The sequence below is a fragment of the Rickettsia endosymbiont of Orchestes rusci genome, from assembly GCF_964030945.1.
In the GTDB taxonomy this organism is placed as follows: Bacteria; Pseudomonadota; Alphaproteobacteria; order Rickettsiales; family Rickettsiaceae; genus Rickettsia.
This window is the reverse complement of record NZ_CAXIQG010000004.1, coordinates 287,520-1,193,978: the sequence shown is the minus strand read 5'-3', so window position 1 is coordinate 1,193,978 and position 906,459 is coordinate 287,520. Positions and strand designations below refer to the sequence as shown.

Sequence of the window (906,459 nt, the reverse complement as noted above, 5' to 3'; positions counted from 1 at the left end):
ACTTGCAAGTCCAATACTTGCAAATATTTACTTACATTATGTCTTAGATCTATGGTTTGAGAAAGTCTTTAAGTCAAAAGCTAAAGGCTATGTTGAGTTAATAAGATACTGTGATGATTTTGTGGTGTGTAGTGAAAGTGCTAAAGATGCAGAAGAATTTTTAAACTTACTACAAGATAGGATAAAAGCTTTTGGATTAAGCATATCAGAAGAGAAAACAAGGAAGGTTAAGTTTGGTAGACGACCTTGGCAACTAGCAAGTAAAAGGAAAGAGAAAGTGGAGACATTTAACTTTCTTGGTTTTACTCACTATTTTGGAAAAAGTAGGCAAGGATACTTTGTAATGGGTCATAAGACAATGAAGAGTAGTTTTGCAAGAAAACTAAAAGAAACTCAAGAATGGTTAAAGTCAATAAGATCTCAAATAGCTTTGAAAGAATGGTGGCCAACACTAAAATCAAAACTAACAGGACATTATAATTATTATGGTATTAGCGGTAATTTTCAATCGATCTCTAAGTTTTACTATAGAACTGTACAAATGGTACATAAGTGGATAAACCGAAGAGGTAGTAGAAAAGTAAGCTATAAATGGTTTAATAACTATTTGCAGTGGAATCCGCTACCAATGCCAAAAATAAAGTTTTCTTTATATGGTACTACTTCAAAGCAGAATAGCTATATTGAAGAGCCGTGTGTGGGAAAACCACAAGCACGGTTGTGTGTCCAGAGAAACTGGTATGTTCAGTAGGAGATAGACCTACTAGATTAAAAGTTAGAGATCTATAGCTAGGATAGCAGCATGGTGAGAAATCAAGATGTTGGAACCTATCGACAAACTTATCTATAGGGTAAGAGCGAATTATCAGGCCGCAGCGAAAGCGAACACATAGATGGCTCCGAAAGTGTGAAGCCCCGAAGGCCGAGCTAGCGACCGTAGAGTGAAGGCAATATGTTCAACTGAAAGCTAACTGATACAGTTGAGCACTTCGGCGGAGTGGTAGTGGCAGCATGATAATAAGGACATATTAAGTGACTGGAGAAGTCCTCCTCATCCCAGGAAGAAATCTTCTGGAGCAAGGTAGATTCTATAACTAGAAACACTAGGAAATGAATTGAAGATGAGAGGATGGCGGATGGGTGTGTATTAGCAATGAAGCAGGGTAATGTCTGTGGAGCAAAGGCACCCTACTGATAACATTATTCCAACAACAAGGGAGGTAAAGACGAATGATAAAAACGTCTATAGAATTACAAGACCTGAGAAGGAAGATATATATCAAAGCTAAAGCTGAAAAGCAATGGCGATTTTGGGGATTATATGTTCATGTATGTAAGATAGAAACACTAAGAGAAGCCTACACGCTAGCTAAGCATAATAAGGGAGCACCTGGAATAGATGGTGTTACCTTTGAAATGATAGAGTTAGCTGGAGTTGAACAATTTCTGGAAAACATACAAACAGAATTACAATCCAGAACCTATTATCCTGACAGGAAAAGGGTAAAGGCAGTTCCTAAAGATAATGGAAATAAAATGAGGAAGTTATCCATACCAACTATCAAAGATAGGGTAGTGGAAGGAGTGCTAAAACTGATTTTAGAACCAATATTTGAAGCTGACTTCCAACCGGGATCATATGGATATCGCCCTAAACGGACTGCAGCTGCAGCTATCGAAATAGTTACAGTAGCAGCAATTAAGGAAAAGACAAGAGTAATAGATGTAGATTTACGCTCTTACTTTGACACGATTGCTCACGTCCAGCTATTTACAAAGATAGCAGAGCGTGTAAATGACAAAGATGTTATGAAACTACTAAAACTGATAGTTAAAGCTGGTGGAAAAAGAGGCATAGCTCAAGGCGGGCCACTATCACCTCTTTTAAGCAATATTTACCTAAATGAAGTAGATAAAATGCTAGAAAGAGCAAAGTGTGTGAGCAAACTAAAAGATGGCTATGACCACATAGAGTACGTTAGATGGGCTGACGATCTGATCATACTGATTGACGGCTATAGAAAATGGCAGTGGATAGAGAAAGCAATCAATATAAGGCTAAGACAAGAATTGTTAAAAATAAAGGTTGAACTAAACGAAGAGAAGACAAAGACAGTCGATCTAAAGAATGGTGAGACATTTAGCTTTTTGGGTTTTGATTTTAGACGAGTAAAAACTACGCAAGGTAAAATTGGAATCCAGAAGACGCCTAGAATGAGAGCGCGAACTGCCCTGCTAGAAAAACTAAAAGAGATATTCCGCAAGTTTATATCGCAACCAGTTGATAGAGTAACATACCTTATCAACCCGATATTGCGAGGCTGGATAAATTACTTTAGGATTGGTAACTCTAGCCGTTGTTTTGGATATGTACGAGACTGGGTAGAGAAGAAAGTAAGACGCCATTTAATGAAATCACGTGGATTGAAAGGCTTCGGCTGGGAAAGGTGGAGTAGGAGAGACTTGTATGAGAAGATGGGATTGTATAACGATTACCAAATTCGATATTACAGACCTTTGAAAGCAATAACAGCGGATAGGCCATAGGCAATGATAAGAAGTTATCAGGAAAGCGTAATACGGGAAATCTGTACGTTACGTTTGACGAGGCGGGTGATGGAAAACGGGGGTAATAAGACCTACCGCGCCATTGCTCGACCCTACCTGTGAGCACCTCTGGTCAATACAGGGGTGACTCGATCCATTATAAGTCGAGGATGGTATCATTTTTTGGCTGATACCTACCACATTTGCAAAAGGTTACTACACCCCAAAATAGCTTTGCAGCTATTCTAGTCATAATTTTAGCTAAATACATATACAAGTCAACTTGATTTTTAATAAAACCTATAATTAAATTATAAAATTACTTATTCTACTTTTAAATTGACGGTAAAAAATTATCGATGAAGCTCACTGCGTAGTAATTCTACTTTATCCAATTGCTCCCAAGTAAAATGCTCATCCTCTCGACCGAAATGTCCGTAAGCAGCTGTTTTTTGATAGCATGGAGTATGGAGTTTAAGATGTTTGATAATTTTACCGGGACGCATATCAAAATGCTTTGTTATTATTGCGGTAATTTGTTCGTTGTCTAATTTACCGGTACCGAAAGTTTCGACGTAAATCGAAACGGGTGCGGCAACGCCGATTGCATAGGATATTTGTATTTCGCAACGATCCGCAAGACCTGCGCCTACTATATTTTTAGCAATATAGCGTGCCATATAAGCCGCCGAGCGATCTATTTTAGTCGGGTCTTTGCCTGAAAAACAGCCGCCGCCGTGTCTTGCCGTTCCGCCGTAAGTATCTACTATAATTTTTCTGCCCGTTAAACCGCAATCCGCAACAGGTCCGCCGATCACAAACCTACCGGTCGGATTAATAAAATATTTAGTATCTTTATTAATCCAGTCACTCGGCAATTCAGGTTTGATAATTTCATCCATTACTGCTTCCTTAAGACTTGCGTACGGTATATTCTCACTATGCTGCGTTGATAAAACTACCGTATCAATTGCTATGGGTTTATTATTTTCATATCTTAACGTAACTTGCGATTTCGCATCAGGACCAAGCCACGGCAGAATACCTTGTTTTCGCAGCAAAGCTTGTTTTTTCATTAAGCGATGAGCGTAGTAAATAGGCGCCGGCATTAAAGAAGCCGTTTCATTGCAGGCATAGCCGAAAACCATACCTTGATCCCCTGCTCCTATTTCGTCTTCATTAATATTGTTAACACCCATCGCTATATCCGGTGATTGTGTGGAGATTGAAGATATTACAGCGCAAGAATCACCGGTAAAGCCGAGAGATAAATCATTATAGCCGATTTCCTTTACTTTATTGCGAACGATTTGAGGGATATCAACCCATGCGCTGGTAGTAATCTCACCGCCGACAAGTACCATGCCAGTTGTTACAAATGTTTCACAAGCTACTCGGCAAGCAGGGTCAAGTGCAATAATCTCATCTAGGATGGTATCGGAAATTTGATCGGCGATTTTATCGGGATGCCCCTCTGAAACCGATTCTGACGTGAATATTGTGTTTTTCATAAATTACTCCGTATTACTACTTAACTTGCAATAGATAAAGTACGTATCCTTTGAGACGTTACCTGCCAACCGTGATCATCTGCTAGCTCTAAATCATATTGATTTTGCATATTCATCCACCAGCGAGGATTTACATTAAAGTATTTTCCTAATCGCAAAGCCGTATCAGCCGTAATAGAGCGATGATGTTTAATTATATTATTTATCCTAGTAACAGGCACATCAATATCACGAGCTAATCGGCTTTGGCTAATGGCTAGAGGCTGCATAAATTCTTCTAAAAGAATCTGACCGGGCGATATAGGCGGCAATTTTTTTGTCATATAATACCTATATTAATTTAATGATAATCAACAATTTCAACATCGTGAGCATTCCCATTATACCAAGTAAAGCATATGCGCCATTGTATATTAATACGAATACTATGTTGATGTTTACGATTACCTTTTAGAGCTTCTAGACGGTTTGAAGGTGGAATACGTAAATCTTCCAAATTAACCGTAGTATGAAGCATAAAAAGTTTTTTACGTGCAATTTCCGCAAAGGCTTCAAAACGTTTTACTAGCTCTCTATTATGCAATTTTTCAGTATGTTTGCATTTAAAGCTTATTATCATTTTATAACATTATCAGTTTAACTTCAAGCGTTATAACATTTACATTAAATTCTATATCTCTTCAAGAAAATTATAGTAAATTTTATGAACTTAAAGTAATAGTATTATTAACATAGCTTTTTTGCGGTATATCAAAAAAGTTTTGATATAATAACATTTTATAGATTATTTCTTTTTTTATTAGCTATTGTTTGTTGCCAGTCGGGATATTTAGTATATTTTTCTATCCAGCCGTCTTCGGTATATAATTCTCCGCATAAACCATCGCTAATTTCTATTAAAGAGTGAGGTGTACCTGTATCATCTTGCATTGTTAATTGCATTTCATCTTGATATTCTTCCAACATAAAAAGAGTATAGTGAATAGAGGACCCTAAAATCTCCATTACTAATTCTTTTATGATATGAATTTGTTCATCATTAAAATTTTGTAAATTCCTCATCAGAGGTAATAGTGCAGGAGCACGAGCTTTTTGCTCTATTAGACTTTTAAATGTATGTAATGCTGAGTCATATACAAAGTTAATATATATTTCTCCAAATCTTTCTAGTAACTCTTGCTTTTTCATAGGTATTTTTAAAAATTAAATATGGTTTTGTGTTATGTCCTTAAAAATAATTATACGAATTAGTATTATTGCATGATAGGAAGGAATAACAGCGAAAATTTGATTTGTGCAATACTCCGTAGGCATAATATCTTTTATTTTAACACTGCTCTTTACGAAAGTTTTTAAGATTTTCTAAAGCTTTCTCACCTGAAATTAATTTGCCTTGTGCTGCTTGGTCTAAACCAATTTGAACTTCCTGATTAAGCCACATTTTATAATTTTCAAATTCAACATTTGAAGACTTATTTTCTGATTTAACCATTAAACGTAAGGCTGCTCTTATAACTTCGCTTGAAGAATGATATAAACCGCTTTCAACTTGTTTAGTTATATATTTTTCCAATTCCGGCGTTAAAGAAATATTCATATAGTGCCTATAAATTAGTAACAATAATTGATATTACCATAACAATATATGTTACTTCAATAAAATTTTATGAACTTAATGTATTTCCATCCAGCTATTACCGACGCGCGTTTCGGCGATAATCGGTACCTTGATATCAGTAGAATTCTCCATAATTTTCTTGATGATCGGTACAATAATTTCTACCTCATCAACCGGTGCTTCAAATAGCAATTCATCGTGAATTTGCAGTATTAACCTAGTTTTAAGTCCCAATTTTTCTATTTCACGGTCTAAATTAATCATGGCAATTTTTATTATATCGGCGTTGGTGCCTTGAATAGGGGCGTTAATGGCGGCTCTTTCCGCAAATTGCCGTAGCGACGCTTTTTTATCGTAAATTAACGGCACAAAACATTTCCTACCGAATAAATTAGTAACATAGCCTTGTTCTTTAGCCTCTGATTTTATAGACTCCATATAACTTTCGACGCCTTTATACTCGGCAAAATATTTCTTAATATAATCCGAAGCTTCTTTGGAGCTAACATTTAATTGCTTAGCCAGACCAAAGGCACTAATACCGTAAATAATACCGAAATTTATTGCTTTTGCTTTCCGCCGATGCTCATGGGTTAGCTCTTCTTTTTTCAGATTAAAAATTTGGCAAGCGGTTTGACTATGGATATCTTCACCGTTAATAAATGATTGTTTAAGCTCCGGCATATCTGCAATATGGCTTAATATCCTTAGCTCAATTTGTGAATAGTCGGCAGATATTAATTTGCAACCTTCTTCAGCAATAAAAGCCTCTCTAATTTTATTACCTTCTGTTGAACGGATCGGTACGTTTTGTAAATTAGGATCGTGAGAGCTAAGCCGTCCGGTGGTGGTAGAAGTTTGCAAAAAAGTTGTATGAACTCTGCGTGTTATAGGATTTATTTGTTTCGGTAAGCTATCGGTATAAGTATTTTTTAGCTTACTAAGCTGCCGCCATTTTAACAATAAATCGGCTATCTCGTAACCGTGTTCGCTAAGCTTCTCAAGAATTTCGGCACCCGTGGAGTAAGAAGCTGCTTTAGCGGAAGTTTTGCCGAAGGGTAATTGCATTTTATCAAATAATATTTCGCCTAGTTGCTTAGGTGAACCGATATTAAATTTAAGTCCGCTAAGAGTAAAAATTTCCTGCTCAAGCCTTATGATTTCCTCACCGAATTCTGCGGATAATTGGTTAAGATAAGCGGCATTTATTTTTATGCCGGCTTTTTCCATTTTATCTATTACGTAACATAGCGGTAAATCGATTTCCCTATACAACTTAAAAGCCTTATTATCTTTAAGCTCTCTAAGCCACTGTTCATAAAGAGCAGTAAAACCGGCAACTATTTTTGCCGATTCGGTAATTATATTTTCAATTTGGCTTTCTTTCTTAGCTTCTAGAAATAAATCTTTTTGAGGCATTCCCGCCGACCTTGCATAATGCATTAGCTCCAAATCCTCGATTGCCGAAATTTTATTTGTTTCTTGAATAAATATTTTAAGTAAGTGCTTTAAGCCGTAAGTAATTTTTCTGATAGATGTATCATATAGTAGTTTATGAATAGTCGGAAAAAACCAATTACTTTCAGTTTGTTTGGTTGTTGTTGCATGATTCCTCAAAACACCATCGATGTCATTCCCGCGTAGGCGGGAATCTAGAAAAATTAAGTCTGGATTCCCGTTTTCACGAGGATGACATCGAGCGTTTTGTTTATTACTATAAGAAAAAAGGTCTTCGGCTGAATTGGATGTTTTTAGAATATAGCTTTCATTTTTTAGCGATAAAGCTAAAGCTAGTATTTGTCCTTTATGTTCTATCGGATAAATAGCTATGACTCCTTCTTTTTCTGCTGCTTTTAAAACATTATCAAGTTCTTCAGTATTATTAATTTCTTTTATAGTAACTGCTTTGTTCTCTTCTATTATTTCTTTATGCTCGGTAAGTTTAATATCAAATAAATTTTCCGCTCTTTTATATAAAGATTTAAAACCGTATTCGTGTAGGAAGTTTGATAATTTATCGACATCGGGCGGCGACCATTCCAATGAAGTTAATTCAAAATCTAAATCAACGTTAAAATCAAGCCCGACTAATTGCCAAGAGATTAAAGCAAGCTCTTTGGAAGATTGTAAAATTTCCCTTTGCCTTGGGCTGGCTATTTGTTCAAGAGAATTTAAGATATTTTCTACCGAATCAAATTGCTCAATAAGCGCGCCGGCAGTTTTCGGTCCGATAGACGGCACGCCCGGAATGTTATCCGATCTATCGCCCATTAAAGCCATAACTTCACGGACTTTGTTCGGTTTCACGCCGAATTTTTTGATAACCTCGTCTTCCGTAATATATTTTGCTTTTATCGGATCATATATTTTTACGTGATCATTCATTAACTGCAACAAATCTTTATCGGAAGAAATAATAACGACATCTTCTTCTAATGCAGCTGCTTTTGCAGCAAAAGTAGCAATAATATCATCTGCCTCATAACCGTTTTTCTCTAAGATAGGGAAATTAAGATTACTTGCTGCGTGACGTACTAGCGGTAATTGAGTAATTAAATCTTCTGGAGGCGTCGGTCTATTTGCCTTATATTGATCGTAAATTTGATGACGAAAATTTTTACCGCCGGTATCAAAAACCACCGCCGCATGTTTCGGTTTAAAGTCATTTAAGACCTTAAGCAGCATTGAAGTAAAGCCGTAAAGAGCGCCGACAGGTTCACCGCTCGGCGAGGTTAACGGCTGCTGTACATGATAGGCACGAAAAACAAACCCGTAACCGTCTATTAATAGTAAAGTATTTTTTTTAGTCATTTTATTTAATTATTAAAGTGTACGGTAGCAAAAGAAATTAAATAGTCATTCCCGCGGGGCAATGGTCTTGTTGCATGGCTCGATAAAAGCAGCAGTATGTCATTCCCGCTTTCGCGGGAATCCAGAAAAATACTTTTAAGTCATCCTGAATTTATTTCATGATCTACTAAAAAAGATGCGCAAAACTTGTTCAGCATGACAAATAAAAGTCTAGATTCCCGCCTTCGGGCGTTGTTGCACGGCTCGAAAATTAATAAAAAACTCGTCATTGCGAAGCCACGAAGTGGCTGCGGCAATCCAGGCTATCCCGAATGTAATGAGGGATTTAATTAGAATACTAAACAAGTTTAGTATAAAAATATGTTTAACTGGATTGCCACGTCGGCATAAATGCCTCCTCGCAATGACGATTCTGGTAGCCATGCAACAACGCCCCGCCTTGAGCTAGGAATGACATCGAAAATTTGAGCCATGCAACAAAGCCAATGCCCCGCGGGAATGACATCAATTTACTATATAATATCATTATAACTTAATAAACTAAACATTATTTTCACTTAAATCTATTATTAGTATTACCGGTTTTTATTTGGCATTCTTTGCTATTACAAAATATAAGTATTACCGGTGTTTTGTCTAAAAAATCTTTGTTAACGGTAATTAGGTTGCCGACGCATTTAATATTGTAAGTAAGATTAATATATATTTCTGCTTCCCGGCACTTTTTACTTTTTATAAAATTCTCGTCGCCGATAATAATTTTCTGCCCATAATTAGTGATAAAAATATTATCTTTTAAAGGATATATAGTGCTATCTTTTTGCCCAAACCAGTTAGCCCAGTAGAGTCTGTTGAATGCCGGCATTTTCTCGGCATAAATTTCTAGCTCATTATCTTTATTTTTTAATCCTACGGCATTTGCGCCGGCATCAAATATTAAATCCGGCTTCGGCGAGTAGAGCATTAATATAAAAGATACGCCCATAATCCCCAATCCCCAAAGACGCCAATTTGTTTTCCATATGCAAATCCAGAAAAAGCCGAATAAAAAGAGTAGAATACTTAAATTTGTTATATAACCGAAATACCATACCGCCCCCGGTAAATTATTAAAATACTCTGCCGAGTTAATAATTATGCTAATGAAAAACCCCATTATTTTTAAAACAAAGCCGTCTATATTTAGCCACATTAAAGGTAATGACAACAGTGCTAAAGGCATTAGGAAAAACGACATTATCGGTACGACGATAAGGTTATTGGGGATTGAGTAGGTCGAGAATATAAAAAACTGATTTATTACCACCGGTGCCGTTATAATGCTGGCTAAAAAACTAGAATAAATATTTGATGCCGTATAAAATTTTATTGAGGCAAAAATTCCTTTATTATTACCGAGTAACCATTGATTTTTTAAATAAAACTCATAGCCTGCTACTAACGAAAGTACGGCAATAAAAGACAGCTGAAAACTAGGATGGAATATATATTCAGGGTTCAAAGATAATATTATAAAAGCTGCAACGGCAAGAGAACGTAGAGGAAAACAAGAACGTTCTATAATGATGGCGTAGATAAAAATCGCTGCCATAATAAAGGCTCTGGTTGCGGCAATCTGCATGCCGCTTAGCCCTAAATAACCGAAACTCCCGATCAGCGAACAGCTAGCGGCAATTAATTTTACATTAAAATTATAAGCAAGATAATTAGAGAGATTTAATAAAAATCTTGTCGATATAAATAAAATCATCGCCACTAGCGATAAATGTAGACCCGAAACGCAAAGCACATGGGAAATACCGCTTTGCCTCATATTTTGCATTAATTGCCGGTTGATACCTTTCGTTTCACCGAGCAATATCGCGGCAGCAAAATTACCTTTAATGCTCCCTAATTTTTTCACTAAATTTTGATAAATATTAAATCTAATTTTATAGATAACCCTGTTAATATATTTTTCTTGGTGTAATAAAATTTTTGGCGGAGACATTGCATAGCCGTTTGCGCCTATTTCGGATAAATAGGCATAAAATCCAAAATCATACCCACCGGGTAGAATGCTATTTTGCGGCTTATAGAGCTTAGCCAGCAAGCTAATCTTATCACTGACGGTAGTTTCTTTAAGGTATTTTTTCGGTAGGCTTAGCCTGATTTTTTTAATATTTTTATTGATCTTCTTAATTTTTATATCGTTTAATACTATTTGTGAGCCGTGAATAGTCGGCTTAATGGTTTCTATTGTGCCGATCACTTCCGAGATTATCGGCTTACCGATAGTGCGGCTTCGTAAATTTAAAATCCTATATTTACTAATTAGCAAAGCAAAGGCAAAGGCGATAACTAATCCACAGATAAATTGCCAAAATATGCCATATTTTTTAGTAAAAAGTAATAGTAAAGAAAAGAAAAAAATAGCTAGAATTGCTAAAAACGGTGGCTCAAAATTTAGCGAAAAATAAACGATAATACCGCAAATAAAACTAACAAAATACCATAAGCTAAGATTATTATATTCTTCCTCAAGAATATCTCTTAAATATTTTATCACTTTTACAACTTTAGGTTAAAGTCGGCATTATATGCGGTTAAGGGCTAAGTGCAATGGATTTATTAGGGTATTGTGGGCATTTGTGAATAATTAAAACATCTTCTATGCCCATTCCCGCGAAAACGGGGTGTTGTTGCATGGCTACCAGAATCGTCATGGCGAGGCGCTGTAAGCGTTGTTGCATGGCTCTAAAAAAGTGTCGTATGTCATTCCCGCGAAGGCGGGAATCCAGGCTTTTCTTTGTCATGCTGAACTTGTTTCAGCATCTCTTTAACATATCCTGAAATAAATTCAGGATGACTATAATTTTTCTAGATTCCCGCTTTCGCGGGAATGACATCGAAAATTCGAGCCATGCAACAACGGCTGAAAACGGGAATCCAGGCTTTTCTGTCATGCTGAACTTGTTTCAGCATCTATAATATTTGATCCTGAAATAAATTCAGGATGACTATAAGTATTTTTTCTAGATTCCCGCCTTTAGCTAGAATGACATACTGCTGCTTTATCGAGCCATGCAACAAAGCTAATGCTACACGGGAATGACAATTATATTTCTTAAACTGACTATAATTATATACCTAAAGCTTGGCGATAAAGCTCAAGCATCGCATCTTGCTCGGCTAATTTATCTCTATCAAGTTTTTTTAATTTTAAGATAGCTTTCATTGCTTTAGCATCAAATCCATGAGAAGAAGCATCTTGAAAAATAGATTTTACTTCTTCGGATAATTCTGCTTTTTCTTGTTCTAATCTCTCTATTTTATTTATATATTGTTCTAATTGTTCTTTTACTATTACTTCCGACATAAAAATTATTTAACCATTTAAAATTTACTATATAGTAGGCTCTGTGAACAAAATTTAAATTAATCTATTTTAGTTCTTTTTAACTGCAAATTATAAGATTTTTTTGAAATAGGAATAGCTATTACTGCAAAAATCTTATTAATTTTCGTGTAAAAATACCTTAAAATATAAATAATTTAAATTTTGTTCACAGAGCCTAGACAAAATTGAAAAATTATTTTTCTTGTTAATTTTATAGATAATTTTAATAAAAATACTAGAAGAATCTTGAAAAGGTTTATCTTTGATTAAAGCGCTTATAATTATTGAAAATACAAAGTTTTTGTATATCTTTTAATTTAGGTTGTTTATAAAAAATTAATTTAATTAAAACTATAATAATGCAATTATATCCTTTAAGACTGTTACCGGATAAAATCAATTTTGATTTTATGAATTTTAAAAAAATAAGTTATACGTTATCTATTATATTATCGTTAATCAGCATATTATGGGTAGGTATCTATAAATTTAATTTCGGCATTGATTTTGCCGGCGGTATTGTTATCGAGGTAAGGCTTGATCAAGCACCCGACTTACCGAAAATGCGTGAAGTGCTAGGAAATCTAGGAATCGGTGAGGTGGTACTGCAGAATTTCGGCAGTGAGCGCGACTTATCTATTAGGTTCGGTAGTAGTAGCGAAGATAATTTAAGGAAAAATATTGAACTCATTAAATCGACTTTACAAAATAATTTTCCTTATAAATTTGAATATCGTAAAGTAGATTTTGTCGGACCTCAAGTCGGGCGGCAATTAATTAACGCAGGCATTTTGGCGATGTTATTTTCCTTCGCGGCGATTATGGTTTATATTTGGATAAGATTTGAATGGTATTTCGGTCTTGGAATATTAGTGGCTTTAGTGCATGACGTTATTTTAAGCCTTGGCTTTATGAGTATGACAGGCTTAGATTTTAATTTAAGTACCATCGCGGCAATTCTGACTATAATAGGTTACTCGGTTAACGATTCTGTGGTAATATATGATAGAATCAGAGAAAATTTACGTAAATCTCATAAAAAAGTTATTACCCAAATTATCAATGTTAGTATTAACGAAACATTATCAAGAACTATCTTAACGGTCGTTACTACGTTACTTGCCAATTTGGCACTAGTAATTTTCGGCGGTGAAGCGATTCGTAGCTTTAGCGTATTAGTATTTTTCGGTATCATAGCGGGGACTTATTCGTCAATTTTTATTTCTGCTCCGATACTCACGTTATTTGCTACTAAGAAAATAGCTAAATGACGATTTTTGCTAAACATTTTCGATATCGTTTCTAGCTGCGGCAGGCTTTGTTGCGTGACTCGAATTTTCGATGTCATTCCCGTGAAAACGGGGCGTTGTTGCATGGCTACCGGAATCGTCATTGCGAGGAGGCACGAAGTGCCGACGCGGCAATCAAGTATAAACATATTTTTATACTAAACTTGTTTAGTATTCTAATTAAATCATGTAATTCGGGATAGCCTGGATTGCCGCAACCACTTCGTGGCTTCGCAATGACGATGTTTTTTATTAATTTTTGATCCACGCGGGCATTGCCACGCGGGAATGACATTGGAAGGGTGGAATGATGTCGGAGATGGATACAACATTAAGTTAAATGAGATCAATCTTTATTAAGAGCAATATATGCTAAAAGCAGAAGATAGAATTTTTACTAACCTGCAAGGGGCAGAAAGCCATGATATAAAAGCTAGTAAAAAGCGCGGAGATTGGGCTGATACCAAAGCTTTAATGAGCAAAGGGCGGGAATGGATAATTGAAGAAGTAAAAAAATCGGGTTTACGCGGTCGTGGCGGTGCCGGCTTTTCTACCGGTACGAAATGGTCGTTTATGCCGAAGGAATCGCTTAAACCTTCTTATTTAGTAGTCAATGCCGATGAATCCGAGCCTGGAACTTGCAAAGATCGTGATATTTTAAGATTTGAGCCGCATAAATTAATAGAAGGGTGCTTGCTAGCAAGCTTTGCGATATGTGCGCATATATGTTATATCTATATTAGGGGAGAGTTTTATAATGAAGCTTCTAATATCCAACGAGCTTTAGATGAAGCGTATAATGAGGGATTAATCGGTAAAAATGCTTGCGGCTCCGGTTTTGATTGCGATATTTATTTACATAGAGGAGCAGGTGCATATATTTGCGGTGAGGAAACAGCGTTACTTGAAAGTTTAGAGGGTAAAAAAGGCATGCCGAGGTTAAAACCGCCTTTTCCTGCAGGCTACGGCTTGTATGGTTGCCCGACCACTATTAATAATGTTGAATCTATAGCTGTAGTGCCGACTATTTTAAGACGTGGAGCCGGGTGGTTTAGCAGTATCGGCAAACCGAATAATACCGGCACTAAAATTTTCTGCATTTCAGGACATGTCAATAAGCCTTGTAATATTGAAGAAAAAATGGGCGTTCCTTTAAAGGAACTAATTGATAAATATGCCGGAGGGGTACGCGGTGGCTGGGATAACCTTAAAGCTATAATCCCTGGCGGCTCTTCCGTGCCGTTATTACCTAAATCTTTATGTGAAGTGGATATGGATTTTGATAGTTTAAAAGCTGCCGGATCGAGTCTTGGAACCGGCGGTATTATCGTCATGGATCAATCTACCGATATTATTTATGCCATTGCCAGATTAAGCAAATTTTATATGCATGAGTCGTGCGGTCAATGCACTCCTTGCAGAGAGGGGACAGGCTGGATGTGGAGGGTTATGATGCGTTTAGTGCAAGGACAGGCAAAAAAGCATGAGATCGATGAGTTGCTTGAGGTAACCAAAGAAGTCGAAGGGCATACTATTTGTGCTTTAGGTGACGCTGCCGCTTGGCCTATTCAAGGGTTAATACATCACTTTCGTGATGAGATTGAAGAGCGTATTAAAGGGTTTGATGTTGTATGATAGGTTAAGCATGTTCAATGTCATTCCCGTGAAAACGGGAATCCAGACTTTTCTTTGTCATGCTGAACTTGTTTCAACATCTTTTTGTAATAGATCCTGAAATAAATTCAGGATGACTATTATTTTTCTGGATTCCCGTTTTCACGGGAATGACATAAGGGGCAGCAAGAATGACATACTGCTGCTTTTATCGAACTATGCAAGAATCACGGTATGACAGAATAACTAACCATATTAATTATAAAATATATATGCAAACAAATATTGAATCGCAGAAAAAACAAATAAACTGGCAAGAATGGCGTTCTTTTTCTTTAGTTATATTGATCGCTTTAATGATTAGAATATTAGTCATGGAGCCTTTTACTGTTCCAACCGCTTCAATGAAAGCGACTATTTTAGAAAATGATTATATCTTTTCAACAAAATATAATTACGGTTACAGTAATTACTCCCTATCTTTCTTCGACTATTTTAATCTCTTTAAAGGAAGAATATTTGCACGCCAACCGCAAAGAGGAGATATAGTAGTTTTTCGTCCGCCTCATAATATGGATGTTAGATATATAAAGCGTTTAATAGGCTTGCCAGGGGATAAAGTACAATTAATTGATAACGTAATATATATTAACGATCAAAAAATAGAGCGCTCCGAAGCAGGAATTTTTATAAGTGAAGAAGGTCGAAAATATAGAAGATATAAAGAAATATTACCGAACGGCGTGTCTTATTTTTCTTATAAAGTTGCTCCGATTAACGGAACATTAATAGAAAATAAATACGGTAATACGGAAGTTTTTTATGTGCCGCAGGATAAATATTTTTTCCTAGGCGATAACAGAGACGAGTCAAATGATAGTAGGATAGATTTAGGTTATGTACCGTTTGAAAATTTCATTGCTAAAGCGCAGTTTATTTACTTTTCTACCGAACTAAAATTATGGGATAACGATATCGGTATTATAAAACAAATACTCCGAATCGGTCCTTGGTTTTCCTCTATTAGATTTAATAGGATATTTAAAAGCCTTTATAAAATGGACTCTGCATAATGGAAATACAGCTAAATTCAGAAAAGTTTAGACAAGATGAATTTAAAGACGAGACTGCGCTAGCCGTCAATAAAGTACGTGAGCACAGGCGAGTTCTGAAAAATTCGCTTGTATCAAATTTTCTGAATGACACTGTAATTGATCAAAAATTAGAAAAGCTATTAGGGTATAATTTTAAAGATAAAAATCTTTTAATCGAAGCATTAAGCCACCCTTCCTTAAAACAACATTCTTCAAATCAATATATGGATTATGAACGACTGGAATTTTTAGGGGATGCCATATTAAGTTTTCTAGTTACCGAAATTTTATTTACTAATTTTGCCGATTACGATGAAGGGAAATTAGCGAAAATTAGAGCTTATTTAGTTTGCAAGGAAACACTCTGCAAAGTTGCCGCTAACCTTAATTTAAGCAATTATATTATAATGACGCAAGGGGAGGAGCTTTCAGGCGGGCGTGATAATCCGAATAATATAGAAGATGCGACGGAAGCTTTAATTGCGGCTATTTACCTTGATAGTGATATTAGCGTCACGCGCGAAATCGTTCAAAATCTGTGGGCTGACTTTATTGTCGTTAAGGATTTAACTAATTACGACCCTAAAACCCCATTGCAGGAATGGGCGCAAAGCAAAGGATTTCATGTGCCGATATATAAGGTTATCAACAGGAAAGGCGCTTCTCACTCTACGACTTTTACAGTATCGGTAACAATAAAAGACCACACGCAAACCGGTACCGGTCATTCCATTAAAGAAGCTGAAAAAGATGCTGCACGAGAATTGTTGCGTACAATTGGATTGTTATAAAAATATAATAAATTGATAAGAAAATAATATGAAAAAATATTTCCAGACTTTATTTTTTGCTTTTTTATCACTAGGAGCTAAAAGCGATAAAACAATTTCTTATATAGATTACTATAATGAAGCTGTCGAATTACATAATTCCGGTCAATACGAGTTGGCTATTAAGTTGTATGATAAAGCTATTAAACTAAATCCTAAGGATCCAGATTTATATAGTAATAAGGGAGCCGCTTTAAATGATTTAAATAAATATCATTTAGCTATTAAAGCCTGTAATAAAGCTATTGAATTAAATCCCACACACATAAATGCCTATAATAATAAAGGCGTTGCTTTACAAAAATTGGAGCAATATGAGTTAGCTATTGATATTTATAATAAAGCTATCAAAATAGATTCTAATGATCCGACTTTATATAATAATAAAGGTACGGTATTGGTTAAATTAAGCAAATATGAATTAGCCATTGAAGCCTTTGACAAAGCTATCGAATTAAATCCTAATAATTCAAATTTGTATAATGATAAAGGTGCGGTATTGGCTAAATTAAGCAAATATGACTTAGCCATTGAAGCCTTTGACAAAGCTATTGAGTTAAATCCCAACAATTCGGTTTTGTATACTAATAAAGATTTAGTATTAGGTATGTTAAGTAAATATAATTTAGCTCTTAAGTCATGTAATAAAACTGCTGGGACAAGTCCTGATAACCTAGACCCAACATCTCCCTTATCTAAACTTGATGAACATGATTTTTATAATTTTAGCGTAGAAGCTTGTAGCAAAGCCATTGAATCAAACCCTAGTGATTTCAAGTCATATTATGTAAAGGGAATAGCTTTATATAATTTAGGTAGATATGAATTAGCTATTGAAGCATATGATAAAGCTATTAAATTAAATCCTAATAATTCAGATTTTTATTATGAAAAAGGTGTAGTTCTGTCTAAACTAGACAAGTACGACCTAGCAATTGAATCCTTTAACAAAGCTATTGAATTAAATTCGGATAATTGGAATTCACACTATGATAAAGGGGTAGCTTTATATAATTTAGGCAAATATGAATTAGCTATTAAGTCATTCGATAAAGTTATCGAATTAAATCCTGGTGTTTGGAATTCACACCACGACAAAGGGGTAGCTTTATATAATTTAGGTAAATATGAATTAGCTTTAGAATCTATTAACAAAGCACTTGAGTTAGACCCTACAAATTCTGACGCTCAGCAAGCTAAACAATTTTTAATGAAAGAACTAGAAAATTAAGGCACATATATGTCGATTTTGTGACAAAGCAAGCTCAAAAAACTATATCTGTCTGTATAATCGGTAGACCGAATAGCGGCAAGTCGACTTTATTGAATAAACTTATCGGGCAGAAAATTTCCATAGTTACTCCGAAAGTTCAAACTACCCGCTCTATCATTACCGGCATAGTTACCATTAAAGATACGCAAATAATTTTGTATGACACGCCGGGTATATTTGAGCCGAAAAGCCGTCTAGAAAAAGCTATGGTTCGGTGCGCTTGGTCAAGTTTACATAGCGCCGATATCGTGATGTTAATTATCGATAGCTTAAAGCCTTTGGATAAAATTACTCTTGAGATATTAAAAAAACTCTCATCTCTTAAAATAACACCGGTATTTTTACTAAATAAAATAGATGTTAAATCTCAATATATTGACGATATTAATGCTAACTTAACTGCTGATCACCCTGAAAGTTTGGTTTTCCCTATCTCTGCTTTAGTTGGCAAAAATATTGATGAGTTGCTTGGGCATATTACTGCGCAAGCAAAATTCTCTCCGTGGCTTTACGAAGAGGACGACATGACCGATTTGCCGATGCGCTTTATAGCGGCAGAAATCACGAGGGAACAGTTATTTTTAAACCTGCATCAAGAATTGCCTTATAAGCTAACCGTTCAAACCGAAAGCTGGGAGGAACGGAGCGACAAGTCGGTAAAAATTCATCAAGTCATAGTCGTAACAAGAGAAAGCTATAAAACTATAATACTCGGAAAGAACGGCAGTAACATAAAAGAAATCGGCACACAAGCACGGCAAGAAATGGAGCAATTTTTTAATTGCAAAGTCCATCTTTTTTTATTTGTAAAAGTTCGCGAATTGTGGGAAGATAATCCTGATTTTTATCGTCATATGAAATTATAGAAAAATTTATAATGGGAATAATATGAAAAAATACTATCAATAATTTTTACTAAAAAAATAGCTGTTTCATAATATGAATTTACGGTAACCTCACCTACCTTAAGCTGTTCCCCATACTTCGCATCTTTTAGGTGTTGTTGCATGGCTCAATATTTTTGATGTCATTCCCACACCCCATTATGTCATTCTAGCTAAAAGCGGGAATCTAGAAAAAACATTTTTAGTCATCCTGAATTTATTTCAGGATCTACTATAAGAGATGCTGAACCAAGTTCAGCATGACAAGAACTAGATTCCCGCCTGCGCGGGAATGACATACTGCTGCTTTTATCGAGCCATGCAACAATGCCCATCTTTTAAAAACCGCTCTCTTCTCTTCCCCTAAACTTAAATTATTTTAAACCCTTAACCTATAGGGTTTTGCTACTGAGAATATATAAAAAACCATGAAACGTGGTTTTTTATTGACAATGGGAGCAATTTATAGTAAAAATTGTCCTCAAGAGTTTACTTAAATTTTATCAAATTTAATTTATAAAATATATAAAAAACTAATTTTTTGGAGAAATCGTTACACCCGCAGTTAAGATTATTTAAATTAAAATTTGTTCTAACTTTAGAATCCATACTTTTTTCGTATCTTAAGTTAACGAACTAGTATGCAATTTTAAGGTTAATTTAAAAGAATGCATCAATGGTAAAGCCTATAATGTACAGCTAAATTCAGAAAGATTTAGATAAGATGAATTTAAAGGTGAGCCTGCACTAGCCGTTAATAATACGTGAACACAGGCGAATCCAGAAAAATTCGCTTGTATCAAGCAATCGAGATGACGCTGTAGGGCATAATAACCATGTCTATTTTAAGTCTTATCATTGACTATAATAATAATATAGTGAGTATAATATACTATGAATAAAGATAGCAATGCCGAACATAAAAATGATGAATATACCGAAGCATTAAAAAAGATAAATAGTAAATTAATGAGTTTGTCAGGTAATTTGCTTGCAATGAGATCGGATAATAGCGAAGAGCAAAAAAAAATATCGAATGACTTAAAGGCATTAGTTAAACAGCTAAATAGCATAAAAAGAAATGTAGAAATGTATTTTATCGCTATGTTATTATTAGTGATTATAGTAATTCAAAAAATGCTATGGACGGGTGCGACCTCCAACCTTTTTTTCTCTTAATAAAAACTATTTATTTTTTCTAGCGTTTTCTTAAAATCACTCGAATATATCTAGCTATCGAAATTTTTTTTCAAAAACTCTTTTTCTATAATTTTTGCGGCTGATAAAGAAGGAGTTTGGCTTGACTTAAAACCTAGTTCTTTTAAGACTGCTTGACTTTCTACTATTTGCGCATGCGATTTTTGGGGACTCAATAATAATTCTTCAAGTTTTGAGGTAATAAGAGCGGAGCAGCAGTTAAATTGAATAAGCTCCGGAATTATTTCTTTGCCGGCTATAATATTAATTAAACAAGCATATTTAATTTTGATTAATAGTTTTATAATAAAAAAGCTAAATATATTGAGTTTATAAGCGACAATCATCGGCGTGTTAGACGCGGCTATTTCTAATATATTAGTTCCCGATTTTGCTAAGGCTAAATCAGCTATCGCATAACTTTTTAGCCGCTCGTTAGAAAATACATAATTAAATTTTGTATTTATCAAAAATGGTTGTATTATTTTTTCGTGACTTGGGTCGGCAAGGGTAAATATTACCGTAAGACGGTGGTTTTCAGCAATATTATTAATAGCAGGGATAAAAATCGGCAAATGTCTTAAGATTTCTCCTCGCCTACTACCTGCCGTTACGCACAAGATTTTTGTGCCGTTCATTATTTTAAATTCTTCTCGCAAAGCTAATTTATCGTTATAAAATTCCTGTTCTATTATCGGATGACCTATATATCGGCAATCGAGTCCTACCATAGTAAAATAAGGTGGCTCGAAAGGTAGCAACGCAAATAAACAATCATAAATTTTTGCATATTTTATAGCTCGCCTTGGCTTATATGCCCAAACCGACGGTGCTACTATATGAATCATTTTTAAATTAGGTAAGATTTTTCTTAGCCGCTCTGCTACTCGATAAGTAAAACCGGGGGAATCGATAGTAATTAATATATCCGGCGCGCTTTTAATAATATCGTCTACGGTAAGATTAATTAATCGTTTAATCTTTAAAAATTTCGGTATAATCTCGATAAATCCCATCAGGCTTATTTCGGAAATAGGAAATAAGCTTTTAGTAATGCCGGCTTCTTCCATCCTTTTCCCGCCTATACCGGTAAATTCGAGTTCCTTGTTATTTTTCAGATGCCGGATTATTCGGGAACCGATAAAATCGCCCGATATTTCACCGGCTATAAAATAGATTTTTGCCATTAACTTATCCTATATAGCGTCATCGCGATCGCTTGATACAAGCGAATTTCTCAGAACTCGTCTGTGCTCACGTACTTTTGACTGCTTGCGCAGACTTGTCTTTAAATTCATCTTGTCTGAAGCTTTCTGAATTTAGCTGCATCTGTTTTCCACATAAACTTAAATCTTTATCAATTATTTCGGAACCAATATTCAGGCAATCAAGAATTGAGTGGAAAACATAATCATGGCTAATTTCGCTATTTACCTGATTTTCTATAGAGGCTACTAACTTTGGGTGTGCGGATTTAAACTTGTCGGAAACCCACGCTATAAAAGGCACGGTTATTTGCTGATCTAATAAAGGACCGCCGTGACCGTAATATCCATCTTCACCCAAAGATTCACCGTGATCAGAGACATAAATAAAAAATGAATTTTTATCTTTTAATAAATTTATTACGTTATGCAAAAAAAAATCGGTGTATAAAATTGAGTTATCGTAACTATTAATTAATGCCGATTTGTCGCAACTGCTAGGATCGGCTTTTGCTATAACGGCACAAGTATGGGTAAAACGCTCAAATTCTTTCGGGTATCGTGTGGTATAATTCCAGTGGCTTCCTGAAGTATGAATAACTAAAAACTGCTTTTCTGCATGCTTTAACATTTCTTCTATAAAAGGTAGCATTTTTGCGTCATAATCATTTAGGGCAAATAATGCCGAGCCGCCTGGGATAATCGTAAAATTAACTTCATCATAAATGGTGCCTAAGTTAAAATTTGCGAAATTCCTCATTAAAGTTTGTGTGCCTATCCAATCGGTATTAAAGCCTAATTTAGTCAAAACCGATAAAAAACTAGTTTCTCGCTTGCTATCTTCTAAGTTACTTGCATTATGACGCGAAAGCAATGAAGGCACGGAAATATAAGTAAGATTTGAGGAGGATTTAGCTTTAAAGGAAAATACATTAGGAGTAGAGCTTAAATAAGGAGTAGTATCTCGCACGTAACCGTTAATACCGAAATGATCAAACCTTGCAGATTCACCTATAACCAAAACACCGATAATAGCTTGATCGGACTTATCGACAAAATTATATTTTTGGCTAATATCTATTTTAGCTAAATGTCTATTACTAAAGTTTTGTGCAAAATTTAAATAAGTATTATGTAAATATTGCACAGGAAAATAGTTATTTAATATTTTAAACGGCGGCGAAATAATAGCGTTAACAAAAATAAGTAGGCAAATCGCCGATAGTAATTTAGTAATAAATGAGTTAGTATTAGTAATAGTAAAGTTTTTCAGAGTATAAAGACAGGCAAATAAGCTAAAAATTAACCATATTATCAATCTAATACTTATTAATTCATAAATTTCGTTTAGATCGGTTGAAAAAAAGCTGCCCATCATTTCTTTAGTGGGCTTTATCTTAAAAAAGTAAAGATAGTAACTAGCTATAGCCGACGTTACAAATAAGAAAATTGTGCCGATCGTTAAAATTAGCCGATGTACGGTAAAACCGAAGAATATTATAAAAGAGAATATATAAATATAACAAAAATCTTTTGTTAGTTCTAATATAGCTTTAAAAAAACTAGCCTTGTAATAATCAAATTTATAGATTAGCACGGCAGAATTAAAAAGCAGACAATAGATAAAAGCTAGAACTAAGGCTAATTTAATTAATTTAGTATCTAAGTGTTTTTGTATTATTTTAAGCATATATACTCAGTTAACTTGAAAAATTGTAGCTGATGTCATTCCCGCCTGCGCGGGAATGACATCACAAAAATAGGAAAATAATAACATTAAAACTAACTCTTTATTTACTGGCAGTATAACCAATAATTGAGTAATCTTATTTATCATGATAATAAAAAATCTTCAAGAATTTTATCGACTTTTACCGGTTAATTCTCCTCTTATCGCCTTAGATCACGGGACTAAAAAGATCGGCGTTGCGATCTCTAACCAAGAGCGTACCATTGCTATGCCTTTATGCGCTACAAATGCAATAAATAAAAAAGCCCAAATTACTACTATACTAAATTTAATCGAAAAATACAAAGTTTGCGGTATAGTTATAGGGTTGCCGATTAATATGAGCGGCGAGATAGGAACGCAAGCGGAAATAGTATTAAAATTTGCCGAAGATTTTACGAAATATACCGACCTGCCGATATTTTTACAGGATGAGAGGCTTACTACGAAAGCGGCGAATAATTTGCTTAAATCATTCGGCGTAAAACGAAAAGAACGCAATAATAACGATGATGTAATAGCCGCAAGTATGATTCTGGAAACTACTCTTGATTCTATTAAGAAAATTTAAGCGGTAAGGGTGAAAGACCGGATAAAAAAAATCCGGAATAGCTTTTAGGCTATTCCGGGGGGCGTAGAAACCTCTCAATTTAAGCGGTATCAACTTGTTGTATGGCTACCGGAATCGTCATTGCGAGGAGGCATTTATGCCGACGCGGCAATCAAGTATAAACATATTTTTATACTAAACTTGCCGCCTATATAAATTTTTTGGTATTCTAATTAAATCCCTCATTATATTCGGGATAGCCCGGATTGCCGCAGCCACTTCGCGGCTTCGCAATGACGTGTTTTTTATTAATTTTCGAGCCATGCAACAATGCCGCATCAACCGTAAAAGGATACAATCCTCAACTCATACAGCTAAATTCAGAAAGCTTCAGACAAGATAAATTTAAAGACGAGCTAAGCTACCGTACTAGAGTACGTGAGCACAGGCGAATGTCGAAAAATTTGCTTGTATCAAGCGATCGAGATGACGCTGTACTATAATCAAAAAAAAAGTAGCTTTGTCTACTTAAAGTTTAAAAATAAATTTTTATATTATAGGACCACTTTAGCCGTTGCTTAAAATCCTTCAAAGACCTTTATGTAAAGGCGGTTCTCATATGCCTGAACTAAAAGAATAGTAACAGACAGGGATGAAATCCTGAAGTAATAATTGTAGTCCCAGGTAAATATTAAGCTGACGAGCTAAGCAGTCCCATTTTGTAAGATATCACTTTCCCATCTTTTGTGCAAGGTTTTCTAGATAACTTGCTATGGTAGTTAATGTTTCTGCAAATTTCTCTTCATCACCGCGGGCATTTTTAATATCCATTTTATCAAATTTTTCCGTTAAATTTTGCATTTCCGATTGAATACCAAGGGCTGCCATAACAAGTAATAACTCAAAGGAAGCGGTAGGGTTTACTAATTTAATTTCAATTATTTTGTCGTTTAATTTAGCTGCTAAATTAAATAATTCCTTTTCTCCTCCATCATTACAATAAAGCTGAAAATTTTTATTATTTAATGTTATTGTGACAATTGACATAATTATTTTTGTATTTAATGGTACTCGAATGATTTGAAGAATTGAATTTGTTAGCAAATGGGAAGTAGCGCACAGCGTATACTCGGTACGTGAGTACACGAAACCATGAAGATAACGAAGAGCAATTTTTCAAAGCATTCGAGTATGTTTTATTTCTTCAAGTTCCTCTATATAAACAGTAATTTGTGTAAGAATTTTTGAATAATTATCCGTTAACTGCTTATTTTCAGATTGCAACCGACTAATCTCATTTTGTTGATTTGCTATTAATAGCAATAATTTATCAATCTTATGATCAACTTCTTGCATTAATCTTTGCAATTGTTCATTCTCTACTGTCATTTAAATTTTTGATACTATACTATTGGATAAATTATAATTATTACTAATAACATTAAGATCGATATGACCACTAATTGTTTTTTATGTTTATAATTAACTAATGATCTATTTCGTATGTCTTTTAATGAGTCTTCTTTTTCATAAATTTTATCGTTAATCGGCTCTAAATTAACTTCATCTTTTATATTAAGATAATCTAAATATAATTTTAAATAACCCTTTACATATACTTCACCCGGTAAGAGCTCGAAATCCTCCTCTTCAAGAGCTACTAAATATTTTTTTCTAATTTTTAAATCGGAAGATACTTGTTGAAGAGTCTTACCGGAATCTAGTCGTGCTTTTTTAAGGGCAGATGACATAATTTACTCAAGTTTTTGTAAGAATTTTTCAAATTTTTTATTTGCTAAAATAATGATATTTAAATCTACATTCTCTTGAAGTTTAATTTCCTTCATAAAATCAAGAAAATTTTGAACTAAACTTTTATTATTATCAATCCACAAATCTAAATCAATAGTTGATTTTGATTTATTTATTATTTTGATCAATAATTTTCTTTGTTTGTCATATAAATCATCTTTTAAAGACTGAATGCCGAGCCTACTCCAATAAGAATTATTTAATTGTTTCTCACAAGCTTTGCGAAGCCAATCAATGTTAAATCTATTGCCGACGGAAAAGTACAAACTTGCTATCTCTATATTATTGCCCCCTGTTTGTTTAGTAATATATATTATATCAAAAACTGAAACTAAACTGTCAAGTGTGACTATTATATTCGCAAATGATTCATCTACCCCGGAAGCAATATAGTATTTTAATTTATCTTCCAGCTTAGCTTTAGCTTCTTCTACCAACATTCCGCCGACTATCTTCCTTAAAATTTGTGTAGGTTCAAAAAACTCTTCGATAGTATCGCTAATATTAATAGGATGTTTCACATGTTTAATAAACCACGCAATACCGCGACGCATAAGTTTAGCTATTTCAGTGAACATATCAATTTTAATATTATAATCGATATTAACGGGTAGTGACTCCGCTTGCTCCCAAATATTATCAAGATCAAATATTTCGCAAATAATTATAAATGAGCGTACTATATCACAAAGTGCAGTGCCGGTTTCACGTTTTAATATACTAACTAAAGGACCGCCGAGGTGATTAATGATTTTATTGGTTACGACGGTTCTAATAATTTCATGTTTAAGCGGGTGTGCTAAAATCTCTAAACGGAATTTATCCCTCATTAATTCGGGGAAATAATTTATAAGGCAAGAATCAAAATATTTATCATGTGAAAAGGTAGCAGTTATTAATTCGTGATAAGCCGACCTTTTACTATAAGAAAGAAGGACGCAAAGCTCAGGACGGGTTAACGGCTCACCGTTCACGGCTCTTTTGTTTAACTCTTCGGCCGTCGGTAAAAACTCGTTACTTCGTACTAATATTTTTTCCTCTTCTAAAATATCGATAAATTGGCTAAATATTCCAACGGTTGAAGTAGGAGATAGCTGCATAACGGTTATAGCTTGAGTTTGTTTATAATTATCGACAAGTACTAACTCTTCCACTTGCTTTGTCATATCTATTAGTAACTTATTGCGCTCCTCCAAGGTAATTTTACCGGAAGTTACGGCACCAGTTAGGGCAATTTTTATATTCACTTCATGATCCGAGCAGTCAACTCCGGCTGAATTATCTATAAAATCGGCATTTATTCGCCCGCCTTTCTTAGCGTATTCAACTCTACCTTGTTGAGATACGCCGACATTTCCTCCTTCAGCTATAACTTTTGCTCTGATTTCTAAGCCGTTGCATCTAAGATTATCATTTGCTTTATCGCCGATTTCTAAATTACTTTCCGTTTTGCCCTTAATATAAGTTCCTATTCCACCGTTCCAAAGCAGATCGACATTTGCTTTTAAAATAAATCTTATAAGTTCTTCGGGCGTTGCTTCGTTTTCATTTATTTCAAGTAATGCTTTAATTTCCGGTGTTAATTTAATTGATTTACTACTACGTTCAAATACTCCGCCGCCTTGTGAGATAAGCTTAATATCATAGTCCGACCAATTAGATTCACGTAAATTAAACAGACGCAGGCGCTCATTAAAGCTAAGCAACGGATCAGGAGACGGATCAATGAATATATGTTTATGATTAAACGCGGCAACTAACTTAACTACCTTCGATCTAAGCATGCCGTTACCAAACACGTCGCCTGACATATCACCGATGCCTACCATTGTAATAGGGTCTTTTTGAACATCTATTCCCATGATTTGGAAGTGATTTATTACCGCAATCCAAGCACCTTTAGAAGTGATTGCCATTTTCTTATGGTCATAGCCGGCAGAACCGCCTGAGGCAAAAGCATCACCGAGCCAATAGTTATATTCATGTGCAACGCTATTTGCATAATCCGAAAATGAGGCCGTACCTTTATCGGCGGCAACTACTAAATAAGGATCTTCTTGATCGTAAATAACGGTATCTTTCGGTTGCACCACTTTCCCGTCAATAATATTGTCGGTAATATCTAGCATACCTCGCAGAAAATTTTTATAGCACTCAACTACTTTTGCCATATATTCTTCGCGTTTAAGTCCATCCAGGGTAAAGTTAATAAAAAAGCAACCTTTAGAACCGACCGGTACGATAACCGAGTTTTTAGTCATTTGCGCCTTCATTAACCCTAGTGCCTCTAGCCTATAATCCTCTGCTCTATCTGACCATCTAATCCCCCCGCGCGATACCTTACCGCCCCTAAGATGGACAGCTTCAAAATCCTTGGAATAGACAAATATTTCGGCAAAAGGGATGGGCTGCGGTAAATTCGGTACTTTACTTGAGTCGAACTTAAAAGCAAGACAGTGTTTATTAACAACCTTATTATCGGAATCGTTAGGTACAAGTTGATAATAGTTAGTTCTTATAATAGCTTCGATAATATAAAACATGCTACGCAGCACTTGATCTTCGCTGCTGATAGTTACTGTAGCAAGATAATTGTTAATATTTTCCTTAATCTCGGTTAATTTTTTATCAGATAAACGTACCGGATTAAATTTTATATTAAACAAACCAACTAACATTCTAGTATATACGGGGTGTTTTATTAAGGTAAGTTGTACATAGCCCTTGCCGTACATAAAACCGGTTTGATGTAAATATCTAGTTAAGGCTTTTATTAGTTTTACTTGCTTCCAATTAAAGCCGGCAAGTACTATCAGCTTACTTAAAGAATCGTTGGCAAGAAGTCCGGAAGTCATTTTATCCAAAGCTTCTTCAACATTTATTTTTAATTCTGTGATATCGTCTTTCACCGGTACGGAACTAGTCAAGATAAAGTTATATACCCAGCTTCCTTTAATTTCCCCTACTTCTTTAATAACAAAGCTTTGTTCATCAATTGCTTTAAAGCCTAAATTCTCTATCGGTGGAAGTATATTAGAAAGGATTAGTTTCACGCTAGGGCTATATATTTTTAAGTGAAACTCAGATTCATTAATAGCTACTAAATTAAACAGACATTTTTGTTTATTACTAGCTTTTGTTAGATATTCAATATCTATTAACGCTATTTCGGGAGGAAATTTTTGGCGATAATCTGCGGGGAAAACGGCATCGAAAAGTTTTAAATTAATTCCTGCCTGATATTCACCGAATTTTTTAGAAAGTTTAAGATAAAAATCTTCACTCCAGCGAGTGGAAATACGGTCTAAATCTTGTTGAATTATTTCCGCTTCAAAATTTATTTGATTTTTATCAACAGCTTCTAAAGTAACAAATAGATAGGAAAAACTTCCCGCTACTTCCGTGATATAGTTAGATAATATTTTGCTACCGAATTTTTCCGTCAAATAACAATCTATTTTATTATGTATCTCCGAAGTTAGCCGTTCTCTCGGTAGAAAAATTATTATATTAAGGAAAGAACTTGACCAATCATATTGAATGAATAATTTAAGCTTTTTGCTCATCATACTTGAAAGCATATGCAGACACATACAATATAAATCGCCTTCATCAACTTGTATAAAAGCTTCCCTAGGTAGCGATTCCATTAGAATTTTTAATTTATCGGCATTATAACCCGATAACGAAAATCCGGCTTTTTCTAGTACAAAATTAAGTTTTTGTCTTAACAGCGGAATATCACTTATTGATTGGTAGTATATAGGGAAGTTGTAGATGCCGAAAATGATACTTCCGGAAATATATTCTCCGTTTTTATCAAGGTTTTTAACTAAAATATAATCTACTAAATTATCGGGATGAATAAGCGAAATGCTATTCACTTTACCCAAAATAATCAATTGATTTTGATGTAGCGGGTTTGCCGAGCATTTTATAATATCGTCGATCTCCGATTTTATATTTTGCCATATTTTCGTTACGCCTTCTTCTTTCGTTAATTTTAAAGATTTTACGTCAAAATCAAGCATCCCTAAGAAAATTAAATTATCATTCTTTAACCAACGCAGAAACTCACTAGACTCGTTACAATTTAATTTGTCATTGTTGCATAGTTGTTGATTTTTGGAAATCAGCATAGCTAGCTCATCTAGCCGAGCTATTAATTTAGGTGAAACGTTATACCCTTGCTCAAGCTCGTCTAACCTTTCGCTTAACGCTTCTTTTAAAGCGGTAATAGCTTCCTTATCAAGATTGCCTAAAATTGATATATGCAATAACGATTCAGCTTTTGCTTCATCATTAGCGGGAGTATCTACTATCTTTAATAATCCCCCCTTATCGTCTCGGATACAATTAATTACCGGATGTAGCAAAAATTTAGTCGGTAAATTAATATTGGCAAGTAAACATACTATAGCATCAACTATATGAGGCTTGTTATCCATTAATATTAAAATATTAACAACCGGATCATTTTCAATAATGCTAGTTGTGACTGCTAACTTTTTACTTCCTACTCTTCTTTTTTTAAAAAATTCAAAAGCTTGATCGGCAAAATTTTGAAATAATTCTCGTCTATTATTAAAATCATAATCTATAGGTATATAGGTTAAAAATTTTTGAATAAATTCAATATAAAATAATTCTCCTTTACGTGGCGTACTAAGCTCTAAAATCTCTGTTTTATAACTCGGTACTTGGCAATTTAATCTACTTGAATTGAACGACGATAAGTTTGTTACCATATTTACCCTAAAATTATAATTTTACTATATAATGTGAGCTTGAGGGATTTCTCTTAATGTCATTCCTGCGTAGCATTGTTACGTGGATTGATTAAAGTATATTCGATGTCATTCCCGTGAAAACGGGAATCCAGAAAAAACACTTTTAAGTCATCCTGAATTTATTTCAGGATCTATTAAAAAGATGCTGAAACAAGTTCAGCATGACAAAAAAAGCCTGGATTCCCGTTTTCACGGAAATGACATCGAAGGTGTTTAATAACACTCACGCAAAAATGACAATATAGTCAAAATTCCCTTAAACTCACATTATATATATGCTATAGATAGCATTATATCACACCACACGACCAACGCAAGAGGCATAGAAATATAGTGGAAACGATTTTTGCTCAAAGTTCGGCTCAAGGTAGAGCCGGGGTAGCAGTTTTTAGAATTTCCGGTCCTAAAAGTTTAGACTCTTTAAAAATGCTAACTAGGAAAAAGAATTTTAAACCGAGATTTATGTATTATCAAAAACTTATCGATCCCGAAACCGGTGAGCTAATCGATAATGCCATGGTAGTATATTTCCCTTCCCCCGCCAGCTTTACCGGCGAAGAGACGATAGAGATTTATGTACACGGTAGCAAAGCAATTGCGATAATGCTTACTAGTGTGCTACTAAATATTGCGGGTCTTAGAATAGCGGAAGCAGGGGAATTTACCAAAAGAGCTTTTTTAAACGGTAAATTTGACTTAACCGCTGCCGAAGGGATTGCCGATTTAATTGAAGCAGAAACTATTATGCAACATAAGCAAGCAATCAGACAGGCAGGAGGAGCGCTTGAAGATTTATATAATGGGTGGCGTGCGAGTCTCTTAAGGATAATCAGTTTACTTGAAGCCTATATAGATTTTCCCGACGAAGATATTCCAAATGTCGTACTTACTGAAGTAATGAATATTAGTACTAAACTCAAAGACGAATTAACAAGTTATCTTAACGATAATCGTCGAGGGGAATTACTCCGAAGCGGTATACAACTAGCAATAGTCGGGGCGCCAAATGTCGGAAAATCTAGTTTGCTAAATTTTTTAATGCAACGAGAAATAGCCATTGTTTCAAATATAGCAGGTACTACGAGGGATATAATTGAAGGTCATTTAGATATCGGCGGCTATCCTATTATTTTACAAGATACCGCCGGTATAAGATCGGGAAGTAATGATTTAATTGAACAAGAAGGCATTAAACGAGCTATAGAATCAGCTAAAAAAGCCGATATTAAAATCATTATGTTTGACGTAGAACAATTAATCTTATTAGATTCAAATTTAAATGAGGCTATTACTGATTTAATTGATAATAATACTATAATAATTATCAATAAAATCGATTTAAGCGACTTGGATAAAGTATTTTCCATTGAAGACAAATATAACTGTTTAAAAGTTTCAATAAAAGAAAATATCGGCATGCAGGAGATACTCAAAAATATTGAAAATATTGCCGCAGATATTGCCGGCTTAACCGAAACACCTTATATAACTAAGGAACGTCATCGTCGTTATTTAAAGCAAGCCCTAGCGGCGTTAACAAGTTTTAATTTGGAGAAAGATTTAGTTCTGGCCACCGAAGATATTAGAATGACAATTAGAGCTATTAGTGCAATTACCGGCTCCATCAATATAGAAGAAATACTAGGTGAAATATTTAAAAATTTTTGTATAGGGAAGTAAAAAAGAAATTATTATAGGCAAGTTAGTTGAGCGGGATAGTATGTAGTCAAGCAATTATAATTTATATCTAACGAGTGCGTTCGGTAGGTTTAAACGGTTTTCTATGTTGTTCACTTGGTTCTTTATTATTAGAGGTGCTATTATATTTAAATTTTTTTGCGTCTTCTCTTATTGCCATAAGTGATTGTTGTGCTTCAGGGGCTAACTTGCTCAAAAATGCCGGTATTTTTTGTTCATCCTTTTTAAATATATTCTGATCTTTCTCATTTTTTACTTTTACCTCTTGTAACGATTCCTTAACCTTCCTGCCTAATACTTCATCTAAAGAAGCATTTTTATATTTTGCTAATTCCACGACTGTACCGCTATTAAGTGTTTTTGTACCGCCTTTTAGAAAACTTCCAAGTACCGTTTCACTACAACCCATAATTCTGCTCAACTCATATGAGCTTAATCCATCTTCTTTTAACGTATTATTTATAAAATTTCTTAAATGCTTACTATACTCACCTTTTGAATATTCTTTTTTAACACCGCTCATTATTACTTTTCCCCGTAAAATTTATCTTTAAGAAGCATTGAAGGCCTACAAAAATTTATTTCTAATGAACGAATTTATAGTTTTAAACCTACCTATCTATATTGACTATGACTTATTTTATAAGAACCGTCACATATATTATTAAAACTAGCACTTTTTTAATTATTAATTTCTTAAGAGTCCTGCTTTTGCTTTTTAAGTTATATAAGCCTAGCCTTGAGAGCAAAGGGGTATATAGCAGAGGAGTAAAATAAACACCAAATAAGCCATTAGCTCAAGATTTTACACCATCCAAAAAATTTTATTTTTTTTAATATATATCTAATAAGCCGTAAATAGAAGATATTTATACGGAAATTATTAAGTTTAATATATTAAATGAACACTAATAAAACAAATTATACAAAATCTAGTCATAATATATAATCGGTAGCGGTATATATATTTTGCTCATATTTTGGGGGGTGTTGCATGGCTCGATCTTACCCCGTCATTGCGAGGAGGGACGTACAGCGTCATTCAGAAAGGTTGATACAAGTGAATTTTTCCGGATTCGCCTGTACTCACGTACTCTAGTACGGTAGCTTAGCTCACCTTTAAATTTATCTTGTCTAAATCTTTCTGAATTTAGCTGTAGTCTAGAGTGGCAATCTAGTTTTTGTCATGCTGAACTTGCTTCAGCATCTCTTGCAAAAGATCCTGAAATAAATTCAGGATGACTATAATTTTTCTAGATTGCCGCGCTCCCTTTGGTCGCTCGCAATGACGATTCCGGTAGCCATGCAACAGCGCCATATTTAAGAGATAGCAGACGATACTTCAAAGAGATTATGTAAATTACAGATTGTTTTTTCGGTATCTTGATCGTTTATCAAGAGAGAAATTTTAATTTCTGATATTTGCACCATTTTTATTGTTATATTATCTTTTTCTAAATTAGCTAATATAGTTTCAAGTAAGCTATGATCATTTTTAATGCCGTAACCGATTATTGACACTATAGCGATTTCGACATCAAGAACAAAATTACCTATTTGATTATTTTTCTTTAGATTAGTGAGCAAATTTTGTAAGTTATTTTTATCAGTTAAACCGGTGATGAAACTATATTGTTTTTTCGGTTCAATTTCCTGCATTAATTCGATATGGCTATTGCTTGCGGCAAGCATATTGGCGGTTTTGATAAAACTTATTGTCGGATTTTCTATTAATATTTTTAATAAGTTTTTATTAGACGTAATACCGGTAATTACTCTATTTTCCATAATTTTATCCTTTGAAGTAATTAATGTACCGGTTGCTTTTGAAGTGAAAGAAGAAAGAACACGCATAGGTATTTGATAGCGCTTTACTATTTCTGCCGCTCTAGGATGAAGCACCTTTGCCCCGCTTGAGGCAAATTCGAGCATTTCTTCAAAATTCAGATGATTTAATTTTTTTGCCTTGGGAACAATTCTTGGATCGGCAGTAAATACCCCTTCAACATCGGTATATATATCGCATCTATCGGCTTTCATCGCCGCAGCAATTAAAGCCGCGCTAGTATCCGAGCCGCCTCTACCTAAGGTAGATAGCCTACCCAAGTAATTTATTCCTTGAAAACCGGCAATTACCGGAATAATGTTGAGATTTATACATTCTTTTAATAAGGATGTAGATATTGATTCGACTAAAGCTTTGCTATAATTACTATCGGTTATGATGGGTAATTGCCAAGCGAATACTGATCTAGCATTTATTTCTTCTTCCTGCAATCTTAAAGCAAGCAACGAAGAGGTAACCATTTCACCGCTACAAAGAGCAGCATCATATTCCGCCAGTTGATTTGCATTGCTAAGATGTGATATCTCATTACACAAGGTAACTAGTTGATTTGTTACCCCTGCCATAGCGGAAACAATCACTATTACCTGATTATTTTGTGTTAGCTCAGATTTAATTATAGGAATAATTTCGTTTATTCTATTGATGTTGGCGACGGAAGTACCGCCGAATTTTTGAATTATTAAGGCCATAAATTATAAAAGCCTTGTTATTGAGGGGAAGGCGTTATTGTACATAGACTTTAATTTAGGGAATAATCTCTGAAGATGTCATTCCCGTGAGGTAATGGCTTTGTTGCATGGCTCAAATTTTCGATGTCATTCCTAGCTGCGGCGCATGGGTGTCAACTTAAGGAGCAAAAACGTAAGTCCGTCATTGTGAGGAGGAACGCAGTCCAGAGCGGCAATCCAGAAAATAATAATTTCCATAGCATTTCTTGTTATTTTTTTCCTAGATTGCTGCGCTCCTTCCAGTCGCAGCTTTGTTGCATGGCTCAATAAAAGCAGCAGTATGTCATTCTAGCTAAAAGCGGGAATCCAGAAAAAACACCCAAAATAAACAAAATTATATAAAAATTTACTATATAATTCGCTTAAACATTTTCTAGATTCCCGCTTTTAGCTAGAATGACATCGAAAATTCGAGCCATCCAACAACGCCGGCTTGACCACGGCATCCAGTCTTTTACTAAGGTTTTTTCTGGATACCGTGGTCAAGCCCACTACTGTACGAACGTTGAAAAAAGGCTGTGTCATGCCGTGACTTGATCACGGCATCCAGGAAAATAAAGCCATATTAGACTTATTTTAGAATCTTTTTATGATATTATAAGCTGGACTGAAGTGGTCGTAGCCACGGAATGACAGAATTTTTACCTCTTTATTTAAACGTTCGTACAGTAGTGGGTCAAGCCACGGTATGACACCATACTTGTATAACCATAATACAGTAAATTATGAGCCATGCAACAAAGCCTCCAGGTCGCTCGCCATGTCGATTCCGGTAGCCATGCAACAATGCCTACAGCGGCTCGCAATGACGATTTAAGTACCTACGCACTTACTTTTGCTTCTTTAACATTAACAAATTTTTGATCTTTCTTAGTTACAAATTCAACCAAGCCTTCTATCAACGCAAAGATAGTGTGATCCTTACCAAGACCGACATTTTTTCCGGGATGAATTTTTGTACCGCGTTGCCTGACAATAATATTACCGGGTACTACATATTGACCGTCTGCTTTTTTTGCTCCTAGCCTTCGTCCGGCTGAATCTCTTCCGTTCCTAGAACTACCGCCAGCTTTTTTGGTTGCCATTTTATAATTCCTTTATTGTCTAGACTCTGTAAATATTTCTAAAATAACATAATTTTGGCTCTTTTTTGCTGCAAATTATAAGATTTTTTTGAAATAAGAATAACTATTCCTACAAAAATCTTATTAATTTTCGCTAAAAAATACCTCAAAATATAAATTAATTAGAAATGTTCACAGAGTCTAGTATTATTGTTTAGTAATATCTAATATTTTTAGCTCTGTTAATTCCTGTCTGTGACCGGCTTTACGACGATAATTTTTCCTACGCTTTTTCTTAAAGACGATAATTTTATTATCTTTAAATTGATTGGTAATCTCAGCGGTAACAACCGCCCCTTTTACCATTGGAGTACCGATAAAAGACGGTTTCGAGTTTTCACCTATCATCAAAACTTGATCAAGACTGATTTTAGCACCAAGCTCTCCTTCAATCTTTTCTACTTTGATGATACTGTTTGTACCTACTTTATATTGTTTTCCACCTGCTTTTATGACTGCGAACATGAAAAATATCTCTTTAAAAAATTATAAACACTTGCGATATCATATTATTATATTAAAAATTAGTCAATAGAAACTATTATGTGAATGTAATATAGTAGTTTAATCCACTACTGTACGAACGTTTAAATAAAGAGGTAAAAATTCTGTCATTCCGTGGCTACGACCACGGAATCCAGCTTATAATATCATAAAAAGATTCTAAAATAAGTCTAATATGGCTTTATTTTCCTGGATGCCGTGATCAAGTCACGGCATGACACAGCCTTTTTTCAACGTTCGTACAGTAGTGAGTTTAATCGCAGTTGATGACATCGGAAATTCGAGTCATGCAACAACGCCCCTAATACCGGAAAAGTAAGAACCGGATACCGGTCAAGCTACGGTACGACAGCCCTTCAATTTAACCAAATATATACCCAATAACAACATAGGCAGTGATAAAATCTGACCCATAGTTAGGGTATCAAAAATAAAGCCGATTTGTATATCGGGTTCTCGAAAAGTTTCGATAATTATTCGGAAAATAGAGTAAAATACCAAATATATTCCAAAAGTTAAACCGGATCGTTTAATAGTTTGATATTTAAATACTAAGCATGCTAAAATAAGGAATAATACTAAACCTTCAAAAAATGCTTCGTACAATTGGCTAAGGTGACGTGGTCGTAAATCACTATTCGGGAAAATCATCCCGAAAGAAGAGTTAGTTACTCGACCGTATAATTCACCGTTAATAAAATTGGCAATTCTACCGAAAAATAAACCGATCGGCGCAGCGCTTGATATAATATCTGCAAGGCTTAAAAGGTTAATATTATGCTTTTTACAGAAAAAATAAGCAGAAATTATAAGACCGATAAGACCGCCGTGAAAGGACATTCCGCCTTCATAGGTTTTTAAAATTTCAATCGGGTTTGTTAAATATTTGTAAGGGTTATATAATAAAACATAGCCTATTCTGCCGCCGACTATTATTCCGATAATAGCCCAGCTAATAAAATCCTCCAAATTCTTTTTGGTAATTGAAAGGTTAAATTTTTCTATAATTTTACTCGCATACCGCCAACCGAGCAAAATACCCGTAACATAAGAAAGCGAATACCAAGAAACGGCAAGCGGTCCTATAGAAAAAATAATAGGGTCAATATTCGGGAAAACCATATAAAAAGAATATTTTTGTTGATAAGCATAAAATTTTTAGTCAAGATGTATATTTTGTAAATGGTTCGATGTCATTCTAGCTAAAGGCGGGAATCCATTTTGTGCGTCATCCCGAATTTATTTCGGGATATCTTTTAATAGATGCTGAAACAAGTTCAGCATGACAAGAATGGATTCCCGCCTTTAGCTAGAATGACATCGGAAATTCGAGCCATACAGCAACACCATTCAAGTTAACCAAATATATAACCATAATAATAATGGGGGGAATATGCAATATCTAATAGATTTATATAATAGACTTAGTACTGAAATTATAATGCTGATCATTATGTTATTGTCTCTTATTCCCTTAGTTTTATTTATTCAAAAACTGGTTTTTGCACCTATTAAAAATTACATGGCTAAGCATCATTATGATGATTATGAAAAAATATTAAGAAAATATTCCATATTTCGCTATTTATTACATAGTTTACTTGGAATTTATTTTATATTTTGGGGTAATATTTTCAAGCCGAGTTCCTTTGGTTCGCACGTATTAATTAATATTAAAGATACCGTAGTAATCTTATATACTAGTATATCTTTAACGATGTTACTATTATCTATTACCGATGCTGCTGCCGATCTTTATCAACATAAAATTAAAGCTGTTTCTAAAAACGCTCCGCTTAGCTTATATTTCCAAATATTAAAAATTATGGTAATAGCTATAGCGATTATCGTAACTATTTCTTATCTTTTAAATATTTCTCTGAGGACGTTTTTAACAAGCTTAGGCGCAGCGGCGGCTTTATTAACATTTGTCTTTAAAGATACCGTTTTAGGATTACTCGCTAGCCTGCAACTGACTAGTCAAGGTATAATTCATATCGGTGATTGGATACGTGTCGGTGATATTGAAGGGACTGTTGAGAAAATTACTATTTCCGTGATAAGTATCAGGAATTTCGACCAATCTATCTCGACGATTCCCACTTATAATATTGTAAATACCAATGTGACGAATTACCGCGGAATCAGTGAAGCGGGGGCCAGAAGGGTTCAAAGAGTTCTTAATATTAATATGACAACTATTAATTTTTGTGATGCTACTTTTTTAAAAGAATTAAAAAAATCGCCGTATCTTTCAAAAAATGTAATTAATAATATTAATTTTGATAATGAAAATAAAGACTTAACTAATCTCAAACTATTTAAATTATACATACAAGAATATTTGAAAAATAACCCTGCCGTATATCAAGAAGGTTTTACTTTTTTAGTAAGACAGCTTGCTCCGACAATTAACGGTTTACCGATAGAGATATATATTTTCGTTAAAGAGGTCGGTATGGTCGGGTATGAAAATATACAGGGCGATATTTTTGAACATTTAATTTCTATATTACCGGAATTTAAATTAACAATATTCCAAAATATAGGTATTGTACAAAATGTGATTTAGAATCTTATAATGTCATTCCTAGCTAAAGGCGGTGTTGTTGCATGGATGGTTAAAATCGCTTAAAACTTGTCATACCGTGGCTTGACCACGGTATCCAGAAAAAATTAAAAAGCCTGACTGGACGCCGTGGTCAAGCCACGGCATGACATCGCGGTACTTTTAAAGAATACCCAAAATATAGCAATTTTCGATCCATGCAACAAAGCCGCTAAAGGCGGGAATCCGGAAAATTATAGTAATCCTGAATTTATTTCAGGATATCTTTTAATAGATGCTGAAACAAGTCCAAGATGACAAGGAAAAGTCTGGATTCCCGCCTGCGCGGGAATGACATACGGCACTTTTTTAGAGCCATACAACAAATGCTAATGCTTTGTGAGAATGACATGAAAGTAATTAATTGTAAATCTCTTGATTATTTTATATAAATCCTATAAAACTCAATACTACTAAAATATTGAAAAATTAAGACTTTATAATGAATCATAATATAATTAATCTTATAGCGGCAGTTGTATTGTCCTTAAGTATTATTTTCGGCTGGCAGTATTTTTATACGGCACCACAAGCAAAAAAGCTTCGACAACAAGAGGCTTATACCAAAAAAGTAGAGAATTTAAAGAAACAACAGGTAAGCTTGATAAAGTCGGAGTCTAAAACTGAAGAGGTAAATCTAGACCAGCGTATTAAAATAGAATCAAGTTCGCTTAACGGCTCTATTTCCTTAAAAGGGCTGAGGTTTGATGATTTAATTTTGCGTAAATATAAGCAAGATTTATCAAAAGATAGCCCCGAAGTAGTGCTATTTTCGCCTGCTAACACGGAAAATGCTTATTTTGTTGAAATGGGTTGGGTGAGTAACTTATCAACCGTAGATTTGCCGAATAGCGAAACTATTTGGCGTAGCGATAGTAATCTACTTACTCCGACAAATCCGATTAATTTATTTTGGGTAAATGAGGATGATGTTAAATTTTTAGTTACTATTAGCTTAGATGATAATTATTTATTTAATATAGAACAAACTATAGTTAATAACAGTGACAAGGATATTCCCGTTCAATCTTACGGTTTAATTAACCGTAAATATATTTCGTCCGAAAAAGCCGTTAATATATTACATCAAGGTCCGATCGGTTGTATTAATGGAAATCTTGAAGAATATTCCTACGATACTATTAAAGATAAGAAGAGCGAAAAATTTGCTACCTCGATTGTTGATTGGATAGGTATTACCGATAAATATTGGCTTGCTTCTTTAATTCCGGATAAAATAAATCAATATAGTTCTAACTTTAATTATGCTGCCAAGCAAGGAGTGGAGAGATTCCAGGTAGACTTTATTTCATCCATGCAAATTATAAAGCCCGGACAAAATTTTACTATTTCTCAAAAACTTTTTGCCGGTGCAAAAAAAGTTGATTTACTTGATAAATATGAAAAGCAATATAACATCAAACTTTTTGATAGAGCTATTGATTTCGGTTGGTTTTATATTATCACTAAGCCGGTTTTCTATGCGATGAATTTTTTCTACCGTTATGTAGGTAATTTCGGTATTAGTATATTAATCGTGACGGTGCTTATTAAGCTGTTAATGTTTACTTTGGCTAATAAATCATATCGTTCAATGAAGAAAATGAAGAATTTACAGCCGGAGATTGAACGTATAAAAGGCTTATATAGTGAGGATAAAGTCCGCTTAAATCAAGAAATTATGACTCTATATAAAAAAGAAAAAGTAAATCCGGTAGCCGGGTGTTTACCGATACTTGTTCAAATTCCGGTATTTTTCTCGATATATAAAGTATTATATGTAACTATTGAGATGCGTCATGCACCGTTTTACGGTTGGATTAAGGATTTATCGGCACCTGATCCTACCACGATTTTTAATTTATTCGGTTTAATACCGTTTTCCCCCCCTAGCTTCCTAATGATTGGAGCGTGGCCTATTTTGATGGCTATAACTATGTTCTTGCAGCAAAGAATGAGTCCTGAGCCGGCTGATCCCGTTCAAGCTCAAGTAATGAAGTTTATGCCGTTAATCTTTCTAGTAATGTTTAGCAGTTTTCCGGCAGGACTATTAATTTATTGGTCTTGGAATAATATTTTATCTATAATTCAGCAATATTATATTAATAGGCTGGATAAGTAGTTTTGCATGCGATAGGTGGGTGCATGATATCAATTTAAGAAGAAACACCGGCGTTGTTGCATGGCTCGAATTTTCGATGTCATTCCCGCGCAGGCTGGAATCCGGAAAAGTATTTAAGCGAATTATATAGTAAATTTTTATATAAGTTTGTTTATTTTAAGTGTTTTTTCTGGATTCCCGCTTTTAGCTAGAATGACATACTGCTGCTTTTATCGAGCCATGCAATAATGCCTGTGCCTCCTCGCAATGACGATTATTTGTAACGATAATAACCTTAAACATTTTATGACAAATAAAAATTATTAGTTGATGAAAATTGATAAAAATTTACCGAATTATCTGACGATAGCTAGAATTATCGTCATTCCGGTTATTGTAATGACTTTTTATCTAGATCATCCCTTTGCTCATAGGCTTGGGGCAGTATTATTTATTTTAGCCAGTATTACCGATTTTTTTGACGGGTATATAGCAAGAAAATTTAATTTAGTTTCAAATTTCGGTAGGATGTTCGATCCTGTAGCAGACAAAATATTAGTCGGCTGCGTTATTATAATGTTATTAAAAAAAGATATGGTAGGAGAAATACCTTGCTTACTAATTTTAGCTAGGGAATTCTTAGTTAGCGGTTTACGGGAGTTTTTAGCCTTAGTTAAAGTAAGCGTTCCGGTATCAAGGCTTGCTAAGGTGAAAACATTTTTGCAGATGTTTGCTTTGTCGATATTAATACTGGGGTCAAAAGGTTCCGGTATTGCTTACTTGGATTTATTCGGAGAAATAATTTTATGGATTGCTGCTTTTTTAACAATTATAACCGGTTATTCTTATTTTAAGGCGTGTAGTAAATATTTTTAAATGAGGGTTATGTTATGCTGTATATAAAATATATAATTTTAGGGTTAATTATGTTATCTAATTTCAATCTTTATGCCGATAGTAATAGTAAAGATGCTCTTGCCGGCAAAAAAGTTTTAAAAGTAAAAGTAAGTAACGAACATCTTCGTATTCTTAATACAGCTTCTACTCTGCTTATTTCTTGTGTTGACTTTCGTTTGAGAGATGAAACCGTTGATTTTATGAACGAATTAAATTTGCTAGATGACTATGATGAAGTATCGCTTCCGGGTTCCTCCCTTGCTTTAGTCAATAATCAATATCCTTATTGGGGTAAAACAATTGAAGATGTTATTGAGATTTTACAAAAACTACATAATATTAAACAAATTATTTTTCTTGATCACCGTGAATGCGGAGCTTATAAGCTTCTTGTCGGTGAAGAATATCTTGAAACCCCTGAAAAAGAAACAGCAGCACATGCAGAAATTTTAAATAAGGCAAGAGAAATAATTAACGAAAAATTTCCTCACCTTAAAGTTTATACATTTTTAATGGGGCTTGACGGGGTAGTAGAGCAGATTTACGAAGATAATAAGAAGTGAAATTCATATGTCATTCCCTGCCCTCTTAGGCTTTGTTGCATGGCTCGATAAAAGCAGCAGTATGTCATTCTAGCTAAAAGCGGGAATCCAGAAAATAATAATCCCCATAGCATTCCTGGCTATTTTTTTCCTAGATTGCCACGTCGGGACTTTGTCCCTCCTCGCAATGACGATTCCGGTAGCCATGCAACAATGCCGCCCTCTTATGCCATTCCCGCCTGCGCGGGAATGACATCGAAAATTCGAGCCATGCAACAACGCCGTGAGTATAGGCGAATGTCGAAAATTTGCTTGTATCAAGCGATCGAGATGACGCTGTACAAGGCGAGAGAGGATCATTTGACTATAGCTCTTATAAATTTTGCGGCTCTATCTTCATTAATAGCTTTTTGGTGATATTTGGTAATTATATAATTATCGTGAGGTTGATAATAATCGTCATTATCTGCAATTTGAAAATTAGGACTTTGTTGAATTAGCTTAAGCACCTCATTAAAATAATCTTGAATATCCGAAGCAAATATTAGATTGCCGTTAGTTTTTAATTTATTTTGTAAAATATTTAATCGCTCCGGATTCAAAATACGTTTCTTTTTTTGTTTGTTTTTCGGCCAAGGATCGGGAAATAAAATATAAATCACATCTAGTATTTTATTCGGTAGTTCATATAATATTAAATCTAAATTATTAGACCACAGTAAAAAATTTGTCACATTTTGTTCGAGTGCTAGCTTTAAAACATTTGCTACGCCGTTTAAATATACCTCCGCACCGATAAAAAGCGCTTCCGGATTATTTTTAGCTTGATGGATAAAATGCTCGCCCATACCAAAGCCGATCTCTAAAAATATTTTACGTTTCTCGAATTTTATTTTTTCGTTAGAAAATAGATAATTCGGTAATTCGGTTTTTAGTAAATTTTGTTGTAAAGATGACAGGCTTTTGCCGATTCGCCTCGCATATGACCGATTTAAACCGGCATATGATATTACGAGTACACGCGGATGACCTTGTAGATCCTTATAAATATGATCAATAATATAACCGTAATCATTAAAGATTTTGCTTACCTTTTCCGCTTGCAGATAGCCGATTTCTATTATTAACTTACCGCTCGGTTTTAAAAATCTTTTGGTCTTCTGCGCAATTATATAATAAGCTTGTAGCCCTTCTTGATCGGCAAATAAAGCAAGATGCGGTTCGTAATTAATTGTCTCGACTGCCATATTTGCAGTTTCTGCCGGTGAAATATAAGGCGGATTACTAACGATAAAGTCAAATTTTTCTTCCCCTATATTTTCAAACCAATCGCTATGAATTATTTTTATTCGGTCGCTTACCTTATGTTTTGAAGCGTTATTTTTTGCAACCTCTATCGCCTCTTTACTTATATCGGTTGCGATAATCGTAGAATTAGGAATAGCAAGCAGCAAACTTACAGAAATGCAGCCGCTACCGATGCCGAGTTCTAGGATTTTTGTTTGTTCATTATTGAATTCTTCTTTTATGTCATTCCCGTTTTCGCGGGAATGACATTGAAAACTACTCATTACACTATCAACTAATAACTCCGTATCCGCACGTGGGATTAATACATGCTTATTAACGATAAATTCATGCGAGTAAAATTCTTTAACGCCGGTAATATATGCTATCGGTTCGTGCTTTAATCTTCTTGCTAAAACTTCTTCAAAAGCTTCTATCTCTGTTTTGTTTAACTGCTCATCAAGATTAATAAGCAAATATTGGAGGGATTTATTTGTAACATACTGTAATAAAATTCGTGCTTCTAATTGCGGCGAATTGATACCTATTTTATTTAATTTATCTGCTGCGGCACTTAAAACTTGCTTTATAGAACATTGCATGGAAATTTATTCTCTATCGAAATTCTTCATTTCTAAAATCTCATCTACATTACCTAACGGTACTCGTTTTTTAAGTTCTACAAACTTTTGAAATCTCTCGGTATTATTATCTATAATCTCTTTCATATCTTGCGGTAAATCGCTGGAAAACTCAACTATTTCCTCACTTACCGGATGAGTAAAGCTTAAATACCATGAGTGCAGAGCTTGGCGTTTAAAATTCAATAACTTTGATTGCAAAGCCGGCGGGCTATAATTTACTTTTCTATCGTTATTGCCGTATAATTGATCGCCGACAATAGAATGCTTTAAATTACTTAGCTGCACTCGAATTTGATGAGTTCTGCCTGTGCTAAGTTTACACTCGACCATGCTGATAAAGCCGTTAAAAAATAGCTCTATTGTTTTATAATGAGTGATAGCCACTTTGCCGCCGTATTTTAATATCGTCATTTTTTGCCGATCTACGCGGCTGCGCCCGATATTATTTTTAACTATTCCCTCTAGCGGATTAATTACTCCCCATACTAATGTTTTATATTTCCGTACCACTTGCCGCTTCTCTATTTGATTTGCCAGATGCATATGAGCAAAATTATTTTTAGCAACTACCATTAATCCCGAAGTATCTTTATCTAAACGATGAACTATCCCCGGTCTTTCCGGTGAACCGATATCGGATAAAGCCCTAGTATGGTATAATAAAGCGTTGACTAACGTATCTTGATAATGACCGGCTCCAGGGTGTACCGTCATACCGGCGGCTTTGTTGATTACGATTAAATCTTCATCCTCGTAAATTATATCAAGTTTAAGATCAAGGGCTTTCATCGTTACCGGCTCCGGTTCTTTAAAGGCAAATAATATAACATCATTCTCCTTGACCGAAACGTTAGAATCGGAAATAATTACCTCATTAACTTGGACGCAAGAAGCTTTAATAGCTTTTTGAATTTGACTCCTTGAAACTTGATTAAGAAGAGTAGATAAGGCTTTATCAAGCCTGGAGCCGCTTAACTCAGGCGGTACGTGGTATTTTATCATATATATTCAAGTATAATTTAAAGGGTCGTGGTTTATATCATGCTTGCGAGCATTGTTTGGTGGATCGATAAAACCTTTCGATGTCATTCCCGTGAAAACGGGAATCCGGAAAAAACAAAAAAGTCATCCTGAATTTATTTCAGGATCTACTAAAAAAAGATGCGCAAAACTTGTTCAGCATGACAAGGACCGGATTGCCGCGTCGGCATAAATGCCTCCTCGCAATGACGATTCCGGTAGCCATGCAACAATGCCGCCTTGAGCTAGGAATGACATCGATTTTAAACATTATAATAGAAAGAACTATAGATTAAAATGGATTATTTAACACAAAAAACCGATCGTCTTAAGTGGTTGCAAGCAATCGGTATAGAATATTATTGCTCAGAATCAATAAAAGAAATAGAAATAAATAAAGTAATAAAACAAACGGAGCAAAAAGCTTCTCCTGTATTACTAGAAAATTCTAAAGTTGAACCTATGAAAAAAAGCGTGGTAGTTGTTAATACGTCAAACTTTTCTCAAGAAACTACAAATATTACTTTAGCAAGGTCTCTTGCCGATAAAGCTAATAATATAGCAGAATTGAAAGAATCTCTACTAAATTTCAATGGCTGTGAGTTAAAGAAACTGGCTAATAATACGGTATTCGGTGACGGCAATCCTAAAGCTGCTATTATGCTGATAGGTGAGGCACCCGGTAGTAATGAAGATTTGAAAGGTATACCTTTCTGCGGTGAAAGTGGGAATTTGCTTGATAATATGTTGCTGGCTATAGGGGTTTCAAGAAAAGATAACGCTTATATTACTAATACGGTATTTTGGCGTCCTCCGGCTAATAGACAGCCAACACTCGAAGAAGTCGATATTTGCAGACCTTTCGTCGAAAAACATATTGCGCTGATTAATCCCAAATTAATTATTTTAGTCGGTAGTACTGCCGCAACTAGTTTACTCGGTAAAAATGCCGGTATTACTAAGATTAGGCAAGAATATTATTTGTACACTAACAAATATTTAACTGCTCCTATCCAAACTACGGCTATGTTTCACCCTGCTTATTTACTACGGCAACCTATGCAAAAACGCACCTCATGGTATGATTTACTTAAGATTAAGGAATACCTTGCAAATAAGAACTTAGCATAAAGTATAAAATTTGGGGATTGCCTAATAACTATAGATAACTTGAAAATCCTACGTCATTGCGAGGAAATTACATAGTAATTGACGAAGCAATCCAGTTAAAAATGCTAAGATTAGCATTTTTAATTATTTTTCTGGATTGCCGCACTCCTTTCAGTCGTTCGCAATGACGATATCTATAGTTATTAGGCAACCCCCAAATTTGTAACTAATTTTAGTTACTTGTATTAATAAGTATGTTATACTGGGGTTTTAATTGGAAAGAATATTAAGTTCAATAGATAAGCTTATTAAAAGATTAAAATCAAAACCTAAAGATTTTACGTGGGCTGAATTAGCTAGATTATTCGGTAACTTAAATTTTGAAGAAATTACAAGAGGGAAAACCGGTGGCTCTAGGAGAAAGTTTTATAATAAGAAAACAGGATTAATTATTAACTTACATAAACCTCATCCCGAATCAATCGTAAAGCTTTATTCAATTGAACAAATAATTAAAAAATTAGAAGAAGAAGGATTAATATGATAAAAAATGATTTTATAAGTTATAAAGGCTATCTAGGATCAGTACATTTTGATTCTTCAGAAGAGTTATTTTTTGGTAAAATAGAATTTATAAGAGATTTGATAAGCTATGAGGCTTCTGACGCCAAATCTTTAATATTATCGTTTCATGAAGCGGTAGATAGTTATTTAGAAGATTGTAATACACTTGGTAAAACATCTGATAAGCCATTTAAAGGTAGTTTTAATGTTAGAATTGAACCTGAGTTACATAAAGAAGCAAGCTTATATGCTTTACAACATGGGGATACTTTAAATGGAATAGTTAAAAAAGCTTTAAATGAATTTATAAAATATAAATTACAGTACTGATTAGATTCTGTGAATAAAATTACAAATTTTGAAAAAAAATTTTATAAAAAATAGAATTTATTTCTACTTTTCTTAAAGTAGAGTTATACTTTTGGTATAGCAAAAGTATAAAGTGTGGATATGAGTAACAAAAATAGTAATGATTCAGAATTTGTTGAATTAAAAATTAAAGATAAAATATTTAAATTACCCGTAAAAAAGGCTAGTATCGGGGAAGACGTCATTGACGTTAGTAAGATTTATGCCGAAACCGGTTATTTTACTTACGATCCCGGATTTATGTCAACGGCTTCTTGTCAGTCTACTATAACTTACATAGACGGCGACCTTGGCGTACTCCGGCATCGTGGTTATGATATCAAAACTTTAGCCGAACAGAGTGAGTTTTTAGAAGTAGCTTATTTATTAATTAACGGTGAATTGCCGAATAAGGAACAATATGACGATTTTAATAAACAAGTTACTCACCATTCGTTGCTTAATGAGCGGTTAAGGAATTTATTTCCGACATTTTGCAATTCCGCTCATCCGATGGCTATTATGCTTGCGGCAGTCGGTTCGCTTTCGGCTTTTTATCCCGATTTATTAAATGTTAAAAATGCCGATTATGAACTAACCGCTATTAGGATGATTGCGAAAATACCGACAATTGCCGCAATGTCTTATAAATATTCCATTGGGCAACCGTTTATTTATCCTAACGATAATTTAGATTTTACCGAAAATTTTTTATATATGATGTTTGCTACTCCTTGTGAAAAATATCAGGTAAATCCGATAATAAAAAACGCTCTTAATAAAATATTCATTCTGCATGCCGACCATGAGCAAAATGCTTCCACTTCAACAGTGCGGCTAGCCGGCTCGTCGGGCGCTAACCCTTTTGCTTGCATCAGCACGGGTATTGCCTCTTTATGGGGTCCTGCTCACGGCGGCGCTAATGAGGCGGTTATAAATATGCTGAAAGAGATCGCTACGCCCGAAAATATTCCGAAATTTATTGCTAAAGCTAAAGATAAGAACGATCCGTTTAGGCTAATGGGTTTCGGTCACCGAGTATATAAAAATTACGATCCACGTGCGGCAGTTCTTAAAGAAACTTGTAAAGAGGTATTAAATGAACTAGGGCAGTTGAAAAATAATCCGTTATTACAAATTGCCATAGAACTTGAAAGCATCGCTCTTAAAGATCAATATTTTATTGAACATAAATTATATCCGAATGTTGATTTTTATTCAGGTATTATTTATCAGGCTATGGGTATTCCCTCACAAATGTTTACCGTACTTTTTGCTATAGCTAGAACCGTCGGCTGGATGGCTCAATGGAAAGAAATGCATGAAGACCCTGAGCAGAAAATCAGCAGACCCCGTCAGCTTTATACCGGCCATGTTTTGCGGGAATATAAAGGCATTAAGGATAGGTGAATTTAAGCTATTTTTTGATATTCAAAATATATTTTCCTTACCGCATAAATCCATGCTAAACAAACAAAGGTAAATATTACCATTAAGATCGGTGAGATTGAGCTAAAAGTTGCTGTCGGTATTATAGTAAAGATAATCGATTGTACCAGCCCGCTTGAAGATTTTCCGACCTTAGAACTTATTACGTCGACGGCAGCCTTTCCTTTGGTTTTTAACTCTTTATCAAGCGGTATATACAACATCTCTCTTGACGTATCCCAAATTGAGTATTTAGTGCCTTTGGCTAAAATATTTTGTATTGCGCCGATGGATACGGCAAGAGCAAGGGGAGTCATTAAAATCGCTCCTTCAAAAAGCGATAATATTTGCCGATCAAATACTATCAACATAAAAAATAATATGCCGGTAATCATTATTATAACCGGCGAAATTACTGCTGCGACAAACCAGTTATAGGTACGCATGACATTATTACCGATAATTGTCATTACCATAATAGCGACGCCGGTCCAAAGGATGTATAAGCTGTTAAATTCAGCAAAAGTATTTACCGTTGGGTATAATTCTTTAATTTTTGCTTTCCAGACTGCTTCTACTAAGTTCATCGATAACCCGAAGGCTGCCGAACATATTAGTAGTAACCACAAATATCTGGACTTTGCAATATATTGAAAACTTTTTATCAATCCCATTCTGTCTTTTGTTGACCTACCGCTTTTGGCTTTGGCGTAAAATGTCGGGTTAGTAAATATGTTTTTAGTAATAAATTTTACCAGTAAACAAGAAGCAATAGCTGCAACGGTTACAAGAGCAGTGGAGGTTTGCACAAGAATGATTTTATTGTCGGAAACATCAATAAAATATTTAATAATAGTTTGCTCGGATGCTAAATTCATCATCAGAAAGCCGACCAATATCAATGAAGAATTTCCGAATAAAGAAAAAAGCGTATAAAATCTTTTTGCTTCTTCGGTAGTAGTCAATTCATTAGCAAATTGCCAAAATAATAATACGTAAAAAATATTCGGCCAAAGTTCGGCAAGACTATAATATACTATGTAAGCCCAATTGCCTATCAAGGCTATATACCATTTAAAATGAGGATATGCCTCCATCATTTGTGCTAAATTATCGGGATTTGCGTGAAACAGGTGAATATTCGGATAAACGATAAAAGCAAAAAAAACAAAAAAACCGACAAAGAATAAACTTAAATAGTAAAAAATTTTTTCAAAGGTAAAATGATTAACCATTTTAGCATAAGCAATAACGAATATAGCGGCAGCCGGAGTAACACAGTAAACTTTGGCAAAACTTGCCACTTCTGCGCTAATTTCAGAAATTAATATACTATCTTTAAGAATTCGGAGGATATTTTGATTGAACAAAATGCAAAACATCAAAGCGCTCATAGGAATAAATTTCCCAAGCTCATGACCATGCACGGGCCAAAACATAGCCCTAAATTTACTTTTAAAGGAGTTATTTCTAAATGAAGACGAGGTACTTAGCATTATAAAGCCCTAGGGACAAAAAAAAAACTTAAGCACTTCAAAGGGAAGTGGTGTCACCCCGTGGCTTGTCCACGGTATGACATCGGATCGCTTTGCAAAAATGGTCGAAACACTGTTTTTCCGATCCGCACAACAAGCCTGCACTAGGTGACAATCCCCTTATACTTCTAAATAAACTTGCATATTAGTTTTAAAATGCACTAATATTAAAAGTGCAAAACTTATATAACATATTAGGCTTTTTGTCAAGAATTACTAATTTAAATTAAGAACTTAAAATGCTAGATAGCAATAAATTTCAAGAATATTTTGATCAGTATAATAGTTATTCAAAAACTTACAATTTAGGTAGCAAATATTTAGAGCTTGGCAAAAAAGTAATGCAAACTAGATATTATAGATTGCTGTATTATCCCGCAATGTCATTCCCGCGCAGGCGGGAATCCGGGAAAAATAATAATCCCCATGAATTTGCTTCAGAATATAATAATGAGAAACGAGTTCAGCCTGACAAATTAAGTCCGGATTCCCGCCTGCGCGGGAATGACATAAAGGGGTGGGGGAATGACGTAAAGAGGTACGGGAATGACATCGAGGATATTTCTAAAGTAAAGAAACCTAACAAAACATTCCTTATTGTTCCGTCTATTTTCAATTCGCCGGAAATCTTTTTTTTAAGTCGTGATAAAAATTTTATCGATAATTTAAGAGAGTGTGGGGAAGTTTTTTTAATTGATTGGTCGGAAGTTAAAAATCCCGAATATTTACTAGATGATTATGTACGGCAAGTAATTGAGATTATAGATAAGTTAAAAAAACGCGGTATCACTTCGATTAATTTAATAGGTCACTGTCTCGGCGGTAACCTGGCAATAGCTGCAAACGTGATAGCTCCGGGGAGTATACAAACTTTAACTTTACTTACCACACCGTGGGATTTTTCGCATTTTTTTTATATACGGCAATTCCACCGGTATTTTGACTTAGATTATTATGTAGATAATTTACCGGTAATACCTAAAATACACCTCCAAATTTTATTTTTTCTTTTATTCCCTAACTATTTTAATGTTAAGTTAGATAAGTTTTTTTCTTTAACTTCTTTGAAGGAGCAAGATTTAGCGTTTAGAATAGAAAACTGGTTAATGTCAGGTAACAGTTTGCCAAAAGCTACTTATTACCAAATCATGCAAAATATATTAGACGATAATATGTTTGCAAATCTTAGGTGGAAAATTAACAATACGGTAATTGATCCGGGGCTAATCAATCAGCCCGTATATATTGTAACCGCAAATAACGATCAAATAGTACCGAAATCCTCTATTTTATCTTTGCATCGGTTGCTAAAAGATTCTACACTATTAGAAGTAGAAGGAGGGCATATTAGTTATTTAGTAAATAATAAATTAGTTAAGTTATTTCATTTCATAGGAGGATAGTATGAATACACGAACAGTTTATATAACACATGCAAAAAGAACTGCCGTCGGCTCTTTTTTAGGTGGGCTTAGTACCATTGCAGCACCTCATTTGGGTGCGGCTATAATTAGCTCCGTTTTAAAGGATAGTAAAGTTGATCCGGCTTTAATTAATGAGGTAATACTCGGTCAAGTTATAACCGGTGGCAGCGGGCAGAATCCGGCCAGACAATCTTTAATTCATGCGGGTATTCCGAAAGAAGTTACCGCTTTTACAGTAAATAAAGTATGTGGATCGGGTCTTAAAACGGTAGCACTGGCTGCTAGCTCCATTATTGCCGGAGATAATGAAATTGTTATAGCCGGCGGGCAGGAAAATATGTCGCTTGGACTGCATGGTGCATATGTACGAGCCGGTCTTAAATTCGGTGACGGTAAAATGGTTGATTTAATGCAATATGACGGGCTTACCGATGTGTTTTCCGGTAGCTTCATGGGCATCACTGCTGAAAATGTTGCCAAGCAATTTAATATTACTCGTGAAATGCAAGATGAATTTTCCTTAAAGTCTCATCAAAAAGCAGCAACTGCGCAGCTAGAGGGGCATTTTAAAAACGAAATTTTACCGATAGAAGTTGTTGCTAAGAAAAATACGATTATTTTTGAGCATGACGAGACTGTTAGACCGAACACCACACTGGAAATTTTAAGTAAACTTCGTCCGGCTTTTGATAAAAACGGTACGGTAACCGCCGGTAATGCCTCTTCTATTAATGACGGTGCTGCTTGTTTAATGATAGTATCCGAAGAAGCACTTAAAAAACATAACTTAACTCCTTTAGTCCGAATCGTATCTTATGCCTCTGCCGGTGTCGATCCGAATATTATGGGTACTGCGCCCGTTCCCGCCTCAAGGAAGGCACTAGCAAGAGCAGGTTGGAGCGTAGAGGATTTAGATGTTATAGAAGCGAATGAAGCATTTGCCGCCCAAAGCGTTTACGTTAATCAAGAAATGAAATGGGATTTAAATAAAGTCAATATGAATGGCGGAGCTGTCGCAATAGGTCATCCGATAGGTGCAAGCGGCGCAAGGGTGTTAGTTACATTAATTCATCAAATGAAAAGGATTAACGCTAAAAAAGGACTCGCTACCCTTTGCATCGGCGGCGGTATGGGTATGGCTATGTGCGTTGAGGCGGTTTAACAAATACATCTTCATTGCGAGGAGGTGTTGTTGTGTGGCTCGGAAATTGCCTCAAAAAGGATGTCATTCCTAGCTCAAGGCGGCGTTGTTGCATGGCTCGAATTTTTGATGTCATTCCCGTGAAAACGGGAATCCAGAAAAATACTTTTTAAGTCATCCTGAATTTATTTCAGGATCTACTAAAAGATGCTGAAACAAGTTCAGCATGACATAAATACGGCTAGATTCCCGCCTACGCGGGAATGACATCGGAGGTGCTTTGTACTATCCACGCAATAATGCTTTGCGAGCCGCTGCAAGCAGTGAGGTATAGCGTCATTCATAAAGCTTGATACAAGCGAATTTTTCTGGATTCGCCTGTGCTCACGTACTCTAGTACGCTGCGCAGGCTCACCATTAAATTCATCTTGTCTAAATCTTTCTGAATTTAGCTGTATTCAAGAAAAAAATACTTAATATCATAATTTTACTTAATATAAGTTTATGTACAATCAATCTCTTGAGCAAGTAAAATCCATTTTAGACGTATGGAAAATTATTGAAGTCATCAAGCCCACCAAAAATGAAAATTTAAATAATTATTTTGAACTAATAAAAAAGCATACGGAGCAAGAAGAAAAATTTTATTGCGAGTTAAAAAATCATGAAGCTCTTTTTTTATTAAAAGATGCACCTTTTGAAAGTTTTGATAAGCAAAAGCTTGGTATAGACCTTAATGAAAATGATGTAACTGTTCATTGGAATATTTATTTAGGTTATTTAAAATGGTCAGATGCTGAAATTGATATTTGGAAAAAAGTAAATAAATTACCTGAAATAAATAAAGAAATTCTAGCAGATCATATAAATCAAGATGCTGCAACTATTACGCCGATTGCAGCTTTAATTATTGATGAAAATATGCATTACGTAAAAGATTCAATGATTATTTCTACTGCCGCTTATGCGCTTGGAGAAATAACAAAAAGCAATTTTTGTGAAGAGGATTTTAAAAAATTGGTTAACTTTGATGATATAAATAATTCATTAATACATAGAAGCATTAAAGTGTGCCGAAATTGACTCCGAAGAAAAGGTAATATTAAATGCAAAAAATATTAATCTTATAATTGATTTTTTAATTATGGAGTTATGTCTTGATCAGAAATATTTAATTAACCGCTCTGAAATATGCGTTAGAAGAGTTACGTCATCACAAAAAAAGAAAAAAGAGGAAGAAGAAAAGGAAAAAAGCTCTAATCTAGGATATACGCCGTCTTTAGAAATGTTTAATAGTTTTTTTCTAAAACCGCTAGATTTTGTTAGAAATAATATAGAAAATATTTCCTCTGGTTCTGCAATTGCTAAATATTTAGGACTAGAGGATAAACCAAATTCGCTAGATATTTTAGAGAATTTGGAGGCTTTTAAAAATTTACTTCAGCCAAGCAGAATGCAATTTACTCGCTGGCCCTCGTCACCCAAAAATTCTTTAGCTGCTTTGCAAGCCGCAGCAATTAATTCAATATTACCGGATTCCAAAGAAAAGCTTTTTGCCGTTAACGGTCCACCCGGAACCGGTAAAACAACCTTGATGTTTGATATAATTGCAAATCTCTATATTGAGCGGGCTTTAAAATTATCTCAGTTGCAGCACCCAAGCGAGGGATTTGAAAAACAAAAAAATCATGTATATTCATCCTCGCATAAATCTTTTACGCATAATATAAAGCCTTTAAAATCAGACTTACAAGATTACGGTATTGTTATAGCTTCTTCAAATAATAATGCTGTAGAAAATATCTCAAAAGAGTTACCGCTTTATGCCAAAATAGACCCAATTTATCGAGATAAATTAGATTTTTTTAGTAGGCTTTTAACTGACAAAGATAGTTGGGGTATATTTGCTGCAGTGCTGGGTAATTCAAGCAATAGGAAAGAATTTATTAGTAAATTTTGGTCAATTAGAAGTTATGAAGATAATCAAAAAGCCAAAACTTTTACAATGCGCCAATATTTAAATTTATTAAAGAATAGTAACCATAAAGATCATGCTCCTAAACACTATAAACCCGAATATTGTAATTCACCGACAGAGTTAGAAAATAAATGGAATATAGAGTGCCGAGAATTCAAGGAATTACATAAAAAAATTACCGATATTTATAATGCAATTGATACGGTAATTGTTCAAAATAAGAAAAAAAGGGATATCTTAAATAAATATGAGTATATGGTTAGTGAAGAAGAATATCCGGAGGAAATTACTAAGCTAAATCTTATCCTAAAAAATATTGAATCTGAAATAAATGAAATAGAAAAAAAATTCAAAGGCTTTAGTTTAAAGTTATCTGAAAAAATTCATAAATTTTTTAAAACAAAAAAATATCATCATTTTGAAGAAAGAAAGAATAAATTGGCTTTTTCAAAAGAAATAATTAAAAAGCTTGATTATATTAAAGAGCTAAAAAATATAAAAGAGTCTCTGATTAAACCTATAAAGCTTTTAAAGAATGAAGATTTTAATATTAAAGCCTTTGATGAGGATTCTTTTTGGCAAGCATGGGAGGCTAATCGTAAAGAACTCCATAAAACGATACCTTTTTTTAATGAAAAATTTGAACAGCTTAGATCAGAATTATTTATTAAAGCTACTAAAATACATGAAGTATTTATAAACGCTAACGCCGATAATTTTTGGTGTAGTTTAAATTTATTTATAGAAATTTTAAGTAGACCTTGCGCAGATATTGACCCTCAAATTTGGAACATAGCTTGGCAAAACTTTTTTACGGTTGTACCGGTAGTATCCACAACTTTCCATTCTTTTGATAATATGTTTAAACATTTTGCTCATAATGGTCTTCCATGGTTAATAATTGATGAAGCAGGGCAAACACCGCCGCAATATGCAGTTAGTGCTATTTATAAAGCAAAAAATGTTGTAATAGTCGGTGATCCGATGCAAACACAACCAATATCTATGCTTAAACAAGATTTAATTAAAACGTTATGTAATAAATTTAATATTTCGTTTCCTGATTGGTCACCCTCTAAAGTTTCAGCTCAACATTTAGCCGATCGTAATTCTTTATATCAAACTAAATATAATGATGTTACCGTCGGCTTTCCTTTATTAGTACATAGAAGATGTCAAAATCCAATGTTTGATATCTGTAATAAAATCGCTTATGACAATAAAATGATTTTTGCGGTAACCTTCGTTAAATCAGAACTTAAAGAAATTTTAGGAAATTCTAGATGGATAAATGTTGTAGATGATAGTATTGATCAAGCAAAGCATGAATCTGAAGCCGAATTTAAAAAATTATTTGAATTTTTAAAACTTATTTTTCAGCAAAAAAATCCTGACAGTTTATTAAAACAAATTTATATAATAACTATGTATAAAAACTTTAGTATTTATGTTAAAAAGAATATAAAAAAGAGAATTTTAGAGTTAACTACAAGTCAAGAGCTAATGAAGAAGTTACAAATTTTTTGCGATAAAAACATTGGTACTATACATGCATTTCAAGGTAAAGAAGCCGATACGGTTATTATGTTACTCGGCGCACAACGTTCTGAAGACAAAGGTACTAGAAGCATTATGACCGATAAGCCGAATGTCTTAAATGTCGGTATTAGCAGGGCTAAAAATAATTTATATATTATCGGTAATAAATCAGTGTGGTGCAAGCATACTCATATGCCGGAAATTTATGATATGATTGGCGAGCAAAAGTAAAGGCATTGCTAACTAAAGATAGATATTGTCATGGCTCACCGCTGCAAGCTTTGTTACAATCCAGAAAAATATACTAAAAAGTCATCCTGAATTTATTTCAGGATGACTATTATTTTTCTGGATTCCCGACTGCTCGGGAATAACATAAGGGGCAGCGGGAATGACATAAAGTAAAAATCATAGGGTATATACTGCGCAGCGTACTATGTACCTTCAAAATATAAAGTATAAATCAGTGCAAAAATTTTCGTTTAAATTAAATCATCAACATAACAACGCAAGATGCGGCGTTATTACTACTGCCCACGGGGAGATTCGTACCCCTACCTTTATGCCGGTAGGTACCAGAGGAACGGTTAAGGCCATGTTGCCGGAATCGGTAGCAGATACGGGCGCGGACGTGATACTCGGCAATACTTACCATTTAATGCTGCAACCGAGCGCGGAGCGTATAGCTCGCCTTGGGGGGCTTCATAAATTTATGAACTGGGATAAACCGATATTAACCGATTCCGGCGGCTTTCAAGTGATGTCGTTATCGAAATTGCGTAAAATATCCGAGGAAGGCGTGGCTTTTAACTCACATATTAACGGTGATAAATATATGCTAACTCCGGAGCATTCTACCGAAATACAGCATTTGCTCGGCAGCACTATTACAATGGCATTTGATGAATGTACCCCTTACCCCGCAACATTTGAGCAAGCCAAAACCTCTATGCAGCTAACGAGTAGATGGGCGCATAGATCGCGGGAAGCTTTTGTAAAGCGTGACGGTTACGGTCAATTCGGTATTATGCAAGGAGGGATTTATGAAGAACTGCGCGTACTTTCAGCAAAAGACTTAGTAGATTTGGATTTTGAAGGCTATGCTATCGGCGGTCTTGCCGTCGGTGAAGGGCAGGAATTAATGTTTAAAGTGCTAGACTATGCGCCTGACTTATTGCCCCAAAACAAACCGCACTATTTAATGGGAGTGGGTAAGCCTCTTGATATTATCGGTGCGGTTGAAAGGGGTATAGATATGTTTGACTGCGTAATCCCGACAAGATCAGGGCGGAACGGTCAAGCCTTTACAAAATACGGCACTGTTAATATCCGTAATAGCAAATATGCCGACGATAACGAGCCTTTAGAATTTGATTGTTCTTGCCCTGCTTGCGCAAATTATACTAAAACTTATCTACATCATTTAGTTAAAACCTCTGAAATACTCGGCTCTATGCTCATGACTTGGCATAATCTTACATATTTTCAGAATCTAATGAGCCGAATTAGGGAATATATAAAAGTAGGCAAGAATTTTGATTTTATAGCTTAATGTCATGCCTGCGAAGGCAGGAATCCAGTCTTTTTTACTCTTGTCATGCTGAACAAGTTTTGCGCATCTCTTGTAGTAGATCCTGAAATAAATTCAGGATGACTATTATTTTTCTGGATTCCTGCCTTCGCAGGAATGACATAAAGGGCAGTAGGAATGACATAAGGGAAGTAAGGAAGGACTAGAAATAACATAAAACTGTATTTACAATAAATTATCAATGTTATTATATCAAAAATATTTTATAAGAAGTATCTTTCCGTTGCTTATCACGGTTACTTTTTCGGTAACTAGTTTGGTGTGGATTACTCAAATATTAAAGCTTTTATATCTCTTTGATAAAGGTATAAAAATTACGGATTTTTTTAATTTGATAATCCTAGTATTGCCTTCTTTATTATTTGTTTTATTGCCGATAATAACCGTTATTGCCGTTATTTATACGTATAACGATTTAAAAACAGCCAGGCAGTTAATCATATTGCAAGCCTCAGGCGTAAATAATCTGCAGTTAGCTAAACCTGCTTTATATATTGCACTTATAGTAACATTATTTGCTTACTATCTATCTTCTACTGCCATGCCCTTATCTTATATAAATTTAAAATCCCGTTTAAGTTTTATAAAAAATAACTATATTTCCAATATGATAGAGGAGAAAATCTTTAATAAAATATCAAAAGACATTACTATTTATATTGATAAAAAATTAGCCAATAACATTATGTCCGGCTTAATAGTTTTTGATAGCCGAAATCTTGAAAATCCTTCTATATTATTTGCCGAGTCAGGTACATTAAGTATATATGATAACGATCCGGTATTTGAATTAGATAAAGGAATAAGACAAATATACGATAATAACGGTAATTTAACTCAATTGTCATTTAATGCATTGATAGTAAGGCTAAGTAGCGATAACCCTCTAGCTCACGAAAGAAATAAACATAACCGAGATATTAACGAGTATTATATTAAAGAATTATTACAGCCGGATACTGAACTTTTGACGCAGAAAAAAATCAAATTAATTGCCGAAGGGCATCAAAGATTGCTGTGGCCGTTATATAATTTTGCCTTGACTTTTTTAGCACTCGCTGTTTTTTTTAAATATCCTTACAGTAGAAAATCCACATTAATACCGGTTTTACTCGCGGCTCTTTCGGTATTAGCCGTTACTTCTCTACATTTTACCCTTCAAAATTTTGCTTCTAAAGATTTAAGTTTTATCTTTCCTTGTTATCTTAATATATTTGTTGCTATAGTAATAGGGTTATATTTATTTTTATGCAAGAGTATTAGCTGAGTCGCTAATAAAAGCGTTAATATGTCATTCCCGCGTAGGCGGGAATCCAGAAAAATTATGGTCATCCTGAATTTATTTCAGGATCTACTATTAAGAGATGCGGCAAACTTGTTCAGCATGACAAGAATGGATTCCCGTTTTCACGGGAATGACACCAGCAACACTTTTACCGTTCCACGCAAGAATGATATCAAATTTTGAGTATTTTATGAGTTTTCGGGATTTAACGCAATTTTTAGAATTTCTAGAAAAAAACGGTCAGCTAAAACGTATATCTATCGCAGTGCAAGCTGATTTAGAGATTACGGAAATTAGTAGAAGATCGCTTGTACAAGGCGGGCCGGCATTACTTTTTGAAAATGTCATAAAATGCGACGGCACAAAATCCTCTTTTCCTGTTTTAACCAATCTATATGCTAGTTTAGAACGTATTAGCATGGGGCTAAAATTAAACAGTCCTGCAGAACTTAGAGAATTCGGTAAGTTATTAGCATTCCTCAAACAACCCGAACCTCCTGTATCTCTTAAAGAAACCTTTTCGATGCTACCGCTGGCTAAGCGAATATTTGCGATGTCGCCGAAAACTGTTTCAAAAGCCGAGTGTCAAGAAATTGTCATTGAGCAGCCGGATATTAATATATTGCCTATTCAAAAATGTTGGCCTCTTGATGCCTCGCCTTTAATTACTTGGCCGATTGTCGTAACTAAAGGTCCTAGTAAAGACGCAGTAGATAATTACAATCTCGGCATATATAGAATGCAGGTAATAGCCGGTAATAAGTTGCTGATGCGGTGGCTAAAGCTTCGAGGCGGGGCGGAACATCATAAACGTTGGAAAGAGAGCAAAAAAGAACCTTTCCCTGCTGCTATTGTTATTGGCGCGAGTCCTGCCGTTACTATGGCGGCCGTTATGCCATTACCTGAGAATATTTCCGAATATAATTTTGCCGGACTAATAGGTAATCAAAAAATAGAATTAGTAAATTGCAAAAATATTGCTTTAAAAGTACCTGCTCATAGTGAAATTGTCATTGAAGGCTATGTAAGCCTTGACGAGTATCTACCGGAAGGACCGTTCGGGGATCATACCGGTTATTATAACGACGTCGAAGAATTTCCGGTATTTACTGTAAAAACTATAACCATGAAAAAGAACCCTATCTATTTAAGTACTTATACCGGTAAACCGCCTGATGAGCCTTCAATACTCGGTGAAGCGTTGAACGAAATTTTCATCCCGCTAATTCAACAACAATTTCCTGAAATCGTTGATTTCTGGCTCCCTCCCGAAGGCTGTTCATATAGAGTAGCTGTTGTTTCGATAAAAAAATCGTATCCCGGTCATACAAAAAGAATAATGCTGGGAATTTGGTCGTTTTTGCGACAATTTATGTATAGTAAATTTATTATCGTGGTAGATGAGGATATAAATATTCGTAACTGGCAAGAAGTAATTTGGGCTATAGCAACCAGAAGCGATCCGTCTCGTGATACTACTTTTATAGATAATTCGCCGATAGATTATTTAGATTTTGCGTCGCCCGTGTCCGGTCTCGGTAGTAAGATGGGAATAGATGCAACTAATAAAATATACCCTGAAACTAATAGAAAATGGGGCGAAAAAATAGAGATGAGCCGGGAAGTTATCGACAAGGTTAATAATATGTGGGATAGTTTAAAGTTGTAGTGTTAATTGCCAAAACGTCATTGCAAGGGGCGTTATTGCATGGCTCGAGAAAAGTGCCGTATGTCATTCCTAGCTAAAGGCGGGAATCCGGAAAAAACACTTAAAATAAGCAAAATTATATAAAAATTCACTATATAATTCGCTTAAATATTCTCTGGATTCCTGCTTTCGCAGGAATGACATCAAAAATTCGATCCATGCAACAATGCCTTCGTGGCTTCACCATGACAGTTTGGGTATCCATGCAACAAAGCCAATGCCTTCTCGCAATGATGATCTACACACTTAACACAAATATAAAACAGAACCAAATATATGCATAACATTCCTAGCGAGCAAATAATCAATAATCTAAAAGAAATTAATGATAAATATCAAGAGATTCTCCTGCAGTTAATGCAAGGGAAAGGTAGTATGATACCGAGTAGCTTAGTCGATAGTGACCGAAATAGAGTAATATTCACCAGCATGGTTGAGCAATTTTGGGCAAATCCGGAAAAATTTTGTAACGTTAATGTTGAATATATAGAGAAATTTAGAGAACTTACCTCTAATGCCTGTGCAAAATTTGTCGGTAGCACGGCAAAACCTATATTTTCTCCTGATAATAAAGATAAAAGATTTAAAGATTCCTCTTGGCAAGATAATGCTTATTTTGATTTCGTTAAACAATTTTATTTAATGTCTTCAGAATGCATACAAAAAAATATTCGACAATATGAATTATCACCTAATTTAAAACAACATTTAGAATTTATAACAAAGCAGTTTATCGATGCATTTTCCCCATCGAATTTTGCTTTTTGTAATCCTAAGGTTTTACGTGAAACTTTGGAAAGCGGCGGACAAAATCTTGTGCAAGGTCTTGAGAATTTTCTGAGAGATATCAAAAATTCCGGTGACTTATTAAATATCAATACTACCGATAAATCAGCTTTCCAATTAGGAAAAAATATTGCAAAGACCAAAGGAAAAATTGTTTTTCAGAATGATTTAATGCAGCTTATTTGCTATGAGCCGAAAGATCAAACTCATTCAATGCCGTTATTTATTATTCCGCCCTGTATTAATAAATATTATATACTCGATTTATCTACCCATAATTCATTAATATCATATTTGGTAGAAAATAATTTTCAGCTATTCCTTGTTTCTTGGGTTAATCCGGATAGCGATATGTCGGAAAAAACTTTTGAAGATTATTTAAAGGACGGCTTACTTGCTCCTTGTGAGTATGTAATGAGTCTCGGCTATAAAAAAATTAACTTTGTCGGCTATTGTATCGGCGGAACTTTTTTAGCTATTTTACTTAGCTATTTAAAATCAAAAAAATTGGATTACGTTAATAGTGCTACCTTTCTTACTACTCTTTTGGATTATACTCACCCCGGAGAAGTCGGCGTATTTATTAACGAGTCGACAATAGGGCATATCGAAGAAGATATGAAGCAAAAAGGCTATTTTGACGGGCGATATTTATCGAATAGCTTTAGTTTATTGCGGGCTAACGATTTAGTTTGGTCATTCTTCGTAAATAATTATTTGCTCGGTAAAACACCGATGCCGTTTGATTTATTATATTGGAATGCCGACCATACTAATCTGCCGGCAAAAATGCACAGCTATTATTTACGCAATATGTATCTTAACAATTTACTAAAAGAACCGAATGCTTTGTCGTTACTAGCTACGCCCATAGATTTAAGCAATATCGATTGCAATTCTTTTTGTATTGCCGCAAAAGATGACCATATAGCTCCTTGGCGTTCGGTATATGAAGGGATGAAGTTACTAAACGGTAATAAAGTTTTCTGCTTAACGGATTCAGGGCATATAGCGGGAATAGTTAACCCTCCGGCAACATCTAAATATAATTATCGCACTCATGATGATTTATTGCTTAGCAGCGAAGACTGGTTTATGGCAGCTAAAGAACATAAAGGATCTTGGTGGAGCTATTGGCTTGATTGGTTACAAAAAAATAATAATGTAGAGCTTAAAAAATCGATAGATTATAAAAATCTAACAACTATTGAAGAAGCTCCGGGTAGTTATGTAAGGAATAAAGTACAGCTAAATTCATAAAGCTTGATACAAGCGAATTTTTCTGGATTTGCCTGTACTCACGTACTGTTGCGTGGCTCGATAAAAGCAGCAGTATGTCATTCCTGCGAAAGCAGGAATCCAGTAAAACATATAAAAAACTTGTTTTTTATATGTTTATTTTATCAAATATATAATTTTTGTACTAATATTAAGGTTATTCTTTCTGGATTCCTGCTTTCGCAGGAATGACATCGGAGCCATGCAACAACGCCTTCCTGCGAAGGCGGGAATCCAGTCTTTTCTTTGTCATCCCGAATTTATTTCGGGATCTTTTTTTAGTAGATGCTGAAACAAGTTCAGCATGACAAAGTAAAGTCTGGATTCCCGTTTTCACGGGAATGACATCAAAATACGATCCACACAACAATATCCCGCTATAGCTTAAAATATAATTATTTATAAAATCTAATGAGAAAAAAAAGAAACGCTAGGAAATTTACTGAAATAGTAATTATCTTCATTTTAGGAATTGCTCTCGGTTCTTACTTAGAAAATCCTGATTATTTTACCGATCTATTTCAAGCGAATTTTTCTCCACCCAATAATATAATTAAATCGACTTTACTTGATACTCACCAAGAAACAAGTAATGAAAGACCACCCGACTATAAAATATCACAAATCTCAAAAGGTAAAGTCAGTACCTGCTTTACGCCTCCCTCCGGTTGCACTAAATTTATAGCGAGTGAAATTGATAAAGCGCAAAGCTCTATTTATATGCAGGCATACGGTATGAGCGACCCTTTAATTACCGACGCTTTAATTAAGGCACAAGCTAGAGGGGTTAAAGTCAGGATGTTACTCGATCGAAGCAATTTGAAGCAAAAATTTTCTAAAATACATGAATTACAAAGAGCAAAAATTGATGTCGGCATAGATAAGGTACCAGGCATTGCTCATAATAAAGTGATAATTATCGATAAGCAAAAAGTCATTACCGGCTCGTTTAATTTTACCGTATCGGCCGATACGAGAAATGCCGAGAATGTTATAGTTATTGAAGATGCTAAGCTCGCTGAGTCTTATTTACAAAACTGGTTAAGCAGAAAAGCAAAAAATCAGAGTAATTGATATAAACCTTATATACAGAATCGATAATAAATATGCACAAAAGAGCTAAAATTTATTTATGTGCGTAAATTTCTCTGGATATTATATTGCACATAATATATAAATGTTATTTATGTGCTAAATTATAAATTTCGGTATAGTTATGGCTAACTTTGTCGGTAGAACAAATGAACTAAAAACACTAAATTCTTTATTTATTAAACAAAGTGCTAGTTTAGTTGTCATAAAAGGCAGAAGGCGTATCGGTAAAAGTAGGTTAGTTGAAGAATTTGCAAAAAATAAAAAATTTATTCGTTTTTCCGGTATTCCTCCTACCGACAATGTTACAGACCAATCTGAGCGTGATGTTTTTGCTAAACAGTTAGGAACACAATTTGGTTTACCTGGATTAACCGCAACGGACTGGGCTGATCTTTTTACTTTACTTTCTAAGCAAGCACTAGAAGGAAGAGTCATTATTTTATTTGATGAAATTTCTTGGATGGCTTCCAGGGACGCTACTTTTTTAGGCAAATTAAAAAATGCTTGGGATTTAGAATTTAGTAAAAACCCTCAGCTAATTTTAATTCTTTGTGGTTCGGTATCAACGTGGATTCAACAAAATATAATTAGTAGTACGGCATTTTTCGGTCGCATATCTCTATACATAAATCTTGAGGAATTACCATTAAAGGATTGTAATAATTTTCTTGAAATACAAGGTTTTAAAGGATCAGTATATGAGAAATTTAAAATATTTTCTACTATAGGAGGTATTCCTTGGTATCTTGAACATATTCAGCCAAAACTTAACGCTGATGAAAATATTAAAAATTTATGTTTTAGATCAACGGGAATTCTATTTAATGAATTTGATTTAATATTTTATGATTTATTTGGTAAAAAAGGTGAAATTTATAAAAAAATAATTGAATTATTAGCAAAAGGCACACTTGAATTTAACGAGATTTGCAGGCAATTAAATTATAGTAAAAGTGGAGTATTAAGTGAATATCTTGATGATTTAATCGAAGCCGCTTTTATTACAAGAGATTTTACTTGGATTATTAAAACCGGTAAAGAATCCAGATTAAGCCATTTTCGTCTTAGTGATAATTACTTACGCTTTTATCTTAAATATATAGTTCGTAATAAAAATAAAATTCTTACACATGGATTTGAAAATATTTCAATGGCAACATTTCCGGAATGGGACACAATTATGGGTTTGCAGTTTGAAAATCTAATATTAAGAAATCGTATAAAAATCAAAGAATTTCTTGGTATAAAAGCGGAAGATATTGTGGCTGATAATCCTTTTTTTCAACGAAAAACATTGAAGCAAGCCGGATGCCAGATTGATTACCTTATTCAAACACGTTTTAACGTATTATTTATTTGTGAAATAAAATTCTCGAAACGGGAGATAAAATCAAATGTTATTAAAGAGGTGCAGGAAAAAGTTGATAGAATGATCTTGCCGAAAGGTTTTGCTTGTTGTCCGGTGCTAATTCATGTTAACGGCGTAGAAGAAACAGTAATTGAAAAGCGTTATTTTCGTGAAATCATTGATTTCAGCGAATTATTATAAATAATCGTCATTGCGAGTTACAACAGGCGTTGTTGTATGGCTCATAATTTACCGCATTATAGTTATTACAAGTATGGTGTCATGCCACGGCATGACACCGAATGCTTTGCAAAAATTCGAGCCATGCAACAACGCCTTTGGTCGCTCGCAATGACGATTCCGGTATCCATGCAACAAGGCTTACAGCTTCTCGCAATGATATTTCAAGCTACAATACTATTACTTAGCTATAATATTCCTTACCGATTTCAATTTTCGGACGGTTGTTAGTTACCCGCCAGTCATTAGTATCACGAAAAGAAAAGATGCAACCACAAAATTCCTGCTTATAAAAATTTTCTTCTTTGGCAATTTCGTACATTCTACTACTACCGCCGTCTTTGCGCCAATTATACGTCCAATAAGTAATGCCTTCGTAATGTGAGGCAGCTTTAATACCGGATTCGTTAATCTGATTCATATCCTTCCATCTCGAAATCCCAAGCGAGCTAGTGATAACCTTAAAATCGTTTTCATAAGCATAAAGGGCAGTACGCTCAAAACGCATATCGAAACACATACTGCAGCGCTTACCTCTTTCCGGTTCGTATTCCATTCCTTTAGCCCTAGCAAACCAATTTTGTGGATCGTAATCGGCATCAATAAATTTTATATTGTTCTTTTCCGCAAAGCGAATATTTTCATTTTTTCTTAACTCATATTCTTTTTTAGGATGGATATTGGGATTATAGAAAAAAATAGTTAAATCAATTCCTGACTTTGCTATTTTTTCCATAAGAGGTCCGACGCAAGGCGCGCAACAAGAATGCAAAAGAACTTTATTTTCTCCTTTCGGTAACTCAAAAACTTCACTCATGACTCTATCAAACTTTTTTTATAGGTTTCTTTGTAAAACCGCAGAATTATAGAAGATAATAATGCCAGCGCAATTAAATAATATGAAATTGCATATTTGTCACCGGTGAATTTTGTGAGCATCATACCCATTACCGGTGCAGTGCCGCCGAATATTGCCGCCGCTAAATTATAGGAAAGTGCAACTCCCGTAAATCTTACGCTGGTCGGGAATATTTCCACTAGCACGGTTGGAATGGGTCCCATATAAATAGCAATAATTCCGGCAAATACTATTTGTGACAGAAGAGCCAGGCAGAAATTCATTGATCCCAAACATATAAAAATCGGATAAACAAGTAAGATCATTAAGACAATTCCCCATATTAATACAGGACGTCGACCGATTTTATCGGAAATATAAGCAGCAATAGGAAATACAACCATCATAGTCACGAGTATTGCGCTGCTAACGATTGAGCTTTGATGATTACTATACCCAAGCGTTTTCATGAAATTACCGATAAAAACCGTTGAGGTATAAAAAGGTGCCGTTACCGTAATATAAAGACCGATTGCTATAATCAATTCTCGCCAATATTTAGTTAGTGTTTCCCGAAGAGGGAAACGTGCTAAACGCCCACTTTCTTTGGCTTTTTTATAGATTGGACTTTCCGATAAATTTTTTCTAATATATAGCCCTACTAAACTGATAAATAAACCGGCAATAAAAGGTATCCTCCAACCCCAATTATAAAGAATATCGGGAGGCATAAAGTAAGAGAAACCGGCAGCCGTAGCAAGACCAAGGAGCATACCGGCACACATACTAACGAAAGAAGCGCTACCTGCAAGCCCTCTTTGTTCTAAAGATGCATGTTCTACAATATAAGAGATACAGCCGCTAAATTCTCCGCCGAGAGAAAAACCTTGTATTAATCTAATAACGGTTAAGATTATAGGAGCAGCAATACCGATAGTATTATAACCGGGTAATAACCCGATGCCGGCGGTCGGTACCGCCATTGTTATAATACCTACTACTAAAGCAATACGCCGACCGAATCTATCACCGATATTGCCGAAAATAATTCCGCCGAGCGGTCTTACTATAAAGCCGGCGGCAAACACGGCAAAAGTTAGTGTTTCACGCATTTCTGAATCAGGAAAAAAATGCTGACCGATTATATAAGCAAATTGAGCATATAATGCATAATCATACCATTCAAGGGCATTGCCGATCATGCCGGATATTACGATCTTTCTCATCAAGTTACTTTGTATTTTATATATCTCAAATAAAGAATAATAAAGTTAATAATCCCTATTCACAAGCAAAAAATAGTTGATATAATATGATTATTGTCGGGTAAGCCATTGAATCCCTTGTCATTGTCATTGCGAGGCGGTATTGGCATTGTTGCATGGATCGAAAATTGCTATATTTCGGGTATTCTTTAAAAGTACCGTGGTGTGTCATACCGTGGTCAAGCCCACTACTGTACGAACGTTGAAATAAAGAGGTAAAAATTCTGTCATTCCGTGGCTACGACCACGGAATCCAGCTTATAATATCATAAAAAGATTCTAAAATAAGTCTAATACGGCTTTATTTTCCTGGATGCCGTGATCAAGTCACGGCATGACACAGCCTTTTTTCAACGTTCGTACAGTACAGGGTCAAGCCACGGAATGACAAGTTTTAAGCGATTTTAACCATCCATACAACAACGCCAACACCCATTCGCAATGACGTATATGATTATCTATCTATGTTTTTCATATTGCGGCTTTTTAACTTTATTAATATTTTCCTTTGCAATATCTATTTTACTAGGAGAAATTGTAGCTTCTCTCTCTTTATTTTTATTACGCTTTTTTGCTTTTTCTTGCGTCAAAAAAGCTTGATTATTATTTTGAATTTCAGCTTTGAATTCACTAATTTCTTTCTCTTTAGATTTTATTACCGAATCATTATTTAAAATCAACTCGCCGATTTTTTCTCCGATTTGAGGCGCGTATTTTATAGCAAAAATAGAGGTCGGTATAATTATGAGAGAAAAAGTAGCACCTGCTGTTGCAACGCTGATTGCTCCTATGGCTAGCGCACAAATAGCACTGGCAATTTTGCCGGCGGCTTGTTTAAATGTATTATTTTTTTTAATAAATTCTAAAGAAATTTCTAATACTTTATCAATTTCTTTTTTTATATACGAATTTATCTCGTCTTGCCTTTGATATTTCTTTATTGCATACATTACCGAGCTACAAAATAATTCGGGATTAGATTGAATATAATTAATTATATTATTAGAATTTTTTTCTTTTAATAAATTCTTAAATACTGCTTTAATTGCTACTTTATCAGTGTCGCTTATAACTATATCTTTAAAATAAATATTTACTAAATTCTCTGCCACTACATCTTGCGATTGCTCTAAAATATTATCTTTATGAGCAGTATTTGTATCTTCAGATGTAATAGCTACGGCAAATAACGTTAAAGCTACTGAAAAACTATCGTCATTTATGACCTTATTACCCAAAAAAGTTTTTAATTTGAGAATGCAAGAAGCAATATATTTTTTAGCATCAGGCTTAGAGTTAAGCCTTATTACGTAGTCTATAGAAATAATATTTGCCAGTGTTGAACATGTAAGACTTGAGATATTATCAATAAAATTATTCATGATATCTTTTTTAAACAATTGAGAATTAATATTATTTAATATAATCATATCATTTATAGTTAGTTTTTTGATACTAATTCCCTAATATACATAGTTAATTTAGCATAAATAAAATCAGGGGATTTTGCTGGTGAAAGTTTATAAATAGTTTTAGGAGTAAGCACTTCCTCGTTACGTACTCGTACAAAAGTTACGATAGTGTTAACCGGCATATAAGAATAAATTTCTCGAAATATTTGTAAAAACGTGTTGAAATCCCGGGCTGCAAATTTTAAATTCACACTATAATTATTTATACTAATTTTTTCATGTTCGCCTTGAAATTCCTGAATATTATTTCTTAGGAAGATTGTATTGACGGTTACGTCAATGGGTTCAGCTAATTTATATTTATCGGCAAGGCTTTGTATTTTTGGTATAAGTTCATAATGATTTAAACAGTCGCTTCTCTTAGGAATACTTAAATTGGCATATTTGGTATAAGCCTCTAATATTTCTTCTTTAGAATTAATTATAGAATATAATTTTAAAGTTTCTTCCGTTAGAGCTTCTTGGGTACTCTGTTTCCTAATAGTAGAGACCTTATACTCTTCCTTAAGGGTTTGTATTAGGAGAATAATTAGTGAAGTACAAAAAAAATATACGACAAATTGAAAAAAAATATAATTTTTTAAATACATAATATATTTTGTAAACATGTTCCTATCCCTTTCGGCTATATTTAATGAATAACGGTATTACTACCTTGCCGGATGTATTAATTATTTTATCTTCGGATACGGTGATATTGAGTTTAATATTTTCGTCGGCCATAGTATCTTGGATAAGTTTTATATGATCATTTAATTTGTTTATAGATTCTGTTACGGATAAGTTAGCGGTTGTAAAATTAAGCAGAATTCTAACATTTAAATATCTTTTAGACATCAATAATATGTTATCTACGTCAGTCAATTCCCATGTGATTTCTTTTAACTGAAAAGGTGGCCCTAAAGTTGTTATATATTTTTCTAATAAATCAAACGGTAATGTTACCGGTGCTTCCAATAATTTTTCTATCACATATAAGTCTGCTAAATTAGTAGTATTTTGAATGTAAGGATATTTATATTTTATCTCATCATATTGTTGGGTCGTTGCATAATATTTTTCACTAAAAAAAAGTGATGCTTTATTGTTTTGGAATGTTTTATATTTAGTAGCTCCTGCTATAATAAGCAATATAATCATACCGAAACTAAATAATTTAAATATTAAGGAGCCGATAAAATTAAGCTTCTCTATTGATTTTAAATAAGTATTAGTTGCTCGGAAATTTTTATATTTGATAAATAATTTGCTAATATTAGCGTCTAAGAATTTATTAGCGGTTAAATTTACTTCATTTAATATCCCATCCATGGGGATGAAAATTACAGGATGATTTTCAAAATTTGATTGTTGTAATAAAGTTTGTAATTCAGGTTCTACTATAAGAATTATACACGCTTCATTGTTTAAGTTACCGATATAATTTTTAAATAATAACAAACAATCATTTATTTCTTGTTCAATAATTCCTTGAATATATGATTCCGATTTATCGGGAGGATATTCAAATGTGCGCATAGAAATTATATTATCTTGATGTTTTATAATAAATTTAATGCCGCTTGCTTCTAAAATAAATACACAGATCTGAAAATAATCGGCATATTTATTTTGCTGAGTATTTTTTATTATTTTATCAAGAATAGTTTTAAATTCTAACGCTAAAAAATAAATTCCCTTAAAGGCTAGTGATTTGTTTTCAAATACACATTCACCTATGTCGCTCAAAGGCGGCTGATAAGGGCTAGACATAATTAAAGTAGACCAAAACTCGCTCGGTGTTGTAGTCCTCTTATAAACATAATGTGCTATTATATCGTCTTTATTAAAATAGCCGTTAATAAATTGCTCGATAGGGTTAGTTTTTACTATCGATTGCAATATAGGTATTGAATCATGGCGCATTTTGCATTCAGCGCCGTCAAGTAAGAAAAAAACATCGGAGTTTTTAAATTTATGAAAAAAACTTTTATATAAGTTTAAATCTATCGAATCCGTAAAGGGAATAAATAAACTTTCCGCTAACTTATTTTTTATAAAAGCACTAAGAAAAACACCTTTACTGCCAAATAAAATAACAATATTTTTTTTATACAACCAACGCACTTTTACGTTAGTTAATAAATTAGCTAAGAATTTTGTAATAAATTGCGTGTTTAATTGCATATTTCGTAGTTTGTTTAAATTAAACATAATTAATTATATTTTTTACTATACTGCTTATAACCATTTAAGTATAAAGAAATCTTAATATAACTTAAATATCGATGTCATTTCCGTGAAAACGGGGCGTTGTTGCGTGGCTCGAATTTTTGCAAAGTGTTTCGGTGTCAAGCCACGGTATGACACCGTACTTATAATAACCATAATACGGTAAATTATTAGCCATCCAACAACGCTCCGTTTTCGCGGGAATGACATCGGAGATACTCAAAAGACACATTCAATAATATCTTATTATGACTAAATTTACCACCGAAGAAGTTAGAAGTAAATTTATAAGTTACTTTGCTTTAAATAATCATGTTCATGTACCGGCTAGTTCATTGATTCCTTATAACGATCCGAGTCTTATGTTTGTTAATTCCGGTATGGTGCAGTTTAAAAACGTGTTTACCGGACAAGAAAAAAGAGCTTATAAAACAGCCGTAACTAGTCAGAAATCACTTAGAGCCGGCGGCAAACATAACGACCTTGAAAATGTCGGCTATACTGCAAGGCATCATACATTTTTTGAAATGCTAGGTAACTTTTCTTTCGGCGATTATTTTAAAGAACAAGCCATATATTATGCTTGGAATCTACTAACTAAAGAATTTGAATTGCCTAAAGAAAAATTATATGTAACGGTTTTCCATACCGACGACGAGGCGGCTTTATATTGGCAGAAAATAGCTAATCTAAGCGATGATCGAATCATTAGGATTAAAACAAACGATAATTTTTGGTCAATGGGTGATCTAGGTCCGTGCGGTCCGTGTTCGGAGATTTTTTATGATCACGGTGAACACGTAAAAGGCGGCTTGCCCGGCACTAAAGATGAAGACGGAGATCGTTTTATTGAAATCTGGAATATGGTATTTATGCAATATGAGCAGATAGATAAAGATACTAGAGTTCCGCTACCGCAACAATCGATCGATACCGGCATGGGGCTTGAACGCGTCACCGCCGTAATGCAAAATGTAAATAATAATTACGATATAGATTTATTTAAAGAGATAATAAACTTCACCGAAAACATAGTAAAAGTTAAGGTCGAAGGTGAAGCTAAGTTTTCGTACCGAGTAATTGCCGATCACTTGCGAGCAGCAGCTTTTTTAATTGCCGACGGAATAATGCCTTCAAACGAAGGAAGGGGCTACGTTTTGCGGCGCATTATGCGCAGATCTATGAGGCATGCGCATATACTCGGTAGCAAAGAGCCGCTAATATATAAGTTATTGCCGAAATTAGTGGACCTAATGGGTGATGCTTATCCTGAGCTAAAAAGGGCAGAAGATTTTACCGGCGGTATTTTAAAACAAGAGGAAATTAGATTTAAAGCTACTTTAGAACGCGGTTTAAAATTACTTGACGAAGAAACAAAAACATTTGTCGGCGGTAGTAAATTATCCGGCGAAGTAGCATTTAAATTATATGATACTTACGGCTTCCCGCTTGATTTAACGGAAGATATCTTAAAAAATAGGCAAATTTCGGTTGATCATGCAGGCTTTGACCAAAATATGCAACAGCAAAAAGCGCGCGCGCGGCAATCATGGCTGGGTTCCGGTGAATCTAAAACCGATCAGCTTTGGTTTGAGATAAAAGCGGAATTCGGTAGTACCGAATTCCTTGGTTACACACTTAATGAGGCTGAGGGCATCGTAATTGCTTTAATAAAAAATAACTCGTTAGTAGATGATATTAAGGAAGTAGGTGAGCGATTTTTATTAGTTAGTAATCAAACTCCTTTTTACGGCGAGTCCGGCGGTCAAATGGGCGACATAGGATTTATTACTTCACAAAACAGTAAGATTCAAGTAATTAATACTTTAAAATATTTGGGTTCTATTATCGTCCATGAATGTCTTTTAAAGGAAGGCATAATCAAAAAAGGAGATACTGCTAGTTTTAGTATTGATATTAAATATCGGCAAAACTTAAAAATTCATCATTCCGCTACCCATATATTACATGCGGTATTACATGAAATACTGGGCAAACACGTAACGCAAAAAGGTTCATTAGTCGCACCCGATCATTTACGTTTTGATATTAGTCATTCAAAAGCTATTAGCGGCGAAGAGATTAATTTAATTGAAGATAAAGTAAATCAAATTATTAGGGATAACCATAAAGTAAATACTGCTTTAATGTCTACCGATGAGGCAATTAAACTAGGCGCGATGGCTTTATTCGGCGAAAAATATGATCAAGAAGTACGAGTAGTGTCAATGAAGGATGATTACTCGCTAGAGTTATGCGGCGGTACGCATGTCAAGCGAACCGGCGATATAGGTTGTTTTAAAATTGTTAGTGAAAGCGCTATAGCGGCAGGAGTCCGAAGAATAGAAGCAGTTTGCGGAGAGTTTGTCTTAAAATTAATGAGGGACAACGATTTTATACTAAAGTCAGTGGAAAATATTTTGCGAACTAATAAAGATGAACTGGTTAATAAAATAAATAACGTTCTTAATCGCAGTAAAGAATTAGAAAAAGAATTATCGAAGATGCAAGTTGCGGCCCTTGATTTAAGTATAGAGCAAATTGTCAAGGAAGCTACGGAGATATCGGGTATAAAGCTAATCTATAAAATTGTTGAAAATTTAGATAATAAAATATTACGTCAAGCCGCCGAACAATTGGCAAGCAAAATAGAAGATTTGGTAGTTATATATATTGCAAATTGTAACACAAAATTATCTATTACCGTTGCAGTCAGTAAAAATATCAGCAATAAGCTTAATGCCGGTAATATAGCAAAAGAACTTTCCTTATTTTTAGGCGGTAACGGCGGTGGCGGGCAACCCACCGTTGCCCAAGCCGGCGGCAGCGAGATAAGCAAGTTACCTAGTGCGGTAGAGAAAATAAAGAATTTAATTAAAGAGTTAATTAGCAAGTTTTATTAAAATGATATTTTTACCACATTAAAGCGGCACTAACGACATATAGTTATATTTTAGTCTTTTAACTGGTAAAATAATAATATATACTAACTTACATAGCTTAGCCGGGTTGTACTTATCAATTTTGAGATAACCGACTAAATAATTAATACACAATAATAATATTTAAAACTTAAAGGAGCTTAATTATGACAACAAAAAAAATTACACTAGCTTTTCTTGCTTTATTTCTTCTTGCAGGCTGTAATACTTCAAAAAGAACTGCACAAACTGACGGTATGATGAATCAAGGCGAAGAAACTTCTTTAATGAAAGATTTTGAAAAAAGTGCCGGTAATGCAGTATGGTTTGCTTACGATAGTTCCGCTTTATCCGAAAAAAGTAAAGAAGAACTAGAAAAACAAGCTTGCTGGTTATCTAGACATCCTCATGTAAAAGCTACAGTTGAAGGACATTGCGATGAAAGAGGTACTAGAGAATACAATCTAGGTCTTGGCGAAAGAAGAGCAGCCGCTGCACAAAAATTCTTAACACAGAAAGGTGTTGGGCAGGACAGAATAAGCATCATATCTTACGGTAAAGATAGACCGGCTATGATAGGAAATAATGAAGAAGCTTATGCTTATAATCGTAGAGCTGTAACTGTTGTACATCAATAAAAGTTACAACATCTAATTTATCTTTTTAAAGAAGGTCGGACTTAAAAACCCGACTTTTTTTATAACGAAAATGGTTAAAATATCGCTTAAAGTGCCTTGCAGTTTAATAATTTTCCTTCCATGTCTACAGCGTCATCTCGATCGCTTGATGGCGTTGTTGCATGGCTCAAAAAAAGTGCTGTACAGCGTCATTCAGAAAGCTTGATACAAGCGAATTTTTCTGGATTCGCCTGTGCTCACGTATTATTAACGGCTAGCGCAGGCTCACCTTTAAATTCACATTGTCTAAATCTTTCTGAATTTAGCTGTATGTCATTCCTAGCTAAAGGCGGGAATCCAGAAAAAACACTTAAAATAAGCAAAATTATATAAAAATTTACTATATAACTCGCTTAAATATTCTCTAGATTCCCGCCTTTAGCTAGAATGACATCAAAAATTCGATCCATGCAACAACGCCTGATAACTTAGAATTTACACCGGTATGGAAAGCTGTTATGCTGTAGTCAATTCTTTAAAAAACAATTGATAGTTATTTATGAGTATAAAAATTCATTCAACCGAAGATTTCCACAAGATGCGAGCAGCGGGGAAGTTGGCGGCTGAAACTTTAGATTTTATTACCGATTATGTAAATCCCGGAGTTACTACAAACTCCTTGAATAATCTTTGTCATGATTTTATTATTGCGAGTAATGCTATTCCGGCGCCTTTAAATTATAAAGGGTTTCCAAAATCGATTTGCACGTCGATAAATCATATAGTGTGCCACGGTATTCCAAACGATAAACCGCTAAGGAACGGTGATATAATTAACATTGATGTAACCGTAATCGTTGACGGATGGTATGGCGATACTAGTCGTATGTATTATGTCGGTGAAGTGGCGATTAAACCGAAGCGGCTTATCCAGGTTGCCTATGATGCCATGATGAAAGGGATTGAAATAGTTAAGCCCGGTGTGCGCTTCGGTGATATAGGGCATGCTATCCAAACTTACGCCGAGAAGCATAATTATTCGGTGGTAAGAGATTATACGGGACACGGTATCGGTCAAGTTTTTCATGCTGAACCGTCTGTATTAAATTACGGAACTAAAGGCACGGGGGCAGTACTTAAAGAAGGTATGTTTTTTACTATTGAGCCGATGGTTAATGCCGGTCATTATGCTACGCATTTAAGCAAGCTTGACGGCTGGACGGTTACCACTCGCGATAAATCTTTATCGGCGCAATTTGAACATAGTATGGGAGTTACTAAAGACGGTTTTGAAATATTTACCCTATCACCTAAAAACCTCCGCCACCCTCCTTATGTTAGGTGAAATATGACAAGTGATAAAAAAATCGTCTGAGCTAAGGAGGTGTTGTTGCATGGATAATTAAAGCACGGTCGATGTCATTCCCGCGCAGGCGGGAATCCAGAAAAAATACTATATAAGTCATCCTGAATTTATTTCAGGATCTTCTATAGATGCTGAAACAAGTTCAGCATGACAAGAAAAAGACTGGATTCCCGCCTACGCGGGAATGACATCGAAAATTCGAGCCACGCAACAACGACGGTTTGACCACGGCATCCAGTCTTTTTATTAAGGTTTTTCTGGATACCGTGGTCAAGCCCACTACTGTACGAACGTTTAAATAAAGAGGTAAAAATTCTGTCATTCCGTGGCTACGACCACGGAATCCAGCTTATAATATCATAAAAAGATTCTAAAATAAGTCTAATATGGCTTTATTTTCCTGGATGCCGTGATCAAGTCACGGCATGACACAGCCTTTTTTCAACGTTCGTACAGTAGTGGGTCAAGCCATGGCATGACAAGTTTTAAGCGATTTTAACCATCCATGCGGGCATTGCCTCCTCGCAATGACAGTTGGATGTTCAAGCAACAAAAATCTATACTTAATTAAAAATGCTATATGAAAAGTAACTTATATTTAAATAATTTTAATGTTTGGGATTTAACATACGAAAATGATATTGAAGGAGTTAATAGCCTTAACGAAGCGGAGGGGTGTCAAGGTGATTATATAGGACCTCATTATATAGGGCATCGAAAGCGGGTAAAACAACGTCTTATTAATGCCGGCGGAGCATCGGGGTTTTCTGATTATGAGTTACTAGAACTGATATTATTTTCTGCTATCCCTCGCAAAGACGTAAAACCTTTAGCAAAAAAATTGTTGGAAAAATTTAAAAATCTTACTAATTTAATTAGTCTTGATAAAGATAAATTACTCAGTATAAGCGGTACAAATGAAAATTTATACGTTAATTTTGCGGTAATGCGTGAGTTAATAAATAGGATATTAAAACAGAGAATAACGAATAAAAATATTATCGGGTCATGGGGAGCTTTAGTTGATTATTTGAAAGTTACAATGAGTAGTATACCGCTAGAGCAGTTCCGCGTATTATTCTTGAATAAAAAAAATATTTTAATTGCCGATGAAGTTTTAAGCCAAGGTACCATTGACCAGGCAGCAATATATCCGCGGGAAATAATAAAACGAGCGTTATTTAACGAAGCGAGCGCGATTATATTAGTTCATAATCATCCAAGCGGTAGCCCGCAGCCTTCAAAGGCCGATATTGATACGACCCGTAAAATAGTAGAAACTTGCCATACCGTAAATATATCGGTACACGATCACGTTATTATAGCTAATAATGATTATTTTAGCTTCAAATCTAATATGTTATTATGACTTATATAAATAGCTATATGTTATTATTTATTTGTTCGATGGTAGCGACGAGCTTACTGACTAGGTTATTGATTCGCTATCTTTCTTCTTTGGGAGTGGTGGACGTGCCAAGCAACCGCCGCTCACACGATAAAGTAACGCCGCGCGGGGGGGGGCTTGCTATCGTAATTGTCGTAACTATAGCTTTTAGTCTGTTTGAATATTTAACTACCGATGCGCTTATTACTTCAATAAAACTTATCCCGCTGTTATTTGTTATTGCGGCAGTGTCATTTTGGGATGATTTAAAACCGATATCCGCCTTTATTCGGTTAATAGTTCATTTAATTTGCTCTGCTTTTGCTGTTTTCTTTTTTTTATTGCCGGTAGTGTCGCTTGATTACGACCTATCTTTATATATAATTTTTACCTTAGCGGTTATTGCTTTAAGCGGTTTCACAAATATTTATAATTTTATGGACGGCATAGACGGTATTAGTTGCATGCAGTCAATTCATCTATCAATTACGATGTTACTGTTATGCTATTTACAATCTTATGCAATCGCAAATCTATATTTTATAGTTACTTTAAGCACTATTATACTCGGCTGCTGTTCCGGTTTTTTGATATTTAATTGGCATCCGGCTAAGGTGTTTTTAGGGGATATCGGCAGTATTAGTCTTGGCTTTTTAACAGGTCTTTGTTTGCTTTTACTTAGCTCTTCCGGCATCCATTTGTTTATCGCTTGTTTTATTGCGGTATTATATTATATTGCCGACGGAGGTCTCACTATCTTAATTAGGCTTATTAATAAAGAAAAAATTTGGCAACCTCATTTAAAACATTTTTTTCAAAAAGCGGTACAAAACGGTAAAACCCATAAGCAAGTAGTAAGCAGCGTTGCTATTTGTAATATATTCTTAATGATATTGTCCGTGACTTCTTTATATTACCCTATTATATCTATTATGCTTGCTTTGGCGGTAATGTTACTAACTTTAGTTAAGTTGTTAAAATGAAACCTATTAAAGATAATCTAGATTTAATTCTTAGACGAGTTTTAAATAAGCAACATCCGCTACTTGCCGAAATTGTGATTAATTGGCACAAAATTGTCGGCAGCGCAGTTAATGCTAAAGCGCGTCCTTTAAAAATAACCTCAGGCATGCATAAAGGACAGAAAACAAATATACTTCATGTACAAATAGAGAATTCTGCAGTCCATCCGGAAATTGCTTTTCAGCAAGAAATAATATTAGAGCGCATTGCAATTTACTTAGGTTTCAAAGCAATACATAGTTTACGGATAATGGTCTATAAAAGCTCGAAATAATATTCTAAAACTCGTCTCGGAATAAAAGCTTCAGTTTAAGAAAGGAGTTTTTAGTAGACCTCTCTGATGTCATTCTAGCTAAAGGCGGAGCCTTGTTGCATGGCTAATAATTTACCGTATTATGGTTATTATAAGTACGGTGTCATACCGTGGCTTGACCAACTACTGTACGAACGTTTAAATAAAGAGGTAAAAATTCTGTCATTCCGTGGCTACGACCACGGAATCCAGCTTATAATATCATAAAAAGATTCTAAAATAAGTCTAATATGGCTTTATTTTCCTGGATGCCGTGATCAAGTCACGGCATGACACAGCCTTTTTTCAGCGTTCGTACAGTAGTGGGTCAAGCCACGGCATGACACCGAAACACTTTGCAAAAATTTGAGCCATGCAACAACGCCTATGGCGCCTCGCAATGACGATCCCTTAAGTTGACACCCATGGATCCACGCAAATATTGCCTCCTCTTAATTCTTCATTTCTTCAAACAACAACATAATAATATAGTATATTAATAAAATTTAATAGTTATATAAAAGCAACAGATATTTTTATTAACCCCCAAAGGTTTATTTTTCTCAATAATTTATATAGACATAACAAAATCATCGCTATATATTACTGCATCTTAACGTAATTTTAATAAAATATAAAAAATTCTTAATAAATTGATTTAAGGTATAATCTCATGAACAACTCTCGGAAAATTCTTAATAAAATATTTAAAACAGGCTTAATAACAGCTTCTAGCCTTACTTTACTAATGAATAGCGGAGCATTTGCGGCGGCGGGAGAGGCGCCGGCTGTTGCTAGGCAGGCTAAAAAAGATGGAACTAGAGGTAATGTACGCCTTCATGGCAATATTAGAAATATATATTTGGGTGAAGTATGGTTGGATAAAGGTACAAATGGTTTAAATCAATTAAGTGAAGAAAAAGGGGCTGCCGAAAACTGTTTTATTGACGGTTCCACATTACAATTAAGCAATATAGAGGCTCATATTTATACCGGTAATCAATCAAATATACGTGCGCTTGATTTACACGGTCAAAAAGCTACTCTTAATGTGGAAGGATATATTAAGTTAGGCTCCGTGGTTAATACAGCAGGAGGAGACAAAAAGCTTCAAGTCATAATTAATGATGCACAAGCTTTAACTTTAACCGGTACCGGCACAGACGATAATTTAAAATTTTTCTCCGGTGCTGAAGCAATGCCTAATAGCTATGCTGCTCTGGACAATATAACTTTAGGAGATCAATCGAAGTTAATTATAGATGTGGATAAGGGAGGTAATCTAACAAACAATAGTGGGAAAGTAGCAGATGAAATTAACTTTCAGGGTAGCGGAGTAGTTCAAGGAAATACAGGTCAAGGTGAGACATTAAAAGATATTAACATTCAAGGTGATGATACAAAAATAGTCGAATTGCAGGGAGATGTTGCCACGAAAAATTTGAATTTTGTTCCTGCTAATGGTATTACCGCCGGTACCGTGCAAATAGGCGGTGATTTAACGGCAGAAAACGTTATATTTTCTAAGGGTAATGTTCAAGGCGGTATATTAGAATTTAACGGACAAAATAAAAAAGGCTATGTTTTTAGTGCTAAGGTAGAAAACGGGGGTAACGGTATGCTTAAAGTTAATACTTACAAACTTAGGGCAAATGATGTAACTATCGGTGATATCAAAACAATTGATATTCAAGAAGCTAAAACATTTATAATAAATGCCGATCGTGAATATATTACTTTACTGAAGGGTGGCAACGAAATTAATTTTGTAGGAGTGAATTCTAGATTAATATTTAGAAGTAAAAATAATGCAACTATAAACTTAGCTGCTGATTTACCGGCTTTTGCTAACGGCGGCGGTAAATTAGTTTTTATAGGCGATAATAATAACGCTTTAACTATTAATAGTGATGATGCTAATGTTAGAAGATTTGGAAATATTGCAGGTGATAAATTAGCAGAACTAACTGTTGTTAATAATGTTATTGTAACTGACTTAATAGACATAAGCGGCACCCGGCAGCTTAATATTATAGGTAAAGCCAAATTTGTTGATCAAGGAGCAACATCCGCTAAGATTCCGCAAATAAATATCGGGGCGGCATTTCCTGCGACTAAAGCTCCGAAGGGTGATACTATCTACACGCTTGATGCAAAAAACGGTGATTTTGGTATTTTAACAGATGGTAATACTATCAATTTTATGCATGAAGATGCAGCATTTATGTTACGAAATTCAGCTGCCGATGATAGAACTATAACGCTCGCTAATACTCTTGATCCAGGAGATAATAATTTTGGTAAAGTTGTAATAGATTCCATAATAGCCGGTAAGACATTAACTATTGGTAGTGCCGACAATAATATTAATATTACCCTTGGTACCCAGGATCACAAGTTAAAAGAATTAATTTTAGTCGGTAACGGGATAATTGCCGTACAATCTAATATTTTTGCTAATGACATATGGCTTGGTAATGCAAATTCTGTACCGAATTTGATAACCTGCAAAGATATTAACGGTGACCTAACTTTTGGAGCAGATACGCATTTGATACAAAATGGTAATATCAACGGTAATGTAAATTTCCAAAACCGCGATGCAACTATAACTTTAGCTAACGGTAAAAACATTACCGGTGATGTTTTTGGTGATGCTAATGGTACTATAGAGTTTTTAGGCGACGGCAAGATTAAAGGCGAGATCGAAGGTCTTAAAATGTTAAAGGTCGGTGAAGGAAAAGTATCGCTCCAAGCAGACAACGATTATGTGATCAACGAGATTCAGGGAACCGGTACCAAGATGTTAACCTTACCGGAAAAATTTACTCTAATCGGTGCTATTAACTCAACCGGCGGCGAGCCTTTAAAATTAAACTTCACTAACGACGGTAGCATCAGCGGTGTTGTCGGGACAGAGGCAAATCCAGTCGGCGACATTACAACAAACGGTGTGACAAGGTTTGATAGTGCCATTAATAGTAACGGTAATATTATATTATCAAAAGGCTCGACGACAGAATTTGTCGGTAATATAACCGCAATGAATGTAATAGCTGACGATGCTATTATAAAGGTTACTAATGACCTTGCTTTTAATAGTGATTTAACCGGTAGCGATACCACGATTAGTTTAGGCACTTCGCAAATAACATATACGGGGCAGGCTAATTTTTCAGATCAGTTAACTATTTTAGCAAATTATCATGTAGTAAAGAAAGACGGCGGTAACATATTAATTACAGCCGGCAGTAAAATAGACTTATCGCAAGTAACGGATTTACAAATTAATTTTATTGCTCCTGATATAGATATTAACGAAATAGATAAAAATAAACATGCGCTAATATCTTCAGAAGACGATAACGGGCTAGTGCTGCCTGCCGATAAAATTAATATTACCGTGAACGGTGAACAAAATCGTTTTGTTAAATGGTCGATAGATGAGTCATCACTGACTGTATCGGCTGCTGATATCTCTAAAGAAGTATTAAAGAAAGAGGCGAAAGAAACTTCCGATCCGATAGTGAAAGAAGTTATAGAAGCATTACTTAGCGGTGGTAATAATGATAAAGATGTAGTAGAAAAACATCAATATAGTCCTGCGGTCGGTGGAGTTGTAAATCAATTAGGTCGTGTTGATAAAGATAAGACACCGGAAATAATAAAACCTCTGATCCAAAATAAGATCAATCCATCGACTGTTGTTCGTATACATACAAAAGTAAATAATATAGTGAACGCTACCCTAAATACGAGAATGAATAATTTTGTAGCAGAAGCGGCAGGTGATGAAACGGAAACAAAGCTTGGCGTATGGGTGAGTCCTTTTATCGGTAATAGCGAGCAGAAAATAAAAGGCGACGTGAATGATTATAAAGCAAAATCAAGAGGTGCTACCCTAGGGTTTGACGGTTTTGTAACCGACGATTTGTTACTCGGTACATCTTATACTAGAGTTTATACGATAATGAAGCATAAAAACGATAAGCTCGGTGATGAAAGTAGAGTTAAGAGCGATATTTACTCTTTATACGGATTATATGATTTACCGAATAGTAATTTATTCTTTAGCGGTATTGCCTTATATAGTAATAGTTTAGTTAAAAATTATTCGCAACGTCCGATGATATTGGCGGGCGGAGTAATGAGTTATCAAACGGCGATCGGCAAACATAGATCGCATTCTTATACCGGACAGATTTTGGCAGGATATGATTATTTGTCTTCCCAAGCAGTAAACTTAAAGCCGATAATAGGTATTAGATATTCTAAATTTAGAGATGCCAGCTATCTTGAGACAGGTACTTCGTTCCAAAATTTAACGGTTAAAGGAGCAACTTCCGACTTAGTTGAAGGAATAGTTGGTTTTAGAGCTTCTAAAAACATCAATACCGGTCATATGATCCTAACTCCGGAATTATATAGTTTTGTTCATCGTCATTTTAAAGATAAATCACAGCTCGTTGATGCAAGGTTACCCGGTATGACAAATCCGTTCCCGAACAGTAAAATTAACCAGGCTAAAATTAGCTTTAATGTTGGGGGCAGTGTGACTGCTAAATATAAAATGATGGAGTATGGTATTAATTACAATGCTAACATTGCAAATAAATATCTTGCCCAACAATGTAGCTTAAAAGTTAGGGTGAATTTCTAATCTTAAAGTCATTATAAATCTTTTTCTTTATATTGACCTCTTATTTATTATATCATATTTTAGACTTACAATTGCGAGGAGGCAATGCCCGCGTGGATAGTCAAAACGTTCTCGATGTCATTCCTAGCTCAAGGCGGGAATCTAGAAAAAATACTTAAAATAAACAATTATATAAAAATTTACTATATAATTCGCTTAAATATTTTCTGGATTCCCGCCTGCGCGGGAAGGCATTGTTGCGTGGATCAAAAATTGCTATATTTCGGGTATTTTTTAAAAGTACCGCGCTGTCATACCGTGGCTTGACCACGGCATCCAGTTAGGCTTTTTAATTTTTTCTGGATACCGTGGTCAAGCCCACTACTGTACGAACGTTGAAAAAAGGCTGTGTCATGCCGTGACTTGATCACGGCATCCAGGAAAATAAAGCCATATTAGACTTATTTTAGAATCTTTTTATGATATTATAAGCTGGATTCCGTGGTCGTAGCCACGGAATGACAGAATTTTTACCTCTTTATTTAAACGTTCGTACAGTAGTGGGTCAAGCCACGGTATGACAATTTTAAGCGATTTTAACCATCTACGCAACAATGCCGCGCGGGGAATGACATCAAAAATTTGAGCCATGCAACAACGCCCCATCTATGCAGGAATGACCTTGTCGGGTAAATAAATGTCAAAAAAAATAGCTATTATTCTTTTCAATTTAGGCGGACCGGATAGTTTAAAATCGGTAAAACCGTTTTTATTTAATTTATTTTACGATAAGGCAATTATTAACCTGCCGAACCCTTGGCGTTTTGTCATCGCTAAAATAATTTCTATCACGAGAAATAAAAAATCTCAAAAAATCTATTCGTTAATCGGTAATAAGTCGCCTTTACTAGCTGAAACGGAAGCGCAGAAATTAGCCTTAACTAAGGAACTGCAAAAAACTATAAAAGAAGATTTCAGTATTTTTATAGCTATGCGTTATTTTTCACCGACATCAACGGAAGTAATTAAGCAAATAGAAAAATATGAGCCGTCAGAGATAATTTTATTACCGTTATATCCACAATTTTCAGCTACTACTATCGGCTCGTCGGTTAAAGATTTTATAAATAATTTCAACGGCAATATTCCGATAAAAACGATTTGTTGTTACCCAAGGCAAGCAGATTTCATAAAAGCGCATGTTTCATTAATCAAAAAATATTTAGCAGATAAAGATAATTGTCGTATAATATTTTCGGCACATGGCTTGCCGGAAAAAATAATAACGGCAGGCGATCCTTATCAATGGCAAATAGAGGAAACCGTAAGGTTGGTAGTAAAGGAGTTAAATATCGATAATTTGGATTATAAAGTAACTTATCAAAGCAAAGTAGGACCGGTAGAGTGGTTAAAACCCAATACCGAAGATGAAATAGAGATAGCCGGAACGGTAAAAAAAAATTTAATAATAGTGCCTATTGCTTTCGTCTCCGAACATGTTGAAACTTTAGTAGAGCTTGATATAGAATATAAATTAATTGCAGATAAATACGGAATCGCTTATACTCGCATACCGACACTTAGAGTAAATAAAATTTTTATTAATGGCTTAGCAAAAATAGTATTAGGATTAATTAATATTAAAGCTGATGAAAAAGGTAATAATTTAATAGTAAGTGCTGAAGGTAAAAGAATATGTCCCCCCAAATTTACAATGTGTTTGTGTAAGAAATAATATTAGAAGAAAGAGCAAGAAAGAAGGAAACGGTCATTGCGAGGGGGCGTTGTTGCATGGATCGAAAATTGCCATGAAAAGGGCGTCATTCCCGCGTAGGCGGGAATCCAGAAAGTTAATAGGAGCAAATTAAATAGTAATTTATTATATAATTTTACTTATTTTAAGTATTTCTCTGGATTCCCGCCTGCGCGGGAATGACACCGAGGGCGTTTTTAACCATCCATGCAACAACACCATTGCCTCCTCGCAATGACCGTTTCAGTCTTGCCGATATTCTTCTTTTACCGATAATTATAAAAGATTTAAATAGGAAAAATGGCAAATTATTATCTATGGTTTAAAGCAATTCATCTAATATCCGCGATATGCTGGATGCTAGGGTTGTTATATTTACCACGTATGTATGTTTATCATACTAAGGTAAAAATCGGCGGGGAAGCCGATAAAATGCTGCAAGTGATGGAATTAAAGTTAATGCGGATTATCATGAATCCGACCATGATCAGCACCTTTATTTTCGGTATCATAAATGCTTATATTTACGGAATAGTTGCGTTAGGTGTTTGGTTTCATGTTAAAATGCTAGCAGTTGTAATTTTAGTTATTTTTCATGGGTTACTTGCCAGATGGCGTAAAGATTTTGCAACCGGCAAAAACACCCATTCCGAAAAATTTTATCGTCTTGTTAACGAGATTCCCACACTTTGTATGGTTGTAGCCGTCACTATGGTCATAGTGAAGCCGTTTGAGTAGAGTTCTATCCAAAACTCTACTTGTGGGGGTAATTTATACGTCGATCCGGGGCTTGATCCCGGCATCCGGAAAATAAAGCCTTAAATAAATTCAGGATGACTTTTTTGTTTTTTCTGGATTCCCGCTTTTAGCTAGAATGACATACTGCTACTTTTATCAGCCGTCGTAGCCACGGAATGACAACCTACCTTAAAATCATCACCTTTCCTTCTCAACTTTGTTGCAAATTTACAGTTCGTTAAATTTTTATCAGATGCCTAACTAGTTATTTATTCAACTTATAAGACAAAAATGCTTTTATATTTTGATTGATCAAAATAAATAAATAATCAATTTATAAGGCATAGATTAGTTATGTTACCTAACAATAACAATAACAGCAACAGCAACAATAATAATAACGACAGCAGCAATAGTTTGTTAAATAGTATTATTAACCTCTCTACTGGTCTTTTTAGCTCCAGCCCCCCACCGCAAAAGCGTTCTGCTGATTTCGCAGACATATTAAGGAAGTATTATTCTACTCCTGATTCTTTGAACAAGCTATCAAACATATTAACGGAATATTATTCCGAGAAGATAAATAAAAAAGAAATATTAGAATTAAATAAAAAAAATTTATCAGAATTAAAAGAGCGAGTAAAATTAGATGAAAAAGAATTATCGGAATTAAATGCACTATCAGAATTAGATGAAAAAGAATTATTGAAATTAAAAAAAGAACTATCAGAATTTCGTTTGAGACACATATTAGAAACTAAGAGTCTTAATAAAGAATTATGTCGTGAAGATGATAAGGATCCAATGCGCTTTGTTTATTCCTCTAATACTCCATTTTCTGAGTCTGATATTGAAAAAATAAATCAAAAAGAACGGTCGGAAATTATTCTAGAATGGACCAAAAAGCACGCAACAGCTATAGATGCAAAAATTATCCTAGAATGGATTGAAAAAAACGTAAAGTGGCGTGATGACATAAAGTGGTTAGAGGATGGAGAGGTAGTACCTTCTATTTATCCTTTACTTAATATTAACGTCCTAAGTATTGCTAATACTTTTTTTAATGATGATCATATTTTAAAGTTAGCAAACTGGCTTAGAAATAATACCACAATTATAGATTTGAGGTTAACAAGAATCGGTTTAGATAATAAGAAAGCAATAACTTTAGCGGAAATATTTAGGACTAATAAAACAATAAAAACGGTTGAGCTTAGAGATAACGGCCACCTAACAGAAGAAGGGATAAAAACTTTATTAAAAATAAGAGAATTTAACAAATCAGTAGAAGGGATTTTTATTGGTGGGGGACCAACAGGAGTCAATATTTTTAAAGCAGCCGTTGAAAAAGAGCGGATAGAATATATGGGAGATAAAGAACTTTCAGACAAATTAGAAATATTAAATTCACAAGAGCCGGAAAATAGCCCGGTTAAAACAATATTAAATTCAATGATCCGTGGAGGTAATGAAATAAAAGGAAATTATGAAAAGTTTTCGATGCTTTTTGGAGGGGAACGTGCCGGTAAAAGTATCTTTGCTAGCTTTCTAACAGGAAAACAATTAGTAATATTGAATGATGAATCTGCCGGGGCTTTTAAAATAGTTGATCTCCAAGCAAGGGAGGATAATTTTGGTCCCATTAAAACTCCAACTAAATTTACGGGGGGAGATATAATTATTGAGTGTCCGGGGATCGGAGATACCGAAGTAAAAAGTATCGAGCAGATAATTACTGCTCAGTATTATATTTGGCAAACATTTAATAATGCAATTAAGCCGCAATTAAAGTTATATAAGTTTTTACTTACTATTTATGATTCACCTAGGAATGATAGTATTATTACTGCTTTAATTAAGCAGTTTGCCGAGATTTTTAAAGATGAAAATGAAAATATTTGGCGGGAGAATATTAAAAAATTAGAAAATAGCGTATCGTTAACGGTAACTCATGCGGATGAAAAAAGAGAAGAGAAACATATACAAACTATCCTTGACAGGTATATAAGAAACAATGAAAAAGAATATCATAAAGATATAGGAACATATATAGGAACATTTTTAAAAAAATCCGTGAATATTTTTCGTAAGCCGACTGATAATAACAACCCAATCTCCAACTTAGTAAATACGAAGAATTTAAAATTAGATTTTGTTGCAACTAAAGAAGGTGATTCATATCTAACAATTATCCCCGGATCATTAGAATTAGTAAAACAATTACATCAGCAAACATGTAATAATATTTTTATAATAGGCAAAATTATATTAAATTTTTTTAATAGTAACTTTGCAAACTTAACTGATCCTTATAAATCTTCATATTCACTTAATTTACATCACCCATTAGAGGAAACGGCATTTTCTATATATTCGCCTCTTTTAACTTCATGCTTGCCTCCTAAGCCTATTTTACATGAAAATCATGAAGATGTAGGGGATAAATCTTATTTTCCGGCGTTAAAGGAAATAATACAGCTCAGAGAAGTAGCTGGTAATAATGGATTTATAGACAGTGTGAATATTTTAATTCGATACTTAACAATTATAAGAGATTTTTTCGGAAAAGAAAAAATTCATGAAAAAAGTGATGCAGAAATATTAGAATTTAAAAATCAAATGAATAACTATATTCACATTTTAGAGCAGCAAGCCAATTTTTTAATATTTTTTGAAAAGTTAGGCAATGGAAAGTTGGGCGACATCGACATAATAAACTCGACAAATTTATTTAAGAAAATATCTGGGGGCAGAGATACTGATATAACTATCGAGATTCGTGAGACTATAGAGGAAATGCTTATTCCGGCCATTAAATGTATTAAGCTAAAGCCGTATCACCCCGTAGAGTATTATCAGGAAGCCTTGCATTGGATAGCAAAATATCGGGAGCTTACAAATGACGCGCGTGGGAAAATAGTCAAGAAGGAAAGTAAAATCCACTATAAAATAGGATTAATATACGTTAAAGATGCAGACGAGGCTAGTAAGCGGAAGGAAATTATAGAACAGGTAGAAAAAGATTTAAGTCAGGTAGGATTAGGCTTAGAGAATGTGGTTAAGGATAAAAAAAATATACAGGAGCTAGAACAAGCTGTAAATCAGAGGATGCAATTAAGTTTGGAAAAGCTGATTGAGATGAAGAAATCTATGGAATTTATGGAAGAACGTTATGGAGGTCTAAGTGCATTAAAGTTAGGAAATATAGAGGTGATGGAGAGGATGATTATGGATAAAGAAAATATAGAAGGAATAAAACAAGATTTAGGTAAAATGGGATTAAGTTTAGTGAATGTGATTAAGCAGAAGGAAGTTATAGAGAGGACAGAACAAGCTTTAAATCAGATGGGATTAAGTTTAGAGGATATAATTAGGGATAAAAATCTAAATATAGACCGGATAAATAAATATTGGAGTAAGGCAGGAGTAAGTTTTGTACTCTCTATCGACCATTATCCTGAGCGTGATAAAGCATACAAAGCATTATGTGATTTATTGTGTAAATTAAAAAATGAAGATGTACTAAACTATGCGATAAAATATTATAAGCTTATTAATAATGATACAGGAGTAAATCAGGCCTTTTCACTCTTAGAAGAATTATTCCAAAATAACCTTAACAATTTAAAAGCATCATTAGAAAAGCATTGTAATATTTTAGCAAATTCCTTTAATAATAAAGGCATAATAGCTAGTGGAGATGAAATAGAAAGACTTGCTGCTGAATGTAAAGAAATAGCCCTTAAAATAATAGACCTTAAAATACGCCAAGGTGACTATGAAGTTGAGAGGGGGGAAACCCAACCTGCTAGAAAGGATTATCAGATAGCAACAGAATTAGCGGCTGAGGAAAGTGATGAGGGAAAACTAAGTGATATAAGATTCAAAAAGCATAACAGTCATCAAGTAGATATAGAAGCAGGCAAACAAGATAATAGCTTTATTAAAGCAAGCTATGAAAAAATAAAAACAGCCAAGAATTGGGATGCTTCAAAAATTAATAAAGAATTACTCTTAGAAGACTTACAAATAATCGATAATATAATAAAAGAATATTTTCCTTATAACGATGCTGCTGAAAACCCTCCGCCTGGCAACAATAATTTAGCCGGCAATGGCAATCCGCCAGTCCCTTTAGATGTTGTTGAAAATCGGCAGCAAGGAGGTGATAATGCAAATGCTGTTGTCGAAAATCCGCAGCAAGGAGGTGATAATGCAAATGCTGTTGTCGAAAATCCGCAGCAAGGAGGTGATAATGCAAATGCTGTTGTCGAAAATCCGCAGCAAGGAGGTGATAATGCAAATGCTGTTGTCGAAAATCGGCAGCAAGGAGGTGATAATGCAAATGCTGTTGTTGAAAATCCGCAGTTAGGAGGTGATAATGCAAATGCTGTTGTTGAAAATCCGCAGTTAGGAGGTGATAATGCAAATGCTGTTGTCGAAAATCGGCAGCTAGGAGGTGATAATGCAAATGCTGTTGTCGAAAATCCGCAGCAAGGAGGTGATAATGCAAATGTTGTTGTCGAAAATCCGCAGCTAAGAGGTGATAATGCAAATGCTGTTGTCGAAAATCGGCAGCTAGGAGGTGATAATGCAAATGCTGTTGTTGAAAATCGGCAGCAAGGAGGTGATAATGCAAATGCTGTTGTCGAAAATCCGCAGTTAGGAGGTGATAATGCAAATGCTGTTGTCGAAAATCCGCAGCAAGGAGGTGATAATGCAAATGCTGTTGTTGAAAACCCTCCGCCGGGCGGCAATAATTTAGATGTTAACGGTAATCCACTTGCTCCTTTTTATGTTGGTGAAATAGAGATAAGGGAAGGCGACGATGTGGAACTAGTAGGGCAGCCGTAGTTAATCCTAACTAGCTGTTTAGGCAACAAATATTCAATTATTTCAGGTCATGCTTTCAGGCAATATTGACACGAATTTAGGATAAGAACTTATCCTTATTTCTATCAGTATTAGGATAAGATTTTTTGAAAATCTTATCCTAAACCGGCGTTATTGGGGATTAATTTTTTGAGCTAGTCGGTCAAAATAAATAATCAATTTATAAGGCTATAGTTATGTTTGGGTTTAGTTATTTTTTCTCGTCACAAAAGCGACCTACTATTCCTCCTTTGAAAACAATATTAGAGAAGTATTTTTCTACTCATCCGGGTGAAGGAGAACCCTTAGAATTTAATTTCACGAAAATATTAGATGAACCGTTAAGTGAATATTTTACTGCTATAAATAAAGAGAAACCTAAAGAATTTGAAATATTACACGATGAACGTCCTGAGGTTGCAGTAGTTATTGATCCGATACATAATAAAAATGATATTTTATTTGTTAATGTAAGTGCTATTTTAGAATGGATTGAAGATAATGCAAAGTGGATAGATGATATAAGGTGGGTGAGTAAGGGGATAGAAAGTTGCCAAATATTGCCTCTCTCTTTATTTAACATTTATAAGCTTGATCTTAGTGGGATATTTTTTGATTGTGATAATATTTTAAGGTTAGCAAACTGGCTGAGAAATAATAAAACAGTTTTACAGCTAAATTTAACAAGAACCGATTTAAATGATAAGAAGATAATAACTTTAGCAGATATATTTAATATTAACAAAACTATGAAAATAGTACATCTCGGAGATAACAAAGGGATAAAAGAGGAAGGGGTAAAAACTTTATTAGAAATAAGGAATTTTAACGAATCAGTAACAGATATTTATGTATCACTAACAACTATTTTTGCTAGTTGGGAAAATAGAGCTTGGAATATTTTTGATTGTAAAGACAAAGCCCTAGAATACCTCGAAGATGAAGAGCTTAACCAAAAATTAACACATTTAAGAAATATAAAACTTGCCGAAGATTTTCCTAGGCTAGACTTCACAAAACCGCAAGGACTAATTCCTGAAAATGATAATATTTTTATAATAGGCAAAATTATATTAAATTTTTTTAATAGTAACTTTGCAAACTTAACTAATCCTTATAAGTCTTTATATCATCTTGACTTACATCACAAATTGGAGACAACAGCATTTTCTAAATATGAGCCTCTTTTAAAAGATTGCTTTTCTATGCCTATTTTATATGGAAATAATGAGGCTGTAGGTGAAAAATCTTATTTTCCGGCGTTAAAGGAAATAATAAAGCTTAGAGAGGTAAGTATTGCTAAGGATAATAAAGATGAAGTGAATATTTTAATTCAATATTTAAAGGTTATAAAAGGTTTTTTTGGTAATGAAAAAAATCAAATGGATAATTATATCCACATTTTAGAGCAGCAAGCCGATTTTCTAAAAATTTTTGAAAAATTAGCCGAAAGAGTGCCGGTAAATCCATTTGAGAAAATAGTAGAAGATATTAGGCTTACTATAGAAAAAATGCTTATCCCGGCCATTAAATGTATTAAGCTAAAGCCGTATCATCCCTTAGAGTATTATCAAGAAGCCTTGCATTGGATAGCAAAATATCGGGAGTTTACAAATATAAATGAGGGGGGAATAAAAAAGAATTTAAGTGAAGCCCATTATAATATAGGGTTAAGAAACGTTGAAAAAGCAGAGAAGATGGTTAATTCGGAAGAGCAAGAGCAAAAAAATAAATATTTAAAGGAGGCGGCATTAAGTTTTTACAACTCTATCCACGATAATTGTGAGTTTTTTAAAATATATAAAGCATTAGGTAATTTATTATGTAAATTAAAAAATGGAGAGGCACTAGTCGATGCAATAAAATATTATGACGCCATTGATTATGAGACGGGAGTAGAGAATTGCTTTTTACTCTTAGAAGAATTAACAGAAAATAATAACAATAAAATAAATATACTCCTTAAAATATTCCAAGGTTATCATTCAGCCCATGCAGTCCAGAAAGGGCAAACCCAATTCGCTAGACAGCATTATCAGAAGGCAAAAGATTTAACAGCGATTGAAAAAAATAATAAAACAGAACAAAATAATATAGAATTACAAATTTTGGCCACTAAGCAATTAGATATAAAAGTCCGCGAACCGGATAATAGCTTTGTTAAAGCAAGCTATCAAGACTTTAGAACCCCTAAGGATTGGAATTCTGGAAAAATTACCCTTAGAAAATTAGAAACACCCGCAATAATAGAAAAATATTTTCCTTGTAAAGATGATGATCGGCAAGTTGGTGGCATTGGGGAGCGAGTCGATGATCCGGACGCTGCTGAAAATCCTCAGCCGGCCCCTTTAAATATAAATAACCCCTTACCATACCAAGGCGGTCAGCAATGGGCCTGGTTAGATGTTAATACAATTCAAGAAAAGATAGATGAAGCCGTAATTTTAAATAATAATGATGATGAAATTTTTTATGAATTTTATGAAGTAGAACATTTAGGATAGACTAATGATTAACTATACAGCGGCGTTTATTATCTTGAGTTATTTGTAGGTTAATCCTAACTAGGGATTTAGGGAGTAAATGCTCAATTATTTCAGGCCATTCTATTAGGCATAAATTGCCCTGCAAGGCATCTTCTATACCGAGTTCATAAATTTCTGCCGGTGATTTTAATCGGTAAAGATCAAAGTGATAGATCGTAAAATTTGTCGCTTGATAAGTTTGGAGAATATTGAAAGTCGGGCTAATAATTTCGGTATTAGAACCGCAAAAATATTTAATAATTTCCCTGCATAGAAAGGTTTTGCCGGAACCGAGATCACCGGTAAATAGCACAACGCTACCTGCACTTAATTTTTGAGCTAAAATTTTAGCAAAATTTTTAGACTCTTCTTCGTTATTTAGTAATGTTTCGTGGTTTAGCATAATGGAGTTGTTGTATGGATTAGGAATTTCTCAAAGAAGATGTCATTCTCGTTACTTCCTATGTCATTCCCGCGCAGGCGGCAATCCGGAAAAAACAAAAAAGTCATCCTGAATTTATTTCAGGATCTACTAAAAGGATGCTGAAACAAGTTCAGCATGACAAAGCTAGAAAGCCTGGATTCCGCACCTAAAGCAGGAATGACATACTGCTGCTTTTATCGATCCACGCAACAGCACTGACGTTTGAGTAGCTTTACCTCTACGCTACCAGCTTCTCACGCAATACTTCTACTAATTTATTAATTGCCTCGGCGGGGTTTATATTTTCAAGAATAGCCAGCTCACCGGCGAGTCTATTTAATGCAGATTCGTAAAGGGTTCTTTCACTGTAAGAACGATCATTATCGACATTTTTGTGGAGATCACGCAATACTTCGGCAACAGCAACAATATTTCCGGAGTTAATTTTACTTTCATATTCTTGTGCTCTTCTACTCCACATTCTATTGCCTTGTTTAGCTTTACCTTGCAGGGTGGAATATATTACATCGAGATCTTTTTTGCTTGCAACCGCTCTAAGACCGACAACGACCGCTCTGCTAACAGGAACTTTTAGCGTCATTTTATCTTGCGGGAAAGAAATTACGTAAACTTTAATTTCCGTACCGGCTAAAGTATGAAATTCTATATTTATTATTTCTCCTACTCCGTGAGCCGGGTATACAATTCTTTGTCCTATTTTAAACTCAGATTGCGTTGACATATTTTTAATTCCTCCGTAAAATATTTAGACTATCCTAGGTAAATGGCTAAAACTTAGTATAGCACATTTTACTATAGTTAGAAAGAACTAAGTTTTACTATTATAATGCGGCTTCCGAAGGTATTTACAAGATATCGGTGCTAACAAAGAAAAAATTAATTTTATACAGAAGTTTATTTATTATTGTAATTACATTAATAAAATCCTATTGTGTTTTATTAATAATGTAAGGTTAAATAGTCTGATTTAGTCAAACATTTCGGATGTTAAATCCGTGTAGGTGAGAAGACGTTGTTGCGTGGATACTAGAATCGTCATTGCAACAACGCCTAAAAATACCGATTTGCATTAACTAAAACTAATATTAATTAAAAAATAAATATCATGTATAATATTTTTATTGCGATAATATTTTTATTGTTTTTAAGCTCTTGTTCTGAAGACAAAGTAAAAGATCAAGAGGAAAAACCGGAGCAAGTCGTAACAGAAAATAACGACGCCCTATTAGAAGAAACAGAAAATCCTACCGGCACCGAGTCTATAACCGTGCAAACTAACTTAGAAGAAAACCGGGCGGAAACGGTTGTGCCTGAAGAAAATATTAATCAAGATTCGGCGGTGCAAGAGCAAGATAAGCAAAAAAATGAAACGGTAACAAATTCTAGCGCTGCCTTGATAGAATCTTCCGTAACTTTTAACGTAGGCAAAAACGATATCGTTCTTGGAAATAAAGAATCAAAAGTGGTTATGGTAGAATATTTTTCTCCTACTTGCCCGCATTGTGCTTATTACCACACGGCAGCTTTTCCGGAAATTAAGAAAAAATATATTGATACTAATAAAATAGCTTATGTTATTCGGGAATTTATTAGTAATAAACAAGATTTGGATGCAGCAATTTTAGCTCGTTGCAAAGGTGATATAGATAGCTTTTTACAATTTCATAAAGTAATATTAGAGCAGCAAGATAAATGGGCATATAGTAATAAATATCGTGACCTGTTAACAAATATCGGGCAAATAGGCGGTATTTCTCCTGAAGTCTATCAACAATGTTTAAGTAACGATAAAATTACGGAGATATTGCTTGCTAATACTAATTTTGTAGCAAAAGCTCCAAAATTTATCGGTACCCCGTCATTTTTTGTTAACGGTGTGCAGATTGAGCAAGGATATACTATTAATAATATTTCGGTGGCTATAGATAAAGCTTTAGAGAAAGATGAAGTTAAAATTTAGTGACCTAGGAAATAGCGGTCAAAAAATTAATGGATCAGGAAAAATTAAAAAATATTCAAAAAAGAATAAAAGAATTTAAAGCAACAGAGAATTCTAATTTAAAGTCAAAGCAAGAAATTAATGCATTTACTATAGGCGTAGATTTAGTTGCCGGAACAATGGTCGGCGTGTTTATCGGCATAACGATCGATAAATTATTTAATTCCAAACCGTTATTTCTTATATTATGTATGATAATAGGAATTATTGCCGGCTTTAATATAATTCGGCAAAAATTAAAAATAACCAATAAAAGATGACACACAGTCCTTTAGTCCAATTTAACGTAAAAAAATTGATCGAAATCCAATTGTCGGGTATCGATATTAGTTTTACTAATTCAAGCGGCTATATGCTATTAGCCGTTATTTTAGCTTTGACTTATTTTTACGTAGCTTTACAAAAAAAACAAGTAATTCCTTCAAGGCTGCAGGCAAGTGCTGAAATGATCTATAATTTGGTTACCGGTATGCTAAGTCAGAATGTCGGAGCAAAGGGGCGTAAATTCATCCCGTTAATTTTCAGTTTATTTATATTTATTTTATTTTGCAATTTGTTAGGTATGATTCCCTACGGGTTTACCGTTACTAGCCATATCTCAATAACTTTTGCCTTGGCAATTATGGTTTTTTTAACGGTAACAATTGTCGGTTTTTATAATTACGGGCTGCATTTTTTGACCGTTTTTTTACCGCGTGGAACTCCCTTATGGCTTGCTCCCTTAATGATAATAATTGAATTATTTACTTATCTTGCAAGACCGCTAAGTTTATCATTGCGACTTGCCGCTAATATGATGGCCGGACATATCCTATTAAAGGTAATAGCCGGCTTTACGGTTTCCCTAATGATTTACTTGAAATTTATCCCGATTCCTCTTATAGTTGTGCTAATCGGGTTTGAAATTTTTGTTGCAGTGCTTCAAGCTTATATTTTTACTATTCTTTCTTGTGTGTATCTTAATGATGCTATTAATTTACACTAATATATAGCTTCAATCATTAAGGTCTATACACTAAATTTTGCAAGACTCGTACTCACGTACTAGTTGACGGCTAGCGCAAGCTCGCTCTGAAATTTAATGTCTATACCTTAATGCTTTTTGCTATACTTCACATATATCAAGTTCTGAAATTATGGTATAATATTTATTTAATTAAAGTTGGAAATTTCTATGGATATGATCTCTTTAAAATATATAGGTGTCGGGTTTATGGCTATCGGTATGTTTGGAGCGGCACTCGGTGTGAGTAATATATTTAGCTCACTACTAAGTTCGATAGCTCGAAACCCTTCGGCTTCCGAACAACTCCAAAGAATGGCATTAATCGGTGCCGGACTTGCGGAAGCGATGGGACTGTTTTCTTTCGTGATTGCTATGTTGCTGATATTTTCTTGATATATAATTGTTACGTGGATACCAAAACGTCATTGCGAGGAGGGGCGTAGTCCCGACGTGGCAATCTAGTTGAATATATTAGAATATTAAACAAGTTTAGTATTCTAATTAAATCCCTCATTGATAGCCTAGATTGCCACAGCCACTTTGTGGCTTCGCAATGACGGATTTCACTTAAAACCAATCCTTCATTTACGAGCAACACATGCCGCAATTTGATCTTACTAACTATTATTCACAAATTTTTTGGCTAATTGTTACTTTCAGTTTGCTATATATTGTTGCTTATAAGTTTATAGTGCCTGTTGCTGAGAAAATTTTAAATAATAGACAAACAAATATTCAAGATAATGTAGAGCAAGCGGACAAATTAACGCTAGAAGCTGAAGAATTAAATAAGCATTATAATGAAGAATTAACTAAGATATCAGACGATATAGCATATCTGAAAAAAGAGGCTATAAATTCCTTGGAAGCTGCTTTTTTGGTAAAAAAAACTAATATGGAAAAAGAGTTAAAACAGCAGATAAAACAAAATCTTGAAGATATAAATATAGCAAATAAAGTCTTTTGGTCTAATGAAAACGACGCCGTGGCAAGTTTAGCTGCTAATATAATTAAAAAGATTACCGGTAAGCAAGCTGATATAAATTTACTAAAGAAAAAATAATATATGCATTTTCTAGATGAAAGCTTTTGGCTTGCGATTAGTTTTATACTTTTTTTATATTTACTTTACCGACCGATAAAAAAAGTGATTTTGAACTCCTTAGATGCAAAAATTTTAGAAGTTCAGGAAAAAGTTTTAAAAGCCGAAAAGCTAAAAGATGATGCTGTTTTGTTATTTGAGCAAACTAGGAAACAACTAGAAATATTAGAAGTTTTACGTAATCAAATGCTGCAAGAAGGGCAAAAACATACCGAAGAAATAGTTAAAGAAAAAAATAAGGAAATTGAAGAATTTTTAGAACGTAAAAAAATAGAAGTTGTTAAGTTAATCGAAAATCAGAAAAACCAAGCAAGTCAAACTTTACAAATCGAATTTTGTGACCAAGTAATAGAATTAGTTTTAGCTTATTTTCAATCATCAAAAAGTACCGACTTTTTAGATAGTGATATTGCTAAAAATCTAATGAATAATCAAATTAAAAATCCCGATAATAAATATAATTAGTTGTTGATGTTGTTGTAGAGACATAAGTTTAGCATCTTTGATTAACCTCTAATATGTCATTCTAGCTAAAAGCGTATGGGTGTCAACTTAAGTGATAAAGGTCCATAAGTCCGTCATTGCGAGGAGCCGTAGGCGACGTAGCAATCCAGGTATGCTAAACTTGCCATCTTATAAATTTTTTTGGCATTCTAATTTAAATCCCTCATTACATTCGAGATAGCCTGGATTGCCACGTTGGCACTTTGTGCCTCCTCGCAATGACGTTTGGGGTATCCACGCAAGAACCTATCCGGTGTTGTTGCATGGATGGTTAAAAACGTTTTCGGTGTCATTCTAGCTAAAAGCGGGAATCCAGGAAATATTTTTAAGTCATCCTGAATTTATTTCAGGATCTACTAAAAAAGATGCGCAAAACTTGTTCAGCATGACAATAAAAAGTCTGGATTCCCGCCTACGCGGGAATGACATACGGCACTTTTTTCGAGCCATGCAACAACGCCTAAAACTACACGCCATGACGCTCTACAATCAAACTTTTTATTTCTGCAATGGCTTTAGCGGGGTTTAAGCCTTTCGGGCAGGTTTTTGTACAATTCATAATTGTATGACAGCGGTAAAGTTTAAACGGGTCTTCTAAATCGTCAAGTCGCTCGCCGGTATGATCGTCTCTAGAATCAGCAATCCATCTATAAGCTTGGAGTAGAATAGCCGGACCTAAATATTTATCGCCGTTCCACCAATAGCTAGGGCAAGCAGTAGAGCAACAGGCGCATAATATACATTCATATAAGCCGTCAAGTTTCTCTCTATCTTTCAGAGATTGTAACCGTTCGCTATTGGAAGGAGGCGGGCTATCAGCTTTAAGCCACGGTTCTATAGATTCATATTGGGCATAAAAATGCGACATGTCAGGTACTAAATCTTTTACTATTTTCATGTGAGGAAGCGGATAGATCTTAATATCACCTGATATGTCTTCTATCGGCTTGATGCAAGCTAAAGTATTGGTCCCGTCTATATTCATAGCGCAACTGCCGCAAATTCCTTCTCGACAAGAACGCCTAAATGTTAAAGTAGAATCTATTTCATTTTTGATTTTTATTAAGATATCTAAAACCATCGGACCGGTTTTGGTTAAATCTATCTCATAACTGTCCATACTCGGATTCTGACCTGAATCCGGATCGTATCGGTAAATTTTAACTGTGCGCGGCTGTTTTGCCGTAGCAGTTGCTTTATGCACTTTGCCGCTTCGTACAACAGAATTCGGCGGTAATCTTAACTCTGCCATAATTACCTTTTAAATATAGATTTATTCGTGTGGATAGTCAACGCCCTCGATGTCATTCTAGCTAAAGGCGGGAATCTAGACAAAATAGTCATCCTGAATTTATTTCAGGAGCTACTATTTAAGAGATGCTGAAACAAGTTCAGCATGACAAAGGAAAGTCTGGATTCCCGCCTTTAGCTAGAATGACATCGAAAATTCGAGCTATGCAACAACACCCATGGCATTATTGCGTGAATACCGGAAGCGTCATTGAGCGACCAAAAGCCTTGTTGCATGGCTCGAAAATTAATAAAAAAACTCGTCATGGCGAGGAGGCACAAAGTACCGACGTGGCAATCCAGGCTATCCCGAATGTAATGAGGGATTTAAATTAGAATGCCAAAAAATTTATATAGATGGCAAGTTTAGCATAAAAATATGTTTATACTTGATTGCCGCGTCGGTGCTAAAGCACCTCCTCGCAATGACGTTTTGGGTATCCACGCCGGCATTGCCTACTCGCAATGACGCCCTTTTCAAGCAGGCTTTTTATCCTCGGTTTTAGTATTATTTGCTTTTGTTTTACTAGCAGATTTTTCCTTATCTACCTTAATAACAGGAGAAGGAGTTAGCGGAAAAGTATTTTCTTCCTCAGCGTCTAAAGGTCTATTACTAAGCAAATTTTTAATTTGCTGACCGGATAATGTTTCATATTCTACTAAAGCATTTGCAAGTATATGAAGTTGATCAATATGCTTGGTTAAAATATTTTTAGCAAAATCATATCCTTCCGTAATAATTCTTTTTACCTCTGCATCAATTAAATCCGCAGTAGCTTCCGACCTTTCGCTAGTATTTTGTCTACCGTATATATCGTCACCGGCTGAACCGTGGAATATCGGTCCGACTAGATCGCTTAATCCTAATTGTGTAACCATAGCTCTAGCTACCTGCGTAGCTCCTTTTATATCTGCCGAAGCACCGGAAGTAACTTTATTTCTGCCGTAAATAATTTCTTCCGCTACTCTTCCACCCATAGAAACGGCTATATCTGATTCTAATTGCTCTCGGCTTTCAGAATATTGGTCTGTTTCCGGTAATCTTTCGACCATCCCAAGCGCTCTGCCTCTCGGAATAATAGTAGCTTTGTGAATAGGATGAGAAGCGGAAGAATAAAGCCCTACAATTGCATGCCCTGCTTCATGGTATGCCGTTCGTTTTTTTTCTTCGTCAGATCGTATCATTGAGTGATGTTCAACTCCCATTAATACTTTATCTCTTGCTTCCTCCAAATCACTCATATCTACTTCTTTCTTATCTCGCCTTGCGGCAAGTAATGCAGCTTCATTAACTAAATTAGCAAGTTGCGCACCGGAAAATCCGGGAGTACCGCGGGCAATAATTCTAGGTAATATATTGCTATTACATTTTACTTTTTTCAAATGTACCTTTAAAATTTGTTCTCGCCCATTAATATCGGGGTTAGATACTACAATTTGACGATCAAATCTACCGGGACGTAATAATGCTCGATCAAGGACGTCAGGGCGGTTAGTGGCCGCGATAATAACAACACCCTCATTTGTTTCAAATCCATCCATTTCAACTAGCATTTGGTTAAGCGTTTGCTCACGCTCATCATTACCGCCGCCCATGCCGATACCTCTATGGCGACCTACCGCATCAATCTCATCGATAAAAATAATGCAAGGTGCATTACGTTTACCTTGCTCAAACATGTCGCGTACACGGCTTGCACCGACGCCGACAAACATTTCAACAAAATCAGAGCCTGATATGCTAAAAAACGGTACGTTAGCCTCACCTGCTATTGCTCTCGCCAAAAGAGTTTTTCCGGTTCCCGGCGGACCTATTAGTAAACACCCTTTCGGAATTTTACCGCCGATTTTTTGAAACTTACCGGGATCTCTTAAAAAATCAACAATTTCCGTTAATTCTTCTTTTGCCTCATCAATACCGGCTACGTCCTTAAAGGTAATCTTTTGTCCTTTATCCGATAATAATTTAGCTTTAGATTTACCGAAACCCATTGCTTTACCGCCGCTATGCATTTGGCGCATAAAGAAAACCCAAACGCCGATTAACAGTAACATCGGGAACCAAGAAATAAAAATACCTAGTAAAGAATGCATTTTTGTATCGGGAGGTACGACCTCAATACTTACTTCATTATTATTAAGACGATTTATTAAATCCGGATAATCGGGTGCGTAAGTAGTAAAGGAAGAACCGTCGGAAGAGATACCTTCGATTACTCTACCTTGAATTTTTACCGAACTAATAGTTTTTTCATCAATTCTTGCTAGAAAATCCGAGAAAGTAATATGGTTTTTGCTGCCCATTAAGCTATCTGACTGAAAAACATTAAAAAGCAATATTGTAAAAATAAAAATTACTGCCCAGATTAAAATATTTTTACCTTGATTATTCATTATATATAAAACCTAACAAAAATGTGTAAAACGTGATATAAAACTCGGATTAAAAGAAACGTTAAAAATTTTTCTCTCGTTATCATAATATGATATATGAGGCATTGCTATAACTTTTTCAAGTATTTTAATTACCGGCAGGGTAAATAAAATTGCTATGTGGTTTCCAAAAGTTAAATCTTTTAGTAATTTAATATCTAAATATTTTTTTATCGCACTGTAATCTTTCAGTGTTAAATTAGTTACATATTCAAATAATCCCTCCTCGCCTATATCGTTGCTCGCCCTTTCACCTATTTTTATGTTTTTTGTAATATGAAATCTATTATCCCAAATAACAGATTTATTTTGTAATGTTATATTGCTTGGAAGTTTTTTGCCGAATTCTCGGTATATCAGTAAATTATTTTCTATTCGTTTAATGATGCAACCATGTAGGGTTTTTTTTAATTTCGTAGCCTTTTCAATCAAAGTTAATATCGGTGCTATCGAATAAAAACGTGTGCTATTTTTATTGCCGCTGATTATTATAAGTAAAAAACTAATTAATTGTACTCTTACTTCAAAAGAAAATTTAGCAAATTCTAGCAAGTTTAAACAGGCAAAACCGAATTCATAAATTTTTACCGATTCTGCTATTGCAGCAATCAGCTCAGGTTTAAATTTACTTTCTAGTAGTTCATTAGTTTCAACCTGTCTTAGCTGTATATCGGTTTTAATATATTCTTTTTCTTGTGCAAGTTTTTTCCTAATAACATTACGTTGATATTTGTCCGATAAATTAGACTCGTCTTCAAACCATTTAATATTATTAGCAATTAAATAACTAATCAGTTCACTTTTCGGGACGTTAAATAAAGGTCGTGCTATTTGGATATTATTATACCAGTTAATATTATTACTGCTTAAACCGAATATACCGCTTTTACGTTCTAATCTTATACAAAAATTTTCAACATAATCATCCTCATGGTGAGCTGTTAAAAGAATTAATATATCGAGTTTGTGACATAAATCGGTCATTAACTCGTAGCGTCCTTCTCTTGCTCTTTCTTGCAAATTAGAAAAATTATTTTGATGATCAAAATGTAATTGATAATGAGGATGCCCTAGCTTATCGCTTATTTCTTTTACATAGTCATTTTCTAATTTTGATTGTTTTCTTAAATTATGATCGACAGATATAACAAATAATTTAATATTATTCTTTTTTGCCCAGAAGCTAGTAAGATATAAAAGAGTTGTTGAATCGGCACCGCCGGAAACGGCAATAGCAATTTTGGAGAAAGGAAAATTATCGATTAAATCGCTAATATTATTTTGAAATTTTTTGTAAAGCATATGTTCGGTATTTTTCGGTATGGTTGCGTTGTTGCGTGGCTCGATAAAAGCAGCAGTATGTCATTCCCGCGAAGAGGCGTTGTTGCATGGATACCCAAACCGTCATTGCGAGCGACTGCAAGGAGCGCGGCAATCTAGAAAATAATAGTCATCCTGAATTTATTTCAGGATCTTTTGCAAGAGATGCTGAAACAAGTCCAGCATGACAAAGAAAAATCCGGATTCCCGCCTTTAGCTAGAATGACATCGAAAATTTGCGCCATGCAACGCCGTATGGTTAACTTGATGACGATTAAGTTATCCACGCGAGAACCGCAATTTTAACTACCAAAGCCATTATTTCGGTTGGTCTTTATCTAACTTATCCGAGGAAGAGCTATTTGCTTGATTTTCTTTTGAAATTGAGATTTTTTTCTTATATTTTTGTTGTTCGATTAAAAAACTTTGTGCTTCTTGTGATAAGCTATCATATAAATCACGTTTTTTCTTGTTAATCGCAACTATTTCTTCCCTATATTTTCTTATTTCTTCGCGTATTCCCGGCTTAATACTACCTGCATAAGCCTGAAAATCATCTATTATTTTTTGTGATGTATCGGCGTTATTTGCCGACACCTTCGCTGAATCTGCTTTTGTTAAATCTGTTTTCGGCAGTGTAGAATTAGGCATCTCGGCAAAACTATTTACGTTTGATAATAATATTACCAAAATAGTGATACTTACGGCTTTGTTTTTAATCATATAAATCTCTTTATAATATTTAAAAAATTGCAAAAATTTAAAAGCATACTCTAAGTATTTCGAGAATTGGATTTTATTTTGAAGGGTGAACGAGCGCAGCCTATACTTAATAGCCATCTATTAAATAATGGCGCGTGAATCTCCTGATAAAATGAAAAAACAATTCTTGAAAGACAACGAGTATACGGTTATACTTTAAGAATAATTAATAATACACCATGATTACATCATATAGTCAATTAAAAGATACTTTCAAAGTTTTTTTTAACATTAAATATCGCGATATTGAAATTTTTGAAGAATTTTTTGCAGAAAAAGCTAGCGCTACGTCGATGTGTGAAATCAAATCCGATACTATCGAATCAAAGTCTGACGATATTTGGAATTTTGAGGCTTATTATAATCACAAACCTAATTTGTCACTATTAAAAAAACAAATTCAAGAATTAGCAAAATATAATAATCTTGAAATTATCAAGGATATTTACCTAGAAAGAATTGAGGATAAGGATTGGGTAGCATTTTATCAAAGTCAATTGACCCCAATAGAAACCGAACATTTTTTTATTAGCACAAAGTTACATTTAGATAAATGTCCTAAAGATAAAATCTTACTACTTATTGAGGCTTCAAGGGCTTTCGGCACAGGTCAGCATGAAACTACTTTAGGGTGCCTTGAAGCCATAGAAGATTTAGCCGATATATACTCAAATGATTTGAGTATACATAAAATATTAGATATCGGTACCGGTACGGGAATATTATCTTTTGCAGCCGAAAAACTTTGGTCGAAAGCACAAATTTTTGCCTGCGATATCGATAAAATAGCAGTAGAAATAGCCGGGGAAAATGCTAAATTTAATAACTCTAACGTAATTTTTTATAAAAATAGCGAAGATAAAATTTTACTTTCTAAACAGAAAAATACTAAGTTCGACTTAATTATCGGTAATATTTTAGCATCGCCGTTAATTGAATTATCAAGTCAAATCGGATTAATGATTGAAGCAAAAGGGCATCTTATATTGTCGGGCTTTCTTGATTATCAACTATTCGAGGTTAAAAATGCTTATCAATCAATAGGGTTTGAGCCTAAAAAAATTATACGTAAGAATTCGTGGGTAATATTAATATTGCAATTTACCGGTAAGTAATGATTGGAATTGACTTTTTTAACATATATCAGTATAATACTGATCGATTTTAACAGGGAATTTAAGAGGAAAATTTAAGCTTATGAATACCGTAAAAAGTGATGCCAAAAAAAGTGACGATTACGTTTCGGAGCTTAGAAAAATAATTTGGCCGATTGAGTGGCACGAAAACAAAAAATTCTTGCCGATGGCTTTTATGATGTTTTGTATTTTATTAAACTATTCAACGCTTAGGTCAATTAAAGACGGTTTTGTAGTAACCGCTATCGGACCTGAATCAATAAGTTTCTTAAAAACTTATATAGTTTTACCGTCGGCAGTGCTTGCCATGATAATCTACGTCAAACTCTGTGATATTCTAAAACCGGAAAATGTTTTTTATACCGTGACATCATTCTTTTTGGTATATTTTGTGCTGTTTGCTTTTGTTTTATATCCGTATCCTGATTTAATTCATCCCGATCCTGAATATATAGCTTCTTTAAGTAGCAGCTACCCAAATTTTAAATGGTTTATTAGAATAATCGGTAAGTGGAGTTTTGCATCTTTTTATGCGATGTCGGAACTTTGGGGTACTTTAATGTTAAGCTTGCTATTTTGGCAATTTGCTAACCAAATTACTAAAACTGAAGAAGCAAAGCGATTTTATTCAATGTTCGGGTTACTTGCTAATTTAGCGTTGCCTGTTACTTCTGTGATTATCGGCTATTTTTTAAATGAAAAAACTCAGATAGTTGCCGAGCATTTAAAATTTACGCCGTTATTTATCATTATGATAACAAGTAGTGTAGTTATTCTATTATTATATAGGTGGATGAATAAAAACGTTCTTACCGATCCAAGGCTTTACGATCCGTCTCTTGTCAAAGAGAAGAAAAATAAAGCAAAATTGTCGTTAATCGAAAGTTTTAAAATGATTTTTGCCTCTAAATATATAGGTTTTATTGCTTTATTGCTGATCGTTTACGGTATTTCGGTAAATCTTGTAGAAGGTGTTTGGAAATCAAAAGTTCACCAATTATATCCGACAAAAGAAGCCTATACGATGTATATGGGACAGTTTCAGGCTTATCAAGGGTGGGCGGCAATTGCTTTCATGATTATAGGAAGTAATATTTTAAGGAAAGTATCGTGGATGACGGCAGCAATTATAACGCCTTTAATGATGTTGATTACCGGTATTGCTTTCTTTGTTTTTATTTTCTTCGACAGCGTTATTGCTAGGCACCTCACCGGTGTATTGGCTTCGGGACCGCTTGTATTAGCCGTTACAATCGGTATGATTCAAAATGTTTTGAGCAAAGGAGTGAAATATTCGTTATTTGACGCCACTAAAAATATGGCATATATACCGCTTGATAAAGATTTAAGAGTAAAAGGGCAAGCTGCCGTTGAGGTTATAGGCGGTAGGCTCGGTAAATCGGGAGGGGCGATTATTCAATCGACTTTCTTTATTTTATTTCCGGCTTTTGGTTTTGTTGAAGCAACACCGTTTTTTGCCTCTATATTTTTCGTGATAGTAATATTATGGCTATATGCGGTTAAGGGGTTAAATAAGCAATATCAAGCTTTAGTAACGACGAAATAGGCTATTACGTTTTGGTGTCGTTTGCTAACTGTGGCGGGAATCCATTGTTGCGTGGATAACTCAAGCGTCTGAGCTCAGCGACTATAGGCGTTGTTGCATGGCTACCGGAATCGTCATTGCGAGGAGGCACAAAGTGCCGACGTAGCAATCTAGTCTTTGTCATGCTGAACTTGTTCAGCATCTATTGAAAAAGATACTGAAATAAATTCAGGATGACTATGATTTTCTAGATTCCCGTTTTCACGGGAATGACACGGCACTTTTTTAGAGCCATGCAACAAAGCCGGCTTGACCACGGCATCCAGTTTTTGTATTAAAATTTTTTCTGGATACCGTGATCAAGTCACGGTATGACACCGAAACACTTTGCAAAAATTCGAGCCATGCGATAACGCCGCGACTGTAAGGAGCGCGGTAATCCAGAAAATGTTTAAGCAATTATATAGTAAATTTTTATATAATTATTTTAAGTGTTTTTTCTAGATTCCCGCCTGCGCGGGAATGACATCGAAAATTTGAGTCAGGTAACAAAGCTTACAGTCGCTCAGAATAATGTTTTTCTTTTTTAATTTAAGTTGCATAACATGAATACGAAGTCTAAAGCTAAAAACCAAAGAACACCGTTCGTGAAAAACTATAATAACTGGCGTGTGAGAATTTTGTATTCTATCATTATCGGTTATGCAACTTTTTATTTTTGTCGACAAAATTTTAGTATAGCAACGCCTGCCTTAATAAATTATTTCGGTGTTACAAAAACTCAAATCGGTTGGATATTAACAACGTCCTCTATAACTTACGGTGTTAGTAAGTTTTGTAACGGTTTTATTAGTGACAGGGCTAACGCTCGTATATTTATGGTGTCCGGGCTTTTAGTCGTGGGTATTATTACTATAGGCTTAGGTTTTTCCGATTCCTTAATAGTAATCGGTATTTTATGGATTGTATGCAGTTGGTTTCAATCAATGGGTTGGCCTCCGGCAACGCGCATGTTAACGCATTGGTTTGCGCCCAAAGAGCTTGGAACTAAATGGGCCTTAGGTGCTACTTCTAATCAAATAGGCGGCGCCCTTGCAATGGTAATTTGCGGTTATTTAGTTGAAAGTTACGGTTGGAGGGCAGCATTTTTCGTGCCGGGAATAATTGCCTGTCTAGTTTCGTTATTTTTATTTAATCGTTTGCGCAACTCTCCGAAAGAAGTAGGGCTTCCGACGGTTGAAGAGTATAAGGAATGTGAAATTCAAACATTAAATGATTATGAACGTTTGTTAACCCCTGCCTTACTTAAAATGGTATTCGGTAACAAATTAATTTGGTATGTTTGCTTGGCAAATATGTTTGTTTATATCATACGTTCGGGGATAATTTATTGGGCGCCGACATTTTTATTGCAGTTAAAAAATATAAGTCTTGCAAATGCAGGGTGGCAGATAGGTTTTTATGAGGTAGTTGGAATACCCGGGGCTATTATTGCCGGTTCAATGTCCGATAAATTATTTCAAGGACGTCGCGGCCCTGTCGGGGCAATATATATGTTGATTCTTAGTATTGCGCTTATTTTATTTTGGCGGGTGCCTATGCAAAGTGAAATATTAAGTATCGTGATTCTTGCTTTAATCGGTTTCTTTGTCTCCGGTCCTCAGTTATTAGTAGGAGTTGCCGCCGCTGATTTTAGTACTCGGCAAGCTGTCGGCACCGCTAACGGCTTTTCCGGTTTGTTTGGCTATCTAGGAGCGGCGATCGCCGGTGTAGGTGTCGGATGGATAAGCGATAACTGGGGCTGGGACGGTGTATTTATATTTTTTAGTATATCGGCCTTTTTAGGAGCGTGTTTGTTTGCTTTAACATGGAATCATTCTGCTAATAGCTCAAAAAAAATCTAATAAAATTTTAATAAACTAAAAAAGGTTAATAATGACAATCGAATATACTTTTTCAATGATTAAACCGGATGCTACAAAAAGAAATTTAACCGGACAACTCAACGCTTATTTAGAAAAAGCCGGTTTAAAAATTGTAGCGCAGAAGATGACTATTTTAACAAAATATCAAGCTGAGTGTTTTTACGATGAACATAGAGCAAGACCGTTTTTTAATAGCTTAGTTGAATATATTACTTCCGGTCCGGTAGTGCTGCAAGTCCTTAAAGGAAGTAATGCTATTACTTTAAATCGTAAGATTATGGGAGCTACTAATCCAAATGAGGCGGAAACCGGCACCGTTAGGAAAGATTTCGGTGAATCAATTGAAGCTAATAGTGTTCATGGTTCTGATAATCAAGATAGTGCTAAAAGAGAAATAAAATTTTTCTTTGCTAAAAATGAAATTATAGAATAATTAATATACCGCTTGCCTTTTGAGAATAGTTTCAAGAATTGTTTTTTCATTTTATTAGAGGCTCGCATGCTCACTTATTAAGTAAGCGTAGCTAGCTCATCCTTCAAAATAAAAATGAAATTATCGAAATACTTCACGTATATCAAGTTCCAAAATTAACGTATGCAGAAGCGATTTTTCATGGAACTTAGCAACCTCACCTATTAAGTTTAGGCGTACGAAGGTTCGCCAATCAAATCACTTCTGTTAATTAATTTGGGAATTGATATAGTGCTTGAATATAAAGTAATAGTTATCGGTGCAGGTCATGCAGGCGTAGAAGCGGCTTCTGCTTCCGCTCGTCTTGGAGTTAATACGCTTTTAATTACGTTAAAGGCAGAAAATCTCGGTGAAATGTCGTGTAACCCTGCGATAGGTGGGATCGCAAAAGGTACTCTAGTTAAAGAAATCGATGCTCTTGACGGCTTAATGGCGCGTATTATAGATCAAGCCGGTATACATTACAAAATGCTAAATGAAAGCAAAGGACCGGCGGTGTGGGGGCCTCGCGCTCAGGCTGATCGCAAGCTTTATAAAAAAGCTATGTACTCTGCATTAACCGATCATGAAAACTTAACTTTACTCTATAGTTCGGTAGAGGATATTGAAACTAAGGATGAGAAAGTGCAAGCCGTCATTTTAAAAGACGGTACAAAAATTCTATGTCAAAAAGTTATATTAACCACAGGAACATTTTTATCGGGTCTTATTCACATAGGGCAGGAAAAAATTCCGGCCGGTAGAATCGATGAAGAACCATCTTATGGATTATCTAGTACGTTAAAAAAAATAGGGTTTAAGCTTGGAAGGTTAAAAACAGGTACGCCGCCACGGCTTGACAGACGCACCATTGATTATAGTAAAGTTGAATCTCAACCCGGTGATAAAATTCCACGTCCCTTTTCTGAATTAACTATTAATGTTCAAGTCCCTCAAATAAATTGTTATATTACTAGAACTACCGCGCAAACGCATGATATTATCAGAAATAATTTAGATAAATCTGCTATGTATTCAGGTCAAATAGAAGGTACTGGTCCTAGATATTGTCCTTCCATTGAAGATAAAATAGTTAGGTTTAGTGCTAAATCTGAGCATCGTATATTTTTGGAACCGGAAGGTATCGATGATTATACAATTTATCCTAACGGTATTTCCACTTCGCTGCCAAAAGATGTTCAGCTTGAATTAATAAAAACGATACCGGGGCTTGAAAATGCCGTAGTACTTCGCCCCGGTTATGCAATTGAATATGATTATGTCGATCCTCGAGAATTAAAAATTACCTTAGAAACCAAGAAAATTACAGGACTATATTTTGCCGGACAAATTAACGGTACTACCGGCTATGAAGAAGCAGCGGGGCAAGGTATCATAGCCGGTATTAATGCTGCTTTAGCTGTAAAAAATCAAAAACCTTTTATATTAACTAGAGCAGATAGTTATATCGGAGTAATGATAGATGATTTAATAATGTTTGGCACCGTAGAGCCGTATCGAATGTTTACTTCAAGGTCGGAATATAGGTTGTCGGTAAGAGCGGATAATGCCGATTTACGATTAACACAATTAGGCATAGATATTGGACTCATATCGAAAAAAAGAGAAGAAATATTTATAAAAAAATGTCAAGATATTGAAAAAGCAAAAATTCTAGCCGCTTCCTTATCTTTAACAACAAGTCAATTAGCAAAAAACGGTATATTAGTTGCTCAAGACGGAACATATAAATCAGTGTTGGATTTATTAGCAATGCCTAATTTTACTATAGACCAAGTGGTTAAAATTTTCCCTCAATTAGCAAGCATAAACGATAATATTTTACAATTTCTTTACATTGAATCAAAATATTCTTCATATTTAGTTAGACAACGGGCAGATATACGGCTATTTAAGGAAGAGGAAACTTTATTAATCCCTCAAAATATTGATTATTCTCGAATATCAGGGTTATCTGTGGAAGTATGTGAGAAACTTACTTATCACAAACCTTTAACTATCGGTATAGCACGAAGAATATCGGGAGTAACTCCCGCAGCTATTACTGCTATTATAATTTATTTAAAAACTAAATACCGTGATTAAAAATTATGATTTTATTCCACGTGAAATAATTGAGAAATTAAAGGAATATCAAGAATTAGTATTAAAATGGAATAATACTATTAACCTTGTATCGCACAATAGTGTTAGAGATTTTTGGTTGCGTCATGTAATCGATTCTTTACAATTATTACAATATATTGATAATAAAGATATATGTTTAATTGATGTAGGTGCGGGAGCGGGTTTTCCTGGGATAGTATTGTCGATAGCAGGGATAAAATCAGTAACTTTAATAGAGTCGGATATTAGAAAATGTGTATTTTTAGAAAAAGCATCGAACATATCAGATAATAATATTAAGGTAATCAATCAAAGGACGGAAAAAACCGAATTTGATTGTAATATATTAGTTTGTAGAGCTTTTGCGCCGTTAAGTATGATATTTAGTTATACTGAAAATATTGTGGTAAAAGAAAAGTTTTTGCTATTAAAAGGGAAAAATTACTACGCAGAATTAGAAGCGGCCAAAAAAAATTGGTCATTTGATTATTCTGTACATAAAAGTATGACATCTGAAGAAGGTAAAATATTAGAAATTCGTAATTTAGTGAAGATTACATGACCGTAAAAATAATTTCTATAGTAAATCAAAAAGGAGGGGTCGCTAAAACTACTACTACAGTAAATTTAGCAACCGCTTTTGCTGCTATGGAAAAAAAAACTTTAGTAGTAGATCTTGACCCTCAAGGAAATAGTAGCACCGGTTTTGGCATTAATCAACTAGAGAGAAAAAATACTATTTATCAAGTATTAACCGGTTTGATTAAATTAGAAAATGCAATAATGTCTACAAACGTTCCAAATTTAAATATTGTTACTTCAAATGCTAATTTATCGGCTGCAGAATTAGATTTAATGAATATGAAGGATAGAGAATATTTATTAGTAAATTTGCTTGAAGAGTCAAAAGCTTATTATGATTATATCATTATAGATTGTCCTCCCTCACTTAATTTGCTTACGATAAATGCTTTAGTTGCAGCTGATGAGGTATTGATTCCAATGCAATGTGACTTTTATTCGTTAGAGGGACTCAGCCATTTACTAAAGACAATTGAAATTGTAGAAAGAAAGTTAAACCCTAAAATAAAAATTGCCGGTATATTATTTACTATGTATGATAGACGCAATCGCTTAACTGAACAGGTGGAGGCGGATGTAAGGAAATATTTAGGAAAATTAGTGTTTAAAACAGTTATTCCTAGGAATATTAAATTATCTGAAGCACCGTCATACGGTCAGCCGGCCATTATTTATGATCATAAATGTTCAGGCGCTATTGCTTACATGCAGCTTACAAAAGAAATTTTAGGGAGACACAATGAAAAATAAAGGATTAGGGCGGGGATTATCGTCATTACTTGGAGAAGAAGTTGTACCAAGCGCGAAAGATGAAATAATTCAAATTGTAAATATTGATAAAATTAAACCAAACGAAAATCAACCAAGGAAAAATTTTGAATATGATAAAATAAAAGAATTAGCTGATTCTATAGCAAATAACGGTTTATTACAGCCTATTATCGTTAATCATGATTATAAAATTATAGCAGGCGAGCGGCGTTGGCGAGCATGTAAACTAGCAAAAATTATTGACATACCGGTAATTATAAAAAACTTAGATGATAAAGAGAGTATGGAGATATCTTTAATCGAAAATATACAGAGAGCAGAGTTATCTGTTATAGAAGAAGCTGAGGGGTTTAAGCATTTAGTAGAAAATTTTAATTATACAACAGAAATGTTGGCTGAAAAGCTTAGTAAAAGTCGAAGTCATATAGCAAATCTTTTAAGGTTAAATAAATTACCGCAGTCAATTAAAGATAAAGTAAATGAAGGGGTGTTAAGCATGGGGCATGCTAGGTGTTTAGTAAATCATGAACATGCGGAAGTAATAGCTGAGCATATAGTAGAACACGGACTTAATGTCCGTCAAACCGAAGAAATAGTTAGAAAATGGTCTAAAGATGAATATGTAAAATCACCGGATGAGAATTTTCGCGTCGGGAAGCGTTTTTTAAAAGAAGGTGATAAAAGTAATGATTTACAATTACTCGCAAAAACATTATCGGAAAGGTTTAATATAAAGATAACAATAGAAAATTATTCAATAGGCGGGAGATTAATATTTCATTATAATAGCCTAGAAGAACTAGACACAATTTTATTAAAATTAAGTTAAATAAAGGAATCAATAATCTATGTCATATCAATATGTTTATGAAATGGATGGTTTAAGTAAAACCATCAACGGTAAACAAATTTTGAAAGAAACGCGCTTATCATTTTTGCCGGGAGCTAAAATTGGCATAATCGGTCCAAACGGTGCCGGTAAATCTACTTTGCTGAAAATTATGGCCGGGCTTGATAAAGAATTTGACGGTAAAGCGTCTCCGGCCAATGGTATAAAAGTGGGTTATTTAGCCCAAGAACCCCATCTTAATCCTGATAAAAATGTTTTTGATAATATTATGGAAGGGCTAAGTGAGAAAAAAATACTTATTGATGAATTTAATGAAATAAGTAATAAATTTGCTAACGAAATGACGGACGAGCAAATGAATGAACTGCTTACTAAACAAGCAGAGTTACAAGAAAAAATAGATGCTTGCGATGCTTGGAATTTAGAACGTGAAATAGATATTGCCATGCTAGCGCTGGGGTGTCCTGCAAAAGAAGCGAATATTACTAAAATTTCCGGTGGTGAAAAAAGAAGAGTTGCGTTGTGTAAATTGCTTTTAGAAAAACCGAACATGCTTTTACTTGATGAACCGACAAACCATTTAGATGCAGAATCGGTTTCTTGGCTTGAAAACTATTTAAAAAACTATAAAGGTACCGTGGTAATTATTACCCATGATCGTTATTTTTTGGATAATGTCACGGAATGGATATTAGAAATTGATCGAGGAAATTGTGTGCCTTGGCAATCTAATTATACTGCTTGGCTTGAGCAAAAACAAAAAAAACTTGCTCTAGAAAGCAAAGAAGAAGACGATAGAAAAAAACAACTTAATCGAGAGCTGGAGTGGATACGTCAAACGCCAAAAGCTAGACAATCAAAAAGCAAAGCACGTATTACCGCTTATCAAGAATTACTAACTAAACAGCAAGAACAAGGAAACGGTACGGCTCAAATTATTATACCTAACGGTCCTCGTCTTGGAGATTTGGTCATAGAAGCCGACCATATAGCTAAAAAATTTAATGATAAAATATTATTATCGGATTTTAGTTTTAAAGTTCCACGTGGCGCGATAGTGGGGATAATTGGTCCAAACGGTGCCGGTAAATCTACTTTATTTAATATTATTACAGGAAAATTAGTTCCGGATAATGGTTCTATTAAACTTGGACAGACAGTTAAATTAGGCTATGTTGATCAGTCTCGAGATCATCTTAACGACAACAAAACCGTATGGGAAGAAATTTCTGAAGGGCTAGATGAGTTACAACTTGGCAGTAGAATAGTAAAAAGTAGAGCTTATTGTGCAGCTTTTAATTTTAAAGGCGGTGATCAACAAAAAAAGGTCGGTCAGCTTTCCGGAGGGGAGCGTAATAGAGTACATATAGCAAAATTGTTAAAAGAAGGAGCAAATGTCATATTACTTGATGAACCTTCAAATGATCTTGATCTTGATACTTTAAGAGCTTTAGAAGATGCTATTTTAGATTTTGCCGGGTGTGTTTTAGTAATTAGCCATGATCGTTGGTTTTTAGATAGGATAGCTACTCACATTATTGCTTATGATAAAGAAGGCGATGCTACTTGGTTTGAAGGAAATTACCAAGATTATCATGAGTATATGTTGCAAGCAACCGGACAAAATCTTATAAATCCTAAATATAAACATAAAAAATTAATTTAATGTCTTTAATAGTAATTATATTAGTAATATTATTGGTAATAAAGCCAAAAGATATTCCTATGATTATAAAAAAAATCCATGAAATAAAGTCTTATTTTACTAATTTTCAAAAACAAACAATTTCTTATATTATAAACAACGATGATAATATATTAAATGAAGATATAGAACAATTAAACTTTTATTTGCAAAAGATTATTAGTATGGACGGTCATTATGACGGAGATTACACTTTAAAAAAAGTAAAACATAAATATCATGCATTAATGAAAGAATATATTAACAAGGAAATACCGCAAAAGAAAGATGAATAATATAATGCCAAAGCATAATCACGTTGTATTAGTTGATGAACAGGATAATGTGCTAGGGATAGAGGACAAAGCTACTGTTCATAATTCCGCTACGCCGTTACATCGAGGTTTTTCAGTTTTTCTTTTTAATAATAAAAAAGAATTGTTAATACAAAAAAGAAATTCTAGTAAAAAAACCTGGCCGGCATTTTGGTCAAATAGTTTTTGCGGTCATCCACGGCTTAACGAAAACTATGAGGATGCAGTACATAGACATGCTAAATTTGAATTAGGTATGACCTTACAAAAATTATATTTTATAGATAGCTACCGTTACAAATTTGCCTTAAATAATATTATAGAGAATGAAATATGCCCAATTTATTTAGCTTTGTCAAATGATGATATAAGGATAAATAAAAATGAAGTTGAAGAAATAAAATTATTTCAATGGACTGATTTTTTAGTTTATTTAAAAGAATCTTTGCCGAATTTTACTCCTTGGTGTATTGAAGAAATAAATATATTAGAAAAAAGTAATATATTTAAGAAATTTATGGATTCGACTTTATAATTGTAGTATAAACACACCAAACGTCATTGCGAGCATTTGTGGGCGTTGTTGCATGGCTCAAATTTTTAATGTCATTCCTAGATAAAGGCGGGAATCCAGAAAATAATAGTCATCCTGAATTTATTTCAGGATCTCTTAAATTAGATGCTGAAACAAGTTCAGCATGACAAAAGCAAAAAAAGTCCGGATTCCCGCCTTTAGCTAGGAATGACATAAGAGTGCAAGGAATGGCATAGAACATGCTAACCTATCCACAACAATACTATCCATAATCGGGGTCATAGCTCAGTTGGTAGAGTGCTTGGCTGGCAGCCAAGAGGTCGGGGGTTCGAGACCCCCTGGCTCCACCAGTTCCTCTGGGGTTTTCAAAGGCGGTAACATATTTTGAGTACCGCATCTGCTAATATTTTGTATAGTATAAAACGGCGAATTTAGTTGTCAACGTATTTTACCCGTAATGCCCTTCAGACTAGACGTTTCGTATAAATAAGTATCGTTTAAAAAGTGCTTGTTGCCATTATATTAAGGCGTATAAGCTTAACAAGCGATTATATTTGTAAATTTTTCTGCAAATATCGAAAACGGTATAGCAAGGTGCTGCCATTCACCTTTACCTTTATCAATAGAAATATGATTTTCTATGTCTTTCATAGTAACTACTGCAAGTTTTTGAATATCGTTGCTTAAATCCCATAAATGAAAACAATGCGATTCTGTGTCAATGGCACGTTCCCATTCATTGCGAGTGAGATAAAAAAGTGCATCTATGCCGTTTTTGGTAGTTTTTACTTCAATTGATAGCTTTGTTTTATCGTTATTGCTAATAACGGACAACACATCATATCCATCTTCATTCGATTCTATCGAAACCCATTTAGGTTGATAACCGGTACGTGCTTTTTCATAGTTAAGCGTAAGACGTTCGCCGTGCCTTCCGATAGATAATAGTAAATCATTTTGTAGACCTCTTGCTCTTGAAGCAAGTATATCCCCAAATTTTACTATATCTTCATCTACACTTTCTACTAAGCCTGCTTCCAGAAAAACTTGATATATTTCAGAATGTACATATAAAAGTAGTTTTTTCTACCAAAAGCGGCATTTTGTAGCCAAAAAGGATGTTTGACGTTAATAAAATCTAATATTGATTGTTGAAGCTTTTGTTTTGTTCCTGCTAGGGATAATAATTTTTCTCCTGAGTCGGAAGCGATAGCTACGCCCGTTTTATTAAGCAATATCCATCCCATCTCTTGAGCGTAGGTTAAGGAGTAATCAGTTGGTGTTACACCTATCTTTTCAAATGCACGTCTAATATCGTCAAATGATAATTTATGACGATTAATTATCTCTAACAATTCAAAACAAGAATGTGCAAGTCCGGGTGAAAGAGACATAATCAAAAATTCTTCTTTTTAAAATCTCGTAATAATGCTTCAATATCTTCCGGTAAGAGACCTATCACGTAATCTTCCGGATCATCGGTAGAAATAGGATCGATAGGTATAGGGTCGATTTTTAAGCTTGAGTCTTCTAAGGCTTCTGCCATTTTTCCAACCTTAAAATTTAGTCTTTCACGTACCGTTTCGTCAATAGTTCCTGTGCATTCAACTATTTCAATATTTGTTTGTTCATTTGGGCTAAGACCTAGCCTATGTATTCGGTCTTCAGATTGTAAATAATGTGCAGCATTAAATGTTCTATCTAGATATATAGCATGATGACAAATCTTGTGAAGACTTACTCCTTCACTTGCGGCAGCAGGGTTTGCTACCATAATTTTTACATTCGGATCATCATGAAATAGCTTGATTTTTCCTTCTCGTGTTTCATCGTCATCCTCGTCGCCCGCATCTACTCCACCGTGAATATATACTGCTCCTAAGTCGACTAATCTCTGTGCAATATATTCGACATTTTTTACAAAAGAAGACCAAATTAAAACTTTTTGATTATTACGTACTAATTCTCTAGCACGTTTTAAAACATATTTAAGTTTTGGTCCGTCGCCTTCTGCAAGTACTGCTTGTAACAAGTTAGAATGTACAAAGCCAATTTCTCGTGACAAAAGAGCGGGGTTAGAAACAAATTGCAGCAATTTTGCTACCGATCTTCCAAGAATACGAAGAGCTTGTTTAGTTCCATTATTTAAAGCAGTAGCAGCTTCGCGTGAAACTTCAAATTTCATAAGATTATATAATTCATACTGAACAGGAGCCATATGTAACTTCCGAACAACTCGAGTAACGGGCGGTAACCCTAACTCAGCCTTATTAGTCCGAACATATATAGGCTTTATTAACTCTATAACGTTATTACCGGTAACAGGAATTTCAGGATATAAAAAAGTGAATTGTGGGATTAGATCTTCTACGGCTTGAGGCATTGGAGTTCCCGACATTATTAATTTACCGACCGGTAAGTGTGCGATACTAAGTATTGTTTGAGGTGTTTGTTTCTCAAGGCCACTTTTTATTCTATGACTTTCATCAAGAAATACATGGGTCTTATAACGACTTAAATATCCGGCTATTAACTCTCTAACGCGTGGTAATTGCTGGTAAGTTATCAACATGAAACGAGGACGACTTTCCAGAAGTCTATTAATCTTATCTGTCCCGCCGCGTAGCCTAGTAAAATTTTTATAAATATTCGGCATACAAGCTTCAAGTTGTTCATCCCAAGCTCCAAAAGCATTTTTAGGAGCAATAACTAATAAACCTTCATCAGATGTTGCTTTGAAAAAAAAAGTAGCTAATGCCTCTGTTGTTTTCCCGGCACCAGGGACTGAAAAGGTTGCTGCTGCCGGCAAAGCGGCAATTTTACATATATTACGTTCTTGTTGAGTAGTAAGTAGACGAGAAAACCCCACTTCTTTTAATTTTGATAATAAATCTTCAATTTTTACAGCATAAAGCTCTTTCGCTTTTTGGTAATCATGGTTATTTTGAGTTGATTGCCTAAGTAATAGCTCTGCTTTTGTTTCAATTTCAAGGTTTTCACCTATTTGTATCTCGTATCCTTTTAAAAGTTGACCAAATTGCGAACGCAATGAAATAAAAGTCCACCAGGGTAATGATAGCTGATAACCGCCTTCCTGTTGTGCTTTATCCGAATTATCAAAAATTAGGCGTTTTATAGGCTCAAGCCATGGTTGAGCATAATCAATTTCTTCCCATCCAATCAATGCTTTTCTGTCTTTATCTCTATAGGCAATTTTAAGCATTATTATTTAGCCATTTATAGATTTTAGAAATATTATTTTCCATAATTTTTAATTGTTTTTCTGCACCCTCTCTATTTGATTCAGGTCTCAGGCCATGCTCTACGGCGGCGGCAAGATCGCTATTTGCTCTAGCCAATTTTTTAAGAAGATAATGAGCATTTAATGCATCTTTTTTTAGCTCCTTCTGAGACTCAATGACTTCAGTAATAATTTCACGTGCTCGGTTGCCGTTTTCAGGTTTTGAAATTTCTCTAGATAACGGAATATCAATCGAATCAGCACTATTAGCAACACAAAATATTTCATCAATATCTTTATGCTTTTTTGGAAGCTCTACATTAAATTCTTCTTGTAACTTCAATTTAATCAGCTCTAAATGTTTTTCAGTGTTTGGAATAGCTTCATATAAACGTTCACCTACAGCTTCGGGATCATCTATTAAAACAAAAGCAGCTTCTTTAAATAATTCTTGTTTTCCGATAGAAGTTATTTTACTACGGCTTTGAATCAGCTTACGAAAAGCAAACTCATTTTCCGAGATTTCTGACCAATAATTTTCTTTACCACGAGTTTTTAAATATTCTGCTGCGTAAGCTCTCATGTCCAAAAGCTCTTTTATTTCTGATTCTTTTAGACCGTAAAGATCAGCAACTTCTTTTGTGTTAAAGTTATGTTGTTCTTGTTTTTGAAATATCATATTGGCTTGAGTATCCCAAGAATATTTTGCCTTTATATCGGGGGCTATCTGTAATTGAGCCTCAAGCTTATCAATTTCCTTTTCACCGCAATGCGGAAGTACGGCAATATCAATATAAGCAAAGTGATCATATTTCTTTCTATCTTCATTATATAATTCTCTCCAACTAGCAAGGCGGCGGTTACCGTTTATCACAAAACCGTATTCATCTAACAAAATTGGCTCTACCTGTTTATTTCCCGTATCTTTAAAATAATCCAACAAATTTGATTGTTTAACCAGCTTAAGAAGTAATTGATGCTGAGTTTCTTGAACGTCAAGAAGTTCCGGGTCTTTTAAGAAGTAATCTGAGGTAATAGTCGAATTCTTAGCTAAATATTCCTGTTGACCGGAAATAGTTCTACCGTTTGCTAGCCTATATTTAGGAAGATTTAAAGGCACTGTCAGAATTGCAATATCTTGATTCTTTCCTTGAAAAACTATGCGATAAGTAGTTAAGTCATTTTGTTCCAATAGTTTCTTAAAGTTTTCTTGGCGACTCGTACGTGGCCAACCGAATCGTGAAGAGAGTGGATTAGTAAGAGGAAAGGTTGACGTATTCATAGTATTACTCTATCGCAAAAATTATAATAGGTACAAAAATTACTTTCTTAAATATTGTAAGCTCCTTTTCAAGACGTACGGCATTAGTAATATTACTGCCTAAAATCTTAGAAGATGAGTATGTGGGAACAATCATCACTGCTGAATTGATTATTTTATCAATGTAAAGTTTTTGGAGCTTGATTAAGTCTGCATACATTCTAGCAATATTACCGGTTTGTAGACAAAGACCGACCTTATCTTTTAGCGAAGTAATAGTAATTCCCGACTCTCTAGAAATAGTGACATTAGAAGACCAGCCTTTTGTAACCAAGTATCTAAGGAGGTCATCACGTATTTTTGAAGCAGCCCCCTTACTGACTTTTATAGCTACTTGATTTATTGCGTCTGCAACCTCATTAAGGATATCCTTAGTCACAACTTGATCACCTTCAAAATGGCTTATTGAACAGTATCTCATTTCTTTTCCTATGATTTCAAAGATAAGTTTAAATTTTCAGGCATTAAAGATAAATTACTTTTAGTATGGTCATATAGAGGTTTATCATGCGGTCTATATCTAGCTTGCCCTTTTAAAGCTTCTTCCAAACGGGTAATACCTATTTTTGCATATTCTTTATTTAATTCACATCCCCAAAAACGTCGGGAGTGTATAGCAGCTGCCACTCCTGCTGAAGCAACTCCGGCAAATGGATCAAATATTAGATCTGATTTATCGGTAAGTGCTAAGGTTAAACGCTCTATAAGCCCCACCGGAAATTGACACGGATGGCTTGTCTTTTCAACATGATTACTTTTTACATTCGGAATATTCCAAACGTCATCAGGGTTTTTACCAAGAGGATGCCCCGATAGCTGACCGGCTTTTGGACCTTTAAAATGCCTTTTCCCGGGATATTTTGAAGGTACTCGTACATCGTCAAGGTTAAATGTATATTCATTAGATTTTGTATACCATAAAACAACCTCATAACGACCGGAAAAGCGTTTTTTAGAATGCAACCCATGCCCAAAATGCCAAATAATACGATTACGCATTTGTAATTTGTGTTCCTTAAACATAGGTGCAAATTCAATATCTAAAGGAACGATATAACCGTTATCTATAAAATTACCGACTTGCCAGCAAATACTTCCTGTAGATTTTAATCGTGGAATTAGCTGATCAATTATTCTTTTTTGCCATTCTAAATATATTTGTAAATCATTTTTTTTTTCATACGGTTTACCGATATTATAAGGGGGAGAAGTTATAATTAGGTCAAATATCGGTTCCATAGGAAGATTTGATAAAAATTTTTCTACATCACCAAGCCATACCGCATAATCAATTTTATCTAATGATGGAGTTTGTTTATTCAAAATATTCAATAATAGAGGCTTAGAGTATTCTTGAGTACTTGATTTCATTTGTAATAATTAGTTTTTTAATTCACATATTATTATACGATGATTTTCTAGATCAACAATTGATATAATTGCTGATTGGAAATTAAAACAATCCATGATTTGCATAAGCATATACATTTTTTATTATTAATACAAGAAAGATTATAATGCATAAATAAGGATTAGATAAGAGGATAGAGTTTGTTGCTTTTTTCTATACATTAAGGCAGAACAAGGGCATTGTTGCGTGGCTCGAATTTCCGCTGTCATTCCCGCGCAGCATTGTTGCGTGGATAAGTTAAAGCATGTTCTATGTCATTCCCGCGCAGGCGGGAATGACATAAGGGCGCAGGAATGACATATATAGAGTGCGGGAATGACCCCGGCTTGCTTTACCAAAATGGTCAAAATCACTACTCCACCATCTTGCCGTGGGTATAAAAATCATAGGCGGTTTGGTAAAAGCTAACGGCTTCTTCGGTTAAAGCCGGGAGGTCTAATATTTCCTGTTTTTTGCCGTCTGATGATAATTTATAAGTTTTAGGCTTAGAGTTCGGGCTTAGAATTACTAAATATTCGTCTTTCATAAAGCCCAGCAATTGATAAGTACTTATGAAAGCCCTATTTGCCGGCTCGTTTAATATATCTTGTCCCCAAAATTTACTTTTATATTCAAAACCCAATAAGCCGAAAATTGTTGGAGCTATATCTATCTGGCTAGCTAAATTAGCTATTTTTTGCGGAGATAATATTTTAGGGGCATAAATAATTAAAGGTATGTGATATTTATTAACCGGCAACTCTGTTTTACCGGCACTTGCAGCGTAGTGATCGGCGGTAATTACAAAAATAGTATTATCAAACCATTCTTTAGTTTTTGCCTTTTCTAAAAATTTACCGATGGCGTAATCAGTGTATTTAACTGCGGCATTACGTCCGCCGCCGGAAGGTAAATCAATTCTATTTTCGGGAAAAGTATAAGGACGATGATTGGAAGTTGTCATAATCAAAGAAAAAAACGGCTTACCGGTTTTATAATCTTGATCAGCTACCTCAAGGGATTTATTAAATATATCTTCGTCCGCTACTCCCCAAATATTTGCAAAACTTATTTCATTTGCCGTTAAGTTACCTCGGTCAATTATATTATAACCGTTTCCTGCAAAATAATTCTGAAAATTATCAAAATAGCTATAGCCGCCGAAGATAAAATTAATTTGATAACCTTGTTGTTGAAAAATAGTGCCGATATTAAATAAATTTTGATTATCGGGTCTTCTAATAATCGAAGAGCCTGGAGTCGGCGGTACGGATAAAGTAATAGCCTCTAAGCCTCGCACTGTCCTTGTCCCCGTAGCATATAGATTAGTAAAAAATATACCGTTATCAGCGAGTTTATCTAAGTACGGCGTGATATTATCGGAATTCCCAAAGCTCTTCATAAATTTCCCGCTAAGGCTTTCAACAGTAATAAGCACCACGTTATATTTACTTCGGGATAAGGTTTTTGGGGTAATAATGCGTTCTATGGAATCGGCAGATAAAAATTGTTGATTATTACCTTGAAGTAGTGTACGCACCACGCTTAAAGCGCGAGTATTATCGATTATCGGGTAAAAACTATTATAATTTAAGCTATTATTAAAATAAGCCGAGAAAAATTCATAAGGACCGTTTTTGCTTAATTCTCTTGCATATCTGTTATTAGAAAAATTAAGTTTTTCGGGAGCATAGAACTTAAAAGCCAGCAAACTACATAAACTTAATAGAATTATCGAAGTCAAACGAGATTTAATTTGTATGCTACTTGCGGCATTAATTAAAGTATTTCTTAGCAAATAAGTAATCACTACAGCGATTGCAATAATGCCGGTTGATATCTCGACATACGGCATAGATTCTTTTACCGTGCCGATAATTTCATGCGTGTAAATTAAATAGTCAACGGCAATAAAATTAAACTTCGTACCGAACTCGTCCCAAAAGGTAATTTCGGCAATTGAGATAAAAATCAAAAAAGTGATGAAACAGCAGAAAAATATATAACAAAATAATCGATGTAAAAATTCACATCTTGATAATATTAAATGAAATAATAGGGTTAAAATTAATGTGATCGGCAGAAAATAAACACAGGATATGAAATCGTTAACTTCTCCTAGAATAAATATTAACGGCAAATCGGCAAAAGAAATTTGTTTATGCCATACGGCATAAGCGCATAAGGACAGCCTAGTAATAAGCTGAAATATTAAATAAGTTTTAGCGGTGATATTAAATAACGTTTTTATCATGTTGTGTACTGTTTTGTGTCATTCCCAAGTGGATGCAACAAACGCCTATAGCGGCTCGCAATGACGATTCCGGTAGCCATGCAACAACGCCCCACGTAGGCGGGAATGACATCGAAGACGCTTTTAACCATTACACAATAACTCTACACCGGAATCACATCTATCTCATCTATCCGGTAATAATATTTCTCTTTTGCCGGTGTGATTCGGTGAGGAAATTATGCCGTCTTGTTCCATCTTTTCAACTAAAATAGCGGCTCTATTATAACCGATTCGGAGCGATCGCTGAATATAGCTAATTGAAGCTTTACGTTCAAGCTGCACTATCTGCACTGCTCTTTTATACAGCATTTCGTCCGTTGTTCCGTCGTCGCTACTATTCTCTAAAGCTGCATCTCCTTCATCGATCTGTTCGGTTACTGCTGAAATATATTCAGGGGTACCGGTTTCTTTTAAATATTCGGTAATTTTCTCAATCTCATTTTCATCGACAAAAGGCCCGTGTACCCTGGTAATTTTTGAAGTATTACCCATAAATAACATGTCTCCCATGCCGAGTAACTGCTCGGAGCCTTGCTCACCTAAAATTGTCCGACTATCGATTTTGGAAGTAACTTTAAAACTAATACGGCTTGGGAAATTTGCTTTAATTACGCCGGTAATAACGTCTACGGAAGGTCTTTGCGTCGCCATAATAATATGAATGCCTGCAGCCCTTGCCATTTGAGCGAGCCTTTGAATGGATAGTTCGATATCTTTACCGGCAACTAACATTAAATCAGCCATCTCATCAACAATTACCACGATAAACGGTAATTTATCCATATTCATTTCTACCGTTTCATAAATAGGCTTGCCGGTCTCATGATCAAATCCTGTTTGAATAGTACGTTCAAGGGTTTTACCTTGTCTTGCTGCTTCTAAAATTTTAGCATTATAACCGGCAATATTTTTAACGCCGATATTCGACATCATTCTATAACGATTTTCCATTTCCTTCACCGCCCATTTAAGAGCTACCACCGCTTTAGCAGGTTCGGTTACGACGGGAGTCAGTAAATGCGGTATTCCTTCATAAGCAGATAGCTCCAGCATTTTCGGGTCGATCATAATAAGGCGGCATTCTTCGGGGGTATAACGATATAATAGCGAGACGATCATTGCATTAATTCCGACCGACTTACCGGAGCCGGTAGTTCCTGCAACTAGTAAATGAGGCATTTTAGCCAAATCGGCGATTAACGGTTTGCCGGCTAAATCTTTCCCTAAAATTAGGGGCAATAAAATAGATTGATCTTGATATTCCGGCGTTTCAATTAGCTCCTTTAAACAAAAAAATTCTCTATGCTTATTCGGTAATTCAATACCGAGAACATTTTTACCGGGTATTACCGCGATTCTGGTTGAAATGGCGGAAAGCGATCTTGCTATATCGTCGGATAACCCTACTACTCTTGAGGTTTTTGTACCGGCTGCCGGCTCAAACTCGTATAAAGTAACCACCGGTCCTTGACTAATATTAATAATTTGCCCTTTAACGCCGAAGTCACTCAGAACAGTTAATAATTTTTCCGATTTTTGTTTAAGCTCTTGAGAAGAATCACTTTTTATATGGTGATTATCAGCATTTCGCAGTAATGCAATAGGCGGTAACGGTGCTAGATTGCTTTGTTCATTTTTTGGTAACGGCGTAGATTTATTAAAAAATTTCGGTCGGATATTAGTTGCCGGTTTAGCTATACTTATTTCCGTTACTTTTATTTTTTCCTGAGTAGAAAAATAAGAAGGAGTAATTCTTGGCTGGTTTGCTTCGTCTTTTTTAGGCAATAAAAATTTTGCAAGCGATAGGTAAGGCGTTAAATTAGATAAGATATTACGTATTTGATAAGATAAAATGCTATATAATTTTATTGTAAAATCCTTCAGTAAGGTAAATTTTATTTCAAGTAAAATAACGAATAAAATAAATGTCGAGAAGATTAATAATAGATAAAGTTGATTCGTAAATTGCTTAAGAAAATTAAAGCTAGCTATCCCTGTCGCGCCGCCGGCACTTCCTTGCAAATATGGTATCTCAAGATTTGCAAATAATGTTGCCATACTAAGGATAGTAAATAACATTACAATTATACGTACTAGCAACAATTTACTTTGAGCAAGCCAACGGCTTTTCGCCCAAATAAAACAACAAATAGGTAGAATAAAAGCGGCTATACCAAAAAATTGATACAAAAAATCCGATAAATATGCACCGAAAATACCTAATAAATTGTTAGGATATCTTTGAGTTACTAAATTAAAGCAAGGATCATCGGTTTTATAAGTTATTAAAGCGCAAATAATGCCGAAACCTATTACGCTTAAAATAACAGCTTGTAGTTTGTTATTTGAAAAAAATTTATTTATATAATATAACACGAAAATTATTAAAAAATTTGTATAGTAATAATAACATATAACTAATTTGGCGGCTTGATACAAGAATAATTTAAGTAATGCCGTATTCTCGTCGCATTACAGCGTCATTCAAAAAGCTTGATACAAGCAAATTTTCGACATTCGCCTGTGCTCACCTACTCTAATACGGTAGCTTAGCTCGTCTTTAAATTTATCTTGTCTGAAGCTTTCTGAATTTAGCTGTATACCGGAATCGTCATTGCGAGGAGGGACGTAGTCCCGACGTGGCAATCTAGTCTTAGTCATGCTGAACAAGTTTTGCGCATCTTTTTTTAGTAGATCCTGAAATAAATTCAGGATGACTATGCTTTTCTGGATTGCCGCAGCCACTTCATGGCTTCGCAATGACGGGTTTTGTATTAATTTTTGAGCCATGCAACAACGCCTATATTAGCCGGGTTGAAATAGCTTTTGCTATATCTTTAAAATTATCATAGAGGAGTAGGGGGTTAATAACTCAGTATTAACAAATCCTTATTTATTTTAAAGCTTTTAAAACGCTGAAGTACCGACATACCGAGTAGTGAAATATCTAGATCGCCGATGCCTATATGCCCTTCGATATCTTTAAATACTCTACCGATCACCATGCTATCTAATATTATAGGAGCGGCTTTACTTGCACCGTTAGCGGTAAGATAGATCCTGCTATATTTTAATTTAGATAAATCGAATCCTAATTTTTTAGCATCCTCCTGAGTCAAAGCTACATCACTTGCGCCGGTATCGATCATAAAGTTTATTTTCACGTTGTTTACAAGTGCTTCGAGATAAAAATGTCCGTCACCGCTGCGGGCTATAACAATTTCACCCTGCCTATTAACCCAGCTATATGAAGGAATTAATACCGATAATACTCGCTGACTCGCATAAGTTAATTCAAACCTAAAAGCATAGCCGATTATTATAACTAAAAAAATAATTCCCCAGCTTGATAGTTGCAGAAAAAATTTTCGTAAGTTATTTTGACCGAAAAAACTATATATAAAACTAATTAATATTATCAGTGCTGAAAAAAATGCTACAAGATTTTGAGAATCATCAAAAAAATGCGGAAATTTTTCATTTATAAATTTATATAAGAATGAAATAGCAAGCCCACTAATGCCGAAAATAACAACTGCTTTTATAAGATTTTTATATGTCATAGTAATAAACTCTATGTTCTAAAGAGATATAGCTTCGCTTATTAAGGTCTATACATCAAATTTCGCGAGTCTCGCTTGTGCGGCATTGTTGCGTGGATAGTACAAAGCGCTTTCGATGTCATTCCCGTGAAAACGGGGCGTTGTTGCATGGATGGTTAAAAACGCCCTCGGTGTCATTCCCGCGCAGGCGGGAATCCAGAGAAATACTTAAAATAAGTAAAATTATATAATAAATTACTATTTAATTTGCTCATATTAACTTTCTGGATTCCCGCCTACGCGGGAATGACACCCTTTTCATGGCAATTTTCGATCCATGCAACAACGCCTACAGCTTCTCGCAATGACGTTTAACGTTTCACGCGGGTATTGCCTTGTGAGCGAGCTGTATATTAACGCGAACTATGGATAAGGAATTATCCGTAGTTGGGGTTATATTATAGTAAAACTTAGAATATTCTAATTAAAGGTAAGTATAATTTTAATGGTAGCGAGGGAGGGATTTGAACCCCCGACATGCGGATTATGATTCCGCCGCTCTAACCAACTGAGCTACCCCGCCAGGGGAAGTATTTAGTGTATACTCGATGAACTTTAAAAATTGCCTAGCCTGCACCAGTTTGATTTTGACAGCGAATTTTGTAAAGCTCGCCTTTACGCATGTATTATTTATACACTTGCGCAGACGAGCTTTAAAATTCATCTGTCAAAATTAAACTGTTCTTGGCTTTTGTCGTCTTATAAGTTCTGCGATGCGCTACGTTAATTATACGCTGCGCTTCTTGACTTATAGACTCCTTGCTCTTTTTAAAGTTGATCTTCGTTTACCAACTCTTCACTTCACAGGAGTGCCATTTTTTGCGTATCATGCGTGTTGAGCAGCATTTGTTGCGTGGCTCGGAATCCTTATAAAAAACACCGTCATTGCGAGGAGGGACGTAGTCCCGACGTGGCAATCTAGAAAAGAATAGCAAAAAATGCTATGAAAGTTATTATTTTCCTGGATTGCCGCGCTCCTTTTAGTCGCGGCTTTGTTGCATGGCTCGAAAATTGCTATATTTTGGGTATTCTTTAAAAGTACCGCGATGTCATGCCGTGGCTTGACCACGGCATCCAGTCAGGCTTTTTAATTTTTTCTGGATACCGTGGTCAAGCCACGGTATGACAAGTTTTAAGCGATTTTAACCATCCATGCAACAACGCCTCACGGGAATGACATCGAAAATTTAAGCCATGCAACAACGCTCTTCTGCAGGAATGGCGTCGAAATTTCAAACCACGCCGGCAATGCTGAGTAATAACAATCCCTTAAATAATATTTTAACGTTTAGAGAATTGAGTTTTCTTACGTGCTTTACGTTGTCCGTATTTTTTACGTTCTACAACTCTAGAATCACGAGTTAAAAATCCACCTTTACGTAAAAGCGGATGAAATTCCGGAGCGGATATATCAAGTGCTTTAGCAATGCCGTGTAAAATAGCACCTTTTTGTCCGGAAATTCCGCCGCCTTTGACGGTACAAATTACATCATATTGCCCGCTAGTTTTTGTTAAAATAAAGGGTTGTAAAATAGTTTTAACATGCGTATTAGAAGTAAAATATTGATCTATATTTTTTTCGTTAACCGTTACTTTACCCTTGCCGGCTTTTATCCAAACTCTAGCTATAGCATTTTTTCTTTTGCCTGTAGCGTAAAACTTATTAGTATTTTCTGAACTTTCTTTAGGAGATTTAACTAACAATTTTTCTTGAGTTAAAGGCTCTTTTTCGTTTTTAATCTTTAATTTTGTCATGCTAAATTACTTTTTATTTTTGGGATTCTGGCTTGCAAAATCATAAGCTACCGGTTGTTGTGCTTGATGAGGGTGTTCCTCTTTTGCATAAACATATAAATTACTCATTTGCTTTGCACCCAAAACATTTCTCGTAATCATTCTTTTTACAGCCGATTTAACAACGCGTTCAGGATATTTGCCGCTTAAAATTTTTCCTGCGGTAGTTTCTTTAATCCCGCCCGGGAATCCCGTATGTCTGTAATACACTTTACCGTCTTTGGGATTGGCTTTCTTACCGGTCAATTTTATATGTTCCGCGTTAATTATAATTACATTATCTCCACAATCCATATGAGGAGTAAAAGTAGGTTTATGTTTACCGCGCAACATATTGGCAACTTTGCTAGCAAGCCTACCAAGAACCAGATTTTGCGCGTCTATAACCCACCATTTTTTTTGAATATCCGATGGTTTTGCAGAGTAAGTTTTCACAGTAATATCTTTTTAATTAGAATTATTCAAATCAAGATTATTTGAGCATATTAAATAGCATTAAAGTCGGCTATTTGTCAAGTTAAATATAATATTGATATGTTTTTGTCATGCTGAACAAGTTTGGGCGTTGTTGCGTGGCTCTAAAAAAGTGCCGTGTGTCATTCTAGCTAAAGGCGGGAATCTAGAAAAATCTTAATAAAAGACTGGATACCGTGGTCAAGCCCACTACTGTACGAACGTTGAAAAAAGGCTGTGTCATGCCGTGACTTGATCACGGCATCCAGGAAAATAAAGCCATATTAGACTTATTTTAGAATCTTTTTATGATATTATAAGCTGGATTCCGTGGTCGTCAGCCACGGAATGACAGAATTTTTACCTCTTTATTTAAACGTTCGTACAGTAGTGGGTCAAGCCACGGTATGACATCGTACTTATAATAACCATAATACGGTAAATTATGAGCCATGCACCAAGACCCGCGCCGTTGTCGGAATGACATCGTAACCGCAGCTTTTAAATCGCTTTGTTAGTATCGAATATTATTTTTTTATCGGTAGAAAAATATATATTATTATCAAATCCTATACCGTAATAGCGGATATTTTTAGTAATTTTTGTAATAGTAGGTATGATACTTAAATGTCCGTTCTTATCTGAGCGGAAACTATATAAAACTCCGTTAACGGAAATAACGTTTAAGCTCATACCGGTATTATCTTTACTAACGGAAGGCGCTAAAAAAATGGCTGATTTTAATTTTTTAATATCTTTACCGTCATTTAAATCGGCGACAAATTTTACTTGACCTGATGCAAGAGAGAGTGCTGCAACCTGCCGAGCATTATTTGTGACGAATAAGCTATTACCGATTAATGACATGGATTGAATATCATTAGCGTTAGTTTGCCAAATAACGACACCGGTTGCAACATTTAGCTTTATTACTTTACCTAAACCGCTTGCTATGTATAAATTATTATTGTCGCTAATAGGTGCGCATAATATACTAGCTTCTTCAAAATTCGGTAGAGCCGCATGCTCGGAATCTGTAAGCTCAAAACTCCAAAGAACTTCACCTTTTTTGGTGTTAATAGCAAGAATTTGTCCCGAACTGTAAGTAACTATAACGCGATCATGATATATTATAGGAGCAACTTGGTAGCTAGAAGATAAAACTTCTACCGTTCCTTCATGTTGCCAAACGGGATTTAAAGTTTTGGTATTTAAAGCAACTAGCTGATTACTAATAGTTTGAACTAAAATAGTATCATCATTTATCGTAATCGGCTTAATTCTGATAATATCCGGCAGCTCTTTTCTTATTAGTTCATGCCCTGATTTTGCATCTAATACTACTAATAACCTTGAACCGTATGTTACGTATAATTTTCCGTCATGATACAAAATTCCGCCGCCGATATAATTATCTTCTTTATTTCTACTGATATTATAAGACCAAATTATACTATTTTTTTCTTTGGAAAATGCCGATATATTTGATTTAATATCTAAAGTATACACTATATTATTAACAAAAACCGGCTCGGTAACGGTTTTGTATTTAGTAAAGGAATATTCTTTATTTTTTAACATGTTAGGGTTAAATAAATAGGGGTTTTTACTAGAATCTAAATATATCGATTCATTAGTTTGAGCTGAGAGCCTTGGAGTTAATTCTACAATATTTTTTACTTTTTTAGGTCCGAGTCCGTTACAGGAAATTAAAATAAAAGGTAATAATAAAATTGCTAATTTTTTGTTCATATTCTCTTGTCCTTATCACTATCTAAATTTGAGAGTAAAGCCTTGGCCTGATCTTTTGTCAGTTCCGGAGCATTATTTGACGCTATTAGTATTTTTAAAGTTTCTTTTGCTACGTCCGGCATATCGTTTTTAATATCCCAAATTGCTTTTATAAAGTTGGCCGTAGCCCAAAAAGCTTTTTCTTCGTCATTAAAATATTTTAAATATGTTAATGCCTTTTCTTTATCTTGCTTAGCTATATTTTCTTCGTCAATAACTAAACTTAACCATGAAATACGGGCATAAGCCGTAGTTATTTCTTGATATTCGGTATTTTGAATAATTTTTTCTAATAAAGTCTTAGCGTTTTGATGTTTTTTTTCTGAAATCTTTATAGCAACTTGCTCTAATAAAGCAATTTCTTTTATTCTATTGCTACTTGTATTGCTTAAATTTTCTAAGGTGCTAAAAGCAAAATCTTTGTTGCCTTCGATCATTTCAATGCTAATGGCTTTAACAAAAATATCCCCGTTTTTCTGATTATTTTTAATTTGGTTATCTTTATGACGGTTATTAATTATCATTATAATAACAATGAATATCGCAAAAATTATAACGATGGGTAAAATCTTTTTGAAAAATCTTAACCTTTTTTCTTCGTTTTGGTCATTTAATACTTCTTCTAGAATATCAGACATTTTTATTTACTTTGTTGAGTTTTACAACCGAATTTAACTTTAGCATCCTCCGCCATTTTTTTAGATATTGCGGATCTATTAGTCGGAAATTCTTTATCAAGCTTGGTAAGTATATTACAGGCTTCTTGTTTTTTCTTTAATTCACCGAGTGATAACGACAATTTAAGTAAAGCATCGGAAGATTTAGGACCTTTAGGAGATTGTTTATAACATTTTAAATAATTGATCGCAGCGCCGTTAAAATCTTTGCGTTTAAAAAAACTTTCTCCGTACCAAAAATAAGCGTTACTGATTACGGCACTACTCGGATAAGTTTGTATAAAATTTGCAAATTTCTTCTCCGCTTCCTCTAATTTACCGTCTTTAAAAGAAGCAAGGGCCAAATCATAAGCTTGTTTATCGGCTGCTATATCTTTTTTGTTAATAACGGGAGTTGTAGAATTAGGGGTATTATTTATCTCTTCTAAAGCAGATACGTCAAATACATCGGGAATGTCGGAAGTTTCCGGTATATTTTCCGAATTTTGAGCATGCTCCGTAATATTTAATTGTTTTGTTATTATTCCAACTTTATGCTCTAAGATTTCAATTTTGCCGAGTAATCGCTGAATTTCTTTTTCTTGCTCGTCTAATCTATTTTCATAATCATTATTTGCTACAAATTTTAGATTTTTACTTTTAATTACTTGATCCTCTCCAAATACGCAGAAGGGTAATAAAACAGTAAATAATAATGTAATTAGTTTCATATATTTTTTATTTTTGTGATGTCATTCTAGTTCAAACGGAGCATTATTGCATGGCTCAAATTTTCGATGTCATTCTAGCTAAAGGCGGAAATCCAGGCTTTTTTTGTCATGCTGAACTTGTTTCAGCATCTCTTGAAAAAGATCCTGAAATAAATTCAGGATGACTTAAAAGTATTTTTCTGGATTCCCGCCTTTAGCTAGAATGACATTTATAATTTTTCATCCACGAGCAGTATACAAAAAAATTTCCATTATTCCATATCTTTTTATATTTCCATACTTCCGTCATAAGAAAAAGTTAAAGTTATCGTCGTTCCTTCCTTTATTTTGCTCTCTAAATTAAACTTACCGTTCATAAGTTCAACTAATTTTTTTGTTAACGGTAGACCAAGTCCGGTACCTTCGTATTTTCGACTAAGCTCACTATCAATTTGCCCGAATGCCGATAATGTTTTCGGTATATCTTTTTCTTCAATACCGATGCCGGTATCTATAACTTTTATATATACTAACCTTTCCAATTCGTTTCGTTCGATACTTATAGTTACTGTACCGCCGTTATTAGTAAATTTAACCGCGTTCGATAAAAGGTTCAATAATACTTGTTTAAGCCTCTTCGGATCAGCTTTTATAATAATATGGTCTTGAGGTAATTTATCGATTAACGTTACCCCTGCTTGGTCTGCTCTCGGCTTTACAAGTCTTATTGAAGAGCTAATTAATTTATTTAGATCGAGATCGATATTATCTACTTTTAATTTGTCGGCAGAAGCTTTAGAAAGGTCTAAAATATCGTTAATCATGCTAAGTAGGTGCTTGCCGGCATTATTAATGTCTTGTAGGTAAGTACTATTTTTTGCCGCATCTTTCTCCGACATTAAAATTTCCGAGAAACCTATTATAGCATTAAGCGGGGTACGCAACTCATGACTAATATTAGCAAAAAATTTAGTGTTTGAGGAACTTGTTTGTTCTACTTTAATTATTTCTGCTTTTAAGTTTCTATTAGTTTTAAGCTGTTGATCTATAATTTGTCTAGCATAATTAGTATTACTAATAATTATAGTACAAAATATTATAAAAATAATGATAAATGTTATAAAAACTTTTTTTTCAAGCTCTAATATATTCTCCCATTGATCGGTAATATCGGTATTAATTTCTAGTACGCCGTCCACCGGAAACTCATATAGATTGTTATCTATTATAGGTATATAGCTTGTAATAAAAACAGCCTCTTCTTGGTTATTATCGTTTTCTATTATTACTTTAGGTGCCAATAGATGGCTTGTGATTCCGTTAAATGCTTTATGAAGTGCTCCTTTAAAAATAAACGGTTTTAAAAAATATCTATCAATTTTTGCGGTAATTATTTCATACAAATTATCGTCCGGATAGCTTTTTACATTATACATGTTAAGCAAGCCGCTAGTGATAAATCTATTACCTTTAATATCGTATAAAGAAATATTAATATTAAGATTAGTAAACCAGTCGGCAGAAACCGTAGCAAAGTCAATAAAATCTTGATCCTGCAATAAACTTATATAACCGAATTTATGCAATTTAGCTGTTGCTGCCGGATGAGTATTCCAAACATGTTTTGTATAAATTTCGGCAATTTGAACATTCTCCGCCGCCACATGTTTTAAGATCATTTCCTTTATCATAAAATAACGATAAAACATCATATTTATGATAATATTAAGAAATAATACAATGAATGACAATCTTACTATATATTTATTTTGGTTCATTATATTTGATCTTTATATTGCAAAGATTGGCTTAGGACGCTTGTCATTCTCACGTAGCATTGTTGCGTGGATACCAAAACCGTCATGGCGAGGTGCCTCTTGGCACCGTGGCCATCCAGTTAAACATATTTTATACTAAACTTGTTTAGTATTCTAATTAAATCCCTCATTATATTCGGGATAGCCTGGATGGCCACAGCCACTTCGTGGCTTCGCCATGACGGGTTTTATTAATTTTTGATCCACGCAACAATGCCGCGCAGGAATGACATAGAGCATCGAGTATACCTACTTACCCTCAACTTTTGTATTTAATTGATTATTTTGATTACTAAGAATTAATCCTTTAATTACATCATAAGCCCGTGCAAATTGATAATCTTTTTTATATAATTCCGATAATTGCTCTTCTTCCGGCTTATTATTTTTTGTTTTTGTTTCTTTTTTGCTATCTTTATTTTTAGCTGAATCAGCCTTTTTATCATTATCTTTTTCTTTATCATTTTTTAAATAATTCTTTAAAGAACTTTCAGAAAAACGTATGTCCAACTTTTTTTCTTCTGCATACTCAATTTTTTCCGGCTTAATAATAATGTCCGGCTCAATTCCTTCTGCCTGAATGGAGCGACCGTTTGGTGTGTAATATTTAGCAATAGTAAATTTTATAGCAGCTCTTGGACTAATTTGCATTAGTGATTGAACCGATCCTTTACCGAAAGATTTTGTACCCATTAATAATGCTCTCTTATGATCTTGCAAAGCACCCGCTACTATTTCCGATGCAGAAGCAGAACCGCCGTTTATTAAAATTATTACCGGTACTTTCGGAGCTTTCGGTGAAAATCTATTAGCACTAACGGTGCTATTGCTTGCTTCGGTTCTTCCTTTAGTCGTAACAATTATTCCGGAATCAATAAAATACTCACTAACGGCAATAGCTTGCTCTAATATACCGCCTCCATTATTACGTAAATCCAATATGATACCCTGAATATTATTTTTATTTTCGGTTTTTAATTTTTTTACGGCATCTTTTAGTTCAGAAATCGTTAATTTATTAAAAGTGCTTATGCGAATATAAGCAATATTACCTTTTTCTAAATGGGCTTTTACCGGCTTTATTTTAACTATCTCACGAGTAATTTCTATTTCTTGCGTCTTAGCTTCGTCCTCTTTAACTACTAATAATTTAACCTTAGTACCGGGAGCGCCTCGCATTTCCTTTACGGCTTTATTGGGACCTAAAGAAGATACTAATTCATCATTTACTCCGACTATATAATCACCGGCTTTAATACCCGCCTTATATGCCGGCAAATCATCAATCGGTGATATTACTTTAATAGCACCGCTATCATACATTATTTCAACACCGATACCGCCGAATTCGCCTTCGGTAAAAGTTAATATATCTTCTAAATCTTCACCGGTAAAATAGCTTGAATGAGGATCGAGCGAATTTAACATGCCGTTAATTGCTTCATCAATCATTTTTTGCTTATCGGGGACTTGCACATAATCTTTATTCACTCGCTCAAATACTTCTTGAAACTGTTTATAACATTCTTGATCCGATATGGTATTTTTAACTTCTTCTTCCTCTTTCTCTTCAGCAAAAGAAATAGTAAAATTCGTGATAAAAAGTAATAGTAAGATTAAGCGTAAATACATAATATTCCAAATATAATCAGTTGTAGGATGTTATTTTCGTACTCCGATGTCATTCCCGCGTAGGCGGGAATCCAGGCTTTTTTTGTCATGCTGAACTTGTTTCAGCATCTATTGTAAAATATCCTGAAATAAATTCAGGATGACTATAATTTTCTGGATTCCCGCTTTCGCGGGAATGACATAGACAACAACAGAGCTAAATATCCAAGTTATTTATTATTTTATCCATTTTAACTAAGGCTTGCTCATAAATAAACTGAAAGCGTTTTTCCGGTTTTTTGCCCATTAAATCATCTACTATTTTATCAACATTCTTAAAATTTTCTAGAGTAACTTTTAAAAGTGATCTTTTTTCGGGATTCATAGTAGTTTCTTTTAACTGAGCAGGCATCATTTCACCTAGTCCTTTAAACCTACCGATTTCAATTTTAGCTTTGCTAGCTTTTGATAATTTAGCTATCATACTAACTTTTTCATCTTCATCGCCGGCATAATGAGTTTTGTTAGATTGAGTTAAGCGATAAAGCGGCGGCTTTGCTAAATATAGATGACCGTCCTCTACTAATTTAGGCATTCTCAGGAAAAAAAACGTCATTAAAAGCGCCGCTATATGAGCGCCGTCAACATCTGCATCGGTCATGATAATTATTTTTTCATAACGTAAATTTTCGCTGCGATAATTTTTTAAAGTGCCGCAGGCAAGAGCTATTTCTAAATCTTGAATTGATTGATTATTAACAATTTTCTCTAAAGTAGAGTTTGCAACATTTAATACCTTTCCCCATAAAGGAAGTACGGCTTGAGTTTCTCTGTTACGTGCTTGTTTGGCAGAGCCGCCGGCTGAATCCCCTTCTACTATAAATAATTCCGTACCGAGCGGTGAAGTTCGAGTGCAATCTGCCAGCTTACCGGGCAAACGTAATTTTTGAATAGCGGTTTTACGAGAGATATTTTTCTCATTTTTCTTATTTATGCGATATTCAGCTATATTAATAATATGTTCAACTAAGGCAGTTGCAGCTAGCTTATCGTGACTTAGCCAATGATCTAAATGATCTTTTATAATATTCTCGACGATTTTACTAACGCCGTTTGATACTAATTTTTCTTTAGTTTGACCTTGAAATGACGGCTCAGCTATGAAAATTGACAGCACTATTAAAGCGGTTTCTAAGATATCTTCGATCGTTATGTTAGCAGCTTTTTTGTTGCCGACCATTTCGCCGTATACTTTAATACTACGCAATAAAGCACTTTTAAGTCCTTGCTCATGAGTTCCGCCAAGGGGCGTCGGTACAGTATTACAATATGATTGAATAAATGCCTGCTGCTCATTATTTTGCCAACAAATCGCCCACTCGATTTTTATCTTATCTTGCTTTTGACCTCCTTGTTCTCCTTCTATATTTTCCGCAAAAATATTAGGAGTAATTAAATTATCGGCAGTAATTTTTGAAGTTAAATAATCTTTTAAGCCGTTTGGGAAATTTATTAAAGCTTTTTGTGGTATATCGTTGTTTAATTCAAGCTCGCATTCCCATTCGATAGTAACGCCGCGATATAAATAAGCTTTTGAGCGCGCAAGTTCATAGATTTTTTTAGGGTTGAAACGAGTATTTTCACCGAAAATTTCCGGGTCGGGACTAAAGTTGATAGCAGTGCCTTTTAATTTTTTAAGCGTATCCTCGCATATCAGCTCCGTTAATTTTTCGCCCTTAGAATATGATTGCTTAAATAATTTCCCTTGTTGGTAAACTTTAATTTCCAAATGCTGGGATAAGGCATTAACTACGGATATACCGACGCCGTGCAATCCGCCGGCTGTTTGATAGACGTTACCGGAAAATTTTCCGCCTGAATGAAGCGTAGTTAAAATTACTTCTAATGCCGATTTATCGGGAAATTTAGGGTGGTTGTCTACCGGTATTCCGCGACCGTTATCCCAGATAGTAAGACTGTAATCTGCATGCATTTTTATAGCGATAATATTGGCGAAACCGGCAACCGCTTCATCCATGGCGTTATCTAACACCTCGGAAACTAGATGATGCATAGCATTGCTATCTGTTCCGCCGATATACATACCCGGCCTTTTCCGAACAGGCTCAAGCCCCTCTAATACTTCAATGTCTTTTGCGCTATAAGAATTGATGATTTTAGTTTTTTTTTCATTATTAAAACTGAAAAGATCACTCATATATTAGGATGTAAGTTAAATTTGATTGTAATTTTTTGAATAAATTAAACTATTTACTGCGGAAAAGCAAGCGTTGTTGCGTGGAAGGGTTAAATCACTTTCTATGTCATTCCCGTGAAAACGGGAATCCGGAAAAATTATAGTCATCCTGAATTTATTTCAGGATCTACTAAAAAAGATGCAGCAAACTTGTTCAGCATGACAAAGAAAAGGCTGGATTCCCGTTTTCACGGGAATGACATCATCAATACTTTGACATCGATACTATACATGTATAGCATTTTCGCATAACCCTACCACCCTTTAGCTTTGGTTAACATACAGACAATATTGTTGTTACGCCTTGTTAAAGCAATGTCTGAAGCATTTTGACATTCGGAATTAAGTGAGGAAATTTTAATACCGCGAATTACTAAAAATTTAGCTAAATAATAATTATCGTTACTAGCAGCTTCAGTTAAAAGCGTTTCGCCGTTTTGGCTCTTTTCTTGTAAAATCGGGTAAACGTCAAGTAACGACCGAACTATAAAAAGATTATCTTTTTTTATTGCTGCAAAAGCATTTTCTATAGCATCACAATATGATAAATTTGAATAAATTAGTTGCTTTTTGTTTAAATTATTATCATATTTGATAAAATTATTTACTATTTCCCGCCGATCGGTATTTGATATCCACTCTTCTTTTTTCTGCATTAATTTTATATACGAATACATATCCATCTGCTCGAATGTTGCCTGTTCCGTTAATTTGCCTAATACTATGTCGTCATTAGGTAAAAGCAGCATTTGTGTTTCGTCTTTAGCAAATTTTGTAGCCGACGGAGAAGTTACGGTAGGGGCGTTATCTTCTTTCTCTTTAGTAGTTATAATTTTTTCGTCACTAGTCGGTTCATTATTCGGCTTTGCTATAGATTGTTGTACTTCTTTGTTTGAAGCGGGAAGAGGGAAGTTAGCTGATTGATTTTGAGGGTTAGCAACTACCTTGACGGGAGTAAGCGGAATATCCCAATTTTCGGCAGTACTAGAAGATTTTTGTACATTGCTAGGGCTTGTTTCACTAAGATTTGGTTCATTTTGAGGTGTTGTATTTTCCGGAGGAACAACTTTACTTTCCGAGGGGATATTTATTTTATCCGTAGAATCGGTTGTCGGCGCAGGCGGTGGTAATGTCGGAACGTTTACCGGTACAGGCGGAGTAGGTACGTTATCGGCATTTACCGGTGAGTTAATTATCGGCATTGGAGTAGGAGGAAAGCTAGAGGCCGTTGTTTGAGGCGGAGCTATAGTTTGAGGCGGTGATACCGGAGCATTTACCGGAGTCGTCGGAGGCTCACTTACCAAAGGAGCCGGTACGTTAGGCGTTACAGGTAAAGGCGTACTTTTGATATTATTAGATGCTAAACTCGTACTAGTAGTAGGATCGGCAGAAGGCTTAAATTCATGATCTATGGTTTGTGATTCTGCAGCACTAGGTAGTTTATTGTCGCCAAGATCAATAAAAGGTTCAAGAGAACTATCTTTTTCCGGTTCTTCCTGTATGGCAGGAATATCTGCTTTGCCGGCTAATTTGTTTTTTTCCTCTATCGTTTTAGGTGCAGGAGAATTTTTCGGTTTATAAAAAAATTGTTTTATTTTAGAGAAAGTTGATATTTCTTGGGTTGATACTTCTTGCGGGCTTTCATTTGTAGAAGAGGTATTTTTCGTTTCTTGAACAGGCAAAGGCGGAAGTGCAGGGGGAGCTGCATAGCCCTGTGCCGTAAATATTAATATATTTATCAAGAACAATATTTTACTTAACATAATACACCTTATCTATTTTTTATTATATACTCAATTATAATCTAGAGAGTTGAGATTTATGTCATTCCAGCAACGGCGGAGCGTTGTTGCATGGGTCGAAATCCTTATAAAAAAACACCGTCATTGCGAGGAGGGACGTAGTCCCGACGTGACAATCTAGGAAAAAACACTTTTTTGTCATCCTGAATTTATTCCAGTATCTACTAAAAGATGCGCAAAACTTGTTCAGCATGACAAAGACTAGATTCCCGCTTTTAGCTAGAATGACATACTGCTGCTTTTATCGAGCCATGCAACAAAGTCCCGCCGTTGCTGGAATGACGTCACAACCTTATTTTTTATTGCTCGGTATCAGTTTTTTTATTTCGCATTCTACTAATTGTTTAACAAGTGACGGTAAGTTTTCGTTCAACCATTGGCGTAGCTCCGGTTTTAACATTTCGATTATTAACTCTTCAAGTGCGTTTTTTGTAGGAGCGGAAGTATCTAACTGCTTATCTTTTATAGTATGAGCAAAATTTTTTAAAATATCGCTAGTTTCGGAAGCAAATTTTGGTGATATTAAAGGCTCTTCTGCATTAGAATCTTGATCATCCGAGTCCTCTAATCCCTCTTCCTTATCACTCATTACTTCAGTCAGCTCAAGTATATCTTCATCATTACTAGTAGTATGGTTAAGGTGCTTACGTTCGTTAATTACTCCTTTTATTGATTTCAGTATTTCTTCTACCGACATATCATGATGTTTCTTATCTTCCTTACTCACCTAAAAACCTATAATAAGTTTCTTTTTAATATTTTTAAATTCATCTTCAGGGCTAAAATATCGCACTTTAAGCTTTAAGCTTTTTGCAGTTAATTCGCCTGTTAAAGACTTCATTTGATACGCAGCTATTATCGAGGCTTTATATGCATCAACCCGCGATGTTTTAGCCTCATATAACTTGTCTTCGGCACTTAGAACATCTAATATTGTTTTAGAGCCGACAATCTCTTCTTGTACCGTCCCGTTATATGATATCTGCGCTGCCTCAACTCCATGATTAGTAGAAATAATACGGGATTTTGCCGCTGCAAATTCTTCCCAGCTGCTGATAGCGATTGCTTGAATTTGTTTTATCGTATTATCAAGTTGAATCGCATTACTTCTAGTTTGATTTTTGGCTTTTCTAATATTTGAATATTGCGCGCCGCCGTTCGGATAGATAGGTATGGTTACTGAAAGCGTAGAGGTAATAGTTCTATTATTAATATCACGCTGTACAATATCTTCCGGATTATAATAAGTTTTGCCGCTTTGCACGTTAAACTCTACCTGCGGCAGTAATTTACCTTTTTCTACCATTTCATTTGCTTTGGTAGCATGTACGCTGTGCCTTGCGGCATCTATATTAGGATTTAGTTTAATTGCTTTCTGCGTTAATTCATCTAATGAAGTCGGTAAATTTTCCGGTAAAGCCGGCATTGTTATATTGTCCGGCTCTATACCGAATGATTTAATAAATGCAGCTTTTTTTGATTGAAAATTAGCATAAGCAATAAGTTTATCCGTCTCTGCTGCCGCAAGACCGGCTCTTGCCGTAGCCATATCTATCTCTGTTGCTTCTCCAAGCCTTAATTTTTCTTCGACCGTTCTTATCTGTTGTATGTTAGTTCGCAAGCGGCTCTCGGAAATTTCATATTTTTCTTTAGTCTCATAATAATCAAGATAAGCATTTATTAAACTCAGAAGAATTTTTTGCTCCTGAGTATAATAATTACCACGCGCAGCTCTAAAAGCAGATTGTGCCGATTTAAGTGCCGCTACACTAGAGCCGCCGCTAAAAATAGATTGTTTTATTTTTAATGCTCCTTGTTGACTATCTACTTCTTTCGGAGTACGACCTAATGTATTAGCATATTGACTATTAAATTTATTTTTAGTATTTACTTTTGCAACTTCTAACGAAGCACTAGGCATAAAACCGGAAAAAGCTTGCGGAAATTGCTCGACTTCATCTAAAAATTTATTTCTAATAGCTTTTAACTCATCGTTATTTTCGTATCCTCTAGTTAGAGCTTCTTCTAGATTAATAGCAAAAACCGGTGAGCCAAGCGATAGGATAATAATGAGTACAGCTAATTTACGCATAAATATTTTTATAAATAACGATTAAGATTAAGGAATTTTGCTTATCTCTGCAAGAATATAGATGTTTTAAAACTAAAAAATACAGATTTTTGTAGCAATGCTAGCACGTAATATAACAAAAATTAATCATAAGAGCAATATAACTATGTAAGACATTTTGCTTTATTAATATTAGGATTTGAGTTAAATACTGAAATTCAATTCTTGAAAGACGAGCAGAATACAAACAATTTTTGGAGAGATTTTTATGACCGTATCATTTATTAACCTAGCACAATTTGCCGCTTTAACCGATAAGCAGAAGGCAGAATTGCAAAAACTTTCAGATAGAGCAAATAATGTTGCTAAGGCTACTGCCGTAAATCTAAAAGAATTTCGTAAAAAGATGCATGATATTTTGCGTAATTCTTTAGTAGAATTTTCAGAAACGGAAAAAATAGATATAGAAAAGCTTTTTGACGATACTATCGGAAAAGCTCAAGATGCTTTGTTAGAAACTATAGAAAATACTTATCAAGGGCAACTTAAAACAACGGATATTTTTCTATTTGACGGTGTTGTTGCAGAAAAAATTCTTAGTGTTCTCAAGAAAATCTTAGAATTTGAAGAAGCATTAGACAAGATGTATCCGGGAGCTTCTAAAGCAATTATTGAATCATTAGAAACTTTATTAATCGGGGTTATTTCTACGCAGCTACCGTTAGTAGGTACTTTAATAAAAATGAGCGGTATTTTCGATAAAATAAATAATGTTATTGATCATGAAAATCTACTGCCTAAAGTAAAAAAGTGGCATAAAGATATCCAGACAATGCAAGAAAAAATAGCGAATAATGAAAAACTTGGAGGAGTTTACCAAAAAGCAGAACAAACTGCTGAAGTTGCAGAAAAAGCTGAAGTAGCACCGCATAAGGTAGCTACCTTAAATTTAAATAAAGATTCGTTAAAGGAAACGAGTAAAAAGGTCTTTAATGATCAGGAAAAAAAGTCTATTAATAAGGTTGTTGAAGCGTCTGAATCAATGCCTAAAAGCAAAAAAGAAGTGGAAAAAACAATATCGGACATAAAAAATGATTTGGAAAAAATTATTCCGACAGATATAGATAAGGATAAATTAATGTCTGCAAAAAAAATTATTTCAGAGAATTTAACTAAGGCAACGGTAGAATTGGCGAAAGTTGTTAACCCGCAAACTTCTTTTGCTGAAAAAGTAGCGGCATGTTGTGAAGCAGCTAACAATATAAAAGAGATTGCCGGAGAAATAACAAAAATAGCTGAACGAGTCCCCGGCGGTAAAGAGTTAGTAAGCGCAATAAATAGCACCGTAAAAAGAGGCGTAGAAACTATATTACCTAAAAAAATTGTGGCACTTAAAGAATTAGCGCCGGTTATAGCGAGCATAGCAGGGATAGGTAAAGCTATAATAATTAAAATATCTAAAGCAGAAATACCGAGTCAGTCAAGAAGGAAATAAACGTCTGAGCTAAGGAGGCACAAAGTCCCGACGTGGGGCGTTGTTGCATGGCTACCTGAATCGTCATTGCGAGGAGGCATTTATGCCGACGCGGCAATCAAGTATAAACATATTTTTATACTAAACTTGTTTAGTATTCTAATTAAATCCCGAATTACATTCGGGATAGCCTGGATTGCCGCAGCTACTTCGTGGCTTCGCAATGACGTTTGGGTATCCACTCGGGCATTGCCTCGCGCGTTGTTGCATGGCCCGAATTTTCGAGGTCATTTCCGCGCAGGCGGGAATCTAGGCTTTTTTTGTCATGCTGAACAAATTTTGCGCATCTTTTTAGTAGATCCTGAAATAAATTCAGGATGACTATAAGTATTTTCTGGATTGCCACGTCGGGACTACGTCCCTCCTTAGCTCAGACGTTTAACGTTCCATGCGAGTATGACATCTTCAAGATGATAAAAACTGTTGAAAAACTTAAAAGAGGGTAAAAAATGCTAAATACTAATATTTTAATAGCTATAACGGGCTTGTTATTAGTGGTAATATTTCTAATTTACAAAAAATTTTCTGCTAATCGGAAAAATACCAATCTGACGGAAAATACTTTAAATGCTGTAACGGTTCCCGGAGTTCTCGGAATTAATAATAGAAAACAGGAAGATAAGAAACTTACGCTTCAAGAACGGATAGAATTATCCTGGAAGTTTTTATATGATATTACGGATATAATTATTAACAAATTTTCTAAAGAAGATGTCCAGCAGGTAAATAAATATGGTCATGTGTTACTGGAAAATGGCGGGAGATATGAGCATATAGTCGACCTTGCTATAAAACAAGTAAAATCTCAAACTCAAACTGTTGAACAAGGTCAGTCAAAAGGATCAAAATTAGGGGTGTAGCTTTGATTATTAAGGTCTATACATCAAATCGCGAGCCTTGCTTGGCTCATGTATAAAAATCGGCTAGCGCAAGCTCGCTCTAAAATTTAACGTCTATACCTTAATAATCTTTGTTAACCCCAACTATGGATAAGTTATAGCTTAAAAACTTATCCATAGTTGATAATAAAAAGGCGTTGTTGCATGGCTTAAATTTTCGATGTCATTCTAGCTAAAAGCGGGAATCTAGAAAAAACACTTAAAATAAACAAAAATAATTCGCTTAAATATTTTCTAGATTCCCGCTGCTTTTATCGAGCCACGCAACAAGGTATATAAAGGCGGACGGCATGGAAGGAAATATTTATATTCTAATATACTCTTTTTGCCGGGGGAACAGGCTTTACTTCATCCGTTAAACTAGTAAGGGTTACCGGTTTATAGTCAATCACTATCTTCCCGTGTTCATCAATCCACGCAAGCGTATGTTTCATCCAATCGGCGTCGTTACGATCGGGATAATCTTCCCTTGCATGTGCGCCTCGGCTTTCTTTTCTATTGGCGGCAGAATGTACGGTAATTGCTGCTTGATCAAGTAGATTATCTAACTCTAGAGCCTCTACTAAATCACTATTCCAAATTAAAGATTTATCATTAACTGTAATATCAGCGTATTGCGCCCTTGCTTGATCAATCATTTGCACTCCCTCATCCAGAACCTCTTGAGTTCTGAATACCGAGGCATGGCTTTGCATAGTTCTTTGCATTTTAAGCCTTAATGCGGCAACCGGAGTAGCGCCGTTGCTATGCCGAATTTTATCAAATCTATTTATTATTTTTTCTAATATTCCATCTGTAAGCGGTTTATGCGGCGTACCCGGCTTAATAATCTCCGCCGCTTTTAAAGCTGCGCTTCTCCCGAACACTACTAAATCAAGCAAAGAATTTGACCCCAAGCGATTTGCTCCGTGTACCGATACACAAGCTGCTTCGCCGATAGCCATCAAGCCGTTAACAATTTTATTATGCCTTCCTTGGTCTTTATTTTCCCCGTCTTTAATTATTACTTGACCGTGATAGTTAGTCGGCACGCCGCCCATATTGTAATGCACTGTCGGTAAAACCGGTATCGGATCGGTATTGACGTTAACGCCGGCAAAAATTTTAGCGGTTTCCGAAATGCCGGGCAAACGGCTATGCAAAATTTCAGGAGATAGATGATTTAAATGTAAAAATACGTGATCTTTATGTTCGCCGACTCCTCGACCTTCGCGAATCTCTATAGTCATAGCTCTTGATACTACGTCCCTTGAAGCAAGGTCTTTCGCGGACGGTGCATATCGCTCCATAAACCTCTCACCGTTGGCATTTACTAAATACCCGCCTTCACCTCTAGCACCTTCGGTAATTAAACAACCGGCGGAGTAAATACCGGTTGGGTGGAATTGCACAAATTCCATATCCTGGAGCGGCAAGCCGCTTCTGATTGCCATACCGCCGCCGTCGCCGGTACAAGTATGGGCGGAAGTCGCTGAAAAATAGGCGCGCCCATAGCCGCCGGTAGCTAGCACTACCGTATGAGCATGGAAACAATGCATGCTGCCGTCGTCAAGATTCCACGCCACTAAACCCTTGCATTCACCGTTTTCCATTAGCAAATCAAGAGCAAAATACTCAACAAAAAACTGTACTTTATGTTTTAGAGATTGCTGATATAAAGTATGAAGTATAGCATGACCGGTACGATCCGCAGCAGCGCAAGTTCTTTGTGCCGCTTTACCTTTGCCGTATTCCGTGGTCATTCCACCGAAAGGACGCTGATAAATTTTACCCTCGCTAGTTCTTGAAAACGGCACGCCGTAATGCTCAAGTTCTAAAATCGCATCGGCGGCATTTTTGCACATATATTCGATAGCATCCTGATCACCGAGCCAATCAGAGCCTTTAATCGTATCATACATATGCCAACGCCAATCATCTGCACCCATATTCCCAAGGGCGGCACTAATTCCGCCTTGCGCGGCTACCGTGTGGCTGCGAGTCGGAAATACTTTAGTAACGCACGCGGTATTTAAGCCTTCCTTTGCCATGCCGAAAGCCGCCCTAAGACCCGCTCCGCCGGCACCGACCACTACCGCGTCAAATTTATGATGAATTATATTATACGATTTTGTCATTAAGTTAATTTTTTAAGAATTGATATATTCGCCTTATATGTTGTTTTATGTCATTCTAACTCAGTATTGTTGCGTGGATTATAAAGGTTATTATAAGTCAGGATGTCATACCGTGGCTTGACCACGGTATCCAGAAAAAACCTTAATAAGAAAGACTGGATGCCGTGGTCAAGCCACGGCATGACACCGAACGCTTTGCAAAAATACGTTCCACGCAACAACGGTCCCATTTTCATGGGAATGACATCCGAGAGCATTACTCCCTCACTATTTATTGATTACCATAAAACAATGCGACAATGAAAGCTACAATCGTTAAAATGCTAAATAGCTGTAATAATATGATTAAAACGCTGCGCAATTTAACGCAGCTTATATAATCTTCAATGACTACTCGCATGCCTAGCATTGCATGATAGAAAGAAGCAACCACTATAATTAGTAACGGTACTAAATTAAAAGGTTTTTTTAGTTCTTCAATAATAATATTTAAATCATTATTTTTATTGATTAATATAAAATATATTAGCCACAGAGAGCATAAAGCTAACATCACACCGGTAATTCTCTGCATTAACCAATGATGTGAGCCGGTTTTTGCAGAGCCGAGACCCTTAGCTTTTGCAATATCTGTTTTTAAATTATACGACATTTTATACCCACAATAATATTGTCATTACTACTGAAGCTATAACAACGCACCAGCCGGTGATATTAATTGCTTTAATCGAAAAACAATAACCGCTATCCCAAAATAAATGACGAATACCGTTACATAAATGATAAAACCATGTGAAACTGACTAGTATTAAACAAATTTTAATAATACAGCTATTAGCAAGCTGTAAATAACTATTATCGAATTTACTAAGAATTAACCACCATACCAATATTGCTAAGGCAAAAAATAAGCCTATTCCCGTCATACGATGCATAATTGATAAAACCGAACTTATTTGCGGTTTGTATATAGTCAAATGCGGTGAAGTAGTTCTATTATCATAAATTTCTTGCTTTGTTTTTGTCATATTATACTCTTTGTAGTCTTGTTGCATGGCTCGAATTTTCGATGTCATTCCGTGAGCTACGACGGCGTTGTTGTATGGCTCTAAAAAAGTGCCGTATAGCGTCATTCATAAAGCTTGATACAAGCGAATTTTTCTGGATTCGCCTGTGCTCACGTACTCTAGTACGCTGCGCAGGCTCACCATTAAATTCATCTTGTCTAAATCTTTCTGAATTTAGCTGTATGTCATTCTAGCTAAAAGCGGGAATCCAGAAAAAAATAGTCATCCTGAATTTATTTCAGGATCTACTATTAAGAGATGTTGAACCAAGTTCAGCATGACAAAGGTTAGAAAGTCTGGATTCCCGCTTTCGGGCTTTGTTGCATGGCTCGAAAAATAATAAAAATCCGTCATGGCGAAGCCACGAAGTGGCTGTGGCCATCCAGGCTATCCCGAATATAATGAGGGATTTGATTAGAATACTAAACAAGTTTAGTATAAAAATATGTTTATACTTAGATGGTCACGGCGCCAAGAGGCGCCTCGCCATGACGATTCCGGTAGCCATGCAACAACGCTCCGCTTTCGCAGGAATGACATCAAAAATTTGAGCCATGCAACAACGCCACTGGATTGCCACGTCGATACTACGTACCTCCTCGCAATGACGAGTTCTGTATCAATTTTTGAAGTTCATCGAGTCTATTCTCTCTGTAACCAATGCCCTTCCGCAGGGGTTAAGTCGCTTGCTACCGCTCTTCTATCATCGAAAACAAAACACTCTCCTTGCCATAAATTATTTTTATTTTGAGTATCTTCCAAATATTGTAATATTCCGCCTTTTAAATGATATACATCGGTAAAGCCTAAATTTTTTAATAGGCTAGTGGATTTTTCACATCTAATGCCGCCGGTGCAATACATAGCAATTCTTTTTCCGGCTAGAATATCTTTATTTTTTTCCACCCATGCCGGAAATTGCTTAAATGTTTCCGTATGCGGGTTAATAGCGGATTTAAACTTTCCGACTTCTATTTCGTAATCGTTGCGCGTGTCAATTACTACAACATTTTCCTTAGTAATAAAATCATCCCAATTTTTAGGATCGATATATTCGCCTTTTAATTCGTCTATATTTAGCCTGCCAACTGCCATAGCCACAATTTCTTTCTTAACTTTTACTTTGAGCTTTTGAAAAGGATGAATATCGCTATAATTTATTTTAGTATTAACGTCTTTAGCCTTGGTCAATTTTATAATTTCTTCAAGCACGATTTGAACATTGGCAGGCGAGCCGGAAATTGAGCCGTTAAAGCCTTCGTGTGATACAAGAATAGTGCCTTTTACATATTTTCTTTTACCTATAAGTAAAAGCTTGGGTATTAAAAACTCCGGCTCTTCTATATTAACAAAACTATAAAAACTTAAAATTGCTATCATAATTAATTAACATTAAATTTATATTATACTTTGAGGTTATTTCCGTTTTTGATGTCATTCCCGTGAAAACGGGGCGTTGTTGCATGGCTCGAAAATTAATAAAAAACTCGTCATTGCGAAGCCACGAAGTGGCTGCGGCAATCCAGGCTATCCCGAATGTAATGAGGGATTTAATTAGAATACTAAACAAGTTTAGTATAAAAATATGTTTATACTTGATTGCCACGTCGGCATAAATGCCTCCTCGCAATGACGATTCTGGTAGCCATGCAACAACGCCTGAAAACGGGAATCCAGGCTTTTTTGCCTTTGTCATGCTGAACAAGTTTTTCGCATCTTTTTTTAGTAGATACTGAAATAAATTCAGGATGACTATAATTTTTCTGGATTCCCGTTTTCACGGGAATGACATAGAACACGCTTTAACCTATCTGTGGAACAATGCCTCATCACAACGACGTTTTGCTATTCTCTTAATTTATCGACAAAGGTATAAACATACTAACACTGCCTCTTTCAATTAAAAGTAAAATATTTATCTTATTTAGATTTTTGGCATCTTCGTATAATTTTTCTAACTCGTTAATATCAATGATATTTTCCCGGTTAACGGCTAATATTAAATCACCGACTTTAAAAACGTTTCCTTCTTGGGCATTTTCTTTTTGTTCTTCCTCGATATTAGTAATAACAACACCTGATTTATCTTTAGAAATAGCAAATTGTTCTCTTAATTTATCGTTTAAATTGCTAAAAGTAATATTATTTTTTACAATGGATAGATTATTTTCTGCTTCTTCTTCAACAACTTTTTCATCACTATCTTCTGTTGTTTCTTTTATTATTTCTTCGTTATCAACGGTAACCTTAGCTGCTAATTCTAGGTTTTTGCCGCCGCGTATTATCGTAATTTTAACTTCTTGGTCAATCGGTGTTTCGGCAACTATTACTCGTAACTTTCTAGTATTCTTAACCGCTTGACCGGCAAATTCTATTATTACGTCCCCTGATTTTATACCGGCCTTATCGCCGGGGCCGTTTTCTTGTACTTTTGCAACTATTACCCCGTTAGTATCTTTTAATTCAAGCCCTGCGGCTATTTCATCCGTTAAATCTTGAATTACTATCCCAAGGCGTCCGCGGCTAACTTTGCCGTCTTTTTTTAATCTCTCTATAATAGGCTTTGCAGTGTTGGAAGGAATAGCAAAACCTATCCCGATATTAGTACCGAGCGGTGAGAAAATAGCGGTATTTACTCCTATTACTTCCTGCTCAAGGTTAAACATCGGACCGCCTGAATTGCCGTTATTAATTGCTGCATCGGTTTGAATAAAATTATCTACTATGTTGTTGGTATCTATATCGATATCTCGACCTTTTGACGATATAATACCGGCAGTTACGGTACCGCCGAGATTGCCGAAAGGATTGCCTATCGCAATAATCCAATCTCCTACCCTGGCTTTATTTGAATCTCCAAATTCAACAAAAGGTAACGGGTCAGGAAATTCTACTTTCAACAGGGCTAAATCGGTTTTGGTATCGCTACCTATTATTTTAGCCGATAGCTCGGTATTATCGGCTAGCTTAACGCTAATTTTATTTACGTTGGCAATTACATGATAGTTAGTAACGATCAGACCGCTAGGATCAATAATAAAACCGGAACCCAAAGGAACCGATTTAGGGGCTGAATCAACTTCTTCTAAATTAAGAGGGATATTAAGGCGTTCTAAAAATTCGTTAATCCAATCTAACGGATTTTTTTCACGTAAAGGCTCTTTATCATTAGATTCGGATTTATTATTTACATATTCAATAGTCGATATATTTACTACGGCAGGTATTAACGGTTCAACTATATCGGCAAAGCTATAACGTGCTGATTCGTTAACTTTTAACGGTACGGAACTTATTTCAGTAAAATCATTTTCTACCGTTTCGGAATTTTTCTCCGCTAATACGTGACTGTTTAGAATCAAACTTAAACAAAAGATAACGTATTTTAATTGCCGATTTTTGAAAAACAATTTTTGAAAGATGGATATATTACTCACAAATGAAGAGTTGTCATACCGAGAACCCGCCACGGTATCCAGTCCTTTTTTAAGATATTTTCCGGAGTCCGTGATTAAGTCACGGGGTGACAGTTTCCGATTCTTGAAAGATGAACGGTATAACATACTCACAATATTTATTTAGATAAGTTAAGATATTTAAGCAGTTCCGCGTCAGGCGAAACTACAAATAAGGTATCTTCTTTCTTTAAAGAATTTTTATATACTATAAGTGATTTATAAAATTTGTAAAATTCCGGATCGATAGAGTAAGCGGCATTATATATTTTCGCGGCTTTCTCATCCCCTTCGCCCTTAATGATTTGTGAATCTCTGTAAGCCGTGGCTAATAATATCTTACTTTCTTTGTCAGCCCTTGAGCGAATACGCACACCTTCCTCTTGTCCTTCGGCTCTAATTTGGGTAGCCTCTTTTTCACGAGCAGTTTGCATACGGCGATAAATAGCGGCACTATTTTCTTTCGGTAAATCCGCTCTCAATATTCTGACGTCAATTACATCAATACCGAAATTTTTTGCTTCCTCGTTTACTTGATTTAAAATATTAAACATTACGTTAGTGCGCTCTGTGGTAAGAAGATTACTTAGGGATACTTTACCGATCACTTTACGCATTGAGGACTCTAAATTTCTAGTAAGTCTTATTTTAACACCTTGATAATTATGTACCGTTTTGTAAAACATTACCGGATTGTTAATACGGAATTTGGCATAAGCATCGACAATAACCCTTTTTCCATCAGCTGCTGTTAGTTCCTTTGATTCTACTTCGACATCCAAAATACGCTTATCAAAAAACTCTACATCCTGAATAAACGGAATTTTAATATGTAACCCCGGCGCTTCTATAGTTCTTACCGCTTCACCGAATTGAAATACCACGGCTAATTGACGTTGATCAACAGAAAATAACGAGCTAGAAATTAATATTAATCCGCAAATAATCGCAAAAATTAAGTAATAAATTTTTTTCATTTAGTATTCCTTTAGTATTCTTTATTATTTTTTTGAGTTCTGTGTACCTGTCCGTCATTATGAGCATTGCCCGGTCTCGTTGCATGGCTCTAAAAAAGTGCCGTATGTCATTCTAGCTAAAGGCGGGAATCTAGGCTTTTTTGCCTTTGTCATGCTGAACAAGTTTTGCGCATCTTTTTTTAGTAGATCCTGAAATAAATTCAGGATGACTATAATTTTTCTGGATTCCTGCCTTTAGCTAGAATGACATCGAAAATTTGAGCCATGCAACAACACCGCACGCAAGGCATTGTTGCGTGGATCAAAAAATTAATAAAAATCCGTCATGGCGAAGCCACGAAGTGGCTGTGGCCATCCAGGCTATCCTGAATTACATTCGGGATTTAATTAGAATACTAAACAAGTTTAGTATAAAAATATGTTTAACTGGATTGCCACGGTGCCAAGAGGCACCTCGCCATGACGGTTTGGGTATCCACGCAACAACACCTCCTCGCAATGACGGCTTACGTTTTTACTCCTTAAACTAACACCGCCTATACACAAACGCCTTAATTCCCGGAAGGTTTAATAGCAATGTGGGGTAAAAGATTATTATTGATAATCGTTTTATTTGCCCCGGTTAAAACTTCTTCTGCCGTTTCTAGGTATAAGCGATCTCTAGTTAATTGCTTGTTCATCGCATATTGCTTATAAATAGCATTAAATCTTTGACTATCCCCTTCGGCTTTTGAAATTATTTCTGCTTTATAAGCTTCTGCTTCTTGGAAAATTTTTGCGGCAAGCCCACGTGCTTCCGGCAAAATTTTATTATTATAAGCTTGAGCTTGGTTTATTTCTCTTTCTTTATCGGCTTTGGATGTTTGTACGTCTCTATAAGCGTCTATTACCTCGGCCGGCGGTTCGGCTTTTAACAATTGTACCATTTCAATAGTAACGCCCGCATTATAGCTATCTAAGATTTTTTGTGCTAAAGTCTCAATTTTATAAGTAATTTCCTGTTTTTGATCGGATAATACCCAAGAAATAGGAGTATTGCCGATCACTTCCCTAACGGCACTTTCAACGGTAGCTTTGACTGATTCCTCAGGTCTTAATATATTAAAGCTAAATTTTTCTAGATCGCTGATATGCCACATTACGTCACAATTTAAAGCAACAATATTTTCATCGCCCGTTAGCATAATACTTTCACCGGCAACATTTTTAGTATTATCACTGCTGTTTTTACCTAAATTGCTTGTTCGATAACCGATTTCAATCCTGCGAGATTGATTAACTTTTTCTATTATTACCGCTTCAAACGGCGTCGGTAATCGGTAATTAAGACCGGGAAATCCTTTGCGTACAAAACGTCCAAACCTTATTACTGCCGCTTCCTCTCCTTCTTTTACTTCATAAATACCGGAAGCAAACCAAAGAGCTAAAAGCGCAAATACGGCTAAAATTATAGTTTTATTATTAAAGTTAAATTTAAATTGAAATTTATTAAAATCAAATTGATTTTTCCGTGGTCTTGTGAATATGTTGTTATCATTATTATCTTCAAAATCTTTCCAAGGAGATTTTTTGAAAATTTGAATATATTTTTTGTTAAACATTTTTTTGTATATTTGAAATATATTAAGGACGCGAATTTTATTATTATATATACTATACTAATTAAGGTCAACAAGCTATGAACTAAATATAAGATTAAAAAAATATGACTGACTTACATAAACAACAAATTTTTAATAAAATCCAAAATATTATATTTAAAGACGGCACTAACTTAACCGATATTATATCAAATATAATTATTAAAGATCAAAATATAGGTTTTTCAATTGATATCTCTGAACAAAATCAAGAAGAAGCGCAGGAAATAAAAGTTAAGGCGATAGATAAACTTAGGGAAATTGCCGTTATCGGCAAAATAACAATTATTTTTACTAGTAGCAAAAGCCTGGATAAAAAACCTCAAAATATAAAAAATTCTCCGCAAAAAGCCAAATATTTTATAGAGAATGTAAAAAAAGTAATATTAGTTGCTTCCGGCAAAGGCGGAGTCGGTAAATCTACCGTTGCTGCCTTAATTGCCGAGCAATTAAACAAGGAAGGGCATCGAGTCGGTATAGTCGATGCGGATATTTACGGTCCGTCAATTCCGCAGATATTCGGTATTAATGAGGTGCCGCAAACAATCAATGAGCGAATAATTCCTTTAATATCGCGTAATATTCAAATTATCTCTATCGGCTTTTTTGTTAAAGATTATTCCGCAATTATTTGGCGCGGACCGATGGCTAGCAAAACTATCTATCAATTATTATCCGTAACTAAATGGGATAATCTCGATTATTTAATTATTGATATGCCCCCCGGTACCGGTGATATTCATTTGAGTATTTTAGAAAATTATCACTTAAATGGTGTTATAATTGTCACTACTCCGCAAAAAATGTCGCAAATAGATGTAATTCGTTCTATTGATTTATATCGGAAGTTGAGCCTATCTATTATGGGTATTATTGAAAATATGAGTTACTTAATCGATTCACCTTCAGGAAAAATTTTAAATATATTTAACGGTAATAGTGGTAAATATTTCTCAGAGAAATATAATATACCTTTAATCCATAAAATACCGATTATGCCGGAATTGGCAAATGCCTGCGATAAGGGTATAAGCCTTGCTAACATAATAAATTTACCTGGACTTCATTTGTAAATTATTAGCCGTGCAACAATACCGGAAGCCACGGTATAACAACTCTTCAGGATTTAGTATATGACTATGAAAAATATAAATATTTGGGTACTCGGTGATAATAGAGCGGGTAATACGAATCAAGCTATAGCCCTAGCGGAAGAACTAGGAGAGAAATATGAATTAATAGAGTTAAAATATAATTATTTTAGCAAATTACCGAATTATTTTCTTCAAGGGCGACCTATCCATATCAAAAATAAATTATTACGATCTTTAGAAGCAAAACCGTTCCCCGATATAATAATTACTGCCGGAAGAAGGACGGCAGCGCTGGCGCTTTATTTAAAGAGAAAGTCTAATAATAAAATAAAGCTGATTCAAATAATGCAGCCGGCTGTTACTTACGATGAATTTGATACCGTAATCTTGCCGTATCATGATACTCTAATGCAAGAATCCACAAATGTTATAAGGTTCACGGGAGCACTTACCGGCGTTTTGCCGAAACTGCCTCTTGCCGCTGAGGAGTTACATAAAAATTATCCTCAGCTTGAAAAATTTATAGCCGTTATTATCGGCGGAGGTAATAAATATTATAAATTTAGTGATGAGGATGCTTTTCTATTATCATCGTTATTATTTAGGGTAAATCATGTTCGGAAGCTACCTTTTTTTATTAGTTTTAGTAGACGTACGCCAAACACGGTCAAACTGATTATTAAAAGCTTGATGCCTGACTCTACAATTATTTACGATCCTAAGGAGAACGATAACTTAAACAATAAAGATAACTTAAGCAATAAATTTAATCCGTATTTAGGTATGCTCTCTCAAGCGACCTATATAGTTTCTACTGCCGATTCGATTTCAATGTGCAGCGATGCAGTAGCTAGCGGCAACCCTCTTTATATATTTTGTCCTCCTAGCTTTAAAGCTCCAAAACATCAAGCTTTTATCGACCAATTGGTAGAGCAAAAAATAGCAAAAATTTTTGATAAATTTACTACCTCGCTAGAAAAATATAATTACACTCCTCTGAATGAAGTTAAAAAAGTAGCAGAGATTATTAAGAAGAAATTTTAGGATTAAAGATATTGGAAGGTATAGTTAGTTTAGCTGTACAGCGTCATCGCTTGATACAAGCAAATTTTTCGACATTCGCCTGTACTCACCTACTCTAGTACGGTAGCTTAGCTCGACTTTAAATTTATCTTATCTGAAGATTTCTGAATTTAGCCGTATTGCCCGCCCTGCATCGGCATAAACGCCTTCGGCTTTGTTGCATGGCTCAATATTTTTGCAAAGCAATTCGGTGTCATGCCGTGGCTTGACCACGGCATCCAGTCAGGCTTTTTAATTTTTTCTGGATACCGTGGTCAAGCCACGGTATGACAAGTTTTAAGCGATTTTAACCATCCATGCAACAACGCCAACGCCTTCTTGCAATGACGAATCTTTGAAGCCGCCTTTACCCTTGATTATTCAGCTTTTGAACCGAATTTAGGATAAGTTCTTATTCTAAATTCGCGTTAACACGCTCAAAATCAATCGACTCTAATCACCTATTACATAACCCAAGGAAGTTAAAGCATTTACCGTTTCAAATAGAGGCAGCCCCATGACATTTGAGTAAGAGCCTGAAATAAATGGAATAAAAGCTTCCGCATAGCCGGAAATTCCGCATCCGCCTGACTTATTTAATCCTTCATTAAGTGAACAGTAAAAGTCAATTTCTTGCCGGCTTAATCTTTTAAATTTAACGATTGTTTGAGCTATTTTTTGTCTTACCGTCGTTTGATTGTGATGTTTTTTAATAACACACAAACCGGTATAAACACGGTGACGTCTTCCTGATAATATATTAAGGCAATCTTTTATTTCTTCATGGGTAGCGGCTTTCGGTAATAATTTTCTACCGGCTACAACGACGGTATCCGCTGCTATAATAATAGCTGGTTCTTCTATTTGCGAAGCAATTTTTACGGCTTTTTCTTTCGCAAGTCTGATAGCTAAATGATTTGGTAATTCACGTAAACGCGGCGATTCATCAATATCGGCAGGTAAAATTTGAGTTGGAACAATTTTTAATCTTTTTAGTAACTCAAGCCTAGCAGGTGACTGAGACGCTAATATGATGGGCAAATTATGCCGCTCGTCTTTCAAGAATCGGTCTTTCATTTTATCAGGGATTCGCCCATTAAAGTTATTATATTTTGGCACTTATTAAGTATAAGCTGCGCTTGCTCACCCCTGCCAATAAAATCCAATTCTCGAAATACTTCACGCATATGCATATTTTTTGTGCGGTAGATAATTAATTAACGCGAACTATGGATAAGTTTTAGCTTAAAAACTTATCCATAGTTGGAGTTAATTACGATGAATTACTCGACCTTTAGTTAAATCGTACGGAGTCATTTCAACGGTAACCTTGTCTCCTACTAATATTCTAATACGATTTTTACGCATTCTACCGGAGGTATGAGCAATAATTAAATGATCGTTTTCTAGCTTTACCCTAAAAGTTGCATTAGGTAAAAGTTCAAGCACGACTCCCGCAAACTGGATTAGATATTCTTTTGACATTTATATTTACAAATATGTTTAAAAGCTGCCGCTATTTTATTTTTCAATAGTGGTTTGGCGTTACGTTATGTTATAGGTATACTTCACGTATATATATAATAATTTTTCAACCTTGTCTAGGTAATTCGGAAGCGGGTAGGTCGTATTTCAGTTTAATCTTAACTTGTTTTAAAGTTCTAGGATTTGCATCAATGACTTCAATTTCAATATTATTCGAGATGTTTATTTTAGTGCCGATTGACGGAACATTACCGATTTTTGTAAGTACCAAACCCCCTATCGTATCAAATTCATCATCATCTTCTTTTAATTTTTCGCCGATTAATTTTTCTAATACTTCTACTTCTACACGAGCATTTGAGATAATCGTGTTATTATCAATAATCTCAAAATTATCGCTGTCTAATTGCTTATCGTGTTCATCGTCTATTCTGCCTACTATCGCTTCCATAATATCCTCAATAGTCACCATTCCGTCAGTACCGCCATATTCGTCTATAACTATTGCTATATGAGTCCGCTCTCTTCGCATTTTAGCAAGCAGATCAATTAACTTTATGGAAGGTGCAGCAATTATATGTTTACGAATTAGTTTTTTTAACTGAAAATTTTGTTTAGTAACTACTAATGCTTTAAATAAATCTTTGATATGAATAAAGCCGACTATATTATCTAAAGTTCCGTCATATATGAGTGTTCTGGTATGAGGAACTTTCGTTTTAATAATCTTACTTAATTCTTCTAAATTTATAGTTAGCTTTATTGCGGCAATGTCTGATCTCGGAATCATTATATCTTCAACGGTTTTACCTTCTAATTTTAAAAGATTAGTTAAAATATTACGTTCGTCTAGTGTCATTTTTCGACTATTAACTCTAAGCTGTTTAATAGTAATAGAAAAATCATCTTTTATTTTTGCTCTACCGATTATCCTAGCGAGAAGATTTACAAAGAAAGATTTAATAGGTAATAGCAATTTTTTTGAATTAGAAATAATTCTATGATTTAATTTATTAGTCATAAGAATCTTCTTTTTTTGAAGGTTTATACCAACTTCCAAAATTAACCATACAGAAGCGATTTTGAATTAAACTCGCCTCCTTACCTATTAATATAGACTGCGGACACTCGCAAATTAAATCACTCCTGTACAATTTAATTTGGGAATCGGTATTAAACATAATGTTTTTTTATTTGATTAATAAGGTGAAGAAATATTGAAATAATTTAATATTTTAATTTCTAAATTTTCCATAATATTCGCTTCTTCGTCATTTTGATGGTCAAATCCTATTAAATGTAGAATACTATGTATTAAAAGATGAATAAAATGATTTTCAAAAGTTTTTTTTTGCTCTAGCGCTTCCGTGTAAATTACTTCATAACCAAATGCTATATCGCCTAAATACATATAAGGAAGATTTGCCGGAAATTCAAGTATAGCGTCATTCATAAAGCTTGATACAAGCGAATTTTTCTGGATTCGCCTGTGCTCACGTACTCTAGTACGGTAGCTTAGCTCACCATTAAATTCATCTTGTCTAAATCTTTCTGAATTTAGCTGTATGTCTTTCCGTAGAGTAAGTTTTTCATTTACCGGCTCATTTAAACGTAAGTCCCGCCAATCTAATTCTTCATTTGGGAAGGAAAGAACATTAGTAGCTTTCTCTATATTGCGAAATTGTGTATTTAAGTCTGCCATCCTTGAATTATCCGTTAATAAGATTGATAATTCAATTTGTTTTATGTTAGCAAAATCATCAAATCGCCGTAACACGTTTTGAATAATTTTTTTTATTAAAAACTTGTTAATTAACTTGTGTCCTTGCCATTCCTTATAATTTTTTATGAGTTCTATATTAATTATCATGTAATATACTTAAATATAACCTGAAGAGTTGCGGTTTATGTCATGCCGCGTAGCAATCCGGCGGCGTTGTTGCATGGCTCGAGAAAAGCAGCAGTATGTCATTCCTAGCTCAGCATTGTTGCGTGGATCGGAAATTAATAAAAATCCCTCATGGCGAAGCCGCGGAGTGGCTGTGGCCATCCAGGCTATCCCGAATATATAAGGGATTTAATTAGAATACTAAACAAGTTTAGTATAAAAATATGTTTATACTTAGATGTCCACGGCGCCAAAAGGCGCCTCGCCATGACGGTTTGGGTATCCACGCGGGCATTGCCTTCCCGCGAAAGCGGGAATCTAGAAAAACACTTAAAAATAAACAAAATTATATAAAAATTTACTATATAATTCGCTTAAATATTTTCTGGATTCCCGCTTTCGCGGGAATGACATCAAAATTTGAGCCATGCAACAACGCTGCGACCAAAGAGAACGCGGCAATCTAGGAAAAAATTAGTACAAAATGCTATGTAAATTATTATTTTCTGGATTGCCGCATCGGGATTTTGTCCCTCCTTAGCTCAGACGTTTAACGATCAGCGCGGACATTGCTACGCAGGCATAATATTGATTAAATTTGCATTAATATAATTATTTTTTAATTTTTGGAAATCCTCATCGGCATGATATGAAGAACGAGTTAAAGGACTAGCCGAAACCATTAAAAAGCCTTTAGTCTTAGCGACTCTTTCAATATATTTAAATTCTTCCGGCGTAACATACCTTGCAACCTCTGCATGATTTTTAGTAGGCTGTAGATATTGACCGATAGTTAGGAAATCAACTTTTGCTTCTCTTAAGTCATCCATTACTTGGATTACTTCGCTCGTTTCCTCTCCAAGCCCTACCATCATACCGGATTTAGTGAAAATTTCAGGAGATAATTTTTTTATATTATGCAGTAAACTCAAAGAATTATAATATCTTGCTCCCGGTCTTATCTTTTTATACAAGGAGGGAACAGTCTCAACATTATGATTAAAAACGTCGGGCTTTGCTTCCGCTATTATTTCCGCCGCTCCGTCTTTTCGTAAGAAATCAGGGGTTAAAATCTCAATTGTTGTAGCCGGGGAAGAGTGTCTAATTTCTTGAATGCAATTAGCAAAATGTCTAGCTCCGCCGTCTTCTAAATCATCACGATCAACGGAAGTAATTACTACATGCTGAAGATTTAATTTTTTCACTGCTTCAGCAAGGCGTTCAGGTTCATGAGGATCAAGCAAATCCGGTCTGCCGGTTGCAATATTACAAAACCTGCAAGCTCTAGTACAGACCGAGCCTAAAATCATGACGGTTGCATGTTTTTTAGACCAGCATTCCCCTATATTAGGACAAGCGGCTTCCTCACAAACCGTATTTAATTTTAAATTTTTTATTAATTCTTTTGTATCCCGGTATTGCTTAGAAGTCGGAGCTTTTACTTTTATCCAATCGGGGCGTTTAATTGACAATATTGCCTCTATTTTCTCATTATTCAGCATATAATCGAAATATTTTTAAATCCAACGGTTTTTACTATAACGCAAATCGTCAATTGAAGCGATAAATCTAAAATATGCTATAAAAATTATGAGGTCAATGTTAATAAAGAATAATTGAAAATAACGTCGTTGCGAGGAGGCATTGTTACGTGGATGGGGCTTTGTTGCATGGCTACCGGAATCGTCATTGCGAGGAGGGACGTAGTCCCGACGTGGCAATCCAGGAAAAAATTAGTACAAAATGCTATGTAAATTATTATTTTCCGGATTGCCGCGCTCCCTTTTGTCGCTCGCAATGACGGTTCTGGTATCCACGCGGGCATTGCCTCCTCACAATGACGATTCCGGTAGCCATATAATAATGCCGTCTCGCAACGACTTAGACGAACTTAGAATTTAAGTTTTGCACCGATAAGACCGACGGTTCCTTTAATTTTCTTATTAGGCGCTTCTACGTAATAAACCGGTTTGCCTTTTGCTTGAAAATATGACACTTCAGCGTAAGGCAATAATCCCGGCATTATTTTATATTCCGTACCTAAACTTACGGTATCGACGGTATTTTTATATCTTGATGATTTAAAATACGAGACACTCGTTTTAATCGGTCCTTGAGCATAAGCAAGACCACCGTTATAATAATAAGTATCACGCCCGACTTTATGATATTCTTTTGCGGTTAAGCTTTTCCCTAAACTGCCGTAAGAAGCTGCGCATGAAACATTACCGTACGTGAAAACCGCGCCGAGATTATAAGCTTTTAAATCAGAGAGTTTATAGCTTGCTAACACTGTTGTTGTAGTGCCTTCTCTTTTAGCCTGAATAAGTTGACGTGCCGGTTTGCCGTATTCTCCCGTAACCGATAATTTTAAAGCTACATCATCGGCAATTTCATGCTCGTAGGTCATACCGGCCGATACTGCATCCTTAACATTTTGATTAATCCTCATAAACGTACCGTCATCTAACGTTACGATCTTGATACCGGTATTTGATTTGCTGACACCGGTTCTACCTGAGTTTTCAAATGTTAAGTTATTAATATCTTTATTACCGCCGGTATTAGCTGAATCCGGTGTATAAGAGATACCTGCTTGAAAGCCGCTAAATTTAGGTGTGTAATAAGAGACTTTTCTAGCTGCCTCTGCTTTATCGTTAATTTGATCAAAGTTATTAGAAAATGATTCGATATAAAAATTACTAGTAGTATCAAAATCGGGTTTAACATTGTTATATCTCATATATTGACCGTCAAGAATTACATATCTAGACCAGCCGCCCGTGGCTGCCGTTACGTAACCGCCGGTAATACGCATGTTAGCGCCGGCATCGTAAGGAGAACCGAGTTCAACTTTTCCGTAATCCGTTTTCAAGAAAATATGAGAACCGTTATAACTTGTGGAAGTTTTAGGTCTAGTAGTAGGTAACAACACGATTTTAACACCGGCTGTTACATCATCATTAAGAGCTTGAGAAATAGTAGCGTCAAATGCGGCTTCCGTATAGAAAGCTGTTTTCTTTCTATTATCGGAAACATTTTTTTCATATCCTAATAGATGATTTTGGCTTGCAAAACCGCTTTCAAATTCAAAGAAACCTTCTAATTTTATTTCGGTATTAGGGTTAGCGATTTTGATAGTAGGCGTATAATCAGCTGCAAAAGCTGATTGAGTAAAGCAAGCTATACTTGCTAATAATAGTAATTTTTTCATTTGAAAAACCTCTTAAATATTTTTAGCTTTAAAAGTTTTATTACCAATTTTGAGCTTAACTAAAATATGGGTTAAATTTTATAGACTAAATATAATGCAATTCTTAAAATTTACCACAAGAATTAGGCATAATATATAATTTTTAAGGTTAATAATACGCAAAGTGGTATAATTACAACTATATACTTGCCGGGTTGCATGGATCGAATTTTTGATGTCATTCTAGTTCAAACGGGGCTTTATTGCATGGATCGAAAATTGCTATATTTTGGGTATTCTTTAAAAGTACCGCGATGTCATGCCGTGGCTTGACCACGGCATCCAGTCAGGCTTTTTAATTTTTTCTGGATACCGTGGTCAAGCCACGGTATGACAAGTTTTAAGCGATTTTAACCATCCATGCAACAACGCCGGTCAAGCCTCGGCATGACACCGTACTTGTAATAACTATAATACAGTAAATTATGAGCCATGCAACAACGCCCTATATACTTGCCGGGTTTTTTATTTTTAAATAACTCGGTAACTAAAAATAAAATTAATATGTATAATTAATATTTTGTATTTTAATAATATTTAGTTATAATTATCACTTCATTAATTTAATTGTCAAGTATTAGTATAATGTCAATCATGTCAGACAAATGGATCAAAGAAATGACCGGTAACCATGGGATGATTGAGCCTTTTGTGGACAAACAAGTTAGGGTTCATAATTCGGAAAAAATTATTTCTTACGGATTATCTTCTTACGGTTACGATACGAGGGTATCAAGGGAGTTCAAAATATTTACTAATATTAATTCCACTATCGTTGACCCTAAAAATTTTGATAAATGTAGTTTAGTGGACAGGGAAGTGGATGTATGTATTATTCCGCCGAATAGCTTTGCCCTTGGTAGAACAGTTGAGTATTTCAAAATTCCGCGGGACGTGATAGTTATTTGTGTAGGTAAATCTACTTATGCCAGATGCGGTATAATCATCAACGTTACACCGTTAGAACCGGAATGGGAAGGGCATGTTACGTTAGAGTTTTCAAATACTACTCCTTTGCCGGCTAAAATTTACGCCAATGAAGGAGCTTGTCAATTTTTGTTTTTAAAAGGAGAACAAGCTTGCGATCTTTCCTACGCAGACCGGCAAGGGAAATATATGAAACAACTCGGAGTTACCCTGCCGTTAACTTAAAATAATATTAAAAATAAGGATTTTATGAACATACCAAACCCTGATGCTCCTGAAGCGATACCTCACATTTCCGTTAATGCCCAATATATAAAAGATTTATCGTTTGAAAGCCCTTCTGCGCCTTCATCGCTTGCCGCTTTAGAACGTAATCCTCAAATTGATTTATCACTTGATATAAATATTTCTAATTTACCGGAAGAAAATTTTTATGAGGTTGAACTAAATATTGAAGCTAGCGCAAGAAATGAGAAATATAAATTATTTTTAGTAGAATTAAAATATGCCGGAGTGTTTAATTTAATTAATATCGCTCCTGAACAGCATCAAATTTTGTTATCCGTTCATTGTCCGGCAATGATTTTTCCGTTTGCCAGAAAGATTATTGCAAGCGTAACGCAAGACGGTGGATTTCAGCCGTTAATGATTGATCCCATAGATTTCGGTGCTTTATACCATAAAAAAATGTTAGAACATCAGAATTAATATAATTTCTGATCTCATTCCCCGGAAGGTATGGCGTTGTTGCATGGCTCGAATTTTCGATGTCATTCCCGCTTTTAGCTAGAATGACATACTGCTGCTTTATCGAAACCATGCAACCAACGCCTTTGGTCGCTCGCAATGACGTTTAGGGTATCCACGCAACAACGCCCGCTCGCAATAACGGAGTTTTTTTGTGTTAATTTCTATCAATGCAACAATGCCTTCTTGCAATGACGTATTTGAATTTTTTGTTAAAGATAATAAAAAATTTAAAATAGAATTAAATAATCTTTACTTATTTTGTTAACAAAGGTATAAAGCAATTTAAATAAAAATTATTTAATTAGTGAGAAATTAAGGAGAGCTATATGAAATTAGATAAAAAAATAAATTTGTTATTAAGGAGAAAGATATAATGAGGGTTCTTTTAATTGAAGATGAGCCGCAAATGGCTAACTTAATTGAACTAACTTTAGCCTCGGAAGGAATAGTTTGCGATATAGTTTCAGTCGGTACGGATGGTTTAAAAGTCGGTAAAATTTATAAATACGATCTGATTATTTTAGATATTATGCTACCGGATATTAGCGGGTTTGAAGTTCTACTAAGATTACGTGCGGTAAAGGTAAAAACACCTATTTTAATTTTATCCGGTCTTACTAGTATGGACCAGAAAATTACCGGTTTTTCTTCCGGTGCCGATGATTATTTAACTAAACCGTTCGTCAGAGAAGAGCTAATTGCTCGTATAAAAGCAATAGTTAGGCGTTCTAAAGGGCATTCAGAATCGATATTTAGATTCGATAAAGTTAGTGTGAATCTGGATACTAGAAGCGTTGAAGTTGATGGAAGGAAAGTACATTTGACTAATAAGGAATATGCAATTTTAGAATTGCTTATATTACGTAGGGGAACGATATTAACTAAAGAAATGTTTTTAAACCACCTATATAATAATGTCGGCGAGCCGGAAATGAAGATTATCGACGTATTTATATGTAAATTACGTAAAAAATTAAGTGATGCAGCCGGTGGAAAAGACTATATAGATACGGTTTGGGGACGCGGCTATATGTTAAAAGAACATGATGAAACTTCCGGATAGCCTTTAGTCGAAAAAGCACGAGCGAAATAAGAAAAAATCTTAGTAAAAGACCGGATTCCGTGGTCGTAGCCACGGAATGACACCGGTCAATTCTAAAAAAACACGAAAGCCCTAAATGAAAATTCTAGCCGGCAATAGTAATAAAATACTCGCAAAACATCTGGCCTTAGCATTAAATGCTCATTATATAGAATGTTTAACTACATATTTTAACGATACCGAAATAAAAGTAGAAATTTTAGAATCTATTTACAATGAAGATATTGTTATAATTCAGTCAACTTCAAGACCGGTTAATGATCATCTAATTGAATTGTTATTATTAATAGATACTGCAAAAAGAGCTAAAGCAAAACAAATTATCGTCATAATACCGTATTTCGGCTATAGCCGTCAAGATCGTATATTTTCTAATGAGACCTCAATTCCGGCACGATTAATAGCCAATCTTTTAGAAATTACGGGCGCAACTTCTATAATTACCGTTGATTTGCATTCTGATAAAATAGAGAAATTTTTTAAAGTTTCTATTCAAAATCTATGCCCTATAAGTTTGTATTTGCCTTTTCTAAAAAATTATAATGATCTTATTATAGTGTCTCCTGACGAAGGCGGTACTCAGCGCGCTCAAAAAATCGGCGCGTCGGTTAATCTAGATATAGCTATTATTAGCAAACGAAGAGCGGTAAATAACAAATGTGAAATGATAGAAATAACCGGAGACGTTAAAGGAAAAAATTGTGTGTTAATCGATGATATTATCGATAGCGGCGAAACCATTTGTCAAGCAGCTAAATTTTTAATTGATAATGCGGCTTTATCGGTTGATGCATTTGTAACTCATCCCGTACTTTCAGCGGGTTCTATGGACAATATCCAAAATTCGGTTATAAATAATATTTATGTAACGGATACTATACAAGTTACTAATTTATCTGCTAAATTTCATATAATATCGATAGCACCTATTATTATCCAAGCATTACAAAATATAGGCGTTGTTGCATGGCTCTAAAAAAGTGCCGTATGTCATTCCCGCGAAAGCGGGGCGTTGTTGCATGGCTCGAATTTTTGCAAAGCGTTCGGTGTCATCTAGTTGCTTGACCTGGTTTGTTGCATGGATGGTTAAAAACGCCCTCGGTGTCATTCCCGCGCAGGCGGGAATCTAGGCTTTCTAACTTTGTCATGCTGAACAAGTTTTGCGCATCTTTTTTAGTAGATTCTGAAATAAATTCAGAATGACTATTTTTTTCTGGATTCCCGCCTTTAGCTAGAATGACATACGGCACTTTTTTAGAGCCATGCAACAACGCCCAAAATATATTATAAATATGTACTTAGCTCAATGCACACTTGAAATTGATTTAGCAAAAATAAAAGCTAACTACCGCACCTTACGCGATATTTGCCAAAATTCACTAGTCGGGGCAGCTGTTAAAGCAAATAGCTACGGGCTTGGAGCAAATCAAATTTCTAAAGCGTTAGAAGAGGAAAATTGCCGATTTTTCTTTGTAGCTTCATACATTGAGGGAATAAATTTACGTAAAATATTGAGTAGCCACTCAAATATTTTAGTCCTTAACGGTGTTTCCCAAAATGATGCTGCGGAATTTGTTGAATATAATTTAATACCGGTACTTAATAATCTAAAGCAAATTGAGATATGGCGACAACTGGCTAAAACTCGGAATCAATTATTAGACTGCTTTCTGCATTTTAATACCGGCATAAATCGTTTAGGTCTAACTCACACCGAAATAGAACATATAATCAATGATCGTGACTTATTAGAAGGTTTGCAAGTACAATATATTATGAGTCATTTAGCTGCCTCCGAAGAAGCTAATAACCCTTACAATATTGAGCAATTAACAAAATTTAAAAGTTATCTACCACATTTTCCTAATGTAAAAATAAGTTTAGCTAACTCAGGCGCTATATTTTTAGGACAAGATTATCATTTTGATTTAGTAAGACCCGGAATGGCTTTATACGGTCTTAATCCTTTGGGTCAGCATAAACCGAATCCAATGAAGAATCCTGTAACCCTTACTGCGCCGATAATTCAATTACAAAAATTGACAGCAGACAGCCATATCGGTTATAATACATCATTCACTACCGAGCGCGATAGCATAATTGCTACGTTACCGCTCGGTTATGCAGACGGCTATAGCCGAAATTTTAGTAACCGCGGCGAAGTATTTATTAACGGTCATGTTGCCAAGATAGTAGGGCGCGTATCAATGGATTTAGTTAATATTGATGTTACCGATCTACCGCATTCACAAATTTTTCTAGGGCAAGAAGTAGAGATTATAGGGAATTATTGTACTCCGGATAAAATAGCGACTATTATAGGTACTATCGGATACGAAATATTAACTAGCCTCGGTAATAGATATAAAAGAGTATATAAAAATGATACTTAATACGGTTAACTTAATCGGCAAGCGTACTATCGGTATAGCAAGGAATATCGGGGCTTTCTCGTTATTTAGCTTTACAGCGGTTAGTAGTATAGTTAGGCTTCCTATATATTTCGGTTTAATTTATCGCCAATTATTATTTATCGGTTTCTATTCTTTGCCGGTCGTCGCGATGACTACTTTTTTTTCCGGAGCAGTGCTAGCGCTACAAAGCTATACGGGGTTCTCACGCTTTTCTGCCGAAAGCTCAATTGCAACGGTGGTAGTATTATCTTTAACCAGAGAGCTCGGTCCCGTGCTTGCCGGTCTTATGGTTGCCGGCAGAGTCGGTGCTTCAATTGCCGCTGAAATTGCGACTATGCGAGTAACCGAGCAAGTAGATGCTCTATATACTTTATCTACCAATCCGATTAAATATTTAGTATTCCCAAGGGTAATAGCTGCAGTTATTACCTTGCCGTGCCTAGTATTAATCGGCGATGTAATCGGGGTAATGGGCGGTTATTTAGTAGGCGTATATAAGCTTAATTTCAATAGCGTAAGCTATTTAACTAGTACTTTTCAATATTTAGAAGCAATTGACGTAATTTCCGGCTTAGTAAAAGCAGCAGCTTTCGGCTTTATTATCTCTATAATAAGTTGCTATAGCGGCTATTATTCTAATAAAGGCGCAAAAGGCGTCGGGATGGCTACTACTTCGGCGGTAGTAAATTCCTCCATTCTTATTTTGATTAGTAATTACCTGATAACCGAATTATTTTTTAAAGTGTAATGTGCTGCTAGTAAATGAAGAGGAAAACGTGAGTCGTCATTGCGAGGAGGCGTTGTTGCATGGATCGAAAATTGCTATATTTTGGGTATTCTTTAAAAGTACCGCGATGTCATGCCGTGGCTTGACCACGGCATCCAGAAAAAGCCTTAATAAAAAGACTGGATACCGTGGTCAAGCCCACTACTGTACGAACGTTGAAAAAAGGCTGTGTCATGCCGTGACTTGATCACGGCATCCAGGAAAATAAAGCCATATTAGACTTATTTTAGAATCTTTTTATGATATTATAAGCTGGACTGAAGTGGTCGTAGCCACGGAATGACAGAATTTTTACCTCTTTATTTAAACGTTCGTACAGTAGTGGGTCAAGCCTCGGTATGACACCGTACTTATAATAACCATAATACGGTAAATTATTAGCCATGCAACAACGCCCAATGACGTAGAGTTTTCGATCCACGCGGTCATTGCCTCCTCGCAATGACGTTGAACTATCCCAATTCCCAAATTAATCGTACAAAAGCAATGACAGAAGAAACATTAAAAATTAAAATTCGCTCTTTGCATAAATCTTTTTCCGGTCATAAAGTGCTTGACGGAATAGATTTAGACGTAAAAAAAGGCAGTTCTTTAGTAATTCTCGGCGGGTCGGGTACGGGTAAATCGGTGTTAATAAAAGCTATAGTAGGATTACTCAAACCGGATAGCGGCAAGATTTCTATTGATGGAGTAGACACCACCAATATCTCTGATAGTAAAAGATTTGATATTATGGAAACTATCGGCTTTTTATTCCAAGGAGGAGCTCTTTTTGATTCTTTAACCGTACAAGATAATATTACTTTTTTTACTAAAAAATTATCTAAAAAAGAAAAAAATGAATTAGCGGCATCTAAACTTGAATCCGTTGGATTATCTTCTAGAATACTTGCTCTTTACCCTTCAGAATTATCAGGCGGTATGCAGAAAAGAGTAGCGCTTGCGAGAGCAATTTGCAGCACCCCGTCAATTCTTTTTTTAGATGAACCGACCACGGGGCTTGATCCTATAATGGCTAATATCATTAATGAATTAATTATTAAAATTCAAGAGGAGTTAGGTGCAACTACCGTTACCATAACTCATGATATGGTTAGCGCCGAGAAAATAGCCAAGGAAGTAGCGATGATTTATCAAGGAAAAATTATGTGGTATGGAACAAAAAACGAAATGACCGATAACGACAATCCTTACCTTAAACAATTTATTACCGGTTCGACTACCGGCCCTATTGAGGTTGATTATGTTTAAAATTTTACTTAAAAATATACCGTTTATCGGTGTTCTGTTCACTCTCTTAAGTAGCAGTAATGCTTACGCTGCAAGTAACCGACCTTATACTACAGCCGACTGGGAAAAAATAGCAATTATAGTTGTTATCGCCGTTTTAATTTTCAGCCCTTCAAAATTTCGCGTAATAGTAATCGGCACCACACTCGGTTTAACATGCGCTTATTTAACTTATAAATATCTTTTACCTATACTACAAAATTTTTAATGTTGCCTCGTGCAGTATTGCTTTGTGGATAGCTAAAAACCTCTTATTGCGAAGAAGCATCCACGCAATGGCAATAGCGGCGTTGTTGCATGGCTCGAATTTTTGCAAAGTGTTTCGGTGTCAAGCCGGCGTTGTTGCGTGGATACCCAAACCGTCATGGCGAGGCGCCTCTTGGCGCCGTGGCCATCTAAGTATAAACATATTTTTATACTAAATTTGTTTAGTATTCTAATTAAATCCCTCATATATTCGGGATAGCCTGAATGGCCACAGCCACTCCGCGGCTTCGCCATGAGGGATTTTTATTAATTTCCGATCCACACAATAATGCCTTGCGAGGAGATACGGGTCTTGTTGCATGGCTCGAATTTTCGATGTCATTCTAGCTAAAGGCGGGAATCCAGACTTTTTCTTGTCATGCTGAACAAGTTTTGCGCATCTTTTTTAGTAGATCCTGAAATAAATTCAGGATGACTTTTATACTTTTTTCTAGATTCCCGCTTTTAGCTAGAATGACATACGGCACTTTTTTAGAGCCATGCAACAACGCCGGCTTGACCACGGCATCCAGTCTTTTTATTAAGGTTTTTCTGGATACCGTGGTCAAGCCCACTATTGTACGAACGTTGAAAAAAGGCTGTGTCATGCCGTGACTTGATCACGGCATCCAGGAAAATAAAGCCATATTAGACTTATTTTAGAATCTTTTTATGATATTATAAGCTGGATTCCGTGGTCGTAGCCACGGAATGACAGAATTTTTACCTCTTTATTTAAACGTTCGTACAGTAGTGGGGAGGGGCCTCGGTATGACACCGTACTTATAATAACCATAATACGGTAAATTATTAGCCATGCAACAACGCCGGCAATAATCCGCGCAGGAAGGAACTTTTGTTTACTGCCTAATTAATCTTTTATTACTCGGTAATATATAATTCTGATCTGTGGAGCGATAAGGGCAAATATCGATTCCTCCGCGTCTGGTATATCTAATATATATGGATAGGTAAGTAGGATTTATAGCATTTTTAATATCGACAAAAATACGCTCGGCACATTCATTACAATTTCTAAAAGATACTAAATATTTTAGCATACTATCATACTTTAGCTTTTTACCCTTATATTTTATTATTATCGTTCCCCAATCAGGCTGATTAGTTACTAAACAATTAGATTTTAATAAATTTGAGTTAATTTCTTCCTCAATGTCAATATCATCATATTCGATTAAATTACTATCAGGATGGTCATAAATATTGCATTCCACATCTAAATAGTCGATATTTTCACCATTTATTTCAGCAAATTCTATTTTTTCATTTAAGGATGATAATCGACCGAATACTTGACCATTTGTAGCAGTACTTAAATCTTCTAATATTATTCTTTCTAATTCTTCCATCGAAGAAATAACATCATTATTAAAGGAATTTAAATATAGCTTAAACGATTTTGATTCAACAATATTAGAGGAATTAACGGGAATGTAAAAACTACCGATTGCCACGCAAGGTTTGCCTTTTGGATTTAACCAAGAAATTTCGTAAGCATTCCAAATATCCCCCCCGTAAAACGGAATGTTATCCTCCTTAAGCTTTAATTTTTCTCTATTATCTATTCTTGGGATTCTAAATAACAATGTAGGATCGTAACTATTGCTATAAGTTGTTTTTTTACCGAGTACGGAATTACCCGGCAAAGAAGGAGATAAATTCATAAAACTATTATATTTAATTCTTGAAAAATGAGTAATAACTTAAACGCCATTGCAAGGAAGCATTGCTCACATGGATCAAAAATTCACCGCAAAAGTGATGTCATTCCTAGTTGCGGTAGGCGTTGTTGCATGGCTCGATAAAAGCAGCAGCATGTCATTCTAGCTAAAGGCGGGAATCTAGAAAAATTAAACTAAAAATGTAAGGATAACTTACAATTATACAGAAAAAAGCCTTACAAGCTAAGGCTTTTTAGCCTGGATACCCGCTTTCGCGGGTATGACATCTTCCGACATTATTTCTTAAATGCGCCTTTAGCTAGAATGACATCGAAAATTCGAGCCATGCAACAACGCCGCCCCTGCAAGCTTTGTTACAATCTAGAAAATAATAGTCATCCTGAATTTATTTCAGGATATACTAAAAAAAGATGCGCAAAACTTGTTCAGCATGACAAGGACTAGATTGCCGCATCGGTACGATGTGCCTCCTCGCAATGATGTTTTGAATATCCACGTAGCAACGCCTGCTTAAGATGATCATTTGAGGCAATAAATTTATTGTTGTTATTTACTACCACACCGCCGGCTTCCTTAATTATTAATTCAAATGCATGATATAGAGTATAATTTAATGATGACAAATATATTATATCAATTTTACCGGCTGCTAAAAGAATAGCTGAGTAGCACGGTGAACCAAAAGCCCTAACATCGGTTACGGGAAAGGGTGTATCGGTTAAATTGTCACTTACTGTTAAAGAATTCTTTAAATCAGCAATACCGGAAACCCGAAGCCTTGCGCTTTTATTATTTATAGAATTAAAGCTATCTCTTTCTACCCACGCTCCTTTGCCTTTTTCGGCATAATAAATTTCATTAAGAGCCGGGAAATGTATTACGGTAGACACGGCTGTTAAAGTTTCCTGTATTTTTTTTAAGTAAGTTATCGATAAAGCAAAAAACGGTATGCTTCTCGCTAAATTATTTGTGCTATCTATAGGATGCACTAAAAAAGCAACTTCCCGATTATTATTATCTATTTCAAATATATCCTCCGGAAAAAATAAAGATTCTAAATGTCTTTGCAATTCATTTTGTAATAAAGTTTTTAATTTCAAGTAAGATTTCTCGCAGAATCCTTTATTGCCTGAGCTTGTTCTCTGAAGCATTTCAAGTTCTAGAAAATCTCGTTGTAAAAATTTAACGGCTTTGCGCGTCGCACTAATTAATAAATTGGTTATCGGTTGCATCTATCTATACCATTTCTGTACGGTTAATTTTAGAACTTGGTATACATGAAGTATTTCAAGAATTAGGAGTGTCACCCCGTGGCTCGTCCGGCGTTGTTGCATGGCTCGAATTTTTGCAAAGTGTTTCGGTGTCAAGCCACGGTATGACATCGTACTTATAATAACCATAATGGTAAATTATGAGCCATGCAACAACACCGGCGGGGCCTCGGTATGACAACTCTTCGAGTTAATGCAGTACAGCGTCATTCAGAAAGGTTGATACAAGTGAATTTTTCTGGATTCGCCTGTACTCACGTACTCTAATACGGTAGCTTAGCTCACCTTTAAATTCATCTTGTCTAAATCTTTCTGAATTTAGCTGTATATTATTTAGCCCGCTCGACAAAACTAATATCTTCGGTTTTGATAATAATTTTTTCGCCCGTTACTAAATATTGCGGCACCATAACCCTAATACCGTTAGCTAAAATTGCCGGTTTATATGAAGAGGTAACGGTTGATCCTTTTATTACCGGATCGGTTTGAATAATTTCAGCCGTAACCGTCGGCGGGAGTTCAATATTCAAAGGGTTATCCTCATAAAATTCTATTTTTACCTGCATGTTATCCGTTAAAAACGGTAATTTTTCACCTAAAATTTGTTTATCTATAGTAATTTGCTCAAAAGTTACATTATCCATTAACACAAGATTATTATCTTCAAAATAGAGAAATTGAAAATTTTTATGCTCAAGCTCGGCTTTTTCGATATAATCGGATGAACTAAAGCGTTCGTTAAGCTTTGTTCCCGTTTTTAAGTTTTTCATCTCTACCTGTACATAAGCACCGCCTTTGCCGGGTTTAGTATGTTCAGGTGTCTTATTTACCACCCATAAATCATTGTTGTATACTAATATATTACCTGTTCTAATTGAATTTGCCGAAATTTTCATATATATAATTATAGTATGTATCTTAAAAAATTATAAATATACAAATTATTTTTTTTAAAAACAACATTTAAAGATAAGAATTTAAATAATACTATTTTAACATTAGGGTTTTGTAAAATTTATGACGGCAAATATATTAGTAGTCGACGATATAGAGACAAATATTAAATTATTAAAAGCAAAACTTTTAAACGAATATTATACGGTCTTTACCGCAACTAGCGGTAAGGAGGCATTAAGTATACTTGAAAAAAATAAGATTGATGTGGTATTGCTTGATGTTATGATGCCGGAGATGGATGGTTTTGAGGTATGCCGGCGGATAAAAGCGAATCCGGAGACTACTCATATACCGGTAGTTATGGTAACGGCACTTTCGGAGGTGGAGGATCGTATCACCGGTTTAGAGGCGGGTGCGGATGAATTTTTGACCAAACCTATAAACGATACTGCTCTTTTCGTCAGGCTTAAGTCCCTCTCGAGAATGAAAGTATTAATTGATGAATTAAAGCTTCGGAATGATACAAATGCTTTATTAGGTAGTCCTGCTATAGAAATGCGGGATACTTTTAACGATAAAAAAATCTTATTAATTAATGATGATATAGTACAGGCTAGAAATATCAAACAAATGTTACTAAAAATTTCTCCGAATGTCCAAGTAATAAGTGAATCCCTAGAACTTGAGGCTACACCGGAATATATTCCTGATTTAGTAATTATTAGCAGTATGCTTGAGGATGAAGATCCGTTAAGAGTTAGCGTAGTGTTAAGAGGCAAACCGGAAATAAGCGGAGTGGTACTAATTTTACTAGTCGATGAAGAAAATTTACCTATAGTTATGAAAGGAATGGAACTCGGAATTAACGATTATTTTATTTACCCTATTGAAGAAAATGAGTTACTCGCAAGGATTAGAACACAACTTCGCAGAAAACAATATCAAGATAATTTACGCAATGATCTTGAACAAAGTGTAAATTTAGCAGTCAAAGACGGTTTAACGGGCTTATTTAATCGGCGTTATTTCGATATACATATAAAGCAAATGATGGAAAAAGCTAACAAAGATGAAATTAGTTTGTATTTACTTATGTGCGACGTTGATGATTTTAAGCATGTTAACGATAGTTACGGTCACCAAGCGGGAGATACGGTTTTAAAAATAGTTACCCGTGTTTTGAAAAATACTTTTAGAGTAACTGATTTAATTGCCAGATTCGGCGGAGAAGAATTTACTATTCTTTTAAGTGATATGAATATGGAGCAAGCAATGCATACGGCAGAAAGAGTTAGAGTAAAAATTGAATGTATGGATTTTCAGATTGAAGGGCAACCGGAACCTATACACAAAACTATTTCTATCGGTGTAACGGAATATAAAAAAGGAGAATCTATCGCTGATTTTATCGAGCGTTCGGATAAGGCCATGTATACGGCAAAAACATCAGGAAAAAATAAAGTAGTGAAATTGGTTTAATATAAATTTAAGATAATGAAAAATTCTCTTTCTCAAGAATATCGTAAACTACCTTATAGACCGGGGGTAGGCATGATGATAATAAATACCGAAAATAAAATATTTGTCGGTAAAAGAGTAGATACTAAAATGACGGCATGGCAAATGCCTCAAGGCGGTATAGTACCGGGAGAAACCCCAAGCGTTGCAGCATTGCGGGAGATGCTAGAAGAAATCGGCAGCGATAAAGGGCATATTATTGCTGAAAGTAAATGCTGGTATAGCTATGATGTACCGGCATTCCTAATACCGAAATTGTGGGACGGTAATTTTCGAGGTCAAAAACAAAGATGGTTTTTAATTAGATTTACCGGCACTAACGAAGACATTAACGTTAATACTAGCAACCCTGAATTTGAGCAGTGGCGCTGGGCATCATTTGATGAATTATTGTCTATTATAATTCCTTTTAAACGTAAGCTTTATCAAGCAGTAGTAAAAGAATTTGAATCACTGCTTGATAAGTAATGCTTACATGATTCAAATTATTAGTGTCACTTCCACGAGGCAATGCTCGCGTGGCGTGGATACTTGAATAGTCATTGCGAAGAGGTGCAGGCGTTGTTGCATGGCTCGATAAAAGCAGCAGTATGTCATTCTAGCTAAAGGCGGGAATCTAGAAAGAAGCCTATGGTCATCCTGAATTTATTTCAGGATCTACTATTAAGAGATGCTGAAACAAAGTTCAGCATGACAAAGAAGAATCTAGATTCCCGCCTTTAGCTAGAATGACATCGAAAATTCGAGCCATGCAACAACGCCTCATATTTACAGCTAAATTCAGAAAGATTTAGACAAGATGAATTTAAAGGTGAGCTAAGCTACCGTACTAGAGTACGTGAGCACAGGCGAATCCAGAAAAATTCACTTGTATCAACCTTTCTGAATGACGCTGTACCGTAAATTAAATTATCCAACATTATAATGCAAAGAAATTATTTAGAGCAATTTAAAAAACTCCCCCTTACTTTAATTTCGCTTATTACTGTAATTTGTATTATAGGGTTTATAGTTCTTTATTCGGCATCAAATAGCAATCTCCAACCTTGGGCATATAAGCAAATAATAAATTTTTGTATATTTTTGCCGTTATCTATCATAATTGCCACACTTGACTTAAGGTTAATATTTAGATTTTCCTATATATTCTATTTTTTAGTATTAGCTTTATTATTAAGCGTCGAGCTTTTCGGTTCGGTATCGATGGGGGCAAAACGTTGGATTGATCTTGGAATCATACGTTTGCAACCTTCAGAACCTATAAAGCTTGCAATAGTATTAATGTTAGCTCGTTATTTTCACCGATTAAAATTTGAAGATTTGACGAAAATACATAAAATTTTAGTACCGATTATTGCGGTAATTATACCGGTATTACTAATAATCAAAGAACCTGACCTTGGTACCGGCATTATAAATATAATTATTACCGGTATTATATTTTTTGCGGTCGGGTTTAGAATAAGAAATTTTGTAATAATCGGTCTTATTGTATTTGCTTGTATACCGGTAATTTGGAATATAATGCATGATTATCAAAAAAAACGAGTAATGGTATTTCTTGATCCTGAAAGGGAACCGCTCGGTGCCGGCTATAATATTATTCAATCAAAAATTGCTATAGGTTCCGGAGGAGGTTTTGGGCAAGGACTAAACCAAGGTAGTCAAAGTCACTTAGATTTTTTACCCGAACATCAAACAGATTTTATTTTTGCGACATATGCTGAGGAATTTGGTTTTATAGGCGGGATTTTCCTATTACTTTTATATTCTCTAGTTATAATTATCTCATTAATAATTGCTATTAATAGCCGTTCTATTTTCGGTAAATTAATGGTAATAGGTATAACCTCAATTTTATTTAGTCATGTATTTATCAATATGGCAATGGTTATGGGGTTATTGCCGGTAGTAGGAGTACCGCTGCCGTTTATTTCTTACGGCGGGACAATGATGGCTTCAATGTTAATCGGTTTCGGGTTGGTTATGAATGTACAGGTAAATCAACATACTAATTTAAACTGATATACTCCTTATATTTATGTCCGGTAAATTTATTTTAGTTTTTCATAAAGAAAACTCTAGACCATAACAAAAAGATTTGTTATAAGAAATCTGACCTTAGATATCAAAGTTTAAAATTATATAAGTATAAGTATTTAAGATAATATTCCTCGGTAGCTCAGCGGTAGAGCAAACGGCTGTTAACCGTTAGGTCGCTGGTTCGAATCCGGCCCGGGGAGCCATTCCGTACAATTAGCTACTTCTTGCAGTTTATCGAACGGGAAAACCAGTTTGTAATGCACCTTGCAGCCCTTCAGCTCTAGGTTCGCAAATATGAAATTTAAAAATTCACGTTTTTCCTCGATTGTCGAACCTTTGAAAGTTTCATATGCATTTGTCATAACATTTATGAAGTCTAGAAGCTTTTTAGAAAGCTTATCGTCTACCTTATCATAACTTTTGATTAACTCGTTTAATTCATATTGACGCTCTTTTAACTGCGTTTTCTTACGCAAAAATTCTTCTCTTGTTAAACTCCGTCCGCTACTAAATCCATATATGAATCGAGCTTATTTTGTATTTTTGTATGTTCTTCTTTTAAAGCTGCTATTTCTCTATTATGCTCATATGCTTTGCCATGATTCATCCCTTTTAAATAGTCCATAGTTTGCTTTAAAATTTCAGGGTCTTTGATTTTTAAGCCTTTTAATACATCTTCTACTTGCTTAATTACCTCGTCTTCTCTAACCCACATTGTTTTTGTTGGGTCGTCAGGATTCCAAGTACGTAAATATGTCCATTCCGATACTTCACCATTTTTGTATTTTTTAGTTTTTGTGTCGGCAGTAACTAATTTACCTGTAACCGCACATTTGAGTATACCTCTAAATAAAAATTCTTTACCTCTATATTGAAAAGGTTTTTTGTTCCAGCCCATTCTAATTGCCTCGCATGTTTTAAATGTTTCTTTAGTAATCAAAGGTTCGTAACGATGAGTCCATAACTCCCCTTTTACTCTCATTTCGCCGTAATAAAAAGGATTTTGTAACATCTCATATAAACTTGATTTAGTTATATAGTTTCCTTTTTTACTACGTAATCCCCACTCTTTCCCTTTCTTTACCATTTCAGATAAAGTATATACTCCGCTTGCATAAGCCTCAAACATTTTTTTAACTATATTACCATGTATAGGATCAATTATTATATCACCTCTACCTTTATCATCTCTTTTATTTAAATAACCAATAGGAGCAGCTCCGCACCATTCGCCGTATACCTCCACTTTTTGTTTAAAACTCTTTTTAACATTTTCGCTAATCAAATCAGTATGCGCTCTAGCAAATACTACTCTCATCCCCCACATCATTATTGAATGCGCTCCTGATTCTTGGTTTATAACATAACCTTCAGTAACGCAATGTAATTCTAGCTTACCTTGCCTAATAAGCTCATCTAGTATTGGTGTCTCTCTTTGATTACGCTGTATACGATCTAGCTTGTCTGCAACAAGTGCTATCGGCTCACGTCGTTTTTTAATAAGTTTGACTATTTCCGTAAATTCTTTACGATCGCCCTTTGTAGAAGATTCAACCAATCTAAATCTTTCTAAAATACGTATACCTTTCCGCTCACAATATTTTTCTAACCTATCGTCTTGTACTTCTAGCGAATAGCCGTCAGCTTGCTCATCTGAAGACACACGGGATAATGTATATGCCTCAATTGCTTTATTACTCATATTATTTTACCTCCTGTTTTGTATTTTTGCCTTTATAACATTCCAAGGTATATTTAAGAACAAACGCAGCGACGCTTAACAAGTCGTTTTGAGGAAAATCCGAGTTATAAAGTTTTAATTCTTGGCTAGATTTTCGGTACATATCGACCTTTATTAATTTGGTCAGTGATAAAGTACCGAGTACTGCAAAAAGTATTATACTATGAGGAATATTTAATAATTTATCTTCAACTAGAGCAGTAACCGATCCGATAGGCTCGCACATCATCTCATCAATTAATTTATGTAAAATAGGATAATCAAACGATCCTTTATGTTCTATGATTTTTAACAATGTAAAATTATGTCGGTTGCAGTAGTCAGTAATGAGGTTTTGGCGGTGTTTGCGACTTGCAGAATTTGAAAGAGGCTTAAGAAAGATTATTATTTTTTTGATAGTGATCATATTGGTTTACCCCGTTTTGATTAAACTTATTGAGTTAAGTTTTAACCACCACAGGCTTTTAAACCTATGGTGGTCGGGGAGTTCAAAGAAACCGTTAGTAACAGTTTACAATAGCTTTTAGGTTTAAAGCATGCACCTTAGACCCTGAACATGGCTAGCGTCACCCCGAGTGTGCCAAGAATGCAGAATCAGAAGAAGAGGATGCAATGCTGTATTTGACATGGTGGAAGGTCCACCGGAATCGAGCTGGTATGAGCAGATTCCAAACAACCTTAAGCTGCTGTATTCTAAGGAATATGGTAGTGAGCGTTAAGGAAAAGGCCCGCAAGGGTCATGTGAGATTTATGTAGGTAAACGAAAGTGAATTGCTGTAATTAAGTGTCGAAAGACGGTTAAGTTCTCTGTCAAAACCTTTGGCTTTTGGGGGCTGAAGGGATAAGTTAGCTAACTGTCATACAATAGTTGAGCTATCGGCGAGCGGCACAGGAGGCAGTACGAACATAAATTAGGGTCAGATACGGAACTTGGGAATCAATAGCACTTTCCAGCTATTGAGGCAGATGCAGTTGTAGTAGTGAAGAAGCTTCTGTAATGGAAGTGGAGCGAAGGGCTGCATGTGGAGCGACATAATAAAATTAACAACTAAGCTAATTAAAGAAGGATTAATTAATATTATGTCAAAGAGGTACAACATAACTCAAGAGGAAGTCGACGAAGCGTGGAAAGCGGTGCGTCGAGCAGGCGGAGGTTGCGGGATAGATGGTAAATCTATCAAGCAGGTAGAAGAAAAGCTTGATGATGAACTATATAAATTATGGAACAGATTAAGCTCGGGAAGCTATCAAGCATCGCCTGTAAAGATCGTTTCCATTCCAAAAACTGGTGGAATACGAAAGCTTGGGATACCAACTGTGATCGACAGAGTAGCACAAACGATCATTAAGAACCGATTAGTGAAAGAAATAGATCATCAATTCTATGACGATTCATATGCTTATCGAGAAGGTAAATCAGCAATAGATGCAGTTTTAAAGACTCGAGAAAGATGTATGCAAAACGCCAAGGGATGGGTCGTAGACATAGACATTAAGGGCTTTTTCGATAATCTAGATCACGAACTGCTGCTTGAGCTACTGAATGAATATACAAAAGACAAGTTAGTATTATTGTATAGTCAGAAGTTTCTTAAAGCGGGATCTATCGAAGAAAACCAAGAGCTAGTAAAACGAGATATCGGCACTCCTCAAGGAGGAGTGGTAAGTCCCTGAACGCAATTGACACATTTGAGAATCTAATGGAATAATATGTTTTACATTTATCTCTTCGCTCACAGTATCTACCTCTACCTCTTCGATTAAAAATTTCACTATGTTTCTTTTTTCTTCAAAAGTATGTGAATCTAAATTTTTATTTATTTTGCTGGAAAAGTCATCTAAATTACGAATTACAGTTAGTAGCTTTTTTGATTCCTTTTCCTGGTTGTTTAGATAATTAATTTCATTACCAAGTTGCTCAATTTTTGCACGGATATTTTTTAATTTAGTTTCTATTTCATCTTTTTCCACTAGTCCTGTTTGAAAAAGATCAATTAACCTAATTCGCTCTCTTTTATAGCGATTAACTTCATTATTTTTTTGTATAACAACAGCCCCATAATCAGTCTTATAGGATTTTAAACGACGCTGATATTCATCTATGATAGTTTCCGGAGTCAATAAAAGATTTTTTATTGATTTCCATACTAAATCATCTAACGCTTCAGTTCTAACAGGATGTCCAGTGCATACCCTACCATCTGCCCAACGGTGACCATCCTGTCCTGCACAGCGATAATATAATCTTTTATATTTACTGTTAGATGCCGGCTTGCCATAAATGGCATAACCACATGTTTTGCAACGCAATAATCCACTTAGCAAATAATTATGCTTCTTATTATTGCGAGGAGCAAATTTAATATTATCTTTTAGTTTTTGTTGTGCAAAATCAAATATCTTTTCATCAATTATTACTGGAACTGTTATATAAATCCATTCCTCTTTTGGTCTATCTCTTGAGCTAGAAAGTTCGCTACGCAATGGATTTTTACTATCTAATGCCAGCTTGGTTTTTTTATTTCTTGTAACTCTTTTTGTTTTTCTAAAAGCTGCTGATCCCTTATATGCTGGATTACGCAGCATCCCCCATATTACTGACCGCTCCCAAAATGTTTTACCAGTTCGTGTTAGATAAGATTTATTTGTAAAATATTTTGTAATTTCTCCTATACTAAAATTCTTTTGACAATAAAGCAAAAATGCTTCTCTAACAATGGGTGCTTCTTCAGGATGTATAAGGTAGCTAGCATCCTTTATCTCTGTAGCTTTTTGATAATAATAACCATAAGGTGCTCCTCCCAATACATTTACTTTACCACTCCTAGCAGCATAAAGTTTACCACGTCTTGATCTTTCCAAGATTTTTTCTCGCTCATATTCTGCTACAACTCCTTGGATTTGTAGTAGCATTTGATCTTCAGGTGTGTCACCAATATTCCTATTAACAAAAGAAAAAGCTACTCCTAATCGTTTCATTTCTTCAATAAGTAATACTTGATGTGCACTTTTTCTAGACAATCTATCAGGACTTAATATATATACTTTAGTTACTTCTCCTGCAAGTGCTTTATCCCTAAGGCGATCTAAACCGGGGCGTTCTAATGAAGCTCCACTAATACCATCATCAATAAAATGTAAATCTGGATCAATCTTTTCTCCTAAAGTCATTTGCATGCTCAATAATATATGATATTTGAGAATTAATAGTTTTTTCTTGAGCTTGCTTTTCACTCGATACCCGAGCATACAGTCCTATTTTTAACAATTTTAAATTTAACATCGTCTTTCCCCTTTAGTGCAATTTTTTCTGTTGGCAAGACAACTTCATAAGCTGATTGCAGTCGTTCTTCTCGTCCAAAACTGTAGATACTTTGGGTAGTGACGTGCCATTTTGGCTTTTTCTTTTTGTCTTGCATACCACACTTTCTCTGGATATATCAAATTCTGAAGTAACACCCCAACGATAAACTGCAAACCTACGACCAGCTTGATAAATTGGGTGATTATTTAATGAAATGATACAACTTAGTGAAAATGTGTCAATTGCGTTCAGGGACTTATTAGCCCGGTATTTGCTAACTTGTATTTACATGAAGCCTTTGATAAGTACATGCATAATGAATATCCAAGAATCCCATATCAAAGGTATAGCATAATCCATTAAGGTATTGACAAGTAGCATAAAATAAGTAAATCTATGTGCGAAAAAGGAAAGAGATGGTCCGAGCATATCCATACGAACTAAGAACAAAAGCATTAGAGTTAATAGATAAAGTTAAGTCAGTAAGTAAAGTTAAGGAGTTATTAAATATATCTAGGCAAACATTATACAAATGGCAAGCTATTCAAAAGAAAGAAGGAGATATTCAGACGAGAGTAGGCTATCAAAAAGGTCATAATAAAAAGCTAACAAATATGCCGGAGTTTAAGGAATTTATAGATAATAATGCCGATAAAAGCCTAAAAGAATTAGCAAAAATATCAAATAAATGGTCAGCAACGACAATTTGGCGAGGTATAAAAGCACTAGGATATAGTTATAAAAAAAACTTTTACGCACCCCAAAAGGGACGATGGAGCAAGGAATGATTTTATAGCTAGAATCAAAACTATTTCAAAAGAAGATTTAGTGTTTATGGATGAATCCGGAATAGAAGATAATGCATGCTTGGAGTACGGTTATAGCCTAAAAGGTAAAAGATATTACGATAAGAAAATTTACCAACATAAAACAAGAGTAAGTATGATAGCAGGGCTTTGCAATGGTAAAATAATAGCTCCAATAGTTTTTGAAGGGACTTGTGATACACTAATTTTTAAGAGTTATGTTGAAGATTTTTTGATCAAAGAATTAAAACAAGGTCAAGTGGTTGTTATGGATAATATTAATTTCCATAAGAATTCCAAGGTCAAAGAGCTAATAGAATCTGTAGGTTGTAGTATTTTATTTTTACCTACTTACTCTCCTGATTTAAATCCAATTGAGCATTATTGGTTTAAATTAAAAAATCAAATTAGAAAAACTGCAAAAGACTTCGAACATTTTTTTGATGCTGTTTGTTATAATCTGTCCATATCTTAATGGATTATGCTGTATCCACGCAACAATGCCTCCTCGCTATGACGATTTTTACTTAATATGAAATTCCCCAATTTATTTAATCTATTCAAGCGTCCACCGCCGGTAAAACGCCAATATAGCGCCGCAAATATAAATAGATTAACCGCAGACTGGATAACAAGCGGCTTGTCTGCCGATAGCGAGCTTTATAAGAGTCTGCGGTTACTGCGCAATAGGTCACGAGAGTTATGTATTAATAACGATTATGCTCGTAGATTTTTAAAACGCACTTCCACCAATGTAATCGGTAATAGCGGGATTCGTTTACAGGTTAGAGCCGTAGACAATAGCGGCAATTTCTTAAGCGGGATAAATAACCAAATAATGGCGCAATTTGAAAGTTGGAGTAAAAAAAATAATTGCACCGTCGACGGCAGGTTATCCTGGATTGATTGCCAGCGTTTGTTTTTGGAATCCGTAGCTAGAGACGGCGAAGTAATTATCCGGCTCGTTAAAGGATTTGATAATGAATTTGGCTTTGCTTTACAATTTATCGAAGCCGATCATTTAGACGAAGAGCTTAATAAAACCCTAACGGATGGCTCTTATATAAGAATGGGCATTGAGTTTAACAAATGGAATCGCCCCGTTGCTTATCATCTTCTTACTTCTCATCCCGGCGAGCTATTTAAATGCAGAGAAAATAAAAAATATCAACGAATCCCTGCCGGTGAAATCATCCACGCCTTTATAATCGATCGACCTTCGCAAAGTCGAGGCGTGCCTTGGATGCATAGCGCAATGTTAAGGCTTCGTATGCTGGCAGGTTATGAAGAGGCGGAGCTAGTAGCGGCAAGGGTCGGAGCTTCCAAAATGGGCTTTTTCGTCTCACCGGACGGCAGCGGTTATTTAGGTAACGATGACGGGCGAGGCAATAAACTAATGGAAGCAGAACCGGGAATTTTTGAGCAATTACCTTCGGGAATGGATGTTAAATTATTCGACCCAAACCATCCGACTTCTAGTTTTGCCGATTTTGAGAAGTCAATACTTAGAGGCATTGCTAGCGGTCTTGATATTTCCTACGCCACCCTTGCAAATGATCTTGAAAATGTCAATTTCTCATCAATCAGGCACGGCAGTTTAGAAGATCGGGATAGCTGGCGAATGCTGCAAAACTGGCTGGTAGAGCATTTTTGTAATCCGATATTTGAAAGCTGGTTATTAATGGCGATTACTAACAACAAAATCCCTATCTCGATAAATGAGTTCGACAAATTCAATAAGCCGATATGGCGACCTCGTGGCTGGGCTTGGGTTGATCCACTAAAAGACAATCACGCTAACCAGATTGCAATAGATCAGAAAACCAGAAGCCGCAGCCAAATAGTAGCCGATCAAGGAATAGACATTGAAGAATTATTTAAACAAATAGTTTTTGAAGAGGAGTTAGCGAAAAAATACGGATTAAATTTAAACAAGGAGCAAAAAAATGATGATCAACAAGAAATTACAAATGATAAAACAGATGAATAATTTAAATGTTAGAGGAATAATTGAACAACGCTACGCCAGCATGCCGGTTTTAAATATCGAAGAAACAAGGAATCGCCGTTTTTGGATTACTTTTTCCAGTGAAGAACCGGCAGAACGATTTTACGGTCTTGAAATACTTGACCATAAACACGGAAGCGTTCAGCTCGATTGGCTAAATTCAGGCAGTGCGCCATTGCTACTTGATCATGATACTACTAAGCAAATCGGCGTAATTGAAGCAGCCGAGCTAACAGGCGACGGCAAAGCTCGGGCAAAGGTACGATTTAGTAAAAGTGCCTTAGCTGAAAGCATTTATCAAGATGTATTAGATGGCATTAGAAGCAATATTTCAGTCGGTTATCGTTATTTACAAACCGATATAGTTTTAGAAAAAGAAGCCAAAGGCAGTAAACCGGCAGTATTTAGAATAAAAGCCTGGGAGCCTCTAGAAATATCAGTTGTTTCAATCCCTGCCGATCCAACTGTCGGCATCGGTAGAAGTAAAGAGAAACCCGCAGAAAAACAGGGTAATCAGGATAACAATGAAGCAAAGAAAACAATTAATTATAAATATGGAGTAAGAAGTAGCATGGAAAATAATCATGACCAAGTAATTAATGAAAATACAACGAATAATTTTATTAATGATGTACGAACAATAAGTAATGTTAACCCCGAACAAATCACTAAGGATATAAGGCAAAACGAAACTACTAGAATTAATGAAATCTTAACCCTTGGTGATAAGCATAATATGAAAAATGCCGCTATGGAATTTATTAGAGAAGGTAAAAGTTTAGATGCTTTTCGGCAGAAGATTTTAGAAAATCTTAGTTCTGTGCCGCTTATTAATACCTCTTCCCCTGATCAAACTATAATCGGTATGAGTGAGAAAGAAACACGTAACTTTTCGATAATCAAAGCCATAAAAGCAGCAGTTGCCGGCAACTGGCAAGGTGCAGAGTTAGAGCGTGAGGCTTCAACTGAAATAGCAAAACGAGTGGGGCGAGAACCTGCAAGTTTTTTTATTTCGCTCGATGTAATGCTAGAAAAAAGAGATTTGCAAAAACTAACCAATATTGCCGGTGGCTATTTAGTAGGTACGGACTATTTAAGCAGTAATTTTATTGAATTATTACGTAACAAAATGTTAGTGCAGCAAATGGGCGCAAAAGTTATGAGCGGCTTACAAGGCGACGTTGCAATACCTAAACAAACGGGAGGTGCAACTGCTTTCTGGGTAGCGGAAGGACAGGCACCGCAGCATTCGCAGCAAACATTCGGACAAGTAACATTATCGCCTAAAAGCATTGCCGCTTATACCGATTTTAGTCGAAAATTAATATTACAAGCAAGTCCCGATATTGAAAATTTAGTGCGGGATGATTTAGCAACGACTATAGCACTTGAGATTGATCGGGCAGCTATAATGGGAAACGGGCTAGGAGCAGAGCCTTTGGGCATTCTGAACCACAATATAAACAAAGTAACTATTGCCGATGAAGAGCAAATTGATTGGGACAAAATCGTTGATTTAGAAACTGCTATAGCTGCCAAAAATGCCGATATCGGCGGTCTTGGCTATTTATGCAATGCTGCACTGCGTGGTCACTTAAAACAAACCGAAAAAGCAGAACATACTGCTCAATTTATCTGGGAAAGTAAAGGGGCAGATTCAGGGTTTGGTTATCTAAATGGCTACAAAGTCGGCACAACTAACCAAATGCCGGCAGATACTTTATTATTCGGTAATTTTGCCGATCTAATTATCGGGCAGTGGGGCGTGTTGGATGTATTAGTTGACCCGTACGCTTTAGGTACTAGCGGCGGCATCCGTATTCGTTTAATGCAAGATATCGACATCGCTATTAGACATGCCGAATCTTTCGCCGTAGCGAGGAAATAAGCTTTATGGCATTTCAAGAAGATTTTAGCGAGTTTTTAGATGTTGAGCAAGGATTCGCAGTGAAGGCAATTTTAACGCCGGCATTCGGTGAGCCTTATGTAATTAAGGGCATTATGGCAGAGGAGTATTTTGATATTGATAGCGGCATAGCCGGAGTAGCGGGCAATAAACCGGTATTTGAGTGTACCGAAGATGAAATTACGGAAGTAGAATACGGCGATCTTTTAACTATGAGAAACCGAAATTATCGCATTGTGGCAATCAAACCCGACGGCAGCGGCTGGGCTAGTTTATTGTTGGAAAGGCAAAATTAAAATGCACGCCAGAACTGCAATAAGAGAGGCTTTTGTTGAGCTATTGCAAGGCAAGACCTTAGTAGGTAATCGGGTTTACGATACTCGGCTTTACAATATGGAGTTCACCTCTTTACCGGGGATTATAGTTTTTTCTACTAATGAAGAAGTCGCGACCAACACCATAACCCCGCCGCGCTCACAAGATCGAGTAGTTAAAATAATCGTCGAGTGCTACGCTAAAGCTACCGAAAATGTAAATAAAATAGTCGATAATATCGCGGCACAAATAGAGCGGTTAGTGGCAAATAGCATTATCCTTAAAAAACTCTGCAAAGATTGCCGATTGCAATCAACCGACATCAACCTTAATTGTGATGGTGATCAGCCTGTAGCGGTTGCAACATTGACATTTTCAGTGAGTTATAGAACCAAGGAAGACAAGCGTAAAAATTAACTAAAAAAGGAGGAAAAAAATGTCTACACATGCAGGATCGGAAAGAATCGTCAAAATAGGCGAAAAGCAAATTATGGAAGTAAAATCATGGTCATTGGAAGAAGTTTGCGACACTGTGGATGCTAGTGTTATCGGTACAGAGTGGCGGAAGAATCAGGCGACCATTAAAAGTTGGTCAGGTTCGATTGATGCTTTTTGGGATACGGAAGATTTAGAGGGTCAAGGTAAAATGGTTATCGGCAATACTGTAGAATTACGACTTTATCCTGAAGGCGATAATAACGGCAAATATTTTAGCGGCAATGCAATTGTTACCGGTATTTCAAGGCAAGCATCATTTGACGGCTTAGTTGAAAGCTCCTTTACTTTTCAGGGTAACGGCGAATTAAAACAAAATATTCAAGCAGAGGATTAAGTATGCAAGAGAAAATTATAGATCGAGTGAAAGCACATTTTGACGCTAAGGAAATCAAAATAATTGAAGTAGCTGAATGGGGGGATGGGCAAAATCCGCTATATATTTACTGTTCGCCTCTGACTTTAGCGCAGAAAAACCGTTTATATAAAATGGCTAAAGAGGATGATTTAGGTTTAATGGTTGAGGCTTTAATTATGAAAGCCAAAGATAAGGAAGGCAATTGCTTATTTAGTAGAGCCGATAAGCCTGAATTAATGCGTAGCTGTGACCCTGACGTGTTAATACGCATCGCAACTAGTATAATGAGTGAAAGCGATTTAGAGATGTCGGAAAAAAACTAATAAACGAGCCAATGTTATTTAACCAATTTGCACTTGCGGAATTACTACATAAAACAATTATGGAAATCCAACAAATGACAATCGACGAATGGCATTATTGGCTCGCTTATTTTAAGATAAAAAAAGAAAAACAGAATAAATTAAGGAAGTGACAAACAAGGAAGTCAGGGTAACGTTCCGGGGTATCGATAAAACTAGGGAAGCTTTTGGCAGAATTAGGCAGAATTTTAAAAAACTGCAAGAATTAACCAGCAAGCTTAGTTTCGGTTTCGGTAGAATCGGTACGGCAATTATGGCAGCTTTTAGTACCCATGCGCTCAAGAAAATAATCGATAGCGGGGCGGAAATAGGCAAATTTGCCGGTAAGTTGGATATGAGTACTAAAAGCTTGTCGGAACTTAAATATGTCGCTAGCAATTGCGGTGTGGAGTTTAATAGTTTAACTTCAGGACTGCAACAAATGTCGATGAGAATTCTAGATGCCGCACAAAATAGCGGTGAGGCAAAACAGGCTCTGCAAGCCTTAGGCTTATCGGCTAAAGAGCTAATTAATTTAAGTCCCGATCAACAGTTAGAAAAAATAGCTGCAGGGTTTGAAAGACTAGTTAACGAATCGGACAAAGCGACTATTGCCGCTAAATTATTCGGTTCGGAAGGGGCTGTTTTGGCAAGAATTGCTGAGCAAGGTTCGGTAGGAATTCAAAAACTCCGTGAAGAAGCTAGAAAACTTGGAGTTTCTTTATCGGAAGAAGATTGTAAAGCGATGGAGCAGTTTAATAGTGAACTAAATAAATTACAGAAAGTGCTGATAAGCCTGATAACCTCCTGTTTAGTGCCGATATTGCCGCTTGTAACAAGCTTTTTTGAAGCAGTGCGTGAAGGTCATCCGGCTATTACTTTTATTATTACGGCTATTGGGACTATTTTAGGGCTGAAATTAGCTGCGTGGTTTGTGAGCGTCACTATGGCAGTAAGAGCTTTTACTATAGCACTTATGGCAAATCCATTGGGGTTAACGGCGGTAGCGATATCGGCAACTATTGCAGGACTCGTAACTTTAACAAAATGGTTTAATAAAAGCAGTGAAGCGGCTAGAGAACATAACAAGGCACTTGCAGAACCAAGAGTAATAGAGGCTTTAAAGCTAAATCTTCCTAAAAAAGAAGAAATGGCAGTTATGAGCAAAAGTAATGAAATGTTAGGTGACGCTAGGCAAATATTCGAGCAAACCAGAACGCCGCTTGAAAAACATAATGCTCAAATTGAGAAGCTAAATAAATTACTAAAACAAGGTTTAATCGATCAGGACACTTATAATAGGGCCATGCAGCAAAGCGAAGAACAGCTTGATAGATTCGGCGAGCATAGCAAAGACGTATTTGATTTAATCACCGAAAAATCTAAAGACGGAGCTAATAGCTTAATTGATAATTTCGCCGATGCTGCTTTCGATGCCGGCGGTCATATTAAAAGTTTAAAAGAAACTTGCGGGGATTTTTTCAAGGAACTACAAAGCGATATATTAAAAATGACTCTTAAAGAGGATATAATAGGTACTAGCGGTGGTGGAGGATTGCTCGGTAGCTTATTTGGCGGCGGTAATGGGAGCGGCGGTGGAGGCGGTTTTTTATCAGGGCTTGGCTCTATGTTTGGTGGATTTTTTGCTAAAGGCGGTACGGCACGCCCCGGTAAAGCCCATATTGTCGGTGACGGCGGTGAGCCGGAGTTATTTATTCCGCATTCAATCGGTAATATAGTACCTTTCGGCAATTTAGAAGCAGCCGGAGCAAGTGGGGGCAATATAGTAGTTAATATGAATATTCAAACACCCGATATTGCTTCATTTAACCAAAGCCGTAATCAAATTACCGCCGATATGGCAAGGCAGATATCTAGAAGCAAAAGAAACCTCTAATGATAACTGCCTTTGCCGAGATACAATTTCCGCCGGAAATATCTTATGGCTCTAAGGGCGGAGCGATGTTTTCAACTGACATCGTTACAACTTTTAGCGGTCACGAGCAGCGCAATATTAACTGGCAAGAGGCACGGGCTAGATACGATATAAGTAGCGGTATAAAAACCGAAGAACAATGGCAGCAGCTAATAGCATTCTTCAGAAGCAGAAGAGGCAGAGCAATAGGCTTTCGCTATAAAGATTGGTCGGATTATAAAGGCATCAATCAGTTACTCGGTAAAGGTAACGGTGAAAAGAAGGAGTTTCAGCTAGTTAAGAATTATATCAGCGGTAACTATAATTACACTCGAATCATAAATAAGCCGGTAAATAATAATATCTGTAGAATTTATCTTGATTGTTTATTAATAGAACAAGGATTTAATATTGATTTTACAAGCGGCATAATTACTTTTGACCAATCCCCCGGAATCGACGAAGAAATAACCGCCGATTTTGAGTTTGACGTACCTGTACGTTTCGATACCGATCAGCTTGACTTGTCAATAGATAGTTTCGCGGTTGGGTCGTGGGGTAATATTCCATTAGTTGAGATTCGAGTGTAAATTTAAAAGCATGAGAAATTTAAGCCCGCAGTTAAAAAACCATTTAAATAACGAAGTAACTACTCTTGCTACTTGCTGGAAATTAACACGCAAAGATAACAAAGTTTTTACCTTTACCGACCATGATCAAGCCTTATTTATTGATGATATAAAATACGACTCCATCGCAGGTTTTACGCCGACTAATGTAGAGAGTAATAGCAATATGGCGGTTGATAATCTCGATTTAGCCGGACAATTTCACGACAATAAAATAACGGAAATAGATTTGCTAGCCGGTAAATATGATTTTGCTGAAGTGGAAATATTTTTAGTAAATTACCTGCTACCTGAAAGCGGTAAAATAATCCAAAAGCGGGGCGTGCTGGGTGAAGTAACTTTAAATAAAAACCTATTTCATGCAGAAGTAAGGGGCTTAACGCAATTCTTATCGCAAACTATGTGTGAAACTTACTTGCCTCATTGCCGAACAAATTTAGGGGATCAGCGTTGTAAGTTTAATTTAGATCAGGAAAATTTTACTGTTCAGGCTGTAGTTACCGAAGTAATAGACCAACAAACTTTTATTGCTAGTTCTCTAACACAGGCTAATAATTGGTTTACTTATGGCTATATCAGCTGGCAGACAGGCAAAAATATTGGTCTACAAATGGAAGTAAAAAATTTTATCAATACTCGCATCACTTTAGTTTTACCGATGCCTTTTGTTATTAATATAGGTGATGAGTTTACTATAGTCGCCGGCTGCGATAAAAGTAGCAAAACCTGCATAGAAAAATTTAACAATATAATCAATTTCCGAGGTGAGCCTGATCTGCCCGGCATGGATCGATTAACTAAGCAATGATTTAAGCGAAAATGTTTGGGGCAATATTACCGGTTCTCGGTGCTGTTGGCGGCTTTATGCTCGGAGGTTTGGGCGGCGGCATTAAAGGTGCAGTACTCGGTAATGCTATCGGTAATTTATTCGGCGGTAAGAAAAAACAAGCCGTTAATCTACCGACGCAAGAAGGATCAAGGCTTTCGGATTTACGAGTCCAAATATCAAGTTACGGCGAGGTAATCCCGAAAGTCTACGGACAATTAAGGTTAGCCGGTAATATCATCTGGGCAACGGATATTAAGGAGTTAGAAACTAAAGATTTTGAAGAATACGGGGAAGGAATTAGAAAAGTAATTAATTATAGCTATTCGGTAAGTCTGGCGATTGCTATCTGTGAGGGGGAAGTAGAGGAAATAGTAAGGATTTGGGCGGACGGCACGCTGATAACTGAAGCAATGCTAAGAAGTGGCAACGGCAAATTTAACGTGCATTTAGGGACGGAAGAACAGTTGCCCGACGATATTATCGGCAAACATAAAGCTCCCAATACTTATCCCGCCTATCGAGGATTGTGTTATGTGGTATTTGAAGACTTACCGCTTGAGCAATTTGGTAATCACATCCCTAATTTTAGTTTTGAGGTGAGAAGAAAGATACAGATAAAACCTTCGGTGGAAGATAAAATTAAGGAAATCGTACTTATTCCGGGTGCCGGCGAGTTTGTCTACTCAAATACAGTACATTATAAGCAATATCACATTAAAATTGGTAAAAAAATAGTTGATAAATGGGGCAAAAACTACCTGAATATGCACAATTATAGCGGTAAAGCTAATATGCTGCTTAGCATTGAGCAGATGGCTAAAACGCTGCCAAATTTAGAGTGGGTGGCGGTCGTTGTTTGCTGGTTTGCAACGTCTAGCAATGCCGGTAATTGTAGGGTAGTCCCTAAAATAGAGTTTAATAATAAAGATACTGCTGTAATGCCGCACGATGCTTTTTGTCGATGAAATTCATCCGTACCCTAAGCCTTGGCGTGGTCGTATTAAGGCAAATAGCACAAATGATATAGTACAATGGTTCAATAAAAATCAAGGCTATAATAATTTTATTTTGCATTATGCGAATTTAACAAATGGCTTAGTTGATGCGTTTATAATTGGTTCAGAATTTATAGGCTTAACTGGTTTTACAGATAAGCTAGGCTCGTATCCGGCAGTTGATCAGCTCGTTAATTTAGCATCTCTCGTTAAAAATAAATTAGGTTCAGCTACTCTGGTAACCTATGCCGCTGATTGGTCGGAATATCATCATACCGAAAATGGCTGGTTTAATCTTGATACGCTTTGGGCAAGCCCTAATATTGATTTTATCGGCATTGATGCTTATTTTCCTATAACCGTAGATCTACCGCAAAAACAAATTACCGAAGAACTTATAAAGAGTGGCTGGGGAAGCGGCGAAGGTTGGGAATATTACTGGGATCCCACAAGAAGCCAAAAACATTATTTTAACGATCCTAAATACGCTTGGAAGAATATCGAATATTGGTGGAGTAACCGGCATCACAACCCCGATGGAACTCAAACAAATTGGCAGCCTAAATTAAAGCCGATATGGTTTACGGAATTTGGCTTTCCTTCAGTCGATTGCTGCAGTAATCAGCCTAACGTATTTTATGATCCCGCTTCCGTAGAGTCGCATTTTCCCAGAGGCTCAAGCGGGAAAACTAGCTTTTATGCTCAACGTCAGGCTCTAAATGCCACGCTTGATTATTGGCAAAATAAGAATGAACACGAAACTAATCTTGTATCAAAGCGTTTTGTTTGGTGTTACGATGTGCGACCTTTTCCGTTTTTCCCTGATTTAAAGCACATTTGGCAAGACGGGGATTTATGGGCTACGGGTCACTGGCTTAACGGCAAGCTCGGCAACTCAAATTTAGCTGCTATTGTCGCAGATATTTTAAATAATGTCGGTTTAAAGCCAACTGATTATGACGTATCAAGGCTAACTGATGAGGTTAGCGGTTATATTATATCACAGCATATAACGGCTAGGGAAGCTATTGAGCAGCTACAAAGTGCATATTTTTTTGATTGTGTTGAAAGTGACGGGATTTTAAAATTTATTCATCGCACGGACGCCTTGTTAACTACCGAAATTGCTGAAAGTGAATTAGTCCCTAGCAATAATAATGATATTAAAGAGACGCTAGAAATAACCGTAGCACAAGAATTAGAACTCCCGCAAAAGGTCAGTGTCAGCCATATTGATCGCTGTCAAAATTACGATACTTTAACAGTTGAATCTCAAAGGCAAACGGTTATTACTCGTGAGCAAATAAATTTCTCTTTGCCGATAGTGTTAGACAACAGCATTGCCAAGCAAATTGCCGATATTACCTTATATAATTCATGGCAGGAACGTATCAATTATAAATTAACATTACCGCCGAAATATGCTTATTTAGAGCCGACTGATATCATAAATATTATTTGCCAAAATGCTACCCATTCTTTAAGAATCATCAAAACCGATATGCAACGCACGGGGCAGATGAAAATACTTGCCGTAAGTTTTAATATATCGATGTATGACTTTAGCGGCAAAGCGAATTATTTACCGACAAAATACGAACTGCCAAAGCCGATAGCGAATAGCATATTATGGCTAATAGATGCACCGCCGCTAAATGATAATACCCCCAATCAAGCAGTTTTAACACTAGCGGTAAATAGCGACGATACTAATTGGTCGGGTGCTATTATATATCAAAGTGTTAATGATGGATACGACTACAAACCTATTGCGGCAGTAAACACTCAAAGCACTATAGGTTTTGTCTTAAATAAAATCCCCGCAGCCTCTAGTTTACTATTCGACGAATCTAGCGAGATAATAGTACAGTTACTATATGGTTCTTTGCAAAGCGTCAATGAGTTAGTGCTATTAAACGGCGAAAATAAAGCTCTTATCGGGAATGAGTTAATCCAATTTCAAAATGCCGAGCTTATCAAAGATCAGAAATATAAGTTAACTAGATTGCTACGAGGCAGAAGCGGCACGGAATGGGCAATTAATAGCCATAAAATCGGCGATAAGTTTATTCTATTAAATAAGGAAATTATTAATATTTCTATTCCTAATAATTTAATCGGTAAAGCTATTAATTACAAAGCAGTCACAATCGGCAAAACTTTAGCCGAAACTGAAAGCGTTACCTTTACCTATACAGGCAGAGCTTTAAAGCCCTTTGCTCCGGTTTACGCACAAGCTACAAAAGATGCAAACGGCAATATAAAAATCAGTTGGCTACGCCGCTCTAGAATAGATAACGATTGGCGTAATTATGTTGATATACCGATTGGCGAAACTCTAGAAAAATACGAAATCGATATAAGCAAGAAAAAGAAATTAATCAGAACTTTAGAAACTACCACCGAATCAGTTACTTATACAAAAGAGCAAATCACTAACGACTTTAGAAATCCCCCGGAAGAACTAACCGCCACTATTTACCAATTATCCGCTCAAATCGGTAGAGGCTACGGCACTACTATAATCCTTAACTAAAATAATTTTATGTATACAAATCGGTTAAAACTGCCGCTTATCCATAGTGGGCAGGCACAGAAGGAAATTACCCATAACGAAGCGTTAAATATGCTTGACGTACTAGTAAATTCGGTAATTCATGAGATTAATATAACTTCGCCGCCTGAATCCCCAAGACCAGGGCGGTTATATATAATCGGTCAAAATGCTACCGGGGAATTTGCAAATCATATAAATAAAATAGCTCAAAGGCTCGATAATAGCTGGCGGTTTATTATTCCCCATAAATGGTTAGAAGTTACCCATAATAAAGATGGAACAAAATACCGATTTACCGGTAAAAGCTGGGAGCAAATCGACGTTTCATCCTTATCCGTTACGCCTGTGCAGGTTCAAAATGATTATCTAATTAAAAAAGATAGTGGCGAGTATTTACGGGTAATGCATTTGGAGGAGGATATAAAATTATCAGGAAAATATACTGATACCAAAATCCAAATCCCGCATCACACTATAGTAATTGCTATTAATATCAGGGTTCTAGAGGAAATACAGGGCTGTAGCTCTTTTAGCGTCGGGGTTACGGAAGATACTAAACGCTACGGCACTGCACTAGCCATAACGAAAGATACTACCAATATCGGCTTAACTAACCATCCGTTAACTTATTGGCACGATACGCCGATCAGACTAACCGCCGATATCGGTAAATTTACCGGCGGCATAGTCAAAATAACCGTCCAACTACTCAAGCCCCACGGCTCTTGGCATTGGGAATAACATACTCACCTATCAATTTTTTATTTTAATCAACAAAAAGGGAAATTTTATGAAAACACTACAAGGATTTAGAACGATTATATTTAATTCAGTAGCACTACTTACCGCTTGGCTTGCACGCTTTGACATTGATATACCGGAAGACCATCAAACGGCAATGGGTATTACTTTAATATCTATCATCAATATTATTTTAAGGTTACTAACAAAAACCCCGATCGGTAAAAAAGAAGCATTAGAACCTTTAAAGAATAAGGTAATCAAAAATAATTGATGTTACGTTAAATGTCCGCTCAAAAACTAGCAAAACAGTTAATCAAGCAATTTGAATCCTTAAGGCTCACTCCCTATTACTGCCCTGCAGGACTCAAAACAATCGGCTACGGGCATGTGATAAAACCCTATGAGCAAGCGCAATTAGATAGTGAAATAACTGAAGAACAAGCCGAGCGATTACTTGACGAAGATGTCAAGCAAATACAAGCAGCTTTGCATAAATACTGCCACGTTCATTTAACCGTTAATCAAAAAGCGGCTTTAATCTCTTTTATTTTTAATTGCGGCAGTGCAGCCTTTAGAAACTCAACACTATTAAAAATGTTGAATGAAGAGCAATACCTGTTAGCCGCCGATGAGTTCCTTAAATGGGTCTACGTAAAGGATAAAAAACTTAAAGGGCTGGTTAAACGCCGACAATTAGAGCGAGCAGTGTTTTTAGGTGAGATAAATTTATGCGTGCTGAATGAGAAAGTATAATTTAATATTGCCATCCCCAACACTTTTTTATTAAAAATAATTAATATAATTGTTAGTTATATTCTAATTTTCTTTTACAACTTAAATAATTTGACAATTTTACTTATTTCACTATCATTTATAATTAAAGTTTATTGATATTTAGCCTCTCTTAAATAAATTTATTTCATCGTAATATATTAAAAGGTAAAAAATGATTGATCAGGAAGAACCAACTATTTCTATTGTAGAAGAAGAGTCAGAGGAAGAATATAGGGAAGAAAAAAGGCAAAGAAACGCCAGGGTCTGGAAAGACACCAAAGATATGTTTAAGATTATTATACCGGCTTTAATCGTTGTTATGATTCTCATGCGGATACTAAATAGTTATTTAATAGAAAGACACGCTAAAGAAATGGCATTAGAAGACCAACAAATAGAAGCCGAGCTAGACGCAGAAGAAGCGGCTGAAAAGCTAAAATAATATTTTAAATTAATAAAAAATTTTTTGTTGCGAAAATAAAGCAGATAATATACAACTTCGTAGGATTTTAGATTATATTAACATAATTCAAGCTTTATATTTCGTATTATTTAAAAATTATTATTAAATTGTAAGATTAAAAAAATACTACTCATTGCAATTTATTACTTTAAATTCTTAATAGGAAATGTTATAAAGATTAATCTAATAAATTTGGGTTAATTTTTGTGGAAGATATCCATTGCTGGGAAGAAAAGTTTGAGATGTGCGGATATGCTACAAGGTTATTAGATAGCATTACTTCTTTAAACAAGTTAGTACAATATCCGGTAGACCTTAGAGAAATTAAAAAGGGTATTTATTATGCTCGAAAATATCACGGCGTACAAATGCGGCAATCAGGCGACCCGTATTACTCCCATCCGATAGAAGTTGCATATATGTTAGCCGAGTTTACGGCGTATGAAGCTCCTAAACTTTTCATACCGAGTATGCTAAATGCTGCTTTATTACATGATACGGTAGAGGATACGCCGCTTACGGAAGATGATATTACAAAAATTTTCGATAAAGATATAGCAAGTAAGGTAGAAGGTTTAACACGAGTTAAGCCTTATGGAAAGATTAGTGCCGAGGAAAGTTTAAATTTATTAATTCAGCAAAAAAGACATGATATAGGGCTTATTAAAGTTTTCGATAGAATTCATAATATACAAACTTTAGGAGCTAAATCCCCTGAAAAGGCTAAGAAAATTATAGAAGAAACTTTAATAAGTTTTATAACCTTAGCTATATATTTAGAAATACCAATAGTGAAACAGAAGATAGTTGATTTATGTTTCCAGCATTTATCTATTAAACAACCTTTAACTCAAGATCAAGATGAGGATTTTTTTCAAGGTAATTTTCATTCTTTTTTTCTAATGTTTCAAAATGAGATATCCCAAACAGGAAAGCTACAGCAGTAGGTAACATAATAATTAATAATCCCCAATTACTAAAATATTCCATCAAATAGACAAATCCAAACGAGGTGACTACGTGCATAAAAGCACGTGAAGTGGCAAATGATAAACTAATGGAAGTAAAACGTTTAAATATAGGAAAATATTTAAAGAAAATTGGAATGCCGGTAGAATGATCAGGTCTAAAACAAATAAAAAATGATTGTATAAAAAATAATTCAAGTGGAGAACTTACCGTTGAAATTAAATAAGGACAAATTAAGGCAAAGCCAAAAAATACTATTAGTCGAGCTTTGACTATTTTTAATGGATAAATTTTATAACTCAAATAAATCAATAATACCGTACTAGTAAAATGTACTACAGAAACCCAAAAATTATGGTGTATGACTTCTTCAGCACTATAGCCAAAAGAAGTTTTTAATATATTACTACAATAAAAATATAAAAAATAAAAACATACAGGCCATGTACAATCCATTAAAAATAAAGCTAAAAATGTTTTTATGTTAACTTTTTCTTTCCAAATAGGGTTATTTTCTAACTTCTCTTTATCTATATTGGCTTGTTCCAATAATCTTTTTAATTGTTTTTTAGCATTTGCAAAATCAGGCGTTTCTCTTAAAGCTTTTCTTGCTACAGTGCCGATAACCGCAATAAATGCTCCGGCTAAAAAAGCATATCTCCAACTTAAACCATAAGAAGTAACAAAAGATGCCACCGCTAAAGCCCCCATACCTCCTGCGGCAGACAAACAGCCGATTAATGCTACACTTGAATATTGAACTGGCGGCTGTGTTATTTCAGTCATATAAAGTTCTGCTCCTACAATTTCACCCATAGAAGACATGCCTTGAATTATACGGCATAATGTTATTGCAATAGATGCCGTTAAACCAATTTGAGCATAGGTAGGAAGTATTGCCATTACACCGCAAGTTAAAGCCATGAAGGCAGTTGTAATTACAATAGTAGATTTACGACCTATATTATCACCAATCCAGCCAAATATTAAAGCACCTACTGGTCTAAAAACAAATGTAGAACAAAAAGCAAAAGCAGAAATCAATTTTGAGGAGTGAGAGTCTGTGGGTAAAAAAAATAATTCATTAAGTAACACCGCCATATGTACGTAAAGCATTAAATCAAAATACTCTAAAAAAGTGCCGATAGATAACAATCCTAAGGCTTTTTTTTGTTCTGTGTTCAAGCTTCTTTGCTCTTTTTCATAGCCTAACATTTTCTTAACATTTTAATTAAATGTAAAGAAATTATATTTTTTTTGTTGAAAGTCAATAAGAAATTTCGCGTTTTGCGATAAAAAAATGAAGTATTACTAAAACACTTCATGTACAAAGAAATATTTTAGGTAGGATAAAAATATTATAATAGCTCTCAAGTATGTTAAGGGTATTTCCTATATACTTAACCGCTTTACTCTTATGCTCATTTCCGCGTTAGTTTTTCAAACGTAATTTTAACCGCCTAAGATAGAAAATAAATAAATTAAATTGAAATAATAATAAATTATATTACTATAGGTTATTTATATCAGTAGCCGTTAAAAATATGCTTAATCAAATAAATATTTTATATCCGATATTATTTGCCGCTCTTATTGCCACAATTGTAATTCTTATTATTCAATTGTTGCATTACAAGAAAAAAATAGTAGAGAATGACTTGAGAATAATCCAATTTTATTTAGACAAAAAATTTCTTGATAATAAACTTACTAAAAACTTCGAGCTTCAAAATTCACAAAAATATCCCGATTCTTTTTTTGAAGACGTTAAATTTTATTTTAAATTAGATGATGTAAGAATAATATCGGTTCAAGAATTGGATAAGGATAAAGAGCTAAGTTTTTTATTTAAAGAGAAATTAGACACTTCTATTGCTGCCTTTTCATCTGAACCGCAAGGAAATATAGCGGCTTTATACCAAGTTTTAGACCGAAAGTTAAATACCGAGTCTGATCATGTACACAGGTTATACGTATTCTTGCCTCGCGATAAAATAAATCAAAAGAACCAAAAAACTCTTATTTATGTAAAGATTCCATATATTTTTAACAAAGACGAACTTGAAACTTTAGATATTTACATGCATCTTGTTAAAAGATTTTCTGAGAAAGCATAACTTTTAAATATGAGCTATGTGTAGTTACATAACCCCCTAACCCTTAACAACAAGCCGCTCATCTTATGGAAAAACTGCCATCGTAGCCGCTTCGATCTTCCGGCTTTCAAAGCCGAATATCCTGAACTTTACGGGCTGTTTCTTAAGGAAACGACTAGCCGCGTATTTAGATTAAGCTAATGCATCTGAACCTTACAATAATATTCTATAGTTATTTTTAACGTTATATTTAATTTGTTAATCTTTTTTTATTTGACTTGTTACCGATATACTTGTAATTATTTTAGCAAATATAAAAATTAACCTATAGTTAACAAATATTAACAAACACAAGCTAAGGAGGTAATTATGTTTTTATGGAATACGTTAACAAAAACGTCACATGAGAGATTAATAGATTTTTTAGAAAAAAAAGGATATACCGAGCAAGCCAAAAGTTTACGAAACGGCGCAACTACTCTTAACCTTCATGACAAAAATATAGGAGATGCAGGGGCTAAGGTTATCGCCGAAGCTTTAAAAACTAATTCTACTCTTACAACGCTTGATCTTGGTAGTAACCAAATAGGCGAGACTGGAGCAAAGGAAATAGCTTCAGTGCTAAAAACTAATTCTACTCTTACAACGCTTGATCTTAGCTATAACCAAATAGGCGAGACTGGAGCAAAGGAAATAGCGTCAGTGCTAAAAACTAATTCTACTCTTACAACGCTTGATCTTTATAATAACAAAATAGACGAGACTGGAGCAAAGGAAATAGCTTTAGAGCTAAAAACTAATTCTACCCTTACAGCGCTTAATCTTTTGGGTAACAACATAGGCGAGAGTGGAGCAAAGGAAATAGCGTCAGTGCTAAAAACTAATTCTACTCTTACAACGCTTAATCTTGGCTATAACCAAATAGGCGAGAGTGGAGCAAAGGAAATAGCTTCAGTGCTAAAAACTAATTCTACTCTTACAACGCTTAATCTTGGCGGTAATAAAATAGGCGATACTGGAGCAAAGGAAATAGCTTCAGTGCTAAAAACTAATTCTACTCTTACAACGCTTAATCTTTATAATAACAAAATAGGCGATACTGGAGCAAAGGAAATAGCTTCAGTGCTAAAAACTAATTCTACTCTTACAACGCTTGATCTTGGCTATAACCAAATAGACGATAGTGGAGCAAAGGAAATAGCTTCAGTGCTAAAAACTAATTCTACTCTTACAACGCTTAATCTTGGTAATAACAAAATAGGCGATACAGGAGCAAAGGAAATAACGTCAGTGCTAAAAACTAATTCTACTCTTACAACACTTGATCTTGGTAGTAGCCAAATAGGCGAGACTGGAGCAAAGGAAATAGCTTCAGTGCTAAAAACTAATTCTACTCTTACAACGCTTAATCTTGGCTATAACAAAATAGGCGATACAGGAGCAAAGGAAATAGCGTCAGTGCTAAAAACTAATTCTACTCTTACAACGCTTAATCTTGGTAGTAGCCAAATAGGCGAGACTGGAGCAAAGGAGATAGAAGAAAAAATTAATTACAATCAGGGATTAGTAAAAAAACTATCTTCATTATTAAGCCACTATTTTTTTAATGATGATAAGAATACGGATTATGATTTTAAAGTTTTAACTGCCAGTAAATTCTATCAAGTAGTTAATAAGCAATTACTAAAAAAGTATCTTCAAGAAAAAGGAATTGATAATATCGAAGCCAATTTAACAAAAGTGAATGACCTTATCAAAATGAAAGCTTTTACTATTGCCGGTGTGTGTCAAAATATACAACCAAATACCGTACTTGCTGACGATGAAGGGCATATATCACACTTACCTACTGAAATAATGGAGAATATTTTAGCTTATGTAGGTGATACCCCTTGGGGGTGGGAGGTTGAGGCTATAGGGAATACTGTAGAACCTGGGGGCTAGTTTATATTAGAAGTACAAAAGAGACAGGGGCAGTTTGCCCCCACTTATTGAATAGATGTTATTAGTTAGCAATATAATTAATATTTGCAGGCAAGTAAAATGACTACACGAAACTCGTAAATTTGTCTAAAATTGTCTACTAGGGTTGTCCCTCTAACGAGCCGCCTTAATCTCGTTCATTTTTAATTGCGGCAGCGGTGCGTTTCAAGCCTCAACCTTACGGCAAAAGCTTAATAGAGGTGAATACGTAAACGCCGCTGATGAATTATTAAGATGGGTTCACTCTAAAAACGTGAGGTTGTAAGGCTTGGTAAAACGTCGGCAGTTAGAGCGGTCATTGTTCTTAAACTAATTTTTAGTTAAATTTCTATTGCATTCTTAAAACTCTTTATTATGATTCTGTTTATAGCTCATTTTTAACAAAATATTAAAATTTATAGAATTTAATAAGGATAAAAATATGAAAGAATTGATAGATTATTTGGAAAAAAAAGGTTTGAAAGAAAAAGCCGATAGTTTAAGAAACGGTGCTACAACGCTTTCTCTCTATAATAACAACATAGGTGATCTAGGAGCAAAGGAAATCTCGAATGTGATTCAATCAAATAAATCTTTAACTTCGCTTAATCTTTCCTTGAACAAAATAGGTGAGCTAGGAGCAAGGGAAATCTCGAATGCTCTTAAAGAAAATAAATCTTTAACTGAGCTTTCTCTTTCCGGTAACAACATAGGTAAAGCAACATTAGAAACAATTAACGAATATATACAAAGAAATAGAACCATAGAAGAAAAAAAAGCAGAAGCCTTAAATGCAGAGGGTAATGATTTATGCCATCAAGAAAAATACAGTGAAGCTATAGAAAAATATAAAGCAGCGATAAAAATTAAGAAAGAGCTTGATAGTTACGACTATAGTAAAGACAATTTATATGAAGAAAATAAAACAAATGCAGAAAAGAAATATGAAGAACAACAGCAAAGCTTAAAATTGAAACAAGCAACTTCAGTAACAAATGAGAACAAGCCGGCAGAAATAAAAGATTTATCTAAAGAAGTAACAAAACAAGATATAACTCAACCAAACTTTACAGTTTCAGAAAGCATGAAAGCACTAATAGAGTTTCTAGAAAAAAGAGGTTTGAAAGAAGAAGCGGGTAACTTAAGAAACGGTGTTACAACGCTTAATCTTTCTTGGAAAAACATAGGTAAGCTAGGAGCAAAGGAAATATCGAATGTTCTTAAAGAAAATACATCTTTAACTTCGCTTAATCTTTCTTATAACTACATAGGTGAGCTAGGAGCAAAGGAAATATCGAATGTTCTTAAAGAAAATACATCTTTAACTTCGCTTAATCTTTCTTATAACAACATAGGTAAGCTAGGAGCGAAGGAACTCGCTAATGTGATTCGATTTAATACATCTTTAACTTCGCTTGATCTTAGGAGTAACAACATAGGTGAGCTAGGAGCAAAGGACATCGCTAATGTGATTCGATCTAATACATCTTTAACTTCGCTTGATCTTGATAGTAACAGCATAGGTAACGCCGGAGCAAAGGAGCTAGCCGCAGCCCTACAGTCCAATAATTCTTTGACATACATTGACCTTTACGGGAACAAAATAGGTGATGAAGAAAAGAAGCTTATAGCCGGCTATTTACAGCGAAATAAAAATATAGCAGAGACAAACGATAAATTTCAAAAACTAACGGATGAATTAAACGCTAAAGTGGCTAAGGATGCTAATATAAAAGATAAATCAACAATGGAAAGTACTATAAAGGTTATATCGCAAAAAACTAAGTTTTTAATTAATAAAACCGATATAGAGCAAGTAACGGTTAACATCCAAGAGCTTTTAGCCAATAAGCTTATGAAATCAAAACTTATTGCTATAGAAGAGCAACTTGACGAATTAATAGAACAACAAAATATAAATGATGATATTAGCGTGTTAGGTGGTGATAGTACTTTTGGATAAAATAGGACAGGGGCAGCTTGCCTCCACCCTTTAAATTTTTATGTTGCTTGTAAATCATTTTGCTACTCATTGCTTCAGTCTCAACTCATCTATTCATACGTCTAGTTAAATTTCTATTGCATTCTTAAAACTCCTTACTATGATTTTGTCTATAGCTCATTTTTAACAAAATATTAAAATTTATAGAATTTAATAAGGATATAGTTATGTTTAGATGGTTTCAACCCTCAAATGAAGAGTTAATAAAAGCAATAAAAGCAAAAAACGAAGCAGAAGCACAAAGCTTAATTACACAAATGAATACAAACGAATTAAGCAAAGTTAATAATAACGGCGATACAGCTTTAACTGTGGCTGCCGGTAATGGCTTAGAGAAAGTTTGTGAAATGCTTATTAATAAAATGTCTAATAAAGCTATTAATCATGTTAATAATAACGGCGATACAGCTTTAACTGTGGCTGCCGGTAATGGCTTAGAGAAAGTTTGTGAAATGCTTATTAATAAAATGTCTAATAAAGCTATTAATCAGATTACTAATAACGGCGATACAGCTTTAACTGTGGCTGCCGGTAATGGCTTAGAGAAAGTTTGTGAAATGCTTATTAATAAAATGTCTGATAAAGCTATTAATAATGTTAATAATAACGGCTATACAGCTTTAACTTTTGCTGTCAGTAGTGGCTCAGAAAAGATTTGCGAATTGCTTATTAATAAAATGTCTAATAAAGCTATTAATCACATTACTTGTGACGGCACTACGGCATTAACTTTTGCTGTCAGTAGTGGCTCAGAAAAGATTTGCGAATTGCTTATTAATAAAATGTCTGATAAAGCTATTAATCACATTAATAATGATGGCTATACGGCTTTAACTGTGGCTGCTCGTAGCGGCTTAGAGAAAGTTTGTGAAATGCTTATTAATAAAATGTCTGATAAAGCTATTAATCACGTTAATCATTACGGCAATACGGCATTAACTTTGGCTGCCCGTAGCGGCTTAGAGAAAGTTTGTGAAATGCTTATTAATAAAATGTTTGATAAAGCTATTAATTACGTTAATCATTACGGCAATACGGCATTAACTTTGGCTGCCCGTAGCGGCTTAGAGAAAGTTTGTGAAATGCTTATTAATAAAATGACCGATCAGGCTATTAATCATATTGGTAAAAACGGCAATACGGCATTAACTTGGGCTGTTGGTTATGGTTTAGAAAAAGTTTGTGAAATGCTTATTAATAAAATGTCAGAGCAAGCTATTAATCAGATTAATAATAACGGCGAAACTGCATCGAGCTTAGCTACAAAAAATGGTTTTAAAAATATATGTGATTTATTGACGAATAAAAAAGATAATTTAGCTAATAAAGCAAATATAGAAAAGGAACAAGAAGAACAACAGCAGAGCCTACAGTTGAAACAAGCAACTTCAGTGACAAATGAGAACAAGCCGGCAGAAATAAAAGATTTACCTAAAGAAGTAATAAAACAAGATATAACTCAAACAAATCTTACAGCTTCAGAAGAAGATGTTTACGGCTTACTAACACAAATGATCGATAAATTAGAAAATGCAGGTAATACCAATACTAATATAATACAAAATAGTATGCTTGATAAAATACAAAAGTTAGAGAAAGATCAAATTAACTTACAAAATATAGCGAGTATTATACAAAGCATTATAAATAGTAATAAAGTAACTAGGGGAATGCTGATTGATTTAGAAGATGAAATTGATAATATGATATCGCAACAAACTAAAATAGATAGTCTAACACGTATAGATCAATTAAATATATTTAAGCTGGTAGGAGCAGAGGTAATTACTAACTTAGAAAATGATAACACTATTACTGCAAACAATAAAGTTTTAATGCAAGATTCTATAAATGAAATAATAAGCGGAGTATCAAGATTAATAAATGTATCTGATATAGAAAAAATAACGGCTAGTATGAAAGAGTTTACTACAGGAAGAATTACAAAAGACAAGCTTATAGATTTAGAAGGTGAAGTTGATGTAATTATAGTGCTGCAAACGAATAAAGTAACCAACGATGTAGCAACATTTGCAGTAACAGAAATAGTATATGACAAACCGCTTTTGAATCATCCGGAATTGCTAGGGGCTGCGTTGAAAAAATTTAGCTTAAAGGAAATAGGCGAGCGGATTGATGAATTAAGCCCGCGTTTAATAGATGCAGCAATTAATAATAATGATGATGAGCTCGTTTTAGCTGGCTTGATAAGCTTAGGAAATGCTGAAGCACCAGCAGGGTAAATTGTATTTAAACTAAATATTTAAGGCTGGTACTAATGCATAACAAGGCTTAACGAAAGCCTGAACCAAGGCTAATCTAAACCGGTTAAAGGTTCGCAACATATGGGATATGGAAGCCACATAATAGAAGAAGCTTTAAGCTCGCTTATTTTCTTTATAATGTTTAGTATATTTATCTAATAAAATTCTAATCATTTTTTGATAAGGAACATGGGCAATAGCCGCCTGATCTTTAAAAAATTCTATACTTTCTTTACTTAAAGAAATAGTTACTTTTAATGAATCATCTTTTAATAATAACTCTTTAGGGGGTGGTAAAAAATCTTTTACTATTTTTACTGTACCTATTTCCCCATCAGTGTATTTTATTTTCTTGTTCATAAATCCTCTTACCTTTACGCCAATATCCTGCTCCAAAAATTCTTATACAATTATTCCTAAATATAAAACGGACTGTTAAAATATTATCATCAACTTTACCTAAACAAAAATATCTTTTCTCGGTAATACTATGGTCTATATCTTCTAAAATTATCCTATCTATATCTAAAAATGCTTTTTGAGCTTCATAAAAATTTACATTATGTTTTTGGATATTAATTTTATTTTTTTCTTCATCCCATTCAAAAGAAGAATGCATTTTTAACCTTTAATCGATTAATTTAATAATAGTTTGTTTTATATTAAATGTACATATATTTATATGGATAATAAACCATATTTTTTAAGATCAGTAGCTTTAAATTAAAGCATAACAAGGCTTAACGAAAGCCTGAATCAAGGCTAATCTGTACTCGTTTAAGGTTCGCAACACGTACGATACGGGGAGCCATTCCGTACAATTAGCTACTTCTTGTAGTTTATCGAACGGGAAAACCAGTTTGTAATGCACCTTGCAGCCCTTCAGCTCTAGGTTCGCAAATATGAAATTTAAAAATTCACGTTTTTCCTCGATTGTCGAACCTTTGAAAGTTTCATATGCATTTGTCATAACATTTATGAAGTCTAGAAGCTTCTTAGAAAGCTTATCGTCCACCTTATCATAACTTTTAATTAGTTCGCTAAGCTCATATTGACGCTCTTTTAATTGTTAAAACTCTATTTAAGATTTTGCGCGCTCATCATTTAAAACTCTTAACGAGGATAACATTTTATTTATGGTATTAACGTTATATTCTTTATCTTTAACATCACAATTATAGGTTATAAATAAAAGTAACTGATCATTTTTTACCCACCACTTTCTCCAAAAAGTATTTTTTTCATCACTATAAACAAGATGTAACCCTTCAAAATCACCGAATTTTACTTTTCTAAGATGTAATTTTTCTTCTTCATTAAATTCTATAAGGTCTATTATATCTTCATCGGTTATAGGTGTATCTTTAGTATAATCACTTATTTGTAATGCTCCGTAGCCTTCGGGATGAAAAAATGTATAACACTCTTCATTTACTTCCGATTCCCAGTTTTTACTTAACTGAATAGACCATCTTAAAGCTTTAAATAAGCCTGTAAAATTTTGCATGTTTATTTTAAATTAGTCTTTATTAAATGATTTAATATTTTTATAATAGTTTCTATGTTAAAGTAGATTGGTATGGTAATCAATGATAATTTAAAAATAGAGGTAATACATTTATGTAATAAAATATTAAATAAAGAAGAAGATATGTTTGAAGCTTTTTATAAATTATACCCATTATTAGATTATTTTATAATAAATGCTGTAATTATAAGTGAGACTGAAGTTAAAATATATTATTGATTTTAGTACGCCAGTGGCATATAATGTAATTATTATGGATAGAAAATTTATTTCAGTTGTTGAGCTTCCTGAATTTCAAAAATTTGCTAAGTATTATTTAAGTGAAAAGGAATGTATCGAAATAGTTAACTATATTGCTACTAATCCTGAACAAGGGGATATAATAAAAGGGACAGGCGGTATAAGAAAACTAAGATATGCTTTAAATAGCAATAATAAAGGCAAGAGTGGAGGCATACGACTAATTTATTTTTATTACAATGAAAATATGCCAGTATTTTTAATAACAGGTTTTATAAAAAGTGAAATGGATAATATTAGTCAAGCAAGTTGTAATGAATTAAAGAAATTGAGTGAATCATTAGTAAAATTATATAATAAAGAAGGGAAAAATGAGTAACGCAAAATTTAATAAAACTGAAAAAAGTATAATAACTGGCATGCAAGAAGCAGTTTTATATGCTAAGGGAAAATTAAAAGCAAAAAAACATGATATTGCACTACCAACTATTGATGTACATAATGCAAGAGATAAATTAAAATTAACTCAAGAACAATTTGCAACAACGTTTGGTGTGAGCGTAGCTACTCTAAGGAACTGGGAACAAGGCAGAAGGTTACCTACAGGAGCAGCTAGGTTACTTATTAAAATTATTGAAAAAGAACCTGAAACTGTAAAACGAGTTTTACACGGGTAATTACATTAACTACCAAAGATAATAATCATAATATGTTAATTTCAATTGGCTCTAAAAATATATAAAATAAGTTGAAAATGGCAAAAGCTTTAAAAAATATTCATCCTTTAATTCAAGAATTAAACTTATCTAATAAAACAAAAGCTTATTTTAATAAGCTGGAATTTTATGAAATTATAGAAGACGACATTATTTTAAGTGATGAATTTAATGATTTAGATGAAGCTTTAAAGAATCGTTGGAGTTTTGGAGTGGATTTAAGATATTGCACTGCAGATGACTTAAAAGTTTTTTATGAAGCTATAATTAACTCAAGAAGAAAATTTCTCAAAGAAAAAAACATTGCTCAGCAAATGATTTTTTATACTTGGTATGATGGAATGTCAGGTAATTTTTATTTTTCTATTATACCACAGGATTGGAATAAACTACCTCCGGGAAAAGAATTGCCTTTCGGTTGTATCATCAATAAAGTAGAATCTGTTGACGATATTATTGAAGAATTTGTTAATGATAAATATAAAGGTGTTATTCCAATGGATGAATTGGAAACTGTTGATTCTTTTGAGGAATTAGATGATGAAGATTATACAAGTAATTTTACGTTAAATGTATGGTCAACAACTTTATAATTTAATCTTTTATCAAGTCATTTTTTATAATATCTTCTAAAATTTGCTTTTACTCGATCTAATATAACATCTAAATCTTCTAAAGTAATAGTAGTAATATTAAATTTTTGTTTAAAGTAGTCTACAATATCATGGTGTTCATAACTTATAGCTAACGTTAGCGGTGTATCACCGAATTTGTTAGATTTTTTATGGATATCCGTTAAAATATTATTCTCAATAAAAAATTTCACAGACTCTAAATTCCCTCCGGCACCGCAAGCAACATGAAGAGCATTACCCCCGTCCTCTTCTTCATAAGTTAAAGGAATACCTTTTTTATGCAATAATTTTAATAAACGTATTTTTTTAGGGTCTACTAAATCAAATACTATCGGAATATTCAAAAAATCCTGTATATTAAATTGATCTAAAATTTTTTTAATTTCTGGATCACTGCCTTTATATACCACTTCTTCAAATTTATAATATAATTGCCAATTATATTTATCAGTCTCATCTTCCGCATCTAAATTTAAATTTATCATTTTATTACTCATCTAAAGCCACTACAAAAACCTCACCGTGTCTTGTGCGATAACTCTCTCTTCGTTTGTCGGGATGACGTAGACTTTGACTTTACTGTCTGCACTGCTGATTAGATAGTTATTTTCTTGGTTTTTTGCATCGTCTAGCTTAATGCCGAACCATGCAAGTTTGTCGGTAATCATTTCGCGAATTACGGGAGAATTTTGACCGACGCCGGCGGTAAAAATTAAACAGTCAAGCCCGCCGAGTGCCGCCGTTAATTTTCCTATTTCTAACTGAATCCTATAAACAAAAAGCTCTATAGCAAATTTAGCATCCGGGGTTTTACTTTCTAATAAATCCCTAACGTCAGAATTTTCCCCCGATACTCCAAGTAAACCGGATTGACGATATAGTAAGTTAGTTATTTCTGCCAATGTCATTTTCTCATGGTCGAGAAGATAAAGTATTACGCCCGGATCAATTGAACCGGTGCGAGTACCCATCATCAGCCCCTCAAGGACGCTAAAGCCCATAGAGGTAGCAACGCTAATACCGTTATCAAGTGCGCACATACTGCTGCCGCTACCTAAATGCCCGATAATAGTGTGCCGAGGCAAATCTTCTTTGACTATTTCTTTGAAATGACTACTAACCCATTTATATGATAAACCGTGGAAGCCGTAACGATAAATCCCTTGTTCATAATATTTTTTCGGTAAGCCGAATGCTTTGGCAAGCGGCGGATTAGTTGAGTGAAAAGCCGTATCAAAGCATGCTACATGCGTTACTTCTAGATATTTTTGGCGGAATAAATTTAGTACTTGTAAATTATAGGGTTGATGTAAAGGGCTTAAGGGAATTAAATTTTTTAACTCTTCGCTAATTTTTTCCGTAACGATAACGGGAGTATTGAAGTTTTTACCGCCATGAACAATGCGGTGTCCCGTAGCGATTAAATTTAACTCAGGCTGCCGATTCCACCATTCTACAAAAATGTCGATCATTATGCTAATAGCATCGCCGTTAATTTTTTTAGAGAGTATTTGTTCAGATTTATCTTTAGTATTTAGATGAAATATTATTTCATCATTATCTTTTTCTAAAAAAATACGATAAATTCTATCGGCAATTTTTTTATCCTGAATAGCAAAAATAGAAATTTTTAAACTAGAGGAACCGGCGTTAGCAACTAATATCACATCATTCATTATTATTCCTTGTTTTTCGTGTTATGTAATTTTGCTTTAGCATCATGATAAATAAAGGAAGCAAGCACGCAGGAAATAACGCGCATATCCATTGGATCGGAACGACTTGTTAAAATAATCGGAACGCGTGCGCCGAGGACAATCCCCGCCATAACTGCGTTGCCTAAATATTTTAGTTGCTTGGCAAGCATATTGCCGGATTCAAGGTCAGGCACCATAAGTATATCGGCATTACCGGAAACTTGTGAAATAATACCTTTTGCTTCAGCGGCAAATAATGAAATAGCATTATCAAACGCTAAAGGTCCGTCGACAAGAGCGCCTCTAATTTGACCGCGATCTGACATTTTTGATAAAGCCGCCGCGTCTAAAGTTGCCGGGATAGATGAATTAATCGTTTCAACGGCTGATAAAATTGCTACTCTAACTTGTTGATCGTGACTTATTACTCGCATTAAATCAATAGCATTTTGAACTATATCTCTTTTCTCTTCTAAAGTAGGGCGGATATTAATAGCCGCATCGGTAATAATAAAGGGCTTCGGGAAAGTAGAAACTGCCATTAAAAAAGCATGGCTCATGCGGCGCTCGGTACGAAGACCGCGATCTTTATGCACAACTTCCGACATTAATTCATCAGTATGCAATGACCCTTTCATTATAGCCGCAACTTCGCCTTTTTTAGCAAGCTCCACCGCTTTTTTTGCCGCGTCGTGGCTATGTTCGACGTCAATGATTTTGTAATCCTCTAAATCAACGTCGTTAACTTTGGCAACTGCTTCTATTTTGTATTGTGGACCGATTAGAATCGGTTTGATTACGTCAAATTGTGCCGCTCTAATTGCGCCAAGTAAAGATTCTTTATCGGTAGGATGTACTACGGCTGTTTTAACAGCTTTAAACCCGTCGGCTTTAATTAGTAAATCGACAAAATGTTTTGCCGCTTCGTCAAATTCAGGGTTATTAACTTCTTTAGAAGGGGTATAAGTTTTTCCTAGTTTTTTTGCTAAAATAGCATCTAAAAATGTTTCGTTTATTAATTGTTTTGCCTTCATAAAAAACTCCTTAAGATTAAGTTAAATGTCATGCGGGTCTTATTGTGCGGCTACCGGAATCGTCATTGCGAGGAGGGACGGGCGTTGTTGCATGGCTCATAATTTACCGCATTATAGTTATTACAAGTATGGTGTCATACCGTGGCTTGACACCGAACGCTTTGCAAAAATTCGAGCCACGCAACAATACCTCTTCGCAATGCCGGAATTTATTTCATATCTCTTAAATGCTCTTCCAATTTTCTAAGCTTTCTACCTTCATTTACGACCGGTTTTACGTATTTTTCCATTTTAGCATTTGCTCTATGCCGGTTAATTTCCTCAATCTGTGAGTTTACTTCATTTGTAATTGCTTCTTTTCTATCTTCTATTTTCTTAAGCACTTCTCCACTATACTCAAAATTCTTAACGTCGGCTTTAAAATTGTTTATATCTGTAGTCATTTCATCTAGTGGTGTGGTTTTTTCTCTATGATATTGCTCAAGTAATGTCGGCATTTCTTCAGCTTTTATATCATCTCTTTTGTAATGATCTTTAAGAAGCGTATATTTTTCTTCAATATTTTGTTCGGCTTTTTCACGCATCATATCGTAATGATCTTCGCGGCGAGCATACCAATCCTCGTTTATTAACTCGGCATGTTTCGCATGCGCGTTATCAATCATTTGATGCATTTGAGAATCGGTAGCCTTCTCGCGCATAAATCTATCGCCCATAATTACCGGGTCTTCGCCTTCGGATAATTTATTCCGTACCTCATAGATAAGTTTCTTTTTAGCTAAGTCTTCGTAATATGATGCGTCGTCTTTTCTACCTTGCAGTTCTAGCCTTGCAAGATATTCAGGAGCTAGTACGTCTTCTTGAGTGCTAAGAGTTTCTTTATCTATCGTTAATTTTAGCTCTTTATGGTCACGTTCTCTATCCTTATCTTTCAAAGTTTCATCATAAGTTCTAAGCCTTGGATCGGTATAATCAAAATCATGCCATGCCGCGCCGGTTAGATTACCCTCATAAGCATCTCGGAGGTCTTTACCTACTATTGCCGTTAATGCTCCTCTTTTTAGTCCTTCGTAACCGGCATATATTTTTTCTCCTATAGCCAGGCGCTTAGCATCCTTTAATTCTCTTTTTGTTTTAACTCTATTCTGCATTTCTTGCCAGCTTCTAACAACACCGATATTTTTACCTATTAAGCCTACTCCTTTTCCTGACATTTCTTGATGGGTTTTAAAGTAAGCCTCTTTATAATCTTTAACAAATTTGGCATCAACCGCAAGTTCACGTAGACTTTTTTCTCCTTCTTTAGGCTTCATAAGTTTGTCAAGCTCACTTTTTTGCTCGTTAGTTAAAGAATTATAATTTTTTCCTTCAAATTTAGTTTCAGCAAGCTTATCTCGTAATCCGCTATAATTTTTTGCAGATAATTTATTAAGTTCCTCCGAGTTAGTAACATTAGGAAATAATTTTTTAATAGCCTCTTGATAATCATTTTCTGCATTAACATTTTTCACATCTTTACGATCTATACCGTATTTTCTTTTAACTTCCTTTAAGATGCTCTTATTAGCCGATTTAGGATCAAGAGCTTCTTTCATCACCCTGCCGGTCATATATTTTTCATATTTCTCGGCAATAGGCTGGGTAATAAACTTTCTTTGTAAGGTATTTATACTCTTACCTGCTTTATTTGCAGTATAATTCATAGGTTTATTAATTAGAGTCTGAATAGGGGTATAAGCCTGGTGACCGATTTTTTGTAAATTTGTTAAATTGCCTGAAGTACCCGACAAGAATTTTGCTAGCGATACTGCAGTATCATTAAACTTGCTTAATAGATATACGGCTACGAATATTAATAATAATCCGTCAAGTTGAACAAACTTACCGTTAATAAAATTAGAAACTCTTCGAGCATCTTTTATAATATCTAAAAACGGTAATTCAATATAGCGGTTATCTATACATTCATATGCAGAGCAAAAAGTACCGTCATCTTTTTTATAGTCCGTAGGCACTAATATATTTGCTTTATGAAAATTATCTATACCGCCTTTCATCGGCGACGGAAACCACCAATAAAATATTGAATCACCGAGGCTAACGTCTAAATCTTCAGTAAAGCTACCGAATAGCTCGTTTATAGGACCTAAATTCGGAAAGTCATATTTGCATACTCCAAAACCGAGCGTAGAATATATTTCAGTTCTGATAATCATGGAAATGAAAGCAATGCCGACAAATAATATAATAGGTTGTAATGCATAAGAAATTAATTGCCTTAACCAATTTTCAAATAACGAACGTGTGATACTAAATAACATAAAGCAAATAAATATCGGAGCCATCGTTATAATCATGCCGACAGCTATTAAAGCAGTAAGGTAGATAATGGTCGCTTTAAATACCAACATGAAAATAAAGTAAAGAGCTATCAAATATAGAAAAATATATATAAACCCTAAAGGATCGACAAATAATAAAGAAAAAAGTTTAGAAAGAGTTTGCGGAGATATAAGTAGCCCTATAAGGCTTTGAGAGCCTGGACCGGTAGCAGATGCTTCTTTTATTATTTGAAGTATTTGCGAAACCCCTTCAACAAAAAATACAAATAGATAGTCATGGAAAAATGTCCAAGCTTGGGTGGAGCTTAATAATATAGATACAATACTAACTTTTAATATCCTAACTAGTAGCTCAACATGAGTAAGGTTTAGATTACCTATTAAGAAAGAAAAGCCGGTAAACATTATATATAATGTTAAAATAGCCGAAACGCTTAAACGATATCCAGGAGTATCAATTATATTTTGATATGTTTTTCTGACTATCCCTTGATCCGTATCGCTAGTGCCAAATAATTCTTTTTGTATTAAGTTTGTTAAAAATTCTAATGGGTCGGGTCTAGTATCGCTAACCCCTGCTTTAATAACTACGCGGTATTGTCCACCGTTATCGTCATAAAATTTATCTAAAATTTTAAAATAAAGATTAGACTGAGCATAGTCGGAAGCTGTTACCCCATCATATTGGTAATTTATTCCTCCCGACTGGACAAATTGCCCTTTTTTATTAATGCTATAAAAATTATAACCGTTATTTATTACCGGCTCACCTAAGTGTTTATTTATACCTTTTGGACTACGTTGACTATCGGGGGAACTATTAGGGTCGGAATTATGCGCCGCAATCAAAAAATAAAGCCCTACGCCGTTTTTAAGCAGACATGGAGCATTAGTAATAGGAGCGTCTTTTGGGGTAGGGCTAGGACACATATTGCCGTCTATAAACTGGCATGGCTGCAGCTTTAGACAAAAAGCAGAGAGAGTATTAGTATTATTTTCTTGACTATACCATGGACACCAAGCAGATAATTCTTGAGAGGTATTTTTATCTCCTGTAGTGTAGTCCCAGGGTCTAACTACTATAGTAAGCGGATAACCGTTTGCTTTATAGCCGCTATCACGCCACGGTGCGGATTGATCTCCCTCTTGTCTAGAAGTTAATTCTTTTGCTTTATACCGAGAAGAAATATTAAATTTTATAAAGCCGAAATCATCCGGATCGATACATCTATCCCCGCTGCAACCTGACAGAAATAATAAAGATATTAATAAAACAACAAAAATATTTTTTTTCATTTTAAATAAGACATAAGTTACTTTATGTATATTGCGTGGATGGGATTTGGTGTCATCTCTGCACCTCTTTATGTCATTCCCGCGAAGGCGGGAATCTAGAAAATTATAGTCATTCTGAATTTATTTCAGGATCTACTAAAAAAGATGCGCAAAACTTGTTCAGTATGACAATAAAAAGTCTGGATTCCCGCCTTCGAGCGTTGTTGCATGGCTACCAGAATCGTCATGGCGAGGCGCCTTTTGGCGCCGTGGCCATCCAGTTAAACATATTTTTATACTAAACTTGTTTAGTATTCTAATTAAATCCCTCATTATATTCGGGATAACCTGGATGGCCACAGCCACTTCGTGGCTTCGCCATGACGGATTTTTATTAATTTCCTATCCACTCAACAACACATACTCGCAATGACGGTTCGTGGGTATTACTTCCCGTCTTCTTTACCATCCTTCACGTCATTACGCGAAGAAAAAAGTTTATTAGTATATTCTTTACTCTTATTATCCGGTTTGCTTGCTTGGTAATTTTGATCAATTACTTTATCTTTAAAAATTCTTGCCGGAGCTAACGCTGCCTTTCCCATCGGTTTAGCTACCGAGCTTATATCGCTCATAATAGACGCAGTAGGGTTAGTAGGTGCTTGATAATTACCTTCTTGTCTAGCAGGAGTAACATTTGTTAATTGTGCAACTACAATTGAAACATAATTTACTAATCCATAAGACATTAAACAATATGAGAAAAAGAGTAAAGCGGTAGTAAATAATACTAAGAAAGTATTAGTATCATGTGCTAAAAGGTTAGCGCTAGTAACTGCAGGAACTTCCGGTATGAAAAAAGGTATGCCCGGTAAAAACGGTAGAGTAAAAGCAAAACTCCAATCAACGCCAAGGTGACTTAAATCAAGTCCTATTTTTATCGGGATAAGCGTCCCCCAGCAGGCTCTGACAATTACTTTTAAAAGTTGTTCGGATAATATTTGATCTACTAGCAAGAAAAAAATTAGGAGTATTGTCGGTTGCATCACATAACTAAGTAATGTCGATAACCAATTATCGAATAAGCTTTTAGTTTTTTCAAATAACATTAATATTATAAAAAACGGTGCTAAGGAAATCATAACGGACATGCCTATAAAAGCTATAATATAACCGATTATAACTTCTAATATGGCTCTGAAATAAAATATAAGAGCACAAATAGTCATAATTGCTATAAATGCTAGACCGTTTTGAATTTGCAGGAGCTGAATAAAAAGTAATCCCCAAACTCGACCGTTAGTATATTTATCAAATATAGGGTCAATGAAACCGAAAATATTTGCTTGCGAGCTGCTAGCCCCTACAACATTTCTGAAAAAATAATCAATACCGTTTATAAATGCACTAAATAAATATTTATTAAAAAAATCCCAACTTTCCGGTTGAAGCAAAAAAGCTACTATAGTTATTTTAAATATTCTCGTTACAACCTCTTTTGCCGTTAATTTTAAAGCTCCCATTACAAACATTAACCCAAATATAACTACATAAAGCGTTAATGATGCTTTAGCAATATTCTGGATAGCAGAATTTTTGAGTAATTTTCGATAAAAATTTTCCGTGAAGGTTTTAAATTGATCGGTAATAGGTTTTATTGCGCCGTTATAAACTATATCTGAAAACCATGTCGTTCCGGTATAATTAGCATAATCTACGATAATCGAGCCTTGCGGTAGATAAGAGCTAGTGTTTGTTACTCTTAACCACAGATAGCCGTCTTGATACGCATCGGTTGAAAAATCTTGATCTACCGCTCTGCCTGAAGTTGAATTATCAGGTGTTGTACCGGCCGGTGCTATAAGATATTCTACTTTTATATTGTTTAGATCGACATTACTAACGGTATTATCGCCGTTACCTATTTCTATTTGAAATTGATAGCTACCGAAATGTATGAATTTAGCACCCCATTTAACACTATTAATATATGTTGAAAATTTATTAAAATCACTGAATTGCAGCCAATCACTCATCTTAGAAGATTGGTCAAACATACCGCTAATCGGTAAATCGGTAGTAAAATCTAAATCACCGCCGACAGTTGATTTATAATAAAGAAACGGAAGCATAGAATCGCTTATTTCTACTAATGGGATTCCTGCCGGTTTTACGATTTGACTATTGATTTTTATTGCTATATCTGTACCGTAGCGATAATAACAAGCAGAATCGTTTATAGGGTAAGGGCATACTGTTATTTGATCCATAAGGCTTTTAGCGCCACTTGACGTAAAAGCTTGCCCTACCAGTGCCATACTATTATTTCCTATATAGCGAGTATTTACCCCACTTCCTTCACATAAGCTATTATTTCGAGCCGGATCGAGAAAGTTACATATTTTATCTGCAGTACCGTATAATATTCTGTTATCTCCACCGTTTATAGTAGGATTCGTATAAAGTGCTGAAGCAGCAAGTACATTGTTGAGTCCAAGGTCTTGAGTCAAAACGTTATTTTCAGTTGTAGCACTAAAAAAGCTAGATGGAGAAATAAATTTTAAATTTATCACATCCCCTATTTCAACTCGAATTTTTTTTCTTCCTCCTGTAAAATTAATATAATTAATATAATCCTGCATTTTAGGAAATGCTATAGCGCCAAGGTCTTTATCAACGGGGTTAGAAGTAAATGCAGGAAAATCATTAGCCTCGTATTGTTTAGTTTGGTAATTATAAGTTTTAATGAAAATTTGCGGTTTATCAAATCTAGGGTCTATACGATATAATACTAAATATTTTCTAGGTTGCGGTGTTATTCCTGTCGTAACCCAACTAAATTTTATTGATTTACCTTTTTCAACGTTGTTACCGGTTGATTGCCAAATTCCGGAATTTGTAATATCAAGCGATGTTCTACCGGTTTTAAAGCTAGTAAATTCCGGAACCTCTAGGCAACCGAATAAATTTTTTAAATCCCCACTAGCGGTTGACATCCAAGTAAACGTATCATCAGCTTTGACCGGTGATATGTTTAGCAGAATCAATAAAACTAATCCTTTTAGAATTTTTATCATATTGTAATTATAAATTTTGTTTAGTGTGTTTGCTCATGTCATTCCCACACTCCTTATGTCATTCCCGTGAAAACGGAGCATTGTTGCATGGCTAATAATTTACTGTATTATGGTTATTATAAGTACGGTGTCATACCGTGGCTTGACACCGAAACACTTTGCAAAAATCCACCCAAGCAATACGTCCTTACTTATCACTCTTTTCTTCACCGCTACCCTCCGGTTTTTTACTTTCCGGAGTAGTATTACGATTTTTCTGAGCTTCGTCCAACGTGCTATTCCTGGTTTTTAACCTTTGTTTAGCTCCCTGCTTAATTTTAGCTCTCGATTCTTTATCCATTCCTATTTGTTTTAATGCTCCGGTTTCAGCTGTGTCCGACATTGCTCCGCCTATTTTTGTTGCCGAAGGTCCGGTAGCGCTCGTTAGCTTTGCTACCATCTCACCGGAAAATTCTACATAGCCGTACATACCGTAAGCAATAATTACTAAAGCGATGATATGTTGCATATTAACACCCATCATACCGGAATTGTAATCCATTCCCCATGGAGCAAACCAATTAATACAAAAAATCGGTACATTAAGTAAAGCACTGTCAAGACCGACTATACCGACAAACGGAATTTTTATAGCTAATGCACATTTCCAGCAAACACTATATCCTAAAACAAAATCTAAATAAATTGTGAATAATTGAGTAAGTACGATAATGCCTGCCATCAAAATTACCGGTTCAAGCATATATCTAAGTGTAAATCTTACCCAGTTATCAAATAAATATCTGGTAAAATCAAATAACATAAAAGTAAGAAATAAAGGAGCTATACCGATTAATATACAAGTCGCCATAAATGCCATAATATAAACGGCAACAGCTCGAAGAGCCGTAATAATTACAATCATTATAGCAACAAAAACAATGATAAAGTAAATTATTCCGCTAAGTCCCAAAGAAAGTAGTGCTAGTAATTGAGCAATAAATGTTTGACTAAAAAATATTTTACTCATTACCGCATCTAAAAACATAAACGGATTAGAAATTGTATTAGTAGAAGTAAATAAACTGTATCCGCTCATATTAGAAATGATTTCATCGGAAAAACCGGTGATCGCATTAAATAGATAATTATTAAAAAATTCAAAAGTATTGCTGTTCATCAGTCCGCTAACAATACCGATCTTTATTATCCTAATTACTAATTCTTGTTGATTTATTTTAACAAATCCAAGTAAATACATCGCTCCGTAAACCATAACATATAGGATTAGCATTGCTTTAATATAATTGAAAAAATTAGTACAAGAAGAGCTATCACTTCTATTATAGCAAACCATATTCTGAAAAATACTTTCAGCAGCATTTTGGACTTTAGTTTTAAATAATGTGAGCAGGGGCGTCATGACTTTAATAGTAAAGCTTCCTACTTGCTGGGAAGTAGAAAACTTCACTTGATAGCTGCCTTCGCTGTTTTTATAATCTTGTTGATCATTTAAAATTCTCACCCATAAATAACCCTCGCCGCCCACGGTAATTGTTGCCTTACCTTCTTTAACGTCAATTCCGGAGGGTGAGTAAGATTTGCCGCTAGAATTTGGATTTTCGGCAGAAGCTACGGTTATATATTGTACTTTACCGCGATCGGTAAAAACATCGGTGAAACTATTACCGTTTTCTCTATAACATTTGGTTTGTTTAATATTTAAAACATATCCTCCCGTGTTTTTACTAGCATCTTGCGATGGCGGACTCCAAAGGCGGTATTGTAAGTAACTTTTGGAGACGTTAGTATTAAAAGGTGTCTTATAGATAACTTTGTAAATATCGCCATATTCGGCCGGTTGATCCGAAGGAGCTACAAATGTAGCAAATTTGGTAGTACCGATATTTTTATCTACCGTTCCGGAAGGATTCATTTGCCATATCAAGCCTGTGGGACCCTTACCGCCGTTACCGTCAGCCGTATACCAAAAATACTTTAATTTTGAAAGCTGCGATTCTTCTACGGTGCCTAGGCATGTGCCGGCAATCCATCCACCTAGTCCATTACATTTTCCTTTTATAAAATCTAAATCTTTCGGGTTACGGTCAGTAACTATATCAGGGCATTGTCCGTTTGGTGGTTTTCTAGAATTATTAGCGCATTCTAAATTTAAAAAATCAGTAAATAACTTACTTAAATCATCAGACCAGGGAACAGTAAAAGTTCCGTCATCTTTATAGGGATCAGGCATCGAACTAGTAATATTTATCCATGCCCCGCATGAATCACATATATCTTCTCCACAGCATATTGTTCCGAAGGTACAAGGACACCCTAATCCGCACCCTCCCATAAAACTTTTATCACAATAATGATGATAATTACATTTCCAATAATCATTTTGCCATTTACAATCAGAAGTATATTCACCTGAATAAACAGAATATCTGCCGCATATCGGGCTATAGGTAGTTTTGCCTTGAGTACAATCTGCCGTAACAACGGTATTTTTAAACGCATCCGCTACACCGCCGTTATAGTTCGGTGAAATAGAAACTATAATTCGGTCATTATTATATAATTCGGCGATGTTACGCCATTCAGCATTTTTAGCATCAATTATTAAAGATACCGGTTGGGTATTAACATCCGTAACGCGAGGGATAGGTATTTGATTACCCTTATCATCTAAATTAGATTTACCCGGTCTTGTTTGTTCCGTAAATTGTAAATTATCTTTCGGTATATAAGCAAGGCATAAGCTAAGTTGTCCCTCTATTTGTAATTTAAGTACTTGCTGATTCTGAACCGAAATATTAGTATTTAACCATTCTCCGTAACGATTAGGATCGGGAATAAGCTGACTCGTGCCGTCAGACATTATAGTAGAGATATTAGAATAGTTGGCAGTAGCGTTAAGTGTGACCGTATCGGTAATAGCATCCATTCCGCCTTTACCGCTATCGTCATATCTCATGAAACAGCCGTTGCCCATGCTAACGGCTCCTATCATAGCGAGTGCTGCAAGAATAAAACACACTAACGTTGCTATTATTGCAACCACACCTAAAACTTTTAATAAATTACCTTGCATATTATTTTACTTACCTCCTCCGGATGCAAGATCGCTAACACCGCCACCGCCGCTTGCAGAATTTGCATCACCGCTTTGCGGTCCGCCGCTGCGTCCTCCTCCGCCTCCGGGTGCCGGCATTGCAGGCGGTTTACCTTGTGCCGTTTGCGCCGCATCTTTAACAAAAGCCGCTCCTTGCTTTACTAAATCGACAATTTTAGTCGGACTTGCCGTTACTGCATCCATATTAGGCCCGCTAGTCAAATCAGCGGCAAATTGGCCGATAGATTTGGAAAAATAGTAAAAAATAATTGAAAAAACTAATACACATAGAAGTTCGGCAAGAATAGAAACTATGTCTTTAACAATTGATTTTATAGGAAAAAGTATTAACAAATGTTCTTCCCATCCTTGTCCTGCATAATATTGTAATAATTTGTATCCTAAGCTATTTTGGCATTGAGTTTTATCGCTATCCGGTAGCCTCAGTTCAAAAGTACTGAATTTAATATTATTATTTGCATAATCATGTCTTAAAAATTCACAATTTTTATATATTGCCGAATCGTACATAGTAAGCAACAATGCTATAAAACCGGCTATTATCGCTGGTTGCAGCGCGCAAGATAAACAAATTTTTAGCCATGAATCAAAATAAGCTTTTGTTCTAGTAAATAACATCATCGGAATAAATATAGGAGAGATATATGTCATAACATATATGGTAATTAAGCATACTAAATAATGTGTTATAAAATATAAGACTATCGATAAAAATATTATAGAAAATAATAATCCTGATGCTACTATTATAATATTTCCCGCCATAAAAAATCCAAACATGACCGTAAAAAATTTAAGTGATCCTATTTTGCTTAAATCTTCGGGACTATGTGAATCCGGCGTGCCTAAATCCGGTATGGGACTATTATTGCCTTTACCGTTAGTAGTACTGGAAAAATTGCTTAAAATTCCGCCGCTATCGATATTATAAAGTAAATCCATACCCAGATAATAACCTATCCGGCAATCAATAGCATCCCATAGGGCATAAAATTGATAGCCGGAAGGGTATTTTGTCGTGTCAAATTCACATAAACCTCGCGAGCCGCCGGCGTTAAATACTATTTGAGCAAATTCCGGTGCAATTCCCGTTAATAACGGTAAACCGTATTTGAGCATGCCGTTTTCTTGATACGGTTTACCGCCCTGCAAAGTTATCTGTCCAAGACCGATAGCAAAATAAGTAACAAATAAAAATTTTATAACGAAAATTGCTATCTTATCGATATTTGCATAATCCTTATTTAATATCATATTAAAGCCGAAAAACATCGTATAAAGAATTAATGCGGCACCGATAGTGCTTTTTAAATATCCTTGAAATATAGGGAAGGAATTAAGGTTAGTTATACTAATACTTTGATCTTGAGGGGTGCAGCTAGTTTCTCTAAAAAATACTTTATCAAGCGTTTCTTTTAAACAATCAACGGCAAGACCGGAAAAATTAAGTAACGATTGACTACGATTTTCTTGCATGTAACAGCTTTTTCCGACATTACTACAATCAGGAATCGGAGGAGAAGGGGGAGGAGTAGAGCTGTTTAGAGTCTTACACGCTATAGGTGTCGGTCCTCTTGGGGTCGGCATAAATAGACATAAATCATGTGTCCCCGATCTCTTAACCGTTAAAATAATATCTTTTAATAATGGATTTCCTCCTAAAGTTGGCTCATTTGGGCTTACTGAGCCAAGAGTTTTGGAAGCATTTTCATTAATTATATCTATAACACATGATCCGCTTGAATAACCATTTCTAATACAAAGCTTAAAGCTAGAATTATCAGCATCGCAATAACCGGTGCCGCTTAAACCTTTACCGGCAACACTGCGCCTTACTTGACCATATGCAGTTTGCTCAAGAAAATTATCCGGTGTAAAAGGTAAAGGAGAGCAAGACTCGCCATAGGTACCGGCAAAGCTATTTAATGTGCTAAACATTAAGTAAACTGTAATAAAAATTTTTGCAATTTTATGAATTTTCATTAGAACCGCTATCTATTTTTTTACTATTCGGTCCAGCTCTTCCTCCGCCGCTGCGTAATAACTCTTCTCTTTCTTTCTCCGCGGCTACTTTTCGTTCACGAATTTCAGCGTTGCGTTTTTCTTGTTTTATAAACCCTGCTTCTCCTTGTTGCTTTTCATGGCTTTCTTGTTCATTTAAGTCTTTATTGTCGGCTAAGCCATATGCCTTTTTCTTAGTAGAAATATTATCTTGTGTATCTTCTTTTATACTTTCTGTTTTACGTTCGATATTGAGCTGTCCGGATAAATCTTCAAATTTATCGGCTTCGTCGGTTCTCTTTATTCGCTCTTCTTGTTTTGGAGATTCTGGTAGTTTGTTTGTATCATCTTTTATAGGGTCTTTTTTCTCTTCTTTACTATTATCTAAACTAGTCGGCGAAGTTGCAATATCAGGTGACTTTAAGCTAGAAGGTGTGGCAATAGAAGCTCTCATATTAGCAAAAGAATCATTAGCAGAACTTCCGGTATCGTTGCTGATATTGTCAGAAGAAGAAGTTGCTCCTCCGGAACCGCTAGAAGTCGGTGCTTTAACATTCCCTGAACTGTTACCGCCTGAGGTCGGCACGGTACTACCGCCGCCGCCACCGCCGCTTGTTGCTAAATTGTCTCTTGATTTTCCACCACTGCCGCTCATGAACTCTCCGGCTTTACCGCCGCCTTTTGCTATGCCGTCTAAGGCTTTAGTTGCTTGACCCGCCGCTGCTAGTCCTGCCATAGCGGCTTTAAAAATTGCTTGCGGTTTTATAGCAACATTGCTAAGGGAAACTCCTTCCGTCATATCAGCAGCAAATTCAGCTAATTGACTACTAAAATTATACATTAAATACAAAGTGAAACAGGCAGTAATCAATGCTAAAAGAATATCTTTGATTTTTTCAAAAAGTACTTTCGGTGATATAAAAAACATCCCCGGTCCTAAAATAATACCGGATAAAAATTGAAATTTAGCTAAATATTTATCCGTCTCGGTAGCACCAGGCTTTTCCGTGATTATCTCATCTAAACTATCTTTACCGAAATCAAACATTGTGGAAAGGGGGTTATTTAGCATATAACCCAAACTATTTTTACAGCTATCCTCTTCCTCTTTGGTATATTTATTCCAATCATTATCAATATAAAATATTAATACGTCTCGGCTTGTTTTTCCTCCGCCTTGGACTACATTTTCTATACTATTATGTATTAACTTATTGGTATATTTACAGTGGCCGTAAAAACCAAAATCATAAACCGAAAACATAGTAATCATAAAAGTTGTTACAACCATAGGTTGTAGTAAAAACGATATTAGGAGCTTAACCCACGAGTCAAAATAACCGCGCGTATATTGAAATAAAAACATGGGTACGAAAAGAGGAGCCAAAATACCGAGTATTACTATCGATATCATACACATAACGGTAGCGTTTAACCATAAATGCTGCAACCGAAATTACTAATAGCGGATAAGAAAGGGCAATTGAGACAAGCATCATATTCCCTGAAATTATAGCCGGAATTAATAAATAAATATAAGGCGGTGCGCTAAAGCTAAAAAAATCAAAATTCTTAAAATCATGGCTTTTATAAGCATTTTCTACATATAAAGTAGATAGCATATCAAGACCTAAATAGTGAGCTACTCGGCAATCTAATGCATCCCATAAAGCTATATAAGCAATTTTACTATCATATTGAATATCGGAGCCGTTAAATTTACATAAATCAGACGGAGACGCATTCATTACCCAACTCGCAAGCCCGCTTATGCCGTCAAGCAAAAAAGGAAAAACAAATTGAATCATTCCGTCTAACCGATCATAGTTAGATGTGCTGCCGGGTGTTATATTGATACCTATTGAAAAATAAGTTACAAATAACATTTTCAATATAAAATTTATGAATTCCGCTTTTGGCGGTACTTCTCCTGCAAGAATTATTTTAAAACCGAAGAAAATGACATATAGAGTTAACAGAGCCGTAACTATTTTATGCATATTTACTTGAAACTGAAATAAAGCGCTGCTATTTCTTTTCGACGGATCGGTAATTACCTGATTAATATCGTCAAAACTACATACGTCTCTGCTAATTAGTAGCCTTGCCGTCATCTCTTTAATACATTCTATTAAAGGAGCGGTTATTACGACGGCAGTTTTTGAGTTATTATACGCTCTTTGATAACATCCTCCATCTGCTGCCGAACTACATTCGACTAATGCTAACGGATCGGTAGGATCGGTAGAATCAGAAAGAGTTGAAGAATCACCGCTTATATCCATAAAGCTTGAATACATAGATTTCGGAAAAGGTTCCCTGATATATTTACATCCTACCGGTACGACTCCTGTAAAGCCGTATGTTCCCATACATATGCGATCATTATCTTGAATTACTTTCCAAAAAATTGGAATTCCAAGATCCCACATCGTGTCGCTGTCCCCAGGTTTAGCCGTATATATATTGTGATAATCTGCTTCGTTATTTTTCCACGAATCTTTAATATCTTTCCAGGGGTCACTGCCGGTAAGTACGGCCTTAGCTATAGCAATAGCGGACTCTCCGACTGCCTTTGCTCGAACTACAACTAATTTAGCGTTGCTACATAAATCGAAAGTTAATTTGAGATCGTCAGGATCGGCCCTATTGTTTCGTGTACATTGTCCCCCGGGAAATTGTGAATCGAACAATTCGTGATCATTTATTTTGAGTTTTAAAAACGTATTCATGTAAAGTCCGGGGGAGACAAGATTCATTATCGCAAAAGTAAAAAACGGTGCAGGTATACAAGTATGAGAAAATTCAGAACGTAATAAATTCCCTACTCCTTGAGTTTCACAAGTCAAACCGGTTAGAATACCGGTTATAGTATCAAGCGTATCGTCGGCAGATACGTTATTTATACCACTGAAATTTAACGTGCAGCTTAATATCAAAATTTTAATTATAGTATGAGGAAAAAATTTCATGACGTAATGCGTGCCTCCGATATGTCATTCCTGTGAGGCATTGTTGTGTGAGTATCTGCAACGTCATTGCGAGGAGGCACAAAGTGCCGACGTGGCAATCTAGTTTTGTCATGCTGAACTTGTTTCAGCATCTCTTGTAGTATATCCTGAAATAAATTCAGGATGACAATTATTTTCTGGATTGTAACAAAGCTTGCAGCAGCGGCGTTGTCGCATGGCTCGAAAATTAATAAAAATCCGTTATTGCGAAGCCGCGAAGTGGCTGTGGCAATCCAGGCTATCCCGAATGTAATGAGGAATTTAATTAGAATACTAAACAAGTTTAGTATAAAAATATGTTTAACCGGATTGCCACGTCGGCACTTTGTGCCTCCTCGCAATGACGATTCCGGTAGCCCTACAACAACAGCTGCAGCGGTGAGCCATGACGTTTTGGGTATCCACTCAACAATGCCTTGCGGGAATGACATCGAAAATAATCCACGTAACACGGACTTCTGATAATAACGACTTTTCAAATTAATAAAGTATCTATACATAAATAAGTTATAGTGATTTTGCTTCTGCGTAAAATATAGGTAACCATTTTTCAGGATCGTCACCGTGTTTTTCCCTAATTTGATCAAGTAGCAAGACGGTTTCAACTCTGCCTGATAAGACATTAATTATATTAGTCATACCGTCTAAACTAACTTTAGCGACTACGGCGTCTACTCCTTGTTTTATTAAAAAATAACGTGTTGTCGGATCGGTAGTTTTAATTAAAGTATATTCACGCTGACTAAGCATAAAAGCCGTGCGATAAATATCGGTTGCTTTAAGGTTAGGTAGAAAAATCTGTGTAGCCGTTTGCTGTATCAACGTATCGCTAATCCTACTTTTTGCCGCATCTTCAACGCTTTGAGTAGCAAAAATTACAAAAGTATTTAATTTACGTAAAACTTTTAGCCAGTCTTTAATTTTAGGAGCAAATACCGGATTATCAATTAAAGCCCAAGCTTCGTCAAGTACAAGCATTGTTCTTTGCCCGTCTAAAGAAATATTAATTCGGTGGAAGATATATAACAATACGGGCGATAAGCTAATCGGGTCTTTTAGTAATTCTGTCATATCAAAACCGAATACTCTGGCTTTTTGTAAGTCAATATTATCTTCTTCATTATCAAATATTTTTGCATGAGAGCCTTTACCGACCCACATAGCAATTCGACTTGCTAAACTATCGGGGGTATCGATTCCTAAAAATGCTACGACGTTACTAAGTCTTCTATCTTTTTTCTCAAGCCTAAAGCTACCGCTTACTAGTTGAGATAACACTTTGTTATCTTGAGCCGTTAAGCTTTCTCCGCTAGAAGTTACTAGAACTCTTAGCCATTCTAAAATAAATGTCCTATTTTCACTAGTATCGTCTAATTGTAAAGGGTTGAAGTTACATTTTATCCCCGGATCGATCGTAGTATAAACGCCGTTCAGTGCGCGAATAAATATCTCGGCTCCTCGATCTTTATCAAAAAAGAACATTCGAGGTTTAAATTTTTGAGCTTCGGCGCATAGAAAATTCATTAAGACCGTTTTCCCGGCACCTGTAGGTCCGATAATTAAAGTATGTCCGACATCTCTTACATGGAAATTAAAATAAAAAGGCGTACCAGAAGTAGTATCAAGTACCGTTACGTATTCTCCCCAATGGTTATCTTTAATTTTACCTAAAGGGTAATTATGTTGGGAAGCAAAACTAGCCATATTTAAAGTATTTATAGTAGATTTGCGGACTATATAATCTATATTTCCCGGCAATTGCCCCCAATAACTAGGTTCCATATTAATTTTTTCTCTAACGGGTTGAATACCGGAATTAGAAAGTTCGACTGAAGCCATTGACAATATGTCTTCCAAAGCTTTAGGGTTATTTGCGGAACATAGAAGAGACAAATGATGTTCACCGAACCCGATATCGCCGCTGGTCGCCATATCAAGTGCTTGCGAGATTTCGGCAACTTGCGACACTGCTTTATCACCGGATTGGATCATTCGATTTTGCTGCAGTTGCATTTTACCTATTGCTACCGTTCTGTTGGCAAAAACAAAACTTTGAGTCATGACAAATTCAAAAGGCATTTGTAAAAAACCGTCAAAAATTCCTGCAGAAGTAGAAGGGCCGTATTCAAGAATACTTATTATACCGGCGTACTTTTTCCCGACAGGGCTTCTTGACTCAATAATTCTAGAGCCGAAAAATAATCTATGAGTAGGAATATATTGATCGATAGGGCCTCTCGGTAAAGCGACGGGACCGGGAGAATCACCGCAATTTATAAGAGAAGAAAGAAATTCTAAAATTTCACAATAAGAACCTTTATCGGTGGCACGTGTGCCGAGCAATGTTGCTCCATAGCTTCTAAAAGTATTAACTATTCTGGTAGACATTTCTTGGAGATTTTCTTTCATCTCTTTCATATCATTTTCCCAGGCGGTTTTATTAGATTTTTGTCTTAGTTTCTTAATAAAATACTCAACAATAGCCGCACCTCCGGTATCGGGCCTGTATAAAATGCTAACATATAGCTCATTAAAAAATGACCTAGCACCGGCGTGTTTTTTCCGCCATTCCGCGCCTAAATAAGTTATAAAATCATTCGGTACTTTTACTGTCGGGTCGTAGGTAAATTCAGTATCGTCAAATATCACGGCTTTACGTCTTCTGATAATATGAAAATACATTATGATATTACCGGATGACATGTTTTTTAATAAAGCATTCCGAATATTTTTTTTAATATCGAGATCTTCATCGTCAGCTGTTTCAAAGGAAAAACCGTTTATTTTTACGACTTGTAAAAGTTCATTATTCTTAGTAAGGATAGTATTACTATCCCAGTGGCATTTATAGGGAATAAAATGAGAGGCTGACTTTTCTTGTTTAGCCTTTGATTCTTTGGCAGCTTTGGTTTTAAATAACTTCATTACTTAACCTGAATATTTTTTGACTATACTATTATCAGTGAGGCGTGAATTATTCAAACTCCTCGGTGTCATTCCCGCTGCCCGATGTCATTTCCGCTGCCCTATGTCATTCCCGCGTAGGCGGGAATCCAGAAAAATTATAGTCATCCTGAATTTATTTCAGGATCTACTAAAGATGCTGCAACAAGTTCAGCATGACAATGAAAAGTCTGGATTCTCGTTTTCACGGGAATGACATCGAAAATTTGAGCCAAACAACAATGCTACACTCAAGCACTATATGAGTTTGCTCCATAATAAAATTTATTAGGACATTGGCTAGTTCTTGACAGCTTATTTAAATATAATTCTATAAATCTCGGTTCTTTAAAACATATAATATAACCGATTAAATGCAAGACTCCGGCAACAAATAAAACAGAAATCCCGTTATTCCAAATAAATAATGTCATAGACGTTATCATATTTAAGGCTGCAAATTTTATGCTTACCCCGAATATCATCGCCGGTCTAGTTAACCCTACAAATAAAGGATCGGATGATAAATTGCCGGCCATAAATTACCTTTCTTATTTAAAACTATTATTTATATTTTGTAAACATAGTAAGTAGCACTGAATTTGGAGTGGTATTACTTATAAAATGCACACAGCCGATATTATTTTCAATTGCATTAACTGCAATTTCGATTAATTCCGCTTTTATAAAATTATTATTATCGTTTAACATTGATTTAAATACATTAACATCTTGCGCTTTTATATCAGGCGCAAGAGATTTTGATGACTCATACGGCAATATTAAATGATCTGCGCTTAAAGCAGAAGAAATTACGGCGGTTGTAAGGTCGGCATTTAATAAATGTGTGTTTTCTTGTTCATCATTGGCGATAGGCGATATAACCGGTATAATATTATTATCTTCAAAATTTAATAAAATTTCAGGATTAATCATTATAGGCTCACTTATAAAACCAATATCTATAACATCCTGATTTGTGGTTCTTCGATGCGATAATTTAGATTTCTTTGCTTGAAGTAAGTTAGTATCCTTACCGGAAATACCTATAGCATAGCACCCCACGCTACAAAGCTTTGACACAATAAGTTTATTAACGTAACCGGATAAGATCATTTCCATAATAATAGGATTATTATGAGCCATTGCTCCGATTCTATCATTAAGATTATCTTCAACTAGTGTTTTTAACGGCGAATTTTCTAAATCGATATGATCATGTATTATAGATATTTTAGCACCACACATCTCAAGTAGTTGAATAGATTCGGCAAAAGCCGTTAATAATTCATTATTATTAATAATTGTTGACGATAATTTTACTACTATAACCTGATCTTTTATCTCGTTACCACGTCTTATTATGTCTTTGATTGTAATAATATTTTTTAAAGAAGGAATATTTTCAGTTTCCTTTTTTTTACGATTTGATGCATTTTGCCAAACTAGCTTTAAGTTCTCTTGCACCTTCTTTACTCCTGCTGCTTACATACATTACATTACATGAGTAGTTTAAAGTTGCAAGAAAATTCTGTATTTCGGTAAAAAGCTTTTCGGGATGAGTTACTTTATCCGACTTAGTAAAAATAATTTGAAAATCCCTATTATAAGAAAGTAATAATTCTGCAACTTTCTTATCATGCTCCTTTATTCCTCTTCTTGAGTCGATTAACAAATTCACTAATTTAAGATTGAGGCTATTTTGCAGATAGTGAGCAATTAATATATCCCATTGATTTTTAACGGAGAGAGGAACGTTAGCAAAGCCATAGCCCGGAAGATCGACTATAATAAGCTTTTCCGCTAGATTGAAGAAATTAATTTGTTGGGTACGTCCCGGGGTATTAGAAACTTTAGCAAGATTTTTGTTATTACATAAAGTATTAATTAAACTTGATTTACCGACATTTGATTTACCGACAAAAGCAATTTCCGGCAGAGAGAAGTTGGGTATCTGACTTGGACGCATTGCACCGGCAATAAATTGTGCTTGCTGACGAAAAAGTTTAGTAACTTTATCAATACTCATAATAATATTGAGGTTTTTGTATAATTAATTAACATGAATGCAGCAATGCTACGTGAGTAGGCATTGTTGTGTGGATACTAGAATCGTCATTGCGAGCCGCTGTAAGCGGCGTGGCAATCCAGGCTATCCCGAATGTAATGAGGGATTTAAATTAGAATGCTAAACAAGTTTAGCATATCTGGATTGCCGCGTCGCCTACGGCTCCTCGCAATGACGCTCTCTTAAGTTGACACCCATGTCATTATATTCGGGATAGCCTAGATTGCCGCGTCGGATATCCGGCGTTGTTGCATGGATTAGAAATTGCCATAAAAAGGGTGTCATTCCGTTGATCGCAGGAATCCAGAGAATATTTAAGCGAATTATATAGTAAAATTTTATATAATTTTGCTTATTTTAAGTATTTTTTCTGGATTCCCGCCTACGGGCGTTGTTGCATGGCTCTTAAAAAGACCTCAACTGTCATACCGTGGCTTGTCCACGGTATCCAGAAAAGCAACTTATAATGGTATTATTTATGTATTTTCCTGGATGCCGTGAATAAATCAGCGTTGTTGCATGGATGGTTAAAATCGCTTAAAACTTGTCATACCGTGGCTTGACCCACTACTGTACGAACGTTGAAAAAAGGCTGTGTCATGCCGTGACTTGATCACGGCATCCAGGAAAATAAAGCCATATTAGACTTATTTTAGAATCTTTTTATGATATTATAAGCTGGATTCCGTGGTCGTAGCCACGGAATGACAGAATTTTTACCTCTTTATTTAAACGTTCGTACAATAGTGGGCTTGACCACGGTATCCAGAAAAAATTAAAAAACCTGACTGGATGCCGTGGTCAAGCCACGGCATGACATCGCGGTACTTTTAAAGAATACCCAAAATATAGCAATTTTCGATCCATGCAACAACGCCGAATAAATCACGGAATGACATCGTGAAATTTGCTATAAATTTGGAGCCATGCAACAAAATTGCTTTTAGCTAAGAATGACATTGTTGCGTGGATATCCTACCGTCATGGCGAGGTGCCTCTTGGCACCGCGGCCATCTAAGTATAAACGTATTTTTATATTAAACTTGCCACCTATATAAATTTTTTGGTATTCTAATTAATCCCTCATTACTATTGCCGGATAGCCTGGATGGCCACAGCCACGCAGTTCGCTCGCCATGACGGATTTTTATTAATTTCCGATCCACGCAACAATGCTTCACGAGAATGATATTTTTACAATTATGGATAAAGAATTTTTGGTTGCGGGGGCTGGATTTGAACCAACGACCTTCAGGTTATGAGCCTGACGAGCTACCGGGCTGCTCCACCCCGCGATAATAAACTATTAATTAATAGTTCTATAGTATGGATAAAATGAAATTAGTTTTAAATATATAAAGTTATTTAAAACTATATTATTACTCTGACTCCGGTTTTTTTGTCATCCCAAAAGAAAGACCGGAAAATTTTTTATTAAAGTCACTAACACTTTTATTAGATTGATTAACAATATTTCCCATATCTTTGTTCCATGCCGGATGTTTTCTATAATCAACATCCATTAAAATTTCGCCGGTAGGATGAGCCGACATTGTTTTAAAAGTGTCGCTACTAATCTTAATTAAAAACTCTTTATATTCCGGATGTATGCCGCTTTTCATAATGTTTTCGCTAGTTTGTTTTGAATTATTTTCTTTTTAATAACTTTTGCGTTGTCGGATAAAACATCATTAGATACTTTTATCATATACTCATCAAAACCGCCGGCTTTTTCCACCGAACGTATGCACTTTGCATTTACCGATAATCTATATTCTTGCGCCGTTACGTCGCTTATAAATTTAACGGACCTTAAATTAGGCTCAAAACGCCTTCTAGTTTTGCGTTGTGAGTGAGATACATTATTACCGTACAAAACGCCCACCCCAGTGAGCTCACACCTACGAGACATAAGTCAAATACCTTAAAACTTAACTACAAATAAGGGAATATAATGTAATTACCGGCAGCTGTCAAGCGATCTTTGTAATATAATCTAGGCATTGCTAAGTCAAAGTAGATGTAGTCATTGCGAGCGACTGAAGGCGTTGTTGCATGGCTCGATAAAAGCAGCAGTATGTCATTCCCGCGAAAGCGGGAATCTAGAAAAAACACTTAAAATAAACAAAATTATATAAAAATTTACTATATAATTCGCTTAAACATTTTCTGGATTCCCGCCTTTAGCTAGAATGACATCGAAAATTTGAGCCATGCAACAAAGCTGCGACCAAAGGGAGCGCGGCAATCCAGAAAATAATAATTTACATAGCATTTTGTACTAATTTTTTCCTGGATTGCCACGTCGGGACTACGTCCCTCCTCGCAATGACGGTGTTTTTTTATAAGGATTTCGAGCCATGCAACAACGCTTGCAGCGGCTCGTAATGACGTAGAATTTCAAGCTATCTATCTTCACATCTCAAACACGTCTAGCATAGAATATAATCCTGGCGGCTTGTCGGCTAGCCAAATAGCGGCTTGAATTGCGCCGTCGGCAAAAGAATTTTTATTAAGAGCTTGATGTTGCAAGGTGATTGTTTCGTCATCACTCAAAAAATATATATCGTGTATGCCGTGAATATTCCCGCCGCGTAGCGAAGTAATACCGATTTCGTTATCTTTTCTGCCTCTGTTATTACTGCGATTAAATGCCGCGCATTCATCAAAATTTATCCCCTTTGCTGCTGCAATTATTTCGCCGAGTAAAATAGCCGTCCCTGACGGTGCATCTTTTTTAGCGCGGTGATGAGTATCTAAAATTTCAACATCATAACTATTATCAAGAGTTTTTGCAGCTATCTTAGCTAAAACTCCTAGTAAATTAGCCCCTAAACTCATATTAGCGGAATATAAAATAGGCAAAGTTTTTGCCGCCGTTTTTATATAATCCAAATGTTGAGGTTTTAAGCCGGTAGTACCGATTACTAATTTAGTTTTGTGCTTAAGAGCGCTATCTATTAGTTTTTCTAATAGTTCCGGAGTAGAAAAATCGATAACTATCGCGGAATTTTTACAAAGATCATATAAGTTGCTTAAATTGTTTAGGCTATTAAATTGCGCAGTAATTCTGCATTGATCAAACTTGCTAATTCTGTCTTTAATCGTTTGCCCCATTCTACCGGTGGCACCGCAAAGCCCAATGTTGATAGTCATTTTAATTCTTGATATGATTTTAGGAAATATAATAACGGTTTTGAGTTATGTTTTATAGCGGTATTAATAACTTCGCCAATAAATATAATATGATCGCCGGCTTTATAGCTTGCAACTTTTCGGCATTCAATATGGCAAATTGCACCATTTATTAACGGGCAAGCGGTATATTGCCCTAATTCATAAGAAATATTTAAAAATTTGTCTAGGTTATGCTTGGAAAAATGCTTAGAAAGATCAGATTGGTCTTCAGCTAAAATACTAACTGCAAATTTATCGCTATTGCTAAAACCGCCGATACTAAAAGCTTTTTCATCAAGACAAAAAGAGACTAACGGCGGTGTCAAGGATACGGAAGTAAAGGAATTAGCCGTAAAACCGAAAAGTTCGTTGTTATAGGAAGTAGTTATAACAGTGACGCCGGTAGGGAATCGGCTCATTGCATTTTTAAATTCGTCGTTTTTTACTGTACTAGCCATTTTTTCATAATTTTATTAAGAGTTCCGTCTTTTTTTAATGCGCCGATTGCTTCATTAATTTCTTTAATAAGTCCTGAATCTTTAGACATAGCTATCGCAAATTCCGAAGAAAATTCTTCCAAAGTACAGCTCGCCAGATTAGAATTATTTTCTTTAAATTTTATGGATTGGAATTCTTCAAGGATAACGGCATCTATAACCTTTGATTTTAGTTCTTCCACTAACATTAAATTATTTGATAAAGAGTTAATTTTAATATTTATTTTTTGCGCTAGTTCTTGAGCTGTTTTTTCCCAACTACTACCGAGTTGCGCTCCGACTATTTTATTGTTCAAATCATCAACGCTTTTTATATTGTCCTCCAATCTATATAAGATCGATAATTTTGTCTTCCCATAATTATCGGAAAAACTAATATATTTTTGCCGTTCCGGAGTGGCAGAAAGCGCAGCTATGACGACATCGATATTTTCGCTAACTAAAGCTGCAAGTAACCCGTTAAAATCAAAGTTTTTTATGATGACTTTTTTGTTTAAACGTTCGCCTATTGCATTTATAATATCAATATCAAGCCCAACAATTTCACCGTTTTGAATAAATTCATAAGGAGGATTATCCGCAGAAGTGCCGACAATTAAATTATGTTCGGATTCCTGTTTTTCGCAAGCAAGTAGTAAAAAAGATAATAAAAATATTTTTAGTAATTTCATATAATAAATTTTTTAAATTATTAGTTAACTAGATTAACAAGATAAGGCTAAGTCAAGTGTCGGTTGTGTACAGCGTCATCTCGATCGCTTGATACAAGCGAATTTTTCTGGATTCGCCTGTACTCACGTATTATTAACGGCTAGCGCAGGCTCACCTTTAAATTCATCTTGTCTAAATCTTTCTGAATTTAGCTGTATACTGAATCCGTCATTGCGAGGAAGCCGTAAACCTTGTTGCATGGCTCGGATTTTCGATGTCATTCTAGCTAAAAACGGGAATCCAGGAAATATAAAAAAGTCATCCTGAATTTATTTCAGGATCTATTAAAAAGATGCTGAAACAAGTTCAGCATGACAAAGAAAAGCCTGGATTCCCGCTTTTAGCTAGAATGACATACGGCACTTTTTTAGAGCCACCCAACAACGCCCCGCCTTTAGCTAGGAATGACATCAGAGGCTTATTTGTCTCTTACACTAACCTCTATGCAGCATTGCCTCCTCGCAATACTAAGTAATCTCAATAATTAAACCCTTAGCAGTTCATTAATAGCAATTTTGCTCCTAGTTATTTTATCAACTTGTTTTACTATAACCGCGCAATAAAGCCCGGCTTTACCCGCTTCAGCTGCGGGAAGCGTCCCCGGTACTACCACTGAATAAGGCGGTACTCTGCCGTAAATAATTTCGCCCGTATCTCTATATACTATCTTCGTGGAGGCGGCAATAAATACGCCCATACTAATTACTGCGCCTTCTTCTACTATTACGCCTTCGGCTATTTCTGATCTAGCCCCGATAAAACAATTATCTTCAATTATTACCGGCTTTGCTTGCAATGGTTCTAATACGCCGCCTATTCCTGTACCGCCTGAGATATGACAATTTTTACCGATTTGCGCACAAGAGCCGATTGTTGCCCAGCTATCAATCATTGTTCCTTCGTCTATATAAGCGCCGATATTAATAAAAGAAGGCATAACAACAACATTTTTGGCTATATAGGTACCGGTTCTAATAAAAGCTCCGGGTACCACCCGCATTCCGGCTTTTTTAAAAGTACTTTCATCGGTGTCCGGCGAGAATTTAGCAGGAATTTTGTCGTACCAATTTTTATAATTACTAGTGTAAATTTTTGATTCAGTAACGATAAAATATAATAATATCGCTTTTTTTATCCATTCATTCACATACCAATTATTTTCTTTTTTTTCACAAACTCTAAGGGTACCTTGATTTAAATCGTTTATAATGTTATTAACTATCTCTCTAATATCCTTTAACTTTGAAGAGTCATGTAGTAGTTTATCTTTTATTTGCCAAGCGTCTTCAATTTCTTTAATATATGCTATACTACTCATCTTTCAGGAATTATTTTTTTATTTTATCAGGGATTTACATACTCGCCTATTTAAGTATAGGCTGCGTGTACTCACCCTTCAAAATAAAATCTAATTCCTGAAATACGAGCAGTATAGCATAATACTGTATAGGTCTATATGATAAAAATAATAAATAACTTTATCATTAAGTCAATTTATAAAATATAATAATTAAATGTATATTACTTGTCCAAATTGTCAGACAAAATTTACCGTTTTTAACGAGCAAATAGGTATAAACGGTCGAAAAGTTAAGTGTTCTAAATGCCGTCATATTTGGCATCAAAAATTAGATTATAATGCTACGAAACTAACTGATTTTGCTAAAATTGAAGAAACCCCTGAAGCTATTACTACACCTTTTAAAAATGAATTTTATATAGAGGGTAGCGGTCTACCGGCGTTATTACCCCGTAAACCTCCTAACTATAGTTTTTTTTCTTTGTTATGGATTAGCTTTATTATTTTTTCTTCAATAATATTATTAGAAGATAATTGTAGATTTTTAGTTAGGTATGATCAATTAAAAATTGATCATATTGTTATTCAAGATATTAAAAATCCTGATAGAATAAAAATTTCATATGCAGTAACTAACCCGTCGAGTTATCAAATATCAAACCTAATATTTAGGGTTAGGATAATCGATAAAAACCGGAAAATTTTGGATTCTTACGTAACTAATAAGATGAATATTAATATTTTGCCTGATCAAACGATAAATATGGCAATAGAGCTTGACGGCTTGCCGCCTTTTGCCGAGTATTTAGATATTACTATAGGCAATAAATTTGATTTTTTATTTAAATAAAAGCTACAGCGTCATTCAAAAAGCTTGATACAAGCAAATTTTCGACATTCGCCTGTACTCACCTACTCTAGTACGCCGCTCAGGCTCGTCTTTAAATTTATCTTGTCTGAGGCTTTCGGAATTTAGCTGTATATGCTAGATTCTTTATTTTGAATTTCGCTACAAAAATTTTCCTACTTAATTATTAACTATTATTTTTTTTCTTGGCGGGAGATATACGCTATCATCTTCCATGAGCGAAATTTTTTCCAAAAGCCCGATAAAACGACCTTTATTAGGTACCAATTTTACTATTGCCCATCCTTCTTTTATTGATTCTTTTATTTGTTCTAGGTCTGATTTATGTTCAGAAAAAGATATAATTTTTTGTGCTAAATCTTGCATTTCTTCTCCTAATAGTTAATAAAAGTTATTTATTATAATATATTAATAATAAATAAAATCAATAATTTTTGTTTAGAGGCGTTGTTGCATGGCTCGAGTTTTTGCAAAGCGTTCGGTGTCATATCGTGGCTTGACCGCGGCATCCAGTCTTTTTATTAAGGTTTTTCCGGATACCGTGGGAGGGGCCACTACTGTACGAACGTTGAAAAAAGGCTGTGTCATGCCGTGACTTGATCACGGCATCCAGGAAAATAAAGCCATATTAGACTTATTTTAGAATCTTTTTATGATATTATAAGCTGGACTGAAGTGGTCGTAGCCACGGAATGACAGAATTTTTACCTCTTTATTTAAACGTTCGTACAGTAGTGGGGAGGGGCCACGGTATGACACCGTACTTATAATAACCATAATACGGTAAATTATTAGCCATGCAACAACGCCAATATTTAGAATTAAATACTTTCTAAATTTGCATTAGAAATAATAAAATGATAATCTCCTTATTTGGGTTAATAATAGATTAATATGCAGGAAAATGATTTAGCCGAGCCGGCGGCTCTGTCAAAAAAGCAGTTATTTGCTTTTTTTGGAATGGTTGTCGGGATGTTTATGGCGGTACTCGATATCCAAATCGTCGCAAGCTCATTGTCGGTAATAGCTGCAGGGCTTGCTGCCTCAAGTGATGAGCTGTCCTGGGTTCAAACATCTTATTTAATAGCCGAAGTAATTATAATACCTATTACCGGCTTTCTAGCTAGATTACTTTCGACCAGAATTTCCTATTTTATTGCGGCGTTCGGTTTTACTATTATGAGCATATTATGCTCTCTTGCTACTAATATTGAATCAATGATTATTTTTAGAGCTTTGCAAGGATTTTTCGGCGGTGCAATGATACCCACGGTTTTTAGTACTGTTTTTATAATTTTCCCCGTCTCGCAGCGCCCGACAGTAACGATATTAATTGGGTTAGTAGTAACCGTAGCGCCGACGCTTGGACCGACACTCGGAGGCTATATTACGGAAGTTTTATCTTGGCATTTTATGTTTTTGCTTAACGTCATACCCGGGATTTTTGTTTGCACAGTCGTTTTTCTTTATGCCGATTTTGATAAACCTAATTATAATTTACTGAAAAATTTTGACTTTATCGGTATAGCACTGATGGCTGTAACCCTTGGAACATTGCAATATGTTTTAGAAGAAGGAAATAAAAAGGGGTGGCTAGAAGACACTGAAATATTGCTTCTAAGTATTATGGTAGCTAGCGGTTTTATTGCTTTAATTATTTGGGAATTAACATTTGTTAATCCGATTTTAGACCTGCGAACGTTTTTATATAAGGACTTTACTTTCGGCTGCCTTTATTCTTTTGTGATGGGTATCGGCTTATACGGAGCGGTATATATCTTGCCGTTATTTTTATTTACGATAGCAGGGTATGATACCGTGCAAATCGGTGTTACTATGATGGTGACGGGAGCGGCGCAATTTTTATCAGCTCCGATTGCCGGCAGGATGTTAGGCGCCGGTGTCGATTTAAGGATAATGCTGATTATAGGGCTTGGAGGATTCGCCTTGGGTTGTCATTTAAATAGTTTTTTAACACCGGATTCGAGATTTGCCGAGTTTGTGTTACCGCAATTTGTTAGAGGCTTATCTTTAATGTTTTGTTTCATACCGACCAATAACATTGCTCTCGGCAATATGCCGAGAGAAAGAGTGGGAAATGCCAGCGGTCTTTATAATCTTACCCGTAACCTTGATGGAGCAGTAGGGCTTGCGGTAATTAGTACTATCCTTACTAACTACACTAAAACTTTTGCCGGCTATTTAGGAGAAAATATTTCTTCTACTTCTTCGAGTGCAGCAGAGCAATTAGCATTTTTTAGTCAGTTATTGGACGGGAAAGTCGTCGATCCGGAAAAAGCTTCGTATTTGTTACTTGCGAATCAAATAAATGCTGATGCGTTTGTAATTGCAATAAATAATATATTTAATATGATAGGGTTAATATTTGTGATGATTATGGTTTTGATTCCTTTTACTTCCAATATTAAACTAACGAAAGCGGTCAATGCGCATTAAAATTATTACATTTTTTATTTTGTCGATAATCTGGATCGGGTTAATGGGAGAATTAAATAACCCTATTAAAATGTTATGGATGGGTATTGTCCCTGTAGGTATTTATTTATTTTCTCGATGGCTTGATATTATACCGCACAAAATGCATTTGAATTATAAAGCCCCATTATATTTTTTATGGTTACTGGTAGAAATATATAAATCTGCGTTTGCGGTTATTAAAATCGTCTGGGGTAGAGATATGAAAATAGAACCGACTTTTGAATGGGTTGATGCAGAAGGGTTACCGGAAATAGGACAGGTAATATACGGTAATTCGATTACCCTAACGCCCGGTACCGTAACACTTGATATAAATAACAATATGTTGTTAGTGCATGCGCTTAACAAATCATCAATTGACGATTTAAAAAACGGGATTATGCTTAATAAGGTTAAGGGGATGTTGAGAAGATAATGCCCGTGTGAATCTCTCAACGTCATTGCTAGGAGGCATTGCGTGGATACCCTAAACGTCATTACGAGGAGGTGCGTAGCACCGACGCGGCAATCCAGAAAAAAATATTATGAAACAACCTGTGGTGTATATTATTGCTGATAAACGAAACGGTACGATTTATACCGGTGTAACTTCCAATCTTGTTAAACGTATATATGAACATAAGAGCGGTCTTATGAATGGATTTAGTAAAAGATACAATTGTAAAATACTTGTATTTTATGAGATTTGTGAAACTATGGAATCAGCAATAATAAGAGAAAAACAAATTAAATCAGGTTCACGAGAAAAAAAGCTTAAGTTAATTGAGCAACTGAATTTAGAATGGAGAGATTTGTATAATGAAATTATTTAACTGGATTGCTGCTCTAAGCGATGTGGCAATCAAGTTAAACATATTTGCATGCTAAACTTGTCAGCTATATAAATTAGCATTCTAATTAAATCCCTCATTACATTCGGGATAGCCTGGATTGCCACAGCCACTTCGTGGCTTCGCAATGACGGGTTTTTATTAATTCTCGAACTACGCGGCAACGCCTCCGTGGCTTCGCCATGACGATTTAGTATACTATTTAGGAAAACATTATTTATGGATGAATATTTTAAACAAACAGGGTTTTTATTTGGCGGTAATGCTGTTTTTATAGAAGAATTATATCGGCAGTATTTAACAAATCCCAATTCTGTTGATCAAACTTGGCAAGCATTCTTTGGGCAGATTAAGGATAATGAGAGTGCAAAAATTAATAAAAGCACGGCTAAAATAATACTCCCTTCAGAGGTTAAAATTTCTGAAGAACCTACCTTATCTTCAGAAATAGTAGATAGTTTTAAAGCCGTAAGAATGATCGAAGCCTATCGTAAATACGGTCATTACTTTACAACTCTTGACCCCTTAAATCTTGAAATTGTTGAAACTAAAAATGATGTAAAGCTTGATATTCTAAATTTTGATTTTAGTAATGAGCAGTTAGAGAATGTTATAAATGTTCCTGATGAATTTTTTGGATTAAAGAAATGCAAATTATCGGAATTAATTAAGCTACTAGATAAAACTTATTCCGACCATATCGGCGTTGAATTTGAACAAGTAGAAAGTGCGGAAGAAAAAAATTGGTTATATAGTCAGCTAGAAAATGAAGCTACGTTATCACCGGAAGAAAAAAAGATTATATTAAATGATTTGGTAGAAGTAGAAGGATTTGAGCAGTATTTACATACAAAATTTCCCGGAGCAAAGCGTTTTTCCGTCGAAGGCGGAGATTCTTCGGTAGTTGCTATGGATAAAGCTATAAACTTATCAGCTAGTTACGGCGTCGAAGAAATTGTAATCGGTATGGCACATAGGGGGCGACTTAATACTGTTACTAAAATAGTCGGTAAACCTTATAAAGCCGTTATTGCCGGATTTATTAGCGGTAATGTATTTCCTGACGACTTAAATGTTTCGGGGGATGTAAAATATCATTTAGGTTATTCGTCAGATAGAGTTGTGAGCGATAAAAAGATTCATTTATCGATGGCGGATAACCCCTCTCATTTAGAAGCGGTAAATCCGATAGTTGCCGGAAAAGTTAGAGCCAAACAAGATGCTATACGAGATACTGAACGTAAAAAAGTTAAGGCTATTTTAGTTCACGGCGATGCGGCTTTTTGCGGTCAAGGAGTCGTAGCTGAATGTTTATCTATGTCAAATTTAGCTGCTTATGATACCGGAGGGATATTACATTTTGTTATTAATAATCAGCTAGGCTTTACAGCCAATGCCAAGGATACCCGCTCAAGCAGATATTCTACTGAATTTGCTAAAATAATTGCTGCACCTATTTTTCACGTCAACGGCGACGACATGGAAGCAGTTTTAAAAGTAACTAATATTGCTGTAGAGTATCAGCAAAAATTTAGCAAGGATATTGTAGTTGAAATTATTTGTTATCGTAAATACGGTCATAATGAAGGCGATGAACCGATGTATACGCAATCAGTTATGTATAATGCAATTAAAAATAAACCCACGCCTGGTGCGGTTTATGCCGATAAGCTAGTAAAAGACGGAGTAATTGACGGTAGTTATTTTGCTAAACTGAAAGAGCAATTTAAAGCTAAATTAGATCAAGAATATGAGCAAGCTAAAAACTATAAACAAGAGGCGCATTTTCTAGGCGGTTTATGGCAAGGGCTAACTCGTTCTAGTTCCGGAATAATTACCACCGGTGTTAATAAAAAAACTCTGCAAGATATAGGTGTAAAATTATGTGAAGTGCCTAAAAATTTTGCAATTAATCTGAAACTTGTTAAATTATTTGAGGCGCGTAAAAGCACTTTAATAGAGGATAAACCGATTGATTGGGCAACTTCTGAGCAATTGGCTTTTTCAAGCTTGCTTATTTCGGGTACAAAAATAAGGTTTACCGGTCAAGATTCAAGACGCGGGACTTTCTCACATCGTCATTCGGTATTATACAGTCAGATAGACGATACGAAATATATACCGCTAAATAATCTAGCCGAAAATCAAGCAAAATATGAAATAGCGGACAGTCTTTTATCCGAATACGCGGTACTTGGTTTTGAATATGGTTATTCTTTAGCAGATCCTCGGAATTTAGTTATTTGGGAAGCGCAGTTCGGTGATTTTGCCAACGGCGCGCAGATTATATTTGATCAATTCATTTCTAGTAGTGAAACTAAATGGCTACGTTTAAGCGGTCTCGTCGTTTTACTACCGCATGCTTTCGAGGGACAAGGACCGGAACATAGCTCGGCAAGGCTTGAGCGATTTTTACAGCTAGCGGGGGAGGATAATATGTATGTTGCTTATCCGACGACTCCCGCTTCTATTTTTCACCTGCTTCGTCGTCAAATATTAAATACTACTCGTAAGCCGTTAATAGTTATGACGCCGAAATCATTATTAAGGCATAAATTAGCCGTGTCATCACTTGCGGAGCTTGACGAAAAAACTAGTTTTATACCGGTTCTGGATGAAGTTAATATAGATGCAAGCAAGGTTATAAAAGTAATTTTATGTAGCGGTAAAGTTTATTATGATTTAGTAGAAATGCGTACAGATAAAAACATCACGAATATAGTAATTATAAGGCTAGAACAATTATATCCTTTCGAGAAAAATATAGTAGTAGACTTATTAAAGAAATATAATAAAGCTAAAGAATTTATTTGGTGCCAAGAAGAGCCAAAAAATATGGGAGCATGGAGTTATATAGTTTCTTATTTGGAGGGGGCTTTAAAAGAAGCCGGAGTTAGTAACCGATTTAAATATGTCGGGCGAGAGCCTTCAGCATCCCCTGCAGTCGGGTCGTTACATGTACATACCGAACAGCAGCAGAAACTAGTGAGAGATGCGTTGGGGGTTTACGTTGTCGCATCTCCATCGTCATTGCGAGGAGCGTAGCGACGTGGCAATCTAAAAAATTATGAAACAACCAGCAGTATATATTGTTACAGATAAACGTGGTGGTACGATTTATACAGGTGTAACTTCAAATCTTATTAAGCGTATATATGAACATAGGAATGGGCTTATTAAAGGGTTTAGTACAAAATATAATTGTAAAATACTAGTATTTTATGAAATTCATGAAACTATGATATCTGCAATAGCTAGAGAAAAACAAATTAAAGCAGGCTCAAGAGAAAAGAAAATTAAGCTAATTGAGCAAATAAATTTAGAATGGAAGGATTTATATAAAGAAATTATTTAGATTGCCGCACTCCCTTCGGTCGCTCGCAATGACGCTGAAAGGTATCCGCGCAACAATGCCGCACGGGAATGACATAAAAAATTTGAGCCACGCAACAACGCCTTCAGTCGCTCGCAATGACGTTTGAGATGTCCTTCATTACCAATATATAAATAGAAATAAAACAAGGAGTAAAACAATATGAGCGTTAAAATTACAGTGCCGTCTCTCGGCGAATCGGTTACGGAAGCGACTATTGCCAAATGGTATAAAAAAGAAGGTGATGCCGTTAAAATAGATGAGTTGTTATTAGAGCTTGAGACGGAAAAAGTTACGCTGGAAGTTAATGCTTCTGCTAACGGTACTATTAGTAAAATATTAAAAAATGAAGGAACAAATGTAGCAGTCGGTGAGGATATAGGGGAAATTCTAGAAGGAGAGGCAGGAACTACTGCATCGCCGCAGCCGCAAAAAGATACTGCAAATTCTACGCCTCCTAAAGTCGCTACGCCTCAAATGTCGGAAAAAGTTACGGCGCCGGATAAAGTTACGGCAGCCAACATTAGCCTTGCTCCGTCCGTACAAAAATTAGTGACTGAGAATAAGCTTGATCCGAGTAATATAAAAGCTTCCGGTAGAGACGGAAGAATAACTAAAGGCGATGTATTGGAAGTATTAAATACTCCTGCAAGTCAAGCACCGACTCCACAAGCAACTAGCGGCATAAAAGCAAATGACGATAGAGTGCAGCGTGTTCGTATGTCGCGTTTGCGTAAAACTATTGCCCAGCGTTTAAAAGATTCTCAAAATACGGCAGCTATTTTGACGACTTTTAACGAAATTGACATGTCGAAAGTAATAGCTTTGCGTACGCAATATAAAGAAGAATTTGAAAAAAAGCATAATGTAAAACTCGGATTTATGTCTTTTTTCGTGAAAGCTACTATTGAAGCTTTAAAAACTATTCCTTCAGTAAATGCCGAAATAGACGGCGATGATATTGTTTATAAAAATTATTACGATATCGGCGTAGCGGTCGGTACAAATCAAGGTCTGGTAGTACCCGTTATTAGAAATGCCGATAATTTAGGATTTGCCGGCGTAGAAAAAGAAATCGGTGCCTTAGCTCAAAAAGCGAGAGAAGGGAAATTATCTATGACCGATCTGTCGGGCGGAACTTTTTCGATTTCTAACGGTGGAGTATATGGCTCGTTATTATCAACCCCGATTATTAATCCTCCGCAATCGGGTATTTTAGGGCTTCATAAAACAGAAGAAAGAGTCGTGGTAATAAACGGCAAAATTGAAGTGCGTCCGATGATGTATATTGCATTATCTTATGACCACCGAATAATAGACGGCAAGGAAGGCGTTACTTTTTTAGTAAAAATTAAAGAACTTATTGAAAATCCGGAAAAATTATTGTTAAATTTGTAATAAAATCTTTCTATTAGAGGTTGGGAGTATCATCATGTCTAAAGAACAAATAGATTTGAACGTAGCGATAGAAAAAATTAGTCCCGCTTCTAAAGAAATAGAAGATTATATTATTGCTCAAAGACGAGCGGTAAGCCTTGACCCAAATGCTAATCTAACTTTAAATCAATATTTAAAAGATAAATATTTTAAAGATAAAAACGTAATAGCGGTTGCAGATTTATCAAATAGAGATTTTAGCAAAGAAGGTACCGATAAAATTATCGATCTTGCAGGCGGAGATTTTAGCGGTGTTATCTTAAAAAATACTAGTTTTAAAGGATGTGATTTATCGAATGCTTTGTTTTGTGATGTTGATTTTGATAATGCTTATTTTGAAGATACTATTTTACGAAATATAGATTTTAGAGGTGCTACTCTTGAAAATTGCAGATTTTCCGAAAATTATAAAAATTATTCATCTTTAGGGAAAGGGCAAGAACTTGAAGGTATAAAATATAGTACTACCTCATCTTTAGGAAGAATATATGCCGATGTTAAGGCTGAACGTTTTAAAAGAAAGGAACACGAAAAAACAATAGTCGAAAAAAAACAAGAATTAAATGAAATTTATAAAACTTTGACTGTACAGCAAACTGCTTGGTATGTTATCGGAAGAAATACCGGTAATGAAAAATACGATAAGTTAGATGCAGAACTTAAATTAATGCTACATAAAAATATTTTTCCGCCGAAAGATTTGGTAATGCATGCAAGTTTTCAAAATATTTTTAGTAGTGAACACTCAATTTTTGATCCTGCTTATATAAGAGGCTCTAATAAAGAAGAAAAAGAGCAAGAAATAAAGCTCGTATCTTTAACGCGAGAAGATGTTATAAGTTATCTAAGTGAAAGAAAAACTAATGAGAAGCTTAGTTTAAACGATTTTGCTAAAAGTAAATTAACTACGCCGCTTAGTCAAACTGTAAGAGTAGTTGCTGATTTATCAAGTAAAATTGATATGCTTACTAATAATGAGTGGCGCGGTAGAGTTGATTTATCCGGTTTAGACTTTACCGGTGCTGATTTGAGCGGGGCAATTTTTGCCGGTTCAATTTTAACTAATTGTAAATTTGAGAATACAAATATAAGTAAAGCAAATTTTGAAAGTGTTGAACTTCAAAATGCAAGCTTTACGAACGTTAATGCTGATAATACCAATTTCTTTAATACTAATATAAAAAATGCCGTTGTTGAGAATAGTGAGTTTACCCATGCTTTTATGTCTCGTTCCGATGGTAAAGAAGTAGTAGTAAAAAATTCAAATTTTGATTATGCGAATATAAAAGACGGAAAATGGGATGAGTCAAAATTTGTAAATTCTACATTTAATTACGCTAACTTAGAGGGTATTTCCCTGATCTCTGCGGACTTACAAAAGGTAAAAATGCAGCATGCAATACTTGATAATGCAATTTTAACAGGTTGCAAAGTTATAGAATGTGATTTATCAAATTCTTTAATGAATAAAGTGGAGGCAAGCAAAGCAGAGTTTCGTGATACTATTTTAAAAAATATAGAAGCTAAAGGAGTAAATTTAACGGAAGCTGAGTTAGATAAGCTAGTAACACTTGAAGGTGCGGATTTACAGAATGCTATTTTAAAAAGGATTAACGCGGAAGGAGTAAATTTTGCTAAAGCTAATCTAGATTTAGTGCAAGCTCAAGAAGCCAATTTACGCGGTAGCATATTAACCGATGCTACCGCAAAATTCGCTAATTTCCGAGGAGCCATTTTCAGAGAAGCTAAGGCTCAAGGTGTTAATTTAAGTTATAGTAATCTTGAAAAAGTTGATGCACAAAATGCGGATTTTACTAAAGCTTTAATGAGGCGAGTTCAAGCAGAAAATGCGGATTTTACTGCCGTGAATTTTACGAAAGCCGATCTTACTCGATCAAACTTGAAAAAAGCAATTTTAGTACAGATACAAGCAGGAAAAGCAATATTAGACGGTGTAAATTTATATGATGTTAAGCTAAAAGAGGCTAATATAAATGAAGCTACTATAGATAACGAAACTAATATTGCTCATACCGATATTACAAATATTAAAGGTAATTTTGTTCAAGACGGGCAGCAAATTTCGCCGTTAGAGCTTAAAAATGAGCAAGAAAAATTGGAAGTAGAAAATAAGAAAAATGTTCAAACTACAGCGCAAGGATTTTTAAAAGGAGTAATAGATACGGTTAGCTTGTTGCCGCCGACTATACGAAATGTTCAAGGATTTAAAGAATTATATGATAATTTTATAAAATTTCAGGAAGTAGACAATAAATTACTTAGCGATAAATTATTAGTAGAAGAGCGTAAAAATTTACAAAAACAACAAGCAGAGTATGCCGCTAATTTAATAAAAGGAGCGCAACCGGTTTTAAAAAGTTATCAATCTATTTTAAATAATCCGGCAAGCTCTGATTTTCTAAAAGATAACGTAGCGCAAGCGGCAATTATTCCGGTGTTAAATGCTGTCCTAACTCCTCTACTAACTGAGCTATACACTCCGGAAGTGCAGGCAACAGGTGTTGTAATTCCTAATATGTTTGATAGAGTTAGTCCCCGTTTTATTAGAGATTTACTTCCCGTATCGATAAATTTAGTAGTAAGTGTTTTAGAAGGCGATTCAAATCAAAAAGTGCAGGATATTTATAAAAATTTAGCTGTACGGTCGGAAAATTCAAGGGAAAATATCATTGGAAGTGCATTTGAAATATTAAGCACCGATAATGTGCAGAATATTATTAACGATGATCTTATACCATTTTTAAAAGATACTAAAAACCAAGAAGAATTTGTAAAAATTGCTCAAAATGCTATGGATAATAGTTTAGGTCGGGAAATTCCTAAAAAACTATTTGCCGATACCGTAAATTTAGCCGTAGATGTAAGTGCTGCAATGCTTGCTAGCACGCCGCAAATTATTGAAAACTATCAAGAATTCACAAAATATCAAAGTAATAGTGAAAAACTTTTAACTAATAACAATTTATCGCTAGAAGAAAAAAATAATTTAGTAGATGAACAAAAAGAATCGATAAAAAATATTTTAAAGAACACTGAAATATTTGTTAATAATATATCACCTATTTTAGAGAATAATTTAACAGAGTATTTTAAAAATAATATAAATGATATTTTGAAATTTTTAGATAAACCGCAAGTTCAAGATCGTATAAGATCGTATGATATAACGCCGGAATTTGCTAAAAATTCTACGAAAGCAATATTACCGTTTATGGAAGAAATTTTGCCTTTGGTAACTAAATTTACTAAAAATTCTTTAGAAGGTGAGAATAAAGAAAAATTAACCGAACTATTTTCACAAATTCAAGAAGTGATGAATGCACATCCCGATAATCAATCGGAAAAAGTAGGAATAGTAGTTAAGTCTTTAATTAGTTTCAAAAAAGCTAATCCGGAAATAGAAAAGATTTTAGAAAAAGAAATCCCGGAATTATTAGTAAAGCATGCGGATACTCTTGGACCGGTAGTTGAAGAATTTTTAAATAAAACTGAAATGGGTAAGAAAGTAAAAATCCAAGGTGAGAAAATTATTCAGGTGTTAGGAGAACATGCACCGGCTTTGGGAAAAATTGTAAGCTCATATAGTAAAGGTCAATACGGCGCAATGGTGAGACCTATATTTGAGTTATTAGCCGATAAAAAAGTACTCGGAATAATAACAAAAAGTATTATTAATTTAAGCGCATATAAATTTCAAGAAAGCTTTGTTCCAAATAAAATACGGAATAAGGTAATCGGGTCGGAAATGAATAAAACTATAGTTGAGCTTTTAGAAACACAATCAACATTATCTGATAAACAAATTAATTTAGCATTATTATTTCATGAAAGAGATAAACAATTAACGGAAAAGGAATATTCAGCGATGTTTTCTTATTCGTTAAGAGATAAAAATCTTAAAGGGTTATCTTTTGAAAAATCGGAATTAAAATTTGATAATTTTAAAGTTAAAGGATTTAATTTTGATAATACTAAATTTAAAGAATGTTCTTTTAAAGGAGCTATATTAGAAGAGTGTTCCTTTAAAGGAACTATTTTTAATGAACAAGTGAATTTTGAAGGGGCGACTATTGATGCTGCAACTCTAACAACGCTTATTCCGGCAATTAAAAAATATAACGCTAAACATCCGGATAGCCGTATTGCTTTAGACAAAGTAAAAATTGCAGGAGATGGAAGTAAAATTGATTTTTCAGGAGTGGTTTTAAATAATCCGGAATTTATAAAAAACAACAAAGTTGAGTTGCAAGAAGATAAGGAAACACCTAAAAATGATAAACAATGTAAACCGGTTGTTATGAATAATAAGAAAAATGGCAGGGGGATTTAATTTGAATATTCACTTAATTAACTTGCAGGAATTCGTATATTATTTTATGGTAAGTCTCTTTATATTTGTGGAATAACTCTAAAGGCAGAATGTAAGCAATGATAAAATGTACCCGTCGGATTGAATTTGATGCCGGACATAGAATTATCGGGCATCAAAATAAATGTCAATTTCTGCACGGTCACCGATATATTCTTGAAGTAACCGCTGCCGCTAAAAATACTAACAAACTAGGAATGATAGTTGATTTCGGCGAAATTAAGCTTTTTGCCAAAAAATGGATAGACGATAATTTTGATCATAGCCTTATCTTACATCAAGACGATAAAGAAATAGGAGAAAAAATAGCTAGTTGGACGGGTCAAAAAATATATTATATGCAGGATAACCCTACTGCCGAAAATATTGCACTTCATTTAAAGAATGATATTTTCCCTAAGATTTTCACCGGTCAAAGCTTTATTATTACTAGCCTTAAGTTATTTGAAACGCCTAATTGTTTCGTTGAGGTATAGAAGAGTGCAGCAATATTGTATAATTTTAACTACTACTAATAGTAGAAAAATATTAGATGAAATAATTAATATTTTACTGGACATGAATTTAGCTTCTTGTATACAAATAGAAGATATTAAAAGTTATTTTAAGTGGGAAGGTAAGTTAACTTCTGAAAAAGAATATAGGGCTATAATCAAAGCTAAATCAGATAATTACAAGAAAATTGAAGAGATAATAGTAAAAATTCATAATTATGAAGTACCGCAAATAATAAAAATTGATATTGATGACGGTTTAAAAGCATATTTAAATTGGATAAGTTCCGAAGGAAACGGGTTATAGGCGGTTAAACAACAAAAGTAACGTTATCATTGTGAGCCGATATTGTTGCGTGGATACTAGAAATCGTCATTGCGAGAAGCTGTAGGCGTTGCTGCATGGCTCATAATTTACCGCATTATGGTTATTACAAGTATGGTGTCATACCGTGGCTTGACCACGGTATCCAGAAAAAACTTAATAAAAAAGCTGGATGCCGTGATCAAGTCACGGCATGACACAGCCTTTTTCTCAACGTTCATGCACTAGTGGGTCAAGCCACGGTATGACAAACTAAAGATTTAAAACTTAATAAGTATAATAATGAAATTATGGAAAAAAGTTACCTTAGGGTTGATCTTAGGGGTTATATTCGGTAGTTATTTATCTAGCTATGTTTCGTATGTTAAGCCGATAGGCGATATTTTTCTGCGTTTGATTAAAATGATCATTGCGCCTTTAATTTTCTTTAGCTTGGTTTCCGGTATTACTAGTATGAAAGATTCTTCCGCTCTCGGTAGGGTAGGGATGAAAGCAGTATTAGCATTTTTGGGAACAACTTTTTTTGCTACGGTTTTTGGTCTTGCGGTAGCTCTTATATTAAAACCGGGGCATGGAATTCATATGGATTTCGGTGCTACTCATACTGTTTCGACTGTAGCTACTTTTAATATATTTGATTTTTTCGTACGCATTGTACCGGACAATGCAATAGGTGCTTTTGCCAACGATGATGTCTTACAAATTGTATTTTTTGCAATATTTACTGGCATTACTTTAAATAAAATGGGAACTACTGCAGAACCGGTTACGGATTTGATTCATTTAATGTCAAAAATGGTTTTAAAGATGATCTCATTCGTTATTCAATTATCGCCGTACGGTGCTTTTGCTTTAACGGCTTGGATAGTCGGTATGCACGGTATAGAAGTCATGAGTAGTTTGTCGAAGCTAGTTATGGCGGTTGTGGTTGCCATGATATTTCAATATTTGATTTTTGGGTTACTTATTTATTTATTTTGCCGAGTATCACCGATACCGTTTTATAAAAAGAGTTTCGAGTATCAAATTTTAGCGTTTTCTACCTCAAGCAGTAAGGCAACTCTGGCAACGACGATGCAGGTTTGTCGTGAACGATTAGGTATTTCCGAGGCTAGCACTTCGTTTGTATTGCCTCTTGGGGCATCAATCAATATGGATGGTTTTGCCATAAATTTATCCCTTACTACTATATTTTTTGCGCAAATGATGGGAGTAACACTGGCTCCCCACGATTATTTAGTTATTATTTTAACTTCTACGCTTGGCTCCATAGGCGGCGCCGGTATTCCTGGGGCTTCTTTAATAATGTTGCCGATGGTGCTTTCATCGGTTCACTTGCCGATAGAAGGGGTAGCTATTATTGCCGGCATTGATAGAATACTTGATATGTTACGTACGACAATTAATATTACGGGGGATGCAACAATTACCTTGATTATTGATAATAGTGAAGGTACCTTAGATAAAGAAAAATATTTAGCTTAAATTAACGCGAACTGTGGATAATTCTTATCCATAGTTCGGGTTAAATTATACTCGTTCAACTCTTCATTTCACGGGAGTATACAATATTATGAATATAAGGTTAGCGTTTTGGATCGTTATTGGTATATTTTTCGTTTATAACAAGGTTTTAGCTGAACCGAAAATCGCCCAACAAACCATTAAAGTTGCTACCGGTTCTATTTTAAAAGGTTATTACGCGATCGGTCTTGATTTATGCAAAACTATTAAAATTGCTAATAAAAATATTAAATGTGAAGTAGTCCCGACAAATGGCGGCGTGGAAAATTTAAAATTATTGAAAGAAGGCAAAGTAGATTTAGCTTTAGTACAGTCAAATATCGCAGTGGAAGCCTTTGAAGGCATAGGTTACTATCAGAATCAAGAAAAAATGCAAAATTTACGGCAAGTATTAAATTTATATGATGAATTTTTTACCGTTATTGCTAAAGACGATGATAAAATAAAAGTTTTTGCCGATATTGAAGGAAAAAAAATATCTAACGGACCGGGGTTTTCTAGTAGTAATATTACCTATGATGCTTTGCGTCAATTATATAATTTTACTAAAGAACCGATAGATGTTGATATTAATTACGAAGATTCTATTAAAAAATTCTGCAATAAAGAAATTGACGTTATAATGATGATGGTTGGGCATCCTAACCCTTTGATAAGTCTTATTGCAAATAGTTGTGAAGTTGATTTTGTCTCTATTGAAAATGCTAAAATAACTGAGTTAATAAAAAGCAATAGAGCTTTCCGTAAAGGAATACTCCATGAAGGGTTGTATCCAGGAATTACCGAAAATCAAACTACGGTTGTTGTGCCGGCAATTTTGGTCACAAGGGAAGATCTGGATTTTGAATTATTAGATAAGTTTATCGGAGCATTTCATAGAAATGTTGCACATTTTAAACACGCAAATTATTTGTTACAAGATTTAGATATTAAGTATTTTGCAGATATTAGTAACTTTGTTTTACCGAAGCACGAAGCAGTCCGAAATAGACAATAAAATTATAAAAGAATATTATGTATAAAAATATTATTATACCGATAGATTTGGCAGATAAAAAATCAATAAAAGCAATATTACCCAAAGCTTTAACTTTTGTTACCACCTTTCAAGCTAAATTACATTTTATATATGTAATTTCTGATTTCGGCATGAAAATGGTCGAAGATTATTTGCCGAAAAATTGGGTTAAAGAGCAAAAGGAAAAACACCGTGAACAGGTAAAAGAATTAATAAAACAATATGTACCGGATGAGATTGAAGCAGATTATTATATCGGGCGTGGAGCAGTTTATGATGAAATAATTCAATATTCTAACAAAGTAGAAGCGGATTTAATAATTATTTCGGCGGTAAGACCGCAATTAAGGGATTATATGCTTGGCCCTAATGCTTCTAAAATCGTTCGCCATTCGAGTATTTCGGTATTGGTGGTAAGAGACGAAAATATCTAATAAAGATTCCCGCCTTCGCGCATGAGTGCCAACTTAATCGATAAAGGTCCATAAAGTCCGTCATTGTGAGGAGCCGTTGTTGCGTGGCTTGATAAAAGTAGCAGTATGTCATTCCCGCACGGCATTGTTGCGTGCCTCGAAAATTGCTATATTTTGGGTATTCTTTAAAAGTACCGCGATGTCATGCCGTGGCTTGACCACGGCATCCAGTCAGGCTTTTTAATTTTTTCTGGATACCGTGGTCAAGCCACGGTATGACAAGTTTTAAGCGATTTTAACCATCCATGCAACAAAGCTTCCAGTCGCTCGCAATAACGATTCCGGTATATGTGCAACAATGCCTTCTTTCGGTCTTGCAAAATTCTTCTTTTACAAAACTATAATCACTTTTTCCATCTGTTATGAAACCAAAACCATTGTCCGGGGTTTTGTTTAACCCATTCTCCTAAAATTTGATTAATATTTAGCATTATATTATAGTAATCAACTTTATCATCGCCTGTTTGCTGAAATATAAGGGGAGGGTGAACTATTGCTTTAAAATGACTACCCCGTGTTCGGACTATCCGGCACGGTATAATCGGATATTTAAATTGCAGGGCAATTTTAGCAATAGCGTGCGGAGTCATGGCAGGAGTTCCTAGAAACGGTACTTCTATACCGTCATTCATTTTTTGATCAACAAGCATAGCAATAGCATCGCCTTGTTTTATCGCGTTAATTAAACCTCTGCTTCCTTCTGCTCCTTTTGGAATCAGCTTCAATTTATCACTACTGCGAATTTCATTAATTAACCGATTAACATACGGATTGTTAGCTTTACGGTATATTATAGAAAATTTAGGATAAAATTTATGTATAAGTTTAAGCGCAATATCCCAATTGGCAAAATGACCGGCAAATAATAAAAACGGTTGTCCGGCTTTTCTAAATTCTTCTATATTTTCTACGCCGGTTATTTCAATTCTTTGCAATAATTCTTGTTCTTGCATGCTGCTGATATAAGGAAATTCTCCGATAAAACGACCGAAATTATCCCAAGTTTGATCGATAATTGCTTCGGTATCCACGCTATCCCCAAAAACATTTTGGATATTTCTCCGAGCAATTTTATTAACTGCTAGTAATATACCGATTTTTCTAGCTATAAAGCTACAGATATTTCCGGCTCGATCAATACCGAATAGACTTAATATCTTCATTGCCGTAACAACAACAAAATATTCAAATAAATATCTAATATTTTTTAAAAATTTTTTCATAAATTAAATTAATTAATTTTTCCGGCTTATCTATCAATAGCTCCACATCACAACAAATTATTTCAGTAGCTGAGTCCTTCAAAGATGATAGTTTAACGTAATCTTTTCTAGTAGTGATAAGCACGGCATTGTGTTTTTTAGCGGCAACAAGCAAATTTTCTAAATCTTTCTTTGAATAATTATAATGATCGGGGAAGACTTGATAGCCTGCTATCGTCAAACCATAATTTTTTAAAGTTAGAAAAAAACGCTCCGGGTTGCCGATACCGCTAAAAGCAAAGTAATTTTTTGTTTTATCTATTTTTTTTGAAAGGATAATTTTCGCTTGCACTATAGCAGCATAAGGCACTAAAATATTAGGTAGATTCCAATTTTCAGCACTTATTACCGTAATTAAATCGGCTGATGCTAGAGCTTTCTCCGGATATTCCCGCAAAGGACCCGCCGGCATTAAAAAACCGTTACCGAAAAGTCGATGAGCATCAACTGCCAAAATAGTAAAATCCTTGTGAAAATTGGGGTTTTGTAGAGAATCATCAACTATTATTACAGTGGGCTTGATATTGCTAATTAAAGGAATGATTTGCCGAATTTTTTTGGTAGCGATAACTGTGCCGTACTCGGATAATATTAACGACTCATCTCCTACCTCTAACGCAGTATGATGCTCTCTTACTATAGTTGCTTTGGAGAGTTTGCTGCCGTAAGCTTTAGTAATAATAACAAATTTTATATTTTTTGCCGATAATAATTTTGCTAAGTGAATAACTATTTGCGTTTTACCCGTTCCTCCGACACTAATATTACCGACGCAGATTACCTTAGCGGGAAAAATAACGGTCCGCGCAAAAAATTTCCTTAAAGAACTTATAAATAAATATATAAGGCTAAATGGCCATAATAGATAGGCAATAATATTCCTACTTTGCCAGAATTTAGGATATAGGAGCTTAATCATCGATTGTAAATATTAGTTTAGGCTTGGTATAGCTGATGTTACTCGATTAACTTATTATTTTCTGGATTTCCGCAGCCACTTCGTGGCTTCGCAATGACGATTCCGATATCCACGCGGGTATTGCCTCCTCGCAAGGCATTGTTGCATGGCTCTAAAAAAGTGCCGTATGTCATTCTAACTAAAAGCGGGAATCTAGAAAAAACACTTTTTAAGTCATCCTGAATTTATTTCAGGATCTTTTTCAATAGATGCTGAAACAAGTTCAGCATGACAAGAAAAAGACTGGATTCCCGCTTTTAGCTAGAATGACATCGAAAATTCGAGCCATGCAACAACGCCACTATTCCCGCAATAATACGACATTTTAGCAGACCCTAACATTTATAGCAATGTGATATAAAATCAAACGGGTTAATAGCTTTATTATCTAATAAAATTTCAAAATGTAAATGTTCGCCTGTCGCATTGCCGCTTCTGCCTTGGATACCGATAAGCTGCCCTCTTGTTACGCGGCACCCCTCTTTGATATGTATTTCCTTTAGATGGGCATATTTAGTAGTAATTTTACGGAAATGCTTAATTTCTATAAAATTGCCGTAGTCACGCACTCTCGCGACTTTAGTGACGATTCCGCTTGCTGCTGCATAGACCGGGGACGATTTTTTAGCTTGTAAATCAATACCGCTATGAAAACAATTTTTCTTTCTTTTCTTTTTATGAGGGCTTTTGCGGGCGCCGTAATGGCTGGTAACTTTTGCCTCGTATTCCGGTGCCATCAAGGGTATAGAACTAATTATTTTATCAATTTTTAAAAGTTCGGATATATTATTTTTTTGAGCGGTGATATTATAGCTTTTTGCAAAGTAACGAGCTTCAGCACTAGAGAGGAATTTATACTTTATCTGTAATCGCGATAATAAATCCTTGATCATGACTATTTTCGTACCGGCGGCTTGATTAAACTCTTGCGGCTTTCTATTATGAAATTTTTGTAAGAAAATTTTATTTTGATTAGGGTTATTAATTATTACCGCTAGATTTTTAGCATATAAACATTTTGTATTGCCGGTATTGTTAGCAAGATCATACTGCACGACTAATTCGGCATGATTTATTTTATATTTTTTTTCTAATTCATGAGTAGTAGTAGCAAGTAAAGTTTTATCTAGAGATAAATTAAAGCTATTGCATCCTTGAATAAAAAATACAATTAACAGCAATAGATAATTTTTATACTTTAATCGCATTATAAATAATTATAAGTGAATTTTAAATTTAAGGCAGCAGTAAGATACTCGGTTAATTGCGCTAAATCATCTTTAATATTAGGCGGATTAATTATCATTAGCCCACATTTTACCATATTTTTATCGGAATGTAGAAGCTCATATTCAATAATAAGCGTTTCTTTGAAACCCATATCCTTATAATTGTGATAAAAATCCCGAACCAAAGACCGATCTTTAATTGGATACCAAATAAGAACGCAGTTATTGAGTGCGCGGGATTTTATTTCCGTTATTACTTCTAATAGCTTATCAAATTCATTTTTTACTTCAAAAGGCGGATCGAGAAAAATTAATCCTCTTTTTTCTTTAAAAGGAACAAACGCTTTAACGGCTTTGTAGGCATCTAAATTATGGATATTTGCGGTTTCTCCTAATAAATTCTTTAAGCTTAAATAATCTGCCGAGTGAAGTTCAGAGGCAATTAAGCGATCATGTGGTCTTAATAGTTTAGTGATTATTAAAGGTGAACCAGGGTAATGGTCTGTAGAAGTCGTATTTACTATATCTAAAAAGAGTTGTAAAATATGCGGTACACTCGAATGATTTGAATGTATATTAGAAAAAGAACTAGTAAAGTCGAGTAATTTTTTAATACCGGTTACGCTCTCGGAAGTTTTTTGAGCTGCTTCTAAATTAAGGTCATAAATACCGATTCCGGCAAAACCATCCAAAACTGCAAAAGGTTTTTCTTTTTTCTTTAGTTGCTCTAAGATTGTAATCAGTATTAAATGCTTTACGACATCGGCAAAATTACCTGCGTGGTAGATATGGCGATAATTCATACGATATTTCGATTAATTTTAAGAAAGTATGGTGTCATACCCTGGCTTGACCCACTACTGTACGAACGTTGAAAAAAGGCTGTGTCATGCCGTGACTTGATCACGGCATCCAGGAAAATAAAGCCATATTAGACTTATTTTAGAATCTTTTTATGATATTATAAGCTGGACTGAAGTGGTCGTAGCCACGGAATGACAGAATTTTTACCTCTTTATTTAAACGTTCGTACAGTAGTGGGCTTGACCACGGTATGACAAGTTTTAAGCGATTTTAACCATCCATGACACCGGATTGCTTTGCAAAAATTCGAGCCATGCAACAAAGCCCCGCCTTTAGCTAGAATGACATGGAATACGCTTTAACCGATCCCCGCAAAAAAGCCATTTAGGATAAGTTCTTATCCTAAATTCGCGTTATAAGCGCTAGCCATTCTTGTTCGTCGATAATTTTAATATTTAATTCTTTAGCTTTTTTTAATTTACTGCCGGCATCATCGCCTGCAATTACTAAATCGGTAGAAGCCGAGACGCTAGCCGTTACTTTTGCGCCTAATTTCTCTGCTTGAGCTTTTGCTTCCGCTCTTGAAAGAGTCGGCAGCGAGCCGGTAAATACTAATATTTTACCGCTTAAGCTACTTTGCTTAATCTGCTCTTGATAATCTTCAATAGTTAACACTTCGCCAAGTTTATAGATAAGATCAATATTTTCTTTAATATCAAAAAAATCAATAATATCCACTAAAATTTTATCGCCCACCCCTTCTAAATTATTTAGCTTTTGATAGATATCCTTATTACCTTCGGCAAGTGAGGTCATTTGCGTTATAAAATTATTGTAAGTTTGAAATTCTCTAGCAAGTAGCTTGGCATTTTGTTCGCCGATATGTCTGATACCTAAGGAATATATAAATCTTGCAAGGCTAACATTTTTTGATTTTTCAATATTGGTAAAAAGATTTTCGACGGATTTTTTGCCCCACCCGTCCATATTTTCCAATTTAGTTAAACTATCATCATTTTTATTTTTCAAGAAAAAAATATCGAATGGATTGTTGATTAAGCCTTTATCTATTAAAAACTCCACTTGTTTTTTACCGAGTCCGTCAATATCCATAGCATTTTTTGAAACAAAATGGCGGATTCGTTCATAATTTTGCGCAGGACAGTTTAAATTATCGCAACGTATAATTATTGCGTCAGCATCGTAATGCACAGGCGAGTTACATGAAGGACAAAATTGTGGCGGCTGAAATTCTACGGCATTATCAGAACGTTTAGTAAAATCGACACCGGTAATTTGCGGTATCACATCACCGGCACGTTGCAAAAATACATAGTCCCCAACTCTAATATCTTTTCGAGCAATTTCTTGATAATTATGTAAAGTTGCCCTGGCGACCATAACCCCGCCGATCGATATAGGTTCTAGTTCGGCTACGGGCGTTAAGGTTCCTGTTCTTCCGACCTGTACGGTAACGGCTAGCAACTTTGTTTGTCCGATTACGGCAGGGAATTTGTGAGCTATAGCGAATCTCGGGCTTCTGGCGATAAAGCCCATACGATCTTGCAAAGCAAAATCATTTAACTTGTAAACTACTCCGTCAATTTCATAAGGTAATTGATCCCTTTTTGCTTTTAAATATTCATAAAAAGAAAATATTTCCTCTTCTAACCGAGCTAATTTTCCGAACTCATTGACGATAAACCCAAATTCTTTAAGCTTTGTAAGCAACTCATCTTGAGAGCTTGCTAGCTTTTCACTATTATTGCCTATTGCATAAACAAAATATTTTAGCGGTCTAGACCTAGTTATAGCTGCATCAAGTTGACGAAGCGAGCCGGCGGCGGCATTGCGCGGATTGGCAAATTTATCCTTACCTACTTCCTCCTGCTGCTCATTTAATATAGCAAAATCTGCTTTATCGATGTAAATTTCCCCGCGTATTTCCAATTTTTGCGGTGCATTGATAAGTTTATGAGGAAAATTTTTGATAGTTTTAATATTAGCCGTTATATCTTCGCCGATATATCCATCACCTCGTGTAGCCCCTGTTATAAGCTTGCCGTTTTCGTAAGTAGCCGCAAAAGATAAGCCGTCTATTTTAGGCTCACAAAAAATGGGCGTAAATTCATCTAGTCGCAGAAAATTTTTTATTCTATCGATAAAGTCTTTAACATCCTTTTCGTCAAAAGCATTGCCGAGCGATAACATCGGCATAGCATGTTTAACCTTGGCAAATTTACTTTGGAATATACTGCCTATTTTTTTGGTCGGGCTGTTTTCTAAAATTAAGTGAGGAAATTTTTGTTCAAGTGCTAGATTTAGGCTAAATAATTGATCATACTCGGCATCAGACACTAAAGGTGCATCTTCCATATAATAAGCATGATTATACTCTGCTATTTTAGAGGCTAGCTCTTTTAATAGCTCCTTTGCTTCTGTTTCTGAGATTAAGTCTATGTTTGTCATTGATGATGTATTTACACTTTAAGCGATTTGATATGCCCAAATTTAGCCCAAGTAAGAATTTTTTGATCTCTAGTGATTAAAGTTGCATTATAACATTTAGCAGTTGCTACAATAAGTCTATCAGCAGGATCATTATGAAAATCATTTATTAACAAACTACTTTCTGCAGCGACTTCAACGGAAATATTTTTAATAGATAATCCTTTAATGTTAGTTATTGATTGTAAAAAATCTTTTATAGGTTGATTAATATTGATACGCTTTTTATGTGCAAGCATAGCAATTTCCCATAAAGATATAGAAGAGAAGAATAGTAATTTATTTTCTAATGCTATCTTAATATGTTGTTTTATGGCTTCTGGTATTTTTTCTGGTTCTAACATAATCCACAGTACAACATGAGTATCAAGAAGTACCAGGTCATTCATCCTTAATATCCCATATAGGACTAATAATATCTCCGGTTATTGTACCCTTACCTTTCATAATACCAAATATAGAAGTTGTAGGTTTCTTAGAAGCTTTGGGCTTCGCAGTTAAGGCTTCTAATTTAGCAATAGGTATGTTTCTTTTAGTAATAATTATAGACTGATGAGTTTTTTGTAGGTCTTCAAGGATCTCTGAACAATGAGATTTAAATTCGCTAATAGCTACATTAGTAGACATATTTATAATATGATTAGTTAATAATTTATATTATAACATTATACTGTTTGTATTTCAAGAATTGGATTTCCTCCTCCTATTAATTAATCCGATTAAAAATCCGCTAGTGGTGATAATCACTCCTAGCCAGATAAAGCTCATCATGGGTTTATAATATATTTTAGCATGAATTATATCGTTATCTATATTACTTAAAACCGCGTAAAGGTCGTATGTTAAATAAGAATAAATATCACTTTCCTGCGATAAAGTTTTCTCGATTATATAAAATCTATTTTCCGGTTTTAATATAGTAATTTTTCCTTCTCTGTCTTCAAGCCAGAATTCGGCAATTTGTCGGTAGTAATTTTCTCCTTGCGCAAATTTAATATTTTGTAAAGTAACTTTAAATTCTCCGAGTATTTTGCTGTCTCCTACCATGCCCGTAAAATCGACTTCACTTTGTAATAATGAATTAATAGTAACACTAAAAGCAATTAGCGCAAAACCGAAATGTCCTAAAATCATTGCCGCACTACTAGCTTTTAGGCTTTTTTGAAAATATACTGTTTTGTTAAGTAACGAATAAATAGTATGTAGCATCAAAAAAACAGCGGATATTATAAGGGCTGCGGAAATAAAGCCGTATTTTACTTTAAAAGAGATAGCGTAACATATTACTAAGGAAAGTAGTAATATTATAATATGCCTTTTTAAGGAGCTTTTATTAGTAAAAAAACCGGCGATAAAAAGAATCGGAATAACAAAAATAATAAAATTACTAACAAAAAATTCTTCATTAATAATAACGGGCTTATCATCAAATAAAGAATAAATTACCGGATAAAGAGTTGCGCATATTAGTATGACTAAGCTAGTTAGGAAGCAGATATTGCCGAGGATTATTCCCGTTTCTTTGATGTCATACCGTGGCCTCGCCACGGTATCCAGTCTTTTTATTAAGGATTTTCTGGATACCGTGGTGGGGCCACGGTATGACATTAGTCCAATCGAGCTAAGCGCAATAATTACGAATATTGTCAGCAAATAAGCCCCTCTCTCCGGTGATACGGCAAAAGAATGGATAGAAGTAATAAAACCGGAACGCACTAAAAAGGTGCTAAATACTACTAATAAAAAAGTAATGATTGATAAAATTATTGTCCAGCTTTGCATCCGACCGGATTTTACGGTTATTAAAATTGAGTGATGAAGGGCGATAGCAGATAACCAAGGGAATAGAGAAATATTCTCGACCGGATCAAAAAACCAAAACCCTCCCCAGCCGAGTTCTCTATAAGCCCACCAAGACCCTAAAGCAATGCCGATAGTCGTAAATAAAATACCGATATTGGCGAAAGTTTTTAATAATTTTATATCATTCCCGCGCAGGCGGGAATCCATACTTAATTTGTCAGAATGACTTTTTGAGTATTTTTTTCCGGATTCCCGCCTGCGCGGGAATGACAAAGGAGGCGGGAATGACAAGGGAGACGGGAATGACGTAATGGAGCGTAATAAAATAATACACGCACAGGTAAAGGGTACTACATAACTAACATATCCCAAATATAATATGGGAGGATGGATGCTAAGTGCGATATCTTGCAGCATCGGGTTTAATCCTAAACCTTGCTCAGGGATAAATGAAAAAGCATTAAACGGGTTGGAAATAAAATAAATAAAACTGCCGAATAATAATTGTAATATCGATAAAATAAGAATGGCTAGCTGCTTGTCTTGTTTATCGTTAATTAAGCAAACATAACAACAGCTAATAATTTGTAGTAAACATAACCATAATAAAATTGACCCTTCATGGCTTGACCAGCTGCCGGCAATTTTAAATAGCAAAGGTTTTAACGTGCTAGAATTTAAAAAGACAATTTGCAAAGAGAAATCTGATATGACAAAACTGTAAACTAGAAGGGTGAAGGATAATAAAGTGCTAAAAACGCTAAGGTAGAAGGAGTAGAGAGGCATTGTCATACCGTGGCTTGACCACGGTATCCAGGACTTGCTTTTCTGGACCCCGTGGTCAAGCCACGGGGTGACACCTTTTTGGCTAACAAGCCGACATAACAATAAACCAATCGCTCCACCGCTTGCAACTATTGCAAGTATCTGAAAAAAATTACCGATATCACTCACCGTTAATTATTCCTTCGGTTACCGGTAGAACGGTAATTTTTACGCTCTCAATCTTGTTGGCTATTTTTCTGTTAATAACAATAGTTAAGTTAAATATTTCAATTACCTCGCCTTGACTTGGAATACGGGCAATTTTATGAATAATTAAACCGGCGATAGTATTTGCGTTATTATCCGGTAAATTCCAGTCTAATTCTCTATTAATATCTCTGATGGTCGTAGTGCCGTTAATGATAAATTCTGAATCGGATTGTTTAATAATTTCATTATTGTGGCGGTCATGCTCATCGGTAATCGGTCCGACAATTTCTTCTAAAATATCCTCAAGCGTAATAATACCTTGCAGGTCGCCATACTCATCAACAACGCAAGCAAAATGGTTGTTGCGTTCTCTAAAAGCATGTAATTGGTGGACGACTAAAGCATTTTCCGGAATAAACCACGGAGGAGTTACTAATTCCTTAATGTTAATTTTTTTTGCATCATTATTATTGTCATATAAAGCACGTAGTAAATCCTTTAAGTGAAGAATGCCGATTATATTGTCCCTATTATCTTGCCATAAAGGTACGCGAGTATTTGAACTTAAGGCTAAAGCATTTTTTACTATTACCTCATTCGGTAAATCTATATTGATCGCTATAATATTACTTCTATGCGTCATAATTTCCGATACTACCATATTTCGGATATCTAAAATCCCTCCTAGCATATTACGATCGGACTTGTAAACATTGCCTTCCTGATGGTAATGCTCAATCACTCCTCTAACTTCTTCGGTGCCTGATATTTGGGACTTTAAGTTAATACGAAATATGAAACAAAATATTTTGATAATATAATCAAGGGCGGCATTAATGGGCTTTAGGATTTTTAAAAAAACTATAATAGTCGGCGCCATAAATAATGCTAATTGTTCGGCTTTAGCAACCGCTATTGCTTTCGGTACTACTTCACCGAAAACGATTATTATAAAAGCCATGACGGCTGAGGCAACTATTGTGCCGCTATGACCTAGCAAGCTAATAAATAGTGAGGTGGCAATAGTGGTGCAAACGGTGTTAATTAAACTATTACCGATTAATAAAGTCCCGATAACTTTTTCTTTCTTTTTAAGGACTTCCAAAACGAGTGTTGCACGTTTGTTGCCTTCTATTTTTAGCTTTTGAATTTTTCCCGGAGATGAGGCGGTAATAGCAGTTTCCGTAGCGGCAAGGAGTGCAGATATACCCATCATTATAATAATAATGATTACTAATAATGTAGTCATTTTTTTAATACAGATGTAAATTTGTTAGTAGCAATTATATTCGTAATAAAATTTTTTACCTAATGTTTTTTTATTATTATGTGGGCATGAAGATTGGGTAGAGCGATTTAAGATACAGCGTCATTCAGAAAGTTTGATACAAGCGAATTTTGCAGTATTCGCCTGTACTCACGTATTATTAACGGCTAGTGCAGGCTATCCCGGCGTTGTTGCATGGCTCTAAAAAAGTGCCGTATGTCATTCTAGCTAAAAGCGGGAATCTAGAAAAAACACTTAGAATAAACAAAATTATATAAAAATTATACTATATAATTCGCTTAAATATTTTCTGGATTCCCGCTTTTAGCTAGAATGACATCAAAAATTCGAGCCATGCAACAACGCCCCGCCTTTAGCTAGAATGATATACTGCTGCTTTATCGAGCCATGCAACAACGCCGGCTATCCCTTAAATTCATCTTGTCTGAACCTTTCTGAATTTAGCTGTAGTCTACAGTAATAATTTCAATTTAGATAATATATTATCTATAAGTGTTTTATCTAATGTCAGAAGCTTATTTGCCTTACGCGCTTTCCAATCCATAGATCGAACTTGATCGCATAACACTACTCCGTTTATTTGTGCAAAGTTTATTTTTACTTCAAATGGATAACCTTTAGTTTGGCTAGTAATAGGCGCAAATAAAGCAAGACCGCTTTTAAGGTTATATTTGTAAGGGCTAAGGACTACAGTCGGTCGTGTCTTTTGAATCTCTCTACCTTTTTGAGGTTCAAAATCAAGCCAAACTATATCTCCTCTTTCAGGCACATATGTTACCATAATTCATTACCTACGATATCATCATCATTTAATATTTCATGATGACGATTAAAGTCTGTAATATTATTTAGTAATGTATCTAATTCTGATATTTCTGTGCTAATAATCAAATGATTGTCAGCTATTTCTAAATTAACAAATATACCTTGTTTAAAATGTAGCTTTCCGGCTAAATGTTTAGGAATTCTAATGCCTAAACTATTTCCCCATTTTTGAATTTGAGCTTGCATACATAATATTATATTTGTTTACTGTATAAACAAGTATATACTATAAACTTGAATTTTGCAAGCTATTGCTAAACCATATCGATCCTCACTGTTAACTTACCTAATTGTTAGCGTCTTACTTCTTTATTATCATTATCCTTGCTACTAATACGTTGTACAAAACTAGGATTTTGAATTCCTATATTTACCTTACTTCTTACTTCTTGTACTTGTTGTTTTGCGAGTTCTTGAGTTAATATTGTAGCGTGATTTTGTCTTAGGTCACTTCCCTTATTTCCATGTTCGGCTAAAGAAAATATTTTTTCTCCGTTAGCTATTTTTATCAAATTATCCGTTACGAATGCTCCGCAATCTTTATCATTTGCTTGTTGTTGAGTGTGCAAATCTTCTATTTTTGCGTTTGGCGCAACTTGGTTAATTAAATTTTCTAACTTCGGTCTAACATTAAGAGGAGTACCGTTTGGGTCATTATAAGTAAATGTCATTTGATCTTTTGCTGTATCATACGTAATTACCATACCTGTCCAATGTTCACGTCCGGTATTGATAGGAATAACTGCAGCTTTTTTGCCTCCTTCTTTCACTTCTTTTACTGCTTGTGAAAGCATAACATTATTTAATTCCTCTCCCCAATCTAAAGAAATTTGTTGGGTATATATTTTATCCTTACCGAGAGAGGTCTCTATAACTTCCCTAATATTATCATCGGTATATAAATAATCCGGTTTTATTAAATCATTTATTGCAGTAGTCAAAGCCGGCATTGTTGTTGCAGAACTCATTATAGGGGTAGGAGAAGGTTGTTTATTAACTTCAGGGATGTTAGTAGCCTCTATAGAAGGAGGTAGTTTGTCATCAGGAATAATATTTTGTTCTTTTTCCGGCTTAGCTTCCTCTTCTTTCTTACCGAATATTTTTTCTTTAAAGCTTTTAGCAATCTCTTTAAAATAATTAAAAATTCTGTTAAAAAATCCCTTTGGTTCCGGTGTTAGAGTAGTTTGTTCTTCTATTAAAGCTTTCGGCTTTATTGCGTCTTGTAAATGAGCCGTATTCGGGATATCATTTGCAGGGCTAGAAGGCGATTGATCGTCACTTGGTGTATTAGGACTCATATCTTTCTCCATATTTGAAATTTTTTGTTTATCCGAAAGATCAAAATATATATCCACGGGATTTATTTCGGCTTTACTTAAATCTTTTTGGAATTGTTCAGATAATTGCGATACGTATTTTTCTAAGTTCTTAGCGCCGGTTGCTTGATCTTTTAAAATTTCTTCAACTTCTAATTTTATACCGAATAATTGATCCGGGTTTTCAATACCGAATTTGAGGGCTATGGCATTACTAGCTCCTTCTACCGAAAGCGGGTTGCTCTTTATAACTATTCGACTATTCTGATCTTTAGCAGTCTTTACTAGTTCGTCTAATTTAGCTTTATCGGGTAATGACCCTGAAATTAAAATATTAACCGGTTTCTGTAGAATTTTTGATATTACGCTATTTGCGTCTGATATAGTTTGAATATTAGTAGTTTTTTCTCTAGCTATATCGCCGTGGGAAATAGCATAATTTTGATCTTGCTCATTAGCAAAAAATACATGATCAATTTTTGCTAACAGCCCTTTCCAAATATTTTCTAACTTCGGATTTTGTAGTAATGGTTTATAATTACTAAAGGTAAGAGAAGTTTTTATGCCAAGGATTTCAAAATTTGTTAAATCTTGTAATCCAAATATAGGGTAATGATCATTTGAAGGATGTTGAATATTAAGTATCGGAGTTTTACGTCCTGATTCTTCAATTATTTCTCTTAAAATTCGATCTTTATCAGATATATTGCTTTCTTTGTTCGGTTTAAGTGAAATAACGGATATTTTTTGTTCAGCTCCTTTTTCATTTATTCTTTGTAATATTGCATCTTTACCGCCTAAAGAAAGAGTAAATATTATAGGAACATTTTCTTTTTGTTTAGCCATGTATAAACCTTATTTAAAAAATATTAAATAATTTATCTTATTATGATAATTTTTAAAGTTTAAAGCAAGGTTTATTACTAACATTTGCCTTTATAATAGTTGACTAAAAAATATGATGTTATTTTATTTTTAATGCTCCATGCTTTAGCTCATATATTTTATCCATTTTATGAGCTATTTCATGGTTATGGGTGACCATAATAATAGCGGTATTTTGTTCCTTTGCAACTTTAAGAAGTAAATTAAACACTTCATTACTAGTTTTAGGGTCAAGGTTACCGGTCGGCTCATCCGCTAAAATGATTTTAGGTTTATTAATTAAGCTGCGAGCAATAGCAACACGCTGCTGCTCGCCGCCCGATAATTCTCCGGGCATATTATGTGATTTTTTAACTAAGCTAAGGCTAAGTAAAATATCCTCTGCTTCTTTTATTGCTTCTTCTTCATCACCTCCGGCGATTAATTTCGGTAAGATAACATTCTCAAGAGCGGTAAAATCCTTAAGCAAATGGTGTTGTTGATAAATAAAGCCTAAATGATATAGTCGGATTAGATGATTTTGTTTCTGATCCGCATTCGGGATAATGACTTCTCCATTTGTCGGTTTATCAAGGAGACCTGCAATATGTAGTAAAGTCGATTTACCGCTACCGGAAGAGCCGATTATTGCAATTAATTCGCCTTCGTTAACGGTCAGATTAAGATCGTCTAGCACTCTGACAATCGTTTTTCCTTGGTTATATTGTTTTGAAATATTTTTTAAAATTAAAACGTTGTTACTCATATCTTAGGGCGTCCACAGGATTTAATTTAGAAGCTTTGTAAGAAGGATAAATCGTTGCCAAGAAACATAATATTATCGATAAAGAAGTAATTAATACTATATCCTCTATTCTCACTTCCGAAGGCAGAGTATAGAGGAAATAAATTGCGGCTTCAAAAAGTTTAGTACCGGTTATTTTTTCTAAAGAAGTTTTGATAGTCTGGATATTGTAAGAAAAACCCGTACCGAGTATTACACCGAGTATAGTCCCAAGCAGACCGATAAACATGCCGTTACAAATAAAAATGATCATGATTTGTTTAGTACTTGCACCGATAGTCCGCAATATTGCGATATCCGAAGTTTTATCTTTAACTAGCATAAACAAGCTAGAAATAATATTAAAAGCAGCAACAGTAATAATTAAGGAAAGAATAGTAAACATTGCTATCCGCTCCACCGCTAGCGCATTTAAAAATTGCATGTGTAATATTTGCCAGCTAGTTACTCTTACGTCGCTACCTAGTAATTGCTGCACTTTATATGAATAGGGAAGAGATTGGTCGGGGTGTGCGGTATTGAGCTCAATAAGGTTAATATTATTGCCGAGCGATAAAAAATTTTGCGCGGCTTCCAGCGGCATTAATATAGTTGTACTGTCGTAATCATACATGCCGCTGGTAAAACTCGCTATAACTTTAAACTCTTTCGAGCGCGGTATACTACCGAAAGCCGTCGAAATCGCATTCGGTGAAATTAGCTTAAGCTTATCACCGACATTAACGCCGAGATTACTTGCTAGCTCGCTTCCTAAAGCTATGACGTTTTTACCGTGAAAATCGTTAAAACTACCGAAATTGACATTTTTTAGAATCTCGTTCTTAACACTCAAATCCTTTATATCAATACCTTTAATAAGCGCACCGCTATTATTTCTTTTTCCAAGTGCCAAAGCTTGTCCGTGCGCGACGATAGTTACGTGTTTTACGTAATCTTGCTTAAGTAACTTAGTTTTAATTTCTTGATAATCATCGATAACGCTTGCCGTCGGGCTTATCACTATATCACCGTTTAGCCCGATAATATTTTTGGTAAGCTCGGTATGAAAGCCGTTCATGACCGACATTACTACTATCAAAGCTGCAACGCCGATAGTTACTCCGAGCAATGAAAAACCGGCAATAATAGAAACAAATTTTTCGTTTTTCTTGGCTCTAAAATATCTAAACGCTACTTTTAAAATAAAATTTTTATTAGTCATCTTGAATATTTAAGTTAAATTTTTTAATACGTTGTTGCAAAGGGGCCTTGTTGCATGGCTCATATTTTTGATGTTATTCTTGCTATCCTTTATGTCATTCCCGCGCAGGCGGGAATCTAGATTTTTCTTTGTCATGCTGAACTTGTTTCAGCATCCCCTGTAATAGATCCTGAAATAAATTCAGGATGACTATTATTTTCTGGATTGCCACACCGAGGGCCGTCTTATTAATTCTTTTGAATAGAACACTCAAAAACTTTATCATATTGAAATAATTTATAACATGTCAATAACCCAAATGCGGTGGCAACGCATATAGTTATACCTAGCGGTGCATAAGTGCCGTTATACAACCAGCCGACCAATTGTAAACCTATTGCCACTGAAACTAACCTAGCGGAAGTAAAAACACCCGTCATACGAGCCTTACCGTTAGGAATTGCCTCAAGTAATAACGGCCATAATATGTTAAACGGATATATTATTCCTAGTGAAAGTAATAACATAATTATTGTTATTGTAAGTGGATCGGTAGTTTTATTTATAATTAGAATAGTATCGGCAACTAGAAATAATATTATAAATAACATGCCAAAATAAAAACAATTTTTAATGCCGAATTTTTTGAAACAATAACCGCTAGTAAAACTCATAGCTGCAAATAATGCAGCCAGCGAACCTTGATAAAGTCCGAAAGCTTGAAGCGACACCCCTAAATCTTGCATATATAGAATCGGCGCTATACCGACAAAAACCCAATATCCTTGTGCAAGAAACATCAATGTAAGTAAATAATAAATAGCTTTTCGTGATTTGAAAACCGGTAAATATTCTTTTAAAGAAATTCGTACTTCTCTATTTGTTTGACCTTTCGGGATAAATAATAAACCGAGTATTAGACTAGTTATGCCGAATAAAAATAATAAGACAAAATTACCGTGCCAACCCCAAAATAAATTTACATAACTACCTGCAACAGGTGCAAAGGCCATAGAAAGAGTAATAGTACCGTTTAGGACTCCCATCATTTCTTGTTGTTGTTGCACTGAGTAAATATCGGCCAATACTACATATACAAGCACCGCTACCGCCGATATACCGCTTCCTTGCAAGAATCTGCCTATTAGTAACAGCTGATAACTATTTGCAAGCATACATAATAAAGTACCTAAATTAAAAATAAACAGTCCGATAATAATAATCGGTTTACGACCGTAACGATCTCCTAAATTACCGACTATAAGTGACGTTATGCAATAGGCTATTAGGTTCACACCCAGTAACCACTCTACCATAAAAGGAGAAAGATTAAAGGTATTTTGTAAATCAGGGAAACTTGGGACGAATAAATCTACTTCCGCGCCCGCTAAAATTTCCATAATTATAACAGTAAGAAAGAGCTTCATAAAAATAATTTATATGTTTTTGTTCATAAGATTAAGATCGTTCCGGTAAAGTAATGTCCTTTAAGGTTATTCTAACCCGGCATTGCCCGCGTGGATCGGCTTTGTTGCATGGCTCGAATTTTTGATGTCATTCCCGCGAAAGCGGGAATCCAGACTTTTTTTGCTTTTGTCATGCTGAACTTGTTTCAGCATCTAATTCAAGATATCCTGAAATAAATTCAGGATGACTATTATTTTCTAGATTCCCGCCTTTAGCTAGAATGACATACGGCACTTTTTTAGAGCCATGCAACAAAGCCGCGACCAAAGGGAGTGCGGGAATCCAGACTTTTTTTGCTTTTGTCATGCTGAACTTGTTTCAGCATCTAATTCAAGATATCCTGAAATAAATTCAGGATGACTATTATTTTCTGGATTCCCGCCTTTAGCTAGAATGACATACGGCACTTTTTTAGAGCCATGCAACAAAGCCGCGACCAAAGGGAGTGCGGGAATCTAGACTTTTTTTGCTTTTGTCATGCTGAACTTGTTTCAGCATCTAATTCAAGATATCCTGAAATAAATTCAGGATGACTATTATTTTCTGGATTCCCGCCTTTAGCTAGAATGACATACGGCACTTTTTTAGAGCCATGCAACAAAGCCGCGACCAAAGGGAGTGCGGGAATCCAGACTTTTTTTGCTTTTGTCATGCTGAACTTGTTTCAGCATCTAATTCAAGATATCCTGAAATAAATTCAGGATGACTATTATTTTCTGGATTCCCACCTTTAGCTAGAATGACATACTGCTGCTTTTATCGAGCCATGCAACAACGCCTGATGCCTTCGCGGATGACATCATTTTAAGAATTACTAATCGATGAAAAAATAAAAAAGAGGGGTAAGGATGATATATTACTTAGAAATTTTCAAAATTATTATACAAATAAATAACCGGTATAAAGTAAATATATACTTTATACCGGCATTTCGTCAGAATTTAAAATAATATTATTATATTAAATTCACTATTTAAGAATAGCTTAATCTAAATAATAATATTATTGAGAAATACCTAATTTTGTTTTTTGCTCAGGAGTAGTATTGTCCATAACCCACTTTTGAACATCGGAACTTAACACATTATACTGATCGGAAGTTAAGCTATCAACCCAACTTTTTTGATCTGCAGTATTCATTTGCATGATCGCATCTGTAGTAACAGATTCCGGTGCAGGCATTTTTGCCATGTCAGCAAAAGCCAATGTTGAAAAAGCTAGAACTAATAGAACCTTTAATAAATTTTTCATTTTTGATAAACCTTTTTGTTTTTGTATAAATGATTATAACTTAAGTATAAGAGCTTTCAAGTTAAATTACATAACAATTTAATTTTTTTATCGAAAATGAATTGTTATTGCAACAAATATGTTACTCATTTTTTGTTGTTGTCAGTTGTTCACGACAAATTAGGCGGTAAATTTCTGAATTTAATAGTAAATCATCGTGAGAGCCTTCGGCAACTAATTGCCCTTTATCTATTACTAAAATATTATCGGCGTGTTCAATGCCGCTAATACGGTGGGCAATCGATAATATAATTTTTCCTTTCATTAATTGTTTTATTGAACTTAATAATTTTTGTTCGCTCATCGTATCTAAAGCACTCATTGCTTCATCGAGAAGTAAAATTTGCGGGTTGTGAAGTAAAGCGCGCGCAAGTGCTATTCTTTGCTTCTGCCCGCCTGACAATCTTATACCTTTTTCGCCGATTTTCGTGTTAATCCCGTCATGAATTTTGGCGGCAAATTCCGTTATTCCCGTTATTTCCGTAACTTTTGCTATTTCTTCGTCGGTAGCATCAGGTTTTGCAAAAATAATATTCGATCTAATAGTACCTGAAAAAATACTAGCTTCTTGCGGGACGTAAGCAATTAAATTCCTAACCGCGCTAGAGTTTATAAATGCTATATCTTGATCTGCGATAGTAATTAAACCGCTACTGGGGAAATAAAATTTTAATAATAGCTGCATTAAAGTAGTTTTGCCGCAGCCTGACCTGCCGGCTATACCGATAAATTTACCCTCGGATATTTTAAAAGAAATATTATTGATAATTTTTAAATTCGGTCTTGAAGGATAAGCAAAATTTATGTTTTTAAACTCTAGGGTAATCTCTCCTTCCTTCTTGCCTTCGACATTAACATCCGAATACCCGCCTTCGCGGCTATGACATAGAGCGGTTTTATCGTATGAATCCGTAAGAGTTAATACCCTTTCAAGAGCCGTGAGCGGTAAATGCATTTCACTTAAAAGTTCAAAAATTCCGCCGCTACTTATTCCGGCAATAATGGCATAATAAATAAATGAAACCATAGAGCCGGCAGATAAATTGCCGGCGACTATGTCCATGCTGCCGATCCAAATAACTAGAGTGATAGAAGTAAGTATCACCGCTATTGAGACGGCAAAAAATAATGCACGGATTTTTAAACGGCTAGCGGAATGTTTTAAATAGAGAACTACTTGCTTATCGAAATCGAAAATTTTATTTGTTTGTTGATTAAAAGCATGGATAGCGCGGATATTAGTAAAGCTTTCTTCTATATTAGAGACTATTTCCGCTTGAGCATTTAAAGCCTTTTTTGATAGAGCTTTTACATGCTTACCGAATTTAATTAACGGGATTAACAATAAAGGAATAGTAATAATTACTATCCCCGTAAGCTTGTAGCTTTCAAAAAACATTAAGGCGATACCGCCGATTAACATCACAAAATTACGAATGAAAAAAGACAGGAAATTAACGATAAGTTTGGCTATTAAATCTATATCACCGGTAAGCCGCGAAATAATCTCACCGATTTTTAATTCTTCAAATCCTGCAATTTCATAATTAATTAAGTTGTTATAAGACTCTTTTCTAATTTGAGTAACTACTTTTTCGGCAACATTATTAATATAATAAGAGCGAAAAAAACTACTGATACTTAAGATAACAATCAATAGGCAAATAAATAATATGGATTTATTAATTGATGTTTGATAATTTTCGGTTAAGCCGTTATCAACTAATTCCCTAAAAACACCGCCCATTAATAATAATGAAATTGATACGGATAATAAAGACGCCATAACAATAATAAGGTCTTTTTTATAAAACCCTAAATATTTAATCAGTCTATATAGAAGTTTGATATCCATGGCATCATTGGTTTAGGCAAAAGGAATGGGAAATGTAGCTTATACTGTTCAGTTAGTCTGAAAAGTATAGGTTTATGTCATTCCCGCGTAGGCGTAGCGTTGTTGCATGGCTCGATAAAAGCAGCAGTATGTCATTCTAGCTAAAGGCGGGAATCCAGAAAAAACACTTAAAATAAATAAAATTATATAAAAATTTACTATATAATTCGCTTAAATACTTTCCGGATTCTTGTTTTTAGCTAGAATGACATCGAAAATTTGAGCCATGCAACAACGCGTATAAATGGGGCGAATGACGGGACTCGAACCCGCGACCCTCAGAATCACAATCTGATGCTCTAACCGGCTGAGCTACATCCGCCGTAAGTGGTATTACTGCCGTAGATATCGAAGCGTCCTTGCGAAGCCACGAAGTGGCTACGGCAATCCGGCTAAATATAGTCATCCTGAATTTATTTCAGTATCTATTAAAAAAGATGCTGAAACAAGTTCAGCATGACAAAGATTAGATTGCCGCGTCGGTACTTACATACATCCTCGCAATGACGGGGTTTTTGCAACGATTTTGATCCACGCGGGCATTGCCTCCTCGTAATGACGTTTTAATTATCCACGCACGCAATGCCACCGTAATTATAACAACGTAAACTTAGATTATTTGGAAGATTTAGTCAAGAGCAATATAAGAATGACTAATAAAAATTATATTTTTTATTTCATGATTTTTTTACTTGCGCTATAATTTATTTTGAAAAAAACATAATAATATTTTAAGAATGAAAAAAGCGGTAATTTTAGTAAGCGGCGGCGTAGATTCATCGACTGTACTTGCGATGGTGAAAAAAATGAATTACGAAATTCACGCTATAAGTTTTAATTATCATCAACGTAACAAAGTTGAACTACAAAAAATAAAGGAATTAGTCAAAAACTATGATGTAAAGCAACATAAAATTATTGAGATTGACCTTCGAGCCTTTGGCGGTTCTGCTCTGACCGATGATCAAATAGACGTTCCTCATTATCATGATACTAATGAACTTCCAAGTGAGATACCCGTTACTTACGTACCGGCTCGTAACACTATATTTTTAAGTTTTGCTCTTGGGTTTGCCGAAATAATAGGATCAACGGATATTTTTATTGGAGTTCACGCAAGCGATTCCGCTAATTATCCGGATTGCCGTCCGGAATATATAAAATCTTTTGAGGCAATGGCAAATTTAGCTACTGCCGCAGGGGTGCAGGGGCAGCGCATTCAAATTCACGCGCCGCTACTTCAGATGACGAAAGAAGAAATTATTAAAACCGGTAGAGAGCTTGGAGTAGATTATTCTAAAACAATATCATGTTACGATCCAACAGAAGAAGGATTATCGTGTGGAACATGTCATTCTTGTTTTATTAGGTTAGATGCCTTTAAAAAAAATAATATACAAGACCCTATCAAATATATATGACAGTTAGAGAATATTTACAGGGACCGTTTCCTATTTTAGACTTAAATGACGTAGTTTTAAGAGAGTTAACCGATGAGGATGCGGAAGACTATTTTAATTATATGAAAAAGCCGGAAATGGCGTTATATTTAACGGATAATAATAGACCGTCTAGCCTTGAAGAAGCGCTTAGCGAAGTTCATTATTGGGCTAGTTTATATAAAAACCGGAGAAGCTTTTATTGGGGGATAGCCCTTAAAGATAATAATAAGCTTATCGGTACTGCCGGCTTTAATATGATAACGATCGCACATCTGCGAGCAGAAATAAGCTATGATCTTGATGTTGATTTTTGGGGGCAGGGGATAATGTTAAAATCTATAAAGAATATTTTAAAATTTGCCGATTATATGGGGTTAATTAGAGTACAAGCAACGGTGATAACCGATAATCATCGTTCTATTAATCTTTTAGAGAGATGCGGTTTTGTTAAAGAAGGCATCTTAAAAAAATATGAAATTGTTGCAGGACAACATAAGGATTATTACATGTACGCAAGGGTTTTATAAATTATTAATTAAAATAAAAAGAGAAGATTTAATGGTAACGGAAACTAATAAAAAAGAATTAATTTGTTCTTTCTGCAGTAAAAAACAACATGAAGTAAAAAAATTAATAGCAGGACCGGCGATTTTCATTTGTAATGAATGCCTTGATCTTTGTACGGAAATTATGAAGGAAGAAACTAAAGTTGCGCTTAAGCAAATTACTTCTTCGATTCCCGCACCGCAAAAAATTTGTGCAATATTAAATGATTATGTCATTGGGCAAGATCAAGCTAAAAAAGTTTTAGCGGTAGCGGTTTATAATCATTATAAAAGGCTTGAATATCTTGAATCAGGCAATAACGACGTTGAGCTTACTAAATCAAACATCTTGCTAATCGGTCCTACCGGTTCGGGAAAAACATTACTTGCTCAAACGCTTGCTAAAATTCTTGATGTACCTTTTACAATGGCGGACGCTACTTCTTTAACCGAAGCAGGTTACGTCGGAGAAGATGTTGAAAACATATTATTGCGGTTATTACAATCCGCCGAGTTTAATATAGCCAAAGCTCAAAAAGGCATAGTCTACATTGATGAGGTCGATAAAATAGCCCGCAAATCGGAAAATCTCTCTATTACAAGAGACGTATCGGGCGAAGGAGTACAACAAGCTTTGCTTAAAATTATGGAAGGAACTGTTGCTTCCGTGCCGCCTCAGGGAGGAAGAAAACACCCGCAACAAGATTTTGTTCAGCTAGATACTTCTAACATTTTGTTTATTTGCGGCGGGGCCTTTATGGGCATAGATAATATTATAACGGCAAGGACAAGCCAAAGCTCTATGGGATTTGCTGCCAATGTTAATATGAATAAAGAGAAAAATAGCGGTGAATTATTAAAATTACTTGAGATTGAGGATTTAACTAAATTCGGTTTAATACCTGAATTTATCGGTAGATTGCCGGTAGTAACTACTTTGGACGATCTTGATAAACAAGCATTAGTTACAATCTTAACTCAGCCTAAAAATGCTATAATAAAACAATATAAAAAACTATTTGAATTAGACGAGACCGAGCTTAATATTGATTTAGATGCTTTAGAGGCGATTGCCGAAAAAGCTCTAGCTAAGAAAACAGGCGCTAGGGGTCTTCGCTCAATCCTTGAGAATCTGTTACTAGATAGTATGTATAAAGTTGCAGAACTAAAAAAAATGCAGGTTCATATTACAAAGGATGTAGTAAACGGTCTAGCGCAGCCGGCAATTACTTCTAATAATGTGGTTAAGCCTACTAAAAAACAACGGATGGTAGAGGATATACCGGCGTAAGATCGGCAGTTGTCATTCCGTGGCGGCGTTGGCGTTGTTGCACGGCTCGAAATCCTGATAAAAAAACCCGTCATTGCGAGGAGGTGCGTTAGCATCGACACGGCAATTAATCCTTAGAGTAAGAATATATAAAATGTTTAGTTTTTTTAAAAATTCAAAAATAAAACAATTATCTACGGGGTATAAAGAAGAAACTTTAAAATACACAAAAAATGTTAATGAGTTTAGAAATGAAGGAATGAAGACGCTATGGCAAGAACCGGTAAAAACAGAAGCACCAATTGATACTCGAGAAAAATATGTAGAAGAAATATACAAAATAATTTTAGAATTTAATAAAAGTAATAAAGTCAAAAAATTAAGAGAGCTATTTCCTCCCCAAACTGAAATCTTTTATTCATTTACGGAAAATAAAGATACGGTAGGCAATATTCATAAAATTGTTGCTATAAGTGATGATATATTTTTAGTAGCTGTAGATGAGCCTAGACTTTTAAGTGAAGATAACCGGAGATATTATCAAAGAAATTGTTACGTATATAAAAATAAAAAATTTCATGAATTAAAGAATGTTTTAGATTTTGGAGTATGTCCTCAGAAAAAAATAATTTCTTACATAAAAGAAGACGGTATCTATTTAACAAATTATCACAATGATAAAGAAATAACCTATAAACCTTGGGCAAAAGAAAAAGTTTATTTTCCTGATGGCTCTATTGCAGTAAATGATTGTGATTTATCAAATATATTTGGAGATTTATATGTTCCTTTTTCTGACGGTAAAAAAATTCTAATGGGCGGATATAGCTTTGGCTTAATATTATTAGAACTAGAGACAAATAGAAGAACTTTAATTTTTCCCGATAAACAATATTATGACGAATATATTAAAGATAACCCTAAGAAAAAAGGAAAACCACTAAAAAATATTTTTGAGTTAGGGGAGTTTCCTATGTTTCATTTTTCTCTTTCACATAATAATCAATATATAGCTTTAGGTTTTCAAAGTTCTTTCCATAACCTTTATGACATAAATGGAAATCTAATAGGTTCTGCTTTACCTATTTCATCTTACCCACATTATGCTATTTTTTCACAAGATGATAAACAGATAGCTTTTAATTCTTGTCATTTTTATAACGGTGGTACAATAGCAGTACAACTTCAAGAAATACAAAATAACGGCAACCTTGAAAAACAAGAAGATTATGAAGATTATATTGAATTAGATACTGAAAGCCGTGTCTATGCAGCTGTTTCTACATCTTATGGATATATAATCGGTGATGCTCAAGGGTATATACGTGCCAGAAGCTATAATGGTGATCATTTATGGGATGATTATTTAGGTTTTAATATCCAAACTATGGATATTACACCAGATGAGAAATTTCTATATGTTGGGACATATAAGGGTATTGTATATAAAATTCGTTTAAACTCTGGAACAATTGATCCTTATAAAATTGGTAATTCTACTAATTACGAAGAAAAAAGATGGATGTTCTGGGAAGAGAATAACATTTTAGAGTGGTAATAGTATTTATTGATTTTCTAAACAAAAAATAGCGGAAAATGCTGTGAAAATTATTATTTTCTAGATTGCCGCGCTTCGCACAAATGCTCGCAATGGCGATTCCGGTAGCCATGCAACAACGCCGGAGGCATTGCGTGGATGGTTAAAATCGCTTAAACCTTGTCATACCGTGGCTTGACCCACTACTGTACGAACGTTGAAAAAAGGCTGTGTCATGCCGTGACTTGATCACGGCATCCAGGAAAATAAAGCCATATTAGACTTATTTTAGAATCTTTTTATGATATTATAAGCTGGATTCCGTGGTCGTAGCCACGGAATGACAGAATTTTTACCTCTTTATTTAAACGTTCGTACAGTAGTGGGCTTGACCACGGTATCCAGAAAAATCTTAATAAAAAGACTGGATTCCGTGGTCAAGCCACGGCATGACACCGCGGTACTTTTAAAGAATACCCAAAATATAGCAATTTTTGATCCACGCAATAATGCATTGCGGTAATAAATTTATCTAATTTAATACATCATTATCGCCGTTAAAACAATTAAAGCTCCCACTAATCCGACTATATTGGCTATTATGATAGGAGTGTTTTTTAATAAAATACCGTATAATAGCCAACTGCTAAGAGCAACGGCACTAATCGTAAAAGCCGGTAGCGAGACCGAACTTGCAGATTTACAGGTAAATATTTTATATGCCTGTACGTAAAACATGAAATTACCTATTATTCCCATAACAGTCATATATTTTTCGTAAAAATTCATAAATTTTGGTGACATTATTTTTATATCCTATTTAATGTTAATTGTGTGGATCGATAAAAAACGCTGCGGATGTCATTCCCGCGCGGCATTATTGCGTGGAGGTCTTGGATCGTTAAATGTCTGAGCTAGGGAGATGCAGGCGTTGTTGCATGGCTCGAATTTTTGCAAAGCGTTTGTCATGCCACGGTATGACACCGTACTTATAATAACCGTATTAATACGGTAAATTATGAGCCATGCAACAATGCCTGTGCCTCATCGTAATGATGTTATTACTTCGTCCTGTGAAAACTCGCCACTATCGGTATATGATCAGAAGGCTTTACTTTAGCCCTTAAACTATAATCCATATAACAATTGTCTAAATAGTCAACCGCACCGTTAGAGCCAAGTAGCATGTCAATACGCATACCTCTATTTTGCTCAAAGCATCCGGCTCTATAATCCCACCAGGAAAATTCTTGAGTATTAGGGTTTCCGAATCTATATAAATCTTCAAACCCTAAATTTAAGATTGTTCGGAATTTTTTTTGTTCTTGTAGAGTAAAGCAAGTAGTGTCGGTAAGTATACTCGGAGAATATACATCAATATCAAACGGTGCAATATTAAAGTCTCCGCCTATGATGATTTGTTCTTCAAAAGATTTTTGCAAGGATAAATATTTAATAAAGCTATCATAAAATTTTAGTTTTGCTTCAAATTTATCGCTACCGACTAGCGAGCCGTTAGGAGCGTATAATGAAATTACTTTGCAAAAACCAATGGGAGTGGATACGTTAATTTCCAAAAATCTTGATTGATCAGAGCAATAATTATCAGGAAAATCCTTTATTACTTCGTCCGCGGGAAATTTAGATAAAATAGCAACGCCGTTATATGATTTTTGTCCGTGAACATAAAAGTTATACGGTAGATCAGATAGTTCGTTAAACGGAAAATTATCGGTTTCGCACTTTATTTCTTGTAATAATAAAATATCAGGATTTACTTCGGTTAAAAAATTACGTAAATGCTCAAGTCTTATTTTTATGGAGTTAATATTCCAAGCGGCTATTTTCATTTTTGCTCTGTAGTGTAATTATTGAAACCCATTCTTGCGGGAAGATATTGCTGCTTTTATCGAGCCATGCAACAACGCTCCGCCTGCACGGGAAGGTGCTGTTGCGTGGATCATAATTATCGTATTATGGTTATTACAAGTACGATGTCATACCATGGTCAAGCCCACTACTGTACGAACGTTGAAAAAAGGCTGTGTCATGCCGTGACTTGATCACGGCATCCAGCTTATAATATCATAAAAAGATTCTAAAATAAGTCTAATATGGCTTTATTTTCCTGGATGCCGTGATCAAGTCACGGCATGACACAGCCTTTTTTCAACGTTCGTACAGTAGTGGGTCAAGCCACGGTATGAAAACTCTTCAAGTTACACTTACATATACTTCATTTTTTATAGCTCTCTTCATTTCTGCCCTGCCGTATTTTCTTCCGTTATTTTGTCATTACGAAATCTCCATTCCGGGAAACTGAAATAATAAACTAAAAGATGAGTAAAAAATGCTCCGGCAATTACCGCCATCATAGAATATTCTATTGTATTATAATCAGGGTTTGAGCCGTATATATCAAGTAATACGCTAAAACATACCCCCCATAATATTGATATTTCAATAGTTAGACCTTTCGGGACTCCTTTGGTAAATTGTCCTCCGCTGATAAAATCTCGGAATATTACGCCGCTATTGGCAGTTATACAGGCGAAAAACGGTCCCCAAAATCCAAGCGGTTCAATTTTTTGTATAATAATCATGACAATGCCGATAACTACAAAACTTGCTTGCCCAAATGCATCACAAATAGCAAGAATATTAATAAATACTTGATCTAAAAAACTATCTTCATAAACTTGTTTATTGTAAGAGCTAAATAGTTTAATAGCGGTAAAACTGATTAATACGGATATAAAGACATAGTAAAAATAAAAGGGAGTAAAATCAAAATTTAAATGTCCCGTATCATGATTTACTATTAAATCAAGTATAATACAGCTGCTAATAGACGGTAATATTGCAAATAAAAAAGTACCGAATAAAGTAGTATTATTCTTAGCGCCTATTATAATACCCGAAACTGCAAAAGCTAAACTTCCGATCATAACGATAATATGACACCATCTAGAGTCGATAGATTTAGGTAATAAAATATGATACAGGTAAGTTTTTGTAATTTTCTTATATTCATTGCTAGTAATAAATGCGTCTATTGCATAATTAAATTTTTGTACTACATTTAAAGATACGGTTTTTTTACTAAACATTAAATGTATCGGTGTTTTTATATTTAAAGGAACTTCCGTTATTTTTTGCTCAACTTTCGCATTCAAAATATTTACGGCGCCGACTATTCTATCGCTAACAAACCCGTCAATTTCTTTTGTCATAAGTCCGTTAACTAATTCCATATCATTTTGATATACAGTAATTATATCGCTATTTTTTTCACTTTGTAGAAAATCGGTAAATTCCGGAAGACCGTATACGTTACCTTTAATCACGCCAAGATGAAGATTAAATAAACGTATTTGCGCCATAAACTGATTAATGTTTTGAAAATTTAGTTTTTTTGCGAGTGGATCGATAATAAATAGTGAAAGTTCTTCTGACCTGTAAGGCTTTGAGAAATAAGCATATTCACTTCTTTCTATAGTATAAGTAGCTCCGCTTGCCATATCTAATGTGCCTTGTTCGATATCTAATTGGTTTTGAAACCAATTATTTTCTTCCTTAACTATACTAATTTCCGCTTTTTTAGCAAAAGCATTAATTAATTCAATATCCATGCCGGCGACGTTAATATTGCCGTTCGGAGTAGTAGTAATATATTGATAAGGGATATTTGTGTACCAACCGTTTATTAAAGTTTTCTTATCCGGTACATCGTTACATTCTATAGTCGATGGATTTGCGATAGAAGGTTGACTTTGTAAAGGTTGACCGGGTACGGCTTCACTTAAAGCATAGAAATTTTTTAAAATAATCAATATAAACACAAAGAGTTTAAAAATTTTTATTCTCATATATCAATCTCTGTATAATTTAAATTATAGTTAATTGTTTCCACCTGCGGGCCTTGTTGCCTGGCTCGAATTTTCGATGTCATTCTAGCTAAAGGCGGGAATCTAGAAAGTTAATAGGAGCAAATTAAATAGTAATTTATTATATAATTTTGCTTATTTTAAGTATTTTCTGGATTCCCGCCTTTAGCTAGAATGACATCGAGAGCGTTTTTAACCATCCATGCAACAACACCGATCAAGTCACGGAATGACATTTTGTGTCTCTAATCACTTTAATTTCGCCGTCAAAAAAATTAATACTAAATTTTTCTTTAGTTTCTGCCACAGCTTTTGAAGATAAAAATTTACCGTTTTCACTTTTAATGATAGTAAAGCCGCGTTTAAGTACATTATTATAATCTAAGCTTGTTAGAAGTGAACTATTTAACGTTAGTTTATATTCAAAATTTTTCAAACTATTATCGATTGATTTTATCATATAACCGGTTTGATGTGTCAATTCTAATAATTTATAAGTAATTATTTTAACGGGATTAATCCTATCTTTTGTAAAAGATTCAAGTTTTATTTGTTTTTTATTAATCAAATAAGGTAAGGAATCTATTAAATTAAAACCTACTTCATCAAGTAGTTGTTGTTTATTATTAATATAATTTACAAAATATCTATGTATTTTGTTATAGTTAGAAATATGTTGTTGTTGATATTTAATTAATTGATTAATACGGCTTAGTAAAACATGCAAGTGAGATTGTAACGTATAATTTAAAATAGAAAGTACCGGTACGGCAAATTCGGCTGCCGCAGTCGGGGTAGGCGCTCTTTTATCGGCAGCTAGGTCAATTAAAGTATAATCTACCTCATGACCGACTGCTGAAATAATAGGAATTTCTGAGTTAAAAGTAGCTCGTACTAATATCTCATCGTTAAAAGACCAAAGATCTTCTATTGAGCCGCCGCCTCGAGCAACAATTATTACGTCCGGTTTATTTACTTCTTCTAAATTATTAAATCCTTCTATAGCCTCGGCAATTTCATTGCCGGCATTTTCCCCTTGTACACTAACGGGCCATATTATTATGCGGGACGGGAAACGGTCGGTAATTCGGTGAATGATATCTTTTATAACCGCGCCGGTTATTGACGTAACAACACCGATTTTAGTCGGTAAGAAAGGCAATTTTTTTCTTACCTTATTAAATAAACCTTCTTTCTCTAATCGTGCTTTACGTTCATTTAAAATTTGCATCATGGCGCCAAGACCCGCCGGCTCAAGGTTATCTACCGATAATTGATAGCGTGAATTACCTGAATAGCCGGATAGTTTGCCGCTGATGACTACTTCCATTCCATCCGTCAACGGAAATTTAATTTTAGCAAGAGTGGGACGCCAACAAGTGCAAGCTAAAATAGCCGTATTTTCTTTTAAATTAAAGTAACCGTGACCTGAACTAGCTATTTTAAGACCGGAAATTTCCCCTTTTACTCTAACATAACCGAAATTACTTTCTAATAATTCTTTAATTTTATTAGAAATCTCACTAACGGAAAACTCTTTAGCCGATTGATTATCGATAAAATTATCTAGCATGGTAATATTACTTAAAATGGTACATTGTTACGTGGATTGAAATTAACGCAAAACCCCGTCATTGCGAGCTGGCATTGTGATATGGATCAGAAATTGCTATATTTCGGGTATTTTTTAAAAGTACCGCGGTGTCAAGCCACGGTATGACACCATACTTGTAATAACCATAATACGGTAAATTACGAGCCATGCAACAACGCCTCAACAGTGCAGGAATGACAAGCATTTATTTTAGAATACTAGTCTATACCTAACAAGAGCAAGTAAATTTTTATAATCTTTTATAATTACTTTGATATATTTAATATAGCTTGCTATTATTTTCCACTATTAATTATATCTTGAGTAATATTAAATGCGTCTTGTATGCAGCTTATTAATTATCATTATCATATTTCCGGTTATAGGTTTTTCGAGTGCGATTAGACAGGCTAAGGGCGTTAAAATAGATAATGTAGCTGCCGATTTTATTGAATATAATGAAAGTGAAAAGTTAATATACGCTAAAGGTAATATTAGCATCACTCTGAATAATTATTTGTTAACGGCGGATAATTTACTTTACGATATAGAAAATGATATTTTGTGGGCAGAAGGAAATGTTAAAGTCAAAGACGAAAAAAATAAAATTATTATAGGTGAAAAAGTAGTTTTAAAGGATAAATTTAAAACCGGAGTGATTTCGGATTTTATTTTATTTTTCGGTGATAATACTCTTTTAGTATCAAAGCTCGCTGAAAGGATTGATGAAAACAAAGCTCGCCTTTATTATAGTAAATTTACGCCCTGTGAAATTACTTGCAATAAAAACCCTATTTGGCAGATTTCTGCCAAAGATACCTATGTTGATTTTGATGCAAATAGGATAACTTACAGGAATATGTTTTTTGAGGTATACGGCGTACCGATTATATATTTACCGTATTTTGCACATCCTACTCCTTCGGCTCCGGCCAGTTCCGGTATATTAATTCCTAGTATAAAAAATGAAGGTTTAGGTATACCTCTATATTATCGAGCAAAGCCTAATATGGATTTTACTTTAACTCCTAGAATTTTCCAAAAATATCAAATTTTTGAACTTGAGGGGCGTTATCGTTTTAATAGTACGGATTCTATAATTTTTGAAGGTAATTACGGTAACTTACCGTATTTTTTAGAAAAAAACGGTCAAAAAATAAAAAATGAAAAAGTTAACGGCTATCATTATGTAACAAGCGGTAATTTTATTAATAAAGAATATGCTTACGGATTTAAATTAGAGCGCACTTCTGATAAAGCATATTTAAAGAACTATTATGATAATTATAGTTCTTATTTAACTTCTAAAGTATTTTTAAATAAAATTCACGATGCTAATTATTTAGTGGTCGAAGCTATAGACCTTCAAGGACTCGGTGCTAATGATAGTAGTGCTACCGATCCTTTAATTCTTCCTAAAATTATTACAAAAAACGTTATTAACTTAAACGATAATGAGACTAGCTATTTTGTTATCGAAAATAATACTTTACTATACAAGGAAAGAATAGGCAAACAGCTTGCTAGGACTTCGTTGCAATTATCTTTTGTCCATAATTTATTAACCCCTTCCGGACAGATTTTTAGTTTTGCTCTGAAAGATAGAGAGGATTTTTATTTTATTCGACATGAGTATCTAAATAAAATTAGAGATCAAAAAACTCTGGCTAGAAACATACCGGAATTTCAAACCGTCTGGCGTTATCCGTTAGCGGGAGTTATTGCTAATAATATTACTTTACTTACCGAACCCATAGCCTCTTTTACGGTGGGGCGAAAATTGCAACGCCGAGATAATCAATTTATTATCATTGATCCTAATAAATATGAATTGTCGGAGAAGAATATATTCTATTCAAATCGTTATAGCGGGATTGATTGTCATGAATTCGGTAATAGATTGAATTATGGACTTAATACTACTATATCTAAATATGAAAATTATTTAGGTTTATTTTTAGGGCAGTCGAAAAATACTAAATATAGTATTGATCAATCCGTTCATAATACCGAAAATGTCGGGAAAATTTCAGCAAGATTTTTAGAGCAATTTGAATTATTTTATAGTTTTAGGAAAGACGAGAATCTGAAACCTATTCGCGATGAAATAGGCAGTAATTTTCAAAATAGTAAAATTAATATTGCTGGCAGCTTTATTCAGCTTACAAATCTTAAAAAATATTATAGTATAGAAAATAGAGAACTCTCTAATAATAGAGTAAGGCAATTTTATGGAGATTTAGGGTATCGGTTAACGGAAAATTGGTTAGTCGGTTTCGGCGGACGCGTCGATATATCGACAAAAAAACCGCAATTACTTTCAAGAACTATTAAAGTGACATATTTTAAAGATTGTGTTAGAATTGCTGCAAAAATTTCTTCCGATTATATGGTGGATGCAAGTCGTGGGATAAAAAAAACTACTTCCTCTTGGAGTGTTTCTATCGGTTTAAAAATATTAAATATGTGAGTTTAAAAATATGAAAAAATTATTGTTTATAATTACTGTTTTTTTAACTTTAAATATAGCAAAGGCAGAATTACCGAATATAGTTGCGCTAGTGAATAACGAGCCGATTACTTTAAACGAGTTTCGTGCGCGTAAGAAAATGATTATGGCATTAAATAACGTTGAAAGCGTGAATGCTGCGCAAGATAAGCAGCTTAGCAATTTGGCAATCAAAAGCCTAATTGATGAGGCGCTACTTTTTCAATATACTAAAGATAAAACTATTCCTGAGGAAGAAGTAGAGAATGCTATAAGAACCATTGAAGAGCGTAATAAAATGCCGAAAGGCTACCTTCTGCAATATCTTAAAAGTAGATCGGTCGACACCAATAGTTTTATCTCACAAATTAAAGGCGAATTGGTTAAGATGAATATTTTATCCGGCTTATCGAGATCGATAAATATTAGTAGCAAGGAAATAGACGCGACAATCTTATCGAGTAATATGAAAGATGCAGAAATTTCAATGCAAATTTTTACCGCAAAGGGTAAGGATAATAAAACACTTACGAAAATGTATAATTTAAAAAAGCGTTTAAAAAGATGTGCCGAGGTCAAGAAATCTATGTATGAGAATTTTGCTATTATGGAGCCGTTTGACGGAAAACTGAATAGTTTAGACGGAATTTTGCAAACCATTACTAAAGATTTAAATATAGATCAGGCAAGTAGTGTTTTTGAAAGGAACGATAAATTTCAAATAATATTAATATGTAATAAAAAAATCTTAAATGTCAGTGAAGACGAAAATAATTACGTAGTAAATTTTTTAACAAATAAAAAAGTATCACAAAAAGCTCAGAAGTTTTTTGATAATTTACATAAAAAAGCTTACATAAAAATAATGCTACCGTCGTAGACTATGTTACCTTCAATATCCAAACATGCTGCAGCTCATAATATTATCGCTCTTAAAAGATACGGACAAAATTTTATTTTTGATAGCAGCTTGTGTGATAAGATCGTCCGCGTATCCGGTCTTGAAGAAAATGCCTATATTTTAGAAATCGGTCCGGGTACGGCAGGTTTGACTAGATCGATATTGCAGAAAAATCCTAAATCCTTAACCGTCATTGAAACCGATAATAGATGTATCCCGTTACTAGAAGAGATTAGAAAAAGTTACCCTGCTTTGAATATTATCCAAGGGGATGCGCTTAAAATTAATTTAGCTGATTTGTTTATAGTCAAATCAGCCTTATCGCAGGGTAACAAAATAACTATTATATCTAATTTACCGTATAATATAGGTACTGAATTAGTTATTAGATGGCTAAAACAGGCGGAATTAATAAATAGCATGACCCTTATGCTGCAAAAAGAAGTCGTAGAAAGGATTTGCGTTTTGCCGAGTACAAAAGCCTACGGCAGATTATCAGTTATCTGTCAATTAATTGCTAAGGCAGAAAAATGTTTTGATGTGGCTCCTGCAGCTTTCTATCCGCCGCCTAAAATATATTCGGGCGTAGTTAAGCTGGTGCCTTTGAAAATTTTACTGCCTCTTGATTTAATAAATAAAGTGGAATTAATAACGAGATTAGCATTTTCCGGAAGGCGTAAAATGATTAAGTCGTCTTTGAAGAATCTTACTCCTAAAATTAACGAATTACTTTTAGAATTAAAAATTGACGGTAATTATCGAGCCGAAAATCTCTCACCGCAAAATTATTTAGCTTTAGCGAAATCGGTTTAGTAACGTCAATTTGGAATAAATTTAAGTTTTTGATGTGTATCTGTGTGGATCAGAAATTACCGCAAAAAACTCGTCATTGCGAGACGGCTTTAGCGTTGTTGCGTGGCTATCAGAATCGTCATTGCAACAATGCTTGCAGCGGCTCGCTGACGTTTTAGGTATCCACGCGAGCAATGCCTCCTCGCAATGACGATTAGCTACCTAATAATACCTCCCTCCCAAACTATTTTACTTCTTCTATTTGCTCGATAGCGTCACTTGCTTCAACCTCGATAATTTCCGATTTTGAGGAAACAATTTGATAACGCTCTAGCGCTTGTGGGAGAGTTTTATTGCCGCCTTCAATACCGAGTTTCTGAATATTTTTTACACGCGAAATAAAATTACGATTAAATGAACCGGCAAATTTATCGTAATTAGTAACCATATTTTGTAAATTATTACCGATCTTTTGGGAATAATCAGCTATAGTAGCTATTGAACCTAATAACTTCCTGACTTCTTCTATAATAACCTTATAGTTTTCTGAACGACGATGATCGGTAATTTGAAATCTTGCAAATGATAGCATATTCATAATCCCGCTAGGGCCTACCGGAAATATATTATTTGTCCAAGCTTTTTGTAAGAAATCGGGATCGGCGGCAAGGATTTTCTCTACGGCTTGTTCGGTAGGTAAAAACATTAAAGTTATAATATTATTATAATTTTCTTCTTTACTATGTAGGCTGGCTAAAATATTTTCGGCATAATCTTTATTAGCAAGAGATTTCAAATGGTAATTCATAGTCTTGCTAAGATTTGCCGGATTTTGCTCATCTACTAGAAATTTAGAGGCTTTAGCGTCAATAACCATTAAATTACCGGAAGGAAGGAAAATCAACGCGTCAGGTCTGAGTCGTGCGTTATCTTGCGTTGTTAAGCCGTATTGAATAATGAAATCTAAGTTAGGGCGTAAGCCCGATGATTTCAAAATATTCTCTAATGTAATCTCGGCAAGTAGCCCTGCGCCGATAGGAGAAAGTAGCGACTGTTTAATTAAATCAACAGTTCCTTTTGACTGCTCGATATCTTTATTTAGCGCTCCTACCATCGTAATTAACCGCTCAAACTCGCTATTAAATTTTCCTGAAGCAGTAGCAATATTTTTCTCCGAAAGCTCCCTTGCTGCCGTATTTTCCATTTTATGTATTTCGATTAATTGCTTAGATAAATCTTTACCAAGGTCGAACAAGGCAGCTTTGGCGGATGAAAATGATTCGCTTCTTATTCTCTCAGAATCCTTAATAGTCTGCTCTTGATACTCTATTCTGCAGTTAAGCTGTTCTATCATCTGCAAATGAGCTATTTTTTCCTGATTCAGTAATTGATTATTATTGTTAATTTCTAGATTTTGATCAGTTAAGAATTGTAGCTGCACTTTCAAGGTTTTAATTTTTATATAAAACAAAATAAATAAACCGAAAAAAGTAAAATAACTAATTATTAAGAGTAATAAGAGATAATGCATATTTTTTTATTTAGTGTTTTATATTAAAAGGGTAAAAATCATTGTCATACCGTGGCTATGACGGCGTTGTTGCATGGCTCTAAAAAAGTGCCGTATGTCATTCCCGCGCAGGCGGGAATCCAGGCTTTACTTTGTCATGCTGAACAAGTTTTGCGCATCTCTTGTAGTGGATCCTGAAATAAATATGACTTAAAAGTATTTTTCTGGATTGCCGCGTCGGCATAAATGCCTCCTCGCAATGACGATTCCGGTAGCCATGCAACAACGCCTAGTTTTCACGGGAATGACATAGTACTTCCCTACCAATCTACCCTATCCTCTAGAGGACCCGAAGGCATAGCGGGTTTTAATAATTCAGGGGTTAATATAAATTTTGTTCTTTTGTCGATATTGGTTAAAAAAGAAAGATGATTACTATGAGGTTGTTGTATAACTACATATTTATCCCACTCCGGATATTGCCTATCCAAATTCTCTTGAGGATTTTGGGGACCGTAAACCTCTATGCTACCGAATTGATATTTTTTTAGCGGGAATAATTCATTATCATAGAAGAAATCAAATGGAAATTTATTACGTATATTCCTGTTAGTATATATAAATTTATTATCTTCTTGGTGAAATATAAAAATATCTAAGCAGCTTTTTTTACATATACTGTAAATTTTATTATACTCAATATTATATCCGAGTTTTTCAAACTCCGGTAATATTTTTTGTAGCCTTATTTCATCATCATGCATTATGCCGATATCTAAATCATCATCAAACGGGATTATACCTTGATGCCTTACCGCTCCGAGTAAAGTACCGCTTTTAATCCAATATTCTATTTGATATTTAGTAAGTATTTCATGAGTGTCTTTCATTAATTGGTAAAGATTAAGCGCTGTGGATTCACTAATCTCATAACTTTTTACCTGTTTATCCGTAGGTGTGACGTATCGCCAATTATGTTCCCTTACGTAAGTATAATAAGCCCAAAAAGCAAAAATAATAATAATTATCCCTACAAATTTGGTAGGTAAAGTATTTTTACGTCTATTAAATTTTCTATTGATAAACATAATTTATATTTATTTTATAAAATAATGTTAACTACAATTCCACCTTCTTGTAAATAATATTTTATAAATTCTGCTGAGGTTACGCTTTTTAAATCTTCGGTTAAATCAGGCGACAAATTTATACCTTTAACTTCAAGTAATTTAATAGGCGCCTTAATTGAAAGATTTTTTTCGGCTTTAAATTTGCGTACTATATCCAGGATTTCTAATAAACCTTCTGCCTGTTTTGAATCTATAATATAGTTTAAATTATCATATTTCGACCAGTTACCTTTTTCATGTATCGAAGAACCGGTGCTATATAAAAGCTGATAAATTTCCTCGGTAATATGAGGTAAAAAAGGTGCAAATAGCTTTAATAAAACTTGCATTACATGATAAAGTGTTAAGATAGCACTACACTGTCCAGTAGGGTTTTTATTATCTTCGTTATAACTTCTAGCTTTACTAATTTCTAGGTAATTATCACAAAATACCGACCAAAAGAATTTTTCTATTAAATGCATAGCATTTGCATATTCGTAATTCTGCATCTCAATTGTTGCTTGTTTGATTAACTCTATTAGCTTGTTAATCATCCATTTATCTAAATCATGAGTAATTTTTTCGCTTACTTTTAAAAGATCGCTATTTTTATCTTTTTCCTCTAATTTATCAAAATGAATAGAGACGAATTTAGCGGCGTTCCATAGCTTGTTAACTAGCCGTTTGCCGTTTTTCATTACGTCTTCGGAATAAGCAGTATCAGCTCCAAGTTTTGAATTTGCCGACCAGTAACGAATCACGTCAGAGCCGTACTGCTCTAACAGCTTTTCAGGTACTAAAACATTGCCTTTGGATTTTGACATTTTACTGCGATCTTCCGCCAAGCACCAACCGCTAACCATAATATTTTTCCACGGCAAAGTATTTTGATGTAAATGCGCTTTTAAAATAGTATAAAATGCCCATGTTCTAATTATTTCATGAGCTTGCGGCCTTAAATCCATCGGGAATAATTTGGCGTGCCTATCTCCGTTAACAGCTAAATTATCAGAAATGCCATGAGTTGAAAGTTGCGGTGAAACCGAGCTTGTCGCCCAGGTATCCATTACGTCGTAATCCGGTTCTACTTCGTGGCTTAAATATCCAAGAGGTAAATCTTTTAAAGGATCAACGGGCAATTGCGAAATATCGGCAAATAAAACTTTTCCTTCTTCACCGGGTTTTTTGGAATACCAAACCGGAAAAGGAACGCCGAAATAACGCTGGCGGCTTATACACCAATCGAAGGCTATGGAGTTAATCCAATTCTCTAAACGAATTTTCATATTTTTAGGGTGCCAATTTAATTCATTTGCTCGCTTAAGCAATTCCTCTTTATGGTCTATTGTCCGAACAAACCATTGCGGCACGGTGAGTATTTCAAGAGGTGCGCCGGAACGCTCCGCACATTTTACGGTATGGGTAATATCCACCTGTTTTATAAGTAGATTTTGCTCTTTTAAAATATTAATAATTTTCTCGCGGGCTTCTTTTATTTTCAAGCCGTCTATCTGAATCGAATCATGAGGAAAATCTATAATACCTTTTTTAGTAATAATAATTTTTAAAGGTAGTTTATGAGTTTTCCACCAAGTTATATCGGTTTGATCGCCGAAAGTACAGCACATTACAAGCCCTGTGCCTTTATCTGGTTGTACTAAAGGATCGGCAAGCAAAGGCACTTTAACATCAAAAAGCGGCGTTACGGAAAGTTGACCTGCTAAATGTTTATATCTCTCATCTTCGGGGTGATAAAATACGGCTACGCAAGCAGGTAGTAACTCCGGTCTCGTGGTGGCTATAGTAAGCGGTTCGCCCTTTTCAGTTTTGAAGTTAATATAATTCATTTGTGAAGTTTGCTCGATGTCTTCAATATCGGCTTGCGCAAGTGCCGTCCCGTCAACCGGATCCCATAAAATAGGTTGATTATTTCGATAGACTTCGCCTTTTTGTACCAAATCTAAAAAAGACATTTGCGATATTTTTCGAGATAACGGACTAATAGTTTGATATTCTAAATTCCAATCTACCGATAATGCGATTTGATTAAATAAATTTCTAAATTTTTCTTCTTCGCTTTTAACTACTTCCTCACAAACCTTAATAAATTGTTCACGATCCATGTGAGACGCTTTAATTTTTTTTTGCTTCTCTACTAAACGTTCCGTCGGTAGACCGTTATCGTCAAATCCCATCGGGTAAAAAATATTTTTACCTAGCATACGTTGAAAGCGTACGATAAAATCCGTTTGCGTATAGCTATAAACATGACCGATATGTAGTTGTCCCGAAACGGTCGGCGGCGGAGTGTCTACTACAAACGTTTCTTCTTTAGCTATATTCTCGTCATAAGCATAAATTTGCTTTTCTTGCCAAAATTGTTGCAATTTTTTTTCACTTTCAGAAAAATTATAATTCTTTGGAAATTCTTTCATAATATAGTTATATTGGTGTTAAAATAGTCTGTTGATACTGTCATGCCGAGGTCAAATCAACGTTGTTGCATGGCTCGAATTTTTGCAAAGTGTACGGTGTCATGCCGTGACTTGATCACGGCATCCAGTCTTTTTATTAAAATTTTTTCTGGATACCGTGGTCAAGCCACGGTATGACACCGTACTTGTAATAACCATAATACGGTAAATTATGAGCCATGCAATAACACCCGAATCTCCTCGCAATGATGATTCAATGTAAACAAAAATATATCAACCTTATGCAAATGCCAAACAAATTCTTTCTTACTTTGAAGCTGATGAGGCTAAATAGCCCTACGGGTTATCTATTAGTATTTTTCCCTGCACTTTTTGGGATATTACTTGCTAAGCCTACAATAGTAGAATTAATAAAATTAGTGCCGGTATTTTTCTTGGGTAGCATCATTACAAGAAGTGCAGGCTGTGTAATTAACGATATATTTGACAAGAATTATGACAAACATGTTGCTAGGAGCAAAGAAAGACCTTTAGCAAACGGGTTATTAACCGTTAAAGACGCTTTAATCATACTAATTATATTATTAGTTTGTGCCTTATTGATTTTATTATCATTGAACAGAGCGGCTATATATATCGGTTTTTTTGCCTTTGTGATGATTATATTATATCCGTTAATGAAACGCTTTACTAATTTCCCGCAAGTATTTTTAGGATTAACTTTTAATCTCGGTGTATTAATCGGCTATGCTGCGATATTAGATAAGCTCACTATACAAGCTTTTATTATGTATATAGCATGTTGTAGTTGGACAGTAGGTTATGATACGATTTACGGCTTTATGGATTTGGTCGATGATAAAAAAATAGGCGTAAAGTCTCTTGCAAGATGGTTAGAAAATAAAAATTATAGGCTTTGGCTATATAGTTTTTATATTATTTTTATATTATTATTCATTCTAAGCGCTAATATAGCTAATTATAATATTAATTATATTGCTATTTCGGTTGCTTTAATAATGTTGTTATGGCAAGTGGCAATATTAAATATTAACAATCCCGCTAATTGCCTTGCAATATTTAAAAATAATAATTATGTCGGGTTAATGTTAGTTTTAACTTTGGTGGTTTGAAACTACATTATCCTCTACGTCATTCCCTATTCTCGTATGTCATTCTAGCTAAAGGCGGGGCGTTGTTGCATGGCTCGAAGGCGGGAATCCATGGTTACATATCATAATTAGTGTATTAAGGTTAATACAAGTACGATGTCATACCGTGGCTTGACCCACTACTGTACGAACGTTTAAATAAAGAGGTAAAAATTCTGTCATTCCGTGGCTACGACCACGGAATCCAGCTTATAATATCATAAAAAGATTCAAAATAAGTCTAATATGGCTTTATTTTCCTGGATGCCGTGATCAAGTCACGGCATGACACAGCCTTTTTTCAACGTTCGTACAGTAGTGGGCTTGACCACGGTATCCAGAAAAAGCCTTAATAAAAAGACTGGATGCCGTGGTCAAGCCGGCATTGTTGCATGGATTAGAAATTGCCATAAAAAGGGTGTCATTCCCGCGAAAGCGGGAATCTAGAAAATTATAGTCATCCTGGATTTATTTCAGGATCTACTGCAAGAGATGCTGAAACAAGTTCAGCATGACAAAGAAAAGGCTAGATTCCCGCCTTTAGCTAGAATGACATCAAAAATTCGAGCCATGCAACAAAGCTTCCAGTCGCTCGCAATGACGGCTTACGTTTTTGCTCCTTAAGTTGACACCCATACGCCGTTGCCGGAATGACATCGAGAAGGTGGAAATGACACCGTTACAACTTAATATCTACTTCGCCTTATTCTTAGTTTCGTTTGCTTTATCATGAGTATATATAAAATCCTTAATAACCGGTACGATGAACTGCTTAAATTTACTACCGCTAAATACTCCGTAATGCCCCGCTCCTTTCTGCATATGATATTGCTTCATTGAATCCGGAATATTTTGACAAAGTTTTATCGCTGCTTTTGTTTGACCGACGGCTGCGATATCGTCAAGCTCTCCTTCTATCCCAAGTAAAGCACATTTGGTAATATCTTTTAAATTAATATGACGATCTTCGGAAACTAATTTTCCACGAGCTAAAGAAAATTCATGAAATACTTCTTCGATAGTTTGCAAGTAAAACTCTGCCGCCATATCCATAGGGGCTAAATACTCATCATAAAATTTAATAGTATGATCGGCTTTTTTATAATCTCCGTTTAGTAAATTTTGTAATAACTCTAGATGAGAATCTATATGGCGAGATAAATTTAGACTAATAAAACCGGCAAGTTGTAAAAAACCCGGATAAACTTTCCGACCATGCCCGGGATAGTTAGGCGGAACGGTCATTGTAACTGTTTTACAAAACCACTCTAGGTTTTTGCTTAAAGCAAATTCATCAACTGCTGTCGGATTTTTTCTAGCATCAATCGGACCGCCGATTAAAATCATTGAATTCGGTACATTAGGTTGATTGTCCGACGACATTATACTAATAGCGGCAAGTAACGGTACTGTGGGTTGACAAACTGCCATAGTATGGGTATTAGGTCCAAGAAAATTGATAAACGCAATTGTATAATCGATAAAATCATCCATATCAAAACGTCCGGCTTCTACAGGTACGTAACTTGCATCTGTCCAATCGGTAATATATACATCACAATACGGCAATAATTCCTGTATTGTTGCTCGCAGCAAAGTAGCATGGTGACCAGCCATCGGCGCAATTATTAGCAATTTCGGCATTACTTGCTTACAGCCTACTTTATAAAAATGTTTTAATTCACAAAACGTTTTTTTTAAAATAACTTTTTCGTCAATTCCATAAGTTACGTTATCAATAATAGTTTCGGTAATATTAAATTTGGGTTTTTCGTATTTTCGGAGCATCCGTTCGGAAAGGGTCAGGTAAGCATGCATAATTCTTGCATAACCGTTATCTTTTAACGATTCATCTTCAAAGGCTTCTTTTAAAATTTTTATACCTAAATGAGTCGGAGCCATTTGCGCCCTAAGTCCTTCTAACATGTAATACATATAATTGGTATTAAGTTCACAATTATCCATATTTTTCCCTAAATAATAATTAATTTTATTTTAACATTAAAAAATTCTTATAGCATTAATTTTAGACTTTACTATTTATATTTTTATAATTAAGTGGTAATATAGTCAATGTAATTCTTGTATGGATCGAATTTTTGATGTCATTCCCGTAAAGCATTGTTGTGTGGATAGGTTAAAGCGTGTTTTATGTTATTCCCGCGCAGGCGGGAATCCAGAAAAAAGCTTAAAAAAATAGTAGAATCATATAATAAATTCTACTATTGATTTGTTTAAAGGATTTCCGGATTCCCGCCTGCGCGGGAATGACATCGAACTACAAAAGTAATATCATGAATTAACTATAATAATATAAAATTTAGGATTATTTTTGAGATGAATAAAAAGACCATTGCGTTAGTCGGTAGACCGAATGTCGGGAAATCAACGCTCTTTAACCGTTTAAGTATCAGGAAAAAAGCTGTTGTTCACGATCAGCCCGGTGTTACAAGAGATAGAAAATATGCGAGTGCCGGGATTGCTTCTTTAGAATTCACCGTAATTGATACGCCGGGGCTTGAAGAGGTAAAATATGAAATGGGGCAGCCTTTAAGTGAGCGTTTAATGGAGCAGACAACTAAAGCGATTGTTGAATCGGATATAATATGTTTTATGGTCGACGGCAAAAGCGGCGTGCTGCCCGATGATAAATTACTTGCTCATTTTGTTAGAAAATATAATAAACCGACTATATTGATAATAAATAAATGTGAAGGGCGTTTTGATTTTGCTAAAGAATATTATCAACTCGGTTTTGATAATATGGTAGTTATTTCGGCTGAACACGGTGTCGGGATGGCGGATTTATACGATGCGATAGTTGAAGGAATCGCTAATAATGATTCTCAAGATAATTCTCCGAGCGAAAAAATTAGTGACCCTATAAAAGCCGATTATATTCAAATAGTGGTAAGCGGTAGACCAAATGCCGGAAAATCTACTTTTATTAATGCTCTTATTAACGATGAAAGATTATTAACCGGTCCTGAAGCCGGATTGACTCGCGAATCAATTGAAATTGATTGGCAATATAAAGGAAATAAAATAAAATTAATAGATACTGCGGGTTTGCGTAAAAAATCTACTATCAACGAATCGCTGGAAAAATTATCTGCCTCGGATGCTATTAATAGCATCAAATTTGCTAATACGGTGATTTTAATGATTGATGCCTTAGCTCCATTAAAGCAGCAAGATTTAAATATTGCAAGTTATGTTGCATCGGAAGGAAGAAGTATTGTTATAGTAGTAAATAAATGGGACTTAGTTAAGGAATCTGAAAAAGAGAAATTTAAAGAAGAATTTGATTATCAAGTAAGTACTAACTTACCGCAAATTAAAGGCGTGCCGATAATATTTATTTCAGCTATTAACAAAAAAAATATAGAGCAAGTGCTAGACGCTTGCGTTAATATTTACAATATCTGGAATAAGAAAATAGCGACTAGCAAATTAAACGAGTGGCTTGGTTTTACCACCGAGGAGCATCCTCTGCCTCTGCAAAAAGGCGGTAGGCGTGTTCGGGTAAAATATATGACGCAAATAAAAACCCGCCCGCCGACTTTTAAATTATTTTCTAATAATCCGGAAAAAGTTACTGATAGCTATACAAAATATTTGGTAAATAATTTACGTGATGCTTTTGAGCTGCCCGGTATTCCTATTAGATTTATTTACGTTAAAACTAAAAATCCGTATGTAACTTAATGGGGGTTGACTGATTGTTTAGAGGTCATTTCCGCAGAGGCGGGAAGGTATTGTCGATGGATAGGTTAAAGCATGTTCGATGTCATTCCCGCGAAAGCGGGAATCCAGAAAAAATACTTTTAAGTCATCCTGAATTTATTTCAGGATATTTATAATAGATGCTGAAACAAGTTCAACATGACAAGAATGGATTCCCGCTTTCGCGGGAATGACATCGAAAATTCGAGCCATGCAACAACGCCGGCTTGACCACGGCATGACAGACTACTTAGAATTTTCATTCTTAGCTTCCTGTATTCTTGTTTCTTTTAAAGAATCCACTAATGAAATATTTTTTTTATTGCGAGATTTTACTAAGGCTTGAAATTCTTTAATTTTATCTTTTAAAGAAATTAATTTTAAGTCATTTTCTAATATTAACATCATTCTAATTTTTTAAAATTATTTTTTATCATTATACTTCACAACTTATTATATGTTTCATCTATATAATGCTTCACTATTCGTAAAATTTTAGCTTCTAGGCTGAGGTTTTTAGCTGCCCATTTTTTTATCCAAGGCTCGGCTAGCTGCCACATATTAACGTTCTCATCTAGCTGTTGTCCGATTCCTTCAACCATGACTAAAGTTTTTTGTAATAGCAATAGCTGCGGTTGTACCTCCATACCGAAATCCTCGGTTATTTTAAATAAATGTGCAAGCAACTTACCGACAGAAATATTTTTAGTAGCCATACCGACGATAGGTTCGGTAACTGCCCTACAGCTTTGGGCAAATAAATTTAAGTCGGTATTTTTAGGAATATAACCGGCTCTTAAATGTATTTTGGCGACTAATTTATAATCACGGTTTAAAAAACCGAAAAGGCTTTCGGCAACAGCTAAGCGATCAAATTCCGAGAGCCTGCCCATAATGCCGAAATCGAGCAACACTATTTTACCTTGCGCAGTTACTAAAATATTTCCGGGATGCAAATCGGCGTGAAAAAAGCCGTCCCTATATGCTTGATTAAAAAACATTACGGCAAATTTCCTAGCAATAAATGAAAGGTCTAACTCCGCTGCCGTTAATTGATGAGTTTCATATATAGAAATGCCCTCGATCCATTCCGTGGTTAAGATATTTTTAGACGTAAATTGCCAGTATATTTTTGGGATGCATATATCAAGATCATCACGAAAATTATCGGCAAGCTCCGAAGCGGCAGCGGCTTCTAAGCGCAAATCAAGCTCATATTTCATGGTTTCCCGAAATTTCTCTATGACGGCTAGAGGTTTCAGCCTTTTTACTTTAGTAAATTTAGAGGCTAATTTAGCAAGGAAATATAGTAATTTAATATCTCGGTTATATTTTCGATGAATATCAGGGCGTAAAATCTTTATTGCGACAAATTCACCGGTTATTAATTGAGCTTTATGGACTTGAGAGATTGAAGCGGCGGCAATGGGCGTGTCTTGGAAGTTCAGGAATAGAGTGTCTAGGGGCGTATACTCGGATACATAATCGTCATTGCGAGGAGCGAAGCGACGTGGCAATCTAGGAAAAAAATAGTAAAAAATATTATGGAATTTATTATTTTTCTGGATTGCTACGTCGGCACTTTGTGCCTCCTCGCAATGACGAGTAAATGATTTATATATTAGCTCCTTTGCTATTTTACTATCAAAGGGCGGTAATTTATCTTGCAGAGATTTTAAGTATTTCGTTACGTCTAACCCGACTAAATCGGGTCTTGTAGAAAGTGTTTGACCGAATTTGATATAGATAGGTCCGAGCTGTTCTAAACAGTTAGTTAGACGCTTGCCGAAATCTTGAGAAGGTTTTTTTATTAAAGATAGGGGGGAGAATATTAGCGTCAAAATATAGCCGATAATTTTAATACATAGCGGTACTTTAATATCACCTGCGTCAAGTAAAATTTGCTCTTTGCTAATACTTCTCAGAATATGTAATAAATTAAAAAATATATTCATAATTTATAAGCACTATGGATGGCAACAACACCGTTAGTAAGATTTTTATATCGTACTTCCTCAAAACCGGCATTTTGGATCATTATTTTAAAATCATCTTGCGAAGGAAATAGCTTAATACTTTCAACTAGATACTGATAAGCCTCCTGATTGTTAGTAATAATTTGCCCGATTTTCGGAATAATATTGAAAGAATAAAATTCATAGAAATTTTTGAAATAACCTTCTTCTAGTTTAGAAAATTCAAGGCATAAGAATTTTCCCATCGGCTTCAAAACGCGATGGGCTTCCTTTAAGGCTTTATCGATATTTGGGATGTTTCTAATACCGAAAGCAATAGTATAATAATCAAAACTATTATCCGGAAAAGGCAAGTTTTCGGCGTTGGCTAGCACGTAATCAAGATTTTGCAAAAAATTAAGGTCGATTGCGCGTTTTTTAGCCTTATCAAGCATTTCCTGATTTATATCGCAGAGAGTCATAGAAAGCTCAGCTGCTTGAGTTTTAGCCTTTTTCACAATTTTTAAAGCAACGTCACCGCTGCCGCTAGCAACATCTAGTATATTTGAGTTTAAATTGGGAATTTGTCTAATAAACTCATCTTTCCATAGGCGATGCATTCCACCGCTCATTAAGTCATTCATTAAATCGTATTTATCTGCTACGCCCGTGAAAATATTATTTACTAAATGCTGTTTATCGGTCAAATTAACTTTTTTAAAGCCAAAATTTGTCTGGTTCATATTATTTAAGTATATTATATTGAGATGGAAAGTTATTACGATGTCACTCCGTTGCTTGACCGCGGAGTCCAGAAAAATAAGTACCGGATGCCGTGGTCAAGCCACGGCATGACAAGTATATTTAAAAATACTTAAAAACTATATAAAATGCCAGAACTTCCTGAAGTAGAAACGTTAAAAAACTCTCTTGAGCAAAAGCTCCTAGGTCTTGCTATAAAGAATATAGAGCTAAAAAGAAATAATTTGCGTTATATATTATCCTCAACGCTGGCTAAAGAAATTTTACATACAAATATTGTGACCGTTAGGCGGCGTGCTAAATATCTTATTATTGATTTAAATAACGGTTATTCTCTTATAATTCATCTCGGTATGAGTGGACGCTTCACGCTGCAACCGCCTGATTACCAAACCAAAAAACACGATCATGTAATTTTTGACCTTACTAGTAACGAGAAATTAATCTTTAACGATGCTAGGCGTTTTGGGATGATTTATAGTTATGAAACCAAATTTTTAGAAGAAAAGTTTTTTTATAATTTAGCTATCGAGCCTTTGTCCGATTTACTAACTACCGAATATTTAAAGAGTAAACTCGCTACTCGCAAAATACCGATAAAAAATTTATTAATGGATAATAAAATTATCGTCGGAGTGGGTAATATTTACGCCTCCGAAAGCCTGTTTTTAGCTAAAATCCATCCGAGTAAATTAGGTGCGGATTTAACGATTGAGGAAATAACTAAGCTAATTACCGCAATTAAAAATGTGTTATCGAAGGCGATTGCAGCAGGCGGTACCACTCTTAAAGATTTTGTCAGCGGTGATAATAGCCCGGGATATTTTAAACAGCAACTTACGGTTTATAATAGAGAAAACGAAAAATGCTTAGATTGTAATGGGATAATCATTAAATTAAAGCAATCAGGTAGAAGTAGTTTTTACTGTTCGTTATGCCAAAAGTAATAAATATGTTATGGCTTGAAGGTATTATTGTGTGAATAGGTTAAAGCATGCTCTATGTCATTCCCGCGAAAGCGGAAATCCAGAAAAATTTATAGTCATCCTGAATTTATTTCAGGATCTACTAAAAGAGATGCCGCAAACTTGTTCAGCCTGACAAAGACAAAAAAACATGGATTCCCTCCTGCGCGGGAATGACATCAATACAATTTTCAAAAACTACTACTTGACATTTAAATTATTATTATTTATAAGCCATTCCTATTAGTTTTTCAATTAATAGTTGTCTTAATATGAAAATAAAACCCGTTATTATGGCAGGTGGTCAAGGTGCAAGATTATGGCCGCTATCACTCCCAATCAAGCCAAAGCAATTTTTAAAAACTCCCTTAGAGCTAAGTTTATTGCAAAAAACTTTAATTAGAAATAAATCATTTGGTACACCATTAGTAATAACAGGTGAACGGTATGAATTTATAACTAAGGAACAAGCCGTAGAAATCAATACAGAAATAGAATTAATTACCGAACCGCTAACAAAAAATACTGCTATGTGTGCAGTTATTACGGCTCTAGCTGCAAAAAATAACGGTTTTGATACTGTAATATTACTGCCTTCCGATCATTATATATCGGATGAAGAGAAATATTTAACAACTATTAATAAGGCTTTAAGTTACGTAGAAAAATGGGGGATTTGTACTATCGGTATTCCCATCGACCGACCGAATATTGAATATGGCTATATAAAAGCAGAGACTAGTATTACCGAAAATATTTATCAAACTAATCATTTTATTGAAAAACCTTCTTTAGAGCAGCTTCAAAATTATATACAAAACGGTAAGTATTTTTGGAATTCCGGAATTTTTATTTATAATATTGATTTTTTATTAAATCATGTGTGTAAACTCCGACCTGATTTATGGGATATAGCACAAAATGCGTTAAACTCAGCTACAAAAAACGCAAATACTATAAAGCTAGATTTAGAAATTTATAATAAAGCTAATGCCGTTTCTATAGACAAGGCCATAATAGAGCATATTCCCGAAATGATTATGATAAAAGCAAATTTTGCCTGGAGTGATCTTGGAACTTGGCATTCTTTATGGCAGATAAAGCAAAAAGATATCACCGATAATTATTGCGAAGGAAATGTCGTAATCGGTGATACGACAAATTCTTATATTAGCTCCGATAATAAACTAACTATGGTAGTAGGTCTTGATAATATAATTGTTATCAATACTAAAAATGCTCTTTTAGTAGCGGATAAATCAAAAGCCGCCGAAATAAAACAGCTTGTGATGCAAATAGAAGAATATAGGTCCTAATAATATTTATATTGATTAATGAATTTTTACTAATACAAGTAAATAGCTAAGGGTATTTTAATTAAAGAGAAGCGTTGTTGCATGGCTCAAATTTTTAATGTCATTCCCGTGAAAACGGGAATCCAGAAAAATTTATAGTCATCCTGAATTTATTTCAGGATCTACTAAAAGAGATGCCGCAAACTTGTTCAGCATGACAAAGACAAAAAAACATGGATTCCCGCCTGCGCGGGAATGACATATTGACGCTTTTATCGAGCTATAAAACAATCCCTTATTCAGCTTAATCCGAAGTTTTAATTGCCCAGAATGCCGCTAAAGCTATTACGGTTATATATATCCCGACGGATAAGGAGTTATTTGTTACATGCCAAAGCATTAAACAAATCGCAGGAGTTAGGCGGCCGATCAGCGAAGAGCCGATACTACTACCGATACCTACTAACATATATTTATCGGATGTTTTAAATAAATTGTTTAACCAGCAATTTAATGGGCATAAAAATGTTACTCCTAAAATTACAATCCATATTCGGACAAAGTTAACATACCATAAAGAAGCATTATTAAGAAATAGCCATAAAGGAATTATAGTTAAAATCATGACCGTAAGAGTATAACTCAGTATTTTTATATAAGGTAATTTTTCTACTAAACGTCCGATTATCGGTATCATTACCATATCAAAAATCAATAACCCCGTATTAAAAGCCATCATTGTTTCGAGAGATATATCAGTAATAAACGGAATAAAGCTATTCATAAATACAAAAGGCATGATATAAGTTAAGTAAGAGAAACCTACTACGAGACTAACTCGTGAAATATTTAGTTTGTTATTCCATAGCACGATTAAATCACGTGCAGCGTCATTCAGAAAACTTGTTTGAAGAATAAATGTCTCAACGTCATTGCGAGGAGATGCGTAGCATCGACGTGGCAATCTAGGAAAGAAATAATATAAAATTTTACAAAATTTATTATTTTTCTGGATTGCCACGCTGCTTGCAGCAGCTCGCAATGACGGTGTTTTTTGCAACGGTTTTGATCCATGCAACAATGCCTTATGGGAATGACATAAAGGAACACCGGAATGACATATAATAGCCTCACTCTTCCTTAGAAAATAACCTACAAGCGCCGTAACCCCGCCGAATATAAAACACACTCGCCAATATTTATTATAATCTACATCTAAAACTATAGTGCTGATAAATGAAGCAAGAATAATACCGACCATAGTAGAGGTTTGATAAAAATATGAAGCTTTAAGTGCTTTTCTTTCTTCTTTATTCTCTAAAATATATAATTTTGCAATAGCACATTCACCCTCGGAATATATACCTTGCAATATTCTAAGCACAACTAATAACATTGGAGCGAGCCAGCCTATTTGTGCATGAGATGGTATCAAACCTATCAAAGCAGTAGTTAAAGCAACGCCGATTAGAGAATGTGACAAAGCAAAAAAACCGCCGTATTTTTTAGCAATAACCCCGAAAAAATATGAACCGATAGGACGTGTAAATAAAGAGGTAGCAAGAACGCTATAGGTAAGTATTAAGGCAACGACTTGATCATGATTTGGAAAAAAAATACCGGCAAGCAAAGGTGCAAGAAAACCGTAAAGTGCGGTATCGAAATGATCCATCGCATTACCGATTAGGATGGAAAAATCCCTTTTGCTTAAATTGCTCATATATTAATAATTTAAAATTTATAATGAATTATAAGTATGTAATCTTCCTTGTAAATATTTTTTTAAGAGATATTATTGTTATAAATGATGTGTTATTTCTCGATGTCATTCCTAGCTCAGTATTACCTGTGTGGATCAGGTGTCATTCCTGCGAAAGCAGGAATCCAGAAAATAATCTTAGTATTGGTACATATTTGATAAAAATAAGCATATAAAAACTTGTTTTTATATGCTTTACTGGATTCCCGCATACGCGGGAATGACATAGAGAAATAGCACATCATGTATTAAGTTTTAAAAAGGAGTGCTTAATGAATAATTTAAAACAAGGAACATTTATCACTTTTGAAGGGGGCGAAGGAATAGGAAAATCAACCCAATGTCAAATGCTCTATGAATATTTAAAATCACAAAATATCCCCGTTATTTTAACTCGTGAAGTCGGTGGTACTGCAGTTGCTGAAAAAATGCGTGAAATTCTAGTGCATGAGGAATTACTGCCAATGTCTGAGTTATTACAAGCTATGGCAGCACGTTATGATCATATGGTACGAAAGATTATACCCGCCCTGCAAGAGGGGTATATTGTAATATGTGATAGGTTTATTGATTCCACGGCATGCTATCAAGGATTAGAGCTGGAAAACGGTATAGATGTAGTATATAATCTGCACAAAACTTTAATGCCTCCTCTTATGCCTGATATTACGTTTTTTATTGACGTAGAGCCTGAGATTGCAATTAAGAGAATAAAATCTCGGGGTAGAAAAACTAAATTTGATACGAAAGGTTTGGATTTTTACAAAGAAAACTATAATTGCTTTAAAGAATTAAGTAATAGATTTCCTGAAAGAATAATAACTATTGATGCTTCTTATCTAGATACACAAACAATACATGAAATGATAATAAATAACTTAGTTAATTTAAAGAGTTGTCATACCGTGGCTTGACCCACTACTGTACGAACGTTGAAAAAAGGCCGTGTCATGCCGTGACTTGATCACGGCATCCAGGAAAATAAAGCCATATTAGACTTATTTTAGAATCTTTTTATGATATTATAAGCTGGATTCCGTGGTCGTAGCCACGGAATGACAGAATTTTTACCTCTTTATTTAAACGTTCGTACAGTAGTGGGCTTGACCACGGTATCCAGAAAATTTTTATAAAAGCCTGGACCCCGTGATCAAGTCACGGGGTGACATTCTCTAACTCTTCATCTATTAGGCAATAAGATACTATGAACAATACCTATTATATTACCACTCCTATATATTACGTTAACGACGTGCCGCATATCGGGCATGCTTATACTAGCGTTGCAAGCGACGTGATTGCTCGTTTTATGCGACTTAGCGGCAAGGAGGCAAGGTTTTTAACCGGTACCGATGAACACGGGCAGAAGGTAGAAAAAGCGGCATTAAATAAAAATATCGATCCGCAAATATTTACCGATCAGACCTCGGCAAGTTTCCGTAACCTTATGGAATCAATGAATATTTCTAATGATGATTTTATTAGAACGACGGAAACAAGGCATAAAGAAGCGGTTGCTATTTTTTGGCAAAAGCTACTGGCGAACGGTACTATTTACGAAGGCTTTTATGAAGGTTGGTATGCCGTACGAGACGAAGCTTTTTACGATGAATCGGAATTAACAAGTGAAGGGCTAGCTCCAACAGGTGCGCCGGTTGAGTGGGTCAAAGAACCGAGTTATTTTTTTAATCTGTCAAAATGGCAAGATAAGCTACTTGCGTTTTATGAAGCAAATCCTGATTTTATTAGACCGATAACTAGGCGCAACGAGGTGATCAGCTTCGTTAAATCCGGTCTGCATGATTTATCAGTTTCACGTACTAGTTTTAATTGGGGGATTAAAGTCCCAAATGATAAAAAGCATGTAATTTATGTCTGGCTGGATGCTTTAGTTAACTATATTTCGGCTTTAGGATATCCGGACGAGAGCGGTAAATACGGTAAATTTTGGCCGGCTAATTTGCATGTGGTCGGTAAGGATATTGTCCGTTTTCATGCCGTTTATTGGCCAGCTTTTTTAATGGCGGCAGATGCGCCTTTACCTCAGTCTGTTATGGCTCACGGCTGGTGGACTAATGAAGGACAGAAAATTTCTAAGTCACTAGGTAATGTTATCGATCCGTTTGAACTAGTAAAAGAGTTCGGTGTTGATCAAGTTCGCTATTTCTTGATGCGAGAAGTTACTTTCGGCTCGGACGGTAATTATTCTAGAGCAAGTTTAATTAGTAGAATTAATAGTGAGCTATCGAACAAAATAGGTAACTTAATGCAAAGGACTTTAGCTTTTGTTTATAAAAATAATGAGGCTCATGTGCCTTTGATTGAGCAGAATATAATCGATCTGCTATATAAGTCGCCGCTTTTAGAAACAGCAAGTAAAATTGCCGTGCAGAATCTAGAGCTAATGGAAAATCTTGAAATTAATAAAATACTCGAAAATATTCTTAATTTAACTGAAGAAGCAAATATTTATATAGATAAAGAAGCCCCTTGGAATTTAAAGAAAACCGATCCGATAAAAATGTTGGAAGTACTTTATAGCTTGTTGGAATCCTTGCGCTATATTGCTATTATGTTGCAGCCTTTTACTCCTGATGCGGCTAGTAAAATGCTCGATCAGTTAGGAGTATCATTAGAAGAGCGGAAATTTAAACATTTAAGCCGTGAATATGCTGTAACGCCTTCCGCAAATATTTTAGAGCCTAGTGTGGTGTTTCCAAGAGTCCTAGCTGTCATTCCTGCGAAAGCAGGAATCCAGAAAAAAAGCGAAATTATTTGAGCTTTTAGTATTAAAAATTCAGTATATTTTACTTTTTAGTGACTGGATTCCTGCGATCAACGGAATGACAGTGTACCAACTCTTTATTTACTCGAAGTATAATATGTTAATAGATTCCCATTGTCATCTTAATTTACTTACCAAAGATACAGATTTAGATTCTGTCATTCAAAGAGCTATGGCAAACGGTGTGCAGTATATGCAAACTATCTGCACTAAACTAGAAGATTTGCCTGATATTTTGCAGATAGCAGAGAAATATAAAAATGTTTTTGCGAGCGTTGGCGTACATCCCTGTGAAGTAAAACAAACCGTATCGGTTGAGGAAATTATTAAGCTTTCTCATCACCCTAAAATTATCGGCATCGGCGAGACAGGTCTTGATTATTACCATACGCCTTATGATAAACAGCAACAAAAAGATTCTTTTGTACAGCATATACATGCAGCAAGCGTAACAAAATTACCGATTATCGTTCATACAAGAGATGCGGAAGAGGATACGATTGATATCCTAACTAGTGAAATGGAAAATGCTAATTTTCCCGGGTTAATACATTGCTTTACTTCCTCTAAAGATTTAGCAAAAAAAATGTTAGATATTGGTTTATATATTTCAATGTCAGGGATTATAACGTTTAAAAATGCAACAGATTTGCAAGAGATAGTTAAGTATGTCCCACTTGAAAGATTATTAATTGAAACAGATTCGCCTTATTTAGCCCCTACCCCGATGCGTGGCAAGCAAAACGAGCCGGCTTTTGTTAGATATGTTGCCGAAAAAGTCGCCGAACTCAAAAATATCACCTCAAAAGAAGTAGCAAATGCTACTACTCATAACTTCAAAAAATTATTTTCTAAATTTGAGAAGTATATAGATAACAATTTATAATTATCTCAACTAGCAATTTAAGATTGAAAATTTTTGTTAACTAATATATTATTTTTAATAATATATTTACTAATAATTTATTTCAGAAATCGTTATGGAATTTAATCGCAAAAATGCAATTATCAGTTTTTTAAAAGAACGTGAAAATCAAAAATTCACTCCTTATGATATAGCTAAATGGCTCGTAGCAAACTATCCCGAAGAAGCTAGGAGAAAAGCAAATACAAGTAAAAATAAGCAAATAGTGAAAGCCAAAACTCAAAAAGAAAAAATTAAAGAAGTTACAAAGGCTTACGCAGGTGAAATTAGTAGAGGTAGGTTTGATGAGTGGATATCAGTACCTAATATCAAGACAGAATCAGAACCTCAAGTAATGTTATATTATACTCGAAATCCTAGCTACCAAATTGATAATCAACGAGTAACAAATTCAAAAGATGAAGTAAGCAAAGAAGAGGATATAACAGAAGAAGAAGCCTATAAATTACTAAAATCATATCTTGATGAATTAGGTATCTATAGTATGCAAATTAAACATAATTTTTCCTCAAATAAACAAGGAGCCGGAGGAAATATATGGTTACATCCTGATTGGGTAGGGATGGAAGTTCTTAATAAAAAATGGAGTAAACTGATCAAAGATTGTGCTAAATATCATGGAGGGAAGCAAGCAAGGCTTTGGTCTTTTGAAGTAAAAAAGAAAATAAGCCGTAGTAACGTAAGAGAGTTTTTCTTTCAAGCTTTATCAAATTCTTCATGGGCACATTACGGCTATTTGGTTGCTCCTATTCTAGATAACCCTGGAGATGATACTAGGCATGAACTCGAAATGTTATGCACTAGGCACGGAATAGGTTTTATTTTAATAAATACGATATTTCCTGAAGATAGTAAAATATTAATTCCTGCTAGAGAAAGATTTGATATAGATTGGAATATGGCTAATAGGCTAGCAGGTGAAAATAAGGATTTTGAAAATTATCTCAATAAGGTTGATATGTTTTGTATGAAACCAGAAAAAAACGTGCTAGAAAATACCTGGTCTAATATTAATAAACTTAAAGAAAATATAATAAATAATAAAAAGAAAAAATAACTACTAGCTTTTTCTATTTACTTTTCAACTTCGGACAGTTGTGAAATAAATTCAGGATGACTTTTTAGGATTTTTCTGAATTCCTGCTTTCGCAGGAATGACATAAGGGGCAGTAGGAATTACATACTGCTCCGGTAAATATTTTACTAATATATAAGCCGGAATAAAGCAAAAGGCTGCTACTGTAAAAAAGCACGGCCAGCCTAGATAAGTAGCACTAAGCCCGGATATGCCGCCTAAAATTATAGGGGTAATAGAAGCGATAGAAGTTAATATTGCAATTTGCGTTATACAATATTTTTGAGTGCAGCATTTTAATTGATAAGAAAAAAATGGAGCAAGTGTTAAACCCATAGTAAATTGTTGAAGAAAAACTACTATATATAATGCTATAAGATCCTTAGCGTAATAATAAAGAAATAAAAAAGATAGAGCGGATAAAGCATGACAAACTAATACTTTTCTAAATATCAATCGATAATCATATTTGCGGCACAAATATCCTCCTAAGAACCCCCCGAAAGTAGCAGCGCATAAGCCTAAAGCTTTATAGCCGAATGCGAGTTCTGTTTTTGAATAACCGATATCTAAATAAAACATGTTAGGCATAACGGAAAGAAAGCTGTCCTGTAGGCGATAGAGCAACATAAAACTAACGATCAAAAGCCATTTAGGTTTTTTGATAAAATCGTAAAAAGCAGACAAAAATTTAGATTGATTTCGGAGAGTATTAACATGATTAACATTGAAAGGATAAAATATTATTAAGAATAATGGCGGTAAACATGAAATTGCCATAATTCGATAAATACTTTCCCAAGAGATTATAGTCGATAAATATAAGGCACCGGAGCCGGCAACTAATATACCGATTCTAAACCCTGTTGTACAAGCGGCTTCGCTTAAACCCCAGTTTTCACTACTAACAAGTAATATTTGAGACGAATGAACAAGTGTTTGATAAATAGAAGAAAAAAATCCTAAAATTATTAAGGACAGAGCAAATAATACAAAATTATTATCAGGTTTGAAAAATGTTAAGGCGTATAAACATATGATACAACCAAGCAATGAAAGGATTAAACAGTATTTATATCCTTGAGACTGAGGATTTGAAAAACTTATTTTCTCAAGTAACGGACCCCATAAAAATTTAAATATATGAAGGACATTTACTAAACTAAAAAGTCCGATAGTTATTTTACTGAATCCCGATTCTCGGAGCCAAAATGATAGTGTAGAGCCGCTAAGTAGAAAAAATAATCCGGAAGGAAAGATTATTATTAAGATAAATAAAATACTAAAAGCAGGTTTTAGTTTTAAAAAAATAGAATTTATGAATTTAACCCTCTTTGTTGTTTATTATATGGTGTTTTCGTAGGTTAAGTTTTCGATGTCATTTTCTCGCTTCTTATGTCATTCCCGCGAAGGTGGGAATCTAGACTTTTCTTTGTCATGCTGAACAAGTTTTGCGCATCTCTTGTAGTAGATCCTGAAATAAATTCAGGACGACTTATTATAATTATTTTCTGGATTCCCGCCTGCGCGGGAATGACATCGAAAATTCGAGCCATGCAACAACGCCTGAAAACGGGAAAGTATTGTTGCGTGGATACGAGTATCGTCATTGCGAGCCGCTGTAAGCGGCGCGGCAATCCGGAAAATAATAAATTTCATAGCATTTTTTGCTATTTTTTTTCTAGATTGCCACGTCGGCATAAATGCCTCCTCGCAATGACGATGCTTTTTGCAATGAATTTGATCCACGCAACAACACCTTCTCGCAAGCACAAAACTATCCTTATGATGCTTTGCTACTTTTGTTACTATTATTAAAAGTTCTTTTGCGAGGATTGTCAAAAGCAGCTGCTCCCCTTGGCGAGTTATTCCTTGCTTGGTTATTCCTTGGATTACTTCTTGAGTTATTATCCTCTCTTCTATTGTTAGTATTAAACGGTTTTCTGCGGCTATTTTTCCCCATAAGTTCACTACGTGCCGTAGATTCCCCTTGATTTATCAAACGATCAATTGCTTTCCATTTCATGGTATCGTCAGGAGAGATAAATGATAACGCATTACCCGTTGCCCCGGCTCTACCGGTTCTACCTATTCTATGTAAATAATCCTCCGGACACATCGGTAAATCATAGTTAATAACGTGCTGGGTATGAGGTATATCAAGCCCGCGAGCCGCAACGTCCGTTGCTACCATTATTCTATGACGTGACTGGCGAAACGATAAAATTACTCGTTCACGTTGGCGTTGGCTTAAATCTCCGTGAATCGCTTCCGCTTTATGATTTTCAGATTTTAACATCTTTGCAAGCTGATCTGCCGAACGTTTTGTTTTAACAAAAATAATTATTGAACCGTTACGAGTGTCTAGCTGTTTTGTAAGTTCACTAAATTTTTCTCTATCTGATATCTTTAAAGATTCTTGTTTTATTTCCGGAGCTGCCTTATTAGCTGAGCCTACGGTAATACGAATAGGATTATTTAAATATTTTTGAGATAAACTAATAATGTGTTTCGGCATAGTGGCAGAAAACATTAATACTTGCCTTTTTTCAGGAAGGTATTTATTAATTTCTTCTAGCTGTTCTTTCATCCCCATATCAAGCATTCTGTCCATTTCATCAAGTACTACTATACCGATATTACTTAGTTTTAAGGTTCCACGAGTTAAGTGGTCGATAATTCTTCCCGGCGTTCCGATAACTATTTTAGGGTTATTTTTTAGCTGCATAAATTGCGGAGGCATAGGCTCACCGCCGATTAAAACTGCGCTACTCATTTTTAATTGCGTCGTTACGCTTTTTAAAGCATTGCATATTTGACTTGCAAGTTCTCTTGTCGGGACAAGCACCAAAGCAGTAGATTTAGTATTGATAAAAGAATTGATAATAGGTAGTAAATAAGCAAGGGTTTTCCCTGAACCTGTTTGACTGGAAGCAAGAATATCCGCTCCTTCCATAGCAAGCGGTATTGCTTGTTTTTGAATTTCGGTCGGGATAGTAATATTTATTTTTTCGAGTGATGTAATTAGTTCATCAGGTAAATTAAAATTTTTCATTATATATAAATCCAATATTAGTTTTGTTATTTATAGTCAATTTCTTCGGACTTTAAGACAACATTATCTTATTATCCGATTTTTTTAGAATCGACTATATGATTAAGTTAGAATATGCACATTATACTGCCCATCTTTCAAAAATTATTTTTTTATTTTATCAGATGAGTTACGCGTTCACGTATTATTTGTACGTTCCGCTCACTCATTCAGCAAAATTAAAATCTAATTCTTGAAATATAAGTAGTATATTAAATTATTATAATAAAATAGCTTCTATCTAGGTACATCGTCATTCAGAAAGCTTCAGACAAGATAAATTTAAAGACGAGCTAAGCTACCGTACTAGAGTAGGTGAACACGGGCGAATGTCGAAAATTTGCTTGTATCAAGCGATCGAGATGGTGCTGTACATTGCCGTTGCTTGCTTATTTTTATAAGTTTGACTTAAGGCAACTAGTACTAAATCAAGTTACTTTTATCATAACTTCAAAAAGACCTATATAATCTGTGAGAATAAGCTACATAATTTATTTAATAATGTACTGCTCGCCTTGCAAGAATTGTTTTTTCATTTTATCGGAGATTCGCGTCCTCACCTATTAAATATAGGCTGCGGGCGTTCACTCTTCAAAATAAAGTCCAATTCTTGAAATACTTTACGTACACTTAAATAAGCTTAAGTTTTCAGCTTCAGAGCATAGTAAAAACTTATTCTTGAAAACTAAATTGGTATATTATGTATAAAAACAAAATATTTTTATCTTGATGAAAATGACAAGGCTATCCAAAACTTAAGGTTTTATTAACGCTAGTTTTGGATAACTGCTTTTGGTATTTAAGTATGTTTATATTGTTTTTAAATTAACAGCGGAAACTTTCCCTTTGTTATCTTCGAGATCATAACTCACACTTTGTCCTTCATTAAGATTACGAATCCCTGCCTCTTCAACAGCCGAGATATGGACGAACACATCTTTACTACCGTCATCCGGTTGAATGAACCCATAACCTTTTGTTGAATTAAACCATTTAACTTTACCTGTAGACATAAAAACCTTTATTAAGATAGAAATTGCTTAGCTGAATTTAACTTTAAAACTTTAAGCGAGATTAGTCCTACTATCAATTGATAACCGGATTTCATACCGTTAAAGATATATTGCACAAACTCATTATGCAATAACTACCTCATATTGCGCTACTTGTCAATAATATGCAAAAGAAAGTTTTACTTTCAGACGTTAATTTATCATATTATTACTATTTTGTCACTATTAAAGTTAAATTTATAAAAGTACTTGCATTTTTATATTTTTTTTATTAGTCTGTCACCTTGAATTAAATACGGTATACTATATAGAGTATACTGTATATCGTCTTGCCCGCGTGATGGAATGGTAGACATAACGGACTTAAAATCCGTGGGGTGCAAACCCTTGCCGGTTCAAGTCCGGCCGCGGGTACCATTCCTCGATTTTGTATATATAATTAAAAGATTAGCTATAATTTGGTTTAATATAACTAATAATATGACGCTACTTTTAACTGCTTCTCTTATTATGCGAACCTAATTAATTATTCTTACATTAATTATATTTATTTATATGTTTATTCAAACTGAAAATACTCCCAATCCAAATGCAATAAAATTTTTCCCCGGATTACGGGTTAGTCCCGATCAACCGATATTTTTTAGTGATTTGCTTGAGGTAAAAGGCAAAAGTAAATTAGCCGAATTATTATTTAGTATCGCTAATGTGAAATCGGTATTTTTCGGCAGCGATTTTATTACTATTACTAAGCAAGATGAAGGTAATTGGCAGGTTTTAAAACCTGAAATTTTAATGATTATTATGGATCATTTTGTTGCCGGTTTTCCGGTATTTGAGGAATCAAATTTACCTACAGATCACGCTGATAAATATAATACCGAAAATCTTTCCGAAATTGAAAAACAAATTATAGAAATTATTGAAACGAGAGTTCGTCCGTCGGTTGCCATGGACGGCGGTGATATAGTTTATAAAGGATTTGAAAACGGTATAGTGAAATTAGAACTTCACGGATCATGTGCCGGTTGTCCGAGTTCTTCTATTACTTTAAAAAACGGTATCGAATCAATGCTAAAGCATTTTGTTCCGGAAGTCGAAGCAGTTGAGGCCGTGGAGGAGGATTAATATAAGGTGATTTTTCATGTAGCATTTTGCTCATATAGAGTCTTTTTTAATTTAGCTAAAGGTGTAGATAGGTATTATGCTTATTCATTTTCTTCGTATGTTTTCTACAAATCTAGTCTCGAGCTGTTTGCCTGATTTGATACAACCATAAAAGAGCCTTGTAGATTTGTTCTCGAATAGCCTTGACACTATAAGCTTCTAACACTGTGTTATCAAAAATAATACGATTTTTTTCTTTAAGTTCATTAGGTAAATCTTTTGTAGGTTTTTCTATTAATAGCTTAAATGCCTTAAGGATTTTAGACTTCTGGCTTGCTTTCAAGTTTTTAGGGTTAAGCATGTGCATTTTTTCCGAAACTTTGGTTGCGTTAATATCTAAAGCACCTAAACCCCTTCCAAAACCTATAGATTCAAGTAAAAACATACCAACCACAGAGTTTAGAAGTGCATGACATAAATCGACATCTTTATTAGATGGTAGAGTTGTAAGTCTTATTAATCGCTGATTTACAAAAGATTTTTCTGTTAACTTGTGAAAGCAGAGCTTTTTATCTGGGTTCATTGATATAACTATGTCAGCAAGAGTATCTGCTCGCATTTCATACCAATGTAGATTATGGCGACCTTGTGACAAAACCTCTGGTAAGGGTTTACCAGTATTGTTAACTTGACTTGCAAATCTTTTAATCCAATTCAAAGCACCTGTTTTTTTATTAGCTTCTAAGTATTCGATAGATTGAGAACAGCAAAATGCTTTATCATCGTCATTAACAACAAGCCTTCCTTCAAGGTTTCTTGAGCTTTTTAAAACGGGCTTAATAAATTCGGCCTCTATATTATGATTAGTTTCTGGATAAAATAAGGCATCCCAACCCCTTCTTTCTCCTCTATTAACAATAAATAGAGTGTTAACAGGAGTTAAAGCTTCCTTTAATTTATCCAACCATAAAGTATCGGTAAATAATGCATTCCAGCCTAACCCAAGTTTCTCAAGCATACTAAGAGCATCAAGAGAATACTTTTTAACTTCTAGGAGTCCCGCTACTGGCTTTGCTCGTAATGTGCTGGCAACCATTTCATTAATTACAGTTTTATCCCACTTATTAATAGGCTTAAGAGTAGTTATAAATGGAATTTCAACCTGTGGCCTAGAAGAATTTGATTTCGCCTCTAATACAATAACTGTTGTGATTACTTCAGTATTGGTAAACCATCTGCCATTGCCAGATATAACAACTCTTAATAAATTGAAATTTTCGAGTAAAGCTTTTTTAAAAATATTTCCCCAGGATACGCTTTGCCAAGAGTTTGAGGTGATTAAACCAATTCGTCCATTTTCCTCCACAATATTTTTTAATTTGAGTGTTATATAAGCGTATAGGTCGGCCTTTCTATCAATATTAACATTGTAGTTTTTGTATATGTATTCTCTTGTCGCATTGATGTTTGGGTTAAGCTTTACAACATCTTCAAACCTTACAAAAGGTAAATTAGACGTTACAGCGTGCATTTTAGGAAGCTCTCGAACTACTAAATCACCAGAATAAGGGGCGGTGAATTCAATTAACTCGCCTGTTGATAAAAGTAGAGCATCTTTTTTGAAAGATTGAATAATTTCTCCCATCCCATTTGGGTCTGAAAGTGCGATTGAACAAAGTTGCAAAGGTACAGCAAATTTATCACTAGCCCATGTGGTTGCAAGTGCATCTTTTACGGAAAGTTCTTTGTTTATTTTGAGGTTGTAAATAGATTTTGCGATAGTTCCTGTTCCACAACATACATCTATTATGTTTTTTGTCCTATCATTAATCGTAATGGCGACAAGGTAATCAGCTAAAGGTACAGGAGTGGAAAATTGCCCAGCTAATTTTTTTCTGGAGTAGGATAAAGCTGTATCAATTATGTTGTGAAAGCTCTTTTGATTAATTGATTTAAAGTTAAAATCTATTAAAAGCTGATTTAACTCCAATAGTGCTTGCCATAGGCTGCTGTTCACGCTTCTCTGCCCAAGTATGGGTTTGAAAACATTCATAAAATCACACTTTGAGGTAATTTCTTCAAAAATATAGTTAGCTTTTTCTACAGAACAACTTGAATCAATTTTCTCTACTAAATTTGCGTTTTCATTGAATAGCTTCAAATAATGAGCGAATAAAAACCTATTAATCCAGTTAACGATATTAAGGTGTGCAACAGCCTGATACTTGTGTAGAGGTTTTAATCCTTCTTTATTTTCTTCAAACCAAATGTCTATTTCTAACTCAAATTCTGCATCTTTCTGACAAGTGTTCTTTATTAGTTCTAATTGAGAGTTATTAAACTTTAATAAAAAATCTGCGTATATTTGTTCATTAATTGCTACTTCTGGAGGGGTTGGTAAAATTTCACCGTTCTCTAAGAAGTTATTTAAATCATCAGCAATTTTGATTAAAAGACCTTTCCATTCTTCAGTGTTTGAAACAACGTCCTGTCTTACTTTTATTTTTGGTAAGCTCCAGTTCTTTAAAGGTAAAAAGCTATCACCATTAGAAACATATAGGACAGCTTCTTTTACATTCCATAACAAAAAACTATTAAGCTTAAGACGATTTGCCTTAATTGTGGCGTTAGATATTAATTCGTTATCAGTAATGCTTGTATCGGGCATTTTAAGTTCCCAGCCTTGTAGCACTGAAGAACCGTTTTTATCTCCGAAAAGCAAAACGTCTGGAAACATGCTTTTCTTGCCAATCGAAAGTGTATGCTCACCTCCAGCTCTCTTTATAGGTCTATTAACTTTAGATGAAAGAATATTAATTTCTGATATAACATCAATTGCCCAAGCTCTTTCATTGTAATTCAAGTTATTTTGCATCTTTAACTCTATCTGTAGAGCTTAATGTTAATATTCTCCCCGATGTTATTTAACCTTTCATTGGCTACCTCGATGTAATCAATAGCATCTTTTTTAAAGAGATGAACATCTTCGTTCTTCTCGATACCACAGAAAAATCTGCCTTCCAACACAGCGCTAATCAAAAAACTACCACTTCCAAAGGAGTTATCAAGTACGATGTCGCTTGGATTAGTATAGGTTCTTACTAAATACCTAGCTAATTCTATAGGTTTTTGAGTGGGATGCCAAACTTTACCTTCACTTTCTGCTGTTTTGAAGTACACAACATCAGTAGGGTATCTCTCTCCACTGCTTTTAATATGCTGCGGTTTAAAGTTACCATAGCTTCCAGACAATTGATCTTTTCTGATTCCTTTGTCGTAAGGCATTCCTAGTTTCATTTGTGGGTTATAAATAGGCTGTTTTCTATAAAAAATACACACATCTTCATGTTTTCTTAATGGTTGTTTTTTTGCATTAAGAAAATTAGTCGGTTTTGATTTTTCCCAAGAAAGTTTATATTTGAAAAACTTTTCATTAGATAGAATTAGCTTGGCGGTAAAAATTCCTTGTGATGTTAAAACTATTGCTCCATTTGGTTTTACTACTCGATTATATTCAAACCACAGCTTATCAAGATCGATTACGCTATCCCATTTATTGTGAGTTGTGCCATAAGGCAAATCACACAAAACCATATCAATAGAATTATTAGGAAACCTTTTTAATACTTCTAAGCAATCACCCTCAAAAATTGAGTTTTCTATATCTTTTCTTGATAGGTTATAACTATGACCTGTATTTGACATATATCTACTGGTTGCTAATTTTAATCCTTTTTTCTTTGCAAAGTGCTTTGCTTGCTCTTTGGTATCAAAAAAAATATCGAGTTGTTTATAGTGTTCGCCATTTTTCTCAAGGAGTACATAACTTGGCATTCTTTTTGAGTTATAGATATCTATTGTATAAACTGGAAGACTCATTATTAACTCCTATTAATTACTAAATTTGATTTGATAATTGTCATCACAGCTGCCAAAATTCTTAAGCAAACATTGATTGGTGAATTCTTACTTCTCGTTCTTGCTGTGGGATTTGAAAAAACGGTTTTGACTGATGGTTGACAAGAAGCATTAGGTTGATTTATTTTCAACACCATCTTCCATACTTTCATATCCAGAATTATTAGTATAATAGTACTGATTTAAAATAAGCAAGTTATCCTAAATTATGTTAGTATTAAAAGCTAATCCCTCTTCTTTCTTAAAAAAGCCGGTATATCGTGGATATCCGATTCCGGTTTAGTCTCTTGATCATCGGTTGAGGTAACTACAATATTCTTAGACCGTTCCTGTGTTTGGGAATTTGGGGTTTTTAAAGAGTTCCACATTCTGCCGAATAGTGAAGGTTTTGGGCGGTCTTCTAGCGGTTTATTTGCAGTGTTTACCGGCAAGATTTGTGAGCTTTCACTTAAATTTTGATTTAAAGAATCGATTATTTCTGCTTCTTCGGTATTATAGTGGTTAAAGTCAGGTATTTCCTCTATCTCTATCGATGGTGAAATATTTTCAGCCGCTTTATCTCCTTGAGTCCGGGAAACAGATTCTGCTGTAAAAGATTTATGAGTTATTATTTTATCGGCATCAATGCCGGTTGCCACAACCGACACTCTAATAAGTCCGCTTAACTCCGGATTAAAGGTCGAGCCGAAAATAATATTTGCTTCCAGATTATCAACTTCCTCCCTAATTCTATTAGCTGCGTTATCAACCTCAAATAAAGTCATATCCGTGCCGCCCGTAATATTAATTAATACTCCTTTCGCACCGCACATTGAACTGTGATCAAGTAAAGGATTTGAGATTGCCGCTTCTGCCGCTTTAACTGCTCTATCCTCGCCGCTTGCTTCTCCTGTTCCCATCATTGCTTTGCCCATTTCACTCATTATGGCTCTAATATCGGCAAAATCAAGATTGATCAGTCCCGGCATGATCATTAAATCGGTAACGCCTCGTACGCCGGCATGCAATACGTCATCCGCCATTTTGAAAGCGTCGGAAAATGTCGTTTGCTCATTGGCAATACGGAATAAATTTTGATTAGGTATAACAATTAAAGTATCGACAAATTGCTGTAATTCTTGAATTCCTTGTTCGGCGGTTCTCATTCGATGCCCCCCTTCAAAATGAAAAGGTTTGGTGACTATACCGACGGTAAGTATTCCTAGTTCCTTAGCAATTCTGGCTACTACGGGAGAAGCACCGGTACCGGTCCCCCCTCCCATGCCTGCTGTTATAAAAACCATATTACAGCCTTCTAAACGTCTTCTAATTTCTTCTTCCGATTCTTCTGCCGCCAAAGCGCCGACCGTAGGAGAAGCACCCGCACCGAGACCGCGAGTAGTAGAGACTCCTAGCTGAATTTTATCATCGCATAAAGAGTGTTCTAGGGATTGAGCATCAGTATTAGCTACTACAAAAATTGCGCCTTGTAGCTTATCGTTGATCATATTATTTACTGCATTGCTGCCGGCGCCGCCTACGCCGAAAACCGTAATAACCGGTTTAAGTACTATATTTTCCGGTGCCTTAATGCTTAGAGTCATAATTATTTTATCCAATGAATATTTACTATTTGCGCTAATTATAATAAAGATTTAGAAATTTCCATAGCCTTTTGTAAAAATATTTTTTTCAAGGTCAGTTAATATTCCCCTTAAAGATCGGTACACCGTTATCATTGCATGCTCTAATTAAAGCTTTGTCTTTAGTTGCCATAACTAGTCCCGTGTGCATTGCAGTTAATAAATAAGTTGCATCATATGAAGTAAGATTGTTGCTTCTTGCAGCTTGTGTAATTTCATGTATGGAAAAATTAAAATTCGATATGTCAATAGGTAGAGAATTTAAAAATTCTAAAATTCTAACTGTATCGGCTGTATTAATTCTATTACGTTTCTCAGCTATAAGTATTGCATTACTTACTTCAAGTTTCCATAGAGGGGGTACTATGGCTCTAAATTTATTACAATAATCTAATGTAAACTCTGAATATTTATTACGTTCATCATAAAAGAACCATGAGACGGTTATGGAGCAATCTGCTACAAATGACTTAGAATTCACCATTTTCTACCTTCGTTAATTAGCTCTTTAATAGTATAAGGAGCCAATGTTTTGCCTTTGCTGAACTCTCTTATTTGCTCTACTATATTTTCTATTTTAGGTCTTTCTTCTGCTATAGGTATAAGCTTAGCAACCGGTGTGTTATGTTTGCAGATGGTAATTTGTTCGCCGTCTTGTACACGTTGTATAAGATTAGAAAAATGAGTTTTTGCTTCAAATAAATTAATTTGATTAGGTAGATGTTGTTTCATAAATTTAATCCTATAAATATAAACTAGTCTCATACCAGTCTATATTTATCTCTTAATATTGTCAACCATATTTTCGGCTACTACTATTTTATCAAACTCCTCTTCCGATAATAAATTTAATTCTAGTGCCGCTTGTTTTAATGTTATCCCTTGCTTATAAGCTTCTTTAGCAATTTTTGCTGCATTATCATAACCGATATGAGGATTAAGAGCGGTCACCAGCATAAGGGATTGCTCACGTAAATTATTAATCCGTTCTATGTTAGGCTCAAGTCCCTTTATACAATGCGAGACAAAGCTATTGACGCTATCTGCTAATAATTCGATAGATTGCAAGATATTATATATTATAACCGGTTTGAAAACATTAAGTTCAAGATGACCGTTTGAGCCGGCAATCGTTACGGTTACGTGATTACCCATTACTTGGCAGCACACCATTGTTAAAGCTTCGACTTGTGTTGGGTTAACTTTACCTGGCATGATAGAGGAACCGGGTTCATTTTCCGGTAGATGTAGCTCACCGAAGCCGCATCTTGGACCGGAGCCGAGCAGTCTTATATCATTGGCTATTTTCATTAAGCTCACTGCTATAGTATTAAGTGTACCGGAAAATTCTACTAACGCATCATGAGCAGCTAGTGCTTCAAATTTGTTAGGAGCGGTTTTAAAAGGATATTTAGTATATTCGGCTACTTTCTCGGCAAATTTTATATCAAATCCTTCGCGAGAGTTAATACCCGTGCCGACGGCCGTCCCGCCTTGTGCAAGCAAATAAACTTTTTTAAGCGCGTCTTCTATTCGCTCTAATGCATAAGCGATTTGAGTAATATAGCCGGAAAATTCTTGCTTTAAGGTTATAGGAGTAGCATCTTGTAGGTGGGTGCGTCCTATTTTAATTATGTTTTGCCAATTTTGTGATTTATCTTGCAAATTAGTTAGTAAATTTGTAAGCGCCGGGATTAACTGCTCTTTCGTTGCAAGCACGGTTGCTATATGCATAGCGGTTGGGAAAGAATCATTTGACGATTGCCCTTTATTGACGTGGTCGTTAGGATGTACAGGGGATTTGCCGCCTTTCTTGCCGGTTAATTCTTCGTTAGCAATAGCGGCGATTACCTCGTTCATATTCATATTTGTTTGCGTACCTGATCCCGTTTGCCATACTAGTAACGGAAAATTATCGCTAAATTCACCGTTTAAAATTCTATCTACGGCTTTATCTATTGCTTTTGCTATGTTAGGTTCAAGTTCACCGAATTCTTGATTGACCGTTGCAGCACATTTTTTTAAAATTGCTAAGGAATGAATTAAAATCAAGGGCATTTTCTGCTTGCCTATCTTAAAATTTTCTAAAGATCTTTGAGTTTGCGCCCCCCAATAAAATTGATCGTCTATTTTAACTTCACCGAATGAATCTGTTTCCGTTCTATAATTTTTCATATGTAATGTATAATTTAATTTTCTCGTGAAAATGATCGCTTATTACTTCTAACCCTAGTTCCTTACATAATTTTGCAAAACTATAATATAATTTATCCTTTAAGGAAGAAGTTGCTAAGTTATTAGAAATAAAAGCTAAAGTGTTATCTAGCATAATATCATGGTTAAAATTATAAAATTTCTGCCATTGGTGGATGTCTGGGGCGGTAGATAAATCATTGCTCGGATAGGCTACATTTTCAATTATTGCCTTACCTCGATAGATATCAAACGTTACTTCATTAATTAAATTTTTGTTTTTTAAATTATTAATTATATCATCAAGAAATTTACCTAGTATTGCCTTGGAGAGTATTGTGTTAGTAATTTCTTTTTCTTTTAACTCTTTTATAAACTTATCTAACTGCTTCTCAAAATTTTCAATAATTTTTTTATTTCGTTCTATATTTTTTAGCATGACGCGCTCTTATTTAATTTATTATAAAAAGTTATAGCGTCATTCAGAAAGCTTGATACAAGCGAATTTCTCAGAACTCGTCTGTGCTCACGTACCTTTGACTGCTTGCGCAGACTCGTCTTTAAATTCATCTTGTCTAAAGCTTTCTGAATTTAGCTGTATGAGTTTGTTCAAAGCTGTATTTTACACCCAATTATAATATAATACTTAAATAAGCTATTTAAGTATTATATTATAGTAGACTACTCTTTCCCTGTTAAGTAAATAAAAAATGAATAAAACATAATATTTAATTTACTTAGGATGTTTTGTATATAACAAATGAAAAATTATAGAAGCGGCATTGGATACGTTAAGGCTTTCTACCTTATTGGAAATAGGTATTTTTACTAGATGGTCGCATGTTTCTCTAACTAACCTTCTCATTCCTTTGTCTTCCGAGCCGAGTACGACGACGATTTTATCCGAAAATAAATTATCGTTAAAAGAATTACTTCCTGCTGAGTCAAGCCCGATAATCCAGAAACCTTGTTTTTTAAGATATTCCATAGACATACGTAAATTAGTAACTTTTATAACTTGTACTAGCTCCAAAGTACCTGAAGCCGCTTTAGCAATCGTCGCGTTTTCATCCGGAGCGTTATCTGCCGGTAATATTACGGTATTAATTTCAAAGGCGGCTGCGCTACGAATAATTGCGCCGATATTTTGAGGGTCGGTTACCTGATCAAGAATTGCAATTCTACAATTCGGATTATTGACGTCGATATCTTCGATATTATTAGAAAAAATAGTCTTAACTTTAGCTACTATTCCTTGATGAATATGACTCAGTTCTAAAAGTTTAGATAAAAAATCGTTAGTAATAATTTTATAAGGGTAGGGGCTTATTAATTCCTTGTTAGCATTAAAAATATCAGAGGTACAAAAGATGCTTTCAATTTGACGTTTTGGATTTCTAAGAGCTGAATATACAGGGTGTTTGCCGTAAAGATAATAAAAATTTTTAGAGTTATGCCCTTTATTTCGCATGTTATTAAAAACCTAGAGTAATTTGTTCTTGACACAAACTACTATTTATTATAGAAACTTACAACTAAATAAACGTGCTAGCTGCTGTTTGTTTATTTGATGATTCGGCAAAAGATTTTATTAAATCCTATACTAATTTCTATTGTACTTTACAGTGAATTAGTCTATTTAATACAGTAGTCTTTGTAGGAGGGGTGGCCGAGTGGTCAATGGCAGCAGACTGTAAATCTGCCCGCGTAAGCGTACGAAGGTTCAAATCCTTCTCCCTCCACCACACTAAATGGTTCGGAGAAGCATGCGGGTGTAGTTCAATGGTAGAACTCCAGCCTTCCAAGCTGGTCGCGTGGGTTCGATTCCCATCACCCGCTCCAAATATTTAGTAATAAAGTTTGTGAAGATTTAGCAAAATAAATAATATGCGCTTTAAAAAATCAGTTTGTATTAAACCTAAAAAATTGTAGAGAGTAAATAATATGGCAAAAGCAAAGTTTGAAAGAAACAAACCACATGTTAATATAGGTACTATCGGTCACGTAGATCACGGTAAAACTTCTTTAACGGCGGCAATAACAATAGTGCTTTCCAAAGAAGGTGGAGCAAAGGCAACAGCTTACGATCAAATCGATGCGGCTCCTGAAGAGAAGGAGAGAGGTATAACAATCTCTACTGCACATGTGGAATATGAAACTAAAGCTAGGCACTATGCTCACGTTGATTGTCCGGGACATGCCGACTATGTAAAAAACATGATAACGGGTGCGGCTCAAATGGATGGAGCAATACTTGTTGTTTCTGCCGCTGACGGTCCGATGCCTCAAACCAGAGAGCATATATTACTAGCTAAGCAGGTAGGTGTTCCGGCTATGGTCGTCTTTTTAAATAAAGTAGATATGGTTGATGATCCTGAGTTGCTAGAGTTAGTTGAAATGGAAGTAAGAGAGTTGTTATCAAAATACGGTTTTCCCGGTGATGATATACCTTTTGTTAAGGGTTCTGCGCTTCAAGCGTTAGAAGGTAAGCCTGAAGGAGAGAAGGCTATTCATGAATTAATGGATGCCGTAGATAGTTATATTCCTCAACCGAAAAGAGAAACTGAAAAGCCGTTCTTAATGCCGATAGAAGATGTATTTTCTATCTCCGGAAGAGGTACTGTTGTAACCGGTAGGATTGAAACCGGCGTGGTAAAAGTCAGTGATTCTATAGAAATCGTCGGTATGAAAGAAACTCAAACTAGTACTTGTACCGGTGTTGAAATGTTTAGAAAGCTTCTTGATAGCGGAGAAGCAGGGGATAATGTTGGTATATTACTACGCGGTACGAAAAGAGAGGAAGTTCAAAGAGGGCAAGTACTGGCGAAGCCCGGTAGTATAACTCCGCATGATGAATTTGAAGCCGAAGTATATGTGCTTACCAAAGATGAAGGTGGGCGTCATACTCCGTTTACTAATAATTATCGTCCACAATTCTATTTTAGAACAACGGATGTTACCGGTACAATAGAATTGCCGGCTGATAAGCAGATGGTTATGCCCGGTGATAATGCTAATTTTAAAGTTAAGTTAATTGCCCCAATTGCTATGCAGGAAGGACTGAAATTCTCCATTCGGGAAGGCGGTAAGACGGTTGGAGCAGGTGTTGTATCAAAAATTATAAAATAACTTGTTTTATAAATGCCTATTATCTTGTATAATGGGCATTTATTATTTTGAGATATATTTAAGGATGTACTGCTCGTATTTTGAGAATTAGATTTTATTTTGAGGGGTGACTGTACGGAGCGTACGCTTAAGTAACGTGAGTACACGAATCCTTGATAAAAAGACTTCTTGAAAGATGAGCAGTATATTTTGAATAGTCTTGCTGTTTGTAACAAAGGTTTACTAAATGAAAAATAGTCAAAAAATTAAGATTCGTTTAAAGTCATTTGATCATCGTATTCTTGATCAAGCTACGAAAGAAATAGTCGGCGCTGTTAAAAGAACCGGAGCTGATGTTAGCGGTCCTATCCCTCTACCTAGAATGATTGAAAGATTTACCGTAAATAGATCTCCTCACGTACATATAAAGTCAAGGGAACAATTCGAGATCAGAACTCAAAAAAGATTGCTTATTATAAGCTATCCAACGCCGCAAACCGTTGATGCTTTAAAGAAAGTTGATTTGCCTGCCGGTATTGACGTTGAGATAAAATTAGAGAGTGGGGAGTAATGAGAACTGGTATAATTGCCCAAAAAATTGGTATGACTTCAGTGTTTAATGAAAAAGGAGAGAGGGTTACTCTTACTCTAGTAAAGGTTGATAATTGTCAGGTTATAGGACATAAAACTACAGAAAAACATGGATATAATGCTATAGTTATCGGGATAAAAGATAAAAAAATATCAAGGGTAACTAAGCCGATGAAGCAGATATTTGCTAACGCTAAAGTATCGCCTAAGGTGAAATTAAAAGAATTTAGGGTGTCTGAAGATAATTTTATCGATATCACTACTAATTTAGAAGTGGATCATTTTACCGCCGGTCAATTTGTTGACGTATCTAGTACTACTATAGGTAAAGGTTTTGCCGGTAGTATGAAAAGACATAATTTTAGAGGGCTTGAGGCTTCTCACGGTGTGTCGATATCCCATCGTTCTCATGGTTCTACCGGAGGAAGACAGGATCCGGGTAAAGTTTTTAAGAATAAGAAAATGGCCGGACATATGGGATGTCAAAAAGTTACTATTCAAAATCTAAAAATATTCGGGGTTGATAAAGAGCGCGGGGTTATTATGATTAAAGGTAGCATTCCGGGTTCTAAAGGTTCTTATCTTTGCATTAAAGATGCAATAAAAAAGGCCTCAATAACGATATAATAAATTTAAGAGAATAGTTAAAAAATTGCTGTGTTAATTGGTAAACACAGCGAAGTAACTCGTCGTCGTTCTAGTAACGGCGTATAGGTAATAACTGAAAGAGCAAAAAGCTTAAAGTGTTGTCGTTGCGAGGAGCTGCGGTTTTGTTGCCCGGCTCGAAATCGTTGTAAAAAACACCGTCATTGCGAGGAGGGACGTAATCCCGACGTGGCAATCTAGGAAATTGTGTCATCCTGAATTTATTTCAGGATCAAATGCTATCAGATGCTGAAACAAGTTCAGCATGACAAGAATTAGATTGCCGCGCCGCTTGTAGCGGCGGCGTTGTTGCATGGCTAATAATTTACCGTATTATGGTTATTATAAGTACGGTGTCATACCGAGGCCCCTCCACGGTATCCAGAAAAACCTTAATAAAAAGATTGGATGCCGTGGTCAAGCAACTAGATGACACCGAAACACTTTGCAAAAATTCGAGCCATGCAACAACGCCTGTAGCGGCTCGCAATGACGGTGTTTTTGTAATGATTTCGATCCATGCAACAATGGCCTCCTCGCAATGACGTTTAACGTTGTACACGAGCATTGTTTACTCATATAGCAAAAAGCATTAAGGTATAGACATTAAATTTCAGAGCGAGCTAAGCTACGCGTATACTAATACGTGAGCACAAGCGAGACTTGCAAAATTTAGTGTATAGACCTTAAATGATTGAAGCTATAATTACGGTTTCTAGAGTATAGAAGATTATATAGGTTAAACAAATATGAAGACTAAAATATTAAATCTTGCCAATGAAGAGATTGGGGAGATTAGTTTAGATAAAGATATATTTGCTTTGGAGTTCATCAGAGAAGATATTATAAAGCTTGTTGTTGATTGGCAGCGAGTTAAGGCAATGTCCGGTACTCACCAAACTAAAACGGTATCAGGGGTATCCGGTACTACAAAAAAACCGTTTAAGCAAAAAGGTACGGGTAACGCAAGACAAGGTTCGCTGCGGTCTGCCCAAATGCGCGGCGGTGGAGTAGCTCATGGTCCGGTATCAAGAAGTCATGCAACAAAATTGCCTAAAAAAGTTAGAAAACTTGGGTTAATGCATGCTTTATCAGGAAAATTAGCGGAGGGGAAATTATTAGTAATAAATTCTTTAAAGCTAGATGAGCCTAAAACTTCTATTCTTGCAAATATATTAAGTAAATTTCAAGGAAAAAGCTTTTTTGTAATTGACGGAAATGAGGTTGATGTTAATTTTTCCTTAGCTGCAAAAAATATTCATAATACAATAGTGGTTCCGCAAATAGGAGCGAATGTTTACGATATAATACGTCATGAATATGTGTTGATATCACAAGAGGCAGTTGATGTTTTAGAAAAGAGGTTAAAATGAATTTTTATAAACATTACGATTTGATTAGAAGACCGGTTATAACCGAAAAAACTACCGCCCTTTCTGAACAAAATAAATTTACTTTTTATGTAGATCAGCTTGCTAAAAAAATCTCTGTTAAAAAAGCCATTGAAGAAATATTTAAAGTAAAAGTTAAAAAAGTTAATATTTTAAATGTGAAAGGTAAGAAGAAAAGATTTAAAGGGATTAACGGATGTCAATCCGATAGGAAGAAAGCTATCGTGACATTAGAAAAAGATCATACTATTGATTTTACCGGAGGAATTAAATAAATGGCTTTAAAGAAATTTAACCCGATTACTCCTTCACTTAGAGAGTTAATACAAGTTGATAAAACTAGTCTTTGGAAAGGCAAACCTTTTAAACCTTTAACTAAAGGGTTAACTAAAACGGGCGGGAGAAATAATCAAGGTAGAATTACGTCGTGGCATAGAGGCGGCGGGCATAAAAAATTATATCGTATTATTGATTTTAAAAGAAATAAACTAGATGTATTTGCGATTGTTGAAAGAATAGAGTATGATCCGAATCGTACTGCCTTCATTGCTTTAATTAAATTTGAAGACGGCGAACATGCGTATATTTTAGCACCGCAAAAATTAGCCATAGGCGATAAAATTATATCTAGCAAAGAGGCTGATATTAAAATCGGCAACTGTCTGCCTTTAAGATTTATTCCGGTTGGAACTACTTTACATAATGTTGAAATGAAGGTAGGAAAAGGCGGTCAAATTGCAAGGTCGGCCGGTACTTCGGTAGATTTGGTGGGTAAAGATTCAGGATATGCTCAAATTAAGCTTAGATCGGGGGAATTTAGATTAGTACCTTTAGATTGTAAAGCTACTATAGGCGTTGTTTCTAACTCGGATCAAAAAAATATTAATTTAGGGAAAGCCGGTAGAAATAGATGGCTAGGATGGAGACCTCACGTTAGAGGTGTAGCTATGAACCCGGTTGATCATCCGCATGGCGGCGGTGAAGGTAAAACTTCCGGAGGGCGTCATCCCGTTACTCCTTGGGGATTCCCGACTAAAGGTAAAAAGACTCGTAAAAATAAATCTACCTCGAAGTTTATTATCAAGAAAAGAAAATAATTAAAATTAAAATTAGGTGTTAATTATGGCGCGTTCAGTTTGGAAAGGGCCTTTTGTAGACGGTTATTTGATAAAAAAAGTACATAAGTTAATGGAATCCGGTAAATCGGAAATGATTAAAACTTGGTCCAGAAGGTCAACTATTTTGCCTTTTTTTGTTGGTTTTACCTTTTCCGTGCATAACGGAAATAAGTTTATACCGGTTTCCGTAAGTGAAGAAATGGTTGGCAGAAAATTAGGAGAATTTGCGCCGACTAGAACATTTTACGGTCATGGAGCAGATAAAAAAGTTAAAAGAAAATAAATTATATGGCACAAGTAAGTAAAAATTTTGCTACGGCAAAAGCTAAATCTATTAGAGTTAGTCCCAGAAAGTTAAATTTAGTTGCAGCTTCTATTAGAAATATGAAAGTCGCACAAGCATTAGTGCAGTTAACTTTCTCACCGAAACGAATTGCACATGATGTAAAAAATTGTTTACATTCAGCAATTGCTAATGCTGAAAATAATTTAGGTCTAGATATAGATAGATTAGTTATTACGAGTGTTACGGTCGGTAAAGCTTTAGTGATGAAAAGAGTTATGCCGAGAGCTAAAGGGAGAGCGGCTCGAATTAATAAGTTTTTTAGTAATCTCTATATCACCGTTACAGAAAAAGAGGAGAATTAAAATGGGACAAAAAATTTGCCCACATGGTTTTAGAGTTGGACCGACATTAATTAAAGGATGGGATTCAGTATTATATGCTGAAAAACATTACAAAACTCTTTTTATACAAGATTTTAGGATTAGGGAATTAATAAATAAAAATTGTAATCAAGCTCAAATTAGTAGGATACTTATTGAAAGGCCTTCTAATAAAAGTATTATAATTAATATCTATGCAAAAAAACCGAATATTATTATCGGTAAAAGCGGTAGTGATATTGATAAATTAAAAAAGACTGTAGAAAAAATGGCTTCTTTGAAAGAAGTTTATATTAATATTCATGAAGTAAGAAAATCTAATATCGATGCTCCAATAGTTGCGCAAAATATTGCTTTGCAACTTGAAAAAAGAGTTTCTTTTAGGAAAGCAATGAAAACAGCTATTCAAGCTTCTTTTAAACAAGGGGGGCTTGGTATAAGAGTTAGTTGTTCGGGGCGTCTCGGCGGCGCTGAAATTGCTAGAACGGAATGGTATAGAGAAGGGAGGGTTCCTTTGCATACTTTAAGGGCTGATATTGATTATGCCACAGCCGAAGCTATAACTACTTATGGAGTTATAGGGGTAAAGGTTTGGATTTACAAAGGTGAGTACACCGAAAATAAAAAATATAACTAATTTTAAAGTACAAGAATGTTAGCTCCGAAAAAACAAAAATTTAGAAAGGCTCATAAGGGAAGAGTTTCCTCAAAAGCAAAATCAGGTACCATGCTTGCTTTTGGCTCTTTTGGATTAAAGTCTATAGACGGTTGGCGAGTGACCGCACGACAAATAGAAGCGGCAAGGAAAGCGGCAACTAGATGTATGAAAAGACAAGGTAGATTATGGATAAAAATCTTTCCCGATTTACCTGTTTCTAAAAAACCGGCTGAGGTTAGAATGGGTAAAGGTAAAGGTTCTCCGGAATTTTTTGCAGTAAGAGTTTCTCCCGGGAGAATTATGTTTGAAATTGAAGGAGTAGAAGATAATATAGCTCTTAGAGCTTTAGAGCTTGCCAGTGCTAAACTACCAGTAAGAACAAAGATAGTGAGACGTTATGACTGATTTAAAATCCTTAAAAAAAGAAGTAGTTCATAAAACTATAGAAGAGCTTAATAAAAATCTTATTTTTTTTAAAAAAGAATTGTTTAATTTGAGATTTCAGCAGACTTTAGGGGAATTAAAAAATACAAGTAGATTTTCTTTTGTTAAAAAATCAATAGCACGTATTAATACCGAGTTAACCAAAAGATCTGAGAGTGAGGAATATTAAAATGCCAAAAAGAGTCTTACAGGGCGTTGTAGTTAGTTCAAAGGCTGATAAAACTATTACCGTAAAAGTAGAACGTAAATTTAAACACCCTATTTATAAGAAATTCGTAAAAGTATCTAAAAAATATGCTGCTCACGATCCTGAAAATAAGTTTCAAGACGGAGATAAAGTTAATATAATAGAAAGTCGTCCTATTTCAAAAACCAAAACATGGATAGTATTAAATGAGGAGTATAGTAAAAGCAGTTGAATTTACATATAAGATGTAAGGAGTGAAGCCTAATTTAATTAGGATAGCGACGAGCAACGATGTAAACAAGTTTAAGTCATTTTACTATAAAGGCTTTTAGCCTTTGACTTTATCGAATAGATTGTTTATTTTGTGTTTTGTAAAAAGTATATAAGTGGAAGTAATTTATGATTCAGATGCAAAGCATCTTAGATGTTGCGGATAATTCCGGTGCTAAGAAAGTTATGTGTATTAAAGTTTTGGGAGGTTCTCATCATATGATAGCTAAACTTGGGGATGTTATAGTAGTTTCAATTAAGGAAGCTATGCCCGGCGGTAAAGTTAAAAAAGGTGATGTATATAAAGGATTAATAGTTAGAACCAGAACGGGTGTTAGAAGAATCGACGGCAATACAATAAAATTTGATAAAAATGCAATAGTACTTCTAAATAAGCAGGGTGAACCTATAGGTACTAGAGTTTTTGGACCGGTAACTAGAGAACTTAGAGCTAAAAAATTTGTTAGAATAATGTCACTTGCAGAGGAAGTATTATAAATGATTAAGTTGAAAGTTAAAAAAGGTGATGAAGTTGTGGTTATTACCGGCAAATACAAAGGGAAAAAGGGTAAGATATTAAAAGTTTTTCCTGAAGATAATAAAATTATCGTTTCCGGTGTAAATTTGGTAAAAAAACATACCAAACCAAGCCAAGTAAGTGAAGGAGGAATAATAACTAAGGAATTGCCTATACATATCTCGAATGTTGCTCATATCGATCCTAAAAGCGGTGAATCTACAAAAATAGGTTTTAAAATTTTAGAGGACGGTTCTAAAGTTAGAGTAGCAAAAAAATCAGGAGAGATTATCGGTAAGGAAGGTAAATAAATGTTATTAAGATTTAAAGAGTTATATACTCAAGAAATTATAAAAGATTTGCAAAAAGAATTTTCTTATAAGAATAAGCATGAAATACCGGAAATTAAAAAAATCGTTATAAATATGGGAGTAGGAGAGGCGGTAGCCGACTCTAAAGTAATTAATAATGTTGTTAATGATTTAACATTGATTTCCGGACAGAAGCCTATTGTAACTTTAGCAAGAAAATCTATAGCAACCTTTAAACTTCGCGAAGGAATGAAGATAGGTTGTAAAGTAACTTTACGCAAAGACAGAATGTATGATTTTCTAGAAAGGTTGGTCATTGTGGCGCTGCCTCGTGTTAAGGAGTTTCGAGGCTTTTCTTATAAAAGTTTTGACGGTAAAGGAAATTTTACTTTTGGATTAAAAGAACAAATAGTCTTCCCCGAAATTAATTACGATAAAATTGATGTAATAAGGGGTATGGATATTACAATTGTTACCACGGCTAAAAACGATAAAGAAGGTAAATTGTTACTTTCCGGGTTTAATTTACCTTTTTATAATTAATTTTTAGGATATATAGATGGCAAAGTTAAGTTCTATAAAAAAAAATGAAAGAAGAAAAAAAATTTCGCAAAGCTTATATAATAAGCGTACAAAATTAAAGAATAAAATTTATGATAAAAATATTTCATTAGAAGAGCGTTTTTCCTTGGTAATGACGCTTGCTCAATTACCGAGAAATTCAGCTGCTATTAGAGTAAGAAATAGATGCGAATTAACCGGAAGACCAAGAGGCGTAAGCCAAAAGTTCGGCATCTCAAGAAATATGTTAAGAGTTTTAGCCGGTAAAGGGTTAGTTCCCGGGTTAATTAAAGCGAGTTGGTAAGAATTAAGGGGTATATCATATGTCAATGACTGATAATGTAGCGGATATGTTAACTAGAATTAGAAATGCTTATAAAAGTAAATTAATGAGCGTTTCTTTTCCTAGTTCTAAAATGAAATGTGCAATTTTAGATGTATTGCAAAAAGAAGGTTATATAAAAGAATATAAAGTTCTCCAAGAAAATAATATTAGTCATGTCGAGGTAGATTTAAAATATTCTATCAAAGGCGAGGCCTCTATACGTGAAGTTCATAAGGTTTCAACGCCCGGAAGAAGAGTATATTCAGCAATCAAAGATTTGAAAGGATATTATAATAATATGGGAATTTATATTCTTTCTACTTCTCATGGAATAATGTCGGATAGAGAAGCTCATATTCAAAATGTCGGCGGTGAAGTAATTTGTAAAGTGTTTTAAGGTAAAAAAATGTCACGTGTTGGGAAGTTACCGATTATTATACCGGAAGGGGTAAAAATTGGCTTAAACGGTTTAGAAGTAAATATATCCGGACCTAAAGGTAAATTATCAAAAGCTTTTAAAGGCAGTATAGAAATTTTATTAGAAGATAATAAAATTTTAGTAAAACCGTTAGCTCAAAATAAAAATGCTCGTTCTATGTGGGGTACCGCAAGAAGTATAATATCTAGCATGGTTAAAGGGGTAAAGGAAGGCTTTAAATTAGAGCTTGAAATTAACGGCGTCGGTTATAGGGCTATGGTAAAGGGAGAATATTTAAATTTAATGCTTGCCAAAAGCCATAACACAAAAATTGAAATACCTAAAGATATTAAAGTTGATGTTCCTAAACAAAATGTGATTATTTTGGAAGGGACGGATAAAGAAAAATTAGGTCAGTTTGCATCAATTATTATAAAGCAAAGACCGCCTGAACCTTATAAAGGTAAAGGAATTAAATTTAAAGGTCAGTATATACCACGGAAAGAAGGCAAGAAAAATTAAAATTTAAGAGTTAAATATGCATAGCGCGAAACTTAAGTTTGAAAGAAGACAAAGTAGAGTAAGATATAAGATAGCCAAGCTATCTAATAGACATAGATTATCTATTTTTAAATCCGGAAGACATATATATGCTCAGTTAATTGATGATTCAAAAGCGATAACTATTGCTTCGGCTTCAACTTTAGACGAAAAAATTAAAAAATTAAAAAAGTCTAATTGTAATGTAGACAATGCCGTTAAAATTGGTGAATTAATAGCTGAAAAAGCTATTTTGAAAGGAATAGAGGAAGTCGTATTTGATAGAGGGGGGTATAAATACCACGGTGTTATCAAAGCTCTCGCTGATGCGGCACGGAAAAAATTAAGATTTTAGATTAAGGTTATTATAAATGTCTAAAGGTAAAAAAAACGAAGAAGCTTTAAGCGAAACTGTAGTTGATATAAATAGAGTTACTAAAGTAGTTAAAGGCGGACGAAGATTTTCTTTTGCTGCATGTGTAGTTGCAGGAGATCGAGCAGGTAAAGTAGGCTATGGTCACGGTAAAGCAAAAGAAGTGACTGAAGCAAGAGGAAAAGCGACTCAAGAAGCTAGGAAAAAATTGACTAAAATTCCTCTTTATCAAAATAGAACAATTCACCACGATGTTGTGGGAAAAAGTGGAGCCGCTAAAGTAATTTTAAGAAGAGCTAAAGCAGGTACCGGAGTTATTGCAGGCGGTGCTATGAGAGCAATATTTGACTCTTTAGGAGTTCATGATATTGTTGCTAAATCATTAGGTTCTAGTAATGTATACGCAATGATTGCGGCAACATTTGATGCATTAAGTAAACTTTCTTCGCCAAAAACTATCGGATTACGAAGAGACAAAAAAATAAATGAAGTATCGGTCAAAGCTACTGATCTTCAAGTTAGTGAATAATATCGCATTATAAATAATAATATTAAATAATATTTTAGGTTTTTTAAAAGCTTGAGGTGTATTAAGGAACTATGAGTAATAAAAAAGAAAAAAAATTAGCTGATATACAATTAAAGGTTACTCAAGTTAAAAGTAGCATAGGTCGTAAATATGATCAGAAGCAAACGTTAATTGGACTCGGTCTAAATAAAATCGGTAGAGTTGTTATTCTCGATGCTACTAATTCAATTAAAGGTATGCTTAAAAAAGTTGAGCATTTGTTAAAAATAGAAAATATCAAGTAGAGTTTCAAAATGAAATTAAACGAATTATATAATAATTTTGGTTCTAAAAAAAATAGAAAAAGAGTCGGACGAGGCATTGGAAGCGGAAAAGGTAAAACTTGCGGCAGAGGTGTAAAAGGACAAAAATCTAGGTCTGGAGTGGCAATAAAAGGTTTTGAAGGCGGTCAGACACCTATAATAAAAAGATTGCCGAAAAGAGGATTTAATTCTTTATCTCCTAAAAAATATAATGTTGTAAATATTTATGATATCGAAGCTCTATTATTGGCCGGGCGTTTAAATGGGGCTGAAATAATTACTAAAGAAAAATTGGTAGAGGTCGGGTTAATTAAAAATAGTAACTTATTAGTTAAATTATTATCGGTTAGTAGTGATGGTTTTGCCGTCCCTTTATCATTTAAGTTAGATGCTTATTCTTCTAAAACCAAAGAATTGATTGAAAAAACCGGTGGGCAAATATTGTAACTTATGAATTTACATTCTTCCAAAAAGACCGGCAATGATCTTATTAATCGTATTATTTTTACTATTTTAGTTCTTATAATATGTAGGTTTGGATCATTTATACCTATAGCGGGTATTGATTCGGTTGCTTTAAATAGTGTTGCCGAGCAGAATCAATCCGGTATACTAGGCATGTTTAATATGTTGTCAGGCGGTTCTTTAGGCAGGATGTCTATTTTTGCTTTAGCGGTTATGCCTTATATAACTGCGTCAATTATTATTCAATTAATGTCGGTAGCTTATAAACCTTTGGAAAATTTAAAAAAGGAAGGTGAAGCCGGAAAAAGAAAAGTTAATCAGTTATCAAGATATTTAACAGTTTTGCTAGCGTCTTTTCAAGCTTATGGGGTGGCTATAAGTTTGGAATCGATAGTAACAAATACCGGACCGGTAGTGATTATCCCCGGTCTTTTCTTCAAGGTTACCACAGTAATTACCTTAGCTGTCGGGACAATGTTTTTAATGTGGCTTGGTGAACAAATTACGCTTCGTGGGATAGGAAACGGCACTTCTTTAATTATATTTATAGGTATAGTTTCAGGCGTGCCTAGTGCTATTATTAGTATGTTTGAATTATCTCGTAAAGGAGCTTTATCGCCGTTAGTGGGGATAACTGTTTGCGTAGGGGTAGTCATTTTAATAGCTATAATAATTTTTTTCGAGAAGGCTCAAAGAAAATTATTAGTGCAATATCCTAAACGGCAAGTAGGAAATAAGATTTACGGCGGGGAAGCAACTCATATGCCGCTTAAACTTAATACGGCAGGTGTAATCCCGCCGATATTTGCTAGTTCAATTTTATTATTTCCTGCGACACTTGCAAATTTCTCTACTAATAATTCAGAAATTATGGGGAGATTGACATATTATTTGGGTCACGGAAAGCCTATCTACATTTTGTTGTATGTCGCTTTAATAATGTTTTTTAGTTTTTTTTATACGGCAATAGTATTTAACTCTGAAGAAACAGCCAATAATTTAAGAAAATACGGTGCTTATCTTCCGGGTAAAAGACCCGGAAAAAACACGGCAGAATATTTTGATTATATACTTACTAGGCTTACGGTTATAGGGGGTATATATTTAAGTTTAATATGTGTGATTCCTGAATTATTAATGAATAAATATGTTGTATCACTTTCTTTGGGAGGGACAAGTTTTTTAATTGTAGTTAATGTAGTGCTTGATACATTCACCCAAATTCAAACTTACTTATTTAGTAGTAGATACGAAGGGTTAATGAAAAAGGTAAAATTAAAAAATTAAAAATGAGTTAGAAGTGATAATAGTTCTTATAGGTCCGCCTGGAGCCGGAAAAGGAACTCAGGGGAAAAAGTTAGCTGAAAAAAGTCATTTACCTCATGTGTCTGTCGGCGATATATTTAGAACAATTATTATGTCCTCAAGTGAGGAGAGTAGGTTAATTAATAATTATATAAAGCAAGGAAAACTTATTCCTAATAAAATAGTAAATGGAATAGTTGAGAAATTTTTATCGTCGGATAAATATAAAAACGGTTATATATTAGATGGATATCCTCGTAATCTAGAACAAGCTGAATTTTTTAAAACTATTAGCAATCAAAAAATAAAAATTATTTACTTTGATATTTCCGATGAAATATTAATTAAAAGAATTTTAGGTAGATATAATTGCGAAAATTGCGGCAAGATATATAATAATTATTTCTTAAAACCTAAAGTTGAAAATATTTGCGATGCTTGTGGCTCAAGCGTGTTTGTTTATAGGAAAGATGATAGTGAAGAAATTATAAAAAAAAGAATAGAAGAGTATAAAATTGAAACTTCTCCCTTAGTAAATTATTATAAAGATAATTGTGAGTTTTATACGATAAATGCAAGTAAAAAAGAAGAAGAAATAGAAAGTGATTTATATAAAATACTAAAAATAAATTGACTTTATAAAAGATTTTTATATTATTTTTTTAGTTGTTAGTGAAATTTTGGAGATTATTTGTGGCAAGAATTGCGAGCGTTAACATTCCCGATAATAAGCGTTTAGTAATAAGTTTAACGTATATTTACGGTCTTGGAAATACTATTGCCAAGGAAATTTGTAATAAAACAAAGATACCGGAAAGTAAAAAAGTTAAAGATCTTAATGATCAGGAACTTATTAGTTTACGTAATGTTATTGAAAAAGAATATAAAGTTGAAGGTGATTTAAGACGAGAGGTTAACCTTAACATTAAAAAGAAAAAAGATATAAGGTGTTTTCAAGGGCTTAGGCATATACGCAAATTGCCGGTTCGGGGGCAAAATACTCATTCTAATGCTCGTACGAGAAAAGGAAAAGCTGTGGCGATTGCCGGTAAGAAAAAAGCCGTAAAATAATAGAGTAGAGTATAAAGATGAGTCAAACTAAAGTTAAGAAAAAAAAGAAGACTATTACCCTCGGTGTTGTGCATATACAAGCAACATTTAATAATACTATCATTACGTTTACCGATGTCCAAGGTAATGCGATATCTTCATCATCCGCAGGAAGAAACGGATTTAAAGGTGCTAGAAAAGCGACTCCTTACGCCGCTCAGATAACTGCAGATAAAGCTTCCGAAGAAGCAAAAGAATACGGGCTTAAAACTGTTTCTATTAGAATTCAAGGACCTGGCGCTCAACGTGAATCAGCGATGCGTGCAGTATTTGGACAAAATTTTGTAATTACATCAATTCTAGATGTTTCAGCCATTGCACATAATGGAGTAAGGGCGCCAAAAAGAAGAAGAGTATAAGGAAGACATAGATATAGGTATAGAATGTTATCGCTAAGTAAAAATTGGAACTCTTTAATAAAGCCGCATAAGGTAGCTTATCAAAGCTCTCCTGAAACTGACAATATCGCAAAAATTATAGTCGAACCATTAGAAAGAAGCTTTGGTTTAACATTAGGTAATGCTATGAGAAGGGTTTTACTTTCTTCTCTACAAGGAGCAGCCGTAACGTCTATAAAAATTCCCGGAGTAGTGCATGAATTTTCTTCTGTTCCCGGGATAAAAGAAGACTTAGTTGAAATAGTTTTAAATATTAAATCTATAGCAATAAAAATGCATGTTGCAGATAAAAAAATTGTTAAGTTAAAAGCTTCAGGACCTTGTGTAGTAACTGCCGGAATGATAGAAACCGGTCATGATGTAGAGATATTAAATCCGGAACATGTAATTTGTAACTTGGCTAAAGGTAAGCAGCTTGAAATGGAGTTAACTTGTAGAATAGGAAAAGGATACGTGCCTAGTACAAGTAATAGTGAAAATAACTTACCTATCGGGGAAATTGCTATAGATGCTTTATTTAGTCCGGTAAAAAGAGTTACCTATAAGGTTGAAAATACTAGGGTTGGTCAGGTTACCGATTATGATAAATTAATTATGATGGTGGAAACTAACGGAGATGTTTCTCCGGAAATGGCTATCGGTTTAGCTGCCCGTATTTTACAAGAACAATTACAACCGTTTATTTCTTTTGAAGAACAAGAGGAAGATAAGCAAGATAAAACAGAATCCTTGCCTTTCTCTCCTTATTTACTTAAAAAAGTTGATGAATTGGAGTTATCTGTTCGATCTGCGAATTGTTTAAGGAATGAAAATATAGTTTATCTTGGGGATATTGTTAAAAAAACTGAAGCTGAAATGCTAAGAACTCCAAATTTTGGCAGAAAATCTTTAAATGAAATTAAAGAGATATTAGCAAAATTCAGTTTAAAATTCGGTATGGATTTGCCTGACTGGCCACCGGAAAATATACAAGAATTATCTAAGCGTTACGAAGATTTCTATTAATTTAAGGATATATAAAAAAGATGCGACATAAAATTAAAGGTAGAAAGCTTAATAGAACTAGTAGCCATAGGCAAGCAATGTTTGCTAATATGGCTGTAGCGCTTGTTATGCATGAGCAAATACAAACAACGCTGCCGAAAGCTAAGGAATTAAGACCTTATGTGGAAGCTTTAGTAACTAAGGCTAGAAATACTAATTTAGCAACCAGAAGAAGTGTATTAGCTAAGATAAAAGATAAGGTCGCGGTAGAAAAGCTAATTAATGTCTTGGGAAAAAGATATAGTAATAGACCCGGTGGCTATACTAGAATAATAAAAGCCGATTTTCGTTACGGTGATTTAGCTCCTCTAGCGTATATTGAATTTGTTGATAGGGATGTGAATGCTAAAGGCAGCACAAATCATAATATTGATACTCAAAAAGATATTAAAAATAAGTAATAAATCTGTATAAGGGAAAATAATGGCTAATCATTCTTCAGCAAAAAAAGCTGCAAGGCAAACCATAAAAAAAACGTTGGTTAATAAAAAAAGATCAAGTGCAATAAAGACTTATATTAAAAAAGTTTTGCACGAAATTAATAATGGATCAAAAGATAATGCTAATCTTGCTTTGATTACAGCCCAATCTAAAATAATGAAAGGGGTGAAGAAAAATATTATTAAATTGAATACCGCCTCACGAAAAATTAGTCAATTATCTCAAAGAATTAAACAAATGGCTAAAGAAGAAGTATAATCTCCTAATTGCTTTTTTTTAAGTATTTATTAGCTAAATTAAAGCTAATAAAATTTTAAAAAAATAAATTATTACTTATTTTTTTGTTTATATTGTTGTCGATTATTCTTTAATTTAAAAATTTATTTATTTAGCTCATTTATTAAGTTGTTGAAAATTTAATTCTCAAAATTTAGCTTGATTATTTTCCAAAATTAGTGCATATTTTGCTTGTAGAATGTGGGCGATTAGCTCAGTTGGTAGAGTATCTCGTTTACACCGAGAGTGTCGGCAGTTCGAGTCTGTCATCGCCCACCATTAATATAAAAAATTTTAGTGTTTAGGTTTAGCTATATGAAAAGTTATTTAAAAAAAACTTTATTTGTTTTCGCGGGGCTTCTATTCATAGGTGGAGGTTTCCTTTTCGGTCAACCGGGAAAAGTTGATGCAACTTCTAAAGAAGAAAAGAAAAAATTTGGTAATTGGTCTTTGAATTGTACTGTTGACGATAAGAAAAAGCAAATTTGTTTTTTATCACAGCAGATTAATAATACTGTTAAAGGTAAAGAGCAAGAAGTTTTAGCTCTGTATCAAGTCGGTAATTTCGGTCAAGAAAAAGAAGTAAAAATAATTGAAACGTTACCTACAAATATTCTAATCGCTCCCGGTACTTCAATTATTAGTGGAACACAATTAATAGCATCCGGTAAATACGTTAATTGTACCTTAGGTAACTGTCAGGCTGTAGCCTCGATTTCTCAAAGTGATTTGAAAACTATTTTGTCAAATGATAATAACTTCGTTGGAGTAATGACGGCAGAAGGTAAGCAAGTAAATTTTCCGCTTTTCAAAGAGGGTTTAGAAGAAGGGTTGAAAGCTTTAAAAAGTAAAAATTAATTAAGTTTAGAGTTCTAAACTTAATTTTAAAATAGCAAAAATAAAAAGTGAGAAAAATTATTTTTCTCACTTTTTTTATGAGCATCGTCAAATTAAGTGAGTGTGTAATGTATAGCAAAGCTTATTAAGTCTATATATAAAATTTCGCGAGTCTTGATTGTACTTATGTACTATTTGTGGCGTTGTTGCATGGCTCTAAAAAAGTGCCGTATGTCATTCCCGCGTAGGCGGGAATCTAGAAAATATTTAAGCGAGTTATATAGTAAATTTTTATATAATTTTGTTTATTTTAAGTGTTTTTTCTGGATTCTCGCCTTTAGCCATAACTGTCCGAAGTTACATAAAGAAGTAGAAAGAAATATAGATTTTTACTGTATTTAATGGCTATATATAGTAAAAATTCTTAATATTGATGCTCAAAAATACTATTTTTAACCTTAATTTTTTTAACTTCGGACAGTTATGGCCTTTAGCTAGAATGACATACTGCTGCTTTTATTGAGCCATGCAATAACGCCCAATGACGGTATTTTTTTATAAGGATTTCGACCCATGCAACAACGCCCAAACTTTCTGAATTTAGCTGTATAAAAATTATTTGTTACCAAATGAAGATACTAACTTATTAATTAATGATTCCACATTAATGGCAGGCTGAGTATATTTTATTTGATCATTGGCGGCAAGGTTTTCGTCTTCGCTACCGGGAGTGATAGAAATATATTTCCCGCCGAGTAATCCGCTAGTAACCACCGATGCTCTTGAATCTTTAGGCAATTTTATATCATCATTTATACTTAAATATACTAGAGCAAAAAAATTATTCGGGTCTAAGGTAATTTCTTTTACCACACCTATTTTTATACCGGCGACCATTACGTCGCTTCCCATAACTATCCCCTCGACGCTTTGAAAGCTAGCGGTTACTTGATATCCGTTAGAGTTATTTAAAGAACTGCCGGTTTTATAAGCAAAAGTTAAAAATAATACTGCAATAATTAGTACCGTAAAACCGACCATAGTTTCTATAATATTTTGTTTCATTGTTTTAATTCGTTATTTTGTATTTAAAAATTTACTATGGTTTCCATCTATTATAGCTAGAATTTACTATTTTATCCTCAGCGGCAGTATTAAGTATATGATTTTTTTGCCATGGAAAGTTATTAATATGCGGCACTTCATTAATCATATGATGTAGCCAAGCATGCCACATGGGAGGAATTTTTGCAGGTTCACTTTCTCCTTTATAAACAATAAATCTTTTATTACGCCCTAGATAATTAGGCTTTTTGCTTTCATAATATTTATTAAAAAGCGCATCTTCTCCAACTTTTTTATAAAAAAAAGAGATAAAAAAACTATTCATCCTTGAACTATTCATTTTGAGCATTTGAGCATCTTTATAGCTAGTTCTTTTCCTTTCACGGCTAGTTTATCGGCGATAATATTACCTTGATTATCGGCATGTCCTTTTACCCATTTCCAGATAATAGTATGCTTATCGAGTTCGGCGTATAAATTTTGCCATAAATCGGCATTTTTAACTAGTTCATTGTTGTTTTTGTACCAGTTATTTTTTATCCATTTATAAATCCATTCGGTAATTCCCTGCTGGAGGTATTTACTATCGGTATGGATTTCAACAAAACATGATTTTTTCAACGACTTTAATGCTTCAATTGCGGCTTTCATCTCCATGCGATTATTAGTTGTATGTAACTCATAACCGGTTATTTCTTTATTAAGACCGTTAAATTGTAGTAAAGCTCCCCATCCTCCGGGACCGGGATTGCCTGAGCAAGCGCCATCGGTGTAGATAATTACGTGTGATTTATCTTTTGTCATTTACTAAAGGTTTAGTTACTTTGGCTTAGAGGGCTTAGCTTTTGAAGAATTCCGAAATTTATCTAAAATTATTACATTCGGTGATAAATTAGTTTCGTCATCATCTTTATTTCTTTCTTCTAAAAGTTGTTTTTTTATTTTTAATATTTCGTTTTGAGAATTATTATATGAATTTAGCTGCTGATTAAATGTTAAACTATAATTATTACTAGAATCAACAAAGCTAATAAGTGAATTAAACGGTATATAAATTGCCTCTTTTATTCCGTCAAAACTAACCGTTAAAGAAAATCCTTCATCTTTTACTAGCAAATTTTCAAATTGATGTTGCAAAACTATCGTTATTTCTTTCGGATAGAGTTGTTTCACTTTAAGCGGCAATACTACTAACGGGTTATCGGTTCTATATGAGATATATATTAGTTGATCCCAATATAAATTTTCGCTTTGAATTCTTGTAAGAATTTTTTTTACGAATTCTAACATAGATTCATTAAGAAATTTTTGATATTTAATATTCATATTTTAAATTAAGAATTTAAATTAGCTAAGTATACTGCAAGAAGATGTTGCCCGCATGGATCGGATTTTTGAGGTCATTCCCGCCTAGGCAAGGCGTTGTTGCATGGCTAATAATTTACCGTATTAATTATGGTTATTATAAGTACGGTGTCATGCCGTGGCTTGACCCCCTACTGTACGAACGTTGAAAAAAGGCTGTGTCATGCCGTGACTTGATCACGGCATCCAGGAAAATAAAGCCATATTAGACTTATTTTAGAATCTTTTTATGATATTATAAGCTGGATTCCGTGGTCGTAGCCACGGAATGACAGAATTTTTACCTCTTTATTTAAACGTTCGTACAGTAGTGGGCTTGACCACGGTATCCAGAAAAATCTTAATAAAAAGACTGGATGCCGTGGTCAAGCCACGACATGACACCGGAACACTTTGCAAAAATTCGAGCCATGCAACAACGCCCGTCCCTTCTCGCAATGACGGTTTTCTTCTCTCCTATATAACTACTATAACTGTCGGTATATGGGGCTTTTTCTGTTGCCCGGTAAAACCCCAAACCGCGCAAGTTTAAGCTACAGCTAAAGCTGGGCTACTTGCGAAACGTTGATTATCATTTGCGTTTCTTTTGTTTGACCCAAACGGCAAAAGCCCGGCGGAATCATCCCGAGTAAAAGCAATTTTTTTATTAAGTACGTCGATCCTATTTCGCCCCCATAAATATACTACTTATAAATGGTGAGTTGTCATACTATGGCTTGTACCTGCGTTGTTGCATGGATCGAATTTTCGATGTCATTCCCGCGTAGGCGGGAATCCAGAAAAAAGTACCACAAAGTCATCCTGAATTTATTTCAGGATCTTTTTTAATAGATGCTGAAACAAGTTCAGCATGACAAAGAAAAACCTGGATTCCCGCCTACGCGGGAATGACATACTGCTGCTTTTATCGAGCCATGCAACAAAGCTAGTCAAGTCACTAGGTGACACTTCCCAATTTTTAAAATACAAGCAGTATTTGCATTATATATTATTTCTGGTGGAAGCGCCGGGTACCGCCCCCGGGTCCGCAACTTCTATTCTAAATTACGTTTATTACTATAGCTATTACTAGCCCTACTATTATGCCTTAATTTTAATAAAATGTAAAGTTTACTTTTAAGAATCCTAGATTTATGTTTAAAATACTTTTATACTTTATACCGATGTCCGAAATTAAATGTACGGAAGTAATTTTGAATTCGACTCGCGTCCTCACCTATTAAGTATAGGCTGCGGGTACTCGCCAATCAAATTACTTCCGTACAGTTTAATTTGGGAATTGGTATAACACATACATTAATAATAAAAACATTTTATGCTCCCAAGAATCGGAATTATAGCCGGCAAAGGTTTGTTACCTTTTTCAATAGCTGATAGCTACACAAAACAAGGCGGCGATTGTTATATAGCAGCATTAGAGGGTGAAGCTAACTTAAAATTAATCGAAAATTTTAAATATAAGACTTTTAAAATCGGTATGGCTGGTGCAGTAATTGAATATTTCCGGCAGAGTAACGTACAAAATTTAATTTTTGCCGGCGGTATTAATCGACCTAATATACGGTCTGTAGGAGTAGATAGAACCGGTAGCGTATTACTTGCTAGAATATTAAAACAGAAATTTTTAGGAGATGATAACGTTTTACGTATAATTGCTAATTTTTTTGAGGAAAGAGGTTTTAAGGTAATTGCTAGTAATGAAATATTTAAAAATCATGATTTTGGAAGCGATGTTATAACAACTTTGTATCCTTCTGCTTCCGATATGATTGATATCGAACTCGGTATAAAAGTGCTGAAAAGTTTAAGTGACATGGATGTCGGTCAGTCGGTTATAATGGAAGATGGTTATGTGCTTGGTATTGAGGCAGCAGAAGGAACGGATAATTTAATAATTAGATGCGCCTCTTTACGCAAAAAAACTAAAGGAGGCGTACTAGTTAAAATTATGAAGCTCGGACAGGATAATAGGATGGATATCCCGACTATCGGCCCTGATACTATACTAAATCTTGCTAAATATAATTATAACGGTATAGCAATCGAAGATACGGTCATTATTATTGATCAGGAGCTTACTGTAAAACTTGCTAATAAACATAAAATTTTTATAATTAAGGCAAAATGTTAGCAATAGGCATCACGGGTAGTTACGCATCGGGAAAAACATTTGTTGTAGATTACTTAGCAAGTAAGGGGTATAAAACTTTTTCCGCCGATGAATGTGTAAAAAATTTGTATAAAAACATAGAAATACAAAACCAAATTTTAAACTTATTGCCTAGTTTAAAAATATTTGATCGAACAGAAATTAGTACATTAATTTATAATGACGATAAGGCCCGACAAAAATTACAGGATTTTATTTATCCGCTTTTAATAAAAGAATTAATCTTTTTTAAACAACAAAATAAAATTGCTGAATTTATTTTTGCAGAAATCCCTCTACTTTTTGAAGCCAATTTTAAAATATATTTCGATTTCGTAGTAACAATATTTTGCTCGGAAGAAACAAGAATAAAGCGCGCAATCGGTCGCCCGTCATTTGATCCGCAAATTTATAAAAAAATAGAAAAAATCCAATTATCTCAGGAAGATAAAATAACAAGAGCAGATTTTGCTATAAATAGTGACTGTGATATGTTAAAGTTAGAAAAACAAATAATGCAATTAATAAAGAAATTAGAGTGTCACAAGTAAGAGAAGTAATTTTAGATACCGAAACTACAGGCTTAGAGCCGCGAGACGGTCACCGGATCGTAGAAATCGGCGCTATCGAAATGATCAATAAAGTATTAACCGGCAAGCATTTTCATTTTTACATCAATCCTGAACGTAACATGCCGACGGAAGCATATAGAATACACGGTATCTCCGGAGAATTTCTTAAAGATAAACCGATTTTTCGAGATATTGCCGATGATTTTTTAGAATTTATCGCAGATAGCAAACTTGTCATTCATAATGCACCTTTTGATATAAAATTTATTAATCACGAATTATCTTTTCTCAAAAAATCTACAGTTAAGCCCTTAGAGCTTTCAAGTGCTATCGATACCCTCATTATGGCAAGAAACATGTTCCCGGGAAAAGGTGCTAGCCTTGATGCCTTGTGTAAGAGATTTAAAGTTGATAATTCTTCTCGTCAATTACACGGTGCTTTGAAAGATGCAGCTTTACTTGCCGAGGTATATGTCGAATTAACGGGAGGCAGGCAAGCCGCCTTTAATCTCACTAAAGAGATATCTATAACAGATAGGTTAACAGTGAGTCCACTAAGTCATTCGGTAAACCGTACTAAAATAGTTGCACCCACTAAAGAAGAATTAAAAAAACATAAAGATTTTTTAGCTACAATTCTCTCCCCCGCTGCTGCTTCATAGGGCTTTGTTGCATGGCTACCAGAATCGTCATTGCGAGGAGGCATTTATGCCGACGCGGCAATCAAGTATAAACATATTTTTATACTAAACTTGTTTAGTATTCTAATTAAATCCCTCATTACATTCGGGATAGCCTGGATTGCCGCAGCCACTTCGTGGCTTCGCAATGACTTCGAGCTATGCAACAACTCCCGAAAGTGGGAATGATACCGGCGATAGACTACATTAAATAAATTTATCAGCTTAATTAGCCCCCGTATTTTCTTCCTCTTTATTTTCTCCAAATTTCAGCTCAAGCAAATTAATTGAACCGATATTTATTCCTTTATCGGAAAATTCTATATCAAATTTTGCTTTTTCAATTTTATTATATGATATATTTACTTCAGCTACCGTATCAGGATTTATAACGGGAGGCTCTAAAGCCGAAGATTCTGATGAGGTCGTACTAACGGCTTTTGCTATAATTGCTTTAATAATTTTTTTAGAAAGAATAATATTATTTGGCACTAACTTATCAATAATAGTATGATAATTTTCAAGTTCTAAAGATAGTTTACCCTGCGGTAGTCTACCGGTAAAAAACTGTAACCCTCCTTTTAAATCAATTTTTGAATCATTATCGCAAGTAAAAATAAGGCGTTCTATAGTAAAATTATTTAAAGTAGTTGCTTCATTATTATCCTGAACAAATTTTAAAGAGGTAGCTAAATCTAGACTAGCATTTTTAAAATTAAGGTGATTTTCCGGCGAATCATAATCTACGTTAAGTGATAAAAAGATATTCTCACCTTCTAAATTATTTGTTTTTCTTAATAAAAAACCTGAATTTTTAATATTAAAAATTTCTTGATCTTGACCATGATCTTGCTTAAATACCGATAATAGTTTATTACTTAATTGAATAGATTTAGTAATAGATTTTAAATCATCATCTTTAGCTATTTTATATAAAGGCTTATTCAGTTTGACTGTGCCTTTTATATCTTCATCTCCGCGCATTAGATAATCTAATGATTTATCGCCGTAATTCTCAATTTTCTTTATATAAGGCCCTAAATCAATAGTCGCTTTTTTAACGCTAAAATCCACGGTTAAAGTAATATTTTTACCGGAGAATTCCTTAGAATTCACATGATCGATAAGCTTTACTTTTGGTTCGGTTATAAGTATTTTCCAATTAAAGGGATAGCCGGAAATTTTAATATTATCATAAGATATTTTAATATTATCCGACTCGGAATTTTTAATTAAATTTACCACATTATCCTTTATGGTATAGGCAATCGCAAACCATATTACGGTAAAAATTAAAAAGGTAAAAAGAAGAGCTTTACGTATCACGGCTTAAATCCATTATAATTTGATATTACGGGTAGCAGAAGGAAGACGAACTTTTATACCGTCAAGTTCTTCGGTTATAATAATCTGACACCCTAATCTAGAAGTATCCGTAAGACCAAAAGCTAAGTCAAGCATATCTTCTTCTGCTTCGGAAGGTTTTTTTAATTTGTGGTAAAATTCTTCATCAAGGATAACGTGGCAAGTAGCACATGCTAAGGAACCTTCACAAGCTCCTTCAAGGTCAATGCCGTTTTGATGGGCAATTTCCAGGATTGAAAGCCCCAGCGGTGCCTCTACTATTTTTTCTGCTCCGCTATTATCTATAATAAAAATTACTTTTGGCATTATTTATGGTTCCTTTTTATATTTAATTTGATTGATATTTTGACCATTTTTACAACGCATTCCGGTGTCATGCCGTGGCTTGTACCTGCGTTGCCCGCATGGATCGAAAATTGCTATATTTTGGGTATTCTTTAAAAGTACCGCGATGTCATGCCGTGGCTTGACCACGGCATCCAGTCAGGCTTTTTAATTTTTTCTGGATACCGTGGTCAAGCCCACTACTGTACGAACGTTGAAAAAAGGCTGTGTCATGCCGTGACTTGATCACGGCATCCAGGAAAATAAAGCCATATTAGACTTATTTTAGAATCTTTTTATGATATTATAAGCTGGATTCCGTGGTCGTAGCCACGGAATGACAGAATTTTTACCTCTTTATTTAAACGTTCGTACAGTAGTGGGTCAAGCCACGGTATGACAAGTTTTAAGCGATTTTAACCATCCATGCAACAACGCCGGCTTGTACCTGCGTTGTACGCATGGATCGATAAAACGTTGTCGGTGTCATTCCCTCGAAAGAGGGGATATACTTAACAATATAACAAAAGTTAGATACCAGCTTTCGCTGATATGATACCAAAAATTCGAGCCATGCAACAAAACCGGTCAAGCCACGGTACAGCATAATCCATTAAGATATGGACAGATTATAACAAACAGCATCAAAAAAATGTTCGAAGTCTTTTGCAGTTTTTCTAATTTGATTTTTTAATTTAAACCAATAATGCTCAATTGGATTTAAATCAGGAGAGTAAGTAGGTAAAAATAAAATACTACAACCTACAGATTCTATTAGCTCTTTGACCTTGGAATTCTTATGGAAATTAATATTATCCATAACAACCACTTGACCTTGTTTTAATTCTTTGATCAAAAAATCTTCAACATAACTCTTAAAAATTAGTGTATCACAAGTCCCTTCAAAAACTATTGGAGCTATTATTTTACCATTGCAAAGCCCTGCTATCATACTTACTCTTGTTTTATGTTGGTAAATTTTCTTATCGTAATATCTTTTACCTTTTAGGCTATAACCGTACTCCAAGCATGCATTATCTTCTATTCCGGATTCATCCATAAACACTAAATCTTCTTTTGAAATAGTTTTGATTCTAGCTATAAAATCATTCCTTGCTCCATCGTCCCTTTTGGGGTGCGTAAAAGTTTTTTTTATAACTATATCCTAGTGCTTTTATACCTCGCCAAATTGTCGTTGCTGACCATTTATTTGATATTTTTGCTAATTCTTTTAGGCTTTTATCGGCATTATTATCTATAAATTCCTTAAACTCCGGCATATTTGTTAGCTTTTTATTATGACCTTTTTGATAGCCTACTCTCGGCTGAATATCTCCTTCTTTCTTTTGAATAGCTTGCCATTTGTATAATGTTTGCCTAGATATATTTAATAACTCCTTAACTTTACTTACTGACTTAACTTTATCTATTAACTCTAATGCTTTTGTTCTTAGTTCGTATGGATATGCTCGGACCATCTCTTTCCTTTTTCGCACATAGATTTACTTATTTTATGCTACTTGTCAATACCTTAATGGATTATGCTATATGACACCATACCGTAATCCATAATACGATAATTACGTTCTACACAACAACGCTTTTGCGGGAATGACATACTGTCTTTAATATTCCAACCTTTTAACGAAATCTGAGCCTTTGCGCAATAAAATCTTTTGCAATAAATTCAAAATTTTTGGTTAATTTTATAATTAATTCACGATCTTTTAAAGCTATTGCGTTTTTTAAATCTTTCATTGCCTGATATATTTTTTGTATTTCATTTTCTGATAGCAAATCCGGTAGTTCTTTAATAGTATTTTCTACGCTAAAAATTAAAGATTCCGTATTAATTATCGTTTCTTGTAATAACCTAGTAGTATAGTCGTTTGCAGCATTTTTATAAGCATTTTCTAACGATTTAGTAATTTCTTCTTCATTTAAACCGTGAGTCGGTTTTACCTCTATAGCATGCGACTTGCCGCTAGTTTTTTCAAGTGCCGAAACCGATAATATCCCGTCGGCATCGATAGCAAAAGTTACTTCTACACGAATGCCGCCCGCCTTCATTAGCGGCAAATTAGTTAACTCAAATCTAGCAAGCGAGCGGCAATCTGCTACCGTTTCTCTCTCTCCTTGCAAAATATGAAATTGAATACCGGTTTGATTATCTGCATAGCTAGTGAATTCCTTAGTTATCGACATAGGTAACGGGCTATTTCGTAGGATAATTTTCTCAACTAATCCGCCGTATAACTCCATGCCAAGCGACAGCGGCACGACGTCGATTAATAAAGAATTTATACCTGCGGAAGTTAAATTTTCTGCCTGCAGAGCGGCGCCGAATACTACGGCTTTATCGGGATCGATGTCAGAAAAAATATTAATCGCAAATACTTCTTTTAGCTTATTAGTAATTAACGGAATGCGAGTCGTGCCGCCTACTAAAATAATTCCGTCAATATTGGGATTTTCTGCTTCTAGTAATGTATCTTTTACTATAGTAATCGTTCTCTCTATTAACGAAAAAATTAATTGCTCAAAAGTTTGTCTATTTAATGATAAAATACCTCTATTAAAATCATTTTGATAAGATAATATTTCCTTAGCCTCTTTTGCCGCCTTCAAGATTTGCTCCGAATACGGTACATTAAATTTATTACAAAAATATTCAGCAATTAAATTATCGATATCGTCACCGCCGAGCATATTATCGCCGCCGGTAGCAATAACCTGAAAAACACCTTCTTGCATATTAAGAATCGATACGTCAAAAGTTCCTCCTCCCAAATCATATATAAGATAGTAACCGCTTTGTTTTTTATTTAGTCCGTAAGCATAAGCGGCAGCGGTCGGCTCGGCGATTAATCTAAGAACTTCTAAACCGGCTATTTTAGCAGCCCACATAACTTCGCCTCTTGCCGCATCGTTAAAATGCGCGGGGACGGTTATTACGACCTTGGTAATTTCAGTCATTAACTCTTTTTCTGCTTGCTGTTTTAGATACGTAAAGATTTTGGCGGCAATATCGGCAATAGTCATTAGCTGCCCGGCGAAATCTAGTTTAAGCTCTTTGCTATCTACATCAATATAATCTTTAATCAGCGAAAAAAGTACTGCATTATTTAATATTTCTTTAAATGACTTGCCGAATAATCTTTTAATTGAGCGAATCCCTTTATTACTGCCTATAATAAAATTTTCATTCTTAAATTCTATAGTCGAAGGGATTAGTTCCTGATTATTTTCGGTCTTGATAATTTTGGTTATTCCACCGTTTGAAACAGCGATTAACGAATTAGTCGTACCGAAATCAATACCGACGGCAATTTGCTTGTCATTTTCATGAATAGACGAGTCCGGTTCTTGAATCTCTATTATTTGCATAATTTCATTTTATCTTGAAGATTAGTAAGTAAAGTTTTAAAATATTTAAGCTTGATAGTTATATCGCTTGCTTCCCTTAAATTTTGTTTTTGAAAAGCTTTAATTAACTGCTCAATTTCACTAATTTGCATTAATTTGTATTTATTATATATTTTTTCTAAAACGACAAATTCTTCCGTATTTTCTATGATTTCCAGCTCATCCCAAAACATGCTTAACTCCGCGCTACTTAGCCTTTTACGTGCCTCTTCGTCATTTAAATCTATATTGTTTAAGCTAAGCAGATATTCTGCGCGCTTTAGCTCGTCTTTAAGCGCCCCGTAAGCCTTATTTAACTCCATAGAAATAACAAGCTTACTCTGTTTTTCATCGATATTTTTTGCTCTATCGGGATGGTATTTTGCTTGCATAGCGAAATATTGCTTTTCTAATATTTTTAAATCAATATCATAAGCTTTTTTGATGCCTAGCAATTCAAAGTAATTTTGCATTTTTTCACTTTATTTTTGTATATTATACATTAAAAACTAAAAAGAAACAATTATGGAAAAAGACATACTGCACTTCGAGAAAAAATATAACCCGCTTATCATAGCCGGAGTAGATGAAGCGGGTAGAGGTCCCCTTGCCGGACCGGTGGTAGCTAGTGCCGTAATAATCGATCAAACAAATATTATAGCCGGTATTAAAGATTCCAAAAAACTTAGTTTTAACAAAAGAGAATTTTTATACAAACAAATTACCGAGAATTATATTTGGGCGGTTGCTATAGTATCCCATCTAGAGATAGATGAAATTAATATTCTTGAAGCTACAAAAAAAGCTTGCATAGAAGCAGTCGAAAAACTTGGTACTAGCCCCGATATAGTATTAGTTGACGGTAATATGAAATTTTTCGACGAACGATTTATTAGTATTATTGACGGTGATAATTTATCCTTATCAATTTCCGCCGCATCCATTATAGCCAAAGTAACCAGAGACCGTTTAATGCTAAAGCTTAGCGTCGAATTTCCGGAATATAATTGGCATAAAAATTTCGGTTACGGTACTAAAGAGCATATAAACGCTGTAAATTTATACGGTCAGTCGCCGTATCATCGCAGAAGTTTTAAAGTAAAAATATCTACTAAGCCCGGAGAAAAATTAATAGAGAAATTATCAGGTAAAGCTACTGTACACATGTCTACCGATTCTATAATGAAGTTAACTAGATCATGATTTTAATAAATAACGCGAACTATGGATAAGTTTTTAAGCTAAAACTTATCCATAGTTGGGGTTAAATAGTAATATACTTCTTGCATAACTCTACTTCTAAGATAATTTGTACGTTAATCCTAGTTCCTCACCCTCACGTACGTTAAGTATGGTGCGGTTCACAGTTTCAGGTTTCCTTCAAATTCCTCTTTGTAAGCAATAAAAGTTATCGAATCATATAAATCATCTAGACAAATATAGATTAATCAATTATAAGAATTTAAACCATGTTCTATATGCTAACAATTCATTCAAACAAATGGCCGAATAGCTCAGTTGGTAGAGCAAAGGACTGAAAATCCTTGTGTCGCTGGTTCAATTCCAGCTTCGGCCACCATTCTTTAGTTTTTGGTATTTCTACAAAGGCATCGAACGGCGAACGTAGCTTATAATCAAGCTTCTCGCCATTCAAAGAAAGGTTAGAGAATGTTAAATTTACTAAATTGCGTTTTTCTGCAATAGTCGAACTTTTAAATGACTCATAGGCGTTAGAAGCCAATTCTAACAAGGAAATCAGCATTTTTACGAAGTTATCATCAGCCTTATTGTGTGCTTCGATTTCTCTTATGGTATTCTCTCGTTTCTGCATCAATTCTAATCGTTTTTCTTCGTGTTCTTTTTTGCTTAATTCCCCGTCAAGGTAACAATCCATTAATCTATCCATACGTGTTTTGATTTTAGTGTTTTCGGCGTAAAGCTCGCTTAATCGTTTTTTGTAGTAATCTTTTTCTGCGTTTGCGGAAGTTTTTATATAAGTAATTACTTCTTGCCGTAGTTCAGAGCTTAGTTGCATAGATTTAAAAACACTTTCTACTTTCGTTAATACTTTTTCTTCGGGGATATGTATAGCTTTTTCAGGATTTTCTAACTCCCATGCTCTTAAATATGTCCATTCTTTAGTTTCACCTTTTTTGTTAGTTTTCTTTATTGTATAAGATGTAACTATTTTACCGGTATTTGCACATCTAATTAACCCTCTAAATATAAATTCTTTTTCTCTATATTTACCTTTTGATTTTCTACCCCAATTAAGCCGTACTTTTTGGCAAGCATCAAATAAGCTTTTACTAATAATAGTAGGGTATTTATGTGGGTACTCTTTGCCTGTTTTTAGCAATCTCATTACTCCGTAATAAAAAGGATTTTGTATTATTGTATAAATATGTGATTTACATAAATATCCTTGATTACCTCTTGAATTAGTTAAGCCCCACTCTTCGGTTTTCTTTAGTATTTCTACAAGGCTATAATTGCCGCTGGCGTATAGCTCAAATATCTTTTTAACCAATGGTGCTCTATTTTCATCAACTACAATGGTGCTTTTTCCTCTTACAGAGATATCCTCTTTAGCATGTAAATAGCCTATAGGGGCAGTACTTACCCAACCACCCTCACGTAATTTTTGTGCAATAGCACGGTTTATATTATCTTTGAGACTATCAACGTAATTTTGAGCCATCATAACAAACATATTCCACATTAACCGCTCTTGAGAAGTAGAATATTTATGAATAATGCAATTTTCCGTATAAAAATGTAGTTCTATTTTTTCCTTTTCAATAAGATTATTTAATAAAGGCGTTTCTTTATAACTACGCTGTAATCTATCAACTTTGTCTACTACCACTGCTATTACTTCTTTTTGTTGTTTAGCGTAATTTATAGCCTCCATAAACTTTTTGCGGTTACCTACTGTTGAAGATTCTACAAACTCAAAGATTCTTAAAATCTCAAGGTTTTTGCGAGTGCAATACTCTTGTAAACGATATTTTTGAGCATCAATTGAGTAGCCCTCTTCTTGTTCTTTTGATGATACTCTTGATAATAATATTGCTTTTGTTGCTATTTTTCTATCTTTCATATTATTTTACCTCCTGTTTTGTATTTTTGCCTTTATAACATTCCAAGGTATATTTAAGAACAAACGCAGCAACGCTTAACAAGTCGTTTTGAGGAAAATCCGAGTTATAAAGTTTTAATTCTTGGCTAGATTTTCGGTAGATATCAACCTTTATTAATTTGGTTAGCGATAAAGTACCGAGTACTGCAAAAAGTATTATACTATGAGGAATATTTAATAATTTATCTTCAACTAAGGCAGTAACCGATCCGACAGGCTCACACATCATCTCATCAATTAATTTGTGTAAGATAGGATAATCAAACGATCCTTTATGTTCTACGACTCTTAATATAGTGAAATTATTTTTGTGGCAGTAGTTAGTAATGAGGTTTTGTCGGCGTTTGCGACTTGCAGAATTTGAAAGGGCTTTTAGAAAAATTATTGCTTTGTTATTGTTAGTCATTTTGGTTTACCCCGTTTTGATTAAACTTATTGAGTTAAGTTTTAACCACCACAGGCTTTTAAACCTATGGTGGTCGGGGAGTTCACAAAACCGCTAAAAGACAGTTATAATGGCTTTTAGGTTTAAAGTTTGCACTTTAGACCCTGAACATAACCAAAATCGCCCCGACCGTAGGGTCGAGGGTTTATCATTTATACGGCAGATAATACCGCTTTTAGATAGAGGTTGTGAAACCCCGAAATAGCCTTACAGCTACTTCAGTTACGATTTTATACCGAACTCCCCGAAAAAGTCAACTCGCTTTATTTTTTTCTTTCTCTTTTTCTAAACGCATTTGTACCTCCATAATAATTTTCATGAATTCAATTAATCTTCTTGCTGCTTCGTGTATTTCAGCTTCAGGTAATTTATTGTTGTACATTTTTCTTATTTTTTCTAAAATTGAGTTATATATTTCCTCACTGCTGCGTTTATCTTGCATAATTAAGTGAGCCTTGTTATGGGCATTTTCATATATGGTTATTTCTGTATTTGTCATAATAGTTTTCCGTTGTTGTATTTTACTAAAACATAATCCATTAAAGCCAAACTATCGGCTTCGTTGTCATCTATCGGGTTAAAACCTTTATCCCTTACCGCATCGATTACGGCGTATTTGGTAGCATTACCTTTACCGGTGATATGCTTCTTAATAGTACCGACCGGCACGCCTTTATAAGCTATTTGGTGATGTTCACAAAAAGCCGTTAGATGAGCAAGAAAGCCGCCGTATTTATGAGCGGCATCTATTCCTTTGTGACTGCGTACCGCTTCAAAATAAACTTCATCAAAGCCGTCTTCACTATTCTTAAGGTCTACTAACCATTTCTTAAAACGTAAAAACACCATACCGCCCCCTTCAAATTTATCCATTTTAAAGTTTGCCGTGCCGGAGGTAACCCTGCCGCTTTTATCGTGCAAAGCCCAGCCTGTTACAGTGCCGAGGTCTAGGGCTAATATTGTTTTATAGTTTTCCATGTTGTTAATCCTCCTTATTTGTCGTTTCCTTTTTTTCCTCTTGTTCCTGCCAATATTTTTCTATCCCTTCAGTAGTAATATTGTTAAAATCATTAGCGGTAACCGCCCCACAAGTAATGCAAGCGATTTTTTGCATAATAGGAGGCTTAGGGATTGATTTATCGTATACGTACTTGTAAATATGAGAATACGTTACGCCAAATAATTTAGCTGTTTCCTGCGTCTTTAATTTGTGAGTATTCATCCATGTTAATAATTTCATAATTTCCTCCTTAAATTTTATTAGGACTAAAACCTTTGCTTTTGCATCGATTACGGCGTATTTAGTAGCGTTGCCTTTACCGGTGATATGCTTCTTAATAGTACCGACCGGCACGCCTAAATAAGGGATTTGATGATGTTCACAAAAAGCGGTTAAAGTAGCTAGAAATCCGCCGTATTTATGAGCGGCATCTATTCCCTTGTGACTCCGCACCGCTTCAAAATAAACTTCATCAAAGCCGCCTTCACTATTCTTAAGGTCTACTAGCCATTGCCTAAAGCATAAAAACACCATGCCTCCCCCTTCAAATTTATCCATTTTAAAGTTTTCCGTACCCGAGGTAATGCTGCCGTTATTGTAGTGTAAAGCCCAGCCGGTTATAGTGCCGAGGTCTAGGGCTAATATTGTTTTCTGATTCTTTGGGTTATTCATCTTTCTATCCTTAATGCTTGATAAAGCTTTTTTAATAATTGTTTTAATAATTCTCCAGTTGAATTTTCCGAAACAAAATCATAAAAATCATTTGGAGTTACGAGTCCTGAAGTAGCTATATAAATTCTTTTCATAATTGCTACTCTAGGGATTGTTTTCTCATGCAAATATTTGTGAATGTACGATTGCGAAACTCCAATTGATTCAGCCATTTTGCTTGGTGATGTTCCTGTTATATACATCCATTCCTCTAATTTCATAAATATACCTTTGCTTAAATTATAAATTGCAGAGATAAAATATTTTTCAAGGTACGTGTTTTGCAAGCTTTAATATGAGCTAAAATTGAATATTCGCACGTGTCTACAACTTAAATTTATGATTACGTTACACCTAATTTTTAGGTTTGTGGAAAAATTTAACTTTAAGTTAAATTCTGTATTGAGGAATCGCTGAAAGCCTTAAGGAAAGCGGGGTTTAAAATTTAACTTAAAGTTAAATAGGGTTGAAAAGGTTTTAAAATTAGGGAATGTTGTAATTGCAAAACTTAATTTAAAAAGAGGTAAAATATGACAAAAGAACTAACAACCGACATCGACATTTTTAAAGTACCGATCAGGTTACTAGTAAAATATGACGTTGAAGATTTACATCGGCATTTAGTGCAAGCTACCGAGGAGCTAGAAAAAGCTAAGCGGCTCAAACAATGGCTACAATCGGCAATAGCTCTTAAATATGAAGCGCGTATACAAAATAAACGCCAGTATTTAGAGAAGGACACCGATGTTGTTCATTATGAGGAAGAGGGCTTTAAGGTAACTAGCGACGTACCGAAAAAAGTTGAATGGCAGCAAAGCGCACTTAGTCGGATTGCCGGTGAGATCATCATTAGAGGTGGAAAGTTAGCGGATTATATCGAGGTACATTACCACGTGCCGGAAGCTAAATATAACAGCTTACCGCCAGTATTTAAGGATATGCTGCTACCGGCCAGAATAATTAGACTCGGTAATCCTGTTTATAAGCTTACTAGATTAGATAAGGAAGGGCTAAATGAGGAGGTAGTTTATGAGTAAATTACCGATTATTAGCGCCGACGAGCGTTTAGCAGAGAAGCGAGGCATTAAGGGCTGTATCTTCGGGGGGTACGGCATCGGTAAAACTAGTTTGCTGTGGACGCTCCCCGCTGAAACTACGTTATTCTTTGATTTAGAGGCTGGGGACTTAGCAGTTGAAGGCTGGCAAGGTGATTCTGTTAGACCTCGTACATGGCAGGAATGTAGAGACTTTGCCGTATTTATCGGCGGTGCTAATCCTTCTGTTAGGGACAACGGCATTTATGGCAAAGCACATTATGAAGATGTTTGCCGTAGGTTCGGGGATTCTGCCGCTATTGATAAATACGAAACTATCTTTATTGACTCCATAACGGTTGCAGGACGCTTATGTTTGCAATGGTGTAAATCTCAACCGCAAGCCATTAGCGAGAGAACCGGCAAGGAGGACATGCGGAGTATGTACGGCTTACATGGTCAAGAAATGATTACCTGGCTGACGCATCTACAGCATGCAAGGGCTAAAAATATCTGGTTTGTCGGGATATTGGAAGAGAAGCAAGACGAATATAATCGTCGGATATTCGGCTTGCAGATAGACGGCAGTAAAACCGCTAACGAATTACCGGGGATAGTTGACCAGGTTATTACCATGGCACAGGTAAAAACCGAAAACGGGGAATCGCGGGCTTTCATTAATCACACTTTAAACCCTTACGGCTACCCTGCTAAAGATCGGTCGGGGAAGCTGGAAATGATCGAGCCGCCGCATCTCGGTAATCTCATGGCAAAGATTAAGGGAAGTACAAAACCTATCTACAAAGATTTAAATCAGCAAGTAACAACAATAACTAAAAATAAACAACAATTAATTAAGGAGTAACATTATGAGCTATTACGATTTTAATACTGCGACTAATCAAGCAAACTTTGATTTAATCCCGAAAGGGACAATAGCCAAGGTAAATCTTAGAATAAAACGCGGCGGTTATAACGATGCCGAAAGCGGTTGGACGGGCGGCTACGCCACTAAAAACGATATAAGCGGAGCGATTTACTTAGATTGCGAATTTACAATTTTGTCAGGCGAATATGCTAAACGCCGAGTTTGGAGCATGATCGGACTTTATAGCGAGAAGAATAATAACCGCTGGGGCGAGATAGGTAGGAGCTTTATACGCTCTATTCTCAACTCTGCTAGAGGGTTTAGCGATAAGGAGGATTCGGAATATGCCAAATATGCCCGTAAGATTAACAATTTCGGTGATTTAGAGAATTTAGAGTTTTTTATAACTAGGATTGATATAGAGGTCGATCAGTCGGGCAATGAAAAAAACGTTATTAAGGTTGCTTTAGACCCATACCATAAGGATTATGTTAAGTTTATGGATAACAACGCCGATATAACAGACATAGCGGGGTGGAGGTAAGAGGTGCGCATATGACAAGATTAGATTTTAACCGAATTTTAAAATATTACGATAAAAATAACGGCGTAATGATAACTTTAAATATGTTACTTAATCAAGCTCTTAGCTATGAAAAAAGCACGGAGCCGCTACGTAAATATTTAGGTGCGTCACGTCTTGGCGTGCCTTGCTCTAGGGCTTTGCAATATGAGTATCTTAAAGCCATTAACGGCGATATTAGAATTGTTGATGATGGGAATCACATACGTAACTTTGAGATAGGATATTTATTTGAGCGTTTAATGATAGATTGGCTAAAGCTTTCAGGCTTTAAACTTTTGACTCACGACGAACAAGGAAAGCAATTAGGCTTTGCAGTAGCAGACGGCAAAATAGCCGGACATATTGACGGGGTTATAACTGATGTGCCAATTGATATAAAAGATTTAAATCGCGAAAATAAAGATTTAAAAATATCTTGCCCGATGCTATGGGAAACTAAAAGCATGAATAACAAAAACTGGCGAGAGACATTTACAAAGGGTTTAGTATTATCTAAGCCCGTCTATGCTGCACAAATTGCTCTTTATCAGGCTTATATGGAGGAAACAATTTGCGGTATTTCTAAGAATCCTTGTTTATTTACGGCAATTAATAAGGATACTGCCGAAATATACGTCGAGCTGATCCCGTTTGATGCCGAATTAGCCCAAAGGATGAGCGATAAGGCTGTTAATATTATCAAAGCAACCGAAGCGGGGGAAACATTACCTAGGGGCTTTAGTAGTAAGGAGGTTTTTGACTGCAAAATATGCCCTTATCAATCTAAATGCTGGGGGGATTAAGTTGTGAGTGAAATCTTACCCGTAAAGGATGACATTAAAGGTTATTTTTGGCTGGTCTTCGGTTATTTAGACGGGTTAATTCCGTTGCGTTCATTTGCAGAGAAAGGGGGCGGAACTAATAAGCCCCCTGCCAACATTTGGATTGAAGCAAATGACGATATGGCTGTTAATGCTCTAAATTTTGCTATGACAACAAACCAACGACAAACGGCATTTTACGTAATTCCCGGAGTGATTGCAGAACAGGGGCAAGCTTCTAGCGGCGATATATTACAAATGCAAGTGCTGCTAATCGATATTGACGACGGGGATACCGAAAGCAAGTTAGCATTACTTGAGGATGCATAGGTAAGGCTACAATGGTTGTTGAGTCGGGAGGTGTTACAGCCAGAGGGTCATAGTAAGTTGCATGTGTATTGGCAATTAATGGAGGCTGCGAGCGGTGAGGATTTAAAAATTTTATTAGAGTTGCGGCACAAAATAGCTTTAGCCGTCGGCGGTGATACAAGCTTTAAATCGGCACATCAACCGATTAGGGTAGCAGGCTCGGTTTATTACAAAGGCGGAGTTGCGAAGCTTGTTAAAATTAGGTCTTATAGTCGTATGGAGTATACGCTTGAGGAATTAGTAGGGGGAGTTAAAAAGTTAATTGGCGTTAATACTTTAGATCTCCAGAATTTTACTAAAAACTTACCAAACATTAACAATATTTCCTTACCTTTAAATAATATTTTGACAAGCAAAGTGTATGAAGGCGGCAGCGGTGAAGCTAGCCGTTTCAACCGGTTAAGCAGGATAATAGGCTACTGGTTGCGTCGCTGCCATGACGGGTTAATTACTGAAGCACAAGCCTTAGAGGTGATCTTGCAACAAAAAAACGTACAAATTAAAGAGAGGAGTTATTAATTTTTTTATAGTTTAACTCGTACTCATTTGGAGTTTTGTATTTTAAAGTAGAATGTCTCCTTTTTTGGTTATAAAATGTATAAATATAGGTAAATATATCAAGTCCTGCTTCTTCTATGGTTTGATATTTTTTAAAATAAATAAGTTCAGTTTTTAAAGTATGAAAGAAGCTCTCCATAGCAGCATTATCATAGGACACACCGGTTTTGCCATGACTTAAAACAATTCCATGGTTGCTCGCTGCTTTATAAAATTCCAAACTAGTAAATTGGCTTCCAAGATCAGAATGATGGATAAGACCCTTAAGCGGTTTACGTTGTAATGTAGCCGAGTTAAGGGCTTTAATTATCAAGTCTGTTTTCATTGTTTCGTCTATTGCCATGCCTACTACTTTCCTTGAGAACAGGTCAAGTACTATAGCAAGGTAAGCCCACTTATTATTTACAGAAATATAACTAATATCTGCTACCCAAATGTTATTCGGGCTTGAGACAGAAAAATTTTGTTTAACTAAATCCTCTCCCCTGTGATAAGGTTTATTGGACTGTTTTGTAGTCTTTTTAAACTTCTTATACATTTTTGCTTGAATGCCGTTTACTTGCATCAATCTTGCTACTCGAGGACGTGAACATACAAAGCCTTGTTCTCTTAATTCTGCATGAATTCTTGGACTTCCATAAGTTTGATAAGTTCCAGCAAAAATAGTTTTAATCTTACTTACCAATTCCTCATTATATTCAGCTCTTTTACTTGGCATACGATTAATAAAATCATAATAACCACTCCTGCTAACCCCTAAAATCTTAGCCATCTGATCTACACAAAAATAAGAGCTATGATTCTTCATAAATTCGTACCTTTGTTTGAGGGAGCTGAAAAGATGACCACTGCTTTTTTTAGGATATCTCGCTCTTGTTTTACAAGATGTAATTCCCTCTTTAAATCTCGTACCTCTTGATTCACTACATTGCCACTACCAACAAAGCTAGCCTCTCCTTTGCCTTTGTAATTCTTAAGCCAATATCCCAAACCAGATCGTGAAACCCCTAAATCCTTAGCAATATCATTGATACTTTTACTACCTTTATTTGCTAAATACAGTTTTACTGCATTAATCTTAAATTCTTTATCGTATATTTTTTGACTCATTGCAAATCCTCCTAAGATTTATTTTATCTCATCTTAATTCTATCTGTCCGTTTTTTTATAGCAGGATCAGAGGAAATACATAGCTATAATTTAGCCAATGTTGTTCCTTCATGGTCGTTAGAGAAAATAAAACAAGAGGTTAACGGCTTATGGAAGTTGCATATTAAAAAATACGGTGAACCGAAGAAAATAGAAACAAAAACAGCTATTACGATAAATAGCTTTAATTTAGGTACGTTTTTAAACGATAGAAACGCTATACCCGAGGACATAATAGCACCACGTATATTAACGCCTCGTGGTATATTAGTCTTCGGCGGTGCGCCTAAAGTCGGGAAGAGTGATTTTTTATTATCGTTATTTGTGCATCTAGCAGCAGGGCAAGAGTTTTTAGGCTTCAAACCTGCTAAACCGCTAAAGATTTTCTACCTTCAGACCGAAGTAGAATATCCTTATTTGTGTGAAAGAATACAAAATATGGGATTGTCAAAGGAATTAGCAGAGAAAGCACTAGAGAATTTACGCATAACACCAAGTAGTAAAATGATTTTAGACAATAACGGAGTAAATGCATTAGCAGAACATATAGAAACTACTTTAAACGGTCTTCCTGACATTATAGCAGTTGACCCTATCCGCAATGTTTTTGATGGCGGTAGAGACGGAGCTACGGAAAATGAAAACCAGGCAATGATATTTTTCCTTCGGGAAAGAATAGAAGCCTTAAGGGATCAATTAAACCCTAAGGCAGGCGTTATTTTAGTTCATCATACTAAAAAAATAACACATACACAATTTGAGGAAGACCCGTTCCAAGCATTCAGCGGTGCTAGTAGCTTGCGAGGATACTACACCACCGGAGCATTGTTGTATAAGCCTGAACTAACGAGTGATACTAAGCAGTTGATATTTGAGTTACGTAACGGCAAAAATATTCCTACTAAAATGTTAAATAAGGAAAATGGTGTATGGGTTGAAATTAATCCTTTAAATATACCGGTTATTAATCAACATTACAGCAATAAGCTTAATGCCGAACGAGATCGCCGGGAACTTCGTATTATGGATATTTTAGAAGAGGAAGCAAATAACGGACGTGCTTATTCGGTTAGTGCTTTTTGTGAAGCATTTGACGGCGAGAAAGGCTTAGGAAGTAAAGACTCCATCAGAGCAAGAATTAAAGTTTTAACTAGGAAAGGTTATATTAAATTTTTTAAAAACACTATGGATTATGGTTTTGGTAAATGTACCTCTAATTATGGTTTAATGTGTTTTAAAAACATGCATTTAATCCAAGAAAAAGGAACTAAAAGAGTTTTACCTACTCATTATTTACATCATGAATTCGAAGAATTATATCCGGTAGAAAACCATAAAATATGGAAAATTTACGATGAAGAAACTAGTAATAACAAATTTTATGAAATTTAAGTTTAGGGTCGCAAAACAAAGCTTAAAAGCCGTGGAACATGCTATAAGATAAGGAAAATGCAAATGAAGTTTTGAAGTTTATGTTTAAGTTTATGAAATTTCCGAAACTTGAAAATCGAAATATAGCTAAAAAGCCGTGAAACACGCTAAACTATAGGAAAAACTAAGAAAAATCAAGTTTACGGAAATACCTAAACTTAAACATAAACTTGAATTGGAAAAACTGTAGAAAATCAATAGGTTACAGCGGTTTCAAGTTTAGGTATCGCTTGTATCAAAAAAATCAAGTTTAGGTATGTTGAAAAGCCTTTAGTTAACAGGGTTTAAAGGTGGTATTTCAAGTTTGGAAAATAACCCCCTATACTTATAGTATAAGACTATAAAAGTCTTTATACGCAGTATTAGGGTTTTGTGCGCAGGGGGGATTTATGAAAATTAAACACGACAATAAAAAATCATGGAGGCAAAAATGAAAATATCAAAACACGACAAAAGACCGATAGCGAAATTTTACCGGTGTCATGAGGAGGATATAAAAAACGGCGTAGCAATTAGCAAATGCCGAGGTATCAGCTACGAGCAGTTTAGGGCAGCTGATCGGTTAGTGAGTAATTACGAGCGTTCCTTCAACCTAAAATCTAGCGGCAGTGTGATTAAGGTTGAAATGCTAAAGCAACAAAAAAGCAGCTATAACACGGCTAGACTTGAGAACCAAATTGACGCACTGCATAGCCACAAGCTGGTATTCGGTAGCCTAAACAGGAAATCGCAGGAAATCATTGAACATTTTTGCCTTAATGAGCTACCGATGCGACAGTTTGAGCTGAAGCAAATACCGCAATGGATTAAAGGAGCCGGCAGCGTGCGGCTACGTGAAGCACTGGACGATTTAGTTGAGATTTATAAAAATTTGTCGCCTAATAGCTCTAAAAGCTTAACTTAAAGTTAAATTTTGAAAAAATAGCTACTAAGAGGATAGGCAATTGTAAAACACCTAACTTAACTTTAAGTTAAATTCTCTAAAACCCTATTGCTATCAGGAAAACCGAGTAGTATAATGGTATGTAACAATGAAATTAGTAGAGCAACAGGCAAGGTTTAATATGGCAATAATCAAGGAAGAAATCAGCAATAGCGATTTAGAGCAGCTATTACCGCCGATAGCAATTAATGCTAATAAAGATGATATAAAAGCAGTAAAAACAGCCGGATTTGATAGCTTAACTTTTTTGGTGTTAGTAGGAGCCTCAAGCGGTCAGTTGAATAATAATCGATACATACAAATCAAGCTGCAACACTCAAACGATAAAGAGGCTAATTTTGCAGATTGCAGCGATAAAGAAGTAGTAAGTAACGAACAGAATCACGGCAATATAATTGAGCTAAAAGCAGCTCCCGACATTAACACAAGGTTTATGGTGGGTTATATCGGAGCCAAAAATTATGTTAAACCGGTAATAACTACGACTGCAGAATTTGGGAATCAAGGTGTGATAATAGGCATAGCTGCTTTATTACATGCTCCTAAATATAAACCGGTATCACTTGAGGAACTATTCGGAATATGAGTTTTGAGATAGCAGTAATAAACAATATCAAACATCTTGAGCATTATATGAATGATCTAGAGAAAAAGCAGTTGCCGTTTGCTACAAGCCTTGCTTTAAATAAAATAGCTCTGCTATCACAAGAACGTATCTGCAAAGCTATTCCACGCATCTTTAACAACAGCAGGAACTGGTGGGATAGAAGACAAAGAACAGGTATTAAAGTAGAGTTTGCAACCAAATATATACGGAGTTCCGCAGTTTATACTAGAGCGCATTTTGCGGGTATCCAAGAAGAAGGCGGCATAAAAAAACCTTATTCAGGCAAACTGATTGCTGTTCCAACAGCTAATGTACCAAAGAAACTACGGGCTTCTAATGCTTTAAGGAAAGAGGAAGGTAATAAGAATATCTTTAAGCTCGGTAAATCAATATATAAGCGGCTTGGCAATAAGAGGCTACAGCGTCTATACACCCTAACACCCAAGGCTAATATTAAACCCCGCTTTGGCTTTAAGAACATGGCTGTATCAACGTTTAACAAGCAGTTTGATAGAGTATTTACCGAGAGCTTTAATTATGCATTAGACACCGCCAAATAAAACAAAAGGTACTTCCCGCCCTTTTAGCTTGCGGGTAACGCCCCACCCCACACCTCCCCTAGCGATAGAATAATTTTTTGCACTTCACTTCAATTTTAACCGATAAAAACCTTTTAAAGCCTGTAAACAAAGGGATTGCAAGGCTTTATTAAAACAATAAAAATAATAAAATATACTATAAAATGAAAAAATATACAGTCGCAGAACTTGCTGAATTATTTAATTTAACTGAACGCAGAATTTATCAATTAACCGAAGAGAAAATTATTCCAAAAGCTTCACGGAATAAGTATGAGCTTAAACAAGCTTTGCAAGCCTACGTTAAATATTTACAGGATTTAGCCTCAAGCCGTAATTCTACTAGTGAACAAAAAGCCTTAAAGACAAGGTTACTTGCAGCCCAGACAGAAAAAGCTGAATTAGAGCTTGAGGTGCTTAAAGGTAAATATATGGAAGTATCGGAAGTAGAATTTGAGTGGGGCAATTTAGTATTAGCTTTTCGGTCAAAAATGCTGGTATTACCGACTAAATTAGTCAGATCACTTGCCGAAGCAGGCGGTAATTTTGCAGAAATTGAGAGAATATTAGAAACAGAGATACACGACGCCTTACTAGAACTTAGCAAATATGAGCCGGAAGAAGAATCAGATAACGGGAACAATCAGCAGCAAGTTAGCACCGCCGCCGAAACTGACAGTATCAGCATGGGCTGATAGTTATCGCAAGCTATCTAGTGAAGCAAGCGCAGAGCCTGGAAGTTGGAAAACTGCAAAAGCTCCATATCAGCGGGCTATTATGGATGCTGTTAATGACAAGAATATTGAAATGATTGTTGTTATGTCTTCAGCTCAAGTTGGGAAAACGGAAATCATCAATAATATAGTGGGGTTTCATATTCACCAAGACCCCGCACCGATGCTGGTAGTGCAACCGACCGAGAAGCTAGCGGAAAGCTGGTCGACCGATAGGCTCTCGCCCATGCTACGGGACAGCGAAGTATTTAAGAATTTAGTTAAAGACCCCAGAAGCAGAGATTCCGGCAATAAAATATTATATAAAAAATTTCCCGGCGGTCATATTACTATGGCGGGCAGTAATTCGCCTTCATCGCTTGCCAGCAGACCTGTAAGGATTGTTTTATGCGATGAAGTTGATAGATATCCGGCAAGCGCAGGAGCTGAAAGCGATCCCGTTAATTTAGCTAAAAAAAGAGCTACTACCTTCTGGAATCGTAAAATAGTCCTAACCTCCACCCCCACCATCAAAGATTTAAGCCGCATTGAACAAGCATATTTACAGAGTGATCAAAGACGCTATTACGTGCCTTGTAAATATTGCGGCGAATATCAAATTTTAAAATGGTCACAAGTTAAATGGCAGAACGGAAAGCCTGAAGAAGCACATTATATTTGTGAAGCTAACGGCTGCATTTTGCAAGATACAGACAAACAACAAATGCTAAAAAATGGCGAGTGGCGAGCTGAAGGAATAAGCGGGAATGTGGCAGGCTTTCATTTAAGCGAACTGTATTCGCCTTGGGTTTCATGGTCAAAAATAGCCTGTGAGTTTTTAAAAGCAAAGCTAATGCCCGAAACCCTTAAAACCTGGGTGAATACAACACTCGGTGAAACTTGGGAAGAGGCAGGCGATAGCGTTGATGAAACTAATTTACTAAATAGAAAGGAAAATTGGGGTTTATTAATTCCAAAAGAAATCGTCATAATTACTGCCGGTGTTGATGTACAAAATGATCGGCTAGAAATGGAAATAGTCGGCTTCGGGATAGGAGAAGAGAGTTGGTCACTTGATTATCGAGTAATTTACGGCGACCCTGCACAAAATCAAGTATGGGATGATTTAGATAATATTTTAGAGCGGCAAATAGAAAATAGTATCGGCGTTAAGTTACGCATCGCCTGCGTTTGTATTGATTCAGGCGGTCACCATACCCAAAGCGTTTATAGCTACTGCAAAAAAAGACAGCTACGTCGTATATTTGCCGTTAAAGGCTCATCTATAACCGGAAAGGGTTTGGTAAGCCGTCCTTCGATTGCTAATAAAATGAAAGTTAAATTATTTTCCATCGGCACGGATACGGCAAAAGAAATGATTTACAGCCGTCTCAAAATCACTGAACTCGGTAGCGGTTATTGTCATTTCCCGGCTATTTATGATGAGCAATATTTTAAACAGTTAACGGCTGAAAAGTGCGTTACGCGTTATAATAAAGGTTTTCCGGTAAGGAAATGGGAAAAACCTAGCGGCAGACGTAATGAAGCTTTAGACTGCCGAGTTTATGCACTCGCTGCACTGCATATATTAAATCCAAATTTAGAAGTTTTGGCAAATAAAATGCAAGAAGCTAAGCCTGAAATTAAAGAAGAAAAAGAAGAGCTACTTACTTCATACATTCCTCTAAAAAGACCTCAATCTAGCGGCTTTGTCAAGAACTGGTAAATAATAATGCAAAATTTAGAACCTACAAGCTTTACAGTCGGTGAAACTGTGCAGTGGCAGAAGGAAATAGTTAATTATCCACCTAAAGACGGGTGGCAGTTAATATATAATTTCCGTAATTTTGAATATAGATTTGAGGTTAAAGCTCAGGCTGAAGAAGATTGTTATGTTATTCGTTTAAGCTCTGAAGATACTAGCAAATATAAACCGGCTATTTATTGGTGGCAATCAAGAATTATCAAAGAAGAAATGCAATATGTGCTAGAGAACGGCGAGTTTGTCATTAAGCCTAATCTAGCTTTGCTTGATTCTTACGACGGTCGTAGTCATGTTAAGCAGGTGTTAGATGTATTAGAGGCAACCATACTCGGTAAAGCTAGTCGTGATCAGCTTTCTTACTCGATTAGCGGCAGAAGTCTATCACGATTAACTCCGACAGAGTTACTAAAATGGCGTGATGTTTATAAAGCTGAATATGCTAGAAATTTACAAGAAGAACAGCTTAGTAAAGGTTTTGGCAGTAGCAACCTTATTAAAGTTAAATTCGGTAATCCTTAAATATTCCATCGTCATTGCGAGGAAAAACGTAGTTTTGACGAAGCAATCCAGGAAAAAATAGTAAAGAATACTAGGGATTTTATTATTTTCTGGATTGCCACGCCGCTTGCAGCGGCTCGCAATGACGTTGCAGGTATCCACGCAACAATGCCTCCTCGCTATGACGATTTTTACTTAATATGAAACTCCCCAATTTATTTAATCTATTCAAGCGTCCACCGCCGGTAAAACGCCAATATAGTGCCGCAAATATAAATAGGCTCACTAGCGACTGGATAACAAGCGGCTTATCTGCCGATAGCGAGCTTTATAAGAGCTTAAAGTTGTTACGCAACAGGTCACGAGAGCTATGTATTAATAACGATTATGCTCGTAGATTTTTAAAGCGCACTTCCACCAATGTAATCGGTAATAGCGGGATTCGTTTACAGGTTAGAGCCGTAGACAATAGCGGTAATTTCTTAAGCGGGATAAATAACCAAATTATGGCACAATTTGTAGTTTGGGGGCAAAAAGGTAATTGCACCGTCGACGGCAGGTTATCATGGATTGATTGCCAGCGTTTGTTTTTGGAATCGGTAGCAAGAGACGGTGAAGTAATTATCCGGCTCGTTAAAGGATTTGATAATGAATTTGGCTTTGCTTTACAATTTATCGAAGCCGATCATTTAGACGAAGAGCTAAATAAGCTTTTAGATAACGGCAATTATATAAGAATGGGTATTGAGTTTAATAAATGGAATCGTCCCGTTGCTTATCATTTACTTACTTCTCATCCCGGCGAGCTATTTAAATGCAGAGAAAATAAAAAATATCAACGAATCCCTGCCGGTGAAATCATCCACGCTTTTATAATCGATCGACCTTCACAAAGTCGAGGTGTCCCTTGGATGCATAGCGCGATGTTACGTTTGCGAATGCTGGCAGGGTATGAAGAGGCGGAGCTAGTGGCGGCAAGAGTTGGAGCGTCTAAAATGGGCTTTTTTGTCTCACCTGACGGCAGCGGTTATTTAGGTGCTGATGACGGGCGAGGCAATAAACTAATGGAAGCAGAACCGGGAATTTTTGAGCAGTTACCTTCGGGAATGGATGTTAAATTATTCGACCCAAACCACCCGACTTCTAGTTTTGCCGATTTTGAGAAGTCAATACTTAGAGGCATTGCTAGCGGTCTTGATATTTCCTATGCAACCTTAGCCAATGACCTTGAAAACGTCAATTTCTCATCAATCAGGCACGGTAGTTTAGAGGATCGGGATAGCTGGCGAATGCTGCAAAACTGGCTGATAGAGCATTTTTGTAATCCGATATTTGAGAGCTGGCTGTTAATGACAATCACCAAAAACAAAATTCCTATTTCAATAAATGAGTTCGACAAATTCAATAAGCCGATATGGCGACCTCGCGGCTGGGCTTGGGTTGATCCGCTAAAAGACAATCACGCTAACCAGATTGCAATAGACCAAAAAACCAGAAGCCGCAGTCAAATAGTAGCCGATCAAGGAATAGACATTGAAGAGCTATTTAAACAAATAGTTTTTGAAGAGGAACTCGCTAAAAAATACGGATTAAATTTAAATAAGGAGCAAGAAACTAATGACCGACAAGAAATTACAAATGATGAAACAGATGAATAATTTAAATGCTCGAGGGATAATTGAGAGGCGCTATGCTAATATGCCGGTGCTTAATATCGAAGAAACAAGGAATCGCCGATTTTGGATTACTTTTTCCAGTGAAGAACCGGCAGAGCGTTTTTATGGCTTAGAGATACTTGACCATAAACACGGAAGCGTGCAGTTAGATTGGCTTAATTCAGGTAGTGCGCCGCTACTGCTTGACCACGATACTACTAAGCAAATCGGCGTAATTGAAGCAGCCGAGCTAACGGGTGACGGCAAAGCTAGGGCAAAGGTACGTTTTAGTAAAAGTGCCTTAGCTGAAAGTATTTACCGGGATGTGCTTGACGGCATTAGGAGTAATATTTCGGTGGGATATCGCTATCTACAAACCGATATAATTTTAGAAAAAGAAGCAAAAGGCAGTAAACCGGCAGTATTTAGAATAAAAACCTGGGAACCTCTAGAGATATAGCATAATCCATTAAGGTATTGACAAGTAGCATAAAATAAGTAAATCTATGTGCGAAAAAGGAAAGAGATGGTCCGAGCATATCCATACGAACTAAGAACAAAAGCATTAGAGTTAATAGATAAAGTTAAGTCAGTAAGTAAAGTTAAGGAGTTATTAAATATATCTAGGCAAACATTATACAAATGGCAAGCTATTCAAAAGAAAGAAGGAGATATTCAGCCGAGAGTAGGCTATCAAAAAGGTCATAATAAAAAGCTAACAAATATGCCGGAGTTTAAGGAATTTATAGATAATAATGCCGATAAAAGCCTAAAAGAATTAGCAAAAATATCAAATAAATGGTCAGCAACGACAATTTGGCGAGGTATAAAAGCACTAGGATATAGTTATAAAAAAAACTTTTACGCACCCCAAAAGGGACGATGGAGCAAGGAATGATTTTATAGCTAGAATCAAAACTATTTCAAAAGAAGATTTAGTGTTTATGGATGAATCCGGAATAGAAGATAATGCATGCTTGGAGTACGGTTATAGCCTAAAAGGTAAAAGATATTACGATAAGAAAATTTACCAACATAAAACAAGAGTAAGTATGATAGCAGGGCTTTGCAATGGTAAAATAATAGCTCCAATAGTTTTTGAAGGGACTTGTGATACACTAATTTTTAAGAGTTATGTTGAAGATTTTTTGATCAAAGAATTAAAACAAGGTCAAGTGGTTGTTATGGATAATATTAATTTCCATAAGAATTCCAAGGTCAAAGAGCTAATAGAATCTGTAGGTTGTAGTATTTTATTTTTACCTACTTACTCTCCTGATTTAAATCCAATTGAGCATTATTGGTTTAAATTAAAAAATCAAATTAGAAAAACTGCAAAAGACTTCGAACATTTTTTTGATGCTGTTTGTTATAATCTGTCCATATCTTAATGGATTATGCTGTATCAGTTGTTTCAATCCCTGCCGATCCAACTGTCGGCATTGGCAGAAGCAAAGAGAAATTAGAAGAAAAGCAAGACGATAACAAAGAACCAAAGAAAACAATTAATTATAAATATGGAGTAAGAAGTAAAATGGCAGATGAACAAATAACTACTGAAAATACAGCAAATAATTTTATCAATGAAGTAAGAACAAATACTGTTAATACTGATCAAATCACTAAAGATATTCGGCAAAATGAAACTGCTAGAATAAGTGAAATATTAGCTTTAGGGGATCGGCATAATATGCATAGTGTCGCTATGGAATTTATACAAACTGGTAAAAGTTTAGATGCTTTTAGGCAAAAGATTTTAGAGAATCTAAGCTCCGCCCCTATTACTATTAACACCTCTTCACCCGACCTGACAATAATCGGGATGAGTGAGCGGGAAGCCCGTAGTTTTTCAATACTTAAAGCAATTAAAGCAGCAGTTGCCGGCAACTGGCAAGGTGCAGAGTTAGAGCGTGAGGCTTCAACTGAAATAGCAAAACGAGTGGGGCGAGAACCTGCAAGTTTTTTTATTCCGCTCGACGTAATGCTAGAAAAGCGAGACTTGCAAAAACTAACCAATATTGCCGGTGGCTATTTAGTTCCTACCGATTATTTAAGTAGCAATTTTATTGAATTATTACGTAACAAAATGTTAGTGCAGCAAATGGGCGCAAAAGTTATGAGCGGCTTACACGGCGACGTTGCAATACCTAAACAAACGGGCGGTGCAACTGCTTTCTGGGTTGCAGAAGGGCAAGCACCGCAGCATTCGCAGCAAACATTCGGGCAAGTAACATTATCGCCTAAAAGTATCGCCGCTTATACCGATTTTAGCCGTAAATTAATATTACAAGCAAGTCCCGATATTGAAAATTTAGTGCGTGATGATTTAGCAACTGTTATAGCTTTAGAAATTGATCGGGCGGCAATAAACGGCAGCGGTTTAGGGGCGGAGCCGCTGGGAATATTGAATCATAATAACATAAACAAAGTAACTATTGCCGATGAAGAGCAAATTAATTGGGATAAAATTGTTGATTTAGAAAGCGCGTTAGCCTCCAAAAATGCCGATATCGGTACGCTTGGTTATATATGCAATGCCGCACTGCGTGGTCACCTAAAACAAACGGAAAAAGCTGAAAATACGGCACAATTTATCTGGGAAAGTCGAGGCGCGGAGGCAGGATTCGGCTATCTTAACGGCTATAGAGTCGGCACGACTAACCAAATGCCGGCAGATACTTTATTATTCGGTAACTTCGCCGATCTAATTATCGGGCAATGGGGCGTGTTAGACGTGTTAGTGGATCCATACGCTTTAGGCACTAGCGGCGGCATAAGAATAAGGCTTATGCAAGATATCGACATCGCTATTAGACATGCCGAATCTTTCGCCGTAGCGAGGAAATAAGCTTTATGGCATTTCAAGAAGATTTTAGCGAGTTTTTAGATGTTGAGCAAGGATTCGCAGTGAAGGCAACTTTAACGCCGGCATTCGGTGAGCCTTATGTAATTAAGGGAATTATGGCAGAGGAGTATTTTGATATTGATAGCGGCATAGCCGGAGTAGCGGGCAATAAACCGGTATTTGAGTGTACCGAAGATGAAATTACGGAAGTAGAATACGGCGATCTTTTAACTATAAGAAACCGAAATTATCGCATTGTTGCTATCAAACCTGACGGCACGGGCTGGGCTAGTTTATTGTTAGAGAGGCAAAATTAAAATGCACGCCAGAACTGCAATAAGAGAGGCTTTTGTTGAGCTATTGCAAGGCAAGACTTTAGTAGGTAATCGGGTTTATAATACTCGGCTTTACAATATGGAATTCACCTCTTTACCGGGGATTATAGTTTTTTCTACTAACGAAGAAGTCACGACAAACACCATAACCCCGCCGCGCTCACAAGATCGAGTAGTTAAAATAATCGTCGAGTGCTACGCCAAAGCTACCAAAGATGTAAATAAAACAGTCGATAATATCGCGGCGCAAATAGAGCGGTTAGTGGCAAATAGCATTATCCTTAAAAAACTCTGCAAGGATTGCCGATTACAATCAACCGACATCAACCTTAATTGTGATGGTGACCAGCCTGTAGCGGTTGCAACATTGACATTTTCAGTGAGTTACAGAACCAAGGAAGACAAGCCGGAAATTATTATATAAAAATTAACTAAAAAAGGAGGAAAAAGAAAATGTCAACCCATGCAGGATCGGAAGGGATCGTCAAAATAGGCGAAAAGCAAATTATGGAGGTAAAATCATGGTCATTGGAAGAAGTTTGCGACACTGTGGATGCTAGTGTTATCGGTACAGAGTGGCGGAAGAATCAGGCGACCATTAAAAGTTGGTCAGGTTCGATTGATGCTTTTTGGGATACGGAAGATTTAGAGGGTCAAGGTAAAATGGTTATCGGCAATACTGTAGAATTACGACTTTATCCTGAAGGCGATAATAACGGCAAATATTTTAGCGGCAATGCAATTGTTACCGGTATTTCAAGGCAAGCATCATTTGACGGCTTAGTTGAAAGCTCTTTTACCTTCCAAGGTAACGGTGAATTAAAACAATAGATTTCTTTTATAGCTCTACTTCTAGAGGTAATTTATACGTCAATCCGGTACTCGAATCCTCACGTAGGTTTACTACGCTGCGGTTCTGCGTTCCGTGTTTCCTTTAAATTCCTCTCTATAAGCGACCTATAAAAGAAATCTACCAGAATAAAAAGGATATAACAATGAATGACAAAATTATAGATCGAGTTAAAGCACATTTTGACGCTAAGGAAATTAAAATAATTGAAGTACCCGAATGGGGCGACGGGGATAATCCGCTATATATTTACTGTTCCCCTTTAACTTTGGCTCAAAAAAATCGCTTATACAAAATGGCTAAAGAGGATGATTTAGGGTTGATGGTTGAGGCTTTAATTATGAAAGCCAAAGATAAAGAAGGCAATTGCTTATTCAGTCGAGCCGATAAGCCGGAATTAATGCGCAGCTGTGACCCTGACGTGTTAATACGGATTAGCACGAGTATAATGAGTGAAAGCGATTTAGAGATGTCGGAAAAAAACTAATAAATGAGCCAATATTGCTGAATATGTTTGTGCTTGCCGAGCATTTACATAAAACAGTTTCCGAAATTGAACAAATGACAATCGACGAATGGCATCATTGGCTCGCTTATTTTAAAATTAAAAAAGAAAAACAGAATAAATTAAGGAAGTGACAAACAAGGAAGTCAGGGTAACGTTCCGGGGTATCGATAAAACTAGGGAAGCTTTTGGCAGAATTAGGCAGAATTTTAAGAAGCTGCAAGAATTAACAAATAAGCTTAGTTTCGGTTTCGGTAGAATCGGTACGGCTATTGCTGCGGCTTTTAGTACCAGGGCTTTAAAGAAAATTATCGATAGCGGGGCGGAAATAGGCAAATTTGCCGGTAAGTTGGATATGAGTACTAAAAGCTTGTCGGAACTTAAATATGTCGCTAGCAATTGCGGTGTAGAATTTAATAATTTAACTTCCGGACTTACACAAATGGCTTCAAGAATTAATGATGCTGCACAAAATAGCGGTGAGGCAAAACAAGCTCTGCAAGCCTTAGGTTTATCGGCTAAAGAGCTTGCTAGTCTAAGCCCTGATCAGCAATTAGAGAAAATAGCTAGCCAGTTTGAAAGGTTAACAGATAGCACAGATAAAGCGACTATTGCTGCTAAATTATTTGGTTCTGAAAGTAGTACTTTAATGGGGATTCTTGAGCAAGGAGCGGTAGGAATTAATAAAATGCGGGAAGAAGCACAAAAATTAGGCATTTCTTTATCGGAAGAAAATTGTAAAGCTATGGCACAATTTAATAGTGAACTAAATAAATTACAGACAGTACTAATAAGCCTGATAACCTGCTGTTTAGTGCCGATATTACCACTTGTAACAAGTTTTTTTGAAGCGGTGCGTGAAGGTCATCCGGCAATTACTTTTATTATAACAGCTATTACGACTATTTTAGGGCTGAAATTAGCTGCATGGTTTATTACAACTGCTGCGGCAGTAAGAGCTTTTACAATAGCTTTAACGGCAAATCCTTTGGGCTTAACAGCTATAGCAATCACTGGCACAGTTGCAGGGCTTGTGACTTTAACAAAATGGTTTAATAAAAGTACGGAAGCAGCAGAGAAGCATAATAAAGCAGTTGCACAGCCGAGAGTAGTTGAGGCTTTGAAGTTGAATTTACCTAAAAAAGAAGAAATGGCAGTTATGAGCAAAAGTAATGAAATGTTAGGCGACGCTAGGCAAATATTCGAGCAAACCAGAACTCCTTTAGAAAAACATAATGCTCAAATTGAGAAGCTAAATAAATTACTAAAACAAGGTTTAATCGATCAAGAGACCTATAACAGAGCTTTAAAACAAAGCGAAGAGCAGCTTGATAAATTCGGCGAGCATAGCAAAGATGTATTTGATTTAATCAGCGAAAAATCTAAAGACGGAGCTAATAATTTAATTGATAATTTTGCTGATGCTGCTTTTGGTGCAGGTGGTCATATTAAAAGTTTAAAGGAAACTTGCAGTGATTTTTTTAAGGAGTTACAAAGTGATATTTTAAAAATGACTCTGAAGGAGGATATAATAGGCACAAGTGGTGGTGGAATGTTAGGCGGATTATTTGGTAGTAGCAATAAAAGCGGCAATGGCAGTGGCTTTTTATCAGGGCTTGGCTCTATGTTTGGCGGCTTTTTTGCTAAAGGTGGCACTGTAAAACCGGGCAAAGCCCATATTGTCGGTGATGGCGGCGAGCCGGAGTTATTTATTCCTAATTCTGTTGGTAGTATAGTCCCTTTTAGTAATTTAGAAACAACCGGAGCAAGTGGGGGTAATATAGTTGTTAATATGAATATTCAAACGCCCGATATTGCCTCATTCAATCAAAGCCGTAATCAAATTACCGCCGATATGGCAAGGCAAATATCCAGAAGTAAAAGAAATTTATAACAAAATATGATTAATCCCTTTGCCGAAATACAGTTTCCGCCGGAAATATCTTATGGCTCTAAGGGCGGAGCGATGTTTTCAACTGATATCGTTACAACTTTTAGCGGTCACGAGCAGCGTAATATTAACTGGCAAGAGGAACGGGCTAGATACGACATAAGCAGCGGTATAAAAACGGAAGAACAATGGCAGCAGCTAATAGCGTTCTTCAGAAGCAGAAGAGGCAGAGCAATAGGCTTTAGGTACAAAGATTGGTCGGATTATAAAGCTGCTCATCAAATAATGGGCAAAGGTAATGGCGAACAAAAAGAGTTTCAGCTAGTTAAACATTACATAAGTGGCGATTTTAGCTATACCAGAATTATAAACAAACCAGTAAATAATAATTTTTGTAAAATCTACATTGATGCGATGCCTTTAGAAAATGGCTTTAGTATTGATTTTACAACCGGCATTGTTACTTTTAACTTAGCTCCAAGAAACGATGAAGAAATAACCGCCGATTTTGAGTTTGACGTACCTGTACGTTTCGATACCGATCAGCTTGACTTGTCAATAGATAGTTTCGCGGTTGGGTCATGGGGCAATATTCCTTTAGTTGAAGTTAGAATATGAGGAATTTAAGCCCGCAGTTAAAAAACCATCTAAGTAATGAAGTAACAACACTCGCTACTTGCTGGAAGCTAACCAGAAAAGACGGCAAAATTTTTGCTTTTACCGACCATGATCAAGCCTTATTTATTGATAATATAAAATACGACTCTATAGCAGGATTTACACCGACCAATGTAGAAAGCAATAGCAATATGTCAGTTGATAATTTGGATTTAGCGGGACAATTTCACGACAATAAAATAACTGAAATAGATTTGCTAGCCGGTAAATATGATTTTGCTGAAGTGGAAATATTTTTAGTTAATTATCAATCGCCGAATATTGGTAAAATAATACAAAAGCGGGGCGTGCTGGGTGAAGTAACATTAAATAAAAACCTATTTCATGCAGAAGTAAGGGGCTTAACGCAATTCTTATCGCAAACTATGTGTGAAACTTACTTGCCTCATTGCCGAACAAATTTAGGGGATCAGCGTTGTAAATTTAATTTAGATCAGGAAAATTTTACTGTTCAGGCTGTAGTTACAGAAGTAATAGACCAACAAACTTTTATTGCTAGTTCTCTAACACAGGCTAATAATTGGTTTACTTATGGCTATATCAGCTGGCAAACAGGCAAAAATATTGGTCTACAAATGGAAGTGAAAAGTTTTATTAATAGTCGCATCACTTTAGTTTTACCGATGCCTTTTGTCGTTAATATAGGTGATGAGTTTACTATAGTCGCCGGCTGCGATAAAAGTAGCAAAACTTGCATCGAGAAATTTAATAATATTATCAACTTCCGCGGTGAGCCTGATTTACCGGGGATAGATAGGTTAAACGCTGCTAATCATGCTTAATATTGATAATAAAAACTATATTTAATAAAAATGCTAGAAACGAAAATTATCGGTAAGCCGTTTTTCAGATGGGTTGGAGGAAAAAGAAAGCTTATTGCTCCATTACTTGCGTATATTCCTTCAGGGTTTGACAATTACTATGAGCCTTTTTTAGGTGGTGGTGCTTTATTTTTTGCCGTTAAAGATAAGTTCAAAAAGTGTTTCTTGTCTGATATTAATTTTGATCTCATTACTTCTTATAATGCCGTAAAAAAGAATCCAAACGAAGTAGTAAAATTATATGATATGCATATTCAAAATCATTCAAAAGATTATTATCGCAAGATAGTAAATTATTGTACTAATAATCCAAATGCAATTGCAGCTAGGTTTTTATACCTTAATAAATATTCATTCAAAGGAGTTTATCAATTTAATAAACAAGGTAAACTTCGCTCTACTTTTTTTGATACAAAATATAAAAATCTAAATATTGAAGAAAAGCTTAAAGAATATAGTAGCTTTTTAAACGATGTATTTATTTATACAATAGACTTTTCTTTTATCGAGCCGCAAAAAAATGATTTTGTTTATTTTGATCCGCCTTATCATCAAACAGGGGAAATTTTCTACACAAAGTTACCTTTTAGTGAAAATGATCAAATCAGATTAAGAGATTTTGCCGTTGAGCTAGATAGCAAAAATATAAAATTTATGATTTCTAACAATGACACATCTTTTATTAGAAAGCTTTACGAAAATTTTAATATAAAAAATATTGAAATAAAATACTCAATAACAAATCATACAAAATCCTCAACAGAAATCATCGTAACTAATTATTAAATAACTTCACCATTAAACTTATTCTAAAATTATAAATTATCTTTAATGGGAAATGCAATATTACCGGTTCTCGGTGCTGTTGGCGGCTTTATGCTCGGAGGTTTGGGCGGCGGCATTAAAGGTGCAGTACTCGGTAATGCTATCGGTAATTTATTCGGCGGTAAGAAAAAACAAGCCGTTAATCTACCGACGCAAGAAGGATCAAGGCTTTCGGATTTACGAGTCCAAATATCAAGTTACGGCGAGGTAATCCCGAAGGTCTACGGACAATTAAGGTTAGCGGGTAATATCATCTGGGCAACGGATATTAAGGAGTTAGAAACTAAAGATTTTGAAGAATACGGGGAAGGAATTAGAAAAGTAATTAATTATAGCTATTCGGTAAGTCTGGCGATTGCTATCTGTGAGGGGGAAATAGAGGAAATAGTAAGGATTTGGGCAGACGGAACTTTAATAACCGAAGCAATGCTAAGAAGTAGCAACGGCAAATTTAACGTGCATTTAGGGACGGAAGAACAGTTGCCCGATGATATTATCGGCAAACATAAGCCCGCAAATACTTATCCCGCCTATCGAGGATTATGTTACGTAGTATTTGAAGATTTACCGCTTGCAGAATTTGGTAATCACATCCCTAATTTTACTTTTGAGGTTAAAAAGAAAGCTTTAATTAAGCCAAGCGTCGAAGATAAGATAAAAGAAATTGTGTTAATTCCAGGGGCTGGGGAGTTTGTCTATAGCTCGCAAATTCATTATAAGCAATATCATATTAAAATTGGTAAAAAAATAGTTGATAAATGGGGCAAAAACTACCTGAATATGCACAATTATAGCGGTAAAGCTAATATGCTGCTTAGCATTGAGCAAATGGCTAAAACGCTGCCCAATTTAGAGTGGGTGGCGGTTGTTGTTACTTGGTTTGCAACGTCTAGCAATGCCGGTAATTGTAGGGTAGTCCCTAAAATAGAGTTTAATAATAAAGATACTGCTGTAATGCCGCACGATTGGCAAGTTGCCGGAATCATCAGGAGCAGTGCCGAAACAGTATTATATTTTGACGAGTATACGCCAACTTATGGCGGCACTCCTTCCGATCACACTATTTTAGAAATTTGTAACCATCTAAAAGAACGTGGTTATAAAATAATGCTATATCCGATGATTTTTGTTGATGAGATTAAACCACACCCTAAAGTTTGGCGCGGTCGTATTAAGGCAAATAACACAAATGATATAGTACAATGGTTCAATAAAAATCAAGGCTATAATAATTTTATTTTGCATTATGCGAATTTAACAAATGGCTTAATTGATGCGTTTATAATTGGCTCGGAATTAATAGGACTTACTAGTTTTACAGATAAGGCAGGCTCATATCCTGCTGTAGATCAGCTCGTTAATTTAGCATCTCTCGTTAAAAATAAATTAGGCTCAAATAGCTTAGTTACTTACGCCGCTGATTGGTCGGAATATCATCATACGGAAGGCGGCTGGTTTAATCTCGATCCGCTTTGGGCAAGCCCTAACATTGATTTTATCGGCATTGATGCCTATTTTCCTCTAACCGGAGATCTACCGCAAAAACAAATTACCGAAGAACTTATAAAGAGTGGCTGGGGAAGCGGCGAAGGTTGGGAATATTACTGGGATCCCACAAGAAGCCAAAAACATTATTTTAACGATCCTAAATACGCTTGGAAGAATATCGAATATTGGTGGAGTAACCGGCATCACAACCCCGATGGAACTCAAACAAATTGGCAGCCTAAATTAAAGCCGATATGGTTTACGGAATTTGGCTTTCCTTCAGTCGATTGCTGCAGTAATCAGCCTAACGTATTTTATGATCCCGCTTCCGTAGAGTCGCATTTTCCCAGAGGCTCAAGCGGGAAAACTAGCTTTTATGCTCAACGTCAGGCTCTAAATGCCACGCTTGATTATTGGCAAAATAAGAATGAACACGAAACTAATCTTGTATCAAAGCGTTTTGTTTGGTGTTACGATGTGCGACCTTTTCCGTTTTTCCCTGATTTAAAGCACATTTGGCAAGACGGGGATTTATGGGCTACGGGTCACTGGCTTAACGGCAAGCTCGGCAATTCAAATTTAGCAGCAATCGTTGCCGATATTCTGCAAGCAACAGGACTAAAGCCCGGTGATTATGACGTATCAAGGCTAACTGATGAGGTTAGCGGTTATATTATATCACAGCACATTACAGCAAGGGAAGCAATTGAGCAGTTACAAAGTGCTTATTTTTTTGATTGCGTGGAAAGTGACGGAATTTTAAAATTTATTCATCGCACGGATGGCTTGTTAACCACGGAAATTGCTGAAAGCGAATTAGTGCCGGGCAATAATAATGATATAAAAGAAACCCTAGAAATTACTGTAGCACAAGAGTTAGAACTGCCGCAAAAGGTTAGTGTTAGTCATATTGACCGAGGACAAAATTACGATACTTTAACAGTTGAATCTCAAAGGCAAATAGTTAGCACCCGTGATCAAATAAATTTTTCTTTGCCGATAGTTTTAGACAACAGCATTGCCAAACAAATTGCCGATATTACCTTATATAATTCATGGCAGGAACGTATCAATTATAAATTAACATTACCGCCGAAATATGCTTATTTAGAGCCGACTGATATCATAAATATTATTTGCCAAAATGCTACCCATTCTTTAAGAATCATCAAAACCGATATGCAACGCACAGGACAGATGAAAATACTTGCCGTAAGTTTTAATATATCGATGTATGACTTTAGCGGCAAAACGAATTATTTACCGACAAAATACCAACTCCCAAAACCGCTCGCAAATAGCATATTATGGGTAATAGATGCACCGCCGCTAAATGATAATAACGCCAATCAAGCAGTTTTAACACTAGCGGTAAATAGCGACGATACTAATTGGTCGGGTGCTATTATATATTACAGCCATGAAACAGAAAATTATAAACCTATTACGGCGGTAAACACTCAAAGCACTACAGGTTTTGTACTAAATAAAATATCTCTTGCTTCACCTCTATTATTCGATGAGTCTACGGAAATAATTATCCAATTACTCTATGGAAAACTGCAAAGCGTCAATGAATTAGCATTATTAAACGGTGCCAATAAGGCACTTATCGGGGAGGAGTTAATCCAATTTCAAAATGCCGAGCTAATCAAGGATCAGAAATATAAGCTAACTAGATTATTACGCGGTCGACAAGGCACGGAATGGGCAATTAATAGCCATAAAATCGGCGATAAGTTTATTCTATTAAATAAGGAAATTATTAATATTTCTATTCCTAATAATTTAATCGGTAAAGCTATTAATTACAAAGCAGTCACAATCGGCAAAACTCTAGCCGAAACTGAAAGCGTTACCTTTACCTATACAGGTAGAGCTTTAAAGCCCTTTGCTTCTGTTTACGCTACTGTCGAAAAAGACGCCGACGGTAATATAAAAATCAGTTGGCTACGCCGTTCTAGAATAGATAACGATTGGCGCGATTATGTCGATATACCGATCGGCGAAGATATTGAAAAGTACGAAATCGATATAAAAAAGAAAAATAAAATTATCAGAACTTTAGAAACTACCACTCCAAACGTGATTTATCCAAAAGAGCAAATATTAAGCGATTTTACCAAACTCCCCGATAACCTAACCGCTACTATTTATCAGCTTTCTAGTCAGATCGGCAGGGGCTACGGCACTATTATAGCAATTTAAACTCTCTTAAATTCAGGAAATTATTATGTCTTATACGGCAAGGCTAAAACTGCCGCTTATCCATAGCGGGCAGGCACAGAAAGAAATCACCCATAACGAAGCGTTAAATATGCTTGACGTACTAGTAAATCCGGTAATTCAGGAAGTCAATATAAATTCGCCGCCTGATTCACCGAAGGCGGGGCAATTATATATAATCGATCAAAACCCAACCGGCGAATTTGCTGAACATGCGAATAAAATAGCACAGAGGTTAGACAATAGTTGGCGATTTATTACTCCCCTTAAATGGTTAGAAGTTGCGCTTGATAAAGACGGCAGTAAATATCGCTTTGATGGCAAAAGCTGGCTGCAAATCGGCGTTTCAGCTTTATCCGTTATGCCTGTGCAGGTTCAAAATGATTATCTAATTAAAAAAGATAGTGGCGAGTATTTACGGGTAATGCATTTGGAGGAGGATATAAAATTATCAGGAAAATATACTGATACCAAAATCCAAATCCCGCATCACACTATAGTAATTGCTATTAATATCAGGGTTCTAGAGGAAGTACAGGGCTGTAGCTCTTTTAGCGTCGGGGTTACGGAAGATACTAAACGCTACGGCACTGCACTAGCCATAACGAAAGATACTACCAATATCGGCTTAACTAACCATCCGTTAACTTATTGGCACGATACGCCGATCAGACTAACCGCCGATATCGGTAAATTTACCGGCGGCATAGTCAAAATAACCGTCCAACTACTCAAGCCCCACGGCTCTTGGCACTGGGAATAATACACTAATCAAAACCATCAACATTAACAAAAAGGTATTTTTATGAAAACATTACAAGGATTTAGAACAATTATATTTAATGGAACAGCATTATTAACAGCTTGGCTTGCTGATTTAAATATTGAATTACCGGAAGAACAAAAAACGGCAATAAGCGTAACTTTTATAGCAATTATTAATATTATCTTAAGGCTAATCACCAAAACCCCGATCGGTAAAAAAGAAGCAGCAGAGCCGCTGAAGAATAAGGCAATCAAAAATAATTGAGGTTACGTTAAATGTCCGCTCAAGAACTAGCCAAACAGTTAATCAAGCAATTTGAATCCTTAAGGCTTGCTCCGTATTATTGCCCTGCAGGTCGTAAAACAATTGGCTATGGTCACGCAATAAAACCCCATGAATTGCCATATTTAGACACTGAAATAACCAAAGAACAAGCCGAGCGATTACTTGATGAAGATGTTAAGCAAGTGCAAATAGCTTTACATAAATACTGCCACGTTTATTTATCAGTTAATCAACAAGTAGCCTTAATCTCTTTTATTTTTAATTGCGGTGCCGGAGCATTCAAAGCATCAACACTTAGACGAAAGCTTAATAAAGGTCAATATTCCGCTGCAGCCGATGAATTTTTAAAATGGGTTTATGCAGGGGACAAAAAATTAACAGGTTTAGTAAAACGCCGTACTATAGAGCGAGCGGTGTTTTTGGGTGAGGTGGATTTATCTTTGATTAAGTTCTGAACCGCAAGGGGATATAACGATTTTATACAAGCATCTTGTTAAAAGATTTTCTGATCAAGCGTAACTTTTAAATATGAGCTATGTGTAGTTACATAACCCCCTAACCCTTAACAACAAGCCGCTCATCTTATGGAAAAACTGCCATCGTAGCCGCTTCGATCTTCCGGCTTTCAAAGCCGAATATCCTGAACTTTACGGGCTGTTTCTCAAAGAAACGAATAGTAGAGTATTTAGGTTAAGCAATCATATTGAAACCTTACAATAATATCCTTTAGTTATTACCTTGCTTTTTAAAGTTATATTTAATTTGTTAATCTTTTTTTATTTGACTTATTCCCGATATACTTGTAATTATTTTAGCAAATATAAAAGTTAATTTACGGTTAACAAATATTAATAAATACAAGCTAAAGAGGTAGTTATGTTTTTATGGAATACGTTAACAAAAACGTCACATGAGAGACTAATAGAAGCTATAAAGGAAAAAAATATAACAGAAGCGCAAAACTTAATTGCACAAATGGATATTACTCAATTAAGTAAAGTTGATAATAACGGCGATACGGCTTTAATTTGGGCTGCCTATAAAGGCTTAGAAAAAGTTTGTGAAATGCTTATTTCTAAAATGTCTGACCAGGCTATTAATGCTATTGAAAAAGATCACGGCAATACGGCATTAACTTTGGCTGCTAATAAAGGCTTAGAAAAGGTTTGTGAGATATTAATACCTAAAATGACCGATCAGGCTATTAATGTTGTTACTAAAAACAATGGTGATACGGCATTAACTTTGGCTGCTAATAAAGGCTTAAAAAAGGTTTGTGAGATATTAATACCTAAAATGACCGATCAAGCTATTAATGTTGTTACTAAAGACAATGGCAATACGGTATTAACATATGCTGCTAGTAAAGGCTTAGAAAAGGTTTGTGAGCTACTAATACCTAAAATGACCGAGCAGGCTATTAATCAGGTTAATAATAGCGGCTGTACGGCATTAACTTTGGCTGCGAGTTATGGCTTAGAAAAGGTTTGTGAGATATTAATACCTAAAATGACCGGTCAGGCTATTAATGTTGTTACTAAAAACAATGGTGATACGGCATTAACTTTGGCTGCTAATAAAGGCTTAAAAAAGGTTTGTGAGATATTAATACCTAAAATGACCGATCAAGCTATTAATGTTGTTACTAAAGACAATGGCAATACGGTATTAACTTATGCTGCTAGTAAAGGCTTAGAAAAGGTTTGTGAGCTACTAATACCTAAAATGACCGATCAGGCTATTAATCAGGTTAATAATAGCGGCTGTACGGCATTAACTTTGGCTGCTTGGACAGGCTTAGAAAAGGTTTGTGAGCTACTAATACCTAAAATGACCGATCAGGCTATTAATCATGTTAATAGTAACGGCGATACGGCATTAACTTTGGCTGCTTTTAAAGGCTTAGAAAAGGTTTGTGAGCTACTAATACCTAAAATGACCGATCAAGCTATTAATCAGCTTAATAGTAACGGCGATACGGCATTAACTTTGGCTGCTTGGACAGGCTTAGAAAAGGTTTGTGAGCTACTAATACCTAAAATGACCGATCAGGCTATTAATCACGTTAATAAAAACGGCGATACGGCATTAACTGCGGCTACTTTGAAGGGCTTAGAAAAAGTTTGTGAGCTACTAATACCTAAAATGACCGATCAGGCTATTAATGTTGTTACTAAAAACAATGGTGATACGGCATTAACTTTGGCTGCTAGTGAAGGCTTAGAAAAGGTTTGTGAGCTATTAATACCTAAAATGACCGATCAGGCTATTAATCAGGTTAACAATTACGGCAATACGGCTTTAATTTGGGCTGCAAGTAATGGCTTAGAAAAGGTTTGTGAGCTATTAATACCTAAAATGACCGATCAGGCTATTAATCAGGTTACTAATAACGGCAATACGGCATTAACTTTGGCTGCTTTTAAAGGCTTAGAAAAGGTTTGTGAGCTACTAATACCTAAAATGACCGAGCAGGCTATTAATCAGGTTACTAATAACGGCAATACGGCTTTAATTTGGGCTGTCGAGAGAGGCTTAGAAAAAGTTTGTAAGTTACTTATTTTTAAAATGATAGAAAAAATAATTTTTAACTTACAAAATAGTACCAATATTGACGAAACAGATAAAGATATAATAGAAAATAATATATACAAAATATATGGTAAAGTGCAGAAGCTAACAGATAAAAACGACATAATAAATATAACTCAAAGTGTGAAAGAGCTTATAGAAAACGAAATTACCGAAGGAACAGTTGTAGATTTAGAGGATGAAGTTAATGAAATACTAGAAAAACAAGCTCAAATAGAGGGAAATATACGTATACAGAAGTTAAATATATTCAACGAAATAGTAACAAAAATAATTACGAAATTAGAAATTGCTAATATTAAAGATAACACAGTAATACAAAAGCAAATAAACGAAATAGCAAGTAAAGTGCAAACTTTAAAAGACAATGCTAATATAGAACAAATAACAAATAGTATGGTGAAGCTTATAGACGGCAAAATCACTAAAGGAACAGTTATAGATTTAAAAAAGAAAGTTGATACAATGATACTTCAAGAAATAAACGAATCAGCTAGTATAATCACATTTATAGTAAAAGAAATAATTTATGACAAACCGCTTTTAAATCATCCGGAATTGCTAGGGGCTGCGTTGAAAAAATTTAGCTTAAAGGAAATAGGCGAGCGGATTGATGAATTAAGCCCGCGTTTAATAGATGCAGCAATTAATAGTGAAGAGGGGGAGCTTATTATATTGGGTGGTTTGATGAGTTTAGACAATAGCGCAGCACCTACAGGCTAAAGATGTTGCTTGGCAGTATATTATTTAAACTTTTAAAGGAGGAAAATATGAAAGAGCTAATAGAGTATTTAGAACAGAAAGAATTTATAGAGGAAGCTAATAGTTTACGCAACGGCGGCACTTCTCTTAAACTTTCTGAAAAAAATATAGGATATGTAGAAATTAAGGAAATCATCGAGTTACTAAAAAAAAATACTACTCTTACTTCTCTTAGTTTTTGGGGTAACAAAATAGGTAATGCAGGAGCTAAGGAAATTGCTAAACTGCTCAAAACTAATAAAACTATTACCTCGCTTGATCTTGGATATAATAATATAACAGGAGCAGGAACAAAAGAACTTGAACAAGCTTTAAAAATAAATGTTACTCTTATTTCTCTTAATCTTGCGTGGAATCAAGTAGACGCATTAATAGCTAAAAAGGTTAAAGGATATTTATTAAGAAATCTCGGCATAGCGAACATAGCAAAGGAAAATGATAAAAAAGACAGTTGTATAATGAGTTTTGAAAGTGTTGAGGTTTAGGGGGTAGTTTATATTAGTGTAAAGATAAGGGGCAGTTTGCCTCCCGCTTGTTGAATAGATGTTATTAGTTAGCAATATAATTAATATCCGCAGGCAAGTAAATAATGACTACACGAAGTTCGTAAATTTGTCTAAAATTGTCTACTAGGGTTGTCCCTCTAACGAGCCGCCTTAATCTCGTTTATCTTTAATTGTGGGGCTGGGGCATTTCAAGCATCAACATTGCGGCAAAAGTTAAACCGAGGCGAGTACCTGCTAGCCGCCAATGAATTACTGAGATGGGTACACGCTAAAGGCAGAGTTAAGCTGCAAGGCTTGATAAGACGCCGACAATTAGAGCGGTCATTGTTCTTAAACTAATTTTTAGTTAAATTTCTATTGCATTCTTAAAACTCCCCATTATGATTCTGTCTATAGCTCATTTTTAACAAAATATTAAAATTTATAGAATTTAATAAAGATAAAAATATGAAAGAACTAATAGAATTTCTAGAAAAAAGAGGTTTGAAAGAAGAAGCAGGTAACTTAAGAAACGGTGCTACAACGCTTTCTCTTTATACTAACAACATAGGTGAGCTAGGAGCAAAGGAAATCTCGAATGCTCTTAAAGAAAATAAATCTTTAACTTTGCTTAATCTTCAGAGTAACAACATAGGTGAGCTAGGAGCAAAGGAAATCTCGAATGTGATTCGATCAAATAAATCTTTAACTTCGCTTGATCTTCAGAGTAACAACATAGGTGATCTAGGAGCAAAGGAAATCTCGAATGCTCTTAAAGAAAATAAATCTTTAACTTTGCTTAATCTTCAGAGTAACAACATAGGTGAAGCAACGTTGGACACAATTGACGGATATCTGCAAAGGAACAAAACTATAGCAGAAAAAAAAGCAGAAAGCTTAAATGCAGAGGGTAATAATTTATGCAGTCAAGAAAAGTATAATGAAGCTATAGAAAAATATAAAGCAGCAATAAAAATTACGAAAGAATCTGTAGGGAAAGAAAACAAATTATATGAAGAAAATAAAGCAAAAGCAGAAAAGAAATATGAAGAACAACACGCACAAATACTTACAGAACCCTCAAATAATGAGCTTAACGAATTAGTAAATAGTTTTTTTAATAATGATATTTCTGTAAATATTTGTTTTCCAACAATAAGCGATGAAGCAGCAAAACTAATGGCGAATAAATTAAGAAATATTGCTACAATCACCAAGGTTAGCTTTTTCGGTACTCAAATAAGCGATAAAGGTATAAAAATCATTACCGAAGCTTTAAAAGTAAATAAGCAGTTAGAAAAATTTAGTTTTAGTTGTAGTGATTTAGGCGATCAAAAAATATCGATATTAGCCGAAATTCTACAGATTAATACCCTTACTCATATTTACCTTGGTGAAAACAAGATAGGTATTACAGGAATTAAGGCAATTATTGAAGCCCTAAAATTAAATAATACTACTGTATATTTAGATTTACACAATAATAATATAGGTGATGAGGGAGCAAAGCTAATAAGTGAATTCCTGAAAAACAACAATAGTTTAAAGTATCTCGTTATTGCATTGAATAATATAACTTATGAAGGGACAAAAGCAATTATAGAAGCTTTGAGAGAAAATATTATTATTACGGATTTAGATTTAGGACAAAATAATATAGGTCAACAAAACGAAGTTATAATTGAGAAATACCTACAGCGAAATAAAAATATAGCAGAGACAAACGATAAATTTCAAAAACTAACGGATGAATTAAACGCCAAAGTAGCCAAGGATGCTACTATAAAAGATAAATCTACAATGGAAGATACTATAAAGGTTATATCGCAAAAAACTAAGCTTTTAATTAATAAAACCGATATAGAGCAAGTAACGGTTAACATCCAAGAGCTTTTAGATAAAAATAGAATTACTAAGGGAAATATTATAGATTTAGAAGACGAGCTTGATGTAATAATTGACAAACAGAATATAGTTGAGGATATTAGCGTGTTAGGTGGTGATAGTACCTTTGGATAAATTATGAATCAGTTAATAAAATTCTTAGAAAATAAAGGCTTTACCGAAGAAGCAGTAAATTTAAAAAACGACGGCGATATTCTTAAGCTTTCCGAGAAAAACATAACGGATAAGGATGTTAAAGAAATCTCGGAATTATTAGCAAACGATAATAACATTATACAGCTTGATTTATTCGGTAATAAAATAAGTAGCGATGGAGCTATTGCAAATTGCTAAATTGCTTAAACTTAATAAAACTATTACCCCTTAAATTTATGCCATCTGTGAATAATCTTGTTGGATTGTAAATAAAAATAACCAAGCAGAACCCCCAACAACCGCAATCACTACTACCTCATCAATACCGCTTAGTCTCAATCGCAATACTAAAAATTATAAAAGATAAAAAAGACAAAGAGCATGAACTGAAAATAATTGGCTTGCAAATAGAGGCTATGAGATTAAAGCAGTACGCTAAGCTTGAGGAAATACAGAGCTATACGGCAATAGAGGAAAGCAAATATTTATTACCCGTACAAACTGTTAAGTTCAAAGCTGTTGAAATAATAGCGGCTTTGGTTCGTCCGATAGTTACTTATACTACTTTGTTGTTATATTGCTCCTTAAAACTGTTCATAGTTTACTTTTGCCTGAAAATAATCGGCTGCGTTAATTTAGACGTCATAGATAAAGTTTGGACTGAAGAAGATTGGGCGTTATTCTTTGGGGTTACGACTTTTTGGTTTGGTCAGCGTTCTATTAATAAAACAAGGCTATAAATTTATGCTAGCCATAACAATTGCGTCTGATCTCATCAAACAATTTGAGGGGTTACGCCTTAATTCTTATTACTGCCCGGCAGGTCATAAAACCATCGGTTATGGGCATGTGATAGAACCGCAGGAACAAATAGGCAACAGAATTGATAAGCAGCAAGCCGAAGATTTGCTTGAGAAAGACATACGAAAAGCCGAAACTATATTATATAGATATTGCAGAGTCCCGTTAACCAAAAACCAACAAGCCGCCTTAATCTCGTTTATCTTTAACTGCGGCGGTGGGGCATTTCAAGCATCAACCTTGCGGCAGAAACTCAATAGAGGCGAATACCTAAACGCCGCCAATGAATTACTGCGTTGGGTAAACGCTAAAGGTAGGGTTAAGCTGCAAGGCTTGGTAAAACGTAGAACAATAGAGCGGTCATTGTTTTTAAATTAATTTTTGGTTAATATCGATTGAATTCTTGAAACTTTTTATTATAATCTACTCTACTTTAGTTTTAACAAAATATTAAAGAGTAAACTATGAAAGAGTTAATAAAATTTCTAGAGGAAAGAAAATTAACATGGCAAGCTGACGATTTAAGAGACGGTTGTACTGGGCTTGGTTTTAGCGGTAGACAAATGGGAGATGATGAGGCGATAGCTTTAGCAAAAGTACTAGAAGATAATAATTTTATAACTTGTCTTGAGCTTATAGATAATCAAATAGGGGATAAAGGGGCGATAGCTTTAGCAAAAGCACTAAAAAACAATAATTCTATTACTTCCCTTAACCTTGGACAGAACAATATAGGTGCAGAAAAAGTAGACTAATTACCGAAACTCTAAAGTCTAATAATTCTATTACTTCCCTTGATCTTAACCAGCAATATAATAACCAAATACGGGATCAGAAAAGATGCTATATGCTCAATGGATATCCTAACCCTCCTCAAATAGGGTATTAATACTACCTTAAATTTAACATTACTTACTTTAATCCTCTATATATTCATAAATTCCTTAAATCAATCTAAATTCATTTATTTATACTTCTAATTAAATTTCTATTGCATTCTTAAAACTCCCCATTATGATTCTGTCTATAGCTCATTTTTAACAAAATATTAAAATTTATAGAATTTAATAAGGATAAAGATATGAAAGAATTAATAGAATTTCTAGAAAAAAGAGGGTTGAAAGAAGAAGCAGGTAACTTAAGAAACGGTGATACAACGCTTAAGCTTAGAGGGAACAACATAGGTGAGCTAGGAGCAAAGGAACTAGCTGCAGCCCTAAAGTCCAATAATTCTTTGACGTCCCTTGACTGAGGTGGTACCCTTTGTCTAGACAAATTTTTTAAATTTTAGAGGTGTAATTCTCCTTTATTAATGTATTGGTTTTTCAAAGTAAAGTTTGCATTTTCTATGTCATATAGCCTCTTGGTAATTTTCTAGTTTTTCTGCAAAATGTATCATTTTAGGTGTCTTATATTCAAGCGATTGATGAGGTCTTTGCTTATTATAAAATTCTATATAATCTCTGATAGCTATCTTTGCTTCACGTACCGTTTCAAGATCAAAACGATAAATCTTCTCTTGTTTCAAAGATCTCCAAAAACGTTCAATAAATACATTATCTAAGGCTCTGCCTTTGCCGTCCATACTAATAGCTATGCCTTGTTGCTCAAGTATTTGAGTAAAATCTTTTGATGTAAACTGTACTCCCTGATCCGTATTAAAAATGTCAGGCTTGCCATGTATAGATATTGCTTCATTTAGAGCTTCAATACAAAAATCATTTTCTAAACTAATCGACACCCGCCAACTCAAAATATAACGACTATACCAATCCATTATAGCAACCAAATATACAAAACCTTGCTTTAATCTTATGTAAGTAATATCTGCACAGTAAACTTGATTGGAGCAAACCACCTCTATATTATTTAATAGATATGGGTATACTTTATGAGCCTGATTCCTACGGCTTAAATTAATTTTTGGGTATACTGCTTCAATACCAAGTATTTTATAATATTTTCTTATCATCTTACGACTAACATTTAACCCTTCCGATTTTAGGACATGAGACATTCTTCTAGTACCATAATAGGGATGCTCTGTAAAAATCTCATCAATTCTGTTCAGTACTCTATACTCCTTATCATCTAAGGTATTCCTAGCTCGGTAATAGTAACTTGAGCGGTTTAAATCTAAAAGTTCGCATTGTCTTGCTATGGTTAATTTTGAAGCATAACTTATCATTTTTTTCCTAACCTCTAAATCCAAAGATACTAGATTTTTTTTTGAGCCAGTCTCTTTCAACTGTTAACTGGCCTATTTGCTCAAATAATGATTTAATTAAATCTTCTTGGCCGGTATCTTGTTGTTTAGATTTCGATTTAAATCCAGAAACCATAAAATCTAAAGCTTCTTTCTTCCATTTATAAATCTGATTAGCGTGAACACCATATTTGCTGGTAATTTGAGCTATAGTCATTTCTCCAGATATTGCTTCAATTGCTATTTTTGCTTTTTCTTCTGCGCTATATTTTTTAACTTGTTTTTTCATTTTTTGCTCCTTTTCCTAGGAGATATTATACCTACTTTTCTCTATTTTCTTGTCTAGTTTTTGGGTACCATTATAGACCTTTGGAATAACAACATAGGTAAAGTCGGAGCAAAGGAGTTAGCAGCAGCCCTAAAGTCCAATAATTCTTTGACGTACCTTGACCTTAGCGGGAACAACATAGGTGAAGTCGGAGCAAAGGAACTAGCTGCAGTGCTAAAAACTAATTCTACTCTCACCTTTCTTACGCTTTCTCGAAACATTATAAGAAGTTCAGGAGCGTTGGTGATAGCTGAAAGCTTAAAATTTAATACTACTCTCATCAAACTTAACCTTGCCATAAATGACATAGAAGATTTTGGAGCGTCGGCAATAGCTGAAAGCTTAAAAACTAACACCACTCTCATCGAACTTGAACTTAGCGGTAACAGCATAGAAGATATAGGAGCGTCAGCAATAGCTGAAAGCTTAAAAACTAATACCACTCTCATCAAGCTTTATCTTGGAAGTAACAATATAAGGTATTTGGGAGCGTCAGCAATAGCTGAAAGCTTAAAAACTAATACTACTCTCATCAAACTTAAGCTTAGTGGTAACAGCATAGAAGATATAGGAGCGTCAGCAATAGCTGAAGGTTTAAAGCTTACACACCTTTATCTTTGGGAAAACAACATAGGGTATTTAGGAGCATCGGCAATAGCTAAAAGTTTAAAACTTAATACCCATTTTATCAAACTTGAACTTGGATATAACAACATAGGGTATCTAGGAGCGTCGGCAATAGCTGAAAGCTTAAAAACTAACACCACTCTCATCGAACTTGAACTTAGCGGTAACAGCATAGAAGATATAGGAGCGTCAGCAATAGCTGAAAGCTTAAAAACTAATACCACTCTCATCAAGCTTTATCTTGGAAGTAACAATATAAGGTATTTGGGAGCGTCAGCAATAGCTGAAAGCTTAAAACTTAATACTACTCTTATTGAGCTTGGGCTTGGAGGTAACGACATAAGATATTTAGGAGCATCAGCAATAGCTGAAAGCTTAGAAACTAATACCACTCTCAGTAAACTTAATCTTAGTGAAAATAAAATAGGAGAATCGATAACAAAGAAAATTAATGAATTAGCAGGAAAAAAAGCAAAAGTATTAAATACAGAAGCTGATACTCTTTACAATAAAGGCGAATATGACAAAGCAATAAAAAAATATAAAGAAGCAGTAAAATTCAGTAGCAATTTAGATACATCAAATTTAAATGAAATTGTTATTTATTTTACGTATAAAGGAAATGTAAAAAATGCAGAAAAGAAATATGAAGAACAACAGCAGAGCTTAAAATTGAAACAAGCAACTTCGGTAATAAATGAAAACGAGCCGACAGAAATGAAAGATTTACCTAAAGAACTAACAAAACAAGATATAACTCAACCAAGCTTTACAGTTTCAGAAAGCATGAAAGAATTAATAGAATTTCTAGAAAAAAGAGGTTTAAATGCACAAGTAGATAGTTTAAAAAAAGGTGCTACAACGCTTAATCTTAGTTGCGGTTTATTTGGTGCTAGTAAGCAACCGATAGGAGCTGAAGGAGCAAAGGAACTAGCGGCAGTCCTAAAGTCTAATAATTCTTTGACGTACCTTAACCTTAGAGAGAACAACATAGGTGAAAGCGAAGCAAAGGAACTAGCAGCAGCCCTAAAGTTCAATAATTCTTTGACGAGCCTTTACCTTGGATGGAACAATATAGGTGACGGCGGAGCAAAAGAACTAGCAGCAGCCCTACAGTCCAATAATTCTTTGACGTACCTTTACCTTGATAATAACAACATAGGTGACGGCGGAGCAAAGGAACTAGCAGCAGCCCTACAGTCCAATAATTCTTTGACATACATTGACCTTTACGGGAACAAAATAGGTGATGAAGAAAAGAAGCTTATAGCCGGCTATTTACAGCGAAATAAAAATATAGCAGAGACAAACGATAAATTTCAAAAACTAACGGATGAATTAAACGATAAAGTAGCTAAGGATGCTACTATAAAAGATAAATCAACAATGGAAGGTACTATAAAGGTTATATCGCAAAAAACTAAGCTTTTAATTAATAAAACCGATATAGAGCAAGTAACGGTTAACATCCAAGAGCTTTTAGATAAAAATAGAATTACCAAAGGGAATATTATAGATTTAAAAGACGAGCTTGATGTAATAATTGACAAACAGAATATAGTTGAGGATATTAACGTGTTAGGTGGTGATAGTACTTTTGGATAAAAAAGGACGGGGACAATTTGTCCCCACCCTTTAAATTTTTATGCTGCTTGTAAATTTTGTTGCATAAGAAAAGTATCACTTATATACTGTCTTTTTGTAGCGGTGGTTAGCAAATCGTACACTAGCCTCCACCACTTCTATATTAAATTTCCTTTAGGTTTTATGGTAGGTATACTGTTTGTATTTCGGAAATTGGATTTTATTTTGAGGGGCGAGTACACGAAGCTTATACTTAATAAGTGAGTACGCAAGTCCCCGATAAAATGAAAAAACAATTTTTGAAAGATGAACAGTATAATCGTTTTTATAAAAACCTAGGTCCCCATAAATTATCGGCAATTATTGAATTTTTGCAAGATAGTATAGAAGCGCCTGAAGTCAATTATGACGATATAATTATTCATGATATAAAAATCCTTGAAGAAGCTTCCCCCTGTGATATTACTTTTTTAAGTAACCCTAAATATGCAAGTTTGCTAAAAAATACTAAGGCTGCGGTTGCAATAATTCCCAAAGATTTTGCTGAAGAAGTCAATGATCAAACCATTTTATTAAAAGCTCAAAATTCATATTTTGCTTACGGCAAGTTAATTGATTTTTTTTATAGCTCGGTAAAATCTCACTCGCCGAAAATAATGAAATCGGCATATGTTGCAGATTCAGCAATTATCGGCAAGAATTGTTATATAGGTCATAATGTTATTATTGAAGATAATGTTGTTATAGGCGATAATAGCGTAATAGAAGCCGGGACTTTTATAGGGGGCGGTGTAATAATCGGTAAAAACGCTTTAATATATTCAAATGTTTCGATAACTTATAGCATTATCGGCGATGATGCGGTAATCTTATCGGGGGCGCGAATCGGTCAAGACGGCTTTGGCTTTGCTACCGAGAAGGGAGTACATTATAAAATATTTCATACCGGAATAGTTAGAATCGGTAATAATGTTGAAATAGGCGCTAATACTACTATCGATAGAGGTTCGATAATTGATACGATAATAGAAGATTTATGCCGTATAGATAATTTAGTACAGATTGGGCATTGCGTAAAAATAGGCAAAGGATCGATTATTGTAGCGCAGGTAGGAATAGCCGGCAGTAGCGTAATCGGTCAATATTGCGCTCTTGGCGGACAAGTCGGTGTCGCCGGTCACTTAACGATAGGCGATAAGGTGCAGATAGCGGGGCAGAGCGGCGTAATTCAAAATATAGAATCCGGTCGCATTGTCGCCGGATCTCCGACGGTATCAATGAGAGATTGGCATAAACAAGCGATAATTATGAAACAATTAACAGAGCCTAAAAAAGAGAGAGTTAAATAATGACTATTGAGATTGTCGAAATTATGTCGATGCTACCGCATCGTTATCCTTTTTTGTTGATAGATAGAGTAAAGGGATTTGAGCTTGGTAAGTCAATTACCGGTATTAAAAATATTACGTTTAACGAACCGCAATTTATGGGACATTTTCCGACAAAACCGGTTATGCCGGGTGTTCTAATAATTGAAGCTATGGCGCAGCTAGCAGCTATTTTAGTAGCAAAATCTTTAGATTCAACTAAAGATAAAGAAGTTTTTTTAATGGCTATTGAAGATTCTAAATTCCGGAAAATTGTTCAGCCCGGCGATACCATGCATATTTATGCGCAGATTGACCAACAACGGGGAACGGTGTGGAAGTTCTATAGTAAAGTCACGGTTGACGGGGAGCTAGTCGCCGAAAGCAAATTTACCGCAATGGTTAGATCAAACCAGTTAAGTTAGCAAAAAATGAAGTAAGAAAAAATGATAACTAAAGGCTCACCGATGTTATTCCTGTGTGGCATTGGCGTTGTTGCATGGCTCGAATTTTCGATGTCATTTTAGCTAAAGGCGGGAATCCAGAAAAGTATTTAAGCGAATTATATAGTAAATTTTTATATAAGTTTGTTTATTTTTAGTATTTTTTCTAGATTCCCGCCTGCGCGGGAATAACATACGGCACTTTTTTAGAGCCATGCAATAACGCCTGTGGCAATGCCCGCGTGGATCAAAAGCGTTGCAAAAAATACCGTCATTGCGAGGAGGCACATCGTGCCGACGCGGCAATCAAGTATAAACATATTTTTATGCTAAACTAGTTTAGCATTCTAATTAAATCCCTCATTACATTCGGGATAGCCTGGATTGCCGCGCCGCTTGCAGCGGCTCGCAATGACGTAGAGTTTTCGAGCCATGCAACAATGCCTTCTCGCAATGACGGCTTACGTTTTTGCTCCTTAAATTGACACTCATGAGCGAAGGCGGGAATGACATTTTGGGGCGTTATAACTCTTAAAATAGGTTAGTAGTGGTAATATCTAATATACATCCTACCGCAATAGTCGCTAAAACAGCATCTCTTGGTAAGAATGTAAAAATCGGTCCTTACTGTATTGTCGGACCGGAAGTAATGCTTGCCGATAATGTAGAATTAAAATCTCATATAGTGATTGAAGGGATAACTAAAATCGGTGCAAATACGGTTATTTACCCTTTTGCATCTCTCGGTCAACCTCCTCAAATTTTAAAATATGCCCAAGAAAAATCAGAAACAATTATAGGCGTTAATAATGTTATTCGTGAGTATGTCACTATCCAGGCGGGTAGTAAAGACGGGGGAATGGTCACATCGGTAGGCGATAATTGTTTGTTTATGGTAGGTGTTCATATCGGTCATGATTGCCGAGTCGGTAATAATGTGGTATTTGCGAATTACGTAAGTTTAGCCGGGCATGTTAAGGTCGGTGATTATGCAATAATCGGCGGGCTTTCTGCAGTTCTTCAGCATGTGCGAATCGGTGCGCATTCGATGATAGGGGGCATATCGGCGGTAGTTGAGGATTTAATACCTTTCGGGCTTGCTAGCAGTGAAAGAGCAACGCTTGAAGGCATGAATTTAGTTGGAATGAAAAGACGGGGTTTTGAAAAAGAAGAAACTTTAAGAGCAATAAAAGCACTTGAAGAAATTTTTTCCGGTGAAGGAATATTTACCGATAGAGTTAAAAAAGTCTCGGAGAAATATAAAAACAACTCCATCGTGCAGCAAATTATTGAGTTTATTAACCAAGATAGTACCAGAGCTTTTTGTTTTCCTAGGAAGAAAAATTAATAGAATTACTTAAAAGCTAGGTTCTGTGAACAAAATTTAAATTATTTATATTTTAAGGTATTTTTATACGAAAATTAATAAGATTTTTGCCGGAAGAGCTACTCCTATTTCAAAAAAATCTTATAATTTGTAGTTAAAAATAAAATAGATTAATTTAAATTTTGTTCACAGAACCTAGCTAAAGAATCCCTGAAAAAAATAAACAAAACGATTAAAGTATTTCAAAAAATAGAAAATAGAAGTAATTAAAAATAATATTTGACTTTATACGTCAGTGACGTAATAATGTAGCGGCGTTCGTATTATTTATTACTATAAAAATAAAGAAGAACAAATTTGGTTGTTAACTATTTATGCAAAAAATGAAGCTGATAACATACCGGCTTCTGTTTTAAAGAAAATTAAAGAGGAATTAGATTTATGAAAGCAAAGAGAAATATTGGAGCAGAAATTTTACAATCTATTCAAGATATAAAAATAGGAAAGGGAAATGTAAAAAAAATAGAAACAAGAGATGATATAATAGATATTAGAAAACATTTGCACCTTTCTCAAACAGATTTTGCTGTTCTTATGGGAATTAGTGTCCGAACGTTACAGGAATGGGAACAAGGAAGGCGTAAACCTAGAGGTCCTGCTATATCCTTATTAAAAATAGCATCTAAACATCCTGAAATCTTTATTAACCATTTTCATAATTAAGTGTAATAAGGTAAAAAATAAATAATAAATAATAGAAAAGAATAGAAGCAATTAACTAAGCTAAGAAAAGTATATTAGCACTACAAATCCTCCAAACTCCATCTTGCTCTTGGACAGAAATTTAAAGGACTGAATAAGTTATTATTAAAACGCTCAAGGCCGGCGTAAGCAATCATTGCCGCATTATCGGTACATAGCTGAGTAGGGGGGGCTATAAGCTGGTAACCGTACTCTGCTAGCTGCTTTGTGAGTAGTGTGCGTAAATACCCGTTAGCGGCAACTCCGCCGGCAATTACTATACTCTTCTGCTCTTCCAAATCGGCTCCGTAAAACTTCGGGGAATTCACGTACTCACCTAGTTTATCTAGGCTGCGCTCGCTCACCCCTTGTTTTATGTTCCAATTTGAAAGATCATTTGAGTATAATGAGTACTCGGCAATAATTTTCTCATATACTTTGATAGCTTCTAAGGTTTTTATAGTAAGGATTTCTCCGATCGTATATTGAAAGCTGGCGGCTATGTCGTTAATTTCCGTTTCCCCTATCTTTTTAAGCTTTATTATTAATGAACGCACAGCGGTTTTAAGACCGGAAAAAGACATATTACAATCACCGCTATTAATAATCGGCTTCGGTAAAACATATTTATACGGATCGCCGGATTTTGCCCTTTTTTCAATTTCCGCTCCTCCGGGAAAGGGAAGCCCTAGCATCTTAGCGACCTTGTCAAATGCTTCACCGACCGCGTCGTCGATAGTTTGCCCTAGAATTTTATATTTACCTAAAGCCCTAACTGCCGCAAATTGACAATGTCCTCCTGAAACTAACAAGAGCAAATAAGGATATTTTACGCGGTGGGTTAGCCGAGCGGTCAGAGCGTGACCTTCTAAATGATTAATTGCAATAAAAGGTTTTTTTAAAACGGTTGCAAGAGCTTTGCCGAACATTGACCCCACTATAACGCCGCCTATTAATCCGGGACCGGAAGTTGCGGCAATGGCGTTAAGTTCTGCTAATGTAAGTTTGCTCTCATCTAATACCTGCCTCGTTGCTTTTTCCAAATTAGCTAAATGCGATCTTGCGGCAATCTCCGGCACTACTCCTTGAAAAGCTTCATGTTCTTTATTCTGCGAGATAACTATATTAGCAAGAATTTTATGATCCGAGGTAACTATTGCTACTGCCGTATCATCGCAACTTGATTCAATGCCTAATATTTTTATTGAATTATCCAAAAAATTTCCTGTTTGGTTATTTTGAACAGTAGAGTATTCCTACTTTCGAGCCATGCAACAATGCCCCGCCTTTAGCTAGAATGACATTGAGTATTTTGAATATAACTTATACCGCGAATGAATTACCGCATCCGCATTTTGCTTTAGCGTTTGGGTTGCTAACGTTAAAATATGAACTGCCGAGTTCCTCTATAAAATCTAAAATACACTCGGCTATAATTTTTTTAGATATCGGATCAATAACGATCATAGCGCCGTTTTTGGTAGCAATATAATCATCTTCCTCAATAGTTGCCTTTTCCACAAGTTCATAATTATACATAAGTCCGGAACAGCCGCCGCTATCAACAGAAACTCGGAGAGCTAAATTTTCATTTTGCTCTAGCTTAATTAATTCGTGAACTCGATTAAAAGCGTTATCGGTTATTGTTATGGTCACTAAAATACTCTTGTAAAAATCTATTTAGATTATATAGTGTATGCATGTTATACTCGGTTAACTTGAAAAACTGTCATACCGTGGCTTGACCCACTACTGTACGAACGTTTAAATAAAGAGGTAAAAATTCTGTCATTCCGTGGCTACGACCACGGAATCCAGCTTATAATATCATAAAAAGATTCTAAAATAAGTCTAATATGGCTTTATTTTCCTGGATGCCGTGATCAAGTCACGGCATGACACAGCCTTTTTTCAACGTTCGTACAGTAGTGGGCTTGACCACGGTATCCAGTACTTAACTTTTCTGGACCCCGTGATCAAGTCACGGGGTGACACTTCAATCTTTCATTTATGAGTATATATACACTAATTTAACAGTTCTTTCAAGATGGAGGGCAAAATGCTTGCTTCATACGCTTGTGATCCGTTGAAAAGTAAGGGTAGGTTATACCCTGAATCTCCGACGTCTTATAGGAATGAGTTTGAACGTGATCGTGATCGCATCATTCATACCAATGCTTTCAGGCGTTTACAATATAAAACTCAAGTTTTTATAAATCATGAAGGGGATCACTATAGAAATAGGTTAACCCATTCTTTAGAAGTTGCAACGGTTGCAAGATCAATAGCGAATACTTTGAATTTGTCAAGTGATTTGGCGGAAGCGATCGCACTTGCTCACGATCTTGGGCATACGCCTTTCGGTCATGCAGGAGAGATTGCTTTGAACGAATGTATGAAGGAATATGGCGGTTTTTCCCATAATGCGCAATCTCTAAAAATTTTAACAATGCTAGAAAAAAGATATGCTACTTATAAAGGAGTAAATCTAACTTGGGAAGTTTTAGAAGGAATTGTTAAGCATAACGGGCCATTAATAAATAATATAAATGAATATATAGCAGAATATAATAAAGAAAATGACTTACGTCTTGGAACTTATGCAACCGCAGAAGCGCAAGTAGCTTCCCTTGCCGATGATATTAGTTATATTTCTCATGATTTAGAAGATAGTATCGGAGCGAAAATTATTGATTTTAACCATTTAGCGGAACTCAAACATCTTGATCAACATATTTTTGAACTCAAGGCTAAATTTAAAGATATAAATTCTTCGTGTTTAATATATGAAATAGTCCGCAGACTGATGAATGAATTAATTACCGATTTATTAGGGCAAACAAAAGATAATTTAAATAAAGAGCAAATCAAAAGCGTTGACGAAATACGTAACTTAAATTATCAAATAGTTGATTTTACCGATAATGCCAAGGAGCGTATTAGTGAAATCAAACAATTTTTATTTCAGAAAGTTTATAGAAATAATAGGATTACGGCGATTAGCCGTAAATGTCATAAAATCGTGGAAGGCTTGTTTAAGGTGTATATGGATGATATCAATTTATTACCTTTTAGTTGGAAAGAATTAATAAAATCGGAAGATACTAAATCTAAAGCCAGAATAGTTGCGGATTATATCGCCGGTATGACTGATCGCTTTGCGATCCAAGAGTATAACGAGCTTTGCTCGGTAAATTTTAACAATATTTGATTTATGCCAATTTTGACTTATGAATATATTTAACCAATTAAAACGCGACATAATTACTGCAGGTGAGCGGATATATAGCAATCACGATATATCGAAAATTGCTAATATTGAGATTCCTAAGGATAATTTTAACGGTGATTTATCAAGTAATATAGCAATGATTATTGCCGCTAACGAAAATATTTCCCCTCGCGAAGTAGCAATAAAATTTAAAGAAATCCTTATATCGCTGCCTTATATTGCTAGTATAGAAATAGCCGGTCCGGGCTTTATTAATTTTACTATTAAAGCCGAAAATTGGCATAGTGCTATTAAAGACATCTTGCAAAATGAAGAAAAGTTTTTTGCAATTGATATTGCCGATAACAAAAATATTAATATCGAATATGTTTCGGCAAATCCTACCGGTCCTATGCATATAGGTCATGCAAGGGGTGCGGTATACGGTGATGCGCTTGCCGGGATTTTACAAAAAGTCGGATATAACATTACAAAAGAATATTACGTTAATGATGCCGGCTCGCAAATAGATGACTTGGTTAGTACCGTGATATTGCGTTACAAAGAAGCTTTGGGCGAAGAAATTCAAATAGCTGAAGGGTTATATCCGGGAGAGTATTTAATTCCCCTCGGTCAAAAGCTGGCAAAAGAATATGGCGATAAATTACTTACCATGGATGAGGCGCAAAAATTTAAGCTAGTTAAAAATTTTGCCGTGCAGGAAATGTTGCTGTTAAATAAGGAAGATTTAAAAGAACTCGGCATTAAACATGACGTGTTTTTTTCGGAACAATTATTGCATGATAACGGTAAAATAGACGAGATCGTTAAGTTATTAACCGATATGGGGTTAATTTATGAAGGAGAATTGCCGGCTCCTAAGGGCAAAATTCATGAAGAATGGGAAAATAGAACGCAAAAATTATTTAAATCTACTGAGTTCGGCGATAATCAGGATCGACCTATAGAAAAAGCTGACGGTACTTGGTCATATTTTGCTGCCGATCTTGCTTATGCTAAGGATAAAATAGACCGAGGAGCTAATCACTTGATTTACGTACTCGGCGCTGATCATAGCGGTTACGTCAAAAGAATTGAAGCCGTGGTAAAAGCTTTAGGATGCGATAAAGTTAAAGTTGACGTAAAAATCTGTCAGCTAGTAAATTTCGTCGAAAATAACGTGCCGATAAAAATGTCGAAACGTTTAGGTAATTTTACCAGTGTTAGAGACGTGAATAGGGCAGTAGGAAAAGATATAATAAGATTCATGATGCTAACACGTAGGAATGACGCTACCATTGATTTTGATCTGATAAAAGTAAAGGAGCAGTCAAAAGAGAATCCTATATTTTACGTACAATATGCTTATGTACGAACGATTTCGATATTATCGAAAGCTAAAGAGATGATGCCCGAAGCTTATGATAATTTTAAAGCTAATGAATATGATTTATCGTTGCTTTCTTCGGAAGAGGAAATAGAAATAATTAAGCTTCTTGCATCCTGGCCGAAGACGCTCGAAAGTGCCGCAAAATATTTTGAACCGCATCGTATAGCGTTTTATTTAATAAATTTGGCTTCTAGATTTCATACTTTATGGAATTTCGGTAAAGAAAATAATGATTATAGATTTGTAATTGAAAGTAATAAAGAACTAACTAGCGCTCGGCTGGCACTGGCTAAATCTATTCAAAAAATTATAGCTAGCGGTTTAGAAGTTATAGGGGTAGAGCCTATGGATAGGATGTAGGTATACTCGATGAACTTCAAAAATTGGCTACGTCGTCTTACAAAAGCTCCGGTTCTCACGTATTAAGTATACGCTCCGATCCTCGCTTTGTAGACTCCTTGCTCTTTTTGAAGTTGATCTTCGTATACCAATACTTCAAAGCAGAAAAACATACTTCACGTATACTTTTTTAAGGCTTCTTCGATGTCATTCCCGCGAAGGCGGGGCGTTGTTGCGTGGCTCAAATTTTTGATGTCATTCTAGCTAAAAGCGGGAATCCAGAAAAATACTTTTAAAGTCATCCTGAATTTATTTCAGGATATTTCTTTATAGATGCTGAAACAAGTTCAGCATGACAAGGTAAAAAAATCTGGATTCCTGCCTTCGCAGGAATGACATAAGGGGCAGCGGGAATAACATCAAAATTTTGCAAGCAATACCTAAATAAAAAACCCTTCAACTCATGACTAACAATATTTTATTTAAAATTTTTATTATAGTTATAATATTGTTAACTACCGGCTATTTCACATATCATTACTATTATAACAACAAACCGGTAATTACTATTTATCCGGATGACTCGCCTGCGAAAATTAAACCTCAACAAATAGAAACTATAAAATCTTTCGGTATCGGCAGCACAATATATGAAAATCTTACCTCGAAAAAAACTTTAATCAAAGATGCTACGTTTCTTCCGGAACCGGAAAAACCTATCAATATAGAATCTCGCAAGCAAATTAAGGAAAAAATAGAAGATTTAATAATCGATTTTTCTAGTCTAGATCAGAAAATGGCTCGGCTTGATAAAATTTCTGATTTGATATCGTTAAATGATATGTCTAGTGATATTTCCGATTCTCCTAAAATAGAAGAAAATAAAACCGGCTTAAATATAATAAAAGTTAGCCGAGACGACGAAAAAGTCAAGAAGGCACAAAATTATGATGAGGTAGGAGGTTACAAAGTACAACTTGCTTCAGTAAAATCAGAAGCCGAGGCAATTGCAGAAGGGGAACGCATTAAAAAGAAGTTTATAAAAATTCTTAAAAATGCCGATATTACCACTAAAAAAGTTAAATATGATGACGGTAAATTTTTCTATTTAGTGTTAGCGGGTGACTATAAAAGTCTTGCTCAAGCTAAAGCGATCTGCAAAAAGCTATCCTATCAACAACAAAGCTGCGTCCTGAAATAGTAATAATATAGTGCTAGCGGGCATTGTCCGGCTGGGTCGATAAATAAAAGCGTTCTCTTATGTCATTCCCGCGCGGCATTGTTGTGTGGAATAATATCCGGAATCGTTATTGCGAGGAGGTGTAGGCGTTGTTGTGTGGCTACCGGAATCGTCATTGCGAGCGATCAAATGGAGCGCGGCAATCTAGAAAATAATGATTTTCATAGCATTTTTTGCTATTTTTTCCTGGATTGTCACGTTGGGACTACGTCCCTCCTCGCAATGACGGGGTAAGATCGAGCCATGCAACAACGCCTTACGCGGCTCGCAATGACGTTTTGACTATCTTGATCAATATAAATTCTTATTTTTATAGATTATTTTTAAAATAGTGTTTGACATGGTAGAGAATAATAGATATAAAAATCCTCACACAAGGTTTGCAAAAACTTTGCTAGCTGTTTAAAAAGTTGATAAAGCTGAAAAAAACTAAATACACACCGCGAATAAATAAAAATTTATATCGTGAGTAGATACTGTAATTATAGAATTAGTTCTGTATACATCGTGTAATCTCAAGTTATATAGCAAAGCTTTATTTGATATAGGCGTTAAATTTTAGAACTAGCTTGCGCAGCGTACACTTAGTACGTGAGCACAAGCGAAGTCTAAAATTTGATGTATATATCGAATAAAGGGAAGCTATAAAAGTAAATAAAATAAGAGCATTTGGTGAATGCCTTGGCACTAGAAGGCGATGAAGGACGTAATACGCTGCGATAAGCTTCGGGGAGCTGCGAATAAGCTTCGATCCGAAGATTTCCGAATGGGGCAACCCACCTACTTTGTAGGTATCATATAGTGAATACATAGCTATGTGAAGCAAACCCGGTGAACTGAAATATCTAAGTAGCCGGAGGAAAGGACATCAACCGAGACTCCGTTAGTAGTGACGAGCGAACGCGGACCAGGCCAGTGGCTTCAAAAAAATAACTAAAACAACATGGAAAGGTTGACCATAGAGGGTGATAGTCCCGTATAGGTAAAAAGTTTGAAGTCCTTGAGTAAGGCGGGACACGTGAAATCCTGTTTGAAAATAGGGGGACCACCCTCTAAGCCTAAGTACTCTCTAGTGACCGATAGTGAACAAGTACCGTGAGGGAAAGGTGAAAAGTACCCCTAACAGGGGAGTGAAATAGTATCTGAAACCAAATGCTTACAAGCAGTCGGAGCAAGCGTTAGATTATGTGTATATCTAATCAAAATCAAAAATAGCTAGAAGTTTTTTAAATTTTTCCCGCAGCATAGTAAATCTATGTGAGGACAAAAATTTAGAAAACGACTAAGATATTTTTAGGTTTTCATTAGTTATACACATAATCTGTCTTGTGACGGCGTACCTTTTGTATAATGGGTCAGCGACTTAGTTTATCTAGCAAGCTTAAGCCGTTAGGTGTAGGCGTAGCGAAAGCGAGTCTGAATAGGGCGTTTTTAGTTAGATGAATTAGACCCGAAACCGGGTGATCTAGCCATGGCCAGGCTGAAGGTGGAGTAAAATCCGCTGAAGGGCCGAACCCACTACTGTTGAAAAAGTAGGGGATGAGCTGTGGTTAGGGGTGAAAGGCCAATCAAACTCGGATATAGCTGGTTCTCCGCGAAATCTATTTAGGTAGAGCGTCATAGCATTACCATCGAAGGTAGAGCACTGAATGAGCTAGGGGGTCCTACAGACTTACCAAACTCAATCAAACTCCGAATGTCGATGAGTACAGCGTGGCAGACAGACTATGGGTGCTAAGGTCCATAGTCGAGAGGGAAAAAGCCCAGACCGCCATCTAAGGTCCCTAAATCATGACTAAGTGTGAAAGGATGTGAGAAGACCAAAACAACTAGGATGTTGGCTTAGAAGCAGCCATCATTTAAAGAAAGCGTAACAGCTCACTAGTCTAAATAAGTTTTCTTGCGCCAACAATGTAACGGGGCTCAAGTCATGTACCGAAGATGCGGATTCACGCTAAGCGTGAGTGGTAGCGGAGCGTTCCGTAAGCCTGTGAAGGTGAACCGTAAGGTTTGCTGGAGGTATCGGAAGTGAGAATGCTGACATAAGTAGCGATAAAGAATGTGAGAAACATTCTCGCCGAAAGTCCAAGGGTTCCTGCGTAAAGTTAATCTGCGCAGGTTTAGTCGGTCCCTAAGGTGAGGCTGAAAGGCGTAATCGATGGGAATCAGGTTAATATTCCTGAACCTGAGGGATGTGACGAAAATAGAAAGTTGTGCAGACTTATTGGATTGTTTGTGCAGCGAATATTTTCCAGGAAATAACACCCTCGCATAGGTCTCTTACATAGCTTGGCTTATAAAGAGGAATTTGAAGGAGACACGGAGCGCAAAACCGCAGCGTACTTAAACGTACGTGAGGATTTAAGTACCGGATCGACGTACAAATTACCTTTAGAAGTAAGTTATGTAAGAGACCTATAAAGACCGTACCCCAAACCGACACAGGTGGACAGGTAGAGTATACCAAGGCGCTTGAGAGAACGATGCTGAAGGAACTAGGCAAATTGCATCTGTAACTTCGGGAGAAAGATGACCTATAGATGGGCAACCATTTGTAGGTGACACAAACTAGGGGGTAGCGACTGTTTATTAAAAACACAGGGCTCTGCAAAGTCAATAGACGACGTATAGGGCCTGACGCCTGCCCAGTGCTGGAAGATTAAGAGGAGGGGTGCAAGCTCTGAATTGAAGTCCCAGTGAACGGCGGCCGTAACTATGACGGTCCTAAGGTAGCGAAATTCCTTGTCGGGTAAGTTCCGACCCGCACGAATGGCGTAACGATTTCCCCACTGTCTCCAGTATCGACTCAGCGAAATTGAATTCTCCGTGAAGATGCGGAGTTCCCGCGGTCAGACGGAAAGACCCCGTGAACCTTTACTATAGCTTTGCACTGGTGTTAGGAATCAGATGTGCAGGATAGGTGGGAGACTATGAAATAGTGACGCTAGTCATTATGGAGTCATCCTTGAGATACCACCCTTCTGGTTCTTGACATCTAACCGCGATCCTTGAATCAGGATCCGAGACAATGCATGGTGGGTAGTTTGACTGGGGCGGTCGCCTCCCAAAGAGTAACGGAGGCGCGCGATGGTTAGCTCAGGTTGGTCGGAAATCAACTTTTAGAGTGCAATGGCATAAGCTAGCCTGACTGCGAGTCTGACAAGACGAGCAGAGACGAAAGTCGGTCATAGTGATCCGGTGGTCCCGCGTGGAAGGGCCATCGCTCAACGAATAAAAGGTACTCCGGGGATAACAGGCTGATGATTTCCAAGCGTCCATAGCGACGAAATCGTTTGGCACCTCGATGTCGGCTCATCACATCCTGGGGCTGGAGAAGGTCCCAAGGGTTCGGCTGTTCGCCGATTAAAGTGGTACGTGAGCTGGGTTTAGAACGTCGTGAGACAGTTCGGTCCCTATCTGCCGTGGGTGTAGGAAGTTTGAGAGGATCTGCCTTTAGTACGAGAGGACCGAGGTGGACGTACCCCTGGTGGACCAGTTGTCATGCCAATGGCATAGCTGGGTAGCTAAGTACGGAAGGGATAACCGCTGAATGCATCTAAGCAGGAAACCCACCTCAAAACTAGACTTCCCTATTAGAGCCGTGGAAGACTACCACGTTGATAGGTCAGGTGTGGAAGTGCGGTAACGCATGTAGCTAACTGATACTAATAGCTCGATTGATTTACTTTGCTGAGATTACACATGTATACAGTGTTAATTCTGTATGATATACTACTCCTCTTTCAAGAATTATTTTTTTATTTTATCAGGGATTCACGTACTCACCTATTAAGTATAGGCTGCGTGCGTTCACCCTTCAAAATAAAATCTAATTCTCGAAATACGAGCAGTATACGGTAACGATCTCACAAATAAATTTTTTAAGACACTGCTCAAAATTATTATTTTTAGTAAGTTATTGCTAAATTTTTTAATCTATCTATAATGAGTAAATTAAGAAGCAAAGCAATAATGATGAAATTACTAAAATCAACTTTGTTAACAGTGCCAGAGGCAATTTTTCAGCTTTATCGACAAACAACCCAGCAAAAAAAATTGTCATTGTTGTGCTCCTAGTAGTCGACAATGACGGTTCTTACACTTAAAAAGTTTGTATTGCTGGCTTGGTGGTTATAGCATGAGTGAAACACACGATCCCATCCCGAACTCGAACGTGAAACCTCATAGCGCTAATGGTACTATGCCCTGAGGCATGGGAGAGTAAGTCGCTGCCAAGCTTGCAATACAAATTTTTTATCCTCTATCTATCAAAACTCTCTTTTATCTCTATTTCGTATATTTTTTAAAACCTACAATATTCTATTATAAACAAAAGCATATTTTTTTGGTGAGCGTTCACGGATATAAATAAAAAATAAATAAGGAGTTGAAAAAGGTTATAGAATTGTATAGAAATAGATAGGACAAGAATAAGTAGCAGCATCAATGAATAATGTTCTATCCGATCGAATTATAGAGTTAGAAAAGCTAGTAGAATTACTAGAAGTAACCAATCAACGGCTTTTACAAGAAAATAAAGAATTAAAGATTAAGCTAATAGAGTTGGAAGATAGGCTAAATAAAAACTCTAGCAACTGCGGTCTTCCTAGCTCTAAAGATATATACCGGATAGAGAAGAAGACAAGACCCAAGAGTGATAAAAATCCCGGGGGACAAGCAGGTCATAAATATAACGCTTATCAAATAAAGACGTCAGATATCAATGTTGATATTATGCCCGATGAAGAGATTTGTAAATGCGGTGGTTCATTGTTATTAGAAGAAAAATATAGAACACATCAAAAAATAGAAATTCCTGTTATCAAGCCGGTTGTTACCGAATATAGGTTGTATAGGAAAGTATGCTCTTTATGTAATAGAAGATATAAAGCAAAACTTGATAATTATCGATTATTAGGGAAGAACGCTGAAAGTATAATTAGTTCTTTAAGTGGATTCTTTAATAATAGTAAGAGAGAAGTACAATCAATATTAAACCAAATATTTAACCTTGATATTAGTCTTGGCTTGATCTCAAATACGGAGAACAGAATATCAGTTAAGTTAGAAGATAAATATAATGAATTATTGAATAACATTGAAGAGAGTAGTTATCTTCATTTAGACGAGACAAGTTCTAGTAATAAAGGTAGTAAACATTGGTGCTGGGTAGCTACGAACAAAGCTTTTACGGTATTTAAGCTAGCTAATTCAAGAGGACAAAAGATATTAGAAAGTTTTTTACCTGAATATGAAGGGAAAATAATAAGTGATAGATATGCAGCTTATAATATATTTGACAGCAGCAAACGTCAAATATGTTTAGCTCATTTGCGTAGAGATTTTAAAAGATTCGCTCATAGTCACAATGCCTCTCTTGCTAAAATTGGTTCAGACCTTCTTTGCGTAACTGATACGATATTTAGGCTTTATAATTTACATAAAGAAAATAAGTTAGATAAACCTCGATATTTAGCAGTAATGCAGAAAATTAAAAAGATTATGCTGTATTACTTGCAAGATATCGCTAATACTGAATACTTACAAGCCCAAAGAGTAGCAAATAATATATTAAAATCATTTGATATGATATGGCTCTTTTTAGATGATTCACAAATAGAGCTAACTAATAACTTGGCAGAACGACAGATAAAGCATTTTGTTAAATATCGAAAAAATTCTTTTTTTACATGGTCACTAAGAGCTTGTCTGTAAATATCTATTAAGGGTTTAATCTATTAAGCATCAATCGGATTAAAGCAATATAAATCTGATTAGTAGCAGATTTAATAGTATGTTCGTAATGTTTACTCAATCTTCTAAAATTGTTCAACCAACCAAAAGTACGCTCCACTATCCACCTAATGGGCAGAATTTCAAATTTTTCCGCTTTTCTCTTTACTACAGATAACAATGATTTTGTATTCAAAAAACACCAATTTTGCAAATTTCCACTATATCCTCCATCAGCAAAAAATCTTTCAATGGATGGATATTTGTCCTTTGCTTTAACTAAGCTATCTTTAGCACCATCTCTATCCTGTACACTTGCTGAATGCACATTAACTGTTAGTATTAAGCCATTCGTATCTGTTATTATATGACATTTTACCCCTTTGATTTTTTTGCCCGCATCATACCCTTTTTCTTCACTGCATTGCGTATTCTTAACTGTTTGCGAATCAATTATCCCTATTGTCGGTTTTGGTTTTTTTCCCCTTCAAAACTCGGCATCTTGATACCAAATCTTCATTTATTTTTTGCCATAATCCACTACGATTCCATTTATTATAATACTCGTTAACTGTTTTATAATTTGGATATTCTCTTGGTAAATATCGCCACTGACAGCCGGTTCGACTCTGATAGAATATTGCATTTACTATTGCTCTTCTATCTACTTTTATTCTCCGTCCTTTTTTCTTACTACCAAAATAATCCTTTACTATTTCCCACTCTTCGTCTTTTAAATCATTCGGATAACTCATATTTTTCTAGCCTTTTTGCTAGCTTTATAACATTTCTTTCTTTTATTTTCTACACCCTATACCTTAATTTTTCTTTACAGATAAGCTCTAAGAGGCGACAGATTCTTAGAAAGGATTAAGTCACTTTATGCTACTTCTAAACTCCAAGGTATTAACCCTTTCTGCCATTTACTAAAATTGGCGTGAACGCTCACGCGATTTCTTACGTAAAAACTCCTCTCTAGTTAAAACACCGTCTGCTACTAAATCTACTAACGAATCAAGCTTATTTTGAATCTTGGTATGTTCTTCTCTTAATGCCTTTACTTCACCGCTCATTTCATCAGCTCTGCCTCGGTTAATATCTTTTAAATAGTCCATAGTTTGTTTAAGTATTTCAGGGTCTTTAATCTTTAAGCTCTTAAGTATATCCTCAACTTGCTTTATTACTTCGTCCTCTCTAACCAACTGTACAGCGTCATCTCGATCGCTTGATACAAGCAAATTTTTCGACATTCGCCTGTGTTCATGTATTTTTAACTGCTAGCGCAAGCTTGCCTTTAAGTTCATCTTGTCTAAACCTTTATGAATTTAGCTGTATATGAAGTAATTTGGTGAGATAGAAAATGCCTGTTTCAGCGATAAAGAAATCTTAGATACTGTTAACAAAGGTATTTTAATTATCTTTGTTAACAGTGTCTAATAAGATCGTGTTCCTCTACATAGCGGAAATCGCGAACATCCGTAAAATTTGTTTTTATCCCACTTTCTTTTTCGTACAATCATTGCAGAATTACAGCGCGGGCATTTCACATTCGTAAGAGCCGGTTCACGAAGCTTTGACTCTTTTCTCCCTTTACATTTATTGCAGAAACGACCATAGCCGGTGCGAAGTTTCTCATCTCTAAAATTATCTTGTTCCTTTACCTTTTTGCATTGTGGGCATTCCTTCATACACCCGCTTTGAAGAGCATCGATGTTTTTATGAATTTCGGTAACTATTGACTGGTTACCACAGACTTTTTTTTTATAAGACCTTCTAGGCGAAGGCTCAACGTTGCCACAGGGTCTTTACCTACGTTAAAGCGGTTTAGCCTTAGGAAATTATAGCCGTAACTTTCCAGCACTTTTTCACGGTAAACGTGCTTTTCCGTGTGATATTCATCATAATTAAACTCATTCACTGAAGAAAAATCTTGGAAGTGGAATTCAAAGCCGTCATATTCAATAATGATCTTGTGTTGCTTACTTTCCGCATCTAGGTAGACAAGTAAGAAATCCACCACGAAGGTCGGGTGTGAGTAGCGCTTATCTAGCTGCTTAATGTATTTGCCAAGAGGAAATTGCGTGTGTAGTTCAATAACGGATTTATTGGCTTTGAAAAATGCCGATTCCTGTATCCAGTGCAACACTTTCTTTTCCATCGGTGAACGTGAATCGGTGCTTTCCGAATTCGGCAGACACTTGGCTTCCTCACAGGTTTTTTGATAATGTCGTAATGCTTCACCGATTGAGCCGGTATAATCTTCAAGCGGCTTGCTCAAGTAAAAATCCATGCGCTCTTTCGCACGACTAAAGCCTACATTTAGACGCTGCAATTTGATTGTCCCGCCTTCTTCAAGCTCTACGCTATTGCGATCTTTAATGAAAATGCCCCAAAGCTTATCTGACACGGCGCTTGCCACCATCGAATAAAGAATAATATCACGTTCTTCCCCCTGGCACGTGTCAAACGTCATAATTTTTAACTTATGCTGCTTGACGAAATGCTCATTATCAGGATGCTTTGAAAATGCGTCCACCAGTAATTTTTGCTGGTTAGTGTGCGGGGTAATAATGCCGATCGAGCGATTAGGTTCCTCCCGAGCAATACGCTCAATTTCGGCAATAATTGCTGCGCGTTCAAGCTGATTGCTATTTTCAATTAGTTCAATGCGTCCATCATGCTCAATAAAGCTAAAGCGGATTGTGCTTTCTATCGGCGTGGCGCGTATTTTAACTGCTTGTAGGCTGTCGCCGTAAAAATACTTACTGGAATAAGAAATTAATTCCCGATAACCCCGAAAATGCTTTTTAAGCATGATATTATAATTACTGATACGCTCAAAAAATTCGAGAACGGAAGTTTTGATATTGAACTTACTAAGACGTTCAAGTTTAGTAGATTCGTCCGAAATCGTTTCTACAAAAACATCGCGCAAGCGGTTAAGATATTCTCGATTGGTGTCGGAACGTGCTTGGTTGGATTTGACATTGCTAAACTGCTTTTTGTCGCCGAGAACAACGATTTTTTTGCCGCGCAGCAGAGCCGGAAATGCTTGAGCAATACTAACTTGTGAAGCTTCGTCTAAAATCACTAAATCAAAAATTTCCGATTCCAGCGGTATATATTCGGCAAAATCCCTAATACTGGCAAGGATGCAGGGGAAGGATTTTTTAAGCTTATCAAAACTGGTTTTATCAAAGCGTTGCTTTTTAGAAATCACGCCGGACAGCGTTTTAGCATCATTTTTGTGGTTTTCAAAGAAATCAACCACACGCTCGTCCATTTTATAGGTCATCTGCGTGGTAATGAGTTCTTCAATCGTTTTCTTTTCCGCTATGTAATTATGTTCCGGGATTTTGTTGAAGTGATCTTGTAGAGCATTTTTTAGGTAAAGATATCTTGCTAGCTGCTTAAATTCCGTTTCGGGATATTTAGTAAGAGTATTGTCAGTAAAGCTAAAAATATTGCTGCTTTTCGCATTTATATTTGCAGCAGTTTTGCTATACTGATTAAGGCGTGCCACGATATCGGAAATAGAATCTAATAAATCTTTGCGCTCAGTCGCCGTTGTCAGAGGCAGATTGAGTGTAAGTAACCGGTGAACGCTTTTATTGAAATCCTGCATAAACTCAAAGCCGCTAGCTATTTCTTGTGCCTCTTTCAGCTGCTTGCTAATTCTAAACAGTTCAGCAATGCTTTTCAGCTGCTCTAACTGCGTATGTGGTGCGGTAAAATCATTAGCCAGTTTTGCGCCTAATTGCTCATTTAGTGCCGCAATCTGTTTTCCTTTGAATAAAAACCCGAACCAGCTTGCTTTAAGCTGCTCGCATTTCGTTATGTAGTTTTCCAAAGCGGCTAACCCATCAGCAGAAGGATTGCGGATTTTAGCAACATGCTCCAGTTGGCTATTTGCCTTAATGCGTAAATCATCAACAATAGCCATGAAGGTAATGAAATGCCGGAATGCGGTTACGCTTCTATCACTAGGGTAAAAATTCTTAAAAAGGTTCGTCAGTTTACTTTGTGAGTCGTTAAGCTTATCCTTCAATTTCAGCATTTCTACTCGAAGATTAACTAAATTATCTGCCAAAAACCGGTCACCGTGTAATTCCATCAGCTCCACGGGCAAGTTTTCTGCTTCGGTAATCCGGTTTTCTAGTTTGATGAATTCAGCAATTTCGTTCAGCTTGATTTTTTCGTAAGCGGTAACGGTGTTGCCGATCTGATTTTTCAGGTTCGATACTGATTGCTCAATATTGGTTTCAAGTTTTTTGTATTCGTTCCTAACCGCTTTATAATGCTCCTTGATGTGCTCCATTGAGGTAGTGGAAAGAATTTTTGAGTAGGTATTGCCTCCCCGTCCAAGCCGCAAAATAGGATTTTGAAACTGGTTATCTAACCTCACTTTATTCATGGTTTCCGTGATTTTATCTTCCACTACGTCCAGCGCTTCTTTCTTATCGGAAAGCACCAAAACGGACTGATTTTTAAGGATGGCATTGCATACTATCGCCGTAATAGTATGACTTTTACCCGTACCCGGCGGACCTTCCACAGTGATGTATTTACAGTGCTTTTTATTTAGAGCGCTGAGAATCTGCCTTTGCTCTTCATTCAGCGGTACGGGACTAGCGTAAACCAGCTTTTCGCTCACCTTAGTATTATCCCAATCATGTTCAGTTTCTGCTATCACCGAAACAGGGTTGTTTGTAATAAAATCATCCACCATCGATTGAAAGGCTTCAGCTAAAAAATTATCACCGCCCTGTAGCTTTTGCAAAATGTCTTCATAATCATTTACTAAGGATTCGTCTGATTTATCAAACACACCGAGATAGCAGTCGTTTGTAATCTGCAAGCCTTGCCCCTTAGCAACTTGGCGTTCCGGCTTGTTAATATCAATGTAAGGAGTTAGACCAAAATAGTTGATTGCTTCCTTAAGTGCCGAGTCAATTTCTTTCACCAGATGTCGGCGCTTTTCAGCAAGGTAAATAATGCGCTCAACAAATGCATCCAGAGAGCCTTTACGTTCAGCCGCAACGTTGTAATTCTGCACTATGAATTGCATTGCCTTTTTGTTCACATATAAGAGAGAATCAAAACTAAAGGTAAAACATTCCGTGCTTTTCTGTATCTGAATGGGAATATAAAATAGCGGGTAAGTTTTGTTGTTATAGCTGATGTCGCAGAAATATAAGTAAAATTCCTGCTTTTCCATAAGGCTCTTATTATTGACCAGTTCGGAAATTTCAAAAAATAAGTCGCCGGCAGCAAAACCCTTAAAAAAGCTTTCTAACTTATTTTGTACGTCCTTAAGTTCAAAAACCTGCTCTAGCGATTGCTCGGTCTCGATCTCTTTTCCTAAGCTAATTTGGTTGATGATCGAAGAAACCGCATCTTCCAGTGAGCCTATTAAAATGTCAGTGAGTTCTTCTTCGATTTGAGATACGGAATCAATCGTAGCCGTGCGGATTTTATCTAACGGCTCTCGAATTTTATCCACGAATGAGGCAAGGAATTTTTCACGAATGACGCGGGCAATGCCATCAAGCGCACAGGTTATGGCAGCGGTGGTATTGTTAGGGTTTTTGGATATCCCTAAGTCTATTTCATTGTAGAATAGTTTTATAACCTTCTCAACTTCTTCAGACTTAATCGCAGCTATTTGGTCTTGTACTAGCTGCAGGATAGATTGAGGAATAGCGGTGGTATGTACGCCACGCTTAAGCTCGCCCGGAACTCCATCTTCAAAGCCCTGTCTAATGACTTTCCACACTAGTGAGGTGTATTTTTTGTATTTGTTAAGGTTTATACAAATTTGCAGGTTATTGCTGTTACGATGCTGGATATGACGTTTAGGGTTTTTAACTTTATGAAAATCGGTTTCCAAAAAGTCCATGAAGTAACGAGCCACTTCCGTTACAAACGGTATGACTCCTTTTGATTCAGGTTCTTGTTTTGCTGATACCGATACCGTCATTTGCTCCCATTCCTGACTTTGTTGCATAGATGTTTTTATGTCATTCCCGCGTAGCATTGTTGCGTGGATCATAATTACCGTATTATGATTATTACAAGTACGGTGTCATACCGAGGCCCCTCCCACGGTATCCGGAAAAACCTTAATAAAAAGACTGGATGCCGTGGTAGGGGCCTCGGCATGACACCGGATCGCTTTGCAAAAATGGTCAAATCACTATTTTCTGATCCACGCAACAACGCCTTCCCGCGAAGGCGGGAATCCAGGCTTTTCTTTGTCATGCTGAACTTGTTTCAGCATCTCTTTGTATATCCTGAAATAAATTCAGGATGACTTAAAAGTATTTTTTCTGGATTCCCGCCTGCGCGGGAATGACATACTGCTACTTTATCGAGCCATGCAACAACTGTTTTCTCTATTCCTTTATAGAAAAATAGGATAAAAATTTCCAAAGATAAAGCCTTTTATTAGAATGGGTTAGTTGTAATTCAACTTTCAATCCCCGGTGTTGTATCTGTGCCGGCAAGATACTGGTTTTAAGAATATTGTTTTTGCTTATGGTGGGGTTATTATAACGAAGTCGTTGCGATGCTAGCTATTCCTGCAAAGATCAACTATAGCTTATATTTAGTTTAAGATATTATCCATTGTATCCTTAGCATTTTGACGGTAGAACTATGATATCCGTGCCGTGAAACAAAACTCAAAACCCTTGAGATGCGTTGTCAAATTCGTATAAATTCACTTTATATTACTTACAATTTTGTAAATATAACTTCCTCTTCTCATTTTTTAATGTAGTATTGCATATAGTAATTTGTATGAAACTTTAAGGGATATTTCCAGAGTCTCAATTTGCTCCTAACATATGAATAAACAGATGAAAAAGCCTCTTACCATAGAAATTCTTTTCAACGAAGCTTTACTATTTGCGGAAATGGAAAGTAAATATGACGAACCTGTGCTTTATGGTGTAACTGACGGAAAAGCTGTTGGCACTTATTTAGAACATAAATTTAAAGCATATCTTGCAGAAAACTATGAATATGTTGAAGGTAATTCAGCTTTTGGAATAGACTTTCCAGTCCTCGAAATAGACATGAAAGTAACCAGCATTAAACAACCACAGTCTTCATGTCCGTATAAATCAGCGCGACAAAAGATTTATGGACTAGGATATAACTTGCTTGTATTCGTATATGAAAAATCTGATGACGTAAAAAATCAAACAGCTCGTCTTGATATACAATATACAATTTTTATTGATAAAGAAAGAACCTCTGATTATCAAACAACAAAAGGTATTAGTGAAATTTTGGAACGTGATGGAAATGTAGATGATCTCATTGCATTCATTCAAGATCGGAATCTGCCAATCGATGAAATAGAAGCAAAAAATATTGCTGAAGAAATCCTCGTGAACCCTCCTTTTCAGGGATATTTGACAATTTCAAACGCATTACAATGGCGGCTACAATATAGTCGAGTTATACAAAAAGCAGGAGAGATTGAGGGTATTCATAAAATAAGGTAATTGAAAAGGCTAGATATGTTGGAAGCACAGAACACAAAAACGATCAAGATATTTGGTGATTTTCAGACACCGGAAAATTTTTCTATCCAAGTATTAAGACGCGTTCAAAAATGTCTTCCCTTTCAACCACGATCTATTCTAGAACCCACCTGTGGAAAAGGCTCTTTTTTATTTGCTGCTACAAATATATTTCCTACTGCTGATTCTTATACAGGGATCGAAATTAACAAATCTTACCTTCAAGATCTACGCCATAGCATTTATGAAAAGAACATTAAAAATCACATTGACATAATCAATGCTGATTTCTTTTCATTAGATTGGAATAAAGTACTTGCCTCCTTAATAGAACCTGTTCTGATTACCGGTAATCCACCATGGGTTACAAACTCTAATATTAGTGCAGTAGGAGGCTCAAATCTTCCGGCAAAAAATAATTTTCAAAGCAGAAATGGTCTTGAGGCTATTACCGGAAAGGCAAATTTTGATATCTCTGAATGGATGATTCTTAAGTATTTAGAATGGTTAGAACAAAAACATGGGGCTTTAGCAATTTTATGTAAAACCCATGTGGCAAGAAAAATTCTTGCCTATGCCTGGAAACATAAAAAGCCTATTGGAAGTGCTTCAATTTATAAAATCGATGCATTAGCAATATTCGGTGCTGCTGTTGATGCTTGTTTATTTGTAGCAGTTGTCGGCAGTCCTGAAGAAAAACAAGAATGCCGTATCTATAAAAGCATAGATGATGAATTACCATCGCAACATATCAGCTATAAAGATAATATGATTTTGGCAAATATAGATAATTACACTAATCTTTCTTTCCTCAAGGGCGCCAGTATGTTTTACACTTGGCGTTCTGGAATAAAACACGACTGTAGTCGTGTAATGGAGCTTACAATCAATGGAGATATCTTAATTAACGGTATCGGTGAAGAGGTTACAATAGAAGATGACTATCTATACCCACTATTGAAAAGTTCGGATTTAGGTAATGAAAGAATAAAAATGTGCCGGAAACGTCTGATTGTAACTCAAAGATTCATAGGTGAAGATACGAATTCCATAAAAATGTGTGCATCATTAACATGGAAATATTTACAATCTCATGTAGAGGCTTTAGCTAGCAGAAAAAGCTCTATCTATAGAGGTAAACCTACTTTTTCAATTTTTGGGGTAGGTGAATACTCTTTTGCTCCCTGGAAAGTTGCTATTTCTTCTTTGTATAAAAGTCTTAAGTTTTTCTCTGTAGGTCCTATGGATAATAAGCCTGTTGTTTTTGATGACACAGTTTATTTTTTACCGTGCGATTCAGAAAAAGAAGCTAGATTCATCTGTGAATTACTAAACTCATATACTGCTCGGTTATTTCTAGAGTCGTTTATTTTTTGGAATGATAAACGCCCCATTACCATAGATATTCTTAAACGTCTATCTATAGAAAATTTGGTAAAATATCTTAATCGTGAAGATGAATGGGTAGTGTACACCGACAATGAACATCGGGCTTTAAGAGAAGTTGGATAAGGTATGCGGTACTGATTTAGGGTTCGCAGCACCCATGTCACGCTCTCCGAAACTTAATATACAAAAACCCTAATAATAACACCTTATAGCATATAAATACAAGGTTCGAGTTCTATACGGCTAGCCATTCGGTACAACTTACTATTTTTTAGAGATTTTGAAAGCGGAAAAGCCGCTTGGTAATAAACCTTGCAATCTTTCAGCTCTAGGTTCGAGAATATAAAATTTAAAAATTCATGTTTTTCCGAAATAGTTAAACCATTAAAAGTTTTATAGACGTTGATCGTGATGTTTATGAGGTGTATAAATTCCTGAATCTTTTAATATTTGTTTTCTATATATTCGCTCAATAAAATCATCAATAATTGACTGATCAAAATTATTAGGAAGCCGTGAATTTAATGCTGCTAATTCTACTTCCTTTAATAATTCTTCTATTTCTTCGCTTATTTGCCGGAAAGAAAGCTTACCCAGTTTAATATTTAATAAATGCTTAGCTTCGGGGCGAGGAAAAGTAATATGGCCGGTAGTTAAGAATTCTATAGCTTGATGCCCTACGCGCACGGCATGCGACAAAGCTTTCCAATCTATTCCCTCATTATGCTCGGCGGATATTGCTCGCATACCGTATTCGTTCATGAGCCTTTCGGCAATTGTAAGCGCAAATTTGACGGAGCTATTTAATAATGCTTTTTTACCGCATATCTCAAAGTATTTTTCTTTAGCTTCAGTTATCCCTAAATTTAAATATTCGTTATTAAAAACTAGGGTTTTTAGTTCTTCTTCAATGGCGGCTAATTTAGTATTATCGCCATATCGCGCAGCTGCTTTATTGAGATAATCGCACGCCGTTTTTATTGCCGCAATGCGCGAGCCTTTAATACCGTATTTGTTCGCCTGTCTTTTACAATAATTAAGAAAAGAATCCGCTTGTTTGACGAAAAGTTTTGGTGCTAAATTTTGTATTTCCTGCCATTCCGGCAAAGCTTCTAATAGCATCGAGCTTGTCGGTGCAAAAAGCATATCAAGAGCCATGGGTTGACCGTTCGTTAGTAAAGATAAAAACCTCTCAATACTATAAAGCTCGTAATCCACATCGTCGGGCGTGTTTCTTTCACCGTGCATTTTAGGACGTTTAAAAGATATAATAGGCTGAACACGTTGTAATAATATATCCTGCGCTTCCGGTATATATAAACCTTTAATATCCAAATCGGAAGCAGGCGTTGAAGTGCCGTATAGGTGTGAGCCGCATTTAATTTGTACTATAATTTTCATAATGAATTACGGCTTGCTAAATAAATTTTTCTGACCCATATAATATCGCGCTCTAATATTTCATCAGGTTGCATTATTGCCCATTTGTAAAATGCCGATACTTCCGGCTCGGAAAGATTACGCTTTAAATTCCCTCCTGTTTTACGTACTAGAATAATACGCTCTTTTAAGCTACGTAATTTTTATACCATTCCTCAAATGCATCCCATTTATTGAAAACCATAGCTTTTTGTTTGTGAGATACACCCAAACTTATAGCAATTTGCTCTATTTCATGAAAATCTAAACGTTTAAATTTTTCGCTGCGTACTACCGCATCAAGCAAAACTACGTGACGTTGATTATATTCTATCATATGCGGATCGTTAACAGGATCATTTACTTCAAATACTAACGATAAATTTCTATCCTTAACGGTCTTATGCAGATAATCCATTTGTGACTCATTAAGGGAAGTTGTTAAAATTTCTTTAAACCAGCCGGTAAAATCTGATTCAGGAGTAGCTTTTGAACTGAAAAATAACCTATCATTTTTTATATCGTAACCCAAAAGCCCTAAAAATCCATTTTCTTTTACAAATAAAGTAAGCGGGAAAAGTAAATTTTTTTGTAAGTTATATAGCTCCGTTTCTCTTTTTTCGCCTAGGTTAAAAAATTTGTCATATGAACGCACGACGATATTCAAATCATTATCAATAAATAACCCCCGTGCGGTTAAACTTACCTTATCCCAAATTCCTTTAGTTAAAGCTTTGCGGCTAAAATTATAGGAAGTAATATGCGGGTATGAATCAAGATATTTTCGGTTAATGTAATTATGTTTGTGCAATTTTTCAAAGGTTGACTTGCTAATTTTATATTCTTCATTTTCGGTAGTTGCTTTAAAAGCCTTAGGGCTAGCTTCTTTACAAAAAATATTATTGCGAATTTCAATTTCTGCAACTTTATTATCTTTGGCTATGGTCATGATCCTTAAATTACCGCCGAATTCTACGCCTGCTTCTAAATTATAACTTTTATCTGCCGCTTTAATCGGTAATGATGACGTATTACGATGACCATGTACCTGCAACCACTCAGTATTAATCATATTATCACTAAAAGTTTGATCGACAAGATGCTTATAAACGCCGGTACCCTTCCAAAATTGATGAGACGGCAGCAATATTAAATGCCTAGGCATCGCTGCAATGCCTGCATGATTAACGAGGCACTTAACCCCGCCATACTCATAGACAAAACAATCAACCAATTTATTACATAAACGATTAGCCTCATCTCTCGTAAAGTTAACTTTTTCAAGTTGTGGGAGAGTGTTGTTTTCAAATTCCGCACTTAAAATATCTTGCCCGTCGGCATATCTATGAATATGGGTTTCATGGTTGCCCCATATCATAACAATATTTCCTCGCTCCATAACCTCATCTACCAGCCAGCGTATTACCTCACCGTTTTGAATGCCGCGATCAAGAAAATCACCGACGAAAATGTAAAATTCATCCGCCTTAAAACCATCGGCAAAATATTTAGCTATCGGCTCATAACAGCCTTGTATATCACCTATGTGATGAATTTTTTTATAATCGTTTAAATCTATGACTTTCACGTCAAGATTATCTATAAGCGAAACTTCCTCAAAATCGGCATACGGAAAAACCTTAATAAACTCCGGAATCGGATTTGTCTTGTAACGTTCATAAGCACGAGTAATAACATTTTTAGGTACTTGTTTATATAATTCTCTTTGTAAATTTTGCTCTAATGCCGTTTCTATAGATATGGAAGTAAAATCTATGCAATAAATTTCATAACGATGTTTATTAGCCGATTTTATCGGCATTTTAAAATCTTGTGCCAGCTGAAAAGTTGCATCAATTACTATAAACTCACCGCGAAACATTTTTTCGTTTAAAATACGCTCTACTTCGATCCATACTTTTTTATCATTTGCCGAATTAATAATAATTCTACCTTCAGGCGACATAACTATCCCGCCCATTAATATACGCACCGTATCGGGTGATAATGCAAAACCTTCTAAATTTTGTTTTTTGATAAAAGTAGATTTACCGCTTCCGGGCGCACCGCGTAATAATATTAATTTTCTCATGCTTTTTGTTTTTACTTGTTCGGTTCTGTTGAATTGATTGTATATTGTCGTTAGAGGGCTTAAACCTTTCTTTAAGAATGGGGACGTTGTTGCATGGCTCGGAAAATAGTTCCAATGTCATACCGTGGCTACGACCACGGAATCCAGCTTATAATATCATAAAAAGATTCTAAAATAAGTCTAATATGGCTTTATTTTCCTGGATGCCGTGATCAAGTCACGGCATGACACAGCCTTTTTTCAACGTTCGTACAGTAGTGGGTCAAGCCACGGTATGACACCGAAACACTTTGCAAAAATTCGAGCCATGCAACAACGCTCATCAAAACATGCTGTGATATCAAAACCTAAATAACAAAACGGCACTTTTATTTTTTCAAGCGGTAAAATAGTAACTAAACTGTTTAAATCGAATGTTATCTATATTTTATTTTAAAAATCTTTCTTCTAATTCTTTATCCAAAAGCCAAATATGTTCTTTTTCAAGAATCTCATAACGTAATTGTTCTTTTTCTTTATCAAGAATAGGCAAAGGAACTATTTTAGCAGCTCCATAATGAATACCTTGAAAATCAATATTTAGCTCTTGGCAAATTTTTTCAACTGATTTGAGTTCTTTTGAACTATCATCAATAAAAATAATTTTTTTAAAATGTAAATTAGATTTGGCAAGAGCAGCTTTAAGCACTAAACCTTTATCTGCAGAAGCTGTTAAAATAACCCCTGACTTTAACAAAGGAATACCCTCTTTATTTTCAAATTCCGGGAAAATCATATCTTCTTTAAAAGGTGAAGTATTAATAAAAGAAACTCCTACTTGCTTTAAATCGTCAAATCTTAAATCTTCCATTTTAGTTATATCGCCATATTTACCGGTCCACCACTTCGTTAAAGCAATTGCTGAAATATTTCGCTGTTCTAAGTTTTTAACCAAGCCTTTCATATTTGAATTAACAGGCTTAACAGTACGAATTTTAAAAATGGGACTGAATAAGTATTTAAGTTCATCTTCGGAATATTTCTCTTTTAGTTTTTTAGTGATTTCTCTTCTAATTGAAGCCGTAAAAGCAAATTCATCGGTCGGCATACTCAATACGCCATCTACATCAAAAATAACTAAAGTATCTTTGTCCGCTTTATTTACATATTCTTCTATTACTTTAAAGTCGTTAGTAGGGATGATTTCAGCAAAGCAGTTATAAGATAAACAAATTAAGCTTAAGAGTAGAATTTTTAAAAGTTTTATCATTATTCTATTTTATATTTAGGAAGTGGAAAATTATTTGTAATATAATCTTAAATCTACATATATTGTAAATTATTGCTTAAATAGCATAAAATTATCTAATAATCAATTGCAAATAGTTTTTTATTACTATATTTTTATATCAAAAATATAGTAATAATTATGAAAAAATACTATTTATTTTTCAGCCTATTATTAATTATTTGCCAAGTTAGTACAGTTTGGGCATTAGAGGCCAAAAATTATTTTAATGAAGGTGTTAAATTATATGAGTCAGGTCAGTATGAACAAGCACTTGAAGCCTTTAATAAAGCTATTGAACTAAATCCTAGTAATTCAGATTTATATGCAAATAAAGGAAGCGTATTATATAAGTTAGGTGAAAATGAACAAGCACTTGAAGCTTTTAATAAATCTACTGAACTAAATCCTAATGATTCAGAAATATATAATAAAAAAGGAAGTATATTATATAAGTTAGGTAAGGGTGAATTAGCACTTGAAGCCTTTGATAAGGCTATCCAACTAAATACCAGTAATTTTGTTATTTATATTAACCAGGGAACAGTATTGGAAAAATTAGATAAAAATGAACAAGCACTCGAAGCTTTTAATAAAGCTACTGAACTAAATCCTAATGAATATAGAATATATTATAATAAAGGTACGGTATTGTACAAGTTAGGTAAGTACAAACAAGCACTTGAAGCCTTTGATAAGGCTATCCAACTAAATCCTAATGATTTTAAGATTTATACTAATAAAGGTGTAATATTAGAAGAATTAGGTAATTATAAACAAGCTCTTGAATTGTATGATAAAGCAATAGAGATAAATCCTAATGATTCTTATGCTTATAATAATAAAAGTAAATTGTTACAAAAACTTGGAGAATATACGCAAGCTCTTAAATTGGTTGAAAAAGCAGTTATATTAAACTCTACTGAACCTGATATATATTTTAATCAAGGCAATATTTTAGTTGATTTAAAAGAATATAAGCTAGCTCTTAAATCATATGACGAAGCGATTAAATTAAGTCCTAATGATTTTGCTTTTTATTACAATCGATCTAATGTTTTGTTTGCCTTAAAAGAATATGTATCAGCTCTTAAATCAATTAATAAAACACTTGAATTAAATTCTAGTTACTCTGATGCATATTTTAGTCAAGGGGTGATATTAGAAAAATTAGGTAAAAATGAGTTAGCACTTGAAGCATATAATAAAGCGATAAAATTAAATCCTAACGATTCAATGGCAGAAAACAGTAAACAAGCATTATTAAAGCGTATGAAATAAAATTTATAATTTTTCTCACAAACTTTCTACATCCGAAACTCTAAGTAACGATAGATTTTGCTTTATCTTATTTACACTCCAATTCCACCATTTAATTTGCAATAATTTTGCTATATCATCATCGGAAAAACGCTTTTTAATTAATTTGGCAGGATTGCCGCCCCAAATTTCATAAGCCCCTATGTTTTTAGTAACTAAACTTCTTGCTCCGACTATCGCACCATCGGCAATTTGAATCCCTGGCATAATTAAGCTTTCAGCTCCAATCCAAACATCATTACCAAGAACAGTATCACCTTTAAGTCTATAAGCTTTCGGCGGTACAGATTCGTAATTATCAAAATCTTCATCAAAACAATCAAGAGGGTAAGATGCTATCCAATTATAATTATGTCCTTGCGTCCCGCCCATCATAAATTTAACACCGGTAGCAATCGAGCAGAATTTACCGATAATGAGTTTATCAATTTCATCAGGCTTATAACGATTATCCTCTGCATCTAGGTACATAACGCATTCATCAAATGTTGCACCGTGATAATAACCTGAATAATAAGAATAATCCCCTGCTATAATATGCTTCGATTTAACATGATCTTTAATAAAAACTGAATCACGATAACTATTAAATATTTTCATAAAATCATTTAAAATTTTAACCACAATATATATTATAGATAACTATTAAACAAATATATTTTATGAATCCCCAAAGCACGCTTACAAAAACGAAAGGCCTCCCTTTTCTATGGTCTGTTATAAAGCCGTATAAATATTGGTATCTTATTATGATGATGGCCCCGCTTGCAAATGGTGTTCATCCTATTTTATATAATTATGCCGTAAAGCTTTTACTTGATCTGTTTACCCAAAATGAACAAATTACATTTGCTCAAAGTTATAAACCGGTAATATGGTTTATAGCAGCACAAGCTATACTTGACGGGGCTTGGCGTACTCATAACTTTGCACAGCTTAAAGCAATGCCTTATATCTTTCAAGATATGATGAATAAAATATGTAAGCACTGTTTTAATTTGCCTTATACTTATTTTCAAAATAATCTTTCCGGCTCTATAGTCGGAAGAATGCGGGGCATAGGCGATAATTATTATAAAATGCATCAAGCTATTGAGTGGAAATTAAGCAAACCTCTATTTATTACGCTATTTTCAGGAATTACTCTTGCCTATACTAATATTAAAATATTTACTGTTATTATTGCCTTTACTGCTCTTTATCTACCGCTTGCATTATGGTTTTTTACTAGACTAGCTAAAATGGAACAGGCTAAGCAAGATTCTTGGTATAATTTATTCGGGATAGTCGCTGATTGTATTACAAACATCTTTACTATTTTTTCATTTGCAGCAAAAAAGCGAGAATTAAATAAAGTACAAGATTACTACCATAACGTACATAACCCTTTAACAATTAAATATTTTAAATATGATTTCATTATCTCTATAATACTCTCTTTAGTATATTGGGTATATTTGATAGGAGTTTTTGTATATGTAATTTACTTGCGTAATTTAGACGAAATTAGCATTGGTGACATCGCTTTTATTATGTCTCTTACTTTTTTATTTGCTGAAAATTCGTGGCATACTACTATGGAAGTTAAAGACTTTTTGGAAGACGTGGCGGCTTTTCGCTCGAGCTTTACAATCATGCAAACCCCGCAAGATAATATCGATAAAGAAAATGCAGCTGAATTAAAAATTTCTAAAGGTGAGATTATATTTAAAGATATATCTTTTGCTTATAAAGAGGGTAGCAGCGTATTTGAGTGTCTTAATTTGCATATTAAAGCCGGTGAAAAGGTTGGTATTGTCGGGCATTCAGGTAGCGGTAAATCTACTTTGATTGCATTGTTATTGAAAAATTTTAAAGCCGGAACGGGAGATATTATAATCGATAACCAAAGTATTTACGATACTTCCTCTGATAGTCTGCGAGCTCAAATATCATTAATTCCTCAAGATATTATGCTTTTCCATCGCTGCATTGGTGAGAATATCGGTTATGCAAAAGAAAATGCTTTGCCCCATGAAATAGAGCATGCTGCAAAAGCTGCAAATATTCATGAATTTATTGAAGGATTGCCGGAAAAATATAACACAATTGTTGGCGAAAGGGGCGTAAAGCTCAGTGGCGGACAAAGGCAACGCATAGCAATTGCTCGTGCTATTCTTAAAAACGCTCCAATTTTGGTTTTAGATGAAGCAACTTCAAGCCTTGATAGCCATACCGAGCAAGAAATACAAAAATCTATTAATGCAATGCTTGATATTGAAAATGTAACGATAATTGCTATAGCTCATAGATTATCTACCATCAAACATATGGATAGAATTATTGTTATGGATAAAGGCGATATTGTTGAAAGCGGTACTTTTGCAGAACTTATTAATAAGGAAAAAGGTAAATTTAAGGAGCTTTGGGAGCATCAAGTTAATGGGTTTGTTTAATTTTAAATAAAATATAAATTTATGAGTATTTTAAAAGAATTAATTAATTTAGAACAAGACGCACGGGGCTATGGCTTTGATTGGTCTAACCATGAGATGATCTTAGAGCAGGTAATAGATGAATGCAGAGAAATAAAGGAAGCAATCGAGAATGGTGAAGCTAAAGAAAGAGTGCAGGAAGAAATAGGCGATTTGCTACATACCGCAATTTCTTTATGTATTTTTTCAGAATTTGATGTAGAAGAGACGTTAAGAAGAACAAATAAAAAATTTGCTAATCGTATGAATGCTCTAAAAATACTTACTAAAAAACATAACCTCCCGAATTTGCAAGGTCAACCTATAGAATTTATGCTAAAATTATGGAGAGAAGCAAAAGAGATAACTAAAGAAAGATAATAAAATTTTGTTATTTATAGTTTGTGTATTATAATTAAAGAAAACTTATAGTAATATAAATAGTTTGTTATATTTATTTCTAAATAATTAAACAAAAGAAAATATGTATTTTAATATAGCAATCTTAATAATTTTAGCAATAAATCTATCAGTTAGATTTTATTTTAAACATAGGGTAAAGTCTGATGTTATAAAAATCTTTTTTGGAGTTAGTTGTATCATCGTTGCCTTTCATATCAATGCTTTATTAGGTGAAATTTCTTACCATATGGGATGGCTTGCTACAGTTGAACACAAACCTACTACTATATATTTGGGACGTGGTGAATGGGAAAGTAGTGGGTTTCTTACCGATATTGGAATTTGGGGCATTATAATAGGTGCAACAATAGCCTATTGGTTTTTCTTTTTTCTAATAGATAAATTTAAAGATAAACAACGTACAAATCTAGGCGTTTTATGGGTAATAATCGGTGCTACATTTATATTATGGTTAGGAGAGTTTTTATGGTATTATATTTTTTACCCTTCTTTTGAAAATAGCTTTTTTGTTTTAACTATAATAGCTTTAGTTTTAAAATTATTTCAATTTATCGCAGCAAAATTTTTCTATATCGCTTATCGTTTTCACTTATCAAATATAAAAAATCTTAAAAGATGGGTTATCAATGCAGCAGTTAACCCTAAAAAAATAGGAGATGTCAGTTATTACGAGCAAATTATTATTGAAGCAAAGACAGGCAACGAAGCAAAAAATTTTTTCAAAAAATATATTCAGGATAAACAAATAGACAAATATAATATGAATGTATTAGATGTTAAATTGTACAATAATATGGATTTTAATTTTCATTTAGAAGCTTTAATTAGCTATATACCTTTTGATTTCTTACCAAAAGGTGATTGTGCTATACTTGGCAGTATATATAAAGGACTAAAACTTCAAGAAATTTTACCGTAAATTCTTTATAGTTTTACGAAAGAAATTTACTTATTATACTCAGCCGGCATAACACGCCCAAAATATTCGTCCCCTATTTCTAAAAACAAATCAAAAAAAGTAGAACTAACTGTACTTTGTAGACGGCGATACTCTATTTTAGAATTTTTTATTGTCCACTTCTCCTCAAGTGCTTTACTTACTTTTTTATGTATATTATTTATAATTATATTAACGATGTTATCGGCATCATATTCGTCGTTTTTCAATGAGATATAATATTGTACATCACGTACTGTTTGCCATGATAAATTAAACACTTGTCCTACTGAAAAAAATAGTAATAAAATGTCGAAAGCTTCTAAAGCTTCTTTCTCTCCATATTGATCTATAGAAAATTCATGTTTTTTCAATAAATATTTAAAATTTTCCATACATTCATATTTAGCAATTTGATGCCATATATCACTGACTTCTTTTTCCCATGATGAAGACCATTCGCCTTTAACTATATTTCGAACGGAATTTAAATATTCTTCTTTTTCTCCAATATCCATATTAGGCAAAAGATCCCATAAAACTTTGTTTGGATAATAGTCTGTTAATTCTTTTTCTTGATTGAATTTAAAGGCATCAAGACTACTTGTTAAAGTATTAATTAATACAAAACCTCTACGACCTAGATGTCCTACAATATGATCATTTAACTCTTCGTCCGGTGCTAAACTCGGTACAGAATATCCTTTTAAATATGGCTTTACAAATTCAAGGTCTTCAGAAGCAGAGTGTTCTACTACACTTAATAAATATAAAGCATCTTTTAGAGTTAATTCTTCAATTGGCGGAGCTTTAATATTTTTATACAAAAATGTATCTATTAAAATACGTCTTTTATCTTCTTCTTCAGCTTGTCTTTTTTGTTTTATAATTTCTTTACAATTAGAACATGAACAATCAGAGTTATCGTTATGATTACATATAGGACAAAATGGATAAAAAACTAGCTTATTATAATAACTAGAATGACTTCTACTTTCTCGCTTGCTAATTAAATTTATATCTTGGCAATATTTACAGAATAATTCATTATGAGTTACAGGCGGAAATAGACCAACTAAAACACCGGGAGCTACGTTAATTTCAAATTCTTTTAATAAATCTGCTATTTTCTCATTGTTATAGTAGCGGTTTATTAGCTCTTTAATCTGTTGTTCGGTTAAATGGGATAAATTCTTATGAGCCATATTCAAATTTTTTGCATTGAAATTTAATTAGTTATAGGGTATATAACTACAATTTTACGGTGTAGAGCATATTTTAGCACCATAATAGAGAAAGGGATAAGGATATGCAACTATTTTTTATTATAAGAGATGGTTATTTATAATAAAAATATATAAATTATATGATTAAGAATATTACCAAATTATCAATTTTTTTCGGAATATCTTTATTTATTCTATGGGGAGTAAATTTTGCTTTGCTTTGGCATAGTCCCGAAGTAAATAATGAAGCAGCTGATGATATAGGAAATTGTTTATATAAAAATGCTCATAAAAGCCTACAGGTTAATTCTATGGGAGTAGCATTTAATATTTCTTATACCACGAATGCCGATAAAACCTGCGTTAATCCTTCTTTCCCTATTATTCATATTAAGACCAACCAAGAACATAATGCTTGGCTTCACGTAGTTCGCACAGATTATCCGGATGAAAATTTACAAGAGTTTATAGACGGCGATATAAAGTTTGATTATCCGTTTTACAATTAAAAGGGGTTTTAAGCTTTCTTATTTTTCTATAAAGCGGCGTTGTTGCATGGCTCAAATTTTCGATGTCATTCCCGCGCAGGCGGGAATCTAGAAAAAATACTTTTAAGTCATCCTGAATTTATTTCAGGATATTCTTTATAGATGCTGAAACAAGTTCAGAATGACAAAAGGAAAGACTGGATTCCCGCCTGCGCGGGAATGACATATTGCTGCTTTTATCGAGTCATGCAACAATGCTCTATAAAACCGCAAATGATTTTCCCTCTAGCCTTAGCTTAGAAGATTGGCAAACTGATTGGGAAGTGTTTAAGCAAGAATTAAAGGAATATGAAAGTATAAATTAGACGGCTCAAAACTTGATTATACTCTGCGTTCTCTAGTCCGATATGTTCGTGAATTTGTCAAAAAATGACGACTGGCGCACCCTGAAGGATTTGAACCTCCGACCTACGGATTAGAAATCCGTTGCTCTATCCAGCTGAGCTAAGGGTGCCGGAATATTGCTAACCTTATATCAGTTCAGCTTTTATTTTTCAAGCTTTCTTTAATACAAAACTTACATTCTCAAAAATAACTTGTTTTTTAACGGATAGGATATTAAAAATAAAAATTTCAAATATTTATTAAGATGCCGGAAATTTTTACCTATGATCCTTCATTAAAATCAGCATTTTTAAATCTTAAAGTTAAGGCTAGCGCCAAAGCTAATTCGGTTAATAATTTTATAGCTGTAAATGATAAGCTATATTTAAAATTATCAATTAAAGCGATTCCGGAAAAAGGTAAAGCCAACGCGGAAATTATTAGTTTTTTATCTAAAGAATGGCGTATTGAAAGGAATAATTTGGAAATTATAAAAGGTCAAACAAGCAATTTAAAGACTATATGGATAAAAAATATAGAGCAAGACTATTTAAATTCTTTTTTAAAGCACTATATAGAATAACAAAGATTATATAGGTCATACAGTTTTATAGAAGAGAAGGGGGGAAAGGCAACAACGCCTCGCAATGATGATTTTCGGTCTTATCAATTTCTTCTTTTATAAAACTGTATAATATTAATGTAAAGATTTTCAAGATTAGGGTTTTAATATGACACAAGAAAAAAAGAAATTTGATACCGAAGTCGGTAAAATTTTAAATTTAATGATTCATTCTCTTTATAGTAATAAAGAAATTTTTATAAGGGAATTAATTTCTAACTCTTCGGATGCTTGCGATAAGCTAAGATATCTATCGCAAAGCAACGCTACTTTGTTAGGTGAGGATAATATTTTAAAAATCACCGTTAAAGTCGATAAGGATAGCGGGCAGATTATTATTCGTGATAACGGCATCGGTATGAATAAAGAGGACTTAATCGAGAATCTTGGAACTATCGCAAGATCCGGTACGGCAAATTTTCTCCAAAATCTTTCCGGTGATGCTAAGAAAGATAATATGTTAATAGGGCAGTTCGGCGTAGGGTTTTATTCAGGCTTCATGGTAGCGGATAAAATTACCGTTACTTCCGGGAAAGCCGGTGAAGATAACGTTTATAGCTGGGAATCCGACGGACTAGGAGAATATACGGTATCGGATTCCGGCAGAGAATTTACTAGAGGTACGGAGGTAGTTCTGCATGTTAAAAAAGAGGAAGTAGATAGTTATCTTGATCATTTTAGATTAAAACATATAGTTAAAAGCTATTCCGACCATATAGCAGTACCGATATATTTTATCGATGAAGCAGGTAATAACGAAATACAATTAAATTCTGCATCGGCTTTATGGACTAGGGCAAAATCAGAAATCACCGAAGAACAATATAAAGAATTTTATAAAACTTTATCTTATTCCCTCGATGATCCTTGGCTTACTATGCATAACAAAAATGAAGGAGCGATAGAATTTACTAATTTGCTTTTTATTCCGTCAACCAAAACCTATGATTTATTTCATCCCGATCGTAAAAGACGTGTTAAGCTATATATAAAAAGAGTATTTATTTCCGATGAAAATATTGATTTAATCCCGTCATATTTAAGGTTTTTACGCGGCGTGGTAGATTCGGAGGATTTGCCTTTAAATATTAGTCGTGAGTCACTACAACATAATAGTACGCTTGAGAAAATTAAAAATGCTATTACTAAGCGTGTGCTTGGGGAGCTAAAGAAAAAGAAAGAAGATTCTCCCGAAGATTATAACAGTTTTTGGGCTAATTTCGGCGGAGCGTTAAAAGAAGGGCTTTGTGAGGCAACAAGCGATCACGAAAAATTATTAGAAGTTTGTATATTTAGAAGCGCGCTGCATAATAAAATGATTAGTTTAGACGAATATATCGCCAATTTTAAAGAGGGACAGAATACAATATATTATCTTAGCGGTGATAATCCTGAAAAGTTACTTTCAAGTCCACAAATTGAAGGATTGTTAAGTAAAAATATCGATGTATTACTCTTTACCGATACCGTTGATGATTTTTGGGTTAATGTTAATAATAACTATAAAGATTATGCTATTAAATCGGCTACTAGAAGTGATATAGATATTGAAAAAGCAATAGGAACTTCTGAAGAAGAAAAAGATACTAAAAAATCAGATGATGAATATCAAGAATTAACTAATTATTTTAAAGAAATATTAGGAGATTTAGTAAAAGAAGTAAGAATTTCAAGAAAGCTTACCTCAAGCTCTGCATGCCTTGCCGTTAGTGAGGCGGCTATGGATATTCGGATGGAGAGATTTTTAATTGAACAAAAGCAAATCCTTAATTCTTCAGCGAAGAATCTAGAATTAAATCCTAAAAACAAAATAATAGAAAAAATCTTTAATGATTTAAAAGTGAATAATAAAAATAACGAAGAGCTAGTTAAGTTAATATTCGATCAGGCTTGTATTTTAGAGGGGGAGCCGGTAGCGGATAGCGGTGCTTTTTCAAAAAGACTTAACGATATGCTGCAAAAGGCTATATTGTAAATAGGTAATACCCGCGCCTCCTTGCAACGCATTGTTACGTGGATGGTAAAAAGTGTCTAAAACTGTCACCCCGTGGTCAAGCCGGATTTATTGCATAGCTACCAGAATCGTCATTGCGAGGAGGCACAAAGTGCCGACGCGGCAATCAAGTATAAACATATTTTTATGCTAAACTTGCCACCTATATAAGCTTTTTGGCATTCTAATTAAATCTCTCATTACATTCGGGATAGCCTGGATTGCCACGTCGGCACTTTGTGCCTCCTCGCAATGACGGGGTAAGATCGAGCCATGCAACAACGCCCGAAGGCGGGAATCCAGACTTTTTCTTGTCATGCTGAACAAGTTTTGCGCATCTTTTTTAGTATATCCTGAAATAAATTCAGGATGACTTTTATACTTTTTTCTAGATTCCCGCTTTTAGCTAGAATGACATACTTTAAAGTTCATCTTGAATGTGACAAACCATATAATTTAATGTAGCTCTTAATGCTTTTTCATAAGCTAGTAGGTCGTTTTCCGTGCAATTATTTTGTTTTATAGCTTCGTATACTTTTCTTAATAAAATACTACCGTTACCAATCCTTTGAAATTTTTCTTCATTCTCAAATTTATATTGCCAATGCGCCGATTTGCCTGTTTCCGCTTGTTCATGCATTTCTACTGTACGTATTTGTATTTCTATTTTTCGTTTATAAGGGTTAATCTCAATTACGATATGTAAAGATTGATAGCCGTTTTCTTTAGGGCTATCGATGAAATTTTTGCTTTTTTGTAAATCCACATTATAAAGCTTATAAATAATATCGCGCGCTTTATAACATTCCTTTTTATCTGCTACTATGACTCGGAATGCAATAATATCAGTTAATTGTTCTAAAGTAGTTTCTTTTCTTATTATTTTCCTTAAGATAGATTCAGGTTCTTTAATTCTACCGGATATTTCTGCTTTTATGCCGTGTTTAAGTAAATCCTCATGAAGAAGGCAAGTAATAATATCAACCAAACATACCTCCTTTATATTAATTATTTTAGTTGTTAAGCAATTATTATTTTGTAATACTCATTGAAAGCAAGCAATTATAATAAATCTAATTTTTTAAAATTATATAACTAAAAATTTATAAACAGAAAAATAATATTATCAAAAGCTACTATTTTCAAGGGTTTATTAAAAAGCGGGTTTAACAACTAAAATTTAATTGTTTAGAAAAAGCGATAACTTTTCAACAAAAATAGTAATACTAAGCTTTTTAGTTAATATTATTATAAATAAATTTTGACTAAAATACCATATAAAAATAATATTTAATTTAAATCTGTTATTACTAATAAAATTATTAGTAGAATTATTTTTTTGTATAATTATAATAACTACCCAGGTAAAGCTTAATTAAAAAAAGATGTAATAATGAGTAATTTAGATATTGTTATTTTTCTCGGCTTTCTAGCCGTTAATTTAGGTATCGGCATATATTACGGCCGCAATATTAAAACTATAAAAGAATATGCGGTAGGGGATAGGAATTTTTCTACTCCGACTATTGTTGCGACTATTATTGCAACTTTTATCGGCGGCGGTTTTTTCTCTTTAACTTTATCTAAAACTTATAGCGACGGTTTAGCTTATATATTTTTAAATGTCGGAGAGATATCGGCTTTTTTTATAACGGCATATTTTTTAGCCCCAAGAATGGCGGAATTTTTGGGTACCTTATCTATTGCCGAAGCTATGGGTAATCTTTTCGGTAAAAATGTCAGGATTATCACGGGGATTTGCAGTATTGCTATAACGGCCGGTGCCGTTGCTATGCAATTTAAGGTAGCTTCAACAATTTTAAGTTATTTTTTCGGAATAAATAGTATCTATGCCACTATCATTAGCGGTATGGTAGTAATTATCTATTCAGCCGGCGGCGGCATAAAAGCGGTTACTTTTACCGATATTATCCAATTTCTTACTTTCGGTGCTTTTATACCGATTCTAGCATTGGTAATTTGGGGAACTCTGCATAATCCGGAAATTGTATTTGATACGATTACTTATAATTCAGCCTTTGATTTTAAAGAAGTATTTAGCTATAGCAATCCGCATTTTTGGAGTTTAATAACGCTTTTTATTTTGTTTGCACAACCGATATGTTTTGATCCGGCAATGTTCCAACGAGTTTCCATGGCTAAAAATACCAAACAAATAAGAAAGTCTTTTTTTATTTCCGGTATAATTCTAATAGTTATTTATCTATTTATGGATTGGATAGCAATTTTATTATTATCCGTTAAAAATGATATAGCAGCAGATAGTTTATTAAGCTATATTATCGATAATTATACTTATCCGGGTTTTAAGGGATTTGCTTTAATAGGGATAGTTGCCATGTTAATGTCAACGGCGGATTCTTATATAAATTCTGCATCAGTAATATTTGCCCATGATTTTTGTACTCCACTTGGAATAAAATGGGTTAAAAAGAATGAACTATTTTCTTCTCAATTATCTGCGGTAGCGGTCGGGATATTTGCGATTATAGCGGCGTTATATTCTAATAATTTATTTGATTTACTTATAATAGTTAAAGAACTTTATATACCTATTGTTGCAATGCCGATAATTTTTGCGGTATTAGGATTTCGTAGCTCTTCTAAATCGGTTTTAATAGGTATGGCAGCCGGCTTTATCTCAACGATTCTATGGAGATATATTTCTCCGAATACGGATATTGTAGGGGTAGTACCCGCTACTTTTATGAATATGATTTTCTTATTCGCTAGCCATTATGTGCTAAAGCAACCGGGCGGATGGGTGGGAGTAAAAATTCCTCTGCCTTTACTAGTATTTAGAATGGAGCGGAAACGTAAAATACAAAATTTTATTACGAATATTAAGGAATTTAATATATTAAGATTTTGTACTAATAATTTACCGCGAGAAGAAATCACTTACACTTATCTGGGAATTTTTATAATAGCCTCTACTTATTCTTCCCTTTATACCATACCTGAAAATTTAAGAATTCATTATAAAGAGATTTATAATTTTATTTATCATTCCGTACTAATAATGTCGACAATTTTATTATCATATCCAATATGGCCGAATAGCTTTAAAAATGAAAAATTCATAACGATATATTGGAATGTAGCGATATTTGTTGCATGGCTTGAAAATTAATAAAAAACTCGTCATTGCGAAGCCACGAAGTGGCTGTGGCAATCCAGGCTATCCCGAATGTAATGAGGGATTTAATTAGAATACTAAACAAGTTTAGTATAAAAATATGTTTATACTTGATTGCCGTGTCGGGACTACGTCCCTCCTCGCAATGACGGGGTAAGATAGCTTTGTTGCATGGCTCGAATTTTCGATGTCATTCTAGCTAAAGGCCATAACTGTCCGAAGTTGAAAAATAAATAGAGAAACTGTTTGAGTTTTTCACTCTATTATATATCAAAATAGTAGTATTTTTAGCATTAACGGCAAAAAAAGTACTATTTAATAATCTTAATTTTTTAACTTCGGACAGTTATGGCTAAAGGCGGGAATGACATAGAACGTGCTTTAATTATTCACGCAACAATGCTGGTCAAGCAACTAGATGACACCGGATTGCTTTGCAAAAATTCTAGCCATGCAAGGCTATTATCATAGCTAGAGGAGGAATAACAAAAGTATCTAAAGAAGCACATATCAATAGGCAGCATATATATAAAATGCTCTCTAGTAAAGGTAATCCTAGTTTTGACAATATTGGCTCTTTGTTAACTATTCTAGGGTTACAGTTAAAAGTTGAGGCGCATGCTCTTTAGTTATTAGTTGTGTAATAAACTTAAACCTTGGAACTTGTTTTCCGTCTGCTAAAACTATTTCATTAAACATGCTAAGCGGGCGAACCCATAGAGCAAAATCATCATATAAAGCTTGATAGACAACTAGTTCTTCCTCTGTTTCAGTATGTTTAGCAATGCCGATTACTTTATACTGGTTACCCTTGTAATGTTTATAGATACCAGGTTTAATCATATCTTTATTTCAATGTTTTTCAAATCAGACGAGTATATAATATGTACACTTTACTATATTGCAAGTATGAAATATACTAGTAGTTGTATGCAATTCTAACTAATTTATTATTCACGAGTACCAGCTTGAAAAATTTTTTTACCATATTTTTTAGTATAATAGCACTGTTGTTGTGCCGTACAACTTTTGCAGAGTCACAAGTAGAATTACCGCAAAAATTAACAGATTTTATTGAAAAGCTTGAACTATAATGGTACCCAAAAACTAGACAAGAAAATAGAGAAAAGTAGGTATAATATCTCCTAGGAAAAGGAGCAAAAAATGAAAAAACAAGTTAAAAAATATAGCGCAGAAGAAAAAGCAAAAATAGCAATTGAAGCAATATCTGGAGAAATGACTATAGCTCAAATTACCAGCAAATATGGTGTTCACGCTAATCAGATTTATAAATGGAAGAAAGAAGCTTTAGATTTTATGGTTTCTGGATTTAAATCGAAATCTAAACAACAAGATACCGGCCAAGAAGATTTAATTAAATCATTATTTGAGCAAATAGGCCAGTTAACAGTTGAAAGAGACTGGCTCAAAAAAAAATCTAGTATCTTTGGATTTAGAGGTTAGGAAAAAAATGATAAGTTATGCTTCAAAATTAACCATAGCAAGACAATGCGAACTTTTAGATTTAAACCGCTCAAGTTACTATTACCGAGCTAGGAATACCTTAGATGATAAGGAGTATAGAGTACTGAACAGAATTGATGAGATTTTTACAGAGCATCCCTATTATGGTACTAGAAGAATGTCTCATGTCCTAAAATCGGAAGGGTTAAATGTTAGTCGTAAGATGATAAGAAAATATTATAAAATACTTGGTATTGAAGCAGTATACCCAAAAATTAATTTAAGCCGTAGGAATCAGGCTCATAAAGTATACCCATATCTATTAAATAATATAGAGGTGGTTTGCTCCAATCAAGTTTACTGTGCAGATATTACTTACATAAGATTAAAGCAAGGTTTTGTATATTTGGTTGCTATAATGGATTGGTATAGTCGTTATATTTTGAGTTGGCGGGTGTCGATTAGTTTAGAAAATGATTTTTGTATTGAAGCTCTAAATGAAGCAATATCTATACATGGCAAGCCTGACATTTTTAATACGGATCAGGGAGTACAGTTTACATCAAAAGATTTTACTCAAATACTTGAGCAACAAGGCATAGCTATTAGTATGGACGGCAAAGGCAGAGCCTTAGATAATGTATTTATTGAACGTTTTTGGAGATCTTTGAAACAAGAGAAGATTTATCGTTTTGATCTTGAAACGGTACGTGAAGCAAAGATAGCTATCAGAGATTATATAGAATTTTATAATAAGCAAAGACCTCATCAATCGCTTGAATATAAGACACCTAAAATGATACATTTTGCAGAAAAACTAGAAAATTACCAAGAGGCTATATGACATAGAAAATGCAAACTTTACTTTGAAAAACCAATACATTAATAAAGGAGAATTACACCTCTAAAATTTAAAAAATTTGTCTAGACAAAGGGTACCACCTCAATATCCCGCAACCTCCGCCTGCTCGACGCACCGCTTTCCACGCTTCGTCGACTTCCTCTTGAGTTATGTTGTACCTCTTTGACATAATATTAATTAATCCTTCTTTAATTAGCTTAGTTGTTAATTTTATTATGTCGCTCCACATGCAGCCCTTCGCTCCACTTCCATTACAGAAGCTTCTTCACTACTACAACTGCATCTGCCTCAATAGCTGGAAAGTGCTATTGATTCCCAAGTTCCGTATCTGACCCTAATTTATGTTCGTACTGCCTCCTGTGCCGCTCGCCGATAGCTCAACTATTGTATGACAGTTAGCTAACTTATCCCTTCAGCCCCCAAAAGCCAAAGGTTTTGACAGAGAACTTAACCGTCTTTCGACACTTAATTACAGCAATTCACTTTCGTTTACCTACATAAATCTCACATGACCCTTGCGGGCCTTTTCCTTAACGCTCACTACCATATTCCTTAGAATACAGCAGCTTAAGGTTGTTTGGAATCTGCTCATACCAGCTCGATTCCGGTGGACCTTCCACCATGTCAAATACAGCATTGCATCCTCTTCTTCTGATTCTGCATTCTTGGCACACTCGGGGAGATGGTAGGCATGTCCAGGGATTAAAGCCCAGCTTTAAACCTAAAACCTATTGTGACTGTCTTTGTGCGGTTTTCTACTTCCCCGACCACCATAGGTTAAAATCTGTGGTGGTTAAAACTTAACTCAATAAGTTTAATCAAAACGGGGTAAACCAATATGATCACTATCAAAAAAATAATAATCTTTCTTAAGCCTCTTTCAAATTCTGCAAGCCGCAAACACCGCCAAAACCTCATTACTGACTACTGCCACCGACATAATTTTACATTGTTAAAAATCATAGAACATAAAGGATCGTTTGATTATCCTATTTTACATAAATTAATTGATGAGATGATGTGCGAGCCTGTCGGATCGGTTACTGCCCTAGTTGAAGATAAATTATTAAATATCCCTCACAGTATAATACTTTTTGCAGTACTCGGTACTTTATCACTGACCAAATTAATAAAGGTCGATATGTACCGAAAATCCAGCCAAGAATTAAAACTTTATAACTCGGATTTTCCTCAAAATGACTTTTTAAATGTCGCTGCTTTTGCCCTTAAATATACCTTGGAATGTTATAAAGGCAAAAATACAAAACAGGAGGTAAAATAATATGAGTAATAAAGCAATAAAAGCAATAATATTGTCAAGGGTATCGTCTAGAGATCAAGAAGACGGTTATTCGTTAGAAGTACAAGAAGATAGATTAGAAAAATATTGTGAACGAAAAAATTTACAAGTTGTAGAGCGTTTTAAAATAGTTGAGTCATCAAGCAGAGGTGATCGTAAACAATTCATGGAAGTAATAAAATGTATAAAAAAACAACGTGAGCCGATAGCGCTTATTATAGACAAGGTAGATCGTTTACAACGTAGGCAAACCGAAACACCAATACTAGATGAGCTTATAAAACAAGGTAGATTAGAACTACATTTTAATAGTGAGGGGTACGTTATTGATCAAAATGCAAGTTCTCATCAATTTTTTATGTGGGGAATAGGAGTTGTTTTTGCTAAATCTCAAACCGATTTATTAAGTGAAACTGTTAAAAAGAGTTTAAAACATAAAGTGGAAGTATATGGGGAATGGTTTGCATATGCTCCTTTTGGTTACTTAAACGCAAGGGATGAAAGAGGTAGAGGGGTAGTAGTACCTGATCCTATTAATGCACCTATAATTAAAAAATTATTTGAAGAATATGCAACAGGTAACTATACTCTAGGGCAATTAGTAATCAAAGCGAAAGCATGGGGTTTACGTACTAAAACAGGGCAACCTATAGCAAAGTCAGTGATTCATAGGCTAATACAGAATCCTTTTTACTATGGTGAAATGCGCTTTAAAGGGGAAATATTACCACATTGTCACGAGACTATTATTACAAAAGAAACATTTAAAGCATGTGAGGCTGTTAGGATGGGCTGGAATAAAAAACCTTTTCAATATAGAAGTAAAGAATTTTTGTTTAGGGGTATATTAAAATGTGCCATTACCGGTAAAGTAGTTACAAGCTACACCGCAGTAAAGAAATATAAAAGTGGCAAAGTATCGGAATGGAATTATTTACGTACTTGGAAGCCCGAAGAGCCAACGAAAGCAATGGAAGTTAGAGAGGACGAAGTAATAGAGCAAGTTGAGGATATACTTAAGAGCTTAAAGATTAAAGACCCTGAAATACTTAAACAAACTATGGACTATTTAAAAGATATTAACCGAGGCAGAGCTGATGAAATGAGCGGTGAAGTAAAGGCATTAAGAGAAGAACATACCAAGATTCAAAATAAGCTTGATTCGTTAGTAGATTTAGTAGCAGATGGTGTTTTAACTAGAGAGGAGTTTTTACGTAAGAAATCGCAATTAAAAGAGCGTCAATGTGAATTAAGCGAGTTAATTAAGAGTTATGACGGTATAGACGATAAGCTTTCCAAAAAGCTTTTAGATTTTATAAATGTAACGACAAATGCATACGAAATTTTTAAAGGTTCGACGATTTCCGAAAAACGTGAATTTTTAAATTTCATATTCTCGAACCTAGAGCTGAAGGGCTGCAAGGTGCATTACTCTCTGCGTTTCCCGTTCGATAAACTCCAAGAAGTAGCCAACTGTCCCACGTGGCGGAGAGGAGGGGATTTGAACCCCTGACACGTTGCCGTGAACACGCTTTCCAGGCGAGCGCCTTAAACCACTCGGCCACCTCTCCAAAAGAAAAAATCGTTATTACGAGGAAGATTGTTGAGTGGCTCGAATTTTCGATGTCATTCCTGCGAAGGTGGGAATCCAGGCTTTACTTTGTCATGCTGAACTTGTTTCAGCATCTCTTGAAAAAGATACTGAAATAAATTCAGGATGACTATAATTTTCTGGATTCCCGCTTTTAGCTAGAATGACATCAAAAATTCGAGCCATGCAACAACGCCGGTTCGCAATGACGTTTAGTATATCCACGCGGGCATTGCCTTGCGAGGAGCCGTGAAGCATTGCTGCAATCCGGATTAATATTTATGCTAAACTTGCCATCTTATAAACTTTTTGGCATTCTAATTAAATCCATCATTACATTTTGGATAGCCTAGATTGCCGCGTCGGGACTTCGTCCCTCCTCGCAATGACGGACCCCATGGACCTTTTCGCTTAAGTTGACACCCATACGCTTCCGCAGGAATGACATCTTTTTTGAGGCAATTTTCAATCCACGCAATAATTGTCTATGGGCGTTGTTGCATGGCTCATAATTTACCGCATTATAGTTATTACAAGTATGGTGTCATACCGAGGCCCCTCCCACGGTATCCAGAAAAAGCCTTAATAAAAAGACTGGATGCCGTGAGAGGGGCCTCGGCATGACACCGAACGCTTTTGCAAAAATTCGATCCCAGCAACAACGCCATGCTTCCGCGGGAATGACATCAGGAATATTTTATCGTTTTACGCAAACAATATCGGCTCGCAATAACGAGGTTTTTTACTTTTTATGTAAAAATATATTATTTGCTTCTTCTAATTCTTCTTGAGTATTCACTCCTATAATTAAATTATAATCTTCCGACAATAAGTAAGATACTTTTTCGTCGTGATTTTTGCATATTTTAACTATTTCCGTAAGGTAAAATTCTTTTTTCTCTTCGCGTGTTTTTAGTACGCATTCCGGTAAGTATTTTTTTAATATACCGGGCGCAAAAGCCATCACGCCTGAATTACAATGTTTAATCTTTTTTTCTTCCTCAGTTGCTTCTTTAAATTCGACTATTTTTAAAAAATTTCCCTGCTCGTCGGTAATTATCCGCCCACACTGTGCCGGGTTGTCTCTCTCAAAACTTAAGGTTGTGACGGCTGAATTAGTTAACTCCAAGTGATTAATTAGCTCTTTAATAACTTTAGGTGTAATTAACGGATGATCACCGTATAATATAGCTATTATTTTATTATCGTCAATTAAATTTAAAGCGGAATATACCGCGTGAGCCGTACCGAGTGGCTCTTCTTGCAGAGCAAATCGGCATATATCCTGATAAGGTGCTAAATATTTTTTTAATTGTTCCGAGTAAACAAGAATAATGTCATTAGTTACTTGCGTGGAATTGCGCAATACCATTTCAATCATTGGCGTATCGCCGATAGGGTGCATCGCTTTAGGCAAATCCGATTTCATTCGGCTGCCGTTACCGGCAGCTAAAATAATTATTTGATAATCCATTAGTATCCTTGAAGAATTTCATAAATATTATCCGATAATTCGTAATTACCGAAAACTCTTTGAACATCATCGCTTTCTTCTAAAATCTCAATAAACTTTAATAGTTTTTCGGCTCTTTCGGTGTCGTCAATAATTACGGTATTTAACGGCATCCATCCGATATACGATTCCTCAGGTATTCCGTATTTATTAGTTAAATATTCAAGGATATGAGAAAAATTTTCAATATCGGTATAAATAGAGTGAAATTCCTCATCGGAATTTACATCAGTTGCGCCGGCCTCGATAGCTATCTCTAAAATATTTTCAATAGATGCAATATTTAGCGGATATTGTATAACGCCTAAATGATTAAATAAATAACTCACGCTACCGGTTTCTCCGAGATTACCGCCGAATTTAGTGAAGGCTGAACGCACTTCGGCAGCCGTGCGGTTTTTATTATCGGTTAAGGCTTCGACTATTATCGCAATACCGCCGGGGGCAAAACCCTCATAACGTATTTCGGTATAATTTTCGGTATTAGCTGAATCGGCTGCACTATTAATAGCTTTGTCTATTCTTTCCTTAGGTAAATTTTGACTGCGTGCCGAAGTTAAAGCGCTTCTAAGACGCGGGTTGTTGTTCGGGTCGGCGGAACCTGCTTTAACGGCGGTGACTATCTCACGAATTAATTTAGTAAAAACCTTAGCTCTCTTTTTATCTTGAGCGCCTTTACGATGTTGAATATTTTTAAACTTTGAGTGACCGGCCATTTCGCTTAGATATTAGATTGATTAACCTTGTTTCGCTTTAAATCTTTTATTTTTCTTATTTATTACAAAAACTTTTCCTCTTCTTTTAACGATTTGGCAATCTTTATCCCTTTTCTTCAAAGATTTCAATGAGCTTACGACTTTCATAATTATTAACCTATGCGCATATATTATTATATTTACCGGAGATAATAAACATTTTTAACAAATCAGTCAATAATCAATTTACTTTTAAGAAAAGCTTTTAATACTAATTTTTTTTGACAATGTATCAAACTAGTTTACTATAGTCTTCATTCTACAGCTAAATTCAGAAAGATTTAGACAAGATGAATTTAAAGGTGAGCCTGCGCAGCGTATAAAATAATACGTGAGCACAGGCGAATCCAGAAAAATTCGCTTGTATCAAGCGATCGAGATGACGCTGTGCAATGTAATAATATTATTTAAGAATATAATGCCGGTACGCTTATTTATATCATTATTCTTATCTTTTCGTTTGTTATCTGCAGTTTATGCTCTTGCCGATGTAGAAATTGCCGAATCTAACAAATGTTCAAAACTTTTTCCTTATTTTGAAAGGAAATTCAATATTCCTGCCAATACTTTACATTCAATAGCCTTAAAAGAATCAGGGAAGAAGCATAAAGAACATAAAATTAGCGTAGTGTGGCCGTGGACTGTCAATGCCGGGGGCAAAGGATATTATTTTAATAGTAAAAAAGAAGCGGTAATATTTGTAAAAAAACAAATTATTAAAGGCAAAGAAAATATTGACGTGGGTTGTATGCAAATCAACCTTAAACACCATTTAGAGGCGTTTGATTCGCTTGATCAAGCATTTGATCCGGCTAAAAACGTTAAATACGGTGCCGAGTCTTGCGCTCAAAATATGACCGGTTAGGAAGCTGGCATAAGGCTATCGCGCATTATCATTCAGCTACTCATTCTTTGGGTAATAAATATAAGCAGGATGTAGTAAAAATTGCTAGTAACATGGCATTATATAAAGCTTCATTAAGTAATTACATCAATGATGGGGTAGTAGAAGATATAACCGCTATAAAAGAGAGCGAAAATTTTAGTAAATTTACTAATAACAGTAAGGCACAAAAAAAATCACTTTTTAGTGGTAATAAGAAATATAGGAGTAGTATTATGATACCCATACCGGTAAAAATAAATTCTAATTCTTGAGGATATTATGACTATTAGAATAATAATATATTTTTTATTATTATATACGGTTAGTGCTAACGCTAATGTTAATGAGAATAACCGGCAGGTAGCACAAAACTTAGATGAGCAAAGGATAATAATATTACCGTGGAGTGATTACGCCGATATATTTAACTCTCATTTTGAAAAGAAATTATCTTTTTCAGAAAAACAAATAAAAAAAGAAAAGAAAATTCATAAACAATACGAACAATATTATCTAAAGCATAATAATCCGGCTAGTTTCTCTACCCATTGTTTTGCCGAAGAGCCTGCTACTAAAACAGATTTAGTAATTTCGAGTTTTTTAAAGTTTTGTGAAGAGAATTATAATTATAAAGATAGCAATATTCATAATTATAAAGTTACTTCGCCGAATATTCATTTTAAAAGGCAGGAAGAATTTTTAAATAAGATGAAAGGGTTTGATAACAAAATGCATCGCCGACATTCCAGAAAAAAATATGATAGTGATATTTCTCTACCGTTATTTAAAAGTGATTAACAATAAGGCTACTAATATATTTGATCGAAATAAATTAAAAATTAACCGTAATAACGCTAAAGACGCTATTGATAAAAGTCTATTCATTAAGCATTCGGCGGAAGATATAATTGAGCGGCTAAAAATAATTGAGAAAGATTTTTGTCATATTTTAGATATCGGTTGTCGCACGGGTTATTTAACTAATTTGTTAAAAATAAATTATCCGAATGCTAAAATTACCGCTACCGATATGTCGGCTTCGTTATTAGATTCCTGTGTTCATGATCATAAATTATTAATCGATGAAGAAAAATTAGAATTTAGTGAATCTTCTTTTGATTTAATAACTTATTCTTTGGGGTTGAACTGGATAAACGACATACAAAAATTTTTATTTAATATTAGAAAATTCCTAAAACCCGACGGTAATTTTGTCGGAGGCGGAAGTTTTAAAAATTTACGTAATCGGCTAATTGAAGTGGAGATAAGTACTGCTTATAATCATTCTCCTCATATTTCGCCTTTCATCCATTTTGATCATATGCCTTTGTTATTGGCGGGAGCAGGTTTTCTAGAGGTAATTATTGATTATGAAAATATCGGCTTAGAGTTTGAAAGTCCGCTAGATTTAATGAGAGAAATAAAAAATATCGGCGAATCAAATGCCCTAACTCAACGCTCTGATTACGGTATTACCAAACAAATGCTTTTTTTACTAGCTAGTAAGGATATAAATATTTTTGAAGATCAAATTATTTTAGTTAGTTTTATTGCTTCGCCTATGAAGAATAGTATAAGGTTAAAATGAATCTGTCATGCCGTGGCTTGACCACGGCATCCAGTCAGGCTTTTTAATTTTTTCTGGATACCGTGGTCAAGCCCACTAGTGTACGAACGTTTAAATAAAGAGCTGATGTTACGCAGTATTTATCAAATAGGTATATTTGCCGCCATATTTTTTAATTGCTGAAATGCCATTTGATTAGCTTTTACAAGTAGCTTATATTTTATAGCAAAATGGTTAAGGTGAGTTTTTATTTTAAGTTTTTCCAATTTACAGTAAGCTATTAGTACAGAAAAAATATGGTTACATTGTGAACGAATAACTTTAGTCGGAGACTTTGCCAAACTAGCATTTTGCTTTATTGATTTGTGATATTCTTCGATACGCCACCGTTTTTGATAGAGTTCGTAGAAATATGGAACTTCTAGGCTTAAATCATTGGTAATCAAGTATAATATACCTTGTTTGCCGTTCTCGTTTGTGAAAACTTTTTTGAGTAGTTTGACCGGAAAATCAACTTCTTTAATCCAAACCGTTAAAGTAGTATTATCTTGCATATTTAATGATTCAATACGTTTAAAGTTTCCTAGTTGCTTATCTTGTGCAGAAATAGCTATTGTTCTATTGGATTTAATACCTAAAATAAATTTTTTACGGCATTCATAGTGAATAAACTTTATTGTTTCCTTTGACGAAAACCAATTATCCGCAAGAACGTAAGCAAAGCTTATGTCATTTTTAATAGCTTGTTTGACTAATTGGCGAAATAATTCGTTTTTATTACTACTTGATTTACGTTTTTCACGTCTGGTTTCTACATCACAAAATTTAATATCTTTTTTTATAACTTCATAACCTACAGGGACACTGATATCGCCATAACGGATTAAACATGATAGTAAATTAATACCCTTTACATGCCTACCTTTAGCATGAGAGTAATGCCAACAAATTATTTCGTTTTCATCCGTATATGCTTTCTCTTCAACTGAATCGTCAATAATTAAAACTCCCTCATCTACTTTATCCTGCTGTCTAACTAATCCTTTAACATACGACCATAGCTCTTTAGAACCGTACTCCCCACTATGTAAAAATCTAGTGATTTGATCATGGCTAAGCTCTCCCGATAATAATTCCGATAACCCTGTTGCCGTGGCGTACTTATTTTGACTAATTAAGTAATCTGTATAAATATCTAATAGTTTGTCCTGCAATTCTTATCTCTACATACATTTTTAAAGCTTAGAAATTATATAATTTTTTTACCTTTTTCAATCTATACCTGCGTAACATCTATATATAATAGAGTGAAAAACTCAAACAGTTTCTCTATTTATTTTTCAACTTCGGACAGTTATGGCCTTTAGCTAGAATGACATACGGCACTTTTTTAGAGCCATGCAACAAAGCTGCGACTGGAAGGAGTGCGGCAATCTAGAAAATAATAAGTTTCATAGCATTTTTTGCTATTTTTTCCTGGATTACCTCGTCGGCATAAATGCCTCCTCGCAATGACGATTCCGGTAGCCATGCAACAACGCCAAGCTTGATACAAGTGAATTTTTCTGAATTTGCCTGTACTCACGTATTATTAACGGCTAGCGCAGGCTCGTCTTTAAATTTATCTTGTCTAGACCTTTCTGAATTTAGCTGTAGTAAATAAAAATCATTTCTTTAACGGTAAAATTATTATCAACTATGTATAAGTTTTTAAGCTAAAACTTATACATAGTTGGGGTTAACTTAATAATCTTTGCTATATCTCACAACTCCCTTAAAAAAAAGTTTTATTATTAACACTATCTTTAAACTAATATTTAATGATAAAGGTAAAAAACTTGCTTAATAAATAATGTTATCTTAATCTTTTATTAATTTATAGAATTATAAAGGTTATGAATCAGGTCTCTATCTTACTCTTTATATTACTATCGGTATCATTATTTAGTTGTCAATTAGCACCTAATTATAAAAAGCCGGCGATAGAATTACCCGATAGCTTTGATAAATCTTATATTGAAAAGAAAGAAGTTATAGCCCAACAAAGTCAGTGGTGGACTAAATTCAATGATCCTGATCTGGAGGCTTTAATTACCGAATCGCTAAACGCCAATTCCGATATACTTATCGCCATGACGAATGTCGCGCAAGCTCAAGCACAATTAAATCTTAATAATGCTCAAAGATTTCCGCAAATTAATTTGCAAGGTTCGGCTAATAGGACAAAAAACAGTAAGCAAGTTAATTCTAAAAATAATAATATCAATCACAATATAGTTAATAATTTTAGCTTAGCTAGTGTATTAAACTATGAAATTGATTTATGGGGTGCAGCGGCAAATGCCGATAAAGCTGCGCAGGCTTTATTAGTTTCAGCCGAAGAGAATAAGCAGGCAGTACGGCAAAGCGTCGCTACCAACACGGCGATAGCCTATTTTAATTTGCTTGCTTTGCATAAACAAATATATCTAACGAGTCACTTAATTACTATACAAAAGAAAATATACGAACTAAATAACAAGCTTTTCTTAGCAGGAACTAGTAACGAAATAGATTTAAGTCAGGCACAATCGTTACTAACGGTTACCGAATCTGAATTACCGATTTTGCGGCAGCAATTACAGGAGCAAAAACACGCTCTGGAAATTCTATTAGGGAGAACTCCTAAAGATATAGTTAACGGTAGCTTTAATCATAATCAAACTATTGATAAATTAGTTGCTCCGATGGTTCCGGAAATACTACCGTCAAAGCTGTTAGAGCAGCGTCCCGATATACGAGCGGCTGAGCAGAATTTAATTGCGGCGAATAGCAATATCGGTGTAGTGCGGGCGACCTATTTTCCGAATTTATCATTAACGGGATTATTGGGGTTAGGGAGTAATAAAGCTGCTAAACTTTTTAACGATTCGGCGCATAGTTGGCAAATCGGGGGCAGTTCCGCTATGCCGATAATTGATTTCGGTCGAATTAAAGCAAATGTTCAAATTGCTAAGATAACGCAAGAACAATATGTAATCCAATATCGGAATATTGTCGCTGTTGCTTTTCGGGAAGTTATGGACGCTCTTTCGGCGCAGAAAACTTCGGAAGATAATTTTAATATTTGGCAAAGAAACGAGAAAGCCTTAGAGACTTCCGCAAGGCTGATAAAACAACGTCAACGCCAGGGTATTGCCAATTACTTAGATGTATTAAATGCCGAGCAAAGCGTGCTGCAAGCACAAATTAGCGGCGTAACTATTAAGCTTAATCGCTTAAATGCGGCAGTGAATCTTTTTCATGCGTTAGGAGGTGAGTGGTGATGGAGAAAAGCCGAGAGAGGTCGATCGTCATTGCGAGGAGGGCGTACAGCGTCATTCAGAAAGGTTGATACAAGTGAATTTTTCTGGATTCGCCTGTGCTCACGTACTCTAGTACGCTGCGCAGGCTCACCTTTAAATTCATCTTGTCTAAATCTTTCTGAATTTAGCTGTAGTCTAGAGCGGCAATCCAGGAAAAAATTAGTACAAAAATTTACTGTATTACGGTTATTACAAGTATGGTGTCATCTAGTTGCTTTGCAAAAATATTGAGCCATGCAACAAAGCCCGAAGGCGGGAATGACATACGGCACTTTTTTAGAGCCGTGCAACAAGGCTTTTGGTCGCTCGCAATGACGATTTTTATAGGGTATAATTATGATCAAACTAATAAAACAAAGTTTATTGCTAATCTTATTAGCTTTGCTAATACTGACCGTAATTATCTGGTTTATTCGTGATCATATCACCGGTAAAAAAATCATTTCGGTAGGGGCGCCGGTTGATATTGTGCTAGTCACAAAGAAAGATATGTTACATATGATAGAGCTAGCGGGTCTTACTGAAAGCTATAAAAGCGTAGAAGTAAAACCTTTAGTTACGGGGCAAATAATCAAAGTAAATTTTAAAGACGGGGAATTAGCACAAGCCGGAGAAATTTTATTTGAAATTGATCCGAGGAGTTTTCAATATAATTTAGAGGAAGCGGAAGCAAATTTATTGCGAGATCAAGCTCAATTTGAAAATGCCCAAAAAGAAGAGTTGCGTTATCGTAATTTATTTGCTGAAAACGCCGTATCTGAAGAGCAATATATGCAGATGCTAACCAATATGAATGTCTTTAAAGCTGCTACCGATGCCGATGAAGCCTTAATTGAGGATGCTAAATTACAAATTGAATATAGCAAAATAACTGCCCCTATTAGCGGGCGACTCGGTGAAATTTTGCTTGATGAGGGCAATTTAGTACAAGCAAATATAACAAATTTGGTAGTAATTAATACAATTTCCCCGATCTATATAAGTTTTTCAGTGCCGGCACAATATTTAAGCTTGCTGCAAAAATCCAAAGTGCCTATTACGCTTAAAACCGCACTAGGCGAAGAAATTACCGACGGCGAGATTGTATTTATCGACAATACTATCGATATTTTGAGCGGTACTATTAAGCTAAAAGCCCTATTTCCCAATAGTGAAGAGCTGCTATGGCCTGGTCAGTTTGTGCGGATATTGTTAAATATTAATAATAAAACCGATGCTTTAATAGTTCCGAATAAAGCCGTGCAAATAAACGACCAAGGGTCATATGTGTTTGTTGTCGAGGAGGATAATAAAGCTAATATCCGAGATGTAACAATAGATTTTGCCGACGATAATTATACGGTTATTTCGTCCGGACTAGCAGAAGGGGAACGGATAGTTATCAACGGGCAGTTACGTTTATTTGATGGTACGCAGGTGAATGCTAAAGTTATTCAGGAAGAAGAGGAGTAATGCCTGAAGATGCCATTCTCCGAGATGTTGGGCATTGTTGCATGGGTCAAATTTTCGATGTCATTCCCGTGAAAACGGGAATCCAGAAAAATACTTTTAAGTCATCCTGAATTTATTTCAGGATCTACTAAAGATGCTGAAACAAGTTCAGCATGACAAAGAAAAGCCTAGATTCCCGCTTTTAGCTAGAATGACACACGGCACTTTTTTAGAGCCATGCAACAACGCCTGCAGTTGCTCGCAATGACGATACCCATGCACCGTTACTAAGAACGACATCGTTTTTTAAAAAATTATTTGGTTATTGCTGTGAACATATCCGAGTTCTTTATCAAGCGTCCGGTATTTACTACTTTATTCATGTTCACAATTTTATTATTTGGCGTGTTTAGTTATAGGCTGCTGCCTATTAGCGTGCTACCGGATATTGATTTTCCGACGATTCAGGTTTCAGTAAGCTTGCCCGGTGCCGATCCGTCTACTATGGCTTCTTCTGTTGCGTTGCCTTTGGAAAAACAATTTTCCAATATTGCTAATATTGAGTCAATGAACTCAATTAACACCTCCGGCAATACGCAAATCACCTTACAATTTTCCTTAGATAGAAATATAGATGCTGCCGCGCAGGATGTGCAGGCGGCTATTTCATCGGCAGCAAAGCAATTACCTACCGATTTGCCTAACCCTCCTTCTTATCGCAAGGTAAATCCGGCTGATGCTCCCATATTTTACCTATCTTTAACTTCCGATACTATGCCGTTATACCAAGTTGATTATTATGCGGAAACAATCATTGCTCAACGATTTTCAATGTTGGCAGGTGTGGCGCAGGTACAAGTATACGGCTCGCAGCAATATGCAATAAGGGTACAGCTTGATCCGAGTAAACTAGCCGCTAATATGATAGGGATCGAGGAAGTAGCGAATGCGATTATGCAAGGTAATGTTAACCAGCCGACCGGAGCTTTATACGGGAAAGATATTTATTCGACGATTTTAGTCCCTGGGCAATTACAAAATGCTCAAGAATATAATGATTTGATATTAATGTATCGTAATGGCAATCCTTTATTTCTTAACAATATCGGCGTGGCAATAGATAGTGTTGCTAACAATAAAATAGCAGCTTGGTATAATGATAAACCCGGAATAATTTTGGCTATTCAGAAACAGCCTAACACTAATACTTTGGAGATTATCGATTCAATCAAAGAAATATTACCTTCATTACGTCAGCAGATTCCTGCCGGAGTTGATATAAACATTTTATTTGATCGATCAGACTCTATTAAAGAATCGGTACATGATGTACAATTTACGCTACTCCTAGCTCTTTTGCTGGTGATAATCGTTATATTCATTTTCCTCCATAATTTTTCTTCGACTATTATACCGGCCCTGACATTGCCTTTGTCGATAATAGGCAGCTTTTCGGTTATGTATATTCTAAATTTTAGTATAGATACCCTATCTCTTATGGCTATGACGTTAGCAGTCGGGTTTGTTGTCGATGATGCTATAGTAGTGCTAGAAAACATAACAAGGCATATAGAAAACGGGCAAAGTAAATTACAAGCGACGATAGACGGCACCAAAGAAATTGTTTTTACCGTAATATCCATGACTTTATCGCTAATAGCGGTTTTTATACCTTTATTATTAATGGGGGGAATTTTAGGCAGGTTATTAAATGAATTTGCGGTAACTATAACCTCGGCTATATTATTTTCAGGAATTATTTCTATTACAATTACCCCCGTATTATGTAATATGTTTTTAAAAGAAGGTAGGAATAACGAATCATCCGAGAAAACTGAAAGAATAAGTGAAAAAGCCTTTGAATATATCAAAGAGAAATATCAAAAAAGTCTGGTAACGGTTATAGATTACGGCAGAGCTACGATGCTGGCGTTTATTATCATGATTTTAGCAACTATTTATCTTTTTACTATCGTCTCTAAAGGCTTCTTACCGGATGAAGATTCAGGACAAGTATTAATTTCTACGGAAACCGCGCAAAGTATTTCTTTTGACGCGATGGTAAATCTACAAAAACAGGTTGCGGATATAGTGCTGCAAAATCCTTATATTGAGGCGCTTGCTTCTTCGGTCGGTGCATCGGGGAGAAATTCTTCGATGAATCAAGGAACGGTGTTTATAAGCCTCAAGCCGAGAGATCAAAGACCCGGCTCTAATAAGGTAATTAATGAACTTCGGGCAAAGCTCAATAATCTAACGGGCATAAAAGTTTATATACAAAATGTTCCGACGCTAAGTATTGGTGGGCAGTCAACAAAAAGTCAGTATCAATATACGATGCAAGGCATCGATCAAGATGAGTTATTTAATTTTGTGCCGAAACTCCAAACAAAACTTAGCAAAATAACGGGTTTTCTTGACGTGACCTCGGATTTACAAATCGCGCAACCGCAAACTAAACTAGAAGTCGACAGGTATAAAGCGGCGCAGCTTGGAGTATCGTTGGAACAGATACAAACAACTTTATATAGTGCTTACGGCGCGCAACAAATTTCTACCCTCTATACTCCGACCGCTCAATATTTTGTGATTATAGAACTCGCGCCGGAATATCAGACGGATCCATCCATGCTATCTTTACTTTATGTTAAATCATCTAACGATGTCCTAGTGCCTTTAGCTTCTGTTGCCAAAATAATTAATACCGTCGGACCGCTTAGTATTTCTCATTTCGGGCAGTTACCTTCCGTTACGGTTTCTTTTAACCTCAAGCCGGGTTTTTCTTTAAGTTATGCGGTGCCGCAAGTGGAGGCGGTTATAAAGGAGTTGCAAATGCCCGCCAGCATAACGGGAGGCTTTCAAGGAACGGTTCAGGCTTTTCAGTCCTCTCTGTCTGATATGGGGCTATTGATGCTGCTTGCCGCTATATTAATTTATATAGTTCTTGGCATGTTATATGAGAATTTTTTGCACCCGATCACTATTCTTGCAGGCTTACCGACTGCAGGTTTCGGCGCTCTTCTCACATTAGTATTATTCCGTAAAGAACTTGATATTTACGGGTTTGTCGGTTTAATTATGTTAATCGGTATCGTCAAGAAAAACGCTATCATCATTATTGATTTTGCCCTAGAAATTCAAAAGACTAGTAATAAAACTTCTAAAGAAATTATTTATGAAGCGTGTTTAGTTAGATTTAGACCGATTATGATGACGACGCTTGCGGCTTTAATGGGGGCGTTACCGATCGCTTTAGGACTAGGAGCCACCGGCGGCGAGCGGCAATCTTTGGGTCTTGCGGTGGTTGGCGGATTACTAACCTCGCAATTATTAACTTTATATATTACGCCGGTAATCTTTTTATATTTAGAAGCGGCAAAAAACAAATGTAAATTTTATATTTTTAGCAAGTAGTATTTCGTTTAATATATAAGCTTTGTTGCATGGCTCGAATTTTTGCAAAGCGTTCGGTGTCATGCCACGGTATGACACCGTACTTGTAATAACTATAATAAGGAAAAACTCTTGCCCTCTATGTTTCATAGTTATTATATCTAATAAATGGACAAATAATAAACAATAAACTAAAATCGGTCTTGTTGCATGGCTCGAATTTTTGCAAAGCGTTCGGGGTCATGCCACGGTATGACACCGTACTTGTAATAACTATAATGCGATAAATTAGGAGCCATGCAACAACGCCACTAAAATCTTATCCGACAATATATTTTTACTTATAAAATTTAGCATAAAGTGAACAAAAAATTTAACAATTCAAGATTTAATTTTATAGATTTCTTTACTTTATGTACGGTTATTATATTGATAACGCTTGGCTTTTGGCAGCTTAGTCGTTTAAAAGAAAAAAAACTATTTCTAGAGGCTATGGATTATAATCTGACTAGCCCTGCCGTAGATTTAAATGCTTTAGAGGATAATTTAATTTACCGTAAAGTAAAAATTACCGGACATTTTTTAGCCGACGCAGATATGCATTTATACGGGCGTAGATCAATGTCGAAGGAAAAAGACGGTTATTATTTAGTGACGCCTTTTAAGACTATGAACGGTAAAATTATTTTAGTAGCTCGCGGCTGGTTTAGTAATCGCCATAAAAACGCTATTTCTAGTGCCGCGAATGAGCAAATGCACGAAATTATCGGTGTAACGTTGCCTAGCGAAAAAACACGCTCTTTTATCCCCGATAATGACATAAAAAATAATGTCTGGTTTACTTTGGATTTGGCAGGCGCTTCTAGCATTTTAGGGCTAAAGTTAGAAAATTTTTATGTAATTTTGGACGGCAAAGATATTAGTGATTTAGATATTCTTATTCCTTTATCGATGAATCATTTAGCAAATGTTAGAAACGATCATTTAGAATATGCTTTAACCTGGTTTGGACTCGCTATTTCTTTAATCGTGATTTATTATTTGCGTAAAGCTAAATTCAAATCTTGAAGTATACTGCTCTTGGGTGATATCTTTTGGGCGTTGTTGCATGGATGGTTAAAATCGCTTAAAACTTGTCATACCGTGGCTTGACCACGGTATCCAGAAAAAATTAAAAAGCCTGACTGGATGCCGTGGTCAAGCCACGGCATGACATCGCGGTACTTTTAAAGAATACCCAAAATATAGCAATTTTCGAGCCATGCAACAACGCCTATCTTTTGGGTTAATGTATTACCCTTGATTATTCAGCTTTTGAACCGAATTTAGGATAAGTTCTTATCCTAAATTCGCGTTATTATCACCGGTTATTTTAACAAAATTCAAGTCTCTCTCTGCTTTATCTATCTCAGCAACGTGAATATTACCATAATCAATTATAGGTGCGGGTTCTGTTTTAGATATCTCGAATTTTAGTATTTTAAGTGCTATATCATTCCGCTTAAATGAGTTATCTGTTATATCTTTAGCGGCAGAATAAGCCTTTAAAGCATCGCTATATATTTTTTTTGTAAGTAAATAATCTCCTTTTTGAATATATAAATCAGGGTCTTTCGGATTCTTTTTTATTAGTGCTTCAAAACATTTCAAAATGCCGGTATCATAGTCGGCAATTTTATAATATTTTATTGCTAAATTTAAAGTTACCTTATAGTAATCATCGTTTTTGTTAGGTTTTATTGCTAGTTGCTCTAATATATTACCGATTTCTTTGTACGGTAAAATTAGTTTTTTATTATAATTAAGAGCCTGATTAAAATTATCCCATGCGTTTCTAAGCTCTCCTTTCTTACTATAAATCGTGCCAATATTGAAACGGGCTAAAGCTTTAGTTTCGTTTATTTCTTCAGGAGGTTTATATTTATTTAACCACCATATAGCTTCTTCGTAATATTTATCATCTATAGATTTTTTTAGTTTTATGTCTTTAATAAAAGGCATAAAAATTTTATTTACTGTTGTTTTGCAATGCTTTATTACGCGGTTAAATAAATAATCTGAATCTGAAGGAGCGGCTTTTAAAATTTCTCCGAAAAATAATAAATATTCGGTTTGTTGTTTAAGAATATAGCTATAATTATGTATTTGCTCTTGCTGCTGCGGCTCTTCTGAAAATTTTTCGATAATATCTAAAAGCTCAATAACCAAGTTTTTAGGATTATCATTATTTTTTTCCATTAGCTTATGAAATTTAAATATCTGCTGTAACCCTTGAAAATATTTTGCTTTTGCGGAAGGCAGAAGAATATAATTTTTATCCGACGGTAATAAAATTTTTTTAATAAAACTGTCATAATCATCAAAAAATATACGACAATTGACAGGTTTATAATAATCAAAATTTTTTTCATCAAAAGTACGGGTTATGATACCACTTATTTGAGCAATATTAAGTTCTATTTTAGTGTATAGCTCACTTATAATATTTTGATGTCCGTTAAGGCTAAAATTTAAAGGTCTTAGTTTTACGTTAACGGCGTCTAACTTAAAATCTTCAAATTTTATTTTAGAAGTAAAAAGCCCGGCTTCTTGAGGAATTTTATGAAAAATTTTAATAAATGAAGACCCGGACAAAGACAAATTATTAAAAAACTTCTGAATAGTTGGATCGCTTTTGTTTATAATATTTCTTACTGATTCATTAATATTCTCTAATTCTGCTTCCCCTTTAGTTATAACTAACGCCACACTATTTTTTAATTTTTCTAGCTCTGACTTTAGAAAAATATTAGTAAATTTTTCAATTATGAGATAGAATCCGCCGCTTTCTTCCGTTATTGAAGATTCGGGAGTGACGATTATAAATTGCAACTCGTTAGTAACTTTAAACAATCTCTTTAGAGAAAAAAGATTAATTAATATTTGAGTTATATTTCTCGGTGAATACTTATTTATCTCAAAGCCCGGACAATCCCAAATTACAGTATCGCCAATTTTATATTTATTAAGAATATTGGGCGTTGTAGAAGGGTTGTTATGTATTTTTAAATCAGAATTACTAAAATTTTCTAATTGATAGACTTTTTTATCGGAATTATAAATAATTTTCAGTTCATGGTTAATTAATGACGCTACCAAAGCGCTTTTGCCGCCGCCTATAGCTCCTAATACTAAAATCCCTTTTTCTGTTATTTCTTCAGTTTTGTTATAAATTTCCGTCAATGAGGTAAATATAGTATTAATTTGCTTTATTAATTGTAATCGTTCCTTTGTTATATGCTTCATGTTCTTAATCTTTAAAATTAATTCTTGCCGCATCGCTCTCACCGTTATTGTCAATAACCCTTATAATATATTCTCCGATTTTTGCTTGCCATAATAATGGTTCATCGGCTTTAACACTATTTATTAACTCATCGTTAACAAACCAAAAAATATCGGAAACACCGGGATCAACGGTTGCCGCAAGGATTATCCTATCACTATTTTTAATTGAATAAACAGAATTTTTTATAGGAGAGGTAATTTTCGGTTTTTGATAGTGTTGATTTACCAAATTACTACAACAATTATCGCAATAGCTTTTGCCTAAAGGTTTCGGTAACAAATGAATACCGGCTTTTTTATATACCGACAGTAAATCGGTCGGCCAAAAATTTACTATTCTATATTCGGTTTGTCCTTCTATAAAGCTACAAGCCGGCATACCGGTATTGATATCTATTAAAATTTTCCTATATATTCCCGACGGTTTTATCGGTGATTTGCCTTTAATAAACCAAGTATCGGTTTTACTTAGACACATACCGTTATAAATATCACCGGTATCGGCACATACACTAACCTTAGTAATATCAAGCTCCTTTGCTTTATCAAGAATCAAATCTTTATCTTCGGTTTTATTTATTACCGCATTTATAATATTAAAAAATAAAGGAGCGGCAGTTTCTACTCCCGTAAACGATCCTCTAACTTGACCTTTAAAATCTCCGATCCACACGGCAAGCACATATTTGCCGAATATACCGACCGCTAAACCGTCCCTAAACGAGCTAGAAGTACCGGTTTTCCAATATACCGGCAAGCTTGGTTCTATATTATTATAAGCATGCAGGCGGGCGGTATCTTTTAAAATATCGAGCGTTAAGTAGCTTGCTTCTTTGGACAACAGTATACTCTTCTGCTCCTCCAAATTGGCTCTGCAAAACTTCGGGGGATTCGCATGCTCACCTATTAAGGATAGGCTGTGCGTGTTCACCCCTTGTTTTACATTCCAATTTGAAGGATCATTTGAGTATATAAATTCCTGTCTCGGCGCTATTAACTTTTTTAACGGTTGATATGAACCTAAATTGCCGAGCATGGCATAAAGTGTAACTAGCTCTTCCATATTTACCTCTACTGCTCCGAGTACTATAGATAAGCCGTATATTTCCGGTTCTCGTAATTTAGCAATTTTTGCTTGTCCTAAAAATTCGTAGAAGTTAGGGTTTTTTAATTTAGAGGCAAGAAATATTACCGGTATATTACGGCTTTTTATTAACGACTCTCCGGCACTTACCCCGCCGGTAAAACTACTATCAAAATTTTCCGGCTTATAGCTATCGTAATTAATAGGAGAGTCTTTTAATAAAGTTAAAGGATGAATTAAGGATTGATCAAAAGCCAGAGCGTAGACGAAGGGCTTTAAAGTTGAGCCTGGGGATCGGTAGGATTTAGTACCGTTTATTTGCCCGCTTATATCAGTATTAAAAAAATCACCGGAGCCGACGCTTGCTAATACCTCCATATTAGTAAAGTCTACTAGCATAGCTGAGGCATTTGTTACGCCGTATTGCTTGTGAGCATTAATATATAGTCGAATTTGTGTTTCTAAAATAGTTTGTAAATTCTTATCTATAGTGGTGAAAATATCTTTAATGCTATTAGACCTCTTGCATAACTCTACTTCTAAAGGTAATTTGTACGTCGATCCTAATCCCTCATCCTCACGTACATTTAAGTACGCTGCGGTTCTGCGTTTCGTGTATCCTTCAAATTCCTCTTTATAAGCGAATTCTGCAAGAGGTCTATTATTTTGTGCTAATATATCTAAAGTAAAATGCGGTGCTATAAACGGTAAGTTTTTGGCTTGATTAAATTTTATGGGTAAGTTAAGTAATTTATCGTAAATAATATCTTGTGGATGAGTTTCTAGCCATTTAGAAAATAGATAGAGTCTAGCTCTTTTTATGTTATTTCTGCAATTCTTTATGTCATTCCCGTTGCCCTCTATGTCATTCCCGCGAAGGCGGGAATCCAGGCTTTTTTTGTCATGCTGAACTTGTTTCAGCATCTCATTAATAGATCCTGAAATAAATTCAGGATGACTGTAATGTTCTGGATTCCCGTTTTTACGGGAATGACATAGAGGGCAAGGGGAAGGATATAGAACTTTTTGTGCCATCGATTGTAACAAATTACAGTTTCCTCCCCTTTTTACCGGATTTTGCGGTATAACGGCTAAACTTAAAATATCCAGTAAATTTAAATCTTTAAGTTCACGTCCGAAATAAATATAGCTAGCAGCTGCGACACCTTCAATATTACCGCCGTAAGGAATTAAATTAAGATACGCTTCTAAAATTTCGTTTTTTGAATAATGTAACTCCAAATGTATTGCTTTAATAATTTGGTATAATTTGCCGAGTATAGTGCCGGAATTTATCCCGAACCTTATACGCGCTACTTGCATGGTGATAGTGGAAGCGCCGATTTTTCGACCGTTTTTTAAATAGGTAAAGTAAAAAGCTTCAAATAAAGAAATAGGGTTAATTCCGGGATGGAAATAAAAATATTTATCTTCATATAATAATACCGCTTCTATGAATTGAGAGGGTACAGCGTCAATCGATGTATATATTCTATATTTATCATCTTTTGAGAGAGAAATACGCATTAACTGCCCGTTCCGATCAAATACTTTTTGTGAAAAGCTGACCTTGTCAAGCAGCGGTATAGAGGGGACTATGAAATATATTATAACGCCGATTGTTAATAGCGTGATAATTAGTTTTATTTTAGAGAACAAAATATATACCGTTTGTTGTTATCTTTGTGTGGATAGGTTAGCATGCTCTGGTTATTACAAGTATAGTGTCATACCGTGGCTTGACCACGGTATCCAGAAAAAACTTAAAAAAAGACTGGATACCGTGGTCAAGCCACGGTATGACACCGAACGCACAACAATGTTTTTCTGCCTTGCAGGATTCATATACCAAAATAATACAATAAAAGCTCCCAGTATTAAATATATTAATAATATATTGACTATTTAATTTATCTTTTGTATAATGCATTTTAAGTTAATTAATATGTTAACTTTATATAAATACAACTAACCCTCACTTCTTTCATTTACTTATGTAAATCATAAATAAATCCACAATATCCGGTATAAAGGCTGAAAAGTCTATCTAAGTTACTTCATGCTACGATAAATTTCTTGACTTTAATTTTTTATTCTGTATAATAATTTATTAACGTTTTAAGGAAAAGGTTAAATTATGCCAAATATTAAAAATAACAAATCTAAATTTGTTAAAAATTTAATGCTTGTTACTGTTTCAACTACTATGTTAAGCGGTGTGACATTAGAGGCTATGGCAGTAGATGGCGGACCACCTCCGCCGCCACCGCCCCCCCCTCCTCCCGCTCCTGCACCTGTTATTGCTGGTGGTCATGATGCTATATTTGATCAAATTAGACAAGGAAAAGCTCTTAAAAAGGCTCAAGCTGTTGCCCATCAACAAGGACAACCCGTCAACCAAAATCGAGTTCGGTTGAAAAAAATAGGAAATTTTGATGCTAACTATGATTTGATTATAGTGAAAAATAATGTTCCGGTGCTTACAGACCTTTCTCCGTTGGAAATGCTTGCAGAAAAAAAACGTCTAGCTGAAGAACAAAAGCTTAGAGAAGCTCAAAAGAAAAGGATAGAAGAACAGATAAAGGAAAACAAAAAGAAAGCCGAGGCGCTTCGTGATGCAAAGGAGGCAGACTGGGATATTAAGAGGCGTGCAGCGGAAGCAAAACAGGTGAAAGAAGCTGAAGAAATATCTAGAGCAAAAGAAGCTAAAAGAGTAGCAGAGACTAGGAAAGAAACTGCAGAAAGAGATGGAACGCCTCTACCAGGAAGTGAGAGAAAAGCTATGCCGGAAAGTGAGCTTGTAAAGGAGCTTAGAGCTGAAATTGATTTTTTAAAAAGTACTTCAGGCAATCCTTACTCAAAACCTACATTAGAAACCAATAATAGCGATTTATATGGTAATAGTGAAAACGGTATCGGTAACGGTAATGATTCCTTTGAGCGCGAGGAGATAACTCGTTTAAATGATGAAATATCTTCATTAAAAGCATTATTAGGAGAAAAACAACGGAACGAAGAATTTTTGGATGTAATCGAATTCCTAAAGCAATATGTTAGCGAAGGGGGAAGCATACAAGAAACTATTGGATTTTTAGAGGAGCAAAGAAAAAAAGGCTTGAGCCTTAGCGAAGCAATAGATTTTCTTGAAGAAAAAGAAAATATTGAGGCTATGCTAGAACTGCAAGAACAAGAGAAAGCTATTGATGCTCAACTTGAGCAAAAAGCAGAAGAAAAAATAACTGATGCTGAAGGAACGCTATCTGCTACGTCCTCTATAACGACTGGAATGATGGACTCAGTAACCGATCTTATTAAAAGTAGAATATCCGGTATATCCGGGTTAGCAGCAGTAGCAGCAGGCGATGAGGATACTTCTATAACAAAAGGTGTTTGGATTGCCGGGTTATACGGTGTTAACAAACAAGGTGCACAAAAAAATATGTCGGGGTATAAAGGTAATACATACGGTAGTACCATCGGGTTTGACGTAGAATTTAACGATAATGACATACTCGGAATAGCTTATACTAATATGCATTCAAATTTTAAGACGAGTACAACTACTAAAGGAAAGACTGCCGTTAATAGTCATGTGCTAGCTTTATACGGTCAGAAAGAATTACCGGAGAATTTTTCTTTGCAAGGAATGTTTGCGGCTGCTCGTAACTATATTAAAAATAAAAGCGTTTATTCGGGTAGTAATGTTATCGGTAAATATAAGAATGATAGTCTCAGCTTTGAAACATTATTAAATTATAAATATCCGACTAATTACGAATTAACTATTATACCGAATATCGGTATTAGATACGGGAGTTCTAAAGACGGAATTTATAAAGATAGTGATCTAGGTGTACAACATTTAACGGTTGCTGCGAAATCTCAAAACTTATGGACCGGTATTGTCGGTACTAAAATATTATTTACTCCGCAAAGAGTTGCTGAATCTATAACTTTAACTCCGGGCTTGCACGTCTCTATAGAAAACCACTTTAATAATAAAAACAAAAAAGTAGAAGCGCAAGTAAGCTGGGAAGGTAGACAGATTAAAGAAACTATAATTTTACCAAAGCAACCTAAAACTGGTTATAATATCGGCGCTAGTGTTCTTGCACAAAAAGGTAATGTTGATGTATTAGTTGAGTATAACTGTCACTTACAAAAGAAATATCAAAGCCATCAAGGTTTTGTTAAGTTAAAAATCAGTTTTTAAAAAAATCGTCATTGTGAGGAGATACGGGCATTGTTGCATGCCTCGATAAAGCAGCAGTATGTCATTCCCACGCAGGCGGGAATGACATTGATCCAAGCTCTTCAAGTTATATTTCTTAAAATAACGCGAACTATGGATAAGAATTATCCATAGTTGGGGTTAAACTAGCCTCCTTGATTATCTTCTACTATATTTCCCGTAATGGGCGTAACCTCCTTATCATTTAGAGTTTCTTGATGATGGTCTGTCATATAAATAGCAAGGGCAAAAAGTAACTTTATAGGTTCTACTATTTTCTCAAGCGTTGCGACAGTTTGCTGCAAATTTTTTATTGATTCAATTACTTTGAAAAGTAATTGTTTCAGAATATGAATATTATTTTGCTGTATTATATCTATATTAGCGTGAAATTTTTTGGCCATATTTTTTCCCTCATATTGTTATTCGATTTGTGTTGATAGTAAAGAAGAGATATACTACTCATAAATGAAGAATTGTCCTACGAGTCTCGCCAAGATATTTAGATTGTTATTTTCTAGGTTCCGTGATCAAACCGGCGTTGCTGCATGGCTAGAATTTTTGCAAAGTGTTTCGGTGTCATGCCGTGGTCAAGCCCACTACTGTACGAACGTTGAAAAAAGGCTGTGTCATGCCGTGACTTGATCACGGCATCCAGGAAAATAAAGCCATATTAAACTTATTTTAGAATCTTTTTATGATATTATAAAGCTGGATTCCGTGGTCGTAGCCACGGAATGACAGAATTTTTACCTCTTTATTTAAACGTTCGTACAGTAGTGGGCTTGACTACGGTATGACACCGTACTTATAATAACCATAATACGGTAAATTATTAGCCATGCAACAACGCCGATCAAACCGTAGAGTGACAATTCCCAATTAAAGATTTTTTTGTCAAGTATGAAGAAGAGTTAAATAAACTAAACATACTTGTTTTTCGACATAATTTACTTTTAAATAAATTACTACAATATTAATTTATATTAATAAAATAGAGAAATCAACATTAATTGTTGCTAATAAAAAATAAATAAATGAAAATTATTTATAAATACTTGCAAAGTTAAATTAGATAAATATCATATAAAAAAATACAATAGAGAAAAAATATATGCTTAATATAAGTTTTACTAAAGAAGAGTCGTTACACAATCAGGCAATAGTAGTTTTTATTAGCGATCAATTAAAGCTTGATAATAATTTGATGGCGCTTGATCAGCAACATCACGGTTTGATTTCTAAAACCATGCAAAATAAACTGAAATTTACCGGCAAATTCGGGCAGGTGAAAATCATTACTTCCGTTATTAAAACCGGGGAAATTAAATATTTAATTCTAGTCGGTTTAGGAGAAGAGAAAAAATTAAAGGATGCAAAGATTGAAGAACTAGGCGGTAAAATTTTATCGCAAAGCACTTGCGCAAAAATTAGCAGTATCGGGCTAAAATTAACCGATAAAATCGGGAATTACGAACCGCATATTTTTACTTCTCTGATAGCTAGCGGCGCTCTTCTTGCATCTTATCGGTTTAATAAATATCGTACCACTTTAAAAGAAGAAGAAAAATTTGCAGTTGAGACTTTTGAAATTGTTACTAACGATCAAGATGAAGCAGAAAAATTATTTGCCGAGAAAAATTTAATCGCTCAAGCAGTATTTTTTACCAGAGACATTAGTAATGAGCCGGCAAATATCAAAAGCCCACAAGTTTATGCCGATAGAGTAGCAGAATATCTTGAAGAATTAGGCGTAGACGTGGCTATTATCGGTGAGCGAGAAATGAAAAATCTCGGTATGGGGGCGCTTCTCGGCGTCGGTCAAGGCTCACAAAACGAATCTAAATTGGTAGTTATGGAATATTACGGCAGCGATAAAGATACCGCTTCTATTGCCTTGGTCGGTAAGGGGGTTACTTTTGACACCGGCGGTATTTCTATTAAGCCTGCCGGAAATATGGACTTAATGAAATATGACATGGCGGGATCGGCTGCGGTAGTCGGTGCTATTGCGGCACTTGCTTCTCGTAAAGCTAAAGTTAATGTAATCGGTGTTATTGGGCTTGTTGAAAATATGCCTTCAGGAAACGCGCAAAGACCCGGTGATGTGGTAACTACCATGTCGGGACAAACTGCCGAGGTACTCAATACCGATGCGGAAGGGCGGTTAGTTCTTGCCGATGCTATTTGGTATGCACAGGAAAAATTTAAACCCGAATGCGTAATAAATCTTGCCACGCTTACCGGTGCTATCGTGGTAGCTTTGGGGCATACATATGGCGGGTGTTTTTCAAATAACGATGAGTTAGCGGAAAGATTAATTAATACCGGCGATAAAGTTAACGAAAAATTATGGCGGATGCCTCTGCATAACGATTATGATGAAATGATTAATTCCGATATTGCCGATGTTGCAAATATCGGTAACGTACCGGGGGCAGCAGGCAGCTCGACGGCCGCGCATTTTATTAAGCGTTTCGTAAAAGATGAAACGGCTTGGGCGCATTTGGATATTGCCGGCGTCGCTAACAGTAAAAAAGCTTCTTCTCTCGGTCCTAAAGGTGCTGTAGGGTACGGCGTAAGGCTAATTGAGCAATTTGTTAAGGATTATTATGAACAAAAGTAATTCTCCTTATATATTTATAGTCGGGAATGAAAAAGGCGGAGCAGGGAAAACTACCTGCTCCATGCATTTAATAATCGCTTTGCTTTATCAAGGATATAAGGTTGCAAGTATTGATATCGATTCACGCCAGGCCTCTTTAACAAATTACCTAAAAAATAGGGAGTTATATAATAAGCAAAATCCTGATCAACAAGTAGTGAGTCCTTGGCATTTTCATTTGTCTGAAACTCTTAAAGAAAATAAAGGCGACGAGGAAGAAGAGCAGAAAATACTATTTGAAAAAGCCCTAGTTGAAGCAAGTAGCACTGATTATATAATAATCGATACGCCCGGTAGTCATACATTTTTATCAAGGCTTGCTCATTCTTATGCCGATACGATCATTACGCCGATTAACGATAGTTTCCTTGATTTAGATGTAATAGCTAAAATTGACGATAAAGACGAAATTATCAGCCCGTCAATTTATAGCCAAATGATTTGGGAGCAGAAAATGCAGCGTGCTAGCCGTGACGGCGGTAGTATTGAATGGATTATTTTACGTAATCGTTTAAGCAATCTTGATGCAGTAAATAAACGTCGAGTCGGTAACGTTTTAAATAAACTTGCTAAAAGAATTAGCTTTAAATTAGCCGACGGTTTTAGCGAGCGAGTAATATTTAGGGAATTATTTTTGCAAGGTTTAACTTTACTTGATTTAAAGAATGCAAAATATGACAAAGTATTTAGTACGTCACATGTTTTAGGGCGTCAGGAATTACGAAATTTTTTAAGTTTTCTAGGTATAAAGCCTGTTTTCTAGTTTTTAATTGCAGAATCGTAGTATTTTGTATATATTACGTAGGTTAACTTGAAGACGTCATTGCGAGGAGACCTCGTTGTCATACCGTGGCTTGACCACGGTATCCAGAAAAACAACTTACGATGGTAATTGTTTTAGATTTTTAACTGGATGCCGTGATCAAGTCACGGCATGACATCAGTTTGGTTGATCCACGCAACAATGTCATTCCCGCACCTGCAGGAATGACATAAAAGGTTGCTGGAATGGTATAAAGAGATGCAGGAATGACATAAATTACCATCATCATCAAATAAAATCAAAACAAAAAATGCATAAATATAGAACTCATAATTGCAATGAATTACAAATTACTCATGTTGAAACAGAAGTTAAATTATCCGGCTGGGTACATCGAAGAAGAGACCACGGTAATCTAGTTTTTATCGATTTACGAGATCATTTCGGCGTAACGCAATTAGTATTTACCGATCAAAACCCGGAACTGATGGATAAGGCAAGTCGTTTGCGTTATGAGTCGGTAATTACTGTCACCGGCAAAGTTGTAGCGCGGTCTGATGATACTGTCAATAATACGCTGACTACCGGGCAGATTGAAATATTAGTTAAAGAGTTTATTATTGAATCAGCGGCGGAGACTTTACCTTTTGTTATTAACATTGAAAAGGAAGCACCGGAAGATGCTAGACTTAAATATCGTTTTCTTGATTTAAGACGAGAAAAGCTACATAACAATATTATGCTTAGATCGCAAATTATTTCTCATATTCGTCATTTAATGGTGCAAAGAGGTTTTACGGAGTTTCAAACACCGATTTTAACGGCAAGCTCGCCCGAAGGTGCTAGAGACTTTTTAGTACCGAGTAGATTACATCCGGGTAAATTCTATGCGCTACCTCAAGCACCTCAGCAATTTAAACAGTTATTGATGGTTTCAGGGTTTGACCGCTATTTTCAGATCGCGCCATGTTTTCGTGATGAAGATGCAAGAGCCGATAGATCACCGGGCGAGTTTTATCAATTAGATATTGAAATGTCGTTCGTCACGCAGGAAGACGTGTTTAACACGGTCGAACCCGTTATGTATGAATTATTTACTAAATTTTCCGATAAGAAAATATCATCATTGCCTTTTATCCGTATTCCTTACCATGAAGCGATGTTAAAATACGGCTCGGATAAACCGGATTTGCGTAACCCGATTATTATTGCCGACGTAACCGAAATATTTAAGGATTCTAATTTTACTATTTTTAAAGAAAATATTAAAAAAGGTTCGATAGTTCGAGCTGTACCGGCGCCCAAAGCTGCAAGTTTGCCTCGTAGCTTTTTCGATAAAATGATCGATTTTGCTATAGCGGAAGGTGCGGGCGGTCTTGGCTATATTCAATTTAGCGATAGCGGTGAAGCCAAAGGACCGGTAGCAAAATTTTTAACGAAGGAGCAACTAGAAACTTTAAAAACTACTGCTAATATTGAGAACGGTGATGCGGTGTTTTTCTCAAGCGATAAAAAAGATAAAGCAGCAAAATTAGCCGGAAAAGTTAGGATAAAACTTGCAGAGGAGTTAGATTTACTGAAAAAAGATTGTTTTGAATTCTGCTGGATTACCGATTTCCCGTTTTATGAGTTAAACGAAGATACCGGCAAAGTGGACTTTAGTCATAATCCGTTTTCTATGCCGCAAGGTGGCTTAGGAGCCTTAGAAAATGCTAAAACTATTGAAGAATTGCTCGCAATTACCGCCTATCAGTATGATATTGTTTGTAACGGCATAGAACTTTCTAGCGGTGCAATTAGGAATCACAAACCGGATATAATGTATAAAGCCTTTGCTATTGCCGGCTATAGCGAAGAGGAAGTAGATAAAAGATTCGGCGGCATGATTAGAGCGTTTAAATTCGGTGCGCCGCCGCATGGCGGAATAGCGCCGGGAATTGACCGAATTGTTATATTATTAGCGGATGCAGCTAATATTAGAGAAATAATCGCCTTCCCGCTTAATCAACAAGCCGAAGATTTGCTAATGAATGCCCCGAATTATGTAGAAGAGAAAGCTTTAAAAGAGCTCAGCATAGCGTTATTGCCTTCTGCAAAAAATAATAAATAATTTATTTAGACAGAGAAATGGCTAAAAAACGATGTCATTCCCGCGAGGCATTGTTGCATGGATAATTAAAGCACGCTCTATGTCATTCCCGCACAGGCGGGAATCCAGGCTTTTTTTGTCATGCTGAACAAGTTTTGCGCATCTTTTTAGTAGATCCTGAAATAAATTCAGGATGACTATTATTTTCTAGATTGCCGCGCTCCGCGCAAATGCTCGCAATGACGATTCCGGTAGCCATGCAACAACGCCCCGCCTGCGCGGGAATGACATCGAAAATTTGAGCTATGCAACAATGTCACTAAAAGCTAAAAAATAATAATTAAAGACGAGTCTGTAGTTTTTTCCCTCTTGTTCTATCTTCTAATTTGGTTTGAACCGTTTTTTTAACCGCTTCAAGCCTTTTTGTTTGGATTCCCTCTTTACCTCGATGTTTTAATAATGTATTACCAATTTTTACGCTTTCCTCTATAATACTTTCTGTTTTATAAAGCTTAGTTAAATTATCCGATGAAATTTTTTCTACAAAGTAATTTGATATGTTTGATAACCCTATTTTTTTACAAAAATTTGCCATCTTGTAATATACTTTATCTTTACCGATTAAATCGGGAGTGGTGAGGTTTATAAGTTTTGTGGTATCTTCGATATTCTTTTTATAATCTGGGTCACTTTTTATAATATTAATATCTTGATCGGTAAGATATTGTTCTTTTTTTAACTTACTGATGACTTTATCATAAAATTCTTCTACTTTTTTGTCGGATACTTCTTTACCTATCACCTGTTTTGTAAAATCATGAACTAAAGATTCTAATTTCTCTCCGACAACTTTATCTTGGGTACGCATTGCTGCTGCAGGATCAAGATTTTGTATAATTCTTGTGTTTTTTGTAACTGAAACTTCTTTTTGTTCCCATTCTCCTTTTGGATTTTTTTGCCATTGTTGTTCTTGCACTATTTCTTGTTTAGAACCCTTGGAAACTTTAATTTGATAATCATTTTCATAAGCCCAATCTAGTGCATTTTTTCCTTCGATTTGAATATTATTATGAGCTGCATATTCAACCGGGTCTTTAATAGGAGAATTCGCAAATACTTCTAACCAACCGCCTTGTTTAAATTCAGGTAGTACGTTACTAAACTTCGTTACTATTTCAGCACTTTTGGCAACTTCCTTCATGTTAGTAAGATTTTCCCTTATATTATCCTTATAGAATTTTCTTAAATCATCAAAGTTGTTAATTGTAATAGCTGCGTATTCGTTATCTTTAAATTTTGCGAGTCCGGTAATTCCTTTTGGATCAAATCCGGATTTTTTTAACTCATCAATTTTTTGATCAACTATTGCCTCCATCTGTTTTTCATCAAATTGCTTTATCATTTGATTTAGTGATTCACTATATTTATTAATACTAAATGATAAATTACCTGCTTTAATAGCAGCTCCATATCCAACACCGGGATACGAAAACATTGCGGATGTGGATTGAACCATAGCACCAAAATCTTGATGATATATTATAAAAGATCTGCCGTGATCAATTTTATTTACTGTTTTGCCGTCTTGTACCATTAAATTACCTGCGTGGTAATCTCCTTCTCCTAACATATGACAAGCCGCTATTACTTTTTCAAACCCTTCTAATTTCTTTAAATTTTTATCATCTGCTCTAACTCTAGTTGCACCTGCTAAACCTGAAAATTCGGCAAGTTGTACAACATTATTAAAGAATTTAGAACGTACATAAAGTGAATTTTGATGTTCTTTATCAGGTTTTACTAATTCTTCTTTAGGAGCTTGATCATACAATAAAAATTGATACATGGTAGAGCCTATTAACTCCTGCACACCATCTCTACGATCGTTAATAGCCTGTGTTTGTTGTTTCTGATCTTTTATTTTTAAGCACTCATTATGAGTTTTATAAAATTGTTTTAAGATAAAAATATTACCGGTTCCATCCTCTTGAGCGACATATCCCGCAGATATACCGGCTTGTTTAGCTCCTTTTTCTATAAATTCACTTTGCGAAGCAATTGTTTTATCGCGCAGCATATTTTCAACTTCATTAAATTTTGAGTTTTTAATATCTCTTTTTTTTAACTCATCTAACTCTGCTTGAAGTTCTCTTTGATTTTGCTCAATTAATTTTTGTGTAAGCAATTCTTCACGAGTTTTATTTTCAGCCATATGGATTAATATTTTATGTGATAATCTTAAGACCCTACCATAATAATTAACTCAATTCAAGTGCTGCTTCTTCTAGGGTTTTTAGTTGGTCACGTAATTTTGCCGCTTGTTCAAACTCTAGATTGCCGGCAGCGGCGTACATTTCTTTTTTAAGTTTTTCGATATGGGATTTTAATTTAGCCGGGTTGTCAAATAACAAATGGGTTTGTTTTTTATCTTGCAGTTTATTATCTACTTTCTCTAGCTCCATTAAGGCATGAATAGTGCGGTTAATAGTTTTCGGGATTATATTATTTTTCTTGTTATACTCTTCCTGAATATTCCTTCTACGTAAAGTTTCACTAAGAGCTTTGTCGATAGATTTAGTCATTTTATCGGCATAAAGTATTACTCTGCCTTCGCTATTTCTGGCAGCCCTGCCGATAGTTTGGATTAGCGACACTTCCGAGCGTAAAAATCCTTCTTTATCGGCATCCAAAATCGCCACTAACCCGCATTCAGGAATGTCAAGCCCTTCGCGGAGTAAATTTATCCCGACTAATACGTCTATCGTCCCTTGCCTTAAATCCCTTAAGATTTCAATACGCTCAAGCGTATGAACGTTAGAATGTAAATAAGATGTTTTGTAATTTAATTCCTGCAAATAGCTAGTTAAATCTTCTGCCATTTTTTTAGTAAGGGTAGTAACTAATACCCTAAAACCTTTCTGCAGGGTAGCCTGAATTTCTCCGACTAAATCCTCTACTTGATTACTTGCCGGTTTTACTATACATTCCGGATCGAGTAGACCGGTTGGTCTAATAATTTGCTCGATTAAATTGTCGCCTGACTCTTGGAGTTCAAAAGGCGACGGTGTCGCCGATACAAAAATAGTTTGCGGTCTAAAAGCTTCCCATTCTTCAAATTTTAAAGGTCTGTTATCAAGAGCGGAAGGAAGGCGGAAGCCATGCTCGACTAATACTTCTTTTCGCGCCCTGTCACCGTTATACATCGCTCTAATTTGCGGTACCGATACATGACTTTCATCAACGAATAATAACGCATCTTTCGGAAGATACTCAAATAAAGTCGGCGGTGGGTCGCCGGGTTTTCTGCCGGTAAAGAGACGAGAATAATTTTCAATACCTTTGCAACTACCGGTTTCGGTTAACATTTCTAAATCATATTGCGTACGTTGATTAAGTCTTTGAAATTCTAACAATCTATCCTGGGATTTTAAGAAAGTTAAGCGTTGTCGTAATTCATCTTCAATTTGCAAGATAGCTTTTTGTACTGCTTCTTTCGGCATGACAAAATGCGAATTACCGTAAATTATAGCTTTATCAAGTTTTGCCAGCTTCTCACCGGTCAGCGGATCAAATTCGTGAATATGCTCCAACTCATTACCGAAAAATGACAAACGCCAAGCTCTCTCGCTATAGTGCGAAGGAAAAACATCAATATTATCGCCTTTTACCCTAAAAGCTCCGCGCTCAAAACCGATATCATTACGCTCATACTGCAAATTTACTAAATCATTCAGTAATTTATCTCGCGGATAGATTTCGCCGGGCTGTAAATTAATCGTCATTTGATAATAAAGATCGGGCGAGCCGAGACCGTAAATACAGGAAATAGAAGCGACGACTATTACATCCCGACGTTCAAGCAATGACCTAGTGGCGGAGTGACGGAGTAAATCTATCCGTTCGTTAATAGAAGAGTCTTTTTCAATGAAAGTATCCGTCCGTGCTATATAGGCTTCAGGCTGATAATAGTCGTAATATGAAACAAAATACTCGACGGCATTCTGCGGAAAAATCGATTTCATCTCTGAATAAATTTGTGCGGCAAGTGTTTTATTATGAGCCATAATAAGTGCCGGTCTGCCGGTTCTAGCAATGATATTTGCCATAGTAAAAGTTTTACCGGAGCCGGTAATGCCTAGTAGCATTTGAGAGCGTTCCTTAGCTGCCAGTCCTTTGACAATCTTATCTATCGCTTTCGGCTGATCACCCGCCGGTTTATATTCTGATATAATCGAAAAATTATTCATCTATTTACTTGATTTAAAAATTATCGTGCTAGATAATAACCTAAAATTATATAAAAAAATATACTATTATGAATAAAACTATTTTACATACCGTTATTATTTATACGCTTGCTCATTGCCCTTTTTGCATTAAGGCGAAAGCATTACTTGACGACAAGCATGTTGCTTATCAGGAAATAGCAGTTGAGGATTTTACCGAAGAACAACGTGAAATATTGATAAAAAAAGCCGGCGGCAAAAAAACCGTTCCGCAAATATTTATTGATAATGTGCATATCGGTGGATGTGACGATTTATTCACTCTTGAAAAAGAGGGAAGGCTGGATAAGTTGTTAGAAGGTCAACCGAAAAAAGTTCCCTCCGCCGCTCTTGGGGGTTAATAGTTATTGTGGGAAGGCGCTGTTGCGTGGACCGGGATTAACACTTTTGATGTCATCCCCGCCTATGCGGGGCGTTGTTGCATGGATGGTTAAAATCGCTTAAAACTTGTCATACCGTGGCTTGACCCACTACTGTACGAACGTTTAAATAAAGAGGTAAAAATTCTGTCATTCCGTGGCTACGACCACGGAATCCAGCTTATAATATCATAAAAAGATTCTAAAATAAGTCTAATATGGCTTTATTTTCCTGGATGCCGTGATCAAGTCACGGCATGACACAGCCTTTTTTCAACGTTCGTACAGTAGTGGGCTTGACCACGGTATCCAGAAAAAATTAAAAAGCCTGACTGGATGCCGTGGTCAAGCCACGGCATGACATCGCGGTACTTTTAAAGAATACCCAAAATATAGCAATTTTCGATCCACGTGGGAATGACATCCTAATATCTTTTTCCTTAAACCGATAAGCTCAAAAAATATAACAATAACAACCTAAATAATGACTGAAAAACCTTTAAAAAAGAATGTATTTTCTTCTCTTCTACCCTATCTATGGTCTAAAGATTTTAATATTCGCTTGCGTGTTATCGCCTCGCTTGTTTGCCTAATAATAGCTAAAATAGTCAATATATTAGTTCCGATTGTCTATAAATATGTAATAGACGGATTAAATAATAATATAGCTCTATCGGTAATTATCGGTCTGATTATTGCTTACGGCGGAACAAAAATATTTACGCAAATATTTAGTGAGTTACGTAATTTTATTTTTGCGAAAGTAGGGCATCAAGCCACACGTTTAATTGCTCTAAATGTGTTTAAGCATATGCATAATCTTAGTATGCGCTTTCATCTGGATCGTAAGACCGGCGGGCTTAGTAGATCGATAGAGAGGGGGACTAAGGGCATTGAGTCGGTGCTGCGTTATTCGTTGTTTAACATCATTCCGACAAGTGTAGAAGTGATATTAGTTTGTGCAATGCTATGGTATGTTTACGGTATTTGGTTTGCGATAACTATTTTAGTTACGATGATTGTTTATACTATTTATACTTTTTCAATTAGTCAGTGGCGTATTTCCTTTGCACGGCAAATGAATCAGAGCGATAACGTAGCTAATAATAGAGCAATTGATAGTTTATTGAATTTTGAAACGGTTAAATATTTTTGTAATGAAGAATATGAAGCTAAAAAATTTGATGAAGCATTAGTAACATATGAAAAATCCGCTGTAAAAACTACTACGAGTCTATCTATTTTAAATATCGGTCAAGATGTTATTATATCACTTGGTCTAGTTAGCCTTATGATGCTTTCCGCTATTGCCATCGAGCATAATAAAATGACGGTCGGCGATTTGATTATGGTTAATTCTTATCTTTTTCAATTATCTATTCCGCTGTCTATGCTCGGTTTTGCTTATCGAGAAATCAAGAATGCTATAATTAGTATGGAAGATATGTTTCAGTTACTGGATATCCCGGCTGAAATACAGGATCCTCCTACTAGTGCGATATTAGAAATATCAAACGGGGTGATAGCTTTTGAAAATGTAAGTTTTGCTTATAACTACGAGCGACCTATTTTGCATAACATAAATTTTACTATTGAAAGCGGTAAAACTTTGGCTATTGTGGGTAGCAGCGGGGCGGGTAAGTCAACAATCTCGCGGTTACTTTTTAGGTTTTACGACGTAACAGGCGGAAAAATTACTATTGACGGGCAGGATATAAGAGAAGTTACGCAACAATCACTGCGAGGAGCTATCGGGATCGTTCCGCAAGATACCGTTTTATTTAACGACACTATTTATTATAATATTGCTTACGGTAATAACTCCGCTTCATATGATGAGGTCTTAAAGGCTTCCGCCAATGCGCATATTCATGAATTTATTACCTCGTTGCCGGAAGGATATAATGCAATGGTAGGCGAGCGGGGGCTTAAACTTTCCGGCGGAGAGAAGCAACGCATTGCCATTGCTCGAACTATCCTTAAAAATCCGTCAATATATATTTTTGATGAAGCTACCTCTTCGCTTGATACTAAAACCGAGAAGTTAATTCAAGCTAGCCTTAAGGAAATCTCAAGCCACCGCACCACCTTAATCATTGCCCATAGATTATCGACAATTATCGATACCGATGAAATTATCGTTATAGATAACGGCTATATAGTAGAGCGAGGGAATCACCGAACTTTATTAACACAAAAAGGTCGTTACGCCGAATTATGGTATAAGCAGCAGGAAGAGGAGATATTGGACAGATAGTCAAGCGTCATAGCAAGGCGATATCAATATTATTGCGTGGATGGTTAAAATCACTTAAAACTTGTCATACCGTGGCTTGACCCACTACTGTACGAACGTTTAAATAAAGAGGTAAAAATTCTGTCATTCCGTGGCTACGACCACGGAATCCAGCTTATAATATCATAAAAAGATTCTAAAATAAGTCTAATATGGCTTTATTTTCCTGGATACCGTGATCAAGTCACGGCATGACACAGCCTTTTTTCAACGTTCGTACAGTAGTGGGTCAAGCCACGGTATGACAGTTTCGCAGGAATAACATCGTTACTTATACTTCATAAATCATAGAGCCGTATTTGGTTGTTTTAGCGTAATTCTGCATTGATTTTGCTACAAGTTCATACCAACAATTTTCGGGTACAGCGTCATTCAGAAAGCTTGATACAAGCGAATTTTTCTGGATTCGCCTGTGCTCACGTACTCTAGTACGGTAGCTTAGCTCACCCTTAAATTCATCTTGTCTGAAGCTTTCTGAATTTAGCTGTATTTTCCGTTTATTACTATAGCCGCAAATAATTAAACGGTCTTCCGCTCTAGTCATAGCAACGTAAAGTAGCCTAATATATTCTTGTATATCTTTTTGTCGTTCTTGTTCCTTTAAATTTTTGAAGAAATCAGGGCTATTACTAGTTTGCGTAGAAAAAAACATTTTTCCCTCCTCAGTCCAGATAAATTTGTTTTTGTTAATAGGCATTATAGTATTATCGCATAATATAACAATCGGGGATTGCAGACCCTTAGAGCCGTGGACGGTCATTATTCTTATTTTATCCGAATGCTCAATATCCCGTTTAATTTTAATGTCGTTATTTTCAAACCAAGCTACGAAGCCTTGTAAAGAATTATCAATTTTATGAGCATAATCAGCACTTAGAGAGAGCAGCTCATTTATAGCGTCATCACTATCCGCTCCGTTGGTGATATTTAAAATTTTTCTTAAATTTAAATTATTAATTACTGAAATAAAAAAATTTCCGGCATTTGAAGTTTGATAGATGTCTATCAAGTAACTTAATTTTTCATATATATTTTTATAAAGTAAAATCTTATCAAATAAAGTTGCCCATAATGAATTATTACTGCGGCTTAAAGCAAGCTCGTATAATTGTTCTTCGCTCATACCGATTATCGGCGATTTAAGGAGGCTTGCCAGATTTAAATCGTCATCCGGTAATAAAACAAATTTAGCTATTGCCGTTAAATCCATTACCGATAAGTTTTCTTTTAGCGTTACCCTGTCACTGCCTTCTACCTTAAGCCCTGATTGTTTAAGGTGATTTATTAATCCATTACTAAACTCGTCTCTTTTTCTAACCAAAATCATAAAATCCCTTTCCGTTATTTCTTTACCGGTAGAGGGTAAAATCTTTCTACTCTCTATTTGCTCTTTTATGAAATCAGTTACCCTATGAATAAGTAGCTCGGCGGGTGATAGTGATTTATTATAATCTTGCGGGAGCGGCCAAAATAATTCTTCTTTTTTATCTGCGACAACTAACGGCCATAGTTCAACACTGCCGCTATGGGATTTATTAGCTTTACGGAATGAAGAAATAAAAGGATTATCCGAAATAAACAGCCTAGGGTTATCGATTTTTATTTGTTTTAAAACTTTGTGAACAACATATAAAATTTCTTCGGTTGACCTATATGACCATTCCAGCGTAATATTTTTAAATTTTTTATTAGCTGCAACTAGATTATTTTTTAAAATATCATTAACGCTATTAAAAACAGTAAGGTTAGACCCTTGAAAACTAAAAATTGATTGTTTCTCGTCTCCAACTATAAAAATACTGCTATTAGGTCCGGAAGCGGCATTAAATTCTGTTATGATTGCGCTAATAATTTCCCATTGCGAAGGGCTAGTATCTTGCGCCTCATCAACAAGTATATGATTTATTTCACCTTCTAGTTTATGTAATAACCATCCCTTATTATCACTATTAATTAATAATAATTTTGTATAATAAATTAAATCGTCATAATCGAGGAAGTTATTATCCAGCTTATATTTCTCATATTTTTTAAGGAAAATTTGCGCGAGTTTAGTAAGTAAATCGGAATAATAAGTTATTTCTTCTATTTTACTTAATTTATCTAACCTATAAACTTCAACGCTAATATTTTCAAGTTTTGCTAGCAACTCCGGATATTGCTTTTTTAATTCGCCTGATAAAATACTCTTCCGTTTACTGCCTTCTTTAGTAAAAAATAATTCTTTCGGGTTAATAGTTAAGGAATATTTTACCAATAAAGATTTCACAGTGTCATAAATAGTTGATAATTGCTTAAAGGCAGATAACTCATTATGTAGTTCACTGTTCGTAAATGAAGAGTTGTCATGCCGTGGCCCCGCCACGGCATCCAGTTTTTTAGAGTTTTTTCTGGACCTAGTTAGCAAGCCACGGGGTGACAATTCCAAGCCTTTTGTGTAAGAGCATACTTCCGCAGGCTCTAACGTAAATAATTTTTTAAATTTGATTTTCTGCGTTATTATTTCATCAAAAATATCTTGTATGGTCGTTTCATGAAAATTGGTAAGCAAAAAATTAATAAGAGAGTAATGTTTAGGGTTTAAATAAATCTCGCTTTTTATTTTCAGAAAAATATCTTGTAGTAAAGAGTCATCAAGAATTTGGAACTCCGGCGTTACACCGGCTTCAAGCGGAAAAGATTTAAGGATTTTTTGACAAAAGGCATGAATAGTATAAATATTTAGAGGCGATTCGGTATTTAATAATCTAGAATATAAAGTTTGAGCATTAGCTGTTTCATTAGCTGAAGGCTTTTCTCCCGTTATTAAAAAAAGCTCCTCCTCTAATTTACTTACATCTGCAAGGGCAAAATTTTTGAGTTTATTACTAATCCTTGTTTGCATCTCTAAAGCAGCAGCATTAGTAAAAGTAAGGCAGAGAATATTTTTAAATTCCGCTCCTTTAATTAATAACCGTAAAACACGATCGGTTAGGATTTTTGTTTTACCTGTACCGGCAGATGCCGCCACCCAAACAGAATATTCAGGGTCTGATGCTTGTCTTTGTAAATCACTCATATATATTCAGATAGAACTTCAAAAATTTGTATACTCTGGAGTTCATCTCTCAAAATACAAACAATTTCTATGTCATTCCTGCGAGGTGTTATTGCGTGGATACCCCAAACGTCATGGCGAAGCCACGTAGTGGCTGTGGCCATCCAGGCTATCCCGAATGTAATGAGGGATTTAATTAGAATACTAAACAAGTTTAGTATTAAATTTATTTAACTGGATGGCCACGGCACCAAGAGGTGCCTCGCCATGACGATTTAGGCATCCACGCAACAATGCCTACAGCAACTCGCAATGACGATATCTATCTTTAATTAGCAATGCCAAATTTTTTTATTTCTCTTTGTGCCACCATTTTTCCCTTTCTTGGGGTAACTCCGAATTTAAGGCTTCTGTTATTTCTGCAAGATATTTTTTGGATTTTTTCATAGCGGCAAAGCTTTTTATAATGCCGGCTTGTTCAGTTTGAAACTGAAAATTACTTAGCTCATGTATAACAGTCATATTATATTCTAATATCAAATTACATATGAAATATAATACTAAATTTTTATAAAAAAGGCAACGCTAACCTTTTAAAATTTATTTTTTATATTTCATTGTTTTCTCATTTTTAATATTATATAATAATCATTATATTTATTTAAATTATATAAATCTAAAAATTATGTTACCGAAAAAAAGTTATATTGATACAAATGGTAAAATTTCTATTCCAATTAAAATTAGAAAAAAATTAAATCTTAAACCTGGTGATGAAGTTTTTATAAAATGTAAGGAACATGAGTTAGTAGTTACCACTTTTCAAGCACCTTTAGAAAAAGCCCGAAGCATAATAGAAAAATATACTAGTAAATCATTAGTTGATATACTTAATACTATGAGAAAAGAAGATGCAAGCAAAGAATAAAGTACTATTTGATGCTTCAGCACTTTTGGCTTTAATTAAAAAAGAACCGGGTTATAAACAGTTAGAAGATTTACTTGCTTCTTCGTGTATTTCTGCAGTTAATTTAAGTGAGGTTGTTAGTGTATTAATGCGAGTCGGGATACCTCAAAATAAAATTGAGGAAATAGTAACCGAAATAATTCCTGAAATAATACCGTTTACATATCAGACAGGGCTTGTTACCGGTAATTTAATTGCAAAAACTAAAGAATTTAGCTTATCTCTGGGAGATAGAGCTTGTATTGCTACAGGAATAGTTGAAAATATGGTAATTTATACTACTGACAAGATATGGCAAAAATTACAGTTAGATAATTTAACGATTGTTATAATACGTTAATTAGGCTCTGTGAACAAAATTTAAATTAATATATTTTAGTTCTTTTTATACTTCCAATTATAAGATTTTTTTGAAATAAGAATAACTATTCCTGCAAAAATCTTATTAATTATCGCACCTAAACACCTCAAAATATAAATAATTTAAATTTTGTTCACAGAGCCTAAATCTTCTTACTTAAATTAATGGAAATATGACAAATTAGCTTAACTATTTTGCTAATTACCGGTGCAAGGAAAGCTTTTTCGCTATCATTGATTATAGCAGTGTTTTTGTGCGCAATTTCGTCAGCTTGAAATTGTGTTATGTTATTTAGTAATTCCGTATCGATATTCTTTAAATAATCTATCTGCTGTTGATAATGCCCCTCTATTACTTCTTCAACCGCCTGAGTTATCAGCATTGCGGTTTTAGGACCGAATATAGCCGATCCCGCTCCTAGCAAATAACCGAATTGATGCCAGAAGAATATTAAAATTGTCGGTCTAATTTGCCGTTTTAGTAATTCATCGGTAAAATAATTTAAGTGTATTTCTTCTTGCTCAAGCATTTCTGTTATTAATGCATAATCAGTTGAGGATTTTGTATATTTTAATTGCCCTTGGTAAATTCTTTTTGCACCGTATTCGCCGGCGTGATTAACTCTAATAATTTCTTGTATACTCTTCTGCTTTGAAGAATTGGCTCCGTAAAACTTCGGGGGGTTTGCGTACTCACCTATTAAGTATAGGCTCCGTGCGCTCACTCCTTGTTTTACGTTCCAATTATCCAAATCATTTGAGTATAGTTTATTATAGGGTTCAGAAAAATCAGGTCTCGGCATATTAATAACCTCAATTACAAATTTGTCGGTATAGTTTTTGATGTCATTCCCGCGCGGCAATGGCGTTGGTTGCGTGGCTCAATATTTTTGCACAGCAATTCGATGTCATACACGTGGTCAAGCCCACTACTGTACGAACGTTGAAAAAAGGCTGTGTCATGCCGTGACTTGATCACGGCATCCAGGAAAATAAAGCCATATTAGACTTATTTTAGAATCTTTTTATGATATTATAAGCTGGATTCCGTGGTCGTAGCCACGGAATGACAGAATTTTTACCTCTTTATTTAAACGTTCGTACAGTAGTAGGTCAAGCCACGGTATGACATCGTACTTATAATAACCATAATACGGTAAATTATGAGCCATGCAACAACACTCCGCTTTTAGCTAGGATGTCATCACAACGCGCATTCTTCAAATTAATCGAGTATACAAATTTGTTGGTATAAGTCAAAACTAGCGGGTCTTAATTTAAAATCAACTTCGGCTTGCTGCAAGATTGCTAAAGTTTTTATACAATCTTGCAAACTAACTTGATTAGCGGTTTGTTTAAAGTCGTTAATATATTGGTAAAAAATCGGTGGCGAGAGCGATTTTATCGCTAAATCAAGCTTTTCGCCGTTTGCTACTTTTGATAATACTATATATAAATTTAAATAATATCTAATTAATGCCCGAATGATTAGGACTTCATTAATATTTTGTTTTTTTAATATAGTAAGTTCATGCAAAAAATTATCGTAATCTTTTTTAGCAAAATAAATAGCTAAATCACTGCCGTTTGCCATAATCTCGCCACTAATTACAGCTTTTACGTCTTGTAAAGTAATTTCTTGTTTATCAAAAGCAAAATTTATTAATTTATCAATTTCATTACAAATTAATCCATGATCACCCTTTAAGTGAGTTTTTAAATAAATAAGTGCTTCTCCCCTGATAGTTTTCGCTGCCTTATTAAATTCATTTAATATTAGTTTTTCGATTTTCTGCTCGTTGTCATGGTAACAGGCAATAGCAGCTAATTGCTCTTCCGTTTCAAAAAATTTTTTAATAGTTGAGCTAGCGGCAATTTCATCGCCGATAAATACCGGCAAATGAAAATAGTTGCCGGTAAGAACCGTTTTTAAACTTTTATCAATGGAGTTCGTTACCGATCTTATTTTGATTAATTCTTTTTGACCGAAAAAATTCCGTGAGTTAAGTAACATCTCTAAAGAAGAAACATTAAGATTTGCATACTCCATAGAGGTTTGTAACATAGCGAATTTTTTGATTAACAACTTACAAATTTTATCTATATAACCTTTATCGGGACCGTAAAGTAATATAGCTTTAATTTTACCGGTTAAGATTAACTCAAATAATTGATTCGTCTGAGAAATATATAGTTTCATGAAGCCCTTATATTCTTAGCAAAATATAAAATTAATCTACTACGAATTTCTTCGGCTGCTTGATGTGCTAGTTCTATTTGCGTTTCCTCTCTCTCGACATCAGAGGCATAAGGCATAAAAATTATATTATATGAAGTAGTTTGATAAAATTTTTCTGAAATTAAAATTTTATTGGTTTTAATATCAATTAATTGATACTTAACGAATTGATTTATAGATTCCCGTAAAACATTAGAATTTTTTTCTATAGTTGCCGGCATACTTATATTGCTAAATTGGACTCTTAATAGATATTGTGCTTTTGTCGTTTGCGGTAGAATACTAACAAGTCGGTGATAAAATTCCGCTCCGTCAACAGATATTATCGGCTCAACATCAATAGCATTTAATTCATTATGCAGAAATTGATTATTATAATATTTTTCGCTATATACGGGCTTTAAAGTGCAAGAACTCAAAAAAAATATTAAGCCGGAAAATATTAAGTTGATGATGACCGGTAAACAATGCATAAGTTTCAAATTATTTTTATATATATTAATACTAGTTTCTTACGTCTACAACAATTTTCTCTATCAATATCTAAAGTTACGACAATATTATAAGAAATATTAATAATATTGTCATATATAATTAATATTTGTTGACATATGGATATATATAGCTCTATTTTGTGCATCTTAAATTAATAAGAATTTTAAATCGATAGGAAGGTGTATTAATATGTTATTTGATTCTTTACTTAATTCTCAAAGAATTAGTCGCAACAAAATTTTTAGTATTATTAAGGATGCTCCTAGGATTATTAGTAAATTGAAAGAGAAAGCTTCAAACTTATTCTCTGACAATAAAAATGAAACACCTCGTAATAAAATAGTTGATACTACCGCTACGGAATCACTTGGAAGTAAAGAGTCGGATTATTTAGTTCCGAGGGAAGTGAATCACGATGATGAACCTATTTATGAGAAGATTATTGATCCTACTACGACATTACCGGCTAACACGGTAACAGGAATAGCGGTTGCCGATAATAGCTCATCTTGTGGAATAATTAATTATAGTAGACCTTCTAATTTTACTTTTTCTTTTTTTGCAGGTAACGCATATAAAAAGATTAAAGAAACATTTAGTTGGGTAAGTGATAAAATATTTCCTGATTCTAAAGCAAAAAAAGAAGTGAAGTTGTTTGAGGAAGAAGATAGTCTATTTAAAGGGTTTTTCCCGGAAGTTAAAATTGATAATGATGGATGTGTCTTAGCTGTTAATAATGATCGGGATTTTTTTGAATCACGTAATATTCCTACCGTAAAAGAAGATAAAGGCGTTAATTTAGGTACTATAGATAATGTCCTTAAAGAAGCAGAGATATTTATGTATAATAAGGGATATTATTTGATACATAACAATGATGAATTTCTAAAGCCTTTTGTACAAAACGATCTTAACAAATGTAAAAAGATTAATATAGTAGACGGTAAGATTACGGTAGTGCAGCAGGATTTAGATAATGTAAGGTATGTAGATGAGAAGATTGATATAATGCAAGCAAAATTAAATAATGTAAATGCTAAAAAGATTGCAATATATTTAGAAAGCGGCAGTAATAAATGGTATGCCTTAAGCAATTACGGTTTGAATAATAAAAATGTAAAAAAAGAGGAATTAACTAGTATTCTCAAGGAATGTGAGGTAATTGCTCACAATAATGAATTTTATATATTACCAAAAAGTATAAAAATGCCTTATGGATGTAAGAAAATTAATATGGTAAACGGTAAGATTAATATAGTACAAACGGATTTGGATAATGTTGAAAAGGTGGCAATATATTTTGAGAAGGAGACTGAAAAATGTTATGTCTTAAGTAACGGCGGCTCAAACGGCAAAAATATAAAAAAAGAAGAATTAAATATTATTCTTGAAGAATTTGAAATAATTGATGTTAATAATGCATTCTATATATTTCCAAAAAATGCAAAATTGCCTGAGGCGTGTAAAAAAATCAGTATGGAAGGCGGTAAAATTAAAATAGTACCGGCAGCTTTAGATAATGTAACTGTTAAAGCCGTTCCCTCTATTGATATAAAGCAACAAGATGAAGAGGATAAAGGTTATGATTCAGATGTGGAAGAAAATGACGATCTAATAAATGAAGTTACCGCTCAACCGGTAAAATATGATAATACTCATGAAAATGAGGATAGCGATTATTTCTCTGATGATTGTGACTCTGAAAGAGAAACAATTTACTTTAATCATACTGAATATGAAGCTCCGATACAAGGCGACGTACCGATGTTGGTTACTGAACTTTAATAACGCGAACTATGGATAAGTTTTTAAGCTAAAACTTATCCATAGTTGAGGTTTTAATAATTTCCTTTCTTCTTATATTTATTCCTCTACGTCATTATTAATGCCCAGAAGTTTTAGAGCTTTCTCTTGTAGTTCTAAAAAATACTGTTCATTTATTTGATGATCGTTTGAATCCTTTCTATATTTGCCAAACCCTTCAATTCTACCTTGATCTAAAGCTGTCTTATTCCACTGATCCTTTGCATTAATTAATGTTGGCTTAGCTTCAAGTAGTATTTTAAACATTTCTAGGTCTGCTATACCTAACACTGCGGAATGTAATACTGTTAAATCTTTAATAGTTAATATGTCAATTAATTCCGGTTTCAATGTTAAAATCTTTTTAACAAATTCCTCTTTTCCCTGTTCCACTGCTATATGTAAAATATCAGGGTATTCTACAAATAATGATTCTATTGAATCTTTATTTGTTTCTTCGTTTTTAATTAAAGTACGAAATTTATCCAATATTTCATCATTATTTAATTGTTTATCTTCCGGTTTTTTAAATTCTAACACCTCATCATCTTCTGAACTTGGATAATTTAATGATTGCTTATTTTCCGGGCTTGCGGTCGATGGGTTTAAAGGTAGGATCGGTACGTGAGGTTGATTGCGCATTAATTCTCCTTAAATTTTAATTAATTATAGATACAGCGTCATCTCGATCGCTTAATACAAGCAAATTTTTCGACATTCGCCTGTACTCACGTATTCTAGTACGGTAGCTTAGCTCGTCTTTAAATTTATCTTGTCTGAAGCTTTCTGAAGTTAGCCGTATCTTAAAATTTAAGAGATTCTAAACTAAAGCAAAATACTATTATGATTAATTAGGTTGAATTTCTTATTTTAAAGTTGTTAATTTGACGCAGTTATTGCTCGCTAGGCAATGGTGCTTGTATGTATTAGATTCTTGATGTCATTCCCGCGCAACAACGGTCTATGCCGGAATAACATCGACTACGACTTTTAAACAGCTTTGAGTTATACTAGGTTATTAACCCCTTCAATTTATATATTATTTCTAACGCCTCTTTAGGGGAAAGCGAGTCAGGATTAATATCTCTTATTTCTTCCTCTAATTTACTTAAAGGCTCTGCTTCTTTAACGGGAGGCGATAAAGTGAATAAGCTTAAATTATTTGATTCGGTAGATAAGATATTTTTTCCTTTGTTAGTTGCTGTTTTTTCAAATTTTGCTAAAATTTGATTAGCTCTATTGATAACACTTAGAGGTAAGCCGGCAATCGCAGCTACATGAATCCCGTATGATTTGTCGGCCGCTCCTTCTATAATATTATGCAAAAATAAAACATCCTTTCCCGATTCTTCAATAGCAATAGTATAATTTTGTAAAGCCGGCAGAAAATTATTCATAATAGTAAGCTCGTGGTAGTGAGTAGCAAAAAGACAGCGGCATTTTAGTTTATCGTGAATATATTCCAGCACCGACCAAGCAATCGATACCCCGTCGTAAGTAGATGTGCCTCTGCCCACTTCATCAAGTATAATTAAAGAATTCTTAGTTGATTGTGCAAGAATTGCCGAGGTTTCAAGCATTTCCGCCATAAAGGTTGATTGCCCTTTCAGTAAATCGTCCGCTGCACCTATCCTACTAAATATTTTATCTACAATGCCTATTTTAGCGCGGCTAGCGGGTACAAAACAGCCTATTTGGGCGATTATGGTAATGATTGCATTTTGTCGCAGAAAAGTACTTTTCCCTGCCATATTCGGACCGGTAATTAACCAAATTCGTTTATCTTCCGCTAAAGAGCAATTATTATTTACAAAATTCTTGCTATCGCGAAGTAGTGCTTGCTCTATTACGGGATGGCGTCCTTTGACGATCTCAAAACTTTGATCCTCGGTAAATTCCGGTTTAACGTAATTATATTCATCGGCGATATGCGCAAAATTGCAAAATACGTCGAGACCGCTTAAAGAACTTGCCAGCATTCGTAAAAATACGGTTTTATCAACTATTTGCCGACAAATATCAGCGTATAATTCTTGTTCTAAACTAATTGCTAAGCTTCGGGCATTTACCAAATCGCTCTCGAGTTTTTGTAGGTTGATAGTAGTATATCTGGCACTATTAGCCGTAGTTTGGCGATGAATAAATTGGGGGTCTAGTATTTTATTAATATTTTTGGTAGTGATATCAATGAAAAGCCCTATAACATTATTATGGGATATTTTAAGGGTGTCTATACCGGTTTCACGTCGATATTGCTCTTTTAATTTTTCTATATGTAATTTGCCGTTATTAATTAAATCGTATAATTCCTTTACGCGCGGGTGATATTCGTGTTTTATTATTCCGCCGTCATTTAAATTATTCGGTGCATCTTCCTTAATTGACTGATCTATTAAGTCATATAATTCTTCATCTCCCGATAAGGCTTTAATAATTTTTTCAATAAAGGGCGGTAAATTAAGACCGTAATGACTAAAAAATATTCCTTTAATTTGCAAAGCTGCATCTAACGTATATTTAATATTTAACAAATCACGCCCGGAGCTGCGATTCATAGTAATCCGCGTTAAACAACGTTCTAAATCACCGGTTTTTTTTAAGACTCCCCGAATTGCCGCCGCTATTTCTAGATTAGAGTGGAAAAATTCCGTAATATTAAGGCGATGATTTATTTTGGTAATGTTAGTTAGCGGGCTAGATAGAAAATTATATAATAAGCGGCTACCGGGTTTAGTAACGGTGCGGTCAAGAGTGTTTAGTAAACTTCCCTTGACGTGACCTGACAGGTTAGAGACAATTTCAAGATTACGTCTTGTTGCAAAATCAATTGTCATATGTTCCGACAGATTGACGATTTTCGGCAGCGGCAAACGCGGGATATGTTCTTTTTGGGTTAAAGACAAATATTCTAAAATACTACCGATACTACTAACTTGTCGGTCGGATATTTCGCCGATGGCTTTAACATCCTTGATTTTATAAAAATCTAAAATAATTTTTTGACATTTGTTGAAGGCAAAAAAACTATCGACTTGGTAGGTGATTCTCAAACCTAATTGTTTAGAGATATTGCCGGCAAGCTCGGAAGACCTTAAATTTTCGCTAAGTAAAATTTCTTTCGGCTTTAGCCTCGCCAACTCATTTAAAATGTCATTTTGCGGGATATTAATTACGGAGATTTGCGAAGTAGAAAGATCAACGTAACAAATTGCCGCTAAATCCTTATTCTTGAGCAAAGCAAGGCTAGCCAAGTAATTCGGTTCGCTTGCTGAAATTAACGATTCCTCGATTATCGTGCCGGGCGTAATAATGCGCGTGACGTTTCTACTTACTACTGCTTTGTATCCGTCACGTTTTTTAGCTTCTTCCGGTGTTTCTAGCTGCTCGCAAATAGCAACGTTATAATTTTCTTCAATTAATTTTGTTAAATATGTCTCAAGCGAATGGTACGGCACGCCGCACATCGCAATATCTTCTTCACCGTTTTTACCTCTTTTGGTTAATGCAATGCCAAGCACGCCGCTTGCTAAAATTGCGTCTTCGTAAAACATTTCATAAAAATCACCCATTCTAAATAACAACAGATAATCCAAATGAGCAAATTTAATATCTAAATATTGCTGCATCATTTTGGTTGCAGCATCGTAATTATATTTTTGTTTAAAATCGAGAAGGTTCATTTTGTGTTGCCTGTAAGTGAAGAATTGATAAACGAAGATTAATTTGAAGAGTTGCCATACCGTGGCTTGACCCACTACTGTACGAACGTTGAAAAAAGGCTGTGTCATGCCGTGACTTGATCACGGCATCCAGGAAAATAAAGCCATATTAAACTTATTTTGAATCTTTTTATGATATTATAAGCTGGATTCCGTGGTCGTAGCCACGGAATGACAGAATTTTTACCTCTTTATTTAAACGTTCGTACAGTAGTGGGCTTGACCACGGTATCCAGCGTTGTCGTCATCCTGAATTTATTTCAGGATCTACTCAAAAAGATGCTGAAACAAGTTCAGCATGACTTTTTGTTTCTGGATGCCGTGGTCAAGCCACGGCATGACACCAAGGGTACTTTTACCTATTCACGCAATAATGATATTATATTTTGCATTCACTTTATCTTTGATAATCGCACGCTATGCCTGCCGCCTTCAAATTTAGTAGTTAAAAAATTATCGATCATCTCATAAATTATTTTAGGGTCTAATATTTTGCTTCCTAGAATTAATATATTAGCGTCATTATGAGATCGCGCTCTTTTTGCCGTAAATAGGTCAAAACAAAGTGCTGCTCTTATTTGGGAACTTCTATTAGCTGCAATCGACATACCGATGCCGGTGTCGCTAATTAGAATGCCAAGGGGAGCTAATTCCTCGATAATTCCGTCTACAACTTTTTTTGCATAATCAGGGTAATCAACTCTTTCCGTATTATTAGTACCGTAGTCATAAACAGATAAAGATTTTTTTTGTAAATAATTAATAATTTCACTTTTTAATTGATAACCTGAGTGATCGCTAGCTATTACAATATCGTAAGTTTTCATAATTGATTTTTTTGATGGAAAATAATGATAAAAATTATATACTATGCTTAATTTGTTGCCTAATAAATAATTTCGGTAAATATATGATATCTCGCGTTATATTGCTTTTTTTTGCGGTAATTTTTGTTATCGCCTGTGTTGATCAGCCTGCTGCACCTATTGAATACGGGGGAGAGGCAAGCGCATCCCGTAACCTTGTTAGTAGTAATAAGAATGAGTCTACTAGATTATCGGAAAGTGATGAAGGAATAATAGTCCGCAAAAATATTGATGAGGATATACAAGAAAAAACAGCAGGTGTTTTAAAAGAATCGGAGCAGGAGACTATAGAGGAAGCGGATGATATAATTACAGTGCCGCTCGCACGAGATGATAATAAAATAATTTATCATGAGGTTCAAGAAGGGGAAACATTAGAATCTATTGCGAGGGATTACGAACAAAATCTTAAAGCATTAGCAAGCTTTAATGATTTAACTTATCCGTATATTTTAGATGAATCACAGATTATTAAAATTAAAGTTAGTAATGAGCTGCTAAATAAAAAGAATAAAGAAAATACTGGCAGTTTAAATGTGGATAATAAACTAAATTTTATCAAACCGGTGGAAGGTGAAATTATTACTAATTTTGGTGAAAACACGCAGCACGGTCAAAGTAAAGGGGTAGATATTGCGGCAAAAGAAGGTAGCAGCGTTAGATCGGTGGCTAGCGGCAAAGTAGTATATTCCGGTTATGATAAGCAATTCGGTAATTTACTGATAGTAAAACTAGATGCTAGTAATCTATATGCCGCATATGCCCATCTAAAAGAGGCGATACCTAAAAAAGGCGCTTCGGTGGTTAAAGGTGATGTAATCGGTTATGTAGGACATACCGGTAATGCTAAAACTGCTCAATTGCATTTTGCTATCCGCGCAGGTAAAATTGCCGTCGATCCGGCTAAATATGTACCGTTAAACTAAATGACGGAAAATTTTTTTACCCTTAATAGATACGGTAGCCCCCAAAGGATAGAAATAAGAAGAAGTAATAAAGCCCGAAATATCAGTATAAGGATTACTCATAAAGGGGCAGAGTTGGTTTTACCCTTTAAAGCAAATCCGGAAAAAGGTTATAAATTTTTGCTAAGTAAAGAATCTTGGATTAGGCAAAAATTACGAACAAAGGTAACTTTGGTCGACGCGGACAACGAGAATATTCCTATTTTAGGTAAAATTTACAAAGTGGTTTATACTTCATCAAATAATCATACTATAAAATTAAATTGTGATACGATAGAACTACATACTACAGAAACGCTTAAAAAAACAACTTTACAAATTTTTCTTAAAAAGAAATTATTAGAGGAAATAACTGAAATAGTAAATACCATATCTAGCAAACATAAATTAGCTTATTCCAACCTTAGAATTATGGATAATGTGACTAGGTGGGGGAGTTGTTCAAGTAAAGGCAACCTTGCTTTTAACTGGCGGATAGTTTTTGCGCCTTATGAGGTGCTGCAATATTTAGTCGTCCATGAGATGTCTCACTTGCAAGAAATGAATCACGGTAAAAATTTTTGGGACTTAGTAGCAAATATCTACCCGGAATATATAGCGGCAAAATTATGGTTAAAGAATAACGGTAAGAATTTATATAATTATTTGAAGTGATGATATTGTTGCATGGCTTGATAAAGTAGTATTATGTCATTCTAGCTAAAAGCGGGAATCCAGACTTTTCTTTGTCATGCTGAGCTTGTTTCAGCATCTACTAAAAGATATCCTGAAATAAATTCACGATGACTATTATTTTCTGGATTTCCGCTTTTAGCTAGAATGACATCGAAAATTTGAGCCACGCAACAACGTCAGTCAAGCCACGGTATGACACCGAAACACTTTGCAAAAATTCGAGCCATGCAACAAAGCCCCGTTTTCACGGGAATGACATAGAACATTATAGAGGATAAAAATGAGTCAAACTAATCACACTAAAAGAGTAACTGTTCCTTCCCTAGAAGAAATATTATATGAGCCTATCAAAGTTTTAGACCACGGTTTTATCAGGGTTATAGATTATATGGGTGATGATAGTGCTATAGTGCAAGCGGCTCGCGTATCATACGGTAAGGGAACAAAACAGACTAATCAAGATAAGGGACTCATTAATTACCTAATTCGTCATCATCATACTACCCCGTTTGAAATGTGCGATATTAAATTTCATATAAAATTACCTATTTTTGTTGCAAGGCAATGGATACGCCACAGAACTGCCAGCGTAAATGAATATTCAGCGAGATATTCGATTTTAGGCAATGAATTTTACTTGCCGGAACGGGAAAATATTTCCACGCAGTCTAAAATTAATAAACAGGGTAGAGAAGAGGAAAATAGCGTACCGAAAGAAATAGCCGATAAAGTCTTGTTATTGCTTGAGCAGGATGCAAATAACTGCTATCGGCATTATACCGAAATGCTAAATATTGACGAAGAGGGTAATATTTTAGATGAAAATACTATCGGTATTACTAGGGAACTAGCGCGGATGAATTTAACTCTAAATTATTATACGGAATGGTACTGGAAAATTAATTTACATAATTTATTACATTTTCTAAGACTAAGAGCTGATTTCCATGCGCAATATGAAATAAGAGTATATGCCGAAAAAATGCTTGATATCGTAAAAGCTTGGGTACCTTTTACTTATGAAGCTTTTAATGAGCATTGCCTAGAAGGAAAAAGCATTTCTAAAAAAGGGTTTAGCGTTATAAAAAGGATGATTAACGGCGAAAACGTCACTCAGGAAACTAGCGAAATGACCAAAAGAGAATGGGAAGAGTTAAGAAGTATTTTGGGGATGAAATAAAGATAATTGTTTTGTGGATAGGTAAAGCATGCCCTATGTCATTCCCGCGTAGCATTGGCGTTGTTGCATGGATGGTTAAAATCGCTTAAAACTTGTCATACCGTGGCTTGACCACGGTATCCAGAAAAAATTAAAAAGCCTGACTGGATGCCGTGGTCAAGCCACAGCATGACATCGCGGTACTTTTAAAGAATACCCAAAATATAGCAATTTTCGATCCATGCAACAAAGCCCGTAGCATTGTTGCGTGGATACCCAAACCGTCATGGCGAGGCGCCTCTTGGCGCCGTGGCCATCTAAGTATAAATATATTTTTATACTAAACTTGCCACCTATATAAATTTTTTAGTATTCTAATTAAATCCCTCATTATATTCGGGGTAGTCTGGATGGCTACAGCCACTTCGCGGCTTCGCCATGACGGATTTTTATTAATTTTCGATCCACGCGGGCATTGCCTTCCCGCGCAGGCGGGAATCTAGAAAAAACACTTAAAATAAACAAAATTATATAAAAATTTACTATATAATTCGCTTAAATACTTTCTAGATTCCCGTTTTCACGGGAATGACATACAGACGCAGAGTAAGGTGATTTTCATAATTGATTTCCGAAATCGTTAATGAGGTACGGCTAAATTCAGAAAGCTTCAGACAAGATAAATTTAAAGACGAGCTAAGCTACCGTACTAGAGTACGTGAGTACAGGCGAATGTCGAAAAATTTGCTTGTATCAAGCGATCGAGATGACGCTGTAATTAACTCTCTGAATCGCTTAAATCTTCTGAATTTCCGAGAAGGGTAGCTAAGAATTCTTCTGTAACACAAATAAAGGTATTAATTATTTGTTCAAATAACGGTTTTTCATATTCTCTAGCTTTTGCAAAATATTCGTTACTTTTTTCTATTTCACCGAGCAGCTTATAACACAGTCCGATATTTGTTAAAAGTTTTTTTGCATCTCGGTCGAAGTTGTTACTGCCGAAGTCCATAAGTATTTCAAATTCAGATTCGTTTATATCTAGTAAATTTTTGGCTTCTTCTTTTGTAATTTTAGTTTCTTCTTTATTGGTCATAATATAAGAGTATTCCGTAATTTAATTTTTTATTGTAATGCAAAATAAAGTTTAACCCAGAAATAAATTGAATATTTACTTTCCTAAATAATTGAGAAGAAAATAAAAAAATAGCAAAAGACTAGCTAAAAAGGGTAGAGAAAAAAAGAAATTTTTTCTAACCGGTCTTTTAATATTTTTAAAATTCGGTTGATTTTCTTCTTCAACCTTAATTACAAATAAATTTTCGTCTTTATCAACCATTTTTAACTCCCTACGGTAAATTTATGTGTTTTATATATAAATACAACCTGCTAGCAGTTAAAAGGTGCCAGGGGTTAAGCTCCGTCATTGAAAACAACAACCTTCCACTGCACTTCATGATTTTTGGTCACTTATAACAATGGACCCCTGGCATAACTCTAGTACCAGGCTTAACAGATTGGTTTTTGTAACAATGGAGCTTAAACATTATTAGCGGTTTTCTACATTAATGTAATAATTTAAAGAGTCAAGAGATTTTAGTTGCCGGCATAAAGAAAAATGTAATTACTAGTTACTGATTAGCTTCTAAAAATAAAAAACATGCCTAATATAACCCGAACTATGTATAATTCTTATCCATAGTTCGCGTTAATATAATTAATTTTTGCCAAGATTTACTTTTAAATATATAATGAGTTAGTATTTTAAATTAGTTAGAAAACAAAGCTTAATATCATTAAAGTAAAATTATTAAATATGAGTCAGGAAATAATCTCTATTAATCAAAATTCTGAAATCAAGACCCATTTATTTCATCTTGTCGAACCGAGTCCTTGGCCCGTGCTTACCTCGTTTGCCTTACTTATTTTAGTCATAGGCGGCACAATGTTTATGCATGATTATAAATTTGGTGCTTATGTCCTAGCTTTAGGAAGCGCTTCGGTAATTTTTTGTTTATATTCTTGGTGGAGGGATGTAATAAAAGAAGGAATAATAGAACGGCAGCATACCACGCCGGTTAGAGCGGGCCTTAGAATCGGTATGGCATTATTTATTTTAACGGAAATAGTATTTTTCGGGGTATTTTTTGCTTCTTTTTTTAAATCTAGCTTGTCGCCGGTAGGTATTCTTGACGGTGTATGGGTAGTAAAAGAGGGAATTTGGCCCCCGCCTTCCATTAAAACCTTCGATCCTTTTGATATTCCTTTTATTAATACTTTGATATTGCTGTTATCCGGTAGTACCGTTACCTGGGCGCATTATGCTTTAGAAGAAAATAATCAAAAAGATTGTGCTACGGCTCTTGGTCTTACCGTATTACTCGGAATATTTTTCACCCTGATGCAAGCTTATGAATATCATCATGCGGCTTTTAAATTTACCGATGGAATATATGCGTCTAATTTTTACTTAGCAACCGGTTTCCACGGGGTGCATGTAATAATCGGTACGATATTCTTAACAGTCGGCTATTTTCGAGCAAAAAGAGGAGATTTTACTAGTAACGATAATGGTCATTTAGGGTTTGAATTTGCTGCGTGGTACTGGCATTTTGTCGATGTAGTATGGTTGTTTTTATTTACTTTTATATATGTATTCGGTAGGTGATATTTGATATTTTATTTCAGTCGTATAAAAAATTTTAATAAAAGTAGAATTAATTTAAAATTAATATTAATATTACTGTGATTATAATGTTACTTAAAAATATTTGTTTATGATAGTATTTTATTATATAAAATAAGTATGATTTGCATATATTAAGAAGTTGATTAATATAGAGATAGAGTGTAATATTAATCTTTAAAATAATTATCGAGGTAAATTTATGAATTTTAAACAGTTAAATATAGAATCGCTAGACCAAAATTTTGGGGTACGCTTATTACTTACCTTTCTTAGTATAGCTGCGATTATGATGTCGTTTGATGCATTTGCAAGTGGTGCTTCTGCCGACCCTATCGGGGCTGCATTATGTAATATGATAAAAATATTTAGAGGTAATACGGCTAGAGGAATAGCGGTTGTCGGTATAATTGTTCTAGGAATTCAAACTCTTAGAGGTAAATTACAATGGGAAGTAGCTTTGGTTATAATAGCTGCTATTATAATATTATTTAAAGCTCCGGATATAGTAAACATGGTAGCCGGTAGTGATAATTCAACATGTGGACAAACTAGTATTTCATAAAAAACGTTAAGATAATTATTAGGGCTTAAAAAATCTTAATTATAATAAGAAGTAGAGTCTTTTAAAACTCTACTTCTTTATTAGCGTTGGCGTTGCTGCATGGCTCCCGGAATCGTCATGGCGAGACACCTCTTGGCGCCGTGGCTTGTACCTGTGTTGTTGCATGGCTCTAAAAAAGCGCCGTATGTCATTCCCGCGTAGGCGGGAATCCAGAAAATATTTAAGCGAATTATATAGTAAATTTTTATATAATTTTGCTTATTTTAAGTGTTTTTTCTGGATTCCCGCTTTCGCGGGAATGACATCAAAAATTCGAGACATGCAACAACGCTCGCCATGACGCTTTGGGCGGGTTCTCGAACCAGGCAACAACACTATTAGAGTTTGACAAAGAACTCTATTGAATATCCTTAATTAACCTTGGAACTATATAGCTATGAAGCATTAATCCCTTATCGGTAAGATAGATATTGTTGTCTAATTTTATTAAATTCAATGTTTGATAATAGTTGAGCAGTTTAGTATCTAAGATATTCGTTAACTTCATACCGGTTTTTTGCTCTAAACTATTAATATTTATTCCGTCTTTAAGTCGTAGCCCCATCATTAATATTTCTTCAATCATTTCTTGCAGCGATAATTTAATTTTAGATTGAATTCCTACATTTAACTCATTAACGGCTTGAAGCCATTTTTCTGGTTTATGCCACATCATCATGCTATAAGAAGTTGCCTGTTTAGAGTCCTCAATAATTCTACTATGAGCACCGGGACCTATACCTAAATAATTATCATAATGCCAATAAGCTAAATTATGTATGCATTCGTGATTCGGCAGCGCATAATTAGATATCTCATATCTAAAATAGTTATTAGATTCTAAATAATAATTTGTCCATTCATACATTTCGGCTGCTTTATCGGAATTAGGAAGTATTAAACTACCCTCTTTGAATAATTTATAAAATAAAGTGCCTTTTTCAATAGTTAATTGATACAGAGAAATATGTCCGCTAGCTAGCTGCATTGCTTCCTTTAATTCTTGTTGCCAATCTTTTAAAGTTTGATCACTTCTTGCATATATTAAATCAAAAGATATTTTTGGAAAAATTTTACGAGCTGCTTCAATTATTTTAATAGCTTGCGCGGCGTCATGTTGTCTGCCTAATTTTTTTAAGTCATCTTCTCTTAAGGATTGTACGCCGATGGAAACACGATTTACTCCGGCTAATTTAAATGATCGAAATTTATTAGCCTCAAAAGATGTCGGGTTAGTTTCTAAAGTTATTTCCGTCTGATCATCAATATTAGCTATTTCTTTTATTTTACTTATTATTCCTTCTACAACAAACGATTCCATTAAAGAGGGAGTACCGCCGCCGAAAAAAATAGATTTTATATATTTGTTTTGAATTATATCCGTAAAATGCTCAATTTCTTTTTCATAAGATTTAAGCCAAAGGTTATGATCTATTTTATTTGCAATATGAGAATTAAAATCGCAATAAGGACATTTTGACAAACAAAACGGCCAATGGATATAGATACTTAAATATTTCAAGGGAGTAATATATTATTTATAAATGAAAGGCGGTTAAAGGAAGGTTATTATAAACTGAGTGTTTCTTAGCATTCTGGATGTCATTCGCACGAAAGTGGGGCGTTGTTGCATGGCTCGAAAATTAATAAAAAACTCGTCATGGCGAAGCCGCGGAGTGGCTGTGGCCATCCAGGCTATCCCGAATATATGAGGGATTTAATTAGAATACCAAAAAATTTATATAGGTGGCAAGTTTAGTATAAAAATATGTTTATACTTAGATGGCCACGGCGCCAAAAAGCGCCTCGCCATGACGGTTTGGGTATCCACGCAACAATGCCTTCCCGCGTAGGCGGTAATCCAGGAAATACAAAAAAGTCCCCCTGAATTTATTTCAGGATCTACTACAAGAGATGCTGAAACAAGTTCAGCATGACAATACAAAGTCTAGATTCCCGCCTTCGCGGGAAGGCATTGTTGCGTGAATACCCTAAACGTCATTGCGAGTGACCAAAGGCGTTAGTTGCATGGCTCTTAAAAAGACCTCAACTGTCATACCGTGGCTTGTCCACGGTATCCAGAAAAGCAACTTATAATGGTATTATTTATATATTTTCCTGGATTCCGTGAATAAATCACGGAATGACATCGTGAAATTTGCTATAAATTTGGAGCCATGCAACAAAACTGCGACCAAAGGCGTTAGTTGCATGGCTAATAATTATCGTATTATGGTTATTATAAGTACGGTATCCAGAAAAATCTTAATAAAAAGACCGGATGCCGTGGTCAAGCAACTAGATGACACCGAGACACTTTGCAAAAATTCGAGCCATGCAACAACGCCCCGTTTTCACGGGAATGACATACCTACATACAAATATGTCTGATCTAAAATCAAATCGATTCCGCAGTCGGTTTATTATTATCAACAATTTGTTTTAAAATGAATTTCTTTATTTTCTCAAAAGCGGTATTTTCGATTTGCCTAATACGCTCTTTAGAAATTTTATATTCAGTGCTTAAAATATCTAAAGTTTTAGGAGAATCTTTTAATTTACGTTCCGTTAAAATACATAGCTCTCGATCATTTAAAATTTTCATTGCTTTTGATAACAAACTTCTTTTATTAGTAAAATCTTGTTTATTAATAAGCAATGTCTCGGCACTTGGGCGAGTCTCGGGTAAAAGTTCAATTAGTTCTCCGCTGCTACTATCATCATTATTTATAGAATTATTTAATGATAAATCAGCTCCTGAAAGTCGTGCATTCATTTCGGCCACTTCACTTGTCGTAACTCCGAGTTCAGTTGCGATTTGCGCAAAATCCTGAACTGTGATAGCTCTTGAATATAGATTAGTGATTTTATGCTTAATTTTACTAAGGCTAAAAAATAATTTTTTTTGTGCGGCGGTAGTACCCATCTTTACTAATGACCAAGATTTTAATATATATTCTTGAATCGAAGCTTTAATCCACCACATCGCATAAGTAGATAAACGAAAACCTAAATCGGGATTATATTTTTTTACTGCTTGCATTAAGCCGATATTTCCTTCTGAAACCAATTCTGTTAAAGGAAGTCCATAAGTTCTATAACTGCTAGCAATTTTTGCTACTAATTTAAGATGGCTAGTTACTAATTTATGAGCAGCTTGCAAATTATTTTCTTCAAGGTAAGATTTTGCCAGCGAAAATTCTTCTTCTTGAGAAAGAGAAGGTATTTTATTAATTTTTTGTAAGTAGCTATAAAAACCTGATTCGTTAGAAATTGCTAGTGCATTAACTTTATTAGCCATATATTATACCTATTATCATCAATATCATTAACTGTGTTGCCGTGTATATTAGCTAAAATAAACTAATTAAAGTTAAAGGTCAAGGTTGAAAAAATCTAATAAAAACTTAGCGGCTTCTTTGCTCGGACTAATGCTTAGCATGATATTACTAAGCTTTGCTTCCGTGCCGATTTATAATTTATTTTGTAAAGTTACGGGTTACGGCGGTACTACTAGCCGCGAGATAGTAAATATATATTCACCTGAAAAAGGTAGTCGTGCGATAACTATAGAATTTGATTCAAACGTCGATAAAAATTTGCCTTGGCGTTTTGTTCCTAAACAACGAAGAATTCAAATTACTCCCGGACAAAATACTTTAGTTTTTTATGAAACCGAAAATTTAAGTAATAATGATATAATAGGTACTTCCATTTATAACGTTACTCCTAATAAAGCAGGAAAATATTTTGTTAAAATCCATTGTTTTTGTTTTGAAGAACAATTATTAAAAGCCGGCGAAAAAATACTAATGCCCGTAACATTTTTTATAGATAAAGATTTTGAGCTTGATTCAGAAATGGAGGATGTTAAGGTAATTACCTTGTCTTATAGCTTTTTTAAAGTGCGAGATATTAAAACTAAATAAAAAATTTAGTATAATACTAATTTTTTTAAATAGCTTATTGTAATTTACCGAAAAATCTAATATAATGCACTGTTTATTTAATCTATGCGTAATAAGTTTTTGAGTACACTAAATATTTTTTACTATGATGAACTTGATAAATAAGGACTCTACTATAGTTGTAGCAATGTCGGGAGGGGTTGATAGCTCTACCGTTGCCGCTATGCTGTGCGAACAGGGGTATAAGGTCATCGGTATTACTTTGCAATTATATGATCACGGTTTAGCCGTTAGTAAAAAAAACGCTTGTTGTGCGGGGCAAGACATTTATGATGCAAAAATGGTGGCGGCAAAGCTAGGTATCCCTCATTACGTGCTTGATTATGAAAGCAAATTTAAAGATTCGGTAATCGATAATTTCGTTGATAGTTATATGCAAGGGGAAACTCCTTTGCCTTGCGTGCAGTGTAACCAATCGGTGAAATTTAAAGATTTACTTAAAACGGCAAAGGAACTGGGAGCAGGGGGCTTAGCTACCGGTCATTACGTTCGGAAAGTTATGGGAAATAAAGGAGCAGAGCTACATACGGGGCTTGATCCGCTAAAAGATCAGAGTTATTTTTTATTTGCTACTACTAAAGATCAACTTGATTATTTGCATTTTCCTTTAGGCTATTTGACTAAAGAAGAAACGCGGCGTGCGGCAAATAAATTTGGATTAGGAGTAGCGGATAAACCGGATAGCCAAGATATTTGCTTTGTACCCGATGGCGATTATCGCACGGTAATTAGTAAAATTCGTCTCGATGCTAATGAAAAAGGTAAAATAGTTCATGTTAACGGTTTTGAACTCGGTACTCATGAGGGGATAATTAATTATACCGTCGGTCAGCGTCGCGGGCTTGGGATATCATTTCATGAGCCTCTATATGTGGTAAAAATCGATCCCGTAACAAAAACTATATATGCCGGACCGGAATCGGCCTTAAAAGCTTGCGAATTTATTATTAAAGACGTTAATTGGCTAGGGAAAGGGATTAAGGAAGGAGAAAAACTTGAAGTAACCGTTAAAATTCGCTCAATGAGACCGCCGACTCCTGCTTATGTAAGCAAAATAAGCGATTCCGAGATGAGAATAAAATTATTATCGCCGGAAAAAGCGGTAGCTCCGGGTCAGGCATGCGTTATATATGATAACGACAGGGTACTTGGCGGCGGCTGGATTACTAGGGAGATAAGGTAATTTTTGTTAGGAGTTAACTTAAGGAATAGTATCTGAAGATGTCATTCCCGCGCAGGCGGGAATCTAGAAAAATTATAGTCATCCTGAATTTATTTCAGGATCTACTACAAGAGATGCTGAAACAAGTTCAGCATGACAAGAATGGATTCCCGCCTGCGCGGGAATGACACCGAGAGCGTTTTTAACCATCCATGCAACAACACTAGAGGCACCTCGCCATGACGCTTCCGGTAGTCATGCAACAACGCCCCGTTTTCACGGGAATGACATAAAAATTTATTTTATAATTTGAGGAAATAATGAGTTTTTTAAAGAAGAAAAGTTTTGAATCGATAAAAGAGCTAGGAAGCAGCAGCGGTCTTAGTAAAACTCTTGGAGCATTTGATTTAGTACTGCTAGGGCTTGGGGCAATGATCGGTACCGGCGTATTTGTTACAACAGGAATGATTGCCGCAAAATATTCCGGTCCGGCAGTAATGGTATCTTATGCAATTGCCGGTGTTACTTGTATTTTTGTGGCTCTTGTTTATACGGAACTTGCAACAATGCTGCCAACTTCCGGAAGTATTTATACTTATTCCTATGTTGCATTTGGTGAGATATTTGCTTGGTTAATAGGTAGTGTAATAATTCTTGAGCTTGGTGTGGCAGCCGGGATTGTTGCTGCCGGCTGGTCAGGTTATTTTCAAGGAATATTAGAAGCAGGCGGGGTATATTTACCGAAAATGTTAACGACCGTACCGGCGAACGGTGGAATAATAAACTTACCGGCTTTCTTAATTTCAGTATTTATTGGATTTATTTTATTTTTAGGTACTAAAGACAGCAAAAAACTAAATGCAATTTTAGTTTTCGTAAAAATGGGGGCAATATTTGCTTTTATACTAGCTGCTGCTCCGCATTTTGATGCCACGAATTGGGGAAATTTTATGCCGTTCGGCTTTAGTAATGTTTTGGTCGGTTCTTCAATATTATTCTTAGCATTTACAGGTTTTGGGACGATTGCAACTGCTGCTGAAGAATGTAAAAATCCGAAACGTGATATAATGATTGGCATTATAGGTTCACTGGTTTTGACAACTTTAGTTTATGTAGTGATGGCGGGACTTGTTACCGGTATAGCTCCGTTTGATCAACTAAATAATGATCAACCGCTTGCTTATGCTTTATCTCTTAATAATAGCAAAATCGGTTCGGCTATCGTTGCAACCGGTGCGGTTTGCGGAATGATGACCGTGCTGATGATGAATATTTACGGTACTTCTCGTATTTTTTATGCAATTGCTCGTGACGTTTTATTGCCAAAAAGTTTTGCCAAGCTCCACCCTAAATATGATAGTCCATATGTTACGATTATAATATTTTCAGCGCTTGCAGCATTGTTAGGAGGTTTTTGTCCTACCGAAATTACAATACAATTAACATCCATGGGTTCGCTAATCGATTATACTACCGTTGCTATAATAGTAATGCTTTTTAGAATTAAATTACCAAATGCGCAACGTCCCTTTAAATGTCCTATTGTATTTATTATTGCACCGTTTATTTTACTGGCTTGTTTGTATTTGTTGTTTATACAAATGTATGATGGGGAGTTTAATTTATTAATAGCAGGACGTGCCTTAATATATTGGTTTATTATAATATTTAGTTTGTATATTGTTAGATCATTCTTTGTGAAGAAAGAACGGGTGTAAGTGTACTGATTCAAATTGGATAGCTGAGATTTATGTCATTCCCGCGCAGGCGGGAATCCATTATCCGTCATGGCTCACCGCTGCAAGCGGCGTGGCAATCCAGAAAAATAATAATTTTCATAGCATTTTTTGCTATTTTTTCCCGGATTGCCGCGCGACTTGCAGCGGCGGCGTTGTTGCATGGCTCGAATTTTCGATGTCATTCCCGTGAAAACGGGAATCCAGAAAAATTAAACTAAAGATGTAACGATAACTTACAATTATATAGAAAAAAGCCTTACAAGCTAAGGCTTTTTAGCCTGGATTCCTGCCTTCGCAGGAATGACATAAAGGGCAGCAGGAAGGACATAAAAAGTTGTGAGAATGCCATAAAATAAATTATAGATAAGCCAAAATGACCGATAAGCTTAGACCTTTACGCGGAATGAAAGACCTATTGCCGGATGATTATAAAGTGCATGACTTTATAATTAAAAAGGCAAGAGAGATTGGTGAGTTATACGGCTATGTGCCGATGAGTACGCCGATCCTTGAATATACTAAAGTCTTTAATCGCTCTATGGGCGAGAGTTCTGACGTTATCAGTAAAGAAATTTATAGTTTTTTAGATAAAAGCGATGAATCTATTGCGCTAAGACCGGAATTTACCGCGGGAATTATGAGAGCTGTTATCTCAAACGGCTTGCAACAAAAACTCCCTCTAAAGTTTTTCTCATACGGTCCTGTTTTTAGATATGACCGACCGCAAGCCGGTAGACAGCGACAATTTCACCAATTAAATTATGAGTATATCGGGGCTAACGGCTCTTATTCCGATGCTGAAGTTATAAAGCTTGCAGTAGATATCTTAACAAGTCTTGAAATCGAAAAGGACACAATTTTAGAGCTTAATTCTCTAGGATGCACGGAGTCTAGAGCAAATTATCAGCAGAAATTAGTAGAATATCTCAATGATTTTAAGGATGAATTATCAGAGGAGAGCAAAATAAGGCTGCTTAAAAATCCTATGCGAATTCTTGATTCCAAAAATGAAAATGATCAAAAAATAATAGTAAACGCTCCGATTTTATCCGAATATTATACCGATGAATCTAAAAAATATTTTGCCGAACTGCTAAAATATCTAGATTTATTAAACGTCAAATATAATATAAATCCCCGTTTAGTGCGAGGTCTTGATTATTATTGCCATACTGCTTTTGAATTTACTAGTAAAAAACTCGGCGCGCAATCGACTATCCTTGCCGGTGGGCGTTATGACGGTCTTAGTAAAATTATGGGCGGGGAAAATGTCCCTGCTATCGGTTTTGCTGCCGGAATTGAAAGGCTTGCCTTAATGAAAGAATATAATATATCTTCAATAAGACCCGTATTTATTTTGCCTATCAAGGATAATAATATTGAGCATTGTTTAATAATTGCCGATAAGTTACGGGGGCAAAATATTCCCGTAATTATGGATGCTGCAGGAAAAATGACTAAAAGAATGCAGCGGGCAATTGCCGATAATGCCGGCTTTGTTATTTTTATCGGCGATACCGAGCAAGAAAATAATAACCTAAAAATAAAAGATTTAGATAAAGAAGAAGAGTATTTAATGAGTTTTGAGCAAGTAGTTACCTATTGCAATAAATTACCGTTGTGAGGAGGTAATGCCCGTGTGGATGGTTAAAATCGCTTAAAACTTGTCATACCTAGGCCCCTCCCACGGTATCCGGAAAAACCTTAATAAAAAGACTGGATGCCGTGGTCAAGCCACTAGATGACACCGAAACACTTTGCAAAAATTCGAGCCATGCAACAACGCTATTCACAGAACCTAATGACAAAGTTAAAATAAATATATATAATTTATTAACGTAAATAACTAGTGTAATTCAATGAGTACAACTCCAAATATTCAAGAAACCTTAGAAGTCGTAACGCAAGATCATTTTTCAATTTTTGTTTTAATAAGCTCTTCCGATATTATAGGCAAATCCGTTATGCTAATGTTAGTAATTGCCTCTATTTGGTCATGGGCTATTATATTTGATAAAATTTTTCGCTTAATGCAGATAAGGAAAAAAATTACGGCTTTTGAAAGTATTTTTTGGTCCGGCGGGGTCTTGGATCATTTATATGAGAATATTAAAAGATCAGTTAACAATCCTCTTGCTTCAGTATTCGTATCGGCTATGGATGAATGTAAAAGCCTAAATACTAAAGGGCTTTCCGACGCTCTAAAAACTAGTCATAAGGATAGAATAGTGCAATCGATGTATTTAGCGCAAAATAGAGAAATCGAAAAGTTAGAGAAAAATTTAAGTTTTTTAGCAACTGTCGGCTCTAGCGCACCTTTTATAGGCTTGTTCGGTACGGTTTGGGGAATTATGCATAGCTTCCAGTCTATTGCTACTTCAAAAAATACTTCCCTAGCGGTTGTAGCACCGGGTATTGCCGAGGCTTTGCTTGCCACTGCAATCGGTTTATTTGCCGCAATTCCGGCGGTAATTTTTTACAATTACCTTGCTGCTCGCATAACTTTTATGAACAACAAAATTGAAGATTTTATTAGTGAATTAAATTCTATACTTTCTAAAGCGATTGATCAGGAGAAAATGTAATGGCTATTAAGCTGGGAAATTCAGGCATTAGAAGAAATAAAAGGGCGTTGGTAAGCGAAATCAATGTTACGCCTCTAGTGGACGTAATGCTAGTGCTGTTAATTATTTTTATGGTTACGTCGCCGATGCTAGTATCGGGCATTAACGTTGATTTACCTGAAACAAATTCTAGTCCTATTTCAGGTCAGGATGAGCCGCTCGTTATTAGTATCAATAATAAAGGCGAGGTTTTTCTTCTTGAAACTCCAATAGAGAGAAAAACTTTAACAGCTAAGCTTGCAAATATTACTAAAGAAAAAAAAGACACAAGAATTTTTGTACGAGGTGATAAAAACGTATCTTATGGGGAAGTGGTGGAGGTAGTTGCCGAAATACATGCCGCCGGTTTTTCAAGAGTAGCTCTTATTTCAAATGTTAAGCATAATGAAAAATAAAGATATTCAAAAATCAGGTGATATACGTCAGTATAATAATTTCCTTATTTTTCTTAGTTGCTCGATTGCGCTCCATCTATTTGTGCTGTATTTTTTTCTATTCGGCGTACCTTCACTTTTTGAGAAATTACCGGAAGAGCAAATAATAACCTTTGAAATGTTGCCGATTAGTGATAAATCTAACATTATAACACAGAAAAAACAAAAAGAAAAACCTGTTGAAAATGAGGATGCTAAGAAATCAGAACAGAGTAAACCGAAAGTTAGCGAGGAGCAAAATTTACCTGATAAAAAATTAACGGAAGAGAAGCCGAAGGAAGAACCGCCTATAGAACCTAAAGTGCAAGAAGAAAAACCGATAGAGGAAGAGAAAAAACCGCTAGAAGAAAAAAAGGAAATTATTCCGGAAGAGAAACCGCAAGAGGAAAAATTGCTCGAAGAGAAAAAGCCGGAAGAAAAACCACCGGTAAAGGAAATTAAAAAAGAAGCTCAAATAAAAAAAGAAAAGCCGAAAGAAATAAAAAAGAAGGAAAAAAATACCGATGATTTAGATTCGCTGCTGAAAAATCTAGAGCAATCTTCTGAAGGAAATAATTTAAAATCAAGTAAATATTCGCGATCAAAGCAAGAGGATAAAGGAAAAGAATCTAAAGGAAACTATAGAGAAGGTTCACCGCTTTCTATTAGTGAAATGGCATTAATAAAAAAACAAATTGAAAGACAGTGGAATAATATTCCGGCAGGTGCGCGAAATAATAACAAAGTACAGGTAATTTTAAATATTACTTTAGATAAAATCGGCAATGTGGAACAAGTGAAAATTAAAGAAGCAATTTGCCCTAATATTGCCGGTAGTGTTTGCGAGGCATTAGTCGATAGTGCAGTTAGAGCGGTGTGGCAAGCAAGCCCTATCGAAAACCTTGAACCGGCACGTTTTAATTATTGGAAAGAAATTAATTTTAGTTTCGATCCGAGTAAGTTGTGAATGGATAAGTAAAAATACCTAGGGTGTCATTCCCGTGAAAACGGGAATCCAGAAAAATACTTTTAAGTCATCCTGAATTTATTTCAGGATCTAATACAAGAGATGCTGAAACAAGTTCAGCATGACATAAATAAGGTTGGATTCCCGCCTACGCGGGAAGGCGTTGTTGCGTGGATACCCCAAACGTCATTGCGAGCGACTGCAAGGAGCGCGGCAATCTAGAAAATAATAAATTTCATAGCAGTTTTCGCTATTTTTTTTCCTGGATTGCCACGTCGGGACTACGTCCCTCCTCGCAATAACGGGGGATTTGGAACCACACAACAATGCCGCGCGGGAATGACATAAAAGATGCTTTTACTATCCAGGCATTGCCTCCTCGCAATGACGTTTTAGCTGTCCACTGTGTAGCTATTATTAAGATAAAATTACATTATAAAAATCGGAGTATTTTTAAGTGAAAAACATCATATATGGCATCGTATATTTTATATTATTACTATTTGGCTTAAATAGTTACGCTATTGAAACTATAAATATAGACCGTGGGCAAGCTAATCCGACGCCGGTGGCAGTCAATAAATTCGACGCGGATAATAGTGAAGATAATGAAATCGGGAATGAAATAGTTAAAGTTATTGCCAATGATTTAAAACTTTCGGGTCTATTTCGTCCAATTTCTTCTGTCTCTTTTATAGAAGAAAAGAGAGGGGTAGGGCATAAGCCGCTTTTTGCCGCATGGCGACAAATTAATGCTAGCCTGTTAATAAACGGTTCAGTTGAGAAGCTTTCTAACGGGAAGCTTAAAATTAGTTTTATATTATGGGATACAACGCTAGAAAAACAGCTTGTCGGTGAAATATTTGAGGTATCCGCAAATTTAAGCCGCAGAGTAGCGCATAAAATCGCCGATAAAATTTATGAAAAAATTACCGGCGATAAGGGTTATTTTGATACTAAAATAGTGTATGTTTCAGAAACCGGACCATATTTAAAGAGGGTAAAAAGAATAGCGTTAATGGATTATGACGGTGCTAACCATAGATATCTTACCGACGGTAAAACCCTTGCATTAACGCCGAGATTTTCATGTTCATCAGATAAGATTTTTTATGTCTCATACGCGAAAAAAAGAGCTCTTGTTTATGAACGAGATTTAAAAACAGGTAAAGAAAGCGTAGTAGGTGATTTTTCAGGCATGTCTTTTGCTCCGCGTTTTTCTCCTAATAGCAACAAGGCAGTGATGTCGATAGCAAAAAACGGTTCGACTCATATTTACGAAATTGACTTGGCAACTAAAAATCTTCGCCGGTTAACCGATGGTTTCGGTATTAATACTTCGCCGACCTATTCGCCGGACGGCAGCAAAATAGTATTTAATTCCGATAGAAGCGGCACGCGCCAATTATATATTATGAATTCCGACGGGACGAATGTACAGCGTATTAGCTTCGGCGGAGGATCTTATGCCGCACCGAGCTGGTCACCGAAAGGAGATCATATCGTATTTACTAAAATTACTAGAGGTGAAGGTTTTACTATCGGAGTTATGAAGCCGTACGGTGAAGCAGATGAAAATAGCGAAAGGATAATTACTAGCGGATATTTGGTAGAAGGACCTTGTTGGGCACCTAACGGTCGTGTTATTATGTTTGCTAAAGGATGGCCGTCAAGAGGTAAAGTTGCCGGTAAAAATAAGATTTACGCAATAGATATAACAGGCTATAATGAAAGGGAAATTATAACGCCGCAAGACGCTTCCGATCCTGAATGGTCGAATGTATTGAATTAATATACTGCTCGTCTTTCAAGAATTGTTTTTTTATTTTATCAGGGATTCGTGTACTCACGTACTAAGTGTACGCTCCGTGCACTCACCCTTCAAAATAAAATCCAATTCTCGAAATACTTCACGTATATTATTTTCCGATTCACGTGGCGTTGTTGCATGGCTCGAATTTTCGATGTCATTCCCGCGCGCCCTATGTCATTCTAGCTAAAGGCGGGAATCTAGAAAAAACATTTAAAATAAACAAAATTATATAAAAATTTACTATATAATTCGCTTAAATATTTTCTGGATTCCCGTTTTCACGGGAATGACATACTGACTCTATGCCGATGTAGCTCAGCCGGTAGAGCGGCGCATTCGTAATGCGTAGGTCTGGGGTTCAAATCCCCACATTGGCACCATATATATATTTTGTTAATCTGAAGAGTTGTCGTACCGAGGTCCCTACCGCGTTATCCGGTTCTTACTTTTCCGGAGCTAGTTCCTAAGTCAGGGGCGTTGTTGTATGGCTCGAAAATTAATAAAAAACTCGTCATTGCGAAGCCGCGAAGTGGCTGTGGCAATCCAGGCTATCCCGAATGTAATGAGGGATTTAATTAGAATGCTAAACAAGTTTAGCATAAAAATATATTTAACTGGATTGCCGCGTCGGCATAAATGCCTCCTCGCAATGACGATTCCGGTAGCCATGTACCAAAGCACAAGTCAGGGGGTGACAATCTTCAATTCTCGAAATACGAGCAGTATAAAATTATAAAAATAATTTATTAATATGATATATATATTAATTGCCTTAAGTTTGACGGTTATAGTTTTAGCAATAGGTGTTATATCGATGGCTATCGGCGGGAAGTTTGGTAAAAAATTTAGCTCAAAGCTAATGTCTTTAAGGGTATTTTTTCAAGCAATTGCTATTTTACTGTTAGTTATTATATATCTTGCTGCCTGATAATATCAATTTAACGATATAGATACCTTAATAAAGATAATAAAGATGTTTTTTGACGTAAATATTATATTTTTAATCAGTATCTTCTTCGTTAAATCCTTCTCTTATTTCTTCCCATTTGTCGCGAATTTCTTCTAACGTAGCCCTTTGTACTTCTACTTCGTGATCTTCAAAATCGCTTAGAGATGTTATCATTTGCTGAAGGTCTAATAATTTCATATGCGGGACGTATTCATCATGATAATTTTCTTCTAACTGACTAGCAATTTCTTCAACATCAAGCCAATGCATTATTTTCTTCTCCATATATATTTTATGCCACTTCACTATTAGCATTTTATTTAATATTTGCCATGAAAATTTTAATGAAATATATTTAAGAAGGTAAATTATTAGCGTTGAGTGAGATTATTATGCAACTATTAAGCTATAAAATTTCGATAATTTTTTATTTAGTATCGATATTTCGCTTATTTAAAGCGACTAAATAAATTTCTGTAGATTCTTTTCTACTGGAAGAAGGTTTAAAATGTTTAACTAAAGAGAAATTGAGTTTAACTTTAGTTAAAAGCTCGGTTTCCGTACCTCCACGAAAAATTTTAGCAATAAAATGCCCGTGCGGCTTCAGAATTTTCAGAGCAAAATCAAAAGCTTGCTCGCATAAAAAAAGTGTCCTAGTGTGATCGGTAGCTTTATGTCCTGTAGTATTTGATGCCATGTCGCTCATTACTATATCGGCTTTGCCGCTCAAAGCTTCTATAATCATCTCTTCCGTTTCTTGATCAAAAAAATCTTTTTGAAAAAAATCTACCCCGGCAATCGGTTCAATCTCTAATAAATCTACGGAAATTATTTTACTATTTGAATCGCTATCTGTAGATTTTGTAAAATTTGCCGCAACTTGGCTCCAGCCGCCGGGGGCTGCGCCTAAATCAACTATTTTCATGTCGGATTTGAATAATTTAAACTTTTCATGAATCTCAAGCAATTTATATGCCGCTCTCGATCTATAACCGTCTAAGCGAGCTTTAGAAACATAAGGATCGTTTAATTGGCGTTTTAGCCATTTATTTGATGAGATTGTTCGTTTTTTAGAAGTTTTAACTCTAACGAACTTACTTCTATAACCTTTTAAATTGTCTGACATATGATTTTTTCTATTTTTCTTACTAGACCCTTACAGAACTCGCTTATAAAGAGGAATTTGAAGAATACACGGAGCGCAAAACCGTAGTGTACTTAACGTATGTGAGGATTTGAGCCTAGGTGCTACGTACAAATTACCTTTAGAAGTAGAGTTATGTAAGAGGTCGAGTTTCTTTGGCTATGGTATCTAACATTGAATTAACAAAGCCTATTTCATGCTCATTTAACATATCGTTAGCGATATCCGTAAATTCGTTAATTACTACTTTAGCCGGTATATCGGCAAAAAACAGTAATTCGCAGATACTAACACGTAATAATGACGAAAGTAAAATAGGCATATGAGTAATATCTTTAGTATTTGTTAGATGCGTAGAGATAATTTGCTCTATTTGTTCAGAATTTTCAATTACTAGCTTTACCAACATCTTAAAATGACTTATGTTTAACGTTATTTTTAAATGCTCATGTGAATTAGTTTCAGAATCATCGCTTGTTTTTTCATCTTGATAAAAAGCAATCATTTTTTCTACTATAGAATCTATATTTTGTTCCGAGCTTTGTAACATATATTGATAAATAGTTTGTACCGCTGCAATGCGTGCTATTGTTTTTTTATTGATTTTATTCGAGTTCATAATGTATAAAATAGATGAAGAAAAAGCAGAGATTTCGTAATGAAGTCGGTGTTGTTGCATGGCTCAAATTTTTGCAAAGTGTTTCGGTGTCATGCCGTGGCTTGACCACGGCATCCAGTCTTTTTATTAAGGTTTTTCTGGATACCGTGGTCAAGCCACGGTATGACACCGTACTTATAATAACCATAATACGGAAATTATTAGCCATGCAACAACGCCTCGTTTTCACGGGAAGGACATCGAACACGCTTCAGCCTATCCGTGTAACGACGCCGATCAAATCACGAAATGACAAGATATAACAAAACTTCTTATTAGTAAACTTATAAAATTTATTTATGTTATCAATATTTGGATTTATTTTAACAATTAGTATTTTAGTATTTATCCATGAATTGGGGCATTACTTAGCAGCAAGGTTTTTTGAGGTAAAAGTTGAGGAGTTTTCTATAGGATTTGGGAGAGAACTAATAGGCATTACGGACAAAAGAGGGGTGAGGTGGAAAATTTGCCTCTTGCCGTTTGGCGGATATGTTAAGATTTACGGTTATGATCGATCAACGATTGATAAAACACAAGTTATTAATGAAAAAGTAGCTTTTTTTGCTAAATCATGTTTAGCGCGTTTCTTAATCGTGGCTGCCGGACCGATGATTAATTATTTGCTGGCCGTTATAATATTTACCGGCTTTTATTTTTGCTTAGGGAAGGTAGAAATTCCGGTGGTGATCGGGGAAGTAATAGCTTCATCTGCCGCAGAAAAAGCCGGCTTACGGGAAAATGATAAAATTATTAAAATTAATAATAAAATCGTTAAAGATTTTAGCGATTTACAAAATGAGATATTAATTACCCGCGATCAGCCTTTAAATTTACTAATCGAAAGGAAGGGAGAAGAAGTTACTATTGAGGTGACACCTGAAGAAATATTTTCTACATCTAACCAAGCAAGAAAAATAAAAAAAACTCGTATAGGGATTATAGCTAAAAATGAACCTATCCATGTTAAAATGAATATTTTTTCAAGTGGCGTAGAAGCTGTTAGCACTACTATAAATTTTTCAACTTTAACGTTGAAAGCTCTTACTCAAATGGTGATAGGGCAGCGATCTTTTGAGGAAATAGGTGGACCGTTAACTATCGCGAAGGAATCCGGCAAGTCACTAGCTCAAGGGTCAGGTGTGTTTTTATTGTTTATGGCTATGCTATCGATTAATTTAGGGCTGCTTAATCTTTTGCCTATTCCGGTTCTTGACGGAGGGCATTTAATATTTATAATTTATGAGGCAATTACCGGTAAATTACCGAATAATCGTATTAGAAATATTTTACTACAATTGGGAGCGGGAATGATAATTTTTCTTATGATAATTTCTGTTTCAAATGATATAAAAGGCTTGTTTTCTTAAGAGGATGTTATTGTTGTGTAGGGATGCCTACAACGTCATTGCGAGCGCCTGCAGGCATTGTTGCATGGCTACCGGAATCGTCATGGCGAGGCGCCTCCTTGGCGCCGTGGCCATCTAAGTATAAACATATTTTTATACTAAACTCGTTTAGTATTCTAATTAAATCCCGAATGTAATTCGGGATAGCCTGGATGGCCATAGCCACTTCGTGGCTTCGCCATGACGGATTTTTATTAATTTTTGAGCCATGCAACAACGCCTACCGCTCCTTAGCTCAGACGATTCCGGTAGCCATGCAACAATGCCTACTCATAATCGCAATTTTCTTGTAGTAAATTATAAGTTAATGCACGATCTACTTGCTCTTATTAATATTATCTACTATAGTAGAACACGATTTTAAATTTTTATTAATTACAATCTAAAGAAGGTTTTAGGTGAAAATTCGATCAATTATTAAATTAACAATTATAGCAATAACTGTTTTCTACTGTCATTTTTTATTAGCCGACGGCACTATTCAAAAAGTAACGATAGAAGGGAATCATCGAGTAGAACGTTCTACTATCGAGAGCTATTTAAACCTTAAAGTCGGTGATGTTTATAATTCATCAAAAGAAGACGAAGCAGTTAAAAATTTATATGCTACTTCGCTTTTTAAAAATATAAATATTAAATTTTTAAACGGCGGTAATCTTGTTGTTACCGTTACGGAAACACCTTTTATAAGTAGCGTGGTATTTACCGGTAATTCTAAAATAAAAACGGGAATGCTAGCTAAAGAGATTTATACCGTGTCGGGTGAGTCACTCAGCCAGGCAAAAATTGAATTGGACGTAAAAAAAATACTGGAAATATATAAACGTTCAGGGCGTTTTTCCAGTACCGTAACACCTAAAATCGAGAATTTAGAAAATAATAGGGTTAAAGTTATATTTGATATCGCTGAAGGACCGAAAACCGGTATAAAATACATTTATTTTAGCGGTAATGAACATTATCGTGACGGTGAACTTAAAACCGTTATTTTAACTAGAGAATCTAGATGGTTTCGTTTTCTAGAAACTAACGACACTTATGATCCGGATCGCATAGAATACGATAAAGAGCTATTAAAAGAGTTTTACCAGTCAGTCGGATTTGCTGATTTTAGATTAATATCGGCAACAGCAACACTAAGCCCTACTAAAGAATATTTCACTCTTACCTATTCGCTAGATGAAGGAGATAAATATAAGTTCGGTGATATTACGATCGATAATAAGTTACCGAATATTAATATATCAGAAATTAATAAATTTATTACCGTCAAACAAGGTGATATTTTTAATATGAAAGCTTTAGATAATACGGCTGAAAAAATTGCCGGATATTTTGCTAGCATGGGCTATCCGGCTGTAAATGTTTATCCGGATATAGAAAATAAAAATTCAGATCACACTATTAACATTAAATTTATTATCGATAAAGCAGATAGAGTTTTTATAAATAAAATTAACATTAATAATAATTTAAAAACTGAAGATAAGGTTATAAGAAGAGAGTTTAAGGTTGAAGAAGGGGATATATTTAATCGCACCTATATAGAAAAAGGCGAACGTAATCTCCGAAACTTAGATTATTTTGAAAAAGTGGCTATTATCGTCACTCCGACAAAAGAAAAAGACAAATACGACCTTAATATTGACGTTGATGAAAAATCTACTTCTTCTGTCGGCTTTGACTTTGGGTATAATACCTCCGGCGGGATATTTGGGCGTTTATCCTTTTTAGAACGTAACCTAGTCGGCACCGGTAAATTACTAAATGCCGGCGTGCTAATGGGTAAAAAAAGCTCTAGTTTGTATGCCGGTATAACGGAGCCGCATTTTTTAGATAGAGATTTATCTCTTAGTGGTAATATATTTAGAGAGTATAGTGGTCGTGGTTCTACTTTTTTATCTCAAGGAGATCAAGGATATAAAAAACATTCTATTGGTTTTAAAACTTCGCTCGGTTATGAGATTATGGAAGATTTAAGCCATGAAATTGATTATTTGATTAAGCAAGATACTTTAAATGCTCCAAGTCCGTCAAATTCGATATTTTTAACCGAACAAATGGGGAAATTTACTACCTCGGCAATAGGTCAGACTATTACCTATGATCAAACGGATAGTAGAATTATTCCAAAAAACGGTTACTTAATAAGCGGTACGCAAGAATTTGCCGGCGTCGGCGGAAATAATAAATATTTAAAACATGAAGTTGACGGTAAATATTTTAAATCCTTCATAAATAATAAACTTACTTTAAAATTATCGGCATCAGGCGGTACTATCCTAGGAGTTGCAGGCAAAACTGTTCGTATTTCGGATCGTTTTAATCTTGGAGACTATACTTTAAGAGGATTCGCTAGCGGTGGAGTTGGACCTCGTGAAAAAACTACTGATGAAGGATTAGGCGGCGAAAAATATTATACCTTTTCTACAGAGCTTAATTTCCCTACTCCTTTACCTGAAGAATTTAATTTAACGGGTGCCGTCTTTATGGATCTAGGAAGTCTATGGGGCGTAGGTTTAAATAAGAAAAAATTTCAAACACCTTACGGCTTTTATAACGATAAGTCATTGCGAGCTTCAGTAGGTTTCGGCTTTATTTGGGTCACACGTTTTGCACCGATCAGAATGGATTGGGGCTTCCCGATTAAGAAAAAACCATATGATGATACTCAAACTTTTCACTTAAGATTTACAACACATTTTTAAGATTGTTGTTGATGTCATTCCCGTGAAAACGGGGCGTTGTTGCATGGCTATAATTTTCGATGTCATTCCCGCCTGCGCGGGAATGACATACTGCTGCTTTTATCGAGCCATGCAACAACGCCTGAAAACGGGAATCCATGCTATGCGTCATCCTGAATAGATGCTGAAACGAGCTCAGCATAACTTTATCACTTTATTTGTATAACTATCCTAAAACCATGAGCAAAAAGCTTTTTATCAAAACCTACGGCTGTCAGATGAATGTCTACGACTCCATCAAAATGCAGGATTTGCTTTATCCGTTTGGTTATGAAGCTACCGAAAGCATGGCAGATGCCGATATTATTATCTTAAATACCTGTCATATTAGAGAAAAAGCTGCAGAAAAAACTTATTCAGAATTAGGACGTATTAAAAAACTTCAAGATCAACGAAAAGGGCAGGGTTTAAATCCGGCAATAATCGTGGTGGCCGGCTGCGTTGCGCAAGCGGAAGGGGAAGAAATTTTTCAAAGAACGCCGTATGTGGATATTGTTGTCGGACCGCAATCATATTATAATTTACCGGAGCTAATCGTAAAAGTCGTTAGACACGAAAAGCATTTGATTAATCTTGATTTTGTCGAAGAAACAAAATTTGATAAATTACCTGAGCAATTATACCCTCAGGGGGCTAGTGCTTTTATTTCCGTACAAGAGGGGTGTGATAAATTTTGCACTTTTTGTGTAGTGCCTTATACTAGGGGCGCAGAATTTTCAAGGAATCTAGAACAAATATATAGAGAAGCATTAAAGGTAACTGCAAGCGGTGCTAAAGAAATAACGTTACTTGGTCAGAATGTTAATGCCTATCACGGTAAAGGTCTCGATGATAAAATTTGTAGTTTGGCAGATTTAATAAAGCATTTGAGCGCCATACCTACCTTAGAGCGTATTCGCTACACTACTTCGCACCCGATCGATATGTCGGATGATTTAATAAAACTGCATGGCTTAGAACAAAAATTAATGCCTTTCTTGCATTTACCGGTACAATCAGGTTCAAATAAAATTTTAAAGGCAATGAACCGCAAGCATGAGCGGGATTATTATTTTGATGTTATTAACCGCCTGCGTGCGGAGCGTCCCGATATAGTTTTTTCTTCGGACTTTATCGTCGGCTTTCCGGGTGAAACCGATGAAGATTTTGCAGACACCTTGGATTTGGTTCGCAAAGTCGGTTACGGGCAATGCTATTCATTTAAATATAGCCCGCGTCCCGGTACGCCCGGTGCATTAAAAGAGCAATTACCGGAAAATATAAAATCGGAAAGGCTTAGCATATTACAAAAAGAACTGAGCGATCAGCAATTAGCTTTTAACGAAAATTGTGTCGGTAGTGTTATGAAAGTTTTATTTGACCGAAACGGTAAATTTGACGATCAGATAATCGGCAAAACACCGTACATGCAGTCGGTATATATAGCAAATCCCGATAAAAATTTACTTGGGAAAATTATGGACGTAAAAATTATTAAAGCAGCAAATAATAGCTTAGCCGGAGAAGTAATATAGGTAAAAGTTGTGTCATACCTGTACTCTTTTATGTCATTCCCGTGAAAACGGGGCGTTGTTGCATGGCTCGAATTTTCGATGTCATTCCCACACCCCATTATGTCATTCCCGCGTAGGCGGAAATCCAGACTTTTTTACCTTGTCATGCTGAACTTGTTTCAGCATCCCTTATAGTAGATCCTGAAATAAATTCAGGATGACTATAATTTTCTGGATTCCCGCCTGCGCGGGAATGACACCGAGGGCGTTTTTAACCATCCATGCAACAACGCCTGAATGGTGTGATTTATACGAAGAAATTATAAAGTAAGAACTGGATACCGTGGTCAAGCCCACTACTGTACGAACGTTTAAATAAAGAGGTAAAAATTCTGTCATTCCGTGGCTACGACCACGGAATCCAGCTTATAATATCATAAAAAGATTCTAAAATAAGTCTAATATGGCTTTATTTTCCTGGATGCCGTGATCAAGTCACGGCATGACACAGCCTTTTTTCAACGTTCGTACAGTAGTGGGTCAAGCCACGGTATGACAAAACAGAACTATATGACCCGATAAATTCTATAACTTAGTTAAAATACCATAGCCTAATAAACATAAAATCATCTTAATGTACAAATCTTTATATTTTTACTTAAAAATTTTTAGCGTGCTGGCTTTAATAGGTTTTGGCGTAGTTGCCTATATAATCTATTATTATTCGAGAGATCTACCGGATTACTCACAGCTGACAAATTATTATCCTCCGTCAGTGACTCGTGTTTATTCGCGTGACGGGAAATTGATGGAAGAATATGCCTTTGAACGTCGAGTATTCGTGCCTATTAACAGTGTACCGAATTCCTTAATCGAGGCATTTATTGCGGCAGAAGATAAGAATTTTTTTAGCCATCCTGGCGTGGATATTCCGGGTATAATCAGAGCGGCGATTCTTAATATCTCAAACCTTCTACATCATCGCCGAATGGAGGGAGGCTCTACCATCACTCAGCAAGTAGTTAAAAATTTCTTGCTAACCAATGAAGTCTCAATAAAGCGTAAGATCAAAGAAGCCGTACTATCTTATATGATTTCTAATACCTTCACCAAAGAGCAAATTTTAGAGTTGTATCTTAATCAAACATTTTTCGGTCATGGAGCATACGGCGTAGCTATGGCAGCACAGAATTATTTTAACAAATCAATCGAAGAGTTAACTATTGCCGAATCAGCCTTTATTGCCGGCTTGCCGAAAGCACCTTCAAATCTAAATCCCGAAAAAAATTATGCTAGAGTAAAAGAACGCCGCAATTATGTAATCCTTCGCATGCTAGAGGACGGTTATATAACTAAAGAAGCTGCAAAAGAGGCCATAGACACACCGATTATTTTACAAAAACGAGATCGCAATGAAACGATTACGGCAGATTACTACGCAGAGCAAGTAAGGGAAGAAGTAATTAAAATGCTAGGTAGCAAAGAAGAGTTTTATACGGCCGGTCTGACTATTATCACTTCTTTAGATGCAGAAATGCAAGGAATCGCTGAAAATTCGCTTAGAAAAGGTATAAGAGAATATGACCGGAAATACGGTTTCAGGAAACCGATCGCCAATATTACCCTTGAGAATTGGCAAGAAAATCTAAAAAATTTACCGCCTCCTCCCTCACTTCTTGAATATAAGCTAGCCGTGATATTGGACGCGGCAGATAATTACGCTGAAATTGGACTTGAAAACGGCAAAAAAGCTAAAATTCCTATTTCTGAAATGAACTGGGCGAGAAGCAATCTAAAATCCGTTAAAACTATACTAAAAAAAGGTGACGTAATAGCGGTTGAATCGGTAAAAGATCATTATGCACTTAGGCAAATTCCGGCGGTAAACGGTGCTATTATGGTTATGAATCCGAATACCGGTCAGGTACTGGCAAGTGTAGGAGGCTATGATTTTACCGCCAGTAAATTTGATAGAGTAACGCAAGCATTGCGGCAACCCGGGTCTTTAAGTAAAACTTTTGTTTATCTAGCGGCTTTAGAAAACGGCATAAAACCTAATCAAATTTTTGATGACGGACCGATAGAAATCTCTCAAGGTGAAGGTATGCCTAGCTGGCGACCAAAAAACTATGAGGGGAAATTTTTAGGTCCTATCACTATGAGCACCGGTCTTGAAAAATCTAGAAATCTTATAACTGTTCGAGTGGCTACTGCCGTGGGTCTTACAAAAATCGTTGATATAATTAAACGTTTCGGGATTAATAATGAGCCGAAAAAAGTTTACTCTATGGTACTCGGCTCTATTGAAACTACGCTTGAAAAAATGACTAATGCCTATGCAATTATAGCAAATTCCGGCAAAAAAATTTCGCCGCACTTTGTGGAATTGATCAAAGATCGCAACGGCAAAATAATTTATCGCCGAGATAATAGAATTTGCCCATCTTGTAACGTCTTGGATTTTGACCTAGAAACGGCAACGCTAAACATACCGGCAGAGAATGTTTATATGGTTATAGACGAGGCTAGCAATTATCAAATTACTTCCTTTCTAACTGGAGCAGTAGATAGAGGAACGGCATACTCTGCCAAAAAGCTTGGGAAGATTATGGGGGGGAAAACCGGCACAAGTAATGATAGTAAAGATACGTGGTTTATAGGTTTTACTCCAAAAATAGTAGTCGGCAGTTATATTGGCTACGATACTCCTAAAAGTCTAGGGAAATCGGCAACAGGCTCTAACGTGGTGTTACCTATTTTTATAGATTTTATGCAAAATGCTTATAAAGATATTCCTTCGCTGCCGTTTAAAGTACCGGAGTCGATAAAATTATTAGCGGTAGATAGAGCAACCGGAAAAGTTACTCCGCAAGGTAGTGTTATAGAAGCATTTAAAGTAAATAACATTCGTATGCTCGAATCTGATGATTTTGTCGGTGATAATAATATTTTTGATTACGTCCCTACCGAAAAGGACAATTCTCAAGAAATATATTAAGTTTAAGGAATTAAAATAACGTGAACTTAGTTCGCGTTAGCTTTATTGCATGGCTCATAATTAATAAAAAACCCGTCATTGCGAAGCCACGAAGTGGCTGCGGCAATCCAGAAAAACATAGTCATCCTGAATTTATTTCAGGATATACTAAAAAAAGATGCGCAAAACTTGTTTAGCATGACAAGGACTTGATTGCCGCGTCGGCATAAATGCCTCCTCGCAATGACGATTCCGGTAGCCATGCGACAACGCCGTTCGCGTTAAAATACTGCAATTGTATTGTTTATATAAGAGATAGCATTTTGTAAATCAGTTTGATCGACCGCAAACTCTCCCCTAAACGGTTTATCTAAGATAAATATTAAAAATATCATTGAAGCCGAAGTAATACAAACTAACATAACCAAAATTTTATGAAGATAGAGTTTAGTACCGAGCATACAAACAAGTATTAAATTAATGATTGTCATTATAAATATAATAGTCCAATATGGAATATTTAAGGAAAAATATGACATTTTAATTCTATTATATCGCACTGTATAAAGGTCTTGAATCTCGTTAAATATTTTTTGCTTAATAAATAATTGCATTGAGTCCTTTCCTTCATAAGCCTTAACTATTTTGATAATATTTTGTAGATAAGAAAGTACTTGATTATCAATTTTTTCTCCATTTTTCATTAATGTCCATTCATTTGTGATAATATCCTTTGTATAATTCTTAATATCCGGATAAATATCTGATTTTACTGAAGGCGGAAGCCAATTTATAGTATCTGCAAGCCTCATTAATATTATCGATTCAGATGCCACCGTATCTTTAGTTTTATTAAAATTACCCAGTAAAAACATTAGTACAAACCCTACCAATACTGCGTACATACTGCCGACCACTCCGGATAAAAGTCCTCCTAAACTGCCTAGCTCTTCTTTTTGAAAATTACTAGGAATGATAGATTTTGTAAAATGTAAACAAAGGGTACAAAAAATCATCAAAATAATATTTATTATTAAGAATAAAGTAATATTATGAATGCTATAGAGAAAATCAATTACGTGATCGAACATATATTACTCATTGTTGATAAATATCATTAAGTGCAGTAATGGGTTACGTATTCCAGCGTCCGCGAGGAGGTACAGCGTCATTCAGAAAGCTTGATACAAGCGAATTTTTCTGGATTCGCCTGTGCTCACGTATTATTATACGCTGCGCAGGCTCACCTTTAAATTCATCTTGTCTAAATCTTTCTGAATTTAGCTGTATTGTTGCGTGGATCGAATTTTCGATGTCATTCTAGCTAAAGGCTGGAATCCAGAAAATTATAGTCCTCCTGAATTTATTTCAGAATATTTTTCAAGAGATGCTGAAATAAGTTCAGCATGACAAAAAAAAGGCTAGATTCCCGCTTTCGCGGGAATGACATAAAACACTTTTTTAGAGCCATGCAACAACGCTAGTGCCGCGCAAGAATGACACTGTTACAATATGACAACTCCAAACCTTATAATTCTATTTCTTCTAAAGTTACCGTAGAATCTGCAAGTTTAGTAATTTTTTCAATTTTTAAACGTGCCTCTTGGAGTTTTTTCTCGCAATAATTTTTTAGTAAAACTCCCCTTTCAAAACTATTAACTGCCGATTCTAAACTTTCCTGACCGTCATCTATTTTTTTTACGATATCCTCTAATTCGGCGAGTGCCGATTCAAAGCTTACATTTTCTTCTATAGATTTTATTGTTGCCATATTATTACCTAAAAATTTTAATTACATTTTTCAAATATATACTCCGTATTTTAACTCTTCATTTCACAGCAATATATTATACCTTAATTTAAGGGTTAGCGGCAGGATTTTTTACCGGAATTTCTGATATCTGAAATAATTTTTTTAACTCGCTACTATCAATAGTTTGTTTTGGACTAAAAATATTTCCTTGAAGTTTTATATTAAGATTTGTCAGAATATCCTTATTATTTGGGTCGTTTGCGTTTTGATCGTTTAGATCAGAGGTTATACGCGGAACATAAAAAGATAAAATAGAAGATAAATTCGTATCAAAATTATATATATTTATGGCCATAGACGCCCCGCCGGAACTATATTGGGTGTTAAAAGTTATATTCTTTAAGAGAGCTATACCTTTTTCTAGCTTAATATCGCCTTTTATAGTGCTAATTGTATTTTGTCCATATGATATAGTTTTTAAATCATAGTCAAGATTTTGTGGATTGTAATTTTGTGAGTTAATTTTTTCTATAAAAGAATCAATAGAAAAATTATTAATTTTTATATTATTTATTGCAAATTGCGACTCCGTAGTAAGGTTATATAATTGATTTTTTAATGTATTGCCGTTAGTCGAAAAATTGCCGTTTATACTAGCTTGACCGTTTAAAGAGGGGAATATTTTAGGTATAATAGTCGATAATCCTGTTAAATCAATCGTATTAAGGGCATAAACAAAGTTGATAGAATTAGAGTCTAGTAAAATATTCCCTGTTCCTTGAAGTTTACCTGCCAACATATTTGCTTCTATATTATTAATTTTGAATAAATTATCGTCATTTTCTATGTAAAATTTAAGATTTTCTATTATTAAATCATTTTGAGATAATTTGGTTAGTTTTCCGTAAATTTTTAAAGAAATTTTATCGATGCTATATTCGTTAAACAGCTTATTTCTTAAAGCAAGCAGTGATGCGGGAGATAAAAAATTAGCTTCAAAAACTCCGTCTTTTATTTCCGCGGTTAATATAGGCTTGAAATTCGATGCTTCTAAATCCCAACTAGTCGATAAATAATTATTACCTGCTCGAATATCTAAATTATTAATTTTGAGATGAGCCGGCGAGATATTGGCTAATAAATTTACTTTTTCAAATGAATTATCGGCAAAATTTATATTATCTATAGTAAAATCTAAATTAGCCAAACAATTTAATGTTCTGATCGGGATAAATTTATTTAGATAATCTGAATTTTTCATATCTTTCGTTAAGTCTTCAATAAATCCGATAATCGGTGAAATTATAGGGTAAGTTTGTTTAGTAAAATCCAGCAAAGAAAAATTAAGGGTGGCATTCACATGCGGAATAGACGCTATAAATTTAGTAGATAAATCACCCGTTACATTAAGATTATCGGTTTTCAATAAGAAATTTCTTAAATATAAATCTATTAAAGTTAATTTTAAATCTGAGGACAATACAAAGGGGATGGTTTCTTTCACGGTCGCGCTGCTAAACCCTAACATATCTAATAGAGAGTTTAAATTATTGTGAGTTAAGGAAATCTTGCCGTCAAACATACTTCTTACCGAATTTTGTGTTACGTCTCCCGTAAGCTTAAATTGTCCTCCCGTTCTAATGCTACCTGAAAACTCTTCTACTTTTAAAATTCCTTCCGTTAAGTTAGAAGAAAAGATTATTTTATCTAACGACTCATTATTACTTAAAACTATTTCATCAATTGTAATGTCGGTTTTTAATAATTTATCGGCAAAAATAAATCTCAAATTAGAAGGAATGCTATTAAATTGATCGGAAGTATTTGAAGTAAGAAGAGAATTTATATCTATTTTAGGAAAATGTAAGGTAATGAGGTTCGGAACTTTATTATTTTTACCGATATCCATTACCCCCTTTCCTAAAACAAAAGACGAATTTATCGTTATATCTTTTAATTGCAATATATCTTCTGCCGCTAAAATATTAAATTTAATATTTATAGGTTCAGTTTGTTTAAATTTGCTAAAAATATGATTTAACTCCGGTAAAATACTGTACAGAAAAGCGGCTAAATTTTTTATTTGATATTCGCCGGTCCCCTTTTCTAATTTAGTTCCTAGTTTAGAATTTTTATAAGCTTCCGATATCTTAAGGCTATAATTACTATTATTAATATTTAGATTGAAATCTATAAGGTCATTATTTTGCTTAACAGAACCCGAAATTTCTCCTATGTTATGGTTTGCTTTAAATAAAATGTTAGACGATAAATTATTTTCTTGTCCTAAGGAACAATTAGTAAAATTCAAAATAGCATAATCTTGCTTATTAATAATATTTAAATTAGTAATATTGAGCTTTATATCTTTTAAGTTAGAATTCAGAAAAATATTTATTAATTGTTCATGATCGTAAATATTTAATTTATTGTCATTTGAATAGATTTTAGCATCTAATATATTAAGGCGGTTAATTTTAGGCTTGAAGCTTAAGAACGACCAAAATGAAAAATGAACTTCTATTTTTTCTAATTCTATTTTCCCTTCTTCGGTTATTGATTCAATAATTAAATAAGGAAAAGGAAATTTATTTACTGTTACTTTCTTGATATTCGGGGCAGTAATACCAAAATGAGCAACAAAATTTTTGTCTATAGAATTATAATTAATAAGAAATGAAGCGCTAAATATTATAAATATTAATAACGCAACGCTAATTATAGTAAAGGCAATTATTTTTTTTATCATGTTATGTAGTTTATAAAAGCTTTTTAAATATTATTACCTATAACTATTAGAATTCAAAGGCAAATTAATGACTTTATCGCAAAATTTAATTTTAGTTGGTGTAATAACATCGTCTCACGGTGTGCAAGGAAATGTTATTATAAAATCTTTTACTGACCCCGCGGCAAACATTGCCGAAATGAAATTAGTAAATAAATCGGGCGAAGATATTAATATTAAATTAATTAATCAAAATTCTCAAGGAAATTTAATTTGTAAATTTAATAAAATATCAAATAGGGAAGAGGCGGCAAGTCTAAAAGGCTATAAATTATTTTGTTTAAGAGAGGTTTTGCCGGAGTTAGAAGAAGATGAATTTTATATAACGGATTTAAATAATTTACCCGTATTTGATCAATCAATGAAGCCTTTAGGTAAAATAAAAAATATTTTTAATTTTGGCGCAGGCGATCTAATAGAAATAGAATTTCTAGACAAAAAAATAGAATTATTGCCTTTTACTAAAATTTTCTTTCCTATTATTACTAAAGATTATGTCGTTTACACTCCTGAGGTTATTTCTTCCTAAATTTAGGCGTTGTTGCATGGCTCAAATTTTCGATGTCATTCCCGCGCAGGCGAGAATGACATACGGCATTAATATCAATCATGACTATAATAAAATTTAGAGTGACAAAGCCCCTTAAATTTGTATTAATTAAGAATATGCATATATTTAGGAATAAAAGATGTCCAAAGCTTTAAAATACTCGATTTTTACGTTTGTAATTATAGTTGTTGCTTTAATTATCATACCTTTTTTTATACCTTTAAATAGTTATAAAGGAGTAATAATCAGTAAAGTTAAAGAAGCAACGGGACGTGATCTAATAATTAACGGTGATATAAAACTTAAGATACTGCCAAACCCTTCCGTGCAACTGCAAGAAGTTAAATTATCATCTATAGAAGGAGCGAAAGAGCCGGCTTTAGTTGAGGTAAAAGAAGCTAAAGCGGCTCTTAGCCTGTTCTCGCTTATTACCGGTTCAATTGAAATAGCGAGTATTGAGCTACAAGAACCGACTATTAATTTAGAGATATTAGCGGATGGACGAAAAAACTGGGAAATGACTAAGGCAGAAAGCAAAGTTGCCGCTCCCAAGAATGATATTATTGAGAATAATGTCATTGAGAATAATCCTGTAGAATTACCTATTTTTATTAAGCATATCAAAATCGTAAACGGGAAATTGACTTATATTACAGGTAAAGAGCGAAAAATATTTGATAATATAAATTTAGACGGCAAAATCAATAGCATCAAAGGTCCGATAGATTGTACCTTGAGAGTGAACGCTTTAGGGCAACAAATTAATATTACAGGGAACATAGCAGAGCTTGCAAAAATCATCCCTATAGATGCTTTTATCGATATCGTCGGCACACAAATTAAAGTCGAGGGGAAATTTGATATCGATAATAATTCCTTTATAGCTACTGCCGTTATTAAAGGTAATAGCAAGAATTTTGGCGTTCCGTCTTTGTTGCAAGGTGATTATGAGTTAATAACCTCCCTAATAGCCGATGACAAACAAATAGTTATAAAAGATGCTAGGCTTAATTTTAAAGATATCGAGCTTACGGCTCAGGCTAATTACGATATCGGTCAAAATAATATCAAATCAAATATAGCTTTAAACCCCGGTAACATTGTAATTGATTTAACTTCTAATGTTGATAAGTCAGCTATTTTTAACGGTGATATCAAACTGCAAGCTCAAGCGATTCAACTGCTACTTACGGCTTTAAATATAAAACCGGCTAAATTCCCGCCTGTTACCAATCAAAAATTAACATTTACTACTAATTTAATTTATAATCCACAGGAAATAACTTTACAAAATATCAACTTCATTGCCGCAAATAGTAATCTGCAAGGCATGATTAAGATTAAAATGCAAAAGGATATATTAGTGTCTCATAACTTAAAAATTAATAATGCTGATTCTTTTATGAGTTTGTTTGGCGTTAACAGTTCCGGCTCTGTCGGATCGTTGCAAATTAGTGGTGAAGTGCAAAAAACCGGTGATATTTTTCAAGTAAATGATAAAATAGGCATTTTCAGCACTGACATATTAGTTAAAGGCAATGTTAACTTAAGCGGCACAAAACCAAATTTTACGCTAGATTTACAGAGTAAGTTAGTTAATTTAGATAAAATAATTGCTCCGACTCCAACGAGTTCATCAAATGTAAATGTCAGCGGTCAAAATGCTGCTAAAAATATTTCCGGTGACGCCGCGCCGTGGTCAAATAATCCAATAGGTTTATCTTTTTTAAACTCAATTACCGGAAGTCTTACCGCTTCTATAGATAAGCTTACTCAAGATACTTTAGTTCTAGATAGTTTGAGAGTAAAATTAAATATAGAAAACGGCAAATTAAATATTAGTTCGATTACTTCTAATATTTACGGCGGACAGCTTAATATCAGCGGCTATGTACAAGCGAGTAAAGACCAAGAGGCTTCTTTTAAAATTGATTTAAAAAATGCTCATTTAAGAAATATCGTACCGCAAGGCGGTAAAATTAAAGTAACTGAAGGACAGTTAAGTCTAAAAGCCGATCTTAATTCTCGTGGAAATAGTAGCTATAAATATATAAGCAACCTAGGCGGAAAATTTAGTATGAATGCTTTAAACGGTAAAATAAGCGGCTTTGATTTAAATAAAATAGTTGATGCGGTAAATAACGTTAAAAATGCCGAAGGGATTATCCGAGTAATTAATTCTTCTTTTGCCGGTGGAGAAACGGCTTTTAATAATTTAGCTGCTGCTGCCGATATTGAAAACGGTATCGTCAAATTAACCGAATGCCGGCTTGATGCTTCACCGGCTATTGCTACTGCTGCCGGTCAAATTAATTTACCGCAATATATGATGGATATAAATGCTAGTGTTACTATAGGAAGCTTACCGCCTTTAGGTGTTAAACTATACGGCTTTCTAAATAACCCGCAGCATAAATTAGATGCTAAAGCTCTACAAACGCATTTAGTTAAAAACGTCCTAAATAGTGTTGTTAAAGACTTAAAGAAAGGTGACGTTAAGCCTGAAAATATTATTAAGAATGCGCTAGGGATCGGTAAAAAGAAATCTACGGAAGCTCAAGATAATCAGCAAGAAAATAATCAAGAGAATAACGATAATAAAACTAACGATCCGGTTAATAAATTATTACAGAAGGGTTTGAAAAAGCTGTTTTAAGTGACGCTTGTCATTCCCGTGAAAACGGGAATCTAGAAAAATTATAGTCATCCTGAATTTATTTCAGGATCTACTAAAAAAGATGCTGAAACAAGTTCAGCATGACAAAAAAAGTCTGGATTCCTGCTTTCGCAGGAATGACATAAAAGGTTGTAGCAATTTACTACACTTTACAAAAATCCAATGCTAAGAATATGGCAAATAAATAAAATATTGAGTAAGCAAAAAGCCTTTTTGCTTGCTTATGATCAGACGTATCACGAAATAACGAAATAGAATAATATAAAAATATTATTCCCAGTATGCCGGCAATTATCAGATATGTAAAGTTACTCATTTTTATAAAAAAAGGCATAAGGGAAGTAATAAACAGGGCGATACTATAAATAAGAATTTGTTTTTTAGTATAATAAGCACCTTTCACCGCCGGCATCATCGGCACTTTACAATTTTTATAATCTTCATTACAGAAAAGAGCCAAGGCCCAAGAATGGGGAGGCGTCCAGATAAAAATAATTAAAAATAAAATAAATGATCCAAGCGATATCTCGTTAGTAACGGCAACCCAGCCGATCATAGGAGGAAGAGCACCGGCAACCCCGCCGATAACGATATTTTGCACGGTAGAGCGTTTTAACCACATCGTATAAATGAAAATATAGTAGCAAATAGTAAATAATAATAATGCGGCAGCAAGAAAGTTAACGCACAAAGCCATAAAAAATACCGAAAAAAATGCCGTTATTATCCCAAAGGATAAAGCTTCGTCAGCTTCTATAGCTTTAGTTACTAACGGTCTTTTTTGCGTACGTTTCATTAGTCGGTCGATATCTCTATCATACCACATATTGATTGTTCCGGCACTTCCGGCACCAAGCGCAATACATAGCACCGCAATAAAAGCAATAAAAGGATGGATAGAAGAGGGCGCAAGCCACGCGCCTGAAAATCCCGTAAAAATTACCAAAGACATGACTCGTAGTTTCATAAGCGAAATATAGTCTTTAACGGTACCGCGGTTATGGCTATCCTTAGTAATAAGTGTTGTTGCATGGGCTATTGAATTCATAGGGATATTTTTTAAAAATTTGTTTTCAATATAATCAATTGACTATAAAAATCAAGGATTGACTTTAATGTAAGAAATGTATATATTTTTTGTAATAAATAATATTGTTATAAATTACAAGGGAATACAATAGTGACAAAAATCGTTAGTTCTAAGTATAAAGCTAGTAGAAGATTGGGTGTTAGCCTATGGGGAGATAGTAAAGACGCCTTTAACACTAGAAATTATCGTCCCGGTCAGCACGGGCAAAATACCATGATTAAAACTTCCGATTATGGTTTACACTTAAAAGCAAAACAACGACTAAAATGTCATTACGGTCGTATTAATGAAAAGCAATTTAGGAATATTTTTGCTCTTGCCCAAAAAATGAAAGGTAATACCGGGGAGAATTTTATCGGGCTACTTGAAAGTCGACTTGATACCGTAGTATATAGGATGAATATCGTATCGACAATTTTTGCCGCCCGTCAATTAGTTTCACACGGTCATATCAAAGTAAACGGCAGGAAAGCCGATATTGCCAGTATGCGATTGAAAGAAGGGGATGTTGTCGAGCTTAAAGATTCTACTAAGCAAATGGCAGTTGTTTTGGAATCGGTATCAAAGCAAGGTCAGACCGCACCTAGCTATTTATCGTTCGATGCTACTTCGTTTTCCGGAAAATTTATCCGAGTACCGGTACTTTCCGATGTGCCTTATCCTTTTGAGCCTGAAGTTAATTTAGTAATCGAGTTATATTCTCGTTAATTGGTGAAAGGGGTTGCTACGTACTCGTCATTGCGAGGAGGTACAGCGTCATTCATAAAGCTTGATACAAGCGAATTTTTCTGGATTCGCCTGTACTCACGTACTCCAGTACGCTCCGCAGGCTCACCATTAAATTCATCTTGTCTAAATCTTTCTGAATTTAGCTGTACGTAGTACCGACGTGGCAATCCAGTTTCTTTTTATTATGCTAAACTTGCTACCTATATTTGGCATTCTAATTAAATCCCTCATTACATTCGAGATAGCCTGGATTGCCGCGTCGTGACTTTGTCCCTCCTCACAATGACGGTGTTTTTTGTAATGATTCAGCGTTGTTGCATGGCTCTAAAAAAGTGCCGTATGTCATTCTAGCTAAAAGCGGGAATCCAGGTTTTTCTTTGTCATGCTGAACTTGTTCAGTATCTATTAAAAAAGATACTGAAATTATTTCAGGATGACTTTGTGGTACTTTTTTCTGGATTCCCGCTTGCGCGGGAATGACATCGAAAATTCGAGCCATGCAACAACGCCTAATGATTCCGAGCCATGCAAAAACGCCTCCTCGCAATGACGATTCCCCATTCCTCTCACTTAAAACTTCACATTTAATCTTCTTCATAAAATTCCGGCTTGAATAATTTAAAACTTTCACTAGGTGAATTCGGTAGTGAAATTAGATTATATTGTTCATCAAAAGCATTGCCGTATATTTTGGTAATATTATTAATATTTTCGGGATATTGAAAACCTAATAATATAGATTTTAGAATAGTAAATATTGCTATATACGGGTCGGTAATAGGTGAGGCGAGGCGATGCTCCAGGCGTTTCGGGTAAGAATCGGGTATGCGCACGGCAACTGTTCTATTATTTCCGCCGAATGATATATTAGTCGGTGCCATAAAATTTTTATCTAAACGCAAATAATCCTCTTCGTTAGGCATAAATATAAGAAAAGTATCGAGCATATAGTGGCATAAACTTTTAGCTATAGCGTCATCTCGATCGCTTGATACAAGCGAATTTCTCAGAACTCGCCTGTGCTCACCTACCTTTGGTACTGCTTGCGCAGACTCGTCTTTAAATTCATCAGCTCTTATGCTTTCTGAATTTAGCTGTACTATATAGTCAATTGATCCCCACTTGTCTACATTATCACCGGAAATAAAATTTATATGAAAATGCATACTATTACCGTAATCATTTAAAAACGGTTTAGGATAAAAATTTATATTTCCTCCCAATTTTTTAGCAATATTTTCTAAAGCAAGCTTAACATTAGATATTTCATTGATATAGTTTATTAAATCTTTTGAAGGAGGAAGATCGATTTCAAATTGATTATTGCCTTTTTCTTTTTTTATTTTTAAAATTTTTGCTCGTACTAAGTATTTGCTTGTAAGAGTTTCAAATTCAGATATATCAATATTAGAGCTTAAATAAAATTCTATTTCCGCTCCTATAACCGGAATTAAGTTATAATATTTTTGGAATTTTGCTATTATTTTCTCTAGTTGATTGTTTTTTTGTAAACTATTTGATAAGTTACTTACAAATTCATTATAGGATACTTGCATGGAAGAACTAATAAATGGATTAGTTTATTATAAAATTTTTGACAAAAGCTACAAGCATTCTAGCCATATTTACGTAAAAAAAAATGAATCTACTAATTTAGCAGAAATAGAAAAAAATAAAAAAGCTATTATTAATTATTTTTCGGTGGAGGATATTTTAATTTTACGCCAGGTTCACGGTAATAAAATTATTGACGCTGATATAAATATCAAGATTTCTGAACCTGAAGCAGATGGTGCTATCACTACTAAAAAAAATTTAATTTTAGCTATTCAAACGGCAGATTGCGTACCGGTACTACTCGCAAGTGAGGACGGAACAGTTATCGGTGCAGCACATTGTGGGTGGAAGAGTAGCAAAGCTAATATTATTAGCAATTTAGTTGTTTCTATGAAAGAAAAAGGTGCAAAAAAATTAATCGCAGTAATAGGTCCTGCTATTGCTCAAGCTTCATATGAAGTGGACGCAAAATATTACGCTGATTTTATGACTGACTCACCAAATAATTCGGTATTTTTTATCGAGTCGGATAAAAAGGGGCATTATATGTTTGATTTGCCTAAATATGTAGAGTCAAGACTTCAAGAAGCGGGAGTAGAAAATATTAAAAAAATAGAAGAAAACACCTATACTAATCCTTTAAAATATCCAAGCTGTAGGCGTTCCTGCCATTCAGGAGAGCCTTATAAGGAAAATATATTATCGGCTATTGTGATTAAATAATAAGATTAATATTGCTTTATATGGTTGACCGGTGTCAAGCCGGCATTGTTGCACGGCTCATAATTTACCGCATTATAGTTATTACAAGTATGGTGTCATACCGAGGTCCCTCTCACGGTATCCGGAAAAAGCCTTAATAAAAAGACTGGATGCCGTGGTCAAGCCCACTACTGTACGAACGTTGAAAAAAGGCTGTGTCATGCCGTGACAAGTCACGGCATGACACAGCCTTTTTTCAACGTTCGTACAGTAGTGGGTCAGGCCACGGCATGACACCATACTTGTAATAACAACCATAATATGGTAAATTATGAGCCATGAACGCCTCCAGTCGCTCGCAATGACGATTCCGGTAGCCGTCAGCCTGCGTGGGAATGACATCAGAGGTATATTTTACAAATTAAATTAGTTTTCATATTATGCGTATTTTTCTTATTCTAATAACATTCTTCTTACTATCGGCATTTTCAAATACAAATTTCCAAAAAGATAATTTAAAATTTACTGAATTATTAAAAGATAAATCAATTACGGTTGTTGCTCCGGCTTCCGGTGCCGATAATACCGAATTATCCACTTTAAAAAATATTAGCTCGTTAAAATTAAATATACCGCATAAATGCTTTGATAATACAAAAGTGCTTTTTCACTCCAATAGCGATGAATTAAGATTTAAATGTTTAAAGGATGCACTATTTGACAACTCAAATCATATAATATGGACATTACGCGGAGGGTACGGTTCGGCAAAAATAATTCCGTATTTACAAAAATTAGCAAAGCCCACTAAAGAAAAGTTTTTTATAGGATATAGCGATATAACTGCCTTGCATATTTTCCTTGCTCAAGAATGGAACTGGAAACCCATTCACGGCAGCGTTATAACTGAAATATTAAAGCCTGAGAAAGATCGTAATAATTTCATGAAAATAGCCCAGATAATTTCCGGCAAACTCAAACAAGTTACGATTAGCGGTTTATCGGCAATTAACCCTACGGCAAAATCAGCTAAAGTTGTTACCGGTAAGCTTACCGGCGGTAATTTAACTATGGTGCAAACAAGTATCGGTACAAGCTGGCAAATAAAAACCTCTAATAAAATTCTTTTCTTGGAAGATGTTAATATAAAGCCTTACCAAATAGATCGTACTTTACTTCATTTTAAACAAGCGGGATTATTAAAAGACGTAAAAGCGATAATATTCGGTAGTTGCGGCTCTGATGATAAAGATATTATGGCTATACTTAGTAACTTTGCATCTAACTTAGCTATTCCGGTCTTTAAAACGAATAGATTCGGGCATGAGAAAATTAACGATCCTATTATTTACAATACGGATAGTAAAATTATTTCTACCGATGATGGTAATTTTAAATTAGTAATGGATATTTAATTTAGAACCGTACGAAAGAGGCATTTATGGCATATAGTATTCTTATTCCCAAGGACTTAAATAATGAACTAACGGCTTTATCTAAACTTGAAGGCAGACCAAAATCTTACTTAATAAAGGCAGCCGTTAAAAATTATCTACCGGAACAAAAAGAAGATAGACAAGACGCAGAAATTGCGTTAGCAAGAAAAAATGATACAAATGACAAGATTTATACTTCAAAAGAAGCAGATGAATTCCTAAAAAAAATATATGATTTATAAAATACAATATAGATATGGTGATTATCGAATAATTTATGAAATAGATAGAGAAAATAAGTGTATAATTATAATAAAAGTCGGTCATAGGGGAGAAGAAATATATGACTGATCTTTTTATCTTCTTAAATGTAAATAATCGTTATATTTTAATAAATCAACATTATAAGGGAAAAATTTATTAGTTATATAATGCTCTAATAAGGATATTAATCCTTGTTTGTGTCGGCTTAAATCTTCTTTGCTTAACTTTATTTCCGTTAGTTGAAGATAAGGCTCGGAACTCGAAATTTTTACGTAAGCGATGGTTATATTATGATTAATATTAGGCGTAATCGCAAAGCCGTTTTCTAATATCATTAAGCTTTCAATAATAAGCTGCGGCGATAGCCCGGAATCAATTTCTTTTTTACTTGGAATAGCACCTGTCTTATAGTCTAGTATAGTTACTTGATTTAATTTGTTAATTTCAATTCGATCGGCTATGCCGATAATTTTTAAATTATGTCCCGCAATGTTCAGCCGTAATTCGCCTTTAAGCTCAAAATAAATATTTTTACAATTTTTTCTTTGCTCATCGTCAAATGCAATAAAAGCTTTAGCAAGCGGTAGGAGCTTTATTTGCCAGGTCTTTTTTGTGTATACCGGTAGAGCCGTGTTTTGCAAAATATTATTGCCGATATTTATTAGGAGTTGTTGCTTTATATTGGAATCGACATACTGATCATAATTTTGGGGGTCATAATTCTTTGAATATTTCTCTAATACTTTATGGATAAAATTACCGAAATCCGATATTTTAGGTTCTTCCCAGATCATATCTTTTTTGCGTAAATTTAGAATTTTTTTAGCGTAAAAACTATATGGGTTTCTTATTAGTATTTCTATATCGGTAACCGATAATATGTCCGGAAAACTATTACTATAAGCTCCTGTATCCTCGCTTAACCTGAAAAGTTTGTCATTCCGAGATCCAGCCACGGCATCCGGTTTTTTTATCGAGTCCCCTAAAATAAGCTGTAATTTCAATAAGAAGTTAGACGGGGTTGTAGATTTACCGTCCTGTTTTTTAGAGCGTAATATAATCACTTGTTTATTATGTAAAAACAAATAAAAATGATATAAAGATAAAGTAGTAGAGGTTTCATCATAATTTATTTCTAATTGTTTCCGTGCTTCCTTACTAAGCCATGGATGAATGGGGACGGGCGGCGGCCAGTTTTCACCGGTAAAGTTCGGTAAAATCACTAACTCAAATTTTGATAGGGCTAAATCTTCTGCGCAGCCGATTATTATATTAGCGGTGTCATTATTATTGGAATATCGCACGCTAGATATTAGAGAAGCAAAAACTTTCGGAAAATCTTGTTTGCTCTCAAGGGTTATATATCGGCTAAAATTCGTTAAATTAGCCAAGAATTCTAATATTTCTTTCCCTCCTTCTTCTTCCCGAATATTTGGATAAAGCTTTTCGGCGACTTCGCTAGTAGTTTTTAAAATATCCTGGATAGTATAAGCTTTAGCTTCAAATAAAATACTAATTAATTCCCTGCAATAGACTATTAGTTCTTCGTCCTCTGTTGCTTCTATTATTAATAATAAATATTTTGGAGATGAGATAAAGCGATTTTTATTTGATAACAATATCTCTAATTTTTGAATTTCCAAGGAATTTATTAAAGGATTTTTTAGCAATAAAAATAATGTTTTTAAGTCGAAATTATTACATAATATTTTGCTGACAGTAACTAATAAATGGCTAATATTAGTAGTTGCTAAGTCATTACCGAGCAAGTCCTCGAATTTTAGCGAATATTTAAGTAAAGAATTAGCGTATATTTCTTTAGCTTGTTGATTATTTACGATAATTGCTATTTTTTTATCTATGTGCTGTTTGCATATTAAAGCTATTTGCTGCGCTTCTTCGTAAATATTTAAGGGTTCTGCATAATATATATTATCGGGTGAAGTAGCAGGGGCGGGAAAGCTTGCCTCAGGATTAATTATAGATACGGATGGAATAGGCGCTAATTCTTGTAAAAACTTTTTGGACATAGGATCCTTAGCAAATAATCCCGCTATTATCACCTCTTTATTACTATTTTTTATTTTTGTTATTTCTTCTTGTAATATTGCCAATTTATAGGCGGCTCTACTTTGCTTCCCTAGCTCCTTTATTTTTGTTTGCCATCCGTCAAAGCCATATTCTAAGAATTTATAGATTGTTTGCCAATATTTAGAATTATTATAAGTTTCAATAGATTTTATAGAAATATTATTGCTTATTAGTTCGTTAAATAATTTGCTTAAAAGCTCAGCTGACTTTAGTGCTTCGCTCACGCTAAATTGCAACTTGTCGTAATTGATAATTATTTCCGCTAGAAAAAGTTTTTCTTCTAAAGGGGCTATTGGTTCATAATCTTCAGAAGTATTTTTTCTATCCGCAATAATAGCCGTGAAGGGGATAATGGTCGGTAAAGTTGTGATTTGATAATCTATGGTTAAAGTTTTTTTCAGCTCCGTGCAAGCAAAATTATTAGGTAATATTACCTTAAGCCGCGGCTGCAAATTTTGTTTACCGAATTCATCAACAATAAATTTAGCAACTACTTCTAAAAAAGAAAAATTAAGAGAAATTTTATATAAATTCATGGGGTTTATTTTTATAATGTGCATACTCCCAACGTCGTTGTGAGAAGCCGGAGGCGTTGTTGCATGGATGGTTAAAAACGCCCTCGGTGTCATTCCCGCGCAGGCGGGAATCCAGAGAAATACTTAAAATAAGTAAAATTATATAATAAATTACTATTTAATTTGCTCATATTAACTTTCTGGATTCCCGCCTACGCGGGAATGACACCCTTTTCATGGCAATTTTCGATCCATGCAACAACGCCGGCTTGACCACGGTATCCAGTCTTTTTATTAAGGTTTTTTCTGGATGCCGTGGTCAAGCCCACTACTGTACGAACGTTTAAATAAAGAGGTAAAAATTCTGTCATTCCGTGGCTACGACCACGGAATCCAGCTTATAATATCATAAAAAGATTCTAAAATAAGTCTAATATGGCTTTATTTTCCTGGATGCCGTGATCAAGTCACGGCATGACACAGCCTTTTTTCAACGTTCGTACAGTAGTGGGTCAAGCCACGGCATGACACCGAACGCTTTGCAACGCTTTTGATCCCCACGACAATGCCGGCTCGCAATGACGTTGAGGTATCCACACAACAATCTAACTAGTCGCTTTAATAAGCTCTTTAAATAAATTTAAATCTACATCGTTGTCATTTAAATATTCCGGGTGCCACTGCACTCCTATGATGAATTTATGATTTTGTAATTCAATCGCCTCTATTATTCCGTCATTTGCCTTAGCCGATACAACAAGACCGTTCCCGACTCGATCAATAGCTTGATGATGGGTTGAGTTAACCATTATCTGCGTTTTGTTATTTGTCATTTTTGCAAGTTTAGTACCCGACTCAATAGTAATTGAGTGAGAAACTATATTTTTTGGACTCGGTTGTTCGTGATTAATTATTATAGTTTGATTATTATTTTTCATATAATCCGGTATGTGCTGAATAAGACTACCGCCAAAGGCAACATTTAATAACTGCATCCCGCGGCATATCCCAAGGATAGGGATATTTCTTGCTAATGATTTTTTTAAAACCAGAATTTCAAACTCGTCACGTTCATTATTGGCAATAACAACGTCTTCTGCATATTCAGGTTCATAAAATTTAGGATGAATATCTTCGTCACCGCCCGGAATAACTACGCCGTCGATAATTGCCAATAACTCGTTGATCGTACTACTCTGATAAGGCAAAAGTAGCGGCACGCCGCCGGCTTTTATTATTGCATCGGCGTAGTTTTTGCGTAAAGCATACCACGGAAAAGCTGCATAACTATATTTTTCACAATTATTAGCCAAATCGAGAGTGAGGCCGATTATCGGTTTTTTCTGCGTCATATTAACTATTCATAAATGAAGAATTAGTTTTAATGTTATTATTTTCCTGCTTTTTCGATGTTATTTCCGCCTTTGCAGGAAGTTATTGTTGCATGGAACGTTAAACGTCATTGTGAGTATTTGCGGGTGTTGGTTGCATGGCTCGAATTTTCGATGTCATTCCCGCGCAGGCGGGAATCCAGAAAAAACAAAAAAGTCATCCTGAATTTATTTCAGGATATACTAAAAAAAGATGCTGAAACAAGTTCAGCATGACAAAGCTAGAAAGCCTGGATTCCCGCCTTTAGCTAGAATGACATACGGCACTTTTTTAGAGCCATGCAACAACGCTCCGTTTTCGCGGGAATGACATCGAAAATTCGAGTCATGCAACAACGCCGGTCAAGCTACGGTATGACACTGTAGTTGTGATAACCGCAATAACGACAGAGTTTTCTTATGTTAATTTATCGCCTGACTACTCTAGTACCGCAAATCATATCCGGTATTGATGTTTTTTGCTTGGTAAATGCTATGCATAAAACACTGACCGTTACCAGTATTACATGTATAATTGATATTATTTGTACATTCATTAGGTCATCTATCATACCTAAGACAAAACTTAATGATACTCTAAAAAAAGATTTTAAAAAGCTCATCCTAGTTCCATCTGCTTTATTAATTATTTTCATATTCAATAAATATTTCCCTGGGGTAGCTTGTAATTTAGAGCTTTCAAACAAAGCATAATATAACATTGTAGCGATTGTAATAAGAATAATATTGCTTGTAATTGTAAGGTAAGCAAGATAATCTTCTAGAGCTAATAGCGGTGTAGCAGGGTAAAAAAATTTTAATTTACAAAATAACAAACAAAATGTAATAAGTAGTTGTATTGCTCCGTCAATGAACGCTGATCCGCTTCTTCTCCAAAAGCCGCAATATATGTAATCGCTCATAAATTAATCCTCAATCCTCGGCGGTGTTTCAAATGTATGAAACGGTGGCGGTGAGGTAAGCGTCCACTCTAATGTATCAGCACCGATGCCCCAAGGATTATTCGGGCAATTTTTACCGTATTTTAGCGTATAAAAAACGATAAACACAAAATAAAGAGCAGCTGCCATAGATATCCCTGCTCCTATCGATGAAACCATATTCCAACCGGCAAAAGCTTCGGGATAATCGGGTATTCTTCTCGGCATGCCGGCAAGTCCTAAAAAATGCTGCGGGAAAAAAGTTAAATTAACTCCGATAAAGGTAATCCAAAAATGAATTTTGCCTAAGATTTCGGGGTATTGCTTGCCCGACATTTTACCGAACCAATAGTAAAATCCTGCAAATGCCGTGAATAAAGCACCGAGCGACATCGTATAATGGAAATGTGCTACGACATAATAGGTATCGTGTAATACTCTATCGAGTGCCGAATTTGACAAAATTATACCGGTAACGCCGCCGATGGTAAATAATATAATAAATCCTATTGAGAATAACATTGGCGTCGGGAAGGTAATCGATCCTCCCCACATCGTTGCAATCCAGCTAAATATTTTTATTCCGGTCGGGACGGCGATAATCATCGTGCCGGCGGTAAAATATATTAGAGCATTATAAGAAAGTCCGACGGTAAACATATGATGCGCCCATACTATAAAGCCGACAAAGCCGATAATAACCATCGCGGCAACCATGCCTTGATAACCGAATATCGGTTTGCGGGAGAAGGTGGATATGACTTGGCTAACTATCCCAAAACCGGGTAATATTACTATATATACTTCAGGGTGACCGAAAAACCAAAATAGATGCTGGAATAATACCGGATCGCCGCCGCCGTCAGGCTTGAAAAAATTAGTGCCGAAATTACGATCCGTTAATAACATAGTGATAGCACCGCCAAGTACCGGCATAGCCAGAATTAACAGAAAGGCGGTAACTAAAATAGACCAGACGAATAACGGCATTTTAAAAAGACCCATGCCCGGGGCGCGCATATTAAATATAGTAACAATTAAGTTAATCGAGCCGAGAATCGAGGAAAGCCCGGTTAAATGCAAGCTGAAAATAGCCATATCGACTGCTGCTCCCGGATGACCGCTCAAATTACTTAAAGGAGGGTAGAGCGTCCAGCCCGTGCCGGGACCGCCGTCAACGAAAGCAGACAACATAAGTAATAGAAAAGCAGGGACTAATAGCCAGAAGCTGATATTGTTAAGACGTGGAAAAGCCATATCCGGTGCGCCTATTAGTAGCGGCACGAAATAATTGCCGAAGCCGCCGAATAAAGCCGGCATAATCATGAAGAACACCATAATTACTGCATGGGCAGTAATTAGCACGTTATATAATTGGAAATCATGATTTAAGAAATGACCGCCCGGCATAGCGAGCTCCAGCCTGAACAGCAGTGAGAACAACCCGCCGACAATCCCCGCAAAAATCGCAAATATGATATACATAATACCGATATCTTTGTGATTGGTCGAGAAAAGCCACCGCCTCCAGCCGTAGGGAGTATGGTGATCGTGATTTAAGTCGTTTGTAGTTATATCCATAATTATTATTTTGCTTGTGTTAATTTTTCATTTTGTTTGTTTTTGTATAGCAATATATCATTCCCGCATATGGGTTTGTTGCATGGCTCAAATTTTTGCAAAGTGTTTCGGTGTCATGCCGTGGCTTGACCACGGCATCCAGTCTTTTTATTAAGGTTTTTCTGGATACCGTGGTCAAGCCACGGTATGACACCGTACTTATAATAACCATAATACGGTAAATTATTAGCCATACAACAATGCCTGCGCGGGAATGACATCAAAAATGTTGTATTATTTCCCTAAAAATCAGGAAGGTTATACTTAATCTTTTCTCTTTTAAGGTTATTTACATATAATTTTAGCATTTTCTCAAGCTTTATTTGATCCTTTTTTTTGTTTTTAGTCATTATATATTCTATAACTGACGGAGTCTTTAATTGAACAGAATAGTATTTTTTCAAAAGCGGAATTATTTTTATGCGTAATTTTGGTATCATAATTACAATGTTCCCTAATAAAGATCGTGCATCCCACCATAGATCAGAGCCTATAGAAGAATGTTTTAAATGTTTTGTGATAAAAGGTAATATGGCTTTAAGTTTTATTTTTTGAAATCTTGCTATTATATAAGTAAGCCCAACAACAGCAGCTGTGTTTATTTTTATACTTTCATTTTTTTTAAGAAAATATAAACAAATTTCTAAAGCTTCTTGGTAATTCTTAGAATTCTGACAAAAGCTTAAAATAAACTCTATTTTTTCTTCTTCATTATTTAAAGAATGTATTAAATTTTTATCAGTAAATATTTTTAATTTTTTACCAGTAAAAAAATCAATGCCATTTTCAAAATATGCTAAATAAATTCTTCTTGTTAGTCTTGGTACACGACCTATAATATCATCAAATAAATCAAGAGTTTCTCCATAAACACGTTTATTATTGCTTTTCAAGTTTTCAAATAATAATGGTAATATTAAATCCTCTTTAATATTATAAAATCTACGTACTAAGATACCCAAAGCTTGACAAGTTGCAGCTTGTGACAATTCTTCAGGATTTCTTAACTTTTCTGCAATATAAGCCATTCCCTCATCGTAATCTGCACAATTTCCTACATACAAAATATAATAAAAAGCTTTTTGCCATTCGGGATAATTAAGCACTTCCGGTTCATTTCTATACTCTTCTTCACTCATTATCATATATTTACTAAACTTCTTATTTTGCCTGTTTTAATTTCTCAATATCTGCTCCGACTATTGCCGGGATATTTCTTGTTATCTTATCATAATCCCAATTCCACCATTTAATTTTAAGTAATTGCTTAATTATTTCGTCAGAAAATCTTTGGCGTACTATCTTTGCAGGATTGCCGGCAACAATACTATACGGAGGTACATCTTTCGTTATAACGGAGCAAGCACCGATAATTGCACCGTCACCTATATTAACTCCGGGCATGATAGTAGAGTTTGTGCCAAACCATACATCATTTCCGATAATGGTATCTCTTCTTTTATCAGGAGAAGGCGTATAATTATTCCAATTTTCAAAAATAAAGAAAGGATAAGTGGAAAAGCCGTCCATCGGATGATTCATATCATCGGTTATAAAGCTAGTATCCATAGCGATAGCACAAAATTTACCTATAATCAATTTAACTAAATAAGCCCCTCGGACATTTTTATATTCAAATTTCTCAGGATGATTAGTATCACTATAATAGGTATAATCACCTACTATTATGTTAGGATTATGAATAAAATGTTTTAAAAATATCGTTTCTTTCGCTTGCTTAGGAAAAAGATGAGGATAAGGGTTATTGTGGCTAGTCATATATTAGGATATAGTTTAATCAATTAATAAAATTTAATTTTTTAATCTGTTCTTTTGTTAAACCTGTAAGCTCAGATATTTCGTCTAAAGATTTATTCTTTTTTAGCATTGTTTTAGCTACTAAACCTATTCCTTTTTCAATTCCTTTCTCCAGCCCTTTTTCTATTCCCTTCTCCATTCCTAATTCTATACCTTGTTTCTCCCAATAATGAGCTAAGCTTGCCATAATTTTATCTCCTTTCTCTGCATTTAAGTGTGACTTTAACATTTTTTCGAGTTTTATTTTATCATTTTGATTAATTTTAGTCAAAGTATAGTATAATACTAATTCTATATAATCTTCACCTTTAATAACTTTATTTATTAGAGGTAAAAGATTTGTTATTTCTTCCCATCTTTTAAATAAATCACGTTCATGAATGTGTTTCATAAAAAATTGTAATATTCCAGACCAAGCGTTTTTCTTTAAGTCAGAATCTGAAATATTATGTACATTAATAACTTGATAATTGTTAGTCCAGATTTCTCTTGCTAAATTGTTATTTTCAAACAAATCCCATAAATTAAGAGGTATGTTATAATGCTGTTTGCCGTTATAAAATACTAGCGGATATATTAGAGGTAAGCGTTTAGATTTTGGTTTAACAGTAAGATAGTGATCAGCAATATTTAACATATACTTAAACAGGCGAAAAGCCATGTAATGGTCAGGGGTACTTTGATGTTCTAAAAGTAGATATATGAACCCATCAGTATTTTTAAATTTTGCTGAGAATAATACATCTGAAATTGAATTTTTAAGATTTTGTTCAATAAAACTCACTTTTTCCATCTTAAGTGTTGAGGGTAACAATAAAGTTTTAATTTTTTCTGGTAAATGTGTTTCTAAAAACTCTTTAGCAACAATTGGATACTCTAAAGCTTTTCGGAATAACTCATCATGTTTTAGTTTGTTTGGCATAAATTTTTATTCTTGTACCTTATTATAAGGGTTTACCCTTAGTTGCAATCCAATTATCAAAATCTTCTTTGCTAACTACTTCGATGGCAATCGGCATAAAGCCGTGATTAATGCCACAAAGTTCGGAGCATTGCCCGTAATATACGCCTTTTTTAGCGATTCTTGTCCAGGTTTCGTTAACTCTTCCGGGTACGGCATCTATTTTAAAACCGAGCGACGGTACGGCAAAGCTATGTATTACGTCGCCGGCGGTAATCAGGAATCTTACGGTTGTATTTTCCGGTATCACTATTCGGTTATCGACGTCCAACAGTCTTTTCTGATCGGGTTTTAAGTTTTCGTCGGTAATCATATAGCTATCAAATTCAATATTATCATGGTCGGGATATATATAATGCCAATACCATTGATAGCCGACGACTTTAATAGTTATATCGGCATTGGGAATTTTCTCGGCGATACGTAAAATTCTAAAAGACGGCACGGCGATAATAATCAAGATTATTATCGGGATTATAGTCCAGATTACTTCAATCAAAATATTATGGGAGAATTTAGCCGGTACCGGATTAGCTTTAGCATTAAATTTAATACATACATAAGCAAGCAAGGCAGCTACAAAAAGCACAATACCGCCGGATATGAAAAGTAAAAAATTATGAAACCAATTTAATTCTTCCATAATGGGACTTGCCGGAGGCTGAAATAACATTTGCCAAGGCTGCGGCTCCGAGCCTAAACAACTAGTGTTAATTATCAATAAACTAAGAAGGATAATAATATTTTTCATAATTTGTAGCTAAATATGTCTTTAAGGTTTATGTTTAAATATGTGTTGCATGTTAGACAGCAACACGTCCCTCCTCGCAAGGCAATGCTCGCGTGGATCGAAAATTGCCATATTTTGAGTATTTTTTAAAAACGCTTTGATGTCATGCCGTGGCTTGACCACGGCATCCAGTTAGGCTTTTTAATTTTTTTCTGGATACCGTGGTCAAGCCCACTACTGTACGAACGTTTAAATAAAGAGGTAAAAATTCTGTCATTCCGTGGCTACGACCACGGAATCCAGCTTATAATATCATAAAAAGATTCTAAAATAAGTCTAATATGGCTTTATTTTCCTGGATGCCGTGATCAAGTCACGGCATGACACAGCCTTTTTTCAACGTTCGTACAGTAGTGGACCCTCCCACGGTATGACAATTTTAAGCGATTTTAACCATCCACGCGGGCATTGCCTCCTCGCAATTGCGGGTTTTTGAGGCACTAACAACATCTATTACATAAGTCAATATAAGATGATATTGAGTTTTATTAAAGCAAAAACCGATTAATTTTTATAAAAAATTATACAAATTTTTGTTGTAATTTGTTTTTCTATGCGTCATATTAAGCTTACTAGTAAAAAATTGATCCAATAGACTGAGCAATTTTAATGAAGAATACAATACTATCTTATAATTTTAATTCTGTACTAATAAATCCCGATGTTAGTTTACGATTAAAAAAAATCCTTAACTATTTTTCATTATTATTATTTATTACTTTAGTTGTTTTTATTTCATCCAATGTTAATAAATATGTTAACGATACCTTATCGATAACATTAGTACAACCGGAGTCTGAAGATTTTCAGGAAAATGTTTTTGCAGAGATTGTAACGGTTAAGAAAGGCGATACCTTAAAAACTATTCTCTTAGATCAAAATATTCCCAAAATAGATATAGAAAAAATTGTCAAGTTAGTAAAAGACGGCAAGCTAGAAGCTTCGCTTAAAATAGGGCAACAAATTACTTTTGAATATGAAACGAAAATTATTGAAAATGAAGACGAGGAGCTAGCTACCGAGTTACGTTTTTTAAATAAATTAATTATTGCGGTCGATAAATTAAAAACTATCGAGGTTATTAAAAACGATGATAATTTCCTTGTACAAGATGTAATTATTCCTTTAAATAAAGAGCTTGCTAAATCTGAGATAGTTATTAATTCAAATTTTATGTCGGCTCTAAAAGTTCTGGGGTTATCAAATAATAGCATAATAGAGCTGGTAAATGCTTATGCTTATCAAATTGATTTTCAGCGTCAAATAAAAAACGGCGATACCGCAACGATAATAACGGAAAAATACGTAACGGAAGACGGGAAGTTTTCTCATCACGGTAAAATTTTATATGTTTCGTTAAATTTGTCGGGCAAAGAATATAATATTTATCGTTATTCACCTGATAGCACACCGAATAATCATAATTTTTTTTCTGAGGACGGTAAAAGCGTCAAAAGAAGTTTACTTAAGACTCCACTAAAACTTGTTAAAATTTCTTCTCATTACGGCAATAGAAAACATCCGACACTTGGCTATACAAAAATGCATAAAGGAGTTGATTTTGCCGCTCCGACGGGTACTCCTATATATTCTGCCGGTAACGGCGTGATAACGGAAATAGGTTGGAAATCAGGTTACGGGAAATTTGTGCAAATAAAACATAGCGGGACCTTGTCTACGGCTTATGCACATGCTTCTAGTTTTGCCAAGAATCTTAAAATAGGTAGCATAGTAAAACAAGGGCAAGTAATTGCCTTAGTCGGTAGTACGGGCAGAGCTACGGGACCGCATTTACATTACGAAGTTAAAATTAACGGCAAAAACGTTAATCCGATGTCGGTTAAAACTACGCCGGGTATAGAGCTAAACGGCAAAAAACTAGCAAGCTTTAATCAGTTTAAAAAAGAGATCAAAACGTTGAGTGTTAAGCTTGATAAGGGATTAAAGACTGACAGCAGGGCGGAAGTATCTTTGTGAGGTAGTTTTTGTAAGTATTGTCATACCGTGGCACTGCCGGTTGCATGGCTTGATAAAAGCGTCAATATGTCATTCCCGTGAAAACGGGGCTTTGTTGCATGGCTCAAATTTTCGGTGTCATTCCCGCGAAAGCGGGAATCCAGGCTTTTCATTGTCATGCTGAACTTGTTTCAGCATCTACTGAAAAATATCCTGAAATAAATTCAGGATGACTATAATTTTTCTAGATTCCCCTTTCGCAGGAATGACATACGGCACTTTTTTTGAGCCATGCAGCAACGCTTGACCACGGCATCCAGGAAAATAAAGCCATATTAGACTTATTTTAGAATCTTTTTATGATATTATAAGCTGGATTCCGTGGTCGTAGCCACGGAATGACAGAATTTTTACCTCTTTATTTAAACGTTCGTACAGTAGTGGATCAAGCCACGGTATGACACCGTACAACGCTCCGTTTTCACGGGAATGACATTAAGTGCAAGGAATGACATCGATCCTCCCGTACCCTCCTACAATAAAATATAAATATGCCATTATTTCAGAAATTAAAAAAATTATATCTAACATTGTGCCGCAGTAGCCGTATAATAATAACTTTAGCGATTATTGACCAATTAACAAAATGGTGGTTCATTGATAATTTAAGGGGGATACCGGGGTTAACGTTAAAGCTCACTTCTTTTTTAGATATGGTTTATAGCTGGAATTATGGGATTAGTTTTGGATTACTGCGAAATTATTACCAATATAGTAACGGTTTTTTTATAGTAACTAATTCGGTTATCGTTTGTTATTTATATTATATGATGCTCCGCTCTGCTACTATGCTCGGTTTTGCCGGTTATAGTTTTGTAATCGGCGGTGCTATCGGGAATTTAATTGATAGATTTAGTCGCGGAGCGGTATTTGATTTTATACATTTTCATTATTACGATTATAGCTTTCCTATCTTCAATTTGGCAGATAGTTTTATTTCGCTTGGGGTGTTGGTGCTAATAAGAGATTTTTATAATAGTAAAAAAATTGTTGAAGAAAAAGCTAAGGCTGATTATGATAAAGCACAAATTGAAACTCTGGCAGAAGAAATCCGCCAAGCAAAGCATAACGATTCTAATTTATAATGTTAATTTAAAGGTAATTAAGTGCGTATAATTTTTTTATTATTTACAATTTTGATAATTACGTCTGCATGTAATAAAAAGTTTAAAGAAACTGTCGGGATATCAACGCCGGGACCGAATGAGTATCAAGTTCAGCGTAGCAAAATGCTAGAAGTCCCGCCGCATTACGATTTACCGCTTCCGGCTGTTCAGCAAATATCCGGTAATACAAGCACGAAAGCGTCAGGAGAATTTAATGACGGTGAGAAAGCTTTAATGCAAGAAATAGAGTGATTGTTTTGGGAGTTATTCCGAAAGCAAAGGGTTTAGTTTTCTGTCATACCGTGATCAAGCCCACTACTGTACGAACGTTGAAAAAAGGCTGTGTCATGCCGTGACTTGATCACGGCATCCAGGAAAATAAAGCCATATTAGACTTATTTTAGAATCTTTTTATGATATTATAAGCTGGATTCCGTGGTCGTAGCCACGGAATGACAGAATTTTTACCTCTTTATTTAAATGTTCGTACAGTAGTGGATCAAGCCGGCGTTGTTGCCTGGCTCGAATAGGTTTGCTAAAAACTCGTTCCTTAAACTGACGCATATGCGTCATTGTAGGAATGACATCAAAGGGTAAAAAATAATAATATCAAATGATTACCTCATCGCAAAAACAAAATATAGGTATTTTCGGTCTTGGTAAAACCGGTCTATCAGTTTATGAAGTATTGAAAGAGGAAGCACAAATAATCGTTTATGACGATTCTAAAGATAGTAGGGATATATTTACCGATTTATACGGAGAAAAATATCTAACTAATTTAGCAAGCTCTAAATGGCAAAGCTGCGATAAAATCATACTAAGCCCGGGTATTCCGTTCGATCATGAAATAGTCGAGTTAGCAAGCCGTTATAACATACCGATTATTTCGGATATAGATTTATTATTTGAAAATTCTAAAAATTCCAATTTCATTGCCGTTACCGGTACGAACGGTAAAAGCACTAGCACTGCCTTAATCAGTCATATTTTAAATTTAAACGGTTTTGATTATCCCGCTGTCGGCAATATAGGGCTTCCTGCTTTAAAAGCCGGAACGGGTAGAGCGGGTTACGTGCTTGAATTATCTTCTTTCCAACTAGATTTAATAAAAATTTTTAAAGCCAATATAGCAATACTCCTTAATATTACGCCCGATCATTTAGATAGGCATAAAAATATGGATTCCTATATTGCCGCTAAATGTAAAATTTTTGACCGCATGGCTAAAGATGATTATGCAATAATTAATATTGATAACGATTATTCTAAAGAAATTTTTTTAAAACTGGAACAAGAACAAAATATAAATTTAATTCCTTTTTCGGTTACTAAAATCCTTGATAAAGGAATATCGATTGTAAAAGATAAAATTTATGATAAATTCTTTGCCGAGGCGAGTTTTACTTTGCCGTTTAACAAGAACCTTCAAGGGCTACATAATTACGAAAATATTGCAGCAAGCTATGCGGTCGCAAGAGCTATGAGCCTTGAGCCTTCGCAAATACTCTCATCCATAAAACAATTTCAAGGTTTACCGCATCGGATGCAGTATATCGGTAGTGTGGGGCGGGTTGGTTTTTATAATGATAGTAAAGCAACCAATGCCGAAGCTGCCTCTAAATCGATTAAAGCACTTGATAATATTTACTGGTTAGCGGGCGGAATAGCTAAAGAAGGGGGGATTGAAAAGATAATATCTTCGTTAGTTCACGTTAAAAAAGCCTATCTATTTGGACAAGCTAAGGAAAATTTTGGAAAAACTCTTAAAAACAAAGTAGATTTTGAAATATGTGAGAATTTAGAACAAGCTTTTAACAATGCTTATGAAGATGCTTGTAAAGATAAGGAGAAGATTAAAAATATATTACTTGCTCCCGCTTGTGCGTCTTACGATCAGTTTAAAGATTTTGAACAGCGCGGGGAGTTGTTTATTAAGTTGTGTTTGGAAAAAATAAATTAAAGTCTTAATTATGAAAAACAGTGAATTTAGAGCATATGCATTTATACAAAACTCTTTAAAAGAGCTTGGTTGGAATATAAAGAATCCAAGTATAAATAGTAATGGTCAAGTATATACTCAACATGAAGCTTTACAAAATGAAATATTAAAAAAGGCTTTAAAAAGAAAAGTACCAGAGAATGTAATTAAGCTTGCTAATAATTTATGGTGGATTATTGAAGCAAAAGCAGGTCATAAAGAATTAGAAACAGCAGTAAATGAAGCTAAAGATTATGCAACTATGCTTAATGATATTCAGGAAAATAGTTGTGTTTTTATTAGTGGAGTTGCCGGCAATAAAGAAGATTCATTCTTAGTTGAGACTTATTATTTATATAATCAGAATTGGTGCAGAATTCAAATAAATGATTATAAAACAACAGGTTTTTTAACCCCAGAAATGATTGATAAAATTATTAATATTCAGCATTATTCAATTAATGAAGAAGTTATTGCTGATGAATTATTCTTGGAAAAAGCAAATAAGATTAATAATATATTACATAATGGGGCTATAAATAAAAGAAACCGTGCAAAAGTTATTGCTTCTATACTTTTAGCTTTAGCAGAAGATGAATATCTAAAAATTAGCAAAGAACCAACAATTTTAATAAAAGATATAAATGCAAGAGTGCATAGTATTTTAACAAAACATAATAAAGAAAATTTTGTACAAGAAATTGAATTAAAATTGCCGACTTCAAAAGATAATCATATAAAACATAGACAGGCTTTAGTCGACACAGTCCAAGAATTGAAAAATTTAAATATACGCTCTGCTATTAATAGTGGTAGAGATATTTTAGGACAATTTTATGAGATATTTTTAAAGTATGCTAATGATGCAAAAGAAATAGGAATTGTTTTAACGCCTAGGCATATAACAAAATTTGCTGTTGAATGTATTGATATTGGGTATAATGATTTTGTTTTTGATCCTATAGCATAATCCATTAAGGTATTGACAAGTAGCATAAAATAAGTAAATCTATGTGCGAAAAAGGAAAGAGATGGTCCGAGCATATCCATACGAACTAAGAACAAAAGCATTAGAGTTAATAGATAAAGTTAAGTCAGTAAGTAAAGTTAAGGAGTTATTAAATATATCTAGGCAAACATTATACAAATGGCAAGCTATTCAAAAGAAAGAAGGAGATATTCAGCCGAGAGTAGGCTATCAAAAAGGTCATAATAAAAAGCTAACAAATATGCCGGAGTTTAAGGAATTTATAGATAATAATGCCGATAAGAGCCTAAAAGAATTAGCAAAAATATCAAATAAATGGTCAGCAACGACAATTTGGCGAGGTATAAAAGCACTAGGATATAGTTATAAAAAAAACTTTTACGCACCCCAAAAGGGACGATGGAGCAAGGAATGATTTTATAGCTAGAATCAAAACTATTTCAAAAGAAGATTTAGTGTTTATGGATGAATCCGGAATAGAAGACAATGCATGCTTGTAGTACGGTTATAGCCTAAAAGGTAAAAGATATTACGATAAGAAAATTTACCAACATAAAACAAGAGTAAGTATGATAGCAGGGCTTTGCAATGGTAAAATAATAGCTCCAATAGTTTTTGAAGGGACTTGTGATACACTAATTTTTAAGAGTTATGTTGAAGATTTTTTGATCAAAGAATTAAAACAAGGTCAAGTGGTTGTTATGGATAATATTAATTTCCATAAGAATTCCAAGGTCAAAGAGCTAATAGAATCTGTAGGTTGTAGTATTTTATTTTTACCTACTTACTCTCCTGATTTAAATCCAATTGAGCATTATTGGTTTAAATTAAAAAATCAAATTAGAAAAACTGCAAAAGACTTCGAACATTTTTTTGATGCTGTTTGTTATAATCTGTCCACATCTTAATGGATTATGCTGTACCTGTGGAACGGGAGGTTTTTTAGTTTCAGCTTTTGACTATGTGAAATCCAAAGCTTCAGAAGAGCAAATTAGTGAATTTAGAACAAAACATATTTATGGTATAGAGCAAGATGCTGAAATAGTGGGTTTAGCATTGGTTAATATGATATTTAGAGGTGATGGTAAAAGTAATGTATATGAGGGCAATACATTAAATAGTAAGTTTAGAAAAGTAAATGGAGAATATAGAAAAATAGATTTATTAACTACAAAAGACACAGGGGAAGCTTTTATGTCAAAAGTATTAATGAATCCTCCCTTTGCAATAGAAAACGAGGAAGAATATAAATTTATTGATCATGCGCTTTCTCAAATGGTTAAAGGGGGAATATTATTTGCTATAGTCCCAACCTCGACAATTACTTCAGCAAGTGATGGAAAAGGAGAAATAACATAGAGAAAGGAATTACTAAATAGGCATACGGTAAAAACGGTTATTAAATTATCTGATGAGCTATTTTACCCTGTTGCCTCAAAAGGAACTTATGCTATAATAATTGAAGCACATAAGCCACATGATTTTAATAAAGAAGTATTGTTTGCAATAATGGACGATGGCTATACCATGAGGAAAGCCAAAAGAGTTATATCAGATAATATACCTTCAAATATTGAATTAGTAAAGCAAAAAGTCAAAGAACATATTTTATTAAATAATAAAATTGATGCTATTGAAAAAGTAATAGGGCTATCAAAACTCAATATATATGATAATAGCTATGATTTAGCTCCTGAAAGTTATTTACAGGCTTTCAACGATTTTAATACTACTTTTGAAATTACTACAAATTTATTACAAGCTTTTATTAATCAAGAAAAACATAAATCTAAGCAAATCAATAAGCAAGATAAAAAAGACTTAAAAATATTTGATATTTCTGAATTCTTTATATCAATTAAACGCGGTAAATGTCCACCTATTAATTCTTTAAAAGAAGGTGATATCCCAGTTATAACTACAACTGAATCCAATAACGGTATAATCGGTTATTATGATGTTCCAAATAACATTACTCATATAGATTGTATTACAATTTCTGCTAATGGCTCTTCTTGTTGTGCATTTTATCAACCATATAAATTTACGGCAAATGCTGATGTTTTAGTGGGGAAATTGAAAGAAGAATATAATAATCTATATTTTAAAATATTTCTATGTACCGCAATAAGAAATAGTGCTTGGAAATTTACTTATTATAGAAAATGTAGTAATACAAAATTATTAAAAGATGTAAAAATTGCAATACCACTAAAAAATAACCAAATAGACTATAACTTTATTAGAGCAAAAATAGAAAATACTACCGGCTTTAATTTATTAAAAGATTACTTAAAGGAATAAAAATTCTATAAACCTCAAAATGTCACAAAATAATCAAATATCTAATAACTTTATTAAATCATGGTGGCGTAGTACCGATCAGCAAATCGTCATCTCGTTAATGATTTTATTTGCTTTTAGTCTAATGTTAGTTACTACGTCAGGTTCGGCGGTGGCGAACAGAATCGGCTTAGAAGAAAATTATTTTTCTTCACGACAAATATTTTATTTAAGCGTAGCTTCGGGTCTTATAGTATTATTTTCGTGTTTTAATAAAAAATGGCTTAAACGATTTGCCATATTGGGCTTTATTTTTAGTATAATATTACTAGTTTTGGTTAAATTTTTTGGCTATGAAGTAAAAGGGGCTACTCGCTGGATTAATATTGGGGGCTTATCGATTCAACCGTCGGAATTTATAAAACCGTTCTTTGCGGTGGTTATAGGCTGGATATTATCGTTAAAATTTGAAAAAGATTTCCCTAGCTTTTCTGTCGGTATTATACTCTATTTTATCGTGGCGTTATTATTAATTATTCAGCCGGATTTCGGTATGTTAGTCATGATTACGGCAGTTTTCGGCATTCAGCTTTTTATTGCCGGTATGCCGATATTCTGGATTATACTAACTAGCTTTATAGGGCTGATAGGGGTAAGTGTTGCCTATTTTTGGCTGCCTCACGTGACTCAAAGAATCAATTCTTTTTTAGACCCCGATAGTAGCGAAAATTATCAGGTTAGTAAGTCTCTTAGAGCCTTTGAGCATGGCGGTTTATATGGTCGCGGACCGGGAGAAGGTGCGGTAAAACAAGTGTTACCGGATTCACATACGGATTTTATTTTTGCGGTTGCAGGAGAAGAATTCGGGGCAATTATTTGTTTAATCGTCATTGGGATATTTGCCTTTATAGTGCTTAGAAGTTTTGTTAAAGTGGTGAATGAAAAAGATAAATTCATCCAATTTGCCGCAAGCGGGATAATTGCCCAGCTAGGTCTACAGTCAATTATTAATATCGGCGTCACACTGCATTTATTGCCGACAAAAGGTATGACGCTGCCGTTTATTAGCTATGGCGGGTCTTCAACACTTGCTATAGCGATTGCAACCGGTATGCTGCTTGGTTTTACCAAATATAAAACTCCTCTGACTTCATATAAAATTTTACAATACTGAAATAGACCTCTTGCGAAACTCTATTTCTTCTGGTAATTTGTACGTCGAGCCTAGACTCGAATCCTCACATAACGCGAACTATGGATAAGTTTTTATTTTAAAAACTTATCCATAGTTGGGATTCACGTGGCGTTGTTGCATGGCTCAAATTTTCGATGTCATTCCCGCGAAGGCGGGAATCCAGAAAGTATTTAAGCGAATTATATAGTAAATTTTTATATAATTTTATTTATTTTAAGTATTTTTTCTGGATTCCCGCCTTCACGGGAATGACATACTGCTGCTTTTATCGAACCATGCAACAAAGTCGGTTCACGTACGAAAAAGTACGCTATGGTTCGAGGTGAAGTGTCTCCTTCAAATTCCCGAGAATAAGCGAGTTTGGCAAAAGGTCTAATTATGAAAAAAATAATTTTAGTAGCAGGCGGCACAGGGGGGCATTTTTTTGCTGCTACGGCTATTGGCGAAGAATTAATAAGCAGAGGCTACGAAGTGCATCTTATTACTGATCTTAGATGTCAAAAATATATAATGCCGCTTCCCAAATTAACATTTCATATAATAGACTTAAAAAGATATCCTACATCTTCTTTACAAAAAATTAGGTTTTTCATAGCTTTGCTAGCTAGTGTTTATAAATCTATCAGACTATTATATACTCTTAAAGCAAGTGTTGTTGTGGGATTTGGAGGGTATCCGGTTGTGTCTTCAATGTTTGCAGCTTTGTATTTAAGGATGCCGATCATAATTCATGAACAAAATTCTTATTTAGGAAAAGTTAATAAGTTTTTTGCAAAATTTGCTACAAAAATTGCTTTAGCTTATGAGCAAACAAAGAATTTACCTAATACCCTAAAAAACAAACCTGTAATTACCGGAGGAGTAGTTAGGGAAAGTATTAGAGATATAGACAAGTACGTCATTGCGAGGAGTGGCAAAGCCACGACGCGGCAATCCAGAGAAAAACTAGTATTATTAGATAATGTTTTTCTGGATAGCCACGGCGCTAAGGAGCGCCTCACTATGACGGATTCAAGAGTAGGGGATAACATCTTCAGAATATTTATTTTCGGTGGAAGCCAAGGAGCTAAAATATTTTCTGAATTACTACCTAGAAGCATAAAATTTTTAATACAAAAACATCCGGCATTAAAATTACATATTACCCAACAGGCGGCAAAGGATGATCAAGTAGAGATTAAAAAAATATATTCGCAATTAAATATTCGTTATGAGTTGGCAGAATTTTTTGAGGATATCGCTCACCGATATCAAAATACGGATTTAGTAATTTCACGAGCCGGAGCCTCTACTATAGAAGAATTAACCTATATAGGTATGCCGGCTATTTTTATCCCCCTTCCTATAGCGTCAGAAAATCATCAATTTTATAATGCAAAATTACTAGAGGATGCAGGGGCGGGGTGGTGCATGGAGCAGGTAGGCATTTCTGAAGTAAAATTAGCCGATAAAATATTAATGCTAATAAAAAACCGTAATATGTTAGCACGAGCGTCAAAAAATTTATTGAAAAGAAAAAAAGAAGGTCATAGACTTTTGAGTGATTTGATAGAAGAGGTAGTAAATTAGTATGTGATGTTATTTCCCTGCTGCATTGGCCGCGTGGATCAAAAATTGTCTCAAAGAATATGTCATTCCCGCCGTTGCTCAGCGTTGTTGCATGGCTCGAATTTTTGCAAAGCGTTCGGTGTCATCTAGTTGCTTGACCACGGCATCCAGTCTTTTTATTAAGGCTTTTTCCGGATACCGTGGAGGGGCCTCGGTATGACAAGTTTTAAGCGGTTTTAACCATCCACGCGGACATTGCCTCCTCGCAATGACGGACTTTATGGACCTTTACCGCTTAAATTAACATTTATGCGTGAAGGCGGGAATGAAAAATTACTATAAATAAAATACATAACTTATGACATTTTTACATTCCAATATAGATGTTATCATTTTTATCGGTTTTTTAGTCGTTAATATAGTAATAGGATTCCTTAATATTAAAGGAATAAAAAATATTCGGGAATATGCTATAGGAAAAAGAAATTTTTCCACAGGTACCATAGTTGCAACGCTTATTGCTACGTGGATCGGTAGCAGTAGTTTTTTAGTAGATAGCTCAAGAGTCTATACGGAAGGACTATTTTACCTAATACCGAGTATAGTTGGCGGCGTTGTTAGTTGGTTGTTGATTAGTTACTTTTTAGCTCCTCGCCTGGAAAGATTCCTAGGAGCGTTGTCAGTGGCAGAAATAATGGGTAATATCTACGGCAATAAAGTGCGAGTTATTACGGCTATATCGAGTATATTAACGGTTATCGGCAAGATTGCCATGCAATTCCATGTAGCTAGTCTAATATTGGAGTTATTTTTTAATATTTCAAATTTTTACGTAGATTTACTTATGGCTGCCGTAATAATAAGTTATTCGGCTTTTGGCGGTATAAGATCGGTGACTTTTACCGATGCCGTACAGTTTTTTACTTATAGTGCCGTTATACCGGTTATCGGGGTGATAGCTTGGAATGTTTTTAGTGATCCAAATATTACGGTTAACTCGGTTGTGCAAAGCCATATGGTTGATTTTCACGAGTTATTTAGTTATAAAAGTCCTAAATTTTGGATGTCACTAAGTATTTTTGTATATTTTTCTATTCCGTCCCTCGGTCCGTCAATTTTTCAACGAATTTTAATGGCAAAAGACACGAGGCAAATATCGAACTCTTTTTTCATTGCCGTTATAATATGTTTTTGCTTATCGGCACTGTTTATTTGGATTGCCATGTTATTATTGTCCCAAGCTCCGAATATTGAGCCGAATATATTATTTTTGCAAATTATTAAAAGCTATACGGGGTTTAAGGGGTTAATAGTCGGCGGAATTATGGCGATGATAATATCAAGTACTAATTCTTATATTAATGTTGCTACCGTGACTTTTTCAAACGATTTAGCTAAAAAATTTCCGCTAGCTTTTTCTTATATAACGGCAATTATTATCGGTATATTAGGTTTTATTTTATCGCTTTATACAAAAAATTTAGTAAATCTATTTTTGATTGTAACCGGCTTTTATGCGCCGTTAGTTACTATGCCGTTAATTTTGTTAATATTCGGTTTTCGCTCGACTGCTAAATCCTTTTTTATCGGCATGGCTGCTGCAATAATAACTATCTTATTATGGTATTTATTTTCTTTAAGAGAATTTACCGGCATATATGCAATATTACCGGCAACGCTCGCGAATGTAATATTTTTTATCGGTAGTCATTATATTTTGAAGCAGCCCGGTGGATTTAATTCTTTCGAGTTGCCTTTAGCATTAAAAATATTAAGGTTGGAGCGAAAACGTCAATTAATAAAATTATATAGTTTAGCAAGAACATTTAACATTTTTAAATTTTGGCGAAATACGCTGCCTAAACAAGAAATTACTTATAGCTATGTCGGTGTATTTATTGTTGCGTCTATTTTTTCCTCTTTATATACCACTCCTGCCGGTAAAATAAAAAATCATTTAGAGATATATAATTTTATTTATCACTGTGTGCTTGCCGTTTCAACGATTCTTATAACTTATCCGTTATGGCCGGTAAGATTTAAAAAAGAAAATATTATAGCATTTTTCTGGTTTATCGGCATATTTGTTATCTTAATATTTTTTGCCGGTTTACTTGTTATCACTAGTAATTTCCATAAATTAGAAGTGATGATTTTTATGATTAATTTAATAATAGTCGCGACCCTATTTAGATGGCATATTACTTTAATTATGACTATAAGCGGTGTCTTTGCCGGCGTTGAATTTTATAAATATTTTATGAAAGAAAAGTTATTAATTGATGAGTATAATCTGCAAGCAGAGATAATATATTTGCTGACGTTATTTAGTAGTCTGTTAATAATTTTTTTAAAACCGAAACAGGAGCAGCATCAATTAATTGAGTCACAAAATACTCATTTAGAAAAACAGGTAAGTTATAGGGAAGAAGAATTAGAAAAATTATTAGATTTAAAACATGAATTTTTACGTAATATAAACCATGAAATCCATACACCTTTAACCGGCATTATTAGTTTAGGGGAAACTTTATGGGAAAAATATGACAAATTTGACGATAAGCAGCGGCGCAAGGCGATAGAAATAATTGCTAAAAGCTCTACTCGGTTAAATAGCTTAATGAATAATATCTTAGATTTTTCTAAATTATCGACGCTTAGTTATCATTTGCATAAGAAAAATTTAAATTTAAGCGAGCTTTTATATGAGAGAATTAAAGTTTGTCGAAAATTATATTTAAATAACAAAGAGTTAAATTTTGTTTTTGAGATTGATGATAATATTATATTTAAGGGTGACCTTCATTATATCAAACATACATTTGATAATTTAATTATTAATGCAATTACTTATAGTAATGAGGGTATTATAAAAATTACCTTAGAAAAAACAGAATTCGGCATTTTATTTAGCATAAAAGATAGTGGAATAGGAGTCCCTAAAGAAGAGTTGAAAAGTATATTCGGGGTGTTCGTCGTCAGCTCAAAGACTCGTACCACGGCAGGAGGAAGAGGAGTAGGGCTTGCGTTATGTAAGAAAGTAATAGAATTACATGGCGGTAAAATTTGGGCAGAAAATGATAGCAAAGGTAAGACGAGTTTTATTTTTACGTTGCCGTTTTAGCTGTTTTGCGTGTGCTGTCATACCGTGGCTTGACCGGCTTTGTTGCATAGATACCCCAAACGTCATTGCGAGCGACCAAAGGGAGCGCGGCAATCTAGAAAATAATAAGTTTCATAGCATTTTTTGCTATTTTTTCTCTGGATTGCCACGTCGGGACTACGTCCCTCCTCGCAATGACGGTGCTTTTTTACAAGGATTTCGATCCATGCAACAACGCAGGCTTGACCCACTACTGTACGAACGTTTAAATAAAGAGGTAAAAATTCTGTCATTCCGTGGCTACGACCACGGAATCCGGCTTATAATATCATAAAAAGATTCTAAAATAAGTCTAATATGGCTTTATTTTCCTGGATGCCGTGATCAAGTCACGGCATGACACAGCCTTTTTTCAACGTTCGTACAGTAGTGGGCTTGACCGGCTTTGTTGCATGGATACCCCAAACGTCATTGCGAGCGACCAAAGGGAGCGCGGCAATCTAGAAAATAATAAGTTTCATAGCATTTTTTGCTATTTTTTCTCTGGATTGCCACGTCGGGACTACGTCCCTCCTCGCAATGACGGTGCTTTTTTACAAGGATTTCGATCCATGCAACAACGCAGGCTTGACCCACTACTGTACGAACGTTTAAATAAAGAGGTAAAAATTCTGTCATTCCGTGGCTACGACCACGGAATCCGGCTTATAATATCATAAAAAGATTCTAAAATAAGTCTAATATGGCTTTATTTTCCTGGCTGCCGTGATCAAGTCACGGCATGACACAGCCTTTTTTCAACGTTCGTACAGTAGTGGGCTTGACCGGCTTTGTTGCATAGATACCCCAAACGTCATTGTGAGCGACCAAAGGGAGCGCGGCAATCTAGAAAATAATAAGTTTCATAGCATTTTTTGCTATTTTTTCTCTGGATTGCCACGTCGGGACTACGTCCCTCCTCGCAATGACGGTGCTTTTTTACAAGGATTTCGATCCATGCAACAACGCAGGCTTGACCCACTACTGTACGAACGTTTAAATAAAGAGGTAAAAATTCTGTCATTCCGTGGCTACGACCACGGAATCCGGCTTATAATATCATAAAAAGATTCTAAAATAAGTCTAATATGGCTTTATTTTCCTGGCTGCCGTGATCAAGTCACGGCATGACACAGCCTTTTTTCAACGTTCGTACAGTAGTGGGCTTGACCGGCGTTGTTGCATAGATACCCCAAACGTCATTGCGAGCGACCAAAGGGAGCGCGGCAATCTAGAAAATAATAAGTTTCATAGCATTTTTTGCTATTTTTTCTCTGGATTGCCACGTCGGGACTACGTCCCTCCTCGCAATGACGGTGCTTTTTTACAAGGATTTCGATCCATGCAACAACGCAGGCTTGACCACGGCATGACAACGTTACTTAATGAGAGAATATTGGAATTATGATTACCTTTAACAAAAAAACAGACTTTATTTCTATTATAGCGCCTTCTTCCAGTTGTCGTGATGCTGAAAATAGATTAGAGGAAGCAAAAAAGATATTAGTAGAGCGAGGGTTTAAAGTTTTAGTAGATGATAAAATTTTTGCCGGAGATGAATTACCTTTTTTTGCTGCTCCTAAAACTGAACGGCTAAGAATGTTTAAGGAAGCAATGGAAAACTCTGAAGTTAAAATTATCTGGGCTTTTCGTGGAGGGTATAGCTGCGGCGAATTTGCCCAGGAGTGTTTTGATATAAAAATGGCAGGTGATAAAATCCTGATAGGTTATAGTGATATCACTGTTTTGCATTTATTACTGAATCAATATTATAATATGCCGAGTATTCACGGCTCGGTTTTAACATCCTTATTGCCTTCTACTAATCAAGATATTCAAGAGATAATAAATATAATTGAGGGCGAAGATAGTAAAATAGCAGTTATGCCGATTAATAAACCTAATGAAAATAATATAGTAGGAAAAGTTAGCGGCGGTAATTTAACTGTTTTAACTAAAATGATCGGTACAAAACTTTCTCCTAACCTTGATAAGAAAATTTTAATATTGGAAGATGTTAATGAAAAAGGTTATGCTATTCATCGTAATTTAATGCAGCTAAAAAATGCCGGAATGTTTGATAATGTCAAAGCTATAATTTTCGGTGATTTCACTAATAGCGATGGAAATGAAACAATTTCTATAGAAGCTTTTTGCCGTAATCATATCCCGCAACTGCCGACATATCATGCTCTAGGAATCGGTCACGGTCAAATAAATCATCCTTTTATAATGAATCATGAAGCGGTAATAGAAGGTAATTATCTTAATTTTACTAGCCCATTTCAGCTTATCGGTAGTTAAATGAAACAGCTTATTAAAATAGGGACAAGAAAGAGTCCGTTAGCCTTAATTCAAACTAATCTAGTGGTTGAGCAAATAAAGCTTAACTTTCCCGCTATTGATTGTGAAATAATCCATATCGTAACCGGCGGGGATTTAATTCAAGATAAAGCTCTGTATGACATTGGCGGTAAGGCTTTATTTTTAAAGGAAATAGAGCAAGCATTGTTAGATAAAAAAATAGATTTAGCCGTTCATTCTTTAAAAGACGTACCCGGAAGAATACCGCAAGGGTTAATAATTGCTGCCGTGTTAGAGCGAGAAGACCCAAGAGATGCTTTTATTTGCACGCGGTACAAATCAATTGAAGAGTTGCCGCAACATGCAATAGTAGGTACGTCGTCACCTCGAAGAAAAGCGTTTTTGCAAAAAATAAGACCGGATTTGCAGATAGTAACTTTTCGTGGAAATATAGATTCAAGAATCAGAAAATTAATGAATAAAGAAGTTGATGCAACGATTTTAGCCTATGCCGGGCTTGCAAGGTTTAAATGCTTTAATCCCGAATATTGTAATTTAATTGATATCAGGCAAATGCTCCCCGCTATAGGGCAAGGGGTTATTGCGGTGGAAACCCTAGAAGAAAATAACAAGATGCTTGAGATATGTAGGAAAATTAATCATTTGCCAACCTCGGAATTAATAAAGCCTGAGCGAGCATTTTTAGAGTATTTAGATGCAAATTGTCGCACGTCCGTAGCTGCTTATTCTACTTATCAAGGAGAAGAGAAAATTAAAACCGACTATATGTTAGGTAGTGTAGAGGGTAGTAAAATGGTTTTCCATACTGAAATTACTACTATAAAAAACTCTAGAGAATCAGGAATAAAAGCAGCAAAAATAATGTTGAAGAGGATAGTTTAAAGCATGTTCTATGTCATTCCCGTGCAAACGGGAATCCAGGCTTTTCTTTGTCATGCTGAACTTGTTTCAGCATCTCTTTAACAGATCCTGAAATAAATTCAGGATGACTATAATTTTTCTAGATTCCCGTTTGCACGGGAATGACATACTGCCGCTTTATCGAGCCATGCAACAAAGCCGGCTTGACCCACTACTGTACGAACGTTGAAAAAAGGCTGTGTCATGCCGTGACTTGATCACGGCATCCAGGAAAATAAAGCCATATTAGACTTATTTTAGAATCTTTTTATGATATTATAAGCTGGATTCCGTGGTCGTAGCCACGGAATGACAGAATTTTTACCTCTTTATTTAAACGTTCGTACAGTAGTGGGCTTGACCACGGTATGACAAGTTTTAAGCGATTTTAACCATCCATGCAACAACGCCACGCGGGAATGACATTAATCTACTTTAATTCCTAGCTACTTCCTATCCACATTCTTCTAAGGACGTTATCTTTCCTAATAAAATGATGATAAAGAGCAGCTAAAATATGAAGAATGATTAAAGCCGAGAATATAAGGGCGCAGCTTTCATGAATTTTTTTGAAGATTTTTGCTGTTTGTTTATCTTGCATGAATGATTTAATAGTAAATAATCCGTAAAAATCGATATCGTGATTTGCTAGGATCGTCATAAGAAAGCCGCTAACGGGCATAATCAACATCAAAATATATAATAAGTTAATATTGATTGTTGCGGCTTTTTTTTGCCAATTCGGTAAATCAAGAGGTAAGGCGACGGAAGCGTTATAAAACTTCCATAACAACCTTACTATTACTAATGATAATACTAATATGCCTGTTGCTTTATGAAGGGCATAAAGCTGTAGGTTCTGTTGTTGATCTGCAAGGTCACCCATCACAAACCCGACAATAATCATTATGATAATTATAACAGTCATTATCCAATGAAAGAGCTTGGTAATTAAGCCGTACGAATTTTCAGTATTTTTGATTATCATGATAGCCTCAAAATTTTAATGTCATTCCTGCGAAGGTGTTGCTTGCTTTGATATCATTCCCTGCGTCCTTTTATGTCATTCCCGCGTAGGCGGGAATCCAGTCTTTTCTTTGTCATGCTGAACTTGTTTCAGCATCTCTTTAACAGATCCTGAAATAAATTCAGGATGACTATAATTTTTCTGGATTCCCGCCTGCGCGGGAATGACACCGAGGGCGTTTTTAACCATCCATGCAACAAAGCCGCTACGACCACGGAATGACAGTACTAACGTTACTTACCTAATAGCCTCGTCAATAATTTTTTCTGCCGTCTCACCGCTAAAATTTTCTTTATCGTTTAATATTAGGTTAGAGCCTTTTAAATCTGTGCCTATATGCTCTTTTCTCCCTTTCAAAATTTTAGCTAAAAATTGTTCGGCTAAAGCATAATATGATAATCTATTTGCCGGTCTGGCAAAGCCGTGTCCTTCATCTTTATAAAGTGCATAAATCACCGGAATTTTTCTAGCCTGCATAGCTTTTACTATTTGATCGGATTCCGCTTGTACTACGCGTGGGTCGTGAGCTCCTTGAGCAATAAAAAGCGGTTTTTTAATATTGTCGATAAAGTTTATCGGTGATCTTTGTCTTAAAAATTCTTTTTCTTCTTCGGTATCCCATGGACCGATTCTTGTTTTATAAATACTAAGAAGAGGGATTACGTAAGGTGCTTTAGTTTCTACGTGAGTTAATAAATTAGACATGCCGACCACGTCGACACCGCAAGCAAATACGCTAGGCGTCATGGTCATACCGACGAGTGTGGCGTAGCCTCCGTAGCTTCCGCCCATAATAGCGATTTTATCGGGATCGGCTATATTATTTTTAATCGCCCAATTCACGCCGTCAATGAGATCGTCGTGCATTTTTCGACCATATTCTAAATTGCCGGCATTAAGAAAATTTTTGCCGAAACCGGTAGAGCCGCGGTAATTTATACTAAGCACCGCATAACCGCGATTCGCCAGCCATTGATGTTCCGGATCATATCCCCAACTATCACGCGCCCATGGTCCGCCATGTACGTTAATTATTAACGGTAATGTTTTACCTGGTATATTATCTTTATCAAGCTGAACGTCATTCGGAAAAGTGATATAGCTAACTAAATCCAACTCGTCTCGTGACTTAATAATTACCGGTATCATCTTAGCTAAGTTATATTGTTCAAGGGCCTTACGGTTGGAAAATAAAAATTTGGCTTTTTTCTTTTCACGGTTATATTTGTAATATTTTACCGGGGCATTGTCGCTTAAATAAGCAACTAACCACATCTTATCGTCAAGTGTTCGGCTATTGATAATTAAGTCTCCACGATCGATATTTTGTAAATACTCAATATCTTCTTTAATTGAATTATCTAAAATTTTATAAGAAACTCTTTCATAATTAACTGCTACCGCTTGAGGAGTTCCTTTAGTCGGATGCACGGCGAATATTCCGACATCTGCTTTATCGTCTTCAGCGATTAACTCCGTCTTACCGGTAGTTAAGTTTAAAGATTTGAGTGCTGAGGTGTTACGATCGCGTCCGTCAAGTATGTAAAGAATATCGCCGCTAGCGTCAAAGCCAAGAAAAGAAGTATTAAAGGAATCTTCCATAGATATTTTAGTAAATAACTTCCATTCGCCGTTTTTCAGTTCGTGATATTCGGTATTGCTGTTTTCATCTAATAGCTCCCCGAATCTTATTTGTAAGTCATCGTCAACCGTGAAGCCGGTAAATTTTTCGTTTTTGAATATTAGTTCTTTTTCTAAACTATTAAGATTTAATTTATAAACATCGAAATATTTAGGGTCTCGATTATTTAAGGCAATTAATATCTCGTTAGGGAGCTTATGACTAATTCCTAAAATAAAGGCTAATACTTTACTTTCAGGCGTAATAAGCTTTGTTTCTTTGGTCTCGATATTATAGCTATAAATACGAAAATTTTCATCTCCCTTATAATCTTGGGAGTATAAAATATTTTTATTATTATAGGCTATGGAATATGATCTAATACCGCGTTCCTTATCATTGGTTATTACTTCTGCTTTACTTAAGTCATCTGAAGGTGCTAGCCAAATATTTAGTACGCCGTCTTTTGGCGCGATATAAGCAATATATTTACCGTCATGGGTTAAAGAAACTCTCATTTTATTAGGATTACCGAATAAAACTTGCCGGGGAATTAGTGTATTATTATCATTTTTAGCAATTATTTTAGCTTGAGCTTGGGTTTGAAACATAAAAATAATAGAAAATATTGTTAATATAGTACCGATAATACGGGAAAAATGCATAAAGACTAAATTATTTGTTATAAAAACACCGTCATTGAGAGGAGGCACAAAGTGCCGACGGTGGGGCTTTGTTGCACGGCTCTAAAAAAGTGCCGTATGTCATTCCCGCGTAGGCGGGAATCCAGGCTTTTCTTTGTCATGCTGAACTTGTTTCAGCATCTCTTTAACAGATCCTGAAATAAATTCAGGATGACTATAATTTTTCTGGATTCCCGCTTTCGCGGGAATGACATCAAAAATTTGAGCCATGCAACAATGCCGGCTTGACCACAGTATGACAGTCCTTTATGCTATACCAAATCACACTCTTTCAACGTTACTTAAAAACCAATCTACGTCGCTAGTGTTGGTGCTACGGGTAAATGTCCATTCTTCTTTAAGGTTTTCAAGCTTATCAACAACATTTTTGCCTTGAAATAATAGCTTAATAAAAACATTATTACCGAACATATAAATCTCGGAAAATTGTGCGTTTAAACTAGTTGAATCTATAAAATCCCCGTAACTTGGTGCTATTTCTTCAAATTTTTCTAAAAATCTTTTATCTATTAACTGTGATAGCTCATCTTTTTGCTTATTAGTTACTGCTTCAATAATCATTTGAAACGCTGCTTTGGCATTATTTATAAAACTAACCGGTCTAAATGATCTAAGGCGTTTTTGTAGCATTTCCATACCGTCAACGACCGGCGTTAGATTTTGCTCGACTATCAAACCGTCTAAAGCTTTTAAATCTTCGGCAGTCGGTTCAGTTTTTTTAGCAGAATCATTTGAATTTTTTGAAGTATAAGTAACGTCTTTAACAGGCGGCTCGCCGAAATATGATTTGTTTTTAGTCGGATCGTCGTCGGAAGTAGAGCCAAGCGTAGTAATTAGCTTATTAATAATAAAAAAAGCGATACCTGCAAAAATTAATAACTCGATTATTTGAGCGGACATTGATGTTTTACTCTCAAAATATTTAAAAATGATAATAATATTCTATTACAAAAGAGAAGTTTTTAAAAGTTATTTATGTAATAGAGTCTATAATTTTAAAAAAATGATTCGAGGAAACATTGCTTGCGGAGGTTAAAATTGTTATAAAAAAGCTGTTTTGAATATATAGATAAAACAAAAGAATTTTATTTTAGGACTTCTTTATATAATTCTAAATTTTTTCGGAGCATCAAATCAAGAGAAAAATCATTAATTACAGTATGCCTTGCTGCTGCTTCAATTTTTTTAGCTTCATCGGTATTAAGGATGGATAAACAATAATCAATTTTTTGGGCTAAATCATCGGCATCATTCGGTTTGACGTGAAAACCTGTTATATTATCGCTTATTGTTTCAACCGCTCCGCCGATATTAGTGGCAATAACAAGTTTTTCCATAGCCTGACCTTCAATAATAGTGCGACCAAAAGCTTCGGGTTCAATTGAGGCAGATATAATTATATCCGAAATGCCGTATAAATGTATTATATCGGAATCATTACCGAAAATTTGAATTTTATTTTGTAATTTTAAATTAGTGATAAGTTCTTTTACTCGATTGGTAAAATTAGGATGCCTAGACAAATCTCCAACCATTAAACAATAAAAATCTCGATGTTTTAATTTACTTAATGCCTCTACTAAAACAAGGTGACCTTTCCAGCTTGTCATACGAGAAGGTAATAATATTATAGGAACGTTGCTAGGGGCGCCGTATTTTTCTCGGCATTTCGTGAGCTTTTCTTGAGTAAGATTCGTCGGATCAAAATAATCGCAATTTACTCCGCGATCAATTACCTCAATTTTATCTTCATCAACTTTATAATTTTCTAATAAATGTTTTTTTACGAAATTAGAAACGGCGATAATTTTTTCGCCCTTAAGCATGATGCTATTATAATATTTTTTAAGCGAATTGGAAATATTATAAATACCGTGAAAAGTGGTTATGAATTTAGTATTAGTTGCTTTTGCCGCCAAGTAAGAACTCCAAGCCGGTGCTCGCGACCTAGTATGTATTAAATCCACCTTATATTTTTTAATTATGTCTGCTATTATTTTTGCATTACGCCAAATCATAAAAGGATTTTTAGTAGCGCTATTCACGTAAATATGCAAGATATCGTTATTGTCTAATTCTTTAACCAAGGTACCGCCGGCAGAAATAACGATCGGGGTATGACCGAGTAGCTTAAGATGTTTTGCGACTTCTATCGTACCTCTCTCCACTCCGCCTGAAACTAGAGCAGGAACTACTTGTAAAATAGTATATTTATTGTATCGTTTAGTTGAGTCTGATGAAGACATTAAACTATATTATTGTAATGAATAAATTATATTATACACCACAAGAGGGGTTTGTTGTCTATAATAATTATAAAATTACCGATAAAAATGTTCCGTCTGTAATTTTTTTACATGGATTAATGTCCAATATGAGCGGAGAAAAAGCTCTTTATTTAATGGATTATTGTAAAAAAAATAATTATAATTTTATCACCTTCGATAATTTCGGTCACGGCAATGCATCGGGAAATTTTGTAAATCAGACGATCGGCTCATGGCTTTCGGGGCTTGAGTTAGTGTTAGATAAATTGATAGACGATAAAGTTATTTTAATCGGTTCGAGCATGGGAGGATGGTTAGGCATACTTGCCGCTTTGAATTTTCCAAGCAAAATAAAAGCCAAGATAAAAGCTTTGATTTGTTTAGCGCCGGCGGCTGACTTTACCGAAGATATTTGGCAAAATTTATCGAAAGAAGATAAAACTAAAATGCAACAAGAAGGTTTGCTTGAAATAAGCGGGCGGAATTGCCGAGATAAATATCCGATAAGCTATAATTTAATATTAGAAGCAAAAAAGCATTTATTATTAACGCGTGATAATATTGATATAAATATTCCTATTCATTTAATTCACGGAATGCTTGATGAGGATGTGCCTTATAATATTTCTATTAAATTATTGGAAAAAATAGTAAGTAAAAAAATGGTAATGAAACTTATAAAAGACGGAAATCATAAACTTTCGAGAGAAGAAGACTTAAAAATAATCGTCAATTCCCTTGAGGAAGTAATTAAAATAACTAACTAAATTAAACTTAAAAATATTGTATGAATCAATCTAATTTTACAACAATAACCAAAATACATGATTTTAAAGAAATTATGGAAGAAGTTGAGCAAGCGAATCGTGAAAGCTTAGTACTATTTGACGTAGATGACGTCGTAGTTATGGATACGGATGAGTATAGATTAACACATAATTATAGAAAGGAATTATTGGCCGGTATTGAAAAACGACTATCAAAAGAGCAGTGTGAATTATTGCTTAGCATCATTTTAAAAGAGCGAAAAGCACGCTTTGTTAATCCCGATATTCTTGAGATATTTGAGAAATTAAAACAAAATAAAATTTCGACCATGGCTTTAACTAAACTACCGACCGGAAAATTCGGTGTTATTAAAGATATGGTAGAGTGGCGTATTAAAGAATTAAATGATCTAGAAGTGAATTTTATGGAATTAACGCCGATAACAGATGAAATTTTAATAAAAGAATTTGATGTAGGTTACGGCATTCCAACTTTAAAAGATGGAATAATATTTACGGCTGAATATGATAAAGGAAGCGTGCTTGAATATGTTTTACGTGAAAAGAATTATTATCCTAAATCAATAATATTTATCGATGATATTTTAGAAAATCTAGAATCATTACAAAAAACATGTAATGATTTACAAATTAATTATCACGGATTTAAATTTACCGGCTCGGCTATCGTGCCTGAACCTGATTTAGATGAACAGCTTGAAAAGATTAGATTTGAGATTTTGGAAAAAGAATATCGTTGGTTAACCGATAAGGAGCTAGCATTACATGTACAATAAATTTACTATTTTCTTAATTGTGACGGTGGTTTCTCTATCTGCTGCAGCTGCTAAGTCGGTAAAATCAAATGCGGTAGGAGTAATAGCTGCTAAGGTTCAAACGACTGATCTTTTTGACGTATTTAATGTGGTCGGACAATGCAAAAACGATAATAGTCGTGATTATTATGCGAATGTCGCCGGTAAGCTGGAAATAGTATCGTCAAGTCAAGGGAATAAGGTAAATAAAGGAGAAGTGTTATTTATAATCGATAAGAATATAGCGGAAACAACCAAAATGAATGCCGAAGCTTTGTTAAATACTAAACAAGATAATTATACTAGAAATAAAACATTATTTGCTAAAAAATTTATTAGTTCCGAAGAGTTAGAAAGATCTAAAAGTGATTTTGAGGATGCCAGATTTAATTATTCTAAAGCGGTAAAAACCTATAATGATATGTTAATTACGGCGCCTTTTGACGGTAAAATAGGAGTGATTAAACCAAAACCGGGAGACAATATAAAGCAAGGCGATTATCTTTTTAGTATCGTTGAAGGAGAGGGAACTCAAAGTATTTTTATTGAGTTGCCTGAATCGTTATACGGAAAAGTATCAAATGATACCGAAGCGACAATAACGGTCGGTAAAACAGACGGTAAAGACAACCAAGCTACTCCTTTTAGTGAAGAGATTAAAGGAAAAATTTCCTCGGTTTCCGGGTATTTATCCGATAACGGCACTATGGATGCTAAAATAATGTTACCGGCTAACAATAAAATGATGCATAATAGTTATGTAAATGTTACGCTTATTATCAACCCGCATAAAAATTTAGCCGTGCCGGAGCAATGTATACAAAGAAATAATCAAGGTAATTTTATTTACAAGATAGATAATAATATAGTAAAACAACTATATGTAGAAATCGGCTCGCGAACTAACGGCTTAATTGAAATCACTTCAAAAGATATCCATGAAGGGGATTTAATAGTAGCGGAAGGTATGACCAAAGTCGATGACGGGACGGAAGTCAAGTTGCCGGAAAGTGAGGGGTAGGGAGGTGTTGTTGCGTGGATTGGTTACGGCGTGTTCTATGTCATTCCCGTTTTTAGGCGTTGTTGCATGGCTCTAAAATAAGTGCCGTATGTCATTCCCGCGCAGGCGGGAATCCAGGCTTTTCTTTGTCATGCTGAACTTGTTTCAGCATCTCTTTAACAGATCCTGAAATAAATTCAGGATGACTATAATTTTTCTGGATTCCCGCCTTCGCGGGAATGACATCAAAAATTTGAGCCATGCAACAAAGCCGGCTTGGTCACGGCATGACAAGTTTTAAGCGATTTTAACCATCCACGCAACAATGCCTTGCGAGGAGCCGCGGCAATCTAGTTTTTGTCATGCTGAACTTGTTTCAGCATCTCTTGAAAAAGATCCTGAAATAAATTCAGTATGACTATTATTTTCTAGATTGCCGCGTCGGTACTACGTACCTCCTCGCAATGACGAAACAAAATTAACTTAAAAAGGATCATCAAATGGAATATTTATTATTAGTTTTTAGTATTATAGCTATTTTAGTTATAGTGCAAATGGTAAAAGTCGTTCCTCAACAACAAGCATGGGTTGTGGAAAAATTAGGGAAATTCGATAAAGTCTTGCAACCCGGTTTAAATCTTTTAATACCTGTAATTCAAAGAGTAGCTTATAAACATACTTTAAAAGAAGAAGCAATAGATGTTACGGCGCAAACGGCTATTTCCAATGATAACGTAACATTATCTATTGACGGGGTTTTGTATGTGAAAATTATTGATCCGATGGCGGCTTCTTACGGCGTTAATAATCCTTATTACGCAATCACCCAGCTTGCTCAAACTACTATGCGGTCGGAAATCGGTAAATTACCGTTAGATAGGACTTTTGAAGAGAGAGAAACCTTAAATGTTGCAATCGTTGCTGCCATTAATCAAGCTGCCGTAAATTGGGGAATACAATGTATGCGCTATGAGATTAAGGATATCCAACCGCCTCAAACGATACTTAAGGCTATGGAATTGCAAGTTGCTGCAGAGCGTCAGAAACGAGCGCAAATTTTAGATTCCGAAGGCAATAGACAAGCAAAAATTAACCATGCCGAAGGAGAGAAAGCGCAAATTGTTTTAAATTCCGAAGCTTCTTATATCGATCAAGTCAATAGGGCAAAAGGTGAAGCGGAAGCGATCGGATTGGTTGCTACCGCTACGGCAAAAAGTATTGAAATTGTTGCGTCTGCGGTGCAGAAAACCGGCGGCAGTGAAGCCGTATCGCTAAAGATAGCAGAGCAGTATATTAGCGCTTTTAGTAATTTAGCTAAAGATACTAATACCGTAATTTTACCGGCTAACCTTTCGGAGCCGAGCAGCTTTATAACCGGAGCATTAAGTATTTTTAATCAATTAAAAATACCCACCGAAAAGAAAGCGGATAAGTAAATCTTTATACTTGAAGAGATTGTAATTCCCGTGAAAACGGGAATCTAGACTTTTTCTTGTCATGCTGAACAAGTTTTGCGCATCTTTTTTAGTAGATCCTGAAATAAATTCAGGATGACTTTTATACTTTTTTCTAGATTCCCGCCTGCGCGGGAATGACATACGGCACTTTTTTAGAGCCATGCAACAACGCCGGTCAAGTAACTAGATGACACCGTACTTATAATAACCATAATACGATAATTATGATCCACGCGGGCATTGCTTCGCAGGAATGACGCTGTAGCAGTAGACATCTCTCTATATTTAGTTAGAAGTCCATGTTAGGGTAAAAATTTACTGTTGTAATAATTAATTATCTTATATATCATACAAACGTATTTTATAACATTTATAAGGACATATAATATGCAAGTATTTATTGGTAAAACTGCTCCGGATTTTACGGCAAAAGCTATTATGCCGGATAATAATATAGAAAATGAATTTACCCTTAGCCATTATGCAAAAGGTCATAAATTAGTAATATTTTTTTATCCGCTTGATTTTACTTTTGTTTGCCCGTCGGAAATTATTGCATTCCACAATAGACTCGGTGATTTTACAGAACGACATACTAGAATAGTAGCGGTAAGCGTTGATTCCCATTTTGCTCATTTAGCTTGGAAAAACACCCCTCATAATAAAGGCGGAGTCGGACAGATTCAAATCCCTATGGTTTCCGATCTTAAGAAAAATATTTCTTCACTATATAATGTTTTGAATGAAGACGGTATTTCGCTGCGCGGAACTTTTTTAATTGACGAAGATTTTATAGTGCGTCATATGCTAGTTAACGACTTACCTCTCGGTCGTGATGTTGATGAAGTACTAAGAGTTATTGACGCTTTAACTCACTTCCAGCAACACGGTGAAGTTTGTCCTGCCGGATGGCGTAAAGGAGGGGAAGCAATTACTCCGTCACATCAAGGAATTGCGCATTATTTAGGTTCTCATGCGGAGAAGTTGTAACTATACTACTCATCTTTCGAGAATTGGATATATGTCATACCGTGGCTTGACCCACTACTGTACGAACGTTGAAAAAAGGCTGTGTCATGCCGTGACTTGATCACGGCATCCAGGAAAATAAAACCATATTAGACTTATTTTAGAATCTTTTTATGATATTATAAGCTGGATTCCGTGGTCGTAGCCACGGAATGACAGAATTTTTACCTCTTTATTTAAACGTTCGTACAGTAGTGGGCTTGACCACGGTATCCAGAAAAAAATTAAAAAGCCTAACTGGATGCCGTGGTCAAGCCGGCATTGTTGCATGGCTCTAAAAAAGTGTCCTATGTCATTCCCGCGTAGGCGGGAATCTAGAAAATACAAAAAAGTCATCCTGAATTTATTTCAGGAGCTACTATTTAAGAGATGCTGAAACAAGTTCAGCATGACAAAAGAAAAAGCTGGATTCCCGCTTTCGGGGGAGAATGACATCAAAAATTTGAGCCATGCAACGACGCCTACCGCGGCTCGCAATGACGGGGTAAGATCGAGCCGTCGGCTTGACCACGGCATGACATCTAAACGCTTTGCTTAATATACCAATTAATTATCAATAAAGTTAAAGTATCGTTTAAATAATGCTTAAAGAGTTATTTTTTGGAGAAAAATCCCAAACACCTTACAGTTTTGAGACAATTAATATTTTACGGCTAATTAGAAGTGAAAATGTCGGTTCTAGAACTTTTTTCAGTTTGATAAAATTATTCGGTGATGCGAGTACTGCAATAGAAAATATTAAAGATTTTTCGGTTCGCGGCGGACGCTCAAAACCGATTAAAGTTTTTTCTCAAAGTGATGCAGAAAAAGAATTAGAACTTTTAGAGAAGAATAACGCGAAAATTATTACTTATAAATCTCCTGAATATTCAAAATTGTTACTTGAAATTTATGACCCCCCGCCGATACTAAGCTATAAAGGTAATATTGAATTACTTGGATATAAAAAATGTGTCTCTATTGTCGGAGCGCGTAACGCCTCCGCAAACGGTCGCGTCTTTGCTCATAAAATTGCCGAAGGGTTAGTTAATAATGATTATGTAACAGTCTCAGGACTTGCTCGTGGTATCGATAGCGCCGTTCATCAAGCGAACACTTTAAGAACTATCGGCGTTATTGCCGGCGGAATTGATCATATTTATCCCGTAGAGAATAAAAAATTATTTGAAGCATTAGAGGCAGAAGGGTTAATAATAGCCGAATTACCTATCGGCTCTATTCCTTTAGGGCAACATTTCCCACAACGTAACAGGTTAATCTCCGGTATATCTCTTGGCACCGTCGTAATTGAAGCTAGTTTAAAATCCGGCTCACTAATAACCGCAAGGCTTGCTCTTGAGCAAAATAAAGAAGTATTTGCCGTGCCTGGATTTCCGTTAGACCCTAGATGTCAGGGTACCAATAAGCTAATCAAAGAGGGAGCGCATTTGGTGGAAAATATAGATGATATAGTAGCTAATTTACCACAATATGAAAATATTATAAGAAAAAAAGACGACTCAGTAAAAGATTTTATTGATGTTAATGCAAATTTCAAAACACTAGATACCAAATATATAAAGCAAGTAACAGAAACCCATCGTACGCAAATTGTTGAATTATTATCAGCAGTGTCGCTCGATTTTGATTATTTACAAGAAGCAACAAATTTACCATTACCCGTTATATATACGGTAATATTGGAGTTAGAACTAGCCGGCAGAGTTATTCGTCATCACGGTAACAAAATCTCATTAATTTATAAATAAACATGAAATTAGTAATAGTAGAGTCGCCCGCAAAGGCAAAAACGATAAATAAATATCTCGGCGATGAATTTAAAGTTATTGCCTCATTCGGTCATATTAGAGATTTACCTTCTAAAAAAGGTTCGGTATTGCCTGATGAAAATTTTTCGATGAAATATGACATATCGGACAAAGCTAATAAATATGTCGATGCAATAACTAAGGATGCCAAAAAAGCTAAAGCAGTTTATTTAGCAACCGATCCGGATCGTGAAGGAGAAGCAATTTCTTGGCATGTGGCGGAAGTGATTAAAGAAAAAAACGGTGTTAAATCCGATGATTTTTTTAAGAGAGTGGCTTTCAATGAAATTACCAAAAAAGCAATTATCCATGCAGTTGAAAACCCTAGGAAACTTGATATTAACTTAGTTAATTCTCAGCAAGCAAGAAGGGCGTTAGATTACTTAGTCGGCTTTACTTTATCTCCCCTTTTATGGCGGAAACTCCCAGGCTGTAAATCAGCCGGTAGGGTACAGTCGGTGGCACTTCGTCTTGTGTGTGAGCGAGAAGATGAAATAGAGCGTTTTAAGACCGAAGAATATTGGGATATTAGTCTTAAAATGCAAAATAGTAATAAAGAGTCTTTTTTAGCTAAATTAACTCATGTGGAAGGTAAGAAGTTAGAAAAATTTTCGATTACTAACGAGAAAGACGCTAAAGATTTAGTAGAGGCGCTTAAATCAAAAAAATTTCATATTGAAAAAATAGAGAAAAAACAGCAAAAACGCCAACCGCAACCGCCATTTATTACTTCTTCATTGCAACAGGAAGCTGCAAGGAAATTAGGTTTTAGTGCTAAAAAAACTATGCAGATAGCCCAAAAACTTTATGAAGGCGTGGATATAGGCAAAGAAACAGTCGGGCTTATTACCTATATGAGAACGGACGGCGTTACTTTAGCGAGTGAGGCGGTTACGGAAATACGTAAGTTAATCCATAAAAATTTCGGTGATAAATATCTGCCGAACGCTCCAAGAGTCTATAAATCGAAAGTAAAGAATGCACAGGAAGCTCATGAAGCAATAAGACCGACGACAATTACTTATACCCCTGAGAATTTAAAAGAAAAATTAGATAAAGATTATTATCGATTATATGAATTAATTTGGAAAAGAACAATAGCCTGCCAAATGGAAAATGTTATTATGAATTTGGTAGCAGCTAGCTTAGAATCTGAAAATAAAGAATTTTCAGCAAAAGCAACGGGATCGACCATAGCATTTGACGGTTTTTATAAAGTGTATCGTGAAAGTGTTGACGATGAAGCGGAAGAAGAAAATAAAATGCTACCGCCTTTAAAAGAAGGGGAAAAATTATTAACCGAAGAGATAAAACCCAATCAGCATTTTACGGAACCACCGCCAAGATATTCCGAGGCTAGCTTAGTTAAAAAACTTGAGGAATTGGGAATCGGTAGACCGTCAACTTATGCATCTATTTTATCGGTATTACAAGAGAGGAAATACGTAAGCTTGGGGAAAAAGCGTTTTATACCGGAAGAGCTTGGGCGTTTGGTTACGGTATTTTTAGTCGGCTTCTTTAAAAAATATGTCGAATATGATTTTACCGCTAGTTTAGAAAATGAATTAGATGAAATAGCTGCCGGAAAACTTGAGTGGAAGACATCGCTAAGCAATTTTTGGGGCGGTTTTAATAATAATGTAGAATCGGTTAGTGAACAAAAAATAACCGACGTAATTAGTTATGTGCAAAAAGCTTTAGATTATCATTTATTCGGCGAGAATAAAGATTCAAAAAAATGTCCTTCCTGTGCTACGGGTGAGTTGAGTTTAAAATTAGGTAAGTTCGGCGCATTTTTAGCATGTAGTAATTACCCCGATTGCACTTTTAAAAAGCCTATTACTACCGGTAACGGTAATAGTGAAACTGACGGCGATAATTATGCGGTTAATGAGAATAAAATTTTAGGTACTGATCCGGAAGGGGTAGAAATTTATTTGAAAAAAGGTCAGTACGGTCCTTATATTCAACGCGGGGAAAAAGATGCCGCTAATGAAAAGCAAAAACCCAAGCGTGTTCCCGTGCCTCCTGCGCTGCAGAAGGATATTACTTTTGAGACGGCTTTGAAATTGTTAAGTTTACCTCTTAAATTAGGTACTCATTCAGAAACGGGAGAAGAAATTTTAGTAGGATTCGGCAGATTTGGCCCTTACTTAAAATATAGCGGCAAATTTATTTCTATTCCTAAAAAATACGATTTTTTAACTATTACGCCGGAACAGGCAATAGAGCTAATTAAGGAAAATAGTAATAAGTTACAGAAGAAGGTAGAAGCTAAGGATAATAAAGATACTTATCCCGTCATTGCGAGCGAAGCTAAGCAATCTAGGAAAAAAACTAGCAAAAGTTAAAAATATTATTTTCTGGATTGCCGCGTCGGCACGATGTGCCTCCTCGCAATGACGTTTAACGTTCCACGCAACAACACTGCGAGCGTTGTTGCATGGCTCAAATTTTCGATGTCATTCCCGCGAAAGCGGGAATCCAGACTTTCTTTTGTCATGCTGAACTTGTTTCAGCATCTCTTGAGAAATATCCTGAAATAAATTCAGGATGACTATAATTTTTCTGGATTCCTGCCTTTAGCTAGAATGACATACTGTTGCTTTTATCGAGCCATGCCACAAGGCCCCTATGTGGGAAGGCGTTATTGCGTGGATACCAGAATCGTCATTGCGAGGAGGGACGAAGTCCCGACGCGGCAATCCAGGCTATCCCGAATGTAATGAGGGATTTTATGAGAATGCCAGAAAGTTTATAAGATGGCAAGTTTAGCATGAAAATATGTTTATACTTAGATTGCCGCGTCGGCACTTTGTGCCTCCTCGCAATGACGTTTAACGTTCCATGCAACAACACTGTGAGCGTTGTTGCATGGCTCAAATTTTCGATGTCATTCTAGCTAAAGGCAGGAATCCAGACTTTCTTTTGTCATGCTGAACTTGTTTCAGCATCTCTTGAGAAATATCCTGAAATAAATTCAGGATGACTATAATTTTTCTGGATTCCTGCCTTTAGCTAGAATGACATACTGTTGCTTTTATCGAGCCATGCAACAAGGCCCCTATGCGGGAAGGCGTTATTGCGTGGATACCAGAATCGTCATTGCGAGCAGGGACGAAGTCCCGACGCGGCAATCCAGGCTATCCCGAATGTAATGAGGGATTTTATGAGAATGCCAGAAAGTTTATAAGATGGCAAGTTTAGCATGAAAATATGTTTATACTTAGATTGTCACGGCGGCACTTTGTGCCTCTTCACAATGACGTTTAACGTTCCATGCAACAACACTGCGCGGGAATGACATCGCTATACTTATTACAATTAAAACAAAGTTAAAACATTAAACATGAAAAAAGTTATCACACGTTTTGCTCCGTCTCCGACCGGTATGTTACATGTCGGTAATAGTAGAGCTGTCCTTATTAACTGGCTTTATGCTAGAAAAAATAACGGGCAATTTATTTTAAGATTTGACGATACCGATCTTGAGCGTAGCCGCCGGGAATATAAGGATGCTATTATAAAAGATTTAAAATTTTTAAATATCGATTGGGATCAAACATTTAATCAGTCAAGCCGGTTAGATAGATATGACGAAATAAAAAAAACACTGTTAGAAAAAAAGCGATTATACCCTTGTTTTGAAACTCCTGAAGAACTGGAATTAAAGCGTAAATTTCAGTTATCAAAAGGTATGCCGCCGATTTATGACCGTGCCGCTTTAAATTTAACCAAAGAACAAATCGAGAAATATCAAGCACAGGGCAGGAAACCGCACTATAGATTTTTAATAAATCATACGCCGATAAGTTGGCATGATATGGTGAAAGGTGAAGTTAAATATGAAGGTAAAAGTTTAAGCAATCCGATAGTTATCAGAGCGGACTCTAGCATGACTTATATGTTATGTTCAGTTATCGATGATATTGATTATGATATTAGTCATATTATCAGAGGAGAAGATCATGTAAGCAATACCGCTATTCAAATTCAGATGTTTGAAGCCTTAGGCGCAATTCCGCCGGTATTCGGTCATTTAAGTTTAATTATCAATCGTGATGAGAAAATCTCTAAAAGAGTAGGGGGATTTGAAATCGCCTCTCTTCGAGATAAAGAAGGTTTTGAGTCAATGGCTATCGCTAGTTTTTTTAGCTTGCTCGGTTCATCGACTCAAGTTTTGCCGTTTAAAACTATGAAAGAGTTGGTGGAGCAATTTGATATAAATAATTTTTCCAAAAGCCCGACTATTTATCAGCCGGAGGATTTAGAGCGATTAAATCATAAATTACTTATATCGCTAAGTTTTAATGAGATAAAAGACCGTCTTGGAGAAATCGGGGCAGGTCATATTGACGAAAATTTTTGGTTATCGGTCCGTCCTAATTTACAAAAACTTTTTGATGTAAAAGAATGGTGGGATATTTGTCATGAATCGCCAAAAATGCAAAATTTAGATAAGCAATATTTAAAACAAGCAGCGGAATTATTGCCTGCCGGAGAACTAACTAGTAATAGCTGGAGTATTTGGACAAAAAAAATTGTCGAAATAACAGGCAGAAAGGGTAAAGAGTTATTTTTGCCGCTGCGCCTCGCTCTAACCGGTAAAGAATCAGGTCCCGAAATGGCAAATATTTTACCGTTAATTGAACGTGCGGAGATTGTTCGGCGGTTAAGTTAGTATAGTAATTAAGAAGTTATAGTAAATTGATTTGAACTTTGTGCTGCGTTGCTCGTCGTCTCGCCTATTAATATATAGGCTTCGCTCTTCGCGCCTGTCACAAAATTCAACTGAATTCACTATATTTATCCGTATTTGTTCAACCTATCCGATGTTATCCCCGCGCAACACCGCCCGCGGTGGGATATCGGAATCGTCATTGCGAGGAGGCAATGCCCGCGTGGATGGTTAAAATCGCTTAAAACTTGTCATACCGTGGCTTGACCACGGTATCCAGAAAAATCTTAGTAAAAGACTGGATGCCGTGGTCAAGCCACGGCATGACACCATAGTAATAACCATAATACAGAATACAGTAAATTATGAGCCATGCAACAACGCCTTTGGTCGCTCGCAATGATGATTCCGGTATCCACGCAACAATCTATCCTCGCAATGACGGAATTTAGAAGCCTTTACAGGGAGTGACATTGAGAGTGTTTACCAAATCAACAAAAAGAATAAAAACATGACGACTAAAAAATCGGTTAACGGTAAAATATGGCAGCAAAAACTTATTAATGAAAGTAATATTTCAGAGCTAAGCCGTAATCTAGGAGTAAGTGATTTTTTAGCTAGGTTATTATCTTGTCGAGTGAGTAATTTAGATCAGGCAGAAAATTTTTTGTCACCGAAAATTAAAAATCTGCTCCCCGATCCTTTCCATTTGCTTGACATGCGAAAAGCAGTCGATAGAGTTATTGCGGCGATTTTAAATAAACAAAAAATATGCGTATTTGCCGATTACGATGTTGACGGGGCAACTTCTGCGGCACTTCTTAAAAATATATTTAGGGATTTAAGGCATAGTTGTGATATTTACGTACCTGATCGTATAGCGGAAGGCTATGGTCCGACGCCGAGCGCTATGCAAAAAATCAAAGATACCGGCGTAAAGCTGCTTATTACGGTTGATTGCGGAGCTATGGCTCATGAAGCTTTAGAATATGCTAAAGAGGTGGGGCTTGAGGTGATAGTAATCGATCATCATATAAGTGCGGAAATACTACCTGAGGCTATAGCTATAGTAAACCCTAACCGTATTGATGAAAAAAGTGAATATAAGTATTTAGCAGCTGTAGGGGTATCGTTTTTATTTGTTACTGCTTTATTGTCGGAATTAAAAAAGCAAAATTATTTTGCAGATATTCCTGTTCCCAATTTAATGCAATATTTGGATTTGGTGGCACTCGGTACTGTTTGTGACGTAATGAAATTGGTGCAGTTAAACCGCGCCTTTGTTGCCACCGGTTTAAAAATAATGATGCAAAGGCAAAATATCGGCATCAAAACTTTATATGATATTGCGGGGCTTAGCGAAGTGCCGCGCTGTTATCATTTAGGGTTTATTTTAGGTCCTAGAATTAATGCCGGCGGCAGAGTCGGAAGATCGAGCTTAGGAGCTACTTTATTATCAACGGAATGTGCAATAGAAGCCGGTAGTTTAGCAACAGAGCTTGAGAAGCATAATAATGAGAGGAAAGTAATCGAGCTAATGATGATTGAGGAAGCAACTAAAATTGCTTTAACTCAAGAAAATAATAGTTTATTATTTATTGTAAAAGAAGGCTGGCATCCCGGAGTTATCGGTATTGTTGCGGGAAGACTTAAAGATAAATTCACTAAGCCCGTAGCAATTATAGCTTTAAATGACGGGATCGGTAAAGCCTCGTGCCGATCTATCACTGGTATTGATTTAGGCGCTAAAATTATTAACGCTAAAATTAAAGATTTGCTAGTAGCGGGCGGTGGGCATGCTATGGCTGCGGGCTTTACCGTAAAAGCCGAAAAATTGCAGGAATTACAAGAATTCTTGAATGAGGATATTAAAATTGATATAAGCAAATTAGGAGATTATACGCAAGCAGAATATGATGCTGAATTAACTACCTCAAGTGTTAATATGCTGTTAATGGAAGAGCTTAATAAGTTAGAGCCTTTTGGTCAAGGTAATCCGGAACCGATATTTAAATTTGATAATCTTTTTATTATCAAAGCGGATATCGTCGGCAGTAAACATATTCGGTGTTTGCTTGCACCCACTCTTAAGGCTTACGGTAATAAAGCATTACAGGCAATTACTTTTAATGCGGTCGAAACGCCGCTTGAAGACGCAATATTTAATGTTCGAGGGAAAAATAATATTTCGGTTATAGGTTCACTCAAAACAAATAATTGGCAAGATAATTATACTATTCAGCTACATATAAAAGACATAATATTAACTTAATATACTACTCGTATTTCAAGAATTGTTTTTTCATTTTATCAGGGGTTCGTGTACTCACCTATTAAGTATAGGCTGTGCGCACTTACCCTTCAAAATAAAATCCAATTCTCGAAATACGAGCAGTATACTCGTTGAACTTGAAAAATTAGCAACAACGCTTCTCGCTTTCGATCCTCACGTTACTTGCGTGTACGCTGCGGTCAAAAGCTGCGTTATTGCATGGCTCAATAAAAGAAATAATATGTCATTCTAGCTAAAGGCGGGAATCCGGAAAAATACTTTTAAAGTCATCCTGAATTTATTTCAGAATCTTTTTTAGGAGATGCTGAACCAAGTTCAGCATGACATAAATAAGGCTGGATTCCCGCCTTGAGCTAGGAATGACATCGAAAATTTGGGCCGTGCAACAACGCTGTCGAAAGCTCCGAGGCGTCTTGCTCTTTTTCAAGTTGAACTTCGTATTTCAACTTTTCACTTTTAACAGGAATATATAATGACCGATTTAAAGAAAACAAAAACAAAAATTACTAATACGGCAATTTCAAAAGATTTAGCTGAAGTGAAAGATCATTATCAAGATTATCCTTATCCATATAGAAATCCTGAAGAGGAAAGAACGCGCCTGCTTTCTATTGTTGGTGAAAGTTTAGGGGAATTAAATCATTCTTTATATAAAGGAAAAGAGAATTTTAACAATGGTTTTCGTTGTTTGATAGCCGGTGGCGGTACGGGTGACTCTACTATCTATTTAGCGGAGCAGCTTAAAGATAAAAAGGTAGAAATAATATATTTAGACTTTAGCAAACCAAGCATGGAAGTAGCGCAAAAACGTGCTGAAGTTAGGGGGCTTACAAATATTAAATGGATTAATGACTCTATATTAAATATTCCGAATTTGAAACTCGGAAAATTTGATTATATAAATTGTACCGGGGTGTTACATCACTTGCAAAACCCGCCTGAAGGTCTAAAAAATTTAAAAGATTCTTTAACTCCCAAGGGCGGTATGGGATTAATGGTTTATGCTAAATACGGTCGCACCGGTGTTTATCATATTCAAGAAATCATGAAAATGGTGAATAGCGAGGCACAAAGCCGAGTCGAAGAAGTTATGAACGGTAAAATTATTATCGATAATCTTCCTGCAACTAACTGGCATAAAAGAGGATGGGAGTTATTTTCGGATTACCAAAATTTCGGTGACGTGGGACTGTATGATATGTTCTTGCATAAGCAAGATCGTGCTTATTCCATTCCTGAATTATATGAATTTGTCCAAGATGCGGGTTTAAATTTTGTCGATTATCTTGATCCGGTGGAGAAGTTATTACTAAGACCTGAAAATTATATTAAAGACTTCTCGTTATTACAAAAAATTAAGAAGATGAATAAAGTAACCCAGCAGGCAATTAGTGAGATAATTACCGGAAATATTATAAAGCATTCTTTTTACGTATCTAATCAAAAAGATAGCGTAGCAACAATTGATGATCTTAATAACGTGCCGTATTTCCATAATATTGCCAATTTTGCCAAGCAAGTTTTTGATTATATAGAGGCTAATCCAACGCTTGTAAATAACGGCGTTAATTTCACGGTGAATAACGGCATATTAAAAAACGTCAATATATCGGTTCCCGTATTTGCTTATACTAAGTATATTTTTAAATATATAGCAGAAGAAAAAAGTTTAGGGGAAATATTTGATGCTATCCGTGAAGAATTAAAGCAAGAAATAACTAATGAAGCATTATTAAATGAGGTTAGAAGTATTTTTACCCCATTATTTGAAGCAAGTATTTTATTGTTAAAGTCAAAGAAAGTGTAGTAATTTGCAGTATTGTTGCGTGGACGGTTAAAATCGCTTAAAACTTGTCATATCGAGGCCCTTCCCACCGTATCCAGAAAAAATTAAAAAGCCTAACCGGATACCGTGGGAGGGGCCACGGTATGACACCGTACTTATAATAACCATAATACGGTAAATTATTAGCCATGCAACAACGCCCGAAAACTGGAATCCGGGCTTTTTTTGTCATGCTGAACTTGTTTCAGCATCTCATTAATAGATCCTGAAATAAATTCAGGATGACTATAATGTTCTGGATTCCCGCCTTTAGCTAGAATGACACCATTTTTAGGCAATTTCTTATCCATGCAACAACGCCGGTCAAGTCACGGAATGACTCAAGTTAATCTAATATGAAAATGATAAAAAAGCGTATTGAGTCTTTACGAAAATTATTTATAGAACTCGGTATAAACGGCTACATTATCCCCTCTAACGATAAATATATGAGCGAATACGTACCCGAATATGCTAAAAGGCTTGAGTATATAACGGGTTTTACCGGCTCAAACGGACTCACGGTAATATGCGAAGATACGGCGTTATTTTTTACCGACGGTAGGTATTTAGAGCAAAGTGCTAGAGAGCTTGATTTAAGTATTTTTCAAATTTTCGATCTCAAAGACATATATTTATTTCCTTGGGGAAGTTATATAAAAGAAAATGCTATAATAGGCTATGATCCTGAATTGTTTACTTATCCGATAAAATCCAGATTTTTTGGGTCTTTAAAATCACCTTTACATAAAATTTCCGGTAATTTAGTTGATCAAATTTGGAAAGATCAGCCACAAGAACCTGCTTCTAAAGTCTGTTTACACGATATTGCCTTTGCCGGTAGTTCGCATAGTGACAAAATAAAAGAATGTCGGAAAATTTTAACAGAAAATTCGGCAGATACAATTATTATTACAGATGCAAGTTCTATATGTTGGTTGTTAAATCTTCGAGCGAGAGACGTTGCTTATTCTCCTTTAATGTTTTCGTTAGTAATACTGACTCATTCGCAACTATATTTATTTATAAATCCATCAAGAATCGGCGAGGAAATTATTGCTGCCCGTCCCGAAATAACAATTTTCCAAGAAGCGGAATTTGAAAATATCTTATTAAAAAATAGCCAAAAAATCCTAGTTGACGATAGCTTTTTATCGATTCGTATAATGGATTTAATAGCAGATAAAGAAGAATACTCAAAGCAGAATAGTATAAAGAAAATTACCGATCCTTGTCAGCTACTTAAAGCTTGTAAAAATGAGATAGAAATCCGACATGCAATTAATTTTCATGTTAGCGATGCGGTGGCGTTATGCGAGTTTTTTGCCGAGCTTGACGGCATGAATAATTTACATGAGCTTACGGAGTATGATTTAGCAAAAAAATTGACCAACTATAGAAGTAAGCAAAACGGCTATATAAGTGATAGCTTTCCGACCATTTGCGGCTTTAAAGAAAATAGTGCAATTATTCATTATCGTGCCGATCAAAAACACGCAAAGAAAATTGCAGGTGAGGGCATTTTACTAATTGATTCCGGCGGGCAGTATCAAGGTTGTACGACCGATATAACTCGGACTATTGCAATAGATATGCCGACAAGCGAACAAAAGAAACGTTACACGCAAGTTTTGAAAGGACATATTGCGCTAGCAAATGCAAAATTTCCCAAAGATAAAATTACCGGCGCAAATCTTGACATATTAGCACGGCAATATTTATGGCAGGATAATATTGATTATCCGCACGGCACCGGTCACGGCGTCGGTAGTTTCCTAAGCGTTCATGAAGGACCGCAAAGTATTAATCTCAGAAGTCAAATTATTTTGCAGCCCGGAATGATTTTGTCTAATGAACCGGGTTACTATATACCGGGTGAATTCGGTATCAGAATAGAAAATTTGATGTATGTTAAAGAAAATAATAATTGGCTAGAGTTTGAAACTTTAAGCTTAGTACCTTATGCTAACGAATTAGTTGAGTTTTCTATATTAAATATCGACGAAATAAATTATATAAAACAATATTACCGAAAAATTAAATCTAAAATTTATTCTTTATTGTCTATAAAGGCTAAGATATGGTTAGATAAACAAATAAAATTTTTCTTAGAATAATAATTATTATATTTGACTGTAACCGTGTTTATTGCTATAAACCTTTATACTACTCAATCTTTTAAGAGCTGGATTCCACTTTAAGGATAGTAAAAGTATTTAGGATGTCATCCCTGTGAAACGGGGCGTTGTTGTGTGGCTAATAATTTACCGTATTATGGTTATTATAAGTACGGTGTCATACCGTGGTTTGACCACGGTATCCAGAAAAGCCTTAATAAAAAGACTGGATGCCTGGTCAAGCCACGGCATGACACCGAAACACTTTGCAAAAATTCGAGCCATGCAACAACGCTCCGTTTGAACTAGAATGACATCAAACACGCTTTAATCTTCAAGCAACCAATCTGCTTGTTACACAAAGGCGAGCTTTTGTAACAACTTTAAAATGGGGCGTAGCCAAGCGGTAAGGCAACGGTTTTTGATATCGTCATTCGGAGGTTCGATCCCTCCCGCCCCAGCCATTCGCCATTTTTTGGCAAATTCACGACTGTATCGAACGGCGGACGTAGATTATAATCAAGTTTCTTGCTGTTTAATTCCAGGTTAGCAAATACCAAATTTACTAAATCCCCCAATCAAATCTTTGAATATTTTAAATATTAGAATCTAATTAGATGAAGCTTTCTGAATGATGCTGTACAAACAAGAGTTATTGCATGGCTCAATATTTTTGCACAGCAATTCGGTGTCATACCGTGGCTTGACCCACTACTGTACGAACGTTGAAAAAAGGCTGTGTCATGCCGTGACTTGATCACGGCATCCAGGAAAATAAAGCCATATTAGACTTATTTTAGAATCTTTTTATGATATTATAAGCTGGATTCCGTGGTCGTAGCCACGGAATGACAGAATTTTTACCTCTTTATTTAAACGTTCGTACAGTAGTGGGCTTGACCACGGTATCCAGAAAAAATCTTAGTAAAAGACTGGATGCCGCGGGAGGGGGAGGCGTTGTTGCATGGCTCTAAAAAAGTGCCGTATGTCATTCCTAGCTAGAGGCCACAGCTGTCCGAAGTTAAAAAATTAAGATTATTAAATAGTACTTTTTTTGCCGTTAATGCTAAAAATACTACTATTTTGATATATAATAGAGTGAAAAACCCCCAACAGTTTCTCTATTTATTTTTCAACTTCGGACAGCTGTGAGCTAAAGGCGGGAATCCAGAAAAAACACTTAAAATAAACAAAATTATATAAAAATTTACTATATAATTCGCTTAAACATTTTCCGGATTCCCGCCTTTAGCTAGAATGACATCGAAAATTCGAGCCGTGCAACAACGCTGTACAAACAAGACTCATGAAATTTAATGTATAGACCTTAATTAAGTGAGTCATAATTGTCATTTATAAGAATTTTCTGCGCCATTTAATTCAAATTCTTCTCGTTTTTTAATAATTTACTAAAATACTAACAAAATAATTATTGAAAACTATTTGACAGAATATAGAAACTAATATAACTTCTTTCTTTATTTTTTAATAAATCTTAATTATATAACTTAATATTATATTCAAATGAAAAAACTTTTTTGCCAATGTATAATTTTTATTATTTTAACTTCTTTACTTACCGGTTGTGCGCGTGATCTTTCGAGTAACGTGTATACTAGCGATTCAACATTAAATCTAACATTGGAGGGAGAAGTTCTTTCCATACGTCCCGTTATAATAAAAGAATCAGATAGATTATCTGATAATAGCGGTGGAATGCTTGCCGGCGGAGTAATGGGAGGCGTATTAGGTAGTGGAGTAGGACAAGGAACCGGTAATGCTGCAGCTATTGTAGGCGGAGCTATTGTAGGGGCAGCTCTCGGCTCTGGATTACAAGGAAAATTAGGTGAGAAAAAAGGATATGAATATTTAGTTAAAGTTGATACCTCTAAAATAAAAAGTGATTATTACGAAGGTAATTCGGCTATGAGAAACGTTATTTCTACTGCTGTTACCAGCGGCTTAATTACAGTTGTCCAAGCTACGGATTCTAATATTAAGATAGGTCAAAAAGTATATATAATTTTTTCCGAAAAACGTACGCGTGTAATTCCTGCTTAATAATGAATTAATTAATAGAGTATTCTAATGTATTTCAAAAATTTTGTATCTTTATTCTTCGTAATTTTAATAACTTCCGGCTGTGCAAAAGTAACTTCAATACGTCATGTTGCAGGATATAATAATAACATGGTTCAACCTAAAGAAATATTAATTTTGCCCCCGCAGGTTGAAGTGTATACTTTAGATATATCTAGCCGTAAAGAACGTATGTATAATTACGAAGATCATTTAGAAGAACTTATTAGGAGAGAAATACCGTTAGCTATTCAAGAGAACGGTTTTAGAGTTAAATTATTACATAGAAGGGATATTAGAGATCAAAAACTGGATAATGTTGTTTCTCGTCTTCGCGACTCTTATAATTCGGCTCATAAAACACTTTATACCCCTCTATTATGGGAAGAAAGCAAAGCATTTTCAATTACGCAAAATGTCGGAGAAGCAGCGGTAACTTTAGGGCAACAAACTAATAGTGATATATTGTTATTAATTGATTATGCGCAAATAATTAAGACTAACGGAGCCCGTGCGCGTGATTTTGCCATGAGTCTTATTTTCAATAATTCTAGTGTTACGGAGAATGCAGATAATTCAGTTCTGGCTGTCGGAATTGTAGATACAAAAACCGGTAATATATTATGGACAAATATGAGTTCTACTTCTCAGGATCTTTATAGTTGTGCTATAAGTAATTTCTCTTCCCGTGATAAGGTAGAAATTGCCAATTTGCATAAACTTATAAAGGCTATTTTGATGCCGTTACGGAATAAGAACTAAAGCTTTTCACTCTCCTACAATCTTTAAAATTTAGGAATTTGTGTATACTGTTCGTATTTTGAATTTGGATTTTTTATTTTGAAGAATGAGGGCGTACAGCTTATTAAAAATATAAGCGAGTACGTGAATCTTAGGATGTAAATAAAAAAAATTCTTGAAAGATGAGTAGTATATTATTGATCTATTTATAAAATCTCTTAGTAACTTCCTTTATTTAATAACAGCTTTTCAAAAAATAAATAAAAACTCCTATTGACTTTCAATAGAAAAAGCATATCGTATTTGCAATTTAATTAAAAAATCGCAAAAAATGTTAGGCTATCGAGATGAGCAGAGAAGTTTAACCAGGCAACAAAAGGAAGCTATCGGGTTACTGTCTATAGGTACTTTTCTAGAATATTTTGACCTAATGCTATATATTCATATGGCAGTGATGCTAAACGATTTGTTTTTTCCTAAAACTGATCCGAAAGTTGCTTCACTTTTATCGGCAGCGGCTTTCTGCTCTACTTATGCGTTAAGACCCTTTGCTGCTTTTATACTCGGATGGATAGGCGATAATATCGGGCGTAAATCTACGGTAATTATTACTACTCTTATAATGGCGGCGTCATGTTTTGTTATGGCTAATTTATCAACCTATGCGGAAAAAGGCATTATAGTCTCTTGGATTATGATAATCTGCCGTATGTCGCAAGGTATCTCCTCAATGGGCGAAATTATAGGAGCGGAATTATATGTAACTGAAACAACAAAACCTCCTGCTCAATATGTATGTATAGGGATAATTAATATCGCTTCTATTATAGGTAGTATAGCTGCGCTAATATTTGGTATTATTAGCACCACCTATCTTTTAAATTGGCGTTATGCTTTTTGGGGAGGGACAGTAATAGCTCTAGTCGGATTTTTAGCAAGAACTAGACTCCGAGAATCAACTGAATTTGTTGATGCAAAACGTCGGATAAAAAATACTTTAGAAAATTTTGGTATAGATACTGAGAAATTACCTTATAAGGAATATATTGAAGAAAAAGTTAATATGAAAACTGCATTAGCTTATTTTCTTATCTTACCTTCAGGGTCGGCTTGTTTTTATCTTATTTATGTTCATTGTGCCAATTTATTTAAAACTAATTTTGATTATTCAGCTGCTGCAATTATGGAAAATAGTTTATACATTTCTATTGTTCATTTAATTACAGCATCTGTATTAACCTCATTAGTATTAAAATTTCATCCGCTTAAAATATTAAAAGTTCAAAGAATTATATTTTTATTTGTTATGCCGATCGGTGTTTATTTTTTAAATAATATAGCTGCCCCCTTTGATTTGTTTAAAGTACAGTCGTTGTTCGTTATAATTAGCATTGCCGTTGGTACGGCTTCTCCTATAGTTTACAAAAGTTTTCCGGTATTTAAGCGATTTACTTATTCTACGGTTATATATGCCTTAGCAAAAATTTTTATAACTGTTATAACTTCTTTTGGGATGGTTTATTTAATAAATATTTTAGGGAATTACGGCATTCTTCTCATTATGATGCCTGTTGGCATAGCTTTTTATTGGTCAGTTAGTCACTTTGAATCAGTTGAAAAACTTCGAGGTAATTATCAGCATTAAGAATTTTTTCTTTTAAAGCCATTTTTTTAAAATTAGTTTGTTGTTCAATCATTTCACGGCAAAGTTTGACTAATTCGTGTTCGATGTTGTATATTTCAAAATATGCACAAACATATAGGAAATGCTCTAACGTTTCTTTTATAATCTTCTGAATTTTTTCAGGAGATTTTGCTCCTAATGTTTGTAAATTATGCACTCGATCAAAGATTTTTATAAGTGCCGTATCATGGCGTTTTTGCTGAATTAATAAATTTAAATTTTCCTCAGTATTAATTTTGCCGTATGGTTTAATTCTAGTTAAACCTTCCACATGACTTGCAATGTTTCTATCAAAAATAGCGGCAATATCCTCTTCCGTAAGCAGCGTGTCTTCTATAGTATCGTGTAATAAGGCAGCATTTAACATACTAGGGATAAAAAGTTTAGGTACTTCATAAGCCGTAAATTCTGCCACCATATAAGCAACTGCTACCGGATGGGAATAATAAGGCTCGCCTGATTGCCGCATTTGAGGACCGTGATATTTTCGTGCATAATAAAGACCCTTCTTAACTTCTCTAATATCTATCGGGTGCTTTACTAACCTGTTTAAATAGGTAATTTTATTCAATAGTTTTTTAGCATAATCGCAAATTTCAAACTTTTCTTCCCAGCAATTAATGTCTTCCATAATATAGAGTATTTAATTTTATATTCTTATACAACTTTTGATTAAAGAATTAAATATAAATATTAAAAATGAGTAGATTTTTTGTGTTTTCCATCCTCACAACAATAACATCAACACAATTTTTTATTTTAAACAGTCTTTATCTTCATTTGATTCTTGCAACTTTTGTAGTTCTATGGCATTAATTAACGATATAGAAAGATTACTTAGGTTATATTATGTTAAAAAAGTGTATTATTTTATTTTTAGGATTGTTTCTTCTTTCAGGTTGTACTGACGGATTTAGAGACTATTTTAAAAAATCTGCAAATAATAAATTAGTTGATAGTAAAGGATTTGAAGGCGGTAAACGTAGACCTTTATATAACGGTAAATATATTAATTTGGCTAAAAAGAATATTGTCGAAGATAATCTTGATGAGGATAATGACGACGACGATAATGATAATCCTTTAAGTAGCGAAACGATTAATCCATCAAAAAGAAATCGTGATATGTATCTTAAAATGATCAAGAGAGATATGACCCGTCAAAAAGCTCAAAAAAATATCGATGCTAACTATATTGATGATTCCTCCCTAACTCAAGCAAATAAAAAAGTTAGAAAAAATAATAGCGATAAAGAAGAAAAATTGCAGCAGGAACTAGCGCAGATTAAGGCCATGCTTAAGGAAACCAGGCAAGATTTATCAAAATATTCCTGTCCGGGTGCCGCGCAAGAGCGAAATTATGCTCCGCCGGTTACAAATTACGCGCCTTCGACCTATTCTCCCGTAAATGATAATAGTAAGACATATAACCGGAAATCTAAGGTAAAGCAGAAATTTATCAGAGAAGACGAGGATGATACGAGCAAAAAAGATAATGAATGTGCTATATAAATACAAGTGGTAAAAACACTCGATGTTATTTGTTGCGTGGACGGTAAAAAGTGCCTAAAGCTGTTATACCGTAGTTTGAGCGGCGTTGTTGCATGGCTCGAAAATTGCTATATTTTGGGTATTCTTTAAAAGTACCGCGATGTCATGCCGTGGCTTGACCCACTACTGTACGAACGTTTAAATGAAGAGGTAAAAATTCTGTCATTCCGTGGCTACGACCACGGAATCCAGCTTATAATATCATAAAAAGATTCTAAAATAAGTCTAATATGGCTTTATTTTCCTGGATGCCGTGATCAAGTCACGGCATGACACAGCCTTTTTTCAACGTTCGTACACTAATGGGTCAAGCCACGGTATGACAAGTTTTAAGCGATTTTAACCATCCATGCAACAACGCCTGACTTAACCACGGCATGATACCGACGCATTTTTAAAAATACTCAAAATATAGTAATTTCTGATTCATACAAAAATGACATACGAACAGTATAACTTCTATGGTTCATGGTAATGATTAATAATAGTTTACTTACACTTAGTTCCGTAATTCAAACCGTTATGACTAATAAAAATGTAAGAAAAAAAATACTTGATAATATTAACCTTACTTTAAAATCTAATGAAATAGTTGCTATTCTTGGAAAATCGGGAGCCGGTAAGTCAACATTGCTTAGAATAATTGCCGGCTTAAGCAGCCCTGCTAGCGGTAAGCTAATTTACCATAACCAAGAAAAAGCTAATGATTGTTTTGAAATAGGTATGATATTTCAAACATTTGCCCTTTTTCCGTGGCTTACGGTTCTTGAAAATGTTGAACTCGGTTTAAAAGCTTTAGAAATTTCTGAACAGGAACGTCGAACTAGAGCATTAGCCGCTATAGATTTAATAGGGCTTGACGGTTTTGAATCGGCATATCCAAGAGAGTTATCCGGAGGGATGAAACAAAGAGTAGGCTTTGCTAGAGCCTTAGTTTTAAGACCGGAAATTTTGCTTATGGATGAGCCTTTTTCCGCTCTTGATGTGTTAACGGCAAATAACTTAAAGAATGACTTTCTTGATTTATGGAGTAACGGTAAAACTCAAATGAAATCGGTAGTTATTATTACTCATTCTATTGAGGAAGCTATAACTATGGCGGATAAAGTATTAATTTTTTCATCCAATCCCGGGCGTATTGTGTCGGAGTTACCTATTACGCTGCCGCGTCCAAGAGATAACCAAACTGCCGAATTTCGCGTTATGGCCGACAAAATTTATGGACTGATGGTATCCGCTTCCGATAAATCTTCAGTTAGTGATAAGAAAATTGATATTTCTAATATTAATCAAAAAATTCACTTAACTCAAATAAATCAATTAATCGGTAGTGTGGAAGCTTTATTTGCTCCTCCTTATAAAGGCACTGCTAGTCTTGCCGAATTATCTAAAATTTTTCATATTAATAATACCGAAGAAATCCTTCGTATAGTCGGGGCATTAGATATATTAAAGTTTGCAATCCTAACATACGATAATATTAAATTAAATAAAGCCGGGAAAGAGTTTGCCGCCGGTGATTCCGAAACGCGTAAAAAAATGCTAGCAAAACACTTGCTTGATAATATATCCATTGCGTCTTATATATGTGAAATTCTACATCAGCGTTTTGATCATAAAGCTCCATTATCTCGTTTTCAAATGCAACTTGAAGATAAATTATCTAAAGAAGATGCCGCTATGACTTTAAAATCTATAATAGCCTGGGGAAGATACGCGGAAATTTTTTCATATGACGATAATAAGAAAATTTTTAGTTTAGATAATCCGACCGGATAATAAATTAAATCTAAAATGATTTGGATAAATAACCTTTTTAATAGCATAACTAGAGTTATTAAAAGTTTTTATTCAAAAAAAGACAAATATAAACCAATAAGTGCCTTTTTATTTATAGAGCAACTTAAATACTTGACTATATTTTTATTTTCATTATTTTTTAATTAGAATAATGTGATGTTTAGCTTCCATCATTATATAAAAAAACAATTTTATCACTTCAAATTAACCGGTATATTTACGTATTAAGAAAATTTATCTTAGATTAGTAAAATCGTTATATTAAAATAGTGGAAGCCGGTTTATAATTTTAGCAAAATTGTTGGTTGATTTATCTTAATAACCATATAAACGAGGAAAAAAATGAGTAATGAAGAAGAAAAAAAGTTATTAACTCCTCTGCACGAAGAGGAAGAAACAGAAGAAGAAAAAAGGCAAAAAGCTGAGGATTCAAAAAAGCAGCTCAAAGCAATATTATTTACTTTTGTTCCTTTGCTAATTGGCTTTTTAGTGTTTACTTATTATTTCCTTAATTCTATAGAAGAAAAAGCAAAAGAACAAAGAAGGCTTGAAGCTCGAGAAGCAAAGAAAATAGAAAGACAAAATAGAATTCAGCAGAACCAACAGACTCCACAGCTTCAGCAGAATCAGCAGACACAACAGTAAATAAATGTTGTTATACCTATCGATTCTATGTCATTCCCATGAAAACGGGAAAGCATTGTTGTGTGGATGGTTAAAATCGCTTAAAACTTGTCATACCGAGGCTTGACCCACTACTGTACGAACGTTGAAAAAAGGCTGTGTCATGCCGTGACTTGATCACGGCATCCAGGAAAATAAAGCCATATTAGACTTATTTTAGAATCTTTTTATGATATTATAAGCTGGATTCCGTGGTCGTAGCCACGGAATGACAGAATTTTTACCTCTTTATTTAAACGTTCGTACAGTAGTGGGCTTGACCACGGTATCCAGAAAAATCTTAATAAAAAGACTGGATGCCGTGGTCAAGCAACTAGATGACACCGAAACACTTTGCAAAAATTCGAGCCATGCAACAAGGTCCCGCCTTTAGCTAGAATGATATACGGCACTTTTTTAGGGCCATGCAACAACTTAATCCTATCAATTTTCCTCCAATAATATACCCTAAATATATATTGTGACAAAAATGTTATAAAAAACTATTGATTTCTTTTATATTCAGCACTAACGTATATATTTACATTAATATTTTAAGGTAAACCAATGTCGCTAATCGATGTTCTTGTAGTAGATGATGAAGAAGATATAAGAAATATAGTTGCCGCAATTTTAAAAGATGAAGGATTTAATCCTAAAGTGGCGGCTAATAGTACCCAGGCTTTGAGAATACTTGCCGAAAAACCCGTATCGGCGGTTATCTTGGATATTTGGCTTCAGGGGAGTGAAATTGACGGGCTCGGAATTTTAGAGATAATAAAAAAACGTTATCCGTTAATGCCGGTAATAATAATTAGTGGACACGGTACAATTGAAACTGCGGTAAATGCTATAAAAATAGGTGCCTATGATTATATAGAAAAGCCGTTTAGTAATGATAAGCTAGTTATTTTACTTAAAAGAGCATGCGAAGTAACAAAATTAAAACGCGAAAATATTGATCTTAAATCAAAAGTTATAGATAAAACCGAACTAATAGGCGAATCTTCCGTTAGTGTAAAACATAAAATAGAAATTGAAAAAGCAGCTTTTGCTACTAGCCGTGTTATGATTCACGGTAAAGTCGGTAGCGGTAAGGAACTTGCTGCAAGATTAATTCATAAAAAGTCTAAGCGAGTAAATAATCCTTTCATTATTTTTAGCCCGATGTGTATGAGTACCGAAAAGATTCATCAAGAATTATTCGGGGAGGTAGATAAAGTAGAAAACGGTAATAAACGCCCTACCTTACTGGAATTTGCTAATAACGGTACGTTATATATTGATGAAGTTAGTAATATTCCTATACCTATCCAAATAAAATTTCTTAAATTTTTAAAGGACCAATCAATAAAAAAACCTTGCGGGAAAAATATCAAACTTGATATAAAAATAATAACCGGTACTTCTAAAAACATGCAAGAAGAAGTAAATAACGGTAAATTTTTAGAAGATCTTTATTATCGTTTTAACGTTGCTTCTTTAAAAGTGCCTTCATTATATGAACGGAAAGAAGATATACCTCTGTTAGTCAAGTATTTTGTAAAACAGCTTTCTAAATTTTCAGGGTTAAAAGAGCGTAATTTTGCCGATGAAACTATCGCCGCTCTTCAATCTTACGAGTGGCCGGGTAATATCAGACAGTTACGTAACGTAGTTGAATGGACTTTAATTATGAACCCGTTAACCTCCGGCAATAATGAAGTAATCAAGCCTTATATGATACCCTCCGAGATTTTAACGAATAGTGCTAATCTTACTAAATTGGAAGATAGCTTTGATATGTTATCTATGCCGCTTAGAGAAGCTAGAGAAGTTTTTGAACGGCAATATTTATCGGCTCAAATGAGTCGTTTTAATAACAATATTTCTAAAACTTCATCCTTTGTGGGGATGGAACGCTCGGCCCTACATCGTAAATTAAAATTGTTAAGTTTACATGTTCCTCTAAATAGACTAAATGATGAAGAGTATGAGGAAGTTAATGCTTAATAAAATCCAATTCCTGAAATATAAGCAGTATATATATTTATTATGTATAGCAAGTTTATTATTTTTAACCGCTTGTTCAGAACCGACTCGTGATGCAAACGGTTTGCTGACTGATAAGCAAAGTCTAGTAATTAAAAATTATATAGCTGCTCAAAATACTAAAAAACTTAAAGTTAATATTAAAGATAAATTCGGTTCAAATTTAAGAGGATTGAAATTAATCGGCGTAAAACTAACTAATGAAGATTTATCGGGAATAGATTTAAGTTTCTGTGAAATATTACGTGTTGATTTTTCCGGTACAAATTTACAACAAGCAATTTTAACAAATGCGATAATACAAGAAAGCGATTTCTCAAATTCAGTAATACAAAATGTATCTGCTTATAGCTCTGATTTTCAAGGTTCTATTTTTGAAGGGGCAACATTAAGAGATACAAATTTTATCCAAGCAAATTTTACCGATACCGCATTTAATAAAACCCTTGTTAAAAATGTAAATTTTGAAAATGCAAAATTCACTTCCACGCTTTGGAATAATAATAATATAGAAAATGTTAATTTTCAAAAAGCTAGCCTTAGAAGTAGTAGTTTTAAAAATACGACAATATTAAACTCTATTTTTTACGGTGCTGATTTACAGGGGATATCGGCAAGTAACAGCAATCTAAGTAATAATTATTTTGAATCAGTCGACTTAAGTAAAGCTAAGTTAAATTCGTTAGTTATTAAAGATTCAAATTTTACTCAAAGCATTTTTAATGAAGCAAGTTTTAATAATATTCAAGCTAATAACTCCATATTTTCATTTTCTTCATTTCAATCTACTATCTTTAAAAATGTTAATATTGTCGGGTGTGATTTTCAAAATGCCGCTTTTAGTAGTTCTAGTTTAGAACAGGTAAGAGTTGAAAATAGTTTGCTAAATAATACAAATTTTAATGATAACAAAATAAGCAATTTATCAATAAAAAATAGCAATATTAATTTTGCAAAATTTAATAAAATACAAGCGACAAATATTACCTCGGAAAACTCTACTTATGTTAATACGTTTTTTAATAATAATGATATCAAACAGTTAGCGTTTATTAGCAGTGACTTAACCAATAGTGGAATAATAAACTCGAATATTTCAAATAGTCAATTTACTAAAGTCAATTTTGCTAAAGCTTTAATACAAAATGTTAACTTTTTAGAAGGTAAGTTTACTTTAAGCAATTTGTCTCAAATAGCTTTAATTAACTCCACTTTAACAAATACGGTATTCGATACTTCCCCTATTACAAATTCGCAAATAAATAATACGACTTATGTAAATTCTAGCTTTGTGAATGCTCTATTCACTAAAAATATTATTTTAAATAGTAACGATTTTAATAAATTCCAGACAGGAATAATAATAAGCTCAGTTAAGGACTTACAAAAAATCAATGATTTAACGAATATGAATTTTCAAAGCCTTGATTTTAGTAATGTAACATTTGATAAAACAGATTTTTCCGGCTCAATTTTTAAAAATGCAAATTTATCAAATGCCGTAATCAAAAATTCTATTTTAGAAAATACTGATTTTACTATGGCAACACTTAATAAAACAAATTTTTCCGGCTCAATATTAACTAATAGTGTATTAGAGTCAGCAAAGATTTATCAAACGAATTTTAGTAATACTGATTTAACAAATGCCAATTTTAGTAAGGCTTTTATTGAAAATATTTTGTTGGATAATGCAAAAACCGCTAAGGTTACAGGTCTTAATCTTATCCCGTCAAATGCTAAATAATTATTCTTAAATTAACTATATTAGGCGTTGTTGCATAGCTCGATAAAAGCAGCAGTATGTCATTCCCGCCTTTAGCTAGGAATGACATCGAAAATTCGAGCCATGCAACAACGCCACTATATTAATACTATTTATCTTTTATATTTGCTTTGTTTTGAAAGTTAAATTTCCACGGTTTAAGGTTGCCGACTTTAAAATAGACTGCTTTATTTTTTAATTTAGACGATACGGGAATTATATTAGGACTGCGTTCTAATATAATAAAATGTTCATTATTGCCATGAGAATATATGAATTGTTGAGTAGAAAAATTACCTCTGATCATTTCTTGAATTTGGTAGGTATGAGTATCTAGTTTTTGCCATTTTTGAAATTTAATAATTTCCTGACCCCAAATTGCTAAATTCCAATCATTAATTACAATATCCTCAAAATTTTTACAGCTAATAATAAGCTTGGATATCGTATCGACCGCTACAATATCAATATTTGCGGCATTGTCAAAATTAACTACCGACCCTATATAAGTGCGTTTAGTTAAATTAGCTATTTTAACATAGTCATCGCCGGATTCGGAAATATATAAAAATTGATTGATATTGCTTTGTAAATAAACAGCTAAATAAGGTCGGTCGCCGGTACTGACAATATTAAAAGGTAAATCGAGAATAATACATTTAGCCTCATCTAAGCTGATTGATTCTACCACAGCAGCAGTACTTGCTGCCGGTAAATAATAAGAATCTGCCTCATCGATAATACCGGTAATTAGAGAAGTAAGGTTTGATAGTTCAATACTAACCACTCTCACTTGATACCAACTTCCGAAATTAACCGTACGAGAGCGATTTTTCATAGAACTCGTGTCCTCACCTATAAGCATAGGCTGCGGGCACTCGCTAATCAAATCCCTCTCGTACAATTTAATTTGGGAATTGGTATGATCTCGATAATAATTTAATATCACAAAATCGCCCGGCTCATAACCATGAAATATGGATAATATTACGAATTTTATTATTTTACTCTCTAAAGCGGCATTCTTTAGGATTAATTGCCCTAATCTCTCTGCCTCTATAGGAGATAAAATAATAGGTATTTTTAGAGCTAGCGGTGGGTTATTTGAAGAATTTTCATTATTTACGTAACAATAATAATTATTATAATTATTGAAACGATCAATAAAATTAATCGCCAGTTTACTGATAATATTTTCTTTCGGTATCTCGGTTTGTTTTAAATAACTATTATCCGATAATTTTATTAATGCTTGTTGATTTAAATTATGTAAAGAGCCGTAACCGCGTTTGATAAATTTAATTTGTTCGCCGTTATTCGCCAGAATATCAAAAAAATAAAATATTCTTAAAGAATTGATAATATCTATTGTTGATAAAACTTTATTTAGCACTAATCCCTCTACTGTCTCATCGATAGTAGAAATATCGATTTTGTGCATTGAGATACCGCATTTATTAGATAATTCCAAAATTATTGCCGCCAAGCTACAGCTACAGAATTTACCGTTAACCCAATGTCCCTTTTCCCATAAATGATTATCGCGCCAAATATTACCGTGCGGCCAAGCAGGATAGGGCCTAGCGTCCCAACTCCATAAAAACATTTCTTCAATATATTCCTCTGCTTGCCAATATTCTAAAAAACCTTTTATCGCTGTGCGTTGTACTGTAAAATCCGTAGCACCGGAAGAATATTTAGGTACTCCGCCATCTTGACAAAAGGGATCAAAAAATACATTCGGTTGATTCGGTGCTTTATCGATTGAAGGAAAGCCAAATTCGGTAAACCATATTTTTTTCATTTTCGGCTGCCAATTTGTAACTAAGCCGTTAGGATTATAATGATGATTCTCCCACCAATATCTTAAATTCTTCCAAGCATAAGCGGCAGATAGAGGTTGCTTTTGCCCGTCGGAGTCTAGATAGTAATCATAACCTTCACTTGAATGACAACCTTTTATAATTTCTTCACCTGTTATTTGTGAGTTTAAAGTTCTAGTTATAGGAAAATAAGCATCTATACCGACAAAATCGATGTCGGGAGAGGCAAATAACGGGTCTAAATTATACCAGCCGCCGCTTGTATGATGATATTCCGACCAATCAGCGGCGTAAGTGAGTAATACCCGCACGCCGACTATTTCTTTGACTAATTTAGCAAGCTTGATAAGTTCATTAACTCCATGGAAGTTATCGACAGAATCTTTAATACTCGTAATACCGATAAGTTCCGAACCGATAACAAAAGCGTCAACATAATCTTTAACAAGCCTTGCATAATGAAGAATAAAATTATTATATCCTTCTGCTTTATTAAAAAATTGATGGATAGAATCAGGCGAACCGGTAACGTAGCCACGCCACGGTTTGCCCGGTACATCCATAAAAAACATCGGATAAAACATAATTTTTAGATTACGCTTTTTAAGTTCCTGCAGATAACGAAGTAAACTAGCATCGTTAACGCTGCCGCCGTAATTAGGATTATTGTTATTATCTTTAGAAATAATTTTAGCGGTCGCACGGCTATAATGGCTTACTCGCCATTCCGCCGAATATTTAGTATGAGGATCGTTAAATTCTATCGCCGGTTTTATACTACATAGTTCAGTGTTTAGGTTATCGGCAAACCAAGAAACTACCGGTGCTATCCATTTTATATTTGGACAAATAGTTTGTAATTGATTAAGGCTAAATACGCTATCGGCAATATTAAGCTGATTATGTAAGTTAATTGCCGTATGGCCGATAACGCTGCCGTAAGAGCTTTCTATCGTTTTGTATTGTACTATCGTATCATAAACATATTCGCCCGATCCCGGAATCATATTTATAGCACTTATTAAATTCTCGACTATTGAATAATTAGCCTCCATAGGGATATTAGCTTTTCTTGTTACCTCAAATGCAAAATTTGGAATAGAATCGTTAAAATCTTCTAGCGGTAAATCTTCAAATACCAGATAGCTAAGAGAGCGAAAAGCGGGAGTTTTACCGAGTCCTAAGCAGCTTTCAATTAAAGGATCGGGAGTTTGAGTTTCCGAACCTAAATATAATCTAAAATTATATTTACCCAAATTTATTAATTCATCATTTGCCCAGACTCTAGTAATTTCGGTAATTTCTCCTTCACATATGCTGATAGCGCAAGATAAGTAATATTTGCATTCCGTTAAACTACCGATAGATTTAACTTGATGAAAATAAGGGAAATATTCTTTGTAGCTAGTCGTATTTTCTACTTCTTTAATTTGATTTGCCCAGATTATTTTGCCGCTAACTCTGGCAAGACCAAAAACTAGAGCTATCGGTTCGCCGTAACGAGCTGTGGATAAATGAAAACTTTCCTTAATATTTTTAAAGCGATGATATTCTTCCGGTTCATGATTTAATCGGTCTAAATAATCGCCGAAAGCCTTGCCGGCAAATCTACCTATAGTTGATAATATGCCTCCGCCGAAAGTGCTACCGAGCGTACCCCCTAGCGAGCTAAAAATCTTACCGAACATATTTTTCTATATTTTGATTGATATTATTTGATATTAACACAACAATATGCTACCACTAAATATACGAGAATGACGTCAAAAAAATATAAAAAAATTATTAATTATTATGTTATTTTTGAAATTAAAATTATTTATTAAGAAATATTTTATTGCTTTAATATTGTTCGGCACTGGCATTGCGACAGCAGAAATTATTGAAGTTGATAGCTTAGATAAAATAAATCAAGATTTTGAAGAAATTTATAATAAAGACTATTTACCGCAGGATATGCTAGTAGTTATAGGACTCGATAAGCTAATATTTAAGTCCTTATTGCCTTCAGCGTCTGCGCTTGGTCAAGAGGGCTATTCTAAATTATTGCCGATTTTTAAAAAGATTAAACCACAATCAAAGCAAGTTTATATAGATCAATTACTTCTTGTTGATTATAAACAAGAGTTAGCAGATACCGCTTTACCGAACTTTATAAAAATAATTAGTAATAACAATATAGCTATAATAGCGGTTAGTAAAAATTTCACCGGTAATTTTAATAACATCCCTACGCTTGAAATATGGTTAGCCGATTATTTAAAGAAGAATTTTGATATTGATTTTTCTCGAAGTTTCTCACAAAGTAACTATATAATCTTTAATAATTTACGAAGTTTTGATAATACTTATCCGGTATTTTATAAAGGTATATTAAGCAGCAATAACACTCCGCAGGCTGAGCTAATACTTAATTTTTTAATTGAAGTAAAATTTATGCCGAAAATTCTTATAGCAATCAGTAGCGATGAAGAGCTATTAGGCTCTATGCAGGCGCAGCTTAGTAGTTATAACTCTAACATCACTTATACCGGCTATCATTATGTTACTGCCGATCAAGAAAATGATAATGAAAAGAATTTAGCGTATTATACTAAATTTTTTAATAATTTGGTAAACAAAGTAAATAAAGTACAAAGAACCAATTCACCGACCAAAACCAACAAGCAAAATAATAAAAATCCTTATGACGGTACACTCAATTAATCTAAATATCTTGTCATATGGCTCGAATTTTCGATGTCATTCCCGCGAAGGCGGGAATCCGGAAAAGTATTTAAGCGAATTATATAGTAAACTTTTATATAATTTTGTTTATTTTAAGTATTTTTTCTGGATTCCCGCCTTCGCGGGAATGACAACTATGGTTTTATCGAGCCATGCAACAACGCCTACCAAGCCACGCGGTGACATTTTTAACTCTTCATTTATGAGCAGTATACACAACAAATTATTATTATTATTTTTCTTGGTCATGCCTTTTATAAGTTACGGTCAAATAATTCCTACTTATTCCATTGATTCAATAACAATTAAAAAATTATTGCCCCAAATTGATGCTACTACACTGGTATTAGTTAATATAGATAATACGATTATCACGCCGCAATCGAAAATGTTTCGCTATAATAATAATCCTTATATAGCTTTTGTAGATAATTTATATAACTTGGCAAAGTCTAACTATGCAATTAACGGGATAATAGCTTCGTTAATGGTGCAAAGGCAGATGATGTTAGTAGAACCGAATTGGTCTGATTTTATAAATAAGATGAAATCGCAAGGTGCAATGGTTTTTGGTTTTACTGAAGTAACTCCGCCATGTAAGTTAATTAATAATTTTGAAGGGTGGAAATATAGTCAGCTTCGAGCATTTAATATTAATTTTACGGATAAGGTTAATAATAAAGAAATGTTTAGGTTTGACGATCATGATGCAGATGCTCCTGTTTTTTATGAAGGTATATTATTTACCGGTACTGCAAGCAAACTCCAAACTCTTATTAAGTTTTTAAAAATTATACCTTCCGCTCCCCTTAAAATTGTAATTTTTGAAAATAATAAGACGGAACTAAAAAAAATAGATTCTTTTTTGAGAATGGTCGATGTAGAATATTACGGTATAGAATATTTGGGGTGGCAAAGAATAATAGGCTATCCTGATGAACATACAGCCAAATTACAGCAAGATACGCTTCTGAAGACCGGTAAGTGGTTAGAAGACGCGGAAGCAGAAAATTTTTTAAAAAGCCAACAAGAGAATGAATAAATATTAGCTATGAGTAATCTAATTAATGCCCTAAAAGATTTAATTATTAAAACCGGAGAAATTGCTTTAGATATCAAGAAAGTTGGATTAGTAGTTGAGGATAAGCTTGACGGTTCTCCTGTATCCAATGCAGATAAAGAAATCAGCGAGCTTATTTATCGAGATTTACAAATTTTAACCCCTAGCGTAACAATAATTTGTGAGGAACAACCGCTGCCGCTATTAAATAGCGATACATTTTGGCTAATTGATCCGATTGACGGAACAAAAAGTTATATAAGCGGTAAAGATACTTATACTATAAATATGGGTCTTATAAAAAACGGCATTCCGACTATCGGCTTAATATATCAGCCTTCAAATGCTAAATTATATTATACCGATGCGAACGGTAACTTAAAAATTGAACAAAATTCAGTAGAAATTCCCTTGCTTGGGGCGACTAACCAAGAATCTAAGAAAAACGGTTTTAATGCGGTGATTAGTTTCCATCATCAAAATAAAGCAACAACGAATTTTTTGGATAAATATTTAATAAATAAGATAGAAAGTATAGCAAGTTCTATTAAATTATGCTTAATCGCGGAAGGAGAGGCTGATCTATATCCTAAACTCGGCGGGCAAACTATGGAATGGGATATCGCTGCCGGTCATGCTTTAATCAAAGCTAGCGGCGGTAATATTTTCGATCTTGACGGCAAGGAAATTAGTTACGGTAAAAAGAACTTTGCTAACCCCGATTTTTTTGCCTGTAGTTCTTATTGGCTACAAAAAAACATTGCATAATATCCTCTTTCTCTATATTTTTGTGATTTAGAGGATATTGTTGCGTAGATTGATAAAAGCAGCAATAGGTCATTCCCGTTTTCACGGGGCGTTGTTGCATGGATCGAAAATTGCTATATTTTGGGTATTCTTTAAAAGTACCGCGATGTCATGCCGTGGCTTGACCACGGCATCCAGTCAGGCTTTTTAATTTTTTCTGGATACCGTGGTCAAGCCACGGTATGACAAGTTTTAAGCGATTTTAACCATCCATGCAACAACGCCTTTTCACGGGAATAACATCGAGTAAAAATCATAGTATTATAGCTTAGATTGCCACAGCCACTTCGTGGCTTCGCAATGACGGTGTACATTACCAACTCTCCACAAATAACAAAAACACAACAAAATTTATGTTAAAAAAACTAGGTTTTTGGTCGGTTTTCGCTTTGGTAACCGGTAGCCAAATCGGCACGGGAATTTTTATATTACCGGCCAGTTTAGCCCCTTTCGGTATATATAGTATTTGGGGCTGGATATTATCCTCCTGCGGTGCTATTAGCATTGCGTTGTTATTTGCCGCTTTATGCGCTAAATTTCCGAAAACCGGTGGTCCGCATGTATATGTTCAAGAGGCATTCGGTAATTTTGCCGCTTTTTTTACCGGTTGGACTTATTGGATTATTTCCTTTGTTAGTACCGGTGCGGTGATTATTTCGGCAATAGGTTATTTAACTCCTTTAATCGGTGATCAAACTAATATGGTTTATTTGATTCTCGAAATATCATTATTAATTGCTATTGCCGCTTTAAATTTTAAAGGTCCGGGAATAGCGGCGCGTGCCGAGTTTTTTCTTACTATTTTAAAGTTTATTCCTTTATTGATAGTGGCAATATGCGCATTATATCGGTTTGACCTTAATAATTTTGTTACCGATGAAAAAGTGGTTAACTTAAGACTGCCGGAGCTTATGGGACGAGTAGCGTTACTAACTTTCTGGTGCTTTATCGGCATAGAATGCGCTACTACTTCGGCGGGTTCGGTAATTAATCCTTCAAAGACGATCCCAAGGGCTATAGTGTTCGGTACTATTTGCGTAGCGACTCTATATCTTATCAATAGCATCGGGATAATGGGTTTAATTTCCGGCACGCAATTAATGCATTCTAAAGCGCCGTATGTTGATGCGGCTCGGTTACTTTTCGGCGGGGGATGGCATTTATTAATCTCTTTGATAGCGTCGGTTATCTGTATCGGTACGTTAAATGCTTGGGTGTTAACAAGCGGGCAAATCGCATTAGGGCTTGCGGAAGACGGGCTAATGCCTCGCTTATTTGCTAAGAAAAATGCCGACGACGCACCTATATGGGGGCTTATAATAAGTTGCGGGGGGATCGTACCTTTATTGATTTTTACGGCTAATGAGAGTTTCTTTGATCAAATCACTCAAATAATGGAGATGTCGGTAGTTGCTTTTTTATTCGTTTATTTGATTTGCGGTATAGCATTTTTAAAAATACTTTTTACTTCCAAAGAAAAAGCGGCTTATTATTATCCGCTAATCGGCATTTTATCGATTATTTTTTGTGGTTGGATTATTTACGAAACACCTTTAAAAACTTTAATTATCGCTAGTATGTTTACCTTTAGCGGTTTGCCGGTATATTTTTTTTGGTATCGGCGTTGTTGCATGGCTCGATAAAAGCAGCAGTATGTCATTCTAGCTAAAGGCGGGGCGTTATTGCGTGGCTACCGGAATCGTCATTGCGAGCGACTGCAGGCGTTGTTGCATGGCTCGAATTTTCGATGTCATTCTAGCTAAAAGCGGGAACCCAGAAAATAATAGTCATCCTGAATTTATTTCAGGATCTACTAAAAAGATGCGCAAAACTTGTTCAGCATGACATAAATAAGACTGGATTCCCGTTTTCAGGCCATGCAACAACGTTTTTGGTATCGGAAGCAAGATACGGCATTAAATAGATTCACAAAATGCAACTAGTTTTTTAGAAACGATGTTAATATCATAATTTTCTTTTAATTTTAAATAGGCAGTTTGAGAAAATTTTTGCGCTTTATTTGGGTGATCAATAAGATACATAATTTTTTCGGCTAAATCTTCACTTGAGGCATTTTCGCAAAGTAATCCTTCTTGCATATGGGTTAAAATTTCGCTAGGACCTTCGGTGTTAGAGCTGACTATCGGTAAACTAGCCTCCATAGCTTCAAGTAATATAATACCGAAAGGTTCATGCAATGACGGAAGGCAAAAAATATCAAGCCCTGCAAAAAATTTATCCTTGTCTTTAACCCAGCCCGTAAATAATATATAATCTTTAAGTCCCAATTTGTCCGTTAAGGATAATAATTTTTTTGCCTCTTCGCCGTTCCCGCCGATAATTGCTTTAAATTCATATCTTTTTTCTCTTAAAATATGCATCGCTTCTATAAAAACATTCGCTCCTTTTTTAGGTACTAATCTAGCAATCATGCCGATCACTATAGGATTTGTATATAGTTTATGCGGAATAAAATCCTTTTTAATATTTATCATATTCGGTAGAAGGAAAATTTTTGAATCAGTAAAACTATGTGTTAACAAATGCTTTTTCATATGCTTAGTTAAAGCAATCACATAATCACATTTTTTTAAGCCTTTTAAGCTATAATTATGAGCAATCCCGATTAGTTTTATGTGTTTAGATTTAGCAAATTTACTAAAATTTATTGCCCTATTGCCGTGGGCGATAATTATATTAGGTTTGGTTTTATAGATTATATATTTAAGAATAAGGCTTGAAAAAAAATCTATGGGTGCTAAATTCGGTAATTTATAGCCCAATATAAAATTTTTTGAAGGTAAGAAGGCATTTATTTTTGCTCTAAAGCTAGTTACATTAATAACTTCAACTTTTTGCAGCTGCAGGGCGCTACTATAATCTAAAAAAGCCTGCTGAATACCGCCAAGGTCACGGCTTAGCATAATGTTCAGAATTTTCATTTATACTCTTTTATTTTTCTATGTCATTCCTAGCTGCGGCGGGGCGTTGTTGCATGGCTCGAATTTTTGCAAAGTGTTTCGGTGTCATGCCGTGGCTTGACCACGGCATCCAGTCTTTTATTAAGGTTTTTTCTGGATACCGTGGTCAAGCCACGGTATGACACTGTACTTATAATAACCATAATACAGTAAATTATTATCCACGCAACAACGCCCCGCCTTTAAGCTAGAATGACATCGAACTTTTTATATTTTTGACACTACAACAAACAATATAGTATAATTCAAAGAAATTTGCTATAATAATGAATTCAAAATATTAGAATCCATAAAATGATAAAGAAAATTAAGTTTGTAAAAATGCATGGATTGGGGAATGATTTTGTTATCGTTGATGCAAATGATTTGCCGAAGCAATGTAACTTAGTACGGCTCGCTAAAGATATAGCCGATCGCCGTCTAGGGATCGGCTGTGATCAGTTTATTATTTATGATAAACATCTCGATTATTATGAAATGGTCATTTACAATATAGACGGCTCTAGTGCTAAATTATGCGGTAATGCTTCAAGATGTCTTGCTAAGTTATTATATCTTAAATCGGGCGAAAAGAATATCACTATAACAATAGTTGATAAAAAACTATTATGTAGTGTTGATAATAACGATCAAATTAGCGTTAATGTAGGAGTAGTTAGCTTCAATGAATCTTGGATGCCTGAGCGTGAAAAGATTTGGGCGGTTGCTGAGCGTTATATGATTGATTTAAAAGAGACTATTTGTGTTGATATCGGTAATCCGCATCTGGTTATTTTTAGTAAAGTTGAGCCTCAAGATCAAAATATAATTAGTGAGAAATTACAAGATAAAGAATTATTTAAGGACGGCGTAAATGTTAATTTTGCCGAAGTTAAGGATAATAAAATTTACTTATCGGTTTGGGAGAGAGGGGCAGGGCTGACGCTTGCCTGCGGTAGCGGTGCTTGTGCAAGTTTTGCGGCAAGTTTAAAACTGGGTTTTATGCACTCTCCAAGTGAAGTAGTATTTAAACTAGGTAGCCTTATCATGTCCGAGCAGAAGGGGCATATAATAATGACGGGTCCTGCTAGCTTAGTTGCTAGCGGAGAGTTTTATTATGACTAACTCACAAGAAGTAGTGACGTTTGGCTGTCGGTTAAATATCTATGAAAGTGAAGTAATTAGGAAAAATCTAGCATTATCGGGTCTTGAGAATGTAACGGTGTTTAATACCTGTGCAGTGACTAGTGAAGCCGAAAAGCAAGCAAGGCAAGCTATCCGTAAAGCAAAAAAAAACAATCCTGATTTAAAAATTATCGTCACCGGTTGCTCGGCTCAAAATAAGCCTAAAATATTTGCCGATATGCCGGAAGTCGATAAAGTTATCGGTAATGAGGAAAAACTTTTTGCCGAGCATTACAGATTGACGGACGAAAAAATCGCGGTTAACGATATAATGTCGGTTAAAGAAACGGCGAATCACTTAGTAAGCAGTTTTGACGGCAAGTCAAGGGCATTTATTCAAGTACAAAACGGCTGTAATCATCGTTGTACTTTTTGTATAATACCTTACGGTAGAGGTAATAGTAGGTCCACCCCTATCGGTGCTATAGCAAATCAGGTCAAACATTTAGTACGGAACGGCTTTAAAGAAGTTGTTTTTACCGGCGTGGACGTTACCGCTTACGGTCCCGATCTTCCTGGGTCGCCGACATTTGCACAAATGATTAAGCGCGTGCTTGGGTTAATACCGGAACTCACCAGGCTTAGGTTATCCTCGATTGATGTGGCGGAAATTGATGACGAACTTTTTAATCTTATAGCATATTCGCCAAAAATAATGCCGCATTTTCATATTAGTTTGCAAGCCGGTGATGATATGATATTAAAGCGAATGAAGCGTCGCCATAATCGTCAAAATGTTATTGATTTTTGCCGTAAGTTACGGGCTATTAGACCGGAGGTATCTTTCGGTGCCGATATTATAGCCGGCTTTCCTACAGAAACTTCAGAGATGTTTGAGAATAGTAGGGCATTAATCGAGGAAGCCGGTTTGCAATATTTGCATGTGTTTCCTTATTCAGAGCGAGAGGGAACGCCGGCCGCTAAAATGCCGCAAGTGCTAAAGTCAGTTAGAAAAGAAAGAGCCGAAATTTTACGCCAAGAAGGGCAAAAACAATTGCATGAATTTTATAAAAGGCATATCGGGCAAAAAGTAGAATTATTGATAGAAAATAATCAACTAGCTCACACGGAAAACTTTATTCCGGTAAAGCTTGCGAGTCCCGTGGAAGTAGGACAAATTATTAAAGCTAGGTTAATTGGAATAGAAGGGGATCATATGGTGTGTGATATAAGTTAATTTGTCAGTTGGGATTATTATATGATAGGTTAAAGCGTGTTCGATGTCGTTCCCGCGAAAGCGGGAATCCAGGCTTTTCTTTGTCATGCTGAACTTGTTTCAGCATCTATTTGTAGTAGATCCTGAAATAAATTCAGGATGACTATTAACTTTCTAGATTCCCGCCTTTAGCTAGAATGACACCCTTTTTACGGCAATTTCTTATCCACGCAACAACGCCCCATTTTCACGGGAATGACATAGAGTAAAAAATCATAGGGTATTATAATTCTTAGGTTCACTAAACTCTTTTAATGTTACTGCTTTATTATCAAAAGTTATAGTAGAAATACATCCATACACCTTATTAATTTTACCCAGTAAAATATCTGAAAAATCAGCATTATATTTTTCGTAATCATTGAGAGAGAGCCACAATGTCTCAGGTTGTTCAAATACGAATTCTGTAGTTGATAATATAGCTCTTACTGCATCAGTTATTTCTTTTTTAGAATATTTGTAGCCTCGTTCCAAAACCCAAATAAGTTCACATATTACTATATTATTAATAAATATTGATTGTGCTTGATTTTCATATTGACTTATTACTTTATTTACAATATTTACAATAGTTGCTTGCTTTTCATCATCTTGAGTTAAATATCTAACCAAAACGTTAGTATCAATACCTATCATATCTGCCTCTAATAACTTCATCCATTTCTTCACAATTAATAATATTTTGAGGTTTTGGTAGGATACCTTGTAATTTCCTTACTGAATTATTAATAGGTATAAGTATTATATAATTATCTTGAATAATGAATTCAACTTTAATACCTGAAGATAAATCTAACTTTTCTCTTATAAAGGTAGGAATAGTTAATTGCCCTTTACTAGTAAGTGTAGAATAGTAATTTTTCATAATTACCTTACTTTAATTTATATAACATATATATTATATTATAATAAGGAAAAATATTATTCAACTTATTTTATTATTAAATGCAAGAATAAACTATTAAACTGTTAGATTAGGTTATCCAAGGGCTAGTCTAATCCGGTTTAAATGTATTGACAAAGTACTTACATAATGTAATATATTATACATTAAAATAGGTATTTATATGAGATATAAATTAGATGCTTACGAACAAGACATTGAAGATAATTATGAAAAGATGGAAATACGTAATGATGCAAAAGAGCGTGAAATGATAATGCAAGCCGCTAAGGAACATGTTGTTAGAAAAAAATCAATTACCATTAGGGTTGCCGAACATGATATTGAAGCAATGAAATTTAAGGCTTCTAAGAAAGGTATCCCTTACCAGACATATATTAATATGCTTATTCATTTAGACGCCGCAAAACTGTAATTCCTTTTATGTTCAAAAACATTGCAGTTTATGGAGGCGGTAGTTTCGGTACGGCACTTGCTTGCCAAGTTGCTAGATGCTGTAATAATGCTACCTTATTCTTGCGTGATAGTGAAATTGCTAATGAAATTTCAATAAAGAAAACTAATAGTAAATATTTAGACGAAATTATATTGCCGAATAATATAATAGCTACTACGGATTTAACTACCGTCAAGGATTTTGAAGTAATTATTATTGCTACACCCTCTATAGCTTTTGATAGTGCAATAAAGCTATTAAAAACTTCCGGTATTTCACCGACCGGTATTTTATTAATTGCAACAAAAGGCTTTGCAAATAACCCTACCGAGCTATTATCGGCTAGAGTGAAATCTATATTGCCTGATAACCCGATAGCTTTTATTGCCGGACCGAATTTAGCTAAAGAAATAGCAAATGGGTTATTAACCGGGGTAACTATTGCAAGTTCTGATAAGGATTTAGCCGATAAGCTGGCAATCAGTTTAGCCTCGGAATTTTTTGTTACCACTAGTAGTGATGACATTATAACACTACAAATAGCCGGAGCCGTAAAAAACATCATTGCCATTAAAAGCGGTTTGTATGAAGCAAGCGGACAGGGAGAAAATGCTAGGGCTTTGCTTATTACGGATGCTTTAAAAGAAATAAAAATTTTATCAAAAGCTCTTGGGGGCATGCAAAGCGATCCGAATATTTTGTTTGAGCCTTGTATTCTTGGAGATTTGATTCTTACCTGTTATTCCAAAATATCACGTAACGCAAGATTTGGCTATGAACTCGGAATTCAAGAGGATAAAAAGAAATTTTTACAAGAATATAAAGGGCTAGTAGAAGGAAGAGAAGCGGTAAAATTGGTTTTAGATTTTATACGAAAATATAATCTATTGATGCCGCTTATTTCCTCGGTAGCTTTGGAACTTGGATTATTATAATGTTCAAAATATCCTCGAAGGCAGCTCCGGAAATATTTAAAGAAGTAGCGCAAATAGTATTAAAGCTATTATTTATTTTAATATGCTTTTTTATACTATTATTTCCGGTAACGAACTTTAAAATTAATATGGAAAGTGCTATTTTTCCTGCTTGTGAAATAATCCTTATTTATTATTTTACTTCTTTTTATAATTTAAGCTTGTGGATGATATTTTTAGCCGGCATGCTGCTTGATCCGCTATATTCAATGCCTTTGGGGACAAATTCTTTAGTTTTTTTATTAGCTCATTTATTTTTTAAATTAGCCTCACGGTTTTTTCTTGCTAAAAATTATCTCACAAATTTTATTATTTTTTGTACCTATTGCTTTATTATATTAAATCTTAGATATTTATTGATATCTATAAAGAATTTTCACTCGGACGGTTATATTACAATATTATTTCAATATTTAACGACTATATTTTCATATAATTTAATTCGTCTTTTACTTGACTATCCATTAGATTATTTCAAAAAAAATGCTAAACAAAAAAATATTACATGATCAATTAGTATCGCGTCGAGCCTTTTTAATCGGCATAGGCAAGCTAGGGCTTTTATCGTTTTTAGGGGTGCGTATGTTTTATTTGCAGCTCATTAAAAGTGAAGAATATAAAACGTTATCCGATAAAAATCGTATTAATTTTGTGGTTATTCCTCCGGCAAGAGGACGAATTTATGATTTGGAAGGTAATATCCTAGCAACAAATCAAGCATGTTTTCAGTTATTAATAGATAGAAATAGCAACGTTAAGTATTTAGATGAATTAGCTTTGATAAGCCAAATTTTGAATTTGTCGTTAGAAAAACAAAGTTATATTAAGCAAAAAATCAAAAAATCCGGTAGGCATACACCTTTAATGATACTCGACCAGCTTGATTGGCAACAAGTATCTTTAATTGAAGAGCAAAAACAAAAATTAACCTCAATGTTTATTGATATAGGATATTCAAGATTTTATCCGTTCTCAGAAGTTACTTGTCATTTAATCGGCTATACCGGTCGTGTGAATGAACAAGAGAAAAAAGAGCAAGAATTAAATATTTATAATTTAAGTGATTTTAATATCGGTAAATCCGGAGTTGAAAAATATTACGAACACAAATTACGCGGTGAATTCGGTTATAAAAAAGTCGAGGTTAATGCCTTTGGTAAACAGGTAAGGGAGATTACTAACGTAGCTAGTAAATCAGGGACAGATATCCATTTAAATATTGATGCTAAGCTGCAAAAACAGATACAACCATACCTAAATCAACAAGGTTGTTCGGCAATAGTTATGGATACTACAAACGGTAATATATTAATTCTTGCTGCTTCTCCCGTATTTGAATCAAATAATTTTAGTAAATTATCGGATGATTATTGGAGTAGCTTAACTAACGATCCTTATAAGCCGTTAATCAACAAAACGGTACAAAATTGTTATCCTCCCGGTTCCGTCTTTAAGATAATTACCGTATTAGCTGCTTTAGAATCAGGCATAAAACCTGATAAAACTTTTTTCTGTAACGGCGCGTCGGTGCTAGGTACTAATAGTTTTAGATGTTGGAACCATCACGGTCACGGTACTTTAGATATGCTTGGGGCTATAAAACATTCTTGTAATATTTATATGTATGAATTATCAAGAATAATAGGGGGTGATAAGATATTAGAAACTGCTAGAAAATTCGGCTTCGGTTCAAAAACCGGTATTGATTTAACCTCGGAAAGTTCAGGATTTATTCCTTCCAAAGAATGGAAAAAACAAAAATTAAAAGCTCCGTGGACAATCGGTGATACTTTTAATTTAGCAATAGGGCAGGGCTTTACCACCGTTACGCCTATTCAATTAGCAAGATTTATCACGGCTATAGCCGGCGGTAAATTATATACCCCGCAGATAGTTAAGAATGATTCCGAGTTTCAACCCAAATTTCAACAAATTGATATTGATCCCCAAAATATTAAAATAATACAAGAAGGGTTATATAATACAGTGAATATAACCGGTGGCACTGCTTACTATAATAGAATATTAGGCGAAAATCGTCAATTAGCCGGTAAAACCGGTACTTCGCAAGTACAAGCAAAAGCAAGTGCAAAAGATGATTTAAGCCGTGAATCTATCGCTTGGGAACGACGTAACCACGGTCTATTTATAGGATTTGCCCCGTATCACAACCCCAAATATTCGGTTACTATTTTTGTCGACCACGGAGGCGGTGGCAGTAGAGCAGCAGCTCCTATCGCTCGGAAAATTATGTCCGATGTTTTAGATAAATATATGTAGTTAACGCGAACTATGGATAATTCTTATCTATAGTTGGGGTTAGTTAAGTTTTGAGATTAACGCCGCCGTTGCAAGGAGGTATTGTTGCATGGAACGTTAAACGTCATTGCGAGGCGGCTTTGACCTTGTTGCATGGCTCGATCTTACCCCGTCATTGCGAGGAGGGACGTAGTCCCGACGTGGCAACCCAGGAAAAAATAGCAAAAAAATAGCAAAAAATGTTATGAAAATTATTATTTTCTAGATTGCCGCGCTCCCTTTGGTCGCTCGCAATGACGATTCCGGTAGCCATGCAACAACGCCTCTTAACTAAAGAACACATTTAGCTGTATAAAAAATCATAAAAGTAAAAAACTAATGTATATAACTCATAATTATGTTATTATATGAGTTATAACTTAAGCATTTATAACTCATGATATGGAATTGGCAACATAAGGATTGGCCTAACTTTAAATATGATCAAAAACTTATATTTGAATTAGAGAAACGTTTTATTAACAATAGCGGTATTCTTTTAGGATCAACTAAATATCTTTCAGAATCCGATCAAAATAATTTAATTGTTATGCTTGCAAGTAATGAAGCATTAAATACTTCTGAAATTGAGGGAGAATACCTAAACAGAGATAGTGTACAATCTTCTATAAAACGCTATTTTAATGTAGCAATAGATAATAGAAAAGCAACCCCTGCCGAAACCGGTATATCGGAAATGCTAGCTAATATGTATTATTCATATGCGAGGCCGTTAAGCCATAATTATTTGTTTAGTTGGCATGCAATGCTAACTAATGGTAGAAGAGATTTTGGTTCTATAGGAAAATATCGTATTCATGAAGAAGCTATACAAGTAATTTCGGGTAAGTATAATGAACCTAACATTCATTTTGAAGCTCCTCCATCTAATATTGTTCGGAAAGAAATGGATAAGTTCATAAAATGGTATAATGATAATACAGATTATATCCTTCCTCTTACTAAAGCTGCTATAGCTCATCTTTATTTTGAATCTATACATCCATTTGAAGACGGTAACGGAAGAATAGGTAGAATTATTACTATAAAAATGTTATGTCAAAATATAGGACAACCGATATTAATAGCTTTATCACATGTAATAAATCAAGAAAAAAAATTATATTATAACGCTTTAGAGAGCAATAACAAGAGCCTTGAGATTACTGATTGGATATTATATTTTGTTGAAATAATAGTTAAGGCTCAGGATTATACTTTGCGTAATATTGAGTTTTTAATAAACAAAACAAAATTTTATGATAGATTTAAAAAGATATTAAATATAAGGCAAGAAAAAGTAATTAAAAGAATTTTTGAAGAGGGAGTAGAAGGCTTTAAGGGGGGCTTAAGTGCTGAAAATTACATAAATATTACTAAAACTTCTAAAGCTACTGCTACAAGGGATCTTCAGGAATTAGTAGAAATGCAAGCATTTACTAAAATTGGAGTACTTAAGGGAACAAGATACAATATTAATTTAGAATCAAAATAATTTTTTAACTACAAAAAAGCTGCTAACTGTAGTTAAGTATAAGCAGGGGCATTGTTGCATGGCTCGAAATCCTTATAAAAAAACACCGTCATTGCGAGGAGGGACGTAGTCCCGACGTGGCAATCCAGGAAAAAATAGCAAAAAATGCTATGAAACTTATTATTTTCTAGATTGCCGCGCTCCCTTTGGTCGCGACGTTGTTGCATGGATTAGAAATTGCCATAAAAAGAGTGTCATTCTAGCTAAAGGCGGGAATCTAGAAAAAACACTTTTAAGTCATCCTGAATTTATTTCAGGATATCTTTTAATAGATGCTGAAACAAGTTCAGCATGACATAAGCAAGGCTGGATTCCCGCCTTTAGCTAGAATGACATACGGCACTTTTTTAGAGTGATGCAACAAAGCCGTCGTAGCTACGGAATGATAGAATTTTTACCTCTTTTTTTAAACATTCGTACAGTACCGGGTCAAGCCGGCGTTGTTGCATGGCTCAAAATCCTTATAAAAAAACACCGTCATTGCGAGGAGGGGCGTAGTCCCGACGTGGCAATCCAGGAAAAAATAGCAAAAAATGCTATGAAACTTATTATTTTCTAGATTGCCGCGCTCCCTTTGGTCGCGACGTTGTTGCATGGATTAGAAATTGCCATAAAAAGAGTGTCATTCTAGCTAAAGGCGGGAATCTAGAAAAAACACTTTTAAGTCATCCTGAATTTATTTCAGGAGATATTTTAATAGATGCTGAAACAAGTTCAGCATGACTTAACCAAGGCTGGATTCCCGCCTTTAGCTAGGAATGACACCGAAAATTCGAGCCATGCAACAACACCGGCTTGACCACGGCATCCAGTCAGGCTTTTTAATTTTTTCCGGACCTAGTTAGCAAGCCACGGGGTGACAGTTTTAGACACTTTTTACCATCCACGCGAAGACCTATTCGCAATGACGGCTTACGTTTTTGCCCCTTAAGTTGACACCCATACGCCTGCGCGGGAATGACATCCCTTTTGAAGCAATTTCCGATCCATGCAATACATCTCTTCGCAACGACGAGCTTAGAGATATTACCGCTTAAATCAACACTAATAAGCTGTTGCTGAAAGAACATTATACTAAAGTAAAAGATAAAAATATTATTTATTTTTTACTATCAGCGTCTGTTGCTTCTGCTTTTTTAGGCAACATTATTTTTACATCGGCCTTGCTTTCCAATTCAGCTATATATTGCTTTAATACATCGCCCGCTAGCTTGTTGTTTATCATTGTTTTAGCTTCTTCTATAGTCGGTACGCGTACCGGTCTTTTTTCAAGCACGGTAATAACATGCCAGCCGAAATCGGTTTTTATAGGTGCCGAAACTTCATTTACTTTTAGAGCAAATGCTTTTTTCTCAAATTCCGGTACTAGCTGTCCTTGTTGATTTAAAATAATATATCCGATATCTCCACCGTTTGCTTTTGTAGAAGTGTCTGTAGAGTAAGTTTGCGCTAATTTAGCAAAATTCTGTCCTTTGCTTAATTTAGTTTTAATTTCATTAGCTTCTTTTTGGGTCTTAACTAAAATATGAGCAACTTTTATTTCTTCCTTACCTTTAAGTGACGCTGCATATTTATTATATTCTTCGTCAATCATCTTGTCGGTAATATGTGATTTTACGTAATTTGATAATAATTCCTGCTGTGCCAGTTGATTTTTAGCATTATCGAGTTTTTCTTGAAATTCTTTAGAAGATTCAATACCTGACTTTTCTGCTTCTTGCTTTAACAAAATATTATTAACAAAAATCTTTATTAATTGTTCTTGTTGTTCAGGGGCAAAATCTGCAAATGTTTTGTCCTTTAATTCGGGTTGCATACTAAGTTGTGGGGCAAGCTCCTTCATAATTTGTGATTCTCTCACTTCTCCGCCTTTATAAGTAGCAATTACTTTATCATCAGCAAACGCTACGCTAGATAACATACTGATAGATAAGAATATAACAGATAATTTTTTCATTAGATATGGCTCATAATTGTTAAATATAAGTTAAATTCTATAAAAACTAAATCCTTGCGTCAACAGCTATTTATAATATTGTTTGATAATTTTATAACAATGCCTTATTTTAGTAAAAAAGTAATAATTATGAAGTATTACTTTTTATAAAAGGTGATACTTCTTGCTGCTAATATTTAATTTAATTCAGGATTTTAATGTTTTCTTTATTTAAAAAACTTTTCGGGACGGCAAATGATCGAGTCGTTAAAAAACTATTTTCGGAGGTCGGTAAAATTAATTCATTCGAGCCGATAATTCAAAAGCTTTCGGACGATGAGCTTAAAAATAAAACAGAAGAGTTTAAACAGAAGCTAAAAGACGGTGCTACACTAAATGAAATTGCCTATGAGGCGTTTGCGGTCGTACGCGAAGCGGCAAAAAGAGTCCACGGTACGCGGCATTTTGACGTTCAGCTTATCGGTGGCTTGATATTGCATCGCGGTATGATTACGGAGATGCGTACGGGGGAGGGTAAAACTTTGACTTCCACGCTGCCGGTATATTTAAATGCTTTACGCGGGAAAGGCGTACATGTCGTAACGGTTAATGATTATTTAGCAAAGCGTGACTCCGAATGGATGGGGAAAATTTATAATTTTCTAGGGATATCGGTCGGTTGTATTATTAGCGGTATAAGTGATAATTTAAGGCGTGAAGCTTATAATGCCGATGTTACTTATGCCACTAATAATGAGCTTGGTTTTGATTATTTAAGGGATAATATGAAGTATAGTATGCAAGAAAAAGTACTTCGTCCCTTTGAATTTGCGGTTATTGACGAAGTCGATTCAATTTTAATAGATGAGGCCAGAACTCCGCTTGTTATATCAGGTCCTGTTGATGATAATTCGGAGTTATATAGTAAAATTGATAAAATAATACGTAAGCTAGACGCCGCCGATTATGAAAAAGATGAAAAATTAAAAACAATTAATTTAACGGAAAACGGTATTACTCATACGGAAGCTTTGCTAGCTCAAGAGAATATTATAAAGCCCGAATCCGGCTTATATGATTTTGAGAATTTAAGCTTAGTTCATTATGTTAATCAAGCATTAAAAGCTCACAATTTGTTTACGATCGATGTGGATTATTTAGTACGTGACGGTAAAGTAATGATTATTGATGAATTTACCGGACGCGTTATGGAAGGACGCCGCTACTCCGAAGGACTGCATCAAGCATTAGAAGCCAAAGAATCGGTAAAAATTCAAAATGAAAATCAAACGCTTGCCTCTATTACTTTTCAAAATTATTTCCGTAATTATCCTAAATTATCGGGTATGACCGGTACGGCTATGACTGAAGCGTCAGAGTTAAAAGATATTTATAATCTTGACGTGGTTGCCGTGCCGACTAATAACAAAATCAGTAGAATTGACCTTGACGATGAAATTTACGGGACTAAACAAGATAAATACGATGCTATTTTAAAGCTTATCAAAGAGTGTTACGAGCGAGGGCAGCCGGTATTAGTCGGTACGGTCAGTATAGAAAAATCGGAAGAAATTTCTAATTTGTTAAATAAACATAAAATTATCCATAAAGTATTAAATGCCAAATTTCATGAACAGGAAGCTTTTATTATTGCCCAAGCCGGTCGGTTTAAGGCAATAACTATTGCTACAAATATGGCCGGTCGCGGTACCGATATTATGCTAGGAGGTAATCCGGAAATGCTAATAGAGCAATTAACCAAGGATAATAAGACTCCTGAAAATTATGAAAGCAAAATAGCCGAAATAAAGCAGCAAATAGCCGATGAAAAACAACAAGTTATCAATGTCGGCGGGTTGTTTGTGATCGGTACGGAAAGGCATGAAAGCCGTCGAATCGATAACCAATTAAGAGGTAGATCAGGCAGACAAGGCGACCCCGGTACTACTAAATTTTTTCTCTCCTTAGAGGATGATTTAATGAGGATTTTTGCCTCTGATCGTATTTCAGGAATTTTAAGGACTTTGGGGCTTAAAGACGGTGAAGCAATCCATCACCCGATGATTAGCCGCTCCTTAGAAAAAGCTCAGCAAAAAGTCGAAGGACATAACTATGAAATACGTAAAAATTTATTGCGTTTTGATGACGTAATGAATGATCAACGTAAAATAATATATGAACAACGAAACGAGATTATTAAATCTAAAGATAGTTACGGTTTCTTACGGACGACCACCGAAGAATTAATCAAAAAAATAATTTTAATATTTATGCCGACAGGTTCTTATCGTAAAGATTGGGATTTAGAAAATTTGAGCTTAGAATTACATCGTATTTTTGCTATAAAATTTGACCGGAGTCTAGTAAGCAAAAACGACGTAACCGAGGAAGACGTTATAAAAATAGTTACGCAAACGGCAAATGAATTATATAAATCAAAAGAAGAAACATATAGTACCGATTTAATGCATAATGCAGTAAAATATATTTTATTAACTACTCTTGATCAAGTTTGGAAAGATCATTTACATAGTTTAGATCATTTAAGGCAAGGTATATCCCTGCGTGCTTATGCTCAAAAAGACCCGCTTAGCGAGTATAAAAGAGAGGCGTTTAATCTGTTTGAACAGATGTTAAATAATTTAAAAGAGTTATTTGTTCAAACCGTCTATCACTTTCATATCGATACTAGCCATATTCAGAAAGAGGATTTATCGCTTGAGCATAAGAAACTACAAAAAAATATGCGTGAGAGTAGGGAAGACCCGGCATTTAGTAAATATAATGCCGGCAGTAGCGTAGAAACGGAGCTTAAACCCGTCATCTCCCGCATCGATCCGGAAGATAGAATAGAATCCGATCCGACCACTTGGGGTAAAGTATCGCGTAATGAATTATGCCCTTGCGGTTCGGGTAAAAAATATAAATATTGCCATGGGAATAATGAGTAAATAAATAATATTATATTTATGAAAACTACTTTGCCTGAGCATCTGCTTGAAGTTCGAGACAGGTTTGATTATAGATTCGGTGTCATTTTCACGCTCCTTTATGTCATTCTAGCTAAAGGCGGGAATCTAGAAAATACTTTTTAAGTCATCCTGAATTTATTTCAGGATCTACTAAAAAAGATGCGCAAAACTTGTTCAGCCTGACAAAGAAAAGTCTAGATTCCAGCCTTTAGCTAGAATGACATAAAAAATTCGAGCCATGCAACAACGCCTTTGGTCGCTCGCAATGACGATTCCGGTAGCCATGCAACAAGGCTCGCCGCAGCTAGGAACGACATCGGGAACGTTTGTATCAATCGCAACAATGTTTCCTTGCGCTGATCTTTCTGAATTTACTACTCCTTCTTATTGACAAATATGTAAAAAGATTTTATATTATCTTTTAAGTTTAAACAAATATTATTCAGTATGTCAAAAGCAAAAACCGCTTCAAAAAATAACCCGACTTCTAGGGAGCAAGCTAAAGAATATTTTTATAACGGTCAGAAAATTAAGCCGGTAAAGCTTATATCTGTTCAAACTTCTTTTTTGGCGGCGGAATATGAAGGTTCCGGCGATCTAGTTTTAGGAAATAACGGCAAAGCATTAGCTTGGGGATTAGTAAAAAGTTTATCTTAATTTCTCACCTCACAAATCTCATTAATAAATAATAGGGGACATAGCTCAGGGGTAGAGCATCTGCTTTGCACGCAGAGGGTCAAGGGTTCGATTCCCTTTGTCTCCACCATTCTTTAGTTTTTGGTATTTCTACAAACACATCAAACGGCGAACGCAGCATAAAGTCAAGCTTTTCACCATTCAAAGAAAGGTTAGAGAATGTTAAATTTACTAAATTGCGTTTTTCTGCAATAGTCGAACTTTTAAATGACTCATAGGCGTTAGAAGCCAATATAAGATAGGAGCAAAAGTCATCGATCTTGATTCGGCTGTAAGAGAACGTATGAAAGACCTGATTATTACTGATAAAAGTGGTAAGATTACTGGAATACATAATTGTGCGGATCATCATGTTGTCCATAAAGGAATTCCAGGTGCTAAAAAATTATTTGAAGATATAGGGATAGATATCGATAAATCTAAAGAAAACAGAATTACCCTTCCAGCTGATGAAGAGCTAACAAAACGTGATATTACTGATATGACTCAACATATTGGGCGGCATGATGATAAAGCAATAAGGGAAATACTTACAGAAATCAATGATATAATTGAAGCTTTAGAAAATAATACTATTTCTAAGGAGCAAGCCAAAAATGACCTATTAAAATTTATTCAAAAAGAAAAGCAAAAGCTTATTGGTGGTACAAAATCTTTAAATAAAATAGGAAGATATTAATGTCAGTACCAATAGAAAAAGCACAAAAATACTTACAACGTTTTGAAGGAAATAAGCCTTTAGTAATTTATCCTCATGGTTTTTATCCTAGTAAATGTAATCCAGATTTAGTTGAAACAGACATAAACTTAAGAAGAGGTCTCTATCAAATTCAAAATATTGAGCCTAATAAAACATATAAAATTATTGCAGGTTTTAAAAGAGCTAAATTAGAAGATTTTATCCATTTTGATTGGTTATATGGAGGTGATAAAGTCCCTGATCTTTTTAATAAACGACTAGTAGAGAAAATTCTACAAATATGTCCTAACGATTTTATAGCTTTACCTGTTACTTTAATTAATTTATCAGCTCAAGTAGAACCTTACGAAAATAAAGATTTTTATGTAGTGAGTGCTTTAAATACTATTGATCGTGAAAAATCGGTTATTAGTTATGCTTATGAAGGAGATAAGGGGCGGGTACTTAATAGAATATATAAAGAAAATCCATGGAATGGTCATCTAATAGCTTTTGATGACAGCATTTACCGTATGATTTGGCATCCAAAACTTGCTAAAGCGCTTTACTCTAGTAAACAGTTTAAATTCTTAACAGCTGAAGAAAATAGTTATTTTGTTCAATGGCAAATCCCAGAAGGATATAATAAAAAAAGTTGGTTTGAGTGGTTAAATGTAATGAAAAAAATGATGTACCCAAGCAAACGTTTGCTAAAATCTGTAGGCTTCAAAAATGATTAATTAAGAGCTTTATTAGCGTAATAGTCTAAAATAATCAATAAATACGTTGAATTATTAAGTGTTTTTGTATAGAAAAGATAAACTTTAAATACCAAAGATATATTAACATTATGCAAGAATCAGATAAACATTACGATGACGTATTACTAGATATTTTAGTACAGATATCAGAGCAGAATAAAGCAGTAGAAGCTTATTTATTACAGAAAAACTATGAAATGGCTTTAATCGAGTTGTCACAAGTAAACGAAAAGTTAGCAGAATATACCGGTATGGTAACTTTGCTTATACATATTAAAAATCATTATTCTGATAAAGAACCCAATTAACCTTAAAAATACTGAAAAAACAGGTTGAGTTTTAAATATATGTTACTACTATAAGGTTCAAGTGCATATCGCTCAATACTTCTTAATGATATTAAGTTTTACTTTAAATTAGATGAAATTAGAGTAACGCCATTGCAAGAACTTGAGGATGATGAAGAGATAAGCTTTATGTTTAAAGATTCATTAACTTCATCTATTAATGTGTTTTACCCCTAAATACGAGCTTCCCACATCCTATAAAGCTCTTCAGTATGGTAGCGTTGAACCTAATTATAGCCATAAATTATATGTATTTCTAACAAAAGATATAATAAATAATAAGCAGGAAAAAGCCCTTATCTATATCAAAGTTCCGTATATTATGAACCGCGACGTAGAAGAAACTCTAAGTATTTTTATGCATTTAATTAAATTACTTTCGGATAAGAAATAATATACTTCTAATATAGCTGATTTGTAAGAGTACCGGACATTTGCACGATCATCATTTTCATTGTTAATTCGGTTCTGAAATTGTCCACAACGCTCCGCCAGTCTGGACAGTTAGCCAATTTTTCGAGTTCTGTGAACGGGAAAGCCGGTTGGTAATGCACCTTCTCGCCTCTCAAGCTTAGGTTAGAGAATATAAAATTTAAAAATTCCCTTTTTTCGTTAATTGTCGAACCTTTAAAAATTTCGTATGCATTTGTCGTTACATTTATAAAATCTAAAAGCTTTTTGGAAAGCTTATCATCTATGCCATCATAGCTTTTAATTAGTTCGCTAAGCTCATATTGACGCTCTTTTAATTGCGATTTCTTACGTAAAAACTCTCTCTAGTTAAACACCATCTGCTACTAAATCTACTAACGAATTAAGCTTATTTTGGATTTTCGTATGTTCTTCTTTTAATGCGGCGACTTCTTGATTAAACTCGTGCGCCTTACCTCGGTTAACGCATTTTAAATAATCCATAGTTTGCTTTAAAATTTCAGGGTCTTTAATCTTTAAGCTCTTAAGTATATCCTCAACTTGCTTTATTACTTCGTCCTCTCTAACCAACTGTACAGCGTCATCTCGATCGCTTGATACAAGCGAATTTTCTGGATTCGCCTGTACTCACATACTCTAAATACGGTAGCTTAGCTCGTCTTTAAATTTATTTTGTCTAAAGCTTTCTGAATTTAGCTGTATTTTACTTTTTATAACAAACTTTCGTTGATACTTACTCTCGTGTTGCTATTTGCAAGCTTTATACCGACAAAACTTCAATTACTTCATTGGAGTTATTATCATTAAAGCTTTTCTAAAAGAGATACAAGCCGATATAATCCTATCGCCTCAACTTCCTTATTTATTGAATATTGATCGCCGTCCGAATAAACTACAAATGATTTATCAGGTTTTAAATCCGCTATAGCAGTATAAAACCCCTTTGTCGGTCTTGCGGCTAGTCCTCGTTTTATTTCGATAGCCCATAGACCATGATTATTCGGTAACTCTAACAACAAATCTATTTCTCCACCTGCTCTTGTCCGATAAAAACTAGCTTTAGTACGATTGGGAACTACCGATAAAATGTTTTCTATTGCAAATCCTTCAAAACTAGCCCCTACTACCGGATGACCGGCTAAATCATTATAAGTTTCTATACCTAATAGTGCATGTGTTAACCCACTATCTCTAATATAAATCTTTGGTGATTTTACAAGTCTTTTTCCAATGTTTAAATGAAAAGGGTTTAACCTTCTGACAAGCAATAAATCCACTAAAAGGTCAATATATTTTGTAATAGTAGGAGCACTGACAGATAACCCCGCTGCTAATCTTGATGCATTTAACATCGTACCTTGGTTGTGAGCTAACATTATCCAAAAACGCTCTAATGTGTGAGCCGGTATACGTGGTCCAAATTGAGGGACATCTCTTTCTAAATAAGTTTGAATAAAATTTTCTCTAAAAGCAAAACTATCAGAATCGCTATTTGCTAAAAAGCTATCAGGCAACCCACCTCTTAACCATAAAACGGTAAGCCCTCTTTGCTGTTCAGGAATTTCTAATATGTCTAAAGGATTCAAATTTATATATTCTATCCGTCCTGCCAAGCTCTCACTGGATTGCCTTAGAAGATCAATTGATGCTGAACCCAAAATTAAAAATCGTCCTGTGCGTTTGCCACTACGCCTTCCTTGATCAATAAGGCTACGTAAGCTTTGAAATAACTCCGGAAATCTATGAATTTCATCAAATATAACCAGCGTATTCTCATATTCTCTTAAAAATAATTCCGGATCATATAACTTATCTCTATCAGTTCGTGATTCGAGGTCTAAGTATAAAGCTTGAAATTCTTTTGCTATTTCTAAAGCTAAGGTAGTTTTCCCTACTTGCCTTGGACCGATTATTCCTACAGCAGCTTGTCGAGATAATGCTGTTTGGATAAATTTATATATGCGACGTTTTATCATCCTTGTATATTAAAAGGATTGGTTATAATATGCAAGGACAAAATGTATTTTTATGAATTTGATTTTAAACGACGGCATTTATATAATTTTATATCGAGCGTGTGTAGAATCAAACAAAGCCTTAGTAAGCTTCTACTAAATTCATATTATCACTTCCTAGCAAGTCATGTCCTTGATATTTATTTAAGTTGTCAAGGGTGGTAGAATATTCATAGCAGCAATTATTTTCTGTAGAGTGTGATAATTCATTCACTAGAGGTTGCACCATCTCAATGAAGCATTTTACTTAATACTTCATTTGTTACCCCACCGCATAAAATTTCTATTGACTTTCGGTAGAAAAAATATATATCTTTTCTACATAAAACATTTACTTCTTACAGTTTAACTTAAAATTTAAAGCCTAGATATAAGTATTGATGACAAGGAATTACATGAAGGAATAGGTTTTATACTATTATATTTATCATAATAATAAGTTAAAGACATGAGGTTAAAACTTATATTTTAGGCTATGTATTCTAATTTTTTTAAATCATCATCTGAAACAAAAAGGATTAAACATCCTATAATTATTTTTATTGTAATTGGTTATATTGCTACTGCAGTATTAATTTTTAAGTATTATGATGAAAAAGTAAAAAACACAAAATTTTTGCTTTTAGATAATAATTATAAATTAATATTGGAAACTAGCTTAAATAAATTTCAGTCATTAACTTCTAAGCCGAATATTAATCTGCAAGCTTCTCATATCTCTTTAGACGGTAAGAGCAATTATATTGAAATTTGTGAAAATGAAAAATGTATAAATTATAATTTGCACAAATTTCAATCATTATTAGCTAAGTCTATACCTAATTTTAATAATTTTAAAATAGAGTTAAATAATAACTTACTTTATTCAAATTTTACTGCCGATAATTATGAAATAGAGAAAATACATTATTTAAATCAAGATAATAAATTAGTAATAGGAATTAGTGTTGACAATAATTATTGGAATCAAGTAGCAAAAAATATAAGGCAACCTTTTTGGGTTATAATTACTTTTCTATCGTTTAGTTTTATCATTGTATGTTGTTTATATAGGGTTTTATTTAAGAAATTTGAAAAAGAATATCAAAATAAATATGATATTGCAGTTAAAAATTGTGAAAAGCTATGGATGACAAAAATTTGGAATATTGAATTTAATAAATCTCAAGATATCGAAATTAACTATTTATTTAGTCAAGAGGCAGCTAAAATAACATTTTTAAGTGAAAATAATCTACTGGATCAAAAAGATAATACTATAAGCTTTAAACCATATTCAGAAGAAAAGTTATACTGTTCTATTGCTTTATATAATCCGAACCATAAAGAAGAAGTCGATATACCAAGATTAATTAAAATTTTTACTAATAGGTTTGATAAAGAAGACGATAATATTTCTTTTACTATATCCGGTTTTGAGAAAAAAGTATACTTCTCTTCTACCGCAGCATTTTACCAAATTATATATAGCATAATAAGTTATCTTTTTTTTATTATTAAAAAGCAATTTTTTAATGGTCAACATCATATTGATTTATTTATAAACAATATATCAGGGAAATTATTGTTTAGTTTTAACTATAGTGGTGTGCCTATAGAAAAGGAAAAAGATTTATTTAGGATGTCAAACGAATTTGCGAAAGCACATGCTAATCCTTTTATACTTAGTATAGAACAAGTATTTAAGCTGTTAAGGTTAAATGGTTTTAATTTTAAAGTAAGTTATGATAAGTCAAATATTATAGAAATAAGTGAGAAAGTGATCAGAAGAAACAAACTAGTAAGAAATAGCCGAGAGAATATCATATATTTAACTGATTGGGATAAAGGAAGATGAGAAAGACAATAATTATAATAAATAAGAAAAAAGTTACATTAAATTATGTATAATTAATTTTTAATTTCTTCTTAATAAGAAAAATAAGCTCTTTCTTGATTAGTTGATTAAAATAATTTGACATCAAATATAAATCGTATTAACAGCTAAATACCTAATTAATAGGTAATAAATTCAAGGAAAAGAAATGAGAAAATTTTTATTATTGTTGATAGTATTTATCACGCCGTTAAGTTTATTTGCTCAAGACAAAGTAAATAATATCGTTGCGCCGGTTAGTTATTTTATTAATCATGTGCAACAATTAAATCAAATCAAGAACAATTTAAGTAAATATAGACAAGCTAGCATAGTAGGCATTAGCGGGATGGGTAAAACTCAACTTGCTAGAATGTACGCTTATGAGAATAAAGATAATTATAATTTAATTTGGTTTATTGATTGTAATTTAAATATTAACGATGAACTTTTAAAACTAGCAAGAGCTATTAATAAAGCAAAAGAACAGCCTATAATTGCAGAAGAGGCATCAACTGTAAAAAAACAATTAATGGAATATTTAGGACAAAGTGATAAGTGGTTACTAATATTTGATAATTTAAAAATCAATGAAAATAAAAAGATAGAAGAATTTATTAATTGGGAACATAACGGTAATATTATATTTTGTTCGCAAGATAGTGAAATCCTGCCTTATATAATAAAAGTTACGCCTTTTAAGAAACAAGAAACCGTTGAGCTTGCTAATAATATTTTAGAGGATAAAGATGATAGTTTAGTAGAATTTTTGGTACAAGAGTTTAAAGGATATCCAGTGCTGACGGTACAAGGAGCGCAAATATTAAATAATGTTAAAGGTCTAAATAAGGAAGAATATAAAAATAAAATACACAAATCTACCGATAAAATTAGTTTTAATATATCTTTAGTAATCGAACAATTAAAACCGACTGCCAAACAACTTCTGAATAAAATAGCTCTCTTAAATACGCAAAGTTTTTCAAAAGATTTACTCGGTATTATCACCGATAGTAAAAACACTCTAGATGATGATATTTTTCAGCTATCAAAATTTGCTTTAATATCAAATATAGACCCTGATGAAGCTAATCCTATTTTTGAAATGCATGATGTCATTACTCAAAAAATATTGGACAAAAACAGCACAAGTAATAATAAGTATTTGGAAAACCTTGTTGCTAAATTTTTAGATGCCAAACCAAAAAGTTTGTTAAAAGGGCTTATGTATAGGAATGCTAAAACAGTACCAGAGAATATTGAGATGATTACTAAAAATGCCGAAAAATATAACATAAGTACTTATAAGTTGTTAGAATTAAAACTACAACAAATAGATCAATGCGATACTAATTATGATTTAATTGGTGAGAAGGAATTAGTTGATTGGTTTGATGAAAACGATAAAGCAGGAAAATATAAATTATGGATAATGAATAACGAAGAAAAGCGAGTATATGCTGATTACTTGGATACAATAGGATGGTATTATGGAAAATCTTCTAATTTCCAAATGTCTATAGAGTATTTCAGTAAAGCTAAAAAGGTATTTGAAGATGTTAAGGGATATGAATCCTTGAAAGCTAACGTAATTTATGGTTTAATCAATGTATATGTTTTGTTAGGTGATGTTCAAGGTGTACAAAAAAATATCGAAATTTTAGAGCAAAAACTAGACGAAGGATTAGTTGATAATTCTGATCGAACAATGGTATATGCTTCCAAAGCAAGGTTATTTTTTCTAGAAGGGAAATATAATGAAGCTTTAGAGCAAATCAATCTGTCTATTCAAGCCGTTATTTCAAGCGGGTTATCTCCTGATGCGTTATTTTTAACTACTGATTATTTAATTAAATCTGAAACATTAAGTAAACTTGGTCATTACAAAGAAGCTCTTGCTCAAGCAGAGCAAGTATATAATATGCAAAAGCGTGTTAAAAAAGAAACAAGTGAAATATTCGGCAGAATATATACTCAGATGGCAATGCCATTATTTGGTTTAGGAGAAGGAGAGAAAGCTTTGGAACATGTAAACAAGGCGTTAGAGATTTTCAAAAATAATGATAAAAATTTTGCTGCAGGAAAAATGGTTATTGTAACTAATCCGAGGATAGCCAATGCCTATGTTGTACAAGGCGATATATTATTTACTATGGATAAACTTGAAGAAGCTTTGAGCAGTTATAGGCAAGCGCAAGGTATATATTTTAACTTATATAAAGAAAATAGTAAGAATGTTGCACAGGTAAGTTACTTAAATCTTCAAGGAGCAAAGGCTGCTTGCAAGAAAAAAGACCAACGTATGTATAAATGTTTTGGTGAGCCACAAGTTATGCAATTCGGTTTAGAAAATCCTAATACAATCGAAATGTTTAAATATTGTGAATCTTACGATATGCACTTAAGTAAGAAAAAAACTTATATAAAAGATAAATCCAATTAGTAGAAAATAATTATAATTTATAATTATATATCAAAATTTTTTCTTTTTTTAGGGGCAGTTCTTAGTGTTTTTATAATTGTTAATTACGTTATATAAGCCTATCGATTAAATATTCTGCAAAATGTTCTTGAACTTCTATAGAATTACCTTTTAAAGCACACTGATACACTTCTTGAATTAATGACATCATCTTATTCATGGATAAATCTATATTTTTTATAAGAATAAGTTTAGTAGTGATACTTGTCGCCCCAGAGAATGCTGTTATTTGTTCTTTATTTAAAATATCAAATTGTATTTCTTCTTCATCAATAATTAAAGATTCAACTTTAACTCCAAGTGCTTTAGCGATTTGCTGAATAGTTTGAATGCCGGGATTTTTTGAACTCCCTCCTATAATACTATAGATAGTATTTCTACTTAACCCTGTTATTTTTTCTATATCTGTCGGATTGATATCTTTTTGAGTCATTAACTCATTAAGTTTAGCTGATAAAGTTGCCATAAAATAACACTAAAATTTTATAAATAATAATAAATTTGTAATATTGTAAAAATTATGAGCAAATATCTTTATATTTTTGTCTAAAATATAAAGATATTACTTTACATTTCTAATTTGTTATAGCAATTTGTTCAACATATTTATTTAAACCTTTAGGAGTTTTATTATCTAACTGATGTTACGCAGTAAAGTTATAAAATAGCATAATGTGATTATGAATTCTTATTTTGTAGCATCTTGAAATTATCAAAGTGGTCTTATATACCAACCTATAGACCTATCAGTAACATAGCTGCGAAAAAGATATATAAGGAATTATACGAACAATGTTCTGTAGAGGTGTATATCTATTGAATATTAATTCTAGAAGATTAGCAACTACTTTTCATTCTATAAATCGGAAAGTCCATACCATTAAGTTTAAAAAAGTATATTTATGTATAAAAATTTTCTTAAGTTTTTTCTTACTGTAATAGCAGTAACTTTAATTACTAATGATACGTTTGCCATCGTAGAACCGAAAAAAGGGACCCATAATACTATAAATACTCAGCAGAACAGAGGAAATTTAGGAATTCCTAATGATTTTATATATAAAGGAAAAATTATATCTCCACATTGTATTATTAAAAGGAAAAGTGATATTATTGACCTAGCAAAATGCCATAAAGAACTAGAGAGCAATATAACACCAATATATGAAATAAGCAGTAATGCAAATGAAATAAGAGCTATGGTACGGTATGAAGAAGGAGATGATAATGATAATAGTACTGAAGGCTATTGGATAAAATTTATAGGAGCTTTTGCTAAAGAACAATTGGCTATAGCCAATTACGAGGTTTATAACGGCAGGCACTTTTGGCCTCCTTGTTTAGAAATATTTTATTTTAAGCGCAATGGTGATCAGCTAATTATAAAGCCTTTATTAAACCAAGAAGATGATAGTATACATGACGCATACATAAAAAATGGTGTACTCTATTTTTCTAAGTTACTAAATAATCAAGAGACATGGTTGTTGATGAAAGAGGGGGCTAAATTGCAAGGAGATGTAAATGATGTGATACTGGGAGCAGAAGGCCCAATGAATTATTCCAGTAAAGCCTTTTTTCAGATACATGAACTAGATATAATGAATTCCAGAGGAATTTTCTCATCTGCACCATTATTTTTACCCTCTATACCATATAAAATAGAGTTTTGTTATGTGTGCCGTGGATCTTTTCATGCAGAAGACCTTATCCGAAATGAACCTGTAGAAATTTGGGAAGGTAAATACTGTAGCTCGTTACCATATATTGAGGTTTGGCTTAAATATGAGAAGAAAGGAAAACAAATCTTAAAGGTTGATGAGTTTGCATCATTTGTTCAAGCAGTTAAAGCTGTGTGTGACAGTTACAAAAAAAAGACTGGTACTGAAGTAAGAAAATAAATTAATGCCAAAGATAACAGATTTTTCCTCTCTAATCAAAGTGACTTATTAGAGCTTGCAACACAAGTAGGTAGTGTTAGCCAAGCATGTAAAATTATGGGCTATTCAAGAGATAGCTTTTATCGTTTTAAAGACTTGTATGAAACAGGCGGCGAAGCAGCGCTTGCTGACATGAACACACCAAATGAGTACGAGATAAACTACAAAAAACTAAAAAACGGATCTATTAATTTGTCCACTTTTTTATTGCAAGATCAAAAACATAAATAAATTGTAATTTAAATGAAAATGTCATATTGTAATAAATAGCAATATAATATAATAATCATAAGAGATAAAATATGGAAAGAATAATAACAAGTATAGATCAACATGGTAGAATGCTTATACCTTCCTCTATTAGAGAAAAGTTTAATATGCATCCAGGTGAAAAGATAACTATAGAAATTGATAATAAGGAAATTAAAATTATTAATGCTGATCATATAATTGAGGAAATACATGAACTTTTTATGAAAAATCAAAGTAATAGGAAAATTTCTGTGGTAGATGATTTTATTGCTAGAAAACGTCAAGAATATTTAATTGAAGAAGCAAGAAGTAGTAAAAATGTCTAAAATAGTATTTGATGCATCAGCGCTAATCGCTTTATTTGCCAAAGAAGATGGATACCAATTTATTAAGAAGTATATGAAAGACGGAATTATCTCCAGTGTGAATATTGCTGAAGTTTATAAGTATTGTATCGAAGTACAAGGTTTAACAGAGGATGATGCAAAAACCCTTATTAAATTATCAGATATCAAAATTGTAGATTTTTGTCCTAAGCAAGCACTAATTAGTGCAAAGATCATTAATAAAACTAAAACTTATGGTTTATCGCTTGGAGATAGAGCTTGTGTTGCACTTGCTATGCTTAAAAATTATCCAATTCTTACTTGTGATAAAATCTGGCAGAAACTAGATTTAGATATCCGGTTTATTATGGCAAGATAATGCCTAATGGACTTACAGATAATTTATTCTATAATATTTCTTATAGCAAGATTTGCAATTGTTATTAAATTTTCATAGTTTTTCAGCTTCTAATAATAAGAATATATTAGATTTTTTTATAATACTTAGTTCTTTATCCGTAAAAGCTTGTAAGGCGATTTCATCTAGAAATAGATCACATTTTCTAACATTGGTAAAACCAATTTGTTCCATTAATTGTTTTATGGTCTCAAAATTTCTTTGGTAGGAGGTTACAATACAATTTTCTGTAATTTCTATTTGTATAGGGCAACCATCAATATATTTATTATTCTTAGTTAAAGGTTTTTGTTGCATGGCTCGAATTTTTGATGTCATTCCCGTGAGGCATTGTTGCGTGGATACCTAAACCGTCATGGCGAGGCGCTTCTTGGCGCCGTGGCCATCTAAGTATAAACATATTTTTATACTAAACTTGTTTAGTATTCTAATTAAATCCCTCATATATTCGGGATAGCCTGGATGGCTACAGCCACTTCGTGGCTTCGCCATGACGGATTTTTATTAATTTTTGAGCCATGCAACAACGCCTTTCTACTTAGATCTTATCCATTATGACATATAGTATAGATTTTTACTATAATCTTAAAGTCTTAAACTTTAGTTGCTTTTTTAAACAAGTCTCCTATGGAAACAAGTACCATTGGATGTGAAAAAGTAACCATTATAGAAACTATAAATAGATAACGTGCATCACATGCCATACTCAAAGGTATAAATACTAAAACCATACATAAAGCAGAAAGATTCATAAAAATTAATGATATGCCCAGTTTATTGATATTTTTTTTCAAAATCACAAACCCTAGCGGGTAGGTAGGCACTTAGCGTGCTTTCCTCCCAAAGGTAGGGTCGAGCAATGGCGCGGTAGCTTTTGTTATCCCCGTTTCCATCACCCGCCTCGTCAAACGTAACGTACAGATTTCCCGTATTACGCTTTCCTGATAACTTCTTATCATTGCCTATGACCTATCCGCTGTTATTGCTTTCAAAGGTCTGTAATATCGAATTTGGTAATCGTTATATAATCCCATCTTCTCATACAAATCTCTCCTACTCCACCTTTCCCAGCCGAAGCCTTTCAATCCTCGTGATTTCATTAAATGGCGTCTTACTTTCTTCTCTACCCAGTCTCTTACATATCCAAAACAACGGCTAGAGTTACCAATCCTAAAGTAGTTTATCCAACCTCGTAATATCGGGTTGATAAGGTATGTTACTCTATCAACTGGTTGCGATATAAACTTGCGGAATATCTCTTTTAGTTTTGCTAGCAGGGCAGTTCGCGCTCTCATTCTAGGCGTCTTCTGGATTCCAATTTTACCTTGCTTAGTTTTCGCTCGTCTAAAATCAAATCCCAGAAAGCTAAATGTTTCACCATTCTTTAGATCAACTGTCTTTGTCTTCTCTTCGTTTAGTTCAACCTTTATTTTCAACAATTCTTGTCTTAGCCTTATATTGATCGCTCTCTCTAACCACTGCCATTTTCTATAGCCATCAATTAGTATGATCAGATCATCAGCCCATCTAACGTACTCTATATGGTCATAGCCATCTCTTAGCTTACTCACTTCCTTTGCTCTTTCTAGCATTTTATCTACTTCATTTAAGTAAATATTGCTTAAATGCGGTGATAGTGGCCCGCCTTGAGATATACCTCTTTTTCCACCTGCTTTGACTATCAATTTTAGTAGCTTCATAACATCTTTGTCATTTACACGCTCTGCTATCTTGTTAAATAGCTCAAGGTGAGCAATCGTGTCAAAGTAAGAGCGTAAATCTACATCTATTACTCTTGTCTTCTCCTTAATTGCTGCTACTGTAACTTTTTCTATAGCCGCAGCTGCAGTCCGTTTAGGGCGATATCCATATGATCCAGGTTGGAAGTCAGCTTCAAATATTGGTTCTAAAATGAGCTTTAGTGCTCCTTCTACCACTCTATCTTTGATAGTTGGTATGGATAACTTCCTCACTTTATTACCATTATCTTTAGGAATTACCTTGACCCTTTTCCTTTCAGGATAATAGGTTCTGGCTTGTAATTCTGTTTGTATGTTTTCTAGAAATTGTTCAACCCCCGCTAACTCTATCATTTCAAAGGTAACACCATCTATTCCAGGCGCCCCCTTATTATGCTTAGCTAGCTTGTAGGCTTCTCTTAGTGTTTCTATCTTACATACATGAACATATAATCCCCAAAATCGCCATTGCTTTTCAGCTTTAGCTTTGATGTATATTTTCCTTCTCAGGTCTTGTAATTCTATAGACGTTTTTATCATTCGTCTTTACCTCCCTTGTTGTTGGAATAATGTTATCAGTAGGGTGTCTTCGCTCCACAGGCATTACTCTGCTTCATTGCTAATACACACCCATCCGCCATCCTCTCATCTTCAATTCATTTCCTAGTTTTGCTAGTTATAGAATTTACCTTGCTCCAAGAGCTTTCTTCCTGGGATGAGTAGGACTTCTCCAGTCACTTAATATGTCCTTATTATCATGCTGCCACTCCCACCCCGCCGAAGTGTCCAATTGTATCAGTTAGTTTTCAATTGAACATATTGCCTTCACTCTACGGTCGCTAGTTCGGCCTTCGGGGCTTCGCACTTTCGGGGCCACCTATGTGTTCGCTCTCGCTGCGGCCTGATAATTCGCTCTTACCCTATAGGTAAGTTTGTCGATAGGTTCCAACATCTTGATTTCTCGCCATGCTGCTATCCTAGCTATAGATCTCTAACTTTTAATCTAGTAGGGTTACCTCCTACTGAACATACTAGTTTCTCTGGACACACAACCGTACAAGCATATTGCTATGCATACGGCTCAAGCAATTTACTAACAGCTGCAATTAGTTGGCCTCGCTTGCTATGTACTTGCCTATGACAGTTTGTATGCAATAAGCACAAATTGTTAATATGGTCAGTGCCGCCACATCTTGTAGGTCTTTTATGATGGACTTGCACCTTTTCTCCATTATCTATTGAATCTAAACAAACAGAGCATTTACCTTCTTGTCTACGCCAAAGAATCTGTCTGGTTTTAAAGAAGTACTTTGGTTTACTAGCTTGACGTTTTTGCCAGTATTCCTTAAGTTCTGGATTATCAGGAGATGCTTTGCCTTTAACTAGAATATGCCTTTTGATTGCTGTCCATTGTAATTTCCATAGATATAGATCTTTACTTTTATCCATAAAGACCCAATTATCATTTCGAGCTTTGATTCTGCCCCAATACTTCTCTTTAAGCCACCACCAGTATTTATTAGGATGTCTTCTACAAGCAAATCTTGCTTGTCGCATCCACATCCAACGATCTAGTTGGATAAAAGTTCTTTTGGCTATAACTTTGTTAAAATAACTGCACCATCCCATTATTCTAGGATTAAGGTTTTCAATTATCCTGTCAATTTCCCATGAGAAGCTTCTTTTCCATTCAATCATTATTCGCTTTTTAAATGATTTAATAGTATCTTTGGATGGTTTAACTAGTAGTGTTATACCTCTTCTTCTACTCTTGGTATTATATTGCCGGATATTAAATCCCAGAAAATCAAACCCTTCTTTAATATGAAGTATCTTAGTCTTTTCTTCTGATAATGCTAATCCTCTAATATTTAACCAATCGTTAATTATCTTCTTTGCTTTAATACAAGAGCTTTCAGATTTTGCACAAACTATAAAATCATCAGCGTATTTTACTAAAGCATATTCAGATTTTGGATGGAGATGATCATATTTATCATAAGTTATGTTAAGTATGTCTTCCATTCCATGAAGAGCTGTATTTAAAAGTAAGGGACTGATTACTCCCCCTTGAGGAGTTCCAACTGTTGTTTTGGTGAATTGATATTCTTCCATCACGCCAGATTTAAGCCATGCTTTAATCCAATTTCGTGCTGGAAAATTTCCTATAATTTTCAAAAGAAAATTATGATTAATATTATCAAATGCACCTTTAATATCAGCATCCAGTATCCATCCCCTGGTTGTGCCAGGGCAAACAATAGCAGAAATTCTCTGTATTGCATCGTGGGTGCTGCGTCCAGGTCTAAAGCCGTAACTACTCCCTTCAAACTTAGCTTCCCAAAATGGTTCAAGTGCTGATTTAACAACAGCTTGCATACATCTATCCAAAATAATAGGTAAACCTAAAGGTCTAAGTTTGCCTTTTCGTTTGGGAATATACACACGCTTGATCGGTTTAACAGATGATAGATTATTATTTGCTAACTTCTCCATTAACAAATTTCTTTCTTTATCTGTATTAACAACTATTTTATCAATACCAGGGCTTCTTCGCCCTCGATTGATTTGGGTAATACGTCTTATAGCAAGTAATTTATTTGATCTTGATTTCAACATCAACTTCTGTAAACTACGTACTAATTTCATGTTACCATTTGCAGATGCCCTATAGATACGTCTACGAAGATTATTAACCTTTTTATTAACTTCTTGCCAATTTATTGCATGCCAATAAATTTTCTCAAAGTTATTATTATCGGTCTTAATTGTTACATTTGCGTTTTGCATCTAACTTTTCCAATATAATTCATAATCTTGTTTACTTACTTAGGGTAAATCACCAGTCTCAAGTCAGCATCATTTCTGATTAGCACATAGTGCCTATACACCCAGTTATTTATTCCTGTAGCCTTTCAGCTTAGTGTCATTAGCTTTTTAAGACCTCTCTTACCTACTACCAGTTGCCAAGTAATAGGCTTACCACGTTTCACTAATTAAAGATGCGTTAAGTTGGTTACCTTCTGTATACCGGGGAACTGGCATTTTTAAAGAAGGTCGCGTCTTCCTTCTTACAGTTAAGCTTTTCAGCTTCATCCCTATAACAGATATTATCTGGAGTATCTGCTTTTATATTTACGATATTTTCCATACAAAGATTCACTTTCGTTTAACCAATTTTAACTTTACCTTGCCCCTATTTCCCATCCAGATTAGTAATTTAGTTAGGCTTCTTATTGCGCTTAGCACAAGATCGTTACCAACCTTGCACCGCAATAATAGTAATTAGGTCTAAATGCAACCTAGCCGCAATATATTTGCAGACTTTATTTTAGTGCCATCGTGTCGCACCACGCAATATATTTGCAGACTTTATTTTAGTGCCATCGTGTCGCACCACGCAATATATAAAGGTATAAACCAGATATAGTATTGTGCTTTTGTTAAAAACTGTCCCTTGCTAATATATTTTAAAGTAAAGGCAGTTTGCCTGCTTTCTTCGTTGTACCCTTCCGGTGCAAGTTGTCCAATAGCATTGGAAGGAGCAGAATTTTCTGCATTTACTATATTCTTCCATAACAAAAGCCTATGTTTTAAGTACGACTTTGGATATTTTAATACAGTTTTAAACCAAAATTGCCAAAGCTCATTAAGTAGAACTGAATCGGTAGTATCATTTAATATTTTATCTTCACGAAACCATAAACTGTTTATAGAATAGTTATTATATGATTCCTTAATTTTTTCTAAAGTTAAATTCGGATTATCCATAATATATTGAGGAAAGAGTAATTGATCCTGATAATATGATATACCTGCTAAATCATATAGCTTTACCATTTGCCATGAGTGTCTATTACCGGTTTTTTTATCAGTAATCAAATAGTTATTTATACTTTCCTGAAGAGAAAATATAACGGTAAAAATGACTGTAGCGGTTATAATTTTTTTTATAACGCTATCGCTTTTTATAATGATTAAGCTAATCCATAAAGCCATAACAGGCAATATAAACCGTGCTTGAAACTTTACTGCAGTTCCATAAAATAAAATTACCGAAATTAATCCAAGCCGGAAAATATTTGTTTTTTTTTCAGTAACAGTAATGTATGTTAACAAAGAAGCAACATATATATAACTATATACAAATGATATGTCTTTCCATATTGCTATTGAATAAGATAATACCCAAGGTAAAAATGGGATAATAAAATATAAAAACTTGAACTTACTAATTAGATGATTAAATGTTCTATAAAAATTATAAACAGCTCCCCATAAAAGCGCTAAATGCCATAAAAGCATAGTGCCGGGGTTATTCCATAATTTCATCATGAAATGCCAACAAAATGCCATAAAAGGTGGGTGATGATAAATATAGTTAGCTGCTATAGCTTGATTATATTGGTCCCACGTATCGGGCGTAAATCCACCCGGATACAATAACCAAAAGTTGATAGCGCCTAATAGTAAACACAAAAATAATGCTAAATTATTTGAAATAGGATTTTTTTCTTTTATTAATTCTGTCATATTTTACTTAAACCGACGTTATTGCATGGCTACCAGAATCGTCATTGCGGGGAGGCATTTATGCCGGCGCGGCAATCTAGTCCTTGTCATGCTGAACAAGTTTTGCGCATCTTTTTTTAATAGATACTGAAATAAATTCAGGATGACTATGTTTTTCTGGATTGCCGCAGCCACTTCGTGGCTTCGCAATGACGAGTTTTTTATTAATTTCCGAGCCACGCAACAACGCTACTTAAACCTGTTAATTACTATTTAGAATATATAGAATTTGCCGGGAAGTAAAATAAAAATTTTAGGTTTAGAATATGGTGTGCTAAGCACAAATCCCCGCCGATAAACCGGAACAGTCTGTAAGATATGGGCAGCTTTACCTATCACTTGGCAGAATACCCATTTTTGCGGCTTTATTTTTTCATCTTCCAACGAGAGCGAGCCGCAGGCTGGAACTTGAACAAATTGCAAGCGACGGGAATTTATCTAAAAAATGCCTCATTTTTTGGATACTTTCCGTATCCTGCATCGTTTATATATTTATTATAAAAAAATTCTTCAAATCTTTAAACGCGTCAAAGGCGTTAGAAGCTAATCCAATCAAGGAAATCAACGTTTTTGTAAAACTCCAACGTCTGTCTTGTGATGTGCTTCTATTTCTCTTATCAAATCTTCATGTTAACAAAAATAATTTATAGATAATTATAGTCAGCTTTAAATATTTTATAATATCAAAGGTTAATCTTGTAGTTTTTAATTTTGATATGTATTTATTTAAAGTATTTTGATTGATGCTCTTAATTGTTCTATCAATTTTTCCATTGTTTTACGTAAATCATCTATTGTTAAACCTTTAAGTCTTGCTTTTTCAACAATTCTATCCCACGCTGGCTGCGGTTGCACCAAATGACCGGTTTCACTCTTAAGGCTTGGAAATACCCACGGGTTTTTACTTTTTTGCTTTCTTCTATACAATATTTCAATTGCCTCATCCGTAAGAGATAAAGAACGTGATTTTTCTTTTTTAGTACCCGGTATATTCCATATTTTATTTCGCCAATCAATATTCTCCCATGCCATTGATAACACAGTACTTTCTCTTTCAGCCGTATGAATAAGCAGTAGAAAAAAATCTTGCATTTGGAGGAGTAGCTCTTTTTTTTAATGCTGTAAGAACGAGTTTTAAATTACTTATCTTAATCCTTTTAAATAAATATAAATTATATTATAATCCATGAAATCGTTGGATAAGGGCAGTGCATGGCTCGATAAAAGCAATAGTATGTCATTCCTGCTTTAGGTGAGGAATCCAGAAAAATATACTCATACTCGTCATTGCGAGCGACTGTTAAGGAGCGTGGCAATCCAGAAAATAATAAATCTCATAGCATTTTTTGCTATTTTTTTTCCTAGATTGCCACGTCTGGACTACGTCCCTCCTCGCAATGACGGGTAATGGATTCCCGTTTTCACGGGAATGACATAGAACATGCTTTAACCTATCCATGCAACAATGCTTTGAATAAGTGGCGATGAGACATAAATTTTAAGATAACATAAATTATAAAATAATGATTAATATTACCTTTCCCGATGGGAATTCTAAGCAATTTGCAAAAAATATCAGTGCTTTTGAAATAGCAAATAAAATTTCTACTTCTTTAGCAAAACAAGCAATAATTGTAGAAATAGACAATGAGCTAAAAGATTTAAGCACTATAATCAATACTAACTGTAAATTAAGAATTTTAACCGCTAAGGATACTGAATGCCTTGAGATAATAAGGCATGATGCAGCACATTTAACAGCCGAAGCGGTGAAAGAATTATTTCCGGAAACCGAAGTAACTATCGGTCCTGCCATAGAGAACGGTTTTTATTACGATTTTGCTAGAGATAAGCCGTTTACCACGGAAGATTTGGTAAAAATAGAAGCTAAAATGCAGGAAATTGTCAAAAGAAACGAACAGATTACTAGAGAGTTATGGGATCGTGATAAGGCTGTAGAGTTTTTTAAGTCAATAGGTGAGCATTATAAAGCAGAAATTATTGCCTCGATTCCAAGCGATGAGCCTATAACCCTTTACAGACAAGGTAATTTTATTGATCTTTGTCGTGGTCCGCATGCTCCTTCAACGGGCTTTGTCAAGCATTTTAAGTTAATGAAGGTAGCAGGAGCTTATTGGCGAGGTGATAGCCGTAACCCTATGTTGCAGCGTATTTACGGCACGGCATGGGCGACGAAAGAACAGTTAGATAGCTATCTTTATATGCTGGAAGAAGCAGAAAAACGTGATCACCGAAAGCTAGGGAAGGAGCTCGATTTATTCCATTTCCAAGAGGAAGCTCAAGGGATGGTATTCTGGCATGATAAAGGCTACAGTATTTATAATATTATTGAGCAATATATCAGAAGAAAGATTAAAAAAGTCGGCTACACAGAGGTTAAAACTCCGGTTTTAGTCGATAAAAGCCTATGGGAAGCGTCAGGACATTGGGAGAAGTTTAGAGAAGATATGTTCGCTCTAGAGACGGAAGATAAAATTTTAGCTTTAAAGCCGATGAATTGCCCTTGCCATGTGCAAATTTTTAAGCAAGGCATTAAAAGCTACCGCGATTTGCCTTTGCGTATGTCCGAGTTCGGCTTATGTCATAGAAATGAAGCATCGGGCGCATTGCACGGTCTTATGAGAGTTAGAAGCTTTGCCCAGGATGATGCTCATATTTTTTGTACCGAGGAACAAGTTACTAGTGAAACAGTAAGTTTTTGTAAGTTACTGACAGAGATATATAAAGATTTCGGTTTTACTAACTTTAAAATTAAATTTTCGGATCGTCCTTTAATTCGAGCCGGCAGCGATGAAGTTTGGGACAAAGCGGAAAATGCTTTAAAAGAAGCGGTAGAGGAGGCGGGTTATTCTTATACTCTAAATCCCGGAGACGGAGCATTTTACGGTCCGAAGCTTGAATTTGTTTTAACTGATGCAATAGGACGCGAATGGCAATGCGGTACGCTTCAGGTTGATTTTGTCATGCCTGAGCGTTTAGACGCTAATTATATCGCGGCAAGCGGTGAGAAAAAAAGACCCGTTATGCTTCATCGAGCTATTATCGGTACTTTTGAGCGATTTATCGGGATTTTAATCGAGGAATATGCCGGTCGTTTTCCGCTCTGGCTTGCGCCTGTTCAGGTAGCAATTGCCACCATTACTAGTGATTTAAACGATTATGCTCTTGAAGTGCAAAAAACTTTAATTAACCGTAATATAAGAGCTGATATTAATATTTCGCCTGATAAGATTAACTATAAGATTCGAGAATTTTCTAATCAAAAAGTGCCGTTAATCGCCGTAATAGGTAAACAAGAAATGGAAAATAACACTGTAACAATCAGAAAGCTTGGCATAGAAGCGCAGGAAGTTTTGACTATAGAGCAATTAGTACAGTTAGTAAAAGAAGAGAATGCTAAATATTTGGGTTAGATATATTTGCATGAAGCGGTAGAAGCGTCACAATGTTATTCCCGCTTTTGCAGGCATTGTTGCGTGGATCGAATTTTCGATGTCATTCTAGCTAAAGGCGGGAATCCAGTCTTAGCTTATGTCATGCTGAACTTGTTTCAGCATCTAATTCAACAGATCCTGAAATAAATTCAGGATGACTTAAAAGATTTTTTCTAGATTCCCCTTTTCACGGGAATGACATATAACACTTTTTTAGAGCCATGCAGCAACACCTCCAGTTGCTCGCAATGACGGACTTTATAGACTCTAATAAGCGAAGCTATACTTTTTTGAGACAATTTTTGATCCACGCGGGTAATGCCGTGTGGGTAAACATCAATGGAAAGAAAAGCAATAACATGGCTTCAGAATTAAAGCAACTTATAGGAAGTAGGTTAATAAAATCTCGTCTTGAAGATGCTCCGGCGAGTGCGGGGGTTTACCGCATGTTTGATATTAGCAAACAAATTATTTATGTCGGTAAAGCTAAAAACCTAAAAAAACGTCTTACTAATTATATTAAAACTGACTTAGATACCAAAACCATTCGGATGGTAGCGGCTACTCATTTTTTGGAATATAGTGTTACAAATTCCGAGGTGGAGGCTCTGCTTTTAGAAGCACAGTTAATTAAAAAATTCCAACCGAAATTTAATATATTACTAAAAGACGATAAATCATTTCCTTTTATCAAATTACGTTTAGATCACGATTATCCTCAATTACTGAAATTTAGAGGGAGAAATTTAACAAACGGTAAATTTTTCGGTCCTTTTGCTTCTCCTGCTCATGTAATTACTACCTTAAAAGAATTACAAAAAATTTTTAAGTTACGTTCCTGCACCGATAATTATTTTAATACTCGTAAACGCCCATGCTTACAATATGAAATTAAGCGTTGTTATGCTCCTTGCGTTGGGAAAATTAATAAAGAACATTATGCCGAGCTAGTAACGCAAGTGAAAGATTTTTTGCAAGGTCGCACTAAAGAGCTGCAAGAAAATTTATCTAGCAAAATGGAAGAATTAAGCCGGCAAATGCGTTTTGAAGAAGCAGCGGAAATTAGGGATCGTATTAAAGCTTTAAGTTACGTGCAGCTGAAAGCCGGTATATTTAACGCCGTTAAAGATGCCGATGTGATTGCTATTATAGAAAAAAACGGTCATTATTGCGTAGAGGTGTTCCTCTACCGTATCGGTCAAGCGTGCGGTAATATTCCTTATTTTCCGATTCATACGGAGAATAGTAGCAAAGAAGAAGTTTTAGAATATTTTTTAACTCAATTCTATCAAAAACAACAGGCCCCACCGGAAATTATTCTCAATTGTTCTATAAATAATAAAGAGAATATAATAGAAGCTATAAAAAAATTTAATGATATAAGCAAGCTTAATATTACTGTACCCGTTAGCGGCGGTAAAGCCAAATTAGTAGAAAATGCTGAAGCAAATGCGGCTTTATCTTTAGATCAGTATTTAAAAAGATTTGCTAAAAATCAAATAGTTATGGCAGAAATCAAAGATTTATTTGATCTGCCGGAATTACCTGAACGTATTGAGGTATATGATAATAGCCATATTATGGGCAAGTTTGCAGTAGGGGCGATGATTGTCGTCGGTAAATCCGGTTTCGATAAGAAAGAATATAGAATTTTTAATGTTGATAATACTATAGGCGATGATTTTGAGATGTTAAGGCAGGTGTTAACAAGAAGGCTTACAAGGCTAAAGCAAGAGCCGCATAAAACCCCAAGCTTAATGATTATCGACGGCGGGAAAGGACATTTAAGTGTAGTGAAAGAGGTAATGAATAAATTAGATATAAACTTGCCGTTTGTTTGTATGTCAAAAGGTCCAGATAGAAATGCCGGTCTTGAGCAGTTTCATATGGTAAATAGAGAGATTTTTACCATAGATAAGAATCAGCCGCTGATGAAATATTTACAAATTCTGCGTGATGAGGCGCATAATTTCGCTATAAAAAACCATAGGCTCAGTAGGTCAAGAGCTATAAAAATCTCTAGTCTTGATCAAATAGAAAATATCGGAGAAACGCGCAAAAAAGCATTACTACATTATTTCGGTTCATACAAAGCAATATGTGAGGCTAGTATTGCCGAACTATCAAAAGTAAAAGGCATCAGTACCCCCTTAGCACAAATAATTTTTCAAGCGTTGAGGGAGGAGAGGTAGCCGTTCGGGGTTTTGATGTCATTTCTAGCGGCAGTTGGCAATGCCCGCGTGGATATCCTAAACGTCATTTTATCATACGGAGGACCTTCCATGCGATTTATGAAAATGTTATTTAATAAGGTCCCTAGCTTTTTATTATTTATATTTAGAGGATCTTTCGTACAAAATTCTGCTGCTTTTTCACAAGCCTTGTTATACCCCAAAATCATAGCAGATTGTAAATATTGCAGGGCCTTTATATAGTCATCATCACTTTTAGGTTTGTTATATAACTCTAAACCTTTGTTATATAATTCTTCCTTATTCAACGGAGCATAAAAATCTTGCACGGATTTTTTAAACTCACGCCAATAGCTTTTACCCATAACTAACCTCTAATTTTAACTTAAGAATTAAATCTAATATTATTTACTTAAAAAGAAAGCTCGCCCGCTGTAAAAGAAGATATTTTTTTTGTAGGGAGTTGTATAATTATTCTGCCGACTTCGTCGATGCCTTTAAATATACCGGTAATAGTGTTATTTCCGTCGTTAATCGTAACTGATTCATTTAGTTTATAAGCCTTTTCAAGCCATATTTTTCTAATCTCAATAAATCCTTTTTGTTCCCAAATTTGATAATATTTTTCAAAATTTACTATAAAAATATCAAGTAAAGCTTCCGGCCGGTGAATCTCCATATTTTCGGCAGATAAACTAGTGGTTAATTGATCTATGTTTAATGGATTACGGACTATATTAATTCCGACTCCGACAATAAGATAGTTATTATTTGCCACGGTAAGAGATTCAAGAAGTATACCGGAAATTTTTTTATCGTTGATCAGGATATCATTCGGCCATTTAAGTTTAATATTTTTAATGTTATTTTCTTCTCCAATGTCATTCTTGCGCTCTTTTATGTCATTCCCGCAAAGGCAGGAATCCGGTTCGTCATGCTGAACTTGTTTCAGCATCTTATTGTTAATAGATCCTGAAATAAATTCAGGATGACCAGAAGCCTTTCCTGGATTCCCGTTTTCACGGGAATGACACTGAAAAATAAGAGACTCTATAGTCTCATAGACGGCAAGCCCGGTTACAAACGATAATTGCGGAAAAAGAGTTAGTTCTTTATTTGGCTTTAATAATAAACTGGTATGTAAATTGCCGAGCAGGGATTGCCATTTTTTACCTTTCCGAGTGCGTCCTTGCGTTTGAGTTTTTGCAAGTATAGCATAATTTAAAGAAGGATTAGTTTTTGCGATTCTAATAGCCTCTAGGTTGGTACTGTCTATTTCATCGAAGATTAGTAATTTATAGTTATTCATATGTTAAGTATATGTTGTAATACCGTGGCGGCATATTGCGTGGATCGGAAATTAACACAAAAACCCCGTCATTGCGAACGAGCGTTGTTGCGTGGCTTGATAAAAGTGCCGTGTGTCATTCCCGCGAAGGCGGGAACCCAGACTTTTTCTTGTCATGCTGAACAAGTTTTTCGCATCTTTTTTAGTAGATCCTGAAATAAATTCAAGATGACTTTTATACTTTTTTCTGGATTCCCGCTTTCGCGGGAATGATATCAAATAGGCTTTTTCTTTAAACTATAAGCCTATAATAGCAAGCTTTATTTCAAAATTTAATAAAAAAAGAGGCAAAAAGTAAAAAACCTATAACAATGGAATTAATTAATAATAATCCATATTGCGTCGGTATTTTTTTCTCGATTAGCTCAATATTTTCGACAAAATACATGGTTTTAATAATTTTGAGATAATAATAAGCGGCGATAATACTAGTAAAAATACCAACAAAAGCTAATAAATATTCCCCTTTATTAATTGCTTGATAAAAAAGATAATATTTTCCTAAAAAGCCGGCTAACGGCGGGATGCCTATCATGGAAAACATAATAATCGTTATGGCACCTGCTATTGCTTTGCGGTTTGCCGATATTCCTTGTATACTGTCAAAAGTTGCTTTATCTGCTTCACTCCCGAGCAGTGCTATTAAACATGCAAAAAACCCTATCGTACCGGTGGCATATATCAGCATATAAAGCATAGCGGCAAAATTTCCTTCTGAGTTATGCAAGGCTACCCCGACCAACACATAGCCGATATTTAAAATAGTACTATAGGCCATTAATCTTTTTAAAGATGTTTGCCTAATCGCTCCCAAAGCTCCGAAAATCATTGATAATACGGCAATTATTTTTATTAAATTAATGCTAATAGGGTGATAATCACCGACCACTAAGTTCATTATATTTAACAAGATTGCAACCATGCCGATTTTTGAAGCGGTAGCAAAATAAGTAACCGAGCTTACGGGTGAGCCTTCATATACCTCCGGTACCCATGAATGCATAGGAACGCTAGAGAGTTTAAAGAATAAACTGCTTAAGAAAAGTACAATTCCGACTACTAAACCGATATTTGCATTAGAAGTATTTAATTTATATAAAATATCGCTAAACTCTAAACTTCCGCCGAAGCCGTATATAAAAGAAATACCGAATAACGATAAACAGCTAACTAAGCTTCCTAAAATAAAATATTTAAGCGCCCCTTCCGATGATTTAATATCGTTTAATTTAAAGCCGGCGAGAACATAAGCTATTAAAGCCGGCAACTCCATAGCACAAAATAATAGCAAAAAATTCCGTGCCGAGATTGCAACAAAAATTCCTGCAGTTGATAATAACACTAAGGTAAAGAATTCATTTTTTAATTCTTCGGGGCTAGTAGCACAGTAATCGCGGTAAATTATCATAGTCATTATCGTAAATATTAAGACTATAGCTTTATAGCTACCCGTAACCGAGTTAGTAACGAAGGAATCGTTAAATGCCGTAGCTTCTTGAGCAGAAATTTTTAGGGTCACAAAAACTAATATTATCGATAGTAAAATAGTGAGATTAACAATAATTTTATTTTTACTGCTAAAAAATATTGCAAATATTTGCGTAAAAAGTGCTATTAGCGTAAGTGATAATTCAGGAATTATAATATTAAATTGTTCGAGCATAAGATTATTCATAAAAAAATAGATATTAGTAACGCCGGTTTAGGATAAGATTTTTTAAAAAATCTTATCCTAATACTGATAGAAATAAGGAAAAATGATAGCTTAAGGCGGCTTAGCGCTATCATTTTGCCCTATAATCCTGCTAATTATATTTAGAATTAAATATAATTAGCAGTAAATATTAATTTTATAATCAAGGGTGAAGCCGCCTTTACCCTTGATTATTCAGCTTTTGAACCGAATTTAGGATAAAAACTTATCCTAAATTCGCGTTAGTAAATAAATAATGCTTAATCAATAAGCTTCATTATTTTATATATTATAACATATTACTCTATCATATTTTCGTTCTTTTTTCTTCCTCTTTATGCTATATTCGTATAATCTACAGTTAATAAAATTTAAGTTTAAATATTTTAGTTAAAAATGCATTTAGTATCATTTATATTAGTATGGTTAAATACATTATTCCGTCAATGGTGGCTATCCGTTAGCTCGATAAATTTTTATAAAGATGTTTATAGGAATTACCAAGGATACGGTATTAGATATTTATTTGTCGTTTCTTTTATCCCTTCAATAATTTATTGTATTTTTGTATTAAATTATATAGTAACGTTGAAAGATTATTTTAACGGCAAGCATTTATCAAAAGCTACCGAAAGCATTGAATATATTATAAATCAGCTGCCGGATATTCAATATAACGGTATAAAAATTTCCTTAGAAGAGGAAGAGCCTTTATATTTATATAGCAAAAATAAAAATAAAATAGTAGCTATTGATATTAATAACCAGCTACCGCTTAACGAAAAAAGTAAGATACCTATTATTTTAACCGCAAATAAGCTTATAATAAATTTAGTAGAAGCCACTACTAAGAAAAAGTTAACTACCGATATTGAATATTCTAAAATATTTGATCCAAGTCAAAAAGCTTTAACTCCTGAGATAATAAAAAAATATTGTGCAGATAGTTTAGCTAGCATTCCGACCGTCTTTATTTATATAGGGATGCCGATTATAATTCTTTTTTGGTTTGTTACTTTTTTATTTGAAAAAAGTTTTATAATTTTATTAGTTTACGTTTTAACTAATTTATTCGGTCCTAAATCCCCAATGAAAACCTGTATAAGATTAGTGATGTTTGCTAGTGGCGTGCCGGTATTACTTCAACCTATTATTACGTTACTCTCTCCTGCGCTTGGTGAGGCGATACTTTTCCTCCAAATGTTTACTGTTGGATTGTTGTTTGCGGCACTTTGGCAAATAAAAAATAAAGAAATGTTCGGTAAATATAGTTAGAGAGAGGTTGGATAGAATTTTCCTACTCTTTAAACGCCGATTTAGGATAAGAATTTATCCTAAATTCGTGTTTTAAGATATGCGTCTTTTTAGTGGTGTTGTTGCATGGCTACCGGAATAGTCATTGCAAGCAACTGGATACCTTGTTGCATGGCTAATAACTTACCGTATTATGGTTATTATAAGTACGGTGTCATCTAGTTGCTTGACCCACTACTGTACGAACGTTGAAAAAAGGCTGTGTCATGCCGTGACTTGATCACGGCATCCAGGAAAATAAAGCCATATTAGACTTATTTTAGAATCTTTTTATGATATTATAAGCTGGATTCCGTGGTCGTAGCCACGGAATGACAGAATTTTTACCTCTTTATTTAAACGTTCGTACAGTAGTGGGCTTGACCACGGTATCCAGAAAAACCTTAATAAAAAGACTGGATGCCGTGGGAGGGGCCTCGGCATAACACCGAAACACTTTTTAAATTCCCTTATAGTGCTACTTTAAATTCTGCTTCGGTTTTTGCTTTAATCTCGTCGAGCGTTACTTCCGGTGCTATTGTGGTTAGTAACATTTCATCTTTATCAACATCAAAAATTCCAAGGTCGGTTATTACTCTGCTAACTACCTTGGTCCCCGTCAAGGGAAAACTGCATTCTTTTAGTAATTTAATGCCGCCGTCTCTTGCCGTATGCTCCATTATCACGACGACCCTTTTGGTATTAGCCACCAAATCCATAGCACCGCCCATGCCTTTTACCATTTTGCCGGGGATAGTCCAATTAGCGATATCGCCTTTTTGTGACACTTGCATTGCTCCCAAAATAGTTAAGTCAACGTGAGAGCCTCTAATCATGCCGAATGAAAACGCGCTATCAAAATAACTACTTTCCGGCAAAGCAGTAATAGTTTGTTTGCCGGCATTAATTAAGTCAGGATCTTCTTCACCTGCATAAGGAAACGGTCCCATACCTAGCATGCCGTTTTCGCTTTGAAATACAACATTTACCCCTTTAGAGATATAGTTAGCGACGTAGGTCGGCATACCTATTCCGAGATTAACATATAAGCCTTCTTTAAGTTCAAGTTCGGCGGTTATTTGATAAATTTGTTCTTTACTCCAAGCCATTTTTATCCCTATTTTGATCGAGTTGTTAATTGTTCTATACGCTTCTCATATTTTTCTCCTAAAACCAATCTCTGTACGAAAATATTGGGGGTATGAATATTATTGGGATCAAGTTCGCCTATTTCAACTATTTCTTCTACTTCACAAACAGTGACTTTAGCGGCTCCTGCCATTATAGGATTAAAATTTCTTGCCGTCTTATTATATATTACGTTACCGCTTTTATCGGCTTTAAAGCCTTTGATAATAGCAAGATCGGCAAAAAGCGCGGTTTCCATCAAGTATTTTTCACCGTTAAACTCACCTACTTTTTTGTTTTCTTCTACTATTGTCCCGATACCGGTTTTGGTGTAAAAAGCCGGAATACCGTTGCCGCCGGCTCTAATTCTTTCGGCTAGCGTTCCTTGCGGGTTAAGTTCAAGCTCTAATGTCTTATCTAAATATTGTTGTTCAAAAATTTTATTCTCGCCGACATACGAGGAAATCATTTTTTTTATCTGTCTAGTTTGGAGTAACAGCCCAAGACCGAAATTATCCACCCCGCAATTATTGCTAATAACGGTTAAATTCTGCACTTTGCTTTTAAGCAACGCATTTATCAAATTTTCCGGAATACCGCAAAGGCCGAAGCCTCCTGCCATAATCGTCATACCGTCGTAAAGCAAGCCTTCTAGCGCTAACTCGGAAGAGGGATAAATTTTATTCATAAATTGTAATTAATTTAAAAGTTGTTTGTGGTAGGTTTTCGTAATTTCTGATGTCATTCCGGCACGGCATTAGCTTTGTTGCATGGCTCGAATTTTCGATGTCATTCCCGAGAAAGCGGGAATCCATTCTATACGTCATCCTGAATTTATTTCAGGATATATTAAAAGAGATGCTGAAATAAGTTCAGCATGACTATTATTTTTCTAGATTCCCGCCTACGCGGGAATGACATCTTCTGATATTACTCCTTAAATTCTTACCTAACAGAATATAAACAAATTTAAAGATCGCTACCTTAGTTGTCAAGTATTTAACTAAAGCTACTGGAAATAATTTTAAAATTATCTTATATTCTTATATGATTTATAGGAAGATGTTTTAGAATTATGTTAACCAGCATAGAAAAGTTTTTATTTGCTTCAGTCGGCTCATTGCTTAACATTAATGAGGATGTAATCAAAGCTTTTAAAAGGCTCGGTATAATAACCGTGCGGGATTTATTATTTTATCGTCCGATTTCATGGCAGGTGAAAATAATCTCGCCGAATTTATACGAGGTGAAAGAAGGACAGTTAATTCAAACTAAGGTAACAATCGAAAAAATATTTTTACCGATAAAAAAACATCAACCGTTAAAGATTACGGCAGCTAATGATACCGGTTCTTTATTAATGGTATTTTTTCATAAATTACCGCCTTTTATTTTTAATAAATTAAAAGTCGGTACTACTCACACAATTAGCGGTAAGGTACAGTTTTTTGATCATTATGTGCAAATTTCCCATCCGGAATTTATTTATAATCCTAAATTTGAAGGAGCAATAGAACCGATTTATCCCTTAACGTTCGGGATTAATAATAAACAAATTTATTCTTACATATTAAAGTTAATTGATATATTTGAAGAGAAATGCACTAAGCTAAAGCTAGGAACTAATACGGAAATAGTAGAATATATAGAATCATTATTGACGGATTTAAAAACTCTTCATTTTCAATATTCCTTTGATGCCTCATTATGTAATTCCTACGCTTCATTATGTCATTCCCGCGAAGGCGGGAATCCGGAAAACGCTTCTAGTCATCCTAAATTTACTTCAGAATCTAATGAGATGCTGAAACAAGTTCAGCATGACGGACTGGATTCCCGCCTTCGCAGGAATGACATAACAGGGCGCGGGGATGACACTGAAGTAAACGGAAATGAAAATGAAACAAATATTATAGAAAAAGCTATAAAAAGATTAGCCGCTAAAGAGCTTATCGCTAATCAAATATCTCTCTACAATATCCGTAAACAAATTCAGTTAAAGCGCGGCAATAGTTTTAGCAAAGCTGCAGTTATACAGCAATCCGTATTAGACGAATTAGGATTTAAATTAACACAGGGGCAACAAAAAGTTATAGAAGAAATAGAGCAAGATCAAAGTTCTTCATTTGAAATGATGAGACTGTTACAAGGCGACGTCGGAGCGGGTAAGACCTTAGTAGCTCTGCTTACTATCGTAAATGCGGTAGGAGCAAAGTTTCAAGCAACTCTTATGGTGCCAACAGATTTGCTTGCTAATCAGCATTATGAGTTTTTTGTTAAAGCTTTAAAAAATACTGATATAAAAGTTGCTCTTTTGACCGGTAAAATATTAGGTGTTACCAGAAAAAATGTTATGTCTCAGCTTGAAAATGGTGAGATTGACATATTAATCGGTACGCATGCTTTATTTCAAGAAAAGGTAAGTTTTAAAAATCTTGGCTATATCGTTATAGACGAACAACATAAGTTCGGGGTGCAGCAGCGTTTGAATCTAATAAATAAAGGCGCAAATCCCGACGTGTTAGTTATGACGGCAACGCCGATCCCTCGAAGCCTTGCGCTGACGGTCTTTGGTGATATGGCTATCTCAAAATTGACTAGCAAGCCCAAAAATCGGCTAGCTATTACCACTAATGTTATGCCGACTAGTAGAATAGAAAATATAATAGAAGTATTAAATAAAAAACTTACCCTAGGTGAAAGAATTTACTGGATATGTCCTTTAATCGATCAAAACGATAAAGAGCTTAAAATAGAAGAAAATATTATCCCGCTTACCGATGTGATGAGTCGTTTCGCTGCGATTGATTTGGTCTATCCTAAAATAGCCGGCATTATTCACGGTAAAATGAAAAATGATCAAAAAGATGCGGTAATGAGGCAATTTAAAGAAGGGCAAATTAAATTATTAGTGGCAACTACCGTTATCGAAGTAGGGATTGACGTACCGGAAGCCACTTTAATTGTTATAGAAAATGCTGAGCAATTCGGTTTAGCCCAGCTTCATCAATTAAGAGGAAGAGTAGGGCGGGGATCAATCCTCTCTTACTGTATATTATTATATAATCCAAAAAGATTAAGTAAAGTAGCACGCGAAAGATTTGAAATAATGAAGTCAACTAACGATGGATTTTATATAGCGGAACAGGACTTAAAACTTCGTGGCGGCGGTGAAATTCTCGGCATGAAGCAAAGCGGGGAAATACAGTTTTTCTTTGCCGATTTAGCACGCGATCTAGAGTTATTAATCAAAGCGAACAAATTTGCCGCTGCAAACCCTAACGTTAATTACGATTTTGTTAATTTTCAAATTAAATTATTTGCAAGAGGAGAATTAAGTGAATTGAATTGAATATTATTTGTGCAGCATTATTGTAGGGTTCAAATTTTCGATGTCATTCCCGCGAAAGCGGGAATCTAGACTTTTTTTGTCATGCTGAACTTGTTTCAGCATCTTTTTGTAATAGATAATAGATCCTGAAATAAATTCAGGATGACTATAATTTTTCTGGATTCCCGCCTGCGCGGGAATGACATAGAACATGCTGTAACCTATCCACGCAACAATTCTATTTCTCTTATAGATTGGTTTAAACGCTTAGCATTTTTAGGGCTTGCCATTAAATAAGCAGTTTCTTCGTATGATTTAAAATCCTCTAAAGATATTATTACTGCAGGCTTTCCCTTTTGCCGAGTTATAGTTATAGGAGTATGATCGTCATTTACCTTATCTAGAATTTTTGCAAGATTACTACGAAGCTCCGAATAATTTATAATGTCCATAAACATATGTAATTAGATATATATATACTTATATAAGTACGCAAGTTATTTAAGACCTCTTGCATAACTTGCTTCTAAAGGTAATTTGTACGTCAATCCGATGCTCGAATCCTCACGTTACTTGCGTGTACGCTGTGGTTCTGCGCTTCGTGTTTCCTTCAAATTCCTCTTTATTAGCTACGTTATGCAAGAGGTCTATTTTCTCAAAAACCGGTTTTTTATTTTTAATGCCGCTAATAAGGAAGGAATAGTAATAATAGTAGTAAAAGCAAAGAAATTTTGCCAACCGAAATTTACTACTATATAGCCTGAAATAGTCGGGAAGATTGCTCTTGAGAATCCCATCATCGCAGAAAAAAATGAGTATTGAGTAGCTCTAAACTTACCGTGACAAAGAGAAGAAATAAAAGCAATATATGCCGTCATTGCCATGCCGCCCGTGATACTTTCTATTGCTATCGTAATAAATAATAAGGAAAGATTTTTGCCGTATATTTCTAATGCAATAAACAAAATATGAGCTAGCGAGTGAATAACACCGAATAGAAATATACTATCTAAGATATTCTTTTTTTGCATTATAAAACTTGCTATTAATCCCCCAATTATAGCCCCTATTACTCCTAGAAATTTGCCGGCGCTAGCTATTTCAAAGTTATTATAACCTAGGTGAATTAAAAACGGGTTGACCATAACGTTAATAAAATTATCGGGTAACCTATATAAGATTAGAAAGATTATTATTAAAGTAATAAAAGAAAGTGACCCGATAGGTTTTAATATGCTCAATATAAAATTACCAACGCCAGTAGAATAATTTGTTGAAGGAATGGAAATATTATTTGCTATAACGTTAAAATATTTAGTAAAGAAAATAAGAGGAATTAAATAAATAACTATTGATACGGCAAAAATTTTATATATTTCATTGAATGTTAAATAACTAGATAAATAAATAGCTCCCGACCCTGAGAATAACATCCCGATTCGATAACCGAATATATATATTCCTGAAGCAGTTCCTTGAGCTTCTTTTATTATTATTTCCGTTCTGAATGCACTCAAAATAGTATCTTGCGCTGAACTTAAAAAAGAAATGATCAACGCTACTAAGGCAAATAATAGTAAATTTTTAGTAGGATTTAGAAAACTTAAAATAAATATAGCAAATGCTAAAAGAATCCCGATAAGATAAATCCATGATAACCGATGACCTAATATTTTATTTAATCGCCCCAGTTTTACGGTATCAAAAATCGGCGCCCATAGAAAATTAATAGAATAAGGAAGGAGTATAAAAGAAAGTATACCGATGGTTTGTAAATCGATATTTTCTTTAGCAAGCCAATAATTCAAAGTATTGCCGCTAATCATTATAGCAAAACCGCTGATAAACCCAAATAACCAGGCAAGGAATAATCGAGAATTGCTTAACATAAGTAAATTTAGATATATAAAAAAAGTCACAATATAATAATAAAGTTACCCCGGCAAGAAGATTGCTTTATTATTTATTAGTTGCTATATTTTATTTTTTATTATGAAAATATTTTGATGAGCCTAATTATAAGCCTTAAAAAAATTTTTAGTTATAAATTCCTTACTCTGCTGTTATTAGTAACGGTGTTTATTTTAATAATAATAGTAATTGGTTTCTTCGTAAGTAATATTAAAATGCATCGAGATTTTAGTCATGCACGGGATATTACTAGCTATAGCTATATGAAATTTTATAGCCTTATCCGTGAAAATCAATTAAATTTTGATTTTTCTCTTGAGCAATTAGCTAATAAAACTTTAAGTAAGCCAGAGAGAGAAAAACTAGAAAAGATATGTTTTTTTCATGTAGAAGACGGAATAGACAGGTTAGAAGTAGCCAAAGGATATGACTGTTTACTTCGTTTATATGCAAATGAAAACTCTACCTTAGTAGAGATATATAAAGCCATAAAAAACGGTAGTTACGGTTTAGATGTTATTTATACGGAAACGGGGGCAATTAATTTAGTAAAACTAATCGTTAAAGGATATGAAAAAGAAGTAAAAGAGTTATTAGGTTTAGAAAGTGATCTTGATTTTACAAAATATTATACAGGTTATGCAAAAGATGAAATTCCTTTTTTAAATAGTCTAATTTCGCTTGATATTCCGCCTCTTACGGCAAAATGTTTATATAGGCTTAGCTTAATTCATTTATTCGGTAGATCATCGTTTAATGAGGAAATTCCCGATCATAATTATATGCTTGCTACGGAAGAATTACAAAAAACTATTAAAATCACGAAAATTAAACAAGATAACGTTCTTGATATAGCATTAACTATTAATGATAAATTTGCATCTCATGCAGGTGTGGTTATTGCCTCCGCTCTACTTAATTCAGATTTAGATAGTTTTTATAGATTTCATATAGTTATGGATCCTAACGATCAGATTTCTACAGAATCAAAAGCAAAATTATCTGCTATGCAATACATAAAAAATTATTCGATAGATTTTATTAATTTTCCGGAAAACTTAATAAATAAAGATTGGATACAAAAGAAGATAAAATTTCCCTCTAATTGGCCGTTGCTGATAATTTACCGTTTGTATCTTGATCAAATTTTTCCGGCTTTAGATTCTATATTGTATCTTGATGCCGATATAGTAGTGTTGCATGACTTAAATTCTCTTAAAAAAATAGATATGGATAATTATATTGCTGCCGGAGCTATGGACTCAAGTTTAGCTCATTGTAAAAGTAATATTAATTTTAAGTGTTATAAAAATATGATTTATTCTTATAAAAATAGCGGTGTCATATTTTTAAATTTAAAAAACATGAAAAAGAAAAAAGCCGGTGTTTTTTTATCAAAAACTTTAAATGACTCAAAATGTAATTTTTCTTTTCCTGATCAAGATTTATTTAATATTGCATTTCATGGTTATATTTATCCTTTGTCGATAAGATGGAATTTTTCTACCTATTTTGATGATGTAAATCCTTATTTTTCGTATTTTATAGCACATTATGCAGGTCCGAAGCCGTGGACTCCTAAAATGCAAGAATTATGGAAAACTAACCGAGATAAATTAAGTGAAAATGTAAAAAATTACTGGCAATATAGAGAAATAACCCCATGGAAAGATATTTCAGTATAACAACCTGGCTATTTTTATTGACTTTACCCATTAGGCGATTTAAAAGTTTATTCTATTTTATGCAAAGGTCTCAGTATAAATAATGTTACTGCCAAAAACCGCTTTTAATAAAATTCAAGAAATTATTTGGCCGATAGAGAAAGAAGAGCTAAAGCTTTTTTTGCCTATGGCCTTAATGATGCTTTGTATACTTTTTAATTTCGGCGCACTTCGCTCCATTAAAGATGCGCTGGTAGTTCCCGCTATGGGTGCGGAAGTTATCAGCTTCCTAAAATTATGGTTAGTTCTACCTTCATGTGTTATTTTTACTATTGCTTATGTTAAGCTTAGTAATAAGTTTAATTTCGAGTATATCTTTTATCTTATAGTTAGTTGTTTTTTATTATTTTTCTTAATATTTGCTTACATTATTTTCCCCAATCAAGATTTTTATCATCCAAATCCTGAATTAATAAATCGCTTAATTCTTTCTTACCCTAATTTTCAATGGTTTATCAAAATAGCCGGTAAGTGGAGCTATGCCGTAATGTATATTTTCTCCGAGTTATGGAGTGCGGTAGTTATTAATTTAATGTTTTGGCAATTTGCTAATCATATTTTTGATACCGGTAAAGCAAAAAGATTTTATCCGGTCCTTGGAATGGTTGGAAATATCGGTCTTATACTTGCAGGAAATGTCTTAATTGCTTTCTCGGAGATAAAAGAAGTAATAGATTTTGATCTATTACCTGATCCTTTTACTTTAGAGTACCGATCGGAAGCAATGTTAAAACCCGTCATGTCGATAATCGTCGTAGCCGGCATAACGGCAATGATATTATTTAAGGTAATTAATCGGTTTATTTTAACCGATGCTATAAGTACGCTTGATTTAAAAAAAGTAACAGCTAAAACAAAAACCTCACTTTCGGTGAGAGAAAGTATAAAATTAATAATTCATTCAAAATATATCGGGCGTATAGCATTATTGATAATTTGTTACGGATTGCTCATTAATATTGTAGAGGGTCCTTGGAAAGCCAAAGTAAAGGAACTCTATCCGAATACGATAGATTACGTTCATTTTATGGGCAGATTTAATATTTGGATGGGATTATCCTGCGTTACTTTTATGGTAATCGGTAGTAATATCCTAAGACGGCTTAGCTGGCTTATCGCCGCTTTATTAACGCCGCTGATGTTATTCGTCACCGGTTTTTTATTTTTTATCTTTATAATCTTCTTAGAGGAAATAGGCTCGGTTGTAGAAAATATTAATCTTTTATATGCGGCAGTATTGGTCGGCGGAATACAAAATATATTAAGTAAATCGGCAAAATATTCGTTATTCGATTCCACAAAAGAGATGGCTTATATTCCCTTATCTTTAGAGCTTAGGACTAAAGGAAAAGCTGCCGTTGAAGTAATTGGGACTAAATTCGGTAAGTCTCTCGGGGCATTCACTCAATCCTTAATATTTATAATAATTCCAAGTGCTACTTTTGACTCAATAATATTCTATTTATTAATAGTGTTTATTGTTATAGTCGCCTTATGGGTATGGGATATAGTAAAGCTAAATCAAGAATATATGAAATTGTGTAAGTAATATTGCTACGTGGCTTTATTAAAAGCGTCAATATGTCATTCCTGTGAGGCATTGTTGCGTGGATCAAATTTTTGCAAAGCGTGCAGTGTCATGCCGTGACTTGATCACGGCATCCAGTCTTTTGATTAAGGTTTTTTCTGGATACCGTGGACAAGCCACGGTATGACACTGAATGCGTTTTTTGATCTACGCAACAATGCCTTCCCGCGAAAGCGGGGAATGACATACGGTTACTTTATCAAGCCATGCAACAACGCCTATAGTCGCTTGTAATGACGAGTATGAGCATTATATATAAAATGTTATATCAATGAAAAAAAAACTTAAGTTAGTATTAATTATAGCTGCGACGATTATATTAATATATAGCGGGATATGGTTTGCTATTCTTATTTCTTTATCAAATTTGATCAATCAACAATATTCTAACCGCTATATTGATGCAAAAATATTTAATAATAATGAGCAGTATTTTATTAAATTTTCTAAAGTTAGACCGTACGGTTTTCCTTTTAAATTTGCTATTGCTATAATTAATTTGTCGGAAGAAAGTAGTACCAGAAAAGTTGAATTTAATTCTCCTATTCATATTGGGTATGATTTACTAGCGCAGCATTTATTCCTGTCTTTTAGAGGGGAGGCAATAGGACGACATAAACCGGTAGAAATAGGTTTCGGCGTAAAATTTAATAATAAAGAGAGTATTTTATCGGCTAAAATTCCATTAAATTTGAAATTATTTAAAATACTTTGGCAAAAAAAAGATCTATTTGAAATTATTAATTTAATAGAAATTTTTAAATTTCGCTCTAATAAAGTAGAGATATTTGATTTAATCGATAATCAAAAGCTTTATGATGAAGATTATACGTTATTTTCTTTAGCGTTTGATAAAAGTAAATATTATTTAGATAAAGAAGATTTTTTGGAGAACCTACCGCAAAAGTTAGATATTATTTATTCAACTAAAATATCTGAAAGTAACCTTGAGGGTAGAACAATCCCCGCCGGATTATTATTATATAGATTTGCATGGCCTAATAGCTTTACCTTTGAAAGTAAATTTTATATTAAGACTAAAGCGTTGAATTTTAATGCCCAAAATATTAACGATTGGGCTAAAGATTTTGAGATAGGAATAGATTATGCTAAAATCATCAGTGATATTTGTGAAGGCTCGACGCAGTTATTATATAAAGGGGTGGTAGATGATTTAGGGAATAATAATATTGTCCTTAAGATTGACTCGCAAATTAAATTAAAGCAAGATTTTATAGAAAAATTATTAAATACTATAAAAACTTATAATGATAAGCAAGCCTATTTATTAAAGCTTTCCAAACTCGATAGTGCCAACGAAGAACTTATATATATTATTAATAATAAGGATAAGTTTGATTTTACTCCTCTTGAGAATCGAGTGTATGAATTTGCCTTAGATGTTAATTTAGTTACGGAATTAAATAAAGTAACCAGAGCGCAAATAAATAATTTAAGCTTATTTTCCGGTAGCTCCGGTTTTAATTTTACAAATGAGAGTACGGTAAATATACTTAAAAAATCTGTAAGTAAAGGGGTAATAATATTTAATAATTACTTCAAAATAATAGATATTTTAGGTTCATATTTTTATAATTTAGGAAAATTTAAAGCTTTTTCCGATGAGAGTAGAGAATTATATAAAAACGCTTTAAAATCATTTTTAAGAACTATTTCGGATCATCCGGATTCTAACTCAACTGATATAAGCTTTAAGTATGAATTAGATTTATCTAACCTAAATAATACCAAAATAGGAATGATTGATGATATAAACAAAATTATACCGTTATATTATTTATCACTATATAAAAGTGCGGTAGAAAAAGTTGAAGCGGGAGATAATATAAAAGAAAAAATGCAGGAATTAATCCCTGATTTTGCTCAACATCAAAAGATATTAGAACAATTTAGTTTGCCGCAATTTCAAGAAATTACTCAAAGCCTTTGGGAAGAAATTATAAAATAAAGCACTCTCGGTGTCATTCCTGCGAAGGCAGGAATCCAGAAAAAAATAGTCATCCTGAATTTATTTCAGGATCTGTTGAATTAGATGCGGCAAACTTGTTCAGCATGACTTCTTGTTTCTAGACACTCGTTTGAACTAGAATAACATAACAAGAAATTATAAAATAAGGTTCAAAATTGGATATTATAGAAAAAATACATCACGATTTAAAGGATGAGGTCGTTAAGTTAAATAACCTTATTATTAACTGCTTAAAAAGCGACGAAGAGCTAATTGAAAGAGTCGGAAAATATTTGTTAGAAGCCGGAGGAAAAAGGATTCGTCCTATCCTTACTATTTTAACTAGTAAAATATTTGGTTATCAAGGTGACTCTCACATCAAGCTTGCGAGTGCCGTTGAGTTTATTCATACCGCGACGTTGTTACACGATGATGTAGTAGACGATAGTACCATGAGAAGATTTAAACCCACGGCAAATGTTATTTGGGGAAGCAAAACGAGTATTTTAGTCGGTGATTTTCTTTTTAGTCAGTCATTTAAGTTAATGGTAGCTTCGGGTTCTATTCAGGCTATGGAAGTTTTATCGCAAGCATCGGCAATTATTTCAGAGGGAGAAGTAGCACAGCTTGTAAAATTAAATCAACGCCGAATTATCACGAGAGAAGAATATCATGAAATAGTACGCTCAAAAACTGCCGAGTTATTCGGTGCTTCCTGCTCGGTAGGTGCTATTATTGCCGGTCAATCTGAGCATATATCTACTATAATGCAAAATTTCGGTAAGTTGTTAGGTAATATATTCCAAATCATCGATGATTTACTTGATTATCTAGGAAATAGCAAGCAAGTAGGGAAAAATATCGGTGATGATTTTTTAGAAGGAAAAGTTACACTACCGCTGATTTTTTTATATGAAAAATTAGACAATGAGGGAAGGTTAAAACTTGAAAATATGATTAAAGCAGATAAGCGCACAAATGATGAATTTAAAGAAATACAAGATTTAATAATAAAAAATGATATCAAGCAGCAAATTTTAGATTATTTAAATATTTTAGAAGAAGAGGCTAATAAACTATTAGCACAAATCACCCAGCAAAATATTTATAAAGATTCCCTTTCTTCTCTTATTAAATTTATTTCAAGTAGATCGTATTAGGTTTTGTGAAGGAAATTAAACACCTAGGGTTAAAAAGAAATTAGATTAAAGAAATATTTAACCTCATTCCTAACGCTATAGCAGCACGATCAAGGGTATCAAGAGTAACATTTGGGTTATTAGGATTTAAAAGCCTATCTATAGCTGTTCTGCTGGTTTCCATTTTTTTAGCCATTTCCAGTTTTGTTATATGCTTTTGCTCCATCACTTGCTTTATTTGATTAGCAAGAATACGTTTATGAGCTATTGCTGTAACTTCTTCCAATATTCCAATTTCGTTGAGAAAATCATCAAAATTAGAACCAATACCGTTCTGATTAAGTGTATTCATAATTCTACCTCTTTTTTTCTTTTATATGCTAAATCTAGTTCTTTATCAGGTATTTTTTGAGTTTTTTGATAAATCCATGTAAAAGGATCATCTTATTACCTACTATACAAAAAATTACTCTTCCTATCTTGCCATCCGTTAAATTTGATCTTACTTCGTACATTCCTTTGCCTAGAGGTTTACATATAGGCATTCCAATTGGCCAAGAATACTCGATAGTTTTGATGTCTGTACCGATAGTTTTACAATCATTAGGTTCTAGTTCAAGTAACCAATCACGCACCGGTTCTTTTTTAGTTATAGATTGATAAAATTTTACAACAAGAGTTTTTGGTATATTAAGCATTATAACAGTGTACCATATGTGGTACTATTTGACAACTGATATAATAAAAAAATTTAATAAGGAATGTTCCCAGAAGCTAGAATTAAAAAATGTCACCTTTCCATAATCTCTTTAAAAATTCTTTGATAGGTAATATATTAATTTCCTGAGTCTCTAAATGTATTTTTCTTGGAGTTTCTTCTAAGCAGATAATATAGCCTTTATCAAGCTTGTGTTCTTCCATAAAAGCTTTCATTCCTCGAAGTTCGCTTTTATGTAAATTTGAAGATATTTTTACTTCAATCGGTAGCGGTTTGCCTTTTATAGTACTAATTATAAAATCAACTTCTAAACCTGTTTTAGTACGCCAGTAATTTATACGATGATCTAGATCATTTAAATTTATATACGCTTTTAATTCCGTAAACACATAATGTTCGAGTGCTTTACCTGCTGCTGCACCTTTTAGATCATCAAAATTATTTTCCGTGATATTACTTGCTATTCCTACATCAAAAAAATAAAATTTAGGAGTTGACGATATAATTTCTCGATTAACTTTTTTTGTGTATGGGTAAATCAAATATCCAACCAACGTATCAATAAGTATTTGATAATATTCTTTAACTGTTTTGGCATCAATATAGCAATCACGAGCAATATTAGAATAATTTAATAACTCTCCGTGAGAAAAGGCCGTGCTATCCATAAATCTACTAAATGCGGTAATATTGCGTACTAATCCTTCAGCACGTATTTCATTAGTTAGATAATCTTCTACATATGCTTTAAGTAATTTACGTGGGTTATTATTGATAAAATGTAATGGGATTAAACCATGATTAAATATCCTTAAAAGATTAAATTCTTCTTTTATTTCCGGATATACTAACGGATAAAAATTATATTTTATAGCTCTGCCGCCAAGTAAATTTGTCCCGTGTAATCGTAATTTTCTACTACTTGACCCGCACAAAATGAAATAGCTATCCGTATTTTCTATAAGCCAATGAATTTCATCAAGTAATGCCGGTACTTTTTGTACTTCATCAACTATTATAGGAAAAGTAAGTTTTTGTGTATCTAATGCTAAGATTTCTTCCCGAAACATGGATGGTTGTTTTAGATATTTGAATTGCAAATCAGTTTTTAATAAATCATAATATACTGATTCAGGATATAGATTTTTTAAATAAGTTGATTTTCCTACTTTCCTTGCTCCCCACAGAAAAGCTGTTTGTTTCTTTTCTAAATGTAATTTTAAATATCTATTATACATATTATGCTAACTTATTAGGAGTTAATTCCTAATTAGTATAACTTATTAGGAGTTAAGTCCAGAATTTTCTTAAATCAAGAGGTTCTTTAACAACATAGCGCCATAATTTATCTATGCCTTTAGTAATCCCGATACGGGGGGTTATAGAAAAGGAAGTTTTGAGTCCTATATCACTAACAAAAAATTCATTATTATTGATAATATCACATTTATTATGAGAAATATTTATCCCTAAATATCGACATAATTTACCCGGACCGTTCAGATATTGATTTTCAGGAGAAATAACATGTGTTCCTCTTATTAATACTGCAGCAGGGAAGCCTTCTATTTCAGTTACGAAATTTAGGCAGTAATACATGCCGTAAATTAGATATACATAACTAAATCCGGCAGAGCCAAACATTATATCGGTTCTTTTTGTCCGTCCTCTTGCAGCATGACAAGCAGGGTCATCTTGCCCTATATAGCTTTCCGTTTCGGTAATGATAGCTTTTTTCCCCTGAAAATATAATAATTTCCCAAGTAATTCTTGGCTTACTATATTAGTATCACGAGCGAAAAAATCTCGAGTTAAGGGGATTAGATTGTTATTCATGAGATATCGTCATTGCGCAGAGGTACAGGATCATAACCGCCTTGACAAAAAGGATGGCATTTAATTATTCTTTTGAAAACTAGCCATAACCCTTTGAAATTTCCGTGTATTATTATTGCATCTTTGGCATATTCCGAGCAAGAAGGGTAAAAACGACAATTATTACCGAGTAACGGCGATATAAAATATTGATAAAATTTGATTATTAATAGTAAAATACTAGTCACTATCTTTCATTTTATTAATTATTTCAACTATGCTTTCGTTTGTTAAATCCTCAAAATAGTCATCGTTAATTTGCACGACAGGGGCATTTACGCAAGCACCTAAACATTCTATTTCTACTAAACTAAATTTTTTATCGCTACTTACTTCACCGCATTTAATTTTTAGTGTTTGTTCACAAGCTTCAACTATTTGATCGCTACCGCGAAGCCAGCAGGGCGTAGTAGTACATATTTGAATATGATGTTTACCGACAGGCTTTAAATTAAACATAGTATAGAAGCTTGCTACCTCATAAGCTCGCATATATGGCATATCAAGTAAGTTTGCTACATATTCTATAGTAGCCGTCGGAAGCCAGCCGCCCATTTGACGTTGTGCAAGGTCAAGCAGCGGTAGAATGGCGCTTCTTTTGCCTTCCGCCGGATATTTTTTAATAATATCCGCTGCCAGCTTCGAGTTTTTCTTATCGAATGTAAAATTTGTAATTTTTGTAGTCATATTTTTAAATAAATGCATTTGATGTCATACCGTGGCCCCGCCGGCATTGTTGTATGGATCGATATTTCTTCTGTCATCCCGTGACTTGATCCATAGTACCGGACAGTTTTTGAAAGTTAGTCAAAACGTCATTGCGAGCAGCCATATAGGCTGCGCGGCAATCCAGAAAAATAATAAAAAAATGCTATAAATTAGCATTTTTTACTGGATTGCTTCGTCAATTACTATGTAATTTCCTCGCAATGACGATGATTTTTCAAAAACTGTCCGGTACTATAGACTTGATCGCGGGATCTCGTGAAATATACTATCACAGATTGCTTTACGAGATACCGTGGTCAAGCCACGGTATGACATTTTGCTATTTTTCGATCCATGCAACAACGCTGGCCCCGCCACGGTATGACAAGGTTATCTGTCAATTTCTCCAAACACAATATCAAGCGTGGCGATAATAGCCACTATATCAGCCATTAAATGACCTTTTGCCATAAAATCAAGTCCTTGTAGATGTGCAAAGCCGGGTGCTTTAATTCGGCATCGATAAGGTTTGTTACTACCGTCGGAATATAAATATACGCCAAACTCGCCTTTCGGAGCTTCTACTGCTTTGTAAGTTTCTCCCTTCGGTACGTCATAGCCTTCGGTATAAAGCTTAAAATGATGGATCATTGCTTCCATAGATTCTTTCATTTTTGCGCGCGTCGGCGGGGTGATTTTATGATCGGTAGTTTTAACTTCACCTTGCGGCATTTTTTCAATGCATTGCTTAATTATTCTTAACGATTGATATATTTCTTCAACACGAACTAAATATCGATCATAACAATCACCGGACTTGCCTATAGGAACATCAAAATCCATTTCATCATAAACATCGTAAGGATTTGATTTGCGTAAATCCCAAGCAATTCCTGACCCTCTAAGCATTGGACCGGAAAACCCCCAATCCATAGCTTCTTTCTGTGAAACAACGCCGATATCGACTAATCTTTGCTTCCATAATCTATTATTATTTAGCAATGTTTCTACGTCTTGCAAGCGGGTAGGGAACTGTTCTATAAAAATGGCGATATCCTCTAATAAGCCATCCGGTAAATCCTGCGCAACGCCGCCCGGTCTAAAATAATTGGCATGCATGCGAGAACCTGAAACACGCTCGTAAAATTCCATAATTTTCTCACGTTCTTCAAACAGCCATAATAAAGGGGTAGTAGCGCCAACGTCTAACGCTTGACTACCGATATTTAAAGTATGGTTTAGAATTCGGGTAAGCTCCGAAAACATAACTCTAATAAACTGTGCACGCCGTGGTACATCACAGCCTAGCAATGACTCAACAGCTAGAGCAAAAGCGTGTTCCTGACACATCGGGGATACATAATCCAGCCGATCAAAATAAGGTATGGCTTGCAGATATGTTTTATGCTCGATTAACTTTTCGGTACCGCGATGTAGCAAACCGATATGTGGATCGGCTAAATTTACTACTTCGCCGTCCATTTCTAAAATTAGCCGCAATACTCCATGAGTCGCCGGATGCTGCGGACCGAGATTTAGAGTTATAGTTTTAGAGTTGTTAGTCATAGTAGCCGTCATTGCGAGGAGCCGTAGGCGACGCGGCAATCCAGTTAAATAATTTCATCATATAAATCTTTCCAATTTACATTCATTTGCTCAATTAAATTAAGCTTTTTTTCTCTTGAGCCTGATTTAATTTGTTTTTCTCTAGTTATTGCAGAGTCCATAGTTTCATGAATTTCATAAAATACTAGTATTTTACAATCATATTTTTTACTAAACCCATTAGTTGTATTATTTTTGTGTTCATATATACGTTTGATAAGATTAGAAGTTACTCCTACGTAAATAGTACCATTTCGTTTATTAGCAATAATATATACAGTCGGTTGTTTCATAATTTTTCCTGGATTGCCACGTCGGGACTATGTCCCTCCTCGCAATGACGTTGCAGGCACCACATTACTTCCCAGCCTTCTCATCACCCGGTAACACGTAACTCGGACCTTGCCAAGGTGAAGAAAAATCAAATTCTCGATATTCTATATCAAGCTTGACGGGTTCATATACCACCTTTTGCAGAGTTTCATCATACTTAACCTGAGTATAACCTGTTAATGGGAAATCTTTACGTAACGGATGTCCTTCAAACCCGTAATCGGTTAAGATGCGTCGCATATCATGGCTATCCGTGAAATTTATCCCGAACATATCGTAAGCTTCACGCTCATACCAACAAGCAGCATTAAACACCCCGGTTATAGAGGGCAAAGTTTCATTCTCGCTAACGGCAATTTTTAACAATAAACGCTTATTTAATTTCAAACTTAGTAAACTATAAACTACTTCAAATCTTCTATCACGCTCCGGAAAATCTGCACCGAATAAATCAGTTAAGATAGTAAAACGTAAATCTTCCGACTCCTTTAAAATCGTTAGAAAAGATAATAAATTATCCGCTTCTATTTGATAACTAATAAAACCCGTTATCTCTATGGGAGTTGCTTTAATATTATGTGCAGATATAAATTTATTGATAATTTTTGCCGGATCACTCATATTTCCTGCCGTCATATTTAAAGCCTGTGGAACGCTTAATTTTCTTTTGTAATTGCAATAATCCGTAAATTAAAGCTTCAGCGGTCGGCGGGCAACCCGGAACATATACATCAACCGGTACGATTCGATCACAACCGCGCACTACCGCATATGAAAAATGATAATACCCGCCGCCGTTAGCGCAGCTTCCCATAGATAAAACCCATTTAGGTTCAGCCATTTGATCATATACTTTGCGTAATGCCGGTGCCATTTTGTTAGTTAGCGTGCCTGCTACTATCATTAAATCGGATTGGCGAGGGCTTGGTCTAAATAACATCCCGAAACGATCCATATCGTAGCGGCTCGCTGCTGCCTGCATCATCTCAACCGCGCAGCATGCAAGCCCGAAAGTCATCGGCCATAAAGAATTTGCCCTTGCCCAGCCGACTAAATCATCAACTGTAGTTAACAAAAAACCTCGATTAGAAAGCTCATCATTAATTAATTCGTTCTCTGCTTGAAAATTATTTTTCATATAATTATATCTACTTTATATACGTTCGTATTTCAAGGATTAAGGACTGTCGCCCCGTGACTTGACCACGGTATGACAACGCTTCATTTATGAGTATAATCATTCCCACTCCAGAGCGCCTTTCTTCCACTCATATATAAAACCGATAATAAGGACAAAGAGAAAAAACATCATTGAAAAGAAGCCTATTTTACCGATTTTTCCGAGAGTAATAGCCCAGGGGATTAAAAACGTAACTTCAAGATCAAAAATAATAAATAAAATGGCGACTAAATAAAAACGTATATCAAATTTAGCTCTCGCGTCGCTAAAAGGCTCAAAGCCGCATTCATAAGGTTCTAATTTGTCTTTATTATACTTCTTAGTAGCTAATAAATTCGGCAAAATCATTATTAAGCTAGATATTAATACCGCAATGCCGAAAAAAACACTAATCGGTAAATATTCCTGTAAAATTTTTGATTCTTGCCACATTATGTTTTTTTTATTAAGTTAAACGTCATTGCGAGGAGGCAATGGCGTTGTTGCATGGCTCAAATTTTCGATGTCATTCCTGCGTAGGCGGGAATCTAGTCTTGTCATGCTGAACTTGTTTCAGCATCTCATTAATAGATACTGAAATAAATTCAGCATGACTATAATTTTTCTAGATTCCCGCCTACGCGGGAATGACATCTATGAATTCTTTATTTTCCTAGATTATATCAACCAAAATTAATTATCAATTATTATATCGGATTTAACTAATAACTTCATTAAAATCAATGCCCAAATACCAACTGCTACCCACCATACTTGCCAAATACTATAAGAAACCATCCCGATAAAATAATAATTTATAAAGCAGGCATAAGAAATAGATTGATAATTTTGACAATTATTATTTTGCCGTGTTAAATTACTAATTTGTTTAAGATATTTATAAATTAAAGCTAAAAATAATATTAGTCCGATTAAACCCGTCTCAAGAATAACTTGTAGTATGTTATTATGAGGGTGCAAAGGTAGGGGATGCCATTCTATCCCATTATGTTTAATTATTTCACTATCTTTTACTTCTATATATTTTGAAGATGCAAAACCGTAACCGAAAATCGGTTTTTCTGCAATTTTATTTGCAACAAAATGCCAAATAAACAGACGATGTTGTGCTGACTCCTGAATAGACGATGCATATTTTTCTGATATATATCTAGGATTTATATTGCCGGCAATTATCGGAATTGATAATGAACCGGCTATTAAGCCTATACTTATCAATCTAAAAAATATTTCTCCGGTTAATATTTTTTTGGTTATTTTGCTAACCGAAAATGTTAACCCGCCGATTAGAAAACCTAAAAAACTTGCTAAGCTGTCGGAAATAAATAATAAATACAGCACTAATACATAAAATAATAAAGAAATAATAGGCTTTTTATAATAAATTAAGATTGTTATTATTATCCACGCGGTAATTGATAGTAACGCACAACCACGATCTAACATATAAAGGTTAAAAAATTGTGAGGAAGAAGATTGAAAAATAGCACGGAAAGCTTTAGTTAGGAGGCCGTTAGTCAGATATTCAATAAAAAATAAAATTATTGCGACAATAACTCCGCTTATAAGATAGCATTTAATATTTCGGTCATTTTGAAAAAATATAGACGTATCTATGTAATTACTAGTCGTAAAGCCTAGCAGTAAAACCGAAAAAACTTGTAAAAAAGTAAGTAAGCTGTTTATAGGGTTAATTGCGAATATACATGATAATAAACACCAACTAGCAAATAATAATTCTGTTTTGTAAGTAGAAAATAAAAAGCGTAAAGTGATCCTATCTTTTATAGAAAATAAGAAAATCATTAACAAAATCGGTATGGTAGCAGCTACGGATAATCCGCCTATCATACCGATAACGGGAATTAAAAATATTAGACCGGAAATTAAATAATAATGCATATCAAATACTTATAGACAATTTTTGGCGAAAATTTCATAAATCGGATGTTCAAAGGTAGAGAGTGAAATACTTGCAGAAGTCATCCATCCTTGAAAAAGTAATATCGGGTCTTCATCAATTTTATATTCGGTAATTGTTAATAATAAATAATTATCTTCCTTATACGGATCAAGATTTTTTAGGCATTTATGGAGCTTGATTTTTATATTACCGAAATATTGTTCTTCACCGACTTTAAAAATTAATTCACGAGAAGTAGCGGTAATTTTGTTTAAGGCAATAATTTTGCCCTGCCGATAATTTTTTAATTCAGCACTATTATTAAGCTCAATATTCTCAAAACTAGCCGAGTTATTTTTGATAATAGGGAGGAAATCACTATCTCTGTCATTATTTTCGATGTCTTCGGTGGTAGAAAACGATTCTATGTCAATATTTGTATTTTCTGCCTGTGATAAGCTAGTAAAGCCTAGCAGGATAGCAAAAACTAAAATAATTTTAGGTAATATCATAGGTCGCAATATATTTTTTAAGAATTATATAGCATTGCCGATTAATCACAACAAAGTTTTATGTTAATCTGCTTCAGAGTAATTTAAAATTAGTAATCAATGTTACATATTGTATTTCATTCCCTCGCAGGCGGGAATCCAGAAAAATACTTTTTAAGTCATCCTGAATTTATTTCAGGATATTTTGCAATAGATGCTGAAACAAGTTTAGCATGACAAAGAAAAGTCTGGATTCCCGCCTGCGAGGGAATGACATCGACACGACTTTAAATATACTTAATCTTGTACTTGCAAATATAAATAAAACATAAATATCAATGGCTTACTCAAAGGAATTACTATATGCTATTTTACGTCAAGATTTTCATAGTTTCGTAATTAAGGTTTTTAATACTATCAATCCCGGTATAGATTATCGATTAAATTGGCATATCGAGTTGATAAGCGATTATTTGCTAGCGGTGCAAAACGGTGATATTAACCGTTTAATAATTAATATACCGCCAAGGTCTTTGAAATCTGTATGCGTAAGTGTTGCTTGGCCGGCTTGGATATTAGGACACGATCCTACTAAAAGGATTATGGTTGCTAGCTATTCCCAGATATTAAGCATCAAGCATTCTTTAGATTGTCGGTTTATTTTATCTGCCGATTGGTATAAACAGCTTTTCCCCGATACTGTTTTAAGTAAAGAACATAATCAAAAAAGTAAATTTTTAACGAATGCAAACGGTTTTAGATTTGCTACTTCCGTCGGTGGTTCGGCTACAGGTGAGGGCGGCGATATATTAATTATTGATGACCCTCATAATCCTAGCCAAATAAATTCTTATAAAATACGTAAAAAAGTAATTGAATGGTTTGAACAGGTTTTTGTAAGTAGATTAAATAATAGAAGTACCGGCTCGATAGTGTTAGTTATGCAAAGATTACATGAGGAGGATTTAGTCGGGCATCTCCTTATGAATTCTGATTCCTGGCATCATTTAAAAATTCCGGCTATTGCCGATAAAGATTATTTTTTTAAATTACTAGTTAATGGTCAAATAAAAGAATATCAACATCTTAACGGGGGTTTATTAGATAATTTTAAAGATTCTCGTAATCTTTTAAGTGAGCTAGAGCAGGAAATAGGTAGCTATAATTATTCAGCGCAATATTTGCAGCGACCGCTTCCTAAAAATTCTTCATTACTCAATATTGAAGATGTTAGTTTTTATGAAAATTTGCCGGAAAAATTTGATTATTTTATTCAAAGTTGGGATACGGCAATTAAAATTTCAGAAAATTCCGATTATAGTGTTTGCACTATCTGGGGGATTTTAGATAAAAAATATTACCTTATTTCAATGACCAGAAAAAAACTTACCTATCCTGAACTTAAAAAATTAGTAGAGAGATTAGCGGAGCAATATAGCCCAAGATTTATATTAATTGAAGATAAAGCCAGCGGGCAGCAGATCATTCAAGACTTACGCCTCAATAACGATAATATGCGCATAATCGGCATAAAACCACGACTCGATAAAATTACCAGATTTGCGTCAATAGTGTCGTTATTTCAATCTTCTAAGGTTTTACTACCTAAACAATCAGCGCTTAATAATATAATTTTAAAAGAATTATTATATTTCCCGCATGTAAAAAATGACGATATAGTAGATTCCGTTAGTCAGTTCTTAAATTTTGTCAAAGAATTATCATTAAAACCGCCGGCAAGGATTAGAGAGTTTTAGCTGGTATACTCGTTGAACTTGAAAAATTGGCTACGTTACTTCTCGCTTTTGATCCTCACGTATTTAGTATACGCTGCGGTCAAAAGCTCCGAGGTGCCTTGCTCTTTTTCAAGTTGAACTTCGTCTATCCACTCTGGCATTGTTGCGTGGATCGTTAAACGTCCTTGCGAGGAGGGGCCTCGGTATGACAAGTTTTAAGCGATTTTAACCATCTCGCAATGACGGCTTACGTTTTTGCTCCTTAAGTTGACACCCATGCGCAGGCGGGTATGGCATCAAGGATTTTGTTTATCAGTATAACCACAAAATTGTTGCTTTTTTACTCAAAACTGTCTAAAATTCCAAGGACTTTAGGCTAGGTAGCAAAGTGGTAATGCGGTTGACTGCAAATCTTCTATGCGCCGGTTCGATTCCGGCCCTGGCCTCCATACGAAGATAAATATATACTGTCGGTAAATGAAGGGTTGGTTTTAATGTTATTACTTTCCTACTTTTTGATGTCATTCCCGCATATGCGCGCACTACTGTACGAACGTTGAAAAAAGGCTGTGTCATGCCGTGACTTGATCACGGCATCCAGGAAAATAAAGCCATATTAGACTTATTTTAGAATCTTTTTATGATATTATAAGCTGGACTGAAGTGGTCGTAGCCACGGAATGACAGAATTTTTACCTCTTTATTTAAACGTTCGTACAGTAGTGCATATGCGCGGCGTTTTGCATGGATAAGAAATTGCCATAAAAAGGGTGTCATTCCCGCGCAGGGGGGAATCAAGACTTTTCTTTGTCATGCTGAACTTGTTTCAGCATCTATTGAAAAAGATCCTGAAATAAATTCAGGATGACTTAAAAAGTATTTTCTGGATTCCCGCCTACGCGGGAATGACATAATGGGGTGTAGGGAATGACATAATGGGGTGTGGGGAATGACATAATGGGGTGTGGGGAATGACATCGAAAATTCGAGCCATGCAACAATGCCTGCCGCAGCTAGGAATGGCATCAAGGATCCAGGCATGACATAAACCACAACTCTTCCGGTTAATTGAGTAGTATATTATGGAATTTATCGAGCAGTTTCTCGAAATGATGTTAGCCGAGCGGGGAATATCAAAAAATTCCTTACTTAGCTATAAACGTGATTTACTGGATTTTCAAGCCTTTTTGTCTCAGCAAAAAATATTAGAATTAAATACTAGTATCGAGAATGTTAGGGATTGGATTGAATATTTAGCAACTAACGGCTTGCAAGCTCGGTCAATTAATAGAAAAATATCCACTATCAAAAGCTATTACGAATTTTTAATTAGTGAAAACCATACAAATTATAATCCTGTTTTGATGGTAGACTTACCGAAATATCAGGATAAACTCCCTTCTACCTTATCAATTCTAGAGATCAAAACTTTACTTGACTATTGCGAAAACAATCAAACTCCCGAAGGCTTACGGCTTAAGGCAATGATTCATTTGCTATATGCGAGCGGTCTACGTGTTTCCGAACTTGTTAGCCTTAAATTAAATGATATTTTAATTAACAAACTTTCCTCTAACGTGAAAAAAATATTTTCGGTGTTGGGGAAAGGTAACAAGGAAAGAATGATAGTAATAAACGAGCAAGCTATTGCAAGTATTACAGAATATTTGAAAATTAGAGATATTTTTATCAATAAAAAATATCCTAAAAATATAGTTTATTTATTTCCTTCGGCGTCTAGTAGCGGCTATATGACTAGGCAAAATTTTGCTATTCTTCTAAAACAAGCGGCAATAAAAGCAGGGCTTAACCCTGAGAATATTTCTCCCCATGTTTTACGCCATAGTTTTGCCAGTCACCTACTTGGAGGCGGAGCAGATCTCCGAGTTATTCAAGAATTGCTCGGTCATGCCGATATCAGCACCACGCAAATATATACTCACATCCAAACCAATCATCTAAAAAAGGCTCTTATGCGCCATCCTCTGCAAATTTATCCACAAGATTAAATTATTTTTTAAGAAGCATTATAAAAAAGTTGTTAATTTTTTTTAACCTTATATAGTGCAAAATTCTATTTTAATAAAAAACGAGGAAATGGTGGTGTTAACACGAAATATAATTAGTAACATAGTTGCAGGAGAGGCAACTAAAGAGGATTTAATAGAGTTTAAAAATGTTTTTGGTACAAAACCAAAAGAAAAAGAAAGAAAAGCTTTTGTTAAGGCTTTAAATGAAATTCTAGATGATGATATTTTGCACAAGTTAAATCATGCCGTAATGGAAAATGCCCATATTCTTGTACCTGATGATGACCATGTTTTTTACTGTCGTGAAACTCAGGATAAAATTTTTCAGGAATTATTAGTGTTGGAAGCAAAACGTCATGGTATGATAGCAAAATTTGATGTAAATAGTAAATTAGAACCGTTAAAGCCGGAAGATATACCGCCTGCTATTTTGGATCATTATGCTACATTAAAAGAAAATTTTTATAATAAAAGAGATGCAAAAGATTCATTAGATAGCAGAATAGCGCAAAGTATTAATTTTATGATGTACGGTCCTATTGTAAGAGAAAATACTAATTATACAAAGCTATTAAACCCAGCAGCTCAAGCTATTTTGGAGAAAGAAATTCAAAAAATCGATGGTAGTTATATTCAAGAGTTAAGCAAATCAAGAATTTCACAGTATATAGAGAAAGCCCCAAGAAAAACTGTTTTTCAAATTAATACAATAAATAAAGATAAGACAGAAATTAAATCTATAACTGATAAAATTATTAAAGGAATCGGAAATGAACTTAAAATAACTCCTGAATCAATAATTGCGGACTCAATAGAAAAATTAGGAGAAAAGTTTCTTGTAGATAATCAACAGAAAGAAAAAATTCTTATTAAATTGTCTTCTTGTTTAGCAAAGATTGATAACCTTCAGTTAATAGAAAAAAAAGAAAAATTAATAAGTATAATCTCCCGGGAATTAGAAGATAATAAAACTAATTTTTCAAAAAAAATTAATATATTTTCGTCAAAATATTATAAAATTGCTACCAAAAAACTAGAAGATATAGAAACGGAAATTATTAATTATACTAAACAGGTGGAAGTTTCTGAAGAAGTCTATAAGGAAGCTGCTGAAGGAGTTCCTAAAGTATTACCTGATAAGGTAATTGAGGGATTAATGCAACGTGTTATAAGAGGAAAGACATTAGAAGAGTATAGGGAACAAGGTAAGAAGGATAAAGTTTCTAAAGAGTTGCCTGATTCGGTAACCGGTAGCATAGAACAAAATCTGAATGATAGTGGAATAGTAATGTTAGGAGAAGATGATTTTATTTACTTCGGAAGCGAAGGAGCTTAAATACTTGTTTTTATATAAGATATAGAAGTAAGAAAATTTATTGAAAAATTTTTCTTTATTATATTTTAGCTATTTTCTTTAATTTATGTAAGGATTAAGTTATTTTGAAATACTAAAGCTTAAAACTATGCAAATAAAAGGTGAGTAAAAGTTATGATAGAAAAAGAAATAATAAATAGAATAGTTGCATGAGAAGTAACGGACAATGATTTAATAAAGCTTAAAAATACTTTCGGTGTAAAAGCAAAAGAAAGAAAAGTTTTTATTGAAGTTTTAACTGCAAATTTAAGTGATGATGCTTTGCATAAGTTAAATCATGCAGTAATGGTAAATGCTGCTACGCTTGCGTCTAATAATGATCCGAATTTTGTATGTCGTACCCCTGATACTAAAATTTTTCAGGAATTATTAGCATTTGAAGCAATGCGTTCCGGCATGAAAGCTAAATTTGATGCCAAAGGTAACTTAGAACCGTTAAAGCCGGAAGATATACCGTCTGCTATTTTGGATCATTATGCTACACTACAAAAAAATTTTTATAATAAAAGAGATTCAAAAGATTCATTAGATAGCAGAATAGCACAAAGTATTAATTTTATATTATATGCTCCTATAGTAAGAGAAGATGAAGCATATAAGAAACTAGACCTGTCAGAAGCTGCTCAAATAGAAGGGGAAATAGCAGAGCCTAAAGGAAAATATACTAAGCAGTTAATCGAGTCTGAAGTTTCAAAGAAGGCTGTACGGCAAACTAATGAACAAATGAATATTAAGGAAGATTCTATAATTGACAAATCAATAAAAAAATTAAAAGTAGAAAATGAAATATTTATAGATGATAAGCAGCGTAAGAAAATTATTAATAATCTATCTTCTCTATTAGAAAATATTTCTTCTAATAACTTGGAAAAAAATAAAGCCGAATTAATAAATAAAATTTCTCAAGAATTAAATAATAAAAAAACCTTTTTTACAAAAATAGCTAATTTTATCGGGATAAAACGGTATAAAATTTCTACAAAAAGCTTAAAAGAGATAGGAAAAGAAATAACTAATAAGTATAAAAATATAGAAGGAGATGAATTTACTGCTAATATACCGACAGAAGTGCAATTAAAAGCAAAAGATGTTGGGGAAAAGTTAATAAATACTACCGGTAATAAATATACACCGGCAAGTGAAGGATTAAAATCAATAAGTAAGCTTAAAAAGTTACTAAAAACTCTTGATATACCGGAAGATAAAAAATCAAAAATATTTATTATTACGGAGGAGCTAACAAGTTATATAGAAAACGGTTCTATGCTTCCTTCAGCTATTAAAGCACAGCCGAAACAAAAAAGACAGCAAAGTAAATAGTGTTGTATATAGGTATAAGTTGAAGAGTTGTCTACCGTCATTGCGAGGCGGCAATGCCAGCGTGGATACCTTAAACGTCATTGCGAGCGACCAAAGGCGTTGTTGCATGGCTCGATAAAAGCAGCAGTATGTCATTCTAGTTAAAGGCGGGAATCCAGAAAAATTATAGAGTCATCCTGAATTTATTTCAGGATATTTCTCAAAAGATGCGCAAAACTTGTTCAGCATGACAAAGACTGGATTGCCGCGTCGGTACGATGTGCCTCCTCGCAATGACGGTGTTTTTTTTGCAACGCTTTTGAGCCATGCAACAACGCTCCGCGTCGATGCTAAAGCATCTCCTCGTAATAATGATTTTTAATATATAATTACTTATAATTATATATGAGCTTTTACTTGCTCAACGATATGAGCGAAACCTTCACTGTTATTTACGGCTAGTTCTGCAAGTACTTTACGGTCAATATCAATTTCGGCCTTTTTAAGACCTCCGACAAACTGCGAATATACCAAACCATGCTCACGAACTGCTGCATTTATTCTTTGAATCCATAAGCCTCTAAAATCACGCTTACGATTTCTACGATCTCTATAAGCATAACTAAGGGCTTTTTCTACTTTTTCAACGGCTACTCTAAAACAACTATTAGCTCGACCTCTATAACCTTTTGCAAGTTTGAGGATTTTTTTATGACGATTTTTTGAAATTTTTCCTGATTTTGCGCGTGTCATTTTTTAGCTCCTAATTAATTAATGCCGTATGGAAGAAAATATTTTTTTACATTATATCCATCTTGAGCACAAAGAATTGTAGTACCTCGAAGGTTACGAAGTTGAGCTTTAGTACGACGACGCATAAAATGTTTTTTACCTGCTTGGGATGCGATAACTTTACCGCTAGCAGTAAGTTTAAAACGCTTTTTTACAGCGGATTTTGTTTTTAATTTAGGCATGATTATTCCTTTAAATTGGTATTTTAAGATTTTGTCGGTAAATATAGGCATACCAAAGCCACGTTACCGATGATACTACTTAATCTTTCAAAAATTGCTCTTTACATTTTATTAGGGATTCGTGTACTCACGTACTATTTGTACGCTCCCATCCTTTGGTTATCCATTGGCTCACCCTTCAAAATAAAATTCAATTTTCAAAATACGAGCAGTATAGTAACGTGAACAATAATATTATTCATCAATTATTGCAAGATATTTTTTAAGTTTTGTGCTATAATGTAGCTCATAAATCATTTATTCATAAGAGACAAATGTTTGGAGAAAATCCTAAAAGAGGAATTTTACACGGTGACGGGACAAAATTAGAAGTTAAGGCAATTTTTAAAACTATTCAAGGGGAAGGGATTTTTGTCGGGGTTCCGGCTATCTTTATAAGACTCGGAGGATGTAACCTTGCTTGCAATTTTTGTGATACGGACTTTGAGGAATATAGCTTAATAAATACCGATGATATTATAAATGAGGTTATCTCTCTTAGTAAAAATTCATACGCAAAAAAATCAATTAAGCTAACGGTGATTACCGGCGGGGAGCCGCTTCGTCAACCTATTGAATTGTTATGTCGAAAATTGTTAGAAGAGAGTTTTCAAGTGCAAATTGAGACTAACGGTACGTTATACCGTCCTTTGCCGAAAGAAATATCGGTAGTTTGTTCGCCGAAAGCCGGAAAAAACGGCTATTCTAAAATAAGAGAAGATTTATTACCCTCTATTAGTGCAATGAAATTTATAGTTGCTAAAAATATTATGGAATATAATCATATAGAGGAAGTCGGTCAAACTAGTTATAACATACCGGTTTTTATCCAACCGATGGACCAAAACGACCCAAAACTTAATGCCGATAATAATAAGTTAGCCGTTGAGCTTGCTTTAGAATCAGGACATCGCTTATCCTTGCAGACGCATAAATATTTAGGTATAGAATAGATTATCGGCTACTACCGATGTCATTCCCGCGCAGGCGGGAATCCGGGCTTTCTAACTTTGTCAAGCTGAACTTGTTTCAGCATCTTTTTTAGTAGATCCTGAAATAAATTCAGGATGACTATAATTTTTCTGGATTCCTGCCTGCGCAGGAATGACATACTGCTGCTTTATCGAGCCATGCAACAACGCTCCATTTTCACGGGAATGACATCTAAAAAGTAAAAAATAATAATTAGAACTTGAATTTTTAGGAATTTGAGGTTAATATTACTTGCTTTAAAGTTTAAAGGCTTAAGGAGAGTATATTAAGATGAGTGAGATACTAGAACTTGCCGCAGAAGTTCGAGCAGAATTCGGTACAGGCGCAGCAAGAGCATTAAGAAGAACAGGCAGGGTCCCTGCTATTATTTACGGAGCAAATAAAACGCCCGTTGCTATTTCAATTGAAGAGAAAGAAATAACAAAATATTATAGAAAACCGGCTTTTATATCCGGGTTAATCAATATTGTATTAGGAAAAACAAAATATAAAGTACTGCCAAAAGCTATAGAGTTGCATCCTGTTACGGATATAGTACGCCATGTTGATTTTGTGTTTTTAGAAGAAAAAACTCAAAAAATGGCAGTACCGGTAATATATGAAGGGAAAGAAAGAGCGCTTGGAGTTAAAAGGGGAGGGTATTTTAATATAATAAAAAGAACCGTTCCTATGTTATGTGACGTTAATAATATTCCGCGAAGTATAACTATTGACGTAACTAATATGCCGATTGCTACTTCTATAAAATCTTCAAGCGTAAATTTGCCTGAAGGATGCCGATTTGCTACTAAAAAAGAATTTGTCCTTGCAACGATAATAGGGCGTAGAGGAAAAGCCGACGCAGAAGAGGCTACTACTGAAGCTGCGGCGAAGTAATATATGGTGTCATACCGTGGCTTGACCCACTACTGTACGAACGTTCTCGATGTCATTCCCGCGAAAGCGGGAATCTAGGAAAATATAGTCATCCTGAATTTATTTCAGGATCTACTACAAGAGATGCTGAAACAAGTTCAGCATGACATAAGTAAGGCTGGATTCCTGCTTTTGCAGGAATGACATCGAGGGCTTTTTAAGAGTCATGTAACAACGTTCATACACTTCCGGGCTTGACCCACTACTGTACGAACGTTTAAATAAAGAGGTAAAAATTCTGTCATTCCGTGGCTACGACCACGGAATCCAGCTTATAATATCATAAAAAGATTCAAAATAAGTCTAATATGGCTTTATTTTCCTGGATGCCGTGATCAAGTCACGGCATGACACAGCCTTTTTTCAACGTTCGTACAGTAGTAGGCTTGACCACGGCATGACATTGAGACCATTTCTCTATCCACGCAATAAACTTTATTATACTTCCTTCATCAAACCCCGCATGCTAAATTCATATCAATTAACTATAATCTCTTTTTATTCAAGGTAATATTATGATTCTTGTTATAGGTCTTGGTAATCCGGGAATAAAATATCAAAATACAAGACATAATATCGGGTTTATAGCTATTGATGAATTAGCAAAATATTATCAATTATCATTTTCTTTGAAGAAAAAATTTAATGCCGAAATTGCCGAAGGAAATGTAGGAATTCACAAGTTATTGCTGATAAAGCCGATGACTTATATGAATTTGTCCGGTAATGCGGCGGCACTAATTAAATCTTACTATAATATAAAACTTGAAAATATTTATGTTATTCATGACGATATAGATTTAGTCGTCGGGAGAGTGAAATGTAAACAAGGTGGAGGTAACGGCGGGCATAACGGCTTAAAATCGTTAGACCAAGCTATAGGTAATAATTACCATCGTATAAGAATCGGGATAGGCAGACCGGAAAATAGTGAGGAAGTAGCCGATTATGTGCTTCATAATTTTTTTAAGGCTGAGTATAATATAGTCGAACAAGCGATAGATAAAATAACTAATAATTTTGATTTGCTGTTAGAAGGTAAATTAGAAGAATTTAAAACTAAAATATGATGTCATTCCTGCGCGGGAATGACATAGAGTACGCTTTAACTTATCCACGCAATAATGCCATGTGAAAATAACGTTGAAGCATCTAATTTTTAAAAAACATAGGGACTATGAAAAAAGAATTACCGTTTGAAATTGTCTATGCCGATGAAATGGATAAAAATCATGAATCTATAATTATTGAGGCTTTTAACAAAGATGCTAGAGAGAAAAAGGGTTTAGAAGGAGATATTAAATCTTTTTCCTTTTCGTGTTTTGATAAGGATAAAAACTTTATTGCAGGAATTAGCGGTATGAGTTCTTGGGGAGGGTTTTATATTCGTTCACTCTTTGTAAATGAAGATATAAGGGATCGGAATTACGGTACTTTACTAATAGAAAAAGCTGAGGATTTAGCACGTGAACGAGGCTGTAATTTTATTCATTTGATCACTATGGACTGGCAAGCAAAACCATTTTATGAAAAATTAGGCTATAAAGTTGAATTTACCAGACATGGCTATGAGAAAGATTCTATACTATATTCTTTAAGGAAAGATTTATGACACTAAAATGTGGAATTGTTGGGTTGCCGAATGTCGGTAAGTCGACGTTATTTAATGCACTAACGGCAAGTAAGACGGCGGATGCGGCGAATTATCCGTTTTGTACGATTGAGCCGAATAGCGGTATAGTTTCAGTACCGGATGACCGTCTACAGAAATTGGCAAGTCTTGCCGGTTCTGCGAAACTTATCCCGTCTTATATAGAATTCGTCGATATTGCAGGGCTTGTTAAGGGAGCAAGCAAAGGCGAGGGGCTTGGCAATAAATTTCTAGCTCACATAAGGGAAGTAGATGCAATTTTGCATGTGCTGCGCTGTTTTGAGGACGAGGATATTACGCATATTCATGATAAAATAGACCCGATACATGATTTGGAAATAATAGAAACGGAGTTAATACTTGCCGATATAGAATCGGTAGAAAAGCGTTTAACTAGTAGTGAGAAGCGCTTAAAAACAGGCGATAAGGCGCTAAAAGATCAGGTGGAATTATCAAAAGAAATATATAAGGTATTAGCCGACGGCAAGCCTGCACGAGTGCTTAATAATATTTATGATCCAGAAAATATAAAACAGTTGCAATTACTGACATCTAAGCCGGTTTTATATATTTGCAATGTTCTTGAAAAAGATGCGTCTAGAGGTAACGCACTAACAAAATTAGTTTTAGATAGAGCAGCAAAGGAAAATGCCAAATGCGTCGTTATTTCATCAAAAATAGAAGCGGATATTGCACTTCTTGAAAGCATTGAGGAAAAGACTGAATTTTTAAAAGATATCGGGCTTGAAGAAACGGGGTTAAGCAAGGTTATTAAAGAAGCGTATAATCTGCTAAATCTTAAAAGCTTTTTTACAATCGGCCCTAAAGAGGCTCATAGCTGGACTTTCAAAAATGGTACTCTTGCACCTAGAGGGGCCGGGATAATTCATACGGATTTTGAAAAAGGCTTTATCCGTGCGGAAGTTATCGGCTATGAAGATTACATAAACCTTGGTAGTGAAGCAAAAGCCAAGGAAGTAGGAAAAATGCGTTTAGAGGGTAAAGAATATAAAATGCAGGACGGTGATATAGTACATTTTAGATTTAATGTGTAAATACTCGTCGTATTTAAAGAATTATTTCTTTATTTTATCATGGATTCGCGTACTCATGTACTAAGTGTACACTCCGTTCGCTCACCATTCAAAATAAAGTCTAATTCTTTAAATACTTAGAGTATCAATATTATAGGTTATATTGTGAAAGAAGTTTTAAGTAAGGAAAATATTAAACTTCATCGAATGTTTTCCTTAATAGATGATGATGAATATCACTGGGATGATAAAGATGCTGAAGAATATCGTATAAAGCTTAGAAAAGAATATTATGTTCATTGTATTTCAGTTTTTGATCACTGGCTTTCCGAAGAAGAAGCTGATGAGTTAATTATATTTTATCAAAGAAAATTTAAATTTAAGGAAAATAAAGAAAAATATTATCAATATGAGCAGTTGTTTATAAAATTTTATTTATATTTATTTAATAACACAAAAGTTTATGCATATTTTGATAGATTATATGTTTCTTTTGATTCTAAAGAAGAATATTTATCGCATGTTTTATTAAGCATAAGAGAGCGATTATTCTTAAAAATTATTCTACCTGAGTATCATGCTATTATAGATGGTGGTCATGATTTGACTGATCTATTAAAAGTAAAAAAAGACTATCCTGAAGGGCTAGAAGCAATAAGCAAAATAGTGAAAGAACATGGACTATATATTTTAGATTAAAGAGATTAAATAGCATATTAGTATTATACTGTTCTTGGCTTTTGTCGTTTTATAAGTTCTGCGGTGCTCACGTATTAAGTATACGCTGCACTCCTCGACTTATAGACCGATTACTCTTTTTGAAGTTGATCTTCGTATACCAACTTTTCATTTCATCGGAGTATGCCTCTAATTCTTTAAATACTTAGAGTATAGAGCTTGTGCGAAGCCCAATGAAGGCGTTGTTGCATTGCTCGATAAAAGCAGCAGTATGTCATTCCCGCGCAGGCGGGAATCTAGGAAAGTATCAAAAAGTCATCCTGAATTTATTTCAGGATATTTTTCAATAGATGCTGAAACAAGTTCAGCATGACAAAAGAAAAATCTGGATTCCCGCTTTCGCGGGAATGACATCGAAAATTCGAGCCACGTCGCTTGCAATGACGTTTGGAGTATTTACGCAACAACGCCCCGCGGGAGTGACATAGAGGATGCTGAAACGACACCGAAATAAAAAATAAAGTTTATGAAAATAATCGCGCAAATTCCGCCTTGGATGCTTCTTTGTTTATTTGTTCTATCTCCTACCACGGAAACAATGTATACCGCAGGGCTGCCTAGTCTTTCGGCATTTTTTAATATTAGCGGTAATACGGCACAAATTACGTCTACCTTATATTTTTTAGGTTTCGCTTTCGGTATATTATCCTTAGGTAGATTATCGGACATTTACGGTAGAAGACCTATAATTCTCTTCGGACTATTTATTTACATTATATCCTCTATTGCCTGTATCTTAGCAGTTAATATAGAGATGCTAATGATTGCACGTTTTGCTCAAGCTTTCGGGGCAAGTGTCGGCTCCGTAATAGGGCAGGCGATGGCAAGAGATTCATATCAAGGAAGTAGATTATCTTATGTTTATGCTAGCTTATCGGTATGGCTGGCATTTATTCCCTCGCTCGGCTCATCGGTCGGCGGCTATATTGTTGAATATTCCGACTGGCGCTATGTTTTCGTCTTTTCAAGTTTTTTAGTTACTTTATTACTTATTTTATATTGTAAAATTTTACCTGAAACAAATCCGTATATGGATATCTCTCACACTAGTAAATATTTTGAAGTTTTTAAAATAGTAGTAAAGGATAAAATTATCTGGCTTTATGCTTTTATTATCGGGGCATTTAACGGCATGACTTACGGTTTTTTTATCGAGGCCCCCTTTATTTTTATTGAGAATATGAGGTTGTCGTCTTCTTTCTACGGTAAATTAACGTTCTTATTATGTTTAGCTAATATTTTTGGCGGCTTATTTGGCAGATATTTAATAAAAAAACGCCGTGTAGATGAAAAAAAAATAATGATTTTGGGACTCGGATTTAGCTTACTGGGTTGTACGATGTTAGTAATAGCTGCTTTTTTATTAAAGGATAATCAAATTAATAATAATATCGTCATAGGAATAATATTCATTCCGATAATGTTGCATATGATTGGACATAATCTTCTAATTCCGATGACGCTGCGTTATGCTTTAGAAGATTATGCCAAAGTTACCGGCACTGCCGGCTCAATTTTCGGCTCATTATATTATATATTAATAGCCTTAATAACTTTTATCGTCTCAAAATTACACAGTGAAACAATAAATAATTTTGCTTTATTATTCTTGTTCTTAAGTATCGGCTGCGCTGTATCATTTTATTTGATTAGGGTTTTGTCGTGTTCTAAGACAACTATTATCCTTGTAGTTCAAGAAAGACAGTAGAAAAAGCAATGTCGAAATCTATGTAACCCGACCTTGTTGCATGGCTCGAATTTTTGCAAAGTGTTTCGGTGTCATCTAGTTGCTTGACCACGGCATCCGGAAAAACCTTAATAAAAAGACTGGATACCGTGGTCAAGTCGGCTTTGTTGCATGGATAATTAAAGCACGCTCTATGTCATTCCCGCGCAGGCGGGAATCTAGGAAAGTATCAAAAAGTCATCCTGAATTTATTTCAGGATATTTTTCAATAGATGCTGAAACAAGTTCAGCATGACAAAAGAAAAATCCGGATTCTCGTTTGCACGGGAATGACATCGAAAATTCGAGCCATGCAACAACGCCACGTAACCCCAATATGGATAAGTTTTTAAGCTAAAACTTATCCATATATTATTATGCTCGACTACTACTGCGTTGAGGTAGGCGAGAAGTAGGGGGGTTTAAATTTTGAGCAGAATTATCAGATTTTAATTGATTTGTTGCTTCTTTTGCTTGTTTTTGCAAAGCCGGGTTGATGCCGTGCTTTGCTTTCTCCTCGTCTCTCTCTCTTTTTGCTTTTAAAGATTTCTTTTTATTGCTGCTAGTATCGCTTTCCCAATCACTATCACTATCACTTTCAGTTTCCGATTCTGAATCGGAAACTGAAAGTGCAATTCTTCTTGCTAGTATCGCTGCAACATCTACGTTACTATTCGTTTGTGGCTTTTTAGGTAATATTTGTGCTTTTACCTCCTTTAATTTTATTCCTTGTTGTATTTGTGATAATAATGCATCTCTATCCGACTCCTGCCTTTCTGACGGTTTCGGTTCATTGTGTTCTGTTTCTTTTGCTACTCCTGAAGGAGGAGGAGGAGGAACAATAGCAGTGGGGAGTAGCGGAGGAGGCGGTGGCGGCGGCAGTGGGATATTAAAGTTAGGCGTATTCTTTATATCCTCCGGGATTACAGTCGGAGGAGTTACTTGATCCGGTACTTTTAGCTCATCATTTTGTAGTGGAGATATAGATATAGGTTTAGTTAACTTTTCTTCTATCTCCGTTATTTGAGTAAGGACAAATTCCGGTTTTCTTAATTTATTTAATTCACTATCTAATTTTGCTTTATTTTCTAATATTGTATTTAAACTACTTTTTATCTTCCCTAATGCTGTATCAATATGTCCTAATTTTTCAATAGTTTTTTGTTTATTTCCTTGAAAAGCCTGTTCCGGAGTATTAACAAAAATATATTTTATTTTTTGAAAAGATTTGCTTAATTTTTCTAAGAAGGTAGAAGGTAATTCTGATTTAATATTTTCTAGCTCGTATTTTAATTCTGCAAGTTTTGTAACATGTTTGTTTTCTTTTAAAAGTGTAGCTATATTATTTTTTACATTATTTAAAGATATTAATTGGCTTGCTAGGTTGTTATTATCACGAGTTTTTAGAGCTTCTGTTAAATGCACGGTTGCTGATTCTTTGTAACTTTCTGCTAATTTATTTAGCTTTTCTTGCTGCTCTATTGATAAATCCTTTCTTGATGATAAAGTTTCAAAGTTCTTTCTGAACTCTTCTTGCATAACTTCTTTTAAGGGAGCGGATTTTTCAGCTATTCGGTGTAATATATTATCAACGCGTCTTAATGTCTCATTACTATGCCGGATTGCTTCTTTTGTTAATTGCTCTTCATTTTTGACAAATACATATTTTACGTTAGAAACAACTTCTATAAACTTTTTAAACCAAGGAAGAGAGTGAAATTGCTCTTTTTTTAAAATATTTACTTCTTTTTGTATCTTACTTAAATCATTAAGTTGTCTATTAGTTTCTAGAAGCTCATTTACCTTGTTTAATGCGACTACTAAATTTGCTTTCTCTGTCGTTAAAGCTTTTTTTATAATCTCTTCTTTTTCCATATAAAAACCTATTTATAAACTTTAATATAATAAGTAAGCCTTATAACATTTTTTTATAGATAATCAAGGAATATTAATATATTTTTAACATTAATAATTTTAATTATTAACGTAATTTTAATGAAGATAAGCCGATAAGGGCAAATATGACGGCAATAATCCAAAATCTTATTACTACTTTTGATTCAGCCCAACCGTTTTTTTCAAAATGATGATGCAGCGGTGCCATTTTAAAAATTCGCTTGCCGTTAGTAGTCTTAAAGTAATATACTTGCAAAATCACCGAGATTGTTTCAATAACAAACAATCCGCCAATGATACCGAGTACTAATTCATGCTTAGTAATGATACTTATAACGCCAAGAACACCGCCAAGGCTTAAACTGCCGGTATCTCCCATAAAAACTTCTGCCGGCTGTGCATTAAACCATAAAAACCCAAGACTCGCTCCCGCAATGGAAGCGCAAAAAATAGTTAGTTCTCCGCTATTTGGAATATACATTATCTGCAAATAATTTGCATAAATATGGTTGCCGGCTAAATAACTTATTAAGGCAAAAGAACTAGCGGTAAGTGCTATCGGAACGGTAGCAAGACCGTCAAGACCGTCGGTTAGGTTAACTGCATTAGAGGCTCCGACTATGACAAACATCGCAAACGGTATATAAAAATATCCGAGATTAAGAAGTAAATTTTTAAAAAATGGAATAGCAAGCTGATTATCTCCGGGGTTGTCGGTATATTGTAATGAAATGCATATAATTAAACTGATAAGTATTTGCAGTAAAAATTTGTTTTTGCTCCTGATTCCCTTATGATTATTTTTGGTTATTTTTGCATAATCGTCTATAAAGCCGATAATACCGAAGCTAATAAAGCCAAATATAGATATCCAAATATATTTATTAGTAAGATCGGCAAGTAATAGAGTGGAGAAGCAGACGGATAAAATAATCATTATCCCGCCCATAGTAGGAGTGCCGGCTTTCATCTGATGAGATTCAGGACCGTCGCTACGAATCGGTTGCCCGTGTTTTTGCAAAGTATGTAAAAATCTAATAAGCCTTGGACCTATTAGAAAGCAGAAAATTAAGCTAATCAGAATAGCTAAGCTACTTCGGAAAGTAATATAGTGAAATAAATTGGCAATGTGCGAATTATGCACATACGGTAGTAAAAGATTATATAACATGGTTATCCTTTAAAATATGTATTATATTAGGTTAACATGAAAAATTGTCATCCCGTCTTTTTATTAAGGCTTTTTCTGGATACCGTGGTCAAGCCCACTACTGTACGAACGTTGAAAAAAGGCTGTGTCATGCCGTGACTTGATCACGGCATCCAGAAAAATAAAGCCATATTAGACTTATTTTAGAATCTTTTTATGATATTATAAGCTGGATTCCGTGGTCGTAGCCACGGAATGACAGAATTTTTACCTCTTTATTTCAACGTTCGTACAGTAGTGGGTCAAGCCACGGTATGACACTGTACTTATAATAACCATAATACGGTAAATTATGAGCCGTGCAACAAACGCCTCGCCTGCGCGGGAATGACATAGAATATGCCGCACGGTACTTGTCTAATTACAGATTTCATTAACAATCCTATCAAGCCTAACACCTCTTGAGCCTTTTATTAATATAAGTTCGTCTTTACCTAATAAATTCGGTAAATCTTTTATTAAGGCATCAACATTTTCAAAATAAGCTTTGGTTATTTCTTTTGGTAATAAGTCGGAAATACATTTAGTATGAGTGCCGACTAAAAAAACTTTAGAGCAACGAGCATCAGTAATATAAGGTATTAAATCTTTATGTAGCCGCTCAGAATTTTGCCAAAGCTCTAGCATTTCCCCTATTATAGCTACCTTATTAGCATTTTTAAATAGTTTTAAATATCTTAAGGAAGCTTTCATAGATTCGGGGCTAGCATTATAATAATCACAAATTACTCGATAATTATTTGTACCGATTTTTACGGTCACTATTTCCCCGCGACCTTTAGTTAACGGAATATTGCCAAGCTGCTGTGAGGCATTTTCTAAATTTTTACCAAGCAGATAAGATACTAAAAGAATTGCGGTAAAATTTTCTGCATAATGCTTAGGTATAAAAGGTATGGTTACCTCTATTTTATTATTATTTATTAAATATACTAAATGAACTTTATTATCATCATGTTTGTATGATATTAGTTTTGCATTTGTGTTATTAGAATTACCGAAGCTATATATGTTACTAATAGATAGTTTCGTAAGATTTGATAAAATATTATGATAATATTGAGTGTCCTTATTAACAATCGCTATTCCGTCCTTTACTAAATCTTCAAAAATCTCGCATTTAGCATTAGTAATTTCCTCTAAAGAATCAAAAAACTCTAAATGTGCTTCCGAGATATTAGTGATAATTGCGATATCAGGCTTTATTATTTTACTAAGTTCTTTTATCTCTCCTTTATGATTCATGCCCAGTTCAAAAATAGCATATCTTACCGTATCAGGTAGAGAAACAAGGTTTAGAAGCATGCCGAGATAGTTGTTAAAGTTACCTCTACTAGCAAAAACATCATCAAAAGCACTTAAAACAATTTTAAGAGCTTCTTTAGTAGAAGTTTTACCGACGCTGCCGGTAATAGCGATAAATACAGCCTTAGAATTTTGCCTTTTATATTCAGCCATCTTTTTCAAAGCATCAAACGTGTCATCTACTATAATAGTTTTATGGTTTGGTACTCCTGGGATATTTCTGTTAACAATGACCGCAGTTGCGCCTTGCGCAATCGCATGAGCTACGTAATCATGCCCGTCTCTATTGCCTTTTAGAGCGATGAATAAATCGCCTTTTCGTACATCATTAGAATTAAATTGCACTTCATTAGCCTCAATAGAGGAGGGGGCTATTATACCGAGTGCTTTACTTAGAGTTTCAGAGTTCCATATCATATATTAGTTCTATTATGTGTTATTGTACGGCTTTTAAAAAGCATTCAGTGTCATCCGTGGCTTGTCCCACTACTGTACGAACGTTTAAATAAAGAGGTAAAAATTCTGTCATTCCGTGGCTACGACCACGGAATCCAGCTTATAATATCATAAAAAGATTCTAAAATAAGTCTAATATGGCTTTATTTTCCTGGATGCCGTGATCAAGTCACGGCATGACACAGCCTTTTTTCAACGTTCGTACAGTAGTGGGCTTGTCCACGGTATCTAGAAAAAAATTATAAAATAATTTTTTCATATAAATCGTCCCAGTCTGGATTTTGAGACTCAATTAAATTTAATTTCCACTGTCTTTTATATTCTTTTAATAATTTTTCACGACTAATTGCAGCTATAATATCGTCATATTGTTCAAAATAAACTAATTTATTTATGTTATACTTAGAAGAAAATCCTTTGATTATTTTATGCTTATGCTCATAAGTACGTTTTATAATATTTGAAGTTACTCCAATATATAATGTACCATTACGTCTGCTAGCTAATATATATACATAATATTGTTTCATTATATTATTAAATTTCTGGATCCCGTGGACAAGCCACGGGATGACACCGAATGTTTTTTCAAATTCCGCGGGAATGACATCGAGGAGCGTACTTTTTTGCAATTTCAGCATCATCAAAAGGTATTTTTTTATCGCCGATTATTTGATAATTTTCGTGACCTTTGCCGGCTATTAATAAAATATCATCTGTTTGCAAATTGTTTATTCCATATTTAATTGCTTCCTCTCTATCAGCTATTTCAATATAGTTTGCTTTACTCATACCGCTTATAATTTCTTTTCTAATAGAAGCGGGGTTTTCATTACGAGGATTATCGTCGGTAATAATTACGTTATCGGCAATTCTTGCTGCTATCTCACCCATTAAGCTCCTTTTAGATTTGTCCCTATTACCGCCGCAGCCAAAAACTACAATTAGTTTGCTGCCTTTTAATTTAATATTTTTTAGCTCACTTAAGGCTTTCTCTAACGCATCGGGAGTATGAGCATAATCAACAAGGATGTTAGTACGTTCAATTCGCTCCATTCTACCCTTTACTGCCCTAATTTTCATTAAGCTCATGATAGTTTCTCTAAAATTAAAACCGGTATGATGAACAGCTAGAGCAGCAATGAGCAGATTACTTGCTTGAAAACTACCGATTATATGTGTATTAAAAGCATAATTTAATCCATTAAAGTCAAAAGAAACAATTTGATTATATAAAGCTTGAAGAGTCTTAATAATTTGTAAATTTCCTTTTTTTGAGGCTTTTTTACCAACAGTTATAAATTTAACATCATGTTTGTTTAAATAATCTTTAATAAACTCTATTTCTGCTATATCAGAATTTAACACAGCTAACCCTGAAGGTAGTAGGTTGTCGGTAAATAATTTTAGTTTTGCAAGTAAATAAGCATCTTTTGTCTGATGATAATCTAAATGATCTTGGCTGAAGCTTGTAAAGCAAGCGACATTAACTTTTATTCCATATAGCCTTTTCTGATCGAGTCCGTGGCTAGAAGCTTCAAAAGCCAAATATTCTATATCATTGTCAGCTAGATTATGAATGATTTTTCTAAAATTTATAGGATCAGGGGTAGTTAAAGAGGAGGTATCCTCTAAAATTTCAGGGGATTTAATATCACCAAAATACTCGACGCCGAGAGTGCCGAGAGTGGCAGCATTTTTTCCGAGCAAAGAATATAATTGTGCAATATATGATACTACCGAACTTTTGCCGTTAGTACCGGTTACGGCTATTAAATATGGCGGCTCTTTCGGATAAAAGATTTTTGCCGCCAAACTTAAAGCTATCCGCGCATTTTTTACATATATTATTTTTGCGGGGTTTAATTCTACGCTTTCATTATTATCGGTGATAATAATCCCTGCTTTTTGATTTAAAGCATCGAGAATAAATTTATTACCGTCGTAATTTTTTCCCTTAATAGCAAAGAAAGCCTCATTTTCTTTGATGCTAGTGGAATTAACGGATAAGCCGGTAATATTATGCTGCCGGAATAATATTTGCAGCTTTTTTAATAATGAAGAGTAGGGCATATAGTAAATAAATTATTGTTTATTGAAATTGTCATACCGTGGCTTGACCGGCGTTGTTGCATGGCTCGAATTTTCGATGTCATTCCCGCCTGCGCGGGAATGACATCGTTTTCTATCCATACAGGCAATGTCTTACAAGCAATGACGGGTTAGCCTATCCAGCAATTGCCCCGTTTCCGTAATAATATTTTCATCGGTTAATTTTTTGGTAAATACTAATTTATTATCGGGTTTAACTTTAGCTTGCTGCGAGTATTGGCTTACGAATTTTATAATCTTCTCTGCCATATCAGCATTTTTATAAAATCTTATTACAAAGCCGCGTTCGCCGGAATCTAAATTTTCAATATTCAGTTTAAGGCATACTAATTTTATTTTTACTATATCGAGTAAATTATTAAATTCGGCAGGGATTGGACCGAATCTATCAATCATTTCATCTTTAAATTTTTCTACTTCCGCATTATTGCTTAAGCTGCCTATTCTTCTATACAACCCAAGTTTAAGCATGCAGTCCGATATGTAAGCATCGGGGATAAAGACCGGTAACCCTAAATTTATCGTCGGTACGAAATTTTGTTCTAAATTCTGCGGTTCATTTTTCAAAATAGCTATTTGCTCTTCTAGCATTTCCTGATAAAGCTCCGTGCCGACTTCCTTAATTTGACCGGATTGCTCTTCGCCGATTAAATTACCGAATCCTCGCAAATCCATATCATGGCTAGCGATCGTAAAGCCTGAACCCAGCGTGCAGCTATTTTGGATAATCTCCAAACGCCTTAGACTATGCTTGGTTATTTTCTTATTACCCGCTATCGTTAAATATGCATATCCCCTAGCTTTACTTCGACCGATTCTTCCCCTTAATTGATATAGTTGACTAAGCCCTAGCATATCTGCTTTATGAATAATCATAGTGTTTGCGTCGGCTATATCAATACCCGATTCAATTATTGTTGTTGAAACTAATATATCAAATTTACCGGCATAAAATTCACTCATAGTCTCATCGATTTTATTCGGCGTCATTTTACCGTGAGCTATTTTATATCTTAATTCCGGCACAATTTGCTTTAATTGCTTTTCTACCTCAGGAATGTCGTTAATTCGCGGTACTACGTAAAAGCTTCTTCCCCCTCGGAAATGCTCACGCAGCAAGGCATCTCTAACAATAACGGGATCAAAAGGCATAATTGTAGTGCGAACTTCCAACCTGTTCATCGGCGGCGTGGCTATGATGCTCAGCTCTTTAAGCCCGTTCATCGACATTTGCAAAGTTCGCGGAATCGGCGTTGCCGACATTGCCAAAATATGTACTGAAGACTTTAAGTCTTTTAAAAATTCTTTTTGACTAACACCGAAATGTTGTTCTTCATCAATTATTAATAATTTGAGGTTATGATATTTTATATTTTTATGTAATAATGAATGAGTACCGATTATTATATTTATCTCACCGTTTTCGATTTGCTGCCTGACAATTTTAGCTTCCTTTGTGTTAATAACACTAGATAACTGCTTGATATTCAGTCTTAAATCTTTAAATCTCTCGACAAATCTTAAATAATGTTGGCTGCATAAAATAGTTGTCGGCACTATTATCGCAATTTGCGGCAAATGTTCATTTAAGGATTTCGCGACCATAAAGGCAGCACGCATTGCCACTTCCGTTTTACCGAAACCGACATCGCCGCATATTAGCCTATCCATTAACATTCCTGAGCTTAAATCAGCTTTAACGTCGTTAATGGCATTTAGTTGATCTTCGGTTTCGGTAAAAGGAAATTTATTACAAAATTTATTGTATTCATCAAGATCAAATTCTACCGCAGCGGAAAGGTTAAGTTTCCTTTTAGCGGCTATTTGCAATAATTGCAGGGCAATTTCTTTGATACGATTTTTTAATTTAGCTTTATTTCTTTGCCATGAAGAACTTCCAAGCTTATCAAGCTCGGCATTGCTATTGCCGTATTTTTTTATTACTTCAATATTTTCAACCGGAATATATAGTTTATCGTTACCGGCATATAAAATTTTTAGGAAATCATGCGCCTTGCCTCTAACCTCTAAGGTCTCGACTTTTAAAAACTGCCCTATTCCGTGATCTCGGTGAACAACAAATTCCTCTTCGTTTAAATTATCCAGTTCCAGCAAAATATTTTTAAGCTTACGATTTGCATCTGACGGGGAATTATTAACTAATTTTTCTTCCAAGATGTCGCTAGCTGCAATAAATAAATATTCCTCGGTATAAAAGCTTTGGTTAAGCGGAATACGGGCAAGGTTTATAACGCCGATTTTTGCTTCGTGTAGTTTGTTTATTTCATTATATTGATATTCGTAACTCCCTATAATACTTTTTAATCTTTCTAGCCCGCTTAGAGAAGGACAGCATATTATCGGCATTTTAGAGTGATTAGCGGTTATTATTTCAAATAATTTATCAAAAACCGTTTTTTTCTCGGTAAAACTAGCAGCGCTTATATTTTCAATTAAGACGGTCTGCTCGGAATTTTCCGAAACAACAAAAATATTATCTTCGTGTTCTAATAACTTTGTTATCTCTAGACTAGTAAAATACAAATATTTAGGAGTGAGAGCAGGGTAGAAATTATTAAATTTAATCTTATTTGACTCACTTCTTGCTTGATAGAAATCATTATAACTATGTTCAAATTCTAAAATAGCTTGTTTAGATAGATTATCAAAAATAATGACAGGGTCACTTAAATAATCGATTAAATTATAACATGAATCATAGAATAACGGTAATAACTGTTCATAACCGGGAAATTTCCTCCCCTCCATTATTGCTTCGTATAAAGGCGTATTAGTATGATTCACGCCGAAATTTCGTAAGTAATTATCTTTAAAATTACTTATCGTATCTCGATTTAATATTATTTCACTAGCCGGGCTAATCATTAATTCCGTGTGTGCCGTATGAGATATAGTAGAGATTTGGCTATCAATATTAAATTCCTTAATCGATTCAATATAATCCCAGCTAAAGTTAATCCTGTAAGCTATCGGTCCCGGTAAAATGATATCAACAATTTCTCCCCTAACCGCAAATTCACCGCTATCGATAGCACTAGCATTTCTAGTAAAACTATTGCGTACTAAGAAATCGGCAAGTGAAGTAGCGGTAAGTTTCATCTTAAGATAAAGTTTTAAAGATGATTTGACAAAAAATTCCGGAGGAGGTAATTTATTTAAGAGATTAGTAGCATGAGTAATAACTATATTCTTTTGCTTATTGTTATTACCGTTTGTTATCAGTTTAGTTAAAATATTTGCTCTTGCCGATAAAATATTTTGATTGGGTGATACATGGTCATAAGGGACGGTATCCACAGAAGGAAAATATAGTAGATTGTTTGTAGGAGAGAAAAATAAAGCTTGTTTATATAGTTTTATTGCGTCTTCTTCGTTACTTGCAAGTAAAATAACATTTTTGTGTGAATTACTTATAGAATATCGATTAGCAAAGAAGCTTTTTGCTACCGACGGAAATTTTTGCGTCAACATTATTTAGTTTCTAATTTTTTGAGAATTCGCGTAACTTATTCATTATTTCAGCATTTAAATAAGAGGGAATAGGGGATTTTTCGGTAAGCCAATTATAAAGATCATTATCATTTTGATCAAGTATTAAAGCAAATTCGTTAAGTTTTTTTTCGTCTAGTTCAAATAAAAGTTGCTCGGCAAATTTGCTAAGTATATAATCCGTTTCCCTACAACCGCGATTTTTACTTCGGTAATAGAGTTTTTTTTGAAAGTCTTTTTTATTTAATTTATTCATAAACTAATCTTGCAAAAATTTTTTATAATAATATTATTAAAACTATTAAATACCAAGATAATTCTCGATGACATTTTTGCAAAGACATTGTTGCGTAGATCGTGTTTTTAATGTCATTCCCGTGAAAACGGGAATCCATCATTCGTCATTGCGAGGAGATGCGTTAGCATCGACGCCGCAATCTAGGAAAAAATAGCAAAAAATGCTATGGAAATTATTATTTTCTAGATTGCCGCACTCCTTGCAGTCGCTCGCAATGACAATTCTGGTAGCCATGCAACAAGGCCTGCAGCGCCTCGCAATGACGATCTATGTTTTTGCTTATTAGGCTGACATTCATAAAATTATAAAAACTAACAGCATATCATTATGAACGTTAAAAATGTAAGTTCTTTAGATGCTTATAGCTTACTTATGGTGGATGAAGATGCTATGCTTATAGACGTTAGAACTCCGCAGGAGTGAGAAAAAATAGGTGTCCCTTATCTAGAGGATCGAAATAAGGTCGTTTTTTTAAGTTGGCAATTACCTCCTAATATGTCGTTAAATAAAAACTTTAAAACCCGGTTTATATCGTGTATTAAAAATAAGATGAGTAATATATTTTTTCTATGTCGCTCCGGACATAGGTCGTTTTCGGCAGCAACTTTCATAGCCCAAATGAATTATGAAAATTGTTATAATATTATTGACGGGTTTGAAGGAAATAACTGTAATATCGGATGGAAACAAAATAATTTACCGTGGCAATTTTAAGTGAATACTAATCAAAATCAGATAATTTTAGGAAAACAACCGGATGTTTTTATAGATGTTTGGGGACATGTAGCCCAAGATCTTTATAAATATTACGGAGAGGCTTTATATAATAGTTGGTTTAGCAAAATCAATTTTATAGAATTTTCCGTAAATAACGTCATACTTTGCGCGCCGACAAATTTTATCCGAGATTGGGTAAAATCAAAATATTCTATTGTTATATTACAATTATTTCAGCATTATAACGAAGGGATTAAATCAATAGAAATAATTACCAAAGAATTACCGTTATCCGAACAAACTATTTTGGAGTTACCTGCCAAGTCTTTTGCAGATTTGGAGGCAACCGACCTTAATTCAGAAAATATTTTTTCAACGCTAGATATTCGTTTTACATTTGATAATTTTGTCGTCGGAGCGCCGAACGAACTGGCATATGCAGCAGCAAGGGCGGTTGCCGAGTCCGGTAATGTGGTATCCGAATCGAATCCGCTTTTTTTATACGGTGGGGTGGGGCTTGGAAAGACGCATTTAATGCATGCAATTAGTTGGTATATAAAACAAAATAATCCGAACCGTAAAGTAATATACATGTCGGCGGAAAAATTTATGTATCAATTTGTTAAGGCACTCCGTAATAAAGACGTTATGGCTTTCAAAGAAAGATTCCGCTCGGTTGACGTATTAATGATCGATGATATTCAATTTATCTGCGGTAAAGATAGTACGCAAGAGGAATTTTTTCATACCTTTAATACTTTGATCGATAATAATCGGCAAATGGTGATATCTTGCGATAGATCGCCGTCTGACCTGGATAATATTGAAGATAGAATTAAATCACGTCTAGGATGGGGGCTTGTTGCCGACGTTCACAGCACCACTTATGAGCTGCGCCTCGGTATTTTAGAGTCCAAGCTTGAACAAATGAATATTCATATCCCAAAAAATGTTATCGAGTTTTTAGCTGCTAAAATAATCTCAAATGTCAGAGAGTTAGAGGGAGCTTTAAATAAAGTTATTGCTCATTCTAATCTTGTCGGTAGGGAGGTAACTTTAGAAAATACCCAAAATATTTTACGAGATTTACTGCGTTCTAACGAAAGGATAATTACCATTGAAGATATTCAAAAAAAGGTGGCGAATCGTTATAATATTAAATTTTCCGATATGTCTTCGGTAACACGGCAACGCGCGGTAGCTAGACCTCGGCAAATTGCTATGTATCTTAGTAAGGCACTTACACCTAAAAGCCTTGCCGATATCGGTAAGAAATTCGGTAAAAAAGATCATACGACTGTTATGCACGCCATCAAGAAAGTAGAAGAATTATCGGAAACCGATATAGAGCTGCGTGAAGAAATTAATTTGCTAATGAAAATATTACAGAATTGATATTATACAACGCTATTATCTTTTAAATTTTATTAATATAATGTGATATAATTCTATCAATGTCGTTCTAGTTTAGTATTGTTGCGTGGATCATAATTATCGTATTATGGTTATTACAAGTATGGTGTCATACCGTGGCTTGACCGGTGTTGTTATATGGATGGTTAAAAACGCTCTCGGTGTCATTCCCGCGAAAGCGGGAATCCAGAAAATTATAGTCATCCTGAATTTATTTCAGGATCTTTTTCAAGAGATGCTGAAACAAGTTCAGCATGACAAAAAAAGCTGGATTCCCGCCTGCGCGGGAATGACCCCCTTTTTATGGCAATTTCTTATCCATGCAACAACGCCGGCTTGACCACGGTATCCAGAAAAACCTTAATAAAAAGACTGGATGCCGTGATCAAGTCACGGCATGACACAGCCTTTTTTCAACGTTCGTACAGTAGTGGGCTTGACCACGGTATGACACCGGCCGCTTTGCAAAAATTCGAGCCACCCAACAATGCCTAGTTCAAATGAAATGACACATAACCTAAACCACGAAACCGAATAATTCTTTTATTTCCGTAACTGTTTTTGTTGCCCTAGCTCTTGCTTTATCTGCTCCTTTCTGCAGTATGCTTAGCAAATAATCTTGATTATTCATTAAATCTGAATATTTGCTATGAATCGGCTGTAATCTTGTAATAATAATTTCTGCCAAATCCTCTTTGAAGTTAGCGAAACCTTTATTTTGATAATTTTGGGTTATTGTCTCGCTACTAATTTCCGATAAGCTAGCATAAATATCAATTAAATTGCTAATTTCCGGGCGGTTTTCCTTATCATAACTAATTTCGGTTAAATGATCGGTTTTAGCTTTTTTTATTTTTTGCTGAATAAGATCGGCACTATCTTTTAAATTAATCCGTGAAGAATCAGAAGAATCGGACTTACTCATTTTTTTTCGACCGTCTCGCAAGCTCATTATTCTAGTGGCGGAACCGCCGATTAACGGCTCCGGTACTTTCAAAACTTCTTTATTAAATTTCCTGTTAATTACTCCGGCAATATCTCGCGTCAGCTCTAAATGTTGTTTTTGATCTTCGCCGACCGGTACTATATCGGTTTGATATAATAATATATCCGCTGCCATAAGCACGGGATATGACAATAACCCAAGGCAAGCTTTTTCTGGGGTCTTGCCGGCTTTATCTTTAAATTGAGTCATACGCTTAAGCCAGCCAAGAGGCGTAACGCAATTTAATATCCAAGCAAGTTCGCTATGTTCTTTGACCATACTCTGTGCAAAAATAGCGATTTTGTCAGGAGAGAGTCCGGCGGCTATATAAATAGCTAAAGTTTGCATAATCGAATTTCTAAGCTCTTCAGGGGGTTGATCTATAGTAATAGCATGTAAATCGGCTAGAAAGAAAAAACAATTATATTCTTCCTGCATTTTAACCCAAGTTTTAATAGCACCTAAGTAATTACCAAGATGTAAAGAGCCTGTTGTTTGAACTCCGGAAAGGATAGTTTTTTTCATTTAGTACCTTTTTATTTTATTAGTCATGAATTTTATGTTATATACTGTATTTTTAACGAATTAATTATTTATTTATGCTTTGGCGTTTCAGGATTTTACTATTTTATGGGTTACTTGCTACATTTACTTTTGTTTTTTTTCTTATATGTTACATACCAGTAACGTTTTTCAATGTCAACTATCAAATAAGATATAAAATAGCCATTATTTTTTCCTGTGCTTTTGTCTGGTTGGCAAGACTTTGTTGCGGTCTAAAATATCAAGTTTCCGGTCTTGAGAAGCTGCCGAAAATACCTTCGATAGTTGTCTCTAATCATCAATCTTTTTGGGATCAGATATTTATGCAACTAATTATTCCGGAGCATTCCTGGGTATTAAAACGTGAGTTATTTAATATACCTTTGCTCGGATGGGGGCTTAGAATGGTTAATCCTATTGCGGTAGATCGTAACGTTAATATCTCGGTTACTCAAATTTTAAGAGAAGGGCAAGAAAAAATACGCCAAGGGTTATGGTTAATTATTTTTCCTGAATCAACTAGAGTACTGCCTGAAAAAACAGTAAAATTTAAACCGAGTGCGGTAAAATTAGCTTCCATCGCAAAAGTGCCTATCGTTATGATGGCTCATAATGCAGGGCTTTACTGGCCTAAAGGCTTTTGGTTTAAAAAACCGGGGACGATTCAAGTGAAAATTATCGGTGTTATAAGCGTAGAAGAAGTAGAGCAATCTGACGTGCGCATACTCAATGAGAAGATAGAGGGAATAATTAATAAGGAAAAACAACAATTACTAAATTAATATTATTTTGATAGATTTAATTTTAATTATAGTTATCATTAAGTTACATAGGGCTTTGTTGCATAGCTCGAATTTTTGGTGTCATACCAGCGAAAGCCGGTATCTAACTTACTAATTTTGTTATATTGTTAAGTAGATTCCCTCTTTCGAGGGAATGACACAAAGTGTAAAACCGAGCCATGCAACAAAGCTGTTACATAGATAAAAATATTTAAGAGGTATTTATGAAAAATGGAACACAATTAAAACTAATTGCCGTTATTGATAGCCTGCGTATGATGCTTTACGAGGCGCAGGGAATAAAAATTACCGGTAAGCCCGAAGAAATATTGTTGATGTCGGAAGAGCATCACCATCATCGAGAAAAAAGTCAAAGTTATTATCAAAATAAATCAAATCCTGGGTCTTTATTTGAACCGCGTACTTCACTTAAAGATATAGAGCATAAAGAAGCGGCAAGAAGCGTTGCTAAGAATTTAGATAAGATAATGCAGATTCCTCATAAATACAAAGAATTAATTATTGTTGCCGAACCGCAAATGCTTGGTTGTGTACGGCATGAGTTAAATAATAATTTAAAGAAAATGATCACAAAAGAGGTGGCTAAGGATTTAGTTAATCATAATGCGGAGGCAATTGAGCGCGTAGTGTTTTCTTGAATCGCTCTTGTCACTCCGTGGCTTGTACCTGCGTTGTTGCGTGGCTCGAATTTTCGATGTCATTCTAGCTAAAGGCGGGAATCCAGAAAAAAATATTTTTAAGTCATCCTGAATTTATTTCAGGATCTACTAAAAAGATGCGCAAAACTTGTTCAGCATGACAAAAAAAGTCTGGATTCCCGCCTTTAGCTAGAATGACATATAACACTTTTTTAGAGCCATGTAACAACACTAATGCCGCCTCGCCATGACGAATTGATATTCACCCAAATAAGAGGATTAATTTATGCAAAATAATATACAAAAAATATGCGTTATCGGTTCGGGAGTTATGGGGGCAGGGATTGCCGCTTTAATTGCTAATTCTTCTCATCAAGTCGTGTTATTGGATATTGTAGCGAGTGACCCAAACGATAAAAATAAAATCGTTAAAAGCGCGATAGAAAATTTGCATAAACAACAACCTCCCGCTTTATCTTTTCCCGATAAGGCAAATCTTATTACTATCGGTAATTTAGAAGATAATCTAGACTTACTTAAGGATTGTGATTTAGTTATTGAAGTTATTATTGAGAAGCTAGAAATAAAACATCAATTATATAATAAAATTACTCCTTATTTGAAGAAAGAGGCAATTATTGCCTCTAATACTTCCACTTTGCCGTTAAAAAGGCTGAAAGAAAATTTGAGTGGCGAGCTGAAATCTCGGTTTATAATTACGCATTTTTTTAATCCGCCGCGCTATATGGAGCTACTTGAATTAATTACGGATAATGAAGTAGAACCGGAAGTAATCGCCCGTGTTTCCAAGTTTTTAACAAAAATTCTCGGTAAAACTATAGTCAAATGTAACGATACTCCGGGCTTTATTGCTAACAGAGTCGGTTGTTTTTTACTTGAGTTAGTTGTTAGAAAAGCAGTAAAAGAAAATTTAGATTTAGTAATTATCGATAAGATATTTACTACTCAATTTGGTTTGCCGAGTACCGGAATTTTCGGCTTATATGATTTAATAGGTCATGACGTAATGAAATTAATATCCGGTTCGTTGCTTGCTAGCCTGCCGGAAACTGATTATTACCACAAAATTTATTTAAACACTCCTGTCCTTGATAAGATGATTGAAAATAAATTAATCGGTCGTAAAGGAGGAGGGGGATTTTATCGCCTCTCTTCAGTAAACGGGAAAAAAATAAAAGAAGTTATAAATTTAGCCGATTTATCTTATAAACCGGTAGCGAAAGTAGAAAATGAATTTGCAGATATTAATGAGCTATTAACAAGCGATTCTATTTACGGCAAGTTTTTTGCTGAAGTTATAACGGAATTTTATGTTTATTTAACAAGTTTAATCCCTGAAGTCACTAGCAATATTTATGATATTGATTTAGCCATGAAGCTTGGTTATAGCTGGAAATTCGGACCTTTTGAATTGCTTACACTTCATGTAAGAGACAGTTGGCAATGGTTAACTTATCAAGCTAATTTTATGAAATTGCCTCTGCCTGATTATTTAGCAAAAGGCTCATATAAAGATATTGATAAAGAAAAATTTAGATCGAGAAAAGATATAATAAAATTAAGTGAAATAGTAGCGGAGAATGATTCCGCTAAATTATTACTTTATCAAGGTCAATTAGTTTTTGTTATTAATACTAAAATGAACTGCCTAAATAAAGAGGTGTTTAATTTACTGCAAAAATCCGTCGAGATAGCCGAGAATAAAGAGCAAAATCTTTATATTTGGTCGCAAGGCAATAATTTTTCTGCCGGTGCCGATTTAAAATTAATTCTTTCTTATATAGAAAATAAAGATTTTCAAGGCTTAGAAGAGTTTTTAAAGCTAGGTCAGCAAACTATGCGAAAGCTAAAATATTCAACCTCTCATGTTATTAGCTGCGCACTGGGAGCAGCACTCGGAGGCGGGTGCGAGTTATTACTACATTCGAGTTTTATAGTAGCTAATCAGGAATTAAATGCCGGTCTTGTTGAGGCTTTGGTCGGTTTAATCCCAGGGTGGGGCGGTGTTACCGAGATGCTTTTAAGAAGCGAGGGCGATAAAGATAAATTAGTTAAAAATATCAAAAATATTTTGACCCAAAATAAATCAAGTTCTGCCGATTATTTCGCAGCCGATTATAATATCGCTCACTTACAAATAAATATGAATAAGAATTATATCTTAGATGAGGCATTACAGTTAGAATTACCTAAAAAACGTTATTTTACCGGCGTAAATGCGCTGTATACCGATAAAATAACCCTACCGAAAATAACTTTAGCAAATGAGTTAGATACCTCCAAATATAATGACGTACAAAATAAAATATTATCAAAACTACAGGATTTTATAAATCACCACTCGGAGATAAGCGAAGAAGAAATATTGCCGTTTGAGCGAGAATTATTTTTAGAATTAGCTAAAGATTCCAAGATTATAGATAAGTTAAGGTCGGTATAAAGCTGATTAATATCACTTCTTAGTTGTCATTCCCGTGAAAACGGGAATCCAGAAAAAGTATCAAAGTCATCCTGAATTTATTTCAGGATCTACTAAAAAGATGCGCAAAACTTGTTCAGCATGACAAAAAAAGCCTGGATTCCCGCTTTTAGCTAGAATGACATCGAAAATTCGAGCCATGCAACAAAGTTCCGTTTTCACGGGAATGACATGCATTACAATTAACTTTAGTATCCTCCTTAGTGGAGTAATTAATTACTGATATACTATAAAATATAAAAAATAAATTTTGGTATATTTATGATTACTTTACTTGCAACAATAATAGGTTTTATTAGCTCTATATTGCCTGAGATTTTAAAAATATTAAAAGACCTTAACGATAAAAAGCATGAATTACATATTTTAGATCGGCAGATTGAAAATAATAAACTTAATCACTCTAAAACTTTTACGGAACTAACTATCTCTAAAGAAATGGCAGAACAATACTCGCTTTACTCGACTTATAAATCAGGAATAAGTTGGGTTGATGCCTTAAATAGTTCGGTACGCCCCGTTTTAGCTTACAGCTTTTTTGCTATGTATGGGGGAGTCAAATATATCCAGTATAAAGCTATAAAAAACACGGCTATTTTAGCAGAGTATCTGGATGTTTTATGGAGCATAGAAGACCAAACAATCTTTGCGGGTATTATTAGTTTTTACTTCGGTCAACGCACTTTTAGTAAGTTTTGGAAGCAAAAAAATATTATGTAAAGCATTCCGGTGTCATCTAGTTGCTTGTACTTGCGTTGTTGCATGGCTCGAATTTTCAATGTCATTCCCGTGCAGGCGGGAATCTAGGCTTTTTTTGTCATGCTGAACAAGTTTTGCGCATCTCATTAATAGATCCTGAAATAAATTCAGGATGACATAAAAGTGTTTTTTCTGGATTCCCGTTTTCACGGGAATGACATCGAACACGCTTAACCTATACACTCAACAATACTTGCGTAGGAGTGACATCAAATAATCAAATATTCTGCAAATTTAATACCTCTTTAACTAAAGGAATCGTTACTTTACGTTTGGAGGTTAGAGCGAAGTGATTAATTTGCTCTAATATTTCTATAATTTCTTTATGTTGCCTTGGTAGGTTTACTAATAAAAAATCTACGACGCTCTCGGGGATTGTTATAGAAGAAGTAGCAAAATGTTTGAAGATCAATATCCTCATTAATTCATCGTCCGGCGGCTCTATTTCAATAGTTAATACGGATTTTACTCTTGAAGATAAATCAGGCAATATAAAATTTTTATTTATCTTACCGGTAAGCAATAAATATTTTTGCCGCTCATTAATTAGGTTAAATAAATGCAATAAAATTACCTCTTGCCAATTTTCAATATCTTCAATAATGAAACTATTATATTTAGCTAAAATTTCTTCATCAAAAAAAATATCTTTAATGATAAAGCTGTTAGCTAGGTTTTGCCATATTTTCGCAAGATAGGTTTTGCCTGAAGCAGGTGCTCCTTTAATTAATAAAGTAAATTTATAAGGATTTACTCCCCAATTTGTTTGCCAGTTTTTTAACGCATTATGAGCGAGTTTATTAGAGTTAGAAACAATAAACTCATCGGGATGATATTGTGTATTGTAGGATAAGGGAAATATAAGTTGTTGCATATACTTAGATAGAACTTCAAAAATTGGCTAGGACGGCGTTGTTGCATGGCTCGATAAAGCGGCAGTATGTCATTCCTGCGCAGGCGGGAATCCAGGCTTTTTTTGTCATGCTGAACAAGTTTTGCGCATCTCATTAATAGATCCTGAAATAAATTCAGGATGACATAAAAGTGTTTTTTCTGGATTCCCGCCTGCGCGGGAATGACATCAAAAATTTGATCCACGCAACAACGCCTCCTCGCAATGACGGTATTTTTTTGCAACGTTTTTGTTCCGCGCAACAATACCATCTCTACTCTTTACCGCTCTTGACTATAAAACTTACTAGCTTTGTAAAAGTCAATGACGTTAAAAAGTAGAATTTTGGTAATGCCTGCGATCGGTATAGCAAAAAATATGCCGACAAAGCCGAATAAACTCCCGCAAGCCAAAATTGAGAATATTATCCAACCCGGATGAAGACCTATTTTATCACCGATAATTTTAGGCGTTAAAATATACGATTCGCCGATATTACCGATAAGATAAATCATTACTATATATAACAATTTTATTTTCATACCGAAAGTTAAATAGCCGACAATTAGTGCCAGAGAAAAAGATATTAAAGTGCCGATAAAAGGGATGATAACAAGAAACCCGCTTAAGATACCTAGTAAAATGGCTAAATCTATACCGACAATAGATAATGAAATACTATAAAAAATCGATAATAATAAGCAGATATTTAGCTGCCCCCTGATATAAGCCGATAGTAAATTATTAATGGAAAATAATACTTCTAATATTTTCTTTTTACTTTGCATCGGTAATAATGATTTCATATTTGCTATAATTTTTGGCCAGTCCCGTAGGAAATAAAATAATATTATAGGTATTAATAACAATAATATAAATATATTGATTGTAACTATCGTATAGTGCCAGAAATTATTAGCAAGGCTAGTTAATATAGTAAATATATTATTTATAAAATTACTTAGCGAATCTTTAATTTTATCGGCAATATTCGGTTCTATTGAGTAAATTTTTGCCGAAAGATGCGGCATTATTTCCGCTTGAAAATAATTTTTATATTTAGGAACATTATTTATAAAAATAGAAATTTGTTGATAAATTATCGGTAATAATATAATAAGTGCTACAAAAAACACTCCTAAAAAAATAAGGAATATTATAGATGCCGCTAGGTTTCTCGGTAGCTTGAGCCGTGATACAATAAAATCAATAGTCGGCTGTAATAAGTAAGCAATTATAAAAGCAATAAAGAAAGGTTTTATAGCACCTGAAATTAACGCTGAGGCAGTTATAAAAATCCCTAGAAGGATAAACCAAAATATAGCTGTTTTATTCAAAATATTTCTCTTTTTAACAGGTTTATATTATTAATATGTAGATATCAGAATCGTCATTGCGAAGCCCCGAAGGGGCTGCGGCAATCCAGAAAATAGATATTTCAGCGTAATATAATATAATTTTTTTCTAGATTGCCACGTCGTTGCTACCGCAACTCCTCGCAATGACGATGGAGCAGCAATACTTCTTCCCAAATAACACGACTACCTAGCCACCTGAACAGTTGCAGGGCGTAATAGTCGATCTTTAAGCTTATAACCCACTTGCATTATGGCAACTATACTCCCGGACTTATACTCATCACTATCGATTTGCGAGATTGCATTATGTATATTATGGTCAAACAGCTCGCCTATTATCGGCTCTATTAACTCTATATTATGTTTTTTAAATATTTTTGCAAGCTCTAGCGCTGTCATTTCCACCCCTGAAATAACACCGGTGACAATATTAGCTGCTTCTCCTTCAAGATTTTGCGGTTTATACTCTAACGCTCTTGATAAATTATCACTAACGGTCAGAATATCTTTGGCAAAAGAAACTATAGAATAATCACGTGCTTCATCACGAGACTTTTCTAAACGCTTTCTGGTATTTTCAGCCTCCGCTACGCTTCTAAGTAATTTATCCTGTAATATTTCGATTCGGCCCTTTAAATTAGCTACTTCTTCTGCTTCAGGTTGCAGAGTTTCTTCTAGCTGTGTTTCTTCTTCATTTTTTTCTTTACTGTTATTATCCATTTTATTATCTATCTTTATTTGAAGTTTAATGCTAACTATATAATGAAAAATTATAGATTTTCAAGTATACTCTGCTGATTTCAAAAATTACTCTTTCATTTTATCAGGGACTCCTGTACTCACGTACTAAGTGTACGCTGCGTGCAGTCGCCCCTCAAAATAAAATTTAATTTCTGAAATCATTTGAGTATATACTACTTATCTTTCAAGAATTATTACAGATAAATTACAATTATGAGACCATCAGGCAGAAAAAACAACCAAATACGTCAAATATCGATAGAATTATCTCCTCTTGTTAATGCAGAAGGTTCTTGTTTAATTAAAATCGGCAATACTCACGTTATGTGTAGTGCTACTTATGAGACAAGCATACCGCCTTTCTTACGTGGGCAAGGTCAAGGATGGATTACTGCAGAATACGGTATGCTGCCCGGTTCTACCAATCAACGTATAAAAAGAGAAGCGGCATTAGGTAAGCAAGGAGGTAGAACGCAGGAAATCCAGCGGCTAATAGGTAGATCAATGCGTGCGATAATTAACCTTAAAGCCTTAGGAGAGCGTCAAATTATTATTGATTGCGACGTGATAAACGCAGACGGCGGTACTAGAACGGCAGCCATTACGGGAAGTTATATAGCTCTGCATTTAGCCGTTCGGTCGTTAATGAACAGGAAAGCGTTAAAAGTGAATCCGTTAATTACTCAAATTGCCGCCGTTTCTTGCGGTATATATAAAGGTGAGCCGATAGTTGATTTAGATTATCTAGAAGACAGCAACGCCGAAGTGGATGCGAATTTTGTTTTTGCCGGGAACGGCAATTTAATTGAAGTACAAAGTACAGCCGAGCAGAAACCGTTTTCCGAAGAGCAATTTTTAGCGATGCTAAAACTAGCAAGATCAGCAAGCACCGAATTGTTTGAGTTGCAAAATCAAGTGTTGCCGGAAGAGTGATATTATACTGTCCGACTTGACTTGACCGGCATTATTGTATGACTCGAAAATTAATAAAAAACTCGTCATTGCGAAGCCACGAAGTGGCTGTGGCAATCCAGAAAAACATAGTCATCCTGAATTTATTTCAGGATCTATTAAAAAAAGATGCTGAAACAAGTTCAGCATGACAAGGACTAGATTGCCGCGTCGGCACTTTGTGCCTTCTCGCAATGACGATTCCGGTAGCCACGCAACAACGCTCATGCAGGCGAGAAGGCGTTGTTGCATGGCTCTAAAAAAGTACCCTATGTCATTCATAGCTCAAGGCGGGAATCCAGCTTTGTCATGCTGAACTTGTTTCAGCATCTCTTGTAGTATATCCTGAAATAAATTCAGGATGACTATTTTTTTCTGGATTCCCGTTTTCACGGGAATGACATAACACGCTTTGAACCTATCCACGCAACAATGCTGCGCGGGAATGTCATCGAGAGTATATAGAAAATTTTTATTTATTCCGCCGTTTCTTCTGCTCCTTCTCCTAAAGGTAAAACATTAGATAATGTGCGTTCACTACTATTTGCTAATGAATTTGCACCGTTTGCATCGTTATAGCCGGTAATATTTGCTTCTGAAATAAAATTAATTGTACCGATTCTGGTAGCTGAAATAGGCTCTTCTTTAGATTTAGACATACACATATCCTTATAAATTATTAAAATTTTCTTAATATAAAAATATTTATTCAAGTATTCTCAAGTACAAATACAATAAAATATTTAATGTTTCAATTTAAATTTTATTAAAAACTTCATTTAATACTTTATTCAACTATAAATTGTATTATAATACCGTATTTTGATTTATGCGGCTTGTTATGATAAATATATTTCGGTGTTTTATTTTAGTTTTTGTTTCGGTTATTTTAAGCGCTAATAAAGTTAACGCTTCCGCTTGGCTGTTAGAGGAGGGTAGGTATCGGTATAGTATAAATATCAATAATGTCGATAAAGCCTCAAAAAAGGAGAAGAAAAAACGAGAAATTTTTGCCCAAGATTTAGAAGAAAAATTGCAGCAGCTAGAGGCGTCTAACCGGCAATTAAACCCAAATTCTCGCCGTTATAAGAGGCTATCAAAACGCATAAAAAAATTGCGGCAAGGGATAGCGGAATTGTCCTCATATCAAGATGAACGGCTTACAAGCGGTAGTGTTGAATACGGCATTAGCGACAATCAAAATTTCGGTATTCATTTTTTATTTAAGGAAGATAAGTTTATCGGTAGAAAAAGCTTTACCGAGGAAGCCGGTTTATTTTATAAGCTTAAATTGTTTCAGGAAAATGATTTTGTTATATCGCTCCAGCCTAAAATCTTTGTTAGTAAAGATAAAGGCTGCAGAGAGGAATTTTTTGCAGAATTTTCATTATTATCCGGCATGTCAAAACAAATTTATTCTGCCACCGTGTTTAATCAAAATACGGTAAGTATCGGTCATTATCTTAACTATCTCGGCTATAAAAAAAGATATTATAATGTTTCTACTTCTGAAGGGATTAAATTTGAGAACGGTTTTATGTTGGTGAGTTTTACCAAATATCATAATCGTCAGGATTACGGTTATATTTATGAAAAAACCGTCTATGAACAACTTTCGGTTGCAAAAATAATAAAATTTGATAATGTAGGGAAAAATTTTTTAACAACTCAAATCGGCTATTTTTGGGATCGTAGCCTTTCAAATAAAAAATATAAAATATCGGGTATAACATTTTCAGTATGGTTAGATGTATAAATATAGATGAAGATAATATTTTAAAAGTAATTAAGAATAGAGAATTACTAAATGAGTTCCAAATTGCTAACTTAAAATTGATTCAAAAAACTACTAAAGAGAATTTAGGCGAAATTATAATTCGGGAAGAGCTTATTGATAATGAATTAATGATAGATCTATTACATAACAGTAATTCATTACCGTTAATAGATAATAAAAGTCATGATATAAAGATTTACGATTATTCTCGTATTAAGGAATATATAGTAAAGGGATATTTTGTTTATGAAGATATCCAAAATAACAAGGTCATTGCAATAAATGACTTAAGAGTTTTATCGTTGCTAGCAAATGCCGGAAACCATATATACTTGATTAAAAAACCTGATTTTTATAAGGTTCTAGAAGCAAATTTTGCTCACCTAAATATTGTTAAGTCAAAATATTTCCTGGAATTTACGAGCGAGGCGGTCATCGCTAAAAATATTAACTATAGCGATAAAGTAATAATTTTCTTCTTAATTTTTTTAGGGATGCTTGTATATTTTCCCGCTTTATTTCATATTGCCAATAATGCCGGTTATTTTTTACAAAATTTTTTGAAAATATTGTTATTCTCGCGTGCTGTTTTGCCTGATAATTTGCCCTGTAAGGTTGCCTCAAATCAAGCTCAAATATCTCATTTTAATCAAGAATCTAAAGAATTTCCAATTTATACGATTTTAATACCTTTATATAAAGAAACAGGCAAATTAAAATCGATAATCAAAAATATCTCTCTTCTAAATTATCCTAAAAATAAATTAGACGTTAAGATTATTATTGAAGCCGATGATTATTTAATGATCAAAGAAATCTCCATATATAATTTACCTTCATATATTCACGTGTTACAAGTGCCTGTCGCTTTACCGAGAACCAAACCGAAAGCCTTGAATTACGCTATAGAATATTCACGAGGGGAATATTTAGTCGTATATGATGCGGAAGATATGCCTGATCCCGATCAGCTACTTACGGCATTAAAAGTATTTAAGGATTTACCGCCTGAATATGCTTGCTTGCAGGCTAAACTTAACTTTTACAATAAAGACGAGAATTTACTGACCAAAATGTTTAACATCGAATATAGCTTATGGTTCGAGTATATTTTAAAGGGTTTGAGTTTACTAAATTTACCGGTGACGCTCGGCGGTACTAGTAACCATTTCAAAACAAATATACTATATGAAATAGGCGGCTGGGATGCCTATAACGTTACGGAAGATGCCGAACTTGGTATAAGGCTTTATTCAAAAGGCTATAAAGTATATATGATTGATTCGTATACTTTAGAGGAATCGCCTATTAGTATCGGGAATTGGTTAAATCAAAGATCACGTTGGATTAAAGGTTTCCTGCAAACTTTTTTTGTTTTTAAAGCATGCAAAGATAAATGTAAAAAATTTAATTTACGGCAAATAGCTACTATTTATATTTTTATCGGCTTATCTTCTTACTGTTTTTGGTGCTTACCTTTTGTAATATTTACCATTATCATAAACAAAAATCCTATAATTAATTATTTATGGCTGATTAACGGATTTTTTGCATTCTTATATTTATACGGAAGTGCTTGTTATATATTGATGTGGCTATAGTATTCCGGACAGTTAGTATGAGACAATATTAACAGAAAGGAAATACAGTATGACAAAAACAAAAATGTATTCTAGTGAATTTAAAGAATCAGCAGTTAAATTGGCAACTGAATCGAAGCGACCTGTTATTCAGACTGCAAAAGAATTAGGTATCAGTAAGAATACTTTATATAGTTGGATAGATAAATATTCTAAACAATTTGAAGAATCAATAACAAGAACAGATGAACATCTGTATGATGAATTAAAAAGATTAAAGAAAGAGCTGGTGATAGTAACACAGGAGCGTGATATACTAAAAAAGGCTGCAGCGTACTTTGCAAAAGAGTCCCTGTAAGGTATGCATGGATAAAGAAGCATCAAGATGATTTCTCAATTGCAATTATGTGCAAATGTATGAAGGTATCACGTAGCGGTTATTATGAGTGGTTAAATAACCCTGGATGCAATAGGGATAAAGAAAATAGAGAATTAACCTGTAAGGTTAGAGCTATTTTTCAGGAAGGTAGACGAAATTATGGATCTAGACCCATTAAAAAGGCTTTGTTGAGGCAAGGCATAATTGTTAGTCGTAGGAGAATTACAAGACTAATGAATGAAGCTGGCTTAGTATGTAAAACTAAGTATAAATTTAAAGCAACTACTGATTCTAAGCATAATAAGCAAGTTGCTCCTAATTTATTGGATAGACAGTTTAAAGTTTCTAATGTTAATTGTTATTGGGTTGGTGATATCACCTATATCCCAACTGGAGAAGGATGGTTATATTTAGCAACAGTTATTGATCTATTTTCTAGAAAAGTAATAGGCTGGTCAATGAATAGTAATATGAAAGCTGATTTAGTTAATAATGCTTTGCTAATGGCAATATGGCAACGTAAACCACCTAAAAAGCTTATTTGGCATACTGATAGAGGTAGCCAATATTGTTCTGATAATCATTTAAAACTTATAAAACAACATGGTATTATACAGAGTATGAGTCGTAAAGGAAATTGCTGGGATAATGCTGTTGCTGAAAGCTTTTTTCATACTATAAAAACAGAATTAATTTATCAACATAAATTTAAAACTAGGGAGGAAGCAAAACATGCTATATTTGAATATATAGAGGTATTTTATAATCGTATAAGAATGCATTCTGCTAACGATTATCTATCACCAGTACAATACGAAAAAATACAAAAATGTGCGTAAAAAACTGTCCGGAAAACTGTTGACAGATCATATTAAGAATTTATAGGCAATCGTCAAAATTACGTTTCCTTGATATTATTGCCTTAATTCTCTGGCCTAGTTATTTTATATTACATACGCTAGCGTCCTATAAAGCAATTTGGGAAATTATTTTTCAGCCGTTTAAATGGAATAAAACAAAACACGGAGTTAGTACTAAATATTTTGATAAATAATTTAAAATTTTTTAGTAGTTACCTCTTGAACTACTAGAAATAAATTATATATAGTAGTATACATTTAAAATATTTATTTTGGAGGTTAGAAATGTCTTTTAAACCGTTATATGACAGAATTGCCATAAAACCGATTCAGCAAGAAGAAAAAACAGCGGGCGGAATTATTATCCCCGATACCGCAAAAGAAAAACCGATGCAAGGGGAAGTAGTTGCGGTAGGTAAAGGCAGTAGAGGAGAAAAAGGAGAGTTTCATCCGTTAGAGCTTAAAGTTGGGGATAAAGTCCTATACGGTAAATGGGCCGGTACTGAAGTTAAAGTAGCCGGTCAGGATTTGATCATCATGAAAGAAAGTGATGTTATGGGTATAATTAATTAATGAGCAAGGAAATCCTTGTCATCCCGTGACTTGATCGGCGTTGTTGTATAGCTCGATTAACACTGCGTCATTGCGAGGAGGGACAAAGTCCCGACGTGGCAATCCAGAAAAAATTAGCAAAAAATGCTATGAAAATTATTATTTTTCTGGATTGCCACGCTCCTTACAGTCGCTCGCAATGACGGTGTTTTTGTTAGTAGATATGACATCTAAAAAATTAATAATTTTTTTATTTTAAGGAGAATTTAATATGGAAGCAAAAATAATTAAGCACGGTTCAAAAGCACGTGAACAATTGTTAGAAGGCATTGATATCTTAGCCGATGCGGTAAAAGTTACCTTAGGTCCGAAAGGCAGAAACGTACTTATTGAGCAATCATTCGGAGCGCCGAAAATTACTAAAGACGGTGTTACGGTGGCAAAATCAATTGAAATAAAAGATAAAATTAGAAATGCCGGAGCTCGTTTAGTTAGGTCTGTTGCGACCAAAACGGCTGAAACGGCCGGTGACGGTACTACTACCGCAACCGTTTTAGCACGCGCTTTAGCTAGAGAAGGTAATAAACTCGTTGCAGCGGGCTATAATCCGATGGATTTAAAACGCGGTATGGATTTAGCAGTTAGCGCCGTGGTAGAAGAAATTAAAAAATCGAGTAAAAAAATTAATAGTCAGGAAGAAATCGCTCAAGTAGGCACTATTTCATCAAACGGCGATAAAGAAATCGGCGAAAAAATTGCTAAAGCAATGGAAGAAGTCGGCAAAGAAGGAGTAATTACCGTTGAAGAAGCTAAAAACTTTAGCTTTGACGTCGAAGTAGTTAAAGGCATGATGTTTGATAGGGGTTATTTATCACCGTATTTTGTAACTAATTCCGAGAAGATGATTGCGGAACTTGAAAATCCTTACATTTTGTTATTTGAAAAAAAACTATCAACTTTACAACCAATGTTACCGGTACTTGAGGCGGTACACCAATCAGCTCGTCCTTTACTTATCATTGCCGAAGATATAGAAGGTGAGGCTCTTGCAACTTTAGTCGTCAATAAATTACGCGGTGGTTTGAAAGTTGCAGCAGTTAAAGCTCCAGGTTTCGGCGATAGAAGAAAAGCCATGATGGAAGATATTGCCGTTTTAACAAAAGGTGAGTTAATAACTGACGATCTTGGCATGAAACTTGAGAATGTAAATATTAAAATGCTTGGTACTGCTAAGAAAGTTACTATCTCTAAAGAAAATACCGTAATCGTCGATGGTGCAGGCAGCAAAGAAGATATAGAAAAAAGAGCTTCGCAAATTCGTAAACAAATTGAAGAAACTACTTCCGATTACGATAAAGAAAAACTACAAGAGCGTTTAGCTAAGCTTTCCGGCGGTGTTGCCGTCTTAAAAGTCGGCGGTGCTACCGAAATAGAAGTAAAAGAGCGTAAAGATCGTGTTGAGGATGCGCTTCATGCGACTAGAGCGGCGGTAGAAGAAGGGGTTGTTGCCGGAGGCGGCGTTACTCTGCTACACGCAGCCGGAGTTTTAAGGTCATTAAAAGGAGCTAACAAGGATCAACAAGCCGGTATAGAGTTGGTAGCAGCAGCCTTACAAGATCCGGTAAGACAAATTGCCGAAAATGCCGGTGAGAATGGCGGCGTCGTAGTCGGTAAACTTCTAGAAAGCAAGGACAAAAATTTCGGCTTTAATGCTCAAGATATGACTTATGTTGACATGATTAAAGCAGGAATTATTGATCCGGCGAAAGTAGTTCGTACGGCACTACAAGATGCGGCTTCCGTTGCTTCATTGATTATTACTACCGAAACGTTAATTGTTGATGAGCCTTCCGATAAAGAAGATTCAGCACCGCGCGGTGGCGGCATGGACGGTATGGGTTTTTAATCTAATCCGAGTCATTCTTGCGTGGATCAAAAATTGCTATATTTCGGGGATTTTTTAAAAGTACCGCGGTGTCATCTAGTTGCTTGACCGGCGTTGTTGCATGGCTCGAATTTTCGATGTCATTCCCGCGTTTTCGATGTCATTCCCGCGCAGGCGGGAATCCAGAAAAGTATTTAAGCGAATTATATAGTAAATTTTTATATAAGTTTGTTTATTTTAAGTATTTTTTCTGGATTCTCGCCTGCGCGGGAATGACATCCGGCATTTTTTTAGAGCCATGCAACAACGCTAGCTTGACCACGGTATCCAGTTAGGCTTTTTAATTTTTTCTGGATGCCGTGGTCAAGCCACGGCATGACACTGGATTGCTTTGCAAAAATTCGAGCCATGCAACAACGCCGCATTGCCGCGGGAATGACATTGGACCGGCTTAATTTCATCTTAAGTTGACACCCAAGTACCCGCGGGAATTATATTGAAAACTCTTATCTAAGCTATCACCTTGTCGTAACAAGTTTAATTTTATGATCCTCATACCGATATTAACTATTTTTGGGTTTTCATATTTATTTTCTAACTGCTTAAAAACAAAATTTATTTTTGCTGTTCCGGTAGTTACTTCCCTTTTAGTATCACTTTTATATTGTGCTGCTATGGTAAATCTTTTACCTGCAGCCACTTATTTATTTTATTTTCTAGGTACGATATATTTTGCTTATTATTATACTCAAATCTCAAAAGATGATTTTTTAAAAAATATAAAACCATGCGTTAATGAAATTATCTCATTAAGTATAATTATCATCGCGTTTTTTATTTATACAAGTGGCTCGTATTTACATGCCTATGATGATTTTTGCCATTGGGGGGTATTTACTAAAGAATTATTACATTTCGGTTTTTTTGAAAATCAAAATTCCGCCTCTTCTATTATAACTACCCATGCTCACTATCCAAGAGGTAGTGCCGTTTATCATTATTTTATGTTATTACTTTCAGGTTATTCTGAAGGTAATGTATTATTTGCTCATTTTTTATTACATCTGATTTTTTTAGCACCATTAACGGCAAATAGAAAATTTTGGTCAACGATTTTTTTTATTTCTGTAATATTGGCTATAGTCGTGCTTTACACAACGGGCCTACGATCAATATATAACGACAGCACCATCGGCTTAATGTTCGGCTGTATATTTGCTATCTACATACTTGAAGAAGACAAACATAAAGCCATGCTTCTTGCCTTACCGATTGTGATACTGCTTGCTTTTTTCAGAGAAGTTGGATTATGGCTAGCTAGTTTTGCCTCTATAATTATAATATCCCACCATATAAAATTTTATAAAGGCGGTAGAAATAAAAAAGATTATATTATTTATTTTCTATTATTGACGTTACCGATTATGTGTAATTTTATTTGGCTGAGTTACTTTAAAAATACTCATGATTTTTTTGGTAGAAGAGAGCATAGCTTTAGTAATATCGTCGTAATTATAGAAAATTTTAATGAGCAGCATAAATTATTACTACTTAATTACGGCAAGTTTTTTCTTAAGTTTTTAGTGAAAGAGGGGAGCATCGCGCTATATATTATCGGCGGATTAGCTTGGTACTCGGTGCGCAAATATAAGCCTTCCTTATTAAGAGAATATAAATTTTTGCTAGTTGCTACCTTTATTTGCTATCTAATATTTGCCTTATGGCGATTATATTTGTATTTTTTCACTTTCACTTATGCAGAAGCAATTAAAGAAGCCTCATTACTTAGATATTTAGGATGCTATAGTCTAGCATTCGGTATAATTTCTTGTGCATATATAAAAAATAGTATTTTCTTATTCAATCAAAATAAAAAAGAATTATTTATCTTTGCGGTATTACTTGTTGTTGCATCGTTTTCGGTAGTTAAAAATACCTTAAGAATAAAACAATTATCGCCGGCACAAAAAGTTTTTAATGAGCAAAGTAGTATGGTTAAAGAATTATTAGAGCAGGGCGTAGAAGTGAATTTTGATTTTGGTAATAAACAGGATGGTTTGCAGTGTTATATATTAAATTATTCCTTAGCTCCTTATTTGAATAATAAATACTTAAAAGAATGTATGCAAGCCCCTAAAAATTCCGTAATTAATAAAGATTTGTCAGAAGAAAATAAAATTATCTATAGACCTTTTGTAAATGAGTTTGATATAAAAAAATGAAATGTTAAGAATTATCCATAGTTCGCGTTATTTAATCAATTATTGAATAATAAGCATGTTTATCATTTATTGTTGATCTATGATAACGATAAATTCTTTTTAATTTAGTAATGTAAGTATCTTCGGGAAGATAATCAGTCGGTCCGACATAAGATGAAGGTAATACTAATATAGGACCATATAAGAACATTTTTTTACTAATTATGTCTATTAAATTCCACCTCATAGGGGTATTTTTTTTATAAAACTCATCTAATGCTTGTGATAAAATAGGGCTATTTGCTACTGATCCTATAAGCCTATTTGAGGCTAAAATTTGTAAATTTTGATGATTAACCGGTTGTATTCCGGTATATAGCTTTAATTTATTGCCTAATTCAAATATAGGAACTATCGGTTTTGCTTTGAAATCTACGTAATGTCCGCCTTCTTTATTAATTATCTCTAAACCTGCTAAAAAACGTATATCTTCATTATTATAGTTAGTATTGTCAAAATAGGCTGCTAAATATGGGAAAGATTTTAAAATTTTATCTTTTGTCCAGATATCAATCTCAAATATACGGTTTAACATAACCCATTCGGGTATATTAAGGTCAAGCTCTTTTTTTTCTTCTTCATTAAATACGATAAATATTATTTTTTGAGGAATTTCTCCTATATTTTTAAATTCCATATTTTTAGGATGAAATTTTTCATAATTTTCTCGCATCATGTTTAATCGATGTTGCTCAATCAAAGGTAATTTTTGAAAAGCTTTTTCTCGCTCCGGGTCATACATATCCATACTATCATTAAAAGGTAAATATCCTATTTCATCTTTAGTAGTATAATTATGAAATACCAAAGATTCTTTTTGTACTTTAGGAAAAGCAAGTTTATGCGGTGGCATTTTTCCGGCAAATACTTTCCAAAAATTAGAATATTTATTCGGAGTAGGAGGGAATAATTCCCAAGATATTAAATCACCTTTAACAGTACTAAAGAAATAAGTAGTAGGAAGTGCAATAACCTTATCACTATAGCTTGCTGTTTTTTTAAAAGCTTCTGTTAAAGGAATCATTGAAGTTTTGACTATAAAATTATGAAATATCGGGAAGTATATCTCACCATTATCATATTTTTTGAATTCTGTTGGAAGATTTTTATGAATTTGTTCTAACGTTTCTTTCAATATTGGGTGATTAGGGGCTGCACCAATAAATCCATTATTAAGTACCCCTCTAAACTCTAATGCTGCATAAAAATCATATTTATGGTTCATTTCATCAAGAGAGCGATAACATTTAACGTCCATATCTCGATAGACCCCACCATATTGTAATAATATTTCATATCTTAATATATCAGTTTTTTGTACAAGGCTTCGTGAAATATCATATAGATTTTGGTATTTTGTCTTCAACTTAAGTGTATCTTCGTCTTTCCAAATTTTAAATTCCCAAGTAGGATGTAAAAGGCGACATTCTTCTAAATAATTTTTATATAGAGGAGGGATGTTTTTCGAGCCGATCCATATTTGATGTATAACTTTAGGAATTAAAGGAGTTTTATTATACGGCATTTTTGAAGGAGATTTTAGAGAATAATGTTTAGCCATTATTTTTAAAGTTTCAGAATTATAGAGAGCGTCATTTCTGTTAATAGTATTTTCTGCTAATAGTTCTGAACCACCGGACATAGATTCCATAAAGTCCACATCAGCTTTATCTTTTGCAAATCCAACATTACTTGAAAATAATAATATTATTAATATAAAAAAATGCATATTAAAGCCGATATAGATTTATTATTGTAAGATTCTCTTCAATAAACCTAATAAATGTAACTTTTTAAGTATGTATTTTACGCCTAATAAAGTTTTTTTGATTATAGGATTGTGAATTACTATACAAAGAGCAGGATTATAAGAAGGTATATCTATTAACATTTCATTATCTCTTGTTGCTAGACGACAAGCTGTTAAAGAATCAAGAGCTATATTTTTATAATCTTCCGTAGTGTAATTAATATTTTTATAAAGTAATTTGTTAATGGTTAATTGATCGTTACTTAATACCATATTAATAATAGTTTCCCATTGAGAGATTACTTTATCATTATCGAATCTTTTAGCTAATTCGATTGCTTTTTTGCTTATTTTTAGTCTTAACTCACTATCTTGCAGTAAAAGAATAGTTTTTTCAGCCATCCCTTTTATATCGTCTTGTTCTACTATAAAGCCGTTTTGACCTTCGAGAATAACATCTTCAAGCCCGTTTATTTTATTTGCGACTACAGGTAAGCCGTATGCTCCTGATTCTAAAAGTACCATAGGCATACCTTCTAATGTTGAAGTCATAATATATACGGCTGATTTTTTGTAATAAGAAGATACGTTATAAATCACTCCTGTAAAAATAATATCTTTTCCTATTTCTAAATTATTTTTTTCAATTAACTCTTCTAATGTTTCTGTTTCGTTATTTATTTTTAATGTTAAATTATATAAACCGATTACATACAGTACCGCATCATTATGTTTACGCTTTACTTCTATAAAAACTTTTAATACTCTATCTAAGCGTTTATTTCTTCCCATATCTCGTGTAAAATCACCGATACATAGTAAATTTTTATTATTAGGGAATTGAGGTTCTATATCATAAGTATTAAAAGTATTAAGATTCGGTATTATAGTTATATTATTTAAGCCGGCTAACCTACAACTTTTATATGTATAAGTGTTTAAAACCGTAGTTATATTAGCTTTTGCAATAATATTTAAAAGTTTATCAACAAATGGAGCAAAATAAAATAATGTACTATGAACCGTGAAAATATATTTAATATCAGGGTAATGCTTATAGATAAGATTTATATGCCTGTCCATATATAAAAAACTTATAACAAGCTCAATTTTTGTATTATCAATAAGCTCTAATAAATGGTCTTTTTCATTCTGTATACTTGATTTAGTGACTTTAACATTTTCGTTCAATTCATACTGATATGTTTCGGTCTCGCTATAAAAAGTGATTAGATTTATGTTATATCGGGGGTTAGAAGATAAGCTATTCATTATATTAGATGCTACTCTTTCCGCCCCACCTTTTTGTAGGCAATCTAATAAAAACAAAATGTTAATTGTCATAAAGCATTAATAAATTCAACTATTTTTATCGTCCTTTATTAAATAAGGATAATTCGCTTGATAATATCTTTAAGCAATAGGTCTGTCAATTAATTTTAGTTTATTATTATCAACTATGGATAAGTTTTAGCTTAAAAACTTATCCATAGTTGGGGTTATTAATAAATTCTCTAGATATATAATATTTTATATAAACCGCCTAATATTACTAGATTCAAGAAATAAATATGATTATAGTATGTAACATTATAAAAACTTAAATCAAATTTATAAATGAATATTTTAATTACCGGTGGAGCAGGTTTTATAGGCTCTCATCTTGCCGATTATCTTTTAAAAGCCGGGCATAATATTACAATATTTGATGACTTATCTTCAGGAAAAATAGAAAATATTTCAAAAGAATGTAAGTTAATAGTCGGGGATATTAATGATGCTAATATACTTGAAAAAACATTTGATAAAATAGATTTTTGTTATCATTTAGCAGCCATACCGTCCGTGCAAAAATCAATCGATAATTGGCTTGCCTGCCACAAAGTTAATCTAACCGGTACTATTAATGTTTTTTTAGAAGCCGCTAAGAGAAAAACACCGGTTATATACGCATCTTCGGCGGCGGTGTACGGAAATTCAACGCAGATGCCTTTATCGGAAGAGAATATAGGAAAATTTATTTCGCCTTACGGGGTTGATAAATATACTTCTGAATTGCAAGCTAGTGTTTTTGCCCATTGCTACGGTTTAAAATCTATAGGATTTAGGTTTTTTAATGTTTACGGTCAAAGACAAGACCCAAATTCTCCTTATTCGGGAGTTATTTCGATTTTTATTAATAAGTTGCAAAATAATAAACCTCTAAATATTTACGGCGACGGAACTCAAGAAAGAGATTTTATATTTATCGATGATGTTGTTAAATGCTTAGCTTTGGCTAAAGATTATATTTCAGTTGAACCGCAAATATATAATTTAGGTGTCGGCTACGGTACAACCCTTAACTATTTAATAAAAACTTTATTTCAAGCAGTCGGTCATGAAGTAAAGCTAAATTATTTAAGCGCGCGCGAGGGAGACATTTATAAATCTATTAGCAATCCCGAAAAGGTTGAAAAAAACCTTGGATTTAAGGCATCTATAAAATTGCCGGAAGGTATAGCTTCGCTTATTAAACCATTAATTAAAAACTCATGATCGATATAAAACATAATCTAGCTGCCGCCTATCGAATAATGGCATATTTAGCTATGGATGACCATACTTATACTCACTTATCCGCAAGACCCTTAAATGCTGATTTTTATTATATTTATCCTTTTGGTCTAAGATTTGAGGAAGTAACCCAAGATAATCTACTTAAAGTTAGCTTAGAAGGGGAAGTTTTAGAGGGAAGTGAATATCAATATAATAAAACCGGCTATTTTATTCACGGTAATATATATAAAGCGCGATCCGATATTTCTTCTATATTTCATTTTCACACGCCGGCAAGTGTTGCGGTTTCATCGATGCAATGCGGGTTATTACCGATTAGCCAGTGGGCATTACATTTTTATGAAAGAGTTTCGTATCATAATTACGGTTCTTTAGTGCTTGATAACAATCAAAGTGCAGCACTGGTTAATAACCTTGGGCAAAATTATGTAATGTTTTTACGTAATCACGGAGTAATTACCTGCGGGAAAACAATTCATGAAACGATGTTTTATAGCTATCATTTAGAACTAGCTTGCAAAACGCAATGCTTAGCTTATAGGGGAGGGCAAGAGTTAATTACTCCTTCTAAAGAAGTATGTCGGCAAACGTTACAAGATATATTATCATTTGAAAAAGATTTAGGCAAGCGTGATTGGGAAGCTTGGCTTAGATGTATAGACTCTATTGTAAGGACAGATTACGGTACATAATTAAAACAAATACCGTCATTGCGAGGAGGCATTTATGCCGACGCGGCAATCCAGTCCTTGTCATGCTGAAACAAGTTCAGCATGACTATAATTTTTCTGGATTCCCGCCTTTAGCCATAACTGTCCGAAGTTGAAAAAAGGCTGTGTCATGCCGTGACTTGATCACGGCATCCAGGAAAATAAAGCCATATTAGACTTATTTTAGAATCTTTTTATGATATTATAAGCTGGATTCCGTGGTCGTAGCCACGGAATGACAGAATTTTTACCTCTTTATTTAAACGTTCGTACACTAGAGCCTTTAGCTAGAATGACATCGCAAATTCGAGCCATGCAACAAGGTCTGCAGTCGCTCGCAATGACCTAAATTCGTGCGCTTATTTCTAAGGAGTTAAAGCTAAATTGTGTTTTAAGTTGACTAGCTTAATGTGACAGTTAACGCTACATTTGCTACTAGCTAAGGTAGTTGAGGTTCGTTTTTTAGGTGTGCGTTTTACAATAAAATTTTCTTGAGGCTTTAATTTTATATTTTTCAAAAATTTATCTGTTTCATGAGCTAAATATTCTACCTTAACTTTTGCTATTCCTTGCTTTTTAAATTTTAAAATTTCAGCGGCTTTTTCCGAAACATCTACAATGCGATTCTTTTTAAAAGGACCTCGGTCATTGACCATAAGTATCACGGATTTATTATTAGCTTGATTAGTTACTTTAATAAGGCAAGGCAAGGGCAGGGTTTTGTGGGCTGCCGTTAATAGGTTTTTGTTATATTTATCTCCATTGGCAGTTTTTTTACCGTGAAATCCACCTTTAGTGCCGTACCAGGAAGCTATGCCTAGCTGGGTATATGATTTATTAGGGCTTTGAGGTTTATAAGTCTTACCCTTTATTTTATAGCTTTTTCCGACTTTATAGTGTCCTTGATAACTTAAATTGTGAGGATCATCTTTTGAGAGGTTTTTATATAGATGTTGTTTTGAAGTATTACAGCTTACAAGTCCAAAACATAGGATCAAAAAAATTAATAATTTTAATTTATTATAAGTTACTATCATCTATATCATTATTTTCGTTAGTATCGGAAAAATTATTCATTATTTTAACATAACAGACTACTTTCTCAACGCCTTTTATTTTTGATGAAATAGCAGATATTTTTGCTAATTCTTCTTCTGACCTAGCAATACCGAATAAATATACAATATTATTTACGGTAAGAACTGTATAATTTGCAAATTTTATATCTTTTCTAACTAAAGTTTTCGTTTTAATCTGCGTGGTTATAAGGCTGTCTCTGGTATATTGCACTAAATCAAAGTGATTGCTTTTTTTATTAACTTTAAGCTCATTAATAACTTCTTTAACTCCTTTTTGATTCCAAGCAATTTCGATTGCTTTCAAAGCATCTTCTTCTTTTTCTATATTTCCGGTAAATAATACTCGTGCTTGTGACACTTCTACCTTAATTTTTGCGCCTAACTCCTTAAAGTTATTTTTAATGAGTGCTGTTTTAATTGCCGCCGAGATTTTGGAGTCATTGATTGTTTCCGACATTGGCTGATCTTTTGAAGCGGCAATACCGGTAGTAGTTGCAGCGGTAAAGATTGCCGGTAAACAACCGCTTAGCGTAAGAGATAAAAACATGATGATTAAAATTTTTTGCATAATTATAATTTTTTATCAGGTAATTTGTTTCTTAACAAGTAAGGTATTTGTAATAAAATAACTATAAGAGTAATCGGGGGTACCCCGAATATTTTGAATTTTACCCATGTTACTTCCGTAAAGTTACGCCAAACTATTTCATTAATTACGGCCATGACAAAGAAAAATCCGGCGGCTCTGTAGCTTAAAGTAATCCAGCTTTCTTCTTTAAGCTGAATTATACTTTCTAAAGCATATTTAATAAAGGGATTTTTTCTTATACCGCTCATAAGAAAAATAATACCGAAAATAATATATAAGATAGTCGGTTTTATTTTTATATACATCGAATTGCCGCTAATTAACGTGACACTACCCGAAACAAGTAAAACACTTACAGAAATTAGCGATAATTTAGATACTTTCCCGTCGATAAAATAACAAAGAGTGATACAAATAATAGCGGTGATAAGCATATACAAAGTAGCATTTTGTATACCGCCGCCATAAAAAAATCCGGCAAAAAATGCTATTACGGGACCGATTTCTGATAATAATTTGAACATATAATATTTTTAATGTGTTTAGAATAAATTTATTCTATGTGTAATAAGTAATGAAAATAAACCTTCGTGATGTCATTCCGGCAACGGTGCGGCGTTGTTGCATGGCTCGAAAATTAATAAAAAACTCGTCATTGCGAAGCCGCGAAGTGGCTGCGGCAATCCAGGCTATCCCGAATGTAATGAGGGATTTAATGAGAATGCTAAACAAGTTTAGCATATCTGGATTGCAGCAATGGCATAAATGCCTCCTCGCAATGACGATTCCGGTAGCCATGCAATAACGCTAGTATAATGCCGGAATGACCTCTTCCGGCATTATCCCTTAAACTAGCGCGAAAACTTCGTATATTTTAATTTTATTTGTATTAAAATATTAATTAAACCTATAGTGAAAAAATAAGCCACAACCTGTAAACCGTTTGGTCTTGCAATGTAACCGGTAACAATATGTAATACCTTGCCTGTTATACTCTTATCGGAAATTAACCAAGAGCTATCCCAAAGCTGATCGGATAAAAACATAATTAGACCTGAGGAGGTTAAGATACCGGCGGCACTTGCCGCAAAACCTCCGGCGATCAGCATTAATAAGATAGTAGAAACTTTAAAAATATATCTTTGATTAGCAATTTTTATTAACCCGAAATATATTATTAAACCAACTAAAAATCCGGTTGTTGTGCCTATGATAACTCCTTGTAAATAAACGCTGCTAGTAAGTGTTTCAATTGAAGAGATACTATATACTAAAATAATAATTTCTGCTCCCTCGCGTAAAATAGTGCTGGCAACAAGTAAAACCAGCATTATATAACTGCCGCTCCCGTCGCTAATTTTTGCGGATAAATCATTAAGATGTAGCTTTACTTTAATACCGTAACCTTGCATCCAAATTATCGTCCAGCTAATTAAGATAGTAGTTAATATCATGATACAGGAGTCAAACAGCTCGTCACCCATCCCTCCAAAGGATAAAGATATTTTACGAGTGAAAAATGCAAAAATTGAGGCACATACTACTCCAAGCATGATGCCGGCAATAATATATAAACGTGATTTCTCTATTTGCTTTGTTACGGCAAGTATTATTCCAAGTAATAAAGATATTTCTAAACATTCACGAAATACAATTAAAGCAATTTTAAACATTTTATACCTTACATCTAATTAACAATAAGACAGCCTTGAGCAGTTTCTTGATGGAAATCACCGAAAAAATCGTATCTTCCGGAGGCTAAAGGTGCAAGTATAATATTTATAGAGGAGTTAGGCATTACTATTCTTTCTCGATGGAGATCATTACTTTCAAATTCTTCTACTATATCATCCTGGTTATGAATAACTAACAGTAATTTCGTATTTTTAGGTACTTCAATCAGATTGGGAGTAAATTTATGATTTTTTATAATAATATTTACTTCTAATATCTCTTCTTTAGTATCTTTACTAGGATGCTTATTTATAGCGATAATTATAATTATTACTAGTAAAAAACCTATTGAACTTAATAATAAAATAATATTTCTCATGTAAGTACCTATAAAAAAAATTTAGCCGGCAATTTTTATTAAGGAGACAAAATACACTAATATAACCATAATGACAAGAATAGTTAACAAAATATAATTCTTTTGTTTTTGAATATTTTTTTTAAAAGGCATATTTTTTATTATTTTATGTTCTACTTAGGTTATTACAAGTACGGTGTCATACCGTGGCTTGACCCACTACTGTACGAACGTTGAAAAAAGGCTGTGTCATGCCGTGACTTGATCACGGCATCCAGGAAAATAAAGCCATATTAGACTTATTTTAGAATCTTTTTATGATATTATAAGCTGGACTGAAGTGGTCGTAGCCACGGAATGACAGAATTTTTACCTCTTTATTTAAACGTTCGTACAGTAGTGGGTCAAGCCACGGTATGACACCGTACTTATAATAATCATAATACGGTAAATTATTAGCCATACAACAACGCCTTGCTTACGCGGGAATGACATCGAGGCGTATGACATTTTTTCTTTTTTACGGTTTAAAATTATTTAACTCAAGCATTAAATATTCCTCCAAGGGTAATGAGTCATTAGAAATGACTTTATTTAAATTCGATCCCGTAGCTTTAAAAGTTTTGCCTTTAGCAATTACTGTTCTAGTTCCTACCGGCACTTTGCCGTGAAGAGCATATGAAAAAATTAAGGGATAAGTAATATCGCCTATTTTCATATCAATTTTTTTCTGCAATAGCTTTGAATCATATAATATTTTACCGTCTGATAAACGAGTGATTTTTGCATCAAAGACTATTTTTTCTCCGCATAATAAAGGCAGCCGATAAGCTATTTCATCATCAAACACTTTTACTTCATTACTTTGTATAAAGTTTTGCGGTAATATAGATTTTAATACAACATTCAGCCTATACGGACTGTTTGGGTCAATATTTTTACTTTGGTATTCTTGATTATAATAGGCATATTTTACCGGAATAATTGCCTCTCTTGCTTGACCGACCATCATGCCGACAATTACGCTATCCATCCCCGGTAATATAGCTCTTGAACCTAAAGTAAAAGTCTTGGTGTCTTCGGTAAGTAAATTATTATCAATATCGGATAATTGATAATATACCGTTACGACATGACCGCAAGAAGCAGGACCGATATTACCGTTACCGATAGTATTAATTTTAAATAACGGCGTGATTAAATCTTTATGCACTTCTATTGTATAATTCTCGGTATCAAGCGGTTTATTTAACGGCTGCAGAAGATTTTCAAAAAATACTCTTCCTTCTTCGGTTTTAAGGGCATTTATTATTACTTTTGAAATGGTTTTTTCAATTAAATTACCGGTTAACGGATTATTCGGTTCAGCATGATCTGGCGGCCGGTTTTCAGAAGTAAGGTTATTGACGGTTGTTTGTTCTTTTTGATTATTATCTAAAGAAGGTGATGCTTTCATCTTTACAATGTTGTAAAGTATTAACATTACAATTATTAGAGTTAAAAATTTTTGCATAGCATTAAAGATTTAAGAATTAATGTTTTATGTATATTAACAATCAATAATCAATTGATCAACAAACAAATAAAAATTATACTTAAAATTAATTTGATTAACGTAATTAATTGATCTACTAATTAAAGTAGCGTTGTTGCATGGCTCGATAAAATAGCAGTATGTCATTCCCGCGCAGGCGGGAATCTAGAAAAAATATAGTCATGCTGAACTTGTTTCAGCATCTCTTTATAGTAGGTCCTGAAATAAATTCAGGATGACGCATAGAATGGATTCCCGTTTTCACGGGAATGACATCAAAAATTCGAGCCATGCAACAACGCTAATTAAAGTTTAATCAACACAATCAAAGTGGTAAAACGTGAAAAATTTTTTATTTTGTTTACTTTGTTTTTTGGCAGTTAACATATTTGCCGCTACGCCTCAATTTTATAGTAATAACCTTAATCATTGTAAGATTACTAGAAATATATTAAATGATTATGAACCGAAAGTTTTTGAATCCACCAATAACTTACTTCGTAAAACAGGTCAATTATCTAAATATAACGGCGAAAAAATTTTAATAAAGGGTAGGGTGCTGGATCAGAATTGTGTACCGGTGTCAGATGCAAAAGTATATTTATGGCAAGCCGGGCAAGACGGAAGATATCCGTATGAGCCTTTGCGGTTGCGGGTCGATAAAAAAAGATTCTACGCTAATAGTAATTCAAGCTTTACCGGCTCCGGTACTGCTACTACTAATAACAAAGGAGAATATTATTTTATTAGTATGTTATCCTCCCGTTTTAAGAATGCAAATATTAGAGTGGAACATTCTAGCCTTAAGACTTTGCAAACGCGATTAGAATTATCTGATAAAAATATTTGTGAATGTGAGTGCGGTGAAATGAATCCGGATTTATTTACTGCAGAACAAGAAATAAAAGCATATTGCTTTGATTTGGTATTGCAAGGTACTACTTTAAAGAGGTATTGATAGAGAGTACGGATAAAAGGTATTTATAAAGCCGAATCGTCATTGCGAGGAGATGCGAAGCATCGACGTGGCAATCCAGTTAAATATACTTTTATGCTAAATTTATTTAGCATTTTAATTAAATCCCGAATGTAATTCGGGATAGCCTGGATTGCCGCACTCCTTTCAGTCGTTCGCAATGACGTTTGTGTAAGCTACTCAAGATATTTCTGTTTGTTGAGGAATTTCTAGCGGTTTTTTGATACCGCAACTACTTAATATTGTCGATATTAATAATAAAAAAAGTAAAAATGTTTTCATTAAAATCTCGTAAAACTATAAAAAATACTTTTATTTATATGATTTTGAAAAATTATAGTAAATACTTTTTTATTATTATAGCGAGCTTATTGTTAACTACAACTAGCTTTGCCTCTTCCCAGTCCGGTAAACCTACTATAAAATTTTTAAACGGCTCAAATGTTCCGGATAACGTAATATTTTTTGATGAAGAAAAAAATCAATATTCTCTTGATCAGTTTGAAGGAAAAACTATATTATTAGTATTTTGGGCAACTTGGTGTGCGGCATGTATTAAAGAAATGCCCGACCTTGATATTTTACAAAAAGATTTTAGAAAATTACCTTTTGAGGTAATACCCGTATCGGAGGATTATCAAGGGATAAAAGTTATCCAAGAACATTTTAAAAGCTATCAAATAAGATATTTACCGATTTTTCACGATTATAAAAATCAATTATTTAAAGCATTTGCAATTGTAGGAATACCGACTAGTATATTAATAAGTTCGGACGGAAAAAAAATAGCTAGTTTTACCGGTAATACAAATTGGCATGACGAAAAAATTAGAGAGATTATTTTATCCAATATTCCGGGAAATTATCCCGATCCAAAAAATAGTTATAATGAAGGCTCTCTTAATCAGCCTGCTAAGCCTTTAAAATCCGTGCAAAAAGGCACGGTCAAAAAATCTATAAATCAAGATGAGTCAGAAAAATCAACTTCGGATGAAGAATTTACTTCAGAAGATAAAAAAGAGCAAAATAATGAATGAAAGAAATAAAAGCGTCGTTGCTAAAGCAGAATTTGAGCCGATAATAAGTAAACGTCAAATGAGTAAATTAGAACAATTATTTTCTTTTTTTCCGTCAATTTTTACTAATTCCAAAGATGTTATCGCTGTTCTGCGGCTTGGTGGGGTGATAGGTAAAGTCAGTACTATGCAGTCAGGGCTTACTTTAGAATCGTTAAATGAATTAATAGAAAAAACTTTTAAAATAAAAAAACTTAAAGCGGTTTGTTTAGTGATTAATTCACCCGGCGGTGCGCCGGTACAGGCAGAGCTTATTTCCAAACGTATTCGTGAGCTTGCCGAAGAAAATGAAATAAAAATTTATAGTTTTATAGAAGACGTTGCTGCCTCTGGAGGATACTGGCTGGCTTGCATCGGTGATCAAATATATGCCTCACGTAGTTCTATTATAGGCAGTATCGGGGTTATAGCAAGCGGGTTTGGTTTTCATGAAGCTATTAGTAAACTTGGAATAGAGCGGCGAATTTATACTGAAGGGACAAATAAAGCAATTTTAGACCCTTTCCAGCCGATACAAAAAGATGATCTTAAAATAATTAAAAATTTACAAAAGCAAGTTTATGAGCATTTTGTCGATTATGTGAAAAAAAGACGTAAGGGTAAATTAACCCAAGAAGATGATATTTTATTTAACGGGGAATTTTGGGCAGGACAAATTGCTGTTGATTACGGTTTAATTGACGGTATCAATGATATGTATAGCGTTATGAAAGAAAAATTCGGTGAAAATATCAAATTTCAATATGTTAGTGCTAAACAGCCGTGGCTTAAAAGAAAATTGGGTATAGTAGGTAAAAATCTTTCCGAAAATTTTGCTGATTCTTTAGTAGGGGCAATAGAAAATAAACTTATGCAAGATAAGTTTAATATTAAGTAGGATTACCCTCAAAGAACTTGATGTTATTCCGGTGTTGTTGCATGGGTGTTGACTTAAGCGATAAAGGTTCATAAAGTCCGTCATTGCGAGGAGGCGTTGTTGCGTAGATAAGTTAAAGCGTGTTCGATGTCATTCCCGCGCAGGCGGGAATCCGGGAAAAATTATAGTCATGCTGAACAAGTTTTGCGCATCTCTTTATAGTATATCCTGAAATAAATTCAGGATGACGCATAGAATGGATTCCCGCCTGCGCGGGAATGACATACGGCACTTTTTTAGAGCCATGCAACAACGCTTGCAGTGGTGAGCCATGACGTTTGGAGTATCCACGCAGGCATTGCCTACTTGCAATGATGTTTAGCTATCGACACGGAACTACCACAATTAAAATTTAGGAAAACCCGATGCTTAACTTTGCTTCTTATATAGATTTACCGCTTATTTGGGGCGGTTTAATTGCTACGGCAATTTGTCTTTATGTTTTATTAGACGGATTTGATTTAGGAATAGGTATATTATTTCCTTTTGCGCCGACCGATGAATGTCGCCATAAAATGATGAATTCTATAGCGCCTTTTTGGGACGGTAACGAAACATGGTTAATACTCGGAGGAGGAGGGTTGTTTGCAGCTTTTCCTCTTGCTTATTCAATTCTAATGCCGGCTTTATATATTCCCATTATATTAATGTTACTGGGTTTAATATTCCGCGGCGTGGCTTTTGAATTTAGATTTAAAGCTCGCGAAAATCATCGTTATATTTGGGATTATTCTTTTCATTTCGGTTCACTGCTTGCCGCTTTTTGTCAGGGGATAATGCTTGGTAATTTTGTGCAGGGAATAGAAGTTAAAGAGCGAGTATTTGCCGGCAACGCTTTTGACTGGTTAACTCCTTTTTCTATAATGACGGGATTTGCCCTTATATGCGGCTATGCTCTTCTCGGCTCTAGCTGGTTAATAATGAAAACAGCTGATAATACTCAACAATGGGCTCGTAAATCCGCTCTTTATATTTCGTGCTATGTTGCGCTGTTTATGGGACTCGTTAGTTTATGGGTACCTTTTTTAAATGAGCAAATACATGATCGTTGGTTTAGCATGCCTAATATTTTATATCTTGCAATTATTCCTATTTTAACGGCTTTAATATTCTTTAGGTTAATTAAAACTATTCGGGGAGAAAATGACATACAGCCTTTTATATGCGTAATCCTCTTATTTTTATGTGGTTATTTGGGTCTTGGTATAAGTATATGGCCGTTTATAGTGCCTTACCGAGTAACTTTAGCACAAGCGGCAGCTGCTCCTGAATCGCAATCTCTGTTATTAATCGGTATCGGAATATTTTTACCGGTGATACTTGGTTATACAATTTATTGTTATTATATATTCCGTGGAAAATCGACTCATCACCCAATATATTAAGAAAATACACCTTAAGCTTTTAAAAGTAATGTCTTGCCTAAAAGGGTGGCAATGGTTTATTATCTTGTGGCTTGGCGGTATAACGGCAACATTGCTTTTAACTTTTACAGTTAAAGCTGTTTTTTGGTTACTTCGGTATTTGTAAGAATAGAACACTTGTCATGCCGTGGCTTGACCACGGCATCCAGTCAGGCTTTTTAATTTTTTCTGGATACCGTGGTTAAGCCCACTACTGTACGAACGTTTAAATAAAGAGGTAAAAATTCTGTCATTCCGTGGCTACGACCACGGAATCCAGCTTATAATATCATAAAAAGATTCTAAAATAAGTCTAATATGGCTTTATTTTCCTGGATGCCGTGATCAAGTCACGGCATGACACAGCCTTTTTTCAACGTTCGTACAGTAGTGGGCTTGACCGGCGTTGTTGCATGGATCGATAAAAGAAGCAGTATGTCATTCCTGCTGCCCCTTATGTCATTCCCGCGAAAGCGGGAATCCAGGCTAAAAAGCCTTAGCTTGTAAGGCTTTTTTCTATATAATTGTAAGTTATCGTTACATCTTTAGTTTAATTTTTCTGGATTCCCGCTTTCGCGGGAATGACATAGACCGTGCTTTAATTATCCATGCAACAACGCCTCCAGTCGCTCGCAATGACGCGTTTAACGTTCCACGCGGGCATTGCCCCGCGGGAATGACATGCAGTATACTTGACAAAACGTACTGTTTATAGTACGCTATAAATCTAATATATAATATAATTGAGGGTGTAATGGAAATATATAATACAAGTGAAGCAAGAACCAAGCTTTATAAGCTTATAGATTACGTTTCTGATGCGCATAAGCCTATCTATATTAAAGGCAAAAGAAATAAAGCTGTGATGATTTCAGAAGCAGATTATCGAAATATGGAAGAAACTTTATATCTATTATCTATTCCGGGTTTGCATAAATCCATAATTGAAGGACGAGCAGAACCAATAGACAAATGCAGCGATAAATTAACTTGGTAATTGTTTTTATAGATGTATATAATTCGTTATACTAAGTATGCAGAAAAAGACGCTAAAAGAATAAAACAAGCGGGTTTAAAGAGTAACGTAGAAAGATTATTAAACATAATTAGCTCTAATCCTTGGAAAACCTACCCTCCATATGAAAAGTTAGTTGGTAACTTAAATGGCTGCTATTCAAGGAGAATTAATATTCAACATAGACTTATTTACGAGGTTTATGAACAAGAAAAAATTGTTAAAATCCTTAGAATGTGGACACATTATGAATAGATTATCATAACAAAATCACATGACAAAAATTTCTGCTTTTATCATTACAAAAAACGAAGCTACAAGAATAGCGAGAGCTATAAATAGCATAAAAAATATTGCCGAGGAAGTAATTGTAGTTGATAGCGAAAGTACCGACGCGACAGTAGAGATTGCTAAGAATTTAGGGGCTAAAATAGTAATTAACCCGTGGTCCGGCTATGTTGTTCAAAAAACTTTCGGAGAGGAGTTATGCTCTCACGACTGGGTGCTTAATATTGATGCCGATGAAGAATTATCTAAAGAATTACAAGATGAAATAGAGTATATTTTTGCTTCCGAAAATCAAGATCGTTATTTAGCTTATCAAATAAAGCTCTTAATAATGCATCGTAATAATTCAAAACCCGGTCGATTTGCACCATATAATAAATGCATCAGGTTATATAATAAAAAATTTGCTAGTTTCGGCAATACTCATGGTAGTACTACTCATGATTCGGTAGTATTTAATGAGGGTATTGAGAATAAAATATATCTTTTAAACGGCGTAGCTTATCATCATTCCGGCACTTCAATTGAGCAGTTGGTTGCTAAAGCAAATTTTTATTCGGGAGAGCAAGCAAAAGATTTATTTAATGCCGGTAAAGTGCCGTCGCGCACTCGAATTGTTACGGAAATGCTGTTATGTTTTTTTAAAGCTTTTTTTATTAGGCGATATTTTATATTCGGCTTTGACGGTTTTATTGATTCAATGATTTTTGCCTTCGCACGTTTCTTAAGACTTGCAAAACTCCGAGAAAAATTACGACAGAATAATGAACACCGTGGATAGGTCAAAACGTCATCAACTATGTATAGCATTCTAATTAAATCCCTGATTACATTCGGGATAGCTTGGATTGCCGCGTCGCCTATGGCTTCGGCGTTGTTGCATGGATGGTTAAAATCGCTTAAAACTTGTCATACCGTGGCTTGACCCACTACTGTACGAACGTTTAAATAAAGAGGTAAAAATTCTGTCATTCCGTGGCTACGACCACTTCAGTCCAGCTTATAATATCATAAAAAGATTCTAAAATAAGTCTAATATGGCTTTATTTTCCTGGATGCCGTGATCAAGCCACGGCATAACATCGCGGTACTTTTAAAGAATACCAAAAATATAGCAATTTTCGATCCATGCAACAACGCCTGCTGCAGCTAGGAATGACATCGAGAATGCCGCTTTTTAATCTTTTCTTAATTCTGCTAATTCTTTTTGTAATTTTATTACTAAAATTTGCAGCTTCTCAAATTCTTCTCTAGTGACATAATTACCTTTTAATATTTTATCTTCAATTAAGTTATGACTTTTCTCTACTATATTATTAGTAACTTTTTGTGCTATGCTGCCGGCACCTATCATTACTTTTAGAATATTATTTGTTTTCATAATGTCTCTATTGATAAAGCGTGTAAACCGTTTGCTAGCTCATCTGCAAGAAGATTGTTAATTATACGGTGTTTTGCTATTAAACTTTTACCGACAAATAAATTTGTAGAAATTTGTACTTTAAAATGACTTTCAATGCCACCGTATTTATGACCGGCATGTTTATGGCTTTCATCTATTATTTCACAGAAATGTGGTTTTAGCGCACTTAATTTTTCTTTTATCCGATCTATTCGAGTCATATTTCTCTATTATTCATTATATAAATCTCATATTATCATATTATATTACTAAAATAAACATGATAAAATTAATGACCGAACTAGAAATTTTCCAGTCAGAAATTGATAATTTAAAAAAAGGTACATGTTTATCTTGTAAATTAGCCAATTATTATGAAATTAAAGCAATAAGAAAAGATCATTATCCGATAATTGAGGAACTTAATCAAATTATTGATCGAGTAAGCATGAAGCTTGATATAGCACTTAGCTATAAAAAAATTAAAAAAGATAAGATATTATTTATCTTAAAAACGCAAGATTCGCATTTAATTAAAAATTTTGCTAGAAAACTATATTTACTTTCTCAGCTTTATACCGATTCAGAACAGCCCGCTATTTACATGAACTGCTATATTGCAAGCGTTCAATTTCCTGAAATAAACAGTAATGCCGAGGAAATTAAAGATATTTTAAATATGCTTCTTTCCTCCCAAAACGGTTCTTCCCAAAACGGTGAATATTATTACCGTGAATATAACCTTATTGATTATGATTTAGAAGATATCAAAAAATCGAATATTCAGCTTAATTTATTACGGCAAGCCTTAGCTAAAAAAACCATGATATTTGCCTATCAGCCGATTATTGACCGGCTTACTATGAAAATTCATTATTATGAATGTTTACTCCGAATACCTAATGAAAACAATAATTATATTTCCGTCGGTCCGATAATTCCTATTGCAGAAAATAAAGGATTAATTTTTGTAATTGATCAAATTGTGCTTGAGATGACAATTCAAGAATTAGTTAAAAATCCTGAGTTAATTCTTACGGTTAATATTTCAAATATGGGTACGACAGATGAGGCTTTATGGGAGCTTGCCGAAAATTTACTACAAACTTATGATGTACATGGTCGCTTAATTATTGAAATTACCGAAACTTCTTTTAATGAAAATTATGAAAAAATAACGTTATTTATTAATAAATTACGTAAATTCGGTTGTAAATTTGCTTTAGATGATTTCGGCTCCGGTTTTACTTCTTTTAAACAACTGCAAAATTTACCGATTGATATTATAAAAATTGACGGTAAATATGTACGTAATATTATAAGTGATGTACAAAGTCAGTATTTTGTTGAAAAATTAATTAAGATTTCAGACGATTTAGGAATAAAAACAGTAGCGGAATTTGTTGAAAACGGTGAAATAGCTCAATTTTTGATTAATTTAAAAGTCGGCGGCATGCAAGGAAATTTCTTTTCGGAAGCAACATTTGATAGGGTTAAGGATATTAAGAAGTGAATCGTCATTGCGAGGCGGCACTGGTGTATAGCCTCGATGTCATTCCTGCGAAAGCAGGAATCCAGAAAAAAATAACCTTAATATTGGTACAAAAATTATATATTTGATAAAATAAACATATAAAAAAACAAGTTTTTTATATGTTTTACTGGATTCCTGCTTTCGCAGGAATGACATTAACCGCTTTTTAAGAGCCATGCAACAACACAGGTACAAGCCACGGTATGACAACGCCGCTTGACATCAACCGCAAAAACCTATATGCAAAAAGACTTATTCCTAAAATTTTATATTAAATAATTAAATGCTTTTACTTGAATTAAAAAGAACTAAACAAATTCTTGAAACTATCCATTTTATAGGTATCGGCGGCGTTGGCATGAGCGGCATCGCCGAGATACTGCATAATCTCGGTTACAAGGTACAAGGCTCTGATTTATCGGAGAACTATAATACCAAAAGATTAGAGTCAAACGGCATTAAAATATTCTTAGGTCATCACGCTCAAAATATTACTAATGTTTCGTATGTAGTGATATCCTCGGCAATTAATAAAAATAATCCGGAAGTGCAAGAAGCTCTGCAAAGAAAAATTCCGATCATTAGGCGTGCCGAAATGCTTGCCGAACTAATGAGGTTAAAATGCTCGGTAGCAGTTTCCGGCTCGCACGGAAAAACGACTACTACTTCCCTTACGGCGTGTTTATTTGAAGCAGCCGGCTTATGCCCTACGGTAATTAACGGCGGTATTATTAATAATAGATCGACAAATGCCTATCTTGGTTCCGGAGATTATCTAATTGCGGAAGCCGATGAATCGGATGCTACTTTTATTAATATACCCTCAACTATTGCGGTAATAACCAATATTGATCCCGAACATTTAGATTATTATCAAGATTTTGCTACGCTAATTAATGCTTTTAGAAGTTTTATTACTAATTTACCTTTTTACGGCTTTGCCGTCGTTTGTATTGACCATAAAATAGTAAGAGAATTAATTAGTACCGTTACTGAACGTAAAGTTGTTACTTACGGTATAGATTCAGATGATGCACATATCAAGGCTTTTAATATAAGTACTGATATTGCTTCTTCTACTTTTGATATCAGAATTAAATTACCGACTGTAAGCGGCGTTACGATTATTGAGCGAATTACTATTCCAACGCCCGGAAGACATAATATTTTAAATAGTTTAGCTGCCGTTGCAGTCGGAGTAGAGCTAGATTTCGGTATCAAAGTTATCAAAAACGGTTTTAGTAATTTCAAAGGGGTAAAACGAAGATTTACGAAAGTCGCCGAATATAATAATGCTTCTATCATCGATGATTACGCTCATCATCCCGAAGAAGTTAAAGCAACGCTTGCTACTGCTAAAAATATTGCCGATAAGCAAAACGGCAAAGTGATTGCTATTTTTCAGCCGCATAGATACTCAAGAGTACAGTATTTATTTAATGACTTTATGATCTGTTTTAACGATGCCGAGATGCTTTATATTACCGATATATACGAAGCCGGCGAAGCTCCGATAGACGGCATAACCGGCAAGGATTTAGTTGAACAAATAACAAAAAATAACCATCACACTCAAGCAAGCTTTATACCTTATCCGCAAAATATAGTTCAAATTATTAAAGATCATGCACGCCCGGGCGACATGATAATAATGATGGGGGCCGGTAATATTTCGGCGTGGGCTAACGATCTAAAATTGAAAGATACGGATTGATAATATGCTTGATATTATAGATTTCATATCCGATGTCATTTCCGCGAAGCGTTGTTGCGTGGATCGAAAATTAATAAAAAACCTGTCATTGCGAGCCGCTGCAAGCGGCGTGGCAATCCAGGCTATCCTGAATATAATGAGGGATTTAATTAGAATATTAAACAAGTTTAGTATAAAAATATATTTAACTGGATTGCCACGTCGGCATAAATGCCTCCTCGCAATGACGTTTAGGGTATCCACGCAACAATGTATTCGCGGAAATGACATCTCTCGGTGCTTTTTATGAAACTACCTAAAATTCGAGGTGAGTATAGAAGAGATTATAATTTAAAACATTTGACTTGGTTTAAAGTAGGCGGCAATGCCGAGATATTTTTTAAGCCCGCCGACATTGATGATTTAATAAGTTTTTTACAGCAAAATAACCAAGAATTATCGGTAACGATTTTGGGCGCGGGTTCCAATATAATTATTAGAGACGGCGGGATAGAAGGCTATGTAATAAAGCTTGGACAAAATTTTACTAATATCGAGCTTACTAAAGATAACCACCTTGCGGTCGGTAGCGGCTGCCTTAACTATAATCTTGCTAAATTTTGTCAGGCTAATTTAATTAGCGGTTTTGAGTTTTTAGTAGGTATCCCCGGTACTATCGGCGGCGGCGTAGCGATGAATGCCGGCTCTTATAACTCCGAATTTAAAGATATCATAATAGAAATAGAGGCAGTTGATTTTTTCGGAAAATCTTTAACTTTTTCTAATGAGGAAATAGGTTTTAAATATCGTGGTAACAATTTACCGAAAGATATAGTTATAACTAAAGCTATTTTTAAAACTAAAGCAGGTAGCGAAGAAGATATAACAAAGCGAATGAATGAAATAAATAACGCAAGATCACAAACTCAACCGATCAAAGAGCGTACGGGAGGAAGTACTTTTGCTAATCCTGCAGGCAAACAAATTAATAATGTCACCCCGTGGCTTGCTAACTGGGTCCGGAAAAAAGAAGACCGGATACCGGGGTCAAGCCCCGGTATGACAACTCAACATTTTATGAAAGCTTGGCAACTTATTGACAAGTCAGGTCTTAGGGGGTATAGAATAGGCGATGCTTCTATTTCAGAACTTCATTGTAATTTTATGATAAATCACGGTAACGCAACTGCTAAGGAACTCGAAGATTTAGGGAATTTGGTACAACAAAAAGTATTTGAAGATAGTGGCGTAAAATTAGAGTGGGAAATTAAACGGATAGGGAAATATGCTTAGGTAATTATGATCTTGCTGGTATGGTTTGAGAAAAGTCTTCAGCGTCATACCGTGGCTTGTCCCACTACTGTACGAACGTTTAAATAAAGAGGTAAAAATTCTGTCATTCCGTGGCTACGACCACGGAATCCAGCTTATAATGCCATAAAAAGATTCTAAAATAAGTCTAATATGGCTTTATTTTCCTGGATGCCGTGATCAAGTCACGGCATGACACAGCCTTTTTTCAACGTTCGTACAGTAGTGGGCTTGTCCACGGTATCCAGAAAATTTAATAATATAATGAAACAGTATTATTTATATATATTAGCTAGTAAACGTAATGGTACATTATATATTGGAGTTACTTCAAATATTATAAAACGTATTTATGAACATAAGCATAAAGTAATTAAGGGTTTTTCTTCTAAGTATAACATAAATAAATTAGTTTATTTTGAGCAATATGACGATATTATAGCTGCAATTAATCGTGAAAAATTATTAAAAGAATATAAAAGACAGTGGAAACTAAATTTAATTGAATCTAAAAATCCAGAGTTGCATGATTTATATGAAGAAATTGTTTTATAATTTTTCTGAATCCCGTGGACAAGCTGGCTTTGTTGCTAGGCTTTGATATTTCTTCTGTCATTCCGTGATTTATTCACGGAATCCAGAATATCTTAATAATAAAAGACTGGACCTAGTTAGCAAGCCACGGGGTGACATCGAACGCTTTACAAAAATTCGATCCATGCCGTCGGAGACAAGCCACGGTATGACATCGGAGTAGCTCTTAAGTAAAAAATAAGAAAATAATCATGCATAAATATCAAACATGTTGGGTAGAGAATTCTAAAATTGAAATATTAAGCAGTAGCGGTAAAAAACATATTGCTATAGTTGCCGGCGGTATGTCTGCCGAAAGAGAGGTATCGCTGGTGTCGGCAGAGGGTGTTAGCAAAGCACTTTTAGAAGCCGGTTATAAAGTTACTTTTATAGATATGGGGGCAGATGTTGCCGTAAAGCTTTTAGAGATAAAGCCCGATATCGTTTTTAACTGCTTACACGGCACATACGGCGAAGACGGTTGTTTGCCCGGATTACTTAATATTATGCGGATTCCATATACGCATAGCGGCATGCTTACCTCTGCTTTAGCATTTAATAAAATACATTCACGTGCTTGGTTTACGGCAAATAATATTGCTATGGCGGAGAGCATTATCGTAAATAAAGCCGATAATATTAAGACTGATCCAGTAGAGCGACCGTATGTAATCAAACCCCTTACACAAGGCTCAAGTATTGGCGTTGAAGTAATATTTGAGGATGATGATTTTGACTTTGCCGATTATGATTTTCCTTACGGCGATGAGATAATGATAGAAAAATATATAAAAGGGCGTGAGTTGCAAGTAGCGGTTTTAAACGGCAAAGCCTTGGGAGTTTTGGAAATTAAACTTTTAAAGCATCGTTTTTATGATTACGAAACAAAATATACGGAAGGGTTAGCGCAACATTTATGCCCCGCTCCGATACCTTCCGAAATATATTCGGAATTGCTTGCAAAATCTGAAAAAATCTATAAAACCATGCATTGCAAGGGAGTAGCAAGAGTTGAGTTTATTTTAGAAGAACATACAAATAAATTAATCGTTCTTGAGATAAATACCCATCCCGGTATGACGCCTTTATCGATCGTACCGGAAATAGCGACCTATCACGGCATAAATTTTACAACTTTAATTGAAGAAATTTTAAAGACGGCAAGCTTTGACTCATGAGAAAAAAACAAAACTCTAACAAAAAAAATAAGGTAAAAAAAACTAATATCTCACTTCGTAGAAAGATTGGATTAGTCTATACTAGAATAATATTTATTGTTAAAATTGCGCTAATTATTTTTATAGCTTTGTTTTTTTTTACAAAATATTTTGCTTCTACCAAACTTAAAATAGCTCAAAATATTTATGAATCGACGGCAAATATGGGGTTTAGGCTTGAAAATGTCGTAATAGAAGGGCAACAAAATGTTTTAGAATCTAATATATTAAAAGTTTTAAATGCCGATAAGAATACTCCTATTTTTGCCCTTAACTTAAATGAAATTAGAAATAATTTAAAAAATAATAAATGGATTAAAGACGTATATGTCGGTAGGCGATTACCGAATACCGTCTATATCAAATTATTTGAACGCGAGCCTATTGCCATTTGGCAAATTAATAGACAGCTTTTTCTAATTGATGAAGAAGGTTATGAAATTACTAAAAATATCGAACCCTTCCCGCATTTATTACATGTGGTCGGTAACGGTGCCAATATTTACGCTAGTAAATTGGTGGAGGAGTTAAAAAAATATCCTGCTCTAATGACTAAATCCTTGTCTGCCGTACGCTGCGGAGATAGAAGATGGGACTTAAATCTTGAGGGGAATATTACAGTTAAAATGTCTGAATCAGGAACTGAAGAAGCCTTAAAATATATCGATGCTTTAAACAAAGCGAATAAGTTATTTAATCAAAATTATAAAATTCTTGATTTACGCGATAAGGATAAATATTACATTGAGAAGTATCCTCTATAAAATCTTTACAGATTAAAGATAAATTATTATACTATTTACTAATTAATCCTTCAGAGAAATTGTAAAATATGAATATTCATGAATATCAGGCAAAAGAAATTTTAAGAAAATACGGAGTGCCTACCTCTACCGGTGTAGTAATCACAAAAACGCAAGATATTAATGCGGCTATTGATAGCTTAAATACTGACGTATATGTTGTTAAAGCTCAAATACATGCGGGCGGAAGAGGAAAAGCAGGGGGAGTTAAAGTTGTAAAAAGTAAAGAAGAAGCTAAAAAAGTGGCGCATGATATGTTCGGCATTAATTTAGTAACTCACCAAACGGGACCGGAAGGACAAAAGGTTAACCGCCTCTATATCGAATCAGGAAAGAATATTTTTAAAGAATATTATTTTAGCGTCGTGTTTGATAGATCGAGTAGCCGCATCGCGTTTATAGCTTCTTCCGAAGGCGGTGTTGATATTGAAGAGGTGGCTGATAAAACCCCTGAAAAAATAATTAAGTTTTTTGTCGATCCGGCAACAGGTTTGCAAGCATTTCATACGCGAGGCATTGCTTATGAATTAGGGTTTAAAGATGATCAAGTGAAACAAATGAAGAAAATCATTGAAGCAATTTATAATGCTTTTATAGATAACGATGCGGCGCAAATTGAGATTAATCCTTTAATTGTCACGACAGACGGGGATTTGCTTGCTTTAGATGCAAAAATTACTTTTGACGATAATGCTTTATTTAAGCATCCAAATATTCTATTTATGCGTGATAACGATGAAGAAGACCCATTAGAGACTAGAGCTTCAAATGCCGGACTTAGCTACGTGAAGATGCACGGGAATATCGGTTGTATGGTAAACGGAGCAGGTCTTGCTATGGCTACTATGGATATTATTAAGCTTTACGGTGCAACGCCGGCAAATTTTCTTGATGTCGGGGGCGGGGCTGACCGTGAACGAGTTAAAGAGGCTTTTAAAATTATTTTATCGGATAAAGCCGTACAAGGTATTTTAGTAAATATTTTCGGCGGTATTATGCGTTGTGACATTATAGCCGAAGGCATTATTGCCGCTGCTAAAGAGATCGGTATAAAAGTTCCGCTAGTAGTTCGTCTTGCCGGCACTAATGTTGAAAAGGGAAAAGATATTTTATCTAATTCCGGTTTAGAGATAATCCCCGCACATGACTTAGCGGATGCGGCAAGTAAAATTGTTGAAGCGATAAGGTAGAGTTGGAAGTGTCACCCCGTGGCGTGACCGGCGTTGTTGCATGGCTAATAATTTACCGTATTATGGTTATTATAAGTACGGTGTCATACCGTGGCTTGACCACGGTATCCAGAAAAACCTTAATAAAAAGACTGGATGCCGTGGTCAAGCCACGGCATGACACCGAAACACTTTGCAAAAATTCGAGCCATGCAACAAGGTCGGCTTGACTACGGTATGACAAACTCTTCATTTACGAGCAGTATAAACACATAATAATTTTTTTAAAATGGCATATTAAAAATGGCAATATTAATCAATAAAAATACTAGAGTAATCTGTCAAGGATTTACCGGTTCACAAGGAACCTTTCACTCCGAGCAAGCAATAATCTACGGGACAAAAATGGTCGGAGGGGTAACTCCCGGCAAAGGCGGGCATACTCACCTTGACCTGCCCGTATATAATACCGTCCATGAAGCAAAGGCAAAAACAGGAGCTAATGCCAGCGTTATCTATGTACCGCCGCTTTATGCCGCCGATTCTATATTAGAGGCGATAGAGGCGGGCATTGAAATTGTCGTATGTATTACCGAAGGGATACCGGTGCTTGATATGGTGAAGGTTAAGCGGGTGCTTATCGGTTCTAAAACCAGATTAATCGGACCTAACTGTCCCGGTGTGATTACCCCTAGTGAGTGTAAAATCGGTATTATGCCGGGTCATATCCATAAAAAAGGTTCAGTCGGGGTTATTTCAAAGTCCGGTACTTTAACTTACGAGGCGGTCGCGCAAACTACCGAGGTGGGGTTAGGTCAGTCAACTTGTGTAGGGATCGGCGGCGATCCGGTTAACGGTACTAATTTCGTTGATTGTATTGAAATGTTTTTAAGAGACGAAGAAACAAAATCAATTATTATAATCGGTGAAATTGGCGGCGATGATGAAGAAAAAGCTGCTGAATTTATTAAACATTCAAAAATAAAAAAACCGATAGTAAGTTTCATCGCCGGCATTACCGCCCCGCCCGGTAAAAAAATGGGGCATGCAGGCGCTATTATTTCCGGCGGTAAAGGTTCTGCCGAGGATAAGCTGGAAGCTCTACAAAGTGCCGGCGTGACTATTACCAGATCGCCCGCCGATATCGGTAAAACTATGTTAGAATTATTAAATAAGTGATTTGATAAATATTGAAGATGTCTACTGAAGCTTGACTTCATGGTAGGCATTGCTCGTGTGGATCGGCGTTGTTGCATGGCTCAAATTTTCGATGTCATTCTAGCTAAAGGCCATAACTGTCCGAAGTTGAAAAATAAATAGAGAAACTGTTTTGGTTTTTCACTCTATTATATATCAAAATAGTAGTATTTTTAGCATTAACGGCAAAAAAAGTACTATTTAATAATCTTAATTTTTTAACTTCGGACAGCTGTGGCTAAAGGCGGGAATCCAGAAAAAACAAAAAAGTCATCCTGAATTTATTTCAGGATCTACTAAAAGGATGCTGAAACAAGTTCAGCATGACAAAGCTAGAAAGCCTGGATTCCCGCCTGCGGGCTTTGTTGCGTGGCTCGAATTTTCGATGTCATTCCTACACCCCATTATGTCATTCCCGCGTAGGCGGGGCTTTGTTGCATGGCTCGCAAGTAGAGTAGTCTCTTCGTTAAGGAAGAGGCGCTAAAAGTTAAGCGGCGTTAATAAAATTGATAACTTTGCACTTAATTTTAGCCTGAGTTGCCCTACTATCTTCACGTTTATTGGTTAAACGATCGCGGCAATGACTCTTGATTTGCCACATCGTAGTCTCCACCAACGAGCGAGCATGATAACCGCTTTTCTCCTTCCAAGACTTGCGAGCAAGGCTCTTGTCTCCGTTTATACTATTATAATTTATGTAATTAATTGCTTCATCTCTTTCCTGTAATTTTTCTCTATCTTCCTTCTTAATATTTCGATTCTTACTAGATATTCTAGCTGTTCTTTTTGGAGGTATCAGCTGCCTTGCTCCTGATTGCTTAATTGCCTTCCGACAGTCCACACTATCATATGCCATATCCCCACATACTGCCGTTATATCTTCTTCTATTGCTTCTAAAAGAGACGCTAGTTCTACACAATCATTAACCGTTGATTTTGTATATTTCCCTTCTAATATCTCACCAGTTTCTACATTAATTGCTACATGCAGCTTCCGCCATTTCTCATAGCCGGGCTTCTTCTCTTTATGTTTCAACCTTCTCCATTCGCTCGACCAATATAATGATAATCCTGTTGAATCTATTGCTACCGTTATACTTTCTTTTCTACTATTTATTAGCTGCTTCTTGTCTCGTATTTTTACCTTTAGACTCCCAGCTCTTCTTGATAGTGTCGTATAGTCGGGTATTGCTAATTTTACTTCCAGCTTCTCTAACACTGACTCTACAAATCCTTCCGTTTGCCTATAAGCTAGCTTATAAAATTCTTTCATTAACAAGCATAACTCTATTACATGCTTGCTATATATTATTTTACCTCCAGGCTTCCGATATCCTCTATAATGCCATCCTTCGATTGCCTCTTCGGAAATAAAAAATTCTATTCTTGCTATTTTCTTTAATTTCTGGTTATATAACGACCAGTTGCGCTGTTGTCTGTACTTTTTCATCATACTTTCTTAATAGCGCAACTACTCTACTCTTTCAACCTCTTTTATACTCTTTCAATCTCTCTTCTCTTTTTCTTCCTTTTTTACAAACTCCTAATCATCTTTACAACAGCCATGCAACAACGCCATTGCTTTATGTAGATGAACAATTTGACGATGTAACTTTATTTGGTAATGTTCGTAACTGTGCTTTTAAAATTATGCCCAAAGAAAATATTCAAGCTCTTGGGCAAAATATGCTTAATAAGCCATATCGTAAAAAAGAGTTTAAATGGCAAGAAATTGATAAAGCTCAAAAAAGCTACAGAAAAAGTTTACGATCACTCTTTATGAAGCTCAGTTTTTCCAGTGAATTAACAAATAACCCATGGCTTAAATCCGCTAACTGGCTACACCAAGTATTTACAAACAATCAAAAACTTTCCAATAGACCTTTTAATGAATGCCCAAACGACACTATTCCAAAATATTTACAACGTTACCTTTTAGCGAGTAATACTGAAGAGAATAAAATTATTAATAGTAATCGTTATGAATATTGGGTTTATTGCCAAATTAATAAACAGATTAGTACAGGAGGGCTTTATATCGAAAATAGCCTCAATCACCGTTGTTTTAATCATGAATTGGTAGTGATAAATCAAAAAGAAGAAATCTTAAACAAATTAAATATCCCGTGGTTACAAAAATCAATTGATCAACAATTGGATAATTTAACAAAAGAATTACATGATCTTTGGTTACTCTTTAATAAAAATCTAAAACAAGAAAAGTTTACACACTTAAAATACAATATAAAAAAAGAGAAACTTTGCTGGAATAAAGTTAAAGCTAGCAAAGATGAAAAATTAAAAAATAAATTTTTTAGACAATTGCCGGTTTGCGATGTCAGTGATGTATTGAATTTTGTAAATGATGATTGTAACTTTTTATCAGCCTTTATTCCCTTACAACCACGTTATGCTAAACAAGAGTCAAATAATAAAGATAGGTTAATAGCTACGATTCTTGCTCAAGCTTTTAACCACGGGAATTATAAAATGTCTCAAATTAGCGATATTTCTTACTGCTCGCTTGAAACAACATACCAGCAATATTTACGGTTATCAACATTGAAAGACGCAACCGACATAATGAGCAACACCATTTCAAAGCTTAAGATTTTTCCTTACTACTCTTTAGATTTGGAATTAATTTATAGCAGCGTTGACGGTCAGAAATTTGAATTGGACACCCCTAATATAAAAGCACGTTATTCACGTAAGTATTTAAGAGAAGGTCAAGGTGTTAGTGCCTACACTATACTTGCAAATCATATGCCTTTGCAATGTGAGCTTATCGGCAGCCATGAACATGAAAGTTATTTTGCCTTTGATATTTGGTACAACAACACCTCAGAAATTATTCCGGAGGTAATTACCGGTGATATGCATGTTATAAATAAAGCAAACTTTGCTATCATGAAGTGGTTCGGAGTAGCACTAAACCCAAGATTCACCAACCTTAATGATCAACTAAAAAATCTTTATTGCGGCGATGATATTAAAAAATATACCAATTGCTTGATTAAACCCATTGCGCAGATCAACCTCCAAGTGATTATCGAACAAAAAAATAATATTGATCAACTGGTTGCTACCTTAGCACTTAAAGAGATGAATCAAGCTAACTTAATTAAAAAATTATGTCATTTACCGCTGGAAAACAGCTTGCGTAAAGCCGTATTTGAATACGACAAATTAGTGAGAAGTATTTATACCCTTAAATATATGATGGATATCCAATTACAGAAAATTGTCCGTAAATCGCAGAATAGAATTGAATCATATCACCAATTACGAGCTGCTATTTCAAAGGTTGGCGGTAAGAAACAATTATACGGTAAAACAGATATTGATATAGAAATTAGCAATCAATGCGGTAGACTTGTTGCTCTGGCAATTATTTACTACAACTCCATTATTCTCTCCGGAGTTCTTGAGAAATACGAAAACCTTGCCAATAATAAAAGATTTCTAACAATGATTAAAAAAATATCACCCGTTGCTTGGCATCATCATATTCACTTTCTTGGTCAATATACGTTTCAAAATAAAAATCATTCCATAAATATAAAGCAAATATTGGAAAATATCGATCTTAATTATTAATACCCTTACAACTCTTCTTTATGAATTTCGGTAAATGCATATTTGACTCCAACAGCCCAAAGATGCAAAAAAATAAACTTGTTAAACAGCAGAATTTTCTGTACCTGAATAATAATCTTATTCTTATTATTGTCAATATTTACTAATACCTGAAAATTAAACTCTCAATAACTTATCCAAACATTTTTTTTACAATTTTTCCGGAAAAAAAAGAGATTCTACGTCAGAACACCTATTCGCTTTTTATCAAAATTATTGGGTAATTATCCAGCTCCAAGAGTAATTGTTACTGATAAGCTCAGGAGTTACATTAAACCGATTAAACTTATGTGTCCTAAAACTGAGCATCGTACACATAAGAGACTAAATAACCGTGTTGAGAATGCTCATCAGCCAACTCGACGAAAGGAAAAAATATTAATTAAATTCAAGCATCCTAATTCAGCACAATGTATATTATCACTGATGGGCAAAGTCAGAAATATATTTGCCATAAATGTTGGAAGATATACTAAAACAGCACCTGAGCAAAGAATCGCATTTGCATCCGCTAAATCCATTTGGGACGAAGCTACTCAAAGACTTCTTGCTGCCTAAAATCTAAAAATATAGCTCTTTTTGACACTAATTTACTTAACTTGACGATGCCGCTGTAACTATTTTATAGCGGCTTGGCTATATATCTCATAATATCTTTAGAGATTATGATAATAATACAAAGATACATTAATTAAGACAAGAGTTTTATGCGTCTCTTAAAGTATACTTACTGAGACAAAACTTAAATCACCCTAATTTTTAACAAAATTACCAACTAAACTCATGATTTTTTTGTCTTGATTTTTTTGTCCATTATAGATTAAGCTATATAAGCAGTTAAATCATGCAGGTAATGTATGTACGCATTATGGTATTTCACGTTTTACTTTGCGTAAATGGTATAAGCGTTATGAACTACTTAATGCAGAAGGGCGGTTCTGTCGCATCTATTGGCAAGTATGATGATATGTGGTATATGGAGCTAAAAAAATAGCAGTATGGTATTCCAAATATCGCCAAGACACTTGAGACATTTTAAAGGATTTTGCTCATCACCTGAAATAATAATGTTATTTGTGTATATGAAGTGTAGATTTTCATTAAGTTATAGAGAATTAGAGGAGAGGGCAAGTATCAGAGGAGCTAAAATAGATCACGCAACTCTTCAAAGATGGTTAATTAAGTTCTCTCCTTTGATAGATCAAGAGGTTAGGAAACGTAAGAAGCCAGTAGGAAATAGCTGGAGAATGGATGAAACATATATGATAAAAGTGGTAGTAATACTTCTGCTCTCACTGACTTTAATAAAAAACTACCTGAGAGACAAAGGATAAAAATACTCCAAAATAAATATCTAAACAATCTGATAGAGCAAGATCATAGATTTATTAAAAAACGAACTAAGCCAATGCTGGGTTTTAAGAGTTTTCGTAGTACTAAGATTACTATTGCTGGTATAGAAAATATTCGTATGATTCAAAAAGGACAAATAGTAGGAGCTAATGAGCTTGTATCTACTTTCGAGAATTTTAAAATGCTAATGGCATCATAACGTCTGAAATCTTAGGTTTTAGTGAAAATCCTAGACAGGTGTCACAGATGCGACAGAACCTTATAGAGCGTATAAATATGATTAAGTATCTATATTATAATGGTACCCAAAAACTAGACAAGAAAATAGAGAAAAGTAGGTATAATATCTCCTAGGAAAAGAAGCAAAAAATGAAAAAACAAGTTAAAAAATATAGCGCAGAAGAAAAAGCAAAAATAGCAATTGAAGCAATATCTGGAGAAATGACTATAATGGTACCCAAAAACTAGACAAGAAAATAGAGAAAAGTAGGTATAATATCTCCTAGGAAAAGGAGCAAAAAATGAAAAAACAAGTTAAAAAATATAGCGCAGAAGAAAAAGCAAAAATAGCAATTGAAGCAATATCTGGAGAAATGACTATAGCTCAAATTACCAGCAAATATGGTGTTCACGCTAATCAGATTTATAAATGGAAGAAAGAAGCTTTAGATTTTATGGTTTCTGGATTTAAATCGAAATCTAAACAACAAGATACCGGCCAAGAAGATTTAATTAAATCATTATTTGAGCAAATAGGCCAGTTAACAGTTGAAAGAGACTGGCTCAAAAAAAAATCTAGTATCTTTGGATTTAGAGGTTAGGAAAAAAATGATAAGTTATGCTTCAAAATTAACCATAGCAAGACAATGCGAACTTTTAGATTTAAACCGCTCAAGTTACTATTACCGAGCTAGGAATACCTTAGATGATAAGGAGTATAGAGTACTGAACAGAATTGATGAGATTTTTACAGAGCATCCCTATTATGGTACTAGAAGAATGTCTCATGTCCTAAAATCGGAAGGGTTAAATGTTAGTCGTAAGATGATAAGAAAATATTATAAAATACTTGGTATTGAAGCAGTATACCCAAAAATTAATTTAAGCCGTAGGAATCAGGCTCATAAAGTATACCCATATCTATTAAATAATATAGAGGTGGTTTGCTCCAATCAAGTTTACTGTGCAGATATTACTTACATAAGATTAAAGCAAGGTTTTGTATATTTGGTTGCTATAATGGATTGGTATAGTCGTTATATTTTGAGTTGGCGGGTGTCGATTAGTTTAGAAAATGATTTTTGTATTGAAGCTCTAAATGAAGCAATATCTATACATGGCAAGCCTGACATTTTTAATACGGATCAGGGAGTACAGTTTACATCAAAAGATTTTACTCAAATACTTGAGCAACAAGGCATAGCTATTAGTATGGACGGCAAAGGCAGAGCCTTAGATAATGTATTTATTGAACGTTTTTGGAGATCTTTGAAACAAGAGAAGATTTATCGTTTTGATCTTGAAACGGTACGTGAAGCAAAGATAGCTATCAGAGATTATATAGAATTTTATAATAAGCAAAGACCTCATCAATCGCTTGAATATAAGACACCTAAAATGATACATTTTGCAGAAAAACTAGAAAATTACCAAGAGGCTATATGACATAGAAAATGCAAACTTTACTTTGAAAAACCAATACATTAATAAAGGAGAATTACACCTCTAAAATTTAAAAAATTTGTCTAGACAAAGGGTACCACCTCAAGGTTTTACAGAAGTTCTATCTACTTTAATAAGTTATTATAAAAAGTTTAACGGAATGGATGAAAAACCTATCGACTTAAATAATGTAAATAAGTTTTATAAAATAAAATCAGCTAAAAAAAAGCTTAGTGAGATTTTGGTAGATATTTTAGATATGGGTATTGTACTCACTAATGAAATTAATGCAATAATTGTTCCTTATATACCAAAACATGAAAATACTGATAGTGATCAGGACATTAACAGTGATATTGATATTTTAAGCAATTCCGAAGATTTAAATAATATAGTCTTGGAAACAACAGAAACAAACGAGTCTAATGAAATAAGCTCAAGTTTTGAAGATTTGAAATTAGTGGGATAAAACGAAAGTTTTAATATAAGCTATTAATATATACTATAGTATCAGATTTAGACTAAGGTAGTTAAGCAATAATTCCTTAACGTAGGGTATTCTCCGTTTCACGGTGTGTCCCTAAATCGGCGTTTGTAATATTTTTTTGAAAAAACTAGGTACTTTTCAGTAAAACTTTACTTTACTCCTCTAGGTTTTGCATGGGTTTTTTATAGCTCTGCGATTTTAAAAATTCTATAAAGTGATGACTATTCCAACATTTATATCGAAATATTATTGACTATCTCGATATTTAGCTGTAAAATAGTTATAAATTTATTTGGCTATTAAAAATGGAAAGGTTATACCAAAAAGAAGTAGAAGAATATTTAACAAATTACGGTAAATTAGTATTTATTAGCGGACCAAGGCAAGTAGGAAAGACTACCATATCAAAACAAGCAATCAAACATAATCTTAATTCAGTTTACTTAAATTGGGATTATTTAGAAGATCGACAATACATTTTAAATGGTCATAATGAAATTTTTGAAACATTGCTTATAGTTAAAGCTAACAAGAAACCAAGAATTATATTAGATGAAATCCATAAATTCAAAGATTGGAAAAATCTTGTAAAAGGATTTTACGATAAATTTGGTGACACTATAGAATTTATTATAACCGGTAGTGCTAGATTAAATATATACAAAAAAGGTGGAGATAGTTTAATGGGACGTTATATTAATTTAACGATACACCCGTTATCTGTAGCTGAAATTTCTAAAAATTTTCGTAATGATATTGAATATATAGGCAAACCAAAAAATATTACAAAAGATGAATTTGAGGCATTGATAAATTTCGGAGGGTTTGCAGAAGTCTATTTAAGAGGTACTGCAAGATTTCATAGAATATGGAGTAAACAGCGATTTGAGCAATTATTTAGAGAAGATGTTAGAAATACAGAGGATATTAACAATATTTATGCACTAGAATTGCTTGCTACCATTATAAATGAACAAGTAGGGGTACTAACAAATTACACAAATCTAGCTAATAAAGTCAGGGTTTCAGACCAAACTATAAGGAGATGGGTCTCTTTATTAGAAAAACATTATTATTGTTTCTCTATAAGACCTTGGGCTAAAAATGTTATAAGAAGCTTAATAAAAGAACCTAAATATTATCTTTGGGATTGGTCACAAATAAAAGATCCCGGGGCAAAATTTGAAAATTTAGTAGCATCTCATCTTTTAAAAGCGGTGTATTTTTGGAACGAATCAGGGCTTGGGGATTTTAATTTATGTTATTTACGTGATAAACAAAAGAGAGAAGTGGATTTTGTAATAATAAAAGATAATAAACCTTGGATTTTAGTAGAGGCGAAGGTAAGTGATCTGTCCATTTCTTCGAGTTTAAAATATTTTCATGAATTACTTAAACCGGAATTTAGTTTTCAAGTGGTTCAAAACAAACAGATTATTGATAAGTCTTGTTTTGATAAACCTGGCTTATGGATAGTACCGGCTATTACTTTTTTATCTCAATTTATTTAACAAGAAAACTAATATAGTATGCTTGAATTATTGACTCTAGCAAGGCATTATAAACACGACATTACTACTTTGGGCTTACAGCGAGTTGGTCCAGTGTTACGGAACATGTAACGAAGTGCCACTTTAGAGATTACTGAAATAAAAGAGCTGTTTTACAAAGTACCGAATAAACTAATGTGAGAGAACAGCATAAAAAAACCTGCAACAAATATTTTAAAAACATTGTACAGCATATTTCACTAAGCTATTTACCAATTCAATCAGTTCGTTTATTTAATTAAGGAAAGAAAATGCAAGAATTAATAGATTATTTAAAAAAAATAGGAATTAAAAATTATATTAATAATTTAAGAAAAAGCGGTACTTCTCTTAACCTTGAATCCCTAGGAGTGAAGGTTGATGGAGTAAAACTAATTGGTAAGCTTCTTAAAACCAATCCTATACTTACTGAACTTAACCTTTGGGGCAATATGATAGGAGCTGAAGGAGTAGAGCTAATTACAGATGCTCTAAAAACTAATACTGCACTGATAAATCTTAACCTTGGTATAAATAACATAGGTGATAAAGGGGTAGAATTACTTGTAAAGCTGATGCAAATTAATAAAACACTTTCCTCACTTAATCTTACAGCTAATAAGATAGGGATTGATGGAGTAAAGTTGATTGGTAAGCTTCTTAAAACTAATAAAACACTGATCCATCTTGACCTTTGGAGCAATCGGATAGGAACAGAAGGAATAAAACTAATTTTAGATGCTCTAAAAACTAATACGACACTAACTTCTCTTAATCTTGCAGATAATGAAATAGGATATAAAGGAGTAGAATTACTTATAAAGTTGATGCAAACGAATAAAACGCTAACTTCTCTTAATCTTGGAGGTAATAAACTAAGTGCTGAAGAAATAAGGCTAATTGCTGAACTTCTTAAAACTGATACAACGCTGACCCATCTTGACCTTAGTATAAATAATATAGGGAATGAAAAAATAAAACTAATTGCAGATGCTCTGAAAACTAACACTACACTAACTTCTCTTAATCTTGTTGCTAATCATATAGGGGATGAGGGCATAAAGGTAATTACCGATGCTCTGAAACTAAATACCACGCTTATTACTCTTAACCTTGGAAATAATTATATAGGAATTGATGGAGTAAAGCTAATTGCTGAGCTTTTAAAAACCAACAAAAAGTTGACAAATCTTGACGTTGAGAACAATAATATAGGAGACAAGGGATTAAGGTTAATTGTTGAAGCTCTTAAAAACAATACCACTCTAGCCTTCCTTAATATTTCTAGTAACAACATCACTGATAAAGGGTTAAAGTCACTTGTAAACTTTCTAAAAACTAATACAACCTTGACTAATCTTGACCTTACTAGTAACAACATAAGTGTTGAGGGAATAAAGCTAATTATCGATGCTCTGAAACTAAATACCACACTGATACATCTTAAGCTTAGATGTAACAGTTTAGGTAATGAAGGAGTAAAACCAATTGCTGAGTTTCTAAAAACCAATACAACGCTGACCCATCTTGATCTTGCAGTTAACAACATAAAAGATCAAGGAGTAAAGTTGATTACTAAGGCTTTAAAAACTAATGAAACACTCACTTCTCTTGATCTTAGAATGAATAATATAGGGGACAAAGGAATAAAACTACTTACCGATGTCTTAAAAACTAATATGGTATTGACCGACCTTAATATTGACGATAATTATACAGAAGAGGAAGAAAAAAAGATAATTGAAAAATATCAGTAAAGCTTTTTTACAGAGTTATTTTCCATAAGATAAATTATAGAACAATTAGTAACTACCCTCCCTCTTCTGGATTTTATACCAGTTGAGAAAGAAAAGTAATAGCCGGCACTATTATGGGATCAGGATATTTAAAACAATCGTCTTGTATATACTCCATGCTGTATACTACCTGAAACGCATGAGTTGCTCCAGTTTGTTCCTGAAAATATCTTAAATTGTTTGATATACGATTGTTATCAGATAATTTTGCCTCTACCAAAAACCATGGTATATCATTCCTAGCAATTAAAAAATCTACCTCTTTCCCATCTTTATTTCTAATAAAATATAATTCATATTTACCCAAACCTCTATCACTCCAACAGTTTAGTGCTTTTAATAAATGAGAAGCAATAAAATTTTCAAACCTTCTACCTTCATCCTTTATTAATGACCAGTCTACTAAATAAATTTTTGGTTCTTTAATTATACTCCTAGATATATTAGTAGACCATGGCTTGACAATAAAGCAATAAAAAAACTTTTCCAATACACTAATCCATTTGGAAATTGTTGGGACACTTACCTGTATTTTTTTACTCAAACTAGTTCTATTGAGAAGCTGCCCCGTTTGTTCTTTTAACAGCTCTGCTAAAATTTCCAGTTGGCTTATTTCGTGTATATTGGATAAGTTTCGTATATCCTCATATAGTAGCTGTTTTTCTCTTAAAGAATGCCATTTATAAGTAAAATTTTTCGACGCTTTTAAAAAAGGTTCAGGAAAGCCTCCCATTTCATATAGATTGCAAAATTTTTCAGTATTGATTTCTATAATGGTACCCAAAAACTAGACAAGAAAATAGAGAAAAGTAGGTATAATATCTCCTAGGAAAAGGAGCAAAAAATGAAAAAACAAGTTAAAAAATATAGCGCAGAAGAAAAAGCAAAAATAGCAATTGAAGCAATATCTGGAGAAATGACTATAGCTCAAATTACCAGCAAATATGGTGTTCACGCTAATCAGATTTATAAATGGAAGAAAGAAGCTTTAGATTTTATGGTTTCTGGATTTAAATCGAAATCTAAACAACAAGATACCGGCCAAGAAGATTTAATTAAATCATTATTTGAGCAAATAGGCCAGTTAACAGTTGAAAGAGACTGGCTCAAAAAAAAATCTAGTATCTTTGGATTTAGAGGTTAGGAAAAAAATGATAAGTTATGCTTCAAAATTAACCATAGCAAGACAATGCGAACTTTTAGATTTAAACCGCTCAAGTTACTATTACCGAACTAGGAATACCTTAGATGATAAGGAGTATAGAGTACTGAACAGAATTGATGAGATTTTTACAGAGCATCCCTATTATGGTACTAGAAGAATGTCTCATGTCCTAAAATCGGAAGGGTTAAATGTTAGTCGTAAGATGATAAGAAAATATTATAAAATACTTGGTATTGAAGCAGTATACCCAAAAATTAATTTAAGCCGTAGGAATCAGGCTCATAAAGTATACCCATATCTATTAAATAATATAGAGGTGGTTTGCTCCAATCAAGTTTACTGTGCAGATATTACTTACATAAGATTAAAGCAAGGTTTTGTATATTTGGTTGCTATAATGGATTGGTATAGTCGTTATATTTTGAGTTGGCGGGTGTCGATTAGTTTAGAAAATGATTTTTGTATTGAAGCTCTAAATGAAGCAATATCTATACATGGCAAGCCTGACATTTTTAATACGGATCAGGGAGTACAGTTTACATCAAAAGATTTTACTCAAATACTTGAGCAACAAGGCATAGCTATTAGTATGGACGGCAAAGGCAGAGCCTTAGATAATGTATTTATTGAACGTTTTTGGAGATCTTTGAAACAAGAGAAGATTTATCGTTTTGATCTTGAAACGGTACGTGAAGCAAAGATAGCTATCAGAGATTATATAGAATTTTATAATAAGCAAAGACCTCATCAATCGCTTGAATATAAGACACCTAAAATGATACATTTTGCAGAAAAACTAGAAAATTACCAAGAGGCTATATGACATAGAAAATGCAAACTTTACTTTGAAAAACCAATACATTAATAAAGGAGAATTACACCTCTAAAATTTAAAAAATTTGTCTAGACAAAGGGTACCACCTCAACCACTTGACCTTGTTTTAATTCTTTGATCAAAAAATCTTCAACATAACTCTTAAAAATTAGTGTATCACAAGTCCCTTCAAAAACTATTGGAGCTATTATTTTACCATTGCAAAGCCCTGCTATCATACTTACTCTTGTTTTATGTTGGTAAATTTTCTTATCGTAATATCTTTTACCTTTTAGGCTATAACCGTACTCCAAGCATGCATTATCTTCTATTCCGGATTCATCCATAAACACTAAATCTTCTTTTGAAATAGTTTTGATTCTAGCTATAAAATCATTCCTTGCTCCATCGTCCCTTTTGGGGTGCGTAAAAGTTTTTTTTATAACTATATCCTAGTGCTTTTATACCTCGCCAAATTGTCGTTGCTGACCATTTATTTGATATTTTTGCTAATTCTTTTAGGCTTTTATCGGCATTATTATCTATAAATTCCTTAAACTCCGGCATATTTGTTAGCTTTTTATTATGACCTTTTTGATAGCCTACTCTCGGCTGAATATCTCCTTCTTTCTTTTGAATAGCTTGCCATTTGTATAATGTTTACCTAGATATATTTAATAACTCCTTAACTTTACTTACTGACTTAACTTTATCTATTAACTCTAATGCTTTTGTTCTTAGTTCGTATGGATATGCTCGGACCATCTCTTTCCTTTTTCGCACATAGATTTACTTATTTTATGCTACTTGTCAATACCTTAATGGATTATGCTATACAACACCGGTAATAATTCGTGATGCACGAAAGGCTAAATATCCTAGGGAGCTTGGAACTGAAGGCTACGAGATGCAATATTTAAATGCTGTAAGAGCGGCCATTGATATTGCTAAAATCGAAGAAAAGCCTGAGCTTGAAGAGCAGCTAAAAAATGAAGCAGTTACATTTATTGAAAACTTCAACAAGAAGAATGAAAATAAATCTCAGGAAGAAATTTCTATTAACGTCAAAAATAAAATTAATGATATAGCCGTAATTCTGGAAGAAAATGGTATTAAACAAATACATAAAAAGCTTAATGTTGCTAAGGATTTTCAGAATCTTAATGATGAACATTGTAATATAGTTACTGTCTCAAATGTTAAAGATAAGCAAGGTAAAGAGCATGTTGTTATCGAAGCAGAAGCAGCATTAAAGGGATTAACAATCGAGCAAAAAGCAGAATATGAAAAAATAAAAACGGAAAATAAACCTAAATGGTTTACCGCAATGAAGGATTGGGAAAGTAAATTAGTAGAAAGATATGCCGATAAAATAGTACAAGGAGATCATGTTATTTCTACCCAATTACGGCAAATAGTCGGTATGAAAAATGCTTTTGAAAAAATTACTGCAATAGCTGACTCAAATGGTGAAAATTTTAAAGTATTACACAATTCTAAACATGCAGGAACATTGGCCTCTATCTCTCATGATACAAATTCAAGACAAGAAATTACTAATTTAAATGCTAAGCAAGCGCAAGAATGGATAGGCAAGGACCATATTCTTCATACTAATACTTTAAATAGCGGTCCTGCTAATATTCCATTCCCGTCAGTTCATATAGATATAGATATTGTAAAAAGTACAAATTTAGCAATGCAAGTAGTAGGTGGTAAAAATACTAATACGGCTTTTAATCAATTTAGAAAAATTGCTGCCTTCAATAATTTCGATGGAGCAAAGCAACAACTTAACGATATTGCCGATAATTTACCAAAAGAAGAAAATTTTGACAGTATTAAAACTCATTTAAAACCGAGGGGAAGATTAGAAAGATTATTTGGTATTAATAAACCAAAAGGTGACCTATCAGGGCTTCTAGACATTGCAAAGCAAACGCATAATTTATCTCCTGAAACTATAAAAACATTAAAAGATGCTGCTGATTTGAGGAAAGATGTAGAAAAAGCCGACGTTGCTTTTTTTAGAGGAGCAGATAAAGAAAATATTAGCGTAGATATTTCAAGAAAGCTTAATTTCGTAAGTACAGGAATCACAAACTCTAAAGATTTTGTTTTTAGAAAGGTCCCAAAGCATGAGGTACTTACCATGTGTGCAAGCGGCAAAGATCGCACAGGGCTTGCGGAGCATGATCAAACTAGTAGTGCCGTAGCTGCTAAATTAGGAATACAGGTTACTGATGTTGATAAACAACTTCTAAAAGCAGGGCATACTGCCGGTCAAGCCGGAGGGGTTTATGCCGGCGGAGCAACTGTTGGTTGCTACGGTACATTACAAGTAACCGGTGAAGGATTCCCGGAAACAAGAAAGGAAGCTCTGCAAACTATAGTAGAGCCGACAGGGGCTAATAATAAAATCAAGAAACTTAAAAAAAATGAGATTATTAATGAAAAGCAGGAGCAGAAAAAAGCTGAAGAAACTCCTAATATGTATAAAGATGAAAGATATAATACATTACCGCCTAGACAGCAGGTGAGAGATCAATTTGTTACGGAAGCAGGTGTAGAGGCTTTATCAACTGAGCAAAGTAAAAACAAACCGCTAAATGTATAATGGTACCCAAAAACTAGACAAGAAAATAGAGAAAAGTAGGTATAATATCTCCTAGGAAAAGGAGCAAAAAATGAAAAAACAAGTTAAAAAATATAGCGCAGAAGAAAAAGCAAAAATAGCAATTGAAGCAATATCTGGAGAAATGACTATAGCTCAAATTACCAGCAAATATGGTGTTCACGCTAATCAGATTTATAAATGGAAGAAAGAAGCTTTAGATTTTATGGTTTCTGGATTTAAATCGAAATCTAAACAACAAGATACCGGCCAAGAAGATTTAATTAAATCATTATTTGAGCAAATAGGCCAGTTAACAGTTGAAAGAGACTGGCTCAAAAAAAAATCTAGTATCTTTGGATTTAGAGGTTAGGAAAAAAATGATAAGTTATGCTTCAAAATTAACCATAGCAAGACAATGCGAACTTTTAGATTTAAACCGCTCAAGTTACTATTACCGAGCTAGGAATACCTTAGATGATAAGGAGTATAGAGTACTGAACAGAATTGATGAGATTTTTACAGAGCATCCCTATTATGGTACTAGAAGAATGTCTCATGTCCTAAAATCGGAAGGGTTAAATGTTAGTCGTAAGATGATAAGAAAATATTATAAAATACTTGGTATTGAAGCAGTATACCCAAAAATTAATTTAAGCCGTAGGAATCAGGCTCATAAAGTATACCCATATCTATTAAATAATATAGAGGTGGTTTGCTCCAATCAAGTTTACTGTGCAGATATTACTTACATAAGATTAAAGCAAGGTTTTGTATATTTGGTTGCTATAATGGATTGGTATAGTCGTTATATTTTGAGTTGGCGGGTGTCGATTAGTTTAGAAAATGATTTTTGTATTGAAGCTCTAAATGAAGCAATATCTATACATGGCAAGCCTGACATTTTTAATACGGATCAGGGAGTACAGTTTACATCAAAAGATTTTACTCAAATACTTGAGCAACAAGGCATAGCTATTAGTATGGACGGCAAAGGCAGAGCCTTAGATAATGTATTTATTGAACGTTTTTGGAGATCTTTGAAACAAGAGAAGATTTATCGTTTTGATCTTGAAACGGTACGTGAAGCAAAGATAGCTATCAGAGATTATATAGAATTTTATAATAAGCAAAGACCTCATCAATCGCTTGAATATAAGACACCTAAAATGATACATTTTGCAGAAAAACTAGAAAATTACCAAGAGGCTATATGACATAGAAAATGCAAACTTTACTTTGAAAAACCAATACATTAATAAAGGAGAATTACACCTCTAAAATTTAAAAAATTTGTCTAGACAAAGGGTACCACCTCACCTCCTCCTACACCAACCCATGCACATGAGGCTCACAAAAAATGGGAAAGATAACTAAAGCAACAATATAATACTCTTAATTGAGCTTTAAAAATTAGCCTTCAGGTTTATAAGTTAGAGCAATTAAATAGGATAAATGAAACAGTTTACTAAATATTACGAGGTATAAATGTCAAAACTAGCGATAATAACAGGCGGGACGAGAGGAATAGGCAAGGCTACCGCTATTGCCTTAAAAAATAAAGGCTTTACGGTTGTTGCCAATTTTTTCAGCAATCACGATGCAGCTAAAGAAATGTCGGAAAAACATTCAATACAAGCCAAACAATGGAACGTAGCGGATTATGACGAGTGCCGGCAAGCAGTCAAAGAAATCGAAGAAGAATACAAAAGACCGGTAAGTATTTTGGTAAATAATGCTGGTATTACTAAGGATGGAATGTTACATAGAATGAGCCAACAAGATTGGCATGACGTTATTAACGTCAATCTTAATTCCTGTTTTAATATGTCGAGCGCAGTGATCGCGCAAATGCGCAACCAAAATTACGGTCGCATCGTTAATATTAGTTCAATCAATGCTCAAGCCGGACAAGTCGGGCAAACTAATTACTGCGCTGCCAAGGCTGCGCTTATCGGCTTTACTAAAGCTTTAGCCAAAGAATCCGTTTCTAAAAATATCACCGTAAATTGTATTGCCCCCGGTTACGTCAGGACGGAAATGATGGGACAAATTCCTGAGCGCATCCTTGAGCAAATAGTTGCGGCTATCCCGATGAAAAGACTTGGAGAACCCGAAGAGATAGCCAGAGCCGTCGAGTTTCTAACCGATGAGAATGCCGGATTTATTACCGGCGAAACTTTATCGATTAATGGCGGTCATAATATGGTATAAATAAAGTTTATATGAAAAATAAAACGGCGCAAGATTACTTTGAAAAAGGGGAAGTACTATTTGCTGCAGAAAATTTAGAAGAAATTGATGTTTTTATTGAGGAATGTTACCGGCAAGGACATGCTTATTTTGAGAGAGGCAAAGAGGATATTAAGTATTTTCACGAAGCAGCAAAGCTTTTTCAGTATGTATTTGAGTTTAACCCAGAATATCCCGATATTTATTATCATATGGGGAGAGCTTTTTATGAATCGAATAATAAATATCAAGCATATGTTGCTTTTAAAAAGCTTAGGATGCTTAATCCAAACTATAAGGATGCGAGTGATAATATGAAACAAATTCAGGAAGATTTAGGGATAGAGGAAAATAATCGCCAATTAAAGAGAGTTGAAAATCATGACGAAGGCTTTGAGGAAGTTAATTTTTCAGAAAATTCTTCAGACTATGAACCTGTAACGCGTGCAGAATTTAATAGCTTCAAAAAAATGACTTTCCAAGCGGTTATGGCACTAAAAGAAAACGCGGATAACCAGCAAGAAATATTAGATATTAGCAGAAAAACTAAAAAAGCTTGGGTAATTAAAAATATAAAATTACTTAAAAATGAAAATCTTGAATTATATAAATATTGTCAAACATTTCATTACACTATAACGAATATATTTCAAGCTTATATTACTTTAGGCACTGGTTTGATAGGTGCAAATATTGATAAATTTGAGAAGATACACTGTAAAGTTTTAAGAAAATTTGCATGTTACGGCACCGATCTTATGGAAATTGTTGCCGCTGGATATGCAGCACTTGGTCCCGGGATATGCGCAATTCATGAATTTACCGCTGATATTTATGATCTGATAATGGGCAAAAAATTTGATAATCGAGTAGAGTGTATAAACAAAATTATAGCAGAGAAATTTCATTTTAAAAGCGTAGCTATCGAGTTAGGCGAACTCGCTCTAATGATAACTAATGCTAATAAAGAGAAAATTTTAAACCCGCCGCTAATAGAAAATAAGAATTGGTTACAAACTAAACTGTCTTATGTGAAGCAAAAAGCCTTCGGCGCCTCTTCTCCAAATAAAAAAAACTCTCCTACTGAATCAGCTTTCGAGGACGTTACTCTTTTTATGATGTATTTATTCAAAAATCATAAGTCAATAATAGATAATAAGTTACCTTTTAAGGAACAGGTACAGGTTATTCTAGGAAAAAATCTTACTAACTTATTAATCGATGATACAGAAAACTTTAAGCAAATAACATTCATACAGAGTATTATTCCGCCAAAAGATAGATCAGAAATAGAAAAGAATACTTTAAAGAAAATATGGAACATTGAACCTAGCCGGTTCAACTTAAGTTGGTTTAAGCCGCGACCAGTAAGTGATTTTTTGGAAGAAGAATATATTAAAAATTCTTTATCTTGTAGCAATTCTAATTTAGCAAAAATAGCAATATTTGATATAATGATAAATGCTGTAGTAAATAATAATAGCAAAAATTTTGAATGTTTAATAGAATTTAGTAAAAAATTCCCCCATATAATTAATTATATGGCATATTATTGCCCAGAGCGGTTTGGTGGTGGGGAGATAGCTGAAAAATGTATTGAGGATGCCCACCTTAGACATAAAGTTGTAGAAGAATTAACTGTAGTATTAAGTGATTCTAAAGTGCCACTACTATTATTGGAAAATGTAAATGAGGGTGAAGATAAAGGTTTGGGGGAAGAAATTGAATTTCAAGTGCTGGGGGATATTTAGGATAAAATTCTTTTAAATTTTATCCTAAATCCGTATCTATATTTATTAAGTAAAAGCAATTTTAATCCTGATTAAAAATCGTATTTCCCATAACCTCAGATGCCTTATAGTTATCAATAATTTCAGTAGACCATGTTGACGCAGCAGAACTAAAGACTGCTGCCTTACTACTATACTCAGTGGATTCATGTATATGTTTAAGTGCTATTTCCTTGGAAATCAACGCCAAATTTTCATAGATTTTCACACATAGAGAATAATTTTCTTTTGCTAAAGGTTGGGCATCTAATACAACCATTCCTCCTTTTTCCGTGAATCCTTTGTCCGCAAGATATTTACCGTGTTTTAAGTGTAATTCTACTTGATCTTGAATATTATAATCATTGTGCGTTTTCTTCTTTTCCTCAACGCCTAATGCTGCTTTAAAAGCCGCCTTCTCTTTACTTATACAATTAGTATACTGGTAGTGTTCCATTGCTTTTTTATAATTTTTATCTTGTAACTCTATATCTCCTAATTCCTCATGAGCTTCTTTATTAGATTTATTATTTTCAATAGCTTTTTCATAATATTCTTTTTTAGTTTGAGAGTCAGAAGTTACATTACCCATTTGGCAATAAATTTCGGCTAGTTTAGAGTGATAGGCTTTTATATGTGAGCTAGATAAAGAAGCATTTTCAACATCTTCTAGCAGTATTGATGTTAATAATTTATCATAAAATTCTATATCCATCTTATGCGGTATTTCTACTGTAAGTAGTTTCTCATATATAATATTATGAATATTTTCATTAATCTCTTTAATAGACTTCAAATCAACAAATTCTTGCCATATTTTTTCGGTTAATATTTTAATTTTAAGATCACTCTCTATAACTAACTCCTTTAAAATTTTTATATTATTTTTTACCGTCTGTGTCAATAAATCTGACAATACATCATTAGTAGGAGATGTAATGTCCAGCATATCCAGTAATAGAGATTCGATCGTTGTTAAACTCATTATATCGTTGTTTGTAAGAATTGATTGTAACATTTTTAAGTTATAGATGTTATTTAGAGTATCTGCGGTTAAAATTTTTATATTTTTTATGGAATCAGAAAATTTTTCTACAGATATCTTTAAGTGGGAATAAAAAGAAGTTTGCATAGCAGTTTTAAAAGATTCTATTAATTGCTCATCTACATCCCCAATACTTAAAACTCCGTCAGCTAACATTTTAAACCAATTATCGCGCATGCGTGGGGAGATCATCTTACTTATACTTATATTTTCTCTATTAGTTGAACTTATTTCCGTAAAATATTTTAAATAATCTACGTAATTGCTTAATTTATTGTTTAATCCGTTTGATTCTTTATCTCCTAAAACTTCATATAATGCATTATTTAATGCTAAAAATTTTGTAGCATCATTATCTGTAGTAGTATCATTATTAGAAGGATTACTTAACTTTTTAAAAATGCCTATTAATATTTTTAAGTTTGTAATATCCGGCAAAAGTATGGTATCATGATAAATTGATTTTGATTCTAGGGTGAATAGTGAATCTTTTTCTTTATCCCATTTTGTTTTTATTTTATCACTTAATTTGCTTATACCCTCTCTTAACCCCTCCTTAATGGAAGATTGCAGGGTTAAAATATCCGATATATTCGTAGAACCCGCCGCTATTTTATTATTTTCTTTAGTCAAAGGAGGGAATTTTTTATCAAAAATATGGTCAAACTTATCCAAATTTATGGTACCGGGATAAAAAGTAGGAAAAAGACAAAGTGAGGTTGAGAGCTTTAAAAAAGCTATAATTTCCTCTTGCTTCTCTCTATATTTTTCTTCACCCCTTGCTCGCCATTCGATAATATCCATAAGAGAAGTGGATATATTAGTAGTGGTTTTATATGGAGGAGTGTCGGTAACAACTAAATAAAGGCTATCACGAGTTAAGGTAACATTTTCCAGCAAAATAGCAAGTTTTTTTGTTATAGGTAGAAATTCCTTTTTAAGATCGCTATCTTTTATAGTAATGATAAATTTAGTAGAATAATTACTCAGAATTTTTTTCATATAAAATGTATTAATAATTGCTTCCGACTTAGAAAGCTTATCCTGAAGGGAATTATTCTCACATACTATTACATCATCCACTGATTTAGCTATATTTATAATAGGTTTACCCGGCAAACTATAGCCTAGAGGCGAAGAGGAAGGAAGAGAATTATGGGGTAATATTAAGGTACCCTCCTCATTTACATTTATCGTAAGTGTTTTAGAAGCAAACAACTTAGTTAAAGTAGTTTTACCGCTGCCGGGATTTCCTAAAATAATTAAGGCTTTATAGTCTTTTTCCTCTGTAAGGTTAAGTTTTATGCCTCGCTTCTCCAAGATTTGATTATTTTTTTCCAATAAAGGATAAAAGTTGCTATTATACTCATCCAACAATTCTAATGTTGCTTCCGGATTGAATTTATTTTCAACTATTATTTCCTGCTTTGGTTTATTTTCATTAGATTCTAATTTCATTACACTACCCTCTTCTTTATAATTACTAATGGTTTCTGATGAAGATGATTGGAGGATTTTCCCTATCCCCCCCTCCTTTACTTGCTCTCCTGCTTTTGACGCTACCGATGGCGCTTTGTCTACTAATTGCTCTGTCGGTTTTAGCTGCAATGCAGGAATTAGGTTAGAAACCGGTATCGCTTTTATTAGTTGCTCTGCCTCCGACACTTCTTTTGGCGGTTGCTGTGGTTTCGATTCAGGAATCCGATCCTCTACCCATTCATCTAATTCGTCCGGTAATAATTTGGTAACTGGAAGTTGGTTACCATTAATACTTTTGTCTTTAATTATCTTTTTTAATAATTCTGTAGTTTCGTTTGTAAGATCTTTTCCTATTGAAATAGTAAAAATTTTAATACTACGATTAAGAGGTAAAAACTCTGCTAGAGCCTTTGCTCCTTTATCGTGTATTTTATTACTTTGGAAATGAAAACTAGTGAGACTAGTATTTTTTTCAAGTGTTTTTGCCCAAAATTCAAATCCTTTATCGCTTATATTATTTTCATTAAAGTTAAGAAATTTAATAAGAGATTTTTCGGCTATTTTAGCAAAAGCTTTTAAGCCGTTATCTCCTATTTTATTGTTGCTAAGAGAAAGAGATTTGATGGTTTTATTATTTGCAAGGATACCGGCTAAAATTTCCGCTTCTTCACTTGTAAGATCGTTGTCAGAAAGGTCAAGACTCTCGAGTGAGGTACAGTAAGTAAATATATCTTCTAACTTTTTTATTTCGTCTCCCGTTAATTTAATAGAATTAATAGTTAATGCCTTAACTTTATGTTTGGTATCCTTTATCGATTCTACAAGCACTTCCATATCAATCGGTCTTGTGGAAATCGTAATACTAAGTGAAGAGTCAAGAGATTCCGAATTATTTAATTTTGCTATAACTTCGTTAAATTGTGTACTAAATCCCAAAAGCATAACTTGTACCATTATTAAGTTAAAATTTTTACTAAATATTAACTTATATAGTATCTTTAGAAATTTAATTAGTTTAGTTAATAACTTATTATTAAATTAATTAAAAAGATGTTTGTGATAAAATTATCACGGGTAATTTATCGTTATAGCTAAGTAATTTCATAAATTACTTTTATTTTATCCTGTCTAATCCTTATTATACCTAAGGTAGTTAAATTAGTAAGTTAGTAATAAAAAATATGAAACGCCTTAAACACTCTACATCTATTATAAAAATTTTTATTTCCATTGGGATAATTGCCGGCATAATAACTTCATATTTATTATATTCTGCTACTCACCGATTCAAATCTAATATTATTGTAAAAATTGATAATAATGATATTAACATTTCTAGAGATTTCACACTTATTGATCAAAACGGTAAAAAATTTAAAAGTAATTATTTAAACAATCATTTGAGTTTAATTTATTTTGGAGTCACTTACTCTTTAACCGATTATAATTATATGAGGCAACTATCTGAAATTATTAAAATTCTACAAAAAGAACATATAATTGTTAGGCTGGTCTTTATTACTCTAGATCCTGAACATGATAATAGTGAGGTACTCAAAAAGTATTTAGAAAAGTTTAACAGTGATTTTATAGGTTTAACAGGTTCTGTTGAAGATATTCAAGATGTTGCTCATAAATTTGAGGTTTTTTACCGGCAAAAACAATTTGATGAGGAAAATCATAGTTACCGGCTTGAACATTCTGCTTTTGTTTACCTAATAAATAGTACAGGTAAATTCTTAAAATATTATTGTTTAGGATTACCGAAAGATTAGTTAGGGGTATCAACTTAAGAGATCGTCATTGCGAGGAAGTGTTGCCCGCGTGGATACCCCAAACGTCATTGCGAGCGACTGAAGGTCTTGTTGCATGGCTCTAAAAAAGTGCCGTATGTCATTCCCGCGCAGGAAGGAATCTAGAAAATAATAGTCATCCTGAATTTATTTCAGGATCTACTATAAGAGATGCTGAAACAAGTTCAGCATGACAATAATAAAGCCTAGATTCCCGCCTTTAGCTAGAATGACATAATGGGGTGTGGGAATGACATCATAAACTTGTTAGACTAATAGAGCATTAGCGGCAAATTTTTCTATCATTGGAGCAAATAAAACTTCCAATTCTTTTCTAACTTCTTCTTTATCTTCTATCTTTTTACCTTCTTTATTTAAAACTATCTCGCCGCTAGCTACATGATTCATTACGGCATCGATAATTGCCTTTTTGTCATGTTTACCGTCCATATATTTTAAAGCAAATTTTTCAAAGAAATTAACACCTATCGGCTCATGTTTCAAATTTGTAACCCACATAGCCGGACTATTACTAACTTGATATGCCACAAATTTTGAAGTTTTAGGCTTATCAAGGTTCGGCGCACTTCTTTGTTTTTGCATAGTAATACTAATATAACCTTGTAATACTAGCTTCATCGCATTATTTAAAAGCTCGGCTTTTATTTCGTTTAATTTAGTATTGTGCAATTTTTTATTAGCTTCAGACGTTACTTTTTCAAAACTAATCGGATTATTAATATTCTCGTTAAAACTATAAAGGATAGCTTTCATATAAGGTGAGGAAGTCGATAAGTTAGATTCTTTATTACCGTTTAAAAAGTATTTTAAAGATTCAGCAGAATTATTAAGATCGACCTCAGCTAGAGGTTTTTCAGGCACTATATTAAAGACCATATTAAACTTAGTAATATCGTCATTATTAATATTTCTGTTTAATTTAACATTATCATGACATAATAAAGTAGTTCTAAACCGACGATTGGTAATAAAATCCATATATTGCTCAGTCCGCACTATATCATTCACGGCTTGCAGTTTTTCAGCTACTTTTGGCGGCATATTACCGAGATACATGGTAGATATATTACAATCGCTTAAATATTGTAAATTATGTTTTTTAGCTTCATCCATAAATTCATGAAAATAAAACTGGGCATTATCTTCTTCTAAATGATCATGGCGTAAATAATGATCGCTTTGTTTAGCAAGCAATCCTGCTTCTGTTTTTAATACTTCGGCATAAGGAGTTTTAGAATTTTCTAAACTATCTTTGACAAATTCAAGTAATAATCTAGATTGAGCAACTTTATCTTGCACATTCGGAAATGAGCTTGAATGATAAAGCATCATGTCGCGAATAGTGCGAACCATATTCCAGCCGGGTAAGGTATTATAGCTAACATAGGCTATACCGTTTGCACTCAAATTTTTATTGCATACCTCAAAAATTTTATCTCTCACAAATTTCGGCACCCAAGAAATTACACCGTGGCAAATAATATAATCAAATTTACCGAAAGACTCGTCAATATCCGTTATAGAACAATGATGAAATTCTATATTCTTAAGCCCAAGCCCTGCTTTGTGGTTGTTCGCTTCATCAATTTGTACTTTAGATAAATCAACACCGACAAAATGAGCTTTAGGATAATTAACGGCATGCGGTATTAAATTACCGCCGGCTGCACAGCCGAGTTCTAAAACTTTAGCGGTTTCTAGCGGCGGCGGAGTCATACCGAATAATGTAGCAAGAGTGGTTAAATGATAAGGATTAGTTAGTGCATATGGATAACTTTCATATGGCACTTCGTCATAAGTATTGTGTGGAGCTGCGAGTTTTACGTTCATATTTTTTCCTTGTAAATTAACAAATTAAAATTACTTGTCATAGCGTGGCGGCATTGTTGCATAGGACGATAAACACGCTCTCGATGTCATTCCCGCGGAGGCGGCGGGGCATTGCTGCATGGCTTGAATTTTCGATGTCATTCCCGTGAAAACGGGAATCCAGAAAAATACTTTTAAGTCATCCTGAATTTATTTCAGGATCTACTATAAGAGATGCCGAAACAAGTTCAGCATGACAATAATAAAGCCCGGATTCCCGCTTTCGCGGGAATGACATATTGCTACTTATTATCAAGCCATGCAACAACGCCCGTAGGGAATGACATCCTTTTGAAGCAATTTCCGATCGCCCAAACAATGCCTACTATAGTCAAGCAACTAGATGACACCGTCACTTAAATATACTACATCAAAATTTTCTAAATTGGCAACCTATAAGTAAATCCTATACCGAATTCTCCGATACCTATGGTTTTTTTGATAGGATTTGCCGGCACAAATTGCCGGCTTTGAATATTTAGAGTATCGTAATTAATTTTTACGTTTTGAGCTACTTGCAATTTTGCGGCTAAATCAATGCTGAAATTCGGGGTTATATATTTTGAAACACCGAGACCGGCTTGCCAAGCAAAACAATTAGTGCGAGTTTTTCTTACTTTAAAATATTCTATATTCATTAAATCCCATCTGGAAGAAGTTGATTTAACTTTCACCTGCGCTATACCTGCACCGAATATTACAAAAGGAGTGAAGCTTTTTACTTCTTGAAAATCATATATAAGATTTACCATATATATATTAGATATTACTCTAGTTTTACCTGGAGTTTTCGGAATAGATAAACCGTTACTTAAATCTTGCTGCGGTAATACGTAATGAAGGCGATATTTCGGTTGATAGGTTGCCGAAAATTCGATAGCTATTTGCGGATAGAAAATATAGCCTATTTTAGCACTATACATACCCGATCTTTTTAAAGTAATAGCGGTATTAGAGTTTTTGTGACGAAATTTACTAACGACCGGCTCCACTATTCCGCCTTCCGCCCCTATATATAAAAATCTTTGATCGGCATTTACTTCTTCTTCCGCATAAGCAACCGAAGCGATAACAATAAAAGAATAAACACAGGCTATAATAAATATTTTAGATAATTTAATCATAAAAACAGATTTTAAAAAAAGCCTATTATATATCTGCTTTAGGTACGGTCAACTAAAATTCTATGCCGATTTTTTAATTTTTTTAACAATAGATACAATAATTCCTAAAATTAATAAGGTAATTGTAACAATAAGAGAAATAAAGGGCTGAATTTCCATAAAAGGATGAATAAATATTTTGATACCGATAAATATTAATATTAAAGCTAAAGAGTATTTTATATATCTAAATCTTTCTACAATATTCGCTAAACAAAAAAACAACGCTCTAAGACCTAAAATAGCAAAAATATTTGAAGTATAAATTATATAAGAATTATTCGTAATAGCAAATATTGCCGGAATACTATCGATAGCAAATACCAAATCTATAATTTCTATAAGTAGTAACGATACGAAAAGAGGAGTAATATATAATTTTTTATCTAGAATAATAAAAAATTTATCACCTACAAGTTTAGGCGTAATATTTAAATATTTTGTTAGTATTTTATAAATATAGGAATTTTGTACGTCAAAAATTTTATGTGATATGTAGAAAGTTTTTACGCCTGTAATAATAAGGATTACGGCAAAAATATATAATATCCAAGAAAATTTGGCTATGATAATAATACCGCCGTAAATCAGAATAGCCCGAAAGACTATTACGCCGATTATGCCTAAAAATAATACCCGATGTTGATAGTTAGAAGGGATAGAAAAAAATTGAAAAATCATCGAGATAATAAAAACATTATCGAGTGACATTGCTTTTTCAATTAAAAAACAGGTGAAATATTCTTTAGTGCTATCTCCTCCCATAGTGTAAAAGACATATACGCCGAATAGGCATGCTATCGTAAAATAAAAAAGGCTAAAAAGTAAACTTTGCCTGAAGCTCATCACACTATTTTTGCGGTGTATAAACCCTAAGTCAAAAATTAATAAAGCTAAAATTACAATGCAAAAAACAATCCAAGTCAAAGTTATTTCCTTATAAGTTTTTGAGGTTCTACTTGTGTGGTAATGTTGCGTGGAACGTAAAAATGCTATCCGATGTCATTCACGCGAAAGCGGGAATGATATAAAAGAGCATAGGAATGATATCCATCTCATCAAGCATTGCCTATTTGTGCGGCGAAATGTACTTCATTTATTCCTAGATGCTTTAATGCATCATACCATTTATTTTCAGGATGATCCGCAAAAATAAAATCTTTATCACAATCCATTATCAACCATAAATTATCTTCCAGCTCTTGTTCAAGTTGTCCGGCTTTCCATGCCGTATAACCTACAATAAATAAGCTATCTTTAGGTCCTTTACCGAAAGCTATATCCTCTGAAATTTCCGAATTAGAACTTACCGCTAAATCATTTTGAAACTGCAACAGCAAATTTTTATCATAATCATTTGAATGAAGGAAAAACCCTCTTTCATGCTCGACCGGTCCACCGAGATATATCGGTATCATGACATTATCGTCTATTGCATCGCTTTTTATTTTAAAAAATGATTTAAATTCTATATAATTTACTAAACGATTAAATATTAGCCCTATCGCTCCTTCCTTTGTGTGAGATAGCATATAAATTAAAGATTTATGAAATATCCCTTCTTTAATGACATAAGGCGTAGCAACTAAGGTCTTACCCGATAAATTATAAAAAACCTTCTCACTCATAATAATTTAATTTCTTTATTTTAATTTAACTCATTTAATTATAATATATATGCAATAGACTAAATTATTCAATAGAAGTTAATAATATTATCGTTTATATTTATAATTTGTTGTATACTACACGAACTCGGATGGTGTCATACCGTGGCTTGACCCACTATTGTACGAACGTTTAAATAAAGAGGTAAAAATTCTGTCATTCCGTGGCTACGACCACGGAATCCAGCTTATAATATCATAAAAAGATTCTAAAATAAGTCTAATATGGCTTTATTTTCCTGGATGCCGTGATCAAGTCACGGCATGACACAGCCTTTTTTCAACGTTCGTACAGTAGTGGGCTTGACCACGGTACCCAGTACTTAATTTTTCTGGACCTCGTGATCAAGTCACGGGGGGACATTTCTCGATTCTTTAACTTAACATTTTTACATTATTCTAATGATTACGTTATTTGACGTTACGATTTTTGCAATTATTACTATTTTCTCATTCATTGGGTTATATCAAGGGATAATAGGCTTTATCCTTAGAGTGGCAGGTTTTACGGCTTCTATAGCCCTTACCTATTTTTTATATCCATATGCGTTAGAAATAATACATAAATATACCGACAATGAAATTATAGGAATAATTTTTGCCGGTATTGCGTCATATATTATTTCTTTAATTTTATGTATTTTTATAACCTATAAATTCCTTGCCGTAATTTCTTTTATGAGAGGGGGATTTGTTGATAAATTCTTAGGGTTACTACTGGGACTCGCTATCGGTCTTATTATCTCGACTATTTTATTTCTTATTACGGCAATGTTTACTTCTACTAGCTATTTAAAAAGCGAAACTTTTGAAGGCTTTATACAAAGTAACGATAATAATAAATATTCAGGTATATTAGAAAGGTCTTTAACTACCGGTTATTTAGATGAAATAAGTAAAAATATTATAATAATAGTGCCGCCGAGTAGTTTAAAATCAATTGAGATATTAAATAATAAAGCTTCGGATAGTTCCAAAAATACCATACATAAAACATTTAAAAGTAAGAACTCCGGAACTAATCACGGATTTTCAGACGATCTACAAGATGAGCTTGACGGAATTTCATCGCATATAGATGATGAATAAATTTCGCAAAAAGTAAATTTATGAAATTATATAGTTTTGCCGAGCATCTCTCAGAGCTAAAAACTCGATTATTTAGAATAATCGCTATTTTTATTATTACTTTTATTATTTGTTATTATTTTAGCGATAATATATATAGTTTTTTATTACGGCCTTTGGCAAAATTAAGTCACGATAATTTAAGGAATATCATTTATACCGGTCTTACCGAAGCATTTTTTACTTATATAAAACTTTCGGCTTTTTCTGCCTTACTAATTATCATTCCGGTTATAGCAATTGAATGCTATTTATTTGTTAAACCCGGCTTGTATTCGCATGAAAAAAAAATTATCGCCTTTATTCTTTTTATGTCTCCCGTTTTGTTTTGGGGCGGGAGTATTTTTGTATTTTATTTTGTAATGCCGAAAGCATGGATTTTTTTCCTTAGTTTTGAAAAACGTGATATAATAGTACCGATAATACTAGAAGCAAAAATTAGTGAATATCTAAATTTAGTAATTCAATTAATTATTGCATTTGGCGTAGCTTTTCAATTACCGATTGTTATTATAATATTGAATATATTAAAAATAATAAAGGTAAGCACGCTACAGAATAAAAGAAGGCTTGCCGTGGTAATTAACTTTATTATTGCCGGAATATTAACGCCGCCGGACGTGCTAAGTCAATTAGCTCTTGCAATACCGCTGCTTTTATTATATGAAATTTCAATTATAGTATGTCGTTTTATAGAAAAAACCGAAAAAATAACCAAGGAAATTAAATGTTAAATATTAAATGGATTAGAGAAAATAAAAATATCTTTGACGATATCTTAAGGAAAAGGTTCATTGAGCCGATGTCAGATAACATTGCTAAATTAGACGAAGATAAACGAAAAATAACAAATTTAATTCAAGAATTTCAACATGCACGTAAAACAAAATCCAAAACTCTTGGAGGTATGGACCCTAAGAGCGAAGATTTTGAAAGCATAAAACGTGATGTTGAACATATAAATGAAAAGCTAGAAGAGCTTAATACTAGTTTAAATAATAATACCGAATTAAACGATATACTGAATATGTTACCGAATATGCCGGAGGAAGAGGTTCCATATGGTATTGACGAAAGCATGAATAAGTTAATACGAACCCACGGCGAAACAAAAACTTACCCATATAGCAAACAGCATTTTGAATTAGGTGAAAAACTGAAGCTAATGGATTTTGAGCAAGCAGCTAAAATGTCCGGTAGTAGGTTTGTAACGTTAAAAGGAGATTTAGCAAAATTAGAGCGCGCTTTAATTAATTTCATGATTGATACTCATACTAGCGAGTTCGAGTTTGTTGAAATTTCACCGCCGGCGTTGGTTCGCGACATAGCAATGTATAATGCCGGTCAATTACCTAAATTTGCGCAAGATTCTTTTGAGACTACTAACAATTATAGACTTATACCGACTGCAGAAGTGCCGCTAGTGAATATGGTGGCCGATAGCATTATCGCACGTGAAAAATTACCGATTCGTTACGTTGCTCATACACCGTGCTTTAGATCGGAAGCGGGTAGCAGCGGCAGGGATACCAGAGGGATGATTAGACTACATCAATTTAGTAAAGTTGAATTAGTAACAATTACCACACCCGAAGAATCAAAACGCGAACATGAGCATATAACTAGTGCCGCCGAAGCAATTTTAAAAAAGCTTGACCTATCTTATCGAGTTATGCTACTTTGTACTGGAGATATGGGATTTTCAGCACAAAAAACTTATGATTTAGAAGTATGGTTACCCGGTCAAAAACAATATCGAGAGATTTCCAGCTGCTCTAATTGCGGGGATTTCCAAGCTCGAAGAATGAAAGCACGCTATAAAGAATTCGGTAGCTCGGAAACTACTTTTGTTCATACTTTAAATGCTTCCGGTTTAGCGGTAGGACGCACCATTGTAGCCATTTTAGAAAACTATCAAAATGAAGACGGTTCTATAACGGTGCCGGACGTTTTAGTGTCTTACATGGGAGGGCTGCAAAAAATTTCAGTATATAAAGAATAAATTGTTTTATTAACACTAAATATTAGGATAGGATTTTAAAGTTGGAGTGATGTCCGGAAACGACACATGAGCTGTTAACTTAAGAATCGATTAAAAGCCGGCTTGATGTCATTCCGTGGTCACGACGGCGTTGTTGCATGGCTCGATAAAAGCAACAACGCCGTCGTGACCACGGAATGACACCATTTTGTGCGCTTAAAAGCATCCACACAACACCGCTTCTTTGTACGATGAACGTTATCGGTAAATATTTATAGGTATCATTTGTGTTTAGTGATCTAAGAAAAGTTGATAAGGATATATATAATAATATTGCGGAAGATTTTATACCTATCGCATGTCATTATAACGAAAATACTTTGCTTACTAAAGATGGAAAATTACTACAAATTATCCAAATAAACGGTCTTAATTCAGAAAAAATTAGCGATAAATTATTTAATTTACGTGAGCTAGTCCGCTCTTCCATAAAAAAAAATATAACTAATCATGATTTTGCATTTTGGGTACATACGGTACGTGAAAAACAAAATTTAGACGATCCTACTTTATATAAAAAATTACTATCCGCTAACATCCATGAGTTGTGGCAAAAAAAAAATTACTGGCATGATAAATTTGTCAATACCTTATATATATCAATAGTCTATGATTCAACAAAAATTAAAATTAATAATTTTAATTCGTTAATAAACTCCTTATCCTCTAAATTAATCGTCGATTTTGAAACTACATATTTAGATAGCGCTTTTCAAAAATTAAATAATGTTGCCGATAATATCCTTTCAGACTTACAAGAATTCGGCGCAGAAAAATTAGGAATAATATTTGAAGGAGATAAATCTTTTTCTGCTCCTATGTATTTATTTAATCGGATAGCTAATCTTAGCGACGATTATTGCTTAGTACCGATAACTGATTTATCTAGTGCTTTGGGGAAAAGTGAGTATGCGGTCGGCAATGATAAAATTACGGTTATTGATAATGAAGCAAATAAACAATTTATTTCCATGCTTTCAATAAAAGAATATCAAGAAACCCCTTCTACCGCTCTAGATAAGTTTCTTCAATTACCTATCGAGCTAATAATAACGGAAATATTTTATTTTATCGACAAAAAGCAAATAATCTCCGCTCTAAAAGCTCAAGATTATATTTTAAAAATTAGCGGAGACGTGGAGCTTAGTAAATATAAAGGAATTAATAAAATAATAGAACTGCCTAACTCATCAAATCAGTTTTGTAATCAACAAATTTCTATCGCCGTTATAGAAAATGATCTGACAAAACTTGATAAATCTACTGCTAAAGCATCTACTGAACTCTCTAAGCTTGGCATTGTTCACGTAAAAGAAGATATTAATCTTGAACAAACATTTTGGGCACAATTACCTGGTAATTTTGTATTTATACGAAGAATGACGCCGATAATTTTAGAAAATATTGCAGCTATGGCGGCACTTCATAATTCCCCGCTCGGTAGTCAATATAGCCCTTGGGGTAAAGCCTTGACTTTACTTAGAACAGAGAAAGGCACTCCCTATTTTATGAATTTTCATGATAAAACCGGCAAGGGACATACTTGTATTTTCGGAACCGGAAAAACCGGAAAAACCGTATTATTAAATTTTTTGATATCCGAAGCTACAAAATACAATCCGACAATAATTTATATTTCTAATAACAATGATTCTAAAATTTTTATCGAAGCACTTGAAGGCAAGTGGGCTGAGCCGGAAAAAGAATTTTTTAATCCCTTTTTATTAGATAATACGGAAAAATCACAAGCTTTTATTCAAGAATTTTTAAAAGTAATATGTAATCATTATGTTAATCCACTTACCGAAGCGGAAATATCCTTTTTGCAAAAACTAAAAGATAAAATTCTTTCAACGGAAAAAGAAAATCGGAATTTTTCTACGATTTTAAAATCGGAAGATTTTAGCATAGAAGGTGGAGAGCAAATACGCGTCAGACTACAGGATTTTCTAGAAGGAGGATTATATAGCGGAGTATTTGACGGCTCGACACTTAATATATTAGAGGGAAGTATAACAGGATTAAATTTATATAAATTGTCGGAAGAATATTTTACAAAACAATTTTATCCTACGGAAAGAAAACTTTTAGAACAATTTACTATAAATTTAACTAAACATCAAAGTGTTTGTGCCGGCTTAATATATGCCCTTACTTATCATTTAACTTTAGCCGGGACAGCTCCAAAAATATTTGCGGCCGACAATCTGGATAAGTTTTATAAACCTGAAATTTATTATGATACTATAAATTTGATTTTTGATAACCTAACTCAAAATAACGGTATTACGGTAAGTAATTTTGATTTTATTTATCTTAAATCGTCACCTAATCATATCTTGCAAAAATGGTTAGATTTAATTAATACTAAAATTATTTTATCATCCGACGTAAAAATTGAAGATTTGGATAAAATTTTAGGCTTGAATAAGTCGGAAATATATAAATTATCACAATTTGTTCTTTCTTCAAGAATGTTTTTAATTAATAAAGACGGTGAGTCTATTGCCTCTGAGCTTAGTATTGCCGCATTGATAGGAATAGTCCGAATTTTATCGAGCAAAACTAAGGAATTGGATATTTATCGAGAAATATTAGAAAAATACCAAGGCCCTCCGGATAATTGGCTTAATTATTTATATATTGCATTAAATACGATGTACTAGGTTCGATGGCATTCCTAGCTAAAGGCGGGTGTTGTTGCATGGCTACCAGAATCGTCATTGCGAGGAGAGGCATTGGCGTTGTTGCATGGCTCGAAAAAAGTGCCGTACGTCATTCCCGCGTAGGCGGGAATCCATACTTTTTATTGTCATGCTGAACAAGTTTTGTGCATCTTTTTTAGTATATCCTGAAATAAATTCAGGATGACTTAAAAATATTTCCTGGATTCCCGCTTTTAGCTAGAATGACACCGAGAGCGTTTTTAACCATCCATGCAACAACACCGGTCAAGCCACGGTATGACATCGCAACGCTTTGCAAAAATTGCAATATATTATCCATTAAACTTGTATTATTTAGAGTTTCAAAAGTGTTAAAAAAATATTACTTAGCCTTATTGCTTTTAATTTTTTCTTGTAATGCAACGGCATCTATATGGGGTGATATTGGCGGTTGTGTGACTGATCCGTGCAATTGCGGTCAAGGTGACAGAACTGAAATCTGGAATACCGGTACTGTAAATGAAGTAAAAAAAACTTTTAAACCGGGTAGTTTATGCCCTCCTTGGAACAAAAGCGACGGACGTGATGAAGATACTTGTTTATTACAATATGATCATCCAAGCACATTTATCGGTTTTTATTTAAAAAGATGCGCCGAAGCAGCCCCTAGCAGTAATTATTTTTCTCCAAAGATTCGTATACGAATTCAAAGTTGTGATGCGGCTGCCTGTTGGAGCCAATCCGCTACTTTAAATTGGGACGGTGATTGTGTATTGTGGCCTACCGGTTACGGCGTCCCTTTAACTCGAATTTGCGCACGTGTTGCAATACCTGAAACGCCGCCACAACCCGGATTAAATACTGAAGGTAATCCTGCTGATCCCGGTTATACCGAAGGTAAACATCTAAATAAAGTCGGTTATGTAGAGAATGATGAGCCAATTATCGGCGTAGACGGAACACCGCTTCAATCTCCTAAACTTTGCGCTTATAGCGATCCGGGACTAGTCAACCTTGTTTCGGATTCAGGAGCTAACACGGATGCAATGGACTGGAATCCGAATAGTCAGCCTTTGCATAAAACTACGAAACTTAGCCCTATTGCAAAAGTATTAGCATTTTTAGTCGAGACTCTGGGCGATACAAACCTACCAAGTTTACTTGGAAATGTATTAGATATGATGAGGGCAGAAAATTCTGAAATTTTAAAAGTTTTTAAAACAATATTTAACGCAATAGGACAAATTTTTAATTTTTTTCCAAATTTTATAATCGATGTTATAAAAGCATTCGGATCATTAAATAGCGCTGTAGATAATTATTCATTCGGCTGCGTACAATTACCCCTCGGACCTTATCCTCCACCATTTTGTCCATCATTGAATGAACTTACCGTTAGCCCGCTTCTTCATAACATTTGTAGCCAAAAAAATTCCGACGGTATTACATTTAATCAGTCTTCGACTATATCACCTTGCGTGGTCTCAAATGTAGCAAATAATGTTATTAATAATACTGTGCGGGTTAGCTTTAATAATCTTGTTCCCCTGTGTAGCAGGGCAAGTCCTGATCTTACGACATGCATTGAGTTAAAAAATATAGGACCGTTTTCTTCAGCTCAGGGTATTCACACGGCTACTGCTTATACGGATTTAATAAAAGCTTGTAGTTCTGAAACGGGGGACGCTCCATGTATTAATACTAACATGCCTCTACCCTGTAGCGTAACGGCAAATGGTTGCAATCAAGGATTTAGGATTGTATATTCTCAAGAAATAGGGAGCAATTCTACCCCAAATGATTATTATATTAGCGATTTACCTGATTGCGATCCAGAAAAGACAAGTAAAAAATATGGGGAGTTAATATCGGCGAATTTATTGATATAAGCGTAAAATTTCCTATGATTCAAGAGCAAGGTACCGATAACTTACTACCATTGCAACAAATTTTTTCATTAAAAGACAATAACAACAAGGCAAGAAATTTTTATGCCTGGATTGTTAACAAGGCTACTGATCAACAATCTCCTGCGGATATTTGCGTGTTTGAATCGGCTAGTTTAGTAGATTGTCAAGCAAGAGTAGATAAGGGTTATAGTCTTGTTACGTATAAGTGCGGGGAACATGCAGGACTTAATTGCCCTAATAATACTTATTATACCCCTCAATTTATTGCTTCAGTACAAGTAAGAGACGATAACGACAATATTCTAGATGAAACCAATAGTATTATTACGCCCCTATCCGTTACCGATGATCCTAGCTCTACCACCACAGAAACCGTAGCAACACTCGCCGGGTATGAGTTTAGTTCTTCCGTGGCATATATTCCTGCAATACCGCCGAAAAGTCCAACCGATAAATATATTGCTATGCCTTTTTCAGGTCCTAATTCTCTAAATCAATTTACTATTTACGGAAAATATAAAAATAATGAAAAACCCTATGACGCTAGCGGGCAAGTTAACCCTAATGCCGTATACTTAAAATATTTGGAATATATAAACGGTAAATATATTCAAGGAGGAACACATGCTTGCTTAATGCCCAAAGATTTTCAACATTGTCTTTCTCTCCCTCCTCCACCTGCAGGAGCTCCCAAGAATGATAATACTACCGAAATTAACTGTATACTTGCCAAGTTAACGGAGTCCGATACGGTTGATTGTCAAACCTTTAGAGATAAATCTACTTTATATCCGAATCTTGGAATATGTCAGGGCGATATAAGTAGCTGTACCCAAGGAGAAACTATAGCAGGTAAAGGAAGCGGTATTACGATTTATAAATGCCCTACCGCTATCGCCGGCATTACTACCGATTGTTATACTAATAATGATAAGGCTAATACTCCCGTATGCGTTCTAAGTAGAGATTATCAAAATAGGATTAATCCGGCTCCCGATAAAGGTCCTATATTAAACGATTCACAACATTATACTATTGAATATGATGATAATAATAAGCCAACATATAATTTAGCAACCTCGGATGTAAGGGATAAAACCTCTCAAGAATTAAATCTTTGTGTGTCGATTTTAGGAATCTGCCCTGCAATTACTACTCCTTCAAATGATAGCGGTAATGCTACTTGGCCTGAAACCGATATAGGAGATTTAGCTAAGGGAACATGTAAGCCTGATTGGATAACCATTGATCCAAATAAACCGTTAGAACGTTATTGCTTATCAAATTTTGATAGCAAAACCGTGGCTTTTGAAAAGCTAGCTCCCGATGTCGGTTGCAGAGAATCTAAAGGTATTACTATTGAAGACCCGGACAGTAATTTTCCTTCAAATGTTGACTCCTCAAATCAATATGATAACACTAGTAAAATCGGCAGTTTTACTTTAAATAAAGAACCGCAGGATAACGGTGCTTTTCCTGAGGATGTAATAATCACTCAAGGCTTATATCATGCAATTTATGAGTTTGAAATTGATTCCATTATAGATGATATAGAATATTTTCAGATACAAAAAGTAGCCTATGATGATTGTGTGTTAATAAAAATCAATGATCAGAAAGTTTTAAGTGAACCTACTGATGTTAACGACTTTAACCTTACTAGCTGTAACGGCGGAAAAGATCAAGGACACGCTAGAGTTACTACAAATGTACCTATTGATGTAAAAAGTAAATTAAAACAAGGCAAAAATACGATTTCTTTTCAATTAGGTGTCATAGGAAAAGGAGGATTATATTACTATATGGAATATAGAATGCGCAGGTAATATTAAAGTTTCGGATATAGTAGAGAGCTTTAAAAATACCGACATACTCCTAATAAATTGAAAAAATCTATTATTATATTTAATAATAATAGATTTTTTTGTTAAAAAGCTTTATAATGGTTAATTCTTTAAATTAATTTTAACTATTATAATAGCTTTTATGAATTTCCTTAAAAATTATGTTTTATTATTATTTATTTCTTTTATGCCGGTTTTAATAGTTCAGGCAGAGGATAAAGTATTTTCGCAAAAGCAGCAACAAGAATATAAAGTTGCTGAGGAAAATATGATAAAAGCCGCTATTTTAGGCCCTAATGATATTCCGCTATTGGATCAAGGCATATTACATTTACCGGAAAATTATGTCTTTATCCCTAAAGCTGAAGCAGTGGCGTGGCTAAAAAGTTGGGGAAATTCAGGGAGTTCCGGAATTATAGGTATAATAATGCCGATAGTTGATAATCAAAATTGGTTTATCGAGGTAAATTATGAAAAATCAGGATATATAAAAGATGATGATGCAAAAAACTGGAATGCCGATAAGTTATTACAAAATTTAAAAGAAGGAACTAAAGAGCAAAATAAATATAGAAAAGCAAAAGGCTTTGAAGAATTTGAAGTAGTTAAATGGATTGAAGTACCGACTTATAATGCTTTATCGCATAAATTAATTTGGTCGATAGTAGGACGCACCCCAGGAGATTTAGATGAAAAAAACTATAGCATAAATTATAACACATATGCATTGGGACGAGAAGGTTATTTTATAATTAATCTTATAACATCTTATGATTTTATAGAACAAGATAAATTACACGTAAAAACAATCCTTGCCGCCGTTGATTATAATAACGGTAAAAGGTACGAAGATTTTCTTGAAAGCACGGATAAAGTAGCAACTTACGGTCTTGCGGCATTAATCGGCGGAGCAGTAGCTAAAAAAGTCGGTTTGCTAACCGTTATAGGAGTTTTCTTATTAAAAATATGGAAAATAATAGCTATAGCAGTAGCGGTATTTTTCGGAAAAATTATGAATTTTTTTAAAAGAGATAAAGATTTGTAATTTATGAATGCATTAATAATATTACTTAGCACTCTTAAATTCAGCAAAGTTTTACTCCCTGCCGCTAGTATTATTTTGTCAATTTTTACATATGCCGCATTTTACGGGTGGTATTACGCCGCAGGTTTTATAGGATTAATTTTTTGTCATGAAATGGGGCATTATATAGCGGCACAGCAAAAAAACCTAAATGTCGGATTACCTACTTTTATCCCTTTTATAGGAGCATGGATAGAATTAAAAGAACAACCGATGAATGCTGAAGTCGAAGCTTACGTTGCCTATGCCGGTCCTTTTATAGGTACGATTGCTAGTTTTGTGGTATATTATTACGGCAGATATACGGCAAGTGAATTAGCATTAGTTTTAGCTCAAAGCGGATTTATTATTAATCTTTTCAACTTAATCCCTTTATCTCCTCTGGACGGTGGGCGAATTACCGCAATAATTTCTCCGCATATATGGTTTTTAGGTGTACCTATACTGCTTGCCGTATGGTTATATAAACCTAGCCCTATGTTAATATTAATTGCGATTATATCTTTACCTCAATTGCTCAAGGCTTGGAACTATACTTCAAAAAATCAAGAAAGTTATTATAATATTAAAAGCTCCTTACGTTTTGAATATGGAGTTTTATATATAGGTCTTGTTATAATCCTTTCTTTAATGATCTATTGCTTGATCGATGAACTTAAAAACTTAAGATAGGTGATATAGCTTCGCTTATTAAGGTCTATACAGCTAATTCAGAAAGCTTCAGACAAGATGAATTTAAAGACGAGCCTGCGCAGCGTACTAGAGTACGTGAGTACAGACAGTTCTGGGAAATTCGCTTGTATCAAGCGATCGAGAGGACGCTGTACTTAATTATCTTTAAGACAGGTTAATAGTGATTCGTACTTGATAAGATCAGTTTTAATAATATTTATTTTCGTAGTATTTGTTTCATTATTTATATTATTTTTAAGATTAGCTATTTCTTCCGATATCTCAACTTGACTAAGCTTTGTAACATTGATAGCAAATTCAGTTACTATATTAACCTCTATACCGGTTACTTCCGCCATACCTTTATAAATAAAATAAATAGTGTCTTGCCCGCTAAGGTTATTTATAGAAATCTTTACTAACCCCGGTTTTAAACTAGCTATTAAAGGAGCGTGATTAGGTAAGACCCCAAATATACCTTCCTCCCCCGGCATTGTCACCATTTTAGCCTTGGCTTCAAAGACAATATTTACCGGCGTAATTATTTTAATATTAATTGTTTCATTCATATTGATATATTTGCAAAATTTTATGTCTTGCTCCGCATGACTACCAGAATCGTCATTGCGAAGCCACGAAGTGGCTGCGGGAATCTAGAAAAATACTTTTAAGTCATCCTGAATTTATTTCAGGATCTACTAAAAAAGATGCAGCAAACAAGTTCAGCATGACAAGGACTAGATTGCCACGTCGGCACTTTGTGCCTCCTCGCAATGACGATTCTAGTAGCCATGCAACAAGACCACGCCTTTAGCTAGAATGACATCGAAAATTCGGGCCATGCAACAACGCCGATCAGGCCACGGCATGACACCGCACCAATTACAATTATTACCTAAGCTTATCCCTTAACAGCCTTCGCCTTTTCTATAGCCTCTTCAATAGTCCCAACCATATAAAATGCGGCTTCCGGCAAGTCATCGTATTTGCCTTCTACTAAAGCTTTAAACCCTGAAATAGTATCTGCCAAATTTACAAATTTTCCCTCGGCACCGGTAAATACTTCCGCTACATGGAACGGTTGAGATAAAAATTTTTGTATTTTCCTTGCTCTAGTAACGATTAATTTATCTTCTTCCGATAGCTCATCCATGCCCAAAATCGCAATAATATCTTGCAACGATTTATAAGTTTGTAAAACCTGTTGTACCTGCCGTGCAACTTCATAATGCTCTTTCCCCACAATCACCGGATCGAGTATTTGAGAATTACTATCAAGCGGATCGACGGCGGGATAAATACCCAGCTCGGCGATCTGACGGCTTAATACCGTTGTTGCATCCAAATGCGTAAAAGAAGTAGCGGGAGCCGGATCGGTTAAATCGTCCGCCGGTACATATATAGCCTGCACCGAAGTTATAGAACCGGTTTTAGTAGAAGTAATACGTTCTTGTAATTCTCCCATATCCGTTGCCAGAGTCGGTTGATAACCGACCGCCGAAGGAATCCGCCCTAAAAGTGCAGAGACTTCCGAACCGGCTTGAGTAAAACGAAAGATATTATCGACAAAAAACAACACATCTTGTCCTTCATTCATATCTCTAAAACTCTCGGCAATGGTCAGCCCGCTTAAAGCTACTCTTGCTCTGGCGCCCGGCGGCTCGTTCATTTGACCGTAAACTAGCGCCACTTTCGATTTTTGCGGCTCTTCAAGATTAATAACGCCGGCATCGATCATTTCGTTATAAAGGTCATTTCCTTCCCTAGTTCTCTCGCCTACTCCGGCGAATACGGTATATCCACCGTGTGCCTTAGCTATATTATTAATAAGTTCCATTATCAGCACCGTTTTCCCCACCCCTGCACCACCGAATAAACCAATTTTACCGCCTTTTGTATAAGGGGCTAGTAAATCTACTACCTTGATTCCTGTTACTAAAATATTTCTATCGGTTGATTGCTCGGTAAAAGCCGGAGCTTCTTTATAGATAGAAGAATAATTTTCAGTTTTGATTTCTCCCCTATTATCAATCGGTTGACCGGTAACGTTGATAATTCTGCCTAAAGTTTCAGTACCCACCGGTATACGAATAGACGTACCGGTATCAACTACTTCTATCCCGCGGACAAGCCCCTCCGTTGAGTCCATTGCAATACAACGTACCGTATCGTCACCGATATGCTGCGCTACTTCTAGCACTAATTTTTGATCATCGTTATAGCACTCAAGTGCATTTAAAATTGGCGGTAACTTACCGATATTTGTAAATTTCACGTCAACTACCGCTGAAATAATTTGAGTGATTTTACCGATATTTTTTGTCATTTTTCTGCCTTTAAACGTTAGTGTTATCGATGTTATTCCTATCTGCCTTCTATGTCATTCCCGTGAAAACGGGAATCCAGAAAAATACTTTTAAGCCATCCTGAATTTATTTCAGGATCTTTTTCAATAGATGCTGAAACAAGTTCAGCATGACAAAGAAAAGTCTGGATTCCCGTTTCCACGGGAATGACATAAACAGGCTATACAGCATCCGCTCCGGCAATAATCTCTATCAACTCATTAGTAATAATAGCTTGCCGCGATCTGTTTAACTTCAAAGTTAATTTGTCGATTATATCATTAGCATTATTTGTCGCATTTTCCATAGCGGTCATTCTTGCGCCTTCCTCACTTGCCATATTTTGCAACAATGCATAATTTATTTGAGAATTAACATATAAATTAATCATATTAGCAATGAGATTTTCACCTTCATACTCATAAATATAATTTACGGCTTTTTCTTCCTCAATCTTATCATATTTTTCAATAGGTAAAATTTGTTGCTTAGTGATTATTTGCGTCATCGCATTTTTGAATTTATTAAAATATACCGAGCAGTAACTAATTTCTGAATTTTCCACCGCTTCCATAATTTTTTGCTTTATTTGAAAAAGTAAATTCTCGTCATGCGTTTTTGACAGTTCAAAATAACTATCGATATAATTTGCATATTTCTTTTTAAGTGCTTCGTAACCTTTTTTACCGATAATAATAAGCTTTATCTGTGCGCCTTTATTTTCCAAATCTATAATATCGGTTTTTACTTGTTTAATTATCGATGAATTAAACATCCCGCATAATCCGCGTTCAGAGGTCAATACTATCAATAGATGTGACTTATCTTGCGACTCATTAGAAAAAAATTTTTGATCTTCTTCAGATAAATCATATATATTATTACCGGACAATATAGTAGTCATCATTTTTTGTATCGCTTCTACATAATAACCGGAATTAACGATTTGACTCTTTACTTTTGCAAGTTTAGCCGCCGATACCAATTGCATCGCTTTAGTTATTTTTTGAGTAGACTTAATACTCTTTACTCTTGATCTTAATTGTTTTAAGGACATATTTTTTTATACCAACGATGTCATTCCTAGCTAAAGGCGGGAATCTAGAAAATAATAGTCATCCTGAATTTATTTCAGTATCTTGGTGTAATAGATGCTGAAACAAGTTCAGCATGACAAAGAAAAGCCTGGATTCCCGCCTTTAGCTAGGAATAACATAGAGAGCGCTTTTAACAATCCACGCAACAATGCCGCCACGTCATGACAATTCTTAAACTAAAAATCCTTTCACAAATTCCTCTAAAAACACCTTTAACTTTTGTTCATTTTCGTCTGTTATGCGTTTTTCATTTTTAATAGAGTCTAAAATATCTTTTTTACTACTCCTCATTTCCTCAAGCAATTGATGTTCAAATTCCTTAACTCTTTCTACAGGAACATCATTTAAATATTTCTTAGTGCCGACATAAATACTAATTACTTGCTCTTCTACGGGAAAAGGGTGATACTGACTTTGCTTTAATATTTCGACAAGTTTTTTGCCGTGATCGATAAGCTTCCTAGTTGCGGGGTCTAAATCAGAACCGAATTGTGAAAAGGATTCAAGTTCTCTAAATTGTGCAAGCTCAAGTTTTACCGAACCTGCTACTTGTTTCATAGCTTTTATTTGCGCAGCGGAGCCTACCCTACTGACCGATATACCGACATTTACTGCAGGTCTTACACCTTTATAAAAAAGCTCGCTTTCTAAAAATATCTGCCCGTCGGTGATTGAGATAACATTAGTCGGGATATATGCCGATACGTCACCTGCTTGTGTTTCAATTATCGGCAAAGCGGTTAACGACCCTCCACCTTCCGCATCAGACATTTTAGCGGCTCGCTCTAACAACCTTGAATGCAAATAAAAGACATCACCCGGATAAGCTTCACGCCCCGGCGGTCTTCTAAGTAATAATGAAATTTGCCGATAAGCTACCGCATGTTTACTTAAATCATCGTAAATAATCAAAGCATGCATACCGTTATCACGAAAATACTCTCCCATACTACAAGCAGAATAAGGCGCAATAAATTGTAGCGCGGCCGCTTCCGATGCCGTTGCCGAGACAATAATCGTATAATCCATCGCGCCGGCATCTTCTAATTTTTTTACTATCTGCGCAACATTTGATCTTTTTTGCCCGACGGCAACATAAATGCAATAAATTTTATCTTTTTCGTTCGCCAGAAGATGAGTTTGTTTTTGATTGATAATAGTGTCGATAGCTATCGCGGTTTTACCCGTTTGCCTATCACCGATAATTAACTCCCTTTGACCTCTACCGATCGGAATCAGCGAATCAATAGCTTTAATGCCCGTCTGCACCGGTTCGCTAACGCTAGTTCTGGCTATTATTCCCGGCGCCTTCATCTCAATATGCCGATACTGCTCTGCCGCAATATCACCTTTTCCGTCAATCGGTTTGCCGAGTGCATCAACGACTCGACCAAGCAAAGCTTTCCCAACCGGCACTTCTAAAATTTCTTTAGTTCTTTTTACTTTATCGCCTTGTTCTACTTGATTATCATCCCCCATAATCACAGCACCCACACAGTCGGTTTCTAAGTTAAGAACAAACCCCTTAATTCCTGACTCAAATTCTACTACTTCACCGACTTTTACGTTATCGAGACCGTATATTTTAGCTACACCGTCACCGATAGTTATCACCTGCCCAACTTCCTGTAATTCACTGAGCTGATCGATATTGGCAATTTCTTTTTGCAATATTTCGGCAACTTCAACAGCTTTTAACTTCATTTATTTTATCCTCCATCCAAAAACGGTATTGCTATAACTATATCATTGCGAGCCGCTATAGGCTTTGTTGCATGACTCGAATTTTTGCAAAGCAATCCGGTGTCATGCCGTGGCTTGACCGGTCTTGTTGCATGGCTCTAAAAAAGTGCCGTATCTCATTCCCGCGCAGGCGGGAATCTAGGCTTTTTTTTGTCATGCTGAACTTGTTTCAGCATCTTTTTAGTAGATCCTGAAATAAATTCAGGATGACTTAAAAGTGTTTTTTCTAGATTCCCGCGAAAGCGGGAATGACATCGAAAATTCGAGCCATGCAACAACGCCAATGCCTCCTCGGCAATGACGGCTTACGTTTCTACTCCTTAAGCTGACTTAAGTATCATATAGTAACCCTAGCCGCCTTTAAGGTTTTTGCTATTTTGTCTAAACTTCCCTGTATGGAATAATCTTGTAATATACTATCATATTTAATGACCACCCCACCGATAATTGCAGGGTCTAAAGTAAAAATTATCTCGGCTTTTTGTTTCAACTCTTCCTCTATATAATTCTTTAGCCAATCTTGTTCTTGTGACTGTAATAGTTTAACGGAAGTAACCTGCACCTTTTTTATATTTTTACTTTCATCTAGCAATTGGTGATAAGCTTTGACTATCTCCGATAAAATAGACATACGGGAATTTTTTATTAATAACAATAAAAAATTTTGCACCATATTATCAATTTTAAACGTTTTTGCTAGCAATTTAATTGCTTTAATTTTATGAAGCTTATGAATTATAGGCGAACACATAACCTTTTTGATATCAATATTATCATCGATAGCTTGATTTATAACCTTGATTTGTTCAAAAATTTCTTCCCAGGTATTATTATCTCTACCGTTATTAAACAATGCAGCGGCATAATTTTTAATTAATTTTTCTCTAGTCATGGTACTTTATAAGTCTTAGTGTAATAAACTATTTGTAAATTTTTACCTTAATTTTAGCCTTTAATGTCATTCTAGCTAAAGGCGGGAATCTATTATTCGTCATTGCGAGGAGGCATTTATGCCGACGCGGCAATCCGGTCCTTGTCATGCTGAACAAGTTTTGCGCATCTTTTTTTAGTAGATCCTGAAATAAATTCAGGATGACTATATTTTTCTGGATTGCCGCGTCGGGACTACGTCCCTCCTCGCAATGACGGGTTTTTCGAGCCACGCAACAATGCCTATAGTCGCTCGCAATGACGTTTGGAGTATTCGCACAACATATCGCAGCTAGGAATGACATTTTTAAATATGTATAGCTCTATCAAATGCTTGCAATACTGATTCTGCCGTCATTTCAGATAATGTCGGATGTGGGAAAATACTATTAATTAAATCAAGTTCGGTTCCTTCCAAGCTTTTAGTAATTACATAACCGTGAATTAATTCAGTAACTTCCGTTCCTATTAAATGAGCTCCGAGCAACTCGCCGGTTTTAGCATCAAAAATAGTTTTTATCATCCCTTCACTATCGCCGATAACTAAGGCTTTACCGTTTGCCGCAAAAGGAAATCTCCCGACTTTTAGCTGATAGCCCGCTTTTTTAGCCGCCTCTTCCGTGAGTCCAACACTGGCGATTTGCGGAGAGGAATAAGTACACCCCGGAATATTATACTTATTAACGGCATGGGGTTTAAGTCCCGCTATAAATTCTGCGGCTATAATTCCTTCATGACTTGCTTTATGTGCAAGCCATGGTCCGCCTGCTACATCGCCTATAGCATAAATTCCAGCCTCACTAGTCTGCATAAATTCATTCGTAACTATATGACCGCTTTCTATTTTGATTTTGGTTTTTTCTAAACCTAAATTTTCGGTATTAGCAATAATCCCCACCGCCATCAGCAAAATTTCAGCCGGTAAAATTCCTCTATTTTCAAGTTCTATCTCTATTTTATCTTTCATTTTAGTTTGCTTTAAAAGCTTTACATCCGTGTAAAATTTTATCCCTCTTTTTTCAAAGCTTTTTCTAGCAATTAAAGAAATTTCAGCATCCTCAACGGGTAATATTCGGCTATGCGCTTCAATCACCGTAACATCCACGCCTAAGCTATTATAAAACGAAGCAAATTCTATCCCGATTGCGCCCGAACCTACTATAATCATCGATTTAGGCAGTTCTGACGGCACCATTGCTTCTTTAGAAGTCCAAATTTGTTTGCCGTCAGGCTCAAATCCTTTTAAAATTCTTGGGCGCGCTCCCGTAGCAATAATAATATTTTCTGCCTTTATCGCAGATTTACCGAGCGATGAATCTATATTTATTACTTTATCAGCACTTAGTGACGCTATCCCGTCTATTACGGTAACTTTATTTTTTTTAAGCAATAATTTAACACCGCCGGCTAACTTAGCGGATATTTCTCTTGAACGCTCAACTATTTTTCTTATATTAATCGTCGAACTACCTACTTCAACACCATAATCCGTAGCATGTTTTATATGCTCAAAAATTTCTGCCGATTTAAGTAGCGACTTGGTCGGTATACACCCCCAATTAAGGCATACTCCTCCTAAATGCTCTTTCTCGATTAAAGCAACTTTTTTCTTTAATTGCGCCGCTCTAATTGCCGCAACATATCCACCGGGACCGCCGCCTATTACTACTAAATCATAATTGTCCATTGCAAACTCGCTTAAGTTGTTTTCTAATATTATTTGTAAATACGCTCTAAATGTCATTCCCTGCAACCCTTTATGTCATTCTAGCTAAAGGCGGGGCGTTGTTGCATGGCTCGAATTTTTGCAAAGTGTTTCGGTGTCATGCCGTGGCTTGACTGGCGTTGTTGCATGGATAAGAAATTGCCATAAAAAGGGTGTCATTCCCGCGCAGGCGGGAATCCAGAAAGTTAATATGAGCAAATTAAATAGTAATTTATTATATAATTTTACATATTTTAAGTATTTCTCTGGATTCCCGCCTGCGCGGGAATGACACCGAGGGCGTTTTTAACCATCCATGCAACAAACCCGGTCAAGCAACTAGATGACACTGATTAATAATCCACACCTACAAAATATAAACCGTAAGCCGGAGCGGTTGGACCTGCAGCCTTTCTATCTTTTACCTCTAACGCCGTTTTCATTTCTTGTGCTTGCCAAATACCCCGACCGACTAATATTAAACTTCCAATGATATTACGCACCATATGATGTAAAAATGACGGAGCGGCAAAGTAGAATTTTATTTCTTCATTCTCTTGAATAATTTCAATTTTCGACAAAGTTTTTATTGCCGATTTTGATTGGCAGGCCGTAGCTCTAAATGAAGTAAAATCATGATTTCCTACAAGATGTAAAGCTGCCTCTTTCATAGATTCAACGTTCAAAGGCTCGCTAATCCACCACGCTCTGTTAAAATCAATCACTACTGCATGCGGTCTATTAATAATTTTATACATATAATGACGAGTTAGAGCCGAAAACCTTGCATGGAAATTATCCTCTACGAGAATGCAATCTCTTACCCCCACTGTATAAGGACGCACAAAATGATTAATTGCTTTAATAATTTTATACGGTAGGATATATTTAGAAATATCAAAATGCGCTACCTGCCCTAAGGCATGAACTCCTGCGTCGGTTCTACCCGATCCCCAGACGGTTACTTGTTCACCGCTAAATTTATAAACGGCTTCTTCTAATATTTGCTGGACGGACATTACGTTTAATTGCCTTTGCCAACCGGCAAGTCCGGTACCTAAATATTCCACGTTAATTTTATATCGATAGTACATAACGCAAGTAGTTTATTATAAGGTCAGTATAAATATCGCAACGTCATTGCGAGGAGGCATTGCCCGCGTGGATGGTTAAAATCGCTTAAAACTTGTCATCTAGTTGCTTGACCACGGTATCCAGTCAGGCTTTTTAATTTTTTCTGGATACCGTGGTCAAGCAACTAGATGACACCGCGGTACTTTTAAAGAATACCCGAAATATAGCAATTTTCGATCCATGCAACAACGCCTACAGCTTCTCGCAATGACGATTCCGGTATCCACCCAACAATACTCCTTGAAACATTAACCTTATCCCCCCATTAGAGAATCCGGATTATCGACCCGTTTCCCGTTACTTCTAAAGCTACTAAGCTTTTTCGACCTAATCGGATGCTTTAATTTACGCAAAGCTTTTGATTCAATTTGCCTTATACGCTCTCTAGTTACATAAAATTGCTGTCCTACTTCTTCTAGAGTGTGATCGGTATTCATACCTATACCGAAACGCATTCTAAGCACTCTTTCCTCACGCGGCGTAAGCGTTGCAAGTACCCTAGTTGTCACTTCCCGTAAATTTGATTGGATCGCAGCATCAAGAGGTGCTACGGCATTTTTATCTTCAATAAAATCGCCTAGGAAACTACCGTCGTCATCTCCTACCGGATTCTCTAAACTTATCGGCTCTTTTGCTATCTTCATTACTTTGCGTACCTTATCGAGCGGCATCGATAAACGAGCTGCAATTTCTGCCGCGGTAGGCTCATAACCGAGTTCATTAAGCATTTGTCTTGAAGTACGAATGATTTTATTGATTGTTTCAATCATATGTACGGGGATACGTATAGTTCTTGCCTGATCGGCGATGGCTCTCGTTATAGCTTGCCTAATCCACCAAGTTGCATAAGTAGAAAATTTATAACCTCTACGATACTCAAATTTATCTACCGCCTTCATTAAGCCGATATTGCCTTCTTGAATTAAATCTAAAAACTGTAAACCTCTGTTGGCATATTTTTTAGCAATCGATATAACAAGTCGCAAATTGGCTTCTATCATATCTTTTTTTGCTTGCAAAGTTTGCCGCTCGCCTTTTTGGATAGTATTTACCAATTTTTTAAACTCAACTACCGAAAGACCTATACCGGATTCTATAAAAGATAATTCATTAATCATTTGATCAATATAATTTGATTCCTTATTAATTAGCTCCTTCCAAGCAGACTTTTTGTTTTTTTTCATCTGCTCTTTCCAAGCAGTATTAATAACGACGCCGATATATTCTCCTAAAAAGCTTTGACGGCTTATACCGTATTTTTCGGCTAATTTTAAAAATGCCGTTTCTTTATTTATTAAATCCCGATTTATGCTATACATTTTATTAAGAATTTCTTCTATTCTTTTGGCATTAAAATGAATATCCGAAACTTCATTTACTAATAACTCTAAATTAGCTATATATTTTTTACTATTTTGTAATGTTTTTGATTGAGAAGGCTTGGCATAATAATTTTTTGCCTCCATTACTAAATCTTCGCATATATGCGAGACTCTTTTCATACGCTCAATAATATTCGGTAGTATTTGCGATTCCATAGTAGAGATCGCTAAACCGCTTTCTTCGAGTTCATCAATTTCGGGATCAATATTTGGATCTTCTTCAAGCTCCGACTCTTCCTCATGTATTATATTAGATTCTATCTCGATCAAATCGCGTACTAACATCTTTTCGTTAACTAAATCTTCATACCATGTTATAAAAAATTTCATAGCAACAGGGCTTGCACATAATGATGAAATCATTAACTTCCGCCCTCCTTCGATTTTCTTAGCTATTTCTATTTCATCTTCGCGCGTTAAAAGATCGACTCCGCCCATATCTTTTAAATATAACCTTACCGGATCATCGGTAGTGCCTAAAGTTTCTTCTTCAGCTTCATCTTCCACTTCTTGATCAACATTACTAGCTAACTTAAATTCTTCATCCATGCCGATATCTAGCTTAATTTCATCATCTTCTCCGGGTTCTAAAATATCAACTCCGGCATCGGAAAATTTTAATATTGCCTTTTCTAGATCGTTTACCGTTAAATTTTTATTAATAGGCAGAGCTTTATTTAAATCGTCATAAGTTACGGCTATCTTTTTAGCTTTAGCTTTTTTAACCAAACTATCTAGTTTATCTACATCCTTATTTATATTGCTCATACGTTACATGCCTAGATCAATTGTTAAAAGACTTAGAGGCTGTCTTCAAAGTTAATTTTAAAGCTAATTAAATTCTTTTTTGCTACAAATTATAAGTTTTTTTTGAAATAGGAACAGCTATTCCAGCAAAAAACTTATTAATTTTCGCTATAAAACCTCTTTAATTATCAATTAAAATAACTCTGAAGACAGGCTCTCATTTAAAATTTGAAGTTCACTTGAAACTTTCAAAATTTCTTTTTGGTACAATAAAGCTTTTTCAAATCCTTCATTGTCGCCGGTTTGAATAATAGAAACATATTCTTGTTTTAATGATATCAGATAATGTTTTTTAAGTAACCATTGCCAAAATAGGTCTAAATGAACATTATCTTTATTAAAAGGCATACCTAAAAACAGATTATCAGAGCTTGATAATAGTAAAAAAATATCAAGAAAGCTAGTATTTTCCACAATCATACTAATATTGTCCACCTCTATATTAGTATCGATAATTTCTTCAAAATACCAGTTACGAAACTCCTCAAGTAGTTTGTTATTAAAATTTAAATTCAATAAAAAATCTCGTGCATCTCCGTTTTGTAGCATCTCCGGAAATTTAACCAATATAGCGCAAAATGCATGTTCTAATATCTCGAATTCTGAATAATCAGGGCTTGAAGGAACAATATTTAAATTTTTAGTAGCGCTCTTCCCTCTACTAACTAAATTTTGCCATATTTGATCTTTAAAAAATCTATAATAATTAGTACTTAAATCCCTATCTGCTATTTTTGCACAATAATTTTTCAGATTCCTCTCCAAAACAGCCTTATCTTCTGCGGTTCTAAAAACTTTGCCGCTATATTCTATATCCCAAATCATTTCCGATAGGCTAATTCTTTTCTCTACTAGATGTGTAAAAAATTCCGTATTATTTTTATTAACGGCATCATCAGGGTCCAAGCCCGCCGGTAATCTAATGAAAGAAATCTTTTTATTACTATTTATTAACGGCAAAGCAATATTAATTGCTCTTATACTTGCCTTTACTCCGGCAGCATCCCCGTCAAGGCATAATATAATCTCATCCCCGGCACGCCATAATTTTTGCAAATGGCTTTCGGTAACGGACGTACCTAAACTTGCTACCGCCTCATTAAATCCGGCTTGATAGAGAGCAATAACATCAAAATAACCTTCAACTAAAATCGAGCGATTCTTTTTATATGCGCTGCTAATTGCTTTATTTTCGCCGTACAGAGTTTCACTTTTTTGAAATACTATAGTTTCCGGAGAATTTAAATATTTAGGCATGCCGTCATTAAGGACTCTACCACCAAACCCAACTATTTTATTATATATATTCCTAATAGGAAAAGTTATCCGATCATAGAATATTTCATATATTTTGCCGTTTTCTCTCTTCCCTATCAATCCGGCTTTTTCAAGCTTTACGGACTCGATGCCTTTTTCTTTAAAAAAGTTTTGTAATTCTTTACCTGGCGGTGCAAAGCCTATTGAAAACTCTTTTATTGTCTCTTCATTAATACCGCGATTATGTAAATAATTTAGTATTTTAGGGGAAATTTGTGATCTAAAAAACTTATTAGCCAGTTCTAAAATATTTAAAATCTCATCGGATTCTTCATAAAGCTCTTTTTGCTGCTCTGTTAATTTGGGTAATTCTATACCGTAATCACTAGCAAGTTTTACGGCTGATTCCGAATAAGATAACCCGCTAATTTGAGCGTTAAATTTTATTACGTCACCGGATGCCGCACAACCGAAGCAATAATAAAATCGTTTAGAATCGTTAACTGTGAAGGAAGGAGTTTTTTCTCTATGAAAGGGACATAAACCGATATAATTACCGGATTTTCTAGTTAAGGTTACCTTTTGCCTTACTACATCCGAGATATTAATACGATTTCTTAAAAGTTCGTAAAATTCTAACGGAACTCTCATATTTTTATGCGTCCATGTCAATTGCAAGGAGTAATGCTTGTCATTCCGTGATCAAGTCGGCATTGTTGCGTGGCTCGATAAAAGCGGGAATGACATCGCGCGGTTTTACAAATCGAGCAACAATACCTACTTGCAATGTCGGTTTCTTATCATCCTAAATTTCTGTTATAAAACTAAAAATAACGGTAGAAAGACAATAAGCAAGCGGGATCGATAAATTATCGTTAACGCCTATTTGTTTTGAATAGAACTCAACAGCGGTTGCAGCTATAGAACTAATTATTATAACGATAAAACTTGTATTATACCCTATGAAAAAATAGACTAGTATACTGATGAAAACCGCCGAGCTTAAGAAAGCACTCGCTCCCGCTATTGATTTGCCGTTATCTAAAGGCTCACCTATTTTTATCCCGACTAACGCCGCTAAACAATCGGAGATTATCAAAATTAGCCACGAACAAATTACTAAATTTTTAGGAAAAAGAAGAGCGGTGACAAAAAAGCCCAGCATCATAAAGCTAACACCGCTTAAGCGAAATGAGCCGCTAGCCTCTTCCGACCTCATAATTCTTGTAAAAAATTTAGTTACAAATTCTCTAATCGTCCCATTATAATGCCGAGATATATCAAGATATAAAGCGCATCCCGCAATTACGAATAACAACAAGATAGCAGTTAATCTAGATGTAAATATATAACATAACGGTATCGCTAAAGCAGATAAGTGGAAAATTTTACGTCTTAGTTCAAAATTTAAGTCTATAATTTTCATATATCTAAACAAGCTTACATTATTGCGTGGATAGGTTAAAGATGTTTATGTCATTCCGGCAACGGCGCATGGGTGGCGACTTAAGGGCGTTGTTGCGAGGAACCGTAGGCTTTGTTGCATGGACGGTAAAAAGCAGCTTCGATGTCATTCTAGCTAAAAGCGGGAATCCACAAAACACCCAATAAAGTCATGCTGAATTTATTTTAGTATCTTTTTCAATAGATGCTGAACAAGTTCAGCATGACAAAGAAAAGTCCGGATTCCCGCCTGCGCGGGAATGACATTTTCTAGCGTTATTCCTTAAATTAACACTAACAATCCAATACAATTTATTAAAGGCTTGTTTGACAAATTTTATTAATATAAATATACTAGCTTAAGTACATATTTATAATTTAATAGTCTGCCTAAGAGCAGTGTATCAAAAATACTTAATTTAGACAAGATAATTATGGCAAAATTTCCTATTACCAATAAAGGCTTTGAAAAATTAGAGCTAGAACTTAAAAATTTAAAACACGTAGAACGTCCGAAAGTTACTCAAGATATAGCCACAGCTAGAGAGTTTGGTGATTTGTCGGAAAATGCCGAATATGATGCCGCTAGAGAGAAACAGGCTTTTGTTGAAGGACGTATTTTACATTTTGAGGATATAATGGCAAGAGCCGAGATTATTGATATCTCAAAGCTTTCAGGTGATAGTATAAAATTCGGCGCAACGGTTACATTAATTGATGATGAAACCGAAGAAAAAGTTACCTATATCATTGTTGGAGAGTATGAAGCGGATATTACTAAAAAAAGAATCTCGATAGCTTCGCCGCTTGCTAAAGCTCTGATCGGCAAGTCGGTAGGCGACGTTGTAGAAGTAACAACACCCAAGGGACTAAAATCTTATGAAGTATTAGAAGTAAAATACGAGGATCCGGAACTTTAATTAACGCGAATTATTGATAAGTTTTTAAGCTAAAACTTATCAATAGTTGGGGTTTAATTGGCGTTGTTGCATAGCTACCGGAATCGTCATTGCGAGCGACTGGAAGCTTTGTTGCATGACTCGATAAAAGCAGCAGTATGTCATTCCCGCGCAGGCGGGAATCCAGCAAAAAACACTTTTAAGTCATCCTGAATTTATTTCAGGATCTACTAAAAAGATGCGCAAAACTTGTTCAGCATGACAAAAAAAAGCCTGGATTCCCGCTTTCGCGGGAATGACATCCTTTTTATGGCAATTTCTAATCCATGCAACAACACCGGTTTAATTAGAAAATTATTAAGGAGTATTATGCCTAATGACAAACCTATATGACTGTATAAAAATTGATTTTAACGACTTAAATACCTATCGAGATAATTTATCCTTAGAAGAAACAAATACCCCTCATCCAATAACAAATTTGTTAATGCTGAAGTCAGAAATTCAAGTTGAGGGGTTAAAAGCATTGCATCACGCTCTAAATTCTTCTACTAAACCTTCTATTGCTGAATTAAAAGAAAAATATACTGAAAAATTATTAAAAGACCTAGAATTACTTACAAAAAGAAAGGATTTTCAAGACGCTAAAAACAGAAAGCAACAACCGGAAAATTTTGAATTCAAAGCAGAATTTTATGAGGAAATCAAAAAACCTGCTACTGAAATATCTTCTGAATTAAATAATTTTTTAAGCTCTTGTGCTAATCTAATTGATGATACGGGAGGGAAAAATACTCTTACGACTACAGAAGCAATCTCGGCTAAAATGCTCCTAGAATTTGATAAACCGAATATAACTTCTAAGAATATAGCAGCTAGCTTAGAAAATAGGCTAAATGCTTACAAACAAGAAGTTCAAGAACAAACTACTAAAGATATCGGCGGTACAATCACGGACATAAACGGTAACACGGTTCAAGTTGATCCACGAGCAGAAATCTTATTTAAAGATAAATCAGGTAGTACAAGAATTATTAATGCAGAAACCCTAAAGAATGAATCATCTTTAACCGGAGAGCAAAAAGATTTTATTACTACTTTATGGCATCAAGGTACATTTGGAGCCGGTTGGTTTCCTATTAATGCTTATACTGAGAATTTTCAAGATAAAATGCAGCAACTTTACCCGAACGGTACTCCTGATATGAACAGAGAAAGAGATTTTTTAATGGTGGAAGTAGCAGAAGATAATAAAGTAATAGTTCGGAGTAGATCTAATATGGGTATTCATATTGACCGTGCAAGTTCCAACGAATCCGTAGATTATGCTCAAGGGGTTTTAGAAGTAGATATTACTAATTTGAAAGGAAAGGATTTCATTCCCGGCTGTGCTTCAGAGATGCCTAAAATGAATGTTTATATCTCTGAATTTAATAAAGATATTAGATATGACCTACCGAAGAAATTAAAAATCTCACAAGATATTGCAAATGATAATATAAGACAAACTCTATTTGAGGATAAAAAAATCGCTTATATTAATGAAATAATCAAAGGAACTCCTAAAGCCGGCGTTGCATTAGATTCATTATCTCAAATAACCGATCTTAATAAAAAAACTCTTAAAAACTTTCAAGATCAAGGAATATTAGTAGGGCTTAAGAAAATCGAACTCAGAGAAATACAAAGCTTACCGGCAGATGCAAAAATTGAATCTTTGGCAGTTAAATGTTTTAAAAAAACTAATAAAAATTCCGAAGAGCGTAAAAATTTTGCTAAAGACCAATTAGACAAATATTGTGATAAAAATAATGTTGAGGTTTTAGATGATAAAGAAATACAAAGATTAAAAACCGGAATAATTTCCATATTAGAACCGATAATTAAAGATGAAAAAGAAAAAGCTACTTTAGAAACTAATATAGGCGCAGCGCTTAGAAGATGTGCTAAAATGGAAAACAAAGAAATGAGTTTTGGACAAAAATGGAGAGCAATCGTAGTTGATCCAATAAAGCAATTTTTCAAAAAAGATAAATTAGAAGGAATAATTGATAAGCATCCGGAAATTGTTAAGGCTTTTAGGCAAGCTAGCAATACCCCAAATACTTTTTTATCTACACAATCTCATTTAAAAAGCAACAAGAAAGAAAGTCCTGAAAGATAGTATTTATTTTTATATGGTACAGCTAAATTCAGAAAGCTTCAGACAAGATAAATTTAAAGACGAGCCTGCGCAGCGTACTAGAGTACGTGAGCACAGGCGAATGTCGAAAAATTTGCTTGTATCAAGCGATCGAGATGACGCTGTACAATTCATTACTTTACCCGGGCTATCCAATTACCGAAATACTCTAAATTTGATGGAGGAGCATGTTAGCGGCGTAATTAACAATTCCTTAGCGGAAACCGTTTATTTAGTCGAGCATTCGGAAGTTTATACTGCCGGCACTAGTTACCGGCAAAATGAATTACTAAACCCCGATAATATTCCGGTAATTTATACCGGTCGAGGCGGGAAATTTACTTTTCACGGCGAAGGGCAAAGAATTATCTACCCCATTCTTAATTTAGCAGCACCTAACCGTACGAAAGATTTAAAATTATATATTAAAATGTTAGAGGAATGGCTGATAAATAGTTTACTGTGTTTAGGAATTAAAGCATATATTATTAGCGATAAAGTAGGGATTTGGGTGAAAGACAAAAATAATGATTTTGCCAAAATTGCCGCAATAGGGGTAAGGGTAAAAAAATGGGTTACTTATCACGGAATAGCTATAAATATCTCAACGGATTTGGACAAATTTACCGGTATCATCCCTTGCGGATTAACCGATTCGTTAGTAACTTCCTTGACTCAAATCGGCGTTAATATTAAAATGAATCAATTTGATAAAATTCTTCAAACAGAATTTAAAAAGGTATTTAATTAATGCGAAAAATTGCATTAGCTATTTTAATAATATGCCTCCTTTGGGTTAGCGGTTTTGCATATTATATATATCTAATAAATTCCTATAAAACTAATAACACCATAACTAATGCCGTAATAGTATTTGCCGGAGGCGGGCGGCGAGTAGAAACCGCTATTGCTTTATTAAAAGCCGGATATGCTCCTATATTATTTATTACCGGTATCTCTTCACAAGATCAATTAAGAAATTTGTTAAAAGAACATGAGATTAGAGACGAGCAGGTAATATATGCAACGAATAATATAATGTCCGAAGAGGATTATGCCAAAAAAGCAGCAGATTTTATTGTAGCGTATAATCTTACTTCCGTGCGTTTAGTAACTTCCGCTTATAATATGCCGGCAGCTTTAAGAGAATTAACTTCAGCAATTCCTCAGACTCGTCAAGTTTACGTAACACCGCACCCGATCGCTTCGATACCGAGGCAATATAAAATATTACTCAAATCCTATAATCGGTATTTAATGAGTCTTTTTTAACTTTATTCTTTCGGTTACAATAATTGAATGTATTTTTTTTAGCGTAGCATCAAAATCATTGTTGGTTACTATATAATCATACTCTTTTGCATGCGATATTTCACTTGTTGCCGATTGCATTCGTAACTTTATTGCATCGTTACTATCTTCGGCCCTATCCTTTAGACGTCGCTCTAAAATTTCAAGGCTAGGTGGGAGAATAAAAATCGATATTACATTACTTGCGGCTTGCTTAATATTTCCGGCTCCTTGCCAATCAATATCAAATAAGACATCTAAACCTTGATCTAGTAAGTCATCGACATATTTTTTTATTGTGCCGTAATAATTATCGTAAATTTTAGCATATTCTAAAAACATATTTTGTTTTATTAATTCTTCAAATTCCGGTTTAGTTTTGAAATAATAACTTATTCCTTCAACTTCCTTAGGTCTTGGCATTCTAGTGGTTGCCGAAACAGATAATCGCAAATTATCGTCGATTTGTAATAATGCTCTAGTTAAACTGGACTTACCTGCTCCGGACGGTGAGGATAAAATTATAATAAGCCCCTTATCCTGAGTTATACTTCTTGAATATAGTGTCATATCTGCTATTTTTGATATAAAATTACTTATAACTATAATGACTTTGCATAAAAAAACAATCATAATTACCGGCGCTTCTAGCGGTCTTGGCAAGGCTTTAGCTACTAAATACGCCGCTAAGGATACTAGGCTTTTTTTATTTGCTAGAGATCAGCAGCGACTTGAAGAAGTAGCTGTTATTTGTAAAAGCTATCAAGCTGAGGTAATTTCAATTATTTGCGACGTGAGAGATAAAGAACAAATAGCTATTCATTTAGCGGAAATTATTAAAAATAATAAAATCGATATTTTAATTAATTCTGCAGGAGTATCGGCCGGTACATTAGATAAGCCCGAAACTTCACAGCAAGTAGAAGAAATATTTGCTACTAACTTAAACGGCAGTTTAAATTTTATCTTACCTTGTATGCAGCACATGATTAAAAATAAAAGCGGCACGATAGTTATGATAAGCTCGATGGCCGGCATGTTAGGCATCGCCGGTGCTCCTTCATATTCAGCTAGCAAAGCGGCTATTAAAATATTCGGCGATGCTTTAAGGGGTTATCTTACTCAGTTTAACGTGCAAGTATGTGTGGTAATACCGGGCTATATCGATACTCCCATGACTAAAGTTAATAAATTCCCGATGCCTTTTAAAATCTCGGCAAGTAATGCCGCGCAGATTATAATAAACGGTGTTAATGCACGGAAAGGTTTAATAATATTTCCTAAATTAACCTATTTCGTGTTAAAATTGATGAATTTACTACCTTATCAATTACTTGATTATATTAATTCTAAATTACCCGGAAAGCCGGGATTTGATGAATAATCCTGTTGTACTAATTGATATTGCGTATCAAATGTAATACATTATGTTATAAATTAAGTAACTTTGGTAATTTTATGGCAGCTAAAAGATTATTAGTCTCTCTGAATGAAAAAATTAATAATTCTTCTTCTTCTAAAATAGCAAAAGACCTTATCATGGCTAGTTTAGAACTTGAAGAAGATGAAGTATTTTCAAAGCTTGCAGATAAAAGGCTAAAAGAGACTAAGCACTGGGTGAATCATGTAGATGCTTGGAAATAAATGTATAATATTATCTATTCAGATTATGTCATATCCAAAGACATTCGGCGTTGTTGCATGGCTCGAATTTTCGATGTCATTCTAGCTAAAAGCGGGAATCCAGAAAATACAAAAAAGTCATCCTGAATTTATTTCAGGATCTACTAAAAAGATGCTGAAACAAGTTCAGCATGACAAAAAAAGCCTGGATTCCCGCTTTCGCGGGAATGACATCGAGAGCGGTTTTAACCATCCACGCAACAATGCCTCGCGGGAATGACATACGGCACTTTTTTAGAGCCATGCAACAACGCCAAGGATTGGAGATTATAGAGTAATTTATCAGATAGTAGACATGACTGTCAAAATATTAGTAATTGGACATCGTAAAGATTGTTATAATAAAAGATTAACTAACACTCCTATGAAATAAGTAATAAGCACCCCTATGACTGATTCTAAAATTGAAGATATCGATTTTGCCGATGCTTTATCGGAGCGTTATCTTGCTTATGCTTTATCGACTATTATGTCGAGGTCTCTGCCTGATGTGCGTGACGGGTTAAAACCCGTGCATCGTCGGTTATTATATGCCATGCTGCAATTAAAGTTAGAGCCGAATTCTGCTTATAAAAAATGTGCAAGAGTGGTAGGTGACGTAATCGGTAAATACCATCCGCACGGTGACGTAGCGGTATATGATACGTTAGTGCGTCTTGCTCAACATTTTTCTCTTCGTTACCCCCTAATTGACGGGCAGGGAAATTTCGGCTCAGTCGACGGCGATAATGCGGCGGCAATGCGTTATACCGAATCACGTATGACCGAAATTTGTACGCTTTTAATGGAGGATATCGATAAAGAAACGGTTGATTTCCGCCTTACTTATGATGATTCCGATTATGAGCCGGTAATAATGCCGGCTAGTTTTCCTAATTTACTGGCTAACGGTTCGGAAGGCATAGCGGTAGGTATGGCAACCAATATCCCTCCCCATAATTTACATGAGTTATGCGATGCTTTGCTCTATTTAATTGATCACCCTGAAGCTAGCGTTTCTAATATTATGAATTTTGTTAAAGGACCGGATTTCCCGACCGGCGGCATAATTATTGATAAAGCCGAGGTAATTAATCAAGCTTACATGACGGGACGCGGTAGTTTAAGAGTCAGAGCCAGATGGGAGAAAGAAGAGCTAACTTACGGCGCGTATCAAATTATAGTTACGGAAATACCTTATCAAATCCAGAAATCAAGGCTTATCGAGCAAATAGCTTTGCTATTAAAGGATAAAAGAATTCCGCTAGTCGGAAATATTCGGGATGAATCAACAGACATTATCAGGCTGGTTATCGAGCCGCGTGATCGCAATTGCGACCCGCAAATAGTCATGGAGTCGCTTTTCAAATTGACGACTTTAGAAAGCAGAATCCAGTTTAATATGAATGTGATCGGCAGTAATAATGTGCCGAGAGTTATGAATATTCTGGAAATATTGCAAGAATTCTTAAGCCATCGGCAAAATATCGTTACACGTCGATCAACTTATCTTTTAAATAAAATAAAACATCGTTTAGAAATATTAGACGGTCTGCGGATAGCTTATTTAAACCTTGATGAAATTATCAAAATCATTCGGGAAGAAGACGAGCCGAAAGAAATTATGATAGAGCGGTTTAAATTAACCGAAATCCAAGTAGAGGCGATACTTAATACTAGGCTTCGCTCTTTACGCAAGCTTGAAGAGCAAGAAATTATTAATGAATACGGCAATCTAAAAAAACAACAAGCCGTGCTGGAGGAAATACTACATAATCCAAAAGAATTATGGAAAATCGTTAAGAAAGAAGTAAAATTAGTGCAAACTAAATTCGGTTTAAATACCTTGCTTGGCGCACGCCGCACTAGCTTTGATGAAGTTAATGTTACCGCTCAAATAGTCGATATATCGGCTTTTGTAACTAAAGAACCGATTACGATTTTATGCTCAAAAATGGGTTGGGTGCGTTCTTTAAGAGGTCATAACAATGATTTATCCAATATTAAATATAAAGAAGGCGACGAAGAGAAGTTTATTTTGGAAGCCTACACGACCGATAAAATTCTGATAGTCAGCTCGGAAGGTAAATTTTTTACTATTTTAGCCGATAATATTTTTAAAGGCAAAGGTAACGGCGAATCTATTAAATTATTGGTGGATATAGGCAATAACCATATCACTAATATACTCGTTTATAAGCCTGATCAACTTTTATTGCTAGCAAGTGATAACAGCAAAGGTTTTATCGTTAATTCAAATGAAGTGATAGCGCAAACTAAAGGCGGGAAGCAAATTATGCAGATGCCGGAAAATTATTCCTGCATTGCCTGCTTGGAAATTAACGGGGATAGCGTCGCCTGCATCGGTGAAAGCCGAAAGTTATTAGTATTTAATATCGACGAAATACCGGAGATGAAAAAAGGGCAAGGGGTAATATTGCAAAAATTTAAAAATGCTAAACTTACCGATATAAAAATATTCAATAAAAATGAGGGTCTAAGCTGGAATATAGGAGGTAAAACACGGCTTGAGAAAAATATTACGGAATTTTCGGCTAAAAGGGGTGCCGTCGGTAAAATTCCACCGAACGGCTTTCCGAAAAATAATAAATTTTCGTGATTAATGTCAGTTAATAGCATTGTTGTGTGGTTTGAATTTTTGCAAAGCGTACGATGTCATGCCGTGACTTGATCACGGCATCCAGTCTTTTTATTAAGGTTTTTTCTGGATACCGTGGTCAAGCCACGGTATGACACCATACTTGTAATAACCATAATACGGTAAATTATGAGCCATCCAACAGCACCTCAGTTAATTGCCGATGTATAAACAAATTTTGCTTGCTTTGCTTGTTCAATAGATTCCTTTATTCGATTGGCATTAATTGGATTAGACAATAAATATAATGTTTCTTGAGTAGATTCATATTCTTCTTCTGTTAAAAGAATTATATTTTTATGATTCTTTCTTTTAATAAGATAGGCAATATGATCATGTTCTACGGTATTGAGTACAGAACTCAAATTTTTTCTAAGAGAGGTGCAACTAATGGATTTCATAAAATTTTTACTTAATGTACATATAACATGTACACGTTAACTCAAATTTTATTAATTTACAAGCAAATTTTTGTTTAAGTATTAATAGTAATATTGGGAAAAATGTTATAAACTCATTAAAAAACTATCAATAAATAATAGGTATTAACATGAGTACAATAAAAGCTTTGGAGGTAATTTTAGCCGATAGTTACGCTTTATATTTAAAAACCCAAAATTATCATTGGAATGTGGAAGGACCAGAATTTAGAAGCTTGCATTTATTGTTTGAAGGACAATATGAGGAGCTGGCTGAAGCAATAGACGAGCTTGCCGAAAGAATACGTACTCTAGGCGCTAAAGTTGTTTCTTTATCAAATTTTATAAAACTTGCCGCCATAGTTGAGCCAAACCTAAACTCAAATTCCACTGATATGCTTAAAGATTTGGTAAAAGATCAGGAAGTCATAATATCCAGCCTTTATAAAGGACTTAAAATAGCACAACAAGAAGAAGATGAAGGAACCGCCGACATGATTATCGGGCGTATTAAAGTTCATGAAAAAAACAAATGGATGCTGAGTAGTAGTATAAGATAACTTTGTCATGCCGTGGCTACGACCAGTGTTGTTGCATGGCTCGATTTTTTAGCCGTCATTGCGAGGAGATGCGTAGCATCGACGCGGCAATCCAGGAAAAAATAGCTAAAAATGCTCTGAAAACCATTGTTTTTTCTAGATTGCCGCGTCGCTACGCTCCTCGCAATGACGATTTTTATAATGATTTCGAGCCATGCAACAACGCCGCTACGACCACGGCATGACACCATACTTACCAAACAACAACAAAACCTTCACATGACAACAAAATCACCGCCTAAAAAAGCCTACAATAAAGTTATCGGGGCTTTTTTAGGCACTATCATTGAATATTACGATTATAGCTTATACGGTTTTTCTGCCGGCATCATTGCCGAGAAATTTTTCCTAGCTACCGATCATTTAACGAGCTTAATAAATGTTTTTGCCGTTTACGCGGTTGCCTATTTATCAAAACCTATCGGCGCGTTTATTTTCGGGCGAATAGGGGATTTATACGGTCGTAAGGTAGCATTAAGCATTACTATTATCGGTATTGTAATTCCGACCGCAATAATCGGTTTATTACCCGAATATTCTTCAATCGGTATTTGGAGTACGATAATTTTAGTTTTATGCCGCTTTATGCAAGGTATCTTTATCGCCGGCGAATATGACGGTGCGGCAATTTACGTTATTGAACATTTAGGTCCTAAATTCCAATTTACCGCTTCGGCTATAACTAGATGCACCGGCGTTATCGGTTTATTAATCGGGATCGGCACAACTAATTTTTTTAACGCTCATATTTTTCCCGATTGGGGTTGGCGTATTCCGTTTTTATTAAGCTTACCGCTTGCTTTGGTAACTATCTATTACCGACAAAAATTTGACGAAACACCTGAATTTAAAGAAACTAAAAACAAGCAATTAGTTACCGAAGAATTTACTTCCTTAATCAAAAAACAATGGCAAGTTATTTTAATGCTAATATTTTTAGCGGGAGGCTTTGGAGTAACATATCAGATATCTATTATTTTTATGAAGCAATATTTACCGATGGTGTTACCTCAAACCGTTTTTATTATTAGTAGTTTCTCGGTGTTAATAGTAATGTGCTTTGCAGTGTTTATGCCGATTGCCGGCTTGATAGCCGATCGCTTGGGTGCTATGATAGTGGTAAAAACTGCTCTTCTAGGTACGATTATTGCGAGTAGTTTTTTTATTGTTGCGGTTTATTACCAAATGACTAATTTAGGACTTGCCGCTTGCCTAATGCTCGCTGCTTCCGTCGCTCCCTTTAATGCCCTTGCTCATAGCGTCGTTATTCAAGCTTTTCCGGTTAAAGAGCGTTACCGCGTAATAAGTTTCGGTCATACCGTCGGCTCAATGTTAATGTCCGGCACCGCTAATTATATCTGTTTATTATCAATGAAATCATTTAATTTTAATCTATTTCCTATTTTATATCTTTGCGGCTTTGCTATTTTAGCTTATTTTATGGTAGTATTATTTAATCTTAACTATCAAAAAAATAATAAATAATGCAGTCAAATACCCTAATGGAAAAGATATACATTACTTTATGCACTCTATTCACGGTATTATTAATAGTCGTCAATTTCATATATCAAAAATTTGTGTATTTACCGGTTCTGCCTTTTCATACATTTGAATTATCGGTGGGGGTAATTTTCTATCCGCTAACATTTCTCATAACCAATTTAATCGCTGAATTTTACGGTAAAGCAAAAGCAAAATTTTGTATTAGACTTGCATTAACGATGAGTATTTCGGTATCTTTAATTTTAATGCTAATGAATAAATTAGATGCAACTAGCTGGTCAAAGCTCGATAACCACCTATTTAATAAAGTATTTGGCATGTATAGTATTACATTAGTCGGGTCGTTGATAGCAAATTACACTGCCCAACTTGTCGATATTAATCTTTATTTATTAATTCGCAAGCTCACCGGCGATAAATATCTTTTTTTAAGGAGTTTAAGCTCTGCAATATCATTATTTATCGATACGGTAATTGCGGTTACGTTCATCACAATCTCCGGAGATGTAATACCTTATTCACAAATGCTGCCCTTGATATTTAATAGCTACTTATTTAAATTATTTTTTGTAATCGTAACTATCCCGCTATTTTATCTGCTGGTTTATTTGATAAGGAATATTCTAGCTAAAGGCGGGGAGCGTGTCCCGGTTTAAGGATAATGAAGCCGGTTCGATTTATCCCTACAGCAGTTGCGTAGACCGGCATTGTTGCGTGGCTACCGGAATCGTCATTGCGAGCGACCGGAAGCGTTGTTGCATGGCTCTAAAAAAGTGCCTTATGTCATTCTAGCTAAAGGCGGGAATCTAGACTTTGCTTTTGTCATGCTGAACTTGTTTCAGCATCTATTTGTAGTAGATCCTGAAATAAATTCAGGATGACTATAATTTTCTGGATTCCCGCTTTCGCGGGAATGACATAAGGCACTTTTTTAGAGCCATGCAACAACGCCACAATGCCGCGCGAACGACATCAAAAACTTAAAATTAAGAAAAAATACTTAATGTATACTACAGCAACTACTAGGAGCGTCGCCAGCGAGTTGGCTATCATTAGGATTGCTTTCTGTACCACCCCTTACGTATTTATCACACCCCTGACTACTTTGTGCTCCCCCTGACTTTAACCCAAAATCAGGAGTAACTCTTGGAGCTTCTTTTGACAGCTCTTGTAGTGTTTTCTTTGCTTTTGCTTCCTCTTCATCAAGCTCTGCTTGTTGTTCAAGAGTGAATTGTTGTTTCATATTATCCTCTTTATTATGATTAAAATTGATTTATTATTGTATAGTTCTGGTTTTAGAGTTCGACAAATTATTACTAGGAGTCTTAGAAGGATATAAAATAGTATTATAGCCTTCTCTTTGCTCCTTTCCCTGTATTTGCTCTTTTACTTTACTTGCTACCTGCCGAGTTCTAATTTTATTTAATATCTTATTATGCCCCTCAATATCCTTAACTACCCCAGTGCCTATAATTGCTTCATATTGGTTTTGTAAAGCTTGATGTTTGTCTTTAGTATCTTGATCCTTCTGGGGAAGTTCGGTTATTGCTTTGCCTAAATTCTTTATTTTTTCTTGCGTAGCGTACTTATGAGATTCATAATTAGCAACCTCCTTATCAGTTTTGTTCTTGAGTTCATTTATTTCTTTTACTATTGGAGCATGTCTTTTTAATCTTTCTTGTTGAAATGCTAAGTTATTTTGTAATTTTTCAGCTTCTTCTGGAGTTATATCTTTTCTTTTTAACTGTTCTTTTAATTCCTTAATGTTTTTATTTAAATTTTCTAGTTTATTGTGGATTTGTTTATGCTGCTCATTTACCTTGGTCTGATAAGCATATTTTTGTTTATGTTGTTCATGTTGTTCTTTTATTTCTTCATGAGTTAATACACGAGAATTTAATAAATCATGATCTACAATATTTTCCTTTTTCAATTTATTTGTTATCTGATCTAAGTCTTTATTTTCTTTCTCAACCTTCTTAATACTTTCATCAATATTTTGTTTAAAATTCTTATATAAATTATTAATCTTTAAGATTTTTTCTCGCGCTTCTTTTTCTTCCCTCTCTATAAGCTCTTGCACCCTTTTTGCTTTTAAGATTTGCTCCTCTTGATCTTGAATTTTATCGATATCTTTATCTACTTCAAAGCTTTTAACTTTAGTTTCAACTGCTTTTTCAAGTCCCGATATATCAACTGTTATACCGTTTGCTGCAGCTTCATTAGCCAGACTTTTTATATCTCCTAAAAGATAATCAGCCTGCACGCGAGAATATACATTTTCCAATTCTGCTTTTAATTTGTTTAATTTTTCCTTTATAATCTCGTTTACACTTAGCATAATGATTACCATCTTTTAGTTACTAAATACGTTAACAAATCTTAATACATCAGTCAAGAGATATTAAAGTATTTTAGTAAAGTATTATTCCTGAATCTCCAGCCATTCATTTAATAACAAATCTCGCTGCTGCTTATACAAACTTAATTGCCGTGTTATCAGATTATACTTAGCAGGATCGGCTAAATATAAATTGCTATCATAAAGTTCTCTTTCTAAATTTTTAATTTGTAATTCTAATTTTTCTATTTCTAACGGCAAAGTTTCAAGTAAACGTTGATATTTATAAGATAGTTTTTTATTTTGAGATTCTTTATAGGAAGGCGAGGAGGAAGGGGGTTTTGTAAGTTTTTTTGTAGAAGGCGCGCTTGAAAAATATTGTTTATAATCTTCATAACCTCCTGTTAAATCAATAATTTTTCCTTGCGTAAAAACTAAAGTCCTAGTAGCTAATTTATCTAAAAAATCACGATCATGGCTAACAACTATTAATGTTCCCGAATAATCTGCAAGTATATCTAGCAAAATTTCTAAGCTATCCATATCCAAATCGTTGGTTGGCTCATCTAAAATAAGCAAATTCCCCGGATTAATTAAAATTCCGGCAAGTAATAATCTATTCGCTTCGCCGCCGGATAAAATAGAGGTTTTAGCATTAAGCAGCTTCGGGTCAAACATAAATTGTTTCAAATAACCGGCTACATGCATAGTTTTCCCGGGCAAAAATATCTGATCACCACCGGTGGGACACAAAGTTTGCTGCAAAGTACGGTTAGGATTTAGCTTTTCTCGATGTTGATCAAAATAGGAGATATCTAAATTACCGCCATATATCACTTTACCGGTTTCAGGCGATAGTTGCTTAGTTAATAATTTGATGAATGTCGATTTTCCTGAGCCGTTTGCTCCGATTACTCCTATTTTTTCGCCTTTTTTCACTCGAAAACTAAAATTATCGATAATCTTATTACCGTTATAACCAAAGGAAACACTATCTACTTCTATAATAAATTTGCTTTTAGCAATATTTTCCGTAAGTTCTGCTTGGATTTTTTGCTTTGATCTAGATAACTTTTCTGCATGCTCTCTTGATATTTCTCTTAAAGCTCTAAGCTCGCCGAGCCTCTTTTGATTTCGTTTACGTCTAGCCGTAACTCCGGCATTTAACCAATCATTTTCTTGCTCTAATTTTTTATTTAATTTTCTTAAAGTCGCTTCTTCTTGTGCCACGATAATTGTTTGCCATTCATCGAAATATTTAAAGCCTTGCTCGGATTTGCGCAAAACTCCGCGATCAAGCCACCAAATTTTGTTAGTAACGTTTGATAAAAAAGCTCTATCATGGCTAACGCAAATAATAGCACCGCTATAAGATTTAACAAATTCTTCTAACCACTCAATTGTTTTGATATCAAGGTGATTAGTCGGCTCGTCAAGCAATAATATTTCCGGCTCTAATACTAAAGCTTTAGCAAGGTAGGCTCTTCTAATCTGCCCACCTGAATAAGCAGATAAATTATCACTCCCTTTGATTTCTAATTTTTCTAAAATTATATCGATTTGATATTTATCTATTTTTTTATCAAGAGCTGCAGCTGCAATAAAATCGTAAACACTAACGCTTAAATTATTGATAACATCTTGTGTTAAATAGCCTACTTCCGCGATAGGGTCTTTAAATAACTCGCCTTTATCTAATTCATAAGTTCCTGATATTACTTTCATAAGGCTAGATTTACCGCAGCCGTTACGACCGACTAGACAAATTTTATCACCTTTATAAAGGTAAAGCTCTAGGTTTGATAAAATAACTTTATCGGCAAAATTTAAATTACCGTTTTTAATATAATATATCGGCGTCATAAAATTTATTTGTGGAAGGGGTATAAAGGCAAATTAGAAAGTGTATTTTTGACAAATATTTCTGATGTCATTCCTAGCTGCAGCGGGCTTTGTTGCATGGATTAGAAATTACCATAAAAAGGGTGTCATTCCCGCGAAAGCGGGAATCCAGAAAGTTAATATGGGCAAATTAACATAGTAATTTATTATATAATTTTGCTTATTTTAAGTATTTTCTGGATTCCCGCTTTCGCGGGAATGACACCGAGAGCGTTTTTAACCATCCATGCAACAACGCCGCTGCAGCGGGCTTTGTTGTATGGCTGAATCGTCATGGCGAGGCGCCTCTTGGCGCCGTGGCCATCTAAGTATAAATATATTTTTATACTAAACTTGTTTAGTATTCTAATTAAATCCCGAATGTAATTCGGGATAGTCTGGATGGCCACAGCCACTTCGTGGCTTCGCTATGACGGATTTTTATTACTTTTTGAGCTATGCAACAAAGCTGCGACTAAAGGGAGCGCGGCAATCCGGAAAATAATAATTTACATAGCATTTTGTACTAATTTTTTCCCGGATTGCCACGTCGAGATTACGTCCCTCCTCGCAATGACGGTGTGAGGGCTACCCACCTATGATAGATAGAGTCTAAAACCCTAAACTTTCTTTATTACTAAACTTGCATTAGTACCGCCAAAGCCGAAAGAATTAGATAAAACATAATCGATTTTTGCTTTTTTAGCTTGCAACCCTACTAAGTCTATTTTAACTTCTTCCATGGGGTTTTCTAAATTCAATGTCGGCGGCGCGATATGATCTTGAATTGCCAGAATAGAAAATATTAGCTCAACACTTCCAGCAGCTCCCAGTAAGTGACCGATCGATGATTTTGTGGAAGACATTAAAACTTTTGGATTAGTTTCTAAAAATAATCTTTGTACCGCTGCTAATTCAATTGCATCACCTATTATTGTTGAAGTCCCATGAGCATTAATATAATTAATCATCTCAGCAGGGATATTAGCATCCTTAAGAGCATTACTCATTGCTTTATAAGCTCCTTTTCCTTCAGGATGCGGAGAAGTAATATGATACGCATCACCCGTTGAGCCGTACCCGACAATCTCCGCGTAAATTTTAGCACCTCTTCTAACTGCATGCTCATATTCTTCCAAAACTACGACTCCTGCTCCTTCCCCCATGACAAAACCGTTACGATTTTGATCCCAAGGTCTGGAAGCAAATTCAGGAATATCATTATATTTTGTAGATAAAGCCCTTGCCGCAACAAATCCCGCTACTCCTACCGGTGTTACCGGAGCTTCTGCGCCGCCGGCAATCATAACATCCGCATAACCGTATTTTATAATGCGCATGGCATCGCCTATAGCATGCGCTCCGGTAGAACAAGCAGTTACTGCCGCTTGATTTGGACCGCTAAAGCCGTATTTTATAGAAACAAGACCGGATAAAAGATTGATTAAGGAAGCAGGTATAAAAAACGGACTAACTTTTCCGTTATTTTCTTGATGCAATTTTACGGAGGTGTCCTCTATCATCTTAAGACCGCCGATGCCGGAACCGAGTATTAAACCGGTTCTATCACAAGATGCTTCATCCTTAGGTAGCCAGCCGCTATCTTCGATTGCTTCGGTTGCCGCAGCAACTCCGTAATGGATAAATCTATCCATTTTACTTAACTTGTTTACCTCTGCGGGGTCGGTAAAATTCTCAAGCTTAAAACCGTATTCTTCTGAACTATCAATAAGACCGGCAATTTTACAGGCAAGATTTGAAGTATCAAATTCCGTAATAGTTTTGATTCCGCTACGCCCCTCTATAATACCGTTCCAAGATAATTTTACATCAAGCCCTAGAGGAGTAACAAGTCCAAGCCCGGTAATAACTACTCTTTTAGTTGACATTTTCTTATATTTTCAAAAATTTCAGATTAGAAAATTAGTTTACGCAGATATAGATTGTTGTTTTTGGATATAGTTTACAACATCCGATACGGTTAGTATTTTACTTGCTTCTTCATCGGATATATCAATTTTATATTTAGCCTCTATTGTCATCATCAATTCGACCGTACTTAAACTGTCAGCTTTAAGGTCCTCTTTTAATCGTGATTCAGCACTTATCGTATCTTTTTTTACTCCTAACGTAATAGCAACAATTTCAATAACATCTTGTTCGACACTATTCATTGTACTCATAATTGAACTCCGTAAATCGTTTAAACTAAATAAATTGTTTATATTTCTATATCTTCAAGAATTAAATATTCTTGAAAGCAAAAAAATATATTCCCTTGAACTTAAAAAGAGCGGCTTATTTTTAGATAAACGCCATACTCAAGTGGTGTGAAGAAGAGTATACAGCGTCATTCAGAAAGCTTGATACAAGTGAATTTTTCGGCATTCGCCTGTACTCACGTACTTTAAGTACGGTAGCTTAGCTCTTCCTCAAATTCATCTTGCCTGAAGCTTTCTGAATTTAGCTGTACCTTACCTAAATTCAAAAAAGCCTTACCTTAAATCAAAACTTTTAGCATAAAAAATTATTTTATGCTAGCATAAAATAATCATATTAATCTTTATCGTCAATCTATATAGTAAATTTCCTTAAATTTAATTCAAATCTCCGTTAGTAAACTGATGGTTATACCATCAGCATACCGCCATTTACGTGAATAGTTTGACCCGTAACGTAAGCAGCCTCGTCACTTGCTAAAAAGGCTACCGCATTTGCTATGTCTTCTGGTTTACCGTAAGCTTTAAGAGGAATCTTTTGTAATATAGCTTCTTTCTGCGCTTCATTTAATTTACCGGTCATATTAGACTCAATAAAACCGGGGGCTACTGCATTAATTGTTATCCCGCGGGTTGCAACTTCATAGGCTAAAGATTTGGTCATACCGATAAGCCCTGCTTTTGAAGCACAATAATTAGCTTGTCCCGCATTACCGGAAACCGCAACTACCGAAGCTATATTAATTATCCGACCGTATTTATTCGGCATCATTTTCTTTATAGCTTCACGATTTAAAATAAAATTAGCTTTTAAATTTATATCGATAACTTTATCAAATTCCTCATCTTTCATTCTTATAGCTAACATATCCTTAGTAATACCCGCATTACATACTAAAATATCTAGCTGCGGGGCAGCGGCTATTAAATTAGCGCATTCATCGGGATTTGCTAAGTCGCATGTTATCGCGGTATAATTATCTTTTAAAATACTCCCTAGACTCTTTAATTTTTCTTCATTACTACCGCTAATAATTACATGACTTCCGAGTTTATGCATTAATTTAGCAATGGCGCCGCCGATAGCACCCGTTGCACCGGTAATTAAAGCTGTTTTATTTGTTAAATCTATCATTTTTATTTTCCTTTACAAAATTGGACCAAAAGCCTGGAAGAATTGGATTTTTGATATCATTCCCGCGCTGCATTGTTTGCGTAAATAAGAAATTAACAAAAAAATCCCGTCATTGGGAGGATATGCTAGCTATCTCCGTGGCAATCTAATTTTTGTCATGCTGAACTTGTTTCAGCATCTCTTGCATTCGATGTCATTCCCGCGCAGGCGGGAATCCAGAAAAATTATAGTCATCCTGAATTTATTTCAGGATCTACTAAAGATGCTGAAACAAGTTCAGCATGACAAAAAAACCTAGATTCCCGCTAGGCGTTGTTGCATGGCTCGAAAATTAATAAAAAACTCGTCATTGCGAAGCCACGAAGTGGCTGCGGCAATCCAGGCTATCCCGAATTACATTCGGGATTTAATTAGAATACTAAACAAGTTTAGTATAAAAATATGTTTATACTTGATTGCCGCGTCGGCACTTTGTGCCTCCTCGCAATGACGATTCTGGTAGCCATGCAACAATGCCTACGACTCCTCGCAATGACGTTTGAGATATCCACGCAGCAATGACATCAAGATACTATCTGTGCTTATTCTTCTTCACTATCTAAACTTACCTTACTGATTTGTGAAGATTTTTGGCGTATTAGCCGTTCAATTTCCGTAGAAATTTCCGGATGTTCCTTTAAATATTGTTTAACGTTCTCCCGCCCTTGCCCGATTCTTGTTTCTCTATAAGAAAACCACGAGCCTGATTTTTCAATCAGTTCAAGTTTAACGCCAAGGTCAATCATTTCTCCTTCCTTTGAAATACCGGAGCCGTACATTATATCAAATTCTGCAGTTCTAAACGGCGGTGATACTTTGTTTTTAACAACTTTTACTTTCGTCTGGCTACCTACTACTTCTTCTTTATCCTTAATGGCGCCGATTCTTCTTATATCAAGCCGTATGGATGCATAAAATTTTAACGCGTTGCCGCCGGTCGTAGTTTCCGGGCTACCAAACATAACGCCGATTTTCATCCTGATCTGATTGATAAAAATAACAATACAATTTGTTCTGGAAATCGAAGCCGTAAGTTTCCGCAGTGCCTGACTCATGAGCCTTGCTTGCGAAGCCATATGAGAATCGCCCATTTCTCCCTCTATTTCCGCTTTCGGCACTAACGCCGCCACGCTATCTATTACTACCATGTCAATAGCTCCGGAGCGTACTAAAGTGTCGGTAATCTCAAGAGCTTGCTCGCCGGTATCGGGTTGAGAGATAATCAGCTCGTCGATATTTACCCCTAGTTTCTTGGCATAAGCCGGGTCTAACGCATGTTCGGCATCGATAAAAGCACATGTGCCGCCTTTTTTTTGTGCTTCGGCAATTAAATGAAGTGTTAACGTAGTTTTTCCCGAACTTTCAGGTCCAAAAATTTCAATAACTCTGCCTTTCGGTACGCCTCCTATCCCAAGCGCAATATCAAGCCCAAGTGAACCGGTGGATATAGCTTCGATATCAACATTCGGACGTTCGCCGAGCTTCATTACCGAGCCTTTACCGTAACTTTTTTCGATTTGCGCAAGCGCCGCCGCAATAGCTTTGTCTTTATCCATATCTATCCTTAATATAATTTAGGTCCTGTGTACTTAATTAAATAATCTTGATTTGAGTTCTTTTTTGCTGCAAATTATAAGATTTTTTTGAAATATGAATAACTATTCCTGCAAAAATCTTATTAATTTTCGCTAAAAAATAACTCAAATTAAAAATAATTTAATTAGGTACACAGAACCTCGATTTAAAATATAGGTTAAGCTCAAAAAAATCAAATTTATATTTGATATAATACAAAAAAAGTCCTGCCAAGATATACTTAACATGACTTTTTAGTTAATTGATTTGTAAAACGAGCTGTTGTCTTGCCGTGGCTACGACGGCGTTGTTGCATGGATCGAAAATTGCCATGAAAAGGGTGTCATTCCCGCGTAGGCGGAAATCCAGAAAGTTAAAAAGTTAATATGAGCAAATTAAATAGTAATTTATTATATAATTTTACTTATTTTAAGTATTTCTCCGGATTCCCGCCTACGCGGGAATGACAACTATGGTTTTATCGAGCCATACAACAAGACCCGAAAGCGGGAATCCAGACTTTCTTTTGTCATGCTGAACTTGTTTCAGCATCTTTTTGAGTAGATCCTGAAATAAATTCAGGATGACGACAACGCTGGATACCGTGGTCAAGCCCATTAGTGTACGAACGTTTAAATAAAGAGGTAAAAATTCTGTCATTCCGTGGCTACGACCACGGAATCCAGCTTATAATATCATAAAAAGATTCTAAAATAAGTCTAATATGGCTTTATTTTCCTGGATGCCGTGATCAAGTCACGGCATGACACAGCCTTTTTTCAACGTTCGTACAGTAGTGGGTCAAGCCACGGTATGACAAGGATTTACCTTAGAAATTCACCCTAATTTTTACACTACCTTGTTGAGCGAAATATTTACTTGCAACATTCGCGTCGTAATTAACACCGTATTCCATCATCTTATACTTAGCAGTCACGCCGGTACCGACATTCCAAGTAGTTTTAACAGGTTTAAATTTACTTGCCGGGAAAGGAGTAGTCATTCCTTGCAATCTTGCATCAGGAGTTGGCAGTTTGTTCTTAAAGCCATAGTCTAACATCCCATAAATTTCAGGGGTTAATATCATATGACCCGTATTAATATCTTTTGACAGTTTTACTCCAGCAAGACCATTCACAAGATTATAGTTTTTGCCTTTAACAATTAGATTTTGCAGCGTTGTACCCGTTTCGGTGTAACCACTATCCTTAACTTTAGAATATCTAAGCCCTACCATCGGCGTTAACTTAACTGCTTGCGGTGCTACATAATCATACCCCGCCATAATCTGCCCGGTAAAGCCACGTGACTTGTAATTACCATTTGCTATTTGCGTAGCTAGGGTATTACGCGCTACCGGTTGATAACGCTGTGAGTAGCTCTTTATTCTACTATCACTATATGAACCTACAGCTTGGAAGAATAAATTATTATTTGGTAAGTTATATAATCCATAAATAGAGTAAATATTACTTTTTACTTTACTGCTATCACCAATTTTATCATTCTTCTGCTTAATCTTAGTCCCCGCTCTAGTATACGCAACTCCAAGAACTACTTGATCATTTATCATACCGTCAAAACCAACTGTGGCACCACCAAAGTTAGTTTTGTTACCATTTATATTGTTACGCATTTTTTGCGTACTATTACCTACAAACGGCGTAGCCCATACACCGAATTTAGCTTCATCTTCATCACCGGAAGCAACCGCTATAGGTTGGTTAACAGCTTGGAAACTATTCATCCTAGAGTTTAATGAACCCATTGCACTTACAACAGTATTAGTAACTGCAACTGTCGTATTATTAACTGCATCACTAGATGGAACTTGGTCTTGGCTATCACCCACAGCTTTCATTACCTTGGTTGTTAACTCTTCATTATCCAAAATATTTCCCATAGTTACTTTAAACTTGAAACCTTCTGAATTAGGATCAGTAGCAGTCTCTAAAGCTCTAATATCTGCTTTCACCCCTAGCGACGCATCTTTCAAGTCTCCTGTGGTTAGTTCCTCTTCTATTCTATCATTTACGTTATCCACAATAGAAGGTGATAACACTAAAGATGTCGGATTAAGAGTCCATTTAAGGAATTGGTTTTCCTGAGCCCCAATATCAGTTTCGATAGCATCGGCTGATGCTAATTGCTTTAAAGTACCCTCAGATGCAGCCGCAGCTAAAGTATATTGAGTGTTTGGATTAATATTATTAGGATCAAAATTTGTGGTAGAAATAACTACTTTTAATTTTGTTACCCCTGATAAATCCATTTCACTACCAGCACCAGTAATTAAGATATTACCGCCGGTATTTGCTGTTCCATCAAAATTGGTATTTAAAGTCAATTGATCGGTAAAGGTTGCCTTAGTTCCCGCTGATAATAGCAGCTGATTTGAACCAAGAGTAATAGTAGTACCGCTACCGGTTAAATTAGTACCGCTAATTGGCATAGGTGCATTAATTATCATAGTAGCATTATTTGCTACCATGCTAGTTGCTGTTATTTGCTTATTAAATGTATTTATCGATTGTGCCGCTAAAGTAACTGCTCCCGTATTATTAAATGTATCAGCAAAACTTGTCGTTCCGCCAAATGTCGCAGTACCTTTTGCATTAACGCTGCTTGCAAAACTTGTAACACCCGCCGTGGTAATATCACCAACCGAATTAGCCGCAGTCCCTACAACGCCGCTGACGCTACCACCGTTAGTAAAGTTCAGCTTTAATGCTTTCCCCCCGGTCGAGTTTATGCTACCTGTTAACTTAAAGTCCGGTCCCAAGGTTAAAGTATCAGTGCCGGTTCCTTGAATTTCAGTGATTACGGTAGGACCGCCGGCCGTAAGAGCTACCGCTCCGGCTCCGACTTTTAACATAGCAAGGCCGGTAATATTACCGCCGATCGTGCCGGTACCCTCAAAATTTATGGTTCCGTTGTTAGTAGGAGGTGCAACAGTGTTGGTTACGGCGCCGGTAATATTTGTGCCGTTAGCCATATTTATGATGGCATTCTTACCTTTGAAATCTACACTAGCAATGTTGCCGGTTTCTGTTAATATTGTGTCTCCACTAAACTCTAAATGCTGAGGAACATCGTCAAGTGTTACTGCCTTAACGCTTAAGTCAAGATTTGTAGCAAAATATTTTGTTCCTGTTAGCACAATCTCTCCGTTACCGGAAAGCTTCAAGGTTTGTAACTTATTTGCATTAGTACCAAGAGTTTTTCCGCCGTTAATAGTTAATTTGTTAGTAGCGGCATTAAGCTCAACTATACCACCAGCTCCGTTTGGAACATTTCCTTCTATACTATTAGTCAAAGTTACAGTTTTATCAAACGCAACAGTATTCTGTATTTTCAATGTTGAACCGGCATCTTTAAAGATAACGTTATTACCTAAAAGATTAACCGCCGCACCCGCTGCAGTACTTACATCGATCACATGCACTGCTGCTCCGGTTGCAGCTCCGCCTGCAGGATCAGCGCCAATATTTATCGCTGCTATTGTTGCGGATGTTGCGCTTTTATCGGTAAATGTAGCACCATTATAAACATCTAATACCTGGGTATTGCTTATATCCACCGCTTTGCCCGCTGTACCTACTATTGTAACCTTACCGGTAATACCCAATGCTGATAATGCATTTCCACCAGCACCGAATGTCTCTCCGCCGGTCTTACTTTGAACTGTTAATGTCTTTACATTACTACTAGTAAGGAATACTATGCCTCCATCATCTACTGCTGGGTTTACGCCGTCATTATATCCGCCAGCAAGCGTATTCTGTAATGTCACCGTAATATCTTGAGCATTTACTAAATTTCGTATTTCATATACTGAATTTGGATCTCTAAATACGATTTGATCCGCTACCGTTAATAAATTTATTGCACCAGCCGGAGCAAAGCTTACATCAATAGCATGAGTTGCAAACCCAGCAACACCGCCACCGGGAGCTTCACCAATAAATATCTCTCCTGCTATTAAATCTGAAGTAGCACTTTGATCAATAAATGTAGCACCATTAAATACATTTAATGAACCAGACCGGCTTATATCTAATGCATTAAATGCAACTCCAGCACCACGATTACCGGTAACTGTAACTTTTCCGGTAATATTGAGCGACGTCAACGGATTGGTATTACCAAGCTGCGCGTGTTTATTATCAGCACCGCTAACTGTTAAAGTACCACCACCATTGCTGGTTAAGAACACTCTACCGCCGCCGCCAGCAGCACCTACTACGTGATTCTGGAAAATCACTTGTTGATCTGCTGCTACTGTATTGTAAATAGAAAATGTCGAAGCAGCATTAAGGAAGGTTAAAACATTTGCTGCCCCACCATTATTTAAAAGATTAATTGCAGCTGGAACACCTGCTACTGCCGCTAAAGCTGCTTTCGTGCTCACATCAAGTCTATATTCTCCATCTCCATCAATATTTATTGTTTTTATTGATGCTGAAGTACTACTCCGGTCAATAAAAAATGAATCATTACCAACAGTTAATAAATCAGACCTGCTAACATCCAGTGCATTATAATTGACTCCAGCAGTATAATTACCAGTGACTATAACATTTCCGGTAATATTAAGCTCTGCTAGATTATTGGTATTGCCAAGCTGTGCTTTCTTTGTATCAGCACCACTTACTGTTAAAGTACCCCCATTATCGCTGATTAAGCTTACTGTACCACCACCATTGCCGGCGTTATTAATACCTACTACGTGATTTTGGAAAATCACTTTCTGATCTGCTGCTGCTACATTCAGAATAGCAAATATCGAATCAGCACTTAAGAAGGTTAAAACATTTGCTGGATCTGCGGCTGATAAAAGATTAATATCAATTGGTACTCCTCCTGCCGCTACTGCTGCTGCTCCTGCTACTGCTGTTGAACTCACGTTAAGGCCATAGATAGCTTTTCCGGCACCACCTCCGGCAGGAAGCGCTCCACCGATATTTATTTTTTTTATGCTTCCTGATGTAGCACTTTCATCAATAAATGTTGCGTCTTTATAGATACTTAATAAATCAGATCTACTAAGATCAAGTGCATTATAACCGGCTCCAGGAGCATAATTTCCTAAAACTTGAACTTTTCCGGTGATATTAAGCTGTGCTATATTATTGGTATTACCAAGTTGTGCTTTTTTAGCATCAGCACCACTTACTATTAAAGTAGTAGCAGCAGCAGTATTGATTAAGTTTACTATCCCCCCGCCGGCTGCTCCACCTGTATCAAAGCCTTTTACGTGATTTTGGAAAATCACTAGTTGATCTGCTGCTGCTGTATTTTGAATAGTAAATTCTGAAGCAGCAGATAAAAAGCTTAACACATTGTTATTAGCAGCATCTGATAGAAGATTAATTGGTGCTGCTGCGTTTGCTGCCGCAAAACTACTCACATCGAGGATATATTTAGCTGTTCCGACAGGTAGAGCGGCACCGGTAGGCCTTGCTGCACCAATATTTATCGTGGCTATTTCTCCTGAGGTAGCGCCTTGATCTGTAAATGTTGCACCGTTATAGAGATTTAATAGATCGGCACCGCTTACGTCTAGTCTATTCCCCCCGGCACCAGGGAAAACCCCTGAAATCGTAACTTGCCCATCGACATTTAATGCTTTGAAATTAGCTCCGGTTCCAAGTTTTTCAGTCCCGTCAATACTATTTAATGTTAATAACTTATTTCCCTTACTTTGTAGCGTGACTATTCCTACATTTCCACCAGGATCTAAATCATCATTAAAGGTAATTGTTCTATCATCAGTAGTGCTACTATTAGTTAAGACTAACTGAGAATTGTTTCCTACAAAACTAAAGTCAGTTATTACAGACAACGCAACATTTCCTAGTTTTGCATCTACTGCAAAAGCCTTCTGATCATTTATTTTAACTCTACCGATAAGACCGATAGAGCTATCTGTTGCTGTTAAAAGAGCAGTATTAACAGTTATTTGACCATTGTCTGCATTCCCCGCTCCTACAGTAAGAGTACCGGCAAATATATGGCTTGCATTAGCGGTAGCATCATTAAATTCAATAATACCACCATCACCAAAAGCATTAGCATTTCCCGTAAATGTTACTGCACCTGCAAAGTTACCGGTAATTTTTACTGTTGCTGCTTCATTTGCAGCATCTTGAGTAAATTTTAAAATTTGTGTATTAACATTACCTTGCAGTATTACTGCTATATTATTATCACCCTGGATATCAATATAATTAATAACCTTCGTAGCTCCAATATCCTCAGTTACAGTACCATCTCCTATAAATACCAATTTACCTAAATTACCGACGCCTACACTACTATCAACTGCACCAGCAATAGTTTGCCCATCTTCTAAAGTAACTGTTCCATCTTGCCCATTAAAATCCACATTACCGGTTATGCCATTATTAGCTGTTAACTTACCTGCTGCCGTAAATTGTACATCCCCTGTTATTAAACCTGCTTTTAAATCCGTTCCCACATTACTAATTTTAGTAGTGGTAGCAAATATAGTACCTGCATTACTTCCCGCAGCATTATTAAATGTTAATAGATTTAATGGACCGGCGACAGCGGCACCAGCATCAGCGCTACCGACATTTTGTATATCACCACCATTAACTATAAGCGTTCCTTGATTAGGAGCGGAGTTTGTTACATTTGCGGTTGCTATACCCGCACCTACTGTTAATTGTCCATCCGCTGTAAATTTTAATGTTGTTTTTATATCCAAAGCACCTGTTACTTCTATATTTGCTGCACCAATATTCATACTGTCTGCTACTAGGCTAGCAATAGTGGAATCAGCATTATAAACAGCCGATGCTACATAGTTACCTCCACCAATTGCGCCTGTAAAGTTTGTAGGCGTGGTAACTATTAATACACCATTATTAGCAACAACACCATCTATAGTACCATCAAGTGTTATTAAACCAGCAGGAACATTAATAGTTAAACCTGCAGTTACTCCTCCGAGGGTTATAGCACCCAAGCCAGTGTAATCCTTAGCTCCAACAGCACCGCCGGCAGTACCAGTTAAAGTTAAAACTTTTGTGTTATTCACTGTAACATCTAATGTATTACCAGGGGTACCAGTGATAGAACCCACACTAATATTTTGATTAACTACTGCGTTAGTTGAAAAGCCGTTCATATCTACTGCTAATATAGCTCTATTAGCAAATTGAATATTATGAGCTCCTAAAAATTGTAAAGTAGAACCTGCAATAAAAGGATCAAGTGGTCCCCCTGCAGGATATAAACCGCTCCCCGTAGCTAAATTTATATTTACAGCAGTAGTAGTCCTGGCCGCAGCCAAAGCCCCTGTACTACCGAACATTATCGCTGCTCCGGAGGCAGTCACTAAGAAGCTGTTTTTTAATATTTTACGAAAAAGTTTTGAAGAATTGTCGGTCATTATTACATACCTTATATTGTTGAATTCTGTAGGAATATTAATTTGTTTACTAAAAAATAACATAATATTACTATATAAGAGTTGTTTTGTCTATATATAAAGGTAAGGTATAGGATAAATTTCTAAGATTGTGTTAATAATGTTATCAAATTTTAAATATTAAGTACGGCAGGAAAGAGGCTGGGTATGGTTAAAATCGATTAAAATTGTCATACCGAGGCCCCTCCCACGGTATCCAGAAAAAATCTTAGTAAAAGACTGGATACCGTGGTCAAGCCGGCGTTGTTGCGTGGCTCGAATTTTCGATGTCATTCTAGCTAAAGGCGGGAATCCAGAAAAATTATAGTCATCCTGAATTTATTTCAGGATCTTTGTGTAATGGCTTTGTTGCGTGGCTACCAGAATCGTCATTGCGAGGAGGCATTTATGCCGACGCGGCAATCAAGTATAAACATATTTTTATACTAAACTTGTTTAGTATTCTAATTAAATCCCTCATTACATTCGGGATAGCCTGGATTGCCGCAGCCACTTCGTGGCTTCGCAATGACGAGTTTTTTATTAATTTTCGAGCCATGCAACAATGCCTTGTGTAATAGATGCTGAAACAAGTTCAGCATGACAAGAATGGATTCCCGCTTTCGCGGGAATGACACCCTTTTTACGGCAATTTCTAATCCATGCAACAACGCCGGTCAAGCCACGGTATGACACCGAAACACTTTGCAAAAATTCGAGCCACGCAACAACGTCGAAATAAATTCAGGATGACAGAAAAGTGTTTTTCCTGGATTGCCGCGTCGGGACTACGTCCCTCCTCGCAATGACGATTCCGGGAGCCATGCGAGCATTGCCTCCTCGCAATGGCGTCATCAAATTACATCAAATCGCCGATATTTTCTAAAAACAACCTCGCTCTATGCGATGCCGGTTTAACAAAAAATTCCTTAACGGGTTGATTTGCTAAAATTTGTCCTTGATCCATGAAAATTATCCGATCGGCTATGGCTTTAGCAAATTTAAGATGATGAGTTACAACTACCATCTTCATTTGTTCTTTTAATAAAGTTATATTTTCTATAACGTCTTTAATATTTTCCGGGTCTAATGCCGAAGTCGGCTCATCAAATAAAATGATTTCGGGATTCATCATCAACGCCCTAGCTATTGCTACTCTTTGTTTTTGACCGCCCGATAAATTAGTCGGGAAATAGGTAATTTTTTGCTTCAAACCGAATTTCCCAAGCAAATCTTCCGCCTTAAGGGTAGCCTCAGCTTTTTGCATCTTTAAAACATTAATCGGTGCATAAATTAAATTATCGCAAACATTTAAATGCGGAAAAAGATTAAAATTTTGAAAAACCATCCCGACTTTTAGCCGAAGTTTTCTTCGAGCTTTCGGGACTAATCTTTTACCGTCCACTAATAAATAACCGTTAGTCGGCTCTTCTAAATTATTTAAAATACGTAGCAAAGTTGATTTTCCGCTACCGGAAGGTCCAATTATTACCACGGTTTCTTTAACGCTAAAATCTAAACTAATATTTTTAAGTGCGTAAGCTTTACCGTAACGCTTACAAACTTTATCAAGAGCAATCATATATATCTTCCTGTACAATGAAAAACCGGTATACTCGCCCCGCTTGAAGAAAGTAAGGTGCTTCGGAGCGGCGTTGTTGCATGGTTCTAAAAAAGTGCCGTATGTCATTCCCGCGCAGGCGGGAATCCAGAAAAATTATAGTCACCCTGAATTTATTTCAGGATCTTTGTGTAATAGATGCTGAAACAAGTTCAGCATGACAAGGATGGATTCCCGCCTGCGCGGGAATGACATCGAAAATTCGAGCCATGCAGCAAAGCCCTTCAAGTGGGACGAGTATACTAAATCGTAAATTTATAGCCGTCATAAAGCGGCTTGATGTTACTCGGTAAAATTTCCGTAATTTTATGATAATCGATTTCATGGCGCATATTAGTTAACAATATTTGCCCCGGTTTATAGATTTCATTCCATTCTAAAACTTTATCAAGTCCCGCGTGATTTATATTAGAGGTATAATCCATACAATCTATAACCCATATTTTTATATCTTTTAAAAATTCCTTTGCTTCGGGAGGAAAATCGCTTACATCGCAAGAATAAACAAAATTTCCTATCCTTAAACCCAAACTATTAATAGCTCCATGATATTGTTTAAAAAACTGTATTTCTATGGTTTTGATCTTAATTTTTTCAAAAAAATCAATAGGCTTAGTTATTAGCTGTCCGGTAGTAAATAAATATTCATATCGTTTGTGTAATACCATAGAAGTAGCATTATCGGTAAAAATTTCTAAAGGCTTATTTTGAATAAAAGAAAATACTCGCAAATCATCTATACCGTTAACATGATCCGAATGATCATGTGTTAATATCGCAGCGTCTAAAGCTTTTATCTTTTCGCGAACTAGCTGATATTTAATATCATAGCCGAAATCAACAAGAATTTGACTATTTTCGTCATTAATATATATTGCCGATCTAGTTCTTTTGTTATAATTTGAGCTTGAAAGGCACACATTGCAATCGCAGCCGATAACCGGTACGCCGATAGATGCCCCGCACCCTAATATTGTTACTTGCAACATAAAATATTTAAATATAGGTTAATTTTGGAATGGTAGAAGCTTTTTATAATTTTCACGGCTTAAATCAAGAAATATTTTTATTTCTTAATAGAATAACAAATATCGGCATATTACCATATTTTTTGCAAATTATATCCTTTTGTTTTAATATTACAAATTTTGCCGTAATATATATTTTATATTGTATATATTTTTATATTCAATTAAAGAAAATTAAAAATTTAAATGAATTGCACAAGATATACTCAAATGATTTGGATAATTGGAACGTAAAACGAGAGGTGAGCGCGCGCAGCCTAGATAAACTAGGAGAGTACGTGAATTCCTTAAAGTTTTACGGAGCCGATTCTTCAAAGCAGAAGAGTATGTTTTGGGATAAATATAATAAACTAATAGAGATTGGGATAGTTTATACAATCTTTGGTCTAACATTTACCGCGCTTAAATTTTTGAGTAACTTCCCAAGACCTTTTTGTAGCCTAGCTTTAGATAATTTTGTAACAATTACAAATGTGCAGCTTGAAAGATGCTTATCGAGCTTTCCAAGCAGTCATGCAGGTCTTGCCGTGTTGGTTACTTACTTTGCTTGGTCTTATATTAATTTGCCGTTAAAAATAATCATGGTTTTTGTTGTTATGCTAGTATCATTGGCACGTATAAGTTTAGCCATGCATTACCCGGCCGATATAATTTACGGGATTATTATTACGGCTATAGTTATAGTAATCGGTAAACAAATTTATAAAATTTTTGCCGGTAATATAGTAAGGTCTTTAGGGGAATTTATTGAAACGTCAATTTAAAACAAAAATGAAGTTATAACCGGCTTGCAAGCCGCGTTATCGTGAGGAGGCAATAATCTGTGTGGATAGGCTTTGTTGTATGGCTCGAATTTTCGATGTCATTCCCACACCCCATTATGTCATTCCCGCGTAGGCGGGAATCCAGAAAATTATAGTCATCCTGAATTTATTTCAGGATCTCTTTTAATAGATGCTGAAACAAGTTCAGCATGACATAAGCAAGGCTAGATTCCCGCTTTTAGCTTAGAATGACATACTACTGCTTTTATCGAGCCACGCAACAAAGCCAATAGATGCTGAAACAAGTTCAGCATGACATAAGCAAGGCTGGATTCCCGCTTTTAGCTTAGAATGACATACTGCTGCTTTTATCGAGCCACGCGAGAATGACATTTTGGATAGTTTCGTCCAATACATAACAAAAAAGGAGTCTTGTTTAAGACTCCCTTTTATAGTTTCGGTTAGAGAATAATATATAATATTATATATCGAATCTTATACCTGCTGTTAAGCTATTACCCTTATAGCGTGTACTGCCTGTTTGGAAAGTTGTATTTTCAAATTGAACATTTTTAGATTTTGTTTTACCGTTATCTAGATAGCTATAAACTAGCTCCGCTTTTACGCCGTCGGCAACTTCAGCTGAAGCTCCTAAAGATGCTTGCCAGGCAAAATTATATGTTTTCTTGCTAGAAGTAGAAGCAGTTACATTATTTACCGTCCAAGTAATTTTATCTTGTAGTGAAGCAACACCGATACCGGCACCTGCAAAAAGTTTAAACATACTTACGTCAACAAAATCTACATAGCCGTTAAGTAATAGATTGGCAAAATTATTAAGCTTATGCTTAACTGAGGCGGTAGAACCGTTATATCTTCCTGTAGTTACAATAGCGGTTTTTTTCAATTGCCCGCTAGCTATTGTACCGAGTGTTAAATCGGTTCTTACATTTTCCATGATGTAGTAACCTGCGCCGATTGAACCGGTAAATGCAGTACTAGACTTCATTTTTACGCCTGTAGAGCCGTCTTTTGCTTTATCAAAAATTATTGCACCGGCATTGGCTTTAAGATACCATTTATTTTCATTTTGAGATTGATTTGTATCCATTGCACAGTCTGCAAATGATAAAGTAGATGATAAAATTGTTGCACTTGCTGCGGCGATTAAAAGTAATTTTTTCATATTGTAGTTGTCTCCTTAAATATTATTAGTTTTATATTGTTATTATATATCGAATCTTATACCTGCTGTTAAGCTATTACCCTTATAGCGTGTACTACCTGTTTGGAAAGTTGTATTTTCAAATTGAACATTTTTAGATTTTGTTTTACCGTTATCTAGATAGCTATAAACTAATTCAGCTTTTACGCCGTCGGCAACTTCAGCTGAAGCTCCTAAAGATGCTTGCCAGGCAAAATTATATGTTTTCTTGCTAGAAGTAGAAGCAGTTACATTATTTACCGTCCAAGTAATTTTATCTTGTAGTGAAGCAACACCGATACCGGCACCTGCAAAAAGTTTAAACATACTTACGTCAACAAAATCTACATAGCCGTTAAGTAATAGATTGGCAAAATTATTAAGCTTATGCTTAACTGAGGCGGTAGAACCGTTATATCTTCCTGTAGTTACAGTAGCGGTTTTTTTCAATTGCCCGCTAGCTATTGTACCGAGTGTTAAATCGGTTCTTACATTTTCCATGATATAATAACCTGCGCCGATTGAACCGGTAAATGCAGTATTAGACTTCATTTTTACGCCTGTAGAGCCGTCTTTTGCTTTATCAAAAATTATTGCACCGGCATTGGCTTTAAGATACCATTGGTTATCATCCATCCCGTCGGCAAATGAAAGAGTAGAAGATAAAATTGTTGCGCTTGCGGCAGCGATTAAAAGTAATTTTTTCATATTAGTACCTCTGATTTATTAATTAATTATATTTAACTTATTAAGTATGTTAAGTAAAATTTTTTTATTTTAATCTTATCTCATGCAGATATAACATAACATATTTTCTATTGCTAGGTTAATTGAGGAATAAACTTATATATATGATAATTATAAAAAGATTTGTGATAATAAAAACACAATTATTGAAATCTCAATTAAGCATTGATCACTAAAGGTTAGGTAACTTGGAAATTCTACGTCATTGCGAGCGTTGTTGCATGGCTCGAATTTTCGATGTCGTTCCCGTGAAAACGGGAATCCAGGTTTTTTTTGTCATGCTGAACAAGTTTTGCGCATCTTTTTAATATATCCTGAAATAAATTCAGGAGGACTTTTTTATATTTTCTGGATTCCCGCCTGCGCGGGAATGACATACGGCACTTTTTTAGAACCATGCAACAAAGCCGGCCAAGCCTCGGTATGACACCGGATTGCTTTGCAAAAATTCGAGCCATACAACAACGCTTGCAGCGGCTCGCAATGACGATATCTATCTTTAGTTAGCAATGCTTACAATTAAGTCCTTACTTATATATTTATCGAATTTATCTTTTTCATTTTTATATTTATCTGCTTCGGGTAACGGCAGTTTTTCTTTGGTAATGTTTGGCCACTTACTAGCAAATAATTTAGCTCTTTCTACCCATTCGATTAACTCCTCTGATTCCGGTTTTATGGCATCAATGGGACATTCCGGTTCGCATACGCCGCAATCGATGCATTCTTCGGGGTTAATAACTAACATAAACTCTCCCTCATAAAAGCAATCTACGGGACACACTTCTACACAGCTAGTATATTTGCATTTTACGCATTCATCGGTTACGACATAAGTCATTTTATCGCCGGTTTTTAAGTTTAGTAATTAATGTAGAAGTTTGTAATGTCAATATAAGCAAGAAATACAATATAAAGCTTATAAACATAATGATTAGAGGTTGTAACATAGAATTATGAATAGTAGGCGCTCCGAGCCTTAAAACGCTTGCAGGCTGGTGCAGACTATACCAAATATTTACCGAAAATTTTACAATCGGGATATTTACGGCGCCGATAATAGCAATAACGGCAGCCGGTTTTTCGGCGCGTCTTATATCATCAGCACTATTAATTATGATAATATAACTTAAATATAGTAAAAATAATATCAACATAGAGGTTAGTCTTGCGTCCCAAACCCACCATGTTCCCCAAATCGGCTTTCCCCATAAGGAACCGGTTACTAAACTAATCAAAGTAAAACCGGCTCCCGCATAGCTACTAGCAACGGCGAGTAAATAAGACATTTTAGTTTTCCACACCAAGCTAGTAAAGCTACATATTGCTATGAAAGTATAAATCCCAAGCGCCATCCACGAAGCCGGCACGTGGACATACATAATCCTGACCGTTTCACCTTGTTGATAATCCGGCGGTGAGACTATTAGGCTTAAGTAAAGCCCGATGCTCATCGATAAAAGCGTAGATATCGCCAAAATAGGTATTAAAATGCTTGATATTTTACTGAAATAATAAGGATTTAGTAACTTTAACACCATAAGAATTACTTACGACCGAATAAACGTTCAATATCTTTTAGCTTAAGTTCTATATAAGTCGGTCTTCCGTGATTACATTGACCGGAAAACGGCGTAGCTTCCATTTGTCGCAGTAAGGCGTTCATTTCTTCCCCCGATAATTTTCGCCCCGCTCTGATGGAATAATGGCAAGCATATGTTTCCGTTACGTGTTCGATTAGTTCAATTAATGAAATATTTTCGTTTGTATCTAGTAAATGATCGGCAAGGTCGTGTATTAGCTGCCGGACGTTGATATCTCCGAGCAAGCTTGGAATTTCCGTAACTATAATTGATTTTTCGCTGAATTTTTCTATAGTTAAACCGAGCTTAGTTAACCTTTCTTTATTCTTATGTAAATAATCGGCTCTTTTTTCATCGGGTAATTCAACTATTTCCGGTATAAGTAACCGTTGTTTAATTAATTCTTCTTTTGCTAGAAATTGTTTGATTTTTTCATAACCTAGACGTTCATGTGCCGCGTGTTGATCGGTTATAACTATACTATCCTCTGTTTGGGAAATAATATAAGTAGTATGTAATTGAGCCTTCGCCGCTCCGAGTCTAAAACTATCTTTTTGAGATATTTCCGACTCTTTTTGCAAATGTTGCTCTACTGCTATTTCGATTTTGGCATGCGGTAGTGTATCGATCAGTTTCTGACAAGAATTATCTTGTGGGGTCTGAGCTGGAGGTCTGTAACTACTTGGCTTATCCGCAACACGGTTTGTAGCGTTGTTGCTTGGAGTTTTTGCGGTAACATTATTATTAGTAAACGGGTTTTTAAACAATTGCAAAGTGCTATCTGCAATGGCGGTAGAAGCTATATGGCTTTTGCTGCGCAGTGCATCTTTAATCGCATTAATTAATAAGTTTCGCACCGTATTCGGATCGTGAAACCTTACTTCCGCTTTCGCCGGGTGGACATTTACGTCGACTAATTGCGGGTCGATTTGCAAAAATACGGCGCATAACGGGTGTCTATCTCTGGCTAAATAATCTTGATAGGCTATCCTTAAAGCTACTTGTAATAATTTATCTTTTACCGGTCTGTTATTAATAAACAAAAATTGATCTTCAGCCGAAGCTCTGTTAAATGTCGGGATAGTTGTATAACCGTAAATAGATAATTCGGGAGTTTTAAAGTCAAGATAAGCGGCATTTTGGATAAAATCCTGTCCGATTATCTCGATTATTCTTTGCTTTAGGTTACTATCAAAATCTTTATTTTGCCCTTTTACTTTTATAAGGGTTTTGCCTTCATGCGATAAGCTAATAGAAATCTCCGGATGAGCTAAGGCAATTTTTTTGATGACATCAATTGAAGCTGCCAGCTCGGTTTTATCGGTTCTTAAAAATTTAAGCCTAGCGGGCGTTGCAAAAAACAAATCGCGTATCTCAATTTTAGTACCTTCGTTATGAATAGACGTAGTAACTTGTTTCTCTCTGCCGCCGATTAGTTTAATTTGATATGCTTTATCGCTGCCTTTCGGTCTTGAACTGATAAGCATTTTGCTAATAGCACCGATAGAAGGCAGGGCTTCACCGCGAAAGCCGAAAGTATGAATGTTTAAAAGATCACTTTCATCAAGTTTAGAAGTAGTATGACGTTCAACGGCAAGCTCTAAGTCCTTATCCGACATCCCGACGCCGTCATCCGAGATAATAATTAAATTTTTCCCTGCTCGCTCTAAAATTACATCTATTTTTGTGCTACCGGCATCAACGGCGTTTTCAACAAGTTCTTTAACAACGGAAGCAGGGCGCTCAATAACCTCACCGGCGGCTATTCGATTTATGGTATTTTCAGAAAGTAATTTTATAATCATTTTTTAGCTCTTTTCAACAATCTTTGCAACTAATTGAAATTTTTTACTGCAATAAGGGCAAATAATATACTGCTCCTTTGGATCAATTTCCAAATAAACTTTTGGATGATCATACGGAGGTTCTTTGCCCACGCAAGATACAGACGTAAAAAAACTATCAACAATTTCCATGAATTTATCAAATATTTCTTTAAGTAATGTCTAGCATAAGTTACTTTTATAGAAAATACAAATATGAATTTATCAATAGGCAAAACATGAAAGATAAAATAGTAATTATTACCGGTTCAACTAGCGGAATTGGGCTTGAAATAGCCAGGCACTTCGCGAAACTGCAAGCAAAAATTATTATTAACGGTTTTGCTGCCGTAGAAGAAGTCGAAAAAATATCGGCAGAGCTAAAAGCTTTAGGCGCTAGTGCAATTAATTATCAAGGGGCAAATCTTGCAAATCCGACTGAGATAGCTAAAATGTTTGAAGAGATAATAAAAGAGTTCGGTAAAATAGATATATTAATCAATAACGCGGGCATCCAGCACGTCGCTCCAATCGAAGATTTTCCGGCAGATAAATGGGAGCAAATCTTGCGCATAGATTTAATAGCGTCTTTTTATACTATAAAATATGCGCTGCCTAGTATGAAAAAAAACGGCTTCGGACGTATCGTAAATATTGCTTCGGCGCATGCTTACGTCGCCTCGCCCTTTAAATCGGCATATGTTGCAGCAAAGCACGGGATTCTCGGTCTTACCAAAACCGTAGCACTAGAAGTAGCAGAGAATAATATTACCGTAAACGCTATTTGTCCGGGCTATGTAAAAACCCCGTTAGTGATGAATCAAATCGCGGATACCGCCAAGGCAAGGCATATAACTGAAGAATCGGCATTAAGAGACGTAATACTTAAAACGCAAGCTACCAAAAAATTTGTCGAAGCCGACGAAATAGCCAATTTAGTAGTATTTTTATGTGACGAAAAAGCCTCGTCGATAACAGGTAGCGGATTGCTGATAGACGGGGGTTGGACGGCGCAATAAATAATTCTCGTACAGCTAAATTCAGAAAGCATAAGAGCTGATGAATTTAAAGACGACTCTGCGCAAGCAGTCAAAAGTACGTGAGCACAGACGAGTTCTGAGAAATTCGCTTGCATCAAGCTTTCCGAATTTAGCTGTACCGTCTTAGTGTCGGCTAATAAATAGGTTATTAATAATATTATTAATAACCTATTTGAGTTTAAAGAGATGGTTGCGGATATTAGATTTGTTAGAGAATTGAAAATTAGGTTACATAAATTAAATTTAAACTTGCCGGCTGATAAAGAGACATATGAATTAATTTTATTAAGCTTTATAAAAGCCAATGAAGGGGAACGGTTATACGTATATTTAGATATTAAAAAAAATCATACGATAGGAATCGGTTTTAATATGGATAGCCCTTATGCCGAAAGAATTTGGCAAGAAATATTCGGCTATGCTATTTCTTTTTACCGAGTTAAAGAGGGAAAACAACCAATTACTAAAGAACAGTCACGGTTATTATTTTCATATGTCAAAACAAGTTCAGAATTAAAATATTTAAAGACCGCCTTATTAGAAGTAAGAGAAAATTCTAACCCGGAACGTAATCGCGGCATACAAAACCGCCGAAACATACAAGCCGAGATGGGCGAACCTTATAATAACTTCGATCATTAAGGTCTATACATAGTTTCAGGAATAAAATGTAGGTCGTCATTACGAGCGACCAAAGACCTTGTTGCGTGGCTCGAAATCGTTACAAAAACACCGTCATTGCGAGGAGGTGCGGGCTTTGTTGCATGGATCGAAAATTGCTATATTTTGGGTATTCTTTAAAAGTACCGCGGTGTCATGCCGTGGCTTGACCACGGCATCCAGACAGGCTTTTTAATTTTTTCTGGATACCGTGGTCAAGCCACGGTATGACAAGTTTTAAGCGATTTTAACCATCCATGCAACAACGCCGCCGCTGTAAGCGGCGTGGCAATCTAGAGAAAAAATTAGCGAAAAATGCTATGAAAATTATTATTTTCTAGATTGCCGCGCTCCTTTCAGTCGCTCGCAATGACGTTTGGGGTATCCACGCAACAATGCCCGTCAAGCCACGGCATGACACCGCGGTACTTTTAAAGAATACCCGAAATATAGTAATTTTCGATCCACACGGGCATTGCCTCCTAGTAATGACGGAATTTAGAAGCCTTTCCTAAAGTTACTGATTTTTATTGGTTGGATAAAAACGACATAATAGCTATAATAGAATCTGCAAAGTAATTAGTTAAAAAAATTTATATGAACTTTATTGATGAAGCTAAAATATATATAAAGGGCGGTAACGGCGGCAATGGCTGCGTTAGTTTCCATAGAGAAAAATTTATTGATAGAGGAGGACCGGACGGCGGAGACGGCGGTCGCGGCGGCAGTATTATTTTCAGAAGTAATTACCACCTTAATACTTTAGTGAATTTTAGATATAAGCAACATTTTTTGGCCACAAGCGGTGAGAACGGCAAAGGTTCAAATAAAAGCGGTAAATCCGGTAAATCCTTAATTCTTGACGTGCCGATAGGTACGCAAATATTTTCGGAAAACGGCGATATATTATTATATGATTTTACGGCAGACGGGCAAAGCTTTGAAATAATTAAAGGCGGTAACGGCGGGCTTGGTAATAGCCATTTCAAAACATCGGTCAATCAGGCTCCAAGGCGTCGAACGGAAGGCGAAATAGCCGAGGAAATGTGGATTAATTTAAGTCTTAAATTACTCTCCGACGTTGGGCTTGTCGGCTTGCCGAATGCCGGTAAATCCACCTTCTTATCAGTTGCTACTGCGGCAAAACCTAAAATAGCCGATTATCCGTTTACTACTTTAGTGCCTTATCTTGGAGTAGTATATGTTGATGAGGAGGAATTTGTGCTAGCCGATATTCCGGGATTAATCGAAGGTGCGCATCAAGGGCATGGGCTTGGAGATAAATTTTTAAAGCATATTGAGCGATGTAACGTATTAATTCATTTGATAGACGGAAGTAGCACGAATGTTGAAACGGATTATAAAACCATTCGGCAGGAATTAGAGTCATATTCCGATTTATTAAAGGATAAAATCGAGATTATTTGCCTTAATAAGTGCGATATTTTAACCGATGAGGAAATCCACGAGAAGGTAAAGAGCTTACAAAAAATTACCGACAAAGAAATTTTTCCTATTTCTACTTATACTAAAACCGGTACCGATAAAATAATTAAATTAGCCCTTAGGACTATAAAGGATCAAAGATTGTAATTTTATTTTAAACGAGAAGTAGAAAATACCAAATAGTATATAACGGTTATACAGCTAAATTCAGAAAGCTTCAGACAAGATAAATTTAAAGACGAGCTAAGCTACCGTACTAGAGTGAGTACAGGCGAATGTCGAAAATTTGCTTGTATCACGCTTTCTGAATGACGCTGTACGTCACTATCTAACATAAAATTAATTATAACTTTAAACTTATTTAAATTTAGAGTAAAATCCCCGTTACGGGATTTTAAATAAAAAATAATAGCCTTAATGTTTTACGATACTATATTTAGCAGCCATATAGATAAAATTAAAAGCGAAGGAAGATATCGAGAATTTAAGGCGGTAAGAAGGCAAGCCGATAATTTCCCGTTCGCTCGGTGCGGCGATAAAGATATAGTAATGTGGTGCATTAACGATTATTTAGGTATGAGTCGGCACAAAAGCGTTATTGAAGCCTCTATGGATGCTTTAACAAAATACGGCGTCGGTTCCGGCGGTACGCGAAATATCGGCGGCAATAACAGCTCTATCATTGAATTAGAGCTAGAACTTGCCGATCTACACGCTAAAGAATCAGCGTTAGTTTTTACCTCCGGTTATGTAGCAAATGATACAACGCTTGCTAGCCTTGCTAAAATCATGCCTAATTTGGTATTTTTTTCAGATAAGTTAAACCACGCCTCTATTATTGCCGGAATTTCAAACGCTAAAGCGGAGAAGCATATATATCGGCATTTAGATATCGATCATCTTGAAGAATTGATACAAGCCGTAGATATTAATAGACCGAAAATCATTGTTTTTGAATCTGCTTATTCTATGGACGGTCTTTTTTCCCCCATTAAAGATATAATCCGCTTAGCTAAAAAATATAACGCTTTAACTTTTATCGATGAAGTTCACACTGTCGGGCTATACGGTAAACGAGGCGGCGGCATTGCCGAGCTACTAGATTGCAGCAATGAGATTGATATTATTCAAGGTACGCTCGGTAAAGCTTACGGCACTATCGGTGGGTATATTACGGCAAATTATCATTTAGTGGATGCTATAAGGCTTACGGCTCCGGGTTTTATTTTTACGACTTCATTGCCGCCGGTAATTTCTGCGGCTGCCGCGACTAGTATCAGACATCTTAAAGAATCGAGTGAAGAACGCCAAAAACATCAAGAAGTGGTTTTCAAGCTTAAAAATTCTTTTGACCGTTTTAATATCCCGTATTTAAAAAATGAAAGCCATATTATCCCGATAATTATCGGTGACCCGATCAAAACTAGCAAAGCTTCCGATATGTTGCTTACCGAATACGGTATTTACGTTCAGCATATTAATTTTCCAACCGTGCCAAGAGGTACGGAGCGTTTAAGAATTATCCCAACGCCTGCGCATACGGATAAAATGATTAATGATTTATCTGTCGCCTTGGTTAAAATATTCTTCGCTCTCGGTATAGAACTATCTTCTACTAGAGAGCTTAATGAAGAAATCCTCTTAAATCTTACCGCTTGAGAAGCCGGTGTCATACCGTGGCTTGACCGGTGTTGTTGCATGGACGGTTAAAAACGCTCTCGACGTCATTGCGAAGAGGGACGTAGTCCCGACGCGGCAATCCAGGCTATCCGGAATGTAATGAGGGATTTAATGAGAATGCCAAAAAGTTTATAAGGTGGCAAGTTTAGTATAAAAATATGTTTATACTTGATTGTCGCGTCGGCACTTTGTGCCTCCTCGCAATGACGATCCTTACTTCGCAGGAATAACATTAAAAAATTGTAAATACTATATGGAACTAGGTAATAAATTATTAAACTACAATAGCAACTACCCTGCAGAAATTAATAATAAAATAAAAATGCTGGAGTTTTTGAATAATTATAAGAATCCGTTTAGCAGAGAATTAGCAATCGGACATTTTACCGCATCGGCTTTTTTGCTTAATTCCGATAAAACTAAATTTCTATTAATGCATCATAACAAGTTAAACAAATGGATTCAACTAGGCGGGCATTGTAACGGTGATAGCGACGTATTAGCGGTAGCGATTAAAGAGGCTAAAGAGGAATCGGGTATTGAGGAAATTGAACCGATAAGCACGGAAATTTACGATCTAGATATTCATTATATACCTGAAAGACATCAGGAATTAGCACATTATCATTATGATGTAAGATTTTTATTAAAAACAATTGATAATGATAATTTTGTCAAAAATGATGAAGCAAGTGAATTAAGATGGATCGAATTTTCCTCTTATTCTCTTAAAGATTTTTCTTTAGAGGAGTCCGTTACTAGGATGATAGAAAAATATCAAAAAATGAAGTCAAAAATAGAACAAGTAAATTTGTAATTTAATTACAAGCTTTATAAAAAATCAAGTTGGCTTGTGTAAATATTTAGCTAAAATCACGATTGAAATAGCTGCAAGCCTGTTCCGGGGTGTTACAACCCCTATCAGTAGGCGTTATTGTATGGCTACCGGAATCGTCATTGCGAGCATTTGCGCGGAGCGCGGCAATTCAGGAAAAAATAGTCATCCTGAATTTATTTCAGGATCTTTTGCAAGAGATGCTGAAACAAGTTCAGCATGACAAAGACTCGATTGCCGCTCTAGACTACGTCCATCCTCGCAATGACGATTCCGGTAACCATGCGATAACGCCCCTTTATTGTAAAAAGTATTGCCTTGAGTATTTAAGGTTTCTGCTTTCTGATCATTTTCTTTGGCTAACTTAATATTTCTTTGTACATATCCCTTAATTTCCTTATCTCCTGCATATCCTATTTGGTTATCCTCAAGATTAAAGATAGGTGAGAATAGTATTGGTTTTTAAGGCTTCAGCGATAACCTTAGCCCCTGCATCTCCTATATTTATGTCATAAAGGTTAAGAGTAGTTGCTCCGCTCCTTAAACTATTAGCTTGCTCGGTCAATCCTTGATTTTCTAACCCTTCTCCAGTTCTTGAACCGATATTATTCTCGCATCATCTAATTTAAAATAAAATTTAACGTCTTCAAAAAAAGAATCAGGGCATTCTTACTACGATTCGATTAAGCCACGCTTCATTTTTTTATCGCGGAATGCGATATTTTTTATTGACTTTCAATAGAAAATATTTAATTTCATTTATAATTTAACTAAAATGTAAAGAAATGTTAGGCTATCAAAAAGAACAGAGAAGTTTAACAAAAGAAGAAAAAGAAGCTATTGGATTATTATCTATTGGTACCTTCCTTGAATATTTTGACTTTATGCTTTACGTACATATGGCGGTACTGCTTAATCAATTATTTTTTCCCGAATACGATTCTCGTACTGCCTCAATGCTCTCTGCTTCTATTTTTTGTATAACATTTGTAGTTCGCCCCCTAGGCGCTCTTATATTTGGTTGGATAGGTGATAATATCGGACGTAAAGCAACAGTAGTTATAACTACCATTATGATGGCTTGTTCTTGTGTAATAATGGCAATATTACCGACTTATAATCAAGTAGGGGTAACGGCTTCATGTATAATGGTAATCTGTCGTATAGTCCAAGGGATGTCTTCTATGGGAGAAATAACAGGAGCAGAAATTTATTTTACTGAAACAATAAAACCACCATTACAATATGTAGTCGTATCAATCTTAGCTTTCTTAGCCGCCTTAGGAGGTGTGACAGCCCTAGGTATAGCATCTTTTAGTACTGTTGAAGGATTTAATTGGCGATATGCTTTTGGGATTGGCGCAGTAATTGCCTTAGTAGGTGGAGTAGCACGTACTCGACTTAGAGAAACACCGGAATTTGCAGATGCAAAACGTAGAGTGCAAAGTATTTTAGAGCAGTTTGGAAAAAATCCAAAGTTAGTCAATAATAATTATATAGTAAAAGAAAAAGTTAATAAAAAAACTATTCTTGCTTTACTTTTAATAAATTGCGGGTGGCCGGTATGTTTTTATATTGCATTCATTCATTGCGGTAATATACTTCAGAATTCTTTTGGTTATACTCCGGATCAAGTAATCCATAATAATTTTTTTGTCGGATTAGTAGAAATGCTAGGAATTTTACCCCTAATATACTTAGGATACTATATTTCTCCCTTACTTATATTAAAAATCAGGTTAATAATCTATTCTATATTTATTTTAGCATGTCCTTATTTATTAAATAATATTAGTACTCCTTCAGGAATATTTTATTTTCAATGTTTTGCTATGTTTTTTGTTCTAGACACTACACCAGCAAAATCAATTTTCTATCAGTATATACCAATTTTTAAAAGATTTACTTATACTTGTTTTACAATTGCTATATCAAGAGCTATTACTTATGTAATTACCTCTTTTGGAATTATTTATTTAGTAAAGTATTTTAATAACTTTGGATTACTAATTATCATGATTCCTATAGCTTTAGGCACTGCGTTTGCTATAAATCATTTTGAAACGTTAGGAAAGAAAACTAACAACTATTAATAATAGATTTTGCAAAATTTAGCTGTTTCTTGTGCTATGTGAGGTAGTTTTAAATATTCCGCGAGAATTAAAAAGTCCTCTAGAGTTTCATCTATTATTTTTTTAGCTTTTTCAGGAGACTTTACTTTCAAAGTTTGGATATTATGAAATCTATCAAATAATTTAATAATTAGTAACTTTTTCTCTAAATTATGATATAATAATTTTAACATTTCTGCCGAGGTTATTTTCCCGTGTGGTTTGATTCGAGTTAAACCTTCTACTTGAATAGCTATCTCTCTTCCAAAAATTTTTGTAATCATTTCTTCGTTAAGCTCCGTATCCTCAATAGTATCATGAAGCAAACTAGTAATGATTATATCAGCAGTAAAAAAATTTTGCTCCATGTAAGCCGTATACTCCGCTACCATATATGCAACTTCTATCGGGTGAGAGTAATACGGGTCGCCTGATTGTCGCATTTGTGCGCCGTGATATTTCCGTGCGTAGTAAATGCCCTTCTTAACTTCTCGAATGTCTATTGGATATTGTACTAATTTGTTTAAAGAAGTAATTTTATCCAATAGCCTTGCGGCATAACCGCACATATCAAACTTTTCTTCCCAGCAATTGATATCTTCCACAAAAATTAATCCAAATTTATTAGATCAATCTTTATAACATTTTCTATTAATAATTTAAAGTAATAAATTGCAACGAGCAGTATTTTTTTAATCCTGCAATTTAATAATAATTTTTAAATAATACGAAATATAAAGCTTGAGTTATGTTAATATAATCTAAAATCCTACGAAGTTGTATATTATCTGCTTTATTTTCGCAACAAAAAATTTTGTAATTTAATTTAAAATGTTATTTTAGCTTTTCAGCCGCTTCTTCTGCGTCTAGCTCGGCTTCTGTTTGTTGGTCTTCTAATGCCATTTCTTTAGCGTGTCTTTCTATTAAATAACTATTTAGTACCCGCATGAGAATCATAACAACAATTAAAGCCGGTATAATAATTTTAAACATATCTTTGGTGTCTTTCCAAACTCGTGCATTTCTTTGCCTTTTTTCCTCCCTATATTCTTCCTCTGACTCTTCTTCTACAACAGAAATAGTGTCAAATTATTTAAGTTGCAAAAGTAAGTTAGAACATAGCTAACAATTATATTAATTATTCTTAATAAAAAAGTGCGGCGTTATTGTATGGCTACCGGAATCGTCATTGCGAGCATTTGCGCGGAGCGCGGCAATCCAGGAAATAATAGTCATCCTGAATTTATTTCAGGATATTTTGCAAGAGATGCTGAAACAAGTTCAGCACGACAAAGACTCGATTACTGCTCTAGATTACGTCCCTCCTCGCAATGACGGTGTTTTTTATAAGGATTTCGAGCCATGCAACAATGCCTCAAAAAATGGCGAATGGCGTACCCTAGTGTATGATTTTCTAACTTCTGATAAATCTTTTAAAGATAATATTGCTCTCTTTTATATTAAACAAAATTATAACGATAGGTCAACAATATGTTGACATAAGTCAATTAAATATTATATACTATAAATAATTCTTATTGTATTTTACCATGGCTTATAAGTTAAGTTTTTCTAAAACTGCATTAAAAAATTTGCTCAAGATTTCTGCAAATAAAAGGAGCATTATATTAGAAAAGTTAGAGGTACTAAAATTAGACCCATATAAGGAAAATAATAATATAAAAAAGTTGACAGGTTATGATGGTTATAGATTAAGGATTGGGAATTACCGTGTTATATACAGGATAGATAAAGGAAAGGTAGAAATTCTAGTAATCAATATTGATGTTAGAGGATAAATATATAAATGAGCAATAAACATATAATAGAGTATCAGGGGAAGCCTGCTTTTGTGGTCATATCTTTTAGCGAATATCAGGAGCTTATAAACTTTAAAAAGCACCATATTACCGATGAAGAATTATATGCTGAAGGAATAGCTAAAAATGAGGAATATTTTCCTGAAGAATTAGTGCAAAAAATTCTAAACGGTGAGAATCCAATTAAAGTTTATAGAAAGTACCGTGAGCTTTCTCAAGAGCAACTAGCAATCAAAATCGGTAAAACTAAGCAATATATCTCAGCTATTGAAAAAGGTACAAGACAAGGCACAATAGATACTCTAAAAAAGCTCAGTACTGTTCTAAATATTTATTTGGATATGCTTAGCTAAACAAAATATTATTGGCGCGCCGTAGTGGACAATTTTAGACAAATTTACGAGCTTCGTATAGTCATTATTTACTTGTCTGCGGATATTAATTATATTGCTAACTAATAAAATCTATTCAACAAGCGGGGGCAAACTGCCCCTTTCTTTATATAGTACAGCATAATCCATTAAGATATGGACAGATTATAACAAACAGCATCAAAAAAATGTTCGAAGTCTTTTGCAGTTTTTCTAATTTGATTTTTTAATTTAAACCAATAATGCTCAATTGGATTTAAATCAGGAGAGTAAGTAGGTAAAAATAAAATACTACAACCTACAGATTCTATTAGCTCTTTGACCTTGGAATTCTTATGGAAATTAATATTATCCATAACAACCACTTGACCTTGTTTTAATTCTTTGATCAAAAAATCTTCAACATAACTCTTAAAAATTAGTGTATCACAAGTCCCTTCAAAAACTATTGGAGCTATTATTTTACCATTGCAAAGCCCTGCTATCATACTTACTCTTGTTTTATGTTGGTAAATTTTCTTATCGTAATATCTTTTACCTTTTAGGCTATAACCGTACTCCAAGCATGCATTATCTTCTATTCCGGATTCATCCATAAACACTAAATCTTCTTTTGAAATAGTTTTGATTCTAGCTATAAAATCATTCCTTGCTCCATCGTCCCTTTTGGGGTGCGTAAAAGTTTTTTTTATAACTATATCCTAGTGCTTTTATACCTCGCCAAATTGTCGTTGCTGACCATTTATTTGATATTTTTGCTAATTCTTTTAGGCTTTTATCGGCATTATTATCTATAAATTCCTTAAACTCCGGCATATTTGTTAGCTTTTTATTATGACCTTTTTGATAGCCTACTCTCGGCTGAATATCTCCTTCTTTCTTTTGAATAGCTTGCCATTTGTATAATGTTTGCCTAGATATATTTAATAACTCCTTAACTTTACTTACTGACTTAACTTTATCTATTAACTCTAATGCTTTTGTTCTTAGTTCGTATGGATATGCTCGGACCATCTCTTTCCTTTTTCGCACATAGATTTACTTATTTTATGCTACTTGTCAATACCTTAATGGATTATGCTATACATACCCGCACCGAATGTTAAAGCTGCAAGTGCTGCTCCTTGGGTCAAACCGGTTAGCCTGTTAGCTTTTTTAAGTTTATTTGCCCGAAAACCTACCGCATTTCCCAAATTATCTAAATGTGCTTGTGCGCTATTGCTGTAATTATCTAGCTGACTATTTAGGCTTTCAGTCTGTGACTTATGACTGTTATATTCATTTTCTAATCTTTGTTGTTCATTCTGATAATTCCGGATAACACTCGCTAATTGACTACGGGCATTATTAAAATGATCGCTATTTTGTAATAGCTTATTTTGTTGAGAGCTATAAGAGGATAACCTATTTTCTAAATTAGCTTTTTCATTCTCAAGCCCCGAATGCTGCTTTGTTATTTCCTCCATTTGCTGGCGTATATTATTCTCCGCTTGTTCGCGCTGCTTCTTTAAATTCTCTACATCCGCACGATATTTATTGATCTCGCCGCCTGCTTCTTCTTCGGTTAAGCCCCTAAGCCTATCCTTTTGCTGCAAAACCGACTCGAACATCTGCCGGAAATTATCGGGGAGTTTCTGCATTTCGCTTATTTTGCCGGCAAGCGACGGAGCTTTACTTTTAAAAGCTTCAAAAGCTGCCTGCAATTCGTTTGCTTCAGACCCTAGACCCGTCTTTTGTTGCTCTAAACTCTGTAAGCCTTGTTGATATTGCTCCACCTGATTATGTAACTGCCCGCTATTCTGTCCATGCCGGTATTTCTGTTGCTCGATACTTTGCAGTCGCTGCGCCGATTCGTGTAATTGCTTGTTTAAATTATCAATAGCTGCTTGCGCCTCCGTTGCATAACTATTATAAGCATTTAAGGCATTGTTATAATGGAATTTTTGCCGTTCGGTTTCTCGACCGGTTAAATATTTTCCGCCGGGAACAAATTTACTTACCGCTCCGGTAATTGCCTTAATCGGCTTTCTAAATATTCCTCCCATTTTTTTACTCCTTTTTATTTATTATCTCTTATCTTTCTAAGGCGTTATAGTCATTAATAACTTTGTTATAGCGCAATATGTTAATGCTAAACATTTCCTTATCCTTGCCGGTTTTTACTTCCATTGCTAAATAACAAAAGCTTTCCGCTATATCCGTGCATCTAGTCGAACTTGCATGTGTACCCCGCTTACTGGCGTCAAACTCATAAAGTCCATTGATGCCGTCGCGGCATTTTCTGTTATCTATCCGGCAGTAATTACTCCTTAATAACTTCCGTGCCTCATTGATCATTTCCTCCCGTAAATATTTTCTTCCTAAATCGAAAGGCGCAAAACCTAGCTTCTCGGCTATTTCGTTTGCTTGGCTAAGCCTGGTGTCTAGGGTCGGCATTTGTCGCCTGCTCATGTCGTGCGGTAAGACGTTCCGCCCGTATTGATAGGGACGTAGTCGCAAATGATTTAAATAGAACTCTAAGCCTTTGCCGCGATTAATATAAAAATCAATAATATCTATCGACTCTTGTTTTTCCTGCACAAACCAGATTGCCGTATAATCGACTATGCCGATATCCCAGTAGGTGTTGACCTTATAAGCCGCATCATGCGGCACGTAATTTATGCGTCCTTCCGCTTCGGCAAGCCTTAATTGCTCAACAAACGTGCCGCCTTGATCGGCTCGCTTATAACGATAGGCTTCAAAGTCGCAATAAAATTCTCGCCGTATTTCTTCAATGGTCATATCCACCGACTTTAAACTTTCCGTTTTTACTAACGGCTTATTGTCGTGGTCGGTAGTATCTTCTATTGTTTTGATTTCGCAAAATGCCGTTTCATCATCTTTATATTTTAAATATAGCTCTTCACCGTGCGTTAGCTTTGGATCATCGGCAGGGGTATATAGATATAATAACCACGCATTATTACGGATTGCCATCGGTTCAATTACCGAACTCATCGCCCTTGGGTCATGATAAGAATATTCCGAGATTACCGCCCCTTTGATACCGCTACCCCTGATACTAGCGTAGCGATCACTCCCGACAAATTGAATTACCGAACCGTTTTTAAATACTATTCGCTGTTTATATTGCTGGCTGTTGGCAATTGCCGCCGGCGGAATAAACGACATATACGCCCGACCTTCTAAAGTCATGCCGTTCCAGACCGACATTTTAGCCTGGTTGTAGGTCGGGTAGACATACCAGTAAATGCCGACTTCTCTAAGAGCTGCCGCCGTAATCCAGTTAATCCCCATAATATCCTTGCCGGCTCTTCTATGCCAGACGGCTATAGCTTTCTTACCGCCCTTATATAAATAACTAAATAACGCCATAGCGGCAACTGAAACGGATAGGGTGACCAATTTACCGGAAATTTAAAGCTTTTATTATTCCGTATTTGTTTCTGTATCGTTGTCACTATCCGCTCCGTATGCCTCTACTTCAAAATTACCGATTTCGCTTAATTGCGGTGTCTTGCCGTTATCATGTTTCTTATTCTCAACAACCGCTTTATTGCCGCCTTGATATTTAGGAGAATTAGCCTTTAGATATTCCAGCAAGCTTTTAGGGCAATATTTCTTTTTGCGGGCGATACATTCCCCTTGCTCATTGTAGGTTAGTTCCTCATAGCCGTTAATAGCTCGATCGTATAAAACCGCCTCCGCCATTTCTGCCGAGTAATTTTTAGCCAGTCTAACGCATTTGCTTAAATGCCGATCATTGTGAATAACTTTGTGTAGCAATAGGGGAGAGACTAACGGCGACAAGTCAGTTATCTTTTTCGCCGCCAGCCCCACGTGACCGGTATCGCACAGCTCTTGCAGAAAAGTTATAACATTCTCCGGTGAGCCGAATTTATCAATAGTAGCTTTAGAGATTTTACTTAAATATTTATCAAACAAGCCGTAGTTTTTAGAGCCGTATTTTATACTCATATAAGCCTTGATTTATCTTTGTTAGTATAGCATTTTATAGGAATTTTTACAAATAAATTAATAAGGATTTTCTACTTTTAATATAGTTATTTATAAGCTTGATAACGACAACTAACAATAGTAAACGGAAAAGTGAAAAATTTTGTTATTAAACGATTAATCTCCTTAAAACCACTGCTGCAACTTTCCCCCCTATACCCCTACTTTAAGCACTATCTCCCCCATCTATTAACGATACAGAATTCTGACAAAAACCGCCCCGAAACGACCCGAAACGGCGGAAAAACACCGCGAAATGCGGGGGATTTGTTAAGGTATACTAGCATATGAATAGCGCGGATAATAATTTATGAGTTACTTATGTCCTTTAAATCCTTAGAGATAAGGGAAAGTAGCGAGAAGTATCTATTAACTAGTATTCTTGCTTAGAACCTAAGGGATGTTTACACAATGGTTAAGAAACGTTAATAATATGGGCAAGGGGTGGCTTTTCTGCTAATAGTACAATTATGTTATTACCGATTAGTTATATAAGTAATAGGCGTAAATTGGAGTTATAAGGCTATTTATAGATGCAACTTAAGTAGTTAAGGTAGGTATGTAGCTGTTGGACGTAAAAGGATATAAAAATGCTATTTATGTGAATTGTCCGGATAACCGATTTATGTTATAGAATGCTGCAAGGATAATAACAAAAACTTACAAGGGAGTTAATAATATATCGGCTTGTTTTCTTGAGCCTGGAAGATAAATATAACACTGATAAGAAGGAGCGCGGTAATATTATGAATACCGAATATGAACGAATAAGTCGGAAGCTACAGGCATATATCAGGCGGCTACATTGCCGTATGCAGATGTATTAAGCGAGTGTACGACCGTCTCGGACATTTCCCGCATTTTAATAAGACCGGCTAACGAATCGTTATTAATAAGATGATTAAAGGACGACTCGCTTAGTATTTTGCTAATGGTGTTACTACTGTCGCTTATAGATTGGCGTAACTGTCGGAATAAATCGTTATCTTGCGGCTTGGTGCCGCTAAATACTGCCATTGCGTTTGTAGTTACGTCTCTAAACTTTTTTACCGCTACACTCTCGATAATATCGTATATCTCTGTAGTTTTCAGAGCTTCATGGCCTAAAACTTTGCCGATTACTTCACGGTCAGCGTTTGCTGCTAGCCTCATCCATGTCCCGTAAGTTCTACGCAAATCATGAACTATTATTTTTTTAAGACCGGCAGCGTTACAAAGCTTACTCCAAGCATATTGCGAGCTTTCTATATGTCCGCTTTTGCTTTTTTTGCTGGGAAAGACAAAACCATTATCGTTAATGTTTGGGTCATTAGCGTTTTCTTGCCGTCTTCGGCGTAATATCTCAACTACTGCCGGCGACAAATGTATTTCTTGCGGCTTGCCGTTCTTAGTGCGTTCTATTTGCCACACCGAACCGGCAAAACTGATATTATCCCAACGCATCGCCGCAACGTTGCCGCGTCTGCAACCCGTAAATAATGCCATTAAGAAAAAGTCCGCCATAATGCGGTTCTTCCCTTCTTCTACGGCTTTAAAAAACTTCGGCATTTCTTCCAGGGTAATGTAGCGAGTGCGTGGCTTATTTGCCTGATGACGTTCAACCGAAATAGCCGGATTCTTCTCAAGCAGTCGCCACTTAACGCCTTTATTCAATACCGCATTTATTAACGTTAAAAACCTATTAGCCGTTACTTTGCTTATCCTCACGGTCAAGTCATTAAAAACGCTTTGTATGTCTTCCGTCGTGATATCTAACAACTTCCTATCATACAAAGTTTTTGCTTGCCTATTCATCTGCAACACAAGGCGTTCCCAGGTTACGACGTTATGCTTAGCGTAATCATCAATATACCGATTAAAAAGCTCTCTCAAACTCAAGGTACCCTGCAACGCGGCTTTTTGGGCTTTCTTCTCCTTTACGGGATTGATGCCTCTTGCTACTTGGGTTTTTAGCTCAATTGCTTTTATTCTCGCTTCATCGACGGTAATGTAAGGGAATTCTCCGAGTTTAATCCGGTGAGGCTTACCGTCAATGGTTTTGTACAGATAAAAAACTTTACTACCGCCGTACGATGCAATAAGGATAAGCCCACGCTCTTTGCTGTCCCTGTAAACCCGTATACCGGTTGCAGGTATAGCAATCTTCGTAAGCCTTTCTTTGGTAAAGTTTATTAATTCCGACATTGCCGCGCTCTTAGTTGATTTCGTTGTTTATTCTTCCCTAGATTGTAAAATGCTAGCAGCTTTTATTTTCAATGTCCAGTAGAAAACACAATAATTTTTAAAATATATTTTTATCGGCTATTTTGTTATTTTTTACCCGACTTAAATTTTTAGCGACATACATAAATAAATCCGTAAAACAAAATAACTACTATGCATTTTAAAATGCAATATTTTATATATTTATATATATAGGCAAATTCTGCATCTTTGGACTATCGGCAAACCCTAATAGTAATGCGGGTTTCAGAACATTCCAAAAGTGCAGAATGGCTGCATCTTTAAATGCATCTTTAGCATCCTCTGTAGCCCTAGTACTTATAGGGTTTTAAGCCTGTTCAAAAGTGCATTTAATAGTGCAGTGCATTTTTAAATTTCTGCATCTTTGGCATCTTCTGTAGCCCTAGTACTTATAAGGTTTCAAGGCTATTCAAAAGTGCATTTAATAATGCAGCGACTCTGCACTTTTGGCTGCATCTTTGGAATGCTCTGAATACCGCTTATGTATAAGGATTTAAAAGCTTTTAGAAAGAAAAACGATAATTGCACGTTTTGCACTATTAAATGCATCTTTAATTTTCAATAGTTATAAATATTTTTAGAATTTATTACCGGCTTTTTTCTCCCGTCACATTCACATTTATAATGAGTAGCTAGTATCTTAATATAACTTTTTGTTATTTTTCTTGTTTCAGCATTTATAATTTTTGGTATTTCAATTTGCATATTTTCCGTACAAATAAATCCAAAAGCAGCCTTAGCTGTATTAGTAAGCTTTACTCCGTACTCCTCTGGATTATCAAAAAACTTAATTACTCCTTGAGTAGCGGCAACTGTACAATCATCGTAAATAGCACGCCTACCGCCTAAATCCCTATAATTCTGATATTTTTGAGCAAATTGTTTCATTAAATAAAACTTACCTCTTAAAGCCTCTGTTTCAAGCAAGCTAATAATTGATTTAATACGCCTCTCACGTTCTCGGTCGCATAACTTGCTTTGTGTTTTATGAGCTATACGCTCCTCTGAAGGATTTACCTCAACCCATGAACCGTTAGTTTTGTTAATTATTTTGGTAGGAATATTTTTACCGTTACGTAGCTCAAATATTAGCTGTATGTTATCCTTCTCCGGTTCAGGCTTATATAGTAATGCTCCGGTAGTGTAGTAACCTCGCAAGCTACTAGCACCGCTAAATGCTTGAAACGGATCATCCTCAAACTGCACTCGGTTAATCTTTTTTGTATGATGAACTAAAATAACGCCTGCCTTAGGGTTTAATTGATCCCTTAAGGCTTCTACTCTTTCCCGAAGGAAAAACATCATTGCGTCATTTTCATTCTCTGTTGCTCCGCTTCTACCGCCGTCAAAAACATTGCGCAACGGGTCAACTGCTATAATATCGGGAGCATCGTTTAAAACTTTTTTTACGTCTTCTGCTATTATATTTATTCCTTCAGCATCTAATAACAATTTACTAGCCGGTGTAATGTATAAGTTAATTTGTGCCTTATCCATTAACTCCTTAGGAAATTGCATATTTTGTAATCTTTCACGCAAATAGTCATATTCTACTTCGGTTTGATAATAAAATATCTTTAATGGACGAACGGGCTTAAAGCCTAAAAACTCTTGCCCTGCTGCTAGATGCACAAATAACGACAACAAAAAATCACTCTTCCCGACTTTTGGCGCACCGCCGAAGACTAATATACCGCGAGGCGTTAATATACGTGGTGCTATTAAATCTTGCGGCAATTCGCTTTGATCTTCTAAAAATCGACCTAGCTGAAATATACTAATTGTTCGACGAGATGCATTATTAGTAATCTTTTTAGCTTCTCCGTATTTCTGTAAATGCAACTTCCATAAGCCGTTAACCTCTTGTTTTATTCTCTCTAGAGACCAAGAAGGAACAACATTGGCTAAATTATAGCTATGTATTTCCTCTAAGGCTTGTGCTTCAGTAATTAACCCGTCATGGCAGCGGCGCAACCAGTAGCCTATTATCCTGCTTAACCGGTTGAAACGGCTAGCTTCACCGCTGCCGCCTTCATATACTTTGCTTGTCAAAATATTATTTAAAGGTAAGGAAATATTGTTAATGTTTGGTAAGTTTTTAGTAAAATTCTGGAGATCTAAAGTATTAACGCCAATTAACTTTTTAACTCCCTCTACTAATTCCTCAAGCGTATACTCTATACGATTATACGACCTAATTTTAACAAGCTTCGCAACTCCGCCTTTGTAATAAACCGAACCTGCTACCCTAATCGGTTGATGGGCCGACTTAAAGCTTACATCACCGCCCACGGCTAAAGCTATTTTGTGCCGCAACTCTAATAAAATTTTTAAATCTTCACCACTTGCAACCTCCATTAATTGCCAATAAACATGCAACTTAGTATGTCCCTCTCTAGTCATACCTCCCGACTCAACAACCATTGTAGCCTTACCTAAAGCGTTTTCAAGTAATGCTAACTTGCTTTCAGTATCCCCGTCGTCAATATCAATCAGTAAAACCTGCATTTGCTTTATATGGATACTTCCGGCTTCCCCTGTATTTTCAACCACTCCGGGAATTACGTAAAATGCCGTTTGTCGTTGGTTTGTTGTCATAGCAAAATTTAGAGCATTAACAGCCATATCGTCATTTGCTTCAATCCAAATGTTGGCAGGGGGCTTATTAGTTCCGCCCCCTTTCTCTGCAAATGAACGCAACGGAATTAACCCGTCTAAATAACCGAAGACCAGCCAAAAATAACCTTTAATGTCATCCTTTACGGGTAAGATTTCACTCACAACTTAATCCCCCCAGCATTTAGATTGATAAGGGCATATTTTGCAGTCAAAAACCTCCTTACTACTAAAGCCCCTAGGTAATGTTTCCCCCGCTTCGGTTGCTTTGATAATATTAACAGCCTTATCGCTCATCCTTTGGGCTAATTCGGCATCAAACGGGATCAGCTCGGCGTATATTTCGGCAGTATCCTTATTAATTGCCGTAAATAAACAAGGATTCTTAGAAATACCGCAAATTGTTTCCTCCATATAAGCCTGATAAAGAGCAATTTGTGCAGCATAGACGGGCTTAGATAATACTAAACCCTTTGTAAATGTCTCTCGCCAGCTCTTATTATTCATGCTTTTAGTTTCCCATAGCATCGGGCAAGATATTTTTAAATCTTTATTTTCACGATTTAAATCTTTTATATCAACCGGAACATCTAATATAATGCCGTCAATATGTCCGGCTATTTTGCCGCCTGCTACTGCAAAGCCCAATTGCTTTCCTTGTTCGTCGTGAGTCAAAAGTTTAAAGCCTGAAAGCTTTAGCCAATCTATCATTAAACGCTCAAATAAATATCCTATCTCAAAGTTACGTATGTGATTCCCATCATCAACAATTCTAATATCGCCGTTAATGGCTTTAAGATACTCATATTGCAAAGCCCTAGAGCAAGGCACGCCAAGACGTGACGCACCTAAATATTTACGTAGCGGCTCTAAGCTTTTTTCATAACTAAGAGCTTGATTAAGTAACATATTTAAAGTTATCATTACGCCGTTATTTTTATCGTAATATTTTAAAATTCGGTTAAAATCTAATCTTGTCATATGCGCACCTCTTACCTCCACCCCGCTATGTCTGTTATATCGGCGTTGTTATCCATAAGCTTAACATAATCCTTATGGCATGGGTCTAAAGCAACCTTAATAACGTTTTTTTCATTGCCCGACTGATCGACTTCTATATCAATTCTAACTATAAAAAACTCTAAATTCTCTAAATCACCGAAATTGTTAATCTTACGGGCATATTTGGCATGTTCCGAATCCTCCTTATCGCTAAACCCTCGAGCAGAGTTAAGAATAGAGCGTATAAAGCTTCTGCCTATCTCGCCCCATTTGTTATTGTTCTTCTAGCTATAAAGTCCGATCATGCTCCAAACTCGACGCTTGGCATACTGATCTGTCAACAGTTTTCCGGACAGTTTTTTACGCACATTTTTGTATTTTTTCGTATTGTACTGGTGATAGATAATCGTTAGCAGAATGCATTCTTATACGATTATAAAATACCTCTATATATTCAAATATAGCATGTTTTGCTTCCTCCCTAGTTTTAAATTTATGTTGATAAATTAATTCTGTTTTTATAGTATGAAAAAAGCTTTCAGCAACAGCATTATCCCAGCAATTTCCTTTACGACTCATACTCTGTATAATACCATGTTGTTTTATAAGTTTTAAATGATTATCAGAACAATATTGGCTACCTCTATCAGTATGCCAAATAAGCTTTTTAGGTGGTTTACGTTGCCATATTGCCATTAGCAAAGCATTATTAACTAAATCAGCTTTCATATTACTATTCATTGACCAGCCTATTACTTTTCTAGAAAATAGATCAATAACTGTTGCTAAATATAACCATCCTTCTCCAGTTGGGATATAGGTGATATCACCAACCCAATAACAATTAACATTAGAAACTTTAAACTGTCTATCCAATAAATTAGGAGCAACTTGCTTATTATGCTTAGAATCAGTAGTTGCTTTAAATTTATACTTAGTTTTACATACTAAGCCAGCTTCATTCATTAGTCTTGTAATTCTCCTACGACTAACAATTATGCCTTGCCTCAACAAAGCCTTTTTAATGGGTCTAGATCCATAATTTCGTCTACCTTCCTGAAAAATAGCTCTAACCTTACAGGTTAATTCTCTATTTTCTTTATCCCTATTGCATCCAGGGTTATTTAACCACTCATAATAACCGCTACGTGATACCTTCATACATTTGCACATAATTGCAATTGAGAAATCATCTTGATGCTTCTTTATCCATGCATACCTTACAGGGACTCTTTTGCAAAGTACGCTGCAGCCTTTTTTAGTATATCACGCTCCTGTGTTACTATCACCAGCTCTTTCTTTAATCTTTTTAATTCATCATACAGATGTTCATCTGTTCTTGTTATTGATTCTTCAAATTGTTTAGAATATTTATCTATCCAACTATATAAAGTATTCTTACTGATACCTAATTCTTTTGCAGTCTGAATAACAGGTCGCTTCGATTCAGTTGCCAATTTAACTGCTGATTCTTTAAATTCACTAGAATACATTTTTGTTTTTGTCATACTGTATTTCCTTTCTGTTAATATTGTCTCATACTAACTGTCCGGAATACTATAGCCACATCATACTCACCTGTTAAAATGGTAAATTCGCAATCTAAGTAAACAGTGCCGCTTATATCGTTTTTAGTGGCGTAGCCGCCCGTCCAACCGCTTTCGGCATCGTTATAACCGCCGCATTTTATTCTAAGATTTACCTTGGCTATTGTCCCTTTCGGGATTAAATCAAAGTTTGCTTGATTAGTCGCAGTATTAAAATCGTAATAGTTCATAATGTTACTCCTTGATTAATTGTTGTTTGTTTTTAGTTGTAGTAGTTACTCGTGTTATTTGAGGGGGTAAGTCTTTGTAGATAGGTTTTATACTTCCCTTAATCTTTGCCATGAGATTACCGAGATGCGGCGGCTCGATCATTTCCAGCTTCCCCGACCGATCTTTAGCAGGGTAGCCGTAAGGGTTTAAAGTGTGATTGATGAAAGCCCGAGACTCTTTACCTTCAATTTTTACCTGTGCCATAGTTATAACTTTGTCAACTATCCCTGGTAATTCGTTAGCGGTTTTGCTGCCGTCGATTTGCAAGCCGAATGTCCGACGATTATATTCGTCTTGCTTCTCTTCCAATATCCCGACAAACCAGATATTTTTATTTCTGGCATGTTGTAGATGCGTTAGCCAGGTGATCATTTCTTGACCATGTAAGCCGTACATACTCCGCATGTCCTCCTTGCCGGTTCTCTCGCTAATTGCTTGCGGTTGAGATTTACACCATTGCAAACATAAGCGTCCTGCAACCGTTATGGAATCGATAAAGATAGTTTCGTATTTATCAATAGCGGCAGAATCTCCAAACCTACGGCAAACGTCTTCATAGTGTGCTTTGCCATAAATGCCGTTGTCCTTAACTGAAGGATTAGCGCCGCCGATAAATACGGCAAAGTCTCGGCATCCTTGCCATGTGCGAGGGCGCACACTATCGCCTTGCCAGCCTTCAACTGCTAAATCACCGGCCTCAAGATCGAAGAATAACGTAGTTTCCGTCGGTAGAGTCCACAGCAGGCTAGTTTTACCGATGCCGTACCCACCGAATATACAGCCCTTAATGCCTCGCTTCTCCGCTAAACGCTCGTCGGCGCTAATAATCGGTAATTTACTCATAGATGTTACGCAGGTATAGATTGAAAAAGGTAAAAAAATTATATAATTTCTAAGCTTTAAAAATGTATGTAGAGATAAGAATTGCAGGACAAACTATTAGATATTTATACAGATTACTTAATTAGTCAAAATAAGTACGCCACGGCAACAGGGTTATCGGAATTATTATCGGGAGAGCTTAGCCATGATCAAATCACTAGATTTTTACATAGTGGGGAGTACGGTTCTAAAGAGCTATGGTCGTATGTTAAAGGATTAGTTAGACAGCAGGATAAAGTAGATGAGGGAGTTTTAATTATTGACGATTCAGTTGAAGAGAAAGCATATACGGATGAAAACGAAATAATTTGTTGGCATTACTCTCATGCTAAAGGTAGGCATGTAAAGGGTATTAATTTACTATCATGTTTAATCCGTTATGGCGATATCAGTGTCCCTGTAGGTTATGAAGTTATAAAAAAAGATATTAAATTTTGTGATGTAGAAACCAGACGTGAAAAACGTAAATCAAGTAGTAATAAAAACGAATTATTTCGCCAATTAGTCAAACAAGCTATTAAAAATGACATAAGCTTTGCTTACGTTCTTGCGGATAATTGGTTTTCGTCAAAGGAAACAATAAAGTTTATTCACTATGAATGCCGTAAAAAATTTATTTTAGGTATTAAATCCAATAGAACAATAGCTATTTCTGCACAAGATAAGCAACTAGGAAACTTTAAACGTATTGAATCATTAAATATGCAAGATAATACTACTTTAACGGTTTGGATTAAAGAAGTTGATTTTCCGGTCAAACTACTCAAAAAAGTTTTCACAAACGAGAACGGCAAACAAGGTATATTATACTTGATTACCAATGATTTAAGCCTAGAAGTTCCATATTTCTACGAACTCTATCAAAAACGGTGGCGTATCGAAGAATATCACAAATCAATAAAGCAAAATGCTAGTTTGGCAAAGTCTCCGACTAAAGTTATTCGTTCACAATGTAACCATATTTTTTCTGTACTAATAGCTTACTGTAAATTGGAAAAACTTAAAATAAAAACTCACCTTAACCATTTTGCTATAAAATATAAGCTACTTGTAAAAGCTAATCAAATGGCATTTCAGCAATTAAAAAATATGGCGGCAAATATACCTATTTGATAAATACTGCGTAACATCAGTTACTCATGGCTTACCCCCCATTCCGACATAATTTGATCTAGCGTAACTATTTCAAACTTATCATCATTTAGTTTGGTAAGCTTATAAACAGGGTTGCCGTGTCTAATTATTCTGGCTGGTAGCAGCATATCCTTAAACACTTGCGGTAAATTATTATATTTAGCTTCCGGCACGTGATAATGAACTTCAATATAGTCCGATAACTTTCCCCCTCTGGCTAGTATATTGCCGGCAATTTTACTAAGTACGCTTTGCCGCCACTCAACTTGTTTCGGTACGTCGCTAGTTACCTTAAAGCCTCTATCCTCAAGAGAAATAACGCCGGTATCCTCCCCGCAATAGTTACGTTTATTTTGTATACGTGCCTTATATTTAAGAGCTATTGCCCCTTGTAGCCATTGTTTAAGCCGCTTAGCTTTTTCTAGCTCCTCGATAGCTTTCACTAAATGGCGGTGTAAGTCTTCAACGTCATATTTTGCTAGTAACCCAATGGGTACCTTTAAAATATTGATGTCGGTTGTTAGTTCTTTCTTCATGTTTTACCTCTTTTGAATTGAAAAATTTTGTTTAATGGTGGTAACCGATAGAATGCCATTATTTTTTTAAATTACAACTGTCGGTTACTTGAAGTGTCCTTTTTAAATTATTGTTCTTGAGAGGAAAGCCAAAATACTTCAAAAAATTCAAAAAATTTGTTACTTGAAGTGTCCTTTTTCCACAAGTTGATTTTTCTGGGTTATATATAACTACAAATAATGCGGGACTAAGTTGTAAAACAAGGTTTTAAAAAAACCTAAACGCTAGTAGGTAAACATCACCGGTTAGATTCCTAGCCGGCAATTTAACTTAGAGGCAAATATGCAACTATTAACGTGGAAGGAAATAAGCGAATTAACAATAAGAGAAATAGCTGAATTATTCGGGGTATCTCATTCGCATATTTATAAATATTTATACGAAGAGGCAATACCACAACGCCCTACTATGCTAAGGATTGTAGAAGAAACTAAAGGGTGGGTTATACCTAATGACTTTTATAACGTCACTCCTGAACTCTTAGCAAGGCTTAAAGAGGAAGCTTTAAAAGATCATCTATTTTTAAAAAAAGCGTTAAAAAACCCGATATTTTTAGCAGAACAATTAAAAGGACTAACCAAAAGGAGAATAATATTATGAACAATTACAAAACAATATTAGCCCTAGACCTCGGCACTGTAACAGGCTGGGCTTTGCAAAATAAAAATAATAATATCATTTCAGGCACGGAAAACTTTAAAACCAACAGTTTTGAAGGCGGCGGCATGGTGTTTTTACGTTTTAAGAAATGGTTAGTAGACCTTAAGAATAGTGAAGGCGGCTTTGATGAAATTTATTTTGAACAGGTACGGAGCCATAAGGGCGTAGAAGCAGCCCATAAATACGGCGGCTTTCTTGCTCATCTAACGGCTTTTTGTGAACATCACCAAATAGCTTATAAAGGAGTGCCGGTCGGTACTATCAAGAAACATATCACCGGCAAAGGCAACGCTACAAAATACGCCGTTATCGATGCAGTTAAAAGTAAAGGCTTTAGTCCCAAGGATGATAACGAAGCCGATAGCTTGGCTTTATTGCACTGCGTTTTAGCAAAATATAACAGAGGGGAATTATGAAAAACGACAATATAACCACATATGAACAAGCTTGGCAAGCTAAACCGGATGGGCGTAGTAGTGAAGAAATTTACGAGTCGATCGTTGAAAATATAAGGAAAATGTATAACGGCAAATTATCGGAAGTAGAAGTACACGAAGCGGCGAGAAATTTTATAGAGTTTGTAAAAATTCTTGTAAAAGTACACATTAGATTAAAAAAAGAAAAAAATAATAAAGCTTAATTGACTTTTTAGGGGAGTTGTATAAAATCATACTCGGAGTAGTTGTAAAACTATTCTGGGGTGTAAGAACCTTAGCATAACCGGTTATAACATCAACCGTATAAAATGATGTTATCCTAGACTTTCTTAGGGTCTGGGAGATAATAGTCATACCAGGGTTTAAGGTACTATACTTTAGACCTAAAAACTATTATAGCTGTGTTATGCGGTTTTCTTAACTCCCCGACCACCTTAAAGCAATTTTTGGTGGTTAAAACTTAATAACTTTAAGTTTAATCAAAATGGGGATATCCAAATGACCGATCAAAATAATCAATCAAATCTAATAACTCCAAAACCTATATTTTCAGCTCCCAAAGCTATAATTTTCTTACACCCTCCTTATGGGCTTGAAAGTGATAAGCTTAGGCAAGGTATTTCTATCAGCTGCAAAAAAGGAAAGCTAAAAATATTAAAAATTATCCAATCTAAAGACTCTTACGATTATCGGGCTTTTTGTAAATTAGTCCGTCGTATAAGCACCTGCCATAACAAACCCGTCACAGTTATAATTGACGACGAGCTTTTAAATACTCCGGTTAATACCATAATGTGGGCGGTATTCGGTACTTTACTCGCCGCAAAGCTCATTACAGTCGTTACTTATAACAAGGATGGCTCTGATATAATATTACGTAAATTAACTAAGTATGAAAGTCGTTTTTTACATCAGGCTACAGCTTATTTTGAAAAATATTATTGTTTTAATTGGAATAAAACTATGGGGAGGGGGTAATAATATGTACGAAAGAAAAAAAGCAACTGAAGCAATTATATTATGTAGGGTATCCTCTAAAGAGCAGGAAGAAGGCTATTCAACCAATGCCCAAAAATATCGTTCACAAGAATATTGTACCCGTAAAGGGTTAGGGATTTTAAAAATCTTTGAATTTACTGAATCGTCAACCGTAGGCAATCGTAAAAAATTTATGGAAGCCATAGAGTTTGCTAAAAAGCAGAAAAAAATAATTGCAGTGGTAACGGATAAGGTGGACAGGCTACAACGTAGTTATAAGGAGACTCCTTTATTAAACAACCTTATCGAAAAAGAAAAAATAGAGCTACATTTTCACACGGAAAATTGTATTATCCATAAATATTCTACATCACAGGAGCGTATGATGTGGAATTTGTTTACTATGATGGCGCAAAATTACGTTGATAGCCTTAAGGATAACATAAACCGCAGTATAGCGCAAAAATTACGAGAAGGTAAATGGGTAAGTACTGCTCCCATGGGTTATCTGCATACTAACGATAAAAAGGGAACCATAGTAATTGACCTTGATAGATCACCTTTGATAAAAAAGATATTTGAAACCTACGCAACAGGCAATTATAACTTACCGGAAATATTGAAAAAAACCAAAGAGTGGGGACTTACTAATGCAAGAGGCAATAAAGGTTATTTAAGTAGATCGCAAATTTTCGAGCTTATTAAGAATCCTTTTTATTATGGAGTAATGAGATTAAAAAAAACAGGGCAAAGATTCCCTCATATTTACCCACCAATTATAAACAAAGAGTTATTTGATAAATGCCAAAAGGTACGGCTAGGATGGAAAAGAATGCCGTATAAATTCAGAAATAAGGAATCAATATTTAGAGGCTTAATTAAATGCGCTAATACCGGTAGGGTAGCAACTCCTGACATACGGAGCAAAGCTTACAAGAATGGAGAAACTGCAGAGTGGAGATACTTAAGAATATGGGTATCAAAGGAATCTACACAGGCAATATATGTACCGGAAGAGATAGCCTTAAAGGAAGTGGAAAAAGTCTTTGCATCAATGCAATTATCGCCGCAGATGTTAAGCGAAGTAATAACATATACTAAAGCTAGCGCAAATGCGGAAAAAGATTTTCATAAACGCCGTGTAAGTGAACTTTATAGCGAAGATACAAAAATTAAAACGCGTATGGATAATTTAATGAATTTATTACTTGATGGTGAAATAGACAAAAAAACGCACGAAGAAAAACGCCAGCAATTAATAGAACGACGCAACGATGTAATGAGAGAAATCGGAGCTTATCACAATGCAGATGATGAGTTTACAAAAACGCTAATTTCCTTGGTAGAATTAGCTTCTGACGCCCATAACAAGTTTATAGGTTCAACTGTCGAGGACAAAAGGAGTTTAGTAAATTTAGTATTTGCTAACCTAACATTGAGCAGCGAAAAACTTGATTACTCTCTACGTCCGCCGTTTGATGCTTTCACAAATTGCACTAAAATTGAAGAATGGTACGGGTGGAGGGACTTGAACCCCCACGCCTTGCGGCACAAGAACCTAAATCTTGCACGTCTACCAGTTCCATCACACCCGCAAAACTTCTTAAGTTAGGAATTTTGTCAAAGAATTATAATACACATCGTATAATTTTTGTAAATCAGTAATTTTTGTATATTCATTAATTTTATGAGCTGTTTCGGATAATAAACCGAATTCAACAACCGGGCAATAGCTTTTAACAAATCTAGCATCGGAAGTACCGCCGCTAGTTGAGAATTTAGGTTTTATATTAGTTGTGCTTGCAACTATTTCGGCGAAATCGGCTATTCTGTCTATAGGGTCTTGAATAAAGCTTTCGGCTGAACTTTTAGCGGTTAATTCATAATTTAATTTATATTCGGTACAATATTTTTCGACAATTCGCTTTATTAGATTTGTTAGACTCTCAGCTGAATGTAGCTCATTAAACCGAATATTAAATCGTGCGGAAGCTTCACCCGGAATTACGTTAGTTATATTATTACCGACATCAATTGAGGTAACGCAGGTATTCGAGTGATCAAAAAATGCACCGCCTTCATCAAGTTTAATATTGATAATATCATGCATTATTTTTATTAAACAAGGAAGAGGGTTACGTGCTTTTTGCGGATAAGCAACGTGCCCCTGTTTGCCGTGTAAGTTTAAGTTAAAATTTACGCTACCGCGCCTACCTATTTTAATCGTATCACCTATTTCTTCTTCATTTGTCGGCTCACCGACAATAGCAAAATCAATTTTATGACCTTGATTATAGATGTGTTTTAACATTTCTTTAGTGCCGTATTTTGCTTCGCCTTCTTCATCGCCGGTAATTAAAAAACTAATCGAGCCGTTAAGGTTCGGATTATGCTTTATAAAATCCAAACTTGCCGCTAAAAAACAGGCTATCGCCCCTTTCATGTCAACGGCTCCTCTGCCGTATATTTTATCGGCAATTATGTGAGCCGAGAAAGGCGAAGCGTGCCAAAGAGTAAAATCACCGGCAGGCACGACGTCTACATGCCCGACAAAACAAATATTCGGTTTTTTATTGCCGTAAAATCCGTAAAGATTTGTAACTTGCGAGGAGGAGCCGCCGAATAATTTTATTTCGGTTTGAAAGCCGTTCTCTTGGAGTAACTTGTCAATATACTCAATAGCTCCTGCGCTATTCGGCGTTACCGACTCAAAGCTGATTAAGTTTTTTAGGTAGGTGATATACATAAACTATTGCCAAAGAGAATCTAGTTTAGTTTTTAGTTTATTTTCAAAAAGCTTTATGGTTTCTTTATTTGCTTCGATCATTGTACGCTCTTCTTCAATTTGTCCTATTATTTCTTGTTGGATATGTAAAGGAGGAATTGGAATTCTATAATTTGATATTTCAGGCACTGTTAATTGTGGAGTACTTGTGCTAAATAATTTAAAATCTATTTTGTTTAGAATATATTCTAGGTATTCTATTTCAATACCTTTTTTAGGTATTAATACAATTAATCTAACTATAGGATAAAAAGGTTCATTACGTGCTACTGCATACCCTATAGTTCCTCTCGCAGAAATTGTTACGCATGGTTTATCTACTTTTATAATATTTGTATATCCATATAAACCTTTATTAGTAGTCCCATTTGAATAAATTGGTATTTTATATTTTATAGTTTTATCCTTTGAATAATTATCTTTTGGAACATCACCGCCAGCTTTTAAACTTTCTGCTATATCTGAAATTTTTAGCACCTGCCATTCAGGTCTTATTTTAAAATTAGGCTTCCAATTATCTATTATCTGTTTTGCCCCATCTATTATTTTTTGATAACTATCCAATTCCTCAACTATTTTTTGTTGTTCTTCAAAAGGAGGAAGAGGAAGTTGTAGGTTTTGTAAAAAATCAATTCTAATTGAAGGGTAGCTGTCATTTAATATGATATTTTTTGCATCAACACCGACTAATAGGTAAAACAAAAATTCTGATAGCATTTTTGTTTTGTCTACAGTAATGATTGCTAAGTGCGAAGTAACATATCCATCACAGCCCATAATTGCACGATGATTGAGTAAAGTTGAGGCACCACTTTTAGGAAAAAGAATAGAACCTTTTTTAAATAATTTTAATCCTTTTACTCCTTCGTCGTTTAACTTATCAGCAGTTTCTAAAAGGTTGCCAGATATATGAGGCTTTGCAATATCTGAAACCCTGAAAAACGGGTAAATACCATTTTCAAATAAATTATTATTTTGAGGTGCAGAGTTACCGCTTTCAACCTTACTTATCTCTCCAAGTTTTACAAATTTATATTTATTGTTTTTCTGTAATTCCTTATAAAAACTTCCAACCAAATTATACCCGTCATTCTTCACTTTCTCTAAATCTATTATTTCAAACCCGAGTTCAAACATATTAGTCTTTAAGTCAGGATTTTTGTCTACTTTACCAATATCCGAGGAATCAATTTTGTTTAAATCATTTATGCCGTTAATTTTTCTTTTCTTATTGTCTAAGGTAATCCCAATATTTTTGACTTCATAAAACCAATATTCTTTTTGATTATTTGGTTTATGTGCATCGGTAAAATAAAGTATCGATGTTTTTACTCCTGTATAAGGTAAAAAAGTACCTTGCGGCAGAGAAATAACGGCTTGTAGTTTTACTTTCGATAATAAAAATTGTCGTACGGCAGCAATATCTTTTCTGAATAGAAACCCTTCAGGTACTACTAACGCCATCCTGCCGCCTTCTTTCAAATTATGAAGACAATGTAAAACGCAAGCAGCATCACCGTTATTTTTAGCAATACCGTTATAATAAAGAGGAGCTATATAATTCTCTGTTACGGTTTTGCCGTTTTTAATAGTCTTTTTAGTAATTTCCTGGGAGAAAGGCATATTAGTAACGATTATATCAAACTTTAACTGCTGATTAGTTAAAGGTTTAATATAATTAGGATTTTCAAGACTATTTATTTGTTGAATTCCGCTATGTCCGTCACCATGCAAAATCATATTCATTTTGGCGATTCTAGCGGTTGTAGTTATTTCTCGCCCATATAACGTATCAAATTTTAGTCTTTCTAAATCTTCTTGAGTATTAATTATAGTATTTTCTTTAATATAGTTAAAAGCTTCGGTTAAAAACCCTCCTGTACCGCAAAAAGGATCATAAATTGTTTCTTTAAATTTAGGATCCACAAGGTTAATAATGGTTTTAACAACATTTCTAGGGGTAAAATATTCTCCTAAGTCATTCTCGGTTGAGGTAGTTTTTTCAAGGAAATATTCAAATGCATCGCCTTTTATATCCGTGTCTATTGTCGATAAAATAAGAGGATCGATTGCATCGATAATATGCCGAAGCGTTTGAGGGTTACCGATAGAAATAGGCGTAAAAACGTCACCGCCATACTTATTTTTAATTTGTTCTATGACATAGCCGTTTATGTAACCGATAATATCTTCATTTGACTGTGCTTTAACAGTATTCCACCAAGATTTTTCATTATTCTCACTAAGCAATTTCAGGAATAATATATTAGCAAATTCACCAAATCTTTCTATTCCGGCTCGCAAGCCTTCGCTTCTTAAAATATTATTTAGATTTTTGAATATCGATATCAACTCATCTCGTGAAACTTTAACTTCTTTAGGGATCGTCCAAGCTTCATTACTATTTGCTTCTAAAAAAGCTAATATCTCTTTTTCTCGAAGTAACTCTCTTACTTCTTCGCCGTTTAATATAAGTTCTTTATTATTTGGAACAAAACGAGCTTCACAATAAGCGCCGTTCATAGCAAATACTAACGGTACATTCAGGGCTTTTGCATATTCCGTAGCTTGTTCTAATGCTAATTTTAAGTCTATTCCGCCTTTTTTCGCTTCAATAATTGCAATCGGTATATCCGTATTACTTTTATATAGTATATAATCCGGTTTTTTTCTGTTTAATTTTTTTCGTTCTGTTTCTAGTTTCGGCTTTTGAAAATAAACATTTTTTTTATTACTATTATCTATATGCCAACCTTTATTTACAAGATTGTTGTTTATAATCCACTCGGTTTGTTGTTCTGCTAGCATGAAATAGCCTGTTTTATGGTAAATTAAACTGTAATATAAAGCATCCTTCTCTACAAGAAACCCTATATACTTTGACAATAATACTTTATTAATCTAAATAATGACGATTACTATATAGATAATTAAAATTATCTCACCATTATATAAAATATGATTATAAAAGCATAGTAGCTTTGACTTTTTCAATAAACTTAAAATATTATCTAAACTAACAAAGATTACCAATAATAAATATGTCTATAAACAACAAATTAAGAGAATTAATTAAATCCGGTAGTTTTGCCGGTATATTACTCATTATAACATTTGCCTTGGCACTCGTCATTAGCAATAACAGTTTTTTAAATAAATATTATATTGCATTTGTCTATAGCAATATATTCTTATCGGTAGGGAATTTAAGCCTGCAAACCACTTTTATAGAATTGATTAATGACGGTTTCATGACATTTTTCTTTTTATTAATCGGTTTGGAGATGAAATTTCACTTAGTAGAAGGAGAATATAAAAACAAGAAGAAATTAATATTACCGAGTGCAGCAGCTTTAGGGGGAGTAGTAGCACCGGCATTAATTTACGTATATTTTAATTTTGATCAATCAACGTTAAAAGGCTGGGCTATTCCGATAGCAACCGATACGGCTTTTGTACTCGGTATTTTATCTTTTTTTCATCGTTATACTTCTTTAGAACTTCGAGCTTTTATTATCGGTTTCTCGCTAATTGACGATGCTTTTGCTTTAATTATACTTGCTTTATTTTATACTAAAACAATCTATATGGTGGCCTTATGCGCTTCCTTAGGAATTATAGTTATTTTATCGATACTTAACTATTATCAAGTACAAAAAACCCTTTATTATATGGCAATAGGATTATTGTTATGGATTAGCATGGTTGAGGCCGGTATTCACGGCACATTATGCGGTGCTATTATCGCCCTCTTTATCCCTGTTAACACGGGTAACGTTATTAATAGTTCTTTTAAAAAATTAGAAGAATTAATACGTCCTTTTGTAAATTATTTTATTTTACCTCTATTTGTGTTTATGAATTCCGGTATCGTTTTAAAACATTTTTCGTTTAAGAGCGTATGTTCTAACGTAACCTTTGGAGTAATATTCGGGTTATTTATCGGGAAACAATTAGGTATTATGCTATTTTCATATCCGTTTATTCGGTTAAAATTTTGTGCTTTACCAAAAGATACGTCATGGTTAAAATTCTATGCCATAGCAATTCTCGGCGGCATCGGTTTTACTTTAAGCTTATTTATCGGTAGTATAACTTTTGAATCGGGTTGCCCTTCTAATGCTATGAGAATAGCCGTAATAATAGCCTCTTTGCTATCCGCTTTATTTGGCGTTATAATTTTAAATTATGCCGTTAAATACTCTGCCGATTCAAAATTAGAATAATTTTTTAGATTAGACTTCTTTTCAAACTCGCTTATAGGGAGGAATTTGAAGGAGACACGGAGCGCAGAACCGCAGCATACACGCAAGTAACGTGAGGATTCGAGCCTAGGTGCGACGTACAAATTACCCCTAGAAGTAGAGTTTCGGAAGAAGTCTATTGACAAATTTTTATTTGCTTAATAAAATTCCCCTTACAAAACTTAAATTTAAATAGGCAATAATTATGCGTTCAACACTTATCACTTTTACATTAATAGCGGTAGCTTTTTTAACCAGTGCCTGCAATACCATGCAAGGTATGGGAAAAGATATGCAAGCAGGCGGGAAAAAGCTTGAGGATTCTGCCGAGAAAAATAAAGGTAAAACAAGTTGTGGCTGCCCAAGGCAATAATTCTATTTTTTAGGGCATGGCTTTCGTTAAGTATTCAAAAGCATTCTTGCAAGAGCAATGTTTGCGTGAAACACAAGCGTTGCAAAAACACCGTCATTGCTAGGAAGCATTGTTGCGTGGATAGGAAATTAATAAAAATCCGTCATGGCGAAGCCACGAAGTGGCTGTGGCCATCCAGGCTATCCCGAATATAATGAGGGATTTGATTAGAATACTAAATAAGTTTAGTATAAAAATATGTTTAACTGGATGGCCACGGCGCCAAAAGGCGCCTCGCCATGACGGTTTGAGTATCCACGCAACAATGCCTAGCGAGAATGACATCGAACACGCTTTAACTTATCCATGCAACAATGCCTTTGCAAGCATAACATCATAAGGTTTATTGTGTAGAAACGCTGTTTTCTTCCCTAAATTCTACAAATCATCTTTATCTTTATCCTTTATGCCGTCTTTAAAAGCCTTAAGTCCTTTAGCTAAATCTGCCATGACCTGCGGTAATTTACCTGCGCCGAATAATACAAAAATAATTAATAAAATTATTAAAAGATGACTAAAACTCATTCCCATTATATTAATTTTCTATTAGAGTTATAAAAAGTTATTATATAACGAGTTAAGATTAAATATCAATAGAGAAAGAAATGTTTACTAAAAAACAAATAGCAGAGTTTTTTGCAACTTTTTTTTATATAGGCAAAATAAAATACTGCCCGGGTACTTTCGGCTCTCTGGCGGCTTTTCCGCTATGTTACGCCGTTATGTATTTTATTATTACTAGTAAAATCATCTTTTCATTTCCTGCACTTACCCTTGGTGAAGCACAGCTTATAACCTTATTTATAATAACTTTCGGTATATGGGTGATATTATTAATACTAGGCTGTTATTTTACTAAAATATATATAGAATATACAGGACGAGAAGACCCGCAAGAGGTAGTAATAGACGAAGTAGTCGGACAAATGTTAACTTTAATCCTTTGTTTTTTCTCGGTAGTATTTGTCAATGAATCAAACATAATAAAATATTTAAGTCCTTTAAAAATTAATTTAATTGTACTTTTTATTTTACCGTTTTGTCTATTTCGCATTTTTGATATAATAAAACCATGGCCGATTAATTGGCTTGACCGCAATATTCACGGTGCTACCGGTGTTATGCTGGACGATATAGTAGCCGCAATATTTGCTGCGGTAATGCAATATGCTATTATATTCGTATTAATAGATTGGGCGTAATATACGTCCATTTTCATAGGGCAATTTAAAAGTCGCAATCAATGTAAACCTCGATGTCATTCCGGCAACAAAGCTTCCAGTCGCTCGCAATGACGATCTCTTAAATTAACACCCATGCGCCTGCGCGGAAATAACCCCGGAAATAGTAAAAGTAATGTCGATCGACTTTAGAATAAGACAGCTTATTAAGCAAAGCGGCTATATTAGCTGCGATCAATTAATGCGTGAGGCGCTTTCCTTGAACCCGTCTTCTTACTATCAACATAAGGATATTTTAGGTATCGAGGGAGATTTTATAACCGCTCCTGAAATTTCGCAGTTATTCGGTGAAATTATAGGCTTATGGTGTATAAAAGAATGGCAGAAAATTGGTTGCCCTTCAAGAATTAGTTTAATTGAACTCGGTCCTGGTAAAGGACTATTAATGCGTGATTTACTACGAACGGCAAAGTTAGTACCGGAATTTTATCAAGCTCTGACGATAGAATTCATTGAAATTAACCCCAATTTTATTGCTCATCAGCAAACAAATTTACAAGATATTAATTTACCGATTAATCATTATACAACTATAGAAGATATAGTAAAAATCCCTTCTATAATCATAGCTAATGAGTTCTTTGATACCATGCCGGTAAAACAATATATTAAAGTTAAAGAATTATGGTATGAGTCGGTACTCGTTATAGAACCGATAGATAATAAAATTAAATTTGATAAAATTGCCGTTAATAAAAACTTACAAGATTATTTGTTACAAACCCACTTAGAAGCAAATGACGGCGCAATAATAGAAGAATCTTACGAATCTATAAAAATTATGCAATTTATTAGCAATCATCTAAAAAAATTCAGCGGTAGCTGCTTGGTTATAGATTACGGTTATGATATAAATCCAAATCAGAGAACTAGAAATCAATATAACGCAACTATTCAAGCTATAAAAAATCATAAATATTATCCGCTTCTTGAGAGTTTAGGGTCAGCTGATCTTTCGGCGCATGTTGATTTTTACGCCTTAAAAGCAGTAGCAAAAAATACCGGTTTAAATATATCCGAAACAATGTCGCAACGGGATTTCCTAACTCAAAACGGTATTTTATTGCGTAGTAAAATATTGCAGGATAAAATTACTCCTAACCACGCAGCTATAATAGAGCGGCAAGTGGATAAATTAATCTCACCTAAGCAAATGGGAACATTATTTAAAGTGCTGCAGGTTAGTAGTCACCATTAACCAATATTGTCGTATAGATAGGGTAAAAGCCGTCTCTATGTCATTCCCGTGAAAACGGGGCGTTGTTGCATGGCTACCGGAATCGTTATGGCGAGGCGCCTCTTGGTGCCGTGGCCATCTAAGTATAAACATATTTTTATACTAAACTTGTTTAGTATTCTAATTAAATCCCGAATGTAATTCGGGATAGCCTGGATGGCCACAGCCACTTCGCGGCTTCGCCATGACGGATTTTTATTACTTTTTGAGCCATGCAACAACGCCCTAAGAAAGTGAGAATGACATCGGAAACGTTTTGATTATCAACGTGAAATACCTCTTTTAACTTAGAAACTAAAAATTATGATTATACTCGGTATCGATCCGGCTCTTACTAACCTCGGCTGGGGAGTGGTTCGTAAAGAAGCGACAAAGCTAACATATATAAATAGCGGCGTGATAAAAACAAATAGCAAAGATGCCCTGCATATAAGACTTGCTTTTATTACTACTTGTTTAGAAAAAGTAATATTAGAACATAAACCAAACGCGGTAGCCCTTGAAGAAACTTTTGTTAATATGAATAATTTAACATCTTTAAAACTCGGCTATGCAAGGGGTGCTATTATGGCACTTATCGGCAGATATAATATTGATTTTCGAGAATTTAAACCTAATACGGTAAAAAAAACGGTAACGGGTTACGGGCATGCTCAGAAACATCAAATTCTACATATGATTAAACTGCTCCTGCCCGGCACTTATTTAATTACTAGTGCCGACGAAGCCGATGCCGTTGCAATTGCCTATACTGCTCTTGTAATAAAAATTTAGACTATAAGATGACCGAAGAAAATAAATTTTCTAAACCTATAATAATCTTAGTCTGTCCTCAAATGGGAGAGAATATCGGAGCTACGGCGAGAGCAATGAAAAATTTTGGTGTAGACGAGCTAAGAATAGTTAACCCACGAGACGGCTGGCCGAATGAGCAAGCAAGAAGCACTGCCGTCGGTGCGGTTAACGTTATAGATAACGCAAAAATTTATGATACTCTAGAAGAAAGCATTAAAGATATTGAGTATCTCTACGCTACAACTTGTACAAAACGCACCATGAATAAAAATTATGTATTTTCACAAGATTTATCGTTAAGCTATCCATTAGCGCAGAAAGCGGGAATAATGTTCGGACGAGAAAATAACGGACTGAGTAATGAGGAGGTTTCTCTTGCTCATAAAATTATTACTATTAATACAAGTGAGTTTAGCTCTTTAAATATTGCCCAGGCGGTTATTATAATATGTTATGAGTTGTTTCGTAATAAGCCTTATGATGGTAATATATCTATTTGTAATACTCAAAAACTTGCAACTAGAGGAGAACTTAATTATTTCTTAGAACATTTATTTAATGAGCTAGGTAAGAAAAACTTTTTTAAAGTTCCGGAAAAAACCTTAATGATGCAACAAAATATTACTAATATTTTCACTCGTATAGATAAATTATCCGGCGCAGAAGTTCAAACGCTACGCGGTATTATAAAAGCGTTAGATTCTTAATATCTAAATTTTTTTATTAAATTTTGTTTCAAAAATTTCATTTATTTTTTTGCGAACTTTATCTATTAGTACTTCATAATCTTTTTCCGGATTAACTAAAATTCTCTGATTCCAAATACTACAATATAGTTCATCATCATTATCTACTTTTTTAATATAGTCTACTAATTCATCTTGCGTAGAAAAATCTCCGCCAAAAATAACCGCTTTACTATTTATATCTTCTAGAACACTTCTATCTGCGTTATATATCGGTATAGAGCCTGCGAACCAAGCTTGAAAAGCTTTTTCGGTAAGTATCCCGGATAATATTGATTTTCATAAGCTATAGTGAATTTACATTGTGATAACCAATCTTCTGTTTTTTCTTGCTCAAACGACACTCTTTCTCCTATATTATTTAAAAGCTTTCCGCCGCTTAAAACTTTTTTATATAAAGATAGTCTATGAAATAACTTAGCACGCTCTCTCGCTCCATCAAATGTAGGTAGCCATTCGCCGTCATTACTAGCTAGAAAACATGCAAAATATTTTTTTTCGGAAGGGTTACATTCTCGTCGTTTTCTATCATAGTCATGTCGCATTCTTTCCTTATGGCGATGATAAGAAAAAGGGAATCTTATATAATTAGGTTGATCTATATAATCAAATCCTAATACTAAATCTTGAGTTTGTAATTGATCTTGTACACTTCCTGTATATAGTTCAGAAGTATAATATATTTTAATTACTTTAGGATCTTTTGTAATCGGTTCTCTACTTAAGCAACCGTTTAGCAATACATCTTCATTCTTATTTACAAATTTCAAATTATAATTTTCTTCAAGTATTTTTGTTAAAAATGGATTGGCATCATTTTGATTTTCTGCGTCAAAATTTATTGCTTTTACTCTTAAAGTTGGTTTGGTTGACTTATTATTTAATTTATAAAACCCTAACCCAACCGTAATAACGGTTATCAGAGTTATTATATAAAAAAGGTAACGTTTCATAAATTTAATCCGAATAAGAAGTTACTTATAGGCTTCAATTTTGAGTAAGTCTAGTCAACTCAAGTAATTTCTTTACTTTTTCTTCAGGACTATTCACTATTATTAATTTATTTGGGTCTGTTTTTTTATCAAAAGAATATTTATTTTTTTGATCTATAATAATCCAATCCGAGTTCTGGATAAGATAATTATGCTCTAAGCTTTTTATATGATTGTTATCAACATATTCATATATAATTAATATGTTATTAAAATGCTTTTTTAAAGCAAAAACATCCTTACATATAGTTTTATCCAGGCATTGGATAATAAATAAAGAATTTTGTAAAAATTTCTTATACCTAGCTTCAAAATCAGCTATTGAAAAATATTTATAATAAAGCAATTCTAGTAATGTATGATCAGTATTAAAGAATAATGCATTTCTTTTCACGGTATTTTTAGCAGTGATTGTAGAAGATATAGTGTTAAAGTTGATAAAAAAAGTTTTATAATTATTTTCAATAAATTTTAAAACTTTTTCCCTGTTATCTTTTCCTTTATTTAAATTATCAATGCTCGTACCGGAAAGGATAAAGCATAAACCTTTAATATTTCTTTTAGTTATTTCAATTTCTGCTTGTTTTTGCAAAAATTTCTTATAATTCTTTTTTAATATATTCCATTGCCAACCCAAGTTTATATTTGGCTCAAGAATATAACTAGAATAGAAATATGGCCATAATCCTAATTCAAAATTAGCAATCATATAATTAAATAATTTCTTTTTCGTGGCTTCTAACGTTGTTGGATGTTCCCATAATAGAAAAGCTTTCTTATTAAAGACCCAAGTTTTAGATTCTTTTTTATATTTATAGCAAAATAACGTATCTTCTCCGGCATATGTTAGATATTCCGGATATTTTCCAATTTTTAATGCTATGTCTTTTTTATACACTAAACAGGCGCCATAAGGTTCTACGCGAAATTCAAAATGCTTAACCGGCGATAAATAAACAGACCAAGTATATTTATGTTTAGGATAGTGTACACCACTTACTAAATCTAAATCTTTGTATTTATAAAATGGTCCTATAGTATTAGCAGCATAGTTTTTATTTAAATAAGTTCCTGCATCAACATTCATTAATAAATTATTTCGGGAATGATCTATTGCCATATTTCTTTGATGACCGATATTTTGTTCGGATGAGAATAATAACAAAATATCTAACTTAGATGATTCTTTATATAAATTTATTTTTTTTACTGTTTGATCGGAAGAACCTCCATCAACAATAATAACTTGATCTGGTTTTAAACTTTGTTCTTCAATAGATTTTAATACTTCAATAATATTATTTTCTTCATTTAGCACCGGAGTAATAATAGTGTATTTCGGGAATTGATCATTGACTGAATAATCTTTATCTATAATATGTATTTTTAGATCATTTGAATAAAGTGAGATATGCTCATAGATATTGGGATAAGTATGGATAAATATTTTAAGTATTTTTTTAATAAATGCATGAGCGTATTTTGCATATCGGTAAAAAATATAATAACAGTGTACAAATAATACTTTTAAATATTTCAGTAATATTCGTTTTAGTATAATTTTTAAATTTTGTATCTGCATTTATTGTTACGTATTTAAGTTTATACTTTCATTAATACTCAACTCTTTTGTCAAAATTTTCATTATATATTCAGTCGCTTTACCGTCCCCATAGGGGTTGTGTGTTTCTGCCATTGTCTTATAATAATCGTTATTATCTAACAATTTTGTTGTTTCGTTCAAAATATTTTCTATATTCGTCCCGACTAATTTAGCGGTACCAGCCGTTACTCCTTCCATCCTTTCGGTTACATCACGAGTAACCAAAAGCGGTTTGCCGAGAGTCGGAGCTTCTTCTTGCAAACCGCCCGAATCGGTAATAATGATATAGGCTTTCTCCATTAACCAAATCATAAAAGAATAATCAAGGGGAGAAATAAGAAAAATATTTTTGATATTAGCGAGTCTATTATTGACTATATTCTCCACATTGGGGTTAGGGTGTACCGGATAAACAAACTGCACATCTCGGTATTTTGCCGCTAATAATTCTAAGGCAACACAAATATTTTCTAGCGGCTTCCCAAAACTTTCCCTTCTATGCATAGTAATAAGGATAATTTTTTTGCTAAAATCTAAAAACCTAAAATAATCATAATATTTTTCTTCGCCGCTATTTTTAATTAAGCCTAAACCCAGTAGTAAAGCGTCTATTACGGTACTACCGGTAACATATATATTATTTTTAATATTTTCTTTTTGCAAATTAAGTTTAGAATTTCCGGTCGGTACAAAATGATACTCGGCCAAGTCGGCGGTAAGAGTTCTATACATTTCTTCAGGATAAGGGGAAAATTTATCACCGCTTCTAAGACCCGCCTCAATATGAGCAACCGGTACTTTATGATAAAAAGCCGAAAGCGCTCCGATAAATGCCGTAGTAGTGTCACCTTGCACTAGGATTAAATCCGGTTTTACCTCTGTAATTACTGATTTGAGTTTATTTATAGCGTTACTAGTTAAGTCAGATAAATCTTGATTAGGTAGCATTAAATTAAGATCGTAATTGGGGATAATTTCAAAAAAATTTAAAACTTGATCAAGCATTTCACGATGTTGAGCAGTTACGCAAACTATAGTTTCAAAATTTTTATTTTTCTGAGATTTTTTAATCAACGGCGTCATTTTTATGGCTTCCGGTCTAGTCCCAAAAATGAAAAGTAGTTTTTTTGTCATCTTTAATTTACCACCTTACTAACGCGCTTCCCCAGGTTAAGCCGGCACCGATGGCAGTAAAAAGAATAATATCACCTTTTTTTAAGTTTCCCGAAACTTTTAGCTCACTTAGAGCTAGAGGAATAGAGGCGGCTGAGCAATTAGCATGATTTTTTATCGTTTTTACTATTTTGCTTTGCTCCAAATTTAAGGCTTCAGCAAGTTTATCGATAATTCTAATATTAGCTTGATGAGGAACAAAATAATCAATATCATTCACCGTAAGGTTATTGTCTTTTAATATTTCCTCTACCGATTGCCTCATTTTCTCGACTGCATGGCGAAATAATGCTTGCCCCTGCATGACGATTTTACCGCTATTACCGTTCATACTTACGCCGCCGTTCGTATAAAGCATTTCGGCATAGCTACCGTTTGAGTAAATTTTACTATCTATTATACCGGAGCTATCTTCACTACGCCGTAATATCACGCTCCCTGCTCCGTCGCCGAATAAAACACAAGTCGATCTATCTTGGAAGTCAAGCAAAGAGGTCATTTTTTCGGCTCCTATAAGCAAGATAGTCTTATATTTACCTGAATCAATAAAAGCATTTGCTACTTGCAACCCGTACACAAAGCCGGCACATACCGCTTGTAAATCAAAAGAAGGGATATTATTCGTAAAACCGAGATATCCCTGCAATTTGGTAGATACGGAGGGAAAGCTGTTATCCGGTGTAGTAGTGCAGGTAATAATCAAATCTATATCGGATACTGCTATATTAGCGTCTAATATAGCTTTTTCTGCAGCTTTTAAAGCAAGGTGGGAGGTATATTCATCACTTGCCGCAATATGGCGCTGCGATATACCCGTTCTTGTCTTAATCCACTCGTCGTTAGTGTCTACATGCTTTGCCAGCTCGTCGTTACTAACTACTCGCTCCGGTAAATATCCGCCGCAACCGATAATTTTACAGGTCATATATAATAAGCCTTATGCTACTTCTTCTTCGTCGACTTCTTTTTTCTTCACGACAACTTGACGACCGTTATATGTACCGTCAACTGCGGATATATGGTGAGGAAGTTTATATTCTCCGGTTTGTGAGTCGACTATTACGTTAACTTTACCGACCGCTAAGTGAGAACGACGCATATTACGTCTTGATTTAGATGTTTTTTTCTTTGGAACTGCCATATTAGCCCTATCTTTAATAAATCTATGATATGTAAAAAAAAGTATTTGTCAAATTAGCAGAGCAGTATATTATAATCCGGTAATAAAATCTAGGTATTTCAAATTAAATTTATGAAATCTTTTATAATTCATGCTTTCGGTATATTAATTTTCCTACTGCTCAGCGGTTGTCAGACCATTGAAACCAGAGGTCAATTTATAGACAATACTTTACTTTCCCGCCTAGAAACTCAAAAACTTAATAAATCTGAAGTAACGGAATTAATCGGCAGCCCGACGATTATACCCGATTATTCTCCAAATAGTTGGTATTATATCGAGAGAACTATGTCGAAGCGGGCTTGGTTTAATCCAAAAGTCGAGCAGCAAAGAATAGTAAAAGTTACGTTCGATACTCGTAATTCAGTACAAGAAGTTATAGTAATTAACGATTCTCATAAGGAAGATATCGAAGTGATTCGAGAATATACTAAAACATACGGTACGGAACTTAACGGGCTACAAAAATTTGTTAAAAATTTCGGCAGATTTAATGCAACTACTAAGAGCAGCAAGAAAAAGAAATAAAAGTTGTTGTTTGCCAAGAAATTGTTAAGGTTATTGCGATCCCAAACGTCATTGCTATGGAAGCTATATTTTATCAAGGAAGAATTAACCGTAGATGCCTCGACGGTGAGCCGACAATTCAAAAAACGTTTCGGTATGACCTGTGTGGAATATGCGGCGTTGTTGCATGGCATCCAGTCTTTTTACTAAGGTTTTTTCTGGATACCGTGGGAGGGGCCCACTACTGTACGAACGTTTAAATAAAGAGGTAAAAATTCTGTCATTCCGTGGCTACGACCACGGAATCCAGCTTATAATATCATAAAAAGATTCTAAAATAAGTCTAATATGGCTTTATTTTCCTGGATGCCGTGATCAAGTCACGGCATGACACAGCCTTTTTTCAACGTTCGTACAATAGTGGGGAGGGGCCTCGGTATGACACCGTACTTGTAATAACTATAATGCGGTAAATCATGAGCCACGCAACAATGCCTCCTCGCAATGACGGTGTTTTTTTATAAGGATTTCGAGCCATGCAACAACGCCGGAACATGCACAAGCAAGAAGAATGGGGATTGCCATGAAGCAAATTCGGGAAGGAAAAGCGGTAATTGATACGCAACTTAATATGGGCTATGAATCAAGCAGCGGTTTTAGAGATGCTTTTTCTAAAATTATGGGGGCAGCACCGACAAAATTCAATAATCATCATAATATCCTAAAAGCCGACCGGTTAGATACGCCGCTCGGTCCTATGCTTGCTATTGCCGATGAATACGCATTATATCTTTTAGAATTTGTCGATAGGCGCGGGTTAGAGCGCGAAATAGAAAAATTACGTATCAAAACCAAAGCGGCTATTATCCCCGGTAGCAACGCTCCGCTGAAATCAATTAAAACAGAACTCAAATTTTATTTTGCAGGTAGTTTAAAAGAGTTTAAAACTCCCTTACATCTTTTAGGTAGCCCGTTTCAACAACTCGTTTGGCAAGAATTAATGCGTATTCCTTACGGCGAAACAAGAAGTTATGGCAAACAGGCTACGGCAATCGGTAAACAAAATGCCTATAGAGCCGTAGCGAACGCCAACGGTGCCAATCAACTTGCTATCGTGATCCCTTGCCACCGCATTATCAATAGCAATGGAGAACTCGGCGGATATGGCGGCGGCATTGCTCGTAAAAAATGGCTTATTGAGCATGAACAACGAAATTAAAATATTTAGATTTCTTAAAGTTTTACAACTAATTTTATTAAAAATGCCGAAATATTTATTTGCTATTTTTTTTATAATATATACTACTATGTCATTTGCAAATGAGTACCTAGAACAAGCTAACAATTTAGTTAAAGCCGAAAAATATGATTTAGCTTTAGAAACTTATAATAAAGCTATAGAGCTAGAGCCGAATAATTATATTATACATTTTTATAAAGGACTTACTTTAAGGAAAATAAATAAGGATGAGGAGGCTATAAAGGCTTATGATAAAGCAATTGAATTAAATCCTCAAAATTCCCGATTATATTTTGTAAAATTTGATTCTTTAAATAATTTAGGTAAAAGGGATTTAGCTTTAGAAACTATTGATAAAGCTATCAAGCTTAATCCAACTGATGCTACTGCATATTATAATAAAGGTATTATTTTAGAAGATTTAGATAAAGACGACTTAGCTTTAATAGCTTATGACAAAGCTATTGAGATTGATCCTAATTATGCTTTAGCTTATGTTAATAAAGGTGTAATATTAAATAAACTAGGGAAAATTGATCTAGCTTTAAAGGCTTATGACAAAGCTATCGAGATTGATCCTAATTATTACGGAACTTATTATAATAAAGGTTTAATTTTATACAAATTAGACAAGTATGAAGAAGCTTTTGAAATATTTGATAAAGGTATAAAAGTAGCTTTATTTGATTCCTCTACTCCTGAGACCTACATAAAAGCTATGTCATATGCAAAAGCTGCTATTTTAAATAAATTAGGAAAATATGAACAAGCAGTAGAAGCCTATGATGAAACTATTAAACTTGATCCTAATAATTTTGAATTATATTATCAAAAAGGTTTAGTTCTAAGTATTTTAAAAAATAACGAAGAGGTTATAAAAGCATTCGATAAAGTTATTGAACTTAATCCTAATGACCCTGAAATTTATTATCATAAAGGTGAGGCACTTGAAGAACTAGGTAAATTTACCTTAGCTCTGGAATCATATAATAAAGCTATAGAACTAGACCCTACAATGTATTTACCTTATCACGGTATAGCTACTACTTTAATGCAGCTAGGTAAATATGATTTATCATTAGAAGCTTATAATAAAGCTATTGATATTAATCCTAATGACTATAGAATTTATTATAATAAAGGCATAGCCTTAGAGAAATTAGGTAAATATGACCTTGCAACGGAAACCTTTAGTAAAGCTACCTCGTTAGTACCTGCCGGAATTAAGATAGAAAGAGTAAATGATACGTTTTTTAAAGTTTACACAATGAAAAATTAATTATTCTCTTCTTCTGTTGGGACCTTTCTACCTATTACTTCATCCATAGAGCAGTTAAAATAGTCGGCTATTTTTAATATCGTATCTATTTCGGGATTAAATTCTCGACCGGTTCCAGCTTCGGCTTTCATAATTCTAGTAACGGTAGTATAAGGAACACCACTTTCCTTAGCAAAATCCTTACGGCTTAATTCATATTCTTTAAATTTTTCTTTTAAAAATTTTTTTATTTTAGTAGCGAGTGACATATGAAATTTCCATTTTTATTAATTTAATTTCAAAAAACGAGCGTATAAGTTACCAAGCGTTTTTAATAATTATCGGCAATTTGTAGGGTCTAACAATTATTAAATCAAACCTAACGTTATAACTGCTATATTTAGAGTTATTGCTTAAAAATAGTTCGGCAGCTCGTTTAATTCTTTTTTGTTGCATTAAAGATAGAAATCTATCGTCAATTTTAGAACTCCTAGCTTTTACCTCAATAAAAACAATTTCTTTATTGCGCAATGCTATAATATCAATTTCTCCGACATAATAACGTTTGCGGTGATGAAGAATTTGATAAAATTTTAACTTATAGATAATTATACATATATATTCGGCTATTAGACCGAAATAATTCTTATTCATATTGCTGCTCGTCTTTCAAAAATTGCTCTTTCATTTTATCGGAGATTCACGTCCTCACCTATTAAGTATAGGCTGCGGGCGTTCACTCCTCAAAATAAAATTAGGATTCTTGAAATACTTCACGCATACTACTCACTCTATGTCATTCCCGCGAAAACGGGAATCCAGCTTTTTTGCTTTTGTCATGCTGAACTTGTTTCAGCATCTCTTATAGTAGATCCTGAAATAAATTCAGGATGACTTATAATAGTGTTTTTCTGGATTCCCGTTTTCACGGGAATGACATCGAAAATTCGAGCCACGCGAGCATTGCCTCGCAGAAATGACATCGACATCCCTATTTTTTCGGTAGTAATATTTGGACAAACTCGGTTCTAGATAAATCAACAGCCATATCAACGACAACTTCTTTTTCCGTTACTTTACCGGCATAACCTACTAAAATTCCGGAAGGATAAATATTACCGTGTCCGGAGGTTATTATTTTTTCGTCTTTTTGAATTAAATGATTGTCGGGTAAATAGAGTATTTTACTGCTATTGCCGTTACCTGCTAAAATGCCTTTTTCTCTTGATGAGCCGGCAGTGATAGGAACCCTAGAATTAACGTCGTTAATTAGCATAATTTTTGAGTAATTATTACTTACTTCCGTTATTCGCCCTACTAGTCCTTCAGCATTGGTAACAATTTGATCAACCTCTATACCGTGATTTTTTCCGGCAAATATTAAAGCGGTTTTAGAAAAAGGATTTAATGAAACGCTTAATAATTTGGCAGTTACATATTCAAATTCTTCTTCTCTGGTTACAGTTAAAAGATCCCGCAAAGCGGTATTTTCGGCTCTTATAGAATCTATATTATTTTGCATACGTTGTAATCTTGCAATTTCAAGCTGCAATTCGACATTTTTTTTGGCTAAGTCCTGAAAATAAACTAATTTTTGAGATATCGAATTTATATATTCAAATATATTTTCATAAATTATTAAGCCGGTCGATAAAAAACCTCCCGTTACTTCAAGCGATATATTAGAAATTTTTTTTGGAGCGGCAATAAACAAATATAATGATAAAGTAAGAAAAAATAAAATAAGAAGACGTTTAGCAAGAATTACTATAGATTTAATAAATTCCGAAATATTTGACGAAGTTCTTACTCTATTCGCAATTATTGCCATCTTTAATCCTGCTTAAATAATACATGCTTTAATTTTGCAAAATCCTCAAGTACTTTTCCGGTACCAAGTGCCACACATGATAGAGCTTGATCTGCTACTATCACCGGTAGTTTAGTGGCTTCACTTAGTACATAATCAAGATTTCTTAGCAACGCCCCACCGCCCGTTAAAACAATTCCTTTATCGACAATATCGGAAGATAATTCCGGAGGGGTACATTCTAGTGCTACCTTTACCGCTTCAATAATTTGGTTCACCGGCTCAACTAAACTATCGGCAATTTGTCTTTCGTTCAATACCATTTCTTTAGGTATACCGTAAATTAAGTCACGTCCTTTAATTTCCATCATTCTAGGCTCGACATTTTCGTCTACGTAAGCCGTGCCGATTTCCTGTTTTATTTTTTCTGCGGTAGCTTCGCCGATTAATAAATTATAATGTCTTCTAATATAGGAAATAATGGCTTCGTCCATTTTATCACCGCCTACCCTTACCGATCTTGCGTAAACTATGCCGCCAAGCGATAAAACGGCTACTTCCGTCGTACCTCCTCCGATATCGACGATCATTGAGCCGGTGGCTTCCGTAACCGGCAATCCTGCCCCGATTGCGGCGGCCATAGGTTCTTCAATCAAATATACATCTCTACCGCCTGCACTTTCAGCTGCCTCTTGAATGGCTCTACGCTCAACCGGAGTGGAACCTGAAGGAACGCATATTACGATTATCGGACCGAAAAAAGATCGACGATTATGAACTGTTTTAATAAAGTACTTAATCATTTCTTCAGCACCTTTAAAATCGGCAATAACTCCGTCTTTCAGCGGTCTTTTTGCTTCAATATCGGTTGGGGTACGTCCTAGCATCATTTTAGCTTCATGACCGAAGGCGTAAGGCTCAAAAGAACCTTTCTTCTTTATTAAAGCTATTACGGACGGTTCGTTAAGCACGATGCCCCGACCCTTTGCGTATACGATGGTATTAGCCGTGCCTAGGTCTATAGCCATATCTGAGGAAAATCTTCCCCAAAATTTTGTGAACATATTTATTTTTTCTCCACAGTTTTAACTTTAATTACAGAATAAAATATTACTCTAATGTTTCAATAAAAATAAAGTAAAATTTTACTTTATTTTAGGCGTTGCCTAGTACCGTGTCATTGCCAGCATTTGTGCCTCCTCGCAATGACGATTCCGGTAGCCATGCAACAACGCCTTTGGTCGCTCGCAATGACGTAGAGTTTTTAATCCGCACAACAACACCTCCTAGCAATAGTTTTTTCTAAATTTCCTTATAATGTAAAATAATAAAATTACTAATAAAGAATACTAGCATACTAGGTAATAAAATAGCCGCAATAAGAGAAAGATTATTATAAGCGAGTGTTTTAAGCAAAATTTCCGATAATGAATATACTATAAAGCCGATAAATAAACCGATTATTAGTATTTTTTCTTGAGAATTATCGCGTTGCCTAAGGCTAATAAAACAACTTGCTAAAATAACCGTCGCAACCATCATTATAGGCTTAAATAATTGTTTATAATAGTAAATTTGATAATTAATAACCGGTACGCCGGAATTTAATAACTGTTTAATTAACTTCGGTAATCTCCAAATAGAAACCATTTCGGGCAAGGCAAATTTTTCAGCTAAATGGTCAATTGATAAATTTGTCGGAATAGTCAAGTTATCATAGGTCTTAAGGGTTCCATTAGTAAAAGCTTTTACGGTTTTTAAGCTTAAGTTACCCTTATTTGCTATAGCATATTTCGCATCAATTCTTTTAAGGAACGAATTATTGTCGCTAATAAATAAGATCGTAATATTATTTAACTTTTTCTCAGACAAATTAATAGATTGAGTTTGAATTATTTGATTATTGCCTTGATAAGATTCAAAAAATAATAAGCCTGATTTAGATATCGTAACTTCAGTAGCTTTTTTCTTTAATAATTTTGTTTCTAACAGTTCATATTTTTGTAGTCCTAAGGCTCCTATAGGATTTAGTATAGCCGTAAACCCTATACCTAAAATTAATGCCGTAAAGGCCGGTATGATCAGAATGCGCCAAATATGGATCCCGCTAGATAAAATTGCTATTAACTCATTGTTTTTCGTTAAATTTTTAAGAAAAAACAACATAGCGGTGAAGCTTATCAAGGAAGCTATTTGATTTAATAAGTAAGGAATTTTATATAACGTGAATCGCCAAAAAAAGTGAAACGGAACATAAATATTTTTAAATTTCTGTAAAAGATCAAAAATATTTGAGATAATTAATATGCCGATTAAAAGGAATAAAATAGTAAGAAAATACCCGCAATATGATCTAAAAAGATACCAAGAAAGTGTTTTAAGATTAATCATTTTGAATATTAAAAGGATGATCAGGCATAGTCTACGGTTTGCTAATCACTATAACCCACAGAACCGAAATATACAACACTTTTTCCATCAAACAAGGTTATACGTAACTGTAACAAAACCTAGTCACAAGATGGGAGCAATTTGCCCCTTTCTTTATATAGTACTATCCTATACCCGGTATAGCATCATCATTTATATTTGTATGGTCTATTAATTCATTAAGTTCATTATTCTCAAAAGTTATAAGTATTTTTGTTGGCTGTGCTTCATAATCCTTTTCTATATTTGTTTTATTTTGTTCATTTGATTTTAAAGTTAATAAATCACATATATTTTTAAAATTGTTTTTTATAGCTAAACTTAAAGCAGTTTCACCGTTATTATTAATGTGATTAATAACCTGATCAGACATTTTAGGAATAAGTAGCTCACAAACTTTTTCTAAGCCTTTCTCGGCAGCCCAAGTTAATGCTATATCGCCGTTACTATCGATTTTGCTTAACTCGCTCTGACTCATGCGTTCGATTAAGTTTTGCGCTTCTTCTACCTTACTTGCCCTTATCGCTGTTATTAATTCTTCACATCGTGGTTGTATTAATCCTTTAAATAAAAACATAATTCCCTCCTTAGCTTGCATTTATTAATATTTGCTAACCATGAGTTAACCTTTATATTTACTAAAATAATTACAAGTATATCAGTAACAAGTCAAATAAAAAAGATTAACAAATTAAATATAGCGTTAAAAAGTGAGCTAATAACTAGGGAATGTATAAGATTTCAGATGTGTTAGCTTAATCTAAACACGCGGCTAGTTGTTTCTGTGAGGAATAACCGGCGTTGTTGCATGGCTCAAATTTATAGCAAATTCCACTATGTCATTCCGTGATTTATTCACGGAATCCAGGAAAATATATAAATAATACCATTATAATTTGCTTTTCTGGATACCGTGGTCAAGCCACGGTATGACAAATTTGGCACTTTCTGAAGCCTAGCAACAACGCTAGAGGGGCCTCGCAATGATGAGCTTGGTAGCCATGCAAATGCCGTTTCGCCATGACGATTCTGGTAGGGTTGAGTAGCTACTAATTTCTCCCCACTTGCGTCTTTTTTGTGGATTGGCTAGTTACTAAATCTTGCCACGATGTATTATTGTCTTTCTTTACTCCTTTCATGCTTATCATTCCTGCAGGGACCGGTTTAGAACTGTTTAAAGCTTTTTGCGTGAATTTTCTAGGTATATGGCTAACTCCTGTATCATGTTTCTGCCGGCTTTCTAGAGCTTTTTCTAGATTAGCTACGTGGCTGGAGCCGACACTCGCAACTATATTATACCCTTTACTGCGAACTTCACTAATTACGTCAGTCATATATTGTTCACGATTTTCCTTATATAAAGCAGAACCTTTTGTATGCTCTAAATTTCCACCTTCCAAGCTTATAACCTTAATCCCTTTTTCTTTAGCTACTTTATATAAAAGCGCATCTTGGAATATAGGAGCATTCTCTAACTCTTCAGGCAGTTTTAAAGGATTGTCAGGATTTTTTTCGTTATGTTCTAGTATATTAGCTATTTTAATTACGTCCTTCATACCGAGATTTTCGCCATATTGCTTACGCTCAATAGCTATTACCGTATTTTTATCAATTGTACCCGCTTGAATTTCTGCAATTAAAGCCTGATTGTTATTACCGTGATCGGTTGAATGATTATGCTCCGGTCTAATTTCTACGGAACCGGTTTTTTCGGTTTCTGCAGATTTTTTTGCATCGATTACCTTAAAATCTATATTTGCCGTAATTACCGCTTCCCTATCAAACTTATTCAGTAACGCCCGGTTATCATTTACGGCAGCTAAACGATCATTTAAGTTATATTTTCCATTGCCGTTTAATTCTTCTTGTAGTATGAGGTTTGTGAGGTTTTCTTTTTCAGTGTGAGTGAGATTATTATTATTAATTATATCTAATACTTTATTATATTCTCCCTTTTCTATTGCTTTAGGTATTGTCTTATATTTTGTAATACGATCATTCAACGCTGTTACGTTAGAAAATTCAGCGTTAGTTTCCTCTCTCAGTTTTTTATTTACATTTTGTAATTTAGCGAACAATTCTCGTGATTTGGTACGCAATTCTTCATTATTTGGTAGTGAAGTCTTAAATGTGTCTAATTTGCTGTGCAAATCTTCCGGTACAGCATAATCCATTAAGATGTGGACAGATTATAACAAACAGCATCAAAAAAATGTTCGAAGTCTTTTGCAGTTTTTCTAATTTGATTTTTTAATTTAAACCAATAATGCTCAATTGGATTTAAATCAGGAGAGTAAGTAGGTAAAAATAAAATACTACAACCTACAGATTCTATTAGCTCTTTGACCTTGGAATTCTTATGGAAATTAATATTATTCATAACAACCACTTGACCTTGTTTTAATTCTTTGATCAAAAAATCTTCAACATAACTCTTAAAAATTAGTGTATCACAAGTCCCTTCAAAAACTATTGGAGCTATTATTTTACCATTGCAAAGCCCTGCTATCATACTTACTCTTGTTTTATGTTGGTAAATTTTCTTATCGTAATATCTTTTACCTTTTAGGCTATAACCGTACTACAAGCATGCATTGTCTTCTATTCCGGATTCATCCATAAACACTAAATCTTCTTTTGAAATAGTTTTGATTCTAGCTATAAAATCATTCCTTGCTCCATCGTCCCTTTTGGGGTGCGTAAAAGTTTTTTTTATAACTATATCCTAGTGCTTTTATACCTCGCCAAATTGTCGTTGCTGACCATTTATTTGATATTTTTGCTAATTCTTTTAGGCTTTTATCGGCATTATTATCTATAAATTCCTTAAACTCCGGCATATTTGTTAGCTTTTTATTATGACCTTTTTGATAGCCTACTCTCGGCTGAATATCTCCTTCTTTCTTTTGAATAGCTTGCCATTTGTATAATGTTTGCCTAGATATATTTAATAACTCCTTAACTTTACTTACTGACTTAACTTTATCTATTAACTCTAATGCTTTTGTTCTTAGTTCGTATGGATATGCTCGGACCATCTCTTTCCTTTTTCGCACATAGATTTACTTATTTTATGCTACTTGTCAATACCTTAATGGATTATGCTATACGCTATTTAGGAGCGGCTGCATTATTTTTTTTCTTTCTCCAGCACCTGCTTCTCCAGCACCTGCACTGCTTGATTGTGTATTTAGGTTTCTTGAGCGCCTTGTTACCGTTGTAAATCCTTGATGGTCTTTGGGTATTTCTGATTCTATAGCCGTTTCTAATTCTCCATAATATGTACTATGCAAATTACGATATTTTTCGAGTGATTTATTTGCTTGTTCCAATACTTGAGGATTTTCTAACTCATAAGCTGCCCTAACATTTAAAATTTGAGTTCCCACATCGTTAACTTTATCAAAAAAAGGATTTATGTCGTTTACTACTAAATCCTGAATTTCTAAAAATTCACGTTTAGTTTTTAACTCTTTCAAGTTCGGGTTATTTTCCCTTGGATTCTTATTAATTATTTTGTTAAGTTCTTCAATTGTTAAACTATTTTTTTGTAAATTGCTTACCTCTTCTATGCGATTTGCTAACTCCTTATATTTTTGCTCCCCTGCTTTCTTTATACTCTTAACGTCTTGGTTGTTATCTGAATTCTTATTTGCGTTTGCTATGTCATTACGTTTTGTATTTTGAACATATATGTCACGAAGTGCTAAGGAGTCAGTGTATATTCCTTTTAATTCATTAATACTCGCTTCAACCTCATTTAGATAATCTTTAAAAAAGACCGGATTTTTAGTTATAAAAGAAGGGATTTTATAATTTCCATCACTAGGAAAATTTTTAGGAGTAGCAAGGCTAACATTTATATTATAACCATTTTTATTTAGTGCTTTTATAGTTGCACAGCAACTGGCACAACTAGCAGGACTTTGTAATTTAGGTTTTAAGTTTTTTTCAAATGCAGCAAGTCCCATATATAATGGTTCTTTGCTATGTTCCTTCACTGCTGCACTAATGGCCTCAGTATCTGGATGATCCCCCTTAGGATATCGAATTACTTTAAAATTGTCAGGGTTTAATACATCTATTTTGCCTCGTAGGACCTCATTTTGAGATATTTCTCTTTTTATCTTATCTATATCTACTGATTTTTTGCTAGCACTGTCTTCACCCTGAGCTAAATATAATACACCATTGCTCAATACTATAGCCGAATAGGGAAAAGAAGGGACATTTTTAGCTAACTCATCTAAAGCTTTCACGATTTTGTATTCCTGGTCACCTATATCTAGTGGGATAGGTTTAGCATCTGTCAAGCGTGCTATAAACTCTCTTCCTTGCTCTCCTACTAAATGTAATGATTGAGATAAAGAATCAATACTTTTCTCAAGAAATTTATTTTCTGAATTATTATTCGGCATAATATACCTCTTAAATATGTAATGAATTAAATAATCATTTTTAATAAAAATCCTCTATAAAATCTTTACCGATTACTTCTATTAAGTTATTTACACTCTCTTCTGTATATAATGGTTCAATGAATTTTTTTATTAATATTTTTGGGGTATAATATTCATAATCATAGTCGATAATTGCTTGAGCTATTTTATTAATTAAATCATCTTCCATAATAAATTTTTCAGTGATCTTACCTCTGTCTTTTAATCGATACATATAACTTGATAATTGTTCTACTCCTCTATCGTTTGCTAAAGCATAAGAAATAGTATTATTATTTTCTTGATCTAAAATCGTTATTGGTAAAGGAGAGATATCGGTAATGTTATCATTAATGAATAATAACTTTTCAATTAATGGACTCCCTCCTCCAACTATGAGTTTATTTATAGCGACACTAATTATCTCATCTCGTGTTACTCCTGTATGCTTTTTTTGATATTCTTGAATAAAGTTATCTACTCTTTCATTTTCTACAGCTTTAAGTAAATCGTTATAATCTTGATCTGTCATTTTTAACTTTGATTTAAGTGGTAGTATTCCGTTATCTTTAGAAAGGGGTATTTCGTTATCTGTTTTTTTTATTGGCATATATTTAATCCTTAAGTGTTTATGTTAATTAATAAAATTAGCTATCTTACTATTTGATATTTAACGAAAAACTTAAACTTAGATTTTAAAGAAGATGTATTGAAAATGTTATATTTTGCCTTTGATGTTTATTTACGAAACAATTTCAAAGCCTGCATGTTTGTGCTTATAAAAGTTGAGTGGTTTCGTAAAGATATAGTGCAAAATATAAATTAATTAGGAACTTTCGAGGAGATTAAACAAGTTAGTAAATAATTATTTATACAGCTATCTTCTTTTTATTATTATTTATTAAAAAGTGAAATGTGATTAATTAATTTTTGAGTTACTAGACTTAATTTATAAGTTAATCGTTAACTATTAAGTAGTAAAGGCAACATACTTGATTTTACGCAATAAATCAATAGTTGTTTCAGATATGTCACAGGCATTGCTAACTAAAGATAGATATCGTCATTGCGAGCGACTGAAGACGTTGTTGCATGGATGGTTAAAAACACTCTCGGTGTCATTCCCGCGCAGGCGGGAATGACATAATGCGTAGTCAATAGATATAGAACTAAGCTTTGCCGCTCATTTTTCCAATAGGTCTCTTTAGTCCTTATCTTGTACGAGAAGCTTGGGGGGAAGCTGATCTACTACGAACACGATCAGCGAATGATTCTTGCTTACCGGCAGACTTTGTGGTGTTATCTACCTGTTTCTCGATAGGTTGTTCTAATTTAGCAGCTAAAGCTGGCGCTGATCTGGAGCTAGGTATTGAATTTATAATTATTTGATATTCTTCACGAGTAGGCAGCAGCTTTCCATATTCAGGTAAATGTTCTTTTATATGATCTGTAAATTCTTGATTAACTTTTGCTAGTATCTGTTGTTCAGGGATAGTTATCTTTTCTGGTTCGTTAAAATTTATTATTTTCATTCCAAGAACTAAATCTTCTAAATTATCTCTTAATTTATCATCTTTCATTATAGTTTCATCTTCTTTAAATTTATTAACTACTACTTCTACGAATGAAACTATATTATCTTTTGTAACAGAAGCTGCTTCTCGTTTTCTTTCTTCATCTCTATAATTTGTAAATTTAGTGAGTAACTCTGGATTTATTTCTGCAGCACTATCAATAATTTGTGACCATGTCCCTTGAATACATGCACTATTATCCTCACCGTAAGTTGTAGCTGCTACATAAAGCTGCTTAGCAAGCTTAAACCTTTGTTGCTCTTTCCAAGTTTCATCTATATTAAGACCACTGACATCATTAAATAATTTACTTAATTTATCCTCACTAATATTATTTAGTAATTTATGTAGCTCGGGTCTATCCTTTATCTGTTCTAAGGAAAGATTAGAATCGTTAAAGACTTTTTTTACTTCAGGGAATTTTTCTTTAACTAATTCGGGATTTTTTTCTAAAAGAGTGACGCATAATTCCTGTTTATCTTTTCTAGAGATATTTGCGGTATCTATTAATTGGTCTATTAAACCAATAGATTCAGGTATAGTAATTTTTTTCTCCGCTCCCTCCGTCCAATCATATTGCAGAAGAGCAGTTGAATAGCCGCTTCGGTATTCGCCGTTACTTTTGCTTAAATACTTGCTTTTTAATACATTTAATGACTTCTCTTTTACTTGCTGAACAAAGCTTTGATCGTCCGGTATTTTATTACTTCCTAAAGTCTTCTCCATTACACTCTTTTTTTCTGCTTCAGTTAATTCAAGAAGCTTAATAGTTAAAGGATTTTGATCCTTAAATAATTCGGGAAGTATTTTATCTTTGTATTCTTCCGCTTTTTCTTGCAGCTTACCTGTTGATAGCTGAGCCGATTGTACTAACTCATTAGTAATAAAATTTGTCTTTTTCACAGCGTCACTATGGTGTACGGATTGTTGCCCCTGAGCCATCTCCCGTAATGTTGGATCCTGCTCCTTAGACTCAGGCTTTGGAACCATGCCGTGATTAAACAAAAATTGTTGCATTTTAGGGGAATGAGTATAAAAATCAACTAAATCATATTCATCTTTAACTGAATTGATTGCAAAATGGTACTTTGCTGAATTTTCTATTATATACTTGATTACGTTACCTTGCTCATCAGCCGGTGCTATATTAAACACCATATCTTTTACAGCTTCTTCTAATTTAAAACCTGCTTTATCCTTATTATCTCTGATTTTACATAAGCCGTCGTAAAGTTTTTGCTCACTTATTGGAAATCTAATATTTTTAAATGGGTTTTTTTCTACGAACATCTCTATTGTAGTGCCGGTTATATTACAGCGAAACAAATCAAGATCAGTAAGATTTTTTAAATACTCAGAGCCTACTAAAAACTTTATACCTTCATCGGTTATATTATCACAATAGGCCAAATCAAGATTAGTAAGATTTTTGAAATTCTTAGAAACCGCTAAAGCCTCTAAACCTTTATCAGTTATATTATAACAGCTAGTTAACTTAAGATTAGTAAGATTTTTGAAATTCTCAGAAGCGGCTATTGCCTTTATACTTTCATCTGTTATACCATTACAAAGGGATGAATCAAGATTAGTAATATTTCTAAAATTCTCAGAAGCAGCTATTGCCTTTATACTTTCATCTGTTATCTTATCACAACCAGTTAGCTTAAGATTGGTAATATTTTCGAGATTCTTAGAAGCGGCTATTGCTTTTATACTTTCATCGGTTATACCTCTGCAAAAGGATAAATCAAGATTAGTAATCTCAGAATGTTTATTTAAATATTCTAATAGATTTGGGATATCGGTATCATTTAATTTACCTTTAAAATCTAGCACTTCACCGTTTTTATAATCATCAAAATTCATATAATTACCTAATTTTGTTTTCAGTATTTATTTAACTAAATGTTAACTATAATTAATTTAGCGATCCAATTTTATTGCTTATTATTTATTTTAGAAGCTTAAAAATATTTTTTTTGTAATAAAAATGCAATTGCAACGGAGTAATTTACACTCAATTTAACTTGTATATACTACCGGAATCGTCATTACGAGAGGAAGGACGTAGTCTAGAGCGGCAATCTAGAGAATAATACTTTTATTGTCATGCTGAACAAGTTTGCCGCATCTATTAGACTTCTTTTGAAACTCTCTACTTCTAGGGGTAATTTGTACGTCGAGCCGGTACTCGAATCCTCACATACACTAGAGTACGCTGCGGTTCAAGGTGAAGTGTCTCCTTCAAATTCCTCCCTATAAGCGAGTTTGGAAAGAAGTCTATTGAAAAATATCCTGAAATAAATTCAGGATGACTATTTTTCCTAGATTGCCACAGCTACTCCGTGGCTTCGCAATGACGGGGTTTTTATTAATTTTTGAGCCATGCAACAAGGCTAGTCCGATACGTGCATGAATTTGCCGAAAAACGCTGGTGGGCTCGGCAGGACTTGAACCTGCGACCACACCGTTATGAGCGGCGTGCTCTAACCAACTGAGCTACGAGCCCTTCTATTTTAAAATAACCTACTTAACGCGAACTATGGATAAGAATTATCCATAGTTGGGGTTACTTACTGTCAAAGTTTATATAATTATTATATTCCCAAGTCCAGAAAAATTTTTAAATCTTGGCAAACATTTTTAAGTAATTGTAAAGGTTAGATAATTCGTTGATGATAAGGGTTACCTCAAAACTAAATCTTTGAAATACTTGCTATATTTATTACTTAGTATCGGTATTTTCATCTCCATGATTTTTTGCTGAAGAAAGCTCTAATTGTGCTATTATTTTGTTTAATTCTACTTGGCTGCATATCCCAAGTAACACGGGATCACGCGCGTGGATACTTTTCATATTCCAGTGACTGCGATCTCTAATAGCCGCTATAGTAGATTTAGTAGTACCGATTAATTTAATTATTTGATTATCCAGGATCGTCGGATAATTTCGCAATAACCAATAAATTGCATCCGGCTTATCTTGACGCCTAGCAATGGGGATATATTTGGCGCGTTGTTTTTTCTTACTATCCATCAACTCATAAGCCGAGCTAATCAGAATTTGTAAACTACTCTGCGGATCTTTACTGCAACGCTCAATCTCTTCTAAAGTCAACTGACCGTTGGCAACAGGGTCTAGCCCTTTAATAGATTGCGCCACTTCCCCGTCCGCCATACCTTTTATTTCAAATTCATGAATACCGCAAAAATCAGCAATTTGTTTAAAAGTTAAAGAAGTATTTTCAATTAACCATATAGCTGTGGCTTTCGGAAGAAGAGGGAGTATTTTTTGCGCATTCATGATAGTTAATGTTAATTTAAAAAATGTTTGTGAGTATACTGTTCATAATTGATGTCATTCCCGCGTAGGCGGGGCGTCGTTGCATGGTTAATAATTTACCGTATATAGTTATTATAAGAAGTGTCATACCGTGGCTACGACCACGGTATCCAGCTTATAATATCATAAAAAGATTCTAAAATAAGTCTAATATGGCTTTATTTTCCTGGATGCCGTGATCAAGTCACGGCATGACACAGCCTTTTTTCAACGTTCGTACAGTAGTGGGTCAAGCCACGGTATGACACTTCTTCAGATTAACAATAGTTATATACTTTTAACAAAACATTAGCTTCAAGTCAATCATCATTTAAAAACTTAACGATATCTTCAATAACTTTCTTAGCATCTCCGAATAACATTAAAGTATTATCATGATAGAATAATTCATTTTCTATGCCGACATAGCCTGGGGCCATTGAACGTTTTATAAATAAAATTATTCGAGCTTTTTCTACGTCAAGTACCGGCATCCCATAAATCGGACTAGCCGGATCATTCTTAGCGGCAGGATTTGTTACGTCATTTGCGCCGATCACTAGCACCACGTCGGTATTGGCAAAATCTCGGTTAATTTCTTCAAGCTCTAATACCTTTTCATAATCGATATTAGCCTCGGCAAGTAGCACATTCATATGGCCGGGCATTCTACCCGCAACCGGATGTACGGCAAATCTTACGTTAATATCCGCACGCTCTAATATATCAACCATTTCTTTTATAATATGCTGTGATTGAGCAACCGCCATCCCGTAACCCGGAACTATTATAATAGATGAGGCATTACGTAATAAACCGGCAGCATCTTCGGGACAGCTTACTTTTGCCACTTTATCGTTATCGATGTTACCGCCGGAACTTTTGGGCGGTGATAAAAATGCGCCGAAAATAACTTTAATAAGCGAGCGATTCATCGCCTTACACATTATATAACTAAGTATCGCGCCGCTACTGCCTACCAATGCACCGGTAATAATTAATAAGCTATTACTCAGCGTAAAACCGATTCCCGCCGCCGCAAAACCGGAATAAGAATTTAACATTGAGACGATAACAGGCATATCGGCCCCACCGACCGGTATTATTAATAATACGCCCGCTAGTAATGATAAAATTATTATCAGGTTAAATAAAAATATATTTTCCGAACGAATAAATAATATTATTAAAATTAATAACATTCCGATTGCTAGCAAACATATATATTGTTGACCGTCAAATTTTATCGGCGCACTTCTCATTAATCCTTGTAATTTCAGGAAGGCTATTATCGAGCCGCTAAAAGTTAAAGCACCGATAGATACACCTAAAGAAATTTCTATCAACGAACTAATCGGTAAATTGCCGGCTATGCCGATCGCAAAATTTTCTGGAGATAATATTGCGGCATAAGCTACAAATACCGCAGCGAGACCGACAAAAGAATGAAAACCGGCAACTAATTGCGGCATTGCCGTCATTGAGATTTTTTTAGCGATACTACCGCCGACCATTCCGCCGGCTAGAATAATTATTATAATAGGAAGTTTATGAGCAAAATCGGGAAGAAAAAAAGTAATACCGACCGCTATTATCATACCGCCGATACCGACATAACTTCCAAGACGAGCTTGTTTCGGTGATGATAAAAACTTTAACGATAAAATAAAGCAAACGGCAGAAACTAAATATAATAACTGGATAATTTGTAATGACATATTTAGATATTCCTTGTACGCTGTCATACCGTGGCTTGACCCACTATTGTACGAACGTTTAAATAAAGAGGTAAAAATTCTGTCATTCCGTGGCTACGACCACTTCAGTCCAGCTTATAATATCATAAAAAGATTCTAAAATAAGTCTAATATGGCTTTATTTTCCTGGATGCCGTGATCAAGTCACGGCATGACACAGCCTTTTTTCAACGTTCGTACAATAGTGGGCTTGACCACGGTATCCAGTTCTTACTTTCTGGACCCCGTGATCAAGTCGGCGTTGTTGCATGGATGGTTAAAATCGCTTAAAACTTGTCATACCGTGGCTTGACCACGGTATCCAGAAAAAATTAAAAAGCCTGACTGGATGCCGTGGTCAAGCCACGGCATGACAGCGCGGTACTTTTAAAGAATACCCAAAATATAGCAATTTTCGATCCATGCAACAAAGCCGGTCAAGCCACGGGGTGACAGCGAAACACTTTGCAAAAATTCGAGCCATGCAACAACGCCGCATTTGTGCGGAGCGCGGCAATCTAGAAAATAATAAGTTTCATAACATTTTTTGCTATTTTTTCCTGGATTGCCACGTCGGGACTACGTCCCTCCTCGCAATGACGATTCTAGTATCTACGCAACAATGCCTCCTCGCAATGACGAACTTTATGGACCTTTATCGCTTAAGTTGATACCCCCATCCGCCTTTAGCTAGAACGACATAAAGAACGTTCTTATCGATCCACACATTAAAAATTAAAGCCTATACCTGCTGAAATTACTAGGGGATTAAGCTTAACCTTAGAAGTTACGTTATTAGTGCCGACTAAATTTGATTTATAAGTAACTTTCGGACTTAAGAAAAATTGCCTTACATCTAAATTGATTAACGTATCATCCTTAGCATAGAAATCTATTCCTATTTGCGCGACTGCTCCGTGACCGTTTTTAATTTTAAAAACTTTTGATTGAGTAAGTAAATAAGAACCGTGATAACCGACTCCTACATAAGGTCTTACACCTCCGTAAGGTGCAATATGATATTGTCCGGTAACGGTTGCCGGAATCATATATAAATCTTTTCTTTTTCCAAGGTCGCTATTAACGCCGTAATTATTTGCTATATTACCTAAAGAAGAATATTTAGTACGTAAGACATTTACCCCTAGTGACAGCTCTGCGGCAAGATAGTTATTAAAGAATATAGTAGTCGAGGCATCTCCGCCATAACCGTTTTCAACAAATTTGCCGACTGAAACCGGCGTGCTACTCGTCGGAGGCGGTAAATTTTTCTGCGATGCACTAGACTGTATTCCCGCTAGCCGGACTTTGAACGTTAGGCTTCCTTCATTTTCATAATAATCCGTATCATAATTCGATGTAGAATCTACATCATCATAACTTGTAGATTTTGCAAAACTATTAATACTTATACACGCAACAAATACAAATATCCCCAATTTTTTAACTATTCTTATCATAAATTACAACCTTTTCTTGCTTAAAATAGATTGCTGTATTATACATAACCTTTTTGAAATTTTTATATAAACACACGGCAATTGTCATAAAAGATAAAATTCTTCTATCATAAAAGCAAGACATTTAAATAAAAATAATTATAAATTGAGAGTAGATTAATGAATAGTGCGCTAAAAACATATCTTACCGGTATTAGCTGGTTTTTATTAAGCTTGATAAGTAGCGCTGCCAACGATATAACTACTAAATATCTCGGTATCCGCTTACATAGTTTTGAAGTAGCTTTTTTCCGTTTTCTTTTCAGCGCACTAATTTTATTACCGTTTGTTGCGTATTACGGCAAGGATACCTTAAAAACTAGCCGCCCGTTCGTTCATATATTAAGAGGAGTGTTATTATTTTTCGGTATGACGTCTTGGACTTACGGTCTTAGCATTGCTCCGGTAACTACCGCAACCGTTATTAGCTTCTCAATACCTTTATTCACCTTAGTACTTGCTATATTTTTTCTTAACGAAAATATTATTTGGCAGCGATGGGTAGTAACTTTAATCGGTCTTCTCGGCGTTGTAATAACTTTAAAACCGCATACTAGCGACTTTAATCCTGAAATATTATTTTTTGTTCTGGCGGCTATATCATTTGCCATGCTGGATATTATTAATAAAAAATTCGTAGTAAAAGAATCGATGATTAGTATGTTATTTTATTCGGCGATAGTTACCGCCATAGTGTCCGTACCGCCTGCAGTACAATATTGGCAAACTCCGACAATGTTTGAGTTACTATTATTATTTATTTTGGGATGCGGCGGCAGTTTAATTTTATTCTTTTTACTTAAAGCATTTAGCTTAGTAGATGCTACCGCTACTGCTCCTTATAGATATTTAGAATTAATAATTTCAGCTCTAGCGGCTTATTTAGTATTTAACGAATTGCCTGAAAAAAGTACTTTGCAAGGTGCTTTAATAATAATTCCCGCAACACTCTTTATAATATATTCAGAAAAGAAAGTTATGAGTAAGAAAAATAAAGATATGGCGTAACTTAGAACTATGTCATTCTCGCCTGCGCGGGGCTTTGTTGCATGGCTCGATAAAAGCAGCAGTATGTCATTCTAGCTAAAAGCGGGAATCCAGAAAATAATAATTCCCATAGCATTCCTGGCTATTTTTTTCCTAGATTGCCACGTCGGGACTTTGTCCCTCCTCGCAATGACGATTCCGGTAGCCATGCAACAATGCCTGCACTTCCTCGCAATGACGGCTTACGTTTTTGCTCCTTAAGGTGACATCCATGCGCGAGGGAATGACATAGTTGTATTTTTTAACTAAGAACCACATCAAAATGTAAAAAATGTAATAATAATGAATAAAAGTAAGTTAATTTTTTCTACCGGTATTGCCAATACCTTTGAGTGGTATGATTATTTTTTATTTGGACATTTTGCACCTATTATAGGAGTCAAATTTTTTCCGAATAATGATCCGAATGTTTCATTACTGCAAGCTTTCTTCGTATTTGCGGTAGGTTATTTAATGAGACCGGTCGGAGGGATATTTTTCGGCATTATCGGCGATAAATTCGGCAGAAAAATAGCCTTAACTAGTGCTATATTTTGTATGTCCGTCCCGACCGTATTAATCGGCATATTACCGACTTACCACACTATAGGTATTACGGCAACTATATTAATGTTCCTGGTGCGCATACTGCAGGGTCTTTCAATGGGCGGCGCGCTTACGGGTTCTATTTCCTTTGTTATTGAACATACGAATAAAAAACAACGAGGTTTTACCGGCAGTATTTCGATGTCTAGTATTTGTACGGGGTTATTACTCGGCTCTTTTGTTTCCTACCTCACTAAAAATGTTTTAACTACCGCTCAATTTGACAATTTCGGTTGGAGAATCCCGTTCTTGCTAGGCTTTTTTATCTTATTTGCCGGACTTTATATCCAAAAACATACTCCTGAAACTCCGGATTTTAAAAATCTCAAAAAACATCATAAAATTTTAAATTCTCCTCTAAAAAGAGTTATCGTTAAGCATTGGTTCGATATATTAATATCTATATTTATTAATGCGCCCGGGTCATTAATATTTTATCTTCATGCAATTTATTTGGTATCATTTTTAAAAATTAACCGCGGCTTTACGGAAAATGAAGTAAATAGCCTTGCTAGCATATGCTATATAATTATGATAGTTATAACTCTGCTTAGCGGCTATTTATCGGACTTAATAGGACGCAGACGAATTTTTGTCATAAATTTATTCATTATTATTGCAGCAACACCGTTTTTGATTAAAATATTTGAAACCGGCAGTTTTACCGAAGTAATTATTTCACAAATGATAATGGCGGTTTTAGCAGGTAGCTATATCGGACCGGAGACGGCCTTACAAGCAGAATTTTATCCAATAAATATCCGCAATACTGCGCTTTCCTTGTCTTATAACACGGCAACTAGTATTTTTGGCGGAACTGCTCCGCTTGTTGTAGAGTATTTAGTACAAAAAACAGGGCATGTAACTTCGGCGGTTTACTATATAATGTTATTAAGTATATTGGGACTAGTTGCATTATCTTTTTATAAAGATCGTTCAGAAATGGAAGAATTATAAAAATAAATGATTTTCAATTAATTTTTCCTTGACCTATATAATAATATATGGCAAAAGAGTTTTAATTGATGTTATTCTCGTGCGGTGTTGTTGGGGGATAAATTTAAAGCAGTTGGAATGTCATTCCCGTAACCTTTTATGTCATTCCCGCGCGGGCGCATGGCTCATAATTTACTGTATTATGGTTATTACAAGTATGGTGTCATACCGTGGCTTGACACCGCGGTACTTTTAAAAAATACCCGAAATATAGTAATTTTTGATCCACGCAACAAGACCGGCTCGCAATGACGCCTTTCTTAAATTTCAGCTGCCATAGCTCAGCGGTAGAGCACATCATTGGTAATGATGAGGTCGGGGGTTCAATCCCCCCTGGCAGCACCACAACAAATGCCTTACGAGAATACTTCCATCATCTTCATTAACACACGATAGTTTTTATCGTAATTGCATGTAGTTTTGTATTTAATATTTCTCTAAGAGCATTTTTCACTAATTTATGTTGGTTAATTAAAGTAAGCCCTTTAAACTTACTATCGGATATCTCAACTGCATAATGATCTTGATCCCCTACTAAGTCGGTAATTTTTATTATACTATCCGGAAAGGTTTCTCGAAGGACTTTTTCTAATTCTTCTATAGATATTGCCATTATTTTTTGCTTTTTTTAGTTAAGGTAAAATTTTATATCGAATTCTATTATAAAATCTTAAACATTTATTGATAAAATACGTTCTTAAGCATATAATTATTATCAACTAATTTAATTCTATATATTAATACCAATATGACAAAAGATACAGAAGAATTAAAAGAATTTATTCTTGCTTGTTTAGAAGAAAAGAAAGCCGATAACATTGATGTAATAGATTTAAGAGGCAGAAATAAATTAGCGGATTATATTATATTTGCCAGCGGTCGTTCTACTAAAAATGTCGGAGCAATAGCGGAATATGTAGCTTTAGAGCTAAAACAAAAAGCTAATATAAATACTAGTATTGAAGGCTTAGGCAAGTCAGAATGGGTATTAATAGATGCACGAACTATCTTAATTAATATTTTTTATCCGGAAGCACGAACACATTTTAAATTGGAAGAAATGTGGAAAGTTAAAACGTAACTAGCAGCGAGTAGGGATTGTGGCGTGAGTAAGGTGTCATGCCGTGGTCAAGCCAGCTTTGTTGCATGGCTCGAATTTTCGATGTCATTCTAGCTAAAGGCGGGAATCCAGACTTTTCTTTGTCATGCTGAACTTGTTTCAGCATCTATTAAAAGATATCCTAAAATAAATTCAGGATGACAGTAATTTTTCTGGATTCCCGCCTTTAGCTAGAATGACATATAGAGTGCAGGGAATGACATATTAACGCTTTTATCGAGCCATAACAACGCCTACTTGACTTTTCATTATTTAATCACAAACCGGTATTTATAAGGTATAAATGAACGAACATATTCTTATTAACGTTATAATTTTACTTGCTACCGCAGTTTTTGTCGTGGCGGTACTTAAACGTTTTAAGCTAAGTCCGGTGTTAGGCTATCTAATTGCCGGTGCGGCAATCGGTGATCACGGATTTAAAATAGTAACTTACGATCAGACCAGACTACTAGGCGAATTAGGGGTTGTTTTCTTGCTTTTTGCCATCGGTCTCGAACTATCTTTTGAGCGGTTAAAAGCCATGCGAAGATATGTGTTTGGTCTTGGGTCTTTGCAAGTTTTAACGACCGCTATAGTAATTGCCGGCGCGATGGTACTTATTGACGGGAATAGTAGCGCGGCAATTATTACCGGCGGCGGTCTTGCACTTTCTTCCACTGCTCTGGTTATGCAGGTAATTGAGGAAAATCGTAGTCAATCAACGCAAGTAGGAAGAATTTCTTTAGCAATTCTCTTACTGCAAGATTTAGCGGTAGTACCTTTACTTGTGATAGTACCGCTACTTACCGGTAATAACACGACTTCACTTGCTACAGCTCTAGGTATTGCCCTCTTAAAAGCTATTACTGCGCTATTAACTATATTTATAGCCGGTCGAGTGCTGTTACGCCCTTTATTTTCCTTGATTTCTTCAGAAAGCAATAGTGCTAACGAGTTGCCGATCGCCATGACTCTATTAATCGTATTATCTGCGGCTTGGGCTACCGAGATTTTTGGTTTGTCGTTAGCACTTGGGGCATTTGTAGCCGGTGTATTGGTTGCGGAAACCGAGTTTAGATTGCAGGCGGAAGAAAGTATTTATCCTTTCAAAAGTTTACTTTTAGGGCTATTTTTCATGACCGTCGGTATGAATATCGATGCATTAGAGATGTATAATAAAATATCTCATATTATTACTTTATCCATTGCATTAATCGCTATAAAAACTTTGATTATTACCGCTTTTTGTATTTTATTCGGTTTCAATAAAGGGGTAGCATTTTATTCGGGTTTGTTATTATCGCAAGGCGGTGAGTTTGCTTTTATTTTATTCAGTTTAGGTAAAGAAAACGGAATATTAGAAAAAAATACCGCAAATATACTGTTACTGGTCGTTACCTTTACTATGGCACTTACTCCTTTACTCGCGGCTTTAGGAAGAAAGCTCGCGGAAAAAATTGATAAGGGACTCGGTAAAACACCAACGCAAATAATTGAACTCGGAGCAAGAGATTTAACTAATCATATTATAATCGCGGGCCTCGGTAGCGTCGGTAAAATGGTAGCGAGAGTTTTAGAAGCCGAAGGAACGAGTTACGTAATATTAGACTTAAACGACGAGCGCATTAAAGAAGAAGCCTCCAACGGTTTCCCGGTATTTAAAGGCGACGTATCGCAAGCCGATACGTTAAAGGCAATCGGAACAGACAGAGCCTTAGCGATCATACTTACGATGAATAACCAAGTAACTATTAAGAAGTCATTAAAGACGATCTCAAATAATTTTACGGATATGCAGGTCGTCGTTAAGCTAAAAAATTTAAAGAATGCTAGAGAATTTTATGATCTCGGCGCAACGACTATCATTCCCGAAAGTTATGAGACCGGCTTACAATTGGGGGGAATGGTTTTAAAACTAATAGGTATTAGCGACCAAGAAATTAATCGCATTAAAGGGCAATTTAGATTAGGCAATTACATCGTTGCCAAAAGAGAAGATATATTAGCTGAAGCGGAAGAAA

General features: G+C 34.8%; 1046 protein-coding genes, 19 tRNA genes, 2 rRNA genes, 2 other RNA genes and 32 pseudogenes (1 of these 1101 cut by a window edge). 585 read left to right on the top strand and 516 right to left on the bottom strand.

The window, feature by feature from the left end; genetic code table 11:
* Both AAHM91_RS10540 and ltrA (AAHM91_RS10535) read left to right on the top strand, forming a co-directional pair.
* A partial coding sequence (locus tag AAHM91_RS10540; RefSeq protein ID WP_342270722.1) for a reverse transcriptase domain-containing protein occupies nt 1–751 on the top strand: 751 nt, incomplete at its 5' end.
* A 479-nt stretch (nt 752–1,230) separates the two neighbouring features.
* Nucleotides 1,231–2,547: a group II intron reverse transcriptase/maturase gene (gene ltrA, locus AAHM91_RS10535; protein ID WP_342269646.1), complete on the top strand. Its 1,317-nt coding sequence runs from the start codon at nt 1,231–1,233 to the stop codon at nt 2,545–2,547.
* Between the two features lie 353 nt (nt 2,548–2,900).
* On the opposite strand, the gene metK is transcribed toward ltrA (AAHM91_RS10535), so the two are convergent.
* The 6 genes from metK to polA all read right to left on the bottom strand — a co-directional run bounded on the left by metK (nt 2,901) and on the right by polA (nt 8,487).
* Entirely contained in the window at nt 2,901–4,058 is a 1,158-nt protein-coding gene (gene metK / locus AAHM91_RS10530) for a methionine adenosyltransferase (protein ID WP_342270721.1), read from the bottom strand.
* A gap of 20 nt (nt 4,059–4,078) precedes the next feature.
* Nucleotides 4,079–4,381, bottom strand: coding sequence for a HigA family addiction module antitoxin (locus AAHM91_RS10525; protein ID WP_341793416.1), 303 nt, complete (start codon nt 4,379–4,381; stop codon nt 4,079–4,081).
* A 17-nt stretch (nt 4,382–4,398) separates the two neighbouring features.
* A complete protein-coding gene (locus AAHM91_RS10520) occupies nt 4,399–4,677 on the bottom strand; it encodes a type II toxin-antitoxin system RelE/ParE family toxin (RefSeq protein WP_341793417.1) in 279 nt (92 codons plus the stop codon).
* 158 nt (nt 4,678–4,835) lie between these two features.
* Nucleotides 4,836–5,246 carry a hypothetical protein gene (locus tag AAHM91_RS10515; protein ID WP_342270720.1) on the bottom strand — a complete coding sequence of 137 codons (411 nt, stop codon included), beginning with the start codon at nt 5,244–5,246 and terminating at the stop codon, nt 4,836–4,838.
* Nucleotides 5,247–5,385: 139 nt separating this feature from the next.
* On the bottom strand, nt 5,386–5,655 hold the full coding sequence (locus tag AAHM91_RS10510) for a type II toxin-antitoxin system ParD family antitoxin (protein WP_342270719.1): 270 nt from the start codon (nt 5,653–5,655) through the stop codon (nt 5,386–5,388).
* A gap of 75 nt (nt 5,656–5,730) precedes the next feature.
* Nucleotides 5,731–8,487, bottom strand: coding sequence for a DNA polymerase I (polA, locus tag AAHM91_RS10505; RefSeq protein ID WP_342270718.1), 2,757 nt, complete (start codon nt 8,485–8,487; stop codon nt 5,731–5,733).
* Between the two features lie 195 nt (nt 8,488–8,682).
* Here polA and AAHM91_RS10500 point away from each other — a divergent pair, with 195 nt between their 5' ends.
* Nucleotides 8,683–8,820: a hypothetical protein gene (locus tag AAHM91_RS10500; RefSeq protein WP_341793421.1), complete on the top strand. Its 138-nt coding sequence runs from the start codon at nt 8,683–8,685 to the stop codon at nt 8,818–8,820.
* Between the two features lie 31 nt (nt 8,821–8,851).
* On the opposite strand, the gene AAHM91_RS10495 is transcribed toward AAHM91_RS10500, so the two are convergent.
* From AAHM91_RS10495 to AAHM91_RS10480, 4 genes and pseudogenes are all read right to left on the bottom strand, one after another.
* Complete coding sequence (locus AAHM91_RS10495; protein ID WP_342270717.1) at nt 8,852–8,992, bottom strand: hypothetical protein; 141 nt, start codon at nt 8,990–8,992, stop codon at nt 8,852–8,854.
* A 48-nt stretch (nt 8,993–9,040) separates the two neighbouring features.
* Entirely contained in the window at nt 9,041–10,300 is a 1,260-nt protein-coding gene (locus AAHM91_RS10490; RefSeq protein ID WP_342270778.1) for a ComEC/Rec2 family competence protein, read from the bottom strand.
* 225 nt (nt 10,301–10,525) lie between these two features.
* A pseudogene (locus AAHM91_RS10485) lies at nt 10,526–11,035 on the bottom strand (DUF4131 domain-containing protein); the annotation flags it as partial.
* Between the two features lie 37 nt (nt 11,036–11,072).
* A complete protein-coding gene (locus AAHM91_RS10480) occupies nt 11,073–11,219 on the bottom strand; it encodes a hypothetical protein (protein WP_342270716.1) in 147 nt (48 codons plus the stop codon).
* 112 nt (nt 11,220–11,331) lie between these two features.
* On the opposite strand from AAHM91_RS10480, the gene AAHM91_RS10475 reads away from it, so the two are divergent.
* Nucleotides 11,332–11,457 (top strand): hypothetical protein, encoded by a 126-nt coding sequence (locus AAHM91_RS10475; protein ID WP_341793424.1) that lies wholly within the window; start codon nt 11,332–11,334, stop codon nt 11,455–11,457.
* A 151-nt stretch (nt 11,458–11,608) separates the two neighbouring features.
* Here AAHM91_RS10475 and AAHM91_RS10470 read toward each other — a convergent pair whose 3' ends face one another.
* Nucleotides 11,609–11,845: a DUF2312 domain-containing protein gene (locus AAHM91_RS10470; protein WP_253308228.1), complete on the bottom strand. Its 237-nt coding sequence runs from the start codon at nt 11,843–11,845 to the stop codon at nt 11,609–11,611.
* Nucleotides 11,846–12,225: 380 nt separating this feature from the next.
* Here AAHM91_RS10470 and secF point away from each other — a divergent pair, with 380 nt between their 5' ends.
* Nucleotides 12,226–13,137, top strand: coding sequence for a protein translocase subunit SecF (secF, locus tag AAHM91_RS10465; protein ID WP_253308227.1), 912 nt, complete (start codon nt 12,226–12,228; stop codon nt 13,135–13,137).
* 9 nt (nt 13,138–13,146) lie between these two features.
* Here secF and AAHM91_RS10460 read toward each other — a convergent pair whose 3' ends face one another.
* Nucleotides 13,147–13,272 carry a hypothetical protein gene (locus AAHM91_RS10460; protein WP_342270715.1) on the bottom strand — a complete coding sequence of 42 codons (126 nt, stop codon included), beginning with the start codon at nt 13,270–13,272 and terminating at the stop codon, nt 13,147–13,149.
* Nucleotides 13,256–13,450, bottom strand: coding sequence for a hypothetical protein (locus tag AAHM91_RS10455; protein WP_342270714.1), 195 nt, complete (start codon nt 13,448–13,450; stop codon nt 13,256–13,258). Before AAHM91_RS10455 ends, AAHM91_RS10460 begins: the two co-directional genes overlap by 17 nt.
* 74 nt (nt 13,451–13,524) lie before the next feature.
* On the opposite strand from AAHM91_RS10455, the gene nuoF reads away from it, so the two are divergent.
* The 5 genes from nuoF to era all read left to right on the top strand — a co-directional run bounded on the left by nuoF (nt 13,525) and on the right by era (nt 18,832).
* Entirely contained in the window at nt 13,525–14,790 is a 1,266-nt protein-coding gene (gene nuoF, locus AAHM91_RS10450) for an NADH-quinone oxidoreductase subunit NuoF (RefSeq protein WP_342270713.1), read from the top strand.
* Nucleotides 14,791–15,041: 251 nt separating this feature from the next.
* Nucleotides 15,042–15,842: a signal peptidase I gene (gene lepB, locus AAHM91_RS10445; protein ID WP_253308225.1), complete on the top strand. Its 801-nt coding sequence runs from the start codon at nt 15,042–15,044 to the stop codon at nt 15,840–15,842.
* Nucleotides 15,842–16,654, top strand: a complete 813-nt coding sequence (rnc, locus tag AAHM91_RS10440) for a ribonuclease III (RefSeq protein ID WP_253308224.1) — start codon at nt 15,842–15,844, stop codon at nt 16,652–16,654. The genes lepB and rnc overlap by 1 nt, the downstream gene beginning before the upstream one ends.
* Before the next feature lie 28 nt (nt 16,655–16,682).
* A complete protein-coding gene (locus AAHM91_RS10435; RefSeq protein WP_342270712.1) occupies nt 16,683–17,924 on the top strand; it encodes a tetratricopeptide repeat protein in 1,242 nt (413 codons plus the stop codon).
* 20 nt (nt 17,925–17,944) lie between these two features.
* A complete protein-coding gene (gene era / locus AAHM91_RS10430; protein ID WP_341793429.1) occupies nt 17,945–18,832 on the top strand; it encodes a GTPase Era in 888 nt (295 codons plus the stop codon).
* Here the strand turns inward: era and AAHM91_RS10425 are convergent.
* Nucleotides 18,817–18,975 carry a hypothetical protein gene (locus AAHM91_RS10425; protein WP_342270711.1) on the bottom strand — a complete coding sequence of 53 codons (159 nt, stop codon included), beginning with the start codon at nt 18,973–18,975 and terminating at the stop codon, nt 18,817–18,819. The genes era and AAHM91_RS10425 overlap by 16 nt on opposite strands.
* 81 nt (nt 18,976–19,056) lie before the next feature.
* Entirely contained in the window at nt 19,057–19,185 is a 129-nt protein-coding gene (locus AAHM91_RS10420; protein WP_301282639.1) for a hypothetical protein, read from the bottom strand.
* A gap of 559 nt (nt 19,186–19,744) precedes the next feature.
* On the opposite strand from AAHM91_RS10420, the gene AAHM91_RS10410 reads away from it, so the two are divergent.
* A complete protein-coding gene (locus AAHM91_RS10410) occupies nt 19,745–20,029 on the top strand; it encodes a hypothetical protein (RefSeq protein WP_253308221.1) in 285 nt (94 codons plus the stop codon).
* A gap of 50 nt (nt 20,030–20,079) precedes the next feature.
* On the opposite strand, the gene lpxB is transcribed toward AAHM91_RS10410, so the two are convergent.
* From lpxB to AAHM91_RS10390, 3 genes are all read right to left on the bottom strand, one after another.
* Complete coding sequence (gene lpxB, locus AAHM91_RS10405) at nt 20,080–21,234, bottom strand: lipid-A-disaccharide synthase (RefSeq protein ID WP_342270710.1); 1,155 nt, start codon at nt 21,232–21,234, stop codon at nt 20,080–20,082.
* A 67-nt stretch (nt 21,235–21,301) separates the two neighbouring features.
* Complete coding sequence (locus AAHM91_RS10395) at nt 21,302–22,942, bottom strand: sulfatase-like hydrolase/transferase (RefSeq protein WP_342270709.1); 1,641 nt, start codon at nt 22,940–22,942, stop codon at nt 21,302–21,304.
* Nucleotides 22,943–22,948: 6 nt separating this feature from the next.
* Nucleotides 22,949–23,089 carry a hypothetical protein gene (locus AAHM91_RS10390; protein WP_342270708.1) on the bottom strand — a complete coding sequence of 47 codons (141 nt, stop codon included), beginning with the start codon at nt 23,087–23,089 and terminating at the stop codon, nt 22,949–22,951.
* On the opposite strand from AAHM91_RS10390, the gene ruvX reads away from it, so the two are divergent.
* The gene (ruvX, locus tag AAHM91_RS10385) at nt 23,088–23,552 is read left to right on the top strand and encodes a Holliday junction resolvase RuvX (protein ID WP_253308217.1); all 465 of its coding nucleotides are present in this window, start codon (nt 23,088–23,090) and stop codon (nt 23,550–23,552) included. The genes AAHM91_RS10390 and ruvX overlap by 2 nt on opposite strands.
* Nucleotides 23,553–23,726: 174 nt before the next feature.
* On the opposite strand, the gene AAHM91_RS10380 is transcribed toward ruvX, so the two are convergent.
* A complete protein-coding gene (locus AAHM91_RS10380; protein ID WP_342270707.1) occupies nt 23,727–23,855 on the bottom strand; it encodes a hypothetical protein in 129 nt (42 codons plus the stop codon).
* On the opposite strand from AAHM91_RS10380, the gene AAHM91_RS10375 reads away from it, so the two are divergent.
* Nucleotides 23,825–24,034 (top strand): palindromic element RPE3 domain-containing protein, encoded by a 210-nt coding sequence (locus tag AAHM91_RS10375; RefSeq protein ID WP_342270706.1) that lies wholly within the window; start codon nt 23,825–23,827, stop codon nt 24,032–24,034. The two genes, AAHM91_RS10380 and AAHM91_RS10375, sit on opposite strands and share 31 nt — an antisense overlap.
* A gap of 52 nt (nt 24,035–24,086) precedes the next feature.
* On the opposite strand, the gene ssrS is transcribed toward AAHM91_RS10375, so the two are convergent.
* The 5 genes from ssrS to AAHM91_RS10355 form a co-directional block, all read right to left on the bottom strand.
* A non-coding RNA gene (ssrS, locus tag AAHM91_RS11010) (6S RNA) lies at nt 24,087–24,249 on the bottom strand.
* An 11-nt stretch (nt 24,250–24,260) separates the two neighbouring features.
* On the bottom strand, nt 24,261–24,578 hold the full coding sequence (locus AAHM91_RS10370) for a cell division protein ZapA (protein WP_253308216.1): 318 nt from the start codon (nt 24,576–24,578) through the stop codon (nt 24,261–24,263).
* A gap of 129 nt (nt 24,579–24,707) precedes the next feature.
* On the bottom strand, nt 24,708–24,920 hold the full coding sequence (locus AAHM91_RS10365) for a hypothetical protein (protein WP_253308215.1): 213 nt from the start codon (nt 24,918–24,920) through the stop codon (nt 24,708–24,710).
* A 14-nt stretch (nt 24,921–24,934) separates the two neighbouring features.
* Nucleotides 24,935–25,282, bottom strand: a complete 348-nt coding sequence (locus AAHM91_RS10360) for a helix-turn-helix domain-containing protein (protein WP_253308214.1) — start codon at nt 25,280–25,282, stop codon at nt 24,935–24,937.
* Between the two features lie 3 nt (nt 25,283–25,285).
* Nucleotides 25,286–30,091, bottom strand: a complete 4,806-nt coding sequence (locus AAHM91_RS10355; protein WP_342270705.1) for an NAD-glutamate dehydrogenase — start codon at nt 30,089–30,091, stop codon at nt 25,286–25,288.
* Between the two features lie 375 nt (nt 30,092–30,466).
* On the opposite strand from AAHM91_RS10355, the gene mnmE reads away from it, so the two are divergent.
* Entirely contained in the window at nt 30,467–31,813 is a 1,347-nt protein-coding gene (mnmE, locus tag AAHM91_RS10350) for a tRNA uridine-5-carboxymethylaminomethyl(34) synthesis GTPase MnmE (protein ID WP_253308212.1), read from the top strand.
* A gap of 67 nt (nt 31,814–31,880) precedes the next feature.
* On the opposite strand, the gene AAHM91_RS10345 is transcribed toward mnmE, so the two are convergent.
* The 3 genes from AAHM91_RS10345 to AAHM91_RS10330 all read right to left on the bottom strand — a co-directional run bounded on the left by AAHM91_RS10345 (nt 31,881) and on the right by AAHM91_RS10330 (nt 34,369).
* Nucleotides 31,881–32,354: a helix-turn-helix domain-containing protein gene (locus AAHM91_RS10345; RefSeq protein WP_253308211.1), complete on the bottom strand. Its 474-nt coding sequence runs from the start codon at nt 32,352–32,354 to the stop codon at nt 31,881–31,883.
* A gap of 651 nt (nt 32,355–33,005) precedes the next feature.
* On the bottom strand, nt 33,006–33,140 hold the full coding sequence (locus AAHM91_RS10335) for a hypothetical protein (RefSeq protein ID WP_341793439.1): 135 nt from the start codon (nt 33,138–33,140) through the stop codon (nt 33,006–33,008).
* 11 nt (nt 33,141–33,151) lie between these two features.
* Nucleotides 33,152–34,369, bottom strand: coding sequence for an aspartate kinase (locus tag AAHM91_RS10330; protein WP_341793440.1), 1,218 nt, complete (start codon nt 34,367–34,369; stop codon nt 33,152–33,154).
* A 123-nt stretch (nt 34,370–34,492) separates the two neighbouring features.
* Here AAHM91_RS10330 and AAHM91_RS10325 point away from each other — a divergent pair, with 123 nt between their 5' ends.
* On the top strand, nt 34,493–34,678 hold the full coding sequence (locus tag AAHM91_RS10325) for a hypothetical protein (protein WP_341793441.1): 186 nt from the start codon (nt 34,493–34,495) through the stop codon (nt 34,676–34,678).
* Nucleotides 34,679–34,795: 117 nt separating this feature from the next.
* On the opposite strand, the gene AAHM91_RS10320 is transcribed toward AAHM91_RS10325, so the two are convergent.
* From AAHM91_RS10320 to lgt, 5 genes are all read right to left on the bottom strand, one after another.
* Nucleotides 34,796–34,933 (bottom strand): hypothetical protein, encoded by a 138-nt coding sequence (locus tag AAHM91_RS10320; RefSeq protein ID WP_341793442.1) that lies wholly within the window; start codon nt 34,931–34,933, stop codon nt 34,796–34,798.
* 128 nt (nt 34,934–35,061) lie between these two features.
* Nucleotides 35,062–35,214, bottom strand: coding sequence for a hypothetical protein (locus tag AAHM91_RS10315; protein ID WP_342270704.1), 153 nt, complete (start codon nt 35,212–35,214; stop codon nt 35,062–35,064).
* A gap of 15 nt (nt 35,215–35,229) precedes the next feature.
* Nucleotides 35,230–35,493 carry a 50S ribosomal protein L27 gene (gene rpmA / locus AAHM91_RS10310; RefSeq protein WP_341793443.1) on the bottom strand — a complete coding sequence of 88 codons (264 nt, stop codon included), beginning with the start codon at nt 35,491–35,493 and terminating at the stop codon, nt 35,230–35,232.
* Between the two features lie 186 nt (nt 35,494–35,679).
* Nucleotides 35,680–35,997 carry a 50S ribosomal protein L21 gene (gene rplU, locus AAHM91_RS10305; RefSeq protein ID WP_253308208.1) on the bottom strand — a complete coding sequence of 106 codons (318 nt, stop codon included), beginning with the start codon at nt 35,995–35,997 and terminating at the stop codon, nt 35,680–35,682.
* A gap of 372 nt (nt 35,998–36,369) precedes the next feature.
* The gene (gene lgt, locus AAHM91_RS10300; RefSeq protein WP_342270703.1) at nt 36,370–37,158 is read right to left on the bottom strand and encodes a prolipoprotein diacylglyceryl transferase; all 789 of its coding nucleotides are present in this window, start codon (nt 37,156–37,158) and stop codon (nt 36,370–36,372) included.
* Nucleotides 37,159–37,429: 271 nt separating this feature from the next.
* Here lgt and AAHM91_RS10295 point away from each other — a divergent pair, with 271 nt between their 5' ends.
* The 7 genes from AAHM91_RS10295 to AAHM91_RS10265 all read left to right on the top strand — a co-directional run bounded on the left by AAHM91_RS10295 (nt 37,430) and on the right by AAHM91_RS10265 (nt 42,205).
* Complete coding sequence (locus tag AAHM91_RS10295) at nt 37,430–38,608, top strand: mechanosensitive ion channel family protein (RefSeq protein WP_342270702.1); 1,179 nt, start codon at nt 37,430–37,432, stop codon at nt 38,606–38,608.
* A gap of 126 nt (nt 38,609–38,734) precedes the next feature.
* The gene (locus tag AAHM91_RS10290) at nt 38,735–38,902 is read left to right on the top strand and encodes a hypothetical protein (RefSeq protein ID WP_341793445.1); all 168 of its coding nucleotides are present in this window, start codon (nt 38,735–38,737) and stop codon (nt 38,900–38,902) included.
* Entirely contained in the window at nt 38,899–39,036 is a 138-nt protein-coding gene (locus AAHM91_RS10285) for a hypothetical protein (protein ID WP_342270701.1), read from the top strand. The genes AAHM91_RS10290 and AAHM91_RS10285 overlap by 4 nt, the downstream gene beginning before the upstream one ends.
* Nucleotides 39,037–39,086: 50 nt before the next feature.
* On the top strand, nt 39,087–40,766 hold the full coding sequence (yidC, locus tag AAHM91_RS10280) for a membrane protein insertase YidC (protein WP_253308205.1): 1,680 nt from the start codon (nt 39,087–39,089) through the stop codon (nt 40,764–40,766).
* A gap of 56 nt (nt 40,767–40,822) precedes the next feature.
* Complete coding sequence (locus AAHM91_RS10275; RefSeq protein ID WP_342270700.1) at nt 40,823–40,957, top strand: hypothetical protein; 135 nt, start codon at nt 40,823–40,825, stop codon at nt 40,955–40,957.
* Nucleotides 40,958–41,075: 118 nt separating this feature from the next.
* Nucleotides 41,076–41,621: a CDP-diacylglycerol--glycerol-3-phosphate 3-phosphatidyltransferase gene (gene pgsA, locus AAHM91_RS10270; protein WP_253308204.1), complete on the top strand. Its 546-nt coding sequence runs from the start codon at nt 41,076–41,078 to the stop codon at nt 41,619–41,621.
* A 14-nt stretch (nt 41,622–41,635) separates the two neighbouring features.
* Entirely contained in the window at nt 41,636–42,205 is a 570-nt protein-coding gene (locus tag AAHM91_RS10265) for a carbonic anhydrase (RefSeq protein ID WP_341793447.1), read from the top strand.
* 69 nt (nt 42,206–42,274) lie between these two features.
* Here the strand turns inward: AAHM91_RS10265 and AAHM91_RS10260 are convergent, their stop codons facing one another.
* Genes AAHM91_RS10260 through AAHM91_RS10250 form a run of 3 tightly spaced genes read right to left on the bottom strand, consistent with a single transcriptional unit; the run spans nt 42,275 to nt 45,117 of the window.
* Nucleotides 42,275–42,544, bottom strand: coding sequence for a hypothetical protein (locus AAHM91_RS10260; RefSeq protein WP_342270699.1), 270 nt, complete (start codon nt 42,542–42,544; stop codon nt 42,275–42,277).
* Nucleotides 42,541–44,073: a bifunctional peptide chain release factor N(5)-glutamine methyltransferase PrmC/tRNA (guanosine(46)-N7)-methyltransferase TrmB gene (gene trmB, locus AAHM91_RS10255; protein WP_342270698.1), complete on the bottom strand. Its 1,533-nt coding sequence runs from the start codon at nt 44,071–44,073 to the stop codon at nt 42,541–42,543. The genes AAHM91_RS10260 and trmB overlap by 4 nt, the downstream gene beginning before the upstream one ends.
* Before the next feature lie 6 nt (nt 44,074–44,079).
* Nucleotides 44,080–45,117 carry an RluA family pseudouridine synthase gene (locus AAHM91_RS10250; protein ID WP_342270697.1) on the bottom strand — a complete coding sequence of 346 codons (1,038 nt, stop codon included), beginning with the start codon at nt 45,115–45,117 and terminating at the stop codon, nt 44,080–44,082.
* 43 nt (nt 45,118–45,160) lie between these two features.
* On the opposite strand from AAHM91_RS10250, the gene AAHM91_RS10245 reads away from it, so the two are divergent.
* From AAHM91_RS10245 to AAHM91_RS10225, 5 genes and pseudogenes are all read left to right on the top strand, one after another.
* Nucleotides 45,161–45,328, top strand: a complete 168-nt coding sequence (locus AAHM91_RS10245) for a hypothetical protein (RefSeq protein ID WP_341793452.1) — start codon at nt 45,161–45,163, stop codon at nt 45,326–45,328.
* 323 nt (nt 45,329–45,651) lie between these two features.
* Nucleotides 45,652–46,266 (top strand): annotated as a pseudogene (locus AAHM91_RS10240) (uracil-DNA glycosylase family protein); the annotation flags it as partial.
* Nucleotides 46,267–46,519: 253 nt separating this feature from the next.
* Nucleotides 46,520–46,789, top strand: coding sequence for a type II toxin-antitoxin system HicA family toxin (locus AAHM91_RS10235; RefSeq protein WP_253308200.1), 270 nt, complete (start codon nt 46,520–46,522; stop codon nt 46,787–46,789).
* Nucleotides 46,786–47,139, top strand: a complete 354-nt coding sequence (locus AAHM91_RS10230) for a type II toxin-antitoxin system HicB family antitoxin (RefSeq protein ID WP_253308199.1) — start codon at nt 46,786–46,788, stop codon at nt 47,137–47,139. The genes AAHM91_RS10235 and AAHM91_RS10230 overlap by 4 nt, the downstream gene beginning before the upstream one ends.
* Nucleotides 47,140–47,259: 120 nt before the next feature.
* Nucleotides 47,260–48,567, top strand: a complete 1,308-nt coding sequence (locus tag AAHM91_RS10225) for a citrate synthase (protein ID WP_253308198.1) — start codon at nt 47,260–47,262, stop codon at nt 48,565–48,567.
* A 2-nt stretch (nt 48,568–48,569) separates the two neighbouring features.
* Here AAHM91_RS10225 and tlc5 read toward each other — a convergent pair whose 3' ends face one another.
* Nucleotides 48,570–50,081 carry a GTP/GDP exchange transporter Tlc5 gene (gene tlc5 / locus AAHM91_RS10220; protein ID WP_341793456.1) on the bottom strand — a complete coding sequence of 504 codons (1,512 nt, stop codon included), beginning with the start codon at nt 50,079–50,081 and terminating at the stop codon, nt 48,570–48,572.
* A gap of 278 nt (nt 50,082–50,359) precedes the next feature.
* Here tlc5 and AAHM91_RS10215 point away from each other — a divergent pair, with 278 nt between their 5' ends.
* From AAHM91_RS10215 to tgt, 5 genes are all read left to right on the top strand, one after another.
* Nucleotides 50,360–51,523 (top strand): alpha/beta fold hydrolase, encoded by a 1,164-nt coding sequence (locus tag AAHM91_RS10215; RefSeq protein WP_342270695.1) that lies wholly within the window; start codon nt 50,360–50,362, stop codon nt 51,521–51,523.
* 1 nt (nt 51,524) lies between these two features.
* Nucleotides 51,525–52,706, top strand: coding sequence for an acetyl-CoA C-acetyltransferase (locus AAHM91_RS10210; RefSeq protein WP_342270694.1), 1,182 nt, complete (start codon nt 51,525–51,527; stop codon nt 52,704–52,706).
* Between the two features lie 483 nt (nt 52,707–53,189).
* The gene (locus AAHM91_RS10200) at nt 53,190–53,768 is read left to right on the top strand and encodes a hypothetical protein (RefSeq protein ID WP_342270693.1); all 579 of its coding nucleotides are present in this window, start codon (nt 53,190–53,192) and stop codon (nt 53,766–53,768) included.
* A 61-nt stretch (nt 53,769–53,829) separates the two neighbouring features.
* A complete protein-coding gene (locus AAHM91_RS10195; protein ID WP_342270692.1) occupies nt 53,830–56,433 on the top strand; it encodes a DEAD/DEAH box helicase in 2,604 nt (867 codons plus the stop codon).
* Between the two features lie 235 nt (nt 56,434–56,668).
* Nucleotides 56,669–57,754: a tRNA guanosine(34) transglycosylase Tgt gene (tgt, locus tag AAHM91_RS10190; protein WP_342270691.1), complete on the top strand. Its 1,086-nt coding sequence runs from the start codon at nt 56,669–56,671 to the stop codon at nt 57,752–57,754.
* A 2-nt stretch (nt 57,755–57,756) separates the two neighbouring features.
* Here tgt and AAHM91_RS10185 read toward each other — a convergent pair whose 3' ends face one another.
* Nucleotides 57,757–57,948 carry a hypothetical protein gene (locus AAHM91_RS10185; RefSeq protein WP_342270690.1) on the bottom strand — a complete coding sequence of 64 codons (192 nt, stop codon included), beginning with the start codon at nt 57,946–57,948 and terminating at the stop codon, nt 57,757–57,759.
* Nucleotides 57,949–57,974: 26 nt separating this feature from the next.
* Between AAHM91_RS10185 and AAHM91_RS10180 the strand changes: the two genes are divergently transcribed.
* From AAHM91_RS10180 to AAHM91_RS10160, 5 genes are all read left to right on the top strand, one after another.
* On the top strand, nt 57,975–59,060 hold the full coding sequence (locus AAHM91_RS10180; protein WP_253308193.1) for an LptF/LptG family permease: 1,086 nt from the start codon (nt 57,975–57,977) through the stop codon (nt 59,058–59,060).
* A 21-nt stretch (nt 59,061–59,081) separates the two neighbouring features.
* A complete protein-coding gene (locus AAHM91_RS10175; RefSeq protein ID WP_342270689.1) occupies nt 59,082–59,261 on the top strand; it encodes a hypothetical protein in 180 nt (59 codons plus the stop codon).
* A gap of 7 nt (nt 59,262–59,268) precedes the next feature.
* Nucleotides 59,269–60,747 carry a UbiD family decarboxylase gene (locus AAHM91_RS10170; RefSeq protein WP_342270776.1) on the top strand — a complete coding sequence of 493 codons (1,479 nt, stop codon included), beginning with the start codon at nt 59,269–59,271 and terminating at the stop codon, nt 60,745–60,747.
* 315 nt (nt 60,748–61,062) lie between these two features.
* Nucleotides 61,063–62,832, top strand: coding sequence for a PHA/PHB synthase family protein (locus AAHM91_RS10165; protein WP_342270688.1), 1,770 nt, complete (start codon nt 61,063–61,065; stop codon nt 62,830–62,832).
* 3 nt (nt 62,833–62,835) lie between these two features.
* Nucleotides 62,836–63,042, top strand: coding sequence for a hypothetical protein (locus AAHM91_RS10160; protein ID WP_342270687.1), 207 nt, complete (start codon nt 62,836–62,838; stop codon nt 63,040–63,042).
* On the opposite strand, the gene AAHM91_RS10155 is transcribed toward AAHM91_RS10160, so the two are convergent.
* Nucleotides 63,008–63,217, bottom strand: a complete 210-nt coding sequence (locus tag AAHM91_RS10155; protein ID WP_342270686.1) for a hypothetical protein — start codon at nt 63,215–63,217, stop codon at nt 63,008–63,010. The genes AAHM91_RS10160 and AAHM91_RS10155 overlap by 35 nt on opposite strands.
* A gap of 44 nt (nt 63,218–63,261) precedes the next feature.
* Between AAHM91_RS10155 and AAHM91_RS10150 the strand changes: the two genes are divergently transcribed.
* The 3 genes from AAHM91_RS10150 (at nt 63,262) to AAHM91_RS10140 (ending at nt 65,764) form a co-directional block, all read left to right on the top strand.
* On the top strand, nt 63,262–63,924 hold the full coding sequence (locus AAHM91_RS10150; RefSeq protein WP_342270685.1) for a phospholipase D family nuclease: 663 nt from the start codon (nt 63,262–63,264) through the stop codon (nt 63,922–63,924).
* 142 nt (nt 63,925–64,066) lie between these two features.
* Nucleotides 64,067–65,494: an AAA family ATPase gene (locus AAHM91_RS10145; RefSeq protein ID WP_342270684.1), complete on the top strand. Its 1,428-nt coding sequence runs from the start codon at nt 64,067–64,069 to the stop codon at nt 65,492–65,494.
* 36 nt (nt 65,495–65,530) lie between these two features.
* On the top strand, nt 65,531–65,764 hold the full coding sequence (locus AAHM91_RS10140) for a hypothetical protein (protein WP_342270683.1): 234 nt from the start codon (nt 65,531–65,533) through the stop codon (nt 65,762–65,764).
* Here the strand turns inward: AAHM91_RS10140 and AAHM91_RS10135 are convergent.
* The 6 genes from AAHM91_RS10135 to AAHM91_RS10110 form a co-directional block, all read right to left on the bottom strand.
* Nucleotides 65,718–66,350 carry an epoxyqueuosine reductase QueH gene (locus tag AAHM91_RS10135; RefSeq protein ID WP_342270682.1) on the bottom strand — a complete coding sequence of 211 codons (633 nt, stop codon included), beginning with the start codon at nt 66,348–66,350 and terminating at the stop codon, nt 65,718–65,720. The genes AAHM91_RS10140 and AAHM91_RS10135 overlap by 47 nt on opposite strands.
* Nucleotides 66,347–67,597 (bottom strand): metabolite/H+ symporter, encoded by a 1,251-nt coding sequence (locus tag AAHM91_RS10130; protein ID WP_253308188.1) that lies wholly within the window; start codon nt 67,595–67,597, stop codon nt 66,347–66,349. Before AAHM91_RS10130 ends, AAHM91_RS10135 begins: the two co-directional genes overlap by 4 nt.
* Nucleotides 67,598–68,094: 497 nt before the next feature.
* Complete coding sequence (locus AAHM91_RS10125) at nt 68,095–69,075, bottom strand: RP853 family protein (RefSeq protein ID WP_342270775.1); 981 nt, start codon at nt 69,073–69,075, stop codon at nt 68,095–68,097.
* A 2-nt stretch (nt 69,076–69,077) separates the two neighbouring features.
* Nucleotides 69,078–69,716 carry a hypothetical protein gene (locus AAHM91_RS10120; protein ID WP_341793474.1) on the bottom strand — a complete coding sequence of 213 codons (639 nt, stop codon included), beginning with the start codon at nt 69,714–69,716 and terminating at the stop codon, nt 69,078–69,080.
* Between the two features lie 4 nt (nt 69,717–69,720).
* On the bottom strand, nt 69,721–71,274 hold the full coding sequence (locus AAHM91_RS10115; RefSeq protein ID WP_342270774.1) for a hypothetical protein: 1,554 nt from the start codon (nt 71,272–71,274) through the stop codon (nt 69,721–69,723).
* A 91-nt stretch (nt 71,275–71,365) separates the two neighbouring features.
* Nucleotides 71,366–71,542 (bottom strand): hypothetical protein, encoded by a 177-nt coding sequence (locus AAHM91_RS10110; protein WP_342270681.1) that lies wholly within the window; start codon nt 71,540–71,542, stop codon nt 71,366–71,368.
* A 25-nt stretch (nt 71,543–71,567) separates the two neighbouring features.
* On the opposite strand from AAHM91_RS10110, the gene alaS reads away from it, so the two are divergent.
* From alaS to map, 4 genes are all read left to right on the top strand, one after another.
* Nucleotides 71,568–74,222 (top strand): alanine--tRNA ligase, encoded by a 2,655-nt coding sequence (gene alaS, locus AAHM91_RS10105; protein ID WP_342270680.1) that lies wholly within the window; start codon nt 71,568–71,570, stop codon nt 74,220–74,222.
* 185 nt (nt 74,223–74,407) lie between these two features.
* Nucleotides 74,408–74,878, top strand: a complete 471-nt coding sequence (pal, locus tag AAHM91_RS10100; RefSeq protein WP_341793478.1) for a peptidoglycan-associated lipoprotein Pal — start codon at nt 74,408–74,410, stop codon at nt 74,876–74,878.
* Between the two features lie 120 nt (nt 74,879–74,998).
* A complete protein-coding gene (locus AAHM91_RS10990) occupies nt 74,999–75,250 on the top strand; it encodes a hypothetical protein (protein ID WP_410526140.1) in 252 nt (83 codons plus the stop codon).
* Between the two features lie 166 nt (nt 75,251–75,416).
* Nucleotides 75,417–76,202 (top strand): type I methionyl aminopeptidase, encoded by a 786-nt coding sequence (map, locus tag AAHM91_RS10090; protein WP_253308184.1) that lies wholly within the window; start codon nt 75,417–75,419, stop codon nt 76,200–76,202.
* A gap of 163 nt (nt 76,203–76,365) precedes the next feature.
* Here map and AAHM91_RS10085 read toward each other — a convergent pair whose 3' ends face one another.
* Nucleotides 76,366–76,545 carry a hypothetical protein gene (locus AAHM91_RS10085; protein WP_342270679.1) on the bottom strand — a complete coding sequence of 60 codons (180 nt, stop codon included), beginning with the start codon at nt 76,543–76,545 and terminating at the stop codon, nt 76,366–76,368.
* A 258-nt stretch (nt 76,546–76,803) separates the two neighbouring features.
* On the opposite strand from AAHM91_RS10085, the gene radC reads away from it, so the two are divergent.
* From radC to AAHM91_RS10055, 6 genes are all read left to right on the top strand, one after another.
* Nucleotides 76,804–77,592: a RadC family protein gene (gene radC / locus AAHM91_RS10080; protein WP_253308183.1), complete on the top strand. Its 789-nt coding sequence runs from the start codon at nt 76,804–76,806 to the stop codon at nt 77,590–77,592.
* Entirely contained in the window at nt 77,589–78,593 is a 1,005-nt protein-coding gene (locus AAHM91_RS10075; RefSeq protein WP_341793480.1) for an MraY family glycosyltransferase, read from the top strand. Before radC ends, AAHM91_RS10075 begins: the two co-directional genes overlap by 4 nt.
* A complete protein-coding gene (locus AAHM91_RS10070; RefSeq protein ID WP_341793481.1) occupies nt 78,590–78,907 on the top strand; it encodes a DUF721 domain-containing protein in 318 nt (105 codons plus the stop codon). Before AAHM91_RS10075 ends, AAHM91_RS10070 begins: the two co-directional genes overlap by 4 nt.
* A 99-nt stretch (nt 78,908–79,006) precedes the next feature.
* The gene (locus tag AAHM91_RS10065; RefSeq protein WP_342270678.1) at nt 79,007–79,153 is read left to right on the top strand and encodes a hypothetical protein; all 147 of its coding nucleotides are present in this window, start codon (nt 79,007–79,009) and stop codon (nt 79,151–79,153) included.
* A 445-nt stretch (nt 79,154–79,598) separates the two neighbouring features.
* On the top strand, nt 79,599–83,585 hold the full coding sequence (locus AAHM91_RS10060; RefSeq protein ID WP_342270677.1) for an autotransporter family protein: 3,987 nt from the start codon (nt 79,599–79,601) through the stop codon (nt 83,583–83,585).
* A 32-nt stretch (nt 83,586–83,617) separates the two neighbouring features.
* On the top strand, nt 83,618–83,743 hold the full coding sequence (locus tag AAHM91_RS10055; protein ID WP_342270676.1) for a hypothetical protein: 126 nt from the start codon (nt 83,618–83,620) through the stop codon (nt 83,741–83,743).
* Here AAHM91_RS10055 and AAHM91_RS10050 read toward each other — a convergent pair.
* The gene (locus tag AAHM91_RS10050; protein WP_342270675.1) at nt 83,740–83,895 is read right to left on the bottom strand and encodes a hypothetical protein; all 156 of its coding nucleotides are present in this window, start codon (nt 83,893–83,895) and stop codon (nt 83,740–83,742) included. The two genes, AAHM91_RS10055 and AAHM91_RS10050, sit on opposite strands and share 4 nt — an antisense overlap.
* 146 nt (nt 83,896–84,041) lie before the next feature.
* Nucleotides 84,042–84,215, bottom strand: a complete 174-nt coding sequence (locus tag AAHM91_RS10045; RefSeq protein WP_342270674.1) for a hypothetical protein — start codon at nt 84,213–84,215, stop codon at nt 84,042–84,044.
* Nucleotides 84,216–84,261: 46 nt separating this feature from the next.
* Here AAHM91_RS10045 and hemH point away from each other — a divergent pair, with 46 nt between their 5' ends.
* Together hemH and AAHM91_RS10035 are read left to right on the top strand one after the other, a co-directional pair.
* Complete coding sequence (hemH, locus tag AAHM91_RS10040) at nt 84,262–85,299, top strand: ferrochelatase (RefSeq protein WP_342270673.1); 1,038 nt, start codon at nt 84,262–84,264, stop codon at nt 85,297–85,299.
* The gene (locus AAHM91_RS10035; RefSeq protein WP_342270672.1) at nt 85,241–85,432 is read left to right on the top strand and encodes a hypothetical protein; all 192 of its coding nucleotides are present in this window, start codon (nt 85,241–85,243) and stop codon (nt 85,430–85,432) included. The genes hemH and AAHM91_RS10035 overlap by 59 nt, the downstream gene beginning before the upstream one ends.
* A 30-nt stretch (nt 85,433–85,462) precedes the next feature.
* Here AAHM91_RS10035 and AAHM91_RS10030 read toward each other — a convergent pair whose 3' ends face one another.
* Nucleotides 85,463–85,624 carry a hypothetical protein gene (locus tag AAHM91_RS10030; protein ID WP_341793488.1) on the bottom strand — a complete coding sequence of 54 codons (162 nt, stop codon included), beginning with the start codon at nt 85,622–85,624 and terminating at the stop codon, nt 85,463–85,465.
* On the opposite strand from AAHM91_RS10030, the gene hemJ reads away from it, so the two are divergent.
* The 3 genes from hemJ (at nt 85,618) to AAHM91_RS10015 (ending at nt 93,431) form a co-directional block, all read left to right on the top strand.
* Nucleotides 85,618–86,055 (top strand): protoporphyrinogen oxidase HemJ, encoded by a 438-nt coding sequence (gene hemJ / locus AAHM91_RS10025; protein WP_253308178.1) that lies wholly within the window; start codon nt 85,618–85,620, stop codon nt 86,053–86,055. The two genes, AAHM91_RS10030 and hemJ, sit on opposite strands and share 7 nt — an antisense overlap.
* A 354-nt stretch (nt 86,056–86,409) precedes the next feature.
* Nucleotides 86,410–90,909 carry a hypothetical protein gene (locus tag AAHM91_RS10020; protein ID WP_342270671.1) on the top strand — a complete coding sequence of 1,500 codons (4,500 nt, stop codon included), beginning with the start codon at nt 86,410–86,412 and terminating at the stop codon, nt 90,907–90,909.
* A 215-nt stretch (nt 90,910–91,124) separates the two neighbouring features.
* The gene (locus AAHM91_RS10015) at nt 91,125–93,431 is read left to right on the top strand and encodes a leucine-rich repeat domain-containing protein (protein WP_342270670.1); all 2,307 of its coding nucleotides are present in this window, start codon (nt 91,125–91,127) and stop codon (nt 93,429–93,431) included.
* Between the two features lies 1 nt (nt 93,432).
* Here AAHM91_RS10015 and tsaE read toward each other — a convergent pair whose 3' ends face one another.
* Both tsaE and AAHM91_RS10005 read right to left on the bottom strand, forming a co-directional pair.
* On the bottom strand, nt 93,433–93,855 hold the full coding sequence (gene tsaE, locus AAHM91_RS10010; protein WP_253308175.1) for a tRNA (adenosine(37)-N6)-threonylcarbamoyltransferase complex ATPase subunit type 1 TsaE: 423 nt from the start codon (nt 93,853–93,855) through the stop codon (nt 93,433–93,435).
* A 259-nt stretch (nt 93,856–94,114) separates the two neighbouring features.
* Nucleotides 94,115–94,618 carry a CarD family transcriptional regulator gene (locus tag AAHM91_RS10005; protein WP_253308174.1) on the bottom strand — a complete coding sequence of 168 codons (504 nt, stop codon included), beginning with the start codon at nt 94,616–94,618 and terminating at the stop codon, nt 94,115–94,117.
* Between the two features lie 384 nt (nt 94,619–95,002).
* Here AAHM91_RS10005 and AAHM91_RS10000 point away from each other — a divergent pair, with 384 nt between their 5' ends.
* From AAHM91_RS10000 to AAHM91_RS09985, 4 genes are all read left to right on the top strand, one after another.
* Nucleotides 95,003–95,857 (top strand): DsbA family protein, encoded by an 855-nt coding sequence (locus tag AAHM91_RS10000; protein WP_253308173.1) that lies wholly within the window; start codon nt 95,003–95,005, stop codon nt 95,855–95,857.
* 29 nt (nt 95,858–95,886) lie between these two features.
* Nucleotides 95,887–96,156, top strand: coding sequence for an AtpZ/AtpI family protein (locus AAHM91_RS09995; protein ID WP_253308172.1), 270 nt, complete (start codon nt 95,887–95,889; stop codon nt 96,154–96,156).
* Nucleotides 96,153–96,881 carry a F0F1 ATP synthase subunit A gene (locus AAHM91_RS09990; RefSeq protein WP_342270669.1) on the top strand — a complete coding sequence of 243 codons (729 nt, stop codon included), beginning with the start codon at nt 96,153–96,155 and terminating at the stop codon, nt 96,879–96,881. The genes AAHM91_RS09995 and AAHM91_RS09990 overlap by 4 nt, the downstream gene beginning before the upstream one ends.
* A gap of 189 nt (nt 96,882–97,070) precedes the next feature.
* The gene (locus AAHM91_RS09985; RefSeq protein ID WP_253308170.1) at nt 97,071–97,295 is read left to right on the top strand and encodes a F0F1 ATP synthase subunit C; all 225 of its coding nucleotides are present in this window, start codon (nt 97,071–97,073) and stop codon (nt 97,293–97,295) included.
* 10 nt (nt 97,296–97,305) lie between these two features.
* Here the strand turns inward: AAHM91_RS09985 and AAHM91_RS09980 are convergent, their stop codons facing one another.
* Entirely contained in the window at nt 97,306–97,479 is a 174-nt protein-coding gene (locus AAHM91_RS09980; protein ID WP_341793496.1) for a hypothetical protein, read from the bottom strand.
* A gap of 21 nt (nt 97,480–97,500) precedes the next feature.
* Between AAHM91_RS09980 and AAHM91_RS09975 the strand changes: the two genes are divergently transcribed.
* Nucleotides 97,501–97,965, top strand: coding sequence for a F0F1 ATP synthase subunit B family protein (locus AAHM91_RS09975; protein ID WP_341793497.1), 465 nt, complete (start codon nt 97,501–97,503; stop codon nt 97,963–97,965).
* 3 nt (nt 97,966–97,968) lie between these two features.
* Nucleotides 97,969–98,469, top strand: a complete 501-nt coding sequence (locus AAHM91_RS09970; protein WP_253308168.1) for a F0F1 ATP synthase subunit B family protein — start codon at nt 97,969–97,971, stop codon at nt 98,467–98,469.
* Between the two features lie 188 nt (nt 98,470–98,657).
* Here AAHM91_RS09970 and AAHM91_RS09965 read toward each other — a convergent pair whose 3' ends face one another.
* Nucleotides 98,658–98,801 carry a hypothetical protein gene (locus AAHM91_RS09965; RefSeq protein WP_342270668.1) on the bottom strand — a complete coding sequence of 48 codons (144 nt, stop codon included), beginning with the start codon at nt 98,799–98,801 and terminating at the stop codon, nt 98,658–98,660.
* Between the two features lie 173 nt (nt 98,802–98,974).
* The gene (locus tag AAHM91_RS09960; RefSeq protein ID WP_342270667.1) at nt 98,975–99,760 is read right to left on the bottom strand and encodes a succinate dehydrogenase iron-sulfur subunit; all 786 of its coding nucleotides are present in this window, start codon (nt 99,758–99,760) and stop codon (nt 98,975–98,977) included.
* A 125-nt stretch (nt 99,761–99,885) separates the two neighbouring features.
* On the opposite strand from AAHM91_RS09960, the gene AAHM91_RS09955 reads away from it, so the two are divergent.
* Entirely contained in the window at nt 99,886–100,134 is a 249-nt protein-coding gene (locus AAHM91_RS09955; RefSeq protein ID WP_342270666.1) for a hypothetical protein, read from the top strand.
* Nucleotides 100,135–100,275: 141 nt separating this feature from the next.
* Here AAHM91_RS09955 and ftsH read toward each other — a convergent pair whose 3' ends face one another.
* Together ftsH and tilS are read right to left on the bottom strand one after the other, a co-directional pair.
* On the bottom strand, nt 100,276–102,192 hold the full coding sequence (ftsH, locus tag AAHM91_RS09950) for an ATP-dependent zinc metalloprotease FtsH (protein ID WP_253308166.1): 1,917 nt from the start codon (nt 102,190–102,192) through the stop codon (nt 100,276–100,278).
* A 12-nt stretch (nt 102,193–102,204) separates the two neighbouring features.
* On the bottom strand, nt 102,205–103,533 hold the full coding sequence (gene tilS, locus AAHM91_RS09945) for a tRNA lysidine(34) synthetase TilS (RefSeq protein ID WP_253308165.1): 1,329 nt from the start codon (nt 103,531–103,533) through the stop codon (nt 102,205–102,207).
* Between the two features lie 183 nt (nt 103,534–103,716).
* Between tilS and AAHM91_RS09940 the strand changes: the two genes are divergently transcribed.
* Nucleotides 103,717–103,857: a hypothetical protein gene (locus tag AAHM91_RS09940; protein WP_341793502.1), complete on the top strand. Its 141-nt coding sequence runs from the start codon at nt 103,717–103,719 to the stop codon at nt 103,855–103,857.
* Between the two features lie 12 nt (nt 103,858–103,869).
* Here AAHM91_RS09940 and AAHM91_RS09935 read toward each other — a convergent pair whose 3' ends face one another.
* The gene (locus AAHM91_RS09935) at nt 103,870–104,274 is read right to left on the bottom strand and encodes a hypothetical protein (RefSeq protein ID WP_410526169.1); all 405 of its coding nucleotides are present in this window, start codon (nt 104,272–104,274) and stop codon (nt 103,870–103,872) included.
* 218 nt (nt 104,275–104,492) lie between these two features.
* On the opposite strand from AAHM91_RS09935, the gene AAHM91_RS09930 reads away from it, so the two are divergent.
* Together AAHM91_RS09930 and tlc1 are read left to right on the top strand one after the other, a co-directional pair.
* A complete protein-coding gene (locus AAHM91_RS09930) occupies nt 104,493–105,428 on the top strand; it encodes a 50S ribosomal protein L11 methyltransferase (RefSeq protein WP_342270665.1) in 936 nt (311 codons plus the stop codon).
* Nucleotides 105,429–105,510: 82 nt separating this feature from the next.
* Nucleotides 105,511–107,016 carry an ATP/ADP exchange transporter Tlc1 gene (gene tlc1 / locus AAHM91_RS09925; RefSeq protein WP_341793504.1) on the top strand — a complete coding sequence of 502 codons (1,506 nt, stop codon included), beginning with the start codon at nt 105,511–105,513 and terminating at the stop codon, nt 107,014–107,016.
* A gap of 4 nt (nt 107,017–107,020) precedes the next feature.
* Here the strand turns inward: tlc1 and AAHM91_RS09920 are convergent, their stop codons facing one another.
* The 3 genes from AAHM91_RS09920 to AAHM91_RS09910 are packed head-to-tail and all read right to left on the bottom strand — an operon-like array spanning nt 107,021 to nt 107,454.
* Entirely contained in the window at nt 107,021–107,179 is a 159-nt protein-coding gene (locus AAHM91_RS09920; protein ID WP_341793505.1) for a hypothetical protein, read from the bottom strand.
* Nucleotides 107,166–107,312 (bottom strand): hypothetical protein, encoded by a 147-nt coding sequence (locus tag AAHM91_RS09915; protein ID WP_342270664.1) that lies wholly within the window; start codon nt 107,310–107,312, stop codon nt 107,166–107,168. Before AAHM91_RS09915 ends, AAHM91_RS09920 begins: the two co-directional genes overlap by 14 nt.
* Nucleotides 107,281–107,454, bottom strand: coding sequence for a hypothetical protein (locus tag AAHM91_RS09910; RefSeq protein WP_342270663.1), 174 nt, complete (start codon nt 107,452–107,454; stop codon nt 107,281–107,283). The genes AAHM91_RS09915 and AAHM91_RS09910 overlap by 32 nt, the downstream gene beginning before the upstream one ends.
* Before the next feature lie 146 nt (nt 107,455–107,600).
* Between AAHM91_RS09910 and AAHM91_RS09905 the strand changes: the two genes are divergently transcribed.
* The 11 genes from AAHM91_RS09905 (at nt 107,601) to AAHM91_RS09855 (ending at nt 116,584) form a co-directional block, all read left to right on the top strand.
* On the top strand, nt 107,601–108,899 hold the full coding sequence (locus AAHM91_RS09905; RefSeq protein ID WP_253308162.1) for an MFS transporter: 1,299 nt from the start codon (nt 107,601–107,603) through the stop codon (nt 108,897–108,899).
* Between the two features lie 31 nt (nt 108,900–108,930).
* Nucleotides 108,931–109,353: a nucleoside-diphosphate kinase gene (gene ndk, locus AAHM91_RS09900; RefSeq protein ID WP_253308161.1), complete on the top strand. Its 423-nt coding sequence runs from the start codon at nt 108,931–108,933 to the stop codon at nt 109,351–109,353.
* A 270-nt stretch (nt 109,354–109,623) separates the two neighbouring features.
* On the top strand, nt 109,624–111,477 hold the full coding sequence (gene mnmG / locus AAHM91_RS09895) for a tRNA uridine-5-carboxymethylaminomethyl(34) synthesis enzyme MnmG (RefSeq protein ID WP_342270662.1): 1,854 nt from the start codon (nt 109,624–109,626) through the stop codon (nt 111,475–111,477).
* Nucleotides 111,478–111,490: 13 nt separating this feature from the next.
* Nucleotides 111,491–112,060, top strand: coding sequence for a 16S rRNA (guanine(527)-N(7))-methyltransferase RsmG (gene rsmG / locus AAHM91_RS09890; protein WP_342270772.1), 570 nt, complete (start codon nt 111,491–111,493; stop codon nt 112,058–112,060).
* Entirely contained in the window at nt 112,057–112,830 is a 774-nt protein-coding gene (locus AAHM91_RS09885; protein ID WP_253308159.1) for a ParA family protein, read from the top strand. Before rsmG ends, AAHM91_RS09885 begins: the two co-directional genes overlap by 4 nt.
* The gene (locus tag AAHM91_RS09880; protein ID WP_253308158.1) at nt 112,820–113,680 is read left to right on the top strand and encodes a ParB/RepB/Spo0J family partition protein; all 861 of its coding nucleotides are present in this window, start codon (nt 112,820–112,822) and stop codon (nt 113,678–113,680) included. The genes AAHM91_RS09885 and AAHM91_RS09880 overlap by 11 nt, the downstream gene beginning before the upstream one ends.
* 19 nt (nt 113,681–113,699) lie before the next feature.
* The gene (ettA, locus tag AAHM91_RS09875; protein WP_341793508.1) at nt 113,700–115,367 is read left to right on the top strand and encodes an energy-dependent translational throttle protein EttA; all 1,668 of its coding nucleotides are present in this window, start codon (nt 113,700–113,702) and stop codon (nt 115,365–115,367) included.
* On the top strand, nt 115,367–115,681 hold the full coding sequence (locus AAHM91_RS09870; protein ID WP_253308156.1) for a DUF2672 domain-containing protein: 315 nt from the start codon (nt 115,367–115,369) through the stop codon (nt 115,679–115,681). Before ettA ends, AAHM91_RS09870 begins: the two co-directional genes overlap by 1 nt.
* Nucleotides 115,682–115,685: 4 nt before the next feature.
* Nucleotides 115,686–116,234, top strand: a complete 549-nt coding sequence (idi, locus tag AAHM91_RS09865; RefSeq protein WP_342270661.1) for an isopentenyl-diphosphate Delta-isomerase — start codon at nt 115,686–115,688, stop codon at nt 116,232–116,234.
* 26 nt (nt 116,235–116,260) lie between these two features.
* Nucleotides 116,261–116,401 (top strand): hypothetical protein, encoded by a 141-nt coding sequence (locus AAHM91_RS09860; protein ID WP_342270660.1) that lies wholly within the window; start codon nt 116,261–116,263, stop codon nt 116,399–116,401.
* Nucleotides 116,402–116,508: 107 nt separating this feature from the next.
* Nucleotides 116,509–116,584: transfer RNA gene (locus AAHM91_RS09855), tRNA-Ala, on the top strand.
* 187 nt (nt 116,585–116,771) lie between these two features.
* Here AAHM91_RS09855 and AAHM91_RS09850 read toward each other — a convergent pair.
* The 11 genes from AAHM91_RS09850 to AAHM91_RS09800 form a co-directional block, all read right to left on the bottom strand.
* The gene (locus AAHM91_RS09850; RefSeq protein ID WP_342270771.1) at nt 116,772–117,173 is read right to left on the bottom strand and encodes a protein NO VEIN domain-containing protein; all 402 of its coding nucleotides are present in this window, start codon (nt 117,171–117,173) and stop codon (nt 116,772–116,774) included.
* An 86-nt stretch (nt 117,174–117,259) separates the two neighbouring features.
* Nucleotides 117,260–117,628, bottom strand: coding sequence for a hypothetical protein (locus tag AAHM91_RS09845; protein WP_342270659.1), 369 nt, complete (start codon nt 117,626–117,628; stop codon nt 117,260–117,262).
* A gap of 2 nt (nt 117,629–117,630) precedes the next feature.
* Nucleotides 117,631–119,457 (bottom strand): SNF2-related protein, encoded by a 1,827-nt coding sequence (locus AAHM91_RS09840; RefSeq protein ID WP_341793516.1) that lies wholly within the window; start codon nt 119,455–119,457, stop codon nt 117,631–117,633.
* Nucleotides 119,450–120,757, bottom strand: coding sequence for a hypothetical protein (locus AAHM91_RS09835; RefSeq protein WP_342270658.1), 1,308 nt, complete (start codon nt 120,755–120,757; stop codon nt 119,450–119,452). Before AAHM91_RS09835 ends, AAHM91_RS09840 begins: the two co-directional genes overlap by 8 nt.
* Before the next feature lie 4 nt (nt 120,758–120,761).
* On the bottom strand, nt 120,762–121,175 hold the full coding sequence (locus AAHM91_RS09830) for a BglII/BstYI family type II restriction endonuclease (RefSeq protein WP_342270657.1): 414 nt from the start codon (nt 121,173–121,175) through the stop codon (nt 120,762–120,764).
* A 50-nt stretch (nt 121,176–121,225) separates the two neighbouring features.
* Nucleotides 121,226–122,119 carry a DNA-methyltransferase gene (locus AAHM91_RS09825; protein ID WP_342270656.1) on the bottom strand — a complete coding sequence of 298 codons (894 nt, stop codon included), beginning with the start codon at nt 122,117–122,119 and terminating at the stop codon, nt 121,226–121,228.
* A 440-nt stretch (nt 122,120–122,559) separates the two neighbouring features.
* Nucleotides 122,560–124,440, bottom strand: a complete 1,881-nt coding sequence (locus AAHM91_RS09820; protein ID WP_342270655.1) for an LTA synthase family protein — start codon at nt 124,438–124,440, stop codon at nt 122,560–122,562.
* Complete coding sequence (locus AAHM91_RS09815) at nt 124,421–124,552, bottom strand: hypothetical protein (RefSeq protein ID WP_342270654.1); 132 nt, start codon at nt 124,550–124,552, stop codon at nt 124,421–124,423. Before AAHM91_RS09815 ends, AAHM91_RS09820 begins: the two co-directional genes overlap by 20 nt.
* A gap of 53 nt (nt 124,553–124,605) precedes the next feature.
* Complete coding sequence (locus tag AAHM91_RS09810) at nt 124,606–126,858, bottom strand: DNA translocase FtsK (protein ID WP_342270653.1); 2,253 nt, start codon at nt 126,856–126,858, stop codon at nt 124,606–124,608.
* Between the two features lie 108 nt (nt 126,859–126,966).
* Entirely contained in the window at nt 126,967–127,272 is a 306-nt protein-coding gene (locus tag AAHM91_RS09805; protein ID WP_342270652.1) for a palindromic element RPE3 domain-containing protein, read from the bottom strand.
* Between the two features lie 74 nt (nt 127,273–127,346).
* Complete coding sequence (locus tag AAHM91_RS09800; RefSeq protein ID WP_410526168.1) at nt 127,347–128,045, bottom strand: TIGR02281 family clan AA aspartic protease; 699 nt, start codon at nt 128,043–128,045, stop codon at nt 127,347–127,349.
* A gap of 92 nt (nt 128,046–128,137) precedes the next feature.
* Between AAHM91_RS09800 and AAHM91_RS09795 the strand changes: the two genes are divergently transcribed.
* Complete coding sequence (locus AAHM91_RS09795) at nt 128,138–128,275, top strand: hypothetical protein (protein ID WP_342270651.1); 138 nt, start codon at nt 128,138–128,140, stop codon at nt 128,273–128,275.
* A 255-nt stretch (nt 128,276–128,530) separates the two neighbouring features.
* Here the strand turns inward: AAHM91_RS09795 and AAHM91_RS09790 are convergent.
* The 12 genes from AAHM91_RS09790 to parE all read right to left on the bottom strand — a co-directional run bounded on the left by AAHM91_RS09790 (nt 128,531) and on the right by parE (nt 139,134).
* A tRNA-Met gene (locus tag AAHM91_RS09790) sits at nt 128,531–128,607 on the bottom strand.
* Between the two features lie 303 nt (nt 128,608–128,910).
* The gene (locus AAHM91_RS09780) at nt 128,911–129,153 is read right to left on the bottom strand and encodes a hypothetical protein (RefSeq protein ID WP_342270650.1); all 243 of its coding nucleotides are present in this window, start codon (nt 129,151–129,153) and stop codon (nt 128,911–128,913) included.
* Between the two features lie 41 nt (nt 129,154–129,194).
* A complete protein-coding gene (locus tag AAHM91_RS09775; protein ID WP_342270649.1) occupies nt 129,195–129,320 on the bottom strand; it encodes a hypothetical protein in 126 nt (41 codons plus the stop codon).
* A gap of 45 nt (nt 129,321–129,365) precedes the next feature.
* Nucleotides 129,366–129,839: a 30S ribosomal protein S9 gene (rpsI, locus tag AAHM91_RS09770; RefSeq protein ID WP_253308150.1), complete on the bottom strand. Its 474-nt coding sequence runs from the start codon at nt 129,837–129,839 to the stop codon at nt 129,366–129,368.
* Between the two features lie 6 nt (nt 129,840–129,845).
* The gene (gene rplM / locus AAHM91_RS09765) at nt 129,846–130,313 is read right to left on the bottom strand and encodes a 50S ribosomal protein L13 (protein ID WP_253308149.1); all 468 of its coding nucleotides are present in this window, start codon (nt 130,311–130,313) and stop codon (nt 129,846–129,848) included.
* Between the two features lie 519 nt (nt 130,314–130,832).
* Nucleotides 130,833–132,083 carry an outer membrane protein assembly factor BamB family protein gene (locus AAHM91_RS09760; protein WP_342270648.1) on the bottom strand — a complete coding sequence of 417 codons (1,251 nt, stop codon included), beginning with the start codon at nt 132,081–132,083 and terminating at the stop codon, nt 130,833–130,835.
* On the bottom strand, nt 132,080–132,760 hold the full coding sequence (locus tag AAHM91_RS09755) for a DUF2659 family protein (protein ID WP_342270647.1): 681 nt from the start codon (nt 132,758–132,760) through the stop codon (nt 132,080–132,082). Before AAHM91_RS09755 ends, AAHM91_RS09760 begins: the two co-directional genes overlap by 4 nt.
* Before the next feature lie 2 nt (nt 132,761–132,762).
* Entirely contained in the window at nt 132,763–133,509 is a 747-nt protein-coding gene (gene ybgF / locus AAHM91_RS09750) for a tol-pal system protein YbgF (RefSeq protein WP_342270646.1), read from the bottom strand.
* Nucleotides 133,510–133,775: 266 nt separating this feature from the next.
* Entirely contained in the window at nt 133,776–135,266 is a 1,491-nt protein-coding gene (locus AAHM91_RS09745) for a sensor histidine kinase (protein WP_342270645.1), read from the bottom strand.
* A gap of 153 nt (nt 135,267–135,419) precedes the next feature.
* Nucleotides 135,420–135,545, bottom strand: coding sequence for a hypothetical protein (locus tag AAHM91_RS09740; RefSeq protein WP_341793534.1), 126 nt, complete (start codon nt 135,543–135,545; stop codon nt 135,420–135,422).
* A 9-nt stretch (nt 135,546–135,554) separates the two neighbouring features.
* Nucleotides 135,555–136,937: a S41 family peptidase gene (locus AAHM91_RS09735; protein WP_342270644.1), complete on the bottom strand. Its 1,383-nt coding sequence runs from the start codon at nt 136,935–136,937 to the stop codon at nt 135,555–135,557.
* Nucleotides 136,938–137,133: 196 nt separating this feature from the next.
* Complete coding sequence (parE, locus tag AAHM91_RS09730) at nt 137,134–139,134, bottom strand: DNA topoisomerase IV subunit B (protein WP_342270643.1); 2,001 nt, start codon at nt 139,132–139,134, stop codon at nt 137,134–137,136.
* Between the two features lie 114 nt (nt 139,135–139,248).
* On the opposite strand from parE, the gene AAHM91_RS09725 reads away from it, so the two are divergent.
* Nucleotides 139,249–139,425, top strand: a complete 177-nt coding sequence (locus AAHM91_RS09725) for a hypothetical protein (protein ID WP_342270642.1) — start codon at nt 139,249–139,251, stop codon at nt 139,423–139,425.
* A 2-nt stretch (nt 139,426–139,427) separates the two neighbouring features.
* On the opposite strand, the gene AAHM91_RS09720 is transcribed toward AAHM91_RS09725, so the two are convergent.
* The 3 genes from AAHM91_RS09720 to AAHM91_RS09710 all read right to left on the bottom strand — a co-directional run bounded on the left by AAHM91_RS09720 (nt 139,428) and on the right by AAHM91_RS09710 (nt 143,067).
* Entirely contained in the window at nt 139,428–140,936 is a 1,509-nt protein-coding gene (locus tag AAHM91_RS09720) for a hypothetical protein (RefSeq protein WP_342270641.1), read from the bottom strand.
* Between the two features lie 331 nt (nt 140,937–141,267).
* A complete protein-coding gene (locus tag AAHM91_RS09715; RefSeq protein WP_342270640.1) occupies nt 141,268–141,702 on the bottom strand; it encodes a DUF2497 domain-containing protein in 435 nt (144 codons plus the stop codon).
* The gene (locus AAHM91_RS09710; RefSeq protein WP_253308140.1) at nt 141,703–143,067 is read right to left on the bottom strand and encodes a TolC family protein; all 1,365 of its coding nucleotides are present in this window, start codon (nt 143,065–143,067) and stop codon (nt 141,703–141,705) included.
* 247 nt (nt 143,068–143,314) lie between these two features.
* Between AAHM91_RS09710 and AAHM91_RS09705 the strand changes: the two genes are divergently transcribed.
* The gene (locus AAHM91_RS09705; RefSeq protein ID WP_342270639.1) at nt 143,315–144,541 is read left to right on the top strand and encodes a hypothetical protein; all 1,227 of its coding nucleotides are present in this window, start codon (nt 143,315–143,317) and stop codon (nt 144,539–144,541) included.
* Between the two features lie 80 nt (nt 144,542–144,621).
* On the opposite strand, the gene AAHM91_RS09700 is transcribed toward AAHM91_RS09705, so the two are convergent.
* Nucleotides 144,622–144,762 carry a hypothetical protein gene (locus AAHM91_RS09700; RefSeq protein WP_341793542.1) on the bottom strand — a complete coding sequence of 47 codons (141 nt, stop codon included), beginning with the start codon at nt 144,760–144,762 and terminating at the stop codon, nt 144,622–144,624.
* A 135-nt stretch (nt 144,763–144,897) separates the two neighbouring features.
* Here AAHM91_RS09700 and AAHM91_RS09695 point away from each other — a divergent pair, with 135 nt between their 5' ends.
* Together AAHM91_RS09695 and AAHM91_RS09690 are read left to right on the top strand one after the other, a co-directional pair.
* Nucleotides 144,898–145,026, top strand: a complete 129-nt coding sequence (locus AAHM91_RS09695; protein ID WP_342270638.1) for a hypothetical protein — start codon at nt 144,898–144,900, stop codon at nt 145,024–145,026.
* Between the two features lie 3 nt (nt 145,027–145,029).
* Entirely contained in the window at nt 145,030–145,440 is a 411-nt protein-coding gene (locus tag AAHM91_RS09690) for a DUF2660 domain-containing protein (protein WP_253308138.1), read from the top strand.
* Between the two features lie 350 nt (nt 145,441–145,790).
* Here the strand turns inward: AAHM91_RS09690 and sdhA are convergent, their stop codons facing one another.
* Genes sdhA through sdhC form a run of 4 tightly spaced genes read right to left on the bottom strand, consistent with a single transcriptional unit; the run spans nt 145,791 to nt 148,624 of the window.
* Complete coding sequence (sdhA, locus tag AAHM91_RS09685; RefSeq protein WP_342270637.1) at nt 145,791–147,596, bottom strand: succinate dehydrogenase flavoprotein subunit; 1,806 nt, start codon at nt 147,594–147,596, stop codon at nt 145,791–145,793.
* A 50-nt stretch (nt 147,597–147,646) separates the two neighbouring features.
* The gene (locus AAHM91_RS09680; protein ID WP_342257153.1) at nt 147,647–147,814 is read right to left on the bottom strand and encodes a palindromic element RPE4 domain-containing protein; all 168 of its coding nucleotides are present in this window, start codon (nt 147,812–147,814) and stop codon (nt 147,647–147,649) included.
* A 53-nt stretch (nt 147,815–147,867) separates the two neighbouring features.
* Nucleotides 147,868–148,248, bottom strand: coding sequence for a succinate dehydrogenase, hydrophobic membrane anchor protein (gene sdhD / locus AAHM91_RS09675; protein WP_341793545.1), 381 nt, complete (start codon nt 148,246–148,248; stop codon nt 147,868–147,870).
* A 1-nt stretch (nt 148,249) separates the two neighbouring features.
* Nucleotides 148,250–148,624 (bottom strand): succinate dehydrogenase, cytochrome b556 subunit, encoded by a 375-nt coding sequence (gene sdhC, locus AAHM91_RS09670; protein ID WP_342270769.1) that lies wholly within the window; start codon nt 148,622–148,624, stop codon nt 148,250–148,252.
* Between the two features lie 359 nt (nt 148,625–148,983).
* On the opposite strand from sdhC, the gene AAHM91_RS09660 reads away from it, so the two are divergent.
* On the top strand, nt 148,984–149,214 hold the full coding sequence (locus AAHM91_RS09660; protein ID WP_341793546.1) for a hypothetical protein: 231 nt from the start codon (nt 148,984–148,986) through the stop codon (nt 149,212–149,214).
* 91 nt (nt 149,215–149,305) lie between these two features.
* On the opposite strand, the gene trhO is transcribed toward AAHM91_RS09660, so the two are convergent.
* Nucleotides 149,306–150,043: an oxygen-dependent tRNA uridine(34) hydroxylase TrhO gene (gene trhO / locus AAHM91_RS09655; RefSeq protein WP_253308135.1), complete on the bottom strand. Its 738-nt coding sequence runs from the start codon at nt 150,041–150,043 to the stop codon at nt 149,306–149,308.
* An 83-nt stretch (nt 150,044–150,126) separates the two neighbouring features.
* Here trhO and AAHM91_RS09650 point away from each other — a divergent pair, with 83 nt between their 5' ends.
* Nucleotides 150,127–150,279, top strand: coding sequence for a hypothetical protein (locus tag AAHM91_RS09650; protein ID WP_341793547.1), 153 nt, complete (start codon nt 150,127–150,129; stop codon nt 150,277–150,279).
* Here the strand turns inward: AAHM91_RS09650 and AAHM91_RS09645 are convergent.
* From AAHM91_RS09645 to hflC, 3 genes are all read right to left on the bottom strand, one after another.
* Nucleotides 150,253–150,462 carry a hypothetical protein gene (locus tag AAHM91_RS09645; RefSeq protein ID WP_341793548.1) on the bottom strand — a complete coding sequence of 70 codons (210 nt, stop codon included), beginning with the start codon at nt 150,460–150,462 and terminating at the stop codon, nt 150,253–150,255. The genes AAHM91_RS09650 and AAHM91_RS09645 overlap by 27 nt on opposite strands.
* A 54-nt stretch (nt 150,463–150,516) precedes the next feature.
* Nucleotides 150,517–152,073 carry a Do family serine endopeptidase gene (locus AAHM91_RS09640; RefSeq protein WP_342270636.1) on the bottom strand — a complete coding sequence of 519 codons (1,557 nt, stop codon included), beginning with the start codon at nt 152,071–152,073 and terminating at the stop codon, nt 150,517–150,519.
* A gap of 164 nt (nt 152,074–152,237) precedes the next feature.
* On the bottom strand, nt 152,238–153,095 hold the full coding sequence (gene hflC, locus AAHM91_RS09635) for a protease modulator HflC (protein WP_341793549.1): 858 nt from the start codon (nt 153,093–153,095) through the stop codon (nt 152,238–152,240).
* A gap of 296 nt (nt 153,096–153,391) precedes the next feature.
* Between hflC and AAHM91_RS09630 the strand changes: the two genes are divergently transcribed.
* Complete coding sequence (locus AAHM91_RS09630) at nt 153,392–153,625, top strand: hypothetical protein (RefSeq protein ID WP_342270635.1); 234 nt, start codon at nt 153,392–153,394, stop codon at nt 153,623–153,625.
* 21 nt (nt 153,626–153,646) lie between these two features.
* On the opposite strand, the gene hflK is transcribed toward AAHM91_RS09630, so the two are convergent.
* Nucleotides 153,647–154,696 (bottom strand): FtsH protease activity modulator HflK, encoded by a 1,050-nt coding sequence (gene hflK, locus AAHM91_RS09625; protein WP_342270634.1) that lies wholly within the window; start codon nt 154,694–154,696, stop codon nt 153,647–153,649.
* Between the two features lie 104 nt (nt 154,697–154,800).
* Here hflK and AAHM91_RS09620 point away from each other — a divergent pair, with 104 nt between their 5' ends.
* Together AAHM91_RS09620 and AAHM91_RS09615 are read left to right on the top strand one after the other, a co-directional pair.
* A complete protein-coding gene (locus AAHM91_RS09620) occupies nt 154,801–155,808 on the top strand; it encodes an Mrp/NBP35 family ATP-binding protein (protein ID WP_342270633.1) in 1,008 nt (335 codons plus the stop codon).
* 75 nt (nt 155,809–155,883) lie between these two features.
* Nucleotides 155,884–156,873, top strand: a complete 990-nt coding sequence (locus tag AAHM91_RS09615) for a mitochondrial fission ELM1 family protein (RefSeq protein ID WP_253310075.1) — start codon at nt 155,884–155,886, stop codon at nt 156,871–156,873.
* A gap of 129 nt (nt 156,874–157,002) precedes the next feature.
* Here AAHM91_RS09615 and AAHM91_RS09610 read toward each other — a convergent pair whose 3' ends face one another.
* From AAHM91_RS09610 to ybeY, 5 genes and pseudogenes are all read right to left on the bottom strand, one after another.
* Nucleotides 157,003–157,125, bottom strand: a complete 123-nt coding sequence (locus tag AAHM91_RS09610) for a hypothetical protein (RefSeq protein WP_342270632.1) — start codon at nt 157,123–157,125, stop codon at nt 157,003–157,005.
* A gap of 219 nt (nt 157,126–157,344) precedes the next feature.
* Nucleotides 157,345–157,953, bottom strand: coding sequence for a Maf family protein (locus AAHM91_RS09605; RefSeq protein ID WP_253310074.1), 609 nt, complete (start codon nt 157,951–157,953; stop codon nt 157,345–157,347).
* Nucleotides 157,954–158,160: 207 nt separating this feature from the next.
* The gene (gene infA / locus AAHM91_RS09600) at nt 158,161–158,376 is read right to left on the bottom strand and encodes a translation initiation factor IF-1 (protein ID WP_342270631.1); all 216 of its coding nucleotides are present in this window, start codon (nt 158,374–158,376) and stop codon (nt 158,161–158,163) included.
* Nucleotides 158,377–158,482: 106 nt separating this feature from the next.
* A pseudogene (locus AAHM91_RS09595) lies at nt 158,483–159,446 on the bottom strand (hemolysin family protein).
* Nucleotides 159,447–159,574: 128 nt separating this feature from the next.
* On the bottom strand, nt 159,575–160,243 hold the full coding sequence (gene ybeY, locus AAHM91_RS09590) for an rRNA maturation RNase YbeY (RefSeq protein ID WP_410526096.1): 669 nt from the start codon (nt 160,241–160,243) through the stop codon (nt 159,575–159,577).
* A gap of 76 nt (nt 160,244–160,319) precedes the next feature.
* On the opposite strand from ybeY, the gene AAHM91_RS09585 reads away from it, so the two are divergent.
* Nucleotides 160,320–160,448 carry a hypothetical protein gene (locus tag AAHM91_RS09585; protein ID WP_342270630.1) on the top strand — a complete coding sequence of 43 codons (129 nt, stop codon included), beginning with the start codon at nt 160,320–160,322 and terminating at the stop codon, nt 160,446–160,448.
* Nucleotides 160,449–160,488: 40 nt separating this feature from the next.
* Entirely contained in the window at nt 160,489–160,731 is a 243-nt protein-coding gene (locus tag AAHM91_RS09580) for a hypothetical protein (protein ID WP_342270629.1), read from the top strand.
* A gap of 105 nt (nt 160,732–160,836) precedes the next feature.
* On the opposite strand, the gene lipA is transcribed toward AAHM91_RS09580, so the two are convergent.
* Nucleotides 160,837–161,766 (bottom strand): lipoyl synthase, encoded by a 930-nt coding sequence (gene lipA, locus AAHM91_RS09575; protein WP_253308119.1) that lies wholly within the window; start codon nt 161,764–161,766, stop codon nt 160,837–160,839.
* 114 nt (nt 161,767–161,880) lie between these two features.
* Between lipA and AAHM91_RS09570 the strand changes: the two genes are divergently transcribed.
* Nucleotides 161,881–162,018, top strand: coding sequence for a hypothetical protein (locus AAHM91_RS09570; protein ID WP_342270628.1), 138 nt, complete (start codon nt 161,881–161,883; stop codon nt 162,016–162,018).
* Nucleotides 162,019–162,155: 137 nt separating this feature from the next.
* Here AAHM91_RS09570 and AAHM91_RS09565 read toward each other — a convergent pair whose 3' ends face one another.
* Nucleotides 162,156–163,478, bottom strand: coding sequence for a porin (locus tag AAHM91_RS09565; RefSeq protein ID WP_342270627.1), 1,323 nt, complete (start codon nt 163,476–163,478; stop codon nt 162,156–162,158).
* A 624-nt stretch (nt 163,479–164,102) separates the two neighbouring features.
* Between AAHM91_RS09565 and dcd the strand changes: the two genes are divergently transcribed.
* The 4 genes from dcd to AAHM91_RS09545 all read left to right on the top strand — a co-directional run bounded on the left by dcd (nt 164,103) and on the right by AAHM91_RS09545 (nt 167,272).
* Nucleotides 164,103–164,669: a dCTP deaminase gene (dcd, locus tag AAHM91_RS09560; RefSeq protein ID WP_253308121.1), complete on the top strand. Its 567-nt coding sequence runs from the start codon at nt 164,103–164,105 to the stop codon at nt 164,667–164,669.
* A gap of 24 nt (nt 164,670–164,693) precedes the next feature.
* On the top strand, nt 164,694–165,152 hold the full coding sequence (gene secB / locus AAHM91_RS09555; protein WP_253308122.1) for a protein-export chaperone SecB: 459 nt from the start codon (nt 164,694–164,696) through the stop codon (nt 165,150–165,152).
* Between the two features lie 415 nt (nt 165,153–165,567).
* A complete protein-coding gene (ctrA, locus tag AAHM91_RS09550) occupies nt 165,568–166,257 on the top strand; it encodes a response regulator transcription factor CtrA (protein WP_253308123.1) in 690 nt (229 codons plus the stop codon).
* 115 nt (nt 166,258–166,372) lie between these two features.
* Complete coding sequence (locus AAHM91_RS09545; RefSeq protein WP_342270626.1) at nt 166,373–167,272, top strand: ribose-phosphate diphosphokinase; 900 nt, start codon at nt 166,373–166,375, stop codon at nt 167,270–167,272.
* 73 nt (nt 167,273–167,345) lie between these two features.
* Here AAHM91_RS09545 and AAHM91_RS09540 read toward each other — a convergent pair whose 3' ends face one another.
* Entirely contained in the window at nt 167,346–167,564 is a 219-nt protein-coding gene (locus tag AAHM91_RS09540; RefSeq protein WP_342270625.1) for a hypothetical protein, read from the bottom strand.
* A gap of 24 nt (nt 167,565–167,588) precedes the next feature.
* On the opposite strand from AAHM91_RS09540, the gene AAHM91_RS09535 reads away from it, so the two are divergent.
* The gene (locus AAHM91_RS09535) at nt 167,589–168,689 is read left to right on the top strand and encodes an alanine racemase (RefSeq protein ID WP_342270768.1); all 1,101 of its coding nucleotides are present in this window, start codon (nt 167,589–167,591) and stop codon (nt 168,687–168,689) included.
* Entirely contained in the window at nt 168,679–169,458 is a 780-nt protein-coding gene (locus AAHM91_RS09530; protein WP_342270624.1) for an MlaE family ABC transporter permease, read from the top strand. Before AAHM91_RS09535 ends, AAHM91_RS09530 begins: the two co-directional genes overlap by 11 nt.
* 265 nt (nt 169,459–169,723) lie before the next feature.
* On the opposite strand, the gene AAHM91_RS09525 is transcribed toward AAHM91_RS09530, so the two are convergent.
* On the bottom strand, nt 169,724–169,918 hold the full coding sequence (locus tag AAHM91_RS09525; RefSeq protein ID WP_342270623.1) for a hypothetical protein: 195 nt from the start codon (nt 169,916–169,918) through the stop codon (nt 169,724–169,726).
* A 65-nt stretch (nt 169,919–169,983) separates the two neighbouring features.
* Here AAHM91_RS09525 and AAHM91_RS09520 point away from each other — a divergent pair, with 65 nt between their 5' ends.
* Nucleotides 169,984–170,748 carry an ABC transporter ATP-binding protein gene (locus AAHM91_RS09520; protein WP_253308127.1) on the top strand — a complete coding sequence of 255 codons (765 nt, stop codon included), beginning with the start codon at nt 169,984–169,986 and terminating at the stop codon, nt 170,746–170,748.
* The gene (locus AAHM91_RS09515; RefSeq protein WP_253308128.1) at nt 170,741–170,995 is read left to right on the top strand and encodes a DUF5510 family protein; all 255 of its coding nucleotides are present in this window, start codon (nt 170,741–170,743) and stop codon (nt 170,993–170,995) included. Before AAHM91_RS09520 ends, AAHM91_RS09515 begins: the two co-directional genes overlap by 8 nt.
* Before the next feature lie 32 nt (nt 170,996–171,027).
* Here AAHM91_RS09515 and AAHM91_RS09510 read toward each other — a convergent pair whose 3' ends face one another.
* From AAHM91_RS09510 to queF, 5 genes are all read right to left on the bottom strand, one after another.
* Nucleotides 171,028–171,288: a hypothetical protein gene (locus AAHM91_RS09510; protein WP_342270622.1), complete on the bottom strand. Its 261-nt coding sequence runs from the start codon at nt 171,286–171,288 to the stop codon at nt 171,028–171,030.
* Between the two features lie 122 nt (nt 171,289–171,410).
* Nucleotides 171,411–171,557: a hypothetical protein gene (locus tag AAHM91_RS09505; protein WP_342270621.1), complete on the bottom strand. Its 147-nt coding sequence runs from the start codon at nt 171,555–171,557 to the stop codon at nt 171,411–171,413.
* The gene (locus AAHM91_RS09500) at nt 171,526–171,657 is read right to left on the bottom strand and encodes a hypothetical protein (RefSeq protein ID WP_342270620.1); all 132 of its coding nucleotides are present in this window, start codon (nt 171,655–171,657) and stop codon (nt 171,526–171,528) included. Before AAHM91_RS09500 ends, AAHM91_RS09505 begins: the two co-directional genes overlap by 32 nt.
* A 46-nt stretch (nt 171,658–171,703) precedes the next feature.
* On the bottom strand, nt 171,704–171,829 hold the full coding sequence (locus AAHM91_RS09495) for a hypothetical protein (RefSeq protein ID WP_342270619.1): 126 nt from the start codon (nt 171,827–171,829) through the stop codon (nt 171,704–171,706).
* 64 nt (nt 171,830–171,893) lie between these two features.
* On the bottom strand, nt 171,894–172,718 hold the full coding sequence (queF, locus tag AAHM91_RS09490) for an NADPH-dependent 7-cyano-7-deazaguanine reductase QueF (RefSeq protein WP_342270618.1): 825 nt from the start codon (nt 172,716–172,718) through the stop codon (nt 171,894–171,896).
* A 321-nt stretch (nt 172,719–173,039) separates the two neighbouring features.
* On the opposite strand from queF, the gene AAHM91_RS09485 reads away from it, so the two are divergent.
* Nucleotides 173,040–173,180, top strand: a complete 141-nt coding sequence (locus AAHM91_RS09485; RefSeq protein ID WP_342270617.1) for a hypothetical protein — start codon at nt 173,040–173,042, stop codon at nt 173,178–173,180.
* Here the strand turns inward: AAHM91_RS09485 and AAHM91_RS09480 are convergent.
* The 3 genes from AAHM91_RS09480 to efp form a co-directional block, all read right to left on the bottom strand.
* On the bottom strand, nt 173,177–173,968 hold the full coding sequence (locus tag AAHM91_RS09480) for an inositol monophosphatase family protein (RefSeq protein ID WP_342270616.1): 792 nt from the start codon (nt 173,966–173,968) through the stop codon (nt 173,177–173,179). The two genes, AAHM91_RS09485 and AAHM91_RS09480, sit on opposite strands and share 4 nt — an antisense overlap.
* 229 nt (nt 173,969–174,197) lie before the next feature.
* Nucleotides 174,198–174,356, bottom strand: coding sequence for a palindromic element RPE3 domain-containing protein (locus tag AAHM91_RS09475; protein WP_342270615.1), 159 nt, complete (start codon nt 174,354–174,356; stop codon nt 174,198–174,200).
* Nucleotides 174,337–174,903, bottom strand: coding sequence for an elongation factor P (gene efp / locus AAHM91_RS09470; RefSeq protein WP_253308115.1), 567 nt, complete (start codon nt 174,901–174,903; stop codon nt 174,337–174,339). Before efp ends, AAHM91_RS09475 begins: the two co-directional genes overlap by 20 nt.
* A 121-nt stretch (nt 174,904–175,024) precedes the next feature.
* Between efp and AAHM91_RS09465 the strand changes: the two genes are divergently transcribed.
* The 4 genes from AAHM91_RS09465 (at nt 175,025) to AAHM91_RS09445 (ending at nt 178,668) form a co-directional block, all read left to right on the top strand.
* Complete coding sequence (locus tag AAHM91_RS09465) at nt 175,025–176,383, top strand: PleD family two-component system response regulator (RefSeq protein WP_341793572.1); 1,359 nt, start codon at nt 175,025–175,027, stop codon at nt 176,381–176,383.
* A gap of 15 nt (nt 176,384–176,398) precedes the next feature.
* Nucleotides 176,399–176,890, top strand: a complete 492-nt coding sequence (locus tag AAHM91_RS09460) for an RNA pyrophosphohydrolase (RefSeq protein WP_253308113.1) — start codon at nt 176,399–176,401, stop codon at nt 176,888–176,890.
* Between the two features lie 456 nt (nt 176,891–177,346).
* Entirely contained in the window at nt 177,347–178,447 is a 1,101-nt protein-coding gene (rodA, locus tag AAHM91_RS09450; RefSeq protein WP_253308112.1) for a rod shape-determining protein RodA, read from the top strand.
* Nucleotides 178,448–178,593: 146 nt separating this feature from the next.
* A tRNA-Asn gene (locus tag AAHM91_RS09445) sits at nt 178,594–178,668 on the top strand.
* A 287-nt stretch (nt 178,669–178,955) separates the two neighbouring features.
* Here AAHM91_RS09445 and AAHM91_RS09440 read toward each other — a convergent pair.
* Together AAHM91_RS09440 and AAHM91_RS09435 are read right to left on the bottom strand one after the other, a co-directional pair.
* Complete coding sequence (locus AAHM91_RS09440; RefSeq protein WP_342270614.1) at nt 178,956–180,167, bottom strand: recombinase family protein; 1,212 nt, start codon at nt 180,165–180,167, stop codon at nt 178,956–178,958.
* A gap of 1 nt (nt 180,168) precedes the next feature.
* Entirely contained in the window at nt 180,169–180,501 is a 333-nt protein-coding gene (locus AAHM91_RS09435; RefSeq protein ID WP_342270613.1) for a hypothetical protein, read from the bottom strand.
* A 725-nt stretch (nt 180,502–181,226) separates the two neighbouring features.
* Here AAHM91_RS09435 and AAHM91_RS09430 point away from each other — a divergent pair.
* Complete coding sequence (locus AAHM91_RS09430; RefSeq protein WP_342270011.1) at nt 181,227–181,880, top strand: reverse transcriptase domain-containing protein; 654 nt, start codon at nt 181,227–181,229, stop codon at nt 181,878–181,880.
* On the opposite strand, the gene AAHM91_RS09425 is transcribed toward AAHM91_RS09430, so the two are convergent.
* Both AAHM91_RS09425 and AAHM91_RS09420 read right to left on the bottom strand, forming a co-directional pair.
* Nucleotides 181,830–183,377 (bottom strand): recombinase family protein, encoded by a 1,548-nt coding sequence (locus AAHM91_RS09425; RefSeq protein ID WP_342270612.1) that lies wholly within the window; start codon nt 183,375–183,377, stop codon nt 181,830–181,832. The genes AAHM91_RS09430 and AAHM91_RS09425 overlap by 51 nt on opposite strands.
* Before the next feature lie 59 nt (nt 183,378–183,436).
* Nucleotides 183,437–183,625: a hypothetical protein gene (locus tag AAHM91_RS09420; protein WP_342270611.1), complete on the bottom strand. Its 189-nt coding sequence runs from the start codon at nt 183,623–183,625 to the stop codon at nt 183,437–183,439.
* A gap of 301 nt (nt 183,626–183,926) precedes the next feature.
* Between AAHM91_RS09420 and AAHM91_RS09415 the strand changes: the two genes are divergently transcribed.
* From AAHM91_RS09415 to AAHM91_RS09330, 18 genes are all read left to right on the top strand, one after another.
* Nucleotides 183,927–184,791, top strand: a protein-coding gene (locus AAHM91_RS09415) for an IS630 family transposase (RefSeq protein WP_342270610.1) whose coding sequence is annotated in 2 segments (ribosomal slippage) — nt 183,927–184,250 and nt 184,252–184,791 — 864 coding nt in all. Because the reading frame shifts where the segments join, the coding sequence is not laid out codon by codon here.
* Nucleotides 184,792–184,848: 57 nt separating this feature from the next.
* Nucleotides 184,849–186,306 (top strand): phage portal protein, encoded by a 1,458-nt coding sequence (locus AAHM91_RS09410; RefSeq protein ID WP_342270609.1) that lies wholly within the window; start codon nt 184,849–184,851, stop codon nt 186,304–186,306.
* The gene (locus tag AAHM91_RS09405; RefSeq protein WP_342270608.1) at nt 186,263–188,212 is read left to right on the top strand and encodes a phage major capsid protein; all 1,950 of its coding nucleotides are present in this window, start codon (nt 186,263–186,265) and stop codon (nt 188,210–188,212) included. Before AAHM91_RS09410 ends, AAHM91_RS09405 begins: the two co-directional genes overlap by 44 nt.
* Before the next feature lie 5 nt (nt 188,213–188,217).
* On the top strand, nt 188,218–188,526 hold the full coding sequence (locus AAHM91_RS09400) for a head-tail joining protein (RefSeq protein ID WP_342270607.1): 309 nt from the start codon (nt 188,218–188,220) through the stop codon (nt 188,524–188,526).
* A 1-nt stretch (nt 188,527) separates the two neighbouring features.
* On the top strand, nt 188,528–188,962 hold the full coding sequence (locus AAHM91_RS09395; RefSeq protein ID WP_342270606.1) for a hypothetical protein: 435 nt from the start codon (nt 188,528–188,530) through the stop codon (nt 188,960–188,962).
* Between the two features lie 19 nt (nt 188,963–188,981).
* Entirely contained in the window at nt 188,982–189,377 is a 396-nt protein-coding gene (locus tag AAHM91_RS09390; protein ID WP_342270605.1) for a phage tail tube protein, read from the top strand.
* Nucleotides 189,378–189,379: 2 nt separating this feature from the next.
* Nucleotides 189,380–189,721 (top strand): hypothetical protein, encoded by a 342-nt coding sequence (locus AAHM91_RS09385; protein ID WP_342270604.1) that lies wholly within the window; start codon nt 189,380–189,382, stop codon nt 189,719–189,721.
* Nucleotides 189,722–189,732: 11 nt separating this feature from the next.
* Complete coding sequence (locus AAHM91_RS09380) at nt 189,733–189,873, top strand: hypothetical protein (RefSeq protein ID WP_342270603.1); 141 nt, start codon at nt 189,733–189,735, stop codon at nt 189,871–189,873.
* Complete coding sequence (locus AAHM91_RS09375) at nt 189,870–191,636, top strand: phage tail tape measure protein (RefSeq protein ID WP_342270602.1); 1,767 nt, start codon at nt 189,870–189,872, stop codon at nt 191,634–191,636. Before AAHM91_RS09380 ends, AAHM91_RS09375 begins: the two co-directional genes overlap by 4 nt.
* Nucleotides 191,636–192,244: a DUF2460 domain-containing protein gene (locus AAHM91_RS09370; RefSeq protein ID WP_342270601.1), complete on the top strand. Its 609-nt coding sequence runs from the start codon at nt 191,636–191,638 to the stop codon at nt 192,242–192,244. The genes AAHM91_RS09375 and AAHM91_RS09370 overlap by 1 nt, the downstream gene beginning before the upstream one ends.
* 10 nt (nt 192,245–192,254) lie before the next feature.
* Nucleotides 192,255–193,091, top strand: a complete 837-nt coding sequence (locus AAHM91_RS09365; protein ID WP_342270600.1) for a DUF2163 domain-containing protein — start codon at nt 192,255–192,257, stop codon at nt 193,089–193,091.
* An 11-nt stretch (nt 193,092–193,102) separates the two neighbouring features.
* On the top strand, nt 193,103–194,077 hold the full coding sequence (locus AAHM91_RS09360) for a hypothetical protein (RefSeq protein ID WP_342270599.1): 975 nt from the start codon (nt 193,103–193,105) through the stop codon (nt 194,075–194,077).
* Nucleotides 194,061–196,643 (top strand): glycoside hydrolase/phage tail family protein, encoded by a 2,583-nt coding sequence (locus tag AAHM91_RS09355; RefSeq protein WP_342270598.1) that lies wholly within the window; start codon nt 194,061–194,063, stop codon nt 196,641–196,643. The genes AAHM91_RS09360 and AAHM91_RS09355 overlap by 17 nt, the downstream gene beginning before the upstream one ends.
* 9 nt (nt 196,644–196,652) lie before the next feature.
* A complete protein-coding gene (locus AAHM91_RS09350; RefSeq protein ID WP_342270597.1) occupies nt 196,653–197,405 on the top strand; it encodes a DUF2793 domain-containing protein in 753 nt (250 codons plus the stop codon).
* 49 nt (nt 197,406–197,454) lie between these two features.
* Nucleotides 197,455–197,679 carry a hypothetical protein gene (locus AAHM91_RS09345; protein ID WP_342270596.1) on the top strand — a complete coding sequence of 75 codons (225 nt, stop codon included), beginning with the start codon at nt 197,455–197,457 and terminating at the stop codon, nt 197,677–197,679.
* An 11-nt stretch (nt 197,680–197,690) separates the two neighbouring features.
* Nucleotides 197,691–198,161 (top strand): lysozyme, encoded by a 471-nt coding sequence (locus AAHM91_RS09340; RefSeq protein WP_342270595.1) that lies wholly within the window; start codon nt 197,691–197,693, stop codon nt 198,159–198,161.
* A gap of 193 nt (nt 198,162–198,354) precedes the next feature.
* The gene (locus AAHM91_RS09335) at nt 198,355–198,624 is read left to right on the top strand and encodes a hypothetical protein (protein WP_342270594.1); all 270 of its coding nucleotides are present in this window, start codon (nt 198,355–198,357) and stop codon (nt 198,622–198,624) included.
* Nucleotides 198,625–198,851: 227 nt separating this feature from the next.
* A complete protein-coding gene (locus tag AAHM91_RS09330) occupies nt 198,852–199,592 on the top strand; it encodes an HD domain-containing protein (protein ID WP_342270593.1) in 741 nt (246 codons plus the stop codon).
* Here the strand turns inward: AAHM91_RS09330 and AAHM91_RS09325 are convergent.
* Nucleotides 199,480–200,829, bottom strand: coding sequence for an MFS transporter (locus AAHM91_RS09325; protein ID WP_342270592.1), 1,350 nt, complete (start codon nt 200,827–200,829; stop codon nt 199,480–199,482). The two genes, AAHM91_RS09330 and AAHM91_RS09325, sit on opposite strands and share 113 nt — an antisense overlap.
* Before the next feature lie 329 nt (nt 200,830–201,158).
* Here AAHM91_RS09325 and AAHM91_RS09320 point away from each other — a divergent pair, with 329 nt between their 5' ends.
* The 5 genes from AAHM91_RS09320 to AAHM91_RS09300 all read left to right on the top strand — a co-directional run bounded on the left by AAHM91_RS09320 (nt 201,159) and on the right by AAHM91_RS09300 (nt 207,917).
* On the top strand, nt 201,159–201,731 hold the full coding sequence (locus AAHM91_RS09320) for a hypothetical protein (RefSeq protein WP_342270591.1): 573 nt from the start codon (nt 201,159–201,161) through the stop codon (nt 201,729–201,731).
* Between the two features lie 348 nt (nt 201,732–202,079).
* Complete coding sequence (locus AAHM91_RS09315; RefSeq protein ID WP_342270590.1) at nt 202,080–203,654, top strand: leucine-rich repeat domain-containing protein; 1,575 nt, start codon at nt 202,080–202,082, stop codon at nt 203,652–203,654.
* Nucleotides 203,655–203,823: 169 nt separating this feature from the next.
* Nucleotides 203,824–203,958, top strand: coding sequence for a glycoside hydrolase family protein (locus tag AAHM91_RS09310; RefSeq protein ID WP_342270767.1), 135 nt, complete (start codon nt 203,824–203,826; stop codon nt 203,956–203,958).
* Nucleotides 203,959–204,114: 156 nt separating this feature from the next.
* The gene (locus AAHM91_RS09305) at nt 204,115–205,635 is read left to right on the top strand and encodes a leucine-rich repeat domain-containing protein (RefSeq protein WP_342270589.1); all 1,521 of its coding nucleotides are present in this window, start codon (nt 204,115–204,117) and stop codon (nt 205,633–205,635) included.
* 206 nt (nt 205,636–205,841) lie between these two features.
* Nucleotides 205,842–207,917, top strand: coding sequence for an ankyrin repeat domain-containing protein (locus tag AAHM91_RS09300; RefSeq protein WP_342270588.1), 2,076 nt, complete (start codon nt 205,842–205,844; stop codon nt 207,915–207,917).
* Between the two features lie 135 nt (nt 207,918–208,052).
* Here AAHM91_RS09300 and AAHM91_RS09295 read toward each other — a convergent pair whose 3' ends face one another.
* The 3 genes from AAHM91_RS09295 to AAHM91_RS09285 all read right to left on the bottom strand — a co-directional run bounded on the left by AAHM91_RS09295 (nt 208,053) and on the right by AAHM91_RS09285 (nt 209,445).
* Nucleotides 208,053–208,298, bottom strand: a complete 246-nt coding sequence (locus tag AAHM91_RS09295; protein WP_341792954.1) for a CopG family transcriptional regulator — start codon at nt 208,296–208,298, stop codon at nt 208,053–208,055.
* Nucleotides 208,273–208,557, bottom strand: a complete 285-nt coding sequence (locus AAHM91_RS09290) for a BrnT family toxin (RefSeq protein ID WP_341792953.1) — start codon at nt 208,555–208,557, stop codon at nt 208,273–208,275. The genes AAHM91_RS09295 and AAHM91_RS09290 overlap by 26 nt, the downstream gene beginning before the upstream one ends.
* Nucleotides 208,558–209,019: 462 nt before the next feature.
* On the bottom strand, nt 209,020–209,445 hold the full coding sequence (locus AAHM91_RS09285) for a hypothetical protein (RefSeq protein ID WP_342270587.1): 426 nt from the start codon (nt 209,443–209,445) through the stop codon (nt 209,020–209,022).
* Nucleotides 209,446–209,517: 72 nt separating this feature from the next.
* On the opposite strand from AAHM91_RS09285, the gene AAHM91_RS09280 reads away from it, so the two are divergent.
* The 4 genes from AAHM91_RS09280 to AAHM91_RS09265 all read left to right on the top strand — a co-directional run bounded on the left by AAHM91_RS09280 (nt 209,518) and on the right by AAHM91_RS09265 (nt 211,015).
* On the top strand, nt 209,518–209,685 hold the full coding sequence (locus AAHM91_RS09280; protein ID WP_342270586.1) for a hypothetical protein: 168 nt from the start codon (nt 209,518–209,520) through the stop codon (nt 209,683–209,685).
* Nucleotides 209,686–209,719: 34 nt separating this feature from the next.
* Nucleotides 209,720–210,085 (top strand): type II toxin-antitoxin system RelE/ParE family toxin, encoded by a 366-nt coding sequence (locus tag AAHM91_RS09275; protein ID WP_253308111.1) that lies wholly within the window; start codon nt 209,720–209,722, stop codon nt 210,083–210,085.
* Nucleotides 210,078–210,383: a helix-turn-helix domain-containing protein gene (locus AAHM91_RS09270; RefSeq protein WP_253308110.1), complete on the top strand. Its 306-nt coding sequence runs from the start codon at nt 210,078–210,080 to the stop codon at nt 210,381–210,383. Before AAHM91_RS09275 ends, AAHM91_RS09270 begins: the two co-directional genes overlap by 8 nt.
* Nucleotides 210,384–210,460: 77 nt before the next feature.
* A complete protein-coding gene (locus tag AAHM91_RS09265; RefSeq protein ID WP_253308109.1) occupies nt 210,461–211,015 on the top strand; it encodes a hypothetical protein in 555 nt (184 codons plus the stop codon).
* 17 nt (nt 211,016–211,032) lie between these two features.
* Here the strand turns inward: AAHM91_RS09265 and AAHM91_RS09260 are convergent, their stop codons facing one another.
* From AAHM91_RS09260 to AAHM91_RS09250, 3 genes are read right to left on the bottom strand one after another with little or no spacing between them, the layout of a single operon-like run.
* On the bottom strand, nt 211,033–211,542 hold the full coding sequence (locus tag AAHM91_RS09260; RefSeq protein WP_342270585.1) for an ankyrin repeat domain-containing protein: 510 nt from the start codon (nt 211,540–211,542) through the stop codon (nt 211,033–211,035).
* Between the two features lie 21 nt (nt 211,543–211,563).
* Nucleotides 211,564–212,733, bottom strand: coding sequence for an acetate/propionate family kinase (locus tag AAHM91_RS09255; RefSeq protein ID WP_342270584.1), 1,170 nt, complete (start codon nt 212,731–212,733; stop codon nt 211,564–211,566).
* Between the two features lie 2 nt (nt 212,734–212,735).
* Nucleotides 212,736–213,788 (bottom strand): phosphate acetyltransferase, encoded by a 1,053-nt coding sequence (locus tag AAHM91_RS09250; protein WP_342270583.1) that lies wholly within the window; start codon nt 213,786–213,788, stop codon nt 212,736–212,738.
* Nucleotides 213,789–213,813: 25 nt separating this feature from the next.
* On the opposite strand from AAHM91_RS09250, the gene AAHM91_RS09245 reads away from it, so the two are divergent.
* Complete coding sequence (locus AAHM91_RS09245; RefSeq protein WP_342270582.1) at nt 213,814–214,035, top strand: hypothetical protein; 222 nt, start codon at nt 213,814–213,816, stop codon at nt 214,033–214,035.
* On the opposite strand, the gene AAHM91_RS09240 is transcribed toward AAHM91_RS09245, so the two are convergent.
* Nucleotides 213,998–217,426, bottom strand: coding sequence for a type IV secretion system protein (locus AAHM91_RS09240; protein ID WP_342270581.1), 3,429 nt, complete (start codon nt 217,424–217,426; stop codon nt 213,998–214,000). The two genes, AAHM91_RS09245 and AAHM91_RS09240, sit on opposite strands and share 38 nt — an antisense overlap.
* Before the next feature lie 35 nt (nt 217,427–217,461).
* Between AAHM91_RS09240 and AAHM91_RS09235 the strand changes: the two genes are divergently transcribed.
* Complete coding sequence (locus tag AAHM91_RS09235; RefSeq protein ID WP_342270580.1) at nt 217,462–217,707, top strand: hypothetical protein; 246 nt, start codon at nt 217,462–217,464, stop codon at nt 217,705–217,707.
* A gap of 144 nt (nt 217,708–217,851) precedes the next feature.
* Here the strand turns inward: AAHM91_RS09235 and AAHM91_RS09230 are convergent, their stop codons facing one another.
* The 5 genes and pseudogenes from AAHM91_RS09230 to AAHM91_RS09210 form a co-directional block, all read right to left on the bottom strand.
* Nucleotides 217,852–220,479, bottom strand: coding sequence for a TrbL/VirB6 family protein (locus AAHM91_RS09230; RefSeq protein WP_342270766.1), 2,628 nt, complete (start codon nt 220,477–220,479; stop codon nt 217,852–217,854).
* A 190-nt stretch (nt 220,480–220,669) separates the two neighbouring features.
* On the bottom strand, nt 220,670–223,558 hold the full coding sequence (locus AAHM91_RS09225) for a TrbL/VirB6 family protein (protein WP_342270579.1): 2,889 nt from the start codon (nt 223,556–223,558) through the stop codon (nt 220,670–220,672).
* Nucleotides 223,559–223,564: 6 nt separating this feature from the next.
* Nucleotides 223,565–225,583 carry a TrbL/VirB6 family protein gene (locus tag AAHM91_RS09220; RefSeq protein ID WP_342270578.1) on the bottom strand — a complete coding sequence of 673 codons (2,019 nt, stop codon included), beginning with the start codon at nt 225,581–225,583 and terminating at the stop codon, nt 223,565–223,567.
* Nucleotides 225,570–228,573, bottom strand: a pseudogene (locus AAHM91_RS09215) (TrbL/VirB6 family protein). The gene AAHM91_RS09220 and the pseudogene AAHM91_RS09215 overlap by 14 nt, the downstream one beginning before the upstream one ends.
* Nucleotides 228,570–228,704 (bottom strand): hypothetical protein, encoded by a 135-nt coding sequence (locus AAHM91_RS09210; RefSeq protein WP_341793582.1) that lies wholly within the window; start codon nt 228,702–228,704, stop codon nt 228,570–228,572. Before AAHM91_RS09210 ends, AAHM91_RS09215 begins: the two are co-directional and overlap by 4 nt.
* A 31-nt stretch (nt 228,705–228,735) precedes the next feature.
* Between AAHM91_RS09210 and AAHM91_RS09205 the strand changes: the two genes are divergently transcribed.
* On the top strand, nt 228,736–229,074 hold the full coding sequence (locus AAHM91_RS09205) for a hypothetical protein (RefSeq protein ID WP_342270577.1): 339 nt from the start codon (nt 228,736–228,738) through the stop codon (nt 229,072–229,074).
* A gap of 45 nt (nt 229,075–229,119) precedes the next feature.
* Here AAHM91_RS09205 and AAHM91_RS09200 read toward each other — a convergent pair whose 3' ends face one another.
* From AAHM91_RS09200 to AAHM91_RS09180, 5 genes are all read right to left on the bottom strand, one after another.
* Complete coding sequence (locus AAHM91_RS09200) at nt 229,120–231,537, bottom strand: VirB4 family type IV secretion/conjugal transfer ATPase (protein WP_253308100.1); 2,418 nt, start codon at nt 231,535–231,537, stop codon at nt 229,120–229,122.
* Between the two features lie 269 nt (nt 231,538–231,806).
* Nucleotides 231,807–232,094 (bottom strand): type IV secretion system protein VirB3, encoded by a 288-nt coding sequence (locus AAHM91_RS09195; protein WP_341793585.1) that lies wholly within the window; start codon nt 232,092–232,094, stop codon nt 231,807–231,809.
* Between the two features lie 25 nt (nt 232,095–232,119).
* Nucleotides 232,120–233,022: an amino acid kinase family protein gene (locus tag AAHM91_RS09190; RefSeq protein WP_253308098.1), complete on the bottom strand. Its 903-nt coding sequence runs from the start codon at nt 233,020–233,022 to the stop codon at nt 232,120–232,122.
* Entirely contained in the window at nt 232,976–233,584 is a 609-nt protein-coding gene (yihA, locus tag AAHM91_RS09185; protein WP_253308097.1) for a ribosome biogenesis GTP-binding protein YihA/YsxC, read from the bottom strand. The genes AAHM91_RS09190 and yihA overlap by 47 nt, the downstream gene beginning before the upstream one ends.
* Before the next feature lie 195 nt (nt 233,585–233,779).
* The gene (locus AAHM91_RS09180; protein WP_342270576.1) at nt 233,780–233,908 is read right to left on the bottom strand and encodes a hypothetical protein; all 129 of its coding nucleotides are present in this window, start codon (nt 233,906–233,908) and stop codon (nt 233,780–233,782) included.
* 63 nt (nt 233,909–233,971) lie between these two features.
* Here AAHM91_RS09180 and AAHM91_RS09175 point away from each other — a divergent pair, with 63 nt between their 5' ends.
* A complete protein-coding gene (locus AAHM91_RS09175) occupies nt 233,972–234,124 on the top strand; it encodes a hypothetical protein (protein WP_342270575.1) in 153 nt (50 codons plus the stop codon).
* Nucleotides 234,125–234,660: 536 nt separating this feature from the next.
* Here AAHM91_RS09175 and AAHM91_RS09170 read toward each other — a convergent pair.
* The 4 genes from AAHM91_RS09170 to rpmB all read right to left on the bottom strand — a co-directional run bounded on the left by AAHM91_RS09170 (nt 234,661) and on the right by rpmB (nt 235,535).
* Nucleotides 234,661–234,789, bottom strand: a complete 129-nt coding sequence (locus tag AAHM91_RS09170) for a hypothetical protein (protein ID WP_342270574.1) — start codon at nt 234,787–234,789, stop codon at nt 234,661–234,663.
* 52 nt (nt 234,790–234,841) lie between these two features.
* Nucleotides 234,842–234,918, bottom strand: a tRNA-Met gene (locus AAHM91_RS09165).
* Between the two features lie 84 nt (nt 234,919–235,002).
* The gene (gene rpmE / locus AAHM91_RS09160) at nt 235,003–235,245 is read right to left on the bottom strand and encodes a 50S ribosomal protein L31 (RefSeq protein WP_253308096.1); all 243 of its coding nucleotides are present in this window, start codon (nt 235,243–235,245) and stop codon (nt 235,003–235,005) included.
* Entirely contained in the window at nt 235,242–235,535 is a 294-nt protein-coding gene (rpmB, locus tag AAHM91_RS09155; protein ID WP_341789597.1) for a 50S ribosomal protein L28, read from the bottom strand. The genes rpmE and rpmB overlap by 4 nt, the downstream gene beginning before the upstream one ends.
* A gap of 91 nt (nt 235,536–235,626) precedes the next feature.
* On the opposite strand from rpmB, the gene AAHM91_RS09150 reads away from it, so the two are divergent.
* Entirely contained in the window at nt 235,627–235,761 is a 135-nt protein-coding gene (locus tag AAHM91_RS09150) for a hypothetical protein (protein ID WP_341793587.1), read from the top strand.
* Nucleotides 235,762–236,038: 277 nt separating this feature from the next.
* On the opposite strand, the gene dapB is transcribed toward AAHM91_RS09150, so the two are convergent.
* The 4 genes from dapB to AAHM91_RS09125 all read right to left on the bottom strand — a co-directional run bounded on the left by dapB (nt 236,039) and on the right by AAHM91_RS09125 (nt 238,229).
* A complete protein-coding gene (dapB, locus tag AAHM91_RS09145; RefSeq protein ID WP_342270573.1) occupies nt 236,039–236,779 on the bottom strand; it encodes a 4-hydroxy-tetrahydrodipicolinate reductase in 741 nt (246 codons plus the stop codon).
* Entirely contained in the window at nt 236,776–237,258 is a 483-nt protein-coding gene (locus tag AAHM91_RS09140) for a flavin reductase family protein (RefSeq protein ID WP_342270572.1), read from the bottom strand. Before AAHM91_RS09140 ends, dapB begins: the two co-directional genes overlap by 4 nt.
* A complete protein-coding gene (locus tag AAHM91_RS09135) occupies nt 237,243–237,968 on the bottom strand; it encodes an ABC transporter substrate-binding protein (protein WP_342270571.1) in 726 nt (241 codons plus the stop codon). Before AAHM91_RS09135 ends, AAHM91_RS09140 begins: the two co-directional genes overlap by 16 nt.
* A gap of 123 nt (nt 237,969–238,091) precedes the next feature.
* On the bottom strand, nt 238,092–238,229 hold the full coding sequence (locus AAHM91_RS09125; RefSeq protein WP_253308090.1) for a palindromic element RPE3 domain-containing protein: 138 nt from the start codon (nt 238,227–238,229) through the stop codon (nt 238,092–238,094).
* 71 nt (nt 238,230–238,300) lie between these two features.
* Here AAHM91_RS09125 and AAHM91_RS09120 point away from each other — a divergent pair, with 71 nt between their 5' ends.
* Complete coding sequence (locus AAHM91_RS09120) at nt 238,301–238,483, top strand: hypothetical protein (protein ID WP_342270570.1); 183 nt, start codon at nt 238,301–238,303, stop codon at nt 238,481–238,483.
* Between the two features lie 9 nt (nt 238,484–238,492).
* Here the strand turns inward: AAHM91_RS09120 and dapD are convergent, their stop codons facing one another.
* A complete protein-coding gene (gene dapD / locus AAHM91_RS09115) occupies nt 238,493–239,326 on the bottom strand; it encodes a 2,3,4,5-tetrahydropyridine-2,6-dicarboxylate N-succinyltransferase (RefSeq protein WP_253308089.1) in 834 nt (277 codons plus the stop codon).
* A 196-nt stretch (nt 239,327–239,522) separates the two neighbouring features.
* Here dapD and AAHM91_RS09110 point away from each other — a divergent pair, with 196 nt between their 5' ends.
* Nucleotides 239,523–240,158 (top strand): MJ0042-type zinc finger domain-containing protein, encoded by a 636-nt coding sequence (locus tag AAHM91_RS09110; protein WP_342270569.1) that lies wholly within the window; start codon nt 239,523–239,525, stop codon nt 240,156–240,158.
* A gap of 177 nt (nt 240,159–240,335) precedes the next feature.
* Here AAHM91_RS09110 and AAHM91_RS09100 read toward each other — a convergent pair whose 3' ends face one another.
* Together AAHM91_RS09100 and AAHM91_RS09095 are read right to left on the bottom strand one after the other, a co-directional pair.
* Nucleotides 240,336–240,542, bottom strand: coding sequence for a DUF2674 domain-containing protein (locus AAHM91_RS09100; RefSeq protein ID WP_341793594.1), 207 nt, complete (start codon nt 240,540–240,542; stop codon nt 240,336–240,338).
* 273 nt (nt 240,543–240,815) lie between these two features.
* Nucleotides 240,816–240,953 (bottom strand): hypothetical protein, encoded by a 138-nt coding sequence (locus AAHM91_RS09095; protein WP_341793482.1) that lies wholly within the window; start codon nt 240,951–240,953, stop codon nt 240,816–240,818.
* A gap of 117 nt (nt 240,954–241,070) precedes the next feature.
* On the opposite strand from AAHM91_RS09095, the gene AAHM91_RS09090 reads away from it, so the two are divergent.
* From AAHM91_RS09090 to AAHM91_RS09080, 3 genes are all read left to right on the top strand, one after another.
* The gene (locus AAHM91_RS09090; RefSeq protein WP_342270568.1) at nt 241,071–242,633 is read left to right on the top strand and encodes a DHA2 family efflux MFS transporter permease subunit; all 1,563 of its coding nucleotides are present in this window, start codon (nt 241,071–241,073) and stop codon (nt 242,631–242,633) included.
* Nucleotides 242,623–243,090, top strand: a complete 468-nt coding sequence (locus AAHM91_RS09085) for a Na+/H+ antiporter subunit E (RefSeq protein WP_342257157.1) — start codon at nt 242,623–242,625, stop codon at nt 243,088–243,090. The genes AAHM91_RS09090 and AAHM91_RS09085 overlap by 11 nt, the downstream gene beginning before the upstream one ends.
* A gap of 109 nt (nt 243,091–243,199) precedes the next feature.
* Nucleotides 243,200–243,487 (top strand): GIY-YIG nuclease family protein, encoded by a 288-nt coding sequence (locus AAHM91_RS09080; RefSeq protein ID WP_253308085.1) that lies wholly within the window; start codon nt 243,200–243,202, stop codon nt 243,485–243,487.
* 29 nt (nt 243,488–243,516) lie between these two features.
* Here AAHM91_RS09080 and AAHM91_RS09075 read toward each other — a convergent pair whose 3' ends face one another.
* On the bottom strand, nt 243,517–243,669 hold the full coding sequence (locus tag AAHM91_RS09075) for a hypothetical protein (protein ID WP_341793597.1): 153 nt from the start codon (nt 243,667–243,669) through the stop codon (nt 243,517–243,519).
* Nucleotides 243,670–243,724: 55 nt separating this feature from the next.
* On the opposite strand from AAHM91_RS09075, the gene AAHM91_RS09070 reads away from it, so the two are divergent.
* Both AAHM91_RS09070 and AAHM91_RS09065 read left to right on the top strand, forming a co-directional pair.
* Nucleotides 243,725–246,550 (top strand): 2-oxoglutarate dehydrogenase E1 component, encoded by a 2,826-nt coding sequence (locus AAHM91_RS09070; RefSeq protein ID WP_342270567.1) that lies wholly within the window; start codon nt 243,725–243,727, stop codon nt 246,548–246,550.
* Nucleotides 246,551–246,572: 22 nt separating this feature from the next.
* Nucleotides 246,573–246,860, top strand: a complete 288-nt coding sequence (locus tag AAHM91_RS09065) for a GIY-YIG nuclease family protein (protein ID WP_253308083.1) — start codon at nt 246,573–246,575, stop codon at nt 246,858–246,860.
* Here the strand turns inward: AAHM91_RS09065 and AAHM91_RS09060 are convergent.
* Complete coding sequence (locus tag AAHM91_RS09060; RefSeq protein WP_342270566.1) at nt 246,857–247,027, bottom strand: hypothetical protein; 171 nt, start codon at nt 247,025–247,027, stop codon at nt 246,857–246,859. The two genes, AAHM91_RS09065 and AAHM91_RS09060, sit on opposite strands and share 4 nt — an antisense overlap.
* Before the next feature lie 13 nt (nt 247,028–247,040).
* On the opposite strand from AAHM91_RS09060, the gene odhB reads away from it, so the two are divergent.
* The 7 genes from odhB (at nt 247,041) to AAHM91_RS09025 (ending at nt 256,500) form a co-directional block, all read left to right on the top strand.
* Nucleotides 247,041–248,276 carry a 2-oxoglutarate dehydrogenase complex dihydrolipoyllysine-residue succinyltransferase gene (gene odhB / locus AAHM91_RS09055; protein ID WP_342270565.1) on the top strand — a complete coding sequence of 412 codons (1,236 nt, stop codon included), beginning with the start codon at nt 247,041–247,043 and terminating at the stop codon, nt 248,274–248,276.
* 34 nt (nt 248,277–248,310) lie between these two features.
* Nucleotides 248,311–252,666, top strand: coding sequence for a pentapeptide repeat-containing protein (locus AAHM91_RS09050; RefSeq protein ID WP_342270564.1), 4,356 nt, complete (start codon nt 248,311–248,313; stop codon nt 252,664–252,666).
* A 98-nt stretch (nt 252,667–252,764) separates the two neighbouring features.
* Entirely contained in the window at nt 252,765–253,181 is a 417-nt protein-coding gene (locus AAHM91_RS09045; RefSeq protein WP_253308080.1) for a 6-pyruvoyl trahydropterin synthase family protein, read from the top strand.
* Between the two features lie 4 nt (nt 253,182–253,185).
* Nucleotides 253,186–253,506: a divalent-cation tolerance protein CutA gene (gene cutA / locus AAHM91_RS09040; protein WP_341793602.1), complete on the top strand. Its 321-nt coding sequence runs from the start codon at nt 253,186–253,188 to the stop codon at nt 253,504–253,506.
* A 300-nt stretch (nt 253,507–253,806) separates the two neighbouring features.
* Nucleotides 253,807–255,009, top strand: coding sequence for a dicarboxylate/amino acid:cation symporter (locus AAHM91_RS09035; protein WP_342270563.1), 1,203 nt, complete (start codon nt 253,807–253,809; stop codon nt 255,007–255,009).
* A gap of 85 nt (nt 255,010–255,094) precedes the next feature.
* Nucleotides 255,095–256,045: a TAXI family TRAP transporter solute-binding subunit gene (locus AAHM91_RS09030; RefSeq protein ID WP_342270764.1), complete on the top strand. Its 951-nt coding sequence runs from the start codon at nt 255,095–255,097 to the stop codon at nt 256,043–256,045.
* A gap of 17 nt (nt 256,046–256,062) precedes the next feature.
* Nucleotides 256,063–256,500 (top strand): universal stress protein, encoded by a 438-nt coding sequence (locus AAHM91_RS09025; RefSeq protein ID WP_253308077.1) that lies wholly within the window; start codon nt 256,063–256,065, stop codon nt 256,498–256,500.
* On the opposite strand, the gene AAHM91_RS09020 is transcribed toward AAHM91_RS09025, so the two are convergent.
* The 3 genes from AAHM91_RS09020 to lpxK all read right to left on the bottom strand — a co-directional run bounded on the left by AAHM91_RS09020 (nt 256,497) and on the right by lpxK (nt 258,720).
* The gene (locus tag AAHM91_RS09020) at nt 256,497–256,625 is read right to left on the bottom strand and encodes a hypothetical protein (RefSeq protein ID WP_342270562.1); all 129 of its coding nucleotides are present in this window, start codon (nt 256,623–256,625) and stop codon (nt 256,497–256,499) included. The two genes, AAHM91_RS09025 and AAHM91_RS09020, sit on opposite strands and share 4 nt — an antisense overlap.
* A gap of 258 nt (nt 256,626–256,883) precedes the next feature.
* The gene (locus AAHM91_RS09015; protein ID WP_341793606.1) at nt 256,884–257,762 is read right to left on the bottom strand and encodes an LpxL/LpxP family acyltransferase; all 879 of its coding nucleotides are present in this window, start codon (nt 257,760–257,762) and stop codon (nt 256,884–256,886) included.
* Entirely contained in the window at nt 257,737–258,720 is a 984-nt protein-coding gene (gene lpxK, locus AAHM91_RS09010; RefSeq protein WP_342270561.1) for a tetraacyldisaccharide 4'-kinase, read from the bottom strand. Before lpxK ends, AAHM91_RS09015 begins: the two co-directional genes overlap by 26 nt.
* A 93-nt stretch (nt 258,721–258,813) precedes the next feature.
* Here lpxK and AAHM91_RS09005 point away from each other — a divergent pair, with 93 nt between their 5' ends.
* Entirely contained in the window at nt 258,814–258,942 is a 129-nt protein-coding gene (locus AAHM91_RS09005; RefSeq protein WP_342270560.1) for a hypothetical protein, read from the top strand.
* 152 nt (nt 258,943–259,094) lie between these two features.
* Here AAHM91_RS09005 and AAHM91_RS09000 read toward each other — a convergent pair whose 3' ends face one another.
* The 22 genes from AAHM91_RS09000 to AAHM91_RS08895 all read right to left on the bottom strand — a co-directional run bounded on the left by AAHM91_RS09000 (nt 259,095) and on the right by AAHM91_RS08895 (nt 277,329).
* Nucleotides 259,095–259,967 (bottom strand): M23 family metallopeptidase, encoded by an 873-nt coding sequence (locus AAHM91_RS09000; protein ID WP_253308073.1) that lies wholly within the window; start codon nt 259,965–259,967, stop codon nt 259,095–259,097.
* Nucleotides 259,967–260,791 carry a 23S rRNA (adenine(2030)-N(6))-methyltransferase RlmJ gene (locus tag AAHM91_RS08995; RefSeq protein ID WP_341793610.1) on the bottom strand — a complete coding sequence of 275 codons (825 nt, stop codon included), beginning with the start codon at nt 260,789–260,791 and terminating at the stop codon, nt 259,967–259,969. Before AAHM91_RS08995 ends, AAHM91_RS09000 begins: the two co-directional genes overlap by 1 nt.
* A 403-nt stretch (nt 260,792–261,194) precedes the next feature.
* Nucleotides 261,195–263,261 (bottom strand): NAD-dependent DNA ligase LigA, encoded by a 2,067-nt coding sequence (ligA, locus tag AAHM91_RS08990; protein WP_342270559.1) that lies wholly within the window; start codon nt 263,259–263,261, stop codon nt 261,195–261,197.
* Between the two features lie 11 nt (nt 263,262–263,272).
* On the bottom strand, nt 263,273–263,689 hold the full coding sequence (locus AAHM91_RS08985) for a type II toxin-antitoxin system VapC family toxin (RefSeq protein WP_342270558.1): 417 nt from the start codon (nt 263,687–263,689) through the stop codon (nt 263,273–263,275).
* Nucleotides 263,682–263,927, bottom strand: a complete 246-nt coding sequence (locus AAHM91_RS08980) for a type II toxin-antitoxin system Phd/YefM family antitoxin (RefSeq protein ID WP_342270557.1) — start codon at nt 263,925–263,927, stop codon at nt 263,682–263,684. The genes AAHM91_RS08985 and AAHM91_RS08980 overlap by 8 nt, the downstream gene beginning before the upstream one ends.
* 54 nt (nt 263,928–263,981) lie before the next feature.
* Nucleotides 263,982–265,889, bottom strand: a complete 1,908-nt coding sequence (locus tag AAHM91_RS08975; RefSeq protein WP_342270763.1) for a heme lyase CcmF/NrfE family subunit — start codon at nt 265,887–265,889, stop codon at nt 263,982–263,984.
* Between the two features lie 160 nt (nt 265,890–266,049).
* Nucleotides 266,050–267,327, bottom strand: a complete 1,278-nt coding sequence (locus AAHM91_RS08970; RefSeq protein WP_253308068.1) for an HlyC/CorC family transporter — start codon at nt 267,325–267,327, stop codon at nt 266,050–266,052.
* A gap of 490 nt (nt 267,328–267,817) precedes the next feature.
* Nucleotides 267,818–268,147 (bottom strand): endoribonuclease MazF, encoded by a 330-nt coding sequence (gene mazF, locus AAHM91_RS08965; protein WP_342270556.1) that lies wholly within the window; start codon nt 268,145–268,147, stop codon nt 267,818–267,820.
* A complete protein-coding gene (locus AAHM91_RS08960; protein WP_253308066.1) occupies nt 268,141–268,377 on the bottom strand; it encodes an AbrB/MazE/SpoVT family DNA-binding domain-containing protein in 237 nt (78 codons plus the stop codon). The genes mazF and AAHM91_RS08960 overlap by 7 nt, the downstream gene beginning before the upstream one ends.
* Nucleotides 268,378–268,484: 107 nt before the next feature.
* Nucleotides 268,485–270,353 (bottom strand): Ulp1 family isopeptidase, encoded by a 1,869-nt coding sequence (locus tag AAHM91_RS08955; protein ID WP_342270555.1) that lies wholly within the window; start codon nt 270,351–270,353, stop codon nt 268,485–268,487.
* Between the two features lie 118 nt (nt 270,354–270,471).
* Entirely contained in the window at nt 270,472–271,137 is a 666-nt protein-coding gene (locus tag AAHM91_RS08950) for an ABC transporter ATP-binding protein (protein ID WP_342270554.1), read from the bottom strand.
* The gene (locus AAHM91_RS08945; protein WP_342270553.1) at nt 271,130–272,377 is read right to left on the bottom strand and encodes a lipoprotein-releasing ABC transporter permease subunit; all 1,248 of its coding nucleotides are present in this window, start codon (nt 272,375–272,377) and stop codon (nt 271,130–271,132) included. The genes AAHM91_RS08950 and AAHM91_RS08945 overlap by 8 nt, the downstream gene beginning before the upstream one ends.
* Nucleotides 272,378–272,386: 9 nt before the next feature.
* Nucleotides 272,387–272,512 carry a hypothetical protein gene (locus AAHM91_RS08940; RefSeq protein ID WP_301282638.1) on the bottom strand — a complete coding sequence of 42 codons (126 nt, stop codon included), beginning with the start codon at nt 272,510–272,512 and terminating at the stop codon, nt 272,387–272,389.
* Nucleotides 272,472–272,630, bottom strand: coding sequence for a hypothetical protein (locus AAHM91_RS08935; RefSeq protein ID WP_342270552.1), 159 nt, complete (start codon nt 272,628–272,630; stop codon nt 272,472–272,474). The genes AAHM91_RS08940 and AAHM91_RS08935 overlap by 41 nt, the downstream gene beginning before the upstream one ends.
* Nucleotides 272,605–273,783 carry a multidrug effflux MFS transporter gene (locus AAHM91_RS08930; RefSeq protein WP_253308062.1) on the bottom strand — a complete coding sequence of 393 codons (1,179 nt, stop codon included), beginning with the start codon at nt 273,781–273,783 and terminating at the stop codon, nt 272,605–272,607. The genes AAHM91_RS08935 and AAHM91_RS08930 overlap by 26 nt, the downstream gene beginning before the upstream one ends.
* Nucleotides 273,784–273,849: 66 nt before the next feature.
* The gene (locus AAHM91_RS08925) at nt 273,850–273,975 is read right to left on the bottom strand and encodes a hypothetical protein (RefSeq protein ID WP_342270551.1); all 126 of its coding nucleotides are present in this window, start codon (nt 273,973–273,975) and stop codon (nt 273,850–273,852) included.
* Nucleotides 273,953–274,129, bottom strand: coding sequence for a hypothetical protein (locus tag AAHM91_RS08920; RefSeq protein WP_342270550.1), 177 nt, complete (start codon nt 274,127–274,129; stop codon nt 273,953–273,955). The genes AAHM91_RS08925 and AAHM91_RS08920 overlap by 23 nt, the downstream gene beginning before the upstream one ends.
* Entirely contained in the window at nt 274,126–274,248 is a 123-nt protein-coding gene (locus tag AAHM91_RS08915; protein ID WP_342270549.1) for a hypothetical protein, read from the bottom strand. Before AAHM91_RS08915 ends, AAHM91_RS08920 begins: the two co-directional genes overlap by 4 nt.
* 50 nt (nt 274,249–274,298) lie before the next feature.
* A complete protein-coding gene (locus AAHM91_RS08910; RefSeq protein ID WP_342270548.1) occupies nt 274,299–274,475 on the bottom strand; it encodes a hypothetical protein in 177 nt (58 codons plus the stop codon).
* A 350-nt stretch (nt 274,476–274,825) separates the two neighbouring features.
* Complete coding sequence (locus AAHM91_RS08905) at nt 274,826–275,074, bottom strand: DUF2673 domain-containing protein (RefSeq protein ID WP_342270547.1); 249 nt, start codon at nt 275,072–275,074, stop codon at nt 274,826–274,828.
* A 121-nt stretch (nt 275,075–275,195) separates the two neighbouring features.
* Complete coding sequence (locus AAHM91_RS08900; RefSeq protein WP_342270546.1) at nt 275,196–276,968, bottom strand: ABC transporter ATP-binding protein; 1,773 nt, start codon at nt 276,966–276,968, stop codon at nt 275,196–275,198.
* Nucleotides 276,969–277,252: 284 nt separating this feature from the next.
* Nucleotides 277,253–277,329 (bottom strand) — tRNA-His (locus tag AAHM91_RS08895).
* A gap of 415 nt (nt 277,330–277,744) precedes the next feature.
* Between AAHM91_RS08895 and queC the strand changes: the two genes are divergently transcribed.
* The 5 genes from queC (at nt 277,745) to AAHM91_RS08870 (ending at nt 282,324) form a co-directional block, all read left to right on the top strand.
* Nucleotides 277,745–278,428, top strand: a complete 684-nt coding sequence (gene queC, locus AAHM91_RS08890) for a 7-cyano-7-deazaguanine synthase QueC (protein ID WP_253308059.1) — start codon at nt 277,745–277,747, stop codon at nt 278,426–278,428.
* Nucleotides 278,425–278,976 carry a GNAT family N-acetyltransferase gene (locus tag AAHM91_RS08885; RefSeq protein ID WP_253308058.1) on the top strand — a complete coding sequence of 184 codons (552 nt, stop codon included), beginning with the start codon at nt 278,425–278,427 and terminating at the stop codon, nt 278,974–278,976. The genes queC and AAHM91_RS08885 overlap by 4 nt, the downstream gene beginning before the upstream one ends.
* A gap of 31 nt (nt 278,977–279,007) precedes the next feature.
* Nucleotides 279,008–280,285 carry an ATP-dependent Clp protease ATP-binding subunit ClpX gene (gene clpX / locus AAHM91_RS08880; RefSeq protein ID WP_342270762.1) on the top strand — a complete coding sequence of 426 codons (1,278 nt, stop codon included), beginning with the start codon at nt 279,008–279,010 and terminating at the stop codon, nt 280,283–280,285.
* A 133-nt stretch (nt 280,286–280,418) separates the two neighbouring features.
* The gene (locus tag AAHM91_RS08875) at nt 280,419–281,822 is read left to right on the top strand and encodes a hypothetical protein (RefSeq protein ID WP_342270545.1); all 1,404 of its coding nucleotides are present in this window, start codon (nt 280,419–280,421) and stop codon (nt 281,820–281,822) included.
* A 319-nt stretch (nt 281,823–282,141) separates the two neighbouring features.
* Nucleotides 282,142–282,324 carry a palindromic element RPE4 domain-containing protein gene (locus AAHM91_RS08870; RefSeq protein WP_342270544.1) on the top strand — a complete coding sequence of 61 codons (183 nt, stop codon included), beginning with the start codon at nt 282,142–282,144 and terminating at the stop codon, nt 282,322–282,324.
* A 14-nt stretch (nt 282,325–282,338) separates the two neighbouring features.
* Here the strand turns inward: AAHM91_RS08870 and AAHM91_RS08865 are convergent, their stop codons facing one another.
* Together AAHM91_RS08865 and xth are read right to left on the bottom strand one after the other, a co-directional pair.
* A complete protein-coding gene (locus AAHM91_RS08865; protein ID WP_253310066.1) occupies nt 282,339–282,605 on the bottom strand; it encodes a SemiSWEET family sugar transporter in 267 nt (88 codons plus the stop codon).
* 257 nt (nt 282,606–282,862) lie between these two features.
* Nucleotides 282,863–283,651, bottom strand: a complete 789-nt coding sequence (gene xth, locus AAHM91_RS08860) for an exodeoxyribonuclease III (protein WP_253308056.1) — start codon at nt 283,649–283,651, stop codon at nt 282,863–282,865.
* Between the two features lie 287 nt (nt 283,652–283,938).
* Between xth and AAHM91_RS08855 the strand changes: the two genes are divergently transcribed.
* On the top strand, nt 283,939–284,124 hold the full coding sequence (locus AAHM91_RS08855; protein WP_342270543.1) for a hypothetical protein: 186 nt from the start codon (nt 283,939–283,941) through the stop codon (nt 284,122–284,124).
* Here AAHM91_RS08855 and AAHM91_RS08850 read toward each other — a convergent pair.
* The 3 genes from AAHM91_RS08850 to AAHM91_RS08840 form a co-directional block, all read right to left on the bottom strand.
* A complete protein-coding gene (locus AAHM91_RS08850) occupies nt 284,057–285,643 on the bottom strand; it encodes a transporter substrate-binding domain-containing protein (RefSeq protein WP_342270542.1) in 1,587 nt (528 codons plus the stop codon). The genes AAHM91_RS08855 and AAHM91_RS08850 overlap by 68 nt on opposite strands.
* Nucleotides 285,644–285,905: 262 nt before the next feature.
* Nucleotides 285,906–287,261 (bottom strand): exodeoxyribonuclease VII large subunit, encoded by a 1,356-nt coding sequence (gene xseA / locus AAHM91_RS08845; RefSeq protein ID WP_253308054.1) that lies wholly within the window; start codon nt 287,259–287,261, stop codon nt 285,906–285,908.
* Between the two features lie 58 nt (nt 287,262–287,319).
* A complete protein-coding gene (locus AAHM91_RS08840) occupies nt 287,320–287,451 on the bottom strand; it encodes a hypothetical protein (RefSeq protein WP_342270541.1) in 132 nt (43 codons plus the stop codon).
* A 165-nt stretch (nt 287,452–287,616) separates the two neighbouring features.
* Between AAHM91_RS08840 and AAHM91_RS08835 the strand changes: the two genes are divergently transcribed.
* Genes AAHM91_RS08835 through rsmA form a run of 3 tightly spaced genes read left to right on the top strand, consistent with a single transcriptional unit; the run spans nt 287,617 to nt 291,484 of the window.
* Nucleotides 287,617–289,752 carry an LPS-assembly protein LptD gene (locus tag AAHM91_RS08835; protein WP_342270540.1) on the top strand — a complete coding sequence of 712 codons (2,136 nt, stop codon included), beginning with the start codon at nt 287,617–287,619 and terminating at the stop codon, nt 289,750–289,752.
* A 10-nt stretch (nt 289,753–289,762) separates the two neighbouring features.
* On the top strand, nt 289,763–290,650 hold the full coding sequence (locus AAHM91_RS08830) for a SurA N-terminal domain-containing protein (protein WP_342270539.1): 888 nt from the start codon (nt 289,763–289,765) through the stop codon (nt 290,648–290,650).
* 3 nt (nt 290,651–290,653) lie between these two features.
* Nucleotides 290,654–291,484 (top strand): 16S rRNA (adenine(1518)-N(6)/adenine(1519)-N(6))-dimethyltransferase RsmA, encoded by an 831-nt coding sequence (gene rsmA / locus AAHM91_RS08825; protein ID WP_342270538.1) that lies wholly within the window; start codon nt 290,654–290,656, stop codon nt 291,482–291,484.
* 223 nt (nt 291,485–291,707) lie between these two features.
* Here rsmA and AAHM91_RS08820 read toward each other — a convergent pair whose 3' ends face one another.
* The 3 genes from AAHM91_RS08820 to AAHM91_RS08810 form a co-directional block, all read right to left on the bottom strand.
* Nucleotides 291,708–292,994: a DNA recombination protein RmuC gene (locus tag AAHM91_RS08820; protein WP_342270537.1), complete on the bottom strand. Its 1,287-nt coding sequence runs from the start codon at nt 292,992–292,994 to the stop codon at nt 291,708–291,710.
* Nucleotides 292,995–293,293: 299 nt separating this feature from the next.
* Nucleotides 293,294–294,061: a LicD family protein gene (locus AAHM91_RS08815; RefSeq protein WP_342270536.1), complete on the bottom strand. Its 768-nt coding sequence runs from the start codon at nt 294,059–294,061 to the stop codon at nt 293,294–293,296.
* 14 nt (nt 294,062–294,075) lie between these two features.
* Complete coding sequence (locus AAHM91_RS08810; RefSeq protein WP_342270535.1) at nt 294,076–296,520, bottom strand: valine--tRNA ligase; 2,445 nt, start codon at nt 296,518–296,520, stop codon at nt 294,076–294,078.
* 281 nt (nt 296,521–296,801) lie between these two features.
* Between AAHM91_RS08810 and ubiA the strand changes: the two genes are divergently transcribed.
* The 3 genes from ubiA to AAHM91_RS08795 all read left to right on the top strand — a co-directional run bounded on the left by ubiA (nt 296,802) and on the right by AAHM91_RS08795 (nt 298,295).
* Complete coding sequence (ubiA, locus tag AAHM91_RS08805; RefSeq protein ID WP_342270534.1) at nt 296,802–297,653, top strand: 4-hydroxybenzoate octaprenyltransferase; 852 nt, start codon at nt 296,802–296,804, stop codon at nt 297,651–297,653.
* A gap of 303 nt (nt 297,654–297,956) precedes the next feature.
* On the top strand, nt 297,957–298,118 hold the full coding sequence (locus AAHM91_RS08800) for a hypothetical protein (protein WP_341793639.1): 162 nt from the start codon (nt 297,957–297,959) through the stop codon (nt 298,116–298,118).
* 45 nt (nt 298,119–298,163) lie between these two features.
* Nucleotides 298,164–298,295 carry a hypothetical protein gene (locus AAHM91_RS08795; protein ID WP_341793640.1) on the top strand — a complete coding sequence of 44 codons (132 nt, stop codon included), beginning with the start codon at nt 298,164–298,166 and terminating at the stop codon, nt 298,293–298,295.
* 69 nt (nt 298,296–298,364) lie between these two features.
* Here the strand turns inward: AAHM91_RS08795 and AAHM91_RS08790 are convergent, their stop codons facing one another.
* The gene (locus tag AAHM91_RS08790; protein WP_342270533.1) at nt 298,365–299,636 is read right to left on the bottom strand and encodes a polyhydroxyalkanoate depolymerase; all 1,272 of its coding nucleotides are present in this window, start codon (nt 299,634–299,636) and stop codon (nt 298,365–298,367) included.
* 372 nt (nt 299,637–300,008) lie between these two features.
* Between AAHM91_RS08790 and der the strand changes: the two genes are divergently transcribed.
* Both der and AAHM91_RS10985 read left to right on the top strand, forming a co-directional pair.
* Nucleotides 300,009–301,379 carry a ribosome biogenesis GTPase Der gene (gene der, locus AAHM91_RS08785; RefSeq protein ID WP_253308044.1) on the top strand — a complete coding sequence of 457 codons (1,371 nt, stop codon included), beginning with the start codon at nt 300,009–300,011 and terminating at the stop codon, nt 301,377–301,379.
* A 229-nt stretch (nt 301,380–301,608) separates the two neighbouring features.
* Nucleotides 301,609–301,743 (top strand): hypothetical protein, encoded by a 135-nt coding sequence (locus tag AAHM91_RS10985; protein WP_341793642.1) that lies wholly within the window; start codon nt 301,609–301,611, stop codon nt 301,741–301,743.
* Between the two features lie 97 nt (nt 301,744–301,840).
* Here the strand turns inward: AAHM91_RS10985 and ubiB are convergent, their stop codons facing one another.
* Complete coding sequence (ubiB, locus tag AAHM91_RS08775; protein ID WP_410526167.1) at nt 301,841–303,352, bottom strand: 2-polyprenylphenol 6-hydroxylase; 1,512 nt, start codon at nt 303,350–303,352, stop codon at nt 301,841–301,843.
* Nucleotides 303,349–304,095, bottom strand: a complete 747-nt coding sequence (ubiE, locus tag AAHM91_RS08770) for a bifunctional demethylmenaquinone methyltransferase/2-methoxy-6-polyprenyl-1,4-benzoquinol methylase UbiE (RefSeq protein WP_342270532.1) — start codon at nt 304,093–304,095, stop codon at nt 303,349–303,351. Before ubiE ends, ubiB begins: the two co-directional genes overlap by 4 nt.
* A gap of 147 nt (nt 304,096–304,242) precedes the next feature.
* Here ubiE and mutM point away from each other — a divergent pair, with 147 nt between their 5' ends.
* From mutM to AAHM91_RS08755, 3 genes are all read left to right on the top strand, one after another.
* Nucleotides 304,243–305,061, top strand: coding sequence for a bifunctional DNA-formamidopyrimidine glycosylase/DNA-(apurinic or apyrimidinic site) lyase (mutM, locus tag AAHM91_RS08765; RefSeq protein WP_342270531.1), 819 nt, complete (start codon nt 304,243–304,245; stop codon nt 305,059–305,061).
* Between the two features lie 54 nt (nt 305,062–305,115).
* On the top strand, nt 305,116–305,256 hold the full coding sequence (locus AAHM91_RS08760; RefSeq protein WP_342270530.1) for a hypothetical protein: 141 nt from the start codon (nt 305,116–305,118) through the stop codon (nt 305,254–305,256).
* Nucleotides 305,257–305,351: 95 nt separating this feature from the next.
* On the top strand, nt 305,352–306,395 hold the full coding sequence (locus AAHM91_RS08755; protein WP_342270529.1) for a mannose-1-phosphate guanylyltransferase: 1,044 nt from the start codon (nt 305,352–305,354) through the stop codon (nt 306,393–306,395).
* Nucleotides 306,396–306,533: 138 nt separating this feature from the next.
* On the opposite strand, the gene AAHM91_RS08750 is transcribed toward AAHM91_RS08755, so the two are convergent.
* The 3 genes and pseudogenes from AAHM91_RS08750 to AAHM91_RS08740 all read right to left on the bottom strand — a co-directional run bounded on the left by AAHM91_RS08750 (nt 306,534) and on the right by AAHM91_RS08740 (nt 308,378).
* Entirely contained in the window at nt 306,534–306,665 is a 132-nt protein-coding gene (locus tag AAHM91_RS08750; RefSeq protein WP_342270528.1) for a hypothetical protein, read from the bottom strand.
* Nucleotides 306,666–306,690: 25 nt separating this feature from the next.
* Nucleotides 306,691–308,094: pseudogene (locus AAHM91_RS08745) on the bottom strand (MFS transporter); the annotation flags it as partial.
* Nucleotides 308,095–308,216: 122 nt separating this feature from the next.
* Nucleotides 308,217–308,378 (bottom strand): hypothetical protein, encoded by a 162-nt coding sequence (locus AAHM91_RS08740; protein ID WP_341793648.1) that lies wholly within the window; start codon nt 308,376–308,378, stop codon nt 308,217–308,219.
* A 27-nt stretch (nt 308,379–308,405) separates the two neighbouring features.
* Here AAHM91_RS08740 and tmk point away from each other — a divergent pair, with 27 nt between their 5' ends.
* From tmk to AAHM91_RS08720, 4 genes are all read left to right on the top strand, one after another.
* On the top strand, nt 308,406–309,047 hold the full coding sequence (gene tmk / locus AAHM91_RS08735; protein WP_342270526.1) for a dTMP kinase: 642 nt from the start codon (nt 308,406–308,408) through the stop codon (nt 309,045–309,047).
* 290 nt (nt 309,048–309,337) lie between these two features.
* Nucleotides 309,338–310,912: a methionine--tRNA ligase gene (gene metG / locus AAHM91_RS08730; protein ID WP_342270525.1), complete on the top strand. Its 1,575-nt coding sequence runs from the start codon at nt 309,338–309,340 to the stop codon at nt 310,910–310,912.
* Nucleotides 310,913–311,015: 103 nt separating this feature from the next.
* Nucleotides 311,016–311,804 carry a TatD family hydrolase gene (locus tag AAHM91_RS08725; protein WP_342270760.1) on the top strand — a complete coding sequence of 263 codons (789 nt, stop codon included), beginning with the start codon at nt 311,016–311,018 and terminating at the stop codon, nt 311,802–311,804.
* Between the two features lie 94 nt (nt 311,805–311,898).
* Nucleotides 311,899–312,900, top strand: a complete 1,002-nt coding sequence (locus AAHM91_RS08720; RefSeq protein ID WP_342270524.1) for a hypothetical protein — start codon at nt 311,899–311,901, stop codon at nt 312,898–312,900.
* Nucleotides 312,901–312,951: 51 nt separating this feature from the next.
* Here AAHM91_RS08720 and AAHM91_RS08715 read toward each other — a convergent pair whose 3' ends face one another.
* The 5 genes from AAHM91_RS08715 to AAHM91_RS08695 form a co-directional block, all read right to left on the bottom strand.
* Nucleotides 312,952–314,238: an MFS transporter gene (locus tag AAHM91_RS08715; RefSeq protein ID WP_342270759.1), complete on the bottom strand. Its 1,287-nt coding sequence runs from the start codon at nt 314,236–314,238 to the stop codon at nt 312,952–312,954.
* Between the two features lie 44 nt (nt 314,239–314,282).
* The gene (locus tag AAHM91_RS08710; RefSeq protein ID WP_342270523.1) at nt 314,283–314,474 is read right to left on the bottom strand and encodes a hypothetical protein; all 192 of its coding nucleotides are present in this window, start codon (nt 314,472–314,474) and stop codon (nt 314,283–314,285) included.
* A complete protein-coding gene (locus AAHM91_RS08705; RefSeq protein WP_342270522.1) occupies nt 314,404–314,667 on the bottom strand; it encodes a hypothetical protein in 264 nt (87 codons plus the stop codon). The genes AAHM91_RS08710 and AAHM91_RS08705 overlap by 71 nt, the downstream gene beginning before the upstream one ends.
* A 34-nt stretch (nt 314,668–314,701) precedes the next feature.
* On the bottom strand, nt 314,702–315,973 hold the full coding sequence (locus AAHM91_RS08700; protein WP_253308033.1) for a DEAD/DEAH box helicase: 1,272 nt from the start codon (nt 315,971–315,973) through the stop codon (nt 314,702–314,704).
* Between the two features lie 848 nt (nt 315,974–316,821).
* Nucleotides 316,822–317,025, bottom strand: coding sequence for a cold-shock protein (locus AAHM91_RS08695; protein ID WP_253308032.1), 204 nt, complete (start codon nt 317,023–317,025; stop codon nt 316,822–316,824).
* Nucleotides 317,026–317,356: 331 nt separating this feature from the next.
* On the opposite strand from AAHM91_RS08695, the gene AAHM91_RS08690 reads away from it, so the two are divergent.
* Together AAHM91_RS08690 and AAHM91_RS08685 are read left to right on the top strand one after the other, a co-directional pair.
* A tRNA-Leu gene (locus AAHM91_RS08690) sits at nt 317,357–317,442 on the top strand.
* A 138-nt stretch (nt 317,443–317,580) separates the two neighbouring features.
* Nucleotides 317,581–318,153, top strand: coding sequence for a NifU family protein (locus AAHM91_RS08685; protein ID WP_342270521.1), 573 nt, complete (start codon nt 317,581–317,583; stop codon nt 318,151–318,153).
* A 112-nt stretch (nt 318,154–318,265) separates the two neighbouring features.
* On the opposite strand, the gene AAHM91_RS08680 is transcribed toward AAHM91_RS08685, so the two are convergent.
* The 10 genes and pseudogenes from AAHM91_RS08680 to rlmB form a co-directional block, all read right to left on the bottom strand.
* Nucleotides 318,266–321,007, bottom strand: coding sequence for an N-6 DNA methylase (locus tag AAHM91_RS08680; protein WP_342270520.1), 2,742 nt, complete (start codon nt 321,005–321,007; stop codon nt 318,266–318,268).
* Nucleotides 321,008–321,015: 8 nt separating this feature from the next.
* Complete coding sequence (locus AAHM91_RS08675) at nt 321,016–322,011, bottom strand: DNA-methyltransferase (RefSeq protein WP_342270519.1); 996 nt, start codon at nt 322,009–322,011, stop codon at nt 321,016–321,018.
* Nucleotides 322,012–322,274: 263 nt separating this feature from the next.
* Nucleotides 322,275–322,577: pseudogene (locus tag AAHM91_RS10980) on the bottom strand (cell division protein FtsZ); the annotation flags it as partial.
* A gap of 74 nt (nt 322,578–322,651) precedes the next feature.
* Nucleotides 322,652–323,633: pseudogene (gene ftsZ / locus AAHM91_RS08670) on the bottom strand (cell division protein FtsZ); the annotation flags it as partial.
* A gap of 94 nt (nt 323,634–323,727) precedes the next feature.
* On the bottom strand, nt 323,728–324,156 hold the full coding sequence (locus tag AAHM91_RS08665) for a type II toxin-antitoxin system VapC family toxin (RefSeq protein ID WP_341793657.1): 429 nt from the start codon (nt 324,154–324,156) through the stop codon (nt 323,728–323,730).
* Complete coding sequence (locus AAHM91_RS08660) at nt 324,150–324,404, bottom strand: type II toxin-antitoxin system Phd/YefM family antitoxin (RefSeq protein ID WP_342270517.1); 255 nt, start codon at nt 324,402–324,404, stop codon at nt 324,150–324,152. The genes AAHM91_RS08665 and AAHM91_RS08660 overlap by 7 nt, the downstream gene beginning before the upstream one ends.
* A gap of 45 nt (nt 324,405–324,449) precedes the next feature.
* Nucleotides 324,450–325,847 (bottom strand): class II fumarate hydratase, encoded by a 1,398-nt coding sequence (gene fumC, locus AAHM91_RS08655; RefSeq protein WP_342270516.1) that lies wholly within the window; start codon nt 325,845–325,847, stop codon nt 324,450–324,452.
* Nucleotides 325,834–326,304 carry a hypothetical protein gene (locus AAHM91_RS08650; protein ID WP_253308025.1) on the bottom strand — a complete coding sequence of 157 codons (471 nt, stop codon included), beginning with the start codon at nt 326,302–326,304 and terminating at the stop codon, nt 325,834–325,836. Before AAHM91_RS08650 ends, fumC begins: the two co-directional genes overlap by 14 nt.
* A 32-nt stretch (nt 326,305–326,336) precedes the next feature.
* Nucleotides 326,337–326,478 (bottom strand): annotated as a pseudogene (locus AAHM91_RS10975) (palindromic element RPE3 domain-containing protein); the annotation flags it as partial.
* 120 nt (nt 326,479–326,598) lie between these two features.
* The gene (rlmB, locus tag AAHM91_RS08635; protein ID WP_342270515.1) at nt 326,599–327,336 is read right to left on the bottom strand and encodes a 23S rRNA (guanosine(2251)-2'-O)-methyltransferase RlmB; all 738 of its coding nucleotides are present in this window, start codon (nt 327,334–327,336) and stop codon (nt 326,599–326,601) included.
* Between the two features lie 188 nt (nt 327,337–327,524).
* Here rlmB and AAHM91_RS08630 point away from each other — a divergent pair.
* The 5 genes from AAHM91_RS08630 to rplC all read left to right on the top strand — a co-directional run bounded on the left by AAHM91_RS08630 (nt 327,525) and on the right by rplC (nt 330,191).
* Nucleotides 327,525–327,610: transfer RNA gene (locus AAHM91_RS08630), tRNA-Tyr, on the top strand.
* Between the two features lie 23 nt (nt 327,611–327,633).
* A tRNA-Gly gene (locus tag AAHM91_RS08625) sits at nt 327,634–327,707 on the top strand.
* Nucleotides 327,708–327,809: 102 nt separating this feature from the next.
* Nucleotides 327,810–328,994 (top strand): elongation factor Tu, encoded by a 1,185-nt coding sequence (gene tuf, locus AAHM91_RS08620; protein WP_253308023.1) that lies wholly within the window; start codon nt 327,810–327,812, stop codon nt 328,992–328,994.
* 226 nt (nt 328,995–329,220) lie between these two features.
* Nucleotides 329,221–329,544, top strand: coding sequence for a 30S ribosomal protein S10 (gene rpsJ / locus AAHM91_RS08615; protein WP_341789527.1), 324 nt, complete (start codon nt 329,221–329,223; stop codon nt 329,542–329,544).
* Nucleotides 329,544–330,191, top strand: coding sequence for a 50S ribosomal protein L3 (gene rplC / locus AAHM91_RS08610; RefSeq protein WP_341793661.1), 648 nt, complete (start codon nt 329,544–329,546; stop codon nt 330,189–330,191). The genes rpsJ and rplC overlap by 1 nt, the downstream gene beginning before the upstream one ends.
* A gap of 70 nt (nt 330,192–330,261) precedes the next feature.
* On the opposite strand, the gene AAHM91_RS08605 is transcribed toward rplC, so the two are convergent.
* Complete coding sequence (locus tag AAHM91_RS08605; RefSeq protein ID WP_342270514.1) at nt 330,262–330,423, bottom strand: hypothetical protein; 162 nt, start codon at nt 330,421–330,423, stop codon at nt 330,262–330,264.
* Between the two features lie 199 nt (nt 330,424–330,622).
* On the opposite strand from AAHM91_RS08605, the gene AAHM91_RS08600 reads away from it, so the two are divergent.
* The 30 genes from AAHM91_RS08600 (at nt 330,623) to AAHM91_RS08455 (ending at nt 345,097) form a co-directional block, all read left to right on the top strand.
* Nucleotides 330,623–330,754 carry a hypothetical protein gene (locus AAHM91_RS08600; RefSeq protein WP_342270513.1) on the top strand — a complete coding sequence of 44 codons (132 nt, stop codon included), beginning with the start codon at nt 330,623–330,625 and terminating at the stop codon, nt 330,752–330,754.
* A 204-nt stretch (nt 330,755–330,958) separates the two neighbouring features.
* On the top strand, nt 330,959–331,582 hold the full coding sequence (rplD, locus tag AAHM91_RS08595; RefSeq protein WP_253308020.1) for a 50S ribosomal protein L4: 624 nt from the start codon (nt 330,959–330,961) through the stop codon (nt 331,580–331,582).
* Nucleotides 331,579–331,875, top strand: coding sequence for a 50S ribosomal protein L23 (gene rplW, locus AAHM91_RS08590; protein ID WP_341793663.1), 297 nt, complete (start codon nt 331,579–331,581; stop codon nt 331,873–331,875). Before rplD ends, rplW begins: the two co-directional genes overlap by 4 nt.
* Nucleotides 331,876–332,697, top strand: a complete 822-nt coding sequence (rplB, locus tag AAHM91_RS08585) for a 50S ribosomal protein L2 (RefSeq protein ID WP_253308018.1) — start codon at nt 331,876–331,878, stop codon at nt 332,695–332,697.
* A 25-nt stretch (nt 332,698–332,722) separates the two neighbouring features.
* Nucleotides 332,723–333,001 (top strand): 30S ribosomal protein S19, encoded by a 279-nt coding sequence (gene rpsS / locus AAHM91_RS08580; RefSeq protein WP_253308017.1) that lies wholly within the window; start codon nt 332,723–332,725, stop codon nt 332,999–333,001.
* A 5-nt stretch (nt 333,002–333,006) separates the two neighbouring features.
* Complete coding sequence (rplV, locus tag AAHM91_RS08575) at nt 333,007–333,366, top strand: 50S ribosomal protein L22 (RefSeq protein WP_341793664.1); 360 nt, start codon at nt 333,007–333,009, stop codon at nt 333,364–333,366.
* A gap of 1 nt (nt 333,367) precedes the next feature.
* Complete coding sequence (rpsC, locus tag AAHM91_RS08570) at nt 333,368–334,021, top strand: 30S ribosomal protein S3 (RefSeq protein WP_342270512.1); 654 nt, start codon at nt 333,368–333,370, stop codon at nt 334,019–334,021.
* A 15-nt stretch (nt 334,022–334,036) separates the two neighbouring features.
* Complete coding sequence (gene rplP, locus AAHM91_RS08565; protein WP_253308014.1) at nt 334,037–334,447, top strand: 50S ribosomal protein L16; 411 nt, start codon at nt 334,037–334,039, stop codon at nt 334,445–334,447.
* Nucleotides 334,440–334,655: a 50S ribosomal protein L29 gene (rpmC, locus tag AAHM91_RS08560; RefSeq protein ID WP_253308013.1), complete on the top strand. Its 216-nt coding sequence runs from the start codon at nt 334,440–334,442 to the stop codon at nt 334,653–334,655. The genes rplP and rpmC overlap by 8 nt, the downstream gene beginning before the upstream one ends.
* Before the next feature lies 1 nt (nt 334,656).
* Nucleotides 334,657–334,905 carry a 30S ribosomal protein S17 gene (gene rpsQ, locus AAHM91_RS08555; protein WP_253308012.1) on the top strand — a complete coding sequence of 83 codons (249 nt, stop codon included), beginning with the start codon at nt 334,657–334,659 and terminating at the stop codon, nt 334,903–334,905.
* A 167-nt stretch (nt 334,906–335,072) separates the two neighbouring features.
* Complete coding sequence (gene rplN / locus AAHM91_RS08550; RefSeq protein ID WP_253308011.1) at nt 335,073–335,441, top strand: 50S ribosomal protein L14; 369 nt, start codon at nt 335,073–335,075, stop codon at nt 335,439–335,441.
* Nucleotides 335,442–335,771, top strand: a complete 330-nt coding sequence (gene rplX, locus AAHM91_RS08545; protein ID WP_341793666.1) for a 50S ribosomal protein L24 — start codon at nt 335,442–335,444, stop codon at nt 335,769–335,771.
* Nucleotides 335,772–336,314 carry a 50S ribosomal protein L5 gene (rplE, locus tag AAHM91_RS08540; RefSeq protein WP_253308009.1) on the top strand — a complete coding sequence of 181 codons (543 nt, stop codon included), beginning with the start codon at nt 335,772–335,774 and terminating at the stop codon, nt 336,312–336,314.
* Between the two features lie 16 nt (nt 336,315–336,330).
* Nucleotides 336,331–336,636, top strand: a complete 306-nt coding sequence (gene rpsN / locus AAHM91_RS08535) for a 30S ribosomal protein S14 (protein WP_253308008.1) — start codon at nt 336,331–336,333, stop codon at nt 336,634–336,636.
* A 19-nt stretch (nt 336,637–336,655) separates the two neighbouring features.
* Entirely contained in the window at nt 336,656–337,054 is a 399-nt protein-coding gene (gene rpsH, locus AAHM91_RS08530; RefSeq protein WP_253308007.1) for a 30S ribosomal protein S8, read from the top strand.
* A 9-nt stretch (nt 337,055–337,063) separates the two neighbouring features.
* Nucleotides 337,064–337,597, top strand: a complete 534-nt coding sequence (rplF, locus tag AAHM91_RS08525) for a 50S ribosomal protein L6 (RefSeq protein WP_253308006.1) — start codon at nt 337,064–337,066, stop codon at nt 337,595–337,597.
* A 16-nt stretch (nt 337,598–337,613) separates the two neighbouring features.
* Nucleotides 337,614–337,970, top strand: a complete 357-nt coding sequence (rplR, locus tag AAHM91_RS08520) for a 50S ribosomal protein L18 (protein ID WP_341793667.1) — start codon at nt 337,614–337,616, stop codon at nt 337,968–337,970.
* Between the two features lie 16 nt (nt 337,971–337,986).
* Nucleotides 337,987–338,517 (top strand): 30S ribosomal protein S5, encoded by a 531-nt coding sequence (rpsE, locus tag AAHM91_RS08515; protein WP_253308004.1) that lies wholly within the window; start codon nt 337,987–337,989, stop codon nt 338,515–338,517.
* Nucleotides 338,518–338,588: 71 nt separating this feature from the next.
* Nucleotides 338,589–338,801 carry a 50S ribosomal protein L30 gene (gene rpmD / locus AAHM91_RS08510; RefSeq protein WP_341793668.1) on the top strand — a complete coding sequence of 71 codons (213 nt, stop codon included), beginning with the start codon at nt 338,589–338,591 and terminating at the stop codon, nt 338,799–338,801.
* A gap of 9 nt (nt 338,802–338,810) precedes the next feature.
* Entirely contained in the window at nt 338,811–339,266 is a 456-nt protein-coding gene (rplO, locus tag AAHM91_RS08505; RefSeq protein ID WP_342270511.1) for a 50S ribosomal protein L15, read from the top strand.
* 3 nt (nt 339,267–339,269) lie between these two features.
* A complete protein-coding gene (gene secY / locus AAHM91_RS08500) occupies nt 339,270–340,571 on the top strand; it encodes a preprotein translocase subunit SecY (protein ID WP_253308001.1) in 1,302 nt (433 codons plus the stop codon).
* 13 nt (nt 340,572–340,584) lie between these two features.
* A complete protein-coding gene (locus AAHM91_RS08495; RefSeq protein ID WP_253308000.1) occupies nt 340,585–341,223 on the top strand; it encodes an adenylate kinase in 639 nt (212 codons plus the stop codon).
* A 59-nt stretch (nt 341,224–341,282) separates the two neighbouring features.
* Nucleotides 341,283–341,660 carry a 30S ribosomal protein S13 gene (gene rpsM, locus AAHM91_RS08490; protein WP_342270510.1) on the top strand — a complete coding sequence of 126 codons (378 nt, stop codon included), beginning with the start codon at nt 341,283–341,285 and terminating at the stop codon, nt 341,658–341,660.
* 17 nt (nt 341,661–341,677) lie between these two features.
* Entirely contained in the window at nt 341,678–342,058 is a 381-nt protein-coding gene (gene rpsK / locus AAHM91_RS08485; RefSeq protein WP_253307998.1) for a 30S ribosomal protein S11, read from the top strand.
* 24 nt (nt 342,059–342,082) lie between these two features.
* A complete protein-coding gene (locus tag AAHM91_RS08480) occupies nt 342,083–343,102 on the top strand; it encodes a DNA-directed RNA polymerase subunit alpha (RefSeq protein ID WP_342270509.1) in 1,020 nt (339 codons plus the stop codon).
* A 20-nt stretch (nt 343,103–343,122) separates the two neighbouring features.
* Nucleotides 343,123–343,542, top strand: coding sequence for a 50S ribosomal protein L17 (rplQ, locus tag AAHM91_RS08475; RefSeq protein WP_342270508.1), 420 nt, complete (start codon nt 343,123–343,125; stop codon nt 343,540–343,542).
* Between the two features lie 22 nt (nt 343,543–343,564).
* Nucleotides 343,565–343,840, top strand: coding sequence for a 30S ribosomal protein S20 (gene rpsT, locus AAHM91_RS08470; RefSeq protein ID WP_253307995.1), 276 nt, complete (start codon nt 343,565–343,567; stop codon nt 343,838–343,840).
* Nucleotides 343,841–344,061: 221 nt separating this feature from the next.
* Nucleotides 344,062–344,137, top strand: a tRNA-Val gene (locus tag AAHM91_RS08465).
* 36 nt (nt 344,138–344,173) lie between these two features.
* Nucleotides 344,174–344,716 carry an invasion associated locus B family protein gene (locus AAHM91_RS08460; RefSeq protein ID WP_342270507.1) on the top strand — a complete coding sequence of 181 codons (543 nt, stop codon included), beginning with the start codon at nt 344,174–344,176 and terminating at the stop codon, nt 344,714–344,716.
* Nucleotides 344,717–344,905: 189 nt separating this feature from the next.
* Nucleotides 344,906–345,097 (top strand): hypothetical protein, encoded by a 192-nt coding sequence (locus tag AAHM91_RS08455; protein ID WP_342270506.1) that lies wholly within the window; start codon nt 344,906–344,908, stop codon nt 345,095–345,097.
* 213 nt (nt 345,098–345,310) lie between these two features.
* On the opposite strand, the gene mlaD is transcribed toward AAHM91_RS08455, so the two are convergent.
* From mlaD to AAHM91_RS08435, 4 genes are read right to left on the bottom strand one after another with little or no spacing between them, the layout of a single operon-like run.
* Nucleotides 345,311–345,760 carry an outer membrane lipid asymmetry maintenance protein MlaD gene (gene mlaD / locus AAHM91_RS08450; RefSeq protein ID WP_253307993.1) on the bottom strand — a complete coding sequence of 150 codons (450 nt, stop codon included), beginning with the start codon at nt 345,758–345,760 and terminating at the stop codon, nt 345,311–345,313.
* 34 nt (nt 345,761–345,794) lie between these two features.
* Nucleotides 345,795–346,085, bottom strand: coding sequence for an NADH-ubiquinone oxidoreductase subunit NDUFA12 family protein (locus AAHM91_RS08445; RefSeq protein WP_253307992.1), 291 nt, complete (start codon nt 346,083–346,085; stop codon nt 345,795–345,797).
* A gap of 11 nt (nt 346,086–346,096) precedes the next feature.
* Entirely contained in the window at nt 346,097–346,564 is a 468-nt protein-coding gene (gene rnhA / locus AAHM91_RS08440) for a ribonuclease HI (protein ID WP_253307991.1), read from the bottom strand.
* A 15-nt stretch (nt 346,565–346,579) separates the two neighbouring features.
* Nucleotides 346,580–347,086, bottom strand: coding sequence for a ClpXP protease specificity-enhancing factor SspB (locus AAHM91_RS08435; RefSeq protein ID WP_253307990.1), 507 nt, complete (start codon nt 347,084–347,086; stop codon nt 346,580–346,582).
* Between the two features lie 44 nt (nt 347,087–347,130).
* Here AAHM91_RS08435 and AAHM91_RS08430 point away from each other — a divergent pair, with 44 nt between their 5' ends.
* A complete protein-coding gene (locus tag AAHM91_RS08430) occupies nt 347,131–347,274 on the top strand; it encodes a hypothetical protein (protein WP_342270505.1) in 144 nt (47 codons plus the stop codon).
* A 119-nt stretch (nt 347,275–347,393) separates the two neighbouring features.
* Entirely contained in the window at nt 347,394–347,657 is a 264-nt protein-coding gene (locus AAHM91_RS08425) for a hypothetical protein (RefSeq protein WP_342270504.1), read from the top strand.
* Here the strand turns inward: AAHM91_RS08425 and ssrA are convergent.
* Nucleotides 347,608–348,237: a transfer-messenger RNA gene (gene ssrA, locus AAHM91_RS08420) on the bottom strand. The two genes, AAHM91_RS08425 and ssrA, sit on opposite strands and share 50 nt — an antisense overlap.
* 203 nt (nt 348,238–348,440) lie before the next feature.
* Between ssrA and AAHM91_RS08415 the strand changes: the two genes are divergently transcribed.
* Genes AAHM91_RS08415 through dnaQ form a run of 3 tightly spaced genes read left to right on the top strand, consistent with a single transcriptional unit; the run spans nt 348,441 to nt 350,508 of the window.
* Complete coding sequence (locus AAHM91_RS08415; RefSeq protein WP_342270503.1) at nt 348,441–349,256, top strand: LpxI family protein; 816 nt, start codon at nt 348,441–348,443, stop codon at nt 349,254–349,256.
* A complete protein-coding gene (gene coaE / locus AAHM91_RS08410) occupies nt 349,250–349,825 on the top strand; it encodes a dephospho-CoA kinase (RefSeq protein ID WP_253307988.1) in 576 nt (191 codons plus the stop codon). The genes AAHM91_RS08415 and coaE overlap by 7 nt, the downstream gene beginning before the upstream one ends.
* Complete coding sequence (gene dnaQ, locus AAHM91_RS08405; protein WP_342270502.1) at nt 349,813–350,508, top strand: DNA polymerase III subunit epsilon; 696 nt, start codon at nt 349,813–349,815, stop codon at nt 350,506–350,508. Before coaE ends, dnaQ begins: the two co-directional genes overlap by 13 nt.
* A 44-nt stretch (nt 350,509–350,552) precedes the next feature.
* Here dnaQ and AAHM91_RS08400 read toward each other — a convergent pair whose 3' ends face one another.
* From AAHM91_RS08400 to hscB, 8 genes are all read right to left on the bottom strand, one after another.
* Nucleotides 350,553–350,693: a hypothetical protein gene (locus AAHM91_RS08400; protein WP_342270501.1), complete on the bottom strand. Its 141-nt coding sequence runs from the start codon at nt 350,691–350,693 to the stop codon at nt 350,553–350,555.
* Between the two features lie 58 nt (nt 350,694–350,751).
* A complete protein-coding gene (locus AAHM91_RS08395) occupies nt 350,752–351,852 on the bottom strand; it encodes a hypothetical protein (protein WP_253307986.1) in 1,101 nt (366 codons plus the stop codon).
* Nucleotides 351,853–351,864: 12 nt separating this feature from the next.
* Entirely contained in the window at nt 351,865–352,197 is a 333-nt protein-coding gene (locus AAHM91_RS08390; protein ID WP_342270500.1) for a ferredoxin family 2Fe-2S iron-sulfur cluster binding protein, read from the bottom strand.
* A 3-nt stretch (nt 352,198–352,200) separates the two neighbouring features.
* A complete protein-coding gene (locus AAHM91_RS08385; RefSeq protein WP_342270499.1) occupies nt 352,201–352,365 on the bottom strand; it encodes a hypothetical protein in 165 nt (54 codons plus the stop codon).
* Between the two features lie 256 nt (nt 352,366–352,621).
* Nucleotides 352,622–352,822: a hypothetical protein gene (locus tag AAHM91_RS08380; protein ID WP_342270498.1), complete on the bottom strand. Its 201-nt coding sequence runs from the start codon at nt 352,820–352,822 to the stop codon at nt 352,622–352,624.
* A gap of 6 nt (nt 352,823–352,828) precedes the next feature.
* Nucleotides 352,829–353,693 (bottom strand): IS630 family transposase gene (locus tag AAHM91_RS08375; protein WP_342269478.1). Its coding sequence is split into 2 segments (ribosomal slippage): nt 352,829–353,368 and nt 353,370–353,693, totalling 864 coding nucleotides; the frame shifts between segments, so codons are not numbered across the junction.
* Nucleotides 353,694–353,856: 163 nt separating this feature from the next.
* Nucleotides 353,857–355,602, bottom strand: coding sequence for a Fe-S protein assembly chaperone HscA (gene hscA / locus AAHM91_RS08370; RefSeq protein WP_410526166.1), 1,746 nt, complete (start codon nt 355,600–355,602; stop codon nt 353,857–353,859).
* On the bottom strand, nt 355,593–356,093 hold the full coding sequence (gene hscB, locus AAHM91_RS08365) for a Fe-S protein assembly co-chaperone HscB (protein WP_341793729.1): 501 nt from the start codon (nt 356,091–356,093) through the stop codon (nt 355,593–355,595). The genes hscA and hscB overlap by 10 nt, the downstream gene beginning before the upstream one ends.
* 52 nt (nt 356,094–356,145) lie before the next feature.
* Here hscB and AAHM91_RS08360 point away from each other — a divergent pair.
* Both AAHM91_RS08360 and AAHM91_RS08355 read left to right on the top strand, forming a co-directional pair.
* Nucleotides 356,146–356,718, top strand: a pseudogene (locus AAHM91_RS08360) (ribonuclease HII); the annotation flags it as partial.
* Nucleotides 356,719–357,123: 405 nt separating this feature from the next.
* Nucleotides 357,124–357,199 (top strand) — tRNA-Phe (locus AAHM91_RS08355).
* Between the two features lie 708 nt (nt 357,200–357,907).
* Here the strand turns inward: AAHM91_RS08355 and AAHM91_RS10970 are convergent.
* The 6 genes and pseudogenes from AAHM91_RS10970 to AAHM91_RS08330 form a co-directional block, all read right to left on the bottom strand.
* A pseudogene (locus tag AAHM91_RS10970) lies at nt 357,908–358,723 on the bottom strand (recombinase family protein); the annotation flags it as partial.
* Nucleotide 358,724: 1 nt separating this feature from the next.
* Entirely contained in the window at nt 358,725–359,168 is a 444-nt protein-coding gene (locus AAHM91_RS08350) for a hypothetical protein (RefSeq protein ID WP_342270497.1), read from the bottom strand.
* Between the two features lie 292 nt (nt 359,169–359,460).
* Nucleotides 359,461–359,706 carry a hypothetical protein gene (locus AAHM91_RS08345; RefSeq protein ID WP_342270496.1) on the bottom strand — a complete coding sequence of 82 codons (246 nt, stop codon included), beginning with the start codon at nt 359,704–359,706 and terminating at the stop codon, nt 359,461–359,463.
* The gene (locus tag AAHM91_RS08340) at nt 359,703–360,185 is read right to left on the bottom strand and encodes a crossover junction endodeoxyribonuclease RuvC (RefSeq protein ID WP_342270495.1); all 483 of its coding nucleotides are present in this window, start codon (nt 360,183–360,185) and stop codon (nt 359,703–359,705) included. Before AAHM91_RS08340 ends, AAHM91_RS08345 begins: the two co-directional genes overlap by 4 nt.
* Before the next feature lie 4 nt (nt 360,186–360,189).
* Nucleotides 360,190–360,879 (bottom strand): helix-turn-helix transcriptional regulator, encoded by a 690-nt coding sequence (locus tag AAHM91_RS08335; protein WP_342270494.1) that lies wholly within the window; start codon nt 360,877–360,879, stop codon nt 360,190–360,192.
* On the bottom strand, nt 360,876–361,139 hold the full coding sequence (locus AAHM91_RS08330) for a helix-turn-helix domain-containing protein (protein WP_342270493.1): 264 nt from the start codon (nt 361,137–361,139) through the stop codon (nt 360,876–360,878). The genes AAHM91_RS08335 and AAHM91_RS08330 overlap by 4 nt, the downstream gene beginning before the upstream one ends.
* A 309-nt stretch (nt 361,140–361,448) precedes the next feature.
* Between AAHM91_RS08330 and AAHM91_RS08325 the strand changes: the two genes are divergently transcribed.
* Genes AAHM91_RS08325 through AAHM91_RS08300 form a run of 6 tightly spaced genes read left to right on the top strand, consistent with a single transcriptional unit; the run spans nt 361,449 to nt 365,094 of the window.
* A complete protein-coding gene (locus tag AAHM91_RS08325) occupies nt 361,449–361,955 on the top strand; it encodes a hypothetical protein (RefSeq protein ID WP_342270492.1) in 507 nt (168 codons plus the stop codon).
* Nucleotides 361,948–362,817, top strand: a complete 870-nt coding sequence (locus AAHM91_RS08320) for an ATP-binding protein (protein WP_342270491.1) — start codon at nt 361,948–361,950, stop codon at nt 362,815–362,817. Before AAHM91_RS08325 ends, AAHM91_RS08320 begins: the two co-directional genes overlap by 8 nt.
* 4 nt (nt 362,818–362,821) lie before the next feature.
* Complete coding sequence (locus tag AAHM91_RS08315; RefSeq protein ID WP_342270490.1) at nt 362,822–363,364, top strand: hypothetical protein; 543 nt, start codon at nt 362,822–362,824, stop codon at nt 363,362–363,364.
* 11 nt (nt 363,365–363,375) lie between these two features.
* Nucleotides 363,376–364,188: a hypothetical protein gene (locus AAHM91_RS08310; protein ID WP_342270489.1), complete on the top strand. Its 813-nt coding sequence runs from the start codon at nt 363,376–363,378 to the stop codon at nt 364,186–364,188.
* Nucleotides 364,189–364,191: 3 nt separating this feature from the next.
* Nucleotides 364,192–364,536: a hypothetical protein gene (locus AAHM91_RS08305; RefSeq protein WP_342270488.1), complete on the top strand. Its 345-nt coding sequence runs from the start codon at nt 364,192–364,194 to the stop codon at nt 364,534–364,536.
* A 30-nt stretch (nt 364,537–364,566) separates the two neighbouring features.
* Nucleotides 364,567–365,094 carry a hypothetical protein gene (locus tag AAHM91_RS08300; protein WP_342270487.1) on the top strand — a complete coding sequence of 176 codons (528 nt, stop codon included), beginning with the start codon at nt 364,567–364,569 and terminating at the stop codon, nt 365,092–365,094.
* Here the strand turns inward: AAHM91_RS08300 and AAHM91_RS08295 are convergent.
* Both AAHM91_RS08295 and AAHM91_RS08290 read right to left on the bottom strand, forming a co-directional pair.
* Entirely contained in the window at nt 365,075–366,025 is a 951-nt protein-coding gene (locus tag AAHM91_RS08295) for an IS3 family transposase (RefSeq protein WP_342269827.1), read from the bottom strand. The two genes, AAHM91_RS08300 and AAHM91_RS08295, sit on opposite strands and share 20 nt — an antisense overlap.
* Entirely contained in the window at nt 365,938–366,243 is a 306-nt protein-coding gene (locus AAHM91_RS08290; protein WP_342269687.1) for a transposase, read from the bottom strand. The genes AAHM91_RS08295 and AAHM91_RS08290 overlap by 88 nt, the downstream gene beginning before the upstream one ends.
* 156 nt (nt 366,244–366,399) lie before the next feature.
* On the opposite strand from AAHM91_RS08290, the gene AAHM91_RS08285 reads away from it, so the two are divergent.
* The 14 genes from AAHM91_RS08285 to AAHM91_RS08220 all read left to right on the top strand — a co-directional run bounded on the left by AAHM91_RS08285 (nt 366,400) and on the right by AAHM91_RS08220 (nt 378,483).
* On the top strand, nt 366,400–367,674 hold the full coding sequence (locus AAHM91_RS08285) for an AAA family ATPase (RefSeq protein ID WP_342270486.1): 1,275 nt from the start codon (nt 366,400–366,402) through the stop codon (nt 367,672–367,674).
* Nucleotides 367,675–368,143: 469 nt separating this feature from the next.
* The gene (locus tag AAHM91_RS08280; protein WP_342270485.1) at nt 368,144–368,617 is read left to right on the top strand and encodes a hypothetical protein; all 474 of its coding nucleotides are present in this window, start codon (nt 368,144–368,146) and stop codon (nt 368,615–368,617) included.
* A gap of 160 nt (nt 368,618–368,777) precedes the next feature.
* Nucleotides 368,778–369,242: a hypothetical protein gene (locus AAHM91_RS08275; protein WP_342270484.1), complete on the top strand. Its 465-nt coding sequence runs from the start codon at nt 368,778–368,780 to the stop codon at nt 369,240–369,242.
* Complete coding sequence (locus tag AAHM91_RS08270) at nt 369,239–369,823, top strand: hypothetical protein (RefSeq protein ID WP_342270483.1); 585 nt, start codon at nt 369,239–369,241, stop codon at nt 369,821–369,823. Before AAHM91_RS08275 ends, AAHM91_RS08270 begins: the two co-directional genes overlap by 4 nt.
* A 182-nt stretch (nt 369,824–370,005) precedes the next feature.
* Nucleotides 370,006–370,536 (top strand): hypothetical protein, encoded by a 531-nt coding sequence (locus tag AAHM91_RS08265; RefSeq protein ID WP_342270482.1) that lies wholly within the window; start codon nt 370,006–370,008, stop codon nt 370,534–370,536.
* The gene (locus tag AAHM91_RS08260) at nt 370,451–372,280 is read left to right on the top strand and encodes a phage terminase large subunit family protein (RefSeq protein ID WP_342270481.1); all 1,830 of its coding nucleotides are present in this window, start codon (nt 370,451–370,453) and stop codon (nt 372,278–372,280) included. The genes AAHM91_RS08265 and AAHM91_RS08260 overlap by 86 nt, the downstream gene beginning before the upstream one ends.
* A gap of 6 nt (nt 372,281–372,286) precedes the next feature.
* Nucleotides 372,287–372,838, top strand: a complete 552-nt coding sequence (locus AAHM91_RS08255; protein WP_342270480.1) for a hypothetical protein — start codon at nt 372,287–372,289, stop codon at nt 372,836–372,838.
* 179 nt (nt 372,839–373,017) lie between these two features.
* Nucleotides 373,018–374,475, top strand: coding sequence for a phage portal protein (locus AAHM91_RS08250; RefSeq protein WP_342270479.1), 1,458 nt, complete (start codon nt 373,018–373,020; stop codon nt 374,473–374,475).
* Nucleotides 374,435–374,932, top strand: coding sequence for a hypothetical protein (locus AAHM91_RS08245; protein ID WP_342270478.1), 498 nt, complete (start codon nt 374,435–374,437; stop codon nt 374,930–374,932). The genes AAHM91_RS08250 and AAHM91_RS08245 overlap by 41 nt, the downstream gene beginning before the upstream one ends.
* 66 nt (nt 374,933–374,998) lie before the next feature.
* A protein-coding gene (locus AAHM91_RS08240; RefSeq protein ID WP_342269478.1) for an IS630 family transposase occupies nt 374,999–375,863 on the top strand; the annotation gives its coding sequence in 2 pieces (ribosomal slippage) (nt 374,999–375,322 and nt 375,324–375,863; 864 coding nt in all).
* Nucleotides 375,863–377,320 (top strand): phage major capsid protein, encoded by a 1,458-nt coding sequence (locus AAHM91_RS08235; RefSeq protein WP_342270477.1) that lies wholly within the window; start codon nt 375,863–375,865, stop codon nt 377,318–377,320. Before AAHM91_RS08240 ends, AAHM91_RS08235 begins: the two co-directional genes overlap by 1 nt.
* Nucleotides 377,321–377,325: 5 nt before the next feature.
* Complete coding sequence (locus tag AAHM91_RS08230) at nt 377,326–377,634, top strand: head-tail joining protein (RefSeq protein WP_342270476.1); 309 nt, start codon at nt 377,326–377,328, stop codon at nt 377,632–377,634.
* A gap of 1 nt (nt 377,635) precedes the next feature.
* On the top strand, nt 377,636–378,076 hold the full coding sequence (locus tag AAHM91_RS08225; RefSeq protein ID WP_342270475.1) for a hypothetical protein: 441 nt from the start codon (nt 377,636–377,638) through the stop codon (nt 378,074–378,076).
* Between the two features lie 29 nt (nt 378,077–378,105).
* Nucleotides 378,106–378,483, top strand: a complete 378-nt coding sequence (locus AAHM91_RS08220; protein ID WP_342270474.1) for a phage tail tube protein — start codon at nt 378,106–378,108, stop codon at nt 378,481–378,483.
* A gap of 13 nt (nt 378,484–378,496) precedes the next feature.
* On the opposite strand, the pseudogene AAHM91_RS08215 reads toward AAHM91_RS08220, so the two are convergent.
* Nucleotides 378,497–378,606 (bottom strand): annotated as a pseudogene (locus AAHM91_RS08215) (palindromic element RPE1 domain-containing protein); the annotation flags it as partial.
* A 41-nt stretch (nt 378,607–378,647) separates the two neighbouring features.
* On the opposite strand from AAHM91_RS08215, the gene AAHM91_RS08210 reads away from it, so the two are divergent.
* The 19 genes from AAHM91_RS08210 (at nt 378,648) to AAHM91_RS08120 (ending at nt 395,919) form a co-directional block, all read left to right on the top strand.
* Nucleotides 378,648–378,989, top strand: a complete 342-nt coding sequence (locus AAHM91_RS08210; protein ID WP_342270473.1) for a hypothetical protein — start codon at nt 378,648–378,650, stop codon at nt 378,987–378,989.
* Between the two features lie 14 nt (nt 378,990–379,003).
* On the top strand, nt 379,004–379,141 hold the full coding sequence (locus AAHM91_RS08205) for a hypothetical protein (protein ID WP_342270472.1): 138 nt from the start codon (nt 379,004–379,006) through the stop codon (nt 379,139–379,141).
* Nucleotides 379,138–380,901 (top strand): hypothetical protein, encoded by a 1,764-nt coding sequence (locus AAHM91_RS08200; protein WP_342270471.1) that lies wholly within the window; start codon nt 379,138–379,140, stop codon nt 380,899–380,901. Before AAHM91_RS08205 ends, AAHM91_RS08200 begins: the two co-directional genes overlap by 4 nt.
* Before the next feature lie 6 nt (nt 380,902–380,907).
* Nucleotides 380,908–381,516: a DUF2460 domain-containing protein gene (locus tag AAHM91_RS08195; RefSeq protein ID WP_342270470.1), complete on the top strand. Its 609-nt coding sequence runs from the start codon at nt 380,908–380,910 to the stop codon at nt 381,514–381,516.
* Complete coding sequence (locus AAHM91_RS08190; protein WP_342270469.1) at nt 381,513–382,358, top strand: DUF2163 domain-containing protein; 846 nt, start codon at nt 381,513–381,515, stop codon at nt 382,356–382,358. Before AAHM91_RS08195 ends, AAHM91_RS08190 begins: the two co-directional genes overlap by 4 nt.
* A gap of 30 nt (nt 382,359–382,388) precedes the next feature.
* Complete coding sequence (locus AAHM91_RS08185; RefSeq protein WP_342270468.1) at nt 382,389–383,183, top strand: DNA adenine methylase; 795 nt, start codon at nt 382,389–382,391, stop codon at nt 383,181–383,183.
* 45 nt (nt 383,184–383,228) lie between these two features.
* Nucleotides 383,229–386,918: a baseplate multidomain protein megatron gene (locus AAHM91_RS08180; RefSeq protein ID WP_342270467.1), complete on the top strand. Its 3,690-nt coding sequence runs from the start codon at nt 383,229–383,231 to the stop codon at nt 386,916–386,918.
* A 25-nt stretch (nt 386,919–386,943) separates the two neighbouring features.
* Nucleotides 386,944–387,699: a DUF2793 domain-containing protein gene (locus AAHM91_RS08175; protein WP_342270466.1), complete on the top strand. Its 756-nt coding sequence runs from the start codon at nt 386,944–386,946 to the stop codon at nt 387,697–387,699.
* A gap of 42 nt (nt 387,700–387,741) precedes the next feature.
* Nucleotides 387,742–387,966, top strand: coding sequence for a hypothetical protein (locus AAHM91_RS08170; RefSeq protein ID WP_341792939.1), 225 nt, complete (start codon nt 387,742–387,744; stop codon nt 387,964–387,966).
* A gap of 11 nt (nt 387,967–387,977) precedes the next feature.
* On the top strand, nt 387,978–388,442 hold the full coding sequence (locus tag AAHM91_RS08165) for a lysozyme (protein WP_342270465.1): 465 nt from the start codon (nt 387,978–387,980) through the stop codon (nt 388,440–388,442).
* 421 nt (nt 388,443–388,863) lie between these two features.
* Complete coding sequence (locus tag AAHM91_RS08160) at nt 388,864–391,302, top strand: ankyrin repeat domain-containing protein (protein WP_342270464.1); 2,439 nt, start codon at nt 388,864–388,866, stop codon at nt 391,300–391,302.
* Nucleotides 391,303–391,349: 47 nt separating this feature from the next.
* Nucleotides 391,350–391,826, top strand: a complete 477-nt coding sequence (locus tag AAHM91_RS08155; protein WP_342270463.1) for a leucine-rich repeat domain-containing protein — start codon at nt 391,350–391,352, stop codon at nt 391,824–391,826.
* A gap of 174 nt (nt 391,827–392,000) precedes the next feature.
* Nucleotides 392,001–392,186 (top strand): lysozyme, encoded by a 186-nt coding sequence (locus AAHM91_RS08150; protein ID WP_342270758.1) that lies wholly within the window; start codon nt 392,001–392,003, stop codon nt 392,184–392,186.
* Nucleotides 392,187–392,294: 108 nt separating this feature from the next.
* Complete coding sequence (locus tag AAHM91_RS08145; protein WP_342270462.1) at nt 392,295–393,845, top strand: leucine-rich repeat domain-containing protein; 1,551 nt, start codon at nt 392,295–392,297, stop codon at nt 393,843–393,845.
* Nucleotides 393,846–393,848: 3 nt separating this feature from the next.
* Nucleotides 393,849–394,064: a hypothetical protein gene (locus tag AAHM91_RS08140; RefSeq protein WP_342270461.1), complete on the top strand. Its 216-nt coding sequence runs from the start codon at nt 393,849–393,851 to the stop codon at nt 394,062–394,064.
* 203 nt (nt 394,065–394,267) lie between these two features.
* Entirely contained in the window at nt 394,268–394,606 is a 339-nt protein-coding gene (locus tag AAHM91_RS08135) for a hypothetical protein (RefSeq protein WP_342270460.1), read from the top strand.
* Nucleotides 394,607–394,610: 4 nt separating this feature from the next.
* A complete protein-coding gene (locus AAHM91_RS08130; RefSeq protein ID WP_342270459.1) occupies nt 394,611–395,045 on the top strand; it encodes a lysozyme in 435 nt (144 codons plus the stop codon).
* A gap of 86 nt (nt 395,046–395,131) precedes the next feature.
* The gene (locus AAHM91_RS08125; RefSeq protein ID WP_342270458.1) at nt 395,132–395,422 is read left to right on the top strand and encodes a hypothetical protein; all 291 of its coding nucleotides are present in this window, start codon (nt 395,132–395,134) and stop codon (nt 395,420–395,422) included.
* Between the two features lie 326 nt (nt 395,423–395,748).
* Nucleotides 395,749–395,919, top strand: coding sequence for a hypothetical protein (locus AAHM91_RS08120; RefSeq protein WP_342270457.1), 171 nt, complete (start codon nt 395,749–395,751; stop codon nt 395,917–395,919).
* 99 nt (nt 395,920–396,018) lie between these two features.
* Here AAHM91_RS08120 and AAHM91_RS08115 read toward each other — a convergent pair whose 3' ends face one another.
* Complete coding sequence (locus AAHM91_RS08115; protein ID WP_342269489.1) at nt 396,019–396,855, bottom strand: IS3 family transposase; 837 nt, start codon at nt 396,853–396,855, stop codon at nt 396,019–396,021.
* 7 nt (nt 396,856–396,862) lie between these two features.
* Entirely contained in the window at nt 396,863–397,162 is a 300-nt protein-coding gene (locus tag AAHM91_RS08110) for a transposase (protein WP_045812944.1), read from the bottom strand.
* 60 nt (nt 397,163–397,222) lie between these two features.
* Here AAHM91_RS08110 and AAHM91_RS08105 point away from each other — a divergent pair, with 60 nt between their 5' ends.
* The 3 genes from AAHM91_RS08105 to fabZ all read left to right on the top strand — a co-directional run bounded on the left by AAHM91_RS08105 (nt 397,223) and on the right by fabZ (nt 401,204).
* A complete protein-coding gene (locus AAHM91_RS08105) occupies nt 397,223–399,433 on the top strand; it encodes a hypothetical protein (RefSeq protein WP_342270456.1) in 2,211 nt (736 codons plus the stop codon).
* A 263-nt stretch (nt 399,434–399,696) separates the two neighbouring features.
* Nucleotides 399,697–400,761 (top strand): UDP-3-O-(3-hydroxymyristoyl)glucosamine N-acyltransferase, encoded by a 1,065-nt coding sequence (gene lpxD, locus AAHM91_RS08100; RefSeq protein WP_342270455.1) that lies wholly within the window; start codon nt 399,697–399,699, stop codon nt 400,759–400,761.
* Nucleotides 400,761–401,204, top strand: a complete 444-nt coding sequence (gene fabZ, locus AAHM91_RS08095) for a 3-hydroxyacyl-ACP dehydratase FabZ (RefSeq protein ID WP_253307980.1) — start codon at nt 400,761–400,763, stop codon at nt 401,202–401,204. Before lpxD ends, fabZ begins: the two co-directional genes overlap by 1 nt.
* A gap of 102 nt (nt 401,205–401,306) precedes the next feature.
* Here fabZ and AAHM91_RS08090 read toward each other — a convergent pair whose 3' ends face one another.
* Nucleotides 401,307–401,438, bottom strand: a complete 132-nt coding sequence (locus AAHM91_RS08090) for a hypothetical protein (RefSeq protein WP_342270454.1) — start codon at nt 401,436–401,438, stop codon at nt 401,307–401,309.
* Nucleotides 401,439–401,769: 331 nt separating this feature from the next.
* On the opposite strand from AAHM91_RS08090, the gene lpxA reads away from it, so the two are divergent.
* Both lpxA and AAHM91_RS08080 read left to right on the top strand, forming a co-directional pair.
* Complete coding sequence (lpxA, locus tag AAHM91_RS08085; RefSeq protein WP_253307979.1) at nt 401,770–402,570, top strand: acyl-ACP--UDP-N-acetylglucosamine O-acyltransferase; 801 nt, start codon at nt 401,770–401,772, stop codon at nt 402,568–402,570.
* 420 nt (nt 402,571–402,990) lie between these two features.
* The gene (locus AAHM91_RS08080; protein ID WP_341793733.1) at nt 402,991–403,272 is read left to right on the top strand and encodes a helix-turn-helix domain-containing protein; all 282 of its coding nucleotides are present in this window, start codon (nt 402,991–402,993) and stop codon (nt 403,270–403,272) included.
* Between the two features lie 80 nt (nt 403,273–403,352).
* Here the strand turns inward: AAHM91_RS08080 and tsaD are convergent, their stop codons facing one another.
* Together tsaD and AAHM91_RS08070 are read right to left on the bottom strand one after the other, a co-directional pair.
* Nucleotides 403,353–404,495, bottom strand: coding sequence for a tRNA (adenosine(37)-N6)-threonylcarbamoyltransferase complex transferase subunit TsaD (gene tsaD, locus AAHM91_RS08075; protein WP_342270757.1), 1,143 nt, complete (start codon nt 404,493–404,495; stop codon nt 403,353–403,355).
* A gap of 118 nt (nt 404,496–404,613) precedes the next feature.
* Entirely contained in the window at nt 404,614–404,946 is a 333-nt protein-coding gene (locus AAHM91_RS08070; protein WP_253307976.1) for an iron-sulfur cluster assembly accessory protein, read from the bottom strand.
* A 223-nt stretch (nt 404,947–405,169) separates the two neighbouring features.
* On the opposite strand from AAHM91_RS08070, the gene AAHM91_RS08065 reads away from it, so the two are divergent.
* Genes AAHM91_RS08065 through argS form a run of 3 tightly spaced genes read left to right on the top strand, consistent with a single transcriptional unit; the run spans nt 405,170 to nt 408,251 of the window.
* The gene (locus tag AAHM91_RS08065; protein ID WP_342270453.1) at nt 405,170–405,304 is read left to right on the top strand and encodes a hypothetical protein; all 135 of its coding nucleotides are present in this window, start codon (nt 405,170–405,172) and stop codon (nt 405,302–405,304) included.
* Nucleotides 405,305–405,349: 45 nt separating this feature from the next.
* Complete coding sequence (locus tag AAHM91_RS08060; protein WP_253307975.1) at nt 405,350–406,501, top strand: deoxyguanosinetriphosphate triphosphohydrolase; 1,152 nt, start codon at nt 405,350–405,352, stop codon at nt 406,499–406,501.
* A 19-nt stretch (nt 406,502–406,520) separates the two neighbouring features.
* Entirely contained in the window at nt 406,521–408,251 is a 1,731-nt protein-coding gene (gene argS / locus AAHM91_RS08055; RefSeq protein WP_342270452.1) for an arginine--tRNA ligase, read from the top strand.
* Nucleotides 408,252–408,528: 277 nt separating this feature from the next.
* On the opposite strand, the gene AAHM91_RS08050 is transcribed toward argS, so the two are convergent.
* Nucleotides 408,529–408,663 (bottom strand): hypothetical protein, encoded by a 135-nt coding sequence (locus AAHM91_RS08050; RefSeq protein ID WP_342270451.1) that lies wholly within the window; start codon nt 408,661–408,663, stop codon nt 408,529–408,531.
* A gap of 30 nt (nt 408,664–408,693) precedes the next feature.
* On the opposite strand from AAHM91_RS08050, the gene AAHM91_RS08045 reads away from it, so the two are divergent.
* From AAHM91_RS08045 to tnpC, 6 genes are all read left to right on the top strand, one after another.
* Nucleotides 408,694–409,431, top strand: a complete 738-nt coding sequence (locus AAHM91_RS08045) for an SPOR domain-containing protein (protein WP_253307973.1) — start codon at nt 408,694–408,696, stop codon at nt 409,429–409,431.
* Nucleotides 409,432–409,566: 135 nt separating this feature from the next.
* Nucleotides 409,567–409,704, top strand: a complete 138-nt coding sequence (locus AAHM91_RS08040) for a hypothetical protein (RefSeq protein ID WP_342270450.1) — start codon at nt 409,567–409,569, stop codon at nt 409,702–409,704.
* Nucleotides 409,662–409,802 carry a hypothetical protein gene (locus tag AAHM91_RS08035; RefSeq protein WP_342270449.1) on the top strand — a complete coding sequence of 47 codons (141 nt, stop codon included), beginning with the start codon at nt 409,662–409,664 and terminating at the stop codon, nt 409,800–409,802. The genes AAHM91_RS08040 and AAHM91_RS08035 overlap by 43 nt, the downstream gene beginning before the upstream one ends.
* 316 nt (nt 409,803–410,118) lie before the next feature.
* Nucleotides 410,119–413,160: ribosomal RNA gene (locus AAHM91_RS08030) — 23S ribosomal RNA — on the top strand.
* A 433-nt stretch (nt 413,161–413,593) separates the two neighbouring features.
* A 5S ribosomal RNA gene (gene rrf, locus AAHM91_RS08025) occupies nt 413,594–413,708 on the top strand.
* Nucleotides 413,709–413,916: 208 nt separating this feature from the next.
* Nucleotides 413,917–415,185, top strand: coding sequence for an IS66 family transposase (tnpC, locus tag AAHM91_RS08020; protein ID WP_342270448.1), 1,269 nt, complete (start codon nt 413,917–413,919; stop codon nt 415,183–415,185).
* A gap of 7 nt (nt 415,186–415,192) precedes the next feature.
* Here the strand turns inward: tnpC and AAHM91_RS08015 are convergent, their stop codons facing one another.
* From AAHM91_RS08015 to AAHM91_RS08000, 5 genes are all read right to left on the bottom strand, one after another.
* Nucleotides 415,193–415,657, bottom strand: a complete 465-nt coding sequence (locus tag AAHM91_RS08015; protein WP_342270756.1) for an IS5 family transposase — start codon at nt 415,655–415,657, stop codon at nt 415,193–415,195.
* Nucleotides 415,653–415,958 (bottom strand): transposase, encoded by a 306-nt coding sequence (locus AAHM91_RS08010; RefSeq protein ID WP_342270447.1) that lies wholly within the window; start codon nt 415,956–415,958, stop codon nt 415,653–415,655. The genes AAHM91_RS08015 and AAHM91_RS08010 overlap by 5 nt, the downstream gene beginning before the upstream one ends.
* 171 nt (nt 415,959–416,129) lie before the next feature.
* Nucleotides 416,130–416,453, bottom strand: a complete 324-nt coding sequence (locus AAHM91_RS08005) for a hypothetical protein (RefSeq protein WP_342270446.1) — start codon at nt 416,451–416,453, stop codon at nt 416,130–416,132.
* Between the two features lie 183 nt (nt 416,454–416,636).
* A complete protein-coding gene (locus tag AAHM91_RS10965; protein ID WP_410525869.1) occupies nt 416,637–416,891 on the bottom strand; it encodes a topoisomerase DNA-binding C4 zinc finger domain-containing protein in 255 nt (84 codons plus the stop codon).
* A gap of 44 nt (nt 416,892–416,935) precedes the next feature.
* Nucleotides 416,936–421,210, bottom strand: coding sequence for an AAA domain-containing protein (locus tag AAHM91_RS08000; protein WP_342270445.1), 4,275 nt, complete (start codon nt 421,208–421,210; stop codon nt 416,936–416,938).
* A gap of 36 nt (nt 421,211–421,246) precedes the next feature.
* Here AAHM91_RS08000 and AAHM91_RS07995 point away from each other — a divergent pair, with 36 nt between their 5' ends.
* Nucleotides 421,247–421,516, top strand: coding sequence for a hypothetical protein (locus tag AAHM91_RS07995; RefSeq protein WP_342270444.1), 270 nt, complete (start codon nt 421,247–421,249; stop codon nt 421,514–421,516).
* On the opposite strand, the gene AAHM91_RS07990 is transcribed toward AAHM91_RS07995, so the two are convergent.
* Nucleotides 421,477–421,635 (bottom strand): hypothetical protein, encoded by a 159-nt coding sequence (locus AAHM91_RS07990; RefSeq protein WP_342270443.1) that lies wholly within the window; start codon nt 421,633–421,635, stop codon nt 421,477–421,479. The genes AAHM91_RS07995 and AAHM91_RS07990 overlap by 40 nt on opposite strands.
* A gap of 428 nt (nt 421,636–422,063) precedes the next feature.
* Here AAHM91_RS07990 and AAHM91_RS07985 point away from each other — a divergent pair, with 428 nt between their 5' ends.
* Both AAHM91_RS07985 and AAHM91_RS07980 read left to right on the top strand, forming a co-directional pair.
* Nucleotides 422,064–422,717 carry a type II restriction-modification system restriction endonuclease gene (locus tag AAHM91_RS07985; protein WP_253308637.1) on the top strand — a complete coding sequence of 218 codons (654 nt, stop codon included), beginning with the start codon at nt 422,064–422,066 and terminating at the stop codon, nt 422,715–422,717.
* A 15-nt stretch (nt 422,718–422,732) separates the two neighbouring features.
* Complete coding sequence (locus tag AAHM91_RS07980) at nt 422,733–424,247, top strand: N-6 DNA methylase (RefSeq protein WP_342270442.1); 1,515 nt, start codon at nt 422,733–422,735, stop codon at nt 424,245–424,247.
* Nucleotides 424,248–424,517: 270 nt separating this feature from the next.
* On the opposite strand, the gene AAHM91_RS07975 is transcribed toward AAHM91_RS07980, so the two are convergent.
* Entirely contained in the window at nt 424,518–425,525 is a 1,008-nt protein-coding gene (locus AAHM91_RS07975) for a DNA polymerase beta superfamily protein (RefSeq protein ID WP_342270441.1), read from the bottom strand.
* 166 nt (nt 425,526–425,691) lie between these two features.
* The gene (locus tag AAHM91_RS07970) at nt 425,692–427,635 is read right to left on the bottom strand and encodes an RNA ligase (protein ID WP_342270440.1); all 1,944 of its coding nucleotides are present in this window, start codon (nt 427,633–427,635) and stop codon (nt 425,692–425,694) included.
* A 44-nt stretch (nt 427,636–427,679) separates the two neighbouring features.
* Between AAHM91_RS07970 and AAHM91_RS07965 the strand changes: the two genes are divergently transcribed.
* Both AAHM91_RS07965 and AAHM91_RS07960 read left to right on the top strand, forming a co-directional pair.
* On the top strand, nt 427,680–427,808 hold the full coding sequence (locus tag AAHM91_RS07965; protein WP_342270439.1) for a hypothetical protein: 129 nt from the start codon (nt 427,680–427,682) through the stop codon (nt 427,806–427,808).
* Nucleotides 427,809–427,843: 35 nt separating this feature from the next.
* Entirely contained in the window at nt 427,844–427,990 is a 147-nt protein-coding gene (locus AAHM91_RS07960) for a hypothetical protein (protein ID WP_342270438.1), read from the top strand.
* A gap of 72 nt (nt 427,991–428,062) precedes the next feature.
* On the opposite strand, the gene AAHM91_RS07955 is transcribed toward AAHM91_RS07960, so the two are convergent.
* A complete protein-coding gene (locus tag AAHM91_RS07955) occupies nt 428,063–428,884 on the bottom strand; it encodes a DUF2608 domain-containing protein (protein ID WP_342270437.1) in 822 nt (273 codons plus the stop codon).
* A 159-nt stretch (nt 428,885–429,043) separates the two neighbouring features.
* Here AAHM91_RS07955 and AAHM91_RS07950 point away from each other — a divergent pair, with 159 nt between their 5' ends.
* Nucleotides 429,044–430,183 (top strand): tetratricopeptide repeat protein, encoded by a 1,140-nt coding sequence (locus AAHM91_RS07950; RefSeq protein ID WP_342270436.1) that lies wholly within the window; start codon nt 429,044–429,046, stop codon nt 430,181–430,183.
* A gap of 15 nt (nt 430,184–430,198) precedes the next feature.
* Here the strand turns inward: AAHM91_RS07950 and AAHM91_RS07945 are convergent, their stop codons facing one another.
* On the bottom strand, nt 430,199–430,822 hold the full coding sequence (locus tag AAHM91_RS07945; protein ID WP_342270755.1) for a CatB-related O-acetyltransferase: 624 nt from the start codon (nt 430,820–430,822) through the stop codon (nt 430,199–430,201).
* 149 nt (nt 430,823–430,971) lie between these two features.
* Between AAHM91_RS07945 and AAHM91_RS07940 the strand changes: the two genes are divergently transcribed.
* From AAHM91_RS07940 to AAHM91_RS07930, 3 genes are all read left to right on the top strand, one after another.
* On the top strand, nt 430,972–432,657 hold the full coding sequence (locus AAHM91_RS07940) for an ABC transporter ATP-binding protein (RefSeq protein ID WP_342270435.1): 1,686 nt from the start codon (nt 430,972–430,974) through the stop codon (nt 432,655–432,657).
* A gap of 21 nt (nt 432,658–432,678) precedes the next feature.
* A complete protein-coding gene (locus tag AAHM91_RS07935) occupies nt 432,679–433,056 on the top strand; it encodes a MazG nucleotide pyrophosphohydrolase domain-containing protein (RefSeq protein WP_253308622.1) in 378 nt (125 codons plus the stop codon).
* A 103-nt stretch (nt 433,057–433,159) separates the two neighbouring features.
* Nucleotides 433,160–434,017 carry a hypothetical protein gene (locus AAHM91_RS07930; protein ID WP_342270434.1) on the top strand — a complete coding sequence of 286 codons (858 nt, stop codon included), beginning with the start codon at nt 433,160–433,162 and terminating at the stop codon, nt 434,015–434,017.
* 26 nt (nt 434,018–434,043) lie between these two features.
* Here the strand turns inward: AAHM91_RS07930 and AAHM91_RS07925 are convergent, their stop codons facing one another.
* Nucleotides 434,044–435,240: a hypothetical protein gene (locus AAHM91_RS07925; RefSeq protein ID WP_342270433.1), complete on the bottom strand. Its 1,197-nt coding sequence runs from the start codon at nt 435,238–435,240 to the stop codon at nt 434,044–434,046.
* A 161-nt stretch (nt 435,241–435,401) separates the two neighbouring features.
* On the opposite strand from AAHM91_RS07925, the gene AAHM91_RS07920 reads away from it, so the two are divergent.
* Nucleotides 435,402–435,770 (top strand): hypothetical protein, encoded by a 369-nt coding sequence (locus AAHM91_RS07920; RefSeq protein ID WP_342270432.1) that lies wholly within the window; start codon nt 435,402–435,404, stop codon nt 435,768–435,770.
* A gap of 416 nt (nt 435,771–436,186) precedes the next feature.
* Here the strand turns inward: AAHM91_RS07920 and AAHM91_RS07915 are convergent.
* Nucleotides 436,187–436,263: transfer RNA gene (locus AAHM91_RS07915), tRNA-Arg, on the bottom strand.
* Between the two features lie 135 nt (nt 436,264–436,398).
* On the opposite strand from AAHM91_RS07915, the gene AAHM91_RS07910 reads away from it, so the two are divergent.
* Together AAHM91_RS07910 and htpG are read left to right on the top strand one after the other, a co-directional pair.
* Entirely contained in the window at nt 436,399–436,716 is a 318-nt protein-coding gene (locus AAHM91_RS07910) for an A1G_07140 family DUF167 domain protein (RefSeq protein WP_341792915.1), read from the top strand.
* A gap of 148 nt (nt 436,717–436,864) precedes the next feature.
* Nucleotides 436,865–438,730 carry a molecular chaperone HtpG gene (gene htpG / locus AAHM91_RS07905; RefSeq protein ID WP_342270431.1) on the top strand — a complete coding sequence of 622 codons (1,866 nt, stop codon included), beginning with the start codon at nt 436,865–436,867 and terminating at the stop codon, nt 438,728–438,730.
* A 168-nt stretch (nt 438,731–438,898) separates the two neighbouring features.
* Here the strand turns inward: htpG and AAHM91_RS07900 are convergent, their stop codons facing one another.
* Complete coding sequence (locus tag AAHM91_RS07900; protein WP_341792914.1) at nt 438,899–439,066, bottom strand: hypothetical protein; 168 nt, start codon at nt 439,064–439,066, stop codon at nt 438,899–438,901.
* Between the two features lie 103 nt (nt 439,067–439,169).
* Nucleotides 439,170–439,736: a nucleotidyltransferase family protein gene (locus AAHM91_RS07895; RefSeq protein WP_253308615.1), complete on the bottom strand. Its 567-nt coding sequence runs from the start codon at nt 439,734–439,736 to the stop codon at nt 439,170–439,172.
* 405 nt (nt 439,737–440,141) lie between these two features.
* On the opposite strand from AAHM91_RS07895, the gene AAHM91_RS07890 reads away from it, so the two are divergent.
* The 4 genes from AAHM91_RS07890 to AAHM91_RS07875 all read left to right on the top strand — a co-directional run bounded on the left by AAHM91_RS07890 (nt 440,142) and on the right by AAHM91_RS07875 (nt 442,537).
* Nucleotides 440,142–441,902, top strand: a complete 1,761-nt coding sequence (locus AAHM91_RS07890) for a sodium:solute symporter family protein (RefSeq protein ID WP_342270430.1) — start codon at nt 440,142–440,144, stop codon at nt 441,900–441,902.
* 14 nt (nt 441,903–441,916) lie between these two features.
* Nucleotides 441,917–442,057, top strand: a complete 141-nt coding sequence (locus AAHM91_RS07885; protein WP_342270429.1) for a hypothetical protein — start codon at nt 441,917–441,919, stop codon at nt 442,055–442,057.
* Between the two features lie 199 nt (nt 442,058–442,256).
* Nucleotides 442,257–442,379, top strand: coding sequence for a hypothetical protein (locus AAHM91_RS07880; protein WP_342270428.1), 123 nt, complete (start codon nt 442,257–442,259; stop codon nt 442,377–442,379).
* Nucleotides 442,380–442,441: 62 nt separating this feature from the next.
* On the top strand, nt 442,442–442,537 hold the full coding sequence (locus AAHM91_RS07875) for a hypothetical protein (RefSeq protein WP_342270427.1): 96 nt from the start codon (nt 442,442–442,444) through the stop codon (nt 442,535–442,537).
* Here the strand turns inward: AAHM91_RS07875 and AAHM91_RS07870 are convergent.
* Nucleotides 442,494–442,751: a DUF1653 domain-containing protein gene (locus AAHM91_RS07870; RefSeq protein WP_342270426.1), complete on the bottom strand. Its 258-nt coding sequence runs from the start codon at nt 442,749–442,751 to the stop codon at nt 442,494–442,496. The genes AAHM91_RS07875 and AAHM91_RS07870 overlap by 44 nt on opposite strands.
* Before the next feature lie 321 nt (nt 442,752–443,072).
* Between AAHM91_RS07870 and AAHM91_RS07865 the strand changes: the two genes are divergently transcribed.
* Nucleotides 443,073–443,372 (top strand): transposase, encoded by a 300-nt coding sequence (locus AAHM91_RS07865; RefSeq protein WP_045812944.1) that lies wholly within the window; start codon nt 443,073–443,075, stop codon nt 443,370–443,372.
* 7 nt (nt 443,373–443,379) lie between these two features.
* Entirely contained in the window at nt 443,380–444,216 is an 837-nt protein-coding gene (locus tag AAHM91_RS07860) for an IS3 family transposase (protein ID WP_342269489.1), read from the top strand.
* Between the two features lie 67 nt (nt 444,217–444,283).
* Here AAHM91_RS07860 and AAHM91_RS07855 read toward each other — a convergent pair whose 3' ends face one another.
* Nucleotides 444,284–444,463 (bottom strand): hypothetical protein, encoded by a 180-nt coding sequence (locus AAHM91_RS07855; protein ID WP_342270425.1) that lies wholly within the window; start codon nt 444,461–444,463, stop codon nt 444,284–444,286.
* Nucleotides 444,464–445,183: 720 nt separating this feature from the next.
* Between AAHM91_RS07855 and AAHM91_RS07850 the strand changes: the two genes are divergently transcribed.
* Entirely contained in the window at nt 445,184–445,516 is a 333-nt protein-coding gene (locus AAHM91_RS07850) for a hypothetical protein (RefSeq protein ID WP_342270424.1), read from the top strand.
* Between the two features lies 1 nt (nt 445,517).
* The gene (locus AAHM91_RS07845) at nt 445,518–447,047 is read left to right on the top strand and encodes a recombinase family protein (RefSeq protein ID WP_342270423.1); all 1,530 of its coding nucleotides are present in this window, start codon (nt 445,518–445,520) and stop codon (nt 447,045–447,047) included.
* Here AAHM91_RS07845 and AAHM91_RS07840 read toward each other — a convergent pair.
* Nucleotides 447,018–447,105 (bottom strand) — tRNA-Ser (locus tag AAHM91_RS07840). The genes AAHM91_RS07845 and AAHM91_RS07840 overlap by 30 nt on opposite strands.
* Before the next feature lie 461 nt (nt 447,106–447,566).
* Between AAHM91_RS07840 and AAHM91_RS07835 the strand changes: the two genes are divergently transcribed.
* Both AAHM91_RS07835 and AAHM91_RS07830 read left to right on the top strand, forming a co-directional pair.
* Complete coding sequence (locus tag AAHM91_RS07835) at nt 447,567–447,749, top strand: hypothetical protein (RefSeq protein ID WP_342270422.1); 183 nt, start codon at nt 447,567–447,569, stop codon at nt 447,747–447,749.
* Nucleotides 447,746–447,916, top strand: a complete 171-nt coding sequence (locus AAHM91_RS07830; RefSeq protein WP_342270421.1) for a hypothetical protein — start codon at nt 447,746–447,748, stop codon at nt 447,914–447,916. The genes AAHM91_RS07835 and AAHM91_RS07830 overlap by 4 nt, the downstream gene beginning before the upstream one ends.
* On the opposite strand, the gene AAHM91_RS07825 is transcribed toward AAHM91_RS07830, so the two are convergent.
* Genes AAHM91_RS07825 through ykgO form a run of 3 tightly spaced genes read right to left on the bottom strand, consistent with a single transcriptional unit; the run spans nt 447,868 to nt 449,501 of the window.
* Nucleotides 447,868–448,599 carry a sugar phosphate nucleotidyltransferase gene (locus AAHM91_RS07825; RefSeq protein WP_341792890.1) on the bottom strand — a complete coding sequence of 244 codons (732 nt, stop codon included), beginning with the start codon at nt 448,597–448,599 and terminating at the stop codon, nt 447,868–447,870. The genes AAHM91_RS07830 and AAHM91_RS07825 overlap by 49 nt on opposite strands.
* Nucleotides 448,599–449,354 carry a YebC/PmpR family DNA-binding transcriptional regulator gene (locus tag AAHM91_RS07820; protein WP_253308649.1) on the bottom strand — a complete coding sequence of 252 codons (756 nt, stop codon included), beginning with the start codon at nt 449,352–449,354 and terminating at the stop codon, nt 448,599–448,601. The genes AAHM91_RS07825 and AAHM91_RS07820 overlap by 1 nt, the downstream gene beginning before the upstream one ends.
* Before the next feature lie 21 nt (nt 449,355–449,375).
* Nucleotides 449,376–449,501 carry a type B 50S ribosomal protein L36 gene (gene ykgO, locus AAHM91_RS07815; RefSeq protein ID WP_253308650.1) on the bottom strand — a complete coding sequence of 42 codons (126 nt, stop codon included), beginning with the start codon at nt 449,499–449,501 and terminating at the stop codon, nt 449,376–449,378.
* Between the two features lie 139 nt (nt 449,502–449,640).
* On the opposite strand from ykgO, the pseudogene AAHM91_RS07810 reads away from it, so the two are divergent.
* The 4 genes and pseudogenes from AAHM91_RS07810 to AAHM91_RS07795 all read left to right on the top strand — a co-directional run.
* Nucleotides 449,641–449,792, top strand: a pseudogene (locus AAHM91_RS07810) (palindromic element RPE3 domain-containing protein); the annotation flags it as partial.
* Between the two features lie 19 nt (nt 449,793–449,811).
* A pseudogene (locus AAHM91_RS07805) lies at nt 449,812–450,551 on the top strand (lytic transglycosylase domain-containing protein).
* A gap of 7 nt (nt 450,552–450,558) precedes the next feature.
* Entirely contained in the window at nt 450,559–451,077 is a 519-nt protein-coding gene (locus tag AAHM91_RS07800; protein WP_341792888.1) for a DUF2532 domain-containing protein, read from the top strand.
* 106 nt (nt 451,078–451,183) lie between these two features.
* Nucleotides 451,184–451,867, top strand: coding sequence for a methyltransferase domain-containing protein (locus AAHM91_RS07795; protein WP_410526173.1), 684 nt, complete (start codon nt 451,184–451,186; stop codon nt 451,865–451,867).
* Nucleotides 451,868–451,989: 122 nt separating this feature from the next.
* Here AAHM91_RS07795 and AAHM91_RS07790 read toward each other — a convergent pair whose 3' ends face one another.
* Together AAHM91_RS07790 and AAHM91_RS07785 are read right to left on the bottom strand one after the other, a co-directional pair.
* Nucleotides 451,990–453,060, bottom strand: a complete 1,071-nt coding sequence (locus AAHM91_RS07790) for an IS701 family transposase (protein ID WP_342269493.1) — start codon at nt 453,058–453,060, stop codon at nt 451,990–451,992.
* A 176-nt stretch (nt 453,061–453,236) separates the two neighbouring features.
* Nucleotides 453,237–453,377: a hypothetical protein gene (locus AAHM91_RS07785; protein ID WP_342270420.1), complete on the bottom strand. Its 141-nt coding sequence runs from the start codon at nt 453,375–453,377 to the stop codon at nt 453,237–453,239.
* Here AAHM91_RS07785 and AAHM91_RS07780 point away from each other — a divergent pair.
* Together AAHM91_RS07780 and AAHM91_RS07775 are read left to right on the top strand one after the other, a co-directional pair.
* The gene (locus tag AAHM91_RS07780; protein ID WP_342270419.1) at nt 453,345–453,509 is read left to right on the top strand and encodes a hypothetical protein; all 165 of its coding nucleotides are present in this window, start codon (nt 453,345–453,347) and stop codon (nt 453,507–453,509) included. The genes AAHM91_RS07785 and AAHM91_RS07780 overlap by 33 nt on opposite strands.
* Before the next feature lie 232 nt (nt 453,510–453,741).
* Entirely contained in the window at nt 453,742–455,151 is a 1,410-nt protein-coding gene (locus AAHM91_RS07775; protein WP_342270418.1) for an efflux transporter outer membrane subunit, read from the top strand.
* A gap of 44 nt (nt 455,152–455,195) precedes the next feature.
* Here the strand turns inward: AAHM91_RS07775 and AAHM91_RS07770 are convergent.
* Together AAHM91_RS07770 and AAHM91_RS07765 are read right to left on the bottom strand one after the other, a co-directional pair.
* Nucleotides 455,196–455,351 (bottom strand): annotated as a pseudogene (locus AAHM91_RS07770) (palindromic element RPE3 domain-containing protein); the annotation flags it as partial.
* Between the two features lie 42 nt (nt 455,352–455,393).
* Nucleotides 455,394–455,534 carry a hypothetical protein gene (locus AAHM91_RS07765; protein ID WP_342270417.1) on the bottom strand — a complete coding sequence of 47 codons (141 nt, stop codon included), beginning with the start codon at nt 455,532–455,534 and terminating at the stop codon, nt 455,394–455,396.
* Between AAHM91_RS07765 and AAHM91_RS07760 the strand changes: the two genes are divergently transcribed.
* The gene (locus AAHM91_RS07760) at nt 455,527–456,642 is read left to right on the top strand and encodes an efflux RND transporter periplasmic adaptor subunit (RefSeq protein WP_342270416.1); all 1,116 of its coding nucleotides are present in this window, start codon (nt 455,527–455,529) and stop codon (nt 456,640–456,642) included. The genes AAHM91_RS07765 and AAHM91_RS07760 overlap by 8 nt on opposite strands.
* Nucleotides 456,643–456,951: 309 nt before the next feature.
* Nucleotides 456,952–460,035 (top strand): efflux RND transporter permease subunit, encoded by a 3,084-nt coding sequence (locus tag AAHM91_RS07755; RefSeq protein WP_342257059.1) that lies wholly within the window; start codon nt 456,952–456,954, stop codon nt 460,033–460,035.
* Here AAHM91_RS07755 and AAHM91_RS07750 read toward each other — a convergent pair.
* Nucleotides 459,988–460,164 carry a hypothetical protein gene (locus tag AAHM91_RS07750; RefSeq protein WP_342270415.1) on the bottom strand — a complete coding sequence of 59 codons (177 nt, stop codon included), beginning with the start codon at nt 460,162–460,164 and terminating at the stop codon, nt 459,988–459,990. The two genes, AAHM91_RS07755 and AAHM91_RS07750, sit on opposite strands and share 48 nt — an antisense overlap.
* Before the next feature lie 246 nt (nt 460,165–460,410).
* Here AAHM91_RS07750 and AAHM91_RS07745 point away from each other — a divergent pair, with 246 nt between their 5' ends.
* Nucleotides 460,411–461,082, top strand: a complete 672-nt coding sequence (locus AAHM91_RS07745) for an SURF1 family protein (protein ID WP_253310059.1) — start codon at nt 460,411–460,413, stop codon at nt 461,080–461,082.
* Nucleotides 461,083–461,352: 270 nt separating this feature from the next.
* Here the strand turns inward: AAHM91_RS07745 and AAHM91_RS07740 are convergent, their stop codons facing one another.
* The 3 genes and pseudogenes from AAHM91_RS07740 to AAHM91_RS07735 all read right to left on the bottom strand — a co-directional run.
* The gene (locus AAHM91_RS07740; RefSeq protein ID WP_342270414.1) at nt 461,353–463,299 is read right to left on the bottom strand and encodes a tetratricopeptide repeat protein; all 1,947 of its coding nucleotides are present in this window, start codon (nt 463,297–463,299) and stop codon (nt 461,353–461,355) included.
* A 4-nt stretch (nt 463,300–463,303) separates the two neighbouring features.
* Nucleotides 463,304–463,720 (bottom strand): bifunctional penicillin-binding protein 1C, encoded by a 417-nt coding sequence (locus AAHM91_RS10960; RefSeq protein ID WP_410526172.1) that lies wholly within the window; start codon nt 463,718–463,720, stop codon nt 463,304–463,306.
* 396 nt (nt 463,721–464,116) lie between these two features.
* Nucleotides 464,117–465,952, bottom strand: a pseudogene (locus AAHM91_RS07735) (transglycosylase domain-containing protein); the annotation flags it as partial.
* A gap of 70 nt (nt 465,953–466,022) precedes the next feature.
* On the opposite strand from AAHM91_RS07735, the gene AAHM91_RS07730 reads away from it, so the two are divergent.
* The gene (locus AAHM91_RS07730) at nt 466,023–466,334 is read left to right on the top strand and encodes a hypothetical protein (protein ID WP_342270779.1); all 312 of its coding nucleotides are present in this window, start codon (nt 466,023–466,025) and stop codon (nt 466,332–466,334) included.
* 228 nt (nt 466,335–466,562) lie between these two features.
* Nucleotides 466,563–468,638 carry an autotransporter outer membrane beta-barrel domain-containing protein gene (locus AAHM91_RS07725; protein WP_342270412.1) on the top strand — a complete coding sequence of 692 codons (2,076 nt, stop codon included), beginning with the start codon at nt 466,563–466,565 and terminating at the stop codon, nt 468,636–468,638.
* Here AAHM91_RS07725 and AAHM91_RS07720 read toward each other — a convergent pair.
* From AAHM91_RS07720 to AAHM91_RS07710, 3 genes are all read right to left on the bottom strand, one after another.
* Nucleotides 468,621–468,743 (bottom strand): hypothetical protein, encoded by a 123-nt coding sequence (locus tag AAHM91_RS07720; RefSeq protein ID WP_341793752.1) that lies wholly within the window; start codon nt 468,741–468,743, stop codon nt 468,621–468,623. The two genes, AAHM91_RS07725 and AAHM91_RS07720, sit on opposite strands and share 18 nt — an antisense overlap.
* A gap of 59 nt (nt 468,744–468,802) precedes the next feature.
* Nucleotides 468,803–469,060, bottom strand: coding sequence for a hypothetical protein (locus AAHM91_RS07715; protein ID WP_253307963.1), 258 nt, complete (start codon nt 469,058–469,060; stop codon nt 468,803–468,805).
* Nucleotides 469,061–469,173: 113 nt separating this feature from the next.
* The gene (locus AAHM91_RS07710; RefSeq protein ID WP_342270411.1) at nt 469,174–469,305 is read right to left on the bottom strand and encodes a hypothetical protein; all 132 of its coding nucleotides are present in this window, start codon (nt 469,303–469,305) and stop codon (nt 469,174–469,176) included.
* A gap of 465 nt (nt 469,306–469,770) precedes the next feature.
* Here AAHM91_RS07710 and AAHM91_RS07705 point away from each other — a divergent pair, with 465 nt between their 5' ends.
* On the top strand, nt 469,771–471,282 hold the full coding sequence (locus AAHM91_RS07705) for a leucyl aminopeptidase (RefSeq protein ID WP_342270410.1): 1,512 nt from the start codon (nt 469,771–469,773) through the stop codon (nt 471,280–471,282).
* Entirely contained in the window at nt 471,269–472,084 is an 816-nt protein-coding gene (locus tag AAHM91_RS07700) for a division plane positioning ATPase MipZ (RefSeq protein WP_253307961.1), read from the top strand. Before AAHM91_RS07705 ends, AAHM91_RS07700 begins: the two co-directional genes overlap by 14 nt.
* A 142-nt stretch (nt 472,085–472,226) precedes the next feature.
* On the opposite strand, the gene AAHM91_RS07695 is transcribed toward AAHM91_RS07700, so the two are convergent.
* Nucleotides 472,227–472,373: a hypothetical protein gene (locus AAHM91_RS07695; protein ID WP_342270409.1), complete on the bottom strand. Its 147-nt coding sequence runs from the start codon at nt 472,371–472,373 to the stop codon at nt 472,227–472,229.
* Between the two features lie 21 nt (nt 472,374–472,394).
* Between AAHM91_RS07695 and aspS the strand changes: the two genes are divergently transcribed.
* Complete coding sequence (gene aspS, locus AAHM91_RS07690) at nt 472,395–474,194, top strand: aspartate--tRNA ligase (RefSeq protein WP_342270408.1); 1,800 nt, start codon at nt 472,395–472,397, stop codon at nt 474,192–474,194.
* 319 nt (nt 474,195–474,513) lie between these two features.
* On the opposite strand, the pseudogene risK1 reads toward aspS, so the two are convergent.
* Both risK1 and uvrB read right to left on the bottom strand, forming a co-directional pair.
* Nucleotides 474,514–476,379: pseudogene (risK1, locus tag AAHM91_RS07685) on the bottom strand (T4SS effector phosphatidylinositol 3-Kinase RisK1); the annotation flags it as partial.
* Between the two features lie 52 nt (nt 476,380–476,431).
* Nucleotides 476,432–478,420 (bottom strand): excinuclease ABC subunit UvrB, encoded by a 1,989-nt coding sequence (gene uvrB / locus AAHM91_RS07680; RefSeq protein ID WP_341793757.1) that lies wholly within the window; start codon nt 478,418–478,420, stop codon nt 476,432–476,434.
* Between the two features lie 68 nt (nt 478,421–478,488).
* Here uvrB and grxC point away from each other — a divergent pair, with 68 nt between their 5' ends.
* On the top strand, nt 478,489–478,800 hold the full coding sequence (gene grxC, locus AAHM91_RS07675) for a glutaredoxin 3 (RefSeq protein ID WP_342270407.1): 312 nt from the start codon (nt 478,489–478,491) through the stop codon (nt 478,798–478,800).
* A gap of 502 nt (nt 478,801–479,302) precedes the next feature.
* A complete protein-coding gene (locus tag AAHM91_RS07670) occupies nt 479,303–481,075 on the top strand; it encodes an ABCB family ABC transporter ATP-binding protein/permease (protein WP_342270406.1) in 1,773 nt (590 codons plus the stop codon).
* A 535-nt stretch (nt 481,076–481,610) separates the two neighbouring features.
* Here AAHM91_RS07670 and AAHM91_RS07665 read toward each other — a convergent pair.
* Nucleotides 481,611–484,172: pseudogene (locus tag AAHM91_RS07665) on the bottom strand (UvrD-helicase domain-containing protein); the annotation flags it as partial.
* 69 nt (nt 484,173–484,241) lie between these two features.
* On the opposite strand from AAHM91_RS07665, the gene AAHM91_RS07660 reads away from it, so the two are divergent.
* The gene (locus AAHM91_RS07660; RefSeq protein WP_342270404.1) at nt 484,242–484,385 is read left to right on the top strand and encodes a hypothetical protein; all 144 of its coding nucleotides are present in this window, start codon (nt 484,242–484,244) and stop codon (nt 484,383–484,385) included.
* 117 nt (nt 484,386–484,502) lie between these two features.
* Here the strand turns inward: AAHM91_RS07660 and AAHM91_RS07655 are convergent, their stop codons facing one another.
* On the bottom strand, nt 484,503–484,673 hold the full coding sequence (locus AAHM91_RS07655; RefSeq protein WP_342270403.1) for a hypothetical protein: 171 nt from the start codon (nt 484,671–484,673) through the stop codon (nt 484,503–484,505).
* 163 nt (nt 484,674–484,836) lie between these two features.
* Here AAHM91_RS07655 and AAHM91_RS07650 point away from each other — a divergent pair, with 163 nt between their 5' ends.
* Nucleotides 484,837–485,079, top strand: coding sequence for an AbrB/MazE/SpoVT family DNA-binding domain-containing protein (locus AAHM91_RS07650; RefSeq protein ID WP_341793765.1), 243 nt, complete (start codon nt 484,837–484,839; stop codon nt 485,077–485,079).
* Nucleotides 485,063–485,458 (top strand): type II toxin-antitoxin system VapC family toxin, encoded by a 396-nt coding sequence (locus AAHM91_RS07645; RefSeq protein WP_253307954.1) that lies wholly within the window; start codon nt 485,063–485,065, stop codon nt 485,456–485,458. Before AAHM91_RS07650 ends, AAHM91_RS07645 begins: the two co-directional genes overlap by 17 nt.
* A 163-nt stretch (nt 485,459–485,621) precedes the next feature.
* Here the strand turns inward: AAHM91_RS07645 and AAHM91_RS07640 are convergent, their stop codons facing one another.
* From AAHM91_RS07640 to AAHM91_RS07620, 5 genes are all read right to left on the bottom strand, one after another.
* Entirely contained in the window at nt 485,622–486,179 is a 558-nt protein-coding gene (locus tag AAHM91_RS07640) for a demethoxyubiquinone hydroxylase family protein (RefSeq protein ID WP_342257192.1), read from the bottom strand.
* A gap of 116 nt (nt 486,180–486,295) precedes the next feature.
* Nucleotides 486,296–486,457: a hypothetical protein gene (locus AAHM91_RS07635; RefSeq protein ID WP_342270402.1), complete on the bottom strand. Its 162-nt coding sequence runs from the start codon at nt 486,455–486,457 to the stop codon at nt 486,296–486,298.
* Nucleotides 486,458–486,503: 46 nt separating this feature from the next.
* Nucleotides 486,504–486,650 carry a hypothetical protein gene (locus tag AAHM91_RS07630; RefSeq protein WP_342270401.1) on the bottom strand — a complete coding sequence of 49 codons (147 nt, stop codon included), beginning with the start codon at nt 486,648–486,650 and terminating at the stop codon, nt 486,504–486,506.
* Between the two features lie 53 nt (nt 486,651–486,703).
* Entirely contained in the window at nt 486,704–487,678 is a 975-nt protein-coding gene (holA, locus tag AAHM91_RS07625) for a DNA polymerase III subunit delta (protein WP_253307952.1), read from the bottom strand.
* Complete coding sequence (locus tag AAHM91_RS07620; protein ID WP_410526165.1) at nt 487,675–488,190, bottom strand: hypothetical protein; 516 nt, start codon at nt 488,188–488,190, stop codon at nt 487,675–487,677. The genes holA and AAHM91_RS07620 overlap by 4 nt, the downstream gene beginning before the upstream one ends.
* 211 nt (nt 488,191–488,401) lie before the next feature.
* Here AAHM91_RS07620 and AAHM91_RS07615 point away from each other — a divergent pair, with 211 nt between their 5' ends.
* Nucleotides 488,402–489,997: a hypothetical protein gene (locus AAHM91_RS07615; protein WP_342270400.1), complete on the top strand. Its 1,596-nt coding sequence runs from the start codon at nt 488,402–488,404 to the stop codon at nt 489,995–489,997.
* 78 nt (nt 489,998–490,075) lie between these two features.
* Here the strand turns inward: AAHM91_RS07615 and AAHM91_RS07610 are convergent, their stop codons facing one another.
* The 3 genes from AAHM91_RS07610 to AAHM91_RS07600 all read right to left on the bottom strand — a co-directional run bounded on the left by AAHM91_RS07610 (nt 490,076) and on the right by AAHM91_RS07600 (nt 493,819).
* Nucleotides 490,076–490,657 (bottom strand): ankyrin repeat domain-containing protein, encoded by a 582-nt coding sequence (locus tag AAHM91_RS07610; protein WP_253307949.1) that lies wholly within the window; start codon nt 490,655–490,657, stop codon nt 490,076–490,078.
* A 368-nt stretch (nt 490,658–491,025) separates the two neighbouring features.
* The gene (gene mutS / locus AAHM91_RS07605; protein WP_342270399.1) at nt 491,026–493,695 is read right to left on the bottom strand and encodes a DNA mismatch repair protein MutS; all 2,670 of its coding nucleotides are present in this window, start codon (nt 493,693–493,695) and stop codon (nt 491,026–491,028) included.
* Nucleotides 493,676–493,819: a hypothetical protein gene (locus tag AAHM91_RS07600; RefSeq protein WP_341793772.1), complete on the bottom strand. Its 144-nt coding sequence runs from the start codon at nt 493,817–493,819 to the stop codon at nt 493,676–493,678. The genes mutS and AAHM91_RS07600 overlap by 20 nt, the downstream gene beginning before the upstream one ends.
* 86 nt (nt 493,820–493,905) lie before the next feature.
* On the opposite strand from AAHM91_RS07600, the gene AAHM91_RS07595 reads away from it, so the two are divergent.
* On the top strand, nt 493,906–494,205 hold the full coding sequence (locus tag AAHM91_RS07595; RefSeq protein WP_342270398.1) for a hypothetical protein: 300 nt from the start codon (nt 493,906–493,908) through the stop codon (nt 494,203–494,205).
* Here AAHM91_RS07595 and rpiB read toward each other — a convergent pair.
* Nucleotides 494,127–494,561, bottom strand: coding sequence for a ribose 5-phosphate isomerase B (rpiB, locus tag AAHM91_RS07590; protein ID WP_253307947.1), 435 nt, complete (start codon nt 494,559–494,561; stop codon nt 494,127–494,129). The genes AAHM91_RS07595 and rpiB overlap by 79 nt on opposite strands.
* 83 nt (nt 494,562–494,644) lie before the next feature.
* On the opposite strand from rpiB, the gene AAHM91_RS07585 reads away from it, so the two are divergent.
* The 4 genes from AAHM91_RS07585 (at nt 494,645) to AAHM91_RS07570 (ending at nt 497,743) form a co-directional block, all read left to right on the top strand.
* Entirely contained in the window at nt 494,645–495,526 is an 882-nt protein-coding gene (locus AAHM91_RS07585) for a LysM peptidoglycan-binding domain-containing M23 family metallopeptidase (protein ID WP_342270397.1), read from the top strand.
* On the top strand, nt 495,527–496,219 hold the full coding sequence (locus AAHM91_RS07580; RefSeq protein ID WP_253307945.1) for a M48 family metallopeptidase: 693 nt from the start codon (nt 495,527–495,529) through the stop codon (nt 496,217–496,219).
* A 301-nt stretch (nt 496,220–496,520) separates the two neighbouring features.
* Nucleotides 496,521–497,420 carry an FAD-dependent thymidylate synthase gene (thyX, locus tag AAHM91_RS07575; RefSeq protein ID WP_253307944.1) on the top strand — a complete coding sequence of 300 codons (900 nt, stop codon included), beginning with the start codon at nt 496,521–496,523 and terminating at the stop codon, nt 497,418–497,420.
* 152 nt (nt 497,421–497,572) lie between these two features.
* A complete protein-coding gene (locus AAHM91_RS07570; RefSeq protein ID WP_342270396.1) occupies nt 497,573–497,743 on the top strand; it encodes a hypothetical protein in 171 nt (56 codons plus the stop codon).
* Nucleotides 497,744–498,177: 434 nt separating this feature from the next.
* On the opposite strand, the gene AAHM91_RS07560 is transcribed toward AAHM91_RS07570, so the two are convergent.
* Nucleotides 498,178–498,495: a hypothetical protein gene (locus tag AAHM91_RS07560; RefSeq protein WP_342270394.1), complete on the bottom strand. Its 318-nt coding sequence runs from the start codon at nt 498,493–498,495 to the stop codon at nt 498,178–498,180.
* A gap of 75 nt (nt 498,496–498,570) precedes the next feature.
* Nucleotides 498,571–498,738: a hypothetical protein gene (locus AAHM91_RS07555; RefSeq protein WP_253307941.1), complete on the bottom strand. Its 168-nt coding sequence runs from the start codon at nt 498,736–498,738 to the stop codon at nt 498,571–498,573.
* A 477-nt stretch (nt 498,739–499,215) separates the two neighbouring features.
* Here AAHM91_RS07555 and AAHM91_RS07550 point away from each other — a divergent pair, with 477 nt between their 5' ends.
* The 3 genes from AAHM91_RS07550 to AAHM91_RS07540 all read left to right on the top strand — a co-directional run bounded on the left by AAHM91_RS07550 (nt 499,216) and on the right by AAHM91_RS07540 (nt 500,990).
* Nucleotides 499,216–500,067 (top strand): cytochrome c oxidase subunit 3, encoded by an 852-nt coding sequence (locus tag AAHM91_RS07550; protein ID WP_342270393.1) that lies wholly within the window; start codon nt 499,216–499,218, stop codon nt 500,065–500,067.
* A 220-nt stretch (nt 500,068–500,287) separates the two neighbouring features.
* Complete coding sequence (locus AAHM91_RS07545) at nt 500,288–500,650, top strand: TrbC/VirB2 family type IV secretion system protein (protein WP_342270392.1); 363 nt, start codon at nt 500,288–500,290, stop codon at nt 500,648–500,650.
* Nucleotides 500,651–500,813: 163 nt separating this feature from the next.
* On the top strand, nt 500,814–500,990 hold the full coding sequence (locus AAHM91_RS07540; RefSeq protein WP_342270391.1) for a hypothetical protein: 177 nt from the start codon (nt 500,814–500,816) through the stop codon (nt 500,988–500,990).
* Between the two features lie 57 nt (nt 500,991–501,047).
* Here the strand turns inward: AAHM91_RS07540 and hemW are convergent, their stop codons facing one another.
* A complete protein-coding gene (gene hemW, locus AAHM91_RS07535; RefSeq protein ID WP_342270752.1) occupies nt 501,048–502,220 on the bottom strand; it encodes a radical SAM family heme chaperone HemW in 1,173 nt (390 codons plus the stop codon).
* Nucleotides 502,221–502,269: 49 nt separating this feature from the next.
* Between hemW and AAHM91_RS07530 the strand changes: the two genes are divergently transcribed.
* Nucleotides 502,270–502,401, top strand: coding sequence for a hypothetical protein (locus tag AAHM91_RS07530; RefSeq protein ID WP_341793782.1), 132 nt, complete (start codon nt 502,270–502,272; stop codon nt 502,399–502,401).
* Between the two features lie 415 nt (nt 502,402–502,816).
* Entirely contained in the window at nt 502,817–503,080 is a 264-nt protein-coding gene (locus tag AAHM91_RS07525; RefSeq protein ID WP_342270390.1) for a hypothetical protein, read from the top strand.
* Nucleotides 503,081–503,087: 7 nt separating this feature from the next.
* On the opposite strand, the gene rpoH is transcribed toward AAHM91_RS07525, so the two are convergent.
* The gene (gene rpoH, locus AAHM91_RS07520) at nt 503,088–503,990 is read right to left on the bottom strand and encodes an RNA polymerase sigma factor RpoH (protein WP_253307938.1); all 903 of its coding nucleotides are present in this window, start codon (nt 503,988–503,990) and stop codon (nt 503,088–503,090) included.
* Between the two features lie 85 nt (nt 503,991–504,075).
* On the opposite strand from rpoH, the gene AAHM91_RS07515 reads away from it, so the two are divergent.
* The 16 genes from AAHM91_RS07515 to AAHM91_RS07440 all read left to right on the top strand — a co-directional run bounded on the left by AAHM91_RS07515 (nt 504,076) and on the right by AAHM91_RS07440 (nt 514,303).
* Nucleotides 504,076–504,618, top strand: coding sequence for a cytochrome c oxidase assembly protein (locus tag AAHM91_RS07515; RefSeq protein ID WP_301282637.1), 543 nt, complete (start codon nt 504,076–504,078; stop codon nt 504,616–504,618).
* Nucleotides 504,619–504,742: 124 nt separating this feature from the next.
* Nucleotides 504,743–505,840, top strand: a complete 1,098-nt coding sequence (gene mnmA, locus AAHM91_RS07510) for a tRNA 2-thiouridine(34) synthase MnmA (protein WP_342270389.1) — start codon at nt 504,743–504,745, stop codon at nt 505,838–505,840.
* Between the two features lie 38 nt (nt 505,841–505,878).
* Nucleotides 505,879–506,007 carry a hypothetical protein gene (locus AAHM91_RS07505; protein WP_342270388.1) on the top strand — a complete coding sequence of 43 codons (129 nt, stop codon included), beginning with the start codon at nt 505,879–505,881 and terminating at the stop codon, nt 506,005–506,007.
* Nucleotides 506,004–506,132, top strand: a complete 129-nt coding sequence (locus AAHM91_RS07500) for a hypothetical protein (RefSeq protein ID WP_342270387.1) — start codon at nt 506,004–506,006, stop codon at nt 506,130–506,132. Before AAHM91_RS07505 ends, AAHM91_RS07500 begins: the two co-directional genes overlap by 4 nt.
* Nucleotides 506,133–506,139: 7 nt before the next feature.
* A complete protein-coding gene (locus AAHM91_RS07495) occupies nt 506,140–507,537 on the top strand; it encodes an amino acid permease (protein ID WP_342270386.1) in 1,398 nt (465 codons plus the stop codon).
* Between the two features lie 32 nt (nt 507,538–507,569).
* Nucleotides 507,570–507,776: a hypothetical protein gene (locus tag AAHM91_RS07490; protein WP_342270385.1), complete on the top strand. Its 207-nt coding sequence runs from the start codon at nt 507,570–507,572 to the stop codon at nt 507,774–507,776.
* Nucleotides 507,777–507,931: 155 nt separating this feature from the next.
* Entirely contained in the window at nt 507,932–509,182 is a 1,251-nt protein-coding gene (gene hisS / locus AAHM91_RS07485; RefSeq protein WP_342270384.1) for a histidine--tRNA ligase, read from the top strand.
* A gap of 235 nt (nt 509,183–509,417) precedes the next feature.
* Nucleotides 509,418–510,143, top strand: coding sequence for a protein TolQ (tolQ, locus tag AAHM91_RS07480; protein WP_342270383.1), 726 nt, complete (start codon nt 509,418–509,420; stop codon nt 510,141–510,143).
* Nucleotides 510,143–510,577: a protein TolR gene (gene tolR, locus AAHM91_RS07475; RefSeq protein WP_342270382.1), complete on the top strand. Its 435-nt coding sequence runs from the start codon at nt 510,143–510,145 to the stop codon at nt 510,575–510,577. The genes tolQ and tolR overlap by 1 nt, the downstream gene beginning before the upstream one ends.
* A complete protein-coding gene (locus AAHM91_RS07470) occupies nt 510,555–511,562 on the top strand; it encodes an energy transducer TonB (RefSeq protein ID WP_410526164.1) in 1,008 nt (335 codons plus the stop codon). Before tolR ends, AAHM91_RS07470 begins: the two co-directional genes overlap by 23 nt.
* A 170-nt stretch (nt 511,563–511,732) precedes the next feature.
* Nucleotides 511,733–511,864 (top strand): hypothetical protein, encoded by a 132-nt coding sequence (locus AAHM91_RS07465; protein WP_342270380.1) that lies wholly within the window; start codon nt 511,733–511,735, stop codon nt 511,862–511,864.
* Nucleotides 511,865–511,888: 24 nt separating this feature from the next.
* Entirely contained in the window at nt 511,889–512,023 is a 135-nt protein-coding gene (locus tag AAHM91_RS07460) for a hypothetical protein (protein ID WP_342270379.1), read from the top strand.
* Nucleotides 512,024–512,031: 8 nt separating this feature from the next.
* Entirely contained in the window at nt 512,032–513,354 is a 1,323-nt protein-coding gene (gene tolB, locus AAHM91_RS07455; protein ID WP_253310055.1) for a Tol-Pal system beta propeller repeat protein TolB, read from the top strand.
* A 325-nt stretch (nt 513,355–513,679) separates the two neighbouring features.
* A tRNA-Thr gene (locus tag AAHM91_RS07450) sits at nt 513,680–513,755 on the top strand.
* Between the two features lie 104 nt (nt 513,756–513,859).
* The gene (locus AAHM91_RS07445; protein ID WP_342270378.1) at nt 513,860–514,111 is read left to right on the top strand and encodes a hypothetical protein; all 252 of its coding nucleotides are present in this window, start codon (nt 513,860–513,862) and stop codon (nt 514,109–514,111) included.
* 15 nt (nt 514,112–514,126) lie between these two features.
* The gene (locus AAHM91_RS07440) at nt 514,127–514,303 is read left to right on the top strand and encodes a twin transmembrane helix small protein (RefSeq protein ID WP_341793794.1); all 177 of its coding nucleotides are present in this window, start codon (nt 514,127–514,129) and stop codon (nt 514,301–514,303) included.
* 72 nt (nt 514,304–514,375) lie between these two features.
* Here the strand turns inward: AAHM91_RS07440 and iscX are convergent, their stop codons facing one another.
* From iscX to AAHM91_RS07420, 4 genes are all read right to left on the bottom strand, one after another.
* Nucleotides 514,376–514,609 (bottom strand): Fe-S cluster assembly protein IscX, encoded by a 234-nt coding sequence (gene iscX, locus AAHM91_RS07435; RefSeq protein WP_342270377.1) that lies wholly within the window; start codon nt 514,607–514,609, stop codon nt 514,376–514,378.
* 142 nt (nt 514,610–514,751) lie between these two features.
* Nucleotides 514,752–515,450, bottom strand: a complete 699-nt coding sequence (locus AAHM91_RS07430) for an RlmE family RNA methyltransferase (protein ID WP_341793796.1) — start codon at nt 515,448–515,450, stop codon at nt 514,752–514,754.
* 151 nt (nt 515,451–515,601) lie between these two features.
* Entirely contained in the window at nt 515,602–516,087 is a 486-nt protein-coding gene (gene nusB / locus AAHM91_RS07425) for a transcription antitermination factor NusB (protein ID WP_341794137.1), read from the bottom strand.
* Nucleotides 516,074–516,295, bottom strand: a complete 222-nt coding sequence (locus AAHM91_RS07420; RefSeq protein ID WP_341793797.1) for a palindromic element RPE4 domain-containing protein — start codon at nt 516,293–516,295, stop codon at nt 516,074–516,076. Before AAHM91_RS07420 ends, nusB begins: the two co-directional genes overlap by 14 nt.
* 130 nt (nt 516,296–516,425) lie before the next feature.
* Here AAHM91_RS07420 and rseP point away from each other — a divergent pair, with 130 nt between their 5' ends.
* A complete protein-coding gene (gene rseP / locus AAHM91_RS07415; protein WP_342270376.1) occupies nt 516,426–517,496 on the top strand; it encodes an RIP metalloprotease RseP in 1,071 nt (356 codons plus the stop codon).
* A gap of 7 nt (nt 517,497–517,503) precedes the next feature.
* Here the strand turns inward: rseP and AAHM91_RS07410 are convergent, their stop codons facing one another.
* On the bottom strand, nt 517,504–517,749 hold the full coding sequence (locus AAHM91_RS07410) for a hypothetical protein (protein WP_342270375.1): 246 nt from the start codon (nt 517,747–517,749) through the stop codon (nt 517,504–517,506).
* Here AAHM91_RS07410 and AAHM91_RS07405 point away from each other — a divergent pair.
* Together AAHM91_RS07405 and bamA are read left to right on the top strand one after the other, a co-directional pair.
* Nucleotides 517,744–517,899 (top strand): hypothetical protein, encoded by a 156-nt coding sequence (locus AAHM91_RS07405; RefSeq protein WP_342270374.1) that lies wholly within the window; start codon nt 517,744–517,746, stop codon nt 517,897–517,899. The genes AAHM91_RS07410 and AAHM91_RS07405 overlap by 6 nt on opposite strands.
* Nucleotides 517,900–517,933: 34 nt before the next feature.
* Entirely contained in the window at nt 517,934–520,243 is a 2,310-nt protein-coding gene (gene bamA / locus AAHM91_RS07400; RefSeq protein ID WP_253307926.1) for an outer membrane protein assembly factor BamA, read from the top strand.
* Here bamA and AAHM91_RS07395 read toward each other — a convergent pair.
* Nucleotides 520,227–520,424 (bottom strand): hypothetical protein, encoded by a 198-nt coding sequence (locus AAHM91_RS07395; protein ID WP_342270373.1) that lies wholly within the window; start codon nt 520,422–520,424, stop codon nt 520,227–520,229. The genes bamA and AAHM91_RS07395 overlap by 17 nt on opposite strands.
* Nucleotides 520,425–520,461: 37 nt before the next feature.
* Here AAHM91_RS07395 and miaB point away from each other — a divergent pair, with 37 nt between their 5' ends.
* Together miaB and AAHM91_RS07385 are read left to right on the top strand one after the other, a co-directional pair.
* The gene (miaB, locus tag AAHM91_RS07390) at nt 520,462–521,796 is read left to right on the top strand and encodes a tRNA (N6-isopentenyl adenosine(37)-C2)-methylthiotransferase MiaB (RefSeq protein ID WP_342270751.1); all 1,335 of its coding nucleotides are present in this window, start codon (nt 520,462–520,464) and stop codon (nt 521,794–521,796) included.
* A gap of 7 nt (nt 521,797–521,803) precedes the next feature.
* The gene (locus AAHM91_RS07385; protein WP_342270372.1) at nt 521,804–521,947 is read left to right on the top strand and encodes a hypothetical protein; all 144 of its coding nucleotides are present in this window, start codon (nt 521,804–521,806) and stop codon (nt 521,945–521,947) included.
* A gap of 17 nt (nt 521,948–521,964) precedes the next feature.
* On the opposite strand, the gene AAHM91_RS07380 is transcribed toward AAHM91_RS07385, so the two are convergent.
* Entirely contained in the window at nt 521,965–522,174 is a 210-nt protein-coding gene (locus AAHM91_RS07380; protein WP_341793805.1) for a hypothetical protein, read from the bottom strand.
* Between the two features lie 235 nt (nt 522,175–522,409).
* Between AAHM91_RS07380 and AAHM91_RS07375 the strand changes: the two genes are divergently transcribed.
* A complete protein-coding gene (locus AAHM91_RS07375) occupies nt 522,410–524,773 on the top strand; it encodes a penicillin-binding protein 1A (protein ID WP_342270371.1) in 2,364 nt (787 codons plus the stop codon).
* A 260-nt stretch (nt 524,774–525,033) separates the two neighbouring features.
* Here the strand turns inward: AAHM91_RS07375 and AAHM91_RS07370 are convergent, their stop codons facing one another.
* The 4 genes and pseudogenes from AAHM91_RS07370 to AAHM91_RS07355 form a co-directional block, all read right to left on the bottom strand.
* Nucleotides 525,034–525,768, bottom strand: coding sequence for a bestrophin-like domain (locus AAHM91_RS07370; protein WP_341794138.1), 735 nt, complete (start codon nt 525,766–525,768; stop codon nt 525,034–525,036).
* Nucleotides 525,769–525,910: 142 nt separating this feature from the next.
* Nucleotides 525,911–526,054: pseudogene (locus AAHM91_RS07365) on the bottom strand (palindromic element RPE3 domain-containing protein); the annotation flags it as partial.
* A gap of 226 nt (nt 526,055–526,280) precedes the next feature.
* The gene (locus AAHM91_RS07360; protein ID WP_341793809.1) at nt 526,281–526,523 is read right to left on the bottom strand and encodes an exodeoxyribonuclease VII small subunit; all 243 of its coding nucleotides are present in this window, start codon (nt 526,521–526,523) and stop codon (nt 526,281–526,283) included.
* 88 nt (nt 526,524–526,611) lie between these two features.
* Complete coding sequence (locus AAHM91_RS07355) at nt 526,612–529,254, bottom strand: AsmA-like C-terminal region-containing protein (protein ID WP_342270370.1); 2,643 nt, start codon at nt 529,252–529,254, stop codon at nt 526,612–526,614.
* 67 nt (nt 529,255–529,321) lie between these two features.
* Here AAHM91_RS07355 and rimM point away from each other — a divergent pair, with 67 nt between their 5' ends.
* Entirely contained in the window at nt 529,322–529,822 is a 501-nt protein-coding gene (gene rimM, locus AAHM91_RS07350) for a ribosome maturation factor RimM (RefSeq protein ID WP_253307920.1), read from the top strand.
* Nucleotides 529,823–529,982: 160 nt separating this feature from the next.
* Nucleotides 529,983–532,499: an AsmA family protein gene (locus AAHM91_RS07345; protein ID WP_342270369.1), complete on the top strand. Its 2,517-nt coding sequence runs from the start codon at nt 529,983–529,985 to the stop codon at nt 532,497–532,499.
* Nucleotides 532,500–532,662: 163 nt separating this feature from the next.
* Here AAHM91_RS07345 and cyoE read toward each other — a convergent pair whose 3' ends face one another.
* Complete coding sequence (cyoE, locus tag AAHM91_RS07340; RefSeq protein WP_342270368.1) at nt 532,663–533,568, bottom strand: heme o synthase; 906 nt, start codon at nt 533,566–533,568, stop codon at nt 532,663–532,665.
* 132 nt (nt 533,569–533,700) lie between these two features.
* On the opposite strand from cyoE, the gene rpsD reads away from it, so the two are divergent.
* A complete protein-coding gene (gene rpsD, locus AAHM91_RS07335) occupies nt 533,701–534,318 on the top strand; it encodes a 30S ribosomal protein S4 (protein ID WP_253307917.1) in 618 nt (205 codons plus the stop codon).
* On the opposite strand, the gene AAHM91_RS07330 is transcribed toward rpsD, so the two are convergent.
* The 3 genes from AAHM91_RS07330 to AAHM91_RS07320 form a co-directional block, all read right to left on the bottom strand.
* Entirely contained in the window at nt 534,315–534,506 is a 192-nt protein-coding gene (locus AAHM91_RS07330; RefSeq protein WP_342270367.1) for a palindromic element RPE3 domain-containing protein, read from the bottom strand. The two genes, rpsD and AAHM91_RS07330, sit on opposite strands and share 4 nt — an antisense overlap.
* A gap of 110 nt (nt 534,507–534,616) precedes the next feature.
* The gene (locus AAHM91_RS07325; RefSeq protein WP_342270366.1) at nt 534,617–534,838 is read right to left on the bottom strand and encodes a hypothetical protein; all 222 of its coding nucleotides are present in this window, start codon (nt 534,836–534,838) and stop codon (nt 534,617–534,619) included.
* Between the two features lie 85 nt (nt 534,839–534,923).
* A complete protein-coding gene (locus AAHM91_RS07320) occupies nt 534,924–535,895 on the bottom strand; it encodes a palindromic element RPE3 domain-containing protein (protein ID WP_342270365.1) in 972 nt (323 codons plus the stop codon).
* Between AAHM91_RS07320 and pgeF the strand changes: the two genes are divergently transcribed.
* Nucleotides 535,894–536,619, top strand: a complete 726-nt coding sequence (pgeF, locus tag AAHM91_RS07315; protein WP_342270364.1) for a peptidoglycan editing factor PgeF — start codon at nt 535,894–535,896, stop codon at nt 536,617–536,619. The genes AAHM91_RS07320 and pgeF overlap by 2 nt on opposite strands.
* A gap of 81 nt (nt 536,620–536,700) precedes the next feature.
* Here pgeF and AAHM91_RS07310 read toward each other — a convergent pair whose 3' ends face one another.
* The gene (locus tag AAHM91_RS07310) at nt 536,701–537,000 is read right to left on the bottom strand and encodes a hypothetical protein (RefSeq protein ID WP_342270363.1); all 300 of its coding nucleotides are present in this window, start codon (nt 536,998–537,000) and stop codon (nt 536,701–536,703) included.
* Between the two features lie 38 nt (nt 537,001–537,038).
* Between AAHM91_RS07310 and AAHM91_RS07305 the strand changes: the two genes are divergently transcribed.
* The 3 genes from AAHM91_RS07305 to AAHM91_RS07295 are packed head-to-tail and all read left to right on the top strand — an operon-like array spanning nt 537,039 to nt 538,385.
* Nucleotides 537,039–538,013, top strand: a complete 975-nt coding sequence (locus tag AAHM91_RS07305) for an LD-carboxypeptidase (RefSeq protein WP_342270362.1) — start codon at nt 537,039–537,041, stop codon at nt 538,011–538,013.
* Nucleotides 538,014–538,039: 26 nt separating this feature from the next.
* Nucleotides 538,040–538,276 (top strand): hypothetical protein, encoded by a 237-nt coding sequence (locus tag AAHM91_RS07300; protein ID WP_342270361.1) that lies wholly within the window; start codon nt 538,040–538,042, stop codon nt 538,274–538,276.
* A complete protein-coding gene (locus AAHM91_RS07295; protein WP_342270360.1) occupies nt 538,266–538,385 on the top strand; it encodes a type II toxin-antitoxin system RelE family toxin in 120 nt (39 codons plus the stop codon). The genes AAHM91_RS07300 and AAHM91_RS07295 overlap by 11 nt, the downstream gene beginning before the upstream one ends.
* 5 nt (nt 538,386–538,390) lie before the next feature.
* Here AAHM91_RS07295 and AAHM91_RS07290 read toward each other — a convergent pair whose 3' ends face one another.
* The gene (locus tag AAHM91_RS07290; RefSeq protein WP_342270749.1) at nt 538,391–540,910 is read right to left on the bottom strand and encodes a PD-(D/E)XK nuclease family protein; all 2,520 of its coding nucleotides are present in this window, start codon (nt 540,908–540,910) and stop codon (nt 538,391–538,393) included.
* 599 nt (nt 540,911–541,509) lie between these two features.
* Nucleotides 541,510–542,256, bottom strand: coding sequence for a gamma-glutamyl-gamma-aminobutyrate hydrolase family protein (locus AAHM91_RS07285; protein WP_342270359.1), 747 nt, complete (start codon nt 542,254–542,256; stop codon nt 541,510–541,512).
* A gap of 57 nt (nt 542,257–542,313) precedes the next feature.
* On the opposite strand from AAHM91_RS07285, the gene AAHM91_RS07280 reads away from it, so the two are divergent.
* Nucleotides 542,314–542,511 carry a hypothetical protein gene (locus tag AAHM91_RS07280; RefSeq protein WP_342270358.1) on the top strand — a complete coding sequence of 66 codons (198 nt, stop codon included), beginning with the start codon at nt 542,314–542,316 and terminating at the stop codon, nt 542,509–542,511.
* Here the strand turns inward: AAHM91_RS07280 and AAHM91_RS07275 are convergent.
* The 9 genes from AAHM91_RS07275 to AAHM91_RS07225 form a co-directional block, all read right to left on the bottom strand.
* Nucleotides 542,503–542,628 (bottom strand): hypothetical protein, encoded by a 126-nt coding sequence (locus tag AAHM91_RS07275; RefSeq protein WP_342270357.1) that lies wholly within the window; start codon nt 542,626–542,628, stop codon nt 542,503–542,505. The two genes, AAHM91_RS07280 and AAHM91_RS07275, sit on opposite strands and share 9 nt — an antisense overlap.
* A gap of 74 nt (nt 542,629–542,702) precedes the next feature.
* Nucleotides 542,703–543,197 (bottom strand): RDD family protein, encoded by a 495-nt coding sequence (locus AAHM91_RS07270; RefSeq protein ID WP_342270356.1) that lies wholly within the window; start codon nt 543,195–543,197, stop codon nt 542,703–542,705.
* Between the two features lie 3 nt (nt 543,198–543,200).
* Complete coding sequence (gene ctaD, locus AAHM91_RS07265; RefSeq protein ID WP_342270355.1) at nt 543,201–544,796, bottom strand: cytochrome c oxidase subunit I; 1,596 nt, start codon at nt 544,794–544,796, stop codon at nt 543,201–543,203.
* A 19-nt stretch (nt 544,797–544,815) separates the two neighbouring features.
* The gene (locus AAHM91_RS07260; RefSeq protein WP_410526163.1) at nt 544,816–545,007 is read right to left on the bottom strand and encodes a palindromic element RPE4 domain-containing protein; all 192 of its coding nucleotides are present in this window, start codon (nt 545,005–545,007) and stop codon (nt 544,816–544,818) included.
* 70 nt (nt 545,008–545,077) lie between these two features.
* Nucleotides 545,078–545,974, bottom strand: coding sequence for a hypothetical protein (locus tag AAHM91_RS07250; RefSeq protein ID WP_342270353.1), 897 nt, complete (start codon nt 545,972–545,974; stop codon nt 545,078–545,080).
* Between the two features lie 22 nt (nt 545,975–545,996).
* Nucleotides 545,997–546,614 (bottom strand): CatB-related O-acetyltransferase, encoded by a 618-nt coding sequence (locus tag AAHM91_RS07245; RefSeq protein WP_410526162.1) that lies wholly within the window; start codon nt 546,612–546,614, stop codon nt 545,997–545,999.
* A gap of 19 nt (nt 546,615–546,633) precedes the next feature.
* Nucleotides 546,634–547,575, bottom strand: a complete 942-nt coding sequence (locus AAHM91_RS07235; protein ID WP_342270352.1) for an Rpn family recombination-promoting nuclease/putative transposase — start codon at nt 547,573–547,575, stop codon at nt 546,634–546,636.
* Between the two features lie 22 nt (nt 547,576–547,597).
* Entirely contained in the window at nt 547,598–548,365 is a 768-nt protein-coding gene (coxB, locus tag AAHM91_RS07230) for a cytochrome c oxidase subunit II (protein WP_342270351.1), read from the bottom strand.
* 21 nt (nt 548,366–548,386) lie between these two features.
* On the bottom strand, nt 548,387–548,527 hold the full coding sequence (locus tag AAHM91_RS07225; RefSeq protein ID WP_342270350.1) for a hypothetical protein: 141 nt from the start codon (nt 548,525–548,527) through the stop codon (nt 548,387–548,389).
* Here AAHM91_RS07225 and AAHM91_RS07220 point away from each other — a divergent pair.
* The 5 genes from AAHM91_RS07220 to AAHM91_RS07200 all read left to right on the top strand — a co-directional run bounded on the left by AAHM91_RS07220 (nt 548,510) and on the right by AAHM91_RS07200 (nt 551,778).
* Nucleotides 548,510–548,662, top strand: coding sequence for a hypothetical protein (locus AAHM91_RS07220; protein ID WP_342270349.1), 153 nt, complete (start codon nt 548,510–548,512; stop codon nt 548,660–548,662). The genes AAHM91_RS07225 and AAHM91_RS07220 overlap by 18 nt on opposite strands.
* A gap of 46 nt (nt 548,663–548,708) precedes the next feature.
* Nucleotides 548,709–548,840 (top strand): hypothetical protein, encoded by a 132-nt coding sequence (locus AAHM91_RS07215; protein WP_342270348.1) that lies wholly within the window; start codon nt 548,709–548,711, stop codon nt 548,838–548,840.
* 173 nt (nt 548,841–549,013) lie between these two features.
* Nucleotides 549,014–550,381 carry a M23 family metallopeptidase gene (locus AAHM91_RS07210; RefSeq protein WP_342270347.1) on the top strand — a complete coding sequence of 456 codons (1,368 nt, stop codon included), beginning with the start codon at nt 549,014–549,016 and terminating at the stop codon, nt 550,379–550,381.
* Between the two features lie 530 nt (nt 550,382–550,911).
* Nucleotides 550,912–551,505 carry a signal peptidase II gene (gene lspA / locus AAHM91_RS07205; protein ID WP_253307901.1) on the top strand — a complete coding sequence of 198 codons (594 nt, stop codon included), beginning with the start codon at nt 550,912–550,914 and terminating at the stop codon, nt 551,503–551,505.
* A gap of 21 nt (nt 551,506–551,526) precedes the next feature.
* Complete coding sequence (locus tag AAHM91_RS07200) at nt 551,527–551,778, top strand: DUF3035 domain-containing protein (protein WP_253307900.1); 252 nt, start codon at nt 551,527–551,529, stop codon at nt 551,776–551,778.
* Nucleotides 551,779–551,937: 159 nt separating this feature from the next.
* On the opposite strand, the gene AAHM91_RS07195 is transcribed toward AAHM91_RS07200, so the two are convergent.
* Nucleotides 551,938–552,090: a hypothetical protein gene (locus AAHM91_RS07195; RefSeq protein WP_342270346.1), complete on the bottom strand. Its 153-nt coding sequence runs from the start codon at nt 552,088–552,090 to the stop codon at nt 551,938–551,940.
* 52 nt (nt 552,091–552,142) lie between these two features.
* Between AAHM91_RS07195 and murD the strand changes: the two genes are divergently transcribed.
* The 7 genes and pseudogenes from murD to ftsW all read left to right on the top strand — a co-directional run bounded on the left by murD (nt 552,143) and on the right by ftsW (nt 557,952).
* A complete protein-coding gene (murD, locus tag AAHM91_RS07190) occupies nt 552,143–553,489 on the top strand; it encodes a UDP-N-acetylmuramoyl-L-alanine--D-glutamate ligase (protein ID WP_342270746.1) in 1,347 nt (448 codons plus the stop codon).
* Between the two features lie 10 nt (nt 553,490–553,499).
* On the top strand, nt 553,500–554,477 hold the full coding sequence (locus AAHM91_RS07185) for an N-6 DNA methylase (RefSeq protein WP_342270345.1): 978 nt from the start codon (nt 553,500–553,502) through the stop codon (nt 554,475–554,477).
* Between the two features lie 61 nt (nt 554,478–554,538).
* A pseudogene (locus tag AAHM91_RS07180) lies at nt 554,539–555,403 on the top strand (IS630 family transposase).
* The gene (locus AAHM91_RS07175; protein WP_342270344.1) at nt 555,372–555,854 is read left to right on the top strand and encodes an N-6 DNA methylase; all 483 of its coding nucleotides are present in this window, start codon (nt 555,372–555,374) and stop codon (nt 555,852–555,854) included. Before AAHM91_RS07180 ends, AAHM91_RS07175 begins: the two are co-directional and overlap by 32 nt.
* 12 nt (nt 555,855–555,866) lie before the next feature.
* Nucleotides 555,867–556,199: pseudogene (locus AAHM91_RS07170) on the top strand (N-6 DNA methylase); the annotation flags it as partial.
* 36 nt (nt 556,200–556,235) lie between these two features.
* On the top strand, nt 556,236–556,799 hold the full coding sequence (locus AAHM91_RS07165; RefSeq protein WP_342270745.1) for a restriction endonuclease subunit S: 564 nt from the start codon (nt 556,236–556,238) through the stop codon (nt 556,797–556,799).
* A 19-nt stretch (nt 556,800–556,818) separates the two neighbouring features.
* Nucleotides 556,819–557,952 carry a putative lipid II flippase FtsW gene (gene ftsW / locus AAHM91_RS07160; RefSeq protein WP_341793835.1) on the top strand — a complete coding sequence of 378 codons (1,134 nt, stop codon included), beginning with the start codon at nt 556,819–556,821 and terminating at the stop codon, nt 557,950–557,952.
* A gap of 215 nt (nt 557,953–558,167) precedes the next feature.
* Here ftsW and AAHM91_RS07155 read toward each other — a convergent pair whose 3' ends face one another.
* Nucleotides 558,168–558,383, bottom strand: coding sequence for a hypothetical protein (locus AAHM91_RS07155; RefSeq protein WP_342270343.1), 216 nt, complete (start codon nt 558,381–558,383; stop codon nt 558,168–558,170).
* Between AAHM91_RS07155 and murG the strand changes: the two genes are divergently transcribed.
* The 9 genes from murG (at nt 558,352) to hemC (ending at nt 565,870) form a co-directional block, all read left to right on the top strand.
* A complete protein-coding gene (murG, locus tag AAHM91_RS07150) occupies nt 558,352–559,542 on the top strand; it encodes an undecaprenyldiphospho-muramoylpentapeptide beta-N-acetylglucosaminyltransferase (protein ID WP_342270342.1) in 1,191 nt (396 codons plus the stop codon). The two genes, AAHM91_RS07155 and murG, sit on opposite strands and share 32 nt — an antisense overlap.
* Nucleotides 559,543–559,567: 25 nt before the next feature.
* Nucleotides 559,568–559,741: a hypothetical protein gene (locus AAHM91_RS07145; protein WP_342270341.1), complete on the top strand. Its 174-nt coding sequence runs from the start codon at nt 559,568–559,570 to the stop codon at nt 559,739–559,741.
* A gap of 138 nt (nt 559,742–559,879) precedes the next feature.
* Nucleotides 559,880–562,645, top strand: a complete 2,766-nt coding sequence (locus AAHM91_RS07140; RefSeq protein WP_342270340.1) for a sodium:solute symporter family transporter — start codon at nt 559,880–559,882, stop codon at nt 562,643–562,645.
* Complete coding sequence (locus AAHM91_RS07135) at nt 562,599–562,958, top strand: hypothetical protein (protein WP_342270339.1); 360 nt, start codon at nt 562,599–562,601, stop codon at nt 562,956–562,958. Before AAHM91_RS07140 ends, AAHM91_RS07135 begins: the two co-directional genes overlap by 47 nt.
* 46 nt (nt 562,959–563,004) lie before the next feature.
* Nucleotides 563,005–563,343: a hypothetical protein gene (locus tag AAHM91_RS07130; protein ID WP_342270338.1), complete on the top strand. Its 339-nt coding sequence runs from the start codon at nt 563,005–563,007 to the stop codon at nt 563,341–563,343.
* Between the two features lie 46 nt (nt 563,344–563,389).
* Nucleotides 563,390–563,728, top strand: coding sequence for a hypothetical protein (locus tag AAHM91_RS07125; RefSeq protein ID WP_342270337.1), 339 nt, complete (start codon nt 563,390–563,392; stop codon nt 563,726–563,728).
* A gap of 46 nt (nt 563,729–563,774) precedes the next feature.
* Nucleotides 563,775–564,071: a hypothetical protein gene (locus AAHM91_RS07120; RefSeq protein WP_342270336.1), complete on the top strand. Its 297-nt coding sequence runs from the start codon at nt 563,775–563,777 to the stop codon at nt 564,069–564,071.
* Nucleotides 564,068–564,967, top strand: coding sequence for an LD-carboxypeptidase (locus tag AAHM91_RS07115; RefSeq protein WP_342270335.1), 900 nt, complete (start codon nt 564,068–564,070; stop codon nt 564,965–564,967). Before AAHM91_RS07120 ends, AAHM91_RS07115 begins: the two co-directional genes overlap by 4 nt.
* Complete coding sequence (gene hemC / locus AAHM91_RS07110) at nt 564,968–565,870, top strand: hydroxymethylbilane synthase (RefSeq protein WP_342270334.1); 903 nt, start codon at nt 564,968–564,970, stop codon at nt 565,868–565,870.
* A 460-nt stretch (nt 565,871–566,330) separates the two neighbouring features.
* On the opposite strand, the gene AAHM91_RS07105 is transcribed toward hemC, so the two are convergent.
* The 7 genes from AAHM91_RS07105 to AAHM91_RS07075 form a co-directional block, all read right to left on the bottom strand.
* Complete coding sequence (locus tag AAHM91_RS07105; protein ID WP_253307895.1) at nt 566,331–566,876, bottom strand: cytochrome b; 546 nt, start codon at nt 566,874–566,876, stop codon at nt 566,331–566,333.
* A gap of 75 nt (nt 566,877–566,951) precedes the next feature.
* Nucleotides 566,952–567,104 carry a hypothetical protein gene (locus tag AAHM91_RS07100; RefSeq protein ID WP_341793844.1) on the bottom strand — a complete coding sequence of 51 codons (153 nt, stop codon included), beginning with the start codon at nt 567,102–567,104 and terminating at the stop codon, nt 566,952–566,954.
* 48 nt (nt 567,105–567,152) lie between these two features.
* Nucleotides 567,153–569,201 (bottom strand): S9 family peptidase, encoded by a 2,049-nt coding sequence (locus tag AAHM91_RS07095; RefSeq protein WP_342270744.1) that lies wholly within the window; start codon nt 569,199–569,201, stop codon nt 567,153–567,155.
* 17 nt (nt 569,202–569,218) lie between these two features.
* Nucleotides 569,219–569,341, bottom strand: coding sequence for a hypothetical protein (locus AAHM91_RS07090; protein ID WP_341793845.1), 123 nt, complete (start codon nt 569,339–569,341; stop codon nt 569,219–569,221).
* A complete protein-coding gene (locus AAHM91_RS07085) occupies nt 569,301–569,450 on the bottom strand; it encodes a hypothetical protein (RefSeq protein ID WP_342270333.1) in 150 nt (49 codons plus the stop codon). The genes AAHM91_RS07090 and AAHM91_RS07085 overlap by 41 nt, the downstream gene beginning before the upstream one ends.
* Nucleotides 569,451–569,501: 51 nt before the next feature.
* On the bottom strand, nt 569,502–570,140 hold the full coding sequence (locus AAHM91_RS07080; protein ID WP_253307893.1) for a Tim44 domain-containing protein: 639 nt from the start codon (nt 570,138–570,140) through the stop codon (nt 569,502–569,504).
* A 185-nt stretch (nt 570,141–570,325) separates the two neighbouring features.
* Nucleotides 570,326–571,486, bottom strand: coding sequence for a glycosyltransferase family 4 protein (locus AAHM91_RS07075; RefSeq protein WP_342270332.1), 1,161 nt, complete (start codon nt 571,484–571,486; stop codon nt 570,326–570,328).
* A 17-nt stretch (nt 571,487–571,503) separates the two neighbouring features.
* Between AAHM91_RS07075 and AAHM91_RS07070 the strand changes: the two genes are divergently transcribed.
* From AAHM91_RS07070 to AAHM91_RS07060, 3 genes are read left to right on the top strand one after another with little or no spacing between them, the layout of a single operon-like run.
* On the top strand, nt 571,504–572,274 hold the full coding sequence (locus AAHM91_RS07070) for an alpha/beta hydrolase (protein WP_253307891.1): 771 nt from the start codon (nt 571,504–571,506) through the stop codon (nt 572,272–572,274).
* A gap of 20 nt (nt 572,275–572,294) precedes the next feature.
* Nucleotides 572,295–573,071 (top strand): DUF2608 domain-containing protein, encoded by a 777-nt coding sequence (locus AAHM91_RS07065; RefSeq protein WP_342270331.1) that lies wholly within the window; start codon nt 572,295–572,297, stop codon nt 573,069–573,071.
* Entirely contained in the window at nt 573,061–574,110 is a 1,050-nt protein-coding gene (locus AAHM91_RS07060) for an efflux RND transporter periplasmic adaptor subunit (protein ID WP_342270330.1), read from the top strand. Before AAHM91_RS07065 ends, AAHM91_RS07060 begins: the two co-directional genes overlap by 11 nt.
* Nucleotides 574,111–574,201: 91 nt before the next feature.
* Here the strand turns inward: AAHM91_RS07060 and AAHM91_RS07055 are convergent, their stop codons facing one another.
* Nucleotides 574,202–574,351 (bottom strand): hypothetical protein, encoded by a 150-nt coding sequence (locus AAHM91_RS07055; RefSeq protein WP_342270329.1) that lies wholly within the window; start codon nt 574,349–574,351, stop codon nt 574,202–574,204.
* Nucleotides 574,352–574,589: 238 nt separating this feature from the next.
* Between AAHM91_RS07055 and AAHM91_RS07050 the strand changes: the two genes are divergently transcribed.
* Nucleotides 574,590–575,525: an SPFH domain-containing protein gene (locus AAHM91_RS07050; RefSeq protein ID WP_341793850.1), complete on the top strand. Its 936-nt coding sequence runs from the start codon at nt 574,590–574,592 to the stop codon at nt 575,523–575,525.
* Here the strand turns inward: AAHM91_RS07050 and AAHM91_RS07045 are convergent.
* On the bottom strand, nt 575,490–575,708 hold the full coding sequence (locus AAHM91_RS07045; protein ID WP_342270328.1) for a hypothetical protein: 219 nt from the start codon (nt 575,706–575,708) through the stop codon (nt 575,490–575,492). The genes AAHM91_RS07050 and AAHM91_RS07045 overlap by 36 nt on opposite strands.
* A complete protein-coding gene (locus AAHM91_RS07040; RefSeq protein WP_342270327.1) occupies nt 575,699–575,821 on the bottom strand; it encodes a hypothetical protein in 123 nt (40 codons plus the stop codon). The genes AAHM91_RS07045 and AAHM91_RS07040 overlap by 10 nt, the downstream gene beginning before the upstream one ends.
* Nucleotides 575,822–575,933: 112 nt before the next feature.
* Here AAHM91_RS07040 and AAHM91_RS07035 point away from each other — a divergent pair, with 112 nt between their 5' ends.
* The gene (locus AAHM91_RS07035) at nt 575,934–576,536 is read left to right on the top strand and encodes a peroxiredoxin (protein WP_253307886.1); all 603 of its coding nucleotides are present in this window, start codon (nt 575,934–575,936) and stop codon (nt 576,534–576,536) included.
* 150 nt (nt 576,537–576,686) lie between these two features.
* Here the strand turns inward: AAHM91_RS07035 and AAHM91_RS07030 are convergent, their stop codons facing one another.
* Entirely contained in the window at nt 576,687–576,845 is a 159-nt protein-coding gene (locus AAHM91_RS07030) for a hypothetical protein (protein ID WP_342270326.1), read from the bottom strand.
* 118 nt (nt 576,846–576,963) lie between these two features.
* On the opposite strand from AAHM91_RS07030, the gene AAHM91_RS07025 reads away from it, so the two are divergent.
* Genes AAHM91_RS07025 through topA form a run of 3 tightly spaced genes read left to right on the top strand, consistent with a single transcriptional unit; the run spans nt 576,964 to nt 580,734 of the window.
* Nucleotides 576,964–577,113 carry a hypothetical protein gene (locus tag AAHM91_RS07025; protein ID WP_342270325.1) on the top strand — a complete coding sequence of 50 codons (150 nt, stop codon included), beginning with the start codon at nt 576,964–576,966 and terminating at the stop codon, nt 577,111–577,113.
* Nucleotides 577,114–577,156: 43 nt separating this feature from the next.
* Nucleotides 577,157–578,323 carry a DNA-processing protein DprA gene (gene dprA, locus AAHM91_RS07020; RefSeq protein ID WP_342270324.1) on the top strand — a complete coding sequence of 389 codons (1,167 nt, stop codon included), beginning with the start codon at nt 577,157–577,159 and terminating at the stop codon, nt 578,321–578,323.
* A gap of 2 nt (nt 578,324–578,325) precedes the next feature.
* Nucleotides 578,326–580,734 carry a type I DNA topoisomerase gene (gene topA, locus AAHM91_RS07015; RefSeq protein ID WP_342270323.1) on the top strand — a complete coding sequence of 803 codons (2,409 nt, stop codon included), beginning with the start codon at nt 578,326–578,328 and terminating at the stop codon, nt 580,732–580,734.
* A 5-nt stretch (nt 580,735–580,739) separates the two neighbouring features.
* On the opposite strand, the gene AAHM91_RS07010 is transcribed toward topA, so the two are convergent.
* Together AAHM91_RS07010 and AAHM91_RS07005 are read right to left on the bottom strand one after the other, a co-directional pair.
* Nucleotides 580,740–580,886 (bottom strand): hypothetical protein, encoded by a 147-nt coding sequence (locus AAHM91_RS07010; RefSeq protein WP_342270322.1) that lies wholly within the window; start codon nt 580,884–580,886, stop codon nt 580,740–580,742.
* A 79-nt stretch (nt 580,887–580,965) separates the two neighbouring features.
* Nucleotides 580,966–581,088 carry a hypothetical protein gene (locus tag AAHM91_RS07005; RefSeq protein ID WP_342270321.1) on the bottom strand — a complete coding sequence of 41 codons (123 nt, stop codon included), beginning with the start codon at nt 581,086–581,088 and terminating at the stop codon, nt 580,966–580,968.
* 71 nt (nt 581,089–581,159) lie between these two features.
* Here AAHM91_RS07005 and AAHM91_RS07000 point away from each other — a divergent pair, with 71 nt between their 5' ends.
* The gene (locus AAHM91_RS07000) at nt 581,160–581,285 is read left to right on the top strand and encodes a hypothetical protein (protein WP_341793912.1); all 126 of its coding nucleotides are present in this window, start codon (nt 581,160–581,162) and stop codon (nt 581,283–581,285) included.
* 112 nt (nt 581,286–581,397) lie between these two features.
* On the opposite strand, the gene AAHM91_RS06995 is transcribed toward AAHM91_RS07000, so the two are convergent.
* Nucleotides 581,398–581,520 (bottom strand): hypothetical protein, encoded by a 123-nt coding sequence (locus AAHM91_RS06995; RefSeq protein ID WP_342270320.1) that lies wholly within the window; start codon nt 581,518–581,520, stop codon nt 581,398–581,400.
* Nucleotides 581,521–581,732: 212 nt separating this feature from the next.
* Between AAHM91_RS06995 and gltX the strand changes: the two genes are divergently transcribed.
* Nucleotides 581,733–583,064 (top strand): glutamate--tRNA ligase, encoded by a 1,332-nt coding sequence (gltX, locus tag AAHM91_RS06990; RefSeq protein ID WP_342270319.1) that lies wholly within the window; start codon nt 581,733–581,735, stop codon nt 583,062–583,064.
* A gap of 135 nt (nt 583,065–583,199) precedes the next feature.
* Nucleotides 583,200–583,328 carry a hypothetical protein gene (locus AAHM91_RS06985; protein WP_341793914.1) on the top strand — a complete coding sequence of 43 codons (129 nt, stop codon included), beginning with the start codon at nt 583,200–583,202 and terminating at the stop codon, nt 583,326–583,328.
* Here AAHM91_RS06985 and AAHM91_RS06980 read toward each other — a convergent pair.
* A complete protein-coding gene (locus AAHM91_RS06980) occupies nt 583,303–583,461 on the bottom strand; it encodes a palindromic element RPE4 domain-containing protein (protein ID WP_341793915.1) in 159 nt (52 codons plus the stop codon). The two genes, AAHM91_RS06985 and AAHM91_RS06980, sit on opposite strands and share 26 nt — an antisense overlap.
* Before the next feature lie 111 nt (nt 583,462–583,572).
* Between AAHM91_RS06980 and recJ the strand changes: the two genes are divergently transcribed.
* Nucleotides 583,573–585,333 (top strand): single-stranded-DNA-specific exonuclease RecJ, encoded by a 1,761-nt coding sequence (gene recJ / locus AAHM91_RS06975; RefSeq protein ID WP_253307881.1) that lies wholly within the window; start codon nt 583,573–583,575, stop codon nt 585,331–585,333.
* Between the two features lie 298 nt (nt 585,334–585,631).
* Here the strand turns inward: recJ and AAHM91_RS06970 are convergent, their stop codons facing one another.
* Nucleotides 585,632–585,781: a hypothetical protein gene (locus AAHM91_RS06970; RefSeq protein WP_342270318.1), complete on the bottom strand. Its 150-nt coding sequence runs from the start codon at nt 585,779–585,781 to the stop codon at nt 585,632–585,634.
* Nucleotides 585,782–585,826: 45 nt separating this feature from the next.
* On the opposite strand from AAHM91_RS06970, the gene AAHM91_RS06965 reads away from it, so the two are divergent.
* On the top strand, nt 585,827–587,161 hold the full coding sequence (locus AAHM91_RS06965; RefSeq protein ID WP_342270317.1) for a class I SAM-dependent methyltransferase: 1,335 nt from the start codon (nt 585,827–585,829) through the stop codon (nt 587,159–587,161).
* Nucleotides 587,162–587,198: 37 nt separating this feature from the next.
* Here the strand turns inward: AAHM91_RS06965 and AAHM91_RS06960 are convergent, their stop codons facing one another.
* Nucleotides 587,199–587,330: a hypothetical protein gene (locus tag AAHM91_RS06960; RefSeq protein WP_342270316.1), complete on the bottom strand. Its 132-nt coding sequence runs from the start codon at nt 587,328–587,330 to the stop codon at nt 587,199–587,201.
* A complete protein-coding gene (locus AAHM91_RS06955; RefSeq protein WP_342270315.1) occupies nt 587,323–587,490 on the bottom strand; it encodes a hypothetical protein in 168 nt (55 codons plus the stop codon). The genes AAHM91_RS06960 and AAHM91_RS06955 overlap by 8 nt, the downstream gene beginning before the upstream one ends.
* Before the next feature lie 51 nt (nt 587,491–587,541).
* Here AAHM91_RS06955 and AAHM91_RS06950 point away from each other — a divergent pair, with 51 nt between their 5' ends.
* The 3 genes from AAHM91_RS06950 (at nt 587,542) to AAHM91_RS06940 (ending at nt 589,760) form a co-directional block, all read left to right on the top strand.
* Nucleotides 587,542–589,296 carry a M24B family metallopeptidase gene (locus AAHM91_RS06950; RefSeq protein ID WP_342270314.1) on the top strand — a complete coding sequence of 585 codons (1,755 nt, stop codon included), beginning with the start codon at nt 587,542–587,544 and terminating at the stop codon, nt 589,294–589,296.
* Nucleotides 589,297–589,431: 135 nt separating this feature from the next.
* Nucleotides 589,432–589,605 carry a hypothetical protein gene (locus AAHM91_RS06945; RefSeq protein ID WP_342270313.1) on the top strand — a complete coding sequence of 58 codons (174 nt, stop codon included), beginning with the start codon at nt 589,432–589,434 and terminating at the stop codon, nt 589,603–589,605.
* 80 nt (nt 589,606–589,685) lie between these two features.
* Nucleotides 589,686–589,760, top strand: a tRNA-Gln gene (locus AAHM91_RS06940).
* A gap of 138 nt (nt 589,761–589,898) precedes the next feature.
* Here the strand turns inward: AAHM91_RS06940 and AAHM91_RS06935 are convergent.
* Nucleotides 589,899–590,057 (bottom strand): hypothetical protein, encoded by a 159-nt coding sequence (locus tag AAHM91_RS06935; protein WP_341793919.1) that lies wholly within the window; start codon nt 590,055–590,057, stop codon nt 589,899–589,901.
* 87 nt (nt 590,058–590,144) lie between these two features.
* Between AAHM91_RS06935 and AAHM91_RS06930 the strand changes: the two genes are divergently transcribed.
* The 4 genes from AAHM91_RS06930 (at nt 590,145) to AAHM91_RS06915 (ending at nt 593,761) form a co-directional block, all read left to right on the top strand.
* Nucleotides 590,145–590,270 carry a hypothetical protein gene (locus AAHM91_RS06930; protein WP_342270312.1) on the top strand — a complete coding sequence of 42 codons (126 nt, stop codon included), beginning with the start codon at nt 590,145–590,147 and terminating at the stop codon, nt 590,268–590,270.
* A 550-nt stretch (nt 590,271–590,820) separates the two neighbouring features.
* On the top strand, nt 590,821–591,357 hold the full coding sequence (locus AAHM91_RS06925; RefSeq protein WP_342270311.1) for an outer membrane lipoprotein: 537 nt from the start codon (nt 590,821–590,823) through the stop codon (nt 591,355–591,357).
* A 27-nt stretch (nt 591,358–591,384) separates the two neighbouring features.
* Nucleotides 591,385–592,137 carry a hypothetical protein gene (locus AAHM91_RS06920; RefSeq protein WP_342270310.1) on the top strand — a complete coding sequence of 251 codons (753 nt, stop codon included), beginning with the start codon at nt 591,385–591,387 and terminating at the stop codon, nt 592,135–592,137.
* A 310-nt stretch (nt 592,138–592,447) separates the two neighbouring features.
* The gene (locus tag AAHM91_RS06915) at nt 592,448–593,761 is read left to right on the top strand and encodes an MFS transporter (protein ID WP_342270309.1); all 1,314 of its coding nucleotides are present in this window, start codon (nt 592,448–592,450) and stop codon (nt 593,759–593,761) included.
* Here AAHM91_RS06915 and AAHM91_RS06910 read toward each other — a convergent pair.
* Nucleotides 593,712–594,431: an HD domain-containing protein gene (locus AAHM91_RS06910; RefSeq protein WP_342270308.1), complete on the bottom strand. Its 720-nt coding sequence runs from the start codon at nt 594,429–594,431 to the stop codon at nt 593,712–593,714. The two genes, AAHM91_RS06915 and AAHM91_RS06910, sit on opposite strands and share 50 nt — an antisense overlap.
* Nucleotides 594,432–594,649: 218 nt before the next feature.
* Here AAHM91_RS06910 and AAHM91_RS06905 point away from each other — a divergent pair, with 218 nt between their 5' ends.
* From AAHM91_RS06905 to AAHM91_RS06880, 6 genes are all read left to right on the top strand, one after another.
* Nucleotides 594,650–595,312 (top strand): hypothetical protein, encoded by a 663-nt coding sequence (locus AAHM91_RS06905; RefSeq protein WP_341793925.1) that lies wholly within the window; start codon nt 594,650–594,652, stop codon nt 595,310–595,312.
* A 513-nt stretch (nt 595,313–595,825) separates the two neighbouring features.
* Nucleotides 595,826–597,130 (top strand): ABC transporter ATP-binding protein, encoded by a 1,305-nt coding sequence (locus tag AAHM91_RS06900; protein ID WP_253307873.1) that lies wholly within the window; start codon nt 595,826–595,828, stop codon nt 597,128–597,130.
* A 363-nt stretch (nt 597,131–597,493) separates the two neighbouring features.
* Complete coding sequence (locus AAHM91_RS06895; RefSeq protein ID WP_410525862.1) at nt 597,494–597,796, top strand: hypothetical protein; 303 nt, start codon at nt 597,494–597,496, stop codon at nt 597,794–597,796.
* 247 nt (nt 597,797–598,043) lie between these two features.
* Entirely contained in the window at nt 598,044–598,208 is a 165-nt protein-coding gene (locus AAHM91_RS06890) for a hypothetical protein (protein ID WP_342270307.1), read from the top strand.
* 173 nt (nt 598,209–598,381) lie between these two features.
* The gene (locus tag AAHM91_RS06885; RefSeq protein ID WP_253307872.1) at nt 598,382–599,806 is read left to right on the top strand and encodes a sigma-54-dependent transcriptional regulator; all 1,425 of its coding nucleotides are present in this window, start codon (nt 598,382–598,384) and stop codon (nt 599,804–599,806) included.
* On the top strand, nt 599,799–601,592 hold the full coding sequence (locus AAHM91_RS06880; RefSeq protein ID WP_341793929.1) for a pentapeptide repeat-containing protein: 1,794 nt from the start codon (nt 599,799–599,801) through the stop codon (nt 601,590–601,592). The genes AAHM91_RS06885 and AAHM91_RS06880 overlap by 8 nt, the downstream gene beginning before the upstream one ends.
* A gap of 127 nt (nt 601,593–601,719) precedes the next feature.
* Here AAHM91_RS06880 and AAHM91_RS06875 read toward each other — a convergent pair whose 3' ends face one another.
* Entirely contained in the window at nt 601,720–605,121 is a 3,402-nt protein-coding gene (locus AAHM91_RS06875) for a baseplate megatron protein TIM-barrel domain-containing protein (protein WP_342270306.1), read from the bottom strand.
* A gap of 106 nt (nt 605,122–605,227) precedes the next feature.
* On the opposite strand from AAHM91_RS06875, the gene AAHM91_RS06870 reads away from it, so the two are divergent.
* The 4 genes from AAHM91_RS06870 (at nt 605,228) to AAHM91_RS06855 (ending at nt 608,178) form a co-directional block, all read left to right on the top strand.
* Complete coding sequence (locus tag AAHM91_RS06870) at nt 605,228–606,139, top strand: DUF2608 domain-containing protein (protein ID WP_342270305.1); 912 nt, start codon at nt 605,228–605,230, stop codon at nt 606,137–606,139.
* A gap of 223 nt (nt 606,140–606,362) precedes the next feature.
* Nucleotides 606,363–607,202: a DUF2608 domain-containing protein gene (locus AAHM91_RS06865; RefSeq protein WP_253310044.1), complete on the top strand. Its 840-nt coding sequence runs from the start codon at nt 606,363–606,365 to the stop codon at nt 607,200–607,202.
* A 9-nt stretch (nt 607,203–607,211) separates the two neighbouring features.
* The gene (locus tag AAHM91_RS06860) at nt 607,212–607,988 is read left to right on the top strand and encodes a 3'(2'),5'-bisphosphate nucleotidase CysQ family protein (RefSeq protein ID WP_342270304.1); all 777 of its coding nucleotides are present in this window, start codon (nt 607,212–607,214) and stop codon (nt 607,986–607,988) included.
* A gap of 40 nt (nt 607,989–608,028) precedes the next feature.
* Nucleotides 608,029–608,178, top strand: a complete 150-nt coding sequence (locus tag AAHM91_RS06855; RefSeq protein ID WP_342270303.1) for a hypothetical protein — start codon at nt 608,029–608,031, stop codon at nt 608,176–608,178.
* A 19-nt stretch (nt 608,179–608,197) separates the two neighbouring features.
* Here AAHM91_RS06855 and AAHM91_RS06850 read toward each other — a convergent pair whose 3' ends face one another.
* The gene (locus AAHM91_RS06850) at nt 608,198–608,341 is read right to left on the bottom strand and encodes a hypothetical protein (RefSeq protein ID WP_342270302.1); all 144 of its coding nucleotides are present in this window, start codon (nt 608,339–608,341) and stop codon (nt 608,198–608,200) included.
* Between the two features lie 39 nt (nt 608,342–608,380).
* On the opposite strand from AAHM91_RS06850, the gene AAHM91_RS06845 reads away from it, so the two are divergent.
* A complete protein-coding gene (locus AAHM91_RS06845) occupies nt 608,381–609,670 on the top strand; it encodes an APC family permease (RefSeq protein ID WP_342270301.1) in 1,290 nt (429 codons plus the stop codon).
* A gap of 43 nt (nt 609,671–609,713) precedes the next feature.
* Nucleotides 609,714–609,872 carry a hypothetical protein gene (locus tag AAHM91_RS06840; RefSeq protein ID WP_342270300.1) on the top strand — a complete coding sequence of 53 codons (159 nt, stop codon included), beginning with the start codon at nt 609,714–609,716 and terminating at the stop codon, nt 609,870–609,872.
* A 71-nt stretch (nt 609,873–609,943) separates the two neighbouring features.
* On the opposite strand, the gene AAHM91_RS06835 is transcribed toward AAHM91_RS06840, so the two are convergent.
* A complete protein-coding gene (locus AAHM91_RS06835; protein WP_342270299.1) occupies nt 609,944–610,969 on the bottom strand; it encodes a glycosyltransferase family 4 protein in 1,026 nt (341 codons plus the stop codon).
* Between the two features lie 29 nt (nt 610,970–610,998).
* Complete coding sequence (locus tag AAHM91_RS06830) at nt 610,999–611,151, bottom strand: palindromic element RPE4 domain-containing protein (protein ID WP_342270298.1); 153 nt, start codon at nt 611,149–611,151, stop codon at nt 610,999–611,001.
* A gap of 151 nt (nt 611,152–611,302) precedes the next feature.
* Between AAHM91_RS06830 and dapF the strand changes: the two genes are divergently transcribed.
* The gene (dapF, locus tag AAHM91_RS06825; RefSeq protein ID WP_253307865.1) at nt 611,303–612,112 is read left to right on the top strand and encodes a diaminopimelate epimerase; all 810 of its coding nucleotides are present in this window, start codon (nt 611,303–611,305) and stop codon (nt 612,110–612,112) included.
* On the top strand, nt 612,105–613,349 hold the full coding sequence (mtaB, locus tag AAHM91_RS06820; protein ID WP_253307864.1) for a tRNA (N(6)-L-threonylcarbamoyladenosine(37)-C(2))-methylthiotransferase MtaB: 1,245 nt from the start codon (nt 612,105–612,107) through the stop codon (nt 613,347–613,349). The genes dapF and mtaB overlap by 8 nt, the downstream gene beginning before the upstream one ends.
* Nucleotides 613,350–613,601: 252 nt before the next feature.
* Here the strand turns inward: mtaB and AAHM91_RS06815 are convergent, their stop codons facing one another.
* Together AAHM91_RS06815 and AAHM91_RS06810 are read right to left on the bottom strand one after the other, a co-directional pair.
* On the bottom strand, nt 613,602–614,024 hold the full coding sequence (locus AAHM91_RS06815; protein ID WP_342270297.1) for a PIN domain-containing protein: 423 nt from the start codon (nt 614,022–614,024) through the stop codon (nt 613,602–613,604).
* Complete coding sequence (locus AAHM91_RS06810; RefSeq protein WP_342270296.1) at nt 614,011–614,253, bottom strand: AbrB/MazE/SpoVT family DNA-binding domain-containing protein; 243 nt, start codon at nt 614,251–614,253, stop codon at nt 614,011–614,013. Before AAHM91_RS06810 ends, AAHM91_RS06815 begins: the two co-directional genes overlap by 14 nt.
* 202 nt (nt 614,254–614,455) lie before the next feature.
* On the opposite strand from AAHM91_RS06810, the gene AAHM91_RS06805 reads away from it, so the two are divergent.
* The 4 genes from AAHM91_RS06805 to mrdA are packed head-to-tail and all read left to right on the top strand — an operon-like array spanning nt 614,456 to nt 617,982.
* Entirely contained in the window at nt 614,456–614,707 is a 252-nt protein-coding gene (locus tag AAHM91_RS06805) for a CopG family antitoxin (protein WP_342270295.1), read from the top strand.
* Nucleotides 614,708–614,715: 8 nt separating this feature from the next.
* Nucleotides 614,716–615,663 (top strand): NAD(P)H-dependent glycerol-3-phosphate dehydrogenase, encoded by a 948-nt coding sequence (locus AAHM91_RS06800; RefSeq protein ID WP_341793940.1) that lies wholly within the window; start codon nt 614,716–614,718, stop codon nt 615,661–615,663.
* Nucleotides 615,663–616,211: a hypothetical protein gene (locus AAHM91_RS06795; protein WP_253307859.1), complete on the top strand. Its 549-nt coding sequence runs from the start codon at nt 615,663–615,665 to the stop codon at nt 616,209–616,211. The genes AAHM91_RS06800 and AAHM91_RS06795 overlap by 1 nt, the downstream gene beginning before the upstream one ends.
* Entirely contained in the window at nt 616,186–617,982 is a 1,797-nt protein-coding gene (gene mrdA / locus AAHM91_RS06790) for a penicillin-binding protein 2 (RefSeq protein ID WP_253307858.1), read from the top strand. Before AAHM91_RS06795 ends, mrdA begins: the two co-directional genes overlap by 26 nt.
* Nucleotides 617,983–618,133: 151 nt before the next feature.
* On the opposite strand, the gene AAHM91_RS06785 is transcribed toward mrdA, so the two are convergent.
* Nucleotides 618,134–618,274 (bottom strand): hypothetical protein, encoded by a 141-nt coding sequence (locus AAHM91_RS06785; protein ID WP_342270294.1) that lies wholly within the window; start codon nt 618,272–618,274, stop codon nt 618,134–618,136.
* 123 nt (nt 618,275–618,397) lie between these two features.
* Between AAHM91_RS06785 and AAHM91_RS06780 the strand changes: the two genes are divergently transcribed.
* Nucleotides 618,398–619,495 carry a Fic family protein gene (locus tag AAHM91_RS06780; RefSeq protein WP_342270293.1) on the top strand — a complete coding sequence of 366 codons (1,098 nt, stop codon included), beginning with the start codon at nt 618,398–618,400 and terminating at the stop codon, nt 619,493–619,495.
* 32 nt (nt 619,496–619,527) lie between these two features.
* On the opposite strand, the gene AAHM91_RS06775 is transcribed toward AAHM91_RS06780, so the two are convergent.
* The 3 genes from AAHM91_RS06775 to AAHM91_RS06765 all read right to left on the bottom strand — a co-directional run bounded on the left by AAHM91_RS06775 (nt 619,528) and on the right by AAHM91_RS06765 (nt 621,491).
* A complete protein-coding gene (locus AAHM91_RS06775; RefSeq protein ID WP_342270292.1) occupies nt 619,528–619,701 on the bottom strand; it encodes a hypothetical protein in 174 nt (57 codons plus the stop codon).
* A 239-nt stretch (nt 619,702–619,940) separates the two neighbouring features.
* Nucleotides 619,941–620,129, bottom strand: a complete 189-nt coding sequence (locus AAHM91_RS06770; protein WP_342270291.1) for a hypothetical protein — start codon at nt 620,127–620,129, stop codon at nt 619,941–619,943.
* A gap of 504 nt (nt 620,130–620,633) precedes the next feature.
* The gene (locus AAHM91_RS06765) at nt 620,634–621,491 is read right to left on the bottom strand and encodes a peptidylprolyl isomerase (protein ID WP_253307856.1); all 858 of its coding nucleotides are present in this window, start codon (nt 621,489–621,491) and stop codon (nt 620,634–620,636) included.
* A gap of 197 nt (nt 621,492–621,688) precedes the next feature.
* On the opposite strand from AAHM91_RS06765, the gene secA reads away from it, so the two are divergent.
* From secA to AAHM91_RS06730, 7 genes are all read left to right on the top strand, one after another.
* Nucleotides 621,689–624,421 (top strand): preprotein translocase subunit SecA, encoded by a 2,733-nt coding sequence (gene secA, locus AAHM91_RS06760; RefSeq protein ID WP_342270290.1) that lies wholly within the window; start codon nt 621,689–621,691, stop codon nt 624,419–624,421.
* 18 nt (nt 624,422–624,439) lie between these two features.
* Nucleotides 624,440–624,565, top strand: coding sequence for a hypothetical protein (locus tag AAHM91_RS06755; protein ID WP_342270289.1), 126 nt, complete (start codon nt 624,440–624,442; stop codon nt 624,563–624,565).
* A 324-nt stretch (nt 624,566–624,889) separates the two neighbouring features.
* On the top strand, nt 624,890–625,099 hold the full coding sequence (locus tag AAHM91_RS06750; RefSeq protein WP_253307853.1) for a hypothetical protein: 210 nt from the start codon (nt 624,890–624,892) through the stop codon (nt 625,097–625,099).
* Nucleotides 625,100–625,133: 34 nt separating this feature from the next.
* Nucleotides 625,134–625,208 (top strand) — tRNA-Ala (locus tag AAHM91_RS06745).
* A gap of 213 nt (nt 625,209–625,421) precedes the next feature.
* Complete coding sequence (locus tag AAHM91_RS06740) at nt 625,422–625,817, top strand: AHH domain-containing protein (protein WP_342270288.1); 396 nt, start codon at nt 625,422–625,424, stop codon at nt 625,815–625,817.
* Nucleotides 625,817–626,557 (top strand): hypothetical protein, encoded by a 741-nt coding sequence (locus AAHM91_RS06735; RefSeq protein WP_342270287.1) that lies wholly within the window; start codon nt 625,817–625,819, stop codon nt 626,555–626,557. Before AAHM91_RS06740 ends, AAHM91_RS06735 begins: the two co-directional genes overlap by 1 nt.
* A 110-nt stretch (nt 626,558–626,667) precedes the next feature.
* Nucleotides 626,668–626,886, top strand: coding sequence for a hypothetical protein (locus AAHM91_RS06730; RefSeq protein ID WP_342270286.1), 219 nt, complete (start codon nt 626,668–626,670; stop codon nt 626,884–626,886).
* 819 nt (nt 626,887–627,705) lie between these two features.
* On the opposite strand, the gene AAHM91_RS06725 is transcribed toward AAHM91_RS06730, so the two are convergent.
* The 3 genes from AAHM91_RS06725 to AAHM91_RS06715 all read right to left on the bottom strand — a co-directional run bounded on the left by AAHM91_RS06725 (nt 627,706) and on the right by AAHM91_RS06715 (nt 629,601).
* On the bottom strand, nt 627,706–627,927 hold the full coding sequence (locus AAHM91_RS06725; RefSeq protein ID WP_342270285.1) for a hypothetical protein: 222 nt from the start codon (nt 627,925–627,927) through the stop codon (nt 627,706–627,708).
* Between the two features lie 233 nt (nt 627,928–628,160).
* Nucleotides 628,161–629,333, bottom strand: a complete 1,173-nt coding sequence (locus AAHM91_RS06720) for an ATP-binding protein (protein ID WP_342270284.1) — start codon at nt 629,331–629,333, stop codon at nt 628,161–628,163.
* Nucleotides 629,334–629,454: 121 nt separating this feature from the next.
* A complete protein-coding gene (locus tag AAHM91_RS06715; RefSeq protein WP_342270283.1) occupies nt 629,455–629,601 on the bottom strand; it encodes a hypothetical protein in 147 nt (48 codons plus the stop codon).
* Nucleotides 629,602–629,847: 246 nt separating this feature from the next.
* Here AAHM91_RS06715 and AAHM91_RS06710 point away from each other — a divergent pair, with 246 nt between their 5' ends.
* Both AAHM91_RS06710 and AAHM91_RS06705 read left to right on the top strand, forming a co-directional pair.
* The gene (locus tag AAHM91_RS06710; protein WP_342270282.1) at nt 629,848–631,209 is read left to right on the top strand and encodes a hypothetical protein; all 1,362 of its coding nucleotides are present in this window, start codon (nt 629,848–629,850) and stop codon (nt 631,207–631,209) included.
* A 187-nt stretch (nt 631,210–631,396) separates the two neighbouring features.
* On the top strand, nt 631,397–633,670 hold the full coding sequence (locus AAHM91_RS06705) for a tetratricopeptide repeat protein (protein ID WP_342270281.1): 2,274 nt from the start codon (nt 631,397–631,399) through the stop codon (nt 633,668–633,670).
* Nucleotides 633,671–633,758: 88 nt separating this feature from the next.
* Here the strand turns inward: AAHM91_RS06705 and AAHM91_RS06700 are convergent, their stop codons facing one another.
* Nucleotides 633,759–634,175, bottom strand: coding sequence for a helix-turn-helix domain-containing protein (locus tag AAHM91_RS06700; RefSeq protein WP_342270280.1), 417 nt, complete (start codon nt 634,173–634,175; stop codon nt 633,759–633,761).
* 436 nt (nt 634,176–634,611) lie between these two features.
* Here AAHM91_RS06700 and AAHM91_RS06695 point away from each other — a divergent pair, with 436 nt between their 5' ends.
* The 4 genes and pseudogenes from AAHM91_RS06695 (at nt 634,612) to AAHM91_RS06680 (ending at nt 636,606) form a co-directional block, all read left to right on the top strand.
* Nucleotides 634,612–635,610, top strand: coding sequence for a hypothetical protein (locus AAHM91_RS06695; protein ID WP_342270279.1), 999 nt, complete (start codon nt 634,612–634,614; stop codon nt 635,608–635,610).
* Nucleotides 635,611–635,787: pseudogene (locus AAHM91_RS06690) on the top strand (helix-turn-helix domain-containing protein); the annotation flags it as partial.
* Between the two features lie 164 nt (nt 635,788–635,951).
* Nucleotides 635,952–636,227, top strand: a complete 276-nt coding sequence (locus AAHM91_RS06685; RefSeq protein WP_253307845.1) for an AbrB/MazE/SpoVT family DNA-binding domain-containing protein — start codon at nt 635,952–635,954, stop codon at nt 636,225–636,227.
* On the top strand, nt 636,196–636,606 hold the full coding sequence (locus tag AAHM91_RS06680) for a type II toxin-antitoxin system VapC family toxin (RefSeq protein WP_342270278.1): 411 nt from the start codon (nt 636,196–636,198) through the stop codon (nt 636,604–636,606). Before AAHM91_RS06685 ends, AAHM91_RS06680 begins: the two co-directional genes overlap by 32 nt.
* Before the next feature lie 72 nt (nt 636,607–636,678).
* Here the strand turns inward: AAHM91_RS06680 and AAHM91_RS06675 are convergent, their stop codons facing one another.
* From AAHM91_RS06675 to AAHM91_RS06635, 9 genes are all read right to left on the bottom strand, one after another.
* Nucleotides 636,679–636,963 (bottom strand): hypothetical protein, encoded by a 285-nt coding sequence (locus AAHM91_RS06675; protein ID WP_342270277.1) that lies wholly within the window; start codon nt 636,961–636,963, stop codon nt 636,679–636,681.
* On the bottom strand, nt 636,920–637,045 hold the full coding sequence (locus AAHM91_RS06670) for a hypothetical protein (protein ID WP_342270276.1): 126 nt from the start codon (nt 637,043–637,045) through the stop codon (nt 636,920–636,922). Before AAHM91_RS06670 ends, AAHM91_RS06675 begins: the two co-directional genes overlap by 44 nt.
* Before the next feature lie 193 nt (nt 637,046–637,238).
* Nucleotides 637,239–637,439, bottom strand: coding sequence for a hypothetical protein (locus AAHM91_RS06665; protein WP_342270275.1), 201 nt, complete (start codon nt 637,437–637,439; stop codon nt 637,239–637,241).
* A gap of 168 nt (nt 637,440–637,607) precedes the next feature.
* Nucleotides 637,608–638,924, bottom strand: coding sequence for a group II intron reverse transcriptase/maturase (gene ltrA / locus AAHM91_RS06660; RefSeq protein WP_342269505.1), 1,317 nt, complete (start codon nt 638,922–638,924; stop codon nt 637,608–637,610).
* A 528-nt stretch (nt 638,925–639,452) separates the two neighbouring features.
* Nucleotides 639,453–641,174, bottom strand: a complete 1,722-nt coding sequence (gene ltrA / locus AAHM91_RS06655) for a group II intron reverse transcriptase/maturase (protein WP_342269504.1) — start codon at nt 641,172–641,174, stop codon at nt 639,453–639,455.
* Between the two features lie 582 nt (nt 641,175–641,756).
* On the bottom strand, nt 641,757–642,917 hold the full coding sequence (locus tag AAHM91_RS06650; RefSeq protein WP_342270274.1) for a hypothetical protein: 1,161 nt from the start codon (nt 642,915–642,917) through the stop codon (nt 641,757–641,759).
* Nucleotides 642,918–642,935: 18 nt separating this feature from the next.
* Entirely contained in the window at nt 642,936–643,136 is a 201-nt protein-coding gene (locus AAHM91_RS06645; protein ID WP_342270273.1) for a hypothetical protein, read from the bottom strand.
* A 546-nt stretch (nt 643,137–643,682) separates the two neighbouring features.
* A complete protein-coding gene (locus tag AAHM91_RS06640; RefSeq protein ID WP_342270272.1) occupies nt 643,683–644,048 on the bottom strand; it encodes a tyrosine-type recombinase/integrase in 366 nt (121 codons plus the stop codon).
* A gap of 208 nt (nt 644,049–644,256) precedes the next feature.
* Nucleotides 644,257–644,415, bottom strand: a complete 159-nt coding sequence (locus tag AAHM91_RS06635; protein WP_342270271.1) for a hypothetical protein — start codon at nt 644,413–644,415, stop codon at nt 644,257–644,259.
* Nucleotides 644,416–644,479: 64 nt separating this feature from the next.
* Between AAHM91_RS06635 and thrS the strand changes: the two genes are divergently transcribed.
* On the top strand, nt 644,480–646,390 hold the full coding sequence (gene thrS / locus AAHM91_RS06630; protein WP_342270270.1) for a threonine--tRNA ligase: 1,911 nt from the start codon (nt 644,480–644,482) through the stop codon (nt 646,388–646,390).
* A 194-nt stretch (nt 646,391–646,584) separates the two neighbouring features.
* Here thrS and AAHM91_RS06625 read toward each other — a convergent pair whose 3' ends face one another.
* Nucleotides 646,585–646,710 (bottom strand): hypothetical protein, encoded by a 126-nt coding sequence (locus AAHM91_RS06625; RefSeq protein ID WP_342270269.1) that lies wholly within the window; start codon nt 646,708–646,710, stop codon nt 646,585–646,587.
* Between the two features lie 60 nt (nt 646,711–646,770).
* On the opposite strand from AAHM91_RS06625, the gene uvrC reads away from it, so the two are divergent.
* The gene (uvrC, locus tag AAHM91_RS06620) at nt 646,771–648,603 is read left to right on the top strand and encodes an excinuclease ABC subunit UvrC (RefSeq protein WP_342270268.1); all 1,833 of its coding nucleotides are present in this window, start codon (nt 646,771–646,773) and stop codon (nt 648,601–648,603) included.
* Here uvrC and AAHM91_RS06615 read toward each other — a convergent pair.
* A complete protein-coding gene (locus tag AAHM91_RS06615) occupies nt 648,579–648,968 on the bottom strand; it encodes a hypothetical protein (RefSeq protein WP_342270267.1) in 390 nt (129 codons plus the stop codon). The genes uvrC and AAHM91_RS06615 overlap by 25 nt on opposite strands.
* A gap of 47 nt (nt 648,969–649,015) precedes the next feature.
* Nucleotides 649,016–649,912 (bottom strand): biotin--[acetyl-CoA-carboxylase] ligase, encoded by an 897-nt coding sequence (locus tag AAHM91_RS06610; RefSeq protein WP_342270266.1) that lies wholly within the window; start codon nt 649,910–649,912, stop codon nt 649,016–649,018.
* 39 nt (nt 649,913–649,951) lie between these two features.
* Here AAHM91_RS06610 and AAHM91_RS06605 point away from each other — a divergent pair, with 39 nt between their 5' ends.
* A complete protein-coding gene (locus AAHM91_RS06605; RefSeq protein WP_342270265.1) occupies nt 649,952–650,107 on the top strand; it encodes a hypothetical protein in 156 nt (51 codons plus the stop codon).
* Between the two features lie 109 nt (nt 650,108–650,216).
* Here the strand turns inward: AAHM91_RS06605 and nuoN are convergent, their stop codons facing one another.
* Nucleotides 650,217–651,614 (bottom strand): NADH-quinone oxidoreductase subunit NuoN, encoded by a 1,398-nt coding sequence (nuoN, locus tag AAHM91_RS06600; RefSeq protein ID WP_342270264.1) that lies wholly within the window; start codon nt 651,612–651,614, stop codon nt 650,217–650,219.
* Nucleotides 651,615–652,040: 426 nt separating this feature from the next.
* Here nuoN and AAHM91_RS06595 point away from each other — a divergent pair, with 426 nt between their 5' ends.
* Nucleotides 652,041–652,919, top strand: a complete 879-nt coding sequence (locus AAHM91_RS06595; RefSeq protein ID WP_342270263.1) for a DUF1189 family protein — start codon at nt 652,041–652,043, stop codon at nt 652,917–652,919.
* Nucleotides 652,920–653,228: 309 nt separating this feature from the next.
* On the opposite strand, the gene AAHM91_RS06590 is transcribed toward AAHM91_RS06595, so the two are convergent.
* The 3 genes from AAHM91_RS06590 to AAHM91_RS06580 are packed head-to-tail and all read right to left on the bottom strand — an operon-like array spanning nt 653,229 to nt 654,753.
* Nucleotides 653,229–653,381, bottom strand: a complete 153-nt coding sequence (locus AAHM91_RS06590; RefSeq protein ID WP_342270262.1) for a hypothetical protein — start codon at nt 653,379–653,381, stop codon at nt 653,229–653,231.
* Nucleotides 653,382–653,407: 26 nt separating this feature from the next.
* Nucleotides 653,408–654,046: a 3-oxoacid CoA-transferase subunit B gene (locus AAHM91_RS06585; protein ID WP_342270261.1), complete on the bottom strand. Its 639-nt coding sequence runs from the start codon at nt 654,044–654,046 to the stop codon at nt 653,408–653,410.
* An 8-nt stretch (nt 654,047–654,054) separates the two neighbouring features.
* The gene (locus tag AAHM91_RS06580; protein ID WP_253307794.1) at nt 654,055–654,753 is read right to left on the bottom strand and encodes a CoA transferase subunit A; all 699 of its coding nucleotides are present in this window, start codon (nt 654,751–654,753) and stop codon (nt 654,055–654,057) included.
* Nucleotides 654,754–655,140: 387 nt separating this feature from the next.
* Between AAHM91_RS06580 and AAHM91_RS06575 the strand changes: the two genes are divergently transcribed.
* Nucleotides 655,141–657,417, top strand: a complete 2,277-nt coding sequence (locus tag AAHM91_RS06575; RefSeq protein ID WP_342270260.1) for an ATP-dependent DNA helicase RecG — start codon at nt 655,141–655,143, stop codon at nt 657,415–657,417.
* A 3-nt stretch (nt 657,418–657,420) separates the two neighbouring features.
* Here the strand turns inward: AAHM91_RS06575 and AAHM91_RS06570 are convergent, their stop codons facing one another.
* From AAHM91_RS06570 to AAHM91_RS06555, 4 genes and pseudogenes are all read right to left on the bottom strand, one after another.
* A complete protein-coding gene (locus AAHM91_RS06570; protein ID WP_341793977.1) occupies nt 657,421–657,609 on the bottom strand; it encodes a hypothetical protein in 189 nt (62 codons plus the stop codon).
* 8 nt (nt 657,610–657,617) lie between these two features.
* Nucleotides 657,618–657,854, bottom strand: a complete 237-nt coding sequence (locus AAHM91_RS06565) for a type II toxin-antitoxin system Phd/YefM family antitoxin (RefSeq protein ID WP_341793978.1) — start codon at nt 657,852–657,854, stop codon at nt 657,618–657,620.
* A 45-nt stretch (nt 657,855–657,899) separates the two neighbouring features.
* Nucleotides 657,900–658,086, bottom strand: a pseudogene (locus AAHM91_RS06560) (palindromic element RPE1 domain-containing protein); the annotation flags it as partial.
* Nucleotides 658,044–659,285 carry an AmpG family muropeptide MFS transporter gene (locus AAHM91_RS06555; protein ID WP_342270259.1) on the bottom strand — a complete coding sequence of 414 codons (1,242 nt, stop codon included), beginning with the start codon at nt 659,283–659,285 and terminating at the stop codon, nt 658,044–658,046. The pseudogene AAHM91_RS06560 and the gene AAHM91_RS06555, both read right to left, overlap by 43 nt.
* Nucleotides 659,286–659,522: 237 nt before the next feature.
* Here AAHM91_RS06555 and AAHM91_RS06550 point away from each other — a divergent pair, with 237 nt between their 5' ends.
* Entirely contained in the window at nt 659,523–660,992 is a 1,470-nt protein-coding gene (locus tag AAHM91_RS06550; RefSeq protein ID WP_253310042.1) for a glycosyltransferase family 8 protein, read from the top strand.
* 82 nt (nt 660,993–661,074) lie between these two features.
* Nucleotides 661,075–662,580 (top strand): Npt1/Npt2 family nucleotide transporter, encoded by a 1,506-nt coding sequence (locus AAHM91_RS06545; RefSeq protein WP_341793981.1) that lies wholly within the window; start codon nt 661,075–661,077, stop codon nt 662,578–662,580.
* Nucleotides 662,581–662,668: 88 nt separating this feature from the next.
* On the opposite strand, the gene AAHM91_RS06540 is transcribed toward AAHM91_RS06545, so the two are convergent.
* Entirely contained in the window at nt 662,669–662,806 is a 138-nt protein-coding gene (locus AAHM91_RS06540; protein WP_341793982.1) for a hypothetical protein, read from the bottom strand.
* A gap of 84 nt (nt 662,807–662,890) precedes the next feature.
* Here AAHM91_RS06540 and AAHM91_RS06535 point away from each other — a divergent pair, with 84 nt between their 5' ends.
* From AAHM91_RS06535 to AAHM91_RS06525, 3 genes are read left to right on the top strand one after another with little or no spacing between them, the layout of a single operon-like run.
* On the top strand, nt 662,891–664,588 hold the full coding sequence (locus AAHM91_RS06535; protein WP_342270258.1) for a hypothetical protein: 1,698 nt from the start codon (nt 662,891–662,893) through the stop codon (nt 664,586–664,588).
* Nucleotides 664,567–664,710, top strand: a complete 144-nt coding sequence (locus AAHM91_RS06530; protein WP_342270257.1) for a hypothetical protein — start codon at nt 664,567–664,569, stop codon at nt 664,708–664,710. Before AAHM91_RS06535 ends, AAHM91_RS06530 begins: the two co-directional genes overlap by 22 nt.
* A 54-nt stretch (nt 664,711–664,764) precedes the next feature.
* The gene (locus AAHM91_RS06525) at nt 664,765–665,748 is read left to right on the top strand and encodes a polyprenyl synthetase family protein (protein WP_342270256.1); all 984 of its coding nucleotides are present in this window, start codon (nt 664,765–664,767) and stop codon (nt 665,746–665,748) included.
* Nucleotides 665,749–665,788: 40 nt separating this feature from the next.
* Here AAHM91_RS06525 and AAHM91_RS06520 read toward each other — a convergent pair whose 3' ends face one another.
* The 6 genes from AAHM91_RS06520 to nuoE form a co-directional block, all read right to left on the bottom strand.
* The gene (locus AAHM91_RS06520) at nt 665,789–666,079 is read right to left on the bottom strand and encodes a helix-turn-helix domain-containing protein (protein WP_341793986.1); all 291 of its coding nucleotides are present in this window, start codon (nt 666,077–666,079) and stop codon (nt 665,789–665,791) included.
* Between the two features lie 34 nt (nt 666,080–666,113).
* Nucleotides 666,114–666,425, bottom strand: a complete 312-nt coding sequence (locus tag AAHM91_RS06515) for a type II toxin-antitoxin system RelE/ParE family toxin (protein WP_342270255.1) — start codon at nt 666,423–666,425, stop codon at nt 666,114–666,116.
* An 82-nt stretch (nt 666,426–666,507) separates the two neighbouring features.
* Entirely contained in the window at nt 666,508–667,683 is a 1,176-nt protein-coding gene (locus AAHM91_RS06510; RefSeq protein ID WP_342270254.1) for an ATP-binding protein, read from the bottom strand.
* A 52-nt stretch (nt 667,684–667,735) separates the two neighbouring features.
* The gene (locus AAHM91_RS06505) at nt 667,736–668,281 is read right to left on the bottom strand and encodes a DNA-3-methyladenine glycosylase (protein WP_342270253.1); all 546 of its coding nucleotides are present in this window, start codon (nt 668,279–668,281) and stop codon (nt 667,736–667,738) included.
* Complete coding sequence (gene yidD, locus AAHM91_RS06500) at nt 668,278–668,508, bottom strand: membrane protein insertion efficiency factor YidD (RefSeq protein ID WP_253307780.1); 231 nt, start codon at nt 668,506–668,508, stop codon at nt 668,278–668,280. The genes AAHM91_RS06505 and yidD overlap by 4 nt, the downstream gene beginning before the upstream one ends.
* A complete protein-coding gene (gene nuoE, locus AAHM91_RS06495) occupies nt 668,501–669,007 on the bottom strand; it encodes an NADH-quinone oxidoreductase subunit NuoE (protein ID WP_253307779.1) in 507 nt (168 codons plus the stop codon). Before nuoE ends, yidD begins: the two co-directional genes overlap by 8 nt.
* 49 nt (nt 669,008–669,056) lie before the next feature.
* Between nuoE and AAHM91_RS06490 the strand changes: the two genes are divergently transcribed.
* Nucleotides 669,057–669,197, top strand: coding sequence for a hypothetical protein (locus tag AAHM91_RS06490; RefSeq protein WP_342270252.1), 141 nt, complete (start codon nt 669,057–669,059; stop codon nt 669,195–669,197).
* 221 nt (nt 669,198–669,418) lie between these two features.
* On the opposite strand, the gene nuoD is transcribed toward AAHM91_RS06490, so the two are convergent.
* The 7 genes from nuoD to AAHM91_RS06455 all read right to left on the bottom strand — a co-directional run bounded on the left by nuoD (nt 669,419) and on the right by AAHM91_RS06455 (nt 674,561).
* Nucleotides 669,419–670,594 carry an NADH dehydrogenase (quinone) subunit D gene (gene nuoD, locus AAHM91_RS06485; protein WP_342270743.1) on the bottom strand — a complete coding sequence of 392 codons (1,176 nt, stop codon included), beginning with the start codon at nt 670,592–670,594 and terminating at the stop codon, nt 669,419–669,421.
* A gap of 44 nt (nt 670,595–670,638) precedes the next feature.
* Nucleotides 670,639–670,926, bottom strand: a complete 288-nt coding sequence (locus AAHM91_RS06480) for a GIY-YIG nuclease family protein (RefSeq protein WP_341793994.1) — start codon at nt 670,924–670,926, stop codon at nt 670,639–670,641.
* Between the two features lie 64 nt (nt 670,927–670,990).
* Nucleotides 670,991–671,602, bottom strand: coding sequence for an NADH-quinone oxidoreductase subunit C (locus AAHM91_RS06475; protein WP_342270251.1), 612 nt, complete (start codon nt 671,600–671,602; stop codon nt 670,991–670,993).
* Nucleotides 671,580–672,104 carry a NuoB/complex I 20 kDa subunit family protein gene (locus tag AAHM91_RS06470; protein WP_341793996.1) on the bottom strand — a complete coding sequence of 175 codons (525 nt, stop codon included), beginning with the start codon at nt 672,102–672,104 and terminating at the stop codon, nt 671,580–671,582. The genes AAHM91_RS06475 and AAHM91_RS06470 overlap by 23 nt, the downstream gene beginning before the upstream one ends.
* Nucleotides 672,105–672,203: 99 nt before the next feature.
* On the bottom strand, nt 672,204–672,578 hold the full coding sequence (locus AAHM91_RS06465; protein ID WP_253307775.1) for an NADH-quinone oxidoreductase subunit A: 375 nt from the start codon (nt 672,576–672,578) through the stop codon (nt 672,204–672,206).
* 240 nt (nt 672,579–672,818) lie between these two features.
* Complete coding sequence (locus AAHM91_RS06460; protein WP_410526161.1) at nt 672,819–674,048, bottom strand: O-antigen ligase family protein; 1,230 nt, start codon at nt 674,046–674,048, stop codon at nt 672,819–672,821.
* Between the two features lie 9 nt (nt 674,049–674,057).
* Nucleotides 674,058–674,561: a DUF2155 domain-containing protein gene (locus AAHM91_RS06455; protein ID WP_253307774.1), complete on the bottom strand. Its 504-nt coding sequence runs from the start codon at nt 674,559–674,561 to the stop codon at nt 674,058–674,060.
* Nucleotides 674,562–674,878: 317 nt separating this feature from the next.
* On the opposite strand from AAHM91_RS06455, the gene terL reads away from it, so the two are divergent.
* The gene (terL, locus tag AAHM91_RS06450) at nt 674,879–676,297 is read left to right on the top strand and encodes a phage terminase large subunit (protein WP_342270250.1); all 1,419 of its coding nucleotides are present in this window, start codon (nt 674,879–674,881) and stop codon (nt 676,295–676,297) included.
* A 353-nt stretch (nt 676,298–676,650) separates the two neighbouring features.
* Nucleotides 676,651–676,725: transfer RNA gene (locus tag AAHM91_RS06445), tRNA-Cys, on the top strand.
* A gap of 178 nt (nt 676,726–676,903) precedes the next feature.
* On the opposite strand, the gene AAHM91_RS06440 is transcribed toward AAHM91_RS06445, so the two are convergent.
* On the bottom strand, nt 676,904–677,053 hold the full coding sequence (locus AAHM91_RS06440; RefSeq protein ID WP_342270249.1) for a hypothetical protein: 150 nt from the start codon (nt 677,051–677,053) through the stop codon (nt 676,904–676,906).
* A 33-nt stretch (nt 677,054–677,086) separates the two neighbouring features.
* Nucleotides 677,087–677,302 carry a hypothetical protein gene (locus tag AAHM91_RS06435; RefSeq protein WP_342270248.1) on the bottom strand — a complete coding sequence of 72 codons (216 nt, stop codon included), beginning with the start codon at nt 677,300–677,302 and terminating at the stop codon, nt 677,087–677,089.
* Between the two features lie 56 nt (nt 677,303–677,358).
* On the opposite strand from AAHM91_RS06435, the gene xerD reads away from it, so the two are divergent.
* The 4 genes from xerD (at nt 677,359) to AAHM91_RS06415 (ending at nt 681,362) form a co-directional block, all read left to right on the top strand.
* Nucleotides 677,359–678,285, top strand: a complete 927-nt coding sequence (gene xerD / locus AAHM91_RS06430; RefSeq protein ID WP_342270247.1) for a site-specific tyrosine recombinase XerD — start codon at nt 677,359–677,361, stop codon at nt 678,283–678,285.
* Between the two features lie 55 nt (nt 678,286–678,340).
* Nucleotides 678,341–679,642, top strand: coding sequence for a DUF5410 family protein (locus tag AAHM91_RS06425; protein WP_342270246.1), 1,302 nt, complete (start codon nt 678,341–678,343; stop codon nt 679,640–679,642).
* A gap of 300 nt (nt 679,643–679,942) precedes the next feature.
* Entirely contained in the window at nt 679,943–681,001 is a 1,059-nt protein-coding gene (locus AAHM91_RS06420; RefSeq protein ID WP_342270245.1) for a DUF5410 family protein, read from the top strand.
* Nucleotides 681,002–681,227: 226 nt separating this feature from the next.
* Nucleotides 681,228–681,362: a hypothetical protein gene (locus AAHM91_RS06415; protein ID WP_342270244.1), complete on the top strand. Its 135-nt coding sequence runs from the start codon at nt 681,228–681,230 to the stop codon at nt 681,360–681,362.
* Nucleotides 681,363–681,379: 17 nt separating this feature from the next.
* Here the strand turns inward: AAHM91_RS06415 and rplT are convergent, their stop codons facing one another.
* Both rplT and rpmI read right to left on the bottom strand, forming a co-directional pair.
* A complete protein-coding gene (rplT, locus tag AAHM91_RS06410; protein WP_253307769.1) occupies nt 681,380–681,733 on the bottom strand; it encodes a 50S ribosomal protein L20 in 354 nt (117 codons plus the stop codon).
* A 14-nt stretch (nt 681,734–681,747) separates the two neighbouring features.
* Nucleotides 681,748–681,954, bottom strand: a complete 207-nt coding sequence (gene rpmI, locus AAHM91_RS06405) for a 50S ribosomal protein L35 (RefSeq protein ID WP_341794004.1) — start codon at nt 681,952–681,954, stop codon at nt 681,748–681,750.
* Nucleotides 681,955–682,268: 314 nt separating this feature from the next.
* On the opposite strand from rpmI, the gene AAHM91_RS06400 reads away from it, so the two are divergent.
* The gene (locus AAHM91_RS06400) at nt 682,269–682,946 is read left to right on the top strand and encodes a 7-carboxy-7-deazaguanine synthase QueE (RefSeq protein ID WP_253307767.1); all 678 of its coding nucleotides are present in this window, start codon (nt 682,269–682,271) and stop codon (nt 682,944–682,946) included.
* A 60-nt stretch (nt 682,947–683,006) separates the two neighbouring features.
* Here the strand turns inward: AAHM91_RS06400 and AAHM91_RS06395 are convergent, their stop codons facing one another.
* Nucleotides 683,007–683,129 (bottom strand): hypothetical protein, encoded by a 123-nt coding sequence (locus AAHM91_RS06395; protein ID WP_342270243.1) that lies wholly within the window; start codon nt 683,127–683,129, stop codon nt 683,007–683,009.
* A gap of 127 nt (nt 683,130–683,256) precedes the next feature.
* Here AAHM91_RS06395 and AAHM91_RS06390 point away from each other — a divergent pair, with 127 nt between their 5' ends.
* The 10 genes from AAHM91_RS06390 (at nt 683,257) to AAHM91_RS06340 (ending at nt 689,306) form a co-directional block, all read left to right on the top strand.
* Nucleotides 683,257–683,862 carry a 50S ribosomal protein L25/general stress protein Ctc gene (locus AAHM91_RS06390; protein WP_341794006.1) on the top strand — a complete coding sequence of 202 codons (606 nt, stop codon included), beginning with the start codon at nt 683,257–683,259 and terminating at the stop codon, nt 683,860–683,862.
* A 370-nt stretch (nt 683,863–684,232) separates the two neighbouring features.
* A complete protein-coding gene (locus AAHM91_RS06385; RefSeq protein WP_342270242.1) occupies nt 684,233–684,412 on the top strand; it encodes a hypothetical protein in 180 nt (59 codons plus the stop codon).
* Nucleotides 684,413–684,416: 4 nt separating this feature from the next.
* On the top strand, nt 684,417–684,971 hold the full coding sequence (gene pth / locus AAHM91_RS06380) for an aminoacyl-tRNA hydrolase (RefSeq protein ID WP_341794008.1): 555 nt from the start codon (nt 684,417–684,419) through the stop codon (nt 684,969–684,971).
* A gap of 107 nt (nt 684,972–685,078) precedes the next feature.
* A complete protein-coding gene (locus AAHM91_RS06375; RefSeq protein WP_342270241.1) occupies nt 685,079–685,513 on the top strand; it encodes a GNAT family N-acetyltransferase in 435 nt (144 codons plus the stop codon).
* Nucleotides 685,510–686,607, top strand: coding sequence for a redox-regulated ATPase YchF (gene ychF / locus AAHM91_RS06370; protein ID WP_342270240.1), 1,098 nt, complete (start codon nt 685,510–685,512; stop codon nt 686,605–686,607). The genes AAHM91_RS06375 and ychF overlap by 4 nt, the downstream gene beginning before the upstream one ends.
* Before the next feature lie 144 nt (nt 686,608–686,751).
* A complete protein-coding gene (locus AAHM91_RS06365; RefSeq protein ID WP_342270239.1) occupies nt 686,752–687,285 on the top strand; it encodes a hypothetical protein in 534 nt (177 codons plus the stop codon).
* A 229-nt stretch (nt 687,286–687,514) separates the two neighbouring features.
* Nucleotides 687,515–687,637, top strand: a complete 123-nt coding sequence (locus AAHM91_RS06355) for a hypothetical protein (protein WP_342270238.1) — start codon at nt 687,515–687,517, stop codon at nt 687,635–687,637.
* Nucleotides 687,615–687,752 carry a hypothetical protein gene (locus AAHM91_RS06350; protein ID WP_342270237.1) on the top strand — a complete coding sequence of 46 codons (138 nt, stop codon included), beginning with the start codon at nt 687,615–687,617 and terminating at the stop codon, nt 687,750–687,752. The genes AAHM91_RS06355 and AAHM91_RS06350 overlap by 23 nt, the downstream gene beginning before the upstream one ends.
* A 38-nt stretch (nt 687,753–687,790) precedes the next feature.
* Nucleotides 687,791–689,032 carry a Bcr/CflA family efflux MFS transporter gene (locus AAHM91_RS06345; protein WP_342270236.1) on the top strand — a complete coding sequence of 414 codons (1,242 nt, stop codon included), beginning with the start codon at nt 687,791–687,793 and terminating at the stop codon, nt 689,030–689,032.
* Between the two features lie 79 nt (nt 689,033–689,111).
* A complete protein-coding gene (locus AAHM91_RS06340) occupies nt 689,112–689,306 on the top strand; it encodes a hypothetical protein (protein ID WP_342270235.1) in 195 nt (64 codons plus the stop codon).
* Nucleotides 689,307–689,425: 119 nt separating this feature from the next.
* On the opposite strand, the gene AAHM91_RS06335 is transcribed toward AAHM91_RS06340, so the two are convergent.
* The 8 genes from AAHM91_RS06335 to AAHM91_RS06300 all read right to left on the bottom strand — a co-directional run bounded on the left by AAHM91_RS06335 (nt 689,426) and on the right by AAHM91_RS06300 (nt 700,071).
* Nucleotides 689,426–690,925: a WH2 domain-containing protein gene (locus AAHM91_RS06335; RefSeq protein WP_342270234.1), complete on the bottom strand. Its 1,500-nt coding sequence runs from the start codon at nt 690,923–690,925 to the stop codon at nt 689,426–689,428.
* Nucleotides 690,926–691,031: 106 nt separating this feature from the next.
* Nucleotides 691,032–692,117 carry a phospho-N-acetylmuramoyl-pentapeptide-transferase gene (mraY, locus tag AAHM91_RS06330; RefSeq protein ID WP_341794014.1) on the bottom strand — a complete coding sequence of 362 codons (1,086 nt, stop codon included), beginning with the start codon at nt 692,115–692,117 and terminating at the stop codon, nt 691,032–691,034.
* A 396-nt stretch (nt 692,118–692,513) separates the two neighbouring features.
* On the bottom strand, nt 692,514–693,878 hold the full coding sequence (locus tag AAHM91_RS06325; RefSeq protein ID WP_342270233.1) for a UDP-N-acetylmuramoyl-tripeptide--D-alanyl-D-alanine ligase: 1,365 nt from the start codon (nt 693,876–693,878) through the stop codon (nt 692,514–692,516).
* 278 nt (nt 693,879–694,156) lie between these two features.
* A complete protein-coding gene (locus tag AAHM91_RS06320; RefSeq protein ID WP_253307758.1) occupies nt 694,157–694,447 on the bottom strand; it encodes a GIY-YIG nuclease family protein in 291 nt (96 codons plus the stop codon).
* Nucleotides 694,448–694,505: 58 nt separating this feature from the next.
* Complete coding sequence (locus tag AAHM91_RS06315; RefSeq protein WP_342270232.1) at nt 694,506–695,990, bottom strand: UDP-N-acetylmuramoyl-L-alanyl-D-glutamate--2,6-diaminopimelate ligase; 1,485 nt, start codon at nt 695,988–695,990, stop codon at nt 694,506–694,508.
* A 132-nt stretch (nt 695,991–696,122) separates the two neighbouring features.
* Nucleotides 696,123–699,521, bottom strand: coding sequence for a transcription-repair coupling factor (gene mfd, locus AAHM91_RS06310; RefSeq protein WP_342270231.1), 3,399 nt, complete (start codon nt 699,519–699,521; stop codon nt 696,123–696,125).
* A 10-nt stretch (nt 699,522–699,531) separates the two neighbouring features.
* Nucleotides 699,532–699,795, bottom strand: coding sequence for a succinate dehydrogenase assembly factor 2 (locus AAHM91_RS06305; RefSeq protein WP_253307755.1), 264 nt, complete (start codon nt 699,793–699,795; stop codon nt 699,532–699,534).
* 138 nt (nt 699,796–699,933) lie between these two features.
* Nucleotides 699,934–700,071: a hypothetical protein gene (locus AAHM91_RS06300; RefSeq protein WP_342270230.1), complete on the bottom strand. Its 138-nt coding sequence runs from the start codon at nt 700,069–700,071 to the stop codon at nt 699,934–699,936.
* A 93-nt stretch (nt 700,072–700,164) separates the two neighbouring features.
* Here AAHM91_RS06300 and AAHM91_RS06295 point away from each other — a divergent pair.
* From AAHM91_RS06295 to AAHM91_RS06280, 4 genes and pseudogenes are all read left to right on the top strand, one after another.
* Nucleotides 700,165–700,551 (top strand): annotated as a pseudogene (locus tag AAHM91_RS06295) (rhodanese-like domain-containing protein).
* Nucleotides 700,552–701,949, top strand: a complete 1,398-nt coding sequence (dnaA, locus tag AAHM91_RS06290) for a chromosomal replication initiator protein DnaA (protein ID WP_410525860.1) — start codon at nt 700,552–700,554, stop codon at nt 701,947–701,949.
* 85 nt (nt 701,950–702,034) lie between these two features.
* Complete coding sequence (locus tag AAHM91_RS06285) at nt 702,035–702,307, top strand: hypothetical protein (protein ID WP_342270229.1); 273 nt, start codon at nt 702,035–702,037, stop codon at nt 702,305–702,307.
* Entirely contained in the window at nt 702,271–702,462 is a 192-nt protein-coding gene (locus AAHM91_RS06280) for a hypothetical protein (protein ID WP_342270228.1), read from the top strand. The genes AAHM91_RS06285 and AAHM91_RS06280 overlap by 37 nt, the downstream gene beginning before the upstream one ends.
* 22 nt (nt 702,463–702,484) lie before the next feature.
* On the opposite strand, the gene trpS is transcribed toward AAHM91_RS06280, so the two are convergent.
* Nucleotides 702,485–703,477 (bottom strand): tryptophan--tRNA ligase, encoded by a 993-nt coding sequence (gene trpS / locus AAHM91_RS06275; protein ID WP_342270227.1) that lies wholly within the window; start codon nt 703,475–703,477, stop codon nt 702,485–702,487.
* Between the two features lie 74 nt (nt 703,478–703,551).
* Between trpS and AAHM91_RS06270 the strand changes: the two genes are divergently transcribed.
* Both AAHM91_RS06270 and AAHM91_RS06265 read left to right on the top strand, forming a co-directional pair.
* The gene (locus AAHM91_RS06270; protein WP_253307752.1) at nt 703,552–704,277 is read left to right on the top strand and encodes a lysophospholipid acyltransferase family protein; all 726 of its coding nucleotides are present in this window, start codon (nt 703,552–703,554) and stop codon (nt 704,275–704,277) included.
* A 224-nt stretch (nt 704,278–704,501) separates the two neighbouring features.
* On the top strand, nt 704,502–704,936 hold the full coding sequence (locus AAHM91_RS06265) for a host attachment protein (protein ID WP_253307751.1): 435 nt from the start codon (nt 704,502–704,504) through the stop codon (nt 704,934–704,936).
* Between the two features lie 103 nt (nt 704,937–705,039).
* Here the strand turns inward: AAHM91_RS06265 and AAHM91_RS06260 are convergent, their stop codons facing one another.
* The gene (locus tag AAHM91_RS06260; protein ID WP_342270226.1) at nt 705,040–705,168 is read right to left on the bottom strand and encodes a hypothetical protein; all 129 of its coding nucleotides are present in this window, start codon (nt 705,166–705,168) and stop codon (nt 705,040–705,042) included.
* A gap of 54 nt (nt 705,169–705,222) precedes the next feature.
* Between AAHM91_RS06260 and AAHM91_RS06255 the strand changes: the two genes are divergently transcribed.
* Nucleotides 705,223–707,397, top strand: a complete 2,175-nt coding sequence (locus tag AAHM91_RS06255; RefSeq protein WP_342270225.1) for a 3-hydroxyacyl-CoA dehydrogenase/enoyl-CoA hydratase family protein — start codon at nt 705,223–705,225, stop codon at nt 707,395–707,397.
* 300 nt (nt 707,398–707,697) lie between these two features.
* On the top strand, nt 707,698–708,156 hold the full coding sequence (locus AAHM91_RS06250) for a hypothetical protein (protein ID WP_253307749.1): 459 nt from the start codon (nt 707,698–707,700) through the stop codon (nt 708,154–708,156).
* A 12-nt stretch (nt 708,157–708,168) separates the two neighbouring features.
* On the opposite strand, the gene AAHM91_RS06245 is transcribed toward AAHM91_RS06250, so the two are convergent.
* From AAHM91_RS06245 to grpE, 6 genes are read right to left on the bottom strand one after another with little or no spacing between them, the layout of a single operon-like run.
* Nucleotides 708,169–708,363, bottom strand: coding sequence for a hypothetical protein (locus AAHM91_RS06245; protein ID WP_342270224.1), 195 nt, complete (start codon nt 708,361–708,363; stop codon nt 708,169–708,171).
* A 49-nt stretch (nt 708,364–708,412) separates the two neighbouring features.
* On the bottom strand, nt 708,413–709,069 hold the full coding sequence (locus AAHM91_RS06240; RefSeq protein ID WP_253307748.1) for an HdaA/DnaA family protein: 657 nt from the start codon (nt 709,067–709,069) through the stop codon (nt 708,413–708,415).
* Nucleotides 708,973–709,332, bottom strand: a complete 360-nt coding sequence (locus AAHM91_RS06235; protein ID WP_342270223.1) for a hypothetical protein — start codon at nt 709,330–709,332, stop codon at nt 708,973–708,975. Before AAHM91_RS06235 ends, AAHM91_RS06240 begins: the two co-directional genes overlap by 97 nt.
* 36 nt (nt 709,333–709,368) lie before the next feature.
* Nucleotides 709,369–710,424: an AI-2E family transporter gene (locus AAHM91_RS06230; protein WP_342270222.1), complete on the bottom strand. Its 1,056-nt coding sequence runs from the start codon at nt 710,422–710,424 to the stop codon at nt 709,369–709,371.
* A 30-nt stretch (nt 710,425–710,454) separates the two neighbouring features.
* The gene (locus AAHM91_RS06225) at nt 710,455–710,619 is read right to left on the bottom strand and encodes a hypothetical protein (protein WP_341794029.1); all 165 of its coding nucleotides are present in this window, start codon (nt 710,617–710,619) and stop codon (nt 710,455–710,457) included.
* A 9-nt stretch (nt 710,620–710,628) separates the two neighbouring features.
* Nucleotides 710,629–711,177, bottom strand: a complete 549-nt coding sequence (grpE, locus tag AAHM91_RS06220) for a nucleotide exchange factor GrpE (protein ID WP_342270740.1) — start codon at nt 711,175–711,177, stop codon at nt 710,629–710,631.
* A 222-nt stretch (nt 711,178–711,399) separates the two neighbouring features.
* Between grpE and rph the strand changes: the two genes are divergently transcribed.
* The 3 genes from rph to AAHM91_RS06205 are packed head-to-tail and all read left to right on the top strand — an operon-like array spanning nt 711,400 to nt 712,453.
* Nucleotides 711,400–712,119 carry a ribonuclease PH gene (rph, locus tag AAHM91_RS06215; protein WP_342270221.1) on the top strand — a complete coding sequence of 240 codons (720 nt, stop codon included), beginning with the start codon at nt 711,400–711,402 and terminating at the stop codon, nt 712,117–712,119.
* A gap of 38 nt (nt 712,120–712,157) precedes the next feature.
* Nucleotides 712,158–712,289 (top strand): hypothetical protein, encoded by a 132-nt coding sequence (locus tag AAHM91_RS06210; RefSeq protein WP_341794032.1) that lies wholly within the window; start codon nt 712,158–712,160, stop codon nt 712,287–712,289.
* Complete coding sequence (locus AAHM91_RS06205) at nt 712,286–712,453, top strand: hypothetical protein (RefSeq protein ID WP_342270220.1); 168 nt, start codon at nt 712,286–712,288, stop codon at nt 712,451–712,453. Before AAHM91_RS06210 ends, AAHM91_RS06205 begins: the two co-directional genes overlap by 4 nt.
* Here the strand turns inward: AAHM91_RS06205 and AAHM91_RS06200 are convergent.
* Nucleotides 712,423–712,563, bottom strand: a complete 141-nt coding sequence (locus tag AAHM91_RS06200; RefSeq protein ID WP_342270219.1) for a hypothetical protein — start codon at nt 712,561–712,563, stop codon at nt 712,423–712,425. The genes AAHM91_RS06205 and AAHM91_RS06200 overlap by 31 nt on opposite strands.
* Nucleotides 712,564–712,613: 50 nt before the next feature.
* On the bottom strand, nt 712,614–712,796 hold the full coding sequence (locus AAHM91_RS06195) for a hypothetical protein (protein ID WP_341794035.1): 183 nt from the start codon (nt 712,794–712,796) through the stop codon (nt 712,614–712,616).
* 182 nt (nt 712,797–712,978) lie between these two features.
* Between AAHM91_RS06195 and AAHM91_RS06190 the strand changes: the two genes are divergently transcribed.
* The 6 genes from AAHM91_RS06190 to AAHM91_RS06165 all read left to right on the top strand — a co-directional run bounded on the left by AAHM91_RS06190 (nt 712,979) and on the right by AAHM91_RS06165 (nt 719,505).
* Nucleotides 712,979–713,893 (top strand): hypothetical protein, encoded by a 915-nt coding sequence (locus tag AAHM91_RS06190; RefSeq protein WP_342270218.1) that lies wholly within the window; start codon nt 712,979–712,981, stop codon nt 713,891–713,893.
* Entirely contained in the window at nt 713,878–715,515 is a 1,638-nt protein-coding gene (locus tag AAHM91_RS06185; protein WP_342270217.1) for a glycosyltransferase family 2 protein, read from the top strand. The genes AAHM91_RS06190 and AAHM91_RS06185 overlap by 16 nt, the downstream gene beginning before the upstream one ends.
* A gap of 49 nt (nt 715,516–715,564) precedes the next feature.
* Nucleotides 715,565–716,712 (top strand): IS3 family transposase gene (locus tag AAHM91_RS06180; protein WP_410526146.1). Its coding sequence is split into 2 segments (ribosomal slippage): nt 715,565–715,811 and nt 715,811–716,712, totalling 1,149 coding nucleotides; the frame shifts between segments, so codons are not numbered across the junction.
* Between the two features lie 306 nt (nt 716,713–717,018).
* The gene (locus tag AAHM91_RS06175) at nt 717,019–717,306 is read left to right on the top strand and encodes a co-chaperone GroES (protein ID WP_253307741.1); all 288 of its coding nucleotides are present in this window, start codon (nt 717,019–717,021) and stop codon (nt 717,304–717,306) included.
* A gap of 250 nt (nt 717,307–717,556) precedes the next feature.
* On the top strand, nt 717,557–719,191 hold the full coding sequence (groL, locus tag AAHM91_RS06170) for a chaperonin GroEL (RefSeq protein ID WP_342270216.1): 1,635 nt from the start codon (nt 717,557–717,559) through the stop codon (nt 719,189–719,191).
* A 116-nt stretch (nt 719,192–719,307) separates the two neighbouring features.
* Nucleotides 719,308–719,505 carry a hypothetical protein gene (locus tag AAHM91_RS06165; protein ID WP_342270215.1) on the top strand — a complete coding sequence of 66 codons (198 nt, stop codon included), beginning with the start codon at nt 719,308–719,310 and terminating at the stop codon, nt 719,503–719,505.
* Here AAHM91_RS06165 and AAHM91_RS06160 read toward each other — a convergent pair.
* Nucleotides 719,461–719,631 carry a hypothetical protein gene (locus tag AAHM91_RS06160; protein WP_342270214.1) on the bottom strand — a complete coding sequence of 57 codons (171 nt, stop codon included), beginning with the start codon at nt 719,629–719,631 and terminating at the stop codon, nt 719,461–719,463. The two genes, AAHM91_RS06165 and AAHM91_RS06160, sit on opposite strands and share 45 nt — an antisense overlap.
* Nucleotides 719,628–719,870 (bottom strand): hypothetical protein, encoded by a 243-nt coding sequence (locus tag AAHM91_RS06155; RefSeq protein ID WP_342270213.1) that lies wholly within the window; start codon nt 719,868–719,870, stop codon nt 719,628–719,630. Before AAHM91_RS06155 ends, AAHM91_RS06160 begins: the two co-directional genes overlap by 4 nt.
* Here AAHM91_RS06155 and AAHM91_RS06150 point away from each other — a divergent pair.
* Complete coding sequence (locus AAHM91_RS06150; protein ID WP_342270212.1) at nt 719,845–721,392, top strand: hypothetical protein; 1,548 nt, start codon at nt 719,845–719,847, stop codon at nt 721,390–721,392. The genes AAHM91_RS06155 and AAHM91_RS06150 overlap by 26 nt on opposite strands.
* A gap of 31 nt (nt 721,393–721,423) precedes the next feature.
* Here AAHM91_RS06150 and AAHM91_RS06145 read toward each other — a convergent pair whose 3' ends face one another.
* Both AAHM91_RS06145 and AAHM91_RS06140 read right to left on the bottom strand, forming a co-directional pair.
* Nucleotides 721,424–723,160: a glycosyltransferase gene (locus tag AAHM91_RS06145; protein ID WP_342270211.1), complete on the bottom strand. Its 1,737-nt coding sequence runs from the start codon at nt 723,158–723,160 to the stop codon at nt 721,424–721,426.
* Nucleotides 723,161–723,181: 21 nt separating this feature from the next.
* Complete coding sequence (locus AAHM91_RS06140; protein WP_341794040.1) at nt 723,182–724,525, bottom strand: glycosyltransferase; 1,344 nt, start codon at nt 724,523–724,525, stop codon at nt 723,182–723,184.
* Between the two features lie 273 nt (nt 724,526–724,798).
* Here AAHM91_RS06140 and AAHM91_RS06135 point away from each other — a divergent pair, with 273 nt between their 5' ends.
* Together AAHM91_RS06135 and AAHM91_RS06130 are read left to right on the top strand one after the other, a co-directional pair.
* Nucleotides 724,799–725,719 (top strand): NAD-dependent epimerase/dehydratase family protein, encoded by a 921-nt coding sequence (locus AAHM91_RS06135; protein WP_342270210.1) that lies wholly within the window; start codon nt 724,799–724,801, stop codon nt 725,717–725,719.
* Nucleotides 725,719–726,432 (top strand): class II aldolase/adducin family protein, encoded by a 714-nt coding sequence (locus AAHM91_RS06130; RefSeq protein WP_342270739.1) that lies wholly within the window; start codon nt 725,719–725,721, stop codon nt 726,430–726,432. The genes AAHM91_RS06135 and AAHM91_RS06130 overlap by 1 nt, the downstream gene beginning before the upstream one ends.
* A gap of 383 nt (nt 726,433–726,815) precedes the next feature.
* Here AAHM91_RS06130 and AAHM91_RS06125 read toward each other — a convergent pair.
* From AAHM91_RS06125 to AAHM91_RS06115, 3 genes and pseudogenes are all read right to left on the bottom strand, one after another.
* A pseudogene (locus tag AAHM91_RS06125) lies at nt 726,816–727,460 on the bottom strand (septal ring lytic transglycosylase RlpA family protein); the annotation flags it as partial.
* Nucleotides 727,461–727,470: 10 nt separating this feature from the next.
* On the bottom strand, nt 727,471–728,097 hold the full coding sequence (locus AAHM91_RS06120; protein ID WP_410525859.1) for a BON domain-containing protein: 627 nt from the start codon (nt 728,095–728,097) through the stop codon (nt 727,471–727,473).
* 2 nt (nt 728,098–728,099) lie between these two features.
* The gene (locus AAHM91_RS06115; protein WP_342270209.1) at nt 728,100–728,642 is read right to left on the bottom strand and encodes a septation protein A; all 543 of its coding nucleotides are present in this window, start codon (nt 728,640–728,642) and stop codon (nt 728,100–728,102) included.
* A gap of 50 nt (nt 728,643–728,692) precedes the next feature.
* On the opposite strand from AAHM91_RS06115, the gene AAHM91_RS06110 reads away from it, so the two are divergent.
* Nucleotides 728,693–728,923: a hypothetical protein gene (locus AAHM91_RS06110; RefSeq protein ID WP_342270208.1), complete on the top strand. Its 231-nt coding sequence runs from the start codon at nt 728,693–728,695 to the stop codon at nt 728,921–728,923.
* A gap of 46 nt (nt 728,924–728,969) precedes the next feature.
* On the opposite strand, the gene AAHM91_RS06105 is transcribed toward AAHM91_RS06110, so the two are convergent.
* The 5 genes from AAHM91_RS06105 to AAHM91_RS06085 all read right to left on the bottom strand — a co-directional run bounded on the left by AAHM91_RS06105 (nt 728,970) and on the right by AAHM91_RS06085 (nt 731,831).
* On the bottom strand, nt 728,970–729,791 hold the full coding sequence (locus tag AAHM91_RS06105) for an FTR1 family iron permease (protein ID WP_342270207.1): 822 nt from the start codon (nt 729,789–729,791) through the stop codon (nt 728,970–728,972).
* Nucleotides 729,792–729,805: 14 nt separating this feature from the next.
* Nucleotides 729,806–730,171, bottom strand: coding sequence for a cupredoxin domain-containing protein (locus AAHM91_RS06100; RefSeq protein WP_341794045.1), 366 nt, complete (start codon nt 730,169–730,171; stop codon nt 729,806–729,808).
* Between the two features lie 283 nt (nt 730,172–730,454).
* The gene (locus tag AAHM91_RS06095) at nt 730,455–730,613 is read right to left on the bottom strand and encodes a hypothetical protein (RefSeq protein ID WP_342270206.1); all 159 of its coding nucleotides are present in this window, start codon (nt 730,611–730,613) and stop codon (nt 730,455–730,457) included.
* A gap of 57 nt (nt 730,614–730,670) precedes the next feature.
* Complete coding sequence (locus tag AAHM91_RS06090; protein ID WP_342270205.1) at nt 730,671–731,663, bottom strand: FKBP-type peptidyl-prolyl cis-trans isomerase; 993 nt, start codon at nt 731,661–731,663, stop codon at nt 730,671–730,673.
* A gap of 36 nt (nt 731,664–731,699) precedes the next feature.
* A complete protein-coding gene (locus tag AAHM91_RS06085) occupies nt 731,700–731,831 on the bottom strand; it encodes a hypothetical protein (RefSeq protein ID WP_341794049.1) in 132 nt (43 codons plus the stop codon).
* Between the two features lie 193 nt (nt 731,832–732,024).
* On the opposite strand from AAHM91_RS06085, the gene AAHM91_RS06080 reads away from it, so the two are divergent.
* The gene (locus tag AAHM91_RS06080) at nt 732,025–732,642 is read left to right on the top strand and encodes a dioxygenase family protein (RefSeq protein ID WP_342270204.1); all 618 of its coding nucleotides are present in this window, start codon (nt 732,025–732,027) and stop codon (nt 732,640–732,642) included.
* Nucleotides 732,643–732,665: 23 nt separating this feature from the next.
* Here the strand turns inward: AAHM91_RS06080 and AAHM91_RS06075 are convergent, their stop codons facing one another.
* Together AAHM91_RS06075 and lptM are read right to left on the bottom strand one after the other, a co-directional pair.
* Nucleotides 732,666–732,821 carry a hypothetical protein gene (locus AAHM91_RS06075; protein ID WP_342270203.1) on the bottom strand — a complete coding sequence of 52 codons (156 nt, stop codon included), beginning with the start codon at nt 732,819–732,821 and terminating at the stop codon, nt 732,666–732,668.
* Nucleotides 732,822–732,840: 19 nt separating this feature from the next.
* Nucleotides 732,841–732,942, bottom strand: a complete 102-nt coding sequence (gene lptM / locus AAHM91_RS10955) for an LPS translocon maturation chaperone LptM (RefSeq protein WP_410525858.1) — start codon at nt 732,940–732,942, stop codon at nt 732,841–732,843.
* 38 nt (nt 732,943–732,980) lie between these two features.
* Here lptM and AAHM91_RS06070 point away from each other — a divergent pair, with 38 nt between their 5' ends.
* The gene (locus AAHM91_RS06070) at nt 732,981–733,697 is read left to right on the top strand and encodes a TlpA disulfide reductase family protein (RefSeq protein ID WP_410526171.1); all 717 of its coding nucleotides are present in this window, start codon (nt 732,981–732,983) and stop codon (nt 733,695–733,697) included.
* On the top strand, nt 733,690–734,613 hold the full coding sequence (locus tag AAHM91_RS06065) for a S49 family peptidase (RefSeq protein ID WP_253307727.1): 924 nt from the start codon (nt 733,690–733,692) through the stop codon (nt 734,611–734,613). The genes AAHM91_RS06070 and AAHM91_RS06065 overlap by 8 nt, the downstream gene beginning before the upstream one ends.
* Before the next feature lie 112 nt (nt 734,614–734,725).
* Here the strand turns inward: AAHM91_RS06065 and AAHM91_RS06060 are convergent, their stop codons facing one another.
* A complete protein-coding gene (locus tag AAHM91_RS06060) occupies nt 734,726–734,902 on the bottom strand; it encodes a hypothetical protein (RefSeq protein ID WP_342270201.1) in 177 nt (58 codons plus the stop codon).
* Between the two features lie 115 nt (nt 734,903–735,017).
* Between AAHM91_RS06060 and cydB the strand changes: the two genes are divergently transcribed.
* Entirely contained in the window at nt 735,018–736,037 is a 1,020-nt protein-coding gene (cydB, locus tag AAHM91_RS06055) for a cytochrome d ubiquinol oxidase subunit II (protein ID WP_342270200.1), read from the top strand.
* A gap of 375 nt (nt 736,038–736,412) precedes the next feature.
* On the top strand, nt 736,413–736,562 hold the full coding sequence (locus tag AAHM91_RS06050) for a hypothetical protein (RefSeq protein WP_342270199.1): 150 nt from the start codon (nt 736,413–736,415) through the stop codon (nt 736,560–736,562).
* Nucleotides 736,563–736,592: 30 nt separating this feature from the next.
* Here AAHM91_RS06050 and AAHM91_RS06045 read toward each other — a convergent pair whose 3' ends face one another.
* Nucleotides 736,593–736,754, bottom strand: coding sequence for a hypothetical protein (locus AAHM91_RS06045; RefSeq protein WP_342270198.1), 162 nt, complete (start codon nt 736,752–736,754; stop codon nt 736,593–736,595).
* 55 nt (nt 736,755–736,809) lie between these two features.
* Here AAHM91_RS06045 and AAHM91_RS06040 point away from each other — a divergent pair, with 55 nt between their 5' ends.
* From AAHM91_RS06040 to AAHM91_RS06025, 4 genes are read left to right on the top strand one after another with little or no spacing between them, the layout of a single operon-like run.
* Nucleotides 736,810–737,052 carry a type II toxin-antitoxin system Phd/YefM family antitoxin gene (locus AAHM91_RS06040; protein WP_342270197.1) on the top strand — a complete coding sequence of 81 codons (243 nt, stop codon included), beginning with the start codon at nt 736,810–736,812 and terminating at the stop codon, nt 737,050–737,052.
* 12 nt (nt 737,053–737,064) lie between these two features.
* Entirely contained in the window at nt 737,065–737,325 is a 261-nt protein-coding gene (locus AAHM91_RS06035) for a Txe/YoeB family addiction module toxin (RefSeq protein ID WP_342270196.1), read from the top strand.
* A gap of 19 nt (nt 737,326–737,344) precedes the next feature.
* Nucleotides 737,345–738,139 carry a glycosyltransferase family 2 protein gene (locus AAHM91_RS06030; protein ID WP_342270195.1) on the top strand — a complete coding sequence of 265 codons (795 nt, stop codon included), beginning with the start codon at nt 737,345–737,347 and terminating at the stop codon, nt 738,137–738,139.
* An 18-nt stretch (nt 738,140–738,157) separates the two neighbouring features.
* Nucleotides 738,158–738,283, top strand: a complete 126-nt coding sequence (locus AAHM91_RS06025; protein ID WP_342257035.1) for a hypothetical protein — start codon at nt 738,158–738,160, stop codon at nt 738,281–738,283.
* A gap of 252 nt (nt 738,284–738,535) precedes the next feature.
* Here AAHM91_RS06025 and AAHM91_RS06020 read toward each other — a convergent pair whose 3' ends face one another.
* Nucleotides 738,536–738,739 (bottom strand): coiled-coil domain-containing protein, encoded by a 204-nt coding sequence (locus AAHM91_RS06020; RefSeq protein WP_342270194.1) that lies wholly within the window; start codon nt 738,737–738,739, stop codon nt 738,536–738,538.
* Entirely contained in the window at nt 738,736–738,981 is a 246-nt protein-coding gene (locus tag AAHM91_RS06015; protein ID WP_253307720.1) for a BolA family protein, read from the bottom strand. The genes AAHM91_RS06020 and AAHM91_RS06015 overlap by 4 nt, the downstream gene beginning before the upstream one ends.
* Before the next feature lie 71 nt (nt 738,982–739,052).
* On the opposite strand from AAHM91_RS06015, the gene AAHM91_RS06010 reads away from it, so the two are divergent.
* Nucleotides 739,053–740,273, top strand: coding sequence for an EAL domain-containing protein (locus tag AAHM91_RS06010; RefSeq protein WP_410526160.1), 1,221 nt, complete (start codon nt 739,053–739,055; stop codon nt 740,271–740,273).
* Between the two features lie 39 nt (nt 740,274–740,312).
* Here the strand turns inward: AAHM91_RS06010 and AAHM91_RS06005 are convergent, their stop codons facing one another.
* The gene (locus AAHM91_RS06005; RefSeq protein ID WP_342270193.1) at nt 740,313–740,471 is read right to left on the bottom strand and encodes a hypothetical protein; all 159 of its coding nucleotides are present in this window, start codon (nt 740,469–740,471) and stop codon (nt 740,313–740,315) included.
* A 106-nt stretch (nt 740,472–740,577) separates the two neighbouring features.
* On the opposite strand from AAHM91_RS06005, the gene murC reads away from it, so the two are divergent.
* From murC to AAHM91_RS05945, 12 genes are all read left to right on the top strand, one after another.
* Nucleotides 740,578–742,008: a UDP-N-acetylmuramate--L-alanine ligase gene (gene murC / locus AAHM91_RS06000; RefSeq protein ID WP_341794060.1), complete on the top strand. Its 1,431-nt coding sequence runs from the start codon at nt 740,578–740,580 to the stop codon at nt 742,006–742,008.
* A 58-nt stretch (nt 742,009–742,066) separates the two neighbouring features.
* Nucleotides 742,067–742,297, top strand: coding sequence for a hypothetical protein (locus AAHM91_RS05995; RefSeq protein WP_342270192.1), 231 nt, complete (start codon nt 742,067–742,069; stop codon nt 742,295–742,297).
* Nucleotides 742,294–743,280 carry a UDP-N-acetylmuramate dehydrogenase gene (gene murB / locus AAHM91_RS05990; protein WP_342270191.1) on the top strand — a complete coding sequence of 329 codons (987 nt, stop codon included), beginning with the start codon at nt 742,294–742,296 and terminating at the stop codon, nt 743,278–743,280. The genes AAHM91_RS05995 and murB overlap by 4 nt, the downstream gene beginning before the upstream one ends.
* A gap of 25 nt (nt 743,281–743,305) precedes the next feature.
* The gene (locus AAHM91_RS05985; protein ID WP_341794063.1) at nt 743,306–743,428 is read left to right on the top strand and encodes a hypothetical protein; all 123 of its coding nucleotides are present in this window, start codon (nt 743,306–743,308) and stop codon (nt 743,426–743,428) included.
* 134 nt (nt 743,429–743,562) lie between these two features.
* Nucleotides 743,563–743,853 (top strand): GIY-YIG nuclease family protein, encoded by a 291-nt coding sequence (locus tag AAHM91_RS05980; RefSeq protein ID WP_342270737.1) that lies wholly within the window; start codon nt 743,563–743,565, stop codon nt 743,851–743,853.
* A gap of 64 nt (nt 743,854–743,917) precedes the next feature.
* Complete coding sequence (locus AAHM91_RS05975) at nt 743,918–744,055, top strand: hypothetical protein (RefSeq protein WP_342270190.1); 138 nt, start codon at nt 743,918–743,920, stop codon at nt 744,053–744,055.
* Nucleotides 744,056–744,083: 28 nt separating this feature from the next.
* Nucleotides 744,084–745,049 carry a D-alanine--D-alanine ligase gene (locus tag AAHM91_RS05970; RefSeq protein ID WP_342270189.1) on the top strand — a complete coding sequence of 322 codons (966 nt, stop codon included), beginning with the start codon at nt 744,084–744,086 and terminating at the stop codon, nt 745,047–745,049.
* Complete coding sequence (locus tag AAHM91_RS05965) at nt 745,046–745,852, top strand: cell division protein FtsQ/DivIB (protein ID WP_253307716.1); 807 nt, start codon at nt 745,046–745,048, stop codon at nt 745,850–745,852. Before AAHM91_RS05970 ends, AAHM91_RS05965 begins: the two co-directional genes overlap by 4 nt.
* A 68-nt stretch (nt 745,853–745,920) precedes the next feature.
* On the top strand, nt 745,921–747,081 hold the full coding sequence (gene sucC / locus AAHM91_RS05960; RefSeq protein WP_253307715.1) for an ADP-forming succinate--CoA ligase subunit beta: 1,161 nt from the start codon (nt 745,921–745,923) through the stop codon (nt 747,079–747,081).
* 2 nt (nt 747,082–747,083) lie between these two features.
* A complete protein-coding gene (locus AAHM91_RS05955) occupies nt 747,084–747,290 on the top strand; it encodes a palindromic element RPE4 domain-containing protein (protein WP_410526084.1) in 207 nt (68 codons plus the stop codon).
* A gap of 73 nt (nt 747,291–747,363) precedes the next feature.
* Nucleotides 747,364–748,239 (top strand): succinate--CoA ligase subunit alpha, encoded by an 876-nt coding sequence (gene sucD / locus AAHM91_RS05950; protein ID WP_341794066.1) that lies wholly within the window; start codon nt 747,364–747,366, stop codon nt 748,237–748,239.
* 341 nt (nt 748,240–748,580) lie between these two features.
* On the top strand, nt 748,581–748,715 hold the full coding sequence (locus AAHM91_RS05945; RefSeq protein ID WP_341794067.1) for a hypothetical protein: 135 nt from the start codon (nt 748,581–748,583) through the stop codon (nt 748,713–748,715).
* A 29-nt stretch (nt 748,716–748,744) separates the two neighbouring features.
* Here AAHM91_RS05945 and AAHM91_RS05940 read toward each other — a convergent pair whose 3' ends face one another.
* On the bottom strand, nt 748,745–749,710 hold the full coding sequence (locus AAHM91_RS05940) for an IS5 family transposase (RefSeq protein WP_342269693.1): 966 nt from the start codon (nt 749,708–749,710) through the stop codon (nt 748,745–748,747).
* Between the two features lie 125 nt (nt 749,711–749,835).
* Between AAHM91_RS05940 and AAHM91_RS05935 the strand changes: the two genes are divergently transcribed.
* The 9 genes and pseudogenes from AAHM91_RS05935 to AAHM91_RS05895 all read left to right on the top strand — a co-directional run bounded on the left by AAHM91_RS05935 (nt 749,836) and on the right by AAHM91_RS05895 (nt 758,684).
* A complete protein-coding gene (locus AAHM91_RS05935) occupies nt 749,836–751,857 on the top strand; it encodes a Tn3 family transposase (RefSeq protein WP_342270188.1) in 2,022 nt (673 codons plus the stop codon).
* A gap of 174 nt (nt 751,858–752,031) precedes the next feature.
* Nucleotides 752,032–752,454 (top strand): DDE-type integrase/transposase/recombinase, encoded by a 423-nt coding sequence (locus AAHM91_RS05930; RefSeq protein WP_342257186.1) that lies wholly within the window; start codon nt 752,032–752,034, stop codon nt 752,452–752,454.
* Nucleotides 752,455–752,715: 261 nt separating this feature from the next.
* Nucleotides 752,716–752,859 carry a helix-turn-helix domain-containing protein gene (locus AAHM91_RS05925; RefSeq protein ID WP_341794162.1) on the top strand — a complete coding sequence of 48 codons (144 nt, stop codon included), beginning with the start codon at nt 752,716–752,718 and terminating at the stop codon, nt 752,857–752,859.
* Nucleotides 752,860–752,894: 35 nt separating this feature from the next.
* Nucleotides 752,895–753,448: pseudogene (locus tag AAHM91_RS05920) on the top strand (IS6 family transposase).
* 322 nt (nt 753,449–753,770) lie between these two features.
* On the top strand, nt 753,771–754,070 hold the full coding sequence (locus AAHM91_RS05915; RefSeq protein WP_045812944.1) for a transposase: 300 nt from the start codon (nt 753,771–753,773) through the stop codon (nt 754,068–754,070).
* A gap of 7 nt (nt 754,071–754,077) precedes the next feature.
* Nucleotides 754,078–754,914: an IS3 family transposase gene (locus tag AAHM91_RS05910; protein ID WP_342269489.1), complete on the top strand. Its 837-nt coding sequence runs from the start codon at nt 754,078–754,080 to the stop codon at nt 754,912–754,914.
* A 157-nt stretch (nt 754,915–755,071) separates the two neighbouring features.
* A complete protein-coding gene (locus AAHM91_RS05905; protein WP_342270187.1) occupies nt 755,072–755,380 on the top strand; it encodes a hypothetical protein in 309 nt (102 codons plus the stop codon).
* 323 nt (nt 755,381–755,703) lie between these two features.
* On the top strand, nt 755,704–756,909 hold the full coding sequence (locus AAHM91_RS05900; RefSeq protein WP_342270186.1) for an ATP-binding protein: 1,206 nt from the start codon (nt 755,704–755,706) through the stop codon (nt 756,907–756,909).
* 290 nt (nt 756,910–757,199) lie between these two features.
* Nucleotides 757,200–758,684, top strand: a complete 1,485-nt coding sequence (locus AAHM91_RS05895; protein ID WP_342270185.1) for a leucine-rich repeat domain-containing protein — start codon at nt 757,200–757,202, stop codon at nt 758,682–758,684.
* 73 nt (nt 758,685–758,757) lie between these two features.
* On the opposite strand, the gene AAHM91_RS05890 is transcribed toward AAHM91_RS05895, so the two are convergent.
* Nucleotides 758,758–759,507: an ATP-binding protein gene (locus tag AAHM91_RS05890; RefSeq protein WP_342270184.1), complete on the bottom strand. Its 750-nt coding sequence runs from the start codon at nt 759,505–759,507 to the stop codon at nt 758,758–758,760.
* Nucleotides 759,508–759,567: 60 nt separating this feature from the next.
* Between AAHM91_RS05890 and AAHM91_RS05885 the strand changes: the two genes are divergently transcribed.
* Together AAHM91_RS05885 and AAHM91_RS05880 are read left to right on the top strand one after the other, a co-directional pair.
* Nucleotides 759,568–759,867 carry a transposase gene (locus AAHM91_RS05885; protein WP_045812944.1) on the top strand — a complete coding sequence of 100 codons (300 nt, stop codon included), beginning with the start codon at nt 759,568–759,570 and terminating at the stop codon, nt 759,865–759,867.
* A gap of 7 nt (nt 759,868–759,874) precedes the next feature.
* Nucleotides 759,875–760,711 carry an IS3 family transposase gene (locus AAHM91_RS05880; protein ID WP_342269450.1) on the top strand — a complete coding sequence of 279 codons (837 nt, stop codon included), beginning with the start codon at nt 759,875–759,877 and terminating at the stop codon, nt 760,709–760,711.
* An 80-nt stretch (nt 760,712–760,791) separates the two neighbouring features.
* On the opposite strand, the gene AAHM91_RS05875 is transcribed toward AAHM91_RS05880, so the two are convergent.
* Nucleotides 760,792–761,049: a transposase gene (locus AAHM91_RS05875; RefSeq protein WP_342270183.1), complete on the bottom strand. Its 258-nt coding sequence runs from the start codon at nt 761,047–761,049 to the stop codon at nt 760,792–760,794.
* A 46-nt stretch (nt 761,050–761,095) separates the two neighbouring features.
* Nucleotides 761,096–761,269, bottom strand: coding sequence for a hypothetical protein (locus AAHM91_RS05870; protein ID WP_342270182.1), 174 nt, complete (start codon nt 761,267–761,269; stop codon nt 761,096–761,098).
* Nucleotides 761,270–761,609: 340 nt separating this feature from the next.
* Here AAHM91_RS05870 and AAHM91_RS05865 point away from each other — a divergent pair, with 340 nt between their 5' ends.
* From AAHM91_RS05865 to AAHM91_RS05845, 5 genes are all read left to right on the top strand, one after another.
* Nucleotides 761,610–763,319 carry a hypothetical protein gene (locus AAHM91_RS05865; RefSeq protein WP_342270181.1) on the top strand — a complete coding sequence of 570 codons (1,710 nt, stop codon included), beginning with the start codon at nt 761,610–761,612 and terminating at the stop codon, nt 763,317–763,319.
* 70 nt (nt 763,320–763,389) lie between these two features.
* Nucleotides 763,390–763,689 (top strand): transposase, encoded by a 300-nt coding sequence (locus tag AAHM91_RS05860; RefSeq protein ID WP_045812944.1) that lies wholly within the window; start codon nt 763,390–763,392, stop codon nt 763,687–763,689.
* A gap of 7 nt (nt 763,690–763,696) precedes the next feature.
* The gene (locus tag AAHM91_RS05855) at nt 763,697–764,533 is read left to right on the top strand and encodes an IS3 family transposase (RefSeq protein ID WP_342269489.1); all 837 of its coding nucleotides are present in this window, start codon (nt 763,697–763,699) and stop codon (nt 764,531–764,533) included.
* Between the two features lie 271 nt (nt 764,534–764,804).
* Nucleotides 764,805–765,530, top strand: coding sequence for an SDR family oxidoreductase (locus AAHM91_RS05850; RefSeq protein ID WP_341793206.1), 726 nt, complete (start codon nt 764,805–764,807; stop codon nt 765,528–765,530).
* An 11-nt stretch (nt 765,531–765,541) separates the two neighbouring features.
* Nucleotides 765,542–767,299 carry a tetratricopeptide repeat protein gene (locus AAHM91_RS05845; RefSeq protein WP_342270180.1) on the top strand — a complete coding sequence of 586 codons (1,758 nt, stop codon included), beginning with the start codon at nt 765,542–765,544 and terminating at the stop codon, nt 767,297–767,299.
* A 61-nt stretch (nt 767,300–767,360) separates the two neighbouring features.
* Here AAHM91_RS05845 and AAHM91_RS05840 read toward each other — a convergent pair whose 3' ends face one another.
* Complete coding sequence (locus tag AAHM91_RS05840; protein WP_342270179.1) at nt 767,361–770,783, bottom strand: hypothetical protein; 3,423 nt, start codon at nt 770,781–770,783, stop codon at nt 767,361–767,363.
* A 239-nt stretch (nt 770,784–771,022) separates the two neighbouring features.
* Between AAHM91_RS05840 and AAHM91_RS05835 the strand changes: the two genes are divergently transcribed.
* Entirely contained in the window at nt 771,023–771,616 is a 594-nt protein-coding gene (locus AAHM91_RS05835; RefSeq protein WP_253308393.1) for an SCO family protein, read from the top strand.
* A 285-nt stretch (nt 771,617–771,901) separates the two neighbouring features.
* On the opposite strand, the pseudogene AAHM91_RS05830 reads toward AAHM91_RS05835, so the two are convergent.
* Nucleotides 771,902–773,461, bottom strand: a pseudogene (locus tag AAHM91_RS05830) (methyltransferase regulatory domain-containing protein); the annotation flags it as partial.
* A 237-nt stretch (nt 773,462–773,698) separates the two neighbouring features.
* Here AAHM91_RS05830 and AAHM91_RS05825 point away from each other — a divergent pair.
* Nucleotides 773,699–773,884, top strand: a complete 186-nt coding sequence (locus AAHM91_RS05825) for a hypothetical protein (protein ID WP_342270178.1) — start codon at nt 773,699–773,701, stop codon at nt 773,882–773,884.
* Between the two features lie 20 nt (nt 773,885–773,904).
* Here AAHM91_RS05825 and AAHM91_RS05820 read toward each other — a convergent pair whose 3' ends face one another.
* From AAHM91_RS05820 to AAHM91_RS05810, 3 genes are all read right to left on the bottom strand, one after another.
* Nucleotides 773,905–774,648: an outer membrane protein gene (locus tag AAHM91_RS05820; protein ID WP_341793211.1), complete on the bottom strand. Its 744-nt coding sequence runs from the start codon at nt 774,646–774,648 to the stop codon at nt 773,905–773,907.
* Nucleotides 774,649–774,708: 60 nt separating this feature from the next.
* Nucleotides 774,709–775,614, bottom strand: a complete 906-nt coding sequence (locus AAHM91_RS05815) for a TerC/Alx family metal homeostasis membrane protein (protein ID WP_253308391.1) — start codon at nt 775,612–775,614, stop codon at nt 774,709–774,711.
* Between the two features lie 131 nt (nt 775,615–775,745).
* Entirely contained in the window at nt 775,746–776,315 is a 570-nt protein-coding gene (locus AAHM91_RS05810; protein WP_253308390.1) for a YqgE/AlgH family protein, read from the bottom strand.
* Nucleotides 776,316–776,602: 287 nt separating this feature from the next.
* Between AAHM91_RS05810 and AAHM91_RS05805 the strand changes: the two genes are divergently transcribed.
* Genes AAHM91_RS05805 through serS form a run of 4 tightly spaced genes read left to right on the top strand, consistent with a single transcriptional unit; the run spans nt 776,603 to nt 779,484 of the window.
* A complete protein-coding gene (locus AAHM91_RS05805; RefSeq protein WP_342270177.1) occupies nt 776,603–776,773 on the top strand; it encodes a hypothetical protein in 171 nt (56 codons plus the stop codon).
* On the top strand, nt 776,757–777,443 hold the full coding sequence (locus AAHM91_RS05800) for a CvpA family protein (protein WP_253308389.1): 687 nt from the start codon (nt 776,757–776,759) through the stop codon (nt 777,441–777,443). The genes AAHM91_RS05805 and AAHM91_RS05800 overlap by 17 nt, the downstream gene beginning before the upstream one ends.
* Before the next feature lie 20 nt (nt 777,444–777,463).
* Nucleotides 777,464–778,216 (top strand): twin-arginine translocase subunit TatC, encoded by a 753-nt coding sequence (gene tatC / locus AAHM91_RS05795; RefSeq protein WP_410525866.1) that lies wholly within the window; start codon nt 777,464–777,466, stop codon nt 778,214–778,216.
* Nucleotides 778,210–779,484, top strand: coding sequence for a serine--tRNA ligase (gene serS, locus AAHM91_RS05790; protein ID WP_341793212.1), 1,275 nt, complete (start codon nt 778,210–778,212; stop codon nt 779,482–779,484). The genes tatC and serS overlap by 7 nt, the downstream gene beginning before the upstream one ends.
* Nucleotides 779,485–779,563: 79 nt before the next feature.
* Here the strand turns inward: serS and AAHM91_RS05785 are convergent, their stop codons facing one another.
* Nucleotides 779,564–779,695 carry a hypothetical protein gene (locus AAHM91_RS05785; RefSeq protein ID WP_342270176.1) on the bottom strand — a complete coding sequence of 44 codons (132 nt, stop codon included), beginning with the start codon at nt 779,693–779,695 and terminating at the stop codon, nt 779,564–779,566.
* Between the two features lie 55 nt (nt 779,696–779,750).
* Between AAHM91_RS05785 and AAHM91_RS05780 the strand changes: the two genes are divergently transcribed.
* Nucleotides 779,751–782,189, top strand: coding sequence for a VirB4 family type IV secretion/conjugal transfer ATPase (locus AAHM91_RS05780; RefSeq protein WP_342270175.1), 2,439 nt, complete (start codon nt 779,751–779,753; stop codon nt 782,187–782,189).
* A 5-nt stretch (nt 782,190–782,194) separates the two neighbouring features.
* Nucleotides 782,195–782,344: a hypothetical protein gene (locus tag AAHM91_RS05775; protein ID WP_342270174.1), complete on the top strand. Its 150-nt coding sequence runs from the start codon at nt 782,195–782,197 to the stop codon at nt 782,342–782,344.
* Between the two features lie 41 nt (nt 782,345–782,385).
* On the opposite strand, the gene AAHM91_RS05770 is transcribed toward AAHM91_RS05775, so the two are convergent.
* Nucleotides 782,386–782,529 carry a hypothetical protein gene (locus tag AAHM91_RS05770; RefSeq protein ID WP_342270173.1) on the bottom strand — a complete coding sequence of 48 codons (144 nt, stop codon included), beginning with the start codon at nt 782,527–782,529 and terminating at the stop codon, nt 782,386–782,388.
* A 28-nt stretch (nt 782,530–782,557) separates the two neighbouring features.
* Between AAHM91_RS05770 and AAHM91_RS05765 the strand changes: the two are divergent.
* From AAHM91_RS05765 to AAHM91_RS05750, 4 genes and pseudogenes are all read left to right on the top strand, one after another.
* A pseudogene (locus tag AAHM91_RS05765) lies at nt 782,558–785,925 on the top strand (hypothetical protein).
* Between the two features lie 160 nt (nt 785,926–786,085).
* Entirely contained in the window at nt 786,086–786,988 is a 903-nt protein-coding gene (locus AAHM91_RS05760; RefSeq protein WP_253308385.1) for a DUF2167 domain-containing protein, read from the top strand.
* A 3-nt stretch (nt 786,989–786,991) separates the two neighbouring features.
* The gene (locus tag AAHM91_RS05755) at nt 786,992–787,699 is read left to right on the top strand and encodes a site-2 protease family protein (protein ID WP_341793219.1); all 708 of its coding nucleotides are present in this window, start codon (nt 786,992–786,994) and stop codon (nt 787,697–787,699) included.
* A 5-nt stretch (nt 787,700–787,704) separates the two neighbouring features.
* Nucleotides 787,705–787,835, top strand: a pseudogene (locus AAHM91_RS05750) (palindromic element RPE3 domain-containing protein); the annotation flags it as partial.
* 19 nt (nt 787,836–787,854) lie between these two features.
* Here the strand turns inward: AAHM91_RS05750 and AAHM91_RS05745 are convergent.
* The 15 genes from AAHM91_RS05745 to AAHM91_RS05675 all read right to left on the bottom strand — a co-directional run bounded on the left by AAHM91_RS05745 (nt 787,855) and on the right by AAHM91_RS05675 (nt 801,525).
* The gene (locus AAHM91_RS05745) at nt 787,855–788,268 is read right to left on the bottom strand and encodes a F0F1 ATP synthase subunit epsilon (RefSeq protein ID WP_253308383.1); all 414 of its coding nucleotides are present in this window, start codon (nt 788,266–788,268) and stop codon (nt 787,855–787,857) included.
* 332 nt (nt 788,269–788,600) lie between these two features.
* Entirely contained in the window at nt 788,601–790,025 is a 1,425-nt protein-coding gene (atpD, locus tag AAHM91_RS05740) for a F0F1 ATP synthase subunit beta (protein ID WP_342270172.1), read from the bottom strand.
* Between the two features lie 38 nt (nt 790,026–790,063).
* Nucleotides 790,064–790,207: a hypothetical protein gene (locus AAHM91_RS05735; protein ID WP_342270171.1), complete on the bottom strand. Its 144-nt coding sequence runs from the start codon at nt 790,205–790,207 to the stop codon at nt 790,064–790,066.
* A gap of 18 nt (nt 790,208–790,225) precedes the next feature.
* Nucleotides 790,226–791,101 (bottom strand): ATP synthase F1 subunit gamma, encoded by an 876-nt coding sequence (atpG, locus tag AAHM91_RS05730; protein WP_342270170.1) that lies wholly within the window; start codon nt 791,099–791,101, stop codon nt 790,226–790,228.
* 211 nt (nt 791,102–791,312) lie between these two features.
* Nucleotides 791,313–792,845 carry a F0F1 ATP synthase subunit alpha gene (gene atpA / locus AAHM91_RS05725; RefSeq protein ID WP_341793225.1) on the bottom strand — a complete coding sequence of 511 codons (1,533 nt, stop codon included), beginning with the start codon at nt 792,843–792,845 and terminating at the stop codon, nt 791,313–791,315.
* 55 nt (nt 792,846–792,900) lie between these two features.
* A complete protein-coding gene (locus AAHM91_RS05720; RefSeq protein WP_342270169.1) occupies nt 792,901–793,041 on the bottom strand; it encodes a hypothetical protein in 141 nt (46 codons plus the stop codon).
* Complete coding sequence (locus AAHM91_RS05715) at nt 793,001–793,159, bottom strand: hypothetical protein (RefSeq protein WP_342270168.1); 159 nt, start codon at nt 793,157–793,159, stop codon at nt 793,001–793,003. The genes AAHM91_RS05720 and AAHM91_RS05715 overlap by 41 nt, the downstream gene beginning before the upstream one ends.
* A 62-nt stretch (nt 793,160–793,221) precedes the next feature.
* On the bottom strand, nt 793,222–793,776 hold the full coding sequence (atpH, locus tag AAHM91_RS05710) for an ATP synthase F1 subunit delta (protein ID WP_342270167.1): 555 nt from the start codon (nt 793,774–793,776) through the stop codon (nt 793,222–793,224).
* A gap of 28 nt (nt 793,777–793,804) precedes the next feature.
* On the bottom strand, nt 793,805–794,047 hold the full coding sequence (locus AAHM91_RS05705) for a hypothetical protein (protein ID WP_342270166.1): 243 nt from the start codon (nt 794,045–794,047) through the stop codon (nt 793,805–793,807).
* A gap of 74 nt (nt 794,048–794,121) precedes the next feature.
* Nucleotides 794,122–795,501, bottom strand: a complete 1,380-nt coding sequence (lpdA, locus tag AAHM91_RS05700; protein WP_342270736.1) for a dihydrolipoyl dehydrogenase — start codon at nt 795,499–795,501, stop codon at nt 794,122–794,124.
* Between the two features lie 84 nt (nt 795,502–795,585).
* The gene (locus AAHM91_RS05695; protein WP_342270165.1) at nt 795,586–795,738 is read right to left on the bottom strand and encodes a hypothetical protein; all 153 of its coding nucleotides are present in this window, start codon (nt 795,736–795,738) and stop codon (nt 795,586–795,588) included.
* Between the two features lie 134 nt (nt 795,739–795,872).
* Nucleotides 795,873–796,613, bottom strand: a complete 741-nt coding sequence (gene truA, locus AAHM91_RS05690) for a tRNA pseudouridine(38-40) synthase TruA (RefSeq protein WP_342270164.1) — start codon at nt 796,611–796,613, stop codon at nt 795,873–795,875.
* A 294-nt stretch (nt 796,614–796,907) separates the two neighbouring features.
* Complete coding sequence (rpoD, locus tag AAHM91_RS05685; RefSeq protein ID WP_342270163.1) at nt 796,908–798,803, bottom strand: RNA polymerase sigma factor RpoD; 1,896 nt, start codon at nt 798,801–798,803, stop codon at nt 796,908–796,910.
* A 171-nt stretch (nt 798,804–798,974) separates the two neighbouring features.
* On the bottom strand, nt 798,975–800,750 hold the full coding sequence (dnaG, locus tag AAHM91_RS05680) for a DNA primase (protein ID WP_342270735.1): 1,776 nt from the start codon (nt 800,748–800,750) through the stop codon (nt 798,975–798,977).
* 154 nt (nt 800,751–800,904) lie between these two features.
* Nucleotides 800,905–801,525 (bottom strand): diacylglycerol/polyprenol kinase family protein, encoded by a 621-nt coding sequence (locus AAHM91_RS05675; RefSeq protein WP_253308375.1) that lies wholly within the window; start codon nt 801,523–801,525, stop codon nt 800,905–800,907.
* Nucleotides 801,526–801,551: 26 nt separating this feature from the next.
* Between AAHM91_RS05675 and AAHM91_RS05670 the strand changes: the two genes are divergently transcribed.
* The 7 genes from AAHM91_RS05670 to AAHM91_RS05640 all read left to right on the top strand — a co-directional run bounded on the left by AAHM91_RS05670 (nt 801,552) and on the right by AAHM91_RS05640 (nt 805,895).
* Complete coding sequence (locus tag AAHM91_RS05670) at nt 801,552–801,710, top strand: hypothetical protein (protein WP_341793235.1); 159 nt, start codon at nt 801,552–801,554, stop codon at nt 801,708–801,710.
* Between the two features lie 263 nt (nt 801,711–801,973).
* Nucleotides 801,974–802,462, top strand: coding sequence for a transcription elongation factor GreA (greA, locus tag AAHM91_RS05665; RefSeq protein ID WP_253310100.1), 489 nt, complete (start codon nt 801,974–801,976; stop codon nt 802,460–802,462).
* A gap of 66 nt (nt 802,463–802,528) precedes the next feature.
* On the top strand, nt 802,529–802,654 hold the full coding sequence (locus tag AAHM91_RS05660) for a hypothetical protein (protein ID WP_342270162.1): 126 nt from the start codon (nt 802,529–802,531) through the stop codon (nt 802,652–802,654).
* Between the two features lie 45 nt (nt 802,655–802,699).
* Complete coding sequence (locus AAHM91_RS05655; RefSeq protein ID WP_342270161.1) at nt 802,700–802,834, top strand: hypothetical protein; 135 nt, start codon at nt 802,700–802,702, stop codon at nt 802,832–802,834.
* Nucleotides 802,818–804,605 (top strand): hypothetical protein, encoded by a 1,788-nt coding sequence (locus AAHM91_RS05650; protein ID WP_342270160.1) that lies wholly within the window; start codon nt 802,818–802,820, stop codon nt 804,603–804,605. Before AAHM91_RS05655 ends, AAHM91_RS05650 begins: the two co-directional genes overlap by 17 nt.
* A gap of 100 nt (nt 804,606–804,705) precedes the next feature.
* Entirely contained in the window at nt 804,706–805,374 is a 669-nt protein-coding gene (lipB, locus tag AAHM91_RS05645) for a lipoyl(octanoyl) transferase LipB (protein ID WP_341794199.1), read from the top strand.
* Nucleotides 805,374–805,895: a YdcF family protein gene (locus tag AAHM91_RS05640; RefSeq protein WP_253308373.1), complete on the top strand. Its 522-nt coding sequence runs from the start codon at nt 805,374–805,376 to the stop codon at nt 805,893–805,895. Before lipB ends, AAHM91_RS05640 begins: the two co-directional genes overlap by 1 nt.
* Here the strand turns inward: AAHM91_RS05640 and gmk are convergent.
* The gene (gmk, locus tag AAHM91_RS05635; protein ID WP_253310098.1) at nt 805,878–806,483 is read right to left on the bottom strand and encodes a guanylate kinase; all 606 of its coding nucleotides are present in this window, start codon (nt 806,481–806,483) and stop codon (nt 805,878–805,880) included. The two genes, AAHM91_RS05640 and gmk, sit on opposite strands and share 18 nt — an antisense overlap.
* A 43-nt stretch (nt 806,484–806,526) precedes the next feature.
* Between gmk and AAHM91_RS05630 the strand changes: the two genes are divergently transcribed.
* The 3 genes from AAHM91_RS05630 (at nt 806,527) to AAHM91_RS05620 (ending at nt 807,683) form a co-directional block, all read left to right on the top strand.
* Nucleotides 806,527–807,297: an SDR family NAD(P)-dependent oxidoreductase gene (locus tag AAHM91_RS05630; protein ID WP_342270158.1), complete on the top strand. Its 771-nt coding sequence runs from the start codon at nt 806,527–806,529 to the stop codon at nt 807,295–807,297.
* A 74-nt stretch (nt 807,298–807,371) separates the two neighbouring features.
* The gene (locus tag AAHM91_RS05625; RefSeq protein ID WP_253308371.1) at nt 807,372–807,557 is read left to right on the top strand and encodes a hypothetical protein; all 186 of its coding nucleotides are present in this window, start codon (nt 807,372–807,374) and stop codon (nt 807,555–807,557) included.
* Entirely contained in the window at nt 807,558–807,683 is a 126-nt protein-coding gene (locus AAHM91_RS05620) for a hypothetical protein (RefSeq protein WP_342270157.1), read from the top strand.
* Nucleotides 807,684–807,690: 7 nt separating this feature from the next.
* On the opposite strand, the gene AAHM91_RS05615 is transcribed toward AAHM91_RS05620, so the two are convergent.
* Nucleotides 807,691–807,840 carry a hypothetical protein gene (locus AAHM91_RS05615; RefSeq protein WP_342270156.1) on the bottom strand — a complete coding sequence of 50 codons (150 nt, stop codon included), beginning with the start codon at nt 807,838–807,840 and terminating at the stop codon, nt 807,691–807,693.
* Nucleotides 807,841–807,984: 144 nt separating this feature from the next.
* Here AAHM91_RS05615 and parC point away from each other — a divergent pair, with 144 nt between their 5' ends.
* On the top strand, nt 807,985–810,195 hold the full coding sequence (gene parC / locus AAHM91_RS05610; protein WP_341793241.1) for a DNA topoisomerase IV subunit A: 2,211 nt from the start codon (nt 807,985–807,987) through the stop codon (nt 810,193–810,195).
* A gap of 188 nt (nt 810,196–810,383) precedes the next feature.
* On the opposite strand, the gene AAHM91_RS05605 is transcribed toward parC, so the two are convergent.
* Nucleotides 810,384–810,635, bottom strand: coding sequence for a type II toxin-antitoxin system Phd/YefM family antitoxin (locus AAHM91_RS05605; protein ID WP_253308369.1), 252 nt, complete (start codon nt 810,633–810,635; stop codon nt 810,384–810,386).
* 149 nt (nt 810,636–810,784) lie between these two features.
* Between AAHM91_RS05605 and AAHM91_RS05600 the strand changes: the two genes are divergently transcribed.
* The 5 genes from AAHM91_RS05600 to AAHM91_RS05580 are packed head-to-tail and all read left to right on the top strand — an operon-like array spanning nt 810,785 to nt 813,639.
* Nucleotides 810,785–811,213 (top strand): Dps family protein, encoded by a 429-nt coding sequence (locus AAHM91_RS05600; RefSeq protein ID WP_253308368.1) that lies wholly within the window; start codon nt 810,785–810,787, stop codon nt 811,211–811,213.
* A gap of 35 nt (nt 811,214–811,248) precedes the next feature.
* The gene (locus AAHM91_RS05595; RefSeq protein ID WP_341793243.1) at nt 811,249–811,437 is read left to right on the top strand and encodes a hypothetical protein; all 189 of its coding nucleotides are present in this window, start codon (nt 811,249–811,251) and stop codon (nt 811,435–811,437) included.
* A 34-nt stretch (nt 811,438–811,471) separates the two neighbouring features.
* Nucleotides 811,472–812,737, top strand: coding sequence for an MFS transporter (locus tag AAHM91_RS05590; protein WP_253310097.1), 1,266 nt, complete (start codon nt 811,472–811,474; stop codon nt 812,735–812,737).
* Entirely contained in the window at nt 812,737–813,414 is a 678-nt protein-coding gene (locus tag AAHM91_RS05585) for a queuosine precursor transporter (RefSeq protein ID WP_342270155.1), read from the top strand. The genes AAHM91_RS05590 and AAHM91_RS05585 overlap by 1 nt, the downstream gene beginning before the upstream one ends.
* Nucleotides 813,415–813,468: 54 nt before the next feature.
* Nucleotides 813,469–813,639 carry a hypothetical protein gene (locus AAHM91_RS05580; RefSeq protein WP_342270154.1) on the top strand — a complete coding sequence of 57 codons (171 nt, stop codon included), beginning with the start codon at nt 813,469–813,471 and terminating at the stop codon, nt 813,637–813,639.
* A 119-nt stretch (nt 813,640–813,758) separates the two neighbouring features.
* Here AAHM91_RS05580 and AAHM91_RS05575 read toward each other — a convergent pair whose 3' ends face one another.
* The 4 genes from AAHM91_RS05575 to AAHM91_RS05560 all read right to left on the bottom strand — a co-directional run bounded on the left by AAHM91_RS05575 (nt 813,759) and on the right by AAHM91_RS05560 (nt 817,396).
* Complete coding sequence (locus AAHM91_RS05575; protein ID WP_253308366.1) at nt 813,759–814,001, bottom strand: hypothetical protein; 243 nt, start codon at nt 813,999–814,001, stop codon at nt 813,759–813,761.
* Nucleotides 814,002–814,034: 33 nt separating this feature from the next.
* Nucleotides 814,035–815,099, bottom strand: a complete 1,065-nt coding sequence (gene roaM, locus AAHM91_RS05570) for an actin-based motility regulator RoaM (RefSeq protein ID WP_342270153.1) — start codon at nt 815,097–815,099, stop codon at nt 814,035–814,037.
* A gap of 84 nt (nt 815,100–815,183) precedes the next feature.
* Entirely contained in the window at nt 815,184–816,962 is a 1,779-nt protein-coding gene (locus AAHM91_RS05565; RefSeq protein ID WP_342270152.1) for an ABC-F family ATP-binding cassette domain-containing protein, read from the bottom strand.
* Between the two features lie 185 nt (nt 816,963–817,147).
* Nucleotides 817,148–817,396: a hypothetical protein gene (locus AAHM91_RS05560; protein ID WP_342270151.1), complete on the bottom strand. Its 249-nt coding sequence runs from the start codon at nt 817,394–817,396 to the stop codon at nt 817,148–817,150.
* Between AAHM91_RS05560 and AAHM91_RS05555 the strand changes: the two genes are divergently transcribed.
* Complete coding sequence (locus AAHM91_RS05555; protein ID WP_342270150.1) at nt 817,383–817,565, top strand: hypothetical protein; 183 nt, start codon at nt 817,383–817,385, stop codon at nt 817,563–817,565. The two genes, AAHM91_RS05560 and AAHM91_RS05555, sit on opposite strands and share 14 nt — an antisense overlap.
* 35 nt (nt 817,566–817,600) lie before the next feature.
* Here AAHM91_RS05555 and fabF read toward each other — a convergent pair whose 3' ends face one another.
* From fabF to fabG, 3 genes are all read right to left on the bottom strand, one after another.
* Nucleotides 817,601–818,869, bottom strand: a complete 1,269-nt coding sequence (fabF, locus tag AAHM91_RS05550; RefSeq protein WP_342270149.1) for a beta-ketoacyl-ACP synthase II — start codon at nt 818,867–818,869, stop codon at nt 817,601–817,603.
* Between the two features lie 39 nt (nt 818,870–818,908).
* A complete protein-coding gene (gene acpP / locus AAHM91_RS05545) occupies nt 818,909–819,163 on the bottom strand; it encodes an acyl carrier protein (protein ID WP_253308362.1) in 255 nt (84 codons plus the stop codon).
* A gap of 445 nt (nt 819,164–819,608) precedes the next feature.
* Entirely contained in the window at nt 819,609–820,334 is a 726-nt protein-coding gene (fabG, locus tag AAHM91_RS05530) for a 3-oxoacyl-ACP reductase FabG (protein WP_341793251.1), read from the bottom strand.
* Nucleotides 820,335–820,446: 112 nt separating this feature from the next.
* Between fabG and AAHM91_RS05525 the strand changes: the two genes are divergently transcribed.
* On the top strand, nt 820,447–820,632 hold the full coding sequence (locus tag AAHM91_RS05525) for a hypothetical protein (RefSeq protein ID WP_342270148.1): 186 nt from the start codon (nt 820,447–820,449) through the stop codon (nt 820,630–820,632).
* 21 nt (nt 820,633–820,653) lie between these two features.
* On the top strand, nt 820,654–820,824 hold the full coding sequence (locus AAHM91_RS05520; protein ID WP_341793253.1) for a hypothetical protein: 171 nt from the start codon (nt 820,654–820,656) through the stop codon (nt 820,822–820,824).
* Between the two features lie 91 nt (nt 820,825–820,915).
* Here AAHM91_RS05520 and recA read toward each other — a convergent pair whose 3' ends face one another.
* From recA to AAHM91_RS05490, 6 genes are all read right to left on the bottom strand, one after another.
* The gene (gene recA / locus AAHM91_RS05515; RefSeq protein WP_253308360.1) at nt 820,916–821,929 is read right to left on the bottom strand and encodes a recombinase RecA; all 1,014 of its coding nucleotides are present in this window, start codon (nt 821,927–821,929) and stop codon (nt 820,916–820,918) included.
* A gap of 472 nt (nt 821,930–822,401) precedes the next feature.
* Nucleotides 822,402–822,608, bottom strand: coding sequence for a hypothetical protein (locus AAHM91_RS05510; RefSeq protein ID WP_342270147.1), 207 nt, complete (start codon nt 822,606–822,608; stop codon nt 822,402–822,404).
* A 169-nt stretch (nt 822,609–822,777) separates the two neighbouring features.
* Nucleotides 822,778–829,368, bottom strand: coding sequence for an autotransporter outer membrane beta-barrel domain-containing protein (locus AAHM91_RS05505; RefSeq protein WP_342270146.1), 6,591 nt, complete (start codon nt 829,366–829,368; stop codon nt 822,778–822,780).
* Nucleotides 829,369–829,527: 159 nt separating this feature from the next.
* The gene (locus AAHM91_RS05500) at nt 829,528–829,680 is read right to left on the bottom strand and encodes a hypothetical protein (protein WP_342270145.1); all 153 of its coding nucleotides are present in this window, start codon (nt 829,678–829,680) and stop codon (nt 829,528–829,530) included.
* Nucleotides 829,681–829,792: 112 nt separating this feature from the next.
* Nucleotides 829,793–829,945, bottom strand: coding sequence for a hypothetical protein (locus tag AAHM91_RS05495; RefSeq protein WP_342270144.1), 153 nt, complete (start codon nt 829,943–829,945; stop codon nt 829,793–829,795).
* Nucleotides 829,930–830,097 carry a hypothetical protein gene (locus AAHM91_RS05490; protein ID WP_342270143.1) on the bottom strand — a complete coding sequence of 56 codons (168 nt, stop codon included), beginning with the start codon at nt 830,095–830,097 and terminating at the stop codon, nt 829,930–829,932. The genes AAHM91_RS05495 and AAHM91_RS05490 overlap by 16 nt, the downstream gene beginning before the upstream one ends.
* Nucleotides 830,098–830,146: 49 nt before the next feature.
* Here AAHM91_RS05490 and AAHM91_RS05485 point away from each other — a divergent pair, with 49 nt between their 5' ends.
* The gene (locus AAHM91_RS05485; protein ID WP_342270142.1) at nt 830,147–830,272 is read left to right on the top strand and encodes a hypothetical protein; all 126 of its coding nucleotides are present in this window, start codon (nt 830,147–830,149) and stop codon (nt 830,270–830,272) included.
* Here AAHM91_RS05485 and AAHM91_RS05480 read toward each other — a convergent pair.
* From AAHM91_RS05480 to AAHM91_RS05470, 3 genes are all read right to left on the bottom strand, one after another.
* Complete coding sequence (locus AAHM91_RS05480; RefSeq protein ID WP_253308357.1) at nt 830,246–830,968, bottom strand: amino acid ABC transporter ATP-binding protein; 723 nt, start codon at nt 830,966–830,968, stop codon at nt 830,246–830,248. The two genes, AAHM91_RS05485 and AAHM91_RS05480, sit on opposite strands and share 27 nt — an antisense overlap.
* Entirely contained in the window at nt 830,955–831,113 is a 159-nt protein-coding gene (locus AAHM91_RS05475) for a hypothetical protein (RefSeq protein ID WP_342270141.1), read from the bottom strand. The genes AAHM91_RS05480 and AAHM91_RS05475 overlap by 14 nt, the downstream gene beginning before the upstream one ends.
* Nucleotides 831,114–831,249: 136 nt before the next feature.
* Nucleotides 831,250–831,996, bottom strand: a complete 747-nt coding sequence (locus tag AAHM91_RS05470; RefSeq protein ID WP_253308356.1) for an MBL fold metallo-hydrolase — start codon at nt 831,994–831,996, stop codon at nt 831,250–831,252.
* A 29-nt stretch (nt 831,997–832,025) separates the two neighbouring features.
* On the opposite strand from AAHM91_RS05470, the gene AAHM91_RS05465 reads away from it, so the two are divergent.
* Nucleotides 832,026–832,799, top strand: coding sequence for a phosphatase PAP2 family protein (locus AAHM91_RS05465; RefSeq protein ID WP_342270140.1), 774 nt, complete (start codon nt 832,026–832,028; stop codon nt 832,797–832,799).
* Between the two features lie 75 nt (nt 832,800–832,874).
* On the top strand, nt 832,875–833,012 hold the full coding sequence (locus AAHM91_RS05460) for a hypothetical protein (protein WP_342270139.1): 138 nt from the start codon (nt 832,875–832,877) through the stop codon (nt 833,010–833,012).
* A 30-nt stretch (nt 833,013–833,042) separates the two neighbouring features.
* Here the strand turns inward: AAHM91_RS05460 and AAHM91_RS05455 are convergent, their stop codons facing one another.
* The 9 genes from AAHM91_RS05455 to AAHM91_RS05415 form a co-directional block, all read right to left on the bottom strand.
* Nucleotides 833,043–833,192, bottom strand: a complete 150-nt coding sequence (locus tag AAHM91_RS05455) for a hypothetical protein (RefSeq protein ID WP_342270138.1) — start codon at nt 833,190–833,192, stop codon at nt 833,043–833,045.
* Between the two features lie 88 nt (nt 833,193–833,280).
* The gene (locus AAHM91_RS05450; protein ID WP_342270137.1) at nt 833,281–833,985 is read right to left on the bottom strand and encodes an outer membrane protein; all 705 of its coding nucleotides are present in this window, start codon (nt 833,983–833,985) and stop codon (nt 833,281–833,283) included.
* A gap of 42 nt (nt 833,986–834,027) precedes the next feature.
* Entirely contained in the window at nt 834,028–834,711 is a 684-nt protein-coding gene (locus AAHM91_RS05445) for an outer membrane protein (protein ID WP_341793263.1), read from the bottom strand.
* 236 nt (nt 834,712–834,947) lie between these two features.
* Complete coding sequence (locus AAHM91_RS05440; protein WP_342270136.1) at nt 834,948–835,148, bottom strand: hypothetical protein; 201 nt, start codon at nt 835,146–835,148, stop codon at nt 834,948–834,950.
* Nucleotides 835,090–835,260: a hypothetical protein gene (locus tag AAHM91_RS05435; protein WP_342270135.1), complete on the bottom strand. Its 171-nt coding sequence runs from the start codon at nt 835,258–835,260 to the stop codon at nt 835,090–835,092. Before AAHM91_RS05435 ends, AAHM91_RS05440 begins: the two co-directional genes overlap by 59 nt.
* Nucleotides 835,250–835,591 carry a ferredoxin FdxA gene (gene fdxA, locus AAHM91_RS05430; RefSeq protein WP_253308352.1) on the bottom strand — a complete coding sequence of 114 codons (342 nt, stop codon included), beginning with the start codon at nt 835,589–835,591 and terminating at the stop codon, nt 835,250–835,252. Before fdxA ends, AAHM91_RS05435 begins: the two co-directional genes overlap by 11 nt.
* 1 nt (nt 835,592) lies before the next feature.
* Nucleotides 835,593–836,288, bottom strand: coding sequence for a heme ABC transporter permease (locus tag AAHM91_RS05425; protein ID WP_342270734.1), 696 nt, complete (start codon nt 836,286–836,288; stop codon nt 835,593–835,595).
* A gap of 8 nt (nt 836,289–836,296) precedes the next feature.
* Entirely contained in the window at nt 836,297–838,138 is a 1,842-nt protein-coding gene (gene mutL, locus AAHM91_RS05420) for a DNA mismatch repair endonuclease MutL (RefSeq protein ID WP_342270134.1), read from the bottom strand.
* Between the two features lie 3 nt (nt 838,139–838,141).
* A complete protein-coding gene (locus AAHM91_RS05415) occupies nt 838,142–838,309 on the bottom strand; it encodes a zinc-finger domain-containing protein (RefSeq protein ID WP_253308350.1) in 168 nt (55 codons plus the stop codon).
* Between the two features lie 26 nt (nt 838,310–838,335).
* Between AAHM91_RS05415 and AAHM91_RS05410 the strand changes: the two genes are divergently transcribed.
* From AAHM91_RS05410 to AAHM91_RS05380, 7 genes are all read left to right on the top strand, one after another.
* Nucleotides 838,336–839,175 carry a 3-hydroxybutyrate dehydrogenase gene (locus AAHM91_RS05410; RefSeq protein ID WP_458693708.1) on the top strand — a complete coding sequence of 280 codons (840 nt, stop codon included), beginning with the start codon at nt 838,336–838,338 and terminating at the stop codon, nt 839,173–839,175.
* A 207-nt stretch (nt 839,176–839,382) separates the two neighbouring features.
* Entirely contained in the window at nt 839,383–839,838 is a 456-nt protein-coding gene (locus AAHM91_RS05405) for a lysozyme family protein (RefSeq protein WP_342270133.1), read from the top strand.
* 61 nt (nt 839,839–839,899) lie between these two features.
* Nucleotides 839,900–840,052 (top strand): hypothetical protein, encoded by a 153-nt coding sequence (locus AAHM91_RS05400; protein ID WP_342270132.1) that lies wholly within the window; start codon nt 839,900–839,902, stop codon nt 840,050–840,052.
* A 401-nt stretch (nt 840,053–840,453) separates the two neighbouring features.
* The gene (gene obgE / locus AAHM91_RS05395) at nt 840,454–841,449 is read left to right on the top strand and encodes a GTPase ObgE (RefSeq protein WP_253308347.1); all 996 of its coding nucleotides are present in this window, start codon (nt 840,454–840,456) and stop codon (nt 841,447–841,449) included.
* 270 nt (nt 841,450–841,719) lie between these two features.
* Nucleotides 841,720–842,961, top strand: coding sequence for a 5-aminolevulinate synthase (hemA, locus tag AAHM91_RS05390; protein ID WP_342270131.1), 1,242 nt, complete (start codon nt 841,720–841,722; stop codon nt 842,959–842,961).
* Nucleotides 842,962–843,172: 211 nt separating this feature from the next.
* The gene (locus AAHM91_RS05385) at nt 843,173–843,799 is read left to right on the top strand and encodes an NUDIX hydrolase (RefSeq protein ID WP_342270130.1); all 627 of its coding nucleotides are present in this window, start codon (nt 843,173–843,175) and stop codon (nt 843,797–843,799) included.
* A 218-nt stretch (nt 843,800–844,017) separates the two neighbouring features.
* Nucleotides 844,018–844,185: a hypothetical protein gene (locus AAHM91_RS05380; RefSeq protein ID WP_342270129.1), complete on the top strand. Its 168-nt coding sequence runs from the start codon at nt 844,018–844,020 to the stop codon at nt 844,183–844,185.
* A 65-nt stretch (nt 844,186–844,250) separates the two neighbouring features.
* On the opposite strand, the gene AAHM91_RS05375 is transcribed toward AAHM91_RS05380, so the two are convergent.
* Entirely contained in the window at nt 844,251–844,382 is a 132-nt protein-coding gene (locus AAHM91_RS05375; RefSeq protein ID WP_342270128.1) for a hypothetical protein, read from the bottom strand.
* Between the two features lie 220 nt (nt 844,383–844,602).
* Between AAHM91_RS05375 and AAHM91_RS05370 the strand changes: the two genes are divergently transcribed.
* Nucleotides 844,603–845,910, top strand: coding sequence for an MFS transporter (locus AAHM91_RS05370; RefSeq protein WP_342270127.1), 1,308 nt, complete (start codon nt 844,603–844,605; stop codon nt 845,908–845,910).
* Here the strand turns inward: AAHM91_RS05370 and AAHM91_RS05365 are convergent.
* Both AAHM91_RS05365 and AAHM91_RS05360 read right to left on the bottom strand, forming a co-directional pair.
* Entirely contained in the window at nt 845,907–846,533 is a 627-nt protein-coding gene (locus tag AAHM91_RS05365) for an HD domain-containing protein (protein WP_341793271.1), read from the bottom strand. The two genes, AAHM91_RS05370 and AAHM91_RS05365, sit on opposite strands and share 4 nt — an antisense overlap.
* Before the next feature lie 229 nt (nt 846,534–846,762).
* Entirely contained in the window at nt 846,763–846,921 is a 159-nt protein-coding gene (locus AAHM91_RS05360) for a hypothetical protein (protein ID WP_342270126.1), read from the bottom strand.
* A gap of 177 nt (nt 846,922–847,098) precedes the next feature.
* Between AAHM91_RS05360 and AAHM91_RS05355 the strand changes: the two genes are divergently transcribed.
* From AAHM91_RS05355 to AAHM91_RS05340, 4 genes are read left to right on the top strand one after another with little or no spacing between them, the layout of a single operon-like run.
* Nucleotides 847,099–847,263, top strand: a complete 165-nt coding sequence (locus AAHM91_RS05355; RefSeq protein ID WP_342270125.1) for a hypothetical protein — start codon at nt 847,099–847,101, stop codon at nt 847,261–847,263.
* Nucleotides 847,196–847,426 carry a hypothetical protein gene (locus AAHM91_RS05350; RefSeq protein ID WP_342270124.1) on the top strand — a complete coding sequence of 77 codons (231 nt, stop codon included), beginning with the start codon at nt 847,196–847,198 and terminating at the stop codon, nt 847,424–847,426. The genes AAHM91_RS05355 and AAHM91_RS05350 overlap by 68 nt, the downstream gene beginning before the upstream one ends.
* Nucleotides 847,427–847,478: 52 nt before the next feature.
* Entirely contained in the window at nt 847,479–847,727 is a 249-nt protein-coding gene (locus tag AAHM91_RS05345) for a type II toxin-antitoxin system RelE family toxin (RefSeq protein ID WP_253308341.1), read from the top strand.
* 8 nt (nt 847,728–847,735) lie between these two features.
* On the top strand, nt 847,736–848,101 hold the full coding sequence (locus tag AAHM91_RS05340; protein WP_342270123.1) for a helix-turn-helix transcriptional regulator: 366 nt from the start codon (nt 847,736–847,738) through the stop codon (nt 848,099–848,101).
* 167 nt (nt 848,102–848,268) lie between these two features.
* Here AAHM91_RS05340 and AAHM91_RS05335 read toward each other — a convergent pair.
* The 10 genes from AAHM91_RS05335 to AAHM91_RS05290 form a co-directional block, all read right to left on the bottom strand.
* Nucleotides 848,269–849,133, bottom strand: a protein-coding gene (locus AAHM91_RS05335; RefSeq protein WP_342269478.1) for an IS630 family transposase whose coding sequence is annotated in 2 segments (ribosomal slippage) — nt 848,269–848,808 and nt 848,810–849,133 — 864 coding nt in all. Because the reading frame shifts where the segments join, the coding sequence is not laid out codon by codon here.
* 53 nt (nt 849,134–849,186) lie between these two features.
* On the bottom strand, nt 849,187–850,164 hold the full coding sequence (locus tag AAHM91_RS05330; protein WP_342270122.1) for a coiled-coil domain-containing protein: 978 nt from the start codon (nt 850,162–850,164) through the stop codon (nt 849,187–849,189).
* A 28-nt stretch (nt 850,165–850,192) separates the two neighbouring features.
* Nucleotides 850,193–851,527, bottom strand: coding sequence for a hypothetical protein (locus tag AAHM91_RS05325; protein ID WP_342270121.1), 1,335 nt, complete (start codon nt 851,525–851,527; stop codon nt 850,193–850,195).
* A gap of 24 nt (nt 851,528–851,551) precedes the next feature.
* Entirely contained in the window at nt 851,552–852,100 is a 549-nt protein-coding gene (locus AAHM91_RS05320; protein WP_342270120.1) for a hypothetical protein, read from the bottom strand.
* 831 nt (nt 852,101–852,931) lie between these two features.
* Nucleotides 852,932–854,323 (bottom strand): tyrosine-type recombinase/integrase, encoded by a 1,392-nt coding sequence (locus AAHM91_RS05315; RefSeq protein ID WP_342270119.1) that lies wholly within the window; start codon nt 854,321–854,323, stop codon nt 852,932–852,934.
* 618 nt (nt 854,324–854,941) lie between these two features.
* Entirely contained in the window at nt 854,942–857,164 is a 2,223-nt protein-coding gene (locus AAHM91_RS05310) for an AAA family ATPase (RefSeq protein WP_342270118.1), read from the bottom strand.
* A gap of 3 nt (nt 857,165–857,167) precedes the next feature.
* Nucleotides 857,168–857,980, bottom strand: coding sequence for a hypothetical protein (locus tag AAHM91_RS05305; RefSeq protein WP_342270117.1), 813 nt, complete (start codon nt 857,978–857,980; stop codon nt 857,168–857,170).
* A 381-nt stretch (nt 857,981–858,361) separates the two neighbouring features.
* Nucleotides 858,362–859,509, bottom strand: a protein-coding gene (locus AAHM91_RS05300; protein ID WP_410526146.1) for an IS3 family transposase whose coding sequence is annotated in 2 segments (ribosomal slippage) — nt 858,362–859,263 and nt 859,263–859,509 — 1,149 coding nt in all. Because the reading frame shifts where the segments join, the coding sequence is not laid out codon by codon here.
* A 17-nt stretch (nt 859,510–859,526) separates the two neighbouring features.
* Nucleotides 859,527–859,778 (bottom strand): hypothetical protein, encoded by a 252-nt coding sequence (locus AAHM91_RS05295; RefSeq protein ID WP_342270116.1) that lies wholly within the window; start codon nt 859,776–859,778, stop codon nt 859,527–859,529.
* Nucleotides 859,779–859,782: 4 nt separating this feature from the next.
* On the bottom strand, nt 859,783–860,661 hold the full coding sequence (locus AAHM91_RS05290; protein WP_342270115.1) for an ATP-binding protein: 879 nt from the start codon (nt 860,659–860,661) through the stop codon (nt 859,783–859,785).
* 81 nt (nt 860,662–860,742) lie between these two features.
* On the opposite strand from AAHM91_RS05290, the gene AAHM91_RS05285 reads away from it, so the two are divergent.
* Nucleotides 860,743–861,813: an IS701 family transposase gene (locus AAHM91_RS05285; RefSeq protein ID WP_342269493.1), complete on the top strand. Its 1,071-nt coding sequence runs from the start codon at nt 860,743–860,745 to the stop codon at nt 861,811–861,813.
* 20 nt (nt 861,814–861,833) lie between these two features.
* Here AAHM91_RS05285 and AAHM91_RS05280 read toward each other — a convergent pair whose 3' ends face one another.
* Nucleotides 861,834–862,370, bottom strand: a complete 537-nt coding sequence (locus tag AAHM91_RS05280; protein ID WP_342270114.1) for a hypothetical protein — start codon at nt 862,368–862,370, stop codon at nt 861,834–861,836.
* 322 nt (nt 862,371–862,692) lie between these two features.
* Between AAHM91_RS05280 and AAHM91_RS05275 the strand changes: the two genes are divergently transcribed.
* The 5 genes and pseudogenes from AAHM91_RS05275 to AAHM91_RS05255 form a co-directional block, all read left to right on the top strand.
* Nucleotides 862,693–863,010 (top strand): hypothetical protein, encoded by a 318-nt coding sequence (locus AAHM91_RS05275; RefSeq protein WP_342270113.1) that lies wholly within the window; start codon nt 862,693–862,695, stop codon nt 863,008–863,010.
* Nucleotides 863,007–863,486, top strand: a complete 480-nt coding sequence (locus AAHM91_RS05270) for a crossover junction endodeoxyribonuclease RuvC (RefSeq protein WP_342270112.1) — start codon at nt 863,007–863,009, stop codon at nt 863,484–863,486. Before AAHM91_RS05275 ends, AAHM91_RS05270 begins: the two co-directional genes overlap by 4 nt.
* Nucleotides 863,483–863,710: a hypothetical protein gene (locus AAHM91_RS05265; protein ID WP_342270111.1), complete on the top strand. Its 228-nt coding sequence runs from the start codon at nt 863,483–863,485 to the stop codon at nt 863,708–863,710. Before AAHM91_RS05270 ends, AAHM91_RS05265 begins: the two co-directional genes overlap by 4 nt.
* A gap of 295 nt (nt 863,711–864,005) precedes the next feature.
* Nucleotides 864,006–864,485 (top strand): hypothetical protein, encoded by a 480-nt coding sequence (locus tag AAHM91_RS05260; protein ID WP_341793312.1) that lies wholly within the window; start codon nt 864,006–864,008, stop codon nt 864,483–864,485.
* Nucleotides 864,400–865,290: pseudogene (locus AAHM91_RS05255) on the top strand (recombinase family protein); the annotation flags it as partial. The gene AAHM91_RS05260 and the pseudogene AAHM91_RS05255, both read left to right, overlap by 86 nt.
* Before the next feature lie 705 nt (nt 865,291–865,995).
* Here AAHM91_RS05255 and AAHM91_RS05250 read toward each other — a convergent pair.
* The 3 genes from AAHM91_RS05250 to AAHM91_RS05240 form a co-directional block, all read right to left on the bottom strand.
* Nucleotides 865,996–866,080 (bottom strand) — tRNA-Leu (locus AAHM91_RS05250).
* An 8-nt stretch (nt 866,081–866,088) separates the two neighbouring features.
* Nucleotides 866,089–867,231 (bottom strand): succinyl-diaminopimelate desuccinylase, encoded by a 1,143-nt coding sequence (gene dapE / locus AAHM91_RS05245; RefSeq protein WP_342270110.1) that lies wholly within the window; start codon nt 867,229–867,231, stop codon nt 866,089–866,091.
* Nucleotides 867,232–867,234: 3 nt separating this feature from the next.
* A complete protein-coding gene (locus tag AAHM91_RS05240) occupies nt 867,235–870,156 on the bottom strand; it encodes an N-6 DNA methylase (RefSeq protein WP_342270109.1) in 2,922 nt (973 codons plus the stop codon).
* 155 nt (nt 870,157–870,311) lie between these two features.
* Here AAHM91_RS05240 and nhaA point away from each other — a divergent pair, with 155 nt between their 5' ends.
* The 4 genes and pseudogenes from nhaA (at nt 870,312) to AAHM91_RS05220 (ending at nt 872,266) form a co-directional block, all read left to right on the top strand.
* Nucleotides 870,312–871,496: a Na+/H+ antiporter NhaA gene (gene nhaA, locus AAHM91_RS05235; protein WP_342270108.1), complete on the top strand. Its 1,185-nt coding sequence runs from the start codon at nt 870,312–870,314 to the stop codon at nt 871,494–871,496.
* A gap of 11 nt (nt 871,497–871,507) precedes the next feature.
* A pseudogene (locus AAHM91_RS05230) lies at nt 871,508–871,658 on the top strand (palindromic element RPE1 domain-containing protein); the annotation flags it as partial.
* A 61-nt stretch (nt 871,659–871,719) separates the two neighbouring features.
* Nucleotides 871,720–871,887 (top strand): entericidin A/B family lipoprotein, encoded by a 168-nt coding sequence (locus AAHM91_RS05225; RefSeq protein WP_253308328.1) that lies wholly within the window; start codon nt 871,720–871,722, stop codon nt 871,885–871,887.
* Between the two features lie 160 nt (nt 871,888–872,047).
* Nucleotides 872,048–872,266 (top strand): hypothetical protein, encoded by a 219-nt coding sequence (locus AAHM91_RS05220; RefSeq protein ID WP_341793318.1) that lies wholly within the window; start codon nt 872,048–872,050, stop codon nt 872,264–872,266.
* Between the two features lie 38 nt (nt 872,267–872,304).
* Here the strand turns inward: AAHM91_RS05220 and tatA are convergent, their stop codons facing one another.
* Nucleotides 872,305–872,457, bottom strand: coding sequence for a twin-arginine translocase TatA (gene tatA, locus AAHM91_RS05215; RefSeq protein ID WP_253308327.1), 153 nt, complete (start codon nt 872,455–872,457; stop codon nt 872,305–872,307).
* A 74-nt stretch (nt 872,458–872,531) separates the two neighbouring features.
* On the opposite strand from tatA, the gene AAHM91_RS05210 reads away from it, so the two are divergent.
* A complete protein-coding gene (locus tag AAHM91_RS05210) occupies nt 872,532–873,128 on the top strand; it encodes a phosphatidylglycerophosphatase A family protein (RefSeq protein WP_342270107.1) in 597 nt (198 codons plus the stop codon).
* Between the two features lie 154 nt (nt 873,129–873,282).
* Complete coding sequence (locus tag AAHM91_RS05205) at nt 873,283–874,365, top strand: class I SAM-dependent methyltransferase (RefSeq protein WP_342270106.1); 1,083 nt, start codon at nt 873,283–873,285, stop codon at nt 874,363–874,365.
* Between the two features lie 35 nt (nt 874,366–874,400).
* Here AAHM91_RS05205 and AAHM91_RS05200 read toward each other — a convergent pair whose 3' ends face one another.
* Entirely contained in the window at nt 874,401–874,622 is a 222-nt protein-coding gene (locus tag AAHM91_RS05200) for a hypothetical protein (protein WP_341793321.1), read from the bottom strand.
* Nucleotides 874,623–874,707: 85 nt separating this feature from the next.
* Between AAHM91_RS05200 and ruvC the strand changes: the two genes are divergently transcribed.
* Both ruvC and AAHM91_RS05190 read left to right on the top strand, forming a co-directional pair.
* A complete protein-coding gene (ruvC, locus tag AAHM91_RS05195; protein ID WP_253308324.1) occupies nt 874,708–875,178 on the top strand; it encodes a crossover junction endodeoxyribonuclease RuvC in 471 nt (156 codons plus the stop codon).
* A gap of 8 nt (nt 875,179–875,186) precedes the next feature.
* On the top strand, nt 875,187–875,906 hold the full coding sequence (locus AAHM91_RS05190) for an RNA methyltransferase (RefSeq protein WP_342270105.1): 720 nt from the start codon (nt 875,187–875,189) through the stop codon (nt 875,904–875,906).
* Nucleotides 875,907–875,909: 3 nt separating this feature from the next.
* On the opposite strand, the gene AAHM91_RS05185 is transcribed toward AAHM91_RS05190, so the two are convergent.
* The 6 genes from AAHM91_RS05185 to rpmF are packed head-to-tail and all read right to left on the bottom strand — an operon-like array spanning nt 875,910 to nt 880,854.
* On the bottom strand, nt 875,910–876,158 hold the full coding sequence (locus AAHM91_RS05185; protein WP_342270733.1) for a hypothetical protein: 249 nt from the start codon (nt 876,156–876,158) through the stop codon (nt 875,910–875,912).
* Nucleotides 876,131–876,898 (bottom strand): hypothetical protein, encoded by a 768-nt coding sequence (locus tag AAHM91_RS05180; RefSeq protein ID WP_342270104.1) that lies wholly within the window; start codon nt 876,896–876,898, stop codon nt 876,131–876,133. Before AAHM91_RS05180 ends, AAHM91_RS05185 begins: the two co-directional genes overlap by 28 nt.
* Before the next feature lie 34 nt (nt 876,899–876,932).
* Nucleotides 876,933–878,519, bottom strand: a complete 1,587-nt coding sequence (locus AAHM91_RS05175; RefSeq protein ID WP_341793324.1) for a glycosyltransferase family A protein — start codon at nt 878,517–878,519, stop codon at nt 876,933–876,935.
* A gap of 6 nt (nt 878,520–878,525) precedes the next feature.
* Nucleotides 878,526–879,674, bottom strand: coding sequence for a non-hydrolyzing UDP-N-acetylglucosamine 2-epimerase (gene wecB, locus AAHM91_RS05170; protein ID WP_253308320.1), 1,149 nt, complete (start codon nt 879,672–879,674; stop codon nt 878,526–878,528).
* Nucleotides 879,675–879,681: 7 nt separating this feature from the next.
* Nucleotides 879,682–880,638, bottom strand: coding sequence for a beta-ketoacyl-ACP synthase III (locus AAHM91_RS05165; protein WP_342270103.1), 957 nt, complete (start codon nt 880,636–880,638; stop codon nt 879,682–879,684).
* Between the two features lie 12 nt (nt 880,639–880,650).
* Nucleotides 880,651–880,854 carry a 50S ribosomal protein L32 gene (gene rpmF / locus AAHM91_RS05160; RefSeq protein ID WP_253308318.1) on the bottom strand — a complete coding sequence of 68 codons (204 nt, stop codon included), beginning with the start codon at nt 880,852–880,854 and terminating at the stop codon, nt 880,651–880,653.
* Nucleotides 880,855–880,965: 111 nt separating this feature from the next.
* On the opposite strand from rpmF, the gene AAHM91_RS05155 reads away from it, so the two are divergent.
* The 4 genes from AAHM91_RS05155 (at nt 880,966) to AAHM91_RS05140 (ending at nt 883,919) form a co-directional block, all read left to right on the top strand.
* A complete protein-coding gene (locus AAHM91_RS05155; RefSeq protein ID WP_341793326.1) occupies nt 880,966–881,421 on the top strand; it encodes an outer membrane protein assembly factor BamE in 456 nt (151 codons plus the stop codon).
* Nucleotides 881,422–881,587: 166 nt separating this feature from the next.
* Nucleotides 881,588–881,725 carry a hypothetical protein gene (locus tag AAHM91_RS05150; RefSeq protein ID WP_342270102.1) on the top strand — a complete coding sequence of 46 codons (138 nt, stop codon included), beginning with the start codon at nt 881,588–881,590 and terminating at the stop codon, nt 881,723–881,725.
* Between the two features lie 354 nt (nt 881,726–882,079).
* Nucleotides 882,080–882,619 carry a methylated-DNA--[protein]-cysteine S-methyltransferase gene (locus tag AAHM91_RS05145; RefSeq protein ID WP_342270732.1) on the top strand — a complete coding sequence of 180 codons (540 nt, stop codon included), beginning with the start codon at nt 882,080–882,082 and terminating at the stop codon, nt 882,617–882,619.
* Nucleotides 882,603–883,919 (top strand): tetratricopeptide repeat protein, encoded by a 1,317-nt coding sequence (locus AAHM91_RS05140; protein WP_342270101.1) that lies wholly within the window; start codon nt 882,603–882,605, stop codon nt 883,917–883,919. Before AAHM91_RS05145 ends, AAHM91_RS05140 begins: the two co-directional genes overlap by 17 nt.
* Here AAHM91_RS05140 and AAHM91_RS05135 read toward each other — a convergent pair.
* From AAHM91_RS05135 to AAHM91_RS05120, 4 genes are all read right to left on the bottom strand, one after another.
* A complete protein-coding gene (locus tag AAHM91_RS05135; protein WP_253308315.1) occupies nt 883,916–884,167 on the bottom strand; it encodes a helix-turn-helix transcriptional regulator in 252 nt (83 codons plus the stop codon). The genes AAHM91_RS05140 and AAHM91_RS05135 overlap by 4 nt on opposite strands.
* 49 nt (nt 884,168–884,216) lie before the next feature.
* Complete coding sequence (locus AAHM91_RS05130; RefSeq protein WP_253308314.1) at nt 884,217–884,552, bottom strand: YraN family protein; 336 nt, start codon at nt 884,550–884,552, stop codon at nt 884,217–884,219.
* A gap of 337 nt (nt 884,553–884,889) precedes the next feature.
* Nucleotides 884,890–885,729, bottom strand: coding sequence for a rod shape-determining protein MreC (gene mreC / locus AAHM91_RS05125; protein ID WP_341793334.1), 840 nt, complete (start codon nt 885,727–885,729; stop codon nt 884,890–884,892).
* Nucleotides 885,730–885,731: 2 nt separating this feature from the next.
* A complete protein-coding gene (locus AAHM91_RS05120) occupies nt 885,732–886,772 on the bottom strand; it encodes a rod shape-determining protein (RefSeq protein ID WP_253308312.1) in 1,041 nt (346 codons plus the stop codon).
* A gap of 110 nt (nt 886,773–886,882) precedes the next feature.
* Here AAHM91_RS05120 and AAHM91_RS05115 point away from each other — a divergent pair, with 110 nt between their 5' ends.
* Nucleotides 886,883–887,014 carry a hypothetical protein gene (locus AAHM91_RS05115; protein WP_342257127.1) on the top strand — a complete coding sequence of 44 codons (132 nt, stop codon included), beginning with the start codon at nt 886,883–886,885 and terminating at the stop codon, nt 887,012–887,014.
* Here AAHM91_RS05115 and AAHM91_RS05110 read toward each other — a convergent pair.
* From AAHM91_RS05110 to AAHM91_RS05085, 6 genes and pseudogenes are all read right to left on the bottom strand, one after another.
* A complete protein-coding gene (locus AAHM91_RS05110) occupies nt 887,011–888,099 on the bottom strand; it encodes an LptF/LptG family permease (protein ID WP_342270100.1) in 1,089 nt (362 codons plus the stop codon). The genes AAHM91_RS05115 and AAHM91_RS05110 overlap by 4 nt on opposite strands.
* Before the next feature lie 163 nt (nt 888,100–888,262).
* A complete protein-coding gene (locus AAHM91_RS05105) occupies nt 888,263–888,715 on the bottom strand; it encodes an ankyrin repeat domain-containing protein (protein WP_342270099.1) in 453 nt (150 codons plus the stop codon).
* A gap of 472 nt (nt 888,716–889,187) precedes the next feature.
* Nucleotides 889,188–890,312, bottom strand: coding sequence for a hypothetical protein (locus tag AAHM91_RS05100; protein WP_342270098.1), 1,125 nt, complete (start codon nt 890,310–890,312; stop codon nt 889,188–889,190).
* Nucleotides 890,312–891,176 (bottom strand): annotated as a pseudogene (locus AAHM91_RS05095) (IS630 family transposase). Before AAHM91_RS05095 ends, AAHM91_RS05100 begins: the two are co-directional and overlap by 1 nt.
* 66 nt (nt 891,177–891,242) lie before the next feature.
* Nucleotides 891,243–892,556, bottom strand: coding sequence for a hypothetical protein (locus tag AAHM91_RS05090; protein WP_342270097.1), 1,314 nt, complete (start codon nt 892,554–892,556; stop codon nt 891,243–891,245).
* 40 nt (nt 892,557–892,596) lie between these two features.
* Entirely contained in the window at nt 892,597–893,187 is a 591-nt protein-coding gene (locus tag AAHM91_RS05085; RefSeq protein WP_342270096.1) for a hypothetical protein, read from the bottom strand.
* A 382-nt stretch (nt 893,188–893,569) separates the two neighbouring features.
* On the opposite strand from AAHM91_RS05085, the gene AAHM91_RS05080 reads away from it, so the two are divergent.
* Entirely contained in the window at nt 893,570–893,719 is a 150-nt protein-coding gene (locus tag AAHM91_RS05080) for a hypothetical protein (RefSeq protein WP_342270095.1), read from the top strand.
* 69 nt (nt 893,720–893,788) lie between these two features.
* Here the strand turns inward: AAHM91_RS05080 and AAHM91_RS05075 are convergent, their stop codons facing one another.
* The 5 genes and pseudogenes from AAHM91_RS05075 to AAHM91_RS05055 form a co-directional block, all read right to left on the bottom strand.
* Nucleotides 893,789–896,017 (bottom strand): leucine-rich repeat domain-containing protein, encoded by a 2,229-nt coding sequence (locus AAHM91_RS05075; RefSeq protein ID WP_342270094.1) that lies wholly within the window; start codon nt 896,015–896,017, stop codon nt 893,789–893,791.
* 206 nt (nt 896,018–896,223) lie between these two features.
* A pseudogene (locus AAHM91_RS05070) lies at nt 896,224–896,457 on the bottom strand (palindromic element RPE1 domain-containing protein).
* A gap of 126 nt (nt 896,458–896,583) precedes the next feature.
* Nucleotides 896,584–896,660, bottom strand: a tRNA-Ile gene (locus tag AAHM91_RS05065).
* Nucleotides 896,661–896,876: 216 nt separating this feature from the next.
* Complete coding sequence (locus tag AAHM91_RS05060; RefSeq protein WP_253308306.1) at nt 896,877–897,455, bottom strand: cell cycle transcriptional regulator TrcR; 579 nt, start codon at nt 897,453–897,455, stop codon at nt 896,877–896,879.
* A 338-nt stretch (nt 897,456–897,793) separates the two neighbouring features.
* Complete coding sequence (locus AAHM91_RS05055; protein ID WP_342270093.1) at nt 897,794–899,191, bottom strand: NAD(P)(+) transhydrogenase (Re/Si-specific) subunit beta; 1,398 nt, start codon at nt 899,189–899,191, stop codon at nt 897,794–897,796.
* 13 nt (nt 899,192–899,204) lie between these two features.
* On the opposite strand from AAHM91_RS05055, the gene AAHM91_RS05050 reads away from it, so the two are divergent.
* The 3 genes from AAHM91_RS05050 to AAHM91_RS05040 all read left to right on the top strand — a co-directional run bounded on the left by AAHM91_RS05050 (nt 899,205) and on the right by AAHM91_RS05040 (nt 899,880).
* Complete coding sequence (locus tag AAHM91_RS05050; protein WP_341793343.1) at nt 899,205–899,330, top strand: hypothetical protein; 126 nt, start codon at nt 899,205–899,207, stop codon at nt 899,328–899,330.
* 35 nt (nt 899,331–899,365) lie between these two features.
* Nucleotides 899,366–899,500: a hypothetical protein gene (locus tag AAHM91_RS05045; protein WP_342270092.1), complete on the top strand. Its 135-nt coding sequence runs from the start codon at nt 899,366–899,368 to the stop codon at nt 899,498–899,500.
* Nucleotides 899,501–899,631: 131 nt separating this feature from the next.
* Nucleotides 899,632–899,880: a hypothetical protein gene (locus AAHM91_RS05040; protein ID WP_342270091.1), complete on the top strand. Its 249-nt coding sequence runs from the start codon at nt 899,632–899,634 to the stop codon at nt 899,878–899,880.
* 57 nt (nt 899,881–899,937) lie between these two features.
* On the opposite strand, the gene AAHM91_RS05035 is transcribed toward AAHM91_RS05040, so the two are convergent.
* Entirely contained in the window at nt 899,938–900,669 is a 732-nt protein-coding gene (locus tag AAHM91_RS05035; protein WP_253308304.1) for an OmpW family outer membrane protein, read from the bottom strand.
* A gap of 159 nt (nt 900,670–900,828) precedes the next feature.
* Between AAHM91_RS05035 and AAHM91_RS05030 the strand changes: the two genes are divergently transcribed.
* Nucleotides 900,829–901,716: a DMT family transporter gene (locus AAHM91_RS05030; protein WP_253308303.1), complete on the top strand. Its 888-nt coding sequence runs from the start codon at nt 900,829–900,831 to the stop codon at nt 901,714–901,716.
* 132 nt (nt 901,717–901,848) lie between these two features.
* Here AAHM91_RS05030 and AAHM91_RS05025 read toward each other — a convergent pair whose 3' ends face one another.
* Entirely contained in the window at nt 901,849–902,013 is a 165-nt protein-coding gene (locus tag AAHM91_RS05025) for a hypothetical protein (protein ID WP_341793347.1), read from the bottom strand.
* A gap of 24 nt (nt 902,014–902,037) precedes the next feature.
* Here AAHM91_RS05025 and AAHM91_RS05020 point away from each other — a divergent pair, with 24 nt between their 5' ends.
* The 3 genes from AAHM91_RS05020 (at nt 902,038) to AAHM91_RS05010 (ending at nt 903,681) form a co-directional block, all read left to right on the top strand.
* Nucleotides 902,038–903,297 carry an MFS transporter gene (locus tag AAHM91_RS05020; protein WP_342270090.1) on the top strand — a complete coding sequence of 420 codons (1,260 nt, stop codon included), beginning with the start codon at nt 902,038–902,040 and terminating at the stop codon, nt 903,295–903,297.
* Between the two features lie 138 nt (nt 903,298–903,435).
* Nucleotides 903,436–903,588, top strand: coding sequence for a hypothetical protein (locus AAHM91_RS05015; RefSeq protein ID WP_342270089.1), 153 nt, complete (start codon nt 903,436–903,438; stop codon nt 903,586–903,588).
* Nucleotides 903,589–903,606: 18 nt separating this feature from the next.
* Nucleotides 903,607–903,681 (top strand) — tRNA-Thr (locus AAHM91_RS05010).
* Nucleotides 903,682–903,718: 37 nt separating this feature from the next.
* On the opposite strand, the gene AAHM91_RS05005 is transcribed toward AAHM91_RS05010, so the two are convergent.
* Nucleotides 903,719–903,949 (bottom strand): BolA/IbaG family iron-sulfur metabolism protein, encoded by a 231-nt coding sequence (locus tag AAHM91_RS05005; protein WP_253308301.1) that lies wholly within the window; start codon nt 903,947–903,949, stop codon nt 903,719–903,721.
* A gap of 135 nt (nt 903,950–904,084) precedes the next feature.
* On the opposite strand from AAHM91_RS05005, the gene rsfS reads away from it, so the two are divergent.
* Complete coding sequence (rsfS, locus tag AAHM91_RS05000; RefSeq protein WP_341793376.1) at nt 904,085–904,417, top strand: ribosome silencing factor; 333 nt, start codon at nt 904,085–904,087, stop codon at nt 904,415–904,417.
* On the opposite strand, the gene AAHM91_RS04995 is transcribed toward rsfS, so the two are convergent.
* Nucleotides 904,407–904,562: a hypothetical protein gene (locus AAHM91_RS04995; protein ID WP_342270088.1), complete on the bottom strand. Its 156-nt coding sequence runs from the start codon at nt 904,560–904,562 to the stop codon at nt 904,407–904,409. The genes rsfS and AAHM91_RS04995 overlap by 11 nt on opposite strands.
* A gap of 177 nt (nt 904,563–904,739) precedes the next feature.
* Between AAHM91_RS04995 and AAHM91_RS04990 the strand changes: the two genes are divergently transcribed.
* On the top strand, nt 904,740–906,459 hold the 5' portion of the coding sequence (locus AAHM91_RS04990) for a cation:proton antiporter domain-containing protein (RefSeq protein WP_253308299.1). Its footprint extends 8 nt past the window's final position; only the first 1,720 of its 1,728 coding nucleotides appear in the window; it begins with the start codon at nt 904,740–904,742; its stop codon lies beyond the right edge, outside the window.

Excerpts from the sequence above, each read along its gene's own strand:
- AAHM91_RS09800 (WP_410526168.1), bottom strand. The coding sequence starts at position 128,045 with ATGACATATAAAAATCTTATAAAAGCAGTTGTTATTTTCGGCATTAGT.
- AAHM91_RS06065 (WP_253307727.1), top strand. The coding sequence starts at position 733,690 with ATGAATGAAAGAAATAAAAGCGTCGTTGCTAAAGCAGAATTTGAGCCG.
- AAHM91_RS10285 (WP_342270701.1), top strand. The coding sequence starts at position 38,899 with ATGACAAGGAAAAGTCTGGATTCCCGCCTGCGCGGGAATGACATACGG.
- AAHM91_RS06250 (WP_253307749.1), top strand. The coding sequence starts at position 707,698 with ATGATTACTTTACTTGCAACAATAATAGGTTTTATTAGCTCTATATTG.
- AAHM91_RS08145 (WP_342270462.1), top strand. The coding sequence starts at position 392,295 with ATGAAAGAACTAATAGAATTTCTAGAAAAAAGAGGTTTGAAAGAAGAA.
- AAHM91_RS05555 (WP_342270150.1), top strand. The coding sequence starts at position 817,383 with ATGGCCACAGCCACTTCGTGGCTTCGCTATGACGGATTTTTATTACTT.
- AAHM91_RS07820 (WP_253308649.1), bottom strand. The coding sequence starts at position 449,354 with ATGGCCGGTCACTCAAAGTTTAAAAATATTCAACATCGTAAAGGCGCT.
- AAHM91_RS05605 (WP_253308369.1), bottom strand. The coding sequence starts at position 810,635 with ATGAAATCCATTAGTTGCACCTCTCTTAGAAAAAATTTGAGTTCTGTA.
- AAHM91_RS07395 (WP_342270373.1), bottom strand. The coding sequence starts at position 520,424 with ATGCTGAGCTCGTTTCAGCATCTATTCAGGATGACGCATAGCATGGAT.
- AAHM91_RS05625 (WP_253308371.1), top strand. The coding sequence starts at position 807,372 with ATGGCAGCTAAAAGATTATTAGTCTCTCTGAATGAAAAAATTAATAAT.
- AAHM91_RS07785 (WP_342270420.1), bottom strand. The coding sequence starts at position 453,377 with ATGGCTACCGGAATCGTCATTGCGAGGAGGCATTTATGCCGACGAGGT.
- xerD (WP_342270247.1), top strand. The coding sequence starts at position 677,359 with ATGGAATTTATCGAGCAGTTTCTCGAAATGATGTTAGCCGAGCGGGGA.
- AAHM91_RS09080 (WP_253308085.1), top strand. The coding sequence starts at position 243,200 with ATGAAACAACCTGTGGTGTATATTATTGCTGATAAACGAAACGGTACG.
- AAHM91_RS07505 (WP_342270388.1), top strand. The coding sequence starts at position 505,879 with ATGTCATTCCCGCGCAGGCGGGAATCTAGAAAAATTATAGTCATCCTG.
- AAHM91_RS05585 (WP_342270155.1), top strand. The coding sequence starts at position 812,737 with ATGCAGTCAAATACCCTAATGGAAAAGATATACATTACTTTATGCACT.
- AAHM91_RS06810 (WP_342270296.1), bottom strand. The coding sequence starts at position 614,253 with ATGAAAAATTACTATTCTACACTTACTAGTAAAGGGCAATTAACTATT.
- AAHM91_RS09695 (WP_342270638.1), top strand. The coding sequence starts at position 144,898 with ATGACTATAAGTATTTTCTGGATTGCCACGTCGGGACTACGTCCCTCC.
- AAHM91_RS09385 (WP_342270604.1), top strand. The coding sequence starts at position 189,380 with ATGCAAGAGAAAATTATAGATCGAGTGAAAGCACATTTTGACGCTAAG.
- AAHM91_RS07490 (WP_342270385.1), top strand. The coding sequence starts at position 507,570 with ATGTCATTCCCGCGCAGGCGGGAATCCATTATCCGTCATGGCTCACCG.
- AAHM91_RS08230 (WP_342270476.1), top strand. The coding sequence starts at position 377,326 with ATGGCATTTCAAGAAGATTTTAGCGAGTTTTTAGATGTTGAGCAAGGA.
- AAHM91_RS10985 (WP_341793642.1), top strand. The coding sequence starts at position 301,609 with ATGCAACAACGCCGGCTTGACCACGGCATGACAGACTACTTAGAATTT.
- yihA (WP_253308097.1), bottom strand. The coding sequence starts at position 233,584 with ATGAGTATTGATAAAGTTACTAAACTTTTTCGTCAGCAAGCACAATTT.
- AAHM91_RS05145 (WP_342270732.1), top strand. The coding sequence starts at position 882,080 with ATGGGGGCAGCACCGACAAAATTCAATAATCATCATAATATCCTAAAA.
- AAHM91_RS06805 (WP_342270295.1), top strand. The coding sequence starts at position 614,456 with ATGAGATATAAATTAGATGCTTACGAACAAGACATTGAAGATAATTAT.
- AAHM91_RS09380 (WP_342270603.1), top strand. The coding sequence starts at position 189,733 with ATGTTATTTAACCAATTTGCACTTGCGGAATTACTACATAAAACAATT.
- AAHM91_RS05675 (WP_253308375.1), bottom strand. The coding sequence starts at position 801,525 with ATGAAAATTATAGACTTAAATTTTGAACTAAGACGTAAAATTTTCCAC.
- AAHM91_RS07260 (WP_410526163.1), bottom strand. The coding sequence starts at position 545,007 with ATGGTTATTATAAGTACGGTGTCATACCGTGGCTTGACCACGGTATCC.
- AAHM91_RS10470 (WP_253308228.1), bottom strand. The coding sequence starts at position 11,845 with ATGTCGGAAGTAATAGTAAAAGAACAATTAGAACAATATATAAATAAA.
- AAHM91_RS05150 (WP_342270102.1), top strand. The coding sequence starts at position 881,588 with ATGGCATCCAGTCTTTTTACTAAGGTTTTTTCTGGATACCGTGGGAGG.
- AAHM91_RS06720 (WP_342270284.1), bottom strand. The coding sequence starts at position 629,333 with ATGATAAAACGTCGCATATATAAATTTATCCAAACAGCATTATCTCGA.
- AAHM91_RS06350 (WP_342270237.1), top strand. The coding sequence starts at position 687,615 with ATGCTGAAACAAGTTCAGCATGACAAAAGAAAAATCTGGATTCCCGCT.
- AAHM91_RS06240 (WP_253307748.1), bottom strand. The coding sequence starts at position 709,069 with ATGCAACAACTTATATTTCCCTTATCCTACAATACACAATATCATCCC.
- rplX (WP_341793666.1), top strand. The coding sequence starts at position 335,442 with ATGATTAAGTTGAAAGTTAAAAAAGGTGATGAAGTTGTGGTTATTACC.
- rplV (WP_341793664.1), top strand. The coding sequence starts at position 333,007 with ATGGCACAAGTAAGTAAAAATTTTGCTACGGCAAAAGCTAAATCTATT.
- AAHM91_RS05800 (WP_253308389.1), top strand. The coding sequence starts at position 776,757 with ATGATTACGTTATTTGACGTTACGATTTTTGCAATTATTACTATTTTC.
- AAHM91_RS06675 (WP_342270277.1), bottom strand. The coding sequence starts at position 636,963 with ATGACATCAAAAATTCGAGCCATGCAACAAAAACCTTTAACTAAGAAT.
- rodA (WP_253308112.1), top strand. The coding sequence starts at position 177,347 with ATGCAAAGAAATTATTTAGAGCAATTTAAAAAACTCCCCCTTACTTTA.
- AAHM91_RS09545 (WP_342270626.1), top strand. The coding sequence starts at position 166,373 with ATGAAAATTCTAGCCGGCAATAGTAATAAAATACTCGCAAAACATCTG.
- rpmE (WP_253308096.1), bottom strand. The coding sequence starts at position 235,245 with ATGAAAAGCGGCATACATCCGGAATATAAAGAGTTTTTAATTAAGATT.
- AAHM91_RS08835 (WP_342270540.1), top strand. The coding sequence starts at position 287,617 with ATGCGTCTTGTATGCAGCTTATTAATTATCATTATCATATTTCCGGTT.
- AAHM91_RS07670 (WP_342270406.1), top strand. The coding sequence starts at position 479,303 with ATGACTGAAAAACCTTTAAAAAAGAATGTATTTTCTTCTCTTCTACCC.
- AAHM91_RS08270 (WP_342270483.1), top strand. The coding sequence starts at position 369,239 with ATGAGTTTTGAGATAGCAGTAATAAACAATATCAAACATCTTGAGCAT.
- AAHM91_RS09735 (WP_342270644.1), bottom strand. The coding sequence starts at position 136,937 with ATGTATTTACGCTTAATCTTACTATTACTTTTTATCACGAATTTTACT.
- AAHM91_RS09125 (WP_253308090.1), bottom strand. The coding sequence starts at position 238,229 with ATGACATCGAAAATCCGAGCCATGCAACAAGGTTTACGGCTTCCTCGC.
- AAHM91_RS09805 (WP_342270652.1), bottom strand. The coding sequence starts at position 127,272 with ATGGCTCAAAAATTAATACAAAACCCGTCATTGCGAAGCCATGAAGTG.
- AAHM91_RS05970 (WP_342270189.1), top strand. The coding sequence starts at position 744,084 with ATGCATAAATATCAAACATGTTGGGTAGAGAATTCTAAAATTGAAATA.
- AAHM91_RS05845 (WP_342270180.1), top strand. The coding sequence starts at position 765,542 with ATGAAAAATAAAACGGCGCAAGATTACTTTGAAAAAGGGGAAGTACTA.
- AAHM91_RS10380 (WP_342270707.1), bottom strand. The coding sequence starts at position 23,855 with ATGGCTCGAAAATTAATAAAAAACACGTCATTGCGAAGCCGCGAAGTG.
- AAHM91_RS08260 (WP_342270481.1), top strand. The coding sequence starts at position 370,451 with ATGAGCCGGAAGAAGAATCAGATAACGGGAACAATCAGCAGCAAGTTA.
- AAHM91_RS06565 (WP_341793978.1), bottom strand. The coding sequence starts at position 657,854 with ATGTTTATGGACATTATAAATTATTCGGAGCTTCGTAGTAATCTTGCA.
- AAHM91_RS10420 (WP_301282639.1), bottom strand. The coding sequence starts at position 19,185 with ATGGGCATTGTTGCATGGCTCGATAAAAGCAGCAGTATGTCATTCCCG.
- AAHM91_RS07930 (WP_342270434.1), top strand. The coding sequence starts at position 433,160 with ATGTATTTTAATATAGCAATCTTAATAATTTTAGCAATAAATCTATCA.
- AAHM91_RS08910 (WP_342270548.1), bottom strand. The coding sequence starts at position 274,475 with ATGACAAAAGCAAAAAAAGTCTGGATTCCCGCACTCCCTTTGGTCGCG.
- AAHM91_RS08310 (WP_342270489.1), top strand. The coding sequence starts at position 363,376 with ATGACAAGATTAGATTTTAACCGAATTTTAAAATATTACGATAAAAAT.
- AAHM91_RS09195 (WP_341793585.1), bottom strand. The coding sequence starts at position 232,094 with ATGGCCGGCAATTTATCATCCGATCCTTTATTTGTAGGGTTAACTAGA.
- AAHM91_RS08480 (WP_342270509.1), top strand. The coding sequence starts at position 342,083 with ATGTTATCGCTAAGTAAAAATTGGAACTCTTTAATAAAGCCGCATAAG.
- AAHM91_RS09480 (WP_342270616.1), bottom strand. The coding sequence starts at position 173,968 with ATGCAACCGATAACCAATTTATTAATTAGTGCGACGCGCAAAGCCGTT.
- AAHM91_RS07140 (WP_342270340.1), top strand. The coding sequence starts at position 559,880 with ATGACATTTTTACATTCCAATATAGATGTTATCATTTTTATCGGTTTT.
- AAHM91_RS09360 (WP_342270599.1), top strand. The coding sequence starts at position 193,103 with ATGTTTGGGGCAATATTACCGGTTCTCGGTGCTGTTGGCGGCTTTATG.
- AAHM91_RS06730 (WP_342270286.1), top strand. The coding sequence starts at position 626,668 with ATGCAAGAATCAGATAAACATTACGATGACGTATTACTAGATATTTTA.
- AAHM91_RS06885 (WP_253307872.1), top strand. The coding sequence starts at position 598,382 with ATGTCGCTAATCGATGTTCTTGTAGTAGATGATGAAGAAGATATAAGA.
- AAHM91_RS08335 (WP_342270494.1), bottom strand. The coding sequence starts at position 360,879 with ATGAATAACCCAAAGAATCAGAAAACAATATTAGCCCTAGACCTCGGC.
- AAHM91_RS08685 (WP_342270521.1), top strand. The coding sequence starts at position 317,581 with ATGTTTATTCAAACTGAAAATACTCCCAATCCAAATGCAATAAAATTT.
- AAHM91_RS08460 (WP_342270507.1), top strand. The coding sequence starts at position 344,174 with ATGAAAAGTTATTTAAAAAAAACTTTATTTGTTTTCGCGGGGCTTCTA.
- AAHM91_RS08250 (WP_342270479.1), top strand. The coding sequence starts at position 373,018 with ATGAAACTCCCCAATTTATTTAATCTATTCAAGCGTCCACCGCCGGTA.
- AAHM91_RS09990 (WP_342270669.1), top strand. The coding sequence starts at position 96,153 with ATGACACACAGTCCTTTAGTCCAATTTAACGTAAAAAAATTGATCGAA.
- AAHM91_RS08325 (WP_342270492.1), top strand. The coding sequence starts at position 361,449 with ATGACAAAAGAACTAACAACCGACATCGACATTTTTAAAGTACCGATC.
- AAHM91_RS10990 (WP_410526140.1), top strand. The coding sequence starts at position 74,999 with ATGTCTACAGCGTCATCTCGATCGCTTGATGGCGTTGTTGCATGGCTC.
- topA (WP_342270323.1), top strand. The coding sequence starts at position 578,326 with ATGAAATTAGTAATAGTAGAGTCGCCCGCAAAGGCAAAAACGATAAAT.
- AAHM91_RS05105 (WP_342270099.1), bottom strand. The coding sequence starts at position 888,715 with ATGTTTTTATTTAAAGGATTAATACAACCACGATGTGAAGAATTAATA.
- AAHM91_RS09940 (WP_341793502.1), top strand. The coding sequence starts at position 103,717 with ATGCTGAAACAAGTCCAGCATGACAAAGAAAAATCCGGATTCCCGCCT.
- AAHM91_RS08235 (WP_342270477.1), top strand. The coding sequence starts at position 375,863 with ATGGATTATGCTGTATCAGTTGTTTCAATCCCTGCCGATCCAACTGTC.
- mfd (WP_342270231.1), bottom strand. The coding sequence starts at position 699,521 with ATGTTGACGCAAAAATTTCCGTCGGTAGCAAAAAGCTTCTTTGCTAAT.
- AAHM91_RS07080 (WP_253307893.1), bottom strand. The coding sequence starts at position 570,140 with ATGTCCGCTCAAATAATCGAGTTATTAATTTTTGCAGGTATCGCTTTT.
- AAHM91_RS05030 (WP_253308303.1), top strand. The coding sequence starts at position 900,829 with ATGAATAGTGCGCTAAAAACATATCTTACCGGTATTAGCTGGTTTTTA.
- AAHM91_RS10320 (WP_341793442.1), bottom strand. The coding sequence starts at position 34,933 with ATGACACAGCCTTTTTTCAACGTTCGTACAGTAGTGGGCTTGACCACG.
- AAHM91_RS06110 (WP_342270208.1), top strand. The coding sequence starts at position 728,693 with ATGAAAATAAACCTTCGTGATGTCATTCCGGCAACGGTGCGGCGTTGT.
- AAHM91_RS09460 (WP_253308113.1), top strand. The coding sequence starts at position 176,399 with ATGAAAAATTCTCTTTCTCAAGAATATCGTAAACTACCTTATAGACCG.
- AAHM91_RS05290 (WP_342270115.1), bottom strand. The coding sequence starts at position 860,661 with ATGAGTAAATTACCGATTATTAGCGCCGACGAGCGTTTAGCGGAGAAG.
- AAHM91_RS07555 (WP_253307941.1), bottom strand. The coding sequence starts at position 498,738 with ATGGTTGATAAAGACGAAAATTTATTTGTAATTAAGGTTGAAGAAGAA.
- AAHM91_RS05355 (WP_342270125.1), top strand. The coding sequence starts at position 847,099 with ATGGCTACCGGAATCGTCATTGCGAGCATTTGCGCGGAGCGCGGCAAT.
- AAHM91_RS06540 (WP_341793982.1), bottom strand. The coding sequence starts at position 662,806 with ATGTCATTCCCCGCTTTCGCGGGAAGGCATTGTTGCGTAGATCAAAAA.
- AAHM91_RS05620 (WP_342270157.1), top strand. The coding sequence starts at position 807,558 with ATGTATAATATTATCTATTCAGATTATGTCATATCCAAAGACATTCGG.
- lipA (WP_253308119.1), bottom strand. The coding sequence starts at position 161,766 with ATGCTGAATAATGAGAAAATAGAGGCAATATTGTCAATTAAACGCCCC.
- AAHM91_RS05205 (WP_342270106.1), top strand. The coding sequence starts at position 873,283 with ATGTCGATCGACTTTAGAATAAGACAGCTTATTAAGCAAAGCGGCTAT.
- AAHM91_RS06875 (WP_342270306.1), bottom strand. The coding sequence starts at position 605,121 with ATGTTCGGTAAGATTTTTAGCTCGCTAGGGGGTACGCTCGGTAGCACT.
- AAHM91_RS06115 (WP_342270209.1), bottom strand. The coding sequence starts at position 728,642 with ATGTTCAAATTATTATCAGAAATCGGTCCCGTAATAGCATTTTTTGCC.
- AAHM91_RS05510 (WP_342270147.1), bottom strand. The coding sequence starts at position 822,608 with ATGACAGAATTTTTACCTCTTTATTTAAACGTTCGTACACTAATGGGC.
- AAHM91_RS05345 (WP_253308341.1), top strand. The coding sequence starts at position 847,479 with ATGGCTTATAAGTTAAGTTTTTCTAAAACTGCATTAAAAAATTTGCTC.
- AAHM91_RS06740 (WP_342270288.1), top strand. The coding sequence starts at position 625,422 with ATGAAAGACCTGATTATTACTGATAAAAGTGGTAAGATTACTGGAATA.
- AAHM91_RS09705 (WP_342270639.1), top strand. The coding sequence starts at position 143,315 with ATGACCGTATCATTTATTAACCTAGCACAATTTGCCGCTTTAACCGAT.
- AAHM91_RS09430 (WP_342270011.1), top strand. The coding sequence starts at position 181,227 with ATGTGGAGCGACATAATAAAATTAACAACTAAGCTAATTAAAGAAGGA.
- AAHM91_RS08700 (WP_253308033.1), bottom strand. The coding sequence starts at position 315,973 with ATGAAAAATTTTAATTTACCTGATGAACTAATTACATCACTCGAAAAA.
- hscA (WP_410526166.1), bottom strand. The coding sequence starts at position 355,602 with ATGCAAATAATAGAGATTCAAGAACCGGACTCGTCTATTCATGAAAAT.
- AAHM91_RS05380 (WP_342270129.1), top strand. The coding sequence starts at position 844,018 with ATGCTGAAACAAGTTCAGCATGACAAAGACTCGATTGCCGCTCTAGAC.
- murC (WP_341794060.1), top strand. The coding sequence starts at position 740,578 with ATGCTTTTACTTGAATTAAAAAGAACTAAACAAATTCTTGAAACTATC.
- AAHM91_RS05100 (WP_342270098.1), bottom strand. The coding sequence starts at position 890,312 with ATGGATTATGCTGTACCGGAAGATTTGCACAGCAAATTAGACACATTT.
- AAHM91_RS07705 (WP_342270410.1), top strand. The coding sequence starts at position 469,771 with ATGCTTAATATAAGTTTTACTAAAGAAGAGTCGTTACACAATCAGGCA.
- AAHM91_RS09345 (WP_342270596.1), top strand. The coding sequence starts at position 197,455 with ATGAAAACACTACAAGGATTTAGAACGATTATATTTAATTCAGTAGCA.
- AAHM91_RS08000 (WP_342270445.1), bottom strand. The coding sequence starts at position 421,210 with ATGCAACAAAGTCAGGAATGGGAGCAAATGACGGTATCGGTATCAGCA.
- AAHM91_RS06120 (WP_410525859.1), bottom strand. The coding sequence starts at position 728,097 with ATGCAAAAAATTTTAATCATCATGTTTTTATCTCTTACGCTAAGCGGT.
- AAHM91_RS05820 (WP_341793211.1), bottom strand. The coding sequence starts at position 774,648 with ATGATTAAATTATCTAAAATATTTATTATAGCCTGTGTTTATTCTTTT.
- AAHM91_RS06755 (WP_342270289.1), top strand. The coding sequence starts at position 624,440 with ATGAAAACTACTTTGCCTGAGCATCTGCTTGAAGTTCGAGACAGGTTT.
- AAHM91_RS08665 (WP_341793657.1), bottom strand. The coding sequence starts at position 324,156 with ATGGTGAATTCTAAGTCATTTGTAGCAGATTGCTCCATAACCGTCTCA.
- AAHM91_RS05445 (WP_341793263.1), bottom strand. The coding sequence starts at position 834,711 with ATGAAAAAATTACTTTTAATCGCTGCCGCAAGCGCAACAATTTTATCT.
- AAHM91_RS05895 (WP_342270185.1), top strand. The coding sequence starts at position 757,200 with ATGCAAGAATTAATAGATTATTTAAAAAAAATAGGAATTAAAAATTAT.
- AAHM91_RS05350 (WP_342270124.1), top strand. The coding sequence starts at position 847,196 with ATGCTGAAACAAGTTCAGCACGACAAAGACTCGATTACTGCTCTAGAT.
- rpmI (WP_341794004.1), bottom strand. The coding sequence starts at position 681,954 with ATGCCTAAATTAAAAACAAAATCCGCTGTAAAAAAGCGTTTTAAACTT.
- AAHM91_RS05190 (WP_342270105.1), top strand. The coding sequence starts at position 875,187 with ATGACCGAAGAAAATAAATTTTCTAAACCTATAATAATCTTAGTCTGT.
- AAHM91_RS08195 (WP_342270470.1), top strand. The coding sequence starts at position 380,908 with ATGATTAATCCCTTTGCCGAAATACAGTTTCCGCCGGAAATATCTTAT.
- AAHM91_RS06860 (WP_342270304.1), top strand. The coding sequence starts at position 607,212 with ATGAGTAATCTAATTAATGCCCTAAAAGATTTAATTATTAAAACCGGA.
- AAHM91_RS06175 (WP_253307741.1), top strand. The coding sequence starts at position 717,019 with ATGTCTTTTAAACCGTTATATGACAGAATTGCCATAAAACCGATTCAG.
- AAHM91_RS07270 (WP_342270356.1), bottom strand. The coding sequence starts at position 543,197 with ATGAGCGATTACATATATTGCGGCTTTTGGAGAAGAAGCGGATCAGCG.
- lipB (WP_341794199.1), top strand. The coding sequence starts at position 804,706 with ATGTCGAAAAATTTGCTTGTATCAAGCGATCGAGATGACGCTGTACAA.
- AAHM91_RS05775 (WP_342270174.1), top strand. The coding sequence starts at position 782,195 with ATGGCATTCCTAGCTAAAGGCGGGTGTTGTTGCATGGCTACCAGAATC.
- aspS (WP_342270408.1), top strand. The coding sequence starts at position 472,395 with ATGCATAAATATAGAACTCATAATTGCAATGAATTACAAATTACTCAT.
- AAHM91_RS07115 (WP_342270335.1), top strand. The coding sequence starts at position 564,068 with ATGATTACCTTTAACAAAAAAACAGACTTTATTTCTATTATAGCGCCT.
- AAHM91_RS07055 (WP_342270329.1), bottom strand. The coding sequence starts at position 574,351 with ATGGCTCAAATTTTTGATGTCATTCCCGCGAAGGCGGGAATCCAGAAA.
- AAHM91_RS05055 (WP_342270093.1), bottom strand. The coding sequence starts at position 899,191 with ATGTCATTACAAATTATCCAGTTATTATATTTAGTTTCTGCCGTTTGC.
- AAHM91_RS08955 (WP_342270555.1), bottom strand. The coding sequence starts at position 270,353 with ATGGCTAAACAAAAAGAAAATGTTCCTATAATATTTACTCTTTCTTTA.
- AAHM91_RS07285 (WP_342270359.1), bottom strand. The coding sequence starts at position 542,256 with ATGACGCAGAAAAAACCGATAATCGGCCTCACTCTCGATTTGGCTAAT.
- AAHM91_RS10210 (WP_342270694.1), top strand. The coding sequence starts at position 51,525 with ATGAATACACGAACAGTTTATATAACACATGCAAAAAGAACTGCCGTC.
- AAHM91_RS06270 (WP_253307752.1), top strand. The coding sequence starts at position 703,552 with ATGCTTTGGCGTTTCAGGATTTTACTATTTTATGGGTTACTTGCTACA.
- tolR (WP_342270382.1), top strand. The coding sequence starts at position 510,143 with ATGGCTATTAAGCTGGGAAATTCAGGCATTAGAAGAAATAAAAGGGCG.
- AAHM91_RS06915 (WP_342270309.1), top strand. The coding sequence starts at position 592,448 with ATGTTAGGCTATCGAGATGAGCAGAGAAGTTTAACCAGGCAACAAAAG.
- AAHM91_RS09520 (WP_253308127.1), top strand. The coding sequence starts at position 169,984 with ATGACAGAAGAAACATTAAAAATTAAAATTCGCTCTTTGCATAAATCT.
- mlaD (WP_253307993.1), bottom strand. The coding sequence starts at position 345,760 with ATGAAACAAAATATTATAGAAACTATGGTCGGTTTTACGGTACTAATT.
- rplQ (WP_342270508.1), top strand. The coding sequence starts at position 343,123 with ATGCGACATAAAATTAAAGGTAGAAAGCTTAATAGAACTAGTAGCCAT.
- AAHM91_RS06615 (WP_342270267.1), bottom strand. The coding sequence starts at position 648,968 with ATGGGTAAAAGCTATTGGCGTGAGTTTAAAAAATCCGTGCAAGATTTT.
- AAHM91_RS08675 (WP_342270519.1), bottom strand. The coding sequence starts at position 322,011 with ATGAGTCTTCCAGTTTATACAATAGATATCTATAACTCAAAAAGAATG.
- rplT (WP_253307769.1), bottom strand. The coding sequence starts at position 681,733 with ATGACACGCGCAAAATCAGGAAAAATTTCAAAAAATCGTCATAAAAAA.
- rpsK (WP_253307998.1), top strand. The coding sequence starts at position 341,678 with ATGAGTCAAACTAAAGTTAAGAAAAAAAAGAAGACTATTACCCTCGGT.
- AAHM91_RS08265 (WP_342270482.1), top strand. The coding sequence starts at position 370,006 with ATGAAAAAATATACAGTCGCAGAACTTGCTGAATTATTTAATTTAACT.
- AAHM91_RS06070 (WP_410526171.1), top strand. The coding sequence starts at position 732,981 with ATGATTTTGAAAAATTATAGTAAATACTTTTTTATTATTATAGCGAGC.
- AAHM91_RS08180 (WP_342270467.1), top strand. The coding sequence starts at position 383,229 with ATGGGAAATGCAATATTACCGGTTCTCGGTGCTGTTGGCGGCTTTATG.
- AAHM91_RS08190 (WP_342270469.1), top strand. The coding sequence starts at position 381,513 with ATGAGGAATTTAAGCCCGCAGTTAAAAAACCATCTAAGTAATGAAGTA.
- AAHM91_RS05315 (WP_342270119.1), bottom strand. The coding sequence starts at position 854,323 with ATGTCGGAATTAATAAACTTTACCAAAGAAAGGCTTACGAAGATTGCT.
- AAHM91_RS07800 (WP_341792888.1), top strand. The coding sequence starts at position 450,559 with ATGACTATTAGAATAATAATATATTTTTTATTATTATATACGGTTAGT.
- AAHM91_RS08875 (WP_342270545.1), top strand. The coding sequence starts at position 280,419 with ATGTTTAGTTTTTTTAAAAATTCAAAAATAAAACAATTATCTACGGGG.
- AAHM91_RS10005 (WP_253308174.1), bottom strand. The coding sequence starts at position 94,618 with ATGTCAACGCAATCTGAGTTTAAAATAGGACAAAGAATTGTATACCCG.
- AAHM91_RS09050 (WP_342270564.1), top strand. The coding sequence starts at position 248,311 with ATGTCTAAAGAACAAATAGATTTGAACGTAGCGATAGAAAAAATTAGT.
- AAHM91_RS09565 (WP_342270627.1), bottom strand. The coding sequence starts at position 163,478 with ATGAAAAAATTACTATTATTAGCAAGTATAGCTTGCTTTACTCAATCA.
- AAHM91_RS08415 (WP_342270503.1), top strand. The coding sequence starts at position 348,441 with ATGCTCCCAAGAATCGGAATTATAGCCGGCAAAGGTTTGTTACCTTTT.
- AAHM91_RS05615 (WP_342270156.1), bottom strand. The coding sequence starts at position 807,840 with ATGGCTCTAAAAAAGTGCCGTATGTCATTCCCGCGAGGCATTGTTGCG.
- AAHM91_RS05020 (WP_342270090.1), top strand. The coding sequence starts at position 902,038 with ATGAATAAAAGTAAGTTAATTTTTTCTACCGGTATTGCCAATACCTTT.
- AAHM91_RS07740 (WP_342270414.1), bottom strand. The coding sequence starts at position 463,299 with ATGAAGCATATAACAAAGGAACGATTACAATTAATAAAGCAAATTAAT.
- AAHM91_RS05575 (WP_253308366.1), bottom strand. The coding sequence starts at position 814,001 with ATGAAACAACAATTCACTCTTGAACAACAAGCAGAGCTTGATGAAGAG.
- AAHM91_RS09690 (WP_253308138.1), top strand. The coding sequence starts at position 145,030 with ATGCTAAATACTAATATTTTAATAGCTATAACGGGCTTGTTATTAGTG.
- AAHM91_RS06905 (WP_341793925.1), top strand. The coding sequence starts at position 594,650 with ATGTTAAAAAAGTGTATTATTTTATTTTTAGGATTGTTTCTTCTTTCA.
- AAHM91_RS07880 (WP_342270428.1), top strand. The coding sequence starts at position 442,257 with ATGGCTAAAGGCGGGAATGACATAGAACGTGCTTTAATTATTCACGCA.
- AAHM91_RS08795 (WP_341793640.1), top strand. The coding sequence starts at position 298,164 with ATGCTGAAACAAGTTCAGCATGACAAAGAAAAGGCTAGATTCCCGCCT.
- AAHM91_RS09290 (WP_341792953.1), bottom strand. The coding sequence starts at position 208,557 with ATGCATTCTTCTTTTGAATGGGATGAAGAAAAAAATAAAATTAATATC.
- AAHM91_RS06815 (WP_342270297.1), bottom strand. The coding sequence starts at position 614,024 with ATGATAGGTATTGATACTAACGTTTTGGTTAGATATTTAACTCAAGAT.
- AAHM91_RS07085 (WP_342270333.1), bottom strand. The coding sequence starts at position 569,450 with ATGGCTCAAATTTTTGATGTCATTCCCGCGAAAGCGGGAATCCAGAAA.
- AAHM91_RS08430 (WP_342270505.1), top strand. The coding sequence starts at position 347,131 with ATGTTGCCCGCATGGATCGGATTTTTGAGGTCATTCCCGCCTAGGCAA.
- parE (WP_342270643.1), bottom strand. The coding sequence starts at position 139,134 with ATGAGTGATCTTTTCAGTTTTAATAATGAAAAAAAAACTAAAATCATC.
- rpmC (WP_253308013.1), top strand. The coding sequence starts at position 334,440 with ATGACTGATTTAAAATCCTTAAAAAAAGAAGTAGTTCATAAAACTATA.
- AAHM91_RS08790 (WP_342270533.1), bottom strand. The coding sequence starts at position 299,636 with ATGGATAATTGTGAACTTAATACCAATTATATGTATTACATGTTAGAA.
- rpsT (WP_253307995.1), top strand. The coding sequence starts at position 343,565 with ATGGCTAATCATTCTTCAGCAAAAAAAGCTGCAAGGCAAACCATAAAA.
- AAHM91_RS10075 (WP_341793480.1), top strand. The coding sequence starts at position 77,589 with ATGACTTATATAAATAGCTATATGTTATTATTTATTTGTTCGATGGTA.
- AAHM91_RS08320 (WP_342270491.1), top strand. The coding sequence starts at position 361,948 with ATGAGTAAATTACCGATTATTAGCGCCGACGAGCGTTTAGCAGAGAAG.
- AAHM91_RS09285 (WP_342270587.1), bottom strand. The coding sequence starts at position 209,445 with ATGCAAAATTTTACAGGCTTATTTAAAGCTTTAAGATGGTCTATTCAG.
- ftsH (WP_253308166.1), bottom strand. The coding sequence starts at position 102,192 with ATGAATAATCAAGGTAAAAATATTTTAATCTGGGCAGTAATTTTTATT.
- AAHM91_RS10410 (WP_253308221.1), top strand. The coding sequence starts at position 19,745 with ATGAATAAAGATAGCAATGCCGAACATAAAAATGATGAATATACCGAA.
- murG (WP_342270342.1), top strand. The coding sequence starts at position 558,352 with ATGAAAAAAATAATTTTAGTAGCAGGCGGCACAGGGGGGCATTTTTTT.
- AAHM91_RS09065 (WP_253308083.1), top strand. The coding sequence starts at position 246,573 with ATGAAACAACCAGCAGTATATATTGTTACAGATAAACGTGGTGGTACG.
- AAHM91_RS05595 (WP_341793243.1), top strand. The coding sequence starts at position 811,249 with ATGGCTCGATTTTTTAGCCGTCATTGCGAGGAGATGCGTAGCATCGAC.
- AAHM91_RS08390 (WP_342270500.1), bottom strand. The coding sequence starts at position 352,197 with ATGCCAAAAGTAATTTTTATTATAGATAATAGCGGAGCAGAAAAAATA.
- AAHM91_RS07580 (WP_253307945.1), top strand. The coding sequence starts at position 495,527 with ATGACGGAAAATTTTTTTACCCTTAATAGATACGGTAGCCCCCAAAGG.
- AAHM91_RS08740 (WP_341793648.1), bottom strand. The coding sequence starts at position 308,378 with ATGATGTGCTATTTCTCTATGTCATTCCCGCGTATGCGGGAATCCAGT.
- AAHM91_RS05360 (WP_342270126.1), bottom strand. The coding sequence starts at position 846,921 with ATGTTTAAAATTATTATACCGGCTTTAATTGTTGTTATGATTCTCATG.
- AAHM91_RS06435 (WP_342270248.1), bottom strand. The coding sequence starts at position 677,302 with ATGCCATTCCTAGCTGCGGCAGGCATTGTTGCATGGCTCGAATTTTCG.
- AAHM91_RS06685 (WP_253307845.1), top strand. The coding sequence starts at position 635,952 with ATGGAAAGAATAATAACAAGTATAGATCAACATGGTAGAATGCTTATA.
- AAHM91_RS09955 (WP_342270666.1), top strand. The coding sequence starts at position 99,886 with ATGCTGAAACAAGTTCAGCATGACAAAGGAAAGTCTGGATTCCCGCCT.
- AAHM91_RS08425 (WP_342270504.1), top strand. The coding sequence starts at position 347,394 with ATGACAGAATTTTTACCTCTTTATTTAAACGTTCGTACAGTAGTGGGC.
- AAHM91_RS05755 (WP_341793219.1), top strand. The coding sequence starts at position 786,992 with ATGAATGCATTAATAATATTACTTAGCACTCTTAAATTCAGCAAAGTT.
- AAHM91_RS07845 (WP_342270423.1), top strand. The coding sequence starts at position 445,518 with ATGAGTAATAAAGCAATAAAAGCAATAATATTGTCAAGGGTATCGTCT.
- AAHM91_RS07940 (WP_342270435.1), top strand. The coding sequence starts at position 430,972 with ATGATGATGGCCCCGCTTGCAAATGGTGTTCATCCTATTTTATATAAT.
- AAHM91_RS07220 (WP_342270349.1), top strand. The coding sequence starts at position 548,510 with ATGCCGTGGCTTGACCACGGCATCCAGTTAGGCTTTTTAATTTTTTTC.
- AAHM91_RS09390 (WP_342270605.1), top strand. The coding sequence starts at position 188,982 with ATGTCTACACATGCAGGATCGGAAAGAATCGTCAAAATAGGCGAAAAG.
- AAHM91_RS06415 (WP_342270244.1), top strand. The coding sequence starts at position 681,228 with ATGACAAAGACTGGATTGCCGCGTCGGTACGATGTGCCTCCTCGCAAT.
- AAHM91_RS06090 (WP_342270205.1), bottom strand. The coding sequence starts at position 731,663 with ATGCAAAAATTTTTAACTCTAATAATTGTAATGTTAATACTTTACAAC.
- AAHM91_RS07875 (WP_342270427.1), top strand. The coding sequence starts at position 442,442 with ATGCTCTCTAGTAAAGGTAATCCTAGTTTTGACAATATTGGCTCTTTG.
- AAHM91_RS05135 (WP_253308315.1), bottom strand. The coding sequence starts at position 884,167 with ATGTCACTCGCTACTAAAATAAAAAAATTTTTAAAAGAAAAATTTAAA.
- AAHM91_RS10060 (WP_342270677.1), top strand. The coding sequence starts at position 79,599 with ATGAACAACTCTCGGAAAATTCTTAATAAAATATTTAAAACAGGCTTA.
- AAHM91_RS07750 (WP_342270415.1), bottom strand. The coding sequence starts at position 460,164 with ATGAAACATAGAGGGCAAGAGTTTTTCCTTATTATAGTTATTACAAGT.
- AAHM91_RS09510 (WP_342270622.1), bottom strand. The coding sequence starts at position 171,288 with ATGGCGAAGCCGCGGAGTGGCTGTGGCCATTCAGGCTATCCCGAATAT.
- AAHM91_RS08275 (WP_342270484.1), top strand. The coding sequence starts at position 368,778 with ATGGCAATAATCAAGGAAGAAATCAGCAATAGCGATTTAGAGCAGCTA.
- AAHM91_RS06705 (WP_342270281.1), top strand. The coding sequence starts at position 631,397 with ATGAGAAAATTTTTATTATTGTTGATAGTATTTATCACGCCGTTAAGT.
- AAHM91_RS07760 (WP_342270416.1), top strand. The coding sequence starts at position 455,527 with ATGATCAAACTAATAAAACAAAGTTTATTGCTAATCTTATTAGCTTTG.
- AAHM91_RS06455 (WP_253307774.1), bottom strand. The coding sequence starts at position 674,561 with ATGATATTACCTAAAATTATTTTAGTTTTTGCTATCCTGCTAGGCTTT.
- AAHM91_RS05225 (WP_253308328.1), top strand. The coding sequence starts at position 871,720 with ATGCGTTCAACACTTATCACTTTTACATTAATAGCGGTAGCTTTTTTA.
- AAHM91_RS08160 (WP_342270464.1), top strand. The coding sequence starts at position 388,864 with ATGTTTTTATGGAATACGTTAACAAAAACGTCACATGAGAGACTAATA.
- AAHM91_RS05835 (WP_253308393.1), top strand. The coding sequence starts at position 771,023 with ATGAAACGCCTTAAACACTCTACATCTATTATAAAAATTTTTATTTCC.
- hflC (WP_341793549.1), bottom strand. The coding sequence starts at position 153,095 with ATGAAAAAAATTTATTACTTAATTTTTGCGATTATTTGCGGATTAATA.
- AAHM91_RS05600 (WP_253308368.1), top strand. The coding sequence starts at position 810,785 with ATGAGTACAATAAAAGCTTTGGAGGTAATTTTAGCCGATAGTTACGCT.
- ubiB (WP_410526167.1), bottom strand. The coding sequence starts at position 303,352 with ATGAATATATTTTTTAATTTATTACATATTCTGAGAAGTATTAGCAAA.
- AAHM91_RS08885 (WP_253308058.1), top strand. The coding sequence starts at position 278,425 with ATGACAGTTAGAGAATATTTACAGGGACCGTTTCCTATTTTAGACTTA.
- parC (WP_341793241.1), top strand. The coding sequence starts at position 807,985 with ATGACTGATTCTAAAATTGAAGATATCGATTTTGCCGATGCTTTATCG.
- AAHM91_RS08995 (WP_341793610.1), bottom strand. The coding sequence starts at position 260,791 with ATGAATTATCGCCATATCTACCACGCAGGTAATTTTGCCGATGTCGTA.
- rlmB (WP_342270515.1), bottom strand. The coding sequence starts at position 327,336 with ATGCGAAATAAAGGGCATAACTCTAAAAATTTTTATTATCTTTACGGC.
- AAHM91_RS10225 (WP_253308198.1), top strand. The coding sequence starts at position 47,260 with ATGAGTAACAAAAATAGTAATGATTCAGAATTTGTTGAATTAAAAATT.
- AAHM91_RS07030 (WP_342270326.1), bottom strand. The coding sequence starts at position 576,845 with ATGCAACAATGCCGGCTTGACCACGGCATCCAGTTAGGCTTTTTAATT.
- AAHM91_RS10140 (WP_342270683.1), top strand. The coding sequence starts at position 65,531 with ATGGCTCATAATTTACCGCATTATAGTTATTACAAGTATGGTGTCATG.
- AAHM91_RS09815 (WP_342270654.1), bottom strand. The coding sequence starts at position 124,552 with ATGTCATTCCCGCCTACGTGGGGCGTTGTTGCATGGCTACCGGAATCG.
- AAHM91_RS06440 (WP_342270249.1), bottom strand. The coding sequence starts at position 677,053 with ATGACACCCTTTTTATGGCAATTTCTTATCCATGCAAAACGCCGCGCA.
- AAHM91_RS09960 (WP_342270667.1), bottom strand. The coding sequence starts at position 99,760 with ATGGCAGAGTTAAGATTACCGCCGAATTCTGTTGTACGAAGCGGCAAA.
- AAHM91_RS10455 (WP_342270714.1), bottom strand. The coding sequence starts at position 13,450 with ATGTCATTCCCGCGTGGCAATGCCCGCGTGGATCAAAAATTAATAAAA.
- AAHM91_RS08720 (WP_342270524.1), top strand. The coding sequence starts at position 311,899 with ATGGAATTTAATCGCAAAAATGCAATTATCAGTTTTTTAAAAGAACGT.
- AAHM91_RS09485 (WP_342270617.1), top strand. The coding sequence starts at position 173,040 with ATGACATCGAAAATTCGAGCCATGCAACAACGCCGCCCCTGCAAGCTT.
- AAHM91_RS07010 (WP_342270322.1), bottom strand. The coding sequence starts at position 580,886 with ATGACAAAAGAAAGTCTGGATTCCCGCTTTCGCGGGAATGACATCGAA.
- AAHM91_RS05265 (WP_342270111.1), top strand. The coding sequence starts at position 863,483 with ATGAAAAACGACAATATAACCACATATGAACAAGCTTGGCAAGCTAAA.
- AAHM91_RS08330 (WP_342270493.1), bottom strand. The coding sequence starts at position 361,139 with ATGAAATTAGAGGAATGGATGTATATAACAGGAACATCACCAAGCAAA.
- tlc5 (WP_341793456.1), bottom strand. The coding sequence starts at position 50,081 with ATGCTAAGTACCTCGTCTTCATTTAGAAATAACTCCTTTAAAAGTAAA.
- AAHM91_RS07445 (WP_342270378.1), top strand. The coding sequence starts at position 513,860 with ATGGCTCGAAAATTAATAAAAAACTCGTCATTGCGAAGCCGCGAAGTG.
- sdhC (WP_342270769.1), bottom strand. The coding sequence starts at position 148,624 with ATGACAAAAACAAAGCAAGAAATTTATGATAATAGAACTACTTCACCG.
- tnpC (WP_342270448.1), top strand. The coding sequence starts at position 413,917 with ATGAATAATGTTCTATCCGATCGAATTATAGAGTTAGAAAAGCTAGTA.
- AAHM91_RS09420 (WP_342270611.1), bottom strand. The coding sequence starts at position 183,625 with ATGCAAGACAAAAAGAAAAAGCCAAAATGGCACGTCACTACCCAAAGT.
- AAHM91_RS08930 (WP_253308062.1), bottom strand. The coding sequence starts at position 273,783 with ATGAAGCTCTTTCTTACTGTTATAATTATGGAAATTTTAGCGGGCGCG.
- rpsQ (WP_253308012.1), top strand. The coding sequence starts at position 334,657 with ATGCCAAAAAGAGTCTTACAGGGCGTTGTAGTTAGTTCAAAGGCTGAT.
- AAHM91_RS09835 (WP_342270658.1), bottom strand. The coding sequence starts at position 120,757 with ATGAATACGTCAACCTTTCCTCTTACTAATCCACTCTCTTCACGATTC.
- AAHM91_RS07100 (WP_341793844.1), bottom strand. The coding sequence starts at position 567,104 with ATGGTTAAAAACGCCCTCGGTGTCATTCCCGCGCAGGCGGGAATCCAG.
- AAHM91_RS05865 (WP_342270181.1), top strand. The coding sequence starts at position 761,610 with ATGCAATATTTAAATGCTGTAAGAGCGGCCATTGATATTGCTAAAATC.
- AAHM91_RS09350 (WP_342270597.1), top strand. The coding sequence starts at position 196,653 with ATGTATACAAATCGGTTAAAACTGCCGCTTATCCATAGTGGGCAGGCA.
- AAHM91_RS06050 (WP_342270199.1), top strand. The coding sequence starts at position 736,413 with ATGACACAGCCTTTTTTCAACGTTCGTACAGTAGTGGGCTTGACCGGC.
- secB (WP_253308122.1), top strand. The coding sequence starts at position 164,694 with ATGAACATACCAAACCCTGATGCTCCTGAAGCGATACCTCACATTTCC.
- AAHM91_RS05270 (WP_342270112.1), top strand. The coding sequence starts at position 863,007 with ATGAACAATTACAAAACAATATTAGCCCTAGACCTCGGCACTGTAACA.
- AAHM91_RS09295 (WP_341792954.1), bottom strand. The coding sequence starts at position 208,298 with ATGAACAAGAAAATAAAATACACTGATGGGGAAATAGGTACAGTAAAA.
- lgt (WP_342270703.1), bottom strand. The coding sequence starts at position 37,158 with ATGGTTTTCCCGAATATTGACCCTATTATTTTTTCTATAGGACCGCTT.
- AAHM91_RS06095 (WP_342270206.1), bottom strand. The coding sequence starts at position 730,613 with ATGGCTAATAATTTACCGTATTATGATTATTATAAGTACGGTGTCATA.
- AAHM91_RS09070 (WP_342270567.1), top strand. The coding sequence starts at position 243,725 with ATGGATGAATATTTTAAACAAACAGGGTTTTTATTTGGCGGTAATGCT.
- der (WP_253308044.1), top strand. The coding sequence starts at position 300,009 with ATGAATAAAAAGACCATTGCGTTAGTCGGTAGACCGAATGTCGGGAAA.
- AAHM91_RS10195 (WP_342270692.1), top strand. The coding sequence starts at position 53,830 with ATGGAGTTATGTCTTGATCAGAAATATTTAATTAACCGCTCTGAAATA.
- dapD (WP_253308089.1), bottom strand. The coding sequence starts at position 239,326 with ATGAGTAGTATAGCATATATTAAAGAAATTGAAGACGCTTGGCAAATA.
- AAHM91_RS09335 (WP_342270594.1), top strand. The coding sequence starts at position 198,355 with ATGATTGATCAGGAAGAACCAACTATTTCTATTGTAGAAGAAGAGTCA.
- ettA (WP_341793508.1), top strand. The coding sequence starts at position 113,700 with ATGTCATATCAATATGTTTATGAAATGGATGGTTTAAGTAAAACCATC.
- ybgF (WP_342270646.1), bottom strand. The coding sequence starts at position 133,509 with ATGAAACTAATTACATTATTATTTACTGTTTTATTACCCTTCTGCGTA.
- AAHM91_RS06585 (WP_342270261.1), bottom strand. The coding sequence starts at position 654,046 with ATGGCTTGGAGTAAAGAACAAATTTATCAAATAACCGCCGAACTTGAA.
- AAHM91_RS08225 (WP_342270475.1), top strand. The coding sequence starts at position 377,636 with ATGCACGCCAGAACTGCAATAAGAGAGGCTTTTGTTGAGCTATTGCAA.
- AAHM91_RS07560 (WP_342270394.1), bottom strand. The coding sequence starts at position 498,495 with ATGACCAATAAAGAAGAAACTAAAATTACAAAAGAAGAAGCCAAAAAT.
- AAHM91_RS05860 (WP_045812944.1), top strand. The coding sequence starts at position 763,390 with ATGAAAAAACAAGTTAAAAAATATAGCGCAGAAGAAAAAGCAAAAATA.
- AAHM91_RS06715 (WP_342270283.1), bottom strand. The coding sequence starts at position 629,601 with ATGGTGCAACCTCTAGTGAATGAATTATCACACTCTACAGAAAATAAT.
- AAHM91_RS07725 (WP_342270412.1), top strand. The coding sequence starts at position 466,563 with ATGCCAAATATTAAAAATAACAAATCTAAATTTGTTAAAAATTTAATG.
- AAHM91_RS08120 (WP_342270457.1), top strand. The coding sequence starts at position 395,749 with ATGAAAGAATTAATAGAATTTCTAGAAAAAAGAGGGTTGAAAGAAGAA.
- AAHM91_RS09620 (WP_342270633.1), top strand. The coding sequence starts at position 154,801 with ATGACTGACTTACATAAACAACAAATTTTTAATAAAATCCAAAATATT.
- fabZ (WP_253307980.1), top strand. The coding sequence starts at position 400,761 with ATGACTATTGAGATTGTCGAAATTATGTCGATGCTACCGCATCGTTAT.
- AAHM91_RS08945 (WP_342270553.1), bottom strand. The coding sequence starts at position 272,377 with ATGACTAATAAAAATTTTATTTTAAAAGTAGCGTTTAGATATTTTAGA.
- AAHM91_RS05880 (WP_342269450.1), top strand. The coding sequence starts at position 759,875 with ATGATAAGTTATGCTTCAAAATTAACCATAGCAAGACAATGCGAACTT.
- lepB (WP_253308225.1), top strand. The coding sequence starts at position 15,042 with ATGCAAACAAATATTGAATCGCAGAAAAAACAAATAAACTGGCAAGAA.
- coxB (WP_342270351.1), bottom strand. The coding sequence starts at position 548,365 with ATGAAAAATATTATTATCCTTCTTAGTTTATTGATAATTAACACTAGT.
- AAHM91_RS06480 (WP_341793994.1), bottom strand. The coding sequence starts at position 670,926 with ATGAAACAACCGACTGTATATATTATTGCTAATAAACGAAATGGTACT.
- AAHM91_RS06195 (WP_341794035.1), bottom strand. The coding sequence starts at position 712,796 with ATGTCTAAATCTAAAGAAGAGCCTATTTCAGCTACCAGAATCGGTACA.
- AAHM91_RS09405 (WP_342270608.1), top strand. The coding sequence starts at position 186,263 with ATGATGATCAACAAGAAATTACAAATGATAAAACAGATGAATAATTTA.
- AAHM91_RS08280 (WP_342270485.1), top strand. The coding sequence starts at position 368,144 with ATGAAAATATCAAAACACGACAAAAGACCGATAGCGAAATTTTACCGG.
- lpxK (WP_342270561.1), bottom strand. The coding sequence starts at position 258,720 with ATGATTAAGCTCCTATATCCTAAATTCTGGCAAAGTAGGAATATTATT.
- terL (WP_342270250.1), top strand. The coding sequence starts at position 674,879 with ATGGCTTACTCAAAGGAATTACTATATGCTATTTTACGTCAAGATTTT.
- AAHM91_RS05035 (WP_253308304.1), bottom strand. The coding sequence starts at position 900,669 with ATGATAAGAATAGTTAAAAAATTGGGGATATTTGTATTTGTTGCGTGT.
- AAHM91_RS08110 (WP_045812944.1), bottom strand. The coding sequence starts at position 397,162 with ATGAAAAAACAAGTTAAAAAATATAGCGCAGAAGAAAAAGCAAAAATA.
- AAHM91_RS07865 (WP_045812944.1), top strand. The coding sequence starts at position 443,073 with ATGAAAAAACAAGTTAAAAAATATAGCGCAGAAGAAAAAGCAAAAATA.
- AAHM91_RS10250 (WP_342270697.1), bottom strand. The coding sequence starts at position 45,117 with ATGATAAAATACCACGTACCGCCTGAGTTAAGCGGCTCCAGGCTTGAT.
- AAHM91_RS09585 (WP_342270630.1), top strand. The coding sequence starts at position 160,320 with ATGGCTCGAGAAAAGCAGCAGTATGTCATTCCTAGCTCAGCATTGTTG.
- truA (WP_342270164.1), bottom strand. The coding sequence starts at position 796,613 with ATGTACTATCGATATAAAATTAACGTGGAATATTTAGGTACCGGACTT.
- dapF (WP_253307865.1), top strand. The coding sequence starts at position 611,303 with ATGATAAAGAAAATTAAGTTTGTAAAAATGCATGGATTGGGGAATGAT.
- hscB (WP_341793729.1), bottom strand. The coding sequence starts at position 356,093 with ATGCAAAATTACTTTGAATTGCTAGGCATCAAAAAAGCTTATGATATT.
- AAHM91_RS07500 (WP_342270387.1), top strand. The coding sequence starts at position 506,004 with ATGACACCGAGAGCGTTTTTAACCATCCATGCAACAACACTAGAGGCA.
- AAHM91_RS06900 (WP_253307873.1), top strand. The coding sequence starts at position 595,826 with ATGATTAATAATAGTTTACTTACACTTAGTTCCGTAATTCAAACCGTT.
- AAHM91_RS09245 (WP_342270582.1), top strand. The coding sequence starts at position 213,814 with ATGTCATGCGGGTCTTATTGTGCGGCTACCGGAATCGTCATTGCGAGG.
- AAHM91_RS07025 (WP_342270325.1), top strand. The coding sequence starts at position 576,964 with ATGACAAAAGAAAAAGCTGGATTCCCGCTTTCGGGGGAGAATGACATC.
- ltrA (WP_342269504.1), bottom strand. The coding sequence starts at position 641,174 with ATGCAAAACGCAAATGTAACAATTAAGACCGATAATAATAACTTTGAG.
- AAHM91_RS05210 (WP_342270107.1), top strand. The coding sequence starts at position 872,532 with ATGTTTACTAAAAAACAAATAGCAGAGTTTTTTGCAACTTTTTTTTAT.
- AAHM91_RS10510 (WP_342270719.1), bottom strand. The coding sequence starts at position 5,655 with ATGAATATTTCTTTAACGCCGGAATTGGAAAAATATATAACTAAACAA.
- rimM (WP_253307920.1), top strand. The coding sequence starts at position 529,322 with ATGACTTTATCGCAAAATTTAATTTTAGTTGGTGTAATAACATCGTCT.
- AAHM91_RS09930 (WP_342270665.1), top strand. The coding sequence starts at position 104,493 with ATGATTACATCATATAGTCAATTAAAAGATACTTTCAAAGTTTTTTTT.
- rplO (WP_342270511.1), top strand. The coding sequence starts at position 338,811 with ATGAAATTAAACGAATTATATAATAATTTTGGTTCTAAAAAAAATAGA.
- AAHM91_RS07835 (WP_342270422.1), top strand. The coding sequence starts at position 447,567 with ATGACATCTTTTTTGAGGCAATTTTCAATCCACGCAATAATTGTCTAT.
- idi (WP_342270661.1), top strand. The coding sequence starts at position 115,686 with ATGCCAAAGCATAATCACGTTGTATTAGTTGATGAACAGGATAATGTG.
- AAHM91_RS09325 (WP_342270592.1), bottom strand. The coding sequence starts at position 200,829 with ATGTTAGGCTATGAAAAAGAGCAAAGAAGCTTGAACACAGAACAAAAA.
- cyoE (WP_342270368.1), bottom strand. The coding sequence starts at position 533,568 with ATGAATTCAATAGCCCATGCAACAACACTTATTACTAAGGATAGCCAT.
- AAHM91_RS07280 (WP_342270358.1), top strand. The coding sequence starts at position 542,314 with ATGTTATTTCCGCCTTTGCAGGAAGTTATTGTTGCATGGAACGTTAAA.
- AAHM91_RS09100 (WP_341793594.1), bottom strand. The coding sequence starts at position 240,542 with ATGCAAGATTTAGCACAAAAAATTATATCTTTTTCTGAACATAAATCA.
- rpiB (WP_253307947.1), bottom strand. The coding sequence starts at position 494,561 with ATGAAAACTTACGATATTGTAATAGCTAGCGATCACTCAGGTTATCAA.
- AAHM91_RS07305 (WP_342270362.1), top strand. The coding sequence starts at position 537,039 with ATGCGTATTTTTCTTATTCTAATAACATTCTTCTTACTATCGGCATTT.
- AAHM91_RS10015 (WP_342270670.1), top strand. The coding sequence starts at position 91,125 with ATGTTTGGGTTTAGTTATTTTTTCTCGTCACAAAAGCGACCTACTATT.
- AAHM91_RS09110 (WP_342270569.1), top strand. The coding sequence starts at position 239,523 with ATGTATATTACTTGTCCAAATTGTCAGACAAAATTTACCGTTTTTAAC.
- AAHM91_RS06470 (WP_341793996.1), bottom strand. The coding sequence starts at position 672,104 with ATGAAAAATAATTTTCAAGCAGAGAACGAATTAATTAATGATGAGCTT.
- AAHM91_RS07900 (WP_341792914.1), bottom strand. The coding sequence starts at position 439,066 with ATGACAAGAAAAAGTCTGGATTCCCGCCTTCGGGCGTTGTTGCATGGC.
- nusB (WP_341794137.1), bottom strand. The coding sequence starts at position 516,087 with ATGAACTCGAATAAAATCAATAAAAAAACAATAGCACGCATTGCAGCG.
- AAHM91_RS09535 (WP_342270768.1), top strand. The coding sequence starts at position 167,589 with ATGTACTTAGCTCAATGCACACTTGAAATTGATTTAGCAAAAATAAAA.
- mutM (WP_342270531.1), top strand. The coding sequence starts at position 304,243 with ATGCCAGAACTTCCTGAAGTAGAAACGTTAAAAAACTCTCTTGAGCAA.
- rplR (WP_341793667.1), top strand. The coding sequence starts at position 337,614 with ATGCATAGCGCGAAACTTAAGTTTGAAAGAAGACAAAGTAGAGTAAGA.
- AAHM91_RS07585 (WP_342270397.1), top strand. The coding sequence starts at position 494,645 with ATGATATCTCGCGTTATATTGCTTTTTTTTGCGGTAATTTTTGTTATC.
- AAHM91_RS09400 (WP_342270607.1), top strand. The coding sequence starts at position 188,218 with ATGGCATTTCAAGAAGATTTTAGCGAGTTTTTAGATGTTGAGCAAGGA.
- dprA (WP_342270324.1), top strand. The coding sequence starts at position 577,157 with ATGCTTAAAGAGTTATTTTTTGGAGAAAAATCCCAAACACCTTACAGT.
- AAHM91_RS09740 (WP_341793534.1), bottom strand. The coding sequence starts at position 135,545 with ATGCTCTATGTCATTCCTGCGCGGCATTGTTGCGTGGATCAAAAATTA.
- AAHM91_RS08255 (WP_342270480.1), top strand. The coding sequence starts at position 372,287 with ATGCAAAATTTAGAACCTACAAGCTTTACAGTCGGTGAAACTGTGCAG.
- rpmA (WP_341793443.1), bottom strand. The coding sequence starts at position 35,493 with ATGGCAACCAAAAAAGCTGGCGGTAGTTCTAGGAACGGAAGAGATTCA.
- rplD (WP_253308020.1), top strand. The coding sequence starts at position 330,959 with ATGAAGACTAAAATATTAAATCTTGCCAATGAAGAGATTGGGGAGATT.
- AAHM91_RS08905 (WP_342270547.1), bottom strand. The coding sequence starts at position 275,074 with ATGAAAAATTTATTAAAGGTTCTATTAGTTCTAGCTTTTTCAACATTG.
- AAHM91_RS07360 (WP_341793809.1), bottom strand. The coding sequence starts at position 526,523 with ATGGCAACAATAAAATCTATAGAAGAAAATGTAAGCTTTGAATCGGCA.
- AAHM91_RS08800 (WP_341793639.1), top strand. The coding sequence starts at position 297,957 with ATGACACAGCCTTTTTTCAACGTTCGTACAGTAGTGGGCTTGACCACG.
- AAHM91_RS07045 (WP_342270328.1), bottom strand. The coding sequence starts at position 575,708 with ATGGCTCTAAAAAAGTGCCGTATGTCATTCCCGCGCAGGCGGGAATCT.
- sdhD (WP_341793545.1), bottom strand. The coding sequence starts at position 148,248 with ATGTCGTATAATTTAAAAACAGATATTGCAAAAGCTAAGGGTCTCGGC.
- AAHM91_RS05275 (WP_342270113.1), top strand. The coding sequence starts at position 862,693 with ATGCAACTATTAACGTGGAAGGAAATAAGCGAATTAACAATAAGAGAA.
- rpsJ (WP_341789527.1), top strand. The coding sequence starts at position 329,221 with ATGAAAAATAGTCAAAAAATTAAGATTCGTTTAAAGTCATTTGATCAT.
- AAHM91_RS10360 (WP_253308214.1), bottom strand. The coding sequence starts at position 25,282 with ATGTCATCTGCCCTTAAAAAAGCACGACTAGATTCCGGTAAGACTCTT.
- AAHM91_RS08140 (WP_342270461.1), top strand. The coding sequence starts at position 393,849 with ATGAATCAGTTAATAAAATTCTTAGAAAATAAAGGCTTTACCGAAGAA.
- AAHM91_RS07040 (WP_342270327.1), bottom strand. The coding sequence starts at position 575,821 with ATGTCTACTGCTACAGCGTCATTCCTGCGAAGCAATGCCCGCGTGGAT.
- AAHM91_RS10475 (WP_341793424.1), top strand. The coding sequence starts at position 11,332 with ATGACTATAATTTTTCTAGATTCCCGCTTTCGCGGGAATGACATCGAA.
- AAHM91_RS09205 (WP_342270577.1), top strand. The coding sequence starts at position 228,736 with ATGACAATTATTTTCTGGATTGTAACAAAGCTTGCAGCAGCGGCGTTG.
- AAHM91_RS06775 (WP_342270292.1), bottom strand. The coding sequence starts at position 619,701 with ATGCAACAACGTCGCGACCAAAGGGAGCGCGGCAATCTAGAAAATAAT.
- AAHM91_RS07955 (WP_342270437.1), bottom strand. The coding sequence starts at position 428,884 with ATGATAAAACTTTTAAAAATTCTACTCTTAAGCTTAATTTGTTTATCT.
- rplW (WP_341793663.1), top strand. The coding sequence starts at position 331,579 with ATGAATTTTTATAAACATTACGATTTGATTAGAAGACCGGTTATAACC.
- AAHM91_RS06650 (WP_342270274.1), bottom strand. The coding sequence starts at position 642,917 with ATGACAGAATTAATAAAAGAAAAAAATCCTATTTCAAATAATTTAGCA.
- AAHM91_RS05025 (WP_341793347.1), bottom strand. The coding sequence starts at position 902,013 with ATGTGGTTCTTAGTTAAAAAATACAACTATGTCATTCCCTCGCGCATG.
- AAHM91_RS07595 (WP_342270398.1), top strand. The coding sequence starts at position 493,906 with ATGACAGAATTTTTACCTCTTTATTTAAACGTTCGTACAGTAGTGGGC.
- AAHM91_RS05500 (WP_342270145.1), bottom strand. The coding sequence starts at position 829,680 with ATGACATCGAAAATTCGAGCCACGCAACAACGCCGGCTTGACCACGGT.
- AAHM91_RS09745 (WP_342270645.1), bottom strand. The coding sequence starts at position 135,266 with ATGAACCAAAATAAATATATAGTAAGATTGTCATTCATTGTATTATTT.
- AAHM91_RS09270 (WP_253308110.1), top strand. The coding sequence starts at position 210,078 with ATGAGTAACGCAAAATTTAATAAAACTGAAAAAAGTATAATAACTGGC.
- AAHM91_RS10130 (WP_253308188.1), bottom strand. The coding sequence starts at position 67,597 with ATGAGAAAGATCGTAATATCCGGCATGATCGGCAATGCCCTTGAATGG.
- AAHM91_RS06845 (WP_342270301.1), top strand. The coding sequence starts at position 608,381 with ATGTTAAAAAAACTAGGTTTTTGGTCGGTTTTCGCTTTGGTAACCGGT.
- AAHM91_RS05130 (WP_253308314.1), bottom strand. The coding sequence starts at position 884,552 with ATGAATAAGAATTATTTCGGTCTAATAGCCGAATATATATGTATAATT.
- AAHM91_RS10515 (WP_342270720.1), bottom strand. The coding sequence starts at position 5,246 with ATGAAAAAGCAAGAGTTACTAGAAAGATTTGGAGAAATATATATTAAC.
- AAHM91_RS07075 (WP_342270332.1), bottom strand. The coding sequence starts at position 571,486 with ATGTCTTCATCAGACTCAACTAAACGATACAATAAATATACTATTTTA.
- AAHM91_RS10020 (WP_342270671.1), top strand. The coding sequence starts at position 86,410 with ATGTTACCTAACAATAACAATAACAGCAACAGCAACAATAATAATAAC.
- AAHM91_RS07105 (WP_253307895.1), bottom strand. The coding sequence starts at position 566,876 with ATGATAATCAAAAATACTGAAAATTCGTACGGCTTAATTACCAAGCTC.
- AAHM91_RS08980 (WP_342270557.1), bottom strand. The coding sequence starts at position 263,927 with ATGTCTACTAATGTAGCTATTAGCGAATTTAAATCTCATTGTTCAGAG.
- AAHM91_RS10355 (WP_342270705.1), bottom strand. The coding sequence starts at position 30,091 with ATGGTAACAAACTTATCGTCGTTCAATTCAAGTAGATTAAATTGCCAA.
- AAHM91_RS05175 (WP_341793324.1), bottom strand. The coding sequence starts at position 878,519 with ATGCAGATACAAAATTTAAAAATTATACTAAAACGAATATTACTGAAA.
- rpmF (WP_253308318.1), bottom strand. The coding sequence starts at position 880,854 with ATGGCAGTTCCAAAGAAAAAAACATCTAAATCAAGACGTAATATGCGT.
- AAHM91_RS07910 (WP_341792915.1), top strand. The coding sequence starts at position 436,399 with ATGCCGGAAATTTTTACCTATGATCCTTCATTAAAATCAGCATTTTTA.
- AAHM91_RS07620 (WP_410526165.1), bottom strand. The coding sequence starts at position 488,190 with ATGCATTGTTTACCGGTCATCATCAACTTAATATTTTCCGGCTTAATA.
- ligA (WP_342270559.1), bottom strand. The coding sequence starts at position 263,261 with ATGACAAACATAGACTTAATCTCAGAAACAGAAGCAAAGGAGCTATTA.
- AAHM91_RS09760 (WP_342270648.1), bottom strand. The coding sequence starts at position 132,083 with ATGAACAAAAAATTAGCAATTTTATTATTACCTTTTATTTTAATTTCC.
- AAHM91_RS07325 (WP_342270366.1), bottom strand. The coding sequence starts at position 534,838 with ATGGCTCGAATTTTCGATGTCATTCCCGCGCAAGCGGGAATCCAGAAA.
- AAHM91_RS08985 (WP_342270558.1), bottom strand. The coding sequence starts at position 263,689 with ATGAATGACCTGGTACTTCTTGATACTCATGTTGTACTGTGGATTATG.
- AAHM91_RS06515 (WP_342270255.1), bottom strand. The coding sequence starts at position 666,425 with ATGCTTAATATACCAAAAACTCTTGTTGTAAAATTTTATCAATCTATA.
- AAHM91_RS05110 (WP_342270100.1), bottom strand. The coding sequence starts at position 888,099 with ATGATTAATCTTAAAACACTTTCTTGGTATCTTTTTAGATCATATTGC.
- atpH (WP_342270167.1), bottom strand. The coding sequence starts at position 793,776 with ATGACTAGAGAAAAATTAATTAAAAATTATGCCGCTGCATTGTTTAAT.
- trmB (WP_342270698.1), bottom strand. The coding sequence starts at position 44,073 with ATGCAATGTTCTATAAAGCAAGTTTTAAGTGCCGCAGCAGATAAATTA.
- AAHM91_RS09580 (WP_342270629.1), top strand. The coding sequence starts at position 160,489 with ATGTTTATACTTAGATGTCCACGGCGCCAAAAGGCGCCTCGCCATGAC.
- rplF (WP_253308006.1), top strand. The coding sequence starts at position 337,064 with ATGTCACGTGTTGGGAAGTTACCGATTATTATACCGGAAGGGGTAAAA.
- AAHM91_RS07320 (WP_342270365.1), bottom strand. The coding sequence starts at position 535,895 with ATGCAAGTATCCTATAATGAATTTGTAAGTAACTTATCAAATAGTTTA.
- ctrA (WP_253308123.1), top strand. The coding sequence starts at position 165,568 with ATGAGGGTTCTTTTAATTGAAGATGAGCCGCAAATGGCTAACTTAATT.
- AAHM91_RS10390 (WP_342270708.1), bottom strand. The coding sequence starts at position 23,089 with ATGATAAATAAGATTACTCAATTATTGGTTATACTGCCAGTAAATAAA.
- AAHM91_RS06590 (WP_342270262.1), bottom strand. The coding sequence starts at position 653,381 with ATGCCGAGGCCCCTCCCACGGCATCCAGTCTTTTTATTAAGGTTTTTC.
- AAHM91_RS08680 (WP_342270520.1), bottom strand. The coding sequence starts at position 321,007 with ATGCAAAATAACTTGAATTACAATGAAAGAGCTTGGGCAATTGATGTT.
- AAHM91_RS08245 (WP_342270478.1), top strand. The coding sequence starts at position 374,435 with ATGACCGACAAGAAATTACAAATGATGAAACAGATGAATAATTTAAAT.
- AAHM91_RS06145 (WP_342270211.1), bottom strand. The coding sequence starts at position 723,160 with ATGCATTTTTTTATATTAATAATATTATTATTTTCAAGTAATGTTGGA.
- AAHM91_RS09365 (WP_342270600.1), top strand. The coding sequence starts at position 192,255 with ATGAGAAATTTAAGCCCGCAGTTAAAAAACCATTTAAATAACGAAGTA.
- AAHM91_RS05900 (WP_342270186.1), top strand. The coding sequence starts at position 755,704 with ATGGAAAGGTTATACCAAAAAGAAGTAGAAGAATATTTAACAAATTAC.
- queF (WP_342270618.1), bottom strand. The coding sequence starts at position 172,718 with ATGAATTTATCTCCTTCTTTGCCGGGTAATTCCGTACTCGGTAAAAAA.
- AAHM91_RS08975 (WP_342270763.1), bottom strand. The coding sequence starts at position 265,889 with ATGCCTCTCTACTCCTTCTACCTTAGCGTTTTTAGCACTTTATTATCC.
- AAHM91_RS08960 (WP_253308066.1), bottom strand. The coding sequence starts at position 268,377 with ATGCAAGCTCAAATTCAAAAATGGGGAAATAGTTTAGGCATTAGAATT.
- thrS (WP_342270270.1), top strand. The coding sequence starts at position 644,480 with ATGATTAATATTACCTTTCCCGATGGGAATTCTAAGCAATTTGCAAAA.
- AAHM91_RS09085 (WP_342257157.1), top strand. The coding sequence starts at position 242,623 with ATGCGCATTAAAATTATTACATTTTTTATTTTGTCGATAATCTGGATC.
- AAHM91_RS08920 (WP_342270550.1), bottom strand. The coding sequence starts at position 274,129 with ATGACAAAAGCAAAAAAAGTCTGGATTCCCGCACTCCCTTTGGTCGCG.
- rplB (WP_253308018.1), top strand. The coding sequence starts at position 331,876 with ATGGCTTTAAAGAAATTTAACCCGATTACTCCTTCACTTAGAGAGTTA.
- AAHM91_RS09265 (WP_253308109.1), top strand. The coding sequence starts at position 210,461 with ATGGCAAAAGCTTTAAAAAATATTCATCCTTTAATTCAAGAATTAAAC.
- AAHM91_RS05760 (WP_253308385.1), top strand. The coding sequence starts at position 786,086 with ATGAATTTCCTTAAAAATTATGTTTTATTATTATTTATTTCTTTTATG.
- AAHM91_RS08350 (WP_342270497.1), bottom strand. The coding sequence starts at position 359,168 with ATGACTAACAATAACAAAGCAATAATTTTTCTAAAAGCCCTTTCAAAT.
- AAHM91_RS06635 (WP_342270271.1), bottom strand. The coding sequence starts at position 644,415 with ATGGATAGGTTAAAGCATGTTCTATGTCATTCCCGTGAAAACGGGAAT.
- AAHM91_RS09755 (WP_342270647.1), bottom strand. The coding sequence starts at position 132,760 with ATGTCTGATATTCTAGAAGAAGTATTAAATGACCAAAACGAAGAAAAA.
- AAHM91_RS07245 (WP_410526162.1), bottom strand. The coding sequence starts at position 546,614 with ATGACTAGCCACAATAACCCTTATCCTCATCTTTTTCCTAAGCAAGCG.
- AAHM91_RS07935 (WP_253308622.1), top strand. The coding sequence starts at position 432,679 with ATGAGTATTTTAAAAGAATTAATTAATTTAGAACAAGACGCACGGGGC.
- tatA (WP_253308327.1), bottom strand. The coding sequence starts at position 872,457 with ATGGGAATGAGTTTTAGTCATCTTTTAATAATTTTATTAATTATTTTT.
- AAHM91_RS07610 (WP_253307949.1), bottom strand. The coding sequence starts at position 490,657 with ATGCGCAATCAACCTCACGTACCGATCCTACCTTTAAACCCATCGACC.
- AAHM91_RS10425 (WP_342270711.1), bottom strand. The coding sequence starts at position 18,975 with ATGCAACAACACCTAAAAGATGCGAAGTATGGGGAACAGCTTAAGGTA.
- AAHM91_RS09845 (WP_342270659.1), bottom strand. The coding sequence starts at position 117,628 with ATGTCTCTTTCACCCGGACTTGCACATTCTTGTTTTGAATTGTTAGAG.
- AAHM91_RS05320 (WP_342270120.1), bottom strand. The coding sequence starts at position 852,100 with ATGAGTATAAAATACGGCTCTAAAAACTACGGCTTGTTTGATAAATAT.
- AAHM91_RS10165 (WP_342270688.1), top strand. The coding sequence starts at position 61,063 with ATGCATAACATTCCTAGCGAGCAAATAATCAATAATCTAAAAGAAATT.
- AAHM91_RS06610 (WP_342270266.1), bottom strand. The coding sequence starts at position 649,912 with ATGAATAACTATAAATTACTAATCTTCGATGAAATAGACAGTACCAAC.
- AAHM91_RS06535 (WP_342270258.1), top strand. The coding sequence starts at position 662,891 with ATGAAAAAAAAACTTAAGTTAGTATTAATTATAGCTGCGACGATTATA.
- AAHM91_RS06950 (WP_342270314.1), top strand. The coding sequence starts at position 587,542 with ATGATAAAAAAGCGTATTGAGTCTTTACGAAAATTATTTATAGAACTC.
- xseA (WP_253308054.1), bottom strand. The coding sequence starts at position 287,261 with ATGCTAGATAATTTTATCGATAATCAATCGGCTAAAGAGTTTTCCGTT.
- AAHM91_RS09035 (WP_342270563.1), top strand. The coding sequence starts at position 253,807 with ATGAAATTATGGAAAAAAGTTACCTTAGGGTTGATCTTAGGGGTTATA.
- AAHM91_RS06005 (WP_342270193.1), bottom strand. The coding sequence starts at position 740,471 with ATGGCTCTTAAAAAGCGGTTAATGTCATTCCTGCGAAAGCAGGAATCC.
- AAHM91_RS09280 (WP_342270586.1), top strand. The coding sequence starts at position 209,518 with ATGGTAATCAATGATAATTTAAAAATAGAGGTAATACATTTATGTAAT.
- AAHM91_RS05565 (WP_342270152.1), bottom strand. The coding sequence starts at position 816,962 with ATGACGCCGATATATTATATTAAAAACGGTAATTTAAATTTTGCCGAT.
- wecB (WP_253308320.1), bottom strand. The coding sequence starts at position 879,674 with ATGACAAAAAAACTACTTTTCATTTTTGGGACTAGACCGGAAGCCATA.
- rpoD (WP_342270163.1), bottom strand. The coding sequence starts at position 798,803 with ATGAGCAATATAAATAAGGATGTAGATAAACTAGATAGTTTGGTTAAA.
- AAHM91_RS09260 (WP_342270585.1), bottom strand. The coding sequence starts at position 211,542 with ATGATAAATTTAAATTTAGATGCGGAAGATGAGACTGATAAATATAAT.
- AAHM91_RS06400 (WP_253307767.1), top strand. The coding sequence starts at position 682,269 with ATGTTTGGAGAAAATCCTAAAAGAGGAATTTTACACGGTGACGGGACA.
- ruvX (WP_253308217.1), top strand. The coding sequence starts at position 23,088 with ATGATAATAAAAAATCTTCAAGAATTTTATCGACTTTTACCGGTTAAT.
- AAHM91_RS10085 (WP_342270679.1), bottom strand. The coding sequence starts at position 76,545 with ATGACAGAATTTTTACCTCTTTATTTAAACGTTCGTACAGTAGTGGGC.
- AAHM91_RS06880 (WP_341793929.1), top strand. The coding sequence starts at position 599,799 with ATGCTTAATAAAATCCAATTCCTGAAATATAAGCAGTATATATATTTA.
- AAHM91_RS10365 (WP_253308215.1), bottom strand. The coding sequence starts at position 24,920 with ATGACAGTAGAGAATGAACAATTGCAAAGATTAATGCAAGAAGTTGAT.
- cydB (WP_342270200.1), top strand. The coding sequence starts at position 735,018 with ATGCTTAACTTTGCTTCTTATATAGATTTACCGCTTATTTGGGGCGGT.
- AAHM91_RS09005 (WP_342270560.1), top strand. The coding sequence starts at position 258,814 with ATGACGATTCCGATATCCACGCGGGTATTGCCTCCTCGCAAGGCATTG.
- AAHM91_RS06835 (WP_342270299.1), bottom strand. The coding sequence starts at position 610,969 with ATGAAAATTCTGAACATTATGCTAAGCCGTGACCTTGGCGGTATTCAG.
- sdhA (WP_342270637.1), bottom strand. The coding sequence starts at position 147,596 with ATGACAAAATCGTATAATATAATTCATCATAAATTTGACGCGGTAGTG.
- AAHM91_RS06895 (WP_410525862.1), top strand. The coding sequence starts at position 597,494 with ATGAGTAATGAAGAAGAAAAAAAGTTATTAACTCCTCTGCACGAAGAG.
- AAHM91_RS08115 (WP_342269489.1), bottom strand. The coding sequence starts at position 396,855 with ATGATAAGTTATGCTTCAAAATTAACCATAGCAAGACAATGCGAACTT.
- AAHM91_RS05745 (WP_253308383.1), bottom strand. The coding sequence starts at position 788,268 with ATGAATGAAACAATTAATATTAAAATAATTACGCCGGTAAATATTGTC.
- AAHM91_RS07065 (WP_342270331.1), top strand. The coding sequence starts at position 572,295 with ATGAATCAATCTAATTTTACAACAATAACCAAAATACATGATTTTAAA.
- AAHM91_RS05410 (WP_458693708.1), top strand. The coding sequence starts at position 838,336 with ATGTCTAGCATAAGTTACTTTTATAGAAAATACAAATATGAATTTATC.
- uvrC (WP_342270268.1), top strand. The coding sequence starts at position 646,771 with ATGGCTTCAGAATTAAAGCAACTTATAGGAAGTAGGTTAATAAAATCT.
- AAHM91_RS07195 (WP_342270346.1), bottom strand. The coding sequence starts at position 552,090 with ATGCGTCAGTTTAAGGAACGAGTTTTTAGCAAACCTATTCGAGCCAGG.
- murB (WP_342270191.1), top strand. The coding sequence starts at position 742,294 with ATGAAACTACCTAAAATTCGAGGTGAGTATAGAAGAGATTATAATTTA.
- rnhA (WP_253307991.1), bottom strand. The coding sequence starts at position 346,564 with ATGACAAAAGATAAATCACACGTAATTATCTACACCGATGGCGCTTGC.
- AAHM91_RS08090 (WP_342270454.1), bottom strand. The coding sequence starts at position 401,438 with ATGGCTCTAAAAAAGTGCCGTATGTTATTCCCGCGCAGGCGGGAATCT.
- AAHM91_RS07825 (WP_341792890.1), bottom strand. The coding sequence starts at position 448,599 with ATGGATTATCAAATAATTATTTTAGCTGCCGGTAACGGCAGCCGAATG.
- AAHM91_RS10120 (WP_341793474.1), bottom strand. The coding sequence starts at position 69,716 with ATGTTTACAAAATATATTATGTATTTAAAAAATTATATTTTTTTTCAA.
- AAHM91_RS07650 (WP_341793765.1), top strand. The coding sequence starts at position 484,837 with ATGTTACCGAAAAAAAGTTATATTGATACAAATGGTAAAATTTCTATT.
- AAHM91_RS06640 (WP_342270272.1), bottom strand. The coding sequence starts at position 644,048 with ATGCAAGATTTTTTTCTACTGCTTATTCATACGGCTGAAAGAGAAAGT.
- AAHM91_RS08080 (WP_341793733.1), top strand. The coding sequence starts at position 402,991 with ATGAAAGCAAAGAGAAATATTGGAGCAGAAATTTTACAATCTATTCAA.
- AAHM91_RS08760 (WP_342270530.1), top strand. The coding sequence starts at position 305,116 with ATGTCATTCCCGCGAAAGCGGAAATCCAGAAAAATTTATAGTCATCCT.
- AAHM91_RS06580 (WP_253307794.1), bottom strand. The coding sequence starts at position 654,753 with ATGAATAAAATTTATCCCTCTTCCGAGTTAGCGCTAGAAGGCTTGCTT.
- AAHM91_RS06040 (WP_342270197.1), top strand. The coding sequence starts at position 736,810 with ATGGAAATATATAATACAAGTGAAGCAAGAACCAAGCTTTATAAGCTT.
- AAHM91_RS08455 (WP_342270506.1), top strand. The coding sequence starts at position 344,906 with ATGGCTCTAAAAAAGTGCCGTATGTCATTCCCGCGTAGGCGGGAATCT.
- atpG (WP_342270170.1), bottom strand. The coding sequence starts at position 791,101 with ATGTCCTTAAAACAATTAAGATCAAGAGTAAAGAGTATTAAGTCTACT.
- AAHM91_RS07420 (WP_341793797.1), bottom strand. The coding sequence starts at position 516,295 with ATGGCTAATAATTTCCGTATTATGGTTATTATAAGTACGGTGTCATAC.
- gmk (WP_253310098.1), bottom strand. The coding sequence starts at position 806,483 with ATGACACTATATTCAAGAAGTATAACTCAGGATAAGGGGCTTATTATA.
- AAHM91_RS07345 (WP_342270369.1), top strand. The coding sequence starts at position 529,983 with ATGTCCAAAGCTTTAAAATACTCGATTTTTACGTTTGTAATTATAGTT.
- AAHM91_RS06670 (WP_342270276.1), bottom strand. The coding sequence starts at position 637,045 with ATGTTTATACTTAGATGGCCACGGCGCCAAGAAGCGCCTCGCCATGAC.
- hemC (WP_342270334.1), top strand. The coding sequence starts at position 564,968 with ATGAAACAGCTTATTAAAATAGGGACAAGAAAGAGTCCGTTAGCCTTA.
- AAHM91_RS09000 (WP_253308073.1), bottom strand. The coding sequence starts at position 259,967 with ATGCGATTAAAGTATAAAAATTATCTATTGCTGTTAATTGTATTTTTT.
- AAHM91_RS07615 (WP_342270400.1), top strand. The coding sequence starts at position 488,402 with ATGTTATTTGATTCTTTACTTAATTCTCAAAGAATTAGTCGCAACAAA.
- AAHM91_RS06085 (WP_341794049.1), bottom strand. The coding sequence starts at position 731,831 with ATGACATACTGCTATTTTATCGAGCCATGCAACAACGCTACTTTAATT.
- AAHM91_RS10115 (WP_342270774.1), bottom strand. The coding sequence starts at position 71,274 with ATGCAATTAAACACGCAATTTATTACAAAATTCTTAGCTAATTTATTA.
- AAHM91_RS06735 (WP_342270287.1), top strand. The coding sequence starts at position 625,817 with ATGTCAGTACCAATAGAAAAAGCACAAAAATACTTACAACGTTTTGAA.
- AAHM91_RS06910 (WP_342270308.1), bottom strand. The coding sequence starts at position 594,431 with ATGGAAGACATTAATTGCTGGGAAGAAAAGTTTGAAATTTGCGATTAT.
- obgE (WP_253308347.1), top strand. The coding sequence starts at position 840,454 with ATGAACTTTATTGATGAAGCTAAAATATATATAAAGGGCGGTAACGGC.
- AAHM91_RS10145 (WP_342270684.1), top strand. The coding sequence starts at position 64,067 with ATGGCTAACTTTGTCGGTAGAACAAATGAACTAAAAACACTAAATTCT.
- rpoH (WP_253307938.1), bottom strand. The coding sequence starts at position 503,990 with ATGGCTAATAAAGTTAATGCACTAGCAATTTCTAACGAATCAGGTTTT.
- AAHM91_RS09870 (WP_253308156.1), top strand. The coding sequence starts at position 115,367 with ATGTCTTTAATAGTAATTATATTAGTAATATTATTGGTAATAAAGCCA.
- pgeF (WP_342270364.1), top strand. The coding sequence starts at position 535,894 with ATGGAAGAACTAATAAATGGATTAGTTTATTATAAAATTTTTGACAAA.
- AAHM91_RS09305 (WP_342270589.1), top strand. The coding sequence starts at position 204,115 with ATGAAAGAATTGATAGATTATTTGGAAAAAAAAGGTTTGAAAGAAAAA.
- AAHM91_RS07830 (WP_342270421.1), top strand. The coding sequence starts at position 447,746 with ATGACACCGAACGCTTTTGCAAAAATTCGATCCCAGCAACAACGCCAT.
- AAHM91_RS06160 (WP_342270214.1), bottom strand. The coding sequence starts at position 719,631 with ATGAAATTAAGCCGGTCCAATGTCATTCCCGCGGCAATGCGGCGTTGT.
- nuoF (WP_342270713.1), top strand. The coding sequence starts at position 13,525 with ATGCTAAAAGCAGAAGATAGAATTTTTACTAACCTGCAAGGGGCAGAA.
- holA (WP_253307952.1), bottom strand. The coding sequence starts at position 487,678 with ATGAAACTATATATTTCTCAGACGAATCAATTATTTGAGTTAATCTTA.
- AAHM91_RS10960 (WP_410526172.1), bottom strand. The coding sequence starts at position 463,720 with ATGCCGGCTTGTAGCTTTATAGAAGGACAAACCGAATATAGAATAGTA.
- AAHM91_RS09935 (WP_410526169.1), bottom strand. The coding sequence starts at position 104,274 with ATGATTAAAAACAAAGCCGTAAGTATCACTATTTTGGTAATATTATTA.
- metK (WP_342270721.1), bottom strand. The coding sequence starts at position 4,058 with ATGAAAAACACAATATTCACGTCAGAATCGGTTTCAGAGGGGCATCCC.
- argS (WP_342270452.1), top strand. The coding sequence starts at position 406,521 with ATGAATATATTTAACCAATTAAAACGCGACATAATTACTGCAGGTGAG.
- rpsC (WP_342270512.1), top strand. The coding sequence starts at position 333,368 with ATGGGACAAAAAATTTGCCCACATGGTTTTAGAGTTGGACCGACATTA.
- ubiE (WP_342270532.1), bottom strand. The coding sequence starts at position 304,095 with ATGAACCAGACAAATTTTGGCTTTAAAAAAGTTAATTTGACCGATAAA.
- AAHM91_RS08940 (WP_301282638.1), bottom strand. The coding sequence starts at position 272,512 with ATGACAAAGAAAAATCTAGATTCCCGCCTGCGCGGGAATGACATAAAG.
- atpA (WP_341793225.1), bottom strand. The coding sequence starts at position 792,845 with ATGAAGTTAAAAGCTGTTGAAGTTGCCGAAATATTGCAAAAAGAAATT.
- AAHM91_RS07540 (WP_342270391.1), top strand. The coding sequence starts at position 500,814 with ATGGCTCTAAAAAAGCGCCGTATGTCATTCCCGCGTAGGCGGGAATCC.
- AAHM91_RS10175 (WP_342270689.1), top strand. The coding sequence starts at position 59,082 with ATGTCATTCCCGCGTAGGCGGGAATCCAGAAAAATTATGGTCATCCTG.
- AAHM91_RS08820 (WP_342270537.1), bottom strand. The coding sequence starts at position 292,994 with ATGCATTATCTCTTATTACTCTTAATAATTAGTTATTTTACTTTTTTC.
- hemJ (WP_253308178.1), top strand. The coding sequence starts at position 85,618 with ATGGCAAATTATTATCTATGGTTTAAAGCAATTCATCTAATATCCGCG.
- AAHM91_RS06700 (WP_342270280.1), bottom strand. The coding sequence starts at position 634,175 with ATGGCAACTTTATCAGCTAAACTTAATGAGTTAATGACTCAAAAAGAT.
- AAHM91_RS06020 (WP_342270194.1), bottom strand. The coding sequence starts at position 738,739 with ATGAAAACAAATAATATTCTAAAAGTAATGATAGGTGCCGGCAGCATA.
- roaM (WP_342270153.1), bottom strand. The coding sequence starts at position 815,099 with ATGCTAAGTGTAAACGAGATTATAAAGGAAAAATTAAACAAATTAAAA.
- AAHM91_RS09995 (WP_253308172.1), top strand. The coding sequence starts at position 95,887 with ATGGATCAGGAAAAATTAAAAAATATTCAAAAAAGAATAAAAGAATTT.
- mtaB (WP_253307864.1), top strand. The coding sequence starts at position 612,105 with ATGACTAACTCACAAGAAGTAGTGACGTTTGGCTGTCGGTTAAATATC.
- AAHM91_RS09425 (WP_342270612.1), bottom strand. The coding sequence starts at position 183,377 with ATGACTTTAGGAGAAAAGATTGATCCAGATTTACATTTTATTGATGAT.
- AAHM91_RS06570 (WP_341793977.1), bottom strand. The coding sequence starts at position 657,609 with ATGTTCTATGTCATTCCCGCGCAGGCGGGAATCCAGAAAAATTATAGT.
- AAHM91_RS05870 (WP_342270182.1), bottom strand. The coding sequence starts at position 761,269 with ATGCCGGAGTTTAAGGAATTTATAGATAATAATGCCGATAAAAGCCTA.
- mrdA (WP_253307858.1), top strand. The coding sequence starts at position 616,186 with ATGCTAAACAAAAAAATATTACATGATCAATTAGTATCGCGTCGAGCC.
- AAHM91_RS06465 (WP_253307775.1), bottom strand. The coding sequence starts at position 672,578 with ATGTGGCAAGAATCAAAAATTTTACAGGAATATTTACCGATTAGTGTT.
- AAHM91_RS07210 (WP_342270347.1), top strand. The coding sequence starts at position 549,014 with ATGAAGAATACAATACTATCTTATAATTTTAATTCTGTACTAATAAAT.
- AAHM91_RS07405 (WP_342270374.1), top strand. The coding sequence starts at position 517,744 with ATGCAACAACGCCTACCGCTCCTTAGCTCAGACGATTCCGGTAGCCAT.
- mutL (WP_342270134.1), bottom strand. The coding sequence starts at position 838,138 with ATGATTATAAAATTACTTTCTGAAAATACCATAAATCGAATAGCCGCC.
- AAHM91_RS10000 (WP_253308173.1), top strand. The coding sequence starts at position 95,003 with ATGTATAATATTTTTATTGCGATAATATTTTTATTGTTTTTAAGCTCT.
- AAHM91_RS10480 (WP_342270716.1), bottom strand. The coding sequence starts at position 11,219 with ATGCAACAACGCTTACAGCGCCTCGCCATGACGATTCTGGTAGCCATG.
- AAHM91_RS05520 (WP_341793253.1), top strand. The coding sequence starts at position 820,654 with ATGGCTCGAAAATTAATAAAAAACTCGTCATTGCGAAGCCACGAAGTG.
- AAHM91_RS06390 (WP_341794006.1), top strand. The coding sequence starts at position 683,257 with ATGAGTGAGATACTAGAACTTGCCGCAGAAGTTCGAGCAGAATTCGGT.
- uvrB (WP_341793757.1), bottom strand. The coding sequence starts at position 478,420 with ATGAATAATTTTTCGATTATATCAGAATATAAACCGGCGGGTGATCAG.
- ftsW (WP_341793835.1), top strand. The coding sequence starts at position 556,819 with ATGTCACAAAATAATCAAATATCTAATAACTTTATTAAATCATGGTGG.
- AAHM91_RS08345 (WP_342270496.1), bottom strand. The coding sequence starts at position 359,706 with ATGACAAATACAGAAATAACCATATATGAAAATGCCCATAACAAGGCT.
- yidC (WP_253308205.1), top strand. The coding sequence starts at position 39,087 with ATGAATCATAATATAATTAATCTTATAGCGGCAGTTGTATTGTCCTTA.
- recJ (WP_253307881.1), top strand. The coding sequence starts at position 583,573 with ATGACGACTAAAAAATCGGTTAACGGTAAAATATGGCAGCAAAAACTT.
- AAHM91_RS10495 (WP_342270717.1), bottom strand. The coding sequence starts at position 8,992 with ATGTCATTCCCGCGGGGCATTGGCTTTGTTGCATGGCTCAAATTTTCG.
- AAHM91_RS06920 (WP_342270310.1), top strand. The coding sequence starts at position 591,385 with ATGTATTTCAAAAATTTTGTATCTTTATTCTTCGTAATTTTAATAACT.
- AAHM91_RS09135 (WP_342270571.1), bottom strand. The coding sequence starts at position 237,968 with ATGAAATTACTAAAAATATTTTTATTATCTTTTTTACTACTTGCTTGC.
- AAHM91_RS07295 (WP_342270360.1), top strand. The coding sequence starts at position 538,266 with ATGATTTATAAAATACAATATAGATATGGTGATTATCGAATAATTTAT.
- AAHM91_RS06010 (WP_410526160.1), top strand. The coding sequence starts at position 739,053 with ATGACCGAACTAGAAATTTTCCAGTCAGAAATTGATAATTTAAAAAAA.
- AAHM91_RS06780 (WP_342270293.1), top strand. The coding sequence starts at position 618,398 with ATGATATGGAATTGGCAACATAAGGATTGGCCTAACTTTAAATATGAT.
- AAHM91_RS09090 (WP_342270568.1), top strand. The coding sequence starts at position 241,071 with ATGCAGGAAAATGATTTAGCCGAGCCGGCGGCTCTGTCAAAAAAGCAG.
- AAHM91_RS10170 (WP_342270776.1), top strand. The coding sequence starts at position 59,269 with ATGAGTTTTCGGGATTTAACGCAATTTTTAGAATTTCTAGAAAAAAAC.
- tilS (WP_253308165.1), bottom strand. The coding sequence starts at position 103,533 with ATGCTTTACAAAAAATTTCAAAATAATATTAGCGATTTAATCGATAAT.
- AAHM91_RS10180 (WP_253308193.1), top strand. The coding sequence starts at position 57,975 with ATGTTATTATATCAAAAATATTTTATAAGAAGTATCTTTCCGTTGCTT.
- AAHM91_RS09355 (WP_342270598.1), top strand. The coding sequence starts at position 194,061 with ATGCTTTTTGTCGATGAAATTCATCCGTACCCTAAGCCTTGGCGTGGT.
- AAHM91_RS06795 (WP_253307859.1), top strand. The coding sequence starts at position 615,663 with ATGTTCAAAATATCCTCGAAGGCAGCTCCGGAAATATTTAAAGAAGTA.
- coaE (WP_253307988.1), top strand. The coding sequence starts at position 349,250 with ATGTTAGCAATAGGCATCACGGGTAGTTACGCATCGGGAAAAACATTT.
- secF (WP_253308227.1), top strand. The coding sequence starts at position 12,226 with ATGCAATTATATCCTTTAAGACTGTTACCGGATAAAATCAATTTTGAT.
- AAHM91_RS08165 (WP_342270465.1), top strand. The coding sequence starts at position 387,978 with ATGTCCGCTCAAGAACTAGCCAAACAGTTAATCAAGCAATTTGAATCC.
- recA (WP_253308360.1), bottom strand. The coding sequence starts at position 821,929 with ATGGATAAAGACAAAGCTATTGCGGCGGCGCTTGCGCAAATCGAAAAA.
- AAHM91_RS06165 (WP_342270215.1), top strand. The coding sequence starts at position 719,308 with ATGTCATTCCCGCGTTTTCGATGTCATTCCCGCGCAGGCGGGAATCCA.
- AAHM91_RS08435 (WP_253307990.1), bottom strand. The coding sequence starts at position 347,086 with ATGAATATTAAATATCAAAAATTTCTTAATGAATCTATGTTAGAATTC.
- AAHM91_RS09840 (WP_341793516.1), bottom strand. The coding sequence starts at position 119,457 with ATGCTTAAAATTGCCTATAGAGATAAAGACAGAAAAGCATTGATTGGA.
- AAHM91_RS08830 (WP_342270539.1), top strand. The coding sequence starts at position 289,763 with ATGAAAAAATTATTGTTTATAATTACTGTTTTTTTAACTTTAAATATA.
- AAHM91_RS09820 (WP_342270655.1), bottom strand. The coding sequence starts at position 124,440 with ATGATAAAAACGTTATTTAATATCACCGCTAAAACTTATTTAATATTT.
- AAHM91_RS06965 (WP_342270317.1), top strand. The coding sequence starts at position 585,827 with ATGACCGATTTAAAGAAAACAAAAACAAAAATTACTAATACGGCAATT.
- AAHM91_RS05440 (WP_342270136.1), bottom strand. The coding sequence starts at position 835,148 with ATGGTTCTAAAAAAGTGCCGTATGTCATTCCCGCGCAGGCGGGAATCC.
- AAHM91_RS07250 (WP_342270353.1), bottom strand. The coding sequence starts at position 545,974 with ATGAGTGAAGAAGAGTATAGAAATGAACCGGAAGTGCTTAATTATCCC.
- AAHM91_RS07430 (WP_341793796.1), bottom strand. The coding sequence starts at position 515,450 with ATGTCAGACAATTTAAAAGGTTATAGAAGTAAGTTCGTTAGAGTTAAA.
- miaB (WP_342270751.1), top strand. The coding sequence starts at position 520,462 with ATGAGCAAAAAGCTTTTTATCAAAACCTACGGCTGTCAGATGAATGTC.
- AAHM91_RS10045 (WP_342270674.1), bottom strand. The coding sequence starts at position 84,215 with ATGGCTCAAATTTTTGATGTCATTCCCCGCGCGGCATTGTTGCGTAGA.
- AAHM91_RS10150 (WP_342270685.1), top strand. The coding sequence starts at position 63,262 with ATGAGAAAAAAAAGAAACGCTAGGAAATTTACTGAAATAGTAATTATC.
- AAHM91_RS09495 (WP_342270619.1), bottom strand. The coding sequence starts at position 171,829 with ATGGTTATTATAAGTACGGTGTCATACCGAGGCCCCTCCCCACTACTG.
- acpP (WP_253308362.1), bottom strand. The coding sequence starts at position 819,163 with ATGAGTACAATGAATAGTGTCGAACAAGATGTTATTGAAATTGTTGCT.
- AAHM91_RS09965 (WP_342270668.1), bottom strand. The coding sequence starts at position 98,801 with ATGACACCGAAAACGTTTTTAACCATCCATGCAACAACACCGGATAGG.
- AAHM91_RS08210 (WP_342270473.1), top strand. The coding sequence starts at position 378,648 with ATGAATGACAAAATTATAGATCGAGTTAAAGCACATTTTGACGCTAAG.
- grxC (WP_342270407.1), top strand. The coding sequence starts at position 478,489 with ATGAATAAAACTATTTTACATACCGTTATTATTTATACGCTTGCTCAT.
- AAHM91_RS07920 (WP_342270432.1), top strand. The coding sequence starts at position 435,402 with ATGATTAAGAATATTACCAAATTATCAATTTTTTTCGGAATATCTTTA.
- hisS (WP_342270384.1), top strand. The coding sequence starts at position 507,932 with ATGACCGATAAGCTTAGACCTTTACGCGGAATGAAAGACCTATTGCCG.
- sucC (WP_253307715.1), top strand. The coding sequence starts at position 745,921 with ATGAATATTCATGAATATCAGGCAAAAGAAATTTTAAGAAAATACGGA.
- AAHM91_RS10215 (WP_342270695.1), top strand. The coding sequence starts at position 50,360 with ATGCTAGATAGCAATAAATTTCAAGAATATTTTGATCAGTATAATAGT.
- AAHM91_RS05060 (WP_253308306.1), bottom strand. The coding sequence starts at position 897,455 with ATGAATGCGCAAAAAATACTCCCTCTTCTTCCGAAAGCCACAGCTATA.
- AAHM91_RS09020 (WP_342270562.1), bottom strand. The coding sequence starts at position 256,625 with ATGCCGTGCGGGAATGACATACTGCTACTTTTATCAAGCCACGCAACA.
- AAHM91_RS05495 (WP_342270144.1), bottom strand. The coding sequence starts at position 829,945 with ATGGCTCGAAAATTAATAAAAAACTCGTCATTGCGAAGCCACGAAGTG.
- AAHM91_RS08950 (WP_342270554.1), bottom strand. The coding sequence starts at position 271,137 with ATGAGTAACAACGTTTTAATTTTAAAAAATATTTCAAAACAATATAAC.
- AAHM91_RS08130 (WP_342270459.1), top strand. The coding sequence starts at position 394,611 with ATGCTAGCCATAACAATTGCGTCTGATCTCATCAAACAATTTGAGGGG.
- AAHM91_RS05085 (WP_342270096.1), bottom strand. The coding sequence starts at position 893,187 with ATGCCAATAAAAAAAACAGATAACGAAATACCCCTTTCTAAAGATAAC.
- infA (WP_342270631.1), bottom strand. The coding sequence starts at position 158,376 with ATGTCAAAAGAATATCTAATCCAGTTTGCGGGAGTCGTGCTTGAACTT.
- tlc1 (WP_341793504.1), top strand. The coding sequence starts at position 105,511 with ATGAATACCGTAAAAAGTGATGCCAAAAAAAGTGACGATTACGTTTCG.
- AAHM91_RS05915 (WP_045812944.1), top strand. The coding sequence starts at position 753,771 with ATGAAAAAACAAGTTAAAAAATATAGCGCAGAAGAAAAAGCAAAAATA.
- AAHM91_RS07135 (WP_342270339.1), top strand. The coding sequence starts at position 562,599 with ATGATAGCAAAGGTAAGACGAGTTTTATTTTTACGTTGCCGTTTTAGC.
- AAHM91_RS10500 (WP_341793421.1), top strand. The coding sequence starts at position 8,683 with ATGACAAATAAAAGTCTAGATTCCCGCCTTCGGGCGTTGTTGCACGGC.
- dnaG (WP_342270735.1), bottom strand. The coding sequence starts at position 800,750 with ATGAGAGTTCCGTTAGAATTTTACGAACTTTTAAGAAATCGTATTAAT.
- rpmD (WP_341793668.1), top strand. The coding sequence starts at position 338,589 with ATGAGTAATAAAAAAGAAAAAAAATTAGCTGATATACAATTAAAGGTT.
- AAHM91_RS09720 (WP_342270641.1), bottom strand. The coding sequence starts at position 140,936 with ATGTTAAGTAAAATATTGTTCTTGATAAATATATTAATATTTACGGCA.
- pth (WP_341794008.1), top strand. The coding sequence starts at position 684,417 with ATGATTCTTGTTATAGGTCTTGGTAATCCGGGAATAAAATATCAAAAT.
- AAHM91_RS08010 (WP_342270447.1), bottom strand. The coding sequence starts at position 415,958 with ATGAGTTATCCGAATGATTTAAAAGACGAAGAGTGGGAAATAGTAAAG.
- AAHM91_RS07035 (WP_253307886.1), top strand. The coding sequence starts at position 575,934 with ATGCAAGTATTTATTGGTAAAACTGCTCCGGATTTTACGGCAAAAGCT.
- AAHM91_RS06030 (WP_342270195.1), top strand. The coding sequence starts at position 737,345 with ATGACAAAAATTTCTGCTTTTATCATTACAAAAAACGAAGCTACAAGA.
- AAHM91_RS06550 (WP_253310042.1), top strand. The coding sequence starts at position 659,523 with ATGCATCGAGATTTTAGTCATGCACGGGATATTACTAGCTATAGCTAT.
- AAHM91_RS06930 (WP_342270312.1), top strand. The coding sequence starts at position 590,145 with ATGACAGAATTTTTACCTCTTTATTTAAACGTTCGTACAGTAGTGGGC.
- AAHM91_RS07890 (WP_342270430.1), top strand. The coding sequence starts at position 440,142 with ATGAGTAATTTAGATATTGTTATTTTTCTCGGCTTTCTAGCCGTTAAT.
- AAHM91_RS10395 (WP_342270709.1), bottom strand. The coding sequence starts at position 22,942 with ATGCTTAAAATAATACAAAAACACTTAGATACTAAATTAATTAAATTA.
- AAHM91_RS08870 (WP_342270544.1), top strand. The coding sequence starts at position 282,142 with ATGACAGAATTTTTACCTCTTTATTTAAACGTTCGTACAGTAGTGGGC.
- AAHM91_RS05075 (WP_342270094.1), bottom strand. The coding sequence starts at position 896,017 with ATGAATTTTGATGATTATAAAAACGGTGAAGTGCTAGATTTTAAAGGT.
- secY (WP_253308001.1), top strand. The coding sequence starts at position 339,270 with ATGAATTTACATTCTTCCAAAAAGACCGGCAATGATCTTATTAATCGT.
- AAHM91_RS08170 (WP_341792939.1), top strand. The coding sequence starts at position 387,742 with ATGAAAACATTACAAGGATTTAGAACAATTATATTTAATGGAACAGCA.
- AAHM91_RS09015 (WP_341793606.1), bottom strand. The coding sequence starts at position 257,762 with ATGAAAAAATTTTTAAAAAATATTAGATATTTATTTGAATATTTTGTT.
- AAHM91_RS07975 (WP_342270441.1), bottom strand. The coding sequence starts at position 425,525 with ATGAAAATTATAGTACAAATTAAATGCGGCTCACACCTATACGGCACT.
- AAHM91_RS05470 (WP_253308356.1), bottom strand. The coding sequence starts at position 831,996 with ATGTTGCAAGTAACAATATTAGGGTGCGGGGCATCTATCGGCGTACCG.
- AAHM91_RS10520 (WP_341793417.1), bottom strand. The coding sequence starts at position 4,677 with ATGATAATAAGCTTTAAATGCAAACATACTGAAAAATTGCATAATAGA.
- odhB (WP_342270565.1), top strand. The coding sequence starts at position 247,041 with ATGAGCGTTAAAATTACAGTGCCGTCTCTCGGCGAATCGGTTACGGAA.
- AAHM91_RS08865 (WP_253310066.1), bottom strand. The coding sequence starts at position 282,605 with ATGTCACCAAAATTTATGAATTTTTACGAAAAATATATGACTGTTATG.
- gltX (WP_342270319.1), top strand. The coding sequence starts at position 581,733 with ATGAAAAAAGTTATCACACGTTTTGCTCCGTCTCCGACCGGTATGTTA.
- AAHM91_RS08380 (WP_342270498.1), bottom strand. The coding sequence starts at position 352,822 with ATGCTGTACCGTGGCTTGACCGGTTTTGTTGCATGGCTCGAATTTTTG.
- AAHM91_RS07460 (WP_342270379.1), top strand. The coding sequence starts at position 511,889 with ATGCCGCGCGGGAATGACATAAAAGATGCTTTTACTATCCAGGCATTG.
- AAHM91_RS05480 (WP_253308357.1), bottom strand. The coding sequence starts at position 830,968 with ATGATTGCTCTTGATAAAGTTTGTAAGCGTTACGGTAAAGCTTACGCA.
- AAHM91_RS07380 (WP_341793805.1), bottom strand. The coding sequence starts at position 522,174 with ATGACAGAATTTTTACCTCTTTATTTAAACGTTCGTACAGTAGTGGGC.
- AAHM91_RS07000 (WP_341793912.1), top strand. The coding sequence starts at position 581,160 with ATGAAAATATGTTTATACTTAGATTGCCGCGTCGGCACTTTGTGCCTC.
- nuoN (WP_342270264.1), bottom strand. The coding sequence starts at position 651,614 with ATGCTCGAACAATTTAATATTATAATTCCTGAATTATCACTTACGCTA.
- AAHM91_RS07095 (WP_342270744.1), bottom strand. The coding sequence starts at position 569,201 with ATGCATTTTTCCCGTATTATCGGTACTATATTAACAATATTTTCTATT.
- rseP (WP_342270376.1), top strand. The coding sequence starts at position 516,426 with ATGTTATCAATATTTGGATTTATTTTAACAATTAGTATTTTAGTATTT.
- AAHM91_RS10065 (WP_342270678.1), top strand. The coding sequence starts at position 79,007 with ATGGCTAATAATTTACCGTATTATGGTTATTATAAGTACGGTGTCATA.
- ltrA (WP_342269505.1), bottom strand. The coding sequence starts at position 638,924 with ATGATAAAAACGTCTATAGAATTACAAGACCTGAGAAGGAAAATATAC.
- AAHM91_RS08445 (WP_253307992.1), bottom strand. The coding sequence starts at position 346,085 with ATGAATAGTTTTTTTATCTCTTTTTTTTATAAAAAAGTTGGAGAAGAT.
- AAHM91_RS07980 (WP_342270442.1), top strand. The coding sequence starts at position 422,733 with ATGTTGGAAGCACAGAACACAAAAACGATCAAGATATTTGGTGATTTT.
- AAHM91_RS06575 (WP_342270260.1), top strand. The coding sequence starts at position 655,141 with ATGTTAACCAGCATAGAAAAGTTTTTATTTGCTTCAGTCGGCTCATTG.
- AAHM91_RS06325 (WP_342270233.1), bottom strand. The coding sequence starts at position 693,878 with ATGATATGGAACTCTGAAACTCTAAGTAAAGCACTCGGTATAATAGCC.
- AAHM91_RS07050 (WP_341793850.1), top strand. The coding sequence starts at position 574,590 with ATGGAATATTTATTATTAGTTTTTAGTATTATAGCTATTTTAGTTATA.
- AAHM91_RS06770 (WP_342270291.1), bottom strand. The coding sequence starts at position 620,129 with ATGCAACAACGTCGCGACCAAAGGGAGCGCGGCAATCTAGAAAATAAT.
- AAHM91_RS05120 (WP_253308312.1), bottom strand. The coding sequence starts at position 886,772 with ATGTTCACAAAATTTTGGGGAAGATTTTCCTCAGATATGGCTATAGAC.
- alaS (WP_342270680.1), top strand. The coding sequence starts at position 71,568 with ATGACTAAATTTACCACCGAAGAAGTTAGAAGTAAATTTATAAGTTAC.
- nhaA (WP_342270108.1), top strand. The coding sequence starts at position 870,312 with ATGTCTATAAACAACAAATTAAGAGAATTAATTAAATCCGGTAGTTTT.
- rpsI (WP_253308150.1), bottom strand. The coding sequence starts at position 129,839 with ATGACAAAATTAAAGATTAAAAACGAAAAAGAGCCTTTAACTCAAGAA.
- AAHM91_RS09395 (WP_342270606.1), top strand. The coding sequence starts at position 188,528 with ATGCACGCCAGAACTGCAATAAGAGAGGCTTTTGTTGAGCTATTGCAA.
- AAHM91_RS09975 (WP_341793497.1), top strand. The coding sequence starts at position 97,501 with ATGCCGCAATTTGATCTTACTAACTATTATTCACAAATTTTTTGGCTA.
- AAHM91_RS05855 (WP_342269489.1), top strand. The coding sequence starts at position 763,697 with ATGATAAGTTATGCTTCAAAATTAACCATAGCAAGACAATGCGAACTT.
- AAHM91_RS06710 (WP_342270282.1), top strand. The coding sequence starts at position 629,848 with ATGTATTCTAATTTTTTTAAATCATCATCTGAAACAAAAAGGATTAAA.
- AAHM91_RS10135 (WP_342270682.1), bottom strand. The coding sequence starts at position 66,350 with ATGAGTGAAGTTTTTGAGTTACCGAAAGGAGAAAATAAAGTTCTTTTG.
- AAHM91_RS10490 (WP_342270778.1), bottom strand. The coding sequence starts at position 10,300 with ATGAGGCAAAGCGGTATTTCCCATGTGCTTTGCGTTTCGGGTCTACAT.
- AAHM91_RS07310 (WP_342270363.1), bottom strand. The coding sequence starts at position 537,000 with ATGTCATTCCCACGCAGGCTGACGGCTACCGGAATCGTCATTGCGAGC.
- AAHM91_RS06925 (WP_342270311.1), top strand. The coding sequence starts at position 590,821 with ATGAAAAAACTTTTTTGCCAATGTATAATTTTTATTATTTTAACTTCT.
- rpmB (WP_341789597.1), bottom strand. The coding sequence starts at position 235,535 with ATGTCTCGTAGGTGTGAGCTCACTGGGGTGGGCGTTTTGTACGGTAAT.
- dcd (WP_253308121.1), top strand. The coding sequence starts at position 164,103 with ATGTCAATCATGTCAGACAAATGGATCAAAGAAATGACCGGTAACCAT.
- AAHM91_RS09970 (WP_253308168.1), top strand. The coding sequence starts at position 97,969 with ATGCATTTTCTAGATGAAAGCTTTTGGCTTGCGATTAGTTTTATACTT.
- AAHM91_RS08970 (WP_253308068.1), bottom strand. The coding sequence starts at position 267,327 with ATGACTACATTATTAGTAATCATTATTATTATAATGATGGGTATATCT.
- lpxD (WP_342270455.1), top strand. The coding sequence starts at position 399,697 with ATGAAAAAACAATTTTTGAAAGATGAACAGTATAATCGTTTTTATAAA.
- mazF (WP_342270556.1), bottom strand. The coding sequence starts at position 268,147 with ATGGTAACATATGTGCCTGAAAGAGGAGATATAGTTTGGCTTGATTTT.
- AAHM91_RS05655 (WP_342270161.1), top strand. The coding sequence starts at position 802,700 with ATGACAAAAAAAAGCCTGGATTCCCGCTTTCGCGGGAATGACATCCTT.
- AAHM91_RS06015 (WP_253307720.1), bottom strand. The coding sequence starts at position 738,981 with ATGACTCGAATAGATCGGATAAAAGAAAAATTAAGTGCGCTAAAACCA.
- AAHM91_RS08220 (WP_342270474.1), top strand. The coding sequence starts at position 378,106 with ATGTCAACCCATGCAGGATCGGAAGGGATCGTCAAAATAGGCGAAAAG.
- rph (WP_342270221.1), top strand. The coding sequence starts at position 711,400 with ATGAGACCATCAGGCAGAAAAAACAACCAAATACGTCAAATATCGATA.
- map (WP_253308184.1), top strand. The coding sequence starts at position 75,417 with ATGAGTATAAAAATTCATTCAACCGAAGATTTCCACAAGATGCGAGCA.
- AAHM91_RS06100 (WP_341794045.1), bottom strand. The coding sequence starts at position 730,171 with ATGAGAAATATTATTTTATTATTAAGTTCAATAGGTTTTTTACTAGTA.
- AAHM91_RS07925 (WP_342270433.1), bottom strand. The coding sequence starts at position 435,240 with ATGGCTCATAAGAATTTATCCCATTTAACCGAACAACAGATTAAAGAG.
- atpD (WP_342270172.1), bottom strand. The coding sequence starts at position 790,025 with ATGACAAAAAATATCGGTAAAATCACTCAAATTATTTCAGCGGTAGTT.
- AAHM91_RS08840 (WP_342270541.1), bottom strand. The coding sequence starts at position 287,451 with ATGGCTCGTAATTTACCGTATTATGGTTATTACAAGTATGGTGTCATA.
- pgsA (WP_253308204.1), top strand. The coding sequence starts at position 41,076 with ATGAAAATTGATAAAAATTTACCGAATTATCTGACGATAGCTAGAATT.
- AAHM91_RS05980 (WP_342270737.1), top strand. The coding sequence starts at position 743,563 with ATGAAACAGTATTATTTATATATATTAGCTAGTAAACGTAATGGTACA.
- AAHM91_RS06850 (WP_342270302.1), bottom strand. The coding sequence starts at position 608,341 with ATGTACACCGTCATTGCGAAGCCACGAAGTGGCTGTGGCAATCTAAGC.
- AAHM91_RS10435 (WP_342270712.1), top strand. The coding sequence starts at position 16,683 with ATGAAAAAATATTTCCAGACTTTATTTTTTGCTTTTTTATCACTAGGA.
- tsaE (WP_253308175.1), bottom strand. The coding sequence starts at position 93,855 with ATGCTAAACCACGAAACATTACTAAATAACGAAGAAGAGTCTAAAAAT.
- AAHM91_RS05770 (WP_342270173.1), bottom strand. The coding sequence starts at position 782,529 with ATGGATAATATATTGCAATTTTTGCAAAGCGTTGCGATGTCATACCGT.
- mutS (WP_342270399.1), bottom strand. The coding sequence starts at position 493,695 with ATGAACCTTCTCGATTTTAAACAAAAATATAATTACGATGCTGCAACC.
- rsfS (WP_341793376.1), top strand. The coding sequence starts at position 904,085 with ATGACAAAAGATACAGAAGAATTAAAAGAATTTATTCTTGCTTGTTTA.
- AAHM91_RS08045 (WP_253307973.1), top strand. The coding sequence starts at position 408,694 with ATGACTAACAATATTTTATTTAAAATTTTTATTATAGTTATAATATTG.
- AAHM91_RS08900 (WP_342270546.1), bottom strand. The coding sequence starts at position 276,968 with ATGGATATCAAACTTCTATATAGACTGATTAAATATTTAGGGTTTTAT.
- rplU (WP_253308208.1), bottom strand. The coding sequence starts at position 35,997 with ATGTTCGCAGTCATAAAAGCAGGTGGAAAACAATATAAAGTAGGTACA.
- AAHM91_RS09515 (WP_253308128.1), top strand. The coding sequence starts at position 170,741 with ATGTTTAAAATTTTACTTAAAAATATACCGTTTATCGGTGTTCTGTTC.
- AAHM91_RS07470 (WP_410526164.1), top strand. The coding sequence starts at position 510,555 with ATGTTAAGCATAATGAAAAATAAAGATATTCAAAAATCAGGTGATATA.
- AAHM91_RS09920 (WP_341793505.1), bottom strand. The coding sequence starts at position 107,179 with ATGACAAAGACTAGATTGCTACGTCGGCACTTTGTGCCTCCTCGCAAT.
- sucD (WP_341794066.1), top strand. The coding sequence starts at position 747,364 with ATGGCAATATTAATCAATAAAAATACTAGAGTAATCTGTCAAGGATTT.
- AAHM91_RS06140 (WP_341794040.1), bottom strand. The coding sequence starts at position 724,525 with ATGACAATTAACATTTTGTTTTTATTAGATTGCCTACAAAAAGGTGGG.
- AAHM91_RS07440 (WP_341793794.1), top strand. The coding sequence starts at position 514,127 with ATGATATATATATTAATTGCCTTAAGTTTGACGGTTATAGTTTTAGCA.
- AAHM91_RS07780 (WP_342270419.1), top strand. The coding sequence starts at position 453,345 with ATGCCTCCTCGCAATGACGATTCCGGTAGCCATGCAACAACGCCAAGC.
- AAHM91_RS09300 (WP_342270588.1), top strand. The coding sequence starts at position 205,842 with ATGTTTAGATGGTTTCAACCCTCAAATGAAGAGTTAATAAAAGCAATA.
- clpX (WP_342270762.1), top strand. The coding sequence starts at position 279,008 with ATGGTAACGGAAACTAATAAAAAAGAATTAATTTGTTCTTTCTGCAGT.
- AAHM91_RS06280 (WP_342270228.1), top strand. The coding sequence starts at position 702,271 with ATGGCAATTTCTTATCCATGCAACAACGCCGGCTTGACCACGGTATCC.
- AAHM91_RS07175 (WP_342270344.1), top strand. The coding sequence starts at position 555,372 with ATGCTGTTTGTTATAATCTGTCCACATCTTAATGGATTATGCTGTACC.
- AAHM91_RS06460 (WP_410526161.1), bottom strand. The coding sequence starts at position 674,048 with ATGCATTATTATTTAATTTCCGGTCTAATATTTTTAATTCCCGTTATC.
- AAHM91_RS06750 (WP_253307853.1), top strand. The coding sequence starts at position 624,890 with ATGTCAAAAGCAAAAACCGCTTCAAAAAATAACCCGACTTCTAGGGAG.
- AAHM91_RS08340 (WP_342270495.1), bottom strand. The coding sequence starts at position 360,185 with ATGGAAAACTATAAAACAATATTAGCCCTAGACCTCGGCACTGTAACA.
- AAHM91_RS10185 (WP_342270690.1), bottom strand. The coding sequence starts at position 57,948 with ATGTTATTTCTAGTCCTTCCTTACTTCCCTTATGTCATTCCTACTGCC.
- AAHM91_RS06185 (WP_342270217.1), top strand. The coding sequence starts at position 713,878 with ATGGTTAGATGTATAAATATAGATGAAGATAATATTTTAAAAGTAATT.
- AAHM91_RS06105 (WP_342270207.1), bottom strand. The coding sequence starts at position 729,791 with ATGTTTAAAATTGCTTTAATTGTATTTCGTGAATGTTTAGAAATATCT.
- AAHM91_RS10525 (WP_341793416.1), bottom strand. The coding sequence starts at position 4,381 with ATGACAAAAAAATTGCCGCCTATATCGCCCGGTCAGATTCTTTTAGAA.
- efp (WP_253308115.1), bottom strand. The coding sequence starts at position 174,903 with ATGAAAATTTCGGCAAATTCAATTAGAACAGGTAATATATTAGTATAC.
- ychF (WP_342270240.1), top strand. The coding sequence starts at position 685,510 with ATGACACTAAAATGTGGAATTGTTGGGTTGCCGAATGTCGGTAAGTCG.
- AAHM91_RS09340 (WP_342270595.1), top strand. The coding sequence starts at position 197,691 with ATGTCCGCTCAAAAACTAGCAAAACAGTTAATCAAGCAATTTGAATCC.
- AAHM91_RS05260 (WP_341793312.1), top strand. The coding sequence starts at position 864,006 with ATGACCGATCAAAATAATCAATCAAATCTAATAACTCCAAAACCTATA.
- AAHM91_RS06890 (WP_342270307.1), top strand. The coding sequence starts at position 598,044 with ATGACAGAATTTTTACCTCTTTATTTAAACGTTCGTACAGTAGTGGGC.
- AAHM91_RS08315 (WP_342270490.1), top strand. The coding sequence starts at position 362,822 with ATGAGCTATTACGATTTTAATACTGCGACTAATCAAGCAAACTTTGAT.
- AAHM91_RS06695 (WP_342270279.1), top strand. The coding sequence starts at position 634,612 with ATGTATAAAAATTTTCTTAAGTTTTTTCTTACTGTAATAGCAGTAACT.
- AAHM91_RS05165 (WP_342270103.1), bottom strand. The coding sequence starts at position 880,638 with ATGACCTGTAAAATTATCGGTTGCGGCGGATATTTACCGGAGCGAGTA.
- AAHM91_RS08155 (WP_342270463.1), top strand. The coding sequence starts at position 391,350 with ATGAAAGAGCTAATAGAGTATTTAGAACAGAAAGAATTTATAGAGGAA.
- AAHM91_RS07700 (WP_253307961.1), top strand. The coding sequence starts at position 471,269 with ATGAACAAAAGTAATTCTCCTTATATATTTATAGTCGGGAATGAAAAA.
- AAHM91_RS09210 (WP_341793582.1), bottom strand. The coding sequence starts at position 228,704 with ATGCTGAAACAAGTTCAGCATGACAAAACTAGATTGCCACGTCGGCAC.
- AAHM91_RS10230 (WP_253308199.1), top strand. The coding sequence starts at position 46,786 with ATGATAAAAAATGATTTTATAAGTTATAAAGGCTATCTAGGATCAGTA.
- dapB (WP_342270573.1), bottom strand. The coding sequence starts at position 236,779 with ATGACTATCAACATTGGGCTTTGCGGTGCCACCGGTAGAATGGGGCAA.
- AAHM91_RS09710 (WP_253308140.1), bottom strand. The coding sequence starts at position 143,067 with ATGCGTAAATTAGCTGTACTCATTATTATCCTATCGCTTGGCTCACCG.
- AAHM91_RS08815 (WP_342270536.1), bottom strand. The coding sequence starts at position 294,061 with ATGTTTATCAATAGAAAATTTAATAGACGTAAAAATACTTTACCTACC.
- metG (WP_342270525.1), top strand. The coding sequence starts at position 309,338 with ATGAACAATACCTATTATATTACCACTCCTATATATTACGTTAACGAC.
- rpsN (WP_253308008.1), top strand. The coding sequence starts at position 336,331 with ATGGCAAAGTTAAGTTCTATAAAAAAAAATGAAAGAAGAAAAAAAATT.
- AAHM91_RS07715 (WP_253307963.1), bottom strand. The coding sequence starts at position 469,060 with ATGGCCAAAAAATTTCACGCTAATATAGATATAATACAGCAAAATAAT.
- AAHM91_RS06305 (WP_253307755.1), bottom strand. The coding sequence starts at position 699,795 with ATGAATAAATTAAATAAAAAAGACTTTCAAAAAAAACTCTATTACCGA.
- AAHM91_RS05155 (WP_341793326.1), top strand. The coding sequence starts at position 880,966 with ATGAAATCTTTTATAATTCATGCTTTCGGTATATTAATTTTCCTACTG.
- AAHM91_RS08660 (WP_342270517.1), bottom strand. The coding sequence starts at position 324,404 with ATGAAACAACATCTACCTAATCAAATTAATTTATTTGAAGCAAAAACT.
- AAHM91_RS05945 (WP_341794067.1), top strand. The coding sequence starts at position 748,581 with ATGACAAAGCTAGAAAGCCTGGATTCCCGCCTGCGGGCTTTGTTGCGT.
- AAHM91_RS05965 (WP_253307716.1), top strand. The coding sequence starts at position 745,046 with ATGAGAAAAAAACAAAACTCTAACAAAAAAAATAAGGTAAAAAAAACT.
- AAHM91_RS07370 (WP_341794138.1), bottom strand. The coding sequence starts at position 525,768 with ATGATTTTTTGTACCCTTTGTTTACATTTTACAAAATCTATCATTCCT.
- AAHM91_RS09905 (WP_253308162.1), top strand. The coding sequence starts at position 107,601 with ATGAATACGAAGTCTAAAGCTAAAAACCAAAGAACACCGTTCGTGAAA.
- AAHM91_RS06255 (WP_342270225.1), top strand. The coding sequence starts at position 705,223 with ATGCAAAATAATATACAAAAAATATGCGTTATCGGTTCGGGAGTTATG.
- AAHM91_RS05295 (WP_342270116.1), bottom strand. The coding sequence starts at position 859,778 with ATGAACTATTACGATTTTAATACTGCGACTAATCAAGCAAACTTTGAT.
- AAHM91_RS06785 (WP_342270294.1), bottom strand. The coding sequence starts at position 618,274 with ATGGCTACCGGAATCGTCATTGCGAGCGACCAAAGGGAGCGCGGCAAT.
- AAHM91_RS07950 (WP_342270436.1), top strand. The coding sequence starts at position 429,044 with ATGAAAAAATACTATTTATTTTTCAGCCTATTATTAATTATTTGCCAA.
- AAHM91_RS09880 (WP_253308158.1), top strand. The coding sequence starts at position 112,820 with ATGAAAAATAAAGGATTAGGGCGGGGATTATCGTCATTACTTGGAGAA.
- AAHM91_RS07775 (WP_342270418.1), top strand. The coding sequence starts at position 453,742 with ATGAATCAGGTCTCTATCTTACTCTTTATATTACTATCGGTATCATTA.
- AAHM91_RS06830 (WP_342270298.1), bottom strand. The coding sequence starts at position 611,151 with ATGGTTATTATAAGTACAGTGTCATACCGTGGCTTGACCACGGTATCC.
- AAHM91_RS09370 (WP_342270601.1), top strand. The coding sequence starts at position 191,636 with ATGATAACTGCCTTTGCCGAGATACAATTTCCGCCGGAAATATCTTAT.
- AAHM91_RS06320 (WP_253307758.1), bottom strand. The coding sequence starts at position 694,447 with ATGAAACAATATTATGTATATATATTAGCTAGCAGACGTAATGGTACA.
- AAHM91_RS06150 (WP_342270212.1), top strand. The coding sequence starts at position 719,845 with ATGGTAAATCTTTTACCTGCAGCCACTTATTTATTTTATTTTCTAGGT.
- AAHM91_RS06190 (WP_342270218.1), top strand. The coding sequence starts at position 712,979 with ATGATAAATATATTTCGGTGTTTTATTTTAGTTTTTGTTTCGGTTATT.
- ubiA (WP_342270534.1), top strand. The coding sequence starts at position 296,802 with ATGCAAATGCCAAACAAATTCTTTCTTACTTTGAAGCTGATGAGGCTA.
- secA (WP_342270290.1), top strand. The coding sequence starts at position 621,689 with ATGTTTTCTTTATTTAAAAAACTTTTCGGGACGGCAAATGATCGAGTC.
- ykgO (WP_253308650.1), bottom strand. The coding sequence starts at position 449,501 with ATGAAAGTCGTAAGCTCATTGAAATCTTTGAAGAAAAGGGATAAAGAT.
- AAHM91_RS08005 (WP_342270446.1), bottom strand. The coding sequence starts at position 416,453 with ATGTCGAAAAATTTGCTTGTATCAAGCGATCGAGATGACGCTGTACAG.
- AAHM91_RS06865 (WP_253310044.1), top strand. The coding sequence starts at position 606,363 with ATGAGCAGTATACACAACAAATTATTATTATTATTTTTCTTGGTCATG.
- AAHM91_RS08290 (WP_342269687.1), bottom strand. The coding sequence starts at position 366,243 with ATGAGTCAAAAAATATACGATAAAGAATTTAAGATTAATGCAGTAAAA.
- hemH (WP_342270673.1), top strand. The coding sequence starts at position 84,262 with ATGTCAAAAAAAATAGCTATTATTCTTTTCAATTTAGGCGGACCGGAT.
- polA (WP_342270718.1), bottom strand. The coding sequence starts at position 8,487 with ATGACTAAAAAAAATACTTTACTATTAATAGACGGTTACGGGTTTGTT.
- AAHM91_RS07545 (WP_342270392.1), top strand. The coding sequence starts at position 500,288 with ATGAATTTTAAACAGTTAAATATAGAATCGCTAGACCAAAATTTTGGG.
- AAHM91_RS05505 (WP_342270146.1), bottom strand. The coding sequence starts at position 829,368 with ATGACCGACAATTCTTCAAAACTTTTTCGTAAAATATTAAAAAACAGC.
- AAHM91_RS05305 (WP_342270117.1), bottom strand. The coding sequence starts at position 857,980 with ATGACAAGATTAGATTTTAACCGAATTTTAAAATATTACGATAAAAAT.
- AAHM91_RS09530 (WP_342270624.1), top strand. The coding sequence starts at position 168,679 with ATGATACTTAATACGGTTAACTTAATCGGCAAGCGTACTATCGGTATA.
- AAHM91_RS06375 (WP_342270241.1), top strand. The coding sequence starts at position 685,079 with ATGAAAAAAGAATTACCGTTTGAAATTGTCTATGCCGATGAAATGGAT.
- AAHM91_RS08605 (WP_342270514.1), bottom strand. The coding sequence starts at position 330,423 with ATGACACAATTTCCTAGATTGCCACGTCGGGATTACGTCCCTCCTCGC.
- AAHM91_RS08810 (WP_342270535.1), bottom strand. The coding sequence starts at position 296,520 with ATGAAAGAATTTCCAAAGAATTATAATTTTTCTGAAAGTGAAAAAAAA.
- AAHM91_RS05040 (WP_342270091.1), top strand. The coding sequence starts at position 899,632 with ATGCAACAAAGCCGGTCAAGCCACGGGGTGACAGCGAAACACTTTGCA.
- xth (WP_253308056.1), bottom strand. The coding sequence starts at position 283,651 with ATGAAAATAGCCGCTTGGAATATTAACTCCATAAAAATAAGACTTGAG.
- AAHM91_RS05465 (WP_342270140.1), top strand. The coding sequence starts at position 832,026 with ATGGTAGAAGCTTTTTATAATTTTCACGGCTTAAATCAAGAAATATTT.
- AAHM91_RS06510 (WP_342270254.1), bottom strand. The coding sequence starts at position 667,683 with ATGTATAATAGATATTTAAAATTACATTTAGAAAAGAAACAAACAGCT.
- rsmA (WP_342270538.1), top strand. The coding sequence starts at position 290,654 with ATGTTACCTTCAATATCCAAACATGCTGCAGCTCATAATATTATCGCT.
- trpS (WP_342270227.1), bottom strand. The coding sequence starts at position 703,477 with ATGAAAAAAACTATCCTTTCCGGAGTTCAAACAACAGGCTCTTTACAT.
- AAHM91_RS05810 (WP_253308390.1), bottom strand. The coding sequence starts at position 776,315 with ATGAGTGAGAAGGTTTTTTATAATTTATCGGGTAAGACCTTAGTTGCT.
- AAHM91_RS09120 (WP_342270570.1), top strand. The coding sequence starts at position 238,301 with ATGCTGAAACAAGTTCAGCATGACAAAGAAAAGCCTGGATTCCCGCTT.
- AAHM91_RS09240 (WP_342270581.1), bottom strand. The coding sequence starts at position 217,426 with ATGAAAAAAAATATTTTTGTTGTTTTATTAATATCTTTATTATTTCTG.
- AAHM91_RS10965 (WP_410525869.1), bottom strand. The coding sequence starts at position 416,891 with ATGAAGGAATGCCCACAATGCAAAAAGGTAAAGGAACAAGATAATTTT.
- AAHM91_RS07695 (WP_342270409.1), bottom strand. The coding sequence starts at position 472,373 with ATGATGATGGTAATTTATGTCATTCCTGCATCTCTTTATACCATTCCA.
- AAHM91_RS07070 (WP_253307891.1), top strand. The coding sequence starts at position 571,504 with ATGAATAAATTATATTATACACCACAAGAGGGGTTTGTTGTCTATAAT.
- rplE (WP_253308009.1), top strand. The coding sequence starts at position 335,772 with ATGTTATTAAGATTTAAAGAGTTATATACTCAAGAAATTATAAAAGAT.
- AAHM91_RS06210 (WP_341794032.1), top strand. The coding sequence starts at position 712,158 with ATGACTCGAAAATTAATAAAAAACTCGTCATTGCGAAGCCACGAAGTG.
- ltrA (WP_342269646.1), top strand. The coding sequence starts at position 1,231 with ATGATAAAAACGTCTATAGAATTACAAGACCTGAGAAGGAAGATATAT.
- AAHM91_RS05850 (WP_341793206.1), top strand. The coding sequence starts at position 764,805 with ATGTCAAAACTAGCGATAATAACAGGCGGGACGAGAGGAATAGGCAAG.
- AAHM91_RS06475 (WP_342270251.1), bottom strand. The coding sequence starts at position 671,602 with ATGACGGCAGGAAATATGAGTGATCCGGCAAAAATTATCAATAAATTT.
- rplP (WP_253308014.1), top strand. The coding sequence starts at position 334,037 with ATGTTAGCTCCGAAAAAACAAAAATTTAGAAAGGCTCATAAGGGAAGA.
- AAHM91_RS07855 (WP_342270425.1), bottom strand. The coding sequence starts at position 444,463 with ATGTGGAGCGACATAATAAAATTAACAACTAAGCTAATTAAAGAAGGA.
- AAHM91_RS06135 (WP_342270210.1), top strand. The coding sequence starts at position 724,799 with ATGAATATTTTAATTACCGGTGGAGCAGGTTTTATAGGCTCTCATCTT.
- AAHM91_RS06955 (WP_342270315.1), bottom strand. The coding sequence starts at position 587,490 with ATGGATAAGAAATTGCCTAAAAATGGTGTCATTCTAGCTAAAGGCGGG.
- AAHM91_RS05875 (WP_342270183.1), bottom strand. The coding sequence starts at position 761,049 with ATGGATGAATCCGGAATAGAAGATAATGCATGCTTGGAGTACGGTTAT.
- AAHM91_RS05405 (WP_342270133.1), top strand. The coding sequence starts at position 839,383 with ATGGTTGCGGATATTAGATTTGTTAGAGAATTGAAAATTAGGTTACAT.
- AAHM91_RS09650 (WP_341793547.1), top strand. The coding sequence starts at position 150,127 with ATGGCTCGAAAATTAATAAAAAACTCGTCATTGCGAAGCCACGAAGTG.
- queC (WP_253308059.1), top strand. The coding sequence starts at position 277,745 with ATGAAAAAAGCGGTAATTTTAGTAAGCGGCGGCGTAGATTCATCGACT.
- AAHM91_RS06800 (WP_341793940.1), top strand. The coding sequence starts at position 614,716 with ATGTTCAAAAACATTGCAGTTTATGGAGGCGGTAGTTTCGGTACGGCA.
- AAHM91_RS06335 (WP_342270234.1), bottom strand. The coding sequence starts at position 690,925 with ATGGAAAAAGAAGAGATTATAAAAAAAGCTTTAACGACAGAGAAAGCA.
- AAHM91_RS06300 (WP_342270230.1), bottom strand. The coding sequence starts at position 700,071 with ATGGCTACCAGAATTGTCATTGCGAGCGACTGCAAGGAGTGCGGCAAT.
- AAHM91_RS07495 (WP_342270386.1), top strand. The coding sequence starts at position 506,140 with ATGAGTTTTTTAAAGAAGAAAAGTTTTGAATCGATAAAAGAGCTAGGA.
- AAHM91_RS07090 (WP_341793845.1), bottom strand. The coding sequence starts at position 569,341 with ATGACAAAGAAAAGCCTGGATTCCCGCCTACGCGGGAATGACATACGG.
- AAHM91_RS05910 (WP_342269489.1), top strand. The coding sequence starts at position 754,078 with ATGATAAGTTATGCTTCAAAATTAACCATAGCAAGACAATGCGAACTT.
- AAHM91_RS05005 (WP_253308301.1), bottom strand. The coding sequence starts at position 903,949 with ATGGCAATATCTATAGAAGAATTAGAAAAAGTCCTTCGAGAAACCTTT.
- radC (WP_253308183.1), top strand. The coding sequence starts at position 76,804 with ATGAAAAGTAACTTATATTTAAATAATTTTAATGTTTGGGATTTAACA.
- AAHM91_RS07550 (WP_342270393.1), top strand. The coding sequence starts at position 499,216 with ATGAGTCAGGAAATAATCTCTATTAATCAAAATTCTGAAATCAAGACC.
- AAHM91_RS09200 (WP_253308100.1), bottom strand. The coding sequence starts at position 231,537 with ATGAAGTTATTTAAAACCAAAGCTGCCAAAGAATCAAAGGCTAAACAA.
- rplC (WP_341793661.1), top strand. The coding sequence starts at position 329,544 with ATGAGAACTGGTATAATTGCCCAAAAAATTGGTATGACTTCAGTGTTT.
- AAHM91_RS09220 (WP_342270578.1), bottom strand. The coding sequence starts at position 225,583 with ATGAAAATTCATAAAATTGCAAAAATTTTTATTACAGTTTACTTAATG.
- ndk (WP_253308161.1), top strand. The coding sequence starts at position 108,931 with ATGACAATCGAATATACTTTTTCAATGATTAAACCGGATGCTACAAAA.
- tolQ (WP_342270383.1), top strand. The coding sequence starts at position 509,418 with ATGAGTACAACTCCAAATATTCAAGAAACCTTAGAAGTCGTAACGCAA.
- AAHM91_RS09885 (WP_253308159.1), top strand. The coding sequence starts at position 112,057 with ATGACCGTAAAAATAATTTCTATAGTAAATCAAAAAGGAGGGGTCGCT.
- AAHM91_RS09225 (WP_342270579.1), bottom strand. The coding sequence starts at position 223,558 with ATGCAAGGTAATTTATTAAAAGTTTTAGGTGTGGTTGCAATAATAGCA.
- AAHM91_RS10325 (WP_341793441.1), top strand. The coding sequence starts at position 34,493 with ATGTCATTCCTAGCTGCGGCGCATGGGTGTCAACTTAAGGAGCAAAAA.
- AAHM91_RS06870 (WP_342270305.1), top strand. The coding sequence starts at position 605,228 with ATGTTATTTTTGAAATTAAAATTATTTATTAAGAAATATTTTATTGCT.
- AAHM91_RS05720 (WP_342270169.1), bottom strand. The coding sequence starts at position 793,041 with ATGACAAAAAAAAGCCTAGATTCCCGCCTGCGCGGGAATGAGATACGG.
- AAHM91_RS05455 (WP_342270138.1), bottom strand. The coding sequence starts at position 833,192 with ATGTCATTCTCGCGTGGCTCGATAAAAGCAGCAGTATGTCATTCTAAG.
- AAHM91_RS10200 (WP_342270693.1), top strand. The coding sequence starts at position 53,190 with ATGTACAATCAATCTCTTGAGCAAGTAAAATCCATTTTAGACGTATGG.
- ruvC (WP_253308324.1), top strand. The coding sequence starts at position 874,708 with ATGATTATACTCGGTATCGATCCGGCTCTTACTAACCTCGGCTGGGGA.
- fabG (WP_341793251.1), bottom strand. The coding sequence starts at position 820,334 with ATGATAGATTTAACAAATAAAACAGCTTTAATTACCGGTGCAACGGGT.
- trhO (WP_253308135.1), bottom strand. The coding sequence starts at position 150,043 with ATGATAGCAATTTTAAGTTTTTATAGTTTTGTTAATATAGAAGAGCCG.
- AAHM91_RS06505 (WP_342270253.1), bottom strand. The coding sequence starts at position 668,281 with ATGAATAACAATCTAATCCCCTTAACTCGAGATTTTTTCGCTCGTGAT.
- mreC (WP_341793334.1), bottom strand. The coding sequence starts at position 885,729 with ATGGCAATAATTGCGAATAGAGTAAGAACTTCGTCAAATATTTCGGAA.
- AAHM91_RS07355 (WP_342270370.1), bottom strand. The coding sequence starts at position 529,254 with ATGATAAAAAAAATAATTGCCTTTACTATAATTAGCGTTGCGTTATTA.
- AAHM91_RS10070 (WP_341793481.1), top strand. The coding sequence starts at position 78,590 with ATGAAACCTATTAAAGATAATCTAGATTTAATTCTTAGACGAGTTTTA.
- AAHM91_RS05330 (WP_342270122.1), bottom strand. The coding sequence starts at position 850,164 with ATGGGAGGAATATTTAGAAAGCCGATTAAGGCAATTACCGGAGCGGTA.
- AAHM91_RS06595 (WP_342270263.1), top strand. The coding sequence starts at position 652,041 with ATGCATTTAGTATCATTTATATTAGTATGGTTAAATACATTATTCCGT.
- AAHM91_RS09985 (WP_253308170.1), top strand. The coding sequence starts at position 97,071 with ATGGATATGATCTCTTTAAAATATATAGGTGTCGGGTTTATGGCTATC.
- AAHM91_RS07655 (WP_342270403.1), bottom strand. The coding sequence starts at position 484,673 with ATGACTGTTATACATGAGCTAAGTAATTTTCAGTTTCAAACTGAACAA.
- AAHM91_RS08650 (WP_253308025.1), bottom strand. The coding sequence starts at position 326,304 with ATGCTAAAAAATATAGAACGAAATAAAAAAATTATTGAAAATTTTGAG.
- lptM (WP_410525858.1), bottom strand. The coding sequence starts at position 732,942 with ATGAAAACATTTTTACTTTTTTTATTATTAATATCGACAATATTAAGT.
- AAHM91_RS05370 (WP_342270127.1), top strand. The coding sequence starts at position 844,603 with ATGTTAGGCTATCAAAAAGAACAGAGAAGTTTAACAAAAGAAGAAAAA.
- AAHM91_RS07645 (WP_253307954.1), top strand. The coding sequence starts at position 485,063 with ATGCAAGCAAAGAATAAAGTACTATTTGATGCTTCAGCACTTTTGGCT.
- AAHM91_RS09465 (WP_341793572.1), top strand. The coding sequence starts at position 175,025 with ATGACGGCAAATATATTAGTAGTCGACGATATAGAGACAAATATTAAA.
- AAHM91_RS05415 (WP_253308350.1), bottom strand. The coding sequence starts at position 838,309 with ATGGAAATTGTTGATAGTTTTTTTACGTCTGTATCTTGCGTGGGCAAA.
- AAHM91_RS05940 (WP_342269693.1), bottom strand. The coding sequence starts at position 749,710 with ATGATGAAAAAGTACAGACAACAGCGCAACTGGTCGTTATATAACCAG.
- tmk (WP_342270526.1), top strand. The coding sequence starts at position 308,406 with ATGAATAATTTAAAACAAGGAACATTTATCACTTTTGAAGGGGGCGAA.
- lspA (WP_253307901.1), top strand. The coding sequence starts at position 550,912 with ATGCCATTATTTCAGAAATTAAAAAAATTATATCTAACATTGTGCCGC.
- nuoE (WP_253307779.1), bottom strand. The coding sequence starts at position 669,007 with ATGACTACAAAAATTACAAATTTTACATTCGATAAGAAAAACTCGAAG.
- AAHM91_RS06345 (WP_342270236.1), top strand. The coding sequence starts at position 687,791 with ATGAAAATAATCGCGCAAATTCCGCCTTGGATGCTTCTTTGTTTATTT.
- AAHM91_RS10370 (WP_253308216.1), bottom strand. The coding sequence starts at position 24,578 with ATGTCAATTGTCACAATAACATTAAATAATAAAAATTTTCAGCTTTAT.
- rpsS (WP_253308017.1), top strand. The coding sequence starts at position 332,723 with ATGGCGCGTTCAGTTTGGAAAGGGCCTTTTGTAGACGGTTATTTGATA.
- serS (WP_341793212.1), top strand. The coding sequence starts at position 778,210 with ATGTTAAATATTAAATGGATTAGAGAAAATAAAAATATCTTTGACGAT.
- tatC (WP_410525866.1), top strand. The coding sequence starts at position 777,464 with ATGAAATTATATAGTTTTGCCGAGCATCTCTCAGAGCTAAAAACTCGA.
- lpdA (WP_342270736.1), bottom strand. The coding sequence starts at position 795,501 with ATGGACAATTATGATTTAGTAGTAATAGGCGGCGGTCCCGGTGGATAT.
- AAHM91_RS10375 (WP_342270706.1), top strand. The coding sequence starts at position 23,825 with ATGACGTGTTTTTTATTAATTTTCGAGCCATGCAACAATGCCGCATCA.
- AAHM91_RS08925 (WP_342270551.1), bottom strand. The coding sequence starts at position 273,975 with ATGCTGAAACAAGTTCAGCATGACAAAAGCAAAAAAAGTCTGGATTCC.
- AAHM91_RS05280 (WP_342270114.1), bottom strand. The coding sequence starts at position 862,370 with ATGAAGAAAGAACTAACAACCGACATCAATATTTTAAAGGTACCCATT.
- AAHM91_RS06765 (WP_253307856.1), bottom strand. The coding sequence starts at position 621,491 with ATGAAAAAATTATCTGTTATATTCTTATCTATCAGTATGTTATCTAGC.
- AAHM91_RS09255 (WP_342270584.1), bottom strand. The coding sequence starts at position 212,733 with ATGAATGATGTGATATTAGTTGCTAACGCCGGTTCCTCTAGTTTAAAA.
- nuoD (WP_342270743.1), bottom strand. The coding sequence starts at position 670,594 with ATGACTAACAACTCTAAAACTATAACTCTAAATCTCGGTCCGCAGCAT.
- AAHM91_RS05180 (WP_342270104.1), bottom strand. The coding sequence starts at position 876,898 with ATGAAACGTTACCTTTTTTATATAATAACTCTGATAACCGTTATTACG.
- AAHM91_RS06960 (WP_342270316.1), bottom strand. The coding sequence starts at position 587,330 with ATGGCTAATAATTTACCGTATTATGGTTATTATAAGTACGGTGTCATA.
- AAHM91_RS07870 (WP_342270426.1), bottom strand. The coding sequence starts at position 442,751 with ATGATTAAACCTGGTATCTATAAACATTACAAGGGTAACCAGTATAAA.
- AAHM91_RS05015 (WP_342270089.1), top strand. The coding sequence starts at position 903,436 with ATGTCATTCCCGCGCGGGCGCATGGCTCATAATTTACTGTATTATGGT.
- AAHM91_RS06555 (WP_342270259.1), bottom strand. The coding sequence starts at position 659,285 with ATGTTAAGCAATTCTCGATTATTCCTTGCCTGGTTATTTGGGTTTATC.
- tuf (WP_253308023.1), top strand. The coding sequence starts at position 327,810 with ATGGCAAAAGCAAAGTTTGAAAGAAACAAACCACATGTTAATATAGGT.
- pal (WP_341793478.1), top strand. The coding sequence starts at position 74,408 with ATGACAACAAAAAAAATTACACTAGCTTTTCTTGCTTTATTTCTTCTT.
- fdxA (WP_253308352.1), bottom strand. The coding sequence starts at position 835,591 with ATGACTTATGTCGTAACCGATGAATGCGTAAAATGCAAATATACTAGC.
- AAHM91_RS05650 (WP_342270160.1), top strand. The coding sequence starts at position 802,818 with ATGACAAACCTATATGACTGTATAAAAATTGATTTTAACGACTTAAAT.
- AAHM91_RS09410 (WP_342270609.1), top strand. The coding sequence starts at position 184,849 with ATGAAATTCCCCAATTTATTTAATCTATTCAAGCGTCCACCGCCGGTA.
- rpsH (WP_253308007.1), top strand. The coding sequence starts at position 336,656 with ATGTCAATGACTGATAATGTAGCGGATATGTTAACTAGAATTAGAAAT.
- AAHM91_RS09315 (WP_342270590.1), top strand. The coding sequence starts at position 202,080 with ATGTTTTTATGGAATACGTTAACAAAAACGTCACATGAGAGATTAATA.
- AAHM91_RS05090 (WP_342270097.1), bottom strand. The coding sequence starts at position 892,556 with ATGCCGAATAATAATTCAGAAAATAAATTTCTTGAGAAAAGTATTGAT.
- AAHM91_RS08755 (WP_342270529.1), top strand. The coding sequence starts at position 305,352 with ATGAAAATAAAACCCGTTATTATGGCAGGTGGTCAAGGTGCAAGATTA.
- AAHM91_RS06025 (WP_342257035.1), top strand. The coding sequence starts at position 738,158 with ATGTATAGCATTCTAATTAAATCCCTGATTACATTCGGGATAGCTTGG.
- AAHM91_RS09440 (WP_342270614.1), bottom strand. The coding sequence starts at position 180,167 with ATGAGTAATAAAGCAATTGAGGCATATACATTATCCCGTGTGTCTTCA.
- AAHM91_RS08695 (WP_253308032.1), bottom strand. The coding sequence starts at position 317,025 with ATGTCTACAGGTAAAGTTAAATGGTTTAATTCAACAAAAGGTTATGGG.
- AAHM91_RS07300 (WP_342270361.1), top strand. The coding sequence starts at position 538,040 with ATGGCATATAGTATTCTTATTCCCAAGGACTTAAATAATGAACTAACG.
- hemA (WP_342270131.1), top strand. The coding sequence starts at position 841,720 with ATGTTTTACGATACTATATTTAGCAGCCATATAGATAAAATTAAAAGC.
- AAHM91_RS08125 (WP_342270458.1), top strand. The coding sequence starts at position 395,132 with ATGAAAGAGTTAATAAAATTTCTAGAGGAAAGAAAATTAACATGGCAA.
- AAHM91_RS05905 (WP_342270187.1), top strand. The coding sequence starts at position 755,072 with ATGGATGAAAAACCTATCGACTTAAATAATGTAAATAAGTTTTATAAA.
- AAHM91_RS06545 (WP_341793981.1), top strand. The coding sequence starts at position 661,075 with ATGTTACTGCCAAAAACCGCTTTTAATAAAATTCAAGAAATTATTTGG.
- AAHM91_RS09025 (WP_253308077.1), top strand. The coding sequence starts at position 256,063 with ATGTATAAAAATATTATTATACCGATAGATTTGGCAGATAAAAAATCA.
- dapE (WP_342270110.1), bottom strand. The coding sequence starts at position 867,231 with ATGTATATCACCTACCTAAAAAACTTAATCAGCTTTGAGTCGGTAACG.
- AAHM91_RS06520 (WP_341793986.1), bottom strand. The coding sequence starts at position 666,079 with ATGAATACACTTAATCAGAACGGTATTGGTTCTAATTTTGATGATTTT.
- AAHM91_RS08060 (WP_253307975.1), top strand. The coding sequence starts at position 405,350 with ATGCTTGCTTCATACGCTTGTGATCCGTTGAAAAGTAAGGGTAGGTTA.
- iscX (WP_342270377.1), bottom strand. The coding sequence starts at position 514,609 with ATGGAGAAGAAAATAATGCATTGGCTTGATGTTGAAGAAATTGCTAGT.
- thyX (WP_253307944.1), top strand. The coding sequence starts at position 496,521 with ATGAGTCAAACTAATCACACTAAAAGAGTAACTGTTCCTTCCCTAGAA.
- mnmA (WP_342270389.1), top strand. The coding sequence starts at position 504,743 with ATGATGAACTTGATAAATAAGGACTCTACTATAGTTGTAGCAATGTCG.
- AAHM91_RS05590 (WP_253310097.1), top strand. The coding sequence starts at position 811,472 with ATGACAACAAAATCACCGCCTAAAAAAGCCTACAATAAAGTTATCGGG.
- AAHM91_RS07660 (WP_342270404.1), top strand. The coding sequence starts at position 484,242 with ATGTCATTCCTGCGAGGTGTTATTGCGTGGATACCCCAAACGTCATGG.
- groL (WP_342270216.1), top strand. The coding sequence starts at position 717,557 with ATGGAAGCAAAAATAATTAAGCACGGTTCAAAAGCACGTGAACAATTG.
- AAHM91_RS05640 (WP_253308373.1), top strand. The coding sequence starts at position 805,374 with ATGCGAAAAATTGCATTAGCTATTTTAATAATATGCCTCCTTTGGGTT.
- AAHM91_RS09095 (WP_341793482.1), bottom strand. The coding sequence starts at position 240,953 with ATGGTTATTATAAGTACGGTGTCATACCGTGGCCCCTCCCCACTACTG.
- AAHM91_RS09320 (WP_342270591.1), top strand. The coding sequence starts at position 201,159 with ATGCTTAATCAAATAAATATTTTATATCCGATATTATTTGCCGCTCTT.
- AAHM91_RS10345 (WP_253308211.1), bottom strand. The coding sequence starts at position 32,354 with ATGAGCGGTGTTAAAAAAGAATATTCAAAAGGTGAGTATAGTAAGCAT.
- AAHM91_RS08710 (WP_342270523.1), bottom strand. The coding sequence starts at position 314,474 with ATGGCTCGAATTTTCGATGTCATTCCCGCGCAGGCGGGAATCCAGAAA.
- AAHM91_RS05450 (WP_342270137.1), bottom strand. The coding sequence starts at position 833,985 with ATGAAAAAATTACTTTTAATCGCCGCAGCAAGTGCAACAATTTTATCA.
- AAHM91_RS07860 (WP_342269489.1), top strand. The coding sequence starts at position 443,380 with ATGATAAGTTATGCTTCAAAATTAACCATAGCAAGACAATGCGAACTT.
- ctaD (WP_342270355.1), bottom strand. The coding sequence starts at position 544,796 with ATGGATATAACTACAAACGACTTAAATCACGATCACCATACTCCCTAC.
- AAHM91_RS08185 (WP_342270468.1), top strand. The coding sequence starts at position 382,389 with ATGCTAGAAACGAAAATTATCGGTAAGCCGTTTTTCAGATGGGTTGGA.
- AAHM91_RS07185 (WP_342270345.1), top strand. The coding sequence starts at position 553,500 with ATGAAAAACAGTGAATTTAGAGCATATGCATTTATACAAAACTCTTTA.
- AAHM91_RS07375 (WP_342270371.1), top strand. The coding sequence starts at position 522,410 with ATGTACAAATCTTTATATTTTTACTTAAAAATTTTTAGCGTGCTGGCT.
- AAHM91_RS05825 (WP_342270178.1), top strand. The coding sequence starts at position 773,699 with ATGCCGAAACAAGTTCAGCATGACAATAATAAAGCCCGGATTCCCGCT.
- AAHM91_RS10265 (WP_341793447.1), top strand. The coding sequence starts at position 41,636 with ATGCTGTATATAAAATATATAATTTTAGGGTTAATTATGTTATCTAAT.
- fabF (WP_342270149.1), bottom strand. The coding sequence starts at position 818,869 with ATGTCAACTAAAAGAGTAGTTATTACCGGGCTTGGACTTGTTACTCCT.
- rnc (WP_253308224.1), top strand. The coding sequence starts at position 15,842 with ATGGAAATACAGCTAAATTCAGAAAAGTTTAGACAAGATGAATTTAAA.
- rpsE (WP_253308004.1), top strand. The coding sequence starts at position 337,987 with ATGTCTAAAGGTAAAAAAAACGAAGAAGCTTTAAGCGAAACTGTAGTT.
- AAHM91_RS07060 (WP_342270330.1), top strand. The coding sequence starts at position 573,061 with ATGTACAATAAATTTACTATTTTCTTAATTGTGACGGTGGTTTCTCTA.
- lpxB (WP_342270710.1), bottom strand. The coding sequence starts at position 21,234 with ATGGCAAAAATCTATTTTATAGCCGGTGAAATATCGGGCGATTTTATC.
- AAHM91_RS06035 (WP_342270196.1), top strand. The coding sequence starts at position 737,065 with ATGTATATAATTCGTTATACTAAGTATGCAGAAAAAGACGCTAAAAGA.
- AAHM91_RS07985 (WP_253308637.1), top strand. The coding sequence starts at position 422,064 with ATGAAAAAGCCTCTTACCATAGAAATTCTTTTCAACGAAGCTTTACTA.
- AAHM91_RS10295 (WP_342270702.1), top strand. The coding sequence starts at position 37,430 with ATGCAATATCTAATAGATTTATATAATAGACTTAGTACTGAAATTATA.
- AAHM91_RS08725 (WP_342270760.1), top strand. The coding sequence starts at position 311,016 with ATGTTAATAGATTCCCATTGTCATCTTAATTTACTTACCAAAGATACA.
- AAHM91_RS07730 (WP_342270779.1), top strand. The coding sequence starts at position 466,023 with ATGAAATATATTATAACGCCGATTGTTAATAGCGTGATAATTAGTTTT.
- AAHM91_RS07945 (WP_342270755.1), bottom strand. The coding sequence starts at position 430,822 with ATGAAAATATTTAATAGTTATCGTGATTCAGTTTTTATTAAAGATCAT.
- AAHM91_RS07235 (WP_342270352.1), bottom strand. The coding sequence starts at position 547,575 with ATGCCAAACAAACTAAAACATGATGAGTTATTCCGAAAAGCTTTAGAG.
- fumC (WP_342270516.1), bottom strand. The coding sequence starts at position 325,847 with ATGAAAAATTATAGAACGGAAACAGATTCATTCGGTGAAGTTAAAATA.
- AAHM91_RS06205 (WP_342270220.1), top strand. The coding sequence starts at position 712,286 with ATGACAAGGACTAGATTGCCGCGTCGGCACTTTGTGCCTTCTCGCAAT.
- AAHM91_RS09275 (WP_253308111.1), top strand. The coding sequence starts at position 209,720 with ATGGATAGAAAATTTATTTCAGTTGTTGAGCTTCCTGAATTTCAAAAA.
- AAHM91_RS07630 (WP_342270401.1), bottom strand. The coding sequence starts at position 486,650 with ATGGCTCATAATTTACCGTATTATGGTTATTATAAGTACGATGTCATA.
- AAHM91_RS08175 (WP_342270466.1), top strand. The coding sequence starts at position 386,944 with ATGTCTTATACGGCAAGGCTAAAACTGCCGCTTATCCATAGCGGGCAG.
- htpG (WP_342270431.1), top strand. The coding sequence starts at position 436,865 with ATGACACAAGAAAAAAAGAAATTTGATACCGAAGTCGGTAAAATTTTA.
- AAHM91_RS05840 (WP_342270179.1), bottom strand. The coding sequence starts at position 770,783 with ATGCTTTTGGGATTTAGTACACAATTTAACGAAGTTATAGCAAAATTA.
- AAHM91_RS05140 (WP_342270101.1), top strand. The coding sequence starts at position 882,603 with ATGAACAACGAAATTAAAATATTTAGATTTCTTAAAGTTTTACAACTA.
- AAHM91_RS05340 (WP_342270123.1), top strand. The coding sequence starts at position 847,736 with ATGAGCAATAAACATATAATAGAGTATCAGGGGAAGCCTGCTTTTGTG.
- AAHM91_RS10330 (WP_341793440.1), bottom strand. The coding sequence starts at position 34,369 with ATGGCCTTAATAATTCAAAAATTCGGCGGTACTTCCGTCGCCAACATC.
- AAHM91_RS04995 (WP_342270088.1), bottom strand. The coding sequence starts at position 904,562 with ATGCTGAAACAAGTTCAGCATGACAAAGAAAAGTCTGGATTCCCGCCT.
- AAHM91_RS07970 (WP_342270440.1), bottom strand. The coding sequence starts at position 427,635 with ATGAGAAAATTAATATTATTACGCGGTGCGCCCGGAAGCGGTAAATCT.
- AAHM91_RS09045 (WP_253308080.1), top strand. The coding sequence starts at position 252,765 with ATGATAAAATGTACCCGTCGGATTGAATTTGATGCCGGACATAGAATT.
- AAHM91_RS09180 (WP_342270576.1), bottom strand. The coding sequence starts at position 233,908 with ATGACACCCTTTTTATGGCAATTTCTAATCCATGCAACAACGCCGGAT.
- hflK (WP_342270634.1), bottom strand. The coding sequence starts at position 154,696 with ATGTTTAACAAAAAATATATTCAAATTTTCAAAAAATCTCCTTGGAAA.
- AAHM91_RS09140 (WP_342270572.1), bottom strand. The coding sequence starts at position 237,258 with ATGGCTAGTACAGTAAAAAACGACGAATTTAAAAATGCAATGAGCCGA.
- AAHM91_RS10260 (WP_342270699.1), bottom strand. The coding sequence starts at position 42,544 with ATGATCCTCTCTCGCCTTGTACAGCGTCATCTCGATCGCTTGATACAA.
- AAHM91_RS05885 (WP_045812944.1), top strand. The coding sequence starts at position 759,568 with ATGAAAAAACAAGTTAAAAAATATAGCGCAGAAGAAAAAGCAAAAATA.
- AAHM91_RS09250 (WP_342270583.1), bottom strand. The coding sequence starts at position 213,788 with ATGAAGGCAAAACAATTAATAAACGAAACATTTTTAGATGCTATTTTA.
- AAHM91_RS06265 (WP_253307751.1), top strand. The coding sequence starts at position 704,502 with ATGAAAAATGGAACACAATTAAAACTAATTGCCGTTATTGATAGCCTG.
- mraY (WP_341794014.1), bottom strand. The coding sequence starts at position 692,117 with ATGTTATATAATCTTTTACTACCGTATGTGCATAATTCGCACATTGCC.
- AAHM91_RS06315 (WP_342270232.1), bottom strand. The coding sequence starts at position 695,990 with ATGCCCTACTCTTCATTATTAAAAAAGCTGCAAATATTATTCCGGCAG.
- rplN (WP_253308011.1), top strand. The coding sequence starts at position 335,073 with ATGATTCAGATGCAAAGCATCTTAGATGTTGCGGATAATTCCGGTGCT.